At 69.2% G+C, this 922,746-nt stretch carries 858 protein-coding genes, 17 tRNA genes, 14 pseudogenes and 2 CRISPR repeat arrays (2 of these 891 running past the window's edge); of the genes and pseudogenes, 417 read left to right on the top strand and 472 right to left on the bottom strand.

The window, feature by feature from the left end; translation table 11 throughout:
• From RYH80_RS06580 to RYH80_RS06555, 6 genes are all read right to left on the bottom strand, one after another.
• Positions 1-584 carry the 5' portion of a DUF4097 family beta strand repeat-containing protein gene (locus RYH80_RS06580; RefSeq protein ID WP_370903052.1) on the bottom strand. 376 nt of this gene lie to the left of the window's left edge, so the window shows 584 of its 960 coding nt (coding positions 1-584); it begins with the start codon at positions 582-584; its stop codon lies beyond the left edge, outside the window.
• 85 nt (positions 585-669) lie between these two features.
• On the bottom strand, positions 670-1,974 hold the full coding sequence (locus RYH80_RS06575; protein ID WP_370903051.1) for an amidohydrolase family protein: 1,305 nt from the start codon (positions 1,972-1,974) through the stop codon (positions 670-672).
• A 560-nt stretch (positions 1,975-2,534) separates the two neighbouring features.
• Positions 2,535-4,481, bottom strand: a complete 1,947-nt coding sequence (thrS, locus tag RYH80_RS06570; RefSeq protein ID WP_370903050.1) for a threonine--tRNA ligase — start codon at positions 4,479-4,481, stop codon at positions 2,535-2,537.
• A gap of 433 nt (positions 4,482-4,914) precedes the next feature.
• Positions 4,915-7,272 (bottom strand): ATP-dependent DNA helicase, encoded by a 2,358-nt coding sequence (locus tag RYH80_RS06565; protein ID WP_370904671.1) that lies wholly within the window; start codon positions 7,270-7,272, stop codon positions 4,915-4,917.
• A 249-nt stretch (positions 7,273-7,521) separates the two neighbouring features.
• On the bottom strand, positions 7,522-7,905 hold the full coding sequence (locus RYH80_RS06560) for a hypothetical protein (RefSeq protein WP_370903049.1): 384 nt from the start codon (positions 7,903-7,905) through the stop codon (positions 7,522-7,524).
• A 107-nt stretch (positions 7,906-8,012) separates the two neighbouring features.
• A complete protein-coding gene (locus tag RYH80_RS06555) occupies positions 8,013-8,573 on the bottom strand; it encodes a DUF7988 family protein (RefSeq protein WP_370903048.1) in 561 nt (186 codons plus the stop codon).
• Between the two features lie 105 nt (positions 8,574-8,678).
• On the opposite strand from RYH80_RS06555, the gene RYH80_RS06550 reads away from it, so the two are divergent.
• The gene (locus RYH80_RS06550) at positions 8,679-8,936 is read left to right on the top strand and encodes a BolA family protein (protein WP_370903047.1); all 258 of its coding nucleotides are present in this window, start codon (positions 8,679-8,681) and stop codon (positions 8,934-8,936) included.
• Positions 8,937-8,987: 51 nt separating this feature from the next.
• Here the strand turns inward: RYH80_RS06550 and RYH80_RS06545 are convergent, their stop codons facing one another.
• Positions 8,988-10,061, bottom strand: a complete 1,074-nt coding sequence (locus tag RYH80_RS06545) for an MOSC domain-containing protein (protein WP_370903046.1) — start codon at positions 10,059-10,061, stop codon at positions 8,988-8,990.
• A gap of 149 nt (positions 10,062-10,210) precedes the next feature.
• Between RYH80_RS06545 and RYH80_RS06540 the strand changes: the two genes are divergently transcribed.
• Entirely contained in the window at positions 10,211-10,795 is a 585-nt protein-coding gene (locus tag RYH80_RS06540; protein WP_370903045.1) for a DUF6517 family protein, read from the top strand.
• A gap of 91 nt (positions 10,796-10,886) precedes the next feature.
• Here the strand turns inward: RYH80_RS06540 and RYH80_RS06535 are convergent, their stop codons facing one another.
• The 3 genes from RYH80_RS06535 to RYH80_RS06525 form a co-directional block, all read right to left on the bottom strand.
• A complete protein-coding gene (locus RYH80_RS06535) occupies positions 10,887-11,954 on the bottom strand; it encodes a transcriptional regulator TbsP domain-containing protein (RefSeq protein WP_370903044.1) in 1,068 nt (355 codons plus the stop codon).
• Positions 11,955-12,127: 173 nt separating this feature from the next.
• Positions 12,128-12,895, bottom strand: a complete 768-nt coding sequence (locus RYH80_RS06530; protein WP_370903043.1) for a methyltransferase domain-containing protein — start codon at positions 12,893-12,895, stop codon at positions 12,128-12,130.
• Positions 12,892-13,299, bottom strand: a complete 408-nt coding sequence (locus RYH80_RS06525) for a nascent polypeptide-associated complex protein (protein WP_370903042.1) — start codon at positions 13,297-13,299, stop codon at positions 12,892-12,894. Before RYH80_RS06525 ends, RYH80_RS06530 begins: the two co-directional genes overlap by 4 nt.
• Before the next feature lie 194 nt (positions 13,300-13,493).
• Between RYH80_RS06525 and RYH80_RS06520 the strand changes: the two genes are divergently transcribed.
• A complete protein-coding gene (locus tag RYH80_RS06520) occupies positions 13,494-14,723 on the top strand; it encodes an HD domain-containing protein (protein ID WP_370903041.1) in 1,230 nt (409 codons plus the stop codon).
• 131 nt (positions 14,724-14,854) lie between these two features.
• On the opposite strand, the gene RYH80_RS06515 is transcribed toward RYH80_RS06520, so the two are convergent.
• The 3 genes from RYH80_RS06515 to RYH80_RS06505 form a co-directional block, all read right to left on the bottom strand.
• Positions 14,855-16,030 carry a M24 family metallopeptidase gene (locus RYH80_RS06515; protein WP_370903040.1) on the bottom strand — a complete coding sequence of 392 codons (1,176 nt, stop codon included), beginning with the start codon at positions 16,028-16,030 and terminating at the stop codon, positions 14,855-14,857.
• A 76-nt stretch (positions 16,031-16,106) separates the two neighbouring features.
• On the bottom strand, positions 16,107-16,532 hold the full coding sequence (locus tag RYH80_RS06510) for a type II toxin-antitoxin system VapC family toxin (RefSeq protein WP_370903038.1): 426 nt from the start codon (positions 16,530-16,532) through the stop codon (positions 16,107-16,109).
• Positions 16,529-16,738 carry a hypothetical protein gene (locus tag RYH80_RS06505; RefSeq protein ID WP_370903037.1) on the bottom strand — a complete coding sequence of 70 codons (210 nt, stop codon included), beginning with the start codon at positions 16,736-16,738 and terminating at the stop codon, positions 16,529-16,531. The genes RYH80_RS06510 and RYH80_RS06505 overlap by 4 nt, the downstream gene beginning before the upstream one ends.
• A gap of 136 nt (positions 16,739-16,874) precedes the next feature.
• On the opposite strand from RYH80_RS06505, the gene aroA reads away from it, so the two are divergent.
• Positions 16,875-18,167, top strand: a complete 1,293-nt coding sequence (aroA, locus tag RYH80_RS06500) for a 3-phosphoshikimate 1-carboxyvinyltransferase (RefSeq protein WP_370903036.1) — start codon at positions 16,875-16,877, stop codon at positions 18,165-18,167.
• A 172-nt stretch (positions 18,168-18,339) separates the two neighbouring features.
• Here aroA and fen read toward each other — a convergent pair whose 3' ends face one another.
• Positions 18,340-19,314, bottom strand: a complete 975-nt coding sequence (gene fen, locus RYH80_RS06495) for a flap endonuclease-1 (RefSeq protein WP_370903035.1) — start codon at positions 19,312-19,314, stop codon at positions 18,340-18,342.
• Positions 19,315-19,500: 186 nt separating this feature from the next.
• Here fen and RYH80_RS06490 point away from each other — a divergent pair, with 186 nt between their 5' ends.
• The gene (locus tag RYH80_RS06490; protein ID WP_370903034.1) at positions 19,501-19,737 is read left to right on the top strand and encodes a hypothetical protein; all 237 of its coding nucleotides are present in this window, start codon (positions 19,501-19,503) and stop codon (positions 19,735-19,737) included.
• Positions 19,734-27,170, top strand: coding sequence for a PGF-pre-PGF domain-containing protein (locus RYH80_RS06485; RefSeq protein WP_370903033.1), 7,437 nt, complete (start codon positions 19,734-19,736; stop codon positions 27,168-27,170). The genes RYH80_RS06490 and RYH80_RS06485 overlap by 4 nt, the downstream gene beginning before the upstream one ends.
• Before the next feature lie 90 nt (positions 27,171-27,260).
• On the opposite strand, the gene RYH80_RS06480 is transcribed toward RYH80_RS06485, so the two are convergent.
• From RYH80_RS06480 to RYH80_RS06465, 4 genes are all read right to left on the bottom strand, one after another.
• On the bottom strand, positions 27,261-28,394 hold the full coding sequence (locus RYH80_RS06480; protein ID WP_370903032.1) for an MBL fold metallo-hydrolase: 1,134 nt from the start codon (positions 28,392-28,394) through the stop codon (positions 27,261-27,263).
• Between the two features lie 94 nt (positions 28,395-28,488).
• Positions 28,489-29,121 carry a uracil-DNA glycosylase family protein gene (locus tag RYH80_RS06475; RefSeq protein WP_370903031.1) on the bottom strand — a complete coding sequence of 211 codons (633 nt, stop codon included), beginning with the start codon at positions 29,119-29,121 and terminating at the stop codon, positions 28,489-28,491.
• Positions 29,122-29,611: 490 nt separating this feature from the next.
• Positions 29,612-29,875 carry a DUF8022 family protein gene (locus tag RYH80_RS06470; RefSeq protein WP_370904670.1) on the bottom strand — a complete coding sequence of 88 codons (264 nt, stop codon included), beginning with the start codon at positions 29,873-29,875 and terminating at the stop codon, positions 29,612-29,614.
• Between the two features lie 149 nt (positions 29,876-30,024).
• Complete coding sequence (locus tag RYH80_RS06465) at positions 30,025-31,569, bottom strand: acyl-CoA carboxylase subunit beta (RefSeq protein WP_370904669.1); 1,545 nt, start codon at positions 31,567-31,569, stop codon at positions 30,025-30,027.
• A 263-nt stretch (positions 31,570-31,832) separates the two neighbouring features.
• On the opposite strand from RYH80_RS06465, the gene RYH80_RS06460 reads away from it, so the two are divergent.
• Positions 31,833-32,159 (top strand): AbrB/MazE/SpoVT family DNA-binding domain-containing protein, encoded by a 327-nt coding sequence (locus RYH80_RS06460; RefSeq protein ID WP_370903030.1) that lies wholly within the window; start codon positions 31,833-31,835, stop codon positions 32,157-32,159.
• Positions 32,160-32,225: 66 nt separating this feature from the next.
• On the opposite strand, the gene RYH80_RS06455 is transcribed toward RYH80_RS06460, so the two are convergent.
• Entirely contained in the window at positions 32,226-33,599 is a 1,374-nt protein-coding gene (locus RYH80_RS06455; protein WP_370903029.1) for a geranylgeranyl reductase family protein, read from the bottom strand.
• Positions 33,600-33,731: 132 nt separating this feature from the next.
• Positions 33,732-34,304 carry a hypothetical protein gene (locus tag RYH80_RS06450; RefSeq protein WP_370903028.1) on the bottom strand — a complete coding sequence of 191 codons (573 nt, stop codon included), beginning with the start codon at positions 34,302-34,304 and terminating at the stop codon, positions 33,732-33,734.
• Between the two features lie 146 nt (positions 34,305-34,450).
• On the opposite strand from RYH80_RS06450, the gene RYH80_RS06445 reads away from it, so the two are divergent.
• Positions 34,451-35,035 (top strand): metallophosphoesterase, encoded by a 585-nt coding sequence (locus RYH80_RS06445; RefSeq protein WP_370903027.1) that lies wholly within the window; start codon positions 34,451-34,453, stop codon positions 35,033-35,035.
• Between the two features lie 263 nt (positions 35,036-35,298).
• Here the strand turns inward: RYH80_RS06445 and RYH80_RS06440 are convergent, their stop codons facing one another.
• From RYH80_RS06440 to pan2, 4 genes are all read right to left on the bottom strand, one after another.
• Positions 35,299-36,051, bottom strand: coding sequence for an ArsR/SmtB family transcription factor (locus tag RYH80_RS06440; protein WP_370903026.1), 753 nt, complete (start codon positions 36,049-36,051; stop codon positions 35,299-35,301).
• An 81-nt stretch (positions 36,052-36,132) separates the two neighbouring features.
• A complete protein-coding gene (locus RYH80_RS06435; protein ID WP_370904668.1) occupies positions 36,133-36,513 on the bottom strand; it encodes a DUF5811 family protein in 381 nt (126 codons plus the stop codon).
• A gap of 183 nt (positions 36,514-36,696) precedes the next feature.
• Positions 36,697-37,347: a pyruvoyl-dependent arginine decarboxylase gene (locus tag RYH80_RS06430; RefSeq protein WP_370903025.1), complete on the bottom strand. Its 651-nt coding sequence runs from the start codon at positions 37,345-37,347 to the stop codon at positions 36,697-36,699.
• Between the two features lie 124 nt (positions 37,348-37,471).
• Positions 37,472-38,701, bottom strand: a complete 1,230-nt coding sequence (pan2, locus tag RYH80_RS06425; protein ID WP_370903024.1) for a proteasome-activating nucleotidase Pan2 — start codon at positions 38,699-38,701, stop codon at positions 37,472-37,474.
• 156 nt (positions 38,702-38,857) lie between these two features.
• Here pan2 and RYH80_RS06420 point away from each other — a divergent pair, with 156 nt between their 5' ends.
• Entirely contained in the window at positions 38,858-39,160 is a 303-nt protein-coding gene (locus RYH80_RS06420; RefSeq protein WP_370903023.1) for a hypothetical protein, read from the top strand.
• 199 nt (positions 39,161-39,359) lie between these two features.
• Here RYH80_RS06420 and pepF read toward each other — a convergent pair whose 3' ends face one another.
• Positions 39,360-41,162 (bottom strand): oligoendopeptidase F, encoded by a 1,803-nt coding sequence (gene pepF / locus RYH80_RS06415; RefSeq protein WP_370903022.1) that lies wholly within the window; start codon positions 41,160-41,162, stop codon positions 39,360-39,362.
• Between the two features lie 138 nt (positions 41,163-41,300).
• Between pepF and RYH80_RS06410 the strand changes: the two genes are divergently transcribed.
• Entirely contained in the window at positions 41,301-42,779 is a 1,479-nt protein-coding gene (locus RYH80_RS06410) for a methyl-accepting chemotaxis protein (RefSeq protein WP_370903021.1), read from the top strand.
• A gap of 94 nt (positions 42,780-42,873) precedes the next feature.
• Here RYH80_RS06410 and RYH80_RS06405 read toward each other — a convergent pair whose 3' ends face one another.
• On the bottom strand, positions 42,874-43,434 hold the full coding sequence (locus RYH80_RS06405) for a GMP synthase subunit A (RefSeq protein WP_370903019.1): 561 nt from the start codon (positions 43,432-43,434) through the stop codon (positions 42,874-42,876).
• 190 nt (positions 43,435-43,624) lie between these two features.
• Between RYH80_RS06405 and RYH80_RS06400 the strand changes: the two genes are divergently transcribed.
• Both RYH80_RS06400 and RYH80_RS06395 read left to right on the top strand, forming a co-directional pair.
• Positions 43,625-43,981: a MarR family transcriptional regulator gene (locus RYH80_RS06400; RefSeq protein WP_370903018.1), complete on the top strand. Its 357-nt coding sequence runs from the start codon at positions 43,625-43,627 to the stop codon at positions 43,979-43,981.
• A gap of 282 nt (positions 43,982-44,263) precedes the next feature.
• A complete protein-coding gene (locus RYH80_RS06395) occupies positions 44,264-45,343 on the top strand; it encodes a TSUP family transporter (RefSeq protein WP_370903017.1) in 1,080 nt (359 codons plus the stop codon).
• 181 nt (positions 45,344-45,524) lie between these two features.
• Here the strand turns inward: RYH80_RS06395 and RYH80_RS06390 are convergent, their stop codons facing one another.
• On the bottom strand, positions 45,525-45,674 hold the full coding sequence (locus RYH80_RS06390) for a hypothetical protein (protein WP_370903016.1): 150 nt from the start codon (positions 45,672-45,674) through the stop codon (positions 45,525-45,527).
• 224 nt (positions 45,675-45,898) lie between these two features.
• Between RYH80_RS06390 and RYH80_RS06385 the strand changes: the two genes are divergently transcribed.
• The 5 genes from RYH80_RS06385 to RYH80_RS06365 all read left to right on the top strand — a co-directional run bounded on the left by RYH80_RS06385 (position 45,899) and on the right by RYH80_RS06365 (position 49,755).
• Positions 45,899-47,062 carry a type I restriction enzyme HsdR N-terminal domain-containing protein gene (locus tag RYH80_RS06385; protein WP_370903015.1) on the top strand — a complete coding sequence of 388 codons (1,164 nt, stop codon included), beginning with the start codon at positions 45,899-45,901 and terminating at the stop codon, positions 47,060-47,062.
• A 73-nt stretch (positions 47,063-47,135) separates the two neighbouring features.
• Positions 47,136-47,567: a hypothetical protein gene (locus RYH80_RS06380; RefSeq protein ID WP_370903014.1), complete on the top strand. Its 432-nt coding sequence runs from the start codon at positions 47,136-47,138 to the stop codon at positions 47,565-47,567.
• A 35-nt stretch (positions 47,568-47,602) separates the two neighbouring features.
• A tRNA-Ser gene (locus RYH80_RS06375) sits at positions 47,603-47,686 on the top strand.
• Between the two features lie 101 nt (positions 47,687-47,787).
• Positions 47,788-49,098, top strand: a complete 1,311-nt coding sequence (locus tag RYH80_RS06370; RefSeq protein WP_370903013.1) for an OFA family MFS transporter — start codon at positions 47,788-47,790, stop codon at positions 49,096-49,098.
• A 231-nt stretch (positions 49,099-49,329) separates the two neighbouring features.
• Positions 49,330-49,755 (top strand): DUF8015 family protein, encoded by a 426-nt coding sequence (locus RYH80_RS06365; RefSeq protein WP_370903012.1) that lies wholly within the window; start codon positions 49,330-49,332, stop codon positions 49,753-49,755.
• 69 nt (positions 49,756-49,824) lie between these two features.
• Here the strand turns inward: RYH80_RS06365 and lysA are convergent, their stop codons facing one another.
• The 4 genes and pseudogenes from lysA to dapA form a co-directional block, all read right to left on the bottom strand.
• Positions 49,825-51,090: a diaminopimelate decarboxylase gene (gene lysA, locus RYH80_RS06360; RefSeq protein WP_370904667.1), complete on the bottom strand. Its 1,266-nt coding sequence runs from the start codon at positions 51,088-51,090 to the stop codon at positions 49,825-49,827.
• Between the two features lie 89 nt (positions 51,091-51,179).
• Positions 51,180-52,025 (bottom strand): 2,3,4,5-tetrahydropyridine-2,6-dicarboxylate N-succinyltransferase, encoded by an 846-nt coding sequence (locus tag RYH80_RS06355; RefSeq protein ID WP_370903011.1) that lies wholly within the window; start codon positions 52,023-52,025, stop codon positions 51,180-51,182.
• 155 nt (positions 52,026-52,180) lie between these two features.
• A pseudogene (gene dapB / locus RYH80_RS06350) lies at positions 52,181-53,029 on the bottom strand (4-hydroxy-tetrahydrodipicolinate reductase); the annotation flags it as partial.
• Positions 53,030-53,058: 29 nt separating this feature from the next.
• Entirely contained in the window at positions 53,059-54,054 is a 996-nt protein-coding gene (dapA, locus tag RYH80_RS06345; RefSeq protein ID WP_370903010.1) for a 4-hydroxy-tetrahydrodipicolinate synthase, read from the bottom strand.
• A 505-nt stretch (positions 54,055-54,559) separates the two neighbouring features.
• Between dapA and RYH80_RS06340 the strand changes: the two genes are divergently transcribed.
• From RYH80_RS06340 to RYH80_RS06325, 4 genes are all read left to right on the top strand, one after another.
• Positions 54,560-55,858, top strand: coding sequence for a DolP-mannose mannosyltransferase (locus RYH80_RS06340; protein ID WP_370903009.1), 1,299 nt, complete (start codon positions 54,560-54,562; stop codon positions 55,856-55,858).
• Positions 55,859-56,006: 148 nt separating this feature from the next.
• Positions 56,007-56,789 (top strand): phosphoribosyltransferase, encoded by a 783-nt coding sequence (locus RYH80_RS06335; RefSeq protein WP_370903008.1) that lies wholly within the window; start codon positions 56,007-56,009, stop codon positions 56,787-56,789.
• Complete coding sequence (locus RYH80_RS06330; protein WP_370903007.1) at positions 56,786-57,748, top strand: AEC family transporter; 963 nt, start codon at positions 56,786-56,788, stop codon at positions 57,746-57,748. Before RYH80_RS06335 ends, RYH80_RS06330 begins: the two co-directional genes overlap by 4 nt.
• 125 nt (positions 57,749-57,873) lie before the next feature.
• A complete protein-coding gene (locus RYH80_RS06325) occupies positions 57,874-59,973 on the top strand; it encodes an AMP-dependent synthetase/ligase (RefSeq protein WP_370903006.1) in 2,100 nt (699 codons plus the stop codon).
• Positions 59,974-60,620: 647 nt separating this feature from the next.
• On the opposite strand, the gene RYH80_RS06320 is transcribed toward RYH80_RS06325, so the two are convergent.
• Positions 60,621-61,379 (bottom strand): protein-L-isoaspartate O-methyltransferase family protein, encoded by a 759-nt coding sequence (locus RYH80_RS06320; protein WP_370903005.1) that lies wholly within the window; start codon positions 61,377-61,379, stop codon positions 60,621-60,623.
• A 94-nt stretch (positions 61,380-61,473) separates the two neighbouring features.
• Here RYH80_RS06320 and RYH80_RS06315 point away from each other — a divergent pair, with 94 nt between their 5' ends.
• Positions 61,474-62,286, top strand: coding sequence for a glycerophosphodiester phosphodiesterase (locus RYH80_RS06315; protein WP_370903004.1), 813 nt, complete (start codon positions 61,474-61,476; stop codon positions 62,284-62,286).
• A 436-nt stretch (positions 62,287-62,722) separates the two neighbouring features.
• Positions 62,723-63,283: a thioredoxin family protein gene (locus RYH80_RS06310; protein ID WP_370904666.1), complete on the top strand. Its 561-nt coding sequence runs from the start codon at positions 62,723-62,725 to the stop codon at positions 63,281-63,283.
• A gap of 68 nt (positions 63,284-63,351) precedes the next feature.
• On the opposite strand, the gene RYH80_RS06305 is transcribed toward RYH80_RS06310, so the two are convergent.
• The gene (locus RYH80_RS06305) at positions 63,352-64,308 is read right to left on the bottom strand and encodes a DUF7351 domain-containing protein (RefSeq protein WP_370903003.1); all 957 of its coding nucleotides are present in this window, start codon (positions 64,306-64,308) and stop codon (positions 63,352-63,354) included.
• Positions 64,309-64,657: 349 nt separating this feature from the next.
• Here RYH80_RS06305 and RYH80_RS06300 point away from each other — a divergent pair, with 349 nt between their 5' ends.
• The 8 genes from RYH80_RS06300 (at position 64,658) to RYH80_RS06265 (ending at position 74,882) form a co-directional block, all read left to right on the top strand.
• Positions 64,658-65,698 carry a presenilin family intramembrane aspartyl protease PSH gene (locus RYH80_RS06300; protein ID WP_370903002.1) on the top strand — a complete coding sequence of 347 codons (1,041 nt, stop codon included), beginning with the start codon at positions 64,658-64,660 and terminating at the stop codon, positions 65,696-65,698.
• Positions 65,699-65,768: 70 nt separating this feature from the next.
• Positions 65,769-67,154, top strand: coding sequence for a phosphohexomutase domain-containing protein (locus RYH80_RS06295; RefSeq protein ID WP_370903001.1), 1,386 nt, complete (start codon positions 65,769-65,771; stop codon positions 67,152-67,154).
• A 249-nt stretch (positions 67,155-67,403) separates the two neighbouring features.
• The gene (locus RYH80_RS06290) at positions 67,404-68,495 is read left to right on the top strand and encodes a BMP family lipoprotein (protein ID WP_370903000.1); all 1,092 of its coding nucleotides are present in this window, start codon (positions 67,404-67,406) and stop codon (positions 68,493-68,495) included.
• Between the two features lie 161 nt (positions 68,496-68,656).
• Positions 68,657-70,423 (top strand): ABC transporter ATP-binding protein, encoded by a 1,767-nt coding sequence (locus RYH80_RS06285; protein ID WP_370902999.1) that lies wholly within the window; start codon positions 68,657-68,659, stop codon positions 70,421-70,423.
• A complete protein-coding gene (locus RYH80_RS06280) occupies positions 70,416-71,816 on the top strand; it encodes an ABC transporter permease (RefSeq protein WP_370902998.1) in 1,401 nt (466 codons plus the stop codon). The genes RYH80_RS06285 and RYH80_RS06280 overlap by 8 nt, the downstream gene beginning before the upstream one ends.
• Positions 71,813-73,036 (top strand): ABC transporter permease, encoded by a 1,224-nt coding sequence (locus tag RYH80_RS06275; protein WP_370902997.1) that lies wholly within the window; start codon positions 71,813-71,815, stop codon positions 73,034-73,036. The genes RYH80_RS06280 and RYH80_RS06275 overlap by 4 nt, the downstream gene beginning before the upstream one ends.
• Positions 73,037-73,154: 118 nt before the next feature.
• The gene (locus tag RYH80_RS06270; protein ID WP_370902996.1) at positions 73,155-73,802 is read left to right on the top strand and encodes a hypothetical protein; all 648 of its coding nucleotides are present in this window, start codon (positions 73,155-73,157) and stop codon (positions 73,800-73,802) included.
• A gap of 114 nt (positions 73,803-73,916) precedes the next feature.
• Entirely contained in the window at positions 73,917-74,882 is a 966-nt protein-coding gene (locus RYH80_RS06265) for a cation diffusion facilitator family transporter (RefSeq protein WP_370902995.1), read from the top strand.
• Between the two features lie 37 nt (positions 74,883-74,919).
• On the opposite strand, the gene RYH80_RS06260 is transcribed toward RYH80_RS06265, so the two are convergent.
• From RYH80_RS06260 to RYH80_RS06250, 3 genes are all read right to left on the bottom strand, one after another.
• Positions 74,920-76,818 (bottom strand): DUF2070 family protein, encoded by a 1,899-nt coding sequence (locus RYH80_RS06260; RefSeq protein WP_370902994.1) that lies wholly within the window; start codon positions 76,816-76,818, stop codon positions 74,920-74,922.
• A 130-nt stretch (positions 76,819-76,948) separates the two neighbouring features.
• Positions 76,949-78,190, bottom strand: coding sequence for a tRNA (guanine(26)-N(2))-dimethyltransferase (locus RYH80_RS06255; protein WP_370902992.1), 1,242 nt, complete (start codon positions 78,188-78,190; stop codon positions 76,949-76,951).
• Positions 78,191-78,294: 104 nt separating this feature from the next.
• A complete protein-coding gene (locus RYH80_RS06250) occupies positions 78,295-79,581 on the bottom strand; it encodes a cell division protein CdpA domain-containing protein (RefSeq protein WP_370902991.1) in 1,287 nt (428 codons plus the stop codon).
• A 221-nt stretch (positions 79,582-79,802) separates the two neighbouring features.
• Here RYH80_RS06250 and RYH80_RS06245 point away from each other — a divergent pair, with 221 nt between their 5' ends.
• Complete coding sequence (locus RYH80_RS06245) at positions 79,803-80,090, top strand: DUF5789 family protein (RefSeq protein WP_370902990.1); 288 nt, start codon at positions 79,803-79,805, stop codon at positions 80,088-80,090.
• Between the two features lie 116 nt (positions 80,091-80,206).
• Positions 80,207-80,608 carry a cupin domain-containing protein gene (locus RYH80_RS06240; protein ID WP_370902989.1) on the top strand — a complete coding sequence of 134 codons (402 nt, stop codon included), beginning with the start codon at positions 80,207-80,209 and terminating at the stop codon, positions 80,606-80,608.
• A 72-nt stretch (positions 80,609-80,680) separates the two neighbouring features.
• On the opposite strand, the gene RYH80_RS06235 is transcribed toward RYH80_RS06240, so the two are convergent.
• The 4 genes from RYH80_RS06235 to RYH80_RS06220 form a co-directional block, all read right to left on the bottom strand.
• Positions 80,681-81,442, bottom strand: a complete 762-nt coding sequence (locus RYH80_RS06235; protein WP_370902988.1) for a DUF8116 family protein — start codon at positions 81,440-81,442, stop codon at positions 80,681-80,683.
• 88 nt (positions 81,443-81,530) lie between these two features.
• Entirely contained in the window at positions 81,531-82,817 is a 1,287-nt protein-coding gene (locus RYH80_RS06230; RefSeq protein WP_370902987.1) for an AI-2E family transporter, read from the bottom strand.
• A gap of 104 nt (positions 82,818-82,921) precedes the next feature.
• A complete protein-coding gene (locus RYH80_RS06225) occupies positions 82,922-83,566 on the bottom strand; it encodes a DUF8054 family protein (protein ID WP_370902986.1) in 645 nt (214 codons plus the stop codon).
• Positions 83,563-84,327: a nucleotide-binding protein gene (locus RYH80_RS06220; protein ID WP_370902985.1), complete on the bottom strand. Its 765-nt coding sequence runs from the start codon at positions 84,325-84,327 to the stop codon at positions 83,563-83,565. The genes RYH80_RS06225 and RYH80_RS06220 overlap by 4 nt, the downstream gene beginning before the upstream one ends.
• A gap of 181 nt (positions 84,328-84,508) precedes the next feature.
• On the opposite strand from RYH80_RS06220, the gene RYH80_RS06215 reads away from it, so the two are divergent.
• The gene (locus RYH80_RS06215) at positions 84,509-84,640 is read left to right on the top strand and encodes a hypothetical protein (RefSeq protein ID WP_370902984.1); all 132 of its coding nucleotides are present in this window, start codon (positions 84,509-84,511) and stop codon (positions 84,638-84,640) included.
• A gap of 154 nt (positions 84,641-84,794) precedes the next feature.
• Positions 84,795-85,061 (top strand): HAH_0734 family protein, encoded by a 267-nt coding sequence (locus RYH80_RS06210; RefSeq protein WP_370902983.1) that lies wholly within the window; start codon positions 84,795-84,797, stop codon positions 85,059-85,061.
• A 149-nt stretch (positions 85,062-85,210) separates the two neighbouring features.
• On the opposite strand, the gene RYH80_RS06205 is transcribed toward RYH80_RS06210, so the two are convergent.
• From RYH80_RS06205 to RYH80_RS06185, 5 genes are all read right to left on the bottom strand, one after another.
• A complete protein-coding gene (locus RYH80_RS06205) occupies positions 85,211-87,829 on the bottom strand; it encodes a DUF2298 domain-containing protein (protein ID WP_370902982.1) in 2,619 nt (872 codons plus the stop codon).
• A 199-nt stretch (positions 87,830-88,028) separates the two neighbouring features.
• The gene (gene mntA, locus RYH80_RS06200) at positions 88,029-88,460 is read right to left on the bottom strand and encodes a type VII toxin-antitoxin system MntA family adenylyltransferase antitoxin (RefSeq protein ID WP_370902981.1); all 432 of its coding nucleotides are present in this window, start codon (positions 88,458-88,460) and stop codon (positions 88,029-88,031) included.
• Positions 88,461-88,555: 95 nt separating this feature from the next.
• On the bottom strand, positions 88,556-89,692 hold the full coding sequence (gene citZ / locus RYH80_RS06195) for a citrate synthase (protein WP_370902980.1): 1,137 nt from the start codon (positions 89,690-89,692) through the stop codon (positions 88,556-88,558).
• A gap of 230 nt (positions 89,693-89,922) precedes the next feature.
• Entirely contained in the window at positions 89,923-90,123 is a 201-nt protein-coding gene (locus RYH80_RS06190; protein ID WP_370902979.1) for a hypothetical protein, read from the bottom strand.
• 220 nt (positions 90,124-90,343) lie between these two features.
• A complete protein-coding gene (locus RYH80_RS06185) occupies positions 90,344-91,564 on the bottom strand; it encodes a transcription initiation factor IIB (RefSeq protein WP_370902978.1) in 1,221 nt (406 codons plus the stop codon).
• 463 nt (positions 91,565-92,027) lie between these two features.
• On the opposite strand from RYH80_RS06185, the gene RYH80_RS06180 reads away from it, so the two are divergent.
• Positions 92,028-93,122, top strand: coding sequence for a hypothetical protein (locus tag RYH80_RS06180; protein WP_370902977.1), 1,095 nt, complete (start codon positions 92,028-92,030; stop codon positions 93,120-93,122).
• Positions 93,123-93,272: 150 nt separating this feature from the next.
• On the top strand, positions 93,273-93,809 hold the full coding sequence (locus RYH80_RS06175; RefSeq protein WP_370902976.1) for a hypothetical protein: 537 nt from the start codon (positions 93,273-93,275) through the stop codon (positions 93,807-93,809).
• A gap of 60 nt (positions 93,810-93,869) precedes the next feature.
• Here RYH80_RS06175 and RYH80_RS06170 read toward each other — a convergent pair whose 3' ends face one another.
• From RYH80_RS06170 to RYH80_RS06155, 4 genes are all read right to left on the bottom strand, one after another.
• Positions 93,870-95,150, bottom strand: a complete 1,281-nt coding sequence (locus RYH80_RS06170; protein WP_370902975.1) for a cytochrome P450 — start codon at positions 95,148-95,150, stop codon at positions 93,870-93,872.
• Positions 95,151-95,282: 132 nt separating this feature from the next.
• On the bottom strand, positions 95,283-95,717 hold the full coding sequence (locus RYH80_RS06165) for a PaaI family thioesterase (protein ID WP_370902974.1): 435 nt from the start codon (positions 95,715-95,717) through the stop codon (positions 95,283-95,285).
• A gap of 218 nt (positions 95,718-95,935) precedes the next feature.
• Positions 95,936-96,751, bottom strand: a complete 816-nt coding sequence (gene ubaA / locus RYH80_RS06160) for an SAMP-activating enzyme E1 (RefSeq protein WP_370902973.1) — start codon at positions 96,749-96,751, stop codon at positions 95,936-95,938.
• Between the two features lie 101 nt (positions 96,752-96,852).
• On the bottom strand, positions 96,853-97,368 hold the full coding sequence (locus tag RYH80_RS06155) for a nicotinamide-nucleotide adenylyltransferase (protein WP_370902972.1): 516 nt from the start codon (positions 97,366-97,368) through the stop codon (positions 96,853-96,855).
• 169 nt (positions 97,369-97,537) lie between these two features.
• Here RYH80_RS06155 and lonB point away from each other — a divergent pair, with 169 nt between their 5' ends.
• Both lonB and RYH80_RS06145 read left to right on the top strand, forming a co-directional pair.
• Positions 97,538-99,634 (top strand): ATP-dependent protease LonB, encoded by a 2,097-nt coding sequence (gene lonB, locus RYH80_RS06150; protein ID WP_370902971.1) that lies wholly within the window; start codon positions 97,538-97,540, stop codon positions 99,632-99,634.
• 31 nt (positions 99,635-99,665) lie between these two features.
• Entirely contained in the window at positions 99,666-101,336 is a 1,671-nt protein-coding gene (locus RYH80_RS06145) for a CPBP family glutamic-type intramembrane protease (RefSeq protein ID WP_370902970.1), read from the top strand.
• A gap of 7 nt (positions 101,337-101,343) precedes the next feature.
• Here RYH80_RS06145 and RYH80_RS06140 read toward each other — a convergent pair whose 3' ends face one another.
• A complete protein-coding gene (locus tag RYH80_RS06140) occupies positions 101,344-103,179 on the bottom strand; it encodes a M3 family oligoendopeptidase (protein ID WP_370902969.1) in 1,836 nt (611 codons plus the stop codon).
• Positions 103,180-103,538: 359 nt separating this feature from the next.
• On the opposite strand from RYH80_RS06140, the gene RYH80_RS06135 reads away from it, so the two are divergent.
• Positions 103,539-103,796, top strand: a complete 258-nt coding sequence (locus RYH80_RS06135; protein WP_370902968.1) for a glutaredoxin family protein — start codon at positions 103,539-103,541, stop codon at positions 103,794-103,796.
• Between the two features lie 109 nt (positions 103,797-103,905).
• Here the strand turns inward: RYH80_RS06135 and RYH80_RS06130 are convergent, their stop codons facing one another.
• Positions 103,906-105,966, bottom strand: a complete 2,061-nt coding sequence (locus RYH80_RS06130; protein ID WP_370902967.1) for an ABC transporter ATP-binding protein — start codon at positions 105,964-105,966, stop codon at positions 103,906-103,908.
• Positions 105,967-106,136: 170 nt separating this feature from the next.
• On the opposite strand from RYH80_RS06130, the gene RYH80_RS06125 reads away from it, so the two are divergent.
• Positions 106,137-106,964: an RIO1 family regulatory kinase/ATPase domain-containing protein gene (locus tag RYH80_RS06125; protein ID WP_370902966.1), complete on the top strand. Its 828-nt coding sequence runs from the start codon at positions 106,137-106,139 to the stop codon at positions 106,962-106,964.
• A gap of 12 nt (positions 106,965-106,976) precedes the next feature.
• Here RYH80_RS06125 and RYH80_RS06120 read toward each other — a convergent pair whose 3' ends face one another.
• Entirely contained in the window at positions 106,977-109,343 is a 2,367-nt protein-coding gene (locus RYH80_RS06120) for a thermonuclease family protein (protein ID WP_370902965.1), read from the bottom strand.
• A gap of 123 nt (positions 109,344-109,466) precedes the next feature.
• On the opposite strand from RYH80_RS06120, the gene RYH80_RS06115 reads away from it, so the two are divergent.
• Complete coding sequence (locus RYH80_RS06115) at positions 109,467-110,825, top strand: MATE family efflux transporter (RefSeq protein WP_370902964.1); 1,359 nt, start codon at positions 109,467-109,469, stop codon at positions 110,823-110,825.
• Between the two features lie 20 nt (positions 110,826-110,845).
• On the opposite strand, the gene RYH80_RS06110 is transcribed toward RYH80_RS06115, so the two are convergent.
• From RYH80_RS06110 to RYH80_RS06085, 6 genes are all read right to left on the bottom strand, one after another.
• Positions 110,846-111,694, bottom strand: a complete 849-nt coding sequence (locus tag RYH80_RS06110) for an SAM-dependent methyltransferase (RefSeq protein WP_370902963.1) — start codon at positions 111,692-111,694, stop codon at positions 110,846-110,848.
• A 20-nt stretch (positions 111,695-111,714) separates the two neighbouring features.
• A complete protein-coding gene (locus RYH80_RS06105; protein WP_370902962.1) occupies positions 111,715-111,951 on the bottom strand; it encodes a hypothetical protein in 237 nt (78 codons plus the stop codon).
• 98 nt (positions 111,952-112,049) lie between these two features.
• Positions 112,050-112,232, bottom strand: a complete 183-nt coding sequence (locus RYH80_RS06100) for a hypothetical protein (RefSeq protein ID WP_370902961.1) — start codon at positions 112,230-112,232, stop codon at positions 112,050-112,052.
• Between the two features lie 195 nt (positions 112,233-112,427).
• Positions 112,428-113,225: an ABC transporter permease gene (locus RYH80_RS06095; protein WP_370902960.1), complete on the bottom strand. Its 798-nt coding sequence runs from the start codon at positions 113,223-113,225 to the stop codon at positions 112,428-112,430.
• 2 nt (positions 113,226-113,227) lie between these two features.
• Positions 113,228-114,247, bottom strand: a complete 1,020-nt coding sequence (locus RYH80_RS06090) for an ABC transporter ATP-binding protein (protein WP_370902959.1) — start codon at positions 114,245-114,247, stop codon at positions 113,228-113,230.
• Between the two features lie 258 nt (positions 114,248-114,505).
• Positions 114,506-117,220, bottom strand: a complete 2,715-nt coding sequence (locus RYH80_RS06085; protein WP_370902958.1) for a PAS domain S-box protein — start codon at positions 117,218-117,220, stop codon at positions 114,506-114,508.
• Between the two features lie 124 nt (positions 117,221-117,344).
• Here RYH80_RS06085 and RYH80_RS06080 point away from each other — a divergent pair, with 124 nt between their 5' ends.
• Positions 117,345-119,309, top strand: coding sequence for a DUF460 domain-containing protein (locus RYH80_RS06080; protein WP_370902957.1), 1,965 nt, complete (start codon positions 117,345-117,347; stop codon positions 119,307-119,309).
• A gap of 106 nt (positions 119,310-119,415) precedes the next feature.
• Here RYH80_RS06080 and RYH80_RS06075 read toward each other — a convergent pair whose 3' ends face one another.
• The 8 genes from RYH80_RS06075 to kdgK1 form a co-directional block, all read right to left on the bottom strand.
• Complete coding sequence (locus RYH80_RS06075; RefSeq protein WP_370902956.1) at positions 119,416-119,619, bottom strand: DUF8149 family protein; 204 nt, start codon at positions 119,617-119,619, stop codon at positions 119,416-119,418.
• Positions 119,620-119,791: 172 nt separating this feature from the next.
• A complete protein-coding gene (locus tag RYH80_RS06070) occupies positions 119,792-120,373 on the bottom strand; it encodes a hypothetical protein (RefSeq protein WP_370902955.1) in 582 nt (193 codons plus the stop codon).
• A gap of 212 nt (positions 120,374-120,585) precedes the next feature.
• Positions 120,586-122,340 carry a dihydrolipoamide acetyltransferase family protein gene (locus tag RYH80_RS06065; protein WP_370902954.1) on the bottom strand — a complete coding sequence of 585 codons (1,755 nt, stop codon included), beginning with the start codon at positions 122,338-122,340 and terminating at the stop codon, positions 120,586-120,588.
• Between the two features lie 3 nt (positions 122,341-122,343).
• Positions 122,344-123,351 carry an alpha-ketoacid dehydrogenase subunit beta gene (locus tag RYH80_RS06060; RefSeq protein WP_370902953.1) on the bottom strand — a complete coding sequence of 336 codons (1,008 nt, stop codon included), beginning with the start codon at positions 123,349-123,351 and terminating at the stop codon, positions 122,344-122,346.
• 2 nt (positions 123,352-123,353) lie between these two features.
• Positions 123,354-124,475 carry a pyruvate dehydrogenase (acetyl-transferring) E1 component subunit alpha gene (gene pdhA / locus RYH80_RS06055; protein WP_370902952.1) on the bottom strand — a complete coding sequence of 374 codons (1,122 nt, stop codon included), beginning with the start codon at positions 124,473-124,475 and terminating at the stop codon, positions 123,354-123,356.
• 198 nt (positions 124,476-124,673) lie between these two features.
• The gene (locus RYH80_RS06050; RefSeq protein WP_370902951.1) at positions 124,674-126,941 is read right to left on the bottom strand and encodes a hypothetical protein; all 2,268 of its coding nucleotides are present in this window, start codon (positions 126,939-126,941) and stop codon (positions 124,674-124,676) included.
• A 192-nt stretch (positions 126,942-127,133) separates the two neighbouring features.
• Positions 127,134-128,081, bottom strand: a complete 948-nt coding sequence (gene lipA / locus RYH80_RS06045) for a lipoyl synthase (RefSeq protein ID WP_370902950.1) — start codon at positions 128,079-128,081, stop codon at positions 127,134-127,136.
• Between the two features lie 149 nt (positions 128,082-128,230).
• On the bottom strand, positions 128,231-129,211 hold the full coding sequence (kdgK1, locus tag RYH80_RS06040; protein ID WP_370902949.1) for a bifunctional 2-dehydro-3-deoxygluconokinase/2-dehydro-3-deoxygalactonokinase: 981 nt from the start codon (positions 129,209-129,211) through the stop codon (positions 128,231-128,233).
• 167 nt (positions 129,212-129,378) lie between these two features.
• Between kdgK1 and RYH80_RS06035 the strand changes: the two genes are divergently transcribed.
• Both RYH80_RS06035 and RYH80_RS06030 read left to right on the top strand, forming a co-directional pair.
• Positions 129,379-129,855 (top strand): 50S ribosomal protein L11, encoded by a 477-nt coding sequence (locus RYH80_RS06035; protein WP_370902948.1) that lies wholly within the window; start codon positions 129,379-129,381, stop codon positions 129,853-129,855.
• 174 nt (positions 129,856-130,029) lie between these two features.
• Positions 130,030-130,803 carry a PHP domain-containing protein gene (locus tag RYH80_RS06030; protein WP_370902947.1) on the top strand — a complete coding sequence of 258 codons (774 nt, stop codon included), beginning with the start codon at positions 130,030-130,032 and terminating at the stop codon, positions 130,801-130,803.
• 57 nt (positions 130,804-130,860) lie between these two features.
• Here RYH80_RS06030 and RYH80_RS06025 read toward each other — a convergent pair whose 3' ends face one another.
• From RYH80_RS06025 to RYH80_RS06005, 5 genes are all read right to left on the bottom strand, one after another.
• Positions 130,861-130,992, bottom strand: a complete 132-nt coding sequence (locus tag RYH80_RS06025) for a hypothetical protein (RefSeq protein ID WP_370902946.1) — start codon at positions 130,990-130,992, stop codon at positions 130,861-130,863.
• A gap of 59 nt (positions 130,993-131,051) precedes the next feature.
• Positions 131,052-131,124: transfer RNA gene (locus tag RYH80_RS06020), tRNA-Gln, on the bottom strand.
• Positions 131,125-131,189: 65 nt separating this feature from the next.
• Positions 131,190-131,621 (bottom strand): metal-dependent transcriptional regulator, encoded by a 432-nt coding sequence (locus RYH80_RS06015; RefSeq protein ID WP_370902945.1) that lies wholly within the window; start codon positions 131,619-131,621, stop codon positions 131,190-131,192.
• Positions 131,618-132,100, bottom strand: coding sequence for a ferritin-like domain-containing protein (locus RYH80_RS06010; protein WP_370902944.1), 483 nt, complete (start codon positions 132,098-132,100; stop codon positions 131,618-131,620). Before RYH80_RS06010 ends, RYH80_RS06015 begins: the two co-directional genes overlap by 4 nt.
• Before the next feature lie 109 nt (positions 132,101-132,209).
• Positions 132,210-133,184: an NOG1 family protein gene (locus RYH80_RS06005; protein WP_370902943.1), complete on the bottom strand. Its 975-nt coding sequence runs from the start codon at positions 133,182-133,184 to the stop codon at positions 132,210-132,212.
• A gap of 263 nt (positions 133,185-133,447) precedes the next feature.
• Here RYH80_RS06005 and RYH80_RS06000 point away from each other — a divergent pair, with 263 nt between their 5' ends.
• From RYH80_RS06000 to RYH80_RS05975, 6 genes are all read left to right on the top strand, one after another.
• The gene (locus RYH80_RS06000; protein WP_370902942.1) at positions 133,448-134,674 is read left to right on the top strand and encodes a translation initiation factor IF-2 subunit gamma; all 1,227 of its coding nucleotides are present in this window, start codon (positions 133,448-133,450) and stop codon (positions 134,672-134,674) included.
• A gap of 7 nt (positions 134,675-134,681) precedes the next feature.
• On the top strand, positions 134,682-135,176 hold the full coding sequence (locus RYH80_RS05995; protein ID WP_370902941.1) for a type II toxin-antitoxin system VapC family toxin: 495 nt from the start codon (positions 134,682-134,684) through the stop codon (positions 135,174-135,176).
• A 144-nt stretch (positions 135,177-135,320) separates the two neighbouring features.
• On the top strand, positions 135,321-135,902 hold the full coding sequence (locus RYH80_RS05990; RefSeq protein ID WP_370902940.1) for a DNA-directed RNA polymerase: 582 nt from the start codon (positions 135,321-135,323) through the stop codon (positions 135,900-135,902).
• On the top strand, positions 135,902-136,099 hold the full coding sequence (spt4, locus tag RYH80_RS05985) for a transcription elongation factor subunit Spt4 (protein WP_370902939.1): 198 nt from the start codon (positions 135,902-135,904) through the stop codon (positions 136,097-136,099). The genes RYH80_RS05990 and spt4 overlap by 1 nt, the downstream gene beginning before the upstream one ends.
• Positions 136,096-136,674, top strand: coding sequence for a GTP-dependent dephospho-CoA kinase family protein (locus tag RYH80_RS05980; protein ID WP_370902938.1), 579 nt, complete (start codon positions 136,096-136,098; stop codon positions 136,672-136,674). Before spt4 ends, RYH80_RS05980 begins: the two co-directional genes overlap by 4 nt.
• Before the next feature lie 245 nt (positions 136,675-136,919).
• Positions 136,920-137,951, top strand: a complete 1,032-nt coding sequence (locus RYH80_RS05975; protein ID WP_370902937.1) for a hypothetical protein — start codon at positions 136,920-136,922, stop codon at positions 137,949-137,951.
• Positions 137,952-137,955: 4 nt separating this feature from the next.
• Here the strand turns inward: RYH80_RS05975 and RYH80_RS05970 are convergent, their stop codons facing one another.
• Positions 137,956-138,372: an NYN domain-containing protein gene (locus tag RYH80_RS05970; protein ID WP_370904665.1), complete on the bottom strand. Its 417-nt coding sequence runs from the start codon at positions 138,370-138,372 to the stop codon at positions 137,956-137,958.
• Between the two features lie 550 nt (positions 138,373-138,922).
• On the opposite strand from RYH80_RS05970, the gene RYH80_RS05965 reads away from it, so the two are divergent.
• Positions 138,923-140,506 carry a S8 family peptidase gene (locus tag RYH80_RS05965; protein WP_370902936.1) on the top strand — a complete coding sequence of 528 codons (1,584 nt, stop codon included), beginning with the start codon at positions 138,923-138,925 and terminating at the stop codon, positions 140,504-140,506.
• Between the two features lie 457 nt (positions 140,507-140,963).
• Here RYH80_RS05965 and RYH80_RS05960 read toward each other — a convergent pair whose 3' ends face one another.
• Positions 140,964-141,086 (bottom strand): hypothetical protein, encoded by a 123-nt coding sequence (locus RYH80_RS05960; RefSeq protein ID WP_370902935.1) that lies wholly within the window; start codon positions 141,084-141,086, stop codon positions 140,964-140,966.
• 276 nt (positions 141,087-141,362) lie between these two features.
• Here RYH80_RS05960 and mutS point away from each other — a divergent pair, with 276 nt between their 5' ends.
• The 5 genes from mutS (at position 141,363) to RYH80_RS05935 (ending at position 148,243) form a co-directional block, all read left to right on the top strand.
• Positions 141,363-144,173, top strand: coding sequence for a DNA mismatch repair protein MutS (gene mutS, locus RYH80_RS05955; RefSeq protein WP_370902934.1), 2,811 nt, complete (start codon positions 141,363-141,365; stop codon positions 144,171-144,173).
• Between the two features lie 93 nt (positions 144,174-144,266).
• Entirely contained in the window at positions 144,267-144,893 is a 627-nt protein-coding gene (locus RYH80_RS05950) for a hypothetical protein (RefSeq protein WP_370902933.1), read from the top strand.
• A 27-nt stretch (positions 144,894-144,920) separates the two neighbouring features.
• The gene (gene mutL / locus RYH80_RS05945; protein ID WP_370902932.1) at positions 144,921-147,431 is read left to right on the top strand and encodes a DNA mismatch repair endonuclease MutL; all 2,511 of its coding nucleotides are present in this window, start codon (positions 144,921-144,923) and stop codon (positions 147,429-147,431) included.
• 104 nt (positions 147,432-147,535) lie between these two features.
• Positions 147,536-148,012 carry an MGMT family protein gene (locus RYH80_RS05940; RefSeq protein ID WP_370902931.1) on the top strand — a complete coding sequence of 159 codons (477 nt, stop codon included), beginning with the start codon at positions 147,536-147,538 and terminating at the stop codon, positions 148,010-148,012.
• Positions 148,013-148,169: 157 nt separating this feature from the next.
• Positions 148,170-148,243, top strand: a tRNA-Ile gene (locus tag RYH80_RS05935).
• A gap of 135 nt (positions 148,244-148,378) precedes the next feature.
• Here RYH80_RS05935 and RYH80_RS05930 read toward each other — a convergent pair.
• Entirely contained in the window at positions 148,379-148,546 is a 168-nt protein-coding gene (locus tag RYH80_RS05930; RefSeq protein WP_370902930.1) for a hypothetical protein, read from the bottom strand.
• A gap of 551 nt (positions 148,547-149,097) precedes the next feature.
• Between RYH80_RS05930 and RYH80_RS05925 the strand changes: the two genes are divergently transcribed.
• The 5 genes from RYH80_RS05925 (at position 149,098) to RYH80_RS05905 (ending at position 154,643) form a co-directional block, all read left to right on the top strand.
• A complete protein-coding gene (locus RYH80_RS05925; protein WP_370902929.1) occupies positions 149,098-151,179 on the top strand; it encodes a hybrid sensor histidine kinase/response regulator in 2,082 nt (693 codons plus the stop codon).
• A 109-nt stretch (positions 151,180-151,288) separates the two neighbouring features.
• Complete coding sequence (locus tag RYH80_RS05920) at positions 151,289-151,564, top strand: DUF7996 family protein (RefSeq protein WP_370902928.1); 276 nt, start codon at positions 151,289-151,291, stop codon at positions 151,562-151,564.
• A 104-nt stretch (positions 151,565-151,668) separates the two neighbouring features.
• Positions 151,669-153,087, top strand: a complete 1,419-nt coding sequence (locus tag RYH80_RS05915; protein ID WP_370902927.1) for an alkaline phosphatase family protein — start codon at positions 151,669-151,671, stop codon at positions 153,085-153,087.
• Positions 153,088-153,232: 145 nt separating this feature from the next.
• Positions 153,233-153,484: a DUF8006 family protein gene (locus RYH80_RS05910; RefSeq protein WP_370902926.1), complete on the top strand. Its 252-nt coding sequence runs from the start codon at positions 153,233-153,235 to the stop codon at positions 153,482-153,484.
• Positions 153,485-153,761: 277 nt separating this feature from the next.
• On the top strand, positions 153,762-154,643 hold the full coding sequence (locus tag RYH80_RS05905; protein WP_370902925.1) for a homoserine kinase: 882 nt from the start codon (positions 153,762-153,764) through the stop codon (positions 154,641-154,643).
• Between the two features lie 140 nt (positions 154,644-154,783).
• Here RYH80_RS05905 and RYH80_RS05900 read toward each other — a convergent pair whose 3' ends face one another.
• Positions 154,784-155,305, bottom strand: a complete 522-nt coding sequence (locus RYH80_RS05900) for a thiol-disulfide oxidoreductase DCC family protein (RefSeq protein ID WP_370902924.1) — start codon at positions 155,303-155,305, stop codon at positions 154,784-154,786.
• Between the two features lie 159 nt (positions 155,306-155,464).
• Here RYH80_RS05900 and hemB point away from each other — a divergent pair, with 159 nt between their 5' ends.
• Positions 155,465-156,442: a porphobilinogen synthase gene (hemB, locus tag RYH80_RS05895; RefSeq protein WP_370902923.1), complete on the top strand. Its 978-nt coding sequence runs from the start codon at positions 155,465-155,467 to the stop codon at positions 156,440-156,442.
• A gap of 86 nt (positions 156,443-156,528) precedes the next feature.
• Entirely contained in the window at positions 156,529-158,079 is a 1,551-nt protein-coding gene (gene recJ / locus RYH80_RS05890; RefSeq protein WP_370902922.1) for a RecJ family nuclease, read from the top strand.
• A gap of 34 nt (positions 158,080-158,113) precedes the next feature.
• Here recJ and RYH80_RS05885 read toward each other — a convergent pair whose 3' ends face one another.
• Positions 158,114-158,692, bottom strand: coding sequence for a HalX domain-containing protein (locus RYH80_RS05885; protein ID WP_370902921.1), 579 nt, complete (start codon positions 158,690-158,692; stop codon positions 158,114-158,116).
• A gap of 311 nt (positions 158,693-159,003) precedes the next feature.
• Between RYH80_RS05885 and RYH80_RS05880 the strand changes: the two genes are divergently transcribed.
• Positions 159,004-159,735, top strand: a complete 732-nt coding sequence (locus tag RYH80_RS05880) for an RAD55 family ATPase (protein WP_370902920.1) — start codon at positions 159,004-159,006, stop codon at positions 159,733-159,735.
• A gap of 40 nt (positions 159,736-159,775) precedes the next feature.
• On the opposite strand, the gene RYH80_RS05875 is transcribed toward RYH80_RS05880, so the two are convergent.
• Together RYH80_RS05875 and RYH80_RS05870 are read right to left on the bottom strand one after the other, a co-directional pair.
• Positions 159,776-160,117 (bottom strand): helix-turn-helix domain-containing protein, encoded by a 342-nt coding sequence (locus tag RYH80_RS05875; protein ID WP_370902919.1) that lies wholly within the window; start codon positions 160,115-160,117, stop codon positions 159,776-159,778.
• Positions 160,118-160,329: 212 nt separating this feature from the next.
• Positions 160,330-161,076 carry an enoyl-CoA hydratase/isomerase family protein gene (locus tag RYH80_RS05870; protein ID WP_370902918.1) on the bottom strand — a complete coding sequence of 249 codons (747 nt, stop codon included), beginning with the start codon at positions 161,074-161,076 and terminating at the stop codon, positions 160,330-160,332.
• Positions 161,077-161,137: 61 nt separating this feature from the next.
• On the opposite strand from RYH80_RS05870, the gene RYH80_RS05865 reads away from it, so the two are divergent.
• Positions 161,138-161,980: a DUF7114 family protein gene (locus tag RYH80_RS05865; protein WP_370902917.1), complete on the top strand. Its 843-nt coding sequence runs from the start codon at positions 161,138-161,140 to the stop codon at positions 161,978-161,980.
• Between the two features lie 249 nt (positions 161,981-162,229).
• Positions 162,230-162,301: transfer RNA gene (locus RYH80_RS05860), tRNA-Thr, on the top strand.
• A gap of 42 nt (positions 162,302-162,343) precedes the next feature.
• On the opposite strand, the gene RYH80_RS05855 is transcribed toward RYH80_RS05860, so the two are convergent.
• The gene (locus tag RYH80_RS05855) at positions 162,344-162,658 is read right to left on the bottom strand and encodes a hypothetical protein (protein WP_370902916.1); all 315 of its coding nucleotides are present in this window, start codon (positions 162,656-162,658) and stop codon (positions 162,344-162,346) included.
• Between the two features lie 75 nt (positions 162,659-162,733).
• Between RYH80_RS05855 and RYH80_RS05850 the strand changes: the two genes are divergently transcribed.
• Positions 162,734-163,276: a hypothetical protein gene (locus tag RYH80_RS05850; protein WP_370902915.1), complete on the top strand. Its 543-nt coding sequence runs from the start codon at positions 162,734-162,736 to the stop codon at positions 163,274-163,276.
• 62 nt (positions 163,277-163,338) lie between these two features.
• On the opposite strand, the gene RYH80_RS05845 is transcribed toward RYH80_RS05850, so the two are convergent.
• Positions 163,339-163,423, bottom strand: a tRNA-Leu gene (locus RYH80_RS05845).
• Positions 163,424-163,591: 168 nt separating this feature from the next.
• Entirely contained in the window at positions 163,592-163,969 is a 378-nt protein-coding gene (locus tag RYH80_RS05840) for a hypothetical protein (protein WP_370902914.1), read from the bottom strand.
• A gap of 664 nt (positions 163,970-164,633) precedes the next feature.
• Here RYH80_RS05840 and RYH80_RS05835 point away from each other — a divergent pair.
• Positions 164,634-165,392 carry a bacteriorhodopsin gene (locus RYH80_RS05835; protein ID WP_370902913.1) on the top strand — a complete coding sequence of 253 codons (759 nt, stop codon included), beginning with the start codon at positions 164,634-164,636 and terminating at the stop codon, positions 165,390-165,392.
• Between the two features lie 180 nt (positions 165,393-165,572).
• On the top strand, positions 165,573-165,806 hold the full coding sequence (locus RYH80_RS05830) for a hypothetical protein (protein ID WP_370902912.1): 234 nt from the start codon (positions 165,573-165,575) through the stop codon (positions 165,804-165,806).
• A 112-nt stretch (positions 165,807-165,918) separates the two neighbouring features.
• Here RYH80_RS05830 and RYH80_RS05825 read toward each other — a convergent pair whose 3' ends face one another.
• From RYH80_RS05825 to RYH80_RS05800, 6 genes are all read right to left on the bottom strand, one after another.
• A complete protein-coding gene (locus tag RYH80_RS05825) occupies positions 165,919-168,075 on the bottom strand; it encodes an AAA family ATPase (protein ID WP_370902911.1) in 2,157 nt (718 codons plus the stop codon).
• A gap of 9 nt (positions 168,076-168,084) precedes the next feature.
• A complete protein-coding gene (locus tag RYH80_RS05820; protein ID WP_370902910.1) occupies positions 168,085-168,285 on the bottom strand; it encodes a hypothetical protein in 201 nt (66 codons plus the stop codon).
• 342 nt (positions 168,286-168,627) lie between these two features.
• Positions 168,628-170,481, bottom strand: a complete 1,854-nt coding sequence (locus RYH80_RS05815; RefSeq protein WP_370904664.1) for a hydantoinase B/oxoprolinase family protein — start codon at positions 170,479-170,481, stop codon at positions 168,628-168,630.
• A gap of 143 nt (positions 170,482-170,624) precedes the next feature.
• Positions 170,625-172,820, bottom strand: coding sequence for a hydantoinase/oxoprolinase family protein (locus RYH80_RS05810; RefSeq protein ID WP_370902909.1), 2,196 nt, complete (start codon positions 172,818-172,820; stop codon positions 170,625-170,627).
• Positions 172,821-173,639: 819 nt separating this feature from the next.
• Positions 173,640-175,442: an archaeosine synthase subunit alpha gene (gene arcS / locus RYH80_RS05805; RefSeq protein WP_370902908.1), complete on the bottom strand. Its 1,803-nt coding sequence runs from the start codon at positions 175,440-175,442 to the stop codon at positions 173,640-173,642.
• Positions 175,443-175,543: 101 nt separating this feature from the next.
• Positions 175,544-176,119: an LURP-one-related/scramblase family protein gene (locus RYH80_RS05800; protein WP_370902907.1), complete on the bottom strand. Its 576-nt coding sequence runs from the start codon at positions 176,117-176,119 to the stop codon at positions 175,544-175,546.
• 155 nt (positions 176,120-176,274) lie between these two features.
• Here RYH80_RS05800 and RYH80_RS05795 point away from each other — a divergent pair, with 155 nt between their 5' ends.
• Entirely contained in the window at positions 176,275-177,273 is a 999-nt protein-coding gene (locus RYH80_RS05795) for a DUF6199 family natural product biosynthesis protein (protein ID WP_370902906.1), read from the top strand.
• A 73-nt stretch (positions 177,274-177,346) separates the two neighbouring features.
• Here the strand turns inward: RYH80_RS05795 and tgtA are convergent, their stop codons facing one another.
• Positions 177,347-178,831 (bottom strand): tRNA guanosine(15) transglycosylase TgtA, encoded by a 1,485-nt coding sequence (tgtA, locus tag RYH80_RS05790; RefSeq protein ID WP_370902905.1) that lies wholly within the window; start codon positions 178,829-178,831, stop codon positions 177,347-177,349.
• Positions 178,832-178,953: 122 nt separating this feature from the next.
• On the opposite strand from tgtA, the gene RYH80_RS05785 reads away from it, so the two are divergent.
• From RYH80_RS05785 to RYH80_RS05775, 3 genes are all read left to right on the top strand, one after another.
• Entirely contained in the window at positions 178,954-179,610 is a 657-nt protein-coding gene (locus RYH80_RS05785; protein WP_370902904.1) for a hypothetical protein, read from the top strand.
• A gap of 303 nt (positions 179,611-179,913) precedes the next feature.
• The gene (locus RYH80_RS05780; protein WP_370902903.1) at positions 179,914-180,462 is read left to right on the top strand and encodes a DUF7978 family protein; all 549 of its coding nucleotides are present in this window, start codon (positions 179,914-179,916) and stop codon (positions 180,460-180,462) included.
• A 120-nt stretch (positions 180,463-180,582) separates the two neighbouring features.
• Positions 180,583-181,143, top strand: coding sequence for a preprotein translocase subunit SecD family protein (locus RYH80_RS05775; protein WP_370902902.1), 561 nt, complete (start codon positions 180,583-180,585; stop codon positions 181,141-181,143).
• Between the two features lie 26 nt (positions 181,144-181,169).
• On the opposite strand, the gene RYH80_RS05770 is transcribed toward RYH80_RS05775, so the two are convergent.
• Together RYH80_RS05770 and RYH80_RS05765 are read right to left on the bottom strand one after the other, a co-directional pair.
• Positions 181,170-182,156 carry an arginase family protein gene (locus RYH80_RS05770; protein ID WP_370902901.1) on the bottom strand — a complete coding sequence of 329 codons (987 nt, stop codon included), beginning with the start codon at positions 182,154-182,156 and terminating at the stop codon, positions 181,170-181,172.
• Positions 182,156-182,533 carry a translation initiation factor IF-5A gene (locus RYH80_RS05765; RefSeq protein WP_370902900.1) on the bottom strand — a complete coding sequence of 126 codons (378 nt, stop codon included), beginning with the start codon at positions 182,531-182,533 and terminating at the stop codon, positions 182,156-182,158. Before RYH80_RS05765 ends, RYH80_RS05770 begins: the two co-directional genes overlap by 1 nt.
• Before the next feature lie 181 nt (positions 182,534-182,714).
• Between RYH80_RS05765 and RYH80_RS05760 the strand changes: the two genes are divergently transcribed.
• The 4 genes from RYH80_RS05760 to RYH80_RS05745 all read left to right on the top strand — a co-directional run bounded on the left by RYH80_RS05760 (position 182,715) and on the right by RYH80_RS05745 (position 185,884).
• Entirely contained in the window at positions 182,715-183,398 is a 684-nt protein-coding gene (locus RYH80_RS05760; RefSeq protein ID WP_370902899.1) for a PHP domain-containing protein, read from the top strand.
• Between the two features lie 122 nt (positions 183,399-183,520).
• On the top strand, positions 183,521-184,741 hold the full coding sequence (locus RYH80_RS05755) for an asparagine synthase C-terminal domain-containing protein (protein ID WP_370904663.1): 1,221 nt from the start codon (positions 183,521-183,523) through the stop codon (positions 184,739-184,741).
• A gap of 171 nt (positions 184,742-184,912) precedes the next feature.
• Positions 184,913-185,341, top strand: coding sequence for a hypothetical protein (locus tag RYH80_RS05750; protein ID WP_370902898.1), 429 nt, complete (start codon positions 184,913-184,915; stop codon positions 185,339-185,341).
• Between the two features lie 102 nt (positions 185,342-185,443).
• Positions 185,444-185,884 (top strand): universal stress protein, encoded by a 441-nt coding sequence (locus RYH80_RS05745; RefSeq protein WP_370902897.1) that lies wholly within the window; start codon positions 185,444-185,446, stop codon positions 185,882-185,884.
• Between the two features lie 113 nt (positions 185,885-185,997).
• Here RYH80_RS05745 and RYH80_RS05740 read toward each other — a convergent pair whose 3' ends face one another.
• Positions 185,998-186,933, bottom strand: coding sequence for a biotin--[acetyl-CoA-carboxylase] ligase (locus tag RYH80_RS05740; protein ID WP_370902896.1), 936 nt, complete (start codon positions 186,931-186,933; stop codon positions 185,998-186,000).
• A 111-nt stretch (positions 186,934-187,044) separates the two neighbouring features.
• Between RYH80_RS05740 and hisD the strand changes: the two genes are divergently transcribed.
• The 10 genes from hisD to RYH80_RS05690 all read left to right on the top strand — a co-directional run bounded on the left by hisD (position 187,045) and on the right by RYH80_RS05690 (position 194,925).
• Complete coding sequence (gene hisD / locus RYH80_RS05735) at positions 187,045-188,334, top strand: histidinol dehydrogenase (RefSeq protein ID WP_370902895.1); 1,290 nt, start codon at positions 187,045-187,047, stop codon at positions 188,332-188,334.
• Between the two features lie 233 nt (positions 188,335-188,567).
• Positions 188,568-189,335 (top strand): archaellum protein ArlH, encoded by a 768-nt coding sequence (arlH, locus tag RYH80_RS05730; protein WP_370902894.1) that lies wholly within the window; start codon positions 188,568-188,570, stop codon positions 189,333-189,335.
• Between the two features lie 136 nt (positions 189,336-189,471).
• Positions 189,472-189,843, top strand: a complete 372-nt coding sequence (locus RYH80_RS05725) for a HesB/IscA family protein (protein ID WP_370902893.1) — start codon at positions 189,472-189,474, stop codon at positions 189,841-189,843.
• 109 nt (positions 189,844-189,952) lie between these two features.
• Positions 189,953-190,195, top strand: coding sequence for a DUF5816 domain-containing protein (locus RYH80_RS05720; RefSeq protein WP_370902892.1), 243 nt, complete (start codon positions 189,953-189,955; stop codon positions 190,193-190,195).
• Between the two features lie 60 nt (positions 190,196-190,255).
• On the top strand, positions 190,256-190,576 hold the full coding sequence (locus tag RYH80_RS05715) for a hypothetical protein (protein WP_370902891.1): 321 nt from the start codon (positions 190,256-190,258) through the stop codon (positions 190,574-190,576).
• A 79-nt stretch (positions 190,577-190,655) separates the two neighbouring features.
• Positions 190,656-192,107 carry a bifunctional metallophosphatase/5'-nucleotidase gene (locus RYH80_RS05710; protein WP_370902890.1) on the top strand — a complete coding sequence of 484 codons (1,452 nt, stop codon included), beginning with the start codon at positions 190,656-190,658 and terminating at the stop codon, positions 192,105-192,107.
• Between the two features lie 109 nt (positions 192,108-192,216).
• Complete coding sequence (asd, locus tag RYH80_RS05705; protein WP_370902889.1) at positions 192,217-193,257, top strand: aspartate-semialdehyde dehydrogenase; 1,041 nt, start codon at positions 192,217-192,219, stop codon at positions 193,255-193,257.
• A 216-nt stretch (positions 193,258-193,473) separates the two neighbouring features.
• Entirely contained in the window at positions 193,474-194,040 is a 567-nt protein-coding gene (gene hpt / locus RYH80_RS05700) for a hypoxanthine/guanine phosphoribosyltransferase (protein WP_370902888.1), read from the top strand.
• A 176-nt stretch (positions 194,041-194,216) separates the two neighbouring features.
• Complete coding sequence (locus RYH80_RS05695; protein ID WP_370902887.1) at positions 194,217-194,582, top strand: MarR family transcriptional regulator; 366 nt, start codon at positions 194,217-194,219, stop codon at positions 194,580-194,582.
• Positions 194,572-194,925 (top strand): hypothetical protein, encoded by a 354-nt coding sequence (locus tag RYH80_RS05690; protein WP_370902886.1) that lies wholly within the window; start codon positions 194,572-194,574, stop codon positions 194,923-194,925. Before RYH80_RS05695 ends, RYH80_RS05690 begins: the two co-directional genes overlap by 11 nt.
• Positions 194,926-194,948: 23 nt before the next feature.
• Here RYH80_RS05690 and gatA read toward each other — a convergent pair whose 3' ends face one another.
• Together gatA and gatC are read right to left on the bottom strand one after the other, a co-directional pair.
• Positions 194,949-196,289: an Asp-tRNA(Asn)/Glu-tRNA(Gln) amidotransferase subunit GatA gene (gene gatA, locus RYH80_RS05685; RefSeq protein ID WP_370902885.1), complete on the bottom strand. Its 1,341-nt coding sequence runs from the start codon at positions 196,287-196,289 to the stop codon at positions 194,949-194,951.
• A complete protein-coding gene (gene gatC / locus RYH80_RS05680) occupies positions 196,286-196,645 on the bottom strand; it encodes an Asp-tRNA(Asn)/Glu-tRNA(Gln) amidotransferase subunit GatC (protein ID WP_370902884.1) in 360 nt (119 codons plus the stop codon). Before gatC ends, gatA begins: the two co-directional genes overlap by 4 nt.
• A 458-nt stretch (positions 196,646-197,103) precedes the next feature.
• Here gatC and RYH80_RS05675 point away from each other — a divergent pair, with 458 nt between their 5' ends.
• The 5 genes from RYH80_RS05675 (at position 197,104) to RYH80_RS05655 (ending at position 200,046) form a co-directional block, all read left to right on the top strand.
• Positions 197,104-198,093 carry a transcription initiation factor IIB gene (locus RYH80_RS05675; RefSeq protein WP_370902883.1) on the top strand — a complete coding sequence of 330 codons (990 nt, stop codon included), beginning with the start codon at positions 197,104-197,106 and terminating at the stop codon, positions 198,091-198,093.
• Positions 198,094-198,332: 239 nt separating this feature from the next.
• The gene (locus RYH80_RS05670; RefSeq protein ID WP_370902882.1) at positions 198,333-198,809 is read left to right on the top strand and encodes an NUDIX domain-containing protein; all 477 of its coding nucleotides are present in this window, start codon (positions 198,333-198,335) and stop codon (positions 198,807-198,809) included.
• A 336-nt stretch (positions 198,810-199,145) separates the two neighbouring features.
• A complete protein-coding gene (locus RYH80_RS05665) occupies positions 199,146-199,268 on the top strand; it encodes a hypothetical protein (protein WP_370902881.1) in 123 nt (40 codons plus the stop codon).
• Positions 199,265-199,759, top strand: coding sequence for a hypothetical protein (locus RYH80_RS05660; RefSeq protein ID WP_370902880.1), 495 nt, complete (start codon positions 199,265-199,267; stop codon positions 199,757-199,759). Before RYH80_RS05665 ends, RYH80_RS05660 begins: the two co-directional genes overlap by 4 nt.
• Positions 199,759-200,046 carry a hypothetical protein gene (locus RYH80_RS05655; RefSeq protein WP_370902879.1) on the top strand — a complete coding sequence of 96 codons (288 nt, stop codon included), beginning with the start codon at positions 199,759-199,761 and terminating at the stop codon, positions 200,044-200,046. Before RYH80_RS05660 ends, RYH80_RS05655 begins: the two co-directional genes overlap by 1 nt.
• Positions 200,047-200,243: 197 nt before the next feature.
• Here the strand turns inward: RYH80_RS05655 and RYH80_RS05650 are convergent, their stop codons facing one another.
• The 7 genes and pseudogenes from RYH80_RS05650 to RYH80_RS05620 form a co-directional block, all read right to left on the bottom strand.
• Complete coding sequence (locus tag RYH80_RS05650; RefSeq protein WP_370902878.1) at positions 200,244-200,681, bottom strand: type II toxin-antitoxin system VapC family toxin; 438 nt, start codon at positions 200,679-200,681, stop codon at positions 200,244-200,246.
• A gap of 3 nt (positions 200,682-200,684) precedes the next feature.
• Complete coding sequence (locus RYH80_RS05645; RefSeq protein ID WP_370904662.1) at positions 200,685-200,924, bottom strand: AbrB/MazE/SpoVT family DNA-binding domain-containing protein; 240 nt, start codon at positions 200,922-200,924, stop codon at positions 200,685-200,687.
• A 399-nt stretch (positions 200,925-201,323) separates the two neighbouring features.
• Positions 201,324-202,148, bottom strand: coding sequence for a hypothetical protein (locus RYH80_RS05640; protein WP_370902877.1), 825 nt, complete (start codon positions 202,146-202,148; stop codon positions 201,324-201,326).
• Complete coding sequence (locus RYH80_RS05635; RefSeq protein WP_370902876.1) at positions 202,145-202,270, bottom strand: hypothetical protein; 126 nt, start codon at positions 202,268-202,270, stop codon at positions 202,145-202,147. The genes RYH80_RS05640 and RYH80_RS05635 overlap by 4 nt, the downstream gene beginning before the upstream one ends.
• Before the next feature lie 53 nt (positions 202,271-202,323).
• Positions 202,324-202,498, bottom strand: a tRNA-Trp gene (locus RYH80_RS05630).
• 67 nt (positions 202,499-202,565) lie between these two features.
• Positions 202,566-202,787 (bottom strand): DUF5795 family protein, encoded by a 222-nt coding sequence (locus RYH80_RS05625; protein WP_370902875.1) that lies wholly within the window; start codon positions 202,785-202,787, stop codon positions 202,566-202,568.
• A 451-nt stretch (positions 202,788-203,238) separates the two neighbouring features.
• Positions 203,239-204,231, bottom strand: a pseudogene (locus RYH80_RS05620) (DUF5794 domain-containing protein); the annotation flags it as partial.
• 552 nt (positions 204,232-204,783) lie between these two features.
• On the opposite strand from RYH80_RS05620, the gene guaB reads away from it, so the two are divergent.
• The gene (gene guaB, locus RYH80_RS05615) at positions 204,784-206,280 is read left to right on the top strand and encodes an IMP dehydrogenase (protein WP_370902873.1); all 1,497 of its coding nucleotides are present in this window, start codon (positions 204,784-204,786) and stop codon (positions 206,278-206,280) included.
• A 62-nt stretch (positions 206,281-206,342) separates the two neighbouring features.
• Here the strand turns inward: guaB and RYH80_RS05610 are convergent, their stop codons facing one another.
• The 4 genes from RYH80_RS05610 to RYH80_RS05595 are packed head-to-tail and all read right to left on the bottom strand — an operon-like array spanning position 206,343 to position 211,580.
• Positions 206,343-208,190, bottom strand: a complete 1,848-nt coding sequence (locus RYH80_RS05610; protein ID WP_370902872.1) for a hypothetical protein — start codon at positions 208,188-208,190, stop codon at positions 206,343-206,345.
• Positions 208,187-210,478: an ATPase, T2SS/T4P/T4SS family gene (locus RYH80_RS05605; protein WP_370902871.1), complete on the bottom strand. Its 2,292-nt coding sequence runs from the start codon at positions 210,476-210,478 to the stop codon at positions 208,187-208,189. Before RYH80_RS05605 ends, RYH80_RS05610 begins: the two co-directional genes overlap by 4 nt.
• Positions 210,433-211,119, bottom strand: a complete 687-nt coding sequence (locus RYH80_RS05600; RefSeq protein ID WP_370902870.1) for a DUF7311 family protein — start codon at positions 211,117-211,119, stop codon at positions 210,433-210,435. Before RYH80_RS05600 ends, RYH80_RS05605 begins: the two co-directional genes overlap by 46 nt.
• On the bottom strand, positions 211,116-211,580 hold the full coding sequence (locus RYH80_RS05595) for a DUF7310 family coiled-coil domain-containing protein (RefSeq protein ID WP_370902869.1): 465 nt from the start codon (positions 211,578-211,580) through the stop codon (positions 211,116-211,118). The genes RYH80_RS05600 and RYH80_RS05595 overlap by 4 nt, the downstream gene beginning before the upstream one ends.
• Positions 211,581-211,736: 156 nt before the next feature.
• Between RYH80_RS05595 and RYH80_RS05590 the strand changes: the two genes are divergently transcribed.
• Positions 211,737-212,816 carry a tubulin/FtsZ family protein gene (locus RYH80_RS05590; RefSeq protein ID WP_370902868.1) on the top strand — a complete coding sequence of 360 codons (1,080 nt, stop codon included), beginning with the start codon at positions 211,737-211,739 and terminating at the stop codon, positions 212,814-212,816.
• A gap of 94 nt (positions 212,817-212,910) precedes the next feature.
• The gene (locus tag RYH80_RS05585; protein ID WP_370902867.1) at positions 212,911-213,624 is read left to right on the top strand and encodes a helix-turn-helix domain-containing protein; all 714 of its coding nucleotides are present in this window, start codon (positions 212,911-212,913) and stop codon (positions 213,622-213,624) included.
• Between the two features lie 45 nt (positions 213,625-213,669).
• On the opposite strand, the gene RYH80_RS05580 is transcribed toward RYH80_RS05585, so the two are convergent.
• Positions 213,670-214,782, bottom strand: coding sequence for a hypothetical protein (locus RYH80_RS05580; protein WP_370902866.1), 1,113 nt, complete (start codon positions 214,780-214,782; stop codon positions 213,670-213,672).
• A gap of 191 nt (positions 214,783-214,973) precedes the next feature.
• On the opposite strand from RYH80_RS05580, the gene RYH80_RS05575 reads away from it, so the two are divergent.
• From RYH80_RS05575 to RYH80_RS05555, 5 genes are all read left to right on the top strand, one after another.
• Positions 214,974-215,612, top strand: coding sequence for a hypothetical protein (locus RYH80_RS05575; RefSeq protein ID WP_370902865.1), 639 nt, complete (start codon positions 214,974-214,976; stop codon positions 215,610-215,612).
• 87 nt (positions 215,613-215,699) lie between these two features.
• Positions 215,700-216,365 (top strand): DUF2238 domain-containing protein, encoded by a 666-nt coding sequence (locus RYH80_RS05570; protein WP_370902864.1) that lies wholly within the window; start codon positions 215,700-215,702, stop codon positions 216,363-216,365.
• Between the two features lie 48 nt (positions 216,366-216,413).
• Positions 216,414-216,629 (top strand): HVO_2523 family zinc finger protein, encoded by a 216-nt coding sequence (locus tag RYH80_RS05565; protein ID WP_370902863.1) that lies wholly within the window; start codon positions 216,414-216,416, stop codon positions 216,627-216,629.
• 117 nt (positions 216,630-216,746) lie between these two features.
• Positions 216,747-217,673 carry an eIF2B alpha/beta/delta subunit family protein gene (locus RYH80_RS05560; protein WP_370902862.1) on the top strand — a complete coding sequence of 309 codons (927 nt, stop codon included), beginning with the start codon at positions 216,747-216,749 and terminating at the stop codon, positions 217,671-217,673.
• An 86-nt stretch (positions 217,674-217,759) separates the two neighbouring features.
• Positions 217,760-219,073, top strand: a complete 1,314-nt coding sequence (locus RYH80_RS05555; protein WP_370904661.1) for a phosphopantothenoylcysteine decarboxylase domain-containing protein — start codon at positions 217,760-217,762, stop codon at positions 219,071-219,073.
• Between the two features lie 52 nt (positions 219,074-219,125).
• On the opposite strand, the gene RYH80_RS05550 is transcribed toward RYH80_RS05555, so the two are convergent.
• From RYH80_RS05550 to RYH80_RS05500, 11 genes are all read right to left on the bottom strand, one after another.
• On the bottom strand, positions 219,126-219,338 hold the full coding sequence (locus tag RYH80_RS05550) for a YgaP-like transmembrane domain (RefSeq protein ID WP_370902861.1): 213 nt from the start codon (positions 219,336-219,338) through the stop codon (positions 219,126-219,128).
• 43 nt (positions 219,339-219,381) lie between these two features.
• Positions 219,382-219,768, bottom strand: a complete 387-nt coding sequence (gene mnhG / locus RYH80_RS05545; protein WP_370902860.1) for a monovalent cation/H(+) antiporter subunit G — start codon at positions 219,766-219,768, stop codon at positions 219,382-219,384.
• Positions 219,769-219,892: 124 nt separating this feature from the next.
• Positions 219,893-220,189 (bottom strand): MrpF/PhaF family protein, encoded by a 297-nt coding sequence (locus RYH80_RS05540; protein WP_370902859.1) that lies wholly within the window; start codon positions 220,187-220,189, stop codon positions 219,893-219,895.
• A complete protein-coding gene (locus tag RYH80_RS05535; RefSeq protein WP_370904660.1) occupies positions 220,182-220,856 on the bottom strand; it encodes a Na+/H+ antiporter subunit E in 675 nt (224 codons plus the stop codon). The genes RYH80_RS05540 and RYH80_RS05535 overlap by 8 nt, the downstream gene beginning before the upstream one ends.
• The gene (locus tag RYH80_RS05530) at positions 220,853-222,679 is read right to left on the bottom strand and encodes a complex I subunit 5 family protein (RefSeq protein WP_370902858.1); all 1,827 of its coding nucleotides are present in this window, start codon (positions 222,677-222,679) and stop codon (positions 220,853-220,855) included. Before RYH80_RS05530 ends, RYH80_RS05535 begins: the two co-directional genes overlap by 4 nt.
• Positions 222,676-223,017, bottom strand: coding sequence for a sodium:proton antiporter (locus RYH80_RS05525; protein ID WP_370902857.1), 342 nt, complete (start codon positions 223,015-223,017; stop codon positions 222,676-222,678). The genes RYH80_RS05530 and RYH80_RS05525 overlap by 4 nt, the downstream gene beginning before the upstream one ends.
• Positions 223,014-223,457, bottom strand: a complete 444-nt coding sequence (locus tag RYH80_RS05520; RefSeq protein ID WP_370904659.1) for an MnhB domain-containing protein — start codon at positions 223,455-223,457, stop codon at positions 223,014-223,016. The genes RYH80_RS05525 and RYH80_RS05520 overlap by 4 nt, the downstream gene beginning before the upstream one ends.
• Before the next feature lie 230 nt (positions 223,458-223,687).
• Complete coding sequence (gene mbhE / locus RYH80_RS05515) at positions 223,688-226,135, bottom strand: hydrogen gas-evolving membrane-bound hydrogenase subunit E (RefSeq protein WP_370902856.1); 2,448 nt, start codon at positions 226,133-226,135, stop codon at positions 223,688-223,690.
• A gap of 469 nt (positions 226,136-226,604) precedes the next feature.
• Positions 226,605-227,090, bottom strand: coding sequence for a redoxin domain-containing protein (locus RYH80_RS05510; RefSeq protein WP_370902855.1), 486 nt, complete (start codon positions 227,088-227,090; stop codon positions 226,605-226,607).
• Between the two features lie 120 nt (positions 227,091-227,210).
• A complete protein-coding gene (locus RYH80_RS05505; RefSeq protein ID WP_370902854.1) occupies positions 227,211-228,737 on the bottom strand; it encodes a mechanosensitive ion channel family protein in 1,527 nt (508 codons plus the stop codon).
• Positions 228,738-228,837: 100 nt separating this feature from the next.
• A complete protein-coding gene (locus RYH80_RS05500; RefSeq protein ID WP_370902853.1) occupies positions 228,838-230,544 on the bottom strand; it encodes a tRNA uridine(34) 5-carboxymethylaminomethyl modification radical SAM/GNAT enzyme Elp3 in 1,707 nt (568 codons plus the stop codon).
• Between the two features lie 223 nt (positions 230,545-230,767).
• Between RYH80_RS05500 and RYH80_RS05495 the strand changes: the two genes are divergently transcribed.
• Positions 230,768-231,202, top strand: a complete 435-nt coding sequence (locus RYH80_RS05495; RefSeq protein ID WP_370902852.1) for a DUF7575 domain-containing protein — start codon at positions 230,768-230,770, stop codon at positions 231,200-231,202.
• A gap of 36 nt (positions 231,203-231,238) precedes the next feature.
• Here the strand turns inward: RYH80_RS05495 and RYH80_RS05490 are convergent, their stop codons facing one another.
• On the bottom strand, positions 231,239-232,183 hold the full coding sequence (locus RYH80_RS05490; protein WP_370902851.1) for a DUF7351 domain-containing protein: 945 nt from the start codon (positions 232,181-232,183) through the stop codon (positions 231,239-231,241).
• A 114-nt stretch (positions 232,184-232,297) separates the two neighbouring features.
• Positions 232,298-234,163 carry a Glu-tRNA(Gln) amidotransferase subunit GatE gene (gene gatE, locus RYH80_RS05485; protein ID WP_370902850.1) on the bottom strand — a complete coding sequence of 622 codons (1,866 nt, stop codon included), beginning with the start codon at positions 234,161-234,163 and terminating at the stop codon, positions 232,298-232,300.
• 350 nt (positions 234,164-234,513) lie between these two features.
• Between gatE and RYH80_RS05480 the strand changes: the two genes are divergently transcribed.
• Together RYH80_RS05480 and RYH80_RS05475 are read left to right on the top strand one after the other, a co-directional pair.
• Positions 234,514-235,743, top strand: a complete 1,230-nt coding sequence (locus tag RYH80_RS05480; RefSeq protein ID WP_370902849.1) for an RNA-guided endonuclease InsQ/TnpB family protein — start codon at positions 234,514-234,516, stop codon at positions 235,741-235,743.
• Positions 235,744-235,826: 83 nt separating this feature from the next.
• Positions 235,827-236,786, top strand: a complete 960-nt coding sequence (locus tag RYH80_RS05475; protein ID WP_370902848.1) for a YkgJ family cysteine cluster protein — start codon at positions 235,827-235,829, stop codon at positions 236,784-236,786.
• 100 nt (positions 236,787-236,886) lie between these two features.
• On the opposite strand, the gene RYH80_RS05470 is transcribed toward RYH80_RS05475, so the two are convergent.
• Positions 236,887-238,176: an adenosylhomocysteinase gene (locus RYH80_RS05470; RefSeq protein WP_370902847.1), complete on the bottom strand. Its 1,290-nt coding sequence runs from the start codon at positions 238,174-238,176 to the stop codon at positions 236,887-236,889.
• Between the two features lie 227 nt (positions 238,177-238,403).
• On the opposite strand from RYH80_RS05470, the gene RYH80_RS05465 reads away from it, so the two are divergent.
• The 8 genes from RYH80_RS05465 to RYH80_RS05430 all read left to right on the top strand — a co-directional run bounded on the left by RYH80_RS05465 (position 238,404) and on the right by RYH80_RS05430 (position 254,187).
• Positions 238,404-246,161, top strand: a complete 7,758-nt coding sequence (locus tag RYH80_RS05465; RefSeq protein WP_370902846.1) for a beta strand repeat-containing protein — start codon at positions 238,404-238,406, stop codon at positions 246,159-246,161.
• Between the two features lie 161 nt (positions 246,162-246,322).
• Positions 246,323-246,397, top strand: a tRNA-Glu gene (locus tag RYH80_RS05460).
• A 544-nt stretch (positions 246,398-246,941) separates the two neighbouring features.
• Positions 246,942-248,681 carry an ABC transporter substrate-binding protein gene (locus RYH80_RS05455; protein ID WP_370902845.1) on the top strand — a complete coding sequence of 580 codons (1,740 nt, stop codon included), beginning with the start codon at positions 246,942-246,944 and terminating at the stop codon, positions 248,679-248,681.
• Positions 248,682-248,974: 293 nt separating this feature from the next.
• Positions 248,975-249,925 (top strand): ABC transporter permease, encoded by a 951-nt coding sequence (locus RYH80_RS05450; RefSeq protein ID WP_370902844.1) that lies wholly within the window; start codon positions 248,975-248,977, stop codon positions 249,923-249,925.
• 2 nt (positions 249,926-249,927) lie between these two features.
• Positions 249,928-251,004 carry an ABC transporter permease gene (locus RYH80_RS05445; protein WP_370902843.1) on the top strand — a complete coding sequence of 359 codons (1,077 nt, stop codon included), beginning with the start codon at positions 249,928-249,930 and terminating at the stop codon, positions 251,002-251,004.
• A complete protein-coding gene (locus tag RYH80_RS05440; RefSeq protein ID WP_370902842.1) occupies positions 251,005-252,105 on the top strand; it encodes an ABC transporter ATP-binding protein in 1,101 nt (366 codons plus the stop codon).
• Positions 252,106-252,179: 74 nt separating this feature from the next.
• Positions 252,180-253,502: an ABC transporter ATP-binding protein gene (locus tag RYH80_RS05435; protein ID WP_370904658.1), complete on the top strand. Its 1,323-nt coding sequence runs from the start codon at positions 252,180-252,182 to the stop codon at positions 253,500-253,502.
• 151 nt (positions 253,503-253,653) lie between these two features.
• Positions 253,654-254,187, top strand: coding sequence for a DUF7974 family protein (locus RYH80_RS05430; protein ID WP_370902841.1), 534 nt, complete (start codon positions 253,654-253,656; stop codon positions 254,185-254,187).
• A 46-nt stretch (positions 254,188-254,233) separates the two neighbouring features.
• Here the strand turns inward: RYH80_RS05430 and RYH80_RS05425 are convergent, their stop codons facing one another.
• The 5 genes and pseudogenes from RYH80_RS05425 to RYH80_RS05405 all read right to left on the bottom strand — a co-directional run bounded on the left by RYH80_RS05425 (position 254,234) and on the right by RYH80_RS05405 (position 261,888).
• Positions 254,234-254,614 (bottom strand): hypothetical protein, encoded by a 381-nt coding sequence (locus tag RYH80_RS05425; RefSeq protein WP_370902840.1) that lies wholly within the window; start codon positions 254,612-254,614, stop codon positions 254,234-254,236.
• Between the two features lie 490 nt (positions 254,615-255,104).
• Positions 255,105-255,773 carry a class I SAM-dependent methyltransferase gene (locus tag RYH80_RS05420; protein ID WP_370904657.1) on the bottom strand — a complete coding sequence of 223 codons (669 nt, stop codon included), beginning with the start codon at positions 255,771-255,773 and terminating at the stop codon, positions 255,105-255,107.
• A gap of 199 nt (positions 255,774-255,972) precedes the next feature.
• Entirely contained in the window at positions 255,973-258,489 is a 2,517-nt protein-coding gene (locus tag RYH80_RS05415; protein WP_370902839.1) for a type II secretion system F family protein, read from the bottom strand.
• 490 nt (positions 258,490-258,979) lie between these two features.
• Positions 258,980-260,570 (bottom strand): annotated as a pseudogene (locus RYH80_RS05410) (type II/IV secretion system ATPase subunit); the annotation flags it as partial.
• 139 nt (positions 260,571-260,709) lie between these two features.
• Positions 260,710-261,888, bottom strand: coding sequence for a metal-dependent hydrolase family protein (locus RYH80_RS05405; protein ID WP_370902838.1), 1,179 nt, complete (start codon positions 261,886-261,888; stop codon positions 260,710-260,712).
• Between the two features lie 126 nt (positions 261,889-262,014).
• Between RYH80_RS05405 and RYH80_RS05400 the strand changes: the two genes are divergently transcribed.
• Complete coding sequence (locus RYH80_RS05400) at positions 262,015-262,443, top strand: universal stress protein (RefSeq protein ID WP_370902837.1); 429 nt, start codon at positions 262,015-262,017, stop codon at positions 262,441-262,443.
• A 335-nt stretch (positions 262,444-262,778) separates the two neighbouring features.
• Here RYH80_RS05400 and RYH80_RS05395 read toward each other — a convergent pair whose 3' ends face one another.
• Positions 262,779-263,414: a P-loop nucleotide/nucleoside kinase family protein gene (locus RYH80_RS05395; RefSeq protein WP_370902836.1), complete on the bottom strand. Its 636-nt coding sequence runs from the start codon at positions 263,412-263,414 to the stop codon at positions 262,779-262,781.
• 221 nt (positions 263,415-263,635) lie between these two features.
• Positions 263,636-263,905: an amphi-Trp domain-containing protein gene (locus tag RYH80_RS05390; protein ID WP_370902835.1), complete on the bottom strand. Its 270-nt coding sequence runs from the start codon at positions 263,903-263,905 to the stop codon at positions 263,636-263,638.
• A gap of 86 nt (positions 263,906-263,991) precedes the next feature.
• On the opposite strand from RYH80_RS05390, the gene RYH80_RS05385 reads away from it, so the two are divergent.
• Positions 263,992-264,954 carry a response regulator gene (locus RYH80_RS05385; RefSeq protein ID WP_370902834.1) on the top strand — a complete coding sequence of 321 codons (963 nt, stop codon included), beginning with the start codon at positions 263,992-263,994 and terminating at the stop codon, positions 264,952-264,954.
• Between the two features lie 239 nt (positions 264,955-265,193).
• On the opposite strand, the gene RYH80_RS05380 is transcribed toward RYH80_RS05385, so the two are convergent.
• Together RYH80_RS05380 and trmY are read right to left on the bottom strand one after the other, a co-directional pair.
• Positions 265,194-265,266 (bottom strand) — tRNA-Pro (locus RYH80_RS05380).
• A 75-nt stretch (positions 265,267-265,341) separates the two neighbouring features.
• Positions 265,342-265,932, bottom strand: a complete 591-nt coding sequence (trmY, locus tag RYH80_RS05375) for a tRNA (pseudouridine(54)-N(1))-methyltransferase TrmY (RefSeq protein ID WP_370902833.1) — start codon at positions 265,930-265,932, stop codon at positions 265,342-265,344.
• A gap of 137 nt (positions 265,933-266,069) precedes the next feature.
• Here trmY and RYH80_RS05370 point away from each other — a divergent pair, with 137 nt between their 5' ends.
• Together RYH80_RS05370 and RYH80_RS05365 are read left to right on the top strand one after the other, a co-directional pair.
• Complete coding sequence (locus tag RYH80_RS05370) at positions 266,070-266,375, top strand: 30S ribosomal protein S24e (RefSeq protein WP_370902832.1); 306 nt, start codon at positions 266,070-266,072, stop codon at positions 266,373-266,375.
• Between the two features lie 12 nt (positions 266,376-266,387).
• Positions 266,388-268,217 (top strand): bifunctional N(6)-L-threonylcarbamoyladenine synthase/serine/threonine protein kinase, encoded by a 1,830-nt coding sequence (locus RYH80_RS05365; RefSeq protein WP_370902831.1) that lies wholly within the window; start codon positions 266,388-266,390, stop codon positions 268,215-268,217.
• Between the two features lie 63 nt (positions 268,218-268,280).
• Here the strand turns inward: RYH80_RS05365 and RYH80_RS05360 are convergent, their stop codons facing one another.
• Complete coding sequence (locus RYH80_RS05360) at positions 268,281-269,078, bottom strand: metallophosphoesterase (protein WP_370902830.1); 798 nt, start codon at positions 269,076-269,078, stop codon at positions 268,281-268,283.
• Positions 269,079-269,236: 158 nt separating this feature from the next.
• Between RYH80_RS05360 and RYH80_RS05355 the strand changes: the two genes are divergently transcribed.
• The gene (locus tag RYH80_RS05355; protein WP_370902829.1) at positions 269,237-270,664 is read left to right on the top strand and encodes a dihydrolipoyl dehydrogenase family protein; all 1,428 of its coding nucleotides are present in this window, start codon (positions 269,237-269,239) and stop codon (positions 270,662-270,664) included.
• Positions 270,665-270,728: 64 nt separating this feature from the next.
• On the opposite strand, the gene RYH80_RS05350 is transcribed toward RYH80_RS05355, so the two are convergent.
• The 6 genes from RYH80_RS05350 to RYH80_RS05325 all read right to left on the bottom strand — a co-directional run bounded on the left by RYH80_RS05350 (position 270,729) and on the right by RYH80_RS05325 (position 274,496).
• Entirely contained in the window at positions 270,729-271,256 is a 528-nt protein-coding gene (locus RYH80_RS05350; RefSeq protein WP_370902828.1) for a phosphate-starvation-inducible PsiE family protein, read from the bottom strand.
• Positions 271,257-271,385: 129 nt separating this feature from the next.
• Positions 271,386-272,870 (bottom strand): aldehyde dehydrogenase family protein, encoded by a 1,485-nt coding sequence (locus RYH80_RS05345; protein ID WP_370902827.1) that lies wholly within the window; start codon positions 272,868-272,870, stop codon positions 271,386-271,388.
• 117 nt (positions 272,871-272,987) lie between these two features.
• Positions 272,988-273,524 carry a hypothetical protein gene (locus RYH80_RS05340; RefSeq protein WP_370902826.1) on the bottom strand — a complete coding sequence of 179 codons (537 nt, stop codon included), beginning with the start codon at positions 273,522-273,524 and terminating at the stop codon, positions 272,988-272,990.
• Between the two features lie 94 nt (positions 273,525-273,618).
• A complete protein-coding gene (locus RYH80_RS05335; RefSeq protein WP_370902825.1) occupies positions 273,619-273,933 on the bottom strand; it encodes a KEOPS complex subunit Pcc1 in 315 nt (104 codons plus the stop codon).
• Between the two features lie 109 nt (positions 273,934-274,042).
• A complete protein-coding gene (locus RYH80_RS05330) occupies positions 274,043-274,177 on the bottom strand; it encodes a DNA-directed RNA polymerase subunit P (protein ID WP_370902824.1) in 135 nt (44 codons plus the stop codon).
• A gap of 43 nt (positions 274,178-274,220) precedes the next feature.
• Complete coding sequence (locus tag RYH80_RS05325; RefSeq protein ID WP_370902823.1) at positions 274,221-274,496, bottom strand: eL43 family ribosomal protein; 276 nt, start codon at positions 274,494-274,496, stop codon at positions 274,221-274,223.
• A gap of 255 nt (positions 274,497-274,751) precedes the next feature.
• On the opposite strand from RYH80_RS05325, the gene RYH80_RS05320 reads away from it, so the two are divergent.
• Positions 274,752-275,183, top strand: a complete 432-nt coding sequence (locus tag RYH80_RS05320) for a histone (protein WP_370902822.1) — start codon at positions 274,752-274,754, stop codon at positions 275,181-275,183.
• Between the two features lies 1 nt (position 275,184).
• Positions 275,185-276,201: a histone deacetylase family protein gene (locus tag RYH80_RS05315; RefSeq protein WP_370902821.1), complete on the top strand. Its 1,017-nt coding sequence runs from the start codon at positions 275,185-275,187 to the stop codon at positions 276,199-276,201.
• 46 nt (positions 276,202-276,247) lie between these two features.
• Here RYH80_RS05315 and RYH80_RS05310 read toward each other — a convergent pair whose 3' ends face one another.
• The 4 genes from RYH80_RS05310 to RYH80_RS05295 all read right to left on the bottom strand — a co-directional run bounded on the left by RYH80_RS05310 (position 276,248) and on the right by RYH80_RS05295 (position 281,103).
• Positions 276,248-276,868, bottom strand: a complete 621-nt coding sequence (locus RYH80_RS05310) for an NUDIX hydrolase (protein ID WP_370902820.1) — start codon at positions 276,866-276,868, stop codon at positions 276,248-276,250.
• Between the two features lie 155 nt (positions 276,869-277,023).
• Positions 277,024-278,526, bottom strand: a complete 1,503-nt coding sequence (locus tag RYH80_RS05305) for a hypothetical protein (RefSeq protein WP_370902819.1) — start codon at positions 278,524-278,526, stop codon at positions 277,024-277,026.
• Between the two features lie 134 nt (positions 278,527-278,660).
• Positions 278,661-280,697 (bottom strand): hypothetical protein, encoded by a 2,037-nt coding sequence (locus RYH80_RS05300; protein ID WP_370902818.1) that lies wholly within the window; start codon positions 280,695-280,697, stop codon positions 278,661-278,663.
• Positions 280,698-280,857: 160 nt separating this feature from the next.
• The gene (locus tag RYH80_RS05295; protein ID WP_370902817.1) at positions 280,858-281,103 is read right to left on the bottom strand and encodes a DUF7123 family protein; all 246 of its coding nucleotides are present in this window, start codon (positions 281,101-281,103) and stop codon (positions 280,858-280,860) included.
• Between the two features lie 257 nt (positions 281,104-281,360).
• Here RYH80_RS05295 and RYH80_RS05290 point away from each other — a divergent pair, with 257 nt between their 5' ends.
• Positions 281,361-283,205, top strand: a complete 1,845-nt coding sequence (locus RYH80_RS05290) for a flippase-like domain-containing protein (protein ID WP_370902816.1) — start codon at positions 281,361-281,363, stop codon at positions 283,203-283,205.
• A gap of 109 nt (positions 283,206-283,314) precedes the next feature.
• On the opposite strand, the gene RYH80_RS05285 is transcribed toward RYH80_RS05290, so the two are convergent.
• Positions 283,315-283,728, bottom strand: a complete 414-nt coding sequence (locus RYH80_RS05285) for a plastocyanin/azurin family copper-binding protein (RefSeq protein WP_370902815.1) — start codon at positions 283,726-283,728, stop codon at positions 283,315-283,317.
• A 140-nt stretch (positions 283,729-283,868) separates the two neighbouring features.
• Here RYH80_RS05285 and RYH80_RS05280 point away from each other — a divergent pair, with 140 nt between their 5' ends.
• Both RYH80_RS05280 and RYH80_RS05275 read left to right on the top strand, forming a co-directional pair.
• Positions 283,869-284,681 carry a protein sorting system archaetidylserine synthase gene (locus RYH80_RS05280; RefSeq protein WP_370902814.1) on the top strand — a complete coding sequence of 271 codons (813 nt, stop codon included), beginning with the start codon at positions 283,869-283,871 and terminating at the stop codon, positions 284,679-284,681.
• 99 nt (positions 284,682-284,780) lie between these two features.
• Positions 284,781-285,866 (top strand): NAD(P)/FAD-dependent oxidoreductase, encoded by a 1,086-nt coding sequence (locus tag RYH80_RS05275; protein WP_370902813.1) that lies wholly within the window; start codon positions 284,781-284,783, stop codon positions 285,864-285,866.
• Positions 285,867-285,957: 91 nt separating this feature from the next.
• Here RYH80_RS05275 and RYH80_RS05270 read toward each other — a convergent pair whose 3' ends face one another.
• A complete protein-coding gene (locus RYH80_RS05270; protein ID WP_370902812.1) occupies positions 285,958-287,148 on the bottom strand; it encodes an ABC transporter permease in 1,191 nt (396 codons plus the stop codon).
• A gap of 235 nt (positions 287,149-287,383) precedes the next feature.
• On the opposite strand from RYH80_RS05270, the gene RYH80_RS05265 reads away from it, so the two are divergent.
• On the top strand, positions 287,384-288,373 hold the full coding sequence (locus tag RYH80_RS05265) for an ABC transporter permease subunit (protein WP_370902811.1): 990 nt from the start codon (positions 287,384-287,386) through the stop codon (positions 288,371-288,373).
• 101 nt (positions 288,374-288,474) lie between these two features.
• A tRNA-Gly gene (locus RYH80_RS05260) sits at positions 288,475-288,545 on the top strand.
• Positions 288,546-288,648: 103 nt separating this feature from the next.
• Here RYH80_RS05260 and RYH80_RS05255 read toward each other — a convergent pair.
• From RYH80_RS05255 to RYH80_RS05240, 4 genes are all read right to left on the bottom strand, one after another.
• Positions 288,649-289,917: a hypothetical protein gene (locus RYH80_RS05255; RefSeq protein ID WP_370902810.1), complete on the bottom strand. Its 1,269-nt coding sequence runs from the start codon at positions 289,915-289,917 to the stop codon at positions 288,649-288,651.
• 193 nt (positions 289,918-290,110) lie between these two features.
• Positions 290,111-290,443, bottom strand: a complete 333-nt coding sequence (locus RYH80_RS05250; protein WP_370902809.1) for an AbrB/MazE/SpoVT family DNA-binding domain-containing protein — start codon at positions 290,441-290,443, stop codon at positions 290,111-290,113.
• A 163-nt stretch (positions 290,444-290,606) separates the two neighbouring features.
• Positions 290,607-291,911, bottom strand: coding sequence for an MFS transporter (locus RYH80_RS05245; protein WP_370902808.1), 1,305 nt, complete (start codon positions 291,909-291,911; stop codon positions 290,607-290,609).
• A 142-nt stretch (positions 291,912-292,053) separates the two neighbouring features.
• Positions 292,054-292,854: an HD domain-containing protein gene (locus RYH80_RS05240; RefSeq protein ID WP_370902807.1), complete on the bottom strand. Its 801-nt coding sequence runs from the start codon at positions 292,852-292,854 to the stop codon at positions 292,054-292,056.
• 192 nt (positions 292,855-293,046) lie between these two features.
• Here RYH80_RS05240 and RYH80_RS05235 point away from each other — a divergent pair, with 192 nt between their 5' ends.
• Both RYH80_RS05235 and uppS read left to right on the top strand, forming a co-directional pair.
• Positions 293,047-294,003, top strand: a complete 957-nt coding sequence (locus tag RYH80_RS05235; RefSeq protein ID WP_370902806.1) for a mechanosensitive ion channel family protein — start codon at positions 293,047-293,049, stop codon at positions 294,001-294,003.
• Between the two features lie 155 nt (positions 294,004-294,158).
• Positions 294,159-295,097, top strand: a complete 939-nt coding sequence (gene uppS, locus RYH80_RS05230; protein ID WP_370902805.1) for a polyprenyl diphosphate synthase — start codon at positions 294,159-294,161, stop codon at positions 295,095-295,097.
• Positions 295,098-295,146: 49 nt separating this feature from the next.
• On the opposite strand, the gene RYH80_RS05225 is transcribed toward uppS, so the two are convergent.
• Positions 295,147-295,623 (bottom strand): RNA-binding protein, encoded by a 477-nt coding sequence (locus RYH80_RS05225; protein WP_370902804.1) that lies wholly within the window; start codon positions 295,621-295,623, stop codon positions 295,147-295,149.
• Between the two features lie 117 nt (positions 295,624-295,740).
• Positions 295,741-295,941: a DUF1918 domain-containing protein gene (locus RYH80_RS05220; RefSeq protein WP_370902803.1), complete on the bottom strand. Its 201-nt coding sequence runs from the start codon at positions 295,939-295,941 to the stop codon at positions 295,741-295,743.
• A 165-nt stretch (positions 295,942-296,106) separates the two neighbouring features.
• On the opposite strand from RYH80_RS05220, the gene RYH80_RS05215 reads away from it, so the two are divergent.
• The 3 genes from RYH80_RS05215 (at position 296,107) to RYH80_RS05205 (ending at position 297,641) form a co-directional block, all read left to right on the top strand.
• Positions 296,107-296,916, top strand: coding sequence for a glycosyltransferase (locus tag RYH80_RS05215; RefSeq protein WP_370902802.1), 810 nt, complete (start codon positions 296,107-296,109; stop codon positions 296,914-296,916).
• Complete coding sequence (locus RYH80_RS05210; RefSeq protein ID WP_370902801.1) at positions 296,909-297,361, top strand: GtrA family protein; 453 nt, start codon at positions 296,909-296,911, stop codon at positions 297,359-297,361. The genes RYH80_RS05215 and RYH80_RS05210 overlap by 8 nt, the downstream gene beginning before the upstream one ends.
• Positions 297,362-297,566: 205 nt before the next feature.
• A tRNA-Met gene (locus tag RYH80_RS05205) sits at positions 297,567-297,641 on the top strand.
• 159 nt (positions 297,642-297,800) lie between these two features.
• Here the strand turns inward: RYH80_RS05205 and RYH80_RS05200 are convergent.
• From RYH80_RS05200 to RYH80_RS05100, 21 genes are all read right to left on the bottom strand, one after another.
• A complete protein-coding gene (locus RYH80_RS05200) occupies positions 297,801-297,983 on the bottom strand; it encodes a PGF-CTERM sorting domain-containing protein (protein WP_370902800.1) in 183 nt (60 codons plus the stop codon).
• Positions 297,984-298,098: 115 nt separating this feature from the next.
• Positions 298,099-298,311, bottom strand: coding sequence for a DUF7561 family protein (locus RYH80_RS05195; protein ID WP_370902799.1), 213 nt, complete (start codon positions 298,309-298,311; stop codon positions 298,099-298,101).
• A 436-nt stretch (positions 298,312-298,747) separates the two neighbouring features.
• Positions 298,748-301,306 (bottom strand): CheF family chemotaxis protein, encoded by a 2,559-nt coding sequence (locus tag RYH80_RS05190; protein WP_370902798.1) that lies wholly within the window; start codon positions 301,304-301,306, stop codon positions 298,748-298,750.
• A 206-nt stretch (positions 301,307-301,512) separates the two neighbouring features.
• Entirely contained in the window at positions 301,513-302,643 is a 1,131-nt protein-coding gene (locus tag RYH80_RS05185; RefSeq protein WP_370902797.1) for a Gfo/Idh/MocA family protein, read from the bottom strand.
• 4 nt (positions 302,644-302,647) lie between these two features.
• Entirely contained in the window at positions 302,648-303,616 is a 969-nt protein-coding gene (locus tag RYH80_RS05180; protein WP_370902796.1) for a sugar phosphate isomerase/epimerase family protein, read from the bottom strand.
• 434 nt (positions 303,617-304,050) lie between these two features.
• Positions 304,051-304,893: a 30S ribosomal protein S2 gene (gene rpsB, locus RYH80_RS05175; protein ID WP_370902795.1), complete on the bottom strand. Its 843-nt coding sequence runs from the start codon at positions 304,891-304,893 to the stop codon at positions 304,051-304,053.
• Complete coding sequence (eno, locus tag RYH80_RS05170; RefSeq protein WP_370902794.1) at positions 304,890-306,101, bottom strand: phosphopyruvate hydratase; 1,212 nt, start codon at positions 306,099-306,101, stop codon at positions 304,890-304,892. The genes rpsB and eno overlap by 4 nt, the downstream gene beginning before the upstream one ends.
• The gene (locus RYH80_RS05165; protein WP_370902793.1) at positions 306,102-306,290 is read right to left on the bottom strand and encodes a DNA-directed RNA polymerase subunit K; all 189 of its coding nucleotides are present in this window, start codon (positions 306,288-306,290) and stop codon (positions 306,102-306,104) included.
• Positions 306,287-306,481 carry a DNA-directed RNA polymerase subunit N gene (locus tag RYH80_RS05160; protein ID WP_370902792.1) on the bottom strand — a complete coding sequence of 65 codons (195 nt, stop codon included), beginning with the start codon at positions 306,479-306,481 and terminating at the stop codon, positions 306,287-306,289. Before RYH80_RS05160 ends, RYH80_RS05165 begins: the two co-directional genes overlap by 4 nt.
• Positions 306,482-306,493: 12 nt before the next feature.
• Complete coding sequence (locus RYH80_RS05155) at positions 306,494-306,892, bottom strand: 30S ribosomal protein S9 (protein ID WP_370902791.1); 399 nt, start codon at positions 306,890-306,892, stop codon at positions 306,494-306,496.
• Complete coding sequence (locus RYH80_RS05150; RefSeq protein ID WP_370902790.1) at positions 306,886-307,335, bottom strand: 50S ribosomal protein L13; 450 nt, start codon at positions 307,333-307,335, stop codon at positions 306,886-306,888. The genes RYH80_RS05155 and RYH80_RS05150 overlap by 7 nt, the downstream gene beginning before the upstream one ends.
• Positions 307,332-307,694, bottom strand: a complete 363-nt coding sequence (locus tag RYH80_RS05145; RefSeq protein ID WP_370902789.1) for a 50S ribosomal protein L18e — start codon at positions 307,692-307,694, stop codon at positions 307,332-307,334. The genes RYH80_RS05150 and RYH80_RS05145 overlap by 4 nt, the downstream gene beginning before the upstream one ends.
• A gap of 251 nt (positions 307,695-307,945) precedes the next feature.
• Positions 307,946-308,030 (bottom strand) — tRNA-Leu (locus RYH80_RS05140).
• 120 nt (positions 308,031-308,150) lie between these two features.
• Complete coding sequence (locus RYH80_RS05135) at positions 308,151-308,900, bottom strand: DNA-directed RNA polymerase subunit D (protein WP_370902788.1); 750 nt, start codon at positions 308,898-308,900, stop codon at positions 308,151-308,153.
• Position 308,901: 1 nt separating this feature from the next.
• Positions 308,902-309,294: a 30S ribosomal protein S11 gene (locus tag RYH80_RS05130; protein WP_370902787.1), complete on the bottom strand. Its 393-nt coding sequence runs from the start codon at positions 309,292-309,294 to the stop codon at positions 308,902-308,904.
• Positions 309,295-309,819 (bottom strand): 30S ribosomal protein S4, encoded by a 525-nt coding sequence (locus RYH80_RS05125; RefSeq protein ID WP_370902786.1) that lies wholly within the window; start codon positions 309,817-309,819, stop codon positions 309,295-309,297.
• A complete protein-coding gene (locus RYH80_RS05120; protein ID WP_370902785.1) occupies positions 309,816-310,340 on the bottom strand; it encodes a 30S ribosomal protein S13 in 525 nt (174 codons plus the stop codon). Before RYH80_RS05120 ends, RYH80_RS05125 begins: the two co-directional genes overlap by 4 nt.
• A gap of 18 nt (positions 310,341-310,358) precedes the next feature.
• A tRNA-Ser gene (locus RYH80_RS05115) sits at positions 310,359-310,442 on the bottom strand.
• A gap of 266 nt (positions 310,443-310,708) precedes the next feature.
• A complete protein-coding gene (locus tag RYH80_RS05110; RefSeq protein WP_370902784.1) occupies positions 310,709-312,319 on the bottom strand; it encodes a sensor histidine kinase in 1,611 nt (536 codons plus the stop codon).
• Between the two features lie 300 nt (positions 312,320-312,619).
• Entirely contained in the window at positions 312,620-313,069 is a 450-nt protein-coding gene (locus tag RYH80_RS05105) for an Lrp/AsnC family transcriptional regulator (RefSeq protein WP_370902783.1), read from the bottom strand.
• 86 nt (positions 313,070-313,155) lie between these two features.
• Positions 313,156-313,986: an inositol monophosphatase family protein gene (locus tag RYH80_RS05100; RefSeq protein WP_370902782.1), complete on the bottom strand. Its 831-nt coding sequence runs from the start codon at positions 313,984-313,986 to the stop codon at positions 313,156-313,158.
• A gap of 111 nt (positions 313,987-314,097) precedes the next feature.
• On the opposite strand from RYH80_RS05100, the gene RYH80_RS05095 reads away from it, so the two are divergent.
• Entirely contained in the window at positions 314,098-314,961 is an 864-nt protein-coding gene (locus tag RYH80_RS05095; RefSeq protein ID WP_370902781.1) for a TIGR01548 family HAD-type hydrolase, read from the top strand.
• Between the two features lie 18 nt (positions 314,962-314,979).
• Here RYH80_RS05095 and RYH80_RS05090 read toward each other — a convergent pair whose 3' ends face one another.
• Positions 314,980-315,525, bottom strand: coding sequence for an Lrp/AsnC family transcriptional regulator (locus RYH80_RS05090; RefSeq protein WP_370902780.1), 546 nt, complete (start codon positions 315,523-315,525; stop codon positions 314,980-314,982).
• 450 nt (positions 315,526-315,975) lie between these two features.
• Between RYH80_RS05090 and RYH80_RS05085 the strand changes: the two genes are divergently transcribed.
• The 4 genes from RYH80_RS05085 (at position 315,976) to RYH80_RS05070 (ending at position 320,347) form a co-directional block, all read left to right on the top strand.
• Complete coding sequence (locus RYH80_RS05085) at positions 315,976-316,563, top strand: NAD-binding protein (protein ID WP_370902779.1); 588 nt, start codon at positions 315,976-315,978, stop codon at positions 316,561-316,563.
• On the top strand, positions 316,560-318,749 hold the full coding sequence (locus RYH80_RS05080; RefSeq protein WP_370902778.1) for an amino acid permease: 2,190 nt from the start codon (positions 316,560-316,562) through the stop codon (positions 318,747-318,749). The genes RYH80_RS05085 and RYH80_RS05080 overlap by 4 nt, the downstream gene beginning before the upstream one ends.
• A 140-nt stretch (positions 318,750-318,889) precedes the next feature.
• A complete protein-coding gene (gene npdG, locus RYH80_RS05075; RefSeq protein ID WP_370902777.1) occupies positions 318,890-319,570 on the top strand; it encodes an NADPH-dependent F420 reductase in 681 nt (226 codons plus the stop codon).
• Positions 319,571-319,702: 132 nt separating this feature from the next.
• Positions 319,703-320,347 (top strand): adenylate kinase, encoded by a 645-nt coding sequence (locus RYH80_RS05070; RefSeq protein WP_370902776.1) that lies wholly within the window; start codon positions 319,703-319,705, stop codon positions 320,345-320,347.
• A 77-nt stretch (positions 320,348-320,424) separates the two neighbouring features.
• Here the strand turns inward: RYH80_RS05070 and RYH80_RS05065 are convergent, their stop codons facing one another.
• The 3 genes from RYH80_RS05065 to RYH80_RS05055 all read right to left on the bottom strand — a co-directional run bounded on the left by RYH80_RS05065 (position 320,425) and on the right by RYH80_RS05055 (position 325,217).
• The gene (locus RYH80_RS05065; protein ID WP_370902775.1) at positions 320,425-322,803 is read right to left on the bottom strand and encodes an AMP-binding protein; all 2,379 of its coding nucleotides are present in this window, start codon (positions 322,801-322,803) and stop codon (positions 320,425-320,427) included.
• A 60-nt stretch (positions 322,804-322,863) separates the two neighbouring features.
• A complete protein-coding gene (gene mce / locus RYH80_RS05060) occupies positions 322,864-323,259 on the bottom strand; it encodes a methylmalonyl-CoA epimerase (protein WP_370902774.1) in 396 nt (131 codons plus the stop codon).
• Between the two features lie 275 nt (positions 323,260-323,534).
• Entirely contained in the window at positions 323,535-325,217 is a 1,683-nt protein-coding gene (locus RYH80_RS05055) for an acyl-CoA mutase large subunit family protein (RefSeq protein WP_370902773.1), read from the bottom strand.
• Between the two features lie 311 nt (positions 325,218-325,528).
• On the opposite strand from RYH80_RS05055, the gene RYH80_RS05050 reads away from it, so the two are divergent.
• From RYH80_RS05050 to RYH80_RS05030, 5 genes are all read left to right on the top strand, one after another.
• On the top strand, positions 325,529-326,494 hold the full coding sequence (locus RYH80_RS05050) for a DUF5787 family protein (protein WP_370902772.1): 966 nt from the start codon (positions 325,529-325,531) through the stop codon (positions 326,492-326,494).
• Positions 326,495-326,535: 41 nt separating this feature from the next.
• Positions 326,536-327,810, top strand: a complete 1,275-nt coding sequence (locus RYH80_RS05045) for an ornithine cyclodeaminase, nickel-pincer nucleotide-dependent (protein WP_370902771.1) — start codon at positions 326,536-326,538, stop codon at positions 327,808-327,810.
• A gap of 58 nt (positions 327,811-327,868) precedes the next feature.
• The gene (locus RYH80_RS05040; RefSeq protein WP_370904656.1) at positions 327,869-328,237 is read left to right on the top strand and encodes a universal stress protein; all 369 of its coding nucleotides are present in this window, start codon (positions 327,869-327,871) and stop codon (positions 328,235-328,237) included.
• A gap of 2 nt (positions 328,238-328,239) precedes the next feature.
• Positions 328,240-328,779 (top strand): GNAT family N-acetyltransferase, encoded by a 540-nt coding sequence (locus tag RYH80_RS05035; protein ID WP_370902770.1) that lies wholly within the window; start codon positions 328,240-328,242, stop codon positions 328,777-328,779.
• A gap of 361 nt (positions 328,780-329,140) precedes the next feature.
• Complete coding sequence (locus tag RYH80_RS05030) at positions 329,141-329,722, top strand: response regulator transcription factor (RefSeq protein WP_370902769.1); 582 nt, start codon at positions 329,141-329,143, stop codon at positions 329,720-329,722.
• A 53-nt stretch (positions 329,723-329,775) separates the two neighbouring features.
• Here the strand turns inward: RYH80_RS05030 and RYH80_RS05025 are convergent, their stop codons facing one another.
• Complete coding sequence (locus RYH80_RS05025; protein ID WP_370902768.1) at positions 329,776-330,228, bottom strand: universal stress protein; 453 nt, start codon at positions 330,226-330,228, stop codon at positions 329,776-329,778.
• A gap of 179 nt (positions 330,229-330,407) precedes the next feature.
• Between RYH80_RS05025 and RYH80_RS05020 the strand changes: the two genes are divergently transcribed.
• The 4 genes from RYH80_RS05020 (at position 330,408) to RYH80_RS05005 (ending at position 334,544) form a co-directional block, all read left to right on the top strand.
• Positions 330,408-330,890 (top strand): universal stress protein, encoded by a 483-nt coding sequence (locus tag RYH80_RS05020; RefSeq protein WP_370902767.1) that lies wholly within the window; start codon positions 330,408-330,410, stop codon positions 330,888-330,890.
• A 161-nt stretch (positions 330,891-331,051) separates the two neighbouring features.
• Positions 331,052-331,714, top strand: coding sequence for a deoxyribose-phosphate aldolase (gene deoC / locus RYH80_RS05015; RefSeq protein WP_370902766.1), 663 nt, complete (start codon positions 331,052-331,054; stop codon positions 331,712-331,714).
• 134 nt (positions 331,715-331,848) lie between these two features.
• A complete protein-coding gene (locus tag RYH80_RS05010; protein WP_370902765.1) occupies positions 331,849-333,618 on the top strand; it encodes a radical SAM protein in 1,770 nt (589 codons plus the stop codon).
• Positions 333,619-333,650: 32 nt separating this feature from the next.
• Positions 333,651-334,544, top strand: a complete 894-nt coding sequence (locus RYH80_RS05005) for an MBL fold metallo-hydrolase (RefSeq protein ID WP_370902763.1) — start codon at positions 333,651-333,653, stop codon at positions 334,542-334,544.
• A 40-nt stretch (positions 334,545-334,584) separates the two neighbouring features.
• Here RYH80_RS05005 and RYH80_RS05000 read toward each other — a convergent pair whose 3' ends face one another.
• Positions 334,585-334,803 carry a DUF7511 domain-containing protein gene (locus RYH80_RS05000; RefSeq protein ID WP_370902762.1) on the bottom strand — a complete coding sequence of 73 codons (219 nt, stop codon included), beginning with the start codon at positions 334,801-334,803 and terminating at the stop codon, positions 334,585-334,587.
• A gap of 174 nt (positions 334,804-334,977) precedes the next feature.
• Between RYH80_RS05000 and RYH80_RS04995 the strand changes: the two genes are divergently transcribed.
• On the top strand, positions 334,978-335,760 hold the full coding sequence (locus RYH80_RS04995) for a YkgJ family cysteine cluster protein (RefSeq protein WP_370902761.1): 783 nt from the start codon (positions 334,978-334,980) through the stop codon (positions 335,758-335,760).
• Positions 335,761-335,868: 108 nt separating this feature from the next.
• Positions 335,869-337,086 (top strand): tyrosine decarboxylase MfnA, encoded by a 1,218-nt coding sequence (mfnA, locus tag RYH80_RS04990; protein ID WP_370902759.1) that lies wholly within the window; start codon positions 335,869-335,871, stop codon positions 337,084-337,086.
• 99 nt (positions 337,087-337,185) lie between these two features.
• Here the strand turns inward: mfnA and RYH80_RS04985 are convergent, their stop codons facing one another.
• Positions 337,186-338,517: a bifunctional UDP-sugar hydrolase/5'-nucleotidase gene (locus RYH80_RS04985; RefSeq protein WP_370902758.1), complete on the bottom strand. Its 1,332-nt coding sequence runs from the start codon at positions 338,515-338,517 to the stop codon at positions 337,186-337,188.
• Positions 338,518-338,863: 346 nt separating this feature from the next.
• Between RYH80_RS04985 and RYH80_RS04980 the strand changes: the two genes are divergently transcribed.
• On the top strand, positions 338,864-339,397 hold the full coding sequence (locus RYH80_RS04980; protein WP_370904655.1) for a YqaA family protein: 534 nt from the start codon (positions 338,864-338,866) through the stop codon (positions 339,395-339,397).
• A 45-nt stretch (positions 339,398-339,442) separates the two neighbouring features.
• On the opposite strand, the gene RYH80_RS04975 is transcribed toward RYH80_RS04980, so the two are convergent.
• Entirely contained in the window at positions 339,443-340,495 is a 1,053-nt protein-coding gene (locus RYH80_RS04975; protein WP_370902757.1) for a DNA-methyltransferase, read from the bottom strand.
• 161 nt (positions 340,496-340,656) lie between these two features.
• On the opposite strand from RYH80_RS04975, the gene RYH80_RS04970 reads away from it, so the two are divergent.
• A complete protein-coding gene (locus RYH80_RS04970) occupies positions 340,657-341,787 on the top strand; it encodes a hypothetical protein (RefSeq protein WP_370902756.1) in 1,131 nt (376 codons plus the stop codon).
• 124 nt (positions 341,788-341,911) lie between these two features.
• Here the strand turns inward: RYH80_RS04970 and RYH80_RS04965 are convergent, their stop codons facing one another.
• The gene (locus RYH80_RS04965) at positions 341,912-342,475 is read right to left on the bottom strand and encodes a YbaK/EbsC family protein (protein WP_370902755.1); all 564 of its coding nucleotides are present in this window, start codon (positions 342,473-342,475) and stop codon (positions 341,912-341,914) included.
• A gap of 93 nt (positions 342,476-342,568) precedes the next feature.
• Here RYH80_RS04965 and metG point away from each other — a divergent pair, with 93 nt between their 5' ends.
• Positions 342,569-344,812, top strand: a complete 2,244-nt coding sequence (metG, locus tag RYH80_RS04960) for a methionine--tRNA ligase (protein ID WP_370902754.1) — start codon at positions 342,569-342,571, stop codon at positions 344,810-344,812.
• Between the two features lie 349 nt (positions 344,813-345,161).
• On the opposite strand, the gene RYH80_RS04955 is transcribed toward metG, so the two are convergent.
• The gene (locus RYH80_RS04955; RefSeq protein WP_370902753.1) at positions 345,162-346,799 is read right to left on the bottom strand and encodes a transposase; all 1,638 of its coding nucleotides are present in this window, start codon (positions 346,797-346,799) and stop codon (positions 345,162-345,164) included.
• Positions 346,800-347,306: 507 nt separating this feature from the next.
• Here RYH80_RS04955 and RYH80_RS04950 point away from each other — a divergent pair.
• Positions 347,307-348,677: a hypothetical protein gene (locus tag RYH80_RS04950; RefSeq protein ID WP_370902752.1), complete on the top strand. Its 1,371-nt coding sequence runs from the start codon at positions 347,307-347,309 to the stop codon at positions 348,675-348,677.
• Positions 348,678-348,688: 11 nt separating this feature from the next.
• Here the strand turns inward: RYH80_RS04950 and RYH80_RS04945 are convergent, their stop codons facing one another.
• Positions 348,689-348,973, bottom strand: a complete 285-nt coding sequence (locus RYH80_RS04945; protein WP_370902751.1) for a hypothetical protein — start codon at positions 348,971-348,973, stop codon at positions 348,689-348,691.
• Positions 348,974-349,179: 206 nt separating this feature from the next.
• On the opposite strand from RYH80_RS04945, the gene RYH80_RS04940 reads away from it, so the two are divergent.
• A complete protein-coding gene (locus RYH80_RS04940; RefSeq protein WP_370902750.1) occupies positions 349,180-349,350 on the top strand; it encodes an HVO_0758 family zinc finger protein in 171 nt (56 codons plus the stop codon).
• Between the two features lie 51 nt (positions 349,351-349,401).
• Here RYH80_RS04940 and RYH80_RS04935 read toward each other — a convergent pair whose 3' ends face one another.
• Positions 349,402-350,496, bottom strand: coding sequence for an aldo/keto reductase (locus RYH80_RS04935; protein ID WP_370902749.1), 1,095 nt, complete (start codon positions 350,494-350,496; stop codon positions 349,402-349,404).
• A 184-nt stretch (positions 350,497-350,680) separates the two neighbouring features.
• Here RYH80_RS04935 and RYH80_RS04930 point away from each other — a divergent pair, with 184 nt between their 5' ends.
• The gene (locus RYH80_RS04930; protein WP_370902748.1) at positions 350,681-351,412 is read left to right on the top strand and encodes a diphthine--ammonia ligase; all 732 of its coding nucleotides are present in this window, start codon (positions 350,681-350,683) and stop codon (positions 351,410-351,412) included.
• 56 nt (positions 351,413-351,468) lie between these two features.
• Here the strand turns inward: RYH80_RS04930 and RYH80_RS04925 are convergent, their stop codons facing one another.
• Positions 351,469-352,434, bottom strand: a complete 966-nt coding sequence (locus RYH80_RS04925; protein ID WP_370902746.1) for a nucleotidyltransferase family protein — start codon at positions 352,432-352,434, stop codon at positions 351,469-351,471.
• Between the two features lie 117 nt (positions 352,435-352,551).
• The gene (locus RYH80_RS04920) at positions 352,552-353,454 is read right to left on the bottom strand and encodes a DUF7839 domain-containing protein (RefSeq protein ID WP_370902745.1); all 903 of its coding nucleotides are present in this window, start codon (positions 353,452-353,454) and stop codon (positions 352,552-352,554) included.
• A gap of 218 nt (positions 353,455-353,672) precedes the next feature.
• Between RYH80_RS04920 and RYH80_RS04915 the strand changes: the two genes are divergently transcribed.
• Positions 353,673-354,542: an SDR family oxidoreductase gene (locus RYH80_RS04915; RefSeq protein ID WP_370902744.1), complete on the top strand. Its 870-nt coding sequence runs from the start codon at positions 353,673-353,675 to the stop codon at positions 354,540-354,542.
• A 78-nt stretch (positions 354,543-354,620) separates the two neighbouring features.
• Positions 354,621-355,865: a phosphotransferase family protein gene (locus RYH80_RS04910; protein WP_370902743.1), complete on the top strand. Its 1,245-nt coding sequence runs from the start codon at positions 354,621-354,623 to the stop codon at positions 355,863-355,865.
• A 91-nt stretch (positions 355,866-355,956) separates the two neighbouring features.
• Here the strand turns inward: RYH80_RS04910 and RYH80_RS04905 are convergent, their stop codons facing one another.
• Positions 355,957-356,607, bottom strand: coding sequence for a DsbA family oxidoreductase (locus tag RYH80_RS04905; RefSeq protein ID WP_370902742.1), 651 nt, complete (start codon positions 356,605-356,607; stop codon positions 355,957-355,959).
• Between the two features lie 239 nt (positions 356,608-356,846).
• On the opposite strand from RYH80_RS04905, the gene RYH80_RS04900 reads away from it, so the two are divergent.
• Positions 356,847-357,110 (top strand): hypothetical protein, encoded by a 264-nt coding sequence (locus RYH80_RS04900; protein ID WP_370902741.1) that lies wholly within the window; start codon positions 356,847-356,849, stop codon positions 357,108-357,110.
• Positions 357,111-357,319: 209 nt separating this feature from the next.
• Here RYH80_RS04900 and RYH80_RS04895 read toward each other — a convergent pair whose 3' ends face one another.
• A complete protein-coding gene (locus RYH80_RS04895) occupies positions 357,320-358,618 on the bottom strand; it encodes a DUF7405 family protein (RefSeq protein ID WP_370902740.1) in 1,299 nt (432 codons plus the stop codon).
• Between the two features lie 170 nt (positions 358,619-358,788).
• Here RYH80_RS04895 and RYH80_RS04890 point away from each other — a divergent pair, with 170 nt between their 5' ends.
• Positions 358,789-359,886: a hemolysin family protein gene (locus RYH80_RS04890; RefSeq protein WP_370902739.1), complete on the top strand. Its 1,098-nt coding sequence runs from the start codon at positions 358,789-358,791 to the stop codon at positions 359,884-359,886.
• A gap of 59 nt (positions 359,887-359,945) precedes the next feature.
• Here RYH80_RS04890 and RYH80_RS04885 read toward each other — a convergent pair whose 3' ends face one another.
• The gene (locus RYH80_RS04885) at positions 359,946-360,533 is read right to left on the bottom strand and encodes a DUF7993 family protein (protein WP_370902738.1); all 588 of its coding nucleotides are present in this window, start codon (positions 360,531-360,533) and stop codon (positions 359,946-359,948) included.
• Positions 360,534-360,609: 76 nt separating this feature from the next.
• Positions 360,610-361,065, bottom strand: coding sequence for a DUF2240 family protein (locus tag RYH80_RS04880; RefSeq protein ID WP_370902737.1), 456 nt, complete (start codon positions 361,063-361,065; stop codon positions 360,610-360,612).
• Positions 361,066-361,335: 270 nt separating this feature from the next.
• Here RYH80_RS04880 and dnaK point away from each other — a divergent pair, with 270 nt between their 5' ends.
• From dnaK to RYH80_RS04850, 6 genes are all read left to right on the top strand, one after another.
• Positions 361,336-363,252 (top strand): molecular chaperone DnaK, encoded by a 1,917-nt coding sequence (gene dnaK / locus RYH80_RS04875; RefSeq protein WP_370902736.1) that lies wholly within the window; start codon positions 361,336-361,338, stop codon positions 363,250-363,252.
• 251 nt (positions 363,253-363,503) lie between these two features.
• Positions 363,504-363,782 carry a DUF5808 domain-containing protein gene (locus RYH80_RS04870; protein ID WP_370902735.1) on the top strand — a complete coding sequence of 93 codons (279 nt, stop codon included), beginning with the start codon at positions 363,504-363,506 and terminating at the stop codon, positions 363,780-363,782.
• A gap of 278 nt (positions 363,783-364,060) precedes the next feature.
• The gene (dnaG, locus tag RYH80_RS04865; protein ID WP_370902734.1) at positions 364,061-365,986 is read left to right on the top strand and encodes a DNA primase DnaG; all 1,926 of its coding nucleotides are present in this window, start codon (positions 364,061-364,063) and stop codon (positions 365,984-365,986) included.
• Between the two features lie 97 nt (positions 365,987-366,083).
• A complete protein-coding gene (locus tag RYH80_RS04860) occupies positions 366,084-366,506 on the top strand; it encodes a DUF5791 family protein (protein WP_370902733.1) in 423 nt (140 codons plus the stop codon).
• Positions 366,503-367,519 (top strand): NAD-dependent epimerase/dehydratase family protein, encoded by a 1,017-nt coding sequence (locus RYH80_RS04855; protein WP_370902732.1) that lies wholly within the window; start codon positions 366,503-366,505, stop codon positions 367,517-367,519. The genes RYH80_RS04860 and RYH80_RS04855 overlap by 4 nt, the downstream gene beginning before the upstream one ends.
• A gap of 224 nt (positions 367,520-367,743) precedes the next feature.
• Entirely contained in the window at positions 367,744-368,916 is a 1,173-nt protein-coding gene (locus RYH80_RS04850; RefSeq protein ID WP_370902731.1) for a DHH family phosphoesterase, read from the top strand.
• A gap of 123 nt (positions 368,917-369,039) precedes the next feature.
• On the opposite strand, the gene RYH80_RS04845 is transcribed toward RYH80_RS04850, so the two are convergent.
• On the bottom strand, positions 369,040-370,287 hold the full coding sequence (locus RYH80_RS04845) for a DNA double-strand break repair nuclease NurA (protein WP_370902730.1): 1,248 nt from the start codon (positions 370,285-370,287) through the stop codon (positions 369,040-369,042).
• Positions 370,288-370,365: 78 nt separating this feature from the next.
• Positions 370,366-370,812 (bottom strand): hypothetical protein, encoded by a 447-nt coding sequence (locus tag RYH80_RS04840; protein ID WP_370902729.1) that lies wholly within the window; start codon positions 370,810-370,812, stop codon positions 370,366-370,368.
• Between the two features lie 144 nt (positions 370,813-370,956).
• Between RYH80_RS04840 and RYH80_RS04835 the strand changes: the two genes are divergently transcribed.
• A complete protein-coding gene (locus tag RYH80_RS04835) occupies positions 370,957-371,694 on the top strand; it encodes a CPBP family intramembrane glutamic endopeptidase (protein ID WP_370902728.1) in 738 nt (245 codons plus the stop codon).
• 91 nt (positions 371,695-371,785) lie between these two features.
• Here the strand turns inward: RYH80_RS04835 and RYH80_RS04830 are convergent, their stop codons facing one another.
• From RYH80_RS04830 to RYH80_RS04815, 4 genes are all read right to left on the bottom strand, one after another.
• Positions 371,786-372,244 carry an NOB1 family endonuclease gene (locus RYH80_RS04830; RefSeq protein ID WP_370902727.1) on the bottom strand — a complete coding sequence of 153 codons (459 nt, stop codon included), beginning with the start codon at positions 372,242-372,244 and terminating at the stop codon, positions 371,786-371,788.
• A gap of 5 nt (positions 372,245-372,249) precedes the next feature.
• Positions 372,250-372,495, bottom strand: coding sequence for a PRC-barrel domain-containing protein (locus RYH80_RS04825; RefSeq protein WP_370902726.1), 246 nt, complete (start codon positions 372,493-372,495; stop codon positions 372,250-372,252).
• 119 nt (positions 372,496-372,614) lie between these two features.
• A complete protein-coding gene (locus RYH80_RS04820; RefSeq protein WP_370902725.1) occupies positions 372,615-372,860 on the bottom strand; it encodes a hypothetical protein in 246 nt (81 codons plus the stop codon).
• Between the two features lie 55 nt (positions 372,861-372,915).
• Positions 372,916-373,776 (bottom strand): hypothetical protein, encoded by an 861-nt coding sequence (locus RYH80_RS04815; protein WP_370902724.1) that lies wholly within the window; start codon positions 373,774-373,776, stop codon positions 372,916-372,918.
• Positions 373,777-373,917: 141 nt separating this feature from the next.
• Here RYH80_RS04815 and infB point away from each other — a divergent pair, with 141 nt between their 5' ends.
• From infB to RYH80_RS20140, 9 genes and pseudogenes are all read left to right on the top strand, one after another.
• Entirely contained in the window at positions 373,918-375,738 is a 1,821-nt protein-coding gene (infB, locus tag RYH80_RS04810; RefSeq protein WP_370902723.1) for a translation initiation factor IF-2, read from the top strand.
• A 45-nt stretch (positions 375,739-375,783) separates the two neighbouring features.
• Positions 375,784-375,963, top strand: a complete 180-nt coding sequence (locus tag RYH80_RS20145; protein ID WP_489753322.1) for a DUF7987 family protein — start codon at positions 375,784-375,786, stop codon at positions 375,961-375,963.
• 98 nt (positions 375,964-376,061) lie between these two features.
• On the top strand, positions 376,062-376,241 hold the full coding sequence (locus RYH80_RS04805) for a DUF7987 family protein (RefSeq protein WP_370902722.1): 180 nt from the start codon (positions 376,062-376,064) through the stop codon (positions 376,239-376,241).
• Between the two features lie 93 nt (positions 376,242-376,334).
• On the top strand, positions 376,335-377,303 hold the full coding sequence (locus RYH80_RS04800; RefSeq protein ID WP_370902721.1) for a hypothetical protein: 969 nt from the start codon (positions 376,335-376,337) through the stop codon (positions 377,301-377,303).
• A 192-nt stretch (positions 377,304-377,495) separates the two neighbouring features.
• Positions 377,496-377,717: a DUF8015 family protein gene (locus tag RYH80_RS04795; RefSeq protein ID WP_370902720.1), complete on the top strand. Its 222-nt coding sequence runs from the start codon at positions 377,496-377,498 to the stop codon at positions 377,715-377,717.
• Between the two features lie 109 nt (positions 377,718-377,826).
• Positions 377,827-378,294 (top strand): DUF7283 family protein, encoded by a 468-nt coding sequence (locus RYH80_RS04790; RefSeq protein WP_370902719.1) that lies wholly within the window; start codon positions 377,827-377,829, stop codon positions 378,292-378,294.
• On the top strand, positions 378,269-378,718 hold the full coding sequence (locus tag RYH80_RS04785; protein ID WP_370902718.1) for a DUF7285 family protein: 450 nt from the start codon (positions 378,269-378,271) through the stop codon (positions 378,716-378,718). Before RYH80_RS04790 ends, RYH80_RS04785 begins: the two co-directional genes overlap by 26 nt.
• Positions 378,715-379,746: a DUF7284 family protein gene (locus RYH80_RS04780; RefSeq protein WP_370902717.1), complete on the top strand. Its 1,032-nt coding sequence runs from the start codon at positions 378,715-378,717 to the stop codon at positions 379,744-379,746. The genes RYH80_RS04785 and RYH80_RS04780 overlap by 4 nt, the downstream gene beginning before the upstream one ends.
• Positions 379,731-382,961: pseudogene (locus RYH80_RS20140) on the top strand (DUF7286 family protein); the annotation flags it as partial. The gene RYH80_RS04780 and the pseudogene RYH80_RS20140, both read left to right, overlap by 16 nt.
• Positions 382,962-383,064: 103 nt before the next feature.
• Here the strand turns inward: RYH80_RS20140 and gpmI are convergent.
• A complete protein-coding gene (gene gpmI / locus RYH80_RS04775; protein WP_370904654.1) occupies positions 383,065-384,642 on the bottom strand; it encodes a 2,3-bisphosphoglycerate-independent phosphoglycerate mutase in 1,578 nt (525 codons plus the stop codon).
• Positions 384,643-384,751: 109 nt separating this feature from the next.
• On the opposite strand from gpmI, the gene RYH80_RS04770 reads away from it, so the two are divergent.
• The gene (locus RYH80_RS04770; protein WP_370902716.1) at positions 384,752-387,556 is read left to right on the top strand and encodes a hypothetical protein; all 2,805 of its coding nucleotides are present in this window, start codon (positions 384,752-384,754) and stop codon (positions 387,554-387,556) included.
• 97 nt (positions 387,557-387,653) lie between these two features.
• On the opposite strand, the gene RYH80_RS04765 is transcribed toward RYH80_RS04770, so the two are convergent.
• The 3 genes from RYH80_RS04765 to RYH80_RS04755 are packed head-to-tail and all read right to left on the bottom strand — an operon-like array spanning position 387,654 to position 388,755.
• Entirely contained in the window at positions 387,654-388,316 is a 663-nt protein-coding gene (locus RYH80_RS04765; RefSeq protein ID WP_370902715.1) for a translation initiation factor IF-6, read from the bottom strand.
• 7 nt (positions 388,317-388,323) lie between these two features.
• On the bottom strand, positions 388,324-388,599 hold the full coding sequence (locus tag RYH80_RS04760; RefSeq protein ID WP_370902714.1) for a 50S ribosomal protein L31e: 276 nt from the start codon (positions 388,597-388,599) through the stop codon (positions 388,324-388,326).
• A gap of 3 nt (positions 388,600-388,602) precedes the next feature.
• Positions 388,603-388,755: a 50S ribosomal protein L39e gene (locus RYH80_RS04755; RefSeq protein WP_370902713.1), complete on the bottom strand. Its 153-nt coding sequence runs from the start codon at positions 388,753-388,755 to the stop codon at positions 388,603-388,605.
• 149 nt (positions 388,756-388,904) lie between these two features.
• Here RYH80_RS04755 and RYH80_RS04750 point away from each other — a divergent pair, with 149 nt between their 5' ends.
• Entirely contained in the window at positions 388,905-390,542 is a 1,638-nt protein-coding gene (locus tag RYH80_RS04750) for an aryl-sulfate sulfotransferase (RefSeq protein WP_370902712.1), read from the top strand.
• Positions 390,543-390,615: 73 nt separating this feature from the next.
• On the opposite strand, the gene RYH80_RS04745 is transcribed toward RYH80_RS04750, so the two are convergent.
• Positions 390,616-391,440 carry an MBL fold metallo-hydrolase gene (locus tag RYH80_RS04745; RefSeq protein WP_370902711.1) on the bottom strand — a complete coding sequence of 275 codons (825 nt, stop codon included), beginning with the start codon at positions 391,438-391,440 and terminating at the stop codon, positions 390,616-390,618.
• 3 nt (positions 391,441-391,443) lie between these two features.
• On the bottom strand, positions 391,444-392,760 hold the full coding sequence (locus tag RYH80_RS04740) for a DHH family phosphoesterase (RefSeq protein ID WP_370902710.1): 1,317 nt from the start codon (positions 392,758-392,760) through the stop codon (positions 391,444-391,446).
• 123 nt (positions 392,761-392,883) lie between these two features.
• Between RYH80_RS04740 and RYH80_RS04735 the strand changes: the two genes are divergently transcribed.
• Positions 392,884-393,321: a hypothetical protein gene (locus RYH80_RS04735; protein ID WP_370902709.1), complete on the top strand. Its 438-nt coding sequence runs from the start codon at positions 392,884-392,886 to the stop codon at positions 393,319-393,321.
• Positions 393,322-393,397: 76 nt separating this feature from the next.
• Here RYH80_RS04735 and hmgA read toward each other — a convergent pair whose 3' ends face one another.
• Positions 393,398-394,651, bottom strand: a complete 1,254-nt coding sequence (gene hmgA, locus RYH80_RS04730) for a hydroxymethylglutaryl-CoA reductase (NADPH) (protein ID WP_370902708.1) — start codon at positions 394,649-394,651, stop codon at positions 393,398-393,400.
• A gap of 218 nt (positions 394,652-394,869) precedes the next feature.
• Here hmgA and thyA point away from each other — a divergent pair, with 218 nt between their 5' ends.
• The 3 genes from thyA to RYH80_RS04715 all read left to right on the top strand — a co-directional run bounded on the left by thyA (position 394,870) and on the right by RYH80_RS04715 (position 397,369).
• Positions 394,870-395,898: a thymidylate synthase gene (gene thyA / locus RYH80_RS04725; protein ID WP_370902707.1), complete on the top strand. Its 1,029-nt coding sequence runs from the start codon at positions 394,870-394,872 to the stop codon at positions 395,896-395,898.
• Between the two features lie 2 nt (positions 395,899-395,900).
• Positions 395,901-396,470: a dihydrofolate reductase gene (locus RYH80_RS04720; protein WP_370902705.1), complete on the top strand. Its 570-nt coding sequence runs from the start codon at positions 395,901-395,903 to the stop codon at positions 396,468-396,470.
• 149 nt (positions 396,471-396,619) lie between these two features.
• Positions 396,620-397,369 carry an archaeal proteasome endopeptidase complex subunit alpha gene (locus RYH80_RS04715; protein ID WP_370902704.1) on the top strand — a complete coding sequence of 250 codons (750 nt, stop codon included), beginning with the start codon at positions 396,620-396,622 and terminating at the stop codon, positions 397,367-397,369.
• Positions 397,370-397,535: 166 nt separating this feature from the next.
• On the opposite strand, the gene RYH80_RS04710 is transcribed toward RYH80_RS04715, so the two are convergent.
• From RYH80_RS04710 to sdhC, 6 genes are all read right to left on the bottom strand, one after another.
• Positions 397,536-399,380, bottom strand: coding sequence for an FAD-binding protein (locus RYH80_RS04710; RefSeq protein WP_370902703.1), 1,845 nt, complete (start codon positions 399,378-399,380; stop codon positions 397,536-397,538).
• 98 nt (positions 399,381-399,478) lie between these two features.
• Positions 399,479-399,931: a hypothetical protein gene (locus tag RYH80_RS04705; RefSeq protein ID WP_370902702.1), complete on the bottom strand. Its 453-nt coding sequence runs from the start codon at positions 399,929-399,931 to the stop codon at positions 399,479-399,481.
• A gap of 345 nt (positions 399,932-400,276) precedes the next feature.
• Positions 400,277-400,501, bottom strand: coding sequence for a hypothetical protein (locus tag RYH80_RS04700; RefSeq protein WP_370902701.1), 225 nt, complete (start codon positions 400,499-400,501; stop codon positions 400,277-400,279).
• A gap of 125 nt (positions 400,502-400,626) precedes the next feature.
• The gene (locus tag RYH80_RS04695; RefSeq protein ID WP_370902700.1) at positions 400,627-401,502 is read right to left on the bottom strand and encodes a succinate dehydrogenase/fumarate reductase iron-sulfur subunit; all 876 of its coding nucleotides are present in this window, start codon (positions 401,500-401,502) and stop codon (positions 400,627-400,629) included.
• A gap of 6 nt (positions 401,503-401,508) precedes the next feature.
• Positions 401,509-401,880, bottom strand: coding sequence for a succinate dehydrogenase/fumarate reductase transmembrane subunit (locus tag RYH80_RS04690; protein ID WP_370902699.1), 372 nt, complete (start codon positions 401,878-401,880; stop codon positions 401,509-401,511).
• 1 nt (position 401,881) lies between these two features.
• Positions 401,882-402,274, bottom strand: a complete 393-nt coding sequence (gene sdhC, locus RYH80_RS04685; protein ID WP_370902698.1) for a succinate dehydrogenase, cytochrome b556 subunit — start codon at positions 402,272-402,274, stop codon at positions 401,882-401,884.
• A 147-nt stretch (positions 402,275-402,421) separates the two neighbouring features.
• On the opposite strand from sdhC, the gene RYH80_RS04680 reads away from it, so the two are divergent.
• Complete coding sequence (locus RYH80_RS04680) at positions 402,422-403,489, top strand: Gfo/Idh/MocA family protein (protein ID WP_370902697.1); 1,068 nt, start codon at positions 402,422-402,424, stop codon at positions 403,487-403,489.
• Positions 403,490-403,550: 61 nt separating this feature from the next.
• On the opposite strand, the gene RYH80_RS04675 is transcribed toward RYH80_RS04680, so the two are convergent.
• Entirely contained in the window at positions 403,551-404,648 is a 1,098-nt protein-coding gene (locus RYH80_RS04675) for an aminopeptidase (RefSeq protein ID WP_370902696.1), read from the bottom strand.
• Between the two features lie 409 nt (positions 404,649-405,057).
• On the bottom strand, positions 405,058-405,810 hold the full coding sequence (locus RYH80_RS04670; protein WP_370902695.1) for a DUF2797 domain-containing protein: 753 nt from the start codon (positions 405,808-405,810) through the stop codon (positions 405,058-405,060).
• A gap of 179 nt (positions 405,811-405,989) precedes the next feature.
• Here RYH80_RS04670 and RYH80_RS04665 point away from each other — a divergent pair, with 179 nt between their 5' ends.
• Positions 405,990-407,117: a S8 family peptidase gene (locus RYH80_RS04665; protein ID WP_370902694.1), complete on the top strand. Its 1,128-nt coding sequence runs from the start codon at positions 405,990-405,992 to the stop codon at positions 407,115-407,117.
• Between the two features lie 103 nt (positions 407,118-407,220).
• Here the strand turns inward: RYH80_RS04665 and RYH80_RS04660 are convergent, their stop codons facing one another.
• Positions 407,221-408,864, bottom strand: a complete 1,644-nt coding sequence (locus RYH80_RS04660; RefSeq protein WP_370902693.1) for a gamma-glutamyltransferase family protein — start codon at positions 408,862-408,864, stop codon at positions 407,221-407,223.
• Between the two features lie 318 nt (positions 408,865-409,182).
• Between RYH80_RS04660 and RYH80_RS04655 the strand changes: the two genes are divergently transcribed.
• Positions 409,183-410,931: a hypothetical protein gene (locus RYH80_RS04655; protein ID WP_370902692.1), complete on the top strand. Its 1,749-nt coding sequence runs from the start codon at positions 409,183-409,185 to the stop codon at positions 410,929-410,931.
• 16 nt (positions 410,932-410,947) lie between these two features.
• Here the strand turns inward: RYH80_RS04655 and RYH80_RS04650 are convergent, their stop codons facing one another.
• The 4 genes and pseudogenes from RYH80_RS04650 to RYH80_RS04635 form a co-directional block, all read right to left on the bottom strand.
• Positions 410,948-412,330 carry a M28 family peptidase gene (locus RYH80_RS04650; protein ID WP_370902691.1) on the bottom strand — a complete coding sequence of 461 codons (1,383 nt, stop codon included), beginning with the start codon at positions 412,328-412,330 and terminating at the stop codon, positions 410,948-410,950.
• Between the two features lie 59 nt (positions 412,331-412,389).
• A pseudogene (locus tag RYH80_RS20135) lies at positions 412,390-412,731 on the bottom strand (DUF7958 family protein); the annotation flags it as partial.
• 40 nt (positions 412,732-412,771) lie between these two features.
• Positions 412,772-413,725 carry a DUF7958 family protein gene (locus RYH80_RS04640; protein WP_370902689.1) on the bottom strand — a complete coding sequence of 318 codons (954 nt, stop codon included), beginning with the start codon at positions 413,723-413,725 and terminating at the stop codon, positions 412,772-412,774.
• A gap of 6 nt (positions 413,726-413,731) precedes the next feature.
• On the bottom strand, positions 413,732-415,060 hold the full coding sequence (locus RYH80_RS04635; RefSeq protein ID WP_370902688.1) for an eCIS core domain-containing protein: 1,329 nt from the start codon (positions 415,058-415,060) through the stop codon (positions 413,732-413,734).
• Positions 415,061-415,298: 238 nt separating this feature from the next.
• On the opposite strand from RYH80_RS04635, the gene RYH80_RS04630 reads away from it, so the two are divergent.
• Together RYH80_RS04630 and thsA are read left to right on the top strand one after the other, a co-directional pair.
• Positions 415,299-415,754 carry a hypothetical protein gene (locus tag RYH80_RS04630; RefSeq protein ID WP_370902687.1) on the top strand — a complete coding sequence of 152 codons (456 nt, stop codon included), beginning with the start codon at positions 415,299-415,301 and terminating at the stop codon, positions 415,752-415,754.
• A gap of 275 nt (positions 415,755-416,029) precedes the next feature.
• Positions 416,030-417,616, top strand: a complete 1,587-nt coding sequence (thsA, locus tag RYH80_RS04625; RefSeq protein WP_370902686.1) for a thermosome subunit alpha — start codon at positions 416,030-416,032, stop codon at positions 417,614-417,616.
• 164 nt (positions 417,617-417,780) lie between these two features.
• On the opposite strand, the gene ppcA is transcribed toward thsA, so the two are convergent.
• The 4 genes from ppcA to RYH80_RS04605 form a co-directional block, all read right to left on the bottom strand.
• Positions 417,781-419,253, bottom strand: coding sequence for a phosphoenolpyruvate carboxylase (gene ppcA / locus RYH80_RS04620; protein WP_370902685.1), 1,473 nt, complete (start codon positions 419,251-419,253; stop codon positions 417,781-417,783).
• A gap of 107 nt (positions 419,254-419,360) precedes the next feature.
• Complete coding sequence (locus tag RYH80_RS04615) at positions 419,361-421,808, bottom strand: methyl-accepting chemotaxis protein (RefSeq protein WP_370902684.1); 2,448 nt, start codon at positions 421,806-421,808, stop codon at positions 419,361-419,363.
• 359 nt (positions 421,809-422,167) lie between these two features.
• Positions 422,168-422,338 carry a hypothetical protein gene (locus tag RYH80_RS04610; protein ID WP_370902683.1) on the bottom strand — a complete coding sequence of 57 codons (171 nt, stop codon included), beginning with the start codon at positions 422,336-422,338 and terminating at the stop codon, positions 422,168-422,170.
• 205 nt (positions 422,339-422,543) lie between these two features.
• Entirely contained in the window at positions 422,544-422,786 is a 243-nt protein-coding gene (locus tag RYH80_RS04605) for a hypothetical protein (RefSeq protein WP_370902682.1), read from the bottom strand.
• Positions 422,787-422,970: 184 nt separating this feature from the next.
• Here RYH80_RS04605 and RYH80_RS04600 point away from each other — a divergent pair, with 184 nt between their 5' ends.
• Entirely contained in the window at positions 422,971-423,150 is a 180-nt protein-coding gene (locus RYH80_RS04600) for a DUF7836 family putative zinc-binding protein (RefSeq protein WP_370902681.1), read from the top strand.
• Positions 423,151-423,255: 105 nt separating this feature from the next.
• On the opposite strand, the gene RYH80_RS04595 is transcribed toward RYH80_RS04600, so the two are convergent.
• Positions 423,256-423,660: a translation initiation factor IF-2 subunit beta gene (locus RYH80_RS04595; protein ID WP_370902680.1), complete on the bottom strand. Its 405-nt coding sequence runs from the start codon at positions 423,658-423,660 to the stop codon at positions 423,256-423,258.
• A gap of 192 nt (positions 423,661-423,852) precedes the next feature.
• Here RYH80_RS04595 and RYH80_RS04590 point away from each other — a divergent pair, with 192 nt between their 5' ends.
• The gene (locus tag RYH80_RS04590; RefSeq protein WP_370902679.1) at positions 423,853-424,095 is read left to right on the top strand and encodes a hypothetical protein; all 243 of its coding nucleotides are present in this window, start codon (positions 423,853-423,855) and stop codon (positions 424,093-424,095) included.
• A 59-nt stretch (positions 424,096-424,154) separates the two neighbouring features.
• Here the strand turns inward: RYH80_RS04590 and RYH80_RS04585 are convergent, their stop codons facing one another.
• On the bottom strand, positions 424,155-424,928 hold the full coding sequence (locus RYH80_RS04585) for a DUF5781 family protein (RefSeq protein ID WP_370902678.1): 774 nt from the start codon (positions 424,926-424,928) through the stop codon (positions 424,155-424,157).
• A 271-nt stretch (positions 424,929-425,199) separates the two neighbouring features.
• Between RYH80_RS04585 and RYH80_RS04580 the strand changes: the two genes are divergently transcribed.
• From RYH80_RS04580 to RYH80_RS04570, 3 genes are all read left to right on the top strand, one after another.
• Positions 425,200-427,383, top strand: coding sequence for an elongation factor EF-2 (locus RYH80_RS04580; RefSeq protein ID WP_370902677.1), 2,184 nt, complete (start codon positions 425,200-425,202; stop codon positions 427,381-427,383).
• A gap of 68 nt (positions 427,384-427,451) precedes the next feature.
• The gene (locus RYH80_RS04575; protein ID WP_370902675.1) at positions 427,452-427,967 is read left to right on the top strand and encodes a DUF6338 family protein; all 516 of its coding nucleotides are present in this window, start codon (positions 427,452-427,454) and stop codon (positions 427,965-427,967) included.
• Positions 427,968-428,017: 50 nt separating this feature from the next.
• Positions 428,018-428,266 (top strand): hypothetical protein, encoded by a 249-nt coding sequence (locus tag RYH80_RS04570; protein WP_370902674.1) that lies wholly within the window; start codon positions 428,018-428,020, stop codon positions 428,264-428,266.
• Positions 428,267-428,272: 6 nt separating this feature from the next.
• On the opposite strand, the gene RYH80_RS04565 is transcribed toward RYH80_RS04570, so the two are convergent.
• Entirely contained in the window at positions 428,273-428,728 is a 456-nt protein-coding gene (locus RYH80_RS04565) for a PadR family transcriptional regulator (RefSeq protein WP_370902673.1), read from the bottom strand.
• A 321-nt stretch (positions 428,729-429,049) separates the two neighbouring features.
• On the opposite strand from RYH80_RS04565, the gene RYH80_RS04560 reads away from it, so the two are divergent.
• From RYH80_RS04560 to RYH80_RS04540, 5 genes are all read left to right on the top strand, one after another.
• A complete protein-coding gene (locus tag RYH80_RS04560) occupies positions 429,050-429,799 on the top strand; it encodes an amino acid-binding protein (RefSeq protein WP_370902672.1) in 750 nt (249 codons plus the stop codon).
• A gap of 1 nt (position 429,800) precedes the next feature.
• A complete protein-coding gene (locus RYH80_RS04555) occupies positions 429,801-430,811 on the top strand; it encodes a homoserine dehydrogenase (RefSeq protein ID WP_370902671.1) in 1,011 nt (336 codons plus the stop codon).
• A gap of 184 nt (positions 430,812-430,995) precedes the next feature.
• A complete protein-coding gene (tuf, locus tag RYH80_RS04550) occupies positions 430,996-432,261 on the top strand; it encodes a translation elongation factor EF-1 subunit alpha (RefSeq protein ID WP_370902670.1) in 1,266 nt (421 codons plus the stop codon).
• Positions 432,262-432,576: a 30S ribosomal protein S10 gene (gene rpsJ / locus RYH80_RS04545; protein ID WP_370902669.1), complete on the top strand. Its 315-nt coding sequence runs from the start codon at positions 432,262-432,264 to the stop codon at positions 432,574-432,576.
• Positions 432,577-432,764: 188 nt separating this feature from the next.
• A tRNA-Ala gene (locus RYH80_RS04540) sits at positions 432,765-432,836 on the top strand.
• Between the two features lie 81 nt (positions 432,837-432,917).
• On the opposite strand, the gene RYH80_RS04535 is transcribed toward RYH80_RS04540, so the two are convergent.
• A complete protein-coding gene (locus tag RYH80_RS04535; protein ID WP_370902668.1) occupies positions 432,918-433,292 on the bottom strand; it encodes a PIN domain-containing protein in 375 nt (124 codons plus the stop codon).
• On the bottom strand, positions 433,289-433,531 hold the full coding sequence (locus RYH80_RS04530; RefSeq protein WP_370902667.1) for an antitoxin VapB family protein: 243 nt from the start codon (positions 433,529-433,531) through the stop codon (positions 433,289-433,291). The genes RYH80_RS04535 and RYH80_RS04530 overlap by 4 nt, the downstream gene beginning before the upstream one ends.
• Before the next feature lie 264 nt (positions 433,532-433,795).
• On the opposite strand from RYH80_RS04530, the gene RYH80_RS04525 reads away from it, so the two are divergent.
• Positions 433,796-434,302: a hypothetical protein gene (locus RYH80_RS04525; protein WP_370902666.1), complete on the top strand. Its 507-nt coding sequence runs from the start codon at positions 433,796-433,798 to the stop codon at positions 434,300-434,302.
• A 120-nt stretch (positions 434,303-434,422) separates the two neighbouring features.
• Entirely contained in the window at positions 434,423-435,994 is a 1,572-nt protein-coding gene (locus tag RYH80_RS04520; protein ID WP_370902665.1) for a replication factor C large subunit, read from the top strand.
• On the opposite strand, the gene RYH80_RS04515 is transcribed toward RYH80_RS04520, so the two are convergent.
• Positions 435,995-436,450 carry a pyridoxamine 5'-phosphate oxidase family protein gene (locus tag RYH80_RS04515; protein WP_370902664.1) on the bottom strand — a complete coding sequence of 152 codons (456 nt, stop codon included), beginning with the start codon at positions 436,448-436,450 and terminating at the stop codon, positions 435,995-435,997. It lies immediately after the preceding gene.
• Between the two features lie 103 nt (positions 436,451-436,553).
• Between RYH80_RS04515 and RYH80_RS04510 the strand changes: the two genes are divergently transcribed.
• Both RYH80_RS04510 and RYH80_RS04505 read left to right on the top strand, forming a co-directional pair.
• On the top strand, positions 436,554-437,624 hold the full coding sequence (locus RYH80_RS04510; RefSeq protein WP_370902663.1) for a zinc-dependent alcohol dehydrogenase family protein: 1,071 nt from the start codon (positions 436,554-436,556) through the stop codon (positions 437,622-437,624).
• A 39-nt stretch (positions 437,625-437,663) separates the two neighbouring features.
• Positions 437,664-439,148 carry a glycerate kinase type-2 family protein gene (locus RYH80_RS04505; protein ID WP_370902662.1) on the top strand — a complete coding sequence of 495 codons (1,485 nt, stop codon included), beginning with the start codon at positions 437,664-437,666 and terminating at the stop codon, positions 439,146-439,148.
• Between the two features lie 154 nt (positions 439,149-439,302).
• Here RYH80_RS04505 and RYH80_RS04500 read toward each other — a convergent pair whose 3' ends face one another.
• The 24 genes from RYH80_RS04500 to RYH80_RS04385 are packed head-to-tail and all read right to left on the bottom strand — an operon-like array spanning position 439,303 to position 452,268.
• Positions 439,303-439,788 carry an uL15m family ribosomal protein gene (locus tag RYH80_RS04500; RefSeq protein ID WP_370902661.1) on the bottom strand — a complete coding sequence of 162 codons (486 nt, stop codon included), beginning with the start codon at positions 439,786-439,788 and terminating at the stop codon, positions 439,303-439,305.
• Positions 439,788-440,252, bottom strand: a complete 465-nt coding sequence (gene rpmD / locus RYH80_RS04495) for a 50S ribosomal protein L30 (RefSeq protein WP_370902660.1) — start codon at positions 440,250-440,252, stop codon at positions 439,788-439,790. The genes RYH80_RS04500 and rpmD overlap by 1 nt, the downstream gene beginning before the upstream one ends.
• The gene (locus tag RYH80_RS04490; protein ID WP_370902659.1) at positions 440,252-440,908 is read right to left on the bottom strand and encodes a 30S ribosomal protein S5; all 657 of its coding nucleotides are present in this window, start codon (positions 440,906-440,908) and stop codon (positions 440,252-440,254) included. The genes rpmD and RYH80_RS04490 overlap by 1 nt, the downstream gene beginning before the upstream one ends.
• Position 440,909: 1 nt before the next feature.
• Complete coding sequence (locus RYH80_RS04485; RefSeq protein ID WP_370902658.1) at positions 440,910-441,467, bottom strand: 50S ribosomal protein L18; 558 nt, start codon at positions 441,465-441,467, stop codon at positions 440,910-440,912.
• Positions 441,468-441,469: 2 nt separating this feature from the next.
• The gene (locus RYH80_RS04480) at positions 441,470-441,931 is read right to left on the bottom strand and encodes a 50S ribosomal protein L19e (protein WP_370902657.1); all 462 of its coding nucleotides are present in this window, start codon (positions 441,929-441,931) and stop codon (positions 441,470-441,472) included.
• Entirely contained in the window at positions 441,924-442,637 is a 714-nt protein-coding gene (locus RYH80_RS04475; RefSeq protein ID WP_370902656.1) for a 50S ribosomal protein L32e, read from the bottom strand. Before RYH80_RS04475 ends, RYH80_RS04480 begins: the two co-directional genes overlap by 8 nt.
• Positions 442,638-443,174: a 50S ribosomal protein L6 gene (locus tag RYH80_RS04470; protein WP_370902655.1), complete on the bottom strand. Its 537-nt coding sequence runs from the start codon at positions 443,172-443,174 to the stop codon at positions 442,638-442,640.
• Between the two features lie 9 nt (positions 443,175-443,183).
• Entirely contained in the window at positions 443,184-443,576 is a 393-nt protein-coding gene (locus tag RYH80_RS04465; RefSeq protein WP_370902654.1) for a 30S ribosomal protein S8, read from the bottom strand.
• Positions 443,577-443,578: 2 nt separating this feature from the next.
• Positions 443,579-443,776, bottom strand: a complete 198-nt coding sequence (locus tag RYH80_RS04460) for a 30S ribosomal protein S14 (protein WP_370902653.1) — start codon at positions 443,774-443,776, stop codon at positions 443,579-443,581.
• On the bottom strand, positions 443,773-444,300 hold the full coding sequence (locus RYH80_RS04455; RefSeq protein WP_370902652.1) for a 50S ribosomal protein L5: 528 nt from the start codon (positions 444,298-444,300) through the stop codon (positions 443,773-443,775). Before RYH80_RS04455 ends, RYH80_RS04460 begins: the two co-directional genes overlap by 4 nt.
• On the bottom strand, positions 444,297-444,998 hold the full coding sequence (locus RYH80_RS04450; RefSeq protein WP_370902651.1) for a 30S ribosomal protein S4e: 702 nt from the start codon (positions 444,996-444,998) through the stop codon (positions 444,297-444,299). Before RYH80_RS04450 ends, RYH80_RS04455 begins: the two co-directional genes overlap by 4 nt.
• Before the next feature lies 1 nt (position 444,999).
• Positions 445,000-445,362, bottom strand: coding sequence for a 50S ribosomal protein L24 (rplX, locus tag RYH80_RS04445; RefSeq protein ID WP_370902650.1), 363 nt, complete (start codon positions 445,360-445,362; stop codon positions 445,000-445,002).
• Positions 445,359-445,757 (bottom strand): 50S ribosomal protein L14, encoded by a 399-nt coding sequence (locus RYH80_RS04440; protein WP_370902649.1) that lies wholly within the window; start codon positions 445,755-445,757, stop codon positions 445,359-445,361. Before RYH80_RS04440 ends, rplX begins: the two co-directional genes overlap by 4 nt.
• Positions 445,757-446,083 (bottom strand): 30S ribosomal protein S17, encoded by a 327-nt coding sequence (locus RYH80_RS04435; RefSeq protein WP_370902648.1) that lies wholly within the window; start codon positions 446,081-446,083, stop codon positions 445,757-445,759. Before RYH80_RS04435 ends, RYH80_RS04440 begins: the two co-directional genes overlap by 1 nt.
• Positions 446,068-446,652, bottom strand: coding sequence for a ribonuclease P protein component 1 (locus RYH80_RS04430; RefSeq protein WP_370902647.1), 585 nt, complete (start codon positions 446,650-446,652; stop codon positions 446,068-446,070). Before RYH80_RS04430 ends, RYH80_RS04435 begins: the two co-directional genes overlap by 16 nt.
• Positions 446,653-446,656: 4 nt before the next feature.
• Positions 446,657-446,872, bottom strand: a complete 216-nt coding sequence (gene rpmC / locus RYH80_RS04425; RefSeq protein WP_370902646.1) for a 50S ribosomal protein L29 — start codon at positions 446,870-446,872, stop codon at positions 446,657-446,659.
• Positions 446,873-446,875: 3 nt separating this feature from the next.
• Positions 446,876-447,805: a 30S ribosomal protein S3 gene (locus tag RYH80_RS04420; RefSeq protein ID WP_370902645.1), complete on the bottom strand. Its 930-nt coding sequence runs from the start codon at positions 447,803-447,805 to the stop codon at positions 446,876-446,878.
• The gene (locus RYH80_RS04415) at positions 447,805-448,266 is read right to left on the bottom strand and encodes a 50S ribosomal protein L22 (protein WP_370902644.1); all 462 of its coding nucleotides are present in this window, start codon (positions 448,264-448,266) and stop codon (positions 447,805-447,807) included. The genes RYH80_RS04420 and RYH80_RS04415 overlap by 1 nt, the downstream gene beginning before the upstream one ends.
• Before the next feature lie 2 nt (positions 448,267-448,268).
• Positions 448,269-448,694 (bottom strand): 30S ribosomal protein S19, encoded by a 426-nt coding sequence (locus RYH80_RS04410; RefSeq protein ID WP_370902643.1) that lies wholly within the window; start codon positions 448,692-448,694, stop codon positions 448,269-448,271.
• The gene (locus RYH80_RS04405) at positions 448,695-449,417 is read right to left on the bottom strand and encodes a 50S ribosomal protein L2 (RefSeq protein ID WP_370902642.1); all 723 of its coding nucleotides are present in this window, start codon (positions 449,415-449,417) and stop codon (positions 448,695-448,697) included.
• 2 nt (positions 449,418-449,419) lie between these two features.
• The gene (locus RYH80_RS04400; RefSeq protein WP_370902641.1) at positions 449,420-449,668 is read right to left on the bottom strand and encodes a 50S ribosomal protein L23; all 249 of its coding nucleotides are present in this window, start codon (positions 449,666-449,668) and stop codon (positions 449,420-449,422) included.
• A complete protein-coding gene (rpl4p, locus tag RYH80_RS04395; RefSeq protein WP_370902640.1) occupies positions 449,665-450,411 on the bottom strand; it encodes a 50S ribosomal protein L4 in 747 nt (248 codons plus the stop codon). Before rpl4p ends, RYH80_RS04400 begins: the two co-directional genes overlap by 4 nt.
• On the bottom strand, positions 450,408-451,424 hold the full coding sequence (locus RYH80_RS04390; protein WP_370902639.1) for a 50S ribosomal protein L3: 1,017 nt from the start codon (positions 451,422-451,424) through the stop codon (positions 450,408-450,410). The genes rpl4p and RYH80_RS04390 overlap by 4 nt, the downstream gene beginning before the upstream one ends.
• A 22-nt stretch (positions 451,425-451,446) precedes the next feature.
• Entirely contained in the window at positions 451,447-452,268 is an 822-nt protein-coding gene (locus RYH80_RS04385; protein WP_370902638.1) for a putative RNA uridine N3 methyltransferase, read from the bottom strand.
• Positions 452,269-452,838: 570 nt separating this feature from the next.
• Here RYH80_RS04385 and RYH80_RS04380 point away from each other — a divergent pair.
• The 3 genes from RYH80_RS04380 to RYH80_RS04370 all read left to right on the top strand — a co-directional run bounded on the left by RYH80_RS04380 (position 452,839) and on the right by RYH80_RS04370 (position 456,085).
• Entirely contained in the window at positions 452,839-454,404 is a 1,566-nt protein-coding gene (locus RYH80_RS04380) for a glutamate-cysteine ligase family protein (protein ID WP_370902637.1), read from the top strand.
• A 92-nt stretch (positions 454,405-454,496) separates the two neighbouring features.
• On the top strand, positions 454,497-455,489 hold the full coding sequence (locus RYH80_RS04375) for an mRNA 3'-end processing factor (protein WP_370902636.1): 993 nt from the start codon (positions 454,497-454,499) through the stop codon (positions 455,487-455,489).
• Between the two features lie 188 nt (positions 455,490-455,677).
• Positions 455,678-456,085: a ribbon-helix-helix domain-containing protein gene (locus RYH80_RS04370; RefSeq protein WP_370902635.1), complete on the top strand. Its 408-nt coding sequence runs from the start codon at positions 455,678-455,680 to the stop codon at positions 456,083-456,085.
• Between the two features lie 120 nt (positions 456,086-456,205).
• Here the strand turns inward: RYH80_RS04370 and RYH80_RS04365 are convergent, their stop codons facing one another.
• From RYH80_RS04365 to RYH80_RS04350, 4 genes and pseudogenes are all read right to left on the bottom strand, one after another.
• Positions 456,206-457,378: an ABC transporter permease gene (locus tag RYH80_RS04365; RefSeq protein ID WP_370902634.1), complete on the bottom strand. Its 1,173-nt coding sequence runs from the start codon at positions 457,376-457,378 to the stop codon at positions 456,206-456,208.
• Positions 457,379-457,508: 130 nt separating this feature from the next.
• Entirely contained in the window at positions 457,509-458,681 is a 1,173-nt protein-coding gene (locus tag RYH80_RS04360) for an ABC transporter permease (protein WP_370902633.1), read from the bottom strand.
• 374 nt (positions 458,682-459,055) lie between these two features.
• Positions 459,056-459,742: pseudogene (locus tag RYH80_RS04355) on the bottom strand (ABC transporter ATP-binding protein); the annotation flags it as partial.
• 68 nt (positions 459,743-459,810) lie between these two features.
• Positions 459,811-461,283: a COG1361 S-layer family protein gene (locus tag RYH80_RS04350; protein WP_370902632.1), complete on the bottom strand. Its 1,473-nt coding sequence runs from the start codon at positions 461,281-461,283 to the stop codon at positions 459,811-459,813.
• 145 nt (positions 461,284-461,428) lie between these two features.
• Between RYH80_RS04350 and RYH80_RS04345 the strand changes: the two genes are divergently transcribed.
• The 8 genes from RYH80_RS04345 to RYH80_RS04310 all read left to right on the top strand — a co-directional run bounded on the left by RYH80_RS04345 (position 461,429) and on the right by RYH80_RS04310 (position 468,486).
• On the top strand, positions 461,429-461,719 hold the full coding sequence (locus tag RYH80_RS04345; RefSeq protein WP_370904742.1) for a DUF8145 family protein: 291 nt from the start codon (positions 461,429-461,431) through the stop codon (positions 461,717-461,719).
• A 122-nt stretch (positions 461,720-461,841) separates the two neighbouring features.
• Complete coding sequence (locus RYH80_RS04340; protein ID WP_370902631.1) at positions 461,842-462,915, top strand: CobD/CbiB family cobalamin biosynthesis protein; 1,074 nt, start codon at positions 461,842-461,844, stop codon at positions 462,913-462,915.
• Entirely contained in the window at positions 462,912-463,739 is an 828-nt protein-coding gene (locus RYH80_RS04335) for an adenosylcobinamide-GDP ribazoletransferase (protein ID WP_370902630.1), read from the top strand. Before RYH80_RS04340 ends, RYH80_RS04335 begins: the two co-directional genes overlap by 4 nt.
• Positions 463,724-464,479 carry an NTP transferase domain-containing protein gene (locus tag RYH80_RS04330; RefSeq protein ID WP_370902629.1) on the top strand — a complete coding sequence of 252 codons (756 nt, stop codon included), beginning with the start codon at positions 463,724-463,726 and terminating at the stop codon, positions 464,477-464,479. The genes RYH80_RS04335 and RYH80_RS04330 overlap by 16 nt, the downstream gene beginning before the upstream one ends.
• 151 nt (positions 464,480-464,630) lie before the next feature.
• Entirely contained in the window at positions 464,631-465,692 is a 1,062-nt protein-coding gene (locus tag RYH80_RS04325) for an aminotransferase class I/II-fold pyridoxal phosphate-dependent enzyme (protein ID WP_370902628.1), read from the top strand.
• A 91-nt stretch (positions 465,693-465,783) separates the two neighbouring features.
• Entirely contained in the window at positions 465,784-466,662 is an 879-nt protein-coding gene (locus RYH80_RS04320) for an adenosylcobinamide amidohydrolase (RefSeq protein WP_370904653.1), read from the top strand.
• A 152-nt stretch (positions 466,663-466,814) separates the two neighbouring features.
• Complete coding sequence (locus RYH80_RS04315) at positions 466,815-468,173, top strand: RimK family alpha-L-glutamate ligase (RefSeq protein WP_370902627.1); 1,359 nt, start codon at positions 466,815-466,817, stop codon at positions 468,171-468,173.
• Positions 468,174-468,297: 124 nt separating this feature from the next.
• Positions 468,298-468,486 (top strand): DUF5786 family protein, encoded by a 189-nt coding sequence (locus RYH80_RS04310; RefSeq protein ID WP_370902626.1) that lies wholly within the window; start codon positions 468,298-468,300, stop codon positions 468,484-468,486.
• Positions 468,487-468,585: 99 nt separating this feature from the next.
• Here RYH80_RS04310 and RYH80_RS04305 read toward each other — a convergent pair whose 3' ends face one another.
• A complete protein-coding gene (locus RYH80_RS04305) occupies positions 468,586-469,818 on the bottom strand; it encodes an acyl-CoA dehydrogenase family protein (RefSeq protein ID WP_370902625.1) in 1,233 nt (410 codons plus the stop codon).
• A 187-nt stretch (positions 469,819-470,005) separates the two neighbouring features.
• Between RYH80_RS04305 and RYH80_RS04300 the strand changes: the two genes are divergently transcribed.
• Positions 470,006-471,112 carry a phosphotransferase family protein gene (locus RYH80_RS04300; RefSeq protein ID WP_370904652.1) on the top strand — a complete coding sequence of 369 codons (1,107 nt, stop codon included), beginning with the start codon at positions 470,006-470,008 and terminating at the stop codon, positions 471,110-471,112.
• Between the two features lie 226 nt (positions 471,113-471,338).
• Complete coding sequence (locus RYH80_RS04295) at positions 471,339-473,522, top strand: hypothetical protein (protein WP_370902624.1); 2,184 nt, start codon at positions 471,339-471,341, stop codon at positions 473,520-473,522.
• 41 nt (positions 473,523-473,563) lie between these two features.
• On the opposite strand, the gene ribB is transcribed toward RYH80_RS04295, so the two are convergent.
• Both ribB and RYH80_RS04285 read right to left on the bottom strand, forming a co-directional pair.
• Positions 473,564-474,238 (bottom strand): 3,4-dihydroxy-2-butanone-4-phosphate synthase, encoded by a 675-nt coding sequence (ribB, locus tag RYH80_RS04290; RefSeq protein WP_370902623.1) that lies wholly within the window; start codon positions 474,236-474,238, stop codon positions 473,564-473,566.
• Positions 474,235-474,990 (bottom strand): DUF120 domain-containing protein, encoded by a 756-nt coding sequence (locus RYH80_RS04285; protein WP_370902622.1) that lies wholly within the window; start codon positions 474,988-474,990, stop codon positions 474,235-474,237. Before RYH80_RS04285 ends, ribB begins: the two co-directional genes overlap by 4 nt.
• A gap of 226 nt (positions 474,991-475,216) precedes the next feature.
• Between RYH80_RS04285 and RYH80_RS04280 the strand changes: the two genes are divergently transcribed.
• Positions 475,217-476,539 carry an amidohydrolase gene (locus tag RYH80_RS04280; RefSeq protein WP_370902621.1) on the top strand — a complete coding sequence of 441 codons (1,323 nt, stop codon included), beginning with the start codon at positions 475,217-475,219 and terminating at the stop codon, positions 476,537-476,539.
• 10 nt (positions 476,540-476,549) lie between these two features.
• Positions 476,550-477,737: an alpha/beta hydrolase gene (locus RYH80_RS04275; RefSeq protein WP_370902620.1), complete on the top strand. Its 1,188-nt coding sequence runs from the start codon at positions 476,550-476,552 to the stop codon at positions 477,735-477,737.
• A gap of 14 nt (positions 477,738-477,751) precedes the next feature.
• On the opposite strand, the gene RYH80_RS04270 is transcribed toward RYH80_RS04275, so the two are convergent.
• Together RYH80_RS04270 and RYH80_RS04265 are read right to left on the bottom strand one after the other, a co-directional pair.
• The gene (locus RYH80_RS04270) at positions 477,752-478,816 is read right to left on the bottom strand and encodes an AIR synthase-related protein (RefSeq protein ID WP_370902619.1); all 1,065 of its coding nucleotides are present in this window, start codon (positions 478,814-478,816) and stop codon (positions 477,752-477,754) included.
• 116 nt (positions 478,817-478,932) lie between these two features.
• Positions 478,933-479,706, bottom strand: coding sequence for a creatininase family protein (locus RYH80_RS04265; RefSeq protein ID WP_370902618.1), 774 nt, complete (start codon positions 479,704-479,706; stop codon positions 478,933-478,935).
• 288 nt (positions 479,707-479,994) lie between these two features.
• Between RYH80_RS04265 and RYH80_RS04260 the strand changes: the two genes are divergently transcribed.
• Complete coding sequence (locus RYH80_RS04260) at positions 479,995-482,025, top strand: sensor histidine kinase (RefSeq protein WP_370902617.1); 2,031 nt, start codon at positions 479,995-479,997, stop codon at positions 482,023-482,025.
• A 28-nt stretch (positions 482,026-482,053) separates the two neighbouring features.
• On the opposite strand, the gene RYH80_RS04255 is transcribed toward RYH80_RS04260, so the two are convergent.
• Complete coding sequence (locus tag RYH80_RS04255; RefSeq protein ID WP_370902616.1) at positions 482,054-483,091, bottom strand: glycine betaine ABC transporter substrate-binding protein; 1,038 nt, start codon at positions 483,089-483,091, stop codon at positions 482,054-482,056.
• Positions 483,092-483,331: 240 nt separating this feature from the next.
• Here RYH80_RS04255 and RYH80_RS04250 point away from each other — a divergent pair, with 240 nt between their 5' ends.
• Positions 483,332-484,516 (top strand): S1C family serine protease, encoded by a 1,185-nt coding sequence (locus RYH80_RS04250; protein ID WP_370902615.1) that lies wholly within the window; start codon positions 483,332-483,334, stop codon positions 484,514-484,516.
• A gap of 120 nt (positions 484,517-484,636) precedes the next feature.
• Here RYH80_RS04250 and RYH80_RS04245 read toward each other — a convergent pair whose 3' ends face one another.
• The 3 genes from RYH80_RS04245 to RYH80_RS04235 form a co-directional block, all read right to left on the bottom strand.
• The gene (locus RYH80_RS04245) at positions 484,637-485,077 is read right to left on the bottom strand and encodes an acyl-CoA thioesterase (protein WP_370904651.1); all 441 of its coding nucleotides are present in this window, start codon (positions 485,075-485,077) and stop codon (positions 484,637-484,639) included.
• A gap of 172 nt (positions 485,078-485,249) precedes the next feature.
• Positions 485,250-485,858 (bottom strand): DUF7322 domain-containing protein, encoded by a 609-nt coding sequence (locus RYH80_RS04240; RefSeq protein WP_370902614.1) that lies wholly within the window; start codon positions 485,856-485,858, stop codon positions 485,250-485,252.
• A gap of 60 nt (positions 485,859-485,918) precedes the next feature.
• Positions 485,919-486,092: a DUF7331 family protein gene (locus tag RYH80_RS04235; protein WP_370902613.1), complete on the bottom strand. Its 174-nt coding sequence runs from the start codon at positions 486,090-486,092 to the stop codon at positions 485,919-485,921.
• Between the two features lie 157 nt (positions 486,093-486,249).
• On the opposite strand from RYH80_RS04235, the gene RYH80_RS04230 reads away from it, so the two are divergent.
• From RYH80_RS04230 to RYH80_RS04210, 5 genes are all read left to right on the top strand, one after another.
• Entirely contained in the window at positions 486,250-489,105 is a 2,856-nt protein-coding gene (locus tag RYH80_RS04230; RefSeq protein ID WP_370902612.1) for a DNA-directed DNA polymerase, read from the top strand.
• Positions 489,106-489,351: 246 nt separating this feature from the next.
• Entirely contained in the window at positions 489,352-490,281 is a 930-nt protein-coding gene (locus RYH80_RS04225) for an ABC transporter ATP-binding protein (protein ID WP_370902611.1), read from the top strand.
• A gap of 53 nt (positions 490,282-490,334) precedes the next feature.
• Complete coding sequence (sufB, locus tag RYH80_RS04220; protein ID WP_370902610.1) at positions 490,335-491,765, top strand: Fe-S cluster assembly protein SufB; 1,431 nt, start codon at positions 490,335-490,337, stop codon at positions 491,763-491,765.
• Between the two features lies 1 nt (position 491,766).
• Positions 491,767-492,987, top strand: a complete 1,221-nt coding sequence (gene sufD / locus RYH80_RS04215) for a Fe-S cluster assembly protein SufD (RefSeq protein ID WP_370902609.1) — start codon at positions 491,767-491,769, stop codon at positions 492,985-492,987.
• 108 nt (positions 492,988-493,095) lie between these two features.
• Positions 493,096-493,500, top strand: a complete 405-nt coding sequence (locus tag RYH80_RS04210) for a hypothetical protein (protein ID WP_370902608.1) — start codon at positions 493,096-493,098, stop codon at positions 493,498-493,500.
• 45 nt (positions 493,501-493,545) lie between these two features.
• Here RYH80_RS04210 and RYH80_RS04205 read toward each other — a convergent pair whose 3' ends face one another.
• Positions 493,546-494,952 (bottom strand): DEAD/DEAH box helicase family protein, encoded by a 1,407-nt coding sequence (locus RYH80_RS04205; protein ID WP_370902607.1) that lies wholly within the window; start codon positions 494,950-494,952, stop codon positions 493,546-493,548.
• 158 nt (positions 494,953-495,110) lie between these two features.
• Here RYH80_RS04205 and RYH80_RS04200 point away from each other — a divergent pair, with 158 nt between their 5' ends.
• Positions 495,111-495,263 carry a hypothetical protein gene (locus RYH80_RS04200; protein WP_370902606.1) on the top strand — a complete coding sequence of 51 codons (153 nt, stop codon included), beginning with the start codon at positions 495,111-495,113 and terminating at the stop codon, positions 495,261-495,263.
• A 99-nt stretch (positions 495,264-495,362) separates the two neighbouring features.
• Here the strand turns inward: RYH80_RS04200 and RYH80_RS04195 are convergent, their stop codons facing one another.
• Positions 495,363-495,545 (bottom strand): hypothetical protein, encoded by a 183-nt coding sequence (locus RYH80_RS04195; protein ID WP_370902605.1) that lies wholly within the window; start codon positions 495,543-495,545, stop codon positions 495,363-495,365.
• Positions 495,546-495,825: 280 nt separating this feature from the next.
• Between RYH80_RS04195 and thsB the strand changes: the two genes are divergently transcribed.
• Positions 495,826-497,472: a thermosome subunit beta gene (thsB, locus tag RYH80_RS04190; RefSeq protein ID WP_370904650.1), complete on the top strand. Its 1,647-nt coding sequence runs from the start codon at positions 495,826-495,828 to the stop codon at positions 497,470-497,472.
• 167 nt (positions 497,473-497,639) lie between these two features.
• Here the strand turns inward: thsB and RYH80_RS04185 are convergent, their stop codons facing one another.
• The 8 genes from RYH80_RS04185 to pth2 all read right to left on the bottom strand — a co-directional run bounded on the left by RYH80_RS04185 (position 497,640) and on the right by pth2 (position 507,065).
• A complete protein-coding gene (locus RYH80_RS04185; protein ID WP_370902604.1) occupies positions 497,640-498,191 on the bottom strand; it encodes a hypothetical protein in 552 nt (183 codons plus the stop codon).
• Between the two features lie 223 nt (positions 498,192-498,414).
• Positions 498,415-498,870 (bottom strand): hypothetical protein, encoded by a 456-nt coding sequence (locus RYH80_RS04180; RefSeq protein WP_370902603.1) that lies wholly within the window; start codon positions 498,868-498,870, stop codon positions 498,415-498,417.
• 200 nt (positions 498,871-499,070) lie between these two features.
• Complete coding sequence (locus RYH80_RS04175; RefSeq protein WP_370902602.1) at positions 499,071-502,727, bottom strand: nSTAND3 domain-containing NTPase; 3,657 nt, start codon at positions 502,725-502,727, stop codon at positions 499,071-499,073.
• A gap of 156 nt (positions 502,728-502,883) precedes the next feature.
• Positions 502,884-503,498, bottom strand: coding sequence for a 30S ribosomal protein S7 (locus RYH80_RS04170; RefSeq protein WP_370902601.1), 615 nt, complete (start codon positions 503,496-503,498; stop codon positions 502,884-502,886).
• Positions 503,499-503,500: 2 nt separating this feature from the next.
• Entirely contained in the window at positions 503,501-503,929 is a 429-nt protein-coding gene (locus RYH80_RS04165; RefSeq protein WP_370902600.1) for a 30S ribosomal protein S12, read from the bottom strand.
• A 232-nt stretch (positions 503,930-504,161) separates the two neighbouring features.
• Entirely contained in the window at positions 504,162-505,799 is a 1,638-nt protein-coding gene (locus RYH80_RS04160; protein WP_370902599.1) for a tRNA pseudouridine(13) synthase TruD, read from the bottom strand.
• Between the two features lie 126 nt (positions 505,800-505,925).
• Positions 505,926-506,600 (bottom strand): response regulator transcription factor, encoded by a 675-nt coding sequence (locus RYH80_RS04155; protein ID WP_370902598.1) that lies wholly within the window; start codon positions 506,598-506,600, stop codon positions 505,926-505,928.
• Positions 506,601-506,726: 126 nt separating this feature from the next.
• Positions 506,727-507,065 (bottom strand): peptidyl-tRNA hydrolase Pth2, encoded by a 339-nt coding sequence (pth2, locus tag RYH80_RS04150; RefSeq protein ID WP_370902597.1) that lies wholly within the window; start codon positions 507,063-507,065, stop codon positions 506,727-506,729.
• Positions 507,066-507,176: 111 nt separating this feature from the next.
• On the opposite strand from pth2, the gene RYH80_RS04145 reads away from it, so the two are divergent.
• The 4 genes from RYH80_RS04145 (at position 507,177) to RYH80_RS04130 (ending at position 510,140) form a co-directional block, all read left to right on the top strand.
• Positions 507,177-508,190, top strand: a complete 1,014-nt coding sequence (locus RYH80_RS04145) for a DUF429 domain-containing protein (protein ID WP_370902596.1) — start codon at positions 507,177-507,179, stop codon at positions 508,188-508,190.
• Between the two features lie 78 nt (positions 508,191-508,268).
• Positions 508,269-508,679 carry a peptide-methionine (R)-S-oxide reductase MsrB gene (gene msrB, locus RYH80_RS04140; protein ID WP_370902595.1) on the top strand — a complete coding sequence of 137 codons (411 nt, stop codon included), beginning with the start codon at positions 508,269-508,271 and terminating at the stop codon, positions 508,677-508,679.
• A 110-nt stretch (positions 508,680-508,789) separates the two neighbouring features.
• Positions 508,790-509,452, top strand: a complete 663-nt coding sequence (locus tag RYH80_RS04135) for a sensor domain-containing protein (RefSeq protein WP_370902594.1) — start codon at positions 508,790-508,792, stop codon at positions 509,450-509,452.
• Between the two features lie 202 nt (positions 509,453-509,654).
• Positions 509,655-510,140, top strand: a complete 486-nt coding sequence (locus RYH80_RS04130; protein ID WP_370902593.1) for a hypothetical protein — start codon at positions 509,655-509,657, stop codon at positions 510,138-510,140.
• Positions 510,141-510,456: 316 nt separating this feature from the next.
• On the opposite strand, the gene RYH80_RS04125 is transcribed toward RYH80_RS04130, so the two are convergent.
• Positions 510,457-510,702 carry a DUF7385 family protein gene (locus RYH80_RS04125; protein ID WP_370902592.1) on the bottom strand — a complete coding sequence of 82 codons (246 nt, stop codon included), beginning with the start codon at positions 510,700-510,702 and terminating at the stop codon, positions 510,457-510,459.
• A gap of 130 nt (positions 510,703-510,832) precedes the next feature.
• A complete protein-coding gene (locus tag RYH80_RS04120) occupies positions 510,833-511,060 on the bottom strand; it encodes a hypothetical protein (RefSeq protein WP_370902591.1) in 228 nt (75 codons plus the stop codon).
• A gap of 226 nt (positions 511,061-511,286) precedes the next feature.
• On the opposite strand from RYH80_RS04120, the gene RYH80_RS04115 reads away from it, so the two are divergent.
• Positions 511,287-511,658 carry an Hsp20/alpha crystallin family protein gene (locus tag RYH80_RS04115; RefSeq protein WP_370902590.1) on the top strand — a complete coding sequence of 124 codons (372 nt, stop codon included), beginning with the start codon at positions 511,287-511,289 and terminating at the stop codon, positions 511,656-511,658.
• A 17-nt stretch (positions 511,659-511,675) separates the two neighbouring features.
• On the opposite strand, the gene RYH80_RS04110 is transcribed toward RYH80_RS04115, so the two are convergent.
• The gene (locus RYH80_RS04110) at positions 511,676-512,683 is read right to left on the bottom strand and encodes an ATP-grasp domain-containing protein (RefSeq protein ID WP_370902589.1); all 1,008 of its coding nucleotides are present in this window, start codon (positions 512,681-512,683) and stop codon (positions 511,676-511,678) included.
• Positions 512,680-513,666, bottom strand: coding sequence for an aminopeptidase (locus tag RYH80_RS04105; protein WP_370902588.1), 987 nt, complete (start codon positions 513,664-513,666; stop codon positions 512,680-512,682). Before RYH80_RS04105 ends, RYH80_RS04110 begins: the two co-directional genes overlap by 4 nt.
• A gap of 191 nt (positions 513,667-513,857) precedes the next feature.
• Between RYH80_RS04105 and RYH80_RS04100 the strand changes: the two genes are divergently transcribed.
• Positions 513,858-514,931 (top strand): type II glyceraldehyde-3-phosphate dehydrogenase, encoded by a 1,074-nt coding sequence (locus RYH80_RS04100; RefSeq protein ID WP_370902587.1) that lies wholly within the window; start codon positions 513,858-513,860, stop codon positions 514,929-514,931.
• Positions 514,932-515,028: 97 nt separating this feature from the next.
• Here RYH80_RS04100 and RYH80_RS04095 read toward each other — a convergent pair whose 3' ends face one another.
• Together RYH80_RS04095 and RYH80_RS04090 are read right to left on the bottom strand one after the other, a co-directional pair.
• Positions 515,029-515,586, bottom strand: coding sequence for a YfcE family phosphodiesterase (locus RYH80_RS04095; protein ID WP_370902586.1), 558 nt, complete (start codon positions 515,584-515,586; stop codon positions 515,029-515,031).
• A 55-nt stretch (positions 515,587-515,641) separates the two neighbouring features.
• Positions 515,642-516,868: a phosphoglycerate kinase gene (locus tag RYH80_RS04090; protein ID WP_370902585.1), complete on the bottom strand. Its 1,227-nt coding sequence runs from the start codon at positions 516,866-516,868 to the stop codon at positions 515,642-515,644.
• 183 nt (positions 516,869-517,051) lie between these two features.
• Between RYH80_RS04090 and RYH80_RS04085 the strand changes: the two genes are divergently transcribed.
• The 4 genes from RYH80_RS04085 to RYH80_RS04070 all read left to right on the top strand — a co-directional run bounded on the left by RYH80_RS04085 (position 517,052) and on the right by RYH80_RS04070 (position 521,042).
• A complete protein-coding gene (locus RYH80_RS04085) occupies positions 517,052-518,491 on the top strand; it encodes an NCS2 family permease (protein ID WP_370902584.1) in 1,440 nt (479 codons plus the stop codon).
• A gap of 144 nt (positions 518,492-518,635) precedes the next feature.
• Entirely contained in the window at positions 518,636-519,472 is an 837-nt protein-coding gene (locus tag RYH80_RS04080; RefSeq protein WP_370902583.1) for an SDR family NAD(P)-dependent oxidoreductase, read from the top strand.
• A gap of 136 nt (positions 519,473-519,608) precedes the next feature.
• Positions 519,609-520,865 carry a peptide chain release factor aRF-1 gene (gene prf1 / locus RYH80_RS04075; RefSeq protein WP_370902582.1) on the top strand — a complete coding sequence of 419 codons (1,257 nt, stop codon included), beginning with the start codon at positions 519,609-519,611 and terminating at the stop codon, positions 520,863-520,865.
• 42 nt (positions 520,866-520,907) lie between these two features.
• Positions 520,908-521,042 carry a hypothetical protein gene (locus RYH80_RS04070; protein WP_370902581.1) on the top strand — a complete coding sequence of 45 codons (135 nt, stop codon included), beginning with the start codon at positions 520,908-520,910 and terminating at the stop codon, positions 521,040-521,042.
• Between the two features lie 86 nt (positions 521,043-521,128).
• On the opposite strand, the gene RYH80_RS04065 is transcribed toward RYH80_RS04070, so the two are convergent.
• From RYH80_RS04065 to RYH80_RS04055, 3 genes are all read right to left on the bottom strand, one after another.
• Positions 521,129-521,524 (bottom strand): DUF6276 family protein, encoded by a 396-nt coding sequence (locus RYH80_RS04065; protein ID WP_370902580.1) that lies wholly within the window; start codon positions 521,522-521,524, stop codon positions 521,129-521,131.
• 113 nt (positions 521,525-521,637) lie between these two features.
• Positions 521,638-522,894 carry a hypothetical protein gene (locus RYH80_RS04060; protein WP_370902579.1) on the bottom strand — a complete coding sequence of 419 codons (1,257 nt, stop codon included), beginning with the start codon at positions 522,892-522,894 and terminating at the stop codon, positions 521,638-521,640.
• Between the two features lie 90 nt (positions 522,895-522,984).
• The gene (locus RYH80_RS04055) at positions 522,985-523,692 is read right to left on the bottom strand and encodes a V-type ATP synthase subunit D (RefSeq protein WP_370902578.1); all 708 of its coding nucleotides are present in this window, start codon (positions 523,690-523,692) and stop codon (positions 522,985-522,987) included.
• Positions 523,693-523,875: 183 nt separating this feature from the next.
• Between RYH80_RS04055 and RYH80_RS04050 the strand changes: the two genes are divergently transcribed.
• Positions 523,876-524,268: a hypothetical protein gene (locus RYH80_RS04050; RefSeq protein WP_370902577.1), complete on the top strand. Its 393-nt coding sequence runs from the start codon at positions 523,876-523,878 to the stop codon at positions 524,266-524,268.
• Positions 524,269-524,298: 30 nt separating this feature from the next.
• Here RYH80_RS04050 and ligA read toward each other — a convergent pair whose 3' ends face one another.
• The 3 genes and pseudogenes from ligA to RYH80_RS04035 form a co-directional block, all read right to left on the bottom strand.
• Positions 524,299-526,623 carry an NAD-dependent DNA ligase LigA gene (ligA, locus tag RYH80_RS04045; protein WP_370902576.1) on the bottom strand — a complete coding sequence of 775 codons (2,325 nt, stop codon included), beginning with the start codon at positions 526,621-526,623 and terminating at the stop codon, positions 524,299-524,301.
• A gap of 104 nt (positions 526,624-526,727) precedes the next feature.
• Positions 526,728-527,012, bottom strand: coding sequence for a DUF6199 family natural product biosynthesis protein (locus RYH80_RS04040; RefSeq protein ID WP_370902575.1), 285 nt, complete (start codon positions 527,010-527,012; stop codon positions 526,728-526,730).
• Positions 527,013-527,280: 268 nt separating this feature from the next.
• Positions 527,281-527,916, bottom strand: a pseudogene (locus RYH80_RS04035) (HAD family hydrolase); the annotation flags it as partial.
• A gap of 101 nt (positions 527,917-528,017) precedes the next feature.
• On the opposite strand from RYH80_RS04035, the gene RYH80_RS04030 reads away from it, so the two are divergent.
• Positions 528,018-528,545: a DUF6653 family protein gene (locus RYH80_RS04030; protein ID WP_370902574.1), complete on the top strand. Its 528-nt coding sequence runs from the start codon at positions 528,018-528,020 to the stop codon at positions 528,543-528,545.
• A gap of 69 nt (positions 528,546-528,614) precedes the next feature.
• On the opposite strand, the gene RYH80_RS04025 is transcribed toward RYH80_RS04030, so the two are convergent.
• Both RYH80_RS04025 and RYH80_RS04020 read right to left on the bottom strand, forming a co-directional pair.
• Complete coding sequence (locus RYH80_RS04025; protein ID WP_370902573.1) at positions 528,615-529,166, bottom strand: CBS domain-containing protein; 552 nt, start codon at positions 529,164-529,166, stop codon at positions 528,615-528,617.
• Between the two features lie 74 nt (positions 529,167-529,240).
• A complete protein-coding gene (locus tag RYH80_RS04020; protein ID WP_370902572.1) occupies positions 529,241-529,618 on the bottom strand; it encodes a DUF555 domain-containing protein in 378 nt (125 codons plus the stop codon).
• A gap of 362 nt (positions 529,619-529,980) precedes the next feature.
• On the opposite strand from RYH80_RS04020, the gene RYH80_RS04015 reads away from it, so the two are divergent.
• Together RYH80_RS04015 and psmB are read left to right on the top strand one after the other, a co-directional pair.
• Entirely contained in the window at positions 529,981-530,163 is a 183-nt protein-coding gene (locus RYH80_RS04015) for a hypothetical protein (RefSeq protein ID WP_370902571.1), read from the top strand.
• A gap of 199 nt (positions 530,164-530,362) precedes the next feature.
• Positions 530,363-531,088: an archaeal proteasome endopeptidase complex subunit beta gene (gene psmB, locus RYH80_RS04010; protein ID WP_370902570.1), complete on the top strand. Its 726-nt coding sequence runs from the start codon at positions 530,363-530,365 to the stop codon at positions 531,086-531,088.
• A gap of 114 nt (positions 531,089-531,202) precedes the next feature.
• Here psmB and RYH80_RS04005 read toward each other — a convergent pair whose 3' ends face one another.
• The 9 genes from RYH80_RS04005 to RYH80_RS03965 all read right to left on the bottom strand — a co-directional run bounded on the left by RYH80_RS04005 (position 531,203) and on the right by RYH80_RS03965 (position 540,807).
• Complete coding sequence (locus tag RYH80_RS04005; protein ID WP_370902569.1) at positions 531,203-532,672, bottom strand: DASH family cryptochrome; 1,470 nt, start codon at positions 532,670-532,672, stop codon at positions 531,203-531,205.
• Positions 532,673-532,931: 259 nt separating this feature from the next.
• The gene (locus RYH80_RS04000; RefSeq protein ID WP_370902568.1) at positions 532,932-533,087 is read right to left on the bottom strand and encodes a DUF7563 family protein; all 156 of its coding nucleotides are present in this window, start codon (positions 533,085-533,087) and stop codon (positions 532,932-532,934) included.
• A 171-nt stretch (positions 533,088-533,258) separates the two neighbouring features.
• The gene (locus RYH80_RS03995) at positions 533,259-533,681 is read right to left on the bottom strand and encodes a hypothetical protein (RefSeq protein ID WP_370902567.1); all 423 of its coding nucleotides are present in this window, start codon (positions 533,679-533,681) and stop codon (positions 533,259-533,261) included.
• Positions 533,678-535,105: a hypothetical protein gene (locus tag RYH80_RS03990; protein ID WP_370902566.1), complete on the bottom strand. Its 1,428-nt coding sequence runs from the start codon at positions 535,103-535,105 to the stop codon at positions 533,678-533,680. Before RYH80_RS03990 ends, RYH80_RS03995 begins: the two co-directional genes overlap by 4 nt.
• A gap of 110 nt (positions 535,106-535,215) precedes the next feature.
• A complete protein-coding gene (locus RYH80_RS03985; protein WP_370902565.1) occupies positions 535,216-536,127 on the bottom strand; it encodes a phosphoribosyltransferase HisG-related protein in 912 nt (303 codons plus the stop codon).
• Between the two features lie 120 nt (positions 536,128-536,247).
• Entirely contained in the window at positions 536,248-538,779 is a 2,532-nt protein-coding gene (locus RYH80_RS03980) for a hypothetical protein (RefSeq protein ID WP_370902564.1), read from the bottom strand.
• 94 nt (positions 538,780-538,873) lie between these two features.
• Positions 538,874-539,323 carry a universal stress protein gene (locus RYH80_RS03975; protein ID WP_370902563.1) on the bottom strand — a complete coding sequence of 150 codons (450 nt, stop codon included), beginning with the start codon at positions 539,321-539,323 and terminating at the stop codon, positions 538,874-538,876.
• A gap of 66 nt (positions 539,324-539,389) precedes the next feature.
• Positions 539,390-540,274 (bottom strand): MBL fold metallo-hydrolase, encoded by an 885-nt coding sequence (locus tag RYH80_RS03970; RefSeq protein ID WP_370902562.1) that lies wholly within the window; start codon positions 540,272-540,274, stop codon positions 539,390-539,392.
• Positions 540,275-540,381: 107 nt separating this feature from the next.
• Positions 540,382-540,807: an EamA family transporter gene (locus RYH80_RS03965; protein WP_370902561.1), complete on the bottom strand. Its 426-nt coding sequence runs from the start codon at positions 540,805-540,807 to the stop codon at positions 540,382-540,384.
• A 161-nt stretch (positions 540,808-540,968) separates the two neighbouring features.
• Between RYH80_RS03965 and RYH80_RS03960 the strand changes: the two genes are divergently transcribed.
• From RYH80_RS03960 to RYH80_RS03945, 4 genes are all read left to right on the top strand, one after another.
• On the top strand, positions 540,969-542,126 hold the full coding sequence (locus RYH80_RS03960) for an acyl-CoA dehydrogenase family protein (protein ID WP_370902560.1): 1,158 nt from the start codon (positions 540,969-540,971) through the stop codon (positions 542,124-542,126).
• Between the two features lie 96 nt (positions 542,127-542,222).
• The gene (locus RYH80_RS03955) at positions 542,223-542,819 is read left to right on the top strand and encodes an FAD-dependent oxidoreductase (protein ID WP_370902559.1); all 597 of its coding nucleotides are present in this window, start codon (positions 542,223-542,225) and stop codon (positions 542,817-542,819) included.
• 90 nt (positions 542,820-542,909) lie between these two features.
• Positions 542,910-543,878 carry a DMT family transporter gene (locus RYH80_RS03950; RefSeq protein WP_370902558.1) on the top strand — a complete coding sequence of 323 codons (969 nt, stop codon included), beginning with the start codon at positions 542,910-542,912 and terminating at the stop codon, positions 543,876-543,878.
• Positions 543,879-544,045: 167 nt separating this feature from the next.
• Positions 544,046-546,040 carry an ATP-binding response regulator gene (locus RYH80_RS03945; protein WP_370902557.1) on the top strand — a complete coding sequence of 665 codons (1,995 nt, stop codon included), beginning with the start codon at positions 544,046-544,048 and terminating at the stop codon, positions 546,038-546,040.
• A gap of 27 nt (positions 546,041-546,067) precedes the next feature.
• Here the strand turns inward: RYH80_RS03945 and RYH80_RS03940 are convergent, their stop codons facing one another.
• The 5 genes from RYH80_RS03940 to RYH80_RS03920 form a co-directional block, all read right to left on the bottom strand.
• Positions 546,068-546,547, bottom strand: coding sequence for an SRPBCC family protein (locus RYH80_RS03940; protein ID WP_370902556.1), 480 nt, complete (start codon positions 546,545-546,547; stop codon positions 546,068-546,070).
• Positions 546,548-546,626: 79 nt separating this feature from the next.
• A complete protein-coding gene (locus tag RYH80_RS03935) occupies positions 546,627-547,307 on the bottom strand; it encodes a CofC family guanylyltransferase (RefSeq protein WP_370902555.1) in 681 nt (226 codons plus the stop codon).
• Between the two features lies 1 nt (position 547,308).
• Entirely contained in the window at positions 547,309-548,103 is a 795-nt protein-coding gene (locus RYH80_RS03930) for a hypothetical protein (protein ID WP_370902554.1), read from the bottom strand.
• The gene (locus RYH80_RS03925; protein ID WP_370902553.1) at positions 548,072-549,262 is read right to left on the bottom strand and encodes a tubulin/FtsZ family protein; all 1,191 of its coding nucleotides are present in this window, start codon (positions 549,260-549,262) and stop codon (positions 548,072-548,074) included. The genes RYH80_RS03930 and RYH80_RS03925 overlap by 32 nt, the downstream gene beginning before the upstream one ends.
• A gap of 349 nt (positions 549,263-549,611) precedes the next feature.
• On the bottom strand, positions 549,612-550,544 hold the full coding sequence (locus tag RYH80_RS03920) for a complex I NDUFA9 subunit family protein (protein WP_370902552.1): 933 nt from the start codon (positions 550,542-550,544) through the stop codon (positions 549,612-549,614).
• A 167-nt stretch (positions 550,545-550,711) separates the two neighbouring features.
• Between RYH80_RS03920 and RYH80_RS03915 the strand changes: the two genes are divergently transcribed.
• Entirely contained in the window at positions 550,712-551,233 is a 522-nt protein-coding gene (locus tag RYH80_RS03915; protein WP_370902551.1) for a DUF5817 domain-containing protein, read from the top strand.
• 105 nt (positions 551,234-551,338) lie between these two features.
• Here the strand turns inward: RYH80_RS03915 and RYH80_RS03910 are convergent, their stop codons facing one another.
• Both RYH80_RS03910 and RYH80_RS03905 read right to left on the bottom strand, forming a co-directional pair.
• Positions 551,339-552,325, bottom strand: coding sequence for an ornithine cyclodeaminase family protein (locus RYH80_RS03910; RefSeq protein ID WP_370904649.1), 987 nt, complete (start codon positions 552,323-552,325; stop codon positions 551,339-551,341).
• 230 nt (positions 552,326-552,555) lie between these two features.
• A complete protein-coding gene (locus RYH80_RS03905) occupies positions 552,556-553,008 on the bottom strand; it encodes a CBS domain-containing protein (protein WP_370902550.1) in 453 nt (150 codons plus the stop codon).
• A gap of 110 nt (positions 553,009-553,118) precedes the next feature.
• On the opposite strand from RYH80_RS03905, the gene RYH80_RS03900 reads away from it, so the two are divergent.
• Positions 553,119-554,666, top strand: a complete 1,548-nt coding sequence (locus RYH80_RS03900) for an outer membrane protein assembly factor BamB family protein (protein WP_370902549.1) — start codon at positions 553,119-553,121, stop codon at positions 554,664-554,666.
• Between the two features lie 69 nt (positions 554,667-554,735).
• Here the strand turns inward: RYH80_RS03900 and gatB are convergent, their stop codons facing one another.
• The 4 genes from gatB to RYH80_RS03880 form a co-directional block, all read right to left on the bottom strand.
• Positions 554,736-556,253: an Asp-tRNA(Asn)/Glu-tRNA(Gln) amidotransferase subunit GatB gene (gene gatB, locus RYH80_RS03895; RefSeq protein WP_370902548.1), complete on the bottom strand. Its 1,518-nt coding sequence runs from the start codon at positions 556,251-556,253 to the stop codon at positions 554,736-554,738.
• A gap of 126 nt (positions 556,254-556,379) precedes the next feature.
• Positions 556,380-556,673, bottom strand: a complete 294-nt coding sequence (locus RYH80_RS03890) for a hypothetical protein (protein WP_370902547.1) — start codon at positions 556,671-556,673, stop codon at positions 556,380-556,382.
• Between the two features lie 77 nt (positions 556,674-556,750).
• The gene (locus RYH80_RS03885; RefSeq protein WP_370902546.1) at positions 556,751-558,004 is read right to left on the bottom strand and encodes an NAD-binding protein; all 1,254 of its coding nucleotides are present in this window, start codon (positions 558,002-558,004) and stop codon (positions 556,751-556,753) included.
• A gap of 108 nt (positions 558,005-558,112) precedes the next feature.
• A complete protein-coding gene (locus tag RYH80_RS03880; RefSeq protein WP_370902545.1) occupies positions 558,113-559,108 on the bottom strand; it encodes a radical SAM protein in 996 nt (331 codons plus the stop codon).
• 205 nt (positions 559,109-559,313) lie between these two features.
• On the opposite strand from RYH80_RS03880, the gene RYH80_RS03875 reads away from it, so the two are divergent.
• Positions 559,314-559,931, top strand: coding sequence for a hypothetical protein (locus RYH80_RS03875; RefSeq protein WP_370902544.1), 618 nt, complete (start codon positions 559,314-559,316; stop codon positions 559,929-559,931).
• A gap of 38 nt (positions 559,932-559,969) precedes the next feature.
• On the opposite strand, the gene acs is transcribed toward RYH80_RS03875, so the two are convergent.
• Both acs and RYH80_RS03865 read right to left on the bottom strand, forming a co-directional pair.
• On the bottom strand, positions 559,970-561,967 hold the full coding sequence (gene acs / locus RYH80_RS03870) for an acetate--CoA ligase (protein WP_370902543.1): 1,998 nt from the start codon (positions 561,965-561,967) through the stop codon (positions 559,970-559,972).
• A 107-nt stretch (positions 561,968-562,074) separates the two neighbouring features.
• Positions 562,075-563,073 carry a sensor histidine kinase gene (locus tag RYH80_RS03865; protein ID WP_370902542.1) on the bottom strand — a complete coding sequence of 333 codons (999 nt, stop codon included), beginning with the start codon at positions 563,071-563,073 and terminating at the stop codon, positions 562,075-562,077.
• A gap of 153 nt (positions 563,074-563,226) precedes the next feature.
• Between RYH80_RS03865 and RYH80_RS03860 the strand changes: the two genes are divergently transcribed.
• From RYH80_RS03860 to RYH80_RS03830, 7 genes are all read left to right on the top strand, one after another.
• Positions 563,227-564,222 carry an aminotransferase class IV gene (locus RYH80_RS03860; RefSeq protein WP_370902541.1) on the top strand — a complete coding sequence of 332 codons (996 nt, stop codon included), beginning with the start codon at positions 563,227-563,229 and terminating at the stop codon, positions 564,220-564,222.
• A gap of 345 nt (positions 564,223-564,567) precedes the next feature.
• On the top strand, positions 564,568-565,836 hold the full coding sequence (locus tag RYH80_RS03855) for a hypothetical protein (RefSeq protein ID WP_370902540.1): 1,269 nt from the start codon (positions 564,568-564,570) through the stop codon (positions 565,834-565,836).
• A 111-nt stretch (positions 565,837-565,947) separates the two neighbouring features.
• On the top strand, positions 565,948-566,532 hold the full coding sequence (locus RYH80_RS03850) for an NADPH-dependent FMN reductase (RefSeq protein ID WP_370902539.1): 585 nt from the start codon (positions 565,948-565,950) through the stop codon (positions 566,530-566,532).
• A complete protein-coding gene (locus tag RYH80_RS03845) occupies positions 566,525-567,406 on the top strand; it encodes an arylamine N-acetyltransferase family protein (protein WP_370902538.1) in 882 nt (293 codons plus the stop codon). The genes RYH80_RS03850 and RYH80_RS03845 overlap by 8 nt, the downstream gene beginning before the upstream one ends.
• Before the next feature lie 83 nt (positions 567,407-567,489).
• Positions 567,490-567,864, top strand: a complete 375-nt coding sequence (locus tag RYH80_RS03840; RefSeq protein WP_370902537.1) for a hypothetical protein — start codon at positions 567,490-567,492, stop codon at positions 567,862-567,864.
• A 117-nt stretch (positions 567,865-567,981) separates the two neighbouring features.
• Complete coding sequence (locus tag RYH80_RS03835; protein WP_370902536.1) at positions 567,982-569,358, top strand: HAD family hydrolase; 1,377 nt, start codon at positions 567,982-567,984, stop codon at positions 569,356-569,358.
• A gap of 171 nt (positions 569,359-569,529) precedes the next feature.
• On the top strand, positions 569,530-570,645 hold the full coding sequence (locus RYH80_RS03830; protein WP_370902535.1) for a DUF7115 domain-containing protein: 1,116 nt from the start codon (positions 569,530-569,532) through the stop codon (positions 570,643-570,645).
• Between the two features lie 68 nt (positions 570,646-570,713).
• On the opposite strand, the gene RYH80_RS03825 is transcribed toward RYH80_RS03830, so the two are convergent.
• Positions 570,714-571,052 (bottom strand): DUF5830 family protein, encoded by a 339-nt coding sequence (locus RYH80_RS03825; protein WP_370904648.1) that lies wholly within the window; start codon positions 571,050-571,052, stop codon positions 570,714-570,716.
• Between the two features lie 576 nt (positions 571,053-571,628).
• Between RYH80_RS03825 and RYH80_RS03820 the strand changes: the two genes are divergently transcribed.
• Together RYH80_RS03820 and idsA3 are read left to right on the top strand one after the other, a co-directional pair.
• Entirely contained in the window at positions 571,629-572,978 is a 1,350-nt protein-coding gene (locus RYH80_RS03820) for an RNase J family beta-CASP ribonuclease (protein WP_370902534.1), read from the top strand.
• A gap of 10 nt (positions 572,979-572,988) precedes the next feature.
• Positions 572,989-574,035, top strand: coding sequence for a geranylfarnesyl diphosphate synthase (gene idsA3 / locus RYH80_RS03815; RefSeq protein ID WP_370902533.1), 1,047 nt, complete (start codon positions 572,989-572,991; stop codon positions 574,033-574,035).
• Positions 574,036-574,205: 170 nt separating this feature from the next.
• On the opposite strand, the gene RYH80_RS03810 is transcribed toward idsA3, so the two are convergent.
• Complete coding sequence (locus RYH80_RS03810) at positions 574,206-574,826, bottom strand: HalX domain-containing protein (protein WP_370902532.1); 621 nt, start codon at positions 574,824-574,826, stop codon at positions 574,206-574,208.
• A 575-nt stretch (positions 574,827-575,401) separates the two neighbouring features.
• Between RYH80_RS03810 and RYH80_RS03805 the strand changes: the two genes are divergently transcribed.
• The 7 genes from RYH80_RS03805 (at position 575,402) to RYH80_RS03775 (ending at position 581,379) form a co-directional block, all read left to right on the top strand.
• A complete protein-coding gene (locus RYH80_RS03805; RefSeq protein WP_370902531.1) occupies positions 575,402-576,202 on the top strand; it encodes a DUF7388 family protein in 801 nt (266 codons plus the stop codon).
• Positions 576,203-576,360: 158 nt separating this feature from the next.
• Positions 576,361-576,537 (top strand): 50S ribosomal protein L18Ae, encoded by a 177-nt coding sequence (rpl18a, locus tag RYH80_RS03800; RefSeq protein WP_370902530.1) that lies wholly within the window; start codon positions 576,361-576,363, stop codon positions 576,535-576,537.
• Positions 576,534-577,001, top strand: coding sequence for a prefoldin subunit alpha (gene pfdA / locus RYH80_RS03795; RefSeq protein WP_370902529.1), 468 nt, complete (start codon positions 576,534-576,536; stop codon positions 576,999-577,001). The genes rpl18a and pfdA overlap by 4 nt, the downstream gene beginning before the upstream one ends.
• A 3-nt stretch (positions 577,002-577,004) precedes the next feature.
• Positions 577,005-578,111, top strand: coding sequence for a signal recognition particle-docking protein FtsY (gene ftsY, locus RYH80_RS03790; protein WP_370902528.1), 1,107 nt, complete (start codon positions 577,005-577,007; stop codon positions 578,109-578,111).
• A 176-nt stretch (positions 578,112-578,287) separates the two neighbouring features.
• The gene (locus tag RYH80_RS03785) at positions 578,288-579,298 is read left to right on the top strand and encodes a nucleoside recognition protein (RefSeq protein WP_370904647.1); all 1,011 of its coding nucleotides are present in this window, start codon (positions 578,288-578,290) and stop codon (positions 579,296-579,298) included.
• A 251-nt stretch (positions 579,299-579,549) separates the two neighbouring features.
• Positions 579,550-579,762 carry a hypothetical protein gene (locus tag RYH80_RS03780; RefSeq protein ID WP_370902527.1) on the top strand — a complete coding sequence of 71 codons (213 nt, stop codon included), beginning with the start codon at positions 579,550-579,552 and terminating at the stop codon, positions 579,760-579,762.
• 222 nt (positions 579,763-579,984) lie between these two features.
• Positions 579,985-581,379, top strand: a complete 1,395-nt coding sequence (locus RYH80_RS03775) for a signal recognition particle protein Srp54 (protein WP_370902526.1) — start codon at positions 579,985-579,987, stop codon at positions 581,377-581,379.
• On the opposite strand, the gene RYH80_RS03770 is transcribed toward RYH80_RS03775, so the two are convergent.
• Positions 581,376-581,741: a hypothetical protein gene (locus RYH80_RS03770; RefSeq protein ID WP_370902525.1), complete on the bottom strand. Its 366-nt coding sequence runs from the start codon at positions 581,739-581,741 to the stop codon at positions 581,376-581,378. The genes RYH80_RS03775 and RYH80_RS03770 overlap by 4 nt on opposite strands.
• Before the next feature lie 231 nt (positions 581,742-581,972).
• On the opposite strand from RYH80_RS03770, the pseudogene RYH80_RS20130 reads away from it, so the two are divergent.
• The 3 genes and pseudogenes from RYH80_RS20130 to RYH80_RS03760 all read left to right on the top strand — a co-directional run.
• A pseudogene (locus RYH80_RS20130) lies at positions 581,973-582,110 on the top strand (hypothetical protein); the annotation flags it as partial.
• Positions 582,111-582,140: 30 nt separating this feature from the next.
• Positions 582,141-583,061 (top strand): hypothetical protein, encoded by a 921-nt coding sequence (locus tag RYH80_RS03765; protein ID WP_370902524.1) that lies wholly within the window; start codon positions 582,141-582,143, stop codon positions 583,059-583,061.
• 13 nt (positions 583,062-583,074) lie between these two features.
• On the top strand, positions 583,075-583,962 hold the full coding sequence (locus RYH80_RS03760) for a DUF6036 family nucleotidyltransferase (RefSeq protein WP_370902523.1): 888 nt from the start codon (positions 583,075-583,077) through the stop codon (positions 583,960-583,962).
• Between the two features lie 7 nt (positions 583,963-583,969).
• On the opposite strand, the gene RYH80_RS03755 is transcribed toward RYH80_RS03760, so the two are convergent.
• Entirely contained in the window at positions 583,970-585,208 is a 1,239-nt protein-coding gene (locus RYH80_RS03755; protein ID WP_370902522.1) for a mandelate racemase/muconate lactonizing enzyme family protein, read from the bottom strand.
• 441 nt (positions 585,209-585,649) lie between these two features.
• On the opposite strand from RYH80_RS03755, the pseudogene RYH80_RS03750 reads away from it, so the two are divergent.
• The 12 genes and pseudogenes from RYH80_RS03750 to RYH80_RS03695 form a co-directional block, all read left to right on the top strand.
• Positions 585,650-586,618, top strand: a pseudogene (locus RYH80_RS03750) (WD40/YVTN/BNR-like repeat-containing protein); the annotation flags it as partial.
• 745 nt (positions 586,619-587,363) lie between these two features.
• The gene (gene folP / locus RYH80_RS03745) at positions 587,364-590,063 is read left to right on the top strand and encodes a dihydropteroate synthase (RefSeq protein WP_370902521.1); all 2,700 of its coding nucleotides are present in this window, start codon (positions 587,364-587,366) and stop codon (positions 590,061-590,063) included.
• Positions 590,064-590,220: 157 nt separating this feature from the next.
• Positions 590,221-590,907, top strand: coding sequence for an RNase P subunit p30 family protein (locus tag RYH80_RS03740; protein WP_370904646.1), 687 nt, complete (start codon positions 590,221-590,223; stop codon positions 590,905-590,907).
• On the top strand, positions 590,888-591,547 hold the full coding sequence (locus RYH80_RS03735; protein WP_370902520.1) for a class I SAM-dependent methyltransferase: 660 nt from the start codon (positions 590,888-590,890) through the stop codon (positions 591,545-591,547). Before RYH80_RS03740 ends, RYH80_RS03735 begins: the two co-directional genes overlap by 20 nt.
• 94 nt (positions 591,548-591,641) lie before the next feature.
• Positions 591,642-592,148: an Rpp14/Pop5 family protein gene (locus RYH80_RS03730; RefSeq protein WP_370902519.1), complete on the top strand. Its 507-nt coding sequence runs from the start codon at positions 591,642-591,644 to the stop codon at positions 592,146-592,148.
• 6 nt (positions 592,149-592,154) lie between these two features.
• A complete protein-coding gene (gene psmA, locus RYH80_RS03725) occupies positions 592,155-592,931 on the top strand; it encodes an archaeal proteasome endopeptidase complex subunit alpha (RefSeq protein WP_370902518.1) in 777 nt (258 codons plus the stop codon).
• A 404-nt stretch (positions 592,932-593,335) separates the two neighbouring features.
• The gene (locus RYH80_RS03720) at positions 593,336-594,397 is read left to right on the top strand and encodes a glucose 1-dehydrogenase (RefSeq protein WP_370902517.1); all 1,062 of its coding nucleotides are present in this window, start codon (positions 593,336-593,338) and stop codon (positions 594,395-594,397) included.
• On the top strand, positions 594,394-595,035 hold the full coding sequence (gfcR, locus tag RYH80_RS03715; RefSeq protein ID WP_370902516.1) for a transcriptional regulator GfcR: 642 nt from the start codon (positions 594,394-594,396) through the stop codon (positions 595,033-595,035). The genes RYH80_RS03720 and gfcR overlap by 4 nt, the downstream gene beginning before the upstream one ends.
• Before the next feature lie 101 nt (positions 595,036-595,136).
• Positions 595,137-595,637, top strand: coding sequence for a DUF6884 domain-containing protein (locus RYH80_RS03710; protein ID WP_370902515.1), 501 nt, complete (start codon positions 595,137-595,139; stop codon positions 595,635-595,637).
• A gap of 99 nt (positions 595,638-595,736) precedes the next feature.
• Entirely contained in the window at positions 595,737-597,959 is a 2,223-nt protein-coding gene (locus tag RYH80_RS03705; RefSeq protein ID WP_370902514.1) for an ATP-dependent DNA ligase, read from the top strand.
• 95 nt (positions 597,960-598,054) lie between these two features.
• On the top strand, positions 598,055-598,489 hold the full coding sequence (locus tag RYH80_RS03700) for a hypothetical protein (RefSeq protein ID WP_370902513.1): 435 nt from the start codon (positions 598,055-598,057) through the stop codon (positions 598,487-598,489).
• A gap of 143 nt (positions 598,490-598,632) precedes the next feature.
• A complete protein-coding gene (locus RYH80_RS03695) occupies positions 598,633-599,313 on the top strand; it encodes a DUF7500 family protein (RefSeq protein ID WP_370902512.1) in 681 nt (226 codons plus the stop codon).
• A 35-nt stretch (positions 599,314-599,348) separates the two neighbouring features.
• On the opposite strand, the gene RYH80_RS03690 is transcribed toward RYH80_RS03695, so the two are convergent.
• Positions 599,349-601,529 carry a PAS domain-containing protein gene (locus RYH80_RS03690; RefSeq protein ID WP_370902511.1) on the bottom strand — a complete coding sequence of 727 codons (2,181 nt, stop codon included), beginning with the start codon at positions 601,527-601,529 and terminating at the stop codon, positions 599,349-599,351.
• A 294-nt stretch (positions 601,530-601,823) separates the two neighbouring features.
• On the opposite strand from RYH80_RS03690, the gene RYH80_RS03685 reads away from it, so the two are divergent.
• Complete coding sequence (locus tag RYH80_RS03685; RefSeq protein WP_370902510.1) at positions 601,824-603,461, top strand: KaiC domain-containing protein; 1,638 nt, start codon at positions 601,824-601,826, stop codon at positions 603,459-603,461.
• A gap of 16 nt (positions 603,462-603,477) precedes the next feature.
• On the opposite strand, the gene RYH80_RS03680 is transcribed toward RYH80_RS03685, so the two are convergent.
• The 3 genes from RYH80_RS03680 to RYH80_RS03670 all read right to left on the bottom strand — a co-directional run bounded on the left by RYH80_RS03680 (position 603,478) and on the right by RYH80_RS03670 (position 606,694).
• Positions 603,478-604,083: a hypothetical protein gene (locus RYH80_RS03680; protein ID WP_370902509.1), complete on the bottom strand. Its 606-nt coding sequence runs from the start codon at positions 604,081-604,083 to the stop codon at positions 603,478-603,480.
• A 117-nt stretch (positions 604,084-604,200) separates the two neighbouring features.
• A complete protein-coding gene (locus RYH80_RS03675) occupies positions 604,201-604,629 on the bottom strand; it encodes a universal stress protein (protein WP_370902508.1) in 429 nt (142 codons plus the stop codon).
• 115 nt (positions 604,630-604,744) lie between these two features.
• Positions 604,745-606,694 (bottom strand): ATP-binding protein, encoded by a 1,950-nt coding sequence (locus tag RYH80_RS03670; RefSeq protein WP_370902507.1) that lies wholly within the window; start codon positions 606,692-606,694, stop codon positions 604,745-604,747.
• A 147-nt stretch (positions 606,695-606,841) separates the two neighbouring features.
• On the opposite strand from RYH80_RS03670, the gene RYH80_RS03665 reads away from it, so the two are divergent.
• A complete protein-coding gene (locus RYH80_RS03665; protein WP_370902506.1) occupies positions 606,842-608,572 on the top strand; it encodes a TraB/GumN family protein in 1,731 nt (576 codons plus the stop codon).
• A 191-nt stretch (positions 608,573-608,763) separates the two neighbouring features.
• On the top strand, positions 608,764-609,393 hold the full coding sequence (locus RYH80_RS03660; protein WP_370904645.1) for a zinc metalloprotease: 630 nt from the start codon (positions 608,764-608,766) through the stop codon (positions 609,391-609,393).
• Between the two features lie 78 nt (positions 609,394-609,471).
• On the opposite strand, the gene RYH80_RS03655 is transcribed toward RYH80_RS03660, so the two are convergent.
• Positions 609,472-610,641: an HD domain-containing protein gene (locus RYH80_RS03655; protein WP_370902505.1), complete on the bottom strand. Its 1,170-nt coding sequence runs from the start codon at positions 610,639-610,641 to the stop codon at positions 609,472-609,474.
• A gap of 194 nt (positions 610,642-610,835) precedes the next feature.
• Between RYH80_RS03655 and RYH80_RS03650 the strand changes: the two genes are divergently transcribed.
• On the top strand, positions 610,836-610,979 hold the full coding sequence (locus tag RYH80_RS03650; protein WP_370902504.1) for a rubrerythrin-like domain-containing protein: 144 nt from the start codon (positions 610,836-610,838) through the stop codon (positions 610,977-610,979).
• Positions 610,980-611,120: 141 nt separating this feature from the next.
• Positions 611,121-611,492 carry a DUF8009 family protein gene (locus RYH80_RS03645; RefSeq protein WP_370902503.1) on the top strand — a complete coding sequence of 124 codons (372 nt, stop codon included), beginning with the start codon at positions 611,121-611,123 and terminating at the stop codon, positions 611,490-611,492.
• A 23-nt stretch (positions 611,493-611,515) separates the two neighbouring features.
• Here RYH80_RS03645 and RYH80_RS03640 read toward each other — a convergent pair whose 3' ends face one another.
• On the bottom strand, positions 611,516-611,710 hold the full coding sequence (locus RYH80_RS03640) for a cold-shock protein (protein ID WP_370902502.1): 195 nt from the start codon (positions 611,708-611,710) through the stop codon (positions 611,516-611,518).
• Positions 611,711-612,200: 490 nt separating this feature from the next.
• Between RYH80_RS03640 and larC the strand changes: the two genes are divergently transcribed.
• Complete coding sequence (larC, locus tag RYH80_RS03635) at positions 612,201-613,892, top strand: nickel pincer cofactor biosynthesis protein LarC (protein ID WP_370902501.1); 1,692 nt, start codon at positions 612,201-612,203, stop codon at positions 613,890-613,892.
• Between the two features lie 13 nt (positions 613,893-613,905).
• A complete protein-coding gene (locus RYH80_RS03630; RefSeq protein WP_370902500.1) occupies positions 613,906-614,109 on the top strand; it encodes a hypothetical protein in 204 nt (67 codons plus the stop codon).
• Positions 614,110-614,192: 83 nt separating this feature from the next.
• Here the strand turns inward: RYH80_RS03630 and RYH80_RS03625 are convergent, their stop codons facing one another.
• Positions 614,193-615,017, bottom strand: coding sequence for a sugar phosphate isomerase/epimerase family protein (locus RYH80_RS03625; protein ID WP_370902499.1), 825 nt, complete (start codon positions 615,015-615,017; stop codon positions 614,193-614,195).
• Positions 615,018-615,274: 257 nt separating this feature from the next.
• Between RYH80_RS03625 and RYH80_RS03620 the strand changes: the two genes are divergently transcribed.
• The 4 genes from RYH80_RS03620 (at position 615,275) to RYH80_RS03605 (ending at position 620,690) form a co-directional block, all read left to right on the top strand.
• The gene (locus RYH80_RS03620; protein WP_370902498.1) at positions 615,275-615,661 is read left to right on the top strand and encodes a hypothetical protein; all 387 of its coding nucleotides are present in this window, start codon (positions 615,275-615,277) and stop codon (positions 615,659-615,661) included.
• 150 nt (positions 615,662-615,811) lie between these two features.
• Positions 615,812-618,649, top strand: a complete 2,838-nt coding sequence (locus RYH80_RS03615) for a DEAD/DEAH box helicase (protein ID WP_370902497.1) — start codon at positions 615,812-615,814, stop codon at positions 618,647-618,649.
• 103 nt (positions 618,650-618,752) lie between these two features.
• A complete protein-coding gene (locus tag RYH80_RS03610; RefSeq protein WP_370902496.1) occupies positions 618,753-619,394 on the top strand; it encodes a class I SAM-dependent methyltransferase in 642 nt (213 codons plus the stop codon).
• A 132-nt stretch (positions 619,395-619,526) separates the two neighbouring features.
• Entirely contained in the window at positions 619,527-620,690 is a 1,164-nt protein-coding gene (locus tag RYH80_RS03605) for an Ig-like domain-containing protein (RefSeq protein WP_370902495.1), read from the top strand.
• A gap of 388 nt (positions 620,691-621,078) precedes the next feature.
• Here the strand turns inward: RYH80_RS03605 and RYH80_RS03600 are convergent, their stop codons facing one another.
• Together RYH80_RS03600 and RYH80_RS03595 are read right to left on the bottom strand one after the other, a co-directional pair.
• A complete protein-coding gene (locus tag RYH80_RS03600) occupies positions 621,079-621,291 on the bottom strand; it encodes an Lrp/AsnC family transcriptional regulator (RefSeq protein ID WP_370904644.1) in 213 nt (70 codons plus the stop codon).
• Between the two features lie 17 nt (positions 621,292-621,308).
• Entirely contained in the window at positions 621,309-622,016 is a 708-nt protein-coding gene (locus RYH80_RS03595; RefSeq protein WP_370902494.1) for a potassium channel family protein, read from the bottom strand.
• Positions 622,017-622,165: 149 nt separating this feature from the next.
• Here RYH80_RS03595 and RYH80_RS03590 point away from each other — a divergent pair, with 149 nt between their 5' ends.
• A complete protein-coding gene (locus RYH80_RS03590) occupies positions 622,166-622,396 on the top strand; it encodes an Lrp/AsnC family transcriptional regulator (protein WP_370902493.1) in 231 nt (76 codons plus the stop codon).
• A gap of 59 nt (positions 622,397-622,455) precedes the next feature.
• Here the strand turns inward: RYH80_RS03590 and purM are convergent, their stop codons facing one another.
• Positions 622,456-623,541, bottom strand: a complete 1,086-nt coding sequence (gene purM, locus RYH80_RS03585) for a phosphoribosylformylglycinamidine cyclo-ligase (protein WP_370902492.1) — start codon at positions 623,539-623,541, stop codon at positions 622,456-622,458.
• A 571-nt stretch (positions 623,542-624,112) separates the two neighbouring features.
• Here purM and RYH80_RS03580 point away from each other — a divergent pair.
• From RYH80_RS03580 to RYH80_RS03570, 3 genes are all read left to right on the top strand, one after another.
• Positions 624,113-627,037: a valine--tRNA ligase gene (locus tag RYH80_RS03580; protein ID WP_370902491.1), complete on the top strand. Its 2,925-nt coding sequence runs from the start codon at positions 624,113-624,115 to the stop codon at positions 627,035-627,037.
• Positions 627,038-627,148: 111 nt separating this feature from the next.
• Positions 627,149-627,727 (top strand): (d)CMP kinase, encoded by a 579-nt coding sequence (gene cmk, locus RYH80_RS03575; RefSeq protein WP_370902490.1) that lies wholly within the window; start codon positions 627,149-627,151, stop codon positions 627,725-627,727.
• 1 nt (position 627,728) lies between these two features.
• Positions 627,729-628,781 carry an RNA-guided pseudouridylation complex pseudouridine synthase subunit Cbf5 gene (locus RYH80_RS03570; RefSeq protein WP_370902489.1) on the top strand — a complete coding sequence of 351 codons (1,053 nt, stop codon included), beginning with the start codon at positions 627,729-627,731 and terminating at the stop codon, positions 628,779-628,781.
• A 119-nt stretch (positions 628,782-628,900) separates the two neighbouring features.
• Here RYH80_RS03570 and RYH80_RS03565 read toward each other — a convergent pair whose 3' ends face one another.
• From RYH80_RS03565 to cas6, 10 genes are all read right to left on the bottom strand, one after another.
• The gene (locus tag RYH80_RS03565) at positions 628,901-629,302 is read right to left on the bottom strand and encodes a hypothetical protein (protein ID WP_370902488.1); all 402 of its coding nucleotides are present in this window, start codon (positions 629,300-629,302) and stop codon (positions 628,901-628,903) included.
• A 1,711-nt stretch (positions 629,303-631,013) separates the two neighbouring features.
• Positions 631,014-632,011: direct repeats of the CRISPR family, unit length 38 nt; unit sequence GTTTCAATCCCGAGATGGGTTTCCTGGGCCGCTGCGAC.
• A gap of 118 nt (positions 632,012-632,129) precedes the next feature.
• Complete coding sequence (gene cas2, locus RYH80_RS03560) at positions 632,130-632,402, bottom strand: CRISPR-associated endonuclease Cas2 (RefSeq protein WP_370902487.1); 273 nt, start codon at positions 632,400-632,402, stop codon at positions 632,130-632,132.
• Positions 632,402-633,379: a CRISPR-associated endonuclease Cas1 gene (cas1, locus tag RYH80_RS03555; RefSeq protein WP_370904643.1), complete on the bottom strand. Its 978-nt coding sequence runs from the start codon at positions 633,377-633,379 to the stop codon at positions 632,402-632,404. Before cas1 ends, cas2 begins: the two co-directional genes overlap by 1 nt.
• Positions 633,380-633,393: 14 nt before the next feature.
• Positions 633,394-634,038 carry a CRISPR-associated protein Cas4 gene (cas4, locus tag RYH80_RS03550; RefSeq protein ID WP_370904642.1) on the bottom strand — a complete coding sequence of 215 codons (645 nt, stop codon included), beginning with the start codon at positions 634,036-634,038 and terminating at the stop codon, positions 633,394-633,396.
• Positions 634,028-636,226, bottom strand: coding sequence for a type I-D CRISPR-associated helicase Cas3' (cas3, locus tag RYH80_RS03545; RefSeq protein ID WP_370902486.1), 2,199 nt, complete (start codon positions 636,224-636,226; stop codon positions 634,028-634,030). Before cas3 ends, cas4 begins: the two co-directional genes overlap by 11 nt.
• Positions 636,223-636,945, bottom strand: coding sequence for a type I-D CRISPR-associated protein Cas5/Csc1 (gene cas5d, locus RYH80_RS03540; protein ID WP_370902485.1), 723 nt, complete (start codon positions 636,943-636,945; stop codon positions 636,223-636,225). Before cas5d ends, cas3 begins: the two co-directional genes overlap by 4 nt.
• Positions 636,946-636,949: 4 nt before the next feature.
• Positions 636,950-637,963 (bottom strand): type I-D CRISPR-associated protein Cas7/Csc2, encoded by a 1,014-nt coding sequence (cas7d, locus tag RYH80_RS03535; RefSeq protein WP_370902484.1) that lies wholly within the window; start codon positions 637,961-637,963, stop codon positions 636,950-636,952.
• Entirely contained in the window at positions 637,960-638,514 is a 555-nt protein-coding gene (gene cas10d, locus RYH80_RS03530; RefSeq protein WP_370902483.1) for a type I-D CRISPR-associated protein Cas10d/Csc3, read from the bottom strand. The genes cas7d and cas10d (RYH80_RS03530) overlap by 4 nt, the downstream gene beginning before the upstream one ends.
• Positions 638,511-641,126: a type I-D CRISPR-associated protein Cas10d/Csc3 gene (gene cas10d / locus RYH80_RS03525; protein ID WP_370902482.1), complete on the bottom strand. Its 2,616-nt coding sequence runs from the start codon at positions 641,124-641,126 to the stop codon at positions 638,511-638,513. Before cas10d (RYH80_RS03525) ends, cas10d (RYH80_RS03530) begins: the two co-directional genes overlap by 4 nt.
• Before the next feature lie 25 nt (positions 641,127-641,151).
• Positions 641,152-641,994 (bottom strand): CRISPR system precrRNA processing endoribonuclease RAMP protein Cas6, encoded by an 843-nt coding sequence (gene cas6, locus RYH80_RS03520; RefSeq protein ID WP_370902481.1) that lies wholly within the window; start codon positions 641,992-641,994, stop codon positions 641,152-641,154.
• 178 nt (positions 641,995-642,172) lie between these two features.
• Between cas6 and csa3 the strand changes: the two genes are divergently transcribed.
• Positions 642,173-642,820, top strand: a complete 648-nt coding sequence (gene csa3 / locus RYH80_RS03515) for a CRISPR-associated CARF protein Csa3 (protein ID WP_370902480.1) — start codon at positions 642,173-642,175, stop codon at positions 642,818-642,820.
• Positions 642,821-642,929: 109 nt separating this feature from the next.
• Positions 642,930-645,478: a CRISPR direct-repeat array (repeat unit 38 nt; unit sequence GTCGCAGCGGCCCAGGAAACCCACACCGGGATTGAAAC).
• Between the two features lie 394 nt (positions 645,479-645,872).
• Here csa3 and RYH80_RS03510 read toward each other — a convergent pair.
• Positions 645,873-646,685, bottom strand: a complete 813-nt coding sequence (locus RYH80_RS03510; protein ID WP_370902479.1) for a sugar phosphate isomerase/epimerase family protein — start codon at positions 646,683-646,685, stop codon at positions 645,873-645,875.
• Between the two features lie 102 nt (positions 646,686-646,787).
• On the opposite strand from RYH80_RS03510, the gene cutA reads away from it, so the two are divergent.
• Positions 646,788-647,201, top strand: coding sequence for a divalent cation tolerance protein CutA (cutA, locus tag RYH80_RS03505; RefSeq protein WP_370902478.1), 414 nt, complete (start codon positions 646,788-646,790; stop codon positions 647,199-647,201).
• Between the two features lie 85 nt (positions 647,202-647,286).
• Here cutA and RYH80_RS03500 read toward each other — a convergent pair whose 3' ends face one another.
• Together RYH80_RS03500 and RYH80_RS03495 are read right to left on the bottom strand one after the other, a co-directional pair.
• Entirely contained in the window at positions 647,287-647,463 is a 177-nt protein-coding gene (locus RYH80_RS03500) for a 30S ribosomal protein S27e (protein ID WP_370902477.1), read from the bottom strand.
• A gap of 2 nt (positions 647,464-647,465) precedes the next feature.
• A complete protein-coding gene (locus RYH80_RS03495; protein ID WP_370902476.1) occupies positions 647,466-647,747 on the bottom strand; it encodes a 50S ribosomal protein L44e in 282 nt (93 codons plus the stop codon).
• A 367-nt stretch (positions 647,748-648,114) separates the two neighbouring features.
• Here RYH80_RS03495 and RYH80_RS03490 point away from each other — a divergent pair, with 367 nt between their 5' ends.
• Both RYH80_RS03490 and RYH80_RS03485 read left to right on the top strand, forming a co-directional pair.
• Positions 648,115-649,143, top strand: a complete 1,029-nt coding sequence (locus RYH80_RS03490; protein ID WP_370904641.1) for an N-acetyltransferase DgcN family protein — start codon at positions 648,115-648,117, stop codon at positions 649,141-649,143.
• Entirely contained in the window at positions 649,140-650,186 is a 1,047-nt protein-coding gene (locus RYH80_RS03485) for a dipeptide epimerase (RefSeq protein WP_370902475.1), read from the top strand. The genes RYH80_RS03490 and RYH80_RS03485 overlap by 4 nt, the downstream gene beginning before the upstream one ends.
• Positions 650,187-650,546: 360 nt before the next feature.
• On the opposite strand, the gene RYH80_RS03480 is transcribed toward RYH80_RS03485, so the two are convergent.
• The 4 genes from RYH80_RS03480 to RYH80_RS03465 all read right to left on the bottom strand — a co-directional run bounded on the left by RYH80_RS03480 (position 650,547) and on the right by RYH80_RS03465 (position 655,758).
• Positions 650,547-650,696, bottom strand: coding sequence for a rubrerythrin-like domain-containing protein (locus RYH80_RS03480; RefSeq protein WP_370902474.1), 150 nt, complete (start codon positions 650,694-650,696; stop codon positions 650,547-650,549).
• Positions 650,697-650,843: 147 nt separating this feature from the next.
• Entirely contained in the window at positions 650,844-652,049 is a 1,206-nt protein-coding gene (locus RYH80_RS03475) for an NAD(P)/FAD-dependent oxidoreductase (RefSeq protein WP_370902473.1), read from the bottom strand.
• A gap of 119 nt (positions 652,050-652,168) precedes the next feature.
• Positions 652,169-653,173 (bottom strand): phosphomevalonate decarboxylase MvaD, encoded by a 1,005-nt coding sequence (gene mvaD / locus RYH80_RS03470; RefSeq protein WP_370902472.1) that lies wholly within the window; start codon positions 653,171-653,173, stop codon positions 652,169-652,171.
• Positions 653,174-653,652: 479 nt separating this feature from the next.
• Positions 653,653-655,758 carry a hypothetical protein gene (locus RYH80_RS03465; RefSeq protein ID WP_370902471.1) on the bottom strand — a complete coding sequence of 702 codons (2,106 nt, stop codon included), beginning with the start codon at positions 655,756-655,758 and terminating at the stop codon, positions 653,653-653,655.
• Positions 655,759-655,979: 221 nt separating this feature from the next.
• On the opposite strand from RYH80_RS03465, the gene RYH80_RS03460 reads away from it, so the two are divergent.
• Together RYH80_RS03460 and RYH80_RS03455 are read left to right on the top strand one after the other, a co-directional pair.
• On the top strand, positions 655,980-656,555 hold the full coding sequence (locus tag RYH80_RS03460) for a hypothetical protein (RefSeq protein WP_370902470.1): 576 nt from the start codon (positions 655,980-655,982) through the stop codon (positions 656,553-656,555).
• A gap of 131 nt (positions 656,556-656,686) precedes the next feature.
• Positions 656,687-657,400: a hypothetical protein gene (locus RYH80_RS03455; protein ID WP_370902469.1), complete on the top strand. Its 714-nt coding sequence runs from the start codon at positions 656,687-656,689 to the stop codon at positions 657,398-657,400.
• A 64-nt stretch (positions 657,401-657,464) separates the two neighbouring features.
• On the opposite strand, the gene RYH80_RS03450 is transcribed toward RYH80_RS03455, so the two are convergent.
• Positions 657,465-657,604: transfer RNA gene (locus tag RYH80_RS03450), tRNA-Met, on the bottom strand.
• 295 nt (positions 657,605-657,899) lie between these two features.
• Between RYH80_RS03450 and RYH80_RS03445 the strand changes: the two genes are divergently transcribed.
• A complete protein-coding gene (locus tag RYH80_RS03445) occupies positions 657,900-658,466 on the top strand; it encodes an NUDIX hydrolase (protein ID WP_370902468.1) in 567 nt (188 codons plus the stop codon).
• Between the two features lie 118 nt (positions 658,467-658,584).
• On the opposite strand, the gene RYH80_RS03440 is transcribed toward RYH80_RS03445, so the two are convergent.
• On the bottom strand, positions 658,585-659,892 hold the full coding sequence (locus RYH80_RS03440; protein ID WP_370902467.1) for a DUF3179 domain-containing protein: 1,308 nt from the start codon (positions 659,890-659,892) through the stop codon (positions 658,585-658,587).
• Between the two features lie 102 nt (positions 659,893-659,994).
• On the opposite strand from RYH80_RS03440, the gene RYH80_RS03435 reads away from it, so the two are divergent.
• Positions 659,995-660,642, top strand: coding sequence for a TlpA family protein disulfide reductase (locus tag RYH80_RS03435; RefSeq protein WP_370902466.1), 648 nt, complete (start codon positions 659,995-659,997; stop codon positions 660,640-660,642).
• A 3-nt stretch (positions 660,643-660,645) separates the two neighbouring features.
• Positions 660,646-661,599, top strand: coding sequence for a cytochrome c biogenesis protein CcdA (locus RYH80_RS03430; RefSeq protein WP_370902465.1), 954 nt, complete (start codon positions 660,646-660,648; stop codon positions 661,597-661,599).
• A gap of 108 nt (positions 661,600-661,707) precedes the next feature.
• On the opposite strand, the gene kynU is transcribed toward RYH80_RS03430, so the two are convergent.
• Positions 661,708-663,081 (bottom strand): kynureninase, encoded by a 1,374-nt coding sequence (kynU, locus tag RYH80_RS03425; RefSeq protein ID WP_370902464.1) that lies wholly within the window; start codon positions 663,079-663,081, stop codon positions 661,708-661,710.
• Positions 663,082-663,208: 127 nt separating this feature from the next.
• Here kynU and RYH80_RS03420 point away from each other — a divergent pair, with 127 nt between their 5' ends.
• The 5 genes from RYH80_RS03420 to RYH80_RS03400 all read left to right on the top strand — a co-directional run bounded on the left by RYH80_RS03420 (position 663,209) and on the right by RYH80_RS03400 (position 668,765).
• The gene (locus tag RYH80_RS03420; RefSeq protein ID WP_370902463.1) at positions 663,209-664,636 is read left to right on the top strand and encodes a cryptochrome/photolyase family protein; all 1,428 of its coding nucleotides are present in this window, start codon (positions 663,209-663,211) and stop codon (positions 664,634-664,636) included.
• Between the two features lie 170 nt (positions 664,637-664,806).
• Positions 664,807-666,390: a sensor histidine kinase gene (locus RYH80_RS03415; protein WP_370902462.1), complete on the top strand. Its 1,584-nt coding sequence runs from the start codon at positions 664,807-664,809 to the stop codon at positions 666,388-666,390.
• Positions 666,391-666,500: 110 nt separating this feature from the next.
• On the top strand, positions 666,501-667,097 hold the full coding sequence (locus RYH80_RS03410) for a DJ-1/PfpI family protein (RefSeq protein ID WP_370902461.1): 597 nt from the start codon (positions 666,501-666,503) through the stop codon (positions 667,095-667,097).
• A gap of 209 nt (positions 667,098-667,306) precedes the next feature.
• Complete coding sequence (sod, locus tag RYH80_RS03405; protein ID WP_370902460.1) at positions 667,307-667,909, top strand: superoxide dismutase [Mn]; 603 nt, start codon at positions 667,307-667,309, stop codon at positions 667,907-667,909.
• Positions 667,910-668,063: 154 nt separating this feature from the next.
• Positions 668,064-668,765, top strand: a complete 702-nt coding sequence (locus RYH80_RS03400) for an MBL fold metallo-hydrolase (RefSeq protein WP_370902459.1) — start codon at positions 668,064-668,066, stop codon at positions 668,763-668,765.
• A 102-nt stretch (positions 668,766-668,867) separates the two neighbouring features.
• On the opposite strand, the gene RYH80_RS03395 is transcribed toward RYH80_RS03400, so the two are convergent.
• Both RYH80_RS03395 and RYH80_RS03390 read right to left on the bottom strand, forming a co-directional pair.
• Positions 668,868-669,269, bottom strand: coding sequence for a DUF7522 family protein (locus RYH80_RS03395; RefSeq protein ID WP_370902458.1), 402 nt, complete (start codon positions 669,267-669,269; stop codon positions 668,868-668,870).
• Positions 669,270-669,367: 98 nt separating this feature from the next.
• On the bottom strand, positions 669,368-669,808 hold the full coding sequence (locus RYH80_RS03390; RefSeq protein WP_370902457.1) for a halocyanin domain-containing protein: 441 nt from the start codon (positions 669,806-669,808) through the stop codon (positions 669,368-669,370).
• 237 nt (positions 669,809-670,045) lie between these two features.
• Here RYH80_RS03390 and RYH80_RS03385 point away from each other — a divergent pair, with 237 nt between their 5' ends.
• From RYH80_RS03385 to RYH80_RS03375, 3 genes are read left to right on the top strand one after another with little or no spacing between them, the layout of a single operon-like run.
• Complete coding sequence (locus tag RYH80_RS03385) at positions 670,046-671,608, top strand: long-chain-fatty-acid--CoA ligase (protein WP_370902456.1); 1,563 nt, start codon at positions 670,046-670,048, stop codon at positions 671,606-671,608.
• A gap of 43 nt (positions 671,609-671,651) precedes the next feature.
• Complete coding sequence (locus RYH80_RS03380) at positions 671,652-672,212, top strand: hypothetical protein (RefSeq protein ID WP_370902455.1); 561 nt, start codon at positions 671,652-671,654, stop codon at positions 672,210-672,212.
• 45 nt (positions 672,213-672,257) lie between these two features.
• Complete coding sequence (locus tag RYH80_RS03375) at positions 672,258-673,085, top strand: enoyl-CoA hydratase/isomerase family protein (RefSeq protein ID WP_370902454.1); 828 nt, start codon at positions 672,258-672,260, stop codon at positions 673,083-673,085.
• Positions 673,086-673,154: 69 nt separating this feature from the next.
• Here RYH80_RS03375 and RYH80_RS03370 read toward each other — a convergent pair whose 3' ends face one another.
• On the bottom strand, positions 673,155-673,475 hold the full coding sequence (locus RYH80_RS03370) for an ASCH domain-containing protein (RefSeq protein ID WP_370902453.1): 321 nt from the start codon (positions 673,473-673,475) through the stop codon (positions 673,155-673,157).
• A 213-nt stretch (positions 673,476-673,688) separates the two neighbouring features.
• On the opposite strand from RYH80_RS03370, the gene RYH80_RS03365 reads away from it, so the two are divergent.
• Entirely contained in the window at positions 673,689-674,039 is a 351-nt protein-coding gene (locus RYH80_RS03365) for a 2Fe-2S iron-sulfur cluster-binding protein (RefSeq protein WP_370902452.1), read from the top strand.
• A gap of 61 nt (positions 674,040-674,100) precedes the next feature.
• On the opposite strand, the gene RYH80_RS03360 is transcribed toward RYH80_RS03365, so the two are convergent.
• Complete coding sequence (locus RYH80_RS03360) at positions 674,101-675,309, bottom strand: MBL fold metallo-hydrolase (RefSeq protein WP_370902451.1); 1,209 nt, start codon at positions 675,307-675,309, stop codon at positions 674,101-674,103.
• A gap of 58 nt (positions 675,310-675,367) precedes the next feature.
• Here RYH80_RS03360 and RYH80_RS03355 point away from each other — a divergent pair, with 58 nt between their 5' ends.
• Entirely contained in the window at positions 675,368-676,030 is a 663-nt protein-coding gene (locus tag RYH80_RS03355) for a ferritin family protein (RefSeq protein ID WP_370902450.1), read from the top strand.
• A gap of 60 nt (positions 676,031-676,090) precedes the next feature.
• Here the strand turns inward: RYH80_RS03355 and RYH80_RS03350 are convergent, their stop codons facing one another.
• Entirely contained in the window at positions 676,091-676,699 is a 609-nt protein-coding gene (locus tag RYH80_RS03350; protein WP_370902449.1) for an undecaprenyl diphosphate synthase family protein, read from the bottom strand.
• Positions 676,700-676,934: 235 nt separating this feature from the next.
• Between RYH80_RS03350 and RYH80_RS03345 the strand changes: the two genes are divergently transcribed.
• Positions 676,935-677,468, top strand: coding sequence for a TrmB family transcriptional regulator (locus RYH80_RS03345; protein ID WP_370902448.1), 534 nt, complete (start codon positions 676,935-676,937; stop codon positions 677,466-677,468).
• 195 nt (positions 677,469-677,663) lie between these two features.
• Here the strand turns inward: RYH80_RS03345 and RYH80_RS03340 are convergent, their stop codons facing one another.
• Positions 677,664-677,924 (bottom strand): DUF8142 family protein, encoded by a 261-nt coding sequence (locus RYH80_RS03340; protein ID WP_370902447.1) that lies wholly within the window; start codon positions 677,922-677,924, stop codon positions 677,664-677,666.
• A 113-nt stretch (positions 677,925-678,037) separates the two neighbouring features.
• On the bottom strand, positions 678,038-678,358 hold the full coding sequence (locus RYH80_RS03335) for a DUF7520 family protein (protein WP_370902446.1): 321 nt from the start codon (positions 678,356-678,358) through the stop codon (positions 678,038-678,040).
• A 129-nt stretch (positions 678,359-678,487) separates the two neighbouring features.
• On the opposite strand from RYH80_RS03335, the gene cdd reads away from it, so the two are divergent.
• Together cdd and RYH80_RS03325 are read left to right on the top strand one after the other, a co-directional pair.
• Positions 678,488-678,898 (top strand): cytidine deaminase, encoded by a 411-nt coding sequence (cdd, locus tag RYH80_RS03330; protein WP_370902445.1) that lies wholly within the window; start codon positions 678,488-678,490, stop codon positions 678,896-678,898.
• Positions 678,899-678,922: 24 nt separating this feature from the next.
• Positions 678,923-680,179: an MFS transporter gene (locus tag RYH80_RS03325; RefSeq protein WP_370902444.1), complete on the top strand. Its 1,257-nt coding sequence runs from the start codon at positions 678,923-678,925 to the stop codon at positions 680,177-680,179.
• A 448-nt stretch (positions 680,180-680,627) separates the two neighbouring features.
• Here RYH80_RS03325 and RYH80_RS03320 read toward each other — a convergent pair whose 3' ends face one another.
• Positions 680,628-681,083 carry a transcription elongation factor Spt5 gene (locus RYH80_RS03320; protein ID WP_370902443.1) on the bottom strand — a complete coding sequence of 152 codons (456 nt, stop codon included), beginning with the start codon at positions 681,081-681,083 and terminating at the stop codon, positions 680,628-680,630.
• Positions 681,084-681,257, bottom strand: coding sequence for a protein translocase SEC61 complex subunit gamma (locus RYH80_RS03315; protein WP_370902442.1), 174 nt, complete (start codon positions 681,255-681,257; stop codon positions 681,084-681,086). It lies immediately after the preceding gene.
• Positions 681,258-681,428: 171 nt separating this feature from the next.
• On the opposite strand from RYH80_RS03315, the gene RYH80_RS03310 reads away from it, so the two are divergent.
• The gene (locus RYH80_RS03310) at positions 681,429-682,331 is read left to right on the top strand and encodes a Vms1/Ankzf1 family peptidyl-tRNA hydrolase (protein ID WP_370902441.1); all 903 of its coding nucleotides are present in this window, start codon (positions 681,429-681,431) and stop codon (positions 682,329-682,331) included.
• Positions 682,332-682,374: 43 nt separating this feature from the next.
• Here RYH80_RS03310 and RYH80_RS03305 read toward each other — a convergent pair whose 3' ends face one another.
• Complete coding sequence (locus RYH80_RS03305; protein ID WP_370902440.1) at positions 682,375-683,811, bottom strand: carboxylate--amine ligase; 1,437 nt, start codon at positions 683,809-683,811, stop codon at positions 682,375-682,377.
• A 146-nt stretch (positions 683,812-683,957) separates the two neighbouring features.
• On the opposite strand from RYH80_RS03305, the gene RYH80_RS03300 reads away from it, so the two are divergent.
• Positions 683,958-684,476: a DUF5813 family protein gene (locus RYH80_RS03300; RefSeq protein WP_370902439.1), complete on the top strand. Its 519-nt coding sequence runs from the start codon at positions 683,958-683,960 to the stop codon at positions 684,474-684,476.
• Between the two features lie 24 nt (positions 684,477-684,500).
• On the opposite strand, the gene RYH80_RS03295 is transcribed toward RYH80_RS03300, so the two are convergent.
• A complete protein-coding gene (locus tag RYH80_RS03295; protein ID WP_370902438.1) occupies positions 684,501-684,677 on the bottom strand; it encodes a hypothetical protein in 177 nt (58 codons plus the stop codon).
• A 65-nt stretch (positions 684,678-684,742) separates the two neighbouring features.
• Entirely contained in the window at positions 684,743-685,195 is a 453-nt protein-coding gene (locus RYH80_RS03290) for a DUF7992 family protein (protein ID WP_370902437.1), read from the bottom strand.
• 154 nt (positions 685,196-685,349) lie between these two features.
• Between RYH80_RS03290 and RYH80_RS03285 the strand changes: the two genes are divergently transcribed.
• On the top strand, positions 685,350-685,973 hold the full coding sequence (locus RYH80_RS03285; protein ID WP_370902436.1) for an MBL fold metallo-hydrolase: 624 nt from the start codon (positions 685,350-685,352) through the stop codon (positions 685,971-685,973).
• Between the two features lie 125 nt (positions 685,974-686,098).
• Here the strand turns inward: RYH80_RS03285 and RYH80_RS03280 are convergent, their stop codons facing one another.
• Both RYH80_RS03280 and RYH80_RS03275 read right to left on the bottom strand, forming a co-directional pair.
• Positions 686,099-687,079 carry an ATPase gene (locus RYH80_RS03280; protein WP_370902435.1) on the bottom strand — a complete coding sequence of 327 codons (981 nt, stop codon included), beginning with the start codon at positions 687,077-687,079 and terminating at the stop codon, positions 686,099-686,101.
• Positions 687,076-687,387: a DUF5827 family protein gene (locus RYH80_RS03275; RefSeq protein ID WP_370902434.1), complete on the bottom strand. Its 312-nt coding sequence runs from the start codon at positions 687,385-687,387 to the stop codon at positions 687,076-687,078. The genes RYH80_RS03280 and RYH80_RS03275 overlap by 4 nt, the downstream gene beginning before the upstream one ends.
• Before the next feature lie 123 nt (positions 687,388-687,510).
• Here RYH80_RS03275 and RYH80_RS03270 point away from each other — a divergent pair, with 123 nt between their 5' ends.
• The 4 genes from RYH80_RS03270 to RYH80_RS03255 all read left to right on the top strand — a co-directional run bounded on the left by RYH80_RS03270 (position 687,511) and on the right by RYH80_RS03255 (position 689,534).
• The gene (locus RYH80_RS03270; protein WP_370902433.1) at positions 687,511-687,696 is read left to right on the top strand and encodes a DUF7525 family protein; all 186 of its coding nucleotides are present in this window, start codon (positions 687,511-687,513) and stop codon (positions 687,694-687,696) included.
• Positions 687,697-687,848: 152 nt separating this feature from the next.
• Positions 687,849-688,073 carry a DUF7123 family protein gene (locus RYH80_RS03265; protein WP_370902432.1) on the top strand — a complete coding sequence of 75 codons (225 nt, stop codon included), beginning with the start codon at positions 687,849-687,851 and terminating at the stop codon, positions 688,071-688,073.
• A gap of 208 nt (positions 688,074-688,281) precedes the next feature.
• Positions 688,282-688,719, top strand: coding sequence for an SRPBCC family protein (locus tag RYH80_RS03260; protein WP_370902431.1), 438 nt, complete (start codon positions 688,282-688,284; stop codon positions 688,717-688,719).
• 2 nt (positions 688,720-688,721) lie between these two features.
• Complete coding sequence (locus RYH80_RS03255; RefSeq protein ID WP_370904640.1) at positions 688,722-689,534, top strand: nitrilase-related carbon-nitrogen hydrolase; 813 nt, start codon at positions 688,722-688,724, stop codon at positions 689,532-689,534.
• 32 nt (positions 689,535-689,566) lie between these two features.
• On the opposite strand, the gene RYH80_RS03250 is transcribed toward RYH80_RS03255, so the two are convergent.
• On the bottom strand, positions 689,567-690,781 hold the full coding sequence (locus tag RYH80_RS03250) for an MFS transporter (protein WP_370902430.1): 1,215 nt from the start codon (positions 690,779-690,781) through the stop codon (positions 689,567-689,569).
• Positions 690,782-690,960: 179 nt separating this feature from the next.
• Here RYH80_RS03250 and RYH80_RS03245 point away from each other — a divergent pair, with 179 nt between their 5' ends.
• The 3 genes from RYH80_RS03245 to RYH80_RS03235 all read left to right on the top strand — a co-directional run bounded on the left by RYH80_RS03245 (position 690,961) and on the right by RYH80_RS03235 (position 693,964).
• The gene (locus RYH80_RS03245; RefSeq protein WP_370902429.1) at positions 690,961-692,556 is read left to right on the top strand and encodes an NAD(P)H-hydrate dehydratase; all 1,596 of its coding nucleotides are present in this window, start codon (positions 690,961-690,963) and stop codon (positions 692,554-692,556) included.
• Positions 692,553-693,149 (top strand): cyclic pyranopterin monophosphate synthase MoaC, encoded by a 597-nt coding sequence (gene moaC / locus RYH80_RS03240; RefSeq protein ID WP_370902428.1) that lies wholly within the window; start codon positions 692,553-692,555, stop codon positions 693,147-693,149. The genes RYH80_RS03245 and moaC overlap by 4 nt, the downstream gene beginning before the upstream one ends.
• 89 nt (positions 693,150-693,238) lie before the next feature.
• Positions 693,239-693,964 carry a ribosome assembly factor SBDS gene (locus RYH80_RS03235; RefSeq protein ID WP_370902427.1) on the top strand — a complete coding sequence of 242 codons (726 nt, stop codon included), beginning with the start codon at positions 693,239-693,241 and terminating at the stop codon, positions 693,962-693,964.
• Positions 693,965-694,107: 143 nt separating this feature from the next.
• On the opposite strand, the gene RYH80_RS03230 is transcribed toward RYH80_RS03235, so the two are convergent.
• Positions 694,108-694,443, bottom strand: a complete 336-nt coding sequence (locus RYH80_RS03230) for an FUN14 domain-containing protein (RefSeq protein ID WP_370904639.1) — start codon at positions 694,441-694,443, stop codon at positions 694,108-694,110.
• Between the two features lie 202 nt (positions 694,444-694,645).
• Positions 694,646-695,464 (bottom strand): transcriptional regulator TbsP, encoded by an 819-nt coding sequence (gene tbsP / locus RYH80_RS03225; protein ID WP_370902426.1) that lies wholly within the window; start codon positions 695,462-695,464, stop codon positions 694,646-694,648.
• Positions 695,465-695,768: 304 nt separating this feature from the next.
• On the opposite strand from tbsP (RYH80_RS03225), the gene RYH80_RS03220 reads away from it, so the two are divergent.
• Together RYH80_RS03220 and RYH80_RS03215 are read left to right on the top strand one after the other, a co-directional pair.
• Entirely contained in the window at positions 695,769-696,959 is a 1,191-nt protein-coding gene (locus tag RYH80_RS03220) for an MFS transporter (RefSeq protein WP_370902425.1), read from the top strand.
• Positions 696,960-697,046: 87 nt separating this feature from the next.
• Entirely contained in the window at positions 697,047-697,352 is a 306-nt protein-coding gene (locus RYH80_RS03215) for a hypothetical protein (RefSeq protein ID WP_370902424.1), read from the top strand.
• Positions 697,353-697,394: 42 nt separating this feature from the next.
• Here RYH80_RS03215 and RYH80_RS03210 read toward each other — a convergent pair whose 3' ends face one another.
• The gene (locus RYH80_RS03210) at positions 697,395-697,679 is read right to left on the bottom strand and encodes a DUF357 domain-containing protein (RefSeq protein ID WP_370902423.1); all 285 of its coding nucleotides are present in this window, start codon (positions 697,677-697,679) and stop codon (positions 697,395-697,397) included.
• 369 nt (positions 697,680-698,048) lie between these two features.
• On the opposite strand from RYH80_RS03210, the gene RYH80_RS03205 reads away from it, so the two are divergent.
• The 4 genes from RYH80_RS03205 to RYH80_RS03190 all read left to right on the top strand — a co-directional run bounded on the left by RYH80_RS03205 (position 698,049) and on the right by RYH80_RS03190 (position 701,093).
• On the top strand, positions 698,049-698,216 hold the full coding sequence (locus RYH80_RS03205; RefSeq protein WP_370902422.1) for a hypothetical protein: 168 nt from the start codon (positions 698,049-698,051) through the stop codon (positions 698,214-698,216).
• Positions 698,217-698,441: 225 nt separating this feature from the next.
• On the top strand, positions 698,442-699,512 hold the full coding sequence (locus RYH80_RS03200; RefSeq protein ID WP_370902421.1) for an NAD(P)/FAD-dependent oxidoreductase: 1,071 nt from the start codon (positions 698,442-698,444) through the stop codon (positions 699,510-699,512).
• Positions 699,513-699,637: 125 nt separating this feature from the next.
• Positions 699,638-699,922 carry a DUF7545 family protein gene (locus tag RYH80_RS03195; protein ID WP_370902420.1) on the top strand — a complete coding sequence of 95 codons (285 nt, stop codon included), beginning with the start codon at positions 699,638-699,640 and terminating at the stop codon, positions 699,920-699,922.
• A gap of 226 nt (positions 699,923-700,148) precedes the next feature.
• Positions 700,149-701,093 carry a mechanosensitive ion channel family protein gene (locus RYH80_RS03190; RefSeq protein WP_370902419.1) on the top strand — a complete coding sequence of 315 codons (945 nt, stop codon included), beginning with the start codon at positions 700,149-700,151 and terminating at the stop codon, positions 701,091-701,093.
• 96 nt (positions 701,094-701,189) lie between these two features.
• On the opposite strand, the gene corA is transcribed toward RYH80_RS03190, so the two are convergent.
• From corA to RYH80_RS03175, 3 genes are all read right to left on the bottom strand, one after another.
• Positions 701,190-702,176 carry a magnesium/cobalt transporter CorA gene (gene corA, locus RYH80_RS03185; protein WP_370902418.1) on the bottom strand — a complete coding sequence of 329 codons (987 nt, stop codon included), beginning with the start codon at positions 702,174-702,176 and terminating at the stop codon, positions 701,190-701,192.
• A gap of 52 nt (positions 702,177-702,228) precedes the next feature.
• Entirely contained in the window at positions 702,229-702,399 is a 171-nt protein-coding gene (locus RYH80_RS03180; protein ID WP_370902417.1) for a hypothetical protein, read from the bottom strand.
• Between the two features lie 155 nt (positions 702,400-702,554).
• Positions 702,555-703,292 carry a bacteriorhodopsin gene (locus RYH80_RS03175; protein WP_370904638.1) on the bottom strand — a complete coding sequence of 246 codons (738 nt, stop codon included), beginning with the start codon at positions 703,290-703,292 and terminating at the stop codon, positions 702,555-702,557.
• 242 nt (positions 703,293-703,534) lie between these two features.
• Between RYH80_RS03175 and RYH80_RS03170 the strand changes: the two genes are divergently transcribed.
• A complete protein-coding gene (locus tag RYH80_RS03170; protein ID WP_370902416.1) occupies positions 703,535-704,671 on the top strand; it encodes a site-2 protease family protein in 1,137 nt (378 codons plus the stop codon).
• A gap of 42 nt (positions 704,672-704,713) precedes the next feature.
• Here RYH80_RS03170 and RYH80_RS03165 read toward each other — a convergent pair whose 3' ends face one another.
• On the bottom strand, positions 704,714-705,121 hold the full coding sequence (locus RYH80_RS03165) for a metal-dependent transcriptional regulator (protein ID WP_370902415.1): 408 nt from the start codon (positions 705,119-705,121) through the stop codon (positions 704,714-704,716).
• A gap of 198 nt (positions 705,122-705,319) precedes the next feature.
• Between RYH80_RS03165 and RYH80_RS03160 the strand changes: the two genes are divergently transcribed.
• A complete protein-coding gene (locus tag RYH80_RS03160) occupies positions 705,320-705,646 on the top strand; it encodes a NifU family protein (RefSeq protein WP_370902414.1) in 327 nt (108 codons plus the stop codon).
• A 169-nt stretch (positions 705,647-705,815) separates the two neighbouring features.
• Here RYH80_RS03160 and RYH80_RS03155 read toward each other — a convergent pair whose 3' ends face one another.
• A complete protein-coding gene (locus RYH80_RS03155) occupies positions 705,816-706,721 on the bottom strand; it encodes an HNH endonuclease (protein WP_370902413.1) in 906 nt (301 codons plus the stop codon).
• A gap of 126 nt (positions 706,722-706,847) precedes the next feature.
• Here RYH80_RS03155 and xseA point away from each other — a divergent pair, with 126 nt between their 5' ends.
• Both xseA and xseB read left to right on the top strand, forming a co-directional pair.
• Positions 706,848-708,152 carry an exodeoxyribonuclease VII large subunit gene (xseA, locus tag RYH80_RS03150; protein ID WP_370902412.1) on the top strand — a complete coding sequence of 435 codons (1,305 nt, stop codon included), beginning with the start codon at positions 706,848-706,850 and terminating at the stop codon, positions 708,150-708,152.
• Between the two features lie 30 nt (positions 708,153-708,182).
• Complete coding sequence (gene xseB / locus RYH80_RS03145; protein ID WP_370902411.1) at positions 708,183-708,434, top strand: exodeoxyribonuclease VII small subunit; 252 nt, start codon at positions 708,183-708,185, stop codon at positions 708,432-708,434.
• A gap of 283 nt (positions 708,435-708,717) precedes the next feature.
• Here xseB and RYH80_RS03140 read toward each other — a convergent pair whose 3' ends face one another.
• From RYH80_RS03140 to RYH80_RS03105, 8 genes and pseudogenes are all read right to left on the bottom strand, one after another.
• Positions 708,718-709,623 (bottom strand): DUF7958 family protein, encoded by a 906-nt coding sequence (locus RYH80_RS03140; protein WP_370902410.1) that lies wholly within the window; start codon positions 709,621-709,623, stop codon positions 708,718-708,720.
• Complete coding sequence (locus RYH80_RS03135; protein WP_370902409.1) at positions 709,623-710,456, bottom strand: hypothetical protein; 834 nt, start codon at positions 710,454-710,456, stop codon at positions 709,623-709,625. Before RYH80_RS03135 ends, RYH80_RS03140 begins: the two co-directional genes overlap by 1 nt.
• 35 nt (positions 710,457-710,491) lie before the next feature.
• Positions 710,492-711,394: a DUF7958 family protein gene (locus tag RYH80_RS03130; RefSeq protein ID WP_370902408.1), complete on the bottom strand. Its 903-nt coding sequence runs from the start codon at positions 711,392-711,394 to the stop codon at positions 710,492-710,494.
• Between the two features lies 1 nt (position 711,395).
• The gene (locus tag RYH80_RS03125) at positions 711,396-712,130 is read right to left on the bottom strand and encodes a hypothetical protein (protein WP_370902407.1); all 735 of its coding nucleotides are present in this window, start codon (positions 712,128-712,130) and stop codon (positions 711,396-711,398) included.
• A 74-nt stretch (positions 712,131-712,204) separates the two neighbouring features.
• Positions 712,205-713,176, bottom strand: a complete 972-nt coding sequence (locus RYH80_RS03120) for a DUF7958 family protein (protein ID WP_489753321.1) — start codon at positions 713,174-713,176, stop codon at positions 712,205-712,207.
• Between the two features lie 364 nt (positions 713,177-713,540).
• Positions 713,541-713,724, bottom strand: a pseudogene (locus tag RYH80_RS03115) (DUF4157 domain-containing protein); the annotation flags it as partial.
• Positions 713,725-713,765: 41 nt separating this feature from the next.
• Positions 713,766-714,722, bottom strand: a complete 957-nt coding sequence (locus tag RYH80_RS03110) for a DUF7958 family protein (RefSeq protein WP_370902405.1) — start codon at positions 714,720-714,722, stop codon at positions 713,766-713,768.
• Entirely contained in the window at positions 714,719-715,774 is a 1,056-nt protein-coding gene (locus RYH80_RS03105; RefSeq protein ID WP_370902404.1) for an eCIS core domain-containing protein, read from the bottom strand. Before RYH80_RS03105 ends, RYH80_RS03110 begins: the two co-directional genes overlap by 4 nt.
• A 210-nt stretch (positions 715,775-715,984) precedes the next feature.
• On the opposite strand from RYH80_RS03105, the gene RYH80_RS03100 reads away from it, so the two are divergent.
• Positions 715,985-718,870, top strand: coding sequence for an AAA family ATPase (locus RYH80_RS03100; protein ID WP_489753320.1), 2,886 nt, complete (start codon positions 715,985-715,987; stop codon positions 718,868-718,870).
• 46 nt (positions 718,871-718,916) lie between these two features.
• Here RYH80_RS03100 and RYH80_RS03095 read toward each other — a convergent pair.
• From RYH80_RS03095 to RYH80_RS03055, 9 genes are all read right to left on the bottom strand, one after another.
• A tRNA-Thr gene (locus RYH80_RS03095) sits at positions 718,917-718,990 on the bottom strand.
• A gap of 156 nt (positions 718,991-719,146) precedes the next feature.
• Positions 719,147-719,731, bottom strand: a complete 585-nt coding sequence (locus tag RYH80_RS03090; protein WP_370902402.1) for a GNAT family N-acetyltransferase — start codon at positions 719,729-719,731, stop codon at positions 719,147-719,149.
• A gap of 111 nt (positions 719,732-719,842) precedes the next feature.
• Positions 719,843-721,009, bottom strand: a complete 1,167-nt coding sequence (locus RYH80_RS03085; protein WP_370902401.1) for an ABC transporter ATP-binding protein — start codon at positions 721,007-721,009, stop codon at positions 719,843-719,845.
• Between the two features lies 1 nt (position 721,010).
• Entirely contained in the window at positions 721,011-721,904 is an 894-nt protein-coding gene (locus RYH80_RS03080) for a carbohydrate ABC transporter permease (protein WP_370902400.1), read from the bottom strand.
• 67 nt (positions 721,905-721,971) lie between these two features.
• The gene (locus RYH80_RS03075) at positions 721,972-722,991 is read right to left on the bottom strand and encodes a carbohydrate ABC transporter permease (RefSeq protein ID WP_370904637.1); all 1,020 of its coding nucleotides are present in this window, start codon (positions 722,989-722,991) and stop codon (positions 721,972-721,974) included.
• A gap of 115 nt (positions 722,992-723,106) precedes the next feature.
• Positions 723,107-724,378: an ABC transporter substrate-binding protein gene (locus tag RYH80_RS03070; RefSeq protein ID WP_370902398.1), complete on the bottom strand. Its 1,272-nt coding sequence runs from the start codon at positions 724,376-724,378 to the stop codon at positions 723,107-723,109.
• Between the two features lie 251 nt (positions 724,379-724,629).
• Entirely contained in the window at positions 724,630-725,322 is a 693-nt protein-coding gene (locus RYH80_RS03065; protein ID WP_370902397.1) for a DUF4013 domain-containing protein, read from the bottom strand.
• Between the two features lie 91 nt (positions 725,323-725,413).
• Entirely contained in the window at positions 725,414-727,789 is a 2,376-nt protein-coding gene (locus RYH80_RS03060; RefSeq protein ID WP_370902395.1) for a DEAD/DEAH box helicase, read from the bottom strand.
• Positions 727,790-727,813: 24 nt separating this feature from the next.
• Positions 727,814-728,404: an SRPBCC family protein gene (locus tag RYH80_RS03055; RefSeq protein ID WP_370902394.1), complete on the bottom strand. Its 591-nt coding sequence runs from the start codon at positions 728,402-728,404 to the stop codon at positions 727,814-727,816.
• Positions 728,405-728,524: 120 nt separating this feature from the next.
• Here RYH80_RS03055 and RYH80_RS03050 point away from each other — a divergent pair, with 120 nt between their 5' ends.
• A complete protein-coding gene (locus RYH80_RS03050; RefSeq protein ID WP_370904636.1) occupies positions 728,525-728,980 on the top strand; it encodes a GIY-YIG nuclease family protein in 456 nt (151 codons plus the stop codon).
• Positions 728,981-729,067: 87 nt separating this feature from the next.
• A complete protein-coding gene (locus RYH80_RS03045) occupies positions 729,068-730,297 on the top strand; it encodes a pyridoxal phosphate-dependent aminotransferase (RefSeq protein ID WP_370902393.1) in 1,230 nt (409 codons plus the stop codon).
• 46 nt (positions 730,298-730,343) lie between these two features.
• Here RYH80_RS03045 and RYH80_RS03040 read toward each other — a convergent pair whose 3' ends face one another.
• Positions 730,344-733,457 carry an FAD-binding and (Fe-S)-binding domain-containing protein gene (locus tag RYH80_RS03040; protein ID WP_370902392.1) on the bottom strand — a complete coding sequence of 1,038 codons (3,114 nt, stop codon included), beginning with the start codon at positions 733,455-733,457 and terminating at the stop codon, positions 730,344-730,346.
• 164 nt (positions 733,458-733,621) lie between these two features.
• Here RYH80_RS03040 and RYH80_RS03035 point away from each other — a divergent pair, with 164 nt between their 5' ends.
• Positions 733,622-733,927, top strand: a complete 306-nt coding sequence (locus RYH80_RS03035; protein WP_370902391.1) for a PRC-barrel domain-containing protein — start codon at positions 733,622-733,624, stop codon at positions 733,925-733,927.
• A gap of 565 nt (positions 733,928-734,492) precedes the next feature.
• Here RYH80_RS03035 and RYH80_RS03030 read toward each other — a convergent pair.
• Positions 734,493-735,938 (bottom strand): DHH family phosphoesterase, encoded by a 1,446-nt coding sequence (locus RYH80_RS03030; protein WP_370902390.1) that lies wholly within the window; start codon positions 735,936-735,938, stop codon positions 734,493-734,495.
• Positions 735,939-736,155: 217 nt separating this feature from the next.
• Between RYH80_RS03030 and RYH80_RS03025 the strand changes: the two genes are divergently transcribed.
• Positions 736,156-736,229, top strand: a tRNA-Lys gene (locus RYH80_RS03025).
• A gap of 20 nt (positions 736,230-736,249) precedes the next feature.
• On the opposite strand, the gene RYH80_RS03020 is transcribed toward RYH80_RS03025, so the two are convergent.
• The 3 genes from RYH80_RS03020 to rsmA all read right to left on the bottom strand — a co-directional run bounded on the left by RYH80_RS03020 (position 736,250) and on the right by rsmA (position 739,213).
• Positions 736,250-736,849 carry a HemK2/MTQ2 family protein methyltransferase gene (locus RYH80_RS03020; protein WP_370904635.1) on the bottom strand — a complete coding sequence of 200 codons (600 nt, stop codon included), beginning with the start codon at positions 736,847-736,849 and terminating at the stop codon, positions 736,250-736,252.
• Positions 736,850-736,952: 103 nt separating this feature from the next.
• Positions 736,953-738,248 (bottom strand): mechanosensitive ion channel family protein, encoded by a 1,296-nt coding sequence (locus RYH80_RS03015; protein ID WP_370902389.1) that lies wholly within the window; start codon positions 738,246-738,248, stop codon positions 736,953-736,955.
• Positions 738,245-739,213 (bottom strand): 16S rRNA (adenine(1518)-N(6)/adenine(1519)-N(6))-dimethyltransferase RsmA, encoded by a 969-nt coding sequence (gene rsmA / locus RYH80_RS03010; RefSeq protein WP_370902388.1) that lies wholly within the window; start codon positions 739,211-739,213, stop codon positions 738,245-738,247. Before rsmA ends, RYH80_RS03015 begins: the two co-directional genes overlap by 4 nt.
• A gap of 163 nt (positions 739,214-739,376) precedes the next feature.
• Between rsmA and RYH80_RS03005 the strand changes: the two genes are divergently transcribed.
• Both RYH80_RS03005 and RYH80_RS03000 read left to right on the top strand, forming a co-directional pair.
• The gene (locus tag RYH80_RS03005) at positions 739,377-740,549 is read left to right on the top strand and encodes a thiolase C-terminal domain-containing protein (RefSeq protein WP_370902387.1); all 1,173 of its coding nucleotides are present in this window, start codon (positions 739,377-739,379) and stop codon (positions 740,547-740,549) included.
• Positions 740,546-742,198, top strand: a complete 1,653-nt coding sequence (locus tag RYH80_RS03000) for a zinc ribbon domain-containing protein (protein WP_370902386.1) — start codon at positions 740,546-740,548, stop codon at positions 742,196-742,198. Before RYH80_RS03005 ends, RYH80_RS03000 begins: the two co-directional genes overlap by 4 nt.
• A 63-nt stretch (positions 742,199-742,261) precedes the next feature.
• On the opposite strand, the gene RYH80_RS02995 is transcribed toward RYH80_RS03000, so the two are convergent.
• Positions 742,262-743,380 (bottom strand): beta-ribofuranosylaminobenzene 5'-phosphate synthase family protein, encoded by a 1,119-nt coding sequence (locus tag RYH80_RS02995; RefSeq protein ID WP_370902385.1) that lies wholly within the window; start codon positions 743,378-743,380, stop codon positions 742,262-742,264.
• A gap of 161 nt (positions 743,381-743,541) precedes the next feature.
• On the opposite strand from RYH80_RS02995, the gene RYH80_RS02990 reads away from it, so the two are divergent.
• Complete coding sequence (locus RYH80_RS02990) at positions 743,542-744,198, top strand: HAD family hydrolase (protein ID WP_370902384.1); 657 nt, start codon at positions 743,542-743,544, stop codon at positions 744,196-744,198.
• A gap of 198 nt (positions 744,199-744,396) precedes the next feature.
• Positions 744,397-745,035, top strand: a complete 639-nt coding sequence (locus RYH80_RS02985) for a hypothetical protein (protein WP_370902383.1) — start codon at positions 744,397-744,399, stop codon at positions 745,033-745,035.
• 59 nt (positions 745,036-745,094) lie between these two features.
• Here RYH80_RS02985 and rocF read toward each other — a convergent pair whose 3' ends face one another.
• On the bottom strand, positions 745,095-745,997 hold the full coding sequence (gene rocF / locus RYH80_RS02980) for an arginase (RefSeq protein ID WP_370902382.1): 903 nt from the start codon (positions 745,995-745,997) through the stop codon (positions 745,095-745,097).
• 96 nt (positions 745,998-746,093) lie between these two features.
• A complete protein-coding gene (locus RYH80_RS02975; protein ID WP_370902381.1) occupies positions 746,094-747,464 on the bottom strand; it encodes a UDP-N-acetyl glucosamine 2-epimerase in 1,371 nt (456 codons plus the stop codon).
• A gap of 184 nt (positions 747,465-747,648) precedes the next feature.
• On the opposite strand from RYH80_RS02975, the gene RYH80_RS02970 reads away from it, so the two are divergent.
• The 3 genes from RYH80_RS02970 to RYH80_RS02960 all read left to right on the top strand — a co-directional run bounded on the left by RYH80_RS02970 (position 747,649) and on the right by RYH80_RS02960 (position 750,214).
• Entirely contained in the window at positions 747,649-748,425 is a 777-nt protein-coding gene (locus RYH80_RS02970) for an ABC transporter ATP-binding protein (protein WP_370902380.1), read from the top strand.
• Positions 748,425-749,672 (top strand): ABC transporter permease, encoded by a 1,248-nt coding sequence (locus tag RYH80_RS02965; RefSeq protein ID WP_370902379.1) that lies wholly within the window; start codon positions 748,425-748,427, stop codon positions 749,670-749,672. Before RYH80_RS02970 ends, RYH80_RS02965 begins: the two co-directional genes overlap by 1 nt.
• Positions 749,673-749,767: 95 nt before the next feature.
• On the top strand, positions 749,768-750,214 hold the full coding sequence (locus tag RYH80_RS02960) for a hypothetical protein (RefSeq protein ID WP_370902378.1): 447 nt from the start codon (positions 749,768-749,770) through the stop codon (positions 750,212-750,214).
• 57 nt (positions 750,215-750,271) lie between these two features.
• On the opposite strand, the gene gfo6 is transcribed toward RYH80_RS02960, so the two are convergent.
• The gene (gene gfo6, locus RYH80_RS02955; protein ID WP_370902377.1) at positions 750,272-751,378 is read right to left on the bottom strand and encodes a D-xylose 1-dehydrogenase Gfo6; all 1,107 of its coding nucleotides are present in this window, start codon (positions 751,376-751,378) and stop codon (positions 750,272-750,274) included.
• Between the two features lie 115 nt (positions 751,379-751,493).
• On the bottom strand, positions 751,494-752,399 hold the full coding sequence (locus RYH80_RS02950) for an NAD(+)/NADH kinase (RefSeq protein WP_370902376.1): 906 nt from the start codon (positions 752,397-752,399) through the stop codon (positions 751,494-751,496).
• Positions 752,400-752,498: 99 nt separating this feature from the next.
• On the opposite strand from RYH80_RS02950, the gene RYH80_RS02945 reads away from it, so the two are divergent.
• From RYH80_RS02945 to RYH80_RS02930, 4 genes are all read left to right on the top strand, one after another.
• Positions 752,499-752,780, top strand: coding sequence for a hypothetical protein (locus tag RYH80_RS02945; protein ID WP_370902375.1), 282 nt, complete (start codon positions 752,499-752,501; stop codon positions 752,778-752,780).
• Between the two features lie 99 nt (positions 752,781-752,879).
• Positions 752,880-754,541, top strand: a complete 1,662-nt coding sequence (gene pyrG / locus RYH80_RS02940; RefSeq protein ID WP_370902374.1) for a CTP synthase — start codon at positions 752,880-752,882, stop codon at positions 754,539-754,541.
• Entirely contained in the window at positions 754,541-755,458 is a 918-nt protein-coding gene (gene guaA, locus RYH80_RS02935; protein ID WP_370902373.1) for a glutamine-hydrolyzing GMP synthase, read from the top strand. The genes pyrG and guaA overlap by 1 nt, the downstream gene beginning before the upstream one ends.
• A gap of 80 nt (positions 755,459-755,538) precedes the next feature.
• A complete protein-coding gene (locus tag RYH80_RS02930; RefSeq protein WP_370902372.1) occupies positions 755,539-755,871 on the top strand; it encodes a DUF7126 family protein in 333 nt (110 codons plus the stop codon).
• A gap of 284 nt (positions 755,872-756,155) precedes the next feature.
• Here RYH80_RS02930 and purD read toward each other — a convergent pair whose 3' ends face one another.
• Positions 756,156-757,451: a phosphoribosylamine--glycine ligase gene (gene purD, locus RYH80_RS02925; RefSeq protein WP_370902371.1), complete on the bottom strand. Its 1,296-nt coding sequence runs from the start codon at positions 757,449-757,451 to the stop codon at positions 756,156-756,158.
• 284 nt (positions 757,452-757,735) lie between these two features.
• Between purD and RYH80_RS02920 the strand changes: the two genes are divergently transcribed.
• Positions 757,736-758,269, top strand: coding sequence for a multiprotein bridging factor aMBF1 (locus RYH80_RS02920; protein WP_370902370.1), 534 nt, complete (start codon positions 757,736-757,738; stop codon positions 758,267-758,269).
• A gap of 151 nt (positions 758,270-758,420) precedes the next feature.
• Positions 758,421-759,068, top strand: coding sequence for a triose-phosphate isomerase (gene tpiA / locus RYH80_RS02915; protein ID WP_370902369.1), 648 nt, complete (start codon positions 758,421-758,423; stop codon positions 759,066-759,068).
• Between the two features lie 74 nt (positions 759,069-759,142).
• Here the strand turns inward: tpiA and RYH80_RS02910 are convergent, their stop codons facing one another.
• On the bottom strand, positions 759,143-760,759 hold the full coding sequence (locus RYH80_RS02910) for a GMC family oxidoreductase (protein ID WP_370902368.1): 1,617 nt from the start codon (positions 760,757-760,759) through the stop codon (positions 759,143-759,145).
• Positions 760,752-761,504, bottom strand: a complete 753-nt coding sequence (locus RYH80_RS02905) for a gluconate 2-dehydrogenase subunit 3 family protein (RefSeq protein ID WP_370902367.1) — start codon at positions 761,502-761,504, stop codon at positions 760,752-760,754. Before RYH80_RS02905 ends, RYH80_RS02910 begins: the two co-directional genes overlap by 8 nt.
• A gap of 180 nt (positions 761,505-761,684) precedes the next feature.
• On the opposite strand from RYH80_RS02905, the gene purF reads away from it, so the two are divergent.
• Positions 761,685-763,178, top strand: a complete 1,494-nt coding sequence (gene purF, locus RYH80_RS02900) for an amidophosphoribosyltransferase (protein WP_370902366.1) — start codon at positions 761,685-761,687, stop codon at positions 763,176-763,178.
• 63 nt (positions 763,179-763,241) lie between these two features.
• Here purF and RYH80_RS02895 read toward each other — a convergent pair whose 3' ends face one another.
• Positions 763,242-764,651 carry an NAD(P)/FAD-dependent oxidoreductase gene (locus RYH80_RS02895; protein WP_370902364.1) on the bottom strand — a complete coding sequence of 470 codons (1,410 nt, stop codon included), beginning with the start codon at positions 764,649-764,651 and terminating at the stop codon, positions 763,242-763,244.
• Positions 764,648-765,439: a creatininase family protein gene (locus tag RYH80_RS02890; RefSeq protein ID WP_370902363.1), complete on the bottom strand. Its 792-nt coding sequence runs from the start codon at positions 765,437-765,439 to the stop codon at positions 764,648-764,650. The genes RYH80_RS02895 and RYH80_RS02890 overlap by 4 nt, the downstream gene beginning before the upstream one ends.
• A 301-nt stretch (positions 765,440-765,740) precedes the next feature.
• Between RYH80_RS02890 and cofG the strand changes: the two genes are divergently transcribed.
• The gene (gene cofG, locus RYH80_RS02885) at positions 765,741-766,892 is read left to right on the top strand and encodes a 7,8-didemethyl-8-hydroxy-5-deazariboflavin synthase subunit CofG (RefSeq protein ID WP_370904634.1); all 1,152 of its coding nucleotides are present in this window, start codon (positions 765,741-765,743) and stop codon (positions 766,890-766,892) included.
• A gap of 96 nt (positions 766,893-766,988) precedes the next feature.
• On the opposite strand, the gene RYH80_RS02880 is transcribed toward cofG, so the two are convergent.
• From RYH80_RS02880 to RYH80_RS02870, 3 genes are all read right to left on the bottom strand, one after another.
• A complete protein-coding gene (locus RYH80_RS02880; protein WP_370902362.1) occupies positions 766,989-768,638 on the bottom strand; it encodes a histidine kinase N-terminal 7TM domain-containing protein in 1,650 nt (549 codons plus the stop codon).
• Between the two features lie 208 nt (positions 768,639-768,846).
• A complete protein-coding gene (locus tag RYH80_RS02875) occupies positions 768,847-769,284 on the bottom strand; it encodes a DUF4330 family protein (RefSeq protein ID WP_370902361.1) in 438 nt (145 codons plus the stop codon).
• A gap of 143 nt (positions 769,285-769,427) precedes the next feature.
• Positions 769,428-772,211 (bottom strand): phosphoenolpyruvate carboxylase, encoded by a 2,784-nt coding sequence (locus tag RYH80_RS02870; protein WP_370902360.1) that lies wholly within the window; start codon positions 772,209-772,211, stop codon positions 769,428-769,430.
• Between the two features lie 159 nt (positions 772,212-772,370).
• On the opposite strand from RYH80_RS02870, the gene galK reads away from it, so the two are divergent.
• Positions 772,371-773,609: a galactokinase gene (gene galK, locus RYH80_RS02865; RefSeq protein WP_370902359.1), complete on the top strand. Its 1,239-nt coding sequence runs from the start codon at positions 772,371-772,373 to the stop codon at positions 773,607-773,609.
• Between the two features lie 18 nt (positions 773,610-773,627).
• On the opposite strand, the gene RYH80_RS02860 is transcribed toward galK, so the two are convergent.
• The 5 genes from RYH80_RS02860 to RYH80_RS02840 form a co-directional block, all read right to left on the bottom strand.
• On the bottom strand, positions 773,628-773,918 hold the full coding sequence (locus RYH80_RS02860; protein ID WP_370902358.1) for a hypothetical protein: 291 nt from the start codon (positions 773,916-773,918) through the stop codon (positions 773,628-773,630).
• 74 nt (positions 773,919-773,992) lie between these two features.
• Entirely contained in the window at positions 773,993-774,418 is a 426-nt protein-coding gene (locus RYH80_RS02855) for a hypothetical protein (RefSeq protein WP_370902357.1), read from the bottom strand.
• Positions 774,415-775,116 carry a response regulator gene (locus tag RYH80_RS02850; protein WP_370902356.1) on the bottom strand — a complete coding sequence of 234 codons (702 nt, stop codon included), beginning with the start codon at positions 775,114-775,116 and terminating at the stop codon, positions 774,415-774,417. The genes RYH80_RS02855 and RYH80_RS02850 overlap by 4 nt, the downstream gene beginning before the upstream one ends.
• A 109-nt stretch (positions 775,117-775,225) precedes the next feature.
• Positions 775,226-776,287, bottom strand: a complete 1,062-nt coding sequence (locus RYH80_RS02845; protein ID WP_370902354.1) for a sensor histidine kinase — start codon at positions 776,285-776,287, stop codon at positions 775,226-775,228.
• A 63-nt stretch (positions 776,288-776,350) separates the two neighbouring features.
• On the bottom strand, positions 776,351-778,315 hold the full coding sequence (locus RYH80_RS02840; protein ID WP_370902353.1) for a PAS domain S-box protein: 1,965 nt from the start codon (positions 778,313-778,315) through the stop codon (positions 776,351-776,353).
• Positions 778,316-778,484: 169 nt separating this feature from the next.
• Here RYH80_RS02840 and RYH80_RS02835 point away from each other — a divergent pair, with 169 nt between their 5' ends.
• Positions 778,485-779,720: a calcium/sodium antiporter gene (locus tag RYH80_RS02835; RefSeq protein ID WP_370902352.1), complete on the top strand. Its 1,236-nt coding sequence runs from the start codon at positions 778,485-778,487 to the stop codon at positions 779,718-779,720.
• A gap of 301 nt (positions 779,721-780,021) precedes the next feature.
• Positions 780,022-781,599 carry a D-aminoacyl-tRNA deacylase gene (locus RYH80_RS02830; RefSeq protein WP_370902351.1) on the top strand — a complete coding sequence of 526 codons (1,578 nt, stop codon included), beginning with the start codon at positions 780,022-780,024 and terminating at the stop codon, positions 781,597-781,599.
• 33 nt (positions 781,600-781,632) lie between these two features.
• Here the strand turns inward: RYH80_RS02830 and RYH80_RS02825 are convergent, their stop codons facing one another.
• Complete coding sequence (locus tag RYH80_RS02825; RefSeq protein WP_370902350.1) at positions 781,633-782,613, bottom strand: hypothetical protein; 981 nt, start codon at positions 782,611-782,613, stop codon at positions 781,633-781,635.
• A gap of 249 nt (positions 782,614-782,862) precedes the next feature.
• Between RYH80_RS02825 and RYH80_RS02820 the strand changes: the two genes are divergently transcribed.
• The 5 genes from RYH80_RS02820 to RYH80_RS02800 are packed head-to-tail and all read left to right on the top strand — an operon-like array spanning position 782,863 to position 789,139.
• Positions 782,863-784,566 (top strand): ABC transporter substrate-binding protein, encoded by a 1,704-nt coding sequence (locus RYH80_RS02820; RefSeq protein WP_370902349.1) that lies wholly within the window; start codon positions 782,863-782,865, stop codon positions 784,564-784,566.
• Between the two features lie 58 nt (positions 784,567-784,624).
• Positions 784,625-785,623, top strand: coding sequence for an ABC transporter permease (locus RYH80_RS02815; protein ID WP_370902348.1), 999 nt, complete (start codon positions 784,625-784,627; stop codon positions 785,621-785,623).
• Positions 785,624-785,626: 3 nt separating this feature from the next.
• Entirely contained in the window at positions 785,627-786,643 is a 1,017-nt protein-coding gene (locus tag RYH80_RS02810; protein WP_370902347.1) for an ABC transporter permease, read from the top strand.
• Between the two features lie 4 nt (positions 786,644-786,647).
• A complete protein-coding gene (locus tag RYH80_RS02805) occupies positions 786,648-787,817 on the top strand; it encodes an ABC transporter ATP-binding protein (RefSeq protein WP_370902346.1) in 1,170 nt (389 codons plus the stop codon).
• Positions 787,814-789,139, top strand: a complete 1,326-nt coding sequence (locus RYH80_RS02800) for an ABC transporter ATP-binding protein (RefSeq protein WP_370902345.1) — start codon at positions 787,814-787,816, stop codon at positions 789,137-789,139. Before RYH80_RS02805 ends, RYH80_RS02800 begins: the two co-directional genes overlap by 4 nt.
• 219 nt (positions 789,140-789,358) lie before the next feature.
• On the opposite strand, the gene RYH80_RS02795 is transcribed toward RYH80_RS02800, so the two are convergent.
• The gene (locus RYH80_RS02795) at positions 789,359-789,895 is read right to left on the bottom strand and encodes a DUF7974 family protein (protein WP_370902344.1); all 537 of its coding nucleotides are present in this window, start codon (positions 789,893-789,895) and stop codon (positions 789,359-789,361) included.
• Positions 789,896-790,139: 244 nt separating this feature from the next.
• On the opposite strand from RYH80_RS02795, the gene RYH80_RS02790 reads away from it, so the two are divergent.
• A complete protein-coding gene (locus tag RYH80_RS02790) occupies positions 790,140-791,309 on the top strand; it encodes a thiolase family protein (protein WP_370902343.1) in 1,170 nt (389 codons plus the stop codon).
• The gene (locus tag RYH80_RS02785) at positions 791,306-791,785 is read left to right on the top strand and encodes a nucleic acid-binding protein (protein WP_370902342.1); all 480 of its coding nucleotides are present in this window, start codon (positions 791,306-791,308) and stop codon (positions 791,783-791,785) included. The genes RYH80_RS02790 and RYH80_RS02785 overlap by 4 nt, the downstream gene beginning before the upstream one ends.
• Positions 791,786-791,847: 62 nt before the next feature.
• Here the strand turns inward: RYH80_RS02785 and RYH80_RS02780 are convergent, their stop codons facing one another.
• The 4 genes from RYH80_RS02780 to RYH80_RS02765 form a co-directional block, all read right to left on the bottom strand.
• A complete protein-coding gene (locus RYH80_RS02780) occupies positions 791,848-793,017 on the bottom strand; it encodes a DUF7547 family protein (RefSeq protein WP_370902341.1) in 1,170 nt (389 codons plus the stop codon).
• A gap of 105 nt (positions 793,018-793,122) precedes the next feature.
• Positions 793,123-794,229: an NADH:flavin oxidoreductase/NADH oxidase gene (locus RYH80_RS02775; RefSeq protein ID WP_370902340.1), complete on the bottom strand. Its 1,107-nt coding sequence runs from the start codon at positions 794,227-794,229 to the stop codon at positions 793,123-793,125.
• A gap of 164 nt (positions 794,230-794,393) precedes the next feature.
• Complete coding sequence (locus RYH80_RS02770) at positions 794,394-795,497, bottom strand: NADH:flavin oxidoreductase/NADH oxidase (protein ID WP_370902339.1); 1,104 nt, start codon at positions 795,495-795,497, stop codon at positions 794,394-794,396.
• Positions 795,498-795,553: 56 nt separating this feature from the next.
• Positions 795,554-796,390 carry a DUF7528 family protein gene (locus tag RYH80_RS02765; protein ID WP_370902338.1) on the bottom strand — a complete coding sequence of 279 codons (837 nt, stop codon included), beginning with the start codon at positions 796,388-796,390 and terminating at the stop codon, positions 795,554-795,556.
• A gap of 70 nt (positions 796,391-796,460) precedes the next feature.
• On the opposite strand from RYH80_RS02765, the gene RYH80_RS02760 reads away from it, so the two are divergent.
• A complete protein-coding gene (locus RYH80_RS02760; RefSeq protein ID WP_370902337.1) occupies positions 796,461-797,513 on the top strand; it encodes a hypothetical protein in 1,053 nt (350 codons plus the stop codon).
• Positions 797,514-797,650: 137 nt separating this feature from the next.
• The gene (locus tag RYH80_RS02755; protein ID WP_370902336.1) at positions 797,651-798,361 is read left to right on the top strand and encodes a DUF7117 family protein; all 711 of its coding nucleotides are present in this window, start codon (positions 797,651-797,653) and stop codon (positions 798,359-798,361) included.
• A 107-nt stretch (positions 798,362-798,468) separates the two neighbouring features.
• On the opposite strand, the gene RYH80_RS02750 is transcribed toward RYH80_RS02755, so the two are convergent.
• From RYH80_RS02750 to glyA, 4 genes are all read right to left on the bottom strand, one after another.
• Positions 798,469-798,894, bottom strand: coding sequence for a VOC family protein (locus RYH80_RS02750; RefSeq protein WP_370902334.1), 426 nt, complete (start codon positions 798,892-798,894; stop codon positions 798,469-798,471).
• A 489-nt stretch (positions 798,895-799,383) separates the two neighbouring features.
• Entirely contained in the window at positions 799,384-800,271 is an 888-nt protein-coding gene (locus RYH80_RS02745; protein ID WP_370902333.1) for a tetrahydrofolate dehydrogenase/cyclohydrolase catalytic domain-containing protein, read from the bottom strand.
• 104 nt (positions 800,272-800,375) lie between these two features.
• Positions 800,376-801,032 carry a twin-arginine translocation signal domain-containing protein gene (locus tag RYH80_RS02740; RefSeq protein ID WP_370902332.1) on the bottom strand — a complete coding sequence of 219 codons (657 nt, stop codon included), beginning with the start codon at positions 801,030-801,032 and terminating at the stop codon, positions 800,376-800,378.
• Positions 801,033-801,147: 115 nt separating this feature from the next.
• Positions 801,148-802,422, bottom strand: coding sequence for a serine hydroxymethyltransferase (gene glyA, locus RYH80_RS02735; protein WP_370902331.1), 1,275 nt, complete (start codon positions 802,420-802,422; stop codon positions 801,148-801,150).
• Between the two features lie 279 nt (positions 802,423-802,701).
• Here glyA and tbsP (RYH80_RS02730) point away from each other — a divergent pair, with 279 nt between their 5' ends.
• Both tbsP (RYH80_RS02730) and RYH80_RS02725 read left to right on the top strand, forming a co-directional pair.
• Complete coding sequence (tbsP, locus tag RYH80_RS02730) at positions 802,702-803,520, top strand: transcriptional regulator TbsP (protein WP_370902330.1); 819 nt, start codon at positions 802,702-802,704, stop codon at positions 803,518-803,520.
• Positions 803,521-803,637: 117 nt separating this feature from the next.
• Entirely contained in the window at positions 803,638-805,329 is a 1,692-nt protein-coding gene (locus RYH80_RS02725) for a YcaO-like family protein (protein WP_370902329.1), read from the top strand.
• Positions 805,330-805,429: 100 nt separating this feature from the next.
• Here RYH80_RS02725 and RYH80_RS02720 read toward each other — a convergent pair whose 3' ends face one another.
• From RYH80_RS02720 to RYH80_RS02700, 5 genes are all read right to left on the bottom strand, one after another.
• Positions 805,430-805,858, bottom strand: a complete 429-nt coding sequence (locus RYH80_RS02720) for an SMI1/KNR4 family protein (protein ID WP_370902328.1) — start codon at positions 805,856-805,858, stop codon at positions 805,430-805,432.
• A 202-nt stretch (positions 805,859-806,060) separates the two neighbouring features.
• The gene (locus RYH80_RS02715; RefSeq protein WP_370902327.1) at positions 806,061-806,570 is read right to left on the bottom strand and encodes an ankyrin repeat domain-containing protein; all 510 of its coding nucleotides are present in this window, start codon (positions 806,568-806,570) and stop codon (positions 806,061-806,063) included.
• Between the two features lie 85 nt (positions 806,571-806,655).
• Positions 806,656-807,165, bottom strand: coding sequence for an ankyrin repeat domain-containing protein (locus tag RYH80_RS02710; RefSeq protein ID WP_370902326.1), 510 nt, complete (start codon positions 807,163-807,165; stop codon positions 806,656-806,658).
• Between the two features lie 81 nt (positions 807,166-807,246).
• Positions 807,247-807,750 carry an ankyrin repeat domain-containing protein gene (locus RYH80_RS02705; RefSeq protein WP_370902325.1) on the bottom strand — a complete coding sequence of 168 codons (504 nt, stop codon included), beginning with the start codon at positions 807,748-807,750 and terminating at the stop codon, positions 807,247-807,249.
• Positions 807,743-809,026 carry an eCIS core domain-containing protein gene (locus RYH80_RS02700; protein ID WP_370902324.1) on the bottom strand — a complete coding sequence of 428 codons (1,284 nt, stop codon included), beginning with the start codon at positions 809,024-809,026 and terminating at the stop codon, positions 807,743-807,745. The genes RYH80_RS02705 and RYH80_RS02700 overlap by 8 nt, the downstream gene beginning before the upstream one ends.
• A 256-nt stretch (positions 809,027-809,282) precedes the next feature.
• On the opposite strand from RYH80_RS02700, the gene RYH80_RS02695 reads away from it, so the two are divergent.
• On the top strand, positions 809,283-809,768 hold the full coding sequence (locus RYH80_RS02695) for a hypothetical protein (protein WP_370902322.1): 486 nt from the start codon (positions 809,283-809,285) through the stop codon (positions 809,766-809,768).
• Between the two features lie 52 nt (positions 809,769-809,820).
• Here RYH80_RS02695 and RYH80_RS02690 read toward each other — a convergent pair whose 3' ends face one another.
• Entirely contained in the window at positions 809,821-811,083 is a 1,263-nt protein-coding gene (locus RYH80_RS02690; protein ID WP_370902321.1) for an ArsA family ATPase, read from the bottom strand.
• 97 nt (positions 811,084-811,180) lie between these two features.
• Positions 811,181-812,302, bottom strand: a complete 1,122-nt coding sequence (locus tag RYH80_RS02685) for a pyridoxal phosphate-dependent aminotransferase (RefSeq protein WP_370902320.1) — start codon at positions 812,300-812,302, stop codon at positions 811,181-811,183.
• Between the two features lie 148 nt (positions 812,303-812,450).
• On the opposite strand from RYH80_RS02685, the gene RYH80_RS02680 reads away from it, so the two are divergent.
• The 4 genes from RYH80_RS02680 (at position 812,451) to RYH80_RS02665 (ending at position 816,456) form a co-directional block, all read left to right on the top strand.
• Positions 812,451-812,975, top strand: a complete 525-nt coding sequence (locus RYH80_RS02680; RefSeq protein ID WP_370902318.1) for a CinA family protein — start codon at positions 812,451-812,453, stop codon at positions 812,973-812,975.
• 88 nt (positions 812,976-813,063) lie between these two features.
• Positions 813,064-814,527 carry an Hvo_1808 family surface protein gene (locus tag RYH80_RS02675; protein ID WP_370902317.1) on the top strand — a complete coding sequence of 488 codons (1,464 nt, stop codon included), beginning with the start codon at positions 813,064-813,066 and terminating at the stop codon, positions 814,525-814,527.
• 93 nt (positions 814,528-814,620) lie between these two features.
• Positions 814,621-815,079, top strand: a complete 459-nt coding sequence (locus RYH80_RS02670) for a CopD family protein (RefSeq protein WP_370902316.1) — start codon at positions 814,621-814,623, stop codon at positions 815,077-815,079.
• Between the two features lie 105 nt (positions 815,080-815,184).
• Positions 815,185-816,456 (top strand): MFS transporter, encoded by a 1,272-nt coding sequence (locus RYH80_RS02665; RefSeq protein WP_370902315.1) that lies wholly within the window; start codon positions 815,185-815,187, stop codon positions 816,454-816,456.
• Positions 816,457-816,887: 431 nt separating this feature from the next.
• Here the strand turns inward: RYH80_RS02665 and RYH80_RS02660 are convergent, their stop codons facing one another.
• The gene (locus tag RYH80_RS02660) at positions 816,888-817,343 is read right to left on the bottom strand and encodes a toxin-antitoxin system TumE family protein (RefSeq protein WP_370902314.1); all 456 of its coding nucleotides are present in this window, start codon (positions 817,341-817,343) and stop codon (positions 816,888-816,890) included.
• Between the two features lie 10 nt (positions 817,344-817,353).
• Entirely contained in the window at positions 817,354-817,986 is a 633-nt protein-coding gene (locus RYH80_RS02655; RefSeq protein ID WP_370902313.1) for a winged helix-turn-helix domain-containing protein, read from the bottom strand.
• Between the two features lie 151 nt (positions 817,987-818,137).
• Here RYH80_RS02655 and RYH80_RS02650 point away from each other — a divergent pair, with 151 nt between their 5' ends.
• The 3 genes from RYH80_RS02650 to RYH80_RS02640 all read left to right on the top strand — a co-directional run bounded on the left by RYH80_RS02650 (position 818,138) and on the right by RYH80_RS02640 (position 821,668).
• Positions 818,138-819,295 (top strand): SPFH domain-containing protein, encoded by a 1,158-nt coding sequence (locus tag RYH80_RS02650; RefSeq protein WP_370902312.1) that lies wholly within the window; start codon positions 818,138-818,140, stop codon positions 819,293-819,295.
• Positions 819,296-819,387: 92 nt separating this feature from the next.
• Positions 819,388-820,011, top strand: coding sequence for a winged helix-turn-helix transcriptional regulator (locus RYH80_RS02645; protein ID WP_370902311.1), 624 nt, complete (start codon positions 819,388-819,390; stop codon positions 820,009-820,011).
• Between the two features lie 115 nt (positions 820,012-820,126).
• Positions 820,127-821,668: a TiaS agmantine-binding domain-containing protein gene (locus RYH80_RS02640; RefSeq protein WP_370902310.1), complete on the top strand. Its 1,542-nt coding sequence runs from the start codon at positions 820,127-820,129 to the stop codon at positions 821,666-821,668.
• Positions 821,669-821,672: 4 nt separating this feature from the next.
• On the opposite strand, the gene RYH80_RS02635 is transcribed toward RYH80_RS02640, so the two are convergent.
• From RYH80_RS02635 to RYH80_RS02595, 9 genes and pseudogenes are all read right to left on the bottom strand, one after another.
• Positions 821,673-822,110: a DUF7113 family protein gene (locus RYH80_RS02635; RefSeq protein ID WP_370902309.1), complete on the bottom strand. Its 438-nt coding sequence runs from the start codon at positions 822,108-822,110 to the stop codon at positions 821,673-821,675.
• Positions 822,111-822,215: 105 nt separating this feature from the next.
• Positions 822,216-823,121, bottom strand: coding sequence for a DUF7958 family protein (locus RYH80_RS02630; RefSeq protein WP_370902308.1), 906 nt, complete (start codon positions 823,119-823,121; stop codon positions 822,216-822,218).
• A 2-nt stretch (positions 823,122-823,123) separates the two neighbouring features.
• Positions 823,124-823,879, bottom strand: a complete 756-nt coding sequence (locus tag RYH80_RS02625) for a hypothetical protein (RefSeq protein ID WP_370902306.1) — start codon at positions 823,877-823,879, stop codon at positions 823,124-823,126.
• Between the two features lie 35 nt (positions 823,880-823,914).
• The gene (locus RYH80_RS02620; RefSeq protein WP_370902305.1) at positions 823,915-824,817 is read right to left on the bottom strand and encodes a DUF7958 family protein; all 903 of its coding nucleotides are present in this window, start codon (positions 824,815-824,817) and stop codon (positions 823,915-823,917) included.
• 2 nt (positions 824,818-824,819) lie between these two features.
• The gene (locus tag RYH80_RS02615; protein ID WP_370902304.1) at positions 824,820-826,184 is read right to left on the bottom strand and encodes an eCIS core domain-containing protein; all 1,365 of its coding nucleotides are present in this window, start codon (positions 826,182-826,184) and stop codon (positions 824,820-824,822) included.
• 494 nt (positions 826,185-826,678) lie between these two features.
• Positions 826,679-827,731, bottom strand: a complete 1,053-nt coding sequence (locus tag RYH80_RS02610) for an HFX_2341 family transcriptional regulator domain-containing protein (protein WP_370902303.1) — start codon at positions 827,729-827,731, stop codon at positions 826,679-826,681.
• 95 nt (positions 827,732-827,826) lie between these two features.
• Positions 827,827-828,285: an ArsR/SmtB family transcription factor gene (locus tag RYH80_RS02605; RefSeq protein WP_370902302.1), complete on the bottom strand. Its 459-nt coding sequence runs from the start codon at positions 828,283-828,285 to the stop codon at positions 827,827-827,829.
• 72 nt (positions 828,286-828,357) lie between these two features.
• Positions 828,358-829,677, bottom strand: a pseudogene (locus RYH80_RS02600) (AAA domain-containing protein); the annotation flags it as partial.
• Between the two features lie 996 nt (positions 829,678-830,673).
• Positions 830,674-831,174 (bottom strand): annotated as a pseudogene (locus tag RYH80_RS02595) (AAA family ATPase); the annotation flags it as partial.
• 334 nt (positions 831,175-831,508) lie between these two features.
• Between RYH80_RS02595 and RYH80_RS02590 the strand changes: the two are divergent.
• The 4 genes from RYH80_RS02590 to RYH80_RS02575 all read left to right on the top strand — a co-directional run bounded on the left by RYH80_RS02590 (position 831,509) and on the right by RYH80_RS02575 (position 837,789).
• The gene (locus tag RYH80_RS02590; protein WP_370902301.1) at positions 831,509-832,357 is read left to right on the top strand and encodes a hypothetical protein; all 849 of its coding nucleotides are present in this window, start codon (positions 831,509-831,511) and stop codon (positions 832,355-832,357) included.
• Between the two features lie 204 nt (positions 832,358-832,561).
• Positions 832,562-832,957, top strand: a complete 396-nt coding sequence (locus tag RYH80_RS02585; protein WP_370902300.1) for a DUF7518 family protein — start codon at positions 832,562-832,564, stop codon at positions 832,955-832,957.
• Positions 832,958-833,159: 202 nt separating this feature from the next.
• Complete coding sequence (smc, locus tag RYH80_RS02580) at positions 833,160-836,750, top strand: chromosome segregation protein SMC (RefSeq protein WP_370902299.1); 3,591 nt, start codon at positions 833,160-833,162, stop codon at positions 836,748-836,750.
• Positions 836,743-837,789, top strand: a complete 1,047-nt coding sequence (locus RYH80_RS02575; protein WP_370902298.1) for a segregation/condensation protein A — start codon at positions 836,743-836,745, stop codon at positions 837,787-837,789. Before smc ends, RYH80_RS02575 begins: the two co-directional genes overlap by 8 nt.
• A gap of 93 nt (positions 837,790-837,882) precedes the next feature.
• Here RYH80_RS02575 and RYH80_RS02570 read toward each other — a convergent pair whose 3' ends face one another.
• The 5 genes from RYH80_RS02570 to RYH80_RS02550 all read right to left on the bottom strand — a co-directional run bounded on the left by RYH80_RS02570 (position 837,883) and on the right by RYH80_RS02550 (position 843,404).
• The gene (locus RYH80_RS02570) at positions 837,883-838,962 is read right to left on the bottom strand and encodes a class I SAM-dependent methyltransferase (RefSeq protein WP_370902297.1); all 1,080 of its coding nucleotides are present in this window, start codon (positions 838,960-838,962) and stop codon (positions 837,883-837,885) included.
• Positions 838,963-838,968: 6 nt separating this feature from the next.
• Positions 838,969-839,349 (bottom strand): 6-pyruvoyl trahydropterin synthase family protein, encoded by a 381-nt coding sequence (locus RYH80_RS02565; RefSeq protein ID WP_370902295.1) that lies wholly within the window; start codon positions 839,347-839,349, stop codon positions 838,969-838,971.
• 51 nt (positions 839,350-839,400) lie between these two features.
• A complete protein-coding gene (locus RYH80_RS02560) occupies positions 839,401-840,450 on the bottom strand; it encodes a zinc-dependent alcohol dehydrogenase (RefSeq protein WP_370902294.1) in 1,050 nt (349 codons plus the stop codon).
• A gap of 96 nt (positions 840,451-840,546) precedes the next feature.
• The gene (locus RYH80_RS02555; RefSeq protein WP_370902293.1) at positions 840,547-841,398 is read right to left on the bottom strand and encodes a CDP-alcohol phosphatidyltransferase family protein; all 852 of its coding nucleotides are present in this window, start codon (positions 841,396-841,398) and stop codon (positions 840,547-840,549) included.
• A complete protein-coding gene (locus tag RYH80_RS02550) occupies positions 841,392-843,404 on the bottom strand; it encodes a Gfo/Idh/MocA family oxidoreductase (protein WP_370902292.1) in 2,013 nt (670 codons plus the stop codon). The genes RYH80_RS02555 and RYH80_RS02550 overlap by 7 nt, the downstream gene beginning before the upstream one ends.
• Positions 843,405-843,552: 148 nt before the next feature.
• Here RYH80_RS02550 and RYH80_RS02545 point away from each other — a divergent pair, with 148 nt between their 5' ends.
• On the top strand, positions 843,553-844,749 hold the full coding sequence (locus RYH80_RS02545; RefSeq protein WP_370902291.1) for a glycosyltransferase: 1,197 nt from the start codon (positions 843,553-843,555) through the stop codon (positions 844,747-844,749).
• 34 nt (positions 844,750-844,783) lie between these two features.
• Here the strand turns inward: RYH80_RS02545 and RYH80_RS02540 are convergent, their stop codons facing one another.
• From RYH80_RS02540 to RYH80_RS02515, 6 genes and pseudogenes are all read right to left on the bottom strand, one after another.
• On the bottom strand, positions 844,784-845,647 hold the full coding sequence (locus RYH80_RS02540) for an MTAP family purine nucleoside phosphorylase (protein ID WP_370902290.1): 864 nt from the start codon (positions 845,645-845,647) through the stop codon (positions 844,784-844,786).
• Between the two features lie 112 nt (positions 845,648-845,759).
• Positions 845,760-846,386, bottom strand: a complete 627-nt coding sequence (locus tag RYH80_RS02535) for a class I SAM-dependent methyltransferase (protein ID WP_370902289.1) — start codon at positions 846,384-846,386, stop codon at positions 845,760-845,762.
• Positions 846,387-846,442: 56 nt separating this feature from the next.
• Entirely contained in the window at positions 846,443-847,171 is a 729-nt protein-coding gene (locus tag RYH80_RS02530) for an alpha/beta hydrolase (RefSeq protein WP_370902288.1), read from the bottom strand.
• A 158-nt stretch (positions 847,172-847,329) separates the two neighbouring features.
• Positions 847,330-848,019: pseudogene (locus RYH80_RS02525) on the bottom strand (nucleotide exchange factor GrpE); the annotation flags it as partial.
• A gap of 54 nt (positions 848,020-848,073) precedes the next feature.
• Positions 848,074-848,958: a proteasome assembly chaperone family protein gene (locus RYH80_RS02520; RefSeq protein ID WP_370902287.1), complete on the bottom strand. Its 885-nt coding sequence runs from the start codon at positions 848,956-848,958 to the stop codon at positions 848,074-848,076.
• Positions 848,959-849,066: 108 nt separating this feature from the next.
• Positions 849,067-849,999: an MBL fold metallo-hydrolase gene (locus tag RYH80_RS02515; RefSeq protein WP_370902286.1), complete on the bottom strand. Its 933-nt coding sequence runs from the start codon at positions 849,997-849,999 to the stop codon at positions 849,067-849,069.
• Positions 850,000-850,276: 277 nt separating this feature from the next.
• Between RYH80_RS02515 and RYH80_RS02510 the strand changes: the two genes are divergently transcribed.
• The 4 genes from RYH80_RS02510 (at position 850,277) to RYH80_RS02495 (ending at position 854,496) form a co-directional block, all read left to right on the top strand.
• Positions 850,277-851,251 carry an SMI1/KNR4 family protein gene (locus RYH80_RS02510; protein ID WP_370902285.1) on the top strand — a complete coding sequence of 325 codons (975 nt, stop codon included), beginning with the start codon at positions 850,277-850,279 and terminating at the stop codon, positions 851,249-851,251.
• Between the two features lie 114 nt (positions 851,252-851,365).
• On the top strand, positions 851,366-851,890 hold the full coding sequence (locus RYH80_RS02505; protein WP_370902284.1) for an SMI1/KNR4 family protein: 525 nt from the start codon (positions 851,366-851,368) through the stop codon (positions 851,888-851,890).
• 423 nt (positions 851,891-852,313) lie between these two features.
• Entirely contained in the window at positions 852,314-853,426 is a 1,113-nt protein-coding gene (locus RYH80_RS02500) for a 5-methyltetrahydropteroyltriglutamate--homocysteine methyltransferase (protein WP_370902282.1), read from the top strand.
• The gene (locus RYH80_RS02495) at positions 853,423-854,496 is read left to right on the top strand and encodes a methionine synthase (protein ID WP_370902281.1); all 1,074 of its coding nucleotides are present in this window, start codon (positions 853,423-853,425) and stop codon (positions 854,494-854,496) included. Before RYH80_RS02500 ends, RYH80_RS02495 begins: the two co-directional genes overlap by 4 nt.
• Before the next feature lie 33 nt (positions 854,497-854,529).
• On the opposite strand, the gene RYH80_RS02490 is transcribed toward RYH80_RS02495, so the two are convergent.
• Positions 854,530-854,784, bottom strand: coding sequence for a hypothetical protein (locus RYH80_RS02490; RefSeq protein WP_370902280.1), 255 nt, complete (start codon positions 854,782-854,784; stop codon positions 854,530-854,532).
• A 158-nt stretch (positions 854,785-854,942) separates the two neighbouring features.
• Entirely contained in the window at positions 854,943-855,293 is a 351-nt protein-coding gene (locus tag RYH80_RS02485) for a hypothetical protein (protein ID WP_370902279.1), read from the bottom strand.
• Positions 855,294-855,462: 169 nt separating this feature from the next.
• Here RYH80_RS02485 and RYH80_RS02480 point away from each other — a divergent pair, with 169 nt between their 5' ends.
• Together RYH80_RS02480 and RYH80_RS02475 are read left to right on the top strand one after the other, a co-directional pair.
• Entirely contained in the window at positions 855,463-855,849 is a 387-nt protein-coding gene (locus RYH80_RS02480) for a DUF7522 family protein (RefSeq protein ID WP_370902278.1), read from the top strand.
• A gap of 86 nt (positions 855,850-855,935) precedes the next feature.
• Positions 855,936-856,907: a ribose 1,5-bisphosphate isomerase gene (locus RYH80_RS02475; RefSeq protein WP_370902276.1), complete on the top strand. Its 972-nt coding sequence runs from the start codon at positions 855,936-855,938 to the stop codon at positions 856,905-856,907.
• 122 nt (positions 856,908-857,029) lie between these two features.
• Here RYH80_RS02475 and RYH80_RS02470 read toward each other — a convergent pair whose 3' ends face one another.
• Both RYH80_RS02470 and RYH80_RS02465 read right to left on the bottom strand, forming a co-directional pair.
• On the bottom strand, positions 857,030-857,458 hold the full coding sequence (locus RYH80_RS02470) for a PIN domain-containing protein (RefSeq protein ID WP_370902275.1): 429 nt from the start codon (positions 857,456-857,458) through the stop codon (positions 857,030-857,032).
• A complete protein-coding gene (locus RYH80_RS02465; protein WP_370902274.1) occupies positions 857,455-857,787 on the bottom strand; it encodes an AbrB/MazE/SpoVT family DNA-binding domain-containing protein in 333 nt (110 codons plus the stop codon). The genes RYH80_RS02470 and RYH80_RS02465 overlap by 4 nt, the downstream gene beginning before the upstream one ends.
• Positions 857,788-857,886: 99 nt before the next feature.
• Here RYH80_RS02465 and RYH80_RS02460 point away from each other — a divergent pair, with 99 nt between their 5' ends.
• A complete protein-coding gene (locus RYH80_RS02460; protein WP_370902273.1) occupies positions 857,887-858,819 on the top strand; it encodes an ATP-dependent ribose-1-phosphate kinase in 933 nt (310 codons plus the stop codon).
• Between the two features lie 59 nt (positions 858,820-858,878).
• On the opposite strand, the gene RYH80_RS02455 is transcribed toward RYH80_RS02460, so the two are convergent.
• From RYH80_RS02455 to eif1A, 4 genes are all read right to left on the bottom strand, one after another.
• Positions 858,879-859,976 carry a hypothetical protein gene (locus RYH80_RS02455; protein ID WP_370902272.1) on the bottom strand — a complete coding sequence of 366 codons (1,098 nt, stop codon included), beginning with the start codon at positions 859,974-859,976 and terminating at the stop codon, positions 858,879-858,881.
• A gap of 80 nt (positions 859,977-860,056) precedes the next feature.
• Positions 860,057-860,797, bottom strand: a complete 741-nt coding sequence (locus RYH80_RS02450) for a DUF1405 domain-containing protein (RefSeq protein WP_370902271.1) — start codon at positions 860,795-860,797, stop codon at positions 860,057-860,059.
• A 94-nt stretch (positions 860,798-860,891) separates the two neighbouring features.
• Entirely contained in the window at positions 860,892-861,224 is a 333-nt protein-coding gene (locus RYH80_RS02445) for a WNWW family protein (RefSeq protein WP_489753319.1), read from the bottom strand.
• Between the two features lie 143 nt (positions 861,225-861,367).
• On the bottom strand, positions 861,368-861,658 hold the full coding sequence (gene eif1A / locus RYH80_RS02440; protein ID WP_370902269.1) for a translation initiation factor eIF-1A: 291 nt from the start codon (positions 861,656-861,658) through the stop codon (positions 861,368-861,370).
• Between the two features lie 154 nt (positions 861,659-861,812).
• Between eif1A and RYH80_RS02435 the strand changes: the two genes are divergently transcribed.
• Complete coding sequence (locus tag RYH80_RS02435) at positions 861,813-861,992, top strand: DUF7470 family protein (RefSeq protein WP_370902268.1); 180 nt, start codon at positions 861,813-861,815, stop codon at positions 861,990-861,992.
• Between the two features lie 87 nt (positions 861,993-862,079).
• Here RYH80_RS02435 and RYH80_RS02430 read toward each other — a convergent pair whose 3' ends face one another.
• On the bottom strand, positions 862,080-863,078 hold the full coding sequence (locus tag RYH80_RS02430) for a tyrosine--tRNA ligase (RefSeq protein ID WP_370902267.1): 999 nt from the start codon (positions 863,076-863,078) through the stop codon (positions 862,080-862,082).
• 147 nt (positions 863,079-863,225) lie between these two features.
• Here RYH80_RS02430 and map point away from each other — a divergent pair, with 147 nt between their 5' ends.
• Positions 863,226-864,119 carry a type II methionyl aminopeptidase gene (map, locus tag RYH80_RS02425; RefSeq protein ID WP_370902266.1) on the top strand — a complete coding sequence of 298 codons (894 nt, stop codon included), beginning with the start codon at positions 863,226-863,228 and terminating at the stop codon, positions 864,117-864,119.
• 222 nt (positions 864,120-864,341) lie between these two features.
• Here the strand turns inward: map and RYH80_RS02420 are convergent, their stop codons facing one another.
• Positions 864,342-864,542 carry a DUF7835 family putative zinc beta-ribbon protein gene (locus RYH80_RS02420; protein WP_370902264.1) on the bottom strand — a complete coding sequence of 67 codons (201 nt, stop codon included), beginning with the start codon at positions 864,540-864,542 and terminating at the stop codon, positions 864,342-864,344.
• A 120-nt stretch (positions 864,543-864,662) separates the two neighbouring features.
• On the opposite strand from RYH80_RS02420, the gene RYH80_RS02415 reads away from it, so the two are divergent.
• The gene (locus RYH80_RS02415; RefSeq protein WP_370902263.1) at positions 864,663-865,214 is read left to right on the top strand and encodes an HIT family protein; all 552 of its coding nucleotides are present in this window, start codon (positions 864,663-864,665) and stop codon (positions 865,212-865,214) included.
• A gap of 50 nt (positions 865,215-865,264) precedes the next feature.
• Here the strand turns inward: RYH80_RS02415 and RYH80_RS02410 are convergent, their stop codons facing one another.
• Positions 865,265-866,134, bottom strand: coding sequence for a COX15/CtaA family protein (locus RYH80_RS02410; protein ID WP_370902262.1), 870 nt, complete (start codon positions 866,132-866,134; stop codon positions 865,265-865,267).
• Positions 866,135-866,326: 192 nt separating this feature from the next.
• Between RYH80_RS02410 and RYH80_RS02405 the strand changes: the two genes are divergently transcribed.
• From RYH80_RS02405 to RYH80_RS02395, 3 genes are all read left to right on the top strand, one after another.
• Positions 866,327-867,544, top strand: coding sequence for a M24 family metallopeptidase (locus tag RYH80_RS02405; protein ID WP_370902261.1), 1,218 nt, complete (start codon positions 866,327-866,329; stop codon positions 867,542-867,544).
• Positions 867,545-867,689: 145 nt separating this feature from the next.
• The gene (locus tag RYH80_RS02400; RefSeq protein WP_370902260.1) at positions 867,690-868,961 is read left to right on the top strand and encodes a DUF7544 domain-containing protein; all 1,272 of its coding nucleotides are present in this window, start codon (positions 867,690-867,692) and stop codon (positions 868,959-868,961) included.
• Positions 868,962-869,126: 165 nt separating this feature from the next.
• Complete coding sequence (locus tag RYH80_RS02395) at positions 869,127-871,385, top strand: NADP-dependent malic enzyme (protein WP_370902258.1); 2,259 nt, start codon at positions 869,127-869,129, stop codon at positions 871,383-871,385.
• Positions 871,386-871,492: 107 nt separating this feature from the next.
• Here the strand turns inward: RYH80_RS02395 and mntA (RYH80_RS02390) are convergent, their stop codons facing one another.
• Together mntA (RYH80_RS02390) and RYH80_RS02385 are read right to left on the bottom strand one after the other, a co-directional pair.
• Complete coding sequence (mntA, locus tag RYH80_RS02390; protein WP_370902257.1) at positions 871,493-871,936, bottom strand: type VII toxin-antitoxin system MntA family adenylyltransferase antitoxin; 444 nt, start codon at positions 871,934-871,936, stop codon at positions 871,493-871,495.
• A gap of 112 nt (positions 871,937-872,048) precedes the next feature.
• A complete protein-coding gene (locus tag RYH80_RS02385; protein WP_370902256.1) occupies positions 872,049-873,386 on the bottom strand; it encodes an adenylosuccinate synthase in 1,338 nt (445 codons plus the stop codon).
• 279 nt (positions 873,387-873,665) lie between these two features.
• Between RYH80_RS02385 and RYH80_RS02380 the strand changes: the two genes are divergently transcribed.
• The 3 genes from RYH80_RS02380 (at position 873,666) to RYH80_RS02370 (ending at position 878,097) form a co-directional block, all read left to right on the top strand.
• The gene (locus RYH80_RS02380) at positions 873,666-873,971 is read left to right on the top strand and encodes a hypothetical protein (protein ID WP_370902255.1); all 306 of its coding nucleotides are present in this window, start codon (positions 873,666-873,668) and stop codon (positions 873,969-873,971) included.
• A 494-nt stretch (positions 873,972-874,465) separates the two neighbouring features.
• Positions 874,466-877,501, top strand: a complete 3,036-nt coding sequence (locus tag RYH80_RS02375) for a hypothetical protein (RefSeq protein ID WP_370902254.1) — start codon at positions 874,466-874,468, stop codon at positions 877,499-877,501.
• A gap of 167 nt (positions 877,502-877,668) precedes the next feature.
• Positions 877,669-878,097, top strand: a complete 429-nt coding sequence (locus RYH80_RS02370) for a thioredoxin family protein (protein ID WP_370902252.1) — start codon at positions 877,669-877,671, stop codon at positions 878,095-878,097.
• A gap of 69 nt (positions 878,098-878,166) precedes the next feature.
• Here the strand turns inward: RYH80_RS02370 and RYH80_RS02365 are convergent.
• A pseudogene (locus RYH80_RS02365) lies at positions 878,167-878,615 on the bottom strand (universal stress protein).
• 337 nt (positions 878,616-878,952) lie between these two features.
• On the opposite strand from RYH80_RS02365, the gene RYH80_RS02360 reads away from it, so the two are divergent.
• Positions 878,953-879,195: a hypothetical protein gene (locus RYH80_RS02360; RefSeq protein ID WP_370902251.1), complete on the top strand. Its 243-nt coding sequence runs from the start codon at positions 878,953-878,955 to the stop codon at positions 879,193-879,195.
• Positions 879,192-879,608, top strand: coding sequence for a PIN domain-containing protein (locus RYH80_RS02355; RefSeq protein ID WP_370902250.1), 417 nt, complete (start codon positions 879,192-879,194; stop codon positions 879,606-879,608). Before RYH80_RS02360 ends, RYH80_RS02355 begins: the two co-directional genes overlap by 4 nt.
• Positions 879,609-879,720: 112 nt before the next feature.
• Here the strand turns inward: RYH80_RS02355 and RYH80_RS02350 are convergent.
• A tRNA-Arg gene (locus RYH80_RS02350) sits at positions 879,721-879,795 on the bottom strand.
• Positions 879,796-880,415: 620 nt separating this feature from the next.
• Here RYH80_RS02350 and RYH80_RS02345 point away from each other — a divergent pair.
• From RYH80_RS02345 to RYH80_RS02310, 8 genes are all read left to right on the top strand, one after another.
• Positions 880,416-881,027 (top strand): RAD55 family ATPase, encoded by a 612-nt coding sequence (locus RYH80_RS02345; protein ID WP_370902249.1) that lies wholly within the window; start codon positions 880,416-880,418, stop codon positions 881,025-881,027.
• 218 nt (positions 881,028-881,245) lie between these two features.
• Positions 881,246-881,668 carry a CoA-binding protein gene (locus tag RYH80_RS02340; protein WP_370902248.1) on the top strand — a complete coding sequence of 141 codons (423 nt, stop codon included), beginning with the start codon at positions 881,246-881,248 and terminating at the stop codon, positions 881,666-881,668.
• 131 nt (positions 881,669-881,799) lie between these two features.
• Entirely contained in the window at positions 881,800-882,573 is a 774-nt protein-coding gene (locus RYH80_RS02335) for a Nif3-like dinuclear metal center hexameric protein (protein ID WP_370902247.1), read from the top strand.
• A gap of 115 nt (positions 882,574-882,688) precedes the next feature.
• The gene (locus RYH80_RS02330) at positions 882,689-885,064 is read left to right on the top strand and encodes a methyl-accepting chemotaxis protein (protein WP_370902246.1); all 2,376 of its coding nucleotides are present in this window, start codon (positions 882,689-882,691) and stop codon (positions 885,062-885,064) included.
• Positions 885,061-885,747 (top strand): bacteriorhodopsin, encoded by a 687-nt coding sequence (locus tag RYH80_RS02325; protein WP_370902245.1) that lies wholly within the window; start codon positions 885,061-885,063, stop codon positions 885,745-885,747. Before RYH80_RS02330 ends, RYH80_RS02325 begins: the two co-directional genes overlap by 4 nt.
• Positions 885,748-885,914: 167 nt before the next feature.
• The gene (locus RYH80_RS02320) at positions 885,915-887,060 is read left to right on the top strand and encodes a deoxyhypusine synthase (protein ID WP_370904633.1); all 1,146 of its coding nucleotides are present in this window, start codon (positions 885,915-885,917) and stop codon (positions 887,058-887,060) included.
• A gap of 118 nt (positions 887,061-887,178) precedes the next feature.
• Positions 887,179-887,409, top strand: coding sequence for a hypothetical protein (locus RYH80_RS02315; protein ID WP_370902244.1), 231 nt, complete (start codon positions 887,179-887,181; stop codon positions 887,407-887,409).
• Entirely contained in the window at positions 887,406-887,798 is a 393-nt protein-coding gene (locus tag RYH80_RS02310; protein WP_370902243.1) for a PIN domain-containing protein, read from the top strand. Before RYH80_RS02315 ends, RYH80_RS02310 begins: the two co-directional genes overlap by 4 nt.
• A gap of 8 nt (positions 887,799-887,806) precedes the next feature.
• Here RYH80_RS02310 and RYH80_RS02305 read toward each other — a convergent pair whose 3' ends face one another.
• From RYH80_RS02305 to RYH80_RS02285, 5 genes are all read right to left on the bottom strand, one after another.
• Positions 887,807-889,054, bottom strand: coding sequence for an inorganic phosphate transporter (locus tag RYH80_RS02305; RefSeq protein WP_370902242.1), 1,248 nt, complete (start codon positions 889,052-889,054; stop codon positions 887,807-887,809).
• Between the two features lie 100 nt (positions 889,055-889,154).
• Complete coding sequence (locus tag RYH80_RS02300; protein WP_370902241.1) at positions 889,155-890,039, bottom strand: NmrA/HSCARG family protein; 885 nt, start codon at positions 890,037-890,039, stop codon at positions 889,155-889,157.
• Between the two features lie 189 nt (positions 890,040-890,228).
• Positions 890,229-890,360 carry a hypothetical protein gene (locus tag RYH80_RS02295; RefSeq protein ID WP_370902240.1) on the bottom strand — a complete coding sequence of 44 codons (132 nt, stop codon included), beginning with the start codon at positions 890,358-890,360 and terminating at the stop codon, positions 890,229-890,231.
• 305 nt (positions 890,361-890,665) lie between these two features.
• Positions 890,666-891,775 (bottom strand): M48 family metallopeptidase, encoded by a 1,110-nt coding sequence (locus tag RYH80_RS02290; protein WP_370902239.1) that lies wholly within the window; start codon positions 891,773-891,775, stop codon positions 890,666-890,668.
• Between the two features lie 310 nt (positions 891,776-892,085).
• Positions 892,086-894,362 (bottom strand): DUF4350 domain-containing protein, encoded by a 2,277-nt coding sequence (locus RYH80_RS02285; RefSeq protein WP_370902238.1) that lies wholly within the window; start codon positions 894,360-894,362, stop codon positions 892,086-892,088.
• Positions 894,363-894,623: 261 nt separating this feature from the next.
• Between RYH80_RS02285 and RYH80_RS02280 the strand changes: the two genes are divergently transcribed.
• A complete protein-coding gene (locus RYH80_RS02280; RefSeq protein WP_370902236.1) occupies positions 894,624-895,544 on the top strand; it encodes a GAF domain-containing protein in 921 nt (306 codons plus the stop codon).
• Positions 895,541-896,254 carry a DUF7504 family protein gene (locus RYH80_RS02275; RefSeq protein ID WP_370902235.1) on the top strand — a complete coding sequence of 238 codons (714 nt, stop codon included), beginning with the start codon at positions 895,541-895,543 and terminating at the stop codon, positions 896,252-896,254. Before RYH80_RS02280 ends, RYH80_RS02275 begins: the two co-directional genes overlap by 4 nt.
• Before the next feature lie 79 nt (positions 896,255-896,333).
• Here RYH80_RS02275 and RYH80_RS02270 read toward each other — a convergent pair whose 3' ends face one another.
• The 6 genes from RYH80_RS02270 to RYH80_RS02245 form a co-directional block, all read right to left on the bottom strand.
• The gene (locus tag RYH80_RS02270; RefSeq protein WP_370902234.1) at positions 896,334-896,954 is read right to left on the bottom strand and encodes a class I SAM-dependent methyltransferase; all 621 of its coding nucleotides are present in this window, start codon (positions 896,952-896,954) and stop codon (positions 896,334-896,336) included.
• A 105-nt stretch (positions 896,955-897,059) separates the two neighbouring features.
• Positions 897,060-898,121 (bottom strand): nicotinate-nucleotide--dimethylbenzimidazole phosphoribosyltransferase, encoded by a 1,062-nt coding sequence (locus RYH80_RS02265; RefSeq protein ID WP_370902233.1) that lies wholly within the window; start codon positions 898,119-898,121, stop codon positions 897,060-897,062.
• Between the two features lie 94 nt (positions 898,122-898,215).
• Entirely contained in the window at positions 898,216-898,875 is a 660-nt protein-coding gene (locus tag RYH80_RS02260) for a cob(I)yrinic acid a,c-diamide adenosyltransferase (RefSeq protein ID WP_370902232.1), read from the bottom strand.
• A gap of 126 nt (positions 898,876-899,001) precedes the next feature.
• Positions 899,002-899,160, bottom strand: a complete 159-nt coding sequence (locus tag RYH80_RS02255; RefSeq protein ID WP_370902231.1) for a hypothetical protein — start codon at positions 899,158-899,160, stop codon at positions 899,002-899,004.
• Between the two features lie 149 nt (positions 899,161-899,309).
• Entirely contained in the window at positions 899,310-899,939 is a 630-nt protein-coding gene (locus RYH80_RS02250; protein ID WP_370902230.1) for a rhomboid family intramembrane serine protease, read from the bottom strand.
• Positions 899,940-900,042: 103 nt separating this feature from the next.
• Positions 900,043-901,053, bottom strand: coding sequence for an aldo/keto reductase (locus RYH80_RS02245; RefSeq protein ID WP_370902229.1), 1,011 nt, complete (start codon positions 901,051-901,053; stop codon positions 900,043-900,045).
• 261 nt (positions 901,054-901,314) lie between these two features.
• Between RYH80_RS02245 and RYH80_RS02240 the strand changes: the two genes are divergently transcribed.
• Positions 901,315-902,262 carry a DNA-3-methyladenine glycosylase family protein gene (locus RYH80_RS02240; RefSeq protein ID WP_370902228.1) on the top strand — a complete coding sequence of 316 codons (948 nt, stop codon included), beginning with the start codon at positions 901,315-901,317 and terminating at the stop codon, positions 902,260-902,262.
• Positions 902,263-902,373: 111 nt separating this feature from the next.
• Here RYH80_RS02240 and RYH80_RS02235 read toward each other — a convergent pair whose 3' ends face one another.
• Entirely contained in the window at positions 902,374-903,630 is a 1,257-nt protein-coding gene (locus RYH80_RS02235; RefSeq protein ID WP_370902227.1) for a threonine synthase, read from the bottom strand.
• Positions 903,631-904,045: 415 nt separating this feature from the next.
• On the opposite strand from RYH80_RS02235, the gene RYH80_RS02230 reads away from it, so the two are divergent.
• Positions 904,046-905,986, top strand: a complete 1,941-nt coding sequence (locus RYH80_RS02230) for a vanadium-dependent haloperoxidase (protein WP_370902226.1) — start codon at positions 904,046-904,048, stop codon at positions 905,984-905,986.
• A 64-nt stretch (positions 905,987-906,050) separates the two neighbouring features.
• Here RYH80_RS02230 and RYH80_RS02225 read toward each other — a convergent pair whose 3' ends face one another.
• Together RYH80_RS02225 and RYH80_RS02220 are read right to left on the bottom strand one after the other, a co-directional pair.
• Positions 906,051-906,449 (bottom strand): winged helix-turn-helix transcriptional regulator, encoded by a 399-nt coding sequence (locus RYH80_RS02225; protein ID WP_370902224.1) that lies wholly within the window; start codon positions 906,447-906,449, stop codon positions 906,051-906,053.
• A 121-nt stretch (positions 906,450-906,570) separates the two neighbouring features.
• Positions 906,571-907,104: a hypothetical protein gene (locus RYH80_RS02220; RefSeq protein ID WP_370902223.1), complete on the bottom strand. Its 534-nt coding sequence runs from the start codon at positions 907,102-907,104 to the stop codon at positions 906,571-906,573.
• A 265-nt stretch (positions 907,105-907,369) separates the two neighbouring features.
• On the opposite strand from RYH80_RS02220, the gene RYH80_RS02215 reads away from it, so the two are divergent.
• From RYH80_RS02215 to RYH80_RS02190, 6 genes are all read left to right on the top strand, one after another.
• Positions 907,370-908,662, top strand: a complete 1,293-nt coding sequence (locus RYH80_RS02215; protein WP_370902222.1) for an eCIS core domain-containing protein — start codon at positions 907,370-907,372, stop codon at positions 908,660-908,662.
• Positions 908,655-909,164 (top strand): ankyrin repeat domain-containing protein, encoded by a 510-nt coding sequence (locus RYH80_RS02210; protein WP_370902221.1) that lies wholly within the window; start codon positions 908,655-908,657, stop codon positions 909,162-909,164. The genes RYH80_RS02215 and RYH80_RS02210 overlap by 8 nt, the downstream gene beginning before the upstream one ends.
• A 129-nt stretch (positions 909,165-909,293) precedes the next feature.
• On the top strand, positions 909,294-909,956 hold the full coding sequence (locus RYH80_RS02205) for an NAD(P)-dependent oxidoreductase (protein WP_370902220.1): 663 nt from the start codon (positions 909,294-909,296) through the stop codon (positions 909,954-909,956).
• The gene (locus RYH80_RS02200) at positions 909,953-911,056 is read left to right on the top strand and encodes a Rossmann-fold NAD(P)-binding domain-containing protein (RefSeq protein WP_370902219.1); all 1,104 of its coding nucleotides are present in this window, start codon (positions 909,953-909,955) and stop codon (positions 911,054-911,056) included. Before RYH80_RS02205 ends, RYH80_RS02200 begins: the two co-directional genes overlap by 4 nt.
• Positions 911,057-911,216: 160 nt before the next feature.
• A complete protein-coding gene (locus RYH80_RS02195; protein WP_370902218.1) occupies positions 911,217-912,572 on the top strand; it encodes an LEA/WHy family protein in 1,356 nt (451 codons plus the stop codon).
• A 262-nt stretch (positions 912,573-912,834) separates the two neighbouring features.
• Positions 912,835-913,647, top strand: a complete 813-nt coding sequence (locus RYH80_RS02190; RefSeq protein WP_370902217.1) for a BtpA/SgcQ family protein — start codon at positions 912,835-912,837, stop codon at positions 913,645-913,647.
• 39 nt (positions 913,648-913,686) lie between these two features.
• Here RYH80_RS02190 and RYH80_RS02185 read toward each other — a convergent pair whose 3' ends face one another.
• Both RYH80_RS02185 and RYH80_RS02180 read right to left on the bottom strand, forming a co-directional pair.
• Positions 913,687-914,721, bottom strand: a complete 1,035-nt coding sequence (locus RYH80_RS02185; protein ID WP_370902216.1) for a carbohydrate kinase family protein — start codon at positions 914,719-914,721, stop codon at positions 913,687-913,689.
• A gap of 1 nt (position 914,722) precedes the next feature.
• Positions 914,723-915,688 carry a metallophosphoesterase family protein gene (locus RYH80_RS02180; RefSeq protein WP_370902215.1) on the bottom strand — a complete coding sequence of 322 codons (966 nt, stop codon included), beginning with the start codon at positions 915,686-915,688 and terminating at the stop codon, positions 914,723-914,725.
• A gap of 358 nt (positions 915,689-916,046) precedes the next feature.
• Between RYH80_RS02180 and RYH80_RS02175 the strand changes: the two genes are divergently transcribed.
• From RYH80_RS02175 to RYH80_RS02155, 5 genes are all read left to right on the top strand, one after another.
• On the top strand, positions 916,047-918,227 hold the full coding sequence (locus RYH80_RS02175; protein WP_370902214.1) for an ABC transporter substrate-binding protein: 2,181 nt from the start codon (positions 916,047-916,049) through the stop codon (positions 918,225-918,227).
• Between the two features lie 198 nt (positions 918,228-918,425).
• Positions 918,426-919,472 carry an ABC transporter permease gene (locus tag RYH80_RS02170; RefSeq protein WP_370902213.1) on the top strand — a complete coding sequence of 349 codons (1,047 nt, stop codon included), beginning with the start codon at positions 918,426-918,428 and terminating at the stop codon, positions 919,470-919,472.
• Between the two features lies 1 nt (position 919,473).
• Complete coding sequence (locus RYH80_RS02165; protein WP_370902212.1) at positions 919,474-920,931, top strand: ABC transporter permease; 1,458 nt, start codon at positions 919,474-919,476, stop codon at positions 920,929-920,931.
• Entirely contained in the window at positions 920,931-922,031 is a 1,101-nt protein-coding gene (locus RYH80_RS02160) for an ABC transporter ATP-binding protein (protein ID WP_370902211.1), read from the top strand. The genes RYH80_RS02165 and RYH80_RS02160 overlap by 1 nt, the downstream gene beginning before the upstream one ends.
• On the top strand, positions 922,028-922,746 hold the 5' portion of the coding sequence (locus RYH80_RS02155) for an ABC transporter ATP-binding protein (RefSeq protein ID WP_370902209.1). Its footprint extends 616 nt past the window's final position; 719 of the gene's 1,335 nt are visible here — the first part of the coding sequence; it begins with the start codon at positions 922,028-922,030; its stop codon lies off the right edge, out of view. Before RYH80_RS02160 ends, RYH80_RS02155 begins: the two co-directional genes overlap by 4 nt.

Raw genomic sequence — 922,746 nt, 5'->3', positions numbered from 1 at the left:
GTGGTCCGGACCGACACGTCTCCGTCCGTGTCGGTCACTGCCACCGAGCCGTTCTCCGTCGTGACACGCTCCACCGAGCCGTCGCGCACGTCCACACGCCCGTGGGTCGTCGTCACCGTCCCCACCCGTGCGTCGACCGTCTCCACCGAACCGTTCGTGGTCTCGACGCGCGTGACCGGGAGGGTCGACGGTACCCGCACCGCGAACGACACCTCGCCGTCGGCGTCCGCCGGGTGGTCCGCCCGAATCTGGAGTGGGTCCTCGTCGCCGCCAGTGGCGACCACCGAGAGCCGTTCCAACCCCGCCTGCGTCTGCGCCCGTCTCGTGACCTCGACGACGACGGCTCCCTCCGCTCCCGTCTCCGTCTCGACGGCGTCGTCGTCACCGTGCTGTGTCTCGTCGCCAGCGCCGGACGTGGTCCGGTGTGTCCGGAGGTCGACGTGCCCGTTCGTCGCCTCAACCGACACCGACGGTGGCCGCTCGAACCGGAGCGTCTCCGTCGCCTCGTGGTCGTACGTCGCGTCGCTCCCCGCCGCTGCCGCCGAGCCGATCACCGTCTCGACGAGTCGTCCGAGTGCGCTCACGACCACCGATACCGGGGTGAGACACGTAAAACTCCGCAGAAGCGGCTTTCTGTCGAGTGAGTGATACTCCTCCGGTGCCGGAGACTCACGACCGGCGGTACGGTGTGCGACCCTCCTCCGTCGCCACCTCGGCCTGGAACGCCTCGACCGTCGCGACGGCGTCGTCGGTGTCGGTGCGACACCGGCCGTCGTCGACGACCACCTCGCCCTCGACGAGCACCGTCTCGGCGTGGCCGTGGAAGCTGTAGATCAGGTTCGACAGGAGCCCCTCGTCGCCGATCGCCGGCGTGAGCGCCGGATCCGTGGCGTCGAACAGCGTCACGTCGGCGCGGTGGCCGGGGACGAGCGAGCCGAGACGGTCGTCGAGGCCCAGCACCGCTGCCCCCTCGCGCGTGACCAGATCCAGCGCCCGCTGGGCGTCCATCGCTGTCGGGTCCGCGCGCTTCTGGAGGAGCGCCGCCAGTCGCGCCTCCCGCAGCGGCGCGAGATCGTTGTTCGACCCTGCACCGTCCGTCCCGATTCCGACGGCGACACTGTCGGGGAGTGCCGACACGTCCGCCACGCCGCCCCCGAGTTTGAGGTTCGCCGACGGACAGTGTGCGACACCTGCGCCGGCGGCGCCGAGTCGCTCGCGGTCCGCGTCCGTCAGTTCGGTACAGTGGACCGCGACAGTGTGCTCGTCGAGGACGCCGAGGTCGTCGAGTACGCCGACGGGAGTGGTACCGTAGGCGTCGCGAACGCGCTGCACCTCGGTCGCGTTCTCGGCGACGTGGACGTGGAACGGAATCCCGGCGTCTGCGGCGACCTCGTGTGCCGCTCGGAGTAGTTCGGGTGTGGCACGGTAGACGGAGTGGACCGGCACGGACGGGTGCAGCGTCGGCCGGTCGGCGAAGGCCTCGACCGCCTCACGTGTCGTCTCCAGTCGCGGGCGCGTCTCGTCCGGACCGGGTGGCTCCTCCTCGCCCATCGTGCTCCCGATCACCGCTCGGATGCCGAAGTTGGCGAACTCGTCGGCGAGGTACGTGTTCCACATGTCGTGGACGGTCGTCGTCCCGCGTTCGAGCATCAGTCGCGTCGCGAAGCGACAACCCGCGCGTTTGGTGTCGCGGTCGACCGCGGCGGTGTAGGTCCCGTTCGTCGCGAGCCACTCGAACAGGGGCTCGTCGTCCGAGAGCCCACGCGCGAACTGCATCGCGGTGTGTGCGTGGCAGTTCACCAGCCCCGGGACGGCGATCCGGTCGCGACAGTCCAACACGCGGTGGTCAGACTGGTCCGCGAGATCCGACTCGACGGCGACGATCTCCCCGTCTTCGAGGAGGAGGTCGACGTCGTGAGCGACCGTGCGGTCGGCGTCTTGGAGGAAAGCCGTGTCGATGTTCGCGAGGCGCACGGAGTCGTCTCGGTCGGAATCGTGAAGAAAATGCGGGCAGTGTCTCTGCGTGGTCACTCCACGAGCACGACACGCTCCGCGGCGGGTACAGTCGCGCGGCGTGCGACTGTCCCTCACGGTCTCGGAACTCGAACTGCCAGTAGTTCTCGCCGTCGTCGTCGGTGCCCCCCGTGACACCCTCGAACGTCTCGATTCGGACACCGGGCTGTGTGTGCCGGTCGAGGAAGTCTGCGACGCTTCGCCGGAGTCGCTCCCGTTGTTCCCGTTCCAGGTTCCGGTACTCGACCGCGTTCCCGAGGAGGCCACCGACCGCACCACCGATCAGGACACCCGCGGGACCGAACGGGGTTCCCAGCGCCCCACCGGCGACGAGTCCCGACAGTGCGCCCGCTCCCGAGGTGTCTTCGAGGTCCACCTCCACACGCTCGGACTGTGCCCGTCCGGAACGGGCATCCCAGCCGCCGTCCGTGGCCGCGTCGGGACTCTCCACACTCTCTATCGTGTCTCTGGGGATGTCAAATCCATCGCCGACGGGTGTCTCTCCCGTCCCGACGGACACCTTACTGGTGCTTCTGCATCGGGACGAAGTACGGGTCCTCGGCCTTCTCCTCCCGTTCGGTGCGGAGGTGGTCGAGGAACGTCCCCAGCGCCACGTCGTTCAACTCGCGCTCCTCGCGGTCGCGGACGGAGACGGTCTCCGCCTCGGCCTCGTCGCTGCCGAGGATGAGCATGTACGGCACGCGGTCGTCGTGACCCGCGCGGATCTTCCGGCCGATCGTCATGTCGCGGTCCTCCACCTCGACGCGGAAGCCGGCCGCCGAGAGGTCGTCCGCGACGGACTCGGCGTAGTCGAGTTGGTCGTCGGAGATGGGGAGGACACGCACCTGCTCGGGGGCGAGCCACAGCGGGAAGTTCCCCTTGAAGTGCTCGATCAACACGCCCATGAACCGCTCCATCGAGCCCAGCAACGCCCGGTGGATCGTCACCGGCCGGTGTTCCTCGTTGTCCTCGCCGACGTACGCCAGGTCGAGCCGCTCGGGGATGTTGAAGTCCACCTGCACCGTGCCGATGGTCCACTCGCGACCGAGCGCGTCGATCCCGTTGACGCCGATCTTCGGGCCGTAGAAGGCCGCCTCGCCCTCCTCGACCTCGTAGTCGAGCCCCTCCGTCTCCAGGGCGTTCCGGAGCGCGTCCGTCGCGGTCGCCCAGATCTCGTCGTCGCCGATGGCGTCGTCACCCTGCGTCTCCAGGACGTACTTCACCTCCAGGCCGAACGTCTCGTAGATGTCCTCGATCACGCGGACGTGGTCGAGCAGTTCCGCCTCCAGTTGGTCCTCGCGGACGAACGCGTGGCCGTCGTCCTGCGTGAACCCGCGGACGCGGAGCATCCCCGACAGTTCGCCGGACTGCTCGTTGCGGTAGCAGGTGCCGAACTCCGCGAACTTCAGCGGGAGGTCGCGGTAGGAGTGCCGCTCGTCGCCGTAGACGTGCGCGTGGTTCGCGCAGTTCATCGGCTTGAGCCCGTACTCCGTCTCGTCTTGCTCCCACGCGAACATCTCCCCCTCCTCTTTGAACGCGTCGTAGTGGCCCGTCGGCTTCCACAGCTCCGCCTTGTTCAACTCGGGGGTCCACACCTCCTCGTACCCCAACTCGGCGTTCTTCTCGCGGATGTACTCCTCCAACTCTCGGCGGACCGTCATCCCGGCCGGGTGGAAGTGGACACACCCCGGGGAGTGGTCGGGGACGGAGAAGAGGTCCATCTCGCGGCCGATCTTCCGGTGGTCGCGTTCCTTCGCCTCCTCGCGGCGTTCGAGGAACGCTTCGAGGTCGCTCTCGGACGCGAAGGCGGTGCCGTACACCCGCGTCAGCGTCTCGTTGTCCTCCTCGCCGCGCCAGTAGGCGGTGGAGATCTGGAGCAGTTCCACCGCGCCGATCTCACCCGTCGAGGCGACGTGTGGCCCCTGACACAGGTCCTCCCAGCCGTCTTGGACGTAGAAGGAGACGGGGTCCTCGCCGGCGGCCTCCTCGTGGAGGATGTCGCGTTTGAACTGGTTGTCTTCGTAGGTCGCCAGCGCCTCCTCGCGGGACCGCTCCTCGCGGACCAACTCGTAGTCGGCCGCCACGATCTCCTCCATCTCCGCCTGGATCTCGTCGAGGTCGTCCTCGTCGAGGTCGACGCCGTGCACGTCGTAGTAGAAGCCGTCGTCCGTCGACGGGCCGATGGCGAGTTTCGCCTCCGGGTGGCGTCGCTGGAGCGCCTGTGCGAACACGTGCGCCGCCGTGTGCCGGAGCACGTCGAGGTACTCCTCGGACTGGTCGGTGACGATCTCGACCGCGGCGCCGTCGTACACCGGCGTCGCCTTGTCGACGAGGTCCCCGTCGAGGACCCCCGCCACCGTGTCGTCTCCGAGTCCGGGTCCGATCTCGTAGGCCACGTCCTCCACGGACGCCCCCTCGTCGACGGCGAGTTCGGAGCCGTCCGGGAGCGTCACCGTGAGTGCTGACATACGCGACTGGAGTCCGAGCGGGCGAATAAGTCTTGCCGATGGACGAGCAGCCGTGTCACGGTCGTGGACGGGTGGGGTGCCGGTCGCGGAGCGAACGTGGTGGTGCAGTCGTGGCGGGTCGGGGTTTCGGGTGCAGACTACGGCCGTGACGGCGAGGTTCCGCCGGTACTCGGACCCCGCCTCCGGACCGCTCCGCACAGCACCTCACCCTCCCCAACCTCGTCGCTCGCTTCGCTCGCTCCTCCTACGTCAGAGCACGCTCTGACGAGGTCTCACTCACTCCGTTCGCGAGACCCTCGCGCGTTTCTCGCGCGCCACCCACAACTACTGGCCTATCTGCACACCACCAGACGAGCGGTGATGTTCAGATACGGGTGGACCGTCGGGTCAGACTAGCACTCGGGAAGCCCCGAGGGGATCGCCTCGTCCGGGACTACTGGCCGTCCCAGAACCGTTCGAGCCCGAACTCGAGCATGTCGGGGGAGACGGTCTGGAACTCCTCGCGCACCGGGTCGGGGAGGAACTCCCGGACGGCGTTCCACGAGTCGCTGGCGTACCGGCCGTCGACGAGCACCCGCACGCCCACCTCTTCGGGGCCACGGATCACGCGGCCGATGGCCTGGCGTGCCTTCCGGACCGCCGGGACGGTGAGCGCCGTCTCGAACCCGTCGCGGGAGAACTGGCGGTCGTAGGCCGTCCGGACCGCCGACGTGGCCGGCGAGGCCGTCGAGACGATGGGGACGCCACAGATCACCGCCCCGGCGAGTTTGTCGCCGCTGTAGTCGACCCCCTCCGTCAGCGTCCCGCGGATGCTCGTCACCAGCGCCTTTCCCTCCCCCGCGAAGAACTCGTCTTTCAGCGCCTCCGTCGCCGCGTCGGAACTCGACTCGTCGAGCAAGACGGGACAGTCCACGCGGTCCGCGAGCACGTCCGCGAGCCACGCCGCCTCGCGGTAGCTGGGCATCCCGACCAACACGTTCCCCGGCGTCGTCGCGACCACGTCGACGACGGCGTCCGCGTGGACCTGCCGCGTGTGGTTCTCCGCGGGGTCGACCGGCGCACCGCGGTTCTGGTAGGTGAACTTCGGCGCGTCCACGGCGAACGAGACGCGATTCTCGGCCGGGAACGAAAGCGGGTACGTCCGCTCGACCACCGGCCGCCCCTCGTCTTCGAGGTAGTTCAACCCGGTCACCTCCCGGAACACGTCCGTCGGGGCCAGCGTCGCGCTCATCAACACGCCGCCGCCGAACTCCGCGAGGCGCTCGCCGATGGCCGACGCCGGCACACAGTTCTGGAGCGCCAGCCGGGCGTTGTACACCCGCCGCCAGGAGTCCGGCGCCCCCGTCTCGTCGAACGTCGGCTCCAACTCCACCTCCCGGAAGAACGACTCGTGGTCGTACTGGTACCACGCCGTCAGCACGCGCCCGACGGCCGGCGCGGCACGGCGCCGGTCCTCGTCCTCGGCCTCGTCGAGGATCCGCTCGACGGTGGCCCCGACCGCCGCCGCACGCGACCAGACCCGGTCGCCGTACCCCGCCTGCCGCGCCCACTGGCTGATCGCGTCCTCCGCGGGCCGCTCCGGGTCGCGCAGGGGGAGTTCGTACGACTCCAGCCGGTCCGGATCCGTCTCCTCCCAGCCGGGGTTCGCGCGGTCGAGGTGTTCGGTCACGCGCCGATCCAGTTCCTCGCGGAGGTCGCGGACGAACTCGCGCAGCCGCCGCAGGTCGTCCAGATCTACGTCGGCGTCGTCCAGTTCCCCGCGGACCAGGTCGGCGTCGGTCGAGCCAGCGGCCGCCTTCCCCTCGTCCTCGAAGGCGACGGGCTGGATCACCCGCGTGAGTTCACCCTCCGCGTCCCGCAGTGTCGCGTCGCCGACGCCGTCGGAGACGAGGTCCCGGACGCGTGGTTCGAGCATGTGCGCCTCGTCACAGATCAGGAACGTCCCCTCGTCGATCAACGCGCCGGTGAACGCCGCGGCCGTCGTCGGGTCGAACGCGTGGTAGTAGTTGCCGACGACGACCTCCACCTCCGTCGCCAGCGCACCCATCACGGAGTGGGGACACGAGCCGTAGCCGGCCGCCAGTCCGACGAGATCCTCCGTGTCGATCACTCCGTGGTCGGCCGGGTCGAACGGTACCGCGCCGCCGTCGTCGTCGCCCTCCGCCGTGTCGTCGAGGTACTGCGCGTAGAACGGGCAGTACTCCGTCCCGTCGGCGTCGGCGGCCGTCGGGTCCGTCCCGTCGCCGTAGAACTCGGGTGTCTCCGGGAGGTACGGCGTCGGTTCGCCGGCGGTCTCGAGGAACGGCGTCCGGTCGCTGCCGCTGTCGACGATGCCGGTCTGTGCGCGCCGGGCGTCCTCGACGAGTGCGCCGGCGCTCGTCTCGCCACCCTCGCCGGTCAGCCCTCGCGTCCGGTCGCGCAGTCCCTCACAGCGGTCGTACACGTTGTGGTCGTCGACCCCGGCGGTCGTCTCGCGGGCGTACGGACACACGTCGGCCTTCCCGACGAGGGTCAGCGCCGACACGGGGTCGTCGTCCGGCGGGTCGTCGTTGATCGTCCGCAGGTCCGCCTCGAACTGCCGCAGTTGCTGTTTGACGCTCGTCAACACCAGCACGCGCTCGAAGTCGCTGTCGGGGTCCCGAACCATGTCGATCCCGGCCGTCAGCGCCAGCATCGTCTTCCCGGTGCCACAGGCCCCTTCGAGACAGACGTACCCCTCCTCGCGGGCGGTGTCGCGCACCGTCTCGATGCCGTCGAGCTGTTCGGCGTACGGCTCCGCGTGCCCGAACACGCGCCGCCACGACGGGGTGTCGGCGCCGGTCGCGTCGGTTCTGTCACTCGGACCGGTTCCGTCGGTCGCACCGACTCCGTCGGAGCCACCGCTCTCGCCGCTCTCGCCGGTCCCGCCACTCTCGCCGTCGTCGCCAGTCGTCTCTCCTCGTGTCGACTCCCCGCCGCTCACGGTCGTCAGTTGGGACGCCACGGATTCAATCCGTCGGTGGTCGCCCGATCGGTCTTGAACCTCCGTGTCGGCAGGGTGTCAGTTCGTGAGATCCTCGAGCCACGCGACGGCGTCGTCGACCTCGCCGAACACGTCGACGTCGATGTCGGGCATCTCGATCTGACTCTTGACTGCGATCCCGGCCAGACTCTCCCCGACGATGGCGAGGTGTTCGAGTCCGACGGCCTCGCCCGCCTCGTTCCACCCGTCCGCGATGAACGACTGGAGCTCTCCGTCGACGATCACGTCCTCGGGGAACACGCTGATCGTCCCGACCTTCTCCGGTGGGTCGTGGACCTCCATCCACGCCTCGTTGATCGCCTCCATCGTCTCCACGTCTCCGTCCCACTCGCAGAGATCCCACACCACGAACGCACCGTGGTCTTCGTACTCGACTGGTACGTCTGTGAAACTGGTCGCCATGGTTCGTACACGACAACACTACTCCGGTTGAAAGTATTTTTGAAAACTAGGTGGAGCTGATTGTGTGGGTGTTGGACACGACAGTGGACGCTGGCCGGAGGCGACGGTCACCGGAGTGAGACGACGATCCGACCGCCGTCGTCGTCGACACGCCGGTAGGAGGGCCCGTCGGTCGGTGGGTCGTCGGTACCGCCGGTGGCGTCGGCGTCGCTCGGTGTGTCGCCGGAGCCGCCGGCGGTGTCGGTGTCGTCGCCCCCGCGCACGACGCGGAACGCACGGAGTTCGACGACGAGCCGTCCGTCGCGGTCGGGGAGTGTCGCACGGAGTATCGGTCCTGTCGCGGTGACGACGAGGTACGGCGGAGCGGGGACGGGGTCGGCGGCGAGACTCGTCCCCAGTTCGTCCGTCGCGGTCGGGAACAGTTCGAGCAGCGCGGCGAGCGTGCCGTCCGCCCGGAGGCGCCGTTCCAGCGGCGCCACGACGGCCTCCCGATCTGGGGTCGCGTCGCCGTCCCACGCCTCGGCGACGGCGTCGGCCGCGTCCCAGACGCGTGCGATCGACTCGGCGTGGTGGTCACGCAGCCGCGCCGCGACGCGCGCGGCCTCGTCGGTGTCGTTCGGACTCGTCTCGCCATTCGACGCACACGGGCCCCTTTCTCTGTCCGACACGGTCCGAGACGTGTAGCCGCTCCCGTGTGACACTGACGGTGTGGAGGTCGTGGGTCGCTCGTCGTGTGCCGACCGGCTTTTGCCCGTCGCCCACCGACGGCGGGTATGGACGCGACAGACGTGGCCGAGGCGATCGAGGCGGGGATCGAGGACGCGAGCGCGGAGGTGACGAACCCACGAGTGCACGACGACGAGACGGAGGACGCCCACTACGCGGCGGTCGTCGTCTCGCCGGCGTTCGCGGGCGAGAGCATCGTCGACCGCCACCAGATGGTGTACGACGCCGTCGGCGACGCGATGACGACGGAGGTCCACGCCCTCGAGATCACGACGTACACGCCCGAAGAGTACGACGAGGGCTGAGGCTGGGCACGAGACCGACTGGAGGACGGCGTTTCGTCCCGGACCCACGCCTCACTCTTCGGCCGGCACCGTCCCGGTCACCGCGACGCGGTCGCCGACCGCCAGTCGGTCGCCCGTCGTCTCCGCCGGGACGACGGTGTTGAGCGCCAGGCGGAACGCGCCGTCGAACCGCGGCCCCTCGCTCCACGCGGGGAGGGTCTCGCGACGGCGCTCGACGAACCGCTCTCGAAACTCGGGTGTCTCGGCGCCGGTGTCCGGGTCGCGTGTCGGCACCACACAGCGCCGACACGGCCCCTCGCCGTACAGCGTCGTGTCGCCGACGGCGACCGAGACGAACGTCGAGCGGTCGTCGTACAGTCGATCCTCCCAGAACGCGGGGAGTGGCTCGTCGCCCCCGCTCGCGACGACGAGGTTCGCGCGGAACCGGCGTAACACCTCGCCGGGCGTCAGGTCGAACCACGCCGCGACGGTCGCGAGGGTGGCTCGCGAGACGACCGTCGGCCCGCTTGCAGTCGTGTCGTCCGGGTAGCTCGGCTCCGTGACCGCCGCCTCGACCGTGTAGCCGAGGTACTCGCCGACCCACGCGGCGAGTTCGTCCGGCCCGCCGTCGACGGTCGTGTCGTCGGCCGTCGACGCGTCCGCCGGAGTGGTCGCGTCCGCCGGAGTAGTCGCGTCCGCCGGAGTAGTCGCGTCGCCCGAGCCGTCGTCGAACCCCGGCACCGCGAACGTCGCCGGCTCCGGGACCGTCCCGGCGGCCGACCCCGACTCCTCGGCGCTGGCGTCCGAGCCGCCGGTGGCGTCCGGATCTCCGGTGGCGTCCGGGTCGGCGCTGGCGTCCGGATCTCCGGTGGCGTCGGCTCGCTCCCCGACAGAGAGTGTCACAGTCCCGGCGGCCGTGTCGTAGTCGGCCACGATCCGGTGGAGTGCGGGCTCGCGTTTCCCGTTGACGTAGTCGCCGTCGGCGTCGACGAGTGCGACGGTGCGGTCGGGCACCAGCCCGCCGTCGGGGCCGATCCGTGCCGCGTCGACCGCGACGCCGTCGAGCGACTTCACGGGGTACACCCTGATCGTGTCGAGTTCCGCCGTCGGCGCGGCACCCGCGTCGCCGTCGTCTGCTCGTGTCACGGACACGCTTCGACGCCGGTGGGCAAAAAGCGGGCCGGACGCCACGCGCCCCGCCTCGTAGCTCCGCGAGCGGGACACGGAGGCGAGCGTCGCGTCGGGACCCCCGACCGGACCGGGGATTCAACACCGTCGCGCGAGACGGGCGGACGATGGAGGTCGAACGCCCGCGACTCCCGGCGGCGCTGCTCGACGGCTGGCGCGAGACGGAGACGAGCGTCGAGCGCCCGTTCGACGCCCGCGTGGTGTCGGTCCACGCCCACACTGTCGTGTACGACGACGCCGCGCTCACCGAGCGCCTCCGCGAGACCGCCGGCGTCGACGGCCGCTGGCGGTTCTTCGTCGCCGCCCGCCTCGCGCTCCGCCCCCGCACGTCGCCGTCGCGACCACTCACCCGCGTCGTCGCCGACCGCGCTCACGCGGGCTTCGCCGACCGCCTCGCGAGTCGCGGGCTGACCGACGTTCGCGAACGCGGCACCGAACGTCGTACCGTTGCGGGGACCGAGGCCCGTGTCGCCCGCTACGAGGCGGTGTACGACCCCGGTCCGGTCTCCGTCCGGACGACCGCCCGCGTCGCCGTCCGACCGGCGGACGACGCCTACCTGCTGGCTGGGGGGGCGTACCCGACCGCCGTCCGCGACGGCCGCGACGTCGAGACACGAGGTGCCGTCGACGCGGCGCTGGCGCCCGAGGACTTCGACGAGGAACTCGCCGAACTCGTCGCGGCCGTCGAGTGACTCCGCGCCGCTCGTGAGCACTCGCTCGCTCGCCCGCTGCGACGACTCCGTCCGTCTCCCGAGACTGGCTCGCTCGTCTCCCGAGACGTGGTCACTCGACCGCCGGGACGGGCCCGCTCGCGTACCGCTCGCGGGCGACGGTGAGAATTTCTTCGGGTGGACACGAGCGGAGTGCGCCGTCGGTCGGGACGAGTACCTGTCGCGGACGGCCGATCCCGTGTGGGACACGATTCGTCTCGATCACGCCACGGTCGACGAGACGGGTGGTACACCGCGAGATCTCCGTCCGGCTGGCGAGGTCGACGGACTCTGCCCACTCGCTGACGCGCAGCGTCTGGAGTTCGTGGCGGGCCGCGACGACCAACACCGTCGTGATCGGGTCGAACGGTTCGTCGCGGCGCAGTGTCTCGGCGTCGACCACCGCCAGCAGCGTCCGTGCGGCACCCGGGAACGCGTCGGCGAACGTCGAGACGAACGTCGACAACGGGGGGAGCGGGGCCGCGACACTCGTCGCCGTCGCCCACACGCGTCCGTACCGCTCGCGGAGGCCGTCGGCCAGCGACGACGACGTGGCGGTCAGTGTCTCGACCCTGTCGCCGACGCAGAGGTGTGCGTGTGTCCGGTCGCCGACGACGGTGAGTCGACCGTCGACGCTGGAACACTCTCGGATCGCGAGCACACCTGCACGACGGAGATCCGCGACGAGTCCACTCCGGCGGAACGTCGCGAACAACTCCTCGCGCTCGGCCGGCGTGAGGAGGAGCTGGACGGACGCGTCCTCGCCCGCGTCGGTCGTGTCCTCGCCTGCGTCGGTCGTGCCCTCGCCTGCGTCGGTCGTGCCCTCGCCCGTCTCGGCCGTGTCGACGACTCCCTCGGGCACGTCGGTGCCGTCGTCTCCAGTCGGCCCGTCGGAACGGTGGTCGGTACCGCGTGTGACACCTCCGCCGAGACCGGTGTCCTCGACACACTCGGCCACGCCGGGAGCGTCCCTGCCGAGGAGATCTGGCCCCGGATCCGTCGGTGCGGCGAGTTCGGTGCGGTGGAGAGCAGTCACCAGTGACTCGGTGACGTTCGTCGGCGGTGCGACACACAGTGTGGGACTGTCGGAGGCGGTCGACCTGTCTGCGAGACACGTCGCCGTGTGTGCTCGGGGACCCATGTGCGAAGGTCCACACGCCGACAACTTGAAATTGGGTGCCGACAACTAGTCTGAATTTAGTGAGACATTCACACGCACCGTGTGGGAGTGAGGGATCTGGGAGACAGGTCGGGGTCGGCAGACGGAGAGCCGTCGTCCGAGTAGCGTTCGCAGTCGCCGGTCGCGGGCGCCCGTCAGTGCCCGTCCTCGACGGCACGACCGAAGGTGAGGTACCCCGAGTGGCCGACGCCGGCGGTGTCGGGGCGTGTGCCACGCTCGCCCACGTCGAGTTCGCGCTGGATCGTCTCGACGGTCTCGACCCCGGCGAGGCCGGCCTCGCGGGCCGCGAGTGCGACCTCGCGAGCGTCCTCGACGAACGGCGAGTACACCGCACAGAAGCCGCCGCGCCGCAGCAGGTCCGGCGCACGTTCGACCACGGCCGGCGCGTCCGCGGTGTCCAACGTCAGCAGGTCGAACCCGGGCTCCCGGTCGACGAGCGTCGACAGTTCGTCGGTCACGTCGCCCGTCCTGACCTCGACCGCGTCCGCGACCCCACCCAGGCGCACGTTCTCGCGAGCCACCTCGGCGAACTCCGGGTCGACTTCGTAGGTGACGACCTCGGCACCGAGCCGGGCGAGGTACGCGGCCAATACGCCGGTACCGGTGCCGGCGTCCAACACGGTGTCACCCGCCTGCGCGCCGGTCTCGCCGACGATCAGTCCCACGTCACGAGGGAGCATCGGCGCACCCGTCCGCTCGAAGTGATCGAACAGGTCCGGCCCACGGAGCCGGCGGACGTGGAACGCCTCCCCGAGGTGCGTCTCCAGGGTGTCGCCGGGTTCGGCGTCCTCGGGGACGGTGAGCACGCCCAGGTCCGTCTGGAGTTCGGCCCCGCGCTCGCGGAGGTACTCGCGGTCGGAGTCGGGGTCGTCGTGGACCAACAGGAGGGTCCGTCGGGTCACTCCAACTCGGAGATGGCGGCGGCGAGGTCGCCGTCGACGGCCGCCAGCGTCTCGCGTGCCTCCGACGGCGGGACGCCCGCCCGCTGTGCGACCAGTTCCACGTCCTCTTCGGGGATGGCGTCGGCCGCCTCCTCCCCGTCGGCCGCGTCGGTGTCACTCTCGTCACCCGACTCCAGCGCCTCGTCGTCGCCGCCGGCCACCTGGTGGGTGTCCGGCGAGCCGACGATCTGGTACGTCTCCTGCCCTTGGGCGTCCATCTTCGTCACCTGCGGGGCGTCGAAGACGAGTTCCTCGTCCTCGGTGACGATGACGACCGACTCGGCGTCGAGCTCCTCCATGTCGATCCCCATCTGCTTCATCATCTGTTCCATCTTCCGCGGGTTCATGCCGCCGCCACCGAACATGCCCCGACCGACGGTTGCGCCGAGGTTAAGCGTGACGACGCGGGGCGAGCGTGTGCCGTCTGCCGGCAGGTGACGCGCTCGATTCCGTCCGGCAGCAGGTGGACGGTGAAACGGTGAGACACACTCCACGGGGACGGGGACCGGACCACCGTCCTCTCACGAGCCTTTTGTACGAAGCCGCCGAACCGGAGTGTGTGCCCACGATCAAGGACAGCGTCCACGACCACATCGAGGTCGACGGCGTCGCCGCCGACCTGCTGGACACGCCGGCGGTCCAGCGGCTCCGTCGGATCTCACAGCTCGGCACCGTCAGACTCGTCTACCCCTCCGCGAACCACACGCGGTTCGAACACTCGCTGGGTGTCTACCACCTCGCGGACCGCGCGCTCGACTCGCTGGGCGTCGCCGGCACGGAGGCCGAGCGCGTCCGGGCGGCCGCGCTGCTGCACGACGTGGGTCACGCCCCGTTCAGTCACAACGTCGAGGCGCTCCTCCACCGCCGGACCGGCCTCTACCACGACGACGTGGGCGAGTTGCTCACGGACGCCACCGTCGGCGAGGTGTTGCGCGACCACGACTTGGAACCGGACCGCGTCGCCGGGTTGATCGCCGGCGAGGGGCGGTACGGCCAGTTGGTCTCCGGGGAGTTGGACGTCGACCGGATGGACTACCTCGTGCGCGACGCCCACCACACTGGCGTGCCGTACGGCACGATCGACCACGAGCGACTGATCCGGGAGTTGACCTTCGCGGACGGGGAGTTGGTGCTCGCGGAGGGGAACGTCCAGACCGCCGAGTCGCTGCTGTTGGCGCGGGCGCTGATGAACCCGACCGTCTACACCCAACACACTGCCCGGATCAGCAAGGCGATGTTGCGGCGCGCGACGGAACGGCTGTTGGACGAGACGGACCACACCGCCCACGAGGTGCGGCGATGGGACGACTACGACCTGCTGGCCGCGCTGCGGGCGACGGAGGCGACCAGCGAGTTCGCGCGCCGGTACGACGAGCGGGACCTCTACAAGCGGGCAGTGTGGGCGGAGTACGACGACGTGCCGGCGCGCGTCCGCGAGTTCGATCACGACCAGGAGCGGGCCGCAGAGCGCGCCGTCGCGGACCGCGCCGGGCTCGACGCCAGCGAGGTGATCGTCGACGTGGAGGCCGAACCCACGATGCGGGAGTCCTCCTCGGAGGTCGTGGTCAACGACGAGGTGCGACGCCTGGAGGACGAGTCGCCACTCGTCTCCGCGCTGCGAGTGGCACAGCGCCGCCGGTGGCGACTCGGGGTGTACACGCACGCCGACGCGACGGACCGCGTCGGCGCCGCCGCGGTCGAGGAACTCGGCTTGGAGGCCGACTCGGCGCCGGTCTCCGAGATCCGCGAGAGCGTCCACCAGACGCTCGACGAGTTCGGTGCGGAGTGAGTCGTCGAGAGAGCGGCCGATCGGCCGACGAGAGACGTCGCCGCTCCGTCAGTCGCGAGTGGATCGACCGGCGCAGAGGTTGCCGGTACGTCAGTCGGCGGCGGAGCGGCCGACGGGGGGTCGCCGCTCCGTCAGTCGACGACGAGTTCGATCGGGTAGTCGGTGAGGTTCCGGTAGCCGTCCTCGGTGACCACGACGGTGTCCTCGATCCGCACGCCGCCGACGGCGGGATCGTACAGCCCCGGCTCGATGGTGATCACGTTGCCCGCCTCCAACTCCTCGCCGCGCGGACTCACGCTCGGGGCCTCGTGGACCTCCAGGCCGAGCCCGTGACCGGTGGAGTGGATGAACCCCGTCTCCGTGCTCGGGTCCGTCCGGAACGTCGTGTACCCCGCGTCCTCGTACACGTCACACGCGGCGCCGTGGACCTCGCTCCCGGTGACCCCGGCCGCGACGGCGTCCAGTGCCGCCTCCATCGCCTCGTGGGTCAACTCGTACCGTCGCCGCACCTCGTCGCTGGGTTCGCCGACCACGAACGTCCGCGTCATGTCCCCGTGGTACCGCGTCTCCTTGTCTCGCGGGAAGATGTCGACGACGATCGTGTCGTCGGCCGTCAGCGGACCGCTCCCCCGCTCGTGTGGGTCGGCGGCGTCCGCCCCACAGGCGACGATCGTCTCGTCGAGCGCACAGCCGTGGCGCAACAGCGTCACCTCGATCTCCCGGCGGACGCGCTCGCTCGTCAGCGGCTCGCCGTCGTGGTACAGCGTCCCGTCCTCGACGGTCGCCGCCCGGAGGAGCTCCTCGGCGGCGGCCATCGCGGTCTCGTTGGCCGCCTGTGCCTCGCGGATCCACTCGACCTCCTCGTCCGTCTTCACCGCGCGGAGGTCGCCGACGGCGTCGTCGTCGTCGACCGTCACGTCGACACCCACGTCGCGCAGAGCGTCGGCGATGCCCAGCGGGAACCGGTCGGGAGCCAGCACCGACTCGACGCCGGCGTCCGCGAGGAACGCCGCGACGAGCTTCGCCGTGCCGGTCCGTTCACCGTGCTGCTCGATCAACTGCTGGCGGTCGTAGTCCGCGTACCGGGCGACGTGGTCCGCGTCGGCGGCGGTCTTCGCGCGGCCGTACTCCAACCCGCTGACGAGCAGGTGGAGGCCGTCGGGGGTGTAGACGGTGAAGAACGGGTCCGGCGCGTCGAACCCGGAGAGGTACCGCTGTGTCGCGTCGTCGCCGCCCGCGTTCACGAGGTAGCCGTCCGCGTCCGCCGCGGCGAGTGCCTCGTCGACTGCAGTGAACTGTCGTGTCACGTCTCCTCGGTGGGTCGCGGGTGGCAAAGCCGTTGTCCACTCGGTCGCGTCGGGACGGTCCGGCGAGTGTCTGCCGTCACGACGCCGGCCAGTGGGGCGTCTCCAGTCGCACGACGCCGTCGACGGCGTCGAAGTCGTCGTCGAACGAGTAGAGGTACTCGACGCCGACCCGTCGCATCCAGGCGACGATCACGGCGTCCGTCAGCGACAGCGCGTCGTACCGGCGAAACACCGACCGACCACGGTCGAGGTCCGCCGAGTCCGTGGCTGTGATCTCGAACCCGACACTGTCGGCGAGTCCGTCGAGCGTCGCCACCGCAGCCGGGTGTGAGCCGCGGCTGTGGACGTAGTTCAGCGTCTCTTCGAGGACACCCCCCGGGACGGCAGTTCTGGGGAGCTCCGCACGGTCGATCGCTCGTGTCAGTACCGTCGCCCGCTCGTGGTGTTGGTCGCGTTCGAGGCGAGCGGCGATCAAGACGTTCGCGTCGACCGCCGCTCTCACGACTCGAACTCCGGTGTCCGGTCGTGGTCGGCGACCGCGTCCGTCGGCTCCTCCGTCACGATCGGGTCGAGCGCGTCGAACGCACCGGGGTACTCGCTCTCGAAATCGGTAGAAGGGTCCGCAGCGTCGTCACTACACTCCGTCGTGTCGCCGTTATCGACCGTACCCGACCCGTCGACGGTCTCGTCGTCGTCCGTTCCCGACATACCAGTGTGTGGTGCGTCTCCGTACTTGAACACTCGTCCCAGGAACTGGGCGGACACCACTCCGGGTCGAGTCCAGTCGTCGACCACCGACTGCCACCTCCGACACCCATTTGCACGCCGCCGCACACCCCCGACCATGGACGCACACGTCGCTCCCTCGCGCGTCGCCGGACGGGTCCACGCGCCGCCCTCGAAGAGTTACACCCACCGCGCGCTGTTGGCCGCCGGCTACGGCGAGGGGACGGTCGTCGAAGACCCACTGTACAGTGCCGACCCCGTCGCCACCGGGCGCGCGGTCGCGGCCTTCGGTGGCGACGTGACGTGGGACGACGCGGCCGGCGAGGCACACGTCGAGGGGTTCGCCGGGCGCCCGGAGACACCCGCCGACGTGATCGACTGTGGCAACTCCGGGACGACGATGCGACTCGCGGCCGCCGCGGGCGGGCTCGCCGACGGCCTCGTCGTCCTCACGGGCGACGAGTCGCTCCGCTCGCGCCCGCAGGGCCCGCTGCTCGACGCGCTCGCGGACCTCGACGGCCGTGGAGAGTCCACTCGCGGGAACGGGCAGGCACCCCTCGTCGTCGGGGACGGTGTCGCCGGCGGAACCGTCTCGATCCCGGGTGACGTGTCCTCGCAGTTCGTCACCGCACTGCTGATGGCCGGTGGCGTCACCGAGTCCGGGATCGAGATCGATCTGGAGACGGAGCTGAAGTCCGCCCCGTACGTCGAGATCACGCGCGAACTGCTCGCGGACTTCGGTGTCGAGACCGAGCGGACGGCCGCCGGCTTCGCCGTCCCCGGCGGACAGACGTACGCGGCCGACCGTTACGCCGTTCCGGGCGACTTCTCGTCGATCTCGTACCCGTTGGCCGCCGGTGCGGTCGCGGCCGACGAAGAGCCGGTCGTGATCGAGGGAGCCCGCCCGAGCGCGCAGGGCGACACGGCGATCGTCGACGTGCTCGACCGGATGGGCGGCGACGTGTCGTGGGATCGGTCGGCCGGCGAGTTGACCGTCGCCCGCGCGCCGCTGTCGGGTGTCGAGGTGAGTGTGGCGGACACGCCGGACCTGTTGCCGACGATCGCCGTCTTGGGTGCCGTCGCGGACGGGGAGACGCGGATCGTCGACGCGGAGCACGTCCGCTACAAGGAGACGGACCGCGTGGCGGCGATGGCGGAGGCGTTGGACCGACTCGGCGCGAGCGTCACCGAGGAGCCGGACGCGCTACACGTCCACGGCGACGACTCCGCGTTGACGGGGGCGACACTCGACGGTCGCGGCGACCACCGGCTCGTGATGGCGTTCGCGGTGGCGGGGCTCGTCGCCGACGGGGAGACGACGATCCGCGGTGCCGAACACGTCGACGTGTCGTTCCCCGGCTTCTTCGACGCCCTGTCGGCGCTCGGCGCGGACGTGTCGACGACCGAGTGAGGAGCGAGTTCCACCCTCGGTGCAGACAGTTCCGCGTCGGACCCAGTCCAGCGGTCCGCGTCGGATCCAGTCCAGCGGTCCGCGTCGGACCCAGTCCAGCGGTCCGCGTCGGACCCAGTCGTCCAGTCCAGTGTTCTGCGTCGAGTCCAGTCGTCTGGTCCGGCGGTCCGAGTCAGGTCCAGTCGTCCAGTCCGGTCTGGGTGAGGGCGTCCTCGATGCGGTCGAACCCCGCGTCGACCTCGTCGGCCGCGACGCCCCACTCCGCGACGACGTACTCGCGGGCGGCGTCCACGTCCGGCGTCACCGACGTGTCGACGGACACGTCCGCGACGGGCGGGTCGCGGAAGAACGAGCGGACGCGGTCGGCGTTCGCGACCTCGGCGTCCTCGGCACGCAACGCGCCGAAGAGGTCGCCGTGTTCGCGGACCAGCTTCACCGCGGTCTTCGGCCCGACGCCGGAGACGCCCTCGTTGAAGTCCGTCCCGCACAGCATCGCCACGTCGATCAGCTGTTCGCGGGTGATCTCGTGGCGGTCCAGCGTCGCGGCGAGGTCCATCAGTTCCGGGTCGCCAGAGGAGGTGAGCTGCCGGAGCGTGCACGGGCCGCCGAACAGCAACACGTCGTAGTCCTCGCTCCCGACGTAGTCGGCAGTGCCGGTCGCGTTCATGTGGGCCGCCTGTGCCTCCCCCTCGGCGGGTGCTTCGACGACCGGCACGTCGAGCAGTCGGAGCAGTTCGCGCGAGGTCTCCTGGATCGTGTCGGTGAGCCGCTGTGTCTGGGCGTCGAGCCGCGCGGCCTCGACGGCGTCACCGCGCGCTTCGGCCGCTTCCTTCCGTTCCTCGGCGGCCTCGCGCTGCTCGCGGCGGCGCTCGACCTCGTCGGCCTTGAGGTCCGTGACACCACCGTCGAAGACGAACACCGGCGTGAGGTCGTGTTCGAAGAACTTCGGCACCCCCTGGACGATGCCGATCAGGTTCGCGACCTCCCTCCCGTCGGCGGTGGTGTACGCCTCGTCGGCGGTGAACCGGACGGTGGTCGTCAGGTACCGGTACAGCCAGTTGTGCGCGTCGACCGCCACCACCCCGGACACGTCGTCGAACGACACGTCCTCGATGACCGCCACGTCGCGGAGGTCTGCGTTTCCCATCGGCCGTCGTTGGAGCGTACGACACTTCAACCGTCGCGGTTCGCGGGCGTCGTGGCGCCGACAGTCGCGGGTCGCGGGCGTCGTGGGTCGAGTCCTGTCTAGTACTCCGAGTATCGTTCACGAGAACGAGTCAGTGGGGGTTATTACTGTGGAGCGTACACTCACGACGAGTTCAGAGTACTACACGTGTCTCGGAGACTACTCTCGCTGTTGGTCGTCGCGGTCGTGATAATCGGGAGTGTCGGTGCCGTCGCGGTCGACGGGAACGTCGCCGAGGCCAGTGTTCCTGCTGGTGGCGGCGGGTCGGCGGTCGTCGGTGGTGGCGAGCCGCCGGGCGACCCCGTCGACCGGAGTCGTCGTGCCGACGTGGGTACGGGCGTCGGGTGGGTGTCGACACCACACTACGTACGGGAGCCGACGTGAGTACGGGAGCCGACGCGAGTACGGGTGCCGACGTGCGACCTGCGAGGGCGGTCGCGGACACGACGGCACCGACGATCTCGAACTTCGTCGTCACGGAGGTCGCCGACGACACGATCGAGGTCAGCTTCGAGAGTGACGAGCAGTTGACGGACGTTCTCGTGGTCGTCGACGACGACGAGGGGTTCTACACGTCGCTGAACGAAGGTACGTTCACCGAGACGGATCTGGGCGGCAGCTACGAGTACGTCGGAACGTTCACACCCGCGACGGACACGACGTACGTCGCGGAACTCGGGGAGGCGAAAGACGCTGCGGGGAACGACGGCGCCGACGGGACGACGATCAGAGACCAACTCACCCGCGACACCACGCCGCCGGTGCTCACACAGTCGAACCTCACGCTGTCGGACGCGACGGACGGCGACGGCGACGTGACCGACGGCGACTCGGTGCGGGTTGAGGCGACGGGTGTCGTGGACCGGACCTCGACCGTCGAGAACGTCACCGCCGACCTGTCGGCGTTCGGCGGGTCGGGGAACGCGACGCTGTCGAACACCGGCGGTGACACGTACGCGACGACCGTCACCGTCGACGCCGCGGCGGCCGACTCGGACGGGAGCTACGCCGTCTCGGTCTACGCGAACGACACGGACACACCGACGAACCTCGCGAGCGCGACCAGCGGCGGGTCGCTCCGACTCGACACCACGCCGCCGTCGCTGTCGAATCTCGTGTTGGAGAACGCCACGGGGGTGGATCCAGTCGGTGACGGGGACACGGTGCGTGTCGCGGCCGACGTGACGGACACCGGCGTCGGCGTCGACACCGTCACTGCCGACCTGTCGGCGTTCGGTGCCGGCACCGACGTGGCACTCACCGACGGGAACACCGACGGCACCTACGACGCGACCGTCACCGTCGACGAGTCACAGGCGAACGCCGACGGGAGTTACACCGTCGGCGTGACGGCCGCCGACACGCTCGGCACCGAGGGGACGGCGACGACCGGGAGCCTGGCGTTGAACACGGAGCCGGACATCTCTGGGTTCTCGCTGACGAACGTCTCGACTCCAGACGCACAGAGCGTCGAACTCTCCGTCGACAGCTCCGAGCAGCTCGGCTCGATCGAGGTCCAGGTGACCGGACCGGACGGCCAGACGGTCTCGGAGGGGGTCTTCACGGAGAGCGGGACGGGACCGTACACGTACACGGCGACCGTCGAGTTGACGGCGGACGGTGACTACACCGCGACGCTCCAGACCGCCGCCGACACGAGCGGCCTGACGAAGGACGGTGCGGCGGGTGAGACGAGTAGCACCACCGTCGACACCACGCCACCGGCGGTCGATCCGGAACCGATCGCGGAGACGGAGGTCGTCGGCGGGTCGGAGACGGACGCGACGGACGGTGTCGTCGGTGACGGCGACGAACTGCGCGTGGCGGTCGCGCCGACCGACGCCACGAGCGGCGTCGACTCCGGCGCGGTGACGGCGGACCTCTCGGGCGTGCTCGGGACGGGCAACGACGCCGTCACGCTCACCGACGGTGACACCGACGGGACCTACGACAGGACGGTGACGGTCGACGGCGACGCCGCCGGCGTGAGCGACGGGGCGGTGACGATCACGGCGACGGTCGCGGACACCGAGGGTGTGACGAACACGACGACGGTCGGGACGGTCACCGTCGACACGACGGCGCCGTCGCTCTCGGGCGTCTCCGTGACCGACGAAGACGCCGACGGCACCGTGGTGGTCGGGGAGAACGTCACCGTCGAAGCGACCGTGACGGACGGCGGCGCGGGTGTCGGGCGCGTCACGGCGGACCTCTCGACGTACGGACTCGGGACGAGGACGCTGTCGAACGTCGGCGGAGACACGTACCGGGTGAACCTGTCGGCGACGGCGAGCGGGACCGACGGTGCGACGAGCGTGAGCCTGACCGGGACGGACGCGACCGGAAACGCGAACGGCGACGCCCAGACCGGCCCGGCCTTCGACGGTGGGCCGCCGGCGTTCGTCGGCGCCGCGACGGCCGCCGACGCGATCGGGGTCTCGGACGAGTCCGGCGGCGACGGGGTCGTCGGCGACGGCGACCAGATCCGTGTGGCCGTCGAACTCGCGGACACGGCCGGCGTGTCGTCGGTCACAGCGAACCTCTCGGCGTTCGGCGCCGGATCGGCAGTGTCACTCGACGACGGAGACGGCGACGACACCTACGACGGTACCGTCACGGTCGACCGCACACAGGCGGCGTCGGACGGCGACTACGCCGTCGACGTGACCGCGACGGACACGGAGGGACAGACACGCGAGGTGACGAGTACGGCGACGTTGAGTCTCGACTCCACGCGCCCGACGATCTCCGGACTCCGGCTCGTCGACGCGACCGACGGCGACGGTGCGGTGAAGCCGGGCGACGAGGTGCTCGTCGAGGTCGCGGCCGCCGACGCGACGAGTACGATCGACGTGACCGCCGACCTCGGGGCGTACGGACTCGGGAGTAGCGTCGGACTGACGGTCGACTCGGCCGACGGGAACTACACGACGACGGAGACGGTCGGCGCGAGTGCGACGGCGGGCGACCGGTCGGTGACGGTCACCGTTGAGGACGCGGAGACGAACACGCGGACGGACACCACCGGGACATTGCTGGTCGACGCGACCGCACCCAGCGTCACCGGCGTGACGGTCGACGACGGTGTCGACGCCGGGACACCCGACGACGGAATCGTGGCTGCCGGCGACAGTGTCACGCTCACCGCCACGGTGACGGACGGAGGCAGCGGCGTCGCGACGGGCGGGGTGACACTCGCCGGGTCCACCACGGCCGCACTCGGTGTCGGGAGTGTCACGCTCACCGACGGCAACGACGACGACACCTACGAGGCGACGGTCGACGTGGGGTCGAACGCCGAGCCGACGGACGGCTCGGTGGCGGTGAACGTCACCGCCGGGGACGTGGCCGACAACGTCGGCTCGGACGACAGTCGGACGCTGACGGTCGACGCCACGGCACCGACGGTGGCGAACGTGACAGTCGTCGACGCGCGGAACGCGGACGGCGTCGTGACCGACGGCGACGACGTGCGCGTCCGGGCGAACGTCACCGACACACCGCCTGGGACCGCCGTCGACACGGTGACCGTCGACCTCTCCGGCCTCGGACTCGGTGGCGCAGTGTCGTTGTCGCCACAGGGAGGAACCGAGTACGCGACCACGACACAGCCCGTCGACGGCGACGCCGGCGGCGCGAGCGACGGTGCGGTGACGGTGGGAGTGACGGCGACGGACGGTGCCGCGAACGCGGCGACGAACGACTCGGTGACGGTGACACTCGACACCGTCCCGCCGACGGTGTCGGGCGTGACGGTCACGAGCGGCGACGGCGCCGACGCGACCGTGCGCGACGGCGAGACCGTCACCGTCGCGGCAGACCTGGACGGCACCGGTTCGGCCGTCGAGAGCGTCGACGCGGACCTCTCTGCCCTCGGTGCGGGGACCGTCTCGCTGACCGACGACGACGAGGACGGGACGTACCAGACGACCGCGACGGTGGACGCGGCGACGGCCGCGAGTGACGGCTCGGTGACGGTGGACGTGACTGGAACCGACGCCGCGCGACTGAGTGGGACAGACGGGGCAGACGTGACGCTCGACACGACGGACCCGGCGGTCCAGTCGGTGACACTGACGGAGAGTGACACGGTCGGAGACGACGACACGCTCCGCGGAGGCGAGACGCTCACTCTCACCGTCGAGGCGACGGACACGACGGCCGGACTCGACGCGAGTGCGGTGACGGCGGACCTGTCACCACTCGGCGGCGCGAGCGAGGCGACACTCTCTCCCGTCGGCGGCCAGCCGGACACCTACCGGACGAGTGTCACGGTCTCCGACTCCGGCGCCACGGAGGGCGACGTGACACTCGCCGTCACCGTCGCAGACGGCGCGAACAACACCGCGAGTCGGACACCGACGGTGACGGTCGACACCACACCCCCGACGGTCGGAGCGGTGACGCTCACCGACGGCGACACCGACGGGGACGTGACCGACGGCGAGAGCCTGACGGTGACTGCGAGCCCGTCCGACCCCGGCGGGGACGCGACTGGGGTGGCTCCCACGACCGTGACGGCGACCCTCTCCGGGCTGCTCGGTGCCGGACACGACGCCGTGACACTCACCGACGGCGACACCGACGGGACGTACCAGACGACCGTCACGGTCGACGCGGACGCGACCGGCGTGACCGACGGGTCGGTGTCGGTGGCCGTCGCCGCGAGCGACCGGGCGAACAACACCGCCACCGCCGCGTCGACGACCACGCTCGACGCGACACCGCCGACGGTCGCGAGCGTCTCCGTGACGGCCGTCGACGGCGACACGGTCGTCGGGGGGACCGAGGCCGTGGCGAGTGACGGCGAGCGAGTGACTGTCGCCGTCGACGCGACCGACGCGACCGCGGGACTGGCGTCGGACGCGGTCACGGCGGACCTCTCGGGGCTGAACGGCACCGCCGACGTGCCCCTCACCGACGGTGACGGCGACGACGTGTACGACACCACCGTCACGGTCGACACGGGTGTCGGAGCGGTCTCGGCCGGCAGCACCGCAGTCGACGTGACCGTCACCGACCGCGAGGGACTGACGAGGACCGCGACCGGCGTCGTGACCGTCGACACGGCGCCCCCACGTGTTCGACGGGCGACCGTCGCCGACACCGGCGACGGCGACCCCGCAGACGACGACGGCACCGCAGGAGACGGCTTCCTCGCGGGCGACGAGTCCGTGCGTGTCGCGGTGAACGCCACGGACGCGCTCGCCGGAGCACCCGGGACGGCAGTCGGCGGCGTGGCGAGTGTGACGGCGGACCTCTCGCCGTTCGGCGGTGACGCCGCCGTCGACCTCTCCGACGGCGACGGCGACGGGGTGTACGACGCGACCGCCTCCGTCGACACGTCCGCGCCGGGTGTGAGCGACGGCACGAGGACCGTCGACGTGACCGTGACCGACGCGACGGGGACGACGACGACCACGGCGACCGACGGCGATCTGACGCTCGACACGACACGCCCGACCGTGTCGGACGTACGCGTCCGCGACGCGACGGACGCCGACGGCACCGTCACCGGCGGCGACACGGTACGGGTGACTGCGACCGTGACGGACGCGACGGCCGGGTTACCGGCACCGAGTGCACCGACGGACGCCGTGACGGCCGATCTCGCCGCCGTCGGCGCCGGGACGGTCGTCCTCTCGGACCCGGACGGCGACGACGTGTACGTCGGCACTGCGACGGTCGACGCGAGTGCGGCGGGCACCGACGGCGCCGTCGCCGGGAGCGTCACCGTCGCCGCGACGGATCGGTCGGGGCAGCGCCGGACCGCGACCCCACCGGCGAGCGAGACGCTGGCACTCGACACGACGGGCCCGGCGGTCTCGGGCCTCCAGTTGACCGACGAGACGGACGCGGACGGGCGTGTCGGGGCGAACGACACCGTGCGGATCCGTGCGCGACTGTCGGACCAGACGGCGGTCGTGTCGCCGACGGCGACGGTCGACGGACTCGGTGTCGGGACGGTCGCGTTGTCGGACCCGGACGGCGACGACGTGTACGTCGGCACCGCGACGGTCGACGCGAGTGTCGCCGACAGTGAGGGGACGTACCCCGTCACACTCACCGTCGCAGACGGGGTCGGCCACACGACGACCGCGGGTGGGACCGGTGGGCCGACGCTCGTCCTCGACACTGCCCCGACGGTGACGCGAGTGAACGCGACGAACACGGACGGACGAGAGATCACGGTCCGCGTGTCGGTCGACGAACGAGTCGACACGGGCAGCGGTGACCTCGTCGTGGAGGTCGTCGGCCCGTCCGCGACGACGTTACGACTCGACGACTTCGGCAGGACCGACGCGACGGTCGCAGCGCCGTTCGAGTACGTCGCGACCTGGGAGGCGCCCTCCGACGGCGACTACGTCGCCAGAGTCCTCACCGCCGCCGACGCCGAGGGGACCGACGGGGCGACCGGCACCGTCGACGCCGTCGGGGTCGGCGACGGCAACGCGTCGAACGACCCGGTCGTGCAGCCGATCGTGGTCAGACCGTCGACCGGCGGCGACGACACGAACGAGGAGTCGTCGACGGACGGTGCGACGGAGACGGAGACGAACGGGAGCGACTCGGTGTCGAACGCGACGAGCGTCGCCAACGCGACCGTCCGTACCGAGACCGTGACGACCGAACGGACGTTCGTCGACGACGGCGCCGACGTGCGCGTCGACCCGTCGAACGCGTCGACGGTCGACGTGCGCGTCACGCAGGCTCGCCGCGGACAACGGGTCACCGCGCCCGTCGGTGCCGGCACGAACGAGACGATCTTCGTCGAGTCCGTCGGCCTGTCGGTGAACGACACCGCGTACGGCCTCCGGACGACCGTCTCTCCGACGCCCCCCGCGGCGCTCACCGCGGTGAACACGTCCGCCGGGGACGGGACCACCGCGAGTGGTGCCGCGACTACCACGCCGGATGGCTCGAACGACACGAGCGCGACCACCACCGCGAACCGCACGAACCAGACCGAGACGGGAGACACGACGACCGGTGACGACGCGACGACTGGCGACGCGCCGACGGGTGGCGCCACGGACGACGACCGGACGACCGGGCGGGTGCTCGGCTACCTCAACGTCCGACACGCGGTGCCCGACGACCAGATCGGCTCCGTCGGGTTCCAGTTCTCCGTCACGGCCGAACGCCTGCGGGCGGCCGGGGTGGCACCCGACGACGTACGACTGTTCCGCTTCCACGACGGCGAGTGGGTCGCACTGGCGACCGCACACGTCGGTCGAGACGCGGGTCGTCACCGCTTCCGAGCCGTCTCGCCGGGGCTCTCGGTGTTCGCCGTCGGGACCGACACGGGCCGGGCACGTGTCACCGCGACCAGTCTGAACCGCAGTCGCGTCGCGACCGGCGAGCCCGTGGCGCTGTCCGTCACCCTCGCGAACGACGGCGTCGCCGAGGCACGCCGGACGCTCCGGCTCCGTGTCGACGGCGCCACCGTCGCTGTCCGGAGCGTGATCGTCGCTGGCGGTGAGACTCGGACGGTGTCGTTCCGGCGGCAGTTCGGTGCCCCCGGCGACCGCCGCCTCGCACTCGGCGAGACGGTCGTCGGCACGGTGACGGTCGAGTCGACCGCGACGCCGACACCGTCTCCGACCCCGACCCCGACGCCGAGTCCGACACCGACTGTCACTGCGACGCCGACTCGCACGCCGTCCCCGACGGCGACCACGACGGCGTCGCCGACTGCGACCACGACACCGACACCCGAGTGGCTCGACGGCGGGGCGACGAACGCGCTCGTGGTGCTGTTGACCGGCGTACTGCTCGTCGTCGGCGGTCTGTACTACCGCGAACGCCGACGCTGACCGGTGTCGTGGGTGACTGTCACTGCGGGACGGTCTCTCGACCCGTCGGACGATCGGTGTGACGAGCCCGTCGGCGGCGCCGCGCGGTCACTACGAGTGGTCGTCGGCGGCCGTGTCGTCCTCGACCGCGTCGATCGTCGGGAACAACCCGTCCACGTCCACGTCTGCCTCGGTGTCGACGAGTTCGTACCGACGGCCGTCGCGCTCGGCGACGCCGTGGGCCGCGAGGTGGTCGAGGTGTGCGTACGCCTCGCCGGGGCCGTGGAGGATGTGGATCGCCGCGAGGTCGCCGAACAACTCTGCGGACACCTCCCACGGTGTCGACGGCCCGAGCGTCGCGAGCGCGTCGACGACGTTCCGCGTGCGGTCGCGGTGGTGTTCCAGGATCGTCGCCGCGCGCTCGACGGGGTCGGTGATCGGGTCGCGGTGGCCCGGGAACGCGACGACCGGCGCTCGCGCGGCGAGGCGGACGAGACTGTCGGCGTACGCCGCCAGCGGCCCCTCGACGCGCACGTCCGCGCCGCCGACGTTCGGGGTGTACACCGGGAGAATCGCGTCGCCGACGAACAGCGCCTCGCCGTCGGGCGGCTCGCCGGTGGCTCCGTCGTCGCGTGACGCCGCTGCGAGGTCGTTGCCGTCGTCGCCGTCCGCGCGCCACGCGTCAGCGTCGTCGCCGGTGGTCGCGCGCAACTCTGCCAACGAGGTCGCGTAGGCGGTCAACCCGGCGGCGTGACCGGGGAGGTGGACCGCCTCCAGCTCGACACCGGCGGCGGAGACCGTGTCGCCGTCGGTCAGCGGCGTCACGTCCACGTCCTCGCCGGCCAGATCGAGGTGTGCGGCGACGAAGTCGGCCAGTTCTGCGCGCGGCTCTTCGGGGACGCCCCACTCGCGGAGCGTCTCCTCGCGGGCCGCCGCGGCGTCCAACGGCGAGGTCTCCGTCCCGGCGATCAGCGGCGCGTCCGCCTCGTGGGCGTAGACGGTCGCGCCCGAGCGCCGCTGGATCTCCCCCGCCAGTCCGGCGTGGTCGTGGTGCCAGTGGGTGAGGACGACGGCGTCCACGTCCGCCAGCGTGCGGTCGAGCGTCGCCAACCCGTCTTCGAGGTCACTCCGGACGGTGTCCATCGCCGCGCCGGCGTCGACCAGTACCGTCTCCGTCCCGTCGTCGAGGACGTACACGTCGTTCTCGCCCTCGAACTCCTCGTTGTGGAGCCGAATCCGCTTCACACCCGGAGTGGACGACGCCGAGAGAAGAGCGTTCCCATCCCGCCGTGACGTGTCAGTCGGTCGACTCACCCGTCACCACACGCGGTACGGGCGGTCACCGCACACGGTACGGGTCGTCACCGGCGAGGAACCGTCCCAGATCGGACTCGCGACGGTAGTCCGTCGCCTGCAACTCTCGCAGTGCCGTGACGAGCCGGTCGTCGTCGCCCGCGTCCCACTCGCGGGGGTCACGCACGGGGAAGACGAGCCACCCTGCGCCGCGGATCTCCTCGCCGTGGAGCGCGGCCATGTCGTACTCCGTCTTGTGTGCCTGTGCGGTGTACGTCTCCAACACGTAGCGTGTCGCCCGCTCGCCGACCGGCAAGAGCACGTGGGCGGTGATCGCGCGGATCTCCGTGTCGACGAACCGTTCGGTGTCCGCGTACTCGGCGGCGGTCGGCTCCGCGTCGTCCGGGACACAGAGGTGCCGGTACGAGAGGTAGGTGCCGGCCACGTCCGGCTCGTCGCCGGTCGTCTCCAGCAGCCCCGCACGGCGGAGTGCGGTCTGGAACCGCTCGGACGCCACCGTCTCCGTGAACGGGACGCCCGTCTCGACCCCGCCGTGTGCCTTCGGGTGGTCGCCGACGACGTGGAAGTCCGCGTTCGCGTCGCCGTACCCCGGGACGAACCGCTCGCAGTCCGGCGCGAACCCGAAGGGGTTCGACACCCTGTCCGTGACCGTCTGCACGCCCCCGGGTTACCGACCGGGGGTGTTGCCCGTTTCGATTCGTCGTGTCGTCTCGGTGATCGTGTTCAGATAAGGGTGGGTCGTCGGGTGAGACTACCACTCAGGAAGCCCCGAGTGGCTCGCGGTCGCTCGGCGACATATCGCGCCTCTCGGCACCACTCGGCGCGATAGGGGTCGCCGAGACGACTAAAGTGCACGCGAGCCCCTCTACGGGAGAGCGGAGCTCTCCCGAGCTCACGGCGGCGTAGCCGCCGTGACCGCCCCTTCCAGTCCCGCCCGAATCTGCCCCGCACAACGCCTCACCCTCCCCAGCCTCGTCGCTCGCTGCGCTCGCTCCTCCCTCGCGCGGCTCACGGGTCGCTCCGCTCCCCGTTCGCAGCCGAGGCGCTCGTTTCACTCGCGCCTCGCACGCGCCACCCGCAAACATCGAATTATATAAGTGATACTGTTCCAGAACTGACACAGACGAAGTGGAAGCGCGTCTCGCTCCCTAGAACCGGTCGCTGCGACCCGAGGCAGCCCACTCGTCGTCGGGCGCGCCGTCGGGGACGCGTCCCGCCGGACGACCGATGCCCTCCAAGCGACCGGCGAACCGCCAGCGCTCGCCGTCCCAGCCGGTGTCGGCGTCCTCGCTCGCCGCGGCCGCTGCCGCCGCCGCGGCGACCTGATCGCGGAGGTGGGCCCCCACGACGGCCGTGATCGCCGCCGCCTCGTCCGCGGTGGCGTCGCCCGGCACGTCGAGTGCCGCCGCCAACTCCTGCGGGTCGACGACCGACGCCCCGTCCGCAGTCCCCCCGTCGTCGTCGCCGGCTGTAGCCGCCCCGTCGTCACCGCCGGCTGCGGCCGACCCGTCGTCGCCGACCGTCGCCGCGGCGTCGCCGTCGTCTCGGTGGTCGGCCATCGTCAGATCGGGATGTTGCCGTGTTTCTTGTCCGGCTGCTCGTCGCGCTTGCTCGCGAGCATCGACAGGTCGTCGATCAGTCGCGGGCGCGTCTCCGTCGGCTCGATCACGTCGTCTAAGAACCCGCGGTCCGCCGCCGTGTACGGGTTCGCGAACTCCTCGCGGTACTCGTCGATCAGCTCCTGGCGCCGCCGTTCGGTGTCCTCGGCCTCCTCGAGTTCGTCGTCGTAGAGGATGTTCACCGCCCCTTTCGGCCCCATCACGGCGATCTCCGCCGTCGGCCACGCGTAGTTCACGTCGCCGCCGATGTGTTTCGACGCCATCACGTCGTAGGCACCGCCGTACGCCTTCCGCGTGATGACCGTCATCAGCGGCACCGTCGCCTCGCTGTAGGCGTACAACAGCTTCGCGCCGTGGCGGATGATCCCGTTGTGTTCCTGGTCCGTCCCGGGCATGAACCCGGGCACGTCCACGAAGGTGAGGATCGGCACGTTGAACGCGTCACAGAACCGCACGAACCGCGCCCCCTTCTGACTGGACTCGATGTCCAACGTCCCCGCGTTCACGCGCGGCTGGTTCGCGACGACGCCGATCGAGTGGCCGTCCAGTCGCGCGAACCCGGTGACGAGGTTCTTCGCGAACCCCTCGTGGGTCTCGAAGAACGACCCCTCGTCGACGACGGACGTGACCACGTTCGTCACGTCGTACGGCTTCCGCGGTTCGTCCGGGACGATCTCGTTGAGTTCCTCGTCGCGGCGCTCGGGGTCGTCCCACGGGTCGACGCGTGGCGGATCCTCGACGTTGTTCTGCGGGAGATACGAGAGCAGTCGCCGCATGTCGTCCAACAGCTCCTCCTCGCTCGGCTCCGCGAAGTGTGCGACCCCGGAGGTACTGGCGTGGGTCTGTGCGCCACCCAACTCCTCGAAGGTGACCTCCTCGCCGGTGACCGTCTCGATCACGTCCGGCCCGGTGATGAACATGTGACTCGTGTCCTGCACCATGAACACGAAGTCCGTGATCGCCGGGGAGTACACCGCGCCGCCGGCACACGGCCCCATGATCCCCGACAACTGCGGGATCACGCCCGACGCCTCCGTGTTGCGTCGGAAGATCTCCGCGAACCCGGCCAGCGAGGAGACGCCCTCCTGGATGCGGGCGCCGGCGGAGTCGTTGAGCCCGACGACCGGCGCACCCACGTCCATCGCGCGGTCCATCACCTTACACACCTTCTCGGCGAACACCTCGCCCAGCGAGCCGCCGAGGACGGTGAAGTCGTGGGCGAACACGAACACGGTCCGGCCGTTCACCTCGCCGTAGCCGGTGACGACGCCGTCGCCGTAGTACTGCTTCTCCTCCATCCCGAACGTGTGCGTTCGGTGGGTGCGGAACTGGTCGAACTCGTGGAACGTGTCGTCGTCGAGGAAGTAGTCGATCCGCTCGCGGGCGGTCATCTTCCCCTTGTCGTGTTGGGACTGGATGCGCTCCTCGCCGCCACCCTTCTCGGCCTCGCGGCGGCGCTCGCGGAGTTCCTCGATCCGGTCGTCCATCGTCACGACGACTCACCTCCTGACTGCACAGTCATCTGTTGGCAACGATTGCGACCAGCGGCGGCTAAAGCGTTCCGTGTCCGAGCGAGAGTCGTGGAGTGGACGCGGGGACGAGAGAGGACGCCGGGTGGTCGCTAGATTCCCGTTCCCATCGAGGCGCTCGTGACACTCGCGTTCGCGCGCTACCCCGGCGGCCGGTTCGTCTGTACCTCCCCTCCTCGTCCACCCGAAGAGTGTTGTCGTCTCGCGACGTGGCTCGGCGTGTGAGCGGATCAGACGACTCCGAGCGCACCCCCTACGAAGTCGTCACCGTAGACCGGCAGGGGAGGGTGACACTCCCGGAACGCGTCCGCGAGGAGTTGAACGTCGACACGACGGGGAAAGTCGTGTTCGACGTGACCGACGACGGAACCGTCGTCGTCGAGCGACTGCCGTCGGCCGAAGAGATGTGTGGGTTCGCGGCTCGGACGGGAACGGGGACGGACGAGACCCGCCGTGCGACAGAACTTCTCCGAGAGCGACGCGAGCGAGAGCGACGAACCCGCGAGCGCCGCACCCGCGAGCGCCGTCTCGGCCTCACCGACGAGTGACTACACTGCCGTCGATCCTGAGGACACGAGACCGCGACGCGGAGAGCGCCGGCCGAGCGAACCCTCTCAGTACTTCGGGTCGGCCCCGGTCACGTCGTACACGTCCTCCATCAGGGCGTCGCGGGTGTTGCGCCAGCCGGCGAAGTGTTCGGGGCTGTCCGGGTACCGACCGTAGTGGTCGATCAGGTCCTCCGCGACCCGCTTGGTCTTGTAGAACTCCCAGATCTGACTCCAGTGGCCGTAGCTCTCGTAGGCGGTCTTCAGCGCCAGCCGTGCCCCGACGGACGCCTTCCCGGAGTACAGCGCCTCCGCGAGCTTCTCGCCCGGCAGCGCCGCGAGCAGTCCCATCAGGTCGTCCACGTCGACGGCCGTCGAGAGGATGTTGTACACGTCCAAGCCGGCGTAGCGTGCGCCGAAGTGGTCCATCACGCGCTCGTTGTACGCCCAGAGGTTCGCCTCGCTCACGTCTCCCTCCGAGATCGCCGTGACGGCCTGCTCGGCCGCGTAGGTGGCGGCGTAGGCGGCGCCGGCGATCCCGCCGCCGGTCGTCGGGTTGACGTGGCCCGCCGCGTCGCCGGCCGCCAGGAACCCCGGCGCGACCGCAGAGTCGTACGGCCGCCGCGTCGGCAGCGCCGCGCCGAGTTTGTCCTTCACCTCGGCGCCAGCGAACTCCGCGCGGTCCCGCAGGTCGCGTTTCAGGTCGTCGACGAGCTTCATCGGCTCCTCCGTCATCTGGAAGCCGAGTCCGGCGTTGATCTCCGTGTCAGTCCGCGGGAAGTACCAGAGGTACCCCGCGGCACGCTCCGTCGGTTTGAACACGAGGGCGTCGTCGTACTCCACCGGCTCGGGCACCTCGACGATCTCGCGGTAGGCCGAACAGAACTGCTGGAAGGAGACGTTCGTGTCGAAGGTGGCGTCACGCAGGTCTGCCTTGTCCTGGAGGATCGACAGCGCACCCGCCCCGTCGATCACCACGTCGGCGTCGTACGTCACCACGTCGCCGTCCGACTTCCCGCGGACGCCGGTCACGGTGCCGTCGTCGGCCTGCAACACGTCCTGGACGACGGTGTCGTAGTGGAACGTCGCCCCGGCACGCTCTGCGCCCTCGATCAGCTTGCGGCCGTACTCCAGCCGGTCGATGACGGCGAGTTCCCCGGGGACGGGGATCTCGAGGGTGGTGTCCTCGGAGGGGATCTCGAAGCGGCCGTGATCGACACCGGTGTTGGTGAACGCCGACTCGATCTGGGACTTCGGGATCGCCTCGGGGAACTCGTCGGCCCCCTTGAGCGCGTCGCCGCAGGCGATGTGGCCCGCCTCGGACTCCGGTTTTCGCTCGACGACGACGGCGTCCAACCCGGCGTCGGCGACCGTCGCGGCCGCGTAACAGCCGACGGTGCCGGCGCCCACCACCGCGACGTCCGGCTCGTAGGTGGTACTCATACCACGAGAGTCGCCACCGACCCGGCAAAACTCTTGCTTCACGCGGCCGTCGGACGGCGGGTACTCGTCGAGCGGCGCGCAGTCGTCGCCGACAGTGTGGTAGCCGTCGACCGACGGACGATCGCCGCTCGATCAGAACGGTCCACACGCCACCGTCGTCCGTCCGCCGGTGACACCGATCCCGCCGTCGGTGAGGACCAGCGTCGTCCAACTGTCGTTGCAGTCGAACCAGTTCCGGTCGGCGCTGCCGACGGCCAGCCGGTGGTCCCCGGTCAGGTCTCGGAGGAAGACCACGTAGCCGCCGGGCGGGAACAGGCCGACGACCAGCGTCTCGTCGGGACGGAGCCGTCGTTCGCCGAGCGGGTGTTCGCGGTCGCGCCGCGTCACGCGGACGGCGACACGTCGTGGCTCGTCGCTCCCGTTCCGGACGACCACGCGGTGTGGTGCGGCTGCGTCCTCGCCGTCACGCTCGTCGCTCTGGCCGATCTGTACGGCGTGAGCGGGGTCGCCCGGCGGGAGTTCGGGCGTGACCTCGGTGTCGCTGTCTCCCGGCGTCGGCCAGTCGTCCGGTGGGGTACCGTACCGCCCCGACAGGGTGCTGCCGAGACACCCGCTCGTCGTCGCGAGCCCTGCGATGCCGGCGAGTCCGACGAGTGTCTGCCGACGGGTCGACCGGCGGCCAGTCGAAGACAGTTCGTCGCTCACGGTCGACCAGCCCGAGTGGCTCCGTGGTGTGTCTTGTGGGCCGTCCCGCCCGCGTGTCCGTCTACACCCCGGTTTCTCGACTCCTCGGTCGAGACACCGCTCGCTCCGACCACCACCTTCACCTCGGTCCCCGCCCGAGCGAGTGTATGCTCGTCGTCGTCGCCGACACACACGGTACGGACGGCCACAGACTCGCCGGGCGGACGCTGGAGGCGGTCGAGCGCGCGGACGCGGTCGTCCACGCGGGCGACTTCTACACGGAGTCGGTGTTGGACGCCTTCGAGTCTGTCGCGTCACGACTGTACGGGGTCACCGGCAACAACGACGACGCGGCCGTGCGCGACCGCCTGCCGGAGTCGCGGGTGGTGAGCTACGGCGGTGTCACCTTCGCCGTGCGCCACCGGTCGCGGAGCGGGCGGACCGGCCTCGCACTGTTCGGCCGCGAACGCGACGCCGACGCCGTCGTCTTCGGTCACAGCCACCGACCGACGCTGGAGACTGCCGACGACCTCGTGTTCTGTAACCCCGGCAGCCACGCGCAACCACGCGGGAACCGGCAGGCGCACGCCGAGATCGAACCGCTCGGCGACGACGCCGAAGGTGACGACACCCGTGCCGACGGTGCCGACGGCGACGGTGACGCGGCCGCGGAGAGGGCCGGTGTCGTCTGTCGGCTCGTCACCGTCGACGGCGAGGTGTTCGCCGAGACCGAAATTCGACCGGACGACTGAGCGTCGTACCGTGCTCGGTCTCCGACCGACACGGCGGTCGCTCGCGGCAGTGAACCACGAGTAGGGGGGAGCGCGGTTCCCAAGCGAACGGTGTGGAGTGGAGGGCCGAAGCGTCTCGGGAACCGTACTCCCACGTACTGTCCCCCCACGTAAGTAGTCGGTGTACGCTCAAACGGCCGTTTGAGTCACGCGAGTAGGACGGAACCGAGTCGACCGAGTCGGCATCGACCGCGGTGTGACCCGTCTCGCCGACGAGTCACCGGTCACTCGCGTCGCCGGGCGACGGCGACGACGGCGAGAGACGCCACCACCGCGAGCAGCCCACCCGCGAAGAGCAGGGCACCCGGCGACTGTCCGAGTTGCGCGAGCAAGCCCGGATCGGCGGCGCCCCGCGCGACCGTCTCGCTGGCCACGTCGGCGGAGGTGGTGACCGCCGTCTCGCCGCCGTCTGCACCCCCACTCTGTGCGGCGAACGACGGGGCGAACGGCCCGTCCAACAGGACTTCGGCGGCGACGGCCGCGAGCGCGACGGGGACGAGCCCACCGAGCAGCCGCTTCACCGCGCCGACCAGCCCCTGCGTCTCGGACTCGCGTCCCGCGACGACCACCAGCGCGCGGTCCGCGGGTGCGTACACGTCCATCTCGCGACCCTTCTCGGAGTAGGTCGTGTCGGCCACCTCGATCAGCCCCGCGTCGTGGAGCGTCCCGAGGTGGTGTTGGGCGTTCTGCAGCGTCGTGTCGACGCGGTCGGCGAGGTCACTCGCGGGGCCGGGTCGCTCGTGGAGTTGTGCGAGAATCCGTCGTGCCGTGTCGGCCGACAGCGCCGACAGCACCTCGTCGGCCGCCTCGCCGTCGACGGTGACCACTCTGGGGTCGCCCGCGGGCGTGTCCTCGACCTCCGGCTCCGAACCCAGCAGGTCGGCCATCGTCGTCCGTGTGGTCGGTCGAAGGTAGTAAGTCTTCAGGGCGTCGGCGGCCGCCGGCGTGTCGCCTCGGCGGTAGACGCTCGCCGTCACAGAGGTATCTCGCCGAGCGATGGCGGTTCGGCAAGCGACACACCGGTTACTCGAACGACAGCCGCTCGCGACGGGCGCGGCTCACCGCGCGGTGGGTTCGATGTCGTCGCCGACGGCGTCCATCACCTGCACGGCGGCACTCGCCGCCAGCCCCTTCGCGACCTCCTCGCGGTCGTCGTCGTCGAGCCCCGCGGCGAGGTCGTCGATACTCGGAGAGAAGCCGGCGGAGACGGCGCGCCCGACCGGCGGTCGGACGGCGACGGTCGCCTGCGGGCCGTCGTGGCCGTAGTTCAACTCCGAGCCGACGGTGTAGCCGTCCGGCAGGTACGACTCCGTCCGGGTGACGATGTTCGCCACCGCCTCGCGGAGCGTGTCTTTCTGGTCCGACGTGAGGTCCACTTCCTCCGGCTGCCCGGCGTCGACCACGCCCGGCGGCCCCGCGTAGGGGTTGTTGCCGTTCATCGAGAGTCGGTCGTGGTACGGCTCACCGGTGGATAAACCCGTCGTCCCCTGCAACCGATTCACACACCCTGACGAGACTCCGACACCGTTCGTGTCGTCTCCGCGACACGTGCCGTCGAACCCGACGTGGCCGATCGTCGTCGACGCGACACGTGTCGTCAGATCTGTCTCGTGCGGTCGTCGTCAGACCTGTCGCGTGCGGTCGTCGTCACCGCCGACGCGGGTCGCGATCGGCTCGGCACCGCCGTACGCCGCCACGACGACGGCTGCGACGTGGGCGTCCGGCTCCGTGGCCGCGGTCGCCAGCGTCACCGTCCGCTCCGGTACGTCCCAGTCGCGCAACCCGCCGCCGGCCTCGAGGCCGCGGACGATCCGATCGCGAACTGCCGCGGGGTCGTCGCCGGTCGCCTCGTAGAACAGTCCCGGGCCCGGTCCGGTCGCCCACCCGAGGCCGGCGACGAGGTCCGGCTCGGTCGGCGTCGGTGTGTCGGCGACCGTCGTCTCGGCGGTGCCGCTCGACGCGTCGTGCTCTTCGGCCCCGTTCGTCACGACTCGCTCGGTGATCCCACCCGCGCCGCGTGGTGCCGCCGGTCGCTCGGGGTCGAGCGTCCCGGTCGGCGCGGCGGTCGTCGTCGCTCGGACGACCGTGAGGCGGCCACCCGCCGGTCCCAGGTCGGGGGCGCGGTCGACGACGCGGACGGTCCCGTCGGCCGGGACGACCGAGGAGACGGTGACGAGGTTGTAGTCACCGACACCCGCGTCGGCGAGGGCGGCGTCGAACGCCGACAGCTCCGTCGGTCCGTGGCCGACACCCGCCGCGACGTGAATCTCCATACCGAGACGTGACGACAGAACAGAAAGTGACTGTCGGTCGGAGCCCGTACCGTGTCGACAGTCCGTGTCGTGCCGGCAGTGCGCGTCGACAGTCCGTGTCGTGCCGGCAGCCCGTGTCGCGTCGTCAGTACTGGTACGGTCGCAGTTCGTCCGCCAGCGGCCCCTCGTCGTCGTCCTCGACCTTCTCGCGGGCGTCCTCGAAGTCCGCCTGCCGCACCTCCGAGCGGTCGTCGCGGATGGCGAACATCCCCGCCTCCGTAGTCAGGGCGTTGATGTCCGCACCGGAGTAGTCGTCCAACTCGGCGGCGATCTCCGCGAAGTCCACGTCGTCGGCGACGTTCATGTCGCGGGTGTGGATCGAGAGGATCTGTTCGCGTCCCTCCTGGCCCGGCTTCGGTACCTCGATGAGGCGGTCGAACCGCCCCGGGCGGAGGATCGCCTCGTCGAGCATGTCGAACCGGTTCGTCGCGGCGATGATCCGCACCTCGCCGCGGTCCTCGAACCCGTCCATCTCCGAGAGCAGTTGCATCATCGTCCGCTGGACCTCCGCGTCCCCGGAGGTCTTCGAGTCCGTCCGCTTGGCGGCGACGGCGTCGATCTCGTCGATGAAGATGACGGCCGGCTCCCGCTCGGCGGCCAACTCGAAGAGGTCACGCACGAGCCGTGCGCCCTCCCCGATGAACTTCCGGACGAGCTCCGAGCCGGCCATCTTGATGAACGTCGCGTCCGTCTCGTTGGCGACGGCCTTCGCCAGCATCGTCTTCCCGGTGCCCGGCGGGCCGTGCAACAGCACGCCGCTCGGAGGTTCGACACCCACCTCGCGGAACTGATCGGCGTTGACGAGCGGGTCCTCGACGGCCTCGCGGACCTCGCGGACCTGCTCGTCGATGCCGCCGATGTCGTCGTAGACGACCTCCGGCGACCCGTCGACCTCCATCGCCTGTGCGCGGGCGTCCGTCTCGTCGTCCAGCGTCGTCTGGATCGAGAAGGAGTCGTTGATCGCCACGCGGTCGCCGGCCTCCAACTCCTCGGCGAGGCTCGGCGACACCTCGGTCAACACCTCCTGGTTGTTGCCGTGCTGTTTGATGACGACACCCTCCTCGGCGAGCTCCTCGACGGTCGCGACGTACAACGAGGAGGTCTTCAGCGCCTCGTTGCGCCGCTTGAGCGTGTCGACCTCCTCGCGGAGGTCCGACCGCCGCTGCTCGGCGTCCGACAGCCGCTCGTCGAGTTCCTCGTTCACCTGGACGATCCGTGTGAAGTGTTTCCGCATCGCGTTCAACCGCTCGCGTTCGCTCATCTCCGGATCGAGATCCAGACGAGGGCGTTCCGGGAGAGAGGGGCTCCGTGACATGAAGTACGCCGACCTTTCGGGGCCGCCGGTAATGTGGCTTTGGGTCGCGGGAACTCGCGCGGGCACTCCCGACTTCGGCGACACCGGTCGACCGGCGGTATCACTCCCGAGAACCGAGGGGACGCGCTTATCAGTGTGGGCGTGGTACCATTTGACATGGCAGCGCACGCCAGGGACGGCTCCGCGACCGACACGCCGACGGCGTCGACGGCCCGGTCGGTCGTCGCGGCGGCGGTGGACGGGACGGTCACCGACACGGAGTGGTGGGCACACCGACTCGTCGGTGCGGACGAGCGATCGCTCACCGTCTTCCGCGTCGAAGTCACCGGCGCGGCTCACGACGCCTACTTCGCCGTCGTGGGCACCCACGACGAGGCGGTGTACCCCGCCGCCGAGTTCGACGCCGTCGCCGAGCTGGTGGCGACCTACCGCGGCGACACGGACGCCGCCCGGCGGTAGGCGTCTCTCGGCGTGGCGTAGAGAGGCCTCTGCCGTCGTGTCGAGAGATCGTCGGCGTGGCGTAGAGAGGCCTTCGCCGTCGTGTCGAGAGGCTCCGGTGTCGCGTCGAGAATTCCTCGGCGTCGTGTCGAGAGACCCGGCGTCGCGCCGAGAAGTCGTCTGGATCGAGACCGGACGGAGAGGGTTCGCCGCCGGGTCGCTACAGCTCCAGCAGGTCCTCGCTCCGGTCGAGGAACTCGCGGTAGACGTCGATGGCGGACTCCACCGGTTCGGGCGAGGTGAGGTCGACGCCGGCGATCTCCAGCACCTCCAGCGGGTACGCGCTCCCGCCGGCTTCGAGTGCGCGCCGGTAGTCGGCCGCGGCGGACTCCCCGTCCTCGCGGATCGACTCCACGATGGCGGCGGCCGCCGAGATCCCGGTCGCGTACTGGTAGACGTAGAAGTCGTAGTAGAAGTGCGGGATGCGCATCCACTCGCGGCGGATCAGGTCGTCGACGTTCGCGGCCTCCGTCGCGTAGAACGTCTCCTTCACGTCGCCGTAGATCTCGTCGAACGTGTCCGGCGTCAGCGGCTCGTCGCGCTCGGCGCGCTCGTGGATCCGCTGTTCGAAGTCCGCGAACATCGTCTGCCGGAACAGCGTCGACCGGAACCGTTCGAGGTACTGGTCGATGGCGTGGGCACGCAGTTCCTCGTCGTCGACGTTCTCCAGCAGGTGGTGCGTCAGCAGTGTCTCGTTGACCGTCGAGGCCACCTCGGCGACGAAGATCTCGTAGTCGGCGTACTGCCACGGCTGGCTCTCGTTGGCCAACTCCGAGTGCATCGAGTGACCCAACTCGTGGGCCAGCGTGTACAGCGAGGAGACGTCGTCCTGGTAGTTCATCATGATGAACGGCTGGGTGTCGTACGTCCCCGCGGAGTACGCGCCCGACCGCTTCCCACGGTTCTCGTAGACGTCGACCCACCGCGACTCCAGCCCCTCGGCCATCCGCGACTGGTAGGCCTCACCCAGCGGCTCGACGGCGTCGATCACCAACTCCTTGGCCCGCTCGTAGGGCACCTCCGGACTCTCGTCGCCCGTCATCGACATGTACACGTCCCACATCTCCAACTGGTCGACGTCCAGCGCGCGCCGCTTGAGTTCCGCGTGGCGCCCCAGGGCGTCGACGTTGTCGTGGACGGAGTCCAACAGCGTGTCGTACACCTCGACGGGGACGTTCGGCCCGTCGAGCGCGGCCGCACGCGCGGAGTCGTACCCACGAATGTCGGCCGTCTTGACGTGCGTCTTCACCGTCTTCGACAGCGTGGTGCCGACGGTGTTGCGCACGTCGCCCCACTCCTCGTAGAACTCGTCGTAGACGGTCTGGCGGAACTGCCGGTCGGGCTTCTGCAGCAGCGACGTGAAGTTGCTCTGGGAGATCTCAACGTCGTCGCCGTCCGGCCCTTCGACGGTGGGGAACGTCATGTCCGCGTTCGTCAGCATCGAGTACGTCTCGCTGGCGGCGTCGAGCACCTCCCCCAACTCCGAGAGAATCTCCTCGATCTCCGCCGAGCGCGTGTGCTCGCGCTGGCGGCGCACGTCGTCGAAGTAGTGCTCGTACTCGGCGAGAGCGGGCTCCTCGTCGACGAACGCCGCGAGGGTGTCGTCGTCGAGCGCCTGCAGCTCCGGTTCGAGGTAGCTGGCGGCGCTGGACGCCTCCGTCGCCAGCGACTGGGCCTTCGCCGTCATCGCCTGGTACGTCTGATCGCGCGTGTCCTCGTTCGCGCGGAGTTGCGCGTACTGGACGACCCGGGCGATCTCCCGAGAGATCTCCTCGCGCGTCTCCAGCAGTTCGCGCAGCGTGGCGGCGCTCTCGTCGACCCGGCCCTCGTAGGCACGCAGGTCGTCGAGCCGCTCCGAGACCGCCTCGAAGGACTCCTCCCACGCCTCGTCGTCCGCGAACATAGACTCGATACTCCACTTGTACTCCTCGTCGATCTCCGAACGCTCGGGGACGCTGCTCACGTACGGAGGCTGGGGAACCGCGGTCGTAAGCCTTGTCGTGCCCGACGGTTCGGCCGCAACGTCGTCGGGGCCGAGTTGCGTCCCCTGTGGTGGGACGCGGCCCCGAGGTGTTTTGCCGCTCCGTCTCTCGGTAGTGGTATGAGTGAGACGGCGGTGACGGCGGGATCGGCGGGCGACCACGGGTTCGGGCTGGAACTCGTCTTGGACAGCTTCGACGTGCCTGCGTTCGCACTCGACGCGGAGAGTCGCGTCGTCGGATGGGGGCCGGAGATCGGCGAGTTGCTCGGCGCGGACCGGGAGACGGTGTTCGGCGAGCCCGGACTGGGCGACGCGATCTACGACACGGACCAGCGGAGTCTGACGCTCGCGGAGAAGGTGGTCCGCGAGCCGCGGCGTGCCGCGACGGCGTACGACGGCGTCGCAGAGGCGGACCCGGAGTACGCCCTGCTGGCGGGCGAGCACGTCTACGAGGACACGAGCGTCGTCGACGGCCGCGAGATCTGGTTCGTCGCGACGCCGGTGTTCGACGGCGACGAGCTGGTCGGCGTGATCGAGATTGTCCAGGACCGCCGCGAGTCCGCGCGGTTCCGGGCGGAGTTGGACGCGATGTTCGAGGCGGTCGGCGAGACGCTGGCGGCCTACGAGACGGGCCAGTTCGACACGACCGTCGCCTTCGACACGACGGACACGCTGTTGGACGACGAGTTGACCGAGATCGTCGACGACGTTGAGGGGGTCGGCGCCGCCGTCGGCGACCACCTCGCCGAGGTCCGCGCGGAGGTACAGGAGCTCCGCGAGACGGCGACGGAGGTGGCCGAGCGTGCGAGCGACATCGACGACACGACGGCCGACCAGGCCGAGAGTATGCGGACGGTCGCCGACGAGGTAGCGACGCTGTCGGCGACCGTCGAGGAGGTGGCGTCGACGGCCGACGGGGTCGCGAGCACCAGCGCGGAGGCGGCCGACCTCGCCGACGAGGGTGAGACGGCCGCCGCCGAGGCCCTAGAGACGATGGAGTCGGTCGCGGACGCCGCCACGGAGGTGACGACGGACGTGGAACGACTGGAGTCGCGCGTCGGCGAGATCGACGAGGTGGTCGAGGTGATCGACGACATCGCGGATCAGACGAACATGTTGGCGCTCAACGCCTCCATCGAGGCGGCTCGCGCGGGGGAGGCCGGCGAGGGGTTCGCAGTCGTCGCCGACGAGGTGAAGAGTCTCGCCGAGGAGTCCCAGCGGCAGGCCGCCCGGATCGAGGAGACGGTCGGCGAGATTCAGGCGGAGACGGACGCGACCGTCGAGAACCTCGCGGAGACGACCGAACGTATCGAGATAGGGATCGAACGGGTCGACGAGGCGCTCGAACGGTTCGACGAGATCGTCGGCGCCGTCGAGGAGGCGGCCGACGGGATCCGCGAGGTGTCGCGCGCGACGGACGACCAGGCGGCGTCGACGGAGGAGATCTCCGCGATGGTCGACGAGGCGGTGGAGTTGGCCGGGACGATCTCGGAGTCCGTCGAGGCGGTCGCGACGACCGCCCGCCGACAGACCGGGATGGTCGAGGAGTTGGACGACTCCGTGCGGTCGCTGTCCGGCGACACACACGGCGAGGTGTAGGCGAGCGGCGTCGGATTGGGTCCGGCGAGTCCGTCTCGGTGGATCGAGACTACCGGGTCGTGTCCGTCGGATCGGCTTCGACGAGCCGAGTCCGCTATCGGGCCCGGCAGATCTCCAAGAAGTTCTCGAAGACGGCCTCACCCTCCGCGGTGTGAGCCACCTCGGGGTGCCACTGGACGCCGTAGAGCCCGCGCTCGGGGTCGCTCATCGCCTCGACGCCACACACGTCGCTCGTCGCGGTGTGGGTGAACCCGTCCGGGAGCTGTTTCACCTCGTCGGCGTGGCTGGCCCACGTCCGCGTCTCCGGCGCCAACGAGCCGATCAGCGGGTCGTCGTCGTCGAGCACGGAGACGGTCACGTCGGCGTAGCCGCCGTAGTCGCCGCTCCCGACGGTCCCGCCCAACTCGGCGGCCATCGCCTGCATCCCGAGACAGATTCCCAACACGGGCACGTCCATCTCCAGGTACTCCTCGCAGCGACCGACCCGGTCCATCGAGGGACCACCGGAGAGGACGAGTCCGTCGGCGTCGATCTCGCTCGGCGGCGTGTCGTTGTCGAGGATCGCCGTGTCGACGCCCGCGTCCCGCAGCGCCCGCTTCTCCAAGTGTGTGAACTGGCCGTGGTTGTCGATCACCACGATCCGAAGGTCCGTCATGGCGGCTCGTAGTCGGGAGGCGTACAAGAGCGGTTCGGGACGGACTCGTGGGTGACACCCGGCGGGACTGCGCGGTCGCGGTGGACACGTCTCTCGCCTCGATCTGTCGTCGGCGTCACTGCTCTATCACCGCTTTCACAACTTTCACTCCGAACGCTCTTTACAGCGAACGACGTACTCCCCTCCGACGATGTCCATCGACCGGGACACCTTCGAGAACACGAGCGAGGACGAGCTCGGGGAGCTCTCCGTCCCCGATCGGGTGCTCGGGTTCCTCGCCGCCAACCGAGATCGTGCGTTCGAAGCCCGCGAGGTCGCCTCACAGACCGGTGTCGACACGGGTGCGGTCAGTACCGCACTCTCCCGACTGAAGGATCGTGACCTCGTCGAACACAAGGCGACGTACTGGGCGGTGACCGACGACGCGGAACGACTCGACGGGGACGGTGGCTACGAACGAGCGACGGCGCTGTTCGACGAGGGACTGGGCGCAGAAGACGAGCAGTCGTGGCGCGAGCACTCGCCGGAGCCACACGGAAAACCGTGAGAATCGGCGCGCGACACGCCGACACACGGATCTCGTGAACACCAAGCCTTTTCACTGGTTGCGCGTAACGGCGCGTCACCATGATCGCCGGTTCGTGCCGTCCACGTAGCAGCGTGCGGACTCACCTGCAGTCGACGCCCGGAGGGTTCTCCTAGAATGTCGGACTCGTTCGCCGACGCTCTCGCAGTCGTCCTGTCGCTCGTCGGCGGGCTCACAGCCGCCCAGTCGCCCGCCGACACGTCGTCGGTCGCACCGTCGCGGTCTCGTGGAGTGTGAGTACGGATGGCGACGACGACGGACCTCCAGCGGACGTTCCTGCGGTACCAACACCTGCTCGTGTTCGTCGCGCCGGTCGTGTTCGTCGCGACCGTGCTCGGGTTCGCGCCGACGACGGGGACGGGACTGGACTACTGGCTCGAGTTCTGGTGGCTGTTCCCGGTGTTCCTCACCGGCGCGACGATCGTCAACACGGTCGGGATCAGTGGCTCGGCGCTGTTCGTCCCGTTCCTCATCTTCGTGTTCCCGCTGTTCGCGGCGCCGTTGGAACCGGAGACGCTCGTGAAGGTGGGGCTGATCAGCGAGGCGTTCGGGCTGTCGAGTTCCGCCGTCGCCTTCGTCCAGTACGGGCTCGTCGACCGCCGCCTCGCCTTATCACTGGTCGCCGGTGGCGTGCCGTTCGTCGTCGGCGGCGCGCTGTTGTCGTTCGTCGTCCCGGAGCCGGTGTTCCACGGGCTGCTCGGGGCGGCGCTGCTGGCGGCCTCGTACCTCCTGTTCCGGGCCGACTTGGGTCACGGCGGCGAGGGCGACCACGACGACGGCGGTGAGGCGGAGACGGCCGCCGACGGCGGCACCGCGGCGCTGCCGGACGACCCCGGGAAGCTCGGTCCCGCGGGCGTGGAGACGGCGGACGACGGGACCGTCACGCGCGTCGACCGCGACGGGAGCGACTACACGTACACCCGCGGCGGCTACGTCCGGCGGTTCCTCAACTACAGCGTCGGCGGTACCTTCCAGGGGTTGGCCGGCTTCGGGATCGGTGAACTCGGCATCGTCTCGATGCTCGGCACGAAGGTGCCGGTGCGGGTCGCCATCGGGACGAACCACATCGTCGTCGCCGCGACGGCGATCCTCGCCTCGCTCGTCCACGTCTTCGGCGGCGGGCTGGTGCCCGGCGGGCACTCGCTGAGTCTCGCCTCCACGCCGTGGAACATGGTCGTGTTCACCGTCCCGGCGACGGTGACCGGCGGCCAGATCGCCCCGTACGTCTCGAACGCCATCGAGACGGACACGCTCAAGACCGGCGTCGGCATCCTGTTCGGCATCATCTCCGTTGCGCTGTTCGGGATGGCCGTCGGGATCTGACGCGGTCGGTCGATCACGCTGGCTCCGTTCTCACACTGCCCGTCCGTCGTCCGGTCTCTACACTCTCCCCGGTCGAGCGGCGCGAGTCGGAGCGATGACTGTCGAGTGTGGCGTCGGAGAGAATCGAAATCGGCGCGCGCGTCGCGAGGGGGGAGCTACGTTCTTCGAGCCGCAGGCGCCGTCAGTCGCGTCCCGTCCGCATCGCGACGTAGCGGGCGGGCCACTCGCGGAGGTGGCGCAGGATGCGGGCTGCGGCTCGGGTGAGCGGTCCAGCCGAACCGTCGAGTGGCGTGCCGGCCTCACTCTCGGCCGGCGTGCGACTGTGTGCCATGTCTTACAATTGTTGCCGTGGGGGTTGTAAAGGTAGGGGTTCGGAACCACGTCGGTGTGCGCTCCGGGTGGTCCGTGGTGTGGGACGGCGCCGGCGCGGCGGCGGGGTGGTGTGCGTTCGGTGTGAGTGTGGTGTGGGTCGACGCTGGAGCGGAGGCGACCTGGTGGTGTCCTTCCGTGATCTTCCGGTGGTGTTTTGCGGTTCGGTGTCGAACGAAACTACCGATGGACAGGTCGGCGGTGAACGACTACGTCGAACAGTCTCGGCGGCTCGTCGAGGCGTCGCCACAGATGGACGAGGAGAACACGAAGGTCCGACTCGTCCAGCCGTTCCTCGACCTCCTCGGGTGGGACCTCCGATCGACGGAGGTGGAGTTGGAGTACACCGTCCGGTTCGCGACGCGGACGACACACGTCGACTACGCGCTCGTCGTCGGGGACTCGCCGGTTGTCTTCGTCGAGGCCAAACCCGTCCGCTCGGAGCTGACGGACGACGACGTGGAGCAACTCCGCAGCTACATGCGGCAGGAACTCGCGGTCGACTGGGGGGTCCTGACGAACGGCACCGACTTCGAGGTGCTGTCGAAGAACTCCGGCGCGGATGGAGAGGTGTCCGTCGTCGAGTTCGACCTCGACGACCTGGCCGACGACCCCGAGGTGTTGGAACTGCTGACGAAGGAGTCGATCCAGTCCGGACGCTCCGCGGAAGTCGCCGCCCAGGTCGCCGAGACGAACAACGCCATCGAACACCTGCGAGAGTCGGAGACGGTGGTCGCGGAGGCCGTCGCCGAGGCTGTCGAGACGGAGACGGGCGACCTCCCGGTCGACACGACCGAGCAGGCCCGCGAGTTCGTCCGCGATCTGGTCGCCGTGCTGGAGGACCGCCGGCAGTTCGTCACCGAGGCACACGTCCCCGCGGACGACGAGGCAGTCGCGGACGGCGCCGACGACCCCGGCGACGGTGACGTGGACGCGGGGACGTACGTCGCGGCGAGCGACGCGAGCGACTTCGAGGCAGCGGACGCCTTCGACGGGTCGGTCCCGGAGGGGTACGCGGTGGCGTTCGACGACGGGTGGCGGCTCCCGGCGCCCGGTGGGACGCCGCCCACGGAACAGCAGGAGGCGATGGGACTCGCGGTCGACCACCTGATCGCCGCACACGATCTGACGACGCGGATCGACCTCCCGTACGCGACACCACGGGCGACGAAGAACTGTCTCCTCAACACGAGTGCGGACCACCCGGACGGGCGTCGGATGCGGGCGTTCTACGAACTCGTCGACGGCACCTTCCTCTACACCTCGCTGAGTGTCGACGACAAGAAGCGACGCCTCGAACTGCTCGCGAGCGAGGTGGGACTCGACGTGGCGTTCGCCGGGGAGTGGTGACTACGAGACCGGCGTGCGGCCGGCAGACGGGACAGCGACAACAGTTAACACGGCTACGTCACAGCTCCGAGTCGTGATCGACTCCGACGTGGGACACGACGACGCAGTACGACCGTTCGGCCGCGAACCACCGCCGAGTTCCTTCGACGGGTTCCTCGCACACGTCGCCGAGGCGAACCGGAACCGCGACGGCTCTCCGCCCGCACACGTCGCACGTGTCGTCGTCACTGCTGAGACGACCCTCCAAGACGGCGACGGGTGTGTCACGACGACGTTGACGAACGCGGCGCCGTACCGCCGCGAGCGCGTCTCGCCCGACGCAGTTCTCGACGCGGCGCCAGACGCAGTTGTCCCGGCGGATCAGGGGACTGGATCGCGACGGGAGCGTGCGGTTGCGACACTCCGAAACGCGCTGTGTCACCACTACGACGCGACCGGTTGGCAGGGGGTCGCGAGACCCGTGTCGAACGGCGGTGAGCAGGTGCGGCGGAGCCCGGAGCGATAGCTTCAACTGGGGCGCCCGACTCCACACGACCGCGCGGTGGGATGGCAGAGCGGACTATTGCGCCTGCCTTGAGAGCAGGTGGCCGTCAGGCCTCCTGGGTTCGAATCCCAGTCCCACCGACTCTCTCGACGCCACACGCGGAGCCACCGCGTCGCCCGGCGGAGCCGGCACGACCGGGGGCGAACGCAATTCTGATACCGGTCACGAGACACCACGGCATATGAGCGAGACGGCCTCGTCGGGCCAAGACGCACGCATCGCCGCCCGAGCGAAGGAGGAACTCGGGTTCTCGCGGTGGTGGCAGGTGGCCGCCGCCGCGGTGATGATGGGGCTGGTGAGTCCGTACCAGTACGTGTGGTCGTCGATCCAGTCGCCGCTCGCGAGTTCCCTAGAGATCTCGCCGGAGGCGATCGGACTGGTCTTCACGCTGTTCGTGATCTTCCAGTCCGGCTCCCAGTTCCCGGTGGGGTGGTACCGCGACCGCCACGGCCCGCGGCGACTCACGCTGTTGGCGGGCGTGCTGGCCGGCGGGGGCTACCTCGGCCTCTCCGTCGCCACCGAGGTGTGGCAACTCTACCTGCTGTACTCGCTGGGGGCCGTCGGGGTCGGGATCGTCTACACCGTCGCCGTCAACACGGCGCTGAAGTGGTTCCCGGACCGCCGGGGGCTGACGACCGGCGTCGGGACGATGGCGTTCGCCGGCGGCTCGGCGCTCGTGGTGCCGTACGTCCGCGCGAACGCCACCGCCGCGGGCTACCCGACCGTGCTCCAGAACCTCGGGGTCGTCATCGGCCTCGGCATCCTCGTCGGCGCGGTGATCCTCCGAGACCCACCCAGCGGCTGGCTCGACGGCCTCGACGTGGACGGCGACGGAGAGCAGGCGACGGAGACGGACGACTCGTCGACGGACGGAGAGCCGGCGGCGGACGGCGGCGCGACCGGGGACACGCGGCAGTTCGAGTGGCGCGAGATGCTCGGGACGTGGCAGTTCTGGGTGATGTACGCGATGTTCGTCGGCGTCTCCGCGGCGGGGTTGATGCTCACCGCCCAGATCGTCACCTTCGCGGACGCGTTGGAGCTGGACGCGGTGACGGCGACGGCCTCCGCGACGGTGCTGCCGGTCGCCGGCGGCGTGGGCCGGCTCGTCGTCGGGGACCTCTCGGACCGGATCGACCGCGAGCGGGCGATGGCGGCGTCGTTCGTCCTCTGTGGGTTGGGCGTCGTCGGGACGGTGGCGTTCGCCCGCGCCGGGATGGCGATCCCGTTCGTCGGCGCGGTGATCGTCGCGACGTTCTTCTGGTCGCCACAGTACACGCTGTTCCCCTCCGTCGTCGGAGACTACTACGGCCGCGAACACTCCTCGGCGAACTACGCGCTGTTGTACTCCGGGAAGATGTGGGGTGGCGTCTTCGGCGGCGCCGTGGTCGGCTGGTTCGTCGGCGTCGCCTCCTGGTCGGTCGCGTTCCTCGTCGGCGGCGCCCTCGCCGTCCTCGCCGGCTTCGCGGCGCTGCTGTTGCGCCCGCCGCAGTGAGGGCTCCTCCCGCGATCGTCTCGTCGACGCCCGCAGCCCCGCGGACCGACGGTGTCGACGCCCGACGACGGGTAGCGGTGGGGCTGCGGTTCTCGGCCGCCACGTGTGGGTGGTGACACGGCTCCCGGCGGCGCTGTAAGTTACGGACTACTTTCTAGATGGCCACCCACGACCGACTGACATGTGCTGGGAAAGTACTATGTACCCCGTGTCCGTAGAACAGTGTGTACGATGACTGGGTACCACGACTACGTCCTCGGCCTCGTTCCGGCGCTGCTCATCGGACCACTCGCAGCCGTCCCGCTGGTGGGGTTGTCCGTCGAGGTCGCCGTCGCCGTCGGCGGTGCGGCCGCGGCACTGGTCGTGGGCCACGCGATGTTCGTCCGCGGACCGGTCCCGACGGTCGCCGACGCCGCGACGACCGTCACTGCCGCGACCGACGTGCGTGCCGACGGCGTGACCGTCGCCGGCCCGGACGGCGAGGCGATCGCCCCCGCGAGGACCGAGACGGACGAGACCACCGCAGCCGGCGTGACCGCGACCGAGACGACGGACGCCACGGCGACACCCGACTCGGCCCCGGCGCCCGTCGCGGGCGGTGGCGCCGCAGTGTCGACACCGACGGCACCGAGCGACGGCCCCGCCGGCGCCGACTGACTCTCTCGCTCGGAGGCGCGGCGGGGCGTGTTCCCGTCTCACCGTCGCGCCAGTCCCGTTCGCGTCGGATCAGTCCCGTTCGAGTCGCGTCACGTCGGCCATCGTCTCCCGCTCGCGTCGCACACGAGCCTCGTCGCCGTCGACGGCGACCTCGGCTGGGAGTGGCTGTGAGTGGAAGCGACTCGCGAGTTCGTAGCCGTACGCGCCGGCGTTGCCAACGGCGAGCAGGTCGCCGCGTTCGGGCGCCGCCAGCGGGCGATCCGTACAGAACACGTCTGCCGACGTGCAACACGGCCCGCCCACGGAGGCGGACACCGTCTCGCGGTCGGCGCCGGAGACGTTCCGGACGGCGTGGTAGGCGTCGAACATCGCCGGCCGAACCAGCGTCGCCAGCGAGGCGTCGACGCCGACGACCGTCGTCTCCGGCGTCTCCTTCACCGTGTTGACCCGCGTGAGCAGCGTTCCGGCGTCCGCGGCGACGTACCGACCGGGCTCCAACTCCACCCGCGCCGGCAACTCGCCGACCGCCGCGGCGACTCGCTCGGCGACGACCGACAGGTCCAACGGCGCCTCGTCGGGACGGTACGGCACCCCGAACCCGCCGCCGAAGTCGACGAACTCGAAGGCGGCCGCGGGGGCGTCGACACCCGTCGCGGGCGTGTCCGCGAGGTGCGCGGCCGTCTCGCGTGCGAGGTCCGCGACGGTCTCGATCGCGCGACAGTGGTCGTCGAGGTCGTCGTGGAGCACCCCGCTCCCGACGTGTGCGTGGAGGCCGACCAGTTCGAACCGCTCGGCCAGGTCGGCCGCGACCGCGGGCACCTCCTCGGCCGGGATGCCGAACTTGGCGTCCTTCCCGGTCGCCACCTTCTCGTGGTGACCGGTACCGATACCGGGGTTGACGCGGACCGCGACGCGCCCGTCGTAGCCGCGCTCCGCGAGCCGGTCGAACGTGTCGCGGGCGCCGGCCGTCACCGTCAGCTCCGGGTGGTCGCTCGCGAGTTCGACGGCGTAGTCGAGGTCCGCTGCGGGCGGGTTCACCGCCGTGTACCGGAGCGTGTCGGGCTCCGCGCCGGCTGCGATCGCTCGCTGGAGTTCCCCGCGAGCGGCACACTCGATCTCCGTCCCGGTCTCCAACACCGCCTCCAACACCGCGGGACCGGTGTTCGCCTTCGCGGCGTACATCACCCGCGGGTTCGGGAGCGCGCTCTCGACGGCGTCGCGGAACCGCCGGAGGTTCTCGCGGACCCGCTCGCGGTCGATCACGTACAGTGGGGTGTCGTACTGGTCGGCGAGCCCCTCCAGTCGCGTCGCGTCCCAGTCGTCGAGCCGTCGCACCGGCGGGCCGTGTCTCGCCGGGTCACCGGTCGTACCGTGTCGGTCGCCCTCACTGACTCCGTCGCCGGTAGTGACGGACTCCTCGCGGCTCACTGTCGGAGCACCTCCTCGCGTTCCGTCGCCTCGACCGTCTCCGCCTCCAAGTCGGTCGCGACGACCGCCGGCTTGAACGCGCCGCGCTCGCCGAACAGGTCGTGCTCGCCGAGACTCGACTCGACGTAGCGACCGAACGCCCGTCGCTCCGCCGGGAGGTGGCCGAAGTACACCTCCTCGTCGACGAGGTCGTAGACGGGGACGTTCGGCGTCAACAGCGTGTTCTCCCCGACGACACAGTTCTCGCCGACGCGGAACCCGGAGGTGACCCGACAGCCCGCGCCGAGCGCGACGCCGTCCTCGATCACGACCGGGGCGTCCTCGACCGGTTCGAGCACGCCGCCGATCAGGGTGTTGGCCCCCAGCTTCACGTCCGCGCCGATCTGGGCACACGATCCGACCGTGTCACAGGAGTCGACCAGCGTGCCGTCGTCGACGTAGGCGCCGACGTTGACGAACGACGGCGACATCGCGATACAGTCCGCACCGAGGTACGCCCCACGGCGCAGGACGGTCCCGTCCGGCGTGTTGCGGGTACCACGCGCCCCGAGGTCCTCGGTGTCCCGCAACGGGAGCACGTCGTAGTACGCGACGCCGCCGTACTCTCGCCGCCGCGTCTCGTGGAGTCCGAAGGCGAGCAACACGCCGCGCTTGACCCACTCGTTGACCCGCCAGCTCGTCACGTCCGAGCCGGTCTTCTCCGCGGCACGCACCTCGCCGGCCTCCAGGGCGTCGAGGAACGCCTCGACGGTCGCGACCTGCTCGGCCGACGCCGACGCCGCGTCGAGTCCGTCCTCGTACGCCGCCCACAGCGTCTCGATCTCGTCTTCGAGTGCGCTCACCGGCGGTCACCCCCGTCACGGCGGGTGGTGCCGGCCTCGTCGTCGGCACGCCCCCGCTGCCCGGCGTCTGTCGCTCCCTCGTCCGCGCCGTCTGTCGTTCTCCCGTCTGCGTCCGTTCCGTGGGTTCGGCTCACGCCGTCGTCCACGGACTCCTCGTCCAACACGTCGTCGAAGTCGTACCGTCCCGGCTCGCGACCCGCGACCCAGGCGGCCGCGTCGAGCGCACCGGCGGCGAACACCCGCCGGGAGCCGGCGCGGTGGGTCAACGAGAGCACGTTCTCCTCGCCAGCCAGCAACACCTCGTGTTCGCCGGCCACGTCGCCGGCACGGCGCGCGTGGACGCCGATCTCGCCGGGGTCGCGCGGTGCGACCCCCTCGCGGCCGTGCTGGCGCGTCTCCAGGTCGGGGCGGACGGCGACCACGTCGTCGACGAGCGTCTCCGCGGTCCCACTCGGCGCGTCGCGTTTCCCGTCGTGGTGGGTCTCCGTCACCTCCACGTCGTACCCCGGTACGGCTCGTGCCGCGGCCGTCACCGCCCGCCGCAGTGCCGCGATCCCACGCGAGAAGTTGCTCGCCCACAGCACCGGCACGGACGCCGCCGCGGCGTCGAGTGCGTCGTGGTCGGCGTCCGCGAGCCCCGTCGTCCCGCTGACGACCGCCGCGCCGTGGTCGGCCGCGGTCTCTGCGTACGTCGTCGTCGCCGCGGGCGCGGTGAAGTCGACGACGACCGTCGCCGCCGGGCTCTCGCGCCGTGCGAGCACGTCCCCGAGTCGCTCCGACGGCGCGACCGGCACCCCGTCGACCGTGCCGTAGGCGCCGAGCTCCGACTCGGCACCACCGTCGTCTCGTTCACCCCGACCGCCGTGTGCGACCGGACTCCGGTTCACCGCGCCGACGACACGCACGTCGTCGCGCTCGCTCGCGGCGGCGATCACTTCACGACCCATCCGCCCGCCCGCGCCGGTGACGACGACCGAGGCGGCGTCGTCGTCGGCTGTGTCCACACCGACGGTGTCTCCCGCTCGCCCGTCCGTCACGCCTCGGCCACCCCCGACTCGGGTCGCGGTGTCTCGTCCAGCGTCGCGAGGAGGTCACGGAGCCGCTCGCGTGTCTCCTCGGTCCCAAGCGTCAGCGGCGACCGGAGTCGCGCCGGGCCGTCCTCGCGGATCGCCATCGCCTCCGTCACCGGGATCGGGTTCGTCTCCCGGAACAGCGCCCGCACGAGCGGGGCGAGGTCGTGGTGGTGCTCGCGCGCCGTCCGCAGGTCGCCCCGCATCGCGGCGGCGACGACCGCTCGCGTCCGCTCGGGTTCGACGTTGCCGACGACGCTGATCGTCCCCGTCCCGCCGACGGAGACGACCGGCAGCGTGAGTGCGTCGTCGCCCGAGAGCACGTCGAACGTCTCCTCGCGCGTCCGTTCGACCACCTCCGAGACCTGCGCTACGTCGCCCGAGGCGGCCTTGTACCCGCGGATCTGCGGGTGACTCGCTAGGTCGGCGACGGTCTCGGGCTCGAGGTTCGACCCCGTCCGCGAGGGGACGTTGTAGACGATACAGGGAACGTCGACGCTGTCTGCGACGGTCCGGTAGTGCTCCGCGACTCCGCGCATCTCGGGCTTGTTGTAGTACGGCGAGATGAGGAGGAGTGCGTCCGCGCCGGCCGCGACCGAACGCTCCGACAGCGAGACGGCTTCGTGCGTCGAGTTGGAGCCGCTCCCGGCGATCACCGGGCAGTCGACGGCCGCCACGACCGTCTCGACGACCGCGACGTGTTCGTCGTGGGTCAGTGTCGCCGACTCGCCGGTGGAGCCGACCGGTACCACGCCGTCGACTCCGGCAGCCTCGAGCCGACGCGCCCGCTGGGCGAGACGGTCGTGGTCGACGGCGCCCCCGTCGTCGAACGGCGTCGGGAGTGCCGGGTACACCCCCGCGAAGGTGTCGTAGTCGTCCGTCCGTGCGTCTCGCGGAATCGAACTGAGTGTGTCGTCCGTGGTCTGTGTGTCGTCTGTCGTCGGTGTGTCGTCGGTCATCTGTGTGGTGTCTCCGTGGTAGTGTCGTCGTCTGTCGGCTTGCGGTGCGTCGGTCGCGAGATCCAGCGGTCGCTCGCGAGTCGTCTGCGGTCACCCGGGACGGGGGCGCTACGCCCGCACCGAGCGGTCGCTCACCGTTTACGTTTGGACGGACGCGAGAACCGGCCGGACGGCTCCGTCGAGAGCGTTCTGGAGCCGTTCGGCGTCATACACGACCAATCGGTGCATCGAGTCAAGAGCGTTTCGGCAGTGGCGAGACGGACGACCCGAGCGTACCTCCGTCGGGACGGACGCAGACTCGGAACGTCGACGAGAATCCTGACCACTGCCACTCTCGAGTACAGTTCACTCGTGTGTACACCAGACGATCGCGTCGAGGCGACGGTGCTCTCGTCACTCGTCGAACGGTTCGCACGGAGAGTCGAACCCCGGTACACCGTACAGAACTCGACGAGCGGACGTGTGGTAACACAGAGATTATAATCGACAACACTGTGAGACCGCTGTGAACGATTCGAACCCGCGGGAGGGTCTCGAAGTGACGGCTCTCCTCGAGTCGGCGAGAGAGAACGCAGCCGTAGCCGTCTACTTCCCTGCGTTCTTGCTCCTCTCGTACACAGTAGTACTGTTCACACTCTACTCGGTCAAGTGGCCGTTGTTGGTCGGTGACCCGGCGACGTACCTGTACGGCGGATGGGAACTCGCCACGGGGGGCTCGCCGTATCGGACGATCTGGGATCCGAAACCGCCCGGGATTCACGTACTCACTGGCGTACTCACCGTGATGGGTAGCTACGACAGGATCACTGTCTACTACCTGAGTGTCGGTGTCACCGGACTCTCTGCGTTCACGACAGTCGTCTTGACGATCGAGTTGGTTCGGGGCTGGACCGAATCGCTGCCCGCTGCCTTCTCTGCAGGTGTCGCCGTCGTCGCAGTCCCAGCGTTCTTCACGTTCTTCAGTGCAGGGCCGTACACGAAGTACTACACCGCTCTGTTCACTGTCGGTGCGGTCCTCGCCGTCGATCGGCGGCGGTACTTCCTCGCGGGAGCCGCCACCGTGTCTGCTCCGCTCTTCTGGCACTTCGCGGCCCCGATCGTCCCGGCCGTCGGGGCCGTGATCCTCGCTCGGTTCGTCTCCGGCGACCTCTCGACGAGAGAACTGGTTCGATCGTCGTCTGGAGCCGCCGTCGCGGGTGCTCTGACCGTTCTCCCGATCGTGCTTCAGGGTGCCGGCGTACACATGCTGAACCAAACGATCGTCGCTCCGCTGATCTACACTGGTGCGGAGACGACACCGTCTCTGTTGCCACTGCTGTCGGAGTACCGTGGGATCGAAGGTCTGCTACTGTTGTCTGTGGTCGGGTTCGTTCTGCTCGTCCGAAGCGGTGTCCGGTCTCGTGACGGTCCGAAGTTACTGATCGCCGTACTGTTCGTGTGGTACTCCGTCGTCGGAACACTGGTCGGGCAGATCTCGGGTCCCGACATCGTCTCCTTCGCCCCGATTGCAGCCGTTCCGATCGGCGTACTGATCGCTACGGTGTCGACGTTCGATCTCTCTGCCGGTCCCGTCGGTCCTCACCACGTTCTGACCGCAGCCGTTCTGTTGATTGCGGTCCCGGGATTCGTCGACATCGTGTTCCAGCCGTGGTACACCTACCGGCGTAGCGGACCGGCCAGTGAGTACCTCGCCGGTGAGTCTGTTCCCGGTTGTCACGTCAGACTGTCGGACATGGAGAAGTACTGGATCGAGAGATTCGGTGACGCCGGCGAGGAGTGTATCGGGGAGCTGAAACTCCCGTGACCGGTCGCGGCGCCGGTGGATCGGCCGCGAGGACTCACACAGAATCACGGAGAGCCCACGACTTCAGTCGTGGGTAACTGACTACGGACTACGGAGAGGAGTCGACTCTAAACGCTTATCCGACTGCCACTGCCACTACCGGGCGTCAATGAGCGATCTCCCGGACGAGTTCGACTGCACCATCACGAACTGGGAGTACATCTACGACCTCTGTCGGGAGGTCTCCGATCAGGTGAAGGCGGACCACTTCGAGCCGGACGTGGTCGTCGCCCTGGCTCGTGGCGGCTGGTTCGCCGGCCGCGTGTTGTGTGACTTCCTCGGGCTCGACGACCTGACGAGTCTGAAGATGGAACACTACGTCGGGACCGGCGAGAAGTCCGGGGAGCCGACCGTCCGCTACCCGATGCCGGAGGGGAGCGTCGACGGGAAGGACGTGCTCATCATCGACGACATCGCCGACACGGGTGGGTCCATCGAGCGCGCCCACGAGTACGTCACCGACCGTGGAGCCGGCGAGGTGCGGACGGCGACGCTGCAGTTGCTCCAGACCTCCGCGTTCGAGCCGGAGTTCGTCGGGGAACGACTCGACGAGTGGGCCTGGATCGTCTACCCGTGGAACTTCATCGAGGACATGGTGGACCTGATCTCCGGCGTGATGGCGAAAGACGGCGACGGCCCCTACGACGCGGGGGAGATCCGTGGACTGTTGGCCGAGTACCACGGTGTCGACCGGATCGAGATGGAGATCGCCCAGCCCGGTCGGCTCCGCGAGGTGCTCGACGAGATGGGCCGCCGCGACGTCCTCGCCGAGACCGACGGTGAGTACACGCTCGTCGACGGCGCCGTCTCCGGGGGCACGGTCGAGACGGACGGCGGGACGGCGACCGGTGACGAGACGACGGACGGCGGGACGGCGACCGACGAGGAGTGAGTCTCGCGGGTATCCTCGCGGGTGCGATCCTCCCCATCGTCGCCGTCGCCGGCGTCGGCTTCCTCCTGGGACGGACCGTCGGCGTCGACCCGGCCCCGCTGAACACGGTCGTCGTGTACGTGTTGGCGCCCGCGCTCGTCCTCCACAGCCTCGCCACGACCACGTTCTCCGGGGCGACACTGGCGAGAGTCGCCGGCGCGACCGTCGCGTTCGTCCTCGCGATGACCGTCGTCGGCGAACTCGCCGGGCGGCTGCTCGGCGAGACTGAGCCGCGGCTGTCCGCGCTCGTCCTGGCGGCGACGTTCCCGAACGCCGGCAACTACGGCATCCCACTGTCGGACTTCGCCTTCCCCGACGGCGGGCGTGCGGTCGCGGTGTTGTACGTCGGCGTGCAGGCGGTGTTGCTGTACACCGTCGGGGTGTACGTCGCGGCTCGTGCCGGCGGCGGGAGCGGCCGCGCCGGCGTGCGGCGGGTGCTCTCGATCCCACTGGTGTACGCCGTCCCCGTCGCGCTCGGCGCGCGCTGGCTCGGCGTGGTGCCGCCGACCGGCAGCGCGGCGATGTCGACGCTCGGGCTCGTCGGTGACAGTTCGATCCCGGTGATGCTGTTGATACTCGGCATCCAGCTCTCCCAGACGGACTACGGCGCGGCGCTGTCGCGGGTGGGTGCCCCGACGGTGTTGAAACTCGGCGTCGCGCCGGCCGTCGCCGTCGGTGTCGCGACGCTCGTCGGCTTCGGCGACGCCACCGTCGCGCGGGTGTTCGTGTTGGAGTCGGCGATGCCGGCGGCGGTGACGCCGGTGATCCTCGTCGGCGAGTTCGCCGAGGAGGCGACCATCGGCGACTCCGACGTCTCCGTCCCCGAGTACGTCTCGACCGCAGTGCTCGTCACCACGCTGCTGTCCGTTCCCGTCCTCACCGTGTTGATCGCGCTCCTCCGCGGTGGACTGGTCGGCTGAGGACCGTAGACGCCGCGTCGCCGGGCCGTCGGTGGGTCCGACGTGGTTCCCACGCGACGACAACGGTCGGAAACGGAGCCGGTGTACCACACGCTTATTTGTGGTCGAACCGCCGAGAGCGTGGTATGGACTGGCAGACTGCCGAGGCCGACTACCGGCCGGACCCGACGCGTGACTCCATCGCGGCGACGTTCCGGGCGAGCGCACGCGAGCACGCGGACCGGCCCGCACAACGGTACAAAGGTGGGGTGTACGACCGCTCGCTCGTGCGAGCAGGGGTCGTCGACGCTGCGCCGGCCGACGACTACGCGACGTTGACGTACGGGACCGTCCACGACGTCGTCCGACACCTCTCGTACGGGTTCCGGGCGTTGGGAGTGGAGCCGGGCGACAGGGTGGGGCTGTTCGCCCACACGCGCATGGAGTGGGCACAGACCGACTTCGCCGTGTTGGGGGCCGGCGGGGTGGTGACGACGGTGTACACCTCCTCCTCGGAGGACCAGGTGCGGTACCTGCTCGACGACCCAGACGCCGACGGCGTCGTCGTGGAGAACCGGGAACTGCTGGAACGGGTGTTGGCCGTCGAGGACGACCTCTCGCTGGAGTTCGTCGTCGTGATGGACGGCGAGCCACACGAGCGCGAGGACGTGTACACCCTCGGGGAGGTCCACGAGTTGGGTGTCGACCACGAGTCTGAACTGTCGAGCGGTAACCACGAGACAGACGGGACAGCTACCGGCCGCGACGGGGAGTCGAGCGAGTCGGACTGGGTGGTCGAGCGCGCGCCGTCGGACCCGTCGAGTCTGATCTACACCTCCGGGACGACGGGCCAGCCGAAGGGTGCGGTGTTGACGAACCGGAACTTCCTGTCGAACGTCGAGCAGTGTTACCGGCGGTTCGGTCCGCGTCCGGACAAGGCGGAGACGGGAACTCCGGCGATCACCCCCGAGAAGACGACGCTGTCGTTCCTCCCGTTGGCGCACGTCTTCGAGCGCCTCTCGGGACACTTCCTCATGTTCGCCGCCGGTGCGACGGTGGCGTACGCGGAGTCGCCCGACACCCTGCGGGACGACTTCCAACTCGTCTCCCCGGAGTTGGCGACGAGCGTCCCGCGAGTGTACGAGAAGCTGTACGCCGCGATCCGCGAGCAGGCGAGCGACTCGGGGCTCAAACGCCGGATCTTCGAGTGGGCGACGGACGTGGGACGGCGCCACTACCGCGCCGAGCGGCCCGGCCCGCTGCTGTCGGCGAAGTACGCGCTCGCGGACAGACTGGTGTTCTCGACGGTGAAGGAGGCGCTGGGCGGCAACGTCGACTTCTTCATCTCTGGCGGGGGCTCGCTGTCGGCGGAGTTGTGTGAGCTGTTCCACGGGATGGGTGTCCCCGTCTTGGAGGGGTACGGCCTGACGGAGACCTCGCCGGTCGTCGCCGTCAACCCGCCCGAGGCACCGCAGGTCGGCACCATCGGTCCGCCGGTCCAAGACGTAGAGGTCCGTCTCGACACGCGCGTCGCGCCGCCGGACACGGACTCCGAGGACGTGGGCGAACTGCTCGTGCGCGGCCCGAACGTCTTCGACGGCTACTGGGAGAAGCCCGAGAAGACCGAGGCAGCGTTCGTCACCGAGGCGGAACTCGATGCCGGCCGCGACACCCGGTCCGACGACGCGAGCGTCGCGGGCGACGGCGGCGCCGTCGAGACGGAGTCGACACCAGGGACGGCGACGGACGCCGACGAGTCGACGCGCTGGTTCCGGACGGGCGACGTGGTAGAGATCCAGCCGGACGGCTACATCGCGTTCCGCGAGCGCGCCAAGCAACTCCTCAAGCTGTCGACCGGGAAGATGGTGCCGCCGGGTCCAATCGAGGACGCCTTCGCCGCCTCCGAGTTGGTCGAACAGGCGATGGTGTTGGGTGACGCACGGAAGTTCGTCGGTGCCCTCCTGGTACCGAACTTCGAGGCGGTGCGCTCGTGGGCCGCCGCGGAAGGGATCGACCTCCCGGACAGCGACCGCATGGTGTGTCGCGAGGACGCCGTGATCGAGCGCATCCAGCGCGAGGTCGACGCCGTCAACGAGGACTTCGAGAAACACGAACAGATCAAGCAGTTCCGCCTGGTGCCCGACGGGTTCACAGAGGACAACGACCTCTTGACCCCGACGATGAAGAAGAAGCGCCGCAATATCGAGTCCTACTACGAGGCCGAGATCGAGCGACTCTACGACTGAAAAACCGACCTTTTTCACTCCTCGGGTGGCGCGCGGCGCGCGCCACCCGAGGAAAAAAGCTCGATCAAAAAGGGCCGCGAGCGCGCCCTCGGCGCGCTCGCGGTGGATTGCGGTGCCGCGACCGCCGCTGCCACCGCGCCGCATCCGCACCGCCACCGGCCCGCACTGCACCGCTCCGCCACCGGCCCGCACTGCACCGCTCCGCCATCGCAACCGCACCGCTCCGCCGCCGCCACCGCACCGCACCGCTCCGCCATCGCAACCGCACCGCTCCGCCGTCGCCACCGCACTGCACCGCTCCGCCACCGCAACCGCACTGCACCGCTCTGCCATCGCAACCGCACCGCTCCGCCGCCGCCACCGCACTGTACCGCTCCGCCGCCGCGCAGCACTCCACTGCTCTGCGACCACATCCACGCCGTACCGCCACCGCACTGCACTGTACCGCCGCCGTACCCGCCCCGCTACCGCTCTACTACCGCACTGCGCCCCGCACCGCCCGGTCGAGAGTCTGACCGACCTCCACGTCGCCCCCGATCCCGTCGACCCACGTGCGGCACGCGACACGACACCACCTGCTCCGAACCCGTGATACGGCCGTCCACAGAACCCACTCACACCCCTGCTCCGCCCGAGGTCCACCGCCCTCACTCGGCGCCGTCCCAGTCGATCCAGTCCTGCTCCCAGCCCGTCTTCGCGAAGTACCCCTGCTGGGCGAACTCTCGATCCTCGCGTTCCGTCCGGTTGCGCACCGGCGCGTCCGGCTGTTCCCCGTCGACGAGCAGCGGCTGGAGCCCCACCGGTCCGAACTCCGCGACCGTCTCGTACCCGCTCGGTGCGTCCGGCTCGACGGCGACGACCGTCTGGTCGCCGCCACGCCCCCGTGGCATCACCAGTCGCCCGTCGTCGGCCAACTGGTCCACCAACGTCCGCGGCGGGGAGACGGCGGCCGCCTCGACGAGCACCCGGTCGAACGGCGCGTACTGCGGGAGTCCGTTCGACCCGTTCCGCCGGTCGACGAGCACCGCCTCGTACCCCGCCGACGCGAGGTTGCCGCGCGCCTCCCGCACCATCCCGCGAGCGATGTCGACCGCGTGGACGTGTCGTGCGCCCACGATCTCCGCCGCCACCGCCGCCGTGTACCCCACGCCCGCGCCGACGAGCAACAGGTCTTCCCCCGACTCGGCCGCCAACGCGTCGAACAGTCGCGCGACCGTCGCCGGCGAGAGCACTCGCGACCCGTCGTGGTCGCCCGTCCGGTTGGCGTACGGCGCCTCCGACACGAACGCCTCGCGGGGCACCGCCGCCATCGCCTCGCGGACCGACTCGCTGGGTGCCCGCCCCAGCGCGTGTTCCACCGCGTCGAGCATGTCCTCCCGGAGCAACTCCGGGTCCGGTCCGTCCATACCTCGCCTCCGCCGCGCGTCGTAATCAACTGCACGGTGCCGACACCACCGCCCGTCCCGAGCCCTCTTCACCTACGCGCCCGTCGCCGGGACCGTGTCACCCAGCGACTCGCCGGCCGTGATCGCTCACCGCGGCTGTCCGGAGCGTCACCCCGAGAACACCCGTGGTGCCTTCCGCGCCGCCGCCGCCCACGCGGACCTGATCGAACTGGACGTACGCCGGTGTGGCTCCGGCGAGTTGGTCGTCTTCCACGACGACACGCTCGACCGGCTGCTCGGTGTCGGCGGCTCCGTCGCGGAGACCGACCTCGCCGATCTCCGGTCGCACTCGGTACTCGACTCCACCGAACGAGTCCCGACGCTCGCCGAGGCGCTGGCGGCGATTCCAGCGGACACCGGCGTCAACGTCGAACTGAAGGAGACGGGGATCGCGGCCGACGTAGCCGCGTGCTGTGGGGATGCCGGCAACGAGATCCTCGTCTCGTCGTTCTCCGAGACCGCGCTCGAAGAGTGGCGGGCGGTCGCGGACGACCCGATCGCGTACGTGACCGCAGACGACGACTGGGACGCGGCGGTCGAGACCGCGACCGAACTGGGGTGTGACGCACTCCACCCGCAGTACGACCTCGTGCTCGGCCGCGAGTCGGCGGACGACGGGAACCGTGGCGAGTCTGCGGACGACGGGAACCGTGGCGAGTCTGCGGACGACGGCGGAGACGGTGGTACCGGTGGTGGAGGGGACGGCGAGCGAGCGCCGCGGGCACGGGTAGCGGCGGCACACGACGCCGACTTCGCGGTGAACGTCTGGACGATCCGGAGCCACGACCCGGTCGCGCCGCTGTGTCGTGCGGGTGTCGACGGGCTGATCGTCGACGACTGGGCGTACGCCGAAGATCGGTCTCGGTAGCGGAGCCGCCCCGGCTCTCACCCCGACATTCAAGTACCGAACCGGGACCACACACCCCGTGACCGACGACGACGTGACCGCGGTGCCGACGCTCCGGAGCGGCCGCGACCGCGGCGACGGGACGGCGACGTGCAGACGACCCGGCCGGACGGGACGGACGCTGCGGCGACTCCTCGGGGTCGTCGCCGTGGTGGCCGCGACTGCCGTCACCGTCTCCGGGGCGATCCTCGGGCTCGACGCACTCCTACGGGCGATCCCACTCGTCGGTGTCTCGGCCGGTGTCGTCGGTACCGCGGTCACGTGTCTCGACGCCGCGGCGGTCCACCCAGTGTCGTCGCCCCGTGGCCGTACCGGGAGACGGACGGCAGCGACGACCTCCGACCGACTCCGTGCCGGTGTCGGGAACGGTTTCACCGAGGCGGCCCTACGGACGGATATGGTACTGAAAGAGTCCGATCCGGCACTGTCGCTGGGCGACGAGGCACCGGCGTTCGACCTCCCGGGCGTCGACGGGGACTACACGCTCGCCGACTTCGCCGACTACGACGCGCTGTTGGTCGTGTTCACGTGCAACCACTGCCCGTACGCGCAGGCGAAGTTCGACCTGCTCAACGAGCTGGCTGCCGACTACGACGACCTCGCGGTCGTCGGGATCAACCCGAACGACGCCGAGGAGTACCCCGAGGACTCCGTCGAGTCGATGCGGGAGTACGTCGAGTCGGGCGAGGTGGCGTACGACGCCTACCTGCGCGACGAGTCACAGGCGGTCGCCCGCGAGTACGGCGCGGTCTGTACCCCCGATCCGTTCCTGTTCGCGAACGAGGACGGTACCTTCCGACTCGCCTACCAGGGGCGACTCGACGACGCACCGAACCCAGACGACGAGGCGACGGAGCTCTACGTCCGCGAGGCCGTCGACGCAGTGTTGGCGGGCGAGGCGGTGACGGTCGACCCGGGGCCGAGCCGCGGCTGCTCGATCAAGTGGCACGAGGAGTGAGCCGGTGACGCTCCGGCGTCGGGAACTTCGCCGAGTCGGGGGGTCCGCCGACGACCGACGGACCCGTCTCACGTCGGCCGACGCTCCGTGTCGACGACCGTCGCGTCTTCGTCGACGGTGACCGCGAGCGTCTCGTCGTCGAGTTCGAACTCGACGACCACCTGCGGCGGCGACTCGCTCACCACCGTCGTGATCTCGTCCCCCTCGCCGACGGGGTCGAACGCGTCCGTGTAGGCGTCTCGCGGGTCCTCCCCGTGGTCGTGGTAGAACCCGACGACGGCCGGGTGCCGGAACAACAGCGACGCGAGCCCGCCCAAGAACACGTTCCCACACCGGTCACAGACGCCACGGAACTGGTAGGCGGCGTCGGAGACGACGCCCTCGGTCGTCGACGGAGCCAGCGACGCCGTCACGTCTCCGTAACACAGCGGACAGTACCCGTCCGTCACCGCCTCCTGCAGGCGTCGCTGGTGAGCGGCGGCGACGTCGACGGCGTCGGCGAGCGACCGCCCCTCGAAGACACCCGCCGGCACTCCGGCGAGGAGAACGGGGTCATCGGACTCCGTACAGGAGACGATCAGGTAGCCGTCGTCGTACTGGACCGCCAGCCCACTGCCACACGAGGGACACGAGCGGTCGATCTCCGTCCGCTCGATCTCGTGGTCGCCGTACCCGCCGGCCAACACCGCTCCGGCGACCTCGACACCGGCCCACGTCGGTGCGTACGTCTCCTCGTCCAGTTTCGTCACGTACTGCCCGGTGAGCTTGTCGAGGTGGTAGTTGAACCGCCCGGAGTCCTCGACGTCGACGCGCTCGAACAGTTCGGTGAAGGTGAACCCCGGGATCAGGTCCTCGGCCGACGCCTGGTCCGCGTCCGCGAACGCCTCGCCGATCCGGCGCTGTTCGTCCGCGAACGCCCGGAGGATCTCGACGCGTGTCTCCTCGGCGACCGGCGCGAACACGTCCGCAGGGTGTGTCGTCACCGCGTCGGTCGCACCGGCCTCGTCCGTCTCGTCAGTGCTCACGGGCGACACCTACGACCCGACGACTATCAGCCTACCGGCGGCCCCGGCGGTGTCCGAGAGTCGGCCATCCCACTGCCTCGGAGCCGAGACGACAGTGGTCGGACGCGCCGCGACCCACGTCACGTCGTGGCCGTCGACACCACCCTCGCCGATCGACCGCCCGGACGTGTCAGATCGAGTTCAGAAGACGAGTTCTGAAAACCACTATGTACCGACGGCCACTGTAATCCCTCGTGATGCCACGGAGCGGTACCGGATCGAGACCGACGACGTATCGGGAGGCCGACAGATCGACGGCGACGGACGGCGTGCTCGTCGCGACGGGCGACGCGAACGGAGGTGTGTGCTCGTGAGCGGCGAGGCCGAGGGGACGGTCGAGAGTGACGCCACGAGAGCGGTCGCGGCCGAGGACGCGTTCGGTCCGACGGACGCGCTCCAGACGCTGACCACGTGGGTCCTGTTCGTCGCCACCGTCCTCGCCGGGGTGGCGCTGGCAGAGCCCGTCGCCACTGCGGGACTCGGCCTGGCGGTCGACAGCTCCTCCGTCGGGTCGCTGCGTCACCTGCTCGTCCCGTTCGCGGGTGGGCTCGTCGTGTTCTTCCTCCTCCAGCGGTACGACTACGGACGGGTCGCACTCCAGGCAGCCTTCCTCGGCTACCTCGCGTTCATGTTCGGGCGCGTGCTGATCGGGGCCGGTGTCGCGACGGCACCGCTGGCGTTCCTCCCACCACTGGCCGTCGTCGTGGTCCTCTGGCGACACCCGGAGTGGTACGTGGTGAACCTCGTCGGCGTCGCCTTCGGCGCCGTGATCGCGGCGATACTGGGGACGAGCTACGGCCCGTTGCCGGCACTCGTCGCGCTCGTCGGGTGGGCCGCGTACGACGCGTACGCCGTGTATCGGTCGGACGCGATGGAGACCATCGCGGCAGCCGGGCTGGAGATGTCGATTCCGGGGGCGTTCTTCGTCCCCGACCGACTCGACGCGTCGTTGCGCGAGTACCGACTCTCGTTCGAGGACGACGAGGCCACCGACGGAGACACCTCGGACGAGACGGACGGACCGGCGACGGACACGACGACCGCCGACGGTGACGAGACCGACGGTCCAGACTTCAAGATCCTCGGTGTCGGCGACGCGATGGTGCCGGGGTTCCTCGTCGTCTCCGCGACGTGGTTCCTCGACGCGACGCCGGTCGTGGCCGGCCTGAACTGGCCGGCGCTCGGGGCACTCCTCGGGAGTCTGGTCGGACTGGCGGTGCTGGAGGTGGTCGTCCGTCGCGTCGGTGGTGCGCACGCCGGGCTCCCGGCGTTGAACGCGACGACGATCGGAGGCTACCTCCTCGGCGCGCTCGTCGCCGGTGTCCCGCTCGCCACCGCAGTCGGCGTGTGAGTCGTTCGAGCCCGTCGGGCGGCCGCAGCCGAACCACACGAGTGAAACCCTCGCCACACGACACTCGGGTATGGACCTGTTCGGAACGGCGGGCATCCGCGGGAGTGTCGACGACCGCGTGACGACGGAGCTCGCGCTCGACGTGGCGCGTGCCGTCGGCGCCCACGCTCGCGAGGCCGACGACCGCGAGTTCGTCGTCGGACGCGACGGACGCACGACCGGCCCGGGGTTGGCGGCGGCCGTCGAGGCGGGGCTGGTGGCGGCCGGCGCCCGCGTCGAGCGGATCGGCGTGGTCCCGACCCCGACGCTGGCGTACGCCTCCCGCGGTCGCCGCGGCGTGATGCTCACCGCCTCCCACAACCCCCCGACGGACAACGGCATCAAACTGTTCGTCGACGGCGAGGAGTACGGCGAGACTGCCGAGTCGGAGATCGAGGCCCGCGTGGCGGCCGACGACGCCGACGCGACGACGTGGGACGAGTGGGGCACCGCCGGCCGCACCGACCCGCTGCCGGCGTACCGCGAGGCCGTCGCGACGTACGCCCGGCAGTTCGGTGCGGACCCAGCTGCCGACGACGACCCACTCCGCGTGGTCGTCGACTGCGGGAACGGCGTCGCGTCGGTGGCGACCCCACAAGTACTGCGCGAGTTGGGCGCGGAGGTGGTGACACTGAACGCGAACGTCGACGGCCACTTCCCCGGCCGCGAGTCGAAACCCACCGCGGAGACCTTGACGGACCTCCGGGCGTTCGTCGCGGACGACGAGGCGGCGGCGTTCGGGATCGGCCACGACGGCGACGCCGACCGGATCGTGATCTGTGACGGGGACGGCGAGGTGGTCCACGAGGACACGATCCTCGCGATCCTCGCGGAGGCGTACGTCCGCGAACGCGAGGTGGCGGACCCGGTCGTCGTCACCACGCCGAACGCCTCCGGGCGGATCGACGAGCGCGTCGCGGCGGCCGGCGGGCGCGTCGAGCGCGTCGCGCTCGGCTACCTCCACGACGGGATCGCGGCGGCCCGCGCCGACGGCGGCGACGTGGCGTTCGCCGCGGAACCGTGGAAACACGTCCACACCGCCTTCGGCGGTTGGATCGACGGCGTCGCCAGCGCGGCCGTCTTCACGCGACTGGTCGCCGCGTCCGGGCTCGACGCGCTCCGGGAGCCGGTCACCGAGCGGCCGTACCGCAAGGAGAGTGTCTCCTGTCCCGACGCGGCGAAGGCCGACGCGATGGAGCGACTGGCGACGACACTGCCCGAAGCGTTCCCGGAGACGACCGCGAACACGGAGTACGGCGTCCGACTGACCTTCCCGGACGACTCGTGGGTGCTCGTCCGCCCTAGCGGGACGGAGCCGTACGTCCGCGTGTACGCCGAGAGCGACGACGTCGACGCCGTGATCGAGACGGCGACCGACACCGTCGCCGCCGCCGTCGCCGCCGCCGCCGACGCCTGAGTCCGGTGCCGTCGGACGTCTCGAGCTCGTCTCGTCACACGACGGGTTCGCTCGCGGTTCGTACTCCGCAGTCCGTCGCTCGATTCCGGAGCGACGGCCGAGATAGGTGAGTGGCGTAGAGACACGACCGCCGGTACCGACACGCCTCCGAGATTACGTATATCCGGCCGCCGAGCGCCGGTTTCGCGCACGTTTCGGGGACGCCGAGCGTGAGTCTTATACCGGAGAACGACACCTCTACGAGTGGACATGGCACGCGACATCGACAGGCGGCAGTTCGTCCGTGCGGCGGGGCTCGGCGGACTCGCGGGACTCGCTGGCTGTACAGGCGGCGGGGGCGGTGGCGGTGGCGGCGGCGGCACCGAGACGGCGGCGGCCGACGTCAACGTCGGGATGGTGTACGCCACCGGCGGGTTGGACGACGGGTCGTTCAACGACCAGGCCCAGCAGGGGCTCCAGCAGGCGAAGGAGGACTTCCCCGTCGCCTCCAGTCGGACCCAGCCGAGCGAGGTCTCGCAGTTCAAGAACTACCAACAGCAGTTCGCACAGTCGACCGACCCCGACTACGACCTGGTGTGTTGTATCGGGTTCCTGCAGACGGACGCGCTGAAACAGACGGCGAAGTCGTTCTCCGACCAGCAGTTCATGATCGTCGACAGCGTCGTCGAGTCCGACAACGTCGCCTCCTACGTGTTCAAGGAGCAGGAGGGGTCGTACCTCGCGGGACTGCTCGCGGGACTGGTGTCGACCTCGACGTTCACCGCCGGTGGCGGCGAGAGCGGCGGGAACGGCAACGTCGGCTTCGTCGGCGGCGTCGAGGGGTCGCTGATCAAGAAGTTCGAGGCCGGCTTCCTGGCCGGCGTCGACTCGTTGGACTCGAACATCCAGACGCAGTCGACGTACGTCGGCTCCTTCTCCGACCCGCAGGGTGGGAAGGAGGCGGCGCTGTCGATGTACAACAACGACGCCGACGTGGTGTACCACGCCTCCGGGAACACCGGGACCGGCGTGTTCCAGGCCGCACAAGAGCAGGGGAAGTTCGCCATCGGCGTGGACCGGCGCCAGTCCGTGACGAAGTCCTCGTACGCGGACGTGATCCTCGGCTCGATGGTCAAGCGCGTCGACACGGCCGTCTACAACGCCATCGAGTCCGTCGTCGAGGACGCCTACGAGGGCGGGAGCGTCCAGACGCTCGGGCTCGCCAACGACGGCGTGTCGCTGGAGTACGGCGACCAGCTCGGCGGCGAGGTCGCCGAGGACGTGAAGTCACAGATCTCGAGTGCCCGCGAGGCGATCGTGAACGGCGACGTGACGGTGCCGACCGACCCGTCCGGCGTCTGAACTCGGGATCGATCACGAGGGTCCGAATCACGGTCCACCCTACCTGCGGCCCGCCCGGGCCGCGTAGCACCGGCCGTCGCACCCTCCGTTTTCGTACTGTTCACGCCGTCTGTCGGCCAGAACGCGGGGTTTATTGACCGACCGGCGAAACGGGGCACAGGATGGTCGAAGCGGTTCGTCTGGAACGGATCACGAAACGGTTCCCCGGCGTCGTCGCCAACGACGAGGTGACGCTGTCCGTCGAGCGTGGCTCCGTCCACGCGCTCTTGGGGGAGAACGGGGCCGGCAAGACGACCCTGATGAACGTCCTCTACGGGTTGTACCGCCCCACGGAGGGGTCGGTGTACGTCGACCCCGACGGACTCGAGACGGACGCGACGGGCGACGTGCGCGCGCCCCCGTCGACGTTCGACTCCCCGCGGGACGCCATCGAGGCCGGGGTCGGGATGATCCACCAGCACTTCATGCTGGTCGACACGATGACGGTCGCGGAGAACGTCACGCTCGGCGACGAGCCGACGAAGTGGGGCGGCCTCGCGGTCGACCGCGAGGCCGGCCGCGAGGCGGTGCGAGACCTCTCGGACCGGTACGGCTTCGACGTGGACCCGGACGCACAGATCGCGGACGTCTCCGTCGGCGTCCAACAGCGCGTCGAGATCCTCAAGGCGCTGTACCGCGGCGCGGACGTGTTGATCCTCGACGAGCCGACGGCGGTGCTCACCCCACAGGAGGTCGAAGACCTGTTCCGCGTCTTCGAGGAACTGACGGCGGCCGGGAAGACGATACTCTTCATCACCCACAAACTCGGCGAGGCGATGGATGCCGCCGACGACGTGACCGTGTTACGCGACGGGGAGAAGGTCGGCACCGTCGACGCGAACACGACCACGCGCGAGGAGTTGGCGGAGATGATGGTCGGCCGTGGCGTCGTCTTGGAGACGGAGACGCCGGCCGTCCGGCCCGGCGAGACGGTGCTCGACGTCTCCGAGTTGGTCGTGACGGACGACCGCGGCGTGCGAGCGGTCGACGGCGTGAACCTGGCGGTTCGCGAGGGGGAGATCCTCGGGATCGCCGGGGTCGACGGCAACGGCCAGTCGGAGTTGATCGAGGCCGTCACCGGGCTCACGCGGCCGGAGGCCGGGGAGATCCGACTGGACGACGAGTCACTGCGCGGCGTCTCGCGGCGCGAACGCGCCCGCCGCGGGATGGCGTACGTCCCCGAAGACCGTCAGGAGCGCGGGCTGGTGATGCCGTTCGACCTCACCGCGAACGGGCTGCTCGGGAGCCAACACGACGAGCCGTTCTCGCGTGGGGGCCGGATCGACTGGACGACGACCCGCGAGCACGCCGCGGCGATCGTCGAGGAGTACGACGTGCGCCCGCCGGACCCCGACGCCAGCGCGGAGTCGCTGTCCGGCGGCAACCAACAGAAGTTCGTCGTCGGCCGCGAGGTGGCCCGCGACCCGTCGTGTCTCGTCGCCTCGCACCCGACGCGGGGGGTCGACATCGGCTCGACGGAGTTCATCCACGATCGGCTGATCGACCTCCGTGGCGGCGGCACGGCCATCCTCCTCGTCTCCTCGAAACTCGACGAGGTGCGGGAGCTGTCGGATCGCCTCGCCGTGATGCACCAAGGGTCCGTCGTCGACGTGGTGGACCCGGACGCGGTCTCCGAGGAGCAACTCGGCCTGTTGATGGCCGGCGAGGACGCCGAGACGGTGCCACGCGTCGAGCGCGTCGCCGCGACGACACCCGCGGACGGGACCGCGGGTGACGCGTCGGGCGAGGCACCTGGCGCCAGCGCCGATGCGACGGACGCGGGGACGGCGCCGACGGACGCGACAGACACGTCAGGTTCGGCGACGGGCGACCCCGACACGTCACCGGTCACGGCCGGCGGCGACGAGGAGGTGCGGGACGGTGAGTGACGCCGGCTCGACCGGGGTGACGCCCGGCGACGACGGGGACGGGGGCGGCGACCTCGCGACACGACTCCGGACGGTGCTCGACCGGCTGACGAGTGCCTCCGCCCGCGAGCGGGTGGCGATCTCGGTGTCGGCGCTGCTGCTGTCGGTCGCGGTGGGGGCGGTGTTGATCTACACGGCCGGGCTGGTCGCGGGCTGTTCGCGGGCGGCGTTCTTCGGCTCCTGTTACGACCCGCTGGTCGTCTACGACCAACTGTTCCTCGGCGCGTTCGGGAACCCGCTGGCGGACCCGACGAACGGCAAACTCGCGACGACGCTCGGGGAGACGACGATCCTCGTGTTCACCGGGCTCTCCGTCGCGGTCGCGTTCAAGGCGGGCGTGTTCAACATCGGGACGCAGGGCCAGATGGTCGTCGGCGGGCTGGCGACGGCGGTCGTCACCTACGCCGCCTCACAGGCGGTGACCGGGCTCGTCGGCACGCTCGTGATCCTCCCGCTGGGGGTGGCGACTGGCGCCGTCTTCGGCGGGCTGTACGGGGCGATCCCGGGTGCGCTGAAGGCGTACGCGGACGCCAACGAGGTGATCACGACGATCATGCTCAACTTCGTGGCGACGAACGTCGTCTTGTACCTCGTCCAGGCGGAGTTCAAGGACCCGGAGAGCTTCGCCACGCAGACCCGGACGCTGCCGGCGTTCGCGCAGTTCCCGCGGGTCGTCTTCCCCGAGACCGCGGACTTCTCCGTGGTGGCGTTGGCGCTGGCGATCACGCTGGCGGTCGCGGCGGCGTACCTGCTGGCGGCGACCGCGTTCGGCTACGACGTCCGCACGAGTGGGCTCCAGCCGCCGGCCGCGGAGTACGGCGGCGTCGACGCCTCGCGGACGGTCGTCGCGGCGATGACGCTGTCGGGTGCCCTCGGCGGGATCGGCGGCGCGGCGTACGTGATGATGAAACTCGGCAACTTCCAGACGAACGTGCCGGCGTACGGCTTCGACGGCATCACCGTCACCATCCTCGCGGGCAACAACCCGATCGGCGTGTTGGCCGCCGGGCTGCTGTTCGGCGTCCTGAAGTCCGGCTCGATCAACGTCAGCGTCGCCACCGACGTACCGCCGGAACTCGTCGGCGTGATCCGCGGGCTGATCGTGTTGTTCGTCGCGATGCCGGAGTTCTTCCGGCTGCTCGGGCGGCGCTACCTCCCGGACGACGCCGGGTCGGAGGCCGTCGCCACCGACGGCGGCCGGCCGGTCGGGGACACGGACGGTCCGGAGACTGGTGACACCGCCGCGGACGCGACGACGGAGGGACAGACGACCGACGACACGATACCGGATACGGCGACGGGCTCGACGGCTTCCGACGACACGGCCGCACCCGAGGGAGGTGACGACCGATGAGTGACGATCCGACGGCGGGAGACGACGGGCGTTCGAACCAGATCGACGGAACCGAGTCGACGGAGACCGACGAGTCGGTGCCGGACGCGGAGTCGACGGACCCCGACACGACGGACGCAGAGTCCGAGCCCGACACGACGGACGCGGAGTCGACGGACACCGGCTCGTCGGTCGCGGATCGGCTCGCGGACGCCAGCCTCGGCCAGTTCGTCGCGGGCGTCGTGCTGGCGGCGTTCGGGGTGCTGGTGGCGATCGGCGTGGCGGCGCCGTCGTCGACGGCGGGACAGGTCGTCTCGATCCTCTTCGCGAAGGGGACGCTGGCGGCGACGCTCCGCCGGACGGTGCCCATCGCGTTCGCGGCGCTGGGCGGGATCTTCGCGGAGAAGTCCGGCGTCATCAACATCGGGCTGGAGGGGCTGCTCATCATCTCGGCGTTCGTCGCCGCCGCCGTGACGCAGTTCACTGGGAGCGTCTGGGTCGGACTCGCCGGGGGTGTGTTCGCCTCGACGCTGCTCGCCTTGCTGTTCGCGGTCGCGTGTATCGAGTTCCGGGCCGACCAGATCATCGCGGGGCTGGCGATCTGGCTGATCGCGTTGGGGTTGGCGCCGTTCGCCTCCGTCGTGATCTTCGGGTCGAAGAACTCCCCGACGATCCCCTCGTTCGGGACGGTGACGGTGCCGGTCCTGTCGGAACTCCCGTTCCTCGGGGCGTTGTTCGACGCCTCCCCGACCGTGTACATGCTGTTCGTCGCGGTCGCGGGGTCGTGGTGGCTGCTCCGGCGGACGACGTTCGGTCGGTGGGTACGCGCCTCCGGCGAGAACCCGTCTGCACTCGACACCGCGGGCGTGAACGTCTCGCGGGTGCGGTACGCCGCGGTCCTGTTGTCGGGTGTGTTGTCCGGGTTCGGCGGCGCGGCGCTGTCGATCTCGTTGCGCGGGTTCACCGGCGCGGGGGCGACGATGGTCAACGGGCGCGGGTTCATCGCCATCGTCGCGTACCTGTTCGGCAACTACGACCCGATCGGCGCGCTGCTGTCGACGATGCTGTTCACCTCGCTCACTCAGCTCCAACTCGGGTTGCAGGCCGGCGGCGTGTTGTCGATCCCCGGCCCGCTCGTGCGGACGATCCCGTTCGTGACCGTGATCCTCGTGTTGGCGCTGTTCGGGAAGACCCGCATCCCCGCCGCCGCGGGCGACCACTTCGAGTCCGGCGAGGAGTAGCGACGCCGGGTGCCCCGTCTCTTCTCGACTCGCGGGCGTTCGACGACTCACGGACCTCTCGCTCGTCTCTCGTCGCCCCGACACAAGACTTGTACCCGCCGTCGGAGAGTCGTCACACGTGCCCGAACACACGCCCTCCCGTCGCGGCCTCCTCGCCGCCGTCGCGGCCGTCGCGGCCGGCGGCTGTCTCGACCGCGTCGCAACCCCGGCGACGGAGACACCCGGCGACACCAGGCGGCCGCAGTCCGACACCGAGTCCGCCGACGCCGACCCGACCGCCCGGTCACCCACCGACGAGACACCGACCGCACGTGCCGTCTCCGTGACCCCCACCCACGCCGACGTGGGGCCGGACTGGCCGACGCCGACGGCGGGAGCGACCGCCGGCTACGCGAGCGACCCGGTCGCGACCGTCGCCGTCGGCAGCGACGACGCCCGTCCGCCGGACGTCGAGCCCCACGAGGTCGTGATCCGCAACGCGACCGACGCAGAGCGACGTGTCGAAACGCGCGTCTGGCTGAACGGGGAGAGTGTGGTCGACCGCACAGACGCGCTCCCCGCGGCGGGCGAACTGCTCGTCGACCTCCGCGAACCGGGGCGGTACGTCATCGCCGTCCGGGCGGACCGCGACGACCGTGGCGTGGTCGTCTCGAACCGCGAGCGGGAGTGGTTCGACTGCAACGAGTCGGCGACGACCGTCGCGGTCCGGCAGACGGGCTACGCCCGTGGGTTCATCACGACGTCGTTGGCGTGTGCGACCCCGTGACCGACCGGTGAGTCCGGCCCCGCCGTCGGCGACGGGCGACGCGGCCGCCTCGTCCAGTCGGCGAGGCAGCCACGCCCCGGGGTATTATGCCCACACGTCTCGTCGCGGGTGACGATGGCTGGAAGCAAGTCCGTCGTGATCGCCGCGCTGATCGCGAACGGTGCGATCGCGGTGTTGAAGTTCTTCGCCTTCCTCGCGTCGGGGAGCCCGTCGATGCTCTCGGAGGCGTACCACTCCGTCTCCGACACCGGGAACCAGGTGTTCCTGTTGATCGGTATCCGGTACTCTGCGCGGGAGGCGACGCAGACACACCCGTTCGGCTACGGCAAGGCACAGTTCTTCTACTCGTTTCTCGTCTCCGTGCTCCTGTTCGGCATCGCCGGGTGGGAGTCGTTCAAACACGGCTACTCCGCGCTGACGAGCCACGGCGGCCACGGCGGCGGCCCACGCGAGGTCGTGATCGCCGGGATCGACTTCACGGCACTAGTGCCGCTGTCGACGTTCCAGTTGAGCGTCGGCGTGTTGAGCGCCGCCATCGTCTTCGAGACGTGGGCGCTCGCCAAGGCGAACGGGGAACTCCAGCGGCAGATCGAGACGTACGACTGGTCCGGGATCCGCGAGGCGTTCCGGGAGACGAGCGACGTGACCACGCTGACGGCGTTCACCGAGGACGCCGTCGCACTCGGCGGCGCCGTCATCGCGCTCGTCGGGATCGTGCTCACCCGCGTCACCGGTGTCGAGGCGTTCGACGCCGCGACGGCGCTGTTGATCGGACTCCTCCTGATGGGGTTCGCGCTCGCGCTGGCGTGGCAGAACAAGCGGCTCCTGTTGGGTGAGTCGCTGTCTCCGGGACGCGAAGACGCACTCCGCGCGGCGGCCGCCGACACCGACGGCGTCGTCCACGTTGACGCGCTCCGGACGATGTTCGTCGGTGCCAGCCAGGTGCTCGTCACCGCCGACGTGAGTTTCGACCCGGATCTCGACACCGCGGGTGTCGACGCCGCGACCACCGCCGTCGAGAGCGCCCTCCGCGAGACGGACGACCGCGTCTCGATCGTCTACGTCGAGGCGGAGGGGTGAACGGCACGCCGACGACGAACGCTCCACGGCGAGTCGATCAGGTGACGAAGAACAACAGCGCCGACAGCGCCAGCGACGTGAGGACGACGGAGGCCGCCAGCGCCCCACCCATCTGGACGGCGGCGTTGGCGTGGCTGGCGAGCGTCTCCGTGCGGTCGTTGCCGAAGACGGTCACCTCGGCGTGTTCCGTCGCCATCGCGGCCTCGGCGGGTTCGAGGTCCGCACACGCCGCCTCCGTCGCCTCGCGGACCACCTCGACCAGCGGCTCCCAGTCGATCTCGTCGCCGACCTGGTTCTCCGCCTCCACCGTGTTGACGATGTGGGTGTCCGTCGTCAACACCTCCGCGTCGTCGACGCAGTCGAGTGCGTCCACCAACTCGCCGCGCAGCCCCGGTTCCATGTTGTTGCCGTCGATCAACACGTAGGCGGTCCGCTGGCCGTCCACTTCGGTCACCATCGCACGCACTCCGAGCGGGCCGACACCGTCCTCGGGGTCCCACCGCGTCTCGACGTGACCGACGCCGACCGACAACTCGCCGCGTGGTGCCGTCGCGAGCCGCTCGCCCGCCTCGCCGGCGGCACCCATCATGTCGAACGACCGGCTGGAGCCGGGCGTGACGTGACCGAGGTCCGGCCCCTCCAACCCGTCGTTGGAGTTGTGTGCGTCCGCGAGCAGTACGTCGTCGAGACCGCTGGTGCGGGCCTCGGCCGCCGCGGAGAGCCCGACGGCGTACTCCACGTCGTCGGCGTACCCCGGCGCGAACGTCGAGACCAACACCGCGTCGTCGCCGAACGCCTGCCCGAGCACCGACGCCTCGCCAGAGTGGGTACGGACGCTCTGGGTCGCGCGGTCCGTGTACGACAGCTTCGCGTCCGCGCGCTCGGCGGCGTCCAACAGCCGGTCGACCTCCCGCTCGGTGACGAGGTTGAAGTCGTGGCCCGCGGTGGCGTGTGGCGGGAAGCCGACCCCCTCTACCTCCTCGGCGACACGCAGCGGGAGGTTCCCGCCGCCGATCTCGCCCATCGGCCCCGGGTGGATCATCGGCAACACCCACCGCGCCTTCTCCGTCCCGTCGGGGCGGCGGACACCCAACACGGTCACCGGGACGACCGCCTCCTCGCCCAACTGCTCGAAGAAGTCCTCCAACTCGCGGCTCCCTTCGGTGATGTGGCCGACGAACCCCTGCAGGAAGTCCAACACGGACACGCCCAACGACTCCCGCCACGGGCGGTCGACGACGTAGAGGAACACCCAGACCGCGCCGGCGTACAGCACGCACGTCGCAGCCAACAGCAGGAAGTGGTCCGGCGAGATCGCCGACAACTCCGCGGGCGCCTCCTCCGGGCGCGAGAGGTAGGTGTTCAGGAACGCCCGCTGGATCGGGCCACCGATCTCGACGAGGCGGAGTGTCCCGCTGTAGACGAACAACAGCAGCGCGGAGACGGCCGTCTGGATGCTCGCCGGGATCGCGGCGACCGGGATCGACGACCGCGAGATGGCGACGATCACCAGCAGTCGCAGCGCGAAGACGGACGCGAGCGCGACGACGAGACTGTCGAAGACGAACGTCTGGTCGAGCGGCGTGAGGTACGCCACCGTCGCCGCGACCGCGAGGACCGCGACGAGCAACACCTCACACGCCAACGCGAGCAGCATCGCGCGGTCCGGGGACAGTTTCCCCCCGACGTACCGGTCCACCCACGCGGTCCCGATCCCGGCGACGACGGTCGGGACCCCGACGAAGAACACGCCCTCCCACGCGTCGCGGCCGACGAAGAGGACGCCGCGCCACACCTGCGCGGACTCCGGGCGCTCGAAGGCCCCGACGCCCGCGACGGCCGCCAACAGCAGGGCGACGGCCACGCTGCGGTACCACGAGGGGGCCCGGAAGACGAACCGCGACAACCCCGCGAGGTTGCTCTGTGAGGCCGTCATCGTCCACACGGTTCGACACGGTGGGTACTAAAACGACGCTGTTTCCGTGTGTCGAGCGTCGGACGCCGTCGCCGACAGCCGAGACGCCGTCGCCGACAGCCGAGACGACGAGTAGCGTCCGGATTCTCGATCAGTCGAGGTGGGCGGTCGCGGCGCGGATCTCGCTCACGTCGGCGGTCGTCTCGAAGGCCGTCCCGGCGTAGTGAGCGCGTGTGGCCTCGTGGCCCGCCTCTCGGAGCGCCGCGACGAACTCGTCCATCGCCGACGCGGGTCGCCCCCACAGTTCACACAGCCGGTGTTGGTCGTAGTGGGTCGGTGTCCCGAGTTCGCTCGCGACCGTGTCGAGCAGTCGCCGTGCGCGCTTCGCCTCGCCCATGTCGTCGGTGACGTGTTCGCGGACGGCCGTCGTGAACGCCGTGTCGGCGACCTGGCCGAGCCAGAGCGGGCCGGCGGTGACGACGCGGTCCCCGTCACAGTTGGGACACGTCTCGGGACTGTCGGCGAGCAGGCCGTGCTCGTGCTCGCGGTACAGACAGTCTTGACAGTGAGCGACGTGACCGAGTTCGGCGACAGCTTCGTTGGCCGCGGTCGCGGAGTGGTCGACGGCGAGGTAGGTGCGGGCGTAGTGGCGGGAGACGTGCGAACACACCGGCGTGAGGGCCACGTCGTGTTTCGCCCCCGTCCGGACGAGCGACGACAGCAGTACGCGCAGGCCCATCTCGGGGTGGTACTCCGTGTTGCGCGGTGTCGTCTCGTAGCGACGGCGCCCACTGTCGAAGTGCGCGCCACACAGCGGCGCGGTGTCGGTGGCCGTGACACACAGCAACTCGCGGGCACACCGCGTCGCGGCGTCTGCGAACGGGACGGGCGAGCCGTACGGGTCCACGTCGACCACGTCGAACGACTCCCGGTGCATCCGTACGTTGGCGTCCTCGTGGACGACCCGCGCGTCGGGGTAGCTCGCGAGGTTCTCGCGCGCCAACGCGACGGCGTCCGGGTCCACGTCGGCGCCGACGGCCGTGTACCCCGCCGCCGCGGCTCGCGTCGCCCTGATCCCCGAGGCCGTGGTGGCGTCGAAGTACGTCGCGTCGACGGACGGCGTGGCGTCTCCCGGTTCGTTCGTGTCGTCACCGCCGTCGCCGCCGGACGTCCCGTCACCGGCGTCCGGATCGCCACTGCCTGTCGCACCGCCGCGACCGGGCTCGGTCCCGTCGTCGCGGCGCTCGGCGTGGGCGCGCAACACCGCGACGGTCACGTCCCGGTTGAGCTCCATCTCCGGGTTGTAGAACACCGCGTCGCTCGTCCCGGCGCTGGCACCGTCGCGCGCCTCCTCGACGCGGACGGTCACGCCGCCTTCCGTGATCTCGGTCACACCCCGAGGTGGGTCGGTGGCGTGGAAAACTGTTGTCTCACGGGCGTGCCGCGGCTCGTGACTCGCTCGGGCTCCACAGTCGCGGTCGACGTACTCGGTCCGTCCTACCGCGGTTCCCAGTCGCTGCAGGCGTCCATGTCGTCCATCACCACGTCGTGGTGCCCGCAGTACGGCTCCATCCCGTCCTCGGTGCGAACGTACTGGAAGTGGGCACAACTCCCGCAGTAGGAGTCCGCGGGACTGTCGGGTGCGGGGTCGTCCGCGCCGCGTCCACGGGGTCCACCTGGCCCACCCGGACCGCTCGGGCCGCCGGTCGACGACCCCGGATCGTCGTCCGTCAACCCGGTGATCGACTCCGACGTCGCGCCGCCGTCGCTCACACTCGGGTCCGCGCCGCCGACCGCTCCGTCGCCGCCTGCCCGCCCGGAGCCGAACCCGCCAGACGAGCCGCCCGTCGGCGAGCCACCGGACCCGGGACCACCCGTCGGCGAGCCACCGCGACCACTCGAACTGCCAACGGTGTCGACGCCGGCGTCACCGGTCGACTCGCTCCCGGACGGCGAGTCGCCACCGGTCCTCGACCGACCGCGCGTCCCGACGGAGTCGACGCCACCTCGTCCACCCGAGTCGTCGGCCGGACGCGACGCACTCCGACCGCTCGCGTCGCCGGAGCCGTCGATCCGTTCGACACCCACGTCGCCGCTCCCGGTCGCCGGACGGCCACCGACGCCGCGCCCGTCGGTGGCACTGCCGGCGGCGTCGTCGGCTCGTGCGTCGGGACGGTTCGTCTGTGTCTCGACGTTGCCGTCCGGTGTGTCCCCGAAGAAGCCGATGCCGCCACCGGTCGCTCCCGCGTCCTCGTCGAGTTCCTCGCGTGGTACCTCGATCACCTTCGTCTCGCCGCCGCGGGTGACCTCCAACCGGACCGTCCCGCCGGGCTCGTCGCGTGTGGTCACGTTGGCGACGCCCGCGAACAGACACCAGAACGTCGTGATGACGCCGAGGAAGTACACTGCCGCCGTCGGCAGGGTGAGGTTCGGCGAGCCACACGGCGCGCCGGCCCACTGACACGGGTAGGCGTGGGCGAACAACGAGACGCCGAACACGGAGACGCCGGCACCGACGACCGCCGCCGCACGAGTGACGCGTGCCGCCGGCAACACGGCGAACACCCCGAGGAACACCGCCGGCACGCCCAGTCCGCCGAGGACACCCGCGAGCCACCGGGCGTCCCGGAGCGCCGCCGTCCCCCCGGGCGAGCGCGTCCCGAAGTAGATGCCGACGAGCACGAGGAGCGACCCACCGAGGAACATCCCGACCCCGAGGTAGAGCCGCCGCAGGTCGGCCCCCTCGCCGACCGTCTCCTCGTACGCGTCCGCCAGACTAGTCATACGCCACGGTTGGACACGGTGTTACAAAACACTGCGTCAGACGCTCGCACGACGAGCGCGTGGGTGAGCGAGCACACCGCGCCGCGGGTCGTCGCGAGCCTGGCACAGACGAGCCGGCGGGGGAGACGGCGAGCCTAGAGCGGACGATCGGACGACACGGACAGCGAGTGCGGAGCAGACGATCCGAAGAGGTTACACGGAGCGGTGTCGAACCGCGGGGTATGAGCGACGACGAGGAGGAGGAGACGGAACCGGCCGTCGAACTCGGCGACGGGCCGGTCGTCGAGGGTGCACCGCTGGCACGGGTCGCGTCGCGACTCACGTGGCCACAGGAGCAGTCGCGGATCGTCGACAAGGAGGGTGACGTGACGATCCGGACCCCCGACGGCCCACGCGAGTTGGCGGCCGTCCTCGAGGCGACCGACGAGACGTACTTCGACACGCGACAGACGTTCGTCCAGGCGGTCCGCGAGGAGGTCGGCCACGGCCCCGTCGAGACGGCGGAGTGAGGCCGGGAGTCTCTCTCCCGTCGACGACGTGTGGACAGCGAGTGTGACGGCGGACCGGTCGCCGTCGCGCCCGCCGGTGCCGAAAGACACGAGTCGCCGAGTGACGACGCTGGGGTGTGGAGAAGATCACACTCGACGCGGGGTTCGACTCGTTCGACGAACAGTGGGCCCCGCGGCTGGCGGCGACGCCCAACGACCACGAGGTGAAACTCGCCCGGATCGAGGGGGCGTTCGTCTGGCACAGCCACCCGGACAGCGACGAACTGTTCCTCGTCCACGAGGGGACGGTGACCGTCGAGCTACGCGGCCACGACGACGTGACGCTGTCCGCGGGGGAGTTGTTCGTCGTCCCGGCCGGCGTCGAACACCGCCCGGTCGCCGACGAGGAGGCGAAGATCCTGCTGTTCGAGGCCGAAGACACCCGCAACACCGGCGACACGGGGGGCGAGCGCACCCAGACGGGGACGCCGACGCTCGCCGTCGGCGCGGAGGGTGGCGGAGCATCCGACACGGAGTGAGACGAGGTGTTCGACACGGAGTGAGACGAGGTGCTCGACAGGCGGTGAGACGCGACCCGTTCGAGTGTCGACTCACTCCGACGCCGTCGCGAGGCGGCGGCGTTCTCGACGGAGGATCGCCTCCCACACCGACAGCAACGTCGACTGGAGCCGGTAGGTGACGTTCACGTCCCGGACCCACGCGTCGTCGCCGAACAGCGCCCGCTGGACGCGCCGCGTCTCCGGCGAGAGTGCCGCGTCGGGATCGTCCCCGCGCCGGCCGTAGTGGACGGCGGACTCCCGGATCGTCCGAGCGAGTAGGTCCGTCGGAACCGACAGCCCGCAGATCGCGGCCACGTCGCGGAGCCACTCCACGTGGAGGATCGCGTCCGCCAGCAGGAACCGCTCCGCGAAGCCCAACTCGTCGAGCGTCGCCGAGAGCGGCGTCCCGTCGACGACGATCTCTCCCGGGGTCGTGAACGTCGGTCGCTCGACGGTGTAGCCGGCCTCGCGTGCCCGGTCGGCGTACGGCGCCGCGACGGCCGCGAGGCGTCGCTCGGCGAGTCGGATCGGCCCGGCGAGCGCGAGGCGGTACCACCGCGGCGTGTACCGGAGGAACGGCCGACCGAACGCGGCGTCGCCGAGCAGTGTGCCGGCGATCGTGGCGGCGACGGCCGGGTCCGGGTCCGTGTCGTCGGCTCGCATCGCCGCCACGCCGCGGTCGCGGTGTGCGGGGAGGTCACCGACGGGCCAGTCGAGCGTCCGCGCGACGCGGAGCGTGTACTCGGTCCCGGCACGGAACCAGTCGGCGAAGTCCGACGGCTCCCGCGCCGAGAGCAACGGACGGAGTGTCACGGTGACACCTCGCCGCGGACGGAGAGGTGTCTGTCGGTTCGCGGTGGCGGGCGGGTGTCTGTCGGTTCGCGGTGGCGGGGTCGATACGTCAGTCGACGCCACTCGGGTCGCCGGCGTCCGTCCCGTCCGTCCCACTCGCCGCGTCGCTCGAACTCGTGCCTCCGTCACCCCGACCGGTGTCGTCGTCGCCGTCGGTCGTCCCGACAGTGCCGTGTTCGGTCTCGTCTGTGTACTCCGCCGGGAGGCCGCCGTCTTCGAGGGGGTCGGTGCCGATCTCGACACCCTCATCGGTCTCGGGGACGAAGGCGTCGCCGGTCGCGAGGTCCGGCAGCACGTGTTTCAGGAACTGGACGCCCGCCACCACGAGCAGCGGGCCGAGGAACAGCCCGTACCAGCCGAAGTAGGAGGTTCCCAACACGTAGCCGAACAACACCAACCCGGAGTGGAGCGACCGGCCGGAGATCAGTGGCCGCAACAGCGTCTGCGGGACGATGTCGAGGAAGACGAACGCACCAACGAGGAAGGCGATCGGGTAGCCGAGCCACGCGTCCGCCTGCACCGCGTTCCACACCAACAGCGCCGTCGCCGGGAGGTACACCAACTTCCCGACGACCAGTGGGACGAACGTCGCCAACCCGGTGGCGACGCCCAACAGCGTCGGAACGGGCAGCGACACGGCCGCCGGAGCGAGGAGGTTGTAGGCGTTGTAGCCGACGACGGAGGCGACGGTGACCCCGACGACGGTGAGGACGTTCCCGAAGTACACCGTCTCGAGATCCGCGTCGATCCCACGCAGGAAGACGTACGCCGTCGAGTCGCCGGCTGCGACCTCCGACCGGAACCACTCCTCGACGCGGTGGCCGTCCTGCAACAGGAAGAACGTCAGCGCCAGCGCCAACGACAGTCGCAAGAGCGCGCCGCCGACGAAGCCGATGGGTCCGAGCACCGACGAGACGCGCCGGCCCAGTCGAACCACGCCGTCGATCTGTGAGGCGACCTGCGACGGGTCGTCGGCCACCGCCGTCACCGCGGTCGGGTTGTCGACGAACCGTGCCAACACCATCTGTGCCGTCTCCGTGCCGAGCGTCGCCAGCAGTTCGTCGACCAGCAGCGTCCCGCCGTACACCAACACCACCAGCAGCGGGAGCGCCGCCACCACCATCGTCGCTGTCGTCGCCTCGACGCGACTGTCGGCGTACGGACGGAACCGCCGGTCGATCGGTCTGATCGCGTAGTAGACGAACAGCCCGAAGACGAACGTGCCGACGAACGCGCGGACCACCAGCCCGACCACCAGCGCCAGCGCGCCGCCGACGACCCACCACACGGCACGTCGGCGGTCGATCCCCAGCCCCTCCGCCGTCGGCTCGACCATGTGTGTCGTGCCGGCACCCCAGTACAAGTTCTTTCCGCCGGGCGCGGCCGTGGTGACGACGCGTCGACGGACGCACCACCACGCGGTGGTGTCCCGAGGTCGACTCACTCGGCGAGCTCGTCCGCCAACCCCCACTCTGCGGCACGGTCGCGTGCCTCGGCGCGTGCCGCCGTCCGGAGCGCCGACACGCGCTCGTCGTCCGCGAGGAACGCTCCGAGCGCGGTCGGTGTCTCCGGCTCGTCCGCCGAGGCCGGTCTCGTCGCGTCCGAACCGGGAGTGAACCCGGCGTTCTCGACCGCGTCGGTCGTCGCCTCCTCCGCGAGTGCGTCGCGCGAAACCCGATCGGCCGGTGCCCTGGCGCGTGTCTCGGCCGCCAGTCGGTCGTCGGCGGCCAGGCGACGTGCCGGTGCACCGGGGGAGACGCGACAGTCTTCGTGGTCGTGGACGGTGTCGAGTGCGTCCGGCTCCGTCTGGTACACTTCGACGCGTGGCGGTGCCGGTGCCGCGAGTGCGTCGAGTGCGTCCGCGCCGCCTCGCTGGGTGCGCGTCTCGTAGGCCAACACGGGGATCCCAGCCGCGAGCGTCACGACACCGCGGGTCGCGTCGGTCGACAGGAGTCGGTCACCGGACTCGACGACCACGTAGCCGGTCCGCTCGGCCGTAAGCGCCCGCGAGAGCGGTGTGGCGAGCGACGCGACCGTGTGTGCCCGCAGCAACGACCCACGTGGCACGGGGAAGCGGTCGGTCACGGCCCCGCCGGCACCACGTCCCGGAACCGGTCCGCGACGCGGCCCGGCCGTCTCGGCTCGGGGTCCAGCGTCGCCGCCGCCTCGCGGAACGCACTCGCTGCCCGCGACTCGGGAGCGTGTGTCAACAGCGGCTCGCCCGCGTCGCGGGCCGCACGGACCACGTCGCTGTCCGGTACCGTCGCCAGCGTTCCGGCACCGAACTGCCGTTCGACGCGGTCCGCGACGCGCCCGAGGTCGCCGTGGACCTTGTTGAACACGACACCGGCGGTCTCGGTCCCGTACGACCGCGCGTACTCACCGACCTTGAGCCCGTCCGACACCGAGGGGATGGTCGGCTGCAACACCACGACCACGCGATCCGCGAGCACTACCGGGAGCACCGCAGAGCGAGCGGCCAGGGTGGCCGGGGAGTCGAGTAACAACACGTCACAGTCGCCCGCCAACGCGGCGACGACGTGCCGGAGGCGGTCGGGGTCGGCGGCCTCGAACGCGGCCAGACTCGTCCCGCACGGCACCACGGTCATCCCGTGACGCTCGTAGGTCGCCGCCGACACGGCCCCGTCGGTGTCCGCAAGGAGGAGGTCGTGGAGCGTCGTCTCGGCGTCGGTCAGCCCCGCGTGGAACAGGAGGTTCGCCATCCCCGTGTCCGCGTCGACGACCGTCACGTCGTACTCGCGGGCCAGCGCCATCCCCAGTGCCAGCGTGCTCGTCGTCTTCCCCGTCCCACCCTTCCCGCTGGCGACCGCGAACACCTCGACCATACGCCCCGTGGTCGCCCCCCGGTACGTAAGGCTACGCCGTCGTGTCGGCGATCCGAACGGACAGACGGCCGGACCCGCGGTGTGTGACAGACACTCGGGAGGCGCCGTGAGACGGCCGTCTGGGCCGAACCCGTAAATCCCTTGTGGTGGGAGTGGACTAGTGGGAGGTGGGTGAGAGACGGTGCCGATCGTTCCACACTACCCGTCGGACGAACCCGACCCGGACCGGGAGCGTCGTGCGCCGGACATCGGCGAGGTAGTCGACCGGATTCTCGACAGAGACGACCCGTCGCCGGTCGTCGCGGCCGAGTGACCCGTACGTCGGGACACTCGGGCGAACTCTCGAGACGTTCGGGAGTGTCGCGTAGCGTCACCGGTGGACGCCGACGCGTGCCGCTCGGCACGGCGAGCCACCCGGGGCGTGACGAGTCGAAACGCTTAGCAGTCGAGTCTGGCAACGCGAGGGTATGCGAAAGCTGATCGTCCGCGGCAACCCGGGGATCAGGCGCGACGCCGTCGTGGAGTACGACGGCGAGGAGCTCCACGTCTTCTCCATCCAGGTCCAAGGCGAGTTCCACGGCCCCGAGGAGCCGCAGTTGTGGTGTACCGTCGGCTCCGAGGACGAGCGCGAGGCCTTCGAGAAACGACAGTTCGTCCCCCACTGGCTCGACGTCGAGAGCGTCGACGCCGAGGCGCTCACCGTCCTGAAGGCGGGCAGCGAACTGAACGTCTGACGCGGCGCACTCCGACGCCAGACCACTTCTCGGTGCCGGTCGCGTCCCCCGCCGATCAGTCTCGTCTCCGCCGACTCACCGCCGGTAGCGTCGGCCGTCGATCGCCGTCGACTCACCGTCTGTAGCGTCCGCCACCGCCCGCCGCCGACTCACCCGTCGGTGTCGGGGAGTTCGCTCCGGTCGACGCGGTAGAGCACGACGCCCTCCTCGGCGACGACCCGTTCGATTCCCGAGATCGAGTCGAACGCGACCAGGTCGGTCCCGTAGCGCCGCCGTTCGGGCGGCCCGACCCAGACGTACGACACGTCGTACGCGCGGATCGTCGCCACTGCCGCAGTGCGGTCCGTGTACGCGGCGTCCACGTCGCGGACCCGCGAGCGGTACGTCGTCAGCCCACGGTAGCCGACCTCGTGGTTCCAGCCGGCGACCGTCGGCACCCCCGAGAGACTCGCGACGGGGTTGGACTGCCAACTGTACGCCCCCGGTGGGTTCCCGAAGCCGCGGCCGGGGTACCACGACGTGCCGGGCGCGGACAACAGGACCGGCGTCCCGGGCACGTCCGCGAAGTACTCCAGCCCGACCGCCACGCCGGGACGGAAGCGAGCGACGTGTGCGGTCGCGTCCAGCGTCGGTTCCGTCGGGTAGTCGAACGAGATCGCACGCGACGGCTCGCGCTCGGGGTCGCCGACGGTGAAGTGGTCGGGCACGGTCTGTGCCGGGTAACCCGCGACGGCACCGAGTGCGAGGACGACGACCACGACCGCCACCGCCCGTCGCACGCCGGCGCTGGGCCACACCTGTGGCGTCTCCACGCGCCGCACGAGCGCCGCGAGCGCGACGCCCGCGGCTGGCGCCCAGATCGCCCACACCTGCGAGTACGTCTTGAACACCGTGTTCATCCGACCGGGACCGGCCTGTTCCTTCAGGTACACCACCTCGACGAGGAGCACGAGTCCCGCACCACCGACGAGCAGCGCCGTCTCGAACCCGCCGCGACCGACCCGCCCCGCGATCCACCCGCCCAGGAGGAGTGGGCCGATCAAGACGAGCGCCGGGAGCGAGAGCCACCCGCCGACGAGCGCGAGTACGACACCCGCGAGCACCAGTTCTCCGGGCCGCTCGTCGCCCAGCCGGTCGAACAGGTACCCGACGAACGGGACGACGAACACCCAGTGGACGAGCAGCAAGGCGCCGAGACCGCTCCGCTTCCCGGCCGCCCACAGCGCCACCTCACGTTCGCTCCCGGAGCCGGTCGCCGCCAGCAGGAACGGCGCCGCGAGTAGCGCCGCGAGCACCCCCGCGCCACCCACCAGTGCGGCCGCGACGACCGGCCGCGCCAGCTCCGAGCGCAGCGACTCGAACCCCGCCGTGCCGGTCGTCGAACGCGTCGCGTTCTCCCCCGACGCCGTGGTCGCGCCCGACGCCGCGGTCGCGCCCGACGCCGCGGTCGCACTCGACGCAGTCGTCTGTCCGTCACCACCGCCGCCGTCTGCGGCGACGCCGGTCTCCGTCTCGGAGCCGCGTGCCCCGAGCAGTCGATCCAGCGGCGCCCGCACCGCGGTGGGCAACAGCGTCCGCGGTGGCGTCGGCGACAGCGCGAGCCCGAGCCACGCGAGCCCGAACACGGTCGGGAACGCCCACGTGTGGACGACCGCCTGGAACGCGCCGACGACCGGCACGCCACAGAACAACAGCACGCGCCGACGGGTCGTCTCCTCGGCGCCCGTCCGGTACAGCGCGAACGCCAGCGCCGCCGCGAGCAGGAGGAACGTCGGCCCCATCATGTGGGCGTGGAGGTCGCCGTTGAGGAACCCGAACAGCGGGAACTCGTTGATCGTCCCGTCGATCACGCGACTGGACTGCCAGTACCGATTGAACGGGCCGAGTTCCGTCCCGACGGACTGCGCGAGGTTCGTGTCGGTGTACGGCTGGAACACGCCGAGCACCGCCGACTGCACCGACTCGGGGAGTGCTCGGACCGCGAGTCGACTCCCGGTGACGGCGTTGCCCGCGAGGCCGACGACGAACGCGGCGGCCCACGCGGCACCGCGGCGGCCGTAGCCACGTGCGGCCGCGACGGCACCCGCGAGGTCGAAGGCGGCGGTGACGTACGTCGCGAAGAACGTCGCCATCGCGAGGTTGTACACGTACCGCGGCGCGGTGCCGGTGAGCAGTCCCAGCAGGTGACTCACGAGGTGGCCACCGTAGTAGTACCGCACTCCCTCGCCGGCGAACCAGAAGTCCTCCGGCGGGAGCGTGTCCGCGCGGGCCAGCGCCTGCAACAGCCCGAAGTCGAGGAACTTCTCGCCGGCCAGCGCGTACACCGCCGGGTCCGCCGCCCGGACGGCCGTCATGAACCCGAACGACAACAGGAACACGGCGACGACCTCGGACAGTGCCGTCCGCCGGAGCCGCGACCCGTCGACCGGGAGCCCGGCCGCGACCGCCGCGAGGAGTGCTCGCGGCCCGACCGAGCCGTCCTGGCCGCCACCGGCGGTCGCCAGTCGATCACGCACCCGGTCGCGGTCGAGCCCGACGAGTCCCGACACCGCCGCGAGGACGACCAGTCCGGCGAGCAGCGACGGGTAGCCGTAGGCGACACGGCCGACCCAGAACGCCGTCACGCCGAGCGCGAGCAGTGCGACCGGCAGTGTGAAGCCGAGACCGGCCGTCGGCCACCGGGAGAACAACCGCGCCGCCAGCGGTGTCGCCAGCGCCGCCAGCACCGCCAGCGCGGTCAGCCACACGAGAACGAGCCCGTACTCCATCGGTCGTACACGGCGTGGCACCGTACAAGGTCCTTTCGACCGCGTTCGTCGCGTGCGAGGGAGGGGAGACTGGTGGGTCGCGTGGCGTCAGTGGCCGTACGGTGGGTCGCGGTCGACCTGGCGAGTGAACGGTGACGGTGTATCGACTCGAAACCGGTTCGAGACTGCCCGAGACGGCCCAACAGCGACGACACGCTCGTCAGCCACGGAGTCCCTCCTCGGCGATCCGGTCGATCACACGCTGCCGGCGTGTCCGGAGGTCCTCACGTTCGTCGGCGAACCGGGCCTCGATCTCGCGTTCGAACGCCTCGAAGGCCCGTCTGTCGCCACAGACGAGTCGTCCCGAGACGGCGTCGTGTGCCACCTCCAGTGGCAGTGCCTCGACGTCGGAGACGTCGACGAACGGGCGGTCGTCGCGCTGGAGGGCACCCGCGAGACGACACCGCTCGTGGAACCGCTCGTTCGCCGAGAGATTGTCGGCGAACTTGACCGCGAGATCGAGGTCCGACGCGTCTGTCGCGTCGCCAGAGACCTGCGAGCCGAACACCACCGCGAACTCGACCGTCTCGACGTCGCGGAGCGTCTCGCCCAGCGCGGTGAGAACGTCCGCCTCACTCCCGGTCTCGTCCATGTTCGAGTCGACGGCAGTTCGGCACAAAATCGTTCCGCCGCGGGCGACCGCGCCCGGGACACATCGACGACCGCGCCCCCGCCCGAGTGCGTTCTCTACCGCTCGTCGATCGGCACCCACTCGCGGTCCGTCTCGCCGACGTAGCGGGCACGCGGACGGATCAGCCGGTTGTCGTCGTACTGCTCCAGCACGTGGGCGATCCAGCCGCCGACTCGCGAGAGTGCGAAGATGGGCGTGTAGATGTCGACCGGGATGCCCATCTGGTAGTACGTCGACGCGGAGTAGAAGTCCACGTTCGGAGCGAGTCCCTTCTCCTCGGCCATGTACTCCTCGATGGCGACGCTCATCTCGTACCACTTCGTGTCGCCGGCCGCCTCGCCGAGGTCCTCCGACTGTGCGCCGAGGATCTTCGCTCGCGGGTCCTTCACGTCGTACACGCGGTGGCCGAAGCCGGCGACACGTCGGCCGTCTGCCAGCGCCTGCTCGACCCACTCGACGGGGTCCTGCTCGGCGGCGTCGATCTCCTGGAGCATCCGCATCACGTTCGCGTTCGCGCCGCCGTGGAGACTCCCCGAGAGTGCGCCGATCCCGGAGGTGACCGCGGCGTGGAGGTCCGCCAGCGTGGAGGCGGTCACCATCCCGCCGAAGGTGGAGGCGTTGAGTCCGTGGTCGGCGTGGAGCACGAGCGCCTGGTCGAACACGTCCGCCGTCACCTCGTCCGGCTCCTCGCCGTTCAACATGTAGAGGAAGTTGGCGGCGTGACTCAGATCCTCCCGCGGAGCGACCGGGTCCTCGCCGTCGCGAGCGCGGGCGAACGCCGCCAACGCCGTCGGCAGTTTCGCCGTGATCCGGCGTCCCTTCCGGACGTTCGCGTCGGCGTCGGTCGGGTCCGCGTCGGCGTCCGCGTCGTACGCCGACAGCATCGACACCGTCGTCTGCAACGCCGCCATCGGGTCCCCGCCACGTCGACCCAGCGTCGTCACCGCCTCCAGCACGTCGTCGGGCAGCGACCGCTCGGCGGCCATCGCGTCTGCGAACGTCGCTAACTCCTCGCTCGTCGGCAGTTCACCGTGCCACAGGAGGTACAGCGTCTCTTCGTAGGAGGCCTCCGCGGCGAGGTCCTCGATGGTGTAGCCGCGGTAGACGAGATTCCCCTCGCTCCCGTCGATGTAGCTCAGACTCGACTCCGCCACCAACACACCCTCCAGCCCTCGCTTCAGTTCGTCGGACATACCCGCCACGTTCCCGAGGGCCGTCAAAAAGCGTTACCGTTCCAGAGACACCCGTCGAACCGGGGCGAGATCACCAGACTGCGCCGACCCAGCTGGACCGAGTGGGCCGCGAACACGACCGTCGTCACCCTCGTGGTTCGACGGTCGTCGATAGCTCGTCGCGACGCTACGTGACACTCGCGGTGGCGGCGACACGCACATTCGGTGGTGGCGGCGACACCGCCGACCGCTCACGCCACCTCGTAGGTGACCGCACGACCGCCACAGTTCCCACAGCGTCGCGCCGTCGTCGCGAGGTTCCGACCGCAGTGGCGACACTCCCTGTGTGTCGCGGTGTCCGCCTCCCGTCGATCGCCTGGACCACGCTCCCGACCGTGGTCGTCGTCGGCCCGGTCCGGTCCACGTCCGAACAGCCCCAGTGGCACACCCATACCTCACTGTGTGAGAGACCGTGACATATAGTTTGGCACGTGACGGATCCGTGAGAGGAGGACGGTCCGAGAGAGACCAGTCGGGGGACTGGTCCGGCTCGTCGTGTGGTGGTCTCGTGTCAGTGTCCGATCAGAACACTGCCGTCCGGTGGTTCGCGGACGCAGTTGGGACCGGTCGTCGACGGCAGCGGGGGGACCGGTCGTCGACGGGGAGTACCGATCAGCCGTCGACGCCGACCGGGACCTCGCCGCCGTCTCCGTTCGAGGGTGGCGTCCCGGCACCGTCGGCCTCCTCGGCCGCGGCGGCGGTCTCCAACAGCTCCTGGTACCGGTTGCGGATCGTCACCTCGGAGATGTCCGTCACCTCGCTGACCTGCTTCTGTGTGAGGTCCGCGTTGGTCAACACGCCCGCCGCGTACAGTGCGGCGGCGGCGAGTCCGACCGGCGACTTCCCGGAGTGGACCGCCGCCTCCTTGCCGGTCGCGAGCAACTCGCGGGCCCGCCGCTCCGTCTCGTCGGACAGCTCCAGCTTCGAGGCGAACCGCGGCAGGTACTCCGCCGGGTCCGCGGGCTGGACCTCCAACTCCAACTCCTTGACGATGTAGCGGTACGCCCGCTGGAACGTCTCCTCGTCCACACGGGAGACGCGTGCCACCTCGTCGATCGACCGGGGGACTCCCGCCATCCGCGCGGCGGCGTGTAACGACGCCGTCGCGATCCCCTCGATGGAGCGGCCGGGGAGGAGGTCCTCCTCCAGCGCCCGCCGGTAGATCACGCTGGCCGTCTCGCGGACGTTCTCCGGCAGGCCCAACGCGGAGGCCATCCGCTCGATCTCCCCGAGCGCCTGCTTCAGGTTCCGCTCGCTGTGGTCGGAGGTGCGGAGGCGCTCGTTCCACGTGCGGAGCCGCTGCATCTTCTGGCGCTGGCTCGCCGACAGCGTGTTGCCGTAGGCGTCCCGGTCCTGCCAGCCGATGTTCGTCGAGAGTCCGTGGTCGTGGAGCATGTTCGTCGTCGGCGCCCCGACCCGACTCTTCTGGTCGCGCTCGCTCGAGTCGAACGCGCGCCACTCCGGCCCGCGGTCGATCTCGTCCTCTTCGACGACGAGCCCACAGTCGGCACAGACGGTCTCGCCGTGGGTCGCGTCGTTGACGACCGTCCCACCACACTCGGGACAGCGGTCTCGCTCGTCGGCCGTCTCCACCTCGGTCGCTTCTGCAGTCGTCGTCCGGTCGCCGTTCGCCTCCGTCTCGTCGGCAGTCGTCGTCCGGTCGTCGGTCCGCTCCGGCCGCTCGCGGATCCGCTCGCCGCCGTCCGTCAGTGGTGGACCACCCGGTGCGCCACCACCTCCCTCCTCGGGGGCTACGTCGTCGTGTTCGTGCGTCTCCACGTCGGTCCCGCCCGCGCCGGTCTGCCGACCGTCCGTTCGAGTGTCTCGTGTCATGGTGTGTAGTCTCGTCGTGGTGAGAACCGGTCACCACGACTACCTTCACCTCTACTTAGTGCTCGCAAGTTTATAAACCTTTGTCAGTCGTGTGTCCTACGTCACCGACCTGTCCCACCGACGGGGACGAGACTCGACACTGGACTGTGTGTATGAACCCGTCGGTCTCCGACGGACAGACCTCCACCGAGATCGATCTCGGGCCAACGACGCGGTGTCCGTCGCGTGAACTATCCGACGAGCCGGGACGGGATGCAACCAACTCGAATCTCGGATACTTCGGCTCGAACCGGTCACCGTGAGTAGAGATGTCTCTCGTTCGTTCACGTCGTAGACATTCTGAATGTCCACCCACTTTCGAAACCATCGTTAGAGAGATAGTTGCCGAAGAATTCGAATGTTCGACAACTAACAAGCGTCTAAATACGATAATATTAAACTACTCCCACGCAGCGTGGGGTGTATGTCTCAGGACGCACGTCACGAGCCACCGAGTGTAGACGGGCCCGTCGAGACCGGGTCCAGCATCAGAGTCCCGTCGATGTCCGCCGTCGACCGCCGTGCGAGCGTGACGGATCTCGGACTCGACTTGAGCGACGAGATGCGTGAGGAACTGTTCGACGCCGTCTCCGAGACGGAGCTGTCTCCCCGGATCCGAGAGATCGTCGAGGGCGACGGGATACTCGGCGACCGACAACTGTACCTCTGGAAGTGGCTCTCGCACATCTTCGGCGAGCCACTGACGCTGAGCACCGTCCCGGAGGAACACTTCGAGGCTGCCCACGAGGCGAAGACCCTGGTGTCCATCTACATCACGCTCGTCGACGACGCCGCGGAGAAGCTCGGCGACGAGGCGACCTTCTGGGAGTTGGCGAAGGCGCCGTACCCGACCGCACGGCCCGACTGGGAGCGCGACGACATCGACGAGGACTACCCGAAGAGTACTCGCCAGGTGTGGGAGGCGCTGATGGACCGACTGGAGTCGGCGCCGCGGTTCGAGGAGTTCGTCGAGCCGTTCCTGTTCAACCTCCGACAGGCGAACCAGGGGATGGACTACGCGCGTCTCTCGGCGGACTACCCCTCGTTCATGAACCCCGAGGAGACGTGGTACTTCGAGACGCAGGCCATCGGGCTGTACACGTTCTGGGGGATCGACCTGATGTTCTCCCCGGCGTTCGACCACGACGACTACCAGGCGTTCCGGCGGGTCACCTACGAACTCCAGCACATGTGGCGGCTGGGTAACTGGATCATCACCTGGGAGCGAGAGGTCCACGAGCACGACTACAGTGCCGGCGTGATCGTCGAGGCGCTCCACCAGGGTGTGATCGACGAGGCGGACCTCGACGCGTTGGACGCCGGCGAGCTGTCGCCGGAGGCGGTGATCGACCGGATCAGAGCCGCCGGACTCTCCGAGCGGTTCACCTGGAACTGGAAACAACGGCGCGACCGGCTCCGAGAGCGTGACTTCGGGATGTCGTCGCTCGACAGCTCCGAGATGGTCGCCAAGATGGAGTGGCTCATGCAGAGTCACTTCGCGACAGAGGGGCACCGCTGACCGCCGAACCTGCCGGAACCAGCCCACCGTCGACCTGCGAGAACGGTCGGTGACCAGTTGTGTGTCACAGAGTGGCACGTGATACCAACACCGAAGAGAGTTGTAAGCTTCTGCGCTAAATTTATGTCTCTAGAAGGGAGAGTTGCGGTCGTGACGAGCTACGATCCCGACTCGGAAGTCATCGGCCGCTACCCGCTCGCGACCGTCCAGAGTGCCGGCGAGGTGTCGCGGGTGTTCGAGAAGAAGGCACGCGAACTGTTCAGCGAACACCTCGGCGAGTTAGACGCCGAGACGTGGTACACGACCGACGACGTGGTCGCCGCGTACCAGAGTCTCGGCGAGGAGGTTGGCGAGGCGACGATGCGCGAAGGGGGCAAGGAGTCGGCGAAGGCCGTCGAGTGGCCGCCGGAGGTCTCGACCCCGATGGAGGGGCTCGGTGCGCTCGCCGCGATGCACAAGGAGGCGTTCCGGAACAGTAGCCGCGAGTTCCCCGCCGGGAAGTACACCTTCGAGTCACTCGGCGCCAGTCGCGCCCACGTCGGCGTCACCGAGGACTACCCGTTCACCGTCCCGCACGCCGAGGGCGTGTTCGTCGGCGTCGTCCAGGATCTGAGTGACGCCCAACCGTCGATCCAGTCGGCCGAGCCCGAGCCCGACGAGCAGGCCGCCTTCGAGATCTCCTGGTAGTCCCCCGCCCCGTCGGTGACGCGCTCCGACACACCGTGGGAGCGACTCGCGACGCGGCGGTCAGGCTCGGTCTCGGAACCGGAGTTCGAGCGGTCGGTCCGGGACCGCCGTCAGGCTGGCGAGCATCTCGAACTCCTCGGTGACGCGGTCGAACGTGAAGGCGTCGGCGAACGCCGCGACGACGAGTTTCGCCTCTGCCCGTGCGAACCGCTCGCCGATACAGCGGCGGGGGCCGGCTCCGAACGGGAAGTACGCGAACGGGTGTCTGTCGTCGTCGCCCGCGAACCGCTCGGGCCGGAACGTCTCGGGATCGTCCCACCAGCGGTCGTCTCTGTGGATCACACACTGTGGGAGGTACACCACGTCACCCTCGGGGATCTCGTAGGGGCCGATCTCCACGTCCGCCGTCGCCTCCCGGAACAGCGAGTGGGCCGGCGAGTAGATTCGCATCGCCTCGTCGATCACCTGCTCGGTGTACGACAGTTCCCGGACGTGCTCGGGGCCGGGGAACGCGCCGTCCAACACGTCGTCCAGTTCCGTCTGGAGGCGGTCGACCACGTCGGGTGCGTCCGCCAGCAGGTAGAGCGTGTACGCCAGCGTGAGCGCGGTCGTCTCGTGGGCCGCGAACAGCAGCGTGATCATCTCGTCGCGGATGCGCTCGTCCGTGTACGACGCCTCGTGGTCGGGTCCCATCGCGACCAGCATCGAGAGGAGGTCCTCGCTGTCGGCGTCACCGTCGCGGTCTTCGATCATCCCCTCGATCAACTCCGTCATCTCCGCGAGTCCCTGGTCGAAGTTCGACTCGACGGACTCCGGGACGGAGCCGGCGGTGGCGGACTCCATGAACCACTCGTTGATCCGTTCTGCCGCGCGTCCGATCGCACCCTCCTCGTCGGTCGTCCCGCCGAACAGCGTCTCCAACATCACCTCCATCGTCAGGTCGGTCATCAACTCGCGCACGTCGACGACCTCCCCGTCGGACCGGGCTTCGACTGCCGGTCGGACCACGTCCTGGATCGTCTCGCAGTACGAGATCACGCGGTCGGGCGTGAACGCGGGCTGCATCGCGCCTCGTTGGGCACGCCACTCCTCCCCGTAGACGTTCACCAGTCCGTTCCCGAACACGGAGTCGTACGCGCCGTACTTCACGTACTGGTCGTCGTCCTCCAACAGCACGCGCCGGACGTAGTCCGGGTGGACGACGAGGTGGTGGTTCTCCTCGGGCCCCGTCATCGTGACCACGTCTTCACCGTCGCTCCACTCCCAGCGCCGCTCGAAGGGGGCCTCGCTGTACTCGGCGAGCGTCCCCACGACCGGCGGTCGTTGGTCTCCCGTCGACATGGGGCCGAGTCGGATCACACAACTGATAGTATTTTGGAAACTACGGAAGATAGTCGGAAGTAGGGTTCTCACCACCGTCGTGTCCGAATCTAGAGGGGAGTGTCGAGTGCGTACCGCCGCGGGGTGGGGGCACTACTCCAGGTCACGGTCCTCGCGGGCACCCCACGGGCCGCCGTCGTCGCTGCCGCCGGTCTTGAACACGCCGCGAGCGCTGGCGACGTGGGTCCCGTCGACGCTCTCGACGCGCACGTCCGCGCTGGCGACGCTCCCGCCGTCCCGGACCACGTCCGCCTCCGCGCGCAGGTCGTCGGTCGCGGGGGCGTGGTAGTCGATCCGCATGTCGACCGTCGGCGTCGGTCGGTGGTGGAGGGAGATCACCGCCGCGCCGCCGACGGTGTCGGCCAGCGCGTACGCGACCCCGCCGTGTGCGACGGGTCCGGAGGGGACCGTCGTGTGTTCCTCCGCCAGTTCGAGTTCGGCGACCGCGTGGCCGTCGGCTGCCTCGACGACCTCGATGCCCATGTGCTGGACGAACGGGAGGTCGTTCAACAGCGCCGCGACACTCACCGCCGCTCACCTCGCGTCTCGTCGCCGGCGACGGCCTCTGGAACGTGACTCGGTCTCACGGCCTCACGTCGGAGCGGCCGGCGGAAATGTCGGGCGGTTCCGGTCGGCGCGAGTGGGGACGCCGTCGCGCCGGAGGTGTCGAGGTCCCCCCGGGGCGACGACGGAGACGGACGACTCGCGGGTGACGCGGAGGGACGACTCGCGGGTGACGCCGACACTCACTCCGCGACGAGTCGACAGCGGTCGTCGTACGCGAACTCGTCCAGCGACGCGACTGGGTCGTCGCCACAGACGGGACAGTCCGGGTTGTGCTCGTAGGCGACCGTCTCGGTCGTCAGGTCGGCGGCGTCGTAGAAGAGGAGCCGGCCGACGAGCGGGTCGCCGTGGTCGACGAGCAGCTTCACCGCCTCCGTCGCCTGGAGCGAGCCGACGACACCGGGGAGGACACCCAACACACCCGTCTCCGCACAGTTCGGCACCTCGCCCGGCTCCGGCGCGGACGGGAACAGACACCGGTAACACGGCCCCGCCGGGTGGAGCGTCGTCACCTGTCCCTCGAAGCGGTAGATCGCGCCGTGGACGACCGGGAGCGACCGGAGCCGCGCGGCGTCGTTGAGGACGTACCGCGTCCGGAAGTTGTCGCTGGCGTCGACCACCAGGTCGTAGTCGGCCAGCAGGTCCTCGACGGTGTCGGTGTCGACCCGCGTCTCGTGTTCCACGACGGTCACGTCGGGGTTGAGATCGCGGACGAACGCGGCCGCCGAGGCCGTCTTCGAGCGGCCCACGTCGGCGTCGGCGTGGACCACCTGTCGCTGGAGGTTCGACCGTTCGACGACGTCGTCGTCCGCGATCCCGAGCCTGCCGACGCCCGCGGCCGCGAGGTACTGGATCACCGGCGAGCCCAGGCCGCCGGCGCCGACGACGAGCACCGCGGCGTCCAGCAACGCCGCCTGCCCCGCCGGCCCGACCTCGTCCATGATGACGTGGCGGCTGTAGCGGTCGAGTTGCGTCGCGTCGAGTGCGAGGTCGCTCACGCAACCCGCTCGGCGGGCGAGGCGAATAAACCGTCCGGGGTCGTGGCGGGGTGATCCGAGTCGCCCGGGTCGTCTCCCTCAGAGCAGTCGTCACGAGCCGTCTAGTGCCCGTTCGCGTCCGTGTCGGCGACCTGCCGCATCCGTGCGGGGCCGTCCACCTCCTCGATCACGTCGACCACGGGATCGGGGACGTGTTCCCGCCAGTCGTCGCCGGCCACCATCCGCGAGCGGAGTTCCGTCCCCTCCAACACGTCGCGGTCGAACATCGGGGTCGTCCGGACCTCCACGCCCGCCTCGCGGAACAGACGCACCACCAACGGGTTGTTGGAGTACGCCACCTCGAACTGGGGACACATCGACCGGACGTGACTCACCCAGACGGCGTTGCGGTCCAGGTCTTCGATCGGGACGGCGTAACTCGTCACGTCGAACTCCGCGACTGCCTTCGTCACCATCATGATCCGCTCGCCCGCGGTGAAGGGGTTCCGCTGCGTGTGCGACTCCCCCGCCGAGCCGATTCCCAACACCAACTCGTCGACCTCGTCCGCGATCTCCGCGACCATCTGGTGGTGTCCGTCGTGGTACGGCTGGAAGCGGCCGATGTAGAACCCCCGCATCGTGCCCGGACGGTTCCCGCCGACGATTTATAAGTACGGCGGCATCGAGCGGCCGCGAGCGACTCGGCAGAGAGCGCCGCTACCGTCGGATTTCGGTCGGGAGCGACCAGTGCGAGTCGGGAGAAAGTATATCAGTTCACGGCACTACTCACACAGTACGGAACGTTCTATGAGCAACGACAACGACGACGGTCGGGAGGACCCCCACATCGTCGACGACCCAGCCGGGAACGGTGTCGGTGGGCCGGCCGACGACGGGATCGGCGACCCGTCGGTCGGCACCTCGAACACGCCCTCCGACGAGGACGCGGACATCGAGGACCTCGGCAGCGACGTCGAGATCGACGCCGAGATCGACGAGGACGCCGAGGACGGGCTCCTCGGCGGCCTCCAGATCGACTCGACGGACGACATCCAGGTCCCCGAGCGCCTGGTCGACCAGGTCATCGGGCAGGAACACGCCCGCGACGTGGTGATGAAGGCGGCCAAACAGCGGCGCCACGTGATGATGATCGGCTCGCCCGGGACCGGGAAGTCGATGCTGGCGAAGGCGATGTCCGAACTCCTCCCGCCGGAGGAACTGCAGGACGTGCTCGTGTACCACAACCCCGACGACGGCAACAACCCGAAGGTGCGGACGGTGCCGTCGGGGAAGGGCGAACAGATCGTGGAGGCCCACAAGGAGGAGGCCCGCAAGCGCAACCAGATGCGGAGCTTCCTCATGTGGATCATCATCGCCGTCGTGCTCGGCTACGCGCTGATCGTGGCCGGGAACGTCCTCTTGGGGATTCTCGCGGCCGGCGTCATCTACCTCGCCTTCCGCTACGGCTCTCGCGGGAGCGACTCGATGATCCCGAACCTGCTGGTCAACACCGCCGACGAGACCACGGCGCCGTTCGAGGACGCCACGGGTGCCCACGCCGGGGCGCTGCTGGGCGACGTGCGCCACGACCCGTTCCAGTCCGGTGGGATGGAGACGCCGAGCCACGACCGCGTCGAGGCCGGCGCCATCCACAAGGCCAACAAGGGCGTGTTGTTCGTCGACGAGATCAACACCCTCGACATCCGGTCCCAGCAGAAGCTGATGACCGCGATCCAGGAGGGTGAGTTCCAGATCACGGGCCAGTCCGAGCGCTCCTCGGGGGCGATGGTCCAGACGGAGCCGGTACCGACGGACTTCGTGATGGTCGCGGCCGGGAACCTCGACGCGATGGAGAACATGCACCCGGCGCTCCGCTCGCGGATCAAGGGGTACGGCTACGAGGTGTACATGGACGACACCATCGAGGACACCCCGGAGATGCGCCGGAAGTACGCCCGCTTCGTCGCCCAGGAGGCCGACAAGGACGGGCGCCTGCCGAAGTTCGACCGCGGCGCCATCGAGGAGATCATCCTCGAGGCGCGTCGGCGTGCGGGCCGGAAGGGCCACCTCACGCTGGAGCTGCGGAACCTCGGCGGGCTCGTCCGCGTCGCGGGCGACATCGCGCGGTCCGGCGACGCGCCGGAGGTCACTCGCGAGCACGTGCTGGAGGCGAAGGGCCGCTCGCGGTCCATCGAACAGCAGCTCGCGGACGACTACATCGAGCGCCGGAAGGACTACGAGCTGCAGGTCTCGGACGGCTACGAGGTCGGCCGCGTCAACGGGCTCGCCGTGATGGGCGAGGACTCGGGGATCATGCTCCCGGTCATGGCGGAGGTCACACCCTCCCACGGGCCGGGGGAGGTAATCGCAACCGGGAAGCTCCAGGAGATGGCCGAGGAGGCCGTCCAGAACGTCTCGGCGATCATCAAGAAGTTCTCCGACGAGGACCTCTCGGAGAAGGACGTCCACATCCAGTTCGTCCAGACGGGACAGCAGGGTGTCGACGGTGACTCGGCGTCGATCACGGTCGCGACGGCCGTGATCTCGGCGCTGGAGGGTGTCGGCGTCGACCAGAACCTGGCGATGACGGGGTCGCTGTCCGTGCGCGGCGACGTGCTCCCGGTCGGTGGGGTGACCCACAAGATCGAGGCCGCCGCCAAGTCCGGCTGTGACACGGTCATCATCCCGCAGGCGAACGAGCAGGACGTGATGATCGAGGAGGAGTACGAGGAGATGGTCGACATCGTCCCCGTCTCGCACATCTCCGAGGTGCTCGACGTGGCACTGGAGGGGGAGGCGGAGAAGGACTCGCTGGTCGACCGCCTCAAGAACATCACCGGCTCCGCGCTGGAGGCCGCAGACACGGGCGACGTGTCCGGACCCTCCAGTCCGAGCCCGCAGTAACCCCGCTCCCCGTTCCCGAGCGAGGTGTCGTGTGACGCGTTGGACCGCTTTCTCCGGGATCGTCGTCGTGTTGCTCGGGCTGTTACTCGCACTCACCAGGAGCTCTGCCGCCTTGGTCGGCGACGGACCGAGCGGGCGGTTGGACGACCCGTCGGAGAGACCGGTCGACGGTGGGTCGAACGTGTCGGCAGCCGCCGAGGTCGACGGCAGTCCACGGATGGACGACGACTCCGGCGGTCGCGTGGCGGTGCTGCGGGACCGACTCGCCGGCGACGAGCCGACGGACCCGTTGTCCGGCCCCGGCGGGACCGAGCGGACGACACTCTCGGAGTCCGACTACCCCGACCCGCAGGACTACGCGGCCGGTCCGCCGACCGAGAGGGCCGGCTACGACGAGCGCGACACGGGAGAGAGCCCTGCAGTCGACCGGACGGGGGACACGCGCGACCCGGTCGACACGACGGGTGGAGACGGACGCGGTGGCGCGTCGACCGACGCGTCGCAGTCCGACGACGCGGACCGGCGAGCGCCGGCGGCCGACGACCCGACTCGGGCGTCACTCGACGACGACCCGACTCGGGCGTCACTCGACAGTGATCCGACGCGGTCGACACCGACCGACCGGACTGGTCCGGCCGACCGCTGGCGCGACCCCGAGGACAGCCGTGACCGCTGGACGGACGACGGCGGGACGCCGGTCGACCGGTGGGGTGACGACGACCGGGATCCGGAGTTCCCACCCAACTCGACCGGCGAGTCGACGGGGGACCGCGAGGAGGACGCGACGGCGAGCGAGTCGACGGGGGACCGCGAGGAGGACGCGACGGCGAGCGAGTCGACGAGGCGGCCGCGGACGGGGAGCGACGAGCGGCGGCCGGAGACCTCCACGCGAGTCCCGTCGAACGAGTCGCGTTCCGGTGTCGACGTGAGCGACGGGCCGGTCGGCAGTACGCCGGTGAGCGACGCCCCGGTGAGTGACACACCGGTGGGTGACGGGCTGCCGAGCGACACTCCGTTCGGCGGTGCTGGGCCCGTGGTCGACGGCGAGACGGACGCGTTCGACCCACCGATCCCGGCGGAGCGGGACGGCGTCACCGTCGGGAGCCGACAGCTCTCGACGCGAGTCCTCCTGTTGAACGTCGCCGGCTCGCAGTTGTTGTTCGCCGGACTGCTCGTCTCGGCCATCGTCTTCGCGGGGGTGCCGGCGGCGACGCTGGGACTGGTGCCGGTGGCGACGGGACTCGACCTCGCGATCGGCGTCGTCGCCGGGATCGGCCTGTGGGTCGCCAGCGAGTCCGGCGGACGACTGGGCCAGCGGTTCGGGATCGATCCGGCGGAGGCGCTCCGTGGTGCACTGGCACCGACGACACGTGGCGAGTGGTGGCTGTTGTTGGCCGGGGTGTTGCCGGTGATCGCGCTGTTCGAGGAGTTGTTGTTCCGCGCGGTGTTGGTGGGGGCCTTCGCGGCGGGGTTCGCGGTCCCCGTCTGGCTGCTCGTCGTCGCCTCCTCGGTCGCGTTCGGCCTCGCACACAGCGCACAGGGAACCGCCGGGATGGTCGTCACCGGACTCCTCGGCGCGGTGCTGGCGGGCGTGTTCGTCCTCACGGGGAGCTTCCTCGCCGTCGTCGTCGCCCACTACCTCGTGAACGCGCTGGAGTTCGTGGTCCACGAGGGGCCGGCGAGTCGACTCCCGGCGGAGTGACGACCGCTCACTCGGCGGTCACGCGCGCCAACTCGTCGACGGCGCCGTCGAACGCCGCGGCGGCACGGCGGTACGCCGACCGCTCGGTCGGGTCGACTCCGAGTCGCTCGAAGGCGGCGAGTGCGTCGTCGTGGCCGGTGTGACGGAGAAACGTCCGGTAGTCGGCTGGCGCGAGCGACCCGTCGGCGAGTCCCTCGACGGCCGCCACCGCACCGAGAACACCGAGCACGTACTGGTGACCGGTGTAGGCGTCGCGGAGGCCACCGCCCAACCAGTCGCGGCCGTCGCGGTCCGCGGGCGGCTCCACGACCGGGTCGAAGCGCTCGGCCACCTGTCGGTTCGCCGTGCGGGCGCGGTCCGAGGTGAGTTCCTCTCCGTCGGCGACGATCTCCGCGAGCCGGTGGCCGAAGGCGGTGCTGCGGGCGTTCCGGTAGAGGTTCCCGCCGAGCAGTTCCACGCGCCGCTCGCGGGCGGCGTCGGCCAGCGGGCCGCCGAGTGTCGTCAGGTGGTCCGCCAGCAGGAGTTCGTGGACGAGTGAGGGGACCTCCGAGACGGGGACGCGATTGCACGCGTACCGCGTTGGCCCGTCGGTGTGGTAGGAGACGTTGGCGGCGTGGCCGAGTTCGTGTGCGAGGAAGAACGTCGTCCGGACATCCTCGCGGAAGTTGGCCAACACGTACGGTCCGTCGGCCGGCGAGGCGGGGCACGCCGCCGGGATGTCGGTCCGCTTGTTCGCCGTCGGGAACACGTCGACGCGCCGCTCGTCCAACATCTCGTGAACGCGGGCGACGTAGTCGTCGCCGAGTGGCTCCAACGCGGTCAGGACGTGATCCGTCGCCGTCTCGTACGACGGGGTCGGGTCTGCGTCGACCAACGGGACCCGCGTGTCCCACGGACGGAGCGTGTCGACGCCCAGGCGGTCCCGTCGCAGCCGTCGGGCGCGGTCGTACGGGTCGCGTTCGGCGACGACCGCCTCGACGAGCGTGTCGTGGACCGACTCCGGGAGTGCACTCTGGACGCCGGTCGGCGGGTACGAGTCGGCGGCCAGCGAGGCGGCGCGGTGGGAGTCGTACCCGCGGACGGTCGCGGTCGCCCGGGCAGCCTTCAGTTTCTCGCCGACGGCACGGGTGAGCGTGTGCTCGAAGCGGTCGAGTTCGGACCGGATCGTCTCGTACACTCGTCGTCGGTAGTCGCGGTCGGGCTCGCGGAGTTCGTCTTGGACGTTCCCGATCCGGAGTTCCGCCTCGGTGCCGTCCGGTCGGTCGACGGTGCCGGGATCGAGGTCCTCCGTCGTCACCGCACGGATCGTCCGTTCCGCGGCACCGAGCGGTTCCTCGACGGTCGCCACCGTCTCCTCGACGGCCGGCTCGCGGGTGTGACGGCCTCGACGCCGGAGACTCTCGGCGTACGGTCGGTAGTCGGTGGGGACGACGGTGGTGTCGTCGCGGCCCTCGTCGAGTGCGTCGACGAGTGCCTCGAACCGCTCGTCGTTGAGGGCGGCGAGGCGGCGACAGACCGTGGCGACGGCCGGGTCGAACACGGTGTCGAGGTCGCGGTTCGCGCGCCGGAGGTCGGCGGCCGCGTCGTCGCCCGTGTGGACGTAGCCGTACAGGGCAGCGTACAACCGGAGACTGTCGCGCGTCCGGTAGCACGCGGCGGTCGCGTCGAGCAGGCTCCCGAGTGCGGCCGGTGTGTCGAAGTCTCGGCGTGCGGTCGTCTCGAGGTCGGCGACCCGCTCGCGGAACGCGTCGGCGGCGCGGTGCCACGCCGCGGGGTCGTCGTAGATGCGCGTCAGGTCGAAGCGGTACTCGGGGTCGATCTCGGCTCGTGGTGGGAGACTCACGTGTGGCTGTGGTGGTGCGGGGGCGGCGGTGAGAGCGACTCTCGTGACGCCGTCGGGTCCGTCGGGGGGAACCCGGAGACGCGTCGGCGGCGACCGCTCTCGCCACCGCCCGGTCCAGTCGGTCGTGGGCGGTGCGAGTGCCGTGAACGGCGGACCGTTCAGGAGAGAGAGCGGGTCATCGGTCGCCTGCAGTTGTCTCTCCGTGACCGGCGCACCACGTGAACCCACCGGTCGCGTGTGGTGGTGTCACACGGGTCGCACACTGCAGTCGGAGAGGCGGCTCCCCGTCGAGACCGCGACCCCGCACCCGCCGCACAGCCCCGTTCGCCTTTATAGGCTCGGTCACGTAGGTGAGTTCGATGTCGGAACTCGTCCTCTACGAACTGGAAGGCTGTCCGTACTGTGCGAAGGTCAAGAACAAGCTCGCCGACCTCGGGTTGGAGTACGAGTCGGTGATGGTCCCGCGCTCGCACGGCGAGCGCACCGAAGTCGAGGAGATCAGCGGCCAGACCGGTGTGCCGGTACTCGTCGACGAGGCCCACGACGTCGAGGGGATGCCCGAGTCCGACGACATCGTGGCGTACCTCGAGGAGACGTACGGCGAGAGCGCCGCGTAGACGACCACCGCGCGACTCTCGACTCGACGTGACACGACCTGCGAGCGACGACTCCACTACTTCGACCCTCGTCGGTTCGTGTGACGCCGAGACGCCGGCCCGTGCGGTGTCAGTCGTCGTCGGACAGCGTCTCCGCCCGCCGCTCCCGTGCGCGATCCAGGAACTCCGACGGCAACGACTCGATCTCGCCGGCCTGGACACCCCACAACTTCGCGTACAGCCCGTCCTCGGCCAGCAGGTCGTCGTGCGTCCCGCGTTCGACGATCTGCCCGTCCTCCAACACGAGCACGGTGTCGGCGTCGCGGATCGTCGACAGGCGGTGGGCGATGACGAAGGTGGTGCGGTCCGCGGCGAGCCGGTCCAGTGAACGCTGGATCAACAGCTCCGTCTCCGTGTCCACCGCCGAGGTCGCCTCGTCCAACACGAGGATCTCCGGGTCCTGTAACACCGTGCGGGCGATGGAGAGCCGCTGGCGTTGCCCGCCCGACAGCTTCACCCCGCGCTCGCCGATGCGGGTGTCGTAGCCGTCGGGGAGGTTCCGGACGAACTCGTCGGCCTCGGCGGCCTCACACGCCGCCACCACCGCCTCTCGGTCGGCGTCGAACTCCCCGTAGCGGACGTTGTCCGCGACGCTCCCGTCGAAGAGGAACGTGTCCTGACTCACGTAGCCGATACTCGACCGGAGCGACGCCGTCTCGACGTCGCGAACGTCGTGGCCGTCGATCCGGATCGCACCCGTGTCCGTGTCGTACAGCCGGAGCAGCAGCTTCACCAGCGTCGACTTCCCCGCGCCCGTCGGCCCGACGAACGCGACCGTGTCTCCCGGCTCCGCGGTGAAGTCCACGCTCTCCAACACCCACTCCTCGGGCTCGTCCGTCTCCGTTGTGCCGCTCGTCTCGTCCACGCCTCCCGTGCCGTCCGCGTCCACGGTCCCCGGACTGCCGCCGTCCGCCCACGCGCCATCGCTCGACGCCTCGCCCGTGTCCGGCGCGCCGGGGTCGCCGTCCTCGTAGCCGAACGACACGTCGTCGTAGACCACGCGGCCGTCCGGGTCGTCGAGCGCCACGGCGTCTTCGCGGTCCGTGATCCGACGCGGGACGTCCTGGAGGCCGAACACGCGCTCGCTGGAGGCCTTGGCGTTCTCGTAGGAGTCGACGATGTTCGACACCTCCGCCAGCGGGGCGGTGAACCGCTGGGTGAGAAAGAGGAACGTCACGAACTGCCCCTCCGAGAGTGTCCCCGTCAGCGGCCCCGGCGCGGTGCCGGTCGTCAGCCACAGCCCGCCGACGACGAACGTCGTGGCGAACGCGAGCCCCGCGAACAACTCCATCCCGGGCCGGTAGAGGTAGTTGAGCTTCAACACCGCCATCGTGTCCTGGAAGTACGAGTAGGAGGCGTCTCGGACGCGGTCGGACTCGTACGACTCCGTCCCGCTGGTCTTGATCAACTGCATCCCGCCGAGCGCGTTCTCCAAGCGGGTGTTGAGGTCCCCGACGGACTCGCGCTGGGAGGTGTACCGCGGCTCGACGGCCCGCATGAACCACCACGTGAACCCGACCATCAGCGGGACCGCGACGAGCGTCAACGCGGCGAGTTGGGCGTTCTCCGAGAAGAGCACGACCGCGATCCCGATCACCATCACGCCCAGCCGGACGGAGTTCTGGAGTGCGTTGTCGAGGAACCGCTCCAGGTTGGTGGTGTCGTTGTTGAGGACGGACATCACCTCGCCGGTCTGTTTCCCGTCGAAGAACCACATGTCGAGCGACTGCATCTTCTCGAAGGAGTCCACCCGAACCGCGTGCATCACGCCGTGGGCGAAGTTGTTGGCGGCGACGCCGTACACCCACGTCAACACGGCCGTCGCGACGAAGGCGGCGACGATCAACTGGACGGAGAACCAGAACTGCGCGGTCTCACCGGCCGGGACGAACCGGTCGGGGAGGAACAACAGCGAGTACCCCGTCCGGTCGAGGAACACCGCGTCGATCGCGACCCCGAGCACGACCGGCGGGAGCAGGCTCGAGGCCCGTGCCAACACGTTCGCGACCATCCCGACGATCAGCCAGTGGATCTCCGGCGACCCGTACTCGCGGAACAGTCGCGCGAGTGGGCGGTCCACGCGGTCGCGGTACTCCTCGAACACGCTCGTCTCGTCTTCGGCCGTTCCCATCGGTACCGACGAGTGGGCCGAGTGACTTGTACTCCCGGAAAGCGGGTGCTCCCGGAGCGCCCGTCGCCGAGCGACCCACTCGCGCAGTGCCCGTCGCCGAGCGGCCCACTCGCGCAGCGCCCGTCGCCGAGCGACCCTTTATGACTGTCGCCGACCCACTGTCCGACGAGATGGTCGTCAGACGCCTCGTGCGTGGGAACGTCTCGTGGGACCGTCTGGAGACGGTGGTCCGGGAGTTGGCCGCCCGCTACGGACGCGAGACGGCACACGTCCGCTTTCTCGAGGCGGACAACTGGTTGTCGACGCCGTTCGTCCTCGACGACCGCTACTTCGTGAAGGTGATCACGCGCCAGAACTCGCTGGTCCACGCCGTCTTCACGACCGGCCGGAACCTCGGGGCCGTCACCGCCGGCACGGAGGGGTTCTTCGACCACTTCGACACACCCTACGAGATGGCCGAACACGAACTGGCGGCGACCGAACGGATGCGCGAGGTGGGTGTGAACGCACCCGAACCCGTGGAGGCGTTGGAGATCGACGGCCTCGGGGTCCTGGTGCTCGACTACCTGGAGGGGTTCGCGCCGCTGGACGAGGTGCCCGCCGAGCGTACGACGGCGCTGGCACCACGACTGTTCGAGGAGTTGGCGCTGTTACACGAGGACGGCCTCGCACACGGCGACCTCCGAGCCGAGAACGTGTTGGTGGTCGACGACGACCTCTACTTCATCGACGCGACGAGCGTCCGCGAGGAGCAGGCGGCGAGTTACGCCGACGCCCGCGATTCCAGCCGCCAGTACGACCTGGCGTGTGCCCTCGCCGCGCTGGAGCCGCTGGTCGGGGCTCGCGAGGCCGTCGCGGCCGCCGCGACCGCGTACCCGGCCGCGGACCTGCTGGGTGCCCGCGAGTACCTCGGGTTCGTCGACGTGCGCCCGGACCACACCTTCGACGCCACCGCTCTCCGCGGCGAGATCGACAAGCGCGGCGACGACGGAGAGTGACGAGCTCCGCGGTCACTCGCTCTCCGAGTCGTCGCCGTCCTCGCCGACGGCACTGCGGAGCGCGTACAGCCCGCCGCCGAGGAGCCCGGCCACACCGGAGAGTGTCCCCAGCCCGGGCGCGGACGTGCTCGTCGCGGTCGCCTCGCCTGCGTCCTCACCGCCCGCACTCGTCTCCGTCTCGGTAGCCGACGCCTCGGTGGCGGTCGGCGTCGGCGTCTCCGCCTGGAGCGTCGGGTCACCGTCCGCGACGGACGCGAACAGCCCGAACGACTCGCCGAAGGCGTCGGTGACGAGCTGGGACGGCTCCCCGCGGTTCGCGTCTGGGTCCGTCACGCCCGTCCGGCCGAACGAGAGGTCCGAGCCGAGCGCCGCCGCCAACCCGTTGACGGTGCTCGTCGCCTCCGTGTGCTCGGCGGTGCCGACGAGGATCACCGCGCCGCCCGCGTCGCGGAACGCCGTCACCGCCTCGCGTTCTGCCGGGGTGAACGCCCGCGAGGGCGGCGTGACGACCAACGCGCGGCCACGAGCGAGCAGCGAGCCATCCAGCCCGCCGTCCAGCTCGTAGTCGTTGACCTGTTCGAGCCCCACGTCGACGCCCTCGAGGAACCGCTGGTAGTGGGCGACACCCTCGACGGACTCGCCGGGGTCGTTGCCGAACTGGCCGTGGCCCCCGTCCCACAACACGTCGCCGTCGCGGTCCGCCAGCGCCGTCGCCAGGTTCGTGAGGAACGTCTCGTTGTCGTAGGCGTCCCGCTCCCCGTCGAACACCTCGTCGACGTGGTCGTCCTCGACCGGCGGCGCGCCGACGAGCGCCAGCCGGTTGTCCGGGTCGACGGCGACCAACGGTGCCCCCGGCTCCGAGGCGCTCTCGCCGGCGCGGACCGCCACGCGCTCGTCGGGTAACTCGCCGCCGAACGACTCCACCGGCACCGCGTTCGGGAGGTACAGACTCTCGACGGCCCCGTCACGTACCGTCCGCGAGGCGTCCGGGTCGCTCTCGGCCCACAGGCCGCGTCCCTCCGCCCGGGCGGTCAACTCCGTCTGGAGCAACTCGTCGTGGCGCGCCAGCCCGGAGTCGTACACGCGGGCGTACCCCTCCTCCAGCAGCCGACGAGCCCACAGCGTGTCGCGCGACCCGGAGCCGTCGGCGTCGTAGTGGGCGTACGCGAGGATACGCCCGAACGGGTCTTCGATCCCCTCGTTCTCGTCGAAGGTGAGCGTCACCGTCGCGTCGGCCAACTCCCCGATCGCGAACTCGGAAGCCTCGGCCCCCTCCGCCGAGAGGTACGGGTAGTCGCCGTCCTGTTCTGGACTCGACGCCTGATCGCCCAGGCCCTCCCACTCGTGGGGGTTCTCGGCGTCGGCGTTCGCGGGCGTCTCCGGCGTGTCCACGCCGAGCACGCGGACGTCCTCGGTGGCCCCACTCTCGAACTGGACGGTGAAGGTGTCCCCGTCGGCAACGTCCGTGATCGTCGCCGTGTACTCCTCGTCGAAGGAGAACTCCGGTCCCGTCGCGCGCCCCTCGCGCGGCTCGAAGAACGGGAAGCTCGTGTCGACGTTCGTCGTCGTCGGTTGGAAGAAGGACCCACCGTTCGACTCGTCGTCGGCGACCTGACAGTCGTCGAACCGGAACGGGGCGTCGAGTGCCGCCGCGATCTCGTTGACGTTGTCCGTCTCGTCGAAGTCGTTGTAGTCCGACTGGCTGTGGAGGAACACCGCCCCGCCGTCGGCGACGAACGACGCCAGCGCGTCGAGTTCCGCGTCGGTGAACGCGGCCGACGGCGAGGTGATCACGATCCCGGCGGCGCCGTCGAGGTTCGCCTGCAGGTCGGTCGTCGGTGTGACCGTGTACGGGCCGGACTCGACGTAGCCGCGGAACGCGGCGAACTCGTCGAGGGTGTAGAACTGCTCGTGGCCCTCGTCCCAGAGGATCGTCCCCTCGCCCGCGAGCTCGTCCCAGACGTTCCGCAGGAACTCCTCGTTGCCCCACTCCGCGTCCGCGTCGGCGACGAACGGGGCGCCGATGCCGAACACGCCGCCGTCGACGGCCGCCAGCGCCGGGGCGACGCCGCTGTCCTCGTAGCTGGTGGCGTCGCCGTCGCCGTCCTCGTCGGTCACCCGGGCGGTCTCCGCGGCCCGCACCGGGACGTACTCGTCGTTCGTCAACGGCTCCCCGTCGGCGTTCAACAGGCTACACGTCGAGTCGAACAACAGCGGCCCGAGGGTGTCGGTCGCAGTCCCCCGGCTCCCCGCCGTCGTCGTCCGTGTCGCCGCCTGTCCCTCTGTCGTCCGTGTCGACTCCGCCGCCGCGCCCCCCGCGAGTCCCGATCCGACGACACCGGCCGCGCCGGTGCGCCGCAGGAACGTGCGTCTGTCCATGTGACGTGTCGCGTCACGGAGAGGCCGCTCAAAGGTCGTTCGGAATCACTCGCCGAGGTCGTCGGTGCGTCGACGAGGTTCCGATTCCGTCACCTAGAACCGTCACCCCACCCAGCCGTGGGTATGGACTGGCGTCGGCTGTTCGGGGTGTGGCGGCGCGTCCTCTCGCTGTCGTGGCCGGTCTCGACCGAGCAGGTGTTCCGGACCGGGATGCGGACGACGGACGTGATCGTCACGGCGCAGTTCTCCCCCGCGGCTGTCGTCGCCATCGGGCTGGCGGACCTGTACGCCCGGTTCCCGCTACGGATCGGACTCGGGCTCGGCGGCGGCGCCATCGCCCTGTCGAGTCAGGACACCGGCGCCGACGCCGTCGCCAACCGCGACGAGGCGGTCACACAGGCGATCCTGACGGGAATCCTCGCCGGACTCCCCTTCGTCGCGATCGGCTGGCTGTTCGGGGACCGACTGCTGGCGGTGCTCGGCGCGTCGCCGGCGACCGCCGCGCTCGGCGGGACGTACCTCGCGATCGTCTTCGCCACCGCACCGGCCCGTCACGTCGCCCTGATCGGCGCGCGCTCGCTCCAGGGGACCGGCGACACACGCACCCCGATGTACGTCAACGTGCTCTCGAACGCGCTCAACATCGCCGGCTCCGTCGTGTTCGGGCTAGGACTGTTCGGCGCCCCCCGACTCGGCGTCCTCGGCGTCGGGCTGGCGACGGCGGTGGGTAACGGGTTGACGGCGACGCTGTTGCTCGCCGCGATGTGGACGGACTGGTCGGACGCCTCCCTCGTCCGGCCACGCGACCCGGTGATCGCTCGGCAACTCGTCCGCGTCTCCGCCCCGCGCGTCGTCGAGGGGTTCGCCGCCACGCTGGCCGAGTTCCCGTTCAACTCGCTGCTGCTCGGCTTCGGGACGCCGGTCAACGCCGGGTTCCAGATCGGGCGACGGATGTACCAACAGGTGACGAGTCCGCTCTCGCGCGGCTACAACGTCGCCAGCTCCGTCGTCGTCGGCCAGGCGCTGGGTGACGGCGACCCGGACCGCGCGCTGTACGAGGGGTACGCCACCACCGGGCTCGGGCTGGCGACCGTCGGCGTCGTCGGCTTCGCGCTCGTCGGGCTCGCCCCGGCGTTCGTCCGCGTGTTCACCGACGACCCGTCGACGGTCCCGTACGCCGTCGCGTTCGCCCGGGTGTACGGCGCTACCGGGGTGTTCCTCGTCGCCTACGTCGTCCTGTCGGGGGCGCTCCAGGGCGCCAGCGAGACGCGCGTCCCGCTGGTCGCGCGGCTCTCGGGCGTGTTCGGAGTCCTACTCGGCGGCACCTACCTGCTCGGTGTCGTCGCCGGACTCGGCCCGACGGGGGCGTACCTCGCCGTCGGGCTCCACTACGTCTGGATGACGCTCGTCGTCGTCGCCGGCTTCCGGTACACCGGCTGGGCCGATCGCGCAGCCGACATGATGGCGGAACGAGGAACCTGATCGAGTGACCGTCCAGTCGTTCAGTTCTCGGTGATCGTCTCCAAGTGGTCCGAGGAGACGACTTGTTCTTCCAACTCCTCGTTCACGACCTCCTTCCGCTCTACCGGGGGGACGTACAGCGTCTGCACCCCGTTGATCTCGTCGTGTTTCTCCTCGAAGTCACCGATCTCGACGGGGATCTGTTTCGACTGTGTCGTCGGGTACACTGCTGTCTGACAGATGTACACGGTGTGGTCGGACGGGTAGAAGCGTTCGAGGTACTCTCTGAACCGCTCGAACCGTTCCGGACTACTGTCCGCGGTCGTGTACAGCACCGTCTCAAGAGTGCCGATCTGCCAGATGAACGCCGGTACGTGCGGGTTGAGATCGAACTCGCGGATCAGGAGGTCCGTCGCCTCGAACATCTGAATCCCGTTCCGTGACGGGTCCAACATCAGATCACTGTACAACGCATCCATCGACGAGACGCCGGGACGGATGTCGACGTTCATGTTTCTTTCCTCGGCCTCATCGGCGATCCACTCGGTCGGCGAGACGAAGACGTTCGGATGTCCGTACAGTGCGAGACAGACTGGGTTGTCCGCCGCTTCGGCACCATCCATAACCCGTGCCGCCATGCGCTCGTACGTGTTCGCTCGGTCCTCGTCTTCCTGGTACTCGTCGGTCAACTGTATCAGTTCTCCAGACACGTCGCCCAGTTCGGACGCGACGGTGTCCTCGACGTAGTCGGCGACCACCTTCTGGTAGTGGATCAAGTACGCCGTCTCCGAGTTTCGGAGCGCAGCCTCCGCCTCTTCGGTCATCTGCCGGTACCCCACCATGCCAGTCCCGACGATGTAGATGTCTACCGGGTTGTCGAAGCCGTCCATGATAACGAGAATCTGTTCAGTCAGTCCCGCTTTCTCGAGACGTAGGTGATCGTGATCGTGTACACGGTTGCCATATTGAGCGAGTCGAGGTAGTCGTAGATACTCCCGTCTTCCTCCGCCTTCAGGCTCTCCTCGGCCTCTTCGCTCACGTCCATCTCGGCGAGAGCAGCTTCTGGATCCGAGTTGAACTGTTGGAGGAACTTCTCGTCGTTCATAGATCGGTCCAACACCGTCTGAATGTCAGAAGCTTCTGACATGTATTCCTCAGTGTGTGTTATATCTACTTGTAGTTAACGCATATTTGTCGGAGAGACATAAATGTACATATACAAGATGGACAAGGGGGTTGCTCCCTCTATGCTCGGGCGATCGTGACTACGACCGCGACGAGGACGTCGGACTTGATCGTCCCGATCAACTCCTGAATGTCGCTGTCGTCGTCGGAGCGGATCGCGTCTTTCTCCTCCTCGGACAGATCGAGGTTGTCGAGGTCGGGGTCCCCGTGCTGCAACGCCTGCACGAACTGTTCGCTCTCCATGCTCCTGTGAATCACATCACGTGTGCTTTGGACGTGCACACGGTACAATTACTGTAGAACGTATTAGACTTTTACATAATTTACATTATAGTACTCGGGAGGACGAATTCACCGGGTGGGCGTGTCTGACGACGGGGAGTCCGCCGAGCAACGGATGAGAGACGGGTTTCCGGCCGACGGGAGCGGCGTGTGCCGTCAGTAGTGTCCCATCACACCGCGACTACGGGCGACCGTCGTCGCACGCACGAACACGTAGTAACCCACGGTGAAGTAGACGATCGCAGTCGTGAAGACGAGCGCGATCTCCCCGGATGGAAACTCGAGTAGACTGCGGTTCGACTCGATCGCTCGGCGGGTGAGGTAGGCTCCGTGTGAGGCGGGTAACAGTCGGAGTATCCAGACTTCACCGACCGGTGCAGCGATGAGTGCGACGAACGCGAACTGCACCAACTGGAACACGCTCTCGATTCGTTTGTACACCAACGCCGCACCGCCGAACGCGAACCCGAGTCCCAAGACCGGTGTGACGGTTGCGACCAACAAGGGCACAACAGTGAGTGGATCGACGCTGAGCCACCGACCGGTGACTCCCATCATCAGGACCAACAGCACGACGGCCCAGAGGACACTGATCACGACGTTTACCAGTGCATCCACGGCGACGACCGTACCGAACCGGTACGGAGAGATGTAGAGGCGTTCCAGTGTCCCCCACTCGGACTCGGTGGAGACACTGTTCGCCACACCGGCGTACGCCCCCGAGGCGACGGTGAAGAGGAAGAATCCGATCACGACCCCTTCGAGACTGTCCGAGAACTGCTGACCACCGACTGCGGTACCGCCGAAGAAGACCAACAGGAACAGAACGAACAACCCGACGAACTGCGAAGCCGTGTCGACTGGGTACCGAACCATCGTGACGATCGCCTTCTGCGAGATCGTACGGAACAACAGCCACAGCGAACCCGAGTGTCCAGACTCTGATCGGGTCATAGTCACGATCGCCCCCGTTCTGCCACCTGATCGAGGCCGTCGAACTCCGACGACTCCGTCGTCTCCTCGGTTAGGTGGAGGAAGACATCTTCGAGGTTCGGCTCCATCGACTCGATGTCACGTAGTTCGATGCCGGCGTCGGAGAGCAGCTCGACCACGTCGTAGACCGTCTCGCCTCTGGGTGCCCGGAACGCTACCGACACGCGATCACCGCTGCGCTCCCAGTCCGCGTCTGTAACACGTTCGACACGCCGGCGAACGTCGTCGGAGACGGGTGCCGCGAGCGTCACACGGTACTCCTTGGTCCGGAACGTGTCGATCAACCGATCGACCTCTTCGTGTGTGAGTACGGACCCGTCGGTGAGTAGTATCACACTGTCACAGACCTGTTCGATCACGTCCATGTCGTGACTGGTCAGGACGACTGTCACCTCCTCGTCAGCCGACAGCCGTCGGAGTTCGGACCGGAGTTCGACCGACGCTTCCACGTCGAGACCGAGAGTCGGTTCGTCCATGAACACGACGTCGACATCTCTCGCGAGTGTCGTGGCGAGAGACACCTTCTGCTTCATTCCCCGTGAGAGTTCCCGGACAGGCGTGTCCGCCCAGTCGGCGAGTTCGAACCGCTCGAGTAACCTGTCGTGACGTTCTCGTAGACGCTCCGGGTGATCTCCTCCTAACCCTGCGAAGAACTCGAGATTCTCGCGGACGGTGAGCCGCCAGTAGATGTTCCGTGCGCCCTCGAGTATCGCACCCATCCGAGCGTAGGCAGCCCGCGGCTGTTCTCGTACGTCGATGTTCGAGACCTCTATCTCACCTGCGTCGGGCTGGACTAAGCCGAGAATCGACTTGATCGTCGTCGTCTTCCCGGCACCGTTCGGACCGAGGATTCCGACGACAGATCCCGAGGGGACCTCGAAACTGACCCCGTCGACGGCAGTCGTGCCGTCCTCCCCACCGAACGTTTTGTGAAGACGATCGACACGTATTGCTATATCGTCTCTCGTTTTATCGTCTGTCACGTGTCTATAGTCATATTATAAGGTTAAGAATTTGACGCAGTTTCTATCTATGTTCTTCGTACGACGACACGCCGTCTCGGACAGATTTCGCGAAGATACACTCTACGTATCGATCGTCTCGCTGAGACGATGGCCGAACGCGGCACCGACGCCGCGACCGGCGAGCCGGGGACGGACGACGACTGACGGGAGTGGGTAGCGTCGAGACGCACCCGACCGGGCGACGACGTGACTCCGTCCCCCACCGCGACCGACCGCTCAGGCCCGGGCGTCGCCGCCGTCGTCTTCGCCGTCGCCATTACCTTCCGCGGCGTCACCACCGTCGTCTCCGCCGTCGCTCTCACCTTCCGTGGCGGCGTCGTCCTCTGCAGCCTCGCCGCCGTGTCCGTCCTCGCCACCACTGCCGTCGTAGCCGTTCTCGACGGGATCGGTCGTCTCCGGGCCGATCGCCGCAGCGAACGCGTCGGTGTCGTCGCCACTCTCTGCGCTCCCGGCACTCTCGGCACTCGCTACACTCTCGGCGCCCTGTGTACTCTCGACACCCTCGACGCCGCCGACGCCGACGACCGACTCGTCGCCTACGCCGCCGTCTCCGCCGCCGGCCCAGTCGTCTCGCTCCGCGACCGGGAGTCGGAGGACGAACACCGCTCCCTCCGGGTCGCCGTCCTCGACCCACACCTCGCCGCCGGCGTTCTCGGCGAGCGTCTGGACGAGGTACAGTCCGATCCCGGTGCCCTCGCTGTCGAGGCCCTTCTCCCCCTTCCCGAAGATCTCCTCGCGCCGGTCTGGCGGCACACCCGGCCCGTCGTCGGCGACCCGCAGTGTCGCCCAGCGGTCGGGACCGTCGTCGTCCCCCTCCTCGACCGTCGCGGACACGGTCACCTCCGGGACGGCGCCGTCGTTGTGTTCGACCGCGTTCGTCAGGAGGTTCCGCACGGCCGAGTCGAACATGTCGTCGGCGAGCACGTCCACCCGCGGGATCGTCCCGTCGGTGGTGATCACCGCCCCCTGTGCGGTCGAGCGCACCTCGTCGAGTTGCGACTGAACCGTCCCGCGCAACGGGATCGGCTTCCGTTCGCGCTCCGGTTGGAGCATCGTCTCGCCGAGGTCGCGGGCGGTCTTGGTCAACTCCATCGCGTTGCGCGTCGACTCGACGATCCGGTCGGCGAACTCGGCCACGTCACCCTCGCCCACGTCGGCGATGGTCTCGGCGAACGCCAGCGTCGCCTGCAGGTCGTTGCGGATGTCGTGGCGCACCATCTGGTTGAGCACCTGCAGGTCGTCGCGCTGCTCGCGAACACGCCGCTCGACGGCCAGCCTGTCGAGTGCGGCGCGGACGTTGCCCGCGAACAGTTCCAACAGCTCCACGTCCCCGTCCGTGAGCGTCTCGTCGGCGTGCGCGCCGACGCTGAACACGCCGTGGGCGCCCAACGGGAGACACACCAACGCGTCCACCGCCGGCCGCTCGTGGCCGTCGGTGAGCACCGCCGTGTCCGTGACCCGAACCGGCTCGCCCGTCGCGTACGCCTCCGCGTGGGGTGCGGAGCCGTCGATGTCGTAGGCGGGGAACGCGGCCGCGAGTTCGGCGTCGTCGGCGGCGGCGTCCACCGCCGCGGGGCTGATCGCCACCGGCTCCAGCCGGTGGCCGGTCTCGTCGCGGAGCCGGACCGCCGACAGTTCCAGGTCCAGCGCCCGCGCGGTGATCTCGACGGCCGTGTCCGCCACCGCGGTCTGGCTGTCGACCGCGTACAGCTCCTCGATGGCGGCCGACAGCTCGCGTCGGCGGCGCTCGCGCCGCTTCCGCTCCGTGATGTCGCGTGCGATGGCGAGCCGGTACTGCCGGCCGTCGAACTCCGTGACGCGGCCGGTCACCTCGACGGGGAACGTCGAGCCGTCCGCGCGCTGGAAGCGGCCCTCGGTGGTCGACTGCTCGATGGCGCCGTCGCCGTCGTCGAGGTACGCGCGGTAGTCGTCGGCGTCGTCGAACCGCGGGTCGACGCCGGCCGGCGTCATGTCCGTCAGCGTCGCGTAGTCGTACCCCAACTCCTCGCAGGCCGTCCGGTTCGCGTCGACGATCTCGCCGGTCTCCGGGTCCGTCACCAACACGAGGTCGTTGGCCTCGTTGACGAGACTCCGCACCAACTCGGCGTCGCGGCGCGCCCGCCACTCGTCGGTCACGTCCTCCTGTGAGCCGAGGAAGTGGACCAACTCCCCGTCGTCGTACACCGGCGTGACGGTGAGCCGGTTGCGGAACGGCTCCCCGTCGGCGGTGTAGTTCGTCAACTCCACCGTGACCGGCTCGCGGGCGTCGATGGCCGCCCTGATCTGCTCGACGGCCCGCTCGTCCGTCTCCGGCCCCTGCAGGAACCGGCAGTTGCGCCCGAGACACGCCTCGGCGTCGTAGCCGGTCACCCGCTCGAACGCCTCGTTGACGTACACCATCGGGTTGTCCGGACGGCTCGGATCGCTGAGCGTCAGCGGCGTCTGTGCGGCGTCGACGGCCCGCTTGAGCACCTCGGGGTCGAACGTCTCCTCGGCGGCGGCCGCGAACCCCGAGGCGTCGGTCCCCGCGGCCGCCGGCCCCGCCGTGCTCGCCTCCGCCGTCGCCGCGCCGGGCGTCGTGTCGTCGTCGCTCTCTGCCGGGTCGAGCAGCCCGCCGCTCTCGATCGGGTTGTCCGCGGTCGGGCGACGCTCTCCGGTCGCCACGCGAGCGACCGTCTCCGGGAGCACGTCTGTCCCGCCGTCCGTGAGCACCACCGGCAGCGGCTTCCCCACGACCGTCTCGACGGCCGGTTCGTCGAGCGACGCGGGTGTGACCACCACACAGTCGAACGACGAGGCGGGATCCTCTGGCGGATCTGTGGGGGACGCGACCGTGGTAGTGACGGCCTCGGCGTCCGCGAGAGCGGCGGCGAGTTCGTCGCCGTCCTCCTCGCTCGGGGGGAGACAGAGGACGGACGGGTCGGTCGGCATACCGGCCGCAAGGGACTGGTTCGTCAAAAGTCTGTGTCGCGCCTGGACCCACCTCGCGTCGACCGTCGGCTCGGCGGTCGCCACCCCCGCGGAGTTTTTGTCACTCACACCCGTACGGTGGTGCGTGAACGCCCGGACGAGTGCGCTCGACTCGGTCGTGTTCGGTGTCGACGTACAGAGCGGCGACGTTCGGGGGGACAGTCCCTCTTACGCGCTGGTCGAGTTCGACGGGGAGGCGGTGACACGCGACGTGGTGAGCCACCGGAAGCTCCGGCGGCGGATCGACGAGGTCGAACCCGCGCTGGTGGGGACGGACAACATGTACGAGCTCGCGGCCGACAAGGACGCGCTCGTCCGCTTCCTCCGCTCGCTGCCGGGCGGTACGTCGCTGGTCCAGGTGACCGGCGACGAGCGCCCGGAGCCGCTCTCGCGGGTCGCGGCCCGCCACGGCGTCCCGTACGGCGACGACCCGATGCAGGAGGCGGAGGCGGCCGCCCGGCTCGCGGCCGCCAACGTCGGCTACGAGGTGACCGCCTTCGCGGACACGACGACGGTGAAGGTCTCGCGCGGTCGCTCGACCGGCTCCGGCGGCTGGAGTCAGGACCGCTACACCCGCCGCATCCACGGCAACGTGAAGAAGCGTGCCCGCGAGGTGGAGTCGATGCTCGAGGACGCGAACCTCGCGTACGAACGCGACGTGACGGAGAAGTACGGGGGGTTCCAGAACGCCGTCTTCACCGTCGAGGCGACGCCGGAGGAACTGCCGGTCTCGCGGGAACGCGCTGGCGACACGCGGATCGAGATCGACCGCGAGCGGAAGGACGGGATCGAGTTCGAGCCGCTGGTCCAGCGGCGCGACCACGTCCTCGTCGGGATCGACCCGGGGACGACGACAGCCGTCGCCGTCGTCGGGCTCGACGGGCAGGTCCACGACGTCCACTCGACGCGAACCGCCGACACCGCGGACGTGATCGAGTGGCTCGTCGAGCGGGGTCGGCCGATCGTCGTCGCGGCGGACGTGACGCCGATGCCGGAGACGGTCGAGCAGTTCCGGCGCTCGTTCGACGCCGCCGGGTGGACCCCGGAGACGGACCTGCCGGTCGACGAGAAGCTCCACCGGACGCGCGAGTACGACTACGAGAACGACCACGAGCGGGACGCGATGGCGGCGGCGCTGTACGCGCTCGACGACCACGAGGACCAGTTCGAGCGGATCGCCCGCAAGGTGCCCGCCGGGGTCGACCGCGACGAGGTGATCGCCCGCGTCGTCTCCGGGGAGGCGTCCGTCGAGGCGGTGCTCCGGGAGTTGAGCGACGACCCGGAGCCCGAGGAGGACGACGACGGCCACGAGGAGCCGGAGTTGAGCGAGGAGGAGCGGCGCATCCGCGAGTTGGAGGCGCAGGTCGAGCGGCTCCAGAGCCACACGGACGACCTCCAGGCGGAACTCGACGAGAAGGACGACCGGATCGCGGAGTTGGAGACGGAGCTGTCCGACGCCCGCCGCGAGGAGCGCCGCGAGGCGCGCCGCGACCGGGAGGTGACGCGACTCCGGCGCGAGAACGACCGCCTGGAGCGACAACGCGACGAGGCACGGGCGGACCTCGAGGCGATGGAGGAGAAGCTCGCGCGGCTGAAGACGCTGTGGAAGCTCGACCACGACGACTTCGCGGACGTGGCCGAGGGCCGCGACCTCGTCCCGGTGAAGGTCGTCGAGCAGTTCACGAAAGACGACATCCGCGCGGCCGACGAGCAGTACGGGCTCGCCTCGGGCGACGTGGTGTACTTGCGCGACGCCTCCGGCGCGGGTCGAGCGACCGCAGAACGGCTCGTCGCCACGGACCCGCGCGTCGTGTTGCGCTCGGGTGGGCTCTCGGACGCCGCCGACGAGGTGTTGTTCGAGGCGGACGTGCCGGTCGGCCCCGCCGAGGACGTACAGATGCAGGAGGTCGACGACCTCGCCGTCGCCCGCGAGAGCGACGTGCAGGCGGTGATCGACGACTGGGAGCGTCGTGCCGAAGAGCGCGAACGCCAGCAGACCGCCGAGATGGTCGACGAGATCATCTCCGAACACCGCGCCGAGTCCGGCTGAGTCTGCGGGTGTCCGGCGGTTGGTGGGCAGCCGTCTCGGATCACGCTCGTCGACGGGTCGACGGCCGCCTCGGGGCGCGTCCGTCTGCGGGCGAGCGGCCGTCTCCTCACTCCTCGTCGAGCAGTCCCATGTCCTCCGCGATCACGTCGGCGAGTTGTTCGGCGAGCGCGGGGTCGACCTCGGCGACCGCCTCGCCGTCGTGGAGGCGGTCGTTGTGACTCTCGACGGCGTCTTCTACCTCCGCGAGCGGGACCGTCGTCTCCGTGTCACACGTCGGGCAGACCACGGGCACTGTTGGCTCGTCGCTCACGCTCGGTCGGTCGGCGTCACTGTTGGTAAACGAGTCGGTTCGACACCGTAGTCTGGTGGGACGCGAGAGGTGAGCCGTCGTCGACGACACGAGCCGACAGACGGGGTGCGGACGAACCCACCCCGTCGGATCGGTGCCACCTGGCCTCGGCTACACCGACGGCGTCAGCTCGTCACGGACAACCGCAGCCGGTCAGGTACGGGACACAACTGTCGAGTTCCTTGATGTAGTACGTCTCTTGGAACCCAGTGTCGAGCGGACAGGTCGGGTCGTCGAAGCACTCGGTGCCACACTTCCCGGCGGTCGTGACTCGTCTGTCGTCGAACTGGGGACTCAGGATCTCGACACCAGCCTCTCCCCGGACTGCCGCGTACGCGACGTCTCGGCCTCGGTCCACGAACAGGCCGACCTCGGAGGAACCGCTCGGAGACGCCTGGAGATAGTCTCCTCCCGCTCCGACCTGCAGTCGACGTACGTCGATGTCCGCGAACCGGTCGCTACGTCGGGTCGCGTCGTGCAGCGCGTCGACGTCGACGGAGCCCGACAGAACTCCACGCTCCACCAGCCGCTCGACGGTACGAGCCACCGCCGGTTCGAACTCACTCTGCACCACCTCGTCACTCACTCGCGCGACGTCGTCGGACGACCCCGAGGTGGCGCTGGCGGTCGCCGCGAAGCCACTGGCCGCGACAGTCGTCGCTCCGATACGTCTCAAGACACTCCGTCTGCTGGTTCCGTCTTCGTCGTCGGTCATGTGTCGGCACCCGTGACTCGTGTCGCGACTGTGAAGAAGATTAGCGTAAGCCAGGGTAGAATTTCTGTTAGAAAACTAATAATACGGGCCTGACGACGCCCTGGCGACACACGATCCGTCGTCGACGAGGCAGACAGAGACTCGACGGGCTCACCCGTCTCACGGGGCAGACGGTGAGGAGCGTCGAGACGCGGCGTCCCTGCCGCGTCACCTCACAGCAGGAGGAGTTCCGGCGACTCCAGGTACTCCATCACGGTGTTGGCGAACTGCGCGGCCTCGGCGCCGTCGATCACGCGGTGGTCGATCGACACCGACAGCGGCAGTGTCGGCGCGGCACGCACCTCGCCGTCCTCGGCGACGGCACGCTCCTCGAGTTCGCCCAGCCCGAGGATCGCCGTCTCCGGGTAGTTGATGATCGGCGTCGCGTACTCGCCGCCGAACACGCCGAAGTTCGAGATGGTGAACGTACTCCCGCGGAGTTCGTCGGGCGACAGCTCCCGGTTCCGGGCGCGCGTCGCCAGGTCGGTGATCTCCGCCGACAGTTCGACGAGTCCCTTCTCGTCGGCGTTCTCTACGACCGGCACCATCAGGCCGGCGTCCGTCGCGACCGCGATCCCGACGTGGTACTCGTCGTGGATCACGATCTCCTCCTCGTCCTCGTTCAACTGGGAGTTGAGGATCGGGTACTCTTCGAGCGCGGCCACGACCGCCTTCACCACGAACGGGGTGTAGGTGAGCGACACGTCGCGCTCGTCGGCCCGCGGCGCGAGCCGCTCGCGGGTCTCGACGAGGTCGTCCACCGTCGCCGTGTCGTGGTGGGTGACGTGGGGCGCGGTGTACTTCGACTCCGCCATCTTCTCGCCGATCGTCTTCCGGACGCCGCGGTACGGCACCCGGTCCGCGACGCCGTCGCCGCTCGCGTCCCCGCTCGCCCCGCTGCCGGCCGCTACACCTGCCGTCGCGCCGCCGGCACCACCAGCTGCGTCGGCCGTGCCGGCCTCGGTCGCGCTCCCGGCGGCCGCGGCGTCGGCGGCCTGGGCCGTCCGCTGGGCCTCGGCGTAGGCGTGGACCTCCTCGGCGGTGACGAACGCCTCGCCGTCGCGGGTCTCGTCTGTCGGGACGGCGTCGAGGTCGACACCCTCCTCCTCCGCGACCCGTCGTGTCGCCGGGGCGGCGAGTGTCGTCTCGCGGTCCGCCGACTCCACGCTGGCTGCGCCACCGGCACCGCCTGCCGCACCGGCACCACCCGCGCTCTCGGTGGTCCCTGTAGCGTCGGCCCCGTTCGCCGCACTCGCTCCGTCGGCACCCGTCGCTCCGTCGCCGGAGACGACCGTCTGGCCGCTGTCGAGGTCGACCGACTTCGGCCCGTCCACGTCGTCGCCACCGGCGGACGCGGCGTGTTCGCGCACGTCGTTGACGGTGATCCGCCCGCTCGGCCCGGTCCCCTCGACCTCGGTGATGTCGACGCCGTGTTCGCGTGCGGCGCGTCGCGCCGACGGCGGCGCGAACACGCGCCCGTCGGAGACGTCCAACTCGCCGCCGCCGTTCTCCGCCGCGTCGGCGGTCTCGGCGGCGCCGTCGCCGCCCGCCGCGGCCGTGGTGCCGTCACCCGCGGCACCACCCGTCGCGCCGCCCGCGTCCGCGCCGCCCGCGTCCGCCCCGGTGTCGGTCGCGTCCGATCCGGCGTCGCTCGGTTCGCCGCCCGTCGCGTCGTCCGCCTCGGGCTCGTCGGACTCGAACACGACGATCACGTCGCCGACGGGGACCATCTCCCCCTCCTCGGCGAGCAACTCCGCCACGATCCCGTCGAACGGGGACGGGACGTCGACCAGCGCCTTGTCCGTCTCCACCTCGGCGACCGGCTGGTCTTCGGTGACCCTGTCACCCTCGTCGACGAGCCAGTTGACCAGTTCCCCCTCGGCGATGCCCTCGCCGACGTCGGGGAGCTTGAACTCTTCGCGTGCCATCGTCTAGAACTCCACCGCCTCCTTGATCCCGTCTGCGATCCGGGCTTCGTTGGGCATGTAGTAGTCTTCCAGCGCGTACAGCGGGTACGGCACGTCGTACCCCGTCACGCGCTTGACCGGCGCCTCCTGGTACAACAGCGCCTCCTCCTGCAGGATGGCGGTGATCTCCCCGGCTAGCCCACCGGTCTTCGGGGCCTCGTGGGCGACGCACGCACGACCCGTCTTCTGGAACGACTCCACGATCGTCTCGCGGTCCAGCGGCGAGACGGACCGGAGGTCGATCACCTCGGCGTCGATCCCATCCTCGGCCAACTCCTCGGCGGCGGCCATCGTCGGCCGCGTCATCGCGCCGTAGGTGAACACCGACACGTCCGTCCCCTCGCGGCGCACCGCGGCCTCGCCCAGCGGCACCTCGTAGTCCGTCTCCGGCACGTCGCCGCGGAACGCCCGGTAGATCAGCTTCGGTTCGAGGAAGACGACCGGGTCCGGGTCGCGGATCGCGGCGATCAACATCCCCTTCGTGTCGTACGGCGTCGACGGGATGGCGACCTTCAGCCCCGCCTCGTGGGCGTAGAACGCCTCCTTCGACTCCGAGTGGTGTTCCGGCGCGCGGATCCCGCCGCCGTACGGCGCGCGCAACACCATCGGACAGGTGAACCGCCCGCGCGAGCGGGTGCGGAGCCGCGGCATGTGCGAGACGATCTGGTCGAAGCCGGGGTACATGAACCCGGAGAACTGACACTCCGCGACCGGCCGCATCCCCATCGCAGCCATCCCGACGGCCGTCCCGACGATGCCGGACTCCGCCAGCGGCGTGTCGATCACGCGGTCGCCGCCGAACTCCTCGTACAGCCCCTCCGTCGCGCGGAAGACGCCGCCGTTGGCGCCGACGTCTTCGCCCATCACGACCACGTCCTCGTCCGCGGCCATCTCCGTCTCGAGTCCGTCGCGTACCGCCTGTACCAGCGTGAGGCTCTGTGTCGCCTCGGTGTCGTGTTCCTGTGTGCTCATGGTCACTCCTCCTCGAGGAAGGCGCCGTCGCCGTACTCCTCGCGGAGTCGCGCGAACTCGGCCGCCTGCTCGCGCAACTCCGGCGTCTGTTCCGCGTACACGTGCTCGAACATCGACTGCGGGTCCGGTCCGGGGTCGGACATCGCCTCCGCCGCGTCGATGGCGTCCGCCACCTCGTCCTCGACGCTCTCGCCGATCGCCTCCACGCGGTCGTCGTCCAAGATGTCCTGACTCCGCAGGTACGACTCCAAGCGTGGGATCGGGTCCTTCGCCCGCCAGCGTTCCTCCTCCTCCTCCTCGCGGTAGACGGAGGGGTCGTCGGCGGTCGTGTGTGCGCCGAACCGGTACTGGACCGCCTCGATCATCGTCGGGCGGAGTTGGTCTTCGTCGGGCTCTTTCGCCTTCTGGAGCGCCTCGCGGGTGACGCTGTAGACGGCCAGCGGGTCCATCCCGTCCACCTGGACGCCCTCGAAGCCGTACGCCTCGGCCTTCTGGGCCAGCGTCTCGGAGGCAGTCTGGCGTTCGCGGGGCACCGAGATCGCCCACTGGTTGTTGTTACAGAAGAAGACGTTCGGGGTGTCGAACACGCCCGCGAAGTTCAGTCCCTCGTGGAAGTCTCCCTCGCTGGTCGCCCCGTCGCCGAAGTAACAGAGGAACGCCCGGTCGACGGACTCCGACTGGAGCTCGTGTGCCCACGCCATCCCCGTCGCGTGGGGGATCTGGGAGGCGATGGGGACGGCGACGGTGAAGATGTTCGCGTCCTCCGGGACGGAGTTGCCCCGTTCGTCACCCATCCAGTAGCGGAGCGTGTCCCGCAGCGGGAGCCCACGCACCACGGCGGCGGCGTGCTCCCGGTAGGACGGGACCATCCAGTCGTCTTCGGCCAGTGCCATCGCGGAGCCGATCTGGGCACCCTCCTGCCCCGCCAGCGGCGGGTAGGTGCCCATCCGTCCCTGCCGGTTCAGGGAGACGGCCCGCTCGTCGAAGTGACGCGCCAGCCGCATCTGGCGGTACATCTCCACGAGTTCGTCCTCGTCGAGGTCCGGCACGTCGCCGACGACGCCCCCGTCCTCGTCGAGTACCCGTACCATGTCCTCCGTCGGATCGCGCTCGAGCGTACTCACGGTACCCACCTTCGCATACCACAACCTTCCCCTCTCGCGGCATAGTGTTTTCGTAAGTTTTGCCAGCCGACGCCAGGCCGGACACCTCCCGGACGGCGCCGGGATCGAACGTACGTTCGGTGTCCCGGGTGGACGGTTCGACGTTCGGCGTTCCCGACGAGACCACCGCCCCCGCCACAGTATCGGCCGCCGTGCGGCCTACCCCGAGTCGAGGAGTTCGGCGCGGAGGTCGGCGGGCCACCACAGGCGCTCGTCGTACACGATGGGAGCCTCGGCGGTCGCGAGGTAGCGGTCGAGCGTCGCCGGCTCCAGCGTGTACACCCGTTCGCGACCGTACAGGTACCGCTCGTCGTCGTCGACCAGTGTCGACCTGCTCTCGCCGCCGTGGGCCCAGATCTCGGCGGCGTCGATCAAGAGTCGGTACCGGTCGTCCCCGTCGTCGAACAGCCACCGACGCGGCGGCACCAGCGAGTCGTTCTGGGCGACGACGTGCGAGCCGTCGCCGACGACGGCGTAGTCGCGCGGCGTCAGGATCTGCCGCCGGGCGTAGTCGAGCCCGCGTTGGACGGAGAACCCGAGCACCATCAGCCGCGCGAACGTCGTCCCGACCCGCGCCGCCTGGTCGTCGAGGACGCGCTCGAAGGTGACGCCACCCGCGACGGAGCCCTTCTCGATCAACGTGCGCCCCTCCGGGTACGAGCCACAGGCGTTCAGGAAGAACGTCCGTGCTCGCGAGGTCGAGAGACTGCTCGTCGCGAGGTGACCGTCCGGACACGCCAGCCCCGCCTCGTCGCGGTGGCCGACGAAGTGGAGGAGGTCCGACTCCGCCTCGAAGGTGCGTGCCAACTCCGCCGTCGAGAGGTTCCGTCGTACCGTCACGTCGGCGTTCAGCCGATCGGCGCGCGACTCGTAGTGGGCGACCGCTCGGTCGTGTTCGGCGCGCATCGACGCGTCGTTCAACACCGCGACGACCCGCAGCGGTCCCTCACCGTCGTCGAGGTACTGCGCCCGGTTCTCGTAGGCGGCCGGGACGATCTCGAACCCGCCGACCGGGACGCCGTCCGCCAACCACCCGCGCGTCCGCCCCGGCCGCGGCCGTGGTCGCACCAACTCGACGTTCGACACTTCGCGGGTCGTCGTCTCGGTGTCGTCGTTCGACACTTCGCGGGTCGTCGTCTCGGTGTCGTCGTTCGACACTTCGCGGGTCGTCGTCTCGGTGTCGTCGACCTCGACGCCCCGACCGAGAGTTCCCGTCCCCCCGTCGGTCGTCCGTCCGCGAGCGAGGGCGGTCGTGTCGCCCGTCGTCGGCCGGTCGCGCCCGAGTCGGTCCTCGACGGACAGTTCCAACCACTCCGTCTCCGACAACTCCCGTCCCGCCGGCCGGAAGACGTGCGGGAGGTCGGGCAACAGCGCCTGCAGCGTGGGGACGTGCTCGTATCGCGGCGCGACCGACACGGAGAGGTGCCACTCCGGGAACTCGTCTGTGACCGTCTCGAACGGCGCCGCGAGGTACCGCCGGACACGTTCCGCCAGCGGCGCCTCGTACAGCCGCTCGGCGTCCAGGCCCAACTCGTCGAGGGTCCCCGCGGCCGCCAGCGGGCCGCCGTGTGGCCCCGCACCGCGGGCGACACAGTCGAGGTAGAAACACCGCCGCAGGAGTGCCGTTGTCCGCCGCTCGAACGTGTCGATCTCACCCAGCGGCTCGACGTGGTCGCCGACGACCAGCCGTGGATCCGCGTCCGGCACCGCCAGCACGGTCGCGCCGAGGTAGTGTGCCAGCGACGCACCGGTGACCAGGTACCGCAGGTCCCGCGGGACGACGAGCCGAATCTCCGACTGGACGCGATCAACGGCGAGTGACTCCGGCACGGACACCGTCTCGCCGAACGTCACTCGCGGCGGTCGGGTGCGCTGTGTCGGCCACGAGCGGTCCGGCGACGCCGTCTCGACGGCGGCCGCCGACACCGACAGCGCCGTCGCCACGCCCTCCGGCGTCCGCGGGACGGTCACCGTCGACGCGGTCGAGTCGAACCCTCGTCCGAACGCGAGCGACACCGGGGTCGGCTCCGCGAACCGGAGTTCGAACCGCCTGTCGGTGTCCGGATCGCGGAGTCGTTCCAGCGACAGCGTCGCCGGGCCGTCGAACCGCACGTAGACCCGGACGCTCGCCTCGGCACGCAACAGGTGCGGTCCCGGTGGCACCGACACCGACTCCTCGCCGAGTACGTCCCGTCGCGCTCCGTCCGCGAGGTCGATCACCGCCGAGGCGACCGGCGGGTACCGGATTCGCTCGACGCTGCCGGAGACGGGGCTCGACGGCTCCTCCGGACCGGTGTCGACTGCCCCCAACGCCGCCGCGACGGACGGGGCCGGCACGCTCTCGTCCCAGCCGTCGAGACCGACGACGACGGTGTTCTTCGCGGCGTCCGTCACCCGCAGCCCGTCCGCGAGCCACGTCGTCTCCATCGTCCGTGCCGGTGGTTCGGGCTCGGGACACAACGACTTTTCCGTTGTAATCGTCTGGCTGAGATGATAAAATAGGACAGAGAGTGAGTGAACACTGTGTCCGGCGGCGACGGCGCGCGCGGTTCGGTCACTCGCGGGGAGTGGATCGTTCGTGGGGGGGGCAGTCTCGCCCGAGGGGTCGGTCGCGCGCGATCAGTCGCTCGCGGCGCGTGCCTCGGCGCGGGCGGCCTCGACGGAGGTCCCCTCCCGCGACAGCGCCTCGACGAACAGTTCGCCGGCCTTGTACGACGAGCGGACCATCGGGCCGGAGGCACAGTAGAGGAAGTCGAGTTCCTCCTCGGCGACGCGGCGCCACGTCTCGAAGGCGTCCGGGTGGACGTACTCGAACACGTCGAGGTGCGAGCGCGACGGCTGGAGGTACTGGCCCAGCGTGACGATGTCGACGCCGACGTTCCGGAGGTCCCGCAGCGTCCGGTACACCTCGTGGTCGTACTCGCCGAGCCCGAGCATGATGCTCGTCTTCGTGTGGATGTCGGACTCCCGGTCGACCTGTTCGAGCACGTCCAGCGTCTGCTCGTACCCCGCGCGGCGGTCCCGCACCGGCCACTGGAGCCGCTCGACGGTCTCGACGTTGTGTGCGATCACGTCCGGCTCGGCGTCGATTATCCGTCGGACGGCGGTCTCGTCGCCGCCGAAGTCCGGGATCAACACCTCGACCATGATCTCCGGGTCGCGACGCTTGATCTCGCGGATCGTCTCCGCGAAGTGTCGCGACCCGCCGTCCGGCAGGTCGTCGCGGTCGACGGAGGTCAACACGACGTAGTCGAGGCCGATCTCCGCGACCGCGTCCGCGACGTTCGCGGGTTCGTCCTCGTCCAGCGGGTCCATCCCGCCGGTCTCCACGTCACAGAAGTTACAGCCGCGGGAACAGCGGTCGCCCATCAACATGAACGTCGCCGTCCCGGGACCGCTGCCGGGGCCGTCGCTCCCGCTCCAACACTCCCCGAGGTTCGGGCAGTTCGCCTCCTCACACACCGTGTGGAGGTCGTGCTCGCGGAGCGTCGACTTGATCTCCGCGAACCGCTGCCCCGACGGGGGTCGCATCTTCAGCCAGTCCGGCTTCCGCCGCCGACTGCTCATACCCACACTTGGAGTGGCGCCGTCAAAAACGTGGGGTTGTCCGTCGCGCGACTGGAGCGACTCGGCGGTCGGTCACCCTCGACGCGGGCGGCTCGGCAGACGGGTGCCACCCGACCGTGACCGGCCGCCCGTGTCTCGGTGGGGCCGAGTCAGCGGTCGATCCCACCGCTCGCCTCGTCGACGACGGCGGCGACTTCGTCGGGGGAGACGACCGCGAGGTCACCCGCGACGGTGCGTTTCAGTGCCGCCGTCGCGGCCCCCCACGACAGCGCCTCGTCGACGCCCCCGCCGTCGAGTCGCCGTGCGAGGAACCCGCCGACGAAGGCGTCGCCGGTGCCGATTGGGTCCAACGTCTCCGCCTCGTAGACGGGTTGGTCGTACACGTCCCCCTCGTGGACCGCCAGCGCCCCCTCGTCGCCGCGCGTCACGACCACCGTCTCGAAGTCGAAGTCCGCGATCAGCCCCCGCGCGACCCGCTCGGCCGGCGTCCCCGCCGTCGACCCGGCCCCGTCGCGTCCCAACACCGCGGCGGCGTCGCGCTGCGCGACGACCAACACGTCCACGTCCGGGAACAACTCCTCGTAGGCCGCCCGCGCGGTCTCGGTGTCCCACAGCTTCGCCCGGTAGTTCGGGTCGAACACCGTCGTGGTGTCGTTCGCCTGCGCGTGTGCGAGCAGCTCCCGCGTCGTCTCGGCGGCTTCCTCCGACAGCGCGGGTGTGATCCCGCTCGTGTAACAGTACGTCGCGTCCGCGACCGTCTCGGTCGCCAACTCTTCGGTCGCGACGGTGGTGATCGCCGCGTCTGCGCGGTCGTAGATCACGTCCGTCCCGCGCGGCTCGCCGCCGGGTTCGAGGTAGTACGTCCCCAGTCGCGTCGTCTCGGGGTCGCCCCAGGCGACGCGGGTGTCGACGCCGTGCCCGCGCAGTTCGTGGACGATCCGCTCCCCCAGTGGAGAGTCCGGGAGCTTCGAGAGCCACGCCGTGTCGGCGCCGAGTCGTGCCCCGGCGACGGCGACGTTGCTCTCCGCCCCGCCGGCGCGGGCCTCGAGCGTGCGCGTGGTCGCGAGCCGGTCCCCCTCCGGCGGCGAGAGTCGCAACATCGTCTCGCCGAACGTCACGAGTTCCGTCACACCCGGAGTCGGCCCGACGACGGGATAAACGTCGCGGGCTCGCCGCCGCCCAGAGACGACCCGGCGAGCCAGCCACCGCACGGTCACGACCGCGCCACGCTACACTCTCACACTCGGCTGGGGCGAGAAGACAACGCTTAAACTCCGCGCCGGTGGAATCCTCGGGTATGGCTGGATCTATCGAAGTACTCGTCCCCGGCGGCCAGGTGGACCCCGGTCCGCCGCTCGGGCCGGAGCTCGGTCCGACGCCGGTCGACGTGCAGGCTGTCGTGCAGGAGATCAACGACGAGACCGCCGCCTTCGACGGGATGGAAGTGCCGGTCACCGTCGACTACGAGGAGGACGGCTCCTTCGAGATCGAGGTCGGTGTGCCGCCGACGGCGGAACTGATCAAAGACGAGGCCGGCTTCGAGACCGGCTCGGGCGAGCCCCAGGAGGACTTCGTCGCCGACATGACGGTCGAGCAGGTGAAGACGGTCGCCGAGCAGAAACAGACGGACCTGCTGGCGTACGACCTGAAGAACGCCGCCAAGGAGATCGTCGGTACCTGCGCCTCGCTCGGTGTCACCGTCGAGGGTAACGACGCCCGCGAGTTCAAGCAGCGGATCGACGACGGCGAGTACGACGACCACTTCGCCAACTGACGACGGCGACCACGTCGCCGACTGTCGGCGCCGACCGCTTCGGTAACCGACGACGGCGACCACTCTGCCGACCGTCGGCGCGCTCTCTACGCGCGTGCGGCTCCGGGGGTGTTCTCCCTGGCCAGTCGTGCCGGGAACGAACACTGTTTACTCGTGGGGCCGCGAGTCGCTGGTGTGTACGACTACCACGTCCACTCGCTCTACTCCGACGGTGGGCGGTTCGGGGCCATGCTGGAGGCGGCGGCCGACGCCGGCGTGTCGGCGCTCGGGTTCGCCGACCACTGTAACCTCTCGCCGGACCCCGACCGCCGCCGCGAGCGGGCGCGGTACGCACGCACCTTCGACCTGACTCACGAGCGCCGGCGCGAGGCGCTGGCGGCGGTCCGCGAGGAGACCGAGCTGACGGTGTTCGACGCCGTCGAGGTGGACTACGAGCCCGGCGCCGAGGAGGCGATCGCCGACTTCCTCGCCGACGCCGGCTTCGACTACACGCTCGGGTCGGTCCACTACGTCGGCGACCGCTACGTCTTCCCGTGGGGGTCGTTCGCCGACGCGAGCGAGGCCGAGCGGCGCGCGTTCGTCGACGACTACTACGAGACGGTCGTCTCGTTGATCGACTCCGAACTGTTCGACATCGCGGCCCACGTCGACATCGTCGAGTCACACCCACACCTCTCGGGGTTCACGACCTGCGAACACGCCGAGATGGTCGCCGACGCCTTCGAACGCTCCCGCACGGTGCCGGAGTTGAACGCCGGTCGCTTCGAGGACGACGACAAGCCCGCCTCCTTCCACCCGGAGGGCCGCGTCTTCGAGATGCTGTTGGATCGGGGCGTCGAGTTCACGCTCGGCTCGGACGCTCACCGCCCCGAGGACTTCGCGGAACGAATCCCGGCGCTGCGCGAACGCGCCGAACGGTACGGGCTCGACCCCGTGTGTCCGTTGTAGTGGTCGTGCAACGGAGCCTCCACTCACACCGTAGCACAGCGGTAGAACCGAAGGAACTCAGTCCCAGAGACGCGCCGCGATACTGCTGAACAGTCCCTTCCCACTCCCACGACGGAGTCCAGTCTCTCCTGGATCGCTGAACTCCGACTCCCTCTCGGATGCCGACTCCTCACTGGTTCGACTACTCATACGAATGCATCGTACACCGGTAGTAAAAGGCGTTTCTATCCGGTCTGGGATAGAATTAGTAGCTCTGGGCGGATTCGAACCGCCGTCACGGGCTCCAAAGGCCCGTATGATTGGCCGCTACACCACAGAGCTGTGCAGGGCAACCTATCTGGCCGTCGCACAAGAGTCTATTGTTCACTACCGCCCCGACCCTGCCCTCAGTCGGCACCGACCTCGTCCAACTCCAGCAGGGCGCAGGCGTCGGTGTCGGCGTCGAAGCAGTCGGGACACTCCTCGGAGCGGTCGACGAGGCGGTCGAGTCGTTCGGCGACGGTGTCGTCGATCACCGCCTCCAGCGAGCGGGCCTCGACGCGGAACTCCTCGACGTCGAGGACGTTCGCGAGGAAGCGCTCGATGATACAGTAGTTCGCGAGGGCGTCGCGGGCACGAACGATCCCGTCGTCGGTGAGGTCGACACCCTTGTACTTCTCGTGGTCCGCGAGCCCCTGGGCCTCCAACTTGCCGATCATCTCGTTGGCGCTGGCGGGGCTCACGTCGAGTGCGTCGGCCACGTCGCCGGTGGAGGCGGGGCCGTCCTCTACTTCCTGGATCAGGTAGATGGCTTTGAGGTACTGGTCGGCGGTGTTCATGCTCGTCGCTCCATCATGTCTGCGACCTCCTCGACACCCTCTGCCTCCTCGGCGCGGATCTCCTCGAGCGTCTCGACCACGCGGTCGCGGTCGACCGACAGCTCCGACTCGGAGTCGGCGAGTGCCGCGAGCAGGTCGTCGTAGAACTTGTACGCCGTCTCCTCGTTGCACAGCTGGTCGTACAACACGTCGTCGAACTCGTCTTCGGCGGCGTACTGTGCCTCGACCAGCGTCTCGATCTCCTCGTAGGCGACGGACTCGGCGTCCAACTCCGCGATCAACCCCTCCAGTCGCTCGCGGTGTGTCGCCGACTCCGCCGCGGCCTCCTCCAGTAAGTCGACGACCTCGGCGTCGAGACGCGCCTCCCGCTGGCGGGTGTGGTGGTGGGCGCTGGCCTCCACCATCTCCTCCAACACGACGCCGATCTGGAGGAGCCGCGCGAGTTGGCGGTCGGACGCCACCGCACGACCGACACTCACGGTGACCCCTCCCGTCGTCCGGTTCCCCCGTCGGTGGCTGTCCGTGTCGGTCTCACGTGTACACGCTGGGGGTGTCGGCGACTTAAGCACTCGCCTCGGCGAGGGTGTCTCACGCCCGATCACCCTCCCGAGACGGCAGGTCCGGTTCGTACCCCACCGCGACGGCGGCGCGTTCGAGCACGTCGTCGACGTTCTCGTCGGCGGTGACGCTCATGTACGCCTCCGCCTCCACGTCCGTCGAGAGGTCGCTCTTGTTACAGATCGTCAAGACGGGCACGTCGAACGTCGCCGCGACGGCGTCACGTAAGTCCAGTTGCACGTCCAGCGGGTAGCCACAGTTGCCGGAGGCGTCCACGAGGAAGAGGACGGCGTCGGCGGCGTGGGCCAGCGCGGAGACGGCCTGTTGTTCCACCTCGTTGCGTTCGTCGGCGGGGCGGTCGAGCAGCCCGGGCGTGTCGATCAACTGGTAGCGGACGTGGTCGCGGTCGAAGTGCCCCACCTGGATCCCGGTCGTGGTGAACGGGTACGAGGCTGTCTCGTTGCTCGCGCGGGTGACGGCGTTGACGAACGCCGACTTCCCGACGTTCGGGTACCCCGCGACGGCGATCACCGGCTCCTCGGGGTCCACGTCGGGCAACAGTTTCAGCTCGTCGCGTGCCGTCCCGAGGCGGTCCAAGTCCGCGTCCACCTCCTCGACGATGTCGGCGAAGCGTGCGAACGCCTGCTTGCGGTGCTTCCGGGCGGTCTCCTCGTCGGTCTTCCGGAGCTTCGAGGTGTACTCGTCGCGGATCGACGCGATCTGGTCGGCGGCCCAGTGCACCTCGTTGAGCGACTGGCGGACGGCGTCGACGTCGACCAGCGCGTCCGCGAGTTCGTAGTAGAACGGCGACACCTCGTAGGCGAAGTCCGGCCACGCGGTGACGACGTTCTCCAGGTTGTCCGAGAGGATGTTGCCGGCGGTGCGCAGCATCGACTCTTGCCCCTCGCGGCCGCTCTTCGCGCGGCCGGTCCGGGCGGCTCTGGAGAAGGCCTTGTCGACCAACTCCTCCGCAGTCGGGGTCGTCGGGAGATCTTCGAAAATCATGGGCGTGAACGCTCGTTGCCACCGTCTCGGCGCGGGAGGGTCAAAAGCCCGTCCGTTCGCCCGGCTGCGTGTCGAGGGTCCACACGGGCCGACTCCCCGACGATCCCGTCACGCTCCGCCGGAGCCGATCCCGTGCCCGCTCGCGTGTGCGGGTCTCGCGAGATCGCCCGCCGGCGGCCGACTCCCGGCCGGCGTCGGGTCGAGAACAGCAGTTTTATCAGTCGTACGGCGCGAACTTCGAACAAGACTCTCTCTAGAGGCTCATGACGGACAACACACAACCGGAGGTGAACGTCGGACTCGTCGGCCACGTCGACCACGGCAAGACGACGCTGGTGCAGGCGCTGTCCGGGTCCTGGACGGACCAGCACAGCGAGGAGATGAAACGCGGGATCTCGATCAGGCTCGGCTACGCCGACGCGACGCTGCGTCGGTGCCCGTCCTGCGAGGAACCGGAGTGTTACACGGTGGCCGAGGAGTGCCCCGAACACGGCGAGGCGACGGAGGTGTTGCGTACCGTCTCGTTCGTGGACGCGCCCGGCCACGAGACCCTGATGGCGACGATGCTGTCGGGGGCGGCGATCATGGACGGCGCGGTGCTCGTCGTCAGTGCCACGGAGGACGTCCCGCAGGCACAGACGGAAGAGCACCTGATGGCGCTGGACATCATCGGCATCGACAACGTGGTGATCGCCCAGAACAAGGTGGACCTGGTCGACGCCGAGCGCGCACGCGAGAACTACGACCAGATCAAGGAGTTCGTCGCGGGCACCATCGCCGAGGACGCGCCGATCGTCCCGATCTCGGCCCAACAGGAGATCAACACGGACCTGTTGATCCAGACGCTGGAAGACGAGATCCCGACGCCGGACCGCGACGAGACGCTCCCGCCGCGGCTGTTGACCGCCCGCTCGTTCGACATCAACCGCCCGGGGACGACCTGGGAGGACCTGCTGGGCGGCGTGATCGGCGGGTCGCTCGCGCAGGGGACGCTGACGGAGGGCGACGAGTTGGAGATCCGCCCCGGCCGCGAGGTCGAGGAGGGCGGCGAGTCCCGCTACGAACCCATCGAGACGAGCGTCCGGTCGCTGCAGGCCGGCGGGAACCCGGTCGACGAGGTCGGGCCCGGTGGACTGCTCGGCGTCGGGACGGGACTGGACCCGTCGTTGACGAAGGGCGACGCCTTGGCGGGGCAGGTCGCCGGCGAGCCGGGGACGCTCCCGCCGACGATCGACAGCTTCGAGATGGAGGTGGAGCTGCTCGACCGCGTCGTCGGCGAGGGTGCCGTCGACGAGATCTCGACCGGCGAGCCGCTGATGCTCACCGTCGGGACGAGCACCACCGTCGGCTCGGTGACGAGCGCCCGCGACGGGGAGTGTGAGGTCCAGCTCAAACGCCCGGTCTGTGCGGAGACGGGCGCGAAGGTGGCGATCAACCGCCGGATGGGCGCCCGCTGGCGGCTGATCGGCGTCGGCACGCTCTCGGAGTGACCGGGTCGTGACGACGGTCGTCCTCGACACCAACGCCCTGATGATGCCGGTCGAGATGGGCGTCCGCGTGTTCGAGGAACTCGACCGCCTCGTCGACCCGACCGACCCGGTGGTGCCGGCGTCGGTCGTCGCGGAACTAGACGACCTGGCGACGGGCGGCGGCGAGGAGGGACGCGCGGCGTCGGTCGGCCGCGACCTGGTCGAGCGGTGTCGCGTCGTCGAGACGGCCGCCGACTACGCCGACGACGCCGTCGTCGAACTGGCGACGAACGGTGTCCCGCCGACCCCGACGCCTCGTCCGTCTCCGTCTGCGAACGACGTGTCGACGGACGCGGACAACGTGTCGACGGAGCCAGACGACACACCGACGGAGACGGAGCGGGCGGCGTTCGACGGCTACGTGGTGACGAACGACGGCCCCCTGCGCGACCGCGTCCTCTCGCGGGGCGTTCGCGTAATCGGTATAAGGGGGGCGAACACACTGGCCGTAACAGAGCCGTAGTGGCGGTCGCCGGGACGGGCGGCCCGGCGGAGACGAGACGGATCGCGAGCAAACGAGCGGGCCAGAGGGCCCACGACGCGGGCGGGCGGTCGCGGCGGCCGACGCCCACACGACGGGCCTCCGGGCCCACCACACAACACGACAATGTACAAACGGGTACGACTCAAGGACACGGTGGAGGTGCCGCCGGCACACCTGGCGGACGTGACTCCACAGCGAGTGAAGGAGCTACTGCAGGACAAACTCGAGGGCCGTCTCGACGAGGACGCCGGCAGCGTCGTCAGCGTCGTCGAGGTCCACGACATCGGCGAGGGGTCGGTGCTCCCGAGTCGGCCGGGCGTCTACTACGAGGCGGAGTTCGACGCGCTGACGTTCGACCCGGAGATGCAGGAGGTCGTCGACGGCAGCGTGGTCGAGGTCGTCGAGTTCGGCGCGTTCGTCGGGATCGGTCCCGTCGACGGGCTGTTGCACGTCTCGCAGATCTCCGACGAGTACCTCGCGTACGACGGGGAGAACCAGCAGCTGGCCTCGACGGAGTCGAACCAGACGCTGGGCGTCGGCGACGACGTGCGCGTCCGGATCGTCACGAAGAGCATCGACGAGCGCAACCCACGCGACTCGAAGATCGGGTTGACCGCGAAGCAGCCGGGGTTGGGCAAACACGAGTGGCTGGAGTCCGACCGGCGGCGACGCGAGAACGAGGAAGCGGCGGCAGGTGACGCCTGATGGCGGAGGATCGTCTCGCCTGTCGCGAGTGTCACTACGTCAACGACCCCGACAGCCAGACGTGTGACAACTGCGGCTCCTCGTCGCTGACGGAAGACTGGGCGGGGTACGTGATCGTCCCCCACCCGGAGGAGTCCGAGATCGGCGAGGAGATGAACGTCGACAGTCCGGGCAGCTACGCGCTGAAGGTCCGATGACGACGGACGGCGGCCGCGGCGGTGACGGGACCACTCCGGACGATCCACTGTTGCGACTCCCGCAGTCGTTGCGCGCGGCGTTCAAAGAGCCGTTGGGCCCGGTGTACACGGACGCGGACGCGTTGCTGGCGGACGCCGCCGAGCCGATCCTCGCGGTCGGGGACGTGGTGACGGCCCACCTCCGCCGTGCGGGTCACACGCCACACCTCGCGCTCGTCGACGGGAAGACGGAACGGGAGGCCGTGAGCGAGGCGACGGCGGCGGCCCTCTCCGACGAGACGGCTCGTGTGCCGGTGACAAACCCGGCCGGGACGCTGACACGCGAACTCCTCGTGGCCGTGCGCGACGCGGTCGCGGGGACGGCGTCGACGGTGTTGCACGTCGAGGGCGAGGAGGACTTGGCGACACTCCCGGCACTGGTCGTCGCACCCGACGGTGCGAGCGTGGTGTACGGCCAGCCCGGCGAGGGGATGGTGCTCGTCGCGACCGACGAGGCACGCGACCGGGCACGCGATCTGCTCGGGCGGATGGACGGCGACACGGAGACGGCGCTGGCACTCCTGACGGACGAGTGACTGGCGACAACCGGTAACTGACGGCCGACCGACGGACGACGAGTGACCTACCTGACGGCCGACCGACGGACGACGAGTGACCTACCTGACGGCAGACCGACCAGACCGACTCGTTCCTCGCGGTGGATTCCCGTACTGTCGAAGCCGTTACGCTCGCTCGACGAACAGACGACGTGGTATCACAGTCCGGGCGTCGGCGAGCGCACGAACATTTACCACCCGACACGACCCACACGGGGTAACGGATGCGACGGGAGTCTCTCGCGGCCGGGGCGTTACTCTGTGTCGGGGTGGCGTTGGCGGCCGTCCAGGCGACGGCGTTCGACGGGGGAGTGACGACTGCGACACTGGTCCGTTCGGGACCGATGCTCGCGGTCGCCGGAGCGGTCGTCTACGGCGGCGCGTGGCTGTTACGCAACGGCGCGCCGGCCGGCGACGCCGACCGAATCCTCGCGTGGACACTCGGTGGTGGCGTCACCGTCGGTGCGGTCGTCGTCCTGGCGGCGATCGGTCGAGCGGTGCCGGCCGTCGGCGCGCTGGCCGTCGACGGTGCCACCGGCGGGGTGCTCGCGGGCCTGCTGGTCGGCCTGTACGACGCTCGTGGGCGAGCGCGACGCGAGGAGGTGGAGTCGTTCGCGCGGCGCGTGTCGGCGCTGAACCAGTACGGGAAGGCGCTCAACAACTCCGCGACCGTCGACGAGGTGAGTGCGTTGTGTGTCGAGGCCGTCGAGTACCTCGTGGCCGGTGACGGCGCGGCGTTCGTCCTCGTCGACGACGGAGCGACCGGTGTGTCGTCCGTGGCGGACGAGGTGTCCCCCGAGACGGACGGCGCACCGGCGGAGACCGACGGCGAGCGTGACGAGAGTTCGGCTGGGGGGACCGGCGGCCCCGCCGGCGAGGCGTCGGCGACCGGCGACGGGATCGACGAGGTGGACGTGACGGTCGTCGACAGCACGCTCCGTGGTGACGACGAGCTCCGGGTGTTGGAGGCGCTCGCACGCGACGTAGACACCGACGACGACGTGGAGGCGGTGCGGTACGCGGAGACGGACGTGAGCCTCGGCGCGGCGGACCCGGACGCGGCACTGGTGATCCCCGTCCCGACGCCCGGCGGGCGCGCGCTGATCGTCTCGCTGTCGACCGAGGCCGAACTGGCGTACGGCGACGACGACGTGGACCTCTTGGAGACGCTGGCGGCACACGTCTCGACGGCGCTCGACCACGTCGCCGCGAGCGGTGACCGACGCGCGCTCGCGGGCGGCGACAGTCGGCTCTGAGTCGTCACTCGCTCTCGTCGGTCGCTTCCTCGAGTGTGATCCCACGGTCGACGGCGTTGCGGAGCGCGTCCGAGCGGCCGTGACTCCCGGGTGCGATGGCGAGCGTCGCGAGTCCGTACTCGTTGGCGGCCTCGACGGCGGGCTTGAAGTCCGTGTCGCGGGAGGCGACGGCGATCGTCGCGGCGCGCCCCTCGGCGGCGAACCGGGCCACGTCGACCGCGAGACGTACGTCCACGTCCCCGCTGGTGGTGATCACGCGGTAGCCGCGCGCCTCCGCGGCTTGAATCAGCCCCGGTGGCGCGTGCTCGTCGAGGTACAGCCGTGTCGCGACGAGCGGCCCCGCGTCCGCCGCCGCCGCGCGTACGTCGTCCAGGTCCACGTCGAACTCGTCGCGCAACACGTTCGGTCCGTCGACGAACAGTGCGACTCCCTGTGGGACGCTGCCCGGCGGGTGTGGCCCGCCACGGTCGAGCGGTGAGACTACCGACTCGGTCGTCCCCGCGCCGCCGTCGCTCTCGACTTTCGCTTCCGGGTCCGCCGACGTGTAGGGGTCGTCCGCCGAGAGTGAGTCGCCGTCGTCGCCGACAGTCCGCTCGGTGTCGTCGTCACCGGCGGCTCTCCCGCCGTCCTCCGTCGAGGAGTCTCGGTCACCGCTCCCGAACAACCGCCGCAGCCACTCCATACACTTGGTGACCGACCGGCGGTGAAAAGGGCTCGCTGTCGCCGACGGCCGGCCCGCTCGAATCGCAATCAAGTAGTATATAATTCTAACGATTTATGATCGTAACTGCTTGGAACTTACTCGGGTGTTTCCGCAACACGCGTCTGAGACTCTCTCGCACGTTTGTTCGACGGGGTGTGAATACGATCGGAATACACCCAGTGCGAGGGTACTTCTACACTGCACTGTCTTATCCTCACACGTAATTCGTAAGTATCAAGTGCCAGCTTCGGAACTGGGAGTGTGTAGTATGTCAGAGAACGACAGGGGCATGTTGCGGCGTGGATTCCTGAAGACGACCGGTGCGGCTGCGGGGGCAGCCGCCGCGAGCGGAGTGGTGTCGGCGACACCCGGCCGGAAACCGGGGCCGAAGAAGGACGAGATCGTGGTCGGCGTCTCTGCGGCGGCGGACGCACTCGAGAAGGAGGTCGAGGCGGCGGTGCCGGGCAACGCCGAGGTCGTCCACTCGAACGAGTCGCTGCGGTACGCGGCCGTGAAGTTCCCGAGCCAGGCGGCGGACGTGGCCAAAGAGAACTTCATCGACAACGTGACGAAGCGCGAGCACGTCAAGTACGCCGAGCGGAACGCCACCTTCGAGACGTTGGCGACGGTGAACGATCCGGACGAGCCGAACCAGTCCTCGCTGGACCTGATCAACGCTCGTGCGGCGTGGGACACGACGTTCGGTTCCTCGGACGTGACGCTGGCCGTCATCGACACGGGGGTACAGTACAGCCACCCGGACCTCGACGGTAACTTCGGCAGCGACCCCGGCGAGGACTTCGCGGACAACGACGCCGACCCGGCGCCGGACGCGACCGACGAGTACCACGGTACGCACGTCGCCGGGATCGCGGGCGCGGAGACGGACAACGGCACCGGCGTCGCCGGCGTCAGTCAGTCCCAGCTCATCAGCGGTCGTGCGCTCGACGAGACGGGCGGCGGGTCGCTGACGGACATCGCGGACGCCGTCCAGTGGGCCGCAGACCAGGGCGCGGACGTGATCAACATGTCGCTGGGCGGCGGCGGCTACACGGACACGATGAAGAACGCCGTCTCGTACGCGAACAACAACGGCTCGACCATCGTCTGTGCGGCCGGGAACGACAGCGCGAACTCCGTCTCGTACCCGTCGGCCTACAGCGAGTGTATCTCCGTCTCCGCGGTCGACGCGAACGGGAACCTCGCCTCGTTCACCAACACGGGCGACAAGGTCGAGGTCGCGGCGCCCGGTGTCGACTACCTCTCGACGACGACGCAGGGCCGCGGCGAGTACGAGCGCCTCTCGGGCACCTCGATGGCCTCGCCGTGTGCGGCCGGTGTCGCGGCGCTCATCATCGACCAGTGGGGCACCGACAACGCGACGACGCGCGCCCACCTCAAGAACACGGCCGTCGACACGGGCCTGTCCGACACGGAGGAGGGCGCCGGCATCGTCGACGCACAGGCGGCCGTCGAGACCGACCCCGCCAACTCCGGTGGTGGCGGTGGCGGCGGTGGCGGCGGTGGTGGCGGCTCCACCACGACGACGGTGAACGACTCGTTGTCGAGTTACGCGGACTCGGACTGCTGGACGTACGCCTTCGAGTACTCCGACCCGTCGCAGGTCGTCTTGGAGCTGTCGGGGCCGGCCGGCGCGGACTTCGACCTGTTCGTCAACGACGGCTTCGCGGAGTGCCCGTCCTACGGCGACGCGGACTACTCGTCGTACACGACGGACAGCCAGGAGACGATCACCATCGACAACGTCGACACGTCGACGGACCTGTACGTCAGCGTCGACTCCTACTCGGGCAGCGGCGACTACACGCTGGACATCACCGAGTACGAGTGACGACCGGCTACCTCGACTTCGCGTGAGGCCGAGGCCGGATCGACCACCGAGACGGTCCACGCGGGCGGTGCCACGAGGGGGTTCGGGGCACCACCATACCGTGTCGCCGCGAGTCGCCTCGCGAGACGGCGACCCCGACGACACGACCGCCCGCGTCGCGGACGCTCGGTGACGCCCCGCGGCGGGGACCGAGCGCCTGCACGACCGCGCTCACTCTCATATCGCGACACCGCAGAGCCGTCGGCTCGTCGCTCGAACGGGGTGACGGCGTGGTGTCGGAGGGGGCGGCTGTCGAGTCACCGCGGGGGCCGCGGCCGTCGCGTCGCGGCGAAGGCTGGCGACGAACACAAGCGACAAGTCCACTCACCTCCCGCTATCGCCCGTCGCACCGACTGCCCGGATATCGGGTAGGGGCTCGTGTCCGGCTGGTCGGGCGACACGCGGGCCGTTTCCGTGACTAATCCTGTAAGTCGGCGACGGAACGGACGACCCGTTCGAGTTCCTCGCTACGTCCGATGTCGTACTCCTCCTCGAGTTCTCTGACAGCCGCTTCCAACTCCTCGACGAACTCTTCGTGCATCGTCGCTCTCGACGAGTATGTTCGCACATCGGAAAAAATGTGGTGTGGCAACACAGAAGAGCGGCGTCCAAACAAGGCCGGTACGTCCAGTGAGACGGGTGCCGAGACGCCGCGACCTGGAGGTCTCCGAGACTACACTGTCCTGCACAGCACCTCACCCCCCAGCCTCCTCCCTCGCGCGTTTCTCGCGCGCCATCCGCAACTCCCGGTTTATCCGAACACCGCCCGCTCACCGTCCCGTAGGACTTTACGGGAAGACGGGCCCAACCACTCACGATGACTGCAGCCTCGGGGATCGTCGGCGAGTTCATGTCGCTCAAGGGAGAGACGGACGCGGACCTCCTGGCGATGCAGTGTGGAGACTTCTACGAGTTCTTCGGCGACGACGCGGAGACGGTCGCGGACGAACTGGACCTGAAGGTGTCACAGAAGTCCTCGCACGGCTCGTCGTACCCGATGGCGGGGGTGCCGGTCGACGACCTCACGCCGTACCTGAAGTCGCTGGTCGAACGGGGCTACCGCGTCGCGGTCGCCGACCAGTACGAGACGGACGACGGACACGCCCGCGAGGTCGACCGCGTCGTCTCGCCCGGCACCGTCCTCGATCCGGACGACGCCGCCGCACGCTACCTCGCGGCCGTCGTCGTCGACGGCGGCGAGTACGTCACTCGGAGCGACGGCGACGACACGGGTGACGAGGACGGCCCCGCGTACGGACTCGCGTTCGCGGACGTGACCACCGGGCAGTTCCGTGCGGGACGCGTCCCGGACGCGGCGACGGCGACGGCCGCGATCCACCGCTTCGACCCGGTGGAGCTGTTGCCCGGGCCACACACGCGAGTCGAGGACCCGGTGGTGGAGGCCGTCACCGAGGAGACGGACACGACGGTGACGGTCCACGGCACCGACGCGTTCCAACCCGGCCGGGCACGCCACCGGGTGGACGACCAGTTCGGCGACGAGGCGACGACCGCCGTCGGGCTGGAGTCCGACGCGGCGGTGACGGCCGCGGGCGCGGTGCTCGCGTACGTCGACGACACGGGTGTCGGCGTGACGGAGTCGATGACGCGACTCGGGCCGCTGGACGCCGACGACCGGGTGACGCTGGACACGACCACCCGCCGGAACTTGGAACTCGTCGAGACGATGCAGGGGGAGCGGTCGGGGACGCTGCTGTCGACGGTCGACCACACGGAGACGGCCGCCGGCTCGCGGCTCCTCCGAGAGTGGCTCACCGCGCCGACCCAAGACCGCACCGAGATCGCCCGTCGGCTCGACGCCGTCGAGGCGCTGGCGGAGGCGCCGCTGGCACGCGACCGACTGCGCGACCTGCTGTCGGGGGCGGCGGACCTCGAACGACTCGCGGCACGCGCGACGAGCGGCTCCGCGGGCCCGCGGGACCTCGTGGCGGCCCGCGAGGCGCTGGGGCTGCTCCCGGAGTTGGCGGCGGCGGTCGCGGACACGCCGCTCGCGAACGGGCCGGTGGCGGACGCCTTGGCGGCACCCGACCAGTCCGCGGCGCGGGCGCTGTACGAGGAACTCGACGACGCCCTCGTCGCGGACCCGCCCGGCAGTCCGGGCGAGGGCGTGATCGCACGCGGCTACGACGCGGAGTTGGACGAGATCGTCGCCGACTACGAGGAGACGCGAGGGTGGCTCGACGACCTCGCCGAGCGGGAGGCGGACCGCCACGACCTCGCGCACGTCACCGTCGACCGCAACAAGACGGACGGCTACTACGTGCAGGTCGGGAAGTCGGCGGCGGACGGCGTCCCGGAGCACTACCGGGAGATCAAGACGCTGAAGAACTCCAAGCGGTTCGTCACCGACGAACTCGAGGAGCGCGAGCGGGAGGTGCTCCGCCTGGAGGAGGCCCGCGAGGAGGTGGAGTCGCGACTGTTCGCGGCAGTGCGCGACCGCGTGGCGGCCGACGCCGAACTGTTACAGGACGTGGGGCGGACGCTCGCGGAGGTGGACACCCTCGCCGCGTTGGCGGCGCACGCCGCGGACAACGACTGGGTGCGCCCGGAGTTGGCCGACGACCGGACACTCGACGTGCGTGCCGGCCGGCATCCGGTGGTCGAGCGGACGACGGACTTCGTCCCGAACGACCTCCGGATGGGGCCGGCGGTCGCGAGCCGGTCGGACGCCTCGGCCCACGACGCCCCACTCCGGGAGTTCCTGATCGTCACCGGGCCGAACATGAGCGGGAAGTCGACGTACATGCGGCAGTGCGCGCTGATCGTGTTGCTCGCGCAGGCGGGGAGTTTCGTCCCGGCGGCGGCGGCGACGGTGCCGGTCGTCGACGGGGTGTACACCCGCGTCGGCGCGCTCGACGAACTCGCGCAGGGGCGATCGACGTTCATGGTCGAGATGCAGGAACTGTCGAACATCCTCCACTCCGCGACGGAGGACTCGCTGGTGATCTTGGACGAGGTGGGTCGCGGGACGGCCACCTACGACGGTATCAGTATTGCGTGGGCGGCGACGGAGTACCTCCACAACGAGGTGCGCGCGAAGACGCTGTTCGCGACCCACTACCACGAGCTGACGAGTCTGGCGGACCACCTCCCGCGCGTCCACAACGTCCACGTCGCCGCCGAGGAGCGGGACGGGGAGGTGACGTTCCTCCGTCGGGTGCGCGACGGGCCGACGGATCGATCCTACGGCGTCCACGTCGCGGACCTCGCGGGCGTCCCCGAACCGGTGGTCGACCGCGCCGACGAGGTGTTGGGTCGCCTCCGCGAGGAGGAGGCGATCGAGGCCCGCGGCGGCGACGGCGGTGGCGACGGCGAGCCGACGCAGGCGGTGTTCGACCTCTCGGCCGGCGAGTTCGTCGGCGCGACGGACGCGAACGGTGGGCAGGCGGGTGGAGACGGGAAGCGAGCGGGTGCCGGCGGTGCTCGTGGTGGCGGTCGCGGCGACGGGGCGGCGACCGGGCGGGTGCCGAGCGACGGAGCGGTCGTCGACTCGGAGGCGGCGGCGATTCTCGAGGAGTTGACGGAGACGGACGTGACCGAGACGCCGCCCGTCGAGCTGGTCCAGCGGGTCCAGGAGTGGCAACGGGAGTTGGACGACGGGGAGTGACGGCGACGCCGCCGCCGGTGACAGTCCTCTCTCGGTGCTCGGTTGATCACGCCACCCCGTAAGAAACTCTACGTCGGAGACGAACAGTTGAACGTGGCACAACTCGTCTCCGAACCGACGGCACTGCTGATCACCCTCGGGTGCTCGCTGCTCGCACTCTGGACACTGCTGTGGGGGCCGACGCGACGAGCACTCCTCACGCTTCCGTCCAGTGGGGCGACGCTCGGACGCGGGGTGCTGTTCGTCGGGGCGACGCTCGTCTTCGGCGCCACGGCGGCACTCTTCGGTACGGGGGCACAGGTGGGTGACCAGTCGTCGGTGTACGCCGATGTCGGACGCCTCGGCGTCGCGTGTTACTGGCTCGGACTCCACGTCGCTGCGGCACCGGCCGTCGAGACGCTCACTCGAATCGAGTTTCCGACCGCTGGCGACGGCACACTCGCGGCGTTCGAGGCGATCGACGATCGGTTCCGCGCGTGGGTCGCACTACTGGAGGGTCACTACGGCGCCGTCAACTGGGGGGCGTTGGGGTTCCCGGTCGTCGCCGTCTCGGCACCGATCCTCGGGGTCTCACTGGGCGTCACGGGTGGACTCCTGTTGTACGGGGTCTGCGTGGCCTGGTCGACACTGTACGACACCACCCTCGACGAACCCGTGGCTGCGGCCGTCGACGAGGCGGCGCGCGGACGACAGGGGTCGTCCCCGCCACCGACAGAGTGAATTCGTCGGGCACGAACCGGGAGACAGATGCCAGACGCAGAGGACGGCGACGCGGCGCCCGGCGAGATCACGCCGCTCGACGACCGGACGGTCAGAGAGATCGCGGCCGGCGAGGTGGTCGAGCGGCCGGCCAGCGTCGTGAAGGAACTCGTCGAGAACGCCGTCGACGCCGACGCCGGACGCGTCGCCGTCGCCGTCGAGAACGGCGGGTTGGACGGGATCAGAGTGCGCGACGACGGACACGGCATCCCGCCGGACCAACTGCCGCGCGCCGTCGCCGAACACGCGACGAGCAAACTCGACGGGATCGACCAGTTGGACGCCGGGATCGGCAGTCTCGGCTTCCGCGGGGAGGCGTTGTACACCGTCGGCGCGGTCGCGCGGCTCACCGTCCGTTCGCGGACGCCGGACCGCGACGCGGGTGCGGAACTCGTCGTCGACCACGGGGAGACTGGGAGTGTCTCCCCCGCGGGCTGTCCGGTGGGGACGACGGTCACGGTGACGGAGTTGTTCGCCGAGACGCCGGCCAGGCGGAAGTTCCTCGGCGAGCCGGCGACGGAGTTCGACCGCATCAACGGCGTCGTCTCGGCGTACGCGTTGGCGAACCCGGACGTGGCCGTCTCGCTGGAACACGACGGCCGCGAGGTGTTCGCGACGCCCGGTGACGGCAACCGTCGGTCGGCGGTGTTGGCGGTGTACGGCCGCGAGGTCGCGGAGGCGATGGTGGACGTCGCGGCGACGCGGGAGGTGTCCGGACTGGGCGGCGAGTCCGACGCGACGATCCGCGTCCACGGGCTGGTCTCGGAACCGGAGACGACGCGTGCGAGTCGTTCGTACGTGACGACGTTCGTCGACGGGCGGTGGGTGCGGGACGCGGACCTGCGGTCGGCGGTCGTCGACGGCTACGGAGGCCAGTTGGCGGCCGACCGCTACCCGTTCGCCGTCGTGTTCGTCGCGGTGCCGCCGGCGGCGGTCGACGCCAACGTCCACCCGCGGAAGACGGAGGTGCGGTTCGACGAGGCGGCGGCCGTGTACGACACCGTCCGCGAGGCCGTCCGGGAGGGACTGCTGGACGCCGGGCTGCTCCGAACCTCCGCGCCACGCGGACAGTCCGCGCCCGAGGAGACGACGCTCGACCCCGAGGTGGTCGGCGGTGCGGGGACCGACCACGAACGCGCCGCCGCCGCCCGCCGCGAGACAGCGGGGTCGAGGGGCGTGGGTGGGTCCGACGAGTCGTCCGAGTCGCGGGAGTCGAGCGAGCCGTCCGAGTCGGGGGTGCCGAGCGAGTCGAGCGAGCCGTCACAGTCTCCCGACACGGCGACTGAGGGCGGCGTAGACGCCGGCGAGACCGGGGTAGAGACGGGAGACGCCGACGACGAAGGCGCGGGAGAGCCCACGACGACCGACACGGTGCTGGACGCGTGGCACGACGACGGGGCGTCCGACGGCGAAGCACGCGCGAGTGACGACGCCGAGGAGACGACCCCGACCGACGACGAGGCGAGCTCGGGTGACGGCGCCGAGTCACCGGAGCACCCCCGCAACGAGCCGGCGAGTGCCGCCGTCCAGCCGTCGCCACGCGAGTGGCAACGGAACACCGACGAGACCACCGCGTCCGACGGAGACCGCGAGGACGCAGAGCGGTCCGGACCGGACCGCCCCGACTCCGAGGCCGGATCGGAATCGAGCGACTCGGTGGCGACACCGAGCCAGTCGACCCTGACGGGCGGCGCGACCGACGAGCACCGCACCTACGACACACTCCCGGAGCTCCGGGTGTTGGGCCAGTACGACGAGACGTACCTGGTCTGTGAGACGGCTCGCGGACTCGTCTTGGTCGACCAACACGCGGCCGACGAGCGGGTGAACTACGAACGACTGCGTCGTGCGGTCGGGTTGGCCGACGCGGCGGACGAGAGTGGCGGAGACACTGCGGCCGCGGGAGACGACGGCGCCCCGGAGACCACCGACGGCGGTGGGACCGACGAGACGGCCGACCGCGACGGGACCGGTGACACGGCGAGTGAGGCCGACGACGAGTCCGAGACGGCGACGGACGCGATCACACCGGCGGTCCAGGCGCTGGCCTCGCCAGTCCGCGTCCCGCTGACGGCACGGGAGGCGGCGCTGTTCGACCGCTTCCGGGACGCGCTCGTCGCGGCCGGGTTCCACGCGGAACGGGCCGCCGACGACCGCGCAGTGCTCGTCACCGCCGTGCCGGCGGTGTTCGACGCCACGCTGGATCCGGACCTGCTCCGTGACACCCTCGTCTCCTTCGCCGAGGAGACGACCGGCGACGATCGCCCGGTCGAACGCGTCGCGGACGACCTCCTCGCGGATCTGGCGTGTTACCCCTCGATCACGGGGAACACGTCGCTGACCGACGGGTCTGCCGCCGACTTGCTGGCGGCGCTCGACGACTGCGAGAACCCCTACGCCTGTCCTCACGGCCGCCCGGTGCTCGTCGAGTTCGGCGCCGACGAGATCGACGCCCGGTTCGAACGCGACTACCCAGGCCACGGTTCACGGCGAGAGTGACGCGGGCGTGCTGCTGTGCCGGCCGATCTGCGACGACTCGTCGAGCGAAGCTGGTCGGCTCCCGCACCCGTCGGCGGTAAGTGGCTGCGCCGAGTAGCGCCGGTGTGACACTCACAGCGGACGACACCGGTGTGTACGCGCGCCAGTCCGACCGCCTCGACGGAGTCGTCCAGGTCGGCACCGCGAGCGGACGGGTGGTCGCGGTCTCGTTCCCGACCACGGTGCCCGACGACGCCGCGTCGGACGGGGCGGTGTTGGATCGACTGTTCGCGTACCTCGCCGGTGAGGAGGACGACTTCCGTGACGTGACGGTCGCGCTCACGGTCCCGACGGCCCAGCGTGCCGTCCTCGAGGCGGTCCGGAACGTCCCCTACGGCCAGACAGTGGACTTGGACCGGGTGGCGACGATGGCCGCCGGGATCGACCCGGACGACGAGGCGGATCGCGAGACGGTCCAGACGGCGCTGCGCGAGAACCCCGTCCCGATCCTCGTCCCGGACCACCGCGTCCGCGGATTCGCCGGCGCGACGCCGACGGCCGTCGCGTCGACGCTCCGCGAGATCGAGGGGATTCGGCTGTGACGCAGCGGCACCTGCGGCCCCGGTGTGACGGCGCTCGCTCGCGGCGGGTCGCGGTCGGCGGGGCCGCCGTCGCCCCGCGAGAACCGCAAGACGGCGTGGTCCTGTCGAACGGAAACGCTTAAACACTCCCTCCCGTTACGTGTGGATGCGCTCACCTGGGCCAATAGCTCAGTCAGGTTGAGCGCTCGGCTGATAACCGGGAGGTCCACGGTTCAAATCCGTGTTGGCCCACTCCCGTCGCGTCCACGCGGCGGGAACGCGGGGCTGTGCTCCCCAGCCACTCAACGTCACTCACCTCGACCAGCGACGGGTCTCTCGTGTCGAGCCCACCGACTCCACCCTGTAGTCGTGCGTCCGTCCCGCCGCTCACTCCTCCAGCCCGAACAACACCACGCCGACGGTGGCGACGGCGACGGTGATCCCGAGGAGGCCGGAGACGAACGACGGCAACACGGGTCTGACCAACACGGCGGCGATCAACAGACCCAGCAGTCCGACGATCCCGTCCAGTCGTGCCTGCAGTGCGTCGTCCATACCCGAACCCACCGACGGCACCCGGGTATCGTTTTCGCCTCCGTCACCTACCCGCCGACCCGAGCTCTCAACACGTCCGAGCGTCGACGGTGGCGAGACTACACGACCTCGGACGGCGCCGAAAGGGTGAAACTGGGGGCAGGCGTCGTGGTGGGTGTGAACGCGAGTGAACTGGTCGAGTACGGTGGGCTGATCGTGATGATACTCGCCGCACTGGCGGTCGCCGTCGGCGCGGCGATCCAAGTCCTGTGATCGTGCCAGTGGTCGCCGCTCTCGAGTCGCTCCGCCGATCGGTGCGGCGTCCGCCGGGCAGCCGTGCGACCCGACGCGAACGCCGGCGGGACCGAACGGCCCGACGCGAACGCCGGCGGGACCGAACGGCCCGACGCGAACGAAGGGGTCACGCGGCGAGACGAGACACGGACGGCGACGGCGGGGCGTCTCGCGACGGTGGCCGGTGGGCCAACCTTCATACGCGATGCGGCCGCACACCGAGTGAGATCACGCCGTGTCGGCCGTCGTCGAGACCCGGTCGCCGGTGAGAAGGTAGCATGACAGACACACGACGAGGCCCGTTCGCGCCCGAGGGACCGATCGGTGTGCTCCACGTCGACGACGACGAGTCGTTCGCCGAGACACTCGATCGCTTCCTCGCCGACGTGATCGGCGGGTTCAGTGTCCACCACGTCGAGACGGCAGAGGCGGCGCTCGACGCGCTCGACGACCTGGAGGACGCGGTCGACTGCGTCGTGAGCGACTACCAGATGGCGGGGATGGACGGCCTCGCGTTCTCGGAGGCGGTCCGCGAGCGGCGGCCGGACCTCCCGTTCGTCCTGCTCACGGCACGTGGCTCCGAGGCGGTCGCACGCGAGGCCGTCGAGGCGGCCGTGACGAGCTACCTCCCGAAGCGAGGTGATCGAGACGGGTTCCGCCGACTCGCCGAGCGGATCGAGGAGGCGGTCCGGGAGCGCCACGCCCGCGTCAGCCGCCGCGAGGTGTTCGACCGCGCGGGTGTCGGGCTCACGGTCAGGACCGTCGACGACGGCACCCTCCTGGCGGTCAACGACCGCTACTGCGAGATTCTCGGGTACGACCGCGAGACGCTGCTGTCGACACCCGTCGACGAACTCGTAGCCGACGAGACGGTCGCGGAGGCGGAGACAGACACGGAGGAAGTGTGGACGGAGACGGACGCGGGTGAGGCGCAGGCGGAGACGGACGCGGGTGAGGCGCAGGTGGAGACACCGACACCCGACGGCACACGGCGCCGGGCGGCGTTCGAGACGGCCGTCGCGGACGGCGCCGGTCGGGAGACGTGGCCGATCCGGGACGCCGACGGCGAGCGGGTGTGGCTGGACGTACGCTACGAGATCGCCGAGATCGGCGGCCGCGAGCGGGTCCTCGGGACGCTCCACGACGTGACCGCCCGGCGGCGACGCGAGCGGGAACTCCAGCGGGAGAAAGACCGGATCGAGGCGCTCCACGACGCGGCGACGCGGATCGAGGCCTGCGAGTCGTCCGAGGCGGTGTACGAGGAGATCGTCCGGGCCGCCGAACAGATTCTCGCGTTCGACATCGTAATCGCCGACTCCGTCGAGGACGGGGTGCTCGTCCCGGAGGCGATCTCCTCGGCGATCTCGGAGGACCAGTACTACGAGACCACGCCGATCGACGCCGAGGACAACATCGCTGCGGCGGTGTACCGCAGCGGCGAGCCGTCCGTCGTCGACGACATCTCGACGCGCGCGGCGACCCCGGCGAGTACGGAGTTCCACTCCGTGTTGACGGTCCCGATCGGCGACGTGGGGGTGTTCCAGGCGGTCTCGCGTGCGGTCGGCGCCTTCGACGACACGGATCTGGAGCTCGTCGAACTGCTCGTCGCACACGGTCGCGAGACGCTGTCGCGACTCGATCGCGAGCGGGAACTCCGCGAACGGACCGAGGCACTCCGTCGCGAGAAGGAGCGGTCGGAGGTGTTCGGCAGCGTCGTCTCCCACGACCTCCGGAACCCGCTGAACGTCGCGACGGGACACCTCGAGTTGGCACGCGAGACGCACGGCGACGACGAGCACCTCGCCGCGGTGGCGTCGGCGCTCGACCGGATGGAGGCGATCACCGAGGACGTACTCACACTGGCCCGCGAGGACGCGACCGTCGAGGAGACGGAGCCGGTGCAGTTGGCGGCGCTCGTGGCCGGCTGTTGGGACAACGTCGACACCCGGGAGGCGACGCTGTCGGTGGCAGTCCCCGAGGAGGCGACGCTAGCGGCCGACCCGCGGCGACTCCGACACGTCCTCGAGAACCTGTTCCGCAACGCCGTCGAACACGGGGCCGCGGACGTCCGGATCGAGGTCGGCCTGCTCGCGAACGGGGCCGGAGGGTGGGACGGGTTCTACGTCGCCGACGACGGCCCGGGGATTCCGTCGGCGGATCGCGACGCGGTGTTCGACCCCGGCTACTCGACCACGGAGGGAGGCACCGGCTTCGGACTCGCCATCGTCCAGCAGATGGCGGCCGCACACGGGTGGACGACGACCGCGACGGCCAGCGACGCCGGCGGCGCGCGCTTCGAGTTCGCCGACGCCGCCGTCACCCACCCGGACGCGTCACCCACCGACGACGAGACCCGGTGACACGCTCGAGAACGGGTGGCCGTGGCGAGTCGCGGGCGTCGCGTGGGACGACCAGTGTCGTGCCGTGTGGGACCGAGAGGTTGACAGTCGTACGCGTCCAACGCCGGCTATGACCGACGCGGGGGCGGCGGCCGACGACGGTGGCGGGAACACCTGGCTGACCAGAAGCGGACTCCTGTTGGCGGTGGTCCTGCTCGTCGGTGTCGCCGGCACCGGAATCGTCCGCCGACAGCTCGGGCTACTCGGCTACAACCAAGTGGGCCGCCTCGTCTTCCTGCTCGGGTACGGCGGCACCATCTTGATCGTCTGGTACGGCTGGCTCCGTCCACTCGACATCTCCGGTCCCTCCGACGAGGACGTGACGTACGGCGACGACGAGGAGTGACCGACGATCGGCGTCCGCGGAGGCGGGTGACTCGAGACGGAGCGCTCGCTCTCGGTCGCGCACGAACCACAACGGCTACGGGCGGGACCGGCGAGGTGTCCGACGTGACCGACGAGATCGAGGACGGCGAGGAGGGGACGCCGTCGAGTGCCGCCGACACGACCGCCACACGACCCGGGGAGCGACGGGACGGCTACGTCACGCCGGCGTGGGGTGGCCGCTGTTTCGCCCGGGTCCCCGGGACGGTCGGCGACGCGCTCGGCGTCGACGTGGGCCGCTCGCTCCCGCCCGAGACACTCCCCGACGGCTCCTTCGACCGCGTGGTGTTGCTACTGATCGACGGACTCGGACGCGACCGCTTCCACGACGCCCGCGAGTCCGTGTCGTTGTTCGACCGTCTCGCTCGTGCCGGGGAGACGACGGGGCTCACCTCCGTCTACCCCTCGGAGACGGCCGCGGCGATCACCACCGTCCACACCGGGCGGACGCCGTCGGAACACGGCCTGCTCGGGTGGAACCTCCACCTCCCGAGTGTCGGCCGCACCTGCCAGACGCTCCCGTTCGTGACGCGGCCCGCCGACGACGCGCGACGGGACGCGGCGGCGGCAGGTGCAGACCCGTGGACGGTCTCGCCCGCGGCGTTGGACCGCGAGGCACGCGACCTCGGCGAGGCGACGGACGGCGCCGTCGAGGGACGGACGCTGTTCGACGGCGACACCGTGTACCAGCGACTGGCAGAGCGAGGCGTGATCTGTCACACCGTCCAACCGTCTCGGATCGTCGGCGGCGGGTACGGGAGTCTCGCGACGCGGGGTGCCGAGAGCCACGGTGTCGACTCCGTCGCGGGGTTCGCCGTGGAGACGCGACGGCGGGTCGCGTCGCTCGCGGACGCCGACGAGCGGGGGTACGTGTACGCCTACTGGCCGAACGTCGACGGCGCGGCCCACGCCGAGGGGACGACCGCGGCGCCGTACCGCGCGGAACTGGCGGCTGTAGCCGGCGCCGTCGAGCGGGAACTGGACGTGCTCGCCGCCGACCTCGCCGGACCCGGCGGGGCGGCCGACGACACCCTGCTCCTCCTGACGGCAGACCACGGCCACCTCGACAGTGACCCGACCGCGAGCGTCGACCTGTCCTCGTACCCCGAGGTCTGGGACAACCTCGCGACACACGACGACGGACGCCCGGTGTTGCCGACCGGTGGACCGCGGAACCTCCACCTCCACCTCGCGGACGGCACCCGTGAGACGGTGCGAGCGGCACTCGACGACGCCCCGTTCGCGGCGCGGATCTACGACGGGGAGACCGCCGTCGACGAGGGGTTGTTCGGGCCGGGCGAGGTATCACCGAAGCTCCGCGAGCGCGTCGGCGACCTGGTGGTCGTCCCGCGCGAGGTCGGCGTCTGGTTCGGCGACGAGGGGCGGAAACTGGCGTTCGTCGGGCAACACGGCGGGCAACACCCGGACGAGATGGACGTGCCGTTTCTCGCGTGTTCCCTGTCGGAGTTCGCCGCGACGGCGTGATCGCGGACTGGTCGACCGTGGCCCGTTCACGGACTGGTCGACTCTGGCACGTGTGGTGAGTCGGTCTCGTCCCCGTGGCGTGTCCCGCGTGCCGGGATCGGAACGGAACGTTGATGAGACCCGGGGAGCGACGTTCGAGACGAGAATGCTCCCGTTACAGGTCATCGACAGTTTCCTGCTCGACTACAACGTCGGGCAGGCACTCCTGCTCGGGTTCGTGCTGTCGGTCGCGGCCGTGCTCCCGTTGAAGTCTCGGAAGGTGCTGTCACTGCTCGCGCTCACCTTCGGCGTCGTGTTCGTGCTCACGCCACAGAGTCTCGTCCCGATCCACTACCTCTTCCTCGGGCTCGCGCTGTTGGTCGTCTCCCCGTTGTTGTACGTCACCGCCAGCCGCTGACGACCCACACCACACGTTCGAGTCGGTACGACCGAGACACACCGGCGGGACGACCTCACCCGTCTGCCAGAACTCGTCGCTCTCGCACTCGGACTCCCTCTTCGACGGTCCACCACGCTCTCGACTACACTCGTCCACCCGAGATCACCACGCTCTCGACAGCACTCGTCTTCTCCCGAGATCACCACGCTCTCGACAGCACTCGTCTTCTCCCGACACACGCGACGCTCCGCGCGGTCGGACACGCTTTTACCCCGGGAGGGCGGTACTCGGTGACATGGTCACAGTCCGGGCCCCGGCGACGAGCGCGAACCTCGGGAGTGGGTTCGACACCTTCGGCGTCGCCTTGGAGACGCCGGCAGACGTGGTCCACGTCGAGCGGGCGGCGGAGACGACGATCTCCGTCACGGGGACCGGCGCGCGGTACATCCCGGAGACGCCCGCGGACAACACCGTCGGCGCGGTGGCGGCGGCGCTGGACGCTCCCGCACGGATCGAGATCGACAAGGGGGTCCGTCCGTCCTCCGGGATGGGGTCGTCGGCGGCCTCCGCGGCGGCCGCCGCGGTCGCGTTGAACGAACTGTACGATCGCGGGTACACGCGACGGGAGCTCGTCGCCGTCGCCGCCGAGGGAGAGGCGGTCGTCTCCGGGGCCGCACACGCCGACAACGTCGCCCCGGCGCTGCTCGGCGGGTTCACGATCACGCGCCCCGACGGCACCACGGTCGTGGACGCGTCGCTCCGGTTGGTCGTCGGACTCCCCGAGGATCCGATCTCGACGCGCGACGCCCGCGAGGCGGTGCCGGAGTCGCTGTCGCTCGCCGACCACGTCGAGACGGTCCGTAACGCGGCGACGCTCGCGGTGGGGATGTGTCGCTCCGATCCCCACCTCGTCGGTCGCGGGCTCGACGATCCGGTCGTCACACCGGCGCGCGCGGCGCTCGTCGAGGGGTACGAGCGCGCCCGCCGCGAGGCGCTGTCGGCGGGCGCGACCGGCGTGACGGTGAGCGGTGCCGGACCGTCGGTGGTGGCCGTCACCACGTCGGACCGGCAACGCGCGGTGGCGTCGGCGCTCGTCGACGGGTTCGACGCGGCCGGCGTCGACGCGCGGGCGTTCCGCAGCGGCGTCGGTGACGGCGCGCGGATTCTCGACCGGTAACGGCGTGTGAGCGGACGCAGTCGGGTGGCGACGAGCGTCGGCCAGCGGAAGCGTCGCGGATCCGACTCGCCGTCTCCCCGCGCACGCCGCTCACCGTCTGTCCGTCACACCACTCGCTCTGCGAGGAACGAGCACAATACTCACTCTGCGGGGAACGACCCGTCGAGGAACCGCTCGCGTGTCTCCGGGTCCGGTACCGGACACCGGTCCTTCCGCCCGAACACGCGGTAGCGGTGGTCCGCGACCATGTCGTAGGCGGCGTTCCGGATCGGTTCCGGCACCGCCTCGAGCACGCTCGCGGCCGGGAGCGGCGCGTCGAGGTACCGCGCCACCCGCAGGGCTGCGTCGGACTTCCGCCAGTACCGCTCGCCCTCCAGCAACACGACGGAGTCGAGCGTGTCCGTCGGCAACCCGACGTGGTCCAACAGTGCGCGTCCGACGGGTGACTGCAACGGCGCGAACGACACCCGTCCGGTACTGTCGTGGTCGACGACGAACCGCACGGTCCCGTTACACAGGTTGCAGACGCCGTCGAACAGCAGGATCGGGCCGTCGACGGCCGCCAACACCGACTCGGCGTCGACCGCGGCCGCCCCTGCCTCGTCCGACGTGCCGCGCTCGGCTCCCGACCCGCCGCCCACGGAGTCTGTGTCGTCTGTCACGACCACTCGTAAGCGCGCGGTCGGCTTCAACGACTCGCCGTCGGAGACGACCCCGTCGCTCCGCACCGTCACGGGTCGTGATCCGCCGCGACCGACGGGGTTTTGTTGTGATCCGCCGCGACCGACGGGGTTTTGCTCGGTACGGCCCGAAGCGCCGGTATGCGACGAGACCGACCGCGTCGCCTCCGGACGGACGGGCTCCGCCCGCTCGTCTCGGAGACGACACTCTCGCCGACGGACCTCATCGCGCCCGTGTTCGTCGACGCGACGACGGACGAGCGCGTCCCCATCGAGTCGATGCCGGGCCACGAGCGCGTGCCGGTCGCGGAGGCGGTGGCACGCGTCGAGGAGATTCGCGAGACGGGTGTCGAGGCGGTGATCCTCTTCGGCGTCCCCGAGTCGAAAGACGAGCGCGGGTCGCGCGCCTACGCCGAGGACGGGGTGGTCCAGCGCGCGACGCGACGAATCGCCGCCGAGACGGACGCGTACGTGATCACCGACGTGTGTCTCTGCGAGTACACGGACCACGGCCACTGTGGCGTGTTGGAACCGGACGCCGCCTCCGACCCCACGCTCACCGTCGACAACGACGAGACGCTCGACCTGCTGCGTCGGACCGCCGTCTCGCACGCCGAGGCGGGCGCAGACATGGTCGCTCCATCGTCGATGACGGACGGGATGGTGGCGGCGATCCGCGAGGGACTCGACGAGGCGGGTCACGAGTCGGTGGCGATCACGAGCTACGCCGCGAAGTACGAGTCGGCGTTCTACGGCCCGTTCCGGGACGCGGCGGACGGCGCACCCGCGTTCGGTGACCGGCGACACTACCAGATGGACCCCGCGAACGCCCGCGAGGCGCGCCGCGAAGTCCGTCTCGACGACGCCGAGGGCGCGGACGTGTTGATGGTGAAACCCGCGCTCCCGTACCTCGACGTGGTGGCGGCGACACGCGAGGAGACGGACCGGCCGGTCGCGGCGTACAACGTCAGCGGGGAGTACGCGATGTTACACGCCGCCGCCGACCGCGGGTGGCTCGACCTCGCGGCGACCGCCCACGAGTCGCTCCTCTCGATCAAGCGGGCCGGCGCGGACCTGATCCTCACCTACTTCGCCGAGGACGTGGCCGAACGGCTGTGAACTGCCGGTCGAGTCGGTCGACCGACTCGACCCCCACTCCCGTGTCGAACCACGGTTTAAGTACGGAGCCGACCCAGTACCGGTAGATGACCCTGGGCGAAGTCGACCCCGACCCGTCGCCGGAGACGCCGCCGGTCCCCGAGCTCGCGGACCGTGCGGCGGCGTGTGCCGAGCGACTGGCGGCCGCGGACGAGGTGTTGCTCGCGTCGCACATCGACGCCGACGGGCTGACGAGCGCCGCGGTCGCCTCGACCGCGCTGCGGCGCGCCGGGCTGCCGTTCGAGACGACGTTCTTCGACCAACTGGACGAGGCCGCGGTCGCGCAGGTGGCCGCGACCGACTACGACACCGTCCTGTTCACCGACTTCGGCAGCGGCCAGTTGGACGCCATCGTCCCCCACGAGGCGGCAGGTGCGTTCACGCCGGTGATCGCGGACCACCACCAGCCCGCCGACGCCGAGACGGAGTTCCACCTCAATCCACTCCTCGTGGGACTCGACGGCGCCTCGGAGCTGTCCGGTGCCGGCGCGGCGTACGTGCTCGCCCGGGCGTTGGAGGACGCGGCCGGCTCCCCGGCGACGACCGCGCCGCGGGCGGACGGCGGGACGACCGCCCTCGCCGGCGGACCGACCGCGGGCCCGCCGCCGACGGACAACCGCGACCTGGCGGGGTTGGCCGTCGTCGGGGCGGTCGGAGACATGCAAGACTCCGACGGGGGGTTGACCGGCGCGAACCGGCGGATCGTCGCCGAGGGCGTCGCGGCCGGGGTCCTCGAAGAACAGACGGACATCGCGATGTACGGCCGCCAGACGCGTCCGTTGCCGAAACTGTTCGAGTACGCGAGCGACGTGCGGATTCCCGGGATCTCGAACGACGAACACGGGGCGATCGAGTTCCTCCAGGAGACCGGGGTCGACCTGAAGGTCGACGACGAGTGGCGCCGGTGGGTGGACCTGGACGGCGACGAGCGCCAGACCGTGGCGAGCGCGCTGTTGCGGCGCGCGGTCGCGTCCGGTGTCCCCTCCGACCAGGTCGAGCAGTTGATCGGGACGACGTACGTCCTCGCGGACGAGGAGCCGGGGACGGAGTTACGTGACGTGAGCGAGTTCTCGACGCTGTTGAACGCCACCGCGCGCTACGAGCGCGCCGATGTGGGACTGGCGGTGTGTCTCGGCGACCGCGACGCGGCGCTGGAACGGGCGCGGACGCTGTTGCGGCAACACCGCCGGAACCTCTCGGAGGGTGTCGAGTTGGTCCAGACGGAGGGCGTGACGACGGCGGATCACGTCCAGTGGTTCGACGCCGGCACACGGATCAGAGAGACGATCGTCGGGATCGTCGCCGGAATGGCGATGGGGGGTGACGGCATCTCGCGCTCGCGACCGATCCTGGCGTTCGCGGAGAAGACGGAGTCGGAGGTGAAGGTGTCCGCCCGTGGGACACACCGACTCGTCCGCCGTGGACTGGACCTCTCGACCGTGATGAGCGAGGCCGCCGCGGCGGTCGACGGGGAAGGCGGCGGGCACGACGTGGCCGCGGGGGCGACGATCCCGGCCGAGAGCCGGGACGCGTTCCTCGCGCGCGTCGACGAGATCGTCGGGCGCCAACTCGGCGACGACTCTGTGTCGACCGAGTGAGTCCGACGTGTGGCCGTACCGGCACCGGCCGGCGTCAGTCGCCGTCGGGCTCGGCGTCCTCGCCGATCTCGCGGAAGAGGAGACGGTAGTCGTCCGGCGAGAACGCGGTCGAGAGGTCGTCGAGTTCCGACTGGAGCGACCGGATGCGGTCGAGCAGTTCGTGGTACTCGGCGCTGCCGTCCAACTCGGCGGCGGTCCGTTCCGTCTCCAGCAACGACCGCTTGGTGACGAGCGAGGCGAGCTCCTGGAGCGTGTCGTCGTACTCGGCACGCGTCTCCAGCCGCGAGACCACGTCGCGGATGTCGTCGCGGGTCGCGGGCTTCACCAGGTAGAGGTCGAACCCCATCTCGACGATGTCCGTGTCGGGTTCGACTGCGGTGACCATCGCGACGCGACAGTCGAGTCCGCGGTCGCGGATCTCCGCGAGCACGTCTGCGCCGGGCCTGTCCGGCAGGCGCCGGTCCAACAGCACCGCGTCCGTCTCGGGACCGACGACCGACAGCGCCTCCTCGCCCGTCTCGGCGATGGCCACCTCGTAGTCGTCCACGAGGTAGCTCCGGTACAGCTCCGCCACCTGCGGCTCGTCCTCGACGACGAGTACGCTCCGAGTCACGGTGGACCCGCCCCCGACAGTCGCGTCCCGTCGGCTCTCATATACTCTCACTGCGCCGATTCGACTATTAAAGCTGTCGCACACACCGACCGTCTCCCCGACGACCGCACACCACCGTCCTCCGTCGGACCGGGCGATCCGTCGCCGGGACACTCCATCGTACGATCCGTCGCCGGGACACTCCGTCGTACGATCCGTCGCCGGGACACTCCGTCGTCGTGGTCGCCCCCCGACGGGACGGCGGTCCACCGTGACCCATCGGACGGTCCACGACACAACTATTTACCGGTGGGCCGCCGAACTGGACGTACATGGTCGAGACGGTCGAGACAGGCGTCACGGGACTGGACGAGATTCTCAACGGTGGGTTGGTGAAAGACTCGACGGTACTCGTCAGCGGGAACCCCGGCACCGGGAAGAGTCTCTTCGGGATCCAGTACCTCCACACTGGGGTGAGCGAACACGACGAACGCGGCATCTACATCTCCTTCGAGGAGGACGCCGAGGCGATCCGAGAGGCAGCGACCTCTATCGGCTTCGACGACTTCGACGAGATGGTCGAGGCCGGCGACATCAAGATCTACGACAAGACGGAGATGCTCAGAGAGAGCGACTTCAACGCGACGCTCGACACCCTACTGGAGGACTTCGCCGACACGAGCTACGACCGACTCGTGTTGGACTCGCTGACGATGTTCCAGTTGTTCTTCGACGACGAGGCCGAGGAGCGCACGTACCTGTTGAAGTTCTCCGACATCCTCAAACGGAACGGACTCACGTCGCTGTTGATCAACGAACAGGGTGCGGTGTTCCCCGAGACGGAGATCGGGCTGGAGAACTTCCTGACCGACGGGAACATCTACCTCATACAGACGCCGACGGAAGACGGCGTCAACCGCTACGCGTGGGTCGCGAAGATGCGGAAACAGGACATCGACACGGACATCTTCCCGATGGAGATCGCCGAGGGCGGCCTCACCGTCTACGACAAGGCCAGTGGCTTCTCGATGATGGGCGGGGACGACCCGGCCGCTGGCTTCTGATCGGCCGTCCGAGTCGTACCCGGTCGTCCCGGTGACGAGCTCACCCTTCGGTCATCGTCCGCCACACCTGGTCCAGTTTGTTCTGAACCTCGGATCGCTCCTCGAGTTCGACGTCGAGTCCGTCTCTGAACGTCACCTCGATCGAGTCGACACACCGCCGGTACACCTTGATCCGCCGGTGTTCGTCCGACAACGGCCGGTCGTGGAGTTCGAGGAGATCCGTCTCCTCGAGTTCGTTGATCCGTCGGTAACAGGTGGCGATCGGAACTTCCAGTTCGTCCGACAGTTCCTGTGCCGACTTCGGTTCCCCGGTGGCGTCCAGAATCTCCGGGTTGTACTTGTTCCCCAGCACCTGGATGATCTCCTCGTCTTCCTCGGCCATTCGGTATCGGATTTGATGTCGAGAGGTAAAACACTGGCGCCACCGCTGACGGCGGCTGTGGCCGGTCTGTCGCACCTCTGTCCGACAGTTATCAGCTCTGATCTTCGCGAAACACATTCGTCTCCCGCGGCCGGACTCGTTCGGGATCGGTGAGTCGTTCGTCGACTGCCCACACGCGGTCCACCTGTGGACCGTCGACGGGACGTGTCCGATCACCGAGACGACGACACGTGGTCGTTCGAGTCGCGGTCGGGCTCGGGACCGGTCTCTGCGACGTGTGCCGCGTGGAGTTCGGCGAACGCCGCCCGCTCGGCGCGCTCGCTGCGGGCGACGCCCTGCGAGATCCGGGTCGATCCGTCGTCGCCGACGAGCCCACGGACACGTCGCACGGCGTCGTGTGGTCGCTCCGCGAGCTCCCGAGCGACGGCCAGCGGCTCCTCGACGACACGCGAGACGAGTCCCGCCTCGCGTGCGGTCTCGGCGTCGACGACGCGTCCGGAGAGGAGCATGTCGGCCGCGAGCGAGGGGCCGACGATCGCCGGGAGCCGGTGTGTCCCGCCCCACGCGCCGAACAGTCCGTGGTCGATGCCGGACTCGGCGAAGCTCGCGTCCGGGGTCGCCACGCGGAGGTCACAGGCGAGTGCCAACTCGACGCCGCCGCCGCGTGCTGGCCCGTCGACACCGGCGATCACGACGGGCTCCGCCGTCTCGATAGTGCGTGCCACTCGCTGCCCGTGTGCGGCGAACGCGGCCGGGTCCGCGAGGTCTCGAACCACGCCGAGGTCGGCCCCGGCACAGAACGCGGACCCGGCGCCGGTCACCACGACCACGGGTGTGGTGGCCGCGGTGACGGCTCTCGCGAGTGCGTCGAGGTCGGCGGGGCGGACGGCGTTGCGGGCGTCGGGGCGATCGAGACACACCCGACGGACGCCGGGTGCGGGGTCGCTCGTCCGGATCACGTCTGGCGGTGGCCCGCGGTTTCCAAAGGTCTTTGCCCGTCCCTGCGCTAACTGGACTACAATGGACGACGCCGTGCGGGTCCGCGAGGCCGCCGAGGAGGCGCTGGCCGACATCGAACCGGCCGGACTCCACGACACCCTCCGTCGCCGGCTCGCCGACTCCGAGATGACCCCGGGCGTGTTGACCCTCCGGAGCGCCCGCGCGCTCGCCCCGGACCGGGAGACGCTCGCGATCGCCGAACGCGCCGCGGGCGTCCAGCTGATCTACGAGGGGCTCCGCCTCACGCGGCGACTCTCGCACGACCCGCCGTGGGCCGCGCTCGACGGTACCACGGACGAGGGGCTGTCGACGGACGGTGCGGGAGCGGCCGCGGAGTCGTCGGCGGACTCGGTGACGGACCTGGACGGGGCGGGCGACTCGACGACGAGCGCCGAGGCAGCGGTCGACCCGACGGCAGATCCGAACGGGGTGGCCGATCCAGCGGCGGACCCGACGGCGGCGGCGCGGGTCACCCCCGACGGGGACGCCATCGCGGCGGATCTGGGCGTGCTCGCGGCGGACGTGTTCGTCGCCCGCGGCTTCTACCTGCTGGCGCGGACGGAGGCGGCCCACGACGCCGTCGAGGTGGTGCGCCGGTTCGGGCGCGACCAGACGCTCCGCCGCTCGGCCGCGGACCCGACGGAACTCGACCGCGAGTTGGAGGCAGACGTGTTCGAACTCGCGGTCGTCGCCGGCAGCTCGGCGGTCACCGGCGACGCGCCGGACGGCCTCCGCTCGTACGCCGCCGGCCTGGCGCGCGACGCCGAGGGGCTCCCGCCGGTCCACGCGCTGCCGGAGTCGGCGCCCGACCGGATCGCCGCCATCGCGGACGACGACCGCGTCGCCTCCTCCGCCGACTCCTGAGGCGGAGACGAGTCGGCTCGACGCTACTCCTCGCGGTGTGTCTCGTGTTCCTCAACGTGTTCCAGTGGTCCGTAGGACCTCATCTCGTTCGAGGACGGGCGTCTCTCTCGACGCGATCGGAGATCGACACCCCGCGTGTCCCTCTGTCTGGTGTGGTGGTCGGACGCGGTCGACTGGCACGCCGTCACGTGGTTCCGGCGCGTCGTATCGAAACCCATAACAACGCGACCGGAGTACGTTGTGGTGCCTGCCTGGGTAGCTTAGCGGTAAAGCGCGTCCTTGGTAAGGACGAGAGCCCGGGTTCAAATCCCGGCCTAGGCTTTTGCTGAACCACTTAATAATATTTTCAGTGGGGTACTAATGCTAGATACGGTTTCCTTGGGAATCGAACTCTGGAAGTATACGCACTAATTCTCGTATTACTTGCGAATTATGGGTCTCAAGCCGGCCAAGTTCACCGATGTCTGGTAACTGACTGGCACTCTTCTCAAATTCCTGCACAACGTTAGGCGGTGATTCTAAATTTATAAGGACAGTTGATACGTCGTATTGTCCCCCATTAGGGTCTGAAACCTCAATAACTGTCTTGTATTTCGGTTTATCACTATCAACATCAACTCTTATAAACCAATTATTTGAGAGTCTGATCTCGCCGTTTGAGTGGTCTGTGTAGCTCACAACGTTCATAACACGATTCTGCATCTATCGTGGAAAATATAAAAGATTACGCTGCTGAGCGGTGGATGGGACGACGTGCGCAGAACCCTCCCCGTCGCCGTCGTCTGTCTCCTCGCCGTCACCGCCGGCTGCCTCGGCGGCGTGGCGGACGGACCGACACCAGACGCGACACAGACGACCCGACAGACGGACACGGCAACACGGACGACCACCCAGACGGACACCGAACCACCGCAGGACACACCCGCCCAGACGACGCCGTCGCCCACCACGACCTCCTCACCGACGCCGACGCAGTCGGCCGAGCGGGCCGGCGACCGAGCCGTCGCGGCCGAGGAGGACCGGATCCGTGCGCGGATCGACGAGTACGACAGGGTCGGGGGGCTGGGACTCGGGATCATCGTCCCGCCGGAGTTCGAGATCGTCGAGCGAACCGCCGACGGCGTCCGCGTCCGCGTCGAGGTCGGGTACAGCGTCGAACTCGACTGTGACACCGACGGCGAACCGGAGGAGGCACTCGACGGCGCGAGCACACTGACCACGTACCTCGTCACCGACGAGACGGTCACACGCCAGACGGTCTCGCGCGACGTACTCTCGCCCGACCGGTACTGCTAGCCCGCTCGCGAACCAGTCTACAGACCCAGTCGTCGCTCTCGGTCGTCGCGTCGGAGAGAAGATGCGTGGGACCGGATTCGAACCGGCGGACCTCTACAGGACAGCGCCCTCAACGCTGCGCCGTTGGCCTGGCTTGGCTACCCACGCACACGTCCACTGCGTCACTCGCTACCCGGGTGAGGAATAAATGGCTTTCCATCTCCGGTGCCGTCCGGCGAATTGGGCCCGTGTCGCCGTGCGACACACGCACGTGACCACTGTACCAGTGCCAGTGGTGGGTACCAGTGCTCGTGGTAGACACCAGTGCTCGTGGTATCAGTACTCGTGATAGACGCGCCCGCAGTCGGTACACTTGATCTTCGTCGCACGGAGGAGCCCGCCGGACTTCACGACTGGGCCGCGGCAGTCGGGACAGACACCGACGCCGTCGTTGTCGGCGAGTCGTGCCGAGAGGTCCATCACCATGTCCGACAGCTCGTCGATCTGTTCCTGTTGTTCCTCGACGGTCTCCGCGAGGTCTTCCGCGACCGTCTCGTACTCTGCGGCGGCCTCCAAGTCGACGACCGCCGTCTCCTCGGTGGCCGTCTCGGTCTCGGTCTCGGTCTCCACCTCCACCTCCGTCTCGGTCTCCGTCTCCGTCGTCTCCTGCACCTCGGCCGTCTCGGCCGCTCCGTCCGCGGTGTTTTCTGTCATAACCTGGAGTATGGGGCGGGTTGCCTTCAATATGCGCCTCGTACCGACGGGGTCGTGGCACCGTCTGGCGAGCGTGCCGGTGTGACGGCGGAGTCACTCGTGGCGTGTCACGGGCACTCGACGGCCAGCCAGAAGTCCGGTTCGACCCTGGAACCGAGACTCCGACGACGTGTCCTCTCGCACGGGGCACCCGTCTCCCCTGCCGCTCGCCCGACGTGACGGTGGTCGTCCGCGCTCGTGGCGGGACGGAACGGTCCGCATCCACGCCCTACCGACACCGCCGTGTCCGACGCCGTGTTCCGGACACTTCACACGCGAGCGCACGTACGCGACGAAGGTCTGCGACTAGGAGTCGTTCAGGTCTGCGGCCAGGAGTCGTTCTGTCGTCGTCCGCCTGCGGCCGCGAGGCGCCCCGTCGTCGTCGCGGAGCGAGTCACCATCGTCGCGGTACTACCCGTCGTCCGGGGCGTCGTGCCAGTGAGCCGTTCCCCGCGATTGCCGCTCGGCTTGACAACGCGCTGACCATTGTGAACGTGTGACAGGCACGAACCGACGTGCACCCGGGTGAACGGACCGTTGTCTCCCGGCGAGAAGCTACCGCCCCAAAGACATAACAAGGGAGTTAGGTTTTAAGTGGGAGGAACCCCTGTGTCTACAATGTACCATGTCGCTAGCTGCGTTGCAGATCCTGAGCGAACGGCCAGAGTCGATCTGGCTCGGTATCGGATTCGTAGCCATGCTCCTCGGCACCTTCTACTTCATCGCGAAGGGCTGGGGAGTCACAGACCCGGAACAGCAGGAGTTCTACATCCTGACCATCATGGTGCCGGCCATCGCCGCCGCCTCCTACCTGTCGATGTTCCTCGGCTTCGGTGTCACCGAAGTCGAAGTCGGTGGGAGAGTGCTCGACATCTACTGGGCACGGTACGCGGACTGGCTGTTCACCACGCCGTTGCTGCTGCTGGACCTGGCGCTGCTCGCCAACGCCGACCGTAACACGATCTACGCGCTCGTCCTGACGGACGCGTTCATGATCGTCACCGGCCTCGTGGGTGCGCTCGAGAACAACGCCTTCATCTTCCGGTACGTCTGGTGGACCGTGAGTACGATCTCGTTCGTCTTCCTCCTGTACATGCTGTTCGGGGCACTCACGTCCCGTGTGGAGGACTTCGACGAGGACACGAAGACCACGTTCATCCAACTCCGGAACATCGTCCTGGTCCTGTGGGTGTTCTACCCGATCGTGTGGATCGTCGGGACCGAGGGCGCAGGGATCGTCCCGCTGTTCACGGAGACGCTCCTGTACATGGTGCTCGACGTGACCGCGAAGGTCGGGTTCGGGTTCATCCTGCTGCGCAGCCGCGCGATCGTCGGCGACTCCTCGGCTCCGACGCCGTCCGCCGAGGGCGAGGCCGCCGACTGATCACGTAGGGGCAGGGACCAGTTCCCACCCGACAGTGCGATCGACCACACCGCCGTTTTCTTCGACGCGACGGACGACCCCGCCAGCGGCAGCACGGTCGCTCGCTCGCGCCGTCACCACTGCGCCGATGAACCACACCGCACCCTACAGTCGCCAGTACTACACACACGGGACCGAACGATGAGCCGCAACGAGGACCCGGACGTCGAGACCGATCTGGAGGTTCAGTCGCTCAACCGCGTCGCAGTTGTGGGGCTGGTCGGATCGTTCTTCCTCGCACTGCTCGGGTTGTTCGTGTTGCCCGCCATCGAAGCACTCGGCTACGACACCGAAGCCGCCTTCTGGGCAGTGTTGGCCGTCGAGTTCGTCGCCGCCGTCGGCGTCGGCGTCTCTGCACGCCGACTGTACGACTGACCGACCGGCGGTTCCGCCGCCGGCCTCTGTGACTCTGCCGGGCCCTCGCGAGAGTCGTCGTCGCGCCGACCCGCTGCAGTCTCGGTGATCGTCGCGCCGCTCCGGCGCAGTCTCAGTCGTCGCCGCGAGCCCGTCCGGCGATCCCCTCGACGACGGACTCGTAGTTCGCCAGCGTCTCCTCGTCGACCGACGGGGCGACGCGGGTCAACGCGCGGTCGAAGTGGTCGGCACGGACGACGACGCCGTCTAACTCTCGTGGGTCGGCCGCGTCCGCGGCACCGGGCGCGGCGTCCAACACGTCCTCCAGCGCCAGCAGCGACGCCTCGCGGACGACCGCCTCCACGTCGCTCCCTGTGTACCCCTCCGTCGCCGCGGCCAGTCGGTCGTAGTCCACGTCACCCACCGGCCGGTCGCGAGTGTGGACCTCGAAGATCGCACGACGCGCCGCCTCGTCCGGGATCGGTACCTCGACCAACCGGTCGATCCGACCGGGCCGCAGCAGTGCCGCGTCGAGGCGGTCCGGTCGGTTCGTCGCCGCGATCACCGTGATCCCGCCGCGCGGGACGAGTCCGTCCAGTTCCGTCAACAGTTGTGAGACGACGCGTTCCGGCGCGGCGGACTCCGAACTGGTCGCCCGTGACGGGGCGAGCGCGTCGATCTCGTCGAAGAACAACACCGCGGGGGCGTTCGCTCTGGCCCGTTCGAACAGCTCGCGGACCGCCCGTTCGCTCTCGCCGACGTACTTGTCGAGCAACTCCGGCCCGTTCACCGGGAGGAAGTTGGCGTCCGTCGTCGCGGCGACGGCGCGCGCGAGCAGCGTCTTCCCGGTCCCCGGCGGACCGTACAACAACACCCCGTTGGGGGCGTCGATCCCGAGCCGGGAGAACGCCTCCGGGTGGCGCAGCGGCCACTCCACCGAGCGGGTCAACTCCCGCTTGGCTCCGGCGAGCCCGCCCACGTCGTCGAACGTCACGTCCGGGCGCTCGACCGCCGCGCCGCGCAGCGAACTCGGCTCCGTCTCCGACAGTGCCGTCTCGAGGTCCCGAGCGGCGACCACCGGCGACGGCGTCTCGCCGCTCGGTGTGGTCGCGGCCGCCCGTTCGACGGCCGACTCCAACGCCTGGTCGACCAGCGTCAGGAGGTCGGCGGCGGTGTACCCGAAGGCTCGCGCCCCCACGGCGGCCGGATCGGCGTCCTCGGCCAGCCGAACGCCGGTAGTGACGGCGTCCAAGACCGCCGCGCGGTCCTCGCGGTCCGGCGGTGCCACCTCGACGGTCCGGGCCAGTCGGTCGCCGCGGCGGAGTTCGCTCGGCACCGCCTCGGCCGCGTCGGCCTCGCCGACCACGACGACGCCGTCCGTCTCGCGGAGCGTGTCGACGAACTCGGCGAGTCGCGCGACGCGACTCCGGTCGGCGCCGCCGCTCCCACCCAACGCGTCGAGGTCGTCGAGGTGGACCACCGCGCGCGGTGACCGCTCGGCCGCGCGCCGGAGGTCCTCCAGCGTCGCTCCCAGATCGCTCCCGCTCGCCAGCGCACCGGGCTCGGGTGCGATCAGCGTCGCGTCCGCCGTGTACGCGGCGTGCCGGAGCAAGTGTGTCTTCCCGACGCCGCTGGGCCCGACCAGCGTCAGCCCGTTCGGCGGGCGCCGCCCGGCGGCCTCGTAGGCGTCACTGCCGGTCAGCGGCCGCACGATCCGCCCCGCCAGCGTCTCGCGGACGCTCTCGTACCCGCCCACGTCGCGGTCGGGGACGTGCGGGACGCTGTAGTCCGCGGTGACGGCCGACGCCGGCCCGGCGACGAGTTCGATCTCCGTGTCGTCGTCGACGAACACGACGGTGTCGGGATCGGTGTCGGTCACCCGGACCGGCACGTCCAGGGCCCCGCGGAACAGCGAGACGCCGATCCGATCGCCGGTCGTCAACGGCGTCTCGACGGCCGCACGCCGCGCGGCGTCCTCCCCACCGCGGATCGACAGGTCTGGCACGGGTGCGAACCGCACCGTCGTCGCCGTCGCCGGCGTCACGGCGCGCACACTCGCGGTGTCGCCGACGCCGAGTCCGGCGTCGTCCGCGACTCGCTCTGCAGGCAGTGCGCTCCGTGCCGCCAGCTCCCCGTCGATACGGACCCGTGCCGCCGTCTCGCGGTCGCCCCGCACGACGACGGGGTCGCCGTCCGCCAGTCCCGCGTCGCCGGCGTCACCCGCCGGCAGTCGGACGATCCGCTCGTCGTCCGTCGCGACGCCGACGACGGTCGCGGTGTGGTCGGTCACGCCCATCGCTCAGCGCCGCGCCATGATCCGCCCGACGGACCGCCCCGCCACGACCACCATCAGGCCGATGAGTGTCATCAACCCACCCTGCGGGAGGTTCCCACCGACGAGGTTGAGCACACCCGGTACCAGCAGCAGCATCCCGACGACCACGTGGAGTCCGAAGACCGCCATCCCGCCCGTGTCGTCGATCCCCAGGAGCGTTGTCATGCGTGTCGCTTGGAGCCACAACGCAAAGAAACCGACCTTTTTCACTCCTCGGGTGGCGCGCGCCGCGCGCCACCCGAGGAAAAAAGCTCGATCAAGAAGGGCCGCGAGCGCGCCCCGCAGGGCGCGCTCGCGGTCGGTGTCCCGGTGCCGGACCGCGACCGCACCGCAACCGCCCCGGACCGCTCAACGACACGCTCCACCGCACCGCGACTGCCCCGCGACCCCCCGCGACCGCCCCGGACCGCTCGACGACACGCTCCACCGCACCGCGACCGCACCGCACCGCTCAACGACACGCTCCACCGCACCGCGACCGCACGACACTCTCGTCCCTCGGCTGACTCACTCGTCGCTCGCCGACCCCTCGGCGTGATCGGACCGGCCCTCGTTCGCTTCGTCCTCGTCGGCTTCGGTCCCGTCGCCTCTGTCCTCGCTCTCGTCTACGACCGTCCCCACCACGTCGTCCGGGTCGATCCCGTAGGCCTCCCGTGCGTGCTCGACCGACAGTTTCCCCAGTCGGAGGTCCCGGACGATCCGCGCCACGTCCCGATCCGCGGGATCGCCGAACCCGCCGCCGCCCGGCGTTCGCACGCTGACGACGCTCCCCGCCGGCAGATCCCGGGTCTGTTTCGGATCGAGTCGTTCCGTGATCGCTCCGTCGTCGTCCACCAGCGCGACCGCACCGGACGCGCCCGGCTCTCCACCGGCGAGTCCGTACGGCCGCGACGCCTGTCTGTCCGCGAGCACACTGAACCGCGCCGTGTGGTCCCGGACACGCACGTCGCGCCGGAGTCCCAACCCACCGCGGAACTCCCCGGCGCCGCCGGTGTCGGGCCGCAGCGCGTACCGTTCGACCCGCAGCGGGTACGCCGTCTCCAACACCTCCACCGGCGTGTTCAGCGTGTTCGACATGTGGACGTGGACCGCATCGAGCCCGTCACCCGACGCGTGGGCTCCGAATCCACCCGCCTCCGTCTCGTAGAAGGCGTACTGGTCGTCGCCCGGCACCGTCTCGCGCGGGTCCGTCCCGCCGAAGGTGACGTTGTTCATCGTCCCCTGTCCCGCCGCCGGCACCGACTCCGGGGCCGCCTGCGCCAACGCGCCGAACACCACGTCCGTCACGCGCTGGGAGGTCTCCAAGTTCCCGCCGACGACCGCCGCCGGCGGCTCCGGGTCGACGAGACTCCCGTCGGGTGTCTCGATCTCGACCGGGCGGTAACAGCCGTGGTTCGGAGGGATCTCCGGGTCCGTCACACACCGCACCGCGTAGTACGTCGCCGACGCCGTCACCGCTCGGACGGCGTTGACCGGCCCCGGCGTCTGGTCGGCGGTCCCGGCGAAGTCCACCCGCACGTCCGTCCCGTCGATCTCGACGGTCACGCGGATCGGGAGCGGACCGTTCCCGTGGCCGTCACCCTCGACCGCGTCCGCGAACTCGTAGGTGCCGTCCGGGAGGTCCGCGATCGCGTCGCGCATCCGCCGCTCGGAGTAGTCTTTCAGCGCCTCGAAGGCGATCGTGAGTGTCTCCCCGTGCTCCGCGAGCAGGTCGTGGACCCGCCGTCGCCCGGTCGCGTTCGCCGCGGTCTGTGCGCGCAGGTCGCCGCGCCGTTCCGAGGGCGTCCGCACGTTCGCGAGGATCAGCGACAACACGTCCTCGTTCACCTCGTTCGCCACGCACGGGCCGTCGTCGTCGTCCGCAGTCCACTCGCTGTCGTCGTCCGACACCGACTCGGAACCGGTGTCTCCGACGTGTTCGTCGCCGTCTCCCTCGTGACCCCGTCCGCGTTCGAACTTCACCGGCGGGATCCGCAGCCCCTCCTGGTAGATCTCCGTCGCCGTCGCGCCGACGCTGCCGGCGGTCCCGCCGCCCACGTCGGCGTGGTGAGCGCGATTGGCCGCGAACGCGACCACCGACTCGCCGTCGCGGTCGAACACCGGTGTCACCAGTGTGAGGTCTGGGAGGTGTGCGCCGCCCCGGTACGGGTCGTTCAGCAGGATCGAGTCGCCCGGTCGTAGCGATTCGGGCGGGAACGCCTCCACGGCTGCGGCCACGGAGAACGGCATCGCGCCGAGATGGACCGGCATCGTCTCCGCCTGTGCCACCATCTTCCCGTCGGCGTCGAACAGTGCCGTCGAACAGTCCCGCCGCTCGGTGACGTTCGGGGAGTGGGCCGTCCGCACGAGGTCCGCGTTCATCTCCTCGGCGACCGCCTCGCAGCCGTTGCGGATCACCTCCAGCGTCACCGGGTCGACGCGGGACGTGGCGTCGGCACGCGACCCGTCGTCGACGTGGTCGTCACCCTCGCGCTCGCCCTCTTCCCCGTCCACACGCTCGTCGCTCACGAGTCGTCACCTCCGTCGACCGCGACGATCACGTTCGCGTGGTCGTCGACGCGCGCCCGTTGCTCGGGGTGGACGACGATCGTGCTCTCCGGTCCTTCGACGACCGCCGGCCCGTCGAAGGCGACACCGGGCACCAGTCGCTCGCGGTCGTACACTGGCGTGTCTCGCTCCGTCCCGTCGAACACCACACCTCGGGTCGTCCGGACGGCGTCCGCAGCCGTCGCGCCTCCGTCGTCCCCGCCACCGTTCGCCCCGTCGGCCTCGGCGCCGTCGGCGCCACCCGCCTCGCCGTCGTCCCCGACCGCGAGCGCCGGGGGCTCGACGACACCCCGCGCCCGGAGTCGCAGCGTCACCAACTCGACCGGTTCCGACGGCTCCGCGTGGCCGTACCGCCGCCGGTGGGCCGTGTGGAACCGCTCCGCGACCGTCTCGCGGTAGCTCGTGGCGTCGTCGAACCCCGCCGGGTCCGGCACCGGCACGCGCAACTCGAACGACTGCCCGACGTACCGCAGGTCCGCCGCCCGCTCGATCTCGACGGCGTCGTCGTCGTGGCCCGCGGCGGCCAACTCCTCGCGTCCCTCCGCCTCGAACCCCGCGAACGTCTCCCGGAGCGTCGCCAGCGACACGTCCGCCCACGGCCGCACGGTCGAACTCGCGTAGTCGTACGTCACGTCGGAGACGAGTAGTCCCAGCGCGGACAACACGCCCGCCGCTCGCGGCACGATCACCTCCGGCACGTCGAGACGGTCCGCCAACGCCGCGGCGTGGAGTGGCCCCGCGCCGCCGTACGCCACCAGCGCGAACTCGCGTGGGTCGTGGCCCCGCTCGACGGAGACGACCCGCAGCGCCCGCTCGGTCGCCGCGTTCGCCACCTCGATCACACCCGCGGCGGTCTCGCGGACACTCTGGCCCAGCTCGTCGGCCAGCGGCTCGAAGGCTGCCCGCACGTCCGCGGCGTCGGCGTCGAGCGCGTCCGCGACGAACGCTTCCGGGTCGAGTCGCCCCAACAGGAGGTGGGCGTCCGTCACCGTCGGCTCGGTGCCGCCGCGGCCGTAACACACCGGCCCCGGATCGGCGCCGGCCGACTGTGGCCCGACGCGCAGCGCCCCGCCGGCGTCGACGTGTGCGATCGAGCCGCCGCCGGCCCCGACGGTGTGAACGTCGACGGTCGGCACCGCGACCGGGTAGTCGCCGACGGTCGTCTCCGTCGACACCGCCGGCTCCCCGTCCGTGACGACCGACACGTCACAGGAGGTGCCGCCCACGTCCATCGTGAGTACGTCGTCGTAGCCGGCAGAACCGGGGCCGTCTGCGGGGGTGGCGGTACCGGTTCCGCCCGTGGGGTTGGGAGCTTCGTCCGCCCCACTGCCGGCACGGGCGGCGACGTACGCCGCCGCGCGGACACCCGCGGCGGGCCCAGACAGCAGCGTCTCGACCGGCCGCTCGCGTGCGGCGTCGACGGCCATCAGTCCGCCGTTCGACCCCATGATCCGCAGCGGGGCCTCGATACCCATCGCGGTCGTCTCCGCCGCCAGACTCCCCACGTACTCGTCGAACACCGGGACGAGACCGGCGTTCAGCGCCGTCGCCAGCGTCCGCTCGTACTCGCGGATCTCCGGCAGGACGGTCGAGGACAACGAGATCGGCGCCTCGACGCCCGCGTCCCGCAACAGCTCCGCGATCCGTCGCTCGTGGGTCGGGTTCTCGAACGCGAACAGCGTCGCGACGGCGACACTCTCGACGGGTTCGGCGGCGAGTTCTCGCCCGAGTGTACGGACCGCGTCCTCGTCCAACGGCTCGACCACCCCGCCGCGCTCGTCGAGTCGCTCCGGGACGCCGTGGCGTCGGTCGCGTGGGACGACTGGGTCCGGCCGCGTCGCTCGGAAGTCGTAGATGTCCGGGCGGGTCTGGCGCCCGATCTCCAGTGCGTCCGCGAACCCCTCGGTCGTCACCAGCGCGGTGTCGGCCCACTCGCCCTCCAAGACGGCGTTGGTGGCGACGGTGGTGCCGTGGCCGAGGAACCCGATCGCCGCCGGGTCGGCGGCACTGGCCGCGAGGCCGTCGACGACTCCGTCCGCCGGCGCGCCCGGGGTCGACGGTACTTTCTCGACCGTGACGGTCCCGTCCGCGACCGTCACGAGGTCGGTGAACGTCCCCCCGACGTCCGCACCGACGCGTACGTCTCGTGACACGCTCCCAGCGACGTGACGGAGCGACCTACGTGTTCGGGACGCGGCATCGTCGGCGGCGAACACGACACGACGGCGAACAGTCGATCCACTCGATAACTGATGATACAAAACCCACGCCTGTTCTGACGGCGGTGTTCGGATAAGCCGATAGCTGCGGGTGGCGCGCGAGAAACGCGCGAGGGAGGAGCGAGCGCAGCGAGCGACGAGGCTGGGGAGGAAGAGGCGCTGTGCGGGGCGGATTCGGGCGGGACCGGAAGGGGCGGTCACGGCGGCTGCGCCGCCGTGAGCTCGGGAGAGCTCCGCTCTCCCGTAGAGGGGATCGCGTTCAGTTCAGTCGTCTCGGCGACCCCTATCGCGCCGAGCGGTGCCTGCGAGGCGCGGCTGCGCCGCGCCTCGATGTAACCGGCGAAGCCGGGCACAAGAGGCGCGATATGTCGCCGAGCGACCGCGATTCCCTCGGGGCTTCCTGAGTGGGAGTCTCGTCCGACTGCTCACCCTTATCTGAACACTATCGTTCTGACACTATCGCCGACCGTAGGGTGGGTTTTACAAGAATAGAAGCAAGTGAGACCATCGTGGACAGCCAATCGTCGAACTCGGACGGGTCGGATACACAGCCCGACGGTGGGTTCAGGGTGATAACTGTCGACCGAACCGACGCCGAGCGCCGTGAAGCGTACGGCCAGCAACTCCGAGACCCAGTGAACGAGACGACGTTCGCGGACGCAGTACGGTCGCTCTTCGAGTAACTCTTCGTTCGGTCGGCCGGGCTTGGACTGCGGGAGGTGTCCCTTTCGGGGTTCTTTATCGACTTTCGCGTCAGATCTCCTCGGAGTGACGTACTTTCACCGCGACGCCACGCGTGGAGTCGCGCATCTCGCGGCCGAACATCTGCGCGCGGCCGACGGCGAAGGCGCTGGGCCCCTCGACGATCACCTCGTCGCCGACGCGCACGTCGTCGTCCGCGTCCACGACGCCCGGCGCGAGCACGCTCCCGCTCGGGACGAAGTCGTCGATCTCCACGCGTTTCGTCGGCGCGTCACCGTCGCCCCACCGGCGAGCCCCGGCGAGGGTGAACGACAACACGCCGTAGTTGGGCACCATCGTCGCCAACTGCTCGCCGTCGTCGTCACGCACCTGGAGTTTCGGGTAGCGACTCGTCGTCGTGAACTCCTCGAACAGCGCGTCGCCCGCGCCGTCGCCGAACTGGTAGTCCGCGATGGCACGGATCGTGTTGTGCTGGCGCTCGCGCTTGCGGTACTTCTCTTCCCCGTCGAGCGTCCGCATGAGGTTGCCGATGGACTCCGTCGTCGTCGGGTGGTCCTCGACCGTGAACTCGAAGGGCACGTCTACCTCGGCGGCGACGCGCTCGCAGATGTCGCGGTACCCCTCCGGCGGGACGTGGGCGATCACGCGAGGGTAGTCGGTGCGGTCGAGGTACGCCCGGAGCACGTCCGCGACGAACGTCTTCTCCGTCTCCGTCCACTCGCCGGTGACGACCGTGTCGTAGTGTTGTGCGGGGTACGTCAGCTCCAACTCCTGCGGGACGACGCCGATGGGGGAGGTCATCGAGACGGTGTGTCCACGGTACTGGATCGCGTCGTGGAACTGCGCGTGTGACTGCGACTCCGAGTACGGCTTGCTCGCGGAACACGGCACCAACACGAGCGGCTGGTCGAACCGACACCGGTACCGCCCGGTGACGCGCTCGGCGAACCGCTGGATCTCGACGCGCCGCAGCGTGTCGTCCGTCGCCGCCGTCACCTCGTTCTCGCGGACGACCGGCGTCCGCCGCTCCAGGTAGGCGTACTCCTGGTCGAGTTCCCGCATCGTCGCCGTCACCCACTGCTCGTGGCGACTCTGCCCCTCCAGGTAGTCCCGGAGTCGCCCCTCGCGGATCCGCCGTCGAACGCGGCGCAGTTCCGCCGCCAGCGCGTTCACGTTGTGGCGTTCACAGTCGCGGCGGTCGAACTCCGCCCGCGGGCCGCGACAGGCCGGACACGCACAGGGCAACTCGTCGAGGTCCTCGAGGAATCGCTCGTCGTCCGTCGTGAGGTACCGACCGCGCGAGCCGGCGACGCGGGCGGCCGTCGCGTCGACGAGGTCGACGCCGGCGTAGACGAGGGCGGCGACGTTGCGCGGCGTGGCGACCCCGGCGAGGTAGACGGCGGTGTCCGGTGGCACCGTCCCGCGGGTGCGGATCACGGCGTCGACGAAGGCGCTCGCGTGGCCCACCACCCCTTGTGCGTCCGAGAGCACGTAGGCGTCGACGGGCGCCTCGGCGGCGCCGCCGGCGTCGGGGGCGTCGCTCGTGACGACCGCCGCGGACGGGCCGTCGATCTCGGGGTAGTCGGGTGCGAACGAGTCGATCACCTCCTCGCGCGTCCCGGACGGGAACGCGCGGTGTGGCAACAGTGTGAGTACGTCGTCGTCCCCCGCGGGCACCTCGCGGTGCTCCGTCCAGAGACTGCCGGCGTCGCGTAGGACGGCGGCCTCGTCCGGGTGGCCGGGGTCGGCGTCGGCGTCCGCGACGAGAGCCGGCGTCGTCGTCCCGGCGCCGAGTCGGAGTTCGCCCAGCCGGGCCGCCCCGTCCCGGTCGTGGACCTCGAAGTGGTCGGTCATGCCCGCTCGTCGGGGTGCGCGGTCGAAATGCCTTCCGAGTCGGACGCGCGTCGCGGTGTGGACGGGAGCGCGGGGTCCCAGGCAGCGTTCGGCCCGCGGACTCAGTTCCCCTGGATCGCGTCGATCACCATCGCGGCGGCGACGACGGCCTCCTTCGGGACGCCGCTCGCGTCGTCGATCTCGATCTCGTAGGTGTCACGCACGGAGAACTGCCCGTCGATCCGGCCGACGTGACTCCCGTCCGGCGCGGTGATCTCGTACTTGTGCGGGATCAACTCGCCGAACGGGACGACGTTGCGCGCGAGCGTCGTCACGGCACCGCGGGAGGCGATCCCCGCCAGTTCGGCACCGGTCTCGGGGTCGCGGATCGTCCACACGTCTCTGAGGATCGAGAAGTCGTTGTCCAACACGACCACCTCGCGGCCGGTCTGGGCGTCCGTGAGCACGTAGTTGCCGGCCACGTCCACGATCCCACCCGCCTCGACGGTGAACACGTCCTCGCCGTCGCCGTCGACGAACGGGAACTCCTCGCGGAGTTTGAACATCTTCTGTTTCCCCCGGAGCACCACGTTCCCGGCGGCGTCCTCCGCGCGGTACTTGTTGCGAACCAGTGACTGGACGACGGTGTAGCGGTCGTCGGTGAGGGCGAGCCCCGCGATGTCGTACTCGTCGGTCACACCGCACGTCGTCGGTGCCGCCCGGTTAACGCTGGTGACTCTCGGTCGGGCGACGAGGCGAGCCGACTCCTCGGTCGCGCGCCGCACCGAGAGGCCACTCCCCGCCGAGCCGCGAGTCGAAAAGACACTTGTCGGCGCCGCCGCCACCGCGAGACGTGTCTGCCCTCCCACGTTCGCTGGTCGCCGTCCTCTGGCCGTACCGTCGCCTCGGCACTCGTGGCGCGATCCTGGCGGTCGTCGTCACCGCCGTCGTCTGTGGCGGCGCGGTGGCCGTCACCGCCGACGCCGTCGCCGGCAGCGTCACCGGCACGGAGACCGTCGACAACCCCTCGCGCCCGCCGGACTGGGTGTGTGACCAACAGTCCGGCGGCGAGATCGGGACCCCGTCCGGCTGTGCGCTCCCCGCGGAGGTCGAGGTGTCGCGCGCCGCCGAGGCGGCGACCGCCGTCCGGCAACTGCTCCCCGGCACGGTCGTCGCCGTGTTGGCGATCTGGTTCGCGTTCGCCGCGCTGTTCGCGAGTGGCGGCGCACTCGAGGAAGTCGCCCCGGCGGTCGCGTGGGCGCTCCCACCGCTGACGCTGCCCGCACTCGCCCGCGCGCTCGTCGCGGTGCGCGTCGCGCCGGACGCGACCTGGGCCGGGACGCTCTCCGGCGTCGTCGGAGAGGCGCGTGAGCTCGCCGTCGGTGTGGTGCCGTCCACCGGCGGCGGCTTCGCCGGGTGGGGTGGCTCGTTCCCGTACTGGCTGTTCGACCCGTCGTTCGGGGGCGTGTCGACGCTGGTACTCGTCGCCTCGCTGGTCGCGCTCTGCTGGAGCGGCGTGGTGTTGTACGGCGTCGCGCGGGACCGACTGGCGTCGGTGTCGGGCGTCGCCGCGCCGGTGATCGGCCCGGCGGTGCTGGCGACGGGACTGCTCGTCGGCGCGCCGCCGACGGGGTCGCTGTCGGCCGGGTTGGTCCTCGCGCTGGCCGGGACGCCGCTGGCGTTCGCGCCGCGGTTCGTCCTCCAGTTGTCGGCACGCGCGGAGCTGATCGGCTACCGCGGGACCCGCGACGTGGAGCCGACCGACTGGTACGTCGGGGTCAACCGCGCGCTCGGCGTCGGGATCGTCCTCACCGGACTCGTGCTCGCTCGTATCCCCGGCTACCTGCTGTGAGTCGCTGGCCTCTCTCGATCGACCTGCCGATCTCTCTTCCGACCCGCCGGCATCCCCGACGACCCCCCGTCCGCTACTCGCTGCCCAGGTCGTGGAGGTTCTCCGTCGTCACGTCCGCCGGGAGCGCGTCCAGCGCGGACGCGGCCCAGTCCTCGTGTGCGACGGTGAGCTCCGTCTCGGGGTTCGCCGCGGCGAGCGCGGCGACGCCGTCGGCCGCGGCCCGCTCGGCGGCGGCGTCCGTCCGATCCGGCACCGTCGCCGTCAGCGGGTACGTCGACGACAGCGCTCGTGGGAGTGGGCCGAACGGCGGTTGGAGCCGCCAGACGCCGTCGTACGAGTGGTCCTTCGGGTCGCCGTACGCCGTCACGAGCAGCGTCTCCGGCGCGTCGAGGCGCCCGAGCCGCTCGTGGTGGCGCCGCACCGCCGGCCGACGCGCCGACTCGTGTGAGACGTGGAAGAAGGTTCCCGCCGAGGCGGGTTCCGTCCCCTCCAACCAGTCGGCGTGGTCCAACAGCGTCCGGTAGCCGTCGAGCAGCCCCGGGTGGCCGCGTGCCCGCCGCTCGACCAGCTCCAACAGCCGCCCGTTGCGGATCGCGTCGCGGATCCGCCGCATCTCCGCGAGCGTGACGTGGAGGTTGTGTTCCGCCAACAGCCGCTCGCGGGTGTCGTCGTCCGCTCCGCACACCTCGTCGACGGAGTGGCTCGTACACACCGCACACGAGCACGGGAACTCCTCGATCGAGTCCAACTCGCGCGTGTCGGCGACGGTGAGGTAGCGGTCGTCGCGGGCGTACAGGGCGTAGGCGGCGGAGTCGAACAGGTCACAGCCGGCGGCGGTCGCCAGCGCCAACATCGACGGGTGGCCGGCGCCGAACAGGTGGACCGGACAGTCGGCGTCGAGGCCGCGCTTGGCGGCGACGATCACCTCGATCAGGTCGTCGTAGCGGTAGTCGTTCAGCAGTGGCACCGCGGCACCGATGGGGAACACGTCGTGGTCCGTCGCGGCGGCGGTCTCGGCGGACTGCCGGCGCAGGTCCGTGTGTGTACTCCCCTGGACCGGCGCGTTGACGAGCATCTCCCCGGTGTCGACCGCGGCGGCGTCCGCGAGCGCCCGCTCGGTGGTCTCCAAGTCGGCCGCCGCCGCCTCGTAGCTCGCGTCCGGCGGTGTGGGTACGTCCACCGGCGTCCCAACGTCGGAGCCGATCTCGCGTTGGAAGCGGACGATCTCCTCGGTGGTCACGTCGATGTCGCCGTACTCCGCGAGTTGGAACGAGCCGGAGTCGGTGACGATGGCGCCGTCGAACTCGAGCAACTCGTGGAGTCCCTGCTGCTCGGCGCGCTCGCGGAGCCCGTCGGTCGTCCGGACGATGTAGGAGTTGGTGATGAGCACCTGTACCCCGAACTCGTCGTCGAGCCGCCCCGGAGCGATCGTCTCCAGGTTGGGGTTGACCACCGGCATCAGCGCCGGCGTCCGGACGGTGACGCCCGCCCGCGGGACGCTCAGGTCGCCGAGTCTGGCGCGTGCGTCCCACGCACGGACCTCGAAGTGGTCGCGCATGCGACGGCGTGGGTGACGCCCGGCGATGTGGGTTTCGGTCCGTCTCGTCTCGGCACCGCAGTGGCACGAGGTGTACCGCTCCGACAGATAATTACCTCTACGAGTGGCAATTGCAACTGTAAATGAATCGTGAACGGCACTCTCGAGACTACGACTTCTACCTCTCGCTGAGGGAGCGAGCACTCGCTATCGTCCGCACCAACCTCCTCGTGTACGCAGCCTTCGTCCCCGCATCTGCGGTGCTGTTTGAGAACGAGATTGTCTCACTGTCTGAGATACTCACTTCACCCGTGACTGCATTCGGACTGTGTCTATCGGCCGTTGCCGTCGGATCTGCTGGGATGACGCTGCTGATGATACAACTTCGAACACGCCAGGCAATGATATCAAACTCTTTTGAAATGAGAGACAAATCCGACGAATCGGTCACCCGATCAGCAGAGACGAACGATATTGAGGTGGAGATTACGGACTACATCGGGATCACGGAGTTCCTGACCGCAGTGTCGACACCACTGATACTCCTCGGAATTTCGGCGTCGGTCATCGATATTTCATTCCGGATGGTTGTTTTCCTGAGTATCGGTGCCGTATTGGGTGCAGTGATTGTCCGTCTAGGTGTCAAGCAATTCTTAGTCACAGTACAGACTTTCAAAACATTTAGTTCTAAGCTTATCGCAGCTACTACCTTTACCGCCGTGGAAGAAAATGTGTCTGATTTAAAAAAGATGACTCTTCTAACATTATTTATAAGTATTTATTTTCCTTTTTCCCGATGAAATAGCAGAAACTGTGCTAATTCCAACGTTTATGCGGCCACGACTGCTGCCGATTGTCGACTTCCTCTCTCCAATTTTCAATATTATGGTTAGTATATTTTTAACTAATTTAGCTATATTATTAGTATATATTATACAGAAAAATAGCAGAGAATCGACATACGAAAAAAGCAAATTTCTCGACGAGCCTGTGGTCCCTAGTGTGCCTGATGACACAGAACAATCTCCTACTGACGACTCAACCGACTGATACAATCTTTTCGCCCCCACAACGCACTTACCCGTCGTGCGTCACCCGAGGGTATGGCGACAGAGTCAGAGACTGGGGGACGGCTCGCGGGGCTTCCGCTCGCGCCGGCGGCCGGCGCCGGACTGGGAGCGTGGCTGGCGACGTACCTGTTCACCTACCTGCTCGCGGCCTCGGAGATCCAGAACTCGATCATCGGCCAGTTCACCGACATCCCGACGTGGAAGGCCGTCGGGTGGATCGTCTTCAACGCACACTTCGTGAACGCGGTGGTCGAGATCCCGCTCGTCGGTGGGACGGCGAACTTCGTCGGCGGCGAGGACGGGTTCACCGCACTCCTGTACGTGCTGCCGCCGGTGCTCCTGCTCGTCGCGGGACTCGCGGTCGGACGCGCCGGGGGTGTCGAGGGCGGGTCGACCGAGTCGGCGGCGCTGGCGGGGGCGGCGGTCGCGGTGGGGTACGGCGCGGCGAGCGCGGTCGGTGTGCTCGTCTTCCCGACGGAGAACGTCTCCGTCGACCCCGTGACGGGGGTCCTGCTCGCGGGCGTCGTCTACCCGCTCGTGTTCGGCGCGATCGGTGCGGTGGCGGCCCACGCGACGGGGTAGTCGATCGGAGAGCACCTCCCCGTACGGCACACCTGTCTCGGTGACACGACCACCACACTCGGTGTCGACGACGCGAGACGACACGGAACGTTCTTGCCAGCCCTCGCCGACACGCCGGGCGTGCCCTCCAGACGCGACGCGCTCGTCGGTGTCGCGGCGGCCACGAGTGTGGCCGTCGCGGGCTGTGGCGGGCTCGGAGTCGGCGGATCGAGCGGCGAGACGACCGGTGACACGACGCCGAGCGACGGTGACACCACGGGTACCGGCGGCGACACCATAGGGAGTGACGGCACCACGGCGTCTACCGACGCTGCACCGGCGGCGGGCTCGCTCACGCTGACGCTCCGCGGGCCCGACACCGAGAGGACACTGTTCGACGAGGGAGACAGTGCCGAGGTCGGAGCGGTACGGGCCCGTCAGACCGGCGGGTACGTCGTCCCACTCACGCTCACGGCGGCGGCCGCGGATCGCGTCTCCGAGCGGTTCCGCGAGGCCGGCGTCGCCGACGACCCGGACGCGTTCGAGGTGGTCGTCGCGGTCGACGGCGAGACCGTCCAGCAGTTCGGGATCGCACCGTCGCTCGCGGACGCGATCGCGACCGGCGAGTACGACGGCGAGTTCGTGCTCAGTCTCGAAGACGAGGCGACGGCCCGCCGCGTCCGTGCGGCGCTGGTCGAGTGATCTCGTCGGGCGGCGGACTCGATGAGTCAGTTCCCGCCAGACGCGCCGCGGTGTGCGTCGGCGTGTTCGTAGACGAACGCGCGGAGTAGCTTCCCGGCCAACGCGGCGGCTTGGCCGTCGTCGCGGTCGTTCACCTCCACCACGTCGAACCCGACACACTCGGGTGCGACGGCACGGACGACACGGTGCATCTCGCGAGGGGCGAGGCCGAACGGCTCCATCGTCCCCGTCCCGGGCGCGTACGCCGGGTCCGCGCCGTCCACGTCGACGGAGAGGTACGCCGATCCGGAGAACGACGGCTCCCACTCGCTCACCTCCGCGGGTGGGACGACCGTCACGTCCGTCGCCTCGGCTCGCTCCCACTCCTCGGGCGACCCGGTGCGTGCTCCGAGGATCACCACCTCGTCGACCGTCGGGTACGACTCGCCGTCGCCACCGCCGTCTGCGGCGTCGTCGTGGGTCTCACCGCCGTCGTCTGCGTCGTCGTCTGCTCCACCGAGCCCGTCGAGGATGCGACGGGTGACACAGGCGTGATTCAGCGGGTTCCCGTCGTACGCCGCGCGGAGGTCGAGGTGCGCGTCGAGGACGACGAAGGTGTCCGGCTCCGTGGCGCGCACGCCGGACCAGGAGACGAGGTGTTCGCCGCCGACCGTCAGCGGCACGGCGTCGTCGAGCACCGCCGCACGGAGCTCTGCGGCGAGGTGGTCGAGGTACGCGGAGGTGTCGTCCCACGGCGCCACGTCGCCGGCGTCGTGGACGCCACACGCGGAGAAGGAGCGACCCGTGTGGTGGTCGTAGTCGTCGAACGTCCGCGCGAACCGTCTGACGCGGTCGGGCCCGAACCGGGTGCCGGGCTGGAACGTCGTCGTCGCGTCCAACGGGGCACCGACGAGGACGTAGTTCGGTCCAGAGCCGTCGGCTCCCGCCTCGTGGTCCGTCGCCCCGTCGGCGTCGGTGTCCTCGGACGAGTGGCGGTCGGTCGCGCGGGCGGCGGTCGCACCGGGGAACGGCATCACCCGACGACCTTGCGCTGGCCCTCGTACTCGAGGAACTCGATGTTCTCGTCGGCCTCGAACGACTGGTCGTCTGGCGCGAGCATCGTGAACGTGTCGTAGGAGTCGAGGTCCATCACCTGCACCTCGTCGGCGTCGACGGAGACGACCTGGCCCTGCTTGCGCTGGATGATCGGGACCCAGATCTTCGCGTCGACCGGCTGGGACAGCGAGCGCTTCTGGTCGTCGAACACGCCCGTCCCCTCGATCCGTGCCTTGGCGCTGCCGTGTTTCCCCGGCTTCGCCGTACTGTAGGCGTCGATCTCGCACGGCGCGTCGTCCATCATCACGTAGCTCCCCTCCTGGAGTTCGCGGACCTCCTTCTGTTCTCGCGGCATTCCTACCCCTCGATTCCCCCGGCGTCAGTATAAACGGTTTGATACCGCGCTCGGCGGAGACGACCGCGACAGGCGGTGTCGGCGGCGCTCCCGGGAAGACCACACCGCGGGGCGAGGATGCGAGAGTCGCACCGACACGCCGACCGGACCGCTTTTCTCTCCCGCTCGCGAAGACGGAGGCGTGTTAGCCGCCGAGTTGCACTGCCACTCCGAGCTGTCCCACGACGGCCGCGACCCAGTGGAACTGCTGGTCGAGCAGGCGGCCGGCGTCGGGTTGGACGTGCTCGCGGTGACGGACCACGACGAGATCGCGGCCAGCCGCGAGGCGGCGACGCTGGCGGCAGACTACGGCCTCGTCGGTATCGTCGGGATGGAGGTGACGAGTGCGGCGGGCCACGTCCTCGGACTCGGCATCGACGAGTCGATCCCGGCGGGCCTGTCCTTCGACGAGACGATCGACCGTATCCACGACGCGGGTGGTATCGCCGTCGTCCCACACCCCTTCCAGAAGTCGCGTCACGGCGTCGCCCCACACGTCTCCGAGGAGCAACTGGCGCGGGCCGACGCGATCGAGGTGTTCAACTCGCGCCTGCTGACCGGGCGGGGCAACCGGCGTGCGGAGTCGTTCGCCGTCGGTCGTGGCCTCCCGACCGTCGCCGGGAGCGACGCACACGTCTCGGAGATGGTCGGGCAGGCGGTCACGCAGATCGGGACGGACGAGCGCACCGCCGAGGCGGTGTTGCGGGCGATCCGCGAGGGCCGGACCAGCGTCGTCGGCCGGCGCACCCCGTGGCTCGTCTCCTTCCGTCAGGCCGCCGGCGGCGCGAAACGACGCGTCCGACGACGGCTCGCCCAACTGTTGTGACCGACGACACCGACGCTTCTGGCGACACGACACTCGACGGCACCGACGAGGCTGTCGTCCGAACGACACTCGACGGGGCCGACGAGGCGGTCGTCCGGACGGCACTCGCCGACGGCGACCCGTTGCCGGGGACGACCGGCTTCGCCGGGCTGGTGTGTGGCGTCCGCGATCCGCCCGCGCCGTTCGACACGGCAGACGGGGCGCGTGGCGAGGACACGGCCGCGAGTGTCGACCTCCTGGTTCGCGACTGTCTCGGACGGCGACCGCTGTACGTCGACCGGGAGCGACCGCGTCGGTGGGCGTTCGAGCCGACGACGCTCGCGGACCCGGAACTGCTCCCGGCAGGCCACGCACTCCGGCTCGGCGACCCGGTCGACGAGGCGGAACACGTCTGGTCGTTGCCAGATCCGGAACCACTTCCGGTCGAGGAGGCGCTCGACCGCGTCGAGACCGCGGTGCTGTCGCGGACCCGCGCCGTCGCGGCGTCGACTGCACCCGGTCCGAAGACGGCAGGCTCCGAACCGGTGACGGTAGCCTCCGAGCCGGAGACGGTAGCCGCCGACGGCGTGGAGACGGCGGTGGCGTTCTCCGGCGGGGTCGACTCGGCGGTCGTCGCGGCCGGGCTCCCCGAGGCACCGCTGTACGTCGCGGGCTTCGAGGGGTGTCACGACGTGGCCGCGGCACGCGAGGCGGCGGCGGCCGTCGGTCGCGAGGGCGACCTCCGGATCGTCGAGATCGACCACGAGGACCTCCGCCGTGCCGTGCGGGCGGTGACGGCGGCGACGGGGCGCACGAACCCGATGGACGTGAGCATCGCCGTCCCGTTGTTCCTCGTCGCGGAACGTGCCGCCGCCGACGGCTACGACCGTCTGGCCGTCGGGCAGGGAGCGGACGAGCTGTTCGGCGGCTACGCGAAACTCGTCGAGCCGGCGTCCGACGACCGCGTCGACGCGACGACCGTCCGCGGGGCACGCCGGGAGGTGGTGGAGTCGCTGGCCGAGCAACTCCCACGAGACGTGTGTACGCTGCGGGCCGCCGGCGTCGAACCGGTCGCGCCACTGTTACACGACGACGTCGTCGCCGCCGCGCTCCGGCTCCCTGGTGAGGCCATCGCCACCCCGGACGAGCGGAAGGTGGCGCTCCGCCGGGCGGCCGACGGCTTCGTCCCGCCCGCGGTTCGGACGGCCGACAAGAAGGCGGTCCAGTACGGCACCTACGTCTCGCGCGAACTCGACCGGCTCGCCCGACGCGCCGGGTTCAAACGCCGGATGGACGACCACGTCGGCCGCTACGTCCGCGCGCTGGCGGCCGGCGTCGACGACCCGTCGCCCGAAGAGTGGTGACGATCCGAGGGCCGACGTGCAGTGACGCTTCAAGGGTGGGGACCGTCGTCGACTCTCGTCCGTGTTCCACCGCCCTTCGCGGTTCGGGAGTGGCTCTCTTCTCGGCCGGTCACCTCACTAGAGGAACCCACCGAAGCGTTGATGACGAGCGGTGACAGAGGGTGACACGAGATGTCGTCGTCGACGATTCCGGTCGAGGAACTCCAGCGTCGGGCCGACGAGGCGTTCCCAGTGTCGCCCGGGACCAACGAGGAGACCGCGCTGCGGCACCTCGCGACGAACGCCGATACGGCGTATCGACCGCGGGCGCTCGCAGACGAGACGGAGGTCGCCCCGAACAGCGTCGGGAAGACACTCGACAGGCTGTACCGGAAGGGGTTGCTCGACCGCCACGACGGCTACTACTTCGTCGTCCAGGAACGTGTCGACGAGATCAGAGGTGTGCTCGGTGATCTCCACAACGCCGAGATGGCTGCCGCCGACGCGTCGGCGACTCCCCCCGACACGGACGGTGACGACCCGATCGCCACCGCCGACGAGGTCGACGAACTCGTCGACGAGGTCGCGTCGACGGACTCCGAACGGAGCGAGACACGGTGACCGAACGGTACGGGCGCGGTGCCGTCGTCTCCGTCAGTGTAGGTGTCATCTGACCGGAGCAACCCTTTTGCCACACGGCGACGGAGTACGACATACGTTCACATGGGGTTGTACGACCGGATTCTCGTCCCGACGGACGGCTCCGAGGGCGTCGAGCGGGCCGTCCAGCACGCGGTGGACCTCGCGGTCGAACACGGCGCGACGCTGCACACGGTGTACGTCGTCAACGCCGGGGCGTACGCGGGGTTGCCGACGGAGGCCGCGCTGGAGGGTGTCGACGACATGCTCCGGGCGGACGCCGAGGACGCCGTCGCGGCGGTCGCGTCCATCGCGGACGACTACGACGTGCCCTGTGAGACGGCGATCCGCGACGGCTCGCCCAGCGAGCGGATCGTCCGCTACGCGGAGACGAACGACTGCGACCTGATCGTCACCGCGACGCACGGCCGCGGCGGGATCGACCGCCTGCTGTTGGGGTCGACCGCCGAGAAGGTGCTCCGGTCGGCCGACGTGCCGGTGTTGACCGTCCGCGTCGACGACTGACCCGCGTCGACGACTGACTCGTGTCGCCCACTGACTCGCGTCGCCCACTGACTCGCGTCGCCAGCCGGAAGCGTCGGCGACCGACCCTCGGTCGTCGCTCTCGGATCGACCACTCAGTTCCCGATCGGACGGAGGTGTTCACAGTCCCCGGCCGTGACGACCACCTCATCGCCGTCGTCGGTCCGGACGACGAGCGAGCCGGGGAACCGTACGTCGACCGCCTCGCCGACGACCGTCCCGCCGGGCGTCTCGACCCGGACGCGCCGGTCGAGCGTGTCCGCGTACTCGCGCCACGCGGGGAGGACCGCGTCGGGGTCCCCGCGCAGTTCGTCGAAGCGGTCGAGCACCGTCTGGAGGAGTCGCCGCCGGTCCACGTCCGCCCCACGCTCGGCCCGGAGACTCGTCGCGTCCGCCTCCGCGGGGAGCGCAGCCGGGTCCACGTTGGCGTTGAGCCCGATCCCGATCACCAGCCAGCGGTCGCCGGACTGGGCCGTGTCGTCGTCTCGACTGCTCTCGTCCGTCCCCGACCCGTCCGTCTGCCCGGACTCCGTCAGGACGCCACACAGCTTCGCGCCGCCGCGGTCGCCGTCCGTGCCGACGAGCACGTCGTTGGGCCACTTGATCCGGGCGCGGACGCCGGCCTCGCGGCAGGCCTCCGTGATCGCCACCGCCGTCGCCAGCGTGTACAGCGGCGTCGCCGCCGGCTCGGCGTCGGGCCACACCAACAGCGACACCCACACGCCGCCGGCCGGCGAGGACCACTCGCGGCCCTCGCGCCCCCGCGGTGCGGTCTGTTCGTCCGCGACGACGACCGTCTCCGGCGCCCCCTCGGCCGCGAGTGTCTTCGCCCGGTCGTTGCTCGACCCCAGCGTCTCGTGGTACTCGACGGCGAAGTCCGCGTCCAACCCGGCGCGGATCCCGTCGGCGTCGTACTCGTACCCGTCGTCCGTCGCCTCGTCGGCCGTCGGTTCCCCGTCCGTCGCCTCGTCGGCCGTCGGTTCCCCCTCCGCCGACTCTTCGTCCCCCGTCGTCTCGGCCTCGTCTGTCACGTCCCCGCGTCGGGTCCCGGTCACAAAGAGTGTCCCGACGCGACGGCCGTCCGTCGCCACCGCACCGCGAGAGTCGGAACGACTATTCGCCTCACGACCCCACCGAGAGGTATGAGCGACACACTGCAGCCACGCGCCGTGGCGGAGTTGGGGCCGGACGAGCGACGGGCCTTCTTCGGTCGCGACGCGGGCGTCGACGCCGTCCGGGGCGACGTCCGCGAGATCCTCGACCGCGTCCGCGAGGAGGGTGACGTGGCACTCCGCGAGTTCTCCGAGGAGTTCGACGACGTGACCGTCGCCAACCTCGACGTGACCGACGAGGCGGAACGAGCCGTCGAGGAGGTGCCCGAGGAGACGCTGACCGCCATTCGCGAGGCGGCCGCGAACGTCCGGGCGTTCCACGAACGACAGGTACCCGACGACTGGACAGAGACGTTCGCCGACGGCCGCGAACTCGGGCGCCGGTTCCGGCCGCTCGACCGCGTCGGCGTCTACGTCCCCGGTGGCGCCGCCGCCTACCCCTCCTCGGCGCTGATGGGCGTGATCCCGGCGAAGGTGGCCGGTGTCGAACACGTCGCCGTCGTCACGCCACCGGCCGACGAGCTCGACCCCGTCACGCTGGCGGCGATCCACGAGGCGGGTGCCGACGCCGTCTACTCCGTCGGCGGTGCCCAGGCGGTCGGCGCGCTGGCGTACGGCACGGAGACCGTCGACGCCGTCCGGAAGATCGTCGGGCCCGGGAACCGCTGGGTGACGGCCGCGAAGGCGGAGGTCCGCGGCACCGTCGAGATCGACTTCCTCGCCGGTCCCTCCGAGGTGTTGATCGTCGCCGACGACACCGCCGACCCTGGCCACGTCGCCAGCGACCTGCTGGCGCAGGCGGAACACGACCCGAACGCCTCCGTCGTCGCCGTGACGGACGACGAGGCGGTCGCGACGGCGATCGCAGAGGCGGTCGCGGACCGCGTCGCCGACCGCGAGCGGACGGAGACGATCCGGGAGGCGCTCGGCAACGACGCCAGCGGCGTCCTGTACGCCCGCTCGATGCCGGAGGCGGTGCTGTTCGCGGAGGAGTACGCCGCCGAACACCTCTCGATCCAGACCGCTGACCCGGAGGCGATCCTGGACCGGATCGACAACGTCGGCAGCGCCTTCCTCGGGCCGTACAGCCCCGTCGCGGCGGGCGACTACGCCGCCGGGACGAACCACGTCCTCCCGACGAACGGCGGCGCGAAGACGTTCGGCGGGCTCTCCGTCGACACGTTCCTGCGGTCGTCGACCGTCCAGCGACTCTCGCGGGACGCACTTGACGACCTCTCGGAAACGATCACGACGCTCGCCGACGCCGAGGGGCTGGAGGCACACGCCGCGAGCGTCCGCGAACGCCTCGACGAAGAGTGACCGCCGCGAGCGTTCACGACCGCTCGGACGAGGAGTGACCGCCGCGAGCGTTCACGACCGCTCGGACGAAGAGTGACCGCCGCGAGCGTTCACGACCGCTCGGACGAAGAGTGACCGCCGCGAGCGTTCACGACCGCTCGGACGAAGAGTGACCACCGGGCTGTCGACACTCGGGGTGCCGGTCGCGGACGGCGGGGGGAGCGTTTTTGTCGCCGTCACACGCAGTGTGGGGCGTGACACGGCGATCGCGCGTGCGGCAGTGGCGCGGGGGCGGCCCGTACTCGCTGGGGCTCCACCGACACGACCAGGTGAACCGTGCGTTCGGCGGCGGGCTCCCGCGCGGGAGTCTCGTCCTCCTGACCGGAGAGACGGGTGCGGGCAAGAGCGCGTTCGCCGGGCGGTTCGCACACGGGCTCTGCTCGGAGTCACACCCCGTCACCCTGCTGTCGACGGACCGCCCCGTCCGGCGGTTCCTCTCGCAGATGCGGGCGCTGGGGTACGAGGTCGGTCGCCACCTCGCCGCCTCGCAGCTCTTGTACCTCCACGGCGACGTGGCCGGGACGGAGGGGACGCCGGCTCGGGAGTTGCTCGCGCGACTGGCGGCGAGCGAGCGGATGTGGGCCGCCGACGTGGTGTTGCTGGACTCCTTCGACGACGTGTTGCGGTACGACGCCGGGTTCGACCGCCTCCGATCGGCCACCGACCGACGACGGGCCGCCCGTCGCGTCGTGTCGTTCCTCTCGTCGATCACGGACAACGGCCGGACGGTCGTGGTCACACTCGACCCGACGGGGCTGCCGGAGCCGGTCGTCGACCCGTTCCGGCGCCTCGCCGACTGTGTGCTCGAACTCGCCCGCCAGCCGACCGAGCGGACGGCCGAGCGCTGGATCGACGTGCGCCGCTTCGCCGGCACGACGGCACCCGTCGACGACCGCATCCGCTTCCGCATCCGCCCCGGCGCCGGCATCGTGATCGACGACCGGGTCGTCGTCAGACTGTGATCGTCACCGCGTGCGGTGACCCACACCGTGCCCCGCCGTGCTCGACACCACTCGCGTCTGCTCGTCGCCGTGGACGCAACCGGAACCGGTTACGGCGCGGCGTCAGGACTAAGCGGGCGACGGTCGAAGGGCGGGTATGAGCACGGACGCGAGCGACGGCGGCACCGGCGTCGACGAGCCGGTCGTGGTGACACCGGCGGCGGCCGAGCAGGCGCTGTCGTTGATGGAGTCGGAGGGGATGGACGTCGACGAGGGTGGGCTGCGGCTGTACGTCCAGCAGGGTGGCTGTGCGGGCCTCTCCTACGGGATGCGCTTCGACACGGCGCCGGAGGACGACGACCGCGTGACGGAACACCACGGGCTGCGAGTGTTCGTGGACCCGGCGTCGCTGGAGTACGTCGGCGGCTCGACGCTCGACTACGAGGACGGACTCCAGGCGGCCGGGTTCCACGTCGAGAACCCGAACGTCGTCAGCGAGTGCGGCTGCGGCGAGAGCTTCCGGACCTGATCGCAGCCGTCGTTCGTCGAGACTCGTGGCACCGTCGTGTTCTCGTCGGAACTGACCCCGTCTCCTCGGAACGGTGCGGCTTTTTGTCCTCGCGGTGCGTACTGCGAGTGTGAACCTGGAACTGCTCGGCACGGAGGCGGGAGAGCTGTTCGTCGACCGCGCCGCCGGGGAGCGCGGGTCGAAGGCGCCGTTCTTCCACGCCTACGAGGACGACGGCGGCCAACGCCGCTGGGGGTACGTCTGTGGCAACTGCGACGGCACCGCCAACGCCGTCGACACGATGGGGCGCATCGAGTGTAACACCTGCGGCAACCTGAAGAAACCCGACGGCTGGGACGACGCCCACGAGTAGAGACGATTGCACACCGGTCTCGACAGAAGGCTTACGAGCCGTCCCGACCCACTCGAAACCGTGTCTCCGGCGGTGACCGACTCCGACCTCCTCGCGACAGTCGTCGGACTCTGTCGTCCCCGTCCGTCGGTGGTGGCCGCCTTCGGAGTGCTACTGGGACTGGTCGTCGCTCACTACCTCCAGTTCGTCCTCGGGCGACCGCTCCCCGGTCTCGATCCGCTGTTGTCGCTCGTCAACGCGCCGGTCGATCTACTCGCGCGGACGGTCGGTTACGGGGTCGTCCCGGACGCGCTCGGACTGCTCGTCGTCCTCGCGTACTACTACCTGCTGGCGGTCGGGCTGGGGTGGGTCGGTCGGCGTGCCGTGACGTTCCTCGGGTGAGAACCCGCCCTCCTCGGCGACCACGAGGGGCTCCGGGCGACGACCTCGTCGGCGACTGCGGCACGATCCGGGCGACGCCGTGCCACCGCTCCCGACGACGAACCGACGGGCTCAGGCGTGCCCACACGAAGGCGGTGACACCCACCACATGGTCACGCTCCTCCACCACTCGGACGTCGAGAACGTCTACGACGACCACGACCGCGCGGCGCGACTCGCCGGATTGCTGGCGGCTCGCGCAGGTGACGACGCGCTCGTCGTCGGCACCGGCGACGACACCGCGCCGGGTGTGCTCCCGCTCGTCACGGGGGGTCGACAGGCGATCCCGTTCTTCGAGGCGGCCGGGACGGCGCTGGAGACGTTCGGCAACCACGACTTCGACTTCGGCGTCGAGGCGACCCGCGAGTTGGTCGCGGACGCTCCCCCGACGTGGGTGACGGTGAACGTCCGCGACGAACGTGGGGAGCCGTTCGCGGTCCACGACGGCGTCGAACCGTGGGTGGTCCGCACCGTCGGCGACGAGCGCGTCGGCTTCTTCGGCGTCACCGATCCCGCGACGGACTCGCTGAACCCCGAGGCAGCAGAGCTGTCCTTCGACGACCCGCTCCCGGCCGCTCGCGAGGCGGTCGCGGACCTCCGAGCAGCCGGTGTCGACCACGTCGTCGCCCTCTCGCACCTCGGACAGGGTGACGACGACCTCGCCCGACTCGACGGCGTGGACGCGGTGTTGGGCGGTCACGTCCACAGTCGTCGCGTCGACCACGTCGACGGGACGCTCGTGACGCGCCCCGGCGTCAACGGCACCTGCGTGGTCGCCGTGGAGTTGACGGCTGACGGCGCGACCGGCGACCTGCTCCACGTCGACGAGGTCGTCGCCGCGGAGTCCGTCGAGCCCGCCGCGTCGGTGGCGACGGCGTTGGCCGACCGCGTGAGCGAGGCCGGTCTCGACCGGACGGTCGCGCACGTCGACGACCGGATCGAGCGGACGGAGACGACGGCCCACGGCGGTGAGTCGCGGATCGGGAACCTCGTCGCGGACGCCTACCGCGCGGCGGCGGACGTGGACGTGGGGCTCCAGAACGCCGGCGGGCTCCGACTCGGCGAGCCGCTGACCGGCGACGTGACGCTAGCAGACTGTATCGGCGTGCTCCCGTTCGAGGAGCCGGTCGTCGTCTGTGAACTCACCGGCGCGGAACTGCGCGATGTGGCCCGACAGATGTCGGCGTCCGTCGTCGACTTCGGCGACCCGGAGTGGTGGCACGGTCACGTCTCCGGGCTCGAACTGCTGTTCGACCGCGAGACGGAGACCGTCCGCGAGTTGCGCGTCGGCGGCGAGCCGGTCGTCGACGACCGCCTGTACACGGTCGCGACCCCGGAGTACGTCCTCCACTCCGACCACGAGTTCCCGGCGATCGGCGAGCGCCACCGCGCGGGCGAGCACGGCGTCCAACACGAGGTGCTCGCCGACTACCTCCGCGACAACCCGGTCCCGCCCGTGGAGGGACGCGTCCGGTTCGTCGGCGAGGAGTGAGTACCAGTCCAGTCCGGTCCACTCCGTCGTCCGTCACCGGAACCGGCGAGTGCCGCCGTCGTTCCCGGAACCCGAAGGGGTTTAGGCGCGTGTGACCACCTCTCGTGCAATGTCACTACGAGTCGGCGTGCTCGGCGCGACCGGTGCGGTCGGACAGCGGTTCGTCCAGTTGATCGAACGGACGCCACGCTTCGAGATCGAGACGGTGACCGCCAGTCCAGCGAGCGCGGGCCAGCGGTACGAGGCGGCCGCCAAGTGGCGCCTCGGCACGGCGATCCCCGAGGAGGTGGCCGAGTTGACCGTCCGCGAGACGGACCCCGAGGCGCTGCCGGACGATCTGGACCTCCTGTTCTCGTCGCTCCCCTCCGACGTGGCCGCCGAGGTCGAGCCGGCGCTGTGCGAGGCGGGGTACGTCGTCTCCTCGAACTCCTCGAACGAACGCCTCGCCGAGGACGTGCCGCTGACCATCCCGGAGGTGAACCCGGACCACCTCGGGCTGATCGAGCGCCAGCGCGACGAGCGCGGCTGGGACGGCGCACTCGTCAAGAACCCGAACTGTTCGACGATCACGATGGTGCCGACGCTGGCGGCGCTGACGGAGTTCGGGATCGAGTCCGTCCAGGTGTCGACGCTGCAGGCCGTCTCCGGCGCGGGCTACTCCGGCGTCACCTCGATGGAGATCATCGACAACGCCATCCCGCACATCGGCGGCGAGGAGGCGAAGATGGAGACGGAGAGTCGGAAGCTGCTCGGCGAGTTCGACGGCGCGAGCGTCTCGCGGCTCGACGCCGACGTGACCGCCTCCTGTAACCGCATCCCGACCGTCGACGGCCACCTGGAGAACGTCTTCGCGGAACTCGAGGCAGACCCGACGGCCGCCGAGGTCCGCGAGGCGATGCGTGCCGTCGAGAGCGCGCCGCTGCCGTCCTCGCCCGACCAGTTGATCCACGTGTTCGGCGAGGACGCACCCGAACGCCCCCAGCCGCGGATGGACCGCGACCGCGGGGACGGGATGGCCGTCGTCGCCGGCGGCGTGACGGCGACGGACGCCGGGGTGAAGTACAACTGTCTCGCACACAACACGATCCGCGGCGCGGCGGGTGCCTCGCTGCTCAACGGGGAGCTGTTGGCCGACGAGGGCTGGATCTGAGCGGCGGCGCGACCAGTCGCCGCCGGGGTCGCGACGCCGAACCAGTGACCGAGCCGTCGTCCCCGAGGTCGTGATGCCGGACCGGTAGACGACCAGTCGCCGTCGGGGTCGCGACGCCGAACCGGCGGCGGGAACCGTCGTCTGCGGCGTCGAGACGCCCGAACGGGGCGCGATCCGATCCACCACGCTTTTGCCGACGCCCGGCGACCCCACGACATGGATCGGTTACAGCAGTCGCTCCTCGACGCCCCGATCATCGAGAAGGACGGCTACAACTACTTCGTCCACCCGATCAGCGACGGGGTGCCGATGCTCGAACCCGAACTGCTGCGGGAGATCGTCATCAAGATCATCCGCAAGGCGCAGATCGAGGACGTCGACAAGATCGTCACGCCGGCGGCGATGGGGATCCACATCTCCACGGCGGTGTCGCTGATGACCGACATCCCGCTGGTCGTGATCCGCAAGCGGCAGTACGGTCTCGACGGCGAGGTGTCGCTGACGCAGGTGACCGGCTACTCCGAGGGGGAGATGTACATCAACGACGTGGAGGCCGGCGACCGCGTGCTCGTGTTGGACGACGTGCTCTCGACCGGCGGGACGATGAAGGGGATCCTCACGGCGCTGGACGACATCGGCGCGGAGGTCCAGGACGTGGTCGCGGTGATCAAGAAGGCCGGCGAGAACGAACTCGACGACACGGACTTCGACGTGAAGACGCTGATCAACGTCGCCGTCGTCGACGGCGAGGTCGAGATCGTCGACCCGACCGGCGACGACTGACCGGCGGCGCGAGCCGACGCTTCTCACCTCTGTCGCCGGGTGGTCGGCGACTCGACTCGCGACGACGTTCTTCCCGGTACTCGACCTCACCCGATCGAGACTCGCTCAGCACTCGGTACGCGACACGCCCCCGACTCGTCGATACAATCAATACGAGTCGATACGTCGTGTTCGGTGTGCCCATCAGTAGTGATCGGTTCGACTCGTTGTCGGACGACGACGAGGAGCCGACGCCGGGGACGAACGCGGCGACCATCCTCGCGTTCCTCCGCGAGCACTCGGACGAGGCGTTCACACAGAGCGAGATCGCGGCGGCGACGGACGTGACGACGGGCTCGGTCGGGCCGACGCTCGTCCGCCTCCGCGAGCGAGGCCGCGTCGACCACCGCGGCGTCTACTGGCGAGCGAGCGACCACGACCGGAGTCTCGCGGCCGCCACCGGGCACGCGAGCGAGACCGCTGCGGCGGGCGACGACGAGTCGCCGGCGTTCGAGCGCTGGCGACGCCACGCAGTCGACCCACGGGAGCACCGTGACGAGTGAGCGATTCGCGTCGGGTGACGTGTTCTGGGCGCCGAACCCGTACGGCAACGGTGGCGGACCACGACCCTGGCTGGTCGTGACGGCCGACGGGGTACCGTACGCCGGGGAGGAGTACGTCTGTCTGGCGCTGACGACGAGTGACCTCCCCGACAACGTCCGTGTCGACGACGGTGACTGGGTGCTCGGACGTGTTCCGGACGTGACCTCCTACTGTTCGCCCTGGGTGATCGCGACGGTCAAACACGACGCGGTCGCGGAGCCACAGGGAGCGTTGACGGCGTCGTTCACGAGCGAGGTGGCCGAACGTGCCGCGGCGTACCTCGAAGCAGACGTGGCTCCGTAGGTCGGACCCACTCGATCCGCCGACTACGCCTCGCGGAGGCGTTCGACGGCACTCCCGACGCGGAGGAGTCGCTCCTCGCCGAACGCCGGGCCGATCAGCTGGAACCCGACCGGGAGCCCCTCGGCGCGGCCGGCGGGGACGGAGATGGCCGGGAGGTTCGCGAGGTTCACCGGGACGGTGTTGGCGTCCATCAGGTACAACTGCAGCGGGTCGTCGAGACTCTCGCCGCGCTCCGGCGGGAGGACCGGCATCGTCGGCGTCGCCAACACGTCCGCCTCGGCGAGCGCCTCGTCGAAGTCCCGCTTCACCCACGCTCGGGCGTCCTGGGCCTTCTCGTAGTACTCGTCGTGGTAGCCGGCCGACAGCGCGAACGTCCCCAGCAGGACGCGCCGCTTCACCTCGGGGCCGAACCCGGCCTCGCGAGCGCCGGCGAACTGCTCGTTCCAGTTCCCGTCTGCCTCGCCCGCCTCGCCGTAGCGGACACCGTCGAAGCGCGCGAGGTTCGAGGACGCCTCCGACATGGCGATCACGTAGTACGCCTGCACGGCGTGTTCGACGGACGGCAGCGACACGTCCACCGTCTCGGCGCCCTGCTCGCGCAGCGTCTCGAGCGTCGCCGCGAACCGCTCGCGGACCGGCTCGGCGGCTCCCTCGACGAGTTCCGTCGGGACGCCGACGGTGAGTCCCTCCGCGGCCGCCGTCGCGGCGTCGGCGTCGTCGACGACGGCGTCCGCGTACGTCGTCTCCGTCGCCGGGTGTGTCTCGGGGCCGGCGTCCGCGGCTCCGTACCGCGTCGTCGCGTCGCGCTCGTCCGGCCCGGCGACGACGTCGAGGAGGCGTGCGGTGTCCGCGACGGTCGCGCCGAGCGGACCGATCTGCTCCAGCGAGTTGGCGTAGGCGACGAGTCCGTACCGGGAGACGAGCCCGTAGGTGGGCTTGAGGCCGACGACGCCACAGAACGCCGCCGGGTTCCGGACACTGCCGCCGGTGTCGGAGCCGAGCGCCACGTCCGCCTCGCCGGCGGCGACCGCGGCCGCCGAGCCACCGGAGGAGCCACCCGGAACGTGGTCGGGGTCGACCGGGTTCGCCGTCGGCCCGAACGCGGAGGTCTCCGTCGTCCCACCCATCCCGAACTCGTCCATGTTCGTCTTGCCGACGATGGTCGCGCCCGCCTCTCGGAGGCGTTCGACGACCGTCGCGTCGAACGGCGGCTCGTAGTCCGCCAGCGTCGCCGAACCACAGGTCGTCCGGACACCCTCCGTCGAGATGTTGTCCTTCACCGCGACCGTGAGATCCGACAGCGGCCCGTCGTCGGCGCCGGCGAGCTCCGTCTCCGTCACGAAGGCGTCGACCGTGTCGCTCATGAGACGCGTGGCCCCACGAAGTACCCGTCCTCGGACTCCGGTGCGTTCGACAGTGCCGCCTCCTGCGAGAGGCTCTCGCGGACCTCGTCGGCCCGCATGACGTTGACCAGCTCCGGCTCGGCGTCCTGCTCGGGCACTTCGTCGAGCGCGTCGAAGTACTCGAGGATGTCCCCGAACTGGTCGGTGAACGTCGCGACCTCCTCGTCGTTGAGGGCGACACGCGCCAACTCGGCGACGTGTCGCACGTCGTCCGGTGCGACCGTCGACGGTGCCGACGCCGCGTCGGCAGCCTCACTACCGCCGTCCGCGGCGGGGTCGTCTCCGGCCGCGTCGGCGTCGTCCGGCGTCTCGCTCATACTACGTGGGTCACTCGGACCGAGAGTAAGGGTTTCGATACCCCCGACAGCCCGCTCGCCACGGAAACACTGGGTCGGCCGCCGCCTCGTCGGGGTCGGTCGCCACCTCGTCCCGAGGCCAGTCACCCACTCGTCGAGGTGAGTCGACACTCTCCGAGGCGACCCGTCTCGTGTTCTCCGACGTTCTCACGAGTGAGAATCGAACCGCCAGCCCACTCGCGAGCGAACGTCGTCGTGACCAGCCGAGAACCACCAGAGGGCGACGGGAAGCGACCGAGGGTTCAAGTAGTCCCGAAACGCTCAAATGTTCACCAGATACGGCCCGACGCAGTACGGCAGTTATCGATAGAAGTCTTCGGGGAAATTTGGGTCAGGTTTATGTGTCTGTCGCACCTGTACAGTTCTACGGTGAAGGGGGAGAGAGTCGGCACTCTCCCTACGGCACCACACAGCCAATTATGAGTGAGAACGTCCGCAACTACACTAGCGAACGAGCCAGGACCCGCGAGACCGAGACGGAGACGGAGGAGACGGAGAGCGCCGACGAGTCGGTACAGTGTCCCGAGTGTGGTGGGAACCTGGTGAACGACTCCGAGCGGGGCGAGACCCTCTGTCGCGACTGTGGGCTCGTCGTCGAGGAGGACGAGATCGACCGTGGGCCGGAGTGGCGCGCGTTCGACGCCAAAGAGAAAGACGAGAAGTCCCGCGTCGGCGCCCCGACGACCAACATGATGCACGACAAGGGGCTGTCGACCAACATCGGGTGGCAGGACAAAGACGCCTACGGGAAACAGCTCTCCAGTCGCCAGCGCGAGAAGATGCAGCGGCTCCGCACGTGGAACGAGCGGTTCCGCACCCGCGACTCCAAGGAGCGCAACCTCAAGCAGGCGCTCGGGGAGATCGACCGGATGGCCTCCGCGCTGGGCCTGCCGGAGAACGTCCGCGAGACCGCGAGCGTGATCTACCGGCGTGCACTCGACGAAGACCTGCTGCCGGGGCGGTCGATCGAGGGTGTGTCCACGTCGTCGCTGTACGCGGCGGCACGGCAGGCGGGGACGCCACGTTCGCTCGACGAGATCGCGAACGTCTCCCGCGTCGAGAAAGACGAGATCGCTCGGACGTACCGGTACATCGTCCGGGAGCTCAACCTCGAGATCCAGCCGGCGGACCCGGAGAGCTACGTGCCGCGGTTCGCGTCGGATCTGGAGCTCTCGGAGGAGTCCGAGCGGCGCGCACGGCAGTTGCTCTCGACGGCGAAAGAACAGGGTGTCCACTCCGGGAAGTCCCCGGTCGGGTTGGCGGCCGCGGCGGTGTACGCCGCGTCGCTGTTGACCAACGAGAAGGTCACCCAGAGCGAGGTGAGCGAGGTCGCGAACATCTCCGAGGTCACGATCCGCAACCGCTACCACGAGTTGCTGGAGGCCGAGGAGAAGGTCCAGATGCCCTGACCGAGGCGGCACGCGCCGCCGTCTCCCGTCCACGTGCCGCCGTCGCCCGTGGGCGAGTCGGGTGACGCACTGGGGGCGTCACCTCGGTGCCGGTCCGTGGTCGGTCCCCGCGGTGCCGACGGAACCCGCGACCGTCACCCACTCGACACGACACCGACGAGCGGCGGCGCCGGGTCCCACGGTGGATACAGCCGAGACCACACCGAAACCTCGAAGCGAGGCAGTCCCCAGACCCGAGTGTGGAGACGACACGCCACCACACGGCGACCGTCTACGTGGTCAGTGACGGGGCAGTCGCGTTGCACGAACACCCGAAGTTGGGGATCAGGATTCCGCCCGGTGGCCACCTGGATCGGGACGAACTCCCCCACGAGTGTGGCCTCCGGGAGGTCCGCGAGGAGACGGGGTTGGAGCCGACGCTGGTCGACGACACGGAGCCGGTGCCGGCGCCGGCGGGAGAGACGCTGCCGTCGCCGCGGCACACGATGTTGTACGACATCGACGTTCGCGAGGACGGGTCGGTGGCACACCAGCACGTCGACCACGTGTTCTTCGCGGCCGCCGAGACCCGGGAGATCGACCCCGCGGCGGGCGAGGCGCCGGCGAGCGTCTGGGACTGGTACACGGCCGCCGAGCTACGTGACAATGAGATCGACGCGGACACCGTCCAGATCGGGGTCGAAGCGATCGAGACGGTCGCGGCGGCGACGGAGTGAGAGACCGAACAGACGGGCCGGTCGGGGAGCGTGCCTGGAAAGGTGGTGTCGCGTCGTACGACGCCACAGAACACTTCCGATGCGGAGACGGTGCGGAGGCGGTGCGGTCGCGGTGCGGAGGCGGTGCGGCGAGCGTGATCCGGCCGCGAGTGCGCCGACGATGCACTACGTCACCGGACAGACCGACCACCACGACGGCCTGTCGACGGACTGGCCGGTGCTCGTCTCTGCCGGCGTCGCGTACACCGACCCCGGTAACGGGTTCTCGATCCACGTCCCGGGCACGGACGACCTGATCGTGGACTCGGGCGGGTATCGGGCGGCTCGTCGGCGTCGATGTCGACGTCCACCGGCACGACCCAGAGCAGTGGCGGCGAGGGACTCGGAGAGATCGGGACACAGACGATGGCGATCGGCGGCCTCGCGTTGCTGGCCGTCGTCGTGGCGGTGGCGTCGTGAGCGTCTTCGACGGCCTCGCGGCGGCCGCGGACCACGCGGCTGGTTCCGTCGACGAAGCGGTCGCTCGGGCGACGGACGACGAACCGGGCGGTGGTCTCGTCGACGGCGCTGCGGGCGTTGCGGACCACGCGGCCGGGTCCGTCGACGAGGCAGTTGGACGGAGCTTCGACGACGAGGCTGGCGGCGGTGTCTTCGACGGGATCGACAGCGTGGCGGACCACGCCGCGGGGTCGATCGACGAGTCGGTGGCGCGGCAGTTCGACGACGAGAAGGGCGGCGGGTTCGCGGACATGGCGGGCAACGTCTCCGAGCCGGTCGCGGACGTCGCCGGTGACGCCTACTCCGACGCCGCCGCGGTGGCGGACGACATGGCGGGTCCCTGGGACGAGTTGCTGGGCGGCTCGAGCGCGTACCTCGTGGCGGCCGTGGTCGCCGGGGTCCTACTGCTGTACGCGCAGTCGGACAGCGACATCTCGGCGGGTGTGGTCTGATGGCTCCCGTCCCTCCTGGGGTACTCGGCGCGATCGCCGGGTTCCTCGGTGCGCTGGTGACCATCGCGATCCCGGTCGCGAAGGCGCTGCTCGACACGCGCCGTGACGCCCACAAGGCGGTCCGACTCCTGACGGGTGAGGAAGAGGTAGAAGGTGACGGCGTGATCCCGCGCCTCCGACGGGTCGAGCGACGAACAGAGGAGCACAGGACGGCGCTAGCGGACTCTCGTTTAGATATCCCCCAGCACTCCGAGACGGACGTAGCACCGGAAACAGCGCCGGAGTAGTCGGCGACACCCCTGGTCGCTGACGACACAGGAGTCGAAGCTCGGTCTCCGGGCATCGAGACCGGTGCGACGACTGTCGGCAGGTGGCACGCTGTCGTACCCTACGTCGGTAAGACCGCCCCAGTGAATCAGTCGTCGACGCTCGCCTCCTGGTCGCCGCTCGCCTCGATCACGCCGCACCCCTGAACCCCTCGACACTACTCACTACTGTCGTACGGATTTACAGCCGAATTTAGACGGGTCACTCCACCCGGATCATCAAAATCATCGTCGAAAGAGAACACGTACCTCGTCTCTGTTCGCTCTGCCAACCCTACCAACATCCCGTCCGCCAGCCCCAAGTCGGCGTGCTTACGGAACAGCAATTTCCCCCGCTCGAAGTCACCTCGCGCAGGGTACACGATCTCGAATCCACCGCTCTCCTGAAGTCGATCCAGCACGTCCTCCGCGTCCTCTGGTGACTTCCGTTCCAGCGTGAAATCCAACAATTCCTTCAGCATCGGCGTCGGGACGACTCCCCTCGGTAGTTTCCCCCTGTCGAACCCCCGCAGTAGCTCTAACCCCCTCTCGTGGTTATCGTCCTTCTCGAACGTACCCGCAATCAGAACCGACGTGTCTACCAACGCCTGCTGCATTCGTCACTCCACACCAGCAGTGTGCTTCGCCTCGACCCCGTCCACCGGCTCCTCCGTCTCGAATGGCTCGAAGTCGTCGAACGCTCCGAACCGCTCTCTAATCACCTCCACCGACAGATTTCCGCCCTCGTCTACTGTCCACCTCAGTTTGTCACCCGCTTCGATCTCCGCCTCCTCCCGCACCGCCGCCGGGATCGCCACTGAACCGCTGTCGTTCACCTTCGTCTCACTGACTTCTTGCATACACCTCAGTTCTTCACCGACAGTGAAGAAATTTGCGTCCGAATTTACTCCCAGCGCGAGCGCGAACACGGGGTCCTCCTGGTCGCCGCGCGCCTCGACGACGATCGTCGTCGACGGCCGCGCGCACCAGAACGAAGCTGACGAGCCGATCGGCACCAGTCGACCCCACCCCCGCGCCGCGGAGGGGCAGGATACGAGAATCACGAACCCGTGACCGTCCAGAATCTGAATCAGAGCCGTTCTCGCGATTCTTCCGTGTAGCACTACTGAATCGAGAGAACGGCTCCCGCCTGCTGTTGCTACAGCGAACAAACTTACAGCGGCCTGCGGTGCGGTGGTTAGTGGTGGGTTAGCCTGGTGTCCCGGCTGGGATGGGGGGGTATCACGGGGCCTCCGTGGTCAGCCCGTCACCGGGTCGTGATTCCCGGCGTCGACGGCGTTCAACTCGTTCACGATGCTGGCGTCGACGTTCGCGTTCCCGAACTTCTGGCACCGGTCCGCGAGTTCGGCGTTGACGACGATCTTCGTCTCGTGGCCGCGTCCCTTCTTCTCCGTCACCTCGATCCGATCCTTACCGAACTTCGACAGCGCCCGTCTCACCCTCCCGACGGTGGTCGAGTTCGCCCGCTCACCCGTGGCGGTCGTCGCGATCTCGTCGAACCGAGACGCCAACCACCGTGACAGGTCGGACGAGTTGATGTGTCGGTCGCCGTTCGGCAGTTTCTCAGACCGGTTCCAGAGTTCCTCGGCGAACTTCACCGCACGATACACGTCGACCTTCCGCGTCGCCTGTCGCTGGATCGTGTCGGGACAGGCACAGAGTTCTTCGAGCGGCGTCTCGGGTTCCAGACCGAGCTTCGTCTCTCCCTGATCTTCGAGTTCACCAGACTCGACGGCATCCATCACCGTCTGGACTCTCTCGTCCAGATCGGCGACGACATCCTTCGACGCACTCGCGTGGATCGCTCCGAAGAGGTCCCACTCGTGGTCACCCTCCGGAGCGACGACGCTGATCCCGCTGGGGTCCGGAGCGTCGTCCCAGCCAACGCGGGGCCGAGACTCGATCTCGGCAACAGTCGACCGCAGTTCAGCGTTGTCTCGTTGGAGTTGGTCGACGCGACCGCGCAGTTCCTCGTTCTCCTCGCGCAGCCGCTCGTTCTCCGCCTCGAGTTCGTCGAGACGGTCGGCGAGAGCGTCTAGGCGCGCCTCCACGTCGTCCGTCATGGGCGGCACCTCCCCGTCTCCAGCGCCGGACACCGCTGCTCGTCGTCCTCGATGACCCCACCGCAGAACTCGCAGATGAGCGGTAGCTCCTCCGCGTCGGGGTCACGCGGGTGGCTGCTCACGCAGACCACCTCCCAGAAACGGCGCTACGGCTCCCCAAAGCTTTTAATTCGAATGGGGTCGGAGGGATTTGAACCCCCGATCGACTGATATCTCCGGGACGCCTCGGTTCTCCAGAGGGTCGTCATCGCGGGCGTTGATCAGACGACCGCTCGGTATACCAGTCTGGATCTCGTCACCGGGCGCGTGCCTCTGGAGTCAGTCGCCCTACCGGACTGGGCCACGACCCCACACTCTGAGTCCACGACAGAATCGCGTAAAGGGGTTACGATTCACCCCACGCCCCGCCCGACGGCGTCACGCCTCGCGCTCGCTCCAGTCGCAGTCCTGACACTTGTAGCCGGTGACGAACGCGGTCACGTCGGGCATGTAGCCGACGGAGAGCACGTCGCCGCCGCAGTCGGGACAGTCGCGGTCGGCGTCCTCGATGTCCTCGGCGTCCATCACGGACTCCCCTTCCACCAGCTCCGCCAGCCGTTCGGGCGTCACCATCCGCCCCTGCACCACGCGGTTGCTCATACCGCGACGACGGCCGTCCGAGAGGTAAACCCCCCGGTCGCGCGACGACGCGGGAGACGACGCTGGACACACGAGGAACGATCCAGACCTCCCCCACCGAACTACTCCGACTCGAAACCCGACGGTCGACGCCAGAACGGCCACTACCCGGCATCCGTCACAGCAACGGCACTCGTCACAGCCACGGCGCCCGCTCGTCCACCGGATCCGCGGACTCCGTGGACTCCGGGTCTGCGTCCGACTCCGCGCCGGACTCCGTCTCCTCATCCGACTCCGGCTCCACGTCCGCATCGGTCCGGCGCTCGCTGTCGGCCGACGATCCGTTCGCAGCCGGCCGCGCAACCCCGTCGGCGTCCGTCCGCTCGCTCGCCTCGCTCTCGGCGTCGACGGGGTCGATGGCCGCCTCGGTGCCCCAACTCTCGCGGGCCGAGACGACGCCACGCGCGCCGACGTCGTGCCCCTCGCCGTCCGCGACGACGGTCGCGTCCTCGTCGACGGTCGGCACGGGCGTGCGGTCCGGGTCGCTCTCGGCACCGGCCACGCCGTCCGGGAGCGTGTCCGGGTCGTCGTCCAGGTACTCGTAGGGGTCCGTCCGACCGCTCTCCGTCGTCCCCTCGTCGACCGCCGTCTCGTCGCCGTCGGCGCCCGCGTCGTCCGAGCCGTCGGAGTCGTCGTCGGACCCGTCCGCGGCGTCGACCACTCCGTCCCCGCTGGGGTCGTACGAGAACACCATCGTGACGAGCAGGACACCCAGCGCGACCGGGTGCTCGGAGCCGACGATCCCCAACTCGAGGATCGACAACCCGAGCACACCCAAGGCGACCGCCGAGCCGAACCGGAAGCGGTCGATGTCGACCCGCCCGCGGAGCTTCGGTCCGGTGAGCGCCACGCCCAACGCGAAGGCGACGCCGACACCCGCGGCGGCCGCCGCGCGTACCATCAACCCCGGGTCCAACTCGACGACCAACTGGAACCCGGCCGGCGAGACACTCGCCAACAGCCCCAATCCGATGATCGCGGCGGGACGTGGCAGCAGTTCGCCGACCTCCGCGCTGGCCGTCTTCGCGGCGACCGCCAGGATCACCAGCGCGGCGAACCGCTTGAACCGCGGCATGTCGATCAGACTCCGGATGGTCTCGGCCATCGCCGCCTCCACGGCGGCGACCGGGAGCAACACGGCCGCCAACACCAGAATCGAGGCGACCTGCTCGCGGCGCGAGCCGTCCATCTCCGCGAGGATGACCGCCATCGTCGCCGAGCCGCCGAAGATCAACAGCCCGGTCTCGACGATCCGCAGCGGGCCCTGTTCCAACGTGCCGGCCAACACGAGTGCCGGGAAGATGCCGTCGACGAGCGGGAGGGCCATCACCGTCGCCAACAGCTTCGTCGGGCCGCCGACCAACTGTTCGAGTCGGTAGGCGACCGGGTGACGTGAGGTGCTCATCGACTAGCGATACCGGTGGGCCTCACCGGTGGCCGAACGGTGGTGGGGTGACGGTGACGACTCGTCGTGACCGGCTACGAGTGTCATCCGATTCCCGCATTTCGGCCGTCCGAACGGTCGCCACGCTTCGAATCCCGTCGCGAGTGTCGGCGCCGCCTCGCCGGCGGTCCACTCCTCGTCGACGGTGCTCGAACGCGTAGCGATCTCGGACTGCATACACGAACAGTACCGGAGTGGAATCATAAGCGTTGTGTGAGAAGTGCCCGCACGCACCGAGCAGTCGACGGCGTTTATTATAAAGGCGAGTTACGATCTCTCGGATTTCCGGAGCGAGTAGTGTAGTATCGTCGGCTCGGCCGCCGTCTCGGTGTCGGCTGGACGAGTCGTTTGACATCCTCCCACCCCTGAAGAGGTGAGCTTCCGCTCGCTACGTGTCAGTCCACCGATAGCCACGTCCTCCGGCCAGCGCCGACGGTCGACACGAGCGTGACACGGCTTCTCGAGGCGAGTCGACCACACAACGTTTTTCACCGATCCATTCGGACCGACGACATGGAGAGAGACGCTCCTTCGGACGCTCAGTTCACCGAGAAGCTGCGGGTACCCGAGGCGCTGACCTTCGACGACGTGTTACTCCGCCCGGCGGAGAGCCGCGTCGAACCGGACGAGGCCGACGTGTCGACACGTGTGTCGAAGAACGTCGAGTTGACCGTTCCGGTGCTGTCGGCGGCGATGGACACGGTCACCGAGAGCGAGTTGGCGATCGAGATGGCTCGACGCGGAGGACTCGGTGTCCTCCACCGCAACATGACCGTCGAGCAGGTGGTCGCGGAGGTCGAGCGGGTCAAGCGAGCCGACGAACTCGTGATCCGTCGCGAGAACGTCGTCACCGCGAGTCCGGACCAGACCGTCCGAGAGGTCGACGGGATGATGGAGGACGAGGAGGTGTCGGGTGCGCCGGTCGTCGACGACGAGGACCGCGTGCTCGGGATCATCTCCGGCACGGACATCCGGCCGTACCTCGAGGTCGGCGAGTCGGACGCCGTCCGCGAGGCGATGACCGACGAGGTCATCACCGCGCCCGAGGACGTGACACCCCGCGACGCGCTGGAGCTGATGTACGACCACAAGATCGAGCGTGTCCCGGTCGTCGACGACGAGGATCACCTCGTCGGGCTGGTGACGATGCAGGGTGTGCTCCAGCGACGGGAACACACCGACGCCGCACGCGACGAGTCCGGCTCGTTGCGCGTCGGGGTCGCCGTCGGCCCGTTCGAGGAGGAACGCGCCGTCGCGGCCGACGAGGCCGGCGCCGACGTGTTGTTCATCGACTGCGCGCACGCCCACAACCTGAACGTGTTGGACGCCGCGGAGGCGATCACCGCGGAGGTCGACGCGGACGTGGTCGTCGGGAACGTCGGCACCCGCGAGGCGGCGGAGGCCTGTGTCGACTTCGCGGACGGGATCAAGGTCGGGATCGGTCCGGGGTCGATCTGTACCACGCGCGTCGTCTCCGGTGCCGGGATGCCACAGATCACGGCCGTCGCGGAGGTCGCGGAGGTCGCCGAGTCACACGACGTGCCGGTGATCGCCGACGGCGGGATCAGGTACTCCGGCGACGCGATCAAGGCCGTCGCCGCCGGCGCACACGCAGTGATGCTCGGCTCGTACTTCGCCGGCACGGAGGAGGCACCCGGTCGCGTCATCACGATGAACGGCAAGCGGTACAAACAGTACCGCGGGATGGGGTCGGTCGGCGCGATGAGCGAGGGCGGCGGCGACCGCTACCTCAAAGACGAGGAGGAGGGCGAGGAGTTCGTCCCCGAGGGTGTCGAGGCGGCGACACCGTACAAGGGCCCGCTCGCCTCCGAACTCCACCAGTTGGTCGGCGGGATGCGCTCGGGGATGGGCTACGTCGGCGCCGAGACGCTCGAGGAGGTCCGGCAGACGGCGGAGTTCGTCCGCGTCTCGCAGGCCGGCCAGACCGAGGGGCACCCGCACGACGTGACGATCACCGACGAGGCACCGAACTACTCGCCCAACGAGTGAGCGGTCGCACTGCCGGTAGAGTAACCTGACTGCGAGCGGTCTCCACCGGTCGACGGAGAGGCTCAGAGGATCACACCCGTCGCACAGACACTCGCGAGGTAGGTCACCGTCGCCACGGCGGTGGTCCGTCCGACGCGAACTGCGACACCGTACCCGTCGAGACCCGTCTCCAGTGCCGTCGCCAGCGTCGGGAGCACGACCGCGAGGGCGAGCAGGTACCCGCCGACGGCCGTCCCGAGCAGCGGCACCGGCAGCACCCCGCCGTCGCCGGCCAGCGCCGCCGTCGCGGTCGAGCCGTCGAGACGACCGGCGAGCGCGACGGTCGCACCACCGACGAGTGGACCGAACACGGCGGCGGTGTTCGAGAGCGTCGTCGTCACCGACGACACCTCGCGTCGCGCTCGCCGTTCGTGGTCGCGGAGCGTCTCCAGCCGCTGGGCCTCGCCGAGCAAGACGGCACCGGCGGGACGCCCGGCGGTCACCGCGGCAGCGAGCAACGCCGCGACAGCTCGACCGTGGTTCGTCGGCAGGCGGACGAACGGACCCCGGTCTCCGAGGAACGCACGCTCGATTCCGACACCGAGTGTCCGCTGGCGCCTCCCGGCGGCGGTGAACGCCGTGCCGACGGGGCCGGACAGCGTCTCGCCCACGTCGGCGACCGCAGTCTCGACCGTCTCCCCTGCGGCGACCCGTCGTCCCACCAGCGCGAGCGCGTCGGGCAGTCCGCGTTCCAGTGCGAGCACCCGCTGTCGGAGTACGACGGCGGGCCGTGCGACGAGCGTCAGCGTCACCCCGCTACCGACCCCGACTGCGGCGACACCCGCAGCCCACGGGTCGAGGAGCCACCATCCGGCGAGGGCTGCGACGACGGCGGCCGCGACTCCGGCGACGACGGCGACTCGCGTCTGGTCGGACACCGCCTCGTGATCGAGCGAGACGGCAGGGGGCGGGAACGCGACCGGTCGCGCGAGCACCACCCGCGCTCCGGCGACCGCCACACACAGCGGCAACAGCAGGTCGTAGACGACGACGAACGTGACCGGACCGACTGGGACACCGGCGACGGCCGCCGCGGGGACCGCACCGACGAGTGCGAGTGGGAGCAGCACGCCGAGCGCGTACAACGCGGTGAGCGGGCCACGCACGTCGTCGGCGAACGTCGCGGCGCGCGACTCGACCGCGTCGCCGACCGTCACGACGGCTCTGTCGAGCGTCCGGTCTCTGTCCGACTCGGGTGCCGCGACACCGGCGACGAGGAGCGAGGCGGCTCTGTCGAGCGCCGGGAACCACTCGCGCCACGCGTCCGCCCACGCCGTCAGCCCCGCAGTGTGCCGCCCACGGGCCGCGTCGACGTGTCGTGCGAGCGAGTCGGCGAGTGGGCCGTGACCGGCCTCCGCACCGAACCGCGCCGCGGACTCCGGCGTCGGAGAGAGTCGGCCGCCGAGTGCGACGAGCCCGACGACCGTCGTCACGGCACCGAGTGCACGTGTCCGCCGGAACGTCGCACGCCACACGGGGAGCCTGTGGACGACGTGGGTGACACCGAGTCCGGCCGCCAGCGGCAGCGTGCCGACGGCGACGAGCGGGACGGAGACTGGCGGCGAGTCCACCGACGCGAGTGTGGCGAGCGCTATCGTCCCGAACAGCCACGCCACCACCCCGCAGGTGTACCCCGCCGCGACCACGCGCGTTGCCCGGTGGTCCGGGTCGTCGGGCGACGCCAACAGTCGAACCGCGGCCGTCAGTTCCGACCCGACGGCGACGGGCCACGGCCACCACCGCGCGAGTGTCGCGAGCAGCGGGGTCGGAGACGGGAGCGGAGACCGGCGGAAGCGAGCGAGGAGACGACGGCACACCTCACGGAGCAGCCGGAGACACGGCGAGACCCGAGGGAGCGGTGGGTCGCTCACGCGTCGTCCCCTTCCGTGCCGAACTCGTCCGGTCGGGTCGAGTCGCCGGCGCCCCCGTCCGACCAGGTCGGGTCGTCGGCGCGTCCGCCCGGTCGAGTCGCGTCCGGTCGAGTCGCGTCCGTGGCGCGAAGGGTCGCGGTCTCTCCGCGCCCGAGATCGGCCAGTCGCCGCGCACACTCCGCGCGAGCGGCGAGTTCGTCGAGTGTGTCGCCGTAGGAGTCCTCGGGGTGCGTCAGGGTCGCCAGGAGGCGACTGTCGCCACGCCGGACGCGTCCCGTCGCGCCGTCCCGGTCGAACAGGGTGGCGAAGGTGACCGAATCACCCTCCTCCACGGGCCGAACTTCGGCGAGTTCGACGAGGCGGTGATCCGCACCGAGCGCGCAGACGAAGTCGGTCGCGCCGAAGGCAGACGCGGCGACACCCAAGTCGGAGACGACCCGCTCGTACACACTCGCGGCGTCGCTCCCGTGGATCGTCCCGAGCACCGTCTCCGCGGCGGCACCGACGCGCATCGCCTCGTACAGCGCCTGCGCCTCTCGTCCCCGAACTTCGCCCACGACGAGTGCCCCCTCGCCCAGCCGGAGTGCGGTCCTGACGGCCGCAGTCGGCGAGGCCGCCGCGTCGTCGTCCGTCCCGACCGCGAGTCGTTGTACGTCTCGGCCGGCCGCCCGCAGCGCGGCGAGTGGGAGTTCGGCGGTGTCCTCCACCGCGAGCGTCCGTACGTCCGGCGAGAGTTCCCACAGGAGCGCCCCCAGGGCCGTTGTCTTCCCGGCACCGCGCGGGCCAGCGACGAGCCCCGCCGCCCCGCGGTCGACTGCCAACGAGAGGAGTGCGGCCGCTCGCGGCGGGAGGGTGTCGGCCGCGACGAGTCGCGCGAGCGTCCACCGCGACCCGTCACCGCTCGTCGCACCACCCGCCGACCCGCGACTCGTCGTCCGACTCCCAGCTCGCCCGGTCGCGTCGTCGCCACGTGCCGCCGTCCGCAGCGCGAACCCAGGGCCGTCACTGAGCGGATCGGTGACGGCGGCGACCCGGACGCCGTCGACCGTCGCGTCTGCGGTCGGACTGGCTCGCGAGAGTCCGCGCCCACTCTCGGCACGGACCCGCGAGGCGAGGGTCCGCGCGTCCGACTCCGTCAGCCAGACGTTCGTGATCGCACGGTCGCCGTCCACGCGGACCGACACCGGCGTCTCTACGACCGGCGCCGACACGAGACAGTCCGTCACACCTGGTGTCGCGACGAGGTCGCCGAGGAACCCCAACCCGCGAGTGTGTCTGTCGAGCACGTCGGCCAACCGGTCGAGCGGGGGGTCCACGGCGACGGCGGCGGACGCGACCGTGTCGCCGCTACCGACACCGCCGTCGGTGGCGACACCCTCGGACTCGGCGACGGTTCGGACGGCCCGCTCGGCGGCACGACCCCCGCCGTCGACCACGCCACGTGCGAGCCTGTCGTGTGCCGCCGCGAGCAGTCGACGTGCACCGTTCGTGAGTCCGACACAGAACGGCGTCAGGTGGAGGCGCTCGGTGTCGGCGTCGTTCTGGACCCGACGGACGACCGCACCGGTGTCGAGTTCGTGGCGGTCGGCGACCGTGTCGACCGGTTGTGGTGGTGCACGGACGCGACCGAGCGCACAGGTCGGTCCCTCGGCCGGCGGCGGGAGAGCGGCCGTCCACCCGACACCGCCCCCGTCGTCGCCCTCGTCTCCGGTTTGTCTGTCGTCGAGGAGGGCGCCGACGACGGGTCCGAGCCCCGTCTCTCCGAGGAGTCGTCCGACCGGACCGGTGCGTCCGGTCGCCGCGCGTGCCGCGTCGACGGGGTCCCGACGGACACGGGCGGCGAGTCGGTCGTCGTACCCCTGGACTCGCGCGTGAAAGCGCCCCGCGGCGAGCAGCAGCGTCAGTCCGTCGCCCGCGTACGTCTCGATCCACCCGTCGGACCGACACGCGACGGTCGTCACCTCACGGTCGGCGAGTGCGGCGACGACCGTCGCCCGACACCCGGTCGCCCGCCAGAGGCAACCACGGGGCGCTCGTGTCGCGGGTCGAGTCCCGTCCGGATCTGCGGTGGCCGGAGGTGACGACCCTCGACAGTCGCTCGCGTCGACGACGAGTGTCGGGTCGTCGTCGCCCTCCCCCGACTCGACCGTCGTCGTACAGTCACAGTGGCTCTGGGGGGCGTCTCCACTCCGGTCCGAACGTCGTCTACTCGACGCCTCGGTCCGTCGCCGCAGTTCGTCTCTCAGGTCGTCGACCGACGGGACACCCCACTCGCTGTCGTCGAACACACCGTGGGTGGTTCCGTCTCCGTACTTGAACTTCGGCGTCGCTCTCCCCCATCGACTCCGTTCTCGCTCCCCGCTCTGCGCGCTGCTCGTCCGTCACCCCGGACGTGGCCGCCGGAAGCTCGTCCGACGACGACGGTCGGTCGCCCGGCGACTCTGTGGAGCCCGACCGCGAGGGTCGTGTCCACGGCGGTGTCTCCCGAGGCGTCGTTCTCGAGGCCGAGACCGCCGCGCTCCGGGTCGCGCTCCGATCCAGTCGGTCCGGTCGCTCCGATCCTCCCGCTCGCTCCGGTCACGAGTGCGACCGGCCAGTCGATCGCGACGCTCGTGGTGTGGCGTCGCCCGCCGACGCTCCCGACGAACTGGAGCCGCTTGGGGCCGTGACACCGGAGTCGCAGGTGGTGGACCGGCGCGGCCGTCGGCCCGGGTGACGGGAGTCGGACCTCGACGAGTCGTCGTGCGCCAGGGGTCGCGAGCGGGACCGGCGGCGCGGTCGCGGTCAACTCGTCGCTCGCCGACGCGAGCGCCGTCGCGCCGCGGTCGAGTGCCCCCGTAGTCCGCTGGACGGTCGCCCGCTCGACCGCCGGCGCGGCGAGTGCGAGCAACCCGACGGCCAGCGCGACGGCGACGACGAGACGGATCACGACTGTTCGCGGAGTCGACGGACGTGGGAGGAGTCGTCCCCGTCGGCGTGGTCGTCGTCCGCGAGGGACCCGTCGGCCTCGGACGCCGCGTCGGTGTCGGGAGGTGGGCTCGTCTCGTCTGCCGACGTGTCTGTCTCTGCGAGAGCGGCCTCCGCCGTCGCGAGTGCGGCGTCGGCGCGCCGCTCGACCGTCCGGTCGACCGCTCGGACGCCGCCGACGTACCCGCGGAGCGCGCGGGTGGCCGCCGTCACCTCTGTCAGCGAGTCGCGCAACTCGACCACCGAGTCGCTCAACTCGTCGACCCGCGCCGACAGCGCGTCGACACGCCGTTCCAACGCTGCCGCGTCTGGCTCCGCCTCCGTCGTCGTGCTCGTCGTACTCGTCGTGCTGGTCACGTTCGCCGCACTCACCGCGTGGTCGGTGTGGTCGGTGTCGTCGGTGTGATCGGTGTGGTCCGGCACGGAGACAGTGGGCCCGTCATCACGTATGAACCGTCGGACTCGCTCGGAGCGGACCGCCTCGGAGTCGACACGGCGGTGTTTAGGGTGGATCCAGGGTCGTGTGAACGCACCGTGTGAGTGGGAAAATACAAGCCACCCGAACCCGCAGTGGGTGGTATGAAGACGGTCCTCATCGGTGTCGGTCAGGCCGGAGGGAAGGTGACCTCCGCGTTGGTCGAGTTCGACCGCGAGATGGGTTTCGACGCCATCCGCGGCGCCCTGGCCGTGAACACCGCACAGGCAGACCTCGAGCCCCTCCCACTGGACACCGTCCTCGTCGGACAGGATCGTGTGAACGGACACGGCGTCGGCGGCGACAACGAACTCGGTGCCGAGGTGATGGAGGCCGACGCCGGCGAGGTGATGGCGGCACTCGACGGCCGGATCACCGCAGAGGCGGAGGCGATCTTCGTCGTCGCCGGCCTCGGCGGCGGGACCGGCTCCGGCGGTGCCCCCGTCCTCGCGAAGGAACTGAGCCGCGTGTACGACGTGCCAGTGTACGGACTCGGCATCCTCCCCGGGAGTGGCGAGGGGTCGATGTACCAGGTCAACGCCGGGCGCTCGCTGAAGACGCTCGTCCGCGAGGCCGACGCGACGCTGTTGATCGACAACGACGCCTGGCACTCCAGCGGGGAGAGCGTCGAGGAGGGGTTCCAGTCGATCAACGACGCGATCGCACAGCGGGTCGGCCTGTTGATGGCCTCCGGCGAGGCCGTCGAGGGCGTCGGCGAGTCCGTCGTCGACACCAGCGAGATCATCAACACGCTGCGAGCGGGCGGGATCGCGTCGCTCGGCTACGCCAGCGCGCAGGCCGCCGCCGACGCCGACGACAACGTCAACGTCGTCACGAGCGTCACCCGCAACGCGCTCATGACGGGTGCGTCGCTGCCCGGCGCGCGCGCCGCCGAGACCGGGTTGGTCGTGCTCGCGGGGCAGCCGGAGAACATCTCTCGGAAGGGTGTCGAGCGCGCCCGGTCGTGGGTGGAAGACGAGACCGGGAGCATGCGCGTTCGCGGCGGCGACTTCCCGCTCGACTCCGAGCGAATCGCCGCGTTGGTGTTGCTCGGCGGCGTCGAACGCTCCCAACGGGTCGAGGAGTTCATGGAGCGGGCTCGCGAGGCACAGGAACGAGACGACGAACCCGACGAGGACCCGGCCGAGCGGTTCCAGACCGAGGAGTTGGACGACCTGATCTGACCGCTCGCCCGGCCGAGTGGGCCGCTCCGTGTCACAGCCGGGCAAAGCGTTTATCTCTCCGTCACGCGTCGGATTAGCTCGCGAGGGTACGGGTATGATCGACACGACACTGGACATGGAGCAGTACGACTGTCCGTTCATCGACACGACGGCGGACCACGAGGTCGCCTTCTCCGCCGTCCAGTGGGACTTCGACACCGCGACGGAGTCGTTGGAGACGCGGATGGTCGTCGAGGGGGAGGGACGCGAGGCGTTGGCGTCGGGGCTCGCCTCGCTGCGCGACCACGACAACATGGGAGAGTACGAACTCCTGCGGAAGACCGGTGGGGTGGCTCAGATCCGGACCGTGATCGAACAGACGGCGGCGATGGAGACGATCCGCGACGGCGGCGGCTACATCACCGGGCCGTTCTACGTCGAGGACGGCAGCGAACTGTGGCACGTCGGGTTCGACGACCGCGCGGACGAGGACGGGACCCTCTCCCGGCTGGACCGGCACAACGAGTTCGACGTGGTCGACCGCGAGGAGCCGGAGCTCCCGGAGCTCCAGGAGTTCGTCCAGAACGCCGGGGCGGCGATGACGCTCGTCGAGGGGTGTCGGGACCTCTCGACGGTCGAACGCGAGACACTGGAGACGGCCGCCAGCGAGGGGTACTTCGAGAGCCCGCGTTCGGCGACGCTGGGGACGCTCGCCGACGAGTTCGACGTGTCCAAGCCGGCCGTCTCGAAGAACCTCCGGCGCGGACAGCGGAAGATGCTCGAACGAGTCGTCGACGCCCTGGACGAACTCGACGGCTCGGGGCCGTGACGCGGTGCTCACTCGCTCGACGCGAGACGAACCCCTCCACCCGACTCAGCGGAACAGCGCGGTGGCGGAGCCGTCGTGGTCGAGGTACGAGCCGTTCTCCAACGCGTAGTAGTCGTCGTAGCCGGACCAGCCGCTCGCGTCGTCGAACACACCCTCGACGTGCTCTTCGGCGTCCTCGTGGGAGACCGCGTCGTGAGGGACGGCGTCGTCGACGTGTGCCGAACAGGAGGTGTGGCCGCCGAACTCCCAGAACTTGGCGTGTTTCCGTCCGAGGAAGCCGAACGTACCGGTGGCGGCGGAGTCGTCTTGGGTCCGGAACGCCTCGCGGCTGCTGTCGTAGCCGTACCGGTCGTACTGGATCACGTACCCGGTGTAGCCGTTCGACGTGAGCGTCCCGACCACGTCCGCCATCGGCTCGTCGCTGATCACGTTCATCGGCGCGGTCCGCTCGAACAACCCGTCGATCTGCTCGTACTCGTACACGCCGAACGCGTAGTCTGACTCCCGGGCCAGCCCGTCGCTCGCTGCGGTCACGTCGATCGCCGTCTCTCGCCGAGGCGACTCGCCGTCCGGGACGACGACTCCTCCGGCAGAGGGGTCGTCGGGTACGACTGCGGGCGCGGTGTCGCGACTCGCCGCGTCGCGACGGAACGCCTCGCGCCACTCGCCCGGCTTCGCGATCGGTGCCGACCAGTCGTCGTTGCGGGTGAGTGTCCGCCGTTCCGGGAGGTCGTCCGCCTCCGGCTCCGGGCGGTCGAAGGTGATCCGTCGCTGGATCGTCCCGCGGTCGATCCCGTAGCGGCGCTTCAGTGCGGGTGCCGACTTCACCAGCTTCACGTCGACGTGGTCTCGCCGGACCTTCGTCTGCTGTGCCTGTCGTCCCTCTACGCGGAACCGCTCGTGCGGGTGAGGCGGTCGCTCGCCGTCGTTCCCACGGCTCCCGACGACGCTCGCCCGGCTCGCGAGTGCCGTCTGGCTCGCGACGCCCGCCGTCGCGACGAGTCCCGCCGTGGTCGCCAGTACGTCCCGTCGGGTCCGCTGCCGTCCGTCTCGTCGCGACTCGCCCGCCCGCCCGCGCTCCGCTCGGCTCCGCTCGCGGTCGTCGTCCGTTCGACTCGGCTCGCCACCGCTCGTCGGCTCGGTCGTGTCGTCCGTCATGCCAGCGACGGACTGCACGGTGACGAGTGTAATAAGTCTGTGTACGAGTTGTGTGAACGTTCGGTAGTGGAACGTACCCGTCCGGAGCGGTTCGTGGCGGTGCCGGAGGCGGCGAACGGGACCGGCGGAGAGGTGGTGGTAGTGGTGGTCGTGGGGAACCGTTTTGCCCGGGCGCCGCGGTACGGTGTGGTATGGCTCGGTCGACACTGCGCGACGTGGTGGAACGACGGCGAGTCAACGCCGCGCTCGCGTGGGTGGTGGTCGCGTTCCTCGGTGGTGCGGCGGTCGTCACGACACTGCGCGGGGACCTGGTCTCGGGTGGGTTCGTCGCCCTCGTCGCGGCGCTGGCTGCCGTCCCGCCCGTCGCGACGCGGCACCCGCTGGCGATGCTCCCGTGGGAGGTGCTCGCGCTGGCGGCGCTGCCGGTGGTCGGGCGGACACTCGTCGCCGGAGAGAGGCTGTTCGGACTCCCGCTGTCCGGACGGGTGACGACGTTCTTCGCCGTCGCCGCCGTCGCACTCGTCGTCGCGGTGGAACTGGACGTGTTCACACCCGTCCGCATGAACGAACCGTTCGCGGTGTTCTTCGTCGTGTTGACTACGACTGCCGCCGCCGGCCTGTGGGCGTTGGCGCGGTGGCTCTCGGACACCCTGCTGGGAACGCGACTCCTGTTGGACGGCCGGCCGGAGCACGCCGTCGAGACGGCGCTGATGTGGGACTTCGTCGCCGCGACGTTCGTCGGGCTCCTCGCCGGCGTCGCGTTCGAGGTGTACTTCCGCCGCCGCGCGGGTGGCTCCGAGCGCCTCCCCCCGGAGGTGGTGGAGTCGTGAGTCGTCTCCCGTCCTCTCGCCAACGGGTGGAGGTGGTGGAGTCGTGAGTCGTCTCCCGTTCTCCCGCCCACGAGTGGAGGTGGTGGCGTGAGAGTTCGCGACCGCCTCGGGGTCTCGCCACGTCGCCAGCGGCAGCTGTCCCGGGCGATGCAGTTGGCGCTGGTGGGAATCGTGTTCATCGGGCTCGACCGGCGGAGTCTCGGGATCGTCGTCAACGCCGGCGTCGCGCTGGCGGTGACGTACGTCCCGGCGATCCTCGAACGCGACTACGAGGTGCCGATGGACGCCGGGTTGACGCTGTGGATCACCGCCGCCGTCTTCCTCCACGCCTTCGGCGTCGTCGGCATCCCCGGTACCGAGGGGAGTTTCTACCGCGACCTCTGGTGGTGGGACCACCTCACCCACGCGCTGTCGTCGTCCGTCGTCGCCGGCGTCGGCTACACCGTCGTCCGCGGGATCGACGAACACACGGAGTCGATCTCCCTCCCGCCGCGGTTCACGTTCGTCTTCGTCGTCGTCTTCGTCGCCGCCTTCGGCGTCTTCTGGGAGGTGATCGAGTTCGCGCTCGGTGGCCTCTCCTCGCTCACCGGCTCCGGACAGGTGTTGACGCAGTACGGCCTCGGCGACACGATGCTCGACCTGCTGTTCGACCTGGTCGGCGGCGTCGCCGTCGGCCTGTACGGGACGGCCCACCTCACGGACCTCTCCGGCGAGGTGGCGGCGCGGTTGGATCGCTACCGCAGCGGGTCGTAGCCGGCGCGGGGCGACACCCACTTGTCGGCGGGCGTTCTGTGTGAGTGTGTGACCGAGGAGGGTTCCGAGTCCGACGGGGGTGTGGCCGGCGGGGACGCTGGGGGTAGTGACGTGTGTGCGCGTGTCGGCGAGGAGAGTGCGGCGGCGCGCGAGGACCACGGGCGGCCCTGTCCGCAGTGTGGCGCGACGTTGGTCCACCGCCACTGCGAGTACGTCTGTCCGAACCACGGCGTGATCATGGACTGTTCGGACACGTTCTACTAGATTACGGGAAGCCTCGGGGCTTCCTGAGAGACAGTCTCGTCCAGTGGCTCACCCGTATCTGAACACTACCCCGCGCGCCACCCGAGGAGTGAAGACGGTCGCTGTCGAACGGCGACCATGATCGACGAGACGGTCGCGGAGATTCGCGAGATGCAGACCCACTCCTCGTCGGTGGTCGCGGTGAAGGCGACGCGGGCGCTGACGGAGCTCGTCGAGCGGGAGTACGCGACCTTAGAGGAGTTCGAGCGGGACCTCGAACACAACACCGGGGTGCTCCGGCGGGCGAACCCCTCGCACGCCTCGCTCCACCGGGCGATGCGGGAGGTGTCCGACAGCGTCGCGGGCGTCGCAGACACGACGGCCGAGGCGAAGGAGCTCCTCGAAGAGACCGTCGAGCGGGTCACCGAGCGGATCGAGGCGGGCAAGCGGGGTGCGGCGGCCGTCGCCGCGGAGACGATCGCCGACGGGGAGACGATCTTCACACACGACTACTCCTCGACCGTGCTGGAGGCGATCGAGACGGCCGTGACGGAGGGGGCACACCTGACGGTGTACGTATCCGAGGCGCGGCCGCGGTACCTCGGACGGAAGACGGCGCGCCACCTCGCGGCGATCGACCCGATCGAAGTCCACCTGACGACGGACGCCGGTGCGGGGTACGTCCTGCCGGAGTGTGATCGTGTGCTCGTCGGGATGGACTGTGTCGTCGGCGGGGACTTCTACAACCGGATCGGGACGTTCCCGGTGGCGACGGCCGCCGACCGGCGGGACGTGCCGGTGGACGTGGTCGGCTCGGGGACGAAGGTGGTCGGCGACGGGTTCCGGTTCGAGAACGAGTTCCGACCCCCGTACGAGGTGATGCGGGAACCCGTCGAGGACGTGACGATCGAGAATCCCGCCTACGAGGCGACGCCGATCGACCTGCTGGACCGCGTGCTCACCGACGAGGGCGTGCGCGTCCCGACCGAGGACGGGTTGAGCGAGCCGACGCCGCTGGCGGAGACGGACGCCGCCGCGGCGGAGCCACCAGGGTCGGACGGATGACGGGCGGCGAGGACGCGGAGAACGCGGAGGGGGTAGACCGTGACGACTCGCCGGCCGCTGCGGACGCCCCCAATCGGGCGAGCGACCTGCTCGCGGACACGAACGTCGCCTTGGGGATCACGGGGAGTATCGCGGCGGTGAAGACGGTCGAGTTGGCCCACGAACTCAGACGCCACGGCGCCGCGGTCCGTGGGGTGACGACGGAGTCGGCGCGTGGCATCCTCCACCCGTGGGCGGTCGAGTTCGCCACCGACCGGCCGGTCGTGACGGAGATCACCGGTGCGGTCGAACACGTCGAGTTGTGTGGGCGCGACGGCTGGGCGGACGTGTTGCTCGTCGCGCCGGCGACGGCCAACACCGTCGGGAAGATCGCCGCCGCGATCGACGACTCGCCGGTGACGACGTGTGCGACGACCGCACTCGGCGCGGGCGTCCCGACGGTGGTCGTGCCGGCGATGCACGAGCCGATGTACGACCACCCCGGCGTGAGCGAGGCGCTTGACACCCTCGGCTCGTGGGGCGTCCGGTTCGTCGACCCGCGGATCGAGGAGGGGAAGGCGAAGATCGCGAGCGAGGCGGACGTGGTGACGGAGACGGCACGCGCCGCCGCGACCGTCGGCGCCGGCGTCGGTGCCACTGTCCCGTCGGCGCGCGGCGACGACGCGACCGAGACGGGTTCTGACACTGGGTCGGGGACGACTGCAGGAGAGACGGCGCCGAGCGAGGCTCCACCGAGCGCCGGACGCGGGCCACTCGCGGGGCGGCACGTCGTCGTCACGGCCGGCGCGACGAGCGAGTCCGTCGACCCGATCCGGGTGTTGACGAACCGCGCCTCCGGCCGGACGGGGCGTGCGGTGGCGCGCGCCTGCTACGCGGCGGGCGCGACGGTGACACTGGTCCACGACGGCCCGGCGGTCCAGTGGGCCGACACCAGACGGGTGGAGTCGGCGGCGGAGATGACGGCGGCGGTACTCGACGCCTGCGACGAGCGAGCCGTCGACGCGCTCGTCTCGGCGGCGGCGATCGCCGACTACACCCCGACGGCGGCCGACGAGAAGATCCGCTCCGGCCAGGCGTCGCTGACACTCGAACTGGCACCGACGCCGAAGCTGATCGACGAGGTCCGCGACCGGCACCCGTCGCTGCCGATCGTCGGCTTCAAAGCCGAGACGGAGGGGGACGACGAGGCGCTGGTCGCACGGGCCCGCGAGACGCTGACGCGCGCCGAGTTGGCGTTCGTCGTCGCCAACGACGCGAGCGTCATGCGGGAGGCGGAGACGCGGACGCTGTTCGTCCGCGACCCGGAGACGCCCGTCGCGGAGTTCGTCGGCACGAAGGGGGCACTCGGCACTCGCGTCGCCGCCGAACTGGCCCGCGAGTTCCGTGGTGACGCCGAGTGACGCCCCGGCCGGACGTGATCGTGGCCGAACGGACCGTTCGCCCGTCGCGACCTCAGTCTCGCGTGCTCACGCCGAGCAGTCGGTAGAGCCCACACCGACAGGTCAACCCGTTCGCGAGCAGCGCGACGGCGGCGACGCCGGCGTAGGACGCGTACCGATCCGGGACGGCGACGGCGTCGACCAGCACGGCGACCGCGAGCAGACCGGCGAGTGCGCCGAGCACGATCCTGATCCGGCTGTCGCGTCGACTCAGGTTCTTCTGCACGGAGGGGAGAAGGGACCGCAGCGACGAGAGGTTGTCGGCCGGCTCAGTCGCCGTCGGCGGGCGGCCCGGACTCCACGTCGTCGTCGCCCGGCCAGGTGACGCCCGGTTCGAACTCGACGCCCATCCGTTCGGCCGCCCGCGAGATCAGGTGACCGCCGGTCGGGGCTGTGACGAAGAGGAAGAACACCGTCACGAGCGCCTTCAGGCCGTTGCCGGCGGGGCCGAAGTACACCCACGCCGCCAGCGCCATCGACGCCGCACCGAGCGTCGTCGCCTTCGAGGTGGCGTGCAGCCGGTTGTAGACGTTCGGCAGTCGCACGAGCCCGACGGTCCCCGAGACGAGGAACAACGCGCCGACGGCGAGCAACACGACGATCAACACCGCCCCGAGGAGACCGGGTGGGGCGGTCTCGACGCCTCCCCCCGCCATCAGCGACCACCTCCGGTGAGTGTGGCGGTTCTCGCCGGTGTCCCCGCCGTGTCCGTGTCTGTGTCCGTGCCCGTGTCCGTGGCTCCGTCCCGACGACTCCCTCGATCGCAGTGTGTGTGTCGTGTCATTCGACGATGTCCCCCTCCGTGACGTACCGCGCCACGGTGACGGTGCTGATGAAGCCGATGATCGCCAAGACGAGCCCCACGTCGAGGAAGTACCCCCGACCGCTCGCCATCGCGTAGACGACGGCGACCGCGACGACGTTCGTCCCGATGGTGTCGAGCGCGACCACGCGATCCGGCGTCGTCGGCCCGACGATCACCCGGTAGCTCGCGACGAGCGTCAACAGCGCCGACAGCGCCAGCGCCGCGGTCAAGAGGAGTTCCAGACTCACCGGCCCCGGCAACGGATCAGCCATCCGTCTCACCTCCGTCGGCCGCGTCGTGTGAGTCGTCCGGCGTGGCGCCGCCGTCCGTGGCCCGACTGTCGGCGGACTCACCGTCCGTCGTGTCGTCCCCGACCGGTCGACCGCCGTCGGTGGCACCCTCGCGTTCGGGGACGGGGTCACCGGGTTTCAGGTCTTCGTCGAAGATCGCCAGCGCGTAGTCCTCCCAGGTCCGGATCGTGTCCAGCAGGTCGGCGGCGTCTTCGAGGTCGATACTGTGGACGTACAGCGTGTTGGTCTCGGCGTCGTAGTCCATCGTGAGTGTCCCCGGCGTGAGCGTGATACTGTTGGCGATGGTGGTGATCGCCGCGTCCGACCGCACCCGCAGCGGCACCGCCACCACGTCCGGCCGGATCGGCAGCGACGGCGACAACACGATCCGCGCCACGGCGAGGTTCGCGACGAGCAGCTCCTTCAGGAACGTCGCCACGTACAGCGCCGCTGCCGGCGCGACTCGCAGCGTCCGCTCGGTGACCTGTTCCCCGTAGAACCGCCGGAGGCCGTACGCGACGGGGAGGCCGACACCGAGGCCGATCAGTCCCTCCTCGACCAGCCGGACCGGCGGCGACACGGGGACGCCGCGGACGAACAGCCACAACACGGCCAGCAGGAGGCCGTTGACGAGCCAGCGACGCATCAGCCGTCACCCCCGTCGGCCGCGGCCGTCTCGTCGGCCGGCACGCCGTCGACACCACCCTCCGGTACGACCGCCTCGACGTAGCCGGTCGTGTCCGTCGCCGCCTCGCCGGCCGCGGCGGCGGCGTCGACGATCACGTCTGCGCCGAGGCCGAGTCCGACCAGCGACACCGCCAGCGTCGCCACCACGACCGTCTCGACGGCCAGCGTCGTCCGACTCGCCGTCGCGACGCTCCCGCCGGCGTCGGCGTCCGCGCCCGCGTGGTCGTCGCCCGCTGCCCCTGCCGCCTCCGCCGTCGCGCCCGCGGACTCGCCGCCGTCCGCGGCGGTGGCCGTCGGCTCTCGCCGCCCGGCCGCCCACCGCTCGGGGACGGCCGTCTCGACGAGCGTCGACGGCTCGCCCCAGAAGACCGCGTTCCAGGCGCGAGTGACGTACGCGATGGTGAACACCGCACCGAGCAGTGTCGCCGCGAGTCCGAGCCACGCGAGTGTCGCCGCCGTCCCGGCACCGACCGCCCCGGCGACGACGGAGACGCGGAACACGAGCAGTTTCCCGAAGAAGCCGATCAGCGGCGGGACGCCGATCAGCGACAGGCCGCCGAGCAGGAACGCCGTCGCGAGCACCGGGGTCCGGCGGGCGAGCCCGCCCAGATCCGCGAACCGCGTGGAGCCGACGGCGTCCGCGAGCGTCCCGGCGACGAGGAACAACAGGCCCTTCGCGACCGCGTGGTTGAACGAGTACACCAACGCCGCCGCGACGCCGAACGCCGCCAGCGTCTCGCCGGGCACCGTCTCCGGCACGGCGGCGGCGGGTGCCAGCGCGGCGACGCCCAGCGGGACGACGACGAACCCGATCTGTGCGACCGAGGAGAACGCCAGCAGTTCCTCGACGCGGTCGCGTCCGACGGCCGCGAGGCCGCCGTACACCGCGGAGGCGGCGCCGGTCGCGAGCAACACCGGCCCGACGTAGTCCAGCGCCGTCCCACCCGCGTACTCGGCGGCGGCGAAGACGGTGAAGAACAGCCGGATCACGGCGTAGACCCCCACCTTCTTCACCGCGCCGGCCAGCACCGCCGTCACCGGTGCGGGGGCGGCGTCGTACGCCGCGGGCACCCAGAAGTGGAACGGGACGATCCCCGCCTTCAGCGCGAACACCGCGAGCAGGAGTGCCGCGAGCCCCAGCGTCGGGGCGACGGCCACGTCGTAGGCGGCCGGCTCCGCGAGTCGCCGCGCCATCGCGGCCATGTTCAGTGTCCCCGTCGTGGCGTACAGCCCACCGATGGCGACGAGCATCACCGCGCTGCCCAGCAGGTTCAACACGACGTAGGTGAGCGCCGCGCGGGTGTGTTTCGGACCGGAGTAGAACGTCACCAGCACGTAACTCGACATCAGCATCACCTCGAACCAGACGAAGAGGTTGAACACGTCGCCGGTGAGGAACGCCCCCGAGACCCCCGCGACCATGAAGTGGTACAGCGGGTGGAAGGAGAGCCGCTGTCCGAACTCGTCGACGTTCACGACGGCGAAGACGAGCGCCGGTAGCGTCACCACACCCGCCAGCCCGAGCAGCGACGCCGACAGTGCGTCCGCGACCAGTGTGATCCCGTACGGCGCCGGCCAGTTCGAGAGGTAGTACGGCAACACGCCGCTGCCGTCGACCACCACGCGCTCGAACAACAGCAGCGTCGCCGCGGTGTAGCCGACGGCGCCGACGAGACTCACCGCTCGCTCGACCCGGAGGTCGAACCGCGCCAGCAACGACGCGATCGCCGTCCCGAGCGCGACCAGCAGCGGGGCGACGACGAGCGGGTCGTTGACGGTCGTCACAGTCCCTCACCTCCCAGGTCGTACACGTCGATGGTGCCGTGTTCCTCGTAGACGCGGTAGGTCAACACCAGCGCCAGCGCGGTGGTGCCGAACCCGATCACGATGGCGGTGAGCACCAGCGCCTGGACGAGCGGGTCCGTCGGCGGCCCCAACTCGCCGCGGAAGTCGCCGATGGGTGCCGGGCCGACGAGTCCCCCCATCGTCACGAGGTAGACGTTCGCGGCCTGCGAGACGATGGCGACGCCCCACACGACCCGGACAACGTCGCGCCGGAGCACGAGGAACGTCCCCAGTGCGAACAGCAGTCCGAGCACGCCCGCGAGCAGCCACTGGGTCATTCCTCACCCACCTCCGCGACGACGGTGAGGATCCCCCCGACGACGACGCCGTACACCCCGAGGTCGAACGCGAGCGCCGAGGCCACCTCCAACTCCCCGTAGATCGGGATGCCGTGGGGGAACGCGACGCCCTGCGTGAGGAACGGCAACCCGAACAGGATCGGCACCGCGCCGCTGCCGGCCGCCAGCGCCAGCCCCCCGGCGAACAGCCACCGGTACCAGCCGGTCGGTCCGTGCGACTCTCCGTCCGTCGGCGAGAGGTCGAACAGCTGTGACTGGAGGAACTCCACCCCGAAGATCACGTACACGAGGATCGCGGCGGTGACGGTCAACACCCCGCCGATGAACCCGCCGCCCGGGCGGTTGTGGCCCTGGAACAACAGCGCCAGTGCCGTGACGATCACGATGGGCACGATCAGCCGGACGACGGTCCGCGCGATGACGGTCGTCCGGAGGTCGAACCCCTGTCCGGAGCGGCCCGACCGGACCGTATCGGCGTCGTCGGCCGTGCCGGCGGGCGTCCCGCCGTCGGGCGCGGCAGTGGGTGTCCCGCCGTCGGGCGCCCCCGCCGGCGCCCGGCCGTCGGCCGCGACTCGTCCGGTGGACGCCTCGTCCGACTCCGTAGCCCGTTCCGATACGCCCGCGGTCGTCCGTGTCGTGTCGTCTGTCGTCACGAAGACTCACCTCGCGTCCGCATCCGGATCAGTGTCAACACGGCCAGTGCGGCCATCGCCACGACGGCGATCTCCCCGAGCGTGTCCGTCGCACGGAGGTCGACCAGGATCACGTTGACGACGTTCGACCCGCCGCCGTAGTTCGTGAAGAACACCCCGTGCTCGCCCGGCGGGAGGTTCGCCCGCTCGACGAGCACGTCCGCCAGCGGGTCGGCCGGCGACGCCGCCGTCGACAGCGCCACCGTGACGAACACGGTGCCGCCGACCAACGCCGCCACCGCGCCGTCCCGCAGCGTCCGCAGCCGCGACGCCTCGCCGTAGAACGCCGGCAGCCGGTCCAACACCAACAGGAAGATCACGAGCACCAGCGTCTCGACGACCAACTGCGTCAACGCCAGGTCCGGCGCGTCCGCCAAGATGTAGAAGATCGCGACCATGAACCCGAGGATCGACAGCGTGAGCACGCCGGCGACGTGCGACGGCGCGCCGGTGACGGCCGCCGCACCGATCACCGCGACGAGCAACACCAACACGACCGCCGGCGTCGTTCCGCCGGGAACGGAGACGGCCGGCAGCGTCGCCGCGGCGAACAGGTAGCCACCGAGCGCCAGCACCGCCGTCCCGGCCATCGCCCACGTCGCGTACGTCCGGACGAGCCCCGTCTGTGCCCACGCGACCACACGCCGGCCGCTCGTCGTCACCCCGTCGACGCCGTTGTCGTACCACCAGTTCGCCCGCACCGGCCCCGAGAGGAGCCGCCGCACGCCGTGGTGGAGCCGGTCGTACTGCGGCCAGAGGACCGCCCCGACGGCGATGGTGATCGCGCTCATAATCACCGCCGGCTTCAGCTTCGTCGGCAGCCCGATGGAGAAGGAGTGTGCCTCCCCCGGCACCGCGCTGGCGTACACGTCGCCGACGAGCACGTCGATCGCCAACTGCGGGTCGACACTGATCACGGCCACCAGGACGGTCAGGACGGCCGGCGGCGCGAGCATCGCGAGTGGCGGCCGGTGGACGTGGCCCAGTCCCTCGGGGCGGTCCCCGAGGAACAGCGAGAGGAACTTCACGGAGTAGAGGAAGGTGAACACGCTCCCGAGCACGGCGACGACGGGGAACACCCACGCCGCGCCGCCGAGTGCGTGGCCCACCTCGTAGGTCGCCTCGAACAGCAACTCCTTCGAGTAGAACCCGTTGAACGGTGGGAGTCCTGCCATCGACAGCGACGCGACCCCGGCCATCACCGCCGTCACGGGGAGGTCGTGGCGCAGCCCACGCAGCCGGTCGATCTGCCGCGTACCGGCCTCGTGGGCGACGATCCCGGCGACGAGGAACAGCGTCGCCTTGAACGTCGCGTGGTTGAGCACGTGGAACGCGCCCGTCTCCGCACCCAGCGCGTTCGCCGCGCCGAACCCGGCCGCGATCAACCCGAGGTGCGAGGCGGTCGAGTACGCCAACAGCTCCTTGATGTCCGTCGCCGCCACCGCGAGCACGGCCGCGACGGTCATCGTCAGCAGTCCCAGCGAGAGGACGACCACCGACCACTCCGGGAGCAGCGCGGCCGTCTCGGCGGCGGTGGTCTCGGCCGCCTCGAACGCCGCGGTGCCGGTGCCCCCCTCGCCGAGGAAGAACGGCCGGAACCGCCCGAGGAGGTAGACGCCGGCCTTCACCATCGTCGCGGAGTGGAGGAACGCCGACACCGGCGTCGGCGCCTCCATCGCGTTCGGCAGCCAGACGTGGAACGGCACCTGCGCGGACTTCGTCGCCGCGCCGACCCCCACGAGCACCAACGCGGGGACGAGCAGCCCCGCCGCCCGCAGCGTCGCGGTCGTCTCCGCCGCCGTGGCGACCAGCGACCCCTCGCCCGCGATCAGCGTCGTCCCACCGGCCCACCCGAGCAGGAGGAACCCGGCGAGCATGAACAGCCCGCCGGCGACGGTGATCAGCATCGACTTCCGGGCCGCGTACTGGGAGTCGTCGGCGCTCGTGTAGTGGCCGATCAACAGGAACGACGAGAGACTCGTCAACTCCCAGAAGGTGAACAGCGCGAACAGGTCGCCCGCGAGCGCGACGCCCAGCATCGACCCCATGAACGCCAGCATCGTCGCGTAGTACTTCGCCTGCCCCGGCTCCCCGTGCATGTACCCCCCGGAGTACACCAACACGAGGACGCCGACCCCGGAGGCGAGGAAGGCGATCAACAACGCCAGCCCGTCGACGTACAGCGCCAGCGAGATCCCCAACGAGGGCACCCACTCGACCGCGTACCGGGTGCCGCCGTCGAGTCCCACACCGGCGGTGTACAGCCGCCCGACGAGCGCCAGACAGATCGCCGCCACGCCGGCCGCGTAGTAGGCGGTGCGCTCGCCCAGCAGTCTGTACACTGCCGGGGCCAGCGCCGCCCCCACGAACGGCAGGAAGACGACGGCCAGGACGATCTCTATCACACCCGGAGAGTGGTCCCGACGCAGACTTGAGTGTTGTCAAGCGCACCGACCTTTTTCACTCCTCGGGGTGGCCGGCGCCCTGCGCCGGCCACCCCGAGGAAAAAAGCTCGATCAAAAAGGGCCGCGAGCGCGCCGCTGGCGCGCTCGCGGTGGGTGTGCTGGCGGTGACCGCCCAGCACCGCGACCGCCTCCGCAACCGCCCCGCACCACACTGCACCGCCCCGCGACCGCCCAACACCACACCGCACCCCCCGCGACCGCTCCGCACCACACTGCACCGCCCCGCGACCGCCCAACACCACACCGCACCCCCCGCGACCGCTCCGCACCACACTGCACCGCCCCGCGACCGCCCAACACCACACCGCACCCCCCGCGACCGCTCCGCACCACACTGCACCGCCCCGCGACCGCGTCCGCACTGCATCCACCACGAGCACCTCCGCCACCGCACCGCTCCGCAGACGGATCAACTCTCGGCGGCGCGCGTCGCGGCGAGCACGTCCTCGTACGGCGGCTCCTGTCCAGGGTGGTCGGCGGCCCACGCGTACGTCACGGTTCCGCTCCCGTCGATCACGAACACGGACCGACGCGCCACGTCGTGGATCGCCAGATCCTCGAAGTCCGCCGTGACGCCGTACGCCTCCACGGCCGTGCGGTCGTGGTCGCCCACCAACGGGAACGACAACCCCTCCGCCTCCGCGAACGCACGCAACGCCCACGGGAGGTCGGTGCTGACACCCACGACCGTCCCGCCCGCGTCCGCGAACCGGTCCGCGTCGTCTTGAATCGCGCCGACCTCGTCGGTACACGTCCCCGAGAACGCCGCCGGGAAGAACGCCAGCACCACCGGTGCGTCCTCGAGTCGGTCCGACAGCGTCAGTGTCTCTAGTTCGCCCCCCGCCGTCGCCACGGACGCCGTGAAGTCCGGCGCGTCCTCACCCGCCTGGATCATACACTCGGCAGGGTCGTGAACCGCTAAAGTCTGCCGCTCTCGACGACACTGCACCACACCGCTCCGACACCGGACACCGCCGTCGGGCCGCCCGTACACGAGTCCAGACGACGGTACCGATCACTCGTCCGATCTGGACCGGCGCCCGGACTCCGAGTCTTCACTCCGGTCGCTCGCGGCCGTCCCGGAGCCGTCCGTCGCCGGCTCGGGGTCGCTCCCGTCGACGGGCGGCCGCCGCCGTGTCTCCTCGCCGTGGTGGGTCCCGTCGGCACCGTCTCGTCTCGGGTCGCCGTCTCCGCCCGTCTCGCCGTCTCGCCTCGTGTCACCCTCGCGGACACCCTCCTCCGCGACGGAGACGGACGCCTCGGCGCGGTCGCGCACGGCGAGCCCGCCGGTCTCCGGCCGCCCGGAGAGTTCCCGCTGCGGGAACGGGATCTTCACGTCCGCGGCCGCGAAGTGGTTCCGGATCGCCTGGACCACCGACGCCGTCGCCAACGCGCGGGTCCGGGCACTCGGGTTCTTGATCCAGAAGCGACACTCCAACACGACCGCCGAGTCGCCGAACGCCTTCGGCAACACCTGCGGGGTCGGCACCGACTCCACCTTGTCGGCGGTGCCGATGGCCGTCAGCGCCGTCTCGCGTGCCAGATCCAGGTCCGTCCCGTAGTCGACACCCACGTCCACGGAGAGTCGCAGCCGGTTCTGTTCGGTGTGGTTCGCGACCGTCGCGTTGCTCACCTGGTCGTTGGGCAACACGACGGTGTCACCCCACGCCGTCCGCAGCCGGGTGTTCATGATCGTGATGTCCGTCACCACGCCCTCCGTGTCGTCGATCTCGACCCAGTCGCCCAACTCGAACGGCCGCGAGAACATGATGACGAACCCGGCGATCAGCGACGACAGCGTCTGTTGGGCGGCGATCCCGACGACGATCCCGAGGAACCCGGCCCCGACGAGCAGGCCGTCCAGCGAGAAGTCCCAGACGGACAGCGTCGTCAACCCGACCGCGATCAGCAGCGAGACGCGCACCACCTGGAAGGCGATCCCCTGCTGGTGGCGGTTGATCAGCGTCGACGCCTCCGCGAACTCCTCCATCTTCGCCTCTAGGAGGTCCGCGGCGACGAGTGCCGCCGCGAACAGCACGACGGTGACGACCACCCGGCCGACGGTCGGCGCGGCGCTCCCGAACAGCGTCGCCAGATCGCTCGCCACGCCCGCGAACCCCCAGATCAACAGCGTCGACACCAGCGCGCTCACCCCGAGCACGACCTGGAGCGTCCGGAGTGCCAGCGACTCCGCGAGGACGTAGTCGTACGCCGCCTGCTCCTCGTCCGAGAACTCCCGGCCGAACCCGACGCGGGCGACGACCCGCCCGAGCAGCCGGAGCCCGCGCGGCAACACGACCAGGCCGCCGCCGACGGCGACGAGTAGCACCGCCAGCGTGGCGAGTACCCGCGACTCCGTACTCGCCAGCCCGCCGAAGAGGTCGCGTGCGACCGCCAACAGTTCCGCACCCACTCGCGCCAAGAGCCCGCCGGTCTCGGGACCGACGCCGCTCGGTCCGCCACCCGTCGCTCCTCCGCCGCCCGCTCCGCCACCCGTCGCTCCCGACCCCGTCGGCGTGGGCGTCGGACTCTCCTGCGTCACACGTCCACTCGGTCGCCGTCACGTATAAACTCGGCTGCCGTAGCGCTGCGAGTGCTCGCACCGAGCCTCCGACGAACCGCGCGCAGACCACCGGGTGAACTCACAGCCGGCGACTGACGTACGGACCGTCCTGGTAGTAGCCCAGCTTCTCGCGGTAGTACTCGCGGACGCCGATCCCGGAGATAACCGACAGCTTCTCGAAGCCGGCGTCGCGGGCCCGCTCCTCGGCGGCCTCCAACAGTCGCCGGCCGTAGCCGCGGTGTTGCCAGTCACCCTCCTCGTCGCCGAACGTCGCCGGCGAGCCGTAGACGTGGAGCTCCCGCACGAGGGCGGCGTCGCGCAGTTCCCGCCTGACCGGGTCTGTCTCGATCCGGTCCGTCCCCGGTGCCGCGTGCGAGTACGACGGGAACCGCAGCCGGCAGAACCCGACCAGCAGGTCTCGTTCGGTGTCCTCGAACGAGAGGAACTGTTCGAGTCCGCCGCCGGACTCGTACTCCAGCACCTGCAGTTCCACGTCGTCGGGGTCCGGCGTCGCGTCGTTGTGGCCCACCTCGCGTGCCCGGATGTCCGAGAGCGTGTACCCCTTGTCCGCGGCGCGCTGGGCGGCCAACTGCCGGAGGTTCGACTTCCAGACGCCCGCGTCGATGAAGTCCGCCGGGATGTCGCGTTGGACGCGCTGGAGCCGACAGTACTTGGGGATACGGTCCATCACGTCCGCCAGCAGGTCCGCCGCCTGCTCGTTGTCCAGCGGGTCGAAGTCGTCGCGGCGCCACTGGTCGTACACGCGCGTCCCGCGGACGACGAGCGTCGGGTAGATCTTCAGGTAGTCCGGCCGCCAGTCCGGGTTCTCGAACAGGCGTCGGAAGTCCTCCCGCACCATCTGTTCGGTCATCCCGGGCTGGCCCGGCATCATGTGGAAGCCGACTTTGAACGCCGCGTCGCGCAGCCGCCGGTTGGCGTCCCGCGAGGCACCGACGCCGTGGCCGCGGTGCATCTCGCGGTTGATCCGCTCGTAGGTGGTCTGGACACCGACCTCCACCTTCGTCCCGCCGAGACGCAACATCCGGTCGATCTGCTCGGGGTCACACCAGTCTGGCTTCGTCTCGAAGGTGATCCCGACACAGCGCACGTCGCCCGTCTCGTTGCGCCGCTTCACGTCTTCGAGGTACTCGAAGTCGTACTCGTCGGGAGCCTGCGCGAACGACTCCCCCTCGGCGGGCGCCGGGTCCGAGTCCGTGTCGTACTCGTTCATCGCCTGCAGCGCCCGCTTGACGAACCACTCCTGGTAGTCGTGACTCCGGGCGGTCATCGTCCCGCCCATCAGGATCAGCTCCACCTTGTCCACCGGGTGGCCGATGTGGCGCAGTTGTTCGAGCCGCAGCGTCACCTGTCCGTACGGGTCGTAGTCGTTCTGTTTGCCGCGGGCCGCCGCCGGCTCGTGGCCCGTGTAGCTCTGTGCGCTGGAGAACTCCGAGGCGGGGCCGCCGGGACAGTAGAGACACTTCCCGTGGGGACACATGTGCGGGGAGGTCATGATCGCCACCGGCGAGACGCCGGAGGCGGTCCGGACGGGTTTGCGCTGGACGACCTCCTTCACGTCCTCGCGGCGGTCGTCGGGCGCCCGCTGGAGGATGTCCGTGTTCTTGGGCACCTTCGGGGAGGAGTAGTCGGAACACACCGACAGCTTGGCGGACTCCAAGTTCTCGCGGTCCACCTCCCCGTCGAGGATCCGGTCGACGAGCTCCTCGCAGACGCGTCGGAACGCCGCCGACTCCTCGGGCTCCCCGTCGCTCGCGGCCTCACTCATCACTCTCCGGTCGGCACGAGACGCGAATAAGCGTGTCGGAGCGGGCGACTCGCGGAGACGTGACGTGGCAGGGGTGTAACCCACGGAGACGTGCCGCGGCAGGGGGTGACTCGTGGCGACGCGACCCGGCAGCGAGCCGCCACCACCCGTCCACGAGCGACCCCACCGACACCGGTGAGACGGTGCCACAACGTTCAAACCCGCCTCTCTCCACTCTGGAGGCGTGAACCTCGCCCGACTCCGACGGCCGCTGATCGCGGGCGTGTTGAGTCTGCTCGTGGCCGGTGCCGGCCACCTCTACCTGCGACGCTACCGCCGTGCGGCCGGCTGGCTGCTCCTGACGGTCGCGACGAGCGCCCTGTTGGTCTCGCCCGAGGCCGCCCGCGGACTCCTCGATGGGGGGACCGTCGACGTGATCGAACTCGCGCCGGTGTACCTCGTCACGCTGGCGGGCGCACTCGACGCCGCCCGCACCGCGGACCGCGGCCAGCGGACCCTCTCCGTCTCCGCCGACGGCGAGTTGTTGACCTGTCCGGCCTGTGGCAACGACCTCGACCCCTCGCTCGACTTCTGTCACTGGTGTACGACGGACCTCGACCAGTTCACCGTCGTCCACCCGAACGAGCGCCCGCCCGACCGGGACGCTCCCGAGGAGTGAGCCGGACGCCGGGAACGAACGGCAGGAGGCAGGCTGTCAGTCTGCGGACTCCTCGACTACGGACAGCGTGTCGTCGACCGCAACCGTGCCGTCGCCGTCCGGCGACGGGAGTTCGACGAGCCACCCGTCCTCGCTGCGTCGCAGTCCGGTCGGGAGCCACCGCGTGGCCGCGAACCGCTCCCAACCGCCGGCCGGGAGCCGCTCGGCTAGGAGCCGCCGTACCGTCTGGTCGTCCGCCGCGGCGACGACCGGCGGTCCGAACCGCCACCGGTCACACGACTCGCAGGTCGTCACCGCCACCACCGGGACGACGCGGCCGCACGCCGCGCACGGCTCGGTGGGTCGCGGCTCGTAGTCCCACGTCTCCGGCGCCGGGTCGTGCGCCGCACACACCTGTAACTCCGTCCGGACGCGGCCACAACACTCCGGACACGTGCCGCCACCGCTCATCGCCGCCCGGTGTTCGAAGCGCCGCACTGCCACCGCCAGCAGCGCCGCCGCGTCGCGCGCCTCGACGGCCGACGGCGGCACGTCCATCGCCGCGTGGAGTCCGCCGGCGCCTCCGTCGCCGAACACCCCCGAGCAGTTCTCGCAGGTGACGACGAGGTGTTGGTCGTCGTACGCCACCCGCAACGGCCCCCCACACAGTCGACACGTCGTCTCGATCGGTCGTGGCTCGAACTCGGCACCGCCGGTGAGCGTCCCACGGTGGAGGAGTCGTGCGACCGCCCGTCCGGCCTCCCTGAGTTCGTAGCCCTCGTCGGTCCGCTCGACGAACCGCCCGACCAACTGTTCGAGGTGGTAGTTGAACCGTCCGCTGTCCTCGGCGCCCACGGCTCGTTGGAGGTCGGAGTACGACACCGCCGTCTCTCGGCCCCGCTCCGCCCGGACCACTGTGTACAGCTCCCGCAGGATCGACACCCGCGTCTCGTCGCTCAACGCACCGAACGCCGCCGCCTGCGCCGCCGTCTCCCCCGACACGCAGCACAGTTCGCCACTCGATCGTATAAATTCCTCGAATGTGGCAGATGAATCACACTGGGTGGGTGCGTCCAGCCCCGACGGTACCGCGACGGACGACCCAGAACCGGGGCGTCAGGCGCGCTTCTGGATCTCCTCGCGGAGCACGTCGCTCACGAGGTCGCCGTCGGCCTTCCCGCGGAGTGCGCCCATCGCCTCGCCCATCAGTCCGGAGAAGGCACCCATCCCCTCCTCGGCGACCTGCGCCTCGTTGCGCTCGACGACCTCGACGACCGCCTCGCGCACCTCGGCCTCGCCGACGCCGGAGAGTCCGGCCTCCTCGACCGCCTCCTCGGGCGAGAGCGAGGGCTGCTCGGCGAGGACGGTCAACACCTGTTCGACCCCCTCGCTGGCGAGGTCGTCGGCCGCGACCAACTCCAGCGTGCCACGGAGCGCCTCGTCGGAGAGGTCCGCGACCGGCACGTCGTCGCGGCGCAGTTCCGTCAGCGTCGACTCCAGCGTCGTCGCGGCCAGCGTCGGGTCGACGCCGTCGGCGACGACGGACTCGAACAGCGGCCACCGCCGGCCGAACGCCACCTGCTCGGCGAGGCCCTCGTCGAGACCGTACTCGTCGGCGTACCGCGCCGCCTTCTCGTCGAGCAGTTCCGGGACGGACACGTCCTCGGTGTCCGGCTCGACGGGTGGCACGTCCGTCTCCGGGTAGAGACGCGCCGCACCCGGGAGCGGACGGAGGTACTGGGTCGTCCCGTCGTCGTTCGCGCCGCGCGTCTCCTCGGGGACACCCTCGATGGCGGCTTCGGCGCGCTCGCTGACCGCCTCGATCGCGTTGCGTGCGACGCTCGGCTCGTCGGCGACGAGTACGACGGCGTCGTCCGCGTCGGCGTCGACGGCTTCGCGCAGCGCCGCGACCTCCGACTCGGTGACGCCGTAGGCGGGCAACTCGTCGGTGTGGAACACGCCGCCGGCGCCGTTCCGCTTGGCGTGGTCCGACAGCTCCGTCCCGAGTCGCCGGTCCGGCTGGAGTTCCCGGCCGACGAGCCCGTCGAAGCCGGCGAGTCGCACCGCCCGCACCTCGCCGTCGTCCGCGAGCGCACCGCCGATCACGCCCGAGTCGGTGTCCGCGAACACGTCGCTCACCTCGACCGGCTCGCCGACGCTCGCGTCCCGCTCCGCGAGTTCCGCGGCGATCTCGACGAGTGCCTCCTGCCGGTCGACCTCGCCCGCGACGATCTCGTCGATCTGGTCGAGCGCCTGGACACCCTTGATCTCGACGCGAGCACCCTCCTCGATGGAGACGTTCACGTCCTGGCGGATCGTGCCGAGCCCGCGCCGCACGGAGCCGGTCGAGCGCAGGAGAGTGCCGATCCGCTCGGCGGCCTCGCGGGCCTGTGCCGGACTCCGGATGTCCGGGCCGGTGCCGATCTCGACCAGTGGGATCCCCAGCCGGTCCAGCGAGTAGACGACGCCGTCCTCGGTCTCCTCGACCTTCTTGGCGGACTCCTCTTCGAGCATCAGGTCCTCGATCGAGACGGGTCCCTCGCTGGTCTCGATCTCGCCGCCGCGGGCGACGAGCATCGACCGCTGGAAGCCGGAGGTGTTCGAGCCGTCGATGACGATCTTGCGCATCACCTGGATCTCGTCGACGACGGCGGCGTCGAGCAACGCCGCGATCTGGACGGCCACGTCGAGCGCCTCCTCGTCGACGCGGCTCGGCGGCTCGTCGTCCTCCTCGACGAGACAGGTGGTGTCGTACGCGAGGTACTCGAACTCGCGGTCGACGCGCGACTCCTCGAGGGCGGCCTCGTCGATCTCGCCCAACTCCGAGCGCGTCGGGTGGAGGTAGCGGGTGAACCGCCGGTCGGCCTCCTCGGGGTCGCGCAACTCCGTCGGCGACTCGCAGAACAGCTTCGTCGCCGTGTCGAGTTGCTGGTGGATCTCCAGCCCGGCGACGAGGCCCAGGTCGTCGTAGCGGTCGGTCATCGGTCCGTGACTGCGAGTGCCGCCGTCGAAAAGCTTGCGCGTCGTCTGCCCGACGCCACTCGGACGAGGCTGCGCAGTCGGGTGAGACTACCACTCGGGTAGCCTCCATCCGTCGCCTGGCGGCTGCGCCGTACCTCACACGCTTCGCACGCCCCTCTCCCGTCCGAGCACACTCTGACGAGTGTCTCACGCGCTCGTCTACTCATAGGTACCACAGCGCGGAAACCCACCCCTTCAGGGGTGGGAGGAAGCGCGTTCGCTTGGCTACACTACTGCCGTTGTCGGTGGCAGGCTGACTCCCCCACTGGACTATATTAATGGTTTTAAGTATGAGTCTTGTCATGATGAATATGGGGGTCCGCCGCACGGTCCCGGTTAAACTCGACGTGACCGACGAACAGGCGGACCTGCTTCACGAGACGATTGACGAGTTCCTGTGGGCCGCCAACTACGTCGTAGACGCCGCATGGGAGGGCGAGTGGGTCGAAACCCGCTCGTCGGTCCTCCACGACATAACCTACGACGAGGTACGCGAGCAGACCCGACTCCACAGCAATCACGTCCAATCGGCTCGTGACCGTGCTGTCGGTGCACTTGATAGTGTGGTCGCCAAGTGGTCGAAGGGCGAATATGCCTCGTTGCCGACGTTCACCACACCGTTTTGCGAATACAACCAGCGCAACGCCACGTTCCACGACGACCACGCTTCGCTGTCCACCGTCGATGGGCGCGTCACCGCCGAGTACGTCTTGCCCGGCGAAACCCGTGACACGCCCCACTCGGAGTACCTGCACTCCGAGGAGTGGGAAACGACCGGCGCGACACTCCACTACCGTCGTGGCGACTTCTACCTTCACGTCCGAACAAAGGCGGACGTGGGCGACCCAGAACCAGTCGAGAACGGAACGGTTCTCGGCGTGGACCTCGGGGTCGAGAACATCGCCGTCACTTCGACCGGCGTGTTCTGGTCTGCCGACGAATTGAACCACTGGCGGACGGAGTACGTCGAGCGCCGCAAATCCCTCCAAGAGTGCGGGTCGCGGTGGGCACACGAGAGCGTCCAAGCGGTCGGACGCAAGGAGACGGGCCGCTTCGAGCAGTATCTTCACCGCGTGGCGAACGAACTCGTCGTGGAAGCCGTCGAGAACGGCTGTACGGTGATAGCCTTCGAGGACTTGACAGACATCCGCGACCGGATGCCCAACACCCGGCGATTCCACGAGTGGGCGTTCCGTCGCCTGTACGAGTACGTCTCGTACAAGGCTAAAGAGCGCGGTATCCGAGTCGAGCAGGTGAACCCGAAGAACACGTCGCGACGGTGTTCGTCGTGTGGATTCACCCACGAGAACAACCGCCCGGTACGGGACACGTTTTGCTGTCAGTCCTGCGGGTACGAGAACCACGCGGACTACAACGCGGCCAAGAATATCGGCTATCGACTCCTTCGCAACCAAACCGGGGGCGAAGGAGGCGCACCCGTAGGTGTGCGCTTGAACACCGGGATGCTGAACGCGAACGGGGTCAAACCCCTGCCGGATTCGGCCAGAGCGGGAGTCCATGGTGAAAGCCCACGGCTTTAGCCGTGGGTTAACTTACCCACTCACACCTCGCGGTCGCTGCGACCGGCGACACGGCTTTCCAGTGTGACGGCGTACCACGCTCCGTGCAGACGAACTGCGAGGGGTGTGCCGGCTGCTGTGTCGACTGGCGACCGCTCGGTGGCGCGCCGGACCACGAGCGTCGGGGCCGGTACCGGGCGCTCGACGACACGTACAACCTCGTGCCACTGACGAGCGACGAGGTGCGAGCGTTCCTCGCGGCCGGTCTCGTCGACGCTCTCGCGCCGCGGTTGTTCGTCGTCGGGAGTGACGAGAGCGACGACTCCGACACGGACACCTCCGACGGCGACACACCGACAGTCCCGACCGTCGAGGTCGACGACTACCGCCTCCCGGCGGCGGACGGGCGACCGCTGTTCGCCGTCGGACTCCGGACGGTACCCAAGCCGGTCGCGCCGTTCGACACGCCGACACGGTGGCTGGAGACGTGTGTGTTCCTCGACCCGGAGACGCTCCAGTGCCGGATCCACGACACCGCGGAGTACCCGCGGACGTGTCGGACGTACCCCGGTCACAACCTCGCCCTCGAGACGGAGACGGAGTGTGGACGCGTCGAACGCGCCCACGGGACGCCCGGCGAGCGACTCGTCGACGGCGAGCCACCCGCCGAGCGGCCCCCGTCGCCGTTCGGCCCGCAGGCGCTCGGCGGGACGGTGTTCGCCCACCCGGAACCGGACGCCCTCGCCGGCACCGTCGCCCGCGTCGCGAACGAGGAGCCGACGCCCGCCGACTGCGCGACGTTCGTGGGTGTCGCGGCCGCCTCCACACCGGGGTCGCTGGCGGTCGACGAGTCGCGCCGCGAACGGGCGACCGAACGGATCCGCGAGACTGCCGATGAGTCGTGGGCCGCCGCGGCGGCGGCCGACTGGGAACGGGCGGCCGACCGGGACCGAGCGGTCGACGGCGACGGCCGTGGACACCTCGCGACCGATCCGCCGGACCCGAGTGTGGTCGAGGAGGCGCGTGGCGCGCCGTCGACCCCGGGCTGGGACGCCGTGGAGTGACCTGGCGGTGGTCGCAGCAGACAGCACGGAGCGGTCGAGACGAACAGAGTGGCGCCGAGACCGGTGGTCGAGCGCGGATCGGGTTCGATTCCGGTGCCGATCAGGTCCCGTGTTGCCACGAGCCCATGTACTCGCGCTGTTCGTCGGTGAGCTCGTCGTAGGCGACGCCCTCGGCGGTCAGTTTCACGTCGGCGACCTCGCGGTCCAGTTCGTCGGGGACCTCGTGGACGCCGGCGTCGTAGTCGTCGGCGTTCGCGACGAGTTCGCGGACACAGACGGCCTGCACGCCGAAGCTCTGGTCCATCACCTCGACCGGGTGGCCCTGCCCGAGCGGCGCGGCGAGGTTGACCAGCCGCCCCTCCGCCAGCAGGTTCAGCCGGCGGCCGTCCGGCATCTCGAACGCCTCGACACCCTCGCGTGCCTCGTACCGGTCCACGGCGAGGTCGTCGAGGTGCTCGACGTTCACCTCCACGTCGAAGTGGCCCGCGTTGGCGAGCAGGACGCCGTCGTCCATCACCTCGAAGTGCTCGCGGGTGATCACGTCGCGGTTGCCGGTCGTCGTGACGAACACGTCGCCGATCTCGGCGGCCTCCGCTATCGGGAGCACGTCGTACCCCTCCATGTGCGCCTCCAGCGCCTTCCGGGGGTCGACCTCGCAGACGATCACGTCGGCGTTCTGCCCCGCGGCCTTCTTCGCGACGCCGCGGCCACAGTCGCCGAAGCCGGCGACGACGACGTTCTTCGCGGCCAACGAGAGGTTCGTCGTCTGGACGATGGTCGACAGCGCGGACTCGCCCGTCCCGTGAACGTTGTCGAACAGCCGCTTCATCGGCGTGTCGTTGACCGCGAAGACGGGGTAGTCGAGTTCTCCGTCCGCGTCCATCGCTCGCAGGCGGTGGACGCCCGTCGTCGTCTCCTCGCACCCGCCGACGATGGTGTCGATCAGATCCGGGTAGTCCTCGTGGATCGCCGCGACCATGTCCATCCCGTCGTCGACGGTGACGGTCGGCTCGTGGTCGATGACGGCCTCGATGGCAGCGTAGTAGTCATCGTCACCCACGCCACGGACCGCGTAGGAGGTGATCGACTCGCGGGCGTTCAACGCGGCGCTCACGTCGTCGTGGGTCGACAGCGGGTTACAGCCGGTGATCGCGACCTCCGCGCCGCCGTCCGCCAGCAGCGTGACGAGGTTCGCCGTCGTCGCCTCGACGTGCATCGCCATCCCGATCGTCTCGCCCTCGAACGGCCGGTCCTCGCGGAACTGCTCGCGGAGTTCGGCGAGGATCGGCATGTGTTGGCGCGCCCACTCGATCTTCCGGTCGCCCGACGCGACGGCCGTCTCCGGGTCGTCGACGTGGTGGTCGACCGGCGCGTACGTCTGTGTACTCATCGACTCTCGGTACGACCGGGCGCCTCTTGAACGCGCCGGAGTCGCTCTCCCGGTCGCGTGTCGCCTCCGACCGCCACCGACCGGTCTCCGGTGTGATCCGTCGCGGCCGAACCGGTCCGTTTCACCGAACGGACGTGTGACCTTTTCTCACAACTACCCTCTAGAGTATCGAATCTGATACTCGGTGAACAGTATTATGATTCATCGACGTTTCACCACCCGGTATCATGGGGACTGTTGACACGGGGCAGAAGATGCGGGCGCTGGTGTTGGCGACGATGGTCGTGTTGTCGGTCGCCGTCCAGCCCGTCGGTGGACAGGTGATCGCGGGTGGAGCTGCGGCGGCGAACACGGCGGGCAACGCACCTGCCGTCGCCGGGAACGACGCGACACTGGACGTGGCGACCGACTCCACGCTTCAGGTCGCGTACAACGTCGGGAACCGACCGGCGGGCGACTACACGGTGGGGCTACGCGGAGACAGTGGCGTCGGTCCGCTCGACCAGACGACGCCGTCCGACGGTCAACAGGGGACGGTGAACCTCACCGTCCCGGCTGGGGTGTCGACGAACTTCACCGCCACGGTGTTGTTGAACCGGAACGGTTCGGTTGAGGCCACCGACAGTTTCGCCGTGACGGTGACGAACGTCTCGACCGCACCACCGCCGGCTTCGATCTCGGCGACGGGCGAGGGGTACGACCCGGCGACGCCGACCGGTGTCGCGGCGAGTTACGACGCGGGCGAGCGTGACCCGACGACACTGACAGTGGAGGTCGCGAACGTGACCGGCGGAAACGACACCGTCGTCGCGACGAACACCACGTTGACCGACACGACCGTTCCCGTGACCGCCGTCGTCCCCAGCGGCGCGTTGGCAGGAGACGTGACACTCGCGTTCCGACTGTTGAACGGGTCGAACGGGGTGATCGCGTCGACGACCGCGTCGTACACCGCCGCGACGGCCCCCGGTCCGGCGGACGTCTCACTGTCCGACACGACGTACAACTCGAGTACGCCGACGCTCGTCTCGGCGTTCTACGACGGGGGCAGTCGAACGCCGTCGGACCTGACGGTCGAGTTGGTGAACGCGACGAGCGGGAACGGCACCGTCGTCGCGGCCAACACCACGCTGATCGCCACCGCAGCGTCGGTCGAGTTCACGCTCCCGGTGGGTGCGGTAGTCGGTGACACCACCGTTGCGGTGCGCCTGCGGAACGGGACCGACGACGTGATCGCCACCGACACCGCGAGCTTCGGTGACACGGCCGCTGGCGGTGGTGAGACCGCACCGCCACCCGCCGTCTTCGGTCCGGAGACGACACAGGAGTACGTGGACACCGAGCCGTTGACGCTCGGACTCGGCTACTCGACGGGTGGGCGCGACCCGGCCAACTACGTCTTCCGGGTGGTCAACGCGACGAACGGGAACGGCACGGTCGTGGCACGGAACGCCTCGCTGGCCGGAACCGGCGGGTCGGTGACGTTCGAGATCCCTGTCGGGTCGTTGTCCGGTAACGTGACGCTCGACGCCGAGCTCGTCAACGGGACCGTCGTCGCACGGAACTCCACCACGTTCCTCGCCAGCAGCGGCGGTGGTGGCGGCGAGACCGGACCACAGCCCGCCGTCTTCGGTCCGGAGACGACCGAGACGTACGCCGACGACCGGCCGCTGGGGCTGGGGCTGGCGTACACGACCGGAGGCGACGATCCGGCGAACTACGAACTCCGCGTGATCAACGCGACGAACGGGAACGGCACCGTCGTGGCTCGGAACACCTCGTTAGCCGGAACCGACGGGTCGGTAACGTTCGAGATTCCCGCTGGGCTGCTGTCGGGTGACGTGGAGCTCGCCGCCGAACTCGTCGACGAGACCGTCGGCGCCGACGGGACCGTCGTCGCGCGGAACACGACCACGTTCCGTGCCGACGTGACTCCTCCGACCGCCGACGTGGCGGTGAACGTCACCGAGCCGACGGTCGGCGAGACGGTCCAACTCGACGCGGTGAACGTCAGCGACGACACCGGCGTCACGGAGTACTTCTGGAGCGTCACCAGACGCGGGCAGGAGGGCCCCGTGGCGGAGGGACGCGGGCCCTCGATCCAGTTCACGCCGCAGACTCCAGACGAGTACACCGTGGTCCTCGGTCTGCGAGACGAAGGCGGTCGATTCGTCGACACCACGACCGAGTTCCGCGTAACCGGCGCGACGCTGGACGTCCGCCACCCGGACGAACTCGGGACGATCGGGAGCGGCGTCGATCCACAGCGACTCTCGAACGATCTGACGCTGCTCGCGACGAAGCCGATCACGTTCGACCGGGGCGACCGGTACGTGATCGACGTGGACCGAGAGAGCCAGGACGCGGTCTCGCTGGTCGCGACCGAGACCGTCTCCGTCGAGGCGTTCTCGCGGTTCGCGCTGGAGCTGCACGACCCCGAGGGTGAGCCGATCCAACCGCTGCTCACGACCTTCCGAGACGGACAGCGCGTCGAAGTGCCGCTGTCCGTCGTCTCGGGCTCGATCCCGAACGAGTCACAGGCCGTCACTGGCCCGGGCGTCTCGAACTACTCCGTGACGCTGCGCAACGCCAGCACGGACGCGACGGTCGCGAGCACGACCGGGACCCCGATGGTGTTCGACTACGCGGGCGAGTTGAACGCGACTGTCGACGGCGACACGGTGACGTTCTCGATCCCGCGGAGTTCGCTCGGCGACGCCGCGACCGCCCGCCTCGACCTGTTCACCGGCGAACCGTTCGAGAGCGAGGCGGTGCTCGACGGCGAGCCCCTGCGGTACGACGCGGCGACGGACACCTACCGGACGACGGTCGCGCGTGCGACCCTGAGCGAGAACGCGTACGGCTACCGCGTGTCGTTCGCGACGCCCGGCGACGGACAGTTCGACGTGTCCAGCAGCTTCGCCGGCCCGGTCGCGCTCCAGGACGTCCGGATCGACGGCAGCCTGACCGCCGCAGACGGCTCCCCCGTCGACGGGTTCGTCGCGAGGTCGATCGGTGGTGGCTTCGAGGTCACCTCGGTTCGGAACGGCCAGTTCGGCTTCACGACGCCGCCGGGGGAGCCGATCGCAGTGACGTACTACCAGGGTAACGCGAGTGGTGGCGTCGACTTCGGTCCGGTCCGTGACGGCGTGCCGGACATCTACGCCGTCGGAGCCGGACTGTACGCGCCGGAGACGAACCGGACGCTGGACGAGCAGTTCCCCGCCCCGTCCGTGCTCGACGTGACCGTCGTCGACGAGGACGGCGATCCGGTCTCCGTCGCGAACGCCCGAGTGCGGATCACTCACGAGGCCGGTCCGCTCGGGCCACCCGTCGAGGGCGGTGGCTGGACGATCCAGGGGCCACTCCTCGAAGACGGCCAACTCGTCTCGGCCGACGGGGCGACCGGCTGGGAGTTGGCCGGCAACGTGAGTGTCACCGTCGAGCCACGCGAGGGGACACGGTTCACGAACCAGACGCTGCGGCGCGCGGTGACGATGGACGAGAACCGGAGTCTCCGGTTCGAACTCGACGAGGAGGACGAGCCGCCGACCGCACGGCTGGCGACGAACCGCTCGAACCCGCTGGCCGGGCAGGCGGTTCGCTTCGACGCGAGCACCTCGACGGACGACGACCGGATCGCGACCGGCGCGATCACGGTCACGACCCCGGACGGCGAGACGATCCGGTTCCAGCGGTCGAACGTGACGTTCACCCCGAGTCAGTCGGGCGAGTACACGGTGACGCTGTCCGTCACCGATCGCGCCGGCAACACGAACAGCACGCAGACGACCGTCGACGTGCGACAGCCGGCCGACGTGCGGTACGACTTCACGCTCCCGAGCGTGGTCGCGGGTGAACTCGCACCCGACGAGCCGCTGGTGGTCGCGGCGACGGTGACGAACGACGGCGACGTGGCGGCCGAGCGGACGGTCGCGCTGCGCGTCGACGGCGCCGTGGTCGCGGAGCGGACGGTGTCGGTCGGTGCCGACACGACGGAGACCGTCTTGTTCAACCGGTCGCTGAGCGCGGGCGCCCACAACGTCACGGTGAACGAGCGGCCGCCACGCGAGGTCACGGTGCTCCAGCCGGCGACGTTCGCGGTGAACGTCACCGCCGGACCGACGACGGTGTTCACCGGCGAGCCGGTGACGGTGACGGCGCGGGTGACGAACACCGGCGGCGCGTCTGGGACGACGACGGTGCCGTTCGTGGTCGACGGCGAGCAGATCGAACGGACGGTCTCCGTCCCCGGCGGCGAGACGCGGACGGTCTCGGTGACGACCCGGTTCGACAGCGCCGACCCGTCGACGAAGCTCGTCCGTGCCGGGAGCGACCGGCCGACCGCGATCACGGTGCGGGCCCCGACGAATCCGAACGCGACGCTCTCCGTCCGCTCGCCCCGCACCGGGACGGCCACGGACGCCAGCGTGTCGCTGGCGTACAACGTGACGAACGTCGACACCGGGATCGCCAGTGCAATCGTGTCGGTCGACGGCGGGCCGCCCCGGACGATCGCTCTCGCGAACGGGACGACGACCGTCGACCTCTCCGGGCTGGACGACGGCGAGCACACCCTCGCCGTGTCGCTGGTCGACAACTTCGGGAGCCGGGTCGCGACCGTCGAGCGGACGGTCGTCCTCGACACCGAGGCGCCGGACGTGACGCTGGAGTCCACGAGTGCGGTCGTCGGGCCGGACGACGAGGTCACGCTGAACGCCACTACCTCCGACACCGCGTACGCGAACGCGACCGCGCGGCTGTACGCCGGCACGGACACGAGCGGCACGCCGGTCGAGACGACGGACCTCACCGATCGGCTCGCGGACGGTACGGCGACCGTCCCGGTCGACGCGGTCGCCGGGAACACCGAGTTGGACGGAACGTACACGCTCGAAGTGGTCGCCAACGACTCGCTGGGACGGAGTAGTACGGCGACCAGCGAGGTCGAGATCGACACGACGGCGCCGTCGGTGACGGTCTCCTCGGTGACCGGCGGGACCACGAGCGACGGGACGACGTACCTGAACGGCTCGGACACGCTGTCGGTGACCGGCTCCGTCTCCGACGGCGGTGCCGCGTCCGTCGGGAGCGTCGAGGTCGTCCTCGTCGCGCAGAACCAGGCGTTCGCGGAGACGGTCACCGTCGACGCGAGCGGCGGGAGCTTCGACGCGGACGTCGACGTGGGGTCGCTGTCGCTCCCGCGGGGTGCCTACGACGTGAACGTCACCGCGAGCGACACGGTGGGCAACGCCGCAGAGGTCGACAGCGGCGACGACTTCACGTTCGACGACGCGGCACCCAGCGCCGGCGTGTCGGTGATCGCCACCGGCGCGAACCAGGTGCGTCTGGTCGTCACCAGCAACGAGACGATCTCCGGGAAGCCGAACGTGACGCTCGGTGAGCCCGACGGATCGACGCAGAGAGTCCAAGTCACCGACGGGAACGCCGACGGCCGGTACGACGCCACTACCACGACCGACGGCACGGACGGCACCTACACCGGGACGGTGACGGTGCAGGACCCGGCCGGGAACGCGGACACGGTCAGCTCCACGACGAACATCAGCACCGTCGCACAGTTCGGCGCGGACGGTAACGTCACCATCGAGACCGGCGGCGGGACGTTCGTCGAGTTGAACCCCGACGCGGACACGGCCTCCGGCACGTCGCTGGCGTCGCTGACCAGCAGTGACACGCCGCTGGCCGCCCTGACGGAGAACGTCTCTGGCGACCAGTTCATCGAGGGCGAGTTCGGCGGGGACCTCTCCAACGAGAACCTCACGAGCGCGACCATCGGGATTCCGACGGACCAGATCGGACTGCTGGACACGGTGCCGGCCGACCAGCTCCAGATCCGGCGGTACAACGAGACGACGAACACCTGGAACCAGCGCGGGACGACGCGCGTGGTCCAGAACTTCGACCCGGACGGTCCCGGCGGCGTCTCGGCGGGTGAGTACCTCCTCGTCACGGTGACGAAGTTCTCGACGTACGGGGCCGTCCAGCCGGACACGGAGGCACCGACGGTCGACGCCACCAGCTACACCGCGGACACGACCGCGGTGAGCACGGGGACGTTCCCGTACGACACGACCGAGGTCACTACCACCGTCAGCTACTCCGACGACGTGTCTGGCGTCGACGCGAGTGCCGTGGTCGTGAAGGTGAACGGCAACGACGTGGACACGCTGTCGAACGCGTCGGCGTCGATCACCGACGACCAGGCGGCCGTGACGGTGACGGGCGTCACGGGCGCGGGGACGACGGACGTGACCGTCACGGTGGTCGACGAGACGGGCAAGTCGACGACGGTCACGCGGTCGTTCACCGTCGAGACGGACGACACCGCGCCGACCGTCTCGTCGACGGACCTCCCGGCGACGGGGCAGGCGCCCGACACGCGCCGCGTGCCCGTCACCGTCGACTACACCGACCCGCTGTCCGGCGTCGACACCGCGACGGTGTCGGTGACGGTCGCCGGGACGACGCTGGACGCGGCCAACGTCACCGTCGACGACACCGGCGTCTCGTTCACGGTCGGTGACACGAAGAACGGGCTGCTCTCGCCGGGCGACAGCCGGAACGTCGAGGTGACGGTGCGCGACGCCGCCGGCAACGAGCGGACGAAGACCGTCGGCACGGTCTCGGTCGCGACCGACGAGTCCGGCCCGACGGTCGACGACACGACCTACACGGCGGACACGAGCCCGGTGAGTGGGACGACGTACCCGGCCGAGACGAGTCGTGCGTCGGTCGAGTTGTCGATCTCCGACGACTTCAACGGCGTCGACTCCGCCGCGATCACCGTGCGGTTCGGGCCCGCGGGCGGATCGCTCACGGACGTGACGAGCTCGTCGCTGGTGACGAGTTCGACCGTGAACTACACGGCGACGAGTCTCACGCCGGGGACGACCTACGAGCTGGAGGCCACGCTGGTCGACGGCGAGGGGAACACCCGGACCGTCTCGCGGACGGTGACGGTCCAGCCGGACACGACCGCGCCGCGGGCGACGAGTGTCTCCGTGACGAACGTCGCGGGGACGACCCAGCCGCCGTTCGACAACGACGTCGACGGTGTCTCGGCGCAACTCTCCCTGACGGACAACCTCGACGCGGTCGACCCGTCGGCGATCACGGTGCGGTTCGGTCCTCAGGGCAATCTGGCCGACGTGACGAGCGCAGCGACGGTGACCGCCGACCAGATCACCTACACGGAGACGAGTCTCCAGAACGACACGCGGTACGTGTTGGAGGCGACGCTGGTCGACACGGCCGGTAACAGCCGGACGGTCAGTCGGACGTTCGACGTCGGCTCGGTCTCGTTCGGCGGTGGTGGTGGTGGTGATCCGATCCAGCCGCCCACCGCCGCCTTCGCGACGGCCGAGACCGTCACCGCGGGGGAGACAGTGACGCTCGACGCCGGGAACTCCTCGGACAACGCCGGGATCGAGACGTACGAGTGGGACTTCGACGGCGACGGGACGTTCGAGCGGACGACGACCGTTCCGACTACCTCGTACACCTTCACCGAGACGGGGACCGTCACTGTCACCCTCCGAGTGGTCGACGGTGTCGACCTCGCGGACACCGTCTCGCGCGAGGTCCGGGTCACCGCCGGTAGCGGAGGCAGTGGGGGTGCACCGACGGGGGAGACGACGACACCGACCCCGACGGGAGAGACGCCGAGCCCGAGCGGTGAGGGGCCGACGGAGACCGCGACGCCAGCACCGTCCACGCCGGACGAGACGGGTGAGACGCCGACCTCGACGCCGGACGAGTCGGCGGACTCGGACGCGTCGACGACGCCGACCACGGCGACGGACACCGCCACGTCCACGGTGTCACCGCCGACGACCGCCGGGACTGGGACCGCGACGACCGCACCCGCGGAGACGACGGCCGCACGGGGCCCCGGCTTCGGATCACTCGTCGCCGTCGTCGCGCTGCTCGCCGCGGCACTGCTCGCACTGCGACGCGAGTGACGGCGCCGAATCTCCCGGCGAGCGCTCACTCCTCGTCTGGAGGGCGACGGACTACCCGGTGAGCGCTCACCCGCCACCCGGCCGGTCGACACGCCACACCGCACCACGGCGCGGCCGAAACGACACCGTTTTGAGTGTCACACCAGTACCTGTCAGTGCACGCTCCGGTAGTGTAGTCCGGCCAATCATATTGCCCTCTCGAGGCAATGACCTGGGTTCGAATCCCGGCCGGAGCATCCTCTCGTCCTCACACGACCAGCCGCGACCGACTCCCCGTCACGCTGTACTGGGTACGGTCCACTCTCGGGGGTACCAGCGGCTCCCGACGCCTCACTCCACACAGTACGACACGTCGCAGTCACGGTCTCCACAACACCACACGTCCCGGTGTCGCTCCTCACAGCGCTACACTCCCAAGTGCCACTCCGAGCTCGCCACACCCCCAAGTGCCACTCCGAGCTCGCCACGGTCGTCGGATCGCTGACACGCGGCACCCACGTCCGCCAGTCTCGCGAGACCGCCGCCGGAGCACACGATACGACGCTCCCTCGACAGCGACCACGAGTACGACGAGAGACCTACCACTCGTACGATACGAATCTGCGAGGAAGTCCCCGCTTCACCGTCTCCGCTCGTGTCGTCTCGGTTAGATCTTCTCACCGGCCTCGATCCGACAGTTTCTGACAGACCGAGTGAACTGTGTTGTCGAGCGATCTCCACCCGAACCCACGATACACGACGGCGACGCCTTTTAGTAGTCACCCCTCGCATACAGTTCGCATGTCACAGGACGACAATCACACGCGTAGTACACGGCGACGGATTCTCGCGGCGATGGGGAGCGGGACCGTCGTCGGCCTCGCCGGCTGTTCGACCGGTGGGGACGGCACGGAGACGGACGGCGACGGCGGTGGCGGCGACGACGGCACACCGACGCCCACGTCGGAGGACATCGATCCGGACAACGTGGAGACGGGCGAGTTCGTCGCCTCCGCGGGGGCGAACCCCGGTACGTTCGACCCGACGGTGATCACGGACGCCACGTCGAACTCCACCATCGGCGCGTTCTCGTACGACCGGCTGGTCGCGCCGCTGTTCGACCTCTCGGAGTTCCGCGGGGAACTGGCCACGGACTGGAGCGTCGACGGCTCGACGTACACCTTCCAACTGCGTGAGGGTGTCACCTTCCACACCGGGAAGGAGATGACCGCGGAGGACGTGGCCTTCTCGATCGAACGGACCCGTGGGACGGCCAACGGCTCCGACGTAGCGTGGATCGAGTCGACGAACGTCCTCGGCGACTACGAGATCGAACTCCAGGCACCGGAGCCACACGCTCCGTACCTCACGAACCTCTCGGCGGTGCCCATCCTCCCGAGTGACGTGGACGGCGTCTCGACGAGTCCGGGCGAAGACGACTTCACGTTCACCGAGGAGTCGATCGGGACGGGGCCGTTCGTACTCGACGAGTTCTCCGCGGAGGACCGGGTCGTCTTCACGCCGTACGAGGACTACTGGTACGACGGCGACGACTACCCGTCGACGGCGCCGTGGGACCAGGTGACGATCCGCGTGATCACCGAGCAGGTGACCCAGGAGGAGGCGATGGCCTCCGGCGAACTGGACATGATCGACAACGCGGCGCCGTTCGAACTCCAGCAGTGGGAGGGCCAGACGGGGACGGTCGTCGCCGACAGCGCCGTCGGGTTCGACTTCCTCTCGTACCCGGTGCAGGTGTCGCCGTACAGCAACAACAAGTTCCGGCGCGGCCTGACGAAGCTCATCCCGCGGGCGGAGATCATCGACGCGATCTTCGGTGGGCGTGCCACCGGGTTGGCCGGTCCGATCAGCCCCGGACTGGGTGCGTACTTCGACGCCGAGCGCGAGCAGGAGTTGATCGAGGAGTACGTCGCCGAGAACCAGGAGGAGGCCGTCTCGCTCATCGAGGAGGCACTGGACGAGGAGGGGATCGAGCCGCCCTTCGAGATGTCGCTGATCACGAACGTCAACCGGACCCGCGAGCGCTGGATGGAGGTCATCCAGCAGTCGTTCGACGACACGGACGTGTTGTCGGCGGAGTTGGACGTCCGCTCGTTCGACGACCTCGTCCCGTTCCTGCTCGACCCCGAGGGGGCCGCACAGTCCTCGGACGTGGTCGGGATCGGGTGGACCGGCGGCTCGGACCCCAACGGCCACGTCGAGGGGCTGCTCGCCTCCGACAACCACGTGCCGGACGGGTTCAATTGGAACCTCTACGAGAGCGAGGAGATGGACCAGTTGATCTCCGAGGGCCAGACGACCGTCGGCGTCGAGGACCGGCGACCCATCTACGACGACATCCAAGAGTTGGTCGCCGACGACCTGCCGCAGGCGAACATGTGGACCGCCCAGAAGATCGACGTGGTCAACGCCGACGCAGTCAACGACGTGACCAACTGGCAGCCGCACCCGAACTCCAGCAACCGCTACGACACGCTGTACAGCCCGCACCTCGACCAGGTGACGTACCCGCCGCAGTGATCGCGTCGCGACGGTGACCGCGTGACGGCCACACCGCACGCACTGGCGACCCGCGACGGCCACACGCACTGGCGACCCGCGGCAACCTGCCGACCACTGCGCCGCGGCCCCCGGCGGTCCGTGTCGCACGGCCCGCCGACTCGCGGCGACGCGTCCACACTCGGCCGCTCTTTGCGGTTCGCGGGTGATCCGAGCGTGACACTCGCTCTCGACGTGCCTACGGCCGTCCGAACACACGACAGACACACCGACAACATACATACCGTGTCACACACTACCGACACCTACGCACGATGAGTCTGCAACGGTTCGTCGTGAAACGCGTGCTGATCACGATCCCCCTGCTGTTGGGGATCACGATGATCACCTTCGGGATGGTCCACATCATCCCGGGTGACCCCATCGACTTCATCACGCTGTTCACGGACCTCGATCCAGAGACGAAGGCGGAGATCCGCGCACAGTACGGGCTCGACGACCCGGTGTGGCTCCAGTACGTCAACTGGGTCGTCGACGCCGCGCAGTTCGACTTCGGGAAGTCGATCATCACGCGCCGCCCCGTCAGCGCCGAGATCCTCGACCGGCTGCCGTACACGCTGGTGATGGGGATCATGGCGTTCGCCGTCGCGATCGTCACCGCCCTCCCGGCGGGGATCGCGGCCGCCTACTACCGCAACACGCTGGTCGACCAGTTCTCGCGGGTGTTCGCGCTGGTCGGGATCGCCCTGCCGAACTTCTGGCTGGGGCTGATCCTCATCCTCGTGTTCGGCAACTGGCTGGACCTGTTCTCGATCCTCCCGCCGACGGAGAAGGGACTGTTCAGCCCGGCGATGCTCACCTACACGATCCTCCCGGCACTCGCCATCGGCACGGGTTCGACCGCACTCCTGATGCGGCTGATGCGGTCGTCGATGGTCGAAGAGATGGACAAAGACTACGTCCGGACCGCTCGCGCGAAGGGGTTGCCCGAGCGGACGGTCGTCACGAAACACGTCCTGCGGAACTCGCTGATCTCCGTCGTCACCGTGGCGGCGATCCAGATCGCGTTCATCATCAGCGGCTCCGTCGTGGTGGAGATCGTGTTCGCCTACCCCGGGCTCGGCCGGCTGCTCGTCAGCCGCGTCGGGAACCGTGACTTCCCGGTGATCCAGGCGGTGGTGTTGATGATCGGGGTGGCGGTGATCTTCGCCAACCTGCTCGCGGACGTGTTGTACGCCTACCTCGACCCACGGATCAGGTACTGACAATGTCGACAGAACGCAGACGATCGACCGAACGCGGACGTATCACCGTCGAGGGGTTCGACGTGGACAGCGTGTTGAACCGCGACGACCTCTCCTCGTGGACGCCGTCGTTCCGCGAGGAGGCCGGCAAGGGCCGGCTCTACTACGCGTGGCGACGGTTCAAACGCAACCGACTGGCGCTGGTCGGCGCGGCGATCATCGGGGTGATGGTGTTCACCGCGATCTTCGCCCGCCCGATCAGTCTCCCCTCGGAGTTCCCGGTGTTGGCCGGCCAGACGATCCAGCCGTTCTCGCTGGCACCGGCCGACCCGGCCGAACAGGACATCCTCACCGGCCACTCCCCGCCGTCGCTCGACAGCTTCGGCAACGACGAACCGATCGGGATGCACCTACTCGGGACCGACTGGGCCGGCCGCGACATCCTCTCGCGGATCATGTTCGGCGGCCGGTGGAGTCTCTCCTTGGGCTTCATCGCCGTCACCGTCGCCTTACTTGTCGGCGTCCCGCTGGGTGCCATCGCGGGCTACTACGGCGGCTACGTCGACAGCGCGATCATGCGGCTCGTCGACATGCTGTACGCGTTCCCGTTCATCGTCCTGGCGATCGCGGTGATCGCGATCCTCGGGCGTGGGTACTGGGAACTCGTCTTCGCGCTCGTCGCCGTCGGGTGGCTCTCGTACGCCCGGATCATCCGCGGGGAGGTGTTGAGCGTGAAACAGAACGAGTACGTCACCGCCGCCCGCGCGCTGGGTGCGCGGGACCGCTCCGTGATCGTCCGGCACATCCTCCCGAACGCGATGGCGCCGGTGATCGTCCAGGCGACGCTGTCCGTCGGGACGACCGTCCTGACGGCCGCCGCCCTGGGGTTCATCGGACTCGGCCTGTCGCCGGCGACCGCCGAGTGGGGCGTGATGTTGAACGTCGAACAGGACTCCATCGCCCGCGGGCGGTGGTGGGCCGGGGTGTTCCCCGGACTCGCCATCTTCCTGTTCGTGATGGCGATCAACCTCGTGGGCGACGGCATCCGCGACGCCTTCGACCCACACGGTGACCAGACCGGTTCCGGAGGGTTCCGCTAGATGGCGATGCTCGAAGTGGAGGACCTGAACGTCAGGTTCTACACGGAAGACGGCGTCGTCAAGGCGACCAACGACCTCTCGTACCAGATCGAGGCCGGCGAGCGGTTCGGCGTCGTCGGCGAGAGTGGGGCGGGCAAGTCCGTCACCAGTCTCGCAGTGATGCGACTGATCGACGACCCCGGCGTGATCGAGAGCGGCTCGATCCGGTTCAAGGGCCAGGACCTCCTGGAGTTGGACCGCGAGGAGATGCGCGAGATCCGCGGCAACGAGATCTCGATGATCTTCCAGGACGCCGAGACCGCCCTGAACCCCGCCTACACCGTCGGCGAACAGATCGCGGAGGCGATCCGCCTCCACCTGGACTACGACGAGGATGCGGCACGCGACCGGACCATCGAGTTGCTCGAACAGGTCGGTATCCCCGACCCGGTCGAGCGGTACTCCGACTACCCCCACCAGTTCTCCGGCGGGATGCAACAGCGCGCCGTCGTGGCGATGGCGCTGTCGTGTGACCCGGACCTGATCATCGCCGACGAGCCGACGACGGCACTGGACGTGACCATCGAGGCACAGATCCTCGACTTGCTGGAGCGGATCACCGAGGAGTTCGACACCGCGATCCAGCTCATCACCCACGACCTCGGCGTCGTGGCGGAGTTCTGTGACCGCGTGATGGTGATGTACGCCGGACACCCCGTGGAGATGGCCCCAGTCGAGGACGTGTACTACGACCCACAACACCCCTACACCGTCGGGTTGATGAGTTCGATCCCGCGGATCGGCGACGACCGAGACCGGCTCCAGACGATCCCCGGGCGGATGCCGGATCTGATCGAGATGCCCTCGGGGTGTAACTTCCACCCGCGGTGTCCGTACGCCGAGGAGGCGTGTACTCGCCGCGAGCCGGAACTGGTGAACGTCGAGACGGGCGAAGTCGCGAACGCGGCCGATCACGCGGAGCGGTCGGCGGCGTGTCTCGCCCACACGGGCGAACTCCGCGGGGAACTCGACTACACCGTCACCGTCGACGACGGCGCGACGGCCACCGACGGCGGGACGACGGACGGCTCCGTCTCCGGAGACGGAGGTGGTGACGCGTGAGCGACGCCGACGGCGCCACCGGCGCCGGGACGGAGACACCCACAGAGGGTGGTCGCCGTCCGGGTGAGGAGCCGCTGCTCCGCGTCGAGAACCTCCAGAAGTACTACGAGTCCGAGAGCGGGTTCTTCGACCGCCTGCTCGGCCGCCAGCAGTACGTGAAGGCGGTCGACGGCGTCTCCTTCGAGATCTACGAGGGGGAGACGCTGGGGCTCGTCGGGGAGTCCGGCTGTGGGAAGAGTACCGTCGGGCGGACGGTGCTGCAGTTGGACGAGCCGACCGGCGGGTCGGTGTACTACCGCGGCCGCGAGATCACCGGACTGCCGGAGGACGAACTGCGCGACCTCCGCAAGGAGATGCAGGTCGTCTTCCAGAACCCACAGTCGAGTCTCAATCCGCGCCTGACGATCAACGACATCATCGGCGAGGCGCTGGACATCCACGGGCTCGCCGAGGGGACCACCCGCGACGAGCGGATCAAGGAACTGCTCGAACGGGTCGGGCTCTCGGCGAGTCACGCCAACCGCTACCCCAACGAGTTCTCCGGCGGGCAACTCCAGCGGATCGGCATCGCCCGCGCACTCGCCGTCGACCCGGACTTCATCGTCTGTGACGAGCCGGTGTCGGCACTGGACGTGTCCGTCCAGGCACAGATCCTCAACTTGTTGGAGGACCTCCAGGAGGACCTGGGGCTGTCGTACCTGTTCATCGCACACGACCTCTCGGTCGTCGAGCACATCTCCGACCGCATCGCGGTGATGTACCTCGGCGAACTGGCCGAGCTGGGCACCCCAGAGGAGCTGTTCACTCCGCCACAGCACCCGTACACGGAGGCGTTGCTGTCGGCGATTCCGGAGCCAGACCCCGGGTGGGACGCCGACCGGATCATCCTGGAGGGGAGTGTCCCCTCGCCCATCGACCCGCCGTCGGGGTGTAAGTTCCACACTCGGTGTCCGCGGGTGATCCCGCCCGCGGACTTCGAGTTGGAGCAGTCGGAGTGGCGGGCGGTGTTGGACCTGGTGACGCGGATCGAGGCGGCCGACGTGGACGTGTCGACGGCGGAGACGCTCGTCGAGAACGGGGACGCGCCGGACCTACCGACCGCCATCCGCCAGGAGTACGACGTGCCGGAGACGCTGTCGGACCCGGACGCCGACCGGGCGTTGGCCGACGCCGTCGGGGCGGTCGTCGCCGACGACGGCGACCCGACGGAGACGGGTGTCGGCGAGACGTTCGCCAGCCCGTGTACGACCGCCGAGCCGGAACTCCGAGAGACGGCGGCCGGACACGCCGCCTGTCACCTCTTCGATCCGGAGTACGCCGACCCGTCGCCCACCGCCGCACCGCGGCAGGTCGCGAACGGGGACGTGGAGGGACAACGCACCAGCGGCGACGACTGAGCGGTCGCTCCGCTGTCGCGTCTCCGTCGCTCCACTCTCACCCACTCGGTCGACTCTCCCGCTCTACCCCGTCATCGGAGGGGTCACCCGCGTCCCTACCCCGGTCATCGGAAGAGTCAACCACGCGCCGCGCCCACGTAACACACAGTCGATGCGCCGAATCTACGAGTCGGACGCGCTCTCGCGAGACGACGACGACCCGTTCTCGCCGGCCGAAGACGACGCCCGGCGCGAGCCACGCGCGGCCCGCACGCTCCCGGTCGAACGGATCACCCGCGCGCTGACGACGCACTCGCTGCGGTGTCGCGCACTCGGTGTCGCGGTCCACACACCGGAGGGACCGTTCGCCGTCGGCGACCGCGTGCCGTTCGCGGTCGAGTTCACCAACCCACTCCCGGTGCCGCTGTCGGTCCAGACGGTCTCGCCGCTGCGGTGGACGTGGGCGATCGACGGTCACCGCGAGGCGGTCCACCACCCGGAGGAGCCGCCGGAGGAGCCGCACCGGTTCGTCTTCGACCGCGGCGAACGCAAACGCTTCTCGCGTGGTTGGGACGGTCAGTTCCGTGTCTCCGAGGCCGAGTGGGAGCCGGCGACGGCCGGCGAGTACACCCTCTCGGTCGCGGTCAACGTCGCCGACCCAGACGCCGTCGGGCTCGCCGCCGAGACGACGGTCTCGCTGGAGTGAGTGTCGACGCCGCCTCGGCGGGGACCACGTACCGCCGGTAGCCCGGTCAGTTCGACTCCTCTCCGTCCTCGGGGTGGAGCCGTTCGGTCGCCAGCCGCGCCACACGTTCGAGTGCCGCGACGAGTTCGTCGTCGCTCGCGAGGGCGTACCGCAGCGGCTCGTCGTCGCCACGTCCAGTCGAGTCGTCGGTCCCCTCCACCGGCGTCGTGTCGAACAGTTCGAAGTCGGCGAGCGGGTCGAGTGCCTCGTAGACGGCGCTCTCCGTGACACCGGCGGCGTCGGCGACCGCCGCAGGTGTCAACGGCTCGTCGGCGTACGAGAGCGTCACGAGCACACGCGCACGGACTCGGTTGGCGAACAACTGCGACAACCCGTTCTGGTCGACGAGGTGGGTGGCCTCCTGGGGAGCGACCTCCGTGTCGTTCACACACACCCGGGGACGCGCGGCCACCTCACCCTTTCGGCTCTCGGCAGGGTCGTGTTCAGACCAGAAACGACCGTGTAGATGAGAGGAGTCGGGAAGCCCAGATCCGTCGCCGGGCGGCCACGCCGTCGCCACGCGGCCACGCCGTCGCCGCGCGGCCGGTAGCGGGAACTTCGCTCCACAGAACCGGCTGCCGGCGAGACCGCCGGTCTCGCTCGGCCTCCGATCGAGGCGCGGCGGAGCCGCACCTCACGTGTTCTGCTCGCTCCGCCTCCGTCAGAGCACGCTCTGACGAGGCCGCACTCACTCCGTTCGCGAGGCCCCGCGCGGCTCACGGGTCGCTTCACCCCCCGTTCGCAGTCGAGACGCACGTCTCACTCGCGTGTCTCTCGCGTGTCTCTCGCGCGTCACTCGGAACTGTCGACGTATCCGAACACGGTCGTCCGTCCTGCGACGCCACCTGCTCCACTCGACGGCACTCACTCGCCGGGAGTCACTCGTCGGCCGGCGCGACGACGGCGTAGCAGTTGCCGCTGGACACCCGCGTGGAGACGACCGCCAGGTCGCTCGCGCGCAGGTCCGCACGGAACTCGTCGGGATCGTAGACGTGGTAGAACCGCGGGACGGTCTCGCCGCCCGGCAGCGTCCAGTCGATCTCGGTGTCGAACCCGTCCGTCCGGTCGAAGCGGTCGTGGGCCGTGCTCCACGCGCTCACCAGCGCCCGGCCGCCCGGCGCGAGCACCCGTGCCACCTCCGAGAGCGACGCGACCCGCGCGGCTCGCGTCGGGAGGTGGTGGAGCGTGGCGACGTAGACGACGAGCGCGACGCGGTCGGACGCGAGCGGGAGTGCCCCGGCGTCGCCTACGACGGTCGTGAGACTGTCCGCGTACCCCCGTTCGGCGGCGCGCTCGCGTGCGGTCACCAGCAGCGCGCGACTCGCGTCGACGCCGACCACGCGGTCCGTCGCCCCGGCCAACAGTTCCGCGTGGCGGCCGTTGCCACAGCCGAGGTCCAGCCCGACGGCGGCCCCAGAGTGTCCGACCGCGGTGTCTCCGCGTCCGACCGCCGGTGCGGGGTCGTCGCCACCTGCCCCGTGTGTCTCCACGAAGTCGACGACCTCCGGCCAGGGGTGTGCCCGCGTCTCCGCGAAGTGCTCCGCGATCTCGTCGTACGTGGCAGCGACACCCGCGACGCTCGCCGACGCACCCGTCTCGCCGGACTCGGCTGCGGTGTCGTTCTCCCGTTCCGTCTCGTCGGTCTCGGTGCCGCCACCGACCTCCGTCGTCTCGCCGGTCTCGCCGCGCTCGCGTGTGTCCGTCTCGGCCGCCGTCTCTGCATCGTCCTCGGTGTCGGTCACGGTCTCAGGCACCCACCAGTGTGAACGCGACGTAGGTGACGAACAACATCAACGTGACGTGTTTGACGCCGTCGCGAACGTTGCCCTCGCCGAGTTGTCCGGCGACGACACCGGAGGCGATCCCCTGGATCGCGGAGGCGTGGAAGAACAACACCACGTACTGGTCGGTGTTGACGTTCTGAATCCCGCCGAGCGCGCCCGCGCCGCCACCGACACCGGGGACACTCCCGCCCAGCGAGCCACCCAACTCCGCGCCCTCGATCGCCGGGAGGAACGACGTGGTCAGTGCGGCGACGATCCCGAGGAAGACGAAGAAGGAGACGTAGATGACGACGAGGTACGTCAACATCACCTGCCGGCGCTCTCTCCGGAGTTGTTGTGTCGACCGCGCCTCGTCGGCGGCGATCTCCAGGACGGGTGCCACGTCCCCGCTGGCGGCGACGGCGTTCGTCGTCAGGGCGACCGCCCGCGTCACCAGCACGGAGTCGACGCGGTCCTTCAACCGGTGGAGCGCGGTGACGAGATCGGCACCCCACTGCATGTCGCGCCACGTCCGCTCGAGTTCGGGTGTGAGCGCACCCACGTCGTCGTCTGCCAACGTCTCCACGCTCTCGACGACGGACATCCCGGCGTCGTTGACGCTGGCCATCCGGTCGAGGAAGTCGGGGACCGCCTTCTCGACGCCGCGTGTCCGCCGCTTCTCGTACTCGTAGGCGACCGCGTACGCCGCGAGGACGAACACGGTCCCCTCCACGATCGGACTGTCGAGTGTCCGGATCGCCGGGAACACCTCTAGCGGGAGCGTCCCGGCGCGTACCACGATCCACACGAGCGCGACCGGGAGGGTGACGTACGCGGTCACGCCCGGGTTGTCGCGGACGAGTCGACTCGGCTCTCTGAGCTTCTCCAGGTACGTCGACAGTGTGTCGTACGCCGCCAGCCGCTCCCGGCTCGTCTGCCACGGGTCCGCCGCCGACGCGTGTCCGCCGCCGTCGCCGTATCTCTCGTCTCCGCCACCGAGCCCGCCGCCGTCGCCGTCACCGCTGACGTCGGTGTCGCCACCGAGCCCACCACCGCCGAGTCTTCCGTCGCCACCACCGCCGAGTCCTCCGTCGCCGCCACTGCCGAGTCCTCCGTCGCCGCCACTGCCGAGTCCTCCGTCGCCGCCACTGCCACCGAGTCCGTCGTCACCGTCCACCGTTCCTCCGTCCGTCGTCGCGGCGGCGCCGTCGGGCGTCGAACGACCGTCGCCACTCGTCCCAGCAGCTCCGTCACCACCACCCGTTCCGCCGGTTCCGCCACCGCCGCCACCTCCCCCGCCAATTTCTCCACCGGTGTCGCCACCCTCGTCGCCCGTGTCGACGGCGACGGCGCCGACGAGCGCGTCGCCGTCCGTCTCGGACTCGTCGAGGGTGCCGGCGACCAGCGCCTTCCGTGGGTCCGTGAACCCGCCGGCGTCCGTCGTCCCGTCGGCGTTCCCCTGCGAGATGGAGTCGACGTAGACGACGAACGCGAACGTCGCCAGTGGGATCGCCATGTACACCATCAGTCGGAGGAGTCCGATCGTGTTCGAACTCAACACGAGTCCGATCACGACGAGGATCGTGATGAGGAACAACGGGCCGGCGACGAGGACGGTGACGTACGCCTCCGCCATCGTCGAGAGGATCTCGAGGTACTGCTCCTGTTGTGACTCCGCCTCGTCCTGGAAGCGGTGGTACTGGTTCCGGAGGAACTCCGAGAGGTTCCGCCCGCTGCCCAACACCGACGAGAGGTTGCCGGCGAACTCCGCCATGTTGTCGGCCGGCGTACGGTTCGAGAGCCGATCCATCGCCGTCAGCGGGTCGGCACCCAGCGTCTCCATCTCGCGGACCGCCACGCCCAACTCCCGTGCAGCCTCCCCGTACACGTCCTCGTTCTCCGCCAGCGTCGTCATCACCTTCGGGAACGACATCCCGGACCGCGAGAGCGCGTAGACGAACGCCACCGTCCGCGGCAGCGTCGCCTCGATCCGTCCGGCGCGGGCGTACGCACGCTGGTCCATCACGATCCACCGACCGTAGTAGGCACCCAGTCCGAGCCCGGCACCGAACGTCCCCGAGGAGAGCAACAACAGCGGGAACAGCTCGAGGACCCCGAGCGACGACACGTCCGTCAGCGCCGCGAGGAAGGACAGTTGCGGCGGGAGCGCAGACGCCACCGTGTCGCTGCCGAGTTGGAGCGCCGCCAGGACGCCGGCGATGACGTACACGCCGAGGATACTCCCGGCCAACCCCGCGAGCGTCGAGAACAACAGGGTACGAGCCGCGAACGAGCGGTGGGTGTCGCCGACGTGTGCCGCCCGCATCCGCCGCTGTTGGTTCACCTTCTGTTCGCTCTCCTCGGCGACGTACTGCCCGAAGAACGTCACGGCCACGCGCGTGACCGCCAGGTCGATCCTGTCGTCGACCGCGACGAGCGCGATGGGGGCCAACAGTCCGAGCGCGAGCACCAGCGGGAGGAACCAGACGACCGAGACCACGGTCACTCCAGCCCGAGGTCCTCACTCGGCTCGTAGCGGGTGTGGTCGTCGTCCGTTCCCCCGTCCGTCTCCGGGTCGTCCCCGTCGATCGTGTCGCCATCCGACCCGGTTCCGTCGGCACCCGCGCCGCCGTCCGACTCGGTTCCGCCCACGCTCGGGTCGTCGTCCGATCTCCTGCCGTCCGTGTCCCCACTCGGCTCCGTGTCGAAGTCGGCGGGGCCGTCACCGAGTCCGTCGCCGTCGTCGCCCGTCGCTCCGTCGTCACCGTCGGCCGTCGTCTCCTCGTCGCCCCCTCCGCCAGTTCCCAGGTCGTCGTCCTCGCCACCCTCGTCCCCGGCGTTGCCGTCGGCGAACCCGCCGTCGCCGTCACCACCGTCGTCTTCGCCGCCCCCACCGGTGCTCTCGCCCCCGAGTCCACCGCCGTCGTCGCCCACGTCCTCGTCCGCGAGTGCGTCCAGCAGCCGGTCCTCCTCGACGCGTCTCATCGTCTCCTCGGGATCTGCGTAGTACTCGTTGACCAGCGCCGTGAACTTCCGGTAGTCGGTGACCCCCTCGTCTTGGAGGTAGGTGAGGAACTCCTCGCGGTCGTCCATCTCCGAGAGCAGCTCCGAGCGACTCCAGCCGCGCTCCTCTTGGATCTCGTCGAGCAGCGAGGAGTCGTTGCGCTGGAACTCGTCGGAGTCCGGGAGCCACTTGAACGAGGAGGCGTAGTTGAGCTCCTCCGTCCGCTGGTCGATCCCGCCGATCTCGCCGATGGTCTTCGCTCGCCGGACGCGCTCGCCCTCGAACCGGGTGAGCGTCTGGATCGACAGCATGTCGAGACTCTGGACCATCGCCCGCGGGACGTTGATGGGCTCGTTCTCCAGCCGGTTGATGACGGTTTCGATGGAGTCGGCGTGCATCGTCGAGAACGTCGTGTGACCCGTGTTCATCGCCTGGAACAGCGTGACGGCCTCGTTGCCACGCACCTCCCCGACGATGATGTACTCCGGCCGGTGACGCAGCGCCGACCGCAGGAGGTCGTACATGTCGATGTCCGACCCCTCGCCGCTCTGCTCGCGCGTGACCGACGAGAGCCAGTTGTCGTGGTACAGCGACAGCTCGCGGGTGTCCTCGATGGTGAGCACCTTCGAGCGCGGCGGGATGAACATCGACACCGCGTTCATCGAGGTTGTCTTCCCCGAGGCGGTCCCCCCGGCGAAGATGAGACTCTTGTTGTGCTCGATACACAGCCAGAAGTACGCCATCTGCTCGACGGAGAACGTCCCGTAGTTCATCAGGTCGATCGGCGTGAACGGCTCGTCGGCGTACTTCCGGATCGTGAACGCGGACCCGCGTGGCGTCACCTCCTTCCCGAGCGTCAACTCCACGCGGGCGCCGTTCGGCAGCGTCGTCCCGACGATGGGCTCCCCGACGGAGACGTGGTTCCCCGACCGCTGTGCGAGCCGCGTGACGTAGTTGTCCAACTCCTCTTGAGCGAACACGACGTTGGTCTCGATGTCCGTGTAGCGGTCGTGGTAGACGAAGATCGGCAGGTCGTAGCCGTCACAGGAGATGTCCTCGATGTGGCCGTCGTAGAACAACGGGTCCACCTTCCCGTACCGGCGGAAGTCGCGCGCGAGGTAGTACAACAGCGAGTGGAAGCTGTTCATGTCCAACTCCGCGCCGTACTGTTCGAGCAGCCGCGCGAGTTCCGCCTCCAACGTCTCCTCGCCGGCGCGGCCGACACCCTCTCGGAACAACAGTGGGTCGCGGATGTCCTCGACGACGCGGGCGAGCAGTTCCCGCTCGAAGGCGTCGAGGTCCGGCTCGACGACGTGGTAGTAGTGTTCGGCGGCCTCCGGGTCGTGGGTGATCACGACGTACGCGTACGGCGCGTTCACCCAGTAGCGTTCGACCTCCGTCTGGCCCTCCGGTAGGTCGAAGGTGGCGAGGACGCCGTCCGACGGGCGGAGTGGCCGCGCGTTCACGTCGGAGCCACGCAGCATCTCGACGGTGCGGACGATCCGCTCGCGCAGCGACAACTCCTCGGCGTCGGCTCCCGGCCCGTGGTCCAACACCTCCGCGATGTCCCCCGCCATACTGGTCTGTCGACTACTCTGGTACGCGAAGCCTTAAATCCGAGCCGTCGACGAGGCCGTTGCGGGCCGTCGACGGGGCCGTCGCAGCCCGTCGGCAGGCGGTGGCTGCGGGTCACTCCGGCGGGCGACTCGTTCCCCGTCAGACGATCCGATCGCCGTCGGCGACGACCACGGCGGCGTCCTCGTACGTCGTCGGATCCTCGCGTGGGTTCTCCGGGACGACGACGAGGTCGGCGGCGTACCCCGCCTCCACGAGACCCACGTCCTCGAGCCCGAGTAGGTCGGCGGCGTTCACCGTCGCCGCCTCCAGTACCGCCTCCGGCTCCATCCCGTACTCCAGCATGTACCCCAACTCCGCGGGGATCTGGTCGGCGTAGTTGAACGGGGTGCCGGCGTCGGTCCCCATCGCGATCGGCACCCCCGCCGCGACGGCGTGCTCGAACGAGGAGGCGAACTCCTCGGCGGCGTCTTCGGCCTTCGCCATCGCCTCCGCGGGGATGCCGGCGTCGGGATTGTCGACGATCCCCCGCAGTGCGCTGGCGGTGGGCACCCAGTAGGTGCCGTTCTCGGCCATGATCTCGGCGGCCTCGCGGTCCATGTAGGTGCCGTGTTCGACGCTGGTGATCCCGGCCTCGCTGGCGTTGACGATCCCGGCCTTCCCGTGGGCGTGTGCCGCGGTCGGGACACCCTTCGCGGCGGCGGTGTCGACGAGCACCTCGAGTTCCTCGCGGGTGAGTTCGACGGCACCCGTGTCGGCACCGGCGGTGAGGACGCCGCCGGTCGCCATGCACTTCACAACGTCCGCGCCGAGCTTCAGCTGTTCGCGGACGGCGGTGCGGATCTCGGCGGCGCCGTCGGCCTCGCGCCCGAACCAGTGGCCGTGGCCGCCGGTCATCGTGATGGCTCGCCCACAGGCGCGGACGCGCGGGCCAACGATCCGATCCTCCGCGACGGCGTCGCGGACGTGGACGGCCAACCCGTTCGCGGAGCCGAGGTCCCGGACGGTGGTGACGCCGCGCTCGACCACGCTGCGTGCGTTCCCGGCGGCCGTCAGCGCGAGTGACTCCGTGGCTTCGCCGTGGACCGACTCGGTGTCGGCGCGGCCGTCCATCTGGATGTGGACGTGGCTGTCGATCAGCCCCGGCGCGACGTAGTCGTCGCTCGCGTCGATCTCGGTGAGGTCGTCCGCGGCGGCGACGGCGTCGCTCACGTCGCCGACCGCCGTGATCTCCCCGTTCGTCGTGTCGACCGCCACGTCGGCCGCGACGGTGCCGTCGGCGTCGGCGACGGTGCCGTCACGGAGTACGAGTGTACTCATGTGCCACCACTTCCCACCAGGGTCGGGTAAAGCTACGGGCACCGGTGGTGTGGGAACGGGAGCCGGGGCGCCCCCTGCGAGCGGCGAACACGAGGAGTTAACTCCGTGGTGTCACGACGGACGCGTATGGCCGACTACGAGCGAATCCTCCTGCCGGTCGCCGGGGACGGCGACGTGGAGACGGTGGTCGATCACGCACACACACTCGCGGCGGCGTTGGACGCGGAACTGGTGGCGCTCCACGTCGTGGACCCGGATGCAGACGAGACGGAGACGGCGCCCGCCGGCGAGGCGGGGACGGTCGAGAACCCGCGGTCGCCGGAGGCGGTGTTCGAGGCGGTCGCCGACCGGATCGGCGACGTGTCGTTGGAGCGTGCGACCGTCGAGGGAGAGCCGGGTGACGTGATCGTCGAGCAGGTCGAGGCGCGAGACTGTGACTTCGTCGTCATGGGGACCCACCGGCGGCAGGGGTTGGACCGCCTCGTGACGGGGAGCGTTGCGGACCACGTCGGGAAGGCCGCGGCGGTGCCGGTGACGACGGTCGTCGTCGACTGACCCCGTGAGCGAGTTCGAGTGTGTCGACGTGACGAGACAGTATCGGGTGCGAGAGCGGAGCGGTGGCGGCGTGGGGCGGTGTGGTGCGGTGCTGTAGCGGTGGGGGAGTGGGGCGGGTGGTGCTGTGACGGTGCGATAGCGGAGCGGGCGGTGCGGTGCTGTGGCGGTGCGGTGGCGGAGCGGTGCGGCGGCGATGCGGTCGCGGAGCGGTGCGGTCGCGGCACCGCAATCCACCGCGAGCGCGCCGAACGGCGCGCTCGCGGCCCTTTTTGATCGAGCTTTTTTCCTCGGGTGGCGCGCGCCGCGCGCCACCCGAGGAGTGAAAAAGGTCGGTTCTAGAGCCGCTCCTCGACCTGTCGCCGCGTCGCCGCCGCAGTCCCGGAGTTGTCGATCCGGGCGTGGGCCAACTCCAGCGGTTCGAACTGCTCGCGGATCGAGCGGTGGACCGCGAAGTCGGCGTCGCTGGCGTCGTCCTCGCGGTCGGCGAGGCGGCGGCGGACCACCGGTTCCTCGCAGGCGACGCGGACGAGGCGAGCCGGGGTGTCTGTCGTCTCGGCGACGCCGGCCGCACGACGGCGGGTGTCGCGGGTCCGGAACGTACCGTCGAGGACGACCGACTCCTCGCGAGCCAGCCGCGACCGGGCGCGCTCCAAGAGTTCCGTGTAGACGCGCGTGGTCTCCTCGTCGCTGTAGGTGGGCGCCGGGAAGAGATCCTTCCGGACCACGTCCGTCCGGAGGAGCGTGGCGTCGAGTCGCTCCGCGGCCGTCTCGGCGACCGTCGTCTTCCCGACGCCCGGCGGGCCGCAGACGACGACCAGCGAGGCCGTCGTCGCCGCGGCCGACGTGACACTCGTGAGTGAGTCGTCGACCAGCGTCGCGGTCGGGGCGTCGCCCGACAGTGCCGATCCGCCGTCGAGGACCGGTGTCACACTCGCGTCGCCCGTGTCGCTCGCGTCCGGTCCGTCGGTCACGCTCGCCACCCCCGGGTCGAACTGGCCCCACGCCCCCACCGTGCACTCTCAGTCATAGACACTCGTCCGTCTCGACCCGGTGGCATTTCAACCGTGTGGTCCGCCCCAGTGTCCCGCTGTCGGAGACGCAACCGGTAGCTCCGTGGCGCGGTACCACGGCGCTCCGGTCGTCTGTCCGCAGCGAGCCGTTTCCGCGTCTCGACGCCGGTGTGTGCCGGCCGTCACTCGACGGACAGCGAGCCACCCGTGTCGCTCGCGCCGTCGGTGGTGTCCCACTCCAACTCGAACTCGATACTCCGTTCGGAGCCCTCGTTCTCGACTTTCACCTCGAAGGTCGGCTGCTCGGGGACGTCGATCTCGACCGACTCTCCGCCGGCCGACAGCGTGACGCGACCGTCCGCCTCGAGTCTGTCCGCGACGGTCCGGAGCGTCTCCGCCACCGTCGCACGGTCCTCTCGCCGCTCGGATTCGAACACGACTTCCTCGACCATAGGCGTGTGTACGTGCTCCACACATATAAATGCACCTGTGAAATCGGCCAAAAATTCTTCCGGCGGGCGTGGTAACGACGTGGACGATGTCGGACGCCGAGGCTCGCGACCCGATCCGTGTGTTACACGTCGACGACGACGCCGGGTTCCGTCGGCTCGTCGCGGACAGCCTCCAGCGGTTCGTGGACGGCGTCGTCGTGGAGTCGGTCGACTGTCCGGCGGCGGTGTTGGACCGCCTCGACCGACAGGCTGCGGCCGAACGGGCGCGGACCGACGCGACGGCCGTCGACACGTCCGTGGGTGCGACGCCCGACGACGACGAGACGAGTGTCGCCGGCGAGACGGAGACGCGAGGGCCGACGGAGGCGTACGGGACGACGGAGACGGGGGGTGAGACGGAGACGGACGGGACGAGGGAGACGGAGGGCGAGACGGACGGCGGTCACGGCGAGATCGACTGTCTGCTCAGCGACTACGAGATGCCGTCGACGGACGGGTTGCAGTTCCTCGCGGCCGTGCGTCGCCGCCGCCCGTGGCTCCCCTTCCTGTTGTACACGAGTCGTGGCGACCCCGAGCTCGTCTCGGACGCGCTGGCCGCGGGTGTGAACGACCACGTCCAGAAGTCGACGGGGGAGGCTCACTACGTGAAGCTCGGCAACCGGATTCGACGGGAGGTGGAGCGGCACCGAGCGCGCGAGGCCGCGGCGGAGCGACTGGCGGCGCTGGAAGCCGCACGCGAGGGGATCTGTGTCCTCGACGCCGACGGGCGGGTGAAGTACGCCAACGACGCGTACCTCGAGTTGTACGGCTACGAGCGGTCGGAGTTGCTCGGCCGGCGGTGGGAGACGCTGCGCCCCGAGTCGGAGGTCGAACTGATCGCCCGCGACGTGCTCCCGTTCGTCGAGGAACACGGCGAGTGGGGCGGCGAGACGGTCGGCCGCCGCGCCGACGGCGAGACGTTCCAGGAGTCGACCGAGATCTCGGCACTCCCCGACGGCGAACTCGTCGTCACCGCGCGGCCGTTCGAACGACGTGGTGACGAGGAGTGAGTTCGCTGCGCTCACGGGAGCGTGGTCACGGCCACCCGTCGGATACCTACCACTACAGAACTGGACTGCGGGAGAAGTGGGCCGGCACGAATTTGAATGCAGACGAGACGGTCACGGACCGCTCGCTGCGCTCGCGGTCCGCGCTGCGACTCGTCGCCTCCCGTTCGCTGCGCTCACGGGAGCGTGGGTACGGCCACCCGTCGGACACCAGCCACTACAGAACCGAACTGCGGGAGAAGTGGGCCGGCACGAATTTGAATCGTGGTTACGGCCACCCGAAGGCCGAAGGATACCAAGCTACCCCACCGGCCCGCACTCGGAGGTACCGGAGGCTGATTCTTAACCCCTTCGAAACCACCGGCCCGCACGCCGACACCGCCGCCCGACTCAGTACGAGCGGTAGCCGTCCGTGTCGAGCCAGTTGTGGGCGACGGCGACGCTGTGGTCCGCGTGGATCGCTCGCGGCCCCAACCGGAGCCGGTGGGCCGCGCGGTCGCGGATCGCCGTCGACTCCGCGGCGGTGAAGTCGCGGTGGTCCGAGAGCACGAACACCGGGTCCGTCGGCGGGGACACGTCCACCGCGGGCTCGCCGTCCTCGTGGAGCTGGACGACCGTCCCGTCCAGACCGTCCAGCGTCTCCGCGAGTCCCATCCGGTACACCTCGACGCCGGGACTCACGTCCGCGGGCTGGTGGCCGATGGCCGACTCGCGCTGCTCCAGCGCGTCCCGGACCCGCGCGGCCGTCGACCGCTCGTCGGGGTTCAGGTTCCGGGCGTCCGCGCCGTCGAACCGGACCGTCACCGCGTCGTCGACGACGAGGTGGACGCGTGCGTCCGAGCGAATCCCGTGGGAGGTGAACAACCCGGCGCCGACACACCGACACAGGAGGTCGAGACGACCGCCGCTGCCCGGGAGGTCGTCCAGCGAGAGGTCGCCGTCGGCCGGCACCTCGTGAGCACAGAGTACGAACTGTCGCACACCGGAGCGTCGTGGCCGCGTGGCTTGTATCCGTGGGTTCGGGAGCCTGCGGCCGTCTGGCCGCCGTCCCCCGACGAGGCGTCGTCCGCTTCGAAATCCTTTTCCGGGTATCGGGCGGTAGTTCTGGTAACTGAACCATGGATATCGACATCGTCGACGAGGACGAGAATCCGATGTTGCACCGCACGGACGTGGAGTTCGAGGTCGTCCACGAGGACGCCACCCCGGAGCGACTCCAGGTGCGTGACTCGCTGGCCGCCACGCTGGACAAGGCCGCCGAGGAGGTCGTCGTCCACGAACTCGACACGAAGTTCGGGATGCGCAAGACCGTCGGCTACGCGAAGGTGTACGACTCCGCGGACCACGCGACGGAGATCGAGCAGGACCACATGCTCGAACGCAACAGCATCGGCGCCGACGACGCGGACGCCGAAGAGGCGTAACGCCCCGGTCGGATGCGCGTTCTCGGGATCGAGGGGACCGCCTGGATGGCCAGTGCCGCAGTGTACGACACAGCCAGCGACGAGTCCGTCGAGTTCCACGACCGCTACGAACCCGACAGCGGCGGGATCCACCCACGGGAGGCAGCCGAACACATGGGCTCGGCGGTCCCCGATGTCGTCGAGCGGGCACTGACACACGCCCGCGAGACGGCACCGGCGGAGGAGCACGCAGACGCCGACTCGTCGGCAGCCGACGACGATCCGCCGGTCGACGCCGTCGCGTTCTCTCGCGGTCCCGGACTGGGGCCGTGTCTCCGGATCGTCGGGACCGCGGCCCGGGCACTCGCCGGCCGACTCGACGTACCGCTAGTGGGCGTCAACCACATGGTCGCACACCTGGAGATCGGGCGCCACCGCTCGGGGTTCGACTCGCCGGTGTGTCTGAACGCCTCCGGCGCGAACGCGCACCTGTTGGGGTACCGTGCCGGTCGCTACCGGGTCCTCGGCGAGACGACCGACACCGGAGTCGGCAACAGTCTGGACAAGTTCACCCGCCACGTCGGGTGGAGCCACCCCGGCGGGCCGAAAGTCGAGCGCCACGCCGCAGACGGCAGCTACCACGACCTCCCGTACGTCGTGAAGGGGATGGACTTCTCCTTCTCGGGGATCGTCTCCGCGGCGAAGGACGCCGTCGACGACGGTGTCCCGGTCGAGAACGTCTGTCACGGGCTCCAAGAGCACGTCTTCGGGATGTTGACCGAGGTGAGCGAGCGGGCGCTGTCGTTGACCGGTGCGGACGAACTCGTGTTGGGCGGTGGCGTCGGTCAGAACGCGCGCCTCCGGGAGATGCTCGCGGAGATGTGCGAGCAGCGCGGCGCCGACTTCTACGCCCCAGAGCCGCGGTTCCTCCGCGACAACGCGAACATGATCGCCGTCTTGGGTGCGAAGATGGCCGCGGCGGGCCAGACGGTGCCCGTGGCGGAGTCGGCGGTCGACCCGGACTTCCGACCGGACCAGGTCCCGGTCGGGTGGCGCGACGACGCGGAGACGGTCACCAGAGTCGGCGGGCTCGCGGCGGCGACGGAGAGTGGAGCGAACGACGGCACCACGAACTCGGGTGAGACCCGCAGCGAGTCCGACGCCTTCGCCGGTGCGGAGGCGGCCGTCCGGCTCGACGGTGACACCGTGGTCAAGCGGCGCGTGCCGAAGACGTACCGGCACGAGACGCTCGACGAGCGGCTCCGGGCGGAGCGGACGGTGAGCGAGGCGCGATTGCTCGCGGCCGCACGCCGGCAGGGCGTCCCGACGCCGCTGGTGCGGGACGTGGACACGGCGACGGCGACGCTGGAGCTCTCCCGGGTCGGGGAGTACGACCTCGCGCGGGCGCTGGCGGACGAGGACGCCGACGGCGAGGCGGCGACGGAGCCACGGGCCGTCGCGTCACACGACGCCGCCGAGATCGAGTCGCTGGTCGCGGCGGTGGGCGGCCACCTCGCGCGGCTCCACGCGGCCGGGATCGTCCACGGGGACCCGACGACGCGCAACGTCCGGGTGGCTCCCGAAGGAGTCGTCGATCCGGCCCCCGACGAGACGCCACGAACGTTCCTGATCGACTTCGGGCTCGGCCACTACACGGACCACGTCGAGGACCTCGCCGTCGACCTCCACGTGTTCGAGCGGTCGCTGCGTGGGACGGTCACCGACGCCGAGCGACTCGTCGACGTCGTCGAACGCCGCTACGAGCGCGTCGCCGAGACGACGGAGACGACCCGCGAGGTCGCCGGCGACCACTCGGTGCTGGAGCGACTGCGCGAGGTCGAGGGCCGCGGGCGGTACCAGTGAGCGACTGGGAGCCGACCGGTCGGAGACGACGACCGCCGGGCGGTGCTCGACGCCAGCACCCCGTCACAACATCCGTCGGAACTCGCCCAGCGGCGGGAACGAGAGGCGGTCGTCCGTCTCGGGGTCCCAGACGACCGGGCGCAGCGGGTTCGCGGCGGTGACGAACGGGGACTGGAAGTCGTCGCCGGACATCCCCCCGACGGTCACGCCGGCCGGGAGGCGGTTGAACGCCGGGAGCACGAGCGCGGGCGTCCCGCGGACGGCGTCGGGCACGTAGAGGTAACACGGACGCCGCCGCCCGCCCTGGATCTCCACGGTCGGGTGGTCGTGACCGATCACGTACAGCCCAGCGCGATCCGCCTCGTCCGCGGGCGGCGCCTCGTGGCCGTGGCGGACGACCACCGGTCCGGAGGCGCTCGCCGGGAGGTACGACGACTCGTCGGTCGAACGAGGGGCTCCGCCGTCGGCGTCGTCTTCATCCTCGCCCGCCTCGTCCAGTTCGATCTCGTAGGCGTCGTGGATCGTGCCGTCCCAGACGCTCGCCAACTGGGTGTCGTGGTTCCCGCGGACGAGCACCGGTCGCGCGCCGGCGTCGTGACAGACGGCGACGAGATCCGACAGCGAGCGGTCGACACGGTCCGAGACGCGGGCGAACTGGTGGAGCACGTCGCCGGCGACGACGACCCTGCTCGGCGCGAACGCCTCGACGAGTGCCGACAGCCGCTCGGCTAGGTCCGAGGCCTCGCCCAACGGGAACTCCACGTCCGACCCCTCCCCGCGACCGACGTGGAGATCTGCGAGGACGAGCGCGTCGCCCCGTTCGAGGTACACTGCCCGGTCTCTGAAGACCACGTCGCGCACGCTCCCCCGTCGGCACGGCACGGGCTTGTGGCTGTCGGGCGCTCGGTGCCGGGACTGCGGCGGTACGAGGGTGGCACACACCTGTCGACTTCCGGACTCGCCCGTCGTCGCGCACGACCGCAGGCAGCTACTTACCGCGGGCGGCGGAATCGGGTGGTATGCACGTCGCAGTGATCGGCGCGTACGGCAGCGCCGGGGTCGCGGTCGCAGAGGGGCTGGTCGACTACGTCGGGGACGGCGAGCCGCTGGACAGGCTCACGATGGTCGACGACGGCGAGCCCGGCGGTGGACTGTGTATCCTCCGCGGCTGTATGCCCTCGAAGGAGGTGCTCTCGGCGGCCGAGGCGCGGTACAAGACGCGCCACGACGACCGTCTCGCGGGCGAACCACCGCAGATCGACCTCGACCGCGTCGTCGAGCGGAAGGACGAACACACGTCGTCGTTCGCCGCCCACCGCCGCGCGGCGACGGAACGGCTCGCCGACCACGACGGCGTCGTGTTCCGCCACGACACCGCGCGGTTCGTCGGGCCACACGAGTTGGAGCTGATCGACGCGGGCGAGCGGCTGTCGCCCGACTACGTCGTCGTCGCGACCGGCTCGACGGTGAACGTCCCGGACGTACCGGGGATCGAGGAGGTGGGGTACGCGACGAGCGCGGACGTGCTCGACGCGACGACGTTGCCGGACTCCGGGGTGGTGATGGGGTTCGGCTACGTCGGGATCGAGATGGCACCGTACCTCGCGGAGGCGGGCGTCGACCTCACCGTGATCGAACACGACGCGCGACCGTTGGACGACGCCCCGGCGGCGTTCGGCGACGAACTCTTAGACCTCTACCGCGAGTCGTTCGGGATCGAGGTGCTCACGGAGACGCACGAGCGCCGCCTCGAACCGACCGCAGACGGCGGGGTCCGTCTCCACACCGACCGCGACGACGACCACGCGACCGTCGAAGCCGACCAGTTGTTCCTGTTCACCGGGCGACGACCGAACCTCGACGGGCTCGGTCTCGACGCGACGCCGCTGGAGCCGGGTCCCGGGTGGGTCGACGCGACGATGCGGGCGACGGACGACGAGACCGGGCGGACCTACGTCGTCGGCGACGCGAACGGGCGCGAGCCGATCCTCCACGTCGCCAAGGAACAGGGGTACCTCGCGGCTGACAACGTCCTCGCGGATCTGGCGGGCGAGTCACTCGCCGCGTACGACCCGACGACCCACCACGTGATGTTCTCGGGCGCGGGCGTCTACCCGTACGCACGGGTCGGTCACAGTGCCGACTCGGCGGCTGCTGCGGGGTACGAGACCGTCACGGTCCGCAGAGAGGCGGCCGACGACGGCGTGTTCCTGACGAAGGCGGCGCCGTACGGGCTCGCGGAGTTGACCGTCGACGCGACGGACGGGACGGTGTTGGGCTACCAGGGCCTCCACTACCACGCCGACGCGATGGCGAAGACGATGCAGGTACTCGTCGAGGACGGCACGGACGTACGGACCGTCCCGGACAGGGCGTACCACCCGACGACGCCGGAGATTCTCGACGGGTTGGTCCGCGCCGCGAGCGACGAGGTGGGTGACGCGTAGCGGGTAGCGACGGGAGTGTCGCGGCGTCGTCCGCTACTCCTCGGTCGTGTCGCGGCGTCGTTCGTTACTCCTCGGTCGTGTCGCCTTCCAGCAGGGCCTCGCGCTGGTCGATCAGCATCACGACACCCAACCCGACGAGGAGGAGCGCGTAGGTGCCGGCGACGGTGAGCGCGTCGAACTTGGTCTCGTACACCTCCGTGCGGAAGACGATCACCTTCCGGATGATGGCGATCAGCCCGGTGAAGATGACGAGTCGCAGGATACGCCGCGGCGACTGTCCACGGACGTACGCGACGACGGTCTGGTACACCTCGGCGATGATGAACAGCAACAGTCCCCGGTCGACGAACGTGACGACGACGATGGGGTCGCTGATCTCGCCGGTACGAATCGACTCGATGATCAGCACGACGAGGTCGAACAACCCGATCCCGAACAGGAGCGCGAACACGACCGCCCCGGCGGTCTCGACGACGTGCATCAGGAAGTCGCTCGCGTTCACCACCGGGTCCAGGTCCGGCCACCGATCCGCCTCGGACTCGGGGTGCTCCGCATCCGGGAGTGGCCCCGCCGACTCCGCGTCGTCTGCCATACCGACTCCTGTCGCCGCTCGCACTTCGGTGTGGCGGCTCCCGTCGTCCGCCGGGAGGATCGCGCAGACCGCCCCACCCGACCCCGAGGGCGGCGAGGTTCGACCCGGGACCCACCCTGGATCCTCCGCCTACCGCAGCGACACGTCGATGCTCTTCGTCCGCGTGAACTCCTTCACCGTCTCGAAGGCGGTCTCGCGGCCGATCCCGGACTGTTCGTAGCCGCCGAACGGCATCCCGGCCGGGAAGTCCTGGTACTGGTTCACCCAGACGGTCCCCACTTCGAGGTCACCCGCGGTGGTGTACGCCTGCGCGGCGTCCTCCGTCACGACGCCGGCCGCCAGTCCGTAGTCCACGTCGTTCGCCAACGTCATCATCTCGTCGTAGTCGTCCCAGGTGAACGCCGTCAGCACCGGGCCGAAGATCTCCTCTTGGACCGGCGCGGCGTCGTGGTCCAACCCGGTGATCACGGTCGGCTCGACGAACGCCTCCGAGAGCGCGTCGTCCGGTCGCCCGCCGCCGACGAGCACCTCGCCACCCGCCTCGCGGGCCTGCTCGACGTACTCCAGCGTGCGTTCGGCTTGCGCGACGGACACCTTCGGCCCCATCCGCGTGTCGCGGGCGAGCGGGTCGCCGATCTCGAGGGTCTCGGCGGTCTCGACCAGCCGGTCGAACAGCTCGTCGGCGATCGACTCGTGAGCGAACAGCCGCGAGCCGGCCGTACACGTCTCGCCGGTGTTGTAGAAGATCGCCAGCGTCGCCGCGTGGACCGCCGTGTCGAGGTCGGCGTCCTCGTGGACGACGAGCGGTCCCTTCCCGCCCAGTTCCAGGGTCACGTCCGCGACGCGGTCGGCGGCGGCCTTCATCACCTGCTTGCCGACGACCGTCGAGCCGGTGAACGACACCTTCCGCACGTCCTCGTGTTCCGTCAGCGGTGCGCCCGTCTCCTCGCCGAAGCCGGTGACGACGTTGAGCGTGCCGTCGGGCAGCACGTCGTCGATCACGTTGGCGAGCTTCAGCGCCGTCAGCGGCGTCTGTTCGGCCGGCTTGAGGACGACACTGTTGCCGGCCGCCAGCGCCGGCGCGACCTTCCAGGAGGTGATGAGCAGCGGGAAGTTCCACGGGACGATGGCGCCGACGACGCCGTACGGCTCGTGGACCGTCGAGACGTGGCGCGGACCGTCCTCCGGGAGCGCGGTCCCCTCGTTCAGTCGCGTCGCGGCCGCGAAGTACCGGAAGTGGTCGATCACGGCGTCGATGTCACCGTACGCCTCTCGTGTCGGCTTCCCGTTGTCGAGCGCCTCCAGTTTGAGGAACTCCGTCTTGTGGTCCTCGATCCGGTCGGCGATCTCGTGGAGGAGCTGCTGGCGGTCCGTCGCGCCGGTCGCACCCCACTCACCCTCGAAGGCGGCCTCGGCGGCCGCGACGGCGTCGTCGACGTCCGCCGCCGTGCCGGCCGGCACCGTCGCCAGCGACTCGCCGGTGGTCGGGTCCGTCGTCTCGAACGTGCCACCCTCGACGGCGTCGCGGAACTCGCCGTCCACGTAGATCCCGATCTCCTCGGGGAGGACCTCCGCCGCCGTCTCCGCGTGTGTGTCTGTGATCTCGTCGGACATCGTCCGCCGGTTCGACGGCAGGGTGCAAAAGTCCGACGAGTGTATTCCGAAACGGTGTAGCCTCGCGCCGTGACGGCGTACCCAACCGTTCGGTCTTCGTCGGTCGCTCCCGCGTCGTCACCAGGTGACCGCGAACGCGGCCCGCTCGTCGGCCCGTGTGTCGGCGTCCTCCAGGGAGACGACGGGCGACTCGGAGAGCGTCTTCACCGCGCCCTCGAACAACCCCTCGACGTTCTCGACCGGGTACGGGACACCCGCCGGGACACTGACCCTGACGCGGTCCTCGGCGACCATCTCGAAGTCGTAACTCCCGGCGAACTCCCCACTCGGACTGCGGTGGGCCTGCCGGTCGATCTCGGCGAGGAAGGCCAGCCCCTCTCGGACGGTCTCGGCGTTACCCTCCCACGGAACCCGCTTGGCCTGCTCCTCGCCGGCCTGTCTGAGCGTCTCCTCGCCGACCTCCGCCCGGACTTCGCGCACCGCACTCGCGTACGTGGCGGCGTCGTGCCACGTCTCCGGCCCGACCTCCTCGACGACGAGCCCGTTCTGGCGGAAGATCTTGCGCGTCTTCCGCTCGAACACGGACGAGACGTGACCGGTGCTCTCGACGAACGCGAGGACGTACCGTCCCAGGAACTCCGTGCCGTCTTCCATGCTCTCGTGTACGGCTCCGTACTACTTATATCTACGTGAAAAATCGACCATCATTTTCTCCTCTATCGGTGTTCAGATTAGACCGGGAGCGGGATCACTCCTCGCTGGTCTCGTCGTCGACCCCCTCGTCGCCGGCGACGGTTCCCCCGCCGGCGGTGAGAGGGTCGCCGCCGACACCTTCGGCGACGGCGACGAGTCGCGTCCACGTGTTGATGCCGGCCCGCAGCGCCGTCGGATCGGCCGCCTCGACCGTGACGACGACGGTGTCCCCGTCGCGGGTGACACGAGCGGCCGACCGGTCGTCGTCGATGCGGCCGACCTCGACGGCGAGGGCGTCGGCGACGAGCCGTGCGCGCCGCTCCTCGTGGTACGGGAACGACAGCGTCGTCGTGTGTCGGTGGTCGGACACGAGTGTCGAGTCCGACGTGACCGTCGAGTCGCGACGGGTCGGTCGCGTCGCGAGTCGCGTCGCCGTGTGGACGGGTCCGCCGGCGTGCCGCAGCGGCGAGTCGACCGCGTCAGACGACGTCGACTTCCTTCACGTCGGGGGCGCGCTCCTTCAGCAGGACGCGGTGCCCGCAGTAGGGACACCGGACGCCGCCGTACTCGTCGAGCTGTACGTCGCGCTTACACCGGGAACACTTGTAGCTCATCGGGACGTAGTATGGGTGGGCGGTAGTTGAGTACCCGTGCCGATCACTCGTCGTCGTCCTCGGACTCCAGCGCCGCGCGGATCGAGCGCGTGACGCCGCGTCCACCCGGCGTCTGCGGGCTGTAGGCTCCGCCGGTGAACTTCTCGCCCGTCTCCTCGTTGACCCAGATGCCGGTACCGACTCGCTTCACGGAGTCGCCGTCGACCGTCGCCGACTCCATCCCCGCCTCGATCTCGGAGACGCGCTTGCGGGCGACTCGCCCGTACCGCGCGCCGAACCGACCGGAACTCCCGGTGGATCGCGCCTTGTCTTCGGCCATAGTACCACTCGGTTCGCCACTCGACGGTAAAAACACTGCGAGTCGTCGCGAGGTGGTGTTCCGGCCTCCCACACCGCACCGAAGCGTCTCGACCGATGCCGCGAAACTACCGCGTATGTCGCGTGTCGAGTCCGGAGGCGCAGGCGAGGAGGGTGTCTGCGAGATTCGGCTCGTGGAGAACGACGACGCCAACCGGTCGTGACCCGGCGACGGCGCGAGGAAAACGTTATACCGACGAGTACCACGTGTACGGGTATGAGCGTCGAGTTGCCGTTCGCGCCGGTCGACGAAGTGATCCGGCGCAACGCCGGGGACCTCCGGGTGAGCGCCGACGCGGCCGAGGAACTGGCCCGCCGGATCCAGTCGCGCGGTGCCGAACTGGCCGTCGACGCGGCGGCCGTCGCCGACGAGGACGGCCGCAAGACCCTGATGGCGTCTGACTTCGGCGTCGAGCAGGTCGTCGACCGTGCGGACCTGTCGCTGCCGGTGGCCCCGGTCGATCGGATCGCGCGGCTCGACATCGACGACGGCTACCGGGTCTCGATGGACGCGCGGATCGCGCTGGCGGACGTGCTCGAGGACTACGCCGACAACGTGGCCCGCGCGGCGGCGATCCTCGCACGCCACGCCGACCGCCGGACCGTACAGGCCGAGGACATCGAGACGTACTTCGAGTTGTTCGAGTGAGATGCGGTTCGGCTACAGCGAGGACTGTCTCGGGCACGACACGGGTCGGCGACACCCGGAGACGGCCGACCGACTCCGTGCGGTCCGCGAGGGACTGAAACGGAGTCACGGGGTCGCCTACGTCGACGCCGACCCCGCCACGCGGGAGGCGATCACGGCCGTCCACGACGCGGACTACGTCGACGAAGTCGCCGCCTTCTGCGAGTCGGGTGGCGGCAACTGGGACCCCGACACCGTCGCCAGCGACGGCACGTGGGCGGCCGCACGCAAGTCGGCGGGGTTGGCGGAGTGGGCCGCCCGTGAGGCACTCGACGGCGAGATCGGCCGCGAGACGCCGTTCGCGCTGGGGCGGCCGCCGGGCCACCACGCCGTCGGCGACGACGCGATGGGGTTCTGTTTCGTCAACAACGCCGCCGTCGCCGCACGTGCCGTCCTCGACGACGCGGCGGTCGCCGTCGAGCGTGTCGCGATCGTCGACTGGGACGTCCACCACGGCAACGGCACGCAGGACATCTTCTACGACGACCCGGACGTGTTCTACGCGTCCGTCCACGAGGACGGGATCTACCCCGGGAGCGGTGGGCTCTCGGAGACCGGCGAGGGTGCGGGCGCGGGGACGACACTGAACGTCCCGCTGGCGGCCGGCGCGGGCGACGACGACTACCTCCACGTGCTCGAAGAGGCGATCGTCCCGGCACTGGTCGCGTACGACCCCGATCTGCTGTTGGTGAGTGCGGGGTTCGACGCACACCGCCACGACCCGATCTCGCGGATGCGTCTCTCGACGGAGGGGTACGCACTGGCGACGGACCGCCTCCGGAGTGCCGCCGAGACGGCCGACGCCGGGCTCGGGTTCGTGTTGGAGGGCGGCTACGACCTCGACACGCTGTCGGAGGGTGTCGAGATCGTCCACGAGACGTTCGACGGCCGGCCGCCGGTGGAGCCGGACGAGACGGAACCGGACGCCGCGACCCGGGAGTCGGTGGCGGAGATCCGCGAGCGGTTCGATCTGGCGTAGTCGGCGGGGACTGGGCTCCCCCACCAGAGCCGTCTCCCGCCCAGTCTCACGCAGTCGGAACCGCGTGGTCGCTCGCGAGCAGCTGGAGGACGGCGATCACGGTTCGGCCGTCGCGCACGTCGCCGTCGCGGACCGCCGCTCGCAGGTCGTCGAAGTCGGCCGTCGTCACGCGGATACTCTCGTCGTCGTCGAGCCGCTGGGTACCGCTCGGCTCGCAGCCGCGCGCCAGGAAGTGGTGGTGGACGGAGTCGGCGACCCCGTTCGACGGTTCGACGCTCGTCAGGTGGGCGAGGTTCCCCGCCTCGTACCCCGTCTCCTCCCCGAGTTCCCGGCGGGCCGCTCGCTCGGGCGACTCGAACGCCGCGTCGAGGTCGAACCACGGCGCCTCGTCGCCCCCGTCGGCGCGTTCGAGCGTCCCCGCAGGCACGCCGCGGTTCACGCGCCCGACGGCCTGTCGCCACTCCTCGATCAGGACGACCTCGCCGCTCGACGTGAACGGGAGGATCACCGCCGCGGGCGGCTCGTCGACGTAGTGGTAGTCCGTCTCGGTGCCGTCCGGGAGCGTCACGTCGTCGCGGCGCACGCCGAACCCGGGGTTGGCGTACTCGATCTCCGTCTCGCGGGTCGTCCACGCCACCGCGTCCTCGGAGGTGGAGTCGTCTGTCACGACCAGTCGTCCGTGTGCCGACGACAAAAACCCGTGTCGTCCGTCTCGTCTCTGGTCCGTCGACCGCCGTCTGGCGAGGGACGCGGTCGCTCCGTCGTCCGCGCCGGTCGAGGAAACTCGTCACTCCCCGGACCGCCGCCGGTCGAGGAGGCCCGTCACTCCCCGGACCGCCGCCGGTCGAGGAGGCCGCCACCGATCAACAGCAGTCCGAGCGTCACGCCGGCGACCTCGGCCCCCTGGAGCCACAGCGGGAGCCACGGGAGTCCGGCACGGAGGAGACTCGCCGCGGGACTGAACACCGGCAGCGACGTGTCGGGTTCGCCGACGACGACCGGTCCGTCCGTCCCCGTCGCGGCAGGTGGCTCGGCGGTGCCGTCGCCGTCGGCCGTCGCCGTCTCGTCACCACCGGTCGGGGGCTGGTCGGTCGCGTACAGCGGCGCACCGACGGGCTCGCCGTACGGCAGCCGGTCGGCCTCGTAGACGATCCCGTTGCCCGTCGAGTACGACGAGACGACCTCCCCCGACTGGGTCACCTCGACGACACGGCGGCCGCGGGAGTCGGCGACGAGCGTGTTGCCGTTCGGGAGGCGGTCGGCGTCGCGCGGCCACTCGAACGACCGGCCGTTCGCGCCGGTCAACACCCACACCGGCACCCAGCGGTCCCCACGGCGGTGGAGTTCGACCGCACGGTCGTTGTCCGAGTCGGCGACCAACACCGCGCCGTCGCCGAGCCACTGCGGGTTGTGTTGCTCCTGGAACACGGAGGGATCGCCACACCGCACGTCGCCGTCCCCGTCGGCGTCGTACAGTCGCGGCCCCTCGGTACAGGAGGCGTCGTCACCGCCGCGGTCGCGGTTGATCACTTCGACCACCTCGGCGTCGTCGCCGCGCCGCTGGAGCACCAACAGTTGGTTCGCGTTCCGCACCGACAGCAGGAACCGCCCGTCACCGATCCGATCCACGTCGTTCACGTGCAGCCAGTCGCGTCTGGTCGGGTCCGGCGGCGCCTCGTAGAACGAGCTGGCGTTCCACTGCCAGACGACCTCCCCGTCTTCGACGATCAACAGCCGTTCCCGGTCCATGTCCGTCACCGCGAACCGGCCGCCCGGCAGCGGTTCCACGTCGTGGATCTCGCTGTTCGTGTCCGTCCGCACCGGGATCGAGAACCGTTCGAGCACCTCGGGACTCCCCGCCGCGCCGTCCGTGTCGACGACGACGAACCCGGTCCGGGCACACGGCGCCGGGTACGGGCCACAGTCGTCGACGCCGTGTGACATCCACGCCGCGACGGCACGTCCGTCGGGGAGCGGCGACACGTCGAAGTAGGTGTCTTCCTCGGTCAGTGCCCACTGGCGAGCGCCGTCGACGACGAGTTCCGCGTAGCCGCGCTCCGTGTAGCTCCCGCTCCCCTGAACGCCGATCAGCGTCCCGCGTCGCGTCGGGGCGGCGCCGTCGGTGGGTGTCGCCGTCCCGCTCCTCGTCCCGCTCCGCGTCTCGTCGACCGTCCCGACCGGTGTCGACGTCGGCGACGGCGTCCCGGCTGCCGGGTCGGTGCCGTCGACCGCGCTCCCGGTGCCCGGAGCCAGTGCCGCGCCGAGCAGTAGCGTCGCGACCACCACCACCACGCCACCACCCGCCACGAGGGAGCCGCGTCTCATCGTCACGAGTCAACCCGGTACCAGATATAAGCTTTCGGAAGCGAGCGCACTCTCGGCGACGGAGACGGCAGCGACGAGAGCGCCGGACGAGCACACGCCCTGGGGCGCCGACGACGGCGACGACGGACGCCCACTCAGTCCTCGTCGGCCGTGTCGCCGTGGGACGGTCGGTCCTCCGCGTTGCCGCCGTCTCCCTGCCCAGCGGTGTCCGTCGACTCCGACGCGAACGGGGTCACGTCCGGACCGTCGAACACGTCCTCCGCCCCCTCGTCGGCGAAGCCGGCCTCTGCCGCCCGCGTGTCGTCGCCGGTCGACTCGGGTTCCGCCTCTCCGGCGCCGTCGTCACCGAACGCGTCGCCGTCGTCCGTCTCGAACGTCGCCTCCTCGGCGAACTCCCCCTCCTCGACGAATTCCCCCTCTTCGACGAATTCCCCCTCTTCGACGAATTCCCCCTCTTCGACGAACTCTCCCTCGGCGTCGAACGCGGCGTCGTCGCCGAACGCGACCGCCTCGTCGAACTCGGAGGGATCCGTGGTGTCGGCGTCTGCGGACTCGCCAGCGGGCTCGGGGTCGACGGCGTCGGTTGGCGTGTCGGGGTCGACGGCGTCGTCGGTTGGCGTGTCGGGGTCGACGGCGTCGTCGGTTGGCGTGTCGGAGTCGACGGCGTCGTCGGTTGGCGTGTCGGAGTCGACGGGGGTCGTCGCGGCCTCGGCAGGCTCGGCAGCGTCGTGCTCTGCGTCACCGGACCCACTCGTCGGCGCACCGCGGGCGTACTCCCCGTTGTCGTCTCCATGCGTCCGTCCGGCGGACGTGTCCGGTCCCGTTCCGCCGGGAGCGTCGGCGACGCCCCGACCGTTCGAGACGGCCGCGGCGCCACGCGGGACCTCTCCGGAGTCGTCTCCCGGCGGGCCGAGCGTCGCCCCCGGGGACAGCTCCGACCGGAGCGTGTCGAGTGCGGTGCCGGCGTGGCCGCGGACCGCGTCCGTCTCCGTGTCGTCTTCGAGGCGCGCGAGCAGTGGCTCCATCGCGTGTCGGGCCGCCTCCGGGTCGGCCTCGGCCAACCGCGACAACGCGAAGGCGGCGTTGGCACGGACGACCGCCGCGTCGGCGGTCACCGACTCCGCCAGTGTCTCGACCGTCTCGGCGACGCGGTCGGGTGCCGTCTCTGCGAGTCGTCCCAGCGCCAGCGTCGCGTTGGCACGCACGTCCGGGCGGTCGTGTGTCGCCGCCGTCGCGAGGTCCGGCACGGCCGGCGCGACGGCCGCCGGCCGCCGGTCGGCGAGATCCGACAGCGCCGCGGCGGCGTGGACTGCGACTGCCCCGTGGTCGGAGAGTCGGTCCCGGAGGTCCGTGACGAGCGTCTCGTCGTCCGGGACGCTCTCGGGTGCCGTCGCCGCGGCCCGCGCGAGCAGGAACGCCGCGTCGCGTCGCACCACGGCCGTGTCGGCGACCAGTGCGGTCCGGATCGCGTCGAGGTCGGGGACCGGCGGCACGCCGGTGTCCGCCTCGACGAGTCGTGCGAGTGCCCGACTCGCTCGTCGCCGGACGGTGGCGTCGTCGTCCGTCACCGCCGAGGCGAGTCGCGTCGCGAGCGTCTCGGGGTCGATCGTCTCCGCGGTTGCGTCGTCTCCGACACCGTCGTCGGCACTCGTGGTGTCACCTCCCGTCGACCCCTCCGCCGTCACCGCCTCCGGGCCGGCGGCCAGTTCCTCCGCGACGACACTCGGATCGGCGTCGGCGACGGCGGCGACGGCGAGCGTCGCGAGGCGGCGCAGTGCGTCGTCGGCGGCCGCGAGTGCGTCGACGAGTGCCGGGAGCGCACGCTGTGCCGTGACGGGGTCCGTCTCGCCGACCCGGGCGAGTGCGTACGCCGCGTGGTGACGAACGGCGAGGTGATCGTCGTCGGCGACCCGGTCGGCGAGGTGGCCGGCGAGTGCGCCGACCGCCGCCGCGTCCGCGTCGGCCGCGTCCGCCACCGCGGCGGCCGTCGCCGTCCGGACCGCGCCGTCCACGTCGGTCAGCCCGGCCGCGAGGTCAGGGGCGACACTCGCGACGGCCGAGGGGTCGTGGTCGGCACGCGCCTGGAGCGCCTCGGCGGCCGCAGTTCGGTCGCTCGCGGCGGACGCCGACAGCCCCGTCGCCAGCGCGTCGGCCGGCCGGTCGTCTGTCATCACCCCGACGTGTGTGTGCCAGAGAGAAGAATCCACGGGGTCGTCCGACACACGTCGTCCGCGTGGGTGTCGGACGTGCCGCTGCGGTCCGTGTCGCGGCCGCACCTCTCGTGTGTCTCTTCCCCGTCGCTACCGGCTCTGCGGGGCCGCTCACGGTCGATCAGGTCGTCACCATCCACGTCGTGCCGGAGGAGTACCCCCACTTCTCGACGTCTACGTCGAAGTCGCCGTCGCGGATCGCCGTCATGTTCGCCCCGACCTCCTTCGCGGTGAGGTCGAGTTCCTCGGCGATCAGCCGCGACTTGAAGTACGTCTGCTCCGCGGCGTGCTCTCTGAGGTGCGCCAGGATCCGCCGCTGCTTCTGTGTCAACTCACCCGTCCCCGTCTGCGCCGCGGTGGTGCTCATACCAGTCACCACGACACACACCCTAAAGGCCGATTTGGTACGACCGGTTAACACGTCGCGTTCCGGTGTGTCGTCCCGTCTACCCCCCGATCCGTAGTTCGACCACCCCTCGCCGTGGCTCGTTCGCGACCGATCTCGGTACGATCCTCGAACGACGACGGGGGTCCACCCGACGGATCGACCACGACGCTCGACGTCACCCGCTACGGGAGTCGCTGTCGGAAAGTACTTACTCGGCGGCGGGCCACCCACAGACGATGACGACGGGTGTCGAGGTGAGTGTCGTGCTCCCCGCCTACAACGAGGCGGACACCATCGAGCGGACCGTCGAGGTCACCCTCGACACACTCGCCTCCTTCCTGCCGGCCGACACGTTCGAGGTGATCGTCGCCGAGGACGGCTGCGAGGACCGGACGCCGGAGATCGCCGACCGGCTCGCGGCCGACGACGATCGCGTCCGCCACCTCCACAGCGACGAGCGACTCGGTCGCGGCGGCGCACTGGAGTTCGCCTTCGACGGCGCGGCCGGGGACACACTCGTCTACTTCGACACGGACCTGGCGACGGACATGCGCCACCTCGAGGAGTTGGTCGAGCGCGTCCGGTCGGGCGAGGCTGACGTGGCGACCGGCTCGCGGTGGATGCCCGGCGACGAGGCGGACCGCCCGCCGAAGCGTGGCGTCCCGAGCCGCGTGTACAACGGACTCGTCCGCGGCGTGTTGCGGTCGGACCTCCGCGACCACCAGTGTGGCTTCAAGGCCGTCTCTCGCACGGCGTTCGAACGGCTTCGCGACGACGTTGCGGACGACCACTGGTTCTGGGACACGGAACTGCTCGTCCGCGCCCAACGGGCGGGGCTGACGGTCGTGGAGTTCCCGGTCGAGTGGGAGCCGAAGGGCGACTCGAAGGTCGACCTCGTCCGAGACGTGTTCGGGATGGGAAGTCAGATCGTCCGGCTGTGGTGGGAGGTGGCCGTCGCGCCACGGATCACGCCCGGCGTGACGCTCGCGGCCGGGCTCCTGATCACCGTCCTCGCGCTCGGGCTGATGACGGTGTACATCCCCGTCGGCGAGGTGTTGGCGGCGTTCGGCGAGGCGGCGACGCTGCCGGTCGCGGCCGCGGCGGTCGTGTACGCGCTGTCGTGGCCGCTGCGCGGGGCGCGGTACCGCGACATCCTCCGCGAGTTGGGGTACGAGGAGACGCTCGGCTTCCTCACTGGCGCGGTGTTCGTCAGCCAGACCGGCAACCTCGTCTTCCCGGCGCGGGCGGGCGACGCCGTCCGGGCGTACGTCGTGAAGACCCGCCGCGGCATCCCGTACCCGACCGGCGGGGCGTCGTTGGCCGCCGAGCGCGTCTTCGACCTGTTGACGATCACCGCGATGGCCGGCGTCGTCTTGGCCGGGCTGTTGGTGGGCGGCGGCACGGCGGAGTTGGCGACGGCGATCTCGGGCAACGTCGGTGGCGGCGTGCTCACCCCCACGGCGGTCCAACGAGCGGTGCAGGTGGCGGCCGCGGTCGGCGTCGCTGCCGTCGGGGTTCTGTTGGCGACCGTCGCGACGGCACGCTCCGACCGGAACCTCGTCCGCGCCGTCGTCGACCGGCTCTCCTCGGACTCGTACGCCGCCTACGTCGCGGGTGTCGTCGAGGAGTTCGTCGGCGGCGTCCAGACGGTCGCGGGTGACGGGCGGTCGGCGCTGCGGATCGGCGCGTCGAGTCTCGTGATCTGGACGTTGGACGTGGTGACGGCGTTGCTCGTGCTGGTCGCGTTCCCCGGCGTGCAGTTGACGCCGACGACACTGTTGACGGTGGGGTTCTTCGCCGTCTCCGTCGGGAACCTCGCGAAGGTGCTGCCGTTGTCGCCGGGCGGGATCGGGCTGTACGAGGCGGCGTTCACGGCCTTCGCCGTCGGGCTCGGCGGCGTGCCGGCCGCGACGGCGTTCGCGGCCGCGGTGTTGGACCACGCGGTCAAGAACCTCGTCACGGTCGTCGGCGGCGTCGGCTCGATGCTGTCGCTCAACGTCTCCCTGACGACGGCGGTCTCGGAGGCCGAGGCGGTCGAGGAGGAACTCGACGGCGACTCGTCGACGCCGACGGACGACTGACCACGGACCCACTGGCTCCGACCCGCGATCGCGTGGCCGACCGACCGGGTCCGACCGACGACCGACTGCCGAGACGCCTCTCGACCCCGATGGTCTCCCCCGTCACCCGCTACGCCTCGACGATCACGGCACCGACCATCCCGGCGGTCTCGTGTGGGATACAGAAGTAGTCGTGTCGTCCCGGCGTCTCGAAGGTGTGTTCGAACGTCTCACCGTTGGTGATGACGCCGCGGTTGTCGTCCCACGCCTCGCGGGCGGTCGCGGTGTCGTCGAACCCACCGGTCGCGAAGTACGCCGCCCCGTCGGGCTGGCTGTCGCCGTACGCGGTGACGGAGTGTGCTCGCGTCGAGGTGTTCTTCCACACCACCGTGTCGCCGACCGCGACGGTCACCTCCCGAGGACGGTACGCCTGTGCGGTCATCCCTACGTCGTAGTCGTCCGCCAGCGGCTCGAATCCGGCACACCCGGCCGACCCGACCGTGGCCGCGGTGCCGACGGCGGCGAGGAAGCGGCGTCGTCGCATAGTCCGTGGTAGGCCGCCGACCGGTAAATGGAGCGCGGTGTCGCTCGCGGCCCTCCGGTCGTCGTGGACGGCGTGGGAGACGACCCGCGACGGCCGTGGAGATAGAAAGGGGTTTACCACCGCTGGCCGACTTCGCCGGTATGTCGTCGCGCCCGCGGTTCCTCCGCCGGCTCGGGCTCGCGGACGCCGTCACGGTCGCGAACGCGGCGCTGGGGCTCGTCACGGCGGTCGTCGTCTGGTTCGACACCGGACTCGCGGCGCGGTTGCTGTTGGTGGCCGCGGTCGCGGACGGCCTCGACGGCGTCGTCGCCCGTCACGTCGGTGGGACCACGGTCGGGCCGTACCTCGACTCGTTGGCGGACGTGGCGTCGTTCGGGATCGCACCCGCCCTGCTCGCGGTCGTCGTCGCACTCCCGGAGCCGCCCGCGAGTCGGCCGCTCTGGAGCGGCACCGTGATCGCGGTCGCGGCGGTGTACGTCGCCTTCGCGGTGGTGCGACTCGGCGTCTACACCGTCGAGGACGAGGACAGCGTGGTGACTCACGGCGTGCAGACGACGCTGGCGGGGACGGTCCTCGCCGCGACGGTGCTCGCCGGGTTGGCGACACCGGTCGTCGTCGTCGCGCTCGCGGCGGTGTTGGCACCCGCGATGGTCACGCCCGTCGCGTACCCGGATCTCCACGCGCAGGACGCGCTCGTGATGGGTGTCGTCCAGGCCGTCGCGGTGCTGACGACCGGTCGCCTCGGGGAGACGTTCGCCTTCGCGCTGTTGTTCCTCGCCGTCGGCTACGCGGTGTTGGGGCCGCGGTTCTACTGGCGCGACACCGGCGAGACGGACGGAGACGCCGAGCGAGCGGTCGACGCGGAGGACGGCGAGGACGGGAACGCGGAGCGATCGGTCGCGTCGGAGAGCGGCGAGCCGACAGAGTGTGTCGATCCCGCCGACGCTCGGTGAGGGAACTCCACGCAGACGCCAGACGAGAGAACTCCGCCGGTCCGAGCAGCTCGCACGACCGGCCGTGTTTTTACCGCTGGGAGCCCTTCGACACACACGATGACAGACGAGCAGTACGAGGTGGCGGTCGTCGGCGGGGGACCGGCCGGGCTGACGGCGGCACTGTACACGACGCGGTTGGGACACGACACGGTCGTGGTGAACCGTGGCGGCGGCCGCGCGGCGATGATGACCGACACGCACAACGTGATCGGCGTCACCGAGGAGACCAGCGGGGTCGAGTTCCTCCAGACCGCACGCGAACAGGTCCAGAGTTACGGCGCCGAGTACCGCCAGGGGTTCGTCTCCCGGGTCGAGCAGACGGGTGCGGACGCAGACGACGACGCGCCGCGGTTCCACGTGACGGCCGACGAGGACACGCTCGGTGCCGACCACGTCGTCCTGGCGACGGGGTTCTCCGACGAGCGACCCGACCCGCCGCTCCCGCGGACCGGGCGTGGACTCCACTGGTGTCTCCACTGTGACGCGTACATGTTCGTCGACGAGCCGGTGTGGGTGATGGGGACCGGCGAGGCCGCCGCACACGTCGCGATGATCATGCTGAACTTCACCGACGACGTGGACCTGCTGACGCGGGGCGACGAGCCGACCTGGAGCGACGAGACGGACGCACAACTGCGCAACCACCCGGTCGAGATCGTCCACGCGGACGTGACTGGGATGGAGAAGGACGACGACGGCTGGCTGCGTGCCTTCGAGTTCGCGGACGGCACCCGCCGCGAGTACCGCGGCGGGTTCCCGATGTACGGCTCCGACTACAACGCCGACCTCGCAGACCAGCTCGGTGTCGAGCGCAACGACGACGGCACCATCGCCGTCGACGACCACGGGGAGACGAGTGTCGACGGGGTCCGTGCCGTCGGGGACATCGTGCCGGGTCACAACCAGATCCCCGTCGCGATGGGCCAGGGTGCGAAGGCCGGGATCGGTATCCACTACGAGGCTCGCGAGTTCCCGCGCTCGACCGAAGAGATCGAGTCGGAGGGGGCGGTCACCGAGGCGGACGTACCGGCCATCTCCGCGGACCTGCTGGCGACTGCCGTCGCACACGAGGGCCACGCCGGTGGGCCCCGGACCGCGGAGGACGAGGCCACGGGCGAGGGTGAGGCACCCGCGGACGACTGACCGACGCGGACGGCTCGCTCCGCCTCTCGAACCCACTGCCGCCTCGTGGCCCTCTCTACGCCTCGTGGCCCTCTCTACGCCTCGTGGCGACTCACTGTGGGTCTAGTACGTCGGCGAGCGCGTCGCCGACGAGGTTGAACGACAGCACGGTACAGACGAGCAGGACTGCCGGAACTCCGCCGACCCACCACGCGACGGGGAACCCGGTGCTGAAGAAGCCCTGGTAGACCAGTTGCCCAAGCGACACGACGGACGGGTCGCCCAGCGTGGTGGGCGTGCCGCCGGTGACCGGGATCCGGACGAACGACACCGACGCCTCCAGGATCACGAACAGTGGCACCTGCAGCGTCACGGTCGTCACCAGCGAGGAGCCGACGTTCGGGAGCAGGTGTCGTCGCACCGTCTGCCAGCGATCGAGGCCGCCGACCGTGGCCGCGTGGACGAACAGTTCGTCGCTCCGCTCGCGGATCTCGTTTCTGACCAGCCGTGCGACACCACCCCAGCTCACCAACCCCAAGACGACGGTCAACAGGACGAGCCGCCCGTCGACGACGACCCAGAACAGCGTGAAGTAGACGAGGATGGCCGGGAACGTCTGGAGCACCTCGCTGACCCACATCAGCGTACTCTCGACGCGTCCGCCGACGGTCGCCGCGACCACGCCGACGACGATGCCCGTCGGGACGATCAACGCGGCGGCACCCAACACGACGGTGACCGTGCTGCGGATTCCGAACACGACCAGCGGGACGAGGTCCTTCCCCGTTCGAGCGGTCGTTCCGAGGAGGAACTCGAGTGTCCCCCGACACCGGCCGTCGACGACGACACCGGCACACTGCGGTACCTTCCGCACGTCGATCGACCCCCACACGGGCGGCTGCGCGTTGACGAGGACGTTGAGTTCGGGGTCGGTGAAGTACAGCGGCCCGACCAGTCCGACGGCGAAGAACGCCACCAGGTACACGAGTCCGGCGACCGCGAGCCGGTGGCGTCGGAACGAGGACCACTGTTCCCGAACGCGTTGCGTGTCGCCGACGAGTGCGAGCCCGACGGACACGAGCACCGCGGCGGCACCGATCAACAGCCAGTCGAGTGCGGTCGGCCCCGACGCGGGCGGCCCGTCGGCCGTCAGGTAGTCGACGGCGAACGCCGCCGCGACGACGAGCGGGAGCAGCACGGCGACGACCGTCCGACGACTCCCGCCGTCCGTCGTCGTCGGGTCGAGGCTACTCCAGTCGACGGCGTCGAACCGTCGCTCCTCCGTGGAGGGCGAGTCTGACATGTGGCCGCGACCTGTCTGCGAAAGGACTAATGTGTTGTGCTCACACTCCGGAGTGGTCACCGAATGACGCCACCGAACCCTCCGTCCGTCTCCGGAACGACGAGACGAACCGTCGTGGTGCCGAACAGCCCTCGTGCCGCCGCTCGCGTGTGTCACCAGACCGACACGCAGCGGGGACCGACCGAGGGGACGCCACGCTGGGAGGCGACGCGACGCGCGACCGGAGGGGGTCCGCGTGCGGCCTGAGGCGCTCGTCCGGCGGCTCGTTCGCGGGCTGGCGACACTCCCGGTGGTCTTCACCGCCGTGTTCCTGTCGCTGTCGTTCGTGTCGAACCCGAACACGAGCCGCACCTTCTCGTACGCACCCCGTCACCCCACGGTCGTGGTCTCCAGGCTGCCGCGGTTCGCGGCCAGAGAGGCCTCGCTGCCGGCGCTGTACGGGCGGTGGGCGGGGCGACTCCTCCAGTTCGACTTCGGACGGATGCCCGGCGAGGCGGCGGCGTCGGTCTCCGGCGTCGTCGTCGACTCGCTGGGGTTCACGGCGGTGTACTTCCTCCCGGCGGTCGTGATCGCCCTGTTGGCCGGGACGGCGGTGCAGTTGTACGCCGTCGCGACGGAGACGCGTCTCGACTGGTGGACACGACTCGTCGCGGTCGTCGCGGTGAGTGTCCCGGTGTTCCTCCTCGCGTACTTCGCTCGGACGACGCTGTTGGTCGCGGTCGCGGAGCCGTTGGACTTGAACTTCCTCGCGTTCCGGTTCGAGGTGGCTCGGGGGCCGTTGGCACCGGAGAACCTCCGGATGATGGTGTTCCCGTTCGTCGCGACGACGGTGTACCTGACCGCGATCCAGATGCGGTACGCGGGCTCGGAGCTGAACGAGCACGCCGAGCGACCGTTCGTGAAGGTCGCCCGCGCGAAGGGTGCCGGCCCGCTGCGGGTCGGGTGGCACATCCTCCCGCACACCGTCGTCCACCTCGCGACGGCGTTCTTCACCGACATGCTCGGGATGGTGTTGGTCGGGATCTACGTCGTCGAGTGGCTGACGCTCGTGCCCGGCTTCGGCGCGTTGACCATCGACGCCGTCGGCGCGCGCGTGCCGGGGTTGGTGTTCGCGGTCGTGTTGCTCCCGGTGACGCTCGCCGTCGGCGTGAACCTCGTGCAGGACCTCTACTACGCGCTGATCGACCCGCGCGTGGACGACGACGGGAGTGGTGTGGGGGAGTGAGCGGCGGCGTCGGGGAGTGATCGGCGGGAGCAAAACGCCGGGCCCGCACCGTGACTCCAAAGGGTAACGTCTTAATGCTCCCCGCCGGTAGCGCAGAGTGCGCGCCGGTGGTCTAGTGGTATGACAATGGCCTTCCAAGCCATCGACGCGGGTTCAATTCCCGCCCGGCGCAGTTCTCGCTTCGGCCGTCCGGGAGTCTCGCACACGGTGTGACGCGGACGGAGACCCCGACGGAGGTACGACGACGCCCTCGGACGAGCAGTCTCCACGACTCTCTATTCGGCGGCCTGTTCTTCCACGTACAGGCCGTCACTCCTGACCTCCACGCTGTAACCTTCTTCAGCGAGTCTGCCCGCCGTGATCATCGTATCAACGATGTGCTGCCCTCTCGCTGATTCTGGATTCTCGTAGAAATCTCTCGTTTCTTCTAGTACTAACTCACTGAATTCAATATTTTCTAGTATTTCTGACCTGTTCGAGGCTATGCTACCGAGGAGTCCATTTGCTGCTTTCCAGTTCTTGTCCTTGTGGTCGTATTCGGCCGGGTGGTCGAATGCGCTTCCTAGTTCTGTGTTGTCGTCTGGGTAGTCGCTGTTTTCCCATTCTGTTAGCTGTTGGTCCCAGTATGGGTCTGTCTCTCCAAGAAGCACTCTCTGCTGTGCTGTTTCGTCGCTCTCGTCCGTGACTCGATTGAATACTTGGTAGACTCCGTGTCCGCCGCCGTCGTCCTGATCCACTGCTAGCGCGTAGATTATGTTGTCTATGTCGTCAACTGTTTCGCGGGTGGGGTACAGCGGTGATTGGTAGGTGTCGCCGAACTCTTCGTTCTCTGTTTCTGGGTCTGCGTCGTGTTTGTCGTTGATTCGGCGGACTTCTGCTGCTTGGAGGGCGGCTGCCTTCATCTCGTTGTTGGTTGAGGAGTATCCTCCCAGGTTTGTCACTGCAAACATTGACCAGAGAGAAGGTTGTTCTATTGAGTCGGTGTTTGGTACGTCTATTACGCCGTTTAGGAGTCGTTCTTGTATGTCGTCTGTGGTTTTGAGGTGTTCCTGGTCGACGGGGTCTTCGAGATTACTGTAGTAGTTTTTATTCTCAGCTTCTTCGACTATCTGTTGTCTCCATTCGGGGTCGTCGTAGTTGAGGGCGAACTCTTTGATCGGTTCGGGTTGGCGGACTCGTTCGATCTTGGCGAAGTGGCGGTCTAGGGTGGCTTCGTGGAGGTCGAGTTCGATGGCTACGTCGCCGTCGAACTCGTCGAAGACGGACCGGTCCGCGTACGAGGCGTCGGCGTCCGCGGGCTTCAGGTCTACGTAGCCTTCCGCGGGCTCCGGCGTCGCCGTCTCGGTCGGGGAGTCGGTCTCCGTCGGCGACGGGCTGTCCGTCGGGGTGTCGGTCGGTGTCGCGCTCGATCCGCCGCCGTCCTCGTCCGACGACTCCGACACTCCGAAACAGCCGGCGAGGCCACCGGCGAGCGCGAGCACGACCGCTCTCCGTCCCCACCCGCGTGTGTCCGTCGATTCGACCGCGGTCCGAACCCGATCCATCGGTGTCCGCAACGACCCCGTTCGACAAAAACGTCGGGCCTCCGGATCGGTGTCCGGTGCAGATCTCGACCTCGAACTACTCTACGGCGGCGTCTGCGTTCCGACCGGCGACCACGCCGGATTCGACCCGACGGGTCTCCGACCCGCCGGTACGCGGTGTCCGCGAACTCGTCCAGTGTGACCCCCACCGAGTCTACTCCGACGAATCGGGGTCCGAACCCGACCGGCTCGTATCTGCTGCGTTCACCCGCGTCGACTCCCCGCCCCACTCACCTCGCCGCTTCTCTCTCACGTACTCGCCCAGCTCCTCGGCTACCTCGCGCCGCTCCTCGTCGGTCACGCCGTCCGCCAGCAGGATACCGTGCGTCGACGCCGGCGTCGCCTTCTCGACCGTCACCGCGCCACCGTCCACCGACCACCGAACGCGATCACCCGGCTCGACTCCGAGCCGCTCCCGAATCCCTCTCGGAATCGTCGTCCGCCCGTCCGTCGAGACGCGCGTGATCTCGCTCTCCGTGTCGCTCACGCTTGTGATCTACTCGTGTCGATAGGTGACTCTTTCCCCGTCCGATGCACTGCACGACTACCACGCTCGACACAAACCACCACTCCCGCCCGACACACCACCACTCCGACGCGAGACGACAGCAACTGTCGACGTTCCGACCTACCCGAACGACCCACCCGCGTCAGTCTCCGGGGTCGACGGCCAACTCGCCCTCGCGGTCTTCGGCCCGCGTCGCGACGGTGAACACCACCCAGAACACGCCGGAGGCGAAGACGATGAACGCCGCCGCCGTGTAGAACGCCACCTGGACGGAGACGACGTCCTTGATCAGCCCGATCCCGACCGGTCCCGCAACCTGCCCTACCTTCCACGAGATGGAGCGGAGACTCATACTCGAGGCGACGGAGTCGTACTTCTCGCCCTCCTCGACGAACAGTGCCATACTCGCGGGCAGCCGGATGCTGTCGGCGACGCCGAGCACGCCGTAGGCGGCGAAGAGTGCGAAGAACGCGCCACCCAACTCCTGGACGCCGCCGAACGCCCGGACGCGGAACGGCGTCATCGTCCCCTCGAAGTAGAACGACAGCGGGATCAACGCGGTGCCGACGCCGTACAACAGCGCCCCGACGACGACGAAGTACTGCTTCTTGCCGACGCGGTCCGAGAGGTCGCCGACGTACCCCTGGGTGAGCGACTTGGTGAGTTTCCCACCCGCGAGGATCCACCCGATGACGAGGGCGTTGATGCCGAACTCCGTCCGCGCGAGGATCGGGAGGAAGATGATCACCGCCATCTTCCCGACGGAGAAGGCGACGCGGAAGAGCACGAGCGCCTTCACCATCGGGAGCGACAGGAGTGCCCGCAGCGTCTCGCGGCCGCTGCCGGCGTCGGCCTCCACGCCGCCGCCGGGGTCGTCGCGCAGGAACGCGAACACGAGCAGGAACGCCGCGATGGTGATGGCGGTCAACACGACGTAGGTGAACGTGAAGTCGTAGGTGTACAGCAGGTAGCCGCCGACCGCGTCCCCGGCCAACGAGGAGAACGCCGCCACCTGGTTGTACGAGCCGAGCCACCGCCCGTTCTCGTCGTCCGGCGAGATGGTGCCGATCACCGTCGAGCCGGTGATCCAGAGGATGCTCGCGCCGACACCCTGCACCATCCGGATCAGGATGACGTGGACGGACGACTCCACGAGCATGAACCCGAAGAAGACGAGCACGTTCAACGCCAGCCCGCCGAGCAGCCAGCGCTTGGCGTTCCCCTTGTCCACCTGCCGGCCCAGCGGGAGGACGATCAACAGCTGCACGACGGCGAAGCCGGTGCCGAACAGCCCCTCGACGAACCCCGTCGTGCCGAACTGGTCGGCGTACAGCGCCAGCGCGATCAGGATCGTCGAGTACGCCTGACTCCTGGCGAACGCCGTCCCCGCGAGGGCGGCGAACTCTCTGTCCCGCAACAGTGCGATGGAGTTACCGAACCGAGCCACCGTTACGTATCGAAACACCCCGGTGGCGTTTAAACTCGATTATCGCGGAAGGGTGCGAGACGGACACCCACACCGACACGCCAGAGTCGGCTACTCACTGCGTTCGCCTCGAGTCCGTCGTTCCGAGCCGTACGACGGCGAACTACAACTCGATCCGTTCGACCAAGGCGTCGTCTTCGGTCTTGTTGATCGCGACGATCCGCACGTCGTCTTCGATCCCGGAGTTGCGGAGCTTCGCCTTCAGCAGGTTGTCTACCTGGTAGACGCCGACGGCGCCGGCCATCTCGATCTCGACGAGCACGGCCCGACCGTTCCCCTCTTGGAGGGAGACGCGTTTGATCGCCTGCGAGGACAGCGTGTCGATCCCGCGCGACCCCTTCTTGTACGGCATCCGCGAGCGACCGCGCTCCATGTCGAGGGCGTCCGCGACGCGGATCACGCCCGCCTCCGTCGTCAGCGGGTCCTCCTCGGTGTGGTGACAGAGGATCGCGTGCAACACCTCCCCCTTCATCCGGACGACACCCTCCGTGTCGTAGAACTCCGGGAGGAGCCGATCGAGCAGGTCCGCCGCGAGCGGGATGGAGTAGTAGGCGTGTTCGTCGCGGTGGACGACGTGGCCCACGTCGTGCAGTGTCGCCGCGAGGGCGACGATCACCGGCTCGTCGGCCTCCTCGAGCCCCTGTTCGCTGGCACCGTTGAACGCCACGCCGCCGCGTTTCAGCAGGTCGTACAGCGTCAGCGCGCGGTTGCGGACGATCTCGATGTGTTTGGCGCCGTGGTCGTTGTACCCCTTGCGGGTGACGGCGTTGACGTTCTGCGCCCGGAGGTACGTCTGGATCTCCGGGTCGTCCCGGATCACCGGCAGCACCTCGTTGAGCTTGTGGTCCGGGTAGGCGTGCTCCGCGTCGGGATCGTACGGCTCGCGGACGTGGTCGGTACTCACGTTCGCAGGTGACGGCCGCCGGTGAAGAACTCTCGGGTGGGTCCGAGGCCGGGGTGTCCGACGCCAGCCGGAGGCGCTCGCCGCGTGTCCGACACCACCTCACCGCAGATCCGACTCCACCCTTTCGTGCGTCGGGTATCTCCCACCGCCGTCGCCGGGGTACTTTTGTACTGCGCCGGTGTTGCGGTGGCTATGGTCGGGAGTACGACGCTGCGGGCGGCTGGCGCCGACGCGACGGCGTGGGGGCTCGCACAGACGAACCCACTCGCACAGTTCCAGGGGATCACTCGGGAGGAGGTCGTCGACACCGTGATCGGCTACGTGGCGACGGTGGCGACGTTCGTCTTGGCCTTCCTCGTCGTCTACCTGCTGGGGTCGCGTGTCGTCGCCCCACTGGTCAGACGCGTCCTGTCGAGTCGTGGCTTCGACGAGACGGTCGAGAGTCTCGGAGAGAGCATCGTCAACGCCGCGGTCGTCTTCGCCGCCGTCGCGGTGGCGTTCACCGTCTCCGGGTTCGGGGCGTTCCTGACGGCGTTCGCCACCTTCGGGTCCGCGCTGGCGCTGGCGGTCGGGTTCGCGGCACAGGACCTCATCGGCAACTTCGTCGCGGGGATCTTCATCCTCAAGGACAAGCCGTTCGAGGTCGGCGACTGGATCGAGTGGTCCGACGGCGAGGGGATCGTCCGCGACATCGACCTCCGCGTGACGCGAGTCCAGACGTTCGACAACGAGCAGATCACCGTCCCGAACAGCGACCTCGCGACGGACGCCATCGTCAACCCCGTCGCGTACCGCACGCTCCGCGGGAAGTTCACATTCGGCATCGGCTACGACGACGACATCGCCCACGCCCGCGAGTGCATCCTGGAGGAGGCACGCGGCGTCGACGACATCCTCGACGACCCCGGCCCGTCGATCCGGGTGACGGAACTGGGCGACTCCGCGGTCGGCCTCCAGGCCCGCTACTGGATCGAAGACCCGACGCGGGGCGACTACGTCGGCGCGCGCTCGGAGCTCGTCGCCGCGGTGAAAGAACGGTTCGACGCCGAGGGGATCGACATGCCGTACGTCCACCGCCAACTCACCGGCGACGTGACCGTCGTCGACGGGCCGGCGGAGGAACCCGCCCGCCCCGACGGCGGCGAGTGACTGCGGGCGACGACCGGCGACCGGTCTCGGTGGCCGGGCACCGTCGTCACTCTCGGGCCCGCCGTCACCCCGAGCCACACCCTCGCCGGCGGTTCGTGAGTCGTGTCGAGAGAAACTCACAAAACACATTAAGCCCGCAACCGCACGGAGACGTAGTGATCCAGGGCACGTCACTCCGGGGAGTGATCGACGGGGCCTACGAGCGGCTCCTCCGGCGGGAGATCGACGGCGTCCCCGAACACGTCGCGATCATCCAGGACGGGAACAGACGCTACGCCCGGTCGCAGGGTGGCGACGCGCCCGACGGGCACCGGGCCGGCGCGGAGACGACCGAGCAGGTGCTCGACTGGTGTGCCGACCTCGGCGTCGAGGAGCTGACCCTGTACGCCTTCTCGACGGAGAACTTCGAGCGCCCGGACGAGGAACTGGAACCGCTGTTCGACCTGATGGAGCGGAAGCTCCGCGAGTTCGCGGACGCCGACCGCGTCCACGACCAGGGTGTCCAGATCCGCGTGCTGGGGGACGTGGCGATGCTCCCGGACCACGTCCGCGAGGCGGTGCGGTACGCACAGCGTCGGACCAGCGGCTACGACTCGTTCACGCTCAACATCGCGCTGGCGTACGGCGGTCGCAACGAACTGCTGTCCGCGGTGCGGGCGGTCGCCAGCGACGTGGCGGCGGGCGAGCTGGCGCCGGCGGCCGTCGACGCCGACGAGGTGGAGTCGCGACTGTACGACAGCCCGGTACGAGACGTGGACCTGATCGTCCGGACCGGCGGGGACGAGCGAACCTCGAACTTCCTCCCGTGGCACGCCAACGGCAACGAGGCGGCGGTGTACTTCTGTACCCCCTACTGGCCGGAGTTCTCGAAGGTAGACCTACTGCGTGCCGTCCGCACGTACGAGGCCCGCGAGGAGTCGTGGCGTCGCGCCCGGACCCGCCGCGCCGCCGCGCTCGTCCGGGCCGTCGCCGAGGCGGAGTTCGCCGAGACACGCGCGGTCGTCCGCCGACTCCGGGATCGGCTCCCGCGGACGGACTCGGAGGCGCTCGCCGACGTCGAGGAGAGTCTCGAGACTGGCGACCCGGCGGACTGAGCGCTCGGCAGGGTACCCGAGACTCCTGGTGGGGTCCGCCGCTCGTCTCTCACTCCGCCGGGTGCGACCGCTCCGTGCCGTCGGTCTCGGCCCGCTCGTCGCGAAGTCTGGTCAGTACTTCGGTGGCGTTCTCGACGGCGTTCTCGCGGTCGGCGGGGTACGCCTCCACCTTCGCACGGAGGGTGAGCCCCTCGCCGAGGCGGACGCGACCGCCGAAGGCTGCCTGTTTGTCGAGACGGAGGAACAGCGCACAGTTGTCGTCCACGCGGTCGTCCAACTCCCGCACCACGCGGTCGATCTCGTCGAGGGTCGCCAACTCCGAGAGGACGTGGCGCACGTCGTCGGCGTTCTCGACGCGCGCCGACAGCGTCGCGATCCGGTCGCCGTTGTGCCCCTCGACGGTGTCTGTGTCGACCGGGAACTCCTCCGGGAGGAAGGTCCGCAGGGCGTCCTCGACGCGACGGTCGTCCTCTGTCGCGTACGAGAACGCACGGAGGTCGACGTAGTGGAAGGGTACACGAGCCATACCGACCGGTACGTGGCTGGGGGACAAAAGGGTTCGAATCGGGTGCCGACGGGGAGCGTCGCGGGGGCGCCTCGTCGCGGGGTGGACGCTACCCGCTCGGCGCCGCCCCGGTCGGAGTCACTCCTCGTCGCCGGCGGCTTCGACGAGCTCGAGTTGGTCGGCGGGGACACCCTGTTCCTGTCCCTCCTCGAAGTTGACCGTGTAGGTCGCGTCGCCGAACATCGTCTCCATCACCTGTGTGACGACGCCGACTTGGCCGTCGAAGTCACTGTGGTCGTCCGTCAACTCGACACGGTCGTCTTCGTTGAACTCCGTCATACGCCGCGATTCGGCGCGCCACTACAAAAGAACCCTGAAAGCCCGCAGTCGCCGTCGAGACGCGTCCCCCACCGCACCTCGGCCGTCGTGCGGTGGTCGTGTCGTCACCGCGAGCCGACGACGGGTTCCGTGCGCTTTTTGTCCTGGCCACGGGTAGCGAGTCGCATGTCGACGACCCTTGGGGTCGTGGTCCCCGCCTTCCGTCCAGACCCCGAGCGGCTCCGTGCGTACCTCCGGTCCGTCCGCCAGACCGTCGATCCGGACGTCGTCCGCGTGGAGTTGGACGCCCCCGACCCCGGCGGGACGGACCTCGCCGTGCCCGAGTGGGTCGACTGCTCGGTCGTCCGCCGTCGTCGTGGCAAGGGTGGCGCGATCACGGACGGGTTCGAGGCGCTCTCGACGGACGTGTTGGCGTTCGCCGACGCCGACGGGGCGACACCCGCGAGTTCGCTCGCGGACGTGGTCGCACCCGTCTCGGACGGGCGAGCGGACCTCGCCGTCGGGTCGCGTCGTCACCCCGACGCGACCGTCGAGTCTCACCAGACGTTCGCACGGCGGTTCCTCGGCGACGGGTTCGCGTGGATCGCTCGCCGACTGCTCGCCGCGCCGTTGTACGACTACCAGTGTGGCGCGAAGGCGATCGCCGCGAGTGCGTGGCGTGACGTGGCACCACACCTCTACGAGCCGGGGTTCGCCTGGGACATCGAACTCGTCGCCGTCACGGCGGCGCTAGAGTACCGCGTCCACGAGGTGCCGGTCGTCTGGGAGGATCAGCCCGGCTCGACGGTCTCGCCGGTCTCCGACACCCTCGACATGGCTCGCGGGCTGTTCGTCGCCCGCCACCGTGCGCGACTGTTGCGTGACGACCGGCTCCACCGACTGTTGTCGACCGACGACGAGACGGCGCTCGTCGACCGCGACCGGACGGACGACGACCGCGTCCCGGAGGACACCGGAGGGGTCGGCGGTGAGTGACGAGCAGCGCACGCTCGACGCACTGGCCTCGACGACTCGGATCGGACAGTTCGTCTCCGTCGGCGTGGTCGGCGCGACGCTGGAACAGGTGATCGTCGCGCTGTTGACGACCCTCGCCGGCGTCGGCCCGCTCGCGGCGAAGGCGGTCGGCGCGGAGGCGTCGATCTCGACGATGTTCCTCCTCAACGACAACTGGACGTTCGACGGGCACGGCGCGGACGACGACTCGCTCCCGCGCCGCTGGCTCCGCTCGCACACCGTCCGCCTCGGTGGGCTCGCGGTGTCGTTCGCTGCACTCCACGCGTTGACCGCTTGGACCGACGTGCGACTCCTCGTGTTCGGGCTCGACTTCTGGCCGACGGTCGCCAACGGGATCGGCATCGGCCTCGGGATGGTGCTCAACTACGTCGCCGAGAGTCTGTTCACCTGGCGCGTCGCGGCCTGAACGTGAGCGCACCTCGTGTCGGGAGTGGTCGTACCTTCTGCCGTGCGAGACGTGACCGGTGCCGGTGACGACGACCGCCGGCGCCGCGCGTCCCACCGGACGTGACGGGACAGTGTGGCGGCGACGCGGTATGTGAACGTGTGACCGTCGGACGGCGTGGGGACAGAACGCAACGCTTACATGTTGCGCCCGGTTGCGTTCTGGTAGCGGGATGGGATAGCCAGGAGATTCCGCCGGGCTCATAACCCGGAGATCGGTAGTTCAAATCTACCTCCCGCTACTCTCCTGCCGACACGACACCGACCAGCCGTGAGTGGTCGCTCGTCGACACCGTTCTCGCTTCGTACACTCCAACCGACAGTCCTCCGCCCCCATTCCTAGTGGTGATTGGAACCACTCTACCGTCGACCGAGACACCGGATCACGTGGTCGGTCCCGTTCACTCGCGTCGCCGAGACAACAGGGCGGCGACGGCGACGGCGACGACGGCGACGACGAAGCCGAACCCGGCGGTGCCGACGGTCGAGACGCTCGTGCCGGTCGGCGTGGGGGTCGCGGTGGCACTCGCGGCGGTCACGCGTCCGGCGACCGCGAGGAGGTCGGCGGCGACGAGACTGTGCACGCCACAGTGTCTACCAGCGGAGACTAAGTAGTTTGTCCGTCGTGGCGACCGACGGGAGTCGACTCGGTCGCCACCGATCGGGAGGTCGACTGGTCCCTCGCGGGGCGGAGGTCTCTCACTCCTCGCCGAGTGCGTCGACGTGTTCGACGGTCACCGTCTCGTCGTCCGGGAGTCGGTCCAGACAGTCGAAACAGCAGAACACCTCCGCGCCGTCGGCCAACTCCAGTGTGAGTCCACCCGTCGCGTCCGCCTCCAGCGTCCAGAGGTTCGCGACACCGCCGGCTACCGACACGTCGTCGCCACAGCCGTCGCACTCGCGTGACGCCACACTCACCCGTACGTCGGCCTCGGTGGTGTGTGTTCCGGCCGGCACCGAGACACCGTTCGGGCGACGGTGAATCGTCGGCTCGGACTGGCACCCGAGAAACCCGATCCGTCGCCGGGGACTGCGCCGTCGCGGCGCGGTGCTGCCGCGCGGCGGGTAGCGGGAGCGTCGCTCCCGCTCACCCCGGCCGGTAACGAGCCCTCCGGCCTCGCCACATCGTATCGAAGCGCGGCGCAGCTGCGCCTCGCCCACTGCGCTCGCTCCTCCTCCGTCGGGACCTCCCTCTGACGAGGTCTCACTCACTCCGTTCGCGAGCCCCTCGCGCGTCTCTCACGCGTCTCTCGCGCGCCACCCGCAACAGCCAACTCGTCCGCACACTCCCTCGCCGAGTCGGCGGACGGTTCCACCTGTGACCCGTGCACGAGACGGAGACCGATCGTCAGACGTTCACGTCGTCGAGTTTCTCGTTGACGGCCGTCTCCCCGAGCGCCGAGAGCCCGGCGTCGTCGCCGGCCGTCTTCACCAGTCCCTTCTCCTCAAGTGTCGTCAACACGTCGCCCACGCCGTCCGGGTCCACGTCCACCAACATCCCCGGGTCGACGCCGTCGCCGACGGTGTACAGCGCGACGAGCGCCTCCTTCTCCTCCTCGGAGAGCTCCAGCGCCTCGATCCGTCGCTCGCGCCGCCGGTACTCGTGGGTGAGACGCCGCTTGAGCAGCCGGTAGGTCCGCTCCGTCGCGGCGCTGATCTCCGTCGTGATCGGCGTCTCGTCGATGTCGTCGGCGTAGTGGGCCACCTTCACCGCGTCGCGCATCCCGTCGCCGACGGTCTGGCGACCGCGCTCGACGTGGACCAGACTCGTCGGCTCGACCGTCGCCAACGGCTCGTCGGCGACGGTGAGTTCCCGATCCGGGAGCCCGGCGACGCGCTCGACCGGCGAGAGATCCTCCTCCTCGCTCTCGTCGTCGTCCGTCCCGAGTTTCGCGAGCAGTTCGCGGTCCACGTCGGCGTCGGCGTCCACCTCGGGCAACTCCGGCTCGTCGTCCTCGGCGGGACGGATCTCGTGGAACGCGATCCGCCGCCCCTCGACCGAGACCTCGCAGGGGCGTGGGAGTGCGGTCGTCACGCGCCCACCCTCCTTCGCCGGGTGCGTGACGGTTGCGCGCGTCCCGTCGAGGAGTGTGGCGAACACCTCCGTCGCGGCGTCGATCTGTTTCCGTCCGGGGAACTCCCCGACGGCCAGTCGTCTGTCGCCGTCTCGCTCGTAGGCGACGCCGACCGTGTCGTCGAACACGTCCTCGAAGCCGTCGGGGACGTAGTCGACGGCTACGTCCACCACCGCCGAGAGTGGGATCGTCGTCGCGTCACCCTCCCGACCGACGAACAACAGTTCCTCGGCACCCAACACGACGTGCCCGTCCGTCGGTTGGCCGCCGTCGACGCCGTCGACCACGAACCGCGTCGACTCCTCGGCTCGAACCGGCCCCGTCACACGTTCTCGCGGGTCGAGCGACGCCGAACCACCTGTGCCGACGGTCACCTCGTCGCCCGAGTCGGTCCCGTCGTCGTCACCCGTCGTCTCTCCGGATCTCCCCGCCTCGTCCGCGTCGGTGCTCGTCGTCTCCGTGTCCGCACCCGCCGTCCCTGCCCCCGTCCCCGAGGTCTCGGGCCCGGTCGGGTCGGGGTGCACCCCGCTCGTACGGTCTCCCCCGGGCGCCGGCCCACCTCCACTCGTCGGCGTTCTCGTCTGTGCGGGTGTGTCGCCTCCGGCCGAGGTGTTCGGTCGAGTCGACCCGTCCGTACTGGCCGAAGTGTTCGGTCGAGCCGATCCGTCCGTACTGGCCGAGGTGTTCGGTCGAGCCGATCCGTCGGTCTCGGTCGCCGCCGACCCGGCCGAGTTCCGTCGTCGTTCGACCGCCCCGCCGTCGGAGACGGACTCCGGCAGACTCCCGCTCCGACCGACACCCGGCGGGGTGCCCGCGGCCGTCGCGTCCCCGCGCCGCTCCCGTTCGCGGTCCGCCACCCAGCCGGGTAGCGTCGACAGCGTCGCGGTCCCGTCGACACCGACCCTGACTCCCTCCGCGCCAGGATCGAGGTACGACGGCACGTCGTGGCGCGCCCGGTCGTAGTCGCTGTCCGCGCCCGGCTCCCGCGGTCGGGGGTTCGAGACCGGACGCGGCGCCGCGTCGTCGTCGGCTCGGGTCGCGCGGGCGGCGGCGTCGACCGTCCGCGGATCGAACGGCTCGTTCGCGAACGGCGTCGGATCGACGACCAGCGGCCACTCGCTCGCAGACAGTCCACCACTGGACACGCTCGCCGCCGCGTCCGTGCCCTCGACGGCCGCCGCGAGTCGCGTCGCCGCGCCGTCGCCGTACCGCCGGACCACCCGCTCCGCGACGGCCCGCTCGACCCCCAGCAGCGCCGCCAGGTCCTCGGCCGACACGCCGGCCGCCGCGAAGACGCGTGCGGCCGTCGCACGGAGTCGGTCTGGACCGACGCCGTCGGGGTCGAGTGCCGGCGCTGCCTCCGCCGCCGCGGCCAGCAACACGCGCCGCGAGTGGTCGTCTCCCCCGGCGGACCACGCCGGAGCCGCCTCGTCCTCGCGCCGACGGTCGACGTGAGCCGTGACCGCCGCACTCAGTCGCCGCGACCACCCGAACGACACGGTCCGGCCACCGTGTGGTGACTGCCAACACGTCTCGTACAGTGTCGCCAGCGCCGACTGCTCGCGTCCCTCGGCGCGACGCCGCGCGGTCCGACAGCAGGCCGCACACGCACACGGTTCCGACTCGGGGACGCGGAGCAACCCCCGGTCCCAGTCGACCCACCCGTCGTGGAGGTGTGCCTGCTCGTCGAGGGAGAGCCCGAGCCGACCGCCCAACAACACCGTACAACAGGCGTCGACACGGTCGTCGGAGTCCGACAGTGACACCGCCCCGCGGTACAGCGCGTACGCCGCCGCCGGGGACAGCGGCTCGGTTGCGCCCTCGAAACTCATACTGAATGTCGTGTGGTCGCACGGATATTAACGGCTGTGGTCGAATCTTCCGTCGTGTCGTCGCGGCGGCTCCTCGGTGTGTCGTCGCGGCGGCTCCTCGGTGTGTCGTCGCGGCGGCTCCTCGGTGTGTCGTCGCGGCGGCTCCTCGGTGTGTCGTCGCGGCGGCTCCTCGGTGTGTCGTCGCGGTCCGTGGCGACTCGCCACCGTCACTCTCCGTCGACGCGGACCCACTCGCCGCGCTCGTCGGCGCGTTCGACGGCGTCCAGCAGCCGTTGGACGGCGACCCCGTCGGCGACGGACGGGGCGAACGACTCCTCGGCGGCGACCGCCGAGAGGAACTCGTAGTTCTCGTGGACGAACGCGTGTTCCCAGCCCAGCACGTGGCCCGGCGGCCACCAGTGGTCGACGTACGGGTCCGACTCGTCGGTGACGAGCACCGTCTCGTACCCCCGCGCCTCGCCGGTCTGCACCCGTAACTCGTTGAGTCGTTCCAGCGAGAACTCTAAGCTCCCCGCCGTGCCGTGGATCGCGACGGTGTGGTCGTTGTGGTGCCCCTCCGCGACACGGGACGCCTCCAGCGTCCCCATCGCGCCGTTCGCGAACGCCACCTGCGCGGAGTATGCGTCGTCGACCGTCACCGGCCGGGTCTCCGGGTCTCCCTCCTCGACGGGGCGCTCCTCGGTGAACGTCCGGAGGTGTCCCGAGACGCGCTCGATGGGGCCCGTCCGGTCGCCGACGAGGAACCGCACGAGGTCGAACGTGTGGGCACCCAGGTCGCCCAGCGCGCCAGACCCCGCCCGTTCGGCGTCCGTCCGCCACGTCCACGGCGCCGTCGGGTCCGAGAGCCAGTCTTGGAGGTACCGGCCACGGACCTGTCTGATCTCTCCCAACTCGCCGGCCGCGATCAGTCGCCGTGCGTACTGTGTCGCCGGGAGGAACCGGTAGTTGAACGCCACCCCCGCGACCGCGTCGCTGTCCCCCGCCGCGCCTCGGACGCGCCGAGCGCCCTCCAGTGTCGGCGCCAACGGCTTCTCACACAGTACGTGGGTGTCGGCCTCGAGTGCCGCGACCGTCGGCTCGACGTGGAGGTGGTTCGGCCCGAGGTTGTAGAACACGTCCACCGTCTCGACCACCTCTCGCCAGTCCGTCGCCGTCCGTTCGAAGCCGAGGCGGTCGGCGGCCGCCGCGAGTGCCTCCTCGTCGCGCCCGACGAGCACCGACAGCTCCGTCTCCGGTGCCGACGGGAAGAACGTCGGCAGCCGCTGGAGGGCGTTCGCGTGTGCCTCGCCCATGAACCGGTACCCCAACGCACCGATCCGCAGTGGCTCGTCCGTCATCGTCTCACTCCGTCCAGAACGTCTCGCCCGGCTGCGTCTCGAACGTGACCCGCTGGAGGAACGCGACCGCCTTCTCCAACCCCTCTCGCGAGGAGGTGAGTGCGTCCTCGTGTTCGATCGAGAGCGCGCCGTCGTACCCCGCCAGCCGCAGCGCGCTCACCACGTCGCGCCAGTGCCCCTCGTCGTGGCCGTAGCCGACCGTCCGGAACAGCCACGACCGCTCGCTCGCCGCGCCGTAGTCCGTCGTGTCGAGCACCCCCTTCTCGCGGGCCACCTCGTCGACGACCTGCGTGTCCTTCGCGTGGACGTGGTGGATCGCGTCCGCCTCGCCCAACAGTCGGATCGCCGCGACCACGTCGATCCCCTGCCAGTAGAGGTGACTCGGGTCGAGATTCGCGCCGATCCGCTCGTTCGTCACCTCGCGCAGCTCCACGAGCCCGTGTGGCTCGTACACCAGCATGTTCGGGTGCATCTCGATCGCCACGTCTACGCCGTGTGCCGCGGCGTGGTCGGCCAGGTCCGTCCAGTACGCCTCCGCGACGGACCACTGGTACTCGAGTGCCTCGGCGTGTTCCGGGGGCCACGGCGCGGTGATCCAGTTCGGGACCGTGTCCTCGGGGCCGCCTGCCGGCAGCCCGGAGAAACACGTCACCGTCCCCACGCCGAGGTCGCCCGCGAGTTCGATCGCCTCCCGGAGGTGCCGGTCGGCCCGTGCGGCCCGCTCCTCGTCCGGGTGCAGCGGGTTGTCGTGTGTCGCGAGCGCGCTCACCGAGAGGTCGTGTGCGGCGAGATCGTCGCGCAACTCCTCGCGGGCCGCCGGCTCGGCCAGCAGTCGCTCGCGATCCGCGTGCGCCTCCCCGGGGTGTCCGCCGACACCCAACTCCACCGTGTCGACGCCGAGTCCACCGAGGTACTCGAACGCCTCGCGGCGCGACGACTCTCCCAACGGCACCGTGAGTACTCCGACATCCATACCTCGCCGTACGCGTCCCGTCGGGTATAGTTGGGGGCCCGGCGTGTGGCGGTACTCGACCCACACGCGCTACGACACACCACACACGACACACGATCCACGACACACCACACACGACACACGATCCACGACACACCACACACGACATACGATCCGCGACACACCACACACGACATACGATCCGCGACACACCACACACGACATACGATCCACGACACACCACACACGACATACGATCCACGACACACCACACACGACACACGATCCACGACGCACCACACACGACACACGATCCACGACGCACCACACACGCCACACGATCCACGACGCACCACACACGCCACACGATCCACGACGCACCACACACGCCACACGTCGGCGTCGCCACTGGCGAGGAGGCGCCGAGAGAAACCAGCGGTCGAAGGCAGTGGCGTCTAGATGTCCGCTTCGAAGTCGTCCAGCGCGTACGTCGGCTCCGCCCCGCGGCGGTCCAGCGTCTCGTTGGCGAGCAGCCAGTAGACGACCGAGAGGGCGCGACGCCCCTTGTTGTTCGTCGGCACGACCAGGTCGACGTTCGAGACCTGGTTGTTGGAGTCACACATCGCGATCACGGGGATCCCGACGGTGATGGCCTCCTTGACGGCCTGCGCGTCGCCGATCGGGTCCGTGACGACCACCACGTCCGGCTCGATGTAGCCGTCGTACTCCGGGTTCGTCAGCGTCCCCGGGATGAACCGCCCGGTGCGTGCGCGGGCGCCGATGGCGTCCGCGAACTTCTCGGCCGGGAACCGACCGTACTGCCGCGAGGAGGTGACCAACACCTGCTCGGGGTCGTACCCCGCCAGGAAGTTCGCCGCCGTCCGGATGCGGCCGTCCGTCTGGCTCACGTCCAGCACGTACAGCCCGTCGTCGCGGACGCGGTGGATGAACCGCTCCATGTCCTGCGTCTTCTGCTGGGTCCCGATGTGAACCCCCGCCGAGAGGTAGTCCTCGACCGGGATCAGCAGGTCCGCCTCGTCGTCGGGCATCACGTTCTCGTCGAAGCGCGGGCCCGCCTCTTCCTCTTCGTCGCCGTCGCCCTCGGCGGCCGCCTCGCCGGCACCCGCCGCGTCGACCGGCTCCGCGGCGCCGGCGTCGCTCGCCTCGCTCGTCTCCGGCGTCTCGTCGGTCGTCTCCGCCGGCTCCGTCGCCGGCTCGCTCTGTTCGGCCTCCGTCTCCGTCCCCTCGGCGGCCGCCTCGGGGTCGGCCTCGTCTGTCGTGTTCTCGCTGTTGCTCATACGGCGTCCTCCGCGATTCGAACCAGTTCGTTCAGCTTGGCAGTTCGCTCGCCGCCGACCGTCCCCGTCTTCACGAACGGGGCGTCGGTCGCCACGGCGAGGTGTGCGATGGTGGTGTCCTCCGTCTCGCCCGAGCGGTGTGACACGACCGCGTCCATCCCGGCACGGTGGGCGCGCTCGACGGCGTCGAACGCGTCCGTCAACGTACCGATCTGGTTGGGCTTGATCAGGATGCTGTTGCCGGCACCCGTCTCGATCCCGCGGTCGAGCCGCTCGACGTTGGTCACGAACAGGTCGTCACCACACACCAGCGTCCGGTCGCCGACGCGGTCGGTCAACTCGGCGAACCCGTCGAAGTCCGTCTCGTCCAACGGGTCCTCGACGTACGCCAGGTCGTACTCGTCGACGAGCCCGGCGATCCAGTCGCGCTGTTCGGCCGGCGTCCGCTCGGTGTCGCCCGCGCGGTACACCTCCGCGTCGGCGTCGTACATCTCCGAGGCCGCCACGTCGAGGCCGAACCGGATCTCGAAGCCGCGCGCCTCGGCGACGCGGTCGACCGCCTCGTCGACGACCTCGAACGCCTCGGCGTCGTCGATCGGCGGCGCCCACGCCCCCTCGTCGCCCTTCGCGGCGGCGATCCCGCGCTCGTCCAACACGTCTGCGACGGCCGCGTGGACCTCCGCGTTCGCGAAGACTGCCTCCGCGACCGACGGCGCGCCGACCGGCGCGGCCAGGAACTCCTGGATCGCGGTCGCCTCTGCGGCGTGTTCCCCGCCGCCGACGACGTTGCCCAACGGCGTCGGGAACGTCGTCTGTGCCCCGCGGAACGAGCCACCGAGGTGCTGAAACAGCGGCAACCCGACCGTGTCCGCGCCGGCCTTCGCCGCCGCCATCGAGATCGCGACCGCCGCGTTGGCGCCGAGCTCCGAGAAGTCGTCCGTCCCGTCGGCGGCGTGGAGTGCGGCGTCGACCTCCCGCTGGTTGCCCGCGTGGACCGCCCCGACGAGTCGGGGGACGGCGTGCTCGCGAGCCGCGGCGATGGCCTCACTCGGCGGTCGCTCGACGGCCTCGAACTCGCCCGTCGACGCCCCGGAGGGCGCCGCCGCGCGACCGAAGCCGCCCGCCTCGGTCAACACGTCCGCCTCGACCGTCGGGTTCCCCCGCGAGTCGAGCACGCGACGCAACGAGACCGCCTCGACGAGCGTCACCTACCGGCCCTCCCGGCGCACCGTGAACGGTAACACGCCGGCGTCGTACTCCTCGGCCGCGATGAGGATCGGTTCGCTCTGCTCGGTCTCGACGAGCACCGGCGCACCGTACGCCACCTGCAGCGCTCGCGCCCCGAGGATCCGGGCCTTCTCGTACCGGTTGTACCGCTGTGTGGAGTTGCCGCTCATTGGTAGGGACTCACCACGTCGACCAGGTCGGTGTGACTCACCATCATGCGCCGACAGCAGTGCCGGTCGACGCCGAGTTCGTCCAGCACCGCGCCGGGGTCCTCGTCACCCTCGCGGGCGCGCTCCTTGAACTCCTCCCAGTCGTCACCGATGACGGTACCACACGTGAAACACCGGACTGGGATCATCATGGGTGGATCACCTCAGCGGTACGACTTCTGGTAGCGGGCCCGCGCACCGGGGCCGCCCCACTTCTTCGGTTCGGACTGGCGGTCGTCGTTCACCAGCAGCGAGCGGTCGAAGCTCATGAACGCGTCCCGCAGTTCGGCGTCCCCGAGGTGTTGGACGAGCCCACGGGCGACGGCCGTCCGCACCGCGTCGGCCTGCCCCGAGAACCCGCCGCCCTCGACGGACACCGAGATGTCGACCTCGTCGCGGAGGTCGTCTTCGAGGATGCGGAACGGCTCCAGCATCTTCAGTCGTGCCTGTTCCGGCTCGACGAGCTCCACCGGCGTGGAGTCGATACGAACGCGGCCCTCGCCGTCCCGCACCGTGGCACGGGCGACGGCCGTCTTCTTCTTCCCGGACGTGTTCGTTACCATGTGACGTTCGCTCCAAGGTCCTCGGACACCGCACCGAGGGTGGTGAAGTTGATGTTCGACAAGCGATCCAGCGAGGTGCCCTCCAGCACCTCCGCCTCGAAGTCGTCGTCGTCCGCGTACGGGTTGCCCACGTACACGCGGACCGACGAGAACGCCTCGCGGCCACGCGGCTTCTTGTGGGGCAACATCCCGCGGATCGAGCGCTTGAAGATGCCGTCCGGACGCCGCGGGTACGCCGGCCCGCGGTCCGAGCCGACGTCCCGCCGCTTCCGGAACGTCTCCAGCGTCGACTCCTCGTTGCCGGTGACGACGGCGCGCTCGGCGTTGACCACCGCGACGGTCTCGCCGTCGAGTGCACGCTGTGCCACCTTCGAGGCGACGCGCCCGAGGATACAGTCGCGGGCGTCGACGACGACGTCCGCGTCGAGTTCTGCGACGCTCATCGGATCACCCGCACGTTCGAGCCCTCTGGGTTGTTCGACAACGCTTCCTCCAGTCGGATCGCGTCACCGACCTGGTCGATCTTCGTCTCGGCGGTGCCGGAGAAGTTCACCGCCGCGACGGTGACCTCCTTCGTGAGCACGCCGGAGCCGAGCACCTTGCCCGGGACGATCACCGTCTCGTCGGCGTCCTCGTCTGCGTACCGCTCGATGCGACCGAGGTTCACCTCTGCGTGGGTGCGGCGCGGCTTCTCGAGTCTGTCCGCCACGTCGCGCCACACACCGGCGTCGGTCTCGCGTGCGACCGACTTCAGCTCGGCGACGAGATCCTGTAGTCGTGGATTGGTCTTGCTGCTACTCATAGTGACCTCCTGTGTGTCGTGAGACGCCGGTCGCGACACGGGCGTCGTGGACACGCGTGTCCACGATCGACCCGTCTACGACCGCCCGTTCCAGGTGAACGGTCTCAGGGAGATTTCGCTGTGTCTCGTAGTTCGTCGGTAGAACGGAGTGCAGGGAGCAGGACTCGAACCGTCGGGAGACGCGAGGCGACTCCCGGGGCTCGAATCCGTCCGCTGCACTCACGGCTCTCCCGTGTGGTCGAGCCGAGAAGTGCAGGGAGCAGGATTTGAACCTGCGGATCCCTATGGAACGGCGCCCTGAACGCCGCGCCGTTGGCCAAACTTGGCTATCCCTGCGTGCACTCCGTCGTTGCGCGGCTCCCCGTAAACCAGTTTCGATCGGACACGACCGACCGACGGACCGGTGGCCCGTCGTCGGGCGTGCGCCGTGGTGTGTGGTGGAGCCGTACATCGGTCTCAGACTGCGACTGCGTCTGCCAGTTCGTCCGCGCGGTCCTGCAGGGACTCGACCGCACGCACCAACAGTTCCTCTGCGGACAACGAGCCGTCCGACTCGACGTTGAAGACGAACGCCCCCGGCACGTCCTCGACGCGGACCTCCTTCCCCGGGTACCGGTTCGTGAGGTCGTTGTCGAACTCGTCCGTGTGGAGCACCTCGCCGTCCTCCGTCTCGATCACGCCCCGGAGGATCTGCGGCTCCGGCTCGTCGAACTCCTCGCGGTCGCCGACGACCTCCACCCGCTGGAGGTGTCGGTAGCCGACCCCGACGCCACCCTGGTGTTTGGCGTGGTCCTTGCCGGTGTCGAGCACCGCGTCGGCCTCGAACTCCAGCCGTTGCCCCTCCTTCAGCTCGATGATGGGGATGTCCTCGTCGGCCGGCTGGACGCGGTCGTCCGCCGTCTCGAGGTCGCCGGAGTACGCCGTCCCCGGCCCCTCCTTCTCCAAGGCGAGGGTGACGGTGTCGCCGACCTCGTAGTCCGCCAACGGGGTGGTCAACGGCACCAACCCGAGCCGGAGGCCGACCATCTCGTCGAACATCACCGAGGAGTTCTCCACGAACCGCACCGTGTCGACGGAGAACGTCGGCACGTCGGCGATCATGGCTCTCCTGACCCCGTTGGCCGTCGCGGGCGTGAGCCCACGGATCAGCACACGGGCGGAGCGATCCTCGCGCGTGACGAACGACACGTCGAACTCGTCTGTCATGTCAGAGACGGTTCTTCTTGGGTGCGCGCGTCCCGTCGTGCGGGATCGGAGTCACGTCCTCGATACGACCGATCTCCAGCCCCGCGCGGGCCAGCGCCCGGATCGTCGGCTGGGCGCCCGGCCCCGGCGACTTCTGTGCGTTGCCGCCGGGTCCGCGCACGCGGACGTGGACGCCCTCGATGCCCTCGGCCTGAGCCTCCTCGGCCACCTTCTCGGCCATCTGCATCGCGGCGTACGGGGACGCCTCGTCGCGGTTCTGCTTCACGACGGAGCCGCCCGAGGACTTCACGATGGTCTCCGCGCCGGTCACGTCCGTGATCGTGATCAGCGTGTTGTTGAACGATGCGAACACGTGGGCGACGCCCCACTTGTCTTGTGCCTGTGACTCGCTCATCTATTGTCCCTCCGCTCGTTCGGGGTGTAGCTCGTCCGCGAGCGGACTCGTCTCGTCGAAGCTCACGGCGTCCTCCTCGTGGACCTCGACCTGGTAGCCGGGTCGCGTGACCCGTGCGCCGTCGACGGTGACGTGCCCGTGGACGATGAACTGTCGCGCCTGCTCGGTCGTGTTCGCCAACCCCTGGCGGTACGCGACCGTCTGGAGTCGCCGTTCGAGCACGTCGGTCACGTCCAACGACAGGACCGCCGACAGGTCGTCGGTCTCGTCGAGGATCCCGACGCGCTGGAGACTCTCGACGAACTCCGCGCCCGCGGTCTCGGCGGCCGCCAGGTCACCCTGCGCGTCGCCGATCAGCCGTCGCGCCTCGCGCCGGTAGTTCCGCAGTTCCGACTGTGCGCGCCACAGCTCCTCTTTGTTCTTGAGACCGTACCGCCCGAGGAGTTCCGACTCCTCGGCGATCCGCTCCTCCTGGTACGGGTGGTTCGGCGTCTCGTACCGCTTGGTGGACTCGCCGGTCGTCATTCCTCGTCACCTGCCTCTTCGGCCTGCTCTTCGCGGATCTCCTCGACGTTGACGCCGATGGTGCCCTCCGTCCGGCCGGTGGACTTGGTTCGCTGTCCACGGACCTTCTGGCCGCGCTTGTGGCGGACACCGCGGTAGGAGTCGATCATCTTCATGCGGTTGATGTCGTGGCGACGCGCCTCCTCGAGGTCGGACCCCACCTCGTGGCTGGTCTCGCCGGAGTAGAACTCCTTCTGGCGGTTGACCATCCACTCCGGTGCGTGGTCTGCGAGGTTCTCGACGACGTCGACGACGCCCTCGATCTCCTCGTCGTCGAGGCGACCGAACGTGGCCGTCCGGTCGACCTCGGCGGTCTCGACGATGAGGCGGGCCGCACGCTGGCCGATACCCTTCATCTCGGTGAGACTACGCTCGACTGTCTTCGTCCCGTCCAGGTCGGTCTGGCCGATCCGGACGAAGTACTGGAGGTCCTCGTCGTCCTCCTGCTCGTCTGGCGTGTCTCGGTGGTCTTCTGCACTCATGTCTTGTGGTCTAGACAGCGTTGCGGCGGGGATTCGAACCCCGGAGGCTTACGCCACTGAGTTAGCAACCCAGCGCCTTGGGCCAGGCTAGGCTACCGCAACTCGGCTGTCGTATCGTCGCCCGTCTCCGGACTCGGGGTCTGCACCCCTACAGGTCTGCGTTCGGACGCACGCCTGTCCACCACTTAAGCGTCACGGACACGCCACCGGATCGTCACGGAGTCACACGCCGTCGGCGCGGACCGCGAGTCCCGTGCCGTCGGCGGATCTCGGCCCCCGACGTGTCGGCACGGCGTCGGTCCCTCGTCTCACTCCGTCGCCGAGCCGACCCCCTTCGCCTCACTCCGTCGCCGAGCCGGCCGGTCGGCTCACTCCGGGCCGGGGAGTTCGACGAGGACGGTGGTCCCGTCGTCGGTGTCGGGGAAGTGCAAGCTGCCGTCCGACCGGTCGACGACCCAGCGGACGAGCCACAGTCCGGCGCCGCTGCCGTGTTCGAGGTCCGTCTCGCGGTCGCGCTCGATGGGTTCGACCTCGTGGTCCGGGATGCCCGGTCCGTCGTCGCGCACCTGCAGTCGAACGCGGTCGCCACTCCGGGTCGCGGACACCTCGACCCGCGGTACCCCGTCGTCGTGTTCGATTCCGTTCTCGACGAGACACCGCACTGCGAGCGGGAAGTCACTGTGTGCCCGGACGGTCACGCCGTCGGGGACGTCCGTCACGAGCGTCGCGTCCGGGTGACTCTCGTCGAGTCCCTCCGTCACCGTCCGCACCGTCTCGGCCACCTCGAACGTCCGGATTCGGTCGGCGTGGTCGACGACACGCTTGATCTCCCGGACGCGCTCGCTCGTCGCAGCCAGCCGCTCGGCGGTCCGCTCGACGGTGTCCAACAGGTCGGCCCGCCGCTCGGGGTCGGCCTCGCGCGCCTCCGCGGCCGCCCCGCCGATCACGTTCAGGTCGTTGCGGAGGTTGTGGCGCAACACGCGCGACTGCACCTCCTTCAACAGGTCCAGCTCCGCCTGTCGCCGTCGGAGCTGCTCGCGCGCCTCGATCCGGTCGTACGCCTCCCCGACGCTGGCGGCGAGCAGTTCGGCCAACTCCATGTCCTGCTCGTCGAACATCCCGACCCTGTCGTCGACGGCGGCGAACACGCCCGCGTCGCCGACCGGCACCACCAGTCCCGACCGGAACGACTCGTGGGCGGGGTTGGCGACCGGGTGGTCGTGGGCGTCGTCGACGACGAACGACTCGCCCGTCTCGACGACGTGGCCCGCGACGCCCTCGTCGGTCGCGAACATCTCGTCGCCCGTGTCCAGTGGCGTCTCCTCGGAGGCGGCCTCTACCCGGAACACGCCGTCGTCCTCGCGCGCGAGCAGACACCAGTCGAACTCGAGGATGTCGCTGGCGGCCTCGACGGCAGCCCACAACAACGTCCCGCGGTCGGTCACCGACTCTAGCGACGTGGCGACCCGGTGGAGTCGCTCGATCTTCCGCTTCGACTCCCGCAGGTCCCGCTTCGACCGGATGCGCGCCACCGCCTCCCGGATGTGGACGGCCAACAGTTCCGCCAGTTCGACGTCCGTCTCGTCGTAGTAGGCGGGCTCGGTGGAGATCGCCTGCAACACGCCGATGTCGCCCAGCGGCACCGACACGCCCGACGCGAAGGAGTCGTCGGACGGCTCGGACACCTCGTCGTCGGCCGCATCCTCGATGAGGAACGACTCCTGGGTCTGGTACGTCTCGCCGAGTGCGCCCTTGTCGTCGGGGTACGTCTCCAGCGTCACCGACGTGTCGTTCTGTGCGACGGGGCGCAACTCCCCGTCGTCGGCGACGAACACCCCACACACGTCGAAGCCGAGCACGTCTTCGCCGGTGTCGACCGCCGTCTGGTACACCTCCTCGGTCGTCGTGGCGTTCGCGATCTCCGAGGCGGCCAAGTGAAGCGCCTCCAACTTGGCCGCCTGCTCCGCGCCGATGCTCACGTGCGAACCGTACCGCCACCTGGGGATAATAGTTTCTCACGTGAATACGTCCGTAGACTAGTAGAACCAAACTCGATCGGCGAGCGAACTCCGGTCCGGACCCGTGTGTCCGCGTGTCCGTGATCGGTCGCTCGAGAGTCGTGTCGTGTCCCGTGGGTGATCGTGTCGGGAGTCGCGTCGTGTCCTGTGGGTGATCGTGTCGGGAGTCGCGTCGTGGCTCGTGGCAGTCGTGTCGGGATTCCTCTCGCGTCCCGTGGAGGGTCGTGTCGGGAGTCGCCTCACGTCCCGTGGGTGATCGTCTCAGAAGTCGACGCCGTGTTCCTCGTAGTCGGTGTCGAGGACGACCATCGTCTGCGAGCGGTCGAACCCGTCCATGTCGGCGATCTGTTCGAACATGAGGTCCCGGAGTCCGTCGGTGTCCTCCGCGTACACGCGCATCATCACGTCCCACTCTCCGGTGGTGAGGTGGATCTCCCTGACGCCCGGTACGTCGCGGAGCCGCGCCAGCGACTCGTCCTCGTGGCCCTGCTCGACCCGGAGGCCGACCAGCGCGGAGACGCCGTACCCCACCGCGTCCGGGTCGACGGCGGCGTGGTAGCCGTCGATCACGCCCGTCTCCTCCATCTGCGAGACGCGCTCGTGGACCGTCGCGCTCGACATGTCGATCTCGCGCGCGATCTCCGAGAACGGCGTCCGCGCGTCTCGCTGGAGGATCCGGAGGATCTCCCGATCCGTCTCGTCCAGTTCCATGCGTGACCCTGCCACGCGTGTCCACTTCCCGATTTCGGACGGCGATCCCGGGCGGTGTGGACACCTCGACCCCGGAGCCGATCGCCCTACAGTTCCGCGTCGATCTCGCGAGCCGCGGCGAGCACCTCGTCGTGGAGGTGGCCGTTCGAGGCGACCAGTCCTCGGTCGCCGACGCGCCACCGCTCCCCGTCGAGGTTCGTCACGCGCCCGCCGGCAGTCCGCACGAGGTGGACTCCGCCGACCGTGTCCCACGGGTTACACTCGACGTTCGTGACCACACCCTCCAGCGAGCCGGCGGCGAGCCTCCCCAGCGCCGCCTGCGCACACCCCGGTCGCCGGAGGTCCGCGAACCGCGAGACGATCCCCTCGCAGGCCCGGGCGTACTCCGCGCGCCGCTCCGGCGGCCACCACACCGTCGGCACCACACAGCCCAGTCCGGGCTCCGTCACGTCGCTGACCGTCACCGGCGTCCCGTCGCGGTACACCGCCTCGCCGTCCGTGACGTACGTGTCGCCCGCCGCCGGGAGGACGTTCGCGGCGGCGACGGGCTCGCCGTCGACGACCGCCGCCACGGCGGTAGCGAACGTCCGGAGTCCTCTGACGAAGTTGTTCGTCCCGTCGACGGGGTCGACCACCCACGCCGGTCCCTCGTCGGGCACGTCCTTCCGGAGGTCTCCCTCCTCCCCGACGAGTTCGTCGTCGGGGTACGCGTCCGCGACCGTCTCGACGACGGCCGCCTGTGCCTCCCGGTCGGCGACCGTCACCACGTCCGTGTCGCCGCCCTTCGTCTCGACGGCCACGTCCGAGCGGAAGTGCTCGGCCGCCACCGACGCCCCCGCTCGTGCGGCCTGCAACGCCGTCTGCGCTCGTGCCGTCGTCAGCTCGGCCGCCACGTCCGACCCACTCGTCTCGGTCATGGCCCGGTCGTAGACGAGTCACCGGTGGAAAGTCCGTCGTTTCACCGCCTCGAGCCGTGCGGCGACCGCCGAGCACAACACCCAAGCCCGCCGGCCGCATCACGACGAGCGATGCAGGTCGACACGGTCGTCCTCGACGTGGACGGGGTGTTGGTGGACGTGGCGGACTCCTACCGCCGCGCCGTCGTCGAGTCGGTCGCACGGGTGTACGACGCCGACCCACCGCGGGCGGCGATCCAACCGCTGAAGGACGCCGGCGGGTTCAACAACGACTGGCTCGTCACCGACGCGCTCGCACTCTACGTGTTGGCGCGCCGCGAGGGGTACGACGCCGACCCCGAGGCGTACGCCGCCGCGATCGCGGACGCCGGCGGCGGGCGCGAGGGGGCGCGGTCGGTCCTCGCGGCGGCGCTGGGCGACGTCGCCGACACCGTCGAGCGGGCGTGGGACCCCGACCGGCTCCGCGACACCTTCCAGGCGCTGTACCTCGGCGCGGACCTGTACCGCGACCTCGAAGGGGGCGAGCCGCCGGTGGAGACGACGGGGTACGTCCACGACGAGCCGGTGCTCGTCGACCCGGAGACGGTCGCGACCCTGACGGACCGCTACCCGGTGTGTGTCCTCACCGGTCGCCCGTCGGCGGAGGCCGACATCGCGCTCGACCGCGTCGGGCTCGACGTGCCGGCCGAGCGACGGTTCACGATGGACGACTGGACGGCGGGGAAACCGGACCCGAGCGCGCTCACGACGCTGGCCGAGCGCACCGACGCCGAGCGGGTCGCGTTCGCGGGCGACACGCTGGACGACGTACGGACGGCGACGAACGCCGACGCCGTCGACGACGAACGAGTCTACTACGGCGTCGGCGTCCTGACCGGCGGGTTGACCGGCGAGTCCGGGCGTGCGGCGTTCACCGAGACCGGCGCGAGTCTCGTGGTCGAGGACGTGAACGAGTTGCCTGAGCTGTTGGCGTAGGCGGTCGAACGAGACGAGTCACCCCGTCGTGTCGCCGTCGTCTCCGTCTCGGCCTGGACTCTCGTCGTCTCCACTCCCGTCCTCGTCTCCGCCTCTCGTCTCCTCGCCTCGGAAGCCGTGGTACGGACAGACGTACTCCTCGCGGACGAGTTGCTCGTCCACGACGGTGAGTCCGAGTTCGTCGAGTTCGGTCGCGATCCGGTTGAGGTCGTCGTGTGACTCCCCGATGGCGTTGACGTAGACGTTGCGCTCCCCCGTCATCACCTCTCTGACGGCGGTCACACCCTCGATCCGACGAGCACGGCTCGCGAGGTCGTCGCGATCCGGCACCGTCGCGGTACAGACGATCTTCGTGTACAGTGGGTAGCCAGCGCGTTCGTAGTCCACGTCGACGTGGTACCCGCGGACGATCCCGCTGTCCTCGAGTTCGTTGAGTCGCGTCCGGATCGTGCTCGGCGACAACCCGAGCGCCTCGCCGATCTCCCGCGAGGACGTCCGTCTGGCGTCCCGCTGGAGGTGGTACAGGATCTGCTCGTCGACGGAGTCCAACTCGCCGTCTCTCATCTCCCTCTGGTAGGCCACGCGACGGGTATAGGTCTGTCTCCCGCGCGACGCCCCGTCTCGTCGACTCGTCCTCGGAACCTGTGTCGTGGCTCCGTCGACAGCCGTGCGTCCAGTGGCGCGCCTCTGCCGACCCCGGCGCGCCCAGTGATGTGGTTCTCCCGACGCCGACGCACCCAGTGACGTGGTTCTCCCGACGCCGACGCACCCAGTGACGTGGTTCTCCCGACGCCAGCGCGCCGGTACCGCGAGTGGTCCCCGACCGGCGACCGTACCGCGTCGCCGCGTCCGACGACAGGCGTCGTTCACCGTCGACCGTACCGTCGATCACGAAACCGGATTGAGAGCCGACTCTCGTGACGGATCGTCTTCAAAACCGCGTCGTTTATGCTGTTCCGTCTGGTAAGGTCGGGTGACTCTCGCCACGCGGGGTGGCGACGGACGGTGACAACCGTGACACGAACTCACACGAGCGGAGACGAGTCGACCGCCTCGGCTGCGGGAGCCACTCACGTCGTGGTGGGTGGGGGACGCGTCGGTGCGGGTATCGCCGAGCGACTGCGTGCGGCGGGGTACGCCGCGACCGCCGTCGACGATCGACCACTGGACCGGGAGCGAGCGCAGACGGCACTTCCAGAGTCGGAGCCTACGTCACGCTTCGGGGGAGACTCCGCCGGAGACGGTCTCTCTCGGGACGGTGCCACACCACGCGACGAGGACGCTCGACGGACCGGCGACACGCCGGGAGCCGTCGCCCGGCCCGACGACGGTCCGGCTCTCGGACCGATCGCCCCGGGAGACGGCGCGTCGACGGACCCGTTGGACACTCCCGGTGTCGACGGCGCCTCGACGCTGATCCTGGCGACGCCCTCGGACCGGCGGAACTTCATGTTGGCACAGTTGGCGCGTGCCCGGTTCGAGACGCCACGGACGGTCGTCCTCGTCCACGACGACCGGCGGTGTGAGCCGCTCGCGGAGGCCGGCCACGAACCGCTGTGTGTGACCGGGACGCTCGCCGACAGGCTCGTGGGGGACCTGTGAAGGACCTCGAACGGGACCTCGGACTCCCGTCCGTCCTCGCGATCAGCATCGGCGCGATGGTCGGGAGTGGCATCTTCATCCTCCCGGCACTGGCGCTGGAACTCGCCGGTCCGATGGTGATCCTCGCGTACGCGCTGGCGGGCCTGTTGGTGCTCCCGGCGGCGCTCTCGAAGTCGGAGATGGCGACCGCCATGCCGGAGGCCGGCGGCACGTACGTCTACATCGAACGCGGGATGGGGCCACTGCTGGGGACCGTCGCCGGCGTCGGCACGTGGTTCTCGCTGTCGTTCAAGGGCGCACTCGCGCTCGTCGGCGGTGTCCCGTACCTCCTGTTGTTGTTCGACCTGCCGCTCCAGCCCGTCGCACTCGGACTCGCGGCCGTGTTGATCCTCGTCAACCTCGTCGGCGCGGAACAGACCGGCCGCCTCCAACTGGCCGTCGTCACGGTGATGCTCGCGGCGCTCGGCTGGTTCGCCGCCGGGAGCGCCCCGAGCGTCGCCCAGGGGAACTACGCCGGCTTCTTCGACTCGGGTGTCGGCGGGCTCGTCGCCGCGACGGGGCTCGTCTTCGTGTCGTACGCCGGCGTGACGAAGGTGGCGAGCGTGGCCGAGGAGGTCGAGGACCCCGACCGGAACATCCCGCTCGGGATCCTCGGCTCGCTGGCGTTCACGACGCTGCTGTACGTCGGGATCGTCGCCGTGCTGGTGGGTGTGACCGACCCCGGCAGCGTCGCGGGCTCCGCGACGCCCGTGGCCGTCGCCGCCGAGGCGACGCTCGGGACGGCGGGCGTAGTCGCGGTGATCGTCGCGGCCGTGCTCGCGCTCGTCTCGACGGCCAACGCGGGCGTGTTGTCCGCGTCGCGGTACCCGTTCGCGATGAGCCGCGACCGACTCGTGCCGGCGTCGTTGTCCGCGGTCGGCGACCGCTTCGGGACGCCGACGGCCTCGATCACGCTCACCGGGGCGGTGTTGCTCGTGTTGATCGCGTTCGTGCCGATCCTCGAGATCGCGAAACTCGCCAGCGCGTTCCAGATCCTCGTCTTCGCGCTGGTGAACCTGGCCGTGATCGCCTTCCGCGAGGGCCGGAGTGACTACGACCCGTCGTTCACCGCCCCGCTGTACCCGTGGGTACAGCTCTTCGGTGTCGTCGCGAGTCTGCTGTTGTTGACACAGATGGGGACGGTGGCGTTGATCGGTGCCGTCGTCATCGTCGTCGGGAGCGTCGCTTGGTACGTCGTCTACGCGCGTCCGCGGATCGACCGCCCGAGTGTGACGCTCGGTGCAGCCCCCCGCGGTGACGCGTCGGAGCCGACGGTGCCGGTCGACGGCGTCGACACAGCCGTCGACGGAGACACGCGCCGCGACGTGCTCGTCGCCGTGACGAAGCCACTCGGCGACCTCCGCGAGCGATCGTTGATCGAACTCGCGGCGGATCTCGTCGGCCCCGACGGCCGCGTCTCCGTCGTCCGGTTCCAGGAGGTGCCCGACCAGGTCCCGCTCACCGAGGCGGTGACGGTGCAGTCGTCGGCGGACCGTGCCTTCGAGCGGCGTGTGGAGACACTCGCCGAGACACTCGGCGTCGACGTGGTCGCCGACGAGGTGGTGAGCCACGACACGAAACACGCCGTCGTCAACGTCGCCGAGTCGCGCGGTGTCGACACGATCGTGACGGAACACGAACCGCTGCGGCTCCGGTCGCGACTGTTCGGCGACCCGGTGGACTGGATCGTCCGCCACGCACCCTGTGACGTGTTGCTCGTCGACAACCTCGGCTACGAGTCGCCCGAGAGCGTCGTCGTGAGTGGGTGGAGTGTCCCCTACCACCCGCTCGTCGTCGAGGTCGGGACGACACTCGTGGAGGCCGACGACGGCGTGCTCTCCCTGTGGGCGCCCGGTGCCGCCGCGACCGCCGACGGAGACGACTCCGCGGACGCACTCGCGGCGTACGCAGAGACACTCGCCGCCGAGTTGCCGGTCCGCGTCCAGTCGTCCTCCGTGCTCACCGACGGCGGCCTCCCGGCCGACCCCGACGTCGTCGTCCGAGAGCGCCGCGACCGACGACTCCGTGGCCTCCGCACCCGCGGCGAGCCCCCGACTCGGGCGTTCGGCTGCACGACCGTCACGGTCTACCCGCACTCGCCACGCGGAGAGGGACTCGTCGCCCGACTGCGTGCGTTCCTCGGTTGAGGTTCCGCCCGGCCTGGCGGTCCGTGTCGGATCGCGTCGGACCGCCGCGATCCGAACTGGTCGACTACCACTGCGGCGGGGGACTGGCAACCCCGTCCGGTCACGCAACCCTTACCCGGGTCTCGGCCTCACGAGACACTATGCGAATCGCACTACTCGGCGGCACCGGCGACGTGGGTGAGGGGCTCGCGGTCAGGTGGGGACGCGACACGGACCACGAACTGCTGGTCGGGTCGCGGGACCCGGAGCGAGCACGCGAGGCGGCGACGGCGTACGCCGAGACGGTCGCGGCCGACACCGGTGGCGACCCGGACGACCTGGCGATCAAGGGGTTCACCAACGAGATGGCTGCGGATCGGGCCGAGATCGTCGTCTTGGCCGTCCCGCCGTACCACGTCGCCGACACCGTCGAGACGGTCGCGGACGGGTTGGACGCCGACGACGTGGTGGTCACACCCGCAGCGGGGATGCAACGGGACGAGGACGGCTTCTCGTACCACCCGCCGGGAACCGGGAGCGTCGCCGCACTCGTCCGCGAGGAGACGCCCGACGCCGTCCCGGTCGTCGGCGCGTTCCACAACCTCGCCGCCGGGCGGCTGGCGGCGCTGGACGCCCCGTTGGGGATCGACACGCTGGTGTTCGGCGACGCCGACGACGCCGTCTCGCGGATCGTCCGCCTCGCCGAGGAGATCGACGGCCTCCGCGCGCTGCGTGCCGGCGGGCTCGGCAACGCGCCCGAGGTGGAGTCGCTGACCCCGCTGTTGATCAACGTCGCCCGGGAGAACGACGACCTCCACGACCTCGGCGTGCGGTTCGACTGACGGCGAGGCGTCGAGTTCGGTGGGAGATCACGGCGTGCGCGTCGCCAGACGACCACGACGGATCGGCCGCCGACCACGACGGATCGGTCGAACTTCCGCACACCTTTTACCGTGGCCGCCGACGCTGCGCGTATGAGCGACGACCACCGCGTGCTGTTGTTGGGACCGCCGGGTGCAGGCAAGGGGACACAGGGCGACCGGATCGCCGACCGCTACGACCTCGACGTGATCACCACGGGTGACGCGTTGCGGAACAACAAGGAGATGGACATCTCCGAGTTGGGGTTGGAGTACGACACGCCGGGGGCGTACATGGACGCGGGCGAACTCGTCCCGGACGCCGTCGTCAACGAGATCGTCGTCACCGCGCTCGCGGACGCCGACGGCTTCGTCCTCGACGGCTACCCGCGCAACCTCGACCAGGCGGAGTACCTCTCCGAACAGACGGAGTTGGACTACGTCGTCTTCCTCGACGTGCCCGAAGCCGAACTCGTCGACCGCCTCACCGGCCGGCGGGTGTGTGACGACTGTGGCGCGACGTTCCACGTCGACTTCGACCCGCCCGCGGAGCAGGGTGTCTGTGACGACTGTGGCGGCGAGTTGGTCCAACGCGAGGACGACACGGAGGAGACCGTCCGCGAACGACTCCGCGTGTACGCCGAGGAGACGGAGCCGGTCGTCGAGCACTACCGCGAACTCGGCTCGCTCGTCGAGGTGTCCGGCGAGGGGACGCCCGACGACGTGTTCGACCGCTTCGTCGACGTGATCGAGAACTGATCGCGGCCGCGGGCGACCGTCCCTGGACGGCTTCCTACGAGACGACTCTTCTTCGACCGGACCGACTCGTGTCGGAGCTACGCGTCCGGCTCGCCGTCGCCGGTGTCGTCGGTCTCGTGGCGCTGCTCCGTGCCACCCGTGTCACCCGCGGTCGTCTCACCGTCGGCACCCGACGCGGTGTCGGAACCCGCCGCGCCGTCGGCACCCGCCGCGCCGTCGGCACCCGTCGCGCCGTCGTCGGCAGTTCTGGCGCCGTCGTCGGCACCCACTGCGTCGTCGTCGAAGCCGAGATCTGCCGGATCGTCGGCACCACTCTCCGTCGCCGCCTCGACCAGGTCTGCCGGGTCGTCCGACGACTCCGACTCGGTTCGCGTCTCGTCGTCGGCTGGAAGGGACTCGGCTCTCTCACCACCACCGGCCGCCGTCGGTTCGTCCGCGGCCGCGTCGTCGCCTCCCGCCTCCGTGTCGCCGTCCTCCCCCCTCGCCTCTGCACCCGCACCGGTCTCCCTGCGCGGCTCGTCGCCCGTCGCCTCCGCGTCGTCCACGTCGGAGTCGGATTCAGACTCCACGTCTCTTGGCTCCGACTCCACGTCTCCTGGCTCCGACTCTCGTGTCTGTTCGTCGGCGGTCTCCGGTCCGGTCGCGTCCGCCTCACCCGCCTCCGTTCCACTCGCACTCTCGTCGGCGGGCTCCACGTCGCTCGTCTCCGCGTCCCCGATAGCGGACTCGGCGGCCGCCGCCAGCCGCTCGCGGACGACCGGCCGCTCGACGGTGCCGGAGTCGGTCCGCGGGAGGTCGTCGGTGAAGCGGATCGTCCGCGGGATCTTGAATCCGGCGAGCCGTTCGCGACAGAACTCCTCGACGTCTGCCGCGGTCGTCGACTCGTCGCCGCGGACGACGAGCGCTGCGACGCGCTCGCCCCACTCGTCGTCCGGGACACCCACCACCGCCGCGTCGACGACCGACGGGTGGTCCCGCAGTGTCGTCACCACCTCGCCCGGGTCGACGTTCTCGCCGCCGGTCAGGATCCGGTCGTCCTTCCGGTTGAGCACGTAGAGGTAGCCGTCCTCGTCGCGGTACCCCACGTCGCCCGTCCGGAGCCCGTGTTCGCCCATCGCCTCGTCGGTCGCCGCCTCGTCGCCGTAGTACCCGGACGTGATCGTCGGCCCGTCGACGACCAGCTCCCCGACCTCGCCCGCCGGCAGTGCGGTGCCGTCGTCGTCGCGGACGGTCACCTCCGTCCACACCAGCGGTCGCCCGACGGTGCCGAGGTGGTCGAACGCCTCCGACGGCGTCGCGACGGTGATCCCCGAGGCCGCCTCCGTCATCCCGTAGGTGGGGTGGACCGGGACGGAGTAGTCGCGACAGCGTTCGAGCAGTTCCTCCGGTGCCGGCGCGCCGCCGAGCAACACCACGCGCAGCGAGTCCGACAGCGTCCCGCGTGCGTCCAGCATCCGCTTGAGCATCGTCGGGACCAGCGACACCCCCGTCACGTCGTACTGCCGGATGTCGTCGGCCGCCCCGCCGGGATCGAACTCCGTCCGGAGGACGACGCTCGTCCCCGCCAACACCGCCCGGTACAGCGGCATCAGTCCCCCGGTGTGGTGTGGCGACAGCGTGAGCAGGTACCGGTCCCCGGGGTCGATCCCGAGTCGGAAGCCCAGCGCCACGGCGGACCGCCGGACGTTCCCGGCCGACAGCGTGACGAGCTTCGGCCGCCCCGTCGAGCCGGACGTGAACAGGTACACCAGCGGGTCCGACGGCGTCCAGTCGTGGCGGTCGACCGCCACCGGCTCGACCGACTTCAGGTGGGCGACGCGCTCGCACTCCGGTTCGTCGAGCGAGAACACCGGCACCTCGACGACCGGCCCGTCGTCGCCGTCGGCCTCCGCCTCGTCGATCTCGACGGTCTCCTCCGTCCCGCCGTCCGTCTCCGAGGACTCGTCGGGGTCGTCGGCGTCGTCGGACTCGTCGGTCTCGTCGCCACCACTCCCGTCGCTCGCTGCGTCGTCTTCCGTCTCGGAGGAGTGGTCACCCCCGGAGTCGTCTGGTTCGTCTGACGCCTCGTGGGTGTCGTCGTCACCGGCGATCAGTTCGTCGCCGTCGGCGGTGACGGCGACTGCCTGGCGTTCCGTCTCGGCGCCGACGAGGACCGCGGTCGGGTCGGCGCGGTCGAGTCGCGGGCCGAGTTCCGCCGCCGTCAGCCGGTCGGAGACGGGGACGAGTCGCACCCCGAGTCGCATCGCGGCGTGAACCAGTGTCACGTACTCCACGCGCGTGTCGAGGTAGACGGCGAGGTGGTCACCCGCCTCCAGTCCCAGCGCCGCGAGACTCCCGGCCATCGCCTCCGCGGCTTCGTCCAGTTCCTCGTAGCTCCACGTGCGGCCCGATCCCGCCGCGACGAGTGCCTCCGCGTCCGGCGTCGACGCGGTCCGGTGGGCCAGCCAGTCGCGCATACTCGCCGCTCCGGCCCGGGACGACGTAGTGGTTCCGGGTCGCGACGGTCACCCGCCGTCTCAGTGTTCGACGAACTCCACCAACACGCCGCCGGTCGAGCCCGGGTGGAGGAACGCCACGTCGTGGCCCCACGCGCCCGGTCGTGGCTCCTCGTCGACCAGTTCCAGGCCCAGCGCCTCGGCACCCGCCAGTGCCGCCGCGGCGTCGTCGGTCGCCACCGCGACGTGGTGGAGTCCCGGCCCCTCGCGCTCGAGGAACCCGGCGACGGCCCCCTCCTCTGTCTGCGGTTCGAGCAGTTCGAGGTACGGCCCGTCGCCGTCGCCCACGTCTAGGAAGACGACGTGGAGGCCGTCGAACGCCTCCTCGTGGGCGATCTCGGTGTCGAACAGGTCCGCGAACAGTGCCGCGAGGTCGGCGGCGTCGTCCGTCGCGACGCCGACGTGATCGAGGTGCATCGGGCGTCCGGTTCGCCCCGCGACAGTAAATACCCGCCGTACGGAGTGCGGTGAACACTCCACCGGTAGACGCCAGGTTCACCGACCGGCGGGCGCGCGCGGTTCTCGCTCTCGTGCGCGAACCGAGCGCGCGAGGGTCTCGCGAACGGAGTGAGTGAGACCTCGTCAGAGCTTGCTCTGGCGTAGGACGAGCGAGCGGAGCGAGCGAGTCGGCTGGGGAGGCGTGTGGGCGGTACGGGTGCGGACGACCGAACGACCGAGCCGACCGGTCGAGACTACGCCCGTCCGGGCTGGTACTCCCCGAACTCGTCGCGGAACACGTCGCAGATCTCGCCGACCGTCGCGTACGCCTTCACCGCGTCGACGATGTACGGCATCACGTTCGCGTCCCCGCGGGCGGCGTCCCGCAGCGCCGCCAGCGCGGCGTCCGTCGCCTCCTGGTCGCGCGTCTCGCGCAACTCTTGGACCCGGTCGATCTGGTTCTGTTCCTCCTCCTCGCTCACGTCCTCCAAGTCCATCTCCGTCTCGTCGTCCTCCACCTCGAACTCGTTGACGCCGACGATGATCCGGTCGCCGCGCTCGATCTCCTGTTGGCGGTCGAACGCCACGTCCTGGATCTCGCGTTGGACGTACTGACTCTCGACGGCCTCCAACATCCCACCGCGCTCGTCCACGTCCGCGATGATCTCGCGTGCCTCCCGCTCGACCTCGTCCGTCAGCGACTCGACGTAGTAGCTCCCTGCCAGCGGGTCGATGGTGTCGGCCGCGCCGGACTCGTGGGCGAGGATCTGCTGGGTGCGCAGCGCGGTCCGGACCGACTCCTCCGTCGGCAGCGACAGCGCCTCGTCTTTCCCGTTCGTGTGGAGACTCTGGGTGCCGCCCAACACCGCCGCCAGCGCCTGGTAGCCGACGCGGACGACGTTGTTCTCGATCTGTTGGGCCGTCAGCGTCGAGCCGGCGGTCTGGGTGTGGAACTTGAGCTGCTTGCTCGCGGGGTCGTCCGGGTCGAACCGCTCCTCGACGATCTTCGCCCACAGCCGTCGCGCGGCGCGGAACTTCGCCACCTCCTCGAAGATGTTGTTGTGCGCCGCGAAGAAGAAGGAGAGCTGTGGCGCGAAGCTGTCCACGTCCAACCCGGCGTCGACGGCGGCCTGTACGTACTCGATCCCGTTGCCCAGCGTGAACGCGATCTCCTGGGCGGCGGTCGCGCCCGCCTCCCGGATGTGGTACCCCGAGATGGAGATCGTGTTGAAGTTCGGCGTCTCCTCGGCACAGAACTCGAAGATGTCCGTGATGAGCCGCATCGACGGCTCGGGCGGGTAGATGTAGAGGTTCCGCGCGATGTACTCCTTCATGATGTCGTTTTGAATCGTCCCGCGGAGTTGCTCGCGGTCGACACCTTGTCGATCGCCGACGGCCACGTACATCGCCAACAGCACCGACGCGGGTGCGTTGATCGTCATCGAGGTGGACACCTCGTCCAGCGGGATGCCGTCGAACACCCGCTCGAAGTCCGCCAGCGAGTCGATGGCGACGCCGCTCTTGCCGACCTCCCCCTGTGCCATCGCGGCGTCGGAGTCGTACCCCATCTGTGTCGGCAGGTCGAACGCCATCGACAGCCCCGAGGAGCCGTTGTCGATCAGGTAGTTGAACCGCTCGTTCGTCTCCGCGGCCGTCCCCATCCCGGCGTACTGCCGCATCGTCCACAGGCGCCCGCGGTGCATCGTCGAGTACACCCCGCGCGTGTACGGCTCCTCGCCCGGGAACCCCAGATCCTCGTCGTAGTCCAACTCCGCCACGTCCGCGGGTGTGTACAGCCGCTTCACCTCTTGGCCACCCGTGTCGGTGGTGAACGTCTCCTCGCGCTCGCCGAACCGGTCGAGTGTCGGGCCGAGCGTCTCCGCCTCCCACTCGTCTTTCTCCTCGCGGATCTGCTCGAGGTCGTCCGGATCGTACATACGTAGTGGGTCGTGGCTCTGGGTCTTCAACCGTTCGCTACGACCTTTTTCACTCCTCGGGGTGGCGCGCTGCGCGCGCCACCCGAGGAAAAAAGCTCGATCAAAAAGGGCCGCGAGCGCGCCGGACGGCGCGCTCGCGGTGGGTGTGCTGGTGCCGCAACCGCACCGCTCCGCCACCGCATCCGCACCGCGCCACTCTGTTCTGCTTCCCCACCACCCCACACCACCCGCACCATCCCACACCACCCCACACCACCCCACACCGCCCCGCCGACACACTACTTTTCTCTGCGTGGCACTACCCACGCCCCGTGGAGTACGGCTTCGAACTCGCGCTGTGTGCCCACCTCGAACGCGACCCCTCCCGCGAGTGGGTGCTCGGCCGCCAACTCGGCGCCGCCGTCGCCGACCCCGGCCGCCGCGTGATCGACGTGGTCGGCCTCGCTCCCGGCCCCGCGTTCGACGACCGCGCCGAGATCGGCACCGACGCCATCCCTCCTGCCGTGATCGAGAGCGACCTCGGCGTCGGCCGCGCGCGCCGCCCCGAGGCCGTCCTCGACACACACCCCGACCGCCGCGACGACGTGGTCGACGCCGCCGTCGACGCCGGCTTCCTCGAACGCGAGTGGCGCGACGGCACCGAACTCGTCCGCCAACCCACCCGCTACCCCGACGACTGGTTCGACACCCTCGTCGGGGTCGAGAACAAGCCCGACCTTGACCGCCCGGGCGACCTCGCGGACCAACTCCGCCGCGACGCCAGCCTCGGGCTCTTCGACCGCGTCGTCCTCGCCACCGCCAGCCACGTCACCCGCGCGCACCTCAACCGCATCCCGGACCCCGTCGGCGTCTGGCGCTTCGACCCCGAGGCGGGGACCCGCGAGGTGGTCCGGGACCCGGAGCCACTCTCGCCCGCCGACGCCGGCCTCGAGGTCGGCGAGCGACGCGCCGCCGCGACCGACGTGCGCGTCGTCTCCGCCGCCGCGAAACGCCGCCGTCGCCGCCGGATCGCCGAACGCGTCTACGGCGGCGGCTGGCGACCGACGACGTACCCCGCCTGCGCCCGGTGTGTCCCGGACGACGACGGCCTCCCGTACTGCGAGGCGTTCGAGCGCGTCGTCGACCCCGGCCACGACTGCGGGGCGGACTGTCCGCGCCACGACCCCGCCGACCCGCCCGCGGTCGACGTGGCGCGGCTCCGAGCCGAGCGCACCCCGTGGGTCCGCGACCCCGACGGCGTCGCCCGTCGGCAGGCTGGCCTCGACCGCTTCGGGTGAGCAGACGAACGCTTAACTCCGCCACCCGCGTCGGTAGGGCCGTGCCAGAACGGACCGTCGAACTCACCGGGCACGTCATCGACTCGGGGACGATGCAACGCGCCTTCGGTGTGGTGATGGACATGGGCGGGGAGTTCCACGTCGAACAGTTCGACGTGGGCTCGCGGAAAGACGAGACCTCCTACTGCCGGATGACCGTCGCCGCCGACACCGCCGCCGAGTTGGAGTCGATCCTCCACGAACTCCACCAGAACGGCGCGACCGTCGCGGACCCGGTCGACGCCGCGGTGGAACACGCACCCGCCGACCGCGTCGTCCCGAAGGACTTCTACTCCACCACGAACCACCGGACTGAGGTCCGCTACGACGGGGCGTGGATCGCGGTGGAGGGCACCGAGATGGACTGTGCCGTGGTCGTCGACCCGGACGCCGAGGGCGGCCCGCGGGCGTACACGGAACCGCTCTCGGGCGTCGAGGCCGGCGACCTCGTGGTCGTCGGCGAGGCCGGCGTGCGCGTCCACCCGCCGGAGCGCCCGCGCGACGCCGAGGGCCCGTTCGGGTTCATGCAGGGTGGGGTCTCCAGCGAGCGCCCCTCGGAGTCGCTGGTGCGGGAGATCGCCGAGGTGATCGTCGAGACGCAGGCCGACGGCGGGAACGTCCTCGTCGTCCCCGGGCCGGCGGTGATCCACGCCGGTGGCCGCGACGCGCTGGCGGAGTTGGTGCGAGCGGGCTACGTCGACGCGCTCTCGGCGGGCAACGGGTTCGCGGTCCACGACCTCGAACGGGACCTCTACGGTACCTCGCTCGGGCTCGACGTGGAGACACTCGACCACCCGCGCAAGGGGCACAAACACCACATCTACACCATCGGGTCGATCATCCGCGCGGGGTCGATCCCCGCCGCGGTCGAGGACGGACTGATCGACTCCGGGGTGATGTACGAGTGTGTGACGGGCGACGTGCCGTACGTCCTGGCGGGCTCGATTCGCGACGACGGGCCGCTGCCGGACACGATCACGGACACCGTCGCCGCGCAGGGCGCGATCCGCGAGCAGGCGCAGGACGCCGACGTGGTGTTGCTGCTCGCGACCCTGCTCCACTCCGTCGCGGTCGGCAACTGTCTCCCCTCGGACACGCCGACGATCTGCGTCGACATCGACCCCGCGACGGTCACCCAACTCGTCGACCGTGGCTCGGCGCAGGCCACCGGGATGGTCACCGACGTGGGGATGTTCCTCCCACGACTCGTCGAGGCCGTCGAGGCGGTGGAGCCGGGTGACGACACCGACGGGAGCGGAGACGACACCGGTGGGTGACGACGCGGGCGACCGCCGGACGGCAACCTTTTGTTCGTGGCAGGTGCCACCACGGGACGTGAAAGTACTCCTGGGGATCGGTGGCAGCGCGGACTCGCTGACCGCGTTGGACGCGACCGTCGAGCGCGCGCTGGCCGCCGGTGACGAGCTCACGGTGGCGGTCGTCGAGAACCCGCAGTCGGACCGCTCGACGGACGAGATCGTCGATCGGGTCCGCGCGACGCTGACGGACGTGCCGCTGGAGGCGGAGGTGCGCCGCGTCGAGGGTGACGCGGGGAGTCGTCTCGTGGAGATCGCGGAGGCAGAGGGGTTCGACCAGATCGCACTCGGCGGCGGCGAGACCAGCCCGATGGGGAAGATCAACCTCGGCTCCATCGCGCAGTTCGTCCTCCTGAACGCGCCGGTGTCGGTGAAGTTGGTACGGTGACGATGACGGATCGTCTCTACCCGGACGAGTCTGCCGGCCCGTACGACCCGCCGCCGGTGACGACGACGGACGACGAGGGTCGCACGATCGAGTTGCGGGCCTTCGACGGCGGCGACGACGAGCGCGAGGCGCTGGTCGCGATGTACGAGGACTTCGACGCCGCCGACCGCGCACAGGGGATCCCGCCGGGCGGCGAGCACCGCATCCGCGAGTGGCTCGACTCGATCCTCACCGACGACTGTTACAACGTCCTCGCGTGGGACGGCGACGAGGTGGCGGGCCACGCGACGCTCGTGCCCGACGAGGACGCCTACGAACTCGCGATCTTCGTCAACCAGCCGTACCAGGGGGTCGGGGTCGGCACCGTCCTCATAGAGACGCTGTTGGGGCACGGCGCCGCCGCCGGTGTCGAGCGGGTCTGGCTCTCCGTCGAGCGGTGGAACCGCGCTGCCGTCGGCCTCTACAAGAAGGTCGGCTTCGAGACCAGCGACGCCGAGTCCTTCGAGTTGGAGATGGCGGCGCGGCTCGCGCCACCGGAGTGAGACCCACACGATCCGCGCGGCTCGCGCCACCGGAGTGAGACCCACACGATCCGCGCGGCTCGCGCCACCGGAGTGAGACCCACACGATCCGCGCGGCTCGCGCCACCGGAGTGAGACCCACACGATCCGCGCGGCTCGCGCCACCGGAGTGAGACCCACACGATCCGTGCAGCACACGCGGCTCGGGCGACCCACACGATCCGCGCGGCCCACGCGGCTCGTGCGACACACGAGCCCTCCCCGAACACCGGGTAGCGTCGTCGAACCGGTCGTCTGACGGCGTCGACGACTCGTGGATCCAGGTCCGTCCGCCGTACCGCGTGATTTACCTACACCCGTCCGTACTGTGAAGACGAGAGGGATGGAGTCCACCGAGCAGTCGGCGACGGTGTTGGTCGTCGACGACGAGACCGACCTGACCGCGCTGTACGCGACGTGGTTGGAGTCGGAGTACGAGGTCGTGACGGCCACGAGCGGCGAGGAGGCACTCGAACGGGTGGACGGCGACGTCGACGTGGCGCTGTTGGACCGACGGATGCCGGATCTGTCGGGCGACGAGGTGCTCGCGGAGATCCGTCGCCGGAGCGTCGGCGCGCAGGTGGCGATGTTGACCGCCGTCGAACCCGACACGGACATCGCCGAGATGCAGTTCGACGACTACGTCACCAAGCCGGTCGAACGCGAGGAGGTGCACGCGGTCGTCGAGGTGCTGTTGGAGCGGCGCACCTACGACCGCAAGAGTCGCGAGTTCTTCGCGCTCGCCTCGAAGAAGGCCGCCTTGGAGTCGGCCAACGAACACGACTCCGAGGAGTACGAGGCCCTCGTCGAGCGGATGGCGGAGATCCGCCGCGAGATGGACCGTACACTCGACACGCTCACCGCCGAGGAGGCGTTCGCACAACTCGACAGCGACGGCGAGTTCGACTTCGAGGACGAGTTCTGACCGGCAGACTTCCGATCGGCGGACGTCCGAGCGACCAGCCGACGAGACGCGTCTCAGACGGAGAGGACGGGCTGACTCGCGTACAGGAGGACGTACTCGGCGGCCTTCTCCAGCACCTCGCCGGGTTCCCCGGCGACGGGTTCGCGGGGGACGACGAGAAAGTCGGCGTCGATCTCCTCGGCGGTGTCGAGGATGGCGCTGCCCGGGTGTGTCGTCTTCCGGCGGGTCGAGAAGCCGTAGGCGATGGCGGTCGAGACGGGTACGTCCGCGGCGGCACACTGCTCGCGGACCGTGTCGGTGAACGCCTCCGTCTCCTCGGCGACGGCCTCGTGGTCGACGGCTCCGGTCTCGATGGCACGGACGACCTCCTCGCCGAGGACGTACACCGCGTGGAGGGCGGCGTCGTACCGCCGGGCCACCGCCACCGCGTACTCGACCGCCTCCAGCGACTCCTCGCTCCCGTCGACCGGGACCAGCACGCGATCCACCGCCAACGCGTCGTCCATACTCGTGGGTGTGTGGGCCTCGTCAAAGACCTTCCCCTCCCCGGTGGAGCGGCCCGCGGACGATCTAGCCGATCCGGACGGTCCAGACGCCCCGAGCGGTTCGACCCACGTGGTACCGCTCGTCGCCCCGCGCCCGACGACCCGGCGCGTTTTTCACGGGTGCCGGCGAAGTCCGTCGTGTGATCGACACCATCGTCATCGCCACCGACGGCTCCGCCAGTGTGAGTCGTGCCGTCGGCGCGGCGTTGGATCTGGCCGAGCGGTTCGACGCGTCGGTCCACGCGCTGTACGTCGTCGACGCCAGCGAGGTGGACTCCTCGCCCGCGGCCGTCCGCGACCAGATGCGCAACGCGCTCCAGGAGCGGGGCGGCGAGGCCATCGTCGAGGTGCAGCGTCGTGCGGCCGATCTCGACTGTGACGTGACCGGCGTCGTCCGCGAGGGGCGCCCCGCGACGGAGATCTCCGACTACGCCCGCGAGATCGGTGCCGACGCCGTCGCGGTCGGCACGCGCGGGCGCCACGGCGAGAACCGCTTCCTGATCGGGAGTGTCGCCGAGCGCGTCGTCCGCTCGTGTCCAGTCCCCGTGTTGACCGTCCGCCAGTTGACCGAGGCCGACGGGGTGGACCCGGACGCCGAGGGGTCTAGCGCCGCGACGGTCTGAGACGGACCAGCGGTGGCGGTGGTACCGCCACGCCGAACCGAGTCGGAACCGGTCGCGCCGTCACCCGACTCGACCCGCTCTGGGTTCGACCCCACGCTGCCCCGTCTCGCTGCCCGTGCCCTCTCGACACTTTTTCCACCGAGCCGCGAGACGGGCCGCGCATGTCAGAGGATCGGTTTGCGTCGCTGTCGGCGTTCGCCGAGACCATCGACCACACGGTGCTGGGACCGGAGACGACACTGGCCGACGTGCACGTCTGTCTGGACGAGGCGGCCGAGTACGGACTCAACGCCTGTGTGCCGCCGTGTTACGTCGCCGAGGCGGCCGAGTACGCCCCCGAGGTGACGCTCGCGACGGTGATCGGGTTCCCCCACGGTCAACACGCCACGGCAGCGAAGGTCGCCGAGGCGGAACGTGCCCACGCCGACGGTGCCGACGAGCTGGATCTGGTGCTCAACGTCGGTCGCCTCCTGGCGGGAGAGACGGAAGGCGTCTGTGTCGACGTCGCGGACGTGGTGGACGCGACCCCGCTGCCGGTGAAGGTGATCGTCGAGACGGCACTCCTCTCGGAGGAGCAGAAACACACCGCCGGCGAGCTGGCCGTCGAGGCGGGTGCCGACTACCTGAAGACCTCGACGGGGTTCGCGGACGGCGGCGCGACGGTGCCGGACGTGGAACTGTTGAGCGAGTACCTCCCGGTGAAGGCCTCCGGCGGGGTCGGCTCCTACGAGGAGGCACGGGCGATGTTGGACGCCGGTGCCACCCGGATCGGTGCCTCCTCGGGCGTCGAGATCGTCCGCGGGCACCCCGACGCGGAGTCGTGACGGCGGCCGAAGAGGGGACGCGTACGACCGACGGACGGCCGTCGCACCGTGGGGCCACGCCGCCGCTCGTCACCAGTGAGTGGGCCGCGCCCCGGACCACACCGTTTTAGCCGCCGAGCGGCCAAGGCTCGCACGTGACGACAGCCCCCGCACAGCTCGACGTGACCATCGTGGACGGCTACGTGGACGAGCCGGCCCACTTCGGCGTGCCGCCGTACGTCTCGACGTACCCCCGGTACACGGCGGGTGCGCTCGTCGACGCCGGGGTCCCTCGCGAGCAGATCACCTACCACACGATCGACGAACTCCGCGAGACGCCCCGCAAGCGCGGGGACGTGGCCGACGCGGACCTGCTGATCTACGTCGGCGGGATGACCGTCCCCGGGAAGTACGTCGGCGGCACTCCCGCGGAACCGGACGAGGTGAAGGAACTCGCGTGGACCGCCGACGGCACGACACTCCTGGGCGGCCCGGTCCGGTTCGGCGTCGGCGACGAGAACGCCGGCGCACAGGACATGGAGCGCGACGACCTGGACTACGACTTCGTCTCGATGGGCGACGTGGAGGCGGCCGCCTACGACCTGGTCCACAACGGGCTGGAGGGGTACACCGACCGGATCCGGACGTACGACGAGGTGGCCCGGTGGTCGAACACCGGGGCGTTCGTCGTCGAACAACACCCGAACCACCCGGAGTACCTGATCGCGGAGTTGGAGACCTCTCGCGGGTGTGCCTACCGGTGTTCGTTCTGTACGGAACCGATGTACGGCGACCCGGACTTCCGGACCGCGCCGGACGTGGTCGCGGAGGTGGACGCGCTGTCGGACCACGGCGTCCGCGACTTCCGGATCGGTCGCCAGGCGGACATCCTCGCGTTCGGCGGCGACGGGGAGGCACCGAACCCCGAGGCGCTCCACGACCTCTACGCCGGTATTCGCGAGGTGGCGCCCGACCTGCGGACGCTCCACCTCGACAACATGAACCCCGTCACCATCGTGGAGTACCCGGAGGCGTCCCGCGAGGCGATCCGGACCATCGCCGCGTACAACACCCCCGGTGACACGGCGGCGTTCGGCTTGGAGAGTGCCGACCCGGTCGTGCAAGACCAGAACGAACTGCTCGTCACCGCCGAGGAGTGTCTGGAGGCGGTCCGCGTCGTCAACGAGGCCGGCGGCTGGCGTCCCGGCGAGCAGCCGGCGGCGGCACCCAGCTACGGCGCCGACGCGCCGCGGCGACTCCCGAAGCTGCTGCCGGGGATCAACCTGCTCCACGGACTGATGGGCGAACGCGAGGAGACGTTCGAGCACAACCGACGGTTCCTGCAGGACGTGTTGGACGAGGGGCTACTCGTGCGCCGCGTGAACATCCGGCAGGTGATGGCGTTCGAGGGGACGGACATGGCGGAGGCGGGGGCAGACATCGCCCGCGACCACAAGCGGCAGTTCAAAGAGTACAAACGGGAGGTGCGGGAGACGTTCGACCGCCCGATGCTCGAACGGGTCGCCCCGCCGGGGACGGTCCTCCCTGGTGTCCACACGGAGTACCACGATGACGGGACGACGTTCGGCCGCCAGCCCGGCACGTACGCGCTGTTGGTCGGCATCCCGGGCGAGCGGCCGCTGGGCGAGACGCTGGACGTGGCCGTCGTCGACTGGGGGTACCGGTCGATCACGGCCGTCCCGTACCCGCTGGACGTGAACGCGGCGTCGATGGACGAGTTGACGGCGATCCCGGGGATCACGCGCGCCGCGGCGGGTGACCTGGTCGTCGGACGGCCGTACGAGCGCGTCGCGGACGCGGCGAGCGTCGTCGACGCCGACGTGCCGCTCTCGCGGTTCCTCACCGCCGACCCGGCGGGCGCGACCGTGCCGGGCCACGGCGAGACGCGCGGGTCGGCGGACTGAAGCCGACTGCGCCACTCGGTCGAGGCGAGCAGATGTACGTCGACACCTTCTCGTTGGACGTGTCCACCCGTGCCCCGACGGGCCAGACGAACGCGTACCTCGTGAGCGGCGAGCCGGTGGTGGGCGACACGGACGCCGGACCACGGTCGGACGACACGGATCACGAACCGCCGTCCGACGACGCGGACGCCGAGTCGGGGACGGCGGAGAGAGCGGACACCGATCCCGAGACGGAGACGCTGTTGATCGACCCCGCCGCTCGCTCGGAGACGCTGGACACGGTCGTCCACGAGAAGGGACTCGATCACGTCGCCGTCACGCACACGCACCCGGATCACGTCGACGCCGTCGCACACTACGCGACGACGACGGACGCGACGGTCTGGGCGCGCCGCTGGCGGACGGACCGGTTCCGCGAGGCGACGGGCGTCGACCCGGACCGTACCTTCCTCGACGGCGACGCCGTCGGCCCGGCACGAGTCTCCGACACGCCCGGGCACGCGCCGGACCACGTCGCCTTCGAGACGGCTCGGGGTGTGGTGTGTGGGGATCTCGCGGTCGCCACCGGCAGCGTCGCCGTCGCGGCGCCGGAGGGTGACGTACGTGCGTACCTCGCGTCGCTGCGCCGCCTGCTCGCACGGGACCCACCACGACTCTACCCCGGACACGGCCCGGTGATCGACGACCCGCGGGGGACCTGCGAGCGGCTGCTCGCACACCGGCGCGACCGCGAGCGGGCGGTCCGCGAGGCGGTCGCCGGCGGCGCGCGCGACCTCGAGAGTGTCGTCGACGACGCCTACGAGACGGACGTGTCCGGCGTGCGAGACCTCGCACGGGCGACGGTGGTCGCGCACCTCGAGAAACTGGCCGCCGAGGGTCACCTGCGTTGGGACCCGACGACGGAGCGGGTGTCGCCCGTGACGTGATCGTGGAGGCGGTCGGAGGGCGGTACGCTGGCGGCGGGGACTACCGGAGGTCGCGGAGGTCGACGAAACTGCCGTCGTTGGCGGTGATCCAGTGGGTGAGGAGGTCGTCGTCGTCGGCCGCGGCCGGGAACACCGTCCGGCGATCTGGCTCCTCGTCGTACGTGACGAGTTCGGAGTGGAGGGCTCCGTCGCCGTCGGCCGCGTCGGCGGTGTGGTCGGACCGAGTAGTCCCCGTGACGGGATCGGTGTCCGCTGCCATACGAAGCAGTTCGTCGGTATGGTACTTAATCCTCGCTAAGTCGCGTCGTGGGCCGTCGGGAGTCGAGAGAGCCTGGGTGTGTCGTCCGTAGCCGTACGGAGAGACGGGCCCGTCTCCCGACGCGTGTCGTGGACGCCCCGAGAGTCTTTTCGGCGTCCCGACCCCAGCGAACCCGTGGAGTCGTTGGAGACGGAGCTGGAACGAGCACGCGCGCTGGACGTGGACAGCCTCGCCGCCTCGATCCGCGAGATCGGCTTCGAGTGTACGCGCTGTGGCGCCTGTTGTAAGGCGGAGGCGGACGACCCCCACACGGCGACGGTGTTCCCCGACGAAGTCCGGCAGGTCCAGCGTGCCGCGGCGGGACTCGACGACGCCGATGCCGACGACGCCGACGACACCGACTCGGACGACCGCGCGGACGGCGCTGCCGGCGGTAGTGGCGGTGCCGGCGACTCGTCCGCGACCGACCCCGAGGCGGAGTACGACTGGCGTGACGTGGCGCGGCCGATGCCGTACGGGATTCGCGAGGGGCCGGACGGGCCGACCGGGGAGACGTTCGAGTGGGCACTGGCGACGGACGACTGCGGGGACTGCACGTTCTACGAGGAGGCCGCGGACGGCACCGGCGCGTGTTCCGTCCACGAGGATCGCCCGCTCGTCTGCCAGACGTACCCGTTCAGCGTCGCGCTCGGCGGGACCAGCCAACCGATGGGGGAGGCGGTCGACGAGGACGGCGTGGTCCGCGCCCACGAGTGCGAGGGGCTCGGCCGCGACATCGACCGCGAGGCGGCCCGCGAGTTGGCGGCGGCGCTGAAGGAGCGTGCCGTCCGCGAACTCGAGGAGGCCATCGCCGTCCGGGACTCCTACGAGCCGACGGACGCCGACGGGGTCGTCGTCCACGACTCCGAGGGGGCTAAACGCCCGGACGGCCGCCCGTTGGGCCCCGACGCCGACTGAGCCACCACACCACTCCGGCGCTGTCTGTGCTACCGCCCCCGACACTCTCGTCGCTCCCGGCGTCGGAAACCGAACCGATGAAATCCCGGGAGCGACGACACTGGTGCGATGCAGACGGGTGTCGCCGACCACCGACCACAGTCGTTCGACCGGGTGCTGTCGTCGATGTGTACCGAGCCACACCCCGCGGCACGGGCGGCTGCGGAACGCTTCCTCGCCACGAACCCCGGCGACCCGGCGACCTACCAGACCGTCGCGCGTCTTGAGGCCGCCGTCGTCGCGGACCTCGCACGGCTCGCGGACCACCCGGTGGTCGGACCGAACGACCCCACGGTGGCCGGCGACGCGGGCGTGGCGGTGCCGACGGACGACCTCGGCGCGGGACCGTCGACCGACGACGCGAGCGTGGCGGTCTCGACGGACGACGGTCCGACGGAGCCGACCTACGGCTACGTCACCAGTGGTGGGACGGAGGCGAACGTCCAGGCGATCCGCGCCGCACGCAACCGGGCGGACACCCGCGACCCGAACGTCGTCGTCCCCTCGTCGGGCCACTTCAGCTTCACCAAGGCCGCCGAACTGCTCGGCGTCGAACTCCGCGAGGCCCCGACACATCCCGTCGACAGTGATCCGACGAAGGCCGGCCGTGTCGACGTCGACGCCGTGCGGGCGGCGGTGGACGACGACACCGTCGCGGTGGTCGGCGTCGCGGGCTCGACCGCGTACGGGCGCGTGGACCCGATCCCGGAGTTGGGTGAGATCGCCAACGAGGCCGGGGTCCACCTCCACGTCGACGCGGCGTGGGGTGGGTTCCACCTGCCGTTCACGGACCACGCGTGGTCGTTCGCGGACGCGCCGGTGGACTCGCTGACGATCGACCCACACAAACTCGGTCGCGCGGCGGTGCCGGCCGGCGGGCTGCTCGTACGCGAGCCGGCGACGCTGGACGCACTCGCCGTCGACACGCCGTACCTGGAGACCCACGCGCAGGCGACACTCACCGGGACGCGGTCGGGCGCCGGCGTCGCCTCCGCCGCGGCCGCACTCGACGCCCTGTGGCCGACGGGCTACCGGGCGGACTACGACCGCGCCGTCGAGTTGGCCACGTGGCTGAGTGAGCAACTCCGCGACCGTGGGTTCGCGGTCCGGCCGCGCGACATGCCGATCGTCGCCGTCGCGCTCCCGGAAGGACTCGTCGACGACCTCCGAGCCGCCGGCTGGCGACTGTCGCCGACCGCGGCCGGCGAGGCGCGTGTCGTGCTGATGCCCCACGTCGACCGCGAGTCGCTGTCGGCGTTCCTCGCGGATCTGGATCGGTCGCGGTGACGCTCGGTCCGAGACACGCCGTCGATGTTCGAACCTGTGCCCGGTGTCTCGTGTCGTCCACCGTGCCCCGGTTCGCGGGACGGTGACGCCGCCGCCGTCTCACCAGCCACTGGATCGGACATCCTCGAGGAACAACTCGTGGAGTTGCCCGTGTCGCTCGGTGATCACCTCCGTCCCCAGCGACGCGAGCGGTCCCCGTTCGACCGCGCCCGCGACGAGCGCGAGGTGGACGGGGTCGGCGTCTGTCGCGACAGTTCCACGTTCGGGGTCGGCTCCGTCCCACACTGTCCGGTCGAGAGGATCGTCGGGGTCGTCCGCGGCCGTGACGAGACGCGTCGCCACCCGACGGGGGACCGTCACCGTCGCCGTCGGGAGTCGGAAGGGGACGACGCCGATCAGGTCGGCTGTCGTGACTGTTCCGGCGAGTCGTCCTCGAACCGCCAGCGCGGGGACCACGGCGAGGTCGGCGTCCGTCTGCCGACGCAACGCGACACAGACTCGTCGTCTGACCGCGGGACTGTCGTGTGAGGCCGAGACGGCCGCCACCGTCGCGTCCAGTCCGAGCCGAGACCGTTCGCGATCGTACCACTCGGTGACACTCGTGTGCGGTGTGACGTCGTCGAGGTCGTGGACGTGGACGGTCGGCCCCCCGAGGTCGATCGCGAGTGCCGCTCGTCCGTGGCCCGCGGTGCGCGCGACCGTCGTCCCCGCCGTCTCGAACACCTCGTGCCTGTGGTCGTGCCCCCCGAGGATCAGGTCGACCTCACACTGACGGGCGATGGTCTCGTCCGTCCCGCCACAGTGAGAGACGACGACCGAGTGGTCCACTCCTCTGTCTTCGAGACTGTCGACGGCGTCGTGGACGTGCGGGACGGGGTCGGTGGCGGACAGCGCCGGATCGACACTCGAGTCGCCAGCCGTGTTCGCGGCGACGAGTCGTGCCATACGCGCCACCGCCGGGTGTGTGACGCCGACGATCCCGACTCGGTCTCCAGCCCGCTCGAACACGGCCGTCTCGTCGAACGCGTCCGTGCCCGAGAGGTTCGCGGCGAGCCACTGCCCGGCAGTCGCCGACTGAACCACCTCGAGGTGAGCGTCACCGGCGTCGAGGTCGTGGTTCCCCGGCACGTGAACGTCCGGTTCGACCGCGTCGAAGAGCGGAAGCGCCGGATCGACGGGGTGATCGATCACCTCCGACTCCGCCGAGTCGGGAGCGAGTCGGCCGCTCGGTCCCGATTCGATCGTCGGTTCACCTCCGGGATCGTCGCTCGCCAGTGAGAGTGCTCCCAGCGCCGTCGAGTCGCCACCGTCGAGGACGATCGGGTCGTCCCCGCCAGTGAGGAACTGCGCCACACGCCCGATCCGCTCCGGGTCGTCGTAGGCGCGTTCGAGGTCGTTGACGTACCTGATTTGTGGTGAGTCGCTGGACACGGTTGGACGGGCTCGAACGGGAGTGTAAATACCCCCGTCGTGTCTCTGTGAGCGATTCACTGCAGTGGTGTCTCGGTGAGCGGGCACTCCGACAGTGTTCCTGCGAGCGAACCCCGCGAGCGTGTGTCTCTCCAATCGTCCACGACACCCGGCGGTCTCCGGCGAGACACTGTCTGTCGTCCGTTGGCTACGGTGTCCTCGTCGGAGACGACACGAACCGTCGGAGTTTACTACACGTGGCACCCCCTGTCGACCAGTGACAGCGTTCCCCGCCGCGGACCCCGCGTCCCTCTCCAGCGTCGTCGCAGCCGTCGCGAGTACGCCGCTCGCCGGGGCGGCGCCGGCCGTGAGCCTCGCCGACTTCGCGTGGCTCGAACGCGTCGTCGAGGAGGCGACCGGCTGGCCGGGACTGGTGATCGTCTTCGTCTACTCGTTTCTGATCGCGTTCGCGCTGCCGGGCGTCAGCGAGGTCGTCCTCTTGGCGCCGCTCGACTTGGGACTAGGTTTCTGGGGACGGATGGCCGTGTTGACGTTCGTCTCCGGGCTCGGGAAGGCCGCCGGGTCCGTGTTCGCGTTCCACATCGGCCAGGAGGCGAAGGAGGCGGGTCCGATTGTCCGGTTCCTGCGGCGCTCGCGGTTCGACGTGATCGAGTGGTCGGAACGCCGCACGGTCGAGATCGCCCGTCGGTACGGCTACGCCGGGCTCGCGGCGGCGCTGTGTGTCCCCGGGTTCCCGGACACGCTCTCGATCTACGCGTTCGCCGTCTTGGAGGAGGACTACGCGAAGTTCGCGGCCGCGACGTTCGTCGGGAGCGTCGGCCGACTCGTCGTCACGCTCGCGCTCGCACAAGTTGGCTTCATTGCACTGACCGGGGTCTGAGCCCGTCGCGGGACTGGCCGATGTCCGAGATGTTCTCCGACCAGTTCACTGCTTGCCGTCGACGAGTTCGTGTTCGACCCGGTAGCCACCCGAGACACGCGACACGTCGGCGACCGTGTACAGCCGGATGCGCCGCTCGCGGCTGGACACCACGTCGAAGTCGTAGTGTTCGGCCTCGTACTCCGTGGCCTCCCGCTCGGCGACGTACTCGCGGTGGTCCGCGAGCCGTCTGTCGACCCGTTCCTGAGCCCACGAGCGGACGCCGTCGACGCGGTCGTCGAACTGCGTCGGGAGTCCCGGTTCGACTTCGACGCCGACGGAGTCGCGTGCGGCCGCCATCGCCGCCAGCGTCGTCGTCCCGGTTCCCCAGAACGGGTCCAACACCGTGTCACCGTAGACGGAGTACATCGAGATCAGTCGGTAGGGCAACTCCACCGGGAACGCGGCTAACCGCTCTCTGGGTGTCGCCTCGTCGGCGGCCTGCGAGGCGGCGTCCAACCCGTCCCACAGGTCCGAGAACCAGCGGTTCCGCTCCTCGTGGAAGTACGACGCCTCGTACCGGTCCGGGTCGCTCGCGGGGAACGACCGTCGCCGTCCGTTCCGGAACACGAGCACGTGTTCGTGTTCCAGCGTGACGTACGCGTTCGGTGGGAGCGTCCCCGACCCCATGAACTTCGCGGGTGCGTTCGTCGGTTTCCGCCACAACACGCCCGGGAGTTGGCGGAACCCGGCGGCGCGCATCCGCTCCGCGACGCGGGCGTGGTTCGGGTACAGCCGGAACTCGCCGGCGACGGTCCGCGTGGCGTCCCCGACGTTGACACACGCGATTCCGCCGTCGACGAGCACCCGCTGGAGTTCCGCCCACGCCTCGTCGAGCAGGCCGTGCATCAGGTCGAACGCACGCGGCCCCTCGCCCGCCTGCAACGCCTCCGCGATGCGCGGGTCTTGGGCCGCGAACAGGTCGTCCCACTGTTCGATCATCGGGTACGGCGGCGAGGTGACGACCAACTCGACGCTGTCGTCCGGCAACGGGAGCCGTCTGGCGTCCCCGAGACACACTCGGTGGGTGGTCGTCGGGGCCGCGTCGTCGGTTCGCATCGACCTAGGCGCTAGCCCGACCCGGGATATACCCGTCGTTTTCCCAACGCAAACATCGATGGACCTTCTGGCAGTACCGGTTCGAATTGCCTAGACTGGCCCGAACCGACCGGTGTCTTCGATCAACCTATTTGTACCAGTGCGAACACCGTTCGTCTCGGATGGACAGAGAGGATCGTTCTCTCCGGGAGGGTGTGTCGAGTCCCACCCGTCGTGACATCCTGCGGTCGACTGCCGTCGGGGCCGTCACACCTGTCGTGGCCGCTGCGGGCTGTGTGTCGTCGAGTGCCCCGACTCTGGGTCGTGAACTGGATCGACGGCGGAGCGACGGGCGTCCGGACGCTCCCTCTCGCGTTCTCGCGAGTGATCCCGGCGAGTCGGTCTCGGCGGACGCGGTCGAGACCGTTCGCGAAGCGACGCTGCGGACACACTCGACCAGAGAGCGGGGACTGATCGGCGAGAATCCGGCCGGGGGGAACGACCGACTCCTCGCGTACGGCCTTCGCCTCGAGGGAGGCGCTCCAGTCGAGTACCGGTACACGATCGACTCGGACGCACCCTCCGGTGCCGTCGAGACCGCCAGAGAGCGGGCGAGGGATCGGCTCCGCCGGTTCGAACGAGGTGCGGTGTCGACGGGACTCGTCGCAGAATCTCCGTGGAAGACCCTCGGGACGATCTTCCACACGGCGGCGGCCTGGGAGGCCGACGAGGTGGTCGGAGAAGTCGAACACAACTACCACGGGACCGAAGTCCCGGCCGCTGCGGGCACGGGCGACGGGACGACGGCGTTCGCTCTCGCGGCCGAGGTGGTCCTGCGACCCGGTCGAGGTGGTCCCTTCGCCGGCAGGTTCGGGAACCACGAGGCGTCTATCCGGCAAGACTGGGCACGGAGCGATCACGAGTACAGAGAACTGACCTGCAGTCCCGTCGGCGACGACACCACGACCTACGACACGGACCTCGCCGTCACCGTCTCGACGGACGGTGGGCGCGTGGGGATCTCCGTCGACGGTGGACGGGTTCGACAGCACGACGAGAGCGGGGCGTACCCGGTCGACTCGACGGTACACCACCGCTGGGGGTTCCCGGGTCTGTGGGCGTGTGACGGGGTCCGGTGTCGCCCGGTCGTGGTCGGGAACGTCGGCAGAGTCGAGACCGAGCCGCCGACCGCCGACGCCGTCGCGTTCTGTCCGGCGGAGCTGCGAGCCGCGTTCTCGAACCCCGACGGACGGGTGGCGGTGGTGCACACGTCCCTCTCGCCGACGCTGTCCGACCTCGACAGCTACGACTAGTCTGTCGGGCGTTCGACACGACGCTCGCGGTCTCGCCCCTCCGAAGGCCACTCTGTGCAGCGACGAGCCCGTTCACGCCGATTCGATATACCGTGACCAGGTTTACGACGGCCCGTCCGACGGCTCAGGCGTCTTCGAACGCCGTCGTCGGCGTCGGGTCGGTCCACGCGACCAACCGCTCGGGTGCGACGGGGAACACCGTCTCCGGCGTGCCCGCGGCGGCCCAGACGGTCTCGTGATCGCGCAGTGACTCGTCGAGGTACACCGGCAGGTCGCGGTCGTGACACACCGGCGGGACGCCGCCGATACTCCACCCGGTCGCCGCCTGCACCGTGTCCGGGTCGGCCAACGAGACGGACTCCGCGCCGAGTTCGTGTACCAGTGCGTCCGTGTCGACGCGGTGGTGGCCGGCGGTGAGGACCACGACGACCGCCCGTCCGTCCTCGTCCGTCGAGTCGGTCGGGTTCGGGTGGGTACCCGACGCTCCGTCCGTGTCTCCGTCCCCGTCGTCGCCACCCGCCAAGTCGACGGTCAACACGACGCTCTTGACGATCTGGCTCGGCTCGCAGCCGACGGCAGCGGCGGCGTCGGCGGCGGTCTTCGTCCCCTCGGGGAACGTCTCGACGGCCGGCTCCACCCCGTGAGCCGCCCGGAGCCGCTCGACGAACTCGCGTGTGGTCTCGTGCACGAGTCGCGCCACGCGGCGGACGGTACTGAGTCCACCGGCCACGCGACCCGACACCGGCGGGTTTTAGACGCGCTCGGCCGATCACACGGACACATGAGTCACGAGGCGTTCCCGACGGAGTCGCCCGCGGTGGTGACCTGCGGGCTGCCGTACGCGAACGGCCCCCAGCACATCGGTCACCTCCGCACGTACGTCGGCGGCGACGTGTACAGCCGCGCACTGGAGTCGCTCGGACAGCAGACGGCGTTCGTCTGCGGCTCCGACATGCACGGTGCGCCCATCGCCGTCGGCGCCCAACAGGAGGGTGTCGACCCGGAGGCGTTCGCGACACAGTACCACGAGGAGTTCGCCGAGACGTTCCCGCAGTTCGGCGTCGAGTTCGACAACTACGGGCGCACCGACGACGCGACCAACCACGAGACGACGCGAGCGTTCGTCCGCGAGATGGAGAAACGTGGCTTCGTCTACGAGACGGAGATTCCCGTCGCGTACGACCCCGAGGCCGACCAGTCGCTCCCGGACCGGTTCGTCGAGGGCACCTGTCCGTACTGTGGCGAGCGAGCCCGGGGTGACGAGTGCGACGAAGGGTGTGGTCGCCACCTCGAACCCGGCGAGGTCGAGGATCCGGTGTCGACGATCACCGGGAACCCGGCCGAGTACCGCGAGCAGTCACACCGCTACTTCCGCGTGACGGAGTTCCAGGAGTACCTCTCGGCGTTCCTCGACCGGCTGGAGGGGACGGACAACGCACAGAACCAGCCGCGCGAGTGGGTCGAGGGGGAACTCCGCGACTGGTGTATCACCCGCGACATGGACTGGGGCGTCGACTACCCCGTCGAGGACGGCGAGACCGACGACCTCGTCTTGTACGTCTGGGTCGACGCACCGATCGAGTACGTCTCCTCGACGCGACAGTACACCGATCGGGTCGGTGCCGAGACGTTCGACTGGGCCGAGGCGTGGGGGGCTCCCGACGACGGGTCGCTCACGGGTGGCGCCGACGCCGCCGCGACCACGGACGACGCCGACCCGGCAGCCGGCGACACCAGCGCGCCTGCCGACGACACCGACCCGACCGCAGCGATCGACGTGCCCAACGAGGGCGGCGAGGTGGTCCACGTGATCGGCCGCGACATCATCCAACACCACACGGTGTTCTGGCCGGCGATGTTGCGCGCCGTGGGGTACACGGAGCCGCGCGCGGTGATGGCCAGCGGGTTCATGACCCTCGGCGGGAAGGGGTTCTCGACCTCGCGCGACCGGGCAGTGTGGGCCAGCGAGTACCTCGAGGAGGGGTTCCACCCGGACCTGTTGCGCTACTACCTCGCGACGAACGGCGCGTTCCAGCGCGACGTGGACTTCTCGTGGGAGAAGTTCCGCGAGCGCGTGAACACGGAGTTGGTGGGGACGGTCGGGAACTTCCTCTACCGCTCGCTGTTGTTCGCCCACCGGAACTTCGAGACGGCCCCGGAGGTCGAGCCGTCCGCGGAGGTCCGCGAGGCGATCGAGACCGCGATCGACGAGTTCGAGACCGGCGTGAACGACTACAGTATCCGCGCCGTCGGGGAGGCGACGACGGACCTCGCGCGGTTCGGCAACGAGTACATCCAGCGCGAGGAGCCGTGGAACCTCGTCGACGACGACGAGACGCGCGCCCGACAGGTGATCGGCGACTGTGTCCAGATCGCGAAGGCCATCGCCGTCCTCTTCGAGCCGGTGTGTCCGGACAAGAGCGAGACCCTGTGGAGCCAACTTGGCGAGGCGGGGTCGGTCCACGACGTCGAGACCGACGCCGCCCTGGAGCCACCGGCCGGCGACCTCGCGGAGCCGACGGAACTGTTCGAGAAGATCGAGGCCGAGCGCGTCGAGGAACTCAACCGGAAGCTGGAGGACCGCGTCGCCGCGGCGACGGCCGACGACGATGTAGACGAAGCGGCGTCCGGGGAGACGGACGAGACCGAAACTGACGACGCCACGGCGGCCGAAGGTGACGGCGTGACGGAGTTCGAACCCATCGCGGACGACCGGATCGGTTTCGAGGAGTTCCAAGAGCTGGACCTGCGGGTCGGCGAGATCGAGGTCGCCGAGCCGGTCGCGGACGCGGACGACCTGATGCGACTGGAGGTCGACATCGGTGTCGAGACCCGCCAGATCGTCGCCGGCATTCAGGGGCTCCACGACGCCGACGCCTTGCCCGGGACGCGGGTCGTCGTCGCGAACTTGGAGCCCGCCGAGCTGTTCGGCCTGGAGTCGAACGGGATGGTGTTGGCGGCCGGCGAGCAGGCCGACCTGCTGACCACCCACGCAGACGCCGAACCGGGGACGAAGATCCGCTGAGCGGCCGACGCACCTCCCAGTTCTTCTCTCCTCGTGAGTTCTGGCGTCGCTCGTCGCCAGCGGCCGCTCCACCGTTCGCCCACGCTCTCGTCGACCCCCCGACGGCGACGGGTCCGGCCCGCCGGATAAACCGCGACGAGCGATATCGAACGCACTGTCCACACGATAGGGCTTTGCACCGGCGGAGAGTGCGTTTCAGGAGCCAGTGGCGTGATAGAACCTCTCAACAGCCGCTCTACAACGCGATTCGTCCGCCGCGAATATTCACAACTAGATTATATCTGGTAACAAAGTGGAGAACAGTATGGCAGTCGCTACTGAATCGGGCGAACACGGTAGAAAGAACGTCTTAACCGACGCCCGTGGACCGGCGCAAGAACGACACGACTGTCGCAGCGGGAACGACTGGGCCATCGGACTCGACGCCCTCCTGCTTCCGCAGGATTACGTCGACAAGTCGCCAGACTGAGTACAGAAGCGAGGCGAACGAGAAGTACCAGAACCGAAGTTCGTGCGACGGACTGGTCGTCGGCGTCAGGAACTTCTTCAAGGCCCGGTAGCCGGATTCGATCCGCCAGCGTTTCGAGTACAGCCGCGTGACACGGTTGATCGCCGCTTCGTCCTCGTTTGGAAGACTCAGATTAGTCTTCCACAGGTAGTACGTCGCCGTCTCCTCGTCGCCCTCTTCGCCGTCGTCGTCCATCATGTCGTCGAGCGCGTCCCACATCGCCCGCTCTTTCTGGTTCTCCTCGACGCCGAGGTCCACGTCCAGTGTGTCGTCCAGCTGTAGCCAGAGGTCAGACTGCTCGGTGCGGTCCTCGTCGGCCTCCGAGCTGTTGGAGATCGTCGTCTGAATCTCATCCGACTCGGCGCGCTGGTAGAGAACTTCGCGGTCGGGGCCGGCGAGACTTGGCTCGCTGTCGCGGAACATGTCGACGTTGCCCCGGTCCAACCGCTCAATCCGGCTCTGCTCGCCGACGCGAGAGCCGGGCGTGAGGTACCGGAGACCCTGAGTCTCACAGACACCACGCACACCGCGCGTATCGAACTCGCGGTCCATCAGCACGACCGTCGGCGCGACAATCTCGGTCGCGGAGTTGAGTAGATCAGCCACGATCTCGTCGCGGGACTCGCCGAGTCTCACTGGCCGCGCGTCCAGAACCACGGGCGCGTCATCGGTGACGATCTGGACGGTCGCGTAGTGGTGGGCGTACTCGCCGCTCGGCGTCTTCGTGCCGAGGATCGTCTCCTCGCGGCCCGTGCGGTCGCCCCAGAACCGTGGTCCGGTCGTCGTGTCGATAGCGACCGGCACCTCGCGGTCCAAGTAGCCTTCCGACTGGGCTTCGAGGACGATGTTCCGGGCGGCGTCGCGGAGTTGCTCGCGCTGCTCTTCGATGCTGATCGACGAAAGTTGATCGCGGAAGTTATCGCCCAGCGGCGTCATCTGGCTGCTCTCGGAGAGGTACCGCCGCGCTCCGGCGTTGGCGTGGGCGTCGGACTGGAGACCGAGGTACGCCGCAAGACTCCAAAACGCCGACTCGTCGATAGCAGTGTTCTCGGCTCTATCGAGTGACAGTGCTGGATAGACCTCGCGCCGGGCGGCGTCAGTGACGCGGTCGGCTTCGGCGAGGACCGGCGACTGACTGCCGAGCCGGCCGTCGCGGTCGTCTGTGGGTTCTCGCGTCGGTTGGGTCGGTCCGGGTGCGTCAAGGCCGTTCTCGCGGCACTCGGTGGCGATCTGGTGTGCCGCCTCGCGGACGGCGTCGTACAGCTCGCCGTCGAACCGCTTCGTGCGAATCCGCCAGATCGTCGTCGACGACGGAACGGTGTCGAATCCGAGCTGGCCGAGCAGGACCGGATCGCGCTGGAGCCGACGGCGGAGGTCGTGGTTGCCGTCGATGCCGAGGGCGTGACCGAGCAATAGGACGTGAACAGCCGGTTCTGTGTCGTAGCCCACGTAGTGGGCGTGGTCGTCGAGTGTCGTCACACAGTCCGGCAGCGGGAGATCGGCGACAAGAGCAGCGGCCGAGTCAGCCGTCGGCGCGGCCTGTTCGGCGCGCGCGCAGAGGGCCGAGGCCACGGTTTCGGCGGCCTCGCGGCTGGATGCCGCCGGTGTGCCTGTCTCGACCCGTGGGTCCACGACCATTCCGGCCCATACATGTATGCCTGCGTGATCACTGATAAGCGTACGTCCGTGTAGAGTGAAAGTATAATCGCAGACAGCAACAGGTTTGACATGAAACTCGGAGGACAGGGGAACACACCGTGACTTGTCCTACCCGGCTATGGTCGGCGTACTTGATTTTAGGGACCCCGTGGAATCAGGCGTGTACTTCGATAGCAGGTACAGATTTAACAGGCGGTGGGCCTGTGAAGATGACATATGCGCTGGTGGGCGTCAGGTTTGACTTCTGAGAGTGGGTCTGGGGAATCTGACGAATCGAGAGTTGCGAGTACGTCACGGCGGCGGGTTCTGGCGGGGGTTGCCACAGTTGTGAGCGGGTGTGGTGCCAATCAACCGGAGCCAACTCCCTCACCAACCGAGTCACCAACACAAACAGAATCCACACCAACACCCACAGAAACACCTACAGACACAAAACAACCCACAGAAACACCTACAGAGACAGAAACGGAGACACCGGAACCACTACCACCAGAAATGCAGCCACTGCAAAACCCCGTGGAAAACCCGGAAAAAAGCCACGACCCCGCAACAGAAGCATACTACGCCAAAGCACAACTAACACAAAGCTACTGGGAACAACTCAAATCCGACCACGAGTATGGCACCACTGAAGAAGTGCTGGTCGGCGGCCCGGCAGACGTGACACTTGAAGAACTGCCGGAACAAGTACAATCAGAAACAGAAAAAGACTTCACAGACTTCTTCTACCAAGACATACTCACCGAACAAGAAATACAAAACATAGACACCGTTCGCGACCTAGAACAAACAGTCTGGGACGGAATGCACAGACTAACGCAGGACGCGGGAGGCATGTTTAACAATCACAGGACGCGGTTGATGAAAGAAGTAATCCAGCAATCAGCCAGATATACCGATGTCGACGGAATGGTTGAGAACTTGGGAGCGTTGAACAATCCTGAAAGAGACAACACCGAGGCAACCGGGCCTCTCCTTCTTTCGTCGATGAACCTGCCTAGCAGGGATGCCTACCATACACTGTTCTGCGAGTTGGATGGTGAAGATCCGGACATAATGATAGGTGACCACGTAGTGACTGGAGGAACTGAGCCCCACTTTAAGAGGTATCCTAGTGACAGAATCTCAAACGACTATACTAATAGATGGACCTCAGCAGACGTAGGAACTGTAGCAGGACTTTTTCCAGAAAAATTTGATCCGAGCGAGGATGCCGCCCAGCTACGTCAAAGCGAGTTTGCGACTGGTATTTTGTATGGTTCGGGTATGGGATTGGAGAACGGAAATGGTGTGCTGTATTTGAATGATGAGGAGGTTGGTGAGAAGGATGATTTGGAGGGCGCAGATGAGCTTCGAGGCGCGTTCTTGATCCAGCCAGATGATCCCAGAAGCGCTGTGATGTACGACAGCTTCCTTGACAACCATTCAGGCGGATGGGTGACCTCAACCGAAGACATACAGCAAGGCTATGATTTTCCGGGTAACTATTCGCGGAAAGCAGCATCGGTTATCACCGGAATAAACGAGAGAGTTCACCAAGACTACCAGAACGGCAATCTTGAAGACAGGGACGGAGGCAGAGGACTCGATTACACATTCTCAGTAAACGAAAACGGACTACAATCAGTAACACAAACCAATCTCACAAAGGAGGACTTTGAAGAATTAGCTGTGGAGGATGGAGAACCTCACCCATAGCTGATGAGTTTTCAGTTCAATCCTCCGGTTGAAACCGGATCAGTCGCTCGTCTTATATTATCCTTGCTGTTGAATTCTAGTTGAGTTATGAAGTGTTGGAATGGTTGTATTTTGGAGTTGTCTGAGTCTGCTGCTGTTTCAGCTGACGCGTAGCCTTGGTTCTGCGCCGAAATATCTCTGGCCTCGTCAAAGGTCATACCGGTGTCGCCGTTGCTGAGATCGATCTTCCCTGCGTTACTGCTGTCAATCCTCACCTTTCTGCTCGGGTAGACAAGGAGCAGCATCTCGCTAATCACGGCGGTGGCGTAGGACTCTGCCTATCAAATCGACATAGCGACCGATTTCTGGACTCAAATTGACTTGTCTATGCGCCCAAACACGCTTGTATTTCCTGAAAAGCCAATCTATAGTCTCATCTCCTGCACTGTCACTCGCTACGACCCGACCGCCGACACCACCACCCGACGGGGAGTTTATCAGCGGTCGCCGCCAACCGGGACGCATGAAGAGTGTCCGGCGGGGACTCCGAGACGGGGACTTGGAGAAGGACAACTACGAGCGGTTGCAGTGTGGCACCTGCGGAGCGGACCTCTCGACGGAGGACGACCCGGACGAGGTGTACACCGTCCGGGTCTGTCCGGAGTGTGGCGACGAGTACAAGGAACTCGGCTGACCGGGAGGTCACCACGGCGTTCGTCGTTCGACACCGCCGTCAGCGACGCGTTCACTCGAACACGTCGTCGAACTGACTCGCGCCCATCGGGTCGAACGTGCCGGCGGCGACGTTCTCGCGGAGGTGCGCCACGTCGTGAACCCCGACCAGCGCCGCAGTGACGGCCGGCGCGGAGCGCGCGAAGTTGATCGCCCGCTGGACGGGGGTGTCACCCTCCAGTTCTGCGGCGACGGCCGGCGGAATCGCCTCCTCGTCGGCCAACTCCCCCTGCCCGACGCTGGCGCTGGTGAACACGGACAGCCCCTCGCGGTGGGCGAACTCCAGCGCGGAGACGCGCTCGTCGCCGTGGGTGTGACTCCGGACGGTGAACGCGTCCGCCATCCGGACGTTGAACGGGAGTTGCACCGCCGCGAACCCGTGGTCGTCGACGCCGACCGTGTCCGCCGCCCGCTCGGCACGCGCGCGAATCTCGCCCAAGTCGAGGTGGGCGTCGTGATCTCGCGGGACGCGGAGTGCGTCCCACGTCGCCACGCCGTACCGACCCAGGTCACCCGCCGCACGCCGCCGTTCGAGGAGTTCGAACGCCGCTTCGAGCCGGTCGTACACCGCCGCCCGGTCCCGAACTGCGAGCTGCGTCTCCGGGTTGTGGACGTAGTAGCAGTCGACGGTGTCGAGATCGAGCCGGTCGAGTGAGCGGTCGAGCATCGCGTCGAGGAAGTCGGGCGCGATCGCGTGACTCCCGCGGGCGAGGTCCTCGCCCGCGAGCAGTCCGGTGTCGAGGAACCGCTCGCGGACGTACCCGGCGGGGTCGTCGGGCCGCTCGCCGTCGAACGGGACGAACCCGCCCTTCGTCGCGACGACGACCGCCTCTCTCGGGGTGTCGCTGGCCTCGAGTGCGTCGCCGACGACGCGCTCACTGCGACCCGCGCGGTAGTTCACGGCGGTGTCGATCAGGTTCACGCCGGCGTCGAGCGCCGTCGTCAGCACCTCTCGGTAGGCGTCGTCGACGGCGGCCGTCGGCGCCCCGAGGTAGGTCCCGACGCCGAGACTGGAGACCACACCGGGGCCGAACCGCCGGAAGTACGTGCGGCCGAAGCTGTCGCCGAACCGGTCGCGGTACCGCCAGGTCCCGTCTGCGGTCGCCATCGCCCACGGCTAGTCGCCGTCCGCTGGTAAACCGTGCGTTCGCCGCGACGGCCAGCCCGTCGTCGCTCCGCTACCTCGTCGTGCCGATCCGCGGCACTCGCCGTGTCGCGACCCGGTGTTACGGACGCGGACCGCCACGGACGGCTCCGTCAGGGACTTACGCGCCGGTCGCGAACCGCTCGCCGTGACAGACGAGACGAGTGCGGGCGAGCCGATCTGGGTGTCGCTGTTCTCCGGCGGGAAGGACTCCTCGTGGGCGCTGTACCGCGCCCTGGAGTCGGACCTGCCGGTCGGGCGACTTCTCACCGTCCACCCGGGCGAGGACTCGTACATGTACCACGTCCCCGAGACGGGGCTGGCGACGCTGGCGGCCGAGAGTGTCGGGATCGAACTCGTCGAGGTGGACCCGGACGACTTCGCGGCCGAGTCGACCGTCGACGCGGGCGCACAGGGGGACCGCGAACTCGAACCGATGGAGGCGGCGCTCGAACGCCTCGCCGCCGAACGGCCGCTCGCGGGGGTCACCGCCGGCGCCGTCGAGAGCGAGTTCCAGACGAGCCGGATCGAGGGGATGTGTGACCGCCTCGGGATCGAGTTGTTCGCGCCGCTGTGGCAGGAGGACCCGGTGGCGTTGGCCGAGGCGATGCTGGACGCCGGCTTCGAGATCACGATCCTCCAGGTCGCCGCCGCCGGGCTCGACGAGTCGTGGCTCGGGCGGACGCTCGATCACGAGGCGCTGGCCGAACTGATCGAACTGCGCGAGCAGTACGGCGTCCACCCGCTCGGCGAAGGTGGAGAGTTCGAGACGTTCGTCACCGACGGGCCACACATGGACCGCGAGATCGAGTTGACGTACGAGACGGAGTGGGACGGCACTCGCGGGCGGATCGTCGTCACGGACGCGAAACTGGCGTGAGGAGGTGGGTCGACCGATGTCACCCCGTGCACTCGCCGGCGTGAGACGCGCGGCGGTCAGTTCCCGACGAGGCGGGAGTGTTGGCCGAGCAGCGTCTCGCGGAGGTCCAGATCCTCGACGGTCGCCGCCTCGTCGACGACGGACCGTTCGAGTGTGCTGTCTGCGATCCGTGCGTCGTCGAAGACGACCGTGTTCGACAGACTCGCGTCGACGACCTCGGCACCGCTCATCACGTGGACGTTCTCGCCCAACTCGCTGTCCTCGACGGTCGCGTCGTCGGCGACGAGTGTGTCGCCGTCGAGGGCGTGCGCGACCGCGTCGAGGTAGGCGTCCGCCGTCCCGATGTCGTACCACGCGCCGTCGAAGGTGAACGCGTTCACCGACTGCCGGCTCTGGAGCCACTGGACGAACCACCCGGGCTCGTCCGGGTTGTTGTCGTTCGAGAGGTACGTGTCGAACGACGGCAGCGTATCTCTCGGGAACGCGTAACACGCGATGGAGACGAGGGTGCTGTTCGGGTCGTCCGGCTTCTCCTGGAAGTCGACGACCTCGGTTCCGTCGAGTTCCACGAGGCCGTAGCTCTTGGCACGCTCTCTGGACCCGACGTCGTAGGCGGCCAGCGTCGGTGTCCCGGCATCGACGAAGAAGTCGACGAACTCGGCCACGTCGAACGACAACAGGTTGTCGCCGGCGATCACGAGCAGGTCGTCGTCGACGTCCTCGCGGTCGATCAACTGTGCCAGCGCGCCGACGACGCCGAACTTCTCGGACTCCGCGGTGGTGTCCTCGACGGACACCTGCGGCTTCTCGAACGCGGAGTCGGCGAGGTACGCCTCGAACTCGTCGGCGAACCGCTCGTTCGTGCTCACGTACACCTCGTCGATCCGGTCGTCGGCCTCGAGGTCCGCGAACACCCCGTCGATCACCGTCTCCTCTCCCAACGGGAGGAACATCTTGGGACGGTGTCGCGTGATCGGCCACATCCGTGTCGCGTACCCGCCGGCGAGAACGACTGCCTCCATACCCGGCACGACACCGTGACCCGACAAGACGTTTGTGCATTCTCGATTCGTCACTCCCCACCGGCGTCCACTCGCGGTCGGTGTCGGTCCGCGACGGCGGGCTCTCACGTCGCCGGCTCAGGCGGCGCTGGCGACCTCGTAGGCCACGGCGCTGTCGCGGAGGCGGTCCGCGTGCGACGAGAGTTCGCGGCTCTCGGCGAGCAAGAGGACGTCGAGTCCCTTCGTCGCCGCCTCCTCGACGGCCGCGACGGTGCCGAACCGCACGTCGGGGTCGAGCCCCGCCGCGCGTGCCGCCGCGAGCGCCTCCGTCCCCGCGGTCGCGATCACGTCGGCGTCGGCGGCCAACGCCGCGACGCGCTCCGTGTCGACCACACTGCTCCCGCCCGCTCGCACGGAGGGGACCTCCACACCCGTCACCGTCCCGAGTTCGTAGTCCAACACGCCCTGGAACTCCGTGACGCCCACGTCGCTGCCGGCCGCCGCGTCCGTGAGCGCGACCGCGGTCGCGCCGTCCGTCTCGTCGCCGTCGTCTCCCTCGCTGCCGCCATCCGTGTCGTTGGCGCCACCACCTCTCTCACCGCCCGACTCGTCGCCCCCGTCGTCGTCCGACTCGCTACCACCCAGCGGTCGCGCGGTCAACACGCCGTCCTCCATCGAGAGGCGGACGCGGTCACCTTCGGCGACCGGGGCGGCGGCGAGTGCGGCGTCGACCTCCACGTCGCCGATCACCTCCTCGGAGACGTGCGAGACGTACTCGTCCAACGCGTCCGTCTCGGAGATCAGCCAGTCGACACCCTCCTTCGTCACCTCGTAGCGCCCGCGTGCCTCGCGGTCGACGTACCCCTCCTCGACGAGGTCGCCGAGGTGTTCCGACACGGCCTGCGCGGTGACGCCGATCTCGTCGGCGATCTCCCGCTGGCTCACGGCCGGCTGCCGCTGGGCGATCTCGACGAGGATCCGGTAGCGGGTCGCGTCCCGCTTGTTCCGCAACACCGCGGCGCTGCCGCCGTCGTCGCTCATACCCGACTGTCCGTGCCCACACCTGAAGTAGGTTCGTCTCGCCGTCGCCGTCTCTCGGCGAGCCACTGCCGAGCCACCACCGAGCCACCGTCGAGCTACCACCGGGCCACCGCCGAGCTACCACCGGGCCACCCCAGAACCACCACCGGGCCACCGTCGACAACGCGGGCGGGGTTGTCTTCCCGACGCTTTAGGTCGGTGTAGAGTAGAGGAGCGGTATGGACACACCCAGACTCGACGCACTGGACGTGCCGGACCTCGACGGTTCGACTGCGTTCGTCACCGGCACAACCCGCGGCATCGGGAAGGAGATCGCGCTCGCGCTCGCGGAGGCGGGCGCGAACGTCGTCTCGACCGGTAAGACCGTCGACGACTCCGACTCGGACCTGTCGGGTACTATCGGGAAGACGGCCGAGGCGTGCCGCGAGTTGGGGGTCGAGTCGGAGGCGATCCAACTCGACGTCCGGGACGCCGACGCCGTCGAGGCGGCGGCCGAGGCCGCCATCGAGCGGTTCGGCGAGGTGGACATCGTGATCAACAACGCCAGCGCGATCCAGTTGGCGAACGTCGCGGACCTCCCCGCCAAGCGGTTCGACCTGTTGAACGAGGTGAACGTCCGCGGGACGTACCTCGTCTCGCGGGCGTTCCTGCCGCACCTCCGCGAGCGGGAGGAGGCGTGGTTGTTGACGAACGCGCCGCCGGTGACGACGGACCGCGCGCCGGGCAAGGCCGCCTACGGCTGGTCGAAACTCGGGATGAGTTTCGTCACCCTCTCGCTCGCTGGTGAACTCGCCGGCGAGAGCGTCGGCTGCAACACCTTCTGGCCGGTGACGGCCATCGACACGCGGGCGACGCGATACTTCGGACTCGGGACGGAAGACGACTGGCGTCACCCGCGGATCGTCGCCGACACGGTCCTGGAGATCCTCTCGCGCGACCCGGACGAGTTCACCGGCGAGGCGGTGTACGACGAGGAACTCCTCCGCGAGGCCGGCGTCGAGTCGTTCGCCCCGTACAACCTCACCGAGGGCGACCCGGCACCCACCTCCGCGCAGATGTTCGAGGCCGACTACTCGCGCGAGGAGTAGGGCGTCACCACCACACGCCGTGGGCCGTCGTCACACCCCGTCGGAGCGTTTTTGCCCCGGTGTCCCGCCTCGACGAGTGTGACAGTGGACGACGAGGAGGTGACACTGGACGCCGAGCAGCGGGGCTCGCTGGGTACCGACGAGCGGACGGCGCTGCGGCGGTGGCTCGCGGCGACGCTCCGGGCGCCGGTCGACTCGCTGTCGGTGCTCGCGGACGGGCTCAACCTCGTCGTCGCCGTCTCGACCACCTCGGAGGCGGACGCGTACGTCGTCCGCCGGCCGAACGAACTCCGGGAGACGGCGCTGTTCGTCGACACCGCGACGGAGTACGCCGTGTTGGAGCGACTCGTGGAGACACCCGTCCCGGTCCCGGAGCCGGTCGCACACTGTACGGACCCGTCGGTCCTCGGTGCGCCGTTCGTCGTGACCGAGTACCGCGACGGTGCGGTCGTCCCACTCGGCTCGCGGCTCCCGGAGCGCTACCGGACGCCCGCCGCCCGCGAGCAGCTGACGTGGGAGACCGTCGACACGCTCGCGCGGCTCCACGACGTTCCGGTCGCACAGTTCCGCGACGTGTGCGAGCACCACACGCCTCGCGAACAGGTCGCGGCGGACGTGCGACGCGTCGAGCGCGTCGCCGACGCCGTCGCGGCCGACTTCGCCGACCTGCTCGCCGTCGGCGACTGGCTCCGCGAGCACGCGCCCACTGACGGGCCCACGCGACTCGTCCACGGGGACTTCCGCCCCGGGAACCTGCTGTACGCAGACGACCCAGACCACGCGGCCGCGAACGCGCCGAACGGCGAGACGGCAGACGTACCGACCCGCGCTGCCACCGGCACGCGGGGTGACGAGGTCGCGACGGCGACGACTGCCACGGACGGTCCGCTCCCGCGCGTCGCGGCAGTGCTCGACTGGGAGACACCGATGCTCGGCGACCCGCGCGTTGAGATCGGCTACCTCCTGTTGCGGTGGCGCGACGCGGGCGACGTGACGCCGTCCCTCGACGGGTTCGCCGAGCGGTACGGCGAGGCGACCGTCGCCGACCTCCGCGAGGACAACGCCGTCGGGATGGCCCCGTTCACGAGCGAACCCGGCACCCCGTCCCGGCGCGCGGTGCTCGACCGCTACGAGCGTGCGACCGGAATCGTCGTCGACGACCCCGAGTACTTCCTCGCACACGCGGCGTTCACGCTCGCGGCGGTGTGTGCGGACCTCCACCGCCGCAGCGTCGCCGCCGGCGCCGACAGCGACCACCACGCCCACGCCGACTACCTCCGTGCCGTCGCCGAGACCGTGATCGACGGGCGGTTCGAGATCTGAGTGTCTCTCTCGTGTCGTGGTTGAGGTAACATCCGTCGTCGACCGATTCAGATCGCGCCGCTGGCCGACTCAGATCGCGCCGCTGGCCGGCTCAGACCGCGCCGCCGGCGTCGGCTCCCTCGACCAGTCGTTCGAGGTGTTCCGGGGGCACCGCGCCGCGAGCGGCGTGGCCGTCGTAGACGAACGTCGGGATGCCGCTGATCCCCAGCTCCGTCGCGTCGTCGAACCGGTTGGCCAACTCCTCGGCGAGGCGCTCGTCGGCCATCGCACTGCGGACCTCGTCGCCGCCGACGCCGACACTCTCCGCGATCTCCGCGACCACGTCCGGGTCCGCGATGTCGTCGCCGTCGCGCCAGTAGGCGTCCATCACCGCATCGTAGAAGTCGTGAAACTGTTCCTCGTCGTACGTCTGCCGGACGTACAGCGCCGCCTGCTGGGTGTCCCACGAGTCTACCTCGGGGAGATCGTCGAAGTCGCGCATCTCCACGTCGTACGTCTCGCGGAGGCGCGCGACGTTCTCGCGCACCTGCTCGAAGTAGTCGTCGTCCTTCCCGTCGTCGACGTCCTCTCGGAGGTCGCCGTCCGGGCCGCGTTTGTACCCGCGCAGGTCGAACAGTCGCCACTCGACCGTCGGCGGGTCCGCGGCGTCCGCGAGGTACTCCCGCAAGGCGGCACGACCGAGGTAACAGAACGGACAGACGAAGTCCGAGTACACCGCGAGTGTGTCGTCGTCTGGTGTCACGCTCGCCCGTTCGGCTCCGCGGCGGTTAAGCGGCGGCGTTCCGTGCGAGCCGGCGACACTCGCGCGGACGGAGTGGAAGGCCGGTTTCGCCACAGACGACGTGTTCTCGTTTCGCTCCCGACGACGTGGCTCTGGTTTCCCCAGACGGCGTGTGCGTCGACTCGATCCGATTCGTACTTGTTCCCGCCGACCGTACGACCGTACGTCCGAGTATGCTCTCCCGACGGACGCGGCGTCGCGTGACCCGCACCGCGCTCGCACTCGTCGTCGTCCTCCAGACGGCCGTCGCGGCGGCGAGCGCACACGCGGGTCACGGCGCCCTCCACACGACCGCCGGTGTGGTCAGTGTCGCCACACTGGGACTCGCCGGCCTCGCCGTCTGTCTCGGTGTCGCGCGACTGTACACGACCGACGCCCTCTCCGTCCGCGGTGCGGGGGTCGGTGTCTCGCTCGGCGGACTCCTGCTCGTCTCTGCCGCACTGCTCGTCTGGCCCGTGATCTGAGCCGTCCCGTCCCGTTCTCGTCCCATCCCGTCCCGTTCCGTTCTCGTCCCATCCCGTCCCGTTCCGTTCTCGTCCCATCCCGTCCCGTTCCGTTCTCGTCCCATCCCGTCCCGTTCCGTTCTCGTCCCATCCCGTCCCGTTCCGTTCTCGTCCCATCCCGTCCCGTTCCGTTCTCGTCCCGTCCCGTCGGCCGACACACCACTCCCGAGTCACTCCCCGTCCGGACGCGGGAGTGCCCGCTTCGCCCGCGGCGGCACGAGGAAGTAGCCACGGTGGCGGACGAAGACGTACTCCAAGATCCCGTTGTTCACGCGCTGGCGCACCGCCGGGGTCGCGTCCGTCACGTCGACACCGTTCATCGCCCGCCTGACGGCCTCGAACTCCCGCACGTCGCGCTGGAGTGACGGGAAGTGGAGGCTCGCCACGTCGTCGTCCGTCGACTCGAAGTGCCGCCGGAGCAGCAGGACGTTCCCGTCCGCGTCGCGGTTCGCCCGTGCCGCCTTCTGTGCGTGGCCGATCCGGCCGTGTTCGCGCGCCACCTCGGGGAGGTTCTCGAGGAACGCGTCGATCCCGCTGTCGTCGCCGAGGGTCTCGCCGACCCCCTCGACGAGCCCCTGCTCGGCGTGTTGCGGGGAGAACAACTCCGTCACGCGCTCGTCGTAGCTCTGCTCCTCGTACCAGTCCGCGAGTCGCTGGCGCCAGTTCGACACCACCTTCGTCGTCCCGCCCGCGAACGGCCCCGCCGCGAGTGTGACGAACGACTCGCTCGCCTGGTTCCGCCGGAAGCCGGCGACGAACCCCATGAACAGCGGCGACGCCTCCGGGATCGGGTTGTCGGCCGGCACGCCCTCCAGCCCCGCGCCCCGCTCGCGTGGGAGGCCCGCGCCGACGAACCCAGTCCGGCGGTCCGCGACCGTCACGGCGTCCGTCAGCGACGGGACCGCGACGCCGTTGGCCGTCTCCCGCTCCCCACGGAGCGCCGCGTCGGCGGCCAACACCGCGTCCGGCCGGTCAGACGCGAGGTGGACCAACAGGTCCTGCTCGTCGAACTCGGGCGTCTCGAAGTCCGCGAGCGGTTCCGGTCGTGGCAACTCGACCCCGGCGAGGGGCGTCTCGTAGCGGTCGAAGTACGCCGGCGAGTAGGCGACGGAGTGGAGCAACCCCTCGTGACTCCAGGCGTACGCCTCGTCGAGTGCGTCGAGTGCGGCCGCGACCGTCTCCCGCGCCGCCTCAGTGGGCGGTCCGTCGTCCGGGAGGTCACAGTAGAGGAGCACCTGGTGGCGAGGCAGCAGCGTGTTGCCGGCGTCGTCGGTCCGGGTGTAGTCGTTCCAGGCGTGTTGCCGGTCCGGGTGGGCGTCGGGCCCGTCGCCGGTCGGGATCGGCGGCGGCGTCGCGGTGTCGTCGCCCGCCAACCGCCCGACGCAGGCGGACAGCGCCGCGGTGCCGCCCGCCGCGACGGCGGCCTTCAGGAACTCGCGCCGCGGGAGCGAGTCGTCCAAGTCGGTCATCGTCCGCCGTACGAGTCCCGCGCGAAAGCGCGTTGTGGTCGTGTCCGGGTTCGATCTTCGGTGGGAGTTCGCAGGTCGGGTCCGACCACGGACGCGGCGCACCCGGGTGGCGGCTCGCCGTCGGACACTCGTCGCCGCTTTTTCCACGCCGGCTCGGTAACTGGCGGGCGATGGCCGACCTGAGTACGGCAGCGATCGTGGTTCGACTCGTCGCCGGACTGCTGTTGATCCTCGCGAACGGGTTCTTCGTCGCGATCGAGTTCGCGTTGACTCGTGCGCGACAGTTCTCCGAGCAGGAGTTCCTCGACGGCGACGGGCGACTGGAACGGGCCTGGGAGATGACACAGGATCTGGAGTTGTACCTGACGACGTGTCAGGTCGGGATCACCGCCTCCAGTATCGCGGTCGGGATCGTCGCCGAGCCGGCGCTGGCGGCGCTGTTCGAGCCGCTGTTCGGCGGCACCGCGCTGGCGTCGGTCGGCGCCGGCGCCTTCATCGCGTACTTCATCATCAACCTGATCCACCTGACACACGGCGAGCAGACGCCGACGTACCTCGGCGTCGAGCGCTCGCGGTTCGTCTGTCGGTACGGCGCCGCGCCGCTGTACTGGTTCTACGTGATCATCTCGCCGATCATCAAACTCGGCGACTGGGTCGCGAAGCTGACGCTGCGGCTGTTCGGGATCGAGATGACCGGCGCGTGGCTGGAGACGGAGGAGGACGCCATCGAGTCGCGCGCCCAACTCCGCACGCGACTGAGTTCGCTGTTGGAACAGGGCGAACTCTCCGAGGAGCGTCACGACGAGGTGTTGCGGGCGCTGGAGGCCGGCACCACCGAGGTGCGCGAGGAGATGGTCCCCGAGAGCGAGGTGACGTACCTCTCGACGACGGCGTCCGTCGCGGAGAACCTCCGCCGGATCACGGAGACGCCACACACCCGCTACCCGCTGATCGGCGAGAGTCCCGACGACTTCGTCGGGATCGTCTACGTCCCGAGCGTCGTCGACCGCACGGACGAACTGAAGGCGGGCGAGGTGACGTTCGCGGACCTCGCCGCCCCGCCGATGACGATCTCCGCGGACACCTCCGTCAGTGACGCCTTCGACCGGTTCCAGGCGGAACACCAGGAACTCGCACTCGTCGTGAGCGAGGGAGCGGTCGTCGGGCTGTTGACCGCGACGGACACCTTGGAGAGCGTGATGGGCGATCTCGAGGACCCGCTGGACGACGACCGTCCGGACCCGGCCGACCGCGGCGTGCCCTCCTGAGCGGCGCCGGTTGGACCCGACCGACGCGACCTCGAACGGTCTGCGAGTCGACCGCTCTCTCACCGGACCGCGTCGGCGACCGCGCGGAAGACGGCGAGCACACGCTTCACCTCGGCGCCGTCCTCGACGAACACGAGCGTCTGTGGCGGTCGTGTCGCCTTCGGGCGGACGCGCAACGCGGCGGACTCGGCGGCGGCCGCGGCGGCGTCGGGTGCCACTCTGACGGCGACGTGGGCCCGCTCCGGGTGGACGTGCACCGTCGCGACGACGCGGTCGTCCGTCTCGTCTTCCGTCGACTCCGACGCGTCGTCGCCGCTCTCCCCAGCACCCCCGTCACTCGTGTCTGCACGCTCGTCACTCGCGTCCGTACTTCCGTCACTCGCGTCTGTACTTCCGTCACTCGCGTCTGTACCTCCGGTCCCGTCCTCGTCGTCGTCGCTTCCGGGGATCCCGCCGGTGTCGAGGGCGCTCTCCTCGGTCTCGTCGGGGTCGAAGGCGACGCGGTAGGCGACGGCGCCGTCCGGCGTCGGCTCCACGTCGCGGTCGGCGTCGACCACGCGGAACCCCGGGTGTGTCGCGCCGCCCGACAGCTCCGAGGCGAGTAGTTGTGCGATCCGCACCCCGTCGTCGAGTCGCTCTCGGACCATCAGCGACGACCTCCGAGGTCGGACACCACTCCCCGTTCACCACTCCGGAGCACGTCCTCCCCGTCCCCGTGTCGGGTCACTCCTCTCCCTCCAGGAGATCGGCACGGGCCGCGGCGGCGGCGTCGTCCACCTCGACGCCGCGTTCGCGGGCGACCAACACGGCTGCGGCTTCGAGACTCACGCCGACGGTCGACTGGCGCTCGTTGGCGGCGGCGACGGCCTCGCGCTTCTCCGTGCCGTCGTCGACGAGGCGGTCGATCACGCGCTCGAAGGTCGACTGTTCGGTCAACACGTCCGCACCCGGTTCGAAGTCCTCGGGCACCGAGACGGCCGACGGCTCGAACTCCGCGACGAGTTCCCCGTCGTCGTGTGCGAGCAGTCCGCGCCCCTCTGCGATGTCGACGAGCCGCTTCGCCTGGTCCGGCGAGAACCAGTCGCGGTCCAACGACAGCGCCACCACGAACTCACCCTCGCCGAGGCGACGCGTCCCGGCACTGCGGAACGGGACGGCGACGGCGGTCTTCAGACTCACGTCGCCTCGTCCGACCGGCTCCGGCAAAAGCACACCCTTTCGATCCGGACGCAACGAGCGAGGGTGCCACCGGAGTCGTTCGGACTCACTCGCCCCCGTGCCACTCGACCGTGCGCCCCCGCGACGGTGCGCGGGAGGTTCGTGATAAAAGTTCCCACCGTCGAACCCCGGTGCCGCAGCGAATCGCAAGACGGCAGCGACCCGGGCTCGCCGCTCCGACGAGGTGATCCAGTAACGTTTAACCGGCAGAGGGTGGTAGTGTCTGGTAACATGGCGAGCGACAAGATTCTCGGAATCGACCTCGGGACGACGAACTCCGCGTTCGCGGTGATGGAGGGAGACGACCCCGAGATCATCGTGAACGGCGAGGGAGACAGGACGACGCCGTCGGTCGTGGCGTTCGACGACGACGAGCGACTGGTCGGGAAGCCGGCCAAGAACCAGGCCGTCCAGAACCCGGACCGCACGATCCAGTCGATCAAGCGGCACATGGGAGACGACGACTACACCGTCTCCGTCGACGGCGAGGAGTACTCCCCCGAGCAGATCTCGGCGATGATCCTCCAGAAGATCAAACGCGACGCCGAGGAGTACCTCGGCGAGGAGGTCGAACGCGCCGTGATCACGGTGCCGGCGTACTTCTCCGACCGTCAGCGACAGGCGACGAAGGACGCCGGCGAGATCGCCGGCTTCGAGGTCGAGCGGATCGTCAACGAGCCGACGGCCGCCGCGATGGCGTACGGACTCGACGACGAGTCCGACCAGACGGTGCTCGTGTACGACCTCGGTGGCGGCACCTTCGACGTGTCCATCCTCGACCTGGGTGGGGGTGTCTACGAGGTCGTCGCGACGAACGGGGACAACGACCTCGGCGGCGACGACTGGGACGAGGCGATCATCGACTACCTCGCCGACGAGTTCGAGGCCGAACACGGGATCGACCTCCGCGAGGACCGGCAGGCGCTCCAGCGGCTCAACGACGCCGCCGAGGAGGCGAAGATCGAACTCTCCTCGCGCAAGGAGACGACGGTGAACCTCCCGTTCATCGCGACGACGGACGACGGGGCGCTCAACCTCGAACAGTCGATCACTCGCGCGAAGTTCGAGGCGCTCACCGAGGACCTGATCGAGCGGACGGTCGGCCCGACGGAGCAGGCGCTGGAGGACGCCGGCTACACGAAGTCCGACATCGACGAGGCGATCCTCGTCGGCGGGTCGACGCGGATGCCGCAGGTGAAAGACCAGGTGGAAGAGTTGCTCGGGACGCCGCCACAGTCGAACGTCAACCCGGACGAGGCGGTCGCGCTGGGTGCGGCGATCCAGGGCGGCGTGCTCTCGGGTGACGTGGACGACCTCGTCCTGCTGGACGTGACGCCGCTGTCGCTCGGGATCGAGGTGAAGGGTGGGCTGTTCGAGCGGCTGATCGAGAAGAACACGACGATCCCGACGGAGGAGTCGAAGATCTTCACCACCGCGGCGGACAACCAGCAGTCCGTCCAGGTGCGCGTGTTCCAGGGTGAGCGGGAGATCGCCGAGGAGAACGAACTGCTCGGTGCGTTCCAGCTCAGCGGCATCCCGCCGGCACCCGCGGGCACCCCGCAGATCGAGGTGACGTTCGACATCGACGAGAACGGGATCGTCAACGTCTCCGCCGAGGACCAGGGCTCGGGCAACGCGGAGGACATCACCATCGAGGGTGGTGTCGGCCTCTCCGACGAGGAGATCGAACAGATGCAAGAGGAGGCCGAGGCCCACGAGGAGGAGGACCAGCGCCGCCGCGAACGGATCGAGGCTCGCAACGAGGCCGAGGGCGCGGTCCAGCGCGCCGAGAAGCTGCTCGAAGAGAACGAAGAGGAGATCGACGAGGACCTGGAGTCGGACATCCGCGAGGAGATCGACGCCGTCGAGGACCTGTTGGAGTCCGACGACGAGGTCGACCCCGAGGAGTTGGAGGACGCCACCGAGGACCTCTCGGCGGCGCTCCAGGAGATCGGCAAGCAGATGTACCAGCAGCAGGCGCAGGCCGGTGCCGGCGGTGCGGGTGCCGGTGCGGCCGGCGGTGCCGCGGGCGCCGGACCCGGCGGTGCTGCGGGTGCGGGCCCGGGCGGCGCGGCCGGTGCCGGTGGCGACGACGACGAGTTCGTCGACGCCGACTTCGAAGACGTCGACGACGACGAAGACTCGTAGAGTCCGAGGAGTCGTCGACTCGCTGGACGAGCGGAGCGAGTCCAGCGTAGTCCGAGATTGCGAGCGACGCGAGCAATCTCGGGTAGGGAGGCGAAGCCGACCGTGTTCGAGAGAGCGAACGGAGTGAGTTTTCTCGATTTGACGACGACGACGAGGAGTAGTCGATCCCGTCCACTGGTCGGGGACGACCGACTCCCCGACGCGTGAGACGGACGAAAAACGATTTACGCGGAGCCGCGGAACGGGCTGGTATGGCAGACAAGCCGCAGTCCGGTGAACTCTTCGGGATCCCGTACAACTTCGAGCGCCCGAGCCTCGGGCGGATGCTCTCCTCGTACTGGCAGCCCGGCGAGGGGATGCTGGTCGAGAAGCCGTTCGGCGTCGGCTACACGCTGAACTTGGCGAACTGGCGCTCGTGGATCGTCGTCCTGGTCGTCGGCGGTCTGCTGTACCAGGAACAGGGCGGCGGCGACGAGACGGCCGACGAGGACGAAGACCCGGCGGAGATCGTCGTCGACGACGAGGAGTGACGGCCGACACGTCACCCAGTCGGTGACACACCCACCGCGACACCGTTCTCCCTCGAGACACGCCCTCCAGCCGCTCGTTCGGCGGGTGCCCCCGTGATCTCACTCCCGTTGTGATCGGTCTCATCGTCCGAAAATACGAAGACGGAGCGTGTCAGTTTTCGCCGGTACGACAGGTATATCCGGCCACACCGGATTACATCGTCCGGTGACACGATCGACCGCACTGCGACGGCGGCTCACGCTCACATCACCATCACACCCCGACGGAGGGGATCATCATGGAAGACACGTCCAAGTACCTCATCCACGCACGCATCACCGCGGACGGCGTCGTCGAACGGTCAGACGTCGTCGGCGCGGTGTTCGGACAGACGGAAGGACTCCTCGGCGACGAGCTGGACCTCCGGGGCCTCCAGCAGTCGTCGAAGATCGGCCGCATCGACGTCGAGATCGACAGCGAACACGGCCAGTCGTTCGGCACCATCACCATCACCTCGAGTCTCGACAAGGTCGAGACGGCGATCCTGGCGGCCTCGCTGGAGGCGATCACGCGCGTCGGGCCGTGTGAGGCCCGCGTCGAGGTCGCCGACATCGAGGACATGCGGGCCGCCAAGCGCCGCGAGGTCGTCGAACGCGCCAAGGAACTGCTGGCGGAGTCGTTCGACGACGGGATCATGGACTCCGCGAAGATTCTCGAAGAGGTCCGCGAGGCCCAGACGGTCGCGGCCGTCGACGAGTACGCCGGCTACCCGGCGGGGCCGCGGGTGGCCGACTCCGACGCCGTGATCGTCGTCGAGGGCCGTGCGGACGTGTCGACGCTGTTGGACTACGGGATCAAGAACGCGATCGCCGTCGAGGGGACGAACGTCCCCAGCGAAGTGGCGGAGTTGACTCGCGACCGGACGGTGACGGCGTTCCTGGACGGCGACCGTGGCGGCGACCTGATCCTCCGCGAGTTGTCACAGGTCGGCGAGTTGGACTACGTCGCCTTCGGCCCGGAGGGACAGTCAGTCGAGGATCTGTCTCGCGAGGCCGTGATGGACGCTCTCCGCGAGAAGGTGCCGTTCGAGACGATCGACGGGACGGCGGAGACGGCCGCCACCGACGGGAGCGTCCACCCGGCGCCGGGACAGTCGAGCGACGGCCCGGACCCGGCGGCACCCTCGCCGCCGACCGAGGCGGCCGAGGTGGACACGGACGACGGCGAGACGCCCGAGGAGGCAGGGAGCGACTCGCCGACGCCGGCCGCCCCGCAGCGCGCCGACGGAGTCGACGCGGACGGCAACCGGACGACGGGGTCGGTCCGTGCGCGCGAGGACACGGCGTCGGGGACCGTCGGTGGCGTCGGCGGCGAGGCGGGCGAGTCGGTGACGGTCGATCCCGCGGCGGTCGTCGACGAGATCGCCGGCGCGACGGAGCGAGACACGACCGACGAGGAGACCCCCGACCGCGAGACGAGCCCAGGCCCGGGCGACACACACGAGGACGACTCGGAGCGCGTCGCCGCGGAGACCGACGCGTCGGTGAGTGGTACCGACGCCGCGACCGAGTCGGCGTCGGTCGACGGGAGGGGAGCCGACACCGAGGGGTTCACCGACACGGAACCGGACGAGGGAGGCAAGACGGACGCCGCCGTGACACCCGCAGACGCCGAGGTCGACACGGATCCCGAACCGGACGCAGACACCGAACCGGATGCCGCGCCGGACACAGAGCTCGAACCGGAGTCGGACACCGGTCCGGAGACGAATTCGGAGTCGGAACCGGACGCGGAGTCGGAGGCGGACGCCGAACCGGACGCAGACACCGAACCGGATGCCGAGCCGGAGGCGGAGGCCGACTCGGACGGAGACAGGGCGACGGCAGCCGACGAGCCGACAGGTGACGAGTCGACAGACGACGAGCCGGCCACGCTGCGTGGGCACGTCGGCGAGGTCGTGACCGGCGGGACGAACCGTGCGCGACTGCTCGACGAGTCGTTCGGCGTGGTCGCGGACGTGCCCGCGGGCGAGGCGTTCGACCTGTTGGCCGACGGCGAGACGGAGGGGGTCGCCCTCGTGATCGACGGCCGACTCGACCAGCGGTTGCTCGACGTGGCCGCACAACGCGGGATCTCACAGATCGTCGCCGCCTCCAGCGGGGAGTTCGTGAAGCGGCCGGCGTCCGTTCGCGTCGTCACGGCCGACCGACTCGCGTCCGCCTGACGCGGGTACGGCCCGACCACCACTGCTCGCGACGACGAGCGGTCTCGCGACGACGAGAGTAGCAACCGTTTTGCGCGCGGCCCGGTACACGTTCGGTATGTTGTACGACACGCTGGCGGACGCGGAGGCCCCGACGCCGGCGGAGTTCCGCGCGGCGTACGCGGCGGAGTTGGCGGCCGTCGTCGACGAGCACGGGGTCGAGACCGTCGCCGAGGCGGCCGACCTCGAGGTGTCCGTCGTCGCGGGCTTCGCCGACGGCGACCTCGGGGAGACGACGCTGGCGGAGGCCGCGGCGGTGTTGTCGCTGTCGGGTCCCGACGCAGAGACGGTCGCCGCCGAAGTGCGCGACCACCTCCTGATGGGGATGTCGACGGCGATCCTGGACGTGGACACCGTCGCGGCCGAGATCGATGCCGATCTGGGCGGGAAGGCCGTCCGCCAGGCGCTGGAGGGACAGATCCGCCTCACGCTCGCCGAACTGGCGGAGATCCAGTCGCTGATCCGCACTCGGAGCCGATGAGAGTCTGTATCGTCGGCTGTGGCTACGTCGGGCTGGCACTCGCCGAACAGCTGATCGCGGACGGCCACGAGGTGGCCGGCGTCCGCCGCGACGCGGACGCCGTGCGCGAGGCCGTGCCGGACGCCGAAGCCGTCGCGGCGGACGTGACCGACCCGGAGAGCCTGACGGCGCTGCCGGACGCGGACGCGGTCGTCTTCGCGGCCAGCAGCGGCGGCCGTGGCGCGACGGCCGCCCGCGCGGTGTTCGTCGAGGGGCTCTGGAACGTGATCCGCGAGTACGGCGAGCGCACCGACCCGCCGGATCGGCTCGTCTACACCTCCAGCACCGGGGTGTACGGTGACCACGACGGCGACTGGGTGGACGAGTCCACACCGCTGGACCCACAGACGGAGAAGACGGAGGTGTTGGTCGAGGCGGAACGGATCGCGGTCGAGACGGCCGCGGAGTACGGGATCGACGGCACCGTCGCCCGGTTCGCGGGACTGTACGGGCCCGACCGCTACCGGACGGCACGGTACGTCGAGGGCCCGGTCACGGAGGGCTACCTGAACATGGTCCACCGCGACGACGCCGCCGGCGCCGTCCGGTTCCTCCTGACCGATCGCTCGCTCGACCCGGACCCGGCCGTGGCGAGTGCCGACGACGCAGACGAGGCGACGGCGTCCGGTGAGGCGGACGACGCGGAGGCTCCCAGTGACGGAGACGAGCCACTGGAGACGCCGGCAGACTACGCCCGCGGGGAGGTGGTGCTCGTCGTCGACGACGAGCCCGTCGAGAAGTGGGCGTTCGCCGACTGGCTCGCCGACGAGTGTGGCGTCGCCCGGCCCGAGAAACGGACGACGGCGGACCGACTCGCGGCCGGCGACCTCTCGGCGGCCGCCGAACGACGGATCCAGACGAGCAAGCGGTGTGACAACGCCTACCTCCGCGAGTCGGGGTACGCGTTCCGCTACCCGACGTACCGAGAGGGGTACCGAGACGCGATCGCCGCCTACCGGGAGCGCACGGAGTGACCGGAATCCCGACTCTGGTCTCCTCCCTCGGGTCCCCCGTTGGCCCCGTCGGACGACACGCGAACACCCGCTCCCGTCCCGCTTCCATCGGCGAGTTCCTTCCACCGACGGCGTCGACCCGATCGAAGTGACGACGTTCGTCGAATATCGGGCCGATCACGCTGCCGTCACGCGGTTGAACGGTGGTGTACTTTCTTATGTCCCGATCCACTCGTTGGGGGCGTATGTTCCCGCCACAGGTGCAGCGCCGGCTGCCGGAGTGGCTACAGGGGTCGGTGTCGGACCCCGTGCTGCTCGCCGCCGGACTGGGGGCCCTGTTGGTCGTGGTCCTCCTCGTCGTCCTCGCGCTCCGTATCAGGCGTGCGCCGGGCGAACGCCTCCAGTCGGTGCTGGCCGACTACGACGAAGTCGCCGTGTTACTCCACCCCGACCCCGACGCGGACGCGATGGCCGCGGGCGTCGGCGTCGCCCACGCGGCCGAGTGGGTCGACACGGAGGCGACGATCCAGTACTCGGGGCAGGTACGACGACAGGAGAATCGAGCGTTCAGGACAGTTCTCGACGTCGAGTTGGAGTGTATCGACCACGTGACCGACATCTCCGCGGAGGCGGTGGTCCTCGTCGACCACAACGAACCGCGTGGGTTCGAGGGGTCGGACGGCATTCTCCCGGCGGCGATCGTCGACCACCACCCTGGTGACGGCTCCGCCGAGCAGTTCACCGACGTGCGGACGGACTACGGCGCCTGTGCGAGCATCGTCGCGGAGTACTTGGACGAGTTGGGTGCGACGCCGGTGCCACCGGACCGTCACGACAGCGAGGTGTCGGACCCGGCGCTGCCGACGTGGGTCGCGACGGGGATGTTGTACGGGGTGCTCTCGGACACCGACGACCTCACGCGTGGCGCCTCCGACGCCGACTTCGACGCGGCGCGGTACCTCTCGCCCGGGGTCGACGAGGACCTGCTCGGTCGCATCGCGGACCCGGACGTGTCGACGGAGACGCTGGAGGTGAAGGCGCGCGCCATCGCCGGGCGGGAGGTGCGCGGCTCCTTCGCCGTCAGCGACGTGGGGTCGGTGTCGAACACGGACGCGATCCCGCAGGCGGCCGACGAACTCGTCGGCTTGGAGGGTGTCACGGCGGTCGTCGTCGTCGGGGACAAAGATGGCACGCTCCACTTCTCCGGGCGGTCCCGCGACGACCGCGTCCACATGGGGCGGGCGCTCGACGCAGCCGTCGGCGACCTCCCGAACGCCTCTGCGGGGGGCCACGCCCGGATGGGCGGTGGGCGTGTCCCGCCGGCGGTGCAGGCGGACGGCACTCGCGAGGTGACCGCGCCGCGCGGCGAGACGCTGGAGTCGCGGCTCTTCGACGCGATGGACGGTGAACTCCAGTGAGGGCGGCGAGTTACAGTGAGGGCGGCGAGTTACAGTGAGGGCGGCGAGTTACAGTGAGGGCGGCGAGATCCGATCGAAACGCCGAACTACGGTGCGGCTGCGACGGGTCTGGGCCCGCCGCGACTACTCCTCGTCCCAGCGCACGTCGTCGTAGGTGGTGTGTTGGTCGCTGTCGAAGCGCTCGGCGAACTCCTCGCGCAGCGACGCCTTCTCGCCGCGTCCGATCCCGGCGATCTCGTCGGCCTTCGACACGGCGACCGGGGGGCCGGCGCGGTCGGCGACCTCGCCGACCAACTGACGTGTCAGCGCCTCTCGGGTCGACGGATCACGCGTGACGGCGTACGGCGCCTCGATCTTGAACAGTACGTCCGTCCGCGGGTCGTACAACAGCGCGAACGTCACCTCGTACGCCTCGCGGTCGAGTCGTCGCTCGACGCCGAGCGCCTCGCCGGTCGTCGACATCGGCTCGTCCGGGCCGCCTCGCGACCGGAACCACGAGGTGAACGTCAACGCGTCCGTACGTCGCTCGCCGTCCTCGTCGGTCCGTTCCAGCAGTCGCGTGAACAGCGCAGTGTCGTCGGGCCACGGCGTCTCGACGCCCTGTTTCGAGAGCGTCCGCGTGACGTAGCCGGACGTGGGGTTCTTGACGAACCCACACAGCGGCACGTCGCGTTCGACCAACCGCTCGACGAGCCGGACGTAGTTGCGGACCGCCTCGCGCACCTCCTCGCGGTGGGCCATCGCGCGCCGCTCCTCGTCGCGGACGCCCCAGTTGAGCAGTCGCTTGGGGTACAGCGGCCCGTCGAGGACGAGCAACTCTTCGACGGCGTCGGCGTGGGTCAGGGCGTGGTGTGACTCCGCCAGCGACAGTGCGAGTTCGTGGACGGTCTCGTCGGCGAACCGCCGCGACTCCGGGACGCGCAACACGCGGCGTTCACTGTGACCGTCGTCGTAGCGACTCCACCCACCCGCGACGGCCGGCGCGAACGTCGCGTCCGTCGTGTGGACGGTCACGAGGACGGTGCGGTCGCGGTGGAGCTCCAACTCGGAGGGATCGGCCGCCATCGCCGCCTGCGCCACGTCCAACACGAGGCCGTTCTTGAACGCCGTGGGGTTCATCGTCCCCGAGTCGACGCCGTGGGTCGTGTCGAACGGGCGCTCGGCGAGGACGGCGTCCTCCAGCGGCGCGACCCGCAACTCCTGGCCGTCGCCCAGCGGCGCGACCACCTCTCTCCCCTCGTCGTACAGCGGGTCGAGGAAGTCGGTCCACACCCGCTCGGCGAGGTCCGCGTGGTCGCGGTCGTCGACGCCGTCCGCGATCGCCGACGCGAGGTGCGCGACGGTGTCGACGTGGATACGGTCGAGTGTCACGTCCCTGCGTGGGGTGGCGGCGCGAATGAGGGTTGTGGTGACGGCGGTCGGCCCGGAGACCGTACGGCCACGGCCACCTCACGCGGCGGTCGAGTCGAACTGCGCGAACGCGACGGACGCGACGAGGTAGACGGCGAGTGCGAAGACGACGCCGCTCCCGACGCCGAGCAACAGGTTCGGCTCGTCGGTCGCGAATCCCACGGCGAGCACGACGATCCCACCCGCGTCGAGTCCGAACCCGAGGAACCGGACACCCGGGTCGCCGGGCGCGTCGGCGATCAGTTCGACCAGCGACGGCTGGTCGTCACCTCCCTCGGCGCTCGCCGAGAGGCGTACGAACCACGGGAGAAACAGGTAGCCGCCGACGCCCGTCAGCAGTCCCGCCGCGACGCCGTAGACGAGACTGTCCAGTGCGGCCCACCCGACACCACCGAAGGCGATCGGGAACCCGACCGCAACCGCGACACCCAACAGTCGGTACACTCGCTCGTCGCCAGCCGTGTCTCGTTCCGATTCCAGTGACACGTCGTCGTGTGTCGTGACGGGCGGGCAAGAGCGGTCGGGATCCGTCTCACGCGGAGAGAGAGTCCGGAGTTGGATCGTGACCACCCTGACACGCGCCCGTCGCAGTCGCAGCCGTTTACACCGGCCGTCCCGTACGCACGGCCGATGAGCGTCAGGACCGCGGACCCCCAAGACGTGGTGTTGCGGGTGATCCGCTCGTTGTTCGTCCTCGTGGCGGCGTGGACGGCCGCCTTCGCCGTGGTCGCGCCGGTCGACGGGCTGGCGACGATCCTCGGCGTCGCGCCCGACACGGCGGTGTACGAGGTGACGCGGACGGTCGCACAGTTCGTCGGGTTCGCACTCGCGTGTGTCGCCTTCCTCTACTACGCCGAGGAGCGGGACCTCGTCTCCGTCCGTCGGCCGTCGCGTCGCGAGGCGGGGCTGATCGTCGGCGGCCTCGTCGGACTCCTCGCCGTCCAGTTCGCCCTCCTGTTCGGACTCCAGGCGCTGGGGATCGGGACGGGCCAGAACCGCGCGATCACCGCCGCCGGCCGCACGCCGGTGTACTTCCTGTTGATGATCCCCGTCTCGCTGCTCGTCGTCGGGCCGGCGGAGGAGCTCCTCTTCCGCGGGGTCGTGCAGGGCCACGTCCGCGACGCCGTCGGCGCGCCGGGCGGCATCGCCTTCGCGTCGCTGCTGTTCGGCGCGATCCACCTGCCCGGTGTCATGGGCGGGCTGCCCGCGCAGGTCGCCTACGTCGGTGTCGCGACGGTGCTCGGCGCGATCCTCGGGGTGTTGTACGAACGGACGGACAACGTCGTCGTCCCGTCACTCACCCACGGCGGCTACAACGCCGTGCTGTTCGGCATCCAGTACGCGACGGTGATCGGCGTGCTCGGCTGAGGGGGCGACGGGCGTCGGTCTCTTCGAGAGAGAGCAGACGGCGCGTCGACTCGGCCGAGGTCCGACGACTCGTCGACGCGGCCGCACGCACTCAAGCAGGGTTCTTCCGGTTGAGGTCGCTGCCACAGATCGGACAGCGGTCGCGGTCGTCGTCGAACTCGCGGCCACAGCCGACACACTGGAACAGCCAGTCGCGGCGTTCGTCGATCCCGTCGCGGGCGATCACCTGCACGTCGACGCCGAGCCGTTCGGCGACGTTCTGCATCGCGTAGTCGTCGGTCACGAGCGTCGCGTCGAGTTCGAAGGCAGTCGCGACGAGCCGGCGGTCTGTCGCCGACAGCTCCCCGTCGTCGCCGGTCTCGCCCGCGGCGCGGGTGACCCGCTCCACGGCGCCCTCGTCGGGGACGTGGATGTGCATCCCCGACCCCTCCATCGCGTCGAAGCGGAAGGCGTGTTCTCCCTCCAACTCCTCGTGGACGGCGGGGATCGACGCCGTGCGGTCGTCGGTGGTGTACTCGTGGATGAACGCGGACGTGTCGAGTACCTGCATCGCGCTCACACCGGCTCGATCTGGATGTAGTCTTCCACCCGCTGGACGCGTCGCACCGGCACCTTCACGTGACCGTCGCCGTCCGCCTCGAACGGGAGTCCCTCGACCGTCTGTGCCTCACTCGGTGTCACCAACAGGTCGGAGAGACGACCCGTCTTCAGGTCCATCGTGATGTTGTAGAGGACTCCGAGCTCCGTCCCACCCATGATGATCCCCTTCCCAGAGAGATCTTCGGCGAGGATGTCTACCATACTACGGCGGTTCGTGGCGAACGTCATAAACGCCACGCCCAGCGTCGGACGCGTGGAGGACACGAGAGGTGTGAGTGTCGTTCATCGATATGACGCTGCAAGAGGTAGAAACGAGTTAATCAGGCGGTTGCGGTATCACCACGGACGGCATTGAGCATCTCCGCTACTTCACCCTCCGCGTGCCGAAGTTCCAAATTACGTCGTTCGGACTGATGGAGCAGTTCGTCGGCAACTGATCGACTGACGAACTCGACACCGGTGAGATCGAGTGCATCGGCACCGTTGGCGGCCGCGTCCTCGGCGATCTCTCTTGCGTACCGCCGGGTCGAGACACTGTCATCGTCGACGCTGACCACCTCAGTCATGCGTACAACTCTGTCGTGACCGGTAAAGGGCTTTGGGGGCGCGAGACCGAAACCTTTATCCGACGTAGTCGATATAATTAAACGACTTGTCTGGTCGTTTCGGTCGAGCGACGAACACTGTTCCCGGCCACTCTGTTGGAAGCTGGAACGCCTCAGATGACTCATCGCCACGTTTGTGTACTGCTGTGTCCCCCGATGCAAACAGAATCTCTCCTTCCAGTCCATCACATACCATCTCTGTCGTCGTCCGTATTCCGTACCCACGGTCGACACCGTCGGACTTCGTCGAGACTCCATTCAGTGCCATCCGCAGCGCTTCTTCGTCGGTGTCCACACTCTCACCACTCTCCTCGTAGCTGCCGAGAATCCCGATGCCGGCGTCTGCAACACAGATCTCTACGAATGGCTTGTGTGGGTAATTCTGTACGAGGAGAGCGCCGTTCGCGCAGCGCGAGTGCTGATCAACGTTGTCGATCAACTCATTCACGGGATATCTGATTGCGGAGATTCCTCCTTCGATGCTATCGGCGAGTGCCAATTGGAGCAGTTCCACTATTTTCGACTCGACACGCTCGACCGACGCAGGCCCAGATTGTGTGTTCAGTCGACAGAGTGGGAGGTCGTTTTCGTGTGACTCTGTCGGATCGTTGGACCCCATGGGGAAGTTAATCTGTGAGAGGTACCTTTCCTTATCTTCGGGGAGACGGAGACTCTCGCCGTCGAGTCGATCATCTCGTTGACAGACCACGGAAGTCGGCGTCAGGAAGGCGGGTGTGAACCACTCTGCGTCGGAGAGATCCACCTCAACATCGTTTGCGGTACTCCGGTCCAACCGACTCAAAATATCACATGTTGAACGGAACTGTCTTTCTAGACTATCGTTGACTGGTACCACATCTGGCTGAAGGGTTTCCATATTCAATTCTATCTGTCGCGCTTCACTTATAGCTAAGTGTGGCGGTACGCGAGTGCGGTGAGAATGTGGTAGAGTCGAAGCGCTTACGAAGATACCCCGACGAGAACAGACAACGACCGTTCTACGGAGTGATCTCGCAGTATGTCAGACGCACACGACGACTCCGCCGACGTGACTCGCCCCAGCGCCGACGGACTCAGGACACCGATCGTCGCCGTCCTGGGCCACGTCGACCACGGGAAGACCAGTCTCCTCGACCGCATCCGCGGCTCGGCCGTCAGCGAGGGTGAGTCCGGCGCCATCACCCAACACATCGGCGCGACCGCGGTGCCGCTGGAGACCATCTCCGGGATCGCCGGGGAGTTGGTCGACCCAGACGACTTCGACCTCCCCGGCCTCCTGTTCATCGACACGCCAGGGCACCACTCGTTCACGACGCTGCGCTCGCGCGGCGGCGCGCTGGCGGACATCGCCGTGCTCGTGATCGACGTGAACGACGGGTTCCAGCCGCAGACGGAGGAGGCCGTCGAGATCCTCAAGCGGACGGGGACGCCGTTCGTCGTCGCCGCGAACAAGGTCGACACCGTCCCCGGCTGGAACCCACAGCCCGAGACGCCGATCCAGGCGTCGATGGACGCCCAGTCCGACCGGGCGCGGTCCGACTTGGAGGAGAAGGTGTACGAACTGATCGGGGACCTCTCGGACGCCGGCTTCTCGGCTGACTTCTACTGGCGGGTCCAGAACTTCCAGCGCAACATCGGGGTCGTCCCCGTCTCCGCGGAGACGGGCGAGGGTGTCGCGGACCTGCTGACGGTGATGATGGGGCTGTCCCAGCGGTACATGAAAGAGGAGATGGAGATCGACGTGACTGGTCCCGGCGCGGGGACGGTGCTGGAGGTCAAAGACGAACGCGGGTTCGGCGCGACGCTGGACGTGGTGTTGTACGACGGCACCGTCCGCGAGGGTGACACCATCGTCGTCGGCGGCGAGGAGGGGGCCATCGTCACGGAGGTGCGCGCGCTGTTGCGGCCGCGACCGCTCGCGGAGATCCGCACGGAGAAGGAGTTCGAACAGGTGCCGGAGTTGGCGGCGGCCGCGGGGATCAAGATCGCCGCGCCGGACTTGGACCGCGCGATGGCCGGCGCGCCGGTCCGCGTCGCCCGCGAGGAGAACGTCGACGAGGTGATCGCGGAGGTCGAACAGGAGATCGCCCAGATCGAGGTGGAGACGGCCGACGAGGGGGTCGTCGTGAAGGCAGACACCCTCGGCAGTCTGGAGGCGATCGCCTCGGCGCTCCAGGAGGCGGAGATCCCGATCCTGCGCGCGGAGGTCGGCGACGTGGCGCCCCGCGACGTGGCGATCGCGGAGACGGCTCACGAGGAGACCAACGAGGTGATCCTCGGGTTCAACGTGGACGTGTTGGCCGACGCCGAGGACGAACTCGAGGAGTCGTCCGTCCAGTTGTTCTCTCACGACGTGATCTACCAGCTCGTCGAGGACTACGAGGAGTACGTCGCGGAGATCGAACGCGCCCAACAGGAGACGGTGTTGGACAAGATCGTCCGGCCGGCGCGGTTCCGCATCCTCCAGGACCACACCTTCCGACAGAACGACCCGGCCGTGGTCGGCGTCGAGATCGTCTCCGGGACGGTTCAGAACAACCGCAACGTGGTGAAGTTCGACGGAGACGACCCCGAGCGCGTCGGGGAACTCTCCGGCATCCAAGAGCAGGGCGACGACGTGGAGGAGGCGCGTGCGGGCAACCGCGTCTCCGTCGCCATCGACGGCCCGACGGTCGGGCGCGGCATCGAGGAGGGTGACGAGTTGTGGATCGAACTGCCGGAGAAACACGCCAAGATCCTCGAACAGGAGTTGACCGAGGAGATCACCGCCGACGAACGCGAGGCGCTGAAGGCGTACGTGGAGAAACAGCGGAGCGGTGACCCCTTCTGGGGGAAGTAGGCCGATCACAAGATACTTAGAAATCCCAGTTTACGGCGATACTACATGGTCTCCCGCGAAAACACGGTAATCCTCTTGTTTGCGACTGTCGGACTAATACTAACGTACGGAGGGCGTGTCGTGACGAACCTGAGCGACACCGTTCTGATTGGAGTACTGATTTTCGTTGGTATCCTAGCACCGCAACTACTGAACAACTACCTGGATAACAGGGACTCGGACTGACCCAGACCGTTATGTTGGTTTTTGACCACTCTAGCGATCACTTCTGAGTGAAGTGACGAGACAGAATCTACTTCTGACGAGCCGACCGACACACACTCGTGCTCTCTCGCTCGAACGCGGTCATCCTCTCGTTCGCGACGCTCGGGATGGTGGTGTGGTTCCTCGGTGGTGCTCTGACGAACCTGAGCGACGCCGTCCTGATCGGGGTCCTGATCCTCGTCGGCGTCGTCGCGCCACAGCTCCTCAACGAGTACCTGGACGACAGAGACGCCGACTGACGGGACACCGCGGAGGCGCCCAGCGGCCCCTCGGAACCGGGACACCCCGCCCACTCGGACAGCTACTTGTACCTCTGTCACCTCCGTGACACCGTGTCGGGGGGCACGGGCGCGTGGCGACTCCTGGTGACGGCAGCGACGGCGCTGGCGGTCGCGCCGTTCGCGGTCGTCGTCGCCACCGCGGAGTGGGAGTTCGGACGCGAGCGCCACCTCTCGGGACGCGGGTGGCGACTGCTGTTGTGTGGCGCACTCGTCGGGCTCCCCGTGACGGTCGCGACGACACACGTCGCGTGGGGACCACTGCTCGGCAGAGTCGCTGCGTACCTCCTCGCCGCGGGCGGTGCGATCGCGACGGCCGTCGGCGCGGCGCGGGCGGCGACGCTGTGGTGCGTCGCGGGTGACACGCCCTCCGGAGCGGCCACGCCCGTCGAGACACTCGACGGGCAGACTGGCGTCCGCGCGCCGTTCAGTGACCGCCGGTGTCTCTGCTGCCGGTGGCGCGTGGAACCCGCCGCGACGGACCCGCCGGGCGCAGGCGCGGAGACGGACGCGGGTACGGACTCGGGCGTGGACACGGACACGAGGCCAGCCGCAGACGCAGACCCGGACGCGGACACCCTCGCGGCCGCGGACGGCCCCGTCCGTGGCCCGGCGGTCGCGGCCGGCACCGTCGGCGATCGCGTCTCGGTCGACGGGGAGCGCGTCGACCTGGCCGGCGCGCGACTGTACGGCGGCGAGCCACGCGTCGTCCCCGAGGCGGAGTGGCCGGAGCTGTCGCGCTCCCTGCGGGGCTACCTCGCCGGATTCGACCCGACCCACCTCGACGACACGGTCGCCGCCGACGACGAGGTCGACGAGCCGCTGTGTGCCGTCGAGTGGCGTGTGGAGACCGGCGACGACGTGACGGTCGTCGACCCGGCGGAGCCCGCCGTCTACCTCGGTGATCGAGCCGGTGCCGCGGCACGGCTCCGACGGGCTCTCCGCCGCCGACTCCTCCCCGGCCTCGTCGCCGGCAGTGTGGGACTCGCGGCGTGGTCGCTCACGGTCTCTCTCCCGGCGTGAGTCGACGCCCCGACCCCGGACGGCCGTGAATCGAGGACCCCCTCGGCTGCGGGCGTGTAAGTTACGGAGAACTTCGAGAAGCTGTCTGTGAGTGTTCTCGGGAACCACATGTATCCTTCACACGTTCTTCCCGCGAAACAGGGAGAAACGTATTAGTGGAACGGGCCGCTACTCGGAACTGGGTGTGGGAGAATGGCGACACGAAATCGACCGAGCGACGGCACTGGACAGCGCGTCGACCAGTCGTTCGAGCGGTACGACCTGTTGTTGGCCGTCGTGCCGCTCCCGATGGCCGTCGGGGCCGCCGTCGGCACCGCCGGATCGGTGTCCCCCGTCGGCGGCCTCGGCCTCGGGTCGTTCCTCTCGCTGTTGGTGGTCCTGTACGGACTGTTCGTCGACAGTCCGAGCGCCTGACACACGGACACACGGACACACAACTCCCACGAGTCGGGCCCTCCCGCGTCCCCGACGGATCGTGTTTCTCCGGCGAGTGTTCAAGTGGGGTGACGCGACCAGACACCCCGTGTTCGACACACTCGCCGACGCGTGGTACGTCTGGATCGGGCTGACAGCGGTCGCCGCCGTCGCGTTCGGCGTCGGTGCGGGACTGCCGACCGAACCCCCGCCGGACGCCGCGGCGGCCGTAGCGACCGTCGACGGTGTCGTCGGCCACTCGCCGCCGGCACGGGGCACACACGACACCGTCGCGACCGCAGTCCGAGCCGACGCCGACCACCTCCGGCTCCGGAACGGTGTCGCGACGACCACTGCACGGCTCGCATTCGGCCCGGTGCTCGCAGTCGGCGACGGTCCGTTGCGACGGGTCGCGCTCGGCGACCCGCTCCGGGCCGTCTTCGACACCCGAGCGGGGTTCCGCGACGCGGTCCGGACCGCGCGCGAGACGGGGAGCCGGTGGCGTCGCGGCTCGCGGTTGGTCGTCCGGCACGTCGCGTGGGGAGGTGACGGTGTCGCGCTCCTCGCGGTCCGGTGACCGACCCACCGACGCGGTCGACAGCGCGGCGACGGACGCCGGTCGCCGGGCACAGAGTTCGCCGACAGTCGGGCTCGTCGCCGCGTTCGCCGTCGTGGCCGGGGTTAGTCTCTACGCCACCGCGCTGGTCGGCGTCGAGACCGACGACTCGACCCGCGAACGGCGACTGGCGACGACGACACTCGACCGCGCCCACGCGGCGGTCACCAGCGGTGGCGTCGCGGTGCCGGCACGGCTCCGACGCGTCGCCGGCGTGGCACCGGCAGACCACGACCTCCGTGTGCGACTCCGTGCGGCGGGCCGGACGTGGACTCACGGTCCGGAACCGCCGCCGGAGACGACGACGGCCAGTCGACGGGTGGGTGTGTCGCTCGGTCCCGGTCGTATCAGACCGGGCGAACTCACGGTCGAGGTGTGGTCGTGACGAGCGCACTGCTCGACGTGGCGGTGTGTCTGCTGCTCGTGAGTGCTGCGGTCGTCACCGTCGGCGTCGCCCGTGACGCCGCAGCGCCCTCGGAGCACCCGTCGGCTGGTCACGCCGCACCGGTCGTCGACCACCGAGCGAACCTCCCAGGTGGCACGCTCTCAGTCTTAACGACGGCGACGGTGACAGTCTCACACCCGTTCGCCGGGAGCGGCAGTCGGGGGTCGACCGACCGCGCCGGCCAGAGCCGCACGCGGAGAGACGACCGTCCGGTGAATTCGGACGACGACGGCACGATCCACGACGAGGGGCGTGTCGTCCGCGAGGGGACACCAGCACGCCTGCTCGCGAGGGCGGCGATCAGGGCGGCACGGGTGGACGGCCGGCGACTGTTCCCCGCCGGTGGTGTCGTGGTCCGACGCGTCCGTGCGGCCGTCTCGCCACTCCTCGGTGCGTTTACGCAGGTCACCGCGACCTGGCGTCCGTACCACGGGAGTCACGTCGAGGGGAGCGTGACGGTCGGCAGCACACCTCCGGCAGACGCTGCCGTCCGCGCCGCCAGTACCACCGTCCCGGTTCCGGGCGTGGGTTCCACACCCGGTAGCGCCCGCTCGCCCCCCGAGTCGCCGGACGCACCAGACGCGGCACACTCGCCGGGTCGGTCCACGTCGAACGCGGCGGCTCGTGTCGCACGTCGTCTCGTCCGACGCTTCGTCTCCCCGACAGTCGTGACCCGAGCGGTCGCCACCGGCAGTCCGGTTGCGGACACCGTCGCACGGCGGTACTCCCGGCTCGCGGACGTGTACGGCGCGACAGTGGACTCGAACCGGACGAGTGGACGCGACCCGACCGACCCCTCGACCGCCAGCCGTCGACTCGCCGACGTCCGCGCGGCGAACGCCGACCTCGCGTCCCACGTCGCGACACGCGTCCGTGCAGACCTCCGCCGACGCGCTGTCTCCGTGACGGCCCCCAGACGCCGCACACTCGACCGCGTCCGACTCACCGTCAGGTGGTGGTCCGAGTGAGCTTCGTCACCGACAGGCGGGGACGAGTCCCGTTCGCACTCGTCGGGGTCGTCGTGTTGCTCGGTGCCGTGGCGTACGCCGGCGCACTCGTCGACGGAGGCACGGGGACGGCCGACCACGCCGTCGACACGGCACTCGACCGTGCGACGACGACGGCGCGAACGAGCGTCTCCGTCGCCGCGGATCGGGCGGTTCGCCGTGGCGCACGGAGGCCGCTCGCGACGACGGCGAACACCACCGCCGGTGCCGCGGTGAACGACTCGCGCCCGTTCGCGAGCGGGCTCGAACTCCGGATCGGCCTGGCGGTGGCTCGCTCGCTCGGCCGGACGAGGGTCGGTGGTGTCACGGTCGAGAGCACCCTGCCGCCGTTGGACGACGACCCGTCGGCTGCGGCTGCCGTCCGACGCGTCGACGTGCGACCGACGGCCGACGAGACCGGCGTCGTCGTCACGGTCCACGGGGTGACCCACACAGCGCGGCGGGTTGACGGAGGCAGGCCGAGTGTGGTCGAACAGACGGACGAGTCGCCGTCTCCGTCGGGCCGAGACGCCGACTCTGGACGGCAACGAGACACCAGTCACGTGCTCGCGACGCGGACCACGACGCTCACCGTCGTCGTCGACCGCCCGGCGTTCGCCGTCCACCGACGCGTCCAGCGGTACGACCGCCGACTGTCGCGTGGACCGACAGAGGGTGTCGGACTCGGCCGTCAGCTCACGGGAGCGGTGACTGCGCTCGCTGCGGCGCGTGGACTCGCACAGTACGGCGGCGCTGGCGTCGAGAACGTCGTCGGGACGCGGCACGTCTCGCTCGCGACGAACGGCGGCGCACTCAGACTACAACGGGCGACCTTCGGGCGCGCCGACCCGGACGGGCGGAGCGCGCTCCGCCGTGCGAGCGTCCGCACCGGACTCACGGATCTCCTCACCGGGGCACGAACCGGAACCACCCGCGGCTCGTGGGCACACCGAGTCCTCGGGGCGGGGACTCGTGCGGCCGGCAGCGTCCCCGTCCTCGCGTCGGGGCGACGCGACACGCGCCGTCGGCGTGTGGCGGTGAACGCAACCGCCGAAGACGCATACCTCGAGACACTCGCCGAACTCGGCACACTGCGCCGGCAGGCGTACACTGCGACCGTCATACGTCGTGTCCGCGTCCGCGACAGTGACCGCGCCTCGCACCCGACGACGGACCCCGGTCCGAACTGGACACCCGTCGCGAGCGAGACGACGACGGACACGACGATCCGCGGCCGGGAGACGCACGACAGTCCAGACTCGCGACGGTTCCTCGCAGCCACTCGCGTCGTCGCCGTCCGGCACGAACGGACACGCCGGTGGGTCGACGGTAACGAGAGTCGACACACACACGCCACGTGGACGGACCGCCACACGGTCCGGATCGGGGCTCGCGGACGCTACGACCCGTCGCTCCCGGGTCCGGACAGACGCGTCCGGCAACCGTTCGCGCCGTCCGACACACTCGACGGCGGGAACCTCGCCGGGGTCCCGGCAGCCGCGGGGGTCCCACCGAGCGAGGCCCGTCTCGACGACCTCGCCGGACGCGCCGTCCGGACCGGCGGGTGGCGAGATCGGAAGTCAGTCGCCGGCTCGTCTCCGCCGGCACTCCGAGCGTGGCTGCTCGCCGACCTGATCGACCTCCGGGAGCGCCTCCGTGCGGTCGACGTGTCGGTCCGCCACGCCGCGATCGCAGACGGAACGGCGACGCCCGCCGCACGGCTGGCGGCCGAACTCCGGCAGCGACGCGAGGCGTTCGTCGACCCTCCGGCGACGTACGACGGGGTCGCCGACAGACTCCGCGTCGCCGCACGGGCACGGCTCGTGGCCGCGGTGATCGCGAGGCTCGAAGCGCGTGCCGACCGCCGTGCAGACCGCGACCGGCCACTGGCGGACGCCTTCGAGGACGGCGTCGCCGGGGGTGCCGACGAGCTCCGTGCGGCGAGCGACGCCGCGGCCGACGCGGTCGCTCCACGGCCGAGTGCGATCGGGCAGGGTCCCGGCGGCCGGATCGTCCTCGTGCCGGACGCCGATCCGGCGTACCTCACGACGACACCCGTCGACGGGACACTCACGCGGTCCGTGCCGGTCGCCGAGGACGTGACACCGCTGGCGACGCGCAACGTGAACGCGTTCACCGTCCCGTTCGACGACGCCGGCGACGTGCTCTCGGGGTGGCTCCCCGGTGGCACCTCGCGGCGCGTGGGACTCGCTACTGCCGGTCGTGCACTCGCCGCGGCGAACGACACGCTGGCGAGTGATCGACTCCGACCGACGAACGAGACACCGACGAGCGGGCGACTCCGGGCGGTGAACGAGACACCGGCGAGTGACCGACTCCGATCGACGAACGGGACACCGACGAGCGGGCGACTCCGGGCGGTGAACGAGACGAGGGGACGAGCGGGTTCAGACTCGCGCCGGAAACTCAGAGGTCGACGGGACGACCTCGCGACGGCGGTCGGCGACCGACTGCGTACCGTCGACGGACGACTCGCCGGGGCCCTCGCCGAGATACTGTCCGATCGGATCGACCGACGGAGCGCACGCCGTCTCGTCGCGACGGCGGCGGGGAAGTACGACGGAGCGGGCACACGAGCCGTCGCCGTCGCGAACGGGAGCTTCGCGACGGTCGTGAGCCGTGTCGCGACCCGGCGCCTCCGACTGTCGGCGGTCGAACGCGACACCGTCACCGTCCGACTCCGTGCCGCGGGCCGGCGGACGCTCGCGGAGGGCGCGACCCGCGTCCCGGCTGCGTCGGTGAACGCGACGGTGGGCGCACGCCGCCAGGCGGTCGAGGCGGCTGCCAAACGGCTCGCGACGGACGGCTCGGAGGCAGCACTCCAGCGGGCCCGCGAGCGACTCGCTCGCGACGCCTTCGACGGCGTCCTCGCCGGTGTGCCGGTCGCACCCGTCCCGGGGTACTGGTACGCGACGGCGAACGTCTGGGCGATCCAGGTCCGTGGCGAGTACGCACAGTTCGCCGTGACGGCGCGCCGCGGGGGAGAGAACGGGAGCGCCGCACTCCGGTACGTCCGAGAAGACGCGGTGGTCCGGTTCGACACTGACGGGGACGGCGTCCGCGAGCGCGTCGGCCGGAGCCGTGCAGTGTCGTTCCAGACCCGCGCGGTCGCGTTCGCCGTCGTCCCACCGGGGCGCAGCGGCGTCGGCGACGTGGACGGCAACGCCGACGAACGCTCGTCGGCGTGGGCGTGTCCGGGTGGGACGGCCTGTGACGAGAACGAGTCGGCGTCGCTCCGCGTGTCCACGACTGCCGAGGACGAACTCACACCACCCGCCGTCAGTCGTCGTCGCGCGCGACGAGCAGCGACTCGCCGGTCATCGCCGCCGGGGGATCGAGGTCGAGCAGCGACAGCAGCGTCGGCGCCACGTCCGGGAGACTCCCGCCGGACCGGACGCGCCGCCCACCGTCGTCACCGGCTGGCGTGAGCGAGACGAACGGGACCGGATTGAACGTGTGTGCGGTGTGTGGCTCCTCGGCGGTGCCCATGTCGTCGGCGTTCCCGTGGTCGGCGGTCACGAGCGCGTGCCCACCCGCGTCGGCGACGGCCGTCAGCAGCCGGTCCAACTGCTCGTCGACCGCCTCGACGGCTGCGACCGCCGCCTCGAAGTCGCCGGTGTGGCCCACCATGTCCGGGTTCGCGTAGTTGAGCACCAACACGTCCGGATCGTCGCTCGCGAGCAGGTCGACGGCCGTGTCGGTCACTTCGGGCGCACTCATCTCGGGCGTCGTCTCGTAGGTCGGCACGTCCGGCGACTGGACGATCCGGCGCCGTTCGCCCTCGAAGGCGACCTCGCGACCCCCGTTGAGGAAGTAGGTGACGTGGGCGTACTTCTCCGACTCCGCGATCCGGAGCTGTGTGAGTCCGGCGTCTGCGAGCACCTCCCCGAGCGTCCCCGTCGGCTCCTCAGGCGGGAACGCCACCGGCAGGTCGAACGTCTCGTCGTACTCCGTCATCGTCACCACCTCGACCGCGGGGGGCTGCCGGTCGATCCCGGCGTCGTGCCAGTCGGCGGGCTCGATTCCGGCGAGCAGCCGGGTCAACTGTCGGGCGCGGTCTGCACGGAAGTTGACGAACACGACCGCGTCCCCGTCTTCGATGCCGGCACGTACCGGCGTCGACTCGGCGTCACCGTCCGCACTCCCGGCGCCGGTCACGAGCGTCGGCTCGACGAACTCGTCGGTGTCGCCGCGGTCGTACGACGCTGCGACGGCGTCGACGGCCGAGGCAGCCTCGTGGGGGGCCTCCCGGTCGACGACCGCGTCGTACGCCGCCGCGGTCCGCTCCCAGTTCTCGTCGCGGTCCATCGCGTAGTACCGGCCGACGACCGTCGCGACGTGGCCGGTGCCGTGCTCGTCCGCAACCGCCTCCAGTTCTGCGAGGAACTCGCGACCGGCCGTCGGGTCCGTGTCTCGCCCGTCGGTGAACGCGTGTGTGACGGCCGTGACGCCGTGGTCGGCGGCCGTCTCGATCAGTGCGTGGAGGTGCGACTGGGCGGCGTGAACCCCGCCGTCGCTGACGAGCCCCAACAGGTGGAGGCGGCCGTCGTCGGCGACGTGGGCCAGTGTGTCCGCGATGGCCGGGACCTCGTCGAACCCACCCTCGGCGATGGTGTCCTCGATCCGGGTGTACGCCTGCTTCACCACGCGGCCGGCCCCGAGGTTCTGGTGACCGACCTCGCTGTTGCCCATCTGTCCCTCGGGGAGCCCCACCGCTCGGCCGTGTGTGGTGAGGGTGCCGAACGCTCCCGCCTCGCGAATCCGGTCGAACGTGGGTGTCTCCGCCGTCCGGACCGCGTCGCGTCTATCGTGGTCCCCGAGTGCCCACCCGTCGAGGACGATCAACGCCGCGCGCATGTCCGGCGGGTCGCGACCCGAGGGTTTCGCTCTGTCGGTCGCGTCGGGTGGTGCCACTCGGTGTCGCCCGAAGACTTACCACCGCGAGTGGCGGAGACGGAGGGAGACGATGGGGACAGAGGACGGAGAGAGTGGAGACACGGGGGGTGCCGACGCGGAACGGTCGACGGACGAACCCGCGAGTGGCGACTCGCAGCGCGACCGACTCCCGACACTCACGCGCCGCCGGGCACTCGCCGGTGGGGCCGCACTCGGTGCCGGTGTGCTCGGGGCCGGTGCACTCCTCGACGGCGGTGAGCGACCGGACACGACGGGCGTCGACGACGACACCGCGACGACGCTGGCGGCACAGTTCGCACCGGACCTCCACTTCGGGGCTGCGGAGCGGTGGTTCCCGACGGACCCTCGCCGGTACACGAGCGAGCGCGACGGCCGGACGGTCGTCGACGGGTTCGACGCACTCGCGGGGTACAGCGCCGACAGGGGAGCGAGTGACGGCCCACCTGCGCCGACGGTGTTCCACGACGTGGTTCGCTACGAGGGGACGGACCTCGTCGTCGTCCAGTACTGGTTGTACAGCGCCTTCGACCAGTTCACCACGAACTTCCACTGGCACGACTGGGAGCTGTTGCAGGTGTTCGTCGACGCGGCGACCGAGGACCCGGTGTTGTACGTCGCCAGCGCCCACTCGCGGCGGGTGCCGAACAACGAGTACATCGACCCGGCGACCGACCGGCCGAGCGTGATCGCGGAGGTGGGCAGCCACTCGTCGGCACTCGGCGTCAACGAGACGCGCGACACCTTCGAACGGTTCGCGGTCCAGACGGAGACGGCCGACGTGACGAACCGCCTCCTCGACCGGATTGGCGTCCCACTCGCGTACGGGTTGCCACGCGACGAGGGGTTCCGACTCCCGTTCGCAGTCCCCGAGTTGGACGGGACGCCCCTGTTCGAACACCCGGAACTCCCGGACGTGGACCGCGAGGACTTCGTCCCGGCGTCGGTGACGCTGCGCGACGGCGAGGTGCCGGACGACCTCCCGGCCAGAGAGCCAGGTCCGGTGTTGGTCCACGAGGACCGAACGGGCGCCGGAGCCAGCGACACCGGAGACGCGGACGCGGGGGACACTGACGGAGAGACGGCCACCGGCGACGCAGACGCGACGTACACGCTGACACCGATCGAGGCGGTCACGGAGATCGACGCGTTCACCGGCCCGCAGTTGCGCTTCGAGTACCCGATCCCGACGTTCGCGGAGGACGCGGCCGCGAGCCACCTCACGTCGGTCGGCGTGCCGTGGGAGCAGCCGCGGTTCGACGACCCCATCGCGGACGTGACGGAGGACGCTCACCGCGCGGAACTCGCGGCGCGGTTCGACGTGGGCGAGCCGGGCCCACTCGCGACCGGCGGCGCCGTCGTCACTCGCCTCCGCGAGGCGACGCCGACGGCGGACGCGCCGGGGAACAACGGCGTCGAGACGCGCGAGCCGCGGGTGGAGGTGCGGGCGCTGTTGGAGTCCGAGTCGACGGAACTCTCCTCGTTCCGCGGCGTCCTCGCGGCCGTCGGCGTCGAGTCGGGCGAACACAGGCTCACCGTCGACGCGCCGGGTGCCGCGCCGTACAGTAGTCGGTTCCGGCACGTTCCCGACGGGGCCGATACGGCGGGAACGGAGACGACCCCGACGGACGGGACGGAGGCGACACCGCGCAACACGGCGACGACCGGCGGCGAACGACGGACGACGACCGGGGTGGCGGACGGGGGGAGTCCGTCTGCCACGCCGACGAGCGAGACGATCCCCGACGCGCGAGTCACCGCCGTCGGGACGGACGGCGAGACGGTCGTGACGCCGTCGGACGCGGCGGTGAAGTTCCGTGCTGCCACGAGCGCGGACGGACCAGACGTTCGGCGTGTGTCGATCACGGACGACTTCGGCGGCCGCGTGTACGACGCCCTGCCGGACGAGGACGGTCGCGCCGCGGTGTACGTCCACAGCGCGGGCGCCTACACGGCGAGTGTCGAGGACACCGAGGGGCGCGTCGGTGCCTACCGCGTCAATCCGGCGGCCGACCAGGCGACCGCGACCGTCCCCGCAGTCGAGACCGGCGTGACGTCGTTGACGACGTTCCTCGAGACGTTCCTCCGGGAGACGCGCGCACAGGTCGCGGCCGTCAGAGACGGGGAGTCCGTCGACGCGGCGGTCCCGGCGGACGCCCGCGACCCCGCCGCGCGCGGGAAGGGACGTGGTGGCGGCGCGTCCGCGACCGAGACCGAGCCAGGAACGGACTCACCGACCGCGACCACCTCCGGGAGACGGACCGAGACTGCCACAGAGACACCGACCGAGACCGCATCCGAGACCCAGACTACGGTCCCGACCGAGACGACCACCGCGACCGAGGCGGACGACGACCGCGGACGCGGTCCTCGGACGGCGACGGACACCGGTGGCGGGCGCGGTCCGCGGGACGACGGCGACGACGCCACGACACCGACCGACACCGCGACGCCGACTGCCACTCCGACACGGACGCCGTACGACACTCCGACGGCGACGCCGACGGACGACGACACGAACGGCGACGGCTCCGGGAGTGCGAGCGGTTCGGACGGCGACGCGTGGCACGCTGCGACGGACGGGTCGACGAGCCCACCGGACCCGATCGACCAGGTGCTGCGACGGCTCGACAACGCCATCGCGGCCGCACGGAACGCCCTCGACGCCATCGGCGACGGGAACCGACGTGCGGCGGCGAACCGCCTCGGCGCACTCCGGAACCAACTCCGAGCGATCCGGCGCACGCTGGACACCGGTCGCGAACTGCCGGCGGCCGCGGAGGCGCTGCTCGCCAGCCGGCTCGACGAACTCGACCGCCGGCTCGAACAGGCGGTCGCGGAGTTGTCGGAGAACTAGTCGACGACTCGTCCCGGAGTCCGTCGTAGTCGGGGCGTCGAGAGAGAACGAGGTGGGCGGCGACGATCACCCGTGACGCCGCCGTCGCGGCTCCTCGTCAGATGTAGCCGAGCGTGTCCTCGATCCGTCCGAGCTCCGGCCCCGTGGTGTCCTCGCCGGCGACGTAGTCGGCCTCGTTGGCGATCACCCCGGAGCCGACGAGCGGCGCGCCGTAGTTGACCGTCCCGAGGTCGGCGTACACGTCGAGGTGCTCCTCGATCGCCGTCAACTGTTCTTCGGTCGCCTGTGGGTGACAGATTACGCCGTCCTCCGTCGCGACGGCGGCCGTCCCGACGGTCTGGACGTCCGCGAGTCGACCGTCCGTGACCGGCACGTCGAGGGTGTCCTCGACGACCGACACCGCCTCGTCGGTCAACTCTGGGTGGACGACCGCCCCGGTGTCGTTGGCCAAGACGACGTTGCCGGCGGCGTTGAGCCGCCCCGGAATCCGCGCGACCGCGCCGTCTGTCGCGTCGGCGATCAGATCGATCTCCTCGTCGGTCGCCTGATCGGAGACGACGACGCCGGTCTCGTTGGCGACCGTCAGCGAGCCGACCGTCCCGGAGCCGCCGACGGTCGTCTCGACTGCGGTCACCGACAGCTCCTCGGCGATGGCAGTCGTCACGTCGTCGTCGACTGCGGGGTCGATCAACAGCACGTCGTCGGTCGCGCGGGCGTACACACCCACGTACGACGATCCAGTGAACGAAGTTCGTAACACGCCTGAGTCAGGCCGGTTCCGCCTCGACGACGACCTCGCCGTCCTCGTCGAACCGTGCCGCACGGACCCGGATCGAACTCGGCGGCTTGTTGCGTCCCTGCGCCCAGACGGCCTCGTTGAGCGCCGGGTCGAGACGCACGTCGTCCTCCTCGACGGAGAAGTGCTTGCTCAGGTGGCCGCGGATCAGCGACATCGCACGGTCCGCCATCTCCTGGGTCGGTGCCTGCTTCGCGTCGCGCAGCGGGACGGTGACGACCCGCTCCTCGAAGTCACTCGCGCTCATCGGTCACTCGTCCGTGTCGCTGCGCCGCCAGTGGCGTCGCTTCGGGTTGCGCGTCGTCCCCATGTCCGTCTTCATCATGACCCACGCGGGCACCCGGCTGTTCTGCTTCTCCAGTTTGCCCAGCCGCTTCTTCTTCGCCTTCGACTTACCACTCATTGTGAGCCGAGGCTTCGCCAGCGGGACATTTATTCTTGTCCATCCGACGTGCCGCCTCGCTCGCCGAGGCACACGCGACACCTCCTACACCCGCCGACCCGGTCGGAAGAATGAGAAGACACTTCTCGGGGACGACCGCAGTCGTGGTCGTGTCAGACAACGACGTGCTACTGCTGGGAGCCGTCGTCGCACTTCTCGTCGGTGGGCCGGTGGCGGGCGTCGTCGCCGCCGCGCCGGCCGCTGGGACGGGCGCGGCGACGGGTGGTGTCGCGGCCGACGCCGAGGGGGTCCGAGCCGTCGCGAGCGTGGGCTCGGGGGTCGACGCCGCGGGGCCGAGACGCGGTGCGAGCGTGGACGGGGACACGACGACGAACGTGGACACGACCACGAACGTGGACACGACCGCGAACGGCGACCAGTGTGTCGGCCACACGTCGACACGTGCGAACGGCGTGACGGTCGTCAGCGTCCAGGGGGCCCGGTTCGGTGCCGACGGCGGGAAGACCGCCGCACGACTCGTCGCGTTCGGGCCCGAGGGACGCGTGCTGTGGGTCAAACGCAGCGCGTCGGACCCCGGCGTCGTCTGGTCGTACGACGTGGACCCGCTGGGCAACGGCAACCTCTTCGTCACCGCGACGCGGCGTGGAACGACGCTGTTGTACGAGTTGAACACGACGACCGGCGAGACGGTGTGGACCGAGGAGCTGCCGTACACGGACACCCACGACGCCGATCCGCTGAACGAGACGCACGTCGTGATCGCTCACATGCGCAACTACGACGCGGCCAACGAGACGAACGACGACCGTGTGGTCGTCTACGACCGCGTGGACGACGAGGTCGAGTGGACGTGGCGGTTCGCACCCCGTTTCGACCGGTCCGTCGGCGGGGAGTACACCGACGACTGGACCCACCTCAACGACGTGGACCGCGTCGGCGACAGCGTCCTGTTGTCGCCGCGCAACTTCGACCAGGTGTTGTTGGTGAACCGCTCGACCGGCGAGATCGACCTCCGACTCGGGAGCGACGAGAACCACGACGTACTCCACGCACAGCACAACCCCGACTACCTGGAGAGTCGCTCCGGCGACCCGACGTTCCTCGTCGCCGACTCCGAGAACGAGCGGATCGTCGAGTACGAACACGACGACGGCGAGTGGACACGCACGTGGACGCTGGGCTCCGGCGAGTCGTTCTCGTGGCCCCGGGACGCGGACCGGCTGAAGAACGGCCACACGCTGATCGGGGACTCGCGGAACAACCGCGTCGTCGAGGTGACGCCCCGCGGCGAGGTCGTCTGGGAGGTGTACGCCCCGTGGCTGGTGTACGACGTCGAGCGCGTCCCGGTCGGTGGGTTCCCGTCGGACGCCTACGCCGACCTCGGCGGCTCGCGCGGCCCGACGATGGCCGACATCGGCGGCACCGGCGACTTCGCGCTGCGTGGCCCGGGTGCCGACCCGCCCAGCACCGCCGAGTTGGAGGCGTGTGACGCGGCGCTGTCGAACCACACCGGCGGCTTCGGCGACGTGTCACTCGGGAGTCCCAGCGACGCGGACGACGGTGACGACGGCGAGGGTACCGGCGCCGACGACGGCAGTGACGACACCGGCACCGACGACCCGGGCGCCGGTGGGACGAGCGACGACGAGGGGCCGCGAGAGACGGTGGCGACGGCCGTCCCGACGACCGACACGGGCGTGCTCGCGCCCGGATTCGACCTCGTCGCCGTCGCGGTCGCGGCGGTCGCGGCTGTGATCGCGGCGACCGTCGCTCGTCGACGCGACTGAGTGTCCCCAGCGCGACGCCAGTCGCCGTCGGGTGTCGACCCGAGTGACGCTCGGAGCGACTCCGACCGCTCTCCTACAGGTCGTACGTCTCGCCGTCGACTGCGAGCGGCTCCTCGAACGCCTCCTCGACGGGGTAGAAGTGCGCGACGTGGACGAGCCGTGTCCGGTCGGCGTCCAACTCCGAGGCGAGCGCGAGTGCGCCCTCCCGGGTCATGTGTTTCGTCCCGAAGGTGTACGGTGTCCCGTCGGACCCGTGGTGTGTACCGCCCAGCGGGTGGTACTCGCACAGCGACGCCGGGACGATGGCGTCGGCCAACAGCAGGTCCGGTTCCGCCAGCCGCTCCCGCGACGCCTCGGGGACGTCGTAGCTGGTGTCGCCCGTCAACGACAGCTTCGCGCCGGTCTCGGGGTCCTCGACGACGACGCCGTAACAGACGAGCGGCGGGTGGTCGACCGGGACCAGGGTCACGTCGAGCCCGCAGATCCGAGTCGTCTCCAGCGGTGTGGCGTCCCGGACGGTCACGCGGTCGAGGTAGTCGTACTTCGAGCGGACCGTGTCGGCGACGGACGACCCGGTCTCGGGGTCCGTCTCGTCGGCGGCGTACACCGGGAGGTTGTCGACGAGCCGGTAGAAGTTCCCGACGCCGTCGAGGTGGTCGAAGTGGACGTGCGTGACGACCGCCGCGTCCGGGAGCGCCACGTCGTTGTCGAGGAACTGCCGGCGGAAGTCCGGCGAACAGTCGAGCAGCAGCGACTCGCCGGTGCGCTCGTTGGCGACGTGGACGGAGAACCGCGAGCGTTCGACGCCGCGCTCGCGAGCGGCCACGCAGGTGTCACAGTCACACCCGACGGTGGGCGTCCCCGTCGTGTCGCCCGTCCCGAGGAGTGTGACACGCATGGCTCACTCGTCCGCGCCGTCCGCGGCCCCCGATCCCGTCTCGTCGTCACTCTCGCCGCCTGTGTCCTCTCTCTCACTGCCGCCGTCCGCCTCCTCGGCGGCGCGCTCGGCGACGCGTTCGAAGGCCGCCAGTAGCACACGCTTGGCGGCCGCACCCTCCGTGCTCCAGTGGTGAGCGTAGTCGAGCATATCGTCGTAGATGTCCGGCATACACCCCGCGGCCTGCGGGTGGCCGCCGCCGTTCACCAGCCGTGCCACCTCGTGGGCGCGCTCGAAACCGCCCTCCGTCCCACGGATGGAGACGCTGCCGGCCGGCTTGACGATCACGGAGGCGTCGGCACCGCGCTCGCGGAGCGTCTCCGCAACCTCGTTCTGTGAACAGCGGCCGTAGGTGACGGCGACGGTCCACTCGCCGACCTCGTGGGTACTCGCGCGGTCGACGGCCGTCTCGATCAGTGCGGTCTTCTCCTCGCGGCGACTCGCGAGGTACTCGCGGGCACTCGCGGGGAGGTCGACGCCGTACGCGCCGATCACGGCCGCGTACTCGTCGGGACTCGTCCACACCGCGTAGTCCGCGAGGTCGTCGCTGCGCTCGTCGGCCTTCAGCCAGAGGTCGTGGTCGCGGGTGACGGCCGCCAGCGTCTCGAACCGCTCGGAGAAGTCGTACCCCAGCGAGCGCAGCGTCACGTCCGCGGAACACTCCTCGTCGCTCTCGCCGACGACCAACTCGATCCCGTACTCACGGACGCCCGCCGCCGTCGTCTCGGGCCACTGGTGGTGGTCGAACCACCGCACCTCGCCGGCACGCTCGACGACCGTCCCCAGCGCCGGTTCGATCTCCTCCAACTCGTCCGGACAGATGTCACAGACGAACACGTCCGTCCCGGGGTCGAGGTACTCGGCGGTGCGTTCCAGTTGGTCCGCGAACGTGCGCGGACTCGCCGGCAACAGCGCGACCGGGGAGTCCGACACCAGACCGTCACCGTCCTTGGTGACCGCGACGTTCGTGGTGTCGGCGACCACCTCGTCGAGCGGCAGGTCCTCCACCGACTCGTCGTCCGCGACCCGTGCCGCGCGGCGGCGTTCGAACGGCTCCGGGTCCACAGCGGCCCCGAGTGCCTCCCGGATCAGGGCCACGCAGGCGAGTCCGTCCGCGTCGGAGTCCGTGATCACGACGGTGTCGGCGCCGTCGAGTGCCTCGCGGGCCCGCTCCTCGGCGCGGTCCTCGTCCAGCGAGTCTGGGTAGAAGAATCCCTCGCCCGGGAGGCGGGACTTCCGGTCGAGCGGCAGCGTCGCGTCGTCGATGAGGGCGTCGTCCATACCTCCCCGTGGCTCCCGGGCGTCAAAACGGCGGCGTTCCGGTGGTGTCGCTCTGGCGACCACTCTCCGCGAGGCTACACCCGCTCCGCCACGCTTTTGCGGGAACCACGCGGAGTCGGGGACGTGGCAGGGAGACGCGCGTACCTCGGGACGGTGGCCGCCGGCGTGACCGCCGGGCTTGCCGGGTGTGGGCGGAGTCTCCGCTCCAACCGCGTCCCCGGTGGCGTCAGGTTCGTCAACGGGCGTGCGACGGCCGTCTCGGTCGTCGTCCGCGCCCTCCTCCAGGGGGAGGGCGGCGAGGGTGGTCCCACGCCGACGCCGCTGGGCGACACCGCGACCGTCGAGGGCCGGTTCACCATCCCCGCGCAGTCGACGCGCGTCAACGGCTCGTTCTTCCCGAACCCGGGGACGTACGCCGTCGAGGCCCGCGTCGACGGCAGTGTCGCGACCGGGCGGATCACGCTGTACCGCACGCTCGGCGGTGGGTTGGGCGCAGACACCGTGACCGTCCGCACACCGGCGAGCGGCGGTGTCTCGGTGTCCGTCTCCGACGTGGACTGAGCCGCGAGATCGTCGTCGGCTGCCGACGGTCGTCGGTGGCGTCGTCGCCGGCTGCTCACGACACTCGGCGAGTCCGTCAGCGACCGAGTTCCTGGTGGGCGCTCGACAGGTTCCGCGAGCCGAGCGCCGACAGCAGCGACAGTTCCCCCGCCAGCGCCGCGACTGCCGTCGCCTCCGCGAGTCCGTCCGCGTTCGCTCCCGGCGGGTCGCCGCCACCACGGACCCCGAGCACGTCCAGCCCCTCCGCCTGCGTGGGGAGTTTCGTCCCGCCGCCGACGGTGCCGACCTCCAACGAGGCGATGGTGAGCGAGACGTAGAGGTCGCCGTCGACCACCTCGGCGGTGGTGATCGCGTTCGACCCCTCGACCACCTGCGCGGCGTCCTGCCCGGTCGCCAGGAACACCGCCGCGACGGTGTTCGCGACGTGGGCGTTGAAGCCGAGACTGCCGGCCTTCGCGCTCCCCACGTGGTTCTTGCGCGTGTTGATCTCCGCGACCGCCTCGGGTGTCGTGTCCAACACCTCCGTCACGACCTCGCGCGGGATCGTCGCGTCCGCCGCCACGGTGCGACCGCGGCCCTGGATCGCGTTGATCGCCGCCGGCTTCTTGTCCGCACAGAGGTTCCCCGACAGCGCGACCAACTCGGCGTCCGTCTCCGTCTCGATCACGTCACAGGCGGCCTCCGTCGCCACCGTGACCATGTTCATCCCCATCGCGTCCTTCGTGTCGTATGTGAACCGCAGGTAGACGTTGTTGCCGACGACGTGAGGCGTGATCCCGACCAGTTCTCCGTGGTTCGTCGTCGCCTCCGCCGCCTCACGGAGCCGCGACTCCGCGTCGCGAACCCAGGCGACGAGCGCCTCCGCCTCTGCGACGCCGTCGACGCGGAAGACGGGCGCGCGTGTCATCCCCGACTCGGTGACGCGTGCCGTCGCGCCGCCGGCTCGGTCCAGCGTCGCACAGCCGCGGTTCACGGACGCGAGCAGCGCCCCCTCCGTCGTCGCCATCGGAACGTACCGCTCGCCGGAGATCGCCTCCCCGTCGATCTGGACGGGGCCGACGACGCCCGCCGGGATCTGGACCGCGCCGGTCATGTTCTCGACGTTGCTGTCCGCCTCGCTCGCCGGGAAGGCGTACTCCCCGGTGGTCGCGAGCGCCGTCTCGGGGTCGTCGAACGCCGAGCCCTCGTGGCTCCCGACGAGTCGTCGCCGCGCCGCGGTCGCCGTGTCCGCGTCGGCGTGGTCTTCGAGTTCGTACAGTCGCAACTCGCCGTCCCGGACTCGCTGGGCCAACTCGACGGCCGTCGGCTCGTCCGCACTCCTGTCGCTCATACCGCCGTCTTCGGTGCCCGCCACCTAATCGTTCCCGTTCGCGGTGCGAGTGACTCCCCGCAGTCGGCGACCGGTGTCGACGGCTGGACCGGACGACCGGTGTCGGCGGGCGGACCGGAGGGGAGGTGTCGACGGACGGACTGGACGACGGGTGTCGACAGTCGGGGGAGACTGCCCGGTCCGTGGCGTTCAAGACCGGCCCACCCGGGCGTCTACACGTGCAACCGTACCTCGACACCGTCGAGCGTGTCCTCGCCGGCGGCACGCACAAGCCGAACCGGACCGGCGTCGACACGATCTCGGCGTTCTCCGAGACGTACGAGGTGGATCTGGCGGCGGGGTTCCCGCTCGTGACGACGAAGGACCTCTCCGGGTTCCGGTGGAACTCGCTGATCCACGAGTTCCTCTGGTACCTCTCGGGCGAGGAACACGTCCGCACGCTGCGTGAGGAGACGAGCATCTGGGACGCGTGGGCCGACGAGGAGGGCCGTCTCGACACGGCCTACGGGCGCTTCTGGCGCCGCTACCCCGTGCCGGACGAGTCGCAGGCCCTCGACGGGGAGACGTGGCCCGACGACGCCCACCGCTGGGTCACCGTCGAGGAGACCGACGACGGCGACGAACGACGCACCTTCGACCAGCTCCAGTACGTGCTCGACACGCTGCGAGAGTCCCCGCAGTCGCGTCGGATCGTCGTCAACGCCTGGCACCCCGCGAACGCGACCGTCTCCACGCTCCCGCCGTGTCACTACACGTTCGTGTTCAACGTCCAGGGTGACCGCCTGAACCTCCACCTCACGCAGCGCTCGGGCGACATGGCGCTGGGCGTCCCGTTCAACGTCGCCGCCTACTCGCTGTTGCTCACCGCCGTCGCCCAGCGGACCGGCTTCGAGCCGGGGACGTTCGCACACACGGTCGTCGACAGCCACGTCTACTGCGGGACGGGCGAACGCGGCTCGTGGTACGCCGCCGAACTCGACCGCCTGCAGGAGCGCGTCGCGGCGGTCGACGACCGGTCGGAGTTCCGCGCGGTGGCCGACTGGGTGGAGACGACCGCGCCGCCGGAGCCGGACGGCGACGAACGCGCCGACCACGTGCCCGGGCTGCTCCGCCAGTTGGCCCGCGAACCGCGCGAGCGGCCCGAGATCGAGGTGGCGGACGTGCCCCTCGACGAGTTGACCGCCGACGACGTGACGCTCCACGGGTACGACCCCGCGCCGGGGATCGAGTTCGCGGTGGCCGAGTGACGATGAGCGACGCTCCGGAGCCGAACCGCGACGAGGGGACAGAGTCGCTCCCACGACCGGACGCGGAGGTCGTCGCCATCGTCGCGGTGGCGGCCAACGGTGTGATCGGACGCGACGGAGAGATGCCGTGGCACCTGCCGGAGGACATGGCGCACTTCGAGCGGACGACCACCGGGCACCCGGTGGTGGTGGGCCGCCGGACCTACGAGTCGATCGCCGCGGGGCTCGGCGGGCCGCTCCCGGACCGGACGAACGTCGTCCTCTCACGCGGGGATCCGGACGTGGCGGCGTCGGTCCGCGTCGTCGACTCGCTGCCGGCGGCGTTCGCAGTCGCCGAGCGTGCGATCGAGACGGAGCCGGACCGCACCGGTCCGATCTTCGTCGCCGGCGGCGCGACGGTGTACGAGCAGTCGCTCCCGATCGTCGACCGGCTCGTCAGGACGGAACTCGAAGACAGCTACGCGGGCGACACCGAGTTCCCCGCGTGGAACCGCGACGCGTGGCGCGAGACGAGTCGGGCGTCGTACGACGCCTTCGACGTGGTCGAGTACGTGCGCGACGACGAGGGGTGAAGTCGGGAGACGGGTCGACTACCGGCAACACGCGCCCACCCGTCCACCGACGACGGAACTAAGCGTCGCTTTAGGGAGGCTTTTTCCCGCCAGACCCCCTACCGGAGTTCGATGAGCCACCACACGACGACTCGGACCGGAGGTGCGCGATGAGGGGGAACGACCAGCAGGCGTACGACCGCGGGACCTCGCTGTTCTCGCCGGACGGCCGGATCTACCAGGTCGAGTACGCTCGCGAGGCCGTCTCGCGTGGCGCGCCGTCCGTCGGCGTCCGCACGCAGGACGGGATCGCGCTCGCGGCGCGAGCGCAGGCCTCCTCGCCGCTGATGGTCGACGAGAGCATCGAGAAGCTCCACAAGCTCGACGACCACCTCGGCACGACGAACGCCGGCCACGTCGCCGACGCGCGTCAGTTGATCGACTTCGCCCGCCGGATGGCCCAGGGTGACCGACTGCGCTACGGCGAGCCGGTCGGCGTCGAGACGCTGGCGAAGTACGTCACCGACCACATCCAGGAGAACACCCAGCGCGGCGGCACGCGGCCGTACGGCGCCGCACTCCTGATCGGCGGCATCGACGACGGCACGCCGCGCCTGTTCGGCGCCGACCCCTCCGGGACGCCCCGCGAGTGGAAGGCGACCGCCATCGGCGGCGACCGCGGCGACATCCAGGAGTTCCTCGAGGACAACTGGAGCGAGGAGTTGAGCCTCGAAGACGGTCTCACGCTGGCGATCGAGGCGCTCGCGCAGGCGACCGACGACGACGAGCCAGTCACCGCGAGCGGGCTCTCGGCCGCGACCGTGAGCGTCGCAGAGGGGTACACCGCGTTGACCGAAGACGAGATCGCGACGCGGATCGAGGGCCTGGAGTTGGGCGCCGACGACGCCGACGACGAGTAACCGACCACTCTCTCGCCGTCTCTCTCCGACAGATCGGGTCACCAGAGCGACCGCCGTGCCCGCCGTCGATCGGGACCCGTCTCGGACACCGGGCCGTCGAGCCGCGACGCTCGGCGTTCGAGACCGACTTCGCGAAAGCGTGTAGAGAGGGGGCCGCTACGACGGTTCAGTACGAGCGAACCTTCGGCTCGTACTCCTTGTTCTCGCCCTCGAGGACGACCGGTCGGTACCACAGCTCCGGCTCGCCGTCGTTCCACGACAGCATCGTGTGCTTGAGCCAGCTGTCGTCCTTCCGCTCCTGGTGCTCCTTGCGCCAGTGGGCGCCACGGAACTCGTCGCGAGCCAGCGCGCCCAGCGTGATCGCCTCCGCGAGGTCGATGATGTTGCGCGTCTCGATGGTGTGGATCAGGTCCGTGTTGAACGTCCGCGAGGGGTCCGAGACCTTCACGTCGCGGTAGCGCTCGCGGGCCGCACGGATCTCCGCCAGCGCCTGTTCGAGGCCACTCTCCTCGCGGAAGACGTTGACGTACTCCGTCATCGTCTCCTGGATCTCGTCGCGCACCGCCGAATGACCGATCCCCTCCTCGCGGTTCAACAGCTTCTCGACGCGGCCGCGCTGGCGTTCGACGGCCTGCTGGACCACGTCGTCGGGTGCCGCGCCGGCGGTCCCGGCGGCGACCCCGCCGTCCGCGACGGCGTCACCCGCGGGCTGCACGTCGCCGATCTCGACGCCCGGCTCCAACTCGCCGACCTCGTAGTCGCCGCGCTGGCCCGTCTCGATCTCCGCCTCGCCCATCTCCTTGCCGGCGGCGTGGTACCCCGCCATCTTCCCGAAGACGATCAACTCCGGCAGGGCGTTGCCGCCGAGTCGGTTCGAGCCGTGGACGGACGCACACGCACACTCGCCGGCCGCGTACAGCCCACTCACACACGTCTCGCCGTGCTCGTTCGTCTCGATGCCGCCCATCGCGTAGTGTTGCCCGGGCTTGACCGGCATCGGCTCCTCCAACGGATCGACGCCCTCGAAGTCCTTCGAGAGGTGGACGATGTTCTCCAGGCGGTCGACGATCCGGTCTTCCCCGAGGTGACGCATGTCGAGGTGGACGTACTCGTCGTCGATTCCGCGGCCCTCGTTGACCTCCGTCAACTCCGCCCGCGAAACCACGTCGCGAGACGCCAACTCGCCGTCGTTGTTGGCGTAGCCGTGTTCGAACATGAACCGCTCGCCGTCCTCGTTGTAGAGGATCCCACCCTCGCCGCGGACCCCCTCCGTGATGAGCACGCCCGTCGACGGGAGCGTCGTCGGGTGGAACTGGATGAACTCCATGTCCTCGATGGGGACGCCGGCGCGGTACGCCATCGCCACGCCGTCGCCGGTGTTCGCGACCGCGTTCGTCGTGTGGTCGTACACCTGTCCGAGCCCGCCGGTCGCGAGGATCACGCCGTCGTTCGCCTGGAACCCGGAGATCTCGCCCGTCTGGATGTCGTAACCGACGACGCCGTGACACTCGCGGTCCTCCGGTCGCTCCTCGTCGGTGACCGCCAGGTCCATCACGTACCACTCGTCGTACACCTCGATCCCGCGCTTGACGAGCTGCTCGTACATCGTGTGGAGCAACTGGTGGCCGGTCTCTGCACCGGCGTACGTCGTCCGCGGGAACGAGAGGCCGCCGAACGGTCGCTGGGAGACGCGTCCGTCGTCGTCGCGGGAGAACGCCATCCCCCAGTGCTCCAGCTGGATGACCTCTTCGGGGCTCTCCTGGGTGAGTGTCTCGATGGCGGGGGCGTCGCCGAGGTAGTCCGACCCCTTCATCGTGTCGTACGCGTGGTCCTCCCACGAGTCGGCGTCGCGCAGGGCGGCGTTGATCCCGCCCTCCGCCGCGCCGGTGTGTGACCGGACCGGGTGGAGCTTCGAGACGATAGCCACGTCCGCGCCCTCCTCCTGGGCGGCGATGGCCGCGCGGAGTCCCGCGCCACCCGCACCGACCACGATCACGTCGTGTTCGTACATAGAGTTGGTTCTACGTCGGGTAGGAACTGCTGGTACTTGAGGGTCACTCTCTCACCAGTCCGTCGGAGTATCGACTCGAGATCCGTCCCGAATCCGACTCACACTCTGTCGGTGTCGATGGTGAGACTCGGGTCCCCGGTCTCGTCTCGCTCGACCGTGATCGCCCGCTCGGTCGCGGTCTGGACAATCTCTCCGAGTGAGACTGTCTGTGACCGACACTGTTGCAACTGTTCGATCGAGAACCCGAAGCCTACTCGACTAGTTACGAAAGGGATAAACAGAAGAGGTTGATTTTTCAGTCTGTGTCTCGGTTCGAGCAGCCTCTGTGGGTCCGGGTCTTGCTCGGCTGTTACGTCTCCGACCAGTCCGAGTATCACCCTGCGGAACTCGACCTGCTCGTCGGCGAGTACGCTGAGGGGAACGGCGGTCCGACGACCAAAGAAGTCCACGACGCCTTCGAGTACTTGTTGAGAGAGGGCCTCGTCGCCGAGACGGCCCCTGGCGAGTACGAACTCACGTCGCGAGGCTTTCGAACTGCGCGAGAGTATCACACGACCCGAGAGCGGGTCGCCACTCGCGACAGCCGACCCAGCAACCGTGATTCCCTCGCCGTCGCGGGGTTCTACGTCTCCGTCGGCATACTGCTCATCGGCCTGTTCGGTCTGTTCGTCGACGTCGCCAGTCGGCTCGGGGTCTCACTCGTCGCGTACCTGTTCCTCGCTGGTGCCGGGTTCGTGGTCGTTCTGACCCTGATCTTCGCGGTGTTGGCAGAACTGGCACCCGACGGAGAGATCACGTCGCGTCTGCGGGGTGTCGGTTCGACGGCGGACGAGACGGACGGACACCGGTCGACTCGAACCCGTGAGCGCGTTGCGGAACGACCACCAGCGGGCGATTCACGAACGATCTCGCCGAGTTCGAGCGAGGAGGACTGCGTTGAGAACGAGCACGGCGACGCTCACGAACAGCAGGACTCTAAACTGGACGAGTTCGAGCGAGAGTCCGGTGACGGATAACAGACTCGGCGCGTACACGTCAAGGATGATGACGGCCAGCATCAGTACGGTTCCGCCAGTGACCACGTCTCTGACGTTCGCGATGCGCCGTTCACTCGCCGCCATACTCGCACGTGACTGCCGATCACAGAAAATGATTCCGACTCCCTCGGAGTGCATCGGAACGAGAGAACTCGCAGTCGGCCGCGCGTCCGGTGAAGCCGTTCGATACGACGCCCACTACCGCCTACTCACCAGAACTTCAGGTTGTTCTTCACCGCCTCCCGCTTCAGCTCCTGGATGTGTTCGGTCAGCGGGATGTCCTTCGGACACACCTCGGTACAGGAGAACTGGGTCTGACAGCGCCAGACGCCGTTCTCCTGTTCGATGATGTTCAGGCGGTGTTGCTGCATGTCCTCGCCTTCCCGTTCGTCCATCGCGAACCGGTAGGCCTTGTTGATCGCGGCGGGCCCGAGGTACTCGTTGTTGCCGGCGGCGATGTTACACGAAGACATACACGCGCCACACCAGATACACCGCGTGGACATCTTGATCTTCTCGCGGTTCTCGCGGGTCTGGCGCTGTTCCTCCAACTCGCCGTCCGGCGTCTCGTCGGTCTGGAAGTACGGCTCGACGGCCTCCATCTGGTCGTAGAAGTGACTCATGTCCACGACCAGGTCCTTGCGCACCTCCGCGTGCGGCAGCGGCTCGACGCGGACCGGGTCCGCCAACTCGGACAGCTGCGTCTTACAGCCGAGTCGCTGTTTGCCGTTGACGAACAGCGCGTCGGAGCCACAGATCGCCTGCCGACAGGAGTGTCGGAAGGTGAGCGAGGCGTCGTAGGTATCGCGGGCGTAGATCAGGGCGTCGAGGACTGTCATCCCCTTCTCGAAGGGAACGTGGAAGTCGTCGAACCGCGGCTCCATCTTCCCCTCCACCTCGGGATCGTAGCGGAACACCTTCAGGTGGACCGTCTCCTCGTCCTCGAGGGACTCCTCGGCGGCCTCCTTCTGTGCCCGGTCCTCGCGGGCGGCGTCGCGGCGGGCCCGCGCTCTGTCGCCCGGCGTCTCTTCGGTCTCGGTCTCGGTCTCCGTCTGCGTCTGTGAGTCTGGAACTTGCGTGCTCATGTGTCGTCAGATCAGCGAGATTCCGGCCCACTCGTTCGCGGTGCGGACTCCTTGGACGATCAACACCGCGCTGGCGGCGATCAGCGTCCACTTCACCGCCTGCCGGCGGCGGCCGGAGAGCCCCTGGTTGATCAGCGCGTTGTACACCCCGTTGACCCCGTGGAACGTCGCCGTCAGCAGGAACAGCACCATCAGCGAGTAGTAGGTCCAGGTGCTCATCCGGGCGCTGGAGGCGGCGAAGGTGACCTCGGCGGCGTGGTTGACGAAGTGGAGGAGGAAGAAGTGGAACGCCAACACCACGACGAGGAACGCCGCCGTGATGCGCTGCCAGAGCCACCGGCGGCCGCCGCGCTCGAACGAGGAGTAGCGCTCGCTCACGCTAGAACACCCCCGCGAGGAACGTCGGGACGGAGGCGACGACGATCGCGCCGGTGAGTCCCAACGAGGCGTAGAAGGCCTTGTCCTGTGACTCCAGTCCGATGCCGAGGTCGGTGACGAGCAGCCGGAGGCCGTTGAGGATGTGGAACACGGCCACCGCCAGCAGTCCGATCTCGAGCAGCCGGACGAAGAGCAGTCCCTCCAGGGTCCGGATCGTGGTGGTGTACGCCTCCGGACTCTGGAGTGCAGTGCTGAGAACGGCGATGTGGGTGAAGAGGTAGCCCACGAGCACCCAGCCCGTGAACTTGTGGAACACCCAGGCCCACATCCCCGCGGAGAACTCGCGCCACCGCCCGAAGTCCTCCACGAGTCCCCGTTCGTACGACTGACTCATGGTAACCTGGACTCGGGTTCCTCCGGGCTTAGTAGTTTCGCGTGCGGTCGACACGGCGGTCACACGCAGGGTCGACACACCCGCCACGCTCGGGGATCACCCGTCGCGCGCCGGAACGTTGACACCACGGGGCGTGAACGTTCGGGTGTGCAATCGGACGAGACGGCGGTTCGAGTCGGGATCGTCGGCCTGGGTGGGATCGCGCAGTTCCACGCCGAGCGACTCGTCGAGACGGACGCGACGCTCGCGGTCGGAATGGACGTCGACGAGGCGGCACGTGACTCCTTCGCCGAGGCGTTCGGCGTCGAGACGGTCGGGGACGCCGCCGCGTTGTACGACCGCGTGGACGCGGTGCTCGTGACGACGCCGAACCGCTTCCACGAGGAGTACGCCGTCGGCGCGCTGGAGGCCGGCTGTGACGTGCTCGTCGAGAAGCCGCTGGCACACACGCTCGACAGTGCCGAACGGATCGCGGAGGCCGCTGCCGAGGCACCCGGCTTCCTCACGGTCGGCTTCCACACGCGGTTCGCCCCGCCGGTCGAGGTGCTCCAACACCGGATCGACGACGGCGACCTCGGCGAGGTGCGCCACGTCGAGGCGAACTACCTCCGGCGGCGCGGGGTGCCGGGCCGCGGGACGTGGTTCACCGAGGCGGCGGTCGCCGGCGGCGGCGCGGTGATCGACCTGGGTGTCCACGCCGTCGACCTCGCCCTGTCGCTGCACGGGTTCCCCGAGGTGGTCGAGGTGTCGGCCGTGACCCGCTCGGAGTTCGGGGGGCGCGACGACTACGCCTACCTCCACATGTGGGGCGAGGACGGCGCCGACGAGTTCGACGTGGAGGACTCGGCGTCGGCGTTCGTCCGGCTCGCGGACGGCCGGACGATCTCGTTGGAGACGGCGTGGGCGAGCAACCGGGAGCCGGACCAGACGTTCCACGTCCGCGGGACGGACGGCGGCGCGCGCTTCGACAAAGCGGCCGGCGAGTTGACGCTGTACGACGCGAGCACGGCGGGTGGCCACCACCTCGCGGACACGACGGTGGAGACGCGCGACGACGACCCGCACCGCGCCGAACAGGAGGCGTTCCTCGCGGCGGTGCGGGCCGGCGAGCCGCCCGAGCGCAACACCGTCGAGCAGGCGCTGACGGTCCAGCGCGTCGTGGACGCGATCTACCGCTCCGCCGAGCGCGGCGAGGCGGTGTCGCTGCGGGAGTGAGTCGGCTGGATCGCGTCGCACTGATCGAGACGGGGCCCGGTGACCCGAACGCCCGCCCCGATCAGGCCTCGAAGTCGTCCTCGAACCGGAAGGTGCCGTCGCGTTGGACGACCTCGCCGTCGACCTCGATCCGGGAGTCCTCGCTCATGTCGACGATCATGTCGACGTGGATCGCGGACTCGTTGCGTTCCACGTCCGACTCTTCGGGCACGTTGTCCTCGTAGGCACGCCCCAGCGCGAGGTGGACGGTGTCGCCCATCTTCTCGTCGAACAGCATGTTGTAGGTGAACCGGTCGATGTCGCGGTTCATCCCGATCCCCAACTCGCCGAGTCGGCTCGCACCCTCGTCGGCCTCCAGGGTCGCTGCGAGTGCGTCCTCGTTTTGGCCGGCCGCGAAGTCGACGACCTCGCCGTCCTCGAAGGTGAGCCGCGCGTCGGTCACCTCGCGGCCACGGGTGATCACCGGCTTGTCGAACAGGACCGTCCCCTCGACGGAGTCGGGGACGGGGGCGGTGAACACCTCGCCGCCGGGGAGATTGTGCTCGGCGTAGTCGTTGATCGTGACGGTGCCGTCGACGGACATCGTCAGGTCCGTCTCGGAGCCGGAGACGATCCGCACCTCCTCGGCCGGGTCGAGGATCTCGACCATCTGTTCCTGGAGGGCGCGCTGTTCGTCCCAGTCTCTCGTGACGGCGTCGTAGACGAACTCCTCGTAGGCCGGCGTGGACATCTCCGCCTTCTGTGCGGTGCCGGGGTGTGGGTACTGCGTCCCGACCCACCGCGTGTCGAGGACCGCCTCCTGAACGGGTTTCCGGAGCTTCTGGAGCGCCACCTGCTGTTCGGGTGGCACGTCCGCGGACTCGTGTTGGTTCGCCGACCCACGGATCCCGATCACCACGTCCGCCGCCTCCATCAGCGCGGCCGTGTGGTCCGGGAGTACCAACTCCTCGGGGTCGGCCGCGAGTGCGAACGCTCGTCGCGCACGCCCCGGCTGGTTCAACACGACGGGGTTGGCGTTCCGCTCGCCCAGTTCCTCGTGGAGCGCGACGACGAGGTCCTCCGTCCCCGCCCCGGCCTGGATCACGACGTCGTCACCCGGCTGGACGTCGGTGGAGTGGTCGACGATCACTGCGGCGTGCTCGCGAACGCGCTCGTCCATGGCCCCCGAGTCGGTCGGCCCAGTCATCAAGCTTGCCGATTCGATCCGTCCCGAAAACTACCGCCGGAGTCCGCGTGGGTCGACGACGGTGCCCGGGAGGCGATGTGGTCCCTGCACGGCAGTGTTCAGATACACTGACGGTTGCGGGTGGCGCGCGAGGAACGCGCGAGGGAGGAGCGAGCGAAGCGAGCGACGAGGCTGGGGAGGGTGAGGCGCTGTGCGGAGCGGATTCGGGCGGGACTGGAAGGGGCGAGGGGATCGCGTTCAGTTCTGTCGTCTCGGCGACCCCTATCGCGCCGGACGGTGCCGAGAGGCGCGATATGTCGCCGAGCGACCGCGATCCCCTCGGGGCTTCCTGAGTGGTAGTCTCGTCAGACGACTCAACCGTATCTGAACACTACCCTCCACACTACCCGAACGCGCCGAGACTCGACTGGAGTTCGCGGTCCGGGTCGTCCTCGTGGAGTTCGTAGCCGACGAGGTCCCGGAGGTCGACGGCGTACGCCGTCCCGGCGTTCTCGACGACGACGACGCGTCCCTGGCCGCCGCGGACGGTGCCGCTGACGAGCGTCTCCGCGACGGGCTGGCCGGACAGCGAGAGCCCGTAGTCGAACGTGTACGTCTCCAGTGGGTCGAACTCCGCCAGCGTCGACTCCCACGCCGCCTCGTCGACGGCTCGGCCGAGCCCGGCGACCTTCGTCGGCACGCGCACGCGGTCCGTCAACTCCGTCGCCAGTCCGGCCTCGATCTCCCGGGCGATCCGGCCGTTCTCGACCGTCCGGAGGTGGGCGGCGCGGTCGGCCCCCTGTTCGCGGAGGCGTGTCTCCAGCCGCCACAGTTTGGTCACGCCGACTTTGAACACGTCCGGTGCGAACGCCGCGAGGTACACCGCGTGGTCGTCGTAACAGTCCATCTCGTCTTTGAGACAGTCGCCGGTACACCGCGCACACACCCACGTCGAGGTGTGGTGATCACAGTACGGTGCCTCCGGCGCGGAACACGAGCGGTGTCCGTCCTCGGTGACGACACCCGCACACTGCCGTTCGCCGAGCGACCACGACAGCTCTCGGCCCGGCTCGAACGGCTCGAAGTCGACGCCGTCCGACGAGGCGACGTACACCCCCGCCCCGCCGTCGGCCGTCTCGTACCCCACGACCTGCACGGACCACGCTACGACACCCACCAGCAAAGACGTGTCTATCCGCCTCCCGGTCGGTGTCGGCGACGAGCGCTCGTGCCTCGGACAACGCTCGAAAACGAATGTATTCTATCTTCAGTCGGCAAAGGTACTCTCAAATTTGGACAAATGTTAATACCTGGCCGGTCGGCGTGACAGGTGGGATGACACACCAACGGTCACTGTCCCGACGGAACGCACTGGCGACGATCGGCGCGGCGGCCGGCACGGCCGCGGTCTCCGGACTGGCCTCCGCCGACGGCGAGGGGAAGGTAGAGGTCAACGTCGGCTTCGAGAACGGGAAGGGGAAGCGAGCCGCGAAGCGGCGGGCCGACGAGGTCGTCCGCGAGTTCGACTTCGACGTGATGACGATGCGGATGCCCGAACAGGCCACGGACGGGTTGGAGAACAACCCGAACGTCCGCTACGTCGAGGAGAACGGGACGATGCACAAGCTCGCACAGGACACCCCGTACGGGATCGGCCAGACCGACGCGACGACGGCGATCGCCAGCGGCTTCACCGGCGCCGGCGCCGACGTGGCCGTCATCGACACGGGGATCGACGCCGACCACCCGGACCTCCAGGGTAACCTCGGGAAGGGTGCCTACGCGGTCCAGTGTTCGTACAACTGCGACTACGGCTGGGGCGACGACGAGGGTCACGGTACTCACTGTGCCGGGACGGTCGGAGCCATCGACAACGATCGCGGCGTCGTCGGCGTCGCGCCGGGTGCGACGCTCCACTCGGTGAAGGTCCTGGGGTCGAACGGCGGCGGCTCCTACTCCGACATCGCGGCCGGGATCGAGTACACCGCCAACCAGGGCTGGGACGTGGGGTCGCTGTCGCTGGGCGGCGGCTACTCCAGCGCGGTCGCGGACGCCTGCCGGTACGCCTACGACAACGGGGTCCTGCTCGTCGCCGCGGCGGGCAACTCCGGTCCCTGTACGGACTGTGTCGGCTACCCGGCGGCACTGTCGGAGTGTGTCGCCGTCTCCGCGGTCGACGACGGCGAGAACCTCGCGAACTTCTCCTCGACCGGGCCCGAAGTCGAGCTCGCCGCGCCCGGTGTCGGTGTGGAGTCGACGAAGCTCGGCGGCGGGACGGAGTTCCTCTCGGGCACCTCGATGGCGTGTCCGCACGTCTCCGGCGTCGGCGCACTGCTGATGGCCGAGGGGTACACGAACACGGAGGCTCGCCAGCGACTGCGGAACACGGCCGACGATCTCGGACTCGGGAGCAACGAGCAGGGTTCCGGCGCCGTCGACGCCGACGGCGCACTCGGGATCTGAACGCGGTCTGTCGAGTGACCCGGTGACGGACCTGGAGATCCGGTGATCGACGGCAGGGTTCGACAGCCTGCCACGACGGGTCGCGCGTCGGCGTGACTGGGGTTCAGAACCCGACCGCGTTCCCGTCCTTCCGCGGTTCCGTCGCACCCGAGAGGGTGCCGTCCTCGTTGCGGACGATCTGGGCGCCGCCGAACAGCGCCGGCGGGAGCGTCTGGACCTCGTGGCCCTTCCGCACCAGCTTCCCGGCCGTGTGGCCGTCGAAGTGGGGTTCGACCGCCAGCGAGCCGTCCTCGCGGTAGCGCCAGCGCGGCCGGTCTAAGGCGGCCTGCAACGGGAGGTCGTAGTCGACGACGTTCGAGATCACCTGGAGGTGCCCCTGCGGCTGCATGTACCCACCCATCACGCCGAACGCGGCCCAGTCGTCGCGGGCGCCGTCCTCGGGCGCGAAGTCCGCCAGCGCCGGGATGAGTGTGTGGAACGGTCGCTTGCCCGGCGCCAGCGCGTTCGGGTGGTCGGGGTCCAGCGAGAACGACGACCCGCGGTTCTGGAGCGCGATCCCGGTGTCACCCGCGACCAACCCGGAGCCGAAGCCGGCGAACCGGGAGTTGATGTACGCGACGACGTTCCCCTCGTCGTCGGCGGTACACAGCAGGACGGTGTCCGCGTCCTCGGCGTTGGCGTCCTCGACGCCGAAACTCACGTCGTGGTTCGCCGTCTCGCCGATCAACTCGGCGCGCTTCGCGGCCCAGTCTTTCGACGCCAGCGGCGGGTGGTCCTCGAACTCGGGGTCGGTGATGTAGTGGTGGCCGTCCTCGAAGGCGACCTTCATCGCCTCCGCGAAGTAGTGGACGCGTTCGGGAGAGTCCAGCGGGTGGTCGCCGGCGGCGATCTCCTCGGCGACGTTGAGCGCCTCCAGCGCGATCAGCCCCTGGTTGTTCGGCGGGAGTTCGTACACCTCCGTTCCGTTGTACGTCGTCGACACCGGCTCGGGGAACTCCGGTTCGAACTCCGCGAGGTCGTCCACGGTCATGAACCCGCCGTGGTCCTGCACCTCGGCGGCGATCTGCTCGGCGATCTCTCCCTCGTACACCACGTCCGCGCCCCGCTCGGCGATCTTCCGCATCGACTCGCCGAGCTTCGGCAGCGTGACGGTCTGGCCCACGTCCGGCGCCTCGCCGTCGAAGAGGTACGCCTCGCGGGCGTTCTCGTCGTCGAACAGCTCCTCGGCGTGGCTCCACGCGCCGGCGATCAGCTCCGAGGCGGGGTACCCCTCGGTCGCGTACCGGATCGCGGGCTGGAGCAGTTCCGACAGCGACTTCTCGCCGAACCGCTCGGCGGTGACCTCCCACCCACGGGCGGTGCCGGGCACCGTCACGGTGTGTGCGCCCGTGTCGGGCATCTCCGCCTCGCTCGGGTCGTCCACGTCGCCGTCCGGATCGTCGGCGATGGCCTGTCGGACGTTGTCGATGGTGGCGTCGGCGGGAGCGTGTCCACACGAGCGCATCGCGCCGACCTCGCCGTCGGCAGTGCGGTACAGCGCGAACACGTCGCCGCCCAGTCCGGTCGAGGTCGGTTCGACGACGTTCAACGCCGCGGCGGTGGCGACGGCCGCGTCGAAGGCGTTGCCGCCGTCCTCCATCGTCGAGAGGCCGGCTTGGGCCGCGAGCGGCTGGCTCGTGGCGACGACGCCCCGCTGTCCGTAGACGGTCGACCGACGCGACTCGAATCTGTCGGGGTCCGGGTCCATACCGGTCGGTGGCGGGTCGGAGACAAAAGGTCACGGCAGTCGGCTGCGTGTTCCGGGTTCGGCAGTGAGTCCGTGGAGCTACTCAACGGGGTGATGATTCACACTTATACGACAGCCTCGAATCTCTAGAAAATGCGAGAATAATTCGAAATTTCGTTAAAAGACAAACACAGAAATAATATAAAAATCTATCAGTAACGCGTGTACGACACTGTACCATGGGGGGAGGGGTACCGAAGCACCCACTCGCGTGCAGAGAGCCGAACCGGACGGTGAGCCAGCGACGCCACCGTAGCTCGGGTGTGGTGCGGTAGAAACATGTCCTGGCTACGACGACACACTGAATTACTCGTCCTCTGTCTGGCAGTGTGGAATCTGCTGTGGCGGCCACTCGTCGATACGACGACCAGGTTGGTTCTTGACCCAGCAGTGCTGAAGACGCTCTCGGTCTTCGTCCCGCAGGTGTTCGGCCCCGTGAGAGGATTTCTACTCCTAGTGGGCGTCGTCGCACTGTCACGACTGTGGCAGTTGAGAGACCCCGAGCGGGAGCCCATCTCTTGGTCCGTACTCGTGATCGTCACGACCAGTACCCTCTACTCCGCTACTATGATATACATCTGGGTGGATCAAGGCGGGTTCATATTCGCAATCTACGGTGGACTTGAGACCGTGACCAACTGGTTGTTCCTCCTCCCAGTTGAGCTATACTGGATTTCGATACCGATCAATCAGTCAGTGACCGAACTCGTGGAACTGATCGCAGATCTACTGAAACCGTTACAACCCAGTGTCGTCGTTCCCCAGCGGTGGCCATCGTATCTGCTCGTCGCCTACGTCGGATCTACCAGAATTTCTGGCCGCTCTAAGTGGCCTCTGACAGAACCACGCACAGTTCGCCTGTCCGTCTGGCTCACGAGTGCTACTGCCGTTCTCGTGTACGGATTGTTGATATCTTCGTACTTTTTCACAACAAATCCTATCGAAGATTCTACTTTCATCTTGTGGTCGGTCGTGAACGTGGTTGCCGCTGCATCGGTAGTGTCTATCCTACGGTCGTCCGTCGGTGGTGTCGACTGGCCTCCGGTGTCGACGATGCTCGTCGTCTGGATCTCTCTCGGGGTTCTGATCGCCGTCGTCGACGCGCTGTACCCACTCCCCGAGGTCCTCCTCATCGTCGGGGTAGCCGTCAGCGTCCTAGAGCGTGCCACGAACGTGAAGTGGGCGACGAAACTCAAGCGGAGGGCACTTGACCTCGAGAATCAGATCGTCACTACGTTATCACTGGCTTGGTCCGAGCCGTCAAGGCTGTTCAGCTTCGCGTTAGTTCTGGAAGGGCTCAGGTCTATCGGATGGATCGTGTGGCTGCTGTTTGCATCGGAACCGGTACTCTCGGGCGAACGGAGTGTCGCAGTGACAGTACTCGCCCTCACGGTCTCCGTTCCGATCCTCTCAGCAGCAGCGTACGTCGGTCTGTTTTGGTTTTCCGAAGTCGAACGACTCAAGAGAACGTGGTCTCGTGGTGACCGGCGCCCACGCGGAACACCACGTCCCCCGGACCTACTGATCACACCGACGATCACACTCGTGGGGGTGCTCACGGTGGCAGTCGGTGTCCTCACTGGCGGGGTCCTCGCCGCCGTTCTCGGGTTCGGCGCGATGATCGTCGGTTCCAGCGGAATGTTACTCGTCATCCGTGAGAGGAACCGGACCGTTCAACTCCCGTCGATCGTCTCCCGTCATTCGACGCTCTTCGCATTTCTCGTCTACTTCACTGGCCTCTCTGCGGCCAGTCTGCCCTCTAACGGTGTCGTGGGAAACCGGTTCGCAATCCGACTCGTGAACTTCGTTCCGCTGTACGCGTACCCAGTCGTCCGCGAGAGCGGGATCGGCCCACTCCGACCGACCGTCGCTGGGACACTTCTCGTCGGAGCCGCGATTGCCGGAACGGCGTTCCTGACCACCTCTCTCGGACACGTTGCAGGGAACCCGATCGGTGTCGGAGCACTCCTGTTGGCGGTCTCTCTCGTGTGGTCTGACGTGCGCGATCGGTGGACGGAGCACCACTAGCCGTGCTACCGCACACTCACTCGGTCTGCGTACGATCTTCCCCGTACGGCCACCGCCCGCCCTGCTTCAGCTCCTGTACGTACCCCTCGTCGATTCGGTCGCGCATCTCCGCGCGGCTCCGGTGGGTCGGCTCGACGACCCCGTTCGCCAGCCGCAGGACACCCTCCGCGACCTGGATCGCGACGGCACGGAAGTCGCGTGAGTCCAACTTGTCGAGCGTGTCCGCGTGCGTGTGCCCCCACCCGCGTCCGGACGACTCCGAGGTCGTCGACACCATCGCCGCCGGGACACCCTCCTGGACGAACGCCCACTGGTCGCCGTGGGGGGCGATGGTGTCACCCGTCGACAGCGGCGCGTCGAGATCGTCGGTGACACCCGCGAACAGCTCCCCGAGTGCCTCGAAGCCGTTGGTGCCGACGCGGAGACTCCGGGAGGAACAGGCTCCGTCGAGGTTGATGACGCCGCGGATCGCGTCGAGGTCGCTCGTCTCCGCGGTGTGGTAGGCACCCCACAGGCCGATCTCCTCGGCGCCGAAGGTGACCAGTCGCACCCGCGTGTCGAGGTCGACGGCGTCGTGTGCGAGCAGTCGCCCGACCTCGGCGACGAGTGCCGACCCGGCGCCGTTGTCGTTAGCGCCGTCGGCGATATCGTGAGCGTCGACGTGAGCAGTGACGAGCACCTCCTCGGCCGTCTCGGGGCCGACCTCGGCGACGACGTTGCGCGACTGCGTCGGCTCGTTGCGACAGTCGACGGCGACGGTCGCCTCGGCACCGCGCTCGGCGTAGCGCGCGAGGCGCGTGCCGACCTCCTTCGAGACGCCGACGGCCGGGATCGGGCCGGGTCGCTGGTGGTAGCCCACCTCGCCGGTCGGTGGGACGGCGCCGTCGACGTGGTTGCGGAAGACGAACGCCGCCGCCCCGTGGTCGGCCGCCGAGACGTACTTCTCCATCCGGTGGATCCAGCGGTCCGACTCCTCGGGCGTTCGCGAGGAGGCGAGCGCGATCGCCCCGTCCAACGCGTCGGCGTGCGCCGCGAAGTCGTCGTACGTGCCGGCACCCACGTCGACGACCCGTCCGGTCGCCTCGCCGGCCGGCGACCCCGGGAGTGCGAGCACGTCCTGTTGGCCCTCGTGGTGACGCTCGTGTGGCTCGTGGACCGAGAGACTGGAACTGCCGCGCCACCAGCCGGGCACGTCGAACGACTCGATACGCGGGTCCGACAGCCCGGCCTCGGCGAAGGCGTCGCGGACCACCTCGGCACCGCGGCGTTCGCCCGTCTGCCCGGCCATCCGACTCCCCACGTCGACGAGTGCGGTCAGCGTCTCCCAGCCGAACGAACTCGTGTAGGCGTCCCCCACGACCTCTTCGGGGAGGTGGAGGGGTGCGTCTGTCTCGAACACGCCCGGAGGGTGTGCCGACAGGTACGAGAGTGTTCGCCTCGCGGCGACGGATCGTCCGGTCACCCGAACAACGGACTGTGGTCGCCGTCGGCGAGGTGGAGTTGCGGGTACATCTCGTAGTGGTCGTACCGGCGGGCGTCTTGGAAGCGCCCCATCCCGACGACGCGGTACGGTTCCGGTGGGACGACACCCATCGTGACGAACCGGTCGCGCACCTGACACCGGAGGTGGTGATCGAGGTACTCACGGAACTCACTCGTCGTGTCTGGTGCGTACGGTAACAGTGAGAACCGCGCTTGCGCTTGGTGGGTGAACGGCGTGTCGGCTTCGTCGACCTCGTGTCTGCCGCGGCGGTTCGGGTAGCCGACGTGGAGCCCGGAGACGCCCGTGATGGTTAACTCGGCGAACCGGTGGAAGAACCGGTGGAACTGAGAGAGGGACCTACGCGACGTAGCCGGGAATGTCGGCGTCGGGGTCGACGTAGTCGGGGTAGAGGTCGACGATGCGGTAGTTTTGAGCGTCGTGGTGGGTGCCGTGGCCGAGCACGCGGTAGGCGGCGGGTGGTTCGATCCCGCGACTGACGTAGGCGTCGCGGAGTTGACACAAGAGGTGTCGTGACAGTAGCGCGTCGAACTGTTCGAGTGACTCGACACTGCTGGGTGGCATCTCCAGACGCGTATCGGGGTCTGGATCGAGCCCGTCGTCGCCGACGGTCCGTGTCTCGTTGGTCGCCTCGTAGTAGCGGTAGTACACCTGCGAGGTACTCTCGATGCCGAAGTCTGGGAGGTCCAACTCTAGATCGTCGGCGTCGGCTTCCTCGGTGAACGTGTCGGCGATTCCGTCAAATGCGCCGTCGAGGAAGTCCCGTAGCGAGAACTCGCTGGCGATGTCGGCGGTGAGACGACCGATCTCCTCGGCGAACTGTTCGGCGGTTCCACGGATCTCGTCGAGACCGGCCGCCAACTGGACGTGCTGGTGGTAGAGAACGAAGTCGTCGCCGGCGACGTGCCGGGAGATGGACACCGGCCGTGCGACCTCCTCGCGGAAGTGGCTCGCCTGTTGCCGGTAGAACTGTCCGAAGTCGGCCTCGATCTCGCCGAGCGAGCGGTTCTGGAGGGTACACAGCGTCGCCGCGATTCGATCCGGATTACGGTACGCGGTCAGCGTGTCGTAGTCCGTCTCTCGATAGACGTAGTACTTCGCGTACTTGCGGGCCTGCGCGACGTGTTGGTTCCCGTCCCCTGCTCGACTATCTGGGTCATCGGCGTATCCATCCTGGCTGTGGTACAGGATTTCACCGTCGAACGTCATCTCGATCCCGTGTTCGACCCCTTCGTTGTCCGTTACGTACAGCCCAATCCCGTCTTCGTTCTCGCCTTCGATTGTAGCGTCCATGGCTCGTCAGACAATGTTGATTCCGCCTTCGTCGTCTGTCTCGTGTGAGTCGAGTTCTTCCCGTTGGTCGGCACTGTCGCGGTACTGTTTGAGTTCTTGGATGAGTCGGTCGACGTTCGCGCCGCCGGTGACGGCGGCGGAGGCGAGTCCGGCGGCACCCGCGCCGACGGCGAGTGTGACGAGCGGGAGCCAAGCAGGTGCGCTGGTCGTCGCCGCAGCGGCACCACTCACACCGAGGGCGTTCATCGCCACAGTTTCGCCGACGGAGGTGCTGCTCCCCTTGATCACCTCCGTGACTGCGGCCTTCAACCCGTCTTCGGTCATCGCCTCGGTGAAGCCGCGGTCGGCCGACTCCAACGCCGAGAGCCGTCGCTCGTGCTCGGCGAGCCGTGCTTCGATGGCACTCACGTCGGCGTCGTCGGACTGACGGAACTGTTCGAGCAGTTCCACGTCTGGCATCCGTTGGAGGTGAATCGCGGAATCAGAGAGTTTCTGAATCCCGAGTTTCCCGCCACTCATCACGCGCCGTGCGGTCTCCTCGGCCTCACGTTCTAGTTCCGGGTCGGGATCGATCTCCAGTTGTATACCCTCCTGCGGCAGCATCGAGAGGTCACCGCCGGTCTGCTGGCGGACGTGCGCCAACTCGTGCGCTAAGACGTGCTGGCCTTCTGCGGACTCGGGGTCGTACTCGCCGGCGCCGAACGCGACGTGGTTACCGACGGTGAACGCGCGGGCGTTGATCTGGTCGGCGGCTTCGGCTGCCTTCGGTCCCGTGTGAATCCGTACGTCGCCTAACGAGTCACCCATCCGTTCTTCGACGGCGCGCTGGATCGACGAGTCCAACGACCGGCCGGGCGAGGAGATCACTTCACGAACTGTGTCGGGGACATCGGTCTTGCCGTCGGGACTCTCGCGCACTCGCCGAGCGACACGACCGGTGTTCTCGTCTAACGAGTCCTTGTTGAACTCTTCGATGTCGTAGGGAATCTCGGAGTCACGGCGTTCTCTGAAGCGTTGGATCTTCGACTGGTCACCCATCGCGTCGATGGGAATCCCCTCGTCGGCCCATCGGAGTACCTGCCCGCCGTAGGCTTTCTCCAGTCGCTGAAGCTCCTTGTACTCTTTCGCGCTGGAGACCTCACACCCGTAGTACGCTTCGACTTCCTCCTTCGTGGCCGGCCCGGCAGTGTTCGGACCGACTGCCGAGTCCGACGGCCAGCGTTGGACATCATCACCATCCGCGTCACTCGACTGTTCGCCGTCCGTCTCGGGTGTACGACCCCGGGACCGCCGCGAGCGTCGACCCATCTGTCGTGTCTGAATCTTGTCTGACACCGCTTAATGCCTCTCCCATCATGTGAAGGCTAGCCACCTACAGGCAAAGAGGAAGCACGACCGAACTGACTGACGTATCAGAGGCACCGGCTATACACAGGTAATCCCAACGCAACCACAGCTATTAACAACCGGCGAGCACAACGCCGAGACACGACACTGCGAGGTCGTCACTGCAGCAAAAGTGGCAGGGTGGTGGGACACCCTACCTCCGCAGTGTCGTGCGCCACGCACGACAATGTGTTCGAACGATTCTCCGTCTGAAAAGGATGACGGGACGACAGCGGTACAGCCACTACTCGACAGCTACGACACCCACCTAGAGACACTGCGCCTGCTCCCGCTCCCGCAGTACCGCACCAGAGAACTCCACGGCGCGACAGAGGAGATCCGCGACAGACTCGCGGCCAGCGGCTTCGTTCCCCCGACGCAACTCCAGCACCTCCTGTGCGTCGTCGCGGAGGCGATCGACGACGTACGCGCCGCCGCGATGGGCGAACCCGACCGCCTTCCCGAAGCGCCACGCTACCCGGTCGGCACACCGCGTGACGAGTACGCGATGACACCCGACGAGCGCGAGACGGTACTCGACGGCCTCACCACGCTCCAGTTCACGCTCGTCGAGACGCCCACCCTCCCCGACGGGTGGTCCAAGCGACTTGCCGACCACGACGCCGACGCGGTGCCGTCGTAGTCGAACAACCTACACAGACACCTCACTCGCGGCTCCCCCGACTCCTTTCCCGACACGATCTCTCTCCCGAGCGCCGTCACCACCGCGACGACCGCGGCCCACACCGAGACGCACCCTACGACGGCCGCGACCCACCCGCGACCACCACCTCGACCACAGTATAAAAAGCCACTGTGTGACCAGTCAACACACCGCGACGGTGGCGCCGTACGGCGGCTCCGCGAGCCGCGAGAGCAAGGTTTATATAGAACCGAAACCACACTTTCAGACGACACATGTCTGGATCACAAGGCGCGCAGCGACGCCGTGGCGGCGCACAGCCGTTGTTCATCATGTCGGAGGACGCAGAGCGGACCTCCGGCGAGGACGCACAGTCGGCCAACATCGAGGCGGGGAAGGCGGTCGCGGAGTCCGTACGGACGACGCTCGGCCCCCGCGGGATGGACAAGATGCTCGTCTCCGACTCCGGGGACGTCGTCATCACGAACGACGGTGCGACGATCCTCGAGGAGATGGACATCGACCACCCGGCCGCGGAGATGCTCGTCGAGGTCGCCGAGTCCCAGGCGGAAGACGTCGGCGACGGCACGACGACCGCGGTGACACTCGCGGGCGAACTGCTCTCGGAGTTCGAGCGACTCCTCGAAGACGACATCCACCCGACGACGGTCGTCCAGGGGTACAAGGCGGCCGAGCGCGCCGCGCTGGAGGCCGTCGACGAGGCGGTCGTCGAGGGCGAGATCGACGACGAGACGCTGACGGAGATCGTCACCACGTCGATGACCGGCAAGGGCACCGGCGGGGTGACGCCGGAGACGCTGGCCGGCGACATCGTCACCGCCGTCCGTCGCGTCGAGACGGACGCCGGCGTCGACCGGAACGCGATCTCGATCACCACCCAGCCCGGCAGTTCCGCCGGTGACACGGAGCTCATCGAGGGGATCGTCGCCGAAGAGTCGCCGGTCCGCGAGGACCTGGCGGCGACCCACGAGGACGTGCAGGTGGGCGTGCTCGACGCCGACCTCGACCAGCGCGACCTCGAGGCCGACGCCGAGTGGCAGGTCTCCTCGCGCGACCAGCTCGACCAGGCGCTGGCCGCCGAGGAACAGCACCTCCAGGAGTACGCCGAGGCCGTCCTCGAGACGGACACGGACGTGCTGTTCGTCACGGGTGACGTGAACGATCAGGTCGCGGGCACGCTGGCCCGCGAGGGTGTCGTCGTGTTCGACTCCGTCGACTCCGACACCGCCGCCTCCGTCGCGAAGGCGACGGGTGCGGGCCAGATCGGCGACGTGGAGGACCTCGAAGACGACGACCTCGGGTTCGCCGAGTCCGTCCGGCTGGAGACGTTCGACGACGACTTGGTGTTCGTCGAGGGTGGCGGCGACACCGAGACGGTGACGCTGTTCGTCCGCGGCGGCACGGGGCACGTCACCGACGAGTTGGAGCGTGCCGTCCGCGACGGCGTCGACGCCGCGACGCAGGCGGCCGACACGGGCGAGGTCGTGCCCGGTGCCGGTGCGACGGAGCTGGCCGTCGCCGCGGCGCTGCGCGAGGAGGCCGCCTCCGTCGAGGGCCGCGAGCAACTCGCCGTCGAGGCGTTCGCCGACGCGCTGGACGTGATCCCGCGCACCCTGGCGCAGAACGCCGGGCAGGACCCGATCGACGCGCTCGTCGACCTGCGGGCCGCCAACGAGGAGGGCCGCGCCGGGCTCGTCCAGACGGGCGAGGACACGGACATCGTCGACCCCGTCGCCGAGGGTGTCGTCGACCCCGCCTCGGTCAAGCGCGAGGCGATCTCGTCGGCGACCGAGGCCGCGACGATGCTGGCCCGGATCGACGACGTGATCTCCGCCGAGTGACGCCGCTCACGGACACATAACGCACTCGCGTCGACCTGGCGCGAATCGCGCGCTCGGACCCGGACCGACGCGACCCGGATCACGCGCACTCCCGTTCTCACGTTTCTCTCGACGAACTGCCGGCTCCCGACCGGTCAGCGGATGTCCTGCCGACCCGTGACCACTCAGCCGAGGAACTGCCGTTCGCGAGCGGCGCGGACGACCGCACTCTCGACGGCGTCGCCGTCCTCGCGGTCGAGCGCGTCGATCACCGCGTCCGTCGCCTCGCGGTGCGTCTCGTTCCGGTCGGCGGACACCAACTCCAGGGCCGCCTCCACCTCCGACTCGGGCACGTCGACGACCTCCAGTGACCGCGGGTTGTAGTACGCCAGCGCGGCCTGCAACACGTCGAAGAACCGCGGGAACGCGTCCTCGAGGAACGCCACGTCGTCGTCGGTCAACCCGGACAACCCCATGATCGACGGCGGGAAGCCGACACTGTACAGCGTGGCGGTGTAGGTGATCGCTCGCGGGAGCGTGTCCCCCTCCACGTCGCGGGAGTAGCCGAACAACCCGACGTGGAGCTTCCGGGCGCGACGGTCGGGGACGAACTCGGCGACGCGGTTCACGAGCGGCGCCACCCGCGACACCTGTTCGGAGTAGGCGGCGGCGACGCGGTCGACGACCGCCAGCGCTCGCTCGCGGTCGATGGCGTGTGGCTCGCCGCGCTCCGCGTCTCGGAGCGTCGCGACCCCCTCCCGGACCGTCTCCAGCGGGTAGTCGTACTTGAATGCCGACTGTGCCGTGTACGTCTCGACGGAGGGGAACGCCGCGACCACGTCGCCCGCCGTCTCGGGCGTGAGGTGCCCCCGGAACGGGGCGGAGCCGGCCCCGAGGATCGGGTAGATCGTCGTGTCGAGCTCTCGTTCGAGGTCTGCGAGCCGGGCGAGTGCGACGCGGTTGATCAGGTCCGCCGACAGCGACCCGTAGTTGAGCGCCGGGTCCGAGCGGGCGAGGAACACGCGCTGTTCGTCCACGTCGCGCCCCGCGAGGTACGAGCGGACGATCTCGTCGGCCCGCAGCATCGACTCGCGGTCCTCGATCAGCGGGATGACGGCGATCCGTTCCGGGCGGAACTCGCCGACCCAGTCGGCGACGGTCCGGTCGCCGACGACGTGGTCCGCCTGGCCGACGACCAAGTCGGTGTAGTAGTCGTGGACGGCGTCGAGTTGGCCGGCGTCGGTGACCATCGGGACGATCACCTCGTGGATCGGGGCGACCGTCTCGTGGTCGTGTTCCCCGTAGAACGTCGCCGCGGCGTCGTACGATCGCGGGATCGACTCCAGGATCTCCAACAACACCTTCGCCTCGGACTCCTCGACGTCCGGGTTCGGGCCGCGGATCGTCAGCCGTCGGTCCGCGCCCAACGGCGCCGCGAGGAAACTGTCGCCGTACCGCGAGAGCAGCTTCTTCACCGCGTACTCGTCGCCCTCCTTCCCCTCGAAGTCCCACATCTGCTCGTCACAGCCCAGGTGGGTGTACGCGTAGTACGCCTCCTGGATCTCGTCGTCGTCGGCCACGACCTCCCCGTCCGCGAAGAACGGCGGAACTGCGTTGTCCGGGTGCTGTGTGCTCATCACGCGTGGTGGTCCGTCCATGCGACACGTACACACACGGGAGCGACATAAGTTCACTCACCGTTGCGCGCGGACGAGAACGACCCTTCGAGGTGAGAGACCGACGGCGAGCCGCGTCTCGCCGTCGGTCACTCGACGCCGGTGTCTCCGGGACCCGCTCCGCCGTCGGCGGCGGTCGGTGTCTGGCCGCCCGACTCGGGCGCCGTCGGCTCTCCGTCGACGTCGACCGCGTACTCGTCGGCGACGGCAGCCAGCGACCCAGACGTGTCGGTCAGGTTCGCGACCGCCTCCGTCGCGTCGGCGACCTGCTCGCGCTGTCGTTCGAGCGAGGCCGAGAGGTCGGCGGTGGCGTCGGCCGTGTCTCCAGTTCGGTCGCCGACCGCGTCGATCATCCCGGCGACCTCCTCCGTCGAGGTGGCCTGATCGTCGGTGGCGTGGTCGATCGCCTGGACGCTGGCGTTCAACTCCTCCGTCCGATCGACGATCTCGCCGACGTTCTCCGCGGCGGCGGCGACCGTCTCGCGCTGCTCGCTCACGCGCTCCCCGACTGCACGGATCCCGTCGGCCGTCGTCTGTGTGGACGCCTCCACACCGGCGATGATCTCGCCGATCTCCTCGGTCGCCGCCTCCGTCTCCTCTGCGAGGTTCTTCACCTCCTCGGCGACGACGGCGAACCCCTCGCCCGCCTCGCCCGCGCGAGCAGCCTCGATCGAGGCGTTCAACGCGAGCGTGTTCGTCTCGGCGGCGATGTCCTCGATCAACGTCACCACCTCGCCCACGCGGTCGATGTCGTCGCGGAGACTCTCGACGTCTGCGACCGCCGCGTCCGTCTGCTCGTCGACCGTCGCCATCCCTTCGATCGCGTCCTCGGCCAGTTCCAGCCCCTCGCGTCCGCGAGCGAGCACCGCCGACGACTCCTCGGCGATCTCGCTGGCCGACGCGGAGATCTCCTCGACGGTCGCAGAGAGGTTCGACATCTCTCCGGCGACCTCGCTCACGGCCTCGTCCTGCTCGTCGGTCGTGTCGGCGATGTCGACCGCCGAGGCGGTCGCGTCGGCGGCGTCGTCGTCGATCTCGCCGAGTAGCTCGGAGAGCCGCCGACTCGCCGTGTCCACGTCGGCCGCCAGCGATCCGACGGCGTGGAACGACTGCTCGATCTCCTCGAGGAGCCGGTTGAACTCGGCCGTGATCTCCGTCGTCGCGTCCGTCTCCGTCGTCGACGAGACACGACACGTGAGGTCGCCGTCGGCCACGGCACCGACGACGCGGGCGAGTTCCTCCGCCTGTCGTTCGAGGTCCGTGGCGAGTTGCTCGGCTTCGCGGCGGTTCCGTTCGCTCTCTGCGATGGACGACTCGAGGTCCGCTCGCATCGTCGCCATCGCCTCGCCGATCTCTCCGGGGACCTCCTCGTCCAACACCGGGTCGTCGAACCGCTGGGCCGCGATGGCGTCGGCCTGTGCGGCGACCGTCTCCAAGTAGTCGTGTGTGTCCGCCACGGCGGACTCCAACCTCCCGACCTCGTCTGCACGCTCCGAGTCGGCGACGGCGACGGAGAGGTCACCCTCGGACAACGCGGCGACGCGGTCCTCCAGCCGCTGGATCGTCCCGACCGGCCCCCGTCGGATCACGACGGCGAGTGCCAGGAACCCGAGGAGTGCGGCCCCGACGATCACCGTCGTCCCCTCACGAACCGTCGTGACCAACGCGAACGCGTTCCGTCTGGGTGCCTCCTTGACCACCACCCACCCGATCCCCTGTCCGACGTCCGCGTAGCCGACGACCGACTCGTCGGTCAACGCGGAGCCGTTCACGTCCGTCCCGCTCTCGGCGTCGAGCAGCCGCGCGCCGACGGTCGTGTTGGCCGCGTCACCGCGGTACGAGGTGAGGACGTTCGAGGTGTTGTCGTCGAGCAACACGAGCCCGGTCGCGTCGCCGAGGACCATCGTGTCCGTCCCGTCGATGACGGCCTGGAACTGCTCTGCCTGCACGTCGGTCCGGTACTCGACCACGACGACGTTCTCGCCGTCGAGTGTCGGCGAGGCGACTGCGACCGTCGGCCGTCCCTCGTCGCTGTACGTCCAGGAGACCAGTGTCTCGTCGACGGTCTCGAAGTTGAACCCGACACTGGGGGGCCAGGCACTGTTGAGGTCCCGTAGCTGTCGCCCCTCCATCGACTCGCTGGTACTGACGAGGATCGTCTCGTTACGCCCCGCCGAGTCGACACTCGGACGACGTTCGACCAGGTGGATCGCGGTCGTCGACGTCGGGAGTCTGTCGACCGCTCCCCCGAACACGTCGCGGACCGCGGCCGCCTCCCCGTCGTTGACCACGCGGTGATTCGACAGCGACCGCGTCGACTTCCGCTGTGCCGAGAGCCACCGGTCGACCGCCTCCGCGGTGATCTCGGCCTGCGACTCTACCCTGTCGCGTTGCGCCGTCTGTACCCTGTCCGTGACGTTGTCGAGTGTCACGACACCGACCGCCCCGACGATCACCGCGATCCCGAGTGCGACTGCCAACAGTCGAACCGTGTAACTCCCCGTCACCGCCGAACGGACACCACCGCTCACGTGCATCTCCCCCGCATCGAGACGGAAACAGTAGTAAACAGGTTTAAGATTGACCTTCGAGTTATCGGGCGAAGTAACGGACTCGACGGTGCAAAACACAACACACGGTCAGCTGGACGGTGTAGTAATGCACAATATTCGGACACGGCAACGAGTCCGAGCAGTCGTACGGATCGACCGATCTGTCGGCCCGTCCGCTACTGCTCGTTGCGGCACCGGGTGGGGCGGGGACCTTCGACGGAACGTGCGACTCGTCGGATCTGTTCGTCGGTCAGATCACGAGTCCGTCGTCGGCCGAAGATGGACACCGTCTTCGAGAGACTGCTCGGGGACCCGCCGCGTCGACGCGCCAGACGTGCGACCCCTCAGGCCAGGTCGACGACGATCTCGCCGTCCTCCTTCCGGAAGACGATCCGGTCGCCGATCTCCGGCCCGTCCTCGTCACCCAGTTCCTCGCGAACCGCCTTGATGAGGCTGATACGCCAGCGCCGTGCCACCTTCGTCGTGCCGAGGATCTCGGCTTCGTCGTCCGTCATGCGTCGGTGAGTGAGGGCCCACCGATATATGCACTTTTAGCTATTTGCTTCTCGCCGGAAGGTTCCGGTAGGAACCCGTCGAAAATACGACGGATGCACGACTCTCTGGTGAGGTGGCTCTCGGTCGTGACACGCACGTGGGGTGACAGGTGGTCGACGCTCGCTCGCCGCGTCGCGACCGGCCGCGACGGTCGCCGGGGGCCGGTCAGCGTGCGAGTTCCGCGAACAGCCCGCGGGGGTCACCCGCCAGGTCCGTGCTCGAACACGCCGGACAGGCGACGTCCAGCGACCAGTCGGTCGGCCGTCGTGTGCCGTTCGGTGGCGCGGCCCGCTCGTCTCCGTCGGCGCTCCGACCGCGTGGCCGGTCCCGCGTCGGGAGTTCGGTCGCGAGGTCGACGAGCAGTACGACGGAGTCGGCGTGACCGCAGTTACGACAGTACAGGCTCATGGTTCAGTGTGCCAGCGGGTCGTTTCGTCGGCTGGCACGCAGTGGTGGTCCCGGCTCCCTACTTGAACGCTCGTGTCGACTCGGCGACGGGTCCGGTCTGGTGGCACACTCCGACACCGGACTCGCCTCGCCGTCGTCGGGAACCGGCCAAAGTTTATCCGACGGCCGGCAGACAGTTCGGGGTATGGAGGAGGCGTTCGTCAGACTGGTGTGTCCCGAGTGTGGGAAAGACTGGGAGGAGAACCCGACGGACCTCGACGAACACCGGAGTCAGTTCTCCTGTCCGAACTGTCACGCGACCCGTCGGCTCGCGGAGTTCATGCGGACGGAACGGGACCTGGAGACGCTCAAACAGTTCCAGTGAGCCGCCCGGTGGCGGGTCACCGAACGGCGAACCGGTAGGCGGTACGGCGCGAGGCGACGACACGAGAGCCACTGCGGGCGGTGGGACGACCCGCCGTCGACGCCCTCACGACTGCGTGCTCGACAGCGCACCGCAGGCGTCACACCGCAGCATCTCGGCGCCCTTCTGTGTGACCAACTTGGTGTCCGGGAGTCCACACTCCGGACAGATGACGAACCCCTCCGTGTAGGCGTCCAGGGCGTCGCCGACGCGACGCTGTTTGAACCCGCCGGTGAGTCGTGCGCGGCCACTCTCGTCGATGTGTGCGGCCGTCCCCAGCTCGTTCTGGAGGAACTTCAGGACGGCCTCCTCGTCGCGCGAGAGGGTGTCGACGATCGACTGGTAGTTCTCCACGACGGTCACGTTCCCCTCCTGGCGCACGTCCGGATCGGGGACCTCGAACCGCGAACCACTCTCCTCGATGTCGGGCGTCTCCTCGACTGCCCGGTCGAGCATGTCGTCGTAATCCATACCGACACGTCGCGACGCCGCGGGTAAAACGTTCGCGGAGTCGGTCCGGCGGCGCTCGGGGACTCGGATCGCTCGAACCGGGGTCCCAACTGCCGGTGGGACGACGGGGAGCGAGAGTGGACGCTAGACCGAATCCAGGCGGACGAAGTGAAACGGGAGAACTACGTGCCAGCGGGCCTTGATGTCCGACGAATGGTCGACACCGACGAGCCGATCACCGAGGTGGACGAGGAGCTGCTGGACGAGTCGGCGGACGACGCGGACGACACGCTGCCGGACGAGGTGGTGCTGTTCGCGGTGACCGGGTTGATGGCCGTCGCGACCGCCGGGGTCTTCCTCGTCGGGTCCATCCCGAACGGGTCGGCCGTGATGCCGATCACCATCGGGATCGGGACGCTCGGACTCGGGGTCCGCGCCCGGCTCCGCGAGTCGTGATCGGCTCGCGGCCGCCACCACCGATCCCGTCGACTCTCCGACCGACTCCACGAGGCCGCTCAGTCCGCGGCTGGCTCGCCCGGTCCTCGCGCGCCGCTCTCGGCGGCGTAGGTCCGCGTCACGTCGACGAGTTCCTTCCGGTAGGCCGACTCCGAGGGTTCGTCCGCGAGCGTCGAGAACTTCCGCCGGAAGTGTCCCAGGTCGACGCCCGGCGCACCGTCTGCGAGCGCCCCCGCGAGGTCGAAGATCCGGTGGTCGTCGGCGACGAGGTCGTGACGGTCGATCACCGCGAGCGCGAAGGCGGCGTTGACGACGGAGATGTCCGGGTCCGACACCGTGTCCGTCACCTCCGCGTCCGGGTACCACTCCTCGTCGCGTCGCTCGGCGAGGGCGGTCGCCAACTGCGACTCGAAGAACGTCACCAGCTTCTCCGCGGGGGCGACGGAGAGGGTGATGTCGTCGGCGTAGATGTCCTTCATGTGGTTGGCGATCTGGTAACAGTGGGTCACCTTCCGGCGCTCGACGGACTGCCCCGCCAGCGCGAGGAACAGCGCCTCGTCCGTCGACTGGGTGTGTGACGGGTGGTCGTTCTCGTACCGGACCATGTGCGCGAGTTCGTGTAACGCCAACTCGCGTGCCATCACGCTGGTCGCGGCCGCACGCGACATCTGCAACACGTGTCTGTCGTCGTAGTGAGCCGCCAGCGTCCGCTCGTCCGGGTCCTCCCGCACCTGGACCTCCACCGGTCGGTCGAGGTCCCACTCCGTCTCCAACAACGACGCCGCCCCGAGGAACGGCTCCGGGGAGACGGCTCCGTCTACTCGGATGTCCATGCGTACAGTTCACAAGGGCTCGTCCGGTTTCACTCTTGGGTCGCCGGCGACCGACGGACGGGGTCGGCTGTGGTCGACGGGCGGTGTCGGCCGTTCTGGGCGGCGGGGTCGGCCGGCCAGAGACGGTGTCGATCGCTCCGGGAGACGACGCAGTGGCGTGACAACGGGGCACACGCGAAGTCGCGGTAGGCCGTGCGAGGCGGCCACAGACGACCGCTTTCGACACCGGAAAGCACTACCCTTTTGACGGGGCGCCCAGTACCGAACCCCAATGGGTCGACGAAAGAAGATCGTACAGGAGTGCGAGACGCTGATGGACGAGCCGGAGCAGATCCGGAACATCGCCATCGCGGCACACGTGGATCACGGGAAGACGACACTGACAGACAACCTCCTCGCTGGGGCCGGGATGATCGCCGACGAGGGCGAGGCCACCAAGCTGATGATGGACACCGAGGAGGACGAACAGGAGCGTGGGATCACCATCGACGCGGCGAACGTGTCGATGACCCACGAGTACGAGGGTGAGAACAACCTCATCAACCTCATCGACACGCCGGGCCACGTCGACTTCGGCGGCGACGTGACGCGGGCGATGCGTGCCGTCGACGGTGCCCTAGTGGTCGTCGACGCCGTCGAGGGCGCGATGCCCCAGACGGAGACGGTGCTGCGACAGGCACTGCGCGAGGGTGTGAAGCCGGCGCTGTTCATCAACAAGGTCGACCGCCTCATCAACGAGCTCCAGGAGGGGCCCGAGGAGATGCAGCGGCGCCTCCAGGACGTCATCGCCGACGTGAACGAGCTCATCCGCGGGATGACCGAAGACGAGGACTACGACTGGACGGTCTCCGTCGAGGACGGGACGGTCGCGTTCGGCTCCGCGCTGTACAAGTGGGGCGTCTCGTTGCCCTCGATGGAGCGGACCGGGATCTCCTTCGGCGAGGTCATGGAACTGGAGCGCAACGACGAGCGGCTGGAACTCCACGAGCAGACGCCGCTGTCGGACGTGGTGCTGGACATGGTCGTCGAGCACTTCCCGGACCCGCTGGACGCCCAGCCCCGTCGTATCCCGCGGATCTGGCGCGGCGACGACACGCTCGACGTGGCAGAGAGCATGCGACAGGTCGACCGCGACGGCGACACGGTCCTGATGGTGACGGACATCGAGATGGACCCGCACGCCGGCGAGGTCGCGATCGGACGCGTGTTCTCCGGCAGTCTCGAGATGGGTGACGAGATGTACGTCTCGGGGACGGCCGGCAAGAGCCGGCTCCAGTCCGTCGGGATCTACATGGGTGGCGAACGCGAGGAACTCGACCGGGGTGTCCCGGCCGGGAACATCGCCGCCGTGACGGGCCTGGGCGACGCCATCGCGGGGTCGACGGTCTCCGACGTGGAGATGACGCCGTTCGAGTCGATCGAGCACATCTCCGAGCCGGTGATCACGAAGTCCGTCGAGGCGACGAACATGGACGACCTGCCGAAGCTCATCGAGACGCTCCAGCAGGTCGCCAAGGAGGACCCGACGATTCAAATCGAGATCAACGAGGACACCGGCGAACACCTGATCTCCGGGCAGGGTGAGCTCCACCTCGAGGTCATCACCCAGCGGATCCAGAAGAACCAGGGGATCCCGGTCAACACGGGCGAACCGATCGTCGTGTTCCGCGAGTCGCCGCAGGGTGAAAGCGAGGAGGTCGAGGGGATCTCGCCGAACCGTCACAACCGCTTCTACATCTCCATCGAGCAGCTCGGCGACGACGTCGTCGACACGATCGCGATGGGCGAGGCGACGATGGACATGCCGGAACTGGAACGCCGCGAGGCGCTCCAGGAGGCCGGGATGGACAAGGAGACCTCCCAGAACGTCGAGCACATCCACGGCAACAACGTGTTCGTCGACGACACGAAGGGGATCCAGCACCTCAACGAGACGATGGAACTCGTCATCGAGGGGCTGGAGGAGGCGCTCGACGACGGGCCGCTGGCCGCCGAGCCGGTCCAGGGGTCGCTGATCCGTCTCCACGACGCCCGGCTCCACGAGGACACGATCCACCGTGGTCCGGCGCAGGTGATCCCGGCCGTCCGCGAGGCCGTCCACCGTGCGCTGATCGACGCCGAGGTCATGCTGTTGGAGCCGATCCAGGACGTGCGGATCGACGTCGCCAACGAGTACATGGGCGACGCCTCCGGCGAGATCCAGGGTCGGCGTGGTCGCGTCGACGACATGTACCAGGAGGGTGACCTGATGGTGATCGAGGGGATCGCCCCGGTCGAGGAGATGATCGGGTTCTCCTCGGACATCCGCTCCGCGACGGAGGGGCGTGCCTCCTGGAACACGGAGAACGCCGGCTTCCGCGTGATGTCCGACACGCTCCAGCGCGACCAGATCATGGACATCCGCGAGCGCAAGGGGATGAAGTTGGAACTCCCCGAGAGTATCGACTACTTCTGAACGGCGACCCTCTTCGGTGCCGTTCGGTTCGGGTAGATTTTTGACACGTCGGGCAGGATCACCACCAGATGGCGAACCCGGGAACCCTCCCGATCACGCTGGTGACGATTCTGCTGTTAGTCGCCCCTGGCTACCTCGCGATTCGGCTCTTCCTCCGTGTCGCCGAGCGGAACGACACCCTGGACCGGACCGCGAAGATCGTGTGGAGTTCAGCGGCGAGCCTGGGATCGTTGTTCGTGTTGTACGTCTTCTCGCCAGTTCACTTCGGCTGGATGGCGGGAGTAGGAGAGACGTTGACGGATGGACTCGGTGTCGTCACCGGATCTGAACTGCTCGGTGTCTCACTGTCGACGGGCGTGTTGCTGTACCTCGGACACCTGTCCGTGTTGGCTCTCCTAGCCGCTCTGTTGGGTGTGGCGGACCGAAGACGGGGCGGTGACGACAGGGACAGGCGTGAACCGTGGCGGTACGCCTTCGACGAAGCGGGTGACGGCTGGATCGAGGTGTTTCTCGAGAACGGCCCTCATATCAGAGGCGATTCGATCCCTCTGCCTGGGACTCCTCACAGAAGGACCTGTACCTGAAGAACCCGAGGAGTCTGTCCGACGAAGATCCAGTCCCGCTCGGACAGAGTATGCTCGTCAAGTCCGAGTGGATCACCGGAGTCGTGTTCAGCGAAGACGACCCTAACCGGCCACAGATGGAACTGTCCGACGTGTCGGCAGACGATTTCCCGGAACTAGTACAAGCGCTCGAAGCGATCGACGCACTCGACGAGAGCTTGACCGAAGTGGACGACGGTCCACACTCGGAGGCACAAGACGACAGTGAGGGTTCTGAGGAGTCCAGAGACGCGCCTCGTGACGAGAACGAGGACAGGTGACGACGTTCACACGGTCTCTGCGAGATCGAGTCGACTCTCAGACGTGTAGTGTGGGTACGACTGATACACGTGTTGCAGGAGTCTATCGAGTGAACTGTCTCCCCACTCCGCTTTCACCCTCTCTGCAGACTCGAGCGTACTCTCCACGTCTTCGTCTCGGTCGTGAAGCAGTCGCTTCACAACTCTGACGCCCTTGTCGGTGAGAGAGTAAATGAGCATCTCGTTACCTCCCGGGACTCGCTTCTCACGTTCCTTGAGGAGCCCTCTCTGTTTCAGCGCCTCCACTGCCCCCGCGAGACTCGGGGAGAACGGTCCGTACTTGTCCGGTTCGAACTCGTGGAGATCCTCCGCGCCGTACTCCTCTTGTGCGAGGAAGGCGAGTTTCTGGAGTCTCGTCGCCCCACGAATCTCTCTCCGACCGTCGGCGTACAACAACGCGAGCGGGAGTAGTACGTCCGTCATCTGGTCACTCCACCCCGTCCGTCACGAACGAAACCGGGTCGGCTCCGAAGGTAAACCCTGTGGCTCGTGACACCCGCCGGGCAATCGTTTCCAGGGGTGGAAGACTTACCAGTGTGGAACACGCCCGGTGGAACATGCGCCAGTGTGGCACCCACCGACGGCGCGACGTGCGCGAACCGAACCGGACCGTCGAGTCGCGGACACTCGGGATCCGGGGATCGGGAGCGTGCGGTATCGGTGGGGGCGACACACTCGCTCCACGGCGGACACGGCGGGCGACGAGCGTCGTCGCGGCCGCGAGTGATCCGTGGAGGGAGTCGTATGCAGCCTGAGGACCGCCCGGAGCCCGAGAGCGTGGAGTCGATCTTGGACTCGCTGGCGTCGCTCACCCACGGCGAGGCCGTTCCGGCGGAGACGGACGACGCGCTAGACGCCGACGAGGCCGGATCGGACGCCGACGACGCCAGACGTGACACGACCGAGTCGGCGGCGACCGGCGAGCCAGCCGCGACCACCACGCCGCCCGCGCCGGACGTACAGACGGACGGCGGCGCGACGGAGTCGCGGGTCCACACCGTCGAACTCGAACTCCCCGACGAACCGGGACAGTTGTTGGCGGCGCTCCAACCCGTTGCCCGTCACGGCGGCAACCTGTTGTCCGTCGTCCACGAGCGTGGCGAGCGGACGCCGCGGGGGCGGATCCCGGTGTCGATCGATCTGGAGTGTCCGCCGCCGCAGTTCGACGCGATCTGTGACGGGCTCCGCGAGGCTGGCCTCACCGTCGTCAGCGCGGACGCGGAGGACTACGCCGACGAGGTGGTGGTCGTGCTCGTCGGGCACCTCGTCGACACCGGCCTCTCGGACACGCTCCGGGACCTCCGGGACCGCGCCGAGGTGACGGTGGCGAACGTGTCGCTGTCGGCGCCTGACGCCGACGCCCGCGAGGAGCCGTCGGCGGCACGTGTCCACCTCCGGACGCGGGAGGGGCGCGTGGAGCGTGCTCTGACGGCCGTCCGCGAGGTAGCCGACCGGAAGGGGCTCGACGTGATCGAGCCGCTGGGGGGTGTCTGACGTGCGCCTCGCAGTGCTCGGTGCCGGTGCGGTCGGCGGCAGCGTGGCCGAACTGGCCGCGGAGTACGGCCACGAGGTGGTCGCACTCGCGGACTCGTCGTCCGCGGTCGTCGCCGACCCGGCGTCCGCGACCGAGACGGGGACGGGCGTCGACACCACGGCGGCGCTGACGCGGAAGGCCGACGGGAGCGATCTCGGCCCGGCGGCGCCCGAGGACGCGCTGGCGGCCAACTACGACGTGCTCGTGGAGGCGACGCCGACGACGCTGGGCGACGCACAACCCGGGTTCGACCACGTCGCGACGGCACTGGACCGCGACCGGCACGTCGTGTTGGCGAACAAAGGTCCGGTCGCCGAGCGGTACGCGGAGGTCCGCGCTCGCGAAGCCGACTCCGCGGGCGAGGTGCTGTTCGAGGCGACCGTCGGCGGCGCGATCCCGATCCTCTCGACGGTCGCCGACCTGGGTGCGGACCGTGTCGACGCCGTCCGGGGCGTGTTGAACGGGACGGCGAACTTCGTCCTCTCGCGGATGGCCGCGGAGGGACTCGACTACGACCACGTACTCGCCGAGGCGCAGGACCTCGGCGTCGCCGAGGCCGACCCCTCCTTCGACGTGGAGGGGACGGACGCGGCACTGAAGTGTGTGATCCTCGCGAACCGCCTGGCGGAGGCCGACGCCGAGGGTGTCGACGACCTCGCCGAGCAGACGACGAGTCTCGACGAGGCGACCGTCGAGGGGATCGCGGGACTGCCGGGGAACGCCCTGGAACTGGCGGCCGAGGACGGCCAGACGGTCCGCCTGATCGGCGAGGCGACTCGTGACGCGGTCCGTGTCGGGCCGCGACTCGTCCCAGAACACGGCACGCTCGCCGTCTCGGGGACCCGCAACATCGTCGAGGTGGAGACCGACCACGCCGGTCGGCTGGCGATCTCCGGTCGTGGCGCCGGCGGCGACGCGACGGCGTCGGCCGTCCTCTCGGACGTGGGACGACTGCCGGAGCCGTCCCGGTAGTCGTCGGCGGCGTCGGTGAGTGGGTGTTCAGCGCGGGCAGGCGCCGTGTGGCGCCGACACACGGCAGCCGAACACACACGAAACCGCAAGACGGCGGACGGACGGCCTGTGTACCGTATCGAAATGGTTTTACCCGAATCGGCCGAAGGGGACTCTACAGAGCGCATTCGCGCGTGATCCACAAATGAGCGACAAACCACACCAGAACCTGGCCATCATCGGCCACGTCGACCACGGGAAGTCGACGCTCGTGGGTCGGCTCCTCTTCGAGACCGGGAGCGTCCCCGAGCACGTCATCGAGCAGCACCGCGAGGAAGCAGAGGAGAAGGGCAAGGGCGGCTTCGAGTTCGCCTACGTGATGGACAACCTCGCCGAGGAGCGCGAGCGCGGGGTCACCATCGACATCGCCCACCAGGAGTTCGACACCGACGAGTACTACTTCACCATCGTCGACTGTCCGGGCCACCGTGACTTCGTGAAGAACATGATCACGGGTGCCTCGCAGGCAGACAACGCGGTACTCGTCGTCGCGGCCGACGACGGTGTCGCCCCGCAGACACGCGAGCACGTGTTCCTCGCGCGGACGCTGGGCATCGGCGAACTCATCATCGGCGTCAACAAGATGGACCTCGTCGACTACGGCGAGACGGAGTTCAACACGGTCAAGTCCGAGGTCCAGGAGCTGTTGAAGCAGGTCCAGTTCGACACGGACGCGACGACGTTCATCCCGATCTCGGCGTTCGAGGGCGACAACGTCGCCGAGCAGTCGGACGAGCTGTCGTGGTTCGACGGGCCGACCCTGCTGGAGGCGCTGAACGACCTGCCGGAGTCGGAGCCGCCGACGGACGCGCCGCTGCGACTCCCGATCCAGGACGTGTACACGATCTCCGGGATCGGTACCGTGCCGGTCGGGCGTCTGGAGACGGGCGAGATGACGCCGGGCGACGACGTGTCGTTCCAGCCGTCGGACGTCGGTGGCGAGGTCAAGACGATCGAGATGCACCACGAGGAGGTCGACTACGCGGGCCCCGGCGACAACGTCGGGTTCAACGTCCGTGGCGTCGGCAAGGACGACATCCGGCGTGGTGACGTCTGTGGGCCGGCCGACGACCCGCCGTCGGTCGCCGAGACGTTCCAGGCTCGTGTCGTCGTGATGCAGCACCCGTCGGTGATCACCGAGGGGTACACGCCGGTCTTCCACGCCCACACGGCGCAGGTCGCGTGTACCATCGAGTCGCTCGACCAGAAGATCGACCCCGCCAGTGGCGAGATCGAAGAGGAGAATCCGGACTTCATCAAGTCCGGCGACGCCGCGGTCGTCACCGTGCGTCCCCAGAAGCCCCTCTCGATCGAGTCGTCCAGCGAGATTCCCGAACTGGGTAGCTTCGCCGTGCGCGACATGGGCCAGACCATCGCGGCCGGTCAGGTCGTCAGCGTCGACGAGCGATAGATGCCCGGACAACAGGCTCGCGTCAGGCTCGTCGGCACGTCGCCGACGGACCTCGACGAGATCTGTGGTGACGTGCGAGAGATCGCCGAGAAGACGGGTGTCGAGCTGTCGGGACCGATCCCGCTGCCGACGAAGACCCTGGAGATCCCGGCCCGGAAGTCCCCGGACGGCGAGGGGACGGCCACCTGGGAGCACTGGGAGATGCGGGTCCACAAGCGGCTGATCGACATCGACGCCGACGAACGCGCGCTGCGGCAGCTGATGCGGATTCAGGTGCCCAACGACGTGAACATCGAGATCGTCCTCGAGGACTGAGTCGACCCGGCGCGCGGACGCGCCGTTCTCTCCGTTTATCGACGGTCGCCAGCGGCGCCCGTGTCGTCGCTCGCTCGCCGCATCTCCGGCGAGTCACTGGACGAGAGGCGGCGTCACCGTGGGGAGAACTCACGGACGGCGGTCCGAAACGGAATCCTCAAGTGTGCCTCGGCCGTCCTCACGTGTGCGGGCTCGTAGATCAGGGGTAGATCGTCTCCTTCGCAAGGAGAAGGCCCCGGGTTCAAATCCCGGCGAGTCCACTACGAACCCTCCTTTGCAGTAGGGACTGACAGCGTACCTTTCACTGTCCGCTTTTATCGGTTATCGATAACTAGTGTCGATCAGTAGGTCGTGATCTCGACTCCGTCGATCGTCTCGAAGTCGGTGACGTTCCCCGTCAGTACCGGTTCGTCGAGTTGAATCGCCGTCGCGCCGATCACGGCGTCACCGAAGTCGAGTCCGGTTCGACCCGCGACGGTCCCGGCGCGACGAGCGATCAACTGATCCATCTCCACGACCGGGTGGCCACGGAGCGCATTCTCGACCTCGCGGGCTTCGTCCTCGTCGCCCGTCGCGCCGTAGCCGACGAACAACTCAACGATGGTCATCGTCGGAATCTTCAGCGCCTTCGCTCCGCCGACTAGTTCCTCCCCCGCCTCGAACGCCTCGCGGTTACCGCCGAGGAGGTCGAGCACGTAGGACGTGTCGACGATCACTCGTCGCCCCGTTCTCGGAGTTCCACGACACGCTCCCGGTTGGCCGTCTCCGCCTCCTCGATCGCCTCCCGGAGGTCCTCGGTTCCCTGCTCGCCACGTTCTCCGTACAGATCCAGCACACTGTCACCACCCAGGAGCCGCTCGACAGCCTCCGAGAACGACTCGTCGTCACGCTTCTCGGCCGCCAGTCGCTCGTACACGTCGTCGTCCAGCCGGATCGTCTTCGATTCCGTCGCCACGTGTCTACTGAACGCGTCACCCTACAAGAACGCTCGGCTGGACAGCGACCGAGCCACCGGGTGAGAGCCCGACCGCACGACCCGACTCACTCCCTCGAGCTTCGAACCTCCGACGTTCAAGTACCCTCGCTATCGAACCCGATAACCTGTCAGACTTCTTCAGAAAGCTACAGGTGTGAAGCGTCACCACGGGTCGACACCACCGCGCACGGGTGGGCGTCGCACGACGGGGGAGTTGCGTCCGCCGGGGGAACACCCGTCGCGGTGGTGGGAGACACCGTGGTCGACACCGACACCGACGCGACGTGGCTGCGCTACGGGGAGGCCGCGGAGCCGCTGGACGAGCCGGGACGGACGTTCGGGGTGCTCGACGACGGGGAGTCGTTGACGTACGGCACCTTCCCGACCGGGTTCGTCGGCCGGCCGGACGTGGACCTCCACGAGCAGGACGCGGGGCGGATTCTCGTCGGGGAGGTGGACGAGGACCTCTACCGGCGGTTCGGGGCGGCGTTCTCGGAACTCGATCCGGGCGACCTCGCGGCGGACGTGGCGAACACGACGCTGTTCACCCGCGACGAGGCGGCGGTGGTGATCCTGTGTGGGTGGTTCGACCTCCCGCGCGACCGGGCCGCGACCGCGCTGTCGTACACCGAGACCGAGGTGACGGACCTCGTCCGCTCCGCGCGACACCGTCGGCGGCGCGCGAGGGCGACCGCCGAGATCACCTTCGGGGTGGGGACGACGACGGACGAGGAGACCACAGAGGAGTGAGCTTCGTGGGTCCGTCCGCGACCGCATACCGGGTCGTTAAGAGCCACGCCCCCGGAGTACTCACCGAGATGAACCGGAGCGACGTGTGGGAGTCGAACGCGGGCGCGACCAGACCGACACATGCCGACTGACTGGACGGAGAAGTACCGCCCGTCGTCGCTGTCGGAACTCCGCGGGAACGACTCGGCGGTCGACGACGTGCGCGAGTGGGCTCAGACGTGGGACGACCACGGCGAGGCGGCCGTGTTGCACGGTTCGCCCGGCATCGGGAAGACCTCGGCGGCCCACGCGCTGGCGGCGGACATGGGGTGGGAGACGGTGGAGTTGAACGCCTCCGACCAGCGGACGGCCGACGACATCGAGCGGTACGCCGGCCGCGCGGCCGACAACGCCACGCTCGGCGGCGCCAGCGGGAGCGACGACTCCGGCGGGCGACAGCTCGTGATCGTCGACGAGGCGGACAACGTCCACGGCAACTACGACCGCGGTGGGTCCCGCGCCATCACCGACCTGGTGAAGACGGCGCGCCAGCCCGTGGTGTTGATCGCCAACGACTACTACGAGATGTCGCGCGGGCTCAGGAACAACACCCGCGAGATCGAGTTCCGCGACGTGTCCAAGCGGTCGATCGTCCCCGTGTTGCGGGACCTCTGTCGCAAGGAGGGGATCGAGTACGAGAGCGATGCGCTCGACCGGATCGCCGAACAGAACGACGGGGACCTCCGCGGTGCGGTCAACGACCTCCAGGCGGTCGCGGAGACGGCCGACCACCTCACGGTAGCGGACGTGGTGACCAGCGACCGCGACAAGACGGTGGACCTGTTCCCGTTCCTCGACACGGTGTTGAAGGAGGGCGAGGACCCCGCGGAGGTGTTGCGCACCTCCTACGACGTCGACGAGACGCCGGACGACCTCGCCGGCTGGATCGAGGAGAACCTCCCGAAGGTGTACGAGGGGGCGGAACTCGCACGGGCCTACGATCACCTCGCGAACGCGGACCGCTGGCTCGGGATCGTCCGTGCCACGCAGGACTACTCCTACTGGCGGTACGCGGGCGACAACGCCACCGCCGGTGTCGCCGCCGCACGCGACGGGACGAAAGGCGGGTGGACGCGGTGGAACCGCCCGACGTTCTACCACGGGAGTTCGAACACGGCCGACTACGTCGTCCGGCAGATCGCGCGCCACGAGGGGACGAGCATGGCGACCGCACGGCGAGAGGTGCTGCCGTTCCTGGCGGCGCTCACCCACCACTGCAAGCCGCGCGAACCGACGGTGCAGATGGCCGCCGCCTACGACTTCGAGGAGGAACACGTCTCCTTCGTCACGGGCTCTGGCGAGACGACGAACAAGGTCCAGTCCATCGTCGAAGACGCCGCCGAACGCCGGTCGGAACTCGTCGAGGAGCACGCGGGCGGCGCCTTCGCGGGCCAGGCGGACGCGTCCGCCGTCGACGACGGGACGGGCGACGACGCCACGGGTGGCGACGAGACGAGCGGCGACGCGACTGGTGACGACGACGGCTCGATGTCGCTGGCCGAACTCGGTGGCGGCGACGACTCCGAGACGGCGAGTACCGAGACGGGTGAGGACCGCGGGACTGGTGGCTCGGACGCGGAGGCGGGCGAGGGAGACGCCGCCGACGACGCCGAAGAGGACGAGGATCAGTCGGGCCTGACGGACTTCGTGTAGTCACCCGCTCGCGTAGCCGGTGACCTCCTCGGCGTCGAGCGCCCAGAGGTCGACACGCCCGCGCGGGTCGGCCCCGCGGAACAGACTCGGGTACCAGCCGTTGTCCTCGATGGCGTCCGTGGCGTCGTCCCACTCCGTCTCGTCGTCCACCCGTCGCAGTGGCCCGCGGACGACGACACTGTGCCAGTCGTCGCGGCCGTCGGTCTCGTACAGCGTCAGCGTCGCGCGCTCGGTCTCCGCGGCGAACTCCGCCTTCCTGCTCGGCTCGTGGTAGCCGACGAAGACGAAGTAACACCGCTGGCCGTCGTAGCCGAACGAGACGGGGACGGCGTACGACTCCCCCTGGCGTGCCAGCGACAACACACCCGTCCCGTGCTCGCGCAACGCGGCGTCCACGGCCGCGTCGTCCATCTCGTTGGAGACCAGTGCGTCCACGTCCGCTGGAGTGTCGGACATGTGGTGTGTGTACGCTCGCCAGTGTGAAGTAACCACCTCGTGCCCGGAGCCGTCGTCTACCGCCACCCGACCACCTAACGGGCTCGGTCACGTGACGGCGAGTATGCGCGCAGCCGTCCTCCGCGAGTACGGGGAGCCACTGGAGATCACCGAGGTGGACGCACCGGAGCCGGCACCACACGGGGCGGTCGTCGCCGTCGAGGCGTGTGGCATCTGCCGGTCGGACTGGCACGCCTGGCAGGGCCACGGCGAGTGGGCCGACGATCAGGTGCCGACGGACTACGTGCTCGGCCACGAGCCGGCGGGCGAGGTGGTCGCGGTCGGCGACCGGGTGACGGACGTGACCGTCGGGGACCGCGTCGCGGTGCCGTTCGACTTGGGGTGTGGCGGCTGTCTGGAGTGTACGAACGGCCACGGCAACACCTGTCTCGACGGCACCGCACTGGGGTTCGAACGCGACGCACCGGGTGCGTTCGCCGAGGCGGTCCACGTCCCGCACGCCGACTACAACGCACTCCCGTTGCCGGAGGGTGTCGCCGCGCGCGACGTGGCGGCACTCGGCTGTCGGTTCACGACGGCGTACCACGCACTCGCACACCGCGCCGACGTGGCGCCCGGCGACTGGGTGGCGGTCCACGGCTGTGGTGGCGTCGGCCTCTCGGCGGTCCACGTCGCGGACGCCCTCGGAGCGCGACCAATCGCGGTCGACGTCGACGAGGCCGCGCTCGACCGCGCACGGGAGGCGGGTGCGGCGGAGACGGTCGACGCGACGGCGACGGACCCACCCGAGGCCATCCGTTCGCTCGCGGCCGACCGCGGCGGCGAGGGTGCACACGTCTCCGTCGACGCGCTCGGGCGTGCCGAGACGTGTCGGAACTCCGTGGCGTGTCTCCGCCAGCGCGGGACACACGTCCAGGTCGGGCTGACGACGGACGCCGAGCGTGGCGAGGTGTCGCTGCCCGTCGACGCGGTGACGCGGTGGGAGATCGAGTTCCTCGGCTCGCGCGGGATGCCACAGACGCGGTACGACGAACTGCTCGGGCTGCTCGACGCCGGGCAGATCGACCCGGGGTCGCTCGTCGGTCGGACGGTGTCGCTCGACGAGGTCCCCGACCGCCTCGCGGCGATGTCCGAGTACGAGACGGACGGCGTGGAGGTGTTGACGTTCGAGTGACACCCGCCCACGCCAGTCGGCGCCCAGCGAGGTGACGACGTGACCGAACGTGACACGGAGTCCAGGCACGACGGCGAGACGGATCGGGTTCGGGAGATGGTCCAGAACTACGAGGCGCTCGCGACGACCGACACGCGGGCGACGGCGCTCGCCTGTCTCGCGGCCGGAATCGACGCTGCTCGGCCGGAGCGAGCGATCCGAACGGCACTCTCCGTCGAGGGAGCGAACCTCCGCGTGTCCGGTCTCGTCGCGGGAGCGGGTGCGGCGGGACGCGACGACGACTCTGCGGTCACCCTCGACCTCGCGGCGTACGATCACCTCCTCGTCGTCGGCGGCGGGAAGGCTGCCGCGGGGCTCGTCCGTGGTCTCGACGCGGTGCTGACCGGCGCCGACCACGAGATCGACGGCGGCACGGTGCTCGTCCCGCCGTCGGCCGCCGGTGCCGTGGGGTCCGTCTCGTTGCGAGCGGGTGGTCACCCGACGCCGACCGCCGCGGGCGTAGCGGGGACACGCGAGGCGCTCGCGACACTCGACGCGGCCGACGACCGGACGCTCGTGTTCGCGCCGATCACCGGTGGTGGGAGTGCGCTGCTGGCCGCGCCACGCGAAGGACTCTCGTTGACCGCAGTCAAGTCGGTGACGGAGCAGTTGCTCGCCGCTGGCGCACCGATAGCCGACGTGAACACTGTCCGGACGCAACTCTCGGCGGTGAAAGGTGGCCGTCTCGCCGCCCGCGCGGCACCGGCGACCGTCCTGGGGCTGGTCGTCAGCGACGTGGTGGGCGACGACCCGGCGGTGATCGCCAGCGGGCCGACGGTACCGACCGACACGACGCCCGCGGACGCGCTCGCCGTCCTCGACCGCCACGCGGTGGACGCACCGGCGGTACGACGGTTCCTCTCCGAGCGGAGTGAGTCAGACGCGGACACCCACACCGACACCGGCGACGGCGCGGCTTCGTCCCACGACGCATCCCCGGGCGAGTCGGTCCCGACGACGACCGCGACGGTCGTGATCGCGGACGCCGGGCGCGCGCTCGCCGGTGCACGCGAGGCCGCACGACGCCGCGGCTACGACGCTCGGGTACTCGGCCGCCGCGTCACGGGCGAGGCACGGGTCGCGGGTCGGAGAGCGGGCGCACTCGCCGCGACGGTCGCAGACCGTGCCTCGGCGCCGGTCGTGTTACTCGCCGGCGGCGAGACGACCGTGACGGTGACCGGCGACGGCACTGGCGGCCCGAACTGCGAGTACGCACTCGCGGCGGCCGCCGAACTCGCCCGCCGCGACACGGACGACCGGTTCGCGGATCGCGTCGCGGTCGCCGCCGTCGACACGGACGGCCGCGACGGGTCGACGGACGCCGCCGGTGCCGTCGTCGACGCGACGACCGTCGACACGGGGATCGCCGAGCGAGCACTCGCGCGCAACGACTCGCTCCCGGTACTGGAGCGCACGAACGCCGCCATCGCCACCGGTCCGACCGGGACGAACGTCAACGACCTCCGCGTGATCGTCGTCGAGTGACGTCGTGACGCGCCCCGGCGCGTCTGCACGCGGCTCTGGTCGCAGACGGGACAGTGCCGTTGTTTCCCGGACGACTGTGCCGCCGCTCCTCGGCCGACACGTCGAGAGAAATGCCACAGGCCGCAGCCGAGTGCCGACCGCGACGGCGAGTCCGTTACTCGTCGTCCTCGTCGTCGGCCTCGTCTTCGGCCGCCTGCTCCGCGCGCTCGGTCAGTTCGACCGACCCGCCAGCCTGCTCGATCTCGGCGCGCGCGCTCGCCGTGAACGCGTCCGCCGTGACGTGCAGTTCCTGGCGTGCGTGCCCGTTGCCGAGCACCTTCACCACGTCGACCTCGTGGCCGTCCTCGGCCACGTCGCGTGCGTCGAGGTGGTAGGCGCCGTCCGTCTCCTCGGCGAGCCCGTCGGCCGCCAGCAGGGCGGCGTCCTCGTCGAGTTCCTGGACGGTCACCTCGACCACCGTGTCCTGGGTCTTCTCCGGCGGCGTGAAGCCGTGCTTCCCCAGCGGTGGGTGGTTGTGGTACTCGTGTTTGTCGCGACCGGCGGCACCGCGTCCACCGCGGTGGCCGGCGCCGCGGTTGTGCTTGTGCGAGCCGCCGCCGTGCGTGCGCGTCCCGCGCTGGCGCTTCTTCTTGTTCGTCATTATCGCATCGCCTCCAGGAGCGCGTCGATCTCCTCGGTCGTGTGGCGACCGAGTTCGCCGCCGTCCGTGGCGGGTCGCTTCACGCCGTCGTGGCCGCCACGCGGCGCGTGGAGCCGCAGGACCGGCGCGAGCGCCGTCTCCTGCAGCGTCGTCTCCTCGTCGACGAGTGCCGCGGCGAGCGCGTCCACGTCGTCGTAGTCCGTCTCCGCGGCGACCCACTCGTCGTCGACGTCTGCGTCACCCTCGGCGGGCTCGCCGCGCCGACGCAGCAGGGTCGCCACCGTCTCGACGGACGGCTCGCCGAAGGCCACGTAGTCGTTGACCTTCGTGATCATCCCCTCGTAGGTGTCACGCTCGGGGACGAACGTCGCGTGGTTGACCGCGTGGAGGTTGAGCATCGACAGGGTGTCGGCGATGTCCTCGGACATGTCGACCTCCCCGCGGAGTTGGACGACCGCCTGCATCACTCACTCACCCCCTCTCGGGCCTCGCGCTGGACGCGTCGCGCGCGGTCCGGCGTGCGAGCCTGGGAGGCGTTCGTCAGTGCGTTGAACGTCGCCTTCGCGAGGTTCACCGTCGTCCGCGTGTTCCCGTTCGAGGAAGTCCACGCGTCTTCGATGCCGGCCAGCGAGAGGATGTTGCGGACCGTCTCCGCGCCCGCGAGGCCGAGCCCCTGCGGGGCCGGCTTGATCTCCACCTCGACGGAGCCGGCCTTCCCCTCGGCCGTCCGGGTGAGCGAGTTGCGCCCACCGGCGGAGTCCTCCCAGGAGCCGGAGCCGCGGTCCACCGAGATGACGTGGAGCTTCGCCACGTCGATCGCCTTCTCGATGGCACCGCCGACCTGGTCGTCCCGGGCCTCGGCGTAGCCGAGGTAGCCGTCGCGGTTGCCGACCGCCACGGCGACGCGGAACTTCACACGTCGCCCGGAGTCGGTCATCCGCTGGACCATGTTGATGTCCAAGACCTCGTCGTCCATGTTCGGCAGCAGCTGGTCGACGATCTGCGGCTCCTTCAGCGGGAGCCCGGTCGCCAGCGCCTCGTCCATGGAGGTCACGTCGCCCGCCTGTACCTGTCGGCCGAGCCGCGTGCGCGGCGTCCAGCCGTCGTCGTTGGCGCTCATGTTACTCGAACTCCTCCGTCAGTGTCTCCCGGAGCTCGTCGAAGTGCTCCGGCAGTTCCGTGGCGTCGAACGCCCCACTGTACAGGTCGCCGTCGACCTGCTCGGCGTACTCGGCGATGTGCTCGCCGCGGTTGCGCGGCCACTCCGCGAGTACGTCCTCGTTGTGGGGGATCTCCAGCCCCGCGTCGATCGCTCCTTCCTGTACCGCGAACGCCTTGTTGCCCGGGGTCGCCGTGTTGAGTCCGATGTCCAACACGGCCGCCTCGAGCCCGGCGTCGACGGCCCGCAGTCCGGCGAGGTACCCCGTCAGGTACGCGCTCGGCAGGTTCCCGGTGGGAGCCTCCCAGCCGTACTCCGCGAGGTCCTCGCTGGACGCGGCTGCGTGTGTCTCGTCGCCGTCCGGACCGGGGGTGACCAGCTGCGCCCTGACGTGCTTGTTCGAGACCCGCGCGACCAGGCGCGGCTTCCCGGATTTCAGCAGGCGCAACCTCTGGTGGTAGTCGGTCCGGACCTCGCGCCGACGCCGCATCGGCACGTTGTATCGTGGTCCAGTTGCCATTGTCAGTCGTCCTCCAGTGTCACGTCGTAGTTCGCCTCGACGTACGACTCCAGGCGGCGAACGTCCTCGAACTCGCCACCCGACGCCTTGTCGTACAGTTCCCGGTACTGCGACCGGTCGAGGGGGCCGTCGTCGCGCAGTTCTCGCAGGCGCCGTCGTTGTGCGCGGATCCGCTGGACCCAGTCGTCCTTCTCGTTCTGTCGCCCACCGGCCTTCCCCTTCCGGGTGCCGGCGCCGGTGCGGTGCCCGTACGAGCGGGTCTCCGCTCGGTCGCGGGCACGGCCACGGGAGTTGTTCTGGGTGTCCGCCGCGCGGATGTTCCCCTGCTCGATCTGCTCGCGGATGTCCTCGCGGGTGATCGCGTCCGCGAGCTCCGACTGTGCCTCCGGGTCCAGCCAGACGCGGTCCTCGCCGACGTCCAACTCGTCTGCGGCGAGTCGCTTCTGTGCGCTCAGATCAGTCATCGCTCACCTCCACTTCCTCGTAGGTCGGGTTGAGCACGCGGATCGCTCGCTCCTCGCACTCGTCTTCGATCAGTTCGCGCTTGCGACCGCCGACCGTCGACGCGATCCGGACGGCCTCCGTGTCGGGGTCGACCCCCTCGAGGTCGTCCGTGTTGTGGACGTACACCTCCTCGAAGCCGCTCGGGTGGAGATCGCGCGACGCCGTCGGCGACCGGAACCCGGCCTCGACGGTGTCGCCTTTGCCCTTGATGCCGATCCGCTGTTTCGACAGCGTCCCACGGGGACGCCGCCACGAGGTCGACACGCGCTTCTTCTTGTGGTGGTCCTGCCGGTTGAACTGCGGCGTGTTCTCGCGGTGCTTCTGTGCGAGTGCACGCGCCGTCTCGTCGTCCAACTCCGGCGTCTTGTCGGCGTGCCCGCGGGCGCGGAGTTCCGTCTCCACGTCCTCGGTCTCCTCGTCCGTCTCGACGTCCTCGTCGGTGTCGTCTTCGATCTCGGCCTCGGTCTCCTCGTCGACCTCGAGCCCACCGACGTCCGCCTTGATGCGGGCGGCCAGTGCGTTGCCGACGCCGTCGACCTCCGCCAACTCCGACTGGGCGGCGGCCTTCACGTCCTCGACGGTCTCGTAGCCGGCCTCGCGGAGCGCGTCCGCCTTCGACGAGCCGACACCGGAGATGTCCTCCAGCGTCTCGATCTCGTCGCTCATCTAGGCACCACCTCGCGGCTTCTGGGTGATGTAGACGCCGTCTTGGAACACCCGCTGGTCTTTGTCCGTGACGCGGGTGAGCTGTTCGATGTTCGCGGCCGTCTGGCCGACGTCCTCCTTGGACGGACCCGTGAGGGTGATCTCCTCGCCGTCGATCTCGACGGTCGTGTCGCCCAGCACGTCCGCGGTGCGGGGTGCGCGCTCGCCGAGGAAGTTCTCGATGACGACCTCCTCGCCGTCCGCGTCCACGTCCATCGGGAAGTGTGCGTAGAAGACCTCCATCTCGTAGGTCCAGCCCTCGGTCACGCCGTGGAACATGTTCTCCACGTGACTCTGGAACGTGCCGACGGTCGCCTCCGTCTGTCGGTCGGCGTCGTCCGGTCGCTCGATCACGACCGCGCCGTCCGCGACGCTGACGGACACGTCGGGGTACCAGAGCTGTCGCGTGACGGAGCCCTCGGGCCCCTCGACGGTCAGGTCGAGGTGGTCGACCTCGGCCGTCACGTCCTCCGGAATGTCGATTGTCGTTCGTGTCATGTCTGTGTCTCAGTAGACGTACGCGAGTATCTGGCCACCGACGCCCGCCTCGCGGGCCTCGTAGTGGCTCATGACGCCTTGTGACGTGGTGACGATGAGCGCGCCGTAGTCTCGAGCCGGGAGGTACCGCTTCTCCCACTTCTCGAAGTCGTCTGCGCCCACCGAGTACCGCGGTTTCACCACGCCGCACTCGTTGATCGCGCCCTTCAGTTCGACCTCGAACTTCCCGGCCTTGCCGTCCTCGACGTACTCGAAGCCGTCGACGTAGCCGCGGTCGTACAGCACCTCCAGGACGGAGCCGATGGTGTTCGAGGCGGGCTCTGCCGTGTACGCTAGGTTACCGACGCCCTCGGCGTTGTCGAGGCCTGCCAGCGCGTCGGCGAGTGGATCGTTGCCTGCCATTGTTATCGGTACTTGCGGAAGCCCATCGAGCGAGCCACCTCGCGGAAGCACTGTCGGCAGAGGTTGATGTCGTACTTCCCGACCAACCCCTGCTTGCGGTCACACCGCCGGCACGCGACGTTGTCGTCGGTGCGCTTGGTGGCCTGCTCGCCCGTCGGCGTCTCCGTCAGGTCGTCTGTCTCTGTCTCGCTGTCGCTCATCCGTCGACCTCCACGTCGAACTCCTGTTCGAGGTACGCCACCGCGTCGTCGACGTTCATCCGGTGGTTGTTCGGGATCGACCGGGTCTCCTTGTCGCGCTGCGACACCCGGTAGCCCGGGCGCGTCAGCGTGACCGTCACGTCCAGCCCGTAGATCCCGATCGTCGGGTCGTACTCCTGGCTCGGGAACTCCGTGTGTTCCTCGACCCCGAAGCTGACGTTGCCGACGTCGTCGAACTGCGAGCGCGAGAGGTTTGCCAGCGGCAGCGCCGTCTCCAGGAACGACGTGGCGTCGTCCCCGCGCAGCGTCACCTTCGCGCCGATCGGGTCACCCTCGCGGATGTCGAACTCCCCGATCGACCGTTCCGCCTGCGTCCGGACGGACTGCTGGCCGGTGACGTCCTCGAGGATCTCCTCGGCGTCCGCGAGTTCGCGGCCGCCGCGGCCGACGCCCATGTGGACGACGACCTTCTCCACGCTCGGCTCCCGCATCGGGTGGAAGCCGGCGTCGTCTGCCTCGCTCATTCGCCGTCACCTCCGTCGGTGAAGTTCTCGTCGATCACGACGACGTACTCTTCGACCGTCTCGAAGCCGTCCTCGTCTTGGGCGACGGCGACGCCGTTGTCGCCGGAGCCGGGCGTGACGCGGATCTCCTCGATCTCGCCGATCTCGCCGGCGTGTGCGCCGTCGACGGCCGTCACCAGCGCACCCTCCTCGTACGGGAAGTGCGCGACGATCTCCTTCGTCTCGTTGTCGATCACCAGCGAGTCGTTCCCGCCGTACCCGCCGTCGGTCACCAGCGTGGTGCCGTCGTGGAGCGTGTACTGGAACTCGCCGTCGCCGACCTGCCGCTTGCCGACGACCTTCCCGAGTCGGGAGGCCGCGGCGTCCGCGTCGATGGGGGTCAGCGACAGCCGCCCACCCTCCGACGGGAACACGCGGTAGTACTCGTCTCGCTCGGTGAACGCCAGGATGTCGAACATCCCGACCGGGCGGTCCTCGGAGACGTTGGCGTCCCCGTTGACCAGCACCGACCCGCCGTCCAGCGCGTAACGCGCCTCCTTCCGGGAGTCGACGTACCCCAACACGTCCCGCAGGACGATCAGCAGGGGCACACCGCTCTCGCCGTGCGGTCCGGCGTCGGCCTTCACCGTGAACGTCTCTTCCTTCCGTTCGACCGGCCACGAGTCGGGGGCCGAGAGTCGCTTCTGGTGTTTCGTCATCTTACGCAGCCTCCTCGTCGGACTCCAGACGCGCCTCGCGGCGGTCGTCCTCCAAGTCGAGCTCCGTGACGCGGAGGTTCGACGCGTCCAGGGGACGCGGCGTCTCCTCGCCGTCGGCGCTCTCGACGGTCACGTCCTCGACGGTGACCGTCGTCGCTCGGAGGTCGACGTCGAGCACCTCGCCCTCCTCGCCGGCGAAGTCCCCGCGCATCACCTCGACGGTGTCGCCCGCGTTGACGCGGACGTTGCGCTGGCCGTACTCCTCGCGGAGTTCCTCGGACAGCGTCGCGCGGACCTGTCGCTGGCGCTCGTGGAGGGGCGCCTCGCGCGTCTGGGTCCGTTGTTTGTGTGGTTGCTCTGTCATACGATCTGTGTCGCGGTGCTCGCGATACTCCCGAAGCGTTCGGCGACCTCGCGTGCGATGGGCCCCTTGATTTCGGTCCCACGCGGCTCTTCCACGTCGTCGATGACGACCGCGGCGTTGTCCGCGAACTTCACGCGAGTCCCGTCTGGGCGACGGATCGGTTTCCGCTGCCGGACGATCACCGCCTCCAGCACCTGGCGGCGCATCTCCGGGGTCCCCTTGGTGACCGAGACGGTCACCTTGTCGCCCACGCCCGCTTTGGGGTGTCTGTTCTTGGTGCCGCCGTACCCCGAGACACTGATGACCTTCAGCTCACGCGCACCGGTGTTGTCGGCACACGTGATCAGCGAGCCCTTCTCGAGCCCCTGCGTCACGTCGGCCTTCAGCGCTTGCATCAGTCCTCACCTCCGACCGTCTCGACGACGACGTGTGACTTCGTCTTCGAGAGGGGTCGTGTCTCGGCGATCCGCACCTCGTCACCCTCCTCGACGTCGAGGCAGGGTGGGTGGTGTGCGGACACGCGGCTCCGTCGCTTCATGTAGCGGTCGTACTTCGGGACGTACACGTCGTACTCCCGCTCGACCACTACGGTCTTCGTCATGTCTGTGGAGGCGACCGTCCCCTCCAGCGTCTGTCCGCGGACACTCAGCGTGCCGTGGAACGGACAGTTCTGGTCCGAACACGTCGTCTCCGGGTCTGTTACGTTCAGTCCGATTGCCATATCGAATCACCTGCACGTTCCGTGCGGAAGGCGGGTCGTGAGAGCAGTCGTTCCCCATCCACCGTAACGTAGACCACGTCCTCGCCGCCGCCGGACTGCCCGGCTGGCCGGGTCGCCCCCGTGCCGGGAGTTTCCCACGGCAGTTCGAACGTGGACCCCGACCCCTCGCGGTGGTCGGCGGCTTCATCTGTGGCACCGCTCGCCGGCGGGACGTGCGCCCAACCGACCGCGGTCTTCGACGGGTCCGCCGGGAGCGCGAACTCGAACGTCGCGTCGCCCTTCGGCACCCGGCGGTCGACGACCGACCCGGTCACACCGACCCCGGACGCCCCCTGCGTCGGACACGCGCCGTCCGACGCGGTCGCAGAGTCCGTCGCGGCCGCTCGTCGGGTGTCCGCGCCGCCGTGCCGCCCGGCACGACCGCTCGGCCCGCGGACGAGCAGCGTCCGCTCGGACTCGCTCGCGACACGGCCCACGATCCCGACGGCGTCGGGGTTGGGCGCGGCGGCCACCCTGACCGGGAGGCCGACGAGTTCGTGTCGCGTGAGCGTCTCGGGTGTCGGTGTCATCGGTCTACTCGTCGTCGTCCAAGTCGCCTTCCTCGCGCTGGATCGTCTTGATCCGCGCGATCGTCGTCTTCAACTCGCCGTACCGCCCCGGGTTCTCCGGGGCACCACCCGCCGCCTGCACTGCCTTCGCGTTGAGCAGTTCCGTCTCGAGTTCCTCGAGCTCGGACTGTCGCTCGGCGGGCGTCATGTCGCGGATCTCGGCCGTGTGAAGGATCGCCATCTGTCACTCCTCCGTGTCTTCGTCCTCGTCGGCGGCGTCTTCCATCTCGCCGACCAGGTCCGCGGCTTCGCTCTCGATCTCCTCGTCGAGATCGTCCAGTTCCTCGCCGATCTCCTCCTCGCCGCCGGGGACTTCGACGTCCTCCTCTTCCCCGGGGAGGTCCTCGGTCTCCGCCTCGACGACCTCCTCGACGATCTCCTCGTCGATGGCGTCGTCGGCGTCGGTCGCCGCGGCGTCGTCCGCCTCGTCGACCACGTCCGGCACCTCGTCGGGCTCCTCTTCGAGGAGGGACTCGACGCCCTCCTCCTCGATCTGCTGTTCGACCTCGGGGGCCTCGACGTCCTCGGCCACCTCGAAGTCGTCGGGCAGCTCCGCGTTCGGCGGGATGATCTTCACCGTCACGCCGATGGTACCCAACTGCATCACGGCGACGCCCTGGCCCTCGTCGACCACGTCGTCGGCGGGTTCGCCGTTGTGCTTGATGTAGCCCCGGTTGAACTTCTCGACGCGCGAGCGGGCGCCCGTGACCTTCCCCGACAGGACGATCTCGGCACCCAACGCGCCCGACTCCATGATGCGGTCGATGGTGGTGTGGCCCGCCCGCCGGAAGTACCAGCCACGCTCCAGGGCGTTGGCCAGCTTGTCGGCGACGACGCGTGCGTTGAGGTCCGGCTCCTCGACCTCCTGGACGTCGACCTGCGGGTCCTCCATGTCGAACCGCTCTTCGAGTTCGGTGGTGATCTTCCGGATGTTCTTCCCACCCTTCCCGATCACCATGCCGGGCTTCTCCGCCTTGAGCACGATCTGTGTGCCCATCGGCGTCTTCGCCACGTCCATCCCACCGTAGCCAGCCCGACCGAGTTCGTCCTCGAAGAACTCGTCGATCTGGGTACGCTGGAGGCCGTCCTCGATGAACGCCTGTTCGTCCGCCATCAGTCGTCGACCTCCTCGATGATCATCTCGACGTCTACCTCCGGTGTGTTGTGCGGGCTCGCGCGGCCCATCGCTCGCGGCTGTTGACTGGTCTGTTCACCGACCTTGTGCGGCGCCGTGTGGGCGATCACCATCTCCTCGGCGTCGAACCCCTGCCGGTCGGCGTTGTTGGCCACGTTCTCCAGCAGCTTCAGGAAGTCCTCGGCGGCCTGCTGCGGGTACCGCCCCGCGTCCCAGCCGTCGATGTCCGAGCGGTGTCCGACGCCGGAGTTGTGCTGTTTGAACGGCACGGACCGCTCCTCGGCGATCACCGCCTCGAGGTACTCCTCGGCGTCGGCGACCGTCTCGCCTTTGATCGCGCTGGCGATGGCCTTGCTGTGCTTCAGGCTGATGTTGCGGTCCCGCAACATCCCCTTCGCGGAGGTGTCCGGGTCCGCCTCGACGCTGTAGTTGATTCCCATTGTCACTTGAGGGGGACGAACTTCGAGGACCGGGTCGCCCCGATGCCGGCCTGGCCGTGCTCGACGGACGTGCGGGTCAACTGGAACTCGCCGAGGTAGTGCCCGATCATCTCCGGCTCCACCTCGACGCGTTCGAACGACTGCCCGGTGTAGACGGCGAACGTCAACCCGACGAACTCCGGGACGATCGGCATGTCCCGCAGGTGCGTCCGGATCGGATCGTTGGCCGTCTCCTCTGCGCCCGCCTCGCGGGCGCGTTCGAGCAGCTTCCGCTGTTCCGTGTCCAGTCCTCGGTCGATAGTTCGCCGCGCGCGTGCGGGGAGCAGTTCCGACACCTCGTCGAGATCCATCTCCTGCAACTCGTCCAACGTGTGACCGCGGTAGGTGAACTCACCCTCGCGGCCGGTTCGGTACTCACTCGAGCTCATCTAGGAGTCCCTCCCAGTTCCGGTTCGTTTCGACGCGATGTCTCCCACCTTCCGTCCCGGCGGGGCGTCCCGCGAGATGGACTTGGGCTTGCCGGGGTGCTGGCGGCCACCGCCACCGAACGGGTGGTCGATGGCGTTCATCGCGACCCCACGGACACGCGGGTACTTCGTCCCACGCGCCTTCATCTTGTGGTGCTTGTTGCCGGCCTTCACGAACGGCTTCTCCGTCCGCCCGCCGCCCGCGACCACGCCGATCGTGGCCCGGCAGTCCGGGTTCAGCCGCTTGACCTCGTCGCTGGGCAGCTGGACGACGGTCACGTCGCGGTCGTGGGTCAGCAGTGTCGCGGCGACACCCGACGCACGCGCGAACTTGCCGCCGTCGCCCGGCTTGCTCTCGACGTTACACACCGGGACGCCCTCCGGGATCTCCGCCAGCGGGAGCGTGTTGCCCGGCTCGATCTCGGCCGAGACGCCGATCTGGATCTCCTCGCCGACCGTCACGCCCTCCGGAGCGAGCACGAGGCGGCGGTCGCCGTCCTCGAACTCCACGTCCGCCAGCGGGGCGGAGCGTGCCGGGTCGTGCTCGATGTCGACGATCTCGCCGGAGACCGTCTCGTCGTCCTCGGTCGTCTTGTGCTGTTTGTCCGACTTGTAGCGGTGCGACGGCGCTCGGAACGTCGAGCCACCGCGCCCGCGTCGTTGTCCCTGAATTCGTGCGCCCATTCTCAGAACACCCCGATCCTGGAGGCGACGTCCTGTGCGTCGTCGTCCTCCGAGAGCCGTACTGTGGCCTTCTTCTGGCCACGCGGCGTCACCTGTGTGTTCACGCTCTCGACGCTCACGTCGAACTGCGACTCGACGGCGTCGCGGACCTCGGGTTTGCTCGCGTCCGTGGCGACCACGAACTGGAGCTTGTTCGCGAAGTCCATCTCGTCCATCGCCTTCTCCGTGACGAGTGGGTGTTTGATCGTCATCTGTCGGTCACCTCCTCGAGTGCGGCCTCCGTGAACACCGTCAGCCGCCCCGGGTGCGTCCCCGGTGCGAGTTCCTCGGCGTTCACCTCTGCCGCGGTCGTCACGTCGACACCCGCGAGGTTGCGGGCCGCACGCGACGGCTCCTCGCTGGTCACGAACAGGATCGACGAGGGCTCGCGGTACTTCCGGCCACGGGTCGACCCCTGTCCGGCCTTGATCTGGCGCCCCTCGTCGGCGCGCTCGACGTCCGCGTGGACGCCCAGCGCCTCCAACAGGTCGACGACCTCGCGCGTCTTCTCCAACTCCTCGAACTCGTCGGTGACGACGAGCGGGAGTTCGAGGTCGTCGTCGAACTCGTGGCCGCGCTCGGCCACCAACTCGGCGTCCGTCGTCGCGGCCAGCGCCGAGCGGACGGCGAGTTTCCGTTCCTTGTCGTTGATCTGCTTGCCCTGGTCCTTCTCGGCCTTCGGCGGGTGGGCCTTGCGCCCGGAGACGGTCTGTGGGACGCGGCGTCCCTGTCCGTTCTCGCGGGGCACGTGGGCCATCCCGCGGCCCGACCCTTGCGACTCCGCCGGCGTCCGCATGCCGGCGAACTCGTCTGCGCCGTACGCCTGTTTCCGGTTTGCCTGCGCGGCGAGGACCGCCTGCCGGATCAGGTCCGGCCGGTACTGAGTGTCGAACACGTCCGGGAGTTCGACGTCCCCGGTCTCCTCGCCGTCGAGGTCGTACACTGTCGCTGTCATCCTTGGTTAGACTCCGTGGACACGTACCGTACCTCGGGGTCGAGGCGCGGCTGGTCGTTCGGTCTGACCGCCGGGCGGAAGCGGAGGAGCCGCTTCTCGGGGCCCGGCAGCGACCCCTTGATCAGCGCGTACTGCCCGTCGACCTCGCCGTAGTTGACGAAGCCGCCGTCGACGGACGCGTCGTCGCCGTCGCCGAAGTCGAGCAGGCGCTTGTTCAACTCCGTCCGCTGGTGGTAGCCGGTCTGCCCCTGCTGGGGGACCGTCGAGCGGACGCGGGAGGGGTTCCACGGCCCGAGGTTGCCGATCCGTCGGCGCCACCCCTGACGGGCGTGCTTCCCCTTTCGCTTTTGGACGCCCCAGCGCTTGACGGGGCCCTGGGTACCCTTCCCCTTCGTGATGCCGGCCGCGTCCAGGTACTCCCCGGCGCGGAACACGTCACCGAACTCGTGAGAACCGCCGTCCTCGACGAGATCCAGCGCGTAGTCGACGCGGTCGGCGACGCTCTCGCCGCCGACGCGCGTCTCCATCACGTCCGGCTCCTTCTTGGGGACGTTCTGCAGCGTCGCGGGTTGGGTGTGTGTGATCAGCCGCAGGTCGTCGACCGCCCCGTCGTCGACGAGCGACCGCAGCTCGTCGGCGTCGGCGTCGAAGGTGTCCTCCGACGGGAGGTCCAGCGTCCGGTCGAGCTCCTCGTGGAACTCTCCCGTCCAGACCTCGGTGAGCGGTTTCTTCCCGTACGACGTCTCCTCGTAGGCTCGGACGGCGACGGCGCGCATCTCCGGGACCTCCACGACGGTGACGGGTACGGACTCCTCCATCCCCTGTCGGGGGGAGTCGTCCTCGTCGTTCACCATCACGACGTGGGTCATCCCGGCCTTGTAGCCGGCGAAGCCCTGCACGCCCGCGGCCCCGTCGTCGTCGGGCCACGAGCGCAGACGTGGGACCTCGCTGGCCGAGCGGGTGCGCGGGCCGAAGCCCATCGAGCCCTTGCGTGGTCTGCTTGGTTGTGGCATGGGTGTGTTGTGTGGCGTTCGTTCACGGCGACAGCGAGAGTGCGCCCAACGAGGCGAACATCGCCTCCTCGGTGCGCACGACCTCGCTGCCCTGGTTCGGAACCGTGTTCAGCCAGCGGTCGAACCGCGTGTCCGCGGGGTCGACCGGTGCGTCCTCGGGGTACCCGAGGATCGTCGGCAGCCCTCGTTCCGGCGCGCCGAACGCGACCGCGACGCGGTCCGCGTCGCGGCAGCGGCGCGTCACCGTCTCCAACACGGGCACGGAGAGGTCGTCTCCGTGTCGGGAGGTGGCGACGGCGACGTCGGCGGCGGCGAGTTCCTCCGACAGCTCGCGCCGGCACACGTCGAGACCACGGCGGTCGTCGACGAGTTTGGCGCGAACCGGCTCTCTCGAAGAGACCCTGACGGTGACGCGCTCCCCCTCCGCGAGCGCCCTGTCGGGCGGGACACGCAGGGAGATCGGGTGTTGCAGTCCGCAATTGACCCGAACGCGGCCTTCAGGTCCGACCTCGGTCACGATTCCGTCTCGTGTCTCCGACCCCTCCGGGCCGGAGTCGTGCGGGAGCAGCGGTGGGAGCACGCCCACGTGTTCGAGTTCGTCGCGACGGTCCCACACGTCCCGTCGCAGGTACGGTGGGGTCGCGGCGTACGCGAGCACGGTGTGGACGAACTCTTCGCCCCTGCTCGTCTCGCCTTCCCGGTCTGGGAAGACGACCAACCGGTCCGCCCGGAAGACCGTCGCCGCACGGGCGACGTAGCCGAGTTTCCGTGTGGCCTCGCGGCCGTCCTCGGCCTCCCGGACGAGCGACGACGGCACGAGCACGTCGAGTCTCGCACCGTTCATTGTCGCTTCACCGGACTGTGTAGACACGTGCCGGCTCGCACCCTAAAAACACTCCGGATCGAACTCGGTCGCGTGCGGCCGTGTCACACCGACTCGCGGCCGAATCGCGTGAGTCAGTGTCACGGGGTGTTTCGGTGGGTGTCGTGGTCGTGTGGAGGTGGTCGCGCGGAGGTGGTCGCGCGGGGGTGGTCGCGCGGAGGTGGTCGTGTGGGTTGGTGGTTCTGTGGGTAGCGCGTCTGGGCGACTACGGGGCTCCAGTGGGTCCGATCGGCCGTATCTCCGCCCCGCACGGCACCTCCCCCTTCCAGCCGTCTCGCTCACTCCGTTCGCGAGACCCTCGCGCGGCTCGCGGGTCACTTCGTTCCCCGCTCGCGGCTCCGAGGCTCTCACTCCGTTCGAGCCTCCAACTCGCGGGTCACTTCGTTCCCCGCTCGCAGTCGAGGCGCTCGTCTCACTCGCGCCGCTCGCGCGCCGCCGACCCTGCCGTCGCGACGAGCACACCTCCGCCGTCCACACACTGTCCCGTGGTACCACCTAAACACTAAGGCTGCGGGAGCGAATCGGGTGGGTATGACCACGAGAGCGGGCGACGTGCCGGCGTTGGCCGCGCGGGTCGAGGAGATCCTCGCCGTCGACCCGGCGACGTTCCAGGACCGCGCCGAGATCGACGCCGAGACGGTGAAGACGGAACTGCGCGACGGCACCTTCGACAATCACCAGTCGATCGTCGGGCTGGAGTACGAGTTCTACGCCGTCTCGCAGGGGCGCTGGAACGCCGGGGACGAGACGGAGGGGATGGGTCGCGGCGAGTTGGCTCGCGTCCCGCGCCGCCTGCTCGACCTCATCGGCTTCGAGAAGGAACTCGGCCTCCACAACGCGGAGATGACGACCAGTCCACAGCCGTTCAACCCCGACGGACTCCGGGCACAGTCCGCCGAGGTCCGGAGTCGCCTCCGGGCGGCGCTGGAGACCACCAGCCAGGAGGGGATGCGACTCGTCTCGGACGCGATGTGGACCACCCCGCCCGCGGGCGAGAGCGCGCGATCGTACCTGTCGGGTGCCGTAGAGTCGGAGGGCGTCCTGATCGGGACGAACATGTCCGACTCGCCGCGGTACCACGCGATGGGCAACGGTCCGGCGGCGGGCGACGAGTTCCGGATCGACGCCCCGTTCGTCGACTTCGCGTGTCGGACGGCGATGCCGGTGGCGCTGACGACCTCCATCCAACCGCACTACCAGGTGCCGACGGCGAGTGACCTGCCGCGGTACCACGACTACGCAATCAGACTCGCCGGCCCGCTGCTGGCGCTCGGGGTGAACAGTCCGTTCTTCCCGCCGGAGCTGTACGCCGACGACGCCGATCCGGACGCGATCCTCGCCGAGGGCCACGACGAGAACCGCGTCGCGACGTTCGAGTGTCTGAACGTCACCGGCGCGCCGAAGGTGTGTCTCCCGCAGGACCTCCACACCGTCGAGGAGGCGGTCGACCGCGTCGCGGCCGACGACGTGATCGTCCCGATGCCGGAGGACGCGATCGTCGCCGGCGACCGGTTCGACGACACGTTCGCGACGCTGCGCCGGAAACACGGCACCTACTGGCGGTGGGTACGTCCCGTCTTCGGTGGGGACTCGCGGTCGGCCGCCAACGCCCGTCTGGAGTTCCGACCGATTCCGGGCCAGCCGACCGTGCGCGACTCCGTGGCGTTCGTGGCGGCGTTCGCCGGGCTGATGGAGTGTCTTCCGCAGCGACGCCACCCGTCGCGGCGACTCGACTGGGGGACGGCCCACGACAACTTCCGCGCCGCGGCGGCCGAGGGCCTCGATGCGGACCTGCAGTGGGTGACCAACGACGGCGTGGAGACGACCGACATCGAGCGGGTCTTCGAGGACATCTTCGCCCACGCGGAGGCGGGGCTGGTCGGCGCGGGCTGTTCGGAACGGGAGGCGGAGGGGTACCTCGCCCCGCTACGCCACCGCGTCGAGACGGGCACCACCCCGGCGAGTTGGAAACGCGACCGAGCACGGGAACACCGCGCCGACGGGATGGCGTTCCCCGACGCCGTCCGTCGCGCGCAACGCGACTACCTCACTCGCCAACGGGAGACGCTGTTGGACGGCGCGTTCGCAGACTGGTGAGCCGTCCCCGGACGTGCGAGAGGGTGAGGGAACCGCCGTCTGTCGCCCCGCCACCGAAACCAGTATCTCCGCGCCGCCCCACCCGACGGACGGTGACGGACGACACCGACACGGGTGTGACACTGCGAGACGGCGTCGAGATCGCACTCTCGGACGGCACGCGCGTCGTCGCGGACGCAGCGACGCCGGACGGCGACGTGGCCGTCTACAGTCACGCCCACGGCGACCACCTCTACGACGACTCCCCCGGTGAGGCGGTGTGTTCCCCCACGACGGCGGCGCTGGCGGGGGTCAGACGCGACGACCCCGTCGCGGCGGTCTCACACCCCCGCGTCGAGTTGGTCGACGCCGGTCACGTCGCGGGCTCGCGGGCGGTCGTCGTCGAGGACCCGGACGGGACGACGTACTGTTACACGGGCGACGTCTCGACGCGGGATCGCCTCTCCCTCGACGGGTTCGAGCCGCCGGACGCGGACGTGTTGGTCGTCGAGGCGACGTACGGCACGCCGGAGTACGTCTTCCCGCCGCAGGCGGAACTGGAACGACGGATCGTCGACTTCCTCGAAGACACAACCGACCGGCCCGTCCTGTTGTTCGGCTACGCGCTGGGACGCGCACAGGAACTCCAGTTGCTCGCGGAGCGTGCCGGGCGGTCGGTGGTGGTCTCCGAGGCGATCGCGGACCTCTCGGCGGTGATCGCGTCCCACCACGACGTGTCCTTCCCCGGCACGCGGTACGACGACCTCGACGACCTCGGGCCGGGCGACGCCGCCGTGCTCCCCTCGGGTGTCGCGGGGTCCGACTGGGTGGATCGACTGTGCGACCGGACGGACGCGCTGGCGGTGGGGTTCTCCGGGTGGGCGGTCGACGACTCGTTCCTGTACCGCGGCGGCTACGACGAGACGTTCGTCCTCTCGGACCACTGTGACTTCCGGGAGCTGTGCGACGTGGTCGCCGCCGTCGACCCCGAGCGCGTGTACACGACCCACGGGTTCACGGACGAACTCGCCGCGCACCTCACCAGCGAGGGGTACGACGCCCGCTCGCTGGTCGCCGATCAACACACGCTCGCCGACTTCGGGTGACCGTGTCACGGTGCCACGGCGGTCGTGACACGACGACTGCGCTTCACCCGACGACACGAGGGTCGCGCCGACCCAGTCGGCGAGACGGTCCCGCTCACCCCGGTGAGCCGGCAGTTATCGTCGCCGAGATCCGTGCCCCGAACTTTCTTTACCTACCCGAGGATACGTGGAACAGAGGAGACACACAGATGGCGAAGGACACCGTCCGGTACCCCGACGAGGTCGTCGACCAGATCGACGCGCTCGTAGACGACGGGGTGTTCGAGAGCAAGTCGGAGTTCTACCGGTTCTCCGCCGAGTACGTGCTCGCGCTGGTCGACGACGAGTACGACCCGGCGACGTTCGCGTACGGGGAGTTGAAAGACGAACTCGACCTGGGCGACCAGCCGAAGCTGTTGGGTGCCGACGGTGGCCGCGACTTCCTCGACGCCGTCATCACGGTCCGGCAGTACGGACTCCGCAACGACTTCGAGGCCGCGGAGGCGTACATCGACGAGAACTACGACGCGACCGACCGCTCCGGGATGATCCTCGAAGAGCTGTTGCGCGTCTACCGCGACCGGGCCGAGGAAGGTGGCTCGGCCACCGGCGTCTGAGTTCCGCGACGTGTGCCGTCTCGGCCCTGCGTGTCTCGACCGACCAGTCGCGGGTGCAGCGAGACGCGTCGCGGGTGCACGGGGGTTGGCAGAGGATGCGGTGGGATGCGCCGTGGAGAGTCACCCGCGCAGTGCGTCCACCGGGCGGTCGTTGGCGGCGCGCCACGCCGGGTAGACCCCGGCGATCAGGCTCACCAGGATGCCGAACACGGCGGCCCCGCCGAGGTACGTCAGCGCCTCGCCGGTGAACGCCAGCGGGTCGCCGAGGAAGATCGCGTTCGCGGCCACGGAGACGGCGAGTGCGATCGCCATCCCGACCGCCGTGCCGAGCGCGCCGAGCATCGTCGACTCCACGAGGAGGATCCGCAACACGTCCCCGCGCTGGTAGCCGACGGCGCGCAAGACCCCGATCTCCTCGCGGCGCTTGATCACCGCCATCAGCATCGTGTTGGCGATGGCGACGGCCGCGACGACCAGCGAGATCGACGCCAGCGCGATCAGGAACAGGTTGATACTGTTCGCGAGGTTCTCGATGAATCGGACGATCGAGGAGAGTTCGAGGATGAACAGCTCGTCCTTCCGGCCGTTGAACCGCTCGTCGAGGTCGTCCGCGACGGCCTCGGCTCTGTCGGCACTCTCGGTGATCACCTGCACCTGGTCGTACCGCTGCGCCTCCAGTTTCGACAGCGGGAGGAACACCTCGTCGACGCCGAACTGAGACGTAGGGGTGAGGACGGCGGCGACACGGTAGGTGTCGCGCGACTCGATCTCGCCGGCCGGCGTCTCTCTCGTGGTGACGAGAGTGATCCGGTCACCGACGCCGAGCCCGTACTCGCGGGCGAACTCGTCGGAGACCACGGCGCTGTCGCGCCAGTTCGTCGGGAGTTCCCCACGCCCGATGTCGTGTATCACGCGTGGGTCCTCCATGTAGGTGATCCCGACGTCCTCTCGCCTGTCCGCTCGCTTCACGTACTCACCGGAACTCCCGGCCGTGCCGACCACCGCCCGGCTCCCGACCGCCTCCTGAATCTGGAGGACGTCCTCTCGGTCGAGGAACCGCTCGTCGGCGTCGAACCCCGGCGACACGAACACGTTGTTCGCACCCTGCTCTTCGAACAGCGCGAACTGACTCTCCTTGAACGCGACGCTCGCGCCGCCGACCGCGCCGATGGCGACGACGCCGATCACGATCGCCAGCGCCGCCAGCGCGGAGCGGGTCTTCGCTCGCGAGATGTTGCGCTTCGCGATGATCACCGACGGGAACTTGCCCGTCAGCCGGTAGAGGAGACTCACGCCGACACCTCCCCGACGGGGCGGTCGCCGGCGGTTCGTCTCCCGTCGGTTCGTCTCCCGTCGGTTCGTCTCCCGCCGGTTCGTTCGTGTGCGCGACGACGGCAACGCCGACGGTGAGTGTCGTGTGCGATCATCCGAGTGCCTCCACGGGTCGTTTGTTCGCCGCTCGCCACGCGGGGTACAGCCCCCCGACGAGCGCGGTCAGGACGCCGAAGACGGCGCCGACGCCGATGTACGTCAGTCCGGTCGCGGTGAACGCCAGCGGGTCGCCGACGAGCAGTTCGTTGGCGACGGCACCGAACCCGAGTGCCAGCGGGACACCGGCGCCGACGCCCGCGACGCCGAGCAGTCCGGCCTCGGCGACGAGCAGTCGGACGACGGCGAACTTCCCGAAGCCGACGGCGCGCAACACGCCGATCTCACCCTCGCGTTCGATGGCGGACATCAGCATGGTGTTGGCGATGGTCACCGCCGCGACCAACAGCGAGATGCTGCTGATCCCGAGTAGGAACTGGTTGATGAGCGTGAACGCCTGCTCTTGCTGTTCTTTCCGGCTCTCGGTTGTGGTCACGAAGACGCGGTCGCGGCGCTCGTTGAACGCCGACTCGATGTTCGCGACGAGTCCGTCGATCCCCTCGACGCGGACGTTCGCCTGGACGATCACCTGGTCGTAGGTGTCCCGGTCCAGTTCCGCGTTCGGGACGAACACGGCCCTGTCCGCCTGGAGCGGGTCGGCCTGCCCCTGTGGTTCGAGCACGGCCGCGACGCGGTACTCGCCGTCCGCGCCGCCCCCGTCGACACGGAGCGTGTCACCGACCGACACGTCGTTCGAGTCGGCGAACGACGACCCGACGACGACCACGTCGCGCCGGAACGTCTCCGGTAACTCACCCTCGCTGGCGTCGTAGAACGCCGACGGGTCGTCGATTCCCCACGTCCGGGCGAACACGATGGGGTCGCCGTTCGGTCCACGGACCAGGCCGGAGACGCGACGGATCGGGATGAGGGTCCCGCTCCCGGCGGCCTGCCGCATCCGACTCAGTTCACTCTCGTCGAACGTCCGGGTGTCGGGTTCGTCCTCGTAGAAGACCGGCGACACCGTCGCCGTCCCGCCGAACCCCTCGTAGGCGGCCAACTGGTCCTGTTTGAACGCTTCGCCGCCGACGCCGATCCCGCCGATGGCGACGACACCGATCACGATGGCGACGACGGCGAGGACGGACCGCGTCTTCGCCCGCGAGACGTTCCGACGGGCCAACACCAGTGTGGGCACCTGTGCGCTCAACCGACGGAGCAGACTCACCCGGGGTCACCTCCGTCGGTGGACTCGCCGCCGTCCGTGTCGCCCGACGCGTCGGTCTGCACTCCGTCGTCGGGCTCGCCGTCGTGCGCTACCGCCGTCTCGGTGGCCGACTCCGACTCGGCCGACTCGTCTGCGGGCTCGCCGTCGCCGTCCGTGTCCGTCACTGCCGGGGCGTCCGTATCGCCCGTGCCGTCGCCGTCCGTGTCCGTCACCGCCGGGGCGTCCCCGTCGGCCACACCGTCGACGCCCGTCACCGCCGGAGCGTCTCCGTCGGCGTCCGCATCCGTCACGGTCGAGGCGTCCGTGTCACCCACGCCGTCGGTGTCGGCGTCCGTCACGGCCCCGGCGTCTGGGTCGGCGCTGCCGTGACTGGCGTCACCACTCGTCCGCAGTGTCCCGTCGATGAGGTTGACGACGCGGTCGGCGGCCTCCGCGACGTAGTCGTCGTGTGTCACGGTGACGACGGCGACTCCCTCCTCGCGTCTGAGTTCGTCGAACAGGTCGAGGATCTGGTCGCCCGTGTCCCGGTCCAAGTTCCCGGTCGGCTCGTCGGCCAACACCAGGTCGGGGTCGTTGATCAGCGACCGCGCGATGGCGACGCGCTGTTTCTGTCCGCCAGACAGCTCGTCCGGGTAGTGGTCCAGGCGGTCGCCCAAGCCCACTCGCTCCAGCAACTCCGTCGCACGCCGGCGGGTCACCGTCGGCGTCCGGTCGAGCATCCGCGGCATCTCGACGTTCTCGAGGGCGGTCAGCGTCGGGATCAGGTAGAAACTCTGGAAGACGAACCCGATCACCTGCTTGCGCTTGCGGGTGCGTTCGGCGTCGTCGAACCTCGCTACGTCCTCACCGTTCAGCGTCACCTCGCCGCTGGTCGGCACGTCCAACAGGCCGAGCAGGTTCAACAGCGTCGACTTCCCGGAGCCGGAGGGACCGACGACGGCGACGAAGTCTCCGGGGCCGATCCCGAAGTCGATCCCCTTCAGCGCGCGGACGGTCTGGTCGCCGGTCTGGTACTCCTTGACCACGTCCCGCCCGCGGATGATCGCGTCCTCGGGGATCACGGCCTCGACCTCGCGGGCGCTCTTGGCGTCGAACCCGCCGGTCGCCGGTGCGTCGTCGGACACCGTCGTCACCCCCTGATCCGCACGGCGACGATCAGGAGGATCACCACGACGCCCCCGACTGCGATCGGCACGATCGGGAGCCCACCGCCACTGTTGGCGTCGCGACGGGGTCGGGTGTCTACCTGCGTGACCGGCACCTCGGTGGTGTACGATCGCTCCATGCCCTCCACGGTGTAGGTCACTTCGACGGGCACACTGGAGAGGTTCCCGGTCACACCCGTCGAGAGCGTGAACGAGGCGAAGTCACTCGCCTCCACGCTGCCGACGAAGTAGTCGGTGCCGGTCGCCGGGCCGGAGCCCGGGATCGAGACGACGACCGACGACACGTCGTCCGACCCGACGTTACTCGCCGTCGCCGACAGTTCCAGCGTCCCGCCGCGTGCGACGGCGTCGACGCCGGTGAGCGTCACGCGACCGGGGTTCGTCGGCTCGTCGAAGTTCCCCTGGAACGTGCGACTCACCTGCTGACGGCCGTTCTCGTCCGTGTACCGGAGCGTCACCGTCACCGGGTACCGGCCGGCCTCGTCGACGGTCGCGGGGAACGAGAAGCGCGCCGTCTGGCCGGCGGTCATCGTCGCCCGGACACGTTCCGTCGTGTCGAACGTCGCCTGGTCGCTACTGACGGTGACCGAGACCTGTCGGACGTCCTCGTCGAGACCGTTCGCGACGGTGACGTTCACGGGGCGACTCGACCCGGGCAGCGCGGTGGGGACGTTCACCTCCAGTTGCGGGTGTTCGCTCGGCTCGTCGGCCGGCGAGAAGTCCGCGTCGAGCGTGTACTCGACGTCGCGACGCTCGCCGTCCGTGGTGTACCGCACGCGGACGTCGACCGGCAACACGGCGTTCTCCTCGGGGCGCACGGTGTACTCGAACGTCTGCTCGCCGCCGCTGGCGAGCGTCGCGGCGACGCGCCGCGACTCCGAGATGTCGGCGGCGTCACTCGCCGCCACCAACTCGACGTTCGACACCGACGTGTCGAGTCCGTTCGACAGCGTCACGCGCATCGTCCGCGGCTCCCCGGGCGCGGCCGGATCGGTGTCGACGGCCACCTGCGGGTGACCCTGGATCACCTCGACGGTCACCGGCTGGACGATCCGTCTCCGGTCGCCGTCCGTGTCTCGTGCCTCGACGTGGAGGAACACGGTGTGTGTCCCGGACTCGTTGAGCTGTGCGTCGACGGCGAGCTCGCGGGTCGTCCCGGGACGCAACTCGCCGGTGAGGTCCGTCCGCGAGACGAGTTCGTCACCCTTCTCGCGTCCCTCGCGGACCTCCGCTTCGAGGAACTTGTAGGTACTCGAGGAGTCCTCGGTGCTCGAGAGGTTCGCGGTGATCGTGAACTCTTCCTCGGGGACTGGCTGTGACGGCCCGACGGTCGTCGAGACGGAGACGAGTCCGTCGGCCGCCGCGGGGGCCGAGCCCGCCGGAATCGCCGCTGCCAGTAACAGAACGGTCAACACGGGAGCGAGACTGCGTTGCATCTCTCGATCACTACTCCACACCCAGTGTGCATAAACTGGGGACTCTCGATTCACCCGTGGTGACTCGGGGAAAGAGTTAACGTGACCGAGCCGTCAGTCGCCCGGCGCCACCGACCTTTTGAGGTCTGGAGCCGTCACCTCGCCCGTGACTCGGGACCACGGCGGTGACGGGGACGTGGGTACCGACGGTGACCGCTCGACGGGGGACGACCCGGTCGTCCCACCGGCGGCCAGCGGCGACAGCACCCGTCCGGACGAGTCGCCGGCGGTGTGTCCGGTGTGTGGCGACCCCTACGAGTCGCTGTCGGACCACGACGCCGGGCTGATGGTGAACCTCATCGACAACGAGCGGTACCGCCGCGTCTGTTTCCGGCCCGTCTCCGACGGCGACACGCCGCTGGTTCGGTTCTTCCACCACACGCACGACCAGACGTGACCGGCCAGACGAGGTCGGTGACCGGACCGTGACCCGTCTCGGCCGCCCGCTGGACCGAGCGATTGAAGCCCGCATGCCGCGAGACGCCCGACAGTGACTGGACCTCACGACGGGTGGTCGCCGTGAGCCTCGTCGCGACCGCTGCACTCCTCGTCGCCGCGGGACTCGACGCGGCGGTCGGTGAGCCGCCGGCTCGCGTCCACCCGGTCGCGCTGTTCGGGCGTGTGGTCGCGCCGGTCGACAGAGCGTGGGGACACCCGCTTACGGTCGGGGTCGTCGTCGCGGTGGTCGCCCCGCTGATCGCTGCGGGGCTCGCCGGGGGAGTCGTCCTCGCGACCGCGTGGCTCGCGAGTGCGGGTGTCGCCGGCTCGGACGGCGACGCGGTGGTCGTGACCGCGGCTGCGGCGCTCGCCGCTGGTCTGGTGGTGTTCGTGACGACGAGTCTCCGTCTGTTGCTCGCGGAGGCGCGTGCCGTGATCGCGGCGACGACGACGGACCTCGACGCGGCACGGACCAGACTGCGGTCGCTGGCGGGGCGTGACGCGAGCGAGCTCTCGGCGGGTGCAGTTCGGAGTGCCGCCGTCGAGAGCGTCGCGGAGAACCTCGCCGACGGGCTGGTCGCGCCACTGACGGGGTTCGTCCTCGGCGTCGTCGGCTGGACGGTGGTCGGGCCGGCGGTCGCGGGCACGCCCTCCGCCGGTCTCTCGTCGTGGCCGATCACGCCGCAGGGGGTGACCACCGTCTCACCTCCGGTGATCGGTCTCGCGGTGGGTGCGGCGGCGGCGACGTGGGTGAAGGGCGTGAACACGCTCGACTCGATGCTGGGCTACCGGTCGAAACGCGTCGGGACACCCAGCGCCAGACTCGACGACGCGGTGATGTGGCTGCCGGCGCGGCTCGCGACCGTGCTGGTGGCCGTCGCCGCCGGCGCCCCCGGCGCGGTGCGCGCCGCGCGGCGCCACGCCGACACGCCCGACTCGCCGAACTCCGGATGGCCGATGGCGACGCTGGCGGCCGTCCTCGGGGTTCGCCTCCGGAAGCCTGAGACGTACGAACTGCCGTACGGCGACGACCTCCCCTCGCCGGCCGCGGCCCGCCACGGTGTCCGGGTCGCGGCGGTCGCCGGGGTCGCCAGTTACGCCGTGGCGGCGGTGACCCTCCTCGCGACCGTCGCCGCGACGGAGGTGGGCGGGTGATCGACGCGGTTCGCGGTGCGGTCGGGTTCCTCACCCGCGTCCCGGTCGGTCACTCCGAACGCGCGTGGCGGGCCCTCACCCGGTCGCCGTGGGCGTTCCCGGTGGTCGGCTACCCGCTCGGTCTCCTCGTCGCCGTGCCGGTCGCCGCGGCGCCGGCGCTGTCGCTCCCGCCCGTCACCGGCGCGACCGCGGGACTGGCGCTGTTGCTCGCGACGACGGGGATCACGCACCTCGACGGCGTCGCGGACCTCGGCGACGCGGCGGTGGTCCACGGCGACGCCGCCGACCGACTGGCGGTGCTGGAGGACACGACACTCGGCGTCGGCGGCGCGGTCGCAGTCGGCGTGGCGCTGCTCGGGCTCTGGAGCGGGTTCGCCGCGGCGGCGCGTCGCCCGGTCGTCGTCGCGGTCACCCTGGTCGTCGCGGCGGAGGTCGGCGCACGAGCCGCGACGGCGACGACCGTGTGTCTCGGCACCGCCGCCCACGAGGGGCTCGGGTCGCAGTTCGCGGACGCGTCGGGGCCACGCGGGGTGGTCCCCGTCCTCGCGGCGGTGACGCCGCTCTGGCTCCTCCCCCTGGTCGCGACGCTACCCACGGCTGGGGCTCCCGACGGCGGTCTCTCCGGGGTGGTCGGCGTCGCTCCGGCGGGGCTCCTCGCCCTCGTGAGTGGCGTGCTCGCCGGTGCGGCGGTCGCCGTGGTCGTCGGACTCCGACTCGCCGACCGACTCCTCGGCGGGGTGACCGGCGACGTGTTCGGGGCGGTGAACGAACTCGCGCGAGTGCTCGGACTCCACGTGGGGGTGGTGGCGTGGACGCTCTCGTGATGTGTGGCGGGCGTGGGACGCGACTCGACGCGGACCGCGAGAAGCCGCTCGTGCGTGTCGCGGGCGTCCCGATGGTCGACCGGGTCGTCGACGCCGTGTGCGGGAGCGACTGCGACCGGGTCGTCGCCGCCGTCTCGCCACACACCCAGGCGACGGCCGCTCACCTCCGCGAGCGGGAGGCTGTCGCGGTGGTCGAGACGCCCGGCGAGGGGTACGTCTCGGACCTGCTCGCGGCGCTCGACCACGTCGAGACGCCAGCACTCACGGTCGCGGCCGACCTCCCGCTGCTCGGGCCAGACGTGATCGACGACGTGGTCGCGGCCGCCGACGGCTCGACGACGGTCCACGTCCCGGCCGTGTCGAAGGCGCGACTCGGCGTCAGTGTCGACTCGTTGGCCGGGGACTACGACGCCGACGCGGTCGGCGGCAGCGACGGGACGGTCGGCGGTGGCGACGGGCCGGCCGACGAGGACAGAGGGAGCGACGGTGGCGACGGGGCGGCCGGCGACGACGGAGGGAGCGACGGTGGCGACGAGACGGCGACCCCGGTGTCACAGTCCCTACCGCGAACGCGTGTCCCGGCGGACGCGTGGGCACCGACCGGCGTGAACGTCGTCGCGGACGACGAGGACACGGTGCTCCGGCGGTGGGACACCCGACTGGCGGTGAACGTCAACCGGCGACGCGACCTGGCGGTCGCGGCGGAGTTGCTCGCCGCCGAGCGCGCCGACAGCGGGTGAGGTGCGTTCTCGGCACCACTCTTCGAGGTCGCGAGCCGTCGGGGTCGCCCGCTCGTCGGGTCGCGAGCCGTCGGAACCCCTCGCCCGGCCGCGAGCCCCCCGAGCCGACGAGGAAGACCCAAGTCACCCGAGTCACTCGGTGGTGACGAGCATGCACGCAGCGGGGGTGCGGGACGTAGAGCGCGTCCCACACGGCGGGGCGGACGATCCGGAGTTACTCGACTTCTCGGCGAACACGAACCCGGAGACGCCGCCGGGGACCCGCGAGGTGTACACGGAGGCGCTCGACGCGGCTCGTGGCTACCCGGACGACGCCTACCCCGCCTTCCGCGCGGCCGCGGCCGACTTCGTCGACTGTGCGCCCGAACAGGTGGTCCAGACGCCCGGCGGACTCGCCGGCCTCCGGCTCGCGCTCGCCACCCGCGTCGGTCCGGGCGACACCGTGCTCGTCCCGTCGCCGAGCTTCGGCGAGTACGCCCGCGAGGTCCGACTCCAGGGAGCCACGCCGGTGTCGGTGCCACACGAGTCCGTCGTCGACGCCGACCCGACGGACCACGCGGCGGCGATCCTCTGTCGCCCAAACAACCCCACCGGCGACGCACACCGGCCCGGTCGTGTGCGGGAGTTCGCCGCCCGCTGTCGCGCGGCGGAGACGGAACTGCTCGTCGACGAGGCGTTCCTCGGGTTCACCGACCACGCGTCGCTGGCCGGCGAGGAGGGCGTCGTCGTGGCGCGGGCCCTGACGAAACTGTTCGGGCTCCCTGGGCTCAGAGCCGGCTTCCTCGTCGCGACGGACGAGCGGCGCGACGACCTCGCGACGGCGCGGCGCGCCTGGAACCTCTCGACACCCGCGGCACGCGTCGGCACCCACGCGCTCCGGGCCTCGGAGTTCGTCGCCGCCACCCGCGAGCGCGTCCGCAGCGAGCGGGCTCGTCTCGCCGCGGCGCTCGACGAGCCGTTCGACGTGTACCGCCCGGACGCGCCTGGGCTGGAGGCCGTCGCGGCGCCGTTCCTGCTGTGTCGACTCCCCTCGGGCGACGTGGACGGGGTCGTCTCGGGGTTCCGCGAGCGGGGAATTGCCGTCCGCGACGCGCGGAGTTTCCGCGGGTTGGAGCGACACGTCCGTGTCGCCGTCCGCACCCCCGAGGCGAACGACCGACTGATCGAGGCGGCGCGCGCCGTCGCGGCGAGCCCGACCGACCGTGACGAGTGACGAGTCCGACGGGCGTGGTGGCGACGACGCTCGCAGCGCCACGTCGGACGACGACCACACCGGCGTCGTCTCCGTCGCCCGCGACGACGGCGTGCTCCGGATCGGACGACCGGGGACGCGGTGGCTCTCGACCGGCTACGACGGCGGCACGTCCCGCGCAGACGCGGTGTACAACGTGACCGTCCCCGAGGGGTGGTCGGAACGTGATCTACGTGCGTACGCACGCGACCGAGTGCGCGAAGCCCGCGTCGAGACGGCGGCGGATCTCGACGCCGAGGCGGACGGGACGGGAGTGGGCGACACCGAGACGGTCGAAGCGACACCCGTCGACGGCGAGACGCCCGAGACGGGAGCAGGCGACGGCCAGACGGCCGAGACGGGGGCAGGCGACGCCCGGACGCCGGTGCTGTTCACCGGCGTCGCGCAGCGCCACGCGCGAGTCGCCCGGCGTGGCTCCGTCGCCGCCGTCGTCACGGCGGGTGTCTCCAACCCGGCGGCGCTCCCGCAGCCGGACCACGACGCCGCGTCCTCGCGACTGCGAGGAGACGGGGAGACGGACCACGACGAGCTGGTCGGTGGTGGGGAGACGAGAGACCACGACGGGACGGTGAACGTCGTCGTGGTCACGGAGCGGTCGCTGGCGGCGGGGGCGGCGGCGAACCTCGTCGCGGTGGCGGCGGAGGCGAAGGCGGCGACGCTACTCGCGACGGTCGGCGTCCCGGGTACCACCTCCGACGCGGTCGTCGTCGGCTCGGACCCGGACGGCGAGCGGGCGGCGTTCTCCGGGAGCGCGACGCCGGTCGGGGCGGCGACTCGTGCCTGTGTCCGGGACGCACTCCGCGCGAGCCTGGCGAGTCGCTACGCGGACGGCCCCGGCGAGCCACCCGCGTCCGTCGCGGACGCCGCACACGGCGTCGTCACCGACGAGCGAGCGGCCGTCTCGGCAGTCTCGGCGGTCGACACGGAGTGAGCCGTCGTCTCGGCCGGGTCGGCCGTCGGCGACGACGGGTGACCTCGTCCACGGGGTGAGCCACGCCGGGAGGGCGAGTCGGATCGACCGCCCGGGTGTCCGTTCACCCCCCGACCCGGGACAGTTATGTCCGGTGGGCGTGCCCGTCGGGTATGGAGACGGACGACCCTGCCACGGCCGCGGACGCGGTGACCGTCGGCGTCCTCGCGACACACACGAGCAAGGAGTCGAAGGCCATCTGTAACGCGGTCGCCGACCTGGGCCACGAGCCGGTGTGGCTCCGGACCGAGAACACGACCGTCGCGGTCGAGGACGGCACCGTCACGCTCGACCCGGACGTAGACGTGGTGGCGAACCGACTGCTGCTCTCGAACGTCGCGGAACCCGCCGAGGGACTCGGACTGGCGGCGACACTCGCCCGCACGCGGCCGGTGTTGAACGAGCCGTCGGCGGTGCTGACGGCGGTCCACAAGTTCGCGACGGCGGTCGCGCTCGCGGCGGCGGACCTCCCGGTACCCGACGCCTTCCTCGCGCTCGCCCACGACCGGCTCAACGACGAGCGCCACCGCTACGGCGACGAGGCCGTCTACAAGACCGCCATCGGCACCCACGGCGGCGGCACCTGGAAGATCGACGCCGACGACCCGGTGAACCCGACCGTCGGGGACCGACAGGCGTTCCTCCAGGAGCTGCTCGACCGCGACGGCGAGCGCCACAGCGACCTGCGCGTGTACGTCGTCGGCGACGAGGTCGTCGGCGCGATGCGACGGTTCGCACCGGAGGGTGACTGGCGGACGAACGTCGCGTTGGGTGGGGACGTGGCCGACGCCACGGCGGACCTCGACGAGCGCGTCCGCGAGATCGCGCTGCGTGCGACGGAGACGGTCGGTCTCGACTACGCCGGTGTCGACCTCGTCGAGGGGTACGACGGCTGGTCCGTGCTGGAGGTGAACCCGACGGCTGGATTCAAGGGGCTGTTCCAGGCCTGTGGTGTCTCTCCCGCCCCGTACGTCGCCCGCCTCGGGATCGAGCGCGCCGGCGGGACGGTCGACGACGACCGCGTCGCACGTGTCGCGGAGACACTCGACGACTCGCGCCCGGACTGTCTCCCGACGAAGCCTCGACCGACCACTGGGGAGCGCCCCGTCGTCGGGTACATCGAGGACGTGGCGGTCGCCGGGACACAGGGCTCGACGCGGGTGTACGCCAAGTCCGACACCGGCGCGACGCGGTCGTCCATCGACACGTCCCTGGCCGGCGAAATCGGCGCCGGGCCGATCAAGAGCATGACCCGTGTGAAGTCGGGTAGCGTCAAGCAGGGTGCGGCGCGTCCGGTGGTCGACATCGTCGTCGGGATCGGTGGCCAGCGCCACACGGTGACGGCGAGTGTCCAAGACCGCTCGCACATGAGCTACCCGTTGTTGCTGGGACGCGACATCCTCGAACACTACCGGGTCGACGTACAGCGTCGCGCCGACGACGAGGCCGACCCGGACCGCGACGAGGAGTAGTCGACGCAGAGGGTCGTGGTGCCGCCGCGAGGCGGCGGCAGCCACTCGACACGTGAGTCGACCACACGCCGCACTCCGGGCGCAGAAGCCGGGGTTTATGTCTCTCGGTTTCGAGGGTGTGGGTATGGGATTCGGTAGCTACGACGAGTCCGAGCAAGAACGGCAGCAGTCCGACGGTGGCCCGGGCGACGAGGCGACCGTGAACGTCCACGAGAACGACCACGACGGCGACGTGAGCTTCGAGACCGAGGAGTCCACCTCGGACCTGGTCTCGAAGCTCCAAGACATGAAAGACGAAGACGACGAGGACTGACGCACCCGGACGCGTCGAAATCGGGTTCTCTGCCGTCTCGCCGCCGAGCTACCGCTTCTCTCTCACTCTCGCCGCACTCCACCCTCTCGTCTGTGTAGATCAGTCCCCGTTCGGCTCGCCGAACCGGGTCAGCGGGGCGAGTTCGTCCGTGTCGGGGTCGTCGAAGGCGGCGCGGGCGATCACGCGCTTGTGGACCTCGTCGGCGCCGTCGACGAGTCGGAACTGCCGAGCGGCCTGGAAGAAGTCCGCCAGCGGCAGGTCCTTCCCGATCCCGTTGCCGCCGCAGATCTGGACCGCGGTGTCGACGGCGTCTTGGACCGCGTTCGCCGCGAACAGCTTCGCCATCGCGACGCGGTGGCGCGCCTCCTCGCCCGCGGCGATCCGGTCGGCGGCGTCCCGGACCATCGTCCGGACGGCGTGGAGATCCGTGTGGGCCTCTGCCACGTCGAACCGGAGCGACTGCTTCTCGGCGAGCGGGCCGTCGAACGCCCGCCGCTCGCTGGCGTACGCCACGGCCACGTCGAGGGCCCGCTCCGCGAGCCCGGCGTAGCGCATACAGTGCGTGAGTCGTGCCGGACCGAGTCGCTGCTGTGCGTGGTGGAACCCGGCGTTCTCGCGGCCGAGGAGGTTCTCCTCGGGCACGCGGACACCGTCGTAGACGATCTCCGCGTGACTCATCCCCGTCACCGCACCACCCATGTGCGGGATCTCCCGGACGATCTCGACCCCGTCGGTGTCGGCCGGGACGAGGAACAGCGAGCAGCCCTCGTACGGGTGCGCTTCCTCGTCGGTGCGCGCCATCACGATCAGGAGGTCCGCACTCCCGCCGCCGGTGGTCCACCACTTGTGGCCGTCGATCACCCACTCGTCGCCCTCGCGGCGAGCCGTCGTCTGGATCATCTTCGGGTCCGAGCCCGCTCCCTGGAGAGGTTCCGTCATCGAGAACCCGGAGTCGATCTCCCCGTCGACGAGCGGTTGGAGCCACCGCTCCCGCTGGGCGTCCGTCCCGAGCAGCTCCAGGGTGTGGACGTTCCCCTCGTCGGGGGCGTTGACGCGACAGGCGTGCGCGCCGAGCAGCGAGCGGCCGGCGACCTCGAACGCCGGGAGTACGTCGCGGAAGTCCATCCCGAGGCCGCCGTGGGCCTCGCTCACCTGCGGGGCGTACACGTCGTACTCGCGGGCCGCCTCGCGCAACTCGGCCAGCGTCGCGTCGTCGACCGGCCCGTCGCCGAGCACCTCCCGCTCGGTCGGGATCACCACGTCGTCGAGCAGTGCCTGGGTCCTGTCGGCGAGGTCGCGGGCAGTCTCGCCGTCGTCGTACGAGAGGTTCACACCGACACCTGGACCCGCGTCCGTATCAACCCCCGTGGGCACCCCAGTCGGACAACGCGGAGGCCGTTTCCCGAGACTTTTGTCGCCGTGGGGTGTGGTGACGAGCGTGACAGAGGACCACGGTGAGCCCACGGGATCGGGCGACGGCGGTGACTCGGCCGACCCCGAGCGGTCGTACGCGGACCGACTGGTCGACGAGTCTGCGTTGCGTGCGTTCCTCGCCGACGCGCTCGGCGAGCCGACCGGAACGGACGCAGACGCCTCTGGGGAGTCGACGGACGCCGACGCCTCTGGGGAGTCGACGGACGCGGACGCGTTCGCGGTCGAGCGCCACCGCGAGGGCCACTCGAACGAGACGCTGTTCGTCACGTACGGGGACCGCGAGTTGGTGGTTCGGCGGCCGCCGCCGGGCGAGACCGCCGAGACGGCTCACGACGTGTTGCGCGAGTACCGCGTGACGGACGCGCTCGTCGACACGCCGGTGCCGGTGCCGGTGCCGGTCGCCGCCTGCGAGGACCCGGCCGTGATCGGGTCGGACTTCTACGTGATGGAGCGCACTCGCGGGACGGTGATCCGCGACGCGGAGCCGGAGCGGTTCGCGACACCCGCCCACCGCCGTCGACTCGGCGAGGAGACGGTCGACACCCTCGCGGCGATCCACGGCGTCGACCCGGCGGCGGTCGGGCTCGCCGAGTTCGGTCGTCCGGAGGGGTTCACCCGCCGACAGGTGAACCGCTGGGCCGGCCAGTTCCAGTGGGCCTTCGAGACGACGATGGCGGAACGCGAGGTGCCGGAGATCTTCGAGGCGACGGAGTGGCTGACGGACAACGTCCCCGAGGCCCACCCGACGACGCTCGTCCACGGCGACTTCAAACTCGACAACCTGATGTTCGCGCCGGGGACGCCCCCGGAGTTGGTCGGCGTCTTCGACTGGGAGTTGTCGACGTTGGGCGACCCGCGGACGGATCTCGGGTGGCTGTTGTCGTTCTGGCGCGATCCGGACGACCCCGAGCCGGCGGTGCCGGAACTCGGGACGACGTTCACCGAACGCGAGGGGTACCCGACGCGCCGCGAGTTGGTCGCCCGTTGGGAGGACGCGACGGGGTTCACCTACGAACACGACCGCTTCTACCGCGCGCTGGCGGTGTACAAACTCGCCGCGCTGGGCGAGATGTTCTTCCGGCGGCACCTGGAGGGGAACGGCGACGACGAGCTGTACCCGCTGATGCGCGACCGCGTCCCGGCGATGGCCGAGCGGTGTCTCCGGATCGTCGACGGCGACGAGCCGTTGTAGCGAGTCGACGCACGGGCTGCACGACGGGGAGGGGCCTGCACACGGACTGCACGACGGGGAGGAGCCTGCACACGGACTGCACGACGGGGAGGAGCCTGCACACGGACTGCACGACGGGGAGGAGTCGGCACACGGACCGCACAACTGGGTGCAAACGGGCGAAAGCGTGCGCGAACGGGCGGGAGAACCGGGGTCGTTTAGGTGGGTGTGACCCGTCGGTGGAGGTGTGAACCGGAGACAGGTGGCGGTCGGACTGCTCGTCCTCGCCGTCGTCGTCGGCTCCGGCTCGGCGCTGGCCGTGGCCGGCGGGGTGTCGACGCTCGGCGCGGCGGGTGGGACGGCCGTCGAGACCGGCGACTGGGGGGTCGCGAGTCTCGGGGCAGCCGACGACGAGACGGTGACAGGGAACGAGACGAGCGGCGGGAACGAGACGAGCCGGAGTGACACGAACGAGACGGCGACTGCCGGCGAGAACGAGACGACGGCAGGCAACGAGACGGTGGGGGACGACGAGACGACGACTGTCGACGAGAACGAGACGGCCGAGACGGACGGCGAGACCGTCTCGGCCGGGGCGGGGCGACAGCTCTCGACCGTGGTGACGGTGACCGGGGAGTCGGTCCGCGAGAGCGTCTCGAACGCCTCGCTGACGGCGCAGTTCCGCCGCGCCAACGAGACGGAGCGGGCCGAACTGCTGGCGACGCGGCTGACGACGCTCCAGAACCGCAGCGAGGCGGTCGCCGCCGAGTACGAGTCGCTGCGGGCGGCGTACCGCGCCGACACCCTCTCGACCGGGGAGTTCGCCCACCGCGTGGCGCTGCTCCACGCCAGGGCACAGACGGTGACACGGGATCTCGCCCGAGCCGAACGGCTCTCGGCGAACGTCTCGCGGCTCGAACTCGCCGCGGCGGGGTACGACGCGACGGTCGTCGAGCGAGTCCGCGACCGCGTGGCACCCGTCTCGGGGACCGCACCCGGAATGCTCCTCGGGCAGTTCACCGTCGGTGGGAACGCGACGGTGCGTGTCTCGAACGGCAACGGGACGGGACTCTCGGTCGCCGCCGAGCGGGGTCGGAGTCGGGAGTTCGAGCGCGAGCCGGACGAGAACGCCAGTCTGACCGTCTCCGGCGAGACGGCGCTGGCGACCGCACGCGGCGCACTCTCGCCGGCACCTGGCAACTGGACGCTCGCGGGGAGTACGGTCGACACGGAGGACGGCCTCTACGAGTACGCATTCCGGCTGAGCGGGACGAACGAGTCCGGCGAGGCGAGTGTGACCGTCGACGGGTCCAGCGGTGTGGTCGTCGCACTGGAGGAGTCCGTCGGCGACACCGGCCCACCGGCGACGGTACCGGGTCGCGGCCCGCCCGCGGGCCGCGGCGATGGACCGCCCGGCGACCGTGGCCCTGGGCCGCCGGACGATCGCGGCGGTGGGCCACCCGAGGGTCGTGGTGAGGGACCGCCGGCGGACCGCGGTGCGGGGGCGGACGACGACGAGGCCGACGGAGACGACCTCGCGCTGGTCCTCGCCGGTGGGGAGCCGGCGGCCAACGAGACGGTGACGGTGCGGCTCGTCGGCGCGGACGGCCCGGTCGCGAACGCGACGGTGACGGTCGACGGGACCGCCGCGGGGCAGACCGACGCAGACGGCACGGCCGACGTGCGACTCCCGGCGAACGGGACGACGACGATCCGTGCGACGAGCGGGAACGAGACGGCGACGCTCGTCGTCGAGTCGGGTGAGACGGACGACGACGTGGTCGCCGGCCTGAACGCCAGCGGCACGGTCGAGAACGGGACGGTGACGGTGACGGTGACGTACGACGACAATCCGGTCGCGGGTGTCCGAGCCAGTGTCGACGGCCAGCGCGTCGGGACGACCGGTGGCGACGGGCGTGTCTCGTTCGCCGCCGACCCGGGCACCGTGACGGTCGACCTCCGGAAGGGCCAGTTCGAAGCTCGCCTGTCGCTGTCGGTCGACGACGACAGTGTCTCCGTGACCAACGTCTCCGGGTCGTCGGACGAGCGCGACGAGGGCCCGGGTCGCGGCAACGGAAGCGAGAACGGGAACGGGAACGGAGCCGGAAACGGGAACAGTGACGGGAATGACGACGGGAGCGGCGCTGGCAACGGAAGTGAGAACGGAAACGGGAGCGGGAACGGCGACGACGCTGGTAACGGAAACGGGAGCGGGAACGGCGACGACGCTGGTAACGGGAACGGCGACGACGCTGGTAACGGGAACGGAAACGGCGGGAACGGTGCCAGCGAAGGCAACGGAGACGGCTCCGAGAGCGGACCTGGAAACGGAGACGGTTCCGAGAACGGAGACGACGAGAGCGGCGACGATGACGACGACGAGGACACGAACGCTCGCGACTCGCCAGGCGGCGAGCTCGCGATCCGGTGACAGACCCAGTAGACACCGACTACGGCGTCTCTCGACGAGTCTCAGCGGAGTCGTTCGACCAGATCGGCACCCTCGACGTACGGGACGCCGTGGCGGTCGGCGTAGGCCCGTGCGGCCTCCGGCGAGAGCGCCCGGCCGGTCTCGTCGTCGAGCATCTCACAGACGACGACCGCGGGCGGCACCCCGGCGGCGGCGGCGAGTGCGAGCCCCAACTCCGTGTGGCCGGTTCGGTCTGCGAGGCCGTCGGGGGCGCCACGCAAGACGTGGACGTGTCCCGGTGCGCGGAACGCGGCGGCGAAGTCGTCGGCGTCGTACGACCGCCCGGAGCGCACCGCCGAGACGGCACTCGCCAACTCCGAGATCGTGAGTGCGCGGTCCTCGTCGGTGATCCCCGTGAACGTCTCGCGGTGGTTCACCGTCAGCGAGAACGACGAGCGGTCGTCGTACGCGATGTCGTCGTCGCTCGCAGCCGGGTGGTCCAGCGTCGCCGACCGGAACGGCAGCGCCAGCGTCTCGGCCACGTCGTCCGGCACGGCGACACAGACGAGCCCACCGGCGTCGTTGCGGAGGCGACTCACCGCCGCCGCGTCCACCGCACTCGCGGGGTAGATCAGATCGGTCTCCCCCTCGCGGTCCGCGAAGTCGTGGACCAACACCGGGTCGCCGGCGCGGAACGCGGCGACCGCCGCGTCGAGGTGGCTCTGCTGGTGACTCACGCCGTCTCACCTCCGTCCTGGCCGCCGGTGCCGGTCGCGTCGTACGCTCGCCCCGCCTCCACGATGCGGACGGTGACGGTGTCGCCGTCCGCGAGCGCCAACTCGTCGCGGAGCTTCACCGGCGCGATCACCTCCAACTGCCGCTCGTCGTGGTGTGTCCGCTCGGGGACGATCACGTGACACGGGTCCGACACCTCGCCGTCTGCCGTCTCGACGCTCGCCCGGTAGCAGGTCGCCGGGCCGTAGGTGCGTTCCTCGCCCTCCCAGCCGTCGATGGGCACCCCGTCGACGGAGTCGAGCCCCGCCCGCGCGCGGACGCTCTCGTCAGTCAGGTCGACGTTCAGGGTGCCGTGGAACGGCTCGTAGTCCAGTCGCTCGACGAACTGTTCGACGTACCCCGGCAGGGAGATGTAGTGACGTCCCTCGCCCATCCCGCTGGTGACGGCACCCTCCAGCGAGACGCCCGATCCACCCTCGAAGATCCGGCGGTAGTCGGCGTACTCGGCGCGGAGGCGGTGCTCCCCGTCGCCGGTGATCGAGACCCACTGGCCGTCGCTGACGACCTCTCGTTCGACCAAGCCCGCCTCCTCCAGCCGCTGGAGGCGACGCGAGGCGGTCTGACTCGACGCGTCCAGGCGGTCGCCCAGCACCGAACAGGAGACCTTCACCGGCTCGGCGAACCCGCCCTGCAACGCGACCGTCTTCAACGCGGCGACCTCCGCGTCGCCGACGGCCGACGTGGTTGTTGCCATCGTCGACTCTCGGCCCGCCGCGAACTAAAGCGTACCGTTTCCGTTACGCGTCACAGAATCGTGATGGTGCGGCCGGGGAGCCGGTCGGACGGCTCCGTCGCCGTGACGTGTCACGAGTGTGTGGTGGCTCACTCGAAAGGTTGCCGGTCGCGGCGTGTGTCGCGGAAGAGCCGTGGCCCGACCGCGGTGCGACGGATTGAGTACGGCAGGACTACTCGCGGGGCGTATGGACGCAGCCACCGAGACCGAGGCGACGCTCGCGGTGACCGGCGGACGCGTGTTGGACCCGTCGCTGTCGGTCCGACGGACGGACGTCCTCGTCGACCGGACGGCGGGCGAGATTCTCGCGGTCGAGGACGACCTCGCGGGCGAGGCCGACGAGACACTGGACGCGAGCGGCGGGCTGGTGATCCCCGGCCTCGTGAACGCGCACTGTCACATGGCGATGACACTCCTGCGGGGGTACGCCGCCGAGAAGCCGCTGATGCCGTGGCTCACCGAGGAGGTCGGCCCCGTCGAGGCGACGTTCGGTCCCGAGGCGGTGCGTGCGGGGACGGAACTGGCACTCGTCGAACTGATCCAGTCCGGCGTCACCGCCGTCGGTGACATGTACTTCGAGACGGCGTCGATCGTCGAGGCCGTCGAGCAGTCCGGCATCCGTGCGCTGCTCGGCTTCGGCGCGGTGACGGTGACGAAGGACGACGAGGGGGCGCAGGCGGACGTCGACGAGTCGGTGGCGGTCGCGGAGCGGTACGACGGCGCGGCCGACGGTCGTATCCGGACGGCAGTGATGCCCCACTCGCTCACCTCCGTCGAGCCGGGGTACCTCGCCGAACTCGGCGAGCGCGCCGCGGCGGCGGAGCTGCCGCTGCACTTCCACGCCAACGAGACGACCGGCGAGGTCGATCCCGTCGTCGCGGAGCACGGCCAACGACCGCTGGCGTTCGCGGACGACCGCGACCTGCTGCGGGACACGTACGTCGCCCACGGCGTCCACCTCGACGACGCGGAGATCGAACTCGCCGCCGAGCGCGGCGTGGGTGTCGCCCACTGTCCGGCCGCGAACGCCAAACTCGCCTCCGGCATCGCGCCGGTCCAGCGCCTCCGCGACGCGGGGGTCACGGTCGGGATCGGGACGGACGGCCCGGCGTCGAACGACACCCTCGACGTGTTCGACGAGATGCGCGCCGCCGCCAGAGTCGGGAAGTTGGCGGACGGCAACGCGGGCGACGTGACCGCGGAGACTGTGGTAGAGATGGCGACCGCGGGGGGCGCGGACCTGCTCGGGTTCGACGCGGGGCGGATCGAACCCGGTCGCGCCGCCGACCTGGCGGTCGTCGACCTGGACGCACCCCACCTCACGCCGGTCCACGACCCAGTGAAGCTGCTCGTGTACGCCGCCACCGCGAGCGACGTTCGCCACACGGTCGCGGACGGCGAGGTCGTCATGCGCGACCGCGAGGTCTTGGCGTTCGACACGGACGCCGTCGAACGCCGAGCGCGGGAGGCGGCACACGCGGCGGTCGAGCGAGCCGCGGCGGACGAGTGATCTCGACAGCATGACAGACGAGTCCGACGACGAGACTACGACCGACGAGTCTCGCGACGAGACTACGACCGACGAGTCCCGCGACGAGACCTCGTCGTACCCCGACCTCGACCCAGCGTTCGCGGACGCCGTCGCGGAGATCGAGGCACTCGGCGTCCCGCCGTGGCACGAACTCGCCGTCGAGAGCGCCCGCCGCGTCGAAGACGAGCTGTTCTCGACGGACGCACACCTCCCGGTCGCGCAGACGACGGAGTTGGGGTTCGACGGCCCCGACGGGGCGGTTCCGGTGCGGGTGTACCGCCCGGCCGAGACGCCGGCGCCGACGCTGGTCTTCTTCCACGGCGGCGGCTGGTGTCTCGGGACCCTCGACTCCGCGGACGGGATCTGTCGGCGACTCTGCCGGCGACTCGACGCGGTCGTGGTCAGTGTCGACTACCGCCTCGCGCCGGAAAACCCGTTCCCGGCGGCCGTGGAGGACGCCGTCGCGGCCGTCCGCTGGGTCGCCCGGAACGCGGCCGCGCTCGGCGGCGACGGCCACGTGGGTGTCGCCGGGACCAGTGCCGGCGGCAACCTCGCCGCGGCGACCGCACTCGCGGCGGCGGCCGACGACTCGGGAGTGGACGGGATCGACGGCTCGAGAGTGGACGGCGCGGACACCTCGGAGACAGACGGGGCCGACGCCGCGGGAGCGGCCGCGACCGCTCACGGAGTGTCGTCTGCCGTCGCACAGGAGCCACTCGCGCTCGACGTGGACCTCGCGGTGCAGGCGCTCTTCTACCCGATGGTGTCGCCGTGGACGGACACGCCGAGTCACCGCGAGCGGGCGGACGGGCCGTTGCTCACGAGTCGGGACGTGACTGCCTTCTGGGAGACGTATCTCCAGAGTCCCGTCCACCGCGCGAACCCGTACGCGGTCCCGGCGCTCGCGGATGCGGGGTGGCTCGCGGCGACCCCACCCGCGGTCGTCGCCGTCGGCGACCACGATCCGCTCCGGGACGACGCGACGCGGTACGCCGACTGCCTCCGCGAGGCGGGTGTCTCGGTCGACGAGCACGTGTTCGACGGGCTCCCGCACGGGTTCTGCTCGTTCGCGGACGACGCGAGCGACGGGCAGACGGGCGTGCCGGCCGCCGACCGCGCGTTCGACGCGGTGGTCGAGCACGTCACAGCGCAGTTCGCGGCCGTCGACGGCGAGTAGCTGTCTCGGTGTCGTCACTCCTCTGCCAGATTCGCGAACGCCGCCCACGAGGGGTCCTCGGCGGGCGGCTCGACGCGTTCGCCATCGAGGTACACGCCCGATCCGGCGGACACTTCGCCGACTGCCGCGGCCCGTGTGCCGCGATCCGCGAACGCGTCCAGCACGGCGTCGACAGCGTCGGGTGCGACCGCGAGCAGGAGTGTCCCGGAGGTCGTACACGCCCACGGGTCCACGTCGAGTGCGTCCGCGACGGCGAGGGCGGCGGGATCGGTCGGCACCGCCGCGGTGTCCACGTCGAACCGCACGCCGCCGGCGGTCGCCATCTCACACAGCGCACCACGGAGCCCACCCTCCGTCGCGTCGTGCATCGCGGAGATCGGGGTTCCGGCAGCGGCGGCTACCCCGTCCACGGCGTCCACGGCGGCGAGTGCGTCCCGCGTCACGCCGGTCCGGTCGAGACAGGCCCGCGCGTCCGCCAGCGTCGCGTCGTCGAGGGACGCGAACGCGGGTGCGTCGGGGAACAGCGTCGTCAACAACCCGGCGGTCTCGATCCCCGGCCCCTCCGTGACGACGAGCGTGTCTCCGGGACGCGCGGCGTCGGGCCGGATCACGTCGTCGTGGGCACCGAGGCCCAACACCGTCGCCGCGCCGACCCACGGGTACGACGCCTCGGGGTACCGCGCCGTGTGCCCCGTGGCGACGGCGATCCCCAACGCCTCACACTCCGCGCTCACCGCCGTCCACAGCGCCGCGAACTGCTCGTCGGTCACGTCCGTCGGGAGCGCGAAGGAGACACAGAGGTGTGACGGGGCGACGCCGGACACCGCCACGTCCGCGAGCGCGAAGTGCAACGCGAAGCGGCCCGCGCGGGCGAACCCCAACTCCGGCAGAATCGAGACCGGGTCCGTCGCCGTGACGAGCGCCCGTCCGTCCACGTCGAGGACACCGAAGTCGACGCCGTGGGCCGGCCCGAGTCGCACGTCCTCGCGGTCCGCGCCGAGGTGTGGGAAGACGTACTCCTCGAAGAACTCGCCGTCCACCTTGCCGAGTCGTTCGTCGGCCGCAGTGTCGTCACTCACGTCGCCTCACACCCGTTCACTCCACCTGTCTCGGATCGCATCACATCCGTTCACTCCGCGTGTCTCGGCACGCTTCGCACCCGTCACCCAACGTCTCTCGGAGCGCACCACACTCGTCACTCCACGTGTGGCGCGGGCATCAGCGCCTCGAACGGCTGCTCGTCGAGCCACTCGATCAGGTGAACCAACTGCTCGGTCGCGGCCGCGAACAGCTCCGCACCTTTCTCCGGGGTCGCGTCGGTCTGGTCGCCGAACACGCCGTTCTCGGAGTTGTCGATCGACTCGTAGAACGTCCGTGCCCCGAACTGCCGGAGGTTCCCGTCCGCGAGGTCGACCAAACCGCCGTCTCTGGCCTCGTCCAGCCGATCCTCGCGGACCAACTCGCGGGCGACGTGCATGATCATCGCGGTCTCCTTCGGGCCGCCGTGGGGGCCGTTGTGCTCGAACAACTCGTCGACGAGGTCGGGGATCGACTCGTCCCACATCCACTCGATGGCGTAGGCGGTCTCGTCGCGTCGGAGGCGTCGTCCGACCTCGCGGAGGTGTTGGACGTTGCCGCCGTGGGCGTTGACGAACAGCACCCTGTCGATCCCGTGGTAGCCCAGGTTCCGCACGACACTCTCGACGTAGTCGCGGAACACGTCCGGTTCGACCCACATCGTCCCGTGGAACTGCCGGTGGTGTTCCGAGACCGCGATCCGGACCGGTGGCGTCAACACGGCACCGGTTCGCTCGGTCGCCGCCTCCGCGAGCGACTCGGCGATCAGTGCGTCCGTCGCCAGCGGGAGGTGTGGCCCGTGTTGTTCCGTCGAGCCGGTCGGGACGACCGCCAACGACGCGTCGGCCAACGCCTCGCGAAGTTCCGGCCACGTCCGTGTCGCGAGTTCCATACCCACCGCACGACACCCACACCAATCAATTGGGCGGGTCTCGACGAGGCGGGTCCCACCGCCGACTCGTGGTGGCCGCCGCAGACGCGCCACGGCCGTCGCCTCGGCGACTCCCCGTCTCCGAGGGTGCCGGGCCGAACCGTTTTACCACTCGCAGACAACCTTGCGACAACGTACCGTGACAAGAGGGGGGTCACAGGCGGCAACGGCGGCGAGTGCGGGGGACGCGAGCGGTGCCCGGCGGCAACCGACCGACACGGTCCGTCCATCGACGCCCGAGGTGCAGCGATGACGGACGACGGAGACGGAACGAGCGACGGTTCGTCGGGCCGCGACGGCACGGGAGACGACACCGAGACCCGCGACACTACGGGGCACAGCGTCGACTCGGATGTGACGCCGAGTGTCGACTCCGACGGCGGCGTCTCCTCGCAGGTGACTCGCTCGGAGACGGCGGCGTCCACGCCGGACGCGACGACCTGGACACGGCTCGTCCCCGACCGCGTCCGCACGTCCTTCTCCGCACGACTGCTCGTCGCCCTCTCGCTGATCGTGGTCGTGGTCGCGGCGACCGGCGCGGTCGTCCAAGCGGAACTGACGACGACACTCCAGCGAGACGTGGACGAGCGCCTACTCGCCCAGACGCGGGCAGAGGCCGACGAGCTGGGGGAGTTCGTCACCGCCAGACGCACCCAGGTCGAACTCGTCTCCGACGGGGCGATGCTCGCGCCGGACGCACCTACCGCCCGCGGGCAGGTGTTGGAGCGACGGCTGGCGACGCTGCCGCCGCCGGCGACCGAACTCCACCTCGTCCGCGTCCAAGACGGCACCGTCGTCGCGAGCACGGGCGACACGCTGTCGCCCGGGGAGTCGTTCGCGCCGTTCCCGCGGATCGGCACCACATCCTTCGACGGGTTCGACGACAGCTACGTCACCGACCCGTACACGGACCCGCAGGGGCGGACCGTCGTCGCGTTCGTCTCGCCGGTCCGTGCGGCACCGACGACGCTGCTCGTGTTGACCGTCCGCTCGGCGGGGATCGCCGAGAACTTCGCCAGCACCACCCGCGACGGGTTCACGCAGGTCGTCTCCGACGACGGACGCGTGCTGTTCGCGCGCGACGACGAGGCCACACTCCGGCCGTACCAGACGGTCGTCCCGGGCACCGCCCCGGTCGTCGAACGCGGCCGCGACGGCGAGTCCGGTATCGTCGCCGAGGGTGTCAAGGAGCGGTCGCTGTCGCGCGACTACGTCCAGGCGTACTCGCCGGTCGCCGGGACGGACTGGGTCGTCGTCAAACACGCCCCGACGGCGCAGGCGTACGGGCTCGCGACGGCGGTCAGACGCGGTGTGATCGCGCTCACGGCCGTCACGCTCGTCGGCGTGGTGCTCGTCGGCGGCTACCTCGGCCGCGACACCGCGGCGGCCGTCACCACGCTCGCGGAGAAGGCGGCGGCGGTGGAGTCGGGCGCCTACGACGTGGAACTGCGGCGCGATCGCTCCGACGAGATCGGCGACCTCGTCGCCGCCGTCGGCGGGATGCGCGACCGCCTCGTGACGCAGATCCGCGCCGCCGAGACCGCCCGCGAGGAGGCGCGCGCCGCGGAGTCGCAACTCCAGCGACGCAACCGCGCCGTCGAGGAACAGAAGACGATGATCTCCGTGTTGAACCGGTTCCTCCGCCACAACCTCCGCAACCGGATGAACGTCGTCCTCGGACAGGTGCAGTTGCTCTCGCCGGACACGCCGCCGGCAGACCACGAGCGTCGCCGCCGCGAGATCCGCGAGACGGTCGAGCGGCTGCTCGAACAGGCCGACAAGGCCCGCCACGTCGAGTCGTTGGCGAGCGAGGAGACGCCGCTGGGACCGACGCGCGTCGACGACCTCCTCGCGGAGACGGCCGAACGCGTGGCGGACACACACGACGAGGCGGTCGTCGAGACGGACCTGGCGGCGCCGCTCGTCGCCACGGGTCACGACACGCTCGCGGTCGTCTTCGACAACCTGCTGGAGAACGCCGTGATCCACAACGACCGGTCACGCCCGACGGTGACGGTGTCGGCGCACCGCGAGGCCGACGCCGACGGGGAGTGGATCGTCGTCACCGTCGCGGACGACGGCCCGGGCATCCCCGATCACGAGGTCGCGGCGCTGGACGCCGACTACGAGACGGCCGTGACCCACGGCAGTGGGCTGGGGCTGTGGATCTCCGACTGGATCGTCTCCGAACTGGACGGGGAGCTCGCCTTCGAACACCGCGAGCCGACGGGGACTCGCGCCACCGTCCGGCTCCCAGCCGCGCGCGACGAGGAAGGGTAGTCCGCGGACCTCGACCGACCAGACGGCGCTACAACAGCCCCTCGTTCTCCAGGAACTCGCGTGCCACGGTCGCGGGGTCGTCACCGTCGACGACGACGCGGCCGTTGAGTCGTCGGATCGTCTCGACGCCGTCGAACGCCGGTCCCAGTTCCGCGAGCCGCTCGCCCGCTCTCGTGTTCGGCCCGACGACACCCACGTCCGCGACCGGAATCGGGTTGTACGTCGGGAAGAAGTCCCGGTCGTCGGTCAGGACGGCCAGATCCGTCCGGTGGATCTGTGGGTCCGTGTTGAACCCCATCACCACGTCGGCGTCGCCGCGCTCGTACAGCTCGTAGGTGATCCCTAGCGGGACCGCACTGATCTCGTCGTCCAGTGCCGTCAGCGCCGCCTCGTCGAACTCGTAGTGGTCGACCAACCCCGGCCACCCGTCCGGGCGGTCGAGGAAGTCGTTGCCGACCGCCACGTCCACGTCCGTGTTGCCGGCGTTGACGTACGCCGCGAAGTCGCTCAGCGTCTCGACGCCGGTCCGCTCGCGCCAGTCGGCACCCGCGAGCATCACGAACGTGTTGTCGAACGGCGCGCGCGGGAACACTGTGACTCCCTGCTCGGCCGCCTCCTCGACGACCGCGTCGTACAGCGCCGCGGGGTCGTCGGGTGCCGACTCGTGTGTGGGCTCGAACGAGAGGTAGATCGTCCCGGTGTACTCCCAGTAGCAGTCCAGTCTCCCCTCCGTGAGTGCGATCCAGTTCGGCTCGTCGTAGCCGGACGGGATCGCCGTCTGCACCCGGCGGTCCGTCCGCTCCCGGAGCGTGATCGCCGCCATCCGGCCGAGGATGCGATTCTCCGCGAAGTTCTTCGCGCCGACCGTGACACTGTCCGGTGTCACGGCCGGCGCGTCGCCCACTCGCGTCGCGTCGCCCGTCGTCTCGGTACCCGTCTCGTCGGTCGTCGCCCCGCGCCGGTCTGTCCCGCCCACGTCGCGACGGACGCCGGCACAGCCGACCGTCCCCACCGCCGCCACCGTCGCCGCTCCCCCCAGTACCGCACGCCGCGACCAGCGTCGCATGTGGTACCTCTTCACACATGGAGGGCTTAACACTGACGCGTCGCTGGGTGTCTCTGCTCGCGAGCCGCCGACTGGGAGCGGGCGTGCGTCTCGTCACCTCCTGTCTCCAGTCGTCACTACGTCTCGGTCGTGAAGAAGTCGAACACGACTAGTGTCGTCTGTGGGGGAGATATATCAACGACGTTGCCGGTGGGACTACGACGCCGCCGGATTCACGTACGCGCCGGCCCAGTGGCTGGTATGCCACGGAGACGCGCGTTCCTCGCGAGCCTCGGAGCCGGACTCTCGGCGGCGACGACCGGCTGTGCCACCGCGGCCCGCCGCGACGGGTTGATCGACACACCCACCGACGGCGAGGACGGAGAGCCGGCGACGGCGGAGACGGGCGGGGAGACGACGGGCGACGACCGGAACGCCGCCGTCCCGCCGGGTCTCGGCGACGCGGCGGTGGAACTGTACCGCGAGACGATCCCGTCCGTCGTCGGCGTGTTGGTGTACGACCGGGACGGACGCGCGGCCAGCGGCTCCGGCTTCGTCACCGGCCTCGGGCCCGGCGGGCCACACGTCGTCACCAACCAGCACGTCGTCGCGCCGGGCAACCGCTTCCGGATTCGGTTCCAGGGCAACGAGTGGCGCGAGGCGACGCTCGTCGGCACGGACGTGTACTCCGATCTGGCAGTGTTGCGGCCGCGGAACCGCCCGGACTCCGCCGACCCGCTCTCGTTCGCACCGGCGTCTCCGGAGGTTCCCGTCGGAACGGACGTGCTCGCCATCGGGACGCCGTTCGACCTGAGCGGCTCCGCCTCGGCCGGGATCGTCAGCGGCGTCGACCGACTGCTCCCCGCGCCCAACGAGTTCTCGATCCCGGACGCGGTCCAGACGGACGCCGCGCTCAACCCCGGCAACAGCGGCGGGCCGCTGGTCGACGCCACCGGCGAGGTCGTCGCGGTCGTCAACTCCGGCGGCGGCGAGAACATCGGGTTCGGCATCTCGGCGGCGCTGTCGCGGCGCGTCGTCCCCCGACTGATCGCGGACGGGGAGTTCCGGCACTCGTACCTCGGGGTCGGCATCAGACAGGTGACGCCGACCGCCGCCGAGGTGTACGACCTCGACGACGTGGCGGGGTTGATCGTCGTCAGCGTCGTCTCCAGCGGCCCCTCCGACGGGGCGCTGCGGGGCACGACGGGCAGCGAGACGCGTCGGGGCGTCGAGGTGGTGACCGGCGGGGACGTGATCGTCGGCATCGGCGACGCGACCGTCGAGACGCAGGCGGACCTCTCGAACTTCCTCGCCTTAGAGACGAGCCCCGGCGACACGGTGCCGGTCACCGTCGTCCGCGACGACCGGCGGGTGACCGTCGACGTGGAACTCGGCGCTCGGCCGCGCCCACGCGGGTCGGTCTCCGGCCCGCGTTCGGGGTGGTGACCGAGCCGCGTTCGGTGTGGTGATCGCCCCGCGTTCGGTGTGGTGACCGAGCCGCGTTCGGGGTGGTGACTCGCCACTCGCGGTCCGCGGTCTGAACGAGTACCAGACCCGCTCGCCCGCTCACTCCAGTCGGTCGGACACGTCGCGGAGCTGTTCGGTTCGCTCCTCGACGGCCTCCTCGCGCAGCGCCTCCTCCTCGGGGGTCGGACACCGCAGGTCGGGGACACTCGTGGGCCGGCCGCTGCCGTCCAGCGCGACGAAGGTGAAGAAGGAACTCGTCGTCTCCCGCACCTCGCCGGTCTGTGGATTCTCGGCGCGCACGTCCACCTTCACGTCGATGCTCGTCCGCCCGGTGTTGAACACGTACCCCTCGACGACCGCGACCTCGCCGAGATCGATGGGGCTGATGAAGTCCACGTGGTCCATCGAGGCGGTGACACACTGTTTCGAGGAGAACCGCATCGAGGCGATGGCACCACAGATGTCCATCCAGTGGAGCACCGCACCCCCGAGCGCCCGCCCGAGGTTGTTGGTGTCGTTCGGGAGCAACAACTCCGTCATCTCCGTGTACGACTCCGCGAGCGTCACGCCGTCCGATCCCGTCTCTTCGTCGTCGTCGCGACCGACGCCCGCACCGAGTCGACTCCCCGTGTCGTCCATACGAGCGGGTAGCGTTGCCGGCGGAATAAACACGCGGAACCGGCCGTTCGGCGGACGTGTCGTGGCGGCGTCGTCACGACTCGTCGTCGGCACCCTCGCGCTGGTGGAACGCGCGGACGGTCTGGTAGACGCGGAAGGCGGCGAGTGCGCCGACGACTGTCGCGATCGCACCGAGTGTCGTCCCGCCCTGCAACAGCGCGTACAGTGGCCCGAGGATCAACCCCGCACCGGCGACGTTGGTCCACAACACGGCCGTCCAGAAGGCGTTCTTGATCTCGTCGTCCACCTCCGAGGGGTCCGGCAGGTCGTCGGCCGGGTTGCGGACCGTGGGGATCTCCACCTCCGGCACGGACGGGAGGTCCCGCTCCGGGTCGCCGAACTGTTCGCTCGGGTCGTACTCCTCTGGTTCCGGGTACTTCTCGCCCAGCGAGCCGCCGCCGTCGACGGCCGCGTCGTCTCGGTCCGTGGCGTCCCGGTCGGGGGCGTAGTCTGCGCCTCGGCCGGGGGCGTCCACGCCCACGGGGGCGTCGTCGCCGTCTCCGTCGTCGGCGTCCACGCCCTCTCCGTCGTCGGCGTCCACGCCCTGGCCGGCGTCGCCGTCTCGGTCGTCGCCGTCCACGCCACGGTCGGCGTCGTCGCTGTCTCCGTCGCGCGCCGTCCGGCCGCCGTCCCCGTCGCTCACGAGCGGGCGTAGACGGTCGGGTCGGTAAAACTGCGCGGTGTCACGGCGGCGAGCCGCCGGTCACACCAGGTCTGTCACCGTCACCGTCCGCGAGGCCTCGAGCCACGCGAGCGGGTTCTCCGAGTCGAAGAGCACGACCCGTCCGTCGTCCTCGTACATCTCGACGGCCTCGGCCGTCTCCGGTTCCGCGGCGTCACCTGCGGCGTCCCACGAGGAGTCGGTGGGTGGTGTCATATCTCCGGAGTTTGGTAACCGTTCACAGTGTATATGTCTTGCCGTCACGGCCGCACCTGCCGTCCGACCGTCGTCGACCGACAGTCCGCCGCGTGTCGACGGCGCCGGGCGACCCGGGAGGGAGAGGTTTTTCGCCGGGGACGACCCAACGGCGTGTATGGATCAGCAGACGTTCGACGACCTCCCGACGGCCGACGACGGGGACCGGCCGGACGCGGAGGCGGCCGTGGTCGCGGGCGAGGCGTCGACACACGTCAGCGAAGTCGTCGACGCCGGCGACGTGCGCGTCCCCGACCGGACCGACGAGACCCCGGTCGAGCTGATGGTGACCGCGGTCGACTACACCGTCGAGGGCCGTGGCAGCGACCAGTACCCGGTCGTCCACGTCTTCGGCCGTACGCCCGACGACGAGTTGGAACACGTCCGCGTCGTCGGCGTCGAGCCGTACTTCTACGTCCCGACGGCCGACGTGGCCGACCGCGACCTGGTCTCGGAGTACGACGTGGTGCTGGACACCCGCGAGCACCCCGGCGGCGACCCGGACGCCGAGCGGTTCGAGAGCATCCGCGGCGAGCCGGTTACGAAGGTGACCACCCGCACGCCGCGGGACGTGGGCCAGATCCGCGACGACTTCGAGACCACCTACGAGGCGGACATCCTCTTCCCGAACCGCTTCCTCGTCGACCACGACGTGACCGCCGGCCTCCGCGTCGAGCGGCGGCGGATCGACGAGGACGACCCCGACAGTCCGCTGCAGGTCACCGCCGAACACTTGGAAGCTGCCGACGTGGACGCGGACCTCCGGATCAACACCTTCGACATCGAGGTGGACGACCGCAACGGGTTCCCCGAGAACGGCGAGGAGCCCATCGTCTGTCTCACGAGTCACGACTCCTACCGCGACGAGTACGTCCTGTGGCTGTACGACGCGCCCGAGGGCCCCGGTGCGGCCGTCCCCGACGCCGAGTTGGAGGCCGCCTTCGAGGAGTACGAGTTCGTCTCGGACGACACCACACAGGACCCGTCCGTCCGACTCGAACGGTTCGACACGGAGGAGGCGATGCTGGACGCTTTCCTTTCGTATCTGAACGATACTGATCCAGATCTCACCACGGGCTGGAATTTCGAAGATTTCGACGCACCGTACCTCTTCGACCGGATGGAGGAACTCGACCCGCGCAGCGAGTACGACCTCTCGCCGGACCGCGCCTCTCGCGTCGACGAGACGTGGCGCTCCGGCTGGGGTGGGCCGGACGTGAAGGGTCGGGTCGTCTTCGACCTGCTGTACGCCTACCAGCGCAACCAGTTCTCGGAGTTGGACTCCTACCGACTGGACGCAGTCGGGGAGTTGGAGTTGGGCGTCGGGAAGGAGCGGTACACCGGCGACATCGGCGACCTCTGGGAGGAGGACCCGCGGCGACTGTTGGAGTACAACCTCCGGGACGTGGAGCTGTGTGTCGAGATCGACCGCCAGCAGAACCTGATCGACCTGTGGGACGAGACGCGAAAGTTCGTCGGCTGCCAACTGGAGGACGCGCCGACGCCCGGCGACGTGGTGGACATGTACGTCCTCCACCAGGCGTACGGGGAGTTCGTGCTCCCGACGAAGGGGCAACAGGCCGGCGAGGAGTTCGAGGGCGGCGCGGTGTTCGAACCCATCTCCGGAGTCGCCGAGAACGTCTCGGTGCTGGACCTGAAGTCGCTGTACCCGATGTGTATGGTGACGATCAACGCCTCTCCGGAGACCATCGTCGACGACCCCGAGTCGTTCGACGGGGAGACGTACCGCGCTCCCAACGGCACCCGCTTCCGGAAGGAGCCGGACGGGATGATGCGCGAGATGGTCGACGCGCTGCTCACCAAACGTGAGGAGAAGAAGGCACTCCGCGACGAACACGAACCCGGCACCGAAGAGTACGGCAAGTACGACCGCCAGCAGGCGTCGATCAAGGTGATCATGAACTCGCTGTACGGCGTGTCGGGGTGGGAACAGTTCCGCCTGTACGACAAGGACAACGCCGGGGCGATCACCGCGATGGGACGCCGCGTGATCGAGTTCACCGAGGAAGCCGCCGCAGAGATCGGCTACGACGTTACGTACGGAGACACCGACAGCGTAATGTTGTCGCTGTCGGACGTGGAAACTAGCGAGACGACGGTCCCCGACGAGGTGCGGGAGGCGCACCCGGAGATGAGCGAGACGGAGCTGGCGACGACGCAGGCGGCCATCGAGGCCAGCGAGGACATCGAGACGTACATCAACGACCGGTACGACGACTTCGCGGCGGAGGAACTCGACGCCGAAGAACACCGCTTCGAGATCGAGTTCGAGAAACTCTACCGGCGGTTCTTCCAGGCAGGCAAGAAGAAGCGCTACGCCGGCCACATCGTCTGGAAGGAGGGGAAACACGTCGACAGCATCGACATCACGGGGTTCGAGTACACCCGATCCGACATCGCGCCGATCACCAAGCGCGTGCAGAAACGCGTCATCGAGATGATCGTCACCGGCGAGGACCTCGACGACGTCGAGGAGTACCTCCACGAGGAGATCCAGTCGTTCAAGGCCGGCGACGTGGACTTAGAAGAGATCGGGATCCCGGGTGGGATCGGGAAGAAACTGGACAACTACGACACGGACACCGCACAGGTCCGCGGGGCGAAGTACGCCAACCTGCTGTTGGGGACGAACTTCCAGTCCGGGTCCAAGCCCAAGCGGCTCTACCTCGACGGTGTCCACCCGGACTTCTACGACCGCGTCGAGTCGGAGCTCGGACTGGAACCCAACGGCGCGAGCCGCGACGACGCGCTGTACACGGAGTTCAAACGCGACCCGGACGTGATCTGCTACGAGTTCGCCGACGAGATCCCCGAGGAGTTCGACGTCGACTACGACAAGATGCTCGAGAAGACGCTGAAGGGCCCCATCGAGCGGATCACCGAGGCGCTGGGCCTCACCTGGGACGAGATCGAGAGCGGCCAGGAACAGACCGGGCTCGGCGACTGGGGCTGACCGGCGCGGCGACTGGGGGTCGACCGACGCTGCGCTCGGGGATCGACCGACGCTGCGCTCGGGGATCGACCGGCCTCGGCGACTAGGGGTGAGCGACCCGACGGCGCACCCGTCCACGCCCGCCGAGCCGGTCGGCGTTTCGAGAACCACAAAACGTTCTTGGTGTATCACGAACCCGAACAACGGGGATGCGAAACGGTTATGGGTCGAACGACCCACCGTACGAGTACGAGGTACCACTCACACATGGCAACACTGGAACTGTCGAACCTCCACGCAGAGGTAGCCGAGACGGGCGAGTCGATCCTCCGGGGCGTCGACCTGGAAGTCACGAGCGGCGAGATTCACGCGCTGATGGGGCCCAACGGGTCCGGGAAGTCCACGACCGCGAAGGTCATCGCGGGCCACCCGGCCTACGAGGTCACCGAGGGTGACGTGACGCTGCACCTCGAGGAGGCCGACGTCGAGGATATCGACGAGGAGCTGGACGACGAGGACTACGAGTGGGACCTGCTCGAACTCGAGCCCAACGAGCGCGCGGCGCTGGGTATCTTCCTCGCCTTCCAGTACCCCGCCGAGATCGAGGGCGTGACGATGGTGAACTTCCTCCGGCAGGCGCTCAACGCCAAGTTGGAGGAGCGCGAGGAACTGTTCGAGGACGAGGAGGCCGACGAAGCGGAGACGGCCGACGACACCAACGAGGACGCCGCGGGCTACGAGTCCTCCCCGATGGAGGGGCCCGAAGACGACGGCGAGGTCGGTGTCGCCGAGTTCCAGCAGTTGCTTCAAGAGAAGATGGAGCAGTTGGACATGGACGCGAAGTTCGCCGAGCGGTACCTCAACGCCGGCTTCTCGGGCGGCGAGAAGAAGCAGAACGAGGTGCTGCAGGCGGCGGTGCTGGAGCCGTCGATCGCGGTGCTCGACGAGATCGACTCCGGGCTGGACATCGACCGGCTCCAGGACGTCTCGGAGGGGATCGAGAAGCTGCGCGACGAGCAGGGCACCGGGATCCTCCAGATCACGCACTACCAGCGCATCCTCGACTACGTCGACCCCGACTACGTCCACGTGATGCTCGACGGCGAGATCGCCAAGAGCGGCGGGGCGGAGTTGGCCGAGCAGCTGGAAGACGAGGGGTACGACTGGGTGCGCGAGGAAGTGTACGGCACGGCGTAACCGCGAGCGGTGGCAAAGACACAATAGTGTAGCGGTACAAGGTAACACACGACATGAGCTCCGAACAAGACGAACTCAAGCAGACGGACACCGAGGCACGTTTCGACTTCAAGAAGGAGGAGAAGTCTGCCTTCCAGACGGAGAAGGGCCTGACGGAGGAGACGATCAGGCTGATCTCCGAGGACAAGGACGAACCGGACTGGATGCTGGAGCGGCGCCTGCGCGCGCTCCGGCAGTTCCACGAGATGCCGATGCCGACGGACTGGCCGGGTCAGCCGGACCTCTCGGAGGTGGACGTCGACGAGATCGTCCCCTACATCCGACCGGACATCGAGACACGCGGCGGCGCGGAGAACTGGGAGGATCTCCCCGAGGAGATCCAAGACACCTTCGACAAACTGGGGATCCCGGAGGCGGAGAAGAACGCCCTCTCGGGTGTCGGTGCCCAGTACGAGTCGGAGATCGTCTACCAGAACATGCAGGAGCGGTGGGAAGACAAGGGCGTGATCTTCTGTGACATGGACAAGGCCGTCCAGGAGCACGAGGAGATCGTCCGCGAACACTTCATGACCGAGGCGGTGCCGCCCAGCGACAACAAGTTCGCGGCGCTGCACGGTGCGGTGTGGTCCGGTGGGTCGTTCGTCTACGTCCCGGAGGACACCACCGTCGAGATGCCGGTGCAGGCGTACTTCCGGATGAACTCCGAGGGGATGGGCCAGTTCGAGCACACGCTCATCGTCGCCGAGGAGGGGTCGGAGGTCCACTACATCGAGGGCTGTTCCGCACCGAAGTACTCCGCGTTCAACCTCCACGCCGGTGGCGTCGAGGTGTTCGTCGGCGAGGACGCACACGTCCAGTACTCCACGGTGCAGAACTGGTCGAAGAACACGTACAACCTGAACACGAAACGCGCCCTGGTCGAGAAGAACGGCCGGATGGAGTGGATTTCCGGCTCGATGGGGTCGAAGGCGACGATGCTGTACCCCTCCTCGATGCTGAAGGGTCGCGGCGCGTCGGACAACCACATCACCATCGCCTTCGCGGGCGAGGGCCAGAACATCGACACCGGCGCGAAGGTGTACCACAACGCCCCCGAGACGAAGTCGACCATCGAGTCGAAGTCGATCTCGAAGGACGGCGGCCGCACGAACTACCGCGGGCTGGTCCACATCGCGGACGGCGCCGAGAACTCCTCGACGGCCGTCGAGTGTGACGCGTTGATGTTCGACAACGAGTCCACGTCGGACACGATGCCGTACATGGAGATCAACGAGTCGAAGGTCGACGTGGCACACGAGGCGACCGTCGGGAAGATCGGCGACGAGGACGTGTTCTACCTCCAGTCGCGCGGCCTCGACGACGACGACGCCAAGCAGATGATCGTGAGCGGCTTCATCGAGCCGATCACGGAGGAGTTGCCCATCGAGTACGCGGTGGAACTCAACCGCCTCGTGGAGTTGGAGATGGAGGGGAGTCTCGGATAACATGAGCACGCAGGTACCACTCACGATCTCGGCGGAGACGGTCCACGAGATCGCGGACAGTCGCGACGAGCCGGACTGGCTCCGCCAGACACGGCTGGACGCACTGGACGCACTCGACGAACTGGAACTGCCCGACGTGATCGAGACGCCCGGGCGCCGGTGGACGAACCTGGAGGCGCTCGACTACGAGACGCTGGTCGACCCGAGCACCCAGTCCGACGAGACCGAGCGGGTCGCACCCGACGGGGTGTCGGTGTTGGACTTCGAGACGGCACTGGACGAGATCCCCGAGGTCGTCGAGGAGCACTTCGGGTCGGTGACCGATCCGGAGACGAACTACCTGACGGCGCTGTCGACGGCGCTGTTCACCACCGGCACGGTCGTGTACGTCCCGGAAGGTGTCGACGCCGAGGACGTGACGATCCGCGCGGAGATGAACAGCCGCTCGCTGTTCTCCCAGACGTTGGTCGTCACCGAGCGCAACTCGTCGGTGACGATCCTCGAACGGATCGAGAACGGGCCCGAGAGCGACGCAGGGGTCGACGGGGAGCGCTACTTCAGCAACCTCGTCGAGGTCGCGGCCGGTGAGAACTCCTACGTCCAGTACGGGTCGCTGCAGACGCTCGACGAGGACGTGTACAACTTCTCGCTGAAGCGCGGCGAGACGGACACGTACGCGACGATCGACTGGATCGAGGGGAACCTCGGCTCCCGGCTCAGCCGCGCGGACATCGAGACGGAGCTGGAGGGTGACTCCTCGGAGACGCAGATCGTCGGGGCGTTCTTCGGTCACGACGACCAGCACTTCGACCTGAACGCCCGCGTCTGGCACCACGGCGAGCACACGACTGCCGACCTCGTGACGCGGGGTGTGCTCGACGACGAGGCGCGCTCGGTGTACGAGGGCGTCCAGGACGTGGGGCGTGACGCCTGGGACACCAACTCCTACCAGCGGGAGAACACGCTGATGTTGTCGGACGACAGCGAGGCGGACGCGTCGCCGAAGCTGATCATCCACAACCACGACACGGAGGCGTCTCACTCCGCGACGGTGGGCCAGGTGGACGCGGAGGAGCTGTTCTACATGACCTCCCGGTCCATCGACCCGCAGACGGCACGCAACATGCTCGTCGAGGGCTTCTTCGTGCCGGTCCTGGAGGAGGTCGCGGTCGACGAACTCCGCGAGGACCTCGAGGCGGAGATCACGGCGCGACTCCGGTAGGTCGCACCCGCCTGCGGTCGGAGTATTCTCTCTCTCTCAGTACACGACGGCCGTCGAGACGTGCCGAGAGTGACAAGGCTGATACGCCGGCGCGTGGTTCCGCGTGGTGTGCAACGACGCGGACTGTTGGCGCGGTTGGCCGCCCTCGGGGTCGCCGCCCTCGCCGGCTGTGTCGAGGCGGCGGAGCCGACGGGACCGGCGGGCCCGCCGGCCTCGCCGACACCGACTCCAGTTCCGACCTCCGGGATCGTCGTCGACGACTGGGACGTTCGTCCGGGCGACGACGGGAACCTGAAAGTGCCCGTGACGCTGGTCAACGCGGGCGAGCGCCCGGGCAGCCGGCGCGTCGTGATCGAGGTGACGCTCGGCGACGAGGAGACGCTGCGAGACGAGCGGACCGTCGAGTTGGCGAGCGGTGCGTCCACCTCCTTCACCGCGACGTTCGACGTGGCGTTCGACGACTGGGCCGCCGACGGCGGCGTGAACGTGCGGTTGGTCGGCGGGGACGAGTGAGAGAGGAGACGGCCGACGGCCCGTCCCCGCAGTGGCCCACCGCCGTCACCGCCGCCGCTCGGCGACCCGCTCTTCGGCGGTCTCCTCCGTGACGAGTTCGTAGAGGACGGCGTGGGCCGTCTCGCCCGGGCGGAGCAACCGGCCGAGCCGTTGGGTGAACTCGCGTTCGCTCCCGCTGCCGGCGACGACGACACCCACGCTCGCGTCCGGCACGTCGACCCCCTCGTCCAACACGTTCGCGGCGACGACGCGGCTGTACGTTCCCTCGCGGAAGCGGTCGAGCACCTCGCGACGCTCCGGGGCGCCGGTCTCGGCGGTGATCGCCGGGACGAGGAACCGCTCGGAGATCCGGTACACCAAGTCCGTGTGGGCGGTGAAGACGATGGTGCGCTCGCCGCGGTGGCGGTCGAAGATCCGTCCGAGCGCGTCCAGTTTGGCGTCCGCGTTCATCATCACCTCGCGAGCGCGCTGTTTCGCCAGGAGTGCCTCCCGCGCCGCCGGGTCGCGCCCGGACCGCTTCACCAACTCCTGGTAGTCGCTGCCGGACTCGAAGGTGATCCCGGCCGACCGGACGTAGTCGACGAAGGTGCCCTGGGCCTCCTCGTAGGCGCTGCGTTCGGCGTCGGTCAACGCGACCTCGATCCGCCGGAGGTCGTACTCCGCGAGGTACTCGCCCGCGAGGTCGTCGACGGACGCGCGGTAGACGACCGGTCCGAGGAGATCGGCGACGACCTCGTGGGCGCCGTCCGGGCGCTCGAACGTCGCGGTCAACCCGAGTCGTGCCGGGGCGGCGAGCAGTCGTGCCACGTCGCGGTACCCCTCGCCGCCGAGGTGGTGGACCTCGTCGAACACGACGAGCCCGAAGTCACCACCCACGTCGTCGGCCCGCAGGTACGCCGAGTCGTAGGTGCCGACGGTGAGCCGTTCCTGGCGCTGCTCGCCGCCGCCGAACTGGCCGACGGGCACGTCGAAGGCGGTTTCGAGTTCGCGCCGCCACTGCTGGAGGAGGTCGACGGTCGGGACGACGACGAGCGTCGGGGTGTCGGCGGCGGCGATCGCCGCGAGTCCGATCACTGTCTTGCCGCTGCCCGTCGGCAGTTCGACCACACCCCGCCGATCCGCGTCCGTCCAGGCGTCCAGTGCCGCCGACTGGTACGGACGGAGGTCGTAGGGGCTCGTCACGTCGAGTCCGTCCGCGAGCCCCGCGGCCACCTCGTCGACGAGGGTCGTGTCCGTCTCCGTGTCGGCGAGTGCCGACTGGAGCGCCTCGCGGATCGCCGCGTACCGGTGTGCCGGCGCGCGGTAGCCGCCGGCCCGGTCGTCGGGCTCGACACCCGGGAGTGTCGTCGGGTCGAAGGCGCCCGGCGGGACGCCGCGCTCGCCGTCTGCGGAGTCCGGCGACTCGACACGCAGTCGGACACCGCCGTCGGCGAACCACAGACGAACCTGCACGTAGGGAGACACGTGTGCGGGCGAGAAGTCGGTTGCGGAGCGGTCGGGCTCGGAGTCACTTGCGGAGCGGTCGGGTCCAGAGTCGCCCGGGAACAGCCGCCCGACCGCCTCGACTCGGAGCCGAAACACCGAGGGTGCTGGCCGTCCGACACGAGAGCGTGACAGACGAACTCGACGACGCCGTCACGGCGTTCTTGGACGAGGCAGACGCGGTGTACGCCGAGTACGATCAAGGGTACATGGACGCGGACGCGGCACTCTCGCGGCTGGAGAGTGCGATCGACGACCTCCACGAGGCTCACGAGGAGTAGCGGCAGGCCGGGACCGACACTGTGCACTCTCGAGGTGTAGTCTCGCACAGAAACCCGCACCGCGTGGTCGCGCCGCGTCTCTCGAAGAGCGTCCGCCGATCAGGCCTCCTCTCGCTCGGTGCCCTCCGGGTCTACGAGGTCCGCGTCGAGGTCCTCCGGCGGGTACTCGGGGAGCTCGTCGTCGTCGTCGAGCGCCTCGAGTTCCTGCTCCGTGAGCCGAGCCTCGAGTTGTTCCCGCTTCTTGCGTCCCTCGCGTTCGCGGCCGCGCTTCGTGTCAGGCATCGACACCCGTGTGAACGACTCACACCCTAATCAACGTTGCGGCGATCCCGGTGTGACCCGACCGGCAGAGGTACTTAAATCGGTGTCGTGACCCACGACATCCGACAGAACTAGTCCCGCTTGTGAGAGAGACACACACCGCACGTCCGGGCGTCTGCGGGCGGTTCTCACCCGTCGGTCCACTCGACGCGGCCGGAACCGCTAACACCGAAACCCGAGGATTTATATAGAACTACGACCACACTTCGTCTGTATGAGTCAGCGAATGCAGGGTCAGCCCATGGTCATCATGGGAGAGGACTCCCAGCGAGTGAAGGACAAGGACGCCCAGGAGTACAACATCTCCGCCGCGCGCGCGGTCGCCGAGTCGGTCCGCTCGACGCTCGGCCCGAAGGGGATGGACAAGATGCTCGTCGACTCGATGGGTGACGTGACCATCACGAACGACGGCGTCACCATCCTCACCGAGATGGACATCGACAACCCGACGGCCGAGATGATCGTCGAGGTCGCCGAGACCCAGGAGGACGAGGCCGGCGACGGGACGACCACGGCCGTCGCGACGGCGGGTGAACTCCTGAAGAACGCCGAGGACCTCCTCGAACAGGACATCCACCCGTCGGCGGTGATCAAGGGCTTCCACCTCGCCTCCGAGAGGGCGCGCGAGGAGGTCGACGAGATCGCCGAGCCGGTCTCCCCGGACGACGAGGAGACGATCCGGAAGGTCGCCGAGACCTCGATGACCGGCAAGGGCGCGGAACTGGAGAAGGACGTGCTCGCGGATCTGGTCTACCGCGCCGTCGAGGGCGTCACCGTCGAGGCGGACGACGGCTCGCACGTCGTCGACCTCGCCAACGTGAAGATCGAGACGCAGACCGGCCGCGGCGCCGGGGAGTCCGAACTGCTCGCGGGTGGCGTCGTCGACAAGGACCCGACCCACGACGACATGCCCAGCGAGGTCGCGGACGCGCAGATCCTCCTGCTCAACGAGTCCATCGAGGTCGAGGAGACGGACGTGGACACGCAGGTCAACATCGAGTCCCCCGACCAGCTCGAGCAGTTCCTCGACCAGGAGGAACAGCAGCTGCGCGAGAAGGTCGACCAGATCGCGGCGACGGGCGCCAACGTCGTCTTCTGTCAGAAGGGGATCGACGACCTCGCCCAGCACTACCTCGCGAAGGAGGGCATCCTCGCCGTCCGCCGCGTGAAGAAGTCGGACCTGGAGTTCCTCAAGAACATCCTCGACACGACGATCGTCACGGACCTCGACGCCGCGACGGAGGCCGACGTGGCCGCCGGCTCGGTCGCCCGCGACGACGACGACGAGCTGTTCTACGTCGAGTCCGACGCCGAGGAGTCCCACGGCGTGACCCTGCTGCTCCGTGGCTCCACGGACCACGTCGTCGACGAACTGGAACGCGGGCTCCAGGACGCGCTGGACGTGGTCTCGACGACCGTCTCCGACGGCCGCGTGCTGGCCGGTGGCGGTGCCGTCGAGGTCGAACTCGCGCGCCGCCTGCGTGACTACGCCGACAGCGTCGAGGGGCGCGAGCAACTCGCCGTCGAGGCGTTCGCCGACTCGCTGGAACTCGTCCCGCGCGTGCTCGCGGAGAACGCCGGGCTCGACTCCATCGACACGCTGGTCGACCTGCGCGCGGCCCACGAGGACGGCCGCGAGCGTGCCGGGCTGAACGTCTTCACCTCCGAGATCGAGGACACCCTCGACGCGGGTGTCGTCGAGCCGGCCCACTCGAAGGAGCAGGCGCTGTCGTCTGCCGCCGAGGCCGCGAACCTCGTGTTGAAGATCGACGACATCATCGCCGCGGGCGATCTCTCGACCGAGGGCGACGAGGACGAGGGCGCCGGCGGTCCCGGCGGCGGCATGGGCGGCATGGGCGGTATGGGTGGCATGGGCGGCGCGATGTAGATCGCGGCCGGCCACGTTCCACCACACCGCCAGTCGACCCACGCACCGCTCGCCGACCACACGTTCGGTCGCACTTCTCTCGCAACTGCAGTCCGGAGCGACGCGTCTCGCCAGTGAGTCTCGGGTGACGAGTTGCCGGACGCCGCGACTACCGACTCACGCCCGGCTCACGCCCGCGTGGCGGTCGTCGCGTCGACGAAGACGGGGACGGTCCGCGTGTGCTCGGCGTCGTCGAGACGGACCGTCGCCCGGACGGTCTTCGGAGCGACCACGACCAGTTCCGCGAGCGAGACACTCGGCGTCGACGAGAGCTCTCCCCGCCTGTCTCGGACCGTCTGCGCGAGGACACGCACGGCAGTCCCGAAGAACTCGCCACTGACACTCGTCGTGACCCCCTCGACGGGGCCGTCGAGGCGGTCGCGTACGGTCGTCTCCGCGGCGTCGCTGGCCACGCTCGCACACTTCCTGGCCGCGTACTCGCGGAACGACTCCGTCCGGTAGTCGTCGGGTCCGGACGGATCGGTCGACTCGGCCCACCGAACCGTGTCGTTCGACGGGTAGTAGTCGACGGCATCGCCGCCGAGTGTTCGGTCGACGGTGATCGACTCCCCGTCGGCCCGTCGGCCGTCGACGACCGTCGCCGGACGGAGTGCGACGACGCCACCGGTCGCGACCGCGACACCGCCGCCCAGTGTCGCGAGGAGGGTTCGCCGGTTCATCTCGACTCCGAGTGAAACGTTCCTCGGATGTATACTTCGTGGTGGTGAGTGGGTTCGAGGTTCGTGGTGAACCGAGGGGGGCCGTCCCCGGTTCGCGAGTCACCACCCACGACGACACCGACGTGTCAGAGTCGAGAGAGTGTCGTCCGGGTGGTGCGTCTGGGGGGCTGCCCTCGAAGCGACTCGTACCGCCGCGCCGTACTGCACCGGAGCCGCGGCAGGATCAGTCAGTCTGTGCGTCGGCCGTCACGTCGCTCTCGCGTGTCGGTGTGTCCACGGCGGTGAACAGCAGGTCGGCGAGCGCGTCGAGACACGCCTCGCGTTCGGCGACGGTCAGGGTGTACTCCGGCGTCCCGCCCGCCGCTGCCGGTCGCTCGGTGGGGAGTGCGGCGTCGTCTCGCACCACGCGCGCCGAGGCCACGTCCGCGACTGCCTCGGCGACGACTCCGATCAGTGTCAGGATCGCCTCGTTCGACGCCCTCCCCTCGGTGTCGAGCGCATCCTGGATCGTCCCGCACTGCGCTGCGAGCGCGTCCGTTCGGGTGACAGGCAGGGGTGTGTCTCGGACCGTGGCGACGCTGTCGGCGTAGTCTGCACGCAGCGCTGCGGGGGCTGGTCGACTGGGCCGTTCGCTCGTCGTGCCGTCACGCTTTTGTGACGGAGAATCGTTCGAACACATGTCGTGAGCTCCTCACGACACTACGGAGGTGGGGGTGTCCCTAGCACCCTCGCCGTTTTGCGGCGACCCTCACGCAGTGTCGTACTCGTCGGTTGCGTCCAGTTCGTCTTAACGGTGTTGGATGGTTTCAGATAACACGCCGCTCTCTACAATCCGGGTGGCGGAGAGAGGTCGGTGGTACTGGTTGTGCCAGAGTTCGTTCACCTGGTCGGGGATCGTGGAACGGCCGGTGTCGGCCACTCTCCCGCGAAGTGTGCACGCCACAACCCTGCCAGTTCACCGTTCTCGTGTTCCGAGCGGAGTCTTTGTCTGATTCGCGGGAGCACCGTGTCGAGATCGGCATCGACATGTCGGAGCTCGTGGGCGACCAGTGTGACCACGGTCTGTGCCGTCTGGTTAGAGGATTCTGACATCGCGTTGAGGAAGCCTGCGGAATAACGCACAAAGTCGTCTTGGTCGAGTCGCCCGGCATCGAACTCATAGAGTATATTGGAGTACCGTGTATAATGAAGTAGTGCGACGCCAGAGGCGTTTCGTGCGTCCTGTCGGAATCGCAGTGACGGGACTCCATAGTCAACGACCCTGAAGTAGAGATTCAGAAAGGATTGAATCCAGTCTTCAAAATGTTGTAATGGGAGTGAACCTTCGTAGAAAACCGAGACGAAGCTTCGGTACTCCTGACGAATCGCCGTCGCAAGCACGTTGTCACGGTGGAGCACCGCCTCAAACCGCGTGAGCCACGGCCGAACGGAGTCGATGGTGTGTTTGTCTGCCATATGGCGAAGTGCAACTCTGTAGCTTTCCATTGTGAATTTTAATATATTGGTGTTTAATACCTCTGCAGCATCTTGGATGGCCTCATTAATACGTTCAATCCATACGGGGATTGCGTCGTCGTCTGGGCTGTACTCGTCCGCCAAGTTAGTGAGCGCCATCCCGTAGACGTTCTTAAGAAACACCTCAGGATCGAAATCGGTGGCGGCACCGTGGGCGAGGCTGTCAAGCGTGTCGGTCCAATCGGCGATACGGGCGTCGTCTGGATCGTAGTCGTCCGCCAACTGTCTGAGCGCCATCGCGTAGACGTTCTCCAGAAATACCTCAGGATTGAACTCGGTGGCGGCGTCGTGGGCGAGGCTGTCGAGTGTGTCAATCCAATCGGCGACACAGGTGTCATCTGGGCCGTACTCGTCCGCCAGATTCTTTAGCGCCATTGCGTAGACGTTCCCCAGAAACCCCGTTGGATCGAAGTCACCGCTCGCGGCGATCTGTGTCCCGAGATCAGTCACTCTGATGGTTCCTCCCTCAGTTTTAAGGCCATTTGAAAGAAAATAAGAGCACAAGTTTTTTAACATTGTGGATGAATTTATTCCGAACTCTGCGGCGTCCCTCGGTGCACCTCCAACGAGTCGCTCCGCATCGACTGAATCGGCGGCCAACGGCACGCCAGCGAACAGGAGCCGTCGCACCACGAGGAAGTATACGTCGTCTTCGTCCGTACACTCGTCTGCCCACTCGACGAGCGTCTCTGCACGGTCCCGAACAGCCCCCCGCAACTGCTCGTCGTCGGACTCTGTCGCACTCTCGTACACGGTGCTGGTCTGTGCGGCCAGCCGCGCGAACAGACTGTCTGTCCCGTCTCTGGCCTGCTCTAACAGTCGTTCGAACAACCTGTCACGCCGTTCCGTCTGATCGCCGAAGACGAACTTCCGAAACAACACGTCACCGTAGATGTCCGGCGAGAGTGTCCAGGTCAGTTCGTCTGCCGACTCCTCGGGACCGGGACGCAGATCACCGTCTAGCCACGCTCTGATCTCCCCACCGAGGTAGTTCTGCAACGGTGCGGCCTCCGCCCGCGGCTCCGACACCGCTTGTTCAAGTTCTGCGTTGCTGAGTACTTCGAACCCGGCGAGTCGTTCGAGAATACGCCCCGCTGGCCCGTCGAGATCCAGCGTTCCCATCACCTGCTCCCAGATCAACTCGTCTACCGTGTCGATGTCGTCCAGCGGGTGCTCACCCCGCGCCGCGAACTGCGCGGCGATCTTCAGTATCTCCGGGTTCCCACGGGAGAGTTCCGCCGCCCACTCGACGGTCGCTTGAGCCTCCTCGTCGTTCTCGGGCTCGAAACCAGCAGCGTCGAGCGCCAGTGCAGCGAGTCGCCCGAACGGCTCCTCGTGTCTGAACCGCTCGAACTCCACGCGTTCCCTCTGACCGACGAGTGACCCGTACCCGGACTGCCCGGCGAGTTTCGTCGCCTCGCCGAACTCCGTTTCCTTCTCGGACCGCACCTCCAACACGACCTTGTCACACGCTCCCCGCGAGAGGAAGCCGAGCAACTCCCGGAAGGCCTGCTCGCCGCGGAGTCCGTACCGACCGTAGCCGTACTGGAGGTACAGGGCCACGTCTCCGTCGATCTCGTCGAGAGCCGTCTCCACTGCCGTCGCGTTCGACGGCGACAGGTCGGCGGCCCGCACCTCGTACCCCTCTGCGGCCAGCGACTCACAGACCTGGTACGCGACGGTCGTCTTCCCCGTCCCGTGTGGGCCGGCGAGTACCACCATCGGGGCGTCGTCGAGTGCCTCCCGCGCCGCCTCGCGGCGGTCGTCCGGCAGGTCGTCGTCAGTGTCCTGCCGCGGGACGTACGGAATCTGACCGATGGCTCGACGGCCGTCCTCGTCTCCCGCACTCCGCCCGAGGACGTTGGCGTCGTCCTTCTCCAACTGCTCGGCCAGCGACTCCAGCGGCGCGAGGGCGCGACTCGCGCGGTCGTCGACGACACTCGCGACCCGTCTGACGGTGCGGTCGAGCGCCACGAGGCCGTCGTCCTCGTCGTGATCCTCCACGACCGACTCCAGTTCCGCGACGACCGACTCCGACAGTTCCGCCTCGCTCCCCGTCTCCGACTCCAGTGTCGCCCGTGTCACGACTTCCCCGTCGACGATCTCTGGGAGTGTCTCGCCCGCGAACGAGCGCAGTCGCTCGAACGTCCGCGGCGGGAGGTCCAGTGTCTGCTCCGCGGCCGCGACGCGGTTCGCCGGCAGTTGCTCGCCGAACACGGAACTGTACTCGGTGGAGTCTCCGACACTCGCGAACGACAGGTAGGCAGCGAGCCCGACGCCTGCCGTCACTGGCTCCGGTATCTGTGCCGCGACACCGGCGGCGGTCGCCCCACTGCCGACGATCACCTCCTTCGCGTCGCCGTAGAACTGACTCAATCCGGCCTTCCCGCTCGCGTCCCGCAGTCGGTTGACGACGCGGCCGGTCACCCCGTCGCTCGGCTCCGGCGGCTCGGTCGTCTCGACCGCACGCGGAACGAGTGTCGTGTCGTAGGACCGAACGGTGGCACCGAGTGCGCTACAGCGGTACGCGTCGTGTCCGTACCCCTCGTACACGTACCGTGGGTCTACATCCCCGCCGCTCCCGAACGCCGACCGCACCGTCAAGCGGTCGAGTGTGCCGTCCGTTTCCATGGCGACGTTCACCGCCGCCGGCCGGTCGTCTTCGGGGTCGAACCGCACTCGAACCACCTGTGACACCGCGGTCAGGCTGTCGGGAGACAGCGTCCCCTCGCTGAGCAGCCAGTCGAATTCCCGTGGCGTCGCGGCGACGTGGATCGGCACGTCGCCGTTGAGCAGCGCGCGAAACGCCTCGCGCGCCTCCGGATCGGCCGTCTGCCACGCGTCGTAGAAGTCCAGTACCGCAGTCGGCCCCTCTGGCTCCGTCGGGAGCCCCTCCCGCTCGGTCACGTCGTCCGGGAACTGTCCCGCAACCGCTACACCCGGCGCGTGGACGACGAGAGTGGTCGCGTCGCTGTCCAGCGTCTCGGCGACACCCAACGGCGGCGTGTCGGTCCGGTCCACGATTGTTCTGTCGTCGGCTAGTATCGACGGGGCTACTCATAAAGATTCCTCGGGCACACCGAGACGACGCCGTGTCCCAGGGCTCACCGCTCACGACTGTCGTCGGAGTCGTCACTCGGCGATCGGATGCGCGGCGAGAACGGAGATCGAACGACGTTACCGCGCGGCGGCGGCGACGCGTTCCTTCTCTTCCTTCTGGTTGATCGCGTAGGTGTTCACGTCGTCGCGGGCGGCACCGAGCAGCTGCTCGGCGAGCACGCCCGACGCGGAGGTCTCGGTCTTGTAGGAGCCGGACTCGACACCGTCGGCGATGAACTTCAGGGCCTGGTCGACGCGGCGCTGGGGCGCGATGTCGACGGCCTTCGGGACGGAGATGCCACCGTACTTCAGGCGGACGGTCTCCTCGCGCGGGGCGGCGTTCTCGACGGCCTCGACGAGCGTCTGGACCGGGTTCTCCTCGGAGCGCTCGTGGATCTCGTCGAACGCCTCGCGGACGATCCGCGTGGCCTGCTGTTTCTTGCCCGTGTTCTCCTCCGTCTGCATCAGCCGGTTGATCAGCCGCTCGACGATCGACAGCTCCGACTTCCGGAACTGCTTGTCGGCGTGGCGACCCATCGTGTGGGCCACCGGCGTGACGGTGATGTAGTCGCGCGTACTCGGGTCGCTGTACTCGATCTCGGAGACGTCCCACTCGCCGAACAGCAGCGCGTTCTCGGTCGCCTGCTCGCCGCCGGCGGGGGCGTCGGGCTCGGGTTGATCTGCGTCGGACATTGTCAGCGCACCGGCTTCTCGGCGTTCCCGCGGACCAGTTCGATCAGCGACACACCGTTGACCTTCTCGACCTTGTAGTTGACACCACCGAGGTCGCCCATCGCGCGACCCTTCGCGCCGCCGATCCCGGCGATGGTGACCTCGTCGTGCTCGTCGATGAACGAGATCGCGCCGTCACCCGGACAGAACGCGGTGACCTGCTTCCCGTTCTTGATGAGCTGGACCCGGACGCACTTCCGGATCGCGGAGTTGGGCTGTTTCGCCTCGATGCCGACCTTCTCCAGGACGATACCGCGGCCCTGCGGGGCGCCCTCCAGCGGGTCGGACGCCTCGTCGAGCCCGCGCTCGCGTCGCGCGTACTCCGAGTCGGACCACCGCCGCTTCTGGCGGTCCTTCTTCAGCTTCCGCGCGGCGTACTTACCGTTCGTCATAGTGCTCTCAGTTTCAGAACGGAGCCACGTAAGGGTTCCCTTTCCGGACCGAACGAGCGGGTGAGAGCCCTCGAGAGCCACCTCTCGCGCGCTCTCGACGCGTCTCGCGACTCGGTCGACTCGCTCTCAGCGCCGTTCGGCGGCCGAGCGGTGTTCTCTGTCCGTCTCGACGGTCGTCGTTCCGACTCGATCTCCACCGCCTCACGGCGTTCCGCCGAGTGCCGCCGCCGTCTCACAACGCCGTCGGGTCGCGTTGGAGCACCTCACGCAGCAGGGCGGTCGCGTACGCACCCGACGGGAGCGCGAAGGCGAAGACGGGGTCCTCGTCGACGCGTTCGACGGCCAGCTCCGTGCCGACGAGGAGTGCTCGGCGCGTCCCAGCCGAGTCGAACGCGCCGGGGAGCGCGAAGTCCGCGGGCTCGACACCGGCCTCGGCGAGCACCTCGCGTTCGATCTCGCCGGGTTCGCCCTCGGCCAGCTCCGTCTCGTGGCCGACGAGTGGGGTGGTGACGAACGCCCGGCCGCGTTCACAGTGGCGGGTCAACACGTCGACGCGGTCGGCGGTCGCCCGCTGTGTCCGGTCCGGGTCGGGGCGAGCGACCCGCTCGTCGTCGCCGTCGCGGAAACACACCACGTCGCCCTCGACCGGCCGGTGGAGCGGGAGCCCACGGCGGAGTCGCTCGCTCACGATCCGGTTGAACAGGGACGACTGCGCGGCGTTGACGAACAGCCGCTGGAGGTTCTCCGGGACGGCGGCGACGGCGTCCCACCAGCGGCGGTCCGCGGGCGCGACGCGCTCGTGGTCGAGCCACTCGGTGTCGACGGCGGTGTCGGTGTCCGTGCCGGTGTCGGTGTCTCCGGCATCGTCGCCCTCGCCACCTGCGATGGCGTCGCCGGAGTCGTCCGTGCGACTCTCGTCGGCGAGGCGGTGGAGCATCGACCGCTCGAAGCGGAGCCGGTCGGGGTACCACGCGAGCGTGCCGGACCAGTTCGGGTCCTCGCGCGTCGCCTCGCGGTCGACCGCCGCGCGGGCCGCACGCGTCTCGGTCGGCTCCGTCGGTGCCGGGTTCCCGACGTACGTCAGCACTGCGCCGCGTGGGTCGCCAGCCGCCAGCCGGAGTCCGACCTCGTGGGTCACCGGGCGACGAGAACCGAAGCGCTGGTGTCCGAACCAGTTCGGCACTGCGACGGCTCGCCTCGCCGCGTCCGGGGGAACGTTCTCGTCGACACGCGCGTTCGGATCGGTGATCCGCGCCGTCCCCGGTACGGGACTGTCTTCCCTAGCACCGCCACCGTCGCCACTCGACTCGTCGCGCCACCACGTCGCGAGGTCGTCGACGAGTGCCGCGACGGGGTCGTCGGCGTCGCTCTCGGCGGCTCCGGTCCCGTCGGTCTGATCGCTCTTTCCGCCGTCCTCTCCCCTCGGTCCCGTGTCTCGAACCCTGATCTCGAAGGCGTTGCCGGCGAGGTCGCCGAACGTCAGGTCGCGCCCGAGTCGACCCACGACGGTCACCTCGGCGTCGTCGACGCTCGGTAGGTCGGCGGGCGTCGCGTCTCTGATCGAGAACAGTTGGGTGGTCACGGCACGTTTGTCCTTCGTCCCGGCCCACGAGATCCGTTCCCGGCCGATCCCCATCGCGGTCGAGAGCCGTCGCACGAAGTCGTTGGTGTCCCACCCGACCAGCCGAGCACGGACGAGTAGGTGGGGGTAACTCCCCGGATCGGCGTCCGTCGTGACGGGCGAGACGGTCTCGAGTTCGCGGACGCGGAAGTCGCCGTGACGACTCCTGAGTCGCCCGCCGACCCCCGGCGCGTCGACGACGTACCAGTCGATCCCGACCGTCTGCTCGCGCTCGTGAGCCTCGCGCATCGGCCGTCGTTGCGCCCCCGAGTGGAAGTGTGTTGCCCGTCGCCGTCGCCGGGGACGTGTGAGTCGGGACCGAGAGTGTAGCCGCTGTGGCGCGACACACGAGCGTCCGGACGGCGGGAGAACGGGCTACCGCGAAGAGACGGAGCCGTAGCGCGCACGGACGTTCGCAGACAGCCCCGACAGCGCGGCGGCGACAGTGTCGTGATCTACGTCGCCGAGGCGGTCCGACGCGTCCGCGTGTGCCTCCGTCAGTGTCTCGCCGTGGTCGTCGAGACGGTCGGCGACGGTGTCGCCGTCGGTCGGCTCGGTGGGTCCCTCGACTGGGGACCGCACCCGGGGTTCGGTGTCGGCGTGTGCCGCGGTCTCGATACTCGTCTCCGTGGCCGTCTCCAACGCCGCACGCCGTTCGGCGGCCACGAACGCCTCGCGGACCGCCTCGTCGTACTCCGCCAGTGACGCCAGCGTGGCGACGGTCTCCCGCACCGCGGTCTCGTCGACGGGCTTGGTGAGGTACGTGTCGAACGGCAACTCGGCGTCCGTGGCGTCGGGTTCGACCGCGGTGACCATCGCGACCCGCAGGTCGTACCCCCGTGCCCGGAGTCTGTCGAGTGCCTCGTCACCCGAGAGTCGCGGCATCAGTCTGTCCAACAACACCACGTCCACGGCGTCCGAGGCGACCGCCAGCGCCTCCCGCCCGTCGTGTGCCGTCTGCACGTCGTACTCGTCGCGTAACCAGGCCGCGTACGTCTCGGCCATCTCGACCTCGTCTTCGACCACCAGTACCGACGGCCCGTCCGTCATCTCACCGATCGGTCGTGAGGGGTGATAATAAGTACCACGAGCCAATTCTCCGTTTCGATACTTGCTGTCGTTACGAACGGGCACACGAGGCGACTCGGCGAGACGGAGTCGTCTCGAGGGACGGGATCAGTACAGTGGGAGGTCGCCAGTGACGCGATCGACGACGTCGTCGCGACCCGGTCCGACCGCGACGGCCGTCGCGGTGCCGGGGTCGAGTTGCGTCCGGCCGGCGTCGCGGATCACCGCGTGGGGGAGTCCCTCGCGGTCGGCCACGTCCGCGACCTCGAACAACGCGTCCTCGCCGTCGACGCGCACGACGACCTTCTGCTGGCCCGATCCCTTCCACTCGCTGGCCGTCCGGCGGTCCGTGTCCTCGTAGGCCGACAGTGAGGCGTGTGCGACCTGTGCGGCGAGTTTCCCCGCTCCCATCCCGAGGTCGCCGCGGACTGCGATGGTCTGTTTCACGCCCGGGCACACTCCCGGCCGAGTGAAAGCACTGTCGGGGTCGGGTGAGAGACGGGCACCGGCTCGCGTCGAGTCGCAATCCGCAAGCCCGTGGCGCTCGTGATCTCGGGAGTGACCGACGAGAGCGCCGACGGCGTCGAGAGCGGGGAAGGCGTGGAGAACGGGGAGGTCGTGGCGGACGTCGAGAGCGCCGTGGGCGCGACCCGCGTCCTCGGGATCGACTTCAGCGCGGCGGCGCGGTCGTGTGGCGACAACTCCTGGGTGGCGACCTGTCGACGGACGCCGACGGGACTCCGCGTCGACCGGCTCGCGACGCTGTCGGAGACGCTGGGACTGTCCACGAGTGAGCGCGAGCCGACACTAGCGGCGCTCGTCGACGCGCTCGCCGACCCGCCGGAACCGACCGTCGTCGGCCTCGACGTGCCGTTCTCCCTGCCGGCCGAGTTCCTCCAGTCGCCGGAGACCGAGGCCCCTGCACTCGGAGACGACTCCGACGACGCGGGTGGCTCCGACGCCGCCGCCGACACCAGTGGGAACTGGGCGCGGTTCGTCCGCGAGACGCCGGACTCGTGGGGCCGACTCGAGGACGTGACAGACCCGAAGTCGCTGTACGAGCGCGTCCGCGACGTGGCCGAGACGGCGGACCTCCCGCGGTCGCGGGCGACGGACGAGCAGTACGGCGGGCAGGAGCCCGCCGGGTTCCGGATCAGAACACAGACGTTCTACGGGATTTCGGCACTGCTGGCCCCCCTCGTCGAGCGCGAGGCGGTCCGCGTCCCGCCGCTCCACCGGGAGCCAGACGCTCCCGTGACGCTGTTGGAGACGTACCCGGCTGCCGTCTTCGACGCCCTCCCGCGTGGTGTCCGGGAGGGGTACAAGGGCGACGACCGCACGGGCGTGGCGGCGCGCGAGCGCAACCGCGCGGCGCTGGCGGCGGCCGGCGTGGAGCTGGGTAGGACCGACGCGAGTTGTGCGACGGCGACGGACGACGCGTTGGACGCCGTCGCGGCGGCGTTCGCCGCGAGCCGCGACGCGGCGGCGGCCGTCGACGGCTCGTACACCCCACGAGAACGCACGGAGGGCGTCGTCTTCGACGGATACGCGGGCGAGACCGTCGACGACTGACCGAGAGCCGAGACGGCACCACGAGTCGCCGCGGCGTCGCGGCGGAACCCACTTGCCCGTCCGCGACGAACCGACGGTGTGAGTCAGAGTACCGACGAAGAAGTCCCGACGAGCGAGGAGGAGTGGCGCGAGCGACTGTCCGAGGAGGAGTACGAGATCCTCCGGGAACGCGGGACGGAGGCGCGCTTCTCCGGCGAGTACGTCGACCACTACGGCGACGGCGTCTACCGCTGTGCCGGCTGTGGCGAGGTGTTGTTCGAGGGCGAGACGAAGTACGACTCCGGCTGTGGCTGGCCCGCCTTCTACGCCGCCGAGGAGGGGAACGTCGTCCGCACGGAGGACACCCGCCACGGGATGCACCGGATTGAGGTGTCGTGTGCCAACTGCGACGGCCACCTCGGCCACGTATTCCAGGACGGCCCCGCCGAACACGGCGGCGAACGCTTCTGTATCAACTCCGTCGCCATCGACTACGACGACGACGAGTGAGTCGGCTCCCACGCGGCTGCGCAGACTTCTGATACAAGTATCTTGTGCCGACCTGTCGCGCCGCCAGTCCGCTGTGGGTTTATACGGGGTCTCCGGTCGGAGTGGGTAGTGTGACGCGACAGACGCGGTCCACGATCGGCGACGCGGTGGCGGCGTTCTTCGGAGCGCCGTTCCGTGCAGACACGTACAGACGACTCGCGTACCTGCTGGTGGCGTTCCCGCTGGGGCTGGCCGGCTTCGTCGCGGTGACGGTCGGCGGTTCGGTCGGCGCTGGACTCGCGATCACGTGGGTCGGCATCCCGATCCTCGTGGCGACGCTGCTGTTGGCGACCGCACTGGCGGGCGTCCAGGCGCAGTTGAACCGGACGCTGTTGGGTCGCTCCGCGGCGGTGCCGGAGGTGCTCGTCGCAGGCCGTCGCGAGGGTGAGCGGTTCCGCGACACGCTCGCGCGGTTCCTGACGACGCCGACGACGTGGACGAGTGTCCTGCTCGTCGGCGTCACGTTCGTCTTCGGGATCGTCGCGTTCGTCGCGACCGTGACGGCCGGTGCCGTGACGGCGGCCCTCCTGTCGGCGCCGTTCGTCTACGACGATCCGGCCGTCGTCTACCGGTTCGTCGACGTGTCCGTCGACACGCTGCCGGAGGCGCTCGCGGTCTGCGGACTCGGCGTGCTCTCGGTGTTCGTCGCCGTCAACGCGCTCAACCTGTTGGCCGAGGTCGGCGGTCTCGTGACCGAGGCGCTGTTGACGGTCGGCACCGTCGACGACGAGTGACCTCGAGGCGACGGACTGGCTCCCCCTTCCTGCTCTGTCCTCCCTCGTTCCCCCTTCCTGCTCTCTCCTTCCTCGCTTCCCCTTTCTCGCTTTCCTCTCCCTCGTGTTCCTCCTCTCCCGTGTCGTCGGTGCGTGCGGCGGCTCCGGTGTGTGGTGAGACGTTGGGTGTAGCTTCTTCAGTCTCGGCCACGTCTGGTCGGGTATGTCACGGGACGGGCGACAGCGGGAACGCGAACGCGGGTCCGAACGCGACCGGACCGACGCCGACGAGCGCGACGCCGACGGACGATCACGGGGGTCGCGTGGACGGATGCCCGTGTCGGATCGCACCAGTTGGTCCGGACTGGCGAAGCGTGCGTACAACGTCATCGTCTCGGACGCCGGACGGTCGCGCGACGACTCCGGTGGCGCACTGAAACTCGCCGGACTGACGATCGCGGGCGCGTTCCTCGCCGGCCTCCTCCCACTCCCGTTCACCTGGCTCGTCGGCCTCGGCGTCGGCGCGGCCGTCGGCGGGTGGGCCGGCGAGGGGTCGCCACTGCTGGCCGTGGGCAACGGCGCGGTGATCGGCTTCGTCTTCGGACTCGCCTTCGCCCCGGCGCTGTTCGGGCTGGGGTTCCTCCTGACCCTCGTGTTGTCGGTCGTCGGGGCCCTCGTGGCCGGCGCGGGGTACCTCGCCGGCGAGTGAGAGAAAGATACAAATATTTTTATGTGCAGTCTTAAGCCGCGAGCGCTCGGTGTGGGCGTTGAGAGCCCGCTCCGTCGTCCCTGCCACACGGTGAGATCCGTGCCCGAACGAGGTCCGAACGCTTCGACGGTTCGCGGTGTCGGCCCGAGACCGTGACACGGTCTTCGGGGAGACACCGGAGGCAACAGAATCGCGTACCAAACCCCTCGGACAGGTCACGGGTGGAAACGGGGGCGAGAGCGGGAATCCGAAGTTGTGTAGAACAGCTGTACGACCTCTGTTCGGACCTTCAGAACGTGGGTCACAGCCCGTGCATTCAGTGCGCCAACACTAGCAACTCCTCTGCCGTCCGCGTCACGCAGATCGGCCCGTTCGGCGCGGCGTCGAAACTCACGGAGTCGTCCTCGGTGACGAACAGCTTCTCGAACTCGCGACCACAGGCGGGACAGCCGAGCCCCTCGCGGTTCGCCAACTGCATCGAGTCGGCGTCCTGCGTGAGCAGCTTCAGCTTCGCCCGGTAGTCGTGGACGTCGAACCCGTCCGACACGTCGAGCCGTTCCATACCTCGCCGTGTCGGGAGCGCGAGCCGAGTAGGTTTCGGGTCACTCGGGCGTCACCGGACCACTCGGACGGAGCTGCTCGGTGTCGGCACACGAGAACCGAGCAGTGGAGAAGACGGCGTCGTCACGTCGTCACTCGAACATCTTGTCGTCGAACTCGGGGATGTCGAACCCGCCGTCGCCGCCCCAGCCGTCCATCACGCGCGACTGGTACAGCGCCATCGCGACCTGCGGGACGGCTTGGGGTGGCACCGGCGGCGCGGAGTCGAAGGCGCCGGCGGCCCACTCGTTGTACTCGTCGACGACGTCCATCGCGTCCTTGAAGCTGCGGAGCATCAGTTCCTTGTACCGGTCTCGCATCGAACCACGGTTCGAGACACGCGAGTAAGCGTCTTTGGATTGCTCGGACACGACGGCACCTCGCGGCCGCGACGACACGACGCCGCCCGCCGCGACCGGCGCTCCGACGGCCGTCCCGACGACCGGACACCGCCCCGGAAGACGGCGATTCGCGCCGGTACCGGAACTCTCGGCCTCGATAACTGCGCCGAAGGCTTTTGCCCGTGTGAGCCGTACCCGTGAGTGTATGCGGGATGATCGCGACGATCCGTTCGGGGACATCTTCGACGAGATCGAGCGCATGATGAACGGGATGGCCGGCCCGGACGCCGCGCCGGGTGACGCCGGATTCGGCTCCGAGACACACGTCTCGACGTACGAGTCCGACGAGGAGGTCCGCGTCGTGGCGGACCTCCCGGGCGTCGACGAGGACAGCATCGACCTGAAGTGTGACGGCGAAGTGCTGACACTCGCCGCCGACGGCCCGAACCGACAGTACGAGGAGCGCGTGCGGCTCCCCTCGCGCGTCGACGAGCACTCCGCCGAGGCCTCCTTCAACAACGGCGTCCTCCAGGTGACGTTCGAGGCCGTCGACGACTCCGCCAGTATCGACCTCTGAGCCGCCACGGGCGTCGACTACTCTGCGGCGCGTCGGATCTCGACCGCGAGTCGCTCGTCGAACCCGTCGACGTACTTCTCCGCGTCGTCGACCGTCGGCCGGGCGTTCGTCTCCGAGACCACCGCGCGGTCGTCGGTGACGAGTAGGTCCACACCCACGACCGGAATCTCCAGCACCCGGGCGGCGCGTTCGGCGAGCCGTCGCAACGCGGGGTCGAGATCGACACCCTCGGCCACGGCGCCGCGGTGGACGTTGTGTTTCCACTGGCCGTCGGCGAGGTTGTCCGCCGGCAGTTCGCGCCGGACCGCGCCGACGTACGTGCCGCCGACCACCATCACGCGGTAGTCCGTCGCGTCCGGGAGGTACTCCTGGAGGAGGTACGACCGGTCGCCCGTCGCGCGGTAGTCGTGGACCAAGTCGAGGTAGTCCGTGACCCCGGCCACGGAGTCGGGGTCTGTGACCTTCGCGACACCGACGCCGCGCGTCGTCGAGTTCGGCTTCACGACCACCGGCCAGCCGAGCTCGTCGGCGGCGGCGAGCACGTCGCTCTCGTCGGCCGGGTTCGAGACGACCCGCGTCGCCGGGACCGGCACGTCGGCGGCCGCGAGTTCCGCCAGCACGCCCGCCTTGTTGCGCGAGGTGACCACCGCGTCGCGCCCGTTCACCCACGGCACGTCCAACAGCGTGTCGACGACCGCTCCCTCCATCAGTCGCGAGGGGTACACCCAGCCCACGTCCGCGTCCGGCACCTGTTCGGTGATGCTCGACTCCTGTCCCTGCTCGGCGTCACTCGACCCCCCGATCCCCCCGGCGCTCTCGTCGTCGATCTCGAACACTCGCTCGGAGGGCTGGACGTGGACGACGTCGATCCGGTGTGGTGGGAGACGGTCCCGGAGTCGCTCGAACGTCTCTGCGGCCGTCGTGACCGCGAGCGTGAGGCGGTCGTCGGCGTCCGATCCCGCTGGCTCCTCGGTCCCCGGCGCCGGGGGGACATCGTCGGCGGCCACCGGCGACTCCTCGGTCACGGCTCCGGGAGCGTGATCTCCTCGCCGTCGGCGAAGACGGTCGGCTCGGTGACGATCCCGTCGAGGTGGATCGGTGCCTCCGTCTCCCCGCCGATGGAGGCGTTGTCCCCGATGGCGACGTGGATCGTCCCGGCGGCCTTCTCGTCCAACAGGACGTGGCCCACCAACTCCGTCACGCCGACGTTCGTCCCGATACCGAGTTCCGCGAGGTTGTACGCCGCGTCGCCGACCTCCTCGGCGGCCGTCTCCACCTGCGCGCGGATCTCGTCGTCGGAGATCTCCGTCACCAGGCCGTCCTCCACCTCGAAGTGCAACTGCTCGCCGTCCGCGAGCCGTCCGTGGGGCATCATCGTGCCGTCGACGACGTAGGTGCCGTCCGCGGTCGCCGGGCTCGTGAACACCTCCCCGGCCGGGAGGTTCGAGAAGCTCCCCGGCTCGGCCACGTCGCCGGTGTCCTGGTACCACTCCCGGTCTGTCACGTCCAGCCTAAGGTCTGTCCCCGCCTCGGTCGTCACCCGGACCTCGTCGGCGTCGGCGACCTGCTCGTAGATGTCCGCCGAGTGTGCCGCGATGGCGTCGTAGTCCGCGTCCAACCCCGTCGCGAACACCTCGGCCGTGATCCCAGGCAGCGTCGCGCCCCGAGCGCCCGCGTCCGTCGCCGCCGAGCGGGCGCGGGTGTGACTCAGACTCTTCGTCGTCGGCGCGAGGAAGGCGTCGGCCGCCTCCATCGCCGCCGCGACGGGTGCCGGCGGCTCAGCCCCGTGTTGCTCGCCCGGCTGGTACGTGACGAGCGTCGCGTCGTCGGTCACCTCGCTCCCGGCGGCGTACAGCGCCTCACCGATCTCGCGCCGCTCGTCGTCCGTGACGACCGCCAGCGACTCGTCTGCGTCGAGTGCGAGCGCCTGGCCGATCGCCGTCTCGGCGGCACGCGCGAGTTCGTCGTCTCCGTCGCCGTCCGCCTCGGCACCGCGTGTCTCTGCCATACCGGTTCGGTGGTGGGGAACGGTGGTATGTGTTTTGCGTCGCCGGCCGTCTCCAGACCACGGCCACGCTCCCACTGGAGCAGATCCGACGGCCCCACGGCACAACCATCCGTTCGGGTACTCGAATGGTAGTTGCTTTCTTTCACTCCGTCCCGTAACGATTAACCCGGTTCCGCGACGACTGTCGACCGATGATACAGGTGGGAGTCAACGGCTACGGGACGATCGGGAAACGGGTCGCGGACGCCGTCGCGGCCCAGCCGGACATGGAACTGGCGGGCGTGGCGAAGACGCGCCCGAACTTCGAGGCAGAGGCGGCCGTCCGGAAGGGGTACCCGCTGTACGCCGCGATCCCGGAACGCTCGGACGCGTTCCACGAGGCCGGCGTCGACGTGGCCGGGGAGGTCGACGACTTGGTGATGCGGTCGGACGTGGTCGTCGACACGACACCCTCCGGAATCGGTGCAGAGAACGCCGCGTTGTACGAGCGGTACGACACGCCGGCCATCTTCCAAGGTGGAGAGGACGCCGACGTGGCCGACGTGAGCTTCAACTCGCGGGCGAACTACGACGCGGCACGAGGCGACGACGTGGACACCGCCCGTGTCGTGTCGTGTAACACGACCGGACTCTCGCGACTCCTCGCGCCGCTGCGGGAGACGTACGGCGTCGAGAAGGCGCGCGTGACGCTGGTCCGACGAGGTGGCGACCCCGGGCAGACCTCGCGTGGTCCGATCAACGACATCCTCCCGGACCCCGTCGAGGTCCCCTCTCACCACGGCCCGGACGTGAACACGATCTTCCCGGAGCTGTCCATCGACACCCTCGGCGTGAAGGTGCCGGCGACGCTGATGCACCTCCACTCGGTGAACGTCACGCTGGAGGGGGAGCCGACGGCCGCCGAGGTTCGGGAGACACTGTCCGAGGAGTCGCGGCTGTTCCTGATCCCCGAGGAGGCCGGCATCGACGGGACGGGGAAACTGAAGGAGTTCGCACAGGACACCGGTCGCCCGCGGGGTGACCTCTGGGAGAACTGCATCTGGGAGAACTCCGTCTCGATGGAGGGGTCGGACCTGTACCTCTTCCAGTCGATCCACCAGGAGAGCGACGTGATCCCGGAGAACGTCGACGCGATCCGGGCGCTGCTCGACCGCGAGTCGAAGGCCGACAGTCTCGCGACGACCGACGAGACGCTCGGTGTCGGGCTGGAGTCGCTGTTCCAGGGGCGTCGCCAGCGGGTCGTGCCGCGCGAGGCGGACGACTGACGACTCGCACGCGAGAGCAGTCGGTCGATTCTCGTGGTTCTCGCGGATCGCTACCCCGTGCTCCGTTCTCCCTCCGACCGCTACTCCGCCACCTCGATCACGCCAGCGTCTCGAACCGAACGCTCCCGGTCTCGGTGTCGACGATCACGCCGGCCGGCGGTTCCTCGCGGCCGGGAACCGGGACACCGCCGGGGTTCAGGTGGAGGGTGCCGCCGTCGCCGAGGTCGTGTGACGCCTCACCGTCCGTCTGGTAGGTGGTGACGGCGCCGTCGGCGGCGTGGTGTTCGTGTGTCCGCTCGTGGGTGTGCCCGCGGCAGACGAGGTCGTACTCCCCACAGCCGACGAGCCCCTCGACGAGTGGCTCGCTCGTCCCGTGGTAGACGGCGACCGCGAGGTCGTCGACCTCGAGTGTCGCCGCCTCCGCGTGGTAGGTGCCGAAGCCGTCGACCGTGTCCGCGAGCGCCCACTCCCCGTCGTTGTTCCCGCGGACGGCGTGGAAGGTGAACCGGACCGTGTCGAACGGCGTCGCGGAGAACGGCGCGACGACGTCCCCGCAGTGGATCACCGTGTCCACGTCGGCGCTCTCGAACAGATCGACCGCCGCCGCCACCGCGTCCGCGTCGTCGTGCGTGTCGGAGACGATGCCGAGTCGCATACGAAACCTCTCGGCGAGTACCGACGTGTAGCTTTCGGGCGACGCCGGGGGCCGATCAGTCTCCGTCGGACTCGGCGCTCCGCTCCAACTCCGCCACACCGACCAGTTCCTGCCCGGTCAGCGCACGGATGTACGCGCCGCCGGCGATGGAGACGTGCGAGAAGTCGGCCTCGTCCAGTCCGTACAGCTCGATCGCCCGCGAGGTGTCGCCGCCGCCGACCACGGAGAAACAGTCCGTCTCGGCGATCGCCTCCAAGACGCCGACGGTGCCGTCCGCGAACCGCTCGTCCTCGAACACACCCAGTGCACCCTTGACGAAGACGGCCTCCGAGCGGTGGATCCGAGACTGGTACTCCGCGACCGTCGACCCCCCCACGTCGAGGAAGTCCGTCTCCTTGGTGTCGATCTCCTCGACGCCGATCTCCGCGCGGTCCCCGTCGGCGTCCGCGTACGCGAGGTCGTCCGCGAGTCGCACCGCGTCGCCGTACTCCTCGAGCACGCGCTCGACGGTGTCGCCGTTGGCGGCCCACTGTTCGTCGAACAACTCGGCGTCGACGTCCTCGCCGACGGGGTAGCCGGCGGCCCGGAGGAACAGCTCTCCCGCGACGCCACCCAACAGGAACGTGTCGACGCGGTCGCCCAGCGCCTCCATCACCTCGATCACGTCCGTCGCCTTCGTCCCGCCGACGACCATCGTCACCTCGCCGTCGAACTCGCGGGCGGCGATGGCGGTGTTGGCCTCGTACTCCGTCGCCATCACGCGACCGGCGTACGACGGGAGGACCCGCGGGAACCCGACCAGCGAGGCGTGACTCCGGTGGGCGGCGGAGTAGGCGTCGTTCACGTAGGCGTCGACCTCAGCCGCGAGCGTCCGGACGAACTCCGTGTCGGCCTTCGTCTCCGGGCTCTCCTCCGGGAGTTCCGCGTCGACCATCCGTGTGTTCTCCAACAGCAACACGTCGCCGGGCTCCGTCTCCCGGATCGCCGCGAGTGCCTCCTCGCCGTACGTGTCCGGCACGTACGTCACGTCGACGCCCGCGTGCTCCGAGAGGATCTCGGCGTGCTGTTCCAGCCCGACGAACGTGTCGCGACCGGGCCGCCCCTGGTGAGCCAACAGTGCGACGCGGTGGTCCGCCGCGTGCAACTCGCTGACGGTCTCGGCGTGGCGGTCGAACCGCCGGTTGTCCTGTACCGCCCCGTCCTCGACCGGCGAGTTGAGGTCGAGACGACACAACACCCGCTGTCCCGCGTCGAGGTCGTCGAGTGTCCGGAACGCTGCCATGTCCGTCCCTCCTCCCGAGCGGTACTTAGTGCGTGTGGAAGCGCGGCGTCGGTCGCCGCGTGGGGCTCCCGACCGCAGCAGGCTCGGACAGTCGCCACGGTACGCGCACAGTAAGCACGAACGTGTACAGATACGCGCCTATAGACCGCAATACACTTACCTAGTATCCACACACGTGTCGACATGGCGGGAACGCTGGCCGAGTTCTTCGGCTTCGACGAGTACGGGACAGACTTGGGCACCGAGGTGACGGCGGGGCTGACGACGTTCCTGACGATGAGCTACATCGTCGTCGTCAACCCGTCGATCCTCGTCGGGACGGGGGAGAAACCGGGGATCGTGCTGGAGGGTGTCGGCTACGCCCAGACCCTCCAGATGGTCGCGGTGGTGACGCTGATCGCCGCCGCCGTCGCGACGCTGGTGACGGCACTGTACGCGAACCGGCCGTTCGGACAGGCACCCGGACTGGGGTTGAACGCCTTCTTCGCCTTCACCGTCGTCGGGGCGCTCGGCGTTCCCTGGCAGACGGCGCTGGCGGCGGTCGTCGTCGAGGGACTGTTGTTCGTCGTCTTGACGCTGATCGGTGCTCGCGAGTACGTCGTCAAACTGTTCCCGGAGCCGGTCAAGCGCTCCGTCGGCGCCGGGATCGGGCTGTTCCTCGCGATCATCGGCCTCCAGGCGATGCACGTCACGGCCGGTGACCCGGCGACGTTCCTCACGCTGAACCCGATCCTCGCCGCCGACCCCATCGCGGTCGTCTCCGTCCTCGGTCTGCTGCTCACGGCCGGATTGTACGCTCGTGGCGTCCGCGGGTCGATCGTCCTCGGGATCTTGCTCACGACGGTCGCCTCGTACGGGCTCGCCGCGCTCGGGTACGCCGCGCCGGAGGCGACACAGGCCGGCGGCGTCTCGCTGTACACGCCGGCGTCGCTGACGGGGTCGACGACGATCACCTACTCGCTGGCGGCCTACGACATCACGCCGCTGGCGGGGGCGTTCGTCGAGGGACTCTCGAACGTGGACCCAGCGACGTTCCTCTTCGTGATGGTGACGTTCTTCTTCGTCGACTTCTTCGACACCGCGGGCACGCTCGTCGGCGTCGGGCAGGTCGCCGGGTTCCTCGACGAGAACGGGGACCTCCCGGACATCGACCGGCCGCTGTTGGCCGACGCGATCGGGACGACCGTCGGCGGGATGCTCGGCACCTCGACGGTGACGACGTACATCGAGTCCTCGACCGGGGTCGAGGTGGGCGGTCGGACCGGGATGACCGCGCTCGTGGTGGGGCTGTTGTTCCTCGCCTCGCTGGCGCTGGTGCCGCTGGCCGCGGCGGTCCCGATCCACGCCTCGCACCTCGCGCTGGTCGTCGTCGCCGTCATCATGCTCGGCAACGTCACGGAGATCGAGTGGGACGACGCGACGGAGGCGATCCCGGCGGGGCTCACCGTCCTGATCATGCCGTTCACCTTCTCCATCGCGTACGGGATCGCCGCAGGGATCGTCTCGTACCCGATCGTGAAGGCCGTCACCGGCGACTTCGGCGACGTGCGTGCGGGCCACTGGGTGCTGGCCGGTGCCTTCGTCGCCTACTTCGTCGTGCGGACGACGCCCGGACTGGTCTGAGTCGCGCGTCCACGTTCGGCTCGCACCGTCTGCACTCGACGCACGCGAGAACCTCGTCCTGTGGGACGATCTCGGAGACGAAACGGCCGGAAACGCGTCGCGGGTGTGGACAGACTGAAGTCGTCACACCGCGACCCACGACCCATGTCAGACACTGACGAGGCCGCGGAGACGGCCGACGCGGCAGAGAGCGTGGACGACCCCGAGCGGATCGCCGAACAGTTCTCCGTCGCGGGCCAGACGGCGCTCGTGACGGGTGCCTCCAGTGGGATCGGGCGGGCCATCGCGGAGACGTTCGCGGCCGACGGCGCGGACGTGGTGATCTGTTCGCGCGAGCAGGAGAACGTCGACCCGGTCGCGGAGGCGATCTCCGAGGGGCCCGGTGGGGAGTGTCTCGCGGTGGAGTGTGACGTGACCGACCCGGACGCGGTGGCGGCGCTCGTCGACGCCACGGTCGAGGAGTTCGGCGGCCTCGACGTGCTCGTCAACAACGCCGGGGCGTCGTTCATGGCCGGGTTCGACGACATCTCGCCGAACGGGTTCGAGACGATCCTCGACATCAACCTCTCGGGGGCGGCCACGTGTGCCCGCGAGGCGGCCGAACCGCTCGCAGAAGACGGTGGCGGGGTCGTGATCAACCTCTCGTCGGTCGCCGGGCAACGTGGCGCGCCGTACATGAGCCACTACGCGGCGGCGAAGGCGGGCGTCGAGAACCTCACGCGGAGTCTCTCCATCGAGTGGGCCGGCCGCGACGTACGCGTCACCTGTATCGCACCGGGGTACGTCGCCACGCCCGGCGTCGAGACGCAGATGGGCGTCTCTGCCGACGAGGTGGACCGCGAGACGGTCGACCGCCGGGTGGGCGAGTCCCGCGAGATCGCCGACGTGGCGCGGTTCCTCGCCAGCGACGCCGCCAGCTTCGTCACCGGCGAGACACTCGTCGCCCAGGGTGTGCCGCCCGGCGAGGAACTCCCGAACTGAGCGAGGTCCGACACCACCCGAGCGACGGACGCCACTCTCCGAACCGGGAGTGTCACCCGACACCACCGACGACCGGGTGTGAGCGGGTTCCACGGTTCGACACCTACTTACAGCCACGCCGGCCAGTGTGACCGTAATGAGCAGCGACGTCGAAGCGGGCGAGCCGAGTGACGACCGCCGGGAGTACGAGTTCCGGAAGGTGTTGGAGGAACTCGACGAGTTCGAGGGCTCCGGCACGCAGCTCGTCACCATCTACGTTCCCGAGGACCACCAGATCTCGGACGTCGTCGCCCACGTCACGCAGGAACACAGCGAGGCGTCCAACATCAAGTCCAAACAGACGCGGACGAACGTCCAGGACGCACTCACCTCGATCAAGGACCGGCTGAAGTACTACGAACACACCGCCCCGGAGAACGGGATGGTGCTGTTCTCGGGGGCCGTCGACTCCGGCGGCGGCCGGACGGAGATGGTGACGAAGGTGTTGGAGTCGCCGCCAGAACCGGTCCAGTCGTTCCGCTACCACTGCGACTCCGACTTCCTCACGGAGCCGTTGGAGGAGATGATGGGCGACAAGGGCCTGTTCGGCCTGATCGTCCTCGACCGGCGCGAGGCGAACGTCGGCTGGCTGAAGGGGAAACGCGTCGAGCCGGTGAAGTCCGCCTCATCGCTCGTCCCGGGCAAACAGCGGAAAGGGGGCCAGTCCGCCCAGCGGTTCGCCCGACTCCGCCTTGAGGCCATCGACAACTTCTACCAGGAGGTCGCGGAGATGGCAAACGAACTGTTCGTCCCGGAGCGCCACGAGTTGGACGGCGTCCTGGTCGGCGGGCCCTCGCCGACGAAAGACGAGTTCCTCGACGGCGACTACCTCCACCACGAGATCCAGGACCTGGTGCTCGGGAAGTTCGACGTGGCCTACACCGACGAGTCCGGGCTCCACGACCTGGTCGACGCCGGGCAGGAGGCGCTGGCGGACCAGGAGATCGTCCGCGACAAGAACCTGATGGAGGAGTTCTTCGAGAACCTCCACAGCGGCGGGGAGGCGACCTACGGGTTCGACCAGACGCGCCAGAACCTCGTGATGGGATCGGTCGAGACCCTGCTGCTCTCGGAGGACGTCCACGACGACGTGGTCGCGTTCGAGTGTCCGGAGGGTCACGACGAGTTCGAACTCGTCGACCGCCGCGCCGAGACGCCGACTCACGAGTGTAGCGTCTGCGGTGCCGAGGCCGAGGCGGGCGAGCGCGAGGACGTGGTCGAACACCTGATCGAGATCGCCGAACAGCGCGGTACGGAGACGACGTTCATCTCGACGGACTTCGAGAAGGGCGAACAACTGCTGGACGCGTTCGGCGGCGTCGCGGGGCTGTTGCGGTACGAGACGGGTGTGTAAACGCCCCTAGGCTTTCATTCCTGCACGACAGAGCACCTACTCGTGGGCGACACGAATCGCAACGGACCCGACGAATCGCGGGTGGGGGCTGCGGAGACTACCCTTGACGGCGACAGGGTCGATACACCACCGATAGAAGAGTTCCTCGAAGAGAATCAGACTGCCGACGAACTGTAGATTCTCCTCGATAGACCGAGTCATCCACAAGAGCGTACACGAGGGCGGTAGTTCGTACTTCGATGTGACAGGGTAGACCGCCCGACTCACACCAACTGTTCCATCTGCACCACCTTCCGCTCCAGCGCGAAGTGCGGTTCCACGTCGGACGCCGCCACCAACCGGTCCAGCGTCAGGACCACGTCCCCGCCGGCTGCCTCCGCCCGCTCACGGAGCGCCCGCACGGCCGGCTTCTCGACCGCCAGCGACGGGAGCTTCCCGATCAGCAGCGCGAGTGCGACACCGGCCTCGCCGTCCGGGAACGGCGGGGCGACGCGGTCGAATCTCGGTGGGTCCTCGGCACTGCTCGAATCGACAGCCGTGACCGTGAGACACTGCGGGCAGAGTCCGACCGCGGCGGCGTCGTCGGGCGCGTACTCGCGGAGGTCGGTGGGGACGCCGACGGTGACGACACCGGCCGAACACGTGGGACAGTCTGTCACGAGCCGAACTGCGTGTCCCGCGGGCAAAAACGCCGCGTCGGGCGACTACTCCCCGTCGTGTCGGGTGACCGCCTCCGTCGCGTCGGACGACCACTCGTCGCACGTCGTACCGGCTACTCCCCGTCGCGTCCGGCGGTGTGCCCGATCCCGTCGACCGCGGCCACGTCCGTCGAGCACTCTCCCGTGGCGTAGTCGTAGCTCCCGTCGATCCCGACGAGGCGGTTGTCACAGAAGGTGCGCTGTGCGTCCGGCGACGACTCGTCGAACACGAACGGTGCCGCCGAGAGTCGCTGGAGCCGGTTGGTGTACACGTCGTTGTTGCGCGCCCAGTTCGACGCCTCCGCGATCCCCTCCGGCGTCCACGCGCTGAACACGACGCCCTGCCGCGAGTCGCCGAAGTCGTTGCCGCGGACGGTACAGTTGTTGCCGGCGACGGCGACCGAGGGGACCCACTTCTTCCCCGTCGTCTCGTTGCCCGCGTTCCGGTCGGTACAGTACTCGACGGTGATCGCCTCGGCACCCACGTGGATCTGAGCGAACGAGGAGTGGTGGTGGCCGGCGGCGTTGTTCACGTGGTGGATCCGAACGTTGCGCGTCCGGTCGAGCCCGTCCCACGGCTTGTACTCTGCGATCGTCTTCGTCGACGCGCCGATCTGGATCAGGTTGCCGACGTGTGACTCGACCGGGTCCGCCATCTCGGGGTGGAACTCGGCACCCGCCGGGCCCGTCACCTCGAAGCCGCCGATCGCGGCGTCGCGTGTCCGTTCGAGTAGCACGAACGCCGACCCACTGTTGCGGATCGCGTGCGGCTCCACCACCACGTCTTCGAGGTACTCCACGCCCGCCGACTCGTACCGCGGTCCGGGAGAGACTTCCACCACGCTGTCGGCCCACACGTCCGGCGTCTCCCACTTGCGCGAGGGGTCCGCGAGCCCGTCGAGGGTCGTCCCGGTCAAGTGGACGTGGCTGTGGACGATTCCGAGGACCGGCCCGGCGGCCTCTCGGGCGCGGAGGACCGCGTCCGGTGGCCCCGTGATCTCGATCGGTGCGTCCGGCTCGCCGCCGACGAGTGTGCGTCCGTTGAGTCGGTACTCGCCGGACTGGAAGAACAGGGTGTCGCCCGGTTCGACGGCCTCGAACGCACGCCGGACGTTCGTGAACGGTGCCGACCGCGAGCCGTCCCCGCTCTCGCCGTCCGGCGCGACCCAGACGTCGGCGGTCGGGCGCTCGCCGCTCGACGCGGCGGCGGCCGTCCCCGTCTCTCCCGTGGCCGCCGTCGGTGTCGCCGACGCCTCGTCGCTCCCCGTCAGTCGGAGACATCCACCGGTCACGGCCGCTCCGATCGTCGCGAGTGCTGCCCGTCGTCGCATACGGCAGCGGTGAGGAATCCACGAACTTCAAACCCGGCCCCGGCCGGTCGAGTGAATCGGTCGTCGGCGGACAGCCGTCGTGGAACGGCGTCAGTCGTCGGCGGACAGCCGTTCCGGCTCGCTCTCTTCTTCCTCGGTCTCGGCGGCCTCGGCCTCGCGTTCGGCCTTCGCCTCGGCCTCCTTCTTGGCCTTGATCTTCTTCAGGCGGAAGATCTCCTCGCGCTCCTGCTCTTCGAGCTTCTGCTCGATGTACTCCTGGTTGTTGCGCAGTTCGGGCAGGAGTTTGAACTCCAGGGCGTTGACGCGGCGCTTGGTGGTCTCGATCTCCTCGAGCATCTTCTTCATCGCCGTCTCCACCTCGGCGGCGAGGATGATCGACTCGATCAACTCCTCGTAGGCGTCGGCGGCCTCGTCGATCCGGGCCGAGGAGCCGAGCAGTCCGTACCCGCGCTCGTCGATGTTCTTCCGGACCTTCGAGGAGTCGATCTGCGGAACCACGACACCCATGATGTTCTTCGACTGGGTGGTGATCTCCGGGTACTCCTCCAGGGCGGCGGCGGCACCGCGGACGGCCACGTCGCCGTCCATCGCACGAGCCTTGTTGATGCGGTCCTGGGCGCGCTCGTAGTCGGCGTTCAGCTCCGAACGGACGTCTTGGGCCTGGTCGAGGATGTCCATGAACTCCATGATCAGGCCGTCACGCTTCTGTTCGAGCGTGTCGTGTCCCCGCTCGGAGAGTTCGATGCGGTCTTCGATCTCCATCAGGTTCTTCCGGGTCGGTTTGACGTCCTCGGCCATTCGTTACCGGCGGTTGTGGCCGCGGGGGGTTAATGCTTTTCAGTCTCCGTCTCTCTCGCGGGGGTCCCACGGCTGGACGTGCACCCTCGGGGATCGGTTCCGTCGGACCGTGAGGCGACGCCGTCGTCGCGTGTCCTCCGAACGGACGCGAGTCTTAACACGACCGCGCCCGTCACGAGGGTCGTGAGCGACGATGCCGCGGCAGAACTGGCACGTGCCGTCACTGGACTCGCGGCCGAGACGGGTGGCTTCCCCGCGGCCCGCAGAGACGGCGTCCGGTGTGCACGGTGTGCGACGCGACTCGCCGCGGGCGACCGCGTCGCGGCGCTCGTCGCCGAGGGCCACGACGGGTGGGAACCGGTGACGTTCCGGTGCCCCGAGCACGCGCCGGACGACCTCGCGTCACTGACGGGTGTCCACGGCGACGACCAGGCGCTCGTCGACGCGACGCTGGAGCCGACCGGCACCCACGACCCACGCTCGGGGTTCGATCCGGACGGGCTCTCGCTGGGTGCCGTCGACGTGCGAGAGATCGTCCGCGGGCCAGACCGCGGCCCGAGTCGCCGCGAGCGGTGACCGGACCGGCTCGTCTCCCGCCACACGGACTCACGTTTCGTCGCCGTCGTCGTCCGGCGGCCACGCGATCCCGTGCTCGTCCAACACCGCGGCGAACTCGTCTTCGTCGATCTGTGGCACGTCGTTCGCGTCGGCGTCCTCGCGCTTGCTCGTCCCGGGGTTCTCGCCGACGACGAGGTAGTCCGTGTTCCCGGAGACCGACCCGGTCGCGGAGCCGCCGTGTCGCTCCACCAGGTCGCTGGCGGTGCTACGCGGCGTCGACAGCGACCCGGTGAAGACGAACGTCAGCCCGTCCAGTGTGTCGCCCCCGTCGTCGTCGTCGGGCTCGACGGTCTGGGGATCGACTTCCGTCAGGAGGTCGTCGATCACCGCAGCGTTCTCCGGGTTGTCGAAGAACTCTCGGATGGTCCGGGCGACCGTCTCCCCCACGTCGTCGACAGTCTGGAGTTCCTCGGTCGTCGCGTCACGCACCGCCTCGAACGAGCCGAACGCCCGGGCGAGGCTCCGGGCGGTCGCGCCGCCCACCTCGTGGATGCCCAGCCCGGTGAGGAAGTCCGCCAGTGGTGGCTCTCTGGCGGCCTCGATCTCCGCGAGCAGGTTGTCCGCGCTCGTCTCGCCCCACCCGTCCAACTCGACGAGGTCCGCACGACGCTCGTGGAGCCGGTAGAGGTCCGGCAGCCCGTCGAGCAGCCCCTCGTCGCGGAGCCGCTCGACGCGCTCCTCGCCGAGCCCCTCGACGTCGAGGCCGCTCCGGGAGGCGTAGTGCTGGATCGTCCGCTCGACCTGCGCGTCACACGCCAGCCCACCGGTACAGAACGCCATCGGCCCGTCGCGTTCTACGTCGCTCCCACAGACCGGACACGTCTCGGGGAACCGGAAGTGACCGTCGCTGCCTGCCTCCACGACCTCGGTCACCTGCGGGATCACGTCGCCGGCCCGCTTCACGCGGACGGTGTCGCCCACGCCGACACCCAACTCCGCGATCTGGTCCGGGTTGTGGAGACTGGCTCTGGCGACCGTCACGCCGCCTACGTCGACGGGGTCCAACAGCGCGACCGGCGTGAGTCGTCCCGTTCGGCCGACCTGGACGACCACGTCCGTGACACGTGTCACCTCCTCGCGAGCGGGGAACTTGTACGCGAACGCCCACCGGATCGCCCGCGAGGTGGCACCCAGCGTCTCGCAGGCGGCGCGGTCGTCGACCTTGATCACGACCCCGTCGATCTCGTAGTTCAGCGACTCGCGGGCCTCCCCGAGGGCGTCCCGGTAGGCGACCGCGTCGTCGACCGTCTCGACCGCCTCGGCGCGGTCGTCCGTCTTCAGGCCGAGCCGGTCCAGCGCCGCCCGCTCGGCGGTGTGTGTCGCCGGCCGCGTCTCGTCGTCGTCGACCGTCGCCAGCGGCTCGTCGTCGGCCGGTGGCTCGCCGCGCCACCCCATCACGTCGTAGAAGAAACAGTCGAGCGGCCGCTCCGCCACCGTGTCGAGGTCCAACTGTCGGAGGGTGCCGGCGGCGAAGTTCCGCGGGTTCGCGAACGGCTCCTCCCCGGCCGCCACGCGCTCTCGGTTGTGCTCGCGGAACGCGTCTCGCGGGACGTACACCTCGCCGCGGACGGCGAGGAATCCCGGCACAGTCGTGTCGCCCACCGTCTCCGCCGGTCCGTCGTCCCCTGCCGTCTCCGCCGATCCGTCGTCGCTCGCCGTCTCCGCCGATCCGTCGTCGCTCGCCGTCTCCGACGGTCCGTCTGCGGCCGACGCACCGGCACCCGCACCACTCGCGGGGCCGAGTCGTTGTGGCACCGAGCGGATCGTCCGGACCTGTTCGGTCACGTCGTCGCCGGTCTCTCCGTCACCCCGCGTGGCGGCACGCACGAGGACGCCGTCGACGTAGATCACCTCGACGGAGAGCCCGTCGAACTTCGGCTCGCAGACGTACGACACCTCGCCCACCTCGCGACGGACGCGGTCGTCGAAGGCGCGGACGTCGGCCGCCTCGACGGACTGTTCGATGGAGAGCATCGGCCGCACGTGGTCGACGGTCGGCAGCTCGTCGAGCGTCTCGCCGCCGACCCGCCGAGTCGGCGAGTCGGCCGTCTCCACCTCGAACGTCTCCTCCAGTGTCTGGAGCCGGTCGAACAGCGCGTCGTAGGTTCGATCCGCGATCAGTGGATCCGCCTCGGCGTAGTAGCGGTAGTCGTGTTCGCGGATCGCCGCACGCAGCAGTGCGGCCTGCTCGCGTGCGCGCTCGGCGTCCAACTCTGCGACGGGTGTGAAGGCCGTGTCCGGATCGGCGAGGTACGGGTTGTCCGGCGCGGCGAACCGCAGGCCGTCGGCGGCGAGGCTGGCGGTGTCGGTCACGGACCGTCGTTGGGCACCCGGAGAGTAATGCGTACCGTCTCCCGATCGCGTCGGATTCGGGTTCGGGTTCGTAGCCGGCCGCGGTTCGACCGCGACGTGACCCGCTACGCTCCGCCGGGGAGTACGTCCGCCAGCGAGGGCTCCGGGTCGTCGGGCTCGGTCCGGAGTTCCACGGCCACACCCACCAGTCCGGTGACGAGCGCACCGACACCCCAGATGCGACTCGCGCGGACGAGCCACGGGCGTGGCTCCAGTTCGCCGACGTTCTCGAAGGCGACGCGGTACCCCAGCGTCGACAACCGGAGTGACCGGCGTGGGCTGACGATACCGAGCAGTCCCTGCAGTGCGAGCAGTCCGTAGGCGACCGCCCGCGGTACGGCTCCGTTCACGGGTGCGCTAGCGGCGACACCCGTTTCAACCTGCGGTCGTCTCCCGGTCGACGGGACCACACCGGCGTCCGTCTGAGAGAGCGAGCACTCACTCGTCGTCGCGTGCGTCGGCGGCTCCCGTGCCCTCGCGCGAGTCGCCCACTCTCGAGCCGTCGCCGTCCGTCACGACCTCTGCTGCCGTCCCCGTCCTCACGGCGGTGGCCCGTCCGGAGTCGTCGGCGACTCCCTTCGCACCGTCGCCGGTCTCGCCGACCCCGTGGGTGTCGAGCAGTTCGTCGAAGTCGTGGACGCGGTAGTCGGCGACGACACAGCGTCCACGGCGCCGGTGGCCGTGTCGCTCGACGTGGACGGCGTCCAGCCCCGCGTTCCACGCCGCGCCCACGTCGCTCTCGCCGTCGCCCAACAGCACACCCGAGGCGTCCCCCGACACTTCGAGGTCCCCGAGTACCCGCTCGACCGGCGCCGGATCGGGCTTGTACCCCGTCTCCTCCGAACACGCGAGGAAGGCGTCGAACCACTCGTCGATCCCCAACGTCTCGACGACCGGGTACGCGAGGAAGGCGGCACAGTGAGTGACCACCCCGACCGGCACGTCTGCGGTACGGAGCCGCTGGATCAGGCGCGCGGCGTCGTCGTACACGTAGGAGGCGGCCGCCCGTGCCTGCGGGTCCTCCTCGTCGTGGAACACCGGCCAGAACTCCTCGGGTGCGATCCCCAGCTCGCGGAGGTGGTCGTTGCGGGTCCCGGTGAGGCCGTGCCAGAGGTCCTCTGCCTGTCGGTCGGAGAACTCGTAGTCGAGACGGTCGCCAGTGCGGTCGAACACGTCCCGGACGTACTCCCACTCCGCGTCGACTACCGTGCCGTCGAGGTCGAACAACCAGACGTCGTACTCGTCGGGACCCATGTGGACCACCACCTAGACGACGGACCGACAAGTGTCCTCGGGTAGTTCAAAAACTCGTGAGCGAAACACTCTTTCGTTCACAGACGCTACGACGACCCACGATGGACTCACACGGGGACACCTCGACGACGGTCGAGGGGCGGTTGGCGAGTGCGTTCGGGCTCGCGGGCGACGAGTGGCTCCGGCACGCCAACCCGAAGAGCGTGTACTCGCGGTTCACCGTCCTCCCGCTGTTCGTCGTCGCCGTCTGGAGTCGCGTGTGGCTCGGCTGGTGGGCACTCCTTCCGGTCGCGGCGACGGTCGCGTGGACCTACCTCAACCCACGGCTGTTCGACGAACCGGCGTCGTTCGACAGTTGGGCCGCGAAGGGTGTCCTCGGCGAGCGGATCTGGGCGGACCGAGAGTCGTTCGGACTCGACCGGACACGACGGCGGCAGCTCCACGCGATCACGGCGGTGCAGGTCGTCGGTGTGCCGCCGTTCCTCTGGGGGCTGTACACGCTCGCCCCGTGGGTGACGGCGACGGGGTTGGTGACGATGGTCCTCGCGAAGGTGTGGTTCCTCGACCGGATGGCTCACCTGTTCGACGACTACCGCGACACCGACGCCGTCCGCGCGTGGCTCGCGTGACGACGCGGCGCCACACGCTCCCGCCGCTCGTACCCCCGCCGACCACTCTCTCCGACCCCGCTCACAGGGTCACGACAGCGTCGCAGCCACGTCGGCCTCGGTGATGATCCCGACGACGCGTTCGCCCTCGGTCACCATCACGGCCTCGGAGTGTTGGAGGTAGCCGCTGATCCGGTCGAGTCTGTCCTCGGGTGAGACGACCGGGAACGAGGGACTCATCACCGTCCGCACGTCCAACTCGTCGAGTGAGTCCTCGCGCGACTTCGCCTGGAGGATGTCCGCCAGCGAGATCGACCCGACCGACGACGCACCCTTCAACACCGGGAGTTGGTCGTAGTCCTCCGCCGTCATCCGGTCGCGTGCGTCGGCGACGGAGTCGTCCGGCGCGACGCTGACGATCCCCTCGTGGTAGATGTCCGCCGCGAGGACGACCGTCTCCCGCTCCAGTTCGTCCAGCGCCTCGACCACGGCCCGCAGTGTCGACATCCGCGGGTCCACGTCGCCCCCTTCGATCCGGGCGATCAACGGCTGCGAGACGCCCGCGAGCTCCGCGAGCTCTGTCTGTGTGACGCCCACGTCGCCCCGTCGCTCTTTCAACTGCTCCGGTGTCGGGATGTCCATACCTGGAATGAGCCGTAGTAATAGAAGTGTGTTCCGACGGCGAGCGCGGGGACGTCCGTTCGCTCGTCGGCCGATCAGGCGGCCTCGTCGGCGGGCGCTTCCTCGGTGTCGGGGTCCGCGATCACGTCGATGACCTCCAGCGGGATGTCCCGCAGCGCGGAGCCGACCTCGCTCTTGGCGATCCGGGCGGCGTGTTCCTCGCTGTCGGCGTTGAAGATCTCGATCTCGAGGAACAGGCCGACCAGCGCCGTCTCGGCGGCGATGAACGCGGAGTCGAACTGCTCGCCACACGCCGGACACGGCGTCGCGCCGACGTTCACCTCGACGTACTCTTTGTCCGCCTCGTTGAGGCGACGACCGGCCTCGCTGACCGCGACTCCGATCGCGTCGTCGACTTCTTCGACGTCTCGCACCAACCACGCGGCCTCCAACGCGACGAGGTAGTTGCTCATACCCGGTCGTTGGGGTGTGGGGCTTTCTACTCTTGCGGTTCGGGGTGGGACTCCGTGCACCCACATCTCGGCACCGACTCCGGAGCCTCGACCACTCCACTGCTCCGTGCGACTCCACTCGGCGGCGTCGACCCGCCGCTCGTCTTCCCGTACGACTGCCGTCACCACGCCGTAACTTACGAGCGGCCCCGTGCTGTGATGGGTGGGCTATCTCCGAGGAGACACCGTCTCGACCCGTCGGCGTGGTGAGCGCCCGCTCGTCTCGAGTCCGGCGGCGAACCGCACGACTGCGTCGGGTTCGACGTGTCCGCCACCGGCGACGGGTTTATACGTGGGCGTCGCCCGGGGTCTATCCACACCCGATGACGACCGCTACGACCCGCGCCCGCCGCGCGACGACGTTCGCACTCCACCAACTGACGCTGCTCGTCGGCATCCTCGTGTTGCCGGTGGCACTCCTCGCCCGTCGAGCAGGCGTCGTGCTCCCGATCCGCCGACTCGTCGAGTGGGCCAACGAGACGTACGACCGCCACGTCGCGGAGTGACGACCCCGAGGGACCGATCCGACTGCGGAGACTCGTTCTCGTCGTCCGCAGACACACGCTCTCGTTCTCGATCGATCGCCGATCCACGGCGTCGCACGCCGACCGGAGTCGACGACCCGACCACCCCCGAGAATCCCGCCTCCGGCGGGGTGGTGGGGAAGGAACGGTTTTATCTGCGGCGACGACCTACCTCGGGTCAATGCGACCGACCAGCGACCTCGACGATCTCACGCCGGGTGCAGACGACCAGACGGTGTTCGGCCCGGAGATCGGTGAGTTCCCCAACGCCGACCAGCGGGCGGGTGCGACGGACAGAGACGGTGAGATGAAGACCGGGACGACCACCGTCGGCCTCCGTGCCGAGGACGGCGTCGTCCTCGCGACGGACATGCGGGCCTCGCTCGGACCGATGGTCTCCTCGAAGAACGTCCAGAAGGTCGAGGAGATCCACCCGACCGGCGCGCTCACCATCGCCGGCTCCGTCTCCGCGGCACAGAACCTCATCGAGACGCTGAAGGCGGAGGTGCGCCTCTACGAGTCTCGCCGCGGCGAGGACATGAGCATGCAGGCGCTGTCGACGCTGACCGGCAACCTCCTGCGGACGGGTGGGTTCTTCATCGTCCAGCCGATCCTCGGCGGCGTCGACGACGACGGTGCACACGTCTACTCCATCGACGCGGCCGGTGGGATGACCGAGGAGGAGTACACGGTCACCGGCTCCGGCTCCCAGTACGCGCTGGGTGTCCTCGAACAGGAGTACGACGAGACGCTCGCCATCGACGAGGCACGCGACGTGGCGACGCGTGCGATCCAGTCCGCGATGGAACGGGACGTGGCCTCCGGCAACGGGATCAACATCGCCGTCGTCACCGAGGACGGCGTCGAGATCACCCGCGAGAAGGACGTCGAGTCGCTGCTCGCCTGAGGACCGCGACCGCAACCGCCGACCGGCTCCCTCTCTTCGACTACTACTCGACCAGCGACGGCCGTATCGTCGGCCCCACCGTCGACTCGTCCGGTCGCGCTACTCCCGGTCGCGCTACCCCCGGTCTGCCCGGAGGTCGACCACCGGCTCTGGGTAGTCCAGTCCGAGTTGGACGCCGTACGCCGCCTGCTCGCGCTCGGAGAGGGTCCACGGCTCGTGGACGGCGTCGGCCGGGAGCGGCTCCAGTTCCGGGAGCCAGTGGGTGACGTACTCGCCCTCGGGGTCGTACCGTTCGGCCTGCGAGAGTACGTCGAACGAGCGGTTCCGCGAGTCGTTGCCGACGCCGGCGATGTACGCCCAGTTGCCGTAGTTCGAGGCGGGGTCGTAGTCGACGAGGTGCGTCTCGAAGTACGCCGCCCCGCGGCGCCAGTCGATCCGGAGGTCGTTCGCCAGGAAGGAGGCGACGTTCTGTCGCCCGCGGTTGCTCACGTACCCCGTCGCGACCAACTCCCGGAGGTTGGCGTCGACGAACGGGACGCCCGTCTCGGCGTCACACCACCGCTCGAACTCGCGGGCGGCGTCGTCGTCCGTCGCCGGGTCCCGCCAGTCGATGTCGGTCCGGTCGCGGATGCCGGGTCGCTCGAAGAACCGCGCGCCGTGTTTGGCGAACTGGAACTGGAAGAAGTCTCGCCACAACAGCTCGAACACCAGCCAGTAGGTGTCGTCGTTCGCGACGCGCTCCGTCTCGTAGCGGTCGACTGCGGCGGCGACGCGCCGCGGAGAGAGGCACCCCTCGTTGAGGTACGGCGAGACCTTCGCGGAGTAGTCCGGCCCGAGCATCCCGTTGCGCGTCTGCTTGTACTCGCGGAGGTTGTCACCCTCCCAGATCCACGCCTCCAGGCGGTCGAGTGCCGCCGACTCACCACCCGGGAACGGGTGGACGCCGCGGTCGTCGGGCTCGACTGGCTCGACGCCCAACTCGCCGGGTGTCGGACACTCGCCGGGCGGGATCGACTCGCCGACGGCGTCGGGTGTCGGGGGGACCGTCGGCACCGGGAGCGGGTCACCCGGCTCGGGGCCGCTCTCGACACGTTGGCGGAACGGCGTGTAGGTGTCGTCGATCTCGGTGTACGGCACGGGGAGGTCGTCGAGGTGGTACAGCGTGTGGCCCCAGTGCCGCGTCGTCTCGACCGGGCGGTTGCGGAACGCGTCCTCGACGGCCGCCTCGACGCCCGCCTCCTCCGGCGTCGGGTACGTGTGGAAGTGGACGGCGTCGGCGTCGACCGCTGCGACGAGTTCCGGGAGCACCGCTTCGGGAGCGCCGTGGCGGACGACGAGGTCGCCGTCGCGCTCCCGTAGCCGTGCCCGGAGGTCGGCGACCGCCTCGCGGCGGAACCGGACGCGGTGTGGGCCGGTCTTGTGGTAGCGGAACGAGTCGCGCCCGCCGAACGGGCGCTCGCCGTACTGGCGTGGGTCGAAACAGTACACCGGCAGGAGACGGTCGGCCTCGGCGGCCGCCGTCAGTGCCGGCGCGTCGTGGAGTCGGAGGTCGCGTCTGCACCACAGGACGGCGGTGTCTGACATCGAGCGTGGTAGGGCTGTCGACGACTTCAGTGCCGCGGCGTCGTGACTCCGAGAGCGACGACGGCACGGCGGTGTCGCGGAGTCACGTCGAACCGAGGAGAGACACCCGCTCGACGGTGTCGTCGCGCCGTCGAGTCGCGTCGCTGTGTGGCGTGTGACGGCGGCAGAGAGGGGAGACGGACACGGCGTCGGTGGCTCGCGTGGTCCCCACGGCCACGCGAAGTCGTGAGTGGCGACAGCAGATCGTTCTCTAGCCGGTTCAGACTCGCTTCGAGCGTGCCTCACGCACGCTGGCCCCCTCGCGGACCATGTCCTCACAGGAGGGGCAGACCCGAACGTCGTCCATCCCCGGCGGGGCGAACACTCGGACGTACCGCTCCGTGACGAACGCACCACAGTTTCTGCATTCCGGCATGCACTGTACGACAGGGACTACTCCCACCTATTAGTTCCGGCCACCCTGTCGTCGCTGGAACGCCCTCACCGACCCGTTCTCGTCGGTGGAGCGGTTGGCGCGAGTAGCCAGACCTCGTAGCCGATTCGCCACTCGTGTCACCCGGCGTCGTGGTCGGAGCCCCCGACCACGTCACCCGGTGCCGGCGACCGCGTAGACGACGAGGAACCCGAAGTACAGCAGGACGAGCGTCCCGAGCGCGAGGTAGCGGTACCGGCGGAGTTCGTCCCACTCCGACTCGGCGGCCGAGCGGTAGGCGGCGGCCTCGGCGTCGTCGACCAGATCGCGGTGGGCTCGCCCACGGTGGAGGTCGCGGTGTCTGGCCCGCGCGAACACCCGGCCACAGTGCTCACAGGTGTGCGTCTCCGCGTCCGTCGGGACTGACACTTCCGAGGGGTCGACACCCATCGCCGGGACGCCGTCACTCGCGTCGGCGTCGCCGGCCGAGGCGCCGTCTCTCCGCTCGTCGTCGCCCACGTCGGCGTCGACGGTCGCGGCCACACCCTCACTCGCGTCGCGGTCGGTGGCCTCGGAGTCGGATTCGGAGTCGGTCACAGGTAGGGTGGTGCACCTCCGGGAGTCGTGACGATCCACAGTGCGACCATCGTGTACGCGACCATCACCAGCGTGATCCCGTACTGGCTCCGGATCGCCTGCATCCGGTCGGGGAACAACTCGTAGGCGGCGGTGTGTGCGATCCAGATGGCCAACAGGTGGCCGCCCAACACCGCCGCGATGCCGACACCGCCGATCCACGAGGGGACGACCAGTGTCGGCGGGGCGACGGGTGGGGTCAGCGGCGCCGCCAACACCGCGAGCGTCGTCGGCAGCAGCGATAGCGTCGTCCCGAGCGTGTGCGCGAGGTGGTAGCCGGCCGCGATGGCGAGCAGCGACGGCGCGAACCGTCGGACCAACGCCGCCGGCGTGAGGTACGTCGCCGCGGTCCGCCGCGCCAGTCGCCCCGCCACCGCCAGCCCGGCGTAGAACAGTCCGAATCCCCCCACCAGCAGTGCGACGTACAGAACGAGTGGCGGCACACCGGCAGCCACGAACGGTCGCGCGAGCGACTGCCAGAGTCCCGTCCCGACGAAGCCGTCGTACGTCGTCGCGAACACCACCGCGACGACGAGGGCGGCGTCGTCGCGTCCGTCCACCCACGCGGCGCTCGTCGCGCCGCTTCCGGGGAGTCGCACGGCGAGTCCGTCGGCCGTCCGTTCCAGCGGCGCGATCCGACCGTAGGCTCGTGCCAGTCGCGCGAGTGGGTCGCCACGTCCGAACCACGTCTCCGCGCCGAACACGACGGCGCCCGCGAGCGTCGCGACGCCGTAGGCGGCGACGACCGTCGCGAGCAGTCGCGGGTCGTCGGCCAACGGCGTGACCACCTCGACGAACACGAGCAGTAACAGTCCGGCGACGGCGGGCCACGAGCCGAGGGCGTCGGGGTACGAGCGGTCCAGCGACGGGAGCGGGCCGGCGACCGTCCGGAACGGGTCCAGCGTCGCCCACACGTCGCCGACGAGGTAGGTCGCTGCGACGACGAGCCCCCACCAGCCGACCCACACCACCAGCGTCGTCGCGTTCCTGATCGGGTCCGTCGGTGTCACCGACCCGGCGGCGAAGCCGCTCGCGAGCACGACGAGGAGCCCGACGAGTCCGAGGGCTCGCCCGGACAGTCGGAGCACCCGTCCGGTCGACAGCGTCGGTCCACGCCACGTGTCGAGTCGCCGGACGAACGAGCGATCGGTGACGAACGACGCCAGCAGGAAGGAGGCGCCGACGACGCCGCCGCCGGTCGCCAGGAACAGCCACGTCGGGACCGTCAGCGACTCCGGTGCGACACCCCGCAACCCGCCGCTGTGTGCGACCGCGCGCCCCGCCAGCGTCCCGGCGACCACGACGACGGCGACGGCGACGACGCGAACCGGGCGAGCGAGCCGACGAGACGGCTCGTCAGCGGCGTCGGTACGGGGTCCGTCCATCGGGAGATCGTCCGAGGGCCGTGACCCTGTAGCTTGCGGACTGCGGGCGGACGGGTCGTTGACCACGACCGTACGGCTCGCGGATCACGACCGTGTCGGTCCCGCCCGACTCACTGCGCGACGGTGGCGTCGATGGCGGTGTCGACGCCGTCGGCGATCCGCTCGCGGAGTCGTTCGGCCGGGCCGCTCGTCTCGACGACGTTCTCCAGCAGGACCGTCTCGCTGGGGAACAGGTGGTCGCCGACGACGAGCCCGTGTTCGCGGGCGGTGTTCCCCGTGACGGTGAGGTAGACGCCCACACCCGTGTCGGCGATCGCCGCCTCCTCCTCGCGCCCGGGATCGGGGTAAGTGAACGACACGTCCGCGAGCGCCGCCGTCCCCAACACCGCCTCGACGAGCCGTTCGTAGCGCGGCGAGATACACAGCGGCCCCTCGTGGTCGGCGACGAACGAACGGTCCAGTGACCGCCCGGCGGGGATCTCTGCCGGCGTCGCCATCAGCGTGTGGTAGACGGTGTCGCCGAGTCCCGTCGCGACGCGCACGTCCGTGTCTCGCGGGTCGATCCGCTCGTTCACGTCCGCGATGGACTCGACACCCTCGGGGGCGAGCGTCACCACCTCCTCCAAGACGAGATCTGCGGAGTCGAACCCCAGCGCGAACTCGTGGGTCCGCAGCGCGCGGAACGGCTCCTCGCGACCGACGAGTCGGACGGTCGTCTCACCCACTTCCACGACCGCGCTGTCGAAGACGATCCGCCGCGGGTGCGCCTCGCGGTCGTCGCGGACGAGCGTGTACTCGACACCCGCGGGGTCGGTCGGGTCGCTGTAGTCGGCGAGTCGCTCGTAGACGCCCGCCGTGGGTGTCTCGCGCCCCTTCGTCACGGCCTTCTCGTACCGGAGCGTGTTCGAGACCTCGTCTGCCAGCGCCGTCGCCCCGGAGCCGCCGACGGCCGCCAGCCGTTCGAGTGCGGCCTCCAGCGGACGACCCTTCCGGGGGACTGCGACGGCGACGGGTTCGGTCATCGTCGGTGAGACGCCACGGGTCGGCAAAAACGGACGGATTCGGTCGCGTCGGCCGGTCACTCCTCGTCGCCGACTCGGCGGTCGACCGGGTCGATCACACCCCGCGGACGCGCCGGCAGGTCACTCTCCGTCGTCGACACCGCCGCCGGCGGGACCGAACGCCGAGGAGAGTTGGTCGCGGAACTGCTTGAGGTCGGCAACGTCGGACTCCACCTCGCGCACGTCGCCGCGCACGTCGTCGACACGGTCGTCCACGAGACTCTCGACCGTGTCGAGTTCCTCCTCCAACTGTCGGACGGAGTCGCGCACGTCCGAGAGGTCCTCGTCGTCCAACGTCCGGTCCTCGAGCGCGGCGAGTTCCGTCCGCACCTCCGCGACGGACGCCTCCAACTCCTCGGTCGTCGTGGACAACTCGTCGGCGCGGTCCTGGAACGTCTCGCGGCTCTCCGCCACGTCGGCGGCCACCTCGTCGACGCGGTCGTCGACCGCGTCCACGTCCGCCGCGACCTCGTCGATCTCGTCGTGGACCGCCTCCACCTCCTCGTCGACGGCCGTCAGGTCGCCCTGGACCGCGTCGACCCGCTCGTCGACAGCCGTCACGTCCTCGTCGACCGCCGACGCGGTCTCCGCGGCGTCCGTCGCCGTCGTCTCCACGTCGTCGACCCGCTCGTCGACGCCGTCGGTTCGTTCGTCGACTGCGTCGACGCGCTCTGCGACATCCTCGACGTCCGACTCGACGCCGTCCACGCGACCGTGGACGGTCTCCACCTCGCTGCGGACGGCGTCGAGGTCGCCGGACAGCTCGACGGTCGCCGCCTCCGCGTCGGCGGCGGTCTCGGCGGCGGCCGCGGCTTCGTCGGCCACGTCGTCGATCCGCTCGCGTGCGGTAGCGAGGTCCTCGGCGACGCTCGCGACGGTGTCGCTCGTGTCCGCGACGGACGCCTCCACCGCGTCGACCGTCTCGGCGAGGTCCTGTCGCGCCGCCGCCGCGGTGTCCAGCGTCGCCCGCACGTCGTCGAGTTCCGAGCGGAGCGTCTCGACCTCGGCGTCGAACTCCTCGATCACCTCGGTGGCGGTGCCGTTCTCGTCGATGAACGCCTCCAGCGCGTCCGTGTACGCCGACAGGTCTGCGACCTGCGTCTGGAGCCGTTCGATCCGCGTGTCGACACCCGTGGAGTGGCCCAGTTCCAACTCGCGGGACAGCGTCTCCTTCGCCTCGGCCGACACCTCGCCGGCACGCAACTCCGCCGCCAGCGCCTCTGCGAGCCCGTCCGTCGTCGTCGCGGCACCGGTCGCCACCACGGCGGTCTCGTCCGGGTCCGTAGACGCGGCGGTCTCGTCTTGATCCGCGGACGTGGTGGTCTCGTCTTGGTCCGCGGACGTGGTGGTCTCGGCGTCCTCCGTGGACGCGAGACCCTCGTCCGGCCCGGTGGGGGTAGTCGCCTCGACACCCTCGTCGGCGACGGCGGCACCTTCCTCCGTGCCGGTCACGTCGACGGTCGTCGCCGCTTCGTCGCGATCAGCCGTCTCGGTGTCGTCGCCAGTCTCACCCGTCGCCTCGGACTCTGCAGTCGCCTCGGTCTCGACGGTCGCCTCGGTCTCTGGGGTCGCCGCAGTGTCTCCGGTGTCCGTCGCCGGATCTGCGCCGAGCGATCCGGCGGCCTCGCTGACTGCGTCTGCCGCGTCGTCGTCGAACGACGTAGGGGTCGGCTCGGTGGCCTCGTCTGTGGACTCGACGTCTTCGTCCGTCTCGCCGCTCTCTGCGCCGGTCTCGTCGGAGTCGTCCGCAGAGACACCGGTGTCAGCTGCCGTCTCGTCCGTCTCGGCCGCCGGTGCGGTCTCGTCAGCCTCCGACTCGCCACCGGTCGGTTCCGCGAGCGGATCGTCTGCCGTCGCGGCGTCGGCGTCACCGTTCGACTCCGAGAGCGGGTCGTCGGTTCCCCCACCGGTCTCGGCCAGCGGGTCGTCGGTTCCCCCACCAGTCTCGGCCAGCGGGTCGTCGCTGCCGCCCGTCTCTGCGAGCGGATCGTCTCCCGACACCGACGCGCCGTCGTCGGCCCCACCGGCACCGACCGACGCGTCGTCGGTGTCGGCGGTCGTCGCGAACTGGTCGGTCGCGTCACTCCCCGTCGGCGACAGCGGGTCGTCGCCCAACAGACCGCCGGTGTCGTCGCCCTCCGCCGAGGAACCGGGGACGCCGTCGCGGTCACCGGAGAGCACGTCGCGCACGACCTGCGAGGAGTCCTCGCCGATCACGTCCGCCACGTCACCCGTCGGGTCGGCGTCTTCGGCGATGGCCGTCACGGTCGGCTCGCCCAAGAACCGGTCGAGGTCGTCCAGGTTCTCCGTCCGAATCCCGTAGACGGTCTCGATCTCCTCGCCCGCCTCGATCCGTCGCCGGAACTCCACGCGGTGGTCCTGGTAGGCGGTCCAGTGTTCCGCCTCGAAGTCCGGGTGGAACCCCACCCGATCCATCGAGAAGCCGTCTGGAATGTGGTCGACGATCCGGAACTCGGTCGCCTCCGACCGCTCGGAGGTGATCGTGAACGCCACCGCGGGCACCGGGAACTCGTCGGCGTCGAATCGTTTGTGCACGACCAGACCGTCGGCCTCCACCGCGACGGGCTCGTCGCCGTCGGACCCCTGACTCATGGCTCCCTCTTCACAACCCGGGTAAAAAACCCCTCGGGCTATCCGGTCGACTCCGGTGACGTGACCGGTGACTCTCACCACGGCGGCCGCCGAGCTACTCCTCGGTGACGACGGTCACCGGCACCGGAGAGTCGAGGACGATCCGCTGAGTGTCGTCGCCGAACAGCGCCTTCCCGGCCGGCGAGCGTTTCGGTCCGGTGAGGAACACGTGGTCGACGTCCGTCCGGTCGATCTCCTCCAAGACGACGTCCGCGAACTCGCCCAGTCGACCGGCGGCGTCGTAGCTCACGTCCACGTCGTCCAACACCGCTCGGCCCACGTCGGCGGCGTAGTTGCGCGCGCCGTCCTTCGCCTGGCCGCTGGAGTAGCTGACCTCGCCGCTCGTGACCGACGCGAGTTGCTCGCGTTCCTCCGCGTACTCCTCCTCGTCGGTGACGTGCAGCAGCGTCAGTTCGGCGTCGACGCCCGCCGCCAGTTCCCCGGCCTCTCTCACCAGTCGCTTCGCCGTCTCCGTGGAACCGACGACCGCGAGTGCGTGGTCCATGTCCGTCCGTTGACCCGTCCGGGGTTTAAATTTCGTGTGGTACGGGTCCGCGGGCCGTGCGGGATCTCAGAGGTCGACTCGGTCGCCGATCTCGACCACGTCCAGTCGGTCGGGGAACTCGAAACTCCGGACGTGCTCGTGGAGCGCGGAGGGGTCCGCGGTGAGCCCCTTCCACATGTCCCAGTGGGTCGGGAGCAGACGGTCGGCCTGGAGCGCGCGGGCCACCCTGACGGCCTCGTTCTCGTCGCAGTACCACTTCGTCTCGACCGGTTCGCCGGTCTCCTTGTCGGGAACCGTCCCGACGGAGCCGAACGCGACGATCGCGAGGTCCACGTCGTACGTCTCGCCCACCGCGGCGAACCCCTCGTGTGGCTTCGTGTCGCCGCCGTGGAACACCGTCGTCCCGTCGTACTGGAGCAGGTACCCGACGGGGTGTGTCGCGTCCGGGTCGTGGACGTCGACCACGTCGATCTCGATCCCGCCGACGTCGAGGGAGTCGCCCTCGGCGACCTCGACGAACTGCTCGTCCGACACGTCCCACCGGTCCGTCCACCGCTCGTCCTCGCGGGCGACCGCCAGCGAGTCGTCGGCGGCGTAGAAGTCGGCGTCCGTCTCGGCGAGGATCGGTGCCTGCGACGGCCCGTGGACGTGGTCGGTGTGCTCGTGGGTCGCGAGCACGGCGTCGGCGGCCGTCACGTCTCGCGGGTCGAACGGCACCGGCACCATCCGGACGGTACGCGGTGGGTCGCCGGTCCCGACGTACGGGTCGATCCACAGCGTCGACCCGTCTGCGGCTCTCACGACGAAGCCGTTGCAGCCGAGGTACCACAGCGACAGCCCGTCCGGATCGGCGGTCGCGACGGCTCGCGGGAGCCAGTCGCCCCAGTCGCTGGTCGTCTCCGGCCCCGGCGTCGACTCGTCCCCGTCTGCGGCGTCTGTCTGGTCCGTCACGTCCGGCGGCACGCCCGCGAGACTCAAAGCCGTGTCCACTCCGCCGCAGCGGTGGATCGGCCGATCCCGAGCACTTTCGCAGTCGCGTCTCGGTCGCGTCCCGGTCGTCAGTCACCGGCGACCAACACGACCGCGAGCACGGCGAGTCCGATCCCGACGACCTTCCGGGCGGTCAGCGACTCGTTCAACAGCGCGACGCCGACCACGGAGGCGAGGACGAGGAACATCCCGAAGACGGGTGTCACGACCGAGACCGGTCCCAGCGACAGCGCGCGGTAGTACGAGAGGATACCGACCGCCAGGAACAGTCCGCTGGCGGCGACGAACGCCATCTCCGGTTTCCGGACGTGCTCGACGACGCTCTCGCCCTGCACCGCGATCACGCCGAGCGTGACGATCACCAAGATCCCGTTCGACACCAGGGCGGCGACGTTCGACGGCACCGCACCCGCTCCGGTCGTCGCCCGGTTCAACAGCGGCGGCACGAACGAGTAGGCGACGAGCGCGACCACCGCCCACGGCAGGTAGTTCATCTCGACACCGTAGCGCCGCCACGGGTCAAGAGCGTTCGGAACGTGGCTCGGCGAACGCGCCGAGAGAGGTGCGAAGATTCCGTTCCCACGCCCCTGGAAACCCACCGCGAGTGGTCGAACGTTCCCGTACGTTCATGTGGGATGCTGTGACACCCTCCAGTATGGACTTCGCGCTGTCCGACGAGCAACGACAGATTCGCGACGAGGTGCGGCGGTTCGCCGAGAACGAGATCGCGCCGGTCGCCTCGGAGTACGACCGGGCCGAGGAGTACCCCCGCGAGATCGTCGACCAGGCGGCCGAACTCGGGCTGACGGCGCCACACGTCCCGATCGAGTACGGCGGTGTCGGCTACTCCTCGCTGGAGATGGCGCTCATCACCGAGGAGTTGTTCGCCGTCGACCCCGGGATCGGGCTGTGTGTCGTCTCGGCCGGGTTCGGCTCCGAGGCAATCGTCGCGTTCGGCACCGAAGAACAGAAAGAGGAGTACCTCCCGCCGCTCACGGAGGGTGAGGCCGTGATGGGCGCGGCGATCTCGGAGCCACAGGCCGGCTCGGACGTGACCGGCATCACCACCACGGCGGAGAAGGACGGCGACGAGTGGGTGCTGAACGGCAACAAGATGTGGATCACGAACGGCTCCGTCGGCGACTACTTCGTCGTCATGTGCGAGACGGACCCGGACCAGGACGACCGCTACCTCGGCTACTCCCAGATCCTCGTCGAGGCGGACCGCGACGGCTTCTCGACGGAGAAGATCACCGGGAAGATGGGGATCCGCGCGTCCGACACGGCGGAGCTGATCTTCGACGACGTGCGCGTCCCCGCGGAGAACCTCGTCGGCTCCCGCGGGATGGGGTTCCCGCAGTTGATGCAGTTCTTCGACGAGACGCGCACCGGCGTCGCCGCACAGGGTGTCGGGATCGCTCGCGGCGCGGCCGAGCGTGCCAAGACGTACATGTCGGAGCGTGAACAGTTCGGGCGACCGATCTCGGAGTTCCAGGCACTACGGCACGACCTCGCGGAGGCGTTCACCGACATCGAGGCGGCACGGCAGTTGACGTACAAGGCGGCCTGGCACGTCGAACACGGCGACGGCTCCGAGTTGACGAAGCTCGCCTCGATGGCGAAGGAGTACGCCTCGCGCGTGGCAGTGGACGTGAGCGACACGGCGGTGCAACTCCACGGCGGCGCCGGCTTCGTGAACGACCACGACGTCGAGCGGTTCTACCGCGACGCGAAGATCACCCAGTTGTACGAGGGGACCACCCAGATTCAGAAGAACATCATCGCCCGCGAACTGTACGACGAGGGGTACTGAGCGGTCACGTGGCGACGTGACGCGCCTCTCGTCGGTCGCCCAGCCGACCACCCGGCACCCCCACGCTTTTCGGGTCGCCACGCGTCGGTCCCGGGTGTGACACACGTCGTCGTCGTCGGCGGCGGCCCTGCCGGGCTGTCGGCGGCACTGTTCACCGCGAAGAACGGACTCGAGACCACCGTCTTCGACACGGACGGCACCTGGATGCACAAGGCGCACCTGTTCAACTACCTCGGCCTCAACTCGATGGACGGGAGCACCTTCCTCGAGGTCGCCCGCGACCAGGTCGACGACGTCGGGGTCACGCGCCACGACGCCGAGGTGACGGACGTGAGCGAGACCGACGACGGGTTCGCGGTCTCGGCGGACGGCGAGACACACGAGGCGGACTACGTCGTCCTCGCCACGGGTGCGAACCGCGACCTCGCCGAGGACCTCGGCTGTGCGACGACCGACGAGGGTGTCGTGGACGTAGACGTGACGATGGAGACCTCCGTGGCGGACGCGTACGCCACCGGCGCGATGGTCCGTGCCGAGGAGTGGCAGGCGATCATCTCCGCGGGCGACGGCGCGGCGGCGGCGCTGAACGTACTCACGAAAGAGAAGGGTGAGCACTTCCACGACTTCGACACACCCGCCGACGCCGAGACCGTGATGGCCGGTCTGGTCGACGACGAGGCGACCGACGACTGACCGGGGTCTGCGGCTGCCGCAGTCGATCTCGGTCAACGTCTCTCCCGCCGGTTCCACCGTCGTTTAGTCCACGCACGCCGACGAGCGGACGTGTCGACACTCTCGGGCCTCGACTTCGCGGCCGTCGCAGAGCGTGTCCCGCCGCTTGCGGCGCTCGTCGTGGCCGTCTTGGCGGTCTCGACCAGTGCGATCCTCGTCGAGTACAGCGGCGCGCCGAGTCTGGTGAAGGCGTTCTACCGCGTGCTGTTCACCACGCTCGTCTTGCTCCCGCTGGCGGTCGGGCGCGACGCGGACCGGCGGGCGTTCCGACGGCTCCGTGGCCGGGACCTCCTCGTCGCGGTCGCCTCCGGCGCGGCGCTGGCGCTGCACTTCGCCTCGTGGTTCGAGAGTCTCCGCTGGACCAGCGTCGCGGCGAGCGTCACGCTCGTCCAGTCACAGCCGGTGTTCGTCGCCGTCGGGGCGTGGGCGCTGTTGGACGAACGGGTGAGCCGCGGCGGCGCGGTCGGCATCCTCGTCGCGCTCGGCGGGGCGGCGCTGTTGGCCGGCGGTGGCTCGCTCTCCGGGGCGGCGCTGCGCGGCGCGCGACCGCTGTTCGGCAACGCGCTGGCGTTGGTCGGAGCGTTGTGTTACACCGTCTACGTGCTCGCCGGTCGCTCGCTCCGCCAGCGGTTCCCCGTGATCCCGTACGTGGTCGTGGTGTACGCCGTCTGTGCGGCCGTGTTGCTCGTCGCGGTCGTCGCCCGCGGACACCCACTGCTCGGCTACGCTCGCCGGGAGTGGCTGTTGTTCGCCGCGATGGCGGTGGGGCCGGGGCTGTTCGGACACACCGTCGTCAACTGGGCGCTCGCACACGTGGAGTCGCGCGTCGTCTCCGTCTCCTTGGTCGGCGAACCCGTCGGGGCGACGCTGTTGGCCGCCGTCCTGCTCGCGGAGGTGCCGACGGCGACGACCGTCCTCGGCGGGTGTGTCGTCCTCGCCGGGATCGCGCTCACCGCCCGGAGTCGTACCGGCGACACCGACACGGGCCGGGGTGACGGGACCGACACGAGGTCGGAGTGACGGAGCAGACGTGGGGTTTGGGGTGACGGGGCGGACGTGGGGTTTGGGGTGACGGGGCGGACGTGGGGTTCGGAGTGACGGGACCGACACGGGCCGGGGTGACAGGGTGGTCTCGTGGGCGCTACGGGAGTCGGAGTGTTTTTGATCGAACGTCCCACACAGACGGTATGGTCGAGGCGGGCGCGGTCCGAGTCCTCTACGTCGACGACGAGCCCGAGTTCGCGGACCTCGTCGAGTACTGGCTGGAGGACGACGACGGCGACCCGCCGCTGTCCGTGACACCCACGACCGGTGTCGAGGAGGCGCTGGAGGTGTTGGCGAACCAGCCGATCGACTGTGTGGTCTCGGACTACGACATGCCCGGCCGCGACGGACTGGACCTGTTGGAGGCGCTCCGCGAGCGCCACTCCGCGCTGCCGTTCGTCCTGTTCACCGCCCGTGGCGGCGAGGAGACGGCTCGCGACGCCTTCCGGGCCGGCGTCACCGACTACATGGTGAAAGACGGCGACCCGGAGACGATCCGCCTGCTCGCCGAGCGGGTCCGCAACGCCGTCGCCAAGCGCCGTTCGACGGACGGCGCGACGGACGACCACCTCCAGTACCGAGCGGGGATGCGCGACATCGCGCTCGACGCCGCGACGAACCTGATGTCGGCGACGCCGGACGAGTTGGACACGAAGGTGTCGTTCACGCTCCAGACCGTCTCGGAGTTCATGGACATCGGACGGGCGGCGACGTACTTGGAGACGGACGGCGACTACGAGCGGACCCACACGTGGACGGCCGACGCCTACGCCGCCAGCGCGGCCGACGGCGGGACCCACACGGAGGCGGACTCCGAGACGGACGGGCCCTCCGTAGACGGGTCGGCGGAGTGGACGGACGACGACACGACGAACGACGACACGACGGACGACGACACGACCGACGGCGACGCGACGGACGACACGACCGACGGCAGAGCGGACGGCGACGTGAGAGTGATGCCACCGCCGGGGCCGCTGCCGGAGACGCTGGACCCGGCGGAGACACACGCCGAGTGGCTCGACCGCGTCGCTCGGTTCGAGACGGTCCAGTACGGCGACCCGGGCTGTCACCCGAGCGCGGAGGGGACGGTCGGCCCGCCGGGCCGCTCGGGCGTCGTCGCGCCGATGCTCTCCTCGGAGTTCCGACTGATCGGCGTCACGGTGTTCGACGACCCGGAGAGTCGCGTCTGGTCGGACGAGGAGGTGGACCTGATCGAGACGGTGACGGAACTCGTCACGCGGGCCGTCGAGCGCCGGCGGCAACAACGCGAGTTGCGGCGCCAGAACGAGCGCCTCGAACAGTTCGCCAGTGTCGTCAGCCACGACCTCCGGAACCCACTGGCGGTCGCGGACGGGTGGCTCGACCTCGCCGCAGACGGCCACGAGCAGGGGTTCGAGAAGGTGGCCGACGCCTTGGATCGGATGGAACAGCTCATCGAGGACGTGCTCACGCTGGCCCGCGACGGCAGCGACATCGGCGACGTGGAGCCGGTGGAGTTGGAGGCGGTCGCACGCGAGGCGTGGAGCCGCGTGAACACGCGCGACGCCGAGTTGTCGATCGGGGGGGTCACGGTCGTCCCGGCCGACGAGGGACGACTCGCATCCGTCTTCGAGAATCTCTTTCGGAACGCGGTCGAACACGGTGGGAGCGACACGACGGTCGAGGTCGGGCCGCTCGCGGACGGCGGGTTCTACGTCGCCGACGACGGACCGGGGCTCCCGACGGTCGACGAAGACGACCTCTTCGAGTGGGGGACGACCACGGAGTCGGACGGTTCCGGACTGGGGCTCGCCATCGTCTCGACGGTCGCCGAGGCACACGGCTGGTCGGTCACCGCGACGGACAGCGAGGCGGGGGGCGCCCGCTTCGAGTTCGACACCGGTACCCACGAGGACGTGTTCGACAGTGCCGATTCGGTGGCGGACACGTCCGACGGAGACGGGGCGAGCGAGCAACTGTTCGGCGGCGACGCAGCCACCTCGGACGGAGACATCGACGAGTCGGAGTCGTCGGGTAGCGACGCAGCCACCTCGGACGGAGACACCGACGAGTCGGAGTCGTCGGGTAGCGACGCAACCGCCTCGGACGAGGATACCGACGAGTCGGACCCCTTCGGCGGCGACGCCGCGGAGTAGCGCCCCCGCTCGTTCGTCCGGCCCCGACTACTCCAGCAGCTGCTTCGTCTTCCAGTGGCGGTACCGGAACATCGGCTCGAAGCCGACGGCCCCGAACGGGCCGAGCACGTCGCCGACCGACCCGCCGGGGAGGCGGTAGTTCACCTCGTCCAACAGCACCGTCCCGTCGCCGTCCGCCCGGAACGAGTGGGTGTGTCGCCACTCGGGGAGCGGGCCCTCCGCCATCGTGTCGACGAAGTGTGCCTCGTCGCCGTCGCGTTCGCGCTCGACGATCTCGGCCACCCACGGCTGGCGCGGCCCGACACCGAGCGGCCGCAGTGCCATCTCGATCCGCGACCCGGTCTCCAACACCGCCGGGTCGACCGTCCCGTCGGGGCCGGTGACCCGCTCGACTGCGAGTCCGAGGAAGCCCGGCGTCAGTGCCTCCAACCCACGGATCTCCGAGTGGAAGTCCCACACCTCGTCCAGCGGCGCGTCGATCCGCGTCTCCTTCCGGTAGACGGCCATACACCGTCTGGGGGCCGGATCGGAATAAGCGACGCCTTCCGCAGTGGGCGACGCCGGAGTGACTCGATCGTCGCCCCGACTACCCCGTCCGCTCGACGCCGACCCGCCCGTCGCCGGTGCGCACGGTGAACCCGGCGTCGACCAGCCAGTCGTGTGCGGCGCCGTCGGCGTGGAGCAACACCTCGGCGAGGTCCGCCGGGTCGTCCACGTCCGTCGCCAGCCGCCGCGAGTCCACCTCGCGCACCCGTGCGTCCAACCGCGCTGCGACACGCCGGTGGTCGCGGATCGACGCGCCGTGGTAGTCCGTCCGGAACCCCGGGTGCGCGACGACCATCGCGTTCGTTCCCCCACCGAGTCCTGGCGCGAACACCAGGTCTGCTCTCGGGGTGGACTCCGAGGTGGCCTCGTCGCCGCGCTCGCCGTTGCCCGCGTGCCGCTCGCCGGTCAGACGGCGGACGCTCTCGGCCGTCGCCAGCGGCACGTCCGCCATCACGATTCCGAGCGGCGACTCCCGTGTCGGTTGCCGCTCGGCGAGCACGGCGTCGACGGCCGTCCCCAGCGGTCGGTCGTCGACGGTCTGTGTCACGTCGCGGTCGAGTCGCTCCGTGGTGAGCAACTCCGGCGTGTGGCCGGCGGCACGGACCGCGGCGAGCACGTCAGACAGCATCGCCTCGGCGAACGCTCGTCGTTCGTCGCGGTCCAGAACGTCCGCGAGTCGCGTCTTCGGCCGTCCGGCCGCGAACGGCACGAGGACGCGCATCTCACCCGAGGCGGTCGGTGCTGTCCTGCTGGGAGCGCCAGTAGAAGACGCCGCCGGCGGCGATCCCCAACACGAGTAACGCGCCGGCACCCATCAGGATGAGCCGGTTGCGGTTCGCCGTGTTCTGGGCCTGCTGTGCCTGCCCCTTCGCCTCGTCGGCGAGTTTCTGGGCGTTGTCGAAGTTCTCACTCTCGTAGGCACTCACGGCGAGCCCGAACGTCTCCGTCGCCTCCGAGGGGTTCCCGGCGGCCTCGATCTCGGAGCTCGCAGCGTCGAGCGCCTCGCGAGCGGACTGGCTCTCCTCGGTGAAGTGCTCGGTCGCGACGCTGGTCAACTCGTTGGCCCCACCACCCGGGGGCACCTGTTCGAGCGTCGCCGCCTCGAACGTCTGGTGGGGGTCGTAGGTGTACTCGGCGACCTCCGGGACCGACCCGGTGAGTTGCACCTCGACCTCGCTCACACCGTCGTCGGCCACGACGCTCACGCCCGCGAACGTCTGCCCGCCGAACGACTCCTGTCCGACCTTCGCACCGGTCTGGTCGTACAGGACGACCGTCCACGTCGGGTTGGTCAGCTCCGTCGCCCCGGACAGCTCCCACTGTTCGAGCGACGGCTCTCGGTACAGTTCCGTCAGTGTGATCGTGAGCGACACCTCCTCGCCGACCGCGGCGCTGTCCGGCGCGTCCGTCTCCGCGACGGAGACGGCAGTGGCCGGCGCGACCGCGGCGGCCAACAGTGCCACCACTGCGGCCACGGCGAGCAGTCTAGAAGAGTGATTCCAACTCGTCGTCGTCATCCTGTATCAGGTCGTTGAGGTTGTCTTCGCTCTCCTCGCGAATCTCGTCGATGTTGTCCTGCGCCTCGATGGCAACCTGTTGCAACTCCTTGATGCGCGGCACGTTGGTGACCCCGGACAGCAGGATCACGCTGGCGACGAAGCCGGACCCCTTGACGGGATAGTCGCCACCACGGACCTCCATCGAGCCCGTCTGCTCTTCGAGCCACTTCCGCCCGCGCTCGATCCCCTTCCGGTTGAGGTGGGCCGGCGGCCCCGCCATCACGAGCAGCGCCCGCTCGGCGCCGTCGATCTCACACGGCAGGGTCAGCCGCCCCAGCGCCGCCTTCCGGACCAGCGAGGTGATCCGGTTGGTCGTGTGGGCGGTGTCGAGCTCGTCCTCGCCGTCGTCGCCGGTGATCCGGGAGAGGAGTCCCCCGCCACCACCGCCGCCGCCGGCCTCCTCGACCTCCTCGCGGGCGTACCCGACCGTCGAGACGCCGCCGCCGTCGAGGGTGTTGATGATCTCGGAGCTGTCGACGACACTCTCCGCGATCTCCCCACCCTCCTCGATCTCGCCGGCGCCGAAGAGGATACCGAACCGCTTGACGATCTCCTCGTTGATCTCCTCGTACCCCGACGAGACGGACTCCCCAGTCTTCCGCCAGGCGTCGTTGTCGAACACGAGGAGGTTGTCCACCTCGCGGACGAACGTCTGGAACGACCGCGCGGCGTTGAGCGTGTAGATCCCGCCCTCGTCGGAGCCGGGCAGGATGCCCAGCCCGTACACCGGCTCCGTGTAGATTCGCTTGAGGTGTTTCGCCAACACCGGCGAGCCGCCGGACCCGGTCCCACCACCGAGCCCCGCGGCGACGAGGAAGGCGTCCACCTCGTGGACGGGGATCGAGTCGATCGCGCCCTGTACCTCGTCGATGTCTTCCTCGGCGATCTCCGCGCCGAGCTCGTTGTCGGCCCCCACGCCGTGTCCCTTCACGCGAGACTGACCGATGAGTACCCGGTTGTTCTCCGGGATGTGCTCCAGCCCCATCAGGTCGGCCTTCGCCGTGTTGACGGCGACGGCGGCCCGGACGATGTCTGTCCCGTTGCGTTGATCGTACTCGACGAACTTGTCGACGATCTTCCCCCCAGCCTGTCCGAACCCGATCAGTGCCAGTTTCATGCGTCTCCCGCCATTGGTGGGGAACCAGTCGGACCACAGATAAAAGGGTTGTGTTGCCGACGCAAGACCTGATAATCGTCGGTTCGTCCCGGACCCCCCGAACCGCCAGACGTGGCCGCGGTGCCGGTTCGCTCGGACGGACGGTGTCCGTCGGTCACACACCGCTCGGTCCCGCGTGTTTTATATCTCTTGTGTGCCGTGCGTCCGACGATCGGTCGTCCCGACGCTGGCACGCGCTCTCGGTGGTCGATCCACTCGCCGTGAGTGTACAGTTCAGATCGGCGAACCGGAGCCGACTGGCGCGAGGTCGTACGGCCGTCACGTCTCGTGCGAGACGGTTCCGCTTCGATCAGGCAGTGGCGCGACCACCGGCACCGCTCGTCGCGCTCCCGGCGAGGTACTCGTCGAGCGTCGTGAGGTCCGCCTCCGAGACACCGAAGGCGCCGACGTCGTTGCGGGCGGTCGTGTTGTCGAACTGCAGCGATCGGTACTGGTCCGTCCCCATCGGGCCGCCGACCGCACCCATCACGCCGAGGCCGACCTTCGCCAGCCCCATCGGGAGCGGGACGATCCCGACGGAGCGACCCTCCGCGTCGTACACCTTCTCGGTCACCTCTCGCAGCGTCAGTACCTCCGGTCCGCCGAGCTCGTACGTCTCGCCCGCGCGGTCGTCGTCATCGACGCCGTCGGCGATCATCGGCACCAGATCCGCGACCCAGATCGGCTGGAACCGCGTCTTCCCGCCGCCGGGCAGCGGGTACAGCGGGACGCCCGGCGCGAACCAGCCCTTGAGCTTCTTCGTGAAGCCGACGAACTCGCCGCCGTCCCCGAAGACGACCGAGGGGCGGTAGATCACACCCTCCACGTCGGCCGCAGAGACGAGTTCCTCCGCCTCGCCCTTCGCCCGGATGTACGCCGTGTCGCCGTCCGGATCGGCACCCAGCGCCGACAACTGGACGAATCGCTCGACACCCGCGTCCTCCGCAGCGTCCAGCAGGTGTTCGGTGCCGCCGCGGTGGACGCGGTCGTGCATCCGGTCGCCGCCGTCCGGTTTGAACAGTGGCGACAGCGCGACCAGGTTGACCACGGCGTCGTGACCGGGGACCACCTCGTCGGCGTCGGCCGCGTCTGTCACGTCCAGTCGTGTCGTCGACACGTCCGCCGGCAACTCGGCGGCGTCCGGCGACCGCGAGGCCGCCGTCACGTCGTGGCCACGGTCGGCCAACTCCGCACACAGGTACGATCCGAGGAACCCACTACCGCCGGCTACGAGTACGTCCATACTGGCGCGCAGTGGAGCGGCGAACCTAAATGTACGGACACGTCGTGGTGGCGTCCGTCGAGCCGGTGAGACACTCACCGCCGTTCCCCGGTGTCGTCCGTCGAGTCGACGAGCTACTCTCCACCGTGGTGGAAGGGTTCAAACCGGATCACGACCCAGGTCGGGGTATGTACGCGGTCGTCGGCTGCACGTCGTGTGGCGAGTACTGGCTGGTGACGGACCCGGACGAGCAGGACTCGGCGACGTGTCCCGGCTGTGGGCGGACACACCAGACGGCGAAGCTCAACCGGTTCCACACGAGCGCGGATCGCGCCGCGGCCGTCGAGGCCCGCGCCGCGCTGTTGGCCGACAAACGCGGCGAGAGCGACAGCTTCGCGGCGGTGCCCGACGCCGGCGAGTTAGAGCGGGCCGTCGAAGACGGCGAGACCGGCGTCTCCGAGCGCGAGTACCTCGACCGGTCGGGACTCGACCCGGACGCCGTCGCGGAGGCGGGCGACGTGTCGAGCGGCGGGTCGCAGTCCCGCGACGAGATCGTCCGCGAGGCGATCCGGGAGTCGTCGGACCGCAGCGCGGCGACGGCGTACGCGACGGCGCGTGGCGTCCCCGAGGACGCCGCACGCAACTTGCTGGAGCGACTACTCAGACGCGGCGAGGCGACGGAGGCGGGCGGCGAGTTGCGACTGTTGTGAACGGGCGAGTTGCGACCGTTGTGAACGGGCGAGTTGCGACTGCTGTGAACGGGGGAGTCGTGACCGTTGTGAGCTGGGGAGTCGCGTCTCCCGTGCCCGATCCCCTCACCGCCCGGTGAGCGCCTCGCTGGCGGGGGAGACAGACAGCGGGGTCCCACGGTCGCGAGCGACGGCCCGCTCGTACAGCATCGTCGCCGCGGCGACCGTCTCGATCCCGGTGCCCCCGGAGTCGAAGACGGTGAGTTCGTCGGGACTCGTCCGGCCGGGGCGTTCGCCGGCGACCACCTCGCCCAACTCGGCGTGGACGTGATCCTCGGAGACGACGCCGGCCTCCACTGCCGCGAGGAACGAGCCGGCGTCCTGCGTCGCCCGCGCTCGCAGGTCCGGCACGTACGTCGCGCGCCGGATCGTCTCGGTGTCGAGTTCGCGCTTCCCCGGGTGGTACTGCCCCATCGCGGTGACGTGTGTCCCCGGATCGAGATCCTCGCTCGCCACGACCGGCTCGTCGGCGGTCGTCGCCGTGATCACCACGTCCGCGCCGTCGACGGCCGCCGCGGCCGATCCAACTGCGGTCACGTCGATCCCCGTCCGGTCGGACATCTCTGCGGCGTACGCCTCGCGGTGCTCGCGCGTCGGGGAGTAGACGCGACCGGTCTCGAACTCACGGACCGTCGCGGTCGTCGCGAGTTGCCCCCGCGCCTGCGGGCCGGAGCCGATCACGGCGACCGTATCGGCGTCCGCGCGGGCGAGTTCGTCGACCGCCACGGCACCCGCCGCGCCGGTCTTGTACGGGTTCGTCGACGCGCCGTCGAGGATCGCGAGCGGTTCGCCGCTCTCTGCGTCGAACAGCGGCGTCAGGAACCAGGCGTCCGACGCGCCGAAGCCGGCGGTGTAGGTGTACCCACCCATCCCGCCCGTCTCCGGGAGGATCGCGCTGTAGGAAGTCAACATCCCCGGCGGGTCCTCGCCGAACAGCGCCGTCCGCGGTTCCGCCGGCGCTCCCTCGCCGACCTGCCGGTAGCCGTCTCGTACCGCCGCGACGTAGTCGGCCGGTTCCGCGAGGTCGTCGACCTCGTCGCTCCCGAGGAACAGTGTCTCTCCCGTCGGGGTCTCGTCCGTCTGTGTCTCGTCGGTCGTGCTCCCCTCGGTCGTCGAGTCGTCCGTCGTGTCGGCTCCGTCTGTCACGGCCGCGAGTTCGACCGCCCCCGAGTAAGCCGTGTCGGCGTCGGCAGTGTCCTTCGTCTCGCCGCCGTGAGACGGCCGTCGTCCCGAGACCCACCGCCGTGAGACGGCCGTCGTCCCGAGACTCGTCGCCGCACCGCTCAGTCGTCGTCGAACTGCCAGCGGTCCGCGTCCGTCTCCCATCGGTCGCGGCGACTGTCGGCGTCGCGTGCCTCGCGGACGATGTCGGTGTACGCGAACACCACGTCGCTCATCGTCACGATCCCGCGCAGTTCCAACTGTTCGACGACGGGGAGGTGTTTCACGTCGTGCCGTTGCATCTGCCGGACCGCCTCTCGGACGGTCGCCGTCGGTGTGACGGTCTCCAGCGGCGAGGAGGCGACTTCGTGGACCGCTACGTCGTCGAACGGTCGGTCGGTCGCCACGCCGGCACGGAGCGCGTCCGTCTCCGTGAGGATCCCCGCCGGATCGCCGTCGCGTGTGACGACGACACTGCCGACGTGCTCCTCCAACATCTGCCGTCCGGCGGTCGCCAGCGAGTCGTCCACGTCGCACGTGACCACCGACTCCGTCGCGAGTTCGCGGACCTGCATCGGTCGACGTTGGTCCTCGAGCCACCTCGGTCTTCCGGCGGAGGACGGGCCGGTTGCGCCGAGCGCTCGACGACACAAAGCTTGTTACGACGCTCGGGCGCAGACGACACGTGCCCCGAGAGCTCTCCCGTCGCCGCGTCGTCGCGGGACTCGGTGTCCTCCTCGCCGGCTGTGGTGGGAGGGAGACCACAGACACCGCGACCGACACGTCGCTGCCGTCCGCGTCACCGTCCGCGTCCGACCGAGTCACGGCGCGCGACACGCCGACCGACACGGACACGGACACCGAGACCGACTCACCGGCCGACACACTGACCGTCGACGACGTTCGACGGCTGTCCGTCGACGACCCACGTGTAGCGTGGGCGGTTGCCCTCCCGGAGTCGCACGTCTATCGTCCGGCCGTCGCCCCCGACGGCAGAGTCGCGGTGGCGGTGTCCGTCTCTCCCGGCCCGGCGGCGGGTGGGACACCGACGCCGCCGACCGACGACGGGTCGTACGGCGCCGTCTACGAGTTCGACCCGGACGGGACGCCCCGGTGGCGGTTCGGCACGGACAGGCCCGTGACCGCACGACCGGCGTACGCGGAGTCGGACCTCCGGATCGTGACGGGGTTCTCGACCGGGTTCGCCGGCCGCGGGCAGCGGGTGTCGCGGCTCTCCGCGACGGGGAACAGGCTCTGGACGAGTGACCCGTACGGGAAGTGGCTCCGCCCGACGACCACGACCACGGGTTGGGTGTACGTCGCGACGGCCGACGACTTCCCGACGACCGCTCCGCGGGAACGGCTCACCGCCTACGACCCCGACGGGCGCCGCCGCTGGCGCGTTCCGGTCGGCGACGGCACCGTCGCCGTCACCGGGCAGACGGTCCTCCACGACAGCTACGGCTGGCTCCACGCGTTCGACCGGACGACCGGCGACCGACGCTGGCGGCGCCCGGTCGCCCCCGTCGCTCGTCCGGACCCCGTCACCGTCGACGGTGCGGTCCTCGTCCGTACCCCCGACGAATCGGTGGTCTCGCCAACCCCGACACCGGACGACGGAACACCGGCCGACGACGAGACGACGGGAGGTGACCGCACGCCGTACTCGGCGACTGCCGGACGACTCGCGTCGGTGCCTCGGTCCGGTGTCGCGGCGGTCGACGTGCGCGACGGGCGTCTCCGGTGGACGTTCGATCCGTCGCCCGGCGACGACGGGTCGTCGGGCCTCTCCCGTGCGGTCTCGACGGCGTCGGTCGCCGACTCCGGATCGGTCGCGGTGGTTCTCGGGGGATCGGGAACGCTCTACGGGCTGACGAGTGACGGGACCGTCCGGTGGCGTCGGTCGGGTCCAGCGACGGACGGGTCGCTGGTCGCGACGCCCACCTGCGTCGTGACCGTCGCCGACGGGACTGCACGGTTCCGCGAGCCGTCCAGTGGTCGCGTCCTCGCCCGGCGCTCCGTCCGACCGGAGACGACGACCCTCCCGGCGACGGACGGGCTGTTGGTGGGACCGCGATCCGAGGGCCGACGGCTCGCGTCGTTCGGTCCGCGCGGAGAGCGGCGCTGGCGGTACACGACCGTCGCGCCGACCTCGCGACCCGCCGTCGGCCCCGAGACCGTCGTCGTGACAGTCGGCGAGACCCGGGTTGTCGCCCTCCGGCGTGGTGGGTGACTTCGAGCGTGGAGACGACACGTCACCGACCGACGAGAACGGATCGCGGAGGTGTGCGCGACCGCCCGCTTACTCTGCCAGTTCCTCGCGCAGCAGTTCGTTCACGGTTCCGGGGTCCGCCGAGCCGCCCGTCTCGGCCATCACCTGGCCGACGAGGAAGTTCAAGGCGCCGTCCTCGCCGGCGTGGTAGTCTTCGACCGCGTCCGGGTTCTCCGCGACCGCCGTCGCGACGGCGTCGGCGACCTCGTCGTCGCCGGCCTTCCCGAGCCCCTCGCGCTCGACGACCGTGTCCGGGTCCAGCCCCTCGTCGAGCATCGCCCGCAGGACGGTCTCCTCGGCGTTCTTCGTCGTCACCTCGCCGGTCGCGACGAGTTCGATCAGCCGCTCGAACTCGTCGAGCCGGTCGGTGACCGCGTCGATCGACTCGTCGCGGTAGTTGAGCTCGCCGAGCAGGTTGTCGGCGACCCACGTCGCCGCGAGCTCGGGGTCGAACGCCGCCGCCACCTCTTCGTAGAAATCCGCGACCGCCTTCCGCGAGGTGAGCTTCGAGGCGGTCTCGGCGCCCAGGTCGTACTCCGTCCGGAACCGCTCGCGGCGGGCGTCCGGCAGTTCCGGGATCTCGATCTCCGCCTTCCAGTGGGCGACGCGCAGCGGCGGGAGGTCCGCCTCCGGGAAGTAGCGGTAGTCCTTCTCCTCCTCCTTCGCGCGCATCGACACCGTGTTCCCGTGGGTCTCGTTGAAGTGGCGCGTCTCCTGTTGGACCTCGCGCCCGGCGTCGATCTGGTCGCGTTGGCGGCTCGCCTCGTAGCTCAACGCCGTCTCCGCCCCACGGTGACTGGAGATGTTCTTCACCTCCGTGCGGTTGGCGTCGTCCAGCACCGACTCCGGGATCGAGCCGTCGTCGGCGATCCGGTCGGCCTCCACCATCGAGAGGTTGGCGTCGACGCGCAGACTCCCGTCGCTGCCGGCGTCGAAGATCCCGAGGTACTCCAGCACCTCCTCCAGCTTCTCCAAGAACCCGCGGACTGCGGCGGGCTCGCGGAAGTCGGGCTCCGTGACGATCTCCATCAGCGGCGTGCCGGCGCGGTTGTAGTCGATCAGCGTGTAGTCCGCGCGGTCGACGGAGGTGGTCCGTGCCTCCAGGTCCGCCGGCCCCTCGCGGGCGTGACGGATCGAGCCGGGGTCCTCTTCGAGGTGCGCCCGGCGGATGCGGACGCTGCGGCGCTCGCCCTCGTGGGAGAACTCCAGTTCCCCGTCGGCACACAGCGGCGCGTCGTACTGGGTGATCTGGAAGTTCTTCGGGAGGTCGGGGTAGTAGTAGTTCTTCCGGTGGAACTGCGTCTCCTCGGGGATCTCGGCGTCGAGCGCCTTCCCCACCTTCACGCCGGCCTCGACGGCCGCCTCGTTCAACACCGGGAGTGCCCCGGGGAGGCCGAGACAGACGGGACAGGTCCGCGTGTTGGGGTCCTCGTCCGGCTCCGGGTCGGTGGAACAGCCACAGAAGACCTTCGTGTCCGTGTCGAGCTGGACGTGGACCTCCAGCCCGATCACGGGTTCGAGATCGGCTCGCTCTGCTGCTCGTGCCATTGGCGTCCGGTTCGGCTGGCGGTGGCTAAAGGGTGACGGGACTCCACTCGTGAGGCAGTTCGCGGTCGATCTCCGCTCGGAGCCGACGACGTGACGACGCCGTCGCGGCGCCTCCGCGCCGAGGGGTCACCGCACCCACTGCCAGAGCCGACGAATTGCCCTCAGAACCTCGCCTGCGTACTCCCCGACCTCGCGCGCAGCATCGAGTGCCTTCACCCCGTAGTACACCACTCGTCCGATGTCGTACAGCGGCGACTCGCCGTCACCGAGAGCGACGAACGGGACGTCGAGTGTGACTGGTTCGTCCCGCTCTCGACCGGCCGACCGTATTGAGTCGACACGCGTCGTCGGCTCGTGGTGGCGCTCGGTTCGGCGGGGTCTGTCGTCGTCCGGGCCAGTGACTGGAATCGTCGTCGTCACGTACGTTCACCGGACCTCACGGACAAGTGTGTTGCCCCGAGTGCCGGGAGGCGCCGATGGCCCCTCCGGTGTCCGAGTCACTCCCCGTCGTCTCTGCCGCCGGTCGTGTGTTCGACAGACTCCGACTCTCGTGGTGGCGAATCGGTATCACTGCGATCCGTACCGATCACCTGCGCGGCCACGTCCTCCATCCCCTCGGCACCCAGCGCGGACTGCACCAACAGGTGGCCGCCGATGCTCGCGGGCGAGATCACGGTGTCGGCGCCCGCCCGACGGAGCTTGTTCACGTTCTCGCGATCCGTCGCGGCGGCGACGATCCGCACCGACGGGGCCACGTGCCGTGCGGTCAACACCGCCAACGCGTCCTCGGCGTCGTTGTTCGTCGCCGCCACCACGGCCGTGGCGCGGTCGAGCCCCACCCGGTCGAGCGTCTCCTCGTCGCTCGGGTCGCCGACGAGCGTGAGGAACTCGCGTCCGGCGAGTCGGTTCGACTGCGCCTCGTCGGGGGTGACGACGACGAACTCCGCGGACAGTTCGCTCAACTCGTTGAGGATCGGTTCCGTCAGGTCGCCGTAGCCGAGGACGATCACGTGGTCCTCGAGCAGTTCCAAGTCTGCCTGTGTCACACGTCCGAGCACCTCCGAGAACCGCGCCTCGATCGCCGGGGTGATCAACACCCCGATGGCGATCCCGAAACTCGCCGTCCCGAGCACGACCAGACTCATCGTGAACAGCCGCGCCGTCTGGCTGCCCGCCGTCACGTCGCCGTAGCCGACCGTACTCGCCGTCACGAGCGTGAAGTAGAACGCGTCGAGCACCGTCTCGACGTTCGAGAACTGCTCGCGCAGCGCGAACGCCCCCGCCGTCCCGTACAACTGCACCGCCGCGATCGCCGTCGCCCCGGCGAGTTGACTCGTCGACAGCGACAGCGGCCTGTCGAACCGCTCGCGCGAGTACGCCACGCTCGGCAACGCCACCAGCGAGGCGACGACGAGCGGCACCGACAGCTGCGAGGTCTGGATCACCCCCTGCGCCAGCGTGATCGGGAGCAACGCCACCGACGCGTACCAGCCCGCTCGCAGGCCCCGTCGCATCCCGGTCGCCGCCACGAACAGCGCGAACCCGGTGAGTGTGCCGGTGAACCCCGCGGCCGACCGGACGGTGTCGGGGACGACCGGCACCAGCGGCCCGATCAATCGCGGCGGGGTGACGATGTTCGCGACGCCGGTCACCACCGAGAGGACGGCGACGACGGTCGTCGCGAGCACGGCGACGCGGACACCCGCCACGCGTCCGAGTCCCGGCACCCGCGAGGGATCGACAGACGACACGTCGGCGACTGCGCGTGGCACCCTGGTATAAGTGTCGCATCGTGGAGTCGTCGCCTGCGCGAGCGTGCCGGCGGGCGGACCGTCCGGGCGCCCTCGGCGCCGTCCCGATCAGGCCAACGGGGTGCGCTCGACGACGGTGCCGTCGACGGTGGGGTACTGTTCGACGACCTCGCCCTCTTCGAGGTCGCCCTCGGCGACCATCTCCTCCAGCAGCCACCACGCGACCTCGACGTGTTCCGACTTCACCGTGTAGAACTCCTCGGGCACGCCCAGCCGTTCGAACCGCTCCGGCTCGGCGTACGTCTTCCCGTATACGAGTGTCCCGTCGTCGGTCACCTCGTCGAACGGTCGCCGGAGGTTCCGCGCCATCCGCTTCATCCGGTTGCGGTGTTGGGCGGCGTCTTTGAACACCGACGTACAGAAGTACACCTTCTCGTGGTCGCCCATCACGTCCAGGATCGCCTCCTTCGACCCGTCGACGGCGGACATGTGCCCCTCCTGCAGTTCGAAGCCGTGTTCCTGCATCCGGCGGTAGTTCCCGTCGGACATCTCGAACTCGTTGACGTTACAGAACTCGGCGGCCCCCTCGTCGAGGAACTCGAGGAACTCCTCTTCCGGTCGGATGCCGGGGATCTCGAAGGCCGGCGTGAGCCCCTCCTCGCGGGCGACGTGGAGGATCTCCTCCCACTCGGTGCCGTGGAGATCCCCCCACAGCTCGTACGGCGGGTGGAACCGGATCTCGTCGAGTCCCGCCTCCGAGAGCCGGCGCATGTTCTCGCGACCACCGGTGATCCCCGTGTAGAGGTGCGTGTGGTGGTCCTCGCCGAACTCGTCTTTCAACAGCGAGAGGTAGTGACAGGTGCGTTCGAGTCGCTCCTGTGGTTCGCCCCCGGTGATCGAGGTGCCCAGCGCGTCCATCCGTCGCGCCTCCGTCAACACGTCCTCGTCGCAGGTGACCTCCCGCTCGTTGGCGTACACCGAGTCGACGTTCTTCCGGTTCTCGCCCAGCGGGCAGTAGAAACAGTCCCGCTGGTCACAGTAGCCGTAGACGAACAACACCATCTTCCCGCCCTTCGCGCACTGCTCGCACCCCTTCGAGATCATTTACTTGCCCGACGTTGCCCGCGGACCGACTAAAGCCGTGTGGGTTCCGCTCGTGCCGGAACGGACGCGTGTGTGGTTACACGCTCCGTGGAGGAGTCGACTCACTGGTCGGTTCGGTACGTGGCCTCGGCGTCGACCGCGTCGGTAGTCGGTGGTCGTGTCCCGAAAGTGTATACCAGCCACCGCCCACCTACGGACGACACGGATGCGCGAAGACGACCTCGCGACGCCGGTGGTCACCCACCTCGAGGCCGCCAACGACACGGTGACGGTGGCGTTGGAGGAGCCGTACGACCACTACGGCAACCGCGGGCAGGTCGACGTGTACGCGCGGGTTCGCGACCCACCCAGAACCGACTACTTGGTCGAGTTGAAGGCCGACGCGGCGGTACGGCGCGCGACGGGCACCAACGAGATCCTCCGACAGTTCCGGCGGATGGAACGGTACTTCTACCGCGGTGACGACCACGGCCTCCGGCGTCGCCTCGGCCGGACGGAGCCCGGCGTCCACCTGCTGTTGTTGTTCGCACCGACGGCGACGTGTGTCGACCACGTCGCCGCACACGCCGATCTCTACGAGACGCTCGACCCAGAGACGACCGTCGAGGGCGTCGACGCGCGCCGCACCGTCGCGTTCCCGGTCGGCCTCGACAATCCGGCGACGCTCCGCCTGTGCTCCGTGAACGGGCGCGCCGGGATCGACACCGAGCCGTTCCACGCGGCGGTCCCCGACGACTCGCGACTCGCGGACGCGCTCGCCGAGGCCGGTGTCGGGGTCGAGGGCGACGCCGATCCGGACGTGTCTGCGTCGGGAGACCGTTGAGTGCTCCCCGGAGTACCAGCCGCTCAGTCGTCGGCCGCTCAGTCGTCGTCTCCGCGCACCGCGTCGCGGATGTCCTCGACCACGTCGGGGTTCCGGAGCGTCGAGGTGTCACCCAACTCGGCGTCGTTGGCAACGTCCTCCAGCAGGCGGCGCATGATCTTCCCGGAGCGGGTCTTCGGCAACTCCGGCGTGAAGACGACCCGTTCCGGGCGGGCGATGGGGCCGATGGCGTCCTCGACGGCGGCGACGATCTCTTCGCGGAACGCCTCGGACTCCGTCTGGCCGTCCTCCGTGATGACGTAGGCGTACACCGCCTCGCCCTTCACGTCGTGGGCGCCGCCGACGACGGCCGCCTCCGCGACCCCCTCGACGCCGACGATGGCCGACTCGATCTCCATCGTCCCGAGGCGGTGTCCGGAGACGTTGATCACGTCGTCGACGCGACCCAACACCGTGACGTAGCCGTCCCCGTCCACCTTCGCGCCGTCCTCGGGGAAGTACACCCAGTCGTCCGGATCGTCGCTGTCCGTGTCCGAGTACGTCGCCCAGTACTCCTCGACGAACCGCTCGTCGTTGCGGTACAGCGTCCGCAACATCCCCGGCCACGGCTTCTGGAGCGTCAGGTACCCCGCCTCGCCGGCGTCGACCGGCTCCCCCTCGGCGTCGACGACCTGCGCGTCGACACCCGGTAACGGCGGCCCGGCGGCACCGGGTTTCATCGCTCCGATCCCGGGGAGCGTCGTGAGCATCGTCCCGCCGGTCTCCGTCTGCCACCAGGTGTCGACCACGGGACACGACTCGTCCCCGACGTGGGTGTAGTACCACTTCCACGCGCGGGGGTTGATCGGCTCCCCGACGGTGCCGAGCAGTCGCAGCGACGAGAGGTCGTGCCGGTCGGGGTACTCCGTCCCCCACTTCATGAACGCCCGGATGGCCGTCGGCGCGGTGTACAACTGCGTCGCCTCCACGTCTTCGACAATCTCCCACAGGCGGTCGCGGTCCGGGTAGTCCGGCGTCCCCTCGTACATCACCGACGTGGTCCCCAGCGCGAGTGGTCCGTAGACGATGTAGGAGTGGCCGGTGATCCAGCCGATGTCCGCCGAGCAGAAGTAGGTGTCCTCGGGTTTCACGTCCAGTACGGCCTGCGCCGTCCAACTCACCCACGAGAGATAGCCGCCGGTGGTGTGTTTCACCCCCTTCGGCTCCCCGGTCGTCCCGGAGGTGTACATCAGGAACAGCATGTCCTCCGCGTCGCGGGCGACCGGCTCCACCGTCTCGCCCGCGTGGTCGGTGAGTAACGTCTCCCAGTCGTACTGTCCCGCTCCGAGGTCGTGGCCGAAGCCGTCTCTCTCGCGGAGGCGGTCGACGACGACGGTCGTCGTCTCGTGGGGCACCTCGGCGAGCCCCTCGGTCGCCTTCGCGAAGTGGTCGAGTGGGTCGCCGCGACGGTAGTAGCCGTCGGCGGTGACGAGGTACTCGGAGTCGGCGGCCGCCATCCGCGTCGCGAGGGCGTCGGCGGAGAACCCCGCGAACACGACGGAGTGTGGCGCGCCGATGCGTGCACACGCCAACATCGCGATCGGCAACTCGGGGATCATCGGCATGTACATCGTCACCACGTCGTCTTCCCCGACACCCAACTCGCGGAGGCCGGCCGCGAACTCGTTGACGCGGCGGTGGAGGTCGTTGTACGTGTACGTCCGGTTCGCCTCGTCGGTCGGCTCGCCGACCCACTCGATGGCGGGCTCGTCACCCCGCGCTTCCAGGTGGCGGTCGAGACAGTTCGCCGAGGCGTTCAGCGACCCACCGGTGAACCACTCGTAGAACGGCGGGTTCGAGTCGTCCAGCACCTCGTCGTACGGCTCCGTCCAGTCGAGCAGGGCGGCGGCCCGCTCCCAGCAGTCGGGCCAGTTCTCTTCGAACGTCTCGTAGAGCTCCGGGTCGACGACGTTCGCCTGCTCGACGAACGCCTCGGGGGGTTCGAACTCGTCGGCCTCGGCCAACCGGGCCTCCAGTTCGGGATCCGTGTCGGACATACGGGCTGTGGGTCTCGCGGCGTCGTGATAAACTTCCGGCCGGGTCTCACACGGTGGCGTGTCCCCGAGTGACGGTCGCGTCCGATCCCCTCGGGACGGACGGATCGTCACCCCGCCTCGGAGATGGCGGTCGACTCCACCGTCCGGGGGCTCGCGTCCGACTCGGTCGAGCGGAACTCGAACCGTGCCCCGCCGTCGTCGCTCTCGGTGACGGAGACGGCCCACCCGTGTGCGGCGGCGACACGCTGGACGATCGCCAGGCCGAACCCGGTCCCGTCGGCCGCGGTCGTGTGGCCCAACTCGAACACCGCCTCGCGATCCTCGGCCGAGACTCCCGGACCGTCGTCGGCCACGTAGAACTCGCCGTCGTCCAGCGGACCGACGGTGACGGTCACGTCCTCGCCGCCGTGTTGGACGGCGTTGCGGAACAGGTTCTCGAAGACGTGTCTGAGTCGGTCCGGGTCCGCCTGCACGTCGAACGACGCCACGTCGAGTGTCGCCTCGTCGGTCTCGACGACCGCCCAACACTCCTCGACCAACGCCGCGACGGCGACGGGCTCGCGCGTCTCCACGGTGTCTGCGCGCCGCGCCAGCGTCAACGAGTCGTCGACGATGGTCGTCATCCGGTCGAGCGCGCGTTCGACGGCCGCCAGTCGTTCCGGGTCGTCCTCGTCGCGCGCCAACTGGACGTAGCCGCGAGCGGTGTTCAGTGGGCTCCGGAGGTCGTGACTGACGACGGAGGCGAACTCCTCCAGGCGGTCGTTCTCCCGGCGGAGCGCCCGCACCTCGTCGAGCGTGTCGGCCAACTCCTCCGAGAGTCGGCGTTCCTCGTCCACGAGTCGGAGGACGGAGATCACCGCGACGCCGGCCAGCAGGTTCACCCCCGTCTCCGGGTACTCGCCGAACCCGCGCGAGGCAGTGGCGACGCCACTCGACAGGTACACCCCGACCTCGTTGGCCTGGTGGACGCTCATCAGCACCAGCAGGATTGTGAACAGCGCGGGGCGCCAGTCGCGCAGCGACCACGTCGCGCGGACGGCGTACGCGGCACTGAGCAACAACGCTGCCAACGGGAGGACGGAGAACGCGATCAGTCGTGTGACCACCGTGTGCCCTCGTGTAGTCGTCCGGCGTTCACGCTACACGAACAAGTACCCTCGGCTCGCTCGTGATCGCCACGGGGGAGCCCGGGGCCTCCGCCGCTCGTCCCCGTCGCGGAGCCGCCGGAGCTATCACCGCGCCCACCCGACGGGGACACGATGGCCGAGGAGCCAGAGCCGACGGACGGGTCGCCGTCGACGCACACACCCGAGGAGTCGGACCAGACGCCGCCGGGAGAGGTCGACCAGACGACACCACCCGACCTCGTGTACCACGTCGACGGGGAGTCGGTGCCGGCGAGCGAGGCGACGGTGAACGTCCACGACCGCGGGTTCGCGTACGGGGACGCCGTCTTCGAGACGATCCGCGTCTACGGCGGCACGCCGTTCCGGTGGGACGCACACTGTGACCGCCTCGAAGACAGTGCCGAGGCGCTGTCGCTCCCGCTCCCGTGCGACCGCACGGAACTGCGCGCTCGCGTCGTGGAGACGCTGGCGGCCAACGACCTCCGGGAGGCGGCGGTGAAGCTGTCCGTGACCCGCGGCGTCGACACGCGGGGACTCACCCCGCCGACGGACCCCGACCCGACGGTCGTGATCACCGTCTCGCCGCTCCCGCGCGGCGGGACGGACGGCGAGCGGGTCTGGGACGAGCCGGCGCGACTCCAGACCGCGATGACGCGGCGGGTGCCGGACCGCGCGCTCCCGAGCGCGGCGAAGACGCACAACTACCTGAACCCGATCCTCGCGCGGCTGGAGACGACCGTCAGCGACGCCACGGAGGCGCTTGTGTTGGACACGGACGGCAACGTCGCGGAGGCGGCGACGGCGAACCTCTGGTTCGTCGCCGACGACGCGCTCCGCACCCCGAGTCTCGACGGCCCCGTGCTCCCGGGGATCACACGCGAGACGGTTCTGGACGCGCTCGCGGACGAGGAGATTCCCGTCGAGGAGGGGACCTACGACCCCGACGACGTACGCGACGCCGACGAGGCGTTCCTCACCTCCTCGATCCGCGAGGTGAAGCCGGTGGCGACGGTCGACGGTGTCGCGGTCGGCGGCGGCCCCGTGACGAAGCTCGTCTCGACGCTGTACGACGCCCTAGTCGAGCGGAGCTGTTACGCCGACGAGGAGTTGCCGGCAGACGGGGAGTGAGTCGTCGGAGACGGCGAGGGCGTGCGTCGTCCGATCCAGACGGTCACCGCGTGTGTCGGTCACCCCAGCGGACCGTACGAGAACGCCCACACGACGGCGATACCCAGCAGTGTCACCAACCCGGCCACGGCGGCCAGTCCGACCAACACGCGGCCGGTCGCTGCCTCGTCTGAAGCCATACCCGTGCGAGGGCTGCCACGCAAGTAAACTGCCCGTTCGCCCGGAGACCGTCTCCGGTGTCGGGTCGAACTCGGCCGCCGACTCGGACGAGCGGTCTCGACGAGTCGATCCGACCGGCCACAGCCACCAGCCAGATTGATGTGGTCGTACACGAACGAGTGACCCGTGTCGACGAGGTCACTCGCGGAGCCGGCCGTGCTCGCCTCCACCAAGCGCCGACTGTTCGGTGCGCCCGACGATCCAGAACCGGACCGGTACGTCGTCGCGGACACGCAGTTCACTCGGGAGGAGTGGCTCGACGGCGACCCGGTTCCGGAACGGGTCCGCGAGACACTCGCCCCGTTCAACCACGTTGAGGTCGGGTCCGGGTACCCCGACCTCGTCGGCGTCCACGACTTAGACGACGACCTCCTCGCAGTCGACCGGCTCGGTAGTCGCCGACCGCTCGTCGCCGTCGAGGCGAAGGGACTGCGGACCGGCGAGACTGGAGCGGACGTCGAGCGTGGCGTCACGCAGGCGTACGACCGGCTCGACGAGGCCAACGTCGCGTTCGTCGCGGCCCCCCACGAGAGTGTCGGGCAGGCGACGCGGACGATGGCCGCCGAGTTGAACGTCGGGTTGCTCGGCGTCACGGCCGCTGGCGACGTAGAGCCACTGGTCAGACCACGTGTCGTCGGTGGGGCTAGTGGGACGGACGGCCCGGCCGGTGCCGTGCGGTTCCAGGCGAGTCCACAGGGTGTCGCCAGGAACCCGTTCGGGCTGAACCACCCGAAGAACTACCTCGCCGTGCCGTTGGCCGTCACTGCCGACGGAGAGACGAGCGAGCGGTTCCGCGAAGCCGCCGTCGACGTGTTCGGCGACGCCGTCCGCGGTGCGGTCGCGCTCGGACTGGTCGAACGACACGCCGGCAGTGTCCGGCTCCGTCCACTCGGGGCGGAGGTCGTGCGGTTCGCCGAGCGAGTCGAAGGTGACGTTGCGGACGGACTCAACCGGATCGACGACTGGACCGGTTCACGAAGGAGATTCTGTGATCTCGCGCCGCGGTGGGGTGACCTCGCACGGCGAGTGCTGTACCGGTACCCGGCGACGGAGACGCTGGTGACGGAACTCCAACGGCTCGCAGACGACGGAGTTCCCGAGCCCTCCGTCGTCGATCTCGTCGTCCGACTCCACGAGTTGCGGCCGGCGTTCGCGGTGGAGCTGTTCGTCCGGGGAACGGACGACGCTCGCCGACGGGTACTCGACGACCGCGGTGCGCTCAGGGAGCGAGCACTCACGGACGCGAACGTCTACCACTCGCCGACGCTGTTCCAGTACAAGACGATGCTGTACCACGCCGGTCTCCTCGCCGAGCGCGGGACGGAGCCGTCGAACGTCGACGATCCGACGGCGACGAACTGGGGACTTCGCGACCCGCTGTCGCGAGTCGGGTGAACCGTCCCCGACGCACCGATACGCCGATGCACCGACGAGACGTGTAGGGTTTCTTACCAAAACGGCGTTTCGAGAGCGCTTACGTGTGCGGGTGGTGTGGTGACGGGTACGATGTCGAGAGAACCACACGTCGCCGCAGTCTGTGGGAGTCTCGCGCCGGAGAGCACGACTCGGACGGCGCTGCGGGCGGTGCTCGCGGCCGCCGAGGGCGCCGGGGCGGAGACGACACTCGTCGACCTTCGAGAGTACGACCTGCCGCCACGGGGGCCGGATCGAGATGCGGGAGACGCACCCGCGGTGCGGCACCAGGTCGCGGACGCGGACGCGGTCGTCCTCGGAACGCCCGTGTACCACGGCTCGTACTCCTCGCCCCTCAAGACGGCACTGGACTACTGCGGCTTCGACGAGTTCGAGGAGACGACCGTCGGTCTCGTCGCGACCGCCGGAGGCTCGTTCCCGACGAGCGCGCTCGCACACCTCCGCGAGGTCGCACGGACGTTGACCGCGTGGACGCTGCCGACCGAGGTCGCGATTCCGAACGCCGGCGAGACGGTCGGCGAGGACGCGGTCGTCGACGAGTCCGTCGCGGATCGACTCGCGGACCTCGGCGAGGCCGCCGTCGCCTACGCGAACGTCGAGCAGTACCCGACGGTGGCCGACGAGTCGCGGGAGACACGGGTGTTGTCCGGTGACTGAGCGCGGCGACGGGCTGCACGGGAGCGAACCGGACGACAGACGGTGGTCGTCCGACGACGAGCGGGTGACCACCTACCTCGAACGGATCGGGCTCGATTCCGAACGCGTCCGAGCACGTCGGCCGAACCACGACCTCCTGACGGACCTCCTCCGGGCACACGTCACCGCGGTGCCGTTCGAGACGCTGTCGATCACCGGGGACCCGTTCGGGGAGTGGCCCGGTCCGGGGGTCTCGCTGACCGTCCCGGCGCTGTACGAGAAGGTCGTCGCGCGAGAGCGCGGCGGCTACTGCTTCGAACTGGGTGGGCTGTTCACGGTGCTCCTCCGCTCGCTCGGGTTCCGCGCGGACCGCGCGGCGGGGATGGTGCTCGGCGACGGGGAGACCTCGCCCACGCCCGCGAACCACCACACCGTCGTGGTTCACCTCGACCGGCGGTACGTGGCCGACGTGGGGACCGGGCTGCCGAAGACGCGCGTCCCGGTGCCGCTGGACGGCGAGAGCGTGAGGGACGACCGTGGCACGGAGTGGCGCGTCGCCGACAGCAGCCGTCCGGACAGCGAGTACAGGCTGTCGTACCGCCGACCAGGCGACGAGCAGTGGGAGCGCCGGTACGTGTTCGACGCGACGCCGCGCCCGCTGTCGTACTTCGCCGCCAGTTGTGACTACCTCGCGACGGCCGCCGAGTCGCCGTTCACCGGCGAGCCGACGCTGTCGGTCGCGACCGCCGACGGCGCCGTCGAGTTGTCACCCACGACACTCACGCGCCACACGCCCGAGGGGACCACCACGGAGTCGCTCTCGCCGGAGGAGTGGGCGCACCACGCCGCCGAGACGTTCGGCCTCCGGTACCCGTTCCTCGACGGAGCGGAGTGACGTGTGTCTCCCCCGGTGCCGAGGTGACCCTTCCCGGAGACGGAGACCGGGTGGTTGAAGACGGTCACGCCCGTGCGACTCGTGTGTCCAGTCGTTCGCCGCCGCCGTCGGCACTCCACCCGGAAGATCGTCCGGACCCGGCCGACGAGACTGGCCCGTGGCTGGCGGTCGCGGTCGCCGCGGCGCTGTGTTGGGTCGTGTTGGTCCTCTTCGAGCGTCGGCTGCTCGTCGTCGGCTCCTCGCCGTGGGCGCTGGTCCGCAGCGCGTACTCGCTGTTGGTGGCGCCGCTCGTCGCCGCCACCTGCTACCAGGACGACCGCGTCCGCTCGGCCGTCGGCGCGGGGGTCGGGCGCGCCCGGTGGCTCTACGTCGGCGTCGCGCTCCTGTTCCCGCCGGTGATCGGCCTCTACCTGGCGCACCGGCGCCTGTTCACCGCGCCGGGCGGCGAGGAACGGTAGCTCTCTGTGGCCACTCTCGCGGGAGTCGGGAGTGTGGAGACGGTCGTCGGTCTGCGACGTGCCGACCGCCCCACAGTTCGGGGTACACTCTTGTCGGTCGGGACCGACACACGACCCGTGGACGACTACGATCGGCTCTACGAGGTGTACGACAGGTTCGACACCGAGGAGTTGCGGGCGTACCGCGAGTTCGTCGACCTGTTCCCGCCGTTGTCGTCGCCGGTCGCGCTCGATCGGTGGGACGAGGCGACCGCGCGACTCGCAGAGCGGCGCAGCGAGATCGTGGCCGCGTTCGACGACGGGGAGCGTCTGGCAGAGATCGCCGCCCGCGCGGACCGCACGACCGCGTTCACCGCGCTCGACCTCCGCGGGAAGTACGGCCGCGCGGTGAACGCGCTCGTGTTGGACGTCGACGAGACACTCCGATCGGCCGGCGACACGGACAACGAGATCCCACGCGAGACACTCCACCTCCTGACGGAGTTCGTCGAGCGGGGCGTCCCGCTCGTGATCTGTACCGGCCAGACGCTGGAGAACGTGAAGGGCTTTCTCGTCCAGGGACTCGGCAACGAACTCGTCCACTCCGGCGACGTGTCCGTGGTGTACGAGGCCGGCGCCGGGGTGTTCACGCCCGGTCACGGCGCCGACACGAAGCGGTTGCTGTACGACGACCTCCCCGAGGACAGTCGTGGCGTCGTCGACGACGTGCGGTCGCGCGTGCTCCGGGCGGCGCCGGAGTCGATCCGTCGCGGCTGTCACCTCCAGGGGAACGAGTTCAACGTCACGCTCAAGCCGAACCACGAGACCGGCGGCCCGGACGCGGCGGCGGTGATCGACGAGGGGGTGGTCCACCTGCTGGATCTCGTCGGCGAGGCGGTCGCGGACCGTGTCGCGGTCGGCGAGGTCGAGACGACTGCTCCTCCGGCGAGCGAGGCGGCCGTCCGCGCGACACACTACGACGGGGACGCAGCGGACGGCGAGGACGACGAGTCGCTCGACGACCCGGCACCGGGAGCGGCGGTCGCGCGGGCGTTCTTCGCCGACGCGGACCCGGAGGTCGCGGGCGCACTCGCTCGCGAGGGCGGTGCAGTCGCAGCGGCGGTGCCGGACGCTGCCGCCGACCTCCTCGGACGACTGGACGTGGCGCTGTACTACGCCGACGCGGCCGAACTGGCGGTGCGCGCACTCGACAAGGCACAGGGTGTCGCGGCCGCACTGGACGTGCTCGGGATCGACGACCCGTTCGTCGCGGTCGTCGGCGACAGCAAGTCGGACCTGCGAGCGATGGAGTGGGCCGCGGACCGCGACGCGGGCATCGCTGCGGCTCCGGCCCACGCCTCCGAGCGGGTGCTCGAACACGTCCGCGCGACAGACGAGTTGGTGTTCCCGCCCGGCGAAGCCGCGACGCTGCTCCGGACCATCTGGGCGCTGAACTGTCTCGTGGACGACGAGTTCGAGGCCGCGGGCGCCGATCGCCGGACGCGCGAGGAGTGAGCGCAGTCGGTCGCGTCGCCCCGTGGGTGGCCCCCTGGGTCGACGGTGGGAGTGTCCGGGGACCTCGGTCCAGAATCCAGTCGAACGACGCGCTCGCGGTCGTCTGCCGTCCGTCCGACGGGACGCGGGCTGTGCGCCGGATTTATACCGAGTCGCTGGCCAATCGTTGGTATGAGTCTGCCGGAGGCACTCCAGCGGGAGCTGGGGGAGGAAGACCCCGTCGCGCGCGTCGGCCTGGGGGGCGACGACGAACTGTTCGTCACGCCGACGCGGACGCTGATCTACCGGGCCGAGGGGTTGCTCTCCGACGAGTCCGTCGAGAGCTACCCACACGACGCCGAGCGGCTCACCGTGACGGAGAAGCGACGGAAGGCGAAGCTCACACTCGACTACGGACTGGACGGCGAGCGGTCCGTCTCCGTCCCGCGGAACGCACTCGACGACGTACTCCACCCGGTGCTCGCGGGTGTCCTGGCGGCGGCCGACACCACCGACCCCGGTGAGACGGTCGAACGGACGTTCCGCTTCTCCGAGTTGACACTCGTCGTCACGAGCCGGCGACTCGTCAAACACGTCGGCTCGGCGGTGTGGGACGACGAGGCCGAGGAGTACCACTACGACGACGTGACGGACGTGAACTTCGAGGAGGGGAGCGTCTCCACCTCCGTCGTGCTGAGCGTCGACGGCCGACAGGAGCGGTTCAAGACGCCCAGCGACGAGACGCGGGCGTTGCGGGAGACACTCACGCAGGCCCTGTTCGACCACCACGGCGTCCGGACGCTCTCGGAGTTCCGCGAGTCGGTCGCCGACGACGAGCCCGAGCACGAGACCGGCGCCGAGTCGACCGGCGCCGACTCGCTCGGTACTGCGGGCGACGACGAGGTCGACTTCGGCGGTGGCCCGGACCCGTTGTCGGCGGACCCGGCTGAGGTCGACGACCCGGACAACGCGACGCGGGCCGACGACGGGGACGCGGACACCGCGGTGGCGGGTGCCGTCGACGGTGCCGGCTCGGGCGAGAGCGCCGGACGGGTCGTCTCGGAGGAGGCCGGAACGGGTGGGGCAGCCGGCGCCGGCGGGCAGACGGCGGCCGAGGAGGCGGCACGGGCGGTCGAGCGGGAGCCGGACGCGTTCGCCGACTCGGAGTTCGAGGCGGCGGCGCCGGAAGACGACCTCGCGGAGGAGGTCGCCGAACTCCGCCGGACCGTCGAGGACCAACAGCGGGAGCTCGCCCGCCAGAGCGACCTCATCGAACAGTTGATCGAGGAACTGCGTCGCGGTCGGTAGCTCGTCTGGCTCGCCCGCCCGAGACTGTCGCCGTCTCCGTCACGCTCGCCGCGGGCGACCGGCGCCAGTCAGTCTCGCCCGGTCACCTTCCGCACACACGAGGAGCCGAACGGGCCCACCTCGCCGGTGTCGAACTGGACGAAGTGCCCCGTCGACAGCGACTTCCCGCAGCGGCGGCAGTCGTAGTCACCCTCCCGGCGGACGACCCGGCGCTCCAGGGCGATCGTCGGGCCACGGGTCCGACGCCGCACCGTCGCGCCGTCGCGGTCGATCACGCCGCGCGTGTCCGCAGTGTCGAGAATCTCCCTGACGAGCGCGGGGTCCGTCGTCACGGTCTCGACGCGGTCGACGGCGTCGGGCAGCGGGAGCGTCTCGTCGCCGAGCCGAGCCAGCAGTTCGACGCCCAACTCGACGGTGTCCGCTCGGGGGCGTCCCGGCGGATCGCGGACGACGGCGTCCGGATCGAGTCGATCGTCGTCCGCGGACGGCGAGTCGTCCCCCGTCTCGCTCTCGCCGTGGTCGACAACTTCGTCGGTGCCGCCGTCCCCGTCGTGATCGGCGGCCGCGAAGCTCTCGAGGTCGACGGTCTGGTCGGCCCGGTCTCCGTCGTCGCGCGCCACGGCGGCCGTTGCGGTCGCGTCGGCTTAACCTCCCCGACGGCAGGCGCCCGGCGACGGGACGGACACGAGAGGCACGGCGCCGGGACCGGTACCGTCCGTTCGGTCGGGTGCCGACACTCCTCCGAGTGGTTCGACGACCCGAACCCGCAGTATTTTATCACTGGAGGGAGAATGCCGAGCTACCAGAGCCCGCGGGACATACGGGCCGGACGCGGTGTCCGGTCGCGTACAGCGGGGCCGCAGAACCGACGCGCTGTAAGACGCCGGGGTTCACAGTCACCCGTGTTCCCGGGGTGTTCCGTACGAGCAGGCCTCCGAGCGGCGGAGGATTCGGACGCTCGCAACCGACGCAACCGACAACAAATGCAGATCGAAATCGCGACGATCGGCGGCTACGAGGCCGTCGGTCGACAGATGACGGCGGTGAAGGCCGGTAGCGACGTGGTCGTGTTCGACATGGGGCTCAACCTCTCGCAGGTCCTCATCCACGACAACGTCGAGACCGAGAAGATGCACAGTCTGGACCTCATCGACATGGGGGCCATCCCGGACGACCGCGTGATGTCCGACCTCGAGGGCGACGTGCAGGCGATCGTGCCGACGCACGGCCACCTCGACCACATCGGGGCCATCTCGAAGCTCGCCCACCGGTACGACGCGCCCATCGTGGCGACGCCGTACACGATCGAGCTCGTCAAACAGCGGATCCAGTCCGAGAACAAGTTCAACGTCGACAACGACCTCGTGAAGATGGGTGCCGGCGGGACGATGTCCATCGGCGACAGCGGCGTCGAGTTGGAGTTCGTCAACGTCACCCACTCGATCATCGACGCGATCAACCCGGTGTTGCACACGCCGGAGGGGTCGGTCGTCTACGGCCTCGACAAGCGGATGGACCACGACCCGGTCATCGGCGACCCGATCGACATGGAGCGGTTCCGCGAGATCGGCCGCGAGGGCGAGGGTGTCCTCGCGTACATCGAGGACTGTACCAACGCGGGCCGCAAGGGCCGCACCCCGAGTGAGTCCGTCGCGAAGCGCCACCTCCAGGACGTGATGCACTCCGTCGAGGACTACGACGGCGGGATCGTGGCGACGACGTTCTCCAGCCACATCGCCCGTGTGCGGAGTCTCGTGGAGTACGCCGACGAGATCGGCCGCCAGCCGGTGCTGTTGGGACGCTCGATGGAGAAGTACTCCGGGACGGCCGAGCGACTCGACTTCGTCGACTTCCCGGACGACCTGGGGATGTACGGCCACCGGAAGTCCGTCGACCGGACGTTCAAGCGGATCATGAAGGAGGGGAAGGAGGACTACCTCCCGATCGTCACGGGCCACCAGGGGGAGCCGCGTGCGATGCTCACCCGGATGGGGCGTGGCGAGACGCCGTACGAGTTCGACGACGGCGACAAGGTGATCTTCTCGGCACGGGTGATCCCGGAGCCGACGAACGAGGGGCAGCGCTACCAGTCCGAGCGGCTCCTGAAGATGCAGGGCGCGCGGATCTACGACGACATCCACGTGTCGGGACACCTCCGCGAGGAGGGTCACTACGAGATGCTGGACGCACTCCAGCCGCGCAACGTGATCCCGGCCCACCAGAGCATGGAGGGGTTCGCGCCGTACGTGGACCTGTGTCGCGACGAGGGGTACTCGCTGGGGCGTGACCTGCACGTGACACAGAACGGTAACGTCATCACGCTGGTCGAGTGACCACCGAACGATGACCCAGGACGCGATGGAGAAGCGGGTGCTCGACGCGGTCCGTGAGCGGCGGGAGTTGGTCAACGAGGCCGTCGACGAGGACCTCCCCATGGCGGAGCCGGAGCGGCTCTACGAGGCGACCCGGTACATCATCGAGGCCGGCGGGAAGCGCCTCCGGCCGACGGTGTCGCTGTTGGTCGGGGAGTCGTTGGGTGACGTGGCCCCGATGACGGCGGACTTCCGGTCGTTCCCGGCGCTGGACGGGTGGGAGTTCGACCTCCTGCGGGCCGCGTTGAGTGTCGAGGTGATCCAGTCGTTCACCCTGATCCACGACGACATCATGGACGAGGACGACCTGCGGCGGGGCGTCCCGGCGGTCCACGTGGAGTACGACACCGAGACGGCGATCCTGGCGGGTGACACGCTGTACGCGAAGGCGTTCGAGATGATCTCGGACACCGGCGCGCGCCCGGAGAACGAGGTCGCGGCGATGCACCGGCTCGCCTCCACGTGTACGCGGATCTGTGAGGGGCAGTCGTTGGACGTGGCCTACGAGAACCGGACGGACGTGACCCCCGACGAGTACCTGGAGATGGTGGAGCTGAAGACCGCCGTGTTGTTCGGCGCCAGCGCCGCCATCCCGGCGAGTCTGATGGGGGCCGACGACGAGGTCGTCCAGGAACTGTACCGGTACGGCACGGAGGTCGGCCGGGCGTTCCAGATCCAAGACGACCTGTTGGACCTGACGACTCCCTCGGAGAAGCTGGGCAAACAGCGTGGGTCGGACCTCGTCGAGGGGAAGGAGACGATGGTCACACTCCACGCCCGCCAGCAGGGTGTCGACGTGGACGGTCTGGTCGACGCCGAGACCCCCGAAGACGTGACCGAGGACGCCGTCGAGGAGGCCGTCGCCGTCCTCGAGGAGGCGGGGAGTATCGACTTCGCCCGCGACCGCGCCCAGGAACTCGCGGACGAGGGTCGCGACCGACTGTCGGCGTTGCCCGACAACGAGGCGCGTGCGCTGCTGGACGACCTCGCCGAGTACCTCATCTCGCGGAACTACTGACACCCGTCGCTCGGCGGCTCACTTCGTCTTCCCCACTGCCGGTCGGTAGTGGGTACGCCGACCGTGTCCGAGACCTCGGTGAGAACGGAGCGTCGTAGCGGAGGTGGAGCGTCGTAGAGACAACGGCGTGTCGCAGGAGGTGGCCGCGGACGGTCGAGCGGTCGCGGTCGTCAGATCCCGAAGTCGAGGTCGTCGTCGCCGTCGTCGTCCTCGCTGGGGTCGCCCTTGTCGAACTGCTTGAACGCCTGCTCGAACTCGCCGTGGTCGGAGAACTCCTCGATCTGCGTGTCGAGTTCGGCTTGGAGTTCGTCGTACCGCGCCTCGAGATCCGCGTACTCTTCCGACTCTTCGAGCGCGGCCTGCCCCTTCTCCGACTCGAGGACCGCCTTCTTCGAGGCGACGGCGTACAGCTCTTGGACACCACTGTCGTACTCGCTGCGCCGCAGCAGCGACTCGACGGTCTCCATCAGCTTCTCGCGGGTGACCGGCTTCACCAGGTAGTCGTCGAACCCCATCTCGACGATGTCGAAGTCGGGCTCGACGGCCGTGACCATCGCGACGCGGGCGTCGACGCCGCGATCGCGGACGGACACCAGCACCTCGTCGCCCGACAGGCCCGGCATCCGACGGTCGAGGAGGATCACGTCGATCTCCTCACTCAACTGGTCGATCGCCTCGTGACCGCCGTACGCCGTCCGGACGTCGTACTCGCCGCCGAGCCAGGCCGCGTACAGATCCGCGAGATCGGCCTCGTCCTCGACGACCAGCACTGACGGGAGATCCTCACTCATGTTCCGACAACTCCGTTTGTCACTGCGTCAATCACGTCCGGGGCTACGTCAAAGTACCCTTCGGCCGACGCTCCGGCCGTCGGCCGCGTCCGTCCCCGGCTCCCGACCACTGAGTCCATCGTGGGGACAGTCGTCTGGGTGTCAGATACCCCTTTCGGTTGTCGAGACCCGAACACGCGACACGCCTTCGTCGAACGGCCGACCGGTACTCCGGCGGAGACGTCACGTCGGTCGTCGACAACTCGCCGTCTCGTCGGTGGTGGAGACGCCACGTCGGCCGTCGGTCACTCTCCGACTCGTCGCTGTCGCCGGTGGCGCCAGTGTCGCCACCGACGGCAGATTTATACTCGTCACCGTGTGACGATATGGTCATGGCCGCACAGGCGATGGATCGCGTTCCGCGACCACGGTAGTTCTCTTGCGGGAGCGACACGAGCGACGTACCGACGGCGAGACGGACGGAAGCGACTGCTCTCTCGGCACGACACACATCGAACCCACTACTGCCGCCGGAGACGTGGACGGGAGTGGTACCGTGAGGGACGGACGAGTGACGACGCTGGAGACGGATCAGTATGAACGTGACAACGGCGACGACGACGGGACGTACGGCGATCGAACGGACGGGGATCGACGGCGTGGTGGTGAAACCGACGGAGACGGCGCCGCTGGCGGCGACCGACACGCCGTTCGATCTGGTGTGTGTCGACTACGAGGGGCGCGAGGCGCTCCCGGACGCGGAGACGCTGGCGGCGCTCGCGGACCGGACCACACTCCGCGTGACGACGCCGGTGCGTGCCGACGGGTTCGACCCGCTCGGCGACGACGGGCTGCTCGACAGACTCCCGGCGGACGCGCGACGGGTCCTCGTCGCGGGCCACGGCGCGTACCTCGACGATGCCGAGCAGGAGCGAGCCGTCGCGCCGCGACTCGGTGCCGCCGTCGAGACGGCGGCGGATCCGTGGGTCGGCACCGAGAGTGTCGAACGACTGGCGCTGGCCGCCGGCGGGGTACAGTACGAACTCCTCTCGCGGCGGACCGAGTCCGCCCTGCGTGGGCTGCGTGCCGCCGGCTTCGAGGGCGACGTGGCGGTGTACGCGCCGACGGTGCCGACGGACGACGAGGACGCGATCCTCGACGCCGTCGGGGCGTACGCGGCACGGCGCGGCCCCGTCCGGCGGGCGCTGCCGGACGACGCCGCGACCGACGCGAGTGCCTCGGGGCGCGCCAGAGAGGTGTTGACCCAGGCGGTCCGCGACTACGCGCTGGTCGGTGACCACGAGACCGTCGGCGAGCGCGTGTCGACACTCAAAGAGGCCGGTGCGGACCTCGTCGTCGGCTACCCCGCGGCCGGGATCGAGACGTTCACCGAGTGAGGAGACCGACGGCGGGAATCCGTCGGGGCTGACGACCAGACTCTCCGGGACTCGGAGACGAGAACCTGCGGTGATCGGCGACCAGAATCTCCGGGAGTCGGGGACGAGAACCTCCGAGAGTCGGAAGGTACTTCCCCGTGCCCCCGCCACTCGGAGACATGACGGACTACACGATCAGCGGTCGGTTCGAGACCCGAGAGGGCTCACAGCCGTTCGAACGGAGCGTCGACGCCCCCAACGAGAACGTCGCACGCGAGCACGTGCTCTCGCAGTTCGGCGCGGAACACAACCTCGACCGCGACAGCGTCGAGATCGAGGAGGTGTCGGCCGCATGAGTCTCGGTGGTGGCGGTGGGCAACAGCAGCTCCAGCAGATCGGGCAGGAACTCGAGGCCATCGAAGCGGAGATCGACGAACTCGACGACGAGATCGCCGACGTGCGCCAGGAACAGTCGGAGATCGACGAGGCGATCGAGGCGATCCAGACGCTCGAGTCCGGCTCGACGGTGCAGGTGCCGCTGGGCGGCGGCGCGTACCTCCGCGCCGAGATCCAGGACATCGACGAGGTCGTCGTCTCGCTGGGTGGCGGCTACGCGGCCGAGCAGGAACAGGACGACGCCGTCGACGCGCTGGAACGGAAACGCGACTCGCTCGACGACCGGATCGACGACCTCCGCTCGGAGAAGGGTGAGCTGGAGGCCGAGTCCGACGAACTCGAGGAGCGCGCCCAGCAGATGCAACAGCAGCTCCAACAACAGCAGATGCAGCAGATGCAGCAGATGCAGGACGACGACGAGTAAGCGATGTTCGACGGCCTGAAGGACAAGCTCTCCTCGTTCCGCGACGACGCGGCCGAGGAGGTCGACGAGAAGGCCGCCGAGGCCGAAGCGGAGGCCGACGCCGACTCTCCGGCCGCGAGTTCCGGGAGTGACGACGCCGCGGGCGGCGACACCGCGGCCGAGACGACCGACGACGCGGCTGCCGAGGCGGAGCCGAGCGAGGAGTCGGACGACGGGCCCGGCCGACTCAAGCGCGCGAAGGCGTTCGCGACCGGCCAGGTGATCGTCGAGGAGGGCGACCTGGAGGACCCACTCTGGGACCTCGAGATGGCCCTGTTGGACTCCGACGTGGAGATGAGCGTCGCCGAGGAGATCCTCGACACGATCCGCGAGAACATGATCGGCGAGACCCGCGCACAGGTCTCGACGACGGAGGAGTTGGTGACGGAGGCGCTCCACGACGCCCTGTTGGACGTGATCGCCGTCGGGCAGTTCGACTTCGAGGAGCGGATCGCACGGGCGGACAAGCCCGTGACGATCGTGTTCACCGGCGTCAACGGCGTGGGGAAGACGACGACCATCGCCAAGCTGTCGCGGTACCTCGAGGCCCGCGGCTACTCCTCGGTGATGGCGAACGGCGACACGTACCGTGCGGGCGCGAACGAGCAGATCCAGGAACACGCCGACGCCTTGGACCGGAAGCTGATCCGCCACGACCAGGGTGGTGATCCGGCGGCGGTGATCTACGACGCCGTCGAGTACGCCGAGGCGAACGACGTGGACGTGGTGTTGGGTGACACGGCCGGACGGCTCCACACCTCGAACGACCTGATGGAGCAGTTGGCGAAGATCGACCGCGTCGTCGACCCGGACATGACGCTGTTCGTCGACGAGGCGGTCGCGGGCCAGGACGCCGTCGAACGTGCCCGCGAGTTCGACGACGCGGCGGCCATCGACGGCGCGATCTTGACGAAGGCGGACGCAGACTCCTCGGGCGGTGCGGCGATCTCGATCGCGTACGTCACCGGGAAGCCGATCCTCTTCCTCGGTACCGGCCAGGGGTACGACCACCTGACGCGGTTCGACCCCGAGGCGCTCGTCGACGAACTGCTCGGTGAGAGCGACGACTGAGCCTCGCCGCACGTTCCCACCGAGCGTCGTGGTCCGAAACCGACACGGGCACCGGGGTCCGAGACGGTGGTGTGACGGGGATCACCGTCGTGCAACTGTCGCCCGCACTCGAGCCACTCGCCCAGTGGGGGCTCGGCGTCGCGCGTGCACTCGCGGGTGTCGACTACGCGACGGTTGTGCCGACCGCGGCGCGGCGGGTCGCGCGGATCGCCGTGTTGATCGGACTCGGAGTGTTCCTCGCGAACCTCGCAGTCGAGTACGGTGCCGTCGAGAAGATCGCGGGCGTCTCGCGGTACCTCACCGGCCCCGCGAACCTCCCGGACGAGGTCGGGACGGCGATCCTGACCACCGCCGCCTCGACGACGGCGGGGTACGGGATGCTCGCCGACTTCCGTGAGTCGGGGCGTCTCTCCGACCGAGCGACGCTCGTCGCCGTGACGATCAACACGTTCTTCGGGTTCACGCAGCACGTCTTCACCTTCTACGTCCCAGTGCTGATCCCGATTCTCGGCCCCGACGTGGGCGTGTTGTACGTCGGCACGCGTGGCGGAATCGCACTCGGGATCTCCCTCGTGGGAGTGCTCGCCGGTGCGGTGCTGTTGTCCGACGGCGACGTGGACGAGTCGGTCACCGTCGAGACGGAGTCGGACTCCGATCCGGAGACCGACCCCGAGACGGCACCCGACGGTGGGACGGAGGGGAGCGACGGGACGGACGAGACCGGTGAGGGCGACGAGGAGACGGAGCCGGGGGCAGTCGCCGCCGCGTGGGCGTCGACGGCGAGCAAACTCCGTCGGATCGTCCCGCGGCTGGCGGCCGTCTACCTGCTCGTGACGGTGTTGGCGGCCGCGGAGCTGTTCCGGTCGCTGTCGGCCGCCGCGGGGCCGCTGGCGGAGGTGACGGGACTCCCGGCGGCGGCGGTGCCGGTGATCGTCGTGTTCGCGTTCGACACGACCGCGGGCGCGGCCACCGTCGCGCCGCTGATCGGTGACACACTCACCGTCGACCAGGCGGTCGTGACGATGCTGTTGGGTGGGATCGTCACCTTCGCCGTCTCGACGTTCAAGCGCTCGATCCCGTTCCAGTACGGTATCTGGGGCGCCTCGTTCGGCTCGAAGGTGATCGTCGTCAACACCGTGCTGAAGGTCGTGTTCATTTCGGCGGCCGTGGTCGCGTTCCTGGTGTGACACCGGCGTCGCGCGACTCGACACTCTCTCGTCCGGCCTGGGTCACGTGAACCGACTACCCGTGGTGTCGCCTCTCCGTGACTCGCTCGAAACGGACTTCCACGGACTCACTCTCGTGTGTGCAGTTCTCGAACTAGTCTACAGTGTCGATTGTACTTCTCACTCGTTAATTGCTAAAATCGAATACTATATAACATTTGAACCGGCAACAGTAGATCAACGCTCGTAGTGAGCGTCACTAGGTACGAACCATGGTAATCGACTCGATCATCGACGGGATCAAGCGCGCACTGAGCAAGGAACAGCGGTCGATAGAGCGGAGTGCCAAGAAGAAAGCCCGCAGCAAGACCAAAGACGCCGTGGACAAGGCGAAGGGGGACGACAAGAAGAACTCCAGCAGTGGGAGTAGCAGTAGTAGTGACAGTAGTAGCAGCGGAAGTAGCAGCAGTTCGAGCAGCAACTGACGAGACGGGGCTTCGTGGACCACGTCGCCGACCCCACGAGACGTTCTCTTCGGCGTCGACGACACCGACGAGTAGCCTGGTGGTTCTGAATCGGGTTCGTCGGTCGACGGTGTCGACGGATCAGACGGAGTCCGAGTCGGCCACGACCGTGGACCGTGACCGGACAGGCGGTGTCGCACGGACGAACAAGCCTTTACCCCAGCGCGCACCTACCTCGGGCAAATGGTACTCGACAACCTCGGGAGTTCTCTGCGGGACAGTCTCGACGACCTCCGCGGGAAGTCGCGCATCGACGAGGAGGACGTCGAGAACGTCGTCCGCGAGATCCAGCGGTCCCTGCTGTCGGCGGACGTGGAGACGGACTTGGTGATGCAGTTGTCCGGCGACATCGAACAGCGCGCTCTCGAAGAGGAGCCGCCGGGTGGGACGACCGCACGCGACCACGTCCTCCGGATCGTCTACGAGGAACTGGTCGACCTGGTCGGCGAGTCGACGGAGGTGCCCTTGGAGAACCAGACGATCCTCCTCGCGGGACTCCAGGGGTCGGGGAAGACCACCTCCGCCGCGAAGATGGCGTGGTGGTTCTCGAAGAAGGGGCTCCGCCCGGCCGTGATCCAGACGGACACGTTCCGCCCCGGTGCCTACGACCAGGCCAAGCAGATGGCCGAACGCGCGGAGGTGTCCTTCTACGGCGACCCCGACGCCGAGGACCCCGTCCAGATCGCCCGCGACGGACTCGAGGCGACCGAGGAGGCGGACGTCCACATCGTCGACACCGCGGGGCGACACGCGCTGGAGGAGGACCTGATCGCGGAGATCGAGGAGATCGAACGCGTCGTCGACCCGGACCGCTCGTTGCTCGTGTTGGACGCCGCCATCGGACAGGGAGCGAAAGATCAGGCCCAGGAGTTCGAGCGCGCCATCGGGATCGACGGCGTCGTCGTCACCAAACTCGACGGGACGGCGAAGGGTGGCGGTGCCCTGACGGCCGTCAACGAGACGGGGTCGTCGATCGCCTTCCTCGGCTCTGGCGAGACCGTCCAGGACATCGAGCGGTTCGAGCCGAACGGGTTCATCTCCCGGCTGCTCGGGATGGGGGACCTCAAGCAGCTCTCCGAACGCGTCGAGCGCGCGATGGAAGAGACCCAAGAGGAGGACGACTGGGACCCCGAGGACATGATGGAGGGTGACTTCACCCTCGTCGACATGCGCAACCAGATGAAGGCGATGGACCGCATGGGACCCCTCGACCAGGTGTTCGACATGATCCCTGGGTTGGGCGGCGGCGGGCTGATGGACCAGTTGCCCGACGACGCGATGGACGTGACCAAAGACCGGATGCGGAACTTCGAGGTCATCATGGACTCGATGACGGATCGAGAACTCGAAGACCCAAACCGGATCGGGCAGGACCGCCGTGAGCGCATCGCCCGCGGTGCGGGTGTCGACGTCGAGCGCGTCGACGAACTGCTCGACCAGTACCAGATGATGAAGCGCACCTTGGAGCAGTTCCAGGGGATGGGCGACGGCGACATGCAACGGATGATGCAGAAGATGCAGCAGGGCGGCGGCGGTGGCGGCGGCGGGATGGGCGGGATGGGACCGTTCGGCGACTAACGGGAGTCGCTGGCTGCAGCCAACGCCTCTTCCACGGAATCGGCCGTGTCCGCGGTGACGCCGTCGATGTCGTCCACCTTGCTCCGCAGCGCCATCTTCTTGATCCCCTCCGAGACGACGATCCGCTCGTCGATTCCGAACTCCGTGCCGACACGGGCGGCCTCCCGCGCACGGTCGAACACGTCGCTGCTCAGCGGTGACTCCATCCGCAACACCGAGACGTGTGTCTCGACGGCCGACTGTGACGCGAGTTCCTCGAACTGCTCGTTGACGGCCGCGAACGTCTCGTCCGCCACCTCGACGTCGGCACCGAAGTCGGCAACCAGTGCGTTCCCTTCCGTGTAGAGTTCCCAGTCGGACACGGTTCGGGTCACTCCCTCTGGCGGTATCAATACGGCGGTCGACACGATCCGCGTGTGACTCGCCTGCGAGCGTGTCGGGTGAGTGCTGGTGGATATGTCAGATCCGTTTGAGATTACTGCTCTATTTCTTGTACGACTATTACAGTCTGTTCGACACTACTATCGTATTTGGATTGTGGGACAGCAAAACTCTACGAAACACTGTTATAATAGGATTTCGTAGAGTTTTGCGTGCGCTTCGTCACGTCGGACCTACAGGTGCTCGTCGGTCTCGAGGCGGGAGCGCGTCAGTATCAGGGTCTGACAGATCGAACCGGGCTCGCACGGTCGACAGTCTCCCGAAGCGTGACCCGTCTGTCGGACCACGGAATCGTCGAGCAGAGTCAGGACGGACGAACAGTGACCGTCCGTCCGGGGCCGACGAGCATCGTCGACAGAATTGCCGCTGTGCGTGAGTCGGTGCCACAACTCGGGCTTCAGGAGTTTCTGACGATGGCTCGACTCCGGGTGCTCTGGTTTCTCACAGCACCTCGAACAGCGTCGGAGATCGCGCAGTTCACCGATGTCGGAGAGGCTCGTGTGAGACAGGTTCTGACAGAGCTACGGCGACGGCAGATTGCGACCGAGACAGAGACAGGGGTGCGTCTCCGGCCGAAGTACGAGCCACTACAGTCACTCGCCCAGAGTGTGTTTGACGTGTTCCACGCAGCCGAAATACAGAGAGAGTGGCCGGAATCGACGGTCGTCTGGACGGCACCACACGAAACGTTGTTCACCGCTCCGTCGTTCGACGGAGCCGACTCTCTCGACGGGACAGTCACCCAGACAGGATTAGACCAGTTCACGCAGTGGGGCCTCGAATTCCGAAGTTCGTCCACACCACTCTACTACCGTTCGACACACTCCGAGGAGACGACACTGACCGCGATGGATGTCATCGCGCACACGCTCTGCCGTCGGGCGGACAACAGACGAGTAGAGTACAGTGCCGTGTTACTCGCGGAGGCCGTCACGGAAGAGCCGTTCTCACAGGATCGGTTTCGCAAGCTCGGAACCCACTACGGCGTCAGCGAGATCGTAGAGTGTCTCCCGTCGCTCGTCGTCGCGAGTACCGAACCGGGGGAGGTCGATCGACGACGTACCTCGATAGAGACCGCGGGCACGACAGACAGAGGTCAAGTGGATCTATCTGCGTTCACTCGCAGCCTGCTCCCGTCGCCGGGCCGCGTTCGAGACACAGCGGTGCAGTACGGTGTCGATATCTCGACGGCCAGTGAGAAATTGGGGGACCTCGGCGATGGTTCTTTATTCGAAGAGTAAAATCGAGGGTTAGATGACAGAGCCACCGGAGAACTACAGTACTGAATCTCAGTTGCGCCAGACGTTCGAGGAACTCGGATCGACACTGGAACACCCAGCGGAGGCGTACCTGATCGGGGGTGGTGCGATGACGCTCCGTGGGACGAAGCCGTCGACCAAAGATGTCGATCTCGTGACTGCCGACGAAGATTCGTTTCGTCGGATCGAGGCGGCACTGCTCGACGCAGAGTACAGTGTCGACGGGGAGGTTGCAGAGGAGTACGAGTCTCTCGGTGCGACGACCGTCCTGAAACGGGAGGACGGAGGACACGTCGACCTGTTCGACAGACAAGTCGCACTGAAACTCGAGTTCTCCGAACGGATGCAGTCCCGGGCGACCGAACTGCTGAGCGTCGACGAACTCACCGTGTCGGTGTGTGCCCCCGTCGACATCGCACTGTTCAAGATGATGACACCACGCCCGGACGACACGCGCGACGTTCGAGACATCATCACGGCGAATCCGAACTCGTTCGACTGGGAGACGATCCACGAGGAGTTCAAGTCGCAACTCCCGCTCAACGCCGGGACTCGTGAGTACGAGTGGCTGATGGAAGACAAACCACACCCGATCGTTCAGTTCGAACTGACGCTTCGACGTCTCGACGGTGTGCCGAGTGAGTTGGAACAGACAGTTCGTCGAATTGCAGACACTGTCGAAGCAGAGGGTTACATCGTGCAGCGACTTCTCCGTGTCGAGTCGACGACGCCAGAACGACTCCGCGAACACGTCGTGGAAGCGAACCCGACAGTTCCAGAACACGTCGACCGCGCACTCGATTCGTTGACCGACAAGAACGTCGTCTCACGGGACGGTAATACGGTCGAACTGGGGACGGCGTGGGCAGACGACGCGTCGTGATCGTGGTCTACGCCGGGTCGAACAACGTCTCACCCTCGACCATGTGCGCTTCCACCACGTCCATGTCCAGCGTCACGCCCAACCCGGGTTCTTCTGGAATCTCGACGGAGCCGTCGACGATCACGTCCTCCTCTACGAGGTCACCCCACCAGTCGAGTTCGTAGGAGTGGAACTCCACGGCCAGCGAGTTGGGGATCGCCGCGCCGACCTGTGCGGAGGCCATCGTCGCCACCGGCGAAGAGACGTTGTGCATCGCCACCGGCACGTAGTACTGGTTCGCCACGTCCGCTATCTTCCGCGTCTCGCGCATCCCACCGACCTTCGGCAGGTCCGGCGCGACGATGTCGACCGCCTGGGTCTCGATCAGGCGTCGCTCCTCCGTCACTCGGTAGCGGTTCTCCCCGACGGCGATGGGCGTCGTCGTGGACTTCGTGACCTCCTCTTGGACCTCGAGGTTCTCCGGCGGCACGGGGTCTTCGAGCCACCACACGTCGTACTCCTCGATGGCGTCCGCGAGCCGCTTCGCGCTCCCGCCCGAGAACGTCCAGTGACAGTCGAACGCCACGTCCGCGCGGTCCTTCACGCGCTCGGTCACTTTCTCGACGATCTCCGCCTTGTGCCGAATCTCGCCCGGTCGCAGGTGGCGGTTCGCGCGGTCCTTCTCGTGGCCCGAGGGTACGTCCAGGTCGAACTTCAGGGCGTCGTACCCCAACTCCTCGACGACGCGCTCGGCCTCGTCGGCACACGCCTCGGGGTCCGCCTCCGCCTCGGTGTGACAGTCGTTGTACACGCGCACCTCGTCGCGGTACTTCCCGCCGAGCAGCTGGTAGGCGGGCACCTCGAGGATCTTCCCCGCGAGGTCGTGGAGTGCGATCTCGATCCCGGCGATCGCGGTGACGGTGACCCCCTCGACGGTTCCCTCGCCGGACATCTTCTGGATCAGGTGCTCGTACAGCCGGTCGATGTCCAGCGGGTTCTCCCCGCGGAGGAACGGCGTCATCCGCTCGATCAACTCCGGCACGCCCGCACCCCAGTACGCCTCGCCGGTCCCGACGATCCCGGCGTCCGTGTAGATCCGGACGAGCGTCCACGGGAAGTTCCCGTCGACCATCGTACACTGTACGTCCGTGATCTCCACGTCGCGGCCGCCCCCGCGCTTCGCGGTCGCACCCATCGTCTCCGCGGAGAGTTCCCGCATCGTGTACTCCGCGTTCGGATCGTGGAGCGACTCGTAGTCTCTCGCCATGCCTCGACCTTCACTCGGCTGGGGGTAAACCTTGCGTCGGCCGTCGCCACCCGGGTCGCGGGTCTCGCCTCGCCCGGCCAGCCCCACTCGCCCACACCACCAGTGTCGCCCCGTCGGGACGACCCCGTGTCGCACCGCCGGCGCGTGTCGCGCCAGCAGAGCCACCGTGTCACGTGCCGTACTGCCGAGACTTTCACCACGGCACGCGCTCGATACACTCGTGTGTACCTGGAACGGCGCGGCGGGCAGCAGATCGTGTGACTACGGGACGTGTCCACACCCGGCCGCGATCTCGGGTCGTTCTCGGACGGAAACCGGCGATACCTACGTGCCCGTTCGATACACGTCTCTCCGTCTGTACTGTTAGACTCTCGGCAATCTCTCACCGACTAACAAATTAGGTTCACAGCTTACCCCTGTGTACATCCACCCTGCGGGTACATGTCGGAACGAACCTCGACATCGCGACGGAGCGTACTCAAACTGGGCGCGGCCGCAGTCGGCGGGACCGCGCTGGGCGTCGGGAGCGCGACCGCGGAGTCGGCGACGTGGGAGTTGTCGACGTCCCCGGTCGACGCGACGCTGTACGACGTGGAGTCGACGACGCGGAACGCCTTCGCCGTCGGTGGCGGCGGCGTCGTGATCGAGCGGACGGACCAGGGCTGGGTCAAGGTCGTCGACGGCGGCCCCACGGGCAACGGCAACAGCCTCTACGGCGCGGACGTGACCGACGACGGCAAGCGCCTCTGGTTCGTCGGTTCCTCCGGCGCCATCGGCGAGTACGACGTCCAGACGGGGAACCTGGAGAGCTACTCCGCTCCGAACGACGTGACGAACAACTTCAACGACGTGGCCGTCACCGGGAACGCCGACGAGGCGAACGTCTACGTCGCCGGTGACTCCGGCTCCGTCTACTACTCCTTCGAGAACGGTGCGACGGGCACCTGGAACTCCGTCTCCGTCGGACAGGGAGCGGCGATCCAGTCGATCGACTTCTTCGACGGCCGGAAGGGACACCTCGTCAACGGCAACGCGAAGGTGTTCTACACGGGCGACGGCACGACCTGGAACCGCACGGGCATCGCGGACGCGGACGTGTCGCTGTACGGCGTCGACTCCAACGCGAAAGACGACGTGTGGGTCGCCGCCGGCTCCGGCGTGATCTACCACTACGAGCCGGACGCCGAGGGGACGCCGAAGTGGTTCCGCAACAAGATCTCGAAGCGCACCTTCCGCGACGTGGAGGTCGACGCGGGCGACGGCTACGCGGCCGGCGCCAGCGGCGCCATCTACGACCGCGAGAACGGCTCGTGGTCCGAGGACGAGACGCCGAACGGCCAGACCCTGCGTGCCATCGTCGACCAGGACGGCAACGACATCGCCGTCGGTGCCTCCGGGACGATCGTCGAGACGAACCCGGACGCAGAGGCCGACTCCCCGTCGTCCGGTGGCTCCCAAGAGGGTGATGCCGGTCGGATCGGCCGCACCAGCACCCAGACGAGCGGGTCGAAGACGCTCACCTTCACGCTGGAGAACGTCGGCGAGCAGAGCGTCACGCTCGACCAGTGGGCGCTGGAGACGAACGTCCAGGTCGAGACGATCAAGCGCTCCGGCCCCGAGGTCACCGTGGACGGCAACGCGGTTCACGGAGACAAGCAGGGCTTCCCGGTCGACTCGACGCTCCGGAGCTTCGCCAACCCGCCGACGCTGGCGGCCGGCGAGACCGGGACGTTCGACTTCGGAAAGTACGACAACGGCAACGTCGCTCTGACCGTGAACCCAGTTCAGGAGCGCCCGAGCGGCGACTACATCAGCGCGACGCTCACCTACGCCGACGGGACCGACGAGACGTTCTTCTTCGAGGTCACGAACGTCAACTCGTAACGACCACGAGTCGACACGCGGCGAGTCGGTCGCCGCGCCGCGCCGTGCCGGGGCGGTGACCGTCGCGAGGCAGGACGCCTCGTGCCCCACGAGCGGACGCGAGGGTGGGCACCTCGCGACCGCTCGAGCGCCGCGGGGATAGGTGCCTCGCGGCCCACCGGCAGCGCGTGGCCGTTCGCCGCGCGATCCACTACCAGCGCGCGGCTGGCCGCCGCGCGATCCACCTGCCGTCACGAGTCACTTTTTACGGACCGCCGGCCAACGAGTCGGTATGCACTACGACGAGGCGACGAACTTCCTCTTCGACCTCCGTCGCTTCCAGGTCGACCCGGGGACGGCGTCCGTCCGGGCGTTGCTGGCGGAGCTGGGCGACCCCCACGAGACGCCGACGGTCGTCCAGGTCGCGGGGTCGAACGGGAAGGGGAGCGTCGCGCGGATGGTCGCGTCCGTCCTGCGGGAGACGGACCGGCGCGTCGGGCTGTACACGTCGCCGCACTTCGAGGACCTCCGCGAGCGAATCCGCGTCGACGGGCGGCCCATCCCGGAGGCGGCCGTGACGGAGTTCGTCGAAGAGGTCCGCCCGTGGCTGGTCGAGCGGGCCGCGGACGGGGAGCCGTTGACCTTCTTCGAGGTCGTCACCGCGATGGCGCTGTGGCGATTCGACCGCGCGGACGTGGACGTGGCCGTCTTGGAGGCCGGGATGGGGGGAGAACTCGACGCGACGAGCGTCGTCGAACCGGACGCGGCCGCCGTGACGAACGTCGCACTCGAACACACGTCCGTGCTCGGGGAGACGGTCCCGGAGATCGCCCGTAGCTTCGCTCCGGTCACACCCGCCGACGCGCCGCTGGTCACCGCCGCGAGCGGCGAGGGGTTGGCGACGCTCCGTGAGGCGGTCGACGAACTGGTCACCGTCGCCGGGCCTGGTGTCGAGAGCGACGTGACTCGGAACGCGGACGGCGACGACTCGGCCGACACGACCCCAGAGCCGGCGGGACCCACGATCCGTACGAGCTACGAGGGCCGGGAGAGCCACCAGGAGTCGCGGATCGGACTGGACGCAGCCGACTGGGAGTTGTCGGCGCGACTGCCGCTGTTGGGGGCCTACCAGGCGACGAACGCGGGCGTCGCGACGGCGCTGCTCCGCCAACTAGGCGTGACGGACACGGGAACGATCCAGCGTGGGTTGCGGAACGCGACGTGGCCGGGCCGGTTCGAGGTGGTGGAGACGGAGCCGACAGTCGTGTTGGACGGCGCGCACAACCCGGCCGCGTGTGCGGCGTTGGCCGACACCGTCGCGGAGTTCGACCACGGCGACTGTCACGTCGTGTTCGGAGCGATGCACGACAAGGATCACGGGGAGATGGCCGCGGCGCTCCCGTCGGCGGCGACGGTCCGCACCTGTACACCCGGCTCGTCCCGAGCGGCCGACCCCGCCGCCTTGGCTCGCGTCTTCGAACGAGAGACGGACGCGACGGTGTACCGTGGCGACGGGGGTGTCGACGGACGCGGAGACGGACACGGAACTGCCGCCGACGAGGGTGTGGGCGACGAGAGTGACGACACCGCAGCTACTGGCGGCGACGGCGGTATCGGTGGCGAGGGTGTCGACGACTCCGTGGTGGCGGCGCTGGCGGCGGCCAGGGCGGACGCGGCTCCCGAGGATCTGGTCCTCCTCACCGGTTCGCTGTACTGTGTCGCCGCCGCCCGCGCCGAGTGGACGCGGACGGTGACACGCCGCCAGGTCGACGACGGCGCGGACGCCCGCGAGGTGTTGGACGGCGTCCACGCCACACCCGAGACCGTCACCAGGCGGGCGGCGGAGACGGTCCACGAGGTCGTCGAGACGCGCCTGGACGGGGAGCGCGCCCGGACGCTCCGGGACGCCGCGAACGACGCCGACGTGACGGTCGCCGCGAGCGGGTTCGACGACCCCGGTCGGACAGTGCGGGTCGTCCTCGCCGGCACCCACGCGGGGTTCCGGCGACTGTGTGGTGCCCTCCGGGACCGCGGGCTGGCGTTCCACGGCGTGGCCGACGACCTCGGAGACGCAGTGTTCGGGGAGGGGGACCGCGACGGCCGCACTGGGCGAACGGAGAGAGACCGCGACGATGCGGACGACGCGGCCGAGTCGTACCCGTGGGAGACCGGCACGGCGGTGATGGGCGTGTTGAACGTCACGCCGGACTCCTTCCACGACGGCGGCGAGTACTACGACATCGAGGACGCGGTCGCCGGAGCACGGGAGTTGGTCGCGGCGGGCGTCGACGTGGTCGACGTGGGCGGCGAGAGCACCCGTCCCGGCGCGGACCCGGTCCCGGTCGACGAGGAGATCGAGCGGATCGTCCCCGTGATCGAGGCCGTCACGGACGCCGAGCCGGACGTGCTCGTCTCGGCCGACACGCGCAAGCCGGCGGTCGCCGAGGCGGCACTCGACGCCGGGGCGGACGTGCTCAACGACGTGACCGGGCTCGCGGACCCGGAGATGCGCTTTCTCGCCGCCGAGCGGGACGTGCCGGTGATCGTGATGCACAGCATCGACGCGCCGGTGGTGCCGGACAAGGAGGTGGAGTACGACGACGTGGTGCGGGACGTGATCGCCGAGTTGCGCGAGCGGGTCCTGCTCGCGGAGGAGGCGGGCGTCCCACGGGAGAACGTGATCGTCGACCCCGGCCTCGGATTCGGGAAGACGGCCGCCGAGAGCTTCGAACTGTTGGGTCGCGTCGACGAGTTCCACGCGCTCGGCTGTCCGGTGTTGATCGGCCACTCTCACAAGTCGATGTTCGAGTTCGTCGACGGCGAGACGGGTGACGCACTCCCGGAGACGGTCGCCGGGACGGCCGTCGCGGCGGCCAACGGCGCCGACCTGGTTCGGGTCCACGACGCCCGCGAGAACGTCCAGGCGGTGCGTGTCGCCGCCGCGGCGGCCGACCCGGACGGGTTCGCAGAACGGTTCCACGGCGGTGAGTGACGTGTCCGGAGAGACGGAGTCCGAGGCAGGGGAGTCCGAGGCGAGAGACTCCGAGGCAGGGGAGTCCGAGACGGGGGAGCCCGAGGAGACGGAGTCGGGAGAGACGAGGTCCGAGACGAGAGAGTCCGAGACGGCCACGGCGGGCCCGTACGAGGCGGTGACTGCCTATCCGGAGGGAGAGACGACGGCCGCGCGGTACGTCGCGACCGCCGCCGAGTACGGCTTCGACGGGGTGGTCGTCCGGACGCGCGCGGCGGCGAGCGGCGCCGAGGACCTGCGAGCGACCGCGGAGATCGACGTGGCGACGGGTGTCGAGATCGACGCGGACGACCCGGCGTCGGCCAGCGGGGCGGTGGGGAACTTCCGGCCGGATCACGACGTGGTGATCGTCCGCGGCGGGACACCGGAACTGAACCGGTTCGCCGTCGAACAGGACCGCGTCGACGTGTTGGCGACGCCGATGCGTGGTGACGGCGACTTCAACCACGTCCTCGCGAAGGCGGCCAGGGACAACCGTACGCACGTGGAAGTGAACCTCGGGCCGGTGCTCCGGCGTGCGGGCGGCGACCGCGTCCAGCACCTCCAGGCGTTGCGGAAACTCCGCGAGTTGCTGACGTACTACGACGCGCCGTTCGTCGTCTCGGCACGCGCAGAGAGCCACCTCCAACTACGCGCGCCCCGGGAGCTGGTCGCCGTCGGGCAGCAGGTCGGGTTCGAGCCGGACGCCGTCCGGCGGGGACTCGCGGCGTGGGGGGCGGTCGTCCGGGAGAGTCGGCGGCGTCGCTCCGAGTCGTTCATCACTCCGGGCGTCACACGTGGGAGGTATGAAGAAGACGATCGGTGAACACGCGGACCGGTTCTCGGAGGCGGCCCCGGAGTACGACGACTCGAAGAGCGAGGAGTACGAGGCGTGTGCCAGTCTCGTGATCGACCGCGCCGCGCCGAACCACACGGACACCGTGTTGGACCTCGGGACCGGCACCGGTGCCATCGCGCTGGCGCTCGCCGAGGACGCCGACCGGGTGGTGGGACGCGACGTGAGCGACGGGATGCTCGCGGAGGCGCGCCGGAAGGCCGACGAGCGCGGGATCGAGAACGTGACGTTCGACTACGGAGAGTTTCGGGCGCCGGAGTACGACGGCCCCGCCCAGATCGTGACGACGAACTTCGCGCTCCACCACCTGAGCGACGCGGAGAAGCGGGAGGCCATCGAGACGTTCGCGGCGCTGGACGGCGGCGGGACACCCTCGCGGTCCGACTCCGTCGGGCCGCGCCGGATCGTGCTCGGCGACGTGATGTTCTTCGACGAGCCGAACCCCGCGGAGCCGTTCTACGACCCCGAAGTCGACGACCCGTCGACGGTCGGGACGCTCGTCGACGCGTTCACCGACACCGGTTACGCCGTGACACGGGTTGACCGCGTCCACGACCAGGTGGGTGTGATCACCGCCGAGCGCGTCGTCTCCGGCGGTCGGGAGACGTGACTGGGCGTCTCGCGGACTCCCAGAACGTGACCCGGCGTCTCGGGAGTCCGACCGGCGTGCAGTCCCGATTCGTACCGCCTCGGGAGGGCGACGCGTGAAACACCTCCCGAAACACGCCCGGCCCCGGTGGCGCTACCTCGCGGTGGGGATCGAGACGTGGCCGGACGCGAGGCTCGACAGAGAGTCGTTCCAGCGGGCGCTGTGGTACGCCGCCCAGAACCTGCTGGGCGACCCCGGGAGTGCGGACGCCGACTGCTCTCTAGTGCGGTTCCGACGGGTCGAGGGGGCCGCGGAGGCGATCGTCCGCGTCCGGCGCGACGAGGTCGAGACGGGTCGGGCGGCACTCGCGTGTGTCGACGCCGTCGACGGCGACCCGGTCGGCGTGCGTGTCCGGGGTGTCTCGGGGACGATCCGGGCCTGTGAGGAAAGCTATTTACACGCAGACGGCGGAGTGGGAGACGAACGAGACGCCGTCTTCCGTGGCGACTCCGTGCGAGTGTCCGACCGCGGGCGGACCGCGGACGTGGCGACCGCGACGGGGTTCGTCGGGGCGGCCGAGACGGACCTGTCTGTCGAACGCTCCGAGTCGACCGACACCTGACAACCCATGCAAGGTCAACAACAACAGCAGGCGTACGACCGCGGTATCACCATCTTCTCACCGGACGGCCGACTCTACCAGGTCGAGTACGCGCGCGAGGCGGTCAAGCGCGGCACGGCCAGCGTCGGCGTGCGGACGGACGAGGGGGTCGTCCTCGCGGCCGACAAGCGCTCGCGCTCCGAACTGATGGAGCCGTCGTCGGTGGAGAAGCTCCACAAGGCCGACGACCACGTCGGCATCGCGAGCGCCGGCCACGTTGCCGACGCGCGGAAACTGATCGACTTCGCGCGCCAGCAGGCGCAGGTCGAGCGGCTCCGCTACGGCGAGCCCATCGGCGTCGAGACGCTGACGAAGCGCATCACGGACAACATCCAACAGTACACGCAGGTCGGCGGCGCCCGCCCGTTCGGCGTCGCCCTGATCGTCGCGGGCGTCGAGGACGGCGAGCCGCGCCTGTTCGAGACGGACCCCTCCGGGACGCCCTACGAGTGGAAGGCGCTGTCCGTCGGCGAGAACCGGAAGGACATCCGCGAGTACCTCGAGGAGGGGTTCGCCGAGGAGTTGACGCTGGAGGAGGGGATCGAGTTGGCGTTCGGTGCGCTCGCGGAGACGAACGGCGACGAGGGGCTCACGCCCGACGGCGTCGGGCTGGCGACGATCCCGAGCGAGGACCCGGTGTACACCACCCACGACGCCGAGACCGTCGGCGACTACCTCGAGGAGTTCGGCTACCTCGCGGCGGAGACCGACGAGGCCGACGCCGACGACGAGTCGACCGAGTGATCGCAGCCGACGGATTCACCACGAGCGGCGAAGTGACCGAGTGACGGGCGGCGCAGACGATCTCTCTTCTCGCCGCGACGGCCGCTCCGCGGTCGAAGTCCGTGGTTCGGCTCGGAGTGCACTCCGGAGCCACGACTGCCGAGACCGTCTCTACCGGGCGTCCGTCCGAGGAACCTCGACCGACGGCCGCGTCGCTGTGTGTCGACGACCACAGGAAGGTGGGTGGGTACGGGTGTACGGTGGCGACCCGGTGTGGTGGACTGGCGTGCCCCGTGTGGGCGGCGAGTCGTGTCCGACGAGTCGGTGCCACACACGGCGCGCGTGACCGGACCGTGCCACCGGCGCCTCGACATTAACTCGTGAGAGAATAAACCTTTTGAACCTCGGTCGTCGACCGCAGGGGTATGCAGACGCTCGCACTCCGGCGGGGGGAGAGCCGGGCCTCGATCGTGGAGAAGCCGCGGCCGGAGCCGGGGCCGGGCGAGGCGCTCGTCCGGACGCTCCGCGTCGGGATCGACGGGACGGACCGGGAGATCCTCGCGGGGGAACACGGCGGGTTCCCGGACGGCGAGGACCACCTCGTGCTCGGCCACGAGGCGGTCGGCGTCGTCGAGGCGTCGAACGATCCCGCCCTCGAGCTGGGGACCGTCGTCGCGCCGACGGTGCGGCGACCGCCGAACGGCGGCAACGAGTACTTCGAGCGCGGTGAGGAGGACACGGCACCACCGGAGCTGTACCACGAGCGCGGGATCGACGGCGCACACGGGTTCGCGGCAGAGTACTTCACCAGTCCGGCGTCGTTCCTTGTGGAGGTGCCACGCGAGTTGGCCGAACTGGGCTTCCTCGTCGAACCGCTCTCGGTGACGGAGAAGGCGCTGGAGATCGCCCGCACGTCCCGGTCGTCGTTCGACTGGACGCCGGAGTCGGCGCTCGTCCTCGGCAACGGGAGTCTCGGCCTCCTGACGCTGGCGGTGTTGCGCGACCGACTCGACCGCGTCTACTGTCTGGGTCGCCGGGACCGTCCGGACCCGACGATCCGACTGATCGAGGCACTGGACGCGACGTACGTCGACTCCCGCGAGACGTCGGTGTCGGCGGTGGCGGAGACGCACGAGCCGGTCGACCTAGTGTACGAGGCGACGGGGTACGCGCGCCACGGCATCGAGTGTGTCCACGCGCTGGCACACAACGGCGTCGCGGCGCTGCTGGGTGTCCCACGATCCTGGAGCTTCGAGGTGGACGGCGGCGCGTTCCACGAGCAGTTGGTGTTGGGCAACCGGGCGCTGGTGGGGTCCGTCAACGCCAACGCGGGCCACTTCCGACGCGCGGTGGACGCGCTGGCGTCGCTGCCGGAGTGGGTGCTCGACGATCTGGTCACGGGCGTGTACGGACTCGACGACTACGAGCGGGCGTTCGCGGACGACGACAGCACTATCAAGACGGCCGTCGAACTGTCGACCGTATGAAGAACGTCGACGACCTGATCGGCGAGGCGGAGACGCTCGCCGACCGCGGGCTCTCGAAGGGCGAGATCGCCGACGAGTTGAACGTCTCCCGCGACACGGCCTCCTGGCTGGTCGAGCGGTCGAACGCTGCCCCCGGAGACGCCGCCGAGACCGACACCACAGCCGCCGAGGGCCCGCAGGACATCCACGTCGACTGGTCGGCCATCGGCCGCGACAGCGACCGGCTGACGCAGGTCGGTCGCGCGATGGCGGACCTCCTCGCGAAACAGGGTGAGGCGGTCGACCTCACCGTCGGTATCGAGAAGGCGGGGACGCCGCTGGCGACGACGATCGCCCGCGACCTCCAGACGGACATGGCCGCCTACGCCCCGGCGAAACACCAGTGGGACGAGGGTGACATCGACGAGCGCGGCGGGGGGTTCTCCCGTAACTTCGCGACGATCCGCGGCAGGGACTGTTACGTCGTCGACGACACGATCACCTCCGGCACCACCGTCGAGGAGACGATCGAGGCGATCCGCGAGGCCGGCGGCAACCCGGTCGCCTGCGTCGTCATCGTCGACAAACAGGGACTCGACGAGGTCGACGGTGTCCCCGTCTACTCGCTCGTCACCGTCCTCGGCGTCGGCCGCGAGTGAGGCTGCGCGCACCGTTCGTGCGACTTCACTCCGACGGCACGCGAGTGACGGCGGTTCACCGATTCCCCGAACTTATCAAACCCGATACTCAGTGGTGACCTATGGGGAGACTGGCGGTCGTCCAGGCGGAGGCGCTGGCGGCCACCGGGGGTGAGAAGCCGGTCGAGGAGCAGTACCAGAGCGACTACTTCGAGATGAAACTCCGGCTGGCGCGCCACGACAACGACGTGGTGTACGTCGTCACGCCGCGCCACGGGTTGGTCGAGCCCGACGACGTGGTGCCGCCGGATACGTCGACGTTCTCGGACTGGGAGCCGGGGGAACAGGCGCGGTGGGCGATGGACGTGGTCGAGGCGGTCGTCGGGATCACGCGTCGAAACGACCACGATCCGGTGGTCGTGTACGCCGACGTGGAGATGCGCGGTGTGATGAAGCGCCGCGCGAACATGGAGAGTCGCCTCGCCGCCGCGGGAGCCAAACTGCTGGAGCCGCTCGCGGGGTTGGGTGACCGCGAGCGTCAGTCCAAGTGGCTCTCCGAGCAACTGCACATTCGCGAGACCGCGAACGCAGACGGCCAGGCGCAGTTGACCTACCGCGGGTAGCGCCGCAGCGTCGTCCGGATGTCGACGCCGACGACACGCCACGGAGCCCGACCCGAGCGGGATCCGCGTGCTTTTGCTGTCGGTGCCGAAACGGGAGGCATGGAGTTCGCGGCGTTCGCGGAACGGGTCGACGAGATCGCGGCCGAGCCGTCGGATCTGGGGACCGTGGCACTGGTCGCCGAGCTGTTGGCCGACGCCGACGAGGCGCTCCCGACGGTGGCCCGGTTCGTCCAAGGGCGCGTCTTCCCCGCCCACGACGGCCGGACACTCTCGGTCGGCTCGGCGCTGTTACACGAGACGCTGGCCCGTGCGGCCGCAGGCGACGTGACTGCCGCCGACGTGGAGGCGCGTCTCGCCGAGGTGGGCGAGATCGGCGCGGTCGCGGCCGACTACGAGTTCGGTGCACAGACCGGACTGGCGGCGTTCGGCGGCGGTGGCGGCACGGACCCGCTGACGGTCGCCGAGGTGGCGACGGCGTTCGAGACGGTCGCCGAAGCCGAGGGTGACGGCAGCGCCGACACGCGCCGCGACACGCTGTTCGGGCTGTTCAACCGCGCCTCGCCGGCCGAGGCGAAGTACCTCGCCCGACTGGTGATGGGTGAGATGCGCGTCGGCGTCGGCGAGGGGACCGTCCGTGACGCCGTCGCCGAGGCCTTCCTGGGTGTGGACGTGTCCGGTGGGGTCGACGGAAACGGTGGTGACGGTGATGGTGGTAGTGGCGATGGTGGCGAGAGTAGCGCGGACGCGACGGCAGCCGACGCGGGCGACACGGACTCCGGGGAGCCGGGCGTCGCGTCGCTCGACGCCTTCGCCGACGATCCGGAGTCGGGTGGATCGAGCGACGACGCTCCAGGAGCCGCGAGCGACGACGATCCGGGAGCCGCGAGCGACGACGATCCGGGAGCCGCGAGCGACGACCCGGCGGAGCCACTCGACAGAGCGGCGGCGCTGGAACTCGTCGCGGACGCCCTACAGGTGACGAACGACTGCGGGCACGTCGCGCGGGTGGCCCGCGAGGAGGGGCCTGCGGGACTCTCGGAGTTGGGACTCGTCGTCGGCCGGCCGGTGCAGTCGATGTTGGCACAGTCGGGGACCGTAACGGGCGCCGTCGACGACTGGGAGCGCGTCACGGTGGAGACGAAGTTCGACGGTGCACGCGTCCAGATCCACGCGACGGGTGGTGTGGACGGCGAGGGGGTCGAGGAGGTGACCGTCTACTCGCGTAACACGGAGGACGTGACGGCGGCGCTGCCGGAGGTGGTCGACCACGTCCGCGAGCACCTCCGTGCGCCCGCGATCCTCGACGGCGAGGTGGTCGCGGTCGACGACGACGGCGATCCGCTCCCGTTCCAGCAGGTGTTGCGTCGCTTCCGCCGGAAACACGACGTGGACAGAGTCCGGGAAGAGGTCGCGGTGGAACTGCGTGTCTTCGACTGTCTCCACGTCGGCGACCCGTTCGCCGACGCGACGCTGGCACTCGACGAGGGTGACGGTACGACCGCAGACGAGGAGACCGACGTGACCGCAGACGAGGAGCCCGGCGTGACCGCAGACGAGGCGCCGCCCTGGACGCGACGCGACCCGCCCGTCGACCTCCTCGACGCCCCGCTCGTCGAGCGTCACCGGTGGGCGCGGGGTGTCCTCCCGCACGGCGTCGCGGACCTCGTCGTGACCGACGACCCCACGGCGATCGAGGCGATCGAGGCGGACGCGCTCGCCGCCGGGCACGAGGGCGTGATGTTGAAACGGCCCGACTCGACGTACGACGCCGGATCGCGCGGGCAGGCGTGGCGCAAACGGAAACCCGACGTGGAGACGCTCGACCTGGTGGTCACCGGCGCCGAGTGGGGCGAGGGGCGACGCGCGGAACAGTTCGGCACCTTCGAGGTCGCCGTTCGGGTGGGCGACGCGCCTGCCGAGGACGACGACGACGCGGACCCCTCCGCCCGGCCGGGCGACGGGGGCGCTCCCGCTCCGCCGGGCGACGAGGACACCCCCAATCCGCCGGGCGACGAGAACGCCCCCGCTCCGCCGGACGGCGAGTACGCACCCGTCGGGAAGGTGGCGACGGGGATCACCGACGAGCGACTGGCGGCGCTGACGGACCGACTCCGGGACCACGTCGTCCGCGAGGACGGCGTCGACGTGACGGTCGAGCCGCGGGTCGTCTTCGAGGTGGGCTACGAGGAGATCCAGATCTCGCCGGCCTACGACGCCGGCTACGCGTTGCGGTTCCCGCGGTTTCTCGGCGTCAGAGAGGACCTCGACCCGTCCGGTGCCGACACGTGGACTCGACTCGACCGGCTCGCACGCCGGCAGTGACCACCGCCGACGACCCTCGGCGGCCGCCGGGGCACGAGGACGGACGTGTCGGGCGAGAGACAACCCTTTTCGGACCGCGCGGCGAACGCGGAGACATGGCAGACGACTCGGAGGACACTGAGACCGCCAGCGAGCAGGCCGCCGACGAGGGGGCCGACGGAGCCGACGAGAGCGAGGGCGAGGAGAAGTCGTTCCGCGAGCGCGTCGAGGAGATCCGCGAGCGACGCGAACAGGAACGCGAGGAGGGTGAGGGCCCGCCCGGCCCCGGCGAGATGATGGGCGGCGGTCCCGGCGGTGGCGGTATGGGTGGTGGCGGCGGCAACCCGTTCGCCCAGATGATGGGCGGCATGATGGGTGGCGGCGGCGGCATGGGCGGCATGGGCGGCGGCCCGCCCGGTGCCCAAGGCGGCGGAGAAGAGGAGGGTCCCGGTAACGAGGAACTCGTCCGCGAGGTGCGACAGCTCCGCGACGAGGTCCGCGACGCGACCCGACAGCTCCAGCGGATCGCGCAAGCGCTGGAAGACGACTGACGACGACGCCTTCTCCCTCTGTCTCGCCGTTCCGCACTCTAGCGTCCCCGGCGAGCGACCGGCACCGGGCTCGGCCGACCGGACCGTCCGACCGGTGTCGTGCCCCGGTGGAACTAACTCCGTCCCCACTCTACGCTCGGCTCGTGACGGACGACGCTCCGGGTGACGAGGACGCTCCGGACGAAGAGAGCCCGGTCGACGCCAGTCACGACGCCGACACCGTCGGGGACGAGACCGAGACTCACGAGAGCGAGGCGACGGCCGACGAGACGCCCGTCTCGGAGGCGCAGGCGTGGGCGGAACCCGGGAGCGTCGGCGACGACGAGGACGCGCTCGACCCGTCGGACCTCGACATCTCCGACCGAGACGGTGTCAAGACGACCGACGAGGGGCAGTTCGTCATCTCCACCGACGGCGACGCCATCGACCCGGACGTGCCACCCGTCCGCGTCGTCGGCGAGACCGGCGCCGAGACCGACGCGTCGTCCGCAAGCGGTGACGGAGAACGTCCCGACGACGCGCCGACCCACAGCGGACGAGGTGGACGCGGCGACACGGCCGATCCCACCGACGATCCACTGACTGCGTTGGAACGGGACCTGCGAGCGCTGTCCGCGCGGCGCGGATTCGCGGTCGTCGTCCGCGACGGGGAGACGACCGGGTCGATCCAGACTGCGACGAACGACCGCGCGGCGGCGCTGGAGACCGTCCTCAGGTGGTACGCCGGTCGCGTCGACGCCGAGAGGCCGACCGAGGAGACGCTCCGCGAGCTGTTGGCCGAGACGGGACTGTCGCTCGGACTCGACGACACCGACGCGGGGTGAGTAGCTGCAGTGAGTCGGTACCCCGGTGAGTGCCGTCACTCGTCGTCGACCGCGAGGTGGTCGATGTCACGGTGTCGGTCGGGGGGCGAGTCTCGCTCCGTCGGGCCGCGGAGGTGGACGGCGACCGTCGTCCCGTCCGCGGACTCGGTGACGGTCACCTCGCCGCCGAACTCCTCGACGAGCCACGACACGAGCCAGACGCCGAGACTGCTCGCGTGGTCCAGCTTCGTCTCGCGGCGACCGGTCAACACCCGCCGGTCCTGTGCGGGGATGCCGTCGCCCTCGTCGTGGACGCGGACGGTGACGCCGGCCTCGTCCTCGCTCGGTACGACTTCGAACGCGACCGGTGCGGCCGCCGTGTGAGTGATCGCGTTCTCGCCCAACTCCGCGATCACGTCCGCGAGGCGGTCGGTCGCGAGCACCTCCGCGTCCGCGTCGACTCGTGTCCTCGTCTCGACCGTCGCGTCCGGGTGAGCGGCGTCGAGTCGCTCGGCGACCGCGTCGACCACGTCGACGACCGCCACCGGTCGCGGCTCCGTTCGATCGCCCGCCAGTGACTCCAGTCGGCGCGCGGTCTCCCCGAGTTCGATCAACGCCGTCGCCGTCTCGACGACCCTGTCGACGGCCGGCTCCAGCGGGTCGTCCACGTCCGCTCGGATCGTCTCGGCGTACCCACGGATCACGTTCAGGTCGTTGCGGAGGTTGTGACGCAACACGCGGTTCAACACGCGGAACAGTCGCTCGCGCCGGACGCGGCGGGTCACGTCTCGTTGGATCCCGGCGTAGTGTGTCACCGTCCCGTCGTCGTCCGTGATCGGTGTGATCGACAGGTCGTTCCAGAACGGTGTCCCGTCGCGACGGTAGTTGCGCAGTTCCGTCCGGATCGGCTCGTCGTCGGCCAGCGCCGCCCGGATCGCCGCGACGGCGTCCTCGTCCGTCTCCTCCCCTTGGAGGAACCGACAGTTCAGCCCGACGGCGTCGTCGGCGTCGTAGCCGGTGATCTCCTCGAAGGCGTCGTTGACGTACTCCAGCGGGGCGTCCTCGTGTTCGGCGTCCGCGACGGTGACACCCACGTCGACCTCGTCGAACACCTGATCCTTCAGGGCGAGTTCCTCGCGGCGCTCCAGCCGGTCGCTCACGTCGTGGAGGTAGAACTGTCTGTACCGCGTCCCCTCGACCGTGACCGCACTCGCACTCACGGCGACGGGCACCTCGCTCCCGTCGGCGCGGACCACGTGGAGGCGCGTGTCGCCGACGCTGGTGCGTTGGCCGTCGGCGTCGAGTGCGGCGTCGAGTGCCGTCCGGTGGTCCGCCGGCGCCGCCGGACAGAGGTCGATCACGTTCTGCCCGACGAGTGTCGCCTCGTCGTAGCCGGTCAACTCGGTCGCCGCCGCGTTCGCCTCCACGACGGTGTCCGTGTCGTCGACGACGAGGATCGCCTCCGGCGCGGCCTCGAACAGCCCGTCACGGAGCCGCTGGGCACGCTCTCTGGTCGCGACCTCGTCGTCGACGACCGCCTCGTGTCGTTCCGTCTCCAGTGCCCGTCCGAGACAGGTCGCGACGAGTTCGACGAACGACTCGTCGGCGGTCGAGAACGCCGTCTCGCGGGCCGACCGCGAGAGGAAACACACCGTCCCGTACTGCTCGCCGTCGACCGTGATCGTCGCGCCGAGGTAACACTCGAACTCGTGGTGGCGGTACGCTGGGTCGTCGAGCCACCCCTCCGCGGAGGCCTCCGAGACCGCCAGCGGGTCGTCTCTGGCGAGCGTTCGCCGGCAGTACGTCTTCCCGGCGGGGAGTCGTTCCCCCTCGGGCAGTAGTTCGGGCGGCCCGCCGACGCTGGCGACGATCTCGTGGGTCTCCCCGTCGACGCGTTCGACGTGGCCGTTCTCGACACCCAGTAGTCGCCGACCCACGTCGAGCACTCGGGCGCGAGTGGCCGCGAACGACAGGTCGTCGGCGGCGAGTGCGTCGTACACTGCCTCGCGGGCCCGTTCGTGAGAGAGATTCTCGCCCGGCGGGTCGTCGACGCCGCGGTCGGCCGACGGGTCGTCGACGCCGCGGTCGGCCGACGGGTCGTCGACTGTGGCGTCGGACCGGTCACTCCGGGGGAACTCGCTCGACTCGTCACCCCCGTCTCGTTCGGGGACCGCGTCACCTGTCGCGTCACGGCTCGCCTCGGCCGTCCCGTGATCGTCGTCACCAGTGTCGGACATGTGTGAGTGTGGGTGTGATCGGCGGGGACGTGGAGAGCCGGAGGGCGCCCCGCGAGGATCCGACGTTCGAATCACACTGGAAACTCCACACTGAAATGGTCTGTGGCGGGTAACGCCGCTCTCGCGGGCGGAGTGACACGATCGACGCCGCGTACGGTGATCCCCGTCGGCAGCCAGTGGGTGGCTGCCGAGTGACCCCCGACCGAAGATTGATACACGCGCCACACCTTCCCGTAGAACGATGAGCGGCCAACTCGTCGACGTGTCGGCCGATTCGAGCGAGGTGGACGACCCGTGAGCGGCGAGACCGAGGAGGAGGACTGGTTCGAGAAGGCGCTCAGGGATGACGACGAGAGCGACGCGAACGACGAGAGTGAGGCGGCCGTCGACCGAGACTCGACGGAGTCGACGGCGTCGTCCGGAGCGTCGGACGACGCCGGAGCGTCTGCCGAGAGTGCGGAGGGAGACACCTCGGGGGGGAGCGACGCGACGGACTCGAAGCCGTTCGACGGGACAGCCCCCGACAGTGATCCGTTCGGTGCCGACAGCGTGGCCGACACCGTCGACGGGGTCGACGCCGGTGCGGGAGGGGCTGGAACTGCGGGCGACGCCGCGGTCGGAGACGACTCGGACGGGCCGACGGGGAACGACGACCCGTTCGGCGGCGAGGAGAGCGGTGACGAGGATCCGTTCGGCGGCGGAGACGGCGAGACCGAGGACCCGTTCGGCGGCGGAGAGGACGGCGGCGGCGACCCGTTCGACGGTAGCGGTGTCGGCGCGGAGTCGGATGCCGCCGACTCGGGGACATCCGCCGACGGCTCCGCCTCGGCCGGAGAGGGCACGAACGCCGAGACCGACTCGGACGACCCCTTCGGCGGCGGTGACGGCGCCGCGGAGACGGACGATCCCTTCGGCGACGACGGCACGGAAGACGACCCCTTCGGCGGCGGTGGTGGCGCCGCGGAGACGGACGATCCCTTCGGCGACGACGGCACGGAAGACGACCCCTTCGGCGGTGGTGGTGGCGCTGCAGAGGCAGACGATCCCTTCGGCGGTGGTGGCGGCAGCGAGACGGACGACCCGTTCGGCGGCGCACAGGGTGGTGGTGGAGGTCCGGGCGACGACCCGTTCGGCGAGGACTTCGCGGACGCGATGGGTGGCGGCATGGGCGGCGGGATGGGTGGTGGCGGCGGCGGCAGCGGCTCGGAGTTCGACGAGGAGAACTTCGAGTCGGAGATCGAGCGCCTCGACGTCGGGATCGAGGGGTTGGACGACATGATCCTCGGCGGCGTGCCGGTCCGGTCGCTGATGACGGTGATCGGGAGCGCCGGGACCGGAAAGACCACCTTCGGACTCCAGTTCCTCGAGCAGGCGATGTCGAACGGCGGCAGCGGCGTCTACATCACGCTCGAGGAGACGGAGGAGGCGATCGTCTCGACGGCCGAGGAGAAGGGCTGGTCGTTCGAGGAGTACGTCGAGAACGACCAGTTGGTGGTCGTGGCGATGGACCCGATCGAGATGGCGAACAGTCTCGACTCGATCCGCGGGGACATCTCGCGGCTCGTCAACGACTTCGGCGCGGACAGACTCGTGTTGGACTCCGTGTCGCTGCTAGAGATGATGTACGACCACCCGGCGAAGCGTCGCTCGGAGGTGTTCGACTTCGCCCGCTCGCTGAAGCGGGCCGGCGTGACGACGATGCTCACCTCGGAGGCGAGCGCCGACAACTCCTACCAGTCCCGGCACGGACTCGTCGAGTACCTCGTCGACGCGGTGTTCGTCCTGCAGTACGTCCGCCCGAACGACTTCCAGGAGACGCGACTCGCCGTCGAGATCCAGAAGATCCGCGACGCGAACCACTCCCGCGAGACGAAGCCGTACGACATCACCGACGACGGGCTCTCCGTCTACCGCCAGGCGAACATCTTCTGAGTTCGAGCGCGTGTGTTCACTCCGAGTCCGGGCGGTCGCCGCGCCGCCGTCGCTGGCGGTAGATCCGGAGCCCGAGCACGCCGGCGATCGTCAGTGTCGCTACCAGCGCGAGCAGCGCGAAGTCGGGTGCGTCGAGGTCGCCGCCGAGCCGGGTGCGGTCTTCGACCACGTCGACGGTGAGTGGCTCGGACTCGTCGAACCGGTACGTACCGTCGGGCGTGACCACGCGGAACTGGAGCGCGTGGAGTCCGACCGTGTCGCCGGTCAGCGAGAGCGCCCCAGACGTGGACTCGCCGGGTGTCAACGTCGTGCCCTCTTCGAGGATCAACGAACGCGTCTCGTTGTTCGGCCCGGCGATCGTCAACTGGACCCTGGCGGCCGTCACGTCGTCGCCGCGGTTCTCGACGGTGTACGAGATCTCCGTCGACTCGCCGAGTTCGACGACGTTCGACCCGACGCTCGCGGCCGCGAGACAGAGGTGTCCGGCGTCGGTCGACTCACACGGACCGGCTCCGACGGCCGTCTCCGTCGCAGTCGACTCCTGTCCAGTCGCCCCAGGGACGACCGTGCCGACCAGTGCGAGACAGACGAGCGCCGCGACCAGTACCCTGCCGTGTCGCATACTCACCCGACGACGACGGGCACTGAAAAACGTCCCCCTCCGACTCTCGCGACTGAGAGTGGTCGGTCGCGACACTGGCGCCCTACGACCCGGCGGCCGTGCCGACGCTCGGTCGGGTCACCGGACGACCGTCACCGGGACGGGGGAGTTCCGGACGATCGTCTCCGCGTCGCTCCCGAGCAGGAGCCGCGAGACGCCGGTCCGGCCGTGACTCCCGACGACGACGTGGTCGACCTCGTGGTCGCGGGCGTACTCGACGACGGTCGTCGCCGGCTCGCCGACGGCGGTGTCCGTGTCGACACGCGCGACGCGGTCGCGAATCTCGTCGACACCGTCGGCCAGGGTCTCCTCGGCGTCCGCCCGTCGGCGCTCGTACCACTCCTCGGCCGCGGTCGGCACGGAGGAACTCGCTCTGTAGCCGTCGCTGGTCGGATCGACGACGTACAACAGCGTGAGGCGCGCGTCCGGCCACTCGTCGGCGGCGTACGTCAACGCCGCGCGCGACTGCTCGGTGCCGTCGTACCCCACCAGTACCGAGTCCGCCATGAGTGGCGCTACGTCGCCGGGGGTCAAAACGACGACGGGGTCACGTCGCCGGAGACCGACCGGACGGGAGTCGACCGCCGGGCCGGCTCCACGGGACCGCACCGCCGACACTGGGTCAGTCCCCGTGTCGCGTCACACACACGGGGAGCCCGGTCACCTCGACGGGTTCGGAGTTGTCCGGTGAGTAGACGACCATCTGACCGGTCTCCATGTACGGCACCTTCGCGGCGAGCGACGACGGGATGTTGACGGAGTCAATGGCGTCGTCGTCGCCGAGGTTCAACACGAGGCGGGTGTTCACCTGCTTGAAGACGGGATCGGCCACGTCCTGTGGGTCCTGCGTGATGAGGAACAGTCCCAGCCGCTCTTTGCGTCCCTGTTTGGCCGCCTCGGTGAACTTCGAGACGACCTTCCGCGCCTGCACGTTGTCAGCCTCCGAGAGGAAGTTGTGTGCCTCGTCCATCCCGAGCACCAGCGGGGTCTCTGCGATCCGCGTCGACGACGGCGCGTTCGACAGCTTGTCGTCGACGAGCATCGCCGCCACCGCGAGCACGAACGTCTCCTTCGCTCGCGAGGTCGAGAGGTGGTACGTCGGAATCACCGAGATCCCACCGGGGCGGACGAGCTCCGTGTCCAACTCCGTGATCGGCCGGGCGTCCTGGTCGAAGACGCCACCGGGGATCGAGCGCACCCGCCGCTTGACGGCGTCGAACGTCGCCTCGTGGACGCGCCCGCTCTCGTGGAGTTCCTCCTTCAGCGCCGGGTCGTCGAGGAACGAGCAGAACCGGTCGTAGGTGGCGGTCGCGTCGTCGTAGTTGCGGAAGAAGCGGTCCAGCAGGTGCGTGAGCGCACCGTACTGGTTGTCGTTGAGCGACGCCCCGGCGACGAGCCACGGCATGTCGTACTCGTCGACGATGGAGAACGGGATCGTGAACGGCACCTGTTCGGCGCGGTGGCCCTGCCCGGGGTACGAGACACCGGCCTCCTGTGGCACCAGGGCGACGGTGTCGTCGTGGCCGCCGTGTGCGATCCCCTCGCGCTCCAGGCGCCGCTCCCACTCGTCGTCCAGCGCGGGGTTGTCGTCGTGGAGTTGGGCGTACTCGTCTTGCGGGTCGAAGATCACCGTCGCCGTCTGCGTCTCGCGGCCGTCGTCCATCTCGTAGCGGCGACCGACGTACTGCCGCAGGACGTTCTTCGCGGCGTGGGTCTTCCCCGACCCCGTGCCCCCGGCGACGAGCGTGTGCCGGAACACGAGCGGGTCGCCGTCCTCGTCGGCGTCGTTCAGTCGGTAGTCCACCGTGGGCGGCTCCGTCGCGGTGCGGACCTTCTCCCCGCCGACGGAGAGGTGTCCGAGGAACACCCCCTCCGTCGGGATGTCGAGGCCGGTCTTGATCTGTTCGGCGTCGGTCGCCTGCCGGACGGTCGCGCCAGGCTTCGGGACTCTGTCGACCATCCGCCGCTGGAGTTCGCCGTCCTCCGAGAACAACACCGCGCCGGGGTCGAGATCCGCGAGGAACTTGTAGTCGCGCTCGTCGAAGCCGTCCCCCGTCGACAGGCGGCGGCGCGTGGTCAACTGCGTGGCGTCGTCCGTCTGGAACTCCTGGGCGTACTCCAGCGCCTCGACGCGTGCGAACAGTGACTCCCCGTCGGGGTACGGGACGATCAGGTAGGTTCCGAGCCGCACGTCCTCGCGGTTGCCCGCCTCGACGAACGCCTGGACGCTCGTCTCCTCGCCGTCCTCGGAGACGCGGAGCCCCTGCGAGACGACGACGGAGCCGATTCCCTCGACGCCCGCCGCGTCCGCGTCGTCGACGTACGAGACGAACGCGTCCGCCGTGTCGCCGCCGTCCGTGGCGCCGCTGTCCGCCGTCGTGTCGGCCGTCGCCGTGGTGTCCGTGTCGGGAGCAGCGGTGTCTGCCGCCTCGCTGCCGGTGGTCGTGTCTGCGGCTCTCGCCGGGTCGTCGGTGTCCGCGTCCGTTGCGGAGTCGCCGTCGGTGTCCGTGGCCGAGTCGGCGTCGGCGAAGGCGTCGAAACTCTCCAGATCGGAGTCCCCGGAGTCGGTCATGTCTCGTCGGTGGCACCCGGGAGACAAAAACACCTCCGTCGGTGGGCTCGATGTCGCCCGCAACACCCCCGTCGGGACCCCCGACGTGGGCCCTACTCGTTCCAGACTCCGACACACGTAAACCCGGAGCCGAGGTACGGACTCGCAATGAGCCACGGGTCACACGACGACCCGCCGACGCCCGAGGACGCCCCCGGGACGCCCACCCCGTCGAACCCGGAGGGCGAGGGGAGCGTCACGGTCGTCGGCACCGCACACGTCTCGGAGGCCTCCGTCCGCGAGGTCGAGGAGACGGTGGAGGCGGAGCGTCCGGACATCGTCGCGGTCGAACTCGACGAGGGTCGCTACCGCCAGATGCGCGGCGGCACCCCGGACGACCTCGACCCCGGCGACCTGCTCGGCGGCAACACCGTCTTCCAGTTCCTCGCGTACTGGATGCTGTCGTACGTCCAGACGCGGATGGGCGAGAAGTTCGACGTGGAACCCGGCGCCGAGCAGTTGGCGGCCGTCGAGACCGCCGAGTCGCTCGGCCTGGGCGTCGCCCTGGTGGACCGCGAGATCAACACGACGATCCAGCGCTTCTGGGCGCGGCTGACGCTCGTCGAGAAGTTCCGGATGCTCGGCGCGCTCGCCTTCGGCGTCACCGATCCCCGCGTGGCGGGTGTCACCTTCGGCGTCGTCGTCGGGCTCTTACTCGGGCCGCTGATCGCCGTCTTCGGCGGTAGTGTCGGAATCGGCACCGCACTGCTCACCGCCGTCGGGACGAGTCTCCTCGCGGGCGCCGCAGCGGGCTACCTCACTTTCGAGGGCGCGCGAGCCGTCACCGGTGGGAGCAGTGGCCCGACCCCGGCGGCCGCCGCGGGTCTCGGCGTCGCCGCGACCGTCGGCGTGACCGGGATCGGCGTCGACTTCCTCACGTCGACGCTGTCGACGTTCGTCGTCTCCGCGGCGGGGTCGCTCGGCCTCGGGCTGGCGGCCGGGCTCGGCGTCGGGCTCGTCGCGGGTGTCCTCGTGGACGCGCTCGGGATCGGCCTCGCGGAGGAGTCACCCGAGGACGACCTGGCGGAGTTCGACCCCGACGAGTTGACGGACGGGGACGTGGTCTCGGCGATGATGGAGGAGTTTCGCGCGTTCTCGCCCGGCGGCGCGGAGGCGCTGATCGACGAGCGGGACGCCTACATCGGCCACCAGCTCGTCGGCCTCCGCGAGGCGGGGTACGACGTGGTCGCCGTGCTCGGCGCGGGGCACCGCGCCGGGGTGGAGGCGTACCTGCGTGACCCGCGGACGCTGCCGCCGATGGAGTCGCTGGTGGGGGAGGCCTCTGGCGGACGCGTCCCGTGGGGGAAGCTGCTCGGGTTCGGGATCACCGCGGCGTTCGTCGGCTTCTTCGTCTTACTCGCGATGGCCGGCGTGCGGAACGTGGAACTGCTCCGGCTGTTCGCGGCGTGGTTCCTCATCAACGGCGTGTTCGCGGCGGGGTTGGCGAAGGTCGCGGGGGCGCGGTGGCGGTCGGCGGGTGTCGGCGGACTCGTCGCCTGGATGACCTCGGTGAATCCGCTGTTGGCGCCCGGCTGGTTCACGGGGTACATGGAACTGCGGCACCTCAAGGTGAACGTCTCCGACATCGGGACGTTGAACGAACTGCTCTCCGACGAGACGCGCCCGATCACCGACATCGTCTCGGACATGCTCGACGTGCCGCTGTTCCGGCTGATCGTCGTCGTCGCGATGACGAACGTCGGGAGCGTGATCGCGAGCGTGCTGTTCGCGGCGTACGTGCTCCCGGCGTTCTCGGCCTCGCTCGACGCCGGCGTGACCGAACTGATGGTGCGTGGCGCGCGCCGCAGCGCCGAACTGCTCTGGGAGGCGGTGGCGTGACCGACGCCGATCCGTCACGACGCGAGGCGGAACCGCGGGCGGGTGCCGACGCGGAACCGCGGGTGGGTGCCGACGCGGAACCGCGGACGGGTGGCAGCCAGTCGGACGACCACCCGCGCACGGACGGCGGTCGCAGGCTCGGCCGTTCTGCGGGTGGATCGGGCGGTCCGAGCGGACGGACTCGCTCGCCGCTGTCGTTCTCGGACCGGGAACTCCGCGACCTCGCGGCCGCGTGGCTGGCGTTGAGCGCCGCGTTCGGCGTGTTCTTCTTCGGTGGTGGTCCACTGGTCGCAGAGACAGTCACTGCGGGCGTGTTCGGGCCGCTGGTGGAGATCACGCTGTTGTCCGGCGCCACCGCCGGGGTCGGGTTCCTGCTGCACGAACTGGGCCACAAGGTCGTCGCCGTGCGGTTCGGGCAGCGGGCGGAGTTCCGCGCCGACTACGGGATGTTGTTCCTCGCGGTCGTCTCGGCACTGGCGGGATTCCTCTTCGCCGCGCCGGGTGCGGTGTACCACTCCGGGCGGATCACCCGCCGCGAACACGGGCTGATCGCGCTCGCCGGACCGGTCGTGAACATCGTGCTCGCGGTCGGGTTCCTCGCGTGTTGGCTCGGCGGTGGACTGCTCGACGTGACACTCGTCCGTCAAGTCGGCCAGTGGGGACTCGCGGTGAACCTGTTGCTCGCGGCGTTCAACATGATCCCGTTCGGCCCGCTGGACGGGGCGACGATCCGCGAGTGGAGTACGGTCGTCTGGGCGGGCGTCGCCGTCCCCAGCGTCGCCGCCGCGGTGTACGTGCTGTTCGTGTTGAACCTGTTGTGAGGCGGCAGCCGAGCCCGGCACGGTGAGTTTCGACCGCCGAGAACGCGACCGTGTCGGGCGAGGATGGTCCCTGGGAGGTCAGGCGACGGTGCTCTCCGGCAGCCCCAATACATCGACGGCGGCGGCGGCGACCTCGGGGACGAGCTCCTCCGGCGCGTACACGCCCATCCGCCAGCCGCCGCGGCGGGCGTCGCGCAAGCCGGAGACGAGACTCGAGGCGTCTTCGAGCCGCTGGACGACACCGTCGACGACGACCCGCGTGTCGGCCTCCTTGAACCCCGGGCGTGGTGGCGCGTCGACGACCACGGCCGCCTCGTCGACGCCGGCGCGGTCCGCGATCTCGCGTTCCGCCGTCCGTTCGTCCTCGTGGCGCATCTCGACGACACTCGCCGGCACCTCGTCCAACCCGCCCCAGATCGCCCGCTTGTAGAGGTCGCGGTGCTCGATCCGGCGGCCGAGTTCCGGGACGTCCTCGCGGAGGCGGACGAGGAGGTCGTGGTCGGCCATCCGGCGGAACGTCGCCACGTCCGTCTCCGTCCGTTCGAGGAGTCGTTCGGAGGCGCGTTCGAGCATCGCACCGGCGATCCGCGAGACGTGGTGGCGGTACACCGTCGAGTCCATCAGCGCACGCGCCAACAGCAACGACTCCGCGGTGGCGACGTTCCCCTCCGCGAGCACCAACTCGCCGTCCCTGTACTGCAGTTCCCGTACCAGCCGTTCGTGGTCGATGGTGCCGTACGGCACGCCGGTGTGGTGGGCGTCGCGCACGAGGTAGTCCATCCGGTCGACGTCCAACTCGCCGGAGACCAGTTGGCCGAGCTCACCCTCGCCGCGGACCAGTTCGGCGACGCGACTCGGCGAGAGGTCGTGGCCGCGCAACACCGCGCCGATCTCCGTCTGCTCCAAGAGGTCGCCGAGTTCGTCGTGGTCACGGCCCGTCCGGCGGCGGATCACCTCCTCCGTCTGGTGGCCGTACGGGCCGTGGCCCACGTCGTGGACGAGCGCCGCGGCGCGGACGTGGCGCGCGCGGTCGCCCTCGACCCCGAGGAACGACAGCGCCCGCGAGGCGAGGTGGTACACGCCCAGCGAGTGCTCGAACCGCGTGTGTGACGCGGAGGGGTACACCAGCCGGACCGTCGAGAGCTGTTTTATGTGGCGGAGTCGCTGGACGGCGTCGGTGTCCAGCAGGTCCGCCGCCACCGGACAGAGGGTGACGTAGTCGTGGACGGAGTCTTTGATCGCCGTCATTCGAGTACGTGGTGCCAGCGGTGGTCGCCCCGAAACGCTGTCGGTCCCCGTCCGCCTCCGTCCCGGCAGGTCGGTGCCCGTCCGAGCGCACGGCGACCCACCGGCCCACTCTCGGTCCGACCCGTGCCACTCCGTGTGTCACGGCGTGCACCCCGTGCCAACATTTAACATCCCAATCTCCTATAGTGTAGACGATGTCGGAGCGTCCGTTCGTCTGTCGCGAGTGTGGACGGAGAGTGAGCGCGGCGTCGTTCCGCGCGGCGTGTCCAGACTGTGGCGGTTCTCTCGACCAGGAGTCGCTCGAGACGGTACGAGCGGACCTCGCCTACCAGTCGTGAGGCTGCGAGCGGTCGTGTTCTCGCGAGACCCGTGCCACGGAGCGACTGCTCTGTCGCCGGTGTCCGTCCGGTGAACTGCCACACCACACCGGCAGGTTCGAGAGCGGAATGGTTTCGTCGGTCGGCGTCCGATGGGTGTCCGTGAGCGACGAGCCAGGGGTGTCGTCGGGCGGCGACCCGACGGCCATCGACAGTGTCGTCGTGACGACGGCGGACCTCGTGGCGGCGGTCGAGTCGCGCAACCGGAACCGTCGCGACGCCGTGTTGCGGATCACGCCGCCGTTCACCGGCCGGATGCGTGCCCGCATCCACGTCGCGGGGACGGAGGCGGAGTACGACGACCCCGAACCGATCCACGTCCAGCCGCGGGCGCTGCTCGCCGACGACGTGCCGCCGTTCCCGGGGTCGGGGCCGGAGTCGTGGCGGTCGCTGGTCGCAGACAGCGTCCGCGAAGAAGTCGTGTTGGAGACCGACGGCGAGTCGGTCCGCGTCCGGGTGCTCACCCTCGGGTGAGCCCTGGCCGCGACCCGGTCACCTCACAGTCGCGTGAGGTTCTTGGCTCGTGGGCCCTTCTCGGCCTGTTCGATCTCGAACTCGACCTCCTGCCCCTCCTCGAGGTCGGGGCCGCCGACGTCTTCCATGTGGAAGAACACGTCCTCGTCGGCGTCGTCTGTCTCGATGAATCCGTAACCACCCGTGTCGTTGAAGAACGCGACCGTCCCTTGCGCCATTCGCTGTTACCTCACCGGCGAATGGCTCGGCCGAGTACAAATATCTACGGGCCAGCTTACGGTAGTGTTCAGATAAGACGACTGTTGCGGGTGGCGCGCGAGAAACGCGCGAGGGAGGAGCGAGCGGAGCGAGCGACGAGGCTGGGGAGGGAGAGGTGCTGTGCGGGGCGGATTCGGGCGGGACTGGAAGGGGCGAGGGGATCGCGTTCACTTCAGTCGTCTCGGCGGCCCCTATCGCGCCGAACGGTGCCTGCGAGGCGCGGCTGCGCCGCGCCTCGATGTAAGCGGCGAAGCCGCGCACAAGAGGCGCGATATGTCGCCGAGCGACCGCGATCCCCTCGGGGCTTCCTGAGTACTAGTCCCACCCGACGATCTAGCCCTATCTGAACACCGCCAGCATCGCAGGCTGCGACGGCCGCGGATCGGCAGGCCACTCTGTCGTGGCCGCACAGTCGCGCGACACTTGTACCTCGACCGTCTCGGTGGGAGCATGCGAACACTGGCCTTCGACGGGCAGACGGGCGTGGCCGGAGACGTGGTGTTGGGTGCGCTGGTCGCGGCCGGCGCGGATCCGGACGTGCTCGCGCCCGTCACGGACGTGCTCCCGGTCGCCTACGAGTTCGCGGCGGTCGACGAACAGGGTGTCGCCGCGACGCGGGCGCGCGTCGTCTCCACCGACGCGGCGGACGACGAGACGACGACTGATCACGAGCACTCGCACGATCACGACCACTCACACGACCGCGAGCACAGTCACGACCACGACGACGCAAACGGCCACTCGCACGATCACGACCACAGCCACTCGCACGATCACGGCCACTCGCACGATCACGACCACAGTCACGACGAGCACGGCCACTCCCACGAGCACGCCGAGGGGCGCGGCCCGGAGCGCACCTACGACGAGGTGGTGGCGTTGGTCGACGAGATGGCACTCCCCGACACCGTCGCCACGAACGCGCGCGAGGCGTTCCGGCTGTTGGGCGAGGCGGAGGCGGCCGTCCACGACACGGCGTTGGGGGTGACGCCGTTCCACGAGGTGGGGGCAGACGACGCGATCGCGGACGTAGTCGGCGCGTGTCTCCTCGCCGACGACCTCGGACCCGAGCGGATCGTGACGACGCCGGTGGCCGCCGGCGGCGGCGAGGCGACGTTCAGCCACGGCACCTACCCCGTCCCGGTGCCGGCGGTGACCGAGATCGCCGCTCGCGCCGACTGGCGACTGGAGGGTGGGCCGGTCGAGCGAGAGTTGACGACGCCGACCGGCGCGGCGATCCTCGCGGCGCTGGCCGAGGGTGTCGACACGCTCCCGCCGCTGGCCGTCGAGACGAGCGGCTACGGCGCCGGCGGCTACGACCTCGCGCCGCGGCCGAACGTCCTCCGCGCGACCGTCGGCGAGTCGACGCCAGACGGCGACGCCGGCGAGGACGACGCGAGTCACGCTCACGGCGGACACGACGAGGAGTCTGCAGACGAACACGGAGAGACGGGTCACGACGACCACGGATCGACGGGCGACGACCACTACGAGGCGACGACCGATCACGGGCACCACTCCGCCGGGGACGATCCGCACCCGTCGACGGCCGACGGCCTCCACCACGACGAGGTGACGGTTCTCGAGACGACGCTCGACGACACGACGCCGGAGGTGCTCGGGAGTCTCCAGACGACACTCCTCGAGGCGGGCGCCCACGACGTGACCGTGCTCCCGACGACGGGCAAGAAGTCGCGCCCGGGTCACCACGTGCAGGTGATCTGTGAACCGGGCGACGCGACGCGACTCGCGCGACGGCTCGCCGTCGAGACGGGGACGCTCGGCGTCCGGGAGACGGCCGCGCGCCACCGCTGGATCGCTGACCGACGCGTCGAGACTGTCACGCTCTCCGTGGACGACGAGGACGCCCGAGACGGAGAGGGGATTCCGGCCGACGAGACGGCGGCGGGAGGCGACACGTCCGAGTCGGAGCCGACGACACACGAGGTGGCGGTCAAGCTCGCACTCACCGCCGACGGCACCGTCTACGACGTGAGCGCGGAGTACGACGACGTGCTGGCCGCGGCGCGCGAGAGCGGTGTCGCCGTCCGCGATCTCCGCCGGCGTGCCGAGACGCTCGCTCGCGACCGGCTCGCGGGCGAGACGCCGGGCGACGACTCGCGGGCGGGCCACGACTCGTGACCGGAGGGGACTCGTGACTCGCGACGATACGCCGTCGGCCGACCTCGACGCGGCGGAGTTCCGGTGTGACCACTGCGGGGAGCGGTTCGGGCGCGAGCGAGGTGTCCGGCCGGCACCGTTCGGCGACCTCGACACGACGCGGTGGCAGCGGTTCGACTGTCCGGCGTGTGGCCGGCGCGGGGAGACGGTGTTCGTCGCCCGCGACGCTGTGAAGTGACAAGCGGCGTGCTGTCCTACGCGCCGAGACGTGCCACGCTCGCTCGTCACCGCCTCCCCGCTCGCTCGTCACCGCATCCCCGCTCACTCCCCGGTCACGGCGCGCTCGAACCGGCGGGCGGTGTCGGCCAACAGCGGCCAGTCGTCGGTGAACACCTCCACGGCGACGGTCGGGGCGGCGTCGGCCACGGCCGCGGCGGCCGTCGGGTCGAGTTCGCCGGCCCCCAGTGGGACGTGTGAGTCGCCCCGTTCCCGGGCGTCGTGGACGTGGACGTGCGAGACGAGGTCCGCGTACGAGGCGAGGAACTCCCGCAAGCCGTCGTTGCCGACCTCCAGGTAGGCGTGCCCCACGTCGAGACACAGCGACGCCCCCGCGTCCGCGACAGCCTCGCCGACGGTCTCCAGGCCGAAGCCCCGGTCGAGGTGCCCGACGTTCTCCACACAGAGTTCCACGCCGGCGTCCTCGCCGCGTGCGGCCAGGTCTGTGACGGTCTCGCGTAACAGCGGCGCGTCACCGGGATCGTGTGGCTCGGTGCTGGCGTGCGCGACCGCCTTCTCGGCGCCGAACCCAGCCGCGACCTCGAGTCCGCGGTCGAGGTACGCCAGCGCGGCGCGACGCGCCTCCGGGACCGGCACTGCGAACGGGTAGGTGGTCGGGAGGTGGACCGTGCGGTCGTACCCCGCCGCGTCGAGTTCCCGCGCGAGCCGCTCGACCGGGACGGCGTCCAACCGCGTCGAGTCGCCGCCGACGGTCACCTCGAGGAAGTCGAACCCACCCGTCTCGGGCGACCACGCCGCCACGTCGTCGATTCGCTCGTAGAACCCGCCGATGGTCGTCCCGAGTGCGAGCCCGTCGTCTGCCCGGTTGGCGGTCTCGGTCCCGTCGAGGATCGCGTCGCGTTCGCTCATCGGTCCGGCGTCGTCGGCTCCCGACCTAAGTCCGTCGGTGACACGTCCCGAGAGACGGTCATGTCCCCCGTCTCGTCACCCGCCACTCCGGCCGTGTGTACGTCTCGTCACCCGCCACTCCGGCCGTGTGTACGTCTCTCACAGCCGAGAACCGACCCGGAACCGACCGGTTCTCTGTAGTTAGACACTCCGGAACCTGGCGTCTCTGTAGTTGGACACACGGTTTGGGTGGGATCGGTCCCTCGTGTGAACCGTACATGAGCACGACTCGTGCGACGCGGACGACGGCGACCGAGGGAGACTGGACTCTGACGTTCGAAGACGGCGTGGTGACGGTGGAACTGCCGGCGACGCTGGAGTTGGACGCGGAGACGGGTGCGGCGATCAACGAGGCGTTCGTTTCGACGCTAGAGCGCGAGGACGTGGACGGAATCCTGACGCTGCTGCGCGTGGAGAACCCGATCGGCTCGGGCGTGTTCGAGGCCGTCCAACACGCCGGCGACGTGGCCGTCGACGAGGGTGTCTCGCGGTGGGCCGTCGTCGTCGAGGAGCGCGTCAAGGGGATGGCGTTCCAGAGCAAACTCGACGGTGTCGAGACGCGGATCTTCGAGGACGAGAGCGCGGCGCGCGAGTTCCTGGACTGAGTCGCGTCGCGGTTCCGATCGGGAGTCGGTCGGTCGCCAGTTCGTCGCCGACGGTCGCGAGTCGATCTGTCGGCGGGTCGTCGGCGGCGTTCGCGACCCGACGACTCCCGTCGAGAAACCGTTAACCGCCTCCCGCCGCAACCACTGTCGATGACAGACGCGGGTGTCGCCGAGGGGATGGACGCCTTCGCCGCGCTGGGGGAGCCGGTCCGGTCGGCGCTGTCGGACCGGGGGTTCACGACGCCGACGGAGCCACAGCGGCGCGCCATCCCACCGCTCGTCGACGGGGACCACGGGCTCGTCGTCGCCCCGACGGGAACCGGGAAGACGGAGACGGCGATGCTCCCGGTGTTCGACGCACTCGCCGCCGACCCGCCCGACGGGATGGGGGCGCTGTACGTCACCCCGCTGCGGGCGTTGAACCGCGACATGCGCGAGCGACTGGAGTGGTGGGGCGAGACCTTAGAGCTGGACGTACAGGTGCGACACGGCGACACCTCCGACTACCAGCGGCAACGGCAGGCGGAGGACCCGCCGGACGTGCTCGTCACGACGCCGGAGACGCTGCAGGCGATGCTCACGGGGTCGAAGCTCCGGACCGCGCTGGCGGACGTACGCCACCTCGTGATCGACGAGGTCCACGAACTCGCCGCCTCGAAGCGCGGCGCACAACTCACGGTGGCGATGGAGCGACTCCGAGCGCTGGCCGACGACTACCAGCGGATCGGCCTCTCCGCGACCGTCGGCGACCCCGCGGAGGTGGGGCGGTTCCTCACCGGCGCACGTGGTTGTACGATCGTCGAGATCGACGCCGGCAGCGACGTGGCGTTCGACGTGGTGTCACCCGAGGTGACCGAGGCCGACGAGGCGCTGGCGGGGGAGTTGGCGACGGACGCGGAGATCGCCAGCCACGTCCGACTGATCCGTGACTTGGTCGCGGACCACGAGTCGACGCTGATCTTCGTCAACACGCGCCAGACGGCGGAGGCGCTGGGATCGCGGTTCAAGGCCCTCGACGAGCCGATCGAGGTCCACCACGGCTCGCTGTCGAAGGAGGCGCGGATCGACGTGGAAGACCGGTTCAAGGACGGCGAGATCGACGGGCTGGTGTGTACCTCCTCGATGGAACTCGGGATCGACGTGGGACGGGTCGACCACGTCGTCCAGTACAACTCCCCGCGGGAGGTGACGCGACTGCTCCAGCGCGTCGGGCGTGCGGGCCACCGCCGTGACGAGGTGTCCACCGGGACGATCGTCACGGACCACCCGGACGACACGCTGGAGGCGCTGGCGATCGCGCGCCGGGCGGTCGCGGGCGAGGTGGAGACGGCCGGGATCCACCACGGGAGTCTCGACGTGGTCGCCAACCAGGTCGTCGGGATCGTGATGGACCGCGAGGACGGCGTCGACGCGCGGGCGGCCTACGAGTTGGTGACGGACGCGTACCCGTTCCGCGAGCTCGCGCCCGCGCAGTTCCGCGAGGTGGTGCGGGAACTCGACGGCAACCGGGTGGTGTGGCTCGACGAGGAGCGCGACCGGATCGAGACGAGCGGCGGGACGTGGCAGTACTTCTACCGCAACCTCTCGATGATCCCCGACGAGGAGACGTACGAGGTGTACGACATCTCCGCGCGGCGGCAGGTCGGCACCCTCGACGAGCGGTTCGTCGTCAACTTCGCGGAGCCGGGCGAGGCGTTCATCCAGCGCGGGGAGATGTGGCGGATCAACGACGTGGACGACGAGGAGGCGCGGGTCAACGTCGCGCCCATCGAGGACCCGGCCGGCGAGGTCCCGTCGTGGACCGGCCAGGAGATCCCGGTGCCTGCCGGCGTCGCCAACGAGGTGGGGGAGATGCGCTCGGTCGCGGCCCCGCAGTTCGAGCGCGGGGCCGCGACGGAGACGGTCGCACGGGAGTTCACCGCGCGGTACCCGACGGACGAACACACCGCCGCGGTCGGCCTCGAACAGATCCAGCGCCACGCCGCGGCGGGTGCTCCGGTGCCGACGGCGAACAGACTCGTCGTCGAGGGGCGTGGTCGCGAAATCGTGGTGAACAGTCCGTACGGCCACGAGGTGAACCGCACACTCGGCCGACTGCTCTCGGCACTGATCGGGCAGCGCACCGGCTCTTCCGTGGGGATGGAGGCGGACCCGTACCGCGTGGAGTTGGAGGTGCCCTCCCGGACGGACCCGGGGACGGTGATCGAGATTCTCGAAGAGACGGACCCGAACCACGTCGAGGGGTTGTTGGAGTTGGCGCTGAAGAACTCGGACACGCTGAAGTTCACCCTCGCACACGTCGCCGCGAAGTTCGGCGCGCTCAAGCGCTACGACGCGGACAGACGCTTCGGCGGCGACCGACTGCTGGCGGCGCTGGAGGACACGCCGGTGTTCGACGAGGCGGTCCGGGAGGTGTTCCACACGGAGTTGGCGACCGCGGAGACGGCCGCGTTGCTCGAACGGATCCAGTCCGGGGACGTGGACGTGGCCGCGGCCAGAGACCACACACCGATCGGCACCGGCGGACGCTCCTCTGGGCGGGAGTTGCTCGTGCCGGAGAACGCGGACGCCTCGGTGATCGAGACGCTGAAAGACAGGGTGTTGTCGGATCGGGTGATCCTCTTGTGTGTCCACTGTACGGAGTGGCGCAGCGAGCGGACGGTCGGGAGCGTGAGCGACGAGCCGACCTGTCCGGCGTGTGGGTCCACGCGGATCGCGGCGTTGAACCCCTGGGACGACGAGACCGTCGCCGCCGTGCGGGCCGACGAGAAAGACGACGAGCAACACCGGCGCACCCAGCGTGCTCACCGCGCGGCGAACCTCGTGCAGGCGCACGGCCAGCAGGCGGTGATCGCGCTCGCCGCTCGCGGCGTCGGCCCGACGAACGCCGCCCGCGTGATCGGGAAGCTCCGCGAGGACGAAGACGAGTTCTACCGCGACCTGCTGGAGCAAGAACGGCAGTACGCCCGTACCCAGCAGTTCTGGTGACTGGCCGCGGCCTCCCACCGTGTCGTGGTCGAGTGACGCGTGTCACACCGACGATGTCCCCGACGACACCAGTTTGAAGCCCCGGCGCCCCGAGACGACGAGAGTGACACGGAGTGTCGGGTCGTGGGACGACGGTGAGCCCGTCCCGCGGTCGGAGCCGATGCGGGCCGTCTACGACGAGGCGTACCTGACGGTGCCCAACTGGGACGTGGGCTACCCACAGGCGCCGTTCCGGTGGCTGACCGAACGGGGGCTGGTCCGCTCGCCCGTCCTCGACCTGGGGTGTGGCACCGGCGAGCTGTCGATTTACCTCGCACGCCTGGGGTACGAGGTGCTCGGGATCGACATCTCCGGACGTGCGGTCGCGGAGGCGCGCCGCCGTGCCGCCGGTCGCGGGGTCGACACCCCGTTCCTGCGGTTGGACGCGCTCGCGCTCGGCACGCTCGTCGAGAGCGGGTTCCAGTTCCGGACCGTGTTGGACTCCGCGACGTTCCACGTGTTCGACACCTGGGAGCGGGACCGGTTGGCGGAGACACTCACCGACCTCGTCCCGCGCGACGGGCTGTTCTGTGTCCTCGGGGACCGGCGGTCGGCACCGCGGCCGACGTACGGGATCACACCCGAGGAGGTGACGCGTCGGTTCCAGCGTGCAGGTGCGTGGGAGCGACTGTTCGCCTACGAGACCGGGTTCCAGCGGCGGTGGGGGAGTTCCCCGGCGTACTTCGTCGGACTCCGACGGCTGTGACACTGTGGGTTCGGGAGTCGTGGCGTCGGCGTCCGATCTCCCCGCCACTCGCGGGTGCTCCGGAGCGCTCCCGATCCGACCGGGGTGCTCCCCCGGAGGAGTGAAGCCGCTGGCCGCCCGAGAGATCGACAGATGAGACGGTGGTCACGACGGCGTCTGCTCGCGGCACTCGGGGCTGCGGCTGCCGGATCGACGGCAGGGTGTGGCGCCGTCGACGCGGGTGCGCCGGGCGGCGACGAGGCGGAGACGGTGAACCCGGCGTTGCAGGGGAGTCCGACGCCGCGCGAGACCGACGCGTACGGGGAGACGGCGACGGACGCGCTCGCGCGCCGTCGTCGCCTGTTCGTCGCCAACCGCCGACTCGGCCGCCGGACGATCCGGGTCGAACTCCTGCGCGACGGCGAGCGCGTGTTCCGCCGCACACCGGCGATTCCTGGCCCTGGCGGTGGTGCCGTCGGGCGGCCGATCCTCGCACCGGGCGAGTACACGGTCCGGGCGACGACGGAGCGACCCCGATCCGAGGAGACGGCGTCGTCGCTGACGGCGACGTGGCGCGTGGGACCGGACACGGGTGACTTCCTGGTCGAGTTCGGCGCGGGACTCCGCGGGGTGGCGCGGTACGCGGGACCGGCGGCACGGCGGCTGATCGACGGTGCCGCCTCGCTCGTGGCAGACGAGCGGAGACGGACGCGGCTCGCGCTCGCCAACTCCGGTGAGGCGACGACGGTTCGACTGGCGACGGTCGACGGGAGCGGCGGCGCCGACGGCGACGACGAGCGGTCCGTGACGCTGCGCGTCCCCGAGCGGAGTCGAGTGCGACTCCCGCTCGATCCGGACGGACCGGCGGTGGGGGTGCGAGTTGCGGCGCGGGGTGTCGTCGAGACGTACGCCTGGCAGGCGGTGGCCGACCGGACGTTGGACGTGAGGCTCGACCCCGATCCGCGATTCCTCTGTGACAGGATCTGGCGCGACCTGGTGGTCGCGAACCGGACGAACGCAGACAGACGGGTCGCCGTCGACATCGGCGGCGGCGAGCCGGGATCGAGAGGGACCGACGAGCCCGGAGACACCGCCGGAGGTGGTGGGAGCGTCGAGCGGGTCCGGCGGACGCTGTCGGTGCCGGCGGGCGGGCGGGTGCGGAGTCGTGGTGTGGTGCCGCCGGCGTCGGGGTACGAGTCGCGTATGACGAGCGGCGAGTTGTCGGAGTCGTACACGTGGCCCGGCTGTCCACCGGTGGGGCCGGTCGTCGTCGAGGTGGAGTCCGACGACCTCTCGGTGTCCGTGCGCCCGCAGTAGCACGTTGGGTGGCGGGGCGGTCGCGGGAGCGGGGCGGTGGTGGTGCGGTGCGGTGACGGGGCGGTTGCGGTGCGGTCGCGGGGCGGTGGTGGTGCAGTGCGGTGACGGGGCGGTTGCGGTGCGGTCGCGGGAGCGGGGCGGTCGCGGTCGCGGGGCGGTGGTGGTGCGGTGCAGTGACGGGGCGGTTGCGGTGCGGTCGCGGGAGCGGGGCGGTCGCGGTCGCGGGGCGGTGGTGGTGCGGTGCAGTGACGGGGCGGTTGCGGTGCGGTCGCGGCACCGCAATCCACCGCGAGCGCGCCGGACGGCGCGCTCGCGGCCCTTTTTGATCGAGCTTTTTTCCTCGGGTGGCGCGCCCCGCGCGCCACCCGAGGAGTGAAAAAGGTCGGTGTTAGTCCATCGCGATGTACGTCTGGGTCCGCTCGACGCCGCGGATGTCCTGGATCGCGCCGGCGGCGACGCGTTTCACGTCGCCGGGCGACTCCGTGACGACCTTCGCGATGAAGTCCACGTCGCCCGCGACGATGTGCGCCTCCGTCACGTCCTCCAGGTCGGCCAGCGCCTCCTTCACGCGGTCGGCCTCGCCGGTGTTCGACTTCACCATCACGTAGGCGGTGACGGTCACGCCTCACCACCTCCCTCGACGGCGACGGCGGTCTCTGCCGTCTCGTCGCCCTCACCCAACAGGAGCTGGCGGACGTCACCGAGCACCTCGAAGTCCGCCAGGACGGCGACGCGGTCGCCCGTCTCCAGAGAGTCGTCCGGCAGTGGGATGCCCATCGACTCGCCGGCCTTGCCGAACGCGAGGATGCGGGCCTCCGACGGGAGGGTGACCTCCGAGAGGTTGTACCCCTTCATCGGGGTGTCGTCGGTGATGGTGAACAGGACCACCTGGAGGTGTTCGGCCACGTCAGCGATGGCACGGAGGTTCCCACCCAGGAGGGCGTTCTTCGCGCCGATGGCGCCGAGACGCTCGGGGTAGACGATCTCGTCGACCTCCTCGGCGTACTTCTGGTAGATGCCCTCGCGGTAGTCCTCGTCGATGCGCATCACGGTGCGACAGCCGTGGTGTTTGGCGACGAGACAGGCCGCGAAGTTGGTGTTCAGGTCACCCGTGAGCGCACCCACGGCGTCAGCCGACTCGACGCCCGCCTCGACCAACAGGTCCTCGCGGGAGCCGTCACCGACGATCACCTCGAACCCGTCCGTCTCGGCCCGGGCCGCCCGGTCCTCGTCGGCTTCCACGAGGGTCACGTCGTGTCCCTCCTCGCGCAACACGCGGGCCGTCCGCAGGCCGACCCGTCCGGCCCCGATGACGATGAATCGCATACGGCGTGCGTACGACAGGTCTCACTAAAAGGGTTGTCCACGCGACCCCAGAGCCGACCGCGGCGGTCGGAGCACCCCCACGCAGTCCGGGAGTCCGTCGCCGCGAGCCGGGGGGAACGCTTTTGATAGTACCCGTGGTACTCTGTCGCATGGTCAGCGCGTTCGTGATGGTGAAGACAGCCACCGGGGAGGTGGAGGCGGTGACGGATCGGATCGACGAGATGGCGGCGGTGACGGAGACCCACGTCGTCGCGGGTGACTTCGACGTGATCGTGGAGGTCGAGACCGCGGAGATGTACGAGGTGATGGAGACCGTCGCGAGCGCGATCCACGACATCGCGGGCGTCGAGGAGACCAAGACCTACGTCTCGATGGGGTAACTCGCGAGGAACGGACCACCCTGCTATCCAGGTCGGTCTGTGCCGGGTCGTGCCGGGACCTACAACTCCAGCCCGCGGATCGCGACCGCGTCGCCTTCGGTCACGCGGCCGATCACACGTCCGTCCGTATCGGCGGCCAGCGACTCGGCGCGGTCGGCGGGGAGTGCGGCGACGAACCCGGTCCCGACGTTGAACGTCCGGTGCATCTCCTCGTCGGAGACGTTCCCCGCCTCCTGTACGAACTCGAAGACCGGCTGTGCGGGCCACGGGTCGGTGACCTCGTACCGGTACGTGCCGAGTCGCTCGAGGTTCGTCCACCCACCGCCGGTGACGTGGGCGGCGGCGTGGACGCCGTGGGCTCGCATCGGCTCCAAGAGATCCGTGTAGATCGCCGTCGGCTCCAAGAGCGCCTCGCCGAGCGTGTCGTAGTCGCCGAACGGACACGGGTCCTCGTAGGCGTGCTCGCGGGTGACCGCCTCGCGGGCGAGCGTGAGGCCGTTCGAGTGGATGCCCGTCGAGGCCCACCCGACGAGTGCGTCGCCCGGCTGGGCCGTGCCCGGGAAGACGGCGTCCTGCGGCGTGAACCCCGCGCAGGTGCCCGCGAGGTCCAGATCCGTGATCACGTCCGGCATCACGGCGGTCTCGCCGCCGAGCAGCGAGACGCCGGCGCGGTCGGCACCCTCGCGGAGTCCCGCGCCGATCTGGGCGGCCACGTCGTCGTCTGGCTCCTCGACGGCGAGGTAGTCGACGAACGCGACCGGGTCGACGCCCGCCGCCACGAGGTCGTTGACGTTCATCGCGATGCAGTCGATGCCGATGGTCGAGTAGTCGGCGAGCGCGCGAGCGACGAGCAGTTTCGTCCCGACGCCGTCCGTCGCGAGCCCGAGGTAGTGGTCGCCGACCTCCACGAGGCCGGCGTAGTCGCCGTCCGTCCCCGGTCCGCCGACGGCGTCGACCAGCGCCGCCGTCGCCGCCTCGCTCTCCGCGATGTCGACGCCCGCCGCCGCGTAGGTGAGTCCCTCCGACGACTCTCCGTCCGTCGTCTCGTCGGGTGCTCCCTCGTTCGCACTCGCGCCGGGCGCCTCGTGATCCGTCGTCTCGTCGCCACTCACCCCGTCGTCGCTCGCTCCGTCGGCTCCGTCCATGTTCGGGGAGGCGCGCGGTCCGGGCAAAAGCCCACCGGAGCCGCTCGCCCGACGACCCGGAGTCACCGACGGCCCCGCAACCACGAGTGGGTGACGGCCGTCCACGCCCACGAGTGTGTTACAGCCGCCCCGCGACCACGAGTGTGTTACAGCCGCCCCGCGACCACGAGTGAGTGACAGCCGTCCACGCCCACGAGTGTGCGACACCCTCACACGAAACGCTCTTACGGGAACCCGCGTCAGTTTTCAGTGATGGCACTCACCCAGTCGGCGACCCGCCGGTCGCGCGACGACGCCACCCTCTTCGTAGGGGCGTGACGCCCCGCACAGTCCGCACCGAGACGGCTGCGGCCGCCGTCACGGCACCGCACGTACCGCCCACCACGGACGACTCGGACACCGGTAGTGTCCCGAGCGACGGAGACGAGAGACGAGTACCTATGCGACCCACGACAGACACCGATCACCCGACCAATCGACGACAGCGTTGCCACGGGAGCCACCCCGGAGGCACGCACCCGCAGACGAACCGCCAGATAGACCACGGCCAGACGCGAACCGAGGGGTATCGATGAGCACGCAGGACCCAGAGTCCGACGACGCGTCGGACGCGGCGACCGGCACGGACACCGACACCGGTGACGCGGCGGAGACCCCCGTCCCGTCGCTGTCGGGCGAGTACGACCCCGAAGCGACCGAGGATCGCTGGCAGCGGTTCTGGGTCGACGACGAGACGTACCGGTTCGGCGACGGCGACGCCGACCCGAACACCGCCTACACCGTCGACACGCCGCCGCCGACCGTCTCCGGTAGTCTCCACATGGGCCACCTCTACGGGAGTACGCTCCAGGACTTCGCGGCGCGGTTCCACCGGATGCACGACGGCGACGCGATGTTCCCGTTCGGCTACGACGACAACGGGATCGCCTCGGAACTGCTCACCGAGGAGGAACTCGGCATCCACCACTCCGACTACACCCGTCGCGAGTTCCAAGAGAAGTGTCGCGAGGTGTGTGCGGAGTACGAGGAGAGCTTCACGAACGAGATGCAGTCGTTGGGCGTCTCCATCGACTGGTCGCGCACCTACAAGACGATCGAGCCGCGCGTCCAGCGCATCTCCCAGCTGTCGTTCCTCGACCTCTACGAGAAGGGCCGCGAGTACCGCGAGCGCGCGCCGACGATCTGGTGTCCCGACTGCGAGACGGCGATCTCGCAAGTCGAGATGGAAGAGGAGAAACGCGACTCCGAGTTCGTCGACCTCGCCTTCGAACTCGTCGAGCCCGGCTCGGAGCCGCCTGCCGACCCCGAACGCGAGGCCAGCGACTACCCGGTGCCGACCGAGGCGGGCGACGACGTGGTCATCTCGACGACCCGTCCCGAGTTGCTGCCGGCCTGTGTCGCGATGTTCGTCCACCCGGACGACGACGCGAACCAGCACCTAGTCGGCGGCACCGCCCGCGTCCCGCTGTTCGGCCACGAGGTGCCGATCTACGCCGACGATCGCGTCGAGGCGGAGACCGGGACCGGCATCGTCATGTGCTGTACCTTCGGCGACCAGACGGACATCGAGTGGTACCAGGCCCACGACCTGGACCTGCGGGTCGCCATCGACGAGTCCGCGACGATGACGGACCTCGCGGGCGACTACGAGGGACTCTCGACGGAGGCGGCCCGCGACGCGATCAAGGACGACCTCGACGCGGCGGGGCGACTCCTCGCCCGCGACCCGATCGAGCACGTCGTCCAGGTTCACGAGCGGTCGTGTGACGCGGCCGTCGAGTACCTCGTCACCGAGCAGTGGTACGTCGAACTGCTCGACCACACCGACGAGTACCTGGAGGCAGGCCGCGAGATGGACTGGTACCCGGAGAAGATGTTCTCCCGGTACGAACACTGGATCGAGGGGTTGGAGTGGGACTGGTGTATCTCCCGCCAGCGCGACTCCGGCATCCCGTTCCCGGTGTGGTACTGTGCGGACTGCGACGAGGCGATCTTCGCCGACCCGGAGCGACTCCCGGTCGACCCCATCGCGGACGAGCCGTCGGTCGACGCCTGTCCCGAGTGTGGCCACGACGAGTTCGAGGCCGAAGAGGACGTGTTCGACACGTGGGCGACCTCCTCGCTCACGCCGCTGATCAACGCCGGGTGGGACTACGACGCCGACGCGGGGGAGATCACGTTCGACGAGCCGGGGCTGTACCCGATGGACCTGCGCCCGCAGGGCCACGACATCGTCTCGTTCTGGCTGTTCCACACGATCGTCAAGTGTGTCGAACACACCGGCGAGGTGCCGTTCGACTCCGTGTTGATCAACGGCTGGGTGTTGGACGAGAACCGCGAGAAGATGTCCTCCTCGCGGGGGAACGTCGTCTTGCCCGAGGAGGTGATGGCGGAGTACCCAGTCGACGCGATCCGCTACTGGGCGTCGGGGTACTCAGTCGGCGACGACTTCCCGTACAAGACGAACGAGCTCCGGCAGGGTGAGAAGCTGATCCAGAAGATCTGGAACGCCTCGAAGCTCGTCGACGACCTGGCGAGCGAGGCCGCCGCGGAGGCGGAGTTGGCGACGACCACCCACCCGACGACGGACGCGGAGTTGCCGGCCGAGCCGGAGACGCTGGAGCCGGTCGACGAGTGGTTACTGTCGACGTTGGACGACATCGTCGAGACGGCGACGGATCACTTCGCCGCCCACGAGTACGCGAAGGCCCGGACGGAACTGCGGACGTTCTTCTGGGACACGTTCTGTGACAACTACCTCGAACTGGCGAAACAGCGCGACGGGGCGGCCGCCTCGACGGCGTACACGCTGCGGACGGTCCACGAGACCGTCCTGCGGCTGTTCGCGCCGATCCTCCCGTTCGTCACGGAGGAGGTGTGGACGGCGACGTACGCGCCCGCGGGGGACGCCGACACCGCCGAGGCAGACGCCGACGCCACCGGAGAGGGCGCAGCCGACGCCCCCGAGACGGGCGCGGCCGACGCGGCCGACGCAGACGACACCCCGAGTCTCCACCGACAGGGGTGGCCGGAGCCGCGCGGGTACGACGCGCCGTTGGCGCCAGGCGAGCGGGCGATGCGCGTCATCTCGGCGCTGCGCTCGTTCAAGAGCGACCGCGGGCTGGCGTTGAACGCCGACCTCCCGGAGGTCGAGGTGTACGGCGACATCGCCGGCTTCGAGGACGCCGTCGCGAGCGTGATGCACGTCGACGAGCTCACCGTCTCGGCGGACGCGACCGCGCCGCAGGCGACCGCCGAGATCGCGGACATCGACCTCGACTACGCCACGGTCGGGCCGAAGTACGGCGACGCCGTCGGCGACATCGAGGCCGACATCGCGAGCGGCGCGTACGAACTCGACGGCGACACGCTGGCGGCCGGCGGCGAGACGCTGACCGGCGACGAGTTCGAGGTCGTCGAGACGCACAGCTACGACGGTGCCGGCGAACTGATCGAGACGGAGTCGGTCGTCCTGGTCGTCCACACGGACGACTGACGCCACCGCTAGGCTGGCGTTCTTCGCGAACCTGTCGCCGTCGCCGTTCGCGAACCTGTCGCCGTCTCGGTAGATGGACAGTCACTTGTACCGACCGTGTGGAGTGGTGGTATGTTGGTCACGATCTCCGGGCCACCGGGGAGTGGCAAGTCGACGACGGCGGCGCGGATCGCCGAGGAGTTCGGCTTCGACCACGTCTCCGGGGGAGACACCTTCCGGGAGATGGCTGCCGAGCGTGGGCTCTCGCCGGTCGAGTTCAACGAACTCGCCGAGGACGACGACCAGATCGACCGCGACCTCGACCGGCGTCTCCGCGAGCACGCCGTCGAGGGCGAACAGTTGGTGTTGGAGTCGCGACTCGCCGGCTGGCTGGCGGGTGAGCACGCCGACCTGCGGATCTGGCTCGACGCCCCACTGGACGTGCGCGTCGAGCGGATCACCGACCGCGAGGAGAAGGACTTCGCCGTCGCCCGCGAGGAGACGCGCCGCCGCGAGGAGAGCGAGGCGAAACGGTACGCGGAGTACTACGACATCGACATCGGCGACCGGTCCATCTACGACCTCGTCGTCAACACCGGCCGGTGGAGCGAGGAGACCGTCCCCGACCTCCTGATCCGGGCGGTCGACGCCTACGACCCCGCGACGGACGAGGGGAAGGAACCGATCACCGGCGTCCGCTACGACTTCTGACATGCCACTGCGTCCCGCCCCGTCGGACCGCTCGCCCCGCGAGACGCTCTCCTTCGGCGTCGTCAACCTCGACAAGCCGCCCGGCCCCTCCGCCCACGAGGTGACGGCGTGGGTCCGCGACCTCGCGGGTGTCGACCGCGCCGCCCACGCGGGGACGCTCGACCCCAAGGTGACGGGGTGTCTGCCGATTCTCTTGGGCGACGCGACACGGCTCGCGCAGGTGTTCCTCGAGGGTGCGAAGACGTACGTCGCCGTGTTGGAACTCCACCGCTCGGCGCCGGCGGATCTCGAGTCGGTGCTCGCCGCGTTCGAGACGGAACTGTACCAGAAACCCCCGCGGAAGTCCGCCGTCCGGCGACGCCTGCGGACGCGCTCGGTGTACGACCTGGAGGTGTTGGACCACAGCGACCGGCAGGTGCTGTTGCGGATTCGCTGTGAGTCGGGCACCTACGTGCGGAAGCTGTGTCACGATCTCGGGTTGGCGCTGGGCACCGGCGCGCACATGGGGAACCTGCGGCGGGTCGGGACGGACCCGTTCGACGACCGCGACCTCGTGACGATCCACGAGTTCGCGGACGCGCTGGCGTTCGACGACGAGGGTGAGTCAGACCCGCTGGCCGAGGCGGTCGCACCCGCCGAGCGTGCGCTGCGACACCTCCCGCGGGTGACGATCCCGGAGAACGCCGCCCGCGAGGTGGCCCAGGGCGCGCCGGTGTACGCCCCCGGCGTGTTGGCCGTCGACCCCGCGCCGGAGCCGGTACGAGTCGGCGAGGGTGGCACGGGTGACGGTGCCGGTGGTGCGGGTGACGGTGCCGGTGGTGCGGGTGACGGTGCCGGTGGTGCGGGTGACGGTGCCGGTGGTGCGGGTGACGGTGCCGGTGGTGCGGGTGACGGTGCCGGTGGTGCGGGTGACGACGCTGCTGCGGAGCCGACGCAGGGTGATCTCGTGGTCTGTCTCACGCCGCAGGGGGCGGCCGTCTGTCTCGGGACGCTCGTCGGCGACCCCAGCGCCGATTCCGGGGAAGTCGTGTCGTTAGAACGCGTACTGGTGTGAGGCTGCGGGCGGTGGCGTCGCGTTCGGCGTGAGTCGTTCTGGCGGGTGCTCTCGCCGTTCGACGGATCGTGTCGAGAGTCTGACTCGTGTCGCGAGCGCGAGCCGTCGAGTGGCGGGCGCTACCGCAGCGTCCGCGTCTCCTCGACGGCCGTCAGGAGTTGGAACAGTACGTCTGCGGCCTCGCGGCGGGCGGCGGCGTCGCCGTCGCGACGGGTCGCCGCGCCGGTGTCGCGCTCGTCGCCCAGATCGCCGACGGCCTCGACGGCCTCCGTCGCCAGCGCGTCCACGGGTCCGAGTGCGTCGTCACGCCGGAGTGTGCTCGCGACGCGACGGCACAGGTCGGCGAGTGCGTCGCGTCGCCGGTCGGGGAGTGCCGTCTGCTCCGGGACTTCTGTCGCGAGGGCGTCGAACGTCGTCGCCAGTCGCTCGGAGCCGCGGGCGTCGTCGGTCGCGGTCGTCTCTGTGTCCTGTGCGGCAGGCTGTCCGTCACGCTCTTGTGACGGCGAGTCGGATTCACACATGGGTGTTCGGTCCTACGACACCCCGGTGAGGGTGCCCTAACACCCTCGCCACTTCTACTGCGCGTGGAGTGACGACCCCGGAGAGTCGTGTTCGTCTCTCGTGTAGCGAGCGGGAAAAACGTTGTGGTACGTTACGTGTTAGTTCTCCGTCACCTGTGGCCGAGGGTGAGCGGTACAGCAGTGGCTCGGAGGAGTTCTCTATCTGGAGGGGATGGACTGTTCTCGAGTGATGGTCAGTCCGTGGGTTCCGTCTCGGGTCCCGAGGTGGGTTTCCTCCCCGTCGCGACTCGACCGCGTGACGCTGTCGGACTTCACCCAGCGGTTTCAATCCCGAGGTGGGTTTCCTCCCCGTCGCGACTCCTGCAACTCCGATTCCAACCGATCGGCGAGCGTCGAGTTTCAATCCCGAGGTGGGTTTCCTCCCCGTCGCGACATTTTGACCCGGAAACCCGTCCCCTCGAGCGTGCCGTGTTTCAATCCCGAGGTGGGTTTCCTCCCCGTCGCGACACGACCGCGATCGCGACGAACCCACGACGGAGGTCCGGTTTCAATCCCGAGGTGGGTTTCCTCCCCGTCGCGACGTGGCTCCCGCAACTCGGGACGGACGCGCTGGCGTTGTTTCAATCCCGAGGTGGGTTTCCTCCCCGTCGCGACCTCCTCGCCGAGGCCGAAGAACAGGCCGAGAGTGAACGGTTTCAATCCCGAGGTGGGTTTCCTCCCCGTCGCGACGATGCCCGGACCCGCGACGACAACCCCCACGAGAGCGAGTTTCAATCCCGAGGTGGGTTTCCTCCCCGTCGCGACGGCCGCGCCCAGCTGCGTCGCACCGATGCCGAGGCGTTTCAATCCCGAGGTGGGTTTCCTCCCCGTCGCGACACCCCACGTTTCTGGGAAAGGTCACTCCCGCCAGGTTTCAATCCCGAGGTGGGTTTCCTCCCCGTCGCGACCCGGCCGGTCGGTCGAGTCACGAACTGCTCCGGAAGACCCTGTTTCAATCCCGAGGTGGGTTTCCTCCCCGTCGCGACCAGCCGGTGCGGCAGGACGACGAGATCCAGGTACGGTTTCAATCCCGAGGTGGGTTTCCTCCCCGTCGCGACCCCGAGCGTGGCGGCGACGATCACCGTCTCCCCGGTTTCAATCCCGAGGTGGGTTTCCTCCCCGTCGCGACGGTCGCTCAGCCGCCGACGCGTGGAGCAGACGCTGTTTCAATCCCGAGGTGGGTTTCCTCCCCGTCGCGACGCGACCGATCCGGCAAAACGGGAACACGTCGTACGTGTTTCAATCCCGAGGTGGGTTTCCTCCCCGTCGCGACGTCACGACGATCTTCCCGATCTCTTGCAACTGGCCGTGTTTCAATCCCGAGATGGGTTTCCTCCCCGTCGCGACCGTTCCACGCGATCCGAGACATGTTGCAGGAGATGGAGTTTCAATCCCGAGATGGGTTTCCTCCCCGTCGCGACCGACCGTCACGAGGTCGTCGTCGTCGACGGCGCGGCGTTTCAATCCCGAGATGGGTTTCCTCCCCGTCGCGACGCAGCGCCGAGACGACGCTCACGTCGTCGCTCAGTTTCAATCCCGAGATGGGTTTCCTCCCCGTCGCGACCTTCGAGATCTTCGAGTAGCGTCTGCACAACTCCTGTTTCAATCCCGAGATGGGTTTCCTCCCCGTCGCGACGGCCGTGAAGGCGGCCGTGGCGGGCGGCGGCTACCTGTTTCAATCCCGAGATGGGTTTCCTGGGCCGCTGCGACCGAGTCGTCACCGACGCCGGGGCCGGCCGTGTTGCCGTTTCAATCCCGAGATGGGTTTCCTGGGCCGCTGCGACTCGCCACCGGGCTGGTCACGGACGTACGTTTTGCCGTTTCAATCCCGAGATGGGTTTCCTGGGCCGCTGCGACCAGGCCGATCTTGTAGTCGTCCCCCATCACCTCGCCCGGTTTCAATCCCGAGATGGGTTTCCTGGGCCGCTGCGACGCTCCTTCTGGACGGTGTGGGTCAGTGAGACGACCTGTTTCAATCCCGAGATGGGTTTCCTGGGCCGCTGCGACGATCACGCCGTACGGACGCCGTGTCGTGGAGATCGTTTCAATCCCGAGATGGGTTTCCTGGGCCGCTGCGACCGGGTCACGATCGCGTGGACGGACGCGAGCGGCACGGTTTCAATCCCGAGATGGGTTTCCTGGGCCGCTGCGACCTCACGACTCCTCACCTCCAACACGCTCACGCACCTGTTTCAATCCCGAGATGGGTTTCCTGGGCCGCTGCGACATCAGCTGTTCGCGCGCGGCGCGCCCGACCTGTGTCTCCGTTTCAATCCCGAGATGGGTTTCCTGGGCCGCTGCGACCTGGCGGTCGGGGTCGGTGTCGGCTTCGCCGCGGGGTTGTTTCAATCCCGAGATGGGTTTCCTGGGCCGCTGCGACGGGTCGTGGCGACCGGGGTCGCTTCTGCGTTCTTGTTTCAATCCCGAGATGGGTTTCCTGGGCCGCTGCGACGTGCCCGGAGACGTGACTGACGAGCCCTCTGACTGTTTCAATCCCGAGATGGGTTTCCTGGGCCGCTGCGACGTAGAACGCGTCCCCCTGCGTGAGGTTCGTCGTCTCGTTTCAATCCCGAGATGGGTTTCCTGGGCCGCTGCGACCATCCGGCCACCTCCGTCTCTCCGTCGTCGTCCTGTTTCAATCCCGAGATGGGTTTCCTGGGCCGCTGCGACAGGGGGTGATATACGCCGCACACCACCTATAGCTTTCTCTGCACACCGCACGCGAAGGGCTGGTTACGTGGACCCCCGCCGTACAGAGCCTTCAAAAAGGTCCACGTAACCGGGCGGATCAGACCACGTTCGACTGCTCGTCGGCGGGCTCGGCACCCAGGGTGGTCGTCTCGGACTCACAGCTCGCACACAGTCGGTAGAGCTTCACGCGGTCGCCGTCGTCGGCGTCGATTTCGTCCGCCAACTCGTCTTCTAGCTCTACGCGCTCGGTCTTCGACACTTCCAGTTCGAACACGGAGTACTGCTTCCAGGCGCCGTAGCGTTGGAGCGTCCGGTACACCCGCCGCCGGTTCGCGTCGTCGCTCACGTCGTAGGCCACGAGGAGGTGCACTACTTCGACACCTCCAGCGCGTGGTACTCGTCCAACTCGCCCGTGATCGCCTTCCGCAACAGGATCGCCTGCTGGCGGATCGCCTTCCGGCGCGTCACCTCGTACTCGAAGTACGGGTGCGTGAACTGCTCTTGCATGTAGTCGTCGAACTTCCCGAGGTACGTCTGGAAGGCGTCGTCCGCGAGGTGGTTGTCCGCCGTGAACTGGTCGTGCTGGATCGTCCCGCGATTCACCAGCCGGGTGACGAACGCGTCACAGAAGATCGGGCGGAACTCCTCTTGGAGGTCCAACGCGAGCGACGGGCGACCGTGCCGGTCGGCGTGGAGCACGCCGAGGAACGGATCGAGGTTGTACTGCCGCAACGCGGCCAACACCTCGTTTTTCACCATCACGTACGTCAGCGACAGCAACGAGTTGACGTGATCCTCCGGTGGGCGTTTCGACCGCGACTCGAACGTCCAGCCGTCCGTCAGCGTCTCGTCGAGCCGGGAGAAGTACCGCTCGGCTGCCTCGCCTTCGGTCCCGCGGAGGTCGTCGGCACTCCCGGCCTCTCTGGCCCGCGCTTGGAGATCCGCGAGGAACTCCGTGCCGGTGACACCCTTCCGCGCGAGGAGCGTGCGAGCGTTGCGAATCTTCGCGGCGATCATCGCCCGCGCGATCGCGAGTTCACCCTCGTCGCCCAACGCGTACTGTGCCCGCCGCACCTCGGCGATCGTGTTCCGTTCGGGGACGAAACTCCCGCGGTAGTCTCCGTGCTGTGTGAAGTAGTTCAACACGATCCCGTGGTCGTTCGCCTCGGCGACGAACGGCGTCGAGAAGTTGACCCCACCGAACACGTTGATCGTGTCCAGTTTCTCGATCGGGAACGTCGCGAGTTCCCCGTCGTCGCCGTCCACGTCCCAGACGACGACACGGCCGCCGTCCGTCCGGATCTGTGCACCCTGCGTGGTGACGAACACCACCGACTCGTCGAACATCCCCTCGGGAGACTTCACGACTCCTCACCCCCGAGCGAGACGGCGTCGGGATTCTCCCAGCCAGTGCCGCGAGCGCGCTCGGGTTCCAGTCGAGCCGTCTCTTCGGGCATGCAGTAGGTGCGAGCCGAACAGGCCTCGCACTTGCTCGGGTTGTCGGTGAGTGGTGGGATCGTATCGACACGCATCGACTCGATCTGGGAGACGATCTCGTGGACCGTCTCCCGGTGGCGGTCGGTGATCCGGACGCTGTGGCGTTCGTCCGTCGAGTAGAGGTAGACGTACCCGACGTTGACCGGCTCCCCGGTCACCGCCTCCAGTAGCATACAGTAGCCGGCCAGTTGGACTTCGTCGCTCGCGAAGTAGGTCTCGCTCTCGGCACGCTTCCGCTCGACCGGCGTGAGTACGTCGCCGTCGCTCTCGATCAGGTCGAGTTTCCCGTGCAGTCCCAGGTCCTCGGAACGGAAGTACCGCTCGCGAACCCAGCCGCCACGACGGGCCTGGCCGTCGTGTTTCGACCGGCCGTCGACGAGTTCGTACGGCCTCCCGATCTCGTCGTGGTACCGCTGGTAGTAGAACCGCCTTGGACAGTAGACGTACTCGTTGAGCGCGCTGACGTGGACGAGTTCGTCTCTAAACTGGACGCGGTCACTACCAGTCACCACCGTCGCCGACGCCGCCGATCGACCAGTCACCACCGTCGCCGACGCCGCCGATCAGGTCGTCGTCGTCCGAGGTGTCGTCGGCCTCGGCCTCGCACTGGTGACAGTGGAGGTACAACGCGTCGGTCCCCAGTGCGAGACTCCCCGACTCGCCTTGCGCCGTGACCGGGTAGAGGAAGAAGAAGTCGTCGAGGCCGTACTGTTGGGTGACGACGGCCGGCCGCTTCGGGACGGCGTGGCCGAGGATGCCGGCGGCCGGCCCGAGTCTGTCGCGACGCGAACGCAGACGGTCGTTGAAACACTCGACGCCGTCGACGCTCGGCAGCCCCGGCTCGGTGTCGACACGAACCTGGAGCCCGCCGAACACTCTCGGCTTCCCGCCACCCTCGCGCAACTGGGTACCGAGCCGTGGCCCGGCGAACGAGACGCTCCGTCCGTACCCCTCGTCGGTCGTCTCGATCGTGCCGTCGAAGGTACAGAACCCGTCGACGTACCGTGCGAGTCGATCCACGGTCGCCTGCTCGTCGTCGGGGACGATCCGCTCGAACGTCTCGCGGTCGTGGAAGGTGACCCGTCCGTACCGGAGGAGGTAGAACACGTCGTAGGCTCGCACGACGCCGTCGCCGTCACCGGTCCGATCGTACACCAGCGCCTGGATCGAGTCACCACGGTACCACTGGAGCCGTTCCAGTGTCCGCCAGTCGACGGTGTCGGTCGCCCGGTCAAGGTCGGCGTCGGCGAGGTCGTCGAACGGCTCCACGAAGTGACGGTCGATCCGTGCTCGCCCGCGGTGAGCGATCGTCTCTCGTCGATCCGGACGGGCGTCTCCGACACGGTCCTCGAGGTGGTGGACCGCCTCGGGTCCGGAGTACCGCCAGTCGAACGACGCCGGCCGACGTGGCTCCGGGAACGCGGCGGCGAGCACGTCGTCGAAGTCTCTCCGTGTCACTGCTCCGTCCGCGACGGCCTCGTGCTCACAGAGTGTCGTCCCGACGGGACGTGGAACGTAACACCGAGCCTCGCACACGTCCGAGCGACTCCGCAGTCGTCCGAGTCGCTGGAGGAAACTCGACTTCCGGTGACCCGCGAACAGCAGGCGGTCGAGTTCGAAGTCCACGCCGACCTCGACTGCCGCGTTGCTCACGAGTACGTCGAACTCTCTGAGTTTCCGGCTCTTCTCCTCCCCGCGGAACCCGTCGATCCGCTCGACACGGCAGTCCAGCTCGGCCGCGAGGAACTCGTGGACCCGCTGGACCTCGTGGACGCCGTCGAGAACGACCGCCACCTTGTCGTGGCCGTCACGGTCCGTCCGGTCGCCCGCACAGAACGACAGCAAGTCCTCGCGGTCGTCGTCCAACAACACGTCGGCCGTGCCGAACGTCGGGGCAGTCCGCACGTCCAACTCCACCGGTGGCATGACCGGCTGGAACGCGTCGCCCGGGTCGTCGAGGAACGCTCGCCGCTCGTCCGTCGTCCCCTCGGTCACGCGGTGGTAGGGTGCCGCCATCGCGTCGGCGAACAGGCGTTCTTGTCGGTCGTCTGGGGTGGCACTCAGGAACGCGACTCGATCCAGTGCGACCTCCTCGGTGGGCCACTCCCAGAGTTCGTCGAGCAGGTACCGGAGCGTGTTCTGTTCCTTGCGCCCGGCGCGGTGGAACTCGTCGACGACGGCGAACGGGACGTTCCGGTACGCCCGGGTCACCGAGCCGTACAGCCCGCGAACCATCATCACGAAGCTGTCGGGGTTCGTGAGGACGATCACCTGGTCGTTCGTCCGTCGCTCGCGTCTGTACAGGTGGTCGATCACCTCGGCGTTCGACCGAACGTCGCGGGCCATCTCCGCCCGGTGGCGTGCGAGCCGTTCGGACGTGATCGTCAACACGGCCACGTCGTCGTCGGTCGTCTCGGCCGCTCGTTCGACTTGGTCCGTCTGATCGACCACGAGCGCGTTCGTCGGGTAGATCGCCACCGTGTCGAGCGTCTCGTCCAGTGCGGGCGCGAGCCACGCCGACGTCTTCCCACCACCGGTCGGACTGTCGTCGACCGCGACGAACCCCGCGTCCCCGCGGACCAACTTCGCGAGTCGGAGTTGGTGGTCGTACGGCTCGTAGTCGAACGGGTACGGCTCGGCGTGCTGGCGGAGGGCGACCCCCTGGAGCGTCACCGCTCCCAGTCGCTCCCCGGTCACCGGCGCTCACCCAAGAAGACGAGGCCCCGTGGCAGTGCTACCGTCTCGGGCCCGGGTGCTTCTTCGGGGCGGTCGATCACCAGGTGTTCCCCCTCGTACTTCCCGGCGACCACGAGCGGTGTCGGCTGCATCGACTTCGTGGCGACGTTCGCGACCGGCACGTCACCACAGTCGTCGACGCCGATCGGGTGGCCGAGTTCGTACGACCCCGTCGCGACGGACACCGGTCGCTCCGTGAGGTCGACCCGCACCTTCCCGCGTTTCTTCCCGAGCCGCGTGTACGTCGGGAGGTCGTCGGCGACCGCCGACGCGGGTCGATCGCGAGTCACGACGTACAGACGGAGTTGGGTGCCCTGCGTGAGCGAGCGGCGGCGCCCGAACGTCGGCAGGTTCCGTCCCTCGTACGGGTCCTCCTGCGCCGAGTAGTTGACGACGACGTACTCGTCGCGGCTCGCGTTGTACGTGGTCGTCGTGTACCGTGGGGAGACACCGCGGACCGGTGCCGCCGGCGAGACGTACAGCTCCGAGGCGACGTGCTCGGTGTCGGCGAGGTACGTCGGCTCGTAGCTCGTGTCGAGGTACCGACCGCCCGCCAGGCCGAGCGCGTAGTACAGCGCCGTGTTCAGGACGTACGGCTCCGTGTCCGCGAGCCGCCCGACCTCGCGGGAGGTGAACGTCACCTCGCCACGGACACGAATCGTCGCCTCCAACACCTCCATCGTCTCACTCCGTCACTCCGGCGAGGAACTCGCGTGACCGCTCGCGCTGGGTCGCCAACACGTCGCCGAACTCCTCGCCGGTCGCGGTGTCGATCAACTCCGACACTGTCTCGGTAGAGACACGCGAGAGGTCGAGCCCGTCGGCTTCGACGCGGGACTCGAACCGCTCGCGGACGTGGTCGCCGACGAGTGACGGGTCCAGATTCTCCGCACTCGTCACGTCGCGGATCGTCTCGTAGTCCGTGGTCTCGTCGTCGCGGAGCCCCCGGATGGCGTCACGCGTGAGTTCCAAGTTCGCCGGTCCCTCCTCGCTCCCGACGTAGACACCGAGGACGTGGTTCTTCGTCCGACCCAGCCGTGAGGTGGCCGCTCCGTACCGCTTGTTCTTCCGCGTGATCCCCAAGACGAAGGCGAGTTCGGCGGGTGTCGCGTCACCGAGCGTGACGACACACGGGAACAGCGTCCCCGGCTCGAAGAAGTCCGGTTCTCGGATCGTCGCCTCGGCACCCTTCGCGTAGTCCCCGCCGGGGGCGTTCTGGAACTTCTCGTCGACGACCACCGTCGCGTCGCGGAGACTGTACGCCGTGTCGTAGCGGACGCGGGAGGTGATCGAGACGGCGTCGTCACCGGCGGCACTCCCGTAGAGGATACACTCCGGACAGTCCTGACACATCTCGTTGACCTGCATCGTACACTCGTCTCCGTCGTCGTCGAACAGGTCGAGTTGCCGCTGGAGCGCCTTCCCGAACCGACGGTCGCTGCCGGTCTGTTTGCGCATGAACATCAGTCCCGGCGAGTACTCCGCTCGCTCGTCGCCGTCGCCGACCGCGACGTTCGCGAGGTCGGCGTCCTGGCCGTTCGTCGTGAACACGGCGTGGCTCTGGAGTTCGCGCAACACGAGCACGTTCGTGTAGTTGTTCTGCGGGCGCAGCGTCATCTGGTCGGCCGGAACGGTTCCGTCTGCGAGTTCGGGGTAGGTGTCGTGGTCGAGCATGTGCTGTGGTGGTGTCGTCGTCACTCGTCGTCCGATTCGTCCGCGTCCGCCGTCTCGTCTGTTCCGCCTGTGCCGTCCGTGTCCGCCGTCTCGTCTGTTCCGCCTGTGCCGTCCGTGTCCGCCGTCTCGTCGGCGTCCGCCGAGTCGTCGGCGTCGTCGCCGAACGTCTCTCGCTGGAGGCGGCGCGTCGCCGCGTAGAACCCGTCGGCGAGGTTGTTCTCGCGGCGTTTCAGCCGCGCGGGCTTGCCGTCGAACAGCCCGAGGAACACCTCGTCGACGAAGAACTCGGCGTACGCCTCGATCCGTTCCTCGAGTCGAGCGCCGCTGTCGCTCGTCTCGCTGCCGACGCGGTACACTTGGTCGCTCCGGTCGGGAAGCTTGGCGATCCGCCCGGCGACGGCGTCGATCGCGTCCTGTCGCGACGGCTCGCGCGGGCCGAACCCCTTGATCGCCTTCACGCTCTCGCGGAAGACGCGCTCGATGGCGTACGGCTTTTTATTCCTCGAAGCTGGTCTGATCGCGTCGAACGCTCGCTCGGCGAGCGTCGAGATCGTGTCGTGTGTCTCTCGTGTCATCTGTGTCTGTCGTCGGTCGTCGGGCCGCCACACGTCTCGTCCAGGATCCGCGCTTCCTCGAGCAGGAATCCGGCGTCGTCGCCGTCATCGGTCTGCGCGATCCGTTTGAGCAGGTACGAGCCCGGGAGCAGCTTGTTCCGTGTCGCCCGGAGGTACTTCGCGAACAGTGCGTCCTCGCGGTCGTTCCCGTAGCCGAGTCGGATCAGTGCCGCCGCGGCGTTCAGCCGCTCCCGGAGCGCCGCCAGCGGGATCTCCGTCCCGTAGAAGTCGTGGACCTGGCTGAACCCGGCGCCGATCCGCGCCGTCGTCTGGAAGTCGCGTCCCCGCACGTCCGGGATCGGCGACTCGGAGACGACCACGCGGAGGCCGGTGTACGACGCCAACGCCAGTCCCAGGAACGTGCCGAAGAACTGGAACTCGGTGTCGTTGTCGACCGGCTTGTAGTACGCGAACGTCTGTGTCCCGAACCCGCTCGCGTGGTCGAAGCCACGGTCCAGTGTCTCGACCATCGAGCGGCCGTAGTCCGGGTCCAACAGCCCGTCGACGTAGTCGCTCAGCACTCGCTCGCCGTCGCGTCCGGGGTGTGCCTCGGGATCGACGCCACCCTCGCCGACGTGGAGGATCGCCTCCGCGAGGCCGCCGAGTTCGGTCTTGGCGTCCGGCCCGAAGTTGTCTGCGAACGCCGCGTAGTCGCGCCACGAGGCGGGTGTGTAGAAGTAGTCCGGGACGAGGTGGTAGTAGAGCCGACCGGCCTCGCGCCGGTCCGCTCCGGCCTCTCGCAGCGAGAGTTCCACCTGACACGGGTAACACACGAGCAGTTTCTCCGGTTTCCCGGCGTCCACGGCGACGTGGTTCGAGTACCCCGACTGGAGTGTGGTGAGTGACTTCGGTGCACCCATGTCGCCTTTCGTCCCCGTCGTCCCGCGGTTACACAGCGCACAGGTCTTCCCGCGGCGCGCGCCACCGTACTCCGCGAACGGCTCCGTGAGTCGGTCGTCGGCGCCGCCGACGCGGCGACCGTCGAGTGACACGATCTCCGACAGGAACGCGGACAGCTCCGTCTGGAGGTTCCCGGTCCGCGTCTCCGAGACGATCGTCCGCCAGTCGGGGTCGAGATCGTCCAGCCCCTCGATCACGAGCGTCGCGAGATCACCGTACTCGGTGAGACCACGTTCGAGGAGCGACTGGCCGACGGCGTAGGCGTGGTCCCACTTGCCACCGGCCGTCAACGAGAGTTCTTCGTCGGCCGCCTCGACACCGGTCGTCGTCTCTCCGTCGACGCCGAACAAGTCACACGTCGCTCGAAGCGAGGACCGGTCGTCGCCGCTCGCCTCCAGCACCGGATCGACGAACGAGCGCTTGACCGTGTAGACGAGTCGTGCCAGTCCCACCGGTTCGCGTGTTCGCGTGATGTCGAACGGGAGGAACCCCTCCAACTCGGCCATCGTGTCGGCCATGCTGTCGGTCGGCTCCGAGTCCGGGTCGGCGTCGGTCGCGGCCTTCAGTGCGACCGCCTCCAACACCGTCTCGGGCCCGGCGTAGAAGAAGTCCTGATCGTTGATCCCGTAGAATCCCTGTGACCGCACGGCCAAGTTGTCCGCGAGTTGCCCCTCGTCTTGGTACGCCTCGTGTGACTCCCGGACGTTCCGACGGAGGGTCTCGAACACGTCGTCGAGGAGCTTCTCCCCCGCTGCCGGCGGCTCTGCGTCCGCGGGTGCGAGGTAGACGACGCCGTCTTGGTAGAGCAGCAGCCGCTGGAAGTCGGGCCCGAGCGCGTCCGCGACGGCCCCGTTCAGGAGGTTCGTCAACACGCCAGTCACGCTGTCGAGACGGTGGTGGTGCAGCGCCACCGAGCCGTCCGCGTTCGGGTACGCCGCGACGATCGCGTCGCGGATACTCTCTCTCGCGGCCGCCTCCGGGGCGTCGCTGGAGGCCAACGCGTCCGCGAGTCTGACGAACGGGCGGTGGCGTTCGAACCCTCGCGTCGAGGTCTCGTGGTTGGCCGTCCAGTCGTCGTGGTGGTCGACGGCACACGACGCGAAGTCCGCAGGTGACAGCGTCTCGGCCCACTCGTCGAGTCCGAACCGGTCGACGTACGCCTCCACCTCGGCCTTCGGGATGTCGAACCGGCGCTGTGGGTCGGCGTCACGCTCCGCGTCGAGTTTGTGGAGGTCGTGGATCACGAACAGCGCGACGGCCGCCCGCAGTTCCGTCTCGTCGCGCGGCGCACCGCCGACCGCGTCGATCAGTTGGTTCACTCGCGCGAGCGCGGCGACACCGTTGCGCACGTGGTTCAACAGCGACTGGTCGGTGTACCCGAACGCGACGCTCTTGGCCGCCTCGAACCCCCACCCGGCGTCGATCAGGTGTGGGTCCACGTCCTCGTAGTACGCGGCGAGGATCCGTTCTTCGAGTGTCCCCGCCTCGTCCACGTCCTCGTCCGTCACGGCCTCGCCGAGCCCCGGTACGTCGACGTCGAGGTAACTCCCGAAGCTCGGGCTCCCGTCCGACGGCGTCTCTGTCGAGTCTCCGTCTGCTTCGGGGGTCGACTCGTCGTCGTCTCCGGAGGTCGACTGGTCGTCGAGTGTCTGTTGTTCGTGTTCGTCGGTCATCTGTCTCCGAGTTGTACTCGTGCGTTCACGTCGATACCTCCACACTCACGTTCCCACACCCGCGAGCGACGGCACACCCGACACCGGAGTACTCCGCGAACAGTGCCAGCGCGGTGACGGCGTTCTCGACACTCTCGGTGGCCTGCTTGAACTCGTAGGTGTAGGTTCCGGTGAACCCCTGTTTCAGGATGGCTCGTGGCCGGTCGCCGTCTCGGACACGGTTCGTCAACACGCTGTGGGTGTCGTAGGTCGACTCGGCGGGCTTCGTGATCACACTGTTCTCGACGGCGGCGCGCGCGAGGTCGAGTTGGAGGTGCTCGGCGTCGCTCGGCAGCGTCGTCTGCCACTTCCCGGCCAACGAGTCGGCGAACACCAACCCACGGTGTGGGAACATCGCGGTCACCGACTCCCCGTCCTCGATACACGTCGGTGTGTGGAACGTGAGCCGCACCGACGGGTCGTCGAGTTCGGCGGCACGGTCAAGGAGCTCCTCGCGGCTCGTCCGCTCGCTCTCGAACGACTCGACGAACACCGGCCCGTCGGCCAACTCGATGCGGTCGCCGTCGAAGACGAGCGCGCGGACGAGTGCCTCGAACACGTCGTCGTCTGCAGGATCTGGCACGCCGATGGTGAGATCGTACGTCTCCGTCGGGAGCAGCGTCCGGTGGTTCTCGCGGTCACACGAACCGAACCGTCCGCGCAGCCCACTCTGGTGGACACTCCCGAACTCGGCGTCGTGGACGTGTTCGCTCACGTCGGCGTCCACGCCGTCGAGGGCGTCCAACAGCGCCGCGTACACCCGGTAGCCGTTCGACTTCGGTACCGGGACACGATCGGCCGGCGAGAGTGCCACCTCGATCCGGCGCATTCAGCCGTCGCCTCCGGACGCGGTTCGTTTCGTCTGTGCCATCGCCGCTAGGTTCAGTGAGTGTGACAAAAAACCTTCGTCCCGACGAAGCGCCTCGTGCCCGACGGCGCCGTCTCCGGACACGATTGCGCTCGTGTGCGACGGTACTACTATACCGCGAGCCTCGCACGCCTAGCGCGTGCGAACGTACGTCTGTACGCTGGGCTACCACTCGACGCGAGTGACACGCCCGGTGCTCGACAACGGGATCGACAGTGGTGACCGGATCGTCGTGCTCAGGCCCACGGAGGACGACGACGAAGACGGACGGGCGGCACAGGCGGTCGACGACATCCGGGAGATGGCGAGCACCATCGACCCGGAGAGCCGTGTCGAGACGGCGCAACTCCGGACCGCGAGTTTCACCGAGACGGTTCGGGACTGTCTGTCGTTGCTCGCGGATGCGGACGGTGACGCCATCGCGGTGTTCGGTGGTGGGCCACGAGAGGTGTTCCTCCCGTTCACCGTCGCCGTCTGCACGCGTCGGGACCTCGTCACGGAGGCGCTCCAGTTCCGCGACATGGACGGTGTCGTGAGCGAAGTCCCGGTTCCGGATCTCCTCGCACGGGCGCCGAGTCGGACCGATCCGACACTGGCACTGATCGACGACCTCGGCGGCGAGACGACGTTGCCGGAGCTGTCGGCCGCGAGCGACCACAGCAAGAGTACGGTCGGCCGCCACCTCGACGAACTCGAGGCCGCCGGACTGGTGTCGACGGAGTCCGAGACGCAGACACGACTGATCGATCTCACGCTCACCGGCGAACTCCACCTCAGCCGGGGGTAGTTACGTGGACCTTTTTGAAGGCTCTGTACGGCGGGGGTCCACGTAACGCGGGTCGAACGTGACGGGTCGAGAGCAAACTATAGGTAGTGTGGGGCAGAATTCACCCCCTGTCGCAGCGGCCCAGGAAACCCACACCGGGATTGAAACAGGAACGTCTCGTGTTCGTCGCCGTCGCCCAGGTGCGTCGCAGCGGCCCAGGAAACCCACACCGGGATTGAAACGTATACCGCTGTATACAGCGGTTTAGCGCCCGCGAAGGTCGCAGCGGCCCAGGAAACCCACACCGGGATTGAAACCGGAAGTCTCCTCGACGGAGGAGTTCGGAGGGCGACACGTCGCAGCGGCCCAGGAAACCCACACCGGGATTGAAACTACAAACAGGGAGGTCACGCTTCGCAGGAGGCTCTGTCGCAGCGGCCCAGGAAACCCACACCGGGATTGAAACATGTGACCTAACGGTGCGGCCGACTCGCCTTCGCCCGTCGCAGCGGCCCAGGAAACCCACACCGGGATTGAAACGAGATCTGGAACGACCGAACCGACGAGATCCGCTGTCGCAGCGGCCCAGGAAACCCACACCGGGATTGAAACAGTTCGTGAGGTTCCCCACCTGCATCTGGACGTTCAGTCGCAGCGGCCCAGGAAACCCACACCGGGATTGAAACGAGATGATCCGAGCGGAGGGGGCGGGAGCGGCGGCGTCGCAGCGGCCCAGGAAACCCACACCGGGATTGAAACTAGATCTCCGGAGTAGGGTGCTGAGGACAGACTTCTCCGTCGCAGCGGCCCAGGAAACCCACACCGGGATTGAAACCGTGGTGATCCGTGGCGTCGAGGGAGAGCTCTACCCGGTCGCAGCGGCCCAGGAAACCCACACCGGGATTGAAACTCGTCGTTGTCCAGGGAGAGCAGACGGGAGACACGTCGCAGCGGCCCAGGAAACCCACACCGGGATTGAAACTCGTTGGTGGAGCGTCTCCGAGACCGTACGCGGTGTCGCAGCGGCCCAGGAAACCCACACCGGGATTGAAACGACCAGCTACAGGCAGTGATCGATCGCGTCGACGAACTGTCGCAGCGGCCCAGGAAACCCACACCGGGATTGAAACTCGACCGACAGCGTGCCGCGGACGTTGCCCTCGGCACGTCGCAGCGGCCCAGGAAACCCACACCGGGATTGAAACAGTCTCACACCAAAACCCGAAAGAGGAGATCCGGATGTCGCAGCGGCCCAGGAAACCCACACCGGGATTGAAACCCGACGGCGTTGTGTGGAGCACGCCGCCGAACCGTCGCAGCGGCCCAGGAAACCCACACCGGGATTGAAACGAGGGCCTCGGGAAGCGTGGGAAAGCCGAGATGCTACGGTCGCAGCGGCCCAGGAAACCCACACCGGGATTGAAACACGGGTCCGCGTCCCGCATCTTCTCTTGCCACTGCAGTCGCAGCGGCCCAGGAAACCCACACCGGGATTGAAACGCGACTCGGCGGGGAACTCTGCTTCGAGATCGTACGGTCGCAGCGGCCCAGGAAACCCACACCGGGATTGAAACACAGCAGCCTCGAGCCGTCTTCTACGACCTCACTGGGGTCGCAGCGGCCCAGGAAACCCACACCGGGATTGAAACGGTCGTCGGACGACACGTCGAGCGACCCGTTCCGGTCGCAGCGGCCCAGGAAACCCACACCGGGATTGAAACCTGCCGGGCTTCGCCGTCATCAACTACGGCGTGCGTCGCAGCGGCCCAGGAAACCCACACCGGGATTGAAACACCCGTCGACCGACCCGCGTGGAAAGTGGGGCGTCCCGTCGCAGCGGCCCAGGAAACCCACACCGGGATTGAAACCTGGATCTCGTCGCGCACGATCTGACGGATCTCCTGGTCGCAGCGGCCCAGGAAACCCACACCGGGACTGAAACACGATCACCACCACCGCGATCAGACTGAAGATCGCACTGTCGCAGCGGCCCAGGAAACCCACACCGGGATTGAAACCTTGCCCGCGACGGCGACGGACTTCGCACAGGTACGTCGCAGCGGCCCAGGAAACCCACACCGGGATTGAAACTCTCCGAGCTGTACCTCGACATCCACGCGATGGAGTCGCAGCGGCCCAGGAAACCCACACCGGGATTGAAACTTCCGTCGCTGTTCGGCAGCGTTCGCCTCGATGTCGGGTCGCAGCGGCCCAGGAAACCCACACCGGGATTGAAACAGTTCGTGCACCGCGACACCGGGCAGCAACAGGTAGTCGCAGCGGCCCAGGAAACCCACACCGGGATTGAAACTGTTCCTCCCGCTCCTCCCGGCGACCGCGGCCTGGGTCGCAGCGGCCCAGGAAACCCACACCGGGATTGAAACATCGCCCCGACGATGAACCCGCGCGGGTTCTTCCCGTCGCAGTGGCCCAGGAAACCCACACCGGGATTGAAACGTCGAGTGTCACGAGTGTGGCCGGGTCTGGAGTGATCGTCGCAGCGGCCCAGGAAACCCACACCGGGATTGAAACTTAAGCCACCCCAGAGTACTGTCGACGTTCCTCACGTCGCAGCGGCCCAGGAAACCCACACCGGGATTGAAACACCAGTCTGATGAGATCGACGCGGAGACACTCGCGGGTCGCAGCGGCCCAGGAAACCCACACCGGGATTGAAACACCTCTCTGGGGACGTGAAGTTCACCGTGGAGAGGGGGTCGCAGCGGCCCAGGAAACCAGTAGTGTTCGGATAAGGGTAGGCAGTTGGACGAGACTACCGATCGAGAGCCTCCGATCCACCTCGCACAGCACCTCTCTCTCTCTCCCCAGCCTCGTCGCTCGTGCGTGGCTCCGCCGTGCCTCGCCCGCTGCGCTCGCTTCTCCTACGTCAGAGCACGTTCTGACGAGGTCTCACTCACTTCGTTCGCGAGACCCTCGCGCGTTCCTCGCGCGCCACCTGCAAACCAGCAGCTCGTCTGAACACCGCCGTCTCCCCGCCTCCGGCCGCCCGAGGAGGAGCCGAGTCCCGGCGACGATTTTACAGCCGTACGACACTGCCAGGAGACGCCGCCCCTCACGCCACACCCAACACGCGCTCCAGGTTCGCCTTCCCGAACGCGATCGTCTCGAGATCATCCGTCCCGATCTCGAGCGTCGCGGTGCCGGTCCAACCACACTCGGCCAGCGGCGCGAGCACGCGCTCGAAGTCGATCGCGCCCATCCCGACCGGGAGGTGTTCGTCGCGGTCGCCGCGGGTGTCGACGAGGTGGAGGTGCGCGACGCGGTCGGCGTGCTCGCGGAGGAACGCGCCCATCTCCGACGCCGACTGCCCGGCCAACAGCGCGTGGCTGGTGTCGAACGTCGCCTGCGCGTCGGAGTAGCGGGCGAGCAGTTCGTCGAACGTCGTCGCGTCGTAGTAGCTGGAGACGACGTTCTCGAGACACGGCACCAGCCCGCGGTCGCGTGCCGCGGGCACCAGCTCGTCGAGGGCGTCGTGGACGAACGCCCGCGTCGCGGTCGTCGACCACCCCTTCTCCCAGGCGTCCGAGGACGGGTGGAAGACGACCCGCTCGGCGCCCACCTCGGCCGCCAGGTCCATCCCGCGGGTCAACTCGTCGACGGCACCGCGCCGGACGGGCTCGAACGGCGAGCCGGGGGCGACCGCGAACGGGAGGTGGACGACCACGTCCCGGTCGAACTCCGTCAGCGTCGCGCGCATGTCGTCGACACGGTCTTCGATCCGCTCGCGAGCGTACGGCCCGTCCAACAGGAGTTCCACGAAGTCGAACCCCTCGCGGGCGGCGAACGCCACCGACTCGTCGAACGGGAGATCGAGCCCGAGCGTGAACCCCACGTCGAGCGTCAGGTCGCCAGTGGTGATACTCACGGCCCGACACCCACGGGCGCGAGAGTGTAGAGGCTTCGGTCCGCGGGCGACCCGCCGACCGCACCACAACCGACTTGCCGTGCGGCGGTGACGGACGGACTCGTGGCGACGACACACCTCGCGGTCGAGATCGCCGTCCCGGACGAGGAGCTCGCAGAGCGGCTCGCGGAGCGACTGGTGGCGACCGGCGCCGCCGCGGGGACACGGACCAGCTCTGGACCGAGTCACTACCGCTGGGAGGGGACGGTCGAGCGGCGCGTCGACTGGACGGTCACGGCCTTCACCACCCGCGACCGACTCGACGCGGTGTACGACCTCGTCGACGACTGTCACCCGGACGACCTCCCGGGCGTGACCTACCGCGGAGTGAACGCGCGCGAGGAGTTCCGCGACTGGATCGAACGCAACACCGGCCCCGACGTGGGCGAGTCCGACGTGATCGACGACCTACCCCGCCCGATCGAGTCCGATGCGTGCGAGTCCGAGGTGAGCGAGTCCGACGAGACGAGCGAGTGACACTCCGACGAGACACCGTCCACCCGGACCGGTGTCGTCACTGCGTGGTGTCGTCGAACGGAGAGACGAGCGACAACTGCGAGCGTCAGGCGCGCCGTTCGACGGTGTCGACGACCTCGCCCGTGAACTCGGCGTCGCCGCCGGTCGGTCGCGCGAGCGTCGTCCCGCAGACCGCGCAGGCGACCTCGCTGGCCGCCTTGCCGAACACCGTCTGTTCGTTCTCACAGTCCGCACAGCGGACGGTGAAGAAGTTCCCCGCCATCGTCACTCCTGGAAGGTGAGTCGGCCGACCCGCCATCCCTCGCGCATGTGGGCCTTGCCACAGTCGCTGCAGCGGTACTTGAGGTGGGCCTTGTTGGTCGGCTTGTCGCCACCGGGCACCTTCGAGAACTTGCCGGCGTTCCCGATGGTGGAGGTGCCCCGCTTCTGCTGGCGGTCGGTCCACTTCATGCCGGTCTCGCGACCGCGTCGGACCTTCTCGACCTCGTGTTCGTGGTGAGCGTTACAGTGCGGACAGTACGTGTTCATCCGTCGCGGCATCTCCATAGCGAAATCGCCTCTTGTGGTCCGATTCGTCCCGGTGGGTAAAAACCGTCTGGTTCGCCCCCGGTCGTGACCCGGGCCGACGACACGGTCTCGTCGGAACTCCACTCCCGCGGTGACGACACCGAGCGCGCGCCACTACCACCCCCAGCTTCGCGGCGACACGCACCGCGGGGTACCGATTTAACCGCCCCGGCCACGACTGGCCGGTGTGACAGCGACGGACGACACCGACGGCGAGCCTGCGACGGACGACATCGAGAGCGAGACCGCGACGGACCACACCGAGAGCGAGACCGCGACGGACCACACCGAGAGCGAGACCGCGACGGACCACACCGAGAGCGAGACCGCGACAGAACGCGTCGTCGTGCTCGCCCACGAGAAGTTCCCGGAGCGGTCGAAGACGGCCAACGGGCTCTTACGGTACACGGACCGTGAGGTCGTCGCCGTGCTGGACCGCGACCACGCGGGCGAACGGGTCGCGGCCCACCTCCGAGACACACAGGACGCACCGATCGTCGCGGACTTCGCCGCGGCACGCGCCGCCGCCGACGGCCCGATCGACGAGCTGGTGATCGGGATCGCACCCATCGGCGGCGGCTTCGACGAGTCGTGGCGCCCGGACGTCCGCGCGGCCATCGAGGCGGGGTGTGACGTGGCCGCCGGCCTCCACTACTTCCTGAACGACGACGAGGAGTTCGCCGCCCTCGCGGCCGAGCACGGTACCGAACTCCGCGACGTGCGCCGCCCACACGACGATCTGACCGTCGCGAGCGGCACCGCCGACGAGGTGCGCGCCGACGTGGTGGCGACGGTCGGCACCGACTGTTCCGTCGGGAAGATGACCACCACGATGGAGTTGGCTGCGGCCGCGGACCGGGCCGGCCTCGACGCCCGTGTGATCCCGACGGGACAGACTGGCATCCTGATCGAAGGGTGGGGGAACCCGGTCGACAGAGTCGTCTCGGACTTCACCGCCGGCTCCGTCGAGGAGATGATCCGGGACGTCGGCGACGACCACGATCTCCTCCTCGTGGAGGGGCAGGGGAGTATCGTCCACCCGGCCTACTCCGCCGTGACCTGCGGCCTCCTCCACGGAGCGATGCCGGACGGGCTCGTGTTGTGTCACGCGGCGGGTCGCGAGCGGATCCACGGCTACGAGGACACCCCGCTCCCTCCGATCCCGGAGTACGTCGACCTCTACGAGTCGCTCGCGGCACCCGTCCACGAGACGACGGTCGTCGGCGGCGCCCTGAACACGCGAGCGGTCGACGACGACGAGCGCGCCCGAGAGGCGGTCGAGGCGTTCGGCGCAGACCTCGGCGCACCCGCCACGGACCCGCTCCGATTCGGTGCCGACGACCTGTTGGACGCCGTTCTGGAGGGGGTCCAGTGACGCTCACCACGTCGTTCGAGCGGGTGTCGCTCCCGCTGGAACGCGACTTCGAGATCGCCCGCGGGACGACCACCACGGCGGAGAACGTCGTCGTCCGCGTGGAAGACGAGGCGGGGACCGTCGGTGTCGGTGCCGCCGCACCCTCGGCCCACTACGGAGAGACGGCCGACACCGTCGCCGCGGTGCTGCCGGAGTTGTTGGCAGTCGTCGAACGCGTCGACGACCCACACGCACTCGCGGAGATCGAGCGCGCCCTCCGTGGTGTCGTCGAACGGAACCCGGCCGCGCGGTGTGCCGTCTCCATCGCGTGCCACGACCTGGCCGCGAAGCGACTCGGCGTCCCGCTGTACCGCCTGTGGGGGCTGGACCCGACGCGGACGCCGACGAGTTCGTACACGATCGGGTTGGACGACACGGAGGTGATGCGCGAGAAGGCGGCCGAGGCGGTCGACCGCGGCTACGGCGTCCTGAAGACGAAACTCGGGACCGACCGCGACCGCGAGATCGTCGCCGCGGTGCGCGAGGCAGCCCCGGACGCACGCCTCCGCGTCGACGCCAACGAGGCGTGGACGCCCCGCGAGGCCGTCGCGAACGCCGAGTGGCTCGCGGAGTTCGACGTCGAGTTCCTCGAACAGCCGGTGTCGGCGGACGACCCCGAGGGGCTCCGGTTCGTCTACGAGCGGTCGCCGCTCCCCGTCGCCGCCGACGAGTCCGTCGAGACCGCCGCGGACGTTCCGCAGGTCGCGGACCGGTGTGATGTCGCGAATCTCAAGCTGATGAAGTGTGGCGGCCTCGCCGAGGCGAGACGGGCGATCCACACGGCTCACGCCCACGGGCTCGAAGTGATGCTCGGGTGTATGATCGAGACGAACGCCGCCATCGCGGCCGCGTGTCACCTCGGCCCCCTCCTGGAGTACGCCGACCTCGACGGCTCACTGCTCCTCGCCGAGGACCCGTTCGACGGGGTCCCGCTCCCGGACGGGGAGATCGACTTGACGGCGTGTGAGTGCCCCGGCACCGGCGCGGTCGAACGGGACGGGTGAGGGCCTCGGTGTCGCTGTGGTCCGTCGGCGTCGTTGGCGTCTGGGTGGCGGACCCTCGCGCCGTGGCTGTCCGTGAGCCGTGTCGGGTACGAACGGTGACTGGCGGGAGCGGCGGTCGCTCCGCGCCGTGTGCCGCCGACGAGAAGGGACGGCGGCGGTGTGCCCCGCGAGTGGCCGAGACGACGACGAACGCCACGCGAGGCCGACACGGGAGCGAGTCGTGTCGAGTCGCGTAGCCGCGCCGCCCCAGCCCGCTCGCGAGTGGTCCCACGGGGGTGGCCCCCACCGCGGGACCGGGTGACGCCGGAGAGAGTGACTGACAGTGGTGGCCCGGCGTCGAAGTGGGTGTCGGGTGTCGGGTTACTCCTGGTGGACGGCGAGGTTGCGCACGTCACCCCCGCAGGACTCGCACTTGCCTGGGTTCGAGGCGGCCTCCGTCCGGCCGCCACACTCTACACACTCGAACAGTCCACCGGTGGACTCGTACGGATCGATGTTGACTGCTGGCATCGTGTATCGTGGGAATCGGTGACAGTGGTTAAGGGTTACCCATAAACCGGGTAGTACTGTATCAGGTGAGTAAACACGTTGGTAGGTCCTTGTACACGTCGTCGCGACACGCCGCACGGTGGGTCCGGCTACACGTCACGGCCGTCGTCACTCGGCGAGTTCTGCCTCGGCGAGATCGCGCGCCTGTCTGATCGCGCCGACCGTGGTGAGGTAGCCCGCGCCGACGGTGGTCTTGGCCGCCTTCGCGGCGGCGCCGGTGAGCACGGTCGGGCCGAGTTGCGCGACGGCCCCGTCACCGACGGAGACGAGCCACCCGGGCACGTCGAAGCGGTAGCGGTCGAGGCGCGGTCGGAACCCGTCGTCGTCGCTCTCGACGAGTCGCTCGAGGTTCGTCGCGGCCGTCTTCGCCTCGCGGATGGCCGCCGATGCGGACGCCGGTACCGCCTCGCCGTCCGTGTCCACCACGCGCGCGGCGTCACCGAGTGCCAGCGTCCGGTCGGTGAGTCGCAAGTCCGCGCGCACGACCGGCCGCTCCCCCTCCGTCGGCGCTCGTCCGGCGATCCCGCCCGTCCAGACCAGCGTGTCGTACGTCAGCCTCCCGTCGTCTGCGTGACTCTCGCCGTCGGCGTGGTCGTCGCCGTCACGGTGATCTCCGCCGTCCGTGCTGGCGCCACCGTCGGTGTAGACCGCGTCGTCGTCGACTCGCTCGACGGTCGTCTCCGTCCGCACGTCGACCCCTCGTTCGACGAGTGCGTCGTGGACTGCTCGCCGGAAGTTTGCCGGGAAGTTCGGCGCCACCGTCTCCAACTGTTCGACGAGCGTGATCGACACGTCCTCGGGGACTGCGGCGTTCTCCTCGCGAGCCAGCGCCGCGAGCTCGCCCGCGACTTGGACGCCCGACAGTCCCGCACCGCCGACGACCAGGTCGCCGCCGCGCTCGATCGTCGCCAGCGCGTCCTCGCGGATCGCCGCGGCGTCGTCCAGCGTCTTCAGCGGGTGGGCGTGGTCGCGGAGTCCCTCGATACCGTAGTAGGCCGTCTCCGACCCGAAACACAGTGCGCCGTAGTCGTACGACAGCGTCTGGCCGGCGGTCGTCTCGACGACACCAGCCTCCGCGTCTAGATCTGCGACGGGGTCGGTGACGAGCGTCGCGCGGTCGAGCACCTCGGCGAGTGGGACGGTGATCGCGTCGGCGACGGCCGGGCGACGGATCGCCCGGTGGACCTCGTGGGTGAGGACGTGCTCCGGCCCGTCGTTGACGAGCGTGATGTCGACCGACGGCGGGAGAGCGTCTTCGAGTCTGCGGGTGACTCCGAGCCCGGCGTAGCCGGCACCCAGGACTGCGACGTGCATGCTCGTCTGGAGGGGCGCGACGCGAAAGAGGGTAGTGGTCCGCGGGTGACAGTCGTGGCCCGTGGGTGGCGGTCTGGTCCGCGGGTGGTGGCCGAGACGATCGCTCTCGGCGGTCGCGCTCAGAACAGCGCGTCGTCGACGGTGCGTGCCGGTCCGCCGACCTCCCAGACGTTCGTGTCGACGCCGACCTCGGCGATCCGCGACTCCACGCGGTCGACGTAGTCGGCGGTCGTGTTGACGTAGACGCTCGCGCCGGTGTCCGTCGAGAAGTACACCGGCACGTCGGACTCGGTACGGAGTTCGCGGACGGCGTTGAACACGGCGATGGTCTCCGGCTGCCAGTACACCCAGCCGGCGGGGCCGGTCATCGTCGTCGCCGCGAGCGACAGCGAGTCGTGTTCCGCCGTCTCGAAGATCCGGTGGAAGGCCCCCTCGCGGAGCGCGTCGCGCGCCTCGGCCAACTGGTCTTGGACGTGTGCCCGTCGCGCGTCGAACATGTGACTGTCCGCCGCCTCCCGGTGTGCGGCCTCCGTCTCCTTGTACGAGGGGACGAGGGCGGTGACGATCCGTAGGTCCGACTCGGGGTCGAACGGCTCGCCGTCGAGCTCACCGACCCCCGTCTCGATGCGCTCCGAGCGGCAGTCCACGTCGTTCAGCCCGGTGTGGAGGTCGGAGTACGCCCCCGTGACGGCTCGCGCGGCCGAGGAGGAGCCGCGACGGGCGAACGTCGACACCTCCGGGCGGGTGAGCTCCAGCCCGGCGGCCTCGCAGGCGGCGTACGCCAGCGCCGCGAACCCGGACGCCGAGGAGCCGAAGCCGACGTTCGACGGGAAGGAGTTCTCCGACTCCACGCGGACGGCGTGGTCGAACCCGGCGTGCTCGCGGATCGCGTCGACGACGTTGTCGATCCGCTCCGCGCCGCGGCCCTCGACGGGTTCGCCGTCGATCACGTAGGTGTCCTCGCTGGCGTCCGGCTCCCACTCGACGGTGGTGGTGGTGTTCGACGGCGCGGTACAGACGCTGATCGAGTCGTGGTACGGGTGTCGGTCCGCCTCGTCGCGCAGCCCGTGGTACTTCACGAGCCCCTGGATCGGGTGTGCTCGTGCGGTCGCCTTGCTCGTCATACCTCCGGGACGTGTCGGTGTGGGGTTAGGCGTTCCGACTCCGTGCGTGGTTCTCCGTCGACCCCCGGGGGGTTCGGGGATGATCGCGGGCCGACGGACGTAGTGTCGACACGTACCGAGACGGACTGGATACGTCCGAACCGGACACAGTCCGTATCGGACACGGTACGAATTCGGGCCTCCGAACCGGTATCACGACTCCGATACGGGATTCGGTGAACCGTCTCCGTACTCTGTGAGTCTCGCTCCTCGATGAAGTGATGCGAGAAGAGTTAGTACTAGCCGAAAATAGAAAATTATATACGGTATACTGCACCAGTTGGTGTCGTGATTCGAGCGATCACATCACGAACTGTAGGTGTGTTGGCACGGAGACCACGTATCTCGGTTAGCCTCGTCCTGTTGGCGTTGTTCGCCACGCAGGGCGCAGTCGCAGAAGGAGACCTGGGTGCTGGGACTAACGACTTGGGGACACCCGACTACGGCCCAGCGAAAGAGCCAGAGTCGGACTGACGGACGTCTTCCGGCCAGACGAGTTCTCCGTCGAGTAACACTGGACTGGTGAGCTCTCCCAACATCGATCGCACCCCGTCCGCGTCGAGCCGATACTCGGTTCCTCTCCCGGCGAACCGCCGTCTGTCGTCTCGCTGCTTCCACCACATCGCCGTCCCAGGCAGGATGGGCTGATCGTACACCACGTCCACTTCGAACTCGCCGTTCCCGTTCGGGTCTGGAGACATCGAGACGGTCGGCGGCAGTCCGGTGTTGTTCGGCGCGACCTGCGTCGTCCCGTCGCCGATCACGACGTGTCTGTCACACTCGGGGTTGGCGTGCTCGGCGGTGTCCAGTGCCGTCGCCAACGGCCACCCGTACGCGAGTAACCGTGCGAGTGCGACCCCGACGGGGCCGACACGGGGTGTCACCGCAGGACCGACGGTCACCACCCCGCCGGTCGCTCCCTGTCGGATCAACGCTCGCCCCTGTTGGATCGACTCGGACGCGTTGAGGACGAACGTCGTCGCCTTGACCTCGGAGAGCTGTCCAGCGGACAGGTACCGATCGCCCGGACACCTGAGACCGTGCTCGGCGTCGCAGTGTCCGACGAAGTGTACGAGGTCGACGTCACGCTCGAAGTGGCTGGCGAGGTCGTCTACGCTCGCGTTCTCCCGATACTTGACGTCTATCGGAATGTCGTCTGCCCGTCCACTGTAGTGCTCTTCGGCCTCTTCCCCCTCGCTGAGATCGACGAACGGTTCGTCGTCTCTCGGCGGGTCCGCGTTGGTCACGACGACGATCTGGAACGGTCCTTCGGCCTCCGAGTCGGACGGTGTCCCTTCCGAAACCGGCGAGACGGTAGACTCTCCGAATCGACCGAGACTGCTGTGCAGGAGTTTGTACCCCTCGGTCGGGACGTGTGGTGCGTACCAGCCGTGTGTCCGACCGGTGACGTGTTCTGGATCGACCATCGTCGTCGACGACGTGGACTCGACGTCGGTGTGTGACGCCACCTCCACGACCGGTAGGTGGTGCAGGTACGGGATCAGACGCCGGAGTCGGTCCAGGGTCGGCTCGACCGACACGGAGTGGTGCCAGTCGGGGAACCGATCGAGAATCTCTCGCGGTGGTGTGTCCGTCGATAGGTACTCGTTGAGACGTTCGTAGATCGGGGCGTCCACGAGTGTCGACGCGTCGAGTCCGAGTTCGACCAAGTGGTGTTCCCCCTCGTACTCGCGGCCGTTGGGCGTGTCCGTCTGAGCGAGGAAGTCGAGGTGGAACACAGTCTGGAAGACGTTCTGTGGTCGGTAGCCGTCGGTCCGATCCCCACACCGGCTCCGGAGTGGGTACACCTCGTCCGCGGCCACGAGAACGGGCGGATCGGGGAGATGAGGCGGTGTCTCGGGGTGCCACCCGACTGCGGCGTCGAGGTACGCCGCGAGTGGCATCGCCTCGGCGAGTTGATCGAGAGAACCGACGAGACACCCGATCATGGGCCGATCGTCTCGAATCAGGTCGTTCGGGATCTCCGGACTGTCGCCCCACTCGACGACTGCGGGCTGCTCTCTGTTTCTCGGTGAGGCTCGAAGCGGACTGGTCTTCGCCGTCGTCCGGCACGCGACCGAGAGCGCACGACAGAGGTTGAACTCGCTCCGCGGGATCTCGATCGTCGGTCGCTCCGACGAGTCTTGGACACCGAGTACCACGCGTAAACGGCCGTCTCCAGTCACGCGTATGCGCCCATCGTCGTCGTGTAACTCGACGCACCCCTCGCCCGGATCCACGACGAGATGCTGCTCGAGACCGCCGTGGACCGTGAGTCGAACTGGATCCGCGAACGTCGCCGCACTGTCTCCGTACTGGTAGTGTCGTCGGACGTCTCCGTCCTCGTCGACGACACCGATGTACACTGGGTCCAGCGAGAACGACGCTACCGTCCCAGTCCGAACGTCGTACGCTTCGTCCGGGAGGCTGAATCCGTCGACGGCGACCGAGGACTCCTCGAATCCGTCCAGTCGAACGGCGACGAACCGCTCGCCGTCTCTGGCGCGAAGTTCGTGTGGATCGGTTTCCTCGTACCAACTCGCCATGTCGTATCAACACACGAAGTAGGATCATAACTCTGGTGTGTGAATTACACACTAGCTGTGAGTAACCCTCGACGGTCGACACTCACGTCGAGGCAGGGTGGCTCCCAGAGTCGTCTGGCGACGTTCGTGAGGTGTACGGGCGTCCGATTGGGAACCTTTAAGTATAGTGTAGATCAAAGAACGAGATAGACAAAGCTTCCCGATACACAATTATGCCTAGTGTGAATGTACTACAGAACCTCTCGACCCTGCCGGGTGTGCAGGTCGCGTTGGATCGGGCAGGGAGACTCTCCCGACTCCTTCGACGCGGCGAGAACGAGATCGACGGACCGACGCTCCCGAGCGCGGACGAGTGGATTCTCGCGCTGTTGTACGCACCGGACCCGTCGGGCGAGCCGAACCCGGTTCCGATACCCGGAGAGTTCACCGTTCGGTTGGGACTGTTCGCCGTCTCGAAGCAGCTGCAGACCGTCTCTGGTCGACGGTCACCGTTCAGCTTCCGACCGAGTGAGCGTGGTCCGTACGACGAGTCCGTCGGGGAAGCACTAGAGAGACTCGAGTCACAGGGGGACATCGAGAGGCAGAGGATCGACCACTCGAAGTTCGACGACTACGAGTACCGCCTCACCGAGGCTGGTCTCCAGCGGATCGAGTCCCGATACGCTCGCCTCCAGTGGGTCGAACGGATCGAGATCGAACGGGTGAAAGACGACTACGTGTTGTCTCCCGTCGGCGACCTCATCCTCTACTGCGAGAGCAAAGACAGCAGTATGTTCGAAGGGAATCTGATCCGCTGACGATGGAGGACCCCTCGGGTGTCGCCCCGTTGGTCGTTCAGTTATCGGTCGCTGCGGGAGCGGTAATCTTTCGTTACACGATGTCGAAAGGTCGTGATGTTCCTAAAGATATACATATTGGACAAATAAGGTTGGAAGAGAAGGCAGAGGGAGAGATGCCGTTGACTCTCGCAGATGTCGTCGACGATGTCAACACGTACACCGACTTCACCAGCGAGAACGGAGAAGTCGGCCAGCAGCAATCTGACGGCACGGCCAACGGCTCGGGTAACGCGATGACTTCCGTTGAGGCGCAACCGTCGGGGAGCGGTGTGCAAACGGATGGACAAGACGGAACCGATCCCGAATCGCAGACTGTGCAGGACCAGCAGTCAGATGACGAGACACGGGGCGACAATCAAGACGTCAAGTCCGATGTGATAACGACGCTTCAGGAGTACCGTGGTGACGAAGGAGAAAAGCTCATTGATCAGCTGTTGGCGATCAAAGACGAACTCGCCCCGGTCGGGGATGCGGTCCAGTCGGTAAGGCGTCGAAAGCACGCCTCAAAGGCGCACCGCAGACGGCTCAGGCTCTCTCTGACTCTCCTCGCAATCGGTGGATTCGCGAGTTCGATCACGCTGTTACCCGTCGTCCGACGACTGTTGACCCAGGTTTCGACGGTACTTCCGGGGTGGATCGACGCGGTGGCTCAATGGGGGTTCGTACTCTTCGTCCTCTTCGTAGCGGGACTCCGTGGACTCCTCGGGTGGCACCACTACAAGATTCGCTCGATCCTTGACCGACAGGATATCGACCGACAGGATGTCGACAGACAGGATATCCTCCGACAGGATATCGAGTGACGAGCATCACGTCATCGAAGTGCGCACCTACGAGTGTCTGGACGGCGGATCGACCGAAGAACTATGCCGGGGGCGGGCTTCGAACCCGCGATCTCCGCATGTCCCAGGTACGAGGCTCGGCAGGCCTCTGGGAGCGGAGGGTGAGCCGCACCGAAGCTCGATACCCTATGAGTGCGGCGCTATGTCCAGCTAAGCCACCCCGGCGCAGTCACGAGTCGGGTGGTGACACTCTTTACCCTTCCGATACGACGCGACTCTGCGACTCCCTCACGACCCCGCCGGCACCCCGCCCGCTGGCGGTCTCGTGCACCTCGCGGCCCGCGCGTCCCGCCTCGCAGCGGGGGTCGAGCACACGAGTCCACGAGTCGCACACGCTCGACTTTGCCCCCGACGACCGACGCCGGCCGCTCGCGCCGGTGGCAGAACGTTCTTTCCGGCGCCAGTACTAGCCCGACGGGATGGCCGAGTCGTCGTGGCCCGAGCGCCGGGGTGACCCGTCGTGACCGGGGTCGACCGCCTGTGGTTCCTGGCCGACGAGGCCCGACGGGCCGCAGAACGGGTGTTCTACCGGCTCGACAGTCGTTACGACGACTACCTCTCGTGGGACCGCCACCGCTCCGTCTCGCGGCGGCGGTTCCGCACACTGGCGCGTCGCGTCAGCGAGTCCGGGACACCGTTCGGCGCCCACACCGTCGTCTACCGCGAGGACGGCGCACTGCTGCTCGTCAGACACGCGGGTGTCGACCAGTGGGTAGTTCCCGGTGGCGGTGTCGACGAGGGCGACGACTCGCTGCTCGCGACCGCGCGACGCGAACTCGCCGAGGAGGCGGGCGTCGACGCCACCTACGAGGGACTGGCGGTCGCGAACCGCGTCCGGCTTGACTGCCGGGGTCACGAGACCTGGGGCGTCCTCCCGCTGTTCGCCGCCCGCGCCGACGGAGAGACCCCGACGGTCGACGATCCCGACGGGGAGATCGTCGCCGCCGACTGGTTCCACGACCTCCCCGACGACACTCGCGACCGCGGCGACCTCGTCGCCTGGCGCGAGGCGCGCGGACTGCAGTGACGCGCGGGAGCGGAGAAGCGTGTGCCCTGGGAGAACGGAGCGTGTGCCCCGGGAGCAGAGAGACGTGTGTCGTGGGAGAGATGCGCGTGTGCCAGCCGTGTCGCGACCACCGGGCGGCTCAGTAGCCGTCCGTCGGCGTCGCGGTGTCGCTACTGCCGTCACCGCTACCACTCCCGTCGCCGGTCGACGCTTGGCCGAACACCTCCGTCTGTGGGTTGAACTCCGCCCACGCGAACCAGAACAGCTGCCCCGTGTCCGTCGCCGGGGCGAGCGTCGTCCCCTCGTAGGGGCCGTCGACAGCGCGGCCGTCGGTGACGCGCCACGTCGACCCACCGGCAGTGAACCGCCCCGGCTCGCCAGCGGAGACGGAGAGCGTCTCCCCGTCGACCGTGCGCTCGTAGGCGTGTAGCGTCGCCTCTGCGCTGCCGACGGCGACGACGACCGGGGTGTCGCCGACGGTGTCGGAGACGACCCCGCCGCTGTTCACCACCGCCTCCAGCGGGTAGGCGCGACTCGTCTCACCGGCCGAGATCCCGAGCACGCGCGTCTTCGGGTGGAGGCGGTCGTCGTCGAAGGAGTTGCGCCCGATCCCGATCCGGTCGGCGCTGTCGTACGTCGCGTACGGGTTGCTCGTGTAGTCGCGGACGGCGTCCCGCCCGCGGACGGTGTTCGACTCCGGCGGCGGGAGCAACACTCCAGTGTCCGGGTGGCTCTCGCGCCACTCGCCGAGAGTCGTGATCGTCGAGGGGACCAACTCCAGCGTGTGACCGGTCCGCGAGCCGCGGATCGCCGTCCCGGCGATCTGACTCCACAGACTCCCGGAGACGCCGTCGTACATCACCAGATCCGAGTTCCACAACAGCCCGGAGACGCCGAACGTCGCCGTCTCGCCCCCCACACGCCGGACTGCGGTGACCCCGCTCCCGCACAGTGGACAGAAGGTGACGAGCAGCGGCCCGCCGAAGTCGTCGTTGACGATCTCGTGCCAGTTCAACACCCGCAACGGGTACGCCCGCGCCTCCCCGTCGCGTTCGACTCCGATCACGCGGTCGTCTGCGCGGAGTCGGGGCTCCTTCGTCGTCACCTCGCCGCTGAAGCGACTCGTCACCTCGACGGAGAGACCAGACCAGTCGTCGGCGAAGACCGGCTCGGTGATCGCCGGGATGGCGTCCTTCCCGGCTCCGCGTGAGAGGAGGTTCTGTGGCACCGGGAGGTCGACGCCGGCGACACGTGTCACCGGCCCCGACACGGCCGCCTCCGTGGCCCCCGCCGCGGTCGTCCCCGTCCCGTCGCCACTCGTCGACTCGGCACCCGTCGCGGCGTCCGTGCTCGTGCCCCTCCCGGCGTCGTCGCCCGCCCCGGCACAGCCGGCGAGTGCGGCGAGCCCACCCGCGAGTGATCCGGCGAGGAAGTTACGGCGGTCCATCGTCGAACAGTGTGAGCCGTGGTCACATAGCTGTCGCGGGGCTGGGAGTCGCGCGCACACGAGCCCACACCCTTCAAGCGACGGGGGGTCGGAGTAGACGGTGTGACTCGCCAGAGAGAGCGGCGCCACGTCGGGCGGCGGACAGCACTGGCTGCGACCGGCGCCACGCTCGCGACGGCGCTGGCTGGCTGTGTGGGCGGTGCCGGCGACGCGGCGTCCGACGGCGGTGACGCTGCATCTGGCGGCGGTGACGCCGAGACGGGCGACACCGAGACTGCAGACGGGAGCGACGACGCCGGCGAGCCGACGGTGACGGTCGGCGACCACGGCGTGGTGTTGCCGACGGTCGAGGCGCCGAACTCGCCGGCAGGGACGGTCGCGCTGGACCCACCGGACAAGGCGGTGCTCGTCGACTTCTTCGCCACGTGGTGTGCGCCGTGCAAGCCCGAGATGGAGCACCTCCGGGCGGTCCGCGAGCAGTTCGCCCCCTCGGAGTTGGCGATGGTGTCGGTGACGACGGAGACGGACGAAGCGGCAGTCGCCGACTTCTGGCGCGAGTACGAGGGCACCTGGCCGGTCGCCGTGGACCCGGAGCTGACGGCCTCGAAGCGGTACGACGTGACGGGCATTCCGACGATCGTCGTGCAGTCGGCCGACGGCGAGACGACACTGCGCCACACCGGCCTCGCTGGCACAGACAGACTCGTCGCGGGTGTCGAACGCGCGCTGGCGACCGGCGACGGAGGGTGAGCCGTGTCGGCCGACCTCTCGCTGGTCGCGTTCGCGTTCTCCGCGGGTCTCGGGACGTTCTTCGCTCCCTGCGCGTACCCGCTGTTGCCCGGCTACGTCTCCTACTACCTCGGGGAGACCGTGGGTGGCGGTGGGAAGAGCGACGAACGGGATACTACCGACGAGAGTGACGACGGTGGCGGTAGCGACGGATCTGCTCACGCGACCGACGGCGGTGCTGGCGGGGGAGTCGAGACGGCGACGGTGGACGACGCCACTGCGGGTGGTCCCAGGGCGGGGACCGCGAGCGACGCCACCGCGACCCACTCCGCACCCGCGACGGCGGGCCTCGGAACGGGTCGGGTCGCGGCGAGAGTCGCGAGTGGGCTCGCGCCGGTGCTCGCTCGGAGTCGCGCACGGCGGCTCGTCCGAGCGGCGACGGTCGGGCTCGTCGTCAGCGTCGGGTTCTTCGTCGTCTACGGCGTGCTCGGGGGGATCACGGCGGCGCTGGGCTCACGCGTGCTCGGGAGTGTCAGTGTGCTCGAGCTCGTCGTCGGCGTCGTCTTGGTCGTCGTCGGGACGGCGACGGCACTCGGCTACGACCTCCCGACGCCGACGGTCCAGTTACCGGAGCGCCGGCGGTCTGCCGGCGGGTTCCTCGCGTTCGGCGTGTTGTACGCCGCCGCGGCGGCGGGGTGTACGGCCCCGGTGTTCGTCGGGATCGGTCTCCAGGCGGTCGCGTCTGGCCCGACCACCGCCGTCACTGTCTTCGCGGCGTACGCCGGCGGAATGAGTCTCCTGATGGTCGCCGTCACGGTCGCCACCGCGCTCGGCCGCGACGCGGTGATCGGCCGGATGCGCCGGCACACGGCACTGGTCGAGCGTGGGATGGGGGTGTTGCTCGCGGCTGCCGGCGTCGTCCAGTTGTACTTCTTCCTCTTCCGGTTCGACGGTCTCCGCGTGCTCGGACTCGCCTGACTCGGGACCCTCTGGGTGCGTCGACTCGCCGCGTCGCGGTACGGTCGTGCTCGCTGCGGCGCGTCGACTCCTCGCGTCGTCGTGTGACGGTATTCTGCGAGGGTCTGCTCACGTCACCCCGCCGTCGCGGGGGTCGTACGTCTCGTAGGCCCCGCTGGCGGCGAGGTCGCGGAGCTCCTCGGCGACCGCCAGCACGTCGACGAACCGGGTGTACAGCGGGGAGGGACACACCCGGACCACGTTCGGCGGGCGGAAGTCGACGACGACCCCGCGATCCCGCAGCGCCTCGCTCAGCCGGTACCCCTCCGGGTGTTCGATCGCGACGTGGCCCCCGCGCTCGGTGGGGTCGCGTGGTGTCCCGACGGTGAACTCCGCCGGGAGCGCGTCGACCAACGCGATCAGGTAGTCTGTGAGTGCGACGGACTTCGCCCGGACGCGGTCGATCCCGGCCTCGCCGATCGTCTCGGCGGCCCCCTCGACGGGCGCGGCAGACAACATCGGGATCGTGCCGATCTGCCACGCGCCGGCCCCGTCGGCGGGGTCGAACGTCTGGCGCATCTCGAACTGCGTCTCCTTGTCGTTGCCCCACCAGCCGGCGAGCGCCGGCGTCGTGCCGTGGTGTCGGTCGGCGACGTACAGTCCCGCGACCGCTCCCGGGCCGGCGTTGAGGTACTTGTACGAACACCACACCGCGAAGTCCACGTCGTGGGCCGCGAGGTCGTGGGGGACGACGCCGACGGAGTGTGCGAGGTCGAACCCGGCGAGCGCGTCGTGCTCGTGGGCGGCCGCCGTGATCCGCTCCAGATCGAACAACTGTCCGGACCGGTACAACACCGACGGGAGGAAGACGATCCCCACGTCGTCGTGTGCGTCGAGTGCGGCCTCTACGTCCGCCGGGTGGATCGTCCGGCCGTCACGCGACGCGACCGTCCGGAGCTTCTCGTCGGGGTCGATCCCGCGCTGGCGGAACTGCGCGCGGATCGCGTAGTGGTCCGTCGGGAAGTCCAAGTCGTCGACCAGGACGGCGGGTGCCTCGGCGCTCGGCTCCGGCCCGCCGGGGGTGCCGGGCAGCGTGTCGAGGAACGTCCCGATCAGTGTGTGGACGTTCGTCGTCGTGGAGTTGGCGACGGTCACCTCCGACGGCGCGGCACCGACCAGCGGGGCGACCCGGTCGGCGAGGTGTTCCGCGAAGTGGAACCAGTCCGGATCGCCGTCCTCCCACCCGCGGATCGCCAACTCGCGCCACTCCTCGGTGACGCGGTCGAGACTCTCCACGGCGGCCGTCGACTGGAGTCCCAGTGAGTTCCCGTCGAAGTACAGTTCGTCGTCCGGGATCGAGAACTGGTCTCTGTACGCCGCGAGCGGGTCGTCGTCGTCCAGCGCCTCGGCGACGCCGCGGTCGAAGGGGTCGGCGTCCGGGTCGCGGGCGTACGCCGACGCCGAGTCGACGCCCGACGCCGGTGCTGACTCGTCGGCTGTCACACCTCGTCGGAACACCCCGACCGAGTTAAGCCCTCGTCGTCGGCGGGGTGTCTCTCCCGCTGGCCACCACACCGTCGCCGTCGAGTGGTGGCGACAGTTTCAGGGTCGGGCCGCCCGTGGCACGTGTATGTCCATCTTCTGGCACCGGCGGGACCTGCGTGCCGCCGACAACCGCGGGCTCCACGAGGCGACTGCCGACGGACCGGTCGTCCCGGTGTTCGTCTTCGACGACGCCGTGCTCGAGCACGCCGGCCCGCCACGAGTCCGGTTCATGCTCGACGCGCTCGCCGACCTCCGCGAGTGGTACCGCGACCACGGGTCGGATCTCGTCACCGTCCGCGGGGACCCGCGCGAGCAGCTCCCGGCGCTGGCCGAGCGGTTCGACGCCGACGCCGTCCACTGGAACGAGGACTACTCCGGACTGGCACGCGAACGCGACGCCGCCGTCCGCCGCGCGCTGGCCGACGCGGGGGTCGACCGCTACGACCACAAAGACGCCGTCCACCACGAACCGGGGTCGATCACGACCAACGACGGCGACCCGTACGCCGTGTTCACCTACTTCTGGAAGAAGTGGCGCGACCGCGAGAAGGCCACCCCGCTGCCGGCGCCCGACGCCGAGGAGTTGGCGGACGTGTCCGACGACACACTCCCGAGTGTCGAGGAGTTGGGCTTCGAGGAGCCGGAGGCGACCGTCCAGCCCGCGGGCACGGAGTACGCGCGACAGCGACTCGACGCGTTCCTCGACGAGGCGGTGTACGACTACGAGGAGCGGCGCGACTACCCCGCAGACGAGAACACCTCGCGGCTCTCGACGGACCTCAAGTGGGGAACCATCGGTATCCGCGAGGTGTACGAGCGGACCGCCGAGGCGGCGGCGCAGGTGTCGGGCGAGGCCGCCGACTCCGTCGAGGAGTTCCAGTCACAACTCGCCTGGCGGGAGTTCTACACGCAGGTGTTGTGGGCCCACCCGCACGTCGTCGCGGAGAACTACAAGGAGTACGAGAACGAGATCGCCTGGCGGACCGGGCCGGAGGCGGAGGAACACCTCCAGGCGTGGAAGGACGGCGAGACGGGCTACCCCATCGTCGACGCCGGGATGCGGCAGTTGCGCGAGGAGGCGTACATGCACAACCGGGTGCGGATGATCGTCGCCTCGTTCCTGACGAAGGACCTGCTGATCGACTGGCGGGAGGGGTACGACTGGTTCCGCGAGAAGCTGGCGGACCACGACACGGCCAACGACAACGGCGGGTGGCAGTGGGCCGCCTCCACCGGGACGGACGCCCAGCCGTACTTCCGGATCTTCAACCCGACGACGCAGGGGGAACGCTACGACCCCGACGCGGAGTACATTCAAGAGTACGTCCCCGAACTCCGCAGTCTCTCGGCGGACAACGTCCACTCCTGGCACGACCTCTCCGTCGGCCGGCGGCGGCAACTCGCGCCGAAGTACCCCGACCCGATCGTCGACCACTCCGAGATGCGCGAGCGCGCGCTGGAGATGTTCGAGCGGGCTCGCGGCGAGTACGAGGAGGAGGCAGCCGACGACTGACGTAGGTCGACAGGCGCCGTTCTCGGACGGTTCTTCCGTCACAGGTCCCTCTCGGACGGCTCTACGGTAGGGTCGGTCCGAGACGAGTCGGCTCGACGCGACCCGTGTGACCACGCAGTCGTCCAGAATTGGCCCACAAGTACAAACCGTTGGAACGCCCTACGACCGCCGTGAGCGACACACGGGTCGTGCACGTGACGACGAGCGACGAGTCCGCGCCGCTCGACGACCTGTGGGCCCGACTCCTCGACCCGGACGGGGTCACACGAGTCGGACCCGCGTCCCTCGCGACGCGGTGGAACGTGGGCGACGAAGACACGACTCCGGCGAGCGACGGCGGCAGTGCGACGGAGCGCGACGTAGCCGAGTCGGCCACCGACCTCCCCGCACCCGAGGCGGTCGACTGCGTGATCGTCGACGATCTCGGCGGGTGGGACGGGGACGCGACGGTACTCGTCGACGACCTCGACGCACTCGCCGGATCCGGTCGAGTACTCCTCACTGCGGCCGCTCGCGACGCCACGAGCGAGCGTGTCGAGGCGGCCGACACCGGAGCGGCGGACGGGACGGACGACACGCACGACACGACCACCACGTCTGCACGCGAGACCGACACCGCGACACTGCTCGGCCGGCTCCACGAGGCGACGCGGACGCTGATGCGAGCGGACGACCCACCGGCGGTGGCACGCGCCGCGACCGCGGCAGCCGACGACGTGCTGGGGTTCCCGATCAGCGGCGTCCGCCTGTACGACCCCGACGCGGAGGTACTCCGGCCGGTGGAGATGTCGCCGGAGACGGACGACCACGTGGGGCGCCGCCCGGCGTACTCCCGCGGCGAGGCGATCCACTGGAGAGTGTTCGACGAAGGGGAGAGTCGTGCCTTCGCGGACGTGAGCGAGATTCCGGACGACGTGGAGCGGTCTGGCTCCGGGAGCGTGATCTACCTCCCGCTGGGTACGTACGGCGTGTTCTCCGTCGGACGCGAGACCGGCGGCGAGATCACCGACCGAGACCGCCGGCTGGCGGAACTACTCGCGGCCAACACGACGGTCGCGCTCGACCGCGCGGATCGCGAGCGACGACTCCGGGAACGCGAGGGGGAGCTCACCGAGAAGAACGACAGACTCGAACGGTTCGCCGACGCCGCCGCCCACGACCTCCGGAACCCACTCAACGTGGTCGCGGCGAACGTCGACATCGCCCGCGAGAGTGCCGACGTGGTCGATCACGACCCGCTGGCGGCCGCCGCCGACGCGACCGACCGGATGGCGGAGGTGGTCGACCGGTACCTCACGCTGGCGCGCCACGGTCGCGTCGTCGAGGAGTTGGAGACCGTCTCCCTGGCGAGGGTCGCGGAGACTGCCTGGGCGACGGTCGCAACGGACGCGGCGACGTTGCGGGTGCCCCCCGAGGACTACTCGCTGGAGGCAGATCCGGAGCGACTGCGGACCCTGTTCGAGAACCTCTTTCGCAACGCGGTCGAGCACGCCGGTCCGGACGTGCGTGTCACCGTCGCCGGGACACCGGACGCGACCGGGTTCCTCGTGCGCGACGACGGCCCGGGGTTCGGCGACACCGATCCCACGGACCTGTTCGAACCCGGTGGGACCGGGAGCGACTCCGACGGGTTCGGCATCGGACTGGCCTCCGTCGAGCGGATCGCGGAGGCACACGGGTGGACCGTCACCGCCGCCGACGCCGCCGACGGCGGCGCCGTCTTCCGCTTCGAGACCGACCACCGGAGCGGGTGAACCCGCCGAAATCGAACCGGGAGCGGGTGGGGAAGCCGAAGCTCGAAACTGGAGCGGGTGCGGCCGCCGCGACCCGAAGCGTCTTCGCGGTCCGCACCCGTCACCGGGACGTGCACGTCGCCATCACGCTGTACGAGGGGTTCGACGAACTGGACGCTGTCGGCCCGTTCGAGGTGTTCCAGAATGCGGGCGCGGGCGGCGCCGACTGTTCGGCGCGGTTGGTCACACTGTCGCCGACGGACACCGTCACCGCGAGCCACGGGCTCCGCGTGGAGCCGGACGGCGTCCTCTCCGACCCCGACGCCGCGGACGCCCCCGACCTGGTGGTCGTCCCGGGCGGCGGGTGGAACGACCGCGCCGAGACGGGCTGTCGGGCGGAGTACGAGTCCGGCGCCCTCCCGACGGCGGTCCACGAACACCACGCGGCGGGCGCGACGGTCGCCTCCGTCTGTACCGGCGGGATGCTCCTCGCTGCCGCCGGCCTCCTCGACGGCCGACCGGCGGTGACCCACGCCAGCGCGCTGGACGACCTCCGCGAGACGGGTGCGGAGGTGCGCGAGGAGCGGGTCGTCGACGACGGCGACGTGGTGACCGCCGGCGGCGTCACGAGCGGGATCGACCTCGCCGTCCACCTCGTCGAACGCGAGTTCGGCGCGGCCGTCGCCGAGGACGTGACGACCACGATGGAGTACGAGCGCCGGGACTGACGCGGTACGCCGCCTCCCGAACGTTGTCACTGGAGTGGTGTCACCCGTTCCCGACCGGCAGCGCCGACTGTGTCCGATCGCCGACAGGTGTCGCGTGTCGAGCCTCGCGTTCGGTCGCGTCGGTGTGCCGTCGCGTGTGGCGTGGTAGCGTCTCTCTAATCAAAGTTTAACCCCAACGCGACCCACTACACGACTGGAGGAGATCAACTGTGACCGATTACGAACTCGACCCACTCCCGTACGAGTACGACGCACTGGAACCGCACATCTCGGAGCAGGTGCTCACCTGGCACCACGACACCCACCACCAGGGGTACGTCAACGGCTGGAACAGTGCCGAGGAGACGCTCGCGGAGAACCGCGAAGAACACGACTTCGGCTCCTCGGCGGGTGCGATCCGTGACGTGACCCACAACTCGTCGGGCCACATCCTCCACGACCTGTTCTGGCAGAACATGTCGCCGGAGGGTGGCGACGAGCCGACGGGCGACCTGGCAGACCGGATCGAGGAGGACTTCGGCTCGTACGAGGCCTGGAAGGGCGAGTTCGAGGCGGCTGCCGCGGACGCGTCCGGCTGGGCGCTGTTGGTGTACGACAGCTTCTCGAACCAGCTCCGGAACGTCGTGGTGGACAAACACGACCAGGGCGCGATCTGGGGCGGCCACCCGATTCTCGCACTGGACGTGTGGGAACACTCCTACTACTACGACTACGGCCCGGCCCGCGGCGACTTCGTGGAGAACTTCTTCGAAGTGGTCGACTGGGAGGAGCCGAGCGCACGCTTCGAGCAGGCCGTCGAACTGTTCGAGTAAGCCGACCACGTCGTTCGCGTTCACCTTCTTTCGCGCCGAGACACCGAGCAGCCACCGCCGTGTCCACCGCTCTGGCTCGTCGCCGCCGACGTGGTCTCGCGTCGAGCCCCCAGAGGCGGTAGGTTGACACCGGCGGCACCCGACCCGAGAGACGATGCTCCCAGACACGGTCCACGAGCTGTCGATCACCGGCCAGCAAGGCGACCAGACGCTGACGATCCACCCGCTCGCGGTCGAGACGCCGACGGGCCTGCTCCTGCTCAACGTGGGGCTCCCTGGCGGTGCAGACGACTTGGCTGCGGCGCTCGCGGACGCCGGCGACGGGTTCGACTTCGGCGACGTGCGCGGCGTCGTCGTCACACACCAGGACGGCGACCACGCGGGGTGTCTCGCGACCGTCCGCGAGCGCGTCGCGGCGGCTGCGGGCGCGGAGCCGACCGTGTACGCGCACGTCGCCGACGCCCCGTACGTGGACGGCCGCGCCGAGCCGGTCAAGACCGGCGACGACCGCTACCCGCCCGCCGCCGTGGACGTGGAGATCGTCGAGAACGTCACCTTCCGGACCGACGCCGGTCCGATGCGGGTCGTCGAGACGCACGGCCACACGCCGGGGCACGTCTCGCTGTACCTGCCGGACGCGAAACACCTGCTCGCGGCGGACGCGCTCCGCGTCGACGACGAGGGACACCTCGCCGGGCCACCGCCGGCGTACACGCCCGACGAGGAGACGGCGACGGAGTCCGTCGCGCGACTGGCAGAACTCACCGTCGAGTCTGTGACCTGTTTCCACGGCGGCACCGTGACGGCCGACGACGACCGGATCGCGGAGGTCGCGGCCGGGCTCCGCGAGGAGTGACACGGGTGTGACGAGTCACGAGGAGTGACACGGGTCGCGACGACACTCCGCGAGGGGTGCCACGGATGTGACGCGTCGCGACGACACTCCACGAGGAGTGACTCACTCCGCGACGACGCCGATCCCGGTGCCGTCGGCGGTCTCGGCGAGCGTCCGGGTGACCGTCGGGAAGTCCACGTCGGCGTCCGTGTCGAAGCTCGCCATCAGTCCGACGCGCGCCTCGTCGGCGCCGAGGAACGTCCGGTACAGCAGGAACTCGTCGAAGCCGCGGATCGTGAACTCGTAGTCGGTGTAGTGGAGCGACTCCCACGTCTCGCGGGTGACGTAGCCGTAGCGCTCGTTGTCGATGTACCGCTCCACGTCCAACTCCGCCACGCGCTGGGCCACGTCCTCCCGGAGGTACAGCGACTCGTGACCCGTCTCGTCGAACAGCCACACGTCCCGCAGCGTCCCGCCACCGGCGTCTCGCAGCGTCGTCACCAACTCGTCCCTCGGATCGGCCATAGTCGTGTGTCACGGTGGCACGCGACAAGAAGGCTGTGACCGACGGCTCCCGTCGGGCTCGACGCCGCACCACCGCGTGTGTCGGGTGCTGGCCCGGGTCACTCGACGACTTCGACGACGCCGATCATCCCGGAGGCACTGTGTGGCACACACTGGTACTTCACGACGCCCGGCTCCGAGAACGTCCGTTCGTAGGTCTCTCCCTCGGAGACGTAGTAGGAACTGGCGAAGCTGTCGTCCTCGGCGGCGACGTTGTGGCGACCGCCGCGGCCCGTCCACTCCCAGACGACGGTCGTCCCCGTCGAGATGCGGACCGCGGCGGGGTCGAACGCGAGCCCCTGGCCGGCGCCGACGGTCACGCGAACCTCGGACTCTCCGGTCCGGTCGGTGACGCCGTCGAAGGCGTTGGCGTTCGACAGGTAGCCGCCGTACGGGCCGTCGTCCGTCGACTCCAGACAGCCCGCCAGCGAGAGGACGAGCCCGCCGGCAGCACCCGCGAGGAGTCGCCGACGCGTGCTCGTGTGCTCGGGGTCGGTCATCGTCGGAGGGAGGTGCCCGACGGATTTGACTCCCGCGACATCTCCCGGCGAGCGGGAGTCGCCGGCGGTGGTGACCACTCGGCGGGCGAGGCACGTCGACGAGGGTGACGCCCCGGAGAGCGCGGTCCACCGGCGGCGGGGACGACCCGACGGGAGACACGCCGTCGGGTGGTTCGCGGCCCCCGACCCTTCCGACGAGCCAACACTTTTGTCGTGTGTCCACGACTCCCACGGTGTATGACGAACTTGGTGACGGAAGTGGGAGCGACGGTCGAGAGCAGTCCCGACGAGACGGCGGTCGCGTTCGACGGCGAGGCGTTCTCGTATCGAGAGCTGTGGGGACAGATCGGCGCGTTCGCGTCCGGACTGTCGAACGTGGGCGTGGAACCGGGTGACCGGGTGGCACTGTACCTCCCGAACCTCCCGCAGTTCGTCGTCGGGTTCCACGGCACGCTGCGGGCGGGTGGCGTCGTCGTCCCGATGAACCCCCAGTACAAGGCGCGCGAGATCGAACACCTGCTGAACGACTCCGGTGCGCGTGTCGTCGTCGCGCTGGCGGATCTCGCCCCGTTCGTCGAGGAGGTACGCGACGACACCGAGGTGGAGACGGTCGTCACCGTCGGCGGCGAGGTCGAGACGGGCGACCCGTTCCAGTCGTTCCTCGGCGACCCAGAGTTCGAGACGGTGCCGCGCGAGCCGGACGACGTGGCGTGTCAGCCGTACACCTCCGGGACGACCGGGCAGCCGAAGGGTGTGTTGTTGAGCCACGAGAACCTCCGGTCGAACGCGGAGGTCGCGGCGACACTCGCACCCGGGGACGGCGTCCACGAGGCCGACGAGATGCTCGGCGTGCTCCCGCTGTTCCACATCTACGGGATGACCGTGACGATGAACTCCGTGCTGTTCTCCGGGGCCACCTACTCCCCACTCCCGTCGTGGGACGTCGAACAGGCGCTGGAGGTGGTCCAGGCACGCGACGTGACGATGTTCCACGGTGTGCCGGCGATGTACAACGACGTCGTGACCACCGACGCGGGTGAGGCCGATCTCTCCGGGCTGCGACTGTGTGGCGTCGGCGGCTCGGGCATCCCCGAGGAGGTGTTGCGACAGTTCGAGGACCTGTACGACGCCGAGATCTACGAGGGGTACGGCCTGACGGAGACGAGTCCGGTCACGCACTTCAACACGCCCGACGACGGCCGTCGTGTCGGCTCCATCGGGACGGTGCTCCCGGGGATCGAGGCGCGGGTCGTCGACGACGACTTCGCCTCCGTCGACCCGGTGTCGGAGGGGCCGGTCGACGAAGACGAGACGGACCTCGACGAGGTGACCGGCGAGATCGTCGTCAGCGGGCCGAACGTCTGTCTCGGCTACCACGACCGGCCCGAGGCCAACGAGGCGTCGTTCACCGAACAAGACGGACACCGGTGGTTCCACACGGGCGACGTGGGGTACCACGACGAAGACGGGTTCTTCTACGTCGTCGACCGCGAGAAACACGTCATCGTCACGGGCGGGTACAACGTCTACCCGCGCGAGGTCGAGGAGCTACTGTTCGAACACGAGGCGGTCGCAGACGCCGCAGTCGTCGGGATCCCCGACGAGCGCCGCGGCGAGACGGTGAAGGCGTACGTCGTCCGGACACCGGACGCGGACGTGACCGAAGACGAGATCCGCGACTACTGTCTCGCGAACCTCGCCGAGTACAAACACCCACGCGAGGTGGCGTTCGTCGAGGAACTCCCGCGGACGACGACCGGGAAGGTCCAGAAGTTCGAGTTGGTCGAGCAGTCGGGGTAGGCCCCGAGATCCAAGTCGGGTGACGGGACCACACCCGTCACTCGTGACCGACGACACGGATCGAGACCGGAGAGAGACGAGAGTCGACGAGGTGACCGACGCGGCACGGACGGCGGCGGGTGCAGGGTGGCAGTTCTGTACCGACTGGGTCGACAGACGGAGTCGACTGATGCAGCTGCTCCTCGGTGGTGCGGTGACCCTCCTCTACGAGGCGTTTGCGCCGCTCGTCGACACTGCGGGGGCCGTGTGGAAGCTGACTGTGGCCACACTCTCGCCGACGGAGGCGTTGTTGGCACTCCTCGGTGTGCAGGTCGCACAGACCGTCTTGCAGGCCCGCAAACTTGACACGGTGACGGATCGAATCGGGAATATGGGCGAGACAGCCGTCACGGACGGGGGTCGTGAGACCGACGAGGACTGGCGGACCGGTGGTGGCATCCTCGGTGGCGCTATCGCGGGCGCCGGTGTCGGCTCCGCGTACGGACCCGAGGGATTCGTCGCCGGGCTCGTCTTCGGGACGATCCTCGGCGACACCTTCGAGGAGTGGGTCGGACGATCACACCGTTCCTCCTACGACGACCACACCGGCGTCGAAGAGCGGTGACGACTCCGACAGGGCAAAGTCGCTGCCACGCGACGGTCGGGTACGATGACCGACACGGACAACACGGACAACATGGACCACACCGGCACGGAGCTCGTCCACCTCGAACGCGACGACGGGATCGCACGACTCACGCTCGACGACCCGGACAAGCGGAACGCACTCTCCGTCGAGGTGGCGAACGGGATAATCGCCGCCGTGGACCACCTCGAAGGCACCGACACCCGCTGTCTCGTCGTCGAGGGTGCTGGCGAGGCGTTCTCCGCGGGTGGGGACGTGGAGGCGATGATCGAGCGCGTCGCCGAGGAGCAGTCGCTCGACGACTCCGTGCGACACGTGATCCGCAACACTGGCCGCTGTGTCCAGCGCGTGTACGAGTCGGAGTTCCCGACGGTGGCGAAGGTAGACGGCGCCGCGTTCGGCGCGGGTGCGAACCTCGCCATCGCCTGTGATCTCCAGGTGTTCCACGAGGACGCCGAGATCGGCTTCGGGTTCCGGCGGGTCGGGTTGGCCGTCGACTCCGGGACCTCGTTCCTCCTGCCGCGACTCGTCGGCACGAACGTCGCCAAGGAACTCGTCTACACCGGCGAGTTGCTCGACGCCGAGCGCGCCGTCGAGGTGGGGATCGGCAACCACGTCTACGACGCCGACGCCTTCGAGACGGAGGCGGAGGCACTGATCGAGGAGATCGCCAGCGGCCCGTCCGTCGCGTTGCGGACCTCCAAGCGACTGCTCGACGCCGCGGACGCGTCGCTCCGGCAGGCGATCGCCCGCGAGGCCGGCGCGCAGGCGGCCGTCTTCGAGTCCGACGACCACGCGGAGGGTGTCTCCGCGTTCATGGAACGGCGCGACCCCGAGTTCGAGGGGGAGTAGGCGGGGGCCCACTCTGCGTTCACTCGGAGGGACTCGGCAGGGACGGTGGTGTAGAACGGAGTCGGCGTCTCAGTCGTCGACGGGTTCGAAGACGTGTCGAACCACGTCGCTGTCGTCGTCCCACTCGAAGTTCCCGCCGTGGACCATCTCCATGCGGCGTTTGTAGGCGTCGAGATCCTCCGACCCCTCGGCGCGGGCGTCCTCGTCGGTGAGGTCCCCGAGCGTGCGGTGGTCGACACTCGTCACCTCGTAGGTGGTGCCGTCGATCTCGAAGGTGTCGCCCGCCTCCGCGTAGGCGTGGCCGCGGTGCATCTGTGTCACCTCGCCGTCCGCGACCATCTGCTGGACGCGGTCGTTCGGCAGTACCTCGCCGGCGTCGATCTCTGCCATGTCTCACCCGTCGGTCGCCACCGACGAAACGGTGTCGGCGCAGTGACGGCGACGGAACCGTCCGCACCTGCGTGCGGGCGAGTCGGCGACGGGTCGGTCCGGTCGTCGGGGTGGCCGGGTCCTGTCGTCGGGGTGGCTGGGTCCGATCGTCGGGGGGACGCACCGCCGTCGCCTATGGCAAGGTTTTCCCGCCGACCGGGCGTCGGGCCGACTATGACCGAGTACACGGTGGAGTTCGTCGGGACCGGCGAGGAGATCACGGTCTCCGACACGGAGACGATCCTCGCGGCCTGTATCGACGCGGGGATCGCTCAGGAGTACTCCTGCCGGGTCGGGATGTGTCTCGCCTGCTCGGCGAAGATCCTCGAGGGTGAGGTGAACCAACAGGTCGCCGTCGCTCGCGCGCTCACCGAGGAGGAGGCCGAGGAGTACGCGCTCACCTGTATGGCACGCCCCGCCTCCGACCTGAAGCTCGACCGCGGGAAGTACCCGCCGAGTATCGAGGACGACGCGACCGAGGAGTCGGCAGCAGACGGCGACGCCGCTGCGACGGCGGACGATTGAGTCCGGCGATGGGTACGGTTTCTCCCGGACACGAACGACTCCACGTGGCGTTCTGCTCCGCTCAGTCACCCGCCACCGCACAGTTGTTCGGCCCCAGTTCCGCCTCGAAGGCCGCCGCGGCGTCCAACTCCGTCTCGCCGAGGTTCGTCGCGACGATCTCCTCGTAGTTCGACGGCCGCGGCGGGAGCTCCGTCGCCACCCGGTCGACGAACGCCGCACGCTCCAACCCGAGGATCGGCAACTCGCCGACGGTCGCCAGCGGCGCGGTGTATCGCCCGTCGGTCCCCTCCGACAGCTCCGCCACGTGACCGGGTGCCAACACCGTCGTCGCCGGCAGCGTCAGCAACCGCTCGTGGAGCGTCTCGTAGGCTGCGCCGGCGAGTTCGCGTGCGGCCTCGCCGCCGCCCGCCTCCAGGTCCGGCCGTCCGACGCTAGTGAGAAACAGCGCGTCCCCGGAGAACAGGTGGCCCAACCCGTGGAGTGCGACGTGTTCGTGCGTGTGGCCCGGCGCGTGGATCGTCGTCAGGTCGGTCCCGTCGAGCGAGAGCGTGTCGCCGTCTTCGAGGAACCGGAAGTCCGTGCCGTCCGGCGACGCGAAGCCGCGCTCGCGGGCACCCGCCGGCAGGACTGGCCGCGCACCCGTGCGGCCGGCGAGCGCGTGGACCCCGCTCACGTGGTCCGCGTGGACGTGTGTGTCGACGGCGTACCGCAGCGTCGCGCCGAGAGCCGCGGCGTCGTCGGCGTACCGGTCGGTGAACGCCCGCAGCGGGTCGATCACGAGCGCCTCGTCCCCGACCGCGACGAGGTACGAGAGACACCCCGACGCCGGGCGCTGGTACTGTCGGATCGTCACGCGGTCTGGCTCCGGTGTCTCCGCCCGCACGTGTTCGGGGCGTGTCCCCGTCGCCACGTCGTCGGTGGGTGGGAGATCCGCCGCCAGCAGCACCCGCGCGAACCCGTCCATCCCCTCCGCGAGGTTGACCGCCGCCAGCCCTCGCTCGCGGAGCATCGCCGCCACCTGGTCGCTCGCCTCGCCGCGGCCACAGACCACGACGATCGGCTCCGAGAGCGCCTCGGGGACCGACTCGGTCGGGTCGCCGGTCGCCTCGGCCGCGACGAACCTCACGTGTGGCACCTGTCTGGCGGTGACCGCCCCGCCCGTCACGTGCCACCGCTCGAACTCGTCGCGGTCGCGAACGTCGAGGATCGACACCGGCTCGCCGGCACGCAACTGCTCGGCGAGCGCGGTGGGTGTGCGTGTCGTCTCCATGTCCGAACTCGGTGCGGGGACGGGGAAACGTTATCGCCCGGCGGAGCCTCCGTCCGGTATGGACGCCGAGACGTTCCGCGCGGATCTGGAGGCGGCGAAACGGACGGAACTGGACCGACTCGGGTCGAACAAGCTCCTGATCGCGCTGACGGACGCGACGCTGGAGACGGAGGCGGTCCTCCGTGCGGCCGCCGACAGCGAACACGCCGCGAGCGAGACGTTCCGGGAGTGGGCCGAGACGGAGTCGGACGCGGACGCCGCCGCCGCGTTCGAGTGGACCGGGGACCGGGAACTGGATCACCGCGAGCGCGTGCTGGCGACGCTCGCGGACGCCGTCGGCGAGGACGCGACCGGTGAGTCGGTGTACGATCCGAACGACGGCGGCACACTCCACACGTACCTCCGCGAGCGGACGGACACCGTCGAGCGTGTCGCCGCCGGCCTCGTCGGACGCCCGCTCGTGAGCACCCGGACGCACACGCAGGTCGTCTCCTTCTTCGTCAACGAGGCCGACGAGACCCGCGCCGACCTCTTCCGCGAGTTGAAGACGGAGACGGAGGCGGAACTCGACCGCGGGCTGGAGCTTCTCGACGACCTGTGTACCGACGCGGACGACTGGGAGCGAGCGCAGATGGTCGCCGAGTACGTCGTGCAGGTGGCGTACGACGACTACGCCGACGCCCTGACGGGGTTGGGTGTCGACGTGAAGCCGGTCTGTTGAGCGTCGGATCGGGAGCCAGCCCCGTCACCGTGGTGGACGGGTGGCTCCGTCTGGGCCCACTCACCGCCCGAACCGCCGTTTGCGCTGTTGGAACTCCAGCAGTGCGCGGAGGTAGTCGCGGCGACGGAAGTCCCGCCAGTTCACGTCCGTGAAGTACAGCTCCGAGTACACCGACTGCCAGATGAGGAAGTCGGAGAGCCGTTCGGCGCCGGTCTTGATCAGCAGGTCCGGCTCCTCGGGGAAGACGAGTCGCTCCTCGACGTCTTCGGCCGTGATCTCCTCCGGACGCAACTCGTCGGCGTCGACGGCGTCCGCGATCTCCCTGACGGCCGCCGCGAACTCGCGGCGGCCACCGAGGCCGATGTTCACCTGGACCGGCGCGTCGGCACGCTCCGTGTCCCCCGGGGCACGGACCGCCACCGGACGCGGTGCGTCGACGTTCGCCAACTCTCGTGCGAGTGTGTCGACGACGGCCTCGTCGAGCACCGAGACGGAGACGGTCACGCGGTCGGCCCCGTAGTCGAACGCCCACCCCAACACGTTCGAGAGCGTGTCGTAGGCGTCCTGTTCCAGCAGGTCCCGCTCCGTGAGCACCAGGGCGACGTGCTCCGGCGGCGGATCGTCTCGGAGCCGGTACCGGACGGCGAGGTAGGTGTCGTACAGCCCCACGTTCGCCCCTCCGGCGGTCTGGCTCAAAAGTGGCCCGGGAGCCGCCGCGACGACGAGGTGGCGAGTTCGTCTGTGCCCGGTCACTCGACGCGAGGGGGGTCACTCGACGCGGGGCGGGTCACTCGACGCGGGGCCAGGTACCCGACCCGAGACGAGACACCCGACCGGACTCGCTGCCCGCTCCGACCGGTCGACTCCGTGGATTTATCCGCTCGCCACGAGTACCGACACCTCAATGTCGTCTATCGAGCTCACGTCGAGTCAGCGCGACATCCTGTCGGCGCTCGTCGACCTCCACCGGGAACTGGAGGACGCGGTGAAAGGCGAGACGATCGCCGACGAGGTGGGACGCAACGCCGGCACGATCCGCAACCAGATGCAGAGTCTGAAGGCGCTCCAGTTGGTCGAGGGTGTCCCCGGGCCGAAGGGTGGGTACCGACCGACCGCACGCGCGTTCGAGGCGTTGGACGTCCAGCGGATGGACGAGCCGGCGTCGACGCCCATCGCCGTCGACGGCGAGGCGCGCGCGGAGTGGAACGTCCAGGAGATCGACCTCACGTCCGTCCACCACCCGGAACTGTGTCGCGCGGAGGTGACCGTCCAGGGGTCGATCCGCGACGTGGGCGACGGCGACAGCGTCACCGTCGGTCCGACGCCGCTGTCGAAGCTGGTGATCGAGGGCACCGTCGACGGGAAAGAGGAGTCCGCGAACACCCTCGTGTTGAAGATCGACGGGATGCGCGCACCTGCCGAAGAGCCACGCCACTGAGTCCGCCGCCGGTACTCCCGAACCGGTCGGCGACCGCGACACCGCCGTGTCGGCGTGAGTGAGCTGCCGTCGCGTCGGAGTGATCGGATGCCGTCGCGTCGGAGTGAGCAACACGACACTCTCTCACGGATCTGCGTCTGCGTCTCGACGCCCTGTCTTCTCTGGCTCCGGAACGGCACACTGCCGCCGACTCCGTCACGTCCGGTCGTCGAGGAAGTCCGTCGAGAAGGCGAGGTACGCCAGCACCGAACAGAAGAGAATCGGCGGGAGGATCATGAACCCCCACAACGGGTCGATCCCCCACCACAGCAACAGGAGCACGTCGGCGATCCCGAGCGCGAGGAACGGCGCGACGTAGACGACCGCTCGCCGCCGGTTGCGGTCGCCGCCGCCGAGGTCCGGATCGAGATCCGGGCGATCCTCGGTCGTCCCGTCCTCGTGAACTCCGTCTGCCATGTCCGGTACTGGTGGCCGCGCGGGCAAAAGCCGTCCGCTCGCCGGACGTGATCGCGCCCGTCACCACCCGATCGCGGTCACTGTCACCCCGTCGCGCCGTCCGACACCCCGACTCAGCCGGGGTCGGCGTCGTCGAGCCGCGAGGCGAGCGAGACGAGTCCGAACAGCAGGCCGACGACCAACCCGGCGAGACCGACACCGTACGCCGCCAGCGAGAGCCCGGAGACCGGGAGGGTGAGCACACTCGCGAGCGTCGCCGTCTCGGCTGGACTGTTCGACCCGAGCGTGTACCCCGCGACGCCCGCGAAGGCGACGACCGTCACCGCCGCGCCGATCAGGTACGGCCGGCCGTCGTCGCCCGGTTCCACGGCACCCGGCGAGTCACGCCCCGCGTCGCTCCGCCGTCCGCTCTCGGTCCCCGTGTCGTCGGTCACACGACGACTTCGCTCTCGCCGGGCTTCTCACTGTCGGAGTCGCGCCGGGCGCGACCGGCCCGCGGCGAGGACGGCCGCCCACGAGTCGTTCTCGGTGTCCTTTTGTCTGGAGTCGCCGAACGCGGAGGTATGACAGAGACCGTCTCGGAGCTGGTCGCCGCCGCGGAGGACACGCTGTCGTCGGCACACGTCCCGTACTCCGAGTACCGGGTCGGAGCCGCACTGGAGACCGCCGACGGCGAGGTGTTCGTCGGCTGCAACATCGAGAACGCGAACTACTCCAACTCGCTGCACGCCGAGGAGGTCGCCATCGCGGAGGCGGTCAAAGAGGGCCACACGGAGTTCGCCCGGCTCGCCGTCGTCTCCGGCGCCCGCGACGGGGTCACGCCCTGCGGGATGTGCCGGCAGACCCTCGCGGAGTTCTGTTCGGAGTCGCTGCCGATCTACTGCGTCGAGGGCGAGGCGGTCGTCGAGTACTCGCTCGGCGAGTTGCTCCCCGCCGCCATCTCCGAAGACACGCTCACCGAGAGTCGCGAGTGACCTCGTCGCGACCGACACCGACCGATGGGGTGGCTGGGACTCGCGGAGCGGTACTACGTCTACCGGGCGTTGGTGCCGGAGGGGTTCGTCTACCCCGTCGTGAACCTCTACCTCCAGGCACGCGGGCTCGGCTTGCGTGGACTCGGCCTCGCGAACGCGGCGTTCTTCCTCGGGATCGTCCTCGGCGAGGTGCCCACGGGCTACCTCGGGGACCGACTGGGCCGCCGGAACAGTCTGATCGTCAGCGCCGCGCTCGTCTCCACGACGATGGTGCTGTTCACCGTCGCGAGCAGTCTCCCGGCGTTCGTCGCGGTCTTCTGGCTGTGGGGTGTGGCGGTGACGTTCCGGTCCGGCAGCGGCGGCGCGTGGCTCTACGACGCCTTGGCCGAACGCGACGCCGCGGACGCGTTCACCCGCGTCCAGTCGCGCAGCGGCACCGCGTTCTTCGCCAGCAGCGCGGCGATGGCGTTGCCCGGCGGCGTGCTGTACGACGCGAACCGCGAGTGGCCGTTCCTCGCGGCGGCGGTCACGACCGGGCTCGGTGCCGTGTGGCTGGTCGGCCTCCCGTCGGTGGACGCGGCGGGTGACGACGAGTTCGCCTTCGCCGACGCCTGGGCGGTCGCCCGCGAGCGCTTCCCGACACACCCACTCGGGACGGGGCTCGTCGTGACGACGCTGTTGTTGTCTTTCCGAGAGGTCGCGACCGTGTTTCTCCAGCCACTCGCCCGCGACGCAGGTGTGTCAACGGAGTTGTTCGGGCCGCTGTACGCGGGGCTGATGCTCTGGGGTGCGGCTGTCTCGTACGTGGTCGACGACCTCCGACAGTGGCTCGGTACGAGTGGTGGAATTCTCGTCGCCGCCGGCTGTTTCTCTCTGCCGATGGCCACGGCAGTCGTCGTCCCTGCACTCGTCCTCCCGGCGTACGTCGCGATCCGCGCCGGAAACCGGATCGTCTACCCTCTTCGAAGTCAGTTCCTCAACGACCGGCTTCCGAGCGACGGCCGCGCGACGGTCCTCAGTGTCGCGAGTCTCGGGAGTGGACTCGTGTACGCCGGTGCTCGCGCGGTCGGCGGCGTCGCCGCGGAGTGGGTGGGGCCGGTCGCGACGCTGGCCGGCCTCGGCTCTCTCGCGCTGCTCGTCACCGTCGGCGTCCGGTTGGTCGCCGACCCGTTCGCGACCGATCCCGACGCCTACGGGGCGGACGGAGCGGCGGACGCGGGTGCCGTCGACGGAGCCGAGAGTGACGACTCGACGGGCGAGGAGCGCTCGGGAGAGAACTGACCGGGGTCCCTCGCCGGTCGCGAGCGCTTCCTGCGTCGGCTCACGGGTCGCTCCGCTCCCCGTTCGCCGCTCGTCGATCGTGTTCTCTCTGGTCGACCACACGACCCTCGCGGTCACACCGCTCGGCTCATCGAGGCCTCGCTCCGCTCAGCCTCGCACTCGCGGCTCACTTCGTTCGCCGCTCGTCTACCGTGGTCTCCCTCCGGTCGACCACGAGGTCACCGCTCGACTGTAGCGAGCGCTTCCCTCCGGACGGCTCACGGGTCGCTTCGCTCCCCGTTCGCCTTCCGAAGCCTCCCTCCGGTCGGCCTCGCTCTCACCGCTCGTCACTGTCTCGCGGCTCGTTACACTCGCCGCTCGACTGTAGCGAGCGCTTCCCTTCGGACGGCTCACGGGTCGCTTCGCTCCCCGTTCGCCTACCGTGGTCTCCCTCCGGTCGACCACGAATTCACCGCTCGTCGCTGTCCAACACGCGGATCTGGTCCCCACGGACCGTCACCGGGATCGGCACCGTCGCCTCGTACAGCTCCACCGTCACCTGGTCTTTGCCCTCGTCGATCCGCTGGACCTGCGCCTTCTCGCCCTTGAACGGCCCGGCGATCAGCTCCACGATGTCGCCCTCCGCGATCCCCTCCACGTCCGGAGTCGGCGAGAGGAAGTGCTCGACTTCCGACATCGACGAGCGACCCGCCTCGCCGTCTGGCCCCTCGACGAGCCCACGGGCGTGGGGGATCTCCTCCAGCACGCGACGGATGGCGGCGTCGTCGTCCGCCTCCACCATCACGTAGCTGGTGAGTTGGTCCGGCGCCAACGCGGCGTGGATCGACGGTTCGTCCTTCGTCGCAACCATGTCCGCCACCGTCCGCTCCTGGCTGGCGGTGGTCTTCACCGAGTAGATCGGCACTCAGATCCCCCCGAGCGTGACTGTCATGATCACGAAGATGAGGAACCCGAGCAGGCCCACGAGGAACACACCCGCGCCGGCGATCTTCGCCACCTGGGAGAACTCCTCCCACTCCGGGCGGCTGGCCAGCTTGAGGACCCGCACGTAGTCGCTCAACTCGTACTTCACGTCCATGTTGTCCGGCGCTACACCGGCGCCACTCGTATATCTGTTGGAACTGCGAGCCGACTGCGAGCCGGCCACGACACCACGACACGCCCGCGGCACTACGAGGCACCCGCGACACTGCGACAGCTACTCGACGAGAGCGGAGCCGTTAACACCACCCCGACGCCAGCCACGCCCATGTTGGACCGACTCCTCGGGCGCGCGAGCCTGCAGGCCGAGATCGACGAGCTGACCGAGGAACGCGACTCGCTGGCCGCCCAACTGGAGGCCGAGTCCGACCGCCGCCGCGAGGCCGTCCGCAAACGGCAGGACGCCGAGGAGCGCGTCAACCGCCTCGAAGACAGGATCGCGGAACTGGAGGACCGCCTGGACCGCTCCGACGAGGGGACGGACGCGGCGGTCGAAGTCCGTGGTCGCGAGACGCTCCGCCGAGAGCGGCTCTCGGAGGTGCTCGACCGACTGGAGAGCGTCGGAACAGGCCGCGAGGGTGCACTCTCCGCGGCGGTCGGCGCCGATCCGCCGGCGGCCGTCGCCGACGCCTTCGGCGACCGGGCGCCACTCGTCCGCCGGGTCGCGCCGGCGATCTGCTACCGCGACGACGCCGGCCTCGTGAGCGTCGCACTCGACCCGCCGATCCACCCCGAGCCGTTCCACGAGTGGGGCTCGTCGTTCCGCGTCGACCGCTCGTGGTTCGAGCCGACGGGCCGGTTCCTGTTCGCGCTGATCCGCTCCGACAGCTTCGTCGCGGGCGTGTACGCGGCCGACGAGCGGGTCGCGTTCGACCGCTTCGCCTCCGACGTGACGAGTGAACACGACAAAGGCGGGTTCTCACAGGCCCGGTTCGAACGCCGCCGCGAGGAGGAGATCGACGCCCACGTCGAGCGCGCCGACGAGCGCCTCTCTGACCTCGTCACCGAACACGGTCTCGACCGCGTGATCCTCGTCGGCGAGGACGGGATCGTCGACGAGCTCGCGGGCCACGCGGACCACACCGCCAGCGCCGACGCGACCGGCGACGACGAGGACGCACTCGACCGCGCGTTCCGCGACTTCTGGAGCACGCAGTTGACGCTGTTGTGATCACACGTCCCCGCGTGTGGCGACCACCGAACCGCGACGCGACTCAGCAGGCGCAGTAGTACTCGCCGACGCCGAACGCCCGTTCGAGCGCCGTCACCGCGGGCTCGGGGTCGGACGGTCGGTAGACGCCGGTCGTCAGTCCCCGCTCGGTCTCGAACGCGCCCGACAGCAAGGCGGTCCACTCCGCGCGCGAGAGCACGTCGCGGAACCCGGGCGTCGTCGCACACAACTCCAGGTAGTCTGGGAGGAACACCCACCGCGCGTCGTCGACGACGAGTGTCCCGTCGCCACTCGACGGGTTCGTGTCGTCGCCACTCGGCGGGTTCGTGTCGTCGCCACTCGGCGGGTTCGTGTCGTCGCCACTCGGCGGGTTCGTGTCGCCGTCCGCGGCGACCGCCCGCCCGTCGCCGTCAGTGTCCGACAGTGTCGCACCACTCTCCGGGACGGCGTCACAGTACGCCGCCGCCGGGAGGTTCGCTCCGGCTTCGACGGGGGCGGAGACCCACTTCCACGGACGGGTGTTCACGTCCAGCAGGACGTACGTCTCGCGGTCGGCGTCGTAGACGAACTCCGCCTCGCTGATCCCGTGGTAGCCCGTCTCGTCGAGGATCGTCAGCGCCCGCTCGGCGATGGCGGGTCGGTCGACGGTCTCGACGAGACAGGAGGTGCCGAACCCCTGTGGGAACCGCACCGCGGCGTTGCCGACGACGCCCAGCGCGTCGTGTCGTGTCAGCGGGTCGTCGTCACCTCGTCGCCCGACACCGGCGTACGAGGCGCCGTCGCTCGGCGGGACGTACGACGCCAGCGAGGTGTCGCGCCCCGTCTCGACGGGGACCTTCTCTTGGACGAGCACCCGCGCGTCGGCGTCGCGGGCGGCCGCGACGGTCTCGTCGAACTCCGCGCGGTCGCTCGCCTCGACGACGTTCGTCCCGAACGCCTCCTCGAACTTCCGCTTCCGGGCGGGCTTGATCACCAGCGGGAACCCGCCGACCGCCTCGATCGCCGCGTCCGCGTCCGTCTCGGTCAGGTCGCGCGTCTCCGGGTACGGCACGCCGTGTTCGTCGGCGAGACGATACAGTGTCGCCTTGTCGAGCACTCGGTCGGCGGCGTCCGGGTCGAAGGGGAGCCGCAGCCCCTCCACGTCGGCGGCGGCGAACGCGCGCACCCACTCGTCCATACAGCCGAACGCGACCACGTCCGTGCCGACGGCGTCGACGACCCGCGCGAGGTCCGTCTCGAAGCCGTCTGGATCGTCGAGTGGGTAGCGCACCTCCCCCGCGTAGTCGACCGCCGTCGACGACGGGGCGACGCCGTCCCCGTTCCGGTCGACCGCGATCACCGGCACGTCCAGCGCCGACAGCGCCCGCGCGACGCTCACGCCGGTGACGTGTGCGTTGGCGACGACTGCCGGTGGCTGCTCGAACGTCGCGTCCGCCAGCGTGGCGACGAGCTCGTCCGTCCCACGGAATCGGTCTGCCATACGCCCGGTTGACGCCGCCTCGGTAAAGCCTCCGGCGAACCGGTCCGTGTGGCCGGCGGTCAGCGAGTGATCCGGACGCCCTGGCGGCGGCGCGCACACCACCGCGAGCCGCGCGGTTTAATCGCCTCGCGCACCTCCCGGTGAGTATGAGCGAGGAGACGGCGACGGCGGAGACGCTCCCGGACCGCGCCCGGCGCGCGTTCCGGAGTCACGACTCGTTGAGTGATCCCGAAGACGGCGCGGCGGCGGTGACGAGCACGCCGTTCGACGCGAGCGTCGCGGCAGTCCCGGGCGAGGCGGGCGCGATCCGGTTCCGCGTCACCGTCACGGTGCCGTGGCTCTCGGACGTCGTCGAGGGGGAGTTGGCCGACGTCGTCGAGGACGGGTGGGCGGACACGTTCCGGCGGCGCGTGGAGTCCATCGGCGCGGTGACGGAGGGGGACCACGACCTGACGCCGACTGTCGAGGAGACGGACGCGGGGTTGGTGACGACGGCGACGCTGTCGGATCTCGACCACCGGCGCGGGACGAACGACGCCGTCGCGGTCGTCGACTACGTCGAGGGGACGTACGTCCAGGGTGTGATCCCGGGGTACGACTACACCGACCCCGTCGCCGGGCTGATCCAGTCTGCACGTGCGGCTGGCGGGAGCGAGGGGCTGTAGAGACGACCCGACGCCCAGCCGTCGTCACCGATCGACGGAACACCACTGACAGTCGTCGCGGTACCGGTTCCGGTTCCCGGGGGTGCCGGGCCGGTCCCACTCCTCGAACTCGTCGACGGGAACCTGTCTGCCGCCGGCACCGTCCAGCATCGGACAGTCCGCATCGTGGAGGCTCCCAGCGTAGACGACGGGCTCGGTCACACTCTCCAGTACGCCCGGAGGGGAATGAAACTCACGGTCGGGCCACCCTCCAACCTCGGCGGTGCTCAGAAGTCCGGCAGGTCGTCGGGGGCGTCGAACTCCGCCTCCCAGTCGACGTACTCGTCTTTCAGCACCTCGCACACGCGCTGGCCGAGTTCGGTGAGGCCGGCGTTGATCCCCGAGACGGTCTCCCACGAGTTCAACTCCGGGTGGAGGTCGCGTTCGCGCCAGTCTTCCGGGAGCCCCGGCGCGTGGTAGCCGACCCGGTCGGCGAAGTCGTCCCAGAAGAAGTCGAACCGCGAGACCAGCTCCAGGTCCTCCACGACGCGCCACTCCGACTCGTCGAGGCGACTCTCGGCGGCCCACTCGCTGAACGCCGTCTCCCAGGCGCCCTCCCGGAGGAACGTCTCCAGTTCCTCGCGGTGGTACTCGTCGCCCCCGACCTCCGCGTCCTCGTACTCGCTCGGGTCGACCGTGTTCAACGACGGCGGCTCCGGGACGGCGACGTCCAGTGACATACGGCCACCTACCCGCGCGTCGGTCTTGTGACTACCGCTCGGCTCCGCACCGGGCCGCGGGAGGCTGCGGTCCGCGCGCGACTCGGAGACGACTCCGCCACCCGCGAGTGTGCCGGAACGACAACCCGAAAGCCGACCGGCTCCGAGCACGCGTGTGATCACCAACATCGCGAGCGAGGCGACTGGCATGACGAGCAACGCCTTCCTGGTCGCCGGGCCCCCCGGCGTGCGGACACCGGCGACCGACGACGATGGCGACGCCGGCCGTCGTGTCCTGGTCGATACCGGCGCGAACTTCGACGCGCCCGCTGCGGTCCGCGAGCACGTCGACGACCTCGACGCGGTCGTCCTCACCCACACACACCCGGACCACGTCGGGACGCTGCCCGCGCTCCGGGAGGCGTTCGACGTGGCGACGTGGGGGTACGACACGAGTCACGACGCCGTCGACCGGGAAATCCCGGACGGCGGCACCACACGACTCGGCACCGGGACGTTCGAGGCACTCCACACACCGGGGCACAAAGACGACCACCTCTGTCTGTTCGACCGCGACTCGGGCGTGTTGTTCGCCGGCGACCTGGTGTTCGCGAACGGTGCGTTCGGTCGGACGGACCTCGCGGAGGGGGACCGCGACCTGCTCGTCGACAGTGTCGACCGGCTCCGCGAGTGGGTCGGCGACGACGTGACCGCCATCCACACCGGGCACGGACGGAGTATCGTCGACGGCCCCGCGGAGAGTCTGGAGTTGTCCGCCCGCGCCGCGCGGATGCGGTGAGGCGGTAGCGAGAGCGAGCGGCGACGTTGCGTCGGTCGTCGCCCTCCGCGTCACTCGGTCGTCCAGTCGCGCAAGTCACTCGGTCGTCCAGTCGCGCAGGTCACTCGGTCGTCCAGTCGCGCAGGTCACTCGCTCGGAGCGGACGCGTCGGGCCTGGCTCCGCCCCGTGCGGCCTCGACGAGTGCGTCGTAGGCGTCGGCGTAGGCGTCCGCGACGGCGGCGGGGTCGTCGCGTTCCTCGCCGGTCAGTGGTCGCAGCGGGACGGTCCCGAGCGGGTCCACGTGTCCGGCGACACTCCCCACTCGCTCCTCGAGTCTGCCACCGCCGTTCCCGACGGCGTCACACGCCAACTGCCAGCGACGGCCGTCGAACACCCGACACCGACGTGGCTCGACGACGGCGACCGCGTCGTAGGCGACGCGTCGCGGTGGCGTGGCGGTGCGGTCCGGGCCGTCGCCCCCACCGCCGTTGCCGCCGGTCCCGTCGCCGCCCGTCCCCGCGCCGTCATCGCCTCCGTCGTCGCCGCTCTCCCCGCCGTCTCCACGCCCGTCGACCCCACGAAGCGGGTCGGCCACGTCGGCGTACGACTCGACGACCACCGGATCGGACTCACGGACGCGCTCGGCGAGGCGTGCCAGCGCAGGGAGGTGGTGGCGCCGCATCGCGTCGTTGAACTCGGCCACCGACGCGACACGCTCGGCGTCCGCCACCGGCAGTGCCTCCCGGACGCGCTCGGGGAGGTCGACGGTCGCGTTGACGACGTACTCCGGTCCCGTCGGCGTCGTCACGCGGTCGGCGAGGAACGTCCGTCCGCGTTCGCCCAACATCCCGGTTCGGTCGGGCGTCGGCTGCCAGAGTCTGTGGATCGGGTTGACCGCCTCCGGTCGCTCGTCGCCACCCGTCGCAGCGACGAGTCGCGCGGCGTCTTTCCCGTACAGCCGTCCGGCGGACAGCGCCCGGCGTGCGTCGTCGTGGTCGAACCACAGGTCGTTGCCGGCACGCGGTTTCACGCCGAGCGTCTCGGGTGGGAGCGTCGCGAGCAACCCCGTGGCGAAGGTGGTCTTCCCGGCGTCGACGCGGTCGGCACCGGCGACGAGCAGTCTCACGCGTCGCCGTCGGTGTCCGACCCGCTCGCGGCCGCGTCGTCGGACTCGCGGAGTCCGTAGTACCCCGGATCGGCGTCCGTCGGCGGCTCCGCGACGACGAGTTCGTCGCCGTGTTGCATCACCCACGGGATCGCCCAGTCGAGCAACACCTGTTCGGTCCCCTCGTCGATCTCGGCGTCCGGCTCTAGGTCCTGGAGCAACCGCGCGATCTCGTACACCGTGTACATCTGGCCTGGCTCCAGCAACTCCGCCGGCGTGTAGAAGTCGCAGGGGTAGATCCCCTCGAACTCGGACTTCGGTCGTGGCACACCTCCCAGTCCGTCTCGCCAGGTAAAATACACCGTGGAACCAGCGCGGAAGCGTGTGTCGCAGTCACGAGCACCGTCCCCCGAGTCGCCGGAGTAAAGACGGTCGGGAGCCGAGCGGGGAACATGGCAACTGAGACGGTGTCCAGCGACAAGGGGATCGGCCTCGGACTCGCACTCGGCGCGTTCGCGGTCGTGGGTGGTGGACTGATGCTGTTCGGCGGCTCGCAGTCGCTCAAGGCGTGGGGGTTCGCGGCCGCGATGGTCGCCGCCGCCCTGTCCGTGGTCGCGGTGCAGTTGTTCGAGGGGTGACGCCGTCCGACGACTGGCCACGTCGCCCACCGCTCCGCCACAGTAGCCGGCGCTGAGCGAGACGGTGGCCACACGGCGCAGATCACGGGGACTGCGCGGTCGTGGACGAACAAAGGTTCAAGACGCTACACCACTTAGCACGGGTACCAGCGATGACGGAGTACACGGACGAGGAGAAACGGATCGTCGCCTACCTGCGTGACAGCGTCGCGCGTGGCGAACAGTACTTCCGCGCGAAGAACATCGCCAACGCGATCGGACTCTCCGCGAAGCAGGTCGGCACGAGACTCCCACGACTCGCCGAGAAGGCCGACGAGGTAGACATCGAGAAGTGGGGCCGCGCCCGCTCGACCACCTGGCGCGTCGAACTCCCCTGACTCGTCCGTCTCACTCGTCTCACCTGCCGTACCCGTCTCGACGACCGGTACCCGGCGACCACACCCGACGGCTCACACTCGCCAGTCCACACTCGACAGCGGCCGCGCTCGCACTCCACTCCCGACGGTCGGAGGCCGACACCGCCACCGAGACCGTGGACCGATCGGAACCGGCCGACTTTTTCGCTGGGGGCCCTTACGAGTCGCCATGACCGTCCGGGCAACCCGGGAGTTCGTGTTCGACGCCACGCCGGCGGACGTGTGGGGGTTCATCTCCGACCCCGAGAAGCGTGCCGGCGCGATCAGCGTGGTCGAGGGGTTCGAGGTGACCGGGCCAGACACGGCCGTGTGGCACGTCGGGCTCCCGATCCCGATGCTCTCCTCGACGATGGACGTCGAGACGGAGGAGGTCGAGAAGGAGCCGCCGCGGTACGTCAAGTTCGTCGGCAAGTCGCGTGCGTTCAACGTCACCGGCGAACACACCGTCACGGAACTCGACGACGGCCGGACGCGGTTGACCAACGAGTTCGTCGTCGACGGACGCCTCCCCGGCGTCGAGTCGTTCTTCGAGCGCAACCTCGACGCCGAGATGGACAACCTCGAGGCGGCCGTGCGTGCCGACGAGGGGATCGAGATCCGCGAGTGACCGTGCGCCTCGCTCTCGCACAGCTGACCCCGACCGCGGGCGCCCTCGACCGCAACACCGAGCGGGCTCGCGAGGCGGTCGCGACCGCCGCCGACCGCGGCGCGGACCTGGTGGTGCTCCCGGAGTTGTGGGACGTGGGGTACTTCGCCTTCGACAGCTACGAGCGCGCCGCCGAGGGACTCGACGGCGACCGACTCGCGGCTATCCGTGAGACGGCGGCCGACGAGGCCATCGCCGTGGTCGCGGGCACCGTCGTGGAGGATCTGGCCGCCTCGGCGGCGACCGGGGAGGAGACGCCCGCAGACGAGGGACTGGCGAACACCGCCGTCGTCTTCGACGCCGACGGGGAGCGGCGGCTCGTGTACCGGAAACACCACCTGTTCGGTTACGACTCCGCCGAGACGCGCCTGTTGGAACCCGGCGAACGACTGCCGACAACGACGCTGTGCGGGTTCGAACTGGCCGTGACGACCTGCTACGACCTGCGGTTCCCGGAACAGTTCCGTGCGCTCGCGGACCGCGGTGCGACGCTCGTCGCGGTCCCGAGCGCGTGGCCGTACCCGCGAGTGGAACACTGGCGAACGCTGCCGGAGGCGCGTGCCGTCGAGAACCTCTGGTACGTCGCGGCGGCCAACGGGGTCGGCGCCGTCGGCGACGAACGCCTCGTCGGCCGCTCGACGGTGTACGACCCGTGGGGAACGACCGTCGTCGGTGCGGGGACCGAGACGGGCGTCGTGACCGCCGAGGTCGACCCCGAGCGGGTGGAGACCGTCCGCGAGGAGTTCGGCGCGCTCGGGGACCGCCGGCCATACTGAGTGACCGTCTCGTTCGGCACCGACTCGCGGTCTCACTCCGCCGGCGGTGCGTCCGGCCCTTGCTCACCCTCTGCCGACCGCCACCCGCCGGGCACCGGGACGCGACCGGCGGCGTACAGCCCGACGAGCGTCAGGGTGACGAGTCCGATGCCGGCCGCCAGCCCGCGGTAGATCGGGTCGAAGCCGAACCCGTAGCTGCGGCCGACGCCGACGACGCCGCTCCCACCAGACTCCAACAGCAGCGCCAGTCCACTGAACACGGCGTAGGCGCTGGCACGCCCCGTCGGGGGCAACGCCGACAACATGTACGTGTCCGTCGCGGGGAACAGCGAGTGTGCCGCCAACCCCAACAGCACCGACACCGCGGCGACGGCGGCCGCAGACTCCACGTACGTCAACGCGACGAGCCCGAGGGCGACGGTCGCGTTGATCCCGATCAGGTACGGGACGTTCGGGAGCCGGTCGGCGAGGCGGCCGCCGAGCCAGAACGCCGGGATGCCGGAGGCGAAGGTGAGCGTCAACAGGCCGTTCGCGGTCGACTCCGAGAGCCCCTTGTCGAGGAGGTAGCTGACGTAGAAGTTGAAGGTACCTTGCCAGGCGAAGCCGGCGACGACGACGACACCGAGCCCGGCCAACACGACTCGCCAGCGACTCAAGGCGACGCGGAAGTCGCGTTCGGGTGCGGCGCTGGCCGGCTCCTCGCGACTCCGGAACACCCACCACAGCGCGAGCGTCACCAGTGCCGCCCCGGCGGCCAGCGTCCAGAACACGAGTCGCCAGTCGCCGAGCTGTGCGACCGCGAACAGCGCCACGGTGGGGGCGACGACCGGCGCGACCTGACTCGCCGTGCCGTGGATCCCGACCATCCGCCCGGTCTCGCTGGGGTACAGCGCCCCGATCAGCGGGATGGCGGCGACGAAGTAGCCTCCGGTCGACAGCCCGACCGCCAGCGAGCCGAGTCGGAGCCCCAACAGCGAGTTCGCGGTGGCGGTGAACGCCGCCGCGAGTGTCAGCGAGATTCCCGTCCCCAAGACGACCCGCTCGCGTCGCACCCGCGTGAGGAGGTAGCCGATCGGGATGCGCGGGAGTGCGGTGCCGAGCCACACGAGGGTGGTGACGGAGCCGACGGCCGCCGCAGACAGCGACAGCGACGACTGGAACTCCGGCACCAGCGGCGCGAACGCCACTCGGCCGAAGTTGACCAGGAACACCAACCCACAGAGAGTCGTGAAGACGCGACGTGTCACTGTCGAGAGGTGGACGACCGCGGGGTTCAAGCGTTGCGAACCCGGCGCGCCGTGCCGAGTGGTACGCTCCCACACGATACGTCGCGTGGTGTCGAGGGACCCACGGAGTCGACCGGCGGTCGGTCCGCGGTCGCTCGCCGCCGGAGGGCCTTTCGTCGCCGCCGTCGAACGGAGAGGCGATGATCACCGCAGACAGGATGGCGGAGGTGGACCGCAACGCGGCGGCGCTGGGTGTCCCACGCGCGAAACTGATGGAGTCCAGCGGGAACGCCGTCGCCCGCGTCGTCCGCGAGCACGCGGAGCCGGGGGCGAGCGTGACGCTACTGTGTGGTCGCGGGAACAACGGTGGCGACGCGTTCGTCGCGGCGCGGTTCCTCGACGAGTTCGACGTGCGGGTCGTCCTGCTCGGCCGCCCGGAGACCATCTCGACGGAGATCGCCCGCGACAACTGGGCCGCACTCCAGACAGCAGAGATCCAGACCCGACAGGTACGCGACGGGAGTGCGTTCCGACCCGGCGATTCGAGCGTGGGGACGGACACGGAGCGTGACGGGGACACGAGTGGCTCCGCCGACGCAGCCGAGTCGGACGGCCCGCTCGCGGACGCGGACGTGGTCGTCGACGCGCTGCTGGGCACGGGCGTGACGGGCGCGCTCCGCGAGCCGGCGGCGACGGCGGCGCGCGCGGTGAACCGAGCGGGCGAGCGCGGCGCGACGGTGCTCTCCGTCGACGTTCCCTCGGGCGTGGACGCAGACACCGGCGAGTCGGCGGGCGTCGCCGTGGAGCCGGACGCGGTCGTCACGTTCCACGACACGAAGCCGGGACTGCGCGAGCGTGCCGCCGCTGACGAGTTCGCCGTCACCGTCGCGGACATCGGCATCCCGGAGGCCGCAGAGCGGTTCGTCGGTCCCGGCGACCTGCGTCCACTCGGGCGGCGGCGGGACAGCCACAAGGGTGACCACGGGGAGGTACTCGTCGTCGGCGGTGGTCCCTACACCGGCGCCCCGACGCTGGCTGCACGAGCGGCGCTGCGCGCGGGTGCCGACCTCGTTCGCGTGGCAGTGCCCGCGTCGATCGCCCGCGAGGTACAGGGGTTCGACGAGTCGCTGATCGTCCGGCCGTACGACGGCGACCGAATCGGCTCCGAGACCGTCGAGACGGTGCTCGATCTCGCCGAGGAGCAGGACACGGTCGTTCTCGGTCCGGGCCTGGGCGACGCACCCGAGACACTGACCGCCGTCGAGACGTTCCTCGACCGCTACGACGGGACGGCGGTCGTCGACGCGGAGGCGACGCGACTCGTCCCCGAGGTGACGACGGACGCGACGCTGGTGTGTACGCCGCACCGCGGCGAGTTCGCGGCGATGGGTGGTGACCCGAGCGGCGACTGGGAGACCCGAGCGGCGGCCGTCGAGTCGTTCGCCGCCGGTCTCGACGCCGACGCGACGCTGGTGGTGACGGGACCGGAAGACGTGATCTCCGACGGCGAGACGACGCGCATCTCACGGACCGGAAACCCGAGTATGACCGTCGGTGGAACCGGCGACGTACTCGCCGGTGTCGCGGGCGCGCTCACGGCGGTGGTGGATCCGGCCCGCGGTGCGAGTCTGGCGGCGTGGGCGACCGGACGCGCCGGCGACACCGCCGCCGAGACGTACGGCGACGGACTCGTCGCGACCGACCTGCTGCCGGTGTTGCCGAGCGCGCTCCGGGACGACGAGACGGGCAGCGGTGGAACCGGTGGCCGCTCCGACGGATCGGAGGGGGGCCGATGACCGACGGTCGCGACGAGGCGGACACCGACGGTGGTGCACACGGCGAGAGCACCGCGGACGCCCAGGCCGGTGAGCACGCCCGGGCCGGTGAGCACGACGAGGGAACCGGCGACGCACCCGAGCAGTTGACCCACACGGACGACTCCGGGGAGGCACAGATGGTCGACGTGGGGGCGAAGCCGGACACCGCGCGACGGGCCGTGGCGCGTGGGGAACTCCGCCTCCAGCCGTCGACCGTCGCGGCGGTGCGTGCCAGCGACGTGGCGAAGGGCGACGTGCTCGCGACCGCGCGGATCGGTGCCGTCCAGGCGGTGAAACACACCTGGGAGACGATCCCGCTGTGTCACCAGATCCCGATCACGAACGTCGACACGGAGTTCGATCTCCACGAGGAGCGGATCGTCCTCACCGTCGCGGTCGAGACGACCGGGAAGACCGGCTGCGAGATGGAGGCACTCCAGGGTGTCACGACCGGCCTGAACACCGTCGTGGACATGGTGAAAGCCGCCGAGAAGGACGAGGAGGGTGGGTACCCCACACTCGAACTGGGTGACGTGCGCGTCGTCACGAAGGAGAAGCGACCGCCGGAGTGACCGGAACACGGGTGGGCGTGACTCCAGTCGCGTCGTCTCCCGGTCACGTCGTACGACAGTTTATAATCGAGGGCGAAGTACCCCGGGACATGATCTCACTCGACGACGCCGTGACGGCCCGACTGGAGTCACACGGAGCGCGGTTCGAGGTACTGCTCGACCCGGACGCGGCGCTCGCGATCAAACGCGGTGAGTTCGACGGGGAGTTGGAGGACGTGATCGCCGCCGAGGACGTCTTCGAGAACGCCTCGCGCGGCGACCGGCCGGCGGAGTCGGACCTCGAAGACGTGTTCGGCACGACGGAGCCGCTGGAGATCATCCCGGAGGTGGTCAAGGACGGGGAGATCCAGATCACGGCCGAACAGCGTCGCGAGATGCAGGAACAGAAACACAAGCAGTTGGTGAACAAGATCACGCGCAACGCGGTGAACCCGCAGATGGACGACGCGCCCCACCCACCGGAGCGGATCGAGCGGGCGTTGGAGGAGGGCGGGTTCACCGTCGACCCGATGGAGCCGGTCGAGAACCAGGTCGACGAGGCGCTGGACGTGTTGCGACCGATCATCCCGATCCGGTTCGACGAGGTGACGATGGCGTGTCAACTCCCGCCGGAGTACGCCGGGAGCGGCCAGGCGAAGGTGCGCGAGTTCGGCGAACTGGAACGCGAGGAGTGGCAGTCCGACGGCTCGTGGGTCGGCGTCGTCCGGTTCCCCGCGGGCCTGCAGAACGACTTCTACGACCTCGTCAACGAGGTGTCAAGCGGCGAGGCCGAGACGCGCGTCGTCAGAGACGAAGACGACATCAGCACGCGGTAGGGGACACGACATCGGCGCGGTAGACGGCGTCAGACTCGGGTGTCGGTGGTCGCGTCACACGACTCGGTTCGGATCGACGGCACGACGGCTTCGGAACGGAGAAGTCGAGAGAATCGGACCGCGAACGGTCACCGGACGGTCGACTATCCCTTCCGGAAGCCGAGCATGAAGCCACCGGTGAAGCCGGCCGAGATGGACAGCGTCGAGAGAATCGTGTTCAGGATCGGCGCCCCGACCTCGCCGGCCTCGCCGCTCTTGCCGAGGATCCCGGAGAGCGTGCCCCCGAACTTCTCCCAGTTGACGGTGATGAACCCCTGTGACTCGAGGAACTTGAACAGCGCCAGTTCCAACCCGACCAAGACGGCGATCAGTTTGGCGATCTTCTTCGCCGCGAAGCCGGTGATACCTCCGACCGCCGCCCCAGTTCCCAACTCGAGTCCGAGTTGTTGTGGATCGAGTGCGAACTGGAGTAGTGTCACGTCGACCATACACGCCTCTGTGCGTCCCCTTCTTAAGTTGTTTGTGGGTACGCACCACGCCGTGTCCGAGTTCGGTCGGTCGCCGCGAGACCACGACACCCGCCGGTGGTGGGGTCGTGTCACGCGAGAACCGCACCACACTGCGTTGCGTCGCACCGAGCCGAGCTCCGTCGACTCGGAGGACGCGCCGACTCCGATCGGCTCAGTTCAGGACGCGGTCCGCGACGGCGGCGAGTTCGTCACTCGACGCGTCCGCCAGCGGGGTGTCGCCGAACTTGAGCCGCAGCCGTGGCCGACCCACGTCGATCGGCACCTTCTCGGTGTCGATGATCCCCATGTCCTCCAACTCCGTCTTCGTGCGGGAGAACGTCGCCTTCGAGGCGATGCCGATGTCCTCGCCCCACTTCGAGATGTCGTACAACAACGCCTCGTTCTTGGCCGCGACCAACAGCGAGATGGTCACCTCGTCGAGCCCCTCGCCGTTGCCGCGGGCCGTCTCCAGCGACGCCAAGACGGCGTCGAAGTCGGCACGGGCGTCCGGCCCGATGTCCTCGTCCATCGTCTCGCGGACACGGGTGATCCCCGGCGTCCGGAGGTCGAACGCCTCGGCAGCCTCGAACCGTTCCGTGAACGTCTCGTGGGCGTCCGCGACGAACTCCTCGTCGGTCGCCGCCAGCGCGGCCACGCTCTCGGAGGCAGGCACCAACGCGTACAGGTCGTCTGCACCGACGAAGACGGTGTTCTCCGCGACACCGTCGAGCACGCGCAGTTCCATCTTCTCCGCCTCGACCAGGTCCGCCGCGTCGGAGGCGACGAGGAAGTCGTCCCGCACGTCCTTCAACACGTCCTCGTCGGCGAGGACGCTGATCTCCGGGAGGGCGTCGACCGACGCCGTCCCGTAGTCGACGAGTGCCCGGAACGTCTCCGGCGACGGGTCGACGAGGACCACGTCCCCGTCGATCGCCCCCAGTATCGCCTCGATCGCTCCCTGTCTGTCGTCACCGCGTAAATTCGATACCATCTTTCCAAATTGGTCTGAGGGGGTGTGAGAATTTAATACTGTCGACTATTCGCCCGATGAGCTTCGGAATAGAATCTTAATGCCGTCAAACACTACTGAATATTTTTCTGAGAGTGTGTCGTGTTTCTCCACGGGACGACCGGCCGGTCAGTCGGTCGTTCGGTCGCGGAACCGGGTGTCGGCGTGTGCAGTGTGCGAACGTCCGGCTGCCGTCGTGGCCCGTCCCCGCCGTGTGTGGCGTCGGGTCCCGGTCAGTGTTGCCCGGGGGCGACGGTTGAGGCGTCTCCGGGGACACGCGAAAGTCGTGTCCTCTACGGGAGACGGGGAGTCGCGTCGCACGGTGTTGAGTCTCGTCGCCGCCGGGAACTTCGCACAACTCGGGGCCCGGTTCCTCCTGAGTCCGGTCGTTCCGCTGGTGATCCTCCAGTTCGACGCCAGCGAGTCGACGGTCGGACTCGCGCTGACGCTGATGTGGGCGACGTACGCGTTGTTCCAGTTCCCGAGCGGGGTGTTGGCCGACCGGCTCGGCGAGCGGCGACTGCTGCTCACGGGGTTGGCCGGCACCGCAGTCGGGACGACGCTGATCGCACTGTCGCCGTCGCTGGTCGCGTACGGACTGTTCGCGGTCGTCTTGGGCGCCGGTGCGGGGTTGTTCTTCTCGCCTGCCTCCTCGCTGCTCTCGCGGACGTTCGAGAACAGCGGCGGCGCCTTGGGGGCGTTGACCGCCGGCGGCGCGCTGGCGGGTGTCGCGTACCCCGCCGTCGGGGGCTTCCTGGGCGACACCTACGGGTGGCGTGTGGCGGTCGCTGCGGGGGCCGCGGTCGCGATTCCGACGCTGCTCGCGACGGCAGTGTACCTCCCGACGACGACGCCCGCGAACCCACAGCGTCGACTCGCCGCCGCGATCGACCCGAGTCGCGTCGTCGGGCTCCTCTCGCGACCCAGCGTCGCGTACACGACACTCGTCGCGATCGCCGTCAGCTTCACCTTCCAGGCGTTCTCCTCGCTGTTCCCGACGTTCCTCGTCCAGTACCGACCGGGGATCGACTCCCCGGCGACCGCCGGGCTCGTGTTCGGTGCGGTGTTCGGTCTCTCGTCGGTGGCCCAACCACTCGCGGGGCGACTCTCCGACAGGGTGTCGCGGGACCTCGCCATCGGGAGCAGCGTCGCGCTGACTGCGACGGGATTCCTCCTCCTCCTGTTCGTCCCCGGGACGGTCGGTCTCGCGCTCGGCGCGACTGTGTTGGGTGTCGGCATCTCCTGGCCGGGACCGGTCCAGGCGCGGTTCATGGACCAACTCTCCGACGAGGAACGCGGGTACGGGTTCGGCCTGGTGCGGACCGTCTACATGTTCTCGGCTGCCCCGGGGAGTGTCGTCGTGGGGACGCTCGCGCAACGCGCCGGCTGGGTGCCCGCGTACGGTGTCGTCGTCGCGATCCTGCTGGCGTGTCTGGCGACGCTGCTCGCGAACGAACTGTTCTCGCTGGAACTGTGAGGGGTCGGCCGTCAGACCACTCCGGTCCACCGCTCTGAGGTCTCGCCGTCGTGCAGTTGATACTCGTGGCGCCCCCAGCTACCGTCGATGTCGACCACCTGCGAGTTGTGTCGTCGGACGGTCCCCGTCGAGCGACTCGACGACCCACAGGTCGTGCAAGAACACCACCTCAGACCGGAGGAACGAGCGACGAGCCCGACGGTGACGCTGTGTCGTCCCTGTCACGACCAGATCCACGCGACGTTCACCAACGAGGAACTCCGCGCCGACTACGACACCTTGGAAGCACTGCGTGCGGCCGACCGGCTCGCCGACTACCTCGACTGGATCCGGACGACCGACACGCTCTCGATCCAGGTGGAGACGAGCGACCACGTCCGCCGGCGGCGGTGACGAGCGGGAGAGGGGTCGCGTCCCCGTCTGCGACCGCCGCGTTCAGGTCGTGAACAGGTCGGTGTCGTCGGGGACCGCGAACAACCCGAGGCGGACGCCACAGTCGAGCCACCCGTAGCCGTACGAGAACGACGCCAGCGCGTTGACGGGGTCGTCGTTCTCCCGGAAGTGCTCCCCGTCCTCGAGGTACGAGACGGCCATCTCTCGACACTCGACGGCTCCGTCGTGGGCCGGCGTCCCGGCCGGAACCGCGATCTCGGCGGCTTCCAACGCCGCCGCCAACATCTCCCCGTACCGATCCGTCTTCTCCACGAGCTCCGCTGGCATCGCCACGCACTCGTCTCTCTGCCCACCTGAGCGTTGTGTCCTCACCGTTCGACGCCTCTCGCCACACCCGACTGCACGACACACGTCGACTGACTCGTAGTTCGACGCACGTCGACTCACAGAATCGACACACGCAGACACCTCTCGAACGGCTCCGTCCGTGTCCGCGGAGGCCCGAACACGCCCTTGCAGACGACCTCGGGATGGTTCCTGACGACTCCGGTCTGGAACGGGAGGTTCCGTAGACAATCGGCAGTATCTTTCTCGTGAACGAGAAGCGTGTAGTGTCCGAGACGAACGTTCGACACCGTCGAGCCGTCGGTGTGGATCGTTACTCCTTTGTTGTGGTGGTCGCTGTAGGAATCTACGATGTCGACGCACGAGCACTCCCGAGAGGGCGAACCGACCGACGTGACAGAGAACCGATCGACGAGAGACGACGGTGACGACGCCGACCGCGTCGCCACGGACGGGGGGAACCGGCGCGAGCCGATCCACCCGGCCAAGGCGCTCTTGGAAGACGCAGCTGGATTGTGAGGCTCGACGGCCCGCCACGAGTTCGGGGGAGCGGGCCGTGGTCGTCGGCGAGCGGCAGTGGACCGGTGAGCAGCAGTGTGTCACCGAGGGTCCCACCGACCGACGGCGGAGCGAGTGTTCGCCGAGAGACGGGAAGCTACGCTCGGGGGGTCCGACGGCCCGTCGGTGTACTCGCTGTGCCGGACAGCACAACGCTCAAATCGCCGAGGGACCAACCCCGGTTCGATGACCGATTCTGCGGACACCGTCGAACACAGACCGTTGATCGTCGCCGGTACGGGCGCGGCCGGACTCTCCGCGGCCGTCTACGCCGCGCGGAGCAACCTCGACCCGCTCGTCTTCGAGGGTGACGAACCCGGCGGGCAGTTGACGCTGACGACAGAAGTCGAGAACTACCTCGGGTTCCCCGAGGGGATCTCCGGTCCGGACCTGATCGACGACGGGAAGGAGCAAGCCGAGCGCTTCGGCGCCGAGATCCGCAACGGCGTCGTCGAGTCTGTCGACGACTCCGAGCGACCGTTCCGCGTCGAGCTCACCAACGGCGACGTGTACACCTGCGACGCGTTGATCGCCGCCAGCGGCGCGAGCGCCCGCACGCTCGGCGTCCCCGGCGAGGACGAACTGATGGGGTACGGGCTGTCGACGTGTGCGACGTGTGACGGGGCGTTCTTCCGCGGCGAGGACATGCTCGTCGTCGGCGGTGGGGACGCCGCGATGGAGGAGGCGTCGTTCCTGACGAAGTTCGCCGACACCGTCTACGTCGCCCACCGGCGCGAGGAGTTCCGGGCGGAGGACTATTGGATCGACCGCCTGCAGGGGCACGTCGACGACGGCGCGGTGGAGATCATGCGCAACACGGAGCTGACGGAGATTCACGGCACCCGCGAGGACGGCGTCGACCACGCGCGTCTGGTCCGTCACCCGGAGGGGTACCCGAAAGAGAAGCTCGACGACCCCGAGTACGCCGACGAGGTCGAACAGTTCGACCTGGACGTGGGTGCGGTGTTCTACGCCATCGGCCACACGCCGAACACGGGGTACCTCGAAGACACCGGCGTCGAGTTGGACGACACCGGTTACATCCAGACGCAGGGTGGCGTCGGCGGTGGTCAGACGAAGACGGGCGTACCGGGGATCTTCGGTGCCGGCGACGTGGTCGACTTCCACTACCAGCAGGCCGTGACGGCCGCCGGGATGGGGTGTAAGGCAGCGCTCGACGCCGACCAGTGGCTCGAAGAGGAGGCGGACGCCAGCGCAGCACAGACGACGGAGGCGGCGGCCGCGGGCGACGACTGAGGCCACACGACTGCACTTCCGTGACGGCGACACTACGTGACTGCACTTCCGCGACGACGCCACGTGACTGCGTGCTCGCGACGACGACGCCACACACTTATCCCTGCGTCTCGCCGAAGGGAGGTATGGTAGACACCGAGACGTACACGGTCGAGGCACCGAACGGCGAGACGGACGCGGTCGAACTGCCGGAAGGGCTCGTCGACCTGCTCGCAGAACAGGGCGAGAACCCCTCGCACGTCGTCACGGACGTGATCGTGCAGGCGTTCGCACAGCAGGCGCACATGATCGCCCACCACACGGAGGGCGAGACACCCGAGGACGTGGCCGAGATCGAGGAGAAGGCCGGCGAGCTGTTCGAGGAGCGGTTCGGCCAGAGCCTCGAAGAGGCGATGGGTCACTCGCACTGATCCCGACCGAGACGGTCCGGCGGTGGGACTAAGCCACTGGTGGCCGGTCACCGGACGTGCACGAGACACGGAGCGGACAGGGTCGGGCGACGACACCACTCCCACTCACGACGGATTCACACGACCAGCGACGCGTGTTGCGGCGCCCACGTCGGCGACGCGCGTTGCGGCGCCCACGTCGGCGCTGCGTGTTGTGGCGCCCACGTCGGCGCTCCGGGGGTGAGCGGTGACGCGGCGTGGACGGGCGGCCGTCGTCGCTGCGGTCGCGGTGTACGTCGGCTCGCGCGCGATCGCGCGGTTCGGACTCGCCGAGGCCGTCCTCGGCACGGCAGTCGACCCCGCCGTCGCGACCGCCCTGTCGTTGGTCGCGCTCGTGTTGGGCGCGTACGGGAGCTACGCCGTGATTCTCGAGCGACTCCTGCGGACGACCGACAGACGACGCCGCGACGAGGTTCGGAGTCTGGTCCGACTCGCGGTGGTCGGCGTCGCGGCCGTCGCGGCGTTCGGTGTCGTCACCCGCGAGTGGGTGAGCGTCTTGGTGTCGTTGGGCGTGCTCGGGTTCGCGGCGACGTTCGCACTCCAACAGCCGCTCGCCTCGCTGGCCGGCTGGCTGTACGTCGTCGTCACCCGGCCGTACCGCGTCGGCGACCGCATCGCCATCGAGGACACGCGCGGTGACGTGGTCTCCATCGACCTGTTCGTCACGGAGGTGTGGGAGATCGACGGGGACCTGGTCGAGGCGAACCAGCCGTCGGGTCGGATCGTGACGATCCCGAACAGCACGGTTCTGACGGCGCGGGTGGTGAACTTCTACGGCGACGGCGTCCAGTACGTCTGGAACGAACTCTCGGTGCAGGTCGCCTACGAGACGGAACTGGCGTTCGCCCGCGAACAACTGGTCGCGGCCGCGGAGGCGGAACTGGGCGAGGAGATGGCCCAGAACGTCCGCGAGTACCGCGATCGGCTCGCCGAGACGCCGGTCGAACTCGACGTGACCGAGACACCGACGGTGAACGTCGTCCAACGAGAGTCGTGGGTGGAACTCCGCCTCCGGTACCTCGTCCACCCGCGCCGCGGGACTCGGGTGCGCAACCGCCTGTACGAGCGGATTCTGGAACGGTTCGGCGAACACCCCGAGCGCATCCGGTTTCCCGTCTCGCGGAACCGGTGAGCGTATCGGAGCGCGACCCGCCGTCGAGATCCGCTCGCGTCGACTCGCTGCGTCGCGATCCGGTCAGATGCGTCGACCCGCCGCCTCGCGAGCCGCTCAGATCCACTCGCGCCGTCGGAAGTGTGCGACCATCAGCGCAGTCAGCAGTGCCATCCCGAGCATCGCCGCGGGGTAGCCGAACGTCCACGTCGTCTCCGGCATCGCGAACGGGGAGTCGGCGAAGTTCATCCCGTAGATGCCCACGACGAACGTCAGCGGGATGAAGATCGTCGCCACGACGGTGAGCGTCTTCGTCACCTCGTTGGTCGACTGCGAGACGGCGTTGAGGTAGATGTCGCGCGAGCCGGCGGTGAGGTCGCGGTACGTCTCCACCAGGTCCAGCGTCTGGACGAGTTGGTCGGCCACGTCGCGGAAGTACTTCTCGTTGGCCGCGGTGACGTGCGTCGTGTCACCCCGTGTGACGGTCGCCAGCGCCTCTCTGGTGGGCCACACGACCTTCCGGAAGGCGAGGAGGTCCCGTCGCACGTCGTTGAGGTCCGCGAGTACGTTCGGGTCGGGGTCGTCGAGCACGCGGTTCTCGACCGCCTCGATGTCCGTCTCGATCTCGTCGAGTGTCTCGAAGTACTCTCCGACGACAGCGTCGACGATCCGGTACGCGAGGAAGTCCGTCCCGCGGTCGACGACCCGCCGGTCGACGGCGTCCCAGCGAGGGCCGGTCGGGTCGACGGACGCCGAGCCGGAGGGGGACAGCGTCACCAGCCACCCGTCCCCGAGGAACAGCCCGACCGAGTGTGTCACCACCTCCTTGTGGAACGCCACGTCGTCGCGCTGGCTCAGGGCGACGGTCTTCACCAGGAGGAACGTGTGCTCGTCGAACGTCGACACCTTCGGCCGCGCCTCCTCGTCGGTCAGGTCCGCCAGCGCCAACGGGTGGAGGCCGAACCGCTCGCGGAGCGTCTCCGTCGTCTCCCCGTCCGGGCGGTCGGCGTGGACCCACGTCTCGCCCGGCGCCGCGACGGCGGCGTCGACGTCGTCGTACGTCTCACGCCCCGCGTCCGTGAACACGGCCGCCGAGAGGGTCACGCTCGCTCACCTCGCCGAGGGTCGGCGCCGTCCGTCGGGCGACGAGCGGCGGTCACGCCGTCTCACCGCCGGACGGGAACGGGTCGACGACGAGCAGTGCGAGGCCGACGGTGACGGCCGTCACGGAGAACGCGCGGCCGGGGTAGGCGACGGCCACGCCGACGGCGTAGCCGACGAGCCCGACCGCCGTGAGGGCGGCACCGAGCAGTGTCGAACGATCCATGCGGGCCGGTGCACTCGGAGCGGCAAGAAGCCTCCCCCGCGACGGTGGCGGGACGGGGCGTGAGTCGCCGGCTTCGTCGGCCACCCGACGGCGACAGATCCCGAGCCCGGAGCCGGCCGGTACCCGACGGCTCTCGGCCGTCAGTCTCCCGCCCGTCAGTCGTCGGCGGCCGCCGTCGCCCCCTCGGTGGTGGTGGGCTGCTCGCGGCTCGTCACCGCGCGACTGGTCAACAGGAGGTAGCCGAAGCCGACCTTCGCGGTCACGTCCAACACCGTGAACCCGGTCGTCTCGGCGAACAGCGGGACGACGCCGGCACCCTCGGTCCCGACGATCCACAGGATCGGGTACACCGTCCACAACACGGCCGTGAGTGTCCGGAGCGTGCCGAACGTGCTCGCCACCTCGGCGTCCGCCTCCTCGATCCGGGCGCCGAGCACCCGGTAGAGGTAGTAGAGGATGAACAGGAACGACACCGTACTCACCGTCCACCAGGTGTACCGCTCGACGGCCGTGTTCGACAGGGCGCCGACCAGCCCGGTGACGATCATGAACCCGTCGACGGCGATCAGCGTCCCGATGGTCGTCCGGTCCGCCTTCGCGAGCAGACACAGGTCCAACAACAACAGCGGCGTGGTGAACAGCCAGTCGGCGTACCGCGCCCAGTAGATGTCGACGGTGCCGCGCCCGACGACCTCCACCTCGGTCAGGCCGAACCCGAAGAACATCGACAGGTACGCCGCCGACGCGATGGCCGGCACCATGATCGTGATCGCGTAGTACTCTCGTTCCTCTCCCCGTGCGTCCCACCCGCGGACGAGGAAGTACGTCATCCCCAGCAACATCGCGACTGTCCCGACCGCCAGGGGAACTCGTTCCGTCCGTCCGCCGAGCACGCCGACTTGGAGCAGTGTCTCGAACACGCCCCACACCGCGTCCCGCGTCCACTTCGGTACAACCCGACTAACACGGCGCCTCGACCCCAGACGGCGGGTAACGAGCCGATAACACACGCGGAGCGCACCGAGTCGACCTCGCCACGTCGGGTGGTGTCGACCCGACCTCGACACCTCGGGTGGCGTCCGTCGGAGGCTGTCATCACCGTCCGAACTAAGTGCCGACTGGACGACCCGAGAACGTGCGAAAGTTCACCGTCGGACGTGTCTGGGGAATCCCGATCCGGATCAGCACCTCGTTGCTGATCTTCCTGCCGGTGTTGGCGTGGCTGATCGGGAGTGGACAGCAGATCGAACTGTACGCGGGGACACTGGGCGGGCTGACCGGCGCGGGGTTCGACCTCGCGGTCCTGCAGGCGGGGGCGACGCCGTGGCTGATCGGTGCGACGGCCGCCGTCGGGCTGTTCGTCAGTGTCACCCTCCACGAGCTGGGCCACTCGTGGGTGGCACTGCGGTACGGCATCGGGATCGAGTCGATCACGCTGTGGATCCTGGGCGGACTGGCCGCCCTGGAGGAGATGCCACGCGAGTGGACACGCGAGTTCTGGATCGCCATCGCGGGGCCGATCACCAGTCTCCTCGTCGCGGCCGCGTTCTACGGCGTCACGGTCGCCGTCCCCGAGGGGCTCCAGGTCGTGCGGTTCGTCGTCGGCTACCTCGCGGTCACGAACGTCGTGTTGGCCGTGTTCAACCTCCTGCCGGCGTTCCCGATGGACGGGGGCCGCATCCTCCGGGCGCTGTTGGCCCGCTCGCGCTCGTACGGCTCGGCGACGCGGATCGCGGGCCGGATCGGCGTCGTGTTCGCCGTGTTGTTCGCCGTCGTCGGCGTCCTTGGCTTCCAGCCGATCCTGTTGTTGCTGGCGCTGTTCGTCTACGGCGCCGCGACGACGGAGTCGCGGACGGTGTTGCTCGACGAACTGCTCACCGGGTTGACGGTCGGCGACGTGATGAGTCGCGATCCGGTCTCGGTGCCGGCCGACACGACGGTGGCCGAACTCGGGAGTCGACTGCTCCGTGATCGCCAGCCAGTCCACCTCGTCACCGACCGCGGGCAGGTGGTCGGCGTGGTGACGCTGGACGACCTCCGTGCGGTGAAGGACCGCGACCACCACGTCGTCCAGGTCGGCGAGATCGCCAGAGACGTGCCACGAGTCGCGCCCGAAGACGACGCCTTCGACACGCTGGCGACGCTCGGTGCCGGCGGGGGCTCGACCGCACTCGTCACCGTCGACGGCGACGTGGTCGGCACCCTCTCCGAGACGGACTACTCGCGGGCGATGACGGTCCAGCGTGACTTCCAGAGCGGACTGACCGGGTGACCGGATCGGGACCCCCGAGGCGACTCCCCGGGGAGAACACGCTCACTCCTCGTCGGGGGTGAGGATCGCCGGCGGCTCGTCGTCCGCCTGGTCGGGGTCGGGCAACACGGCCGTCTCGATGCGGTCGGCCACCTGGAGACTCACCGTGTCGACGACGGCCAACGCCTCTCGTTCGTAGTCGGGCACGTCGAGCACCTCTCTGAAGAACCGCGAGAGCGTCCGGAGGGCGTCGTACGACTCCGCGGCCCGCTCGCGTCCGGCGTCGGTCAGCGTCACCCCCTCGTAGGGCTCGTACGACACCAACCCCTCCGCCTCCAGTCGCTGGAGTGCCTCCGTCGCCGTCGCCGGCGACCGGTCGACCGCCTCCGCGACGTAGCCGCTCGGCACGCGCCCGTGGAACCGCTCCTCGGCGACGTACACGACCAACAGGTACCGCGTCGCACTCGTCACGGCGCCCCCACCCCGGTCGTGTCCGTCGGCCACCCGTCCGCTCGCCTCGTCTCTCCCATCGTCTTTTAGGGTAACCTAAAGATTGAAGAAGGCTTCGGTCGGATCGGTACCGAGTGACAGGGTTTAGGCGACGCGAAATTTTCTTAGGCCTGCCAAATCCCACAATTATATGTGTGGACGACCCCTACCGGGTCGTGTATGAGCGCGGAAGGGCTGGAACGACAGACGCGTAGCTTCCTGAACGACGAGGTCCCGCAGATCCAAGACCACGGTGGGAACTTCGAGGTCCGCGACGTGGACGAGGAGACCGGCGAGGTCACCGTCGCTATCGGCGGTGCCTGTTCCGGCTGTGGCATCGCGCCGATGACGATGCAGGCGATCGAGTCACGGCTGCCCGAGGAGGTCGACGACCTGTCGAACGTTGAGGTCGTGCGGACCGGTGGCCCGCGCGCCGCGGTGATGCCGCAGAAGACCGACGAGATGGAGGAGATGGACGAGTACGAGGACTACCAGCCGCCGTTCTGAGGCGACGCGCCGGGCCACTGCGGTGTCGGGGGGCACCGTCGTGGGGCGGCGGTCGTACTCGCGTGTGCCGTCGGGGCCACTCGGTGGCACTCCCACCGAGACGCCTCGACGAGTCGCTCACCACGGCCCACTCTTCACCCGGTGCGCTCGACGCCGAGCCGATGCTCCGTCAGTCGAACCCCCAGTACTCTCTGTGCGCGGCGAGGTACGTCGGGTGTGGTTCGAACCCGGGGGTGGTCGGCTCGACGAGCCGTTCGCCGTCCAGTCTCGCTACCGTCTCGGGTGGGTCCCGATCCGTCGGGTCCGCGACGAACACGCGGTGGTCGTCCCGAATCCCGAACCACCCGTGGTCGAACGCCCAGTGGTGTGTCCGACAGAGCGTCAGTGCGTTCCTGAGGTCGTCGGGACCACCTTCGGCGACCGGATAGACGTGTGCAGCCTCGACCTCCGGCGACCCGGTCGGCGAGTAGCGCCGTGCCCCGCAGACGGTACACCGGTCGTCGTACAGGTCCCTGACACGGCGTCTGAACGCACTGGACCGGGCGACGCGGCGACGTGGTCGCGACGCTCGCGTCCGGTTCAGTTCGGGGGTGCCAGTCGACCGTTCCTCGATCCGCTCGTGTTCCGCCGTGTACGACTCCCAGGTGGCGACCTGCAGCTTCCGGAGGCGGAACTCGTAGAACATCCGCTCGCCGTCGCTGACGTACGCTGCGTCTCGCACTTCGACGAGCCCCTCGTACCGGTACCGGTCTTCGCCCTCGGTGCTCGTGAACAGGTAGATCGGGATCTCCTCGCTGCGGGCGTCCAGCAGTGCGGCGTTCGACACCGTCTCCGTCTGGTCGCCCTTCTCTGGAAGACCCTCCCCGCGGTAGGTGAACGCCGGTCCGTCACTCAACTCGTCGTCGTAGACCGCACCCTCGTTCGCCAGGAGGATCAGGTACGGTCCGGTGTCGGGGGTTCGGTAGGTGATCCCCTTGAACTGGTAGCCGAAGTTCGTCCCGAACCTCTCTTGGACCGCCGACTGCGTGAGTGTCTCTCCCAGTTCGAGCGGCTCGGCGAGCGGCGAACGTGTCACGGTCGAGTCTGTCCGCCGTACGGCATAAACCCACCCGCCGGTCCGGGAGTCGTCTTCGGCGACGACGATCACCCTGCCCACGTCCGTCCCCACCACTCTTGTATCACGAGCCAGTGGACGGAACCGATGGGGACCGAGCGCGAGGGTGACGTGTCGGCCGTCGTCGACGGCGTGGAACGACTCGGCGGAGAGGTGGTGACGGTGACCGACCTCGGTGAGGACGTCGCGGCGCTGATCGATCGCGCAGCCCCCTCGTTCGACTACGTGGTCGGTGACGCCACGGACGTGTACACGTCTAGCGCCGGCCACCGCTACTTCGACCTGGTCCACGACGGGGACACGCTCGACTGTGTCGCCTTCCAGGGCCGGCGAGAGGGGTTCACCGACGCGATCGAAGAGGACAGCCGTGTCGCGGTGGCTGGTGACCTCACCTACTACGGCCCTCGCGGGAACGTGAACGTACAGGTGTCGGACGTCGTCGTGGTTGGCGAGGGGCAGTACGACGCCGCCTACGAGGCGGCCCGGTCGGAGTTGGAGTCGGACGGCCTCCTCGCCCCGGCGGCCAAACGGTCGTTGCCCGACCACCCGCGACGGGTCGGCCTGGTGACGAGCGCCGACAGCGACGCCCGGGAGGACGCCGTCACGAGCCTCCACGAGTGCCACCCCGGCGTCGAGGTCGTCGTCTACGACGCGACCGTCCAGGGCGACGCCGCACTCCCGTCGTTACTCGGAGCGATCGCCGACGCAGACGCGGACCCGTCCGTCGACGTACTCGTCGTCACCCGCGGCGGCGGGGCCGACACGGACCTCCGGGTGTTCGACGACCTGGGACTGTGCCGTCGGCTGGCGGAGGCCGACACGCCGACCGTCGTCGCGGTCGGCCACGAACGCGACACTGTCCTCGCCGGCGAGGTGGCCGACGCCCGTGCGATGACCCCGACCGACGTCGGTCAGTGTGTGCTCGCCGACTCACGTCGGGACCTGCTGGACAGACACGCCCGACTGTCGGAGGCGTTGGACACCGCGTACGGGCGGCTGGCCACGCGACGGCTCGACCGCCTGGCAGAGAGTCTCGACGAGGCGTACGAGACACACACGGCCGAGCGCGTTGGCGAACTCCGCCACGAGGTGGACGAGCGCTTCGCACGGCGTGCGACGAGCGAGTTGGCCGACCGGCGGTCGGAGCTGGACGCGGCCTTCGAACGCCGCGTGTCGACGGGGCTCACCGCACTCCGGAACCGACTGGACCACGCGTTAGACACTCGCGAACGGACGCACCGCCACGAGGCAGAGAAGGAGGCGGCGATCGAGGAGGCGACGACCGCGGTCCGGGCCGACCACGAGACGACCACGCGACGACAGCGGGTGCTCATCGCGGTCCTCCTCGTGGCGTTGCTCGTGACGCTCGCCCTCCTCGTCTGGAGCCTCTGACCCCGACACCACCACTAGCATCACGAACCCATGACCTCGAACACGACCGACGAATCCACGGAGACGACCCAGGAGTCGACCGCGACGACCGAAGAGTCGACCGCGACGACCGACGCGACCATCTCGGAGAAAGTAGCCCGTGTGGAAGAGATCGTCGCACAGATCGAGGACGGCGACGTGTCCCTCGAACGGGCCCGCGACCTCCACACGGAGGGTCGGGAACTCCTCGACGAGCTGGAGGCGGATCTCGAACTGGGGGACGGCACGGTCGAGGAGCGGTGAGTCCGAGTCGGGTCGTGGACGTAGGAGACGCGCTACAGCGCCGTCCGTGTCGTCGACCCGCGTTCCGACTGCCTCTTTTCACTCGGGGGTAGTGATACGACTCACTAGACATCGGCCGAGCCAGGCCCCAGAAGTCGGGGGGTATTCGGCTATCTCGTTCGGTCTCTGTCGATCACCACCCGAGGTCCAGCTCTCCTTCCAGGGAGGTCTCCGTACTGTGGTACTCGTTCTCGACGGTCTCACAACGTTCTCGATTGTCCTGCTACGCACCGACGCACGTGAGTCACTCGGTCCAGGGCTCCCAGGAGGTAACGTCGGCCTCACTGGACCAGTACTCTTGATACAGTGAACAGAACTTCTGACATTGGAACCCCCGATAGGTTCCCCAACCCTGTGCACGGAACGCAGTCGGTGGTGCCTGGCCCATCAGCAGGAATCGGTCACGGATCTGGTACGCGAGGTTCGAGACGACGTAGTGGTGGAACGAGTCGACGGAGTCCGTGTCGAACGCCATCAGTTCGACTCTCGCGTCTGGGTCGCGGTCCAACGGCTGGTCGCCCTGGTCGCGTCGTTCGGTCCCCTGTCCGTCGTTGTGGATCGTGTGGACACCCGAGACGGCTTCCACCTCGAACCCGAGGTCGTCTTGGTCCTCCGTCGTGAGTTCGCTGGCGCGACGGGCGACTGGCGTATCGGGATCGCCGCCGAACCGCGAGAGGAACTGTTCGAGCACCGGCGGGTCGTGTTCGACTGGGTCGGGCTCGAGGTACACGTCCTGTTGGTAAATAATGGCGTCGTCGGGGTCGGCGTTCGGGAACGGCAACTCTACCGGTCCGTCGTCGTAGTGGCGCGCGAGTCGCCGTTCGAGTTCTCCGAACTGTGCTTGGAACGTGTCACTCGACAACTCCGCGATTGCTAAGAGTGCGGCCGTCAGTCGGTCCGGGTTCTCTAGCGGGGGGACCGTGTCGTACCCGCGTTCTCGGTACACGTGCCACTTCGCCAACCGCCGCGTCTGATCGACGTGTTCGCACTCTTCGCGGGTACGGAATCGCGGATTGTCCGCGTACGCCTCAGACTGGTGGTGTTTGATCTCCCCGTCGAACTCCATCTCTATCACGTGCTCTTCTCCAGCGTTGTCGATAACACTCAATCCGACTCTCTCGTCGTTTTCGCCCGTTATGAGTCCATCCATTAGTTGTCACCTCGGGTTCTACCGACATCCTGACCATCCTCGGTAAGGAAGGTACCTTCCCGGATCTCCTGTTCGATCTGTTCGGCCCGTTCTTCGAGTGTGCCGTTGGACTGGGTCCAGATTCGCTTGACTTCCTCCCAGCCGAGTCGTCCGCGGCGGGCTTTGGCGACGGCCTGTGTGCCCATCTGGTCGATGTCCCGTCCGACGGCTTTCGAGCCGAGGGAGGCACCGGTGGCTGCGTCGCCACCGCTCACCTGTGTCGCGAGGTTGACCATCTCGAGGAGTGCGGGGAGTCCCGTCGCGGTGAGGATGGTCTTGGTGAGTCCCCAGCCGACTTTGTCCCAGTTGTCGGTGTCGGCGAGGCCGTACAGGCGGCGTCGTTGGTCGTCGGTGAGTGCAACGTCGTCGAGGTCGTCGTCGATTTCGCGTTGGAGGGCTTCGACGTCGGCTCTGATACTGCCGACGGAGTCGAACCGATCGGCGAGGTCTCGTTGGGCTGGATCGCCACCCTCGGCAAGTGCCTGTTTCGTCTCGAGGTCGTCTCTCCGCTGGTTCCGTTCGATGACGGTCTGTGCGATGTCGTAGAGGTGCCCGAACTGGAGGTCGTTGTGTCTCTGGCGGTGATCGCTCACCTCTCCGGTTTCGTCGTCGGTGTCGAACAGCGCCAACGCTTCGAACATCTTGTCGTCCGCGATCCGTTGGACGTGCACGTCGGTGTCGGAGAGACGTTGAATCCCGAGTTCGCCACCGTTCATAACACGTCGTGCGGTCTCTTCGGCTTCTCGCTCCAGTTCGGGGTCGGGGACGCGTTCGGGTGTGAGGCGACTCTCCACCGCGCTCGTCGACATTCGGCTGAGGGTAGTTACTGTCACGGCACGGGCTCCCAGGAGTCGATGTCGGCGGTGGCGTCCCAGTAGTTCTCGTACTGTGGCCGGAACTTCTGTTCGTGGAAGGCGCGGTACTTCCCCCACCCAGGTGTGCGGAACGCGGTCGGGGGTGTGATACCCATCCGGAGGAAACAGTCTCGAATCTGGTACGCGAGGTGGGAGACGACGTAGTGGTGGAACGAGTCGATCTCGGCGGGGTCGAAGGGGACGAGTTCGATCCGGGCGTCTGGCTCTCTGTCGAGTGGGTCATCGACACTGGTGGTCTGTTCGCTGCCGGGAGCGTCGACGTGGAGTGAGTGCAGCCCGGAGACGGCTTCGACCTGGAAGTCGAGTGCGTCGACGGTGTCTGGGTCGAGGCTGTCTTTCGATGGGACTGCCGGGGTGTCGGAGTCACCGGCGAACCGACCGAGATACTGTTCGAGCACCGGTGGCTCGAACGTGACTGGATCGGGCTGGACGTACACGTCTTTTCGGTACACGAGTACGTCGTCGGGGTCGGCGTCCGGGAACGGCAACTCGACTGGGCCGTCGTCGTAGTGACTCTCGACCTGTCGTCGGAGGTCACCGAACTGCTCGGCGAACGTGGTCTCGTCGAGTCGCGCGAGTGCGATCAGTGCCGCGAGGAGGCGGTCGGGGTTGTTCGTGCTGTCGAGGGTGTCGTATCCGCGTTCCCGGTAGGCGTGCCACTTCGCGTACCGTCGTGTCTGGTTGACGTGTTCGTTCTCCTCGTCTGTTCGCTCTGTGGGGGCGTCTGAGTACTTTTTTTGTTCGTGTGCTAGTATTTCCCCGTCACTTCTTATGTCTATAAGGTGCTCGACACTGTTGTTGTCTATTACGCTCTGTCCGACAATATCATCTCCTTCTCCAGTGATGACTGAATCCATACTACTCTCTCCTGTTCTCTGCATATCTGGGAGAGTTATCGCCGGTGTATCTTTCTGATATAATTTTCTTTTTTATTTGCATAAGGCGTTCTCGAATGCCACCGTCAGTCTGCTCCCAGAATTGGCGGAGCGTGGTTTCACTGATGTCTAGGGCAGCGATGACGGGCCCCATCCCAGTAACGAGTGAGACGAGTCCTTTGGCGATGCTCCAGCCGATCTCGGCAGCGGCTCGTTCTCCGTCGAACTGGTCGCTGTAGAGTTTCTTTCGTTGCTCGTCGGTGAGTCCGATCTGTTCGGCCTGTTCGCCGATGTGGTCGTACAACTCGGCGATTCGCTCCTGAATCGATGTTTTGGCAGATTCGAGTGCCTCGACTTGCTCGGTGTCTCCGGCGGCCATCGCGTCGAGAATCTTCTCCTCTTGGGTCTCGAGTGACTCCTCCTGAACGCTCACGTTGTCGATAGCCCACTCGAGAGTGTCCTCGATGTGTTCGATCCGATCCTCGTTCTGGGCTTGTTGGAACGAGCCGACCCCGCCACCTCGATTCTCGGCTTCGAACATCGCCTTCGCCTGTGGCACCACCTCGGCCGGGATTCGTTGGACGTGCACGTCGGTATCGGAGAGTCGCTGAATCCCGAGATCGCCACCGGACATCACGCGTCGGGCGGTCTCTTCGGCTTCCCGTTCCAGTTCGGGGTCGGGGTCGATTTCCAACTGCACGTCGTCCTGTGGAAGCATCGACAGTGCGCCACCGGTTTGCTGGCGGACGTGCGGCGAACCGGTCGTTATCGGTGCTTTGGTTCTCATTCTACTCAGTAGTAGAAGTCGTCGTCACGCTCTCTGCGGTGCTCTTCAGGCTCTGGAGCGAGCCAGTCGATGGTGGCGTCGGGGTCGTGGTACCGTTGGTAGAAGTCGAATTGTTCGTAGAGTGTCGCGGGGCGGTGACGGCCGAGTCCCTGAATGCGGAACGGTTCGGGTGGTGTGACACCCATCTCGACGTAACAGTCACGGGCGACACACAGGAGATTCCGAGCGAGTTGGTCTCGGAACGCCTCGACACTCTCGGGAGCGAACGGGAGGATGTCGAGTTGTGCGTCGGGGTCGCGAACGATGTCAAGTCGACCGTTGTACTCTGTGTGGTAGCTCCCGCTGATGTCGTCCCAGTGGACGTGGACGCCCGATGTTGCCGTGATAGTAAGATCGGATAGATCTGGCAGTGACGACTCTTCGACATGTCCCAACAACATGGTGAGTCGCTCCTCAACCGAGGTGTCTGCACCGATCTGGTCTGACGCGACGTGTGCCTCGGCAATGGAACTCGTGAGTTCGTCCATCACGTCGGGCTGGAGCCCGAGGTAGACATCCTGTTTGTAGTTGAAGTGCTGTGGTCGAACCTCGTCTGGAAGTTCGACCGCTGGCTCTGTGTCGGAGTAGTGACTCAGAACTTGCTGGTACAAATCGCCGAAGAACTCGTGGACAGTGTCTGTATCGAGACTCACGATAGCGAGGGCGGCGGCGAGGTGCTTGTCCGGATGGAAATTCCACCGAATTGCCTCGTACCCTCGCTCTCGCTCGACGACGTACCGTGCGTAGCGCCGTGCGTGGTTCACCGGTTCGTTTTCAGCCATCGACCGCTCCGTTGCGTCGTCTGGGTACGCATCACACTCGTGACCACGTATCCCACCACCGTCCTTTTCAACAGCAACCTTGTGTTTACAATTTCGGTTATCTAGTATTTCCACACCAACCCAACTATCTTCATTGTCAATAAATCGGTGTTTCATTGTGGGTACTCATCAAGATCAGATCTGACAATCCCTGCCGCCCGGTTTGAGATAGTCTCAACCCAGCTTTGAGGAGGATCACGCTGGTCGAGTTGTGCGATTAGATCGTCTTCTTGGACAGAATCGTCTCGGAGTTGTGAGTCGGTTTCGGAAGTTGCTCCAAGAATTGCGTTGACGGTTGCAGTGCTCTTGGCTGCCGAGACTCCAGCGCGCTTCAGTACGCTCACCCAGTTGATCTCTTTGGCGTTCGACATCACCGTCTCGACGAGTGCCTGCGCGTCGACCACGTCATCGACAGCCTGTGCGGCGTCGGTCATACTCTCACCGCCAGTCTTTATAAGCTCGCGGCGAGTTATCTCGTCGTCGCTGCTTCGCTGAACGTGAATCTCGGTGTCGGAGAGGCGCTGAATCCCGAGGTCGCCACCGGACATCACCCGTCGGGCAGTCTCCTCGGCTTCTCGCTCCAACTCCGGATCGGGGTCAATCTCCAACTGCACGTCCTCTTGCGGGAGCATCGACAGTGCGCCGCCGGTCTGCCGGCGAACGTGCGGCGAACCGGTCGTTGTCGGTGCTTTGATTCTCATTCGACTCAGTAGTAGAAGTCGTCGTCACGCTCTCTGCGGTGCTCTTCCGGTTCGGGAGCGAGCCAGTCGATGGTGGCGTCGGGGTCGTGGTACCGCTGGTAGAAGTCGTACGTGTCGTACCACGTTGAGAAGTCGTACGCACCGAGACCTTGCACACGGAACGGCTCGGGGGGTGTCACCCCCATCCCGACGTACCGGTCGCGAACTTGACAAAAGAGGTTCCGAATCATCCGGATGTGTAGTTCGTCGAGTGAGTCGGGTGCAAACGGGAGCAGTTCGATTCGCGCGTCTGGTTCTCGTTCGATATCTGGTTCGTCAGTCCGACGGGTCTGGTACTGGCCCGTCGCGTCGTCCCAGTGCAGTTGTAGGCCGGATGTCGTCTGAATCAGGTCGTCAACAGCTACTGTTTCGAGAATGTCTTCTCCAAGGTTGGCTACGTCAACACTGTTTTCCTCCACAATAGTGTCTCGTAGTTGATCGACTTGGGAAGTCACTGAACTAAAGTCAATGTAACTCTGTAGTTCCTCAGGCGAGCGGATGTACACATCTTTCTTATACGTGATGTTGTGGCCGATCACTCCCTCCGGAAGGGGAACCACTGGGTCAGTCCCCGTCGTGTGACTACGGAGTTGATGGTATAGATCTTCAAACTCAGACTTTATCGGCTTACTGGTAATAGATAAAAAGATAATGGTACGAATGAGCTTGTCAGGATTCTTCCAAGGCTTCACCGCATCACACTCACGTCGGTGATATACACAGTACCGTGCAAATCTTTCAACCTGATTAATGTGCTCACTTTCTCTAAGCGGACGCTCTCTGGGATCTGATTCGTAGTCATCTGCACTATGTGCCTCTATTTCGCCGCTGCATTTTAGCTCTATTAAGTGTTCCTTATGGTTATTGTCGAATATACTCAAACCCAGCTTACTGTCTTTTTCTCCTGTTATCAACCCATTCACGATTGATCACTTCGATTATTCGCTAGGCCTTCTAGATTGTCAGTGCTGAGCATTTTCCCTTCGATAACCTCGGCAGCACGCCCTGCGATGGTTGACACCCAGTGATCGGGTGGATCTATCTCTTGTAAGTCACTCTGTAGTTGCGCTGTCCGATTACGTTGATCGTCCACCTCTCCAAGTACCTCCGCCGCGAAGTTCCCACCTGGGAGTTCGCCCATCATTCCGAGAACAGCCGACTTGAGAATCTCTGCCGCGTCGTACTCTTCTAACAGGGAGTCTAGACTACCAGTGTCTGAGACAGGTGCGTCGGATGGGCTTGCGATGATGGAGTCGTAGTCTATCATGCTACTCGGGTCCATTCGCTGAACGTGAATCTCGGTGTCGGAGAGGCGCTGAATCCCGAGGTCGCCACCGGACATCACGCGTCGAGCAGTCTCTTCGGCTTCGCGTTCCAGTTCGGGATCGGGGTCGATCTCTAATTGCACGTCGTCCTGCGGGAGCATCGACAGCGCGCCACCCGTTTGCTGGCGGACGTGTGCCAACTCGTGCGCCAAGACGTGCTGACCTTCCACTGATTCCGGGTCGTACTCGCCGGCACCGAACGCGACGTGATTCCCGACGGTGAATGCCCGGGCGTCGATGGCGTCGGCTGCCGCCGCGGCTCTCGGGCCGGTGTGAATCCGCACGTCACCCAGCGAATCGCCCATCCGCTCTTCGACCGCACGTTGGATCGACGCGTCGAGCGACTGGCCGGGCGAGGTGATCACCTCACGAACGACCCGTGGCACGTCGGCGTTGCCACGGGGTACGGGAAGTGTGTCGTCGAGGCGACTCCGTTGCGCGGACTTTTCGTTCTGTTTCTCCGCGTTCCACGGAATTGGTGAGTCCTGGCGGTCGCGCCACCGCTGGATCTTCGTCGGGCTCTCCATAGCCGCGATCGGGACCCCCTCTTCGATCCAGTCGTGGACCATCGAGGGGTACGTGTTCTCCATCCGCCGGAGTTCCACCCGGTCGGCAGCGTCCAACGGCCCGCCGTACTGTGCCTCCGCCATCTGTCGAGTCGTCTCACTCAGTCGCTTCGAGCGTGACTGGCCCCGACGACGCCGCTCGTCCTCGTTGTGGGACTCATCGGAGGTGTCTCTCGACTGATCACGATTCTGTCGTTGGCGTCCTCCCATCCTCGTGTCTCTACGACTACCTTACCCAAACAAAACTGTTCTGGTGGTTACGTGTAGAAAGGTCTATATTCTCTCTCACAGAGTGTGGATACGACACGACGTATGAGCTACACGGACAGTCGCGACCACCTCTTGGACGAACTCGATCTGCTCGAAACTGCTCTCGAACACTGTGCTGGAGCAGCCGCAGACGGCCCGTCTGCTACAGGACAGACGAACTCCGACGGATCGGCCGACAGCACAGAAGTCGAACTAGCCGTTCCCGACCACGCGAGAGACGAGATCGCACGGCGACGGGAGCAGATCGAAGACCAGTGTGCTGCGACGACAGACACCACACTCCGGTTGCGAGTTCTCGCCGACCGATTCGATCTCTCTCGTCGTCACCTCGACGTGCTGTTACTCGCAGTCGGCCCGACCGTCCACGACACGTTCGCCGACCTCTTCGGGCAGCTCTCCGGCCGACACAGACTCCCGACGCCGACACTCGCCAGTCTCGAGTCGGTGTTCGCTACCGACGATCACCAGCGGCTGACCGTCTCACAACTGGTCGGCCCATCGTCACCGCTGGTGGCCAACGGATTCGTCTCCGTAGAGCCTGCACCGGACGAGAACGCGACCGATCGACAGCGCCGTGTCGTGGCAGAACAGCGCATCGTCTCGTACCTGAAAGGTCACGACGACCTCGACGATCGGCTCACTGGGACTTGTTCGCTCGTCTCTCCCGACCGTTCTGTCGACAATCTTCGTATCGAAGAGCCAGTGCAGACACGACTCACGACACTCGACGCCTCCGGGTCGACACCGGACGTTCACTACTTCCACGGCGCGGCGGGTTCTGAGAAGCGGCGTGCGGTGGACGCTCTCGTCGCCGACGAGCGCCTGCTCCGCGCCGACCTCGAGACGCTCCTCGACGCCGACCGGCTCGATAGGTTCCGCCGCGAGGCACTGCTCCAAGACTGCCCGGTCCACCTGAAGAACGTCTCGGCGGCGACCGCCGACCCCGGCGAGAACGTCGCGGCCGACCTGCCAGACCGCGAGCAACCACCGACGGTCGGGGAAGTACTCGACGCACTCGCCCCCCTCGAACGCGACCTCTACCTGACTGCGACGGACGCTTGGACCCCGACGTCGGGTCGCGACGACACCTCGTACTCACTCCTCCAGTTCCCCGACCCTTCCTTCAATCTGCGCGAACGGATCTGGGAGGGGTACGCCGACGAGCTCGCCGAGGACGTGGACCCGACGACACTCGCGAGTACGTTCGAACTGACCCAGGGGCAGATCGACGACGCCGTCACCACCGCCCGCGCACTCGCCGACGACGCCGAGGAACCCCTCTCGTTGGAGACGATCCGCGAAGGCTGTACCGCGCAGTCCGCAGAGGGACTCGAAGACCTCGCGGAGAAGATCGATCCCGACGCCACCTGGGACGAGGTGGTGCTCACCGACGACACCGAAGCAGAGTTGCAAGAGGTCGCTGCCAGAGTCCGTCACCGCGGAACGGTGTACGAGCAGTGGGGGTTCGAGGAACGCTTCTCCCGTGGTGCCGGCGTCGTGGCGCTGTTCGCGGGGCCGTCGGGGACGGGAAAGACACTCTCGGCGGAGGTGATCGCCGCCGACGCTGGCATGGATCTGTACAAGATCGACCTCTCCAGTGTGGTGAGCAAGTACATCGGGGAGACCGAAGAGAACCTCGAACGGATCTTCGACGCCGCCAGAGACTCCAACGCGATCCTGTTGTTCGACGAGGCGGACGCCGTCTTCGGCCAGCGTGCCGGGGTGAGTGACGCCACCGACCGCTACGCGAACGTCGAGGTCAACTACCTGCTCCAGCGGATCGAGAGCTACGACGGCGTGGTGCTTCTGACGACGAACAACGAGTCGCAGATGGACGACGCGTTCGTCCGCCGCATTCACCAGACAGTCCAGTTCGAGCGCCCGCAGGAGCGCCAACGCGAGAGTATCTGGCACGTGATGTTCCCGGAAGACACGCCGACGGAGGACATCGACTACGCGTTCCTCTCGCAGTTCGACATGCCCGGTGGGAACATCCGTAACGTCGCACAGACGGCGGCGGTGTTGGCTGCCGACGACGACGGGGTCGTCCGGATGAAACACGTCGTCCGCGCCACCGAACGGGAACTGAACAAGATCGGGAAACTGTACGACATCGCGGACTTCGGCGAGTACAGCGAGTACCTCCGCGCCAGCAGTGACGAGGCGACGGAGACGGACCGAGCAGGAGCAACCGCGACAGAGCGAAACACGTCACAGGCGACAGCCCACTCGAACGGCCACCGAGAGACGACAGCCTCCGCCGAGCAACGGTCGGACACCGGCGCCGAGCAGTCGACGGACGAGTCCGCTACGACATCGAGCGCCGATCACACCGAACGAACACCGAGTCCAGAGCCGACACAGACGGCGAATACGGGGGAGGACGGCTCGGTGTCTGGTACCACGAAGGCTGGCCCGCCAAATAAAGATGCGCTCGCAGCCGCCGAAGAGGCTCGCGGCGCGACCGAGCCGAGTCTCGCAGACGACACACCCGAGTCGATCGGAGTCGACAGCAACGAGACGGAGCAGGGGACCGACGCCGACTCGCTGGAGACCGGCGAGTTGGGTGAGGAGATGGCGGAGCCGGATCTCGAGGAGACCGGCACCCGCGACCGGCCCGAGGTCGTCGTGAAGCAGTTCTTTCAGTACCTCTCGGAGGGCGACGGTGAGGCCGCACACGCACTGTACCACACGGAGGGGTACGTCGAACAGTTCTCCGACCGGGAGATCGCGATGCTCCGCGAGAAAGACCTCGTGGTCAAAGACTTCGAACGACTCGCCGACACCAAACGACGCGTCACTCTCCGATTCGTCCAAGAACTCGGCGAACGCGAACTGCCCCTGGAGTACGAACTCCGCCCACAGAACCGCGAGTGGCGCATCTTCGACCTCAGACAGCCTGGGCGGTGATCGACGACGCACACTCGTCATTCACCCGACAGCCGACGGAGAAGAGAGCCTGGAGCGGGATTCGAACCCGCGAAGTCTCGATTACAAGTCGAGTGCATGAACCGCCCATGCTCCCCAGGCGCAGGCGACAGTACCGTCGCCCGGTTTGAATGCGTGTCGCTTTCACCCCGACGTGGGCGGGGAGCCGGTCGAAGGCGGTCCGCACGACCGCACCGGCGACTCCCACGCCCGCCCTGTCGCATCGACGACTCCCACTGTCTCCGCTCGCCCGACCCACTACTCGTCGAGCGTCTTCTCTAGTTCGACGCGGAACGGCTCGTAGCCGTGCCGTTCGTAGAACCGGCGTGCGTCGGTGTTGGCCGCCATCGCCTCCAGCGAGACGCGGTCGACGCCGTCGGCCGCCAGTCGCTCCTCGGCGGCTTCGAGGAGTCTGGCGCCGATCCCGCGACTCCGGTACCGCGTCGCGACGAAGAGGTCGTGGATCAACCCGCGGTCCGTGTCGACGTCGTAGTCCCCCTGTTCGGTGGAGAACGTCATGAACCCGACGAGCTCGTCGTCGACTCGGGCGACGAGGAGGCCGCCGGTGACGGCGTGTTGAGCGGCCGAGTCGCGGGCGAGTTGCCGGTTCGTCTCCGCGAGGAGGTGCGAACCGTACGAGCGCTGGTCGGCCGCCAGTCGTACCCACAGGTCTGCGACCGCGTCGGCGACGGAGATGTCGCCAACCTCGACGCTGACACCGGGTTCGCCGTCGCCGTCGGGCACCGGTTCGTCGCCACCATCGAGCATCGGCTCCTCACCCCCGCCGGACGCCGGTTCGTCGCCCCCGTCGAACACGTCTCGTTCGTCGGGTGCCACGGACATGGATCTTCTGGCGTCGCGACGACCGCGAGGCGAACGTTCGAACCGTACCACGAGAGAGACGAACGGAGCGTCCCGCGAGGAGAGTGTCCGGATCGCACCGCGAGGGTCGTCTCAGAGTTCGGGTTCGGTGGTCTCGACTTCCTCGAGTGAGCGGTTCTTCAGCGCCTCGCCGGTCTGGCCGTGGAACAGGTGGACGGCCGCTTCGGGGATGCGTGCGACGGCGGGTTGCCCCTCCTCGATCCGGCGCATCCCGCCGACGGTGGCGACGAAGGTCCGGTCGGCGTCCGCGTCGAACGAGAGGTAGACGTTGTTCTCGTCGCCCATCGGTTCGACCACGTCGACCACCGTGTCGAAGTCGCGGTCCGTCTCGACGGCGCCGACGATCTCCACGTCCTCCGGGCGGATGCCGAACGTCACCGTCGTCGCGTCCCCGACCGCCTCCCGTGTCTCCTGGGAGATGGGGTAGGTGAACGACCCCGCGTCCGTGCCGCCGGCGGGGCTGTGGACGAGTTGGTCGCCCTGGACCTCCATCTCGAAGAAGTTCATCGACGGCTCGCCGATGAACCCCGCCACGAACCGGTTGGCGGGCTGGTGGTACGCCTCCAGCGGCGTCGCCACCTGCTGGAGCACCCCGTCGTTCAGGATGGCGATCCGGTCGCCCATCGTCATCGCCTCCGTCTGGTCGTGAGTGACGTACACCGTCGTCGTGTCCAGATCTTCCTGCAGCCGCTGGAGTTCCGTCCGCATCTCCGAGCGGAGCTTCGCGTCGAGGTTCGACAGCGGCTCGTCCATCAGGAACACCTCCGGTTCGCGGACGATCGCCCGCCCGAGTGCGACACGCTGCCGCTGGCCGCCCGACAGCTCCGCCGGCCGCCGGTTCAGGAGGTCGCCGATCCCGAGCATCCCGGCGGTGTCGTCGACCAACTCGCGGATCTCGTCGTCGGGCATCTCCGTCGACTCTTCCAACCCGAACGACATGTTACCGCGGACGGTCATGTGTGGGTACAGCGCGTACGACTGGAACACCATCGCGATGTCCCGGTCTTGCGGCTTGCGGTCGTCGATCACGCGGTCGCCGAGTCTGATGTGGCCGCTCGTCACGGTCTCTAACCCGGCGACCATCCGCAGCGTGGTCGACTTCCCACACCCCGACGGGCCGACGAGGACGAGGAACTCCCCGTCGGGCACGTCGATCGATACGTCCTCGACGGCGACCACTTCGCCGCCGTCGTCGTCCGTGAACACCTTCGTCAGGTTCTCGAGTTGTAGTCGTGCCATGTTACGTAGCCACTCCCTTCGCGAACTCCTCGCCGAACAGTACGTACACCGCCAGCGTCGGCAGGGCGGCGACGAACGCCCCCGCCATCCGCAGGCCGAAGATCGTCCCGCTCTGTGAGGCGCCGAGCCCCGCCAGGATCAGCGTCACCGGCGCGGCCGCCGACGACTCCGCCTGCACCAACACCAGCGCGAACAGCAGGTCGTTCCAGATCTGCGTGAACTGGTAGATCAACACGACCGCGAACATCGGCGTCGACAGCGGGAAGACGATCCGCCGGTAGGCGCGCCGCACCGTCGCCCCCTCCAGCCGGGCCGACTCCAGCATCTCCTCGCTCATCCCCTTGTAGTACGACCGGAACAGGATCGTACAGATCGGAATCCCGTACGCGGTGTGGGTGACGATCAGCTCCACGATCCCGCTGTACGCGCGGTCGATCCCGAGCAGTCCCCAGATCGGCGACTGTCCGAGACTCAGGATCGAGAAGAACTGCGTCAGCGGCACCAGCACCGCCTGGTACGGGATGAAGATCCCGGCGACGAACAACAGGAGCACACCCACCTGGCCGCGCCAGTCGGTCAGCGTGAACCCGTAGGCGGCGAAGCTCCCGAACAACGCCGAGAGGATCGTCGCCGGCACCGCGTACAACAGGCTGTTCACCATCCCCGGGAGCAGTTCCTGCACCGCGGTCGCGTAGTTCCCGAGGGTGAACCCCTCCAGCGAGGGGACCACCGGGGACGTGGTCGCCACGGCGTCCGGCGTCTTCAACGAGGTGACGATCCCGGTCTCGATGGGCGTGAGGAAGAAGACGAGCAACGCGCCCAGCGTGAGGTACAGTCCTACGCGGTACCCGTTCACGTCGAGCCCCTCCTCTGCCGTCTCGTCGACCGTGCTCACGGCGTCTGCACCTCCGCGTGGCGGTCGACACCGACCGCCGTCGTCGTGTGTGTGTAGTGGCTCATGGTCAGAGGTTGTCGTTCTTGTACTCGTAGTAGAGGTACGGGCCGATCACGCCCAGCGCCATCAGGAACAGCAGGATCGCGATGGCGGAGCCGTAGGCCCACTGTTGGTTCTGGAACGCCTCCCGCACCATCTTCGTCGCGAGGATGTCCGCGCCGTTCGGGGGCCGGTAGCCGCCCACGAGCGCGAACAGGAAGTCGAACGCCTTCAGCGCGAACACCATCAGGACGACGGACGCCGAGACGGTCGCGCTCTTCAACTGCGGGACGATCACGCGGAGGTACATCCGGAAGACGGAGGCACCGTCGACGCGTGCCGCCTCGAAGTGGTCCGTCGGGATCGCGCGCAACGCGGCGAGGTAGACGACCATCGTGTACCCGGAGAACTGCCACACCAACGCGAACACGACCGCCGCCAACACCAGCGACTGGTTGCCGATGAACGAGAACGGACCCAGGCCGAACAGCCCGATGAAGTTGTTGATCACGCCGTCGAAGTCGTACATCCACAGCCAGAACTGGGCCGTGACGACGAACGAGAGGCTCATCGGCAACAGGTAGATCGTCCGGAAGGTGTTCTCGAACCGGATGTTCCGGTCGACCAGGATGGCGATCACCAGTCCCAACGCCAGCGAGACGACCGTGAACCCGATCAGCAACGCGAGGGTGTTCACACCGGCGGTGATCACCTCCGAGGAGCCGAACGCCTTCGCGTACATCTCGAAGTCCAAGTCGCCGTAGTTCGGGTCCGCGAACCCTTGGTAGTCGGTGAGACTGATGACGACGTTCCACACCACCGCGCCGTAGACGAACAGGCCGACCAGCAGCGTCGGCGGCAGCCAGAACGGCGACGACTCGAGGAAGTCCTCGCCCACGCGCTCCTCGAGCCGATCGGTCAGCCCACCGCCACGCGACGACGCGACACCGCCGTCTGTGGCGACGCCGGTCGCCCCTCCGTCGTCCGCCCGGGTCTCCTCGGGCCGTCCGCCGTCCGTGGCGACCGACGCGGCCGCGCCGGTCTCCACGCCGTCGTCCGGGCTCGTCGACTCGCCACTGCCCGTCTCGTCCGTGGTACTGTCCCACACACTCGCCAGCACTCGTCGTACGTACGAAAAAGTGGCCATCGGTCGGAGTGAGACGTTACGACTGGACCGTCGAGACGAACTTCTCGGTCGCGCCCTCGACGTTGTACGGTCCCGTGAAGTCGCTGGTCAGCGCCCCCTTCAGGTCGCTGATCTTGCTCGGCGACACCGCCAGCCCGTGCGCCAGCGTCGGCGGCTTCTGCTCGGCTTCGGCGAAGTCCTGGATCGTCTCCTGGAGGTACGGGCCGAACTCGCTCTCGTCGACGTCCGTCCGGGTCGGGATCGACCCCTTGAACTTGTTGAACGCGACCTGGCCCTGTTTCGAACCGACGAACTCCATCCACGTCTCCGTCGCGTTCGGAGACGGGTTGTTGGCTGGGTAGAGGAACGCGTCCGTGTGGAAGGTGTACATCCCCTCCGTGCCGGGGAACGTCTTGAAGCCCCAGTCCTCGTCGTACGCGAAGTCCTCCTTGTTCCGGAAGGCGCCGGCCGCCCAGTTCCCCTGGTGGATGAACGCGGCCTTGCCGTCCATGATCATCTGGTTGGCGCCGGTGAAGCCGGTCGAGGCGGCGCCCTCGGGGATGTACTCCTCGAGCATCGTCTTCGTGGCGGAGAACGCCTCGCGGACGGCGCCCTTCGACCCGCCGTTCTCGACGAAGTCCATGTAGGCGTCGTGGCCACCGGTCGACAGCATCACGGCCGCCCACAACTGGAGCGTCGTCCACGGTGCCTTCATCCCGTGTGCCAGCGGCGTCTTGTCCGTCTCCGTGGCGACCGTCTCCATCGCGTCCATCAGCTTCGACGCGCTGGTGAGCGAGTCGGGGTCGACGCCCGCCTCCTCGAGGACGCTCACGTTGTAGAACAGACAGTTGAGTCGGTGCGAGCCGACCGGCACCGCGTGGTATGTGCCGTCCTGTCGACACAGCTCGGCGGCCTCCTCGACGTGGGCCTCCTCCAGGCCACCGTCGCCGGTCCAGACGCTGGAGATGTCACCGAGCACGCCCTCGTAGCGGGCGAAGTTCTTGCCGGGCCAGTCCTGGAACGCGCTCGGCGGGTCGTCGTTCGAGAACCGCGTGTTGAGCACGCTCTTGAGGTTCTGGTTCGCGCCGCCGCCGATGGCCTTGAAGTTCGTGTCGACCTCGGAGTGTTCCTCTTTGAACGTAGAGATCAGGTTCTCGACGGCCTTCTTGCCGTCACCACCCGTCCACGCGTGGAGCACTTCGAGCGTGTTCGAACTACCGCCGCCACCTGTACACCCTGCGGCCGCCAGTGTCGCGCCGACACCGGCGGCACCTTGCAGATACCGTCGTCGTGAGATGTCTTCTGTCATGGTTACACTCTCGTGTGTCGGTGGCTGCCGTCGACGGGACCACCTTCCTGTCACCCGGTTGCGGGTGTGTCTCCCCCGTCAAACGTAGCCACACTGGACACCTGAGCATGAAAGCTTACTACATAAATTGTTTGCGCTCGTCGCCGTCCAGCGTTTTCAAACTGGGTAGTAACATCTCTTCACAGTTTTCGAAGTCCGGGGAGCCGTGTCGCGAGGCCAGAGTCGGAGTCGTTCGAGTGTCTCACGAGGGGTCACAGTAGTCCGCGGCGACGGAGTCGAGAGACGCCCCAACCCCACTGGGCGGCGCCCACCACCTCACAGTAGAACGCGACGACGAAGCCGATCCCGACGGGTGCGAGTGCGGTGCCCGCGGCGGCGCCGAAGACGATGGCGGTCACGCCCGTCGCCCAGCCGACGAAGTACCGGGCGTCGCGTGCGGTCGCTCGCAGGAGCGTCGTGTCGAAGGCGGCCGCGAGCCGGTGGTGGCGGCCGACGGCGGCCAGCGCGGCCGGCAGCGGGTAACAGAACACCGCGGCGGTCGCCAGCGTCGCGGTGCCGCCGACCAGCAGTGCGGCCGACGCGCCGGCCGACAGCGAGCCGCCGGTCGCGGCGCCGAGCCCGCCGACGCCGCGCAGCGTCACCGCGACGACGGCCGCCGGCACCGCGAGGTACGTCGCGGTCACGACCGTCCCACGGAGTCCGTCGGCGGCGAGCCGTCGGAGTTGGTCGCGAGTCGGCGGGAGCGTCACGACGGCGGGTGCACCGCGTCGTCCGGCGGCGCGGTCGCTCGCCGTGTGGAGCACCACCGCGACGAGGTAGCCGAGGACGACCACCAGCGGGAGCACCGGGAGGTAGACGGCCAGCAGGTGGAGGCCACTCCCGAGCAGCAGTGTCTCCCACCCGCCGGGACCGGCGACAGGGTACCGGACGAGCCCGTCTTGCATCACTCGTCTCGTGACGACCGAGGGTTTCAGGGGTGTCGGTTCGCGCTCGGGTGACGACCGTGACCGTCAGCCCCGGAGCGTCCGTCGACCGTCATCCGTCGTCCGCAGCGCGCACGTCGGTCCCGCCCTCCGGCACGTCGACCCCCGACAGCGCGGCCGTCAGCGTCGTCGCCTCCGGCTTCGACAGCGGGTCGTTGGCGTTCCCGCAGTGGGGCGACTGGACACAGGACGGACACCCCGCCTCGCAGTCACACCCCGCGATCAGCCGCGCGGTGTCCGCCAACAGGTCCTCGACGAACTCGTAGGCGGACCGTGTGATCCCGACCCCACCCGGGTGGCCGTCGTACACGAAGATCGTCGGCGCGCCCGTGTGCGGGTGGACCGGCGTCGACAGTCCCCCCACGTCCGCGCGGTCGCACAAGAGCCGAAGCGGCAACAGCGAGATCGTCCCGTGTTCCGCGGCGTGGATCCCGCCGTTGAATCCGTACTCCCCGCCGTAGGCCCGCATCGGCACCTCCAGATCCTCCGGCACGGTGTAGTAGAACGCCCGCGTGCGTAGCGTCGTCTCCGGCAGGTCCAGCGGCTCGCGGCTCAGTGTCTCCCCGGTCGAGCCGTCCTTCCGCTCGAACCCGGTCACCTGCTCGCGCACCTCGACGGTGGCGAACCGGACGGTCACGTCCGGCCGCGCCGTCAGCGACTTCTCGCGGTGGTCCGCCTCCACCGTCACGTCCTTGTCCGTCAACACGTCCGTGTAGTAGTCCGCGTACGTCGGTTGGAGCAGCGCCGTGTCCCGGTCCAAGTCGAGGTCCGTCACCTCGTAGTCCGTCCCCTGGTGGTGGTAGATCGCGCCGGGGTGGGCGTCCCGGAGCGCGTCGCCGAACGACAGCGACGCGATCTGGTCGTTCGAGCGGGCGTCCAACAGCCGAACCTCCCGGTCGTCGATGGTCCGGAGGTTCATCGAGTAGTGTGGGCTCTCCCCGCCGGCGTGGGTCCACCGCACCCCACGCGACGTGTCGCGACGTTCGAGCACACCCTCGTCGGTCAACCTCCCGACCACGTCCGCGAAGTCGTCGCCGAAGTAGCGCTCGTCGTCGCGCGACAGCCAGTTCTCGTCGGCGGCGGCCGCGACGTGGTCCGGCACCAGCGTGTCGTTGGTCGGGTCCGACATCGCGTCCTCCGGGTCGCCGGCGAAGAACTGGTCCGGGTTCTCCGCGAAGTACTGGTCCAGTTGGTCCTCCCCGGTCACCATCACCACCAGCGCCGGGTCCAGCCCACGACCGGCGCGCCCCGCCTGCTGGAACGCGGACATCCGCGTGCCGGGGTAGCCGTCGAGGAGCACTGCGTCGAGTCCACCCACGTCGACACCCAACTCCAGGGCGTTCGTCGACCAGACGCCGCGCACGTCGCCGGCGTGGAGACCGTCCTCGATCTCGCGGCGGCGCTCGTGGGTGAGTGCCGCCTGGTACGCCTCCACCTTGCCGGCGAGGTCCCGCTCGCCTCGCTGGCGGAGTTCGTCCGCCGAGTCCGTCGCGTACCGCTCGGCGGACTGTCTGGCGCGGGTGAACGCCAGTGTCTGTTTCCCGCGTGCCAGCAGGTCCACGAACAGCTGTTTCGTCTCCGTGTGACTCGACTTCCGGCGCCCGCTCTGTCGTTCGCGCTGTTCGTCGGTGTACTCCGGCGGGTTCCACACCACCCAGTGGCGCGGCCCGCGACCGGAGGTGTCCTCGTCGACCAGCGTGAACGACGACTCCGGGACGCCGACGGTGCGGGCGGCGTGTTCCACCGGGTTGCCGATGGTCGCCGAACAACAGACGAACTCCGGATCGGCGTCGTACCGCTCGCAGAGTCGGCGGAGCCGTCGCAGCGTCAACGCGACCTGACTGCCGAACACGCCGCGGTAGCTGTGGACCTCGTCGATCACGACCGTCTCCAGCGAGGAGAACAGCCACTCCCACAGTCGGTAGCCGTGGGGCAACAGCGAGTAGTGGAGCATGTCCGGGTTCGACAGGATCACCGTCGGCTGGCGGTCGCGCACGTCGCGTTTCTCCGCGTCGCTCATCCGGCCCGTGTACTGGGCGACGGAGACGCGCGAGCCGAACCCCAAGTCGTGGGCGAGGTCCGACAGCGTCTCCTCCTGATCTTGGATCAGGGCGTTCTGCGGCCCGAGGTACAGCGTCCGCCCGCCGTGGTCCATCGCCCGCTCGAAGGCGGGGACGGTGTACGCGAGACTCTTGCCGCTGGCGGTCCGGGTCGCCAAGACGACGTTCTCGCCGTCTCGCACCGCCTCGATGGCGGCGGCCTGGTGGTCGTACAGCGACTCGATCCCGCGGTCCGCCAGCGCCGACTCGAGTCGCGACTCCAACTCGACGTCGGTGAATGAGGGGTCGCGTCCCGGGAGCGTCCGACTGTCGGCGATCTGGCCGCGGTAGTACGGGCGGTCGCGGAGCCACTCGACGGTGTCGTCCACAGACCGAGCAGGGGCGGCGCGCGCTTACGGGTTGTGGTCGTCGGATGTGGTGTCGTCGCTGGTCGTGGCGCCTGCGGTGGGTTCGGACGGCGACACACCGCTCGCGTCCGCCGACGCACCACTCGCGTCCGCCGACGCACCGCGACCGTCACTCGTCGCCTCCACCCGCCGCCGCAGCGCGCGGTTCATCTGGTCGAACCCGTCCGCGAGTACCCTGACGAGCGCGTCCGGTACCGCGCGCCCGACGGCGCCGCCGACGCGTTCCACCTGTGCGAACTCCGTGCGCGAGGCCACCTCGCCCTCGGCGACGACCGCGCCGTCCGCGTCCAGCGGCGTCAACTGGAAGGCGTGTTCCACGGTGAGCAACCCGCCGCCGGGGAGGTTCGTCTCCCAGGCGAGTTCCCGTTCGGGGTCACACCGCGTGATCTCGGCGTGGATCGGTACCGGCGGGACCCGCGGCTGTGCGATCACGGCACGCACCGTCTCGCCGACGGCCGCCTCGCCGCTCGCACGCGGGATCAGCGGGTTCCACGCGCCGTACCGCTCGAAGGCGACCAGCGTCGCCCACACCTCGCTCGGGGGTGCGTCGATCACCACGGACCGCCTGACACTCATCGTGTGTTCCAGGGGTTCCGCGGGCTTCAACGCCGTGGTCGTCGCGCGTCGCCGTCTCCGCCGACGGCTCGACGACCCACCGACTCCCGAGTTCGACGACTCGCCGGTTCGACGACCCGACTGTCTGCCGACGAGAGACCTTTGCCCGCGAGGCTCCACAGACCGCCCGTGAGCGGTGGCACCTACACGCTCGTGTACGAGGTCCCGGAGCCAGTGACCCTCTCCGTGGGTGCGCTGGGTGAGTGGACGCTACCCGCGGGTGGGTACGCCTACACGGGGAGTGCGCTCGGGAGCGGCGGGTTCACTCGCGTGGACCGCCACGAGCGCGTCGCCGCCGGCACCCACGACACGCGCCACTGGCACGTCGACTACCTCGGCGGCCACCCGGCGGTGTCGCTCGTCGGCGACGAACGGCTCCCGGACCGCGACGCCGAGTGTGCGGTCGCGTCGGCGCTCGCCGACGGCCCCGTGCCGGGCTTCGGGGCCTCCGACTGCGACTGTACGTCCCATCTGGCGCGGTACCCCGACCTCGAGGCGGCCCGCGAGGCCGTCCGAGCGGTCCTCGCGGAGATCTGAGTACCTCGCGGCGACGAGGAGGGTGGCGAGGGCGCCCCACGTTCCCCGACCGCAACACTTTCGCCGTCTGCTCTCGCCCGTGGCGACGTGTTCCCGACGCTCGACTACTTGACGTGGATCCGCGGCCGCCCGGCCGCGGCGACCCACGACCTCGGGTCCAGCGACCTCGACCCGACGGAGCCGTCCGCGACGCCCGACCCGGTGCCGGAACGGCTCCGCGGGCTCGCGGACCCCGACCACGACCGCCCGCTGGCCGCACAGATCGCCGCGGAGTACGGCGTCGATCCGACGCAGGTGCTCCCGACCGCAGGCGCGACACACGCGAACTTCCTCGTCGCCGCCGCGGCGCTGTCGGCGCGTGGCGCGGACGCCTCCACGGCCGCGCACGACACCACGGGACCCCCCCGCGAGACGACGGAACCTGCCCACGACACCGCGACAGCCGCGGTCCCGCGCGTCCTCGTGGAGTCACCGGGCTACGAACCACTCGTCGCCACACCGGACACGCTCGGTGGTCGCGTCGAGCGGTTCGAGCGGTCGGACGGCCGTCTCGACGCTGACCGACTCGCGGCCGCCGTCGAGGGTGGAGTCACCGCCGGCACCGCGGACCCGTCCACGTCCCCGCTCGCACTCGTGACGGTGTCGAACCGCCACAACCCGACCGGGCGTCTGGCGAGTCGGAGCGAACTGGCCGACGTCGCCGCGGTCACCGCGGCCAGCGACGGCCTCTGTCACGTCGACGAGGTGTACGCGCCGTACGGCGCCGCGGCGACCGGCGACTCCGACGAGACGGCGCGCGACGACGACCGCACCGCCTTCGGCGGCCCGACCGCGGCCGGGTTGCCGAACACGGTCGTCACGGGGTCGTTGACGAAGTTCCACGGGTTCGGCGGTGTCCGACTCGGCTGGGTCGTCGGGCCGGACCGGTGGATCGAGCGCGTCGAGCGGGTGCGCCACTACGTTCCGGGCGTCGCGGAGCCCAGCGTCGCCCTCGCACGGCGGTTCTTCGCCCACCGCGACGAGTTGGTCGCCGCCGGGCGCGACCACTGTCGTCGCAACGCCGCGCTGTTGGCGGACTTCGTCGCGGACCGGTCGGACGTGACCACGACCGCACCGCCGGGCTGTCCGTTCGGGCTCCTGACGCACGACCGCGCCGACGGCGACACGGTCGCCGAGGCCGCCTGGGACGCTGGAATCCTCGTCGTGCCCGGTCGGTTCTTCGGGTGCCCCGAGTCCGTCCGCGTCTCGCTGGGACGCGCTCCCGAGCACTGCGAGCCGGCACTCGCGGCGCTCGGCGACGTGCTCGACGATCTGTAACCCTACTCGGCGAGCGGCGTGGCGACCGTCCCGTCGGGGTGGAGCGCTACTCGACCAGTGCCGCGGCGACCGTCTCGACGGGGTGTGGCGGCTCCGCGTCAGTCGCCCCGTGGTCGTCGAGTTGTGTGCGACAGGAGGCCCCCGGTGCGGTGACCGTGTCCCCGTCGCTGTCGGCGACCTGCTCGACGAGCCCCTCCGCGACGGCGCGACTCATCTCGTAGTGTTCCGCCTCGTAGCCGAACGAGCCGGCCATCCCACAACACGTCGAGTCCAGTGGGTCCACCGCGTACCCCGCGCGCCGGAGCACGCCGACCGCGTGGTGGTCCTTCGCGGTCGCCTTCTGGTGGCAGTGGCCGTGGTACGTGAGTGACTCGTCGGGCGCGTCGAAGGCGACTCGTTCGTCGAGTCGGAACGTGTCGACGTACTCCAACACGCCGTAGCTCGCGTCCGCGACGACTGCCGCGTCGGGGTCGTCGCTCCCGTGGAGGTCCAGCAGGTCGCTCTGGAGCATCACCGCCTCACTCGGTTCGACGACCACCACGTCCGCGCCCTCGCGGACGCGCGGAGCCAGTTCCGCGACCGCCTCGCGAGTCCGCTCGCGGGCGCGGTCGAGGAACCCCAACGAGTGCGCCGGTCGCCCGGTGTCCTCCGTCGCCGCGAGTTCGACGCGTACGTCCGCCGCCTCCAACAGCCGCACGGCGGCCCGCCCCGCCTCGGGGCGCGTGTAGTTCGTGTACGTGTCGGGGACCAAGACGGCGGTGCGGTGTGCCTCCCGCTCCGGGACGGTCGACCCGCCGCGCGCGGCGAACCAGTCTCGGAGCGTCTCGCGCCGGAACGTCGGGAGGTCGCGCTCGGTCGCGACGCCGACGAGTCGCTTGCCGGCGTCCGAGACGACCGGGAGCGAGGCGGCGACGTTCGACAGCGGCGCCAGCGCGCTCCCGACACGGGACACCCAGTTGACGTTCGCGAACAGGTGATCGCGCACCACTTCGGGGTCCAGGAACCGACGGAGGCCGCGGTCGGCGGCGTCGCGCTCCCGTGCCTCGTGTGTCACCTCCGCCTTCAGTTTCGCCATGTCCACGCCGCTCGGACAGTCCATCTTACACCCTTTACAGCCGACACACAGGTCCAACACCTCCGTCCGGAACTGCTCGTCCGTCGGGTCGTCGGGCAACTCGCCGGACATCGCGGCCCGCAGGGCGTTCGCGCGCCCCCGCGTCGACTGGATCTCCTCGTCGGCCGCGCGGTAGGTGGGACACATCACGCCGCCGGTGGTCGACTGCTCGCCGCGACAGCCGCCACAGCCGTGACACAGCTCCACCATCCCCTGGAAGCCGTTCTCCGTCTCCCAGGCCAACTCCGGCTCGAAGCCGGCGTCGAACTCGTAGTCGGGGTCGAACCGCAGGTTCTCCGTCGGGTCGTGGTCGCCACACACCGTCCCCGGGTTGAGTAGCCAGTCGGGGTCGAACGCCGTCTTCAGCGCCCGGAACCGCTCGAACAGCCGCTCGCCGTACAGCTTCCGGTTCCAGACGGTCCGGGCGCGCCCGTCGCCGTGTTCGCCCGAGACCGCGCCGCCGAACGACACCACCAGGTCCGTCACGCGATCCGCGATCTCGCGGAGCTGGTCGACCCCGTCGACGGTCTTCGTGTCGACCAGCGGGCGCACGTGGAGCACCCCCGGGCCAGCGTGGGCGTAGAACGAGGCGTGCGTCCCCGTGTCGGCGAGGATCTCCTGGAATCCCTCGACGTACGCGGGGAGGTGTTCCGGCGGCACCGCACAGTCCTCGATGAACGAGATGTGTTTCTCGTCGGAGGTGCGCCCCAGCAGGATCGGCAGCCCCGATTTACGCATCTTCCAGAACGTGGCCCGGCGGTCCGCGTCGTGGGCCTCCATCGCGTCGACGGCGACCCGCTCCGCGTCCGTCGACGGGCGATCCGCAGACGGCTCGGCCTCTGGGGCCGCGTCCGGGACCCGATCCGCGAGGAGCCCGGCGACGCGCTCGCGACCCGCGGCGTCACTCTCGGCGTAGAACTCCACGAGCAACACGGAGTCGGTGCCGTCCGGCAACAGGCCGACCACCTCGCCGAACTCCGCCGTCTCGCGGGCGAGGTCCAGCAGGGTGTCGTCCATCACCTCGACGGCCGCCGGGTCGTGCTCGAGGATCGGGGCCACGTCCGCCATCGCGTCCCCCAGCGAGTCGTAGGTGAGCAGGGCGACGGCCTCCGTCTCCGGGATCGGCTCCAGCGACACCGTCGCCTCGGTGACGATCCCGAGCGTCCCCTCGCTCCCGGCGAGCAGTCGCGCGAGGTTGACGACGCCGGCCTCGCCGTACTCCCCGTCCGCCTCGGCGACGAACCGGTCGAGGTTGTACCCCGAGACGTTCCGCTTCAGCTCCGGGTAGCGGTCCCTGATCCGGTCGGCGTCCTCGTCGAGCACCGCCACCAGTTCCGCGGCGACCCTGTCGAGCGTAGACCCCTCGGGGTCCGCCCGGTCTCGCAGGGCGTCGACTCGGACCTCGCCGAGTCGCTCGACGGTGCCGTCGGCCAACACCACCTCGCACGACTCCACGTAGTGGTCCGTCTTCCCGTACTTCAGCGAGTGCGAGCCGGTGGAGTTGTTCCCGATGGCGCCGCCGATCGCGGACTTGTCCCCCCACGCGGGGTCGGGCGCGAACTTCAGTCCGTGTGGCTCCAGGCGCTCGTTCAACGTGCCGAGCAGACACCCCGCCTCGACGGTCGCGGTCCGCGCCTCGGGGTCGACGGACACCACCTCGTCGCAGTGCCGCGTGAAGTCCAGGACGACCGCCTCGTTGACCGTCTGGCCCGCGAGCGACGTGCCGCCACCCCGCGGGAGCACCGGGATCTCGCGGTCGGCACAGTAGGACACGACACTCGCCACGTCGGCCGTGTCGGTCGGGAGGACGACACCGACGGGCGTCTCGCGGTACGCGGAGGCGTCGGTGGCGTACAGCGCCCGCGAGTAGGTGTCGAACCGCACCGCCCCGTCGACGCGGTCGCGGAGGTCCGCGACCAGCCCCGGGCGTGCCACTTCGTCTGCGGCGTAGTCGAACGCCGTCCGGTCGGCGGCCGCGAGTCGGCTGGCGGTGTCGGCCCGCGGGTCTCCTCCCGGCTCCGAGTCTCGCGGCGGGTTCGTCGTCACGCCGCGGCGTTGTGTGCCGACCGGATTAAACGCCCGGGTGGCGGTACGGTCGCCGTCACGACTCCGCCTCCGTCACACCGAGGTGGCTCGATACCGGTCCGAGCCGACGCGACTCCCGACCTCGCTGGGTTGCATTTAAGAACCGCCGTGTCGTCTGTGCGAGCATGAGTACGGACGGGGCACCACAGGAGATCACGTCACTGGTGGGCCGCGAGGTCTACTCGAACAACGGCGTGTTCGTCGGTAAGGTGGAAGACGTGCGGCTGGACCTCCACGAGGAGGCGGTGACTGGGATCGCACTCGGGGAACTCAACGACGAGCTGTTCGGGGCACGGGTGGGTCCGCGCGAGGGTGTGATGGTGCCGTACCGGTGGGTCCGCGCGGTCGGCGACGTGATCCTGATCAACGACGTCGTCGAGCGGTTGCGGAGTGAGGACGAGGACGAAGAACAGGTTCCGCCCTCGGCCTGACGGAACGGCCCGTGTGGCCGGACTGGGGCCGTCCACGTCGGTGCGAACCCGTCCGACGGCGGTGCCGTCGCGACGGGTCGCGACTCGGTGTTCTGGTGTCGAGTGGCCACGGTCGCGAGACCGTGGTGCAGTGGTGCGACGGGACACGTGTGCCGGGTGTCCCGCTCGGTGTGTCCGTGGGTGTGCCGTGTCGGTCTGACAGTGTGTGGTCTCCCTGTGCCGTGTTGCCGTCCTGTGCCGTGTGAGCGTGCGGTGCCGTGTTGCCGTCCTGTGCCGTGTGAGCGTGCGGTGCCGTGTTGCCGTCCTGTGCCGTGTGAGCGTGCGGTGCCGTGTTACCGTCCGATTCCGTGTGAGCGTGCGGTGCCGTGTCGTCGCCCGGTACCTCTCTCGGGTCGGTCGTCGTCGGGTCGCCGGTGGACCCCCCGTCCGACGAGCGCACGACGCTGCCCGTCTCGACCCAGTTACACGGTAACAGTTCACACACTTGAGTGTTGTGTGGTAGTTATCGGAGCAGATAACGAGTGTCAGAACGCCACGTGCTCTCGTCTTCGGGCGCTTCAGGTGTTCAGGAGCCGTTCGACTCGCCGTCGACACCCATCGCGTCGAACAGCTTCCGGCGGACGGCCTCCTCCGAGAGTTGGAGTAAGGTGTCGCGGTTGTCCTCGCTGATCTCGATGCCGGTGAACAGTCCCAGTGGAATCTCGGCGCTCCCCTGTTTGGCGTGGCCCGCCGACTCCCCCACGTCCGCGAAGGCGTCGCCGAGCACGTCCCCGATGTTGAGTCGGATGTCGTTCGACCGTGCCGCCAGGAGGATACGGTCGTCCGCGATGCCGAACACCGCCGTCGTCGAGATCCCCTCGAGTTTCAGGAGCTGTTGGGCCGCCTGTGCGAGCGCCTCGCGGTCGGTGACGAACCCCGCGTTCGAGATGAGGTGACTCCCCTGCACCTCGCGGTTCTGGATCGCCTCCGCGAGCACGTCCAACGTCTCCGGGGACATCGACGGCGACTCCACCTCCTCGAGTTTGTCGTGGTCCGCGAACGGGTGGAGGTACGCGGCCGCCGTCAGGTCCGCGGGCGTCGTCTCCCGCTTGAAGTCCACCGTCTCCGCACGGATCCCGTACAACAGCGCCGTCGCCACCGTCTCCGTCGGCGCGACGTCCAACTCCTGGAGGTACTTCGTCAGGACGGTCGAAGTCGCGGAGACGTTCTTGCGTACGTCCGCGAACCGGGCGGCGATCTCCTCGTCGGCCGCCTCGTGGTCGACGTAGATGTCGACCTCCTCGACGTCGATTCCACCGGAGTCGGCGTAGTGGATCACCGCGACCGCGCCGTACGACGACAGCGGCTCGACGGACTCTCGCGACTGGAGGTCGATCCCCAGCGTGTTGACGAACGCGCTGTTCTCCTGGTGACCCATCTCCCCGTCGTAGACGATGTCCGCCTCCACGCCGTACTCCGCCGCGATCGCCTGCAGCGCCACGGCGGCGGCGATGGAGTCCGGGTCCGGGTTGTCGTGTGAGAGGATCGCCAGCTTCCCCTCCGTCTCGCGGAGGATCTCGACGAGTTGGGTGGTCTTGTACGCCAACTCCCCGGCCTCCAGCGACCGCAACGCGGAGTTCGCGATCACCTCGGAGGGGTTGATCACCACGTCGGCGCCCAACTCCACGAGTTCGTCCTCGCTCACCGGGTCCGACGCGCGCACGACGACGTACTGTTCGCCCCCGGCCTCGCGAATCGCCCGCACGGCCGCCTTGTTGGCGTCGACGTTCCCCGAGAGGATGAGAATGACCTCTCGGTCCGCGATCGCCTCCACCAGCCCCTCCTCGGCGATGTCCTGCACGCGGGCGTTCAGGTCCTGGTCGCGCAGTGCCTCGACGCGGTCGGCGTCTCGATCCAGGATCACGACGTCTTCCCCCTGCTCGGTCAGTCCGTCCGCCACCGCGTGCCCCACGCTCCCACACCCTAGGATGGCGTACGACGACATCGACGACATCGTGACACCGGCGCTCATCGTTCAGTCGTGTTGGTGGTGGCGCACACTTCAACTCTCTCGTTCGGTCGTCCGGTCGTCACTCCCTCGTCTGCCCCTTCGTGCAGTTGTGGGCGGTCGGAGTCCGCGTCGTGTCGGCCCCGCGCGAACCGCCGGCCCGTCCCGAGTTGCGGTCGTCGCTGTTCCGTCGTCGAAACGACAGGCATTTTACCCGGACGGCGCAAGATGGTGACACGTTGGGCCGATAGCTCAGTCAGGGAGAGCGACGGACTCTTAATCCGTCGGTCAGGGGTTCAATTCCCCTTCGGCCCGCTGAATTTTGAAACAAGGAGTTACTCTGCCGTCTCGTACGTCAACCGCAACACGGACAGCGACTCGTAGGGGTACGACTCCTCGGCGACGGTCTCGGCGTCGAACCCCCGGGCGACGGCGTACTCGACAACGTCGGCGAACCCGGTGAGCGAGGAGACGAGCAACAACACCTGCCCGTCCGGCGCGAGCACGCGTCCGGCGGCGTCGAGGAACGGCTCGATGACGGCGCGGCCGTCCGTGCCGCCGGACAGCGCCGCCTCCTGCCAGTCGTCCCACTCCGCCTCGGGGTCCGTCGGGAGGTACGGCGGGTTGAACAGGAGCGTGTCGACGGCGTCCGTCGCCAGCGCCGAGACGAGATCGACACGTGCACTCTCGACGCCGCGCTCGCGCGCCTCGCGACAGGCGTGTGGGTTCACGTCCGTCCCGACGACGCAGTCGACGCCCGGCGACTCTGCGACCCGCTGTGCGACCCAGCCGGAGCCAGTGCCGACCTCGACGACGACACCCGTCGCGTGCTCGCGCCCCGCACTCGCGAGCAGTCCGGAGTCCTCGGCGGGCTGGTACACCGGCTGGTCGAGCCCACGCCGCGCCGCGAGCTCCTCGCGGGTGTCGTCCGACACTGCCTCCGACCGGTCGTCTCCGTCGGCTGGGTCGTCAGACTCGAGAGACTCGGTGTCGCCGGTCACGTCGCCGCTCGGGTCACCGGACCCACGGTCGGCGTCGTCACTCGGCACGGGACTCACCCTCCACGTCGCCGTCCGTAGTCGTCCCGTCACCCGCCGAGGCGTCGCTGGAGACGGCACCCTCACCCTCGCCGTCGGACTGTCGGACCTGGAACCGACGGTCCGTGTCGCCAAGTTCCGTCTCGCGGTTGCCCCGCGAGGAGACCGTGCGTTGCGGGAACGGGATCGTGATCCCCGCCTCCTGGAACCCGTTCGCGACGGCGTCCATCACCTCGGTGCGTGCCTCCCACACCCGTCTCGCGGTCGGGTTCTGCACCCAGAAGCGACACCGGAGCACGACCGCAGAGTCGTCGAACGACGCGCCGACGACGTACGGGGCCGGCTCGTCGGCGACGCGGTCGCACTCCGTCATCGCCGTGGTCGCCGTCTCGCGTGCCGCCGACACGTCCGTGGCGTAGTCGACACCCACGTCGACGTTGACCCGCAACCGGTCGCGGCGCGAGCGGTTGACGACGGGCTGTTCCGTCACCACGTCGTTGGGGATCATCACGTCCTCGTCGTCGAACGTGCGCAGACGGGTGTTGACGATGGTCACGTCCGTCACTTCCCCCTCGTGGTCGCCGATCTCCACCCAGTCGCCGCGCTCGAACGGCCGCGAGAACAGGACGACGAACCCGGCCAACACCGCCCCGAGCGTCTGTCTGGCCGCCAGCCCGAAGACGATCCCGGCGAAGCCCGCACCGACGAGCAGGCCGGCGAGGTCGACCCCCCACGCCCCGAGGACGACCATCAGGGCGAACGCGTAGATCCCGACCTGCGCGAGGTGGTGGGAGATCTCCACCTGGTGTTCCGTGAGCGTGCCGCGCTGGTGGCCGAGTTGCCGAATCGCGCGCTTCGTGACGCGTGTCGCGGAGTACGCCAACGAGACGACGGCGACGGTCAACACCACCCGGACGAGGTCCGTCCCGGTGACGCTGAGTTCGCCCAACAACAGCGCCGCCTCGTCGGTGCTGCGCCACACCAACGTGACGGCGAACACGACGAGTCCCGTCGCGGCCGTCACCACCGCGCCACGGATCCACTCCGCGAACACGTCGTCGATCACCCGCGAGAGCCCCCGTTCGATCAGCCGCGACCCGATCCAGGTCACGGCGAGGACGCCGAGCAGCAGCAACGAGACGAGCACCTGCGACTCCGTGTCCGGGGCGACTCGCTGGGCCGCGTCGAGGAGCCACTCCGGAACCTGCCACGTCTCACCGCCGCCACTCCCGCTACCGCCGCCACTCCCGCCACCGCCGCCATCGCTGCCACCGCCACCCGTCTGTGTCACGGTCACTGTCCCGGCCCGATCTCGCTCTCCGTGGCCGCCAGTCGCGCCAGTTCGGCGAAGGTCGCGGGCGGCAGGTTCCCCGGTCGTCGCGAGAGCAGCTCCTCGTCGGCGGCCGCGACGACGGCGTCGGGCTCGGTCACCCCGGAGATGTGGGCGGTGTTGCGCACTGCGTTGCGGACCGTCTTGCGCCGCTGGGTGAACAGCGCCTTCACGAACCGGAGGAAGAAGGCGTCGTCCGGCACCTCGTAGCTCGGCTCGCGCGGCGTACAGCGCACGACGGCGCTGTCCACGCGCGGCTGTGGGTCGAACGCCGTCCGCGGGACCCGCTCGACGATCTCGGCGTCCGTGTAGTGAGCGGTGCTCACCGACAGCCGACCGTAGTCGTCGGTCCCGGGCTCGGCGACCATCCGCTCTGCGAACTCTGCCTGGAACATCAACACCAGCGGCCGCCCCAGCGGGAGGAGGTGGAAGGCGATCTCCGAGGAGACGCCGTACGGCAGGTTCGAGACGCTGGCGTCGAACGCCGGCGCGTCGGCGAACGGCCCGTCGTCGCTCGCCGGGTCGAGCACGTCGAGTGCGTCACCCGCGACGACGGTCAGGCGGTCGGCGGCGACGGCGTCTGCGAACTCCTCGTCGAGGAACGCCGCCAACTCGGGGTCCTTCTCGACGACGGTGACGTGGTCGGCGACGGCCAGGAGGCGCTCCGTGAGTGCCCCCGTCCCCGGACCCACTTCGAGGAGGTGGAGATCGTCGGCGTGCTGTTCACGGGCCTCTGCGGTCACGTCGTCGGCTACTGGTGTCGCGGCGTCTGCTACGGTCGCGGCGTCGTCTGGCACCCCGAGTGCCGCCGGGAGGAAGCCGGGCAGGCGGTCGAGCACCCGGTCGTCGACCAGGAAGTGCTGGTCGCGGCCGGGGTCGCCGCGGACGCCGGCCCGTCGGCGGAGAGCGTCGGGGTCGCGGAACTCGGTCACGCCCGTCGTTCGCGTGCAGCGGGTGTAAATCCGTCCGTTCGCGGCGGTCGACTCGGCGGCGTCCGCTTGGGAGGGCCATCCCGTCGGCGCCCGAGCCGCCGGTGCCCGGTCGACACGGCCAGGTCCCGACCACTTACCACGGAGCCACACACTGGGTGCGACTGTGACGGACGCCTACATCGTCGGGGCGGGCCAGTCCGCGTTCGGCTCGTACCCCGAGGAGACGTACCGATCGCTGTTCCGGACCGCCTACGAGCGGGCCGTCCCGGACGACGTCGACGGCGACCGCGTCAACGAGGCCTACGTCGGCACGCTGGGGGTCGGCGGCCGCCAGATCGGCCTCTCCGGACCGGCCGTGACCGAACACCTCGGGCTCCACGGGACCCCGTGTACCCGCGTCGAGAACGCCTGTGCCGCCTCCGGGTACGCGCTCCGGCAGGCCGTCCTCGCGGTGGAGGCCGGCGTCGCGGACCTCGTCCTCGCGGGCGGCGTCGAGGTGATGACGGACACCTCCGCGGAGGCGACGAAGTACTGGCTCGGCGTCTCCGGCGAGACGGAGTGGGAACGGATGGCCGGGACGACCTTCACCGGCGTGTACGCCCAGATGGCCGACGCCTACCTCCGCGAACACGACGCCGACCGCCGGGCGCTCTCGGCGGTCGCGGCGAAGAACCACGCCAACGGCGCACGCAACCCGAAGGCACACCTCCGGTTCGAGTGTTCCGTCGCCGACGCGGAGGCGGCGGGCGTCGTCGCGGACCCACTCACGCTGTACCACTGCTGTCCGACGAGCGACGGCGCGGCGGCGCTGCTCGTCGCGAGCGAGGAGGTCGCGGCGTCGTTCGACGACCGAGTCCGCGTCGCCGGCTTCGGCGCGAGTTCCGACCACGTCGGACTGTACGACCGCGAGACGTACACGGCGATCCCGGCGAGCGAACGCGCCGCCGCGACCGCCTACGGGCGCGCCGGGGTGGACGAGCCACGAGCCGACCTCGACTTCGCGGAGGTCCACGACTGCTTCGCCGTCGCGGAGCTGTTGGCCTACGAGGACATCGGCCTCGCGGCTCCCGGCGAGGGGGCACGCCTCGTGACGGAGGGTGTCACCGCGGCGGACGGTGCCTTCCCCGTGAACACCTCCGGCGGACTGAAGTCGAAGGGCCACCCGATCGGCGCGACCGGCGCCGGACAGGCGGTCGAGGCCTTCGAACAGTTGACGGGCGGGGCCGGCGACCGGCAACTCGACGACCCGGAGCGTGGGCTGACACACAACGTCGGCGGCTCGGGCGGGGCGGCGGTGGTCCACGTCCTCGAACGCGCGGGGGTGACCGGCGCGTGAACGGGGAGTCGCCACGGATCGTCGGCGGCGGGGCGTACGCGCCACGGAACCGGCTGTCGAGCGAGGCGGTCGCCGAGGCGTGGGGGCGGTCGCAGGCGCGCGGTGTCGAGCGCGTCGCGGTGCCGGACGCGGACGAGGACAGTCTGACGATGGCCGCCGCGGCCGCACGACGGGCGCTGGCGGCCGCCGACCGAGACGCCGGATCGGTCGAACTGCTCGTCTTCGCGACGACCACCCCGCCCGTCGAGGAGCCGGAGCTCACCCCGCGACTCGGGGAGTTCCTCGGGGTGCCGGAGACGGCTGCGCGCCGGACACACGCGGGCGGCACGCGCGCCGGGACCGCGGCGCTCGCGGACGCGCTCGCGGCGCTCGGCGGGGAAGTCGAGACGACGGGAGTCGGCGCCAGGGCAGCGACCGACGGCAGTGCGCCAGCGGGAGTGGACGGCCCGGCGTTGGTGGTCGCGGCGGACGCGCCGCTCGGGGAGCCGAACGACGAGACGGGTCACGCCGCCGGCGCCGCGGCGGGAGCGCTCGTCCTCGACACCGGCAGACCCGAAGGCGACGACGCGAGCGCGGCGAGCGGCGCGCGGGTTCTCGCTCGCGGAGAGTACGCAACCGATTACGCCGGGACGCGAGGCCGCGAGCGCGGTGCCGTCGAGACGGGAGGCCTCGACGTGACTACCTACGACAGGGCGGCGTTCCGCGAGCCCGCGACGGGTGCCGTCGACGCACTCGTCGCCGGCGCCCCGCAGACGGCACCGGACCCGAGCGAGGTCGACGCGCTCGCGATCACCGCCCCCGACGGGGACCGCCCCGCGCGGGTCGCCGGGGCGCTCGACTGCTCACCCGACCGGATCACGACACCCGTCCGGAGGCTGGGCGACACCGGCGCGGCCGGGCCGCTCGTCGGCTTGGTCCGGTCGTTCGCCGACGGCCCGAACCCAACGGGCGACGCGGACGACACTCACGCCGCGACGGGCGCCGCGGAGCACCACACCCTCTGTGTCGGCGTCGGGAGCGGCGGCGCCGCGGACGCAGCGTTGATCGCGGGGACGGCACCCGTCTCGACCCGACTCGACGGCACCAGGACGGTGTCGTACACGGACGCGCTCCGGCTCCGCGACCGGATCACGGGCGACGCGCCCGCGGGTGGCGGTGCGGCGGTCTCGGTGCCGACCTGGCGTCGCTCGCGGGCGGCCCGCTACCGACTCGTCGCGGGGGCCTGCCCGAACTGCGGTGCGCTGTCGTTCCCCGCGGAGGGAGCGTGTGGCGACTGCCACGACCTCGTCTCGTACGACCGCGTCCGGCTCCCGCGGACCGGCGAGTTGGTCACCGTGACCGGGATCGCACCCGGTGGCGCACCACCCGAGTTCGTCCCGCAGGCCGAACGCGGCGGCGACTTCCCGGTCGGAATCGTCCGCTTCGAACGGGACGGCGAGACCGTCGACGTGCCGATGCAGGTGTGTGACGCGGACGCCGTGGGTCGAGCCGGCGACGCGAGCGGGGAGAGGGAGTCGGACGTGGGAGACACGGCCCCAGAGAGTAGCCGTGTGACTGCCGGCGACACCGTCGGACACGTCGTCAGACGCGTGTACGAGCAGGAGGGTGTGGTGCGATACGGCGCGAAGGCGCGGCCCGTGGACGACTGAGACTCACTCCTCGTCACTACCTCGACTCCCGACTCACTCCTCGTCACTACCTCGACTCCCGACTCACTCCTCGGTGGCGTCGTCCACTACTCGCACGGTCGCCCCGCCGTCGCTCGCGCTCACGACTGCCACGTCGCCGTCGACGCCGGCTGCGTCGAGTGCGCGCTCGCCGGCGGCTCGTGCGGCGTCGGCGCGCTCCGTGTCCGTGACGGCGTACACTGCCGGTCCCCACGAGGACTGCCCGACGCCAGAGACCGCCGGCGCGTCCGCGAGCGAGGCGACGACGGCACCCACCGGCGGCCGGTAGACGCCACCTTGTTCGTCGGCGAACCACGTCCCGTTGAGGCGGCCCAGTTCCCGGACGGCCCCGCCGAACCGGTCGACCGCCCCGGTCGCGACCGCGGGGAGGAGCCGTCTCGTCACGACACCGGCGATGCGGTCCGCGACCGCCGGGTCGGCCGACTCGACGACTGCACGCATCGAGGCGTCCTCGCCGTCGCCGGACCGGCCGGGCGGCGCGTCCGGGAAGACGAGCAGGAACCGCCAGTCGTCCGGGACACTGTGGTGCGCCGTCACCGGCGGCACCGTCCACGCTCCGTCGGCCGGTCTGTCGGCGGTGAACCGCTCCGTCGGGTGGCCGCCGTCCAACACGAATCCGCCGCGCTCGAACGCCGCCACGCCGACGCCCGAGCGACCGCCCCGACCCAACTCCGGTGCCCACTCGCGGACGCGCGGGTCGATTCCGTGGAGACGAGCGACCCCCGCCGCGACGGCGAGTGCGGTCTGTGTCCCGCTCCCGAGTCCGACGTGGCGCGGGAGGGTCGCGTGGAGGGTGACGCGTGCACCGGGACAGTCGAGGAGGTCACAGACCCGCTCGGCGTACTCCGCGACCGTGTCGCGAGTCTCCTCTGCGACCGTCGACTCGTCCGCAGTGGCACCGGTCGCGTCGTCGTTCACGGACGGCGCCGCCGCAGACTCGTCGGACGACTCCGAGGCGACCTCTACCAGGACCTCGCTCGCGGGTGCGACGGTGAGCCGGAGCCGCGGAGCGGCGAGCGCGACACCGGCGGCGCCGTACAGCCGCTCGTGGGTCAGACTCAGGTTCCCGAACCCGAAGTGGAGTCGTCCCCCGGCGGTCACCTCGACCGCCTCGTGTGTCGCCGCCCGCGCGTCTCGATCCATCTGTCGTGGGAGTTTGGACGACCCCGGTGGTGTGGGTTTCGGCAGTGGCGAGAACGGACGGTGTCGGGGGTGGTCGAGGTCGTCGGACAGACGGCCGCGGTGTGACGGCCGTGGCCCCCGGAGGGTGACCTTTTTGCGCGCAGAGCCCGGAGCCAGTCGGTGTGTACGACGCGCTGCTCCTGGACAACGACGGCGTCATCGTCGGCCGGACCCGGTACGACGTGTTGCGCGAGGCGACCTGGTCCGCCTTCGAGTCGGTGTCCGTCGACGACCCCGACCCGGACGATGTCGAGGAGATCGTCGTCGGGGTCGACCCGGAGACACTGACGCGCGTCGCGGACCGCTACGACGTGTCCCCGGAGGACCTGTGGGCCGCCCGCGACCTCCACGCCCACCAGCGCCAACGCCGCGAGATCGAGGCCGGCCGGAAGGACGTCTACCCCGACGTGAGCGTCCTCCGAGAGGTGGACGCGCCGCTGGGGATCGTCTCCTCGAACCAACAGCAGACGGTCGACTACGCGCTGGACCACTTCGGCCTCGCGGACCTCTTCGAGACCGCCTACGGCCGGAAGCCGACCCCGGAGAGTCTCCGCAAGAAGAAACCCGCGCCCCACTACCTCCACCGCGCGCTGGCGGACTTGGACGCCGAGACCGCGCTGTTCGTCGGCGACAACGAGTCCGACCTGGAGGCCGCCGACAACGCCGGCATCGACTCGGCGTTCATCCGCCGCCCGCACCGCCGCGACTTCGACCTCTCCGTCACTCCGACCTACGACGTGTCCGACCTCCACGATCTGGTGGCGATCTGCCGTGGGTGACCGCGACGCGAGCGAGGCCGACGCCACTCGTCGCCCGACTCGTCGCTCGTCGCCTACTCGTGTCGCTCGTCGCCTACTCGTGTCGCTCGTCGGCCACCCGCGCTGCTCTCGCCCACCCGCGTTGCTCGTCACCCACTCCGTCTCTCGCCGCGAGAGCCGTCGGTAGCTACTTGACGGGCGAGCGCCGCGAGTCGGACGATGTCACTCCTCTCGGCACTGTTCGACGGCGACGAGCAGTCGACGCGCGAGCGACTGGAGACGCTGGAAGACGAGGCGAACGACCGACTGGACACCCGTGTCGACACGGACGCGGCACCCGTGACAGTCGAGGAGTTCGGCGTGACGGCCTCGGCGGTCGTCAACGAGGGACCGGACGACGAGCCGGTCGTCGTCCCCGTGGTCCGGTTCGCCATGCCCGAGTCGCGCGAGCAGTTGGATCGGGACGCAGCCTGGACGGTCGTTCCGGAGACGCTGCGCGTGCTCCACGAGACGTACGACGACGCCGTGTTCGTCCGCCACTACGACGTCCAGTTCGCGTACGACGGCGACGAACTGTTCGAGGCGCGCGAGGTCGACCGGATCGCGGTCGCGCCGGACACCGTACAGCGGCTCGTCGCAGAGTCCGGTTTCGACGGGGACGATCTCCGGGGGTACGTCGAACGCGAGGACGACATCGACGACGAGATCGCGCCCGTCGCGTGGGGTGACGCCGCGGACTACGGCGCGGACAACAGCGCAGTCGTCGTCTCGACGGCCGCGGTCGGCGCGTCCGCGGCGGCCTGTGGCGGTGCCGCGGGTGCGGGTGCAGGCGCCTGCGGCGCCGCCGGCGGGACCTGACCCGGGTGAGCCGACGGCGGGCGGCCGACGGGTTCCGGTAGCCGACGACGCGCCTCAGATCAGAGGATCCGTTTCCCGAACGCACTCGCGGCCAACTCCGTCGCGAGTTCGGCGGTCTCGTTGAACTCGTCGAGCGTGGGGTTCACCTCGACCAGTTCCATCGAGCGGAGCACGTCCGCCTCGGCGAGCAGTTCCATCGCGAGGTGTGCCTCGCGGTAGGTGACACCGCCGCGCACCGGCGTCCCGACGCCGGGCGCCTCGTTCGGGTCGAGCCAGTCGAGGTCGAGACTCGCGTGGACGCCGTCGACCCCGTGCGAGGCGGTCTCGATCGCCGACTCGACGACCGGACGGACACCCATCTCGTCGATGTCCGACATCGTGTACACCGTCACGTCGCTGTCGGCGATCCGCTCGCGTTCGCGCTCGTCGACGGCCCGGAGGCCGACGATCACGACGTTCTCCTCGCGGAGCCCGGGGGCGTTCGCCCACTCGACACCCGCGAACTCGCCGACGCCGAGCGCCGCCGCCAGGGGCATCCCGTGGACGTTCCCCGACGGGGAGGTCGAGGGGGTGTTGAAGTCGCCGTGTGCGTCGAACCACACCGCGCCGACGTCGGCGTCGCGAGCGCTCCCGCGCAGCGAGCCGATGGCGATGGAGTGGTCACCCCCGAGCGCCAGCGGCGTCGCTCCCTCGTCGATACTCTCCGCGACGCGGTCGGCCAACTCGTCGGCAACCGCCTCCGTCTCGCGGAGGAACTTCGCCTCCCCCTCGCTGGGCGTCCGGTAGTCCGGGTCGCGCTCCTCCGCGCGCGGCACCGTCAGGTCGCCGGTGTCGACGGGGTCGACGCCAGCGGCGCGCAACTCGTCTGCCAGCCCCGCGTACCTGATCGCCGACGGCCCCATGTCGACGCCACGTCTGTCCTGCCCGTAGTCACTCGGCGCTCCGATGATCCGTGCCTCCATACGAGGACGAGTCCCCCGCACCCGCTTGAATCCTGTAGAACTCGGATCGGTGTCCTCCGTGGACCTCGGATCGATACTGCGGGCCGCGTGTCCCCCTCAGAGGTACTCGAACGCGGAGTCGTCGGTGTCGAAGCCGACGCGCTCGTGAGCCCAGTCGAACGGGCGCTCGTCGCGCCGTTCGGCGAGGTAGTCGACGATCTCCGCACCGACGTCCGACCCGTAGAGGGTCGGGCCGGTCTGGATCTCCTCGCGGACGGCGTCCGTCTCCAACACGTGTTCGACCGTCTCCGTGACGTACTCGCCGTCGACCGGCGGGACCAGCAGGTTCGTCTGTGCGTCGAACACCGTCTCCGGGCGGTCCGTGTTGAACCGCGCCGTGAGACAGATCGCCTCGTCGATGTAGTTGAGCTCCTCTTGCATACTCCCGGAGTCGGTGTACTCCGCGAGACACTGCCCGGACCGGAGGAACTCGTAGACGTGGGCGTGCTTCTTCCAGAGTCCGGTGAACAGGAAGTTCTCACGTTCGTCGGCCAGCCGCGTCAGCTTCTCCCTGAGGCCGTAGTTCTCCAGGGCCTCCCGTGTCGCCGTCAACTCGACGAAGTTGACGTTGTAGCCGTCCTCGACGAGGCCGATCACACCCTCGACGATCGCCCGGAACCGGTCTGGGAGGAGGTTCGCGCGCCGGTGGACGTCGACACGTATCCAGTCGTCGCGCTCCTCCAAGACGGGGTACACGTCGAATACGCTCTCCGCCAAGTCGGCGTCGGCCTTCATCTCGATGGCGTCGACGACGGAGTTGCCGACGACCGGGATGCGCTCGCTCCCGCCGACTTCTCGTGGGTACCCCTCGCGTTCGAGGTGCTCGCGGTTCAACGCCACCGGTGCGAACAGGTACTGACTCGCCGCCGACCCGACGAACGTGTCGTACTGTTCGGGGAACGGCTCCGCGCGATTGATCTCCCAGTCACCCTCCCACTGTGCCTCGACGAACGCGGCCAGGTCCTCGTGGGCCGTGAAGTCGGGTGACATCCCGCGCAGTCCGGCCTCGTTGTGGGCGACGCCGCTGTTGGTGGCGAACTGCCACGCCTGCGGGACGATGCCGGCGGCGTGGGTGTCGCCGTGGACCAGCGGGAGGACGGTCGTGTCGGGCCACTCGTCGAGCCGGTCGGTGAGCGCGTCGATCCGGCGGTGGACCTGTGCGGTCTTCTCCGAGAGGCCACCGCGGATCCCGAGGTCGACGGCGACGCGGTCCTCGATCCCGTACTCGGCGAGGCCGTGGCCGAGTACGTCGTCGTAGTGTTGACCGGTGTGGAGGACGAAACACGGAAGTCCTCGGTCGCGAGCCGCGGCGACGACGGGGGCCTGTTTGTAGAAGTCCGGCTTCGTCGCGGTGACGACGGCCAACACGAAGTCGCCGGCCTCCATCTGGCGAGCCAGCCGGTCGTCGTAGACGGTGAGGTCGCTCATCCGCACACCTCCGGACACGGGCGTCGATCCATACGCGTGTCGCCACCCCGCCGGGGCAAGTGGGTGTCGGTTCCGCGCCGCGAGACTGACTGGCAGCGGACCGGGGCGGTCTCGGCGGCCGGGGAACACCGTACACCCGCGGCGCGCCACAGATACTTGCCCGTCGGCGCCGTACCGGAGTTCGGTGACAGACAGACGCGACACGGCCGAGACGACGGGGGACGGAGAGCCGGTCGTCGACCTCGCGGGCGTGACGAAGACGTACGAACTCGGCGGGACGGTGACGGCGCTGGACGACGTGTCCCTGTCGCTCGCCGAGGGGTCGTACACGGCCGTGATGGGCCCCAGCGGCTCGGGGAAGTCCACGCTGTTGAACCTGATCGGTGGCCTCGACACGCCGGACGCCGGGACGGTGGCGGTCGGGGGCCGCGACCTGGGCGCCGCCGGCGAGGACGAGCGTGCCGGCGTCCGCGGGACGGAGATCGGCTTCGTCTTCCAGACGTTCAACCTCATGCCGCGCCTGACCGCCGTCGAGAACGTCGCCTTACCGCTCGTGTTCGACGACTGGGACCGCGACGAGCGACTGGCGCGGGCTCGCGAGGTGCTCGACCAGGTGGGGCTCTCCGACCGGTACGACCACGAACCCGCCCAACTCAGCGGCGGGCAACGCCAGCGGGTCGCCATCGCGCGGGCGCTCGCCCCGGACCCCTCGATCGTCCTCGCGGACGAGCCCACCGGGAACGTCGACACGGAGACCGGCGCGGAGATCATGGCGCTGTTGGACGACATCGTCGACCGCGGCAACTCGATCCTGCTCGTGAGCCACTCTCGGCGGATCGCCGCCCACGCCGAGCGGATCGTCCACCTCCGCGACGGACTGGTGGAGGACGTGGAAGAGGTGGTCGAAGACCCCCGCTCGCGGACGGAGCGGGACGCCGAGGCCGCCGGAGGTGACCACTGATGGAGTCGCGAGAGACACTCCGGATCGCGGGGCGGTCGATCCGCGCCCACCGGTTGCGATCGACGCTGACCGTGATCGGGATCGTCATCGGGATCGCGTCCGTGGTCGTCTTCGCCAGTTTCGGAGCGAGCGTGGAGGCGTCCGTGATCGACCAGATCGGCCAGACGAACGCCAACAACGTCTACCTCCTCCCGGCACAGACCGGGGAGGGAGGCGGTCCCGGCGGTGGACTCGGCGCGGCCAGACCCGTGTTCACCGAGCGCGACGTGCGCGAACTCGCCGCCTTGGACGGCGTCGCGGCGGTGATCCCGCGCGGGATCGTCCCGGTGTCGTCCGTCGCCCACGAGAACGACACGGTCGCCCAGCGCCAGTTGACGGCGACGACACCGGCGACGTTCCGGGAGTCGTCGATCGTCGCGGGGCGTGGGTTCGAGAGCGGCGCCAGCGAGGTGGTCGTCAACGAGCGCGCCGCGGCCGCGTTCCCGGGGAACCTCTCGGTCGGCGACGAGGTGACGATCCGGTTGGGTGACGGCGAACGCGAGACGGCGACGGTCGTCGGGATCGTCTCCGGCACGCGTGGCGGGTTCCTGACGAGCTTCGGCGACGCGCAGCCGCGGTTCTACGTCCCCGCCGACCCGTACTACGACACGACGGTGACGAGCCCGTCGCTCGGCGTCGATCAGCGGGCGTACCCGCAGGTGACGGTCGTCGCCGAGCCGCAGGCGGTCGCCGCCGTGCGCGACCGCGTGGAGGTGTACCTCTCGCGGGAGTCCGACGCGGCCCAGTTGCTCCCGCGCGGGTTCGAGTTGTCCGTCCAGACGAGCGGCGACGTGGTCGCGGAGATCCAGGACGTGATCGACCGGATCACGCGGTTCGTCACCGGGATCGCGGTGATCGCGCTCGTCGTCGGCGCCATCGGGATCGCCAACATCACGCTGGTGTCCGTGACGGAACGCACCAAGGAGATCGGGATCATGAAGGCCGTCGGCGCGACGAACCGCGACACGATGCAGTTGTTCCTCACGGAGGCGGTCCTGCTGGGCGCGCTCGGCGCGGTCGTCGGCGTCCCACTGGGGCTGGTCGTCGGGTTCGGTGCCGCCGAGTACGCCGACGTGGCGTTCACGCTCCCGTGGGACTGGATCGCGTTCTCCGTCCTGATGGGCGTCTCGACCGGCGTCGTCGCCGGGCTCTACCCCGCGTGGCGTGCCTCCCGTGTCGATCCGATCGAGGCGTTGCGGTACGAGTGAACAGTCCGCGTCACGGTGTGGAGGGGTGAACAGTCCGCGTCACGGTGAGAGCGAACACGGAGGGACTTTTCACCCCGTGTCCCTCACGCACGTCCGTGCACAGACGGCGGCTGTTACGTGGCCTCGCGGGAGCCACCGCGGTGGGAGTGAGCGGGTGTCTCCAGACGGACCCGCTCGTCGTCCACTACGAGGACGGGCTGGAGGCGTTCAGACGTGGCCGCGACACGGAAGACGAGGCGGAGGGACTGACGAGGCCGTACGACAACCCGCTGGCGGCCGAGCGGTTCGACGAGGCCGCGCTGGCGTACGGCGAGGCGGCCACCTCGTTCGAGCGCGCCGAAGAGTTGGCCGAGACGGCGAAGCTGTCCGAGTACACCGAGGAGGCGAAACTCCGCGCGCTCGGGGAACGCGAGGAGATGCTCGCGGCCGCCCGCGGCGACGGCTCGGGGGCACAGAACGCGGAGTCCGCCGCCCAACAGCACTCCGTCGCGACGCTCGCGACGGTGAAACAGGCGACACAGACGGACGGCTTCCTGTTTTGAGACTCGGGCGGCCGACGTGGTGGCTCGGATCCAGTCGGCCAGCTCGTCGTCCCGAACTCACTCGGCCGGGTCGGGATCGGTGTCGACCGAGACGCGCTCGCCGCTCTCGGCGGCGTCGTAGATCGCGTCGATCGTCGCCACGTCGACGACGCCGTGTGCGCCGGTCGGGTCGACTGGCTCACCGCGTAGGAGGTGGTGGGCGACGTACGCGAACTCCTCGCGCATCTGGTCGACCGGGTCGTAGGTGACACTGTGCCGCTCCCCGTCGCGCGTCAGCGTGATCCGCTGTGTCTCGGCGTCGAAGAAGCCGGGGGCGAGCCGGAGCGAGCCCTGCGTGCCGACGATCTCCAACCCGGCGGAGAACTCGGCGTTCTGCGAGGCGAAACACTGCGCGACGGTGCCGTCGTCGAACGTCACCTCGAAACTCGCCCGTTCGTCCGGGATCTCGGCGAACAACTCCCCGTCGGAACTCGCCGTCGCGCGCACCGACACCGGCTCGACGTCCAAGAGGAACCGCGTCGTGTTCAGCGGGTAGATCCCCAGGTCGGTGACGGAGCCGCCGCGCCCCGCGAGGTCGGGGTCGAGCCGCCAGTTCCCGTCGGGGAAGATGTCGCCGATCCGTTGTGACATGTGGCCGTGGACGTGAACCGGGTCGCCGAGGAGCCCGTCCCGGACGGCCGTCCGCAGCGACCGCACCGCCGGGTCCGTCTGCATCCGGTAGGCGACGATCAGCGGCACGTCCGCCCGCTCGCAGGCGTCGACCATCGCGGCGGCACGCTCCGGCGTCGCCTCCATCGGCTTCTCGCACAACACGGCCTTCCCGTGGTCGGCGGCGGCGCGAGCGTGGTCGAGGTGTGTCGCGTTCGGCGTACAGACGTAGACGGCGTCGTACTCGTCGACCGCCACCCCCTCGTGGAACTCCTCGTACGACAGCGCCGTCTCGACGCGGTCCCAGTCGTCGACCACCGACTCGCGTTTCGACGCCGTGCCGCTCACGGCGACGGTCGCCGCACAGGCGTCCAGATCCGTCAAGACGGGGAGCACGTACTCGCGCGTCCACCACCCCAACCCGACGAGTGCGAACCGCACCTCGCCGTCGGTCGAGTCGTCCCAGTCGCGCCTGGAGAGTGCCGCAGTCACGGTCGTCAGATCGTACTCGGTCACGAGTGAACGGTAGGCCCCGGGGGACTTGAATCCGCCAACATCGGCCAGCGGGGCCGGAAGGTGGGCGTCGTCGGTGTTCCGGTCGCCTGCGGACGGGTCGACGGGGCGCCGCGAGTCAGGCCAGTTTCCCCAACGCCTGGAAGAAGTCGGCGGTCGGGCCGGCGATGCGGACCGGCGGTGTCGTCGTCTCGACGCTGACGGTGGTGGGCACCTCCACCTGGTGGGTGTCGCGGCCGTCCGAGACGACGACGCCGGTCGCCGCGCCGTCACCCTCGTCGGAGGGGCCCTCCCCGCTCCCGTCGCTCTCGGTGCCCGCGCCACGCGCCGGAGGTGCCTCGATTCGCACGTCGACCGTCGCGTCCGGACCGACGACGAGCGGTGGCATCCCGTCGGCGGCCGCCATCTCGTTGACGACGAGCGCGTCGACGGACGGGTGGACGAGCGGCCCGCGCTCCGAGAGGTTGTAGGCTGTCGAGCCGGTCGGCGTGGCGATCAACACGCCGTCGGCGTGGCCCGTGGTGTACTCCGCCCCGTCGACGGACACCGTCAGGTCCGCGCCGCCGCCGTGCCCGCGCCGCTGCCCCTGAACGACGATCTCGTTGACCGCCGGGCGACTCGTCCACCCGTCACACGTCGCCGCGATGCGTGGCACCTCGCGGACGCCGTCGGCCGTCGCCGCGTCGGCGTCCGCCTCGAACGAGCGCACCTCCTCCGACACCGCGTCGACGGCGTCGGCCGGCGCGACCGCGTTGAGGAAGCCCACCTCGCCGAGGTTGACACCGAGGATCGGCGTCCCGCCGGCACCGTGGGCGGCGTAGAGGAACGTCCCGTCGCCGCCGATGGAGACGACCAGATCCGTCGCGTCGAACTCGTCGACCGGTGTCCCGTCGACGGCCAACGCCGCCGCCGTCGCCTCGTCGACGGCGACGCGCACGGACTTCGAGCGCAACTGGCGACGGAGTTGGCCCGCCAGCGAGGCGGCCCGCTCGTTGCCCCGCTGTGCGACGATTCCGACGTACATGCCCCCGCGTTGGCTCGGGCTCCGTGAAAAGACCGCGGTTGGCGTCGTCGTTCGCGGAACCACAACGAATACCTCGCCCGCCCCCACCACGCCGACACGATGGTCCGTGTCCTCCACGTACTCGCGTACGTCGCGCTCGCTGCGGTCTCGCTGGTCGCGTGGCTGTACAACGACCGCCGGACCGACGACGGACGCTGGAGCGTCGACCGTCGTGGTCTCCTCGCAGTCCTCCTCGGTAACGCGGTGTTTATATTCGGTAGCCAGTTCCTCCTCCGACGGTGGGGGTCGCTCGCGGAGTTCGCGGTCGCCGTGGTGCTCACGTTCGCCGCCGTCGGGTGGCACTACTACGGCCGTCGGACCGACTCTGCGAGCGGCGTCTGACCCGCCGTCGTCGCGCACGTGAGCCGCCGCGTCGACGCCACGAGCCGAGTCGTTTCGTCGCTCCGAAACGTTCTTGCCGTCGCCTGTCGCAGCCTCGGTATGCCGACACCCGAGACGGGGTACGACCCATCACTGGGTCGCAAGTTCGTGTTCGTCACCGGCGGGGTGATGTCGGGCCTGGGGAAGGGGATCACGGCGGCCTCCACCGGCCGACTCCTCGCGGACGCGGGGTTCGACGTGACCGCGGTCAAGATCGACCCGTACCTCAACGTCGACGCGGGGACGATGAACCCGTACCAACACGGCGAGGTGTACGTGTTGAAGGACGGCGGCGAGGTGGACCTGGACCTGGGCAACTACGAGCGGTTCCTCGGGACGGACATGACCTCCGACCACAACGTCACCACCGGGAAGGTGTACCAGGAGGTCATCGAGAAGGAACGCTCGGGTGACTACCTCGGCGACACGGTCCAGATCATCCCGCACATCACCGACGACATCAAACGCCGTATCCGGGAGGCGGCCGCGGGCTCGGACGTGTGTCTCGTCGAGGTCGGCGGCACCGTCGGCGACATCGAGGGGATGCAGTACCTCGAGGCGCTGCGCCAGTTCGCCCACGAGGAGGACGACGACGACATCCTGTTCGCGCACGTCACGCTCGTCCCGTACTCGAAGAACGGCGAACAGAAGACGAAGCCGACCCAACACTCCGTGAAGGAACTCCGGTCGATCGGACTCCAGCCGGACGTGGTCGTCGGCCGGTCAGAGGACGAACTCGCCGAGTCGACCCGGGAGAAGATCGCACTGTTCTGTGACGTGCCGACGGAGGCCGTCTTCTCGAACCCGGACGTCGAGGACATCTACCACGTCCCGCTGATGGTCAAGTCCGAGGGGCTCGACGAGTACGTGATGGAGCAGTTGGGACTCGCCGACGAGGCGCTCCCGGAGGCGGAGCGCGACGACCGGTGGCGGGAGTTGGTCACCCGCGAGCGGTCCGGCGAGGTGGAGATCGCCCTCGTGGGGAAGTACGACCTCGAAGACGCGTACATGTCCGTCCACGAGTCGCTGAAGCACGCCGGCCAGAAGTGCGGCGTCGAGGTCGACGTGTCGTGGGTCGACTCCGACGAGATGCTCGACCGCCACACCGAGCGACTGCGCGACGCCGACGGCGTCGTCGTCCCCGGCGGCTTCGGCTCGCGTGGCACCGAGGGGAAGATCGAGGCGGTGCGGTACGCCCGCGAGAACGGGGTGCCGTACCTCGGACTCTGTCTCGGGTTCCAGATGGCCGTCGTCGAGTACGCTCGCAACGTGCTCGGACTCGACGGTGCTCACTCCGCGGAGATCGACGCGGACACCCCGCACCCGGTGATCGACCTGCTACCCGAACAGGAGGACCGCGACGACATGGGTGGGACGATGCGACTGGGTGCCCACGCGACGGAGATCGAGGCGGACACGCTCGCTCACGAGGTGTACGGTGACACGCAGTGCACCGAGCGCCACCGTCACCGTTACGAGGTGAACCCGGCGTACATCGACGACCTGGAGTCGGGTGACCTCCGCTTCTCCGGACACGCGGGGCGACGGATGGAGATCCTCGAACACGACGACCACCCGTACTTCCTCGGGACGCAGTTCCACCCCGAGTTCCGGTCGCGACCGGACCGCGCCTCCCCGCCGTTCGTCGGGTTGCTGGAGGCGGTGATCGAGGAGACCGGCGTACAGAACTACGACCACGACGAGACGGAGGTGACCGCCTGATGGTAGACACGGACGAGTTCATCGACGAGGCGACGACCGAGATCCGAGAGGCACTGGGCGAGGAGAACGCGATCATCGCGCTGTCGGGGGGTGTCGACTCCTCGGTGGCGGCGGCGCTGGCGTACCGTGCCGTGGGCGATCAGCTCACGCCGGTGTACGTCGACACCGGGTTGATGCGGAAGGGTGAGACGGACCAGATCCGCGAGACGTTCGCGTACATGGACTCGCTGCGGGTCGTCGACGCCCGCGAGCGGTTCCTCGACGCGCTCGGCGGCGTGACCGACCCCGAGGAGAAGCGGCACGTCATCGGCGAGCAGTTCATCCGGGAGTTCGAGCGGGAGGCGCGCGACACGGACGCCGCCCACCTCGTGCAGGGGACGATCTACCCCGATCGGATCGAGAGCGAGGGGAACATCAAGTCCCACCACAACGTCGGCGGGTTGCCGGAGGCGATCGACTTCGACGGGATCGTCGAACCGGTGCGGGACCTGTACAAAGACGAGGTTCGCGAGGTGGCTCGCGCGTTGGACCTCGACGAGGTGGTCTCCGAGCGGATGCCGTTCCCCGGCCCGGGACTGGCGGTCCGCGTACTCGGCGAGGTGACCGCGGAGAAACTCGACGTCGCTCGCCACGCCTGTCACGTCGTCGAGGAGGAGGTCGCGGCCCACGACCCGTGGCAGGCGTTCGCCGCCGTCATCGGGAAGGGGACCGGCGTGAAGGGTGACAATCGCGTCCACGGGTGGATCGTCTCCGTGCGCTCGGTAGAGTCGCGCGACGGGATGACCGCTCGCGCACAGGATCTCCCGTGGGAGACGCTCCAGCGTATCCAGTCGCGGATCACCGGCGAGAACGAGAACGTCGCCCGCGTGGTGTACGACGTGACGCACAAGCCGCCGGCGACGATCGAGTACGAGTAACCCTCGCGGCGACCCCGAGCGACTTATGGGTCGCGCAGGGGAGGTACGGGTATGACACAGTTCTCCGCTGGTGGTCGACGGTGAGAGCGGTGCTCGCGGGGCCGGACGCCGACGGTCTCGGTGACGCGCTCCGCGCCGAGGGTGTGACCGTAACCCGCGTCGAGGGTGTGCCGACGGGGGAGCGACTCGACGCTGCGGGGATCGACGACGCCCACCTCTACGTCCTGACTGACCCGAGCGAAGCGACCTCGATCCCGGTGGCGAAAGAACGGAACCCAGACGTGCGAGCGGTCGTCTACGCTGGCGAGAGTCTGCCGGAGTTCGCACAGCCGGTCACCGACCTGACCGTCGATCCCGCGCTGTTGGGGCCCGACGCCGTCGCGGAGGAACTCGTCGCCGACTACGACGAGTGAGAACGGCGAGCGACGGTCGACCCCCGCCACACCCGAACCCTCTTGTACGGAGCTACGACCAGACACCCCGTCCCGACCGGACTGTCTCGCGACGGGCTGTGGGTGCGTGACACCGCCGTCGCGAGCGCGTGACCGGCGAGCAACGGGTCGAGAGGTACCCCGTCTCTCCCTGCGCTCGTCCGGTGTCGAGGTGTCACCTGTCAGCCACACGCGGCCGTCACCGCTCCCGCCGAACTGATCGGTGACCGGCGGCCCCGACCGCGAAACTGGTCACGCCCAGGGCCCTACTCTACAGTCCCGCCACGCAACTCCGCGAGGTGGTCGACCCGTCGCTGGACCGACGCCGCGGTCCCCACGTCCGAGCGGTGCCGCAGCCCCTCACCGGCCGCACCGACGGCGTCACTCGCGACCGCCTCCGCCGCCGCGATCGACGGGCCGGTGCCGACGACCGCAAACGCCCGCGAGGTGGTCGTGTACAGCCCGTCGTCGCGCTCGTCGACGCTCGCGTAGAACAGCCGTGCGTCACCGGCCGACTCCTCGTCGACGGTGATCCGTGCGCCGCTCTCGGGGTCCGTCGGGTACCCCTCCGGGACGGCGTACTTACAGACCGTCGCCGTCTCCGCGAACGACAACTCCGGCAGCGACTCACCGTCGCGAGCCGTGGTCAACACGTCCACCAGCGGCGTCTCCATCACCGGGAGCGTGTTCGTCGCCTCCGGGTCGCCGAAGCGGGCGTTGAACTCCACCACCTGCACGCCGTCGGCCGTCGCCATGAACTGCCCATACAGGATCCCCTCGTAGCTCGGCAACGCGTCGACGGTCGCCTCCAGGATCTCGACGGCGCGCTCGTAGTCCGACGCCTCGAGGAACGGGAGCGTCCGCTCCGGCGCGCTGTAGCTCCCCATCCCGCCGGTGTTCGGCCCTTCGTCGCCCTCGTAGGCCCGCTTGTGGTCCTGGACGGCGGGCGTCGGTCGCACCTCCCCGTTCGCGACGAACGCCTGGACGGTGAACTCCTCGCCGACGAGTCGCTCCTCGATCACCCACTCGTCGTACCCCGACTCGCGGACGTAGTCGACGGCCTCGTCTCGACTCAGTTGGTCGCCCGTCACGCGGACACCCTTCCCACCCGTCAACCCGGTCGGCTTGACGGCCACGTCGTGCTCGACCGCGGCGACGTAGTCGGCGGCGGCGGCGGCGTCCGCGAACGTCTCGAACGCCGGACACCCGGGGATCGACTCCTCGGCCATGAACCGCCGCTGGAACTGCTTGTCCGTCTCGATCCGCGCCGCATCCGCGCTCGGCCCGAACGTGTACACCCCGGCCGCTTCGAGGTCGTCCGCGACGCCGGCCTCCAGTGCTGACTCCGGGCCGATCACGGCCAGATCGGCGTCGACGGACTCGGCGTACGCGACGATCCCGTCCGCGTCGCGTTCCTCGCGCTCGGCGAACCCCGCCGCGAGCCGAGCGATGCCGGGGTTCCGGTTGCTCGCGCAGGCGTACAACTCCGTGTCGTCGGCCAGCGCGTCCGCGATCGCGTGCTCGCGGCCACCCCCACCGACGAGCAGCACTGTCTCTGTCACACCCGACCGCGGTACGCACGGAAGTGTAAGTCTTGCTCTCTACGAGCCCGTAGCTACACACGACCGTGCATCACACCACGCCGTAACCGATCGTCGACGTGCGACGAGCAGGGTACACGAACGCGACGATCCAGTGAACTCTCGGGCCGACGACGGTCGGCACTACGCTCGTCTCGTGTTCACTCCTCGGCCACCGCCAGGTCGTCTCGTCTCACGGATCACCGGACGGGACGGGGACGCCTGGGGCGCACGTTTTATCCCCTCGCCACCGGTACGGTCAGTGTATGCCCCAGTGTGAGATGTGCGGCGCTGACAAGCCCTCGCTCACGACGACGAAGGTCGAAGGTGCCGAGCTGGAGCTGTGTGACGACTGTACGGACTTCGGGACGGAGGTGCGCGACACCCAGAGTTCCTCGACGAGCACGAAGTACTCCACGTCGTCCTCGTCGTCCTCGTCCGGTGGGTCCTCGGGGTCGTCCAGTTCCTCGTCGTCCTCCTCCTCGTCGTCTTCGCGTCGCCGCGACATGTTCGACGAGATGGACACGGTCGCGAGCGACTACGACGACCGGATCAGGGACGCTCGCGAGGATCGCGGCTTGAGCCAGGAGGATCTGGCCGACGAACTCAACGAGAAGCGGAGCCTGATCCGTAAACTCGAACGCGGCGACGTGCTCCCGAGCGACGACGTCCAGCAGAAACTCGAGGGCGCGCTGGAGATCTCGCTCACGGAGGGTGAGTCCGCCGACGACTCGGAGTGGTCCGCCGACTCCTCCGGGTCGATGACGCTGGGTGACGTGGTCAAGCGCAACGACAACTGATCCGTTCCGTCGCCCGTCGTGGTCGTCCGACGGTCCTGCCGCACGGAGGACGTGTTCTCCCGACAGTCGTGCTGTCTCGACGGCCGTCTACGGTGGGATCCACAGAGCTCAGACCGCCGCGTTTTAGCCCGTGCCACACGCCGTGTCTGGTGTGTTCGTCCTGGTCAACCTGAAGGCGTACGACTGTGACCCGATCGCCGTCGCCGAGGCGGCTCGCGACGTGGCCGCGGAGACCGGCGTCAGGATCGCCGTCGCGCCACAGACGGCCCACCTTGACCGCGTCGCCGAGACGGGCGTCGAGACGTGGGCCCAACACGTCGACGCCGTCGCACACGGCAGTCACACGGGGAGTGTCCACGCCACGAGCGTCGCCGACGCCGGCGCGAGCGGGACGCTGCTCAACCACTCGGAGAACCGCCTGAAGCTCGCCGACGTCGACGGTGGACTCGACGCCGCACGCGACGCCGGGTTGGAGACGGTCGTCTGTGCGAACGACCCGACACAGTCCGGTGCCGCGGCGGCGTTGGCACCCGACGCGGTCGCCGTCGAACCGCCGGCACTGATCGGCGGCGACGACTCCGTCGCGACGGCCGATCCCGAGATCGTCGAAGACGCCGTCGCGGCCGTCGAGGCGGTCGACGACGACGTGGAGTTGTTCTGTGGCGCCGGCGTCTCGACCGGCGACGACGTGGCTGCCGCCGCCGAGTTGGGCGCGACTGGCGTCCTCCTCGCCTCCGGCGTCGCGAAGGCCGACGACCCCGAGGCCGTGTTGCGCGACCTGGCGTCCGGCGCGCCGTGAGCGGACTCGCGAGCGCGACCCACCCCGTGTGAGTCACCTCGTGGTGTGAGCCACGGCGACCCGTCCGGCGTCGGTCAGGCCTGTGCCAGCGACTCTTCGAGCCGGTCGGCCGCCAACAGTGACAAGGCGGCGATGGTGAGCGTCGGGTTCATCGCGCCCCCGGTCGGGAAGGGACTGGAGCCGACGATCCAACAGTTGCGGAGGTCGTGCGTCCGTAGGTCCGGGCGGACGACACTCGACGCCGGGTCGGTCCCCATCCGGGTCGTCCCCATGTGGTGGTACGCCGGCCCGGTGTCCTCGGGGCCGACGGTCCACTCCGGCGACACACCCAGTTCCGTCAACACAGCCGTCTGGATCTCGTTCGCGCGCCGGAGCCCCGCCCGCGTCCGGTCGTCCAGCGACCAGTGGATCTCGGGCACGGGGTTCCCGTGGTCGTCCGTCGTCGACGGGTCGAGTTCGATTCGGTTCTCGCTGCGGGGGAGCTGTTCGACGAGCGCCCCCATCGCGACGTGCGTGCCGTACGCTCCTTGGAGGTCGCCGAGCAGTTCGTCGCCCCACGTGTCGGCGTTCAACGCGCCGAGCACGGGCGACGGCCCGGCGTAGTTGAGGAACTCCAGCTTCATCCCGACGACGGGGTCCGCCTCGTCGTAGAACTGGTGACACTCGCTGGTGTTGAACCCGACGTGGTTCTGCTCGGTCGGTCGGTCGTACGTCCCGCCGGCACCGGCGAACAGGTGGTCCATGAAGTACCGTCCGACGAGTCCCGAGGAGTTCGCCAGCCCGTCGGGGTACTGTTCCGACCGCGACAACAACAGGAGGCGCGGCGTCTCCACGCCGCCACAGGCGACGACGAACCGCCGCGCCGTCTGCGCGTGTGTCTCCCCGTCCGGCGTCGCGTACACCGCCCGTTCCACGGTCTCGCCGGCGGAGTCGTGTTCCAGCCGTTGGACCGGCGCGCGGTCGATCACGCGTGCGCCGGCCGCCTCCGCCTTCGCGACGGTGCGTTCGGCGGTGTACTTCGCGCCGGACGGACACACCGGGCGACAGGTGCCGTAGCCGACACACGCCGACGCGTCGTCGTACGCCTCCGAGTTGCGGGCGTTGGGCACGCTGTGCATGTCGAGTCCCAGCGACTCGCAGGCCTCGGCGAAGATGGAGTCCGAGTGCGAGGGCGGGAACGCCGACATCGGGTGTGGCTCCTCGCGTGGCGGCGCGTACGGGTTGTCGTCGGCACCCGCGACGCCCAGCGCCGACTCCGCCTCGGCGTAGTACGGCTGGAGGTCGGTGTACGAGAGCGGCCAGTCCGTTCCGACGCCGTACCGCGAGTCCATCTCGAAGTCGCGCTCGTGGAGCCGCATCACCATCCCCTGCCAGTGGAGCGTCGACCCCCCGACACCCTTCACCCGCGCGGCGTTCAGCGGGTAGCCGCGCTCGCCGGCGTCTGTGTAGGCGTCTCGCTCCCCGCCCACGTCCCACGGGTTCCCCTCGCCGGGTCGGAGGTGGGCGTCCAACTGTTCGGTGCGCTCGGACTCGTCGAACCGCGGCCCCGCCTCCAGGACGACCACCTCGTAGCCCGCCGCCGCGAGCCGGTGCGCGACCAGCGACCCGGCCGGCCCCGACCCGATCACGCACACGTCGACGCGACCCGACGGCGTCCTGTCCGTCGGCGTGTCCGACTCGGCACTACTCACGGCCACCACCTCCGGTCCCGTCTGCCGTCGAGTCGGCTGTCTCCTCCGTCGTCGAGTCGGCTATCTCCTCCGCCGTCGACTCGCGCGTCCCGTCGGAGTTCGTCGTCGAACCGCGCGTCCCGCCCGAGTCTGCCGTCGGGTCGCGCGTCTCCTCGGGATCGGCACGCACCTCGTCGGGCGAGAGTGCGGTCCGGTAGCCGCCGGGGTAGCCGATGGGGTTCGGCGTCCCGACCAACTCCCCGCCGGTCGGTGAGGCGTAGAAGGCGTACAACAGGTCGTTCACGACGTAGTACCGCACCCGCTCCGGGAGCGTCCCTTCGGGATCTGGCTCCGTCGTGTCCACGGCCAACTCTCGCAGGAGTTCGTCGCGCACCTCGGGCGCGAGGTCGACGAGTGGGGCGTCCTCCCAGTCGCGAGCCACCTCGTCGAGCTCCGCGACGGCGGTCGCCACCCGCTCGCGGCGCTCCGGGTCCGCGAGCAGTCGGCCCTCCGTGTAGGTACGGACGAACTCGGCGACGTTCTCCGCTCGGCTCGGGTACACCACCTCGCCCACCGCGACGAGCGTCGCCACCGCCTCCTCGTCGAGTCCCGTCGTCTCGTCGCCAGTCCCCCCGTCGTCGCCGTCCAACGCCGACAGCACCGACTCGACCGGGTCCCCGTCGGCGGCGTCGACCGCCAGCCCCCCGCCGACGACGGCCCCGGCGGCCGCCACCGCCGCCGCCGCGTCTCTCCGCGTCAGTCGCACGGACCGGTTTAGGCGAACCTAAGGAAGTGGGTTTCGACTCTCCCCCACTGGCTCCGTCGCTTCCGTCCCGTCTCCCGCTCGCCGGGTGGTATACAAGAACGTGTGTACACCGAGGCATCGAGCGGGAGACCTGTCCACGATGTCGAAGGTTTTAGTCTGGGGGCGCGCGGAGGGTGTCGTATGCAGACCGGTCACGGGGACGGGGCGACGCCGGACCGCGCGACGACCGACGAGCCACGCGAGAAGTGTGGTGTCGTCGGGGTGTCGCTGGCGGACCGGGACGCCGCACGCCCCGTCTACTACGCGCTGTACGCGCTCCAACATCGCGGGCAGGACTCCGCGGGGATCGTCACACACGACGGGTTCCAACAGCACGACCACGTCGAGATGGGACTGGTGGGCGACGCCTTCGACGAGGCGGACGTCGAGGCACTGGCGGGCTCGACGGGAATCGGCCACGTCCGGTACCCGACCGCCGGCAGTGTCGACCAGTCGTGTGCCCAGCCGTTCACGGTGTCGTTCAACTCCGGATCGCTGGGGCTCTCGCACAACGGCAACCTCGTGAACGCGGACGAACTCCGCGACGAACTCGCCGGCCTGGGACACGCGTTCACGTCGGACGGCGACACGGAGGTGATCGCCCACGACCTCGCGCGGAACCTGCTGGACGGTGACCTCCTCCACGCCGTCCGCGAGACGATGGGCCGCATCCACGGCTCGTACTCGCTGACGGTGATGCACGACGATCGCGTGTTGGGTGTCCGCGACCCGCGCGGGAACCGCCCGCTCGTGGTGGGCGAACTCGACGACGGCTACGTGCTCGCCTCCGAGTCGGCGGCGATCGACGTACTCGACGGCGATCTGGTTCGGGACGTGCGTCCCGGCGAGGCCATCCTCTTGGACGCGGACGGCACTGGGTACGAATCACGTCAGTTGTTCGAGGTGGACGACACGGCACACTGCTTCTTCGAGCACGTCTACTTCGCGCGACCGGACTCCGTGATCGACGGGACGCTGGTGTACGACGCGCGCCGGGAACTCGGCGGCGCACTCTGGCGGGAGTCCGGCATCGACACGGACGTGGTGATGCCCGTCCCGGACTCCGGGCGAGCGTTCGCCTCGGGGTACGCCGACGCCGCGCAGGCGGACGACGCGAGCGTCGAATTCGCGGAGGGGTTGATGAAGAACCGCTACGTCGGCCGGACGTTCATCATGCCGACCCAGGACGAACGCGAGCGGGCGGTCCGACTCAAGCTCAACCCCATCCGCTCGACCGTGGAGGGCAAGAGCGTCACGCTGATCGACGACTCCATCGTCCGCGGGACCACGTCGACGCAGTTGGTGGAGTTGCTCCGCGACGCTGGCGCGGAGTCCGTCCACGTCCGGATCGGTGCCCCGCCCATCGTCGCGCCGTGTTACTTCGGGATCGACATGGCGACTCGCGAGGAGTTGATCGCGGCCGACAAGACGACCGCGGAGATCCGCGAGACGGTCGGTGCGGACTCGCTGGCGTACCTCTCCGTCGACGCCGTCGCGGCGGCGCTGGACGAGGTGCGCGAGGACCTCTGTCTCGGCTGTGTCACCGGCGAGTACCCCTACGACGTGGCCGGCGAGGCGACCGACCGGGACGTGGACCGCCCGTCGCCGACCGGGCTGGCCGAGGCCGACGACTGACGAGAGGGCGAGGACCGACGGGGAGTCGTCGACTCTGTGACTCTGTCGGCGTCCGTCACCGTCTCACCGTTCCTCGACCAGCATCCCCTCTCGAACTTCGAACTCGACACCGGCCGGGAACCGCGTCGGGTCGAAGGCAGACAGCGCGGTCTCGCCACTCGGTACGGAGGCGGGCGACGCCGTCGCGACCCCCAGGTCCGCGGCCACCAGTTCGGCGAGCAGTTCGGCGTGGGCCGGCGACCGCATGAACCCGTGGCCCTGCCAGCCGGTCGCGACGTACAACCCGTCGCGGACGTGCCCCAACAGCGGGTCGCCGTCCGGCGTCGCCGTGCAGACGCCGGCCCACGACCGCTCGACGGAGACGCTCGGGTCGGTCGTCGTCGTCGCGTCTGTGTCGCCCGTCGGCTCCCCCGACGTGCTCGCCTCGTGACTATCACCCGTCGCCGCTGCCGACCCACGCAGGCGGTGCGCCGCGACCTCCCGCGTGTCGGCGACGAACCAGTCGTCGGCCTCGCGGTCCCACGCGTCGGGGTCGGTCGCCTCCGGAACCGTCCCGTCCCCGGCGAGTATCCCGTCCGGGTGTGGACGGGCGTACACCCCGGCGGTCGCGTCGTACCACATCGGCCCCGGGTGTGGGTCGCCGCCGTGGGGACTGTCGTCGGCATCGGCGCCACCTCCCTCGTCACCGCCGCCCCCACCGGCGCTTCCCTCGTCAGCGCCTCCCCCGTCACCACCGACTCGTCCGTCACCCGATCCTGGCGAGCCCGCCACGACCGCTCCAGTCAACGCCTGTACGCGGTAGGGGACGGCCGCGAGATCCACGTCGACACCCGCACACACCTGCGCCGTGTGCGCGCCGGCGGCGACGACGACGGCGTCGAACGACTCGCGTCCGCCGGGCGTCGCCACCGTCGTCGGTGACGCGAGGGTCACGGGTGTCTCGTCGCGAATCTCGACCCCCGCCGCGCGAGCGGTCGTCAGGAGTGCCGCCACGTACGCGCCCGTGTCGGCCCACCCGGCGTTGTCCGCGACCGCGGCGACGGCCAAGTCGTCCGCGTGGAGAGTCGGGAACCGCTCGCCGACCTGCTCGGGAGCCAACGTCTCTACCTGGCGGTCGTGCTCGCGCATCCGTTCGACCGCGCGACGCGTCGCCGCGGCGCGCTCGTCGTCGCCCTCCCTGACGAGGATGGCGTACGGACACTCGTGGAACAGGAACCCCTCGGTGCCGTCGAACGCGCGGAACCGCTCCAGCGACCGCGCGCCGAGTGCGGCGTCCACGTCCTCCGCGTAGGCGTCGTACAGCACGCCGGCGGCGCGGCTGGAGGCGGCGTCACCGGGCGTCTCGACCGCGGTCTCTCCGTCCCAGCCGATCTCGCCGCGCTCGAACAGCGTCACCGCGACGCCGTGGTCCGCCAGATCCAGTGCCGTCCGCGTGCCGACGGCACCGGCACCGACGAGCGCGACGCGACTCATCGGTGTGGCTCCGGCAGGAGGGCGGCGAACTCCCGGTCGGCGAGCCACTCGACCAACGCAGTGAGTTCGTCCGTCGCGTGCTCGAACAGGCGTTCACCCTTCTCGCGGGAGGCGTCGGTCGGCTGGCCGACGGCGCCCGACTCCGAGAAGTCCGCGGTGTCGAACCCCAACGCCGCGCCGTGGACCGCTCGTCCCCACTCCGTGGGACCGTTCGCCTCCGCCGTCGTGAGGGCCGACTCCTCGACGCCGGTGGTCTCGTGTGCTCTGTCTGCCGCGGCGTACACGATACTCGTCTCGGCCGCGTCCGCGTGACCGATGCCGGTCTGGTCGAACAGCTCCTCGTCGAGGTCGCCGAGGTCGGCGAACCAGTTCCACGGGGCGAGGAACGCCGTCTCCTCGCGGCGGACGCGCCGCGCGGCACGCTGGAGCGCGTCGTCGTTGCCGCCGTGGCCGTTGACCGCGACCACCTTCCGGACGCCGTGGCGCGCCAGACTCTCCGTCACCTCCCGGACGTACGCCTCGAACGTCTCCGGGCTCGTCCACAGCGTCCCGTCGAACTGTCGGTGGTGACTGCTCACCCCGACCGGCACCGTCGGGAGCAACGTCGTCGCGACACCCGTGTCCGCCGCGTCGACTGCACGGGCGATCTCGCGTGCCGCCAGCAGGTCCGTCCCGAGCGGGAGGTGTGGCCCGTGTTGTTCGACCGCGCCGGTCGGCAGCAGTGCGACCTCGCAGTCGGCGAGCGTCTCCGCGGCCGCCGTCGTCGTCTGCTCGTGGAGCCGTGTCACGACAGAGGGCGTGGTCGGGACGTACTTAGCCGTCCGGGTCGCAGCCCCGTCCCACCCGTCTGGATCGAGCCACCACCAGTCTGCACAGTCGCCCGTCGGACCCGCGACACTCGACGTGACGGATCGCAGAGACGACTCCGGTCGACCGGGGCGAGACGAGCCGACGACGCCACCCTCCGGTAGTGGTGGATTTATACTGATCGCCCGACGAGTGGGGGTCGTGTCTCCGGGCGACGACACCGTGGGGACGACCGTCGAGTCGGCGGTCGACCTCGCGGCGCGGTTCGACCTCGACTTCGAGTTGACCCTGCCGGCGGGTGTCCTCGAAGACGCGCTGGCGGCGACGCCGACGGCGGTCGACGCCGCCGCCGAACTCACCTTCGCCCGGAACGTGTTCGTCCCGCTGACGACCGCCTGTCGGTACACCTGCACGTACTGCACCTACTACGACCCGCCCGGGGAGGCGTCGCTGCTGTCGGCTTCGGAGATCCGCGAGCGGTGTCGCGTCGGTGCCGACGCGGGCTGTACGGAGGCGCTGTTCACCTTCGGCGACGAACCGGACGACCGCTACACGCAGATCCACGACCAGCTCGCCGAGTGGGGGTACGACTCCCTGCGCGAGTACCACCTCCGGGCCTGCGAGATCGCGCTGGAAGAGGGGTTGCTCCCGCACTCGAACCCGGGCGACCTCGACCGGGCCGCCTTCGAGCGCCTGAAGCCGGTGAACGCCTCGATGGGTGTGATGTTGGAGACGACCGCGGACGTGCGCGCACACGCCGGCGCCCGGCGCAAGGAGCCGGCCGACCGTCTCCGGACGATCCGGGCCGCCGGGGAGGCGGGTGTGCCGTTCACGACCGGTATCCTGGTCGGCATCGGCGAAGAGTGGCGCGACCGCGCTGAGTCGCTGGCGGCGATCCGACGGCTCCACGAGCGGTACGGCCACGTGCAGGAGGTGATCGTCCAGCCGGTCGTCGAGAACGAGCGCTCGGACTTCGCCACCCCGGACGTGGCGACGATGCGGCGCGTCACGGCGATGGCCCGGCGCGTGTTACCCGAGACGGTGTCCGTGCAGTCGCCCCCGAACCTCGCGCCGGTACGGGAGTTGCTCGACTGCGGGATCGACGACCTCGGCGGCGTCTCCCCCGTGACGGACGACTACATCAACCCGGAGTACGAGTGGCCGGCGCTGCGCGAGTTGGGCGAGATCGCCGCTCACGGCGGCGTCCCGCTGCACGAACGGCTCCCCGTCTACGACCGCTACCTGCCCGAGCGGGTCCGTCGTCGGGGGTTCGACGGCGTCCCGGCGGACGCCTCCCCGACGGGGGCGTGGCTGACGGGGCAGATCCCGGACGCGCTCGCCGCCCGCGACGTGCACGGCGAGCGCTTCCGGAGCGTCGCGCGTCGTGACGCGCCGCTGTCGACGCCGGACGTTGCCGCGCCGAGTGACGACTGAGCTGGTGGGGCGTTCACGATCTGTCACCGCCGTGTCTCCGTCGACCCGGAATCACCTACAACCTCCGGGAGTCGACGGAGACACACTCGCGACCACTCACTCCTCGCGCACCCGGTCGAATGAGAGCGTCACCACGGTCCCGTCGTCGCCGTCGATCGACAGCGACCCGCCGGAGGCGACGACCAGCCACCGGACGAGCCACAGCCCGGCACCGCTCCCGTGTTCGAGCGCGTCCTCACGGCCCTCCTCGACGACACGGCGTTCGTGGTCCGGAATCCCCGGGCCGTCGTCGCGGACCACCAGGCGGACGGTGTCGTCGGCCAGCGCGACGGTGGCGGACACGTCCGGGTCCGGCCCGGCGTGTTCGAGCGCGTTGGTGACGAGTTCGCGGACTGCCGCGTCGACGTCTGGCACCGCCAGCGCCGCGGCGCGGTCCGGCGCGTCGACGGTCACGGCCGTGTGTTCGGCTGCAGCCTCCCGTGCGACCGCCGCGAAGTCGACGACCACCGGCTCGGCGGTGTCGCCGACTGCCTCGACGGCGGCACGGATCTTCTCGCCGCTGCGTGCTAGCGAATCCGCTGCCGACTGGATGCTCGCGGCAGACCGCGCGACCGTCTCGTCGGTCGTCCGGTCGGCGACGTGTTCGGCGTGCCCGCGGACGACGTTGATTCGGTTCCGTAGGTTGTGCCGGAGCACGCGATTCGAGACGGCGAGCCGCTCGCGGCTCCGCACTCGCTCCGTCACGTCGCGGACGACGAGACTGTGTCCGATCACTCTGTCGTGTGGGTCCTCGATGGGGGTCTGGTACACCTCCAACACGCGCCGGTCGGCGGTCGTCGTCTCGACGGTGTGCTCGGACCCGTCCAGCGGGACGGTCGACAGCGTCGACACGTCCGCGACGGAGCGTCCGACGAGTGACTCGTCTGTGTCGAGCAGCGTCCGTGCCGACGGGTTCGTCTCGATGATCTCGCCGTCGTCGTCGACGACGACCACGCCGTCGGCCATGGCGGCGACGGCAGACTCCTGTCCCACCGCGGCGGTCGTGGTCAACGCGTCGAAGAGGTTCCCGCGGAAGATGACGTAGCCGAACAGGAGCGCGGTAACCGGGAACGTCAACGGCGTCGGGTCGACACCTTCGCGGACGAGTTCCAACACCGTCGTGAGGTAGCCGACGGCGGGGACGAGCGATCCGACGAGGAGGGCGACCGCCTGGTCCGTGTAGAGGTCGCGGTGGCGGAGCACCAACGACACTAACACGACGGTCGCGAGGAGGATCACGAGGTAGGTGTAGACGTCGAAGACGGTGTACCAGAGGCCGGCGTCGTACCGCAACATCGTCACCCGCCCGACGTCGCGAATCCGGACGTTCGACCACATGAGGTCGTGCCACGGGGTCGTCCACGCGAGGACGACCGTCGCGACCGGCACACTCACCAGGGCGGCGACGGTCCGGCGATCGATCCACTCCGTCCGTCCGCTGTACTCCAACGCGAACAACAGCCAGAACGCCGGGACGAACCCACTCCCGAGCCAGTTGAGCCGGAGCCAGAGCAGTCGACGTGGGACGCTCTGTGAGACGAGCCCGAGCGCGTAGAACCCCGCCCACGCCGCCATCCCGAGCGAGAGCCCCGCGAGTGCAGTGGCTCCCGGTGCCGCACGGTGGCGCCAACTGTACGCCGCCAACCCGAGCGTCGTCACGGCGGCCAGCGCGAGCAACGGGACGTACGCGGTCAGTTCGACTGCCACTCGTGAGTCGTTCGAGCCCCGACAAATAGCTGTTGTCCTGTTCACGATTCTTCCAACGGTCCACCCACTCGGGATCCGATCCGTACGAGTCGGGTGTCAAAGCTGGGTGGCGCGGTTCAGTCGGCTCTCGATCGCGTAGACGGACCGACACCGACGGAGGCCAGACCGGACGGTGAACGCTACTCGGTCGACGATTCGAGGGAGTCCGTCACTCGTCGGACGACTCGACGATGTCGATCACGCGTCCGGAGACGATCACGTCACCCAAGTCGAGACGGAGCGTGCGGTCGACGACCAGTCGTTCTCCGCGGTACTGTGGGAGGCCGTCGTCGGTCTGCCGGACGCGCAGCGAGACGGTGAGGTGGAGGGTCGACCCCGAGTCCGTCTCGTTCACGACCGCGACGTTCTGCACTGAGATCCCCTCCGCAGTCGGCACGTCGCCGCTCGTGATCGCCTCGGAGACGTGTGTCCCGTGCGGACCGGTCTCGACGACGACCGTCTGCCGGACGGACTCGGACGCACCCGCACCACCGTCGGTGACGACCACGACACCGGACGCGAGCAGCGCCACGACGAGCGTCGACACCAGCAGGTCCACGACGTTGACCACCCCGAGCACCCGCCCACGCTCGTCGATCACCGGCACGCTCCGGCATCCGAGTTTGTTTCAATAAAAAATTGTGCTTGTGGAACGCGGAAGGTGTAATACGTTCACAGCGAGTGTAGGTACATCTGTTCCGACACACGAGAAGGTCGTACGGAGGTGAACCCACTCCGGTGACTCCCGTCTCACCCCGTGTTCTTCATCCCCGAGGCGATTCCGGTCACTGTCAGCCGCAGCGCACGGCGCTCCACGTCGGTCAACTCGCCGTCCGCCTCGCGGTCCAACAGCGACACCTGCAACAGACTCAGTGGGTCGACGTACGGGTTCCGGCGGTCGAGGTTCTCGCGGAACCACTCCCGCTCCAGCGGGTCGGCGCGCTCGGTGATCTCCGCGACCAGCGTCCGCGCGCGGTCGTACTCCGCCTCGACACGTGGGAAGAAGCGCTCGCGCAGCGAGTCGTCGGCCAGGGCGGCGTACTCGGCGGCGATCCCCATGTCGGCTCGCGCCAACGACACGGAGACGTTGTCCAGCGTCGTCCGGAAGAACGGCCACTCGCGGTACATCTCGCGGAGCGTCGCCAGCCGCTCGTCGGTGTCCACGTCGGGGTCCTCGGGGGCGAGGTAGGCGTCGAGCCCGCTGGCGACGGAGAACCACCCGGGGAGGATCGCCCGCGACTGCGTCCACGAGAACACCCACGGGATCGCCCGGAGGTCCTCGACGGTCCGCTCGCCGGTGCGGGAGGCCGGCCGCGAGCCGAGGTTCAACTCCTCGATCACCCCGATCGGCGTCGTCGTCTCGAAGTACTCGACGAACCCGTCCGTCTCCAGCAGGTCGCGGTACGTCTCGCGAGCCGCCTCGGCGGCCGTCGTCATCGCGTCGCGCCACTCCGGCTGGACCTCCGGGGTGTCCTCCCGCCCGGCCCGGAGCCGTGCGCGGATCTGTGCGTCCACCATCAACCCGAGTTCCCGCCGCGCGATCTGCGGAGTGGCGAACTTCTCGGCGATGGCTTCCCCCTGCTCGGTGAACTTCACCTCGCCGGTGGCGGTCTCCGCCGGGAGTGCAAGTAAGGCGTCGTTCATCGGCCCACCACCGCGCGACAGCGAGCCGCCCCGCCCGTGGAACAGCCGCAGTTCCACGTCGAAGTCGTCGGCGACCCGCGCGAGGCGGCGGGCGTTGCGGTGGAGGTACCACGAGGCGGCGAGTGGCCCGTTCTCCTTGTTCGAGTCGGAGTAGCCCAACATCACCTCCTGGGTCCCGCCACGGGCCGCGAGTGCCGCCCCGTACGCCTCGTTCTCGAAGAGGGTCCCGAGTATCTCGCGAGCGTTCGACAGCGCGGAGGCGGTCTCCAGCAGCGGCACCACGTCGACGCCGCAGTGGTCCGGCAGGGAGACGACGCCGGCAGCGTCGGCGAGGAACAACACCTCCAGCACGTGCGAGACTGTCTCCGTCATCGAGATGCAGTAGGCGTCGATCGCCCCGACGCCGTACTCCGCCTGCCACCCCGCCAGAGCGTCGAACCGACCGGCCACACGCGCGGTCGTGTCGGACACCGCGTCCGGGTCGGGTTGGAGGTCGACGACCGTCTCGTCGGCGAGAATCGCGTCGGTGAGGAACTGGACACGCTCGTCTTCGTCCATCCCGGCGTAGTCGGTGTCTTCGCGGGCGAGCAGCTCCGTCACCGCCTCGGTGTGGTTCTCGCGGTGGTCGCGCAGGTCCAGCGGCGCGAGCACGAACCCGAACGTCTCCACGCGGCGGACGAGTGGGTCCACCTCCTCGCGGGCGACGGCCGCGAGGTCGTTGGCCCGCAGGTCGGCAGCCAGCGTCTCCAGCGCTCGCTGGAAGGCAGTCGCGTCGTCGTAGCCGCCGGGACGGGGGTCCGCCACGCGCTGGACGCGAGCGCGGACGACGGAGACGAACGCCCGGTACGGCTCCGACGGGTGATCCTCGTTCGCCCGACGCGCGACGGTCGGGACGGCGTCGTGGTGGTCCTCGACGAGCGTCGCGAACGCCTCGGTGTGGTCGACCCTGTCGGCGTCGGCGGACACCGACCCCGCCAGGGCGAGCAGGTCCTCGTCGTAGCGGTCCAACACCGCCCGCCGCTGTCGGGCGAGCGTCTCGTCGGTCGTCTCGACGGTGACGTAGGGGTTGCCGTCGCGATCCGACCCCGCCCACGACCGGAACGAGAGCAACGACGGCACCGTCGGCGACTCCTCGCCGTGGCCGACCCCCGCTCCACTGCCGCTCGGTGTCGACTCGTCGTCTCCGGTGTCGGCGGTCGCGTCGGCCATCACAGTGGTCAACTCGTCGTACACGTCGGGCAACACGTCGTACAGTGGGCCCTCCAGGTACCACCGGACGTTGCGAGCCTCGTCGGAGGGTGTCGGACGACGTTCGCGGACGGTCCGCGTCGACCAGAGACTCTCGACGACCGCCTCCAAGTCACCCCATACCGCGGCCTCCTCGTCGTCGATCAGTCGCCGCTCGTCGAGGTCTGACAGCGCCCGCGCGACGCGTCGGAGCTTCGACTTCACGGTCTTCCGTCGTGCCTCCGTCGGGTGAGCGGTGAACGTCGGGATCACCCGCACGTCGGAGAGCACCGCCTCGACCGTCTCCGGGTCCGCGTCCGCGAGCGCCTCGGCGGCGGTCCCGAGCCCGTCCGGGAGTTCCCCGGCGTTGCGGCCCGCCCTGACCGTCCGGATGCGCTGGCGTTCCTCCGCGAGGTTGACCAACTCGAAGTACGTCCCGAACGCCCGCGCGACGGTCCGTGTGGTCTCCGGGTCGAGCCCGGAGAGTCGCTCGCGCAGTGGGTCACGACTGTCCAACGACCCGCGCCGGTAGTCGATGGCGTCCGTCCGTAACGACTCCACGGCCTCGAAGGCGTCCCGCGAGGTCTGCCGCTCGACTACGTCGCCCAACAACGCCGCCAACTCTCGAACGTCGTCCTCCACGGACCGCTCACTGTGTGACACTCGATAACACCTACCTACTCTCTCCGTGGGTGGCGGTGAAAAGCGTTGGCGGCGCGCGAGATACTTGCCAGTCTCGACCCGGCGACGAGACCGGAGATCGCCCCGCTGGCGAGCCGATCCGAGTAGGTTTCAAGACCCACCGTCTCACAGTGGGAGACAGTGAGTTCCGACGACACCGAGCCTCGAGACCGCGGGTGTACCGACGGCGGCGTCGAGTCGGTCGACGCGCTCGGCGACACCGACGAGGCGCCGCGGGACCGTGTCGTTCGCGTCTTCGAACGCGAGTTCGAGACCGCGCCGACCACACTGGCCCGTGCGCCGGGCCGTGTCAACCTGATCGGCGGGCACGTCGACTACAACGGCGGGATCGTACTCCCGGCCGCCATCGACCGTCAGACCGTCGTGGCGGCGCGCCCACGGACTGACGACACCGTCCGGGTTCACTCCGTCCGCGAGGACGAGACGATCACGGCGTCGGTCGGGAGCGACTGCGACGGGTGGAGCGCCTACGTCGTCGGCACGGCGACGACGCTGTCGGAGGACGTGGGCGAGCCACTGGGGGCGGACCTCGCGGTCGACGGCGACGTGATCGTCGGCGCGGGCGTCTCCTCGTCGGCGGCCCTGGAGGTGGCCGTCGCGGGCGCGTTGGACGCGGTCCACCACTGCGACCGGACGCGCGAACAACTCGCCGACGCCTGCTGGCGCGCGGAGAACGAGGAGGTCGGGATGGCTTGCGGGATCATGGACCAGTTCGCGAGCGCGCTCGGCCAGCCCGGGCACGCACTGCGGATCGACTGCCGCTCGCGCGACGTGCAGCCGGTCGGGTTCGACGACGCCGCCGCGGACATCCTCGTGATCGACACCACGGTCTCCCACGAGTTGGTCGACTCGGGGTTCAACGAGCGGGTTCGCGAGTGCCACGAGGCGACCGCCCGCCTCGACGAACTGCTCGGCAAGCGTGTCCGGACCTTGCGGGACGTGACGCCGGCGGAGGTGACCACCCACGCCGACGACCTCCCGGAGCCGCTCGCCGCACGCGCCAGACACGTGACGACGGAGATCGAGCGCGTCCGCGAGGCGGCCGACGCCCTCGCCGACGGGCGGGTCGACCGCGTCGGGGAGCTGATCCGCGAGTCACACCGGAGTCTCCGCGACGACTACGAGGTGAGTTGCGAGGAGTTGGACACGGTCGTCGAGACGCTCGACGACTGCTCCGGGTCGGCGGGTGCCCGGATGGTCGGCGGCGGCTGGGGCGGCAGCGTCGTCGCCCTCGTCGACCCCGCCGCTCGCGAGACGGTCGCCGACACCGTCCGCGAGGAGTACCGCGCCGCGACGGGGATCGACTGTGAGGTGTACACCGTGGACTTCGGCGGCGGGTTGTCCGTCGAGTCGGTGTGAGTGGCGCGGGTGGCTAGATCACCCCTCGTCTCCGTCCCCGGTGAGGAACGCCGGCACGTCGACCGGTTCGTCGTCTCGTCGCCAGTACAGGCCGGTCTGTCCCGAGACACGTGTCGCCAGCCGTCCGTCCTCGACCAACTCCTCCAGCAACGACCGCGCACGGTCGGGACCGACACCCGTCAGGAGCCGTACGTCGCGGGTCGTGAGGACCGGGCCTTCGACGACATCGAACAGCCCGACCACGTCATCCGCCGTCACGGTCTCGTTCGCATCTGCTCGCCCGTCCGTGTCCACTGGCGCGTCGCTCACACTCGATCTTGATGCGTCTCCGTTCAAGAGGGTTCGGGCACCCCGACCACTCGCTCCGCTCGCTCGCCCGAAACTCACCCGTCGACACGCACCGCGCGCTCGTAGTGAGTGACGTGTTCGTCGTAGGCGACCAGGAGCGCCCGCGCCGACTCCGGGACGTGTGCGGTCGCCGGCTCGGGGCCGGCGAACGACTCGACGGCCTCCCACGACGCGAACCGCGTCAACACACAGAACTCGACGGTCTCGGTCTCGTCGAGACCGTCTCTCTCCCCACTCTCCGTCTCGGTCGGCTCCTCCATCTCCGGGGACCCCTCCGTCCCCGGCGACCGTCCGACCGTCGTCGGACCTCCTCCGGCACGCCGGAGCACCTCGTGGCCCAGGTAGCCCGCCGTCGCCTCGGGGTCCGGCAACACCTCCTCGGAGACGAGTCGTTCGTACGCGTCGGCGTCTTCGGACGTCGTCCACCCGTGCCACCGGCGCACGACGACCCGGTCCGTCACTGCCGGGACTCCCCGTCGCCACTCCCCGCGTCCTCGACGGACAGCGACTCGTCCGCGCTGGCGCCGTCGCCGGGGAGGTCGGCGTCCTCCCACACGCCGTCAGTTCCCCCGTCTCCGCCGCCGGCACCACCGTCCTCCAACAGCCCGGCGAGTGCGTCTGCGTCGGCGGCCGCCACTGCGGTGTCCAGCGACTCGCGCAGCGAGGCCTGTCGCTCGCACAGTCGCCGGTAGGCGTCGTTGTTGCGCAACTCGGCCTCCGTCTTCTCCGCCTCCAGCGTCGCGCGGCGCTGGCTCAGACTGTACAACTCCTCCATCCCGTCGTCGAACTGCGAGAGCGTGAGCAGTCGCGCGACGGTCTCGCGCAGCGCCTCGCGGTCCAACGGCTTCTGGACGTACTCGTCGAACGGCATCTCCGCCACCTCGAAGTCCGGGTTCACCCCGGTCACCATCGCCACGCGACAGTCGTACCCCGCGTCGCGGATCTCGCGCAACACCTCGTCGCCCGACAGTCCGGGCATGTGTCTGTCCAGCAACACTACGTCGACGCGGTCGTCCATCCGTGCGAGTGCGCTCTCACCGTCTTCGGCAGTCACCACCTCGTAGTCGTCGCGCAGCCAGATTTCGAACGACTGGACGACCCGTTCGCGGTCGTCGACCGCCAACACGACCGGCCGGTCCGCCGCCGGTGTGCCGCTCACGCCGCGTCACCCCCACGGGTCCGTCGCCGTGTCGCCTCCTCGTCCGTCCGTCGTGTCGCCTCCTCGTCCGTCCGTCGTGTCGCCGTCGGTGCGTGTCTCTCGTCCATAGTCACTCCGTGTCGATCTCGAACTGCGCGCCCCCGTCGGGGGCCGTCGTCGCCGCCACGTCCCACCCGTGTGCCGCCGCCACGTCGCGGACGATGCTCAACCCGAAGCCGGTCCCGCCCTCGTCCGTCGTGTAGCCGTAGTCGAACAGCTCCTCGTCCGGATCACGCTCGAACCCGTCCCCGTCGTCGCGGACGACGAACCCGTCGCCCTCGTCTGCCGACTCGACGACGACGGACACGTCCGCGCCGCCGTGCTCGACGGCGTTCGCGAAGAGGTTCTCGAACAGCGTCCGCAGCCGTTCCCGGTCCGCCGCCACCGTCACCGACTCCGTGGGCGTCGACAACGACGCCGTCTCGGTGCCGGCCGTCCCCCACGCGTCTCGTGCCACCTGCGCCAGCGTCACGGGCTCCGTCTCGCCGACCGCGCGGCCCTGCTTCGCCAAGGTGAGCACGTCGTCGATCAGCTCGCCCATCCGGTCGAGACTCGCCTCCACGTCCGCCAGCGCTTCGGTGTTCCCGTCGCGGGCGACGACCGCCGCCGACCGCGCCTCCTGGAGCGGATTCCGGAGGTCGTGGCTGACGATCCCCGCGAACCGTTCGAGACGCTCGTTCTGTCGTTCCAGTTCCCGCTCGCGTTCCACTCGGTCGCTCACGTCCCGCATGATGCCCGAGAAGAGGCGCTCTCCCTCGTGGCGGTGTTCCTCGAAGGTGATCGACAGCGGGATCTCGTGGCCGTCGGCGTGTTCGGCCGGGAGTTCGATCCCGTTCCAGTCGATCGTCCGCTCGCCGGTCTCTAAGTACGCACCCATCGACTCGAAGTGGGAGTCGCGGAACCGCTCGGGCATGATCGTCGTCAGCGGCTCCCCGATCAGCGCCGTCGGATCGTAGCCCAGGATGCGTTCGACGGAGCCGTTCGCGTACCGGATCGTGCTGTCCGTGTCGATGGAGACGATGGCGTCGGAGCCGTTCTCGACGAGCGACCTGAAGAACTCGCGGTCGTGGACGGCCGCGTCGAGACTGGTCGCCGGGACGCGAGCGTCGTCCGACGGACCGGACTGTGCCATGGGACGCAGGTGTCGTGCTACCCGCATAACCCTGTCGGGGCCGGACGTCGGAGGTGGGAGTCGTCACGTTTCGGCGTCGCCGCCGCCCGCCGGGAGGTTCAGTCGAACCACGGTCCCGCGCGGGCTGTTGTCGTCGATAGTCACCCGTCCCGACAGCCGCGTCGCGTACCAGTTGACCAGCCACAGTCCGAGTCCGCTCCCGTGGAGCAACGGCGTCTCCTCGCCGCGTCTGAGCACCTCGCATTCCATCTCCGGGATGCCCGGTCCGTCGTCGGCGACGCGGACGATGACGCGTCCCCCGGCGACCGTCGAGACGCTGACGCCGACGGTCGGTTCGGCAGTGTCGGCGTGTTCGAGCGCGTTGTCGACGAGTTCGTCCAGTGCGACCCGGAGATCCTCCGGGCGTCCGAGCACTGTCGCCTCGGCGAGGTCCGTCGTCACCGTCGCGCTCGGGTACGACTCGCGGTGGTCCGCGGCGACCGCTTCCACGACCGCGGCCACGTCGACGGGCTCGCTCGGCTCCGATCGCCCCACGGCCCGCTCGAACTCGTTGAACCGCTCCGCGATGGACCGGAGATCCTCCGTCGCGTCCCGGAGACTCTCGACGGCGCGTGTCGCCCGCTCCGCTGGGTCCGTCGTCGGCGACTCCTCACTCCAGTCGGCGACGGTGTCCGAGGGAGCCGCTCTGGAGGCGCGCGGCGCTGGCGTTCCACCTTCGGCGGAATCGTCGCTCGCCACCGCGTCGGACTGGCTCTCCGTCTCTCCGTCGCGACGACCACCCGCCTCCTCGGAGGCGGACGGTCGCGTCGTCAGCGCCGTCACGGCCCCGTCCAACTCGTCGACGTAGCCGAGCATCGCCGTCAGGTCGTTCCGGAGGTTGTGTCGCAACACGCGACTCGACACCATCAGCTGCTGTTCGCGCTCTTTCCGGTCCGTCACGTCCTGGATCACGCCACGGACCGTCGGCGACTCGGCGTCCGCGACGCGCTCGCCGTGGACACGGACCCACCGCTCGCGGCCGGTCTCCGAGGTGATCGTCCGCTCGACTGTGAACGGCTCCCCGGAGCCGACACACCGCTGGATCGCCCTCCGCAGCGTCTCGCGGTCCTCCGGCGCGAAGTACGACAGCGTCTCCGTCAACGACAGCGTCCTGTCGTCCGTCTGGTAGATCTCTGCGGCGCCGGTCGTCGCCAACACCTCGCCGGCCTCCACGTCGAGTTCCCAGCCGCCGGTGTCGCTCATCCGCTCGGTCTGGGCGAGCAGGTCGTTGCTCCGTGCGAGTTCCTCCTCGCGAGCGACGAGTTGCGAGATGTCGCGTCCCTCCGGAACCAGGCGAGTGACGTTGCCCCGTTCGTCCTCCAGCGGACGGATCGAGAAGTCGATCGTGACGATCCCCTCTGCACCCATGATCTCCAGTTCCTCGCGGACGAACTCACCCTCGCGGGCTCGTTCGACCGCCTCGCGCGCCGCCGCCTGTACCTCCTCGTCGTAGGCGAACCACCCAGCCTCCCACATCGACTTCCCGACGACCTGCTCCCGCTCCAGCCCACCGAACTCGAGAGCCGTGTCGTTGGCTTCGAGAATCGTCCCGTCCAAGTCCAGTAGCCCGGTGAACTGGAAGGTGCCGTTGAACACGGCGTCGAGACGCCGCTCGCGCCGCTTCCGCTCCGAGATGTCGCGGACACCGGCGACGACCACCGACTCGCCGTCGAGCTCCGTCCGGACGAGTGTCACCGACACCCACAGTAACGCTCCGTCCGCGCGTTCGACGTGCCAGTCGAACGACTGCCGTTCCCCGTTCGCGGCGCGTTCGATCCGTTCGGCCGCCTCCGCCTGCGAGTACGGCGACTCCGGCGCGGTGTAGTCCCCGACCGTCATCGACCGCAACTCGGCGGCGTCGTAACCGTACAGTTCCGTCAGTCGCTCGTTGACCGCCACGATCGCCCCCGTCTCCGGATCGTGTACCGTGATTCCGACCCCCAACCCGTCGAGGACGGGTGGGATCCGCGGCCCGCTCTGCCCAGCCATTCCGTCTACAACGCCGTGCCAGTGATTTCAATCTGGTGTCCCGCCGCCGGGCCAGCCTCCGTCTCGACGCCCCGTTCTGGCCCCGTCCCGCACCCCTACGGCGGGCCACGGAATCAGATCCGATACCGTTATCGCGCGGTTTATGTACGGAGACACACTCTCCGGCGGTATGACACACGGGACGGTCTCACTCCTCCAGTCGAGTGGTCTCTGGGGCGAGTTCTCCGAGTCGGTGATCGCGGCGGCCACGTCACTCGCCGCGACCGGGACGGCACCGCTCCAGGTGCCGTCGGCGGTGGCGGCGCTCCAGATCGCCGTCGGGTTCGGACTCCTCTACCTGGGAGCCGAGGCGCTGGTGAAGGGGGCGTCGAACTTCGCGACGGACGTGGGGATGCGGGCCGCCATCGTCGGGGTGACCGTGATCGCGTTCGCGACCACGGCCCCGGAGTTGGCCATCGCGATCCTCAGCGGCCTCGACTACGGCGAGACGCTCGGGTACGGCACCATCGTCGGGTCGAACATCGCGAACATCGGGCTGGTGTTGGGTGTCTCCGCACTGATCCAGCCGTTGGAGGTGTCCCGCGAGACCGTCCGCCGGCACCTCCCGTTCATGCTCCTCGCGGCGGTGTTGTTCGTCGGCCTCGGTTACGACGGCGGGTTCGTCCGCGTCGAGGGGTTCGCCTTCGTCGTCGTGCTCGCCGTCTTCTCCGTCGTCCTGTTGAAGACCACCGACCCGACGGAGTCGGAGGTCGTCGAGGGGATGGACGAGGTGGTCGAAGCGGCCGACGGCGAAAACGCGAGCGAGGGGTCGGACGGCGGCGAGGCCGCGAGCGAGGGGTCGGACGGCGGCGAGGCCGCGAGCGAGGGGTCGGGTGGCGACGATGCCGCCGAATCGGGCGGTGACGGGGCCGGTGTCGCCGTCGACGGCGGCACCGCGACGCCCGCCGTCGTCGACCGGCTCCCGTTCCGACTCCGCGACGTGGTGTTCGTCGTCGCCGGACTGGTGATGCTGGTGTTCGGTGCCAGACAGCTGATCGAGGGGGGACGGGCGGCACTGTCGCAGTTGGGGTTCGGCGACCGCTTCGTCGGTCTGACGGTGCTCGCACTCGGGACATCGCTGCCGGAGTTGGCGGCCTCCGTCGTGAGCGCGGTCCGCGGCCGCGACGACTTCAGCGTCGGCAACGTCGTCGGCTCGAACATCTACAACATCCTCGCCGTGATCGGCGTGCTCGTCCTGTTGGCGCCCTCGAAGGTGCCCAGCGACATGATCGGCGTCGACTTCCCGTTCCTGCTGGGGGCGACCGCTCTCGCCGCGGTGGTGTTGATCACCCGCGGGAAGGTCGGCCGTCCCGAGGGACTCGGGCTGCTCGGCGCGTACGTCCTCTACGTCTCCGTCCTGTTGTGAGCGGTCGCCATCTGACTACTCGCGGGGACCGTCGGTCCCGTCGCAGGTGCCCACCGCACCGCTCGCAGTGAACACCACCCAACTCGTAGCGAACACCTCCCAACTCGTAGCGAACACCACCCAACTCGTAGCGAACACTGCACCGCTCGTGACGGAACACAACGCATACGCCGTCGCCGCCGCTCTGCTGGAGCATGCGGACAGGAGCACGCGACCGGAGACGGGCGCCGGTCGCGAGTGACACGGCGAGACGGGGTGTCGTGTGGTCGTGGACCGGCAGCGACCGACGGAGGTGTCCGGCGTGACCGACGCCGACTCGGACGTGGGCACGGAGACGACAGCGGGCCCGAGCGCGGGCGACCCGACGGGTCCCGTCGCCGTCGTCCGCTCGCGAGCGGACCGGGCTTCCGAGCACGTCTGTGAGCACCTGCTGGAACTCGGGGAGTGGGACCCACACCACGACGAGACGCGTTCGGACGCCGAAGGTGGCGGCACGTACCACCGCAGCACCGACACGACCGTGCCCATCGTCGTCAGGTCCGTCGACGCTCTCCACCTCGAGGTCGACGACCCGGCGAGCCACTTCGACGAGACCCCTCGCGTCGTCGTGTTCGCGTCGCGCCACTCCGGCGACACCGGACCACTGCTCACCTGTCACGTCACTGGGAACTTCGGTCCGGCGGAGTACGGTGGTGCGGACCGCTCGTTCGCCCCGGCGGCACCCGGCGTTCAGCGGGATCTCGTCGCCGCCTTCGACGCGTTCGCGCCGTCGGACTACGAGGTGGGCGTGGAGTGTACCCACCACGGCCCCACGGACGTGTCCGTGCCGTCGATCTTCGCAGAGTTGGGGAGCGACGAGCCAGAGTGGGACGACCCCGAGGGTGCGCGGGCGGTCGCGCGAGCGATCCACTCGCTCGGGACCGACGCCGTGACCGGTGCGCCGACGGCCGCGGCCGTGCCGGCCGACACGGAGCCGACCCGCTCCGAGGGAGAGCCTGGCGAACGCGGCGACGCACGCCACCTGTTCGGTGTCGGGGGCGGCCACTACGCGCCGCGGTTCGAGCGTGTGCTCCGGGAGACCGCGTGGGGTGTCGGCCACGTCGCCGCTCGCTGGCAACTCGACGAGTTGGGTGACACCGAGACACACGTCGCGACACTGGAGCGCGCGATGGCGGCCAGCGATGCGAGCGCCGTCCTGGTCGCGGAGGGTGGCGAGGCGGCGGGCGAGGCCCTCGCCGACCGCGGGTACCGGGTCGTGAGCGAGACGTGGGTCCGGGAGGTCGACGATCGCCCGCTCGGGCTGGTCGACGCGGTAGAGAGCGCCGTCTGTTCGGTCGACGAGGGACTGCGGTTCGGCGAGGCGACCGAGGCGGTCGTCGAGGCGGACGACGTGGCCGTCGACTGGGCAGAGCGTGTCCGTGTCTGCGAGTTGCCGACGGAGCTGCTCGCCGCCGCACGACGGGTCGACGCCGACGCCACTCGGGCGGTGGTGTTCGACCACGTCGTCGCCGTCGCGACTGTCGAGAACGGGAACCGTGCCGACTCGCCCGCGGCGCTTCCGGCCGACGGTGTCCAGTCCGCGGCCGACACCGACGAGGCGGTGTCGGAGGCTCCTCGTGACGACCGACCGGCCGCCTACGACGCGCTCGTCGACGAGTTGGTCGCGCTGCTGCGAGAGGCGTACGAACGCGTCGAGCGGACGGACGGCACGGTCCGAGCGGAACGTGTCGCCTTCGACCCAGCGCTGGCGCGGGAGGCGGGCGTTCCGGAGGGACCGGCATTCGGACGACTGTCGAACGACGAGTCGGTCGAGGTCGACGGTCGAACCGTCACTCCCGACGAAGTGCGGTCCCGCGAGACGGAGACGTTCGAGACCTGAGCGGAGAGGGTGGCACCCGGTTACTCGCCCTCGTCACCCGTCCGTCGCGGTGGTGGTCGCGTTCCCCGTCCCCGTCGCCGTCCCACTCGGGGTGGCGGTCGTCGTCGCGGTAGCGGTGGGGGTCGCGGTCTCGGCGCCCTCGTCGCGTTCGGCCGCTTGTGCGTCGGCGACCCACGCGGGTCGGGAGACGACGGTCTGGCCCAGATCCGAGACGACGAGTTCTCTGACGACGCGGTACCGACGGCCGTCTCGCACGAGGGTGTACCGCACCCGGAGGGTCTGGACGACACCCTCGCCGGTGACGGACGCGACGAGACTGGCGTTCTCGACGGCCTCCGACGGCGGGTCTGCGACGCGGCCCCGGAGCCGGAGCAGTGACGCGGTCCGACCGTCACTCCCCGTCTCGACGGGTGTCACGGTCACGTCGGAGACGCGACGGGTCGCACTCGCGACGAGGTTCACGCCGGTCGTGTCCGCACGCGGGCCCGGTGGGAGGGTCCCCGACCGGTAGCTGTACCGCACCGTCCCGTTCGGGAGCGTCCGACGCGACGCCGCCGCGGTCCCGTCCGTCCAGAAGCCGTACTCGCCCGTCGGGAGTCCGAACGCGACCGGGTCCGTCCCGCCCCCACTCCCCTCGAGGAGCACGTCGCCCGCTCGGTCCGACGCGGCGGCGATGGTCGTCCGTGTCCGCCCGACGACGGTCCCGTTCGGCCCCGTCACGGTGGTGATCCGCACCACGGTCCGCGAGGTCCGACGCAGCACCCGCCGGTGGCGGTCGGCCAACGCCTCCGGGTCCACGGCGTCGCGCGAGATCCCGCTCGGGAGCGTCTCCGCGAACGACGGGGTCGGCGTCGGCGACGGGGTGGCGGTCGGTGTCGGCGTCCCCTGGAGCGCCGGGTTCACCGTCTCCGCGTCACCGTCTCCACCCTCGCCACCGAGGACGCCGGCACATCCCGCAGTGACGACGAGTATCACCACCACCACCACCACCCGACCGGTGTGTGACAGTCGCACGCCCTTCACGAGTCGCCCGACGGGCAAAGATGTGGGGGGTCAGTGCGTCGACGGAGCGGCGGGTTCCCTGGCGGCTCCGCAGTGACGACTCGGCGTCTCCCCCCAGATCGTCGGGAGGCTGGCGCGTGTCGAACGGTGAAGACATCTCTCAGAACCACTTTCATTCGTCCGCTGTCGACGGGGACACCGTTCCGGAACCGAACCGATTATATACCAGGCGGCAAGCCTGTGGGATGAGTTACAGTACCAATGACAGACGACGCACGACGTCAGATCATGATGAACAGACGGCGCGCGCTGGCCAGCATCGGTGCGGTCGGCGCCGCGGGGCTCGCGGGCTGCTCCTCGCAGGGCGGTGAGTCGACCGAAGCGACCGAGACCAGCGGCGACGGCGGTGACGGTGGCGGCGAGGACACGCCGACGCCGACGCCGAAACAGCAGGCCAGCGGGACGCTGAAGTTCGGCCAGGCGAAGGCGCCGGTCGAACTCGACCCGATCACGCTCAACGACGTGCCGTCCTCGGAGGTCGCCGCGCAGGTGTTCTCCGGGCTGTACACGTACGACGAGCAGACCGCGCTGGTGCCGGACCTCGCGAAGGGGGACTTCGAGACCTCGAAGAAGTCCTCGGACGCGGCACCGGGGACGCGGTACACCGTCGAGATCAAGGAGGAGGCGACGTTCCACAACGGTGACCCGGTCACCGCGGAGGACGTGAAGTACACGCTCGAGGCTCCCGTCGAGGAGGAGACGGAGAACGCCGCGGGCGTGAACATGATCGACACGATCACCGCCATCGACGAGAAGACGGTCCAGATCGACCTGGACTTCCCGCTCGGCCCGTTCAAACACCGGCTCGCGCGACTCGTCGTCCCGAAGTCCGTCCGCGAGCAGGACAAGGAGGCGTTCAAGACGAATCCGGTCGGCTCGGGGCCGTTCAAGTTCGCCGAGTGGGAGCAGGGGTCGCTCGCCAAGGTCGAACGCTGGGACGACTACTGGGGCGAGCCGAAGGCGCTCGTCGAGGCCGTCGACTTCAAGCCCGTCAAGGAGTCGACGACCCGACTGACGACGCTCCAGAACGGCGACAACCAGATCGTCAAGAGCGTCCCGCCGAAGCTGTTCTCGACGGTGAAGAACCTCGAGACGGCGTCTATCCAGTCCGTGCCGGGGATCAGCTACTTCTACCTCGCGATGAACTGCAAGGAGGGTCCGACCTCCAGCAAGAAAGTGCGCGAGGCCATCGACTACACGTTCGACATGGACAAGGCCGTGTCGAACTTCGTCGAACCGGCCGGGAGTCGTCAGTACAGCCCGGTGCCGACCTCCATCGCGGAGACGTTCGACTTCCCGGTCGAGGAGTGGAAGCAGATTCCTCACGACAAGGACATCGAGAAGGCGAAGTCGATGTTCGACGAGGCGGGCGTGCCGACCGACTACAACTGGAAGATCATCGTGCCGCCGGACGACAAGCGTGAACAGATCGGCATCACCGTGAGCAACGGGCTCAAAGACGCCGGCTTCGAGAACGTCAGCGTCCAGCGTCTCGACTGGGGCGCGTTCCTCGACCGGTACATCACCGGGAAGGAGTCCGACTACAACATGTTCACCCTCGGGTGGGCCGGGCTGCCGGACCCCAACTCCTTCGCGTTCCCGCTGTTCGGGCGGACGGAGGACACGCTGGGTGTCACCAACGGGACCTACTACGGTGCCAACAGCCAGCGCGGGAAGGACGCCGCCGAGCAGTTCAAGCAGGCCCGTCAGAGTCCGGACCGCGAGGAACGGCGCCAGCTGTACATCGAGGGCTTCACGAAGGTGCTGGAGGACCGTGCGCACCTCGCCTCGTACAACCTGAAGAACACCTTCGGGGTGCGCGACGAGGTGAACGACTTCCTGGCACACCCGGTCGACCAGTTCCACCTCTCGTCGGGGACGAACAACGTCTCCCTCGACCAGTGACCTGACGCCTCGCCAACCGAACACACTTCACCTTCCATTTTGATACGCCACACGTAGCATGGGACGCGCAACGTACACGCTGCGACGTGTCCTGCAGGCCGTCCCCGTGCTGGTGGGTGTCGCCACGATCACGTTCTTCCTGATCGAGGCGATGCCCGGCGACCCGGTGCAGATCATGCTCGGGCCGTCGCCCAGTCAGCGGCAAGTCGAGGCCATCCGTGCGAAGTACGGGCTCGACGAGCCGCTGTGGGTCCGGTACGGAACCTTCCTGTGGGACGCCGCACGCCTCGAACTCGGCACCAGCCTCTACTACGGCCAGCCGGTCTCCGCCAAGATCATGCAACGGCTGCCCGTGACGCTGCTGCTACTGTTGAGCAGTTTCGCCTTCGCCCTCGTCACCGCGGTGCCGCTCGGTGTGATCTCGGCGAAGCGCCGCAACAAGCCGACCGACCACGTCTCGCGTGTGGTCGCGCTCTTGGGCGTCTCGACCCCGTCGTTCTGGATCGGGCTGATGCTCATCATCCTGTTCTCGTTCCACCTCGGGTGGCTCCCGTCGACGGACCTCGTCTTGCCGTGGGCCGCCCCCGCGAACGTCGACGGGGCGGAGACACGGGTAGAGGTGCTGACGAAGGCCGTCAAACACCTGATCTTGCCCACGCTGTCCCTGGGGACGCTCCAGATGGCGGCCCTGACGCGAATCGAGCGCTCCTCGATGCTCGAGGAGCTGAACCAGGAGTACGTCCGGTTGGCTCGTGCCTACGGGATCAAGGAGACCACCATCGTCCGGAAACACGCGTTCCGGAACGCCCAGTTGCCGCTGATCACCATCCTCGGCCTGCAGTTGACGCAGGCGATGGGTGGGGCGGTGTTGACGGAGACGGTGTTCTCCATCCCCGGGATGGGACGACTGATCATCACGGGGATTCAGAACCAGGACATCCCGCTCGTGATGGGGACGACGTTGGTGTTCGGTGTCGTGTTCGTGGTGGGCGTGATCCTCACGGACCTCTCGTACGCGTACATCGACCCGCGCGTCAGCTACGACGAGGCAGATTGACACATGAGTGACGACACACCAGAGACACGGTCGTCCGACTCGGACCCGGACCCCGCTGAGGTCGGCTCGTCGGGTGTCGAGGGGGAGCCGGAGGCCCGCGTCGGGCTCCGGTACACCCTCTCGCAACTGCGCGACGACCCGACGGCCGTCGCCGGACTACTGATCGTCGGGTTCATGACGATCGTGGCGACCGTCGCGACGATCGACAGTATCGTGCTCGGCTTCTTCGACGCGAAGTACGCACTGGCCAAGACCGTGTGGATGAGCCCGGTCGAGGAGACGGAAGGGTTCCTCCGTCCACCGGTGTACATCACGAACGGGCTCCACCCGCAGGACGCGGGGACCTGGGCACACCCGCTCGGGACGGACCACCGCGGGCGCGACATCCTCGCGCGGCTGTTCTACGGCACCCGGATCGCGATGACGGTCGGGCTGGTCGCGACCGGGATCGGGATGGTCCTCGGTACGATCGTCGGTGCCGTCGCCGGCTACTACGGCGGCTGGATCGACGACGCCCTGATGCGGGCCGCCGAGACGCTGTTCGCCATCCCGTTCCTGATCCTCGTGATCGCGTTCATGGTCGCGTTCGGGCGCGACCTGACGTTCGCGATGGTCGGGGTGGGGATCGCCTCGATCCCGACGTTCGCCCGCCTCATCCGGTCGCGTGTCCTCTCGGTGCGCGAGGAGGACTACATCGAGGCGGCACGCGCCGCCGGGGTGCGCGACCGCAACGTGATCTTGCGGCACCTGATCCCGAACAGCTTCGCACCCGTGTTGGTGCAGGCGACGCTGCAGGTCGGCGTCAACATCCTCATCGTCGCCGGGCTGTCGTTCCTCGGGTTCGGTGCCCAGCCGCCGACGCCGTCGTGGGGACAGATGCTGAACAACTCTCGCCAGTACATGTTGCCCAACGCGTGGTTCAGTCTCTGGCCCGGTGTCGCGATCCTGTTCACCGTGGTCGGGTTCAACCTCGTGGGCGACGGGCTGCGCGACGCACTCGACCCACGGATCGAGAACTGAATCTATGAGTGACACACTACTCGAAGTAGAGAATCTGAAGACGCAGTTCTTCACCGACGAGGGGACGGTCCGTGCGGTCGACGGCGTCTCCTTCACGGTGAACGAAGGAGAGACGGTCGGCCTCGTCGGCGAGTCCGGTGCCGGGAAGTCGGTCGCCAGCACCTCGATCACCCGTCTCGTGGAGAACCCCGGCGAGATCGTCGACGGGCGCGTCGTCTACGACGGCGACGTGTTGATCGACTTCGAGGAGACCCGCGACGGGGACCTGGAACCGACCGACGAGATGCTGAGCGAGCGGGAGATGCGCGAGCAGATCCGCGGCCGCGAGATCGCGATCATCTTCCAGGACCCGATGGAGTCGCTCAACCCCGTCTTCAAGGTGGGCGACCAGGTGCGGGAGTTCGTCGAGTTGAACCGCGACGTGTCCACGAGCGAGGCCCGCGAGATCGCCGTCGACACGCTCCGGGAGGTCGGTATCCCGGAGCCGGAGGTGCGGTACGACGAGTACCCACACCAGTTCTCCGGCGGGATGCGCCAGCGCGTGTTGATCGCGATGGCGCTGGCGTGTGAGCCGTCGCTGATCATCGCGGACGAGCCGACGACGGCACTGGACGTGACCGTCGAACGCCAGATCCTCGACCTGGTGGACGACCTCCAGGAGAAGTACGACACGGCGTTCGTCTGGGTCACCCACGACATGGGCGTCGTCGCGGAGATCTGCGACCGCGTCAACGTGATGTACCTCGGGGAGGTCGTGGAACGCGCCGACGTGGACGACCTGTTCTACGACACACACCACCCGTACACGGAGGCGCTGCTCAACTCCATCCCGCGGCCGGACGCGGAGGTGGGCCAACTGGAGCCGATCACGGGCGTGATGCCCGAGGCGATCAACCCGCCGTCGGGCTGTCGGTTCCACACCCGGTGTCCGGAGGCCCGGGAGGCATGTCGGCGCGTCCACCCGGAGTGGCAGGACGTCGCCGACGACGGCGACCCGCACTACGTCTCGTGTGTGAAGTTCGAAGACGTGGGGTACGACGACTCCGAACCGCTGGACACGGCCGCGACCGCGGCGTTCGGCGACGACCTCGTGTCGGGCCAGGGGCGCGACGAGGGGAGTCCCTCGGCGGCCGGCGACGACTCGGTCTCGACGGACGGAGGTGAGCGACCGTGAGCGAGGGGAACCCAGACACCGTGACCGGTCCGGACGCCTCGTTCGGCGACCCGCTCGTGGAACTCGACGGGTTGACGAAACACTTCAGCCAGTCGAGTGGCATCCTCGAGAGCCTGTTCCCGGACCCACCGGTGCGGGCGGTCGACGACGTGTCGTTCACCATCCGGAAGGGTGAGACGCTCGGGCTCGTCGGCGAGTCCGGTTGTGGGAAGTCGACGCTCGCGCGGACGGTGTTGCGGCTGCTGGACCCGACGGACGGCGCGGTGTACTTCCGTGGGGAGAACCTCGCGGAGATGTCCAGCGACCGGCTGCGCGAGCGCCGCGAGGAGATGCAGATGATCTTCCAGGACCCGCAGTCCTCGCTGGACCCGCGGATGAAGGTCGGGCCCATCATCGAGGAGCCGATGAAGGCACACGGGCTCTACCCGGACAACCGCGAGGAGCGGGCGCGCGAACTGCTGGAGAAGGTCGGGCTCGACCCGCAACACTACAACCGCTACCCCCACCAGTTCTCCGGGGGCCAGCGCCAGCGGATCAACCTCGCGCGTGCTCTCGCCGTCGACCCCGAGTTCGTCGTCTGTGACGAGCCGGTGTCGGCGCTGGACGTGTCGATCCAGGCGCAGGTGTTGAACACGATGCAGGAACTGCAAGACGAGTTCGGGCTGACGTACCTGTTCATCGCCCACGACCTGTCGGTGATCCGGCACATCTCCGACCGCGTGGCGGTGATGTACCTCGGCCAACTCGTCGAACTCGCGGACAAGCGGGAGCTGTTCGAGAACCCACAGCACCCGTACACGGAGGCGTTGCTGTCGTCGATCCCGGTGCCGGACCCGCGTGCGGAGGGGCGCGAGAGCGTGCTGGAGGGTGACGTGCCCTCGCCGATCGACCCGCCTTCGGGCTGTCGGTTCCGGACGCGGTGTCCGGAGTTGATCGCCCCGTCGCAGTACGACGTGGCCGACCACGAGTGGGACGCCGTCCGCGAGTTCACGCGGGCGGTCGACCGCCGGACCTTCGAGGTGGAGTCGACGACGGAGGTCCGCGACCGGTTCTTCCCGGACGGCACACCCGGCGGCGAGGCGGGGCGCCTCGTCGACGAGGCGATCCAGTCGGTCGCGGCCGACGAGTGGGACGACGCCGCGACGTTGCTGACGGAGTCGTTCGAGGACGAGAGTATCTGTGCGACGGAGCGGCCGGACTACGAGGTGTCTCCGGAGTTCGGGACGGACACACACTTCGCCGCCTGCCACCTCCACGCGGACGACGTGGCGGCCCCGGCCAGTGGAACCGCCGCCCGCGGCTCCGTCGCCGACGACGACTGAGCCGCTGCTCCTCTCACTCTCTCGCCGCTTCTCACTCCACGCTCCGCTCCTTCTCTCTTCGTCTCTCGGCGTTCTCCCTTCCTCGGCGACCCTCTCTCTCTCTCTTCGTCTCTCGGCATTCTCTCTCCCTCGGTGGCCCTCCCTCTCCCTCCGTCTCTCGGCGGTCCTCTCTCTTCGTCTCTCGGCATTCTCCCTCTCTCGGCGGTCCTCTCACGCTCCTCACCGCCGCACTAGGTCCAACGTCACACTGTCGCGGGCACACGGTGGCTCCGTCTGGATCGCGACGGAGAGCGTGTGGCGACCGGGGTCGGGTTCGACCCACCGGTGACGGGTGCCGCGGGTCCGTTCGAACAGTCCGTCCCAGGTGCGCGAGATCCGACGTGTCTCGCCCGCCTCCAGTGTCAGTTCGTTGCTCGTCTCGCTCCTTCGCCGCGGCTCGTCCGACGCCTCGACCTCGCCGTCGACGGCCCACTGCCACAACTGGAGTCGCGGCGTGGCGACACCGACCGGGGCCGGCAGGCGGTTGTCGATGGCGACGGTGAACTCGACCGGCTCGCCGACCGGCAGTCGGATCACCGACTCCGAGTCGGCGTCGTCGGCGGCGACGCGGGTCCCGTTCTCGACGTGCACGTCGACGGTGACGGCCCACCGAGCGACCGCGGCCGGCACCACCGCACCCAACGCCTCGGTGACCCAGTTCGTACTCTCGCCGACACCCGTCGGGTCCTCGTCGTCGCGTCCGTGCCGCGGCTGCATCACCCGACGCCACGACGCGGGCGGTCTTCGACCTGTCGGTCCACGGCGTCGGCGAGAGTCCAGCCGAGTCCACACAGTCCCACGATCCGCCCGTGGACTACTCCACGATCCGCCCGTGGACTACTCCGAGTGCGACACGTGTCGACACGGAGAGGGGCCACGTCGCCACCGGAACGACGGCCGTCGACACCGGCGACGACTCGCGTGGGAAACGGACAAGTTCGCGCCGCCCACTCGGGGGAGTGTGCACGATCAGACGGACGAGCGCGTGGCGGTGGTGGCCGCCTCGATGACCCAGTTCGGCGAGCGCGACGGCTGGGTGCGCGACCTGCTGGCGGAGGCGGGCCAGGCGTGCCTGGCCGACGCCGGCGTGTCGGGTGACGCGGTCGACCACCTCTACGTGTCGAACATGGCGAGTGGCGAGTTCGAGGGGCAGACCGGCATCCCGAACGCGCTGGCACACGACCTGGGTGCCGTGCCGGCGTACACCGCCCGGATCGACCAGACCTCCTCGTCGGGCGGTGCGGGGATCTACGCCGCATGGCAGTCGGTCGCGAGTGGCGCCAGCGACTGTACGCTCCTCGTCGGCGGCGAGAAGATGACCCACCGGACGACGGCGGAGGCGACGGACGTGATCGCCTCGCTCACGCACCCGGTCGAGTACAAACACGGCGTCACGCTCCCCTCCTTCGCCGGCCTCACGGCGCGGGCGTACTTGAAGACGTACGACGCGCCACGCGAGAGTCTCGCGGACGTGGCGGTGAAGAACCACGCGAACGGCGTCGACAACCCGAACGCACAGTTCCGCGAGGCCGTCGACCGCGAGACGGTCTTGGAGAGTCCGATCGTCGCGGACCCGCTGCGACTGTACGACTTCTGTCCGATCACGGACGGCTCCGCGGCGCTGTTGCTGGTGCCGGAGTCACGCGCGGCCGAGTTCGCCGACGAGTACGCCGTGATCTCGGGTGTCGCGGGCGCGACGGACACCCACGTCGTCCACGAGCGCGCGGACCCGACGACGATGGGTGCCGTCGTCGACTCCGGCGCGGCCGCCTACGAGATGGCCGACCGCGACCCCGAGGCGGTGGACGTGGCGGAGCTCCACGACATGTTCACCATCCTCGAGGTGTTGCAGTTCGAGGACCTCGGCTTCGCCGAGAAGGGCGAGGGGTGGCGCGCGGCCGCTGACGGGCGAACGGCTCGCGACGGCGATCTCCCGGTGAACACCTCCGGCGGGCTGAAGTCGAAGGGGCACCCACTGGGTGCCTCCGGCGTCGCGCAGGCGGTGGAGATCTACGAGCAGGTGCTCGGCGAGGCCGGCCCGCGGCAGGTGGACGCCGACGTGGGTCTGGCGTGTAACGTCGGCGGGTTCGGGAACTGTGTCACGACGACGATCCTGGAGGCCGCACGATGACCGACGACAGCCACGAGACACGGGACAGGGGAGACGGCGCAGCGAGTGCGAGTACGGGTGCGTCCGGGTCTGGAGACAGCGACGAGGCAGGAACATCAGACACCGACGAACCGATCTTCGCGGCCGCCGAGTACGCGGACGGGTCGATCACGTACCCGCCACACCCGGTGAGTCGCGACGGGGCCGAGCGGGTCGGGACGGTCGACTTACGCGAGTACACCGCCGAGGTGGTCACCTGGACCACCGCGACGGCGACCCCGCCCGGCGTCCGCCAGCCGAACCACCTCGCCATCGTCGCCTTCGACGTAGACGGCGAGGACGTGCGTGCGCTCGGGCAACTCACGACGGACGGCGTCGAGATCGGCGACGAGGTCGAGCCGGTGTACGCCGCCGAACTCCGCGACCCCGAGGCCGGCATCCGCGAGCCGGCGAGTCAGGAGTGGGACGGGTTCCGGTTCCGTCCCGTCGAGGACTGAGACGGTCTCTCCTTCGGTCACTCCGTCCGCACTGTCGGCCGTCGGTGCTCTGTCGTCGGCTCTCACGCGCCGGTGTCGTCACCGGCCGACCCGGCTCCGCGGTCGTCGGCTCCGCCGTCGGAGTGCGAGTCGTCGGCCGTGGAGTCGTCACCGTCTCCAGGCTCCTCGTCGTCTCCCATCTCGCGTTTGATCGACTGGAGTTCCGCCTCCACGTCCACCTCCGGCGCGTCGCCGGTCTCGTCGGCGTCCGCTCCGTCGCCTCGCTCCGCGTCGCGTGTGTCGCCACGCCCCTCACGATCGCCGCGCCTGTCGTCGGCGCTGCCACCACCGTCGCCCTCACTCCCGTCGTCTGGACCACCCACGTCGATGGTCACCGGCTCGTCGTCGCGGGACCGTCCGCCGCGGTCCCGGCGGCCACGACCCCCTCGCCGCCCGTCGTCACCGCGTCGCCCGCGGCTCCCGCGGTCCCGGTGGCCGCCGTCGCGTCGATCACCGCCACGCCCGCCGTCGCGATCGTCTCGTCTCTCCCCCTCCCGTCTGTCCCGAGCCTCGTCGGCCGTCGCCCGCGACTCGCGGACGCGCGACTCGATCTCGTCGGTCAACGCCCGCGCCTCGCTGACGATGTCGCGGGCCTCGCCGTCCTGCGGGAGATCCGTCTCCGACAGCGCCGTCCGGAGGTCGTCGAGTCGGCGGGTGAGCTGGTCCGTCGCCGCACTGCTCGCGTCCGTCACGACGCCGTCCAACGTCGACTGCCCGCTGTCGCGTCGCCGCCGCCGCGTGTCTCCGTCGTCCGGCGCGACGACGCCGACGACCTTCTGGAACAGCTCCAGCGCGGAGATGGTCGCCTCCAGTGTCGCGATCAGCGTCGGGATCGTGTACTCGTTCGTGAACCGCAACACGTCTCCGACGGACGGCGGATCGAACTGCGGGCCGTCGTCGCGACGCCGACGCCACCCGTCGTCCGATCGCCGGTCGTCGCGCGGTCGTCGGTCGTCACGTGGTCGCCGGTCGTCCGTTCGTGACCCCTCCCGGTCACCGCGCCGCTCCGTTCGCCGGTCGCCACCACGTCGAGTCGGTCGCCGATCTCGGTCACCTCGTCGTCCGTCGTCCGCTCCCCGTCTCTCGTCTCGCCGCTCTCCGCGACGGTCGCCCAGTTCCGTGCGGAGGTCCTCTAGCGTGGTCTCGAGGTCAGACAGCAGGGCTGCCAGATCCTCGTCGTCGCGGGAACTCATACCTCTGCGTTGACGGGCCGCTCCGATAAGCGTTGTTCGCAGTCTCGTGGTGTGTCCGGTCACCCCGTCGTGGGTCTCCCCGTGGTACACCCGCCCGTGCGCCGATCACTCCGTCGCCCAACCGTACTGGATCGGCCACTCCAGGGCGTCCGTCGCGTCGAGTTCGTGTGCCGCCCCGCGCGTCCAGTACGGGGTCCGCAGGAACTCCCGGCCGAGTGCGACGAGGTCGGCGCGGTCGTTGGCGACGACGGCCGCCGCCTGCGACGGCTCGGTGATCGCACCCACGGCGACGACGGGTGTGTCGTACCCCTCCGCGCGGAGGTGCTCGCGGACCGTCTCGGCGTACGGTACCTGGTAGGAGGGTGTCGACCGCAACACCGTCTGCTCCGGGTGGATCCCGCCGGCACTCACGTCGATCAGATCCGCGCCCGCCTCGGCCAGTCGTGGCGCGAGTCGCGCAGTGTCGTCGACGGTCCACGACGGCCGGTCGTCGAGCCAGTCCGTCGCCGAGAGACGCACCGACAGCGGGTTCTCCTCGGGCCAGACCTCCCGAACCGCGGCGACCGTCTCGTGGAGGAACCGCGTCCGCCCCTCGAAGTCGCCGCCGTACTCGCCGGTGCGGTCGTTGGCGACCGGCGAGCAGAACTCGTGGAACAGGTAGCCGTGTGCCGCGTGCAGCTCCAACAACTCGAACCCGGCCTCCCGAGCCCGTTCCGCAGCCGCGACGAAGGAGTCGGTGACACTCTCGATCTCTCCCTGCGAGAGGCGCCGCGTCGTCGGTGGATCGTGCTCCTCGTACGGGTACGGCGTCTCGCTGGGTGCGACGACCTCCCAGGCACCCTCCTCGTCGGTGAGCGGTCTGTGGCCGGTCCACGGGCGCCGCTTCGACGCCTTCCGGCCGGCGTGGGCGAGTTGGATACCCGGGACCGACCCCTGTTCGGCGATGAAGTCCGCGATCCGCGACAGCGGCTCGACGTGGTCGTCGCGGTACAACCCCAGGTCGCCGGTCGTGATCCGCCCGCGCTCCTCGACGGCGGCCGCCTCCGCCATCACCACACCCGCGCCGCCGACGGCTCGCGACCCGAGGTGGACCAGGTGCCAGTCCGTCGCGCGTCCCTCCTCGGCGGAGTACTGACACATCGGCGACACCACCACGCGGTTCGGGAGCGTCGTCTCCCGGACCTCCAGCGGCGCGAACAACTCTGACGACATACGTGGTGTGAGTATCGATTCTGATAAAAATCTGTCGCAGGTCGGTGATTCAACACACGAAAGACTCGGATCAGCGTGTAGGGAGAGACGAGAACAGTGGTGGTCGTAGACGGTACGGTTCGTGTGTCGGACACGGGACTCGCCGGACGTGAGCACTCTCGTTCTCACTTCGAGACGGCCCGTCGGTACTGGACGGGCCAGTCGACGGCGTCGTCGGCGTTGAGGTCGGCGGCGGCGTGCAGCGGCCAGTACGGCGAGCGGAGGAACTCCCGAGCCATCAGCACGGCGTCGGCGCGGTCGTTCGCGACGACGGCCGCGGCGTGTTCGGGGTCGGTGATCCCGCCGACGGCACCGACCGCGAGGTCGGCGTCCGCCGCCGCGACCGCCTCGCCGATCGCCTCGGCGTACGGCACCTGGTACCCCGGTCCGGTCGCGGGGACGGACTGGTCCGGGTGGATGCCGCCGGCACTCACGTCGATCAGGTCCGCCCCCGCCTCGGCCAGTCGTGGCGCGAGTCGGGCGGTGTCGTCGACGGTCCACGACGGCCGGTCGTCGAGCCAGTCCGTCGCGGACACTCTGACGAACACCGGCTTCTCGTCGGGCCACACCTCGCGGACGGCGGCCGTCACCTCTCGGAGGAGTCGCGTGCGCCCCTCGAAGTCGCCGCCGTAGCGGTCCGTGCGGTCGTTCGTCACCGGCGAGCAGAACTCGTGGAGCAGGTAGCCGTGCGCCGCGTGGACTTCGGCGATCTCGAAGCCCGCAGCCAACGCGCGCTCGGCGGCGGCCGCGAAGTCGTCGACGACAGCCGCGACTTCCTCGGTGTCGAGGGCCCGCGTCGGCTGTTCGTCGCCGTCGCGAGGGTACGGCGTCTCGCTCGGTCCGACCGCCGTCCACCCGTCGCCGTCCGGAGAGAGCGGGTGGCCACCGTCCCACGGGGACGCCGTCGACGCCTTCCGCCCGGCGTGGGCGAGTTGGATCCCGGGGACCGACCCCTGCCCGGCGACGAAGTCGGCGACGCGAGCGAGCGCGTCGGCCTGCTCGTCCGTCCAGATGCCGAGGTCGTCGGGCGTGATCCGACCCTCGGGAGAGACGGCCGTCGCCTCCGTGAGGACGACGCCCGCCCCACCGACGGCCCGCGACCCGAGGTGGACCAGGTGCCAGTCCGTCGCGCGCCCCTCCGGCGCGGAGTACTGACACATCGGCGACACCATCACGCGGTTCGGGAGCGTCGTCTCCCGCAACTCCAGCGGCGCGAACAGATCCGACATACGACCGTCTCCGAGAGCCCGCCCGGAAACGCTGGCGTCGGGCGAGTCGCTTGCCACTACCGGTGTGGTGGCGTGTGACACGGGGACTCGGGATCGGTCGTCGCCGGCTCTCGTTCCGTTCTCTCGGTGGGCGACTCCCCCGCGTCCTGTCCGGAGACCGGAGCGCTCGTGTCGTGTTTGGTGACGGTCAGTGGTTGCCGACTGGTCAACTCGCAGTCGAACGCCGGGTGTTCGGCGACGTGTCGGACGAGGAGGTGTCGCCGCGGTCCCGTCAATCCCTCGCGTCCGACCGCCTCGGCGTCGAACTCCCGTGGGAGGTCGCGGTACAGCGCTCGGAGTGCCTCGAACCGGGAGAACACCTTCCGGTGGCCGTCGGAGTCGGCACGTCGGCGTTCGACGACGTAGCTCCCGTCGGGTCGCTGGTGGCCAGCGGTGTGGACGTACGTCGTCCGGCCGGCGAGTGCGGTCGCGAGGTCGCTCTGGAGTCGGCGTGCCTCGGCGGGGTCCAGTCGGTGAGACTCGCCGTCGAGGGTGAGTGTCACGCCCACCGGCGCCGTCGAGGTGGAGTCCCCGTCACCCGCGAAGTCGCCGTCACGTCCGTGATCGTGGTCGCCGTCGCCCGCGAAGTCGCCGCCTTCGCGGTGGCCGTCGCCGTCGGGCTCGTCGGGTCGCGAGACGGAGACACTGTCGACGGTCGTCGGTGCGTCTGGATCGTCGGCTGTGTGATCACGCTCGGAGAATTTCCCGACCAGCCGCCGTGGAGCGGCTTCGGGTATCCTCCGTGTCGGCGTGGTCGTGGTCGTCGACCGACATGGTAACCGGTCGTAGTAACGCTCTCCGGATGAATCTGACGGGGGTGCGGCCGTCACTGGCGACCGGCGGCGTGTCGCCACCCGCCTCGCGGTCGGTGGGAAACCGTTTTGCCCCAGAGTCACGGAGCAGGCGACGAGGCAGTCACGACAGATGGAGTCGGAAGCGCTGGTCTTGTTCCAGCAGACGACACGCGGCACCGGGACGCGCCGGTTCAAAGTGTACCGCGTCACGGAGTTCGAGCCGGTCGACGAGTTCGCCGACCGGTTCCAGACGTACCTCCGGCGCAACCGGTTCCCACAGGAGGTCCACAAGCCGCACTGGCTCGAGGCCGACGGACCGTTGACCGAGGGGACGCTGGCGGAGATCGGCGAGGGGTTCCGACAGTTCTCCACGTTCCACCTCTTCGCCGTGACGCCACGTGACTTCCAGCCCTTCGTGGCGGTGCCGACGGCCGTCGACGTGATCCCGGCGCTGTCGGACGGTGTCCGACTCCGCGTGTACGACGCCGCGGACTGCGACGACGACCACGTCCCCGATCCGGACGCGAGTCCGACGTTGACGATCGACGGAGACAGCTTCGAGCGGCCACTCTCTGGCCCGGCGGGCGAAGACGGACTCCTCTCGCTGTGGCACCTGTTCGCACTCCAGTCGGCGACTCGGCTGGCCGACGACCCCAGTCGTGGCGACGAGGCGGGGGAGCCAGACGAGCCGACCGCACTCGTGCCGGACGGCGACAGCGTGATCCGGATCGACCTCCGCGACCGGGCGGCGGTCCGGCGGCTCCCGAGTGAGGGTGTGTTCGTCAACTACGGCGCGGACGCGATCCCCGCGGACTCCCTGGACGGCGCGTTGACACGTGTGTTGAAGGAGTCTGCGGTCCACCGCTACCGCTACGCGCGACACCTCTGGGCGGTCCGTGGCGGAGAGCGAGAGCCGTCACTCGCGGAGGACCCGGACGGCTACGGCGACGAGCGGACGGCCGCACGCGGCGAGTTCTTCTACGACCTCGTCGACGGGTTCGGGAAGGCGGTCGCGCCGTTCTCCTCGGGCGAGTACGGTGGGTTGGTGCGTGCAGACACCACGACGCGGACGGACACCTTCTCGTTGAGTGGCCGCTTCGAGGTGGACCGTGACGACGTGGTCGGGGCGTTGGCGGACGCGAATCCAGACTACGACCCGGAGTTCGACAAGACCGCACGCTGAGCGGCGGAGACGACGGAGTCGGTGATGGTGGAGGAGGTGGTGGTGGAGGAGGTGAAGACGGCCGCGTTCGTCTCGAGACCGGGGTCGGCCGTCGGTCGAACCTCGGGACATTTGTGGGACCCCGGTGAAGTGGGGGTATGGAGATCCGCGGCGAGCGCGAGTGCAGAGACTGCGGACACCGGTGGTCGTACTTCGAGACGGGCGAGATCGAGTGTCCGGACTGTGGCAGTCTCCGGAGTGTCGGCACGGGGTCGCGGGCCCGTCACACGGACGGCCACGAGGATCTGGAACTGACGGATCTGGTGGCACAGGTCGACGAGCGCCCGCTCTCGGCGTTGGCCGACGAGATCGGCGAGCGGTGTCGGTCGTACCTCGCCACGCGGGGGTTCATCCGCGGGGGTCAGTTGCGCGCACTCGACGACGCGTACCTCGTCGCGGCGGAGTTGCGTGAGGCGGCCGACCTCTACAGTCGCCTGCGGGACCCGACGGACCCGGAGGAGTTGTACGTCGTCTCCCTGCTCCGGGCCGCAGACACGGGCGAGCGGCCGGCGACGGACGAGGTGCCGCGACGACTCCGCGAGGCGCGAGGGCTCGCCGCGGCCGCCGCGGTCTCGGAGTACCGATCCGAGATCCGGACGTTGTACGACGATGTCGAGCCGGAGACGGTGACGGTGCTCTCGACGTTGCGGGACCGCGCGAAACGGGTGGAGGCGCTGGACGGGGACGTGGACCCGGCACACGCGGACGGGTTGGTCGCGGCGGCACGGGAGTTGGGACGGGCGTTGATCACCGACGACGAGTCGGCGGTGGCGGCCGCACGCGAGCGGCTGGCAGAGACGGACGAGTGACTCGACTCGGCGGTCGACATCGTGAGTAGCACGCTCGTCGAGTCACTCCGGTCCGACGAGATCGAGGTGGAGTTCCTCCGAGAGTTCCGAGAGCGGGGGCGTCTGTCTCAGTCGTCCTCACGATCTGGACCGACGACCTCGAGTTTCACACCGTCCGGGCCCTCGCAGTAGAGTGCGTAGTACCCACCCGCGTACGGGTGTCGGTCGGGAAACAGCAGTTCTGCGTCGTTCCGGTCACGGACACCGGCGGTGATCTCGTCGACTCGTCGGCGCGACTCGGCGTGGAACGCGACGTGATCGAGTCCAGGCGTGCCTCGCTCGAACGGGTGCTCTCCGTCGCTCGCTCGTTTCACGACGACGTACGTGGTGCCACAGGTCCACGAGCGACCGTCCTCCCAGTCGTCTTTCCGGTCGTACCCGAGTTCACCGAGGAACCACTCCCAGAACGGGACGGCGGTGCCGAGGTCGTCGGTCGCGAGTTCGAGGTGGTGGATCGATCCGGCGTGTTCGGGGTCCGCGTGGGTCGGGCTCACGTGACAACTGTACACGAGTGTCCACTCGAACCCACCGCACCGACACCGGACGACCCGACCCGTCGGAACGTGCGGCGGCGGAGCAGTGCTGGGGCCGGAGCGGTCGCGGTGTTGTAGCGGACCGGTCACCGTGGCGGAGACGGGACGACGCGGGCGGTAGCAGAGCGGTCGCGGTGGCGGAGCGGTGTGGAGCGGTGCGATCGCGGGGGCGGAGTGGAGCGGTGCGGTCGCGGTGACGGAGCAGGCCGGAACGGCCGCGGGGGCGGAGCGGTGTGGTGCGGTCGCGGTGACGGAGCAGGCCGGAACGGCCGCGGTGGCGGAGTGGAGCGGTGCGGTCGCGGCGGCGGTGCGGCAACGGTCGCTGTGCGGCCGCAGCACCGCAATCCACCGCGAGCGCGCCGGCGGCGCGCTCGCGGCCCTTTTTGATCGAGCTTTTTTCCTCGGGTGGCGCGCGCCGCGCGCCACCCGAGGAGTGAAAAAGGTCGGTTCCTACGGCAGGGAGACATCCACACCCGTCTGCTCGCGGGTGGCCTTCACCGTGTTGTACAACAACATCGCGCGGGTCATCGGTCCGACACCGCCCGGCACCGGGGTGATGGCGTCGACGTACCCCTCCAGGTCGTCGAAGTCGGCGTCACCGACGAGCGTGGACTCGCCGTCGCGTTCGACGCGGTTGATCCCCACGTCGATCACCGTGGTGTCCGGTGTGACCATCTCGGCGTCGATCATCTCTGGGACACCCGCCGCGGCGACGACCACGTCCGCGCGCCGGGTGTGGGCCGCGAGGTCGGCGGTCCGCGAGTGACACAGCGTCACCGTCGCGTTGCCGTCGTCGGCGCGCCGCGAGAGGAGGTTCGCCAGCGGCCGCCCGACGATGTTCGACCGGCCGACGACGACCACGTCGGCGCCCTCGGTCTCGACACCGGCGTCGGCGAGCAGCCGCTGGACGCCGTGGGGCGTACACGGGCGGAACCGCGGCTCGCCGCTCATCAGTCGGCCGACGTTCTCCGGGTGGAACCCGTCTACGTCCTTCGCGGGGTCGACGGCCGCCTGGACCGCCTGGGCGTCGACGTGGTCTGGGACCGGCATCTGGACCAAGATCCCGTTCGCGGCCGTCCCCTCGTTCAACTCGCGGATCGTCTCGTGGAGCTCCTCGGCCGGTGCGTCTGGGTCGACTTCGACGTGGATCCCGTCGATGCCGACCTCCTCGCAGTCGCGCTGTTTCATCTCGACGTACGTCTCCGAGGCGGGGTCCGCCTCCATCAAGACGGTCGCCAACCCGGGCGTCACACCCTCGCCCTCGAACTGCTCGACCGCGTCCGCCACTCCCTCGCGAATCTCTGCCGCGAGCGCCTCGCCGTCGACGATCTCTGTCACACACCCCACTCCCCGCGCCGCCCGCATAAATCCACGGGTTCGTGTACAGAAACCGCGACACGACCTCCGTCTTGTACACGTTCGACCAACCCGAGCACACTACGTCACGGCGCGTGTGCGTCGCCGTCGCGGTCGGAGCCGTAGTGTCTCGGTGCGACCGCGGCCGTTCCCTCGGCGGTGCCGACGCCGAAGTCGTCCGGGTCTGGACCCTGTTCGCGGACGGCGACGGTCCCGTCGGCGAGTGTCGCGAGTGCCGCTCGACCGCCGTAGCCGTGCGTCTGGTCGTGGCTGCGGACGACGACGGTGTCCACGCCGTCGGGGACCGTCACTGTCGCCGAGCGGGTGAACTCGCGGGTGCCGTGGGCGTGTGAGAGGTCGCGGCGACCGAGTCGTCTCCCGGATCGCGTCTCCACCTGCCACCAGTTCGCGTAGCCGTCTTCGCCGTCGTCGTCGTGGTACAACGTCACGTCGAAGCGGTAGTCTGTGCCGTCGACTCCCGACCCGCGTGCGTCGACTGCCACGCCGGTGACGTTCGCCTCCCGCAGGTCGAGATCGGTCGTCGTCGGGCGGCCCGTCGGAGATTCCGTCTCGAGCGTCTCGGACGTGGTGTCTCCGCCTCCAGTCTCGGTCAGCGACGTGTCGTCGGCCGTCTCCCTCGAAGACTCACCGGAGTCGTCACCGAGACACCCACCGAGGACACCGGCCGTCGCGACGGCGAGTCCACTCCGAGCGAGGAAGCGGCGTCTGGTCGATCCCGTCACGCCCCGGAGAACGACCGCGGACGGCGAGAGTCTTGTGGGCGTCTCCGCCGACAGGGAGTGGAGGAGTCGTTCTGCTCGTCTCCGGCGGCAGAGGATGGACGAGTCCGCTGGCTCGTCACTCCGGCGTCGGGAACTGCTCGTCGTCCTCGTACAGCGGGAACTCGTCGGTCAACTCGGCGACACGCTCGCGTACGTCGGCGATCACCGACTCGTCGTCGTGGGCGTCGACGACGCGGTAGATCAGTTCGCCGACCTCGCGCAGTTGTGCCTCGCCGAACCCGCGGGTGGTCAGTGCCGCGGTTCCGGCGCGGATGCCCGAGGGGTCGAACGGCGACCGTGTCTCGCCAGGGACGGTGTTCGCGTTGAGCACGATGCCGGCCTCGGTGAGCGCGTCCTCCGCGTCGCCGCCGGTCACGTCGGGGTGCGACTCCCGGAGGTCCACCAACACGAGGTGGGTGTCCGTCCCGCCAGAGACGACCTCGAACCCCTGCTCGGCGAAGCTGTCCGCCAGCGCACGGGCGTTCGCGACCACCTGCTCGGCGTACTCGCGGAAGGCGGGCTGGAGCGCCTCGCGGAAGCCGACGGCCTTCCCGGCGACGTTGTGCATCAGCGGCCCACCCTGTCCACCGGGGAACACGGCCGCGTCGACGTCGTCGGCGTGCTCCTCGTCACACATGACGATCCCGCCGCGCCCCGCACGGATCGTCTTGTGTGTCGACCCCGTCACGAAGTCCGCCTCGCCGACGGGGGACTCGTGGACGCCGGCCGCGACGAGCCCGGTGATGTGGGCCATGTCGGCGAGGTGGTAGGCGTCGACGGCGTCTGCCGTCTCCTGGATGCGCGAGAACTCTACCTCGCGAGGGTACGCGGAGTATCCCGAGACGATCATGTCCGGATCGAACGACTCGGCGTGGTCGCGCAACCCCTCGTAGTCGAGGTACCCCGTCTCCGGGTCCACCTCGTACTGTTCGACGTCGTACAACTGCCCGGTGAAGTTGGCCGCGTGGCCGTGGCTCAGGTGGCCGCCGTGGTTGAGGTCCAGCGAGAGGATCTTGTCGCCCGGCTCCAGCGTCGCGAAGTACACCGCCTGGTTCGCCTGCGTCCCGGAGTGTGGCTGAACGTTGACGTGGTCGGCACCCCACAGCGTCTCTGCTCGTTCGACCGCCAACTCCTCGACTTCGTCGGCGTTCTCACAGCCGGCGTAGTAGCGCGCGCCGGGGTACCCCTCCGCGTACTTGTTCGTGAGGGTACTCCCCTGCGCCTCCATCACCGCGGGCGAGACGTGGTTCTCCGAGGCGATCATCGCGAGCGTGTCCCGTTGTCGATCCACCTCGGCGTCCAACGCCGCCGCCACGTCTGGGTCCGTCTCGTGAACGTGTGGGTACTCCATACGTCTGGTCGGGGACGAACACCCAAAAATACCACCGAGACCGGCCGGTCTCGCCGCCCGCCCGCAACTCGGCCGACCGGAGCCTACGGTGGTGTCCGGTCGGCGACTTCCGGTGGTGTCCGGTCGGCGACGTCCGGTGGTGTCCAGTCGGCGACTTCCGGTGGTGTCCGGTCGGCGACTTCCGGTAGTGTCTGTCCGTAATCTGCCGCGAGCGCGGTTGGATTCCAGTTTTTATTCGTTAGTACTAAATAAGGGAAGACCATTACCGTAGTTAGAGCGATGTCCTCGAATTTACTAGAGCCCGACACGGAGGAACTGTTCGCCGACGCACTCGCGGACGCGGCTGGCGACGTGTACTTGATCGACCCTTCCGAGCGCGTGCTGCGCGCGTTCGTCGCGTACGGGAACCGAACGGACGACGACTACCCGCCGGTGCGGGTCGTCGCGGACAGACAGCTGTTGAAAGATCTGTTCGACGACTTCCTCGTGGCGGCCGACACGGCGGACCTCGTCGCGGACGGCTCGCTCGGGCTCCGGGAACTCGACGGAGACGTGGACAACACGCTGCTCGTCTCCGAGGACGAGCTGTACGCCATCGTCACGGCGACGGAGAGGGTGGGCGCACTCGCGGCCGACGAGTCGTCGTTCCTCACGGACGCTCACGAGACGTACGCCGAGCTCTGGGAGCGGTCGGACCGGTACAACCTGCGGACGCCACCGCTCTCGCGAGTGCGCGAGACGATGGCCGAGCAGATGTGCGAGGCGGTCCGCGAGGACTTCGACGCCGTCCTCGCGTCGCTGGAGACCGCCCGCGGGAACGGGGCGGGACTCGACGAGGTGACGGTCGCGCTGCTCGCGGCAGCCAACAACGAGGCGCTGTTGTACGACATCTCGAAGTGGGGCGAAGACGTGGGGATCGCCTCGAAGGCTACCTTCTCGCGGACGAAGACGCGACTCGAAGACGTCGGGATCGTCGACACGGAGAAGGTGCCGATCGACGTGGGCCGTCCACGACTGCGACTCAAGTTCGGGGACGAGGAGATGGCCGCCGCCGACGCCGACGAGTTGGCCGAGTTGACGATGGACGCGCTGGCGTGAGTCGATCACGGCACCGGCTCGTGTAGTGGTCGACATACCCGCCTACCGTATTCGATCCTCTCTGCCCTCTCTTCGGCGACTGACACCCTTTATCCTCGCCACACTCGTTCGCCCTGCATGGACGTAGCAATCGTCGGGCCGGACCCGGCGGCCGAGGCGGTGCAGGCCGCGCTGGGCGACGTGGACGCCAACGCGATGCCGGTAGACGTGGACCTGTTGGGGGAGTTCGCCGTCGGCGTCGTCGTCGGGACGACTGGCGACGACCGCTTCGACCGCGCGAGTGCGACGCTGGAGACGTGGATCGCCGTCGAGGTCGGCGGCATCGGCGGGCAGGCGCTCTCGAGTGTCGACGCCGCGGTCTCGACGTTCGCCGACGACACAGGGTGTTACGACTGTCTCCGTCACCGCGCGGCGGCCGGCGGGACGACCGACGAGGCGTCACCGCAGGGCGTCGCCAGTGCGGTTCGCTTCGCCGGCGCACTCGCCGGCCGCCGACTCGTCCGGCAGTTCTCCGGCGAGTCGCTCGGCGGGACGGTCGTCGAGGTCCCCGGACACGAGCGGGAGTTCCTCCCGGTACCGGGGTGTGACTGTCACGACGCCCCGACCGGACTCGACCGTGGTACCCGTGACGTGCCGCTCGACGAGGTGGTCGCACAGATGGAGCGAGCCGTCGACGACCGGTTCGGCCCCGTCGCGGAGGTCGGCGAACAGTCGTCGTTCCCGGTGCCGTACTACGTCGCCGCGACCGCGGACACGACGGGCTTTTCCGACGCTCGGTGTGGCGAGTTCGGTGCTGGGGTCGCCGTCGACTGGAACGCCGCCTACGCGAAGGCGGTCGGTGAAGCACTGGAACGCTACTGTGCCGGCGTCTACCGGACGGGTGACCTCCGCCGCGCACCGACGGAGGGTGTGATCGACGCGGTGCCGGTCGACCGGTTCGTCCGCCCCACCGACGCCCCGACACCCGCGGACGACGACCGACTGCTGTGGGCGGACGGCGTCGCGTTGGCGACCGGCGAGCACGCCGCGCTCCCGGCGTCGCTCGTCTACTTCCCACAGCCCGGACGCGCCTGGGTGCCGTCGATCACCACGGGACTCGGACTCGGGACGAGCACGGACGAGGCGCTCGCCGCCGGACTGTTCGAGGTCGTCGAACGCGACGCGACGATGCTGTCGTGGTACTCCACCTTCGAACCGATGGAACTGACCGTCGAGTCGGAGCGGTTCGCGGCACTGTGCAAGCGCGCTCGTGCGGAGGGACTCACCGTGACGCCGCTGTTGTGTACCCAGAACGTGGACGTTCCGGTCGTCGCGACCGCGGTCCACCGCGACGGGGAGTGGCCGCAGTTCGCGACCGGCTCCGCGGCGGACTTCGACGCCGCCGCGGCCGCCGCCGACGCCACCGCCGAGGCGCTCCAGAACTGGACGGAACTCGACTCGATGGGCCCGGCGGCGGCGGCCGAGCAGGAGGCCGCAATCGGCCGGTACGCGGAGTTCCCGTCCAGTGCCCGGTCGTTCGTCGACGCGCCGGCGACGGTCGCAGCCAGCGACGTGACGGAGTCCGTCTCGGCCGACGCGGTCGTCGACACGCTCGTGGAGCGACTGGACGACGCTGGACTCGACGCCTACGCCGTCCGGACGACCACGGCGGACGTCGCGACGCTCGGCTTCGAGGCGGTCCGTGTGCTCGTCCCCGAGGCACAGCCGCTGTTCACCGCCGAGCCGTTCTTCGGCGAACGTGCCGAGACGGTCCCCGCGTCGATGGGGTTCGAACCGCGGCTCGACCGGGCGTTCCACCCGTTCCCGTAGTCGTAGAGATGGGTCGGTGAACGGCGAGTATTCGCCTACCTCATCAGAGGTCAGAACGGGTGTCCACGCTGAAAGCCCACCCACTTAGCGGTGGGTTAGCTTACTCGTCCGTACGGACCCGTATGTGGCGGTCCACTCGCTCTAGAAGCCACCGTGAGAAGGACTCCGCCTCCCGACTCGGCGGGTCACCTGCAACGAGAGAGTAGACAGGTGGGTCGGGGCCCTCTTCGGTGTCGAAGAAGAGGAACGCATACCCCTGATTACCGAAGAAGACGAACTCCGTATCGTCGAACGAGAAGTCGACATTCCACTCGGTGAGTCGCTGTTCGGCGAGTTGTCTCTGTGCAGGCAGTGTGTCGACGGTGAAGTTCTCACCTGTGAACAGTGTCTGTGAGTCTCGCCCGATGTACCGAAGGCACGACTCGTAGGCCGCCGGGAGGTCGACACCGAATTCGTCTTCGAGTGCCCGGATCTCTCCCTCCGAACAGCCCACGAACTCGTCCGACTCTGCAAGTCCGCTCTCGCTCAATCGGTGTACCACCCGTTCACCGAGTGACTGGTCTCTCTCGTTCACCTGCAGTCACCGTCGTCGACATCGGCAGTCACCTCGCCGCTTCCCTCGTCCACGTGTTCGGCCGGCGAGGCCGAGTGTGATGTACGTCTCTGCTCTCCAGAGACCCGTGATACCGAAAGAAGGTTCGAGTTCGATCTGCGGTGCCCTTCGACGCGTGTCACGCATCTTCCCCATCGACGTAGGATTCGAGCAGTTCGATGTAGCGATCTGCGTCGGCACGGCGTGCGATGTGGAGTGGACTGATGTCGGCCTCGTTCTCGTGGGTCGGATCGGCACCGTGTTCAAGGAGAGCTTCGGCGAGCTCGTAGTTCGCGTTCGAGACCGCTTTCTGGAGCGCACGTGCGCCGTACACGTCGTCGATGTCTACTCTGGCACCATATTCGAGCAGTCGGAGCGCGATTTCCTCGTAGTCTTTCTCGACGGCACAGTGGAGTGCCGTTCTCCCACCGTCGTCTACCGCATCGATGTCGATTCCACGCTCCAAGAGATCCGCGACGATCTCTGTCCGACCCATAGTCGTCGCTTTGTGGAGCAGCGTGCTGCCGTTTCCGGATCTGTGATCGAGGTCGGCGTCGTCGATCAGTTCGTCGTACCTCGATCTGTTTCCCTGGATGATTGCCGATTCGATCTCTGTGCTCCGGTACAGGTCGTCTCTGTTGTCAGTCATCTCTGTGTTTTTGTGTCTGCGTCGAGGTCCACTAAACTGGAGGATTCGAGCGGTTGGCGAGGTTCTCGGTCTCTGTAGCTCGATATTACCTGTCGTCCTCGTCGGCGTAGGATTCGAGGAGGTCGACGTACTTCTGTGGCCACCCTTCGCGTGCGAGGCTCAGTGGGCTGATTCCGACTTCGTTCTCGTGAGTCGGGTCGCCGCCTCGTTCGAGAATGCGCTCGGTCAGGTCGTAGTACGTGTTGGAAACGGCTCGTTGAAGTGGCTCACACTCGAATACGTCGGCTATGTCCACGCGGGCGCCGTTGTCCAACAGTGTGTGAGCGATCTCTGGGTAATCCTCTTCGATCGCACGGTGGAGTACGGTTTTCCCACCGTCGTTCACTGCGTCGATATCGATTCCACGCTCCAAGAGATCCGCGACGATCTCTGTCCGACCCATAATCGTCGCTTCGTGGAGTAGTGTGTTGTTGCCTCCACCTCTGTGGTCGAGGTTGGCGTCGTCGATCAGTTCGTCGTATTTCGCCTTGTCGCCCTGTACGATAGCCGATTCGATGTCGGTACGACGGTACAGGTCGTCTCTGTCGTCAGTCATCTCGTTCGGCTTCTTCGAACGCAGTTTGCTCTTCGTGTCGAATCAATCATCTTCTGATGGCAGCTTCACCCCGTGTTACGGTTACTCTTGATCGACGTACGCTTCCAGAAGGTCGACGTACTCTTGCGACTTCACCTCCCGAGCGTGACTCAGTGGACTGATATCGGCTACGTTCTCGTGGGTTGGATCACCACCGCGTTCCAGAATCCGTTCGGCGAGATCGTAGTACGACTCCGCTACCGCGTGGAGGAGAGGTTCTACCTCGTACACGTCTCCGATATCCACTCGTGCGCCGTTGTCGAGCAGATCGTGGGCAATATCGACGTACCCCTCCTCTATTGCCCTGTGAAGTGCCGTCTTGCCAGCGTCGTTCACTGCGTCGATGTCGATTCCCCGTTCGATGAGATCTGCGACAATTTCACGTTCCCCTGCGATGGTCGCCTTGTGGAGCAACGTGCTGCCGTTTCCAGATCTGTGATCGAGATCAGTGTCGTCGATCAGTTCGTCGTACTCCGGTTTGTCCCCCCGACGGATTGCAGATTCGATCTCAGTGCTTCGGTACAAATCGTCACTCTCGTCAGTCATCTTTGTGTTCCTCCAGATCGCCCCACTTGTCCGCCCAATACTCTCCTTCCTCTTCGAACTCATGACTCCTGTTTGCGCTAGGGGCCTCGGGGCGATAGTGTTCTGGGTCATGATACTCGGACAGGAATTCTTCCTCAGATATTACACCGAGAAGGTAGTAATCCACGAGGTACCGGTACTCGCGACCCGGTTTGTGGCCCATCTCCCACGAGTCACCGTAATCCTCGAACGTGCCCAGTGGTTGACGTGTGTTCGGGTCCACGACAACGCCGTTGTCTGCCTTCCGCTTGGCACGTTCCCAGACTTCACGTCTCTGTCCCGGTTCGTCGTACTCCGGCCGCCGCTGTCGACCGAACCGCTTCTCCTCGCACTCCCCCCAGTCGATCTCGCCGAATTCGCCGTTGTCGCGCCGTGGCTGTCGTTCGGACCGCTGGAGGTACACGGGCGTGGCACCCAGCGCGTCGACGCCGAGTGCGCTCCCGGCGAGGAGACGCTGGACCGTCGCACCACTCTCCCGCGGACCCTGACCGACAGTTCCAGCGACCTCTGGATCGAGTTCGGCGTCACGCGGGAGCAGTGACACCGCCCCGCCCGTCTGCTGGCGAACGTGCGCCAACTCGTGGACCAAGACGTGTTGCCCCTCGGCCGATTCGGGATCGTACTCGCCGGCACCGAACACGACGTGGGTGCCGACGGTGAATGCCCGCGCGTCGATCTCGTCGGCCGCTTCGGCTGCCTTCGGGCCAGTGTGAACCCGCACGTCGTCGAACGACTCGCCCATCCGGTCTTCGACGGCACGCTGGACCGCCGGATCGAGCGACCGGCCGGGTGACGAGAGTACCTCGCGCACGGAGTCGGGGACGCCGGTGTCGCCGTCGGGCCCACGACGCCGATCTCTGTTGACCTTGCCGGTGTTGTCCATCCGCGAGAGGCGGTTGAAGTGCTCGATGTCCCAGGGAATCGGGGTTCCCTTTCGCTCGCGGAACCGCTGCATCTTGGTCTTGTGACCCATCGCGCCGATGGGCATCCCCTCGTCGATCCACCGCAGAACCTGCCCGCCGTACCCCTTCTCCAGCCGCTGGAGTTCCTGGAGCTCGTCGACGCTCGAGATCTCCCGGCCGTAGTACTCCTCGATGTCTTCTTTCGTCGTCGGGCCAACGGTAGTCGGACCAACGCTGGCGCGCGACGGCCATCGTTGTGGGCCGTCGCTCTCGTTGGACTGTCCACTGTCCGCCTCGGGTGCCTTCCCTCGGTCGCGCAGTGCCTGGTGTCCCATCGTCTCTTACCGATGGCTGTGTGCGGGCGTAACTTGATTCTTCCCTCTAAGTGTGGATCCAGAAGTGGAGTGAAACCAGCCATCACTCGGCGACGACTGCGAGTCACCGCACACGCACGGCTAATCCCAACACGACCGTAGCTATTAACAACACCCCTGTACAACACCGAGACACGACACTGCGAGGTCGTCACTGCAGCAAAGTGGCAGGGTGGTGGCGCACCCTACCTCCGCAGTGTCGTGGGAGTCCACGACAATGTGTTCGAACGATTCTCCGTCTGAAAAGGATGACGGGACGACCGGAGTACAGCCACTGCTCGACAGCTACGACACCCACCTGGAGACACTCCGCCTGCTCCAGCTGCCGCAGTACCGCACGAGGGAGCTCCACACCGCGACCGAGGAGATCCGCGACAGACTCGCAGCCAGCGGGTTCGTCCCGCCGACACAACTCCAGCACGTCCTCTGCGTCGTCGCCGAGGCGATCGGCGACGTGCAAGCAGCCGCGACGGGTGAACCCGACAGACTCCCCGAGGCACCACGCTACCCCGTCGGCACACCCTGTGACGAGTACGCGATGACACCCGACGAACGGGAGACGACACTCGACGGGCTCACGAACCTCCAGTTCACGCTCGTCGAGACACCCACACTCCCCGACGGGTGGACACGTCGACTCGCCGACCACGACACCAGCACGGAAGGCACCGCCACGACAGCCACCGACGCCCCGTCACTCTAGCGATCGGCGGCGGTCGGGCCAGACGCACCGCCTCGTCACGCGTCTCGCCGCCTCACGCCAGACAGGCGGCGACGACACCCAGCGCGTCCTCGCCGCGGACTTCCTCGGCCAACAGCGGGACGCGTTTCACCTCGCGACCGCGGTAGAGGTCCGAGGCCCGCCGGAGCGCGTCGCGTTGCACGTCCCACCGCCGCTGACAGAACTCACAGGAGTCCAGCGACGGCGTGACGACCCACTCCTCGTCCAAGCCCACGTCGGTCGTCTCCGAGCCGGCCACGTCCTCTGGGTCCTCCATCACCCGGTTGACGACCAGCGTGTTCACCGGGATCTCGAACTCGTCGAGCCGCTCGACGAGCCGCTCAGACTCGACGACGCTCATCTCCTCGGGCACCATCACGACTCGGAAGTCCGTCTGGTCGGGGTCCCGCAGCGTCGCACGGAGCCGCTCGATCCGGTCGCGCAACTCGTCCAAGTCCGGCTCCGGGACGTCCTCGTCGTCGCCCATCCCGAACATCCCCTTCACGCCGTCCATCATCCCGGAGAACTGCTGGCGGAGCTTCACCACGCGCCCGACCATCGAGTCGAGCAGTTCCGGGAGCTGGAGCAGTCGCAGCGTGTGGCCGGTCGGTGCGGTGTCGACGACGACGCGGTCGAACCGCGGGTCGTCGAGGTGTTCGAGCAGCTGCCGCATCGCGGCCGCCTCGTCCGCACCGGGCATCGAGCCGTCGAGCAGTCCCGCCATCGGTCCCTCGCCGGCGGCGTCACCCAACTGCCCCAGGCCACCCAGCGGGTTCCCAGCCGCCGCGCCGGCACCGGCGCCGCCCTCTCCACCACCGCCTGCACCACCACCACCTGGTCCGCTCCCGTCCGCTCCGCTCCCGCCGGCACCACCGCCGGCCATCCCGGCGCCGAACATCCCCTCTTCGACGGCCTGATCGGGGTCGATCTCGGCGGCGTACAGCGGTACGTCCTCGCGGATGCGGGCCGGCTCCGGCGGGATCTCGGCCTGGAGGGTGTCGGACAGCGAGTGGGCTGGGTCCGTCGAGACGACGAGCGTCGGCGTCCCGCTCGCGGCGCTGGCTAGCGCCGTCGCCGCCGAGCAGGTCGTCTTCCCGACGCCACCCTTCCCGCCGTACAGCACGTACTCGGGGGTGTCGGTCGTCACCAACGCCTCCCCGTCGACGGTCGTCTCGAGATCGTCGTCCCCGGGGTCCTCGTCGCCGGACATCTGGATCGCCGCGCCGACTCGGGAGGGGGCCGTCTCGTCCGTGGAGTCGTCGATCTCCGACACGGGCTCCACGTCGATGTCGTCCATACGCACTCGTTGCGCGTCCGAACTCGTCAACTCGTCGGTGTCGCTCGCCGACCGCCGAGACGGCACCGTCTCGGCAGACGACGCCGTTCTGCCACGACTACACCGCGTCGCGGGCGTCGGCCCACTCCCGGAGTCGTTCGGCCGCGGTCTCCACGCGTGGCGTGACGAGCGCGAACCGGAACCAGTCCGCGTACGCCTCGCCGAACGTCGCGCCTGGCATCGGCGCGACGCCGGCCTCGTCGATCAGCCGCTCGGTGTTCGCCATCGTCCCCGGGAGCCCGTCCACCTTCGCCAGCACGTAGAAGGCACCGTCCGGGTCGGTGTACGCGAACCCGGCCGCGTCGAGGGCGTCACAGAACGTCGCGACCCGCTCGCGGAGCGTCGCCCGTGTCTGCTCGTAGTACGCCGGCCCAGTCTCGCGCAGCGCACGCAGGACGGCGGCCTGCGCCGGACGCGAGGCGGTGACGTTGACGAGCATGTGTCGCGTGGTCGCGTGGTCGACCAATCGCTCGGGCAACACCGTGTAGCCGACGCGGAAGCCGGTGATCGCGAGCGACTTCGAGAACGAACAGGTGACGGCGACCGTCTCGCGGACCTCCGCCATCGTCAGCGCACTCTCGAACCGGCCCGAGTAGTCGAAGTGGTGGTACACCTCGTCGACGACGAGCGTCGCGTCGGCGTCGGCCGCCAGTTCGGCGACGGCCGCGACGGTGTCGGGGTCGTACACCGCCCCGGTCGGGTTGTTCGGGGTGTTGAGGACGACGACGGCCGTCTCCGGGCCGATCACCTCCGCGAACCGCTCGACGACGAGCGAGCCGTCGGGGGCGGTCGGGACGGATCGCGGCGTCGCGTCGAGCAGTTTCGCCTTCGCGGGGTAGTACGGGTACACCGGATCGGTGAGTACCACCTCGTCCCCGTCGGCGGCGTCGAGAGCCGCCGCCAACGCGAGGTAGTTCGCCTCGCCGGCCCCGTTGGTGACGACGACGCGCTCGCGGTCGACGCCGCGTCGGGTCGCGATCTCCGTCCGGAGTTCGTCGAGGCCCTCGCTGGGCGGGTACTGGAACTGCTCGGTGGGTTCTTCGGCGTACTCGGCCAACCCCGTCCGGAGCGACTCTGGCGGGTCCCAGTCGGGGTTCCCCGAGACGGTGTCGACCACGTCGTGGTCGGCGTCGGCGGCGTACGACAGCACGTGCTGGAACTGTGGCCGGTCGTACTGCACGCTCGGGCGTGCGTCCCGGCGCGGTTTCACTCTCCCGGTCCACCGACTGGCACGAGCGTCGCCTCTCCCGGTGGACCGATGGCTCTACGGAGACACCGACCAGCCAGTGGCCCGCCGCACTTAGGTCGCTGCCGCTTGGATCTGACGTATGGATCAGTTCGCGTCCGAGCCGCCGGTCGAACGGCGGGTCGGCGAGGCGTTGCGGGAGGCAGACGAGACGCTCGCCGTCGCGGAGTCGTGTACCGGCGGGTTGGTCGGGTCGCTGGTGACGGACGTGCCCGGCTCCAGCGACTACTTCGACCGCTCGCTGGTCACCTACTCCTACGACGCCAAGCGCGCGGAGTTGGCCGTCCCGCGGGAGACACTGGACGAGCACGGTGCCGTCTCGGCGCACGTCGCACGGGCGATGGCACGAGCGGTGCGCGACACCGCCGACACGGACTGGGGGGTCGCGACGACGGGTGTCGCGGGGCCCGGCGGTGGGACGGAGGCGACACCCGTCGGGACCGTCTTCGTCGGCGTCGCCCACGCCGCTCCGTGGGGGACCCTCGAGTCCGGCTGTGCGGTGACGCGCCACGAGTTCGACGGGGATCGCCGTGCGGTCAAAGAACAGATCGCCCGGTGTGCGCTCTCGGAGTTGGAGGCGGCCGTCGCCGAACGCCAGGAGGTGTGATCCGAGCGCGGCGGGTCCTCGGGGTGAGCGGAGCGCGGCGGGTGCACCCCGGAGTCACGCTTATGCCCGTCTCGGCCCGAGTGACCCCGTGTCACGAACACGTGCGGCGGCGACGCTGGTCGCCTGTCTGCTCCTCGTGGTGGCGGGCTGTGCCGGGGCGCCGGGGGCCGACGGCGACTGGGTGGCCGGCACGGAGTCGACCTCGGGTGACACCCCCACCGAGGCGCCGGACGGCGAGACGCCCGCCGACTCGGCGAACGGGGACGCGAACGGCGACACAGACGGCGAGTCGACCACCGACGAGCGGCCGGCGGACCGCCTGGGCGTCGAGGGTGGCGTCCGGGCGACGGACGATCTCGCGGTGACCCCCGCCGACGGCCTCAACGAGACGGAGCTCGCGGCCGTCGTGAACCGCACGATGGCGCGGGTCGAACTGATCCGCCAGTTGGAGTTCCGGGAGTCGGTCCCCGTCGAGGTGATCTCCCGCGAGGAGTACCGCGAGCGCAACGTCTTCTCGCGGGAGGTGCCGCCGCGCGTCGAGTCGTTCCGGAGTCAGGTGTGGGAGGCGCAGTTCGTCGTCGGCGAGGACGAGTCCGTCGCCGAGAAGTTCGACGCCCTCTACGGCGGTGCCGTCGCGGGCTACTACTCCCCCGGCAGCGACCAGATCGTGATCGTCTCCGACAGCGAGACGCCACGTCTCGACCGCACCACCCTCGCTCACGAGTTGGTCCACGCGCTCCAGGATCAGCACTTCGAGTACCGGCGGACGGACACTCGCGACGGCCGGTTGGCCGCACAGGGGCTCACGGAGGGTGACGCCCGCTACGTCGACACACTGTACGACGAGCGCTGCCGCGAGGAGTGGGACTGTGTCCCGAAACCGGAGAGCGGCGGCGGGAGCGGCGGGCAGATCGACCCGGCGCTGTTCGTCGCCATCTACCAGCCGTACGCCGACGGCTCCGGCTTCGTCCACGCCCTGCGCCAGCGGGGCGGGTGGGCGGCCGTGAACGACGCCTACGAGAACTACCCCGTCTCGACGGAACAGACGATCCACCCGGACACCTACCCCGACGAGGAGGTCCGCGAGGTGACCGTCCCGGACCGCTCGAACCGACGGTGGAACCGGATCGACGCCCGCGGGCAGGGTGAACGACTCGGCGAACTCGGGGTCTACACGACGCTGTGGGCCGGGCAGGCGATCGACCGCGAGCGGTACTACCAGTCCGACGGCGACTACTCCTCCCGGACGTACGCCGTCGGCGCCAGCGAGGGGTGGGCGGGCGACCGCCTCGTCCCGTACCGGAACGGCGAGGAGACCGGCTACGTCTGGCGACTCGCGTGGGACAGTCGCCGCGACGCTCGACAGTTCGTCGACGCCTACGAGCGGCTGGTGCGGCTCCGACTCGGCGGTCGCGAGGTGCGCGAGGGCGTGTTCCGCGTCGCGGACGGCGGCTTCGCGGACGCCTTCCGGGTGGAACGCCGCGGGAAGACGGTCGTGATCGTCAACGCGCCGACGGTGGCGGATCTCGACCGCGTCCACGAGGCGCGGTAGCGGGCGGCGAGGGGCGGCCGGCCCGGAGTCGAGCACGCCGCCACCCGTCTCGTTCCCACTCACTTATCCCGGCGACGACACTGGACACCGACTGTGAGTATCACGACGACTCTCGCGTACGCGTTCCACACGCTGTTCGCCGGCGCGTGGACGGGTGCAATCGTGTTCACGACGTGGCGACTGCTGCCGCTGGCGCGCGACGGCGATCTCTCGACCGCGGTCCTGTCGAGTGTCGCGAGCGGGCTCGCGATCTTCTCGCGGACCAGCGCACTGGTGTTGCCAGCGACGGGGCTGTGGATGGTCTGGACGCAGTACGGCGATCTCTCGGGACTCACCGTCCCGCCACGGGGCCACGCGGTCCTGACGATGGTCGTGTTGTGGTTCGCGATGACCGGCCTCACCGAGGTCGGGACCGCCCGCATCCGCGAGGCCGTCGACGCCGGGAAGGTCAGGACCGCCGGCCGTGAGGCGGACACGTTCCTGAAGGCCGCGGGCGGTATCGGCGTCGTCTTGCTCCTCCTCGGTGGCTACCTCTCCGGGCCGCCGCTGTGACGGCGGCGTTCGAGTGACGGAGGGCCGGTCCCACCGGCCACCGAGCCACGCCGTCTCGTCGTCCGCTTCCGACACGCACTTGACGGCCTCTGCCGGAGCGTGTCCGTGAACGACGCGGACGCGGCCGGGGACGGACCGGGACGAGGCCAGTTCTGGGCGCTGTACCTCGCGCGGTTCTCCGCCGGCTTCGGGTTGGTGACGCTGATCACGCTGTTACCCAAGTACGCCAACGCGCTCGACGCCGGTGGGACCACCATCGGTCTCTTCTACACCGGGTTCACCGTCGCACAGACGCTCGCCGTCGTCCCGCTGGCGTGGGCCGGCGACCGCGGGGACAAGCGGACCGTCCTCCTGGGGTGTCTCGGGCTCGGGGTCGTCGTGTACGCGGTCTTCCCGCTCGTCGGCTCGACGACGGCGCTGATCGGCGTCCGGGCGCTACAGGGCGTGGTCGCCACCGGGATGGGGCTGATGACGCTGTCGCTGGTCGGCGAACTCGCGACGACGGAGACGCGCGCGAACCACATCGGGAAGGCGAACGCCTCGCGGTTCCTCGCGTCGATCCTCGGCGGCCTCTCGGCCGGGGGGCTGTACGACTACTTCGGCGGCTTCGAGGAGGTGTTCGCGCTCATCACGGCGCTGTTCGTCGTGACACTGATCGCCGTCGCGGCGGTGTTGGCCCACGACGAGACGACGATCCCGGGGTTCCCGTTCCGAGACCTCGCGGTCAACCGCCGGATCGTCACCCTCACCAGTTTCCGTGCGCAGTACGCCGTCGCCGTCACGCTCGTCCGCTCGTGGGTGCCCATCTTCGCCGGGCTCGTCGCCGCGAAGGGTGGGCTCGGCTACCCCGCGTTCGCGGTCTCCGTCGTCGTCGTCTCCGAGAAGTTCACCAACATGCTCGCACAGCCGTACACCGGGCGGCTCTCCGACCGGTTCGGCCGGTCGTTGTTCGTCTTCGCCGGCGGCGGCGCCTACGGGCTGGTCGCGCTCCTCGTCCCGTTCACGCCGGTCGTCGGCCGCGCACTGTCGCTCCCGGGGGCGTTCCCGGTCCTCGGAGACGTGTCGGCGGCGTTCCTCCCGCTGGTCGGCTGTAACCTCCTGTTGGGCGTCGCCGACAGCTTCCGCGAACCCGCGAGTATGGCGCTGTTCGCGGACGAGGGGTCGGACGGCGAGGGTGTCGCCTCCAGCTTCGGGATCAGAGAACTCGTCTGGCGACCCGGCTCCGTCGTCGCGCCCGTCGCCGGCGGGTGGCTGATGGACTCGCTGGGGATGGACCTGGTGTTCTACCTCGGTGGCGTCGCCGCCGTCTCGGGTGCAGTGACGTTCGTCGTCGTCCTCCGACACTTCCACGGCGCTGGTGCGCTGCGGGAGTGGTGAAGTACCGCGGGGACAAGCCCCGCGGCTTCGCCGTCTTGACCGCACGCCCCAAGGTGGGCCGTGCTGTCGCAGGCGAATTTAACTCCCCCTCGACCTTCCCGAGATGGGTCGGCTGGAATTCACACCCGAACGCCCGGTGCGTCCGTGAGGGTCGGCGGCTCCACCCCGCCCGACAACACCCGTCTCACCCACCATATCGGCGGGGTGTTGAGGGGTGTCGCATTCCCTCGCAACTGCCGGCAGTTGCTTCGGATCGAGATCTGTAACCCACGTCGTGACTGTATCCGTCGATACGGTGGCTTGTGTCACAAGCGTACGGCCTTCACCCTCGGGGTCGAGTCGTTCGAGAATCTTCGATTCTAGTAATACCGAAAATGTCTGACTTTCGGACGACCCCGAGGCACTCGGCATGCTCCGCCTGTAGATTGGCACTACGGTGGATTCTCGGCCGCGTTCAGCCGTTCCACGTCGCCGGTGTCGTAGGCACGTCGCCACAGCCGGTGGACCGCCCGTGCGACGACCGGTGGCTCCTCGACCGAGATACACGACGGTTCCGCAGCACCAGACTCCGCCTCCGGCGGTGGGTGGAAGTGAGCGGTCGGTACTCCCGGCTTCGGGTGTCGGTCGAACCTGAAGTTCCGCCCGCTCTCGTCGACGTGGTGGACGTTGTACGCTCCCGTGTCGAACCACCGGGCTTCGATCCGGGCCCACGTCGCCGCACCGATCCCGTCTCCGAACTCGACGACGACTGCCGTCGGCTCCAACGGGGAGTCGAGCGCCGCACGCTCGACGAGACCGTCGACACGCTCGAAGACGCGGCCGACTCGGCGCGTTGCGGCGACGTCGAGACTGCCGACGTCTCTCGCGTCGTCCTCGTCTAGTCGCATCGCGTGTCTCTCAGGCGGTCGACTCGTCGTTCCCGGTGGTGGACTCGTCGGTCCCCGAGGCGAACGCTCCGCGGTCGCCGTCGGCGTGCCCGGCGTACGCGAGACGAGTCACCGCCGTCCGAGTGTCGTCGGGGTCGAAATCGTACAGCGCGAGTGCCGCCCGGGCCACCGCCAACCGCTCTTCCGTCTCGCGCCAGCGATGCACGTCCTGCCACCCGGTCTCGTCCGCATCGAGCCGGTCGACCAGAGCGTCCGCGTCGGCGACGCCGTACGTGTCCCGGAGCGCCGCCAGCTCGTCGCGGAACCGCTCGATGGCGCTACCGATCTCGTCTCTCGTGTGCTCGCGGTGGATCGACGCGATCCGGTCGACGGCCAACGACTGTGGCGACCTGACGTACCGCGTCCCGTTACCGGTCGACACGGCGGTGACCAAGCCCGCCTCGAGGAGGCTCTCCAGGTACTTCCGTGCTGTCGGTTCGCTGACACGAGCCCTGTCGGCAACCTCACTCGCAGACTGCGGATCACTCGTCGTCTCGGCGACGGTTCGCACACGGTCGAACGCCGTCGTCTCGTCGACCCACTCCTCGACCGCCGCCTCGTTCACGTCACCTTCCCAGAGTCGTTCTCCCGAGCCGGTCGTCATCGACCCTCACTCTCGCCCGAGGAAAGATATGCTTTCCGCAAGCAATTGTAGTTGGCTCACGGCGCCGATCCGGTTCGGCTCTTCGTCCCACCTGAACGCTCGGTGCAACACAGTGGGAACACTTACACGCGGTGACACCCAACCCGGGGACATGGTCCCTGTACCACTGCAGTCCGGGTTCAGCGTGGTGCTGGTCGGACTCCTGTTCCTGTTGCTGGCAGTGATCACAGTGTGGCAGTCCGTGGTGATCGTCGACGCCTACGAGAAGAAGGCGAAGACGGTGTTCGGGCAGTTCGACACGCTGTTGGAGCCGGGTATCAACTTCGTCGAGCCGTTCGTCTCGAACACGCACGCCTTCGACATGCGGACACAGACACTCGACGTGCCGCGTCAGGAGGCGATCACGCGGGACAACTCCCCGGTGACCGCCGACGCCGTCGTCTACATCAAGGTGATGGACGCGAAGAAGGCGTTCCTCGAGGTGGAAGACTACAAGACGGCCGTCTCGAACCTCGCCCAGACGACGCTGCGGGCGGTACTGGGCGACATGGACCTCGACGACACGCTCAACAAGCGTCAGGAGATCAACGCACGCATCCGGAAGGAGCTGGACGAACCCACCGACGAGTGGGGGATCCGCGTGGAGTCCGTCGAGGTGCGAGAGGTCAACCCCTCGAAGGACGTCCAGCAGGCGATGGAGCAACAGACCTCCGCCGAGCGGAAGCGGCGGGCGATGATCCTCGAGGCGCAGGGTGAACGGCGCTCCGCCATCGAGGAGGCGGAGGGTGAGAAGGAGTCGAACATCATCCGCGCCCAAGGGGAGAAGCAGAGTCAGATCCTCGAGGCGCAGGGTGACGCGATCTCGACGGTGCTGCGCGCGAAGTCGGCACAGTCGATGGGCGAGCGGGCGATCATCGAGCGCGGGATGGAGACGCTGGAGTCCATCGGTCAGGGCGAGTCGACGACGTTCGTCCTCCCGCAGGAGCTCACTTCGCTCGTCGGCCGCTACGGGAAGACGCTGAGCGGCTCCGACGTGCAGGAGTCCGAGGGGCTCGACTCGCTGGACTTCGGCGAGGAGACCCGCGAGATGCTCGGGTTGGACGACATCGACGAGATCATCGGCCAACTCGACGACATCGAGGAGATGGGCAACGGCTCGCCCGACGGCGAGGAGGCCATCGCGGACATGGACGAGGTCGTCGGCGACGGCGAGGAGTCTATCGAGTCTCCCGAGAACGTGATCGACGACGCCGACGGCTCCCCCGTCGAGGGCGGCCCCGACGAGGAGTTGGAGACGGAACTGGAGTGACCTGCCCGGAGACGGAACTAGGGTGACCCACCCCGCTCCCACACGGAGCGACACCCGGTAGGCTTTTTTACGCGTGGGTTGTATCGAGTCTCGTGAGTCGAGAGGTCGACGACGAGAAGCGGACCACACTCCGTCGGTTCGCGGCGTTGGGGGCGGCGTCGCCGCTGGCCGCCGCGGAGGTCGACGCCGAAGAGTCGGCCGACGGGCGGGAGGCACGGTCGGACGTGCGCGACGCCATCCGCGGCTACCTCGGTCGGACACCCGGTGCACACTTCTCGAAACTGCGCGACGATCTCCGCCTGGGAACGGGCGAGACCCAACACCACCTCCGCCGGTTGGAGTCGGACGGTGCCGTCGTCTCCAGACGCGACGGCGACTACCGGCGGTTCTACCCGGCGGACCGGTTCTCCGCGTTCGAGCAGACGGCGTTGGGGTACCTCCGGCGCGAGACCGCTCGCGGCATCCTGCTGACACTGTTGCGGGAGACGGACCCGACGGGCGCGGACGTGGCGCGGACACTGGACGTGTCGCGTGCTACGGTGAGCAAGTACACCTCCGAGTTGGAAGCCGCCGGGCTCGTCGACCGGTCGGACGGGTACGCCGTCCGTCGCCCCGCGGTCGTCGTCACGCTCGTCGTCCGGTACGCGGACTCGTTCGGGCCCGACGCGGTCGCCTTCGCGGACGAGGCACCCCGACTGCTCAGCTACGACGGCTGAGGCGGTGGCACCGCGACGGGGCACACCCGCCGAGACACGACGACACGGACTACCACAGCATCGTACCACCACGGCACCGGAACGCTGAAATCTGCCGCCCGCCGGAGTCTCGACCGTGACGGTCGTCGCCGTGGACGACACCGACTCCCGGACGGAGGGGATGTGCACCACCTACCTCGCCGCGCGACTCGCCGACAGGCTGGCGGACGGCGACTGTGTCGAGCGACGTGTGTTGGTTCGGCTGTTCCCCGGTGTCGAACACAAGACTCGCGGGAACGCGGCGCTGGCGGTTCACACGGACGCCGCCCCGTCGCGTGCTCGCCGCGTCGTCGTCTCGCTCGCCGAGCGGTTTGCGGTCACGACAGACGCCGACACGAGTCCCGGCGTCGTCGTGGCGCCCCACGACCCCGACGCCGTGCCGGAGCCGGTCGCGTCGTTCGCACGCGACGCGATTCGCGAACCGGTCGCACTCGACAGAGCACTCCGCGTCGCCGCCGAGGCGGGGTACGAGACCGTCGGCTGGGCACCGGGGGTGGGAGGGGCCGGACGAGGAACCTCGACAGACCCGGCGAGTCGACGCGTGACCGGGCGCGCGACGCACGTGGGAGACGCGTCCGGTTCGAGGGACTCGGCGGCGGCAGACTCGCGGCCGGCGGATTCGGCAGCGGCGAACTCGGCGACGCGGGACACCGTCGCGGGCCGTGGCCGCGTCGGCGCACTCGCCGCGGTGGGCGCGTGGGCGAGTCACGACGACTGGACGTACGAGCGGATCGACTACCGCGCGTTCGACCGGTGTGGCACCCAACGCGAGGTGGACGAGCGGAGCGTGTTCGCGGCGGCCGCCGACGCCTACCCGGACGCCTGGGACACGGTCGATCGAGTGGCGGGCGAGGCGGTCTGCGTTCCGAACGCACCCGGGCCGGTGTTGTACGGCGTCCGTGGCGACGACGCGACCGCGGTCGAGCGTGTCGCGGCGCGGATCGAGAGCGAGTCGGTCGATCGGAGCGCACTGTTCGTCACCAACCAGGGAACCGACGCACACCTCCACGACGCACGCGGTGCGTGGGCCGCCGGAGGGCCGGTTCCGCAGACAGGGGGCCACTCGTCGCTGCGCGACGGACTGGCCTACCGGATCGACGGGACGGTCAAGACCGCTCCCGAGACGCGGCGGGGTGGCCACGTCTTCTTCGCACTCGAGCCACCCGAACGCGGTGGCGGTGGAGGCGTGGCCGAGAGCGGCGAGGTTGCGGGCGAGACGCCGACCCCAGCACCCGACGCGTTGGACTGTGTCGCGTTCGAGCCGACCGGGCGGTTCCGCGACCGAGTGCGCGCGCTACGGCCCGGGGACCGACTCACGGTCTGTGGCGAAGTGGCCGACGACACGGTGAAACTGGAGAAGGTCGCCGTTCGGGAGTTGGACCGGACGGAACGCGTCGTGCCGACCTGTCCCGAGTGTGAGCGCACGATGGAGTCGGCCGGTCGAGACGCGGGCTACCGCTGTCGGGACTGTGAGACGAGCGAATCGGGGAAGGTGACGCGGACGGTGGATCGCGACCTCCGTCCCGGGTGGTACGAGGTGCCGCCGTGTGCCCGTCGGCACGTCGCGAAGCCGCTGGTGCGAGGCGGGTTCGACGCCGCGACGCACCCGGAGCGGTGACGAGTCACGCCTCGTCCTCGTCGTCCGTCTCGCCGGACTCCAGTGCGCCCGTAGCCCGATCCGCGTCGTCGGGTCGCACCCCTGCGGGCGACTCCTCGTGGGCGTCGGCGCCGGGCCGCTGCTCGACGACCTCCACCTCCACGGCTGCCGCGTCCAACCCGACTCGCGCGAACTGTGTCCGGACGTGGTCCTCGGCCGCGGTCACGGCGGCCTCGCGCGTCTCGAACCCGCGCGGCATCGGCGACTCGAAGGCGACGTTCACCGTCCGCCCGTCGAGTTCCAGCTCCGAGCCACCGCTGTGGACCTCGTAGAAGGCGTCACACACCCAGACGTACGGCTCGTCGCCGTCGGGCGCCCCCTTGTACGACGGCGGCTCCTCCCCGCGCTCGTAGATCGTGCCGGTCAACGCCGTTCCCCCGGCTCGCCCGCGGACGAGTAACATGTCACAGTGTAGGTGGGCCGGACGCAAAAGGCGAGCGGGGTCGTGACACCGGTCGTCGTCTTCGAGTGATTCCGATTGTCGGTGAGTGAACTAGGACCCGCTGGCTCACTCGGTCCAGGGCTCCCAGGAGGTGATGTCGGCCTCACTTGACCAGTACTCCTCGTACAGCGAGCAGAACTTCTGACACTGGAACCCCCGATAGGTTCCCCACCCTTGCGCACGGAACGCAGTCGGTGGTGCCTGGCCCATCAGCAGGAATCGGTCACGGATCTGGTAGGCGAGATTCGAGACGACGTAGTGGTGGAACGAGTCGACGGAGTCCGTGTCGAACGCCATCAGTTCGACTCTCGCGTCCGGGTCGCGGTCCAACGGCTGCTCGCCGTGGTCGCGTCGTTCGGTTCCCTGTCCGTCGTTGTGGACCGTGTGGATACCCGAGACGGCTTCCACCTCGAACCCGAGGTCGTCGCGATCCTGTGTCGTGAGTTCGCTGGCGCGACGGGCGACGGGCGTGTCGGGGTCGCCGTCGAATCGCGAGAGGAACTGTTCGAGCACCGGCGGGTCGTGTTCGACTGGGTCGGGTTCGAGGTACACATCCTGTTGGTAAATAATGGCGTCGTCGGGGTCGGCGTTCGGGAACGGTAGCTCTACGGGGCCGTCGTCGTAGTGGCGCGCGAGTCGTCGTTCGAGTTCTCCGAACTGCGCTTGGAACGTGTCACTCGACAGGTCGGCAATCGCCAAGAGTGCGGCCGTCAATCGGTCGGGGTTCTCTAGCGGGGGGACCGTATCGTACCCGCGTTCTCGGTACACCTGCCACTTCGCGAAGCGGCGTGCCTGATCGACGTGTTCGCACTCCTCGCGGGTGCGGAATCGGGGGTTGTCCGCGTACGCCTCAGACTGGTGGTGTTTGATCTCCCCATCGAACTCCATCTCTATCCCGTGTTCTTCCCCAGCATTGTCTAGCAGATTGACTCCGACTCGAACTTCGTCTTCTCCAGTTATTATTGATTTCATTCTCAGAAATTACCTGTCTCCAGAACCCCTCGTCGATCCTCGGTGAGGAAGGTACCTTCCCGGATCTCCTGTTCGATCTGTTCGGCCCGTTCTTCGAGTGTGCCGTCGGACTGAGTCCAGATTTGTTTGACTTCTTCCCAGCCGAGTTGTCCGCGGCGGGCCTTGGCGACGGCCTGTGTGCCCATCTGGTCGATGTCCCGTCCGACGGCTTTCGAGCCGAGGGAGGCACCGGTGGCTGCGTCGCCACCGCTCACCTGTGTCGCGAGGTTGACCATCTCGAGGAGTGCGGGGAGTCCCGTCGCGGTGAGGATGGTCTTGGTGAGTCCCCAGCCGACTTTGTCCCAGTTGTCGGTGTCGGCGAGGCCGTGCAGGCGGCGTCGTTGGTCGTCGGTGAGTGCAACGTCGTCGATTTCTCGTTGGAGGGCTTCGACGTCGGCTCTGATACTGCCGACGGAGTCGAACCGATCTGCGAGGTCTCGCTGGGCTGGATCGCCACCCTCGGCAAGTGCCTGTTTCGTCTCGGGGTCCCGTTTTCGCCGATTCCGTTCGATGACGGTCTGTGCGATGTCGTAGAGGTGCCCGAACTGGAGGTCGTTGTGTCTCCGGCGATGATCGCTCACCTCTCCAGTTTCGTCCTCGGTGTCGGAGAGGCGCTGAATCCCGAGTTCGCCGCCGGCCATCACACGTCGTGCGGTCTCCTCGGCTTCGCGTTCCAGTTCGGGGTCGGGGACGCGTTCGGGTGTGAGGCGACTCTCCACCGCGCTCGTCGACGTTCGACTGAGAGTAGTCAGTGTCACGGGACGGGCTCCCAGGAGCCGATGTCGGCGGTGGCGTCCCAGTAGTTCTCGTACTGTGGGTAGTATCGGTGCTTCATGAACGCCTCGAAGGTCCCCCAGCCGGGACTACGGAACGGTGTCGGTGGTGTCTCGCCCATCAGTAAGAAGCAATCGCGTAACTGGTAAGCGAGGTGTGAGACGACGTAGTGGTGGAACGAGTCGATCTCGTCGGTGTCGAACGGCATCAGTTCGACAGTGGCGTCCGGGTCGCGGTCGAGCGGCTGGTTACCGCGTGCCTCGTCGGCGACGGCGAGCCCGTCGTACGCGAGATGGTGCATCTGTGAGACGCCTTCGAGATCGAACGCCAGTGACTCGCGAGTCTCCAGCGGTAACTCCGCGTCGATTGGACTGTCCGAATCCCCCGAGTCGGTGTCGAACCGGTCGCGAAACTGTGCCAGTACCGACGGGTCGATCTCTGTCGGGTCGGGGGAGACGTACAGATCCTTCTCGTAGACGACCGCTCCGTCGAGATCGACATCTGTCAACGGAGTCTCGACAGTGGAGTCGTCGTAGTGGCTCCGAATCTGCGACTGGAGGTCACCGAACAGGTCGTCGAACTCCGACTCTGAGAGAGTCGCTACGGCCAACAATCCTGCGAGGATACAGTCTGGATTCTTTCGGCGAGATAGCGTCTCGTAGTCTCGATCACGGTATGCCACCCATCGGGCATACTGCTGTGCCTGGTGAACGTGCTCTGTCTGTTCCCTCGTTGCAGTTGTCGAATCGTCCGGGTACTCCTCCGAATCGTATCCGAGTAGTTCACCGTCGAATCCTATTTCGACAAGATGTTCCAAGTCCACGTTGTCGATGATACTCAGTCCAATCCGAGTGTCGCTCTCCCCGGTTACAACTCCATCCATGATCATTTCCTCCGGGGTTCGCTGACTCCTTCTCTCTCGGGTGATTCGTAGTCGTCATTCCGTACTTCCTGTTCGATTCTCTCGGCGCGTTGTTGGAGAGAGCCATTTGTTCGCTCCCAAATTGCTCGGATGTCTTCCCACCCGTGAATCTCCCCACGACGAACTCGCCCGACGGCCTGTTTGCCAATCGAATCGGGATCGTGACCTGTAGCTTTCGACAATACTTGAGAAACAGTAATGTAAGTACCGAGACTCGTCGCCGACAGAAGCGCCTTTACCGTCGTCCACGCCACGTCGTCCCACTGGTCCGTGACGAGGTCTCCCGAGAGAACTGCTCGCTGGTCTTCTGTGAGTCCAACGTCGGAGAGATCCTCCGAAATGCTGTCCGACAACTGATCTATCTCACGTTGGAGTCCTTCTGAGATCACTTCGGCCCCCGAATACGAACTCTCCTCGAGTTCTCGCTTGGTACTGTGTGCCGACTGTTTGTTCTGTTTTGTCAGGACATCGTCTGCCACGTCGGAGAGATATCCGAGCCGATTCTGGTTCTGTGACCGCCTGAACTCCGACCCCGTCTCGTTCTCGACCTCGGCTTCGAACAACGCCATCGCGTCGAACACCTGATCCTCTTCGATCCGCTGGACGTGCACGTCGGTGTCGGAGAGGCGCTGAATCCCGAGGTCACCACCGGACATCACGCGTTGTGCGGTCTCCTCGGCTTCGCGTTCCAGTTCGGGGTCGGGATCGATCTCCAACTGCACGTCGTCCTGCGGCAACATCGACAGTGCGCCACCGGTTTGCTGGCGAACGTGTGCCAACTCGTGGGCGAGCACGTGCTGACCTTCCGCTGATTCCGGGTCGTACTCGCCAGCACCGAACACGACGTGGTTCCCCACTGTGAACGCTCGCGCGTCGATGGCGTCGGCTGCCGCTGCGGCTCTCGGCCCGGTGTGAATCCGTACGTCACCAAGTGAGTCGTCCATCCGCTCTTCGACCGCGCGCTGAATCGAAGCGTCGAGCGGCCGACCAGGCGAAGAGATCACCTCGCGGACGGCGTCGGGAACGCTCGTACGGCCGGCGGGTTCGATCTCTTCGGTCGCTTCGCGACTTCGCTGGAGCGATTTCTTGTTGCGTTTCTCGACGTTCCACGGAATGGGTGTATCGCGACGTTCGCGGAAGCGATCGAGAGTGAGGTGGTTCTCCATCGCGTCGGTGGGTACACCTTCGTCGATCCAGTCGTGGACCTGTGGGCCCCACCGTTCTTCGATCCGCATCATCTGGCGGACCTCACCGTCGTCTTCGAACTCGGTGTCGTACCGCTCGCGTGCCTGTGCGATGCTCAGCTTCCCGACGATGTCTGTCTCCATATCGGCGGTGGCTCGGTACGGGTCCGTGTCGGTCGATCGCCGGTCTCGGCCGCCGGACCGCCGGTCCCGCTCCGAGTCTCCGTCCCGGTCACCGTCGCCGGACTCTCGCCTCTCTCGTGCTCGTGAGGAACTCCAGTAGCCCATCGGTCAGTCTCGCGTACTGATTTTCCCCCTGTCTCAATAATTGTTTTGTGTTTGTATCCAATTATCCCGAGGGTAGAAAGCACTACTTTGGGAAAAAAGATGTCAAATCGGACTCACACGGACGAGTTACGATTTCGCACGATCACACTCCGACGACGACCCACACAGACCACCCAGCTCGAACGGACTTGCACTCGAATACGCCCGTGGACTTCCGACGACGAGAGGCAGATCTGCGTAGTCACACAGAGAATGGCGAGTTCTCGAGACTCTCGGTCGAGACTGCGTCGAGACGCGTGAGAGCTACACTACCGGGCGACGACGCACGTCTATCGGACTCCGTAGTCTCACTACCGATCGGCGTCGCCCTCGTCGACGGCGTCGGTTCCCGACGACCGGTCTCCAGAGTTCCCGTTCCGGTGGGCACGCACCCACAACTCGCCGATCCGGGAGAGACGCGTCCGGTAGGACTTCCCGTGTGACTCCTGTTCGACGTACCCCTTCCCGCCCGGGCCGAGGCGGTCGACGTTGTAGATCACCTTCGAGCGGAAGGAGTCGGTGTACTCCTCGCCGAGTTCGTCCGCCAGCGCTTGTGCCAACTCCGAGACGGAGTCGAACTCGCCGTGCTCGCCCAACTCGAAGAGGATCACCTCCTCGAACGGCTTCACGTTCGAGAAGGAGGCGACCGGCAACTCGACGACGTGACTCCCGTCGATCTCCTTCGCGCCGATGGTCGTCCCCCGCTCGTCGAACTCCGAGAGCAACTCGGCGACACCCGCCAGGTGGTCGTCGATCCGCTCGCGGACGGCCGCGGCGTCGGGATCCGCCGACTCCGCGACCGCGGTCTCCGACGGCGTCGCGTCACCGACTGTCGTGTCTCCCGTCGCCTCTCCGGCGGCCCCGCTCGGCTCGTCGTCGAGCAGCGTGCGGACCTCCGCGAGGAGGTCACGTGTGTCCCGGAGCTCCTCCGCCAGTTCCGTCTCCAGGTACTTCTCTGGGGCGGTGTAGTAGGTGTGGATGCGGTCGCGGTCGGCCTGCCGTTCCAGGGTGATCGAGTGAGCCGCCGTCGCGAAGGCGAACGACACCGGGCGCGGCATCGCGGAGACGTTCACCCACACCTCCGCGCCGTCGTCCAACTCGGCGTTGATCAGGTCGTACGCCTGCTCGAAGGCGGCGTCGTAGTCGTACACGTCGGCGACCGGGACCCGTTCCGTCGTCGCACCCAGGAGGTTCTGGAAGTCCGTCTCCAACTTCTCGGCGAGACCTCGCGAGTACTGGACGTTGGCCTCGCTCCCGACGGCCCCCTCCAGCAGGATCACGCGGTCGACACGCAACTGGTCGCGGACCAACGGCGCGATCAGGCGGTCGTAGTCGAACCCGACCGGAACGACGTGTGTCTGCACGAGCGACCGTTCTCCGGGCGAGCGGATAAGCGTGCCGCGACGCCGACGAGTAGCGCCGAGAGACGGCGTCGGCGTCCGCTCTCCCCTCCGAGGGACTACTGCGGCCCGTCGCGCTGCCCGTCGTGAGTCGTGCCAGAGTCGTCGCGACCACCCATATCGGGCCCAGAGTCGTCGCGACCACCCGCATCGGACCCAGAGTCGTCGCGAGCCGTCGCCCGCTCCACGGCGTCGAACACGTTCTCCGCCACCGAGAGCCCGGCCGCCGTCGGTCTGTAGCGTCTGGAGCGCCCCTCGCCGACGGCTTCGATCAACCCGGCGTCGACCAGCGCCGAGACGTGGTAGTAGAGACTGTTCTGACTCGCCTCCAACGCCTCCGCCAACTGTCCCGTCGTCATCGGGCGGTGACGACACAGTCGGTAGACGATCCGGAACCGGCGTTCGTCCCCGAGTGCGTCCAACCACTCGGCGACGGTGTCGAGATCGGTTCCGTCCCCGAGTAGCTCCCGCTCGACACGCCGTGTCGACCCGTCGACCACCTGCCCCTCGCGGTCCATGTCGGGATTACCGACGACCCAGTGGTACTTAGTAGCTTCCGAACGGAACTACCACGGCCGACACGGACGCGCTCACCGGTCCGCCCAGTCGAGCATCTGCTCGTAGAACGGGTCCGAGCGCAGGGCGACCTCGTCGCCGACGAGTGTCAGCGCCCGCTTCGCACGGGTGAGCGCGACGTTCACCCGCCGCGGGTCCTCGAACACCGGCGAGTCGAGCGAGTCTGTGGCGACGAACGAGACGAGGATCACCTCCTTCGAGGAGCCTTGGAACCGGTCGACCGTGTCGACGGTGACGGGCGTCCGCCGGGCGATCTCCGCCACCTGTGCACGGAACGGCGCGATCACACCCACGTCGTCGGGGTCGACACCAGCGTCGACGTAGGCGCGCACCAACTCGGCGACGCGGTCGGCCTCCGTCGGGTTCGTGTTCCCGACTCGTCGGCCCTCGGGGTCGACGTACGACACCCCGTCGCGGAGAGCGGGCGGCAGGTCGTCGGGCGAGACCCCCAGGTCGACGAGCGAGCGGGCCGCGACCTCCCCGGTCGCGGGGCGGAGCGCGCCGTCGTAGAACTCCGCCGACGCGAACGCCTGGATGCGTTGTGACATCCGGTACTGACTCGTCAGCGTCACCCCGGCGTCCGGGTACCTGTCGATCAGGCGCTCGAACAACGACCGGGAGAGGTCCGCGCGCGGCGGATCGCCCTCGTTCTCGGGGGCCGTATCACTCTCGTCGGTCGCGACTGGGACGCCGCCCTCGCTCTGCACGACGGGTGGGAGTTGTTCGTGGTCGCCGACGAGGACGAACCGGTCGGCGCGGGTCACCGCCGCCAGCGTCGCCGGCTCCGTCAACTGCGACGCCTCGTCGACGAGTGCCACGTCGAACGACTGCTCGCGGAGCACCCGGGAGCCACACGTCGCCGTCGTCGCCGCGACGACCGGCGCCTCCCGGAGTGTCGTCCGCCGCTCGCCGGGGTCACCCGACTGGACGAGTCGCACGTCCTGCATGTCCTCGCGGACGCCCGTCTCCGTCCCGACCCTGACCACGGCGTCCTCGAACGTCGCCGTCGCTCCCGATCCGTCTCCATCGCCGTGATCGTCCGGGTCACCGGGGGAGTCTGCGTCGGCGCGACTGCCTCCGCTCGCGACCACGTCCGCGAACCGCTCCGACTCGCGGACGGCGTCGACGACCCCGCGGTCGCGCAGCGCCGCCAGCGCGTTGTCGACCGCGCGGTTGGTGAACGCCGACAGGAGGACACGCTCCCCCCGCGCGACCAGTGCCGCGACGGTCTCGGCGATCGTGTACGTCTTGCCCGTCCCAGGCGGCCCGTGGATCAGTGCCAGATCCTCGGCGGTCACCGCCCGCCGCACCGCCCGGTCCTGTGCCTCGTTGTTCGGGACGAACGTCTCTCCGTCGGGCTCGGCGAAGGCAGGGTCGCGGCGCCCGAACAACACGTCCTTGCGGTCGGGGTCACCCTTCAGGATCGTGTCGTGGAGTGCCGTCAGCTGCCGGTCGACGGACAGCTCCGAGGGATACGTGTCCAGGCGACGCAGCGGCACCGGCTCGTCGGCCGTGACGACGACCGGCTCGCGATCCGACGGCACAGTGACGCCGTCCGGGAGTGCGAGGTCGGCCTCGTCGTGTGACCGAGCGTCCTCGTCACCGTCCACGGCCGTCCCGAGGCGTTCGATCCGGGCCAACTCCGCCTCGCCGCCGACCGGGTCGCCGTCCGAGGCCAGCGCCACGTCGCCCTCGCGGAGCTTCGACACCGTGTCCGCGGGCTTGCTCGCGTACAGGACCCACCGGCCACCGTCCCGCTCCCGCCGGCCGAGTGGCTCGAGGTCGATCAGCGCCCGGTCGTCGTCGGCCCGTTCCGTCGCACTCTGCTCCCAGAGTTTCCGGTACTCGTCGTGGACCGCGCCGCGTTCCGCCTCCAGTCCGCGGTACATCCGCTCGAAGTACTGCCGCTCCTCTGGCGGGACGGCGCTCCCGACCTGCCCGGCCTTCGACTCCTGGTCGAGGCGGCCGGAGACGACCATGCAGGTGTCCTGCTCGAAACAGTACTCGCAGTTCGCGTCCGCCTCGTACCCCGTCGGCACGCTGCTGTCGGACTCCGTGGCGGCGATCTCGTTGCGCGTACGGACCACGAAGTCGAGCAACCCCTGTCCGATCGAGAACTCCTTGGCCGGCGAGAGATCGCCCGTGAACTCCGAGCGGTCCAGGGCGGCGTTCTTCGTGTACAGCAGCGTCCCGGTGTCGGCGTCGACTCCCCGCTCGCGCAAGAGGAGCGCGTAGCAGGCCGCCTGGATCTTGTCGTGGAACCGTGGGTCGCGTTTCGTGTTCTTCCCCGTCTTCAACTCGACGGGGGTCCCCCGCCGGACGGCGTCGGCCCGCCCCTTGATCCCGAACGTCGGCGAGATCAGCGTCTGTTCGGATCGCCACTCGTCCTCGTCGGTCAACACCCCCTGTTCGAGCCACGCTTCGACGGCGGTCGCGTTCTGGGTCACCTCCTCGACCACGCTCTCGCGGTCGCGCTCCAACAGCCCGAGTTCGAGTCCTGCCTCGTCGACGCGGTGCTGGACACTCTCCTCCAAGTCGACCCCCCGCAGCAGGTCGCCGAACACCTCGTGGACGATCGTCCCCTTGACCACGGGGTAGTTCAGCGGGATGGCGGAGAGTTTGTTCAGGTAGTACATCCGGGGGCACTGGACCCACGACCGCACGTCGGTCACGTCGACGAGAAAGGACGGTTCGAGGACGACGTAGCTGTCGCCGGTGGTCGCGTACGTCGTCTCCCCACGGTACTCGTCCGTCTCGGCGTCCGTGACGAGCAGTTCCATCCCCGCGGCGGCCCACTCGGCGGTCTCCGCCCAGTCGCCCCACAGCGTCACCCTCGTCGGCGTCCCGGCGCCCCGATCCGGTCGCACCGTCACCTCGGCGAGTTCGCGGTCGCCGTACTGCGTGTCGATCGTGCGCACCTCTCCGACCTCGACGATTGGCCCGCGGACGTTCACTGGGCGTGTACCTGTGGGCGGGAGACAAGTCGGTGTCGGTCGCTCGAACGTGGGGCGTTGCCCGCCGGTGTCGGCCGTCGGAACCGGAGGTGTCTCGTCGGTGCCCGTCTCGGGGCGCTGGTAGTACTCTCGACTCGTCTCGATGGGTTACACTCTACACGAGTGTAGTCGTTCGTGACTATCTTGTCAGTGGTTGCAGTGTGTCGATGCGGTGAGTGGAGACGACCCCCGGCCGTGGCGCGGCCACGAGCGCAGTGCGACACTCGACGACGCCGCAGTCGTCGACTACGTCGCCGAACACGGGCCGACGACACCGCGGGCGATCGCTCGCGGCCGCTTTCGAGAGAACGTGATCCGACTCCAGTGTCGGTACCTGGATCGAGTGGGACTACTCGAGAGGCGCGGCGCGGAACGGTTCGCGGCCGCACCGGGACTCGACGTGTCGGGGGGCGACGTTCCCGACTGCGGGTACGTCGACCTGAGTTCGAGCACGCCTCCTTCGGATCGCAGGATCACCGACTGCTCCGGTGTCGACGCCGCGTACGTTCGAGCGACGAACCGGTTCTTCTTCGAGTCCCAGCGGTACCCGTACGGACAAGTCCGTGGCGACGCAGATCGGACGGACCGCGAGATACGGAACGTGACACGGTACCGTGTCGGGCGGGTCGTCCGCGAGTTTCCGCGAATCGAACCGGTGGCGGTACAGTGTGAACACTGGACCCGTGCACTGGTGGGGCTCCACTTCTTCCCCGACGCGAACCACCGGACGGCACTCGCGACGCTGTACAGCCTGCTACGCCTGAACGGGCTCGCACCGCCGCGCGGTACGTGGCCCTTCGACGGCATCGACGCCGCGGTGACGCGCTCGAAGCTACTACGCAGCTACCACTGCGACGTACGGTTCGACACCCTCTGGGAACGAGACGAACTGTTCGCTCACTGGCGACGGTTCTTCCAGCGTGGATTCTACGACCGACCAGACCGACACCACGAGGCGACACCAGCGACGACACTCGACCGGGTGTTGGAGTGCGCTCGACAGCACCTCGGTACTCGCTGACTCACTCGTCGGCTCGACCGGCTTCCCCCATCGCGACGTACGCCGCCTCGTTCTCGTCGACGTGTGCCACCATCTCGGCGAACAGTTCGTCGTCCATTCTCGACTCCGCCTAGCGTGGTCTCGCACTTGTAGTTTCGCCCGACGGTGACTCGTCGTCCACGCGTCTGACGGACATTTAACCCTGTAGAGTGTGCCACACCGGACATGGGAAACAGAGTGGAGGACCTCGAACGCCAGGTGGCGGAACTCCGGGCGACCGTCGACGGGCTGACCGAGGAACTCGTGGAGACGAAAGAGCGGCTGAACCAGTTGGAGACCGAGGAGGAGACGACTGTCGAGACGAGTCCGGAGCCGAGCGGGTCCTCCGGGAGCCGACACGCCGAGCCGGAGGGGACACACGCGGAGTTCGTCCCCAACCACTCGCCGGACGAACACGCCGAAGAGAGCGACGAGCGGCGCTCGCCGGGCGTCGGCAGCGACGCGGCGACGGAGTCGAGCGAGCCCGCCGCACAGACGACCGACGGGAGTAAGGCCGACGAGACCGGGAGTGGGGACGAGAGTGGCGACGACGGCGACGGCGACGACATCATCGTCGCCTGACTCGCGTCCACACGGGAGACGGCGAGCCGTACCGCGGGGCGCGACGCCTCGTCGCCACGGCGACCGACGACGAGTCACCTACCGGGTGACGAGACCGCGACGACCGCCGGTCGCGGCGACGGTCCGACAGGGGGTGTCGACCGGAACTGCAGACGCCGGCACTGGGGGCCGGCCGACCCAGACGGCGGACCACGAGTGATCGATGCACATCAAAGAACTCGTCTTGGACGACTTCAAGAGCTTCGGGCGCGAGACGCGCATCCCCTTCTACGAGGACTTCACCGTCATCACTGGGCCGAACGGCTCCGGGAAGTCGAACATCATCGACGGCGTCCTCTTCGCGCTGGGGTTGGCCCGGACGCGGGGGATTCGCGCGGAGAAACTGACCGACCTGATCTACAACCCGGGTCACGCCGACGGTCGGCGGAGCGACGGCCCACGCGAGGCCAGCGTCGAAGTGGTGTTGGACAACACCGAGGGGACGCTGGACCGCTCGCAGGTCGTCAACGCCGCCGGCACGGAGAAGGTCGGCGAGGTCGACGAGATCCGAATCAAACGCCGGGTGAAGGAGACCGACGACAACTACTACTCCTACTACTACCTCAACGGGCGGTCGGTGAACCTCTCGGACATCCGCGACCTGCTCGCGCAGGCCGGCGTGACGCCGGAGGGGTACAACGTCGTGATGCAGGGCGACGTGACGGGGATCATCAACATGACGCCCCACGAGCGCCGGGAGATCATCGACGAGATCGCCGGCGTCGCGGAGTTCGACGCCAAGAAGGAGGACGCCTTCGAGGAGTTGGAGACCGTCGAGGAGCGGATCGACGAGGCGGAACTCCGGATCGAGGAGAAGGAAGACCGCCTGGAGCGGCTCTCCGACGAGCGAGAGACGGCGCTGGAGTACCAGTCGCTACGCGACGAGAAGGAGGAGTACGAGGGGTACCGGGCGGCCGCCGAACTGGAGGACAAACGCGCCGAACTCGACGCGACCGACGCGGAGGTCGACGACGCCGAGGCGGAGTTGGCCGACCGCCGCGAGACGCTCGACGAGCGGCAGGCGCGCGTCGACGACTTGGAGGCGGACCTCGCCGCGTTGAACGAGGAGATCGAGCGGACGGGCGAGGAGGAGCAGTTGGAGATCAAGTCGGAGATCGAGGAGATCAAAGGCGAGATCGCCACCTTGGAGGGGAAGATCGAGACGCAGGCGGAACGGCGCGACGACGCCGAGACGGAACGCCGCGAGGCGTTCGTCCAGATCGACCGGAAGAACGAGGAGATCGACGAGTTGGAGGCGCAACTCCGCGAGACGAAAGTCGAGAAGGCGGACCTGAAGTCCACACTCGCCTCGAAACGGTCGGCGTTGGCGGACGTGGAGGCACAGATCGAGGACGCGGACACGGAGTACGACGAACTGAAGGCGGCCCTCGCGGAGAAGAAGGAGCGCGCCGAGGAGTTGCGCGAGGCGGTCCACGAACGGCAACGCGAGAAGGACCGGCTGCTCGACGACGCCCGCCGCCGTTCGACGGAGATCGAGGACGTGGAGTCGGAGATCGCCGAGGCGGAGACGGAGGTGCCGGACCTCGAACGCCGCGTCTCGGAGTTGGAGTCGGAGTTGGACAGTGCCGAGAAGAACCGCGAGACGGCCGAGGAACTCGTCGCGGAGTTGCGGGAGGAACGCGAGGCGCTGGAGGACGACCTCGACGAGTTGGAGGCGGAGATCCGCGAGAAACAGAACGAGTACGCGGAGTTGGAGGCGAAGGCGGAGTCGACCGGCGACGCCTCCTGGCCGCGGGCGGTGACGACGGTCCAGAACGCGGAGTTCTCGGGTGTCCACGGACCGGTGGGGGAACTCGGGGCCGTCGACTCCGAGTACGCTCGGGCCTGTGAGACGGCCGCGGGTGGGCGACTCGCGAACGTCGTCGTCGACGACGACGGCGTCGGGAGCGACTGTATCGACTACCTCAAGCGGCGCAACGCGGGGCGAGCGACGTTCCTCCCGCTGACGGAGATGGACGAGCGCGGGCTGCCGTCGCTCCCGTCGCACCCCGGTGTGGTGGACTTCGCGCGGAATCTCGTGGAGTACGACGCCGAGTACGAGGGGATCTTCTCGTACGTGCTCGGGACGACACTCGTCGTCGAGGACATGGACACCGCACGGGACCTGATGGGGCAGTACCGGATGGTCACACTCGACGGGGACCTCGTCGAGACCAGCGGCGCGATGACGGGTGGCTCCGGCGGCGGGTCGCGGTACGCGTTCTCGAAGAGCGGCGGCGGGAAACTCGAACGGATCGCCGAGGAGATCCACGAGTTGGAGGACGAGCGCCAGTCGCTGCGCGAGGAGATCGAAGCCGTCGAGAGCGATATCGAAGACGCCCGCGAGCGGGTGTCGGCGGCCAAAGAGAAGGTCCGCGAGGTCGAGGCGGACCGCGACAGGGCGGAGTCGGAGTTGGCCGAGACGGAGGCCCGCATCGAGGAGTTGCGCGAGCGGAAGGCGGAGTTGGAGGCGGAACGGGAGTCCGTCGACGAGGAGATGACGACCCTCGACGAGGAGATCGCAGAGCGCGAGGCGGAGATCGAGACACTGGAAGACGAGATCGAGGAGGTCGAGGCGGAGTTGGCAGACTCGGAGATCCCGGAGCTGACGGACCGCGCAGACGAGATCCGGACGGAGATCGCGGACGTAGAGGACCGGATGGACGACGTCGACGCCGAGAAGAACGAACTCGAACTCCAACTGGAGTACGTCGAGGAGGCCGTCGCGGACCTCAACGACACCGTGGAGGCGGCCCAAGAACGGAAGGCGGACGCCGAGGAGACGATCGCGGCCCACGAGGACCGCATCGCGGAGTTGGAGGAGACACTGGAGGGCAAGCGCGACGAGATCGCGGAGTTGGAAGAACAGCTCTCGGCGCTGAAGGAGGAGCGGAGCGATCTGAAAGACGAGTTGCGCGAGGCCGAAGGTGAGCGGGACGCTGCGGACGACGCCGTCGAGGAGACGAGCGCACGGCTCGACGACCTCCAGGAGACGGCCGAACGGCTCCGCTGGGAGATCGAGGAGTTGGAGGCACAGGTCGACGAGTACGACCCCGAAGAGATCCCGGACCACGACACCGTCGCGAACGAGATCGAGCGGCTGGAGGCGGAGATGGCGGAGATGGAGCCGGTGAACATGCTCGCCATCGAGGAGTACGACGAGGTGGAGGCGGCGTTGGCGGAACTCCGGGAGCGCCGCGACGTGCTCGTCGAGGAGCGCGACGGGATCGAAGACCGGATCGCGTCCTACGAGTCCCAGAAGCGCGAGACGTTCACGGAGGCGTTCGAGAGCATCGACGGCCACTTCCGAGAGATCTTCGAGCGGCTGTCGGCGGGGTCGGGAGAACTCCACCTGGAGAACCCGGAAGACCCGTTCGACGGCGGGCTGACGATGAAGGCCCAACCCGCGGACAAGCCCGTCCAGCGGCTGGACGCGATGAGTGGCGGGGAGAAGTCGCTGACGGCGCTAGCGTTCATCTTCGCCATCCAGCGGCACAACCCGGCGCCGTTCTACGCGTTGGACGAGGTGGACGCGTTCTTGGACGCCGCCAACGCCGAGCGGGTCGGGGAGCTGGTGGACGAACTCGCCGAGGAGGCGCAGTTCGTGGTCGTCTCGCACCGCTCGGCGCTGCTGGACCGGTCGGAACGTGCCGTCGGCGTGACGATGCAGGACGACAACGTCTCGGCGGTGACCGGCATCCAGGTGGGCGCCGACGGCGAGGGCGGCGACGGGGAGGTGTCCGCGGATGACTGACCTCCCCGACATCCCGCTGGGCGAGTCGGCCGGTGACGACGCCCCCGACGGCGACGGAGACGGTGGAGCCGAAGCGAGCGGCGGAGCCGACGGGCGAGACGGGGGCGACGAGCCGTTCGGCGGTGGTCGCGAGGGTCGCGAGTCGACGGGTGAGGACGTGCCCGGCGGAGACCCGAGCGAGTCGGTGGGGGCGGATGCCTCGGTCGACGCCGGCGAGTCGAGCGACGTAGCAGACGACGGCGACGACGTGGAGCCGGTCGAGGTGCTGGTCCAGTTGGCCGAAGACGGGGAGATCGACCCGTGGGACATCGACATCGTCGACGTGACGGACGCGTTCTTGGACGAGTTGGAGTCGCGGGACCTCCGCACGTCTGGACGGGCGCTGTTCTACGCCAGCGTGTTGCTCCGGATGAAGTCCGACGCACTGCTGGGCGACGAGGAGACGGAGGACGCGGACGACGAGCCGGAGCCGTGGGAGACCGCCTTCCGCGACGACCCCGCCGGGGGCCAGCAGGTCGCGGACGACTTCGACCCGGTGGACGCACTGGAGGCGGAGATGGACCGGCGACTGGAACGGAAGTCCACCCGCGGGTCGCCGGAGACGCTGGACGAGTTGGTCCGGGAGCTGCGTGACGCCGAGCGGGACTCCTGGTGGAAGAAGTCCCGGGAGTACGACACCAGCGGCGACTCCGGGTCGCCGGGGAGTGCTCAGACGCTCCAGTACCGCGGCGGGAGCGACCCGCGGCCGGACGACGAACCCGGTGCTGGCGACGTGACGGAGACGACCCACGAGGAGGACATCGAGACGGTGATCGACGAGGTGCAGACGACGCTGTCGGGCCACTACGAACGCGGGCGGCCGGAGGTGTTGTTCCGCGAGGTGCGGGACACGGGCGGGTCACCCGTGCGGACGTACCTCGCACTGCTGTTCCTCGCGCACCGCGGGGCCGTGGAACTGCGGCAGGACGACTTGTTCGGCGACTTGTGGATCCGCGACCCGACCGCCGCGACCGCCAGCGACGAGGCGGTGGCGGACTGACGTGACGGTCGCGAACCGACGGGACCGCCTCCGACCCGCGACCCCTCGCGGCTCGACGACACGTTCTCGACTACCGAGTCGTCGACTCACCAGCTACTCCGGCGTCCGGTGACAGATGTCGACTTGGTGTGCGACGTACGTCAGCGTCCCGCCTACCGACTGCCGCCGGCGCGTCACGAGCCAGTCGTGGAGCGCGGTGAGGCCGCTCTCGTGGTCGCCCGTGGGGTCACTCTCGGGGTCGCCCGTGGGGTCACTCTCGTGGTCGCCCGCGTCACGCGCCGCGTCGAGTGCCGCCTGGGCGTCCGGAGCCAGGTCGGCCGCTCGTAACGCGGCCTCCGAGAGCTCCGAGAGTTGGCGCACGTCGGACGCGAGCAGCGTGTCGGCGACGAACCCGAGGATTCTGTCGAGGAAGTACCACTCGTCGGCCGGGTAGGCGTCGGAGCCTGCGGACCCGCCGCCCCGTGGACGGACGATCCAGTCCGAGCCCGCCACGGCGAGCGTCTCGCCCGGTCGCTCGCGGAGGTGCGAGAGCGCGGCGCGTCCGGCACGGTTGTTCCGTCCCGGCTCGGCGTCGATACCGGCGTGGTACAGCTCCGCCACGAGGTCGTCCACCGGGTGTGCGGGCGCGAATCCGGTCGTCCCGTCGAAGGTGAACGGCGCGTACACGAACCCGCCGGGAGCGAGGAGGCCGGCGAAGGCGTCCAGCGCCTCGGCGGGCGCCACCAGGTCGAGGAACGACTGGGCGACGACCAGCTCCGGCGGTGGACCGGTCCACTCGCGTGCCGCCGCGACCGCGTCGCCGACTGCGAACGTGACATCCTCCTCGGACTCCGCCTCGTGTCGCTCGCGAGCGGTCGCGACGAGGCTCGGGTCGGCGTCGACGCCGTGGTACGCCGCCGGTCGGACACCCCACGACCGGAGCCGGTCCAGCGCCACGCCCGTGCCACAGCCGGCGTCGAACACGCGTGGCCGGTCGGGGAGGGCGTCGAGCAGCGTCTCGCGGACCCGCCGGTCGCGCGCCCGGTCGTCGACCGTCGCCTTCGCGTCGAGGTACCGCACGTCGCCGTGGTCGTGATCACTCTCGGCAGTCTCACTACGCTCGTCGTCTCGGTCGGCAGTCTCGCTACGTCCGTCGTCCCGGTCGGCAGTCTGGGCGTGCTCGTCGTCGGCCACGGCTACTCACAACTCCCGGGAGTGACTCGCCCACGCCACGTCGTCCTCCCACATCCGGACGGTGAGTGCGGTCGGCGTGTCGTCGTCGAGGCGGTCGACCAGTCGGTCGCCGAACAGCCGAGCGAACCGCTCGACGCTGGGGTTGTCGTCACCGAACTCCGGCAGGTCGTTGAGCAGTTCGTCGCGGTACCGGTCGACCAACTCGTCGAGTGCCGCGTCCACCGCGTCGATGTCTACGACGTAGCCGTACGGCCCCAGTTCCGGCGCCTGGAACCGCACGTCCGCCTCGAAGTGGTGACTGTGTGGCTCGCCCTCGCCGGGCGGCGGACTCGGCACCGTCAGGTAGTGCTGTGCGACGAAGTCGCGCGACACTGACAGTTCGTACACGGCGTGAGACACGGTCGCTCGGAGTAAATGTCCGCCGGTCGTCGACCCCCCTCAGTCGTACTGCAACACGACCTGCAGTGGCCGCCGGTCTGCGGCGTCGGGCTCGTCCAGCACCTCGTAGGCGCGTCTCGCCTCAGCGAACGGGACGCGGTGAGTGATCAACTCCGTCACGGGGAGGGCGGCGGCGTGGTCCAGTGCGGTCGCGAGCCGTCGGTCCTTGCTCCACCGCCCGCGGAGGGCGGGGTCGAGCGTGCTCACCTGACTCGACTCGATCGCGATGCGGTCGCGGTGGTACGAGCCGCCGAGGTCCAACGTCGCCCGCTTCTCCCCGTACCAGGAGCCGACGGTGACACGCCCGTCGTAGCCCACGACTCCGACGGCGTCGTCGAGTGCGGCTGGCGTCCCGGAGATCTCCACCGCGGCGTCGAGTCCGGGCTCCTCGTCCGCCGCCGCCCGCTCGGCCAGCGACGCGACCTCGGTCGGGTCGACCACCGTGTCGGCACCCAGCGACGCCGCACGCTCGCGGCGTTCTGGCAACGGTTCGACGACGGCCAGCTCCGCGAGCGGGAACTCTGCCAGGAGTGCCGTCGTCGTCAGCCCGACCGCGCCGGCACCGAAGACGGCGATCCGCTCCCCCACGCGCGGTGCCGTGTCGAGGACGAGCGTCGTCGCCGTCTCCACGGTCGGGAGCATCGCGGCGGCTGCCGTCGAGAGCTCCTCTGGCACCACGACCAACTCCTCGGGCGTCGCAGTGAAACTCGTCTGGTGGGGTCGGAACGCGAAGACGCGGCGCCCGAGCCACACGTCGTCGACGGCGCTCCCACAGTCGGTGACGCGGCCGACGGCAGCGTAGCCGTACGCGAGGGGGTACTCGAACCGGTTCCCCTCGAAGGCGGGTAGACTCGCGTCGACCGGCATCCCGTCGGGGACCTCGTCGCGGTACACGAGCAGTTCGGTTCCGGCACTGACGGCGGACAGCGTCGTCTGGACGCGCACCTCGTCGTCGGCGACCGCGTCGCGATCTCTCGCTCGGACGCGGACCGACCGCGGTGCGGTGAACTCCAGCACGCGGCGCCCGCCGTCGCCGTCTCTGTGACTCACGGTGTGTCGCCTCGTCGTACTCTGCACCGCCAGCGACTTTCCTCTGTCGGACACGGCGGCGGCCGACACTCGTCTCCCGGTCCGTCTGTCCCGGAGTCAGTCGTCGGCCGCGGCACCGTCCCGTTCCGAGTGTGGCTCGCCGCCCCGCGGGGACCCGCCGAGCCACCGGGGGAGTCGCCCGGTGACGGCGAGGTAGTCCCGCCCGAACACGAGCAGCGACGGCGCGAGTGCCAGCGGTGCGACCGTCCGGACGGCACCCGCCGGGACGACCGGCGTCAGCGCGATCGTCAGGAAGCCCATCTGGAAGGCGGCCAGCGGCCGTCGGAGTCGACTCGGTGGGAGTGACCCGACGGGTCGCCCGCGCCGCCGCTCGATCGCGAGCCCGCCGCGGTAGACGTACCGTGCCGCAGCCAACGCGAGGTAGACGGCCGGGAGCCGCCCCCACGCGACCCCGACGGCCGGTGCGACGACGAATCCGAGCGTGTCGTACGCGAGGTCCAGCCGCTCGCCGAGTCGCGTGCGTTCCCCGACGTGTCGCGCGAGGAACCCGTCGAGGGCGTCCATCACGACGCCGCTCCCGTAGCAGACCGCCGGCACCCACAGCAGCGCCGCACCGCCGTGGGCCGCGAGCCGCTCGGGTGCGACGACGACGAACCCGGCCGCGACCGCGTACCCCAACCCACGGGTGACGGTGACGGCGTTCGCGAGCCCGAGTGTCCGCGAAACGGGACCGCCGGACGGCGGTCGGTTCTCCGTCAAGTGGTGTCGGAGGAACACGACCACGCCGGTCGTCGTGACGCCCGCCGCCACGAGCCAGTGTGTCGCGACCGTCGCGTCGACGGTCGTCGCCACCACGGCGTAGCCGACCGCGAGCACGACCGCCGCACCGGGTGCCACGACCGTGGTCTGCCGGCCGAGCCGTCGCGGCAGTGTCGGGTCGTCTACCACACGCCACCTCCGGCGTCGTCGGAGTCGGCTCTCGACGCACCTCCGCCGTCGTCGGAGTCGGCTCTCGACGCGGCCGCGGCGCGGTTCCCGTCTCGGCCACCGGTAGCGACACCGAGTGCCGCGTCGACACGTGACACGTCCGCCGCGTCGAGGTCGAGCCCCGCCCCGGCGAGGTGGTCGACGACCGTCCCGGGTGCGGCCGGACTCGTCACGGGGACGACACCGTGCGCGACGTGCCAGCCGACCACGGCGGTGGTCGGGTGGACGTCGTGCCGCTCGGCGAGCGCTCGGATCGCGTCCCTCTCGACCCCCGCGAACGGAGTGACGGCGAGCGGTCGCACACCACACTCGTGGTACGACACGACGGTCTCTCGCCGCGGTGTCGCGGGCGCGGCGTCGACCGCCACGAGTGTCGGCGGGAGGCTCGCGTCTCCGTCGCCGGACGTGGAGCGTGGTGGGGACGACGGAGTGTGTCCGGCCGCGAGCACCCCCGAACCGGAGCCTCGGCCGCCGACCAGCACCGTGTCGAACCCGTCGACACCCGCAACCGTCCGGAGTCGCTCGGCCGCACCGGTCACTCGCTCGTCGTCGTGTCCCGCTCCGGCTCGGCCGCCACCGTCGTCGGTGGTGACGTGGCAGACGAGGTGGAGGCTCTCGCGAGCCGGTGCTCCCGGCGCGGCGAGTGCCTCCCCGACCGCGCCCGCGGTTCCGTCGTCGACGACGAGCAGGCGACACCCCGCGTCGAGTGCGGCGGCCGTCGCGTCCGCGGTCGCTGGCGTGTCCGTAGTGTTCCCGTCCCCACCCCGAGTCGCCGCTCGGTCCCACCCGCCCGGCGCGTACCCGACGGCCGGGAGCCGCAGTGCCGCACGCCGCGACTCCGCCGAGCCCGATGTCTCCACACTGCCCGCGCTGGCTGCCGACGAGTCGCCGCCGTACGTCGGTACCGGCGCTGGCAGCCGTAGCGCGTCCGCGTCCGGCGTCCGCTCGGACACGTCCGCGACGGTGACCGACTCGCGTCGCTCGGCCGCTCGCTCGACGCTCTCGCAGACGGCGACGACGTGTGCGGCACGCACCGCGGAGCGTCGCGGACGCTCCCCCCGGTCGATCGCCCGTGCGAGTCGCAGCGGGCCGTCCGCGAACCCGCCGTCTCGCGTCGGCCCTGCCGGTGGGACGGCGGTGTACGCTCGTCCGGACCGCCCGAACTGGACCGCGTCCCGCGCGTCCGTGCCGCCGCCACAGTCACCGAGGTACAGCGAGCCGTCGTCGCCGTGGAGTTCCAGCGAGTTGAACTCGCGACTCCGGTGAGGCACGTACAGACTCGCCGTCAGGCGCACGCGAGTGCCGTCGGCGTGCGTCAGCGTCGCCTCGACGTGACTCGGCGCCGACGGCGTCGCCGTCTCTCGCGTCGGCCACGGGTCGTCGGCCGTCGCCGTCTGGACCGTCTCCACCGGGCCGAACCAGGCGGTCGTCAGCGCCAGCGGGTAGACGCCGCCGTCGTACAGCGGTCCGACGGCGAGGAACGACTCGGGGTCGTCGTGCCACTCCGTCACTCGCCCGACGTGGGCGTGGGCGTACGCCACCCGCACGTCGCCCAGCCGGCCGTCCGCCAGCAGTCGCGCGACGCGTCGCTGTGGCGGGTGCCGCGGCGCGACGGGCGCACAGCCGAGTGCGAGGTCGCGCTCCCGAGCGGTCTCGACCAGCCCCCAGGCCGTCGCGGCCTCCAGCGCGAGCGGCTTCTGGACGAAGGCGTGCCGGTCGGCCGCCAGCACCTCCCGTGTGACGGGAGCGTGGGCGACGTGGCTGGTGAGGACCACCACCAGCGGCGCCGACTCGGCGGCCAGCATCGCCGCCGTGTCGGTGTACGCCGTCGCGCTGTGGGCACTCGCGAGCGTCCGGGCCCGCTCGCCGTCGAGGTCACAGACGCCGACGAGGTCCAGGTCCGTCTCGGCGAGCCCCGCGGCGTACGCCTCGGCGGCCGCACCCGCGCCGACGAACAGGCAGTTCACACACGTTCTACGGACCCGACCACTAAGAACCCGGGTACACCGGCGGACACGTCTCGGGCACCCACTCGGGGGGCTCGTCGCCCGCGGGACGAACCGGATCGTGGCGACGAGCCGAGGGTGATTAGTCCGGTGCCGTGCAGGAGTGTGTGTGGCAACCATCGCCGTCGTCCACAACACGCTCGACTTGCGCGGGGGCGCCGACGCCGTCTGCCTCCACGCCTGCGAGGCGCTCGGACGCGACCACGACGTTCGGCTGCTCACGCTCTCGCACCCGCCGCTGGCGGAGTTGGACGCCGTCTTCGACACGGACGCCGCACGCGCCGTCCGCGTGGAGACGCCGAGTTGGAGCGGGCCGGTCGCGCGGGCGTTCGCGGCCGCGGCACCGCACGTCGGCCCGCAACTCCCGCTGCGGAGCGTCCTCTTGGACCGCTGGCTCCGCCGTCGCCGCGGCGAGTTCGACCTCGTCGTCTCCACCGCCAACGAGTTCGACGTGCCCGGCCGGTCGGTCCAGTACGTCCACTACCCACAGTTCCGAGCGCGACGCGGCGACCCCGGCGAGGATGTGGGTCGTGTGGCGTCGGAAGCGGACACGGACCGTTCGATCGCGGATCGGATCGCGGGGGGACGGGAGCTGCCGAACGCCGTCTGGAGTCGTGCGGCGGGGGTGGGCGACGGCGAGCTACCGGTGGGGGCACACCTCCTCGCCAACTCCTCGTACACCGCCCGGGCGGTCGCGACGCGGTACGGACGCGAGCCCGAGGTGCTCCACCCGCCCGTGGACCCGATCACCGGCGGCCCGGACTGGGACGCCCGCGAGGACGGCGTCGTGATCCTCGGGCGACTCGCGCCGGACAAACGAGCCCTGACGGCGCTGGAGATCGTCGCGGGTGTCCGTGAACGAGGCCACGACCTCACTGCACACGTCGTCGGCACGGCCGCGCCAGCCTACCGCACGTACGCCGACCGCGTCGCGGCGGCCGTCGCGGACCACGAGTGGGCACACCTCCACCGCGACTGTTCGCGCGAGCGGCTGGAGGAACTGCTCACGACGACGAAGTACGGCCTCTCGGCGAAACCGAACGAACACTTCGGGATGGCCGTCGCGGAGTACGTCGCCGCCGGGATGGTCGCGTTCGCGCCGGACTCCGGGGGCCAACGCGACGTGTTGGACGGCGACCCGGATCGACTGTACACCTCCGCGACGGACGCGGTCGAGACCGTCGCCGCCGCCGTCGAGCGCGGGGATCGACCGACGCTCCCGCGGGACCGCTTCGCCCGCGAGCGGTTCCACGAGCGGCTCCGAGACGTGGTCGGAACCCAGTTGCCGCCGCACGCACGCCGGTGACGACGACGCCCGGAGAGACGCCCTCGCCGTCGCCTCAGTCGTCGAGGTAGTCGCCGACGAACAGCTCCACGTCCTCGCGCACGTCGTCCGGGATCGCCTCGCTGGGCGTGTTGATCGTCCCCTCCAGCGCCGAGTGGGCGTCTGGGTCCACGTCCTCGGGGAAGTGCCGGATCGCGTGCTCGACGGTCTCCTTGATCGCCTTCTCGTTGTTCTTCGCGTGTTTCAGCACCTCACCGAGTCGGTCGTCCTGCTTCCCGCGCCAGACGCCGTAGTCCGTGACCCCCGCCAGCGTCGCGTACGCCATCTCCGCCTCGCGGGCGAGCTTCGCCTCCGGGATCGTGGTCATCCCGATCACTTCCCAACCCTGCTCGTGGTAGAACTCCGACTCCGCCATCGTCGCGTACTGTGGCCCCTCGATACAGACGTAGGTGCCGTCTTCGACGACCTCGGCGTCCGTCGCCTCGCGGGCGGACTCGGCGAGGTGGGCGGCCAACTCCGGCGAGTACGGGTCCGCGAACGACTGGTGGACGACGATCCCGTCGCCGTAGAAGGAGAGATCGCGGTGTTTCGTCTCGTCGTAGATCTGGTCGGGGACGACCAGCGTCTCGGGAGGCAACTCCTCCTGCAGCGAGCCGACGGCGTTGCTCGCGATCACGTACTCGACGCCCTGTTGTTTCAGCGCGTGGATGTTCGCCCGGTACGGCAGGTGTGTCGGCGAGAGCTGGTGATCGGGGCCGTGTCGCGGGAGGAAGACGACCTCCTCCCCGGTCTCGCCGAACTCGCCGATCTCCAGGTCCGTCGACGGCTCGCCGTACGGCGTGTCGACGCTGACGGTGCGCGTGTCGTGCAGCGGGAGCGCCTCGTAGATACCACTCCCACCGATGAAGCCGATCGTCATCACCTCCCGAGTCGTGTCCGACCCCTCCTAATCCCGTCGGTCGACGGTGTTCCGGGCGGGAGGGATCGAGTGCCGAGAACGCTCCGAGCCGACGAGTCGACCTCCGAGTGACTCACTCCGGGAGTCGCGCCCGGAAGATCGGCTTCGAGGCACCCTCCTCGTCGGCGAGTTCGTCCTCGCTGGCCCACGTCTCCTCGACGGAGAAGCCGGCCGACTCCAACTGCTCGATCGTCGTCTCCGTGCCGGCGATCTCCCACGCCATCTCGACGCCCGTGTCCAGCCAGTCGGGGTTCTCTCCGACCCACTCCGTGTGGCCCTCCGTGCACACCAGCGTCCCACCGGGCCGCAACACCCGCGCGAACTCGTCGATCACCGTCTGGTGGTCCTCGAGCGGCACGTGGATCAGCGAGTGGAGGGCGACGACGCAGTCGACGGCGTCCGTCGTGATCGGCAGCGACCGTAGGTCGCCGCGTGCCAGGCCGGCGCTCGGCACTCGTTCGCTCGCGAGCGCGAGTTGGCCGGCCGAGATGTCGACGCCGTACGCCGTCCCGTGCTCGACCGCGGCGGCGAGGCCGGGGACGCCGTCGCCACACCCCGCGTCGAGCACCCGCGACTCGGGCGGGAGGCCGTCCACCACCGACTCCACGACCGTCCGTTCCAGTCCGTCACCGTCGCGATCCGCCGCGTACGTCTCCGCCAACGCCGTGTACGACTCCGCCACCGAGAGTGGGTCGACCATCGTGTCACGCCTCGCCCAACTGTCTGGTAAACGTACCGCCAGCGTGTGGAATCCTCTCAGGCTCCGTCGCCGCCGTGACGCGAGTTTACGGGCGTCCGCCCGTCCGCCACCGCCCGCAGATCCGCCCGAACACGGTCGAGTGTGCGCTCGCGGCTCGCGGACGCGAAGAACTCGTGCCCGCCGTCGTACAGTCTGATCCGGTCGGCCGGTGCGTGGTCGCCGACCGCTCTCACCCCGACCACGGTGTCACGGAGCGAACAGTAGACGACACTCCCCTCGCGGAACGGCGGCAGCGTCGCCTGTGCTCCTCGGACCGCACGGAGCCACGCCGGGGAGATCCCCCGCTCCGCGGCACCCGTCTCGTCGGCGGGTTTCAACGCGCCCAGCTGGTCCGGGTCCGTCTCGCCCGGGATCACGCGCCGCTCGACCGGGAGCCGGGCGACGAGCGGGAGCAACGCGCCGACGAGACCGTCGTCGTTCGTCCCCCAGAACGGACTCGCGTACACCCGCGAGTCGTCGCCGGGGACGTGTGCCAGCGCCAGACAGCCGAGACTGTGTGCCAGCGTCGCCGCGGGGTCGACCGCCTCGTTGATCTCGGTCAACGGTGCTCGGTAGTCGCGCTCGAAGTCGGTCCCGTTCTCCGGCACGACGACGGCGTGGACGTGCCAGTCGGCCGCCAACTGCGACAGGAGCCAGTCGACCGGGTCGTGCTCCGGTCGGTTCCCCCACCCGAGCACCACGAGCAGGTCTCGGTCGTCCGGGTCGCCGTACGTGTGTCGCTGCACACTCACTCCGCACTCGCCGACTCGTCGCCGCCGTCTGTCTCCGCCGTCTCGGCGCTCTCGCCGTCGGCCGCTCGCGCGCTCTCCTCGGCGTCTGTGTCGTCCGTCGTCGCCTCCTCGCCACCCGCTGCTGCCGGCTCCACCTCGCCGTCGTGGCCCGAGCCGTCACTCACCGTCACCTGCGCGGCCTCGATCACGGTGTCGTCCGTCTCGAACCCCGGCGCGTACACCTCCGCGACGGTGTCTTCGGGCTCGTCGCTCTCGACGCGGACCATCACCTGGTGGCGCTGGGGGTCGACCGGCGTCCCCGGCTCCGGTTCGATGGGCGTGACACCCTCCTCCGAGAGCACGCGGTCGAACGTCTCCAGCGTCGACTCCACGCCGGGGCGGATGTCTGCCTCGTCGTCCTGCTCCAGGGCGCGGACGAGGTTGTTACGCACTTCCGCGAGCTTCTCGACGAGGTCCGCGGTCGCCGCCTCGGCGGCCTGTTCGCGGCGCTTCTCGGCGCGGTCCTTGTAGTTCTGGAAGTCGGCGCGGGTCCGCGCGAGCTTCGACTCCAACTCGTCGGCGCGCTCGCGGTGGCCCTCGGCCTCCGACTCGACGGCGGCGATCCGGTCTTCGACGCGCGCGGCCAGCTCCTCGTCGTGAGCGGCGACCTCGGCGACGAGGTCGGACCGCTCTGCCTCGTCGTCGTTCGCGGCCGTCTCGCCGTCCGTCTCCCGCCGTGCGGTCTCCGCACCGGTGGCCGTCTCGGCGTCGCCCGTCGCGTCGGCGTCTGCCGCCGCGGCGTCACCCGACGCCTCTCCAGCGGTGTCGTCGCGGTCTGCGTCCGTCCCGGCGTTCTCGCTCATGTGCGAACACACGCCTGCCGCGGATATAAGCGTTGTAAAACCGACTCCCGCCACTCACTGGTACATCCGCAACGGCGTCGCCTTCGAGGAACTGTCGTCTTCGGCGGCGGCGACCTGGTCGGCGAGTCGCTGTTTCGCGGCCCGCACGCGTTCGGCACGCTGCGTCAACTCCTCGACGGCCACGTCGACACCGGCGAGCGGTTCGACGACCCGCTCCAAGACAGCCTTCGCCGCGCCGGGGTCGGGGAACCGTGGTGTCGTGTCGGCGACGACGCCGATGGCCGGTAGCTCCGTCTCCATCGCGTGTGCGAGCAACGCCCCGCTCGGTCCGGAGACGATCCCGGCGTTGTCGGGGACCTCCAAGTCCGTCTCCGCGAGGCGGTCGCTCGCACCCGCGGTAGCGACTCCGCGGAGTCGTGGCCCGCGGTCTACGTCCGAGGCGGCTTCGGCCTGCTCGGCGGCCGTGTCCGTCCCCTCCGCGGTCGCGTCGACCGCCGCCGCGTCCGACGGCGACGCGTCTCCCCGCGAGACTGCCGTCTCCACTCCGTCGGCACCCGTGTCGTCGCCGTCCGACTCCTCGTCGGCCTCCGTCCCGGCGACGTACACCGGCGTGGTGTCGGTCTCGTGGAGCCACTCGGCCACGCAGCCGGCGAACTCGTAGGCCGCGTCGGGCGACACCTGCACGTCACTCTGGAGCGCGACGAGGTCTCGGTCCGGGTCGGCGTACAGGCGGACCGGCGACCTGACGACCGGCTCTCCCTCGCCGAAGCCGGCGACCCGCGGGAGCACGTCACAGTGGACGTCCGCGAGGTGGACCACGTCGAGTTCCGCGACCAGGTGGTCCACCGCGATCTTGCCGACGAGGCCCATCCCCGGGAACCCCTCCAACAGTACCGGCTCCGTCAGTTCGAGTCGCCGGTGGAAGTCGATGTGTGCCACGTCTCGACGTACCACGGTCGCCGTCATAAACGTTCCCGGCGGTGTGTCGAGTCGCGAACCGTGATTCTCGTCTGGTGGGCTCCGGTCTGTGACGCGAATCTTCGCCCGTCAGACCGTGAACCGCAGCCCGTCGCGGGCGACGCGAACGTCCCCGTCGAACTGTGCCTCGACGGACTCGATCATCGCCTCCTCCTCGCCGTCCGTGTGTGGGTACTGGTGAGTGAGGTAGACACGCTCTACATCGGTCCCCGCCAGCGCCGCCCCCAACTGCGTCGGGTTCGGGTGGTTGTCCACGTCGATCCCGTCGGGGAACGAGCAGTCGTGCGCCAACACCTGTGCCCCGTCCGCGAAGTTCGCCAGCCCCTCGAACGCCTCCGAGTCCCCCGAGAAGACGAACTCCCCCGGTCGCTCGCCCGCGCCGGGGACGACGTCCTCCGTCGTGACACCGTCTGCGGCGTCGCTCTCCCCCGAGAGCCCCTCCGCGTCGCTCGTCGCCGACCGCTCTCCAGTGTGGTTCCCGGTCTGCGCTCCGGTTGGCGTACCGCCTTCTTCGGGTGCCTCCGCGTCCGACGCTCGCGCCGTGTCGGGGGCACGGAACCGGTAGGCGAGACACTGGACGGAGTGGCGCGTCTCGTAGGTGTCGACCGCCAAGCCGGCGACGGAGACCGTCTCGCCGGGCGAGACCTCCCGCACGGTGAGGTCGATCCGCCCGTCGAGGTACTCGTGGGTCGCCAGTTCGCTGTCGAGGAGTTCCTTCGTCCCCGTCGGCCCGACGATCTCGAGGTGTTCCTCACCCGCGAGCCACCGCGCCTTCACCAACGGGAGCAGATCCGCCACGTGGTCGAGGTGGTGGTGTGTCAACAACACCGTCGACACCGCCTCGTACCCCGGCTCCGTCTGCGAGAGCCGGTGGAGGATGCCGGCCCCACAGTCGACGAGCAGCGGCCGCGCGTCGCCGGCCGCCGCCTCCACGAGGAGACCAGTCTGGACTCGCTCCGGGTGTGGCATCGCCGCACCCGTCCCGAGGAAGGTCACACGCATACCCGCGTCTCCGAGCGACACCCCCTTGTGACTGGCGGAGCCGACTCGCTCTCCCGGTCACCTCCCCGCCCCGCCTCACAAGGCTCTCTCCTGGGCCGCCTACCCGTAGCCGTATCGTAACCCGTACCATGTGGTGGCCCGCCGCACGGAGCGAGACAGTCGGGTCTACCACGGGCTCGACCTAGCAATTCACCAGCCGTGCCGACGAGCAACCGGTCACGATCTCGAGATCGGGATAAAATATACTTCGGGAGACGCAAGAGGATACGACCGGACGATGCGACCCATCCACGAGAGCTGGCAAATCGTCGAGGACTGGCTCGAAGCGCACGACGCCGCGGATGTCCTCTCCCCGCCCCCATCCGACGAGGACGTGGCTGCGATAGCGGAGACCGTCGGGGTCGACCTCCCGGACCCCTTCGAGACGTTCCTCCGGCGACACGACGGGCAGACGCCGGGGTCGAGACCCCTGTTTCGCCGGCACGCCCTCTGCTCCGCCGAGAGTATCGTCGACAACTACACGCAGATGACGACGGCGCTGGCGGAGGGGACCTTCGAGGGACGACTCGATGGGTTCGAGGACTGGGCCGGCAGCCCCGACCCGGAGGTGGCCGAGGTCTGGTGGAACGACATTCCGTTCGCACACGACGCCTCGGGTAACTTCCTCTGTCTGGACCTGGACCCCACACCCGAGGGGGACTACGGCCAGGTGATAACCGTCTGGCACGACATGCCGGGACGGTATGTCCGCGGTGAGGGGTTCACCGCGTGGTTCGACGGCTACGCGACCGCGCTCGAAGAGGGGACGCTCCGCTACTCGGAGCACACCCACGGGCTGGTGGCCGAGCCACCGGATATCTGGCGACACGAGGCTACGGAGGTCTCCGACCCGACGAGCGCGGACCTCCGACGGGTCTACGACGCTCACTACGACCGTCGAGGGGGTGAATACGACGACAACTGGTTCGCCGAGGTCTGTCTCGACTGGCAGGGGTCGGTCGACCCCTGCGTCCAGTTCCAGTGGGGGACGCTCAACGTCGCGGGACTGCCCGACCGGAGCCACGTCGACGCCGCCAAGACCGTCCTGTTCGAGGAGGACCTCCCGGTCCACGAGGAGAGTGAGATGTTCGTCACCACGGTCGACCCGTCGTTAGACGCCGACCGGGCGGCCGCGGTCACCGAGCGGGTCCTCCGCGAGGTGTACGACACGGAACTGGAGGATGTCGAGACAGTCCGCGAACGGGTGCTGTGAACGTCCGGGTTTCCCCCGGTAGCGAGTGACGGCACCCGATCCGTCCTGGCGCAACCGGACGAGTTCCAGTCCGACCACCACGTTTGTTACCGAAGGGAGTGAACTGCCGGCATTGTGGAACGACGCTGGCGAGAACTGGAGGCGTGGGCCGAGGACAACGCTCCCGCGCTCACGTCACAGTTGCGACCGCCCGCCACGGAGGCGGAGATAGCGGCCGCCGAGGAGCGCCTCGACGTGCGTTTCCCACCGTCGGTCCGGGAGTCGTACGCTATCCACGACGGTGAGACGTGTTCGTGGGACGGCGTCCTCGGGTACGGGCTACTCTCGCTGTCCGACCTCGTGGAGACGACGGAGGTCCTGCGTGGCATCGACGGCGACTTCGACTACGACTTCTGGGGAGAATCGCTCGTTCCAGTGCTGGCTGTGGGCAACGGTGACTACCTGTGTGTCAGGGCGGCCACGAGCGGGGAGGAGACGGTGTTTCTGCGGTGGGATCACGAGAGTTCGAACCGGGAGGAACTCGAACCCTCGTTCGGTGCCTACTTCGAGACGGTCCTCGACGCACTCCGATCTGGCGAGTACGAGTACGATCGGGACAGCGAGCGGCTGCGGGTCGACGTCGCGATTCGGCGGCACTGAGTTCCCGTTTCGGGTCGCCACGTAGCGGCGAGCAACCTCCGCCGGACCCAGCGATGGATCAGTATTAGTAACCTCCGCCGCTGGCTCGCTCTCGTGGCGACTGCCACCGCCGCCCCAGCCGCCACTATCAGGGATCACCTCCAATGCGTGAGCGGGACATCACGGTACGCGTCGCGTGCTTCGCGCCTCGAGGCGTGGAGGCGGTCGTCGTCCACGGGGAAGAGTGTCCGTCCCTTGGACTGGAGCGTGCCGATGCTTGCTATCTACGTGGCAGGCGTGGTGACGAGACCGACGTGGGTCGCCTCCAGCCTCGCCGTACCCTCTCCCGTCCCACGGCGGCGCGGCACCCACCACACGAGAGATAACTCTCGGACATCGGTCGAAGACAACAGTATTATGCACGAGCATTCCAAGAACCAGGTGATGACCGAGATCGTGGCGACGACGACGGGGTTGTACCCGTTGCCAGACCCTGCGAAACGAGAGCTGTCGGAGCTGAAGGGCCACCAGAAGGGTGACCTGATCTCCGGCGACGAGGGCCCGGAGGTACGGGCGGCGTACGAGCGCGCTCGCGAGACCGTGGTGGCGGACCAACTCGACGCCGGCCTCGACCGGATCGTCGAGGGGCAACTCCGTTGGGACGACGTGCTCGCACACCCGCTGATCGTCTCCGACGCCGTCGAGGCCGGTGGGATCGTGCGCTACTACGACAACAACAACTTCTACCGCGACCCCCGGATCGTCGACGAGTTGGCGCCGTCCGGCGACGTGGGTGCGGAGTTGACCGCGGCGACGGAACTACTCGACGGCGCGGAGCCGCTGACCCGGATCGAGGGCGACGCACGCGACCCGACCGCCGACACGGAGACGACCGTGGACGCCTTCGACGGCGACGCGGCGGCCGCGACGCAGGCCGTCCTGCCGGGCCCGTACACGCTCGCGGACCTGGCGACCGACGAGTTCTACGACGACGAGGCGGAGTTGCTCGCGGCGGTCGCCGACCTCCTCGCGGCGGAGGTCGAGGCGTTCCCGACCCACGCGACGCTGTTCCTCCACGAACCCTCCTACGTCGTGAACCCACCCGGTGACGGGCTCGACGAGCGAGCCAGCGCCGCGGTCGACACCGTCGCGACGGCGACGGACGCCGACGTGGTGGTCGACACCTACTGGGACTCCTTCGAGGAGAAGCCGTACGCACACCTGTTGGACGCCGACATCGACGGCGTCGGCTTCGACTTCGTGGCCGGCGACCGCGACGAGACGCTGTACTGTCTCAACGAGTACGGCTGTACCGACGACGTGGCGCTGGGCCTCGTCGACGGGCAGAACACGCTCGTCGAGGAGCCGGAGACGGTCGCGGACCGCGTGGAGTGGGTCCACGACAACGTCCCCGCGACGACCTTCGAGACCACGTACGTGACACACAACACGGAGACGTTCTACTTGCCCGTGAACCGCCACCGCGAGAAGCTGGCGACCCTCGCCGAGGGTGCCGCGCTCGCTCGCGACCGCCTGGAGACGGAGGTGACCGCATGAGCCGCAACCCCGCGAACCGCGAGCAGTTCCGCCCTGCCGACCACCCGCACGACCACTTCCTGATGACGACGGTCGTCGGATCGTACAAGAAGCCGACGTGGCTCAACCGCGCCCGCGACCGCTTCGAGGACGACGACGCGCGCTTCGACGCCGACGACTGGGCCGAGGCGAAAGACGACGCCGCACGCGTGATCACGAACGAACACGAGCGGTCCGGGCTCGACGTGGTCGTCGACGGCGAGGTGCGCCGCAACGAGATGGTGGAGTACTTCGCCGAACGGATCGACGGCTACGAGTTCAACGGCCCGGTGAAGGTGTGGGGCCACAACACCTTCCGGAAGCCGTCCGTCGTCGACGAGGTGGGCTACGCGGAGCCGTGGCTCGTCGACGAGTTCGAGTTCGTCGACGACGTGGCCCAGCGCCCGGTGAAGGTGCCGATCACGGGGCCGTACACGCTCGCCCGGTGGGCGTTCGACGAACACTACGGCGACACCGCCGAGTTGACGTACGAGATCGCGGACCTGGTCAACCACGAGATCGAACGCCTCGTGGAGGCCGGCGCGCGCTACGTCCAGATCGACGAGCCGGCGCTGGCCCAACACGTCGACGACCACGCCATCGTCGGCGAGGCGCTGGAACGGATCGTCGACGACATCCCCGAGACGGTGCGGATCGGCCTCCACGTCTGCTACGGGGACTACTCGCGGATCTACCCGGAGATCAACGAGTTCCCGATCGACGAGTTCGACGTGGAGCTGTGCAACGGCGACTACGAGCAGGTCGAGGTGTTCGCCGACGGCGAGTTCGCGCCGGACCTCGCGCTGGGTGTCGTGGACGCCCACACCGCCGAGGTGGAGTCCGTCGAAGAGATCGAGGCGAACATCGAGCAGGGGTTCGAGATCGTCCCGCCGGAGAAGCTCACGGTCTCCCCGGACTGCGGGCTGAAGCTGCTCCCGCGGGAGATCGCCTACGGGAAGATGGAGAACCTCGTGCAGGCCGCCCGGAACGTCGAGGAGCGACTCGACGCGGGCGAGATCGACGTGGCTGCGCCGACCCCGACGGCGGACTGATCGGGGGAACCGGCCCATCCCAGTCGCGCCCGTTCAACCGTCCTGGCGAGCGGTCTCGTCGTCGACCGACCACGCACGGTAGCGCCGCCAGAGTGGGTGTCTGAACGCGGACACGAGGAGGGCGAGGAACGGTGCCGCGTAGTACCAGGCCGGGTTCGTGCCCAACAGTGTCTCTGCGACGTACACGGACAGCCCCAGTGTGGCGATCACGACGCCGTCTGCGTCGCCGTCGGTCCACTCGTCGAGTCGGTCCACGCCGCCTCGGACCCTCTCCAGTGCTCGTCCCATCGTCTCGGGGGTTGGTGAGGCGACGACACGGTTCACCGTTTCGGGGACTCACGGGTTCCGAGACGGGGTGACCGGGTCCCGGGCGGGGCGACGTGGCTCCGAGTGTGTCGAGAGTGCTCTGTGGCGTCGACAGACGTGTCGCCACCCGTCCGCACCGCTCAGTCGAACTTCTCGCCGACGGAGAAGAGGTACCCACCGACGAGTAGGTCGAGCAGCAGCGACACGGGGCTGAGCGTCACCAGCGAGACGAGTGCGTTCAACCCGATCACGACCAGCGTCACCGTCCACGCCCACCGGCGCATCCGGAGTAGCGCGAGCAAGGTGACGATCTGCCCGACGGCCAACGCGATCCCGACTGTGCCGCCGAAGAACCCGACGGGACCGGCACCGAGCGCGCCGACTCCGCCGAGTACGTCGAAGACGGCACTCAGGATGCCGAGTCCGGCGACCAGCAACACGCCGAGTGGGGGCGAACTCCCACCCCCAGTGGAGGGCTGTGTCCGTGTCACACGCACCGGTTCGTACTCGACCGATAAACCTCTCGTGGTGAGTCTCGGCGCGTGCACACCCCGTGACAGGTCGCCGTTTCGAACCAGTCACCACACACTGCCAGACGACGAGGTCCGGAAGTAGACGGCCGAAAACGTCTCGTACCGAGGGTGCGAGAGACACACAGGCATGGAGCGACGAGACAGACTGCTCTCGCCAGAGCGCGCGGAGGCGGTGACGGCGGCCGCGCGGAGTGGCCTGGGCGACAGACTGCGCAGCGTGACCTACTTCACGCCGGCGGCGTTCGAACAGGTGTACCTGCGCTCGGACCTGGACGCGGACGCGGACCTCACCGGGTTCGTGGAACTGGCTCGCGACGGGTTCCACACCGGCCCCGCCTACACCGGCTCCGAGTTGGGCGACTACCGCTACACCGTGCGGGTGTTCACCGACGGCCACCTCGTCAGACTCACCGGCGACGAGGAGGGGGTGTTCGTCACCGCGGAGACGTTGACGATCCGCCGCTCCGAGGAACTCGCCGCCGCGCTGCGGGGAGTTCTGGACGGGGGGAAGTGAGTCGCGCACCGACGCAACTCCTCGACCGGCGTGGCGTGAGCGGGTCCACCACGCAATCTAAGAGGACCCGTCGGGAACGGGCCGGTATGTCGAACGAGCCAGCGGGGAGACTCCACCCGGAGTTACAGTCGACCGCCGAGTCGATCGCGACGATGGAGATCCGCGGCGCGGCGACCATCGCCGGTGCCGCGGCGGAGGCGCTGGCGACGCAGGCCCGCGACTCGGAGGCCGAGTCGCCGGCCGCCTTCGAGCGACAACTGCGCCGCGCCGGTCGCCACCTCTACGACACGCGTCCGACTGCGGTGTCGCTGCCGAACGCGCTCCGGTACGTCCTCGAACGGATGACGGGCGACTCCGTCGCGGAACTCCGCACCTCCGTCGTCGACGCCGCCGAGGCGTTCACGGACCGACTCGACCGTGCACAGTCGGATCTGGGGGAGATCGGCGCGAACCGCCTCCGCGACGGCGACACGGTGATGACCCACTGTCACTCGACGGACGCGCTCTCGTGTGTCGAGGCGGCCGTCGACCAGGGGAAGGAACTGTCCGCGGTCGTCAAGGAGACCCGGCCCCGCAACCAGGGGCACATCACCGCCGAGGAACTCCGCGAGATGGGCGTCGACGTGACGCTGATCGTCGACTCCGCGGCGCGTCGGTACCTCGACGAGGTGGACCACGTGCTCGTCGGCGCCGACTCCATCGCCGCCGACGGCTCCGTCATCAACAAGATCGGCACCTCCGGGTTGGCGGTCAACGCCCGCGAGCGGGGTGTCCCGATCATGGTCGCGGCGCAGACGATCAAACTCCACCCGGAGACGCTCACCGGCCAGACCGTCGAGATCGAGATGCGCGACGAGAGCGAGGTGATCGACGAGACGACCCGCGAGGAGATCGGCGACGTGACCGTCCGCAACCCCGCGTTCGACGTGACGCCGCCGCGGTACGTCGACGCCATCGTCACCGAGAGCGGGCAGTTCCCACCCGAGAGCATCGTCACGCTGATGCGGGAACTGTTCGGCGAGAGTGCGGCGCGGCCGTGGGCGGAGGCCGACGAGTAGACTCGACTCGTCACGGCTGGCTCCTCGCGCCGAATCGCGGACTCGTTCCGACGGGGTGAACGAACGCACGGCGAGGAGACACCTCGACCCGAGACAGCGTGGATCGGCGTGGTGTTCCGGACTCAGACCGGGTCAGTTCTGAACCGTTCGACCGACACGTCTGTCAACTCGTCGTAGTCGTCGTCTGCACCGACCAGTAGTGTCCCGTCGACCGCGTCGGCAGTCGCCAGCGCGAAGGCGTCACCCAGCGCCGGGGAGTGTCTGTGTTTGAAACGGGCTGCAGTACGCCACGTCTCCGTGGTGTCGACGCGTTCGATCCCGCTCTCGGCCATCACTCGCTCCACAGTGTCGGCCAGCTCTCTGTCCTCGATCGCTCTCACCACGTACCGTATCTCGGCGAGGTTCACCGTAGAGACGAACCCGTCGACGGAGCCTTCGACTGCCTGCACGTACCGTTGCACCGTATCTGCGCCGGGCTCGTCACAGAAGTACGCGACGAGTGGCTCGGTGTCGAACACCACCGTCGAGTCGACGCCGTCCGGTGTCGTCACTCGTCGTCCCCTCCGTCGTCGACGTCGGTCGGGGAGTCGCCGGACGTTCTGTCGGCGGGAGCGATCTGGTCGTCGTCTCGATCTCGGGACCGTTCCTCTCGGAGTAGTTCGGTGGCCGTTCGACCGCTGTCGTCCGTCTTCCCGGCGAGCGTCCCGCGGAGGTCGGTGACGGACTCGATCGGTTGGACCACCACCTCCCCGGTGGCGGTCTCGACGAACTTCACACGCCCGGGTGCTTCGATCCCCAGTTTCTCTCGGTACTCCTTCGGAATGGTCGCCTGCCCGCGCGAACTCACAGACACCACTCGTTCTGACTCCTCGGTGCTCATACTCTCGACAGATAATACTTCCCTCGGACAGTACTTCACTCCTCCGCCTATCCGTCTCCCACGACGCCCTTTTCACCGCCGGAGCGAAACGAGTCGGGAGTGACCGACGTGTTGTGCGCGGGGCACGTCAACTGGGACGTGACCCTCCGGGTGGATCGCCTGCCGGAGCCGGACGGGGAGGTGTCGCTCCAGAGCACCCGTCAGGCCGGCGGCGGGAGTGCAGCCAACGTCGCGGTGAACCTCGCCGGACTGTCGGTGACCCCGACGCTGTTCGGCTCCATCGGGACCGACGAGACCGGCACGCGGTGTCGCCAGGAACTGGCGGACTCGGGTGTCTACCCACACCTCGTCCGCGCCGACGGCGACACCGCGGTGAAGTACCTCGTCGTCGACGGCGACGGCGAGGTGATGGTGTTGTCGGGCGCGGGCCACAACGAGGCGTACACGCCGCGGGATCTGCCGGACGGGGCCCTGGCGACGGACGTAGTCCACCTGACGAACCAGGACCCCGCCGTCGCGGCTGGACTCGCGGAGGGCGGCCGCGACCGCGACGCGACGATCAGTCTCGCGCCAGGCCGGAGACTGGCCGACCGCGACTTCTCGGCCGCTTTGCGACTCGCCGACTTGGTGTTCGTCAACGACCGCGAGGCGACGGCTTTGGGCGAGGCGCCGTGGGGCGACACCGTCCGCCCGGACGCGACCGTCGTGGTCACGCTCGGGAGCGAGGGCGCCGAGGTCCGTCGGCGCAGCGAGACGATCCACCACCCGGGGTTCGACGTGGAACCGCTGGACACGACCGGTGCGGGCGACGCCTTCGCCGCCGGGTTTCTCGCCGCCCGCGAGGGGGCGCTCGCCGACACCGCACTGACGGACGTGCTCCCGGGACTCGCGCCCGAGTCGGACGGGGACGCCCCGCGTGACGAGGCCGCGCTGGCGGTCGCGAACGCCTGCGGCGCCGTCGCCTCGCGCGCACTCGGCGCACGGGCGACGCTCGACCCGGCGACGCTGCGGGACGTGATCGCGGGGCAGTGACCGCAGCACGACCACGGACACGCACACGTCCGTGGCTGCAGCCGCCGCCGGCGCCCAGTTCAGAACTCGAACCCGAGCGCGCCGCTCCGTGGTGCCAACGGCGACGCCGGGAGCCGGTCCGGCACGGTCGGGTCGTTGAACGCCCCCGGTGCCACGTCGTTGGGCGCGTCCGGGTACGCCACCGCCGCCAGCGTCTGGACGTGTGTCCGCCCCACACCCAACTCGAACTGGCCACCGCCGTACAGCGACATCCCGCGCTCCGCGGCGTACTGTAGCGTCTCGAACAGCGACTCGACGCTGCCGAACCGCGAGGGCTTGACGTTGAGCCACGACGGCTCGAACGGGAGTGCCTCGACACTCTCGACCCCGGTGATCGGGGCGTCCCACGCGATTCGCTCGTGGTGGTCCGCGAGCACCGGCACCGTCGCCTCCGTGAGTGCCGGGTCCTCGATCACCGCCTCGGGGAACGCCTCGATCACGCGCTCGTACAGGTCCGGGTCCGGCTCCTGATCCACGTCCGTCCCTTCGTAGTGCCCCTTGAAGTCGACGACGCGGACGCGATCGGCGGGTGAGCCCTCGATCACTGCGTCGGTCCACTCGCTCGTCGGGTCGAGTTTGAACTCGATCCCCGGCACCCGATCCGAGATCGTGTCGACGCGGTCCGTCGTCGGCGGCTCGCCCAGTCGTGTCGAGGCGGCGAAGCGGACGGGGTCGGCGGTCGTGCCCAACGCCGTCGCGAAGTCCCTGTCGTTCGCCCGCAGCGCGAGGTCTAGCGCCGCGCTCTCGAACCCCCACCGCCGGTAGTGGTGACTGGCGGCCATCTCCGGCTCGCCGACCGGGAACAGATCCAGCTCGTCGAGTCGCGCGGCGAACTCCGCGACGGTCCACTCGCCCGTCAGCGCCGACCCGAAGTCGACACCCGCTGCCGTCTCGACACCCGGTCCGGCGGGGGTCGCCGCCTCCGGATCGGCGTACAGAGCGTCGTGATCGGCGGCGGTGTAGGTCACGTCTTCGCCGCGACCGCGGTCCGACTCGCCGTGGAGGTGGATCGTCGTCGTCACCCGCTCGAACCCCGAGGAGGTGTCTCGGGCACGGCGTTCCAGCGCGACCGCCTCGACGCTGAACGGGAAATCGGCGACGGCATCGTACGCGAGCACACTGGGCTCGACGCTGGGGAGGCACTTAGCCGTACCTCCGGTCGTCACGGGTCGGGCGGGGGGACCGTAGCTGCCGGCGCTCACTCGCGGCCGGCGTGGTGCCGGCGCGTCGCGACGGCCACCGCCGTCCCGGTCACGGTGAGTGCGACCGCCCCCGCGGCCGCGATCCAGTGGTCCGGCGTCGGGTGTGTGAACCCGAGTCCCGACTCCAGTGCAACCTGGCCCGGGAGCAGCGTGTGGTGTGGTGTCCCGACGACCGGCACGAAGTAGTCCACCACGTCGTTGACGCCGTACCAGACGACCGCGACGAGGATGGCCCGCGTCGGGAACTCGGAGATCCGGTACAACAGGAACGCCTCGACGGCCATCCCGAGGTGCGAGACGAACAGGAACGCGTACATCGGGACCGGTGTCGTCGCGAGGAACCCGTCCGCGAACGCCGCGAGTACGAACGGGGTCCACAGGCCGAGTTTCCAACAGCCGAAGAACGCGAGCACGTTCCAGTACTCGCTGGGCCGTCCGAGCCACCACAGCCCGAGTGCGACGGCGACGAACCCCGTCGCGACCGGACTGTCGGGGACGAACGCCCACATCACCGGCGGTTCGCCGGCCAACTGCCAGACGATCAGTGGGTCCGAGAGCGGCAGCGGGTGGAACCCGTAGTACCAGAACCCGAACGCCGTCCCGACGAGGTTCACCAGGACGATGGGCACCACCAGACGGAGCCCCGCCGACTCCAGCCACTCCGGCAACGGTGCGACGTACCACGGCGCGTCGCCGCCGTCCGGGAGCTGCGACGGGACGAGCGACCTGTGACTCATCGGGTGAGCCTTGCCTCGCCCGAACAAAGCCGTGACGGTGCCGGACGGTGCGGTGACGAGACTGCCGGTCGACGCATCGGGTCGCCGCAGCGTCTCAGCGACTCGGGCCCGGCTCGTCCGCGTCGCGCTCGTCGCCGACGACGCGGACCCCGAACCGCTCGTAGCCGCCGTAGGCCGTCTCCAGCGAGGCGATCCACCAGTTCCACCGCCCGACGAGGTCTCGGTCGTCTGGCGCGTCCGCGAGGTCGTCGACGACGCTCTCGACGGTCGGTTCCGTCCCGCGGTCCTCGGTCAACTGCCCCGAGTCCGCCAGGTCTCGGGCCTGCCGAGCGACCACCCGGCGCTCGGCCTCCGTCCCGTCGAACGCGTCCACCAACGCGCCGAGTAACTCGTCTGTGTCCACGTGCCTCGTTGGGTCGCGAGCCATTTCACTCCGTCGGAGTCGTGTGACTCTGTGTCGTGGTTCGGGGTCGTCGCGGCGTCGTCGCGGCGTCGTCTCGTGGCGGTCGCGGGGCAGTCGCTGGTCACGTCGTGTCCCGCAGAATCGGTGTCACCACGCGAGCGGCGGGGTTACTGGATGTGGCCCTCGTCGCGGAGCTGGTCGGCGTCGGCCTTCTCGTAGCGGTGGACGATGTCGCCCTTCTCGTCTTGCCAGTCCCACGGTTCGACGAGGACCACGTCGTCCTCGCGAATCCACTCGCGTTTCTGCATCCGCCCGGGGATGCGCGCGGTGCGCTCTTTCCCGTCGACACACCGGACCTTCACCCGGTTCGCGCCGAGCATGTTCGTCACCTCGGCGAACACCTGATCGTCGTCTGGCATTCGGAGGTTCTTGCGTCCCTCGGGTCCACCGTCGCTCATACCCGTCGGTAACGCAGACTGGAATTTAAACCCGGTGGACACGCGCCGAGGCGGACGTTCGCTCCCGCTGCGGTCGGTGTGGTCGTCGACGCTCGGGCCCGCCTCGTCGCGTCGGAACCGGGGTCGTTTTCAGGCACGCGTCGAACCTCGGAGCGTGCTCGACCGACTCGGGACGCTCGGGATCGCCGGAATCGTACTCGCACTGGCCGGGCTCGGACTGATCGCGTGGCAGGCTCCACTCGTCGCCGCCGGCCTCGCGCTCGTCTTGGCCGGCGTCGGCCTCGTCGTGCGCGGGCTAGTCACCGGCCTCATGTCGCAGTTCGGGTTCGTGTGATGCTCCGTCGAGAGTAGTCGAGAAAGATAGCGTAACTGCTCTATCGTAACGATCCGTCTCGAGCGACCGATCTCCGCTCGCGGACCACTACTCCCGCTCGCGGATCTTCTCGCGGCCGGGTGCGATCAACTCGTCGAGGTAGTCGGCCAGCGCGGGCTTGGCGTCCGCCGGGTGGAGTTCCCCCGCCTCCAGATCCGTCGCCAGCGACTCGTAGTCGTCGTACTCCAAGTCCCCGCCGTACTCGTCGGGGCGCTCGATCACGACCGTCTCGAACCGCGGGAACACGTGGTACTGGAACAGCTCCAACACGGGATTCTCCCGTTCCTCGCCCTCGTCGGTCGGGTCCGGGTCCCGCGTCGGCGGACAGTAGGCGTCGTTCACCTTCTCTTCGAGATCCTCCGTGGAGTCCTCCATCGAGATGGTCACGCCCGACGACGAGGACATCTTCCCGACACCCGTCGTCAGATCGGCGAGGATCGGCGTGTGGATACAGGGGCGCGACTCGTAGCCGAGCCCCTCGATCTCCTCGCGGTGGAGCACGTGGACCTTCCGCTGGTCGAGCCCGCCGACTGCCAGGTCCAGATCCAGGTACTCGATGTCCAGCGCCTGCATCAGTGGGTAGACGACGTGACTCACCTTCGCGGTGTCGCCGCTTTGAATCTCCGCCATCGCGCGCTGGGCGCGGTTGAGCGTCGTCGACAGCTCCAACTGGTGGAGGTCGAGGACGTACTCCTCGTCGAGTTGGAACTCCGAGCCGTAGACGAACTCCGTCTTGTCCTCGTCGAGCCCGTACGCGAGGAACTGCTCGCGCATCCGCTCGCCCGTCTCGCGGATCTCCTCGAAGGTGCCCTTGTCGTTGAGGTAGGCGTGGACGTCCGCCAGGAGGATCACGACCTCCATCCCCGCCGCTTGGAGGTCCAGCAGCTTGTTCGCGGTGAGCATGTGGCCGAGGTGGAGGACGCCCGACGGCTCGTAGCCGACGTACGCTCGCTTGCCCTCTGGTGACTCGGCTAGCTCGCGCAGTTCCTCGTCGGTGATCACCTCGGTCGCGTTCCGGGTGATCTGCTCGTAGGCGTCCCGAACCATGTGTCTCACTCGTCTCCGGCGCCCCGATTACGTCTTTCGGATGTACGTGGTGTCGTCACGAGATCGCCCGGCTTCCGACGGCGGTGGCGATCGACGAGGCGTCGCCGTCCCACAACGTACTTGCGCGCCACCACACAACCGGGGAGCATGAGCGACTTCGACGAGGCGGCACTCGAAGCCCACCGCGAGGCGGGCGATATCCTCACGACGGTGATGGACGAGACGCGGGAGATGATCGAACCCGGCGTGACACACCTGGAGGTGGCGGAGTACGCCGAGGATCGCGTCCGCGAGTTGGGAGACGGACTCGCCTTCCCGGTGAACGTCAGCGTCGACGAGGAGGCGAGCCACGCGACGCCGGCGCGCGACGACGAGACGACGTTCGACGACGAGATGGTGTGTCTCGACGTCGGCGTCCACGTCGACGGGTACATCGCGGACGCGGCCGTGACGGTCGACCTCTCGGACACGCCGGAGTTGGTCGAGGCCGCCGAGGAGGCGCTCGCGGCGGCCGTCGACGCCGCCGGCCCGGGTGTGCCGGTCGGCGAGATCGGCGCGGAGATCGAGGACGTGATCGAGGCGTACGGATACACGCCGGTGTACAACCTCTCGGGGCACGGCGTCCAACAGTACGACGCCCACACGGGGCCGAACGTGCCGAACCGCGGCGTGGACCGCTCCGTCGAGTTGGAGCCGGGCCAGGCGGTCGCCATCGAGCCGTTCGCCACCGACGGCCGCGGGAAGGTCGGCGAGGGCTCGACGGAGGAGATCTTCGAGTTGGTCGAGGACCGCTCGGTCCGGAACCGCTCGGCACGACAGGCGCTGGAGGAGATCCGCGAGTTCGACGGCCTCCCGTTCGCGGCGCGCGCGCTGTCCTCCTCGCGGACGGAGATGGCGCTCCGTCGGCTGACACAACAGGGGCTCGTCAAGGGCTACCCGGTGTTGAAGGAGGAGGACGGCCGGCTCGTGAGTCAGGCGGAACACACGATCCTCGTCCGCGAGGACGGGATCGAGGTGACGACCGAGGGGCTGTTCGACTGACACGCCAGAGTGTCGTCGCAGGAACCCGCAGTCGTGAGTAAGCGTCGTGTCGTCGCAGGAACCCGCAGTCGTGAGTAAGCGTCGTGTCGTCGCAGGAACCCGCAGTCGTGAGTGGCCGTCGTGTCGCCCGACGAGGTACCCAGTCGTCACTCGCGGGCGAGTCACCCACGAGACCCCCAGTCGTGTGCCGCAGTCTCGTGGAGATCCGCCGTCGTCGCGGCCTCAGGCGTTGTTCATCCGGGTGACGGACTCCGTGCCGCACTCGCTACACGTCGACACGCGGTACGGCTCGCGAGAGAACTGCGCGTTCTCCGCCGTCTGACTCTCCGTCCGGATCTCCACCCGGACGCGGTGGGAAGTCGTGTGTCCACACTCCCCACACCGCTCCCGTACGCTGTCCGCTCCGGCGGGCTGTGTGGCCATACCGCCCACGACGCAGACGACCTACTTATATTTTCACCTCGTTCATAGGTGAAGTGACAGGTCGAAGCCCGGCAGGCGGGAACGTCGTGGATTCAAGCCGTCGCGGGCGAAGGTGGCCGTATGGACCAGGTGTTCGCGCCGTGGCGGATCGACTGGATCAGACGCGAGGATCACCCGGACGCCGTCGACGGCTGTCCGTTCTGTGTGTTGCCCGACCGCGACGCCGACCGGGAGAGCCGGATCGTCGCGCGGTCGCCCCACTCGTTCGTGATCTGCAACAACGCGCCGTACAACCCCGGACACGTGATGGTGATCCCCGACGCGCACGAGGGGGACTACACCACGTTGTCACCGGCCGAGGTGACGGACCACGCGCGGCTGAAACAGGCGACGTTCGCGGCGATCCGGACGGCGCTGGAGCCGAACGGACTCAACGCCGGGCTCAACCACGGCGGCGACGCCGCGGGTGGGTCCATCGACGACCACCTCCACACCCACGTCGTCCCGCGGTACACCGGCGACACGAACTTCATGCCCGTGATCTCGGACACGAAGGTGATCGTCGAGGCCATCGACGAGACGTACGACCACCTGCGGGAGGCGTTCGCCGACCTCCCCTGCGGGACGCGACCGGCCGACGAGGACGCCGCGGTCGAGGTCCGGTTCGACTGACGACGTGGGGCGAGCGACTCGCGAGGGGCTACGATCCGGAGAGCAGTTCCTCAGTCGTCGGTCGGCGCACGCGACCGCCCGGGGTCACGTCCGCTCTCCGTCTCCAGACTCCAGGCGGTGCCGACCGCCAACGCGACCGCCGCGAGCACCGCGATCAGGTTCGCCGAGCGCACGACCGTGTTGTAGTACAGCAGGTCCCGGCCGAGCACCATCGCGGCGCCGTGCGCGACCGCCGCGAGTGCGGCCGCCGCACGGAGCCGACCGCGGCCGAGTCGTCCGAGCCACCGCACCGCGGCCACGAGTGCGCCCAGCGTCCCCAGCGCGGCGAGGTAGAAGACGGCCTGCACCCAGGGCCCGAACTGGAGCGGCGGGAGCGCACGCGACAGCAGGGCACAGACGAGTAGCCCGCCGACCGCGACACGCAGTGCGGTGCGGGCTCGCTCGGCGAGCGGGCGCGTCGACAGCCCCTCGTAGGCGCGCAGGGTCGTGTACGTCAACCCGAGGAAGATACTGGAGCCGGTGAGGAAGTGCGCCGCGTGAACGGGCGCGGAGTAACCGGCCGGGAGCGCGCCGTTGAACGTCACCGTGATCGCGCCGAAGACGGCCTGCAGCGGGGTGAGCAGCGCCGCGCCGACCGCAGCGAGCTTGGTCGCACGCGCGTCGGCAGCACGCCACGCCCACGCCCCGACGCCGAAGATCACGAAGCCGGTGATCATCGCCCACAGTCTGTGGAACCACTCCACGAACGAGGGGATCGTCTGTGGGAGCACACCGCCGTCACACAGCGGCCACTGTTGGGCACACGCGAGCCCCGACCCAGACGCCGAGGTGAAGATCCCCAGCGCGATCAGCAGGCCCGCCATCCCCGTGGCCGTCGCCGCGAGTCGCCGGAACGAGAGCCAGTCTGGCAGGGACACCATCGTCGTCGGAGACCGGGGCTCGCCGGGCTTATACCTGTCTGACTCCCCCGCAGCGTGGGACGGTCGGCGGTCGTCACGGGGAACGCTGGACTGTCGTCGAGGCAGACACTCGGCGGCTGGGACGGCGACACCGCACGGGAGAGTACCGCCACCGACCACACCGCTGAAGCCACTCGGCGGACACGGGTGGGTATGAACGTAGACGAGCGCGCGGCGCGACTCGACGCGCTCCTCGACGCCGAGGGGTACGAGGCGGTGTGGCTGGGCCGTCCCGACAGCTTCGCGTGGGCGACGGGCGGGGGCGACAACCGCGTCGACCGGACGGCGACCGTCGGCGAGGCGGCGGTCGGCTACCTCGGCGACGGGGAGTGGCAGGTCGTCACGAACGCGATCGAGGCGGAGCGACTCGCGGCGGAGGAGTTGCCGCCGGAACTGTCGATGTCCGTCGTCGCGGACCCGTGGCACGAGACGACGCTCCCGACGGCGGTCGCCGCTCGCTCGCCGAACGCGGCTGCGGCGGACTTCGACGTGCCGGGGCTGGCGTCGCTCGACGCCACCCGACTCAGACTCCGGTTGACGGAGGCGGACCGCGAGCGGTACCGCCGTCTGGGTGGTGCGGTCGGCGCGGCCGTCGAGCGAGTGTGTCGGGAGCTCCAGCCGGACGACACCGAACGCGAGGTCGCGGCCGCGCTCCGCGTCGGCCTCGCCGGCCGGGACATCGACGCGCCGGTGGTGCTCGTCGGCGGCGGCGAGCGCGCACCGGCGTACCGACACCCGACGCCGACCACGGAACGACTCGGCGAGTACGCAGTCGTCTCGGTGACCGCCCGTCGGGGTGGTATGTACGTCTCCTGTACGCGGACCGTCGCCTTCGACCCACCCGAGTGGCTCGCGGCCCACCACGACGCGGCGCGACGGGTCGAGACGGCGGCGCTGGCGGCGACCGAGCGCGTCGCGGGCGGCGAGGCGGTCGAGGGGCACGGCGACGGCGACACCGCCGACGCCGAAGACGCGACGAACGCAGCCGGCGAGTCGGACACCGGTGACCCGGACACGACCGCCGCCGAGATCGACACGGGCACGATCGGCCGCGCGAGTGCGGTGTTCGACGCGATCCAGACGGCCTACGCGGACGCCGGATACGAGGGGGAGTGGCGCGAACACCACCAGGGCGGGGGGACGGGGTACGCCGGTCGCGAGTGGATCGCGACGCCGGACTCGGACGCGCCGGTCGTCGCGCCGGCCGCGTACGCCTGGAACCCGACGGTCGCCGGCGCGAAGAGCGAGGACACGGCGCTCGTGACCGATGAGGGGGTCGAACTCGTCACCACGACCGGCGAGTGGCCGACGACGACCGTCTCCGTCGACGGACTCGCACTCGAACGGCCCGACGTGGTCGACCCGAGGTAGCCGGACGGTCACACCCTCGTGGACGAGAACGCCGGACGACCGTGGAGAGGACACTCGCACGTCGTCGGTGGGACCACTACCCCCTGTGTCTCGGAGTCTGTAACGAACGGGAACGCACTTTTACGGAGAACGAGACGTGTCGAACATGTCTTGGTACGCGATCGACGCCATCGACGACGCCGTCGACGCCACGCGGGCGTTCCTCACCCCGTTCTCGCTGGGGCGGTGGGGTCGGCTGGCGTTGATCACCTTCTTCCTGGGGACCGGTGGGATCGCCGGCCAGTTCTCGAACGTGACGAACGTCGGCGACGGCTTCGGCGGGATGGGTGACGGACCGGACGCACCCCCGACGGATCCGGGGCAACTCCCCGTGTCGCCGGAACTCGGCGTGATACTCGCCGTCGTCGGCGTGATCCTCGTCCTCGGGATCGCCTTCTCGCTCGTCGGCGCGGTGATGGAGTTCGTCTTCGTCGACGCGCTCGCGACCGACGAGGTCCACGTCCGGTCGAGTTTCGGCGACCGACTCGGCGCGGGCGTCCGTCTGTTCGCCTTCCGGATCGGACTGACACTGCTCGTCTTGGTGCCACCGTTGGCGGTGGTCCTCGCGGCAGTGACCGGCGTCGTGAGTCTCGACGTTCTCTCCGGGATCGGGTTCGTCGGAATCGCACTGGCGGTGCTCGTCTTCGGACTACTCGCGTTCGTCGTCGGGCTCGTCCAGTCGTTCACGAACCAGTTCGTCGTCCCGGTGATGGTGGCGACGGAGGAGACGGTGCTAGGCGGGTGGCGCGAACTCTACCCCGTGCTCCGTGACCAGTTGAAACAGACGGTCGTCTACGTCCTGTTGCACACGCTGGTCGGGATCGGGGTCGGGATCGTTCGCACGTTCCTGCTGCTCGTGGGTGCGATCCCGGTGACGATCGTCGCCGTCGTCGTCGGACTCCTCGCGGGTGCGGTCGCCGGGACGGCCGGTGGTGGTCCGCTCGGGTTCGGGATCGGGCTGCTCGCCGGGCTCGCCGTGTGGGTCCCCGCGATGCTCGTCGCCGTCGTCCTCCCGGTGAACGTCGTGACGAAGACGTACACGCGCACCTACGAGCTCCGGTCGCTGGCCGGGTTCGAGCCGTCGTTCGACATTCTGGCCCCGTCGCTGTTGGACGACGGCGGGCCACCGGGTGCGACGCCCGCGGCCGCCGGCGGCGGACCGGGCGGACCGGACGACCGCGGCGACCGCCCGACGGGCGGACGGAGCGACCCGACGGAGACTGGGGCGCCCGACGACACCGGGCGGTCGACCGGCGGTGAGTACGCCGACGCCGAGGACCTGTTGGACGACACCGGCACCTCGGCGGACCCCTCCGGTGACTCCTCCGGTGGGCGGGGTAGTCGCGGCGACGAGTCGGACGACGACCGGTGGGCCTGACGGAGAGCGTCGTCGGCCGCTTCGAGGTCCCGGGCGGATCGGAGCGGTCCGTCCGGTCACCACCGATATCGCCGGGCTGCGACGGGCTCGGTCCACGAGACCGAGTCACACAACTCCGCTACGTATGTAGGTACGTTTTTCCTCGCGCCGCCGGTTGGGGTGGACATGGGACTGGACGACGACGCACGCGAGTACCACCGCGAGGAGCCCTCGGGGAAGTTGGAGATCGCGACGACGAAACCGACGAACACGCAACGCGACCTCTCGCTGGCGTACTCGCCGGGTGTCGCGGCGCCGTGTCGCGACATCGACGCGGACCCGGAACGTGCCTACGAGTACACGGCGAAGGGGAACCTCGTCGGCGTCGTCTCGAACGGCTCGGCGGTGCTCGGTCTCGGCGACATCGGCGCACAGGCCTCGAAACCCGTCATGGAGGGGAAGGGTGTTCTGTTCAAGCGGTTCGCGGACATCGACGTGTTCGACGTCGAACTCGACGAGACCGACGTCGACGAGTTCGTCCGCTCCGTCTCGGCGATGGAGCCCACCTTCGGCGGGATCAACTTGGAGGACATCACGGCGCCGGAGTGTTTCGAGATCGAAGAGCGACTCCGCGAGGAGATGGACGTGCCCGTGTTCCACGACGACCAACACGGGACGGCGATCATCTCCGGGGCGGCGCTGATCAACGCCGCCGACATCGGCGGGAAGGACATCGAGGACCTGGAGATCGTCTTCTCGGGAGCCGGCGCGTCGGCGATCGCCACCGCACGGTTCTACCTCTCGCTGGGTGCCCGTCGCGAGAACATCACGATGTGTGACTCCTCGGGGATCATCACCGAGGACCGCGCCGAGTCGGGCGACGTGAACGAGTTCAAACGGGAGTTCGCCCGCGACGTGCCGGAGGGTGGTCTGGCAGACGCGATGGCGGGGGCAGACGTGTTCGTCGGCCTCTCTGTCGGCGGGATCGTCGACCAGGAGATGGTGCGCTCGATGGCGGAGAACCCGATCATCTTCGCGATGGCGAACCCGGACCCGGAGATCGACTACGAGTCCGCGAAGGCCGCCCGCGAGGACACCGTGGTGATGGCGACCGGCCGGTCGGACTACCCCAACCAGGTGAACAACGTGCTCGGGTTCCCGTTCATCTTCCGTGGGGCACTCGACGTGCGTGCGACGGACATCGACGAAGAGATGAAACGCGCCGCAGCCGAGGCGCTGGCGGAGTTGGCACGCCAGGACGTGCCCGACGCCGTCGTGAAGGCGTACGGCGACCAGCCGCTCCAGTACGGTCCGGACTACGTGATCCCGAAGCCGCTGGACCCGCGCGTGCTGTTCGAGGTCGCGCCGGCCGTCGCGGAGGCGGCGATGGAGTCCGGTTGTGCCCGTCGGGAGATCGATCCCGACGCGTACGCCGAGCGCCTGGAGGCACGGCTCGGCAAGAGCCGCGAGATGATGCGCGTCGTGTTGAACAAGGCGAAGTCGGACCCCAAGTGCGTCGCCCTCGCGGAGGGGACCGACGAGAAGATGATCCGCGCCGCCTACCAGCTCAACGAGCAGGGGATCGCCGACCCCGTCCTGTTGGGTGACGGCGACACGATCCGGGCGGAGACGGAGCGACTCGGCCTCGACTTCGAGCCGACGGTCGTCGACCCCGCCGCCAGCGACGACACGGAGCGGTACGCGGACCGACTGTACGAGATGCGGAGCCGCGACGGGGTCACGCGGACGGAGGCGGGCGACCTGGTGCGGACGGACACCAACTACTTCGGCTCGGTGATGGTCGAGGAGGACGACGCCGACGCCCTGCTGACGGGGTTGACCCACCACTACCCGTCCGCGTTGCGCCCGCCGCTGGAGGTCATCGGGGCTGCGGAGGACACCGAACACGTCGCGGGCGTCTACATGCTGACGTTCAAGAACCGGGTGATCTTCTGTGCGGACGCGACGGTGAACCGCGACCCGGACGCGGACACCCTCGCGGAGGTGACGAAACACACCGCGGACCTGGCGCGGCGGTTCAACGTCGACCCGCGGGCGGCGATGCTGTCGTACTCCAACTTCGGATCGGTCGACGACACCTCCACTCGAACCTCGCGAGAGGCGGTGGAACTGCTCCACGGCGACGACGAGGTGGACTTCCCGGTCGACGGAGAGATGCAGGCGGACACGGCCGTCGTCGAGGACATCCTCGAGGACACCTACGAGTTCGCGGAGTTGGACGACCCCGCGAACGTGTTGATCTTCCCGAACCTGGAGTCGGGCAATATCGGCTACAAACTGCTCCAGCGGCTCGGCGGCGCGGAGGCCATCGGCCCGATGCTCGTCGGGATGGACGAGCCGGTCCACGTGCTCCAGCGTGGCGACGAGGTGAAAGACATCGTGAACCTCGCCGGCGTCGCCGTGGTGGACGCGCAAGACGAGTAGACCGAAGTACCCACCCTCGGGCGGCAGCCCGACGGTTCACCCCCCGTGTAGTGCGGGCTTCTCTCACGAGACGCCGTCGACGATCGGTCACGTAGCCTCCGAGAGCGTCATCGGAGGTGACTCTCCATCGCCTCCAATGCCGCGTCGAACCGCTCGGCTGGCGAGGGTCCCCCGTCGTCCGGCGGCGCCAGCTCGGATCGGAGCCGACGTTCTCGGTCGTCGTCGCCGATCAGTCGGTCACCGTGGTCTAGCACGGATCGGACGACACCCGAGTCGGCGCGACGGAGGTCGACGACGTCGACCTCGTCGGTGCCGAGAGCGGTCGCCAGATCGGCTCCGAGAGACAGCCGACGGCGGCCCGCAGTCCGGTCGTCGGACGACTCGAACACGACGGCGACGTCCACGTCACTCCCGGCCCACTCGTCGCCACGCGCCAGTGACCCGAAGAGGAACCCGATCGAGACCGGGTGGTCGGCGAGAACCTGCTCGACGACGGTGCTCACCGGGTCCACCTCGTCGATCTCGCCTCGACTGTCGTCTGCCGTCGGCATCGAGTAGAAGTAGTTCGTCACCGTCGATAAGAGTCACTCCGAGAGGGGTGGTCGGCGTCCGTCCGACCGACTCTCGGTCACGCCCAGCAGGTTCCGACAGACGACCCGCCGCTCAGTCCACCCGCTCCCACGGGTCGACGCGCTCGATGGTCTGCGCGCGGTCGGGCCCGACGCCGACCGCGTACACCTCCACGCCGGTCTCGGCCTCGACGTACTCCACGTACGTCTTCGCCGCCTCGGGCAACGCCTCGTACCCCTCCGCGGCGACGGCGTCCCAGTCGACGTCCGGCCACGGCTCGAACTCGCGGCGCACCGGCTCACACCGCGCCCACTGTTCGGCCGTCGCCGGCACCGTCTCGATCACGTCGCCGTCCAGTTCGTACGCGTGCCCGACGGCCAACTCGTCGAGCCCCCCGAGCACGTCGAGGTGGTTCAGCGAGATTCCCGTCAGACCGTTGACACGAGCGGCGTGGCGCAACACGGGCACGTCGAGCCAGCCGATCCGACGCGGGCGACCGGTGACAGTGCCGAACTCGCCGCCGCGCTCGCGGATATCGCTCGCGAGTGCCTCCTCGTGGTCGCCCCCGTCCAACTCCGTCGGCATCGCGCCGGAGCCGACCCGCGAGAGGTACGCCTTCACGACGCCGACGACCTCGCCGTCGCCGACGACCGTCGGGCCGAGCCCGGTCCCGGTCGTCGCGCCGCCCGCGGTGGGGTTCGAGGAGGTGACGAACGGGTAGTTCCCGTGGTCTACGTCGATGAGTGTGCCCTGTGCGCCCTCGAAGACGAGGTTGTCGCCGGCCGCACGCCGCTCGGCGAGGAACGGGCCACAGTCGACCAGCATCCCCTCGTCGGCGAGTCGGCGACCGTACTCGGCGTACTGCTCGTGGAGCGCGTCCACGTCACACTCTGCGCCGGCCTCCAAGCCGTACACCTCCTCGATCACCGCGCGCTTCTGCGGGACGACGTACTCCAACTTCTCGCGGAGCACGTCCGGGTCGGTGAGGTCGCCGACACGGACGCCTCGGCGGCCGGCCTTGTCCTCGTAGGTCGGGCCGATGCCGCGGCCGGTCGTCCCGATAGCCTCGCCGTCCTCCGCCTTCGCCTCCTCCTCGATGCCGTCGAGGCGACGGTGGTACGGGAGGATGACGTGTGCGCGGCGAGCGACGCGCACGTCGGGGTCGAGGCCGCGGTCGTGCAACGCGTCGAGTTCGTCGAACAGCGTCTCGGGGTTGACGACACAGCCGTTCCCGAGGACGCCGGTCTTGCCGCGGATCGCACCCGAGGGGACCAACGACAGGGCGTACTCCTCGCCGTCTTCGACGACCGTGTGGCCGGCGTTGTCGCCGCCCTGGTACCGTACGACGACGTCGGCGGCCCCGCCGTAGCGGTCGACGAGGGCTCCCTTCCCCTCGTCACCCAGCTGGGTGCCGACGATGGTGACAGTCATACCGGCCGCACCTTCAGAAGGGTGGGGGAAATCGATTACGGTCGCCCGGAGCGGGCGCCCCGACGTGCGGACTGTGAGGGACCGCCGAGGAGGCGGTCGCCGCTCCGAAGGTTTAACTACGGCGCTCGAAAACTGGAAGGCGAGTTACCGAGTCACGTGGTGGCGACCGGCCGACCGCGCGCCGGCTCCCACTCGTCTCCGACTCGTGGCGACGACCGTCGCCGGTCGTCGCCGCGAGGGAGAAGCTTTAAATCGGGTAGAGACAAGTTAACAAGTGCCATGATAGATCGACTGGAGAAGGAAGTCGACATGCTGGAGCGACACCTGAAGGTTCTCCGGATGGTGATCGAGAACGAGCCGATCGGGATCGTGAAGATGTCCAACGAGACGGGGTACCCGCACCACAAGGTTCGGTACTCGCTGCGTGTCTTGGAGGAGGAGAACCTCATCGAGCCGTCGAGTCAGGGAGCGATCACGACGGAGCGCACCGCGGAGTTCGTGGAGGACCTAGACGGGAAACTCGACGAGATCACCGACAAGATCGGTGGGATGCGGATCGAGGACGCGCCGGAACTCGAGGGCTGACGCGCGCGACGCGGCCGGTTCGACCCGCCGTCCGGATCGCAGGTGGTGCAGTGTGGCCAACCCGCCCTCTCCGTCGGGGTCGAGAGCGGCGCGACGCGGACGAGGCCGTCTGCGACCTCTCTGCTGCCGTGAGTGTCGACGCCGTCGTCGGGAGCGCGGCGGCTGGTCTTCGCGCTCCGACGCCGAAGCCGGACGGGAGAGCCGAGTCGGTGGGAGGATTTTTGCTGCCCGGTCGTGAATCGACGAGCGACAGTGGTGTCCACCACGGGACAGACGACGAACCGGTCGGCGTCGACGGCTACGACGACCGTTCCGCCCGCGACGGCCAGCGTCAGGTACGTTCGAACCGCTGTGACGGACCGTAGTGAGTACCGCAGACGCCGTCGCACCGTCGACTCCTCGACAGTGGACTGTCCTCGATCAGCCACCGCCGGGGAGTGGACGGCAGTCGCAGGTCGGACGACAGCGCCCGGTCGCCGTGGGGGTGATCGGCCGTGAGTCTCCGCGTGACCGTGTACGATCCGGCCGCGGGATCGGTCGTGGGCGACGAGACGCCTCGTTCGGGTGCGCTGGAGACCGTCCAGCGGGACCTACGCGACGGCGTGGTGATCGCCTTCGAGACCACACACTCCGGAGGGCACCTCCGGTGTGCGCTGACGGCGACGGACGGCTCCGACGCTCGGACGGTCGTCGCGGAGGGGGAGTGGGAGGGTGACGGCTACGCTGGCGTCCAGGCCCCCGCTTGGACGAACTTCACGCGGTTCGTCGAGGGGGCCCTCGACACGGCCGGGTGGCGTGTCGTCGACGACGAGCTCTCGGAGTCGGTGTTCCGCCGCGTCGACACGCGGGCGGTCGACCCGGTCGCCGCCGGCGAGTCTCGGGCGAGTGCCGACGCCGGCGGCGTCCGTATCCGCGTGCCCTCGACGAGCAGTGCCGTCGCCGTGTTCAACCACCTCGCGCGTGCCGCAGATGGGGACGCGGCACGCGTGGTGGTCACAGACGGCACGGACGGCGTGGGCCGCGACGGGCTCGACGCGCTCGTGGTGACCGACGAGACCGTCCGCGAACCGATCGTCGAACCACTCCCGACCGGCGACGCCGGCGGTGACCCCGGCACGGGCTCCAGCCCGAACACGGGGACCGACCCGGTGGGTGGACGTGGAGTGGACGGAGGCGAGACGGACCGCGGAGCGACCCCGAGCGGTACTACACGTGGGGCGGGTGAGGCGGCCGGTGGCGACCGCCGAGAGACGGGTCCCAACGACGGGTCACCCGTGGCGCCACCCTCACCCGACGACCGTGGTGCGCCCGGCGGTCTCCCACGGACGGACGGGTCTCCGACACCGGACGCCTCGCCCGCCGACCGGACGAGTGGCCCGGCCGGCCGGGGCGACCGCTCGCCCGACCCCGGCGGACGGCGAACTCGCGGCGAGGACGAGCCGCGGGCGGGCGGAGAAGCTCGGAGTGGTGACTCGGGAGTCCCCGACTCGCAGAGTGACTACTCGCGGACGACAGACGAACCGGGCGGCGACTTCGACCTCTCGGACCTCCCGGGAGGGGACCCGTTCGCGGCGGCAGACGACGCCGACTCGGCTCGTGTCGATCGTCCAGACGGCGTCGACTCGGCTCCTGTCGACCGTGCAGACGGCGTCGACTCGGCTCCTGTCGACCGTGCAGACGGCGCGAACTCGCTCGGGGACGACGCCGGTCGGTCGCCGTCGGGGACGACGAGTCAGACGGACGAACCGGCCGATCGACAGCGGTCTCCGACCCAGAGTCCCGAGACGGAGCGACGCACGGGTCCTGGCGCGGGGACAGGCGAACGACCACTTGGAGGTGATCCCGGCGAGACCCCCGAGGACGGGTCGGGTGACACTGCTCGGGGGCCCGCGTCGAGCGGCGGCCCTGGAGGGAACGGACCGAGCGGTGGCGTCGGGGGTGGTGGCAGTCGGAGAGCCGAGACGAGTGGCGAACGACCGACCGGGCCGCCAGAGTCGTCGGAGTCCCCGGAGTCGCCGGAGCCGATCACCGGCGCGGCACCGGACGCGGGGTACGAACTCAGACTGTTCGAGGGTGCCACGGGACGGCTCGCGTTCTCGACGGAACGCGAGGCGGCACGGACGGACGACCGGACGCGGTGGGATCACGACAACGGGACCACGCTGGTGCTCGACCCACGCGGTGGGTACGCGCGGCTCGCGGTCCGAGCGCGTCGCGAGGGGACGGAGTCGTTCCTCGCCGAGTTCCGCGCCGGTCCCGAGGTCGTCCCACCCGAGCGACTGCTGGCGACGTTCCGCGACACGTTGGCGGGCACCCTGGACAGACTCGGTTGGCACCCCGTCGACGCGGACGCCGACGCGCAGTTGGTGTACGCTCACGCCGTCGACGCCGGGCCGTTCGACCCCGGGCTGGAGGGCGACCTGGTCGACCTCCTGCAGGCGGGACCGGTCGACTTCGCCGTACCGACGTACACCAAGGCGATCGAACTGTTCCAGTGGGTCCGCGAGCGGGCGCCGGAGGGGACGGCGATCGTGATCTGTGAGGCGGGGCGCACGGAGGTGACGGACGGCGCCGACGTGGTGATCCGGCCGGACGAGGACGTCACGACCGTCCGGGTCGTCGGCGAGGCGACCGAGCGGATCGAACGACGGGCGTTGGAGCCGCGAGCGGCGGCCGCGACCGACGCGCTGGAGACGGTCGCCGAGGCGGTCCGCGACGAGACGGGGCCGAACGATCCGGTCGACAGCTACGTCGCGGAGCTGTTGACCCGTCGTGTCCCGAGCGAGCAACGACTCGCCTTCGTCGCCACGGAGACTCCGAACCGGTGGCTCGACACGGCGACGGCGTGGGCGACGATCGGGGCGGTCGTCACGACCACGCTGACGCTGGTCGTCGCCGGGTTCGCCGGCAGTTTCGCCGGTCTCGGCGGCGGTGCCGTCGGACTCGCCGGAGTCGAGGCGTTCCCGGCGGCACCCGCGTGGGTGCAGGCGCTGGTCGCCGTGGCGACGCTGACCGCCGCGGCGGCGGGTCCGGCGACCGTCCACCCGACGGTTGCGGGCTGGCTCGCCCGACTGCGTGCGTGGCGAACGTACCCCCCGGTCTCGGAGTCGGCGGTGTTCCCCGGCTCTCGCGGGGCGTTGCTGGACGCGACCGGCGAGGTCGGAGACACGGTCGGCGAGCGACTCCGCCGACTGCACGACTCCTACGAGGCGGCGCCGAACGCGCCGGCCGACTCCTACCGCGCGTTCGTCGACGCGGCGGTCCTCGACGGGAGTCTCCCCGGACTGGGGGCCGCAGACCCCGCACGGACCCGGTTCGACCGGCTCGTCACGGTCGCCGGTGGACTGGTCCTCGGCCCGCTGGTCGGACTCGTCTGTGCCGGTGCCGTGTACGCGGGGCTGGTGACCGCGAGCGTTCGACCGGGTGCCGTCGCCGGCCTCTCGGGGGTCGTCGTCGTCGGCACACTCCTCGTCGGTGCGACCGTGGCGCTGGCCCGGGCGGAGGGGTACACGCTCGCCGACCTGCCGTGAGACCGCTCGTCGGTCTGCCGTGGAACTGCTCGCGAACCTGCCGTGGGACCGCTCGCGGCCGGGAGCCACGCTCCGTCGCCACCGAACGTCGACCGCTCACCGCTCTCGTGCGACAGAATTGCACGAGTAGCACAAGGTATTAGATCGCCGAGCCGCAAGGCGTGGGTGTGAGCGAGTCAGACCGCATCGACGAGATCAGAGCACAGAAGCGCGAGGAGCTGCTGTCGGAGCACGGTGACGGGGAGACTGCCGACGGTGCGGCCGCCGGCACGGGGACACCGAGTGAACCGATCCACGTCGACGGCGCCGACCACCTCTCCGAGTTGCTCGCGACTCACGACGTGGTGTTCGCGGACTTCTACGCGGACTGGTGTGGTCCGTGCAAACAACTGGAGCCGACGGTCGAACACTTGGCCACCCAGACGGACGCCGCCGTCGTGAAGGTGGACATCGACGCGAACCAGCAGTTGGCCGCTCGGTACGGCGTTCGGAGTGTCCCGACGATGGTGTTGTTCGCGGACGGCGAGGTCGCCGAACAGGTGGTCGGTGTTCGCGGCGCGGACCGGCTCGCCGATCTGATCGGCCGGTACACCTGACCGGTTCCGGTCTCACGCGGTTTCGGGTCCGTTCGGTCTTCGGGCCGCTTCGCGTCCCGCGTTCGGTTCTCACGCCGCTTCGGGTGTCTTGACGACGAGCACGGGTCTGTCCAGCGTCTGGGCCACGGCGTTCGTCACGCTCCCCAGCATCCGCCGGTATGGGTCCGACTTCGACTCCGTCCCCAGCACGACGAGGTCGGCGTCCAGATCGACGGTGGTGTCGGCGATCGCCGTCTCCGGGACGCCGTGGACGAGTCGCGTCTCGACGGCCACGTCCGCCTCGGCGGCACGGTCCGTGACCGCCGCGAGCGCGTCTCGACCAGCCTCTTCGAGGCCGTGTTCGGGGCCCTCTCGGCGGCCACGAACTCGTCGCCGGAGTAGGCCGCGTACACCGCCTCGTCGACGACGTAGACGGCGTGGAGGCCCGCGCCGATCCGCGCCGCCAACTCGACCGCGTCCGCAATCGCTGGCTCGGACGCCCGCTCCCCGTCCGTCGCCAGGAGTATCCGGTCGTACACACCTCGTCGTACGTCGGCGGTGGTAGTGAATTTACTCGCCGTCGCAGTCCTGGGACTCCATTACTCGGTCTGTCGACCGTCGCACCACAGCTGCTGTGTGGCCCGGTGAGTCCACTCACCTGTCCCGGAGTTGCGGCTGGTCGTCTGGTCGACCCGTCCTAGAGACGGCTGCCGTGGACTCCGCCCCGCCGTCGGTCGGGTTCGCCACAGAAGAGTCGTGGTCGCTCTGGCCCCCGTTCGCTCCCTACACCGATCGACCGATCGCGCCCGAGCCGGCCGGAGTGAGTTCCGGCTGCACCGAAAGACACAGGAATCTGTGTCGACACAGTTCCCGTGTATGCCGACTATCACGGTCAACGTCGACGACGATCTCAAACGACGGATGGAGAGACACCCGGAGATCAACTGGAGTGAGGTCACCCGACAGGCGATCCACGAGAAGGTCGAGACACTCGAAGTGATGGACGAACTCGCGAGTGCGAGCGACCTCACCGAGACCGACGTGCGGGAGATCGCCGACAAGATCGACCGAGCCGGACGCGAGCGGGTCGACGGGAGATCGGATCGATCCGACCGATGACGTTGGTCGTCGACGCCAACGTCGTGATCTCCGCACTCGTCGCGGATTCGGCGACGCGCGAACTCGTCGTCACACTCCGACCGGACCTGTTGACGCCCGCGTTCGTCCACGACGAGATCGACAACTACGAACCGCTGATCGTCGAGAAGTCCGGGATGGAACCGGAGCGAGTCTCACAGTTCGTCGATCTCCTGTTTCAGTACATCGACGTCGTCCACGCGGACGATTTCTATCGAGCTATCGACACGGCGGACGACGCAATCGGAGACACCGACCCCGACGACGTACTCTATCTGGCGTGTGCGGTCGCCAGTGATGCGGCCATCTGGAGTGACGACGCAGACTTCGACGAGCAGAGTCTCGTCGACGTCTACTCGACGGGTGACGTACTCGACACGTTCGACACAGTCTGATTCACTAGTCCACAGTCGGTGCGTGGGCTTGGATCGACCTCTCCCCTTCTTCAGGGGTGTGTACCAAATTACGCCTATATCCGAAGAACGGACCGTCACGACGACAGAACCATGGGCGCTGCAGGATTTGAACCCGCGACAGCTTGGTCCGAAGCCAAGTACTCTGTCCAGACTGAGCTAAGCGCCCTCACCTCGGCGTAGCGCGGAGACCCTCATAAGTCCCGCGAATCGAGTCGCCGGTGGTCGCCGGCCCACGGACGGTCACTGACCTCGGACCGAACCCTCCGCACCCACTCGACCTCGGACCACACTCTCCGCACCCACTCGACCTCGGACCACACTCTCCGCACACACTCGACCTCGGACCACACTCTCCGCACCCACTCGACCTCGGGCCACACTCTCCGCACACACTCGACCTCGGACCACACTCTCCGCACCCACTCGACCTCGGACCACACTCTCCGCACACACTCGAGCCCAGCACCCACCCACCGAACTCTCGACGACTCACTCGACCGTCGGGTGCGACCACCGCAGGTACCCCGCTCTCGTGACACTCCCGCCCGCCGCGGACGACACCGAGCACTCTAGGCCCGTACTCCCCGAACACACGCCGTAGGTGGACTGTAGCGACGAGGCAGGGGATCCACGGACGGCACCCGCAGTACCCGCCGACACCGGCCGCCAAGCAAAAAGAATAATACCGGCTCACGGCATGGTTGTGATAGTAGATGACTTCCCGGGAGACGGAGGCGTGGTCGTGTGCGGGGCCGGGAGTCGTGGCGCCACGGGGTGGACGAACGTATGTATGACGTAGGGCCGCTCGACGCCGAGATCGAACCGGGATCGAACGTGTTGATCTCCGGGCCGTCGATGACCGGGAAACGAGACATGGCGATGGACGTACTGGCAGACGGGACCGAGAAGGGCGAGGGCGCCATCTTCGTGACGACGAAGGACGGCGCCGATCGGGTCCTCGAGTTGTACGAACAGCGGACACCCTACCAGGGGAAACCCGTCGCCGTCGTCGACTGTGTCACTCGCCAACAGGGTGTCGGCGAGGTCCGCGACGACGACGACCGGATCAAGTACGCCTCCTCGCCGGTCGACATGACGCGGATCGGGATCCAACTCTCGGAGTTCCTGGAGGCGTTCTACCAGGAGCGGAACATCCGACAGAACCGCGTCGCTCTCCACTCGCTGTCGACGCTGTTGATGTACTCGGACCTCCAGACCGTGTTCCGGTTCCTCCACGTGTTCACCGGGCGAATCCAGAGCGTCGACGGGCTGGGCATGTACGTCATCGACTCGACGGCCCACGACGACCAGACGATGAACACGCTCAAACAGCTGTTCGACGGCGTCGTCCGGACCCACGAGGACCGCGAGCCCGAGATCCAACTCGCGGACGCCTGACCACGCGTCGACTGCGCGCGCCCGACCGTCTCGTCTCTCCCGGTCGATCTCTCTGCGGTCGTGTCACTGCCGCCTCGCTCGCGCCAGTCCCTTCTCCGTCACGCCAGTCCCTTCTCCGTCGCGCCAGTCCCTTCTCCGTCACGCCAGTCCCTTCTCCGTCGCGCCAGTCTCTTCTCGACCGCGTCACCCTCTTCTCTGTCGCGCGCGTCGGGTCGGGCATGCCAGTGACGGACGACGACGGGCTGCGGGAACTGGTGCGCGCGGAGTCGATCGCCGTGGTCGGCTGTTCGACGACACCGGGGAAGGCGGCCCACGACGTACCCGCCTACCTCGCCGAGCGCGGGTACACGATCCACCCGGTGAACCCGTACGCCGACGAGGTGCTGGGTCGGGACGCAGTCGACTCGCTCGCGGACGTGCACGCCGACGTGGACCTCGTGAACGTGTTCCGACCGAGCGAGGAGGTGTCGGGAATCGTCGACGAGGTGCTCGACCGCCTGGATCGGCGCGGTGACGTGTGGGGGCTCTGGCTCCAACTCGGGGTCGCGGACGACGCGGCACTCGGCCGGGCGGAGGCGAAGGGGCTGCTCACGACACAGGATCGGTGTCTGAAGGTGGAACACGGGCGACTGGTGGCGTAGGGCTGGAATCGGGGTACCGGGTCGGGTCGGGCCACCGAGGCGGATTCGAGCCACTGGGTTGGATCGGCCCACCGACGTGAGTTCGACGGCGGACCGCAAGCTACGAACGGGACGCACTCGGACCCGTGGGTGTGGAACTCCAGACACTCGCGGAGCGACTCGACGACGAACTGGACACGAGTGCGTACGCGGATCTCGACGCCAGCGCGAACGGGCTCCAAGTGGGTCCGACGCGGACGACACACGAGGTCGAGCACGTCGCGGTCGCGGTCGACGCCTGCGAGGCGACCGCAGAGGCGGCCGCCGAGGCCGGCGCGGACCTGCTCGTCACGCACCACGGGATCGTCTGGGGTGGACTCGGCCGCGTGACCGGGCAAGCGTACGACCGCGTGACCGCGTTCACCGACCGCGACCTCCCGCTGTACGTCTCGCACCTCCCGCTGGACGGCCACCCGGAGCTGGGGAACGCGGCGAGACTCGCAGACACACTCGACGTCCGGGAGACGGAACCGTTCGGGTCGCTCGGCCCGGAACACGTGGGACGACGCGGCGTCGCTGCGGAGCCGTACACCCACGACGAGTTGCGGGAGACGCTCGCGGACGCACTCGACACCGGCGACCAGCCGGTCCGAGTGCTCCCGTTCGGGCCCGACGAGATCGAGGACGTGGCGATCCTCACCGGGAGCGGCACGGACTGGCTCGGGGAGGCAGTCGAGGCCGGCTGTGACGCGCTCGTCACCGGCGAGGGGAAGGGGAAGGCGTACCACGAGGCGCGCGAGGCCGGGCTCTCCGTCTTCCTCGCGGGCCACTACGCGACGGAGACGGGCGGCGTCCGCGCCGTCGCGGAGCGACTCGAAGCCTGGGGACTGGACACCACGTTCCTCGAGCACCCGACGGGACTCTGACGCGGCGCGACCGGAGGCGACGAGTCCCCGCTGGGCTCCAGAAGGTCGTCGACGAGAATCACTCGCGATACTAGACGACAAAACTTCTATAGTGGAAGCACAGTAGCCCACCAAAATGAGTTTCACCGACGTGTGGCGGACCGTCGTTCCGGAGACGATCCGGCGGCGGTTCGCGGCCAAACTCCTCTTGGCGTTGCTGGCTGTGATCGGTCTCACGGTCGGGTTCGGGGCGTTCGTCCAGACACAGACGGCCGCAGACCTGCGAGCCGACGCCGACGCGGAGCTGACGACGACCGCCGAGATCCGCGGGGAGACGCTCGACACTTGGCTCTCGGGTGTGGAAAAACAGACCCGACTCACCTCGCGACACCCGGCGGTGACCTCCGGGGAGGCGGATCGCGTCCGTGAGCACTTCCGCTCGCTCGTGGGCACGGACACCGTCCCGGAGGCGGTGATCGCGGTCCACTACTACGACACGGACGCGAAGGTGATCCGCGTCAGTTCCGCGAGTCGACTGGAGGGGATCAGCCCCGCCGAGAAGGGAGCGCCGTTCGCACGGAACCCGCCGACGTTCGAGGGGCCGAGTGACACCTACGTCAGCGACCCGTTCTCGGTACCTGTGGTCGACCACCCGGTCTTGACGGTGATCTCGCCGGTTCCCGGGGTCGAGGATCGCGCGGTGATCTACATGATCGACCTCCGACAACGCGTCGAGAGTCTAGCGACGGTCCGCCAGGGGTCGATCGTCGTGGTGAACGACGACGGCGAGTTCGTCTCGCACCCGGACACGAGCCGGATCGGCGACCGGTGGACGGGGATGGACGCGATGCGTGCCGCCGGGGGCAGTTCGGGGAGCGACGTGACCGCCGGCACCGACACGGCGGGGGCGACGTTCGTCGAGCGCGGCGACACACTCACCGCGGCGACGACGATCGAGGCCGCCGACTGGACGGTCGTCGTCAGGACACCACGCGAGGTCGCGTACGCACTCGGTGAGAACGTCACGTCCGGTATCCTCGGACTGATACTGCTGACGATGGCGACGCTGGGGCTCGTCGGCGCCGTCGTCGGCTCCGACACGGTGTCGTCGCTGCGGCAGATCGCCGTCCGCGCGAACCGGATGGCGGAGGGCGACCTGGACGTGACACTCGAGACACGCCGCGAGGACGAGTTCGCGGACCTCGCGGAGACGTTCACGGAGATGCGTGACTCGCTGCGCGAGTCGCTCTCGGAGGCGGAGACGGCTCGCGAAGAGGCCGAGCGGGCGCGCTCGGAGGCGGAGGCGCAGGCCGACCGGCTGGCTCGGACCGCCGAGGAGTACGAGACGGTGATGCGTGCCGTCGCCGACGGGGACCTGACGCGGCGCGTCGACGCGGACGCGGACGACGAGGCGATGCGCGCGATCGGCGAGGCGTTCAACGAGATGGTCGCCGACATCGAGCGGACGCTGGCGGACGTGACGGCCTTCTCGGCGACGGTCGCGGAGGCAGTCGCGTCGACCGCCGACAGCGTCGCGGCCGTCACGGAGGCCAACGAGGACGTCCGCGCGTCGGTGTCGGAGATCGCCGACGGGGCGACCCAGCAGGCCGAGGATCTCGCCACGGTCGAGTCCGAGATGGGGCAGTTGTCGGCCAGCGCCGAGGAGGTGGCGTCGACGGTCGAGACGGTGGCGGCGACCTCCCGTCGCGCGGCCGACGCGGGCGACACCGGCCGCGAGCGTGCCGAGGAGGCACTCGCGGAGATGGAGGCGATCCGCGAGCAGACGGAGGCGTCGACGGAGGCCATCGAGACGCTGGAGTCGGAGGTGGCCGAGATCGCGGAGATCGCAGAGTTGATCGGCGACATCGCCGACCAGACGAACCTCCTCGCGTTGAACGCCTCCATCGAGGCGGCGCGGGCGGGCGGCGAGGCCGGAGACGCGGGTGACGGCTTCGCGGTCGTCGCCGACGAGGTGAAGAGTCTCGCGGAGGAGACGAAGGAGTCTGCCGAGGAGGTGGAGTCGCGGATCGCGGCGATCCGGTCACACACCGAAGACACGGTCGCGGGGATGCACGAGACGGGCGACCGGGTTCGCGACGGGACGGAGACCGTCGAGGCGGCGATCGAGTCGCTCGAAGAGATCGTCGAACACGTCGAGGGCGTCGACGACGACATCCAGGAGATCGCCTCCGCGACGGAACAGCAGGCGCGATCCTCGGAGGCGGTCGTCGACACCGTCGAAGAGGTCGCGTCGATCAGCGAGGAGACGAGCGCCGAGGCGGCGACGGTCGACGAGGCGACGAGTCGCCAGACGGAGACGCTCTCGCGTGTCGCGGACGACGCCGACGGGTTGGCCGACCGCGCCGAGCGCCTCCAGTCGCTGCTGGCCAACTTCGAGATCGACGCCGACGGTGCCTCGGAGGGTGCGACGGAACCAGCGGACACGAGTGGTGTCCGCGAGTCGCGGGCGGCGGACGACACGGCCGTCTCCGACGGGGGTGATCGCCGGTGATCCCGTGGCGACTCGTCGGGGCGGTCGTCCTCGCCGTGGGGACGATCCCGCCGCTGTTCCAGGGTGCCGTCGACGAGGATCGGCGGGACTTCTACGCGGTACTGGCGGGCGTGACGGGCATCGCTGCCGTCGCGTACCTCGCGATGGGACTCGGGATCGGCGACGTGACGACCGCCGGCCGGACGTGGAACGTCGTCCGGTACGCGGACTGGCTGGTGACGACCCCGCTGATCGTGTTGTACCTCGCGATGTTGAGCCAGCCGACGCGGGCGACGTACCTCCGGTTGGTCGCCGCGGACGTGGTGATGATCCTGGCTGGCGCGAGTGCGAACGTCCTGCCGGCGCCGTTCCACTTCCTCGCCTTCGGCGTGGGAGCGGTGGCGTTCGCGTACCTCGTGTACGTGTTGTGGCTGCGGCTCGGTGTCGAGTCGAGCGTCGAGTCGCAGGGGCGTCGGGCGTTGTTCGAGAAGCTCCGGAACGTCACGATCGTGTTGTGGGGGATCTACCCGGTCGTATGGCTGCTGTCGACGAAGGGACTCGGCCTCTTGCTCCCCGGCACGGAGACGGTCGTGATCGTCTACCTCGACGTGTTGACGAAAGCCGCCTTCGTCGTTGTCGCGGTCAACGGCAGCGACGCCATCGACGCCGAGGCCGCCACCGCCGAAGCCATCTTCGGCGACTGAGGCGACGGCACACAGCTCCGGACCGCACCGTTGAAACCCGTACCAGTCGACGTGCGTGTGTGACAGAGGACACGGGTGCGTCCGAGGAGAGTACCGGCGACGAGGAGACGACCGGCGACGAGGAGAGTACCGGCGACGAGGAGACGTACGAGCCGCCCGAGCGGGAGTTGTTCGAGGACGATCCGGTCGGCCACGCGACCGTCGCCGGGGGGATGACGGTCGCCGAACTCGTCGAGCAGTACGGGGACGCCGGGATCGGCGCCGCGGCGGTCAACGAGGCGGCCGACGTGACCGCCGAGATGCTTGGGAACGACGACTGTACCGTCTTCCTCTCGCTGGCGGGTGCGATGGTGCCGACCGGGATGCGGCGGATCGTCGCTGACCTGATCCGCGACGGCTACGTCGACGCCCTGATCACCACGGGCGCGAACCTCACTCACGACGCCATCGAGGCCATCGGCGGGAAACACCACCACGGCGACGAGGGACCGGGTCACGCTGCACAGTACGACCACGGCGGACACGGTCACGACCACGGTGAACACGATCACGGTGGACACGGTCACGACGGACGCGGAGGCTACGGCGAACACGCAGACGGTGACGACGCGGACGACGATCCGGGCGCGGAGACCGACCGGGACACGGACGACGAGCCGGCGACGTTGCGTGACCACGACGAACGGCTCCGTGCAGAGGAGGTCGACCGGATCTACGACGTCTACCTCCCGCAAGAACACTTCGCGCTGTTCGAGTCGCACCTCCGCGAGGAGGTGTTCCCGCCGCTGGCCGAGGAGGGGACGGTCTCGATCGCTCGCCTGTGTGAACAACTGGGTCGCGCGAACGCCGCGGTGAACGAACGTGAGGAGATCGACGAGGGGCCGGGCGTCGCCGCGGCGGCCTACGAACACGACGTGCCGATCTACTGTCCCGCGGTGCAAGACTCCGTGCTCGGACTCCAGGCGTGGATGTACACCCAGACGAGCGACATGCGCTTGGACGCGACGGCCGACATGACGCCGCTGACGGACCAGGCGTTCGACGCCGACGACGCCGGCTGTCTCCTCGTCGGCGGCGGCGTCCCGAAGAACTTCACCCTCCAGACGATGCTCGTCACGCCCCGGGCGTACGACTACGCCGTCCAGATCACGATGGACCCCGAGGCGACCGGTGGGCTCTCCGGCGCGACGCTGGAGGAGGCCCGCTCGTGGGGGAAACTGGAGACCGACGCCCGCAACGCCTCGGTGTACGGGGACGCGACGGTGTTCCTCCCGCTACTCGTCGCGGCGGCGCGCGAACGCATCGAAGGGTGAGGGCGTCGAGGGCGGGTGTGTGAGTGTCCGTTCGTCGGCTTCCAGAGCCGTCGGACCCCGTGTGATACCCTATCCGACCACCGACCGATTCAAATGCGTGTATACAAGAGTATACGACGTGAGCAAATCAGTTCGGATCTCGGAGGAGTTCCACGCCTTCGTCGCCGCCCACAATAGAGACGACGAGACGATGGAAGAGACACTCCGGCGACTCGTCGGTGGGCCAGACCCGTCGCAGGTCGCTGGAATCCTGTCCGACGACACTGCGGCGGCGATGCGTGACCGGATCGACGAGAAGACGGCGACTGGCGTCGAGTCGAAGCGCGACCTGCGGGAGCGGTTCGAGTGATCCTCGACACGTCGTTCCTGATCGACCTGTTCGACGGGCGAGATGCAGCCTTCGAGAAGGGGACCGAACTCTCTGCGTCGGACCGAGTGCAACGTGTCCCCGCCCCAGTCGTCACAGAGCTCTCGTACGGCGCCGCGTTCGGCGACGAGGGGGAGGTGCGACGTGTCCACAACGCACTCCAGATGTACCCCGTCGTCGAACAAGACGAGGGAGTCGCCCGTCGTGCCGGGGAACTGCTCGCGGCGGCCGACGAGCGGGCCGGCGGCGAGAGTGGTGTCGACACTGTCGACTCGATGGTGGCTGCAGTCGCCGATCTACACGGAGAACCAGTGTTGACCGACAACGTCACCGACTTCGAGCGACTCGACGTGTCGGTCGAGTCGTACTGAGACCCCACTCACACCACCAGCAGGAACAGCGGGTACGACCCGACGACGGCGAGGGTGGGTGTCGCGACCCACAGCAGGACGATCCGCTTCGCGGCGGCGGGGTCGAACAGACTCTCTGCGGCCAGCGTGTCGTCGTCCGGCTCCCCGATCTCGGGGACACTCGGCGATCCACCGTCGGGTGCCGTCGGCGTCTCACCCTCGGCCAACTCCCCGACGGTCGGACTCGTCGGCGCGGCGTCCGGTTCGGCGGCCTTCAGTGATCCCGTCGACCCCGCAACCTCCGGCGTCGGCTCGGGCGAGGGTGTCGCCAGGTCCGTCAGCGTCGCGGCCCGACTCGCTCGACCCCACCCGAGACCGATGATACAACACGTCGTCGAGACGGCGAGACTGGCGGGGATGCCCAGCGCCGAGAGCACCGTGATGATCGTCCCGCCGACGACGGAGACGATCAGGGCGGCGAGGATCGGCAGTTCGGTGATGTCGTCACCGACCGTGTCGAGCGTCCGGCGCGCGATAGTGAACCCGCCGAGACCGAACGCGCCGACGGCTAAGAGGACACCCACGTCGACGCTCAGCGGCCCCTGCGATCCCACGAGCGGCGCCACGGCGTTCGCGGCGTTCGAGGCGCCCGCGGAGAAACCCATGTAACAGGCGATGGCGACGACCGCGAGCGAGCCCACGAGGTCCCGCGGCGAGGCGTTCCGGTTGAGACTGGGTCTGGGAACCGTCCCCGTGCGGTCGAGTTGGACGAGGTGGTCGTCGAGCCGCGTGAACGCCACGCGCCGGTCGAGGTGCGGGTAGAGGTAGCGCCCGATCACGGCGCCGGTGGCGAACCCGACCAGCGGGGCGACGATCCACGCCGAGAGGATGGTGAACATCAGTGCCTCGTTCAACGACCCCGTGGCGAGCCCGAGGCCGACGATGGCGCCGACGGCCGTCATCGACGTAGAGGCGGGGACGCCGTAGAGGTTCGAGATCAGCAAGGAGAGCCCGGTGAAGAACAGGACGCCGACGCTCGCGAGCGGCGAGAACTGCGCCGCCGGGACGATACTGCTGCTCATCGTGTCGATCACGTTCCTGCCGACCGTCCACGCCCCGACGAGTGCGAACAGCGTGAACAGCGCCGCGGCGGTCACTTTCCGCACCAGTCGTCCACCCACCGCCGGGCCGAAGGCGACGCCAGTGGAGGAGCCACCGATGTTGAATCCGACGAACACCGCGACCGCGATCCCGACCGCCCCGAGTAGCGTCAGCATGTGCTGGTCGGGTGGGGTCACGTCGGGCACAAAAGTCTGTTCGTCGGGCGAGCACGTCCGCCCACAGTCGTCTCCTCGGCCAGTGTAGAGTGGTTCGCTCTCAGTTCACCGCGGTGCCGACCGGCTTCCAGACCTCGCTCTCGGCGAGGTACGTCTCCAGGTCGGTCGTCTCGATGCCGTACTCCGCGCGGAGTGCGTCCGGGTCCACGTCGTAGCCGACCTCGTCGAACCAGACGAACATGTCGGCCATCTCGTCGCCCGCGGCGGCGCGGTAGTCGTCGACGTCGAGTGCGATCGGCTCCACCTCGCGCCCGAGCGCGTCGGCGAACGCCGCCGCCATCTCGGCGGTCGTCAGCGAGTCGCCGGCGAGGGTGATCGTCTCGCCGAGGAACCGCTCGGGGTCGGCCAGCGCCGCGGCGGCGGCCCGGCCGATGTCGCGGGCGTCCACGACCGCGAGTTCCGTCTCGGGGGACAGCGCCAGCGGGAGCCGTCCGTCCTCGATCTCCGAGCGGAGCATCGCCTCGAAGTTCTGCAGGAAGAACACCGGGCGCAGCACGGTCGCCGGGAGGCCCAACTCGGCGACGTACGCCTCCACGTCGGCCTTCGACTCGAAGTGTGCCAGCCCCGTGTCGGCGTCCGCGCTCCCGACGGAGCTGAGGACGAAGTGCTCGACGCCCGCCTCCAGGGCGGCGTCGGCCAGGGTGATCCCCTGCTCACGTTCCGCCTCGGGGCCGGCCTCGAAGAACGTCGTCACGGCGAAGACGGCGTCCATCCCGTCGACGGCCGTCCGCATCGCGTCGGCGTCGGTCATGTCGCCCTCGACGAGGGTCACACCGCGGGCGTCCAGTGCCGTCGCGGCGTCGCTGCTCGCGTCGCGTGTCAGGCCGAAGACCTCGAACTCGCCGTACTCGCCGCCGAGAAGACTGTCGATCACTGCGCCGCCCTGGGTGCCCGTCGCACCGGTCACGAGAATGTTCGTTGCCATACTACAGTAGACGCTCGGAGAGGTGATAAAGCAGTAGTGAGCCGTGTGCGCACGGTTCTCGGCGGGTTCGGGGTGGCCGGTGTCGGGGGCCGGGTGTTGGTGGGTGACCGTGTTCGGGTGTGGGTGCCTGTGTGCAGGTGTGGGCGGGTGGCCGTGTGTGGGTCCGCGTGTGCTCTCGCGGGCGCGGTCTCACCAGGTCTGACCCACGTCGCGGACGTGCGCCTCCAGTGCCGCCTCGTCGTCGAACCACTCCCCGCAGACGGCACACTGGTACCGGCTCTCGTCGGCGCCCCGCGTGTCCGTGTGGTTCTCTGCGTTCACGCGTGTCACGTACTCGCACGGCAAGTATCAGTGTACCGGCCAGGTGCGTCGCTCGCGCACGGCGGATGTGTAGTGACTCGTGTGGTGGTGGTGGATCGGGCGTCGCGTCCCGTGGTCGCATCGGAGGGGAACGCACTTGCCTGCGGCCGGCAGAGTTGGCGGTGGCCGATGACGAGGCGCCGGGCCGAGCCGGCTGGCACCCGGCGACGACGAGCCCTATGAGTGCCGAGGCCACCGACGTATCGTGTGTCCGAGCACCTAGAGACCCGAACCGGAGGGCAGACCAGTCGGTGTTCGGTGTGGAGTCACTCCCGCTCTTGTCGCGCAGCTAGTCGCTTCAGTCGATCCACACGCTCGCTCGTCGGTGGGTGAGTCTCGAGCGACCCAGTCGACTCGCCGACGGTCTCGGGTGGCAGGATGTCGAGCACGGCGAGTGTCTCCTCCCACTCGCGGCGGTCCATCTCCGGCTTCGAACGATCGGTGTCGAGTTTCGTGAGTGCAGTCGCCAGTGCAGACGGGTGGCCGGTCAGTGCCACGCTCCCGCGGTCTGCCGCGTACTCCCGGCCGACCGAGAGGACTCTCACCCCTACCCGCGCACACAGACGGAGCGGACGGAAGAACAGGTGCTTCAGCAGTATCCGTATCAGTCGGCTGAGTTGCCGGAGCACCGGCAACCGGGTCACCGGCCGTTCTTCCAGCCTGGTCATCTCGCGGTCGAGGACGTACAACGGTGTGAACGCCGCCATCGACAGGCGGATGTCGTTGTTCGCGAGATGACTGATCTCGTGTGCCAGCACTGCAGCCTGTTCGTTCTCGTCGAGTCGTTCGAGGAGCCCCGTCGAGACGACGACGATCGCGTCACCACCACTCCCGAGTGTGAACGACTCCGGCCGGTCGGTATCGGTGACGTACACCGTCGGCCGCTCGATGTCGACCTGCTGAGCGAGTCGGGCCGCCGTCGCGGCGACCTCGGGAGCCGACTCCGTCGCCGGGGTACCTGCCTCCGTAATCGTCTCCACGATCCGTTCGACGGTCTTGCGCGTCCGGTCGCGCCACGACCAGAGCGTGAGGTACGCACCGAACGGGAGCACGACGACGATCACGAGGAGGACCGCTGGGTTCGACGTGGGTACCAGCGCTGCAACCTCGGTCCCCCAGACGTACAGTCCAGCCACACCCGTAGCGACCGTCAGCAGAGTCGGCACGTCCTCCAGAACGTCACCGACCGGGAGCGCCTCGGCGTTGACCGTCACGGCGGTCCCGATCAGCACGACGACCCCACCCACCAACCCACTCGTGGGTGACACCCCGACCAACTTCGAGATCGGTGGTGGCGTGATCGAGACGCCGCTCTCTCCGATCGTGAGGAGGAGTTCGACCACGCCGAACCGATCGAGTACGGCGAACAGGAACATACCGAACACTACGGTGAAGAACGCCCACAGAAGTACCACGACCGGAACTAACACGATCATCGCGACACCCATCCGGGCGGCGAGAGCCACTCTACGACGATATTCGATCATACGTACGGGATCACCGAGCTCACTCCGAGTAGCGCCGTCGGGCGGTTCGAGAGTCTACCGTCCGGACTCTGTCGTGGTCGTAACCCGAGAAATATCATAAATTTATCGACCGGGACGCATCTCTCCCACGAGCGCCGACGGCGCCTCCGAGGAGATCACGGGCGAAGCCGTGCCGAGCGGAGACCCCAGACGGCTTCCCTCACTCAGAGCCGCGCCCACGCACGGCAGCGGGCAGCGGCGCGCGGCCGTGCCGAATCGCACTCCGACCGGGTGCCGTCTCGCGGTCGTCGCCACGACCTCGCCCGCGACCGCGACCGGACCCGCGCCCGCGGTCGACGGTGCCGCCCTCACCCTCGTTCTCGTCGTAGGCTGGCGCCGCGACGGGCACGTCCGTCGCGACCGGGAGCGTCGCCTCGCCGGCGTTCGTCTCGGGGTCGTCGACGACACCCTCGCCGAGGCGGAGCGTCGTGTCCAGCTCCGCGAGCAACTCGTTGGTCACCGCGCGGTCCGCGTCGCGGCCGGCGAAGACGACCACGCAGCCGCCACCGCGGCGGAAGCGGTTCACCGCGTCCAACTCCGCGTCGGAGAACCCCGTCGTCGGCGCGGAGACGAACAGGACTCGCCCGGAAGAGAGCTTGCTCGTCGCGAGGTCGTTGTACTGGGTCAGCGTCTCGTCGAGTCCCTCCAGGTAGCGCCCGAAGAAGGCGGCGTCCTCGGCACTCACCGAGCGGTCCGCGCCGAACTGGCCGTGACCGCCGTCGATCAGGTACCCGCCCGCACGGGTGGTGAGCCGCTCGGCGAGCCCGGCCGCGAACTGGTAGCCGTCGTACGCCGTCGGGTCGTCGACGGGCGTGTCGTCCTCGCCGTAGTCCTCGTCCAACAGCTGCCCGCCGACGAGCGCGACGCTCGCGCGGTCGTCGACGGCCGCCAGCGGTGCCCCGCCGCGACTCGCCGACTCGCTCGCGCGTGCGACCACCGACACGTCCTCGGCCGGACCGCGGCCGCTCCCGGAACCACCACTGTCACTGGCGCCGTCGGCAGTCGTCACGGGCGCCGCACGGGGGACGAAGATCTGGTCGACACGCGCCGGGCGGTCCGCGAGCGCCGGTGCGGCGTCTACGTCGCTCTCCGCCCAGACGCCTCGGCCCTCGCGTCGAGCCCGCTGCTCCAGTGCGAGGAAAGCGTCGTGACGGGAGAACCCGGAGTCGTACACGCGGCCGTACCCCTCGCGGACGATGCGGCGGTTGTAGCTCGTGTCGCGGCTGCCGTCGCCGTCCGCGTCGTAGTAGAGGTACGAGAGCAGGCGCCCGAACCCACCGCGGAGGTCCGCCTCGGCGTCGAACGCCAACTCGACCGTCTCGCCGGCCAACTGCTCGCGGGCGAACGTCGAGGCGGCCTCGCCGCGCTCCGCGAGGTAGTCGTCGTCGTCGATCCCCTCCCACTCGGCGCGCAACTCCGCGGGCAGGAACGTCTCGGGGGTGTCGATCCCGAGCAGGCGCACCTCGTCGACGTAGCCGTTCTGGAACTGCACGTCGACGGTGTCACCGTCGGCCACGTCGAGCACGTCCACCGTGTACCGCCGGCCGCGCTCCAACTCCGGCGGGGCGATCCCCGGCCGATCCGCGAAGTACGGGAACGAAGTGTCGAACGCGTCCGTGCTCGGGACGAAGAAGATGCCCGCGTTGTTCGCGAAGTCGAGCACCTGGTCGTCGTTGAACCGGAACGGCGCGTCGACGGCCACACAGACCTCGTTGAGGTTCGCCGGCTGGTTGAACCCGCCGAAGTCGGACTGGCCGAACAACAACAGCGTCCCGCCGTCGGCGACGAACGACGCCACCGCGTCCAACTCCGCGTCCGTGAACGACTCCGCCGGCGTGGTGACGACCGCCGCGGTCACGTCGTCGCCGTCGAGATCCGCCGCCAGCGACTCCGTCCCGACCACGTCGTACCCCTCGTTCTCGACGTACCCGGTGAACGCGAGGTGTTTCGACGTGTCGAAGAACTGGCCGTGGCCCTCGTCCCACAACACGGTGCCGGTGCCGGCCTCCTCGTCGAGGACGTTCGCGACGAACTCCTCGTTGCCCGCGTCTCGGAAGCCGGTCCCGTCCTGCAGGAACACCGCACCGACCGCGACGACCCCGTCCGCCGCCGCGACCAACGGAATATCCGTGTCGTCCGGGTACGGCGTGAACAGGTCGGAGTCGTCACCGTTCGCGTCCTCGTTGAACGCCGTCGACTCGGCCGTCGCGACGACGTACTCTGGATCGCCGGTGACCGGCTCCTCGTCGGCGTCCAAGAGACTACACGTCGAGTCGAACGCCAACGGGTCGATCCGGCCGGTCGCCGTGTCGACCGTCGCACGCGACTCCCGTGTGACCGCCCGCTCGGTTGGCTCTCCGTCGTCGGCCGCCGCCGCGCGACCGACCGCCGCAGTACTCCCCGCTCCGAGTGCCGCCAAGAGGTGTCTCCGTCGCACGGGTGTCGCCTCGGGAGGCCCTCACCTCAATCTGACCATGTCGACTCGGATCGACTATGTACCACTCGGGAGAAACCCGAGAGGTGTCGGGTGGAATCCAGTCGGTACGAGTCGGAAGCCTCGCCGGGTGAGCGGTGGGTGCCACGACCCACCCGGCGTCGGCCGTCCGCCGTCGACCGCCCGTCGCGGCGAGGCGTTCTCGTCGCTGATAGCGCGGGCGGCACGTACAAACCACCGGGCCCGAAGGGGGAACCGAGACGAATGCTGACACACCGAATCCTCTGTGTCGACCCAGACACGGAGGCACGCGCGGACACCGCGGCGGAACTCCGCACGGAGCTGTCGGACCTCGACCCGACGGTCGAGACGGCCGACGGGGTCGCCGAGGCGGAGGCCGCACTCGACGAGCCCGTCGCGGCCGTCGTCACGGAGTACGACCTCCCGGACGGCTCCGGCTTCGACGTGATCGACGCCGCGAAAGACGCCAGTCCGGACGCGGGCTGTGTCCTCTACACCGACACGGACCCGGACACCATCGACACCACGGCGATCCGGGGGACGATCACGGAGTACGTCGGGAAAGACTCCCTGTTCGGCGCCGACCGGCTGGCGCGGCTGATCCGGACGACCGTCGAGACACGCGTGCAGGCGTCGTACCCGCTCCCCCAGAACGAGGACGAACGCCTCGCGGCGCTGCGGTCGTACGACCTCGCGGACGAGGCGCTGATCGACTCGCTGGACCGGATCACGGACCTCGCGGCCACGCACTTCGACGTGTCGCGCGCGTCGATCAACATCATCAACGAACACAGCCAGGACTTCCTCGCCTGTCACGGCGGGGCCACCGAGTGGGAGAGTATGGACCGCGAAGACTCCATCTGTACGTTCACCATCCTCGAAGACGACGACGTGATGACCGTCCCCGACGTGACCGACGACCCGCGCTTCGAGACGCGCTCGGAGACGCTGATCGACATGGGGATCCGCTCGTACATGGGTGCCAACCTCGTGACGAGCGCCGGGCTCCGCATCGGCCCGCTGTGCGTGTACGACGAGGTGCCACGCGAGTTCGACGCCGACGACGAGGCGTACCTCGCGGATCTGGCGGCGGTGGCGGTCGACCTCCTCGAACTCCACTCGCGGGTGGACGCGCCGGCCGCGACGGACGGAGGTGTGCCGTGAGCGCCGACGACGCGAGCGGGGAGCCGGCGGGGTACGTGTTCCCCGACCACCTCCCGATCGAGCCGATCGCGCCGGGGTCGACGGTGCTGGTCGCCGGGCCGGCGTTGAGTCGCTCCGAGGACCTGGCGACGTCGCTGGTGACCGCCGGGAGCGACACGGACCCCCGAGAAGGGATGCTGTTCGTCTCGACGAACATGACCTGCGAGAAGCTCCTGACCGCCTGCGAGCGGCTGGAACCCGGGTTCGCGGCGGACCGCACCGGCGTGATCGACTGTTCCGGCCAGGACTTGGACGAGTACCGCTCGGACCCGCAGGTGAAGGCGGTCTCCACGCAGAGCGACCTCACCGGGATCGGGATGAAGTTCTCGGCGTTGTACGAGTCACTCTACGGCGCGATGGAGGGTGGCCGCGTCCGGACGGGGTTGATCAGCCTCTCCTCGCTGTCGATGTACGTCGACATGCGGTCGCTGTTCCGGTTCGCTCAGACGCTCTCCGGGCGGATCGACAGCGCCGGTGGACTGGGGATCTTCGCCATCGACCCGACGACACACGAACAGAAGACGGTGAACACGTTCAGCCAGGTCGCGGACGGCCGGATCGAGGTCCGGGAGCCCGACGCCGACGTGCCGGCGGACGCCGACGGCGAGGTTCGCGTCCGCGGACTCCCGAACCAGCCGAACGGCTGGCAGCCGTTCTCGCTCGACGAGTGAGACACCACGACTGGGATTCACTCGTCGAGTACGACGACTCGAGGGTCGCTCGTCCGCCGCCACCCACTCGACCGGCCGGTCAGACCCCGAACACGCGCGCCGTGTCGCGATCGTTCACCGTCTCGGGCTCGCGGAGTTCGGTGCAGCCACGCTCGCGGAACACCGCACCCCAGTCGCGGAAGAACAGCGGGATCTCGCCGTCGACGCGCGTGACCTCTCCGGGAGCACCCTCGGAGTAGTCCGCCTGCCCCTCGTTCTCGACCGTACACAGAACCGTCTCGGTGACGCGGACGATCTCGTCGAACACCCACGCCGCGTCCGGGTGGACGTGCTGGAGCGCCTCGACGGAGTAGACGGCGTCGAAGGCGTCGTCCGGGACGGACTCGATCACGTCCTCGACGGCGTCGACGTGGATCGTCGCCGCGTCGGCGGTCTCCGGGTACTCCTCGGCCATCACGTCCACGGCGTCCGGGTTCACTTCGACCCCGGACAGTGACTCGAACCCGTCCGCGTGGAGGTGTGCGAGGTGCCGTCCGGCGCTACACCCCAGTTCCAACACTCGTGCGTCGCGGTCCACGTGCTCGAGCAGTCGCTCGCGCACCCACTCGCTCGTCGCGTCCGGCCCACGGTAGGCGTAGAAGTCCGGAGAGTACGCTCCGGATCGGTCCGCCCACTCGCGCCGGACCTCGTCAGAATCCACACGTACGGTCTCGCCGGCACCCTGAAAGTGTTGCCGGCTCGTGGACGCCGAGCCGGACGTGACTCGACGGCGAGCGACTCGCGACACCGAACCCTCGCGCCGGGATCACTCGACGACGCGGTCGTACACGCCGAGGATCGACTGCCGGAGCCGGTCGGTGCCGACGCCCGCCTCGCTCGCGAGTGCGAGCGTGCCACCGGCACAGACCCCCTCCTTCGCCTCCCCAGCGAGGTAGCCGCTCGTCGCCGGGTGGTCCGGCCGCGCGTCGAACCCGGGGTCGGTCACGCGGAGGGCCAGATCCAGGTCCGCGGCCAACTCCCGGATCGCGGCGGAGTCGTCGGCTGCGATGAACGACGTGGTCGCCAGCTCCAGGTCCGCGGTGATCCCGTCGTGGCGGGCGAGTGCGGCGGCGGCCGCCAGTTGCGTCCCGCCGCCGAGCACCACCCGCGTGTCGCCCGCGACGGCACCGCGGACGAGCCCCCAGACGGCGGCCAGTACGGGGTCGCCGACGGCCGCGACAGCACGCTCGGGGTCGTCGGCCGCGGCCCCTCGCGAGAGCCCGCGCACGTCGAGCGCGTCGGCGACCACTCGCCGTTTCAGTCCCGTCGGGTTCTCCGGGAGCGACGAGGAGACCGCCGCGCGCTCGCCCAGCGCCGCGAGCACCGCCTTCGCCGTCGTCGTCCCACCCGGGATCGTCTCGCCGATCACGAGTCGGTCGACCGGCAGCGACTCGGCGAGCGTCGTCGCACGGTCCCGGATCGCGGCTGCGTCGGGCACCGCCAGGTCGTCCCGCGGGTCGTCACCGGGAGCGGCGTCGAGCGACACCGTCGGCGCGGTGGTGGGTTCGGGCAGTCCTGCGTCGAGGACCGTCGGCGTCGCGACGTACGTGCCAGCCCGTTCTCCGCCGTCGCTCGACTCACCGTTCTCGGCGCCTCGACTCGCCCACAGCGCCTCCAGTGCGCCACGCGAGAGGACGGCGGGCGTCGGCGTCCCCGACGGACTCACGGGGACGACCGGCGCGCCGGCGACGCCGCCGTACGTCAGGATCTCGGCGTCGGCCGCGGGTGTGTGGGCGCGGACACTCGGGTCTGCGCCCGCGGCGGTGATCCCCTCGATCTCGGCGACGCGCGTGCTCCCGGCGGCCAACAGGACGGCGGTCCGTGTCACGGCTCTCGGTCGGAGGGCGCGAGGATTGATCGCTTCGGTCGCGGTGTGGATCGCCTCCTTGAACCGCGACGGTCGCTCGACGGGACTCGACGCCTCAGAACTCCGTCCCCTTGCGTGCGCCCTGCCCGGCGTCGATCGGGTGGTCGTGTTTCCGGACTTCGCTCACGAGGTCGGCGTGGTCCGCGAGGTACGTCGGCTCCTCGTGGCCGCCGGTGAGGACGAGTTCGAGACCGTCGGGTTTCGACTCGATCAGCTCGATCACGTCCGCCGGCTCGACCAGCCCGCGGTTGGCGGCGTAGAGGATCTCGTCGAGGATCAACATGTGGAGCCCGTCCTCGGCGGGGGCGTCCAGCGGGAGGCTCCCGTCGACGGCCTCGCTGGCCGCCAGCAGTTCCTCCGCTCGTGCGAGTGCACCCGCCGCGCGAGCCTCGTGTTCGTCGTCGTCCGACCCGTCGAGGAAGCCGTGCCAGCCGTAGTGACCGCTGTTCTCGTAGCTGATCCCCGGCAGCGCGGCGATGGCGTTGTACTCCCCGCGCACGTCCTCGACGGTCCCGGTGCCACCCTTCATGAACTGGAGCAGGTGGACGCGGTAGCCGTGGCCTGCCGCGCGCACGCCCATCCCGAGCGCGGCTGTCGTCTTCCCCTTCCCGTCGCCCCACCAGGCCTGGACGAGTCCGAACTCGGGCGGCTCGCCCGGCGTGATCTCGCGGGCGACGACGCGGTCCGTCGCCTCGTCTCCGGTGTCGTTGGTCACGTCTCGCGGCAGGTCTGGGACACACTTCGCTCTGGTGGTAGCGTGGTCACTGGGTGGTCGAAGAACGGAGAACGCGAACGACCGGGTCGTCTCGTCGCCGCAGCACCGGCGGCGCGCCGCGAGCCGTCACTCGGCGGACTCGTCCTCGTCGCCGCCGTCGGTGAGGATCTCCACGTCCTCGGCTTCCTCGAAGTCCACGTCGGCGGTCGGCTCCGGCTCAGCCTCCGACTCCTCCTCGTCGTCTGCACGGGTCCACTCCGCGCTGAAGTCTCGGTGGTGACACATGGTACGGTACCACGTGAGAGAGCCACACACATAACGGTTTATCGTGATAGATTCGCGAGGTGTCGCGACTCCGAGAGGTCACTCCCGGGAGGCTCGGACACCCACGGGACGCGAACTGCGGTGCCACTCGTCGTTCGTTGGATCACAGATCACTCGCGGCGGTCGACGTGCAACAGCCGGAGACGCCCCGCGCCGAGCCCGAGGAGGAACCCGACGAGGTGCGCGATCAGCGCGGAGCCGGGGCCGGACAGTGCCACGGCGACGACGACCGCGAGCGCGACGAGCACCGTCGTCACCGCCCACTCCGAGTCCGTGACGGAGTCGAGCGCCTCCAATGCCCACCCGGCGGCGTCGTTGCCGGTGACGGCGTACCCCATCAACGCGAAGACGGCGCCCGAGGCACCCAACACACCAGTCGCGGACAACGACACCAGCCCGCCGAGGACGACCTCCGCGAGCCCGGCGAGTGCGCCCGTGACGACGAAGAACGCGTGGTAGCGCCACCGCGTGGTCACCCGTTCGACGGCGAAGCCGAACAACAACAGCGGGACCAGGTTCCCGACCAGGTGCCCCGGCCCGGCGTGGGCGTACGTCGCCGTCAGCAACGTCCACGGCTTGACGACGAACGCGGGATCGAGCACGAACAGTCCGAGTAGTCCGAGGGCGGTCAACGGCACCTGCAGGAGGAAGACCGCGACCACGACCGCGACCGTCTCGACGGTCGGACTCCGCCCGCCACGGGCGGTCGTCCGGGGGACCAGATCGTCGGCGGCTGCCATACTCGACCGGAGGAATCGCGGCGTCTTCAACCCAGCGGCGGTGTTCGGCGCCCGTGACGGCAAGCGATGGGGGTGACGACCAGATCCGCGTCGACCTGGCGTCTCAGAGGTTCGCGTACGGCCCGTCGTGCGCCTCGGAGAGTCGCTCGACCTGCTCGTCCGAGAGGTCGACCGTCGCGGCGGCGAGGTTCTCCTCCAACTGTTCGACCGTCCGCGCGCCGACGATGGGTGCGGCGACGTCCTCGTGGTGGATCTGCCACGCGAGCGCCACCTGTGCCGGTGTCGCGTCCACCTCGTCGGCAACGGCGTCGAGCACGTCGTGGGTGTCGAAGGCCGCCTCCGTGAGGTAGTTGTCCGCGAAGTGGGGCGACTCGGCGGCCAGCGACTCGCCCGTCAGCCCGTCCTCGCGGTCGTACTTGCCGGTGAGGAACCCCTGTCCGAGCGGACTCCACGGACAGACGCCGATGCCGTACTCGCGAGTCATCTCTAGGTAGTCTCCCTCGATCTCGCGGTCGACGAGGTTGTACCGCGGTTGGGCGACGGTGAACGGTTCCCACCCCTGCTCGCGGGCGATCTCGTTGGCGCGGGCCACCTTCCAGGCGTTCGGGCGCAGCGTCGAGGTGCCCAGATAGTGGACCTTCCCGTCCTCGACGAGCCCGTTCAGCGTCTTCATCAGCTCGTAGGTCGGCGTCTGGTCGTCCCAGCGGTGGATGTACAACACGTCGACGTAGTCCGTGCCGAGTCGTTCGAGCAGGGCGTCGATCCGGTTCCGGACCGTCTTCCGGTTCGTCCCACGGCTGTTCGGGTCGCCGTCGCGGATCTGCCAGAAGATCTTCGAGGCGATCGTGTACCGCTCGCGGTCGCGACTGGACAGCCAGTCGCCGATCCACCGCTCGCTGTCGCCGCCGCCGTAGATGTCGGCGGTGTCGATGTACCGCCCACCGGCCGCTTCGTAGGCGTCCAACAGGTCGTGGGCGCGGCTCTCGCCGATCTCCAGGTTCCCCTCCGCCGTCTCGCGGCCGAACCGCCAGGTGCCGAACTGGAGTTCGCTCGTCTGGAGGCCGGTCTCGCCCAACTGCGTGAACTCGAGGTCGATCTCGTCGAGGTCCGTCATCGTCCGTGCCTACCGCGAGAACCCCGAAAAGCGTTGAGTTCCCGACCCCACGTTCCGCGTCCGGTGTGTCACCACACCACGGGTGTCCCGCGTCACACTCGACGCCTCACGAGTGGCTGGCGTCACACTCGGCGGGTACCGGCGGGGCGTCACACTCGGCGGGTACCGGCGGGGCGTCACACTCGGCGGACACCGGCAGGTGCCGACACCGACGAGAGCGGGATCGAAACCGACAACCGAGCCGCACTCTTGGGACGGACGATGGAGACCGGAGTCGTCCCGCTCGCGGAGATCGACGGACCGTTCGACCTCCAGGCGACCGTCGAGAGCGGCCAGACGTACCTGTGGGACCGCGCGGACGGGAACATGTACGAGGAGCCGGCGGCACGGGGTGGCGACCACTGGTACGAGACCGTCGTCCGCCCGTTCGCGCCGCCCGGCGACGACGAGCCGCTCGTCCCAGAGCCGGCGGTCGTCCGTGTCCGTCAGGTGGGCGACGCGGACGACCCGGACGCGCGACTGGAGTGGGAGTCGAACTGCGACGCGGAGCGGCTGTTGACGCACCTGCTCCGACTCGACGACGACCTGGACGCGATCCTCGACGCGACGCCCGACCTGCCGCTGTTGGCGGACGCGTACGACGCCTTCCACGGGATGCGACTCGTCCGCGACCCGCCGTTCCCGTGTCTGATCTCGTTCATCTGCTCGGCACAGATGCGCGTCTCGCGCATCCACGGGATGCAGATGCGCCTCGCGGAGTCGTTCGGCGACCCGATCACTTTCGACGGGGAGACGTACCACGCCTTCCCGACCCCCGAGCAGTTGGCCGCCCGCACAGAGGACGAACTCCGTGACCTCTCTCTGGGCTACCGCGCGCCGTACGTCCAGCGGACGGCGGAGTTGGTCGCCGACGGAGAGGCACACCCGGCGACGGCGGCGACGATGGCCTACGAGGACGCCCGCGAGTACCTCACCCAGTTCGTCGGCGTCGGCGAGAAGGTGAGCGACTGCGTGTTGCTGTTCTCGCTGGGTTTCCTGGAGGCTGTCCCGTTGGACACTTGGATCAGGACCGCGATCGGGGACTACTTCCCCGAGTGTGACAGGGGGACCTACACGGACACCTCGCGGGCGATCCGCGAACAGTTCGGCGGCGAGTACGCGGGGTACGCACAGACGTACGTCTTCTTCTACCTCCGAACTCGGGAGTGACCAGACCGGGCTCCGACACACCGGTCGACTACACAGGGGTCGCTCACCGTCGCCGTCGATCACTCGCCCGCCGACGAGGAGCTGATCACTCGCTCGCCGACGAGGGGCCGATCACCGGTCCGCCGACGAGGAGCCGATCGAGACCCCGTACTCCGCCTCGGCTCTGTCCACCACGTCGGCGACGACGGCGTCCGGCGCGAGCGTGGGTGCACTCCAGTCGACGCCGTCCTTGTACCCACTCGAACAGGCGAGGGCGACGACGGGGCCGTCGAACGTGGCGCCGAGTTCGCGGAGTCCAGCGACGCCCGCCGCAGCCGAGAACTCCTGCCAGAACCCGCTCTCGCCGAGGCGCTCCTGTGCCTCCGTGGTCGTCGCCTCCGGCACCGGGACGGCGAGTCCGTCGCTCTCTTCGAGTGTCAAGTATCCGCGGTGGGTGCTCCGCGAGCCGCCGATCGAGTGTGCCTCGGACGGGCCGGCGTCGATCTCGACGAGTGGCTGCTCGCGCTCGCGGGCAGCGGAGAGCGCGGCTTGCGTCGCCGGCTCGCAGGCGATCATCTGCGGTGTGGTCTCGACGACGCCGAGCGCCGCCAGCTCCCGGAATCCCTTCCAGACGCCGTACAGCAGTTCGGCGAAGGCGGTCGGCGCGGCGACGGCCGCCGGCACCCCGCCCAACTGGCCCACCGTCTCGTAGGCGATCGTCTTGTACCCCTCCGGGCCGTACGGGTGCCCGGTGTGGACACGCGTCCGACTGGTGGCCGGGTGGAAGCCACGCTCCGCGAGCGCGTCGACGAACCGGACCAGTTGGTCGTGCTCGCCGACCTGGAACACCGCCGCGTCGTACGACCGCACGAACGCCTCCATCGCGGGCGGCGTCCCCGGAACCGTGAAGACCACACGGTCGAGTCCCGCCCGTGCGGCGTGGGCGGCCGCGGAGGCGCCGTGGTTGCCCGTCGACGCGACGACGATCCCGTCGGCGTCGGCACGCACCGCGGCGCTCGTGACGACGCGGTTCAGGCGATCCTTGTGGCTCCACGTCGGATTGCGGCTCTCGTCTTTCACGTAGAGTGTGCCGTCGAGGCCCGCCCAGGATCCCACCTCGGGGACCTCCACGAGTGGTGTCCCACCGGCGTCGAGTCCCGGCCCCGCGAGTGGCGGGAGCAGTGGTGCCCACCGGTCGATTCCCGTACCGATCGGTCGGTCGAACAGCGCCGGGTCGACGGCGTCGTAGTCGTACCCCACACTCAGCGCACGCTGGTCGGACTCGCCCTCCGCGCGCGGGTCGCCGGCCGTCAGTGGCGGCTCCAACGGGAACGTCGTCTCCGGCTCCCCGACCGGGTGTTGGTGAGTCGCCACGGACTCCTCAGACACGGCACTCACCTCCGAGAGCGTGCTCGGATCGGTCGTGGATCGTGCCGTCTGCGCGTACCGGCCTTCGAGCGCCGTCCGTCTCCAGTGTACGAGCAGTGCGTCTCGCCGCGGTTCGATCGGACGAGTTCACGTCTCGGTACGTGTCTCCCTGCAGTGTAACCGTTCGCTACACCGACGTTTTGTATCGAACGTTACAGGTGACGGAGTGTGTCGGCTGTTTCGCCGAGCACCACGTTCTGTACAGTTCGCTCAGCCGTAAGTCCGGGAAACACACATCGCTGTATTATTCGTTACCGAGTATCACATCATTACACACAGTGTCCGTGATCGTGTTCAGCAAATATAATATATATCCCTGCGATAGATCTGCTGTCGCTAGTTGATGTAGATGTCGGGCCTGAAACGAACGACAACAATGTCCGACAGAATCCCAGCAGACGGTTCGGGGCCGTCAGCCGAGCACAGGGGAATCGTTCGCCGGTGGGTGCTTCGGGGGCTCGCCACAGCCGGTTTGGCCGGCGTGGCGAGTGGCAATCCACCCGGCGGTGGAAACGGAAACGGAAACGGAAACGGGAATGGTAACGGCGGGAGCGGCGACGGCCGCGACGATAGTGGTGGCACCGACCCGACGATCAAGAAGCGTGCCACCAACGAGTTCCAAACTAGACGGGACACCGCACGCCAGCAACTGGTAGTCGACGCCGACACGAGCGCACACACGTCGAACGACCGGGTCGCGACAGACGCGGTCGTGGCCAAGTTCGGGAAGTCGCTGGCACACGACGCAGCGACGGGTCTCCCGACGACGACGGCGTACGAAGAACTCGTCTCGGCGACGGAGTCCGGTGGGACGGCGACCGACTTTACCGAGATTACACAGGCGTACGAGGACGCCGAGCCGCCGACCGAGGCGGCGGGTGACGCGGTGACCGTCGACCCGACGGAGCTCGTCGGTGACGGCTTCGACTCGAAGCCGCTGGTCCAGCCGGAGACGGCGTGGACGTATCTGCCGACGGGAGGGTCCACCGCGACGCTCCGGATCGCGGGCCCACCGGCTTTCGACAGCGCCGAGACTGGCGCCGAGATGGTGGAACTCTACTGGCGGGCACTGACTCGCGACGTTCCATTCCACGACTACCCGGACGACGACTTGGTCCAAGCAGCGGCGGCGGAACTCGACACACTGGACGGGTACCGTGGTCCTGGTGCCGACGGGACGGTGACACCACAGAACATCTTCCGTGGGGTCACCCCCGGCGCGACTACCGGCCCGTACGTCTCGCAGTTCCTCTGGAAGGACCGTCCACTCGGCGGCGGTGTCGAGAACCAGCAAATTCGCGTCCAGGCGCCGGGGAGTGACTACATGACGACCGTCGAAGATTGGCTGAAAGTGCAACAGGGGATCGTCCCACCACTCGACGCGTCGTTGCCCGGGAACGAACTTGGATCGGAACGCTACCTCATTACCGGTCGGGACATGTGTGAACGGGTTCACGACGATCCGCCTTTCCGGCAAGTACAGAAGGCCGCACAGGTCCTCATTTTCGGCATGAATGCGCCGCTGGACGACGGCATCCCCTACACCCTCAAACCGTTTGAGAAGCCGAGCGCCAGTCGACGGAACGTGGCGACGTTCACCGAGCAGACGACGCTGCCGTTCAATGACTTCGGGCCGTTGTACGTCGAGAAGCGTATACTCGGTGCGACGGAAGTCGGCCAGAAGATGGCTTGGCACAAGAAGTGGAACGTCCACCGCAGACTCCGTCCCGAAGAGTACGGTGGTCGTGTCGAGGCAGTTCTCGGTTCCGAGCTGTCTACACCGGATGAGGTGGACTTGGAGAGGCTTCTCCCGCAGAACCTCCTCGATTCACAGGCGCTGGCAGAGACACGTGAGCAGTTCGGGAGTTACCTGCTCCCGCAGGCGTACGCGGAGGGTTCGCCAACACACCCCTCGTACCCGGCTGGTCACTCGGTGGTTGCAGGTGCCGGTGTGACGGTCCTGAAGGCGCTGTTCGACGGAGACTACGAGTTCCCCTCGTCGGAAAAGGTCGTTCCGACGCGGGACGGGCAATCGCTCCAGACGGCCACCGAGACAGACGCGATGGGAGTCCGCGAGTCGCTGACCGTACGTGGCGAGTTGAACAAACTCGCCTCCAACATGGCACTCGGCCGGAACCGCGCTGGAATCCACTACCGGAGCGACGGGATCGGCGGCCTCCGACTCGGCGAGACGGCCGCGATCCGGTACCTCGAAGACCAACTGAGTCTCCCACGTCGGGTGCCGGGATACGACGATCTGCAGTTGTCGCTGGAGACGTTCGACGGTGAGTCCGTGACGATCCGACCGACTGTCTGAAACGACAGACGACGACCGGGTCCGACTCCCGACTCACTGCGGCTGTGGAGACCCGAACACACGCTCACAGATCGTGTTCGATCGCCCAGTGGTGGAGGTGCGCGAACACGGGGAACAGTGCCTCGGCGCGCTCGGTGGGTGTGTACTCCACCCGCGGCGGGATCTCGTCGTAGGCGGTCCGGTCGAGCAGCCCCGCCTCGGTGAGTTCCGAGAGACGCGTCGAGAGGGTGTTGGGTGCGATCTCCAGTTCGTCTTCCAGATCGGAGAAGCGGAGCGGTTCCTCGGAGAAGGCGAACGTCGACAACACGGCCATCGCGTGCGCCCGGCCGAGGAGGTCGAGCAGATCCGCGACCGTCGTCTGGATCCGCTCGCGTTCCGCCTCGTCGAACGACTCCTTCAGCGCCCGCGCCTCCTCTCGGGACAGCCCGGCGTCCAGTTCCGGCACCTCCGGCGGTTCGGCCATGCGCCGACTCGGCTCCGGAGCCACTTGTCCCTTCGCGTCTCACCGCACGGGACTCCGTACTGTGGGTGCGAGTCCACCGGCACGGTGTCGAGTGGTGCCGCTGAGTCGGGTCGCCGTTCGACTACGGCGACGTGGGGTCGGCGGCGTCGACGGCTCCGGTGGCGTCGTCGACTCCGGTGTCGTCGCTCGTGACGGTGTCTGACCGCGTGTCGAAATCGGCGTCGTGATCGGCGAGTCGCTGGCGCCAGCCGTCGGGAAGCGTTGGTGTCTCGACGAGCGTGAACTGGAGACTCGTGAGCCCGTCGAGTACCGTCTCGCGTTCGGCGGGTGTCATCGCGTACTCGTCACGGGGTGTGCCGACCGGGTGGCGTGGTGCCTCGGGGAGGCGGTCGGGCTCACCCATCGCGGCTGCTTGCACGTCGCCGATCGCCTCGGCGACGACGCAGAGGACGTGCTGGAGTTGTGTCGGCGGGACGAACCCGCTCGCTGTGAGTCTGTCGCGGACCGCTTCTGTCGCGGTGTGGAGCTCCCTCGTGCGGTACTCCGGCAGTGGGAGCAGTCGGAGCGTCTCCAGGTGGGTGTCGTAGCTGTCGAGCAGTGGCTGTACCTCGGTCGTCCCGTCATCCTTTTCAGACGGAGAATCGTTCGAACACATTGTCGTGGCCTTCCACGACACTGCGGAGGTAGGGTGTCACCAGCACCCTGCCACTTTGCTGCAGTGACGACCCCGCAGTGTCGTGTCTCGGCGTTGTGCTCGCTGGTTGTTAATAGCTACGGTCGTGTTGGGATTAGCCGTGCGTGTGCGGTGACTCGCGTGAGGCTCGGTGTCAGTCGTCTCTGTGCCGGCCGTCACTAGTCGACAGCGTTCGCTAGTAGGGAGAAGGATTAAGCGATATCAAATAGGAATTGGTAGTCGAGAGATGAGTCGACGGTCGCGGCGGTCCCGAAACAGGAGCGCAGAGACGAACGACGCAGAGGCGAGTCGCACGGAGAGTGGTGAGGAGAGCCAGCGGTGGCCGTCGGACGCTGCGGTCGGTCCCAACACCGCCGGGCCAACTACGAAGGAGGAAGCAGAGGCGTACTACGGTCGAGAGATAGACAGTGCGAAGGAGTACAGAGAGTTGCAGCGGTTGGAGAAGGCGTACGGTGGACAGGTCCACCGGTGGATCGACGAGGGGATTCCGCTTGACGCGATGGGTGACCAGTCGAAGATCCAACGCTTCAGAGAGCGCCGCGACTCCGAGATTCCCTACGACATCGAGGAGTTCAACCAGGACTCTCTCGACGAGAACACAGGTCGTGTCGCCCGACGAGTGCGAGAGGGGCCGGCCGGTGAGACGGACGTTCCCGACTCAGTCCGTGAAGTACTCTCGTCGCCTGGCCGGTCGCTCGATCCGGCAGTCCAGCGCGCCGTCGAAGAGCGGATGGGCGAGTCGTTCGGCGACGTACGGATTCACACTGGCCCGAAGGCAGCCGAAGCGGCCGACGAGATCGATGCGCGAGCGTTCACCGTCGGTAACCACGTCGCGTTCGGTGCCGGCGAGTACGATCCCGAATCGACCGAGGGGCAACACGTCTTGGTCCACGAGTTGGCGCACGTTCGCCAGCAGACGGCCGGGGCGGTGTCGATGCTCCCTCGTGACGCCAAACTCGATCCGGCGGTGGCGGGAGTCGTCGGGGACGGCTCACGAGAGGGTGGTGCGACGGTCCAGCGTCTCCTCGCCGGGAGCGCACTCGGTGTCGACGCGCTGGGTGCCACGCCCGTGTACCTCCAGCGGTCCGAACGACAGCCACGGCGCGACAACGGCGAATTCGGCGAGATCGACTGGGGGGAGTACGAGGAGAAGCGGTTCGGTCGACAGCGACGGCCGGAGTACGACGAACCGGGACAGAGACGTGAAGTCTGGGAACGTGCCAAGCGGAAGGCAGACAACGGCGTTGTCGTGGACCCGAACACACGTCAACCACTGGGCACGTTCGAGGATTACGGTGACTCGTGGGAGATGGGACACAAACCGGGGCGCGAATACCAGTACTTAGTCAGGTACTATCTTCTCGGCGTAATATCTGAGGAGGAATTCGTGTCGGAGTATCAGGACCCGGAGCACTATCATCCCGAAGATCCAAGCGCGAACAGGAGCCACGAGTATGAACGAGACGGACAGTATTGGGCAGACAAGTGGGGCGACCTGGAGGAACACAGAGATGACTGACGACGGAGACGATCTGTACCGTCGTACCGACATCGAATCGGCTATCGTACAGGGCGACAAGTCGAAATACGACGAACTGATCGACGACGCCGACCTCGACCACAGAGGCGGGAACAACAACACACTGCTACACGAAGCGACGATTATGGGTCGGACAGAGATCGTCGCGGATCTCTTGGAGCGTGGAATCGACATCGACGCGGTAGACGACGGTGGGAAAACGGCACTCCACTGTGCAATTCAGGAGGGATATCCGGAGATCGCGCAGACACTCCTCGACAACGGCGCACGAGTCGATATCAAAGACGCGTACGAGGTAGAACCTCTCCTCCACGCAGTGGGCGAGTCGTACTACGACCTGACCGAGCGCATTCTCGAACGAGGCGGCGACCCGACTCACGAGAACGAAGTCGGAATCAGCCCACTGAGCCTCGCACGCGAAGGGTGGCCACAGAAGTACGTCGACCTGCTCGAATCCTACGCCGACGAGGGCGACGCGTAGGACATCCGAGACGACGATCGAGAGAGCGTCACCGAAAACCCGTCTCCACGTCCCGAACGACTCCGACCCTCCATCACTCACCCAATACGAAGTTGCAAGTATTTAGCTTCGGCCAGCGTAGTGAGTCCCGTGAGAATCACAGTGTTCGGTGCGTCGGGACGGACTGGAATCCCGCTGGTGCGGGCGGCGGTGGCGGACGGCCACGAGGTCGTCGCCTTCGTCCGGACGGCGGAGAAGTTGACACGGACACCACCGGACGGTGGAGCACGGATCGACGCCGACGACCCGAACCTCGAGATCGTCGAGGGTGACGCCTACACCGGCGAGGGGGTCGTGGAGGCGGTCCGTGGAGCGGACGCCGTCGTCTCCGTGCTCGGTCAGACGAGCGGGAGTCCAGACGACCTCCTCACGGTCGCGGGCGACCACGTCCTCGACGCGATGCGAGAGACCGGCGTCCGCCGGTTCGTCGGGCTCGTCGGCGCGGGCGTCCGCGAACCGGGGGAGTCCGTCTCGCTCCCCGGGCGGGCGATGGGGGTCCTGTTGCGACTCGCCGCCGGCTCGGTGTTGGCCGACGCCGAGACACACGTCCAGCGGGTCGAGGAGACGAACCTCGACTGGACCGTGGCCCGCGTCCCGCGCCTGACGGACGACCCCGGCACGGGCGAGTACCGAGCCGGCGACGTGACGTTGGGCTTCGAGGCCGTCTCGCGAGCCGACGTGGCGCAGATGCTGTTGGACACAGTCGTGGACGAGGCGTACGTCCGCGAGCTCCCGAAGGTGGGTCCGGCGTGACCGACGCTCGCCCGACCGTTCTCGTCACGGCGGGGACCGGGACGGTCGGTCGCCACGTCGTCGGCGAGTTGGCACGCGCCGACGTGACCGTCCGTGTCGGGAGCCGCGACCCCGAGCGAGCACGCGAGCGGTTCGCGGACGACGACTGGCGCGACGACCAGCGTGACGACGAGAGCGAAGCCGAGCGAGGTGACGGGGAGCGAGCCAGTGACGAGTGCGACGACACCGCGTCGACGGAGTCCGATCGGACGGGGACGAGCACGGACGTCCCGGAAGCCCCGGCGGCGTTCGACGACTTTCCGCCACTCCCGACGGACGCGAGCGTCGATTTCGCCGCGTTCGACTACGAGCGGCCGGAGACGTGGGGACCGGCGCTCGCGGACGTCGACCGACTGTTCCTCGTGTTCGTCCCGAGTGTGGGCGCAGACAGGCTCCGCTCGTTCGTCGACGCGGCGTCTCGGGTGGGTGTCGACCACGTCGCGTACCTCTCGACGCTCGGTGCGGACCGGAACCCGCTGATCCCGCACTTCTGGAACGAGCGGCACCTCCGCGACACGCCGGTCCCACACACGGTCCTCCGTGCGTCGTTCTTCTGTCAGAATCTCCACGAGGTCCACGGGCGTGCGATCCGAGACGACGGCGAGATTCCCGTGCCGGCCGGCGACGGAGAGACGAGCTTCGTCGACGCACGCGACGTCGCGGCCGTCGCGGCGCGGGTGCTCTCCGAGGGATCACACCGGGATCGAGCACTCGACGTGACGGGACCGACGGCAGTGGACTACCACACTGTCGCACGGACGCTCTCTTCGGTCCTCCGGCGACCCGTCACCTACACCGACCCTTCGGCCCCGGCCTTCCTCTGGCGAGCGCGCACCGAGCACGGACTGGGGTTCGCGCTCCTGATGATCGGTATCTACACCACCGCACGACTCGGGCTCGCCTCACGAGTGAGTGACGACGCACACGAGGTACTCGGACGAGAGCCGCGCGACTTGCGTGCGTACGCAGTCGACTACGCCGCCGCGTTCGGCGTGGAGCACGCCGACGGGCCGGGTGCTAGCGGTCCTGCTGGGTCGAACTCGACGACACCCCGGCGCTGACGGAACCGTGCGGTCGTTCCCCAGCGGGCGGTCCGGTCGTTCCCCAGCGGACGGCCCTGCCGTCTCGACCCTCGACGCGAACCCGACTCGTCGGGTCCAGACGCCGATCCAGGGCCGTGTCGGCCGAACGTCTAAACCCCGCAGTCGCCACGCGGCGAGTATGCCACGCCTCGGAGAGACGCTGTTCGGGTCGCCGCTCCGGATCGTCGTCGTCGGACTGCTGTCCGTCGCGCTCGTGATCGGTGGTGGGTTCGCCGTCGGGGTGTTCGGGGTCCCGTCCGTCGACGGCGTCGAGAACCGGTTCGGGACCGTGACGAACGAGACCACCGTGATCGAGACCGATCTCGAGTTGTCGAATCCCAATCCGGTCGGCGTCCAGTTGGGTGGTGTCTCCGTGAATTACACCGTCTCGATGAACGGGGTCCGGATGGCCGAGGGGAGTCGACGCGGCGTCGCGGTCCCGGCCGGCAACTCGACGCTGACCCTCACGACCAGACTGGACAACGAGCGGATTCCGGCGTGGTGGGTGACCCACGTCCGCGACGAGGAACAGACACGACTCGTAGTGAACGCGACGGTCACGTCTCCGACGCTCGGGGTGACACGGGAGTTCTCCGTGACGCGGTCGATCGAGACGGACCTACTCGGTGCGTTCGCCTCGACGGAGACACGCCCAGTGAACGCCGACGTGCCACTCGTCTCCGATCCGGTGTTGTACGTCAACGAGACGGACGCCCGCTGGGGGACACCGACGACCGAGGAGACGCCACTGGACGCGACGTTCACCGTCTACAACCCGAAGCCGATCCCGTACGCGATCTCGGAGATCGGTTACGAGGTCTACATGAACGACGTCCGGGTCGGTGCGGGGACGACCGAAGAGCCGTACGCGCTCCCGCCGAAGACGGAGACCGACGTGGGTGTCGGGGCGGTGATCCGCAACGCGGCGCTCGACGAGTGGTGGGTGTCACACCTCCAGAACGACCAACGAACGGCGTTGCGGATCGACTTCTACGCCCGACTGGATCTGGGTGGCGGGCAGACTGTCCGGGTGCCGCTCGACGAACTGACGTACCGCGAGACGATCGAGACGGACATCTTCGGCACCGACGGGAGCGACGCCGGGTCGAACGGAGACACCCAGTCGTCCGGATCGGAGTCCACGGCGACGACAGCGAGTTCGTCGCGGACGACCACCAGTCCGACATCGGCCAGCGAGGGACCGGAGACCGACGACGGACTGCTCGGCGGAGCGACACCGACCGACGCGCCGAGTGACGAAGTGTCGGAGACCCCGACCGGAGCGGAGACACCGACGCCGACCGACGCGACACCGACGCCGACCGACACGCCGACGGACGGCGACGGACTGCTCGGCGGTGGTGACGGTACCGACACACCGACCGACGGTGGTGGACTCCTCGGCGGCGGCAACGAGACCACCACGGAGACCGACGACGGTCCGTACGACCGAACACCGGTCCGTCGCGTCGACCGAGACGGTAGTCGGGAGTAGCGATTCGGTATAGCGAAAAGTAGTTTACGAGTTCGGCTACTGGCGAAATACGACCGTCGAGAGGAAACACGAACGGAGTCGCGAGACGAGCAGCAGGGCGTTCGAGGGGGACGTGTCGATCGCTGCCGAGGGCGACGCTGGTCGAGCGGCGACCGAGGGACGGACCGTGTCCCGTTCCGATCCCGGACGCGATTCGGGCGAGCGCCGGCACCCGGACGTGGAGACCGTCAGAGTGACCCGCCCGCTCCGCGAACCGGCGAGTGTGACACTGGAACGGTTCGACGCGGCGAAGCCGGTGATCGGGATGGTACACCTGCCGCCGCTGCCGGGGGCACCGAACTTCGACGGCGACCGCGAGGCGATCCTCGCCGACGCGCGCCGCGACGCACGGCGACTCGACGCCGGCGGCGTCGACGGTGTGATGGTCGAGAACTTCGGCGACGCCCCCTTCTACCCCGACGACGTCCCGAAGCACGTCGTCGCGTCGATGACGCGCGCCGCGAACGCCGTGAACGAGGAGATCTCCGTCCCGCTGGGGATCAACGTGCTCCGCAACGACTCGCTGGCGGACCTCGCGGTCGCGCAGGCGGTCGACGCCGACTTCGTGCGGGCGAACGTCCACACGGGTGCACGAGTGACCGACCAGGGGATCGTCGAGGGACGTGCCCACGAGGTGATGCGAGAACGCGAGCGCCTCGACGCCGACGTGGCGCTGTTCGCGGACCACGACGTGAAACACTCCGCACCGTTGGGGACCCGTGAGTACAACGCCGAGAGCATGGCAGACGGCGTCGAGCGCGGCCTCGCGGACGCGACGGTCGTCACCGGGATCGGGACGGGACACGGTGTCGATCTGGACGATCTGGAGGCCGCCGTCGAGCGGCGCGACGCGTACGACCTCGACGTGCCGATCTTCGTCGGGAGCGGCGTCCGCGCGGACACCGTCGGCGAGATCCTCTCGCTGGCCGACGGCGTGATCGTCGGCACCTCGCTCAAGGAGGACGGCGACGTGGGCCGACCGGTGTCGGAAGAGCGAGTCTCGGAGCTCGTCGCCGCCGCACGCGACGCCGAGTGAGGAGGAGCGGTCTGTCGACTCGCGTCCCGCGGCACGGACTCACCTGTCGGCAGGGTCCCGACCGTCGGTGGCATCCCACCCGTCGAGTAACGCCGCCGCGCGGTCGCGACTCGGGTGAGCGCCACGAGCGCCCGCCGCAGTACAGTTTTCGGCGGCCACGCAGGCTGCGACTCGGCCTGCGACTGCCGGCGAGCGGCCGGCCAACAGCCACGCGTGAATCAACCCGCCGACGTACGCGTCACCCGCACCCGTCTCGTCGACGACCTCCACGTCTCGAGCGGGCACGCCGACCACCTCGTCGTCGCGGGTCACCAACGTCGCGCCGTCCGGACCACTCGTGACCGCCGCGCGGGTCACCCCACGGTCTGCGAGTCGGTCGGCGGCGTCTCGGCCCGTCGCGTCGAGGTAGGAGTCGGCGGCCACGTCCCCGACGACGAACAGCGCCGCGCGGTCCACCCACCGGTCGATCGACGCCGGTGTCGCGCCACGCCCCTCCAACTCCGACAGCGGCCCGGAGAGGTCGAACACCACCGGCGGGAACGACGACGACTCGCTCCACGCGGCGAGCGACTGCTGGACTGTGTCCGGCGCGTACGCGGTGACGAACACGACCTCGCTCGCAGCGAGGTACGCGCGGTCCGACTCGTCCAGACGGAGTCGCCGGACACTCTCGCCGGCCGTGACGATGCTCCGCGTGCCGTCGTCGTCGACCAGGATCACGCAGTGTGTCGACACCTCGTCTGCCTCCCCGCGCCGGACGCGAGTCGTGTCGAGCGGTCCCTCGCGGAGGTCGGTCGCGACGGCGTCACCCAACTCGTCCGTCCCGAGCCGCGTGACGACACCCGCCTCGTGGCCCAGTGCCGAGACGGCGCAGGCGACGTTGGCGGCGACGCCACCGAACCGTTCCGTGACGGTCTCGGCGAACGCACCGCCGTCCGGTGCCGGGAGGTTCGACACCGCGTAGTGCCGGTCGACCGTGGCCGCGCCCACCGTCGCGACGACCGGCGACTCGTCCGCGTCGATCACCGGCGACTCGTCCACCCCGTCTGCTGGGCTCCCGTCCGCGTCGGACATCTCACTCCTCGACGAGCGGGAACTGGGCGAGTCGCGTCGCGGCCATCGCGGTCAGCCCACGGGCGGTGACGGAGTCACCGGCCCGTTCGCGGTGACCCCGGACGGTCCCCTCGAAGTCTGCACACGGGACCAGCCTGATCTCGGTCCCCTCCGGTCCCACGTCGACGAGGAGGTACGACTGCGGGAACGAACACGTCGTCGGCACCATCACCTCGCGAACACCACGCTGGTCGACAGTCGAGGGCATGTGGAGGTGTCCGGTCAACACCAGCGGCGCGTCGTTCTCCGCGAGCACGTCGACGAACGGCTCGGGGTCGCGCAGCTCCGGCGGGACGAACATGTCCGGTTCCGCGAGGTCCCGGTGCTCGTGGACCTGCTCGGCCATCGCCGGGAGGTTGAAGTGCGAGACGACGACCGGCGTGTCGGTCTCCGGCAGCGTGTCGGCGAGCCACTCGACGGTCTCCTCGCGCACCAACCCCTCGTGGGTGTCCGTCAGGAACGTCTCGTCGCCCGAGGAGTTGATCCCCAGCAGATCGACGCCGCCGACCTCGACGTGGAACGGGAACTCCTCGCCCGGGGCGTACCGCTCCGCGAACTCCGCGACCGGGAGGTTGTCGTGGTCGTACCCCTCCTTGGGCACGTCGTGGTTGCCGGGGACGCTGTAGAACGGCGCGTCGAGATCGGCGTCGGCCAGGATCTCGTCGAACCGCTCGAAGTTCCACGGCTCGCCGTCCTTCGTGATGTCGCCGGCACACACGACGGCGTCGGGGTCGCGTGCTGCCGCGTCCTGCAGTGCGGCCTCGACGTGGGCCTCGGTGTGTTCGAACAGCTTCGAGGTACCCGACTCCCGCGTCGAGAGGTGTGGGTCCGCGATCACGGCGAGTCGTGTCCGCTCGTCGGTTCGTGGCCGGTCCAACGACGCCATCCGGACGCCCGAACTGCGTCCGTCGCGGTCGACAGGGTTCACACCCTGGGGTCGGGAGCCACGGACTAAACCTCGCCGGTGTCCGGCGCCGTCCGGTCGCGACACCACGATCACCACGACCGACTGGTCGGATCGACGCCGCCGACGCACGGACGACCCCACCGACAACCCGGACGACTGTCACGGTCGTGACTGGGGAGCGGGCGGGCCGACCGGGGGCGAATTTCGTCGCCTCCGTACCCACAGTGAACACTCTACATTACGGGGTATCTACGACGAGTTTCGGTCGGAAAGACGTGTGCCTGAGAGAATCGAGTGACTGCAGTATATATAGCGGTACGTTATCGAACGGAAACGCGGATGGCAAGCTATTTTGGTGGGCTCTCCGGGTTACCACGTGATGCCCGAGGACACAACTCGACGCGGGTTCCTGGCGGCGGCTGGTACGGGCGCAGCGGCCGCGCTCGCGGGGTGCAGCGGGAACGAGCCTGCCGACTCGACGGAGACGCAGGCACAGACCGACACCGGGACGCCGGAGCCGACGGACACGGCGACGCCGACGCCGGACAAAGAGCAGACGGGCGGGACGCTCCAGTTGGCCTCGCCCGGTCCGGTCCAGACGCTGGACCCGGTGAACGCGAAGGGGTCCGGTGCGGGGTACAACCAGTACAACGCGACGCTGATGAACTTCCCGAACGGGGACCTGCCCCCGGTCGGCGACCTGGCGACGGACTACGAGCTGTCGAACGGCGGCAAGACGTACACGTTCTCGCTGAAACAGGGCGTGCAGTTCCACGACGGGACGGAGCTGACCGCGGAGGACTTCGTCTACTCGTGGGAGCGGCTCGCGGGCTCCGAGGAGACCCGCAACGCGGACGACATCATCGGCGACACGATGACCATCCAACACGAGACGACGGAGGGGATGGACGGTGTCGCCGCGTTCAAACCCGGAACGCTGGCGGTCGAGGCGGTCGACGAGTACACGCTGGAGTTCACGATGGAGACCCCGTTCCTGGGGACGCTCCAGCAGGTCGCGGGCGGCGCGTTCGCGCCGATCCCGGCGGGTGCGGTCGCGTACCCGAAGGACTACGAACAGCACGGACTGGACGGCCTGATGTACGAGGGGGAGTACGAGTACAACGAGTACTTCTCGACGCAGGGTGACGGGCCGTTCTTCGCCGGTGCGGGGCCGTTCACCGTCGACTCCTGGAGCAAGGGCGACCAGATCGTCCTGTCGGCGTTCGACGACTACCACGGCGAGGGGCCGCTGATCGACGAGATCGTCTTCACGGTGATCGGCAACTCCTCGACCCGGTACAGCCGGTACAAGAACGGCAACCTCGACATGCTGGGCGTCTCCTCGTCGACGGCCATCCCGACGGCCCAGTTCGACCCGAGTCGCCGCACCATCGACACGGACCGGGGCACCTACCGCACCGGCACCTACGAGATGGACAACGGCGAGACGACGAACTACGGGGAGGCCCCGGCGCTGGACACGGACTACATCGTATTCAACTGCGCGCGGACGCCCAAGCCCGTCCGACAGGCGATCGCGTACCTGATCAACCAGGAGCGGATCGCCAACGACGTGTACAAGGGCCTCAACGTGCCCGCGTACCACCTCTCGCCGCCGGCCGCGTTCCCGGCCGCGGAGGGTGAGAACCCGGCGGACAACTACAACGCACACTACCAGGACGGCGAGGGGAGCCAACTCGACGTGGCCTCCGACGGCTACATGTACGGGATCGGCGAGGCCCGCATCGACCAGGCGAAGCAGGTGATGCGCGACGCCGGCTACGGTCCGGACAACCGCTACGAGGTCGAGTTCACCGTCTTCTCCGGGAGCACCGGGTGGGACGCCATCTCGAAGAACCTCCGGGACAAGGCGTCGGCCGCGTTCATCGACATCAACATCGTGAAGGCGGACTTCGGGACGATCATCGGCCAGGCACTCGACGGCGCGATGGACATGTTCTCGCTGGGTGACGGGATGGAGTACGCGGATCCGTCGAACTTCCTGCGGTTCATCCCGCCGTACGACGAGCCGAGCGGGATGTTCACGCGGTGGACCTACCAGGTCCGTGCCAGCGACGTGGACACGGCGGGTGCCGGGGTCGAGCAGATCCGCGACGACGTGTACGGGGCGCTCGACGCGGACTTCCCGAAGGACCACATCAAGGTCGAGAACACGGGGGACGACGCCGAGAACCCGCCCGCGGTGCGGGTCGCCATCGAGAACGTCACCCCGGACGAACTCTCTTCGGCGCTGTCGTCGGCCGGCTACACGGTGAACGGCTCCGTCGAGTCGACGCAGGCGGAGTTCGACCCGCTGATGCCGCGTTCGGACCGGCAGTGGGACAAGTACCAGGCGAACCGTGGTCCCTCCGCGGAGGAGCGGGCCGCCCGCCGCGAGGTGTACCGGTTCGTCGAGGAGACGAACTGGGAGGCCGTCCAAGAGCTTCCGCTGGTCCACGGGATCAGCCAGCGCATCTGGCAGGATCGCGTGAACGTTCGGATGTCCGGAACGATGGAAGACCAGACGTTCAACCAGCTCACGCTGGACGACGGCAACTGAGGCGACACGACGGGGTCGCCCCCGTCGCCGCTCGCACACCGGCTGCCGTCCCGTCGCCACCCGCACGCCGGCAGCCGAGCCGCCGACGAGAACCGACGCGTAGACGACTCTCAAACGGAAATTTCGAGGTGCCGGGCTCTCGCTTCCGTCAGGATTTTTAGGGTACGAGCACAGGCACCAGACGAACACAGAGGCATCATGGAACGACTGAAGTACATCACCAAGCGGATTCTCATGGCGTTCCCGGTGTTGTGGCTCGGGACCAGCATGACCTGGTTCATCATCTACCAGGGGCCGGTCGATCCGGCGGCGAACTTGCTGAGTGGTAACGAGCGCCTGACCGAGGAGAAGTACGAGGCCGCGCGCCAGTCACTCGGGTTGGATCAACCGCCGCTCGAACACTACGTCGACTGGTCGACGAGTCTGTACACGCTCGACCTGGGCCAGACGTGGCTGATCTACGCCGGCTCCGACGTGGGGGCGCTGGTGATCGACTTCCTGCCACGGACCGTGTGGCTCGGGTTCTGGTCGGTCCTCATCGCGATCTTCGTCGGGATCCCGCTGGGGTTCTACGCGGGGGTCCGGTCGAACACGGTGGCGGACTACGTCGCGTCCGTGTCCGGGATCGTGTGGCGCGCGATGCCGAACTTCTGGCTGGCGGTGATCCTGTTGTCCGTCCTCGTCGGCTCCGAGACGCTGTTGGGGTTCGACTGGGACACGTTCCTGATCGACCTCCCGTCGGGGGTCACCGGGAACCCGGGGCTGTCGTACATGGCCGGTGACCCGCTGGCGCTGTTCACACAGCCGAAGGAGACGTTGGCCGCGATCAAGAAGATCCTCCCGGCGGCGCTGGTGTTGGGGTCGGCGTCGATGGGTAACGAGATGCGGATCGGGCGGACGGCTGTCCTGGAGACGAAGAACGAGCAGTACGTCGACTTCGCCCGCGCGAAGGGGGTCTCGGAGCGCGCCATCGTCTGGAAGCACGTGCTCCGGAACGCCCTGATCCCGCTGGTGCCCATCGTGACGACGGAGGCGTTCCTGTTGATCGGGGGGAGTGTCCTCGTCGAGTCCGTCTTCGGGATCAACGGGATGGGCAAGCTGTTCTTCGACGCGGCGATCCAGGGCGACCTGCCGCTGGTGGGATCACTGATGTTCGTCTTCATCGTCCTCCTGTTGTCGATCAACATCGTCCAGGACGTACTGTACACGCTGATCGACCCGCGAGTGGGGTACGAGGGGAACTGAGATGGCGACACCGACACGCACCTACAGAGACAGCGAGGCGGCACCGTTCGGAGACCGACTCCGAAACAACCCGCGGCCGGCGGTCGTCTGGACCGGCGTCGCCGGGGTCCTGTTGTTGTTGGAGGCGGGGGCGCTCGCGGAGTTCGCCCTGACACTGCTGAGTGACGCCCTGGGCGCGCTCCCGGTCGTGAGTCGCGTCGAGGCGGTCGTGGCGGCGGAGACGGCCGCCGGCGAGGTGCCGACACTGTTGTCGCGGGAGACGATCCCGAACCAGGGGTACTACGACGGCACCGGGTACCGGAACACCTTCTTCGGGTTGGCGCCGGCGATGGCGTGGCTGGTGCGGACGGTGCTGATCTACGCGTACGCGTTCGGGCTGTTGGCGTGGACCTGGGTCGGCTACGACTGGTACCGGACTCACTACCGTGTCGCCGACTGGACGCCCCGCGACGACGTGATCGACCGGATGCGCGACCACTCGTGGGGGCTGTTCGGGCTCACGGTCGTGTTCATGTTCTTCGTGATGGTGGTGTTCGCCCCCTCGATGAGTCCGACGACGGTCGAGGCGAACCTGGCGAACCCGTACAGCTACGAGGTGACCTACTGGACCAGCGGCGGGACGGAGACGGCGACCGTCGGGCAGGCGAACCTCGGATCGCAGTCACAGGGGACGCCACAGGAGAACGTCGGCGTGTGGGCGTACGACGACTTCGGGCGGTTCCACCCGTTCGGGACGCTCCCGAGTGGCAAGGACCTGTTCACCTTCATCGCACACGGCTCGCGGATCTCGTTGATCATCGGGTTGCTCTCGGTGACGCTGTCGGCCGGGATCGCGGTGATCCTGGCGTTGGTCACCGCCTACTACAAGGGGGCGGTGGACCTGACGACCGTGTTGGTCTCCGACGCCGTGATGGGGATGCCCCAGTTGTTGTTGCTCATCATGCTGACGGTGATCCTCTCGGGGACGTGGATCGGGAAGATCTACTCCGGGGCGTTCGTACTGGCGCTGATCTTCGCCGGGACCGGCTGGCCGGCGATGTGGCGGTCGTTCCGTGGGCCGGCGTTGCAGGTGTCCGAACAGGAGTGGGTCGACGCCGCGAAGGCGTTCGGCCAGTCGCCGACGGCGATCATGCGGAAACACATGCTCCCGTACATCACGGGGTACATCCTGGTGTACGGCTCGATGACGCTCGGCGGCGCGATCATCGCCATCGCGGGGCTGTCGTTCCTCGGGCTGGGCGTCAACCCGCCGACGCCCGAGTGGGGACGCGCCGTCAACGCCGGCCAAGACTACGTCACGACGGCCTCCTGGCACATCTCGCTGATCCCGGGCATCTTGATCACGCTCGTCGTCACCGGGTTCAACGCGCTCGGTGACGGCATCCGGGACGCGATCGACCCCGAGTCCGACCAGGCGGGCGGCGAGGGTGAGGCCGGCGGCCGTGGAGGTGGTGCCTGATGGCCGTCGACGACGCGGCGACCACGGAGACGCCGGCCGGCGAGACGGACGACTGGCCGGCCGACGAGCCGTTGTTGGCCGTCGAGGACCTGCACACCACGTTCTACACGGACAAGGAGACGATCCGCGCCGTCGACGGGGTGACGCTCGACATCGACGCCGGCGAGACGGTCGGACTGGTCGGCGAGTCGGGGTCGGGGAAGTCCGTCACGGCACGGACGATCCTGGGGCTCGTCGAGGAACCGGGCCGCGTCGAGAGCGGCTCGATCCGGTTCAAAGGAGACGAGTTGACGGGCGACAACTGGGACGCCCACCGCGGGGACCTCTCGATCGTGTTCCAGGACCCGATCAACTCGATGAACCCGGTGTACACGGTGGGCAACCAGATCCGGGAGGCACTGCGCATCCACCAGGACCTCCGCGGCCAGGAGGCGCGCGAGGAGGCCATCCGGCTGCTGGAGGCGGTCGGGATCCCGGACGCGCCGCGGCGCCTCTCGGAGTACCCACACCAGTACTCCGGCGGGATGCGACAGCGCGCGGTGATCGCCATCGCGCTGGCGTGTGACCCGGACCTGCTGGTGTGTGACGAGCCGACGACGGCGCTGGACGTGACGATCCAGGCGCAGATCCTGGAGTTGCTGGACGAGCTCCAGCGCGAGCAGGACCTCGGTATCCTGTTCATCACCCACGACATGGGTGTGATCGAGGAGATCGCCGACCGCGTGAACGTGATGTACGCGGGGGAGGTCGTCGAGACGGCCTCGGTCGAGCGACTGTTCGAGTCGCCACAACACCCCTACACGCGGGGGCTGCTCGCCTCGATTCCGGGGCGGACCGCCGACGGGGACGAACTGCCGACGATCGGCGGCGAGGTGCCGACGCCGACGAGCGAGCCGGACGAGTGTCGGTTCGCGCCGCGGTGTCCCGCGGCGTTCGAGGAGTGCGAGCGGATCCACCCAGAACACGTCGTCGTCGGTGACGGCGGCGACCACACCGCGGCGTGTCTCCTCCACGAGGATCGGTTCGCACACTCGCCCGACGAGGCGACGTACGACACCGGCGGTGCGGGCGCCGCGACCGACGGAGGTGACCCACAGTGAGTACCGGAACCCACGCCGACCCGACGAGCGACCGGCCGGAGACGACGGCCGAGACGCTGCTGGAGGTACGGAACCTGAAGAAGTACTACGACGACGGCACGTTCGTCTCGGACCCCGTGAAGGCGGTCGACGGCGTCTCGTTCGACCTCCGCAAGGGGGAGACGCTGGGTGTCGTCGGCGAGTCCGGGTGTGGGAAGACCACGCTCGGCCGGACGATCCTCGGCCTGGAGGAGGCGACCGACGGACAGGTGCTCTCGGACGGGACGGACGTGACGACCATCTCGGGAGTCGACCAGCGCGAGTGGCAGCGGGACGCGCAGATGGTGTTCCAGGACCCCGACTCCAGTCTCAACGACCGGATGACGGTCGGCGAGATCATCCGGGAGCCGTTGGACGCCCACGACTGGAAGACGGCAGCGAAGCGACGCGACCGCGTCTTCGAGTTGATCGACGAGGTGGGGCTCCGCGAGGAACACTACTACCGCTACCCCCACCAGTTCTCCGGCGGCCAGCGCCAGCGGATCGGGATCGCCCGTGCGTTGGCACTGGAACCGGAGTTCATCGTGTTGGACGAGCCGGTGTCGGCGCTGGACGTGTCCGTGCAGGCGCGGATCATCAACCTGCTCGACCGGCTCCAAGACGAGTTGGACCTGACGTACCTGTTCATCGCCCACGACCTGAGTGTCGTCCGGCACATCTGCGACCGCGTGGCGGT

The organism is Halobaculum sp. MBLA0147, from assembly GCF_041361345.1.
Classification (GTDB): domain Archaea; phylum Halobacteriota; class Halobacteria; order Halobacteriales; family Haloferacaceae; genus JAHENP01.
This window is presented reverse-complemented; position numbering and strand designations above follow the sequence as displayed.

Excerpts from the sequence above, each read along its gene's own strand:
- thrS (WP_370903050.1), bottom strand. The coding sequence starts at position 4,481 with ATGTCAGCACTCACGGTGACGCTCCCGGACGGCTCCGAACTCGCCGTC.
- RYH80_RS06560 (WP_370903049.1), bottom strand. The coding sequence starts at position 7,905 with ATGGCGACCAGTTTCACAGACGTACCAGTCGAGTACGAAGACCACGGT.
- RYH80_RS06550 (WP_370903047.1), top strand. The coding sequence starts at position 8,679 with ATGGACGCGACAGACGTGGCCGAGGCGATCGAGGCGGGGATCGAGGAC.
- RYH80_RS06540 (WP_370903045.1), top strand. The coding sequence starts at position 10,211 with ATGGAGGTCGAACGCCCGCGACTCCCGGCGGCGCTGCTCGACGGCTGG.
- RYH80_RS06535 (WP_370903044.1), bottom strand. The coding sequence starts at position 11,954 with ATGGGTCCCCGAGCACACACGGCGACGTGTCTCGCAGACAGGTCGACC.
- RYH80_RS06525 (WP_370903042.1), bottom strand. The coding sequence starts at position 13,299 with ATGTTCGGTGGCGGCGGCATGAACCCGCGGAAGATGGAACAGATGATG.
- RYH80_RS06505 (WP_370903037.1), bottom strand. The coding sequence starts at position 16,738 with ATGTCGGGAACGGACGACGACGAGACCGTCGACGGGTCGGGTACGGTC.
- aroA (WP_370903036.1), top strand. The coding sequence starts at position 16,875 with ATGGACGCACACGTCGCTCCCTCGCGCGTCGCCGGACGGGTCCACGCG.
- fen (WP_370903035.1), bottom strand. The coding sequence starts at position 19,314 with ATGGGAAACGCAGACCTCCGCGACGTGGCGGTCATCGAGGACGTGTCG.
- RYH80_RS06465 (WP_370904669.1), bottom strand. The coding sequence starts at position 31,569 with ATGGACGACCGGATCGAGGAACTCCGCGAGCGCCGCCGCGAGGCCGAG.
- RYH80_RS06455 (WP_370903029.1), bottom strand. The coding sequence starts at position 33,599 with ATGAGTACCACCTACGAGCCGGACGTCGCGGTGGTGGGCGCCGGCACC.
- RYH80_RS06445 (WP_370903027.1), top strand. The coding sequence starts at position 34,451 with ATGCTCGTCGTCGTCGCCGACACACACGGTACGGACGGCCACAGACTC.
- RYH80_RS06435 (WP_370904668.1), bottom strand. The coding sequence starts at position 36,513 with ATGAACGGCAACAACCCCTACGCGGGGCCGCCGGGCGTGGTCGACGCC.
- RYH80_RS06430 (WP_370903025.1), bottom strand. The coding sequence starts at position 37,347 with ATGGAGATTCACGTCGCGGCGGGTGTCGGCCACGGACCGACGGAGCTG.
- pan2 (WP_370903024.1), bottom strand. The coding sequence starts at position 38,701 with ATGTCACGGAGCCCCTCTCTCCCGGAACGCCCTCGTCTGGATCTCGAT.
- RYH80_RS06420 (WP_370903023.1), top strand. The coding sequence starts at position 38,858 with ATGGCAGCGCACGCCAGGGACGGCTCCGCGACCGACACGCCGACGGCG.
- RYH80_RS06410 (WP_370903021.1), top strand. The coding sequence starts at position 41,301 with ATGAGTGAGACGGCGGTGACGGCGGGATCGGCGGGCGACCACGGGTTC.
- RYH80_RS06405 (WP_370903019.1), bottom strand. The coding sequence starts at position 43,434 with ATGACGGACCTTCGGATCGTGGTGATCGACAACCACGGCCAGTTCACA.
- RYH80_RS06400 (WP_370903018.1), top strand. The coding sequence starts at position 43,625 with ATGTCCATCGACCGGGACACCTTCGAGAACACGAGCGAGGACGAGCTC.
- RYH80_RS06395 (WP_370903017.1), top strand. The coding sequence starts at position 44,264 with ATGGCGACGACGACGGACCTCCAGCGGACGTTCCTGCGGTACCAACAC.
- RYH80_RS06390 (WP_370903016.1), bottom strand. The coding sequence starts at position 45,674 with ATGGCACACAGTCGCACGCCGGCCGAGAGTGAGGCCGGCACGCCACTC.
- RYH80_RS06385 (WP_370903015.1), top strand. The coding sequence starts at position 45,899 with ATGGACAGGTCGGCGGTGAACGACTACGTCGAACAGTCTCGGCGGCTC.
- RYH80_RS06370 (WP_370903013.1), top strand. The coding sequence starts at position 47,788 with ATGAGCGAGACGGCCTCGTCGGGCCAAGACGCACGCATCGCCGCCCGA.
- RYH80_RS06365 (WP_370903012.1), top strand. The coding sequence starts at position 49,330 with ATGACTGGGTACCACGACTACGTCCTCGGCCTCGTTCCGGCGCTGCTC.
- dapA (WP_370903010.1), bottom strand. The coding sequence starts at position 54,054 with ATGACCGACGACACACCGACGACAGACGACACACAGACCACGGACGAC.
- RYH80_RS06335 (WP_370903008.1), top strand. The coding sequence starts at position 56,007 with ATGAGCGATCTCCCGGACGAGTTCGACTGCACCATCACGAACTGGGAG.
- RYH80_RS06325 (WP_370903006.1), top strand. The coding sequence starts at position 57,874 with ATGGACTGGCAGACTGCCGAGGCCGACTACCGGCCGGACCCGACGCGT.
- RYH80_RS06320 (WP_370903005.1), bottom strand. The coding sequence starts at position 61,379 with ATGGACGGACCGGACCCGGAGTTGCTCCGGGAGGACATGCTCGACGCG.
- RYH80_RS06310 (WP_370904666.1), top strand. The coding sequence starts at position 62,723 with ATGGTACTGAAAGAGTCCGATCCGGCACTGTCGCTGGGCGACGAGGCA.
- RYH80_RS06295 (WP_370903001.1), top strand. The coding sequence starts at position 65,769 with ATGGACCTGTTCGGAACGGCGGGCATCCGCGGGAGTGTCGACGACCGC.
- RYH80_RS06290 (WP_370903000.1), top strand. The coding sequence starts at position 67,404 with ATGGCACGCGACATCGACAGGCGGCAGTTCGTCCGTGCGGCGGGGCTC.
- RYH80_RS06285 (WP_370902999.1), top strand. The coding sequence starts at position 68,657 with ATGGTCGAAGCGGTTCGTCTGGAACGGATCACGAAACGGTTCCCCGGC.
- RYH80_RS06275 (WP_370902997.1), top strand. The coding sequence starts at position 71,813 with ATGAGTGACGATCCGACGGCGGGAGACGACGGGCGTTCGAACCAGATC.
- RYH80_RS06265 (WP_370902995.1), top strand. The coding sequence starts at position 73,917 with ATGGCTGGAAGCAAGTCCGTCGTGATCGCCGCGCTGATCGCGAACGGT.
- RYH80_RS06260 (WP_370902994.1), bottom strand. The coding sequence starts at position 76,818 with ATGACGGCCTCACAGAGCAACCTCGCGGGGTTGTCGCGGTTCGTCTTC.
- RYH80_RS06250 (WP_370902991.1), bottom strand. The coding sequence starts at position 79,581 with ATGACTAGTCTGGCGGACGCGTACGAGGAGACGGTCGGCGAGGGGGCC.
- RYH80_RS06245 (WP_370902990.1), top strand. The coding sequence starts at position 79,803 with ATGAGCGACGACGAGGAGGAGGAGACGGAACCGGCCGTCGAACTCGGC.
- RYH80_RS06230 (WP_370902987.1), bottom strand. The coding sequence starts at position 82,817 with ATGGTCGAGCCGACGGCGGAGGGGCTGGGGATCGACCGCCGACGTGCC.
- RYH80_RS06220 (WP_370902985.1), bottom strand. The coding sequence starts at position 84,327 with ATGGTCGAGGTGTTCGCGGTCGCCAGCGGGAAGGGTGGGACGGGGAAG.
- RYH80_RS06210 (WP_370902983.1), top strand. The coding sequence starts at position 84,795 with ATGCGAAAGCTGATCGTCCGCGGCAACCCGGGGATCAGGCGCGACGCC.
- RYH80_RS06205 (WP_370902982.1), bottom strand. The coding sequence starts at position 87,829 with ATGGAGTACGGGCTCGTTCTCGTGTGGCTGACCGCGCTGGCGGTGCTG.
- mntA (WP_370902981.1), bottom strand. The coding sequence starts at position 88,460 with ATGGACGAGACCGGGAGTGAGGCGGACGTTCTCACCGCGCTGGGCGAG.
- citZ (WP_370902980.1), bottom strand. The coding sequence starts at position 89,692 with ATGTCCGACGAACTGAAGCGAGGGCTGGAGGGTGTGTTGGTGGCGGAG.
- RYH80_RS06190 (WP_370902979.1), bottom strand. The coding sequence starts at position 90,123 with ATGGGTGTGCCACTGGGGCTGTTCGGACGTGGACCGGACCGGGCCGAC.
- RYH80_RS06185 (WP_370902978.1), bottom strand. The coding sequence starts at position 91,564 with ATGACACGAGACACTCGAACGGACGGTCGGCAGACCGGCGCGGGCGGG.
- RYH80_RS06180 (WP_370902977.1), top strand. The coding sequence starts at position 92,028 with ATGTCTCAGGACGCACGTCACGAGCCACCGAGTGTAGACGGGCCCGTC.
- RYH80_RS06170 (WP_370902975.1), bottom strand. The coding sequence starts at position 95,150 with ATGTCGACGGGAGACCAACGACCGCCGGTCGTGGGGACGCTCGCCGAG.
- RYH80_RS06155 (WP_370902972.1), bottom strand. The coding sequence starts at position 97,368 with ATGCGGGGGTTCTACATCGGCCGCTTCCAGCCGTACCACGACGGACAC.
- lonB (WP_370902971.1), top strand. The coding sequence starts at position 97,538 with ATGAGCAACGACAACGACGACGGTCGGGAGGACCCCCACATCGTCGAC.
- RYH80_RS06135 (WP_370902968.1), top strand. The coding sequence starts at position 103,539 with ATGTCGGAACTCGTCCTCTACGAACTGGAAGGCTGTCCGTACTGTGCG.
- RYH80_RS06130 (WP_370902967.1), bottom strand. The coding sequence starts at position 105,966 with ATGGGAACGGCCGAAGACGAGACGAGCGTGTTCGAGGAGTACCGCGAC.
- RYH80_RS06125 (WP_370902966.1), top strand. The coding sequence starts at position 106,137 with ATGGTCGTCAGACGCCTCGTGCGTGGGAACGTCTCGTGGGACCGTCTG.
- RYH80_RS06120 (WP_370902965.1), bottom strand. The coding sequence starts at position 109,343 with ATGGACAGACGCACGTTCCTGCGGCGCACCGGCGCGGCCGGTGTCGTC.
- RYH80_RS06115 (WP_370902964.1), top strand. The coding sequence starts at position 109,467 with ATGGACTGGCGTCGGCTGTTCGGGGTGTGGCGGCGCGTCCTCTCGCTG.
- RYH80_RS06110 (WP_370902963.1), bottom strand. The coding sequence starts at position 111,694 with ATGGACGGCTTCGACAACCCGGTAGACATCTACATCGTCGGGACTGGC.
- RYH80_RS06105 (WP_370902962.1), bottom strand. The coding sequence starts at position 111,951 with ATGTCAGAAGCTTCTGACATTCAGACGGTGTTGGACCGATCTATGAAC.
- RYH80_RS06100 (WP_370902961.1), bottom strand. The coding sequence starts at position 112,232 with ATGGAGAGCGAACAGTTCGTGCAGGCGTTGCAGCACGGGGACCCCGAC.
- RYH80_RS06095 (WP_370902960.1), bottom strand. The coding sequence starts at position 113,225 with ATGACCCGATCAGAGTCTGGACACTCGGGTTCGCTGTGGCTGTTGTTC.
- RYH80_RS06085 (WP_370902958.1), bottom strand. The coding sequence starts at position 117,220 with ATGCCGACCGACCCGTCCGTCCTCTGTCTCCCCCCGAGCGAGGAGGAC.
- RYH80_RS06070 (WP_370902955.1), bottom strand. The coding sequence starts at position 120,373 with ATGACCGACGACGAAGACGGAACCAGCAGACGGAGTGTCTTGAGACGT.
- RYH80_RS06065 (WP_370902954.1), bottom strand. The coding sequence starts at position 122,340 with ATGGCACGCGAAGAGTTCAAGCTCCCCGACGTCGGCGAGGGCATCGCC.
- RYH80_RS06060 (WP_370902953.1), bottom strand. The coding sequence starts at position 123,351 with ATGAGCACACAGGAACACGACACCGAGGCGACACAGAGCCTCACGCTG.
- RYH80_RS06050 (WP_370902951.1), bottom strand. The coding sequence starts at position 126,941 with ATGGAGACGACGTGGCTCGCGGACGGGCTGCGGGTGACGGACGCCGCG.
- lipA (WP_370902950.1), bottom strand. The coding sequence starts at position 128,081 with ATGAGCAGTCGGCGGCGGAAGCCGGACTGGCTGAAGATGCGACCCCCG.
- RYH80_RS06035 (WP_370902948.1), top strand. The coding sequence starts at position 129,379 with ATGGCTGGATCTATCGAAGTACTCGTCCCCGGCGGCCAGGTGGACCCC.
- RYH80_RS06025 (WP_370902946.1), bottom strand. The coding sequence starts at position 130,992 with ATGAGTAGTCGAACCAGTGAGGAGTCGGCATCCGAGAGGGAGTCGGAG.
- RYH80_RS06015 (WP_370902945.1), bottom strand. The coding sequence starts at position 131,621 with ATGAACACCGCCGACCAGTACCTCAAAGCCATCTACCTGATCCAGGAA.
- RYH80_RS06005 (WP_370902943.1), bottom strand. The coding sequence starts at position 133,184 with ATGATTTTCGAAGATCTCCCGACGACCCCGACTGCGGAGGAGTTGGTC.
- RYH80_RS06000 (WP_370902942.1), top strand. The coding sequence starts at position 133,448 with ATGACGGACAACACACAACCGGAGGTGAACGTCGGACTCGTCGGCCAC.
- RYH80_RS05990 (WP_370902940.1), top strand. The coding sequence starts at position 135,321 with ATGTACAAACGGGTACGACTCAAGGACACGGTGGAGGTGCCGCCGGCA.
- spt4 (WP_370902939.1), top strand. The coding sequence starts at position 135,902 with ATGGCGGAGGATCGTCTCGCCTGTCGCGAGTGTCACTACGTCAACGAC.
- RYH80_RS05980 (WP_370902938.1), top strand. The coding sequence starts at position 136,096 with ATGACGACGGACGGCGGCCGCGGCGGTGACGGGACCACTCCGGACGAT.
- RYH80_RS05975 (WP_370902937.1), top strand. The coding sequence starts at position 136,920 with ATGCGACGGGAGTCTCTCGCGGCCGGGGCGTTACTCTGTGTCGGGGTG.
- RYH80_RS05965 (WP_370902936.1), top strand. The coding sequence starts at position 138,923 with ATGTCAGAGAACGACAGGGGCATGTTGCGGCGTGGATTCCTGAAGACG.
- RYH80_RS05960 (WP_370902935.1), bottom strand. The coding sequence starts at position 141,086 with ATGCACGAAGAGTTCGTCGAGGAGTTGGAAGCGGCTGTCAGAGAACTC.
- mutS (WP_370902934.1), top strand. The coding sequence starts at position 141,363 with ATGACTGCAGCCTCGGGGATCGTCGGCGAGTTCATGTCGCTCAAGGGA.
- mutL (WP_370902932.1), top strand. The coding sequence starts at position 144,921 with ATGCCAGACGCAGAGGACGGCGACGCGGCGCCCGGCGAGATCACGCCG.
- RYH80_RS05930 (WP_370902930.1), bottom strand. The coding sequence starts at position 148,546 with ATGGACGACGCACTGCAGGCACGACTGGACGGGATCGTCGGACTGCTG.
- RYH80_RS05925 (WP_370902929.1), top strand. The coding sequence starts at position 149,098 with ATGACAGACACACGACGAGGCCCGTTCGCGCCCGAGGGACCGATCGGT.
- RYH80_RS05920 (WP_370902928.1), top strand. The coding sequence starts at position 151,289 with ATGACCGACGCGGGGGCGGCGGCCGACGACGGTGGCGGGAACACCTGG.
- RYH80_RS05910 (WP_370902926.1), top strand. The coding sequence starts at position 153,233 with ATGCTCCCGTTACAGGTCATCGACAGTTTCCTGCTCGACTACAACGTC.
- RYH80_RS05905 (WP_370902925.1), top strand. The coding sequence starts at position 153,762 with ATGGTCACAGTCCGGGCCCCGGCGACGAGCGCGAACCTCGGGAGTGGG.
- hemB (WP_370902923.1), top strand. The coding sequence starts at position 155,465 with ATGCGACGAGACCGACCGCGTCGCCTCCGGACGGACGGGCTCCGCCCG.
- recJ (WP_370902922.1), top strand. The coding sequence starts at position 156,529 with ATGACCCTGGGCGAAGTCGACCCCGACCCGTCGCCGGAGACGCCGCCG.
- RYH80_RS05880 (WP_370902920.1), top strand. The coding sequence starts at position 159,004 with ATGGTCGAGACGGTCGAGACAGGCGTCACGGGACTGGACGAGATTCTC.
- RYH80_RS05875 (WP_370902919.1), bottom strand. The coding sequence starts at position 160,117 with ATGGCCGAGGAAGACGAGGAGATCATCCAGGTGCTGGGGAACAAGTAC.
- RYH80_RS05865 (WP_370902917.1), top strand. The coding sequence starts at position 161,138 with ATGGACGACGCCGTGCGGGTCCGCGAGGCCGCCGAGGAGGCGCTGGCC.
- RYH80_RS05840 (WP_370902914.1), bottom strand. The coding sequence starts at position 163,969 with ATGACAGAAAACACCGCGGACGGAGCGGCCGAGACGGCCGAGGTGCAG.
- RYH80_RS05835 (WP_370902913.1), top strand. The coding sequence starts at position 164,634 with ATGTCGCTAGCTGCGTTGCAGATCCTGAGCGAACGGCCAGAGTCGATC.
- RYH80_RS05830 (WP_370902912.1), top strand. The coding sequence starts at position 165,573 with ATGAGCCGCAACGAGGACCCGGACGTCGAGACCGATCTGGAGGTTCAG.
- RYH80_RS05820 (WP_370902910.1), bottom strand. The coding sequence starts at position 168,285 with ATGACAACGCTCCTGGGGATCGACGACACGGGCGGGATGGCGGTCTTC.
- RYH80_RS05815 (WP_370904664.1), bottom strand. The coding sequence starts at position 170,481 with ATGAACGCGGACCTCGTGCGGACGGCCCACTCCCCGAACGTCACCGAG.
- arcS (WP_370902908.1), bottom strand. The coding sequence starts at position 175,442 with ATGACCGACCACTTCGAGGTCCACGACCGGGACGGGGCGGCCCGGCTG.
- tgtA (WP_370902905.1), bottom strand. The coding sequence starts at position 178,831 with ATGCGCGACCACTTCGAGGTCCGTGCGTGGGACGCACGCGCCAGACTC.
- RYH80_RS05785 (WP_370902904.1), top strand. The coding sequence starts at position 178,954 with ATGAATCGTGAACGGCACTCTCGAGACTACGACTTCTACCTCTCGCTG.
- RYH80_RS05780 (WP_370902903.1), top strand. The coding sequence starts at position 179,914 with ATGGCGACAGAGTCAGAGACTGGGGGACGGCTCGCGGGGCTTCCGCTC.
- RYH80_RS05770 (WP_370902901.1), bottom strand. The coding sequence starts at position 182,156 with ATGCCGTTCCCCGGTGCGACCGCCGCCCGCGCGACCGACCGCCACTCG.
- RYH80_RS05765 (WP_370902900.1), bottom strand. The coding sequence starts at position 182,533 with ATGCCGCGAGAACAGAAGGAGGTCCGCGAACTCCAGGAGGGGAGCTAC.
- RYH80_RS05750 (WP_370902898.1), top strand. The coding sequence starts at position 184,913 with ATGTCGTCGTCGACGATTCCGGTCGAGGAACTCCAGCGTCGGGCCGAC.
- RYH80_RS05745 (WP_370902897.1), top strand. The coding sequence starts at position 185,444 with ATGGGGTTGTACGACCGGATTCTCGTCCCGACGGACGGCTCCGAGGGC.
- hisD (WP_370902895.1), top strand. The coding sequence starts at position 187,045 with ATGAGCGACACACTGCAGCCACGCGCCGTGGCGGAGTTGGGGCCGGAC.
- RYH80_RS05725 (WP_370902893.1), top strand. The coding sequence starts at position 189,472 with ATGAGCACGGACGCGAGCGACGGCGGCACCGGCGTCGACGAGCCGGTC.
- asd (WP_370902889.1), top strand. The coding sequence starts at position 192,217 with ATGTCACTACGAGTCGGCGTGCTCGGCGCGACCGGTGCGGTCGGACAG.
- hpt (WP_370902888.1), top strand. The coding sequence starts at position 193,474 with ATGGATCGGTTACAGCAGTCGCTCCTCGACGCCCCGATCATCGAGAAG.
- gatA (WP_370902885.1), bottom strand. The coding sequence starts at position 196,289 with ATGAGCGACACGGTCGACGCCTTCGTGACGGAGACGGAGCTCGCCGGC.
- gatC (WP_370902884.1), bottom strand. The coding sequence starts at position 196,645 with ATGAGCGAGACGCCGGACGACGCCGACGCGGCCGGAGACGACCCCGCC.
- RYH80_RS05675 (WP_370902883.1), top strand. The coding sequence starts at position 197,104 with ATGAGTGAGAACGTCCGCAACTACACTAGCGAACGAGCCAGGACCCGC.
- RYH80_RS05665 (WP_370902881.1), top strand. The coding sequence starts at position 199,146 with ATGTCGACGTCCACCGGCACGACCCAGAGCAGTGGCGGCGAGGGACTC.
- RYH80_RS05655 (WP_370902879.1), top strand. The coding sequence starts at position 199,759 with ATGGCTCCCGTCCCTCCTGGGGTACTCGGCGCGATCGCCGGGTTCCTC.
- RYH80_RS05650 (WP_370902878.1), bottom strand. The coding sequence starts at position 200,681 with ATGCAGCAGGCGTTGGTAGACACGTCGGTTCTGATTGCGGGTACGTTC.
- RYH80_RS05645 (WP_370904662.1), bottom strand. The coding sequence starts at position 200,924 with ATGCAAGAAGTCAGTGAGACGAAGGTGAACGACAGCGGTTCAGTGGCG.
- RYH80_RS05640 (WP_370902877.1), bottom strand. The coding sequence starts at position 202,148 with ATGACGGACGACGTGGAGGCGCGCCTAGACGCTCTCGCCGACCGTCTC.
- RYH80_RS05625 (WP_370902875.1), bottom strand. The coding sequence starts at position 202,787 with ATGAGCAACCGCGTGGTGCAGGGGCGGATGGTGACGCCCGAACGGCTG.
- guaB (WP_370902873.1), top strand. The coding sequence starts at position 204,784 with ATGGAGAGAGACGCTCCTTCGGACGCTCAGTTCACCGAGAAGCTGCGG.
- RYH80_RS05590 (WP_370902868.1), top strand. The coding sequence starts at position 211,737 with ATGAAGACGGTCCTCATCGGTGTCGGTCAGGCCGGAGGGAAGGTGACC.
- RYH80_RS05585 (WP_370902867.1), top strand. The coding sequence starts at position 212,911 with ATGATCGACACGACACTGGACATGGAGCAGTACGACTGTCCGTTCATC.
- RYH80_RS05580 (WP_370902866.1), bottom strand. The coding sequence starts at position 214,782 with ATGACGGACGACACGACCGAGCCGACGAGCGGTGGCGAGCCGAGTCGA.
- RYH80_RS05575 (WP_370902865.1), top strand. The coding sequence starts at position 214,974 with ATGGCTCGGTCGACACTGCGCGACGTGGTGGAACGACGGCGAGTCAAC.
- RYH80_RS05560 (WP_370902862.1), top strand. The coding sequence starts at position 216,747 with ATGATCGACGAGACGGTCGCGGAGATTCGCGAGATGCAGACCCACTCC.
- mnhG (WP_370902860.1), bottom strand. The coding sequence starts at position 219,768 with ATGGCGGGGGGAGGCGTCGAGACCGCCCCACCCGGTCTCCTCGGGGCG.
- RYH80_RS05540 (WP_370902859.1), bottom strand. The coding sequence starts at position 220,189 with ATGGCTGATCCGTTGCCGGGGCCGGTGAGTCTGGAACTCCTCTTGACC.
- RYH80_RS05525 (WP_370902857.1), bottom strand. The coding sequence starts at position 223,017 with ATGACCCAGTGGCTGCTCGCGGGCGTGCTCGGACTGCTGTTCGCACTG.
- RYH80_RS05510 (WP_370902855.1), bottom strand. The coding sequence starts at position 227,090 with ATGATCCAGGCGGGTGAGGACGCGCCGGACTTCACGGCGTCCGTGGCG.
- RYH80_RS05500 (WP_370902853.1), bottom strand. The coding sequence starts at position 230,544 with ATGAGTGAGGCCGCGAGCGACGGGGAGCCCGAGGAGTCGGCGGCGTTC.
- gatE (WP_370902850.1), bottom strand. The coding sequence starts at position 234,163 with ATGACCGACCGCTACGACGACCTGGGCCTCGTCGCCGGGCTGGAGATC.
- RYH80_RS05480 (WP_370902849.1), top strand. The coding sequence starts at position 234,514 with ATGGGGGTCCGCCGCACGGTCCCGGTTAAACTCGACGTGACCGACGAA.
- RYH80_RS05470 (WP_370902847.1), bottom strand. The coding sequence starts at position 238,176 with ATGAGTACACAGACGTACGCGCCGGTCGACCACCACGTCGACGACCCG.
- RYH80_RS05465 (WP_370902846.1), top strand. The coding sequence starts at position 238,404 with ATGGGGACTGTTGACACGGGGCAGAAGATGCGGGCGCTGGTGTTGGCG.
- RYH80_RS05455 (WP_370902845.1), top strand. The coding sequence starts at position 246,942 with ATGTCACAGGACGACAATCACACGCGTAGTACACGGCGACGGATTCTC.
- RYH80_RS05450 (WP_370902844.1), top strand. The coding sequence starts at position 248,975 with ATGAGTCTGCAACGGTTCGTCGTGAAACGCGTGCTGATCACGATCCCC.
- RYH80_RS05445 (WP_370902843.1), top strand. The coding sequence starts at position 249,928 with ATGTCGACAGAACGCAGACGATCGACCGAACGCGGACGTATCACCGTC.
- RYH80_RS05440 (WP_370902842.1), top strand. The coding sequence starts at position 251,005 with ATGGCGATGCTCGAAGTGGAGGACCTGAACGTCAGGTTCTACACGGAA.
- RYH80_RS05430 (WP_370902841.1), top strand. The coding sequence starts at position 253,654 with ATGCGCCGAATCTACGAGTCGGACGCGCTCTCGCGAGACGACGACGAC.
- RYH80_RS05405 (WP_370902838.1), bottom strand. The coding sequence starts at position 261,888 with ATGAGTACACTCGTACTCCGTGACGGCACCGTCGCCGACGCCGACGGC.
- RYH80_RS05400 (WP_370902837.1), top strand. The coding sequence starts at position 262,015 with ATGGCCGACTACGAGCGAATCCTCCTGCCGGTCGCCGGGGACGGCGAC.
- RYH80_RS05390 (WP_370902835.1), bottom strand. The coding sequence starts at position 263,905 with ATGGTCGAGGAAGTCGTGTTCGAATCCGAGCGGCGAGAGGACCGTGCG.
- RYH80_RS05385 (WP_370902834.1), top strand. The coding sequence starts at position 263,992 with ATGTCGGACGCCGAGGCTCGCGACCCGATCCGTGTGTTACACGTCGAC.
- RYH80_RS05370 (WP_370902832.1), top strand. The coding sequence starts at position 266,070 with ATGGATATCGACATCGTCGACGAGGACGAGAATCCGATGTTGCACCGC.
- RYH80_RS05365 (WP_370902831.1), top strand. The coding sequence starts at position 266,388 with ATGCGCGTTCTCGGGATCGAGGGGACCGCCTGGATGGCCAGTGCCGCA.
- RYH80_RS05355 (WP_370902829.1), top strand. The coding sequence starts at position 269,237 with ATGCACGTCGCAGTGATCGGCGCGTACGGCAGCGCCGGGGTCGCGGTC.
- RYH80_RS05350 (WP_370902828.1), bottom strand. The coding sequence starts at position 271,256 with ATGGCAGACGACGCGGAGTCGGCGGGGCCACTCCCGGATGCGGAGCAC.
- RYH80_RS05345 (WP_370902827.1), bottom strand. The coding sequence starts at position 272,870 with ATGTCCGACGAGATCACAGACACACACGCGGAGACGGCGGCGGAGGTC.
- RYH80_RS05340 (WP_370902826.1), bottom strand. The coding sequence starts at position 273,524 with ATGGAAGACGGCACGGAGTTCCTGGGACGGTACGTCCTCGCGTTCGTC.
- RYH80_RS05330 (WP_370902824.1), bottom strand. The coding sequence starts at position 274,177 with ATGAGCTACAAGTGTTCCCGGTGTAAGCGCGACGTACAGCTCGACGAG.
- RYH80_RS05325 (WP_370902823.1), bottom strand. The coding sequence starts at position 274,496 with ATGGCCGAAGACAAGGCGCGATCCACCGGGAGTTCCGGTCGGTTCGGC.
- RYH80_RS05320 (WP_370902822.1), top strand. The coding sequence starts at position 274,752 with ATGAGCGTCGAGTTGCCGTTCGCGCCGGTCGACGAAGTGATCCGGCGC.
- RYH80_RS05315 (WP_370902821.1), top strand. The coding sequence starts at position 275,185 with ATGCGGTTCGGCTACAGCGAGGACTGTCTCGGGCACGACACGGGTCGG.
- RYH80_RS05305 (WP_370902819.1), bottom strand. The coding sequence starts at position 278,526 with ATGAGACGCGGCTCCCTCGTGGCGGGTGGTGGCGTGGTGGTGGTGGTC.
- RYH80_RS05300 (WP_370902818.1), bottom strand. The coding sequence starts at position 280,697 with ATGACAGACGACCGGCCGGCCGACGCGCTGGCGACGGGGCTGTCGGCG.
- RYH80_RS05295 (WP_370902817.1), bottom strand. The coding sequence starts at position 281,103 with ATGAGCACCACCGCGGCGCAGACGGGGACGGGTGAGTTGACACAGAAG.
- RYH80_RS05290 (WP_370902816.1), top strand. The coding sequence starts at position 281,361 with ATGACGACGGGTGTCGAGGTGAGTGTCGTGCTCCCCGCCTACAACGAG.
- RYH80_RS05285 (WP_370902815.1), bottom strand. The coding sequence starts at position 283,728 with ATGCGACGACGCCGCTTCCTCGCCGCCGTCGGCACCGCGGCCACGGTC.
- RYH80_RS05280 (WP_370902814.1), top strand. The coding sequence starts at position 283,869 with ATGTCGTCGCGCCCGCGGTTCCTCCGCCGGCTCGGGCTCGCGGACGCC.
- RYH80_RS05275 (WP_370902813.1), top strand. The coding sequence starts at position 284,781 with ATGACAGACGAGCAGTACGAGGTGGCGGTCGTCGGCGGGGGACCGGCC.
- RYH80_RS05270 (WP_370902812.1), bottom strand. The coding sequence starts at position 287,148 with ATGTCAGACTCGCCCTCCACGGAGGAGCGACGGTTCGACGCCGTCGAC.
- RYH80_RS05255 (WP_370902810.1), bottom strand. The coding sequence starts at position 289,917 with ATGGATCGGGTTCGGACCGCGGTCGAATCGACGGACACACGCGGGTGG.
- RYH80_RS05235 (WP_370902806.1), top strand. The coding sequence starts at position 293,047 with ATGGTCGGGAGTACGACGCTGCGGGCGGCTGGCGCCGACGCGACGGCG.
- RYH80_RS05225 (WP_370902804.1), bottom strand. The coding sequence starts at position 295,623 with ATGGCTCGTGTACCCTTCCACTACGTCGACCTCCGTGCGTTCTCGTAC.
- RYH80_RS05220 (WP_370902803.1), bottom strand. The coding sequence starts at position 295,941 with ATGACGGAGTTCAACGAAGACGACCGTGTCGAGTTGACGGACGACCAC.
- RYH80_RS05215 (WP_370902802.1), top strand. The coding sequence starts at position 296,107 with ATGTCGACGACCCTTGGGGTCGTGGTCCCCGCCTTCCGTCCAGACCCC.
- RYH80_RS05190 (WP_370902798.1), bottom strand. The coding sequence starts at position 301,306 with ATGAGTTTCGAGGGCGCAACCGAGCCGCTGTCCCCGGCGGCGGCGTAC.
- RYH80_RS05185 (WP_370902797.1), bottom strand. The coding sequence starts at position 302,643 with ATGACGGACGAGCCACTGCGGATCGGTGCGTTGGGGTACCGGTTCATG.
- RYH80_RS05180 (WP_370902796.1), bottom strand. The coding sequence starts at position 303,616 with ATGGATGTCGGAGTACTCACGGTGCCGTTGGGAGAGTCGTCGCGCCGC.
- rpsB (WP_370902795.1), bottom strand. The coding sequence starts at position 304,893 with ATGAGCAACAGCGAGAACACGACAGACGAGGCCGACCCCGAGGCGGCC.
- RYH80_RS05165 (WP_370902793.1), bottom strand. The coding sequence starts at position 306,290 with ATGAGCGGCAACTCCACACAGCGGTACAACCGGTACGAGAAGGCCCGG.
- RYH80_RS05160 (WP_370902792.1), bottom strand. The coding sequence starts at position 306,481 with ATGATGATCCCAGTCCGGTGTTTCACGTGTGGTACCGTCATCGGTGAC.
- RYH80_RS05155 (WP_370902791.1), bottom strand. The coding sequence starts at position 306,892 with ATGGTAACGAACACGTCCGGGAAGAAGAAGACGGCCGTCGCCCGTGCC.
- RYH80_RS05150 (WP_370902790.1), bottom strand. The coding sequence starts at position 307,335 with ATGAGCGTCGCAGAACTCGACGCGGACGTCGTCGTCGACGCCCGCGAC.
- RYH80_RS05145 (WP_370902789.1), bottom strand. The coding sequence starts at position 307,694 with ATGAGTAGCAGCAAGACCAATCCACGACTACAGGATCTCGTCGCCGAG.
- RYH80_RS05135 (WP_370902788.1), bottom strand. The coding sequence starts at position 308,900 with ATGACAGACGAGTTCGACGTGTCGTTCGTCACGCGCGAGGATCGCTCC.
- RYH80_RS05130 (WP_370902787.1), bottom strand. The coding sequence starts at position 309,294 with ATGAGCGAGTCACAGGCACAAGACAAGTGGGGCGTCGCCCACGTGTTC.
- RYH80_RS05125 (WP_370902786.1), bottom strand. The coding sequence starts at position 309,819 with ATGACGACCGGCGAGTCCACCAAGCGGTACGAGACGCCGAACCACCCG.
- RYH80_RS05120 (WP_370902785.1), bottom strand. The coding sequence starts at position 310,340 with ATGAGTGCAGAAGACCACCGAGACACGCCAGACGAGCAGGAGGACGAC.
- RYH80_RS05105 (WP_370902783.1), bottom strand. The coding sequence starts at position 313,069 with ATGGAACTGGACGAGACGGATCGGGAGATCCTCCGGATCCTCCAGCGA.
- RYH80_RS05100 (WP_370902782.1), bottom strand. The coding sequence starts at position 313,986 with ATGACCGAGACGAGTGGGTCGGACGTGGCGGCCGAGCTGACGACGGCA.
- RYH80_RS05095 (WP_370902781.1), top strand. The coding sequence starts at position 314,098 with ATGCAGGTCGACACGGTCGTCCTCGACGTGGACGGGGTGTTGGTGGAC.
- RYH80_RS05090 (WP_370902780.1), bottom strand. The coding sequence starts at position 315,525 with ATGAGAGACGGCGAGTTGGACTCCGTCGACGAGCAGATCCTGTACCAC.
- npdG (WP_370902777.1), top strand. The coding sequence starts at position 318,890 with ATGCGAATCGCACTACTCGGCGGCACCGGCGACGTGGGTGAGGGGCTC.
- RYH80_RS05070 (WP_370902776.1), top strand. The coding sequence starts at position 319,703 with ATGAGCGACGACCACCGCGTGCTGTTGTTGGGACCGCCGGGTGCAGGC.
- RYH80_RS05065 (WP_370902775.1), bottom strand. The coding sequence starts at position 322,803 with ATGCGCGACTGGCTGGCCCACCGGACCGCGTCGACGCCGGACGCGGAG.
- mce (WP_370902774.1), bottom strand. The coding sequence starts at position 323,259 with ATGCACCTCGATCACGTCGGCGTCGCGACGGACGACGCCGCCGACCTC.
- RYH80_RS05055 (WP_370902773.1), bottom strand. The coding sequence starts at position 325,217 with ATGTACGATCCGGACGACCTCGAGCAGATCCGCGAGGAGAAAGACGAG.
- RYH80_RS05035 (WP_370902770.1), top strand. The coding sequence starts at position 328,240 with ATGACGGATCGTCTCTACCCGGACGAGTCTGCCGGCCCGTACGACCCG.
- RYH80_RS05030 (WP_370902769.1), top strand. The coding sequence starts at position 329,141 with ATGGAGTCCACCGAGCAGTCGGCGACGGTGTTGGTCGTCGACGACGAG.
- RYH80_RS05025 (WP_370902768.1), bottom strand. The coding sequence starts at position 330,228 with ATGGACGACGCGTTGGCGGTGGATCGCGTGCTGGTCCCGGTCGACGGG.
- deoC (WP_370902766.1), top strand. The coding sequence starts at position 331,052 with ATGTCAGAGGATCGGTTTGCGTCGCTGTCGGCGTTCGCCGAGACCATC.
- RYH80_RS05005 (WP_370902763.1), top strand. The coding sequence starts at position 333,651 with ATGTACGTCGACACCTTCTCGTTGGACGTGTCCACCCGTGCCCCGACG.
- RYH80_RS05000 (WP_370902762.1), bottom strand. The coding sequence starts at position 334,803 with ATGGCAGCGGACACCGATCCCGTCACGGGGACTACTCGGTCCGACCAC.
- mfnA (WP_370902759.1), top strand. The coding sequence starts at position 335,869 with ATGCAGACGGGTGTCGCCGACCACCGACCACAGTCGTTCGACCGGGTG.
- RYH80_RS04975 (WP_370902757.1), bottom strand. The coding sequence starts at position 340,495 with ATGCGAACCGACGACGCGGCCCCGACGACCACCCACCGAGTGTGTCTC.
- RYH80_RS04970 (WP_370902756.1), top strand. The coding sequence starts at position 340,657 with ATGGACAGAGAGGATCGTTCTCTCCGGGAGGGTGTGTCGAGTCCCACC.
- metG (WP_370902754.1), top strand. The coding sequence starts at position 342,569 with ATGAGTCACGAGGCGTTCCCGACGGAGTCGCCCGCGGTGGTGACCTGC.
- RYH80_RS04940 (WP_370902750.1), top strand. The coding sequence starts at position 349,180 with ATGAAGAGTGTCCGGCGGGGACTCCGAGACGGGGACTTGGAGAAGGAC.
- RYH80_RS04935 (WP_370902749.1), bottom strand. The coding sequence starts at position 350,496 with ATGGCGACCGCAGACGGGACCTGGCGGTACCGCGACCGGTTCGGCGAC.
- RYH80_RS04925 (WP_370902746.1), bottom strand. The coding sequence starts at position 352,434 with ATGGAGGCAGTCGTTCTCGCCGGCGGGTACGCGACACGGATGTGGCCG.
- RYH80_RS04920 (WP_370902745.1), bottom strand. The coding sequence starts at position 353,454 with ATGAGCGACGACGGCGGCAGCGCCGCGGTGTTGCGGAACAAGCGGGAC.
- RYH80_RS04915 (WP_370902744.1), top strand. The coding sequence starts at position 353,673 with ATGGACACACCCAGACTCGACGCACTGGACGTGCCGGACCTCGACGGT.
- RYH80_RS04895 (WP_370902740.1), bottom strand. The coding sequence starts at position 358,618 with ATGACCGACTTGGACGACTCGCTCCCGCGGCGCGAGTTCCTGAAGGCC.
- RYH80_RS04890 (WP_370902739.1), top strand. The coding sequence starts at position 358,789 with ATGGCCGACCTGAGTACGGCAGCGATCGTGGTTCGACTCGTCGCCGGA.
- RYH80_RS04885 (WP_370902738.1), bottom strand. The coding sequence starts at position 360,533 with ATGGTCCGAGAGCGACTCGACGACGGGGTGCGGATCGCACAACTACTC.
- dnaK (WP_370902736.1), top strand. The coding sequence starts at position 361,336 with ATGGCGAGCGACAAGATTCTCGGAATCGACCTCGGGACGACGAACTCC.
- RYH80_RS04870 (WP_370902735.1), top strand. The coding sequence starts at position 363,504 with ATGGCAGACAAGCCGCAGTCCGGTGAACTCTTCGGGATCCCGTACAAC.
- dnaG (WP_370902734.1), top strand. The coding sequence starts at position 364,061 with ATGGAAGACACGTCCAAGTACCTCATCCACGCACGCATCACCGCGGAC.
- RYH80_RS04860 (WP_370902733.1), top strand. The coding sequence starts at position 366,084 with ATGTTGTACGACACGCTGGCGGACGCGGAGGCCCCGACGCCGGCGGAG.
- RYH80_RS04855 (WP_370902732.1), top strand. The coding sequence starts at position 366,503 with ATGAGAGTCTGTATCGTCGGCTGTGGCTACGTCGGGCTGGCACTCGCC.
- RYH80_RS04850 (WP_370902731.1), top strand. The coding sequence starts at position 367,744 with ATGTTCCCGCCACAGGTGCAGCGCCGGCTGCCGGAGTGGCTACAGGGG.
- RYH80_RS04835 (WP_370902728.1), top strand. The coding sequence starts at position 370,957 with ATGAGCGTCAGGACCGCGGACCCCCAAGACGTGGTGTTGCGGGTGATC.
- RYH80_RS04830 (WP_370902727.1), bottom strand. The coding sequence starts at position 372,244 with ATGCAGGTACTCGACACGTCCGCGTTCATCCACGAGTACACCACCGAC.
- RYH80_RS04825 (WP_370902726.1), bottom strand. The coding sequence starts at position 372,495 with ATGGTAGACATCCTCGCCGAAGATCTCTCTGGGAAGGGGATCATCATG.
- RYH80_RS04820 (WP_370902725.1), bottom strand. The coding sequence starts at position 372,860 with ATGACTGAGGTGGTCAGCGTCGACGATGACAGTGTCTCGACCCGGCGG.
- RYH80_RS04815 (WP_370902724.1), bottom strand. The coding sequence starts at position 373,776 with ATGGAAACCCTTCAGCCAGATGTGGTACCAGTCAACGATAGTCTAGAA.
- infB (WP_370902723.1), top strand. The coding sequence starts at position 373,918 with ATGTCAGACGCACACGACGACTCCGCCGACGTGACTCGCCCCAGCGCC.
- RYH80_RS20145 (WP_489753322.1), top strand. The coding sequence starts at position 375,784 with ATGGTCTCCCGCGAAAACACGGTAATCCTCTTGTTTGCGACTGTCGGA.
- RYH80_RS04795 (WP_370902720.1), top strand. The coding sequence starts at position 377,496 with ATGGCGACACGAAATCGACCGAGCGACGGCACTGGACAGCGCGTCGAC.
- gpmI (WP_370904654.1), bottom strand. The coding sequence starts at position 384,642 with ATGCGCGCGGCGTTGATCGTCCTCGACGGGTGGGCACTCGGGGACCAC.
- RYH80_RS04770 (WP_370902716.1), top strand. The coding sequence starts at position 384,752 with ATGGGGACAGAGGACGGAGAGAGTGGAGACACGGGGGGTGCCGACGCG.
- RYH80_RS04760 (WP_370902714.1), bottom strand. The coding sequence starts at position 388,599 with ATGAGCGCGAGTGACTTCGAGGAGCGGGTCGTCACCGTCCCGCTGCGC.
- RYH80_RS04755 (WP_370902713.1), bottom strand. The coding sequence starts at position 388,755 with ATGAGTGGTAAGTCGAAGGCGAAGAAGAAGCGGCTGGGCAAACTGGAG.
- RYH80_RS04745 (WP_370902711.1), bottom strand. The coding sequence starts at position 391,440 with ATGCGTGTCACACTCCTCGGGACGGGCGACACGACGGGGACGCCCACC.
- RYH80_RS04740 (WP_370902710.1), bottom strand. The coding sequence starts at position 392,760 with ATGGACGACGCCCTCATCGACGACGCGACGCTGCCGCTCGACCGGAAG.
- hmgA (WP_370902708.1), bottom strand. The coding sequence starts at position 394,651 with ATGAGCGACAGGAGTGCGGACGAGCCGACGGCCGTCGAGTTGGCCCAG.
- RYH80_RS04720 (WP_370902705.1), top strand. The coding sequence starts at position 395,901 with ATGAGCGACGCTCCGGAGCCGAACCGCGACGAGGGGACAGAGTCGCTC.
- RYH80_RS04715 (WP_370902704.1), top strand. The coding sequence starts at position 396,620 with ATGAGGGGGAACGACCAGCAGGCGTACGACCGCGGGACCTCGCTGTTC.
- RYH80_RS04710 (WP_370902703.1), bottom strand. The coding sequence starts at position 399,380 with ATGTACGAACACGACGTGATCGTGGTCGGTGCGGGTGGCGCGGGACTC.
- RYH80_RS04700 (WP_370902701.1), bottom strand. The coding sequence starts at position 400,501 with ATGGCGGCGAGTGAACGGCGCATCGCGAACGTCAGAGACGTGGTCACT.
- RYH80_RS04695 (WP_370902700.1), bottom strand. The coding sequence starts at position 401,502 with ATGAGCACGCAAGTTCCAGACTCACAGACGCAGACGGAGACCGAGACC.
- sdhC (WP_370902698.1), bottom strand. The coding sequence starts at position 402,274 with ATGAGTCAGTCGTACGAACGGGGACTCGTGGAGGACTTCGGGCGGTGG.
- RYH80_RS04675 (WP_370902696.1), bottom strand. The coding sequence starts at position 404,648 with ATGGACGAGCGCGTTCGCGAGCACGCCGCAGTGATCGTCGACCACTCC.
- RYH80_RS04665 (WP_370902694.1), top strand. The coding sequence starts at position 405,990 with ATGACACACCAACGGTCACTGTCCCGACGGAACGCACTGGCGACGATC.
- RYH80_RS04660 (WP_370902693.1), bottom strand. The coding sequence starts at position 408,864 with ATGGACCCGGACCCCGACAGATTCGAGTCGCGTCGGTCGACCGTCTAC.
- RYH80_RS04655 (WP_370902692.1), top strand. The coding sequence starts at position 409,183 with ATGTCCTGGCTACGACGACACACTGAATTACTCGTCCTCTGTCTGGCA.
- RYH80_RS04640 (WP_370902689.1), bottom strand. The coding sequence starts at position 413,725 with ATGGACGCTACAATCGAAGGCGAGAACGAAGACGGGATTGGGCTGTAC.
- RYH80_RS04630 (WP_370902687.1), top strand. The coding sequence starts at position 415,299 with ATGTGTTCGAACGATTCTCCGTCTGAAAAGGATGACGGGACGACAGCG.
- thsA (WP_370902686.1), top strand. The coding sequence starts at position 416,030 with ATGTCTGGATCACAAGGCGCGCAGCGACGCCGTGGCGGCGCACAGCCG.
- ppcA (WP_370902685.1), bottom strand. The coding sequence starts at position 419,253 with ATGGACGGACCACCACGCGTGATGAGCACACAGCACCCGGACAACGCA.
- RYH80_RS04615 (WP_370902684.1), bottom strand. The coding sequence starts at position 421,808 with ATGCACGTGAGCGGTGGTGTCCGTTCGGCGGTGACGGGGAGTTACACG.
- RYH80_RS04610 (WP_370902683.1), bottom strand. The coding sequence starts at position 422,338 with ATGACGGACGACGAAGCCGAGATCCTCGGCACGACGAAGGTGGCACGG.
- RYH80_RS04605 (WP_370902682.1), bottom strand. The coding sequence starts at position 422,786 with ATGAGCCTGTACTGTCGTAACTGCGGTCACGCCGACTCCGTCGTACTG.
- RYH80_RS04600 (WP_370902681.1), top strand. The coding sequence starts at position 422,971 with ATGGAGGAGGCGTTCGTCAGACTGGTGTGTCCCGAGTGTGGGAAAGAC.
- RYH80_RS04595 (WP_370902680.1), bottom strand. The coding sequence starts at position 423,660 with ATGGATTACGACGACATGCTCGACCGGGCAGTCGAGGAGACGCCCGAC.
- RYH80_RS04590 (WP_370902679.1), top strand. The coding sequence starts at position 423,853 with ATGGTCGACACCGACGAGCCGATCACCGAGGTGGACGAGGAGCTGCTG.
- RYH80_RS04585 (WP_370902678.1), bottom strand. The coding sequence starts at position 424,928 with ATGGACATCCGAGTAGACGGAGCCGTCTCCCCGGAGCCGTTCCTCGGG.
- RYH80_RS04580 (WP_370902677.1), top strand. The coding sequence starts at position 425,200 with ATGGGTCGACGAAAGAAGATCGTACAGGAGTGCGAGACGCTGATGGAC.
- RYH80_RS04575 (WP_370902675.1), top strand. The coding sequence starts at position 427,452 with ATGGCGAACCCGGGAACCCTCCCGATCACGCTGGTGACGATTCTGCTG.
- RYH80_RS04570 (WP_370902674.1), top strand. The coding sequence starts at position 428,018 with ATGCTCGTCAAGTCCGAGTGGATCACCGGAGTCGTGTTCAGCGAAGAC.
- RYH80_RS04565 (WP_370902673.1), bottom strand. The coding sequence starts at position 428,728 with ATGACGGACGTACTACTCCCGCTCGCGTTGTTGTACGCCGACGGTCGG.
- RYH80_RS04560 (WP_370902672.1), top strand. The coding sequence starts at position 429,050 with ATGCAGCCTGAGGACCGCCCGGAGCCCGAGAGCGTGGAGTCGATCTTG.
- tuf (WP_370902670.1), top strand. The coding sequence starts at position 430,996 with ATGAGCGACAAACCACACCAGAACCTGGCCATCATCGGCCACGTCGAC.
- rpsJ (WP_370902669.1), top strand. The coding sequence starts at position 432,262 with ATGCCCGGACAACAGGCTCGCGTCAGGCTCGTCGGCACGTCGCCGACG.
- RYH80_RS04520 (WP_370902665.1), top strand. The coding sequence starts at position 434,423 with ATGCCGACTGACTGGACGGAGAAGTACCGCCCGTCGTCGCTGTCGGAA.
- RYH80_RS04515 (WP_370902664.1), bottom strand. The coding sequence starts at position 436,450 with ATGTCCGACACTCCAGCGGACGTGGACGCACTGGTCTCCAACGAGATG.
- RYH80_RS04510 (WP_370902663.1), top strand. The coding sequence starts at position 436,554 with ATGCGCGCAGCCGTCCTCCGCGAGTACGGGGAGCCACTGGAGATCACC.
- RYH80_RS04500 (WP_370902661.1), bottom strand. The coding sequence starts at position 439,788 with ATGACGAACAAGAAGAAGCGCCAGCGCGGGACGCGCACGCACGGCGGC.
- rpmD (WP_370902660.1), bottom strand. The coding sequence starts at position 440,252 with ATGCAGGCGGTCGTCCAACTCCGCGGGGAGGTCGACATGTCCGAGGAC.
- RYH80_RS04490 (WP_370902659.1), bottom strand. The coding sequence starts at position 440,908 with ATGAGCGCCAACGACGACGGCTGGACGCCGCGCACGCGGCTCGGCCGA.
- RYH80_RS04485 (WP_370902658.1), bottom strand. The coding sequence starts at position 441,467 with ATGGCAACTGGACCACGATACAACGTGCCGATGCGGCGTCGGCGCGAG.
- RYH80_RS04480 (WP_370902657.1), bottom strand. The coding sequence starts at position 441,931 with ATGACTGATCTGAGCGCACAGAAGCGACTCGCCGCAGACGAGTTGGAC.
- RYH80_RS04475 (WP_370902656.1), bottom strand. The coding sequence starts at position 442,637 with ATGAGCGACGAGATCGAGACGCTGGAGGACATCTCCGGTGTCGGCTCG.
- RYH80_RS04470 (WP_370902655.1), bottom strand. The coding sequence starts at position 443,174 with ATGACACGAACGACAATCGACATTCCGGAGGACGTGACGGCCGAGGTC.
- RYH80_RS04465 (WP_370902654.1), bottom strand. The coding sequence starts at position 443,576 with ATGGCAGGCAACGATCCACTCGCCGACGCGCTGGCAGGCCTCGACAAC.
- RYH80_RS04460 (WP_370902653.1), bottom strand. The coding sequence starts at position 443,776 with ATGAGCGACAGCGAGACAGAGACAGACGACCTGACGGAGACGCCGACG.
- RYH80_RS04455 (WP_370902652.1), bottom strand. The coding sequence starts at position 444,300 with ATGAGCGAGGCAGACGACGCCGGCTTCCACCCGATGCGGGAGCCGAGC.
- RYH80_RS04450 (WP_370902651.1), bottom strand. The coding sequence starts at position 444,998 with ATGACGAAACACCAGAAGCGACTCTCGGCCCCCGACTCGTGGCCGGTC.
- rplX (WP_370902650.1), bottom strand. The coding sequence starts at position 445,362 with ATGACAGAGCAACCACACAAACAACGGACCCAGACGCGCGAGGCGCCC.
- RYH80_RS04440 (WP_370902649.1), bottom strand. The coding sequence starts at position 445,757 with ATGCAAGCGCTGAAGGCCGACGTGACGCAGGGGCTCGAGAAGGGCTCG.
- RYH80_RS04435 (WP_370902648.1), bottom strand. The coding sequence starts at position 446,083 with ATGGCAATCGGACTGAACGTAACAGACCCGGAGACGACGTGTTCGGAC.
- RYH80_RS04430 (WP_370902647.1), bottom strand. The coding sequence starts at position 446,652 with ATGACACCGACACCCGAGACGCTCACGCGACACGAACTCGTCGGCCTC.
- rpmC (WP_370902646.1), bottom strand. The coding sequence starts at position 446,872 with ATGGCGATCCTTCACACGGCCGAGATCCGCGACATGACGCCCGCCGAG.
- RYH80_RS04420 (WP_370902645.1), bottom strand. The coding sequence starts at position 447,805 with ATGGCGGACGAACAGGCGTTCATCGAGGACGGCCTCCAGCGTACCCAG.
- RYH80_RS04415 (WP_370902644.1), bottom strand. The coding sequence starts at position 448,266 with ATGGGAATCAACTACAGCGTCGAGGCGGACCCGGACACCTCCGCGAAG.
- RYH80_RS04410 (WP_370902643.1), bottom strand. The coding sequence starts at position 448,694 with ATGAGCTCGAGTGAGTACCGAACCGGCCGCGAGGGTGAGTTCACCTAC.
- RYH80_RS04405 (WP_370902642.1), bottom strand. The coding sequence starts at position 449,417 with ATGGGCGCACGAATTCAGGGACAACGACGCGGGCGCGGTGGCTCGACG.
- RYH80_RS04400 (WP_370902641.1), bottom strand. The coding sequence starts at position 449,668 with ATGACGATCAAACACCCACTCGTCACGGAGAAGGCGATGGACGAGATG.
- rpl4p (WP_370902640.1), bottom strand. The coding sequence starts at position 450,411 with ATGACAGCGACAGTGTACGACCTCGACGGCGAGGAGACCGGGGACGTC.
- RYH80_RS04390 (WP_370902639.1), bottom strand. The coding sequence starts at position 451,424 with ATGCCACAACCAAGCAGACCACGCAAGGGCTCGATGGGCTTCGGCCCG.
- RYH80_RS04385 (WP_370902638.1), bottom strand. The coding sequence starts at position 452,268 with ATGAACGGTGCGAGACTCGACGTGCTCGTGCCGTCGTCGCTCGTCCGG.
- RYH80_RS04380 (WP_370902637.1), top strand. The coding sequence starts at position 452,839 with ATGACCACGAGAGCGGGCGACGTGCCGGCGTTGGCCGCGCGGGTCGAG.
- RYH80_RS04370 (WP_370902635.1), top strand. The coding sequence starts at position 455,678 with ATGGCGAAGGACACCGTCCGGTACCCCGACGAGGTCGTCGACCAGATC.
- RYH80_RS04350 (WP_370902632.1), bottom strand. The coding sequence starts at position 461,283 with ATGCAACGCAGTCTCGCTCCCGTGTTGACCGTTCTGTTACTGGCAGCG.
- RYH80_RS04325 (WP_370902628.1), top strand. The coding sequence starts at position 464,631 with ATGCACGCAGCGGGGGTGCGGGACGTAGAGCGCGTCCCACACGGCGGG.
- RYH80_RS04315 (WP_370902627.1), top strand. The coding sequence starts at position 466,815 with ATGGAGACGGACGACCCTGCCACGGCCGCGGACGCGGTGACCGTCGGC.
- RYH80_RS04310 (WP_370902626.1), top strand. The coding sequence starts at position 468,298 with ATGGGATTCGGTAGCTACGACGAGTCCGAGCAAGAACGGCAGCAGTCC.
- RYH80_RS04285 (WP_370902622.1), bottom strand. The coding sequence starts at position 474,990 with ATGGCAACAACCACGTCGGCCGTCGGCGACGCGGAGGTCGCCGCGTTG.
- RYH80_RS04280 (WP_370902621.1), top strand. The coding sequence starts at position 475,217 with ATGGACGCAGCCACCGAGACCGAGGCGACGCTCGCGGTGACCGGCGGA.
- RYH80_RS04275 (WP_370902620.1), top strand. The coding sequence starts at position 476,550 with ATGACAGACGAGTCCGACGACGAGACTACGACCGACGAGTCTCGCGAC.
- RYH80_RS04265 (WP_370902618.1), bottom strand. The coding sequence starts at position 479,706 with ATGGAACTCGCGACACGGACGTGGCCGGAACTTCGCGAGGCGTTGGCC.
- RYH80_RS04260 (WP_370902617.1), top strand. The coding sequence starts at position 479,995 with ATGACGGACGACGGAGACGGAACGAGCGACGGTTCGTCGGGCCGCGAC.
- RYH80_RS04255 (WP_370902616.1), bottom strand. The coding sequence starts at position 483,091 with ATGCGACGCTGGTCGCGGCGTGCGGTACTGGGGGGAGCGGCGACGGTG.
- RYH80_RS04250 (WP_370902615.1), top strand. The coding sequence starts at position 483,332 with ATGCCACGGAGACGCGCGTTCCTCGCGAGCCTCGGAGCCGGACTCTCG.
- RYH80_RS04245 (WP_370904651.1), bottom strand. The coding sequence starts at position 485,077 with ATGACGGAGTTGTTGCTCCCGAACGACACCAACAACCTCGGGCGGGCG.
- RYH80_RS04235 (WP_370902613.1), bottom strand. The coding sequence starts at position 486,092 with ATGACACCACCCACCGACTCCTCGTGGGACGCCGCAGGTGACGCCGCG.
- RYH80_RS04230 (WP_370902612.1), top strand. The coding sequence starts at position 486,250 with ATGGATCAGCAGACGTTCGACGACCTCCCGACGGCCGACGACGGGGAC.
- RYH80_RS04225 (WP_370902611.1), top strand. The coding sequence starts at position 489,352 with ATGGCAACACTGGAACTGTCGAACCTCCACGCAGAGGTAGCCGAGACG.
- sufB (WP_370902610.1), top strand. The coding sequence starts at position 490,335 with ATGAGCTCCGAACAAGACGAACTCAAGCAGACGGACACCGAGGCACGT.
- sufD (WP_370902609.1), top strand. The coding sequence starts at position 491,767 with ATGAGCACGCAGGTACCACTCACGATCTCGGCGGAGACGGTCCACGAG.
- RYH80_RS04195 (WP_370902605.1), bottom strand. The coding sequence starts at position 495,545 with ATGCCTGACACGAAGCGCGGCCGCGAACGCGAGGGACGCAAGAAGCGG.
- thsB (WP_370904650.1), top strand. The coding sequence starts at position 495,826 with ATGGTCATCATGGGAGAGGACTCCCAGCGAGTGAAGGACAAGGACGCC.
- RYH80_RS04185 (WP_370902604.1), bottom strand. The coding sequence starts at position 498,191 with ATGAACCGGCGAACCCTCCTCGCGACACTGGGCGGCGGTGTCGCGGTC.
- RYH80_RS04180 (WP_370902603.1), bottom strand. The coding sequence starts at position 498,870 with ATGTGTTCGAACGATTCTCCGTCACAAAAGCGTGACGGCACGACGAGC.
- RYH80_RS04170 (WP_370902601.1), bottom strand. The coding sequence starts at position 503,498 with ATGTCCGACGCAGATCAACCCGAGCCCGACGCCCCCGCCGGCGGCGAG.
- RYH80_RS04165 (WP_370902600.1), bottom strand. The coding sequence starts at position 503,929 with ATGACGAACGGTAAGTACGCCGCGCGGAAGCTGAAGAAGGACCGCCAG.
- RYH80_RS04160 (WP_370902599.1), bottom strand. The coding sequence starts at position 505,799 with ATGCGCGAGGCTCACGAGCGCGAGCAGACGGTCGGGATCGACTGGTAC.
- RYH80_RS04155 (WP_370902598.1), bottom strand. The coding sequence starts at position 506,600 with ATGACGGACGGGCCGTCGGTACTGGTGGTCGAAGACGAGGTCGAGATG.
- RYH80_RS04130 (WP_370902593.1), top strand. The coding sequence starts at position 509,655 with ATGTCACGGGACGGGCGACAGCGGGAACGCGAACGCGGGTCCGAACGC.
- RYH80_RS04125 (WP_370902592.1), bottom strand. The coding sequence starts at position 510,702 with ATGGAACGGCTCGACGTGTCGGACGGGTTCGACGTCCACGACTACCGG.
- RYH80_RS04120 (WP_370902591.1), bottom strand. The coding sequence starts at position 511,060 with ATGCGAGACCGGTACAAGGAACTGATGCTCCGCAGCTTCAAGGACGCG.
- RYH80_RS04115 (WP_370902590.1), top strand. The coding sequence starts at position 511,287 with ATGCGGGATGATCGCGACGATCCGTTCGGGGACATCTTCGACGAGATC.
- RYH80_RS04105 (WP_370902588.1), bottom strand. The coding sequence starts at position 513,666 with ATGGCAGAGACACGCGGTGCCGAGGCGGACGGCGACGGAGACGACGAA.
- RYH80_RS04100 (WP_370902587.1), top strand. The coding sequence starts at position 513,858 with ATGATACAGGTGGGAGTCAACGGCTACGGGACGATCGGGAAACGGGTC.
- RYH80_RS04095 (WP_370902586.1), bottom strand. The coding sequence starts at position 515,586 with ATGCGACTCGGCATCGTCTCCGACACGCACGACGACGCGGACGCGGTG.
- RYH80_RS04090 (WP_370902585.1), bottom strand. The coding sequence starts at position 516,868 with ATGGCAGCGTTCCGGACACTCGACGACCTCGACGCGGGACAGCGGGTG.
- RYH80_RS04085 (WP_370902584.1), top strand. The coding sequence starts at position 517,052 with ATGGCGGGAACGCTGGCCGAGTTCTTCGGCTTCGACGAGTACGGGACA.
- RYH80_RS04080 (WP_370902583.1), top strand. The coding sequence starts at position 518,636 with ATGTCAGACACTGACGAGGCCGCGGAGACGGCCGACGCGGCAGAGAGC.
- prf1 (WP_370902582.1), top strand. The coding sequence starts at position 519,609 with ATGAGCAGCGACGTCGAAGCGGGCGAGCCGAGTGACGACCGCCGGGAG.
- RYH80_RS04060 (WP_370902579.1), bottom strand. The coding sequence starts at position 522,894 with ATGCGACGACGGGCAGCACTCGCGACGATCGGAGCGGCCGTGACCGGT.
- RYH80_RS04055 (WP_370902578.1), bottom strand. The coding sequence starts at position 523,692 with ATGGCCGAGGACGTCAAACCGACCCGGAAGAACCTGATGGAGATCGAA.
- RYH80_RS04030 (WP_370902574.1), top strand. The coding sequence starts at position 528,018 with ATGGACTCACACGGGGACACCTCGACGACGGTCGAGGGGCGGTTGGCG.
- RYH80_RS04025 (WP_370902573.1), bottom strand. The coding sequence starts at position 529,166 with ATGGACATCCCGACACCGGAGCAGTTGAAAGAGCGACGGGGCGACGTG.
- RYH80_RS04020 (WP_370902572.1), bottom strand. The coding sequence starts at position 529,618 with ATGAGCAACTACCTCGTCGCGTTGGAGGCCGCGTGGTTGGTGCGAGAC.
- RYH80_RS04015 (WP_370902571.1), top strand. The coding sequence starts at position 529,981 with ATGACGACCGCTACGACCCGCGCCCGCCGCGCGACGACGTTCGCACTC.
- psmB (WP_370902570.1), top strand. The coding sequence starts at position 530,363 with ATGCGACCGACCAGCGACCTCGACGATCTCACGCCGGGTGCAGACGAC.
- RYH80_RS04005 (WP_370902569.1), bottom strand. The coding sequence starts at position 532,672 with ATGTCAGACACCGCCGTCCTGTGGTGCAGACGCGACCTCCGACTCCAC.
- RYH80_RS04000 (WP_370902568.1), bottom strand. The coding sequence starts at position 533,087 with ATGCCGGAATGCAGAAACTGTGGTGCGTTCGTCACGGAGCGGTACGTC.
- RYH80_RS03990 (WP_370902566.1), bottom strand. The coding sequence starts at position 535,105 with ATGGACGGACCCCGTACCGACGCCGCTGACGAGCCGTCTCGTCGGCTC.
- RYH80_RS03985 (WP_370902565.1), bottom strand. The coding sequence starts at position 536,127 with ATGACCGAACCCGTCGCCGTCGCAGTCCCCCGGAAGGGTCGTCCGCTG.
- RYH80_RS03980 (WP_370902564.1), bottom strand. The coding sequence starts at position 538,779 with ATGAGTCAGGGGTCCGACGGCGACGAGCCCGTCGCGGTGGAGGCCGAC.
- RYH80_RS03975 (WP_370902563.1), bottom strand. The coding sequence starts at position 539,323 with ATGGACCACGCACTCGCGGTCGTCGGTTCCACGGAGACGGCGAAGCGA.
- RYH80_RS03965 (WP_370902561.1), bottom strand. The coding sequence starts at position 540,807 with ATGAACTACCTGCCGTGGGCGGTGGTCGCGCTCGTCGCCTACTCGTTC.
- RYH80_RS03960 (WP_370902560.1), top strand. The coding sequence starts at position 540,969 with ATGGACTTCGCGCTGTCCGACGAGCAACGACAGATTCGCGACGAGGTG.
- RYH80_RS03945 (WP_370902557.1), top strand. The coding sequence starts at position 544,046 with ATGGTCGAGGCGGGCGCGGTCCGAGTCCTCTACGTCGACGACGAGCCC.
- RYH80_RS03940 (WP_370902556.1), bottom strand. The coding sequence starts at position 546,547 with ATGGCCGTCTACCGGAAGGAGACGCGGATCGACGCGCCGCTGGACGAG.
- RYH80_RS03935 (WP_370902555.1), bottom strand. The coding sequence starts at position 547,307 with ATGCGCGTCCTCGTGCCGTTCGCGGCCGGACGGCCGAAGACGCGACTC.
- RYH80_RS03930 (WP_370902554.1), bottom strand. The coding sequence starts at position 548,103 with ATGACGACGACGAGTTGGAATCACTCTTCTAGACTGCTCGCCGTGGCC.
- RYH80_RS03925 (WP_370902553.1), bottom strand. The coding sequence starts at position 549,262 with ATGAAACTGGCACTGATCGGGTTCGGACAGGCTGGGGGGAAGATCGTC.
- RYH80_RS03920 (WP_370902552.1), bottom strand. The coding sequence starts at position 550,544 with ATGGACGTACTCGTAGCCGGCGGTAGTGGGTTCCTCGGATCGTACCTG.
- RYH80_RS03915 (WP_370902551.1), top strand. The coding sequence starts at position 550,712 with ATGTACGCGGTCGTCGGCTGCACGTCGTGTGGCGAGTACTGGCTGGTG.
- RYH80_RS03905 (WP_370902550.1), bottom strand. The coding sequence starts at position 553,008 with ATGCAGGTCCGCGAACTCGCGACGGAGTCGGTGGTCACGTGCGACGTG.
- gatB (WP_370902548.1), bottom strand. The coding sequence starts at position 556,253 with ATGGCACGAGCAGCAGAGCGAGCCGATCTCGAACCCGTGATCGGGCTG.
- RYH80_RS03880 (WP_370902545.1), bottom strand. The coding sequence starts at position 559,108 with ATGATCTCGAAGGGGTGCGAGCAGTGCGCGAAGGGCGGGAAGATGGTG.
- RYH80_RS03875 (WP_370902544.1), top strand. The coding sequence starts at position 559,314 with ATGCGCGAAGACGACCTCGCGACGCCGGTGGTCACCCACCTCGAGGCC.
- acs (WP_370902543.1), bottom strand. The coding sequence starts at position 561,967 with ATGTCCGACACGGATCCCGAACTGGAGGCCCGGTTGGCCGAGGCCGAC.
- RYH80_RS03860 (WP_370902541.1), top strand. The coding sequence starts at position 563,227 with ATGGCCGAGGAGCCAGAGCCGACGGACGGGTCGCCGTCGACGCACACA.
- RYH80_RS03850 (WP_370902539.1), top strand. The coding sequence starts at position 565,948 with ATGTCGAGAGAACCACACGTCGCCGCAGTCTGTGGGAGTCTCGCGCCG.
- RYH80_RS03830 (WP_370902535.1), top strand. The coding sequence starts at position 569,530 with ATGAGTCTGCCGGAGGCACTCCAGCGGGAGCTGGGGGAGGAAGACCCC.
- RYH80_RS03820 (WP_370902534.1), top strand. The coding sequence starts at position 571,629 with ATGCAGATCGAAATCGCGACGATCGGCGGCTACGAGGCCGTCGGTCGA.
- idsA3 (WP_370902533.1), top strand. The coding sequence starts at position 572,989 with ATGACCCAGGACGCGATGGAGAAGCGGGTGCTCGACGCGGTCCGTGAG.
- RYH80_RS03810 (WP_370902532.1), bottom strand. The coding sequence starts at position 574,826 with ATGAGTGAGGATCTCCCGTCAGTGCTGGTCGTCGAGGACGAGGCCGAT.
- RYH80_RS03805 (WP_370902531.1), top strand. The coding sequence starts at position 575,402 with ATGAACGTGACAACGGCGACGACGACGGGACGTACGGCGATCGAACGG.
- rpl18a (WP_370902530.1), top strand. The coding sequence starts at position 576,361 with ATGACGGACTACACGATCAGCGGTCGGTTCGAGACCCGAGAGGGCTCA.
- pfdA (WP_370902529.1), top strand. The coding sequence starts at position 576,534 with ATGAGTCTCGGTGGTGGCGGTGGGCAACAGCAGCTCCAGCAGATCGGG.
- ftsY (WP_370902528.1), top strand. The coding sequence starts at position 577,005 with ATGTTCGACGGCCTGAAGGACAAGCTCTCCTCGTTCCGCGACGACGCG.
- RYH80_RS03780 (WP_370902527.1), top strand. The coding sequence starts at position 579,550 with ATGGTAATCGACTCGATCATCGACGGGATCAAGCGCGCACTGAGCAAG.
- RYH80_RS03775 (WP_370902526.1), top strand. The coding sequence starts at position 579,985 with ATGGTACTCGACAACCTCGGGAGTTCTCTGCGGGACAGTCTCGACGAC.
- RYH80_RS03760 (WP_370902523.1), top strand. The coding sequence starts at position 583,075 with ATGACAGAGCCACCGGAGAACTACAGTACTGAATCTCAGTTGCGCCAG.
- RYH80_RS03755 (WP_370902522.1), bottom strand. The coding sequence starts at position 585,208 with ATGGCGAGAGACTACGAGTCGCTCCACGATCCGAACGCGGAGTACACG.
- folP (WP_370902521.1), top strand. The coding sequence starts at position 587,364 with ATGCACTACGACGAGGCGACGAACTTCCTCTTCGACCTCCGTCGCTTC.
- RYH80_RS03735 (WP_370902520.1), top strand. The coding sequence starts at position 590,888 with ATGAAGAAGACGATCGGTGAACACGCGGACCGGTTCTCGGAGGCGGCC.
- psmA (WP_370902518.1), top strand. The coding sequence starts at position 592,155 with ATGCAAGGTCAACAACAACAGCAGGCGTACGACCGCGGTATCACCATC.
- RYH80_RS03720 (WP_370902517.1), top strand. The coding sequence starts at position 593,336 with ATGCAGACGCTCGCACTCCGGCGGGGGGAGAGCCGGGCCTCGATCGTG.
- gfcR (WP_370902516.1), top strand. The coding sequence starts at position 594,394 with ATGAAGAACGTCGACGACCTGATCGGCGAGGCGGAGACGCTCGCCGAC.
- RYH80_RS03710 (WP_370902515.1), top strand. The coding sequence starts at position 595,137 with ATGGGGAGACTGGCGGTCGTCCAGGCGGAGGCGCTGGCGGCCACCGGG.
- RYH80_RS03705 (WP_370902514.1), top strand. The coding sequence starts at position 595,737 with ATGGAGTTCGCGGCGTTCGCGGAACGGGTCGACGAGATCGCGGCCGAG.
- RYH80_RS03700 (WP_370902513.1), top strand. The coding sequence starts at position 598,055 with ATGGCAGACGACTCGGAGGACACTGAGACCGCCAGCGAGCAGGCCGCC.
- RYH80_RS03690 (WP_370902511.1), bottom strand. The coding sequence starts at position 601,529 with ATGTCCGACACTGGTGACGACGATCACGGGACGGCCGAGGCGAGCCGT.
- RYH80_RS03680 (WP_370902509.1), bottom strand. The coding sequence starts at position 604,083 with ATGCGACACGGCAGGGTACTGGTCGCGGCGCTCGTCTGTCTCGCACTG.
- RYH80_RS03675 (WP_370902508.1), bottom strand. The coding sequence starts at position 604,629 with ATGGCGGACTCGGTACTGGTGGGGTACGACGGCACCGAGCAGTCGCGC.
- RYH80_RS03670 (WP_370902507.1), bottom strand. The coding sequence starts at position 606,694 with ATGACCGACTCCGGGGACTCCGATCTGGAGAGTTTCGACGCCTTCGCC.
- RYH80_RS03665 (WP_370902506.1), top strand. The coding sequence starts at position 606,842 with ATGAGCCACGGGTCACACGACGACCCGCCGACGCCCGAGGACGCCCCC.
- RYH80_RS03655 (WP_370902505.1), bottom strand. The coding sequence starts at position 610,641 with ATGACGGCGATCAAAGACTCCGTCCACGACTACGTCACCCTCTGTCCG.
- RYH80_RS03650 (WP_370902504.1), top strand. The coding sequence starts at position 610,836 with ATGTCGGAGCGTCCGTTCGTCTGTCGCGAGTGTGGACGGAGAGTGAGC.
- RYH80_RS03640 (WP_370902502.1), bottom strand. The coding sequence starts at position 611,710 with ATGGCGCAAGGGACGGTCGCGTTCTTCAACGACACGGGTGGTTACGGA.
- larC (WP_370902501.1), top strand. The coding sequence starts at position 612,201 with ATGCGAACACTGGCCTTCGACGGGCAGACGGGCGTGGCCGGAGACGTG.
- RYH80_RS03625 (WP_370902499.1), bottom strand. The coding sequence starts at position 615,017 with ATGAGCGAACGCGACGCGATCCTCGACGGGACCGAGACCGCCAACCGG.
- RYH80_RS03620 (WP_370902498.1), top strand. The coding sequence starts at position 615,275 with ATGAGCACGACTCGTGCGACGCGGACGACGGCGACCGAGGGAGACTGG.
- RYH80_RS03615 (WP_370902497.1), top strand. The coding sequence starts at position 615,812 with ATGACAGACGCGGGTGTCGCCGAGGGGATGGACGCCTTCGCCGCGCTG.
- RYH80_RS03605 (WP_370902495.1), top strand. The coding sequence starts at position 619,527 with ATGAGACGGTGGTCACGACGGCGTCTGCTCGCGGCACTCGGGGCTGCG.
- RYH80_RS03600 (WP_370904644.1), bottom strand. The coding sequence starts at position 621,291 with ATGGTGAAGTCGAACACCGGCGAGGCCGACCGCGTGAAGGAGGCGCTG.
- RYH80_RS03595 (WP_370902494.1), bottom strand. The coding sequence starts at position 622,016 with ATGCGATTCATCGTCATCGGGGCCGGACGGGTCGGCCTGCGGACGGCC.
- RYH80_RS03590 (WP_370902493.1), top strand. The coding sequence starts at position 622,166 with ATGGTCAGCGCGTTCGTGATGGTGAAGACAGCCACCGGGGAGGTGGAG.
- purM (WP_370902492.1), bottom strand. The coding sequence starts at position 623,541 with ATGGACGGAGCCGACGGAGCGAGCGACGACGGGGTGAGTGGCGACGAG.
- RYH80_RS03580 (WP_370902491.1), top strand. The coding sequence starts at position 624,113 with ATGAGCACGCAGGACCCAGAGTCCGACGACGCGTCGGACGCGGCGACC.
- cmk (WP_370902490.1), top strand. The coding sequence starts at position 627,149 with ATGTTGGTCACGATCTCCGGGCCACCGGGGAGTGGCAAGTCGACGACG.
- RYH80_RS03570 (WP_370902489.1), top strand. The coding sequence starts at position 627,729 with ATGCCACTGCGTCCCGCCCCGTCGGACCGCTCGCCCCGCGAGACGCTC.
- RYH80_RS03565 (WP_370902488.1), bottom strand. The coding sequence starts at position 629,302 with ATGTGTGAATCCGACTCGCCGTCACAAGAGCGTGACGGACAGCCTGCC.
- cas1 (WP_370904643.1), bottom strand. The coding sequence starts at position 633,379 with ATGTTCGACGAGTCGGTGGTGTTCGTCACCACGCAGGGTGCACAGATC.
- cas5d (WP_370902485.1), bottom strand. The coding sequence starts at position 636,945 with ATGGAGGTGTTGGAGGCGACGATTCGTGTCCGTGGCGAGGTGACGTTC.
- cas10d (WP_370902483.1), bottom strand. The coding sequence starts at position 638,514 with ATGACACGAGAGACACACGACACGATCTCGACGCTCGCCGAGCGAGCG.
- cas10d (WP_370902482.1), bottom strand. The coding sequence starts at position 641,126 with ATGACCGACGAACACGAACAACAGACACTCGACGACCAGTCGACCTCC.
- cas6 (WP_370902481.1), bottom strand. The coding sequence starts at position 641,994 with ATGCGCCGGATCGAGGTGGCACTCTCGCCGGCCGATCGTGTCCCGGTA.
- RYH80_RS03500 (WP_370902477.1), bottom strand. The coding sequence starts at position 647,463 with ATGGCGGGGAACTTCTTCACCGTCCGCTGTGCGGACTGTGAGAACGAA.
- RYH80_RS03495 (WP_370902476.1), bottom strand. The coding sequence starts at position 647,747 with ATGGAGATGCCGCGACGGATGAACACGTACTGTCCGCACTGTAACGCT.
- RYH80_RS03480 (WP_370902474.1), bottom strand. The coding sequence starts at position 650,696 with ATGCCAGCAGTCAACATCGATCCGTACGAGTCCACCGGTGGACTGTTC.
- RYH80_RS03475 (WP_370902473.1), bottom strand. The coding sequence starts at position 652,049 with ATGCACGTCGCAGTCCTGGGTGCCGGCTACGCCGGGCTCGGAGTCACC.
- mvaD (WP_370902472.1), bottom strand. The coding sequence starts at position 653,173 with ATGACGAGCAAGGCGACCGCACGAGCACACCCGATCCAGGGGCTCGTG.
- RYH80_RS03465 (WP_370902471.1), bottom strand. The coding sequence starts at position 655,758 with ATGGCGAGTTGGTACGAGGAAACCGATCCACACGAACTTCGCGCCAGA.
- RYH80_RS03440 (WP_370902467.1), bottom strand. The coding sequence starts at position 659,892 with ATGGACCGCCGTAACTTCCTCGCCGGATCACTCGCGGGTGGGCTCGCC.
- RYH80_RS03420 (WP_370902463.1), top strand. The coding sequence starts at position 663,209 with ATGTCCATCTTCTGGCACCGGCGGGACCTGCGTGCCGCCGACAACCGC.
- RYH80_RS03400 (WP_370902459.1), top strand. The coding sequence starts at position 668,064 with ATGCTCCCAGACACGGTCCACGAGCTGTCGATCACCGGCCAGCAAGGC.
- RYH80_RS03395 (WP_370902458.1), bottom strand. The coding sequence starts at position 669,269 with ATGGCCGATCCGAGGGACGAGTTGGTGACGACGCTGCGAGACGCCGGT.
- RYH80_RS03390 (WP_370902457.1), bottom strand. The coding sequence starts at position 669,808 with ATGACCGACCCCGAGCACACGAGCACGCGTCGGCGACTCCTCGCGGGT.
- RYH80_RS03385 (WP_370902456.1), top strand. The coding sequence starts at position 670,046 with ATGACGAACTTGGTGACGGAAGTGGGAGCGACGGTCGAGAGCAGTCCC.
- RYH80_RS03375 (WP_370902454.1), top strand. The coding sequence starts at position 672,258 with ATGACCGACACGGACAACACGGACAACATGGACCACACCGGCACGGAG.
- RYH80_RS03370 (WP_370902453.1), bottom strand. The coding sequence starts at position 673,475 with ATGGCAGAGATCGACGCCGGCGAGGTACTGCCGAACGACCGCGTCCAG.
- RYH80_RS03365 (WP_370902452.1), top strand. The coding sequence starts at position 673,689 with ATGACCGAGTACACGGTGGAGTTCGTCGGGACCGGCGAGGAGATCACG.
- RYH80_RS03360 (WP_370902451.1), bottom strand. The coding sequence starts at position 675,309 with ATGGAGACGACACGCACACCCACCGCGCTCGCCGAGCAGTTGCGTGCC.
- RYH80_RS03355 (WP_370902450.1), top strand. The coding sequence starts at position 675,368 with ATGGACGCCGAGACGTTCCGCGCGGATCTGGAGGCGGCGAAACGGACG.
- RYH80_RS03345 (WP_370902448.1), top strand. The coding sequence starts at position 676,935 with ATGTCGTCTATCGAGCTCACGTCGAGTCAGCGCGACATCCTGTCGGCG.
- RYH80_RS03340 (WP_370902447.1), bottom strand. The coding sequence starts at position 677,924 with ATGGCAGACGGAGTTCACGAGGACGGGACGACCGAGGATCGCCCGGAT.
- cdd (WP_370902445.1), top strand. The coding sequence starts at position 678,488 with ATGACAGAGACCGTCTCGGAGCTGGTCGCCGCCGCGGAGGACACGCTG.
- RYH80_RS03325 (WP_370902444.1), top strand. The coding sequence starts at position 678,923 with ATGGGGTGGCTGGGACTCGCGGAGCGGTACTACGTCTACCGGGCGTTG.
- RYH80_RS03315 (WP_370902442.1), bottom strand. The coding sequence starts at position 681,257 with ATGGACGTGAAGTACGAGTTGAGCGACTACGTGCGGGTCCTCAAGCTG.
- RYH80_RS03310 (WP_370902441.1), top strand. The coding sequence starts at position 681,429 with ATGTTGGACCGACTCCTCGGGCGCGCGAGCCTGCAGGCCGAGATCGAC.
- RYH80_RS03305 (WP_370902440.1), bottom strand. The coding sequence starts at position 683,811 with ATGGCAGACCGATTCCGTGGGACGGACGAGCTCGTCGCCACGCTGGCG.
- RYH80_RS03300 (WP_370902439.1), top strand. The coding sequence starts at position 683,958 with ATGAGCGAGGAGACGGCGACGGCGGAGACGCTCCCGGACCGCGCCCGG.
- RYH80_RS03290 (WP_370902437.1), bottom strand. The coding sequence starts at position 685,195 with ATGTCACTGGACGTCGCCGTCCCGGAGCCGCCGTCGTTGAACACGGTC.
- RYH80_RS03270 (WP_370902433.1), top strand. The coding sequence starts at position 687,511 with ATGGCAACTGAGACGGTGTCCAGCGACAAGGGGATCGGCCTCGGACTC.
- RYH80_RS03265 (WP_370902432.1), top strand. The coding sequence starts at position 687,849 with ATGACGGAGTACACGGACGAGGAGAAACGGATCGTCGCCTACCTGCGT.
- RYH80_RS03260 (WP_370902431.1), top strand. The coding sequence starts at position 688,282 with ATGACCGTCCGGGCAACCCGGGAGTTCGTGTTCGACGCCACGCCGGCG.
- RYH80_RS03245 (WP_370902429.1), top strand. The coding sequence starts at position 690,961 with ATGATCACCGCAGACAGGATGGCGGAGGTGGACCGCAACGCGGCGGCG.
- moaC (WP_370902428.1), top strand. The coding sequence starts at position 692,553 with ATGACCGACGGTCGCGACGAGGCGGACACCGACGGTGGTGCACACGGC.
- RYH80_RS03235 (WP_370902427.1), top strand. The coding sequence starts at position 693,239 with ATGATCTCACTCGACGACGCCGTGACGGCCCGACTGGAGTCACACGGA.
- tbsP (WP_370902426.1), bottom strand. The coding sequence starts at position 695,464 with ATGGTATCGAATTTACGCGGTGACGACAGACAGGGAGCGATCGAGGCG.
- RYH80_RS03215 (WP_370902424.1), top strand. The coding sequence starts at position 697,047 with ATGTCGACCACCTGCGAGTTGTGTCGTCGGACGGTCCCCGTCGAGCGA.
- RYH80_RS03210 (WP_370902423.1), bottom strand. The coding sequence starts at position 697,679 with ATGCCAGCGGAGCTCGTGGAGAAGACGGATCGGTACGGGGAGATGTTG.
- RYH80_RS03205 (WP_370902422.1), top strand. The coding sequence starts at position 698,049 with ATGTCGACGCACGAGCACTCCCGAGAGGGCGAACCGACCGACGTGACA.
- RYH80_RS03200 (WP_370902421.1), top strand. The coding sequence starts at position 698,442 with ATGACCGATTCTGCGGACACCGTCGAACACAGACCGTTGATCGTCGCC.
- RYH80_RS03195 (WP_370902420.1), top strand. The coding sequence starts at position 699,638 with ATGGTAGACACCGAGACGTACACGGTCGAGGCACCGAACGGCGAGACG.
- RYH80_RS03180 (WP_370902417.1), bottom strand. The coding sequence starts at position 702,399 with ATGGATCGTTCGACACTGCTCGGTGCCGCCCTCACGGCGGTCGGGCTC.
- RYH80_RS03160 (WP_370902414.1), top strand. The coding sequence starts at position 705,320 with ATGAGCGCGGAAGGGCTGGAACGACAGACGCGTAGCTTCCTGAACGAC.
- xseA (WP_370902412.1), top strand. The coding sequence starts at position 706,848 with ATGGGGACCGAGCGCGAGGGTGACGTGTCGGCCGTCGTCGACGGCGTG.
- xseB (WP_370902411.1), top strand. The coding sequence starts at position 708,183 with ATGACCTCGAACACGACCGACGAATCCACGGAGACGACCCAGGAGTCG.
- RYH80_RS03140 (WP_370902410.1), bottom strand. The coding sequence starts at position 709,623 with ATGGATGGACTCATAACGGGCGAAAACGACGAGAGAGTCGGATTGAGT.
- RYH80_RS03130 (WP_370902408.1), bottom strand. The coding sequence starts at position 711,394 with ATGGATTCAGTCATCACTGGAGAAGGAGATGATATTGTCGGACAGAGC.
- RYH80_RS03125 (WP_370902407.1), bottom strand. The coding sequence starts at position 712,130 with ATGCTTCCACAGGACGACGTGCAGTTGGAAATCGACCCCGACCCCGAA.
- RYH80_RS03120 (WP_489753321.1), bottom strand. The coding sequence starts at position 713,176 with ATGAAACACCGATTTATTGACAATGAAGATAGTTGGGTTGGTGTGGAA.
- RYH80_RS03105 (WP_370902404.1), bottom strand. The coding sequence starts at position 715,774 with ATGGCGGAGGCACAGTACGGCGGGCCGTTGGACGCTGCCGACCGGGTG.
- RYH80_RS03090 (WP_370902402.1), bottom strand. The coding sequence starts at position 719,731 with ATGTCCGTGGCACCCGACGAACGAGACGTGTTCGACGGGGGCGACGAA.
- RYH80_RS03085 (WP_370902401.1), bottom strand. The coding sequence starts at position 721,009 with ATGGCACGACTACAACTCGAGAACCTGACGAAGGTGTTCACGGACGAC.
- RYH80_RS03070 (WP_370902398.1), bottom strand. The coding sequence starts at position 724,378 with ATGACAGAAGACATCTCACGACGACGGTATCTGCAAGGTGCCGCCGGT.
- RYH80_RS03065 (WP_370902397.1), bottom strand. The coding sequence starts at position 725,322 with ATGCAAGACGGGCTCGTCCGGTACCCTGTCGCCGGTCCCGGCGGGTGG.
- RYH80_RS03055 (WP_370902394.1), bottom strand. The coding sequence starts at position 728,404 with ATGAGTGTCAGGCGGTCCGTGGTGATCGACGCACCCCCGAGCGAGGTG.
- RYH80_RS03035 (WP_370902391.1), top strand. The coding sequence starts at position 733,622 with ATGAGTACGGACGGGGCACCACAGGAGATCACGTCACTGGTGGGCCGC.
- RYH80_RS03030 (WP_370902390.1), bottom strand. The coding sequence starts at position 735,938 with ATGAGCGCCGGTGTCACGATGTCGTCGATGTCGTCGTACGCCATCCTA.
- RYH80_RS02995 (WP_370902385.1), bottom strand. The coding sequence starts at position 743,380 with ATGGATCGAGACGCGCGGGCGGCGACACACGAGGCGGTCGAGGTGACC.
- RYH80_RS02985 (WP_370902383.1), top strand. The coding sequence starts at position 744,397 with ATGTCACTCCTCTCGGCACTGTTCGACGGCGACGAGCAGTCGACGCGC.
- rocF (WP_370902382.1), bottom strand. The coding sequence starts at position 745,997 with ATGGAGGCACGGATCATCGGAGCGCCGAGTGACTACGGGCAGGACAGA.
- RYH80_RS02975 (WP_370902381.1), bottom strand. The coding sequence starts at position 747,464 with ATGAGCGACCTCACCGTCTACGACGACCGGCTGGCTCGCCAGATGGAG.
- RYH80_RS02965 (WP_370902379.1), top strand. The coding sequence starts at position 748,425 with ATGGAGTCGCGAGAGACACTCCGGATCGCGGGGCGGTCGATCCGCGCC.
- RYH80_RS02950 (WP_370902376.1), bottom strand. The coding sequence starts at position 752,399 with ATGTACGTCGGAATCGTCGCACAGCGGGGCAACGAGCGGGCCGCCTCG.
- RYH80_RS02945 (WP_370902375.1), top strand. The coding sequence starts at position 752,499 with ATGGTCCGTGTCCTCCACGTACTCGCGTACGTCGCGCTCGCTGCGGTC.
- pyrG (WP_370902374.1), top strand. The coding sequence starts at position 752,880 with ATGCCGACACCCGAGACGGGGTACGACCCATCACTGGGTCGCAAGTTC.
- guaA (WP_370902373.1), top strand. The coding sequence starts at position 754,541 with ATGGTAGACACGGACGAGTTCATCGACGAGGCGACGACCGAGATCCGA.
- RYH80_RS02920 (WP_370902370.1), top strand. The coding sequence starts at position 757,736 with ATGCCCCAGTGTGAGATGTGCGGCGCTGACAAGCCCTCGCTCACGACG.
- purF (WP_370902366.1), top strand. The coding sequence starts at position 761,685 with ATGCAGACCGGTCACGGGGACGGGGCGACGCCGGACCGCGCGACGACC.
- RYH80_RS02895 (WP_370902364.1), bottom strand. The coding sequence starts at position 764,651 with ATGAGTCGCGTCGCGCTCGTCGGTGCCGGTGCCGTCGGCACGCGGACG.
- RYH80_RS02845 (WP_370902354.1), bottom strand. The coding sequence starts at position 776,287 with ATGGCACAGTCCGGTCCGTCGGACGACGCTCGCGTCCCGGCGACCAGT.
- RYH80_RS02840 (WP_370902353.1), bottom strand. The coding sequence starts at position 778,315 with ATGGCTGGGCAGAGCGGGCCGCGGATCCCACCCGTCCTCGACGGGTTG.
- RYH80_RS02835 (WP_370902352.1), top strand. The coding sequence starts at position 778,485 with ATGACACACGGGACGGTCTCACTCCTCCAGTCGAGTGGTCTCTGGGGC.
- RYH80_RS02820 (WP_370902349.1), top strand. The coding sequence starts at position 782,863 with ATGACAGACGACGCACGACGTCAGATCATGATGAACAGACGGCGCGCG.
- RYH80_RS02815 (WP_370902348.1), top strand. The coding sequence starts at position 784,625 with ATGGGACGCGCAACGTACACGCTGCGACGTGTCCTGCAGGCCGTCCCC.
- RYH80_RS02810 (WP_370902347.1), top strand. The coding sequence starts at position 785,627 with ATGAGTGACGACACACCAGAGACACGGTCGTCCGACTCGGACCCGGAC.
- RYH80_RS02805 (WP_370902346.1), top strand. The coding sequence starts at position 786,648 with ATGAGTGACACACTACTCGAAGTAGAGAATCTGAAGACGCAGTTCTTC.
- RYH80_RS02795 (WP_370902344.1), bottom strand. The coding sequence starts at position 789,895 with ATGCAGCCGCGGCACGGACGCGACGACGAGGACCCGACGGGTGTCGGC.
- RYH80_RS02785 (WP_370902342.1), top strand. The coding sequence starts at position 791,306 with ATGACCGACGACAGCCACGAGACACGGGACAGGGGAGACGGCGCAGCG.
- RYH80_RS02780 (WP_370902341.1), bottom strand. The coding sequence starts at position 793,017 with ATGAGTTCCCGCGACGACGAGGATCTGGCAGCCCTGCTGTCTGACCTC.
- RYH80_RS02775 (WP_370902340.1), bottom strand. The coding sequence starts at position 794,229 with ATGTCGTCAGAGTTGTTCGCGCCGCTGGAGGTCCGGGAGACGACGCTC.
- RYH80_RS02770 (WP_370902339.1), bottom strand. The coding sequence starts at position 795,497 with ATGTCGGATCTGTTCGCGCCGCTGGAGTTGCGGGAGACGACGCTCCCG.
- RYH80_RS02760 (WP_370902337.1), top strand. The coding sequence starts at position 796,461 with ATGGAGTCGGAAGCGCTGGTCTTGTTCCAGCAGACGACACGCGGCACC.
- RYH80_RS02755 (WP_370902336.1), top strand. The coding sequence starts at position 797,651 with ATGGAGATCCGCGGCGAGCGCGAGTGCAGAGACTGCGGACACCGGTGG.
- glyA (WP_370902331.1), bottom strand. The coding sequence starts at position 802,422 with ATGGAGTACCCACACGTTCACGAGACGGACCCAGACGTGGCGGCGGCG.
- tbsP (WP_370902330.1), top strand. The coding sequence starts at position 802,702 with ATGTCCTCGAATTTACTAGAGCCCGACACGGAGGAACTGTTCGCCGAC.
- RYH80_RS02725 (WP_370902329.1), top strand. The coding sequence starts at position 803,638 with ATGGACGTAGCAATCGTCGGGCCGGACCCGGCGGCCGAGGCGGTGCAG.
- RYH80_RS02715 (WP_370902327.1), bottom strand. The coding sequence starts at position 806,570 with ATGACTGACAACAGAGACGACCTGTACCGGAGCACAGAGATCGAATCG.
- RYH80_RS02710 (WP_370902326.1), bottom strand. The coding sequence starts at position 807,165 with ATGACTGACGACAGAGACGACCTGTACCGTCGTACCGACATCGAATCG.
- RYH80_RS02705 (WP_370902325.1), bottom strand. The coding sequence starts at position 807,750 with ATGACTGACGAGAGTGACGATTTGTACCGAAGCACTGAGATCGAATCT.
- RYH80_RS02700 (WP_370902324.1), bottom strand. The coding sequence starts at position 809,026 with ATGGGACACCAGGCACTGCGCGACCGAGGGAAGGCACCCGAGGCGGAC.
- RYH80_RS02695 (WP_370902322.1), top strand. The coding sequence starts at position 809,283 with ATGTGTTCGAACGATTCTCCGTCTGAAAAGGATGACGGGACGACCGGA.
- RYH80_RS02690 (WP_370902321.1), bottom strand. The coding sequence starts at position 811,083 with ATGGACGACATCGACGTGGAGCCCGTGTCGGAGATCGACGACTCCACG.
- RYH80_RS02680 (WP_370902318.1), top strand. The coding sequence starts at position 812,451 with ATGGATCAGTTCGCGTCCGAGCCGCCGGTCGAACGGCGGGTCGGCGAG.
- RYH80_RS02660 (WP_370902314.1), bottom strand. The coding sequence starts at position 817,343 with ATGCGACTAGACGAGGACGACGCGAGAGACGTCGGCAGTCTCGACGTC.
- RYH80_RS02655 (WP_370902313.1), bottom strand. The coding sequence starts at position 817,986 with ATGACGACCGGCTCGGGAGAACGACTCTGGGAAGGTGACGTGAACGAG.
- RYH80_RS02650 (WP_370902312.1), top strand. The coding sequence starts at position 818,138 with ATGGTCCCTGTACCACTGCAGTCCGGGTTCAGCGTGGTGCTGGTCGGA.
- RYH80_RS02635 (WP_370902309.1), bottom strand. The coding sequence starts at position 822,110 with ATGTTACTCGTCCGCGGGCGAGCCGGGGGAACGGCGTTGACCGGCACG.
- RYH80_RS02630 (WP_370902308.1), bottom strand. The coding sequence starts at position 823,121 with ATGAAATCAATAATAACTGGAGAAGACGAAGTTCGAGTCGGAGTCAAT.
- RYH80_RS02620 (WP_370902305.1), bottom strand. The coding sequence starts at position 824,817 with ATGGATGGAGTTGTAACCGGGGAGAGCGACACTCGGATTGGACTGAGT.
- RYH80_RS02615 (WP_370902304.1), bottom strand. The coding sequence starts at position 826,184 with ATGGAGACAGACATCGTCGGGAAGCTGAGCATCGCACAGGCACGCGAG.
- RYH80_RS02605 (WP_370902302.1), bottom strand. The coding sequence starts at position 828,285 with ATGGACCGCGAGGGGCAGGTGGTCGACGGGTCGACACGGCGTGTCGAG.
- RYH80_RS02585 (WP_370902300.1), top strand. The coding sequence starts at position 832,562 with ATGGGAAACAGAGTGGAGGACCTCGAACGCCAGGTGGCGGAACTCCGG.
- smc (WP_370902299.1), top strand. The coding sequence starts at position 833,160 with ATGCACATCAAAGAACTCGTCTTGGACGACTTCAAGAGCTTCGGGCGC.
- RYH80_RS02575 (WP_370902298.1), top strand. The coding sequence starts at position 836,743 with ATGACTGACCTCCCCGACATCCCGCTGGGCGAGTCGGCCGGTGACGAC.
- RYH80_RS02540 (WP_370902290.1), bottom strand. The coding sequence starts at position 845,647 with ATGACGATCGGCTTCATCGGTGGGAGTGGTATCTACGAGGCGCTCCCG.
- RYH80_RS02535 (WP_370902289.1), bottom strand. The coding sequence starts at position 846,386 with ATGGTCGACCCACTCTCGGTGGCGGAGTCGTACACGGCGTTGGCGGAG.
- RYH80_RS02515 (WP_370902286.1), bottom strand. The coding sequence starts at position 849,999 with ATGCGTGTGACCTTCCTCGGGACGGGTGCGGCGATGCCACACCCGGAG.
- RYH80_RS02510 (WP_370902285.1), top strand. The coding sequence starts at position 850,277 with ATGCGACCCATCCACGAGAGCTGGCAAATCGTCGAGGACTGGCTCGAA.
- RYH80_RS02500 (WP_370902282.1), top strand. The coding sequence starts at position 852,314 with ATGACCGAGATCGTGGCGACGACGACGGGGTTGTACCCGTTGCCAGAC.
- RYH80_RS02495 (WP_370902281.1), top strand. The coding sequence starts at position 853,423 with ATGAGCCGCAACCCCGCGAACCGCGAGCAGTTCCGCCCTGCCGACCAC.
- RYH80_RS02490 (WP_370902280.1), bottom strand. The coding sequence starts at position 854,784 with ATGGGACGAGCACTGGAGAGGGTCCGAGGCGGCGTGGACCGACTCGAC.
- RYH80_RS02480 (WP_370902278.1), top strand. The coding sequence starts at position 855,463 with ATGGAGCGACGAGACAGACTGCTCTCGCCAGAGCGCGCGGAGGCGGTG.
- RYH80_RS02475 (WP_370902276.1), top strand. The coding sequence starts at position 855,936 with ATGTCGAACGAGCCAGCGGGGAGACTCCACCCGGAGTTACAGTCGACC.
- RYH80_RS02465 (WP_370902274.1), bottom strand. The coding sequence starts at position 857,787 with ATGAGCACCGAGGAGTCAGAACGAGTGGTGTCTGTGAGTTCGCGCGGG.
- RYH80_RS02450 (WP_370902271.1), bottom strand. The coding sequence starts at position 860,797 with ATGAGTCACAGGTCGCTCGTCCCGTCGCAGCTCCCGGACGGCGGCGAC.
- RYH80_RS02445 (WP_489753319.1), bottom strand. The coding sequence starts at position 861,224 with ATGGCTCGCGACCCAACGAGGCACGTGGACACAGACGAGTTACTCGGC.
- eif1A (WP_370902269.1), bottom strand. The coding sequence starts at position 861,658 with ATGAGCGACGGTGGACCCGAGGGACGCAAGAACCTCCGAATGCCAGAC.
- RYH80_RS02430 (WP_370902267.1), bottom strand. The coding sequence starts at position 863,078 with ATGGTTCGGGACGCCTACGAGCAGATCACCCGGAACGCGACCGAGGTG.
- map (WP_370902266.1), top strand. The coding sequence starts at position 863,226 with ATGAGCGACTTCGACGAGGCGGCACTCGAAGCCCACCGCGAGGCGGGC.
- RYH80_RS02420 (WP_370902264.1), bottom strand. The coding sequence starts at position 864,542 with ATGGCCACACAGCCCGCCGGAGCGGACAGCGTACGGGAGCGGTGTGGG.
- RYH80_RS02415 (WP_370902263.1), top strand. The coding sequence starts at position 864,663 with ATGGACCAGGTGTTCGCGCCGTGGCGGATCGACTGGATCAGACGCGAG.
- RYH80_RS02410 (WP_370902262.1), bottom strand. The coding sequence starts at position 866,134 with ATGGTGTCCCTGCCAGACTGGCTCTCGTTCCGGCGACTCGCGGCGACG.
- RYH80_RS02405 (WP_370902261.1), top strand. The coding sequence starts at position 866,327 with ATGAACGTAGACGAGCGCGCGGCGCGACTCGACGCGCTCCTCGACGCC.
- RYH80_RS02400 (WP_370902260.1), top strand. The coding sequence starts at position 867,690 with ATGTCTTGGTACGCGATCGACGCCATCGACGACGCCGTCGACGCCACG.
- RYH80_RS02395 (WP_370902258.1), top strand. The coding sequence starts at position 869,127 with ATGGGACTGGACGACGACGCACGCGAGTACCACCGCGAGGAGCCCTCG.
- mntA (WP_370902257.1), bottom strand. The coding sequence starts at position 871,936 with ATGCCGACGGCAGACGACAGTCGAGGCGAGATCGACGAGGTGGACCCG.
- RYH80_RS02385 (WP_370902256.1), bottom strand. The coding sequence starts at position 873,386 with ATGACTGTCACCATCGTCGGCACCCAGCTGGGTGACGAGGGGAAGGGA.
- RYH80_RS02380 (WP_370902255.1), top strand. The coding sequence starts at position 873,666 with ATGATAGATCGACTGGAGAAGGAAGTCGACATGCTGGAGCGACACCTG.
- RYH80_RS02360 (WP_370902251.1), top strand. The coding sequence starts at position 878,953 with ATGCCGACTATCACGGTCAACGTCGACGACGATCTCAAACGACGGATG.
- RYH80_RS02355 (WP_370902250.1), top strand. The coding sequence starts at position 879,192 with ATGACGTTGGTCGTCGACGCCAACGTCGTGATCTCCGCACTCGTCGCG.
- RYH80_RS02345 (WP_370902249.1), top strand. The coding sequence starts at position 880,416 with ATGTATGACGTAGGGCCGCTCGACGCCGAGATCGAACCGGGATCGAAC.
- RYH80_RS02340 (WP_370902248.1), top strand. The coding sequence starts at position 881,246 with ATGCCAGTGACGGACGACGACGGGCTGCGGGAACTGGTGCGCGCGGAG.
- RYH80_RS02330 (WP_370902246.1), top strand. The coding sequence starts at position 882,689 with ATGAGTTTCACCGACGTGTGGCGGACCGTCGTTCCGGAGACGATCCGG.
- RYH80_RS02305 (WP_370902242.1), bottom strand. The coding sequence starts at position 889,054 with ATGCTGACGCTACTCGGGGCGGTCGGGATCGCGGTCGCGGTGTTCGTC.
- RYH80_RS02300 (WP_370902241.1), bottom strand. The coding sequence starts at position 890,039 with ATGGCAACGAACATTCTCGTGACCGGTGCGACGGGCACCCAGGGCGGC.
- RYH80_RS02290 (WP_370902239.1), bottom strand. The coding sequence starts at position 891,775 with ATGTTCCTGTTCGCCGTACTCGATCGGTTCGGCGTGGTCGAACTCCTC.
- RYH80_RS02280 (WP_370902236.1), top strand. The coding sequence starts at position 894,624 with ATGCTGACACACCGAATCCTCTGTGTCGACCCAGACACGGAGGCACGC.
- RYH80_RS02255 (WP_370902231.1), bottom strand. The coding sequence starts at position 899,160 with ATGTGTCACCACCGAGACTTCAGCGCGGAGTGGACCCGTGCAGACGAC.
- RYH80_RS02250 (WP_370902230.1), bottom strand. The coding sequence starts at position 899,939 with ATGGCAGCCGCCGACGATCTGGTCCCCCGGACGACCGCCCGTGGCGGG.
- RYH80_RS02245 (WP_370902229.1), bottom strand. The coding sequence starts at position 901,053 with ATGACGGACCTCGACGAGATCGACCTCGAGTTCACGCAGTTGGGCGAG.
- RYH80_RS02240 (WP_370902228.1), top strand. The coding sequence starts at position 901,315 with ATGGAGACCGGAGTCGTCCCGCTCGCGGAGATCGACGGACCGTTCGAC.
- RYH80_RS02230 (WP_370902226.1), top strand. The coding sequence starts at position 904,046 with ATGTCCGACAGAATCCCAGCAGACGGTTCGGGGCCGTCAGCCGAGCAC.
- RYH80_RS02225 (WP_370902224.1), bottom strand. The coding sequence starts at position 906,449 with ATGGCCGAACCGCCGGAGGTGCCGGAACTGGACGCCGGGCTGTCCCGA.
- RYH80_RS02220 (WP_370902223.1), bottom strand. The coding sequence starts at position 907,104 with ATGTGTTCGAACGATTCTCCGTCTGAAAAGGATGACGGGACGACCGAG.
- RYH80_RS02215 (WP_370902222.1), top strand. The coding sequence starts at position 907,370 with ATGAGTCGACGGTCGCGGCGGTCCCGAAACAGGAGCGCAGAGACGAAC.
- RYH80_RS02210 (WP_370902221.1), top strand. The coding sequence starts at position 908,655 with ATGACTGACGACGGAGACGATCTGTACCGTCGTACCGACATCGAATCG.
- RYH80_RS02195 (WP_370902218.1), top strand. The coding sequence starts at position 911,217 with ATGCCACGCCTCGGAGAGACGCTGTTCGGGTCGCCGCTCCGGATCGTC.
- RYH80_RS02185 (WP_370902216.1), bottom strand. The coding sequence starts at position 914,721 with ATGTCCGACGCGGACGGGAGCCCAGCAGACGGGGTGGACGAGTCGCCG.
- RYH80_RS02175 (WP_370902214.1), top strand. The coding sequence starts at position 916,047 with ATGCCCGAGGACACAACTCGACGCGGGTTCCTGGCGGCGGCTGGTACG.
- RYH80_RS02170 (WP_370902213.1), top strand. The coding sequence starts at position 918,426 with ATGGAACGACTGAAGTACATCACCAAGCGGATTCTCATGGCGTTCCCG.
- RYH80_RS02165 (WP_370902212.1), top strand. The coding sequence starts at position 919,474 with ATGGCGACACCGACACGCACCTACAGAGACAGCGAGGCGGCACCGTTC.
- RYH80_RS02160 (WP_370902211.1), top strand. The coding sequence starts at position 920,931 with ATGGCCGTCGACGACGCGGCGACCACGGAGACGCCGGCCGGCGAGACG.